Annotated in this window: 827 protein-coding genes, 2 tRNA genes, 16 pseudogenes and 1 riboswitch (2 of these 846 only partly in view); of the genes and pseudogenes, 516 read left to right on the top strand and 329 right to left on the bottom strand. The window is 63.0% G+C overall.

Annotated features, from left to right (window positions below; all coding sequences use genetic code 11):
• Together ACWAT4_RS31910 and ACWAT4_RS31905 are read right to left on the bottom strand one after the other, a co-directional pair.
• Positions 1-277, bottom strand: partial view of a hypothetical protein gene (locus ACWAT4_RS31910; RefSeq protein WP_212297573.1) — the 5' portion only. Its footprint begins 50 nt before the window's first position; the window shows 277 of its 327 coding nt (coding positions 1-277); its start codon is at positions 275-277; the stop codon falls past the left edge of the window.
• A 124-nt stretch (positions 278-401) separates the two neighbouring features.
• Positions 402-1,532, bottom strand: a complete 1,131-nt coding sequence (locus ACWAT4_RS31905) for a site-specific DNA-methyltransferase (protein WP_449728968.1) — start codon at positions 1,530-1,532, stop codon at positions 402-404.
• 146 nt (positions 1,533-1,678) lie between these two features.
• Between ACWAT4_RS31905 and ACWAT4_RS31900 the strand changes: the two genes are divergently transcribed.
• From ACWAT4_RS31900 to moaB, 3 genes are all read left to right on the top strand, one after another.
• Positions 1,679-1,816 (top strand): hypothetical protein, encoded by a 138-nt coding sequence (locus ACWAT4_RS31900; RefSeq protein WP_212297575.1) that lies wholly within the window; start codon positions 1,679-1,681, stop codon positions 1,814-1,816.
• Positions 1,817-1,937: 121 nt separating this feature from the next.
• Positions 1,938-2,882, top strand: a complete 945-nt coding sequence (gene ypfJ / locus ACWAT4_RS31895; protein ID WP_212297576.1) for a KPN_02809 family neutral zinc metallopeptidase — start codon at positions 1,938-1,940, stop codon at positions 2,880-2,882.
• 151 nt (positions 2,883-3,033) lie between these two features.
• Positions 3,034-3,597 carry a molybdenum cofactor biosynthesis protein B gene (gene moaB / locus ACWAT4_RS31890; RefSeq protein ID WP_212444989.1) on the top strand — a complete coding sequence of 188 codons (564 nt, stop codon included), beginning with the start codon at positions 3,034-3,036 and terminating at the stop codon, positions 3,595-3,597.
• Positions 3,598-3,817: 220 nt separating this feature from the next.
• Here the strand turns inward: moaB and ACWAT4_RS31885 are convergent, their stop codons facing one another.
• Positions 3,818-4,747, bottom strand: coding sequence for a bifunctional helix-turn-helix transcriptional regulator/GNAT family N-acetyltransferase (locus ACWAT4_RS31885; protein ID WP_449728967.1), 930 nt, complete (start codon positions 4,745-4,747; stop codon positions 3,818-3,820).
• 62 nt (positions 4,748-4,809) lie between these two features.
• Positions 4,810-5,385, bottom strand: coding sequence for a glycosyltransferase (locus ACWAT4_RS31880; RefSeq protein WP_212428133.1), 576 nt, complete (start codon positions 5,383-5,385; stop codon positions 4,810-4,812).
• A gap of 331 nt (positions 5,386-5,716) precedes the next feature.
• Here ACWAT4_RS31880 and ACWAT4_RS31875 point away from each other — a divergent pair, with 331 nt between their 5' ends.
• Positions 5,717-6,556 carry an RMD1 family protein gene (locus tag ACWAT4_RS31875; protein WP_212297580.1) on the top strand — a complete coding sequence of 280 codons (840 nt, stop codon included), beginning with the start codon at positions 5,717-5,719 and terminating at the stop codon, positions 6,554-6,556.
• Positions 6,557-6,694: 138 nt separating this feature from the next.
• Here ACWAT4_RS31875 and ACWAT4_RS31870 read toward each other — a convergent pair whose 3' ends face one another.
• Positions 6,695-7,900 (bottom strand): acetate/propionate family kinase, encoded by a 1,206-nt coding sequence (locus ACWAT4_RS31870; protein ID WP_449728966.1) that lies wholly within the window; start codon positions 7,898-7,900, stop codon positions 6,695-6,697.
• Between the two features lie 4 nt (positions 7,901-7,904).
• Positions 7,905-10,292: a phosphoketolase family protein gene (locus tag ACWAT4_RS31865; protein WP_212297584.1), complete on the bottom strand. Its 2,388-nt coding sequence runs from the start codon at positions 10,290-10,292 to the stop codon at positions 7,905-7,907.
• 209 nt (positions 10,293-10,501) lie between these two features.
• On the opposite strand from ACWAT4_RS31865, the gene ACWAT4_RS31860 reads away from it, so the two are divergent.
• The 4 genes from ACWAT4_RS31860 to ACWAT4_RS31845 all read left to right on the top strand — a co-directional run bounded on the left by ACWAT4_RS31860 (position 10,502) and on the right by ACWAT4_RS31845 (position 14,598).
• On the top strand, positions 10,502-11,677 hold the full coding sequence (locus ACWAT4_RS31860; protein ID WP_449728965.1) for a PA0069 family radical SAM protein: 1,176 nt from the start codon (positions 10,502-10,504) through the stop codon (positions 11,675-11,677).
• Between the two features lie 24 nt (positions 11,678-11,701).
• A complete protein-coding gene (locus ACWAT4_RS31855; protein WP_212444994.1) occupies positions 11,702-12,157 on the top strand; it encodes a VOC family protein in 456 nt (151 codons plus the stop codon).
• Positions 12,158-12,234: 77 nt separating this feature from the next.
• On the top strand, positions 12,235-12,990 hold the full coding sequence (locus tag ACWAT4_RS31850; protein ID WP_212428126.1) for a ribonuclease HII: 756 nt from the start codon (positions 12,235-12,237) through the stop codon (positions 12,988-12,990).
• Positions 12,991-13,089: 99 nt separating this feature from the next.
• Positions 13,090-14,598, top strand: a complete 1,509-nt coding sequence (locus tag ACWAT4_RS31845; protein ID WP_449728964.1) for a glycosyltransferase family 39 protein — start codon at positions 13,090-13,092, stop codon at positions 14,596-14,598.
• Between the two features lie 129 nt (positions 14,599-14,727).
• Here ACWAT4_RS31845 and ACWAT4_RS31840 read toward each other — a convergent pair whose 3' ends face one another.
• A complete protein-coding gene (locus ACWAT4_RS31840; protein WP_212297589.1) occupies positions 14,728-15,534 on the bottom strand; it encodes a uracil-DNA glycosylase in 807 nt (268 codons plus the stop codon).
• 136 nt (positions 15,535-15,670) lie between these two features.
• Between ACWAT4_RS31840 and ACWAT4_RS31835 the strand changes: the two genes are divergently transcribed.
• The 3 genes from ACWAT4_RS31835 (at position 15,671) to ACWAT4_RS31825 (ending at position 20,332) form a co-directional block, all read left to right on the top strand.
• Positions 15,671-17,332 carry an electron transfer flavoprotein-ubiquinone oxidoreductase gene (locus ACWAT4_RS31835; RefSeq protein WP_212297590.1) on the top strand — a complete coding sequence of 554 codons (1,662 nt, stop codon included), beginning with the start codon at positions 15,671-15,673 and terminating at the stop codon, positions 17,330-17,332.
• A gap of 294 nt (positions 17,333-17,626) precedes the next feature.
• The gene (locus ACWAT4_RS31830; RefSeq protein WP_212297591.1) at positions 17,627-19,423 is read left to right on the top strand and encodes a tetratricopeptide repeat protein; all 1,797 of its coding nucleotides are present in this window, start codon (positions 17,627-17,629) and stop codon (positions 19,421-19,423) included.
• Positions 19,424-19,447: 24 nt separating this feature from the next.
• The gene (locus ACWAT4_RS31825) at positions 19,448-20,332 is read left to right on the top strand and encodes a 4-(cytidine 5'-diphospho)-2-C-methyl-D-erythritol kinase (protein WP_212297592.1); all 885 of its coding nucleotides are present in this window, start codon (positions 19,448-19,450) and stop codon (positions 20,330-20,332) included.
• 153 nt (positions 20,333-20,485) lie between these two features.
• Here ACWAT4_RS31825 and ACWAT4_RS31820 read toward each other — a convergent pair whose 3' ends face one another.
• The 5 genes from ACWAT4_RS31820 to ACWAT4_RS31800 all read right to left on the bottom strand — a co-directional run bounded on the left by ACWAT4_RS31820 (position 20,486) and on the right by ACWAT4_RS31800 (position 25,299).
• On the bottom strand, positions 20,486-21,361 hold the full coding sequence (locus tag ACWAT4_RS31820; RefSeq protein ID WP_212297593.1) for an alpha/beta fold hydrolase: 876 nt from the start codon (positions 21,359-21,361) through the stop codon (positions 20,486-20,488).
• Positions 21,362-21,368: 7 nt separating this feature from the next.
• Positions 21,369-22,001 carry a LysE family translocator gene (locus ACWAT4_RS31815; RefSeq protein ID WP_212297594.1) on the bottom strand — a complete coding sequence of 211 codons (633 nt, stop codon included), beginning with the start codon at positions 21,999-22,001 and terminating at the stop codon, positions 21,369-21,371.
• Between the two features lie 44 nt (positions 22,002-22,045).
• Positions 22,046-23,308 (bottom strand): beta-ketoacyl-ACP synthase II, encoded by a 1,263-nt coding sequence (fabF, locus tag ACWAT4_RS31810; protein ID WP_212297595.1) that lies wholly within the window; start codon positions 23,306-23,308, stop codon positions 22,046-22,048.
• 1 nt (position 23,309) lies between these two features.
• Positions 23,310-23,825, bottom strand: a complete 516-nt coding sequence (locus tag ACWAT4_RS31805; protein WP_212297596.1) for a winged helix-turn-helix transcriptional regulator — start codon at positions 23,823-23,825, stop codon at positions 23,310-23,312.
• A 466-nt stretch (positions 23,826-24,291) separates the two neighbouring features.
• Positions 24,292-25,299: a polyprenyl synthetase family protein gene (locus tag ACWAT4_RS31800; RefSeq protein ID WP_194463797.1), complete on the bottom strand. Its 1,008-nt coding sequence runs from the start codon at positions 25,297-25,299 to the stop codon at positions 24,292-24,294.
• Positions 25,300-25,428: 129 nt separating this feature from the next.
• Here ACWAT4_RS31800 and ACWAT4_RS31795 point away from each other — a divergent pair, with 129 nt between their 5' ends.
• From ACWAT4_RS31795 to glyS, 6 genes are all read left to right on the top strand, one after another.
• Positions 25,429-25,656 (top strand): putative signal transducing protein, encoded by a 228-nt coding sequence (locus tag ACWAT4_RS31795; RefSeq protein WP_212297597.1) that lies wholly within the window; start codon positions 25,429-25,431, stop codon positions 25,654-25,656.
• Positions 25,649-26,416, top strand: coding sequence for a tRNA1(Val) (adenine(37)-N6)-methyltransferase (locus ACWAT4_RS31790; protein ID WP_212297598.1), 768 nt, complete (start codon positions 25,649-25,651; stop codon positions 26,414-26,416). The genes ACWAT4_RS31795 and ACWAT4_RS31790 overlap by 8 nt, the downstream gene beginning before the upstream one ends.
• Positions 26,417-26,632: 216 nt before the next feature.
• Positions 26,633-27,541 carry a S49 family peptidase gene (locus ACWAT4_RS31785; protein ID WP_212297599.1) on the top strand — a complete coding sequence of 303 codons (909 nt, stop codon included), beginning with the start codon at positions 26,633-26,635 and terminating at the stop codon, positions 27,539-27,541.
• Positions 27,542-27,646: 105 nt separating this feature from the next.
• Positions 27,647-27,838, top strand: a complete 192-nt coding sequence (locus ACWAT4_RS31780; protein ID WP_212297600.1) for a hypothetical protein — start codon at positions 27,647-27,649, stop codon at positions 27,836-27,838.
• Between the two features lie 177 nt (positions 27,839-28,015).
• A complete protein-coding gene (locus ACWAT4_RS31775; RefSeq protein WP_212297601.1) occupies positions 28,016-28,963 on the top strand; it encodes a glycine--tRNA ligase subunit alpha in 948 nt (315 codons plus the stop codon).
• The gene (gene glyS, locus ACWAT4_RS31770; RefSeq protein ID WP_449728963.1) at positions 28,963-31,062 is read left to right on the top strand and encodes a glycine--tRNA ligase subunit beta; all 2,100 of its coding nucleotides are present in this window, start codon (positions 28,963-28,965) and stop codon (positions 31,060-31,062) included. The genes ACWAT4_RS31775 and glyS overlap by 1 nt, the downstream gene beginning before the upstream one ends.
• A 218-nt stretch (positions 31,063-31,280) precedes the next feature.
• Here glyS and ACWAT4_RS31765 read toward each other — a convergent pair whose 3' ends face one another.
• Complete coding sequence (locus ACWAT4_RS31765) at positions 31,281-31,634, bottom strand: DUF1236 domain-containing protein (protein ID WP_212297603.1); 354 nt, start codon at positions 31,632-31,634, stop codon at positions 31,281-31,283.
• Positions 31,635-31,871: 237 nt separating this feature from the next.
• Between ACWAT4_RS31765 and ACWAT4_RS31760 the strand changes: the two genes are divergently transcribed.
• The 3 genes from ACWAT4_RS31760 to ACWAT4_RS31750 all read left to right on the top strand — a co-directional run bounded on the left by ACWAT4_RS31760 (position 31,872) and on the right by ACWAT4_RS31750 (position 37,044).
• Complete coding sequence (locus ACWAT4_RS31760; protein WP_014497329.1) at positions 31,872-32,027, top strand: DUF3096 domain-containing protein; 156 nt, start codon at positions 31,872-31,874, stop codon at positions 32,025-32,027.
• A 94-nt stretch (positions 32,028-32,121) separates the two neighbouring features.
• On the top strand, positions 32,122-35,073 hold the full coding sequence (ppdK, locus tag ACWAT4_RS31755) for a pyruvate, phosphate dikinase (RefSeq protein ID WP_212445005.1): 2,952 nt from the start codon (positions 32,122-32,124) through the stop codon (positions 35,071-35,073).
• A gap of 516 nt (positions 35,074-35,589) precedes the next feature.
• Complete coding sequence (locus tag ACWAT4_RS31750; protein WP_212297605.1) at positions 35,590-37,044, top strand: cell wall hydrolase; 1,455 nt, start codon at positions 35,590-35,592, stop codon at positions 37,042-37,044.
• Positions 37,045-37,164: 120 nt separating this feature from the next.
• On the opposite strand, the gene nadC is transcribed toward ACWAT4_RS31750, so the two are convergent.
• The 3 genes from nadC to nadA form a co-directional block, all read right to left on the bottom strand.
• Positions 37,165-38,043, bottom strand: a complete 879-nt coding sequence (gene nadC, locus ACWAT4_RS31745; RefSeq protein WP_212297606.1) for a carboxylating nicotinate-nucleotide diphosphorylase — start codon at positions 38,041-38,043, stop codon at positions 37,165-37,167.
• Positions 38,044-38,053: 10 nt separating this feature from the next.
• Positions 38,054-39,661 (bottom strand): L-aspartate oxidase, encoded by a 1,608-nt coding sequence (locus ACWAT4_RS31740; protein ID WP_449728962.1) that lies wholly within the window; start codon positions 39,659-39,661, stop codon positions 38,054-38,056.
• Between the two features lie 164 nt (positions 39,662-39,825).
• Positions 39,826-40,929: a quinolinate synthase NadA gene (gene nadA / locus ACWAT4_RS31735; RefSeq protein ID WP_449728961.1), complete on the bottom strand. Its 1,104-nt coding sequence runs from the start codon at positions 40,927-40,929 to the stop codon at positions 39,826-39,828.
• 328 nt (positions 40,930-41,257) lie between these two features.
• On the opposite strand from nadA, the gene ACWAT4_RS31730 reads away from it, so the two are divergent.
• The 7 genes from ACWAT4_RS31730 (at position 41,258) to ACWAT4_RS31700 (ending at position 50,770) form a co-directional block, all read left to right on the top strand.
• Positions 41,258-42,511 (top strand): MFS transporter, encoded by a 1,254-nt coding sequence (locus tag ACWAT4_RS31730; protein ID WP_449728960.1) that lies wholly within the window; start codon positions 41,258-41,260, stop codon positions 42,509-42,511.
• Positions 42,512-42,553: 42 nt separating this feature from the next.
• Positions 42,554-43,540: an acrylyl-CoA reductase (NADPH) gene (gene acuI / locus ACWAT4_RS31725; protein WP_449728959.1), complete on the top strand. Its 987-nt coding sequence runs from the start codon at positions 42,554-42,556 to the stop codon at positions 43,538-43,540.
• Positions 43,541-43,654: 114 nt separating this feature from the next.
• Complete coding sequence (locus tag ACWAT4_RS31720) at positions 43,655-44,260, top strand: hypothetical protein (RefSeq protein ID WP_212297611.1); 606 nt, start codon at positions 43,655-43,657, stop codon at positions 44,258-44,260.
• A 166-nt stretch (positions 44,261-44,426) separates the two neighbouring features.
• Positions 44,427-44,693 (top strand): DUF6894 family protein, encoded by a 267-nt coding sequence (locus ACWAT4_RS31715; protein WP_212297612.1) that lies wholly within the window; start codon positions 44,427-44,429, stop codon positions 44,691-44,693.
• 203 nt (positions 44,694-44,896) lie between these two features.
• Positions 44,897-46,636, top strand: coding sequence for a methyl-accepting chemotaxis protein (locus tag ACWAT4_RS31710; RefSeq protein WP_449728958.1), 1,740 nt, complete (start codon positions 44,897-44,899; stop codon positions 46,634-46,636).
• 195 nt (positions 46,637-46,831) lie between these two features.
• Positions 46,832-48,802 (top strand): methyl-accepting chemotaxis protein, encoded by a 1,971-nt coding sequence (locus tag ACWAT4_RS31705; RefSeq protein WP_449728957.1) that lies wholly within the window; start codon positions 46,832-46,834, stop codon positions 48,800-48,802.
• Between the two features lie 279 nt (positions 48,803-49,081).
• Positions 49,082-50,770 (top strand): methyl-accepting chemotaxis protein, encoded by a 1,689-nt coding sequence (locus ACWAT4_RS31700; protein WP_449728956.1) that lies wholly within the window; start codon positions 49,082-49,084, stop codon positions 50,768-50,770.
• Between the two features lie 65 nt (positions 50,771-50,835).
• Here the strand turns inward: ACWAT4_RS31700 and ACWAT4_RS31695 are convergent, their stop codons facing one another.
• From ACWAT4_RS31695 to ygfZ, 6 genes are all read right to left on the bottom strand, one after another.
• Positions 50,836-53,535 carry a DUF2339 domain-containing protein gene (locus tag ACWAT4_RS31695; RefSeq protein WP_449728955.1) on the bottom strand — a complete coding sequence of 900 codons (2,700 nt, stop codon included), beginning with the start codon at positions 53,533-53,535 and terminating at the stop codon, positions 50,836-50,838.
• Positions 53,536-53,581: 46 nt separating this feature from the next.
• Positions 53,582-54,544: an NUDIX hydrolase gene (locus tag ACWAT4_RS31690; protein WP_449728954.1), complete on the bottom strand. Its 963-nt coding sequence runs from the start codon at positions 54,542-54,544 to the stop codon at positions 53,582-53,584.
• Positions 54,545-54,563: 19 nt separating this feature from the next.
• The gene (locus ACWAT4_RS31685; protein ID WP_212297618.1) at positions 54,564-55,070 is read right to left on the bottom strand and encodes a tyrosine phosphatase family protein; all 507 of its coding nucleotides are present in this window, start codon (positions 55,068-55,070) and stop codon (positions 54,564-54,566) included.
• Positions 55,071-55,197: 127 nt separating this feature from the next.
• Complete coding sequence (locus ACWAT4_RS31680; RefSeq protein ID WP_212297619.1) at positions 55,198-55,812, bottom strand: YfbR-like 5'-deoxynucleotidase; 615 nt, start codon at positions 55,810-55,812, stop codon at positions 55,198-55,200.
• The gene (locus ACWAT4_RS31675) at positions 55,809-56,435 is read right to left on the bottom strand and encodes a DNA-3-methyladenine glycosylase I (RefSeq protein ID WP_449728953.1); all 627 of its coding nucleotides are present in this window, start codon (positions 56,433-56,435) and stop codon (positions 55,809-55,811) included. The genes ACWAT4_RS31680 and ACWAT4_RS31675 overlap by 4 nt, the downstream gene beginning before the upstream one ends.
• Positions 56,432-57,313 carry a CAF17-like 4Fe-4S cluster assembly/insertion protein YgfZ gene (ygfZ, locus tag ACWAT4_RS31670; protein WP_449728952.1) on the bottom strand — a complete coding sequence of 294 codons (882 nt, stop codon included), beginning with the start codon at positions 57,311-57,313 and terminating at the stop codon, positions 56,432-56,434. Before ygfZ ends, ACWAT4_RS31675 begins: the two co-directional genes overlap by 4 nt.
• A gap of 101 nt (positions 57,314-57,414) precedes the next feature.
• Between ygfZ and ACWAT4_RS31665 the strand changes: the two genes are divergently transcribed.
• The 5 genes from ACWAT4_RS31665 to ACWAT4_RS31645 all read left to right on the top strand — a co-directional run bounded on the left by ACWAT4_RS31665 (position 57,415) and on the right by ACWAT4_RS31645 (position 61,548).
• Entirely contained in the window at positions 57,415-58,749 is a 1,335-nt protein-coding gene (locus ACWAT4_RS31665; protein ID WP_449728951.1) for a dihydroorotase, read from the top strand.
• A 192-nt stretch (positions 58,750-58,941) separates the two neighbouring features.
• Positions 58,942-59,805: a sulfurtransferase gene (locus ACWAT4_RS31660; protein WP_449728950.1), complete on the top strand. Its 864-nt coding sequence runs from the start codon at positions 58,942-58,944 to the stop codon at positions 59,803-59,805.
• Positions 59,806-59,902: 97 nt separating this feature from the next.
• The gene (locus ACWAT4_RS31655; RefSeq protein WP_212297624.1) at positions 59,903-60,592 is read left to right on the top strand and encodes an RNA polymerase sigma factor; all 690 of its coding nucleotides are present in this window, start codon (positions 59,903-59,905) and stop codon (positions 60,590-60,592) included.
• Between the two features lie 91 nt (positions 60,593-60,683).
• Positions 60,684-61,217 carry a DUF4142 domain-containing protein gene (locus ACWAT4_RS31650; protein ID WP_212297625.1) on the top strand — a complete coding sequence of 178 codons (534 nt, stop codon included), beginning with the start codon at positions 60,684-60,686 and terminating at the stop codon, positions 61,215-61,217.
• A 10-nt stretch (positions 61,218-61,227) separates the two neighbouring features.
• Positions 61,228-61,548: a cupredoxin domain-containing protein gene (locus tag ACWAT4_RS31645; protein WP_212297626.1), complete on the top strand. Its 321-nt coding sequence runs from the start codon at positions 61,228-61,230 to the stop codon at positions 61,546-61,548.
• A 41-nt stretch (positions 61,549-61,589) separates the two neighbouring features.
• Here the strand turns inward: ACWAT4_RS31645 and ACWAT4_RS31640 are convergent, their stop codons facing one another.
• Positions 61,590-61,856, bottom strand: a complete 267-nt coding sequence (locus tag ACWAT4_RS31640) for a hypothetical protein (protein WP_092227477.1) — start codon at positions 61,854-61,856, stop codon at positions 61,590-61,592.
• Positions 61,857-61,957: 101 nt separating this feature from the next.
• Between ACWAT4_RS31640 and ACWAT4_RS31635 the strand changes: the two genes are divergently transcribed.
• Positions 61,958-62,098 carry a hypothetical protein gene (locus tag ACWAT4_RS31635; RefSeq protein ID WP_449728949.1) on the top strand — a complete coding sequence of 47 codons (141 nt, stop codon included), beginning with the start codon at positions 61,958-61,960 and terminating at the stop codon, positions 62,096-62,098.
• Positions 62,099-62,110: 12 nt separating this feature from the next.
• Here the strand turns inward: ACWAT4_RS31635 and ACWAT4_RS31630 are convergent, their stop codons facing one another.
• The 3 genes from ACWAT4_RS31630 to ACWAT4_RS31620 all read right to left on the bottom strand — a co-directional run bounded on the left by ACWAT4_RS31630 (position 62,111) and on the right by ACWAT4_RS31620 (position 63,735).
• On the bottom strand, positions 62,111-62,488 hold the full coding sequence (locus ACWAT4_RS31630) for a TIGR02301 family protein (RefSeq protein ID WP_212298043.1): 378 nt from the start codon (positions 62,486-62,488) through the stop codon (positions 62,111-62,113).
• Positions 62,489-62,632: 144 nt separating this feature from the next.
• Positions 62,633-63,067 (bottom strand): NUDIX hydrolase, encoded by a 435-nt coding sequence (locus ACWAT4_RS31625; RefSeq protein ID WP_449728948.1) that lies wholly within the window; start codon positions 63,065-63,067, stop codon positions 62,633-62,635.
• 170 nt (positions 63,068-63,237) lie between these two features.
• Positions 63,238-63,735, bottom strand: a complete 498-nt coding sequence (locus tag ACWAT4_RS31620) for a hypothetical protein (protein ID WP_212297628.1) — start codon at positions 63,733-63,735, stop codon at positions 63,238-63,240.
• Positions 63,736-63,798: 63 nt separating this feature from the next.
• Here ACWAT4_RS31620 and ACWAT4_RS31615 point away from each other — a divergent pair, with 63 nt between their 5' ends.
• The gene (locus ACWAT4_RS31615; protein ID WP_212428101.1) at positions 63,799-64,557 is read left to right on the top strand and encodes an SOS response-associated peptidase; all 759 of its coding nucleotides are present in this window, start codon (positions 63,799-63,801) and stop codon (positions 64,555-64,557) included.
• Between the two features lie 168 nt (positions 64,558-64,725).
• Here the strand turns inward: ACWAT4_RS31615 and ACWAT4_RS31610 are convergent, their stop codons facing one another.
• The 6 genes from ACWAT4_RS31610 to ACWAT4_RS31585 form a co-directional block, all read right to left on the bottom strand.
• Positions 64,726-65,919 (bottom strand): CaiB/BaiF CoA transferase family protein, encoded by a 1,194-nt coding sequence (locus tag ACWAT4_RS31610; RefSeq protein ID WP_212297630.1) that lies wholly within the window; start codon positions 65,917-65,919, stop codon positions 64,726-64,728.
• A 34-nt stretch (positions 65,920-65,953) separates the two neighbouring features.
• Positions 65,954-66,883 (bottom strand): glycine/sarcosine/betaine reductase selenoprotein B family protein, encoded by a 930-nt coding sequence (locus tag ACWAT4_RS31605; RefSeq protein WP_212428100.1) that lies wholly within the window; start codon positions 66,881-66,883, stop codon positions 65,954-65,956.
• Positions 66,884-67,233: 350 nt separating this feature from the next.
• The gene (locus ACWAT4_RS31600; RefSeq protein ID WP_212428099.1) at positions 67,234-67,815 is read right to left on the bottom strand and encodes an NUDIX hydrolase; all 582 of its coding nucleotides are present in this window, start codon (positions 67,813-67,815) and stop codon (positions 67,234-67,236) included.
• A 209-nt stretch (positions 67,816-68,024) separates the two neighbouring features.
• Complete coding sequence (locus ACWAT4_RS31595; RefSeq protein WP_449728947.1) at positions 68,025-68,459, bottom strand: GNAT family acetyltransferase; 435 nt, start codon at positions 68,457-68,459, stop codon at positions 68,025-68,027.
• Positions 68,456-69,883: an FAD-binding oxidoreductase gene (locus tag ACWAT4_RS31590; RefSeq protein WP_449728946.1), complete on the bottom strand. Its 1,428-nt coding sequence runs from the start codon at positions 69,881-69,883 to the stop codon at positions 68,456-68,458. The genes ACWAT4_RS31595 and ACWAT4_RS31590 overlap by 4 nt, the downstream gene beginning before the upstream one ends.
• Before the next feature lie 17 nt (positions 69,884-69,900).
• On the bottom strand, positions 69,901-70,890 hold the full coding sequence (locus ACWAT4_RS31585) for an L-threonylcarbamoyladenylate synthase (protein ID WP_212297635.1): 990 nt from the start codon (positions 70,888-70,890) through the stop codon (positions 69,901-69,903).
• Positions 70,891-70,958: 68 nt separating this feature from the next.
• Between ACWAT4_RS31585 and ACWAT4_RS31580 the strand changes: the two genes are divergently transcribed.
• Positions 70,959-71,035: transfer RNA gene (locus tag ACWAT4_RS31580), tRNA-Pro, on the top strand.
• Positions 71,036-71,347: 312 nt separating this feature from the next.
• Here ACWAT4_RS31580 and ACWAT4_RS31575 read toward each other — a convergent pair.
• Together ACWAT4_RS31575 and ACWAT4_RS31570 are read right to left on the bottom strand one after the other, a co-directional pair.
• A complete protein-coding gene (locus ACWAT4_RS31575) occupies positions 71,348-72,604 on the bottom strand; it encodes a site-specific integrase (RefSeq protein ID WP_449728945.1) in 1,257 nt (418 codons plus the stop codon).
• Positions 72,605-73,582: 978 nt separating this feature from the next.
• On the bottom strand, positions 73,583-74,644 hold the full coding sequence (locus ACWAT4_RS31570; protein WP_449728944.1) for a hypothetical protein: 1,062 nt from the start codon (positions 74,642-74,644) through the stop codon (positions 73,583-73,585).
• Positions 74,645-74,750: 106 nt separating this feature from the next.
• Here ACWAT4_RS31570 and ACWAT4_RS31565 point away from each other — a divergent pair, with 106 nt between their 5' ends.
• The 4 genes from ACWAT4_RS31565 to ACWAT4_RS31550 all read left to right on the top strand — a co-directional run bounded on the left by ACWAT4_RS31565 (position 74,751) and on the right by ACWAT4_RS31550 (position 79,046).
• Entirely contained in the window at positions 74,751-75,272 is a 522-nt protein-coding gene (locus ACWAT4_RS31565; RefSeq protein WP_449728943.1) for a hypothetical protein, read from the top strand.
• A gap of 170 nt (positions 75,273-75,442) precedes the next feature.
• The gene (locus ACWAT4_RS31560) at positions 75,443-75,958 is read left to right on the top strand and encodes a hypothetical protein (protein WP_449728942.1); all 516 of its coding nucleotides are present in this window, start codon (positions 75,443-75,445) and stop codon (positions 75,956-75,958) included.
• Positions 75,959-75,966: 8 nt separating this feature from the next.
• Complete coding sequence (locus tag ACWAT4_RS31555; protein WP_449728941.1) at positions 75,967-77,778, top strand: ATP-dependent nuclease; 1,812 nt, start codon at positions 75,967-75,969, stop codon at positions 77,776-77,778.
• A 50-nt stretch (positions 77,779-77,828) separates the two neighbouring features.
• Positions 77,829-79,046 (top strand): ATP-dependent helicase, encoded by a 1,218-nt coding sequence (locus ACWAT4_RS31550; RefSeq protein WP_449728940.1) that lies wholly within the window; start codon positions 77,829-77,831, stop codon positions 79,044-79,046.
• Positions 79,047-79,130: 84 nt separating this feature from the next.
• On the opposite strand, the gene ACWAT4_RS31545 is transcribed toward ACWAT4_RS31550, so the two are convergent.
• Entirely contained in the window at positions 79,131-80,252 is a 1,122-nt protein-coding gene (locus tag ACWAT4_RS31545) for a hypothetical protein (protein WP_449728939.1), read from the bottom strand.
• Positions 80,253-82,254: 2,002 nt separating this feature from the next.
• On the opposite strand from ACWAT4_RS31545, the gene ACWAT4_RS31540 reads away from it, so the two are divergent.
• The 3 genes from ACWAT4_RS31540 to ACWAT4_RS31530 all read left to right on the top strand — a co-directional run bounded on the left by ACWAT4_RS31540 (position 82,255) and on the right by ACWAT4_RS31530 (position 84,888).
• Complete coding sequence (locus ACWAT4_RS31540) at positions 82,255-83,160, top strand: DUF2971 domain-containing protein (protein ID WP_449728938.1); 906 nt, start codon at positions 82,255-82,257, stop codon at positions 83,158-83,160.
• 76 nt (positions 83,161-83,236) lie between these two features.
• The gene (locus tag ACWAT4_RS31535) at positions 83,237-84,142 is read left to right on the top strand and encodes a restriction endonuclease (protein WP_449728937.1); all 906 of its coding nucleotides are present in this window, start codon (positions 83,237-83,239) and stop codon (positions 84,140-84,142) included.
• 77 nt (positions 84,143-84,219) lie between these two features.
• The gene (locus ACWAT4_RS31530; RefSeq protein WP_449728936.1) at positions 84,220-84,888 is read left to right on the top strand and encodes a hypothetical protein; all 669 of its coding nucleotides are present in this window, start codon (positions 84,220-84,222) and stop codon (positions 84,886-84,888) included.
• A 46-nt stretch (positions 84,889-84,934) separates the two neighbouring features.
• On the opposite strand, the gene ACWAT4_RS31525 is transcribed toward ACWAT4_RS31530, so the two are convergent.
• Positions 84,935-88,858: a hypothetical protein gene (locus ACWAT4_RS31525; protein WP_449728935.1), complete on the bottom strand. Its 3,924-nt coding sequence runs from the start codon at positions 88,856-88,858 to the stop codon at positions 84,935-84,937.
• A gap of 118 nt (positions 88,859-88,976) precedes the next feature.
• Here ACWAT4_RS31525 and ACWAT4_RS31520 point away from each other — a divergent pair, with 118 nt between their 5' ends.
• Entirely contained in the window at positions 88,977-89,150 is a 174-nt protein-coding gene (locus tag ACWAT4_RS31520) for a hypothetical protein (RefSeq protein WP_449728934.1), read from the top strand.
• A gap of 91 nt (positions 89,151-89,241) precedes the next feature.
• The gene (locus ACWAT4_RS31515; RefSeq protein WP_449728933.1) at positions 89,242-94,377 is read left to right on the top strand and encodes a hypothetical protein; all 5,136 of its coding nucleotides are present in this window, start codon (positions 89,242-89,244) and stop codon (positions 94,375-94,377) included.
• A gap of 45 nt (positions 94,378-94,422) precedes the next feature.
• Here ACWAT4_RS31515 and ACWAT4_RS31510 read toward each other — a convergent pair whose 3' ends face one another.
• The 3 genes from ACWAT4_RS31510 to ACWAT4_RS31500 are packed head-to-tail and all read right to left on the bottom strand — an operon-like array spanning position 94,423 to position 95,879.
• Entirely contained in the window at positions 94,423-95,133 is a 711-nt protein-coding gene (locus ACWAT4_RS31510; RefSeq protein ID WP_449728932.1) for a hypothetical protein, read from the bottom strand.
• The gene (locus ACWAT4_RS31505) at positions 95,130-95,606 is read right to left on the bottom strand and encodes a YgiT-type zinc finger protein (protein WP_449728931.1); all 477 of its coding nucleotides are present in this window, start codon (positions 95,604-95,606) and stop codon (positions 95,130-95,132) included. The genes ACWAT4_RS31510 and ACWAT4_RS31505 overlap by 4 nt, the downstream gene beginning before the upstream one ends.
• A gap of 12 nt (positions 95,607-95,618) precedes the next feature.
• Positions 95,619-95,879, bottom strand: a complete 261-nt coding sequence (locus ACWAT4_RS31500) for a hypothetical protein (RefSeq protein WP_449728930.1) — start codon at positions 95,877-95,879, stop codon at positions 95,619-95,621.
• Positions 95,880-96,035: 156 nt separating this feature from the next.
• Between ACWAT4_RS31500 and ACWAT4_RS31495 the strand changes: the two genes are divergently transcribed.
• Together ACWAT4_RS31495 and ACWAT4_RS31490 are read left to right on the top strand one after the other, a co-directional pair.
• Positions 96,036-97,583 carry a hypothetical protein gene (locus ACWAT4_RS31495; RefSeq protein WP_449728929.1) on the top strand — a complete coding sequence of 516 codons (1,548 nt, stop codon included), beginning with the start codon at positions 96,036-96,038 and terminating at the stop codon, positions 97,581-97,583.
• Positions 97,584-98,028: 445 nt separating this feature from the next.
• Positions 98,029-98,193, top strand: coding sequence for a hypothetical protein (locus tag ACWAT4_RS31490; RefSeq protein ID WP_449728928.1), 165 nt, complete (start codon positions 98,029-98,031; stop codon positions 98,191-98,193).
• 406 nt (positions 98,194-98,599) lie between these two features.
• On the opposite strand, the gene ACWAT4_RS31485 is transcribed toward ACWAT4_RS31490, so the two are convergent.
• Entirely contained in the window at positions 98,600-99,493 is an 894-nt protein-coding gene (locus ACWAT4_RS31485) for a hypothetical protein (RefSeq protein WP_449728927.1), read from the bottom strand.
• A 277-nt stretch (positions 99,494-99,770) separates the two neighbouring features.
• Here ACWAT4_RS31485 and ACWAT4_RS31480 point away from each other — a divergent pair, with 277 nt between their 5' ends.
• The 5 genes from ACWAT4_RS31480 (at position 99,771) to ACWAT4_RS31460 (ending at position 107,103) form a co-directional block, all read left to right on the top strand.
• Entirely contained in the window at positions 99,771-101,198 is a 1,428-nt protein-coding gene (locus tag ACWAT4_RS31480; protein ID WP_449728926.1) for a restriction endonuclease, read from the top strand.
• Positions 101,199-101,303: 105 nt separating this feature from the next.
• Complete coding sequence (locus ACWAT4_RS31475; RefSeq protein WP_449728925.1) at positions 101,304-102,233, top strand: hypothetical protein; 930 nt, start codon at positions 101,304-101,306, stop codon at positions 102,231-102,233.
• A 292-nt stretch (positions 102,234-102,525) separates the two neighbouring features.
• Positions 102,526-103,518: an AAA family ATPase gene (locus ACWAT4_RS31470; RefSeq protein ID WP_449728924.1), complete on the top strand. Its 993-nt coding sequence runs from the start codon at positions 102,526-102,528 to the stop codon at positions 103,516-103,518.
• Positions 103,519-103,524: 6 nt separating this feature from the next.
• Positions 103,525-105,864, top strand: coding sequence for a S8 family peptidase (locus tag ACWAT4_RS31465; protein ID WP_449728923.1), 2,340 nt, complete (start codon positions 103,525-103,527; stop codon positions 105,862-105,864).
• Between the two features lie 165 nt (positions 105,865-106,029).
• A complete protein-coding gene (locus tag ACWAT4_RS31460) occupies positions 106,030-107,103 on the top strand; it encodes a hypothetical protein (protein WP_449728922.1) in 1,074 nt (357 codons plus the stop codon).
• Positions 107,104-107,539: 436 nt separating this feature from the next.
• Here the strand turns inward: ACWAT4_RS31460 and ACWAT4_RS31455 are convergent, their stop codons facing one another.
• The 4 genes from ACWAT4_RS31455 to ACWAT4_RS31440 all read right to left on the bottom strand — a co-directional run bounded on the left by ACWAT4_RS31455 (position 107,540) and on the right by ACWAT4_RS31440 (position 112,004).
• On the bottom strand, positions 107,540-110,110 hold the full coding sequence (locus tag ACWAT4_RS31455) for a CHAT domain-containing protein (RefSeq protein WP_449728921.1): 2,571 nt from the start codon (positions 110,108-110,110) through the stop codon (positions 107,540-107,542).
• 273 nt (positions 110,111-110,383) lie between these two features.
• Positions 110,384-111,109, bottom strand: a complete 726-nt coding sequence (locus tag ACWAT4_RS31450; protein WP_449728920.1) for an SOS response-associated peptidase — start codon at positions 111,107-111,109, stop codon at positions 110,384-110,386.
• Positions 111,110-111,112: 3 nt separating this feature from the next.
• Positions 111,113-111,562 (bottom strand): hypothetical protein, encoded by a 450-nt coding sequence (locus ACWAT4_RS31445; RefSeq protein WP_449728919.1) that lies wholly within the window; start codon positions 111,560-111,562, stop codon positions 111,113-111,115.
• Positions 111,563-111,608: 46 nt separating this feature from the next.
• Positions 111,609-112,004, bottom strand: a complete 396-nt coding sequence (locus ACWAT4_RS31440) for a hypothetical protein (RefSeq protein WP_449728918.1) — start codon at positions 112,002-112,004, stop codon at positions 111,609-111,611.
• Positions 112,005-112,148: 144 nt separating this feature from the next.
• Here ACWAT4_RS31440 and ku point away from each other — a divergent pair, with 144 nt between their 5' ends.
• Together ku and ACWAT4_RS31430 are read left to right on the top strand one after the other, a co-directional pair.
• Positions 112,149-113,081 (top strand): non-homologous end joining protein Ku, encoded by a 933-nt coding sequence (gene ku, locus ACWAT4_RS31435; RefSeq protein WP_449728917.1) that lies wholly within the window; start codon positions 112,149-112,151, stop codon positions 113,079-113,081.
• Between the two features lie 172 nt (positions 113,082-113,253).
• Positions 113,254-113,868, top strand: a complete 615-nt coding sequence (locus ACWAT4_RS31430; protein WP_262047326.1) for a cell envelope biogenesis protein TolA — start codon at positions 113,254-113,256, stop codon at positions 113,866-113,868.
• Between the two features lie 27 nt (positions 113,869-113,895).
• Here ACWAT4_RS31430 and ACWAT4_RS31425 read toward each other — a convergent pair whose 3' ends face one another.
• Positions 113,896-114,159, bottom strand: a complete 264-nt coding sequence (locus tag ACWAT4_RS31425; protein WP_449728916.1) for a hypothetical protein — start codon at positions 114,157-114,159, stop codon at positions 113,896-113,898.
• 158 nt (positions 114,160-114,317) lie between these two features.
• On the opposite strand from ACWAT4_RS31425, the gene ACWAT4_RS31420 reads away from it, so the two are divergent.
• From ACWAT4_RS31420 to ACWAT4_RS31410, 3 genes are all read left to right on the top strand, one after another.
• Positions 114,318-114,500, top strand: coding sequence for a hypothetical protein (locus ACWAT4_RS31420; protein ID WP_085398880.1), 183 nt, complete (start codon positions 114,318-114,320; stop codon positions 114,498-114,500).
• Positions 114,501-115,036: 536 nt separating this feature from the next.
• A complete protein-coding gene (locus ACWAT4_RS31415; protein ID WP_271611465.1) occupies positions 115,037-115,282 on the top strand; it encodes a hypothetical protein in 246 nt (81 codons plus the stop codon).
• A 224-nt stretch (positions 115,283-115,506) separates the two neighbouring features.
• Positions 115,507-116,331: an ArdC family protein gene (locus ACWAT4_RS31410; RefSeq protein ID WP_449728915.1), complete on the top strand. Its 825-nt coding sequence runs from the start codon at positions 115,507-115,509 to the stop codon at positions 116,329-116,331.
• A gap of 214 nt (positions 116,332-116,545) precedes the next feature.
• Here the strand turns inward: ACWAT4_RS31410 and ACWAT4_RS31405 are convergent, their stop codons facing one another.
• Entirely contained in the window at positions 116,546-117,529 is a 984-nt protein-coding gene (locus ACWAT4_RS31405; RefSeq protein WP_449728914.1) for a cysteine synthase A, read from the bottom strand.
• A 503-nt stretch (positions 117,530-118,032) separates the two neighbouring features.
• On the opposite strand from ACWAT4_RS31405, the gene ACWAT4_RS31400 reads away from it, so the two are divergent.
• The 12 genes and pseudogenes from ACWAT4_RS31400 (at position 118,033) to ACWAT4_RS31345 (ending at position 130,505) form a co-directional block, all read left to right on the top strand.
• On the top strand, positions 118,033-119,262 hold the full coding sequence (locus ACWAT4_RS31400; RefSeq protein ID WP_449728913.1) for a site-specific integrase: 1,230 nt from the start codon (positions 118,033-118,035) through the stop codon (positions 119,260-119,262).
• Positions 119,259-120,635, top strand: coding sequence for a tyrosine-type recombinase/integrase (locus ACWAT4_RS31395; RefSeq protein WP_449728912.1), 1,377 nt, complete (start codon positions 119,259-119,261; stop codon positions 120,633-120,635). Before ACWAT4_RS31400 ends, ACWAT4_RS31395 begins: the two co-directional genes overlap by 4 nt.
• Complete coding sequence (locus ACWAT4_RS31390) at positions 120,632-121,636, top strand: tyrosine-type recombinase/integrase (RefSeq protein ID WP_449728911.1); 1,005 nt, start codon at positions 120,632-120,634, stop codon at positions 121,634-121,636. Before ACWAT4_RS31395 ends, ACWAT4_RS31390 begins: the two co-directional genes overlap by 4 nt.
• Positions 121,637-121,728: 92 nt before the next feature.
• Positions 121,729-121,863: pseudogene (locus ACWAT4_RS31385) on the top strand (antirestriction protein ArdC); the annotation flags it as partial.
• Between the two features lie 134 nt (positions 121,864-121,997).
• Positions 121,998-124,115 (top strand): ParB/RepB/Spo0J family partition protein, encoded by a 2,118-nt coding sequence (locus ACWAT4_RS31380; RefSeq protein ID WP_449728910.1) that lies wholly within the window; start codon positions 121,998-122,000, stop codon positions 124,113-124,115.
• A 372-nt stretch (positions 124,116-124,487) separates the two neighbouring features.
• Positions 124,488-125,477 (top strand): DUF7146 domain-containing protein, encoded by a 990-nt coding sequence (locus tag ACWAT4_RS31375; RefSeq protein WP_449728909.1) that lies wholly within the window; start codon positions 124,488-124,490, stop codon positions 125,475-125,477.
• A 171-nt stretch (positions 125,478-125,648) separates the two neighbouring features.
• Positions 125,649-126,020 carry a putative entry exclusion protein TrbK-alt gene (trbK-alt, locus tag ACWAT4_RS31370; RefSeq protein ID WP_449728908.1) on the top strand — a complete coding sequence of 124 codons (372 nt, stop codon included), beginning with the start codon at positions 125,649-125,651 and terminating at the stop codon, positions 126,018-126,020.
• A complete protein-coding gene (trbL, locus tag ACWAT4_RS31365) occupies positions 126,017-127,243 on the top strand; it encodes a P-type conjugative transfer protein TrbL (RefSeq protein ID WP_449728907.1) in 1,227 nt (408 codons plus the stop codon). Before trbK-alt ends, trbL begins: the two co-directional genes overlap by 4 nt.
• 92 nt (positions 127,244-127,335) lie before the next feature.
• Positions 127,336-128,019 carry a conjugal transfer protein TrbF gene (trbF, locus tag ACWAT4_RS31360; protein WP_449728906.1) on the top strand — a complete coding sequence of 228 codons (684 nt, stop codon included), beginning with the start codon at positions 127,336-127,338 and terminating at the stop codon, positions 128,017-128,019.
• The gene (gene trbG / locus ACWAT4_RS31355) at positions 128,016-129,050 is read left to right on the top strand and encodes a P-type conjugative transfer protein TrbG (RefSeq protein WP_449728905.1); all 1,035 of its coding nucleotides are present in this window, start codon (positions 128,016-128,018) and stop codon (positions 129,048-129,050) included. Before trbF ends, trbG begins: the two co-directional genes overlap by 4 nt.
• A complete protein-coding gene (locus ACWAT4_RS31350) occupies positions 129,047-130,258 on the top strand; it encodes a TraB/TrbI/VirB10 family type IV secretion system protein (RefSeq protein ID WP_449728904.1) in 1,212 nt (403 codons plus the stop codon). The genes trbG and ACWAT4_RS31350 overlap by 4 nt, the downstream gene beginning before the upstream one ends.
• Positions 130,259-130,262: 4 nt before the next feature.
• Positions 130,263-130,505 carry a DUF2274 domain-containing protein gene (locus ACWAT4_RS31345; RefSeq protein WP_449728903.1) on the top strand — a complete coding sequence of 81 codons (243 nt, stop codon included), beginning with the start codon at positions 130,263-130,265 and terminating at the stop codon, positions 130,503-130,505.
• On the opposite strand, the gene ACWAT4_RS31340 is transcribed toward ACWAT4_RS31345, so the two are convergent.
• The 4 genes from ACWAT4_RS31340 to ACWAT4_RS31325 all read right to left on the bottom strand — a co-directional run bounded on the left by ACWAT4_RS31340 (position 130,475) and on the right by ACWAT4_RS31325 (position 134,173).
• Positions 130,475-131,431: a LysR family transcriptional regulator gene (locus ACWAT4_RS31340; RefSeq protein ID WP_449728902.1), complete on the bottom strand. Its 957-nt coding sequence runs from the start codon at positions 131,429-131,431 to the stop codon at positions 130,475-130,477. The genes ACWAT4_RS31345 and ACWAT4_RS31340 overlap by 31 nt on opposite strands.
• A gap of 86 nt (positions 131,432-131,517) precedes the next feature.
• Positions 131,518-132,150, bottom strand: coding sequence for an acyl-homoserine-lactone synthase (locus ACWAT4_RS31335; RefSeq protein WP_449728901.1), 633 nt, complete (start codon positions 132,148-132,150; stop codon positions 131,518-131,520).
• Positions 132,151-132,234: 84 nt separating this feature from the next.
• Positions 132,235-132,963, bottom strand: coding sequence for a LuxR family transcriptional regulator (locus ACWAT4_RS31330; protein ID WP_449728900.1), 729 nt, complete (start codon positions 132,961-132,963; stop codon positions 132,235-132,237).
• 451 nt (positions 132,964-133,414) lie between these two features.
• Positions 133,415-134,173, bottom strand: a complete 759-nt coding sequence (locus ACWAT4_RS31325; protein WP_449728899.1) for an SDR family NAD(P)-dependent oxidoreductase — start codon at positions 134,171-134,173, stop codon at positions 133,415-133,417.
• A 412-nt stretch (positions 134,174-134,585) separates the two neighbouring features.
• On the opposite strand from ACWAT4_RS31325, the gene ACWAT4_RS31320 reads away from it, so the two are divergent.
• The 11 genes and pseudogenes from ACWAT4_RS31320 to ACWAT4_RS31270 all read left to right on the top strand — a co-directional run bounded on the left by ACWAT4_RS31320 (position 134,586) and on the right by ACWAT4_RS31270 (position 145,847).
• Positions 134,586-135,380, top strand: coding sequence for an alpha/beta fold hydrolase (locus ACWAT4_RS31320; protein ID WP_449728898.1), 795 nt, complete (start codon positions 134,586-134,588; stop codon positions 135,378-135,380).
• Positions 135,381-135,617: 237 nt separating this feature from the next.
• Positions 135,618-135,842: pseudogene (locus ACWAT4_RS31315) on the top strand (response regulator transcription factor); the annotation flags it as partial.
• 662 nt (positions 135,843-136,504) lie between these two features.
• A complete protein-coding gene (locus tag ACWAT4_RS31310) occupies positions 136,505-137,644 on the top strand; it encodes an ATP-grasp domain-containing protein (RefSeq protein WP_449728897.1) in 1,140 nt (379 codons plus the stop codon).
• Positions 137,641-138,531, top strand: coding sequence for a succinate--CoA ligase subunit alpha (locus ACWAT4_RS31305; RefSeq protein ID WP_449728896.1), 891 nt, complete (start codon positions 137,641-137,643; stop codon positions 138,529-138,531). The genes ACWAT4_RS31310 and ACWAT4_RS31305 overlap by 4 nt, the downstream gene beginning before the upstream one ends.
• A 34-nt stretch (positions 138,532-138,565) precedes the next feature.
• Entirely contained in the window at positions 138,566-139,777 is a 1,212-nt protein-coding gene (locus ACWAT4_RS31300) for an FAS1-like dehydratase domain-containing protein (RefSeq protein WP_449728895.1), read from the top strand.
• A gap of 86 nt (positions 139,778-139,863) precedes the next feature.
• Positions 139,864-141,063, top strand: coding sequence for a CoA transferase (locus tag ACWAT4_RS31295; protein WP_449728894.1), 1,200 nt, complete (start codon positions 139,864-139,866; stop codon positions 141,061-141,063).
• Positions 141,060-142,250, top strand: a complete 1,191-nt coding sequence (locus ACWAT4_RS31290; protein ID WP_449728893.1) for a CaiB/BaiF CoA transferase family protein — start codon at positions 141,060-141,062, stop codon at positions 142,248-142,250. Before ACWAT4_RS31295 ends, ACWAT4_RS31290 begins: the two co-directional genes overlap by 4 nt.
• Positions 142,251-142,273: 23 nt before the next feature.
• Positions 142,274-143,125, top strand: a complete 852-nt coding sequence (locus ACWAT4_RS31285; protein WP_449728892.1) for an HTD2 family dehydratase — start codon at positions 142,274-142,276, stop codon at positions 143,123-143,125.
• 52 nt (positions 143,126-143,177) lie between these two features.
• Complete coding sequence (locus tag ACWAT4_RS31280) at positions 143,178-144,005, top strand: ABC transporter ATP-binding protein (protein WP_449728891.1); 828 nt, start codon at positions 143,178-143,180, stop codon at positions 144,003-144,005.
• Positions 144,002-144,793: an ABC transporter permease gene (locus ACWAT4_RS31275; protein WP_449728890.1), complete on the top strand. Its 792-nt coding sequence runs from the start codon at positions 144,002-144,004 to the stop codon at positions 144,791-144,793. The genes ACWAT4_RS31280 and ACWAT4_RS31275 overlap by 4 nt, the downstream gene beginning before the upstream one ends.
• A 37-nt stretch (positions 144,794-144,830) precedes the next feature.
• Positions 144,831-145,847 (top strand): ABC transporter substrate-binding protein, encoded by a 1,017-nt coding sequence (locus ACWAT4_RS31270; protein ID WP_449728889.1) that lies wholly within the window; start codon positions 144,831-144,833, stop codon positions 145,845-145,847.
• Positions 145,848-145,906: 59 nt separating this feature from the next.
• On the opposite strand, the gene ACWAT4_RS31265 is transcribed toward ACWAT4_RS31270, so the two are convergent.
• Positions 145,907-146,461 (bottom strand): cysteine hydrolase family protein, encoded by a 555-nt coding sequence (locus ACWAT4_RS31265; RefSeq protein ID WP_449731292.1) that lies wholly within the window; start codon positions 146,459-146,461, stop codon positions 145,907-145,909.
• 17 nt (positions 146,462-146,478) lie between these two features.
• The gene (locus tag ACWAT4_RS31260) at positions 146,479-147,177 is read right to left on the bottom strand and encodes a GntR family transcriptional regulator (RefSeq protein ID WP_449728888.1); all 699 of its coding nucleotides are present in this window, start codon (positions 147,175-147,177) and stop codon (positions 146,479-146,481) included.
• 114 nt (positions 147,178-147,291) lie between these two features.
• On the opposite strand from ACWAT4_RS31260, the gene ACWAT4_RS31255 reads away from it, so the two are divergent.
• From ACWAT4_RS31255 to ACWAT4_RS31210, 10 genes are all read left to right on the top strand, one after another.
• Entirely contained in the window at positions 147,292-148,098 is an 807-nt protein-coding gene (locus tag ACWAT4_RS31255; RefSeq protein WP_449728887.1) for an HpcH/HpaI aldolase/citrate lyase family protein, read from the top strand.
• A gap of 75 nt (positions 148,099-148,173) precedes the next feature.
• Positions 148,174-149,379, top strand: a complete 1,206-nt coding sequence (locus tag ACWAT4_RS31250) for an ABC transporter substrate-binding protein (protein ID WP_449728886.1) — start codon at positions 148,174-148,176, stop codon at positions 149,377-149,379.
• A 94-nt stretch (positions 149,380-149,473) separates the two neighbouring features.
• Positions 149,474-150,223 (top strand): SDR family NAD(P)-dependent oxidoreductase, encoded by a 750-nt coding sequence (locus tag ACWAT4_RS31245; protein WP_449728885.1) that lies wholly within the window; start codon positions 149,474-149,476, stop codon positions 150,221-150,223.
• Positions 150,224-150,227: 4 nt separating this feature from the next.
• The gene (locus ACWAT4_RS31240) at positions 150,228-151,127 is read left to right on the top strand and encodes an NAD(P)-dependent oxidoreductase (RefSeq protein ID WP_449728884.1); all 900 of its coding nucleotides are present in this window, start codon (positions 150,228-150,230) and stop codon (positions 151,125-151,127) included.
• Positions 151,124-152,020 (top strand): branched-chain amino acid ABC transporter permease, encoded by an 897-nt coding sequence (locus ACWAT4_RS31235; protein ID WP_449728883.1) that lies wholly within the window; start codon positions 151,124-151,126, stop codon positions 152,018-152,020. Before ACWAT4_RS31240 ends, ACWAT4_RS31235 begins: the two co-directional genes overlap by 4 nt.
• Positions 152,013-152,987 carry a branched-chain amino acid ABC transporter permease gene (locus tag ACWAT4_RS31230; RefSeq protein ID WP_449728882.1) on the top strand — a complete coding sequence of 325 codons (975 nt, stop codon included), beginning with the start codon at positions 152,013-152,015 and terminating at the stop codon, positions 152,985-152,987. Before ACWAT4_RS31235 ends, ACWAT4_RS31230 begins: the two co-directional genes overlap by 8 nt.
• Entirely contained in the window at positions 152,984-153,769 is a 786-nt protein-coding gene (locus ACWAT4_RS31225) for an ABC transporter ATP-binding protein (protein ID WP_449728881.1), read from the top strand. The genes ACWAT4_RS31230 and ACWAT4_RS31225 overlap by 4 nt, the downstream gene beginning before the upstream one ends.
• Positions 153,762-154,499 (top strand): ABC transporter ATP-binding protein, encoded by a 738-nt coding sequence (locus tag ACWAT4_RS31220; RefSeq protein WP_449728880.1) that lies wholly within the window; start codon positions 153,762-153,764, stop codon positions 154,497-154,499. Before ACWAT4_RS31225 ends, ACWAT4_RS31220 begins: the two co-directional genes overlap by 8 nt.
• A gap of 12 nt (positions 154,500-154,511) precedes the next feature.
• A complete protein-coding gene (locus ACWAT4_RS31215) occupies positions 154,512-155,450 on the top strand; it encodes an SMP-30/gluconolactonase/LRE family protein (protein WP_449728879.1) in 939 nt (312 codons plus the stop codon).
• A 488-nt stretch (positions 155,451-155,938) separates the two neighbouring features.
• Entirely contained in the window at positions 155,939-157,378 is a 1,440-nt protein-coding gene (locus ACWAT4_RS31210; RefSeq protein WP_449728878.1) for an aldehyde dehydrogenase family protein, read from the top strand.
• Positions 157,379-157,401: 23 nt separating this feature from the next.
• Here the strand turns inward: ACWAT4_RS31210 and ACWAT4_RS31205 are convergent.
• From ACWAT4_RS31205 to ACWAT4_RS31195, 3 genes and pseudogenes are all read right to left on the bottom strand, one after another.
• A pseudogene (locus tag ACWAT4_RS31205) lies at positions 157,402-158,051 on the bottom strand (response regulator transcription factor).
• A 76-nt stretch (positions 158,052-158,127) separates the two neighbouring features.
• Positions 158,128-159,120: a cyclase family protein gene (locus ACWAT4_RS31200; RefSeq protein ID WP_449728877.1), complete on the bottom strand. Its 993-nt coding sequence runs from the start codon at positions 159,118-159,120 to the stop codon at positions 158,128-158,130.
• A gap of 485 nt (positions 159,121-159,605) precedes the next feature.
• Complete coding sequence (locus ACWAT4_RS31195) at positions 159,606-160,268, bottom strand: TetR/AcrR family transcriptional regulator (RefSeq protein ID WP_449728876.1); 663 nt, start codon at positions 160,266-160,268, stop codon at positions 159,606-159,608.
• Between the two features lie 96 nt (positions 160,269-160,364).
• Between ACWAT4_RS31195 and ACWAT4_RS31190 the strand changes: the two genes are divergently transcribed.
• Together ACWAT4_RS31190 and ubiA are read left to right on the top strand one after the other, a co-directional pair.
• Complete coding sequence (locus tag ACWAT4_RS31190; protein ID WP_449728875.1) at positions 160,365-161,255, top strand: acetoacetate decarboxylase family protein; 891 nt, start codon at positions 160,365-160,367, stop codon at positions 161,253-161,255.
• 69 nt (positions 161,256-161,324) lie between these two features.
• Positions 161,325-162,257, top strand: coding sequence for a 4-hydroxybenzoate octaprenyltransferase (gene ubiA / locus ACWAT4_RS31185; protein WP_449728874.1), 933 nt, complete (start codon positions 161,325-161,327; stop codon positions 162,255-162,257).
• Positions 162,258-162,586: 329 nt separating this feature from the next.
• Here ubiA and ACWAT4_RS31180 read toward each other — a convergent pair whose 3' ends face one another.
• Both ACWAT4_RS31180 and ACWAT4_RS31175 read right to left on the bottom strand, forming a co-directional pair.
• Positions 162,587-163,558 carry a fumarylacetoacetate hydrolase family protein gene (locus ACWAT4_RS31180; protein WP_449728873.1) on the bottom strand — a complete coding sequence of 324 codons (972 nt, stop codon included), beginning with the start codon at positions 163,556-163,558 and terminating at the stop codon, positions 162,587-162,589.
• Between the two features lie 12 nt (positions 163,559-163,570).
• A complete protein-coding gene (locus ACWAT4_RS31175; protein ID WP_449728872.1) occupies positions 163,571-164,341 on the bottom strand; it encodes a cyclase family protein in 771 nt (256 codons plus the stop codon).
• 182 nt (positions 164,342-164,523) lie between these two features.
• Between ACWAT4_RS31175 and ACWAT4_RS31170 the strand changes: the two genes are divergently transcribed.
• From ACWAT4_RS31170 to ACWAT4_RS31120, 11 genes are all read left to right on the top strand, one after another.
• Positions 164,524-165,243 carry a TetR/AcrR family transcriptional regulator gene (locus tag ACWAT4_RS31170; protein ID WP_449728871.1) on the top strand — a complete coding sequence of 240 codons (720 nt, stop codon included), beginning with the start codon at positions 164,524-164,526 and terminating at the stop codon, positions 165,241-165,243.
• A gap of 66 nt (positions 165,244-165,309) precedes the next feature.
• The gene (locus ACWAT4_RS31165; RefSeq protein ID WP_449728870.1) at positions 165,310-167,178 is read left to right on the top strand and encodes a CocE/NonD family hydrolase; all 1,869 of its coding nucleotides are present in this window, start codon (positions 165,310-165,312) and stop codon (positions 167,176-167,178) included.
• 14 nt (positions 167,179-167,192) lie between these two features.
• Positions 167,193-168,113 carry an ABC transporter substrate-binding protein gene (locus ACWAT4_RS31160; RefSeq protein ID WP_449728869.1) on the top strand — a complete coding sequence of 307 codons (921 nt, stop codon included), beginning with the start codon at positions 167,193-167,195 and terminating at the stop codon, positions 168,111-168,113.
• Between the two features lie 136 nt (positions 168,114-168,249).
• Positions 168,250-169,017, top strand: a complete 768-nt coding sequence (locus tag ACWAT4_RS31155) for an ABC transporter ATP-binding protein (protein WP_449728868.1) — start codon at positions 168,250-168,252, stop codon at positions 169,015-169,017.
• A gap of 149 nt (positions 169,018-169,166) precedes the next feature.
• On the top strand, positions 169,167-169,769 hold the full coding sequence (locus ACWAT4_RS31150; protein ID WP_449728867.1) for an ABC transporter permease: 603 nt from the start codon (positions 169,167-169,169) through the stop codon (positions 169,767-169,769).
• A gap of 245 nt (positions 169,770-170,014) precedes the next feature.
• Positions 170,015-170,518 carry an ABC transporter permease gene (locus tag ACWAT4_RS31145; protein ID WP_449728866.1) on the top strand — a complete coding sequence of 168 codons (504 nt, stop codon included), beginning with the start codon at positions 170,015-170,017 and terminating at the stop codon, positions 170,516-170,518.
• 57 nt (positions 170,519-170,575) lie between these two features.
• Positions 170,576-172,099 carry a UxaA family hydrolase gene (locus tag ACWAT4_RS31140; protein WP_449728865.1) on the top strand — a complete coding sequence of 508 codons (1,524 nt, stop codon included), beginning with the start codon at positions 170,576-170,578 and terminating at the stop codon, positions 172,097-172,099.
• 26 nt (positions 172,100-172,125) lie between these two features.
• Positions 172,126-172,308, top strand: a complete 183-nt coding sequence (locus ACWAT4_RS31135) for a hypothetical protein (protein WP_449728864.1) — start codon at positions 172,126-172,128, stop codon at positions 172,306-172,308.
• A 247-nt stretch (positions 172,309-172,555) separates the two neighbouring features.
• Positions 172,556-172,798 (top strand): EamA family transporter, encoded by a 243-nt coding sequence (locus ACWAT4_RS31130; RefSeq protein WP_449728863.1) that lies wholly within the window; start codon positions 172,556-172,558, stop codon positions 172,796-172,798.
• A 258-nt stretch (positions 172,799-173,056) separates the two neighbouring features.
• Entirely contained in the window at positions 173,057-173,446 is a 390-nt protein-coding gene (locus tag ACWAT4_RS31125; protein WP_449728862.1) for a hypothetical protein, read from the top strand.
• A 131-nt stretch (positions 173,447-173,577) separates the two neighbouring features.
• Entirely contained in the window at positions 173,578-174,330 is a 753-nt protein-coding gene (locus tag ACWAT4_RS31120) for a dienelactone hydrolase family protein (RefSeq protein ID WP_449728861.1), read from the top strand.
• Between the two features lie 263 nt (positions 174,331-174,593).
• Here ACWAT4_RS31120 and ACWAT4_RS31115 read toward each other — a convergent pair whose 3' ends face one another.
• Both ACWAT4_RS31115 and ACWAT4_RS31110 read right to left on the bottom strand, forming a co-directional pair.
• Positions 174,594-175,079 carry a hypothetical protein gene (locus tag ACWAT4_RS31115; RefSeq protein WP_449728860.1) on the bottom strand — a complete coding sequence of 162 codons (486 nt, stop codon included), beginning with the start codon at positions 175,077-175,079 and terminating at the stop codon, positions 174,594-174,596.
• Positions 175,080-175,283: 204 nt separating this feature from the next.
• Entirely contained in the window at positions 175,284-175,580 is a 297-nt protein-coding gene (locus ACWAT4_RS31110; RefSeq protein ID WP_449728859.1) for an Lrp/AsnC family transcriptional regulator, read from the bottom strand.
• Positions 175,581-175,743: 163 nt separating this feature from the next.
• Here ACWAT4_RS31110 and tnpA point away from each other — a divergent pair, with 163 nt between their 5' ends.
• The 3 genes from tnpA to tnpC are packed head-to-tail and all read left to right on the top strand — an operon-like array spanning position 175,744 to position 178,202.
• Complete coding sequence (tnpA, locus tag ACWAT4_RS31105; protein WP_449728858.1) at positions 175,744-176,148, top strand: IS66-like element accessory protein TnpA; 405 nt, start codon at positions 175,744-175,746, stop codon at positions 176,146-176,148.
• Positions 176,145-176,492, top strand: coding sequence for an IS66 family insertion sequence element accessory protein TnpB (gene tnpB, locus ACWAT4_RS31100; protein ID WP_212285651.1), 348 nt, complete (start codon positions 176,145-176,147; stop codon positions 176,490-176,492). The genes tnpA and tnpB overlap by 4 nt, the downstream gene beginning before the upstream one ends.
• 45 nt (positions 176,493-176,537) lie before the next feature.
• The gene (gene tnpC / locus ACWAT4_RS31095) at positions 176,538-178,202 is read left to right on the top strand and encodes an IS66 family transposase (protein ID WP_449728857.1); all 1,665 of its coding nucleotides are present in this window, start codon (positions 176,538-176,540) and stop codon (positions 178,200-178,202) included.
• Between the two features lie 866 nt (positions 178,203-179,068).
• On the opposite strand, the gene ACWAT4_RS31090 is transcribed toward tnpC, so the two are convergent.
• The 4 genes from ACWAT4_RS31090 to ACWAT4_RS31075 are packed head-to-tail and all read right to left on the bottom strand — an operon-like array spanning position 179,069 to position 183,352.
• Complete coding sequence (locus tag ACWAT4_RS31090) at positions 179,069-180,124, bottom strand: MBL fold metallo-hydrolase (protein ID WP_449728856.1); 1,056 nt, start codon at positions 180,122-180,124, stop codon at positions 179,069-179,071.
• A gap of 36 nt (positions 180,125-180,160) precedes the next feature.
• Positions 180,161-180,754, bottom strand: coding sequence for a hypothetical protein (locus tag ACWAT4_RS31085; RefSeq protein WP_449728855.1), 594 nt, complete (start codon positions 180,752-180,754; stop codon positions 180,161-180,163).
• Positions 180,751-181,203 (bottom strand): (2Fe-2S)-binding protein, encoded by a 453-nt coding sequence (locus tag ACWAT4_RS31080; RefSeq protein WP_449728854.1) that lies wholly within the window; start codon positions 181,201-181,203, stop codon positions 180,751-180,753. Before ACWAT4_RS31080 ends, ACWAT4_RS31085 begins: the two co-directional genes overlap by 4 nt.
• Positions 181,204-181,216: 13 nt before the next feature.
• Entirely contained in the window at positions 181,217-183,352 is a 2,136-nt protein-coding gene (locus tag ACWAT4_RS31075; protein ID WP_449728853.1) for a xanthine dehydrogenase family protein molybdopterin-binding subunit, read from the bottom strand.
• Between the two features lie 1,654 nt (positions 183,353-185,006).
• Here ACWAT4_RS31075 and ACWAT4_RS31070 point away from each other — a divergent pair.
• From ACWAT4_RS31070 to ACWAT4_RS31060, 3 genes are all read left to right on the top strand, one after another.
• On the top strand, positions 185,007-186,041 hold the full coding sequence (locus ACWAT4_RS31070; protein WP_449728852.1) for a DUF6925 family protein: 1,035 nt from the start codon (positions 185,007-185,009) through the stop codon (positions 186,039-186,041).
• Positions 186,042-186,455: 414 nt separating this feature from the next.
• Complete coding sequence (locus ACWAT4_RS31065; protein WP_449728851.1) at positions 186,456-187,331, top strand: DMT family transporter; 876 nt, start codon at positions 186,456-186,458, stop codon at positions 187,329-187,331.
• Positions 187,332-187,435: 104 nt separating this feature from the next.
• On the top strand, positions 187,436-187,822 hold the full coding sequence (locus tag ACWAT4_RS31060; protein ID WP_449728850.1) for a hypothetical protein: 387 nt from the start codon (positions 187,436-187,438) through the stop codon (positions 187,820-187,822).
• A gap of 599 nt (positions 187,823-188,421) precedes the next feature.
• Here ACWAT4_RS31060 and ACWAT4_RS31055 read toward each other — a convergent pair.
• The gene (locus tag ACWAT4_RS31055; RefSeq protein WP_449728849.1) at positions 188,422-188,808 is read right to left on the bottom strand and encodes a MarR family winged helix-turn-helix transcriptional regulator; all 387 of its coding nucleotides are present in this window, start codon (positions 188,806-188,808) and stop codon (positions 188,422-188,424) included.
• A 228-nt stretch (positions 188,809-189,036) separates the two neighbouring features.
• Between ACWAT4_RS31055 and ACWAT4_RS31050 the strand changes: the two genes are divergently transcribed.
• From ACWAT4_RS31050 to ACWAT4_RS31030, 5 genes and pseudogenes are all read left to right on the top strand, one after another.
• Complete coding sequence (locus ACWAT4_RS31050) at positions 189,037-189,645, top strand: glutathione S-transferase N-terminal domain-containing protein (RefSeq protein WP_449728848.1); 609 nt, start codon at positions 189,037-189,039, stop codon at positions 189,643-189,645.
• A gap of 12 nt (positions 189,646-189,657) precedes the next feature.
• The gene (locus tag ACWAT4_RS31045) at positions 189,658-190,398 is read left to right on the top strand and encodes an SDR family NAD(P)-dependent oxidoreductase (protein ID WP_449728847.1); all 741 of its coding nucleotides are present in this window, start codon (positions 189,658-189,660) and stop codon (positions 190,396-190,398) included.
• Between the two features lie 386 nt (positions 190,399-190,784).
• Positions 190,785-192,026: a CaiB/BaiF CoA transferase family protein gene (locus tag ACWAT4_RS31040; RefSeq protein WP_449728846.1), complete on the top strand. Its 1,242-nt coding sequence runs from the start codon at positions 190,785-190,787 to the stop codon at positions 192,024-192,026.
• Positions 192,023-192,820: a crotonase/enoyl-CoA hydratase family protein gene (locus tag ACWAT4_RS31035; protein WP_449728845.1), complete on the top strand. Its 798-nt coding sequence runs from the start codon at positions 192,023-192,025 to the stop codon at positions 192,818-192,820. Before ACWAT4_RS31040 ends, ACWAT4_RS31035 begins: the two co-directional genes overlap by 4 nt.
• 646 nt (positions 192,821-193,466) lie before the next feature.
• Positions 193,467-193,930, top strand: a pseudogene (locus ACWAT4_RS31030) (TonB-dependent receptor plug domain-containing protein).
• Between the two features lie 831 nt (positions 193,931-194,761).
• Here the strand turns inward: ACWAT4_RS31030 and ACWAT4_RS31025 are convergent.
• Positions 194,762-194,934, bottom strand: a pseudogene (locus ACWAT4_RS31025) (IS630 family transposase); the annotation flags it as partial.
• A 332-nt stretch (positions 194,935-195,266) separates the two neighbouring features.
• Here ACWAT4_RS31025 and ACWAT4_RS31020 point away from each other — a divergent pair.
• The 7 genes and pseudogenes from ACWAT4_RS31020 to ACWAT4_RS30990 all read left to right on the top strand — a co-directional run.
• Positions 195,267-196,499, top strand: coding sequence for an urea ABC transporter substrate-binding protein (locus tag ACWAT4_RS31020; RefSeq protein WP_449728844.1), 1,233 nt, complete (start codon positions 195,267-195,269; stop codon positions 196,497-196,499).
• A gap of 139 nt (positions 196,500-196,638) precedes the next feature.
• Complete coding sequence (locus ACWAT4_RS31015; protein WP_449728843.1) at positions 196,639-197,505, top strand: branched-chain amino acid ABC transporter permease; 867 nt, start codon at positions 196,639-196,641, stop codon at positions 197,503-197,505.
• Positions 197,506-197,552: 47 nt separating this feature from the next.
• Complete coding sequence (locus tag ACWAT4_RS31010) at positions 197,553-198,545, top strand: ABC transporter permease subunit (RefSeq protein WP_449728842.1); 993 nt, start codon at positions 197,553-197,555, stop codon at positions 198,543-198,545.
• An 8-nt stretch (positions 198,546-198,553) separates the two neighbouring features.
• A complete protein-coding gene (locus ACWAT4_RS31005) occupies positions 198,554-199,270 on the top strand; it encodes an ATP-binding cassette domain-containing protein (protein WP_449728841.1) in 717 nt (238 codons plus the stop codon).
• Entirely contained in the window at positions 199,270-199,944 is a 675-nt protein-coding gene (locus tag ACWAT4_RS31000) for an ABC transporter ATP-binding protein (protein WP_449728840.1), read from the top strand. Before ACWAT4_RS31005 ends, ACWAT4_RS31000 begins: the two co-directional genes overlap by 1 nt.
• A 76-nt stretch (positions 199,945-200,020) precedes the next feature.
• Positions 200,021-201,535 (top strand): amidase, encoded by a 1,515-nt coding sequence (locus ACWAT4_RS30995; protein ID WP_449728839.1) that lies wholly within the window; start codon positions 200,021-200,023, stop codon positions 201,533-201,535.
• Between the two features lie 157 nt (positions 201,536-201,692).
• A pseudogene (locus ACWAT4_RS30990) lies at positions 201,693-202,049 on the top strand (nitrile hydratase accessory protein); the annotation flags it as partial.
• 652 nt (positions 202,050-202,701) lie between these two features.
• Here the strand turns inward: ACWAT4_RS30990 and nthB are convergent.
• The 4 genes from nthB to ACWAT4_RS30970 form a co-directional block, all read right to left on the bottom strand.
• Positions 202,702-203,364 (bottom strand): nitrile hydratase subunit beta, encoded by a 663-nt coding sequence (gene nthB, locus ACWAT4_RS30985; protein WP_449728838.1) that lies wholly within the window; start codon positions 203,362-203,364, stop codon positions 202,702-202,704.
• Positions 203,361-203,999, bottom strand: coding sequence for a nitrile hydratase subunit alpha (gene nthA, locus ACWAT4_RS30980; protein WP_449731291.1), 639 nt, complete (start codon positions 203,997-203,999; stop codon positions 203,361-203,363). The genes nthB and nthA overlap by 4 nt, the downstream gene beginning before the upstream one ends.
• Positions 204,000-204,533: 534 nt before the next feature.
• On the bottom strand, positions 204,534-205,916 hold the full coding sequence (locus ACWAT4_RS30975; RefSeq protein ID WP_449728837.1) for an amidase family protein: 1,383 nt from the start codon (positions 205,914-205,916) through the stop codon (positions 204,534-204,536).
• Positions 205,917-205,941: 25 nt separating this feature from the next.
• Positions 205,942-207,111: a trans-sulfuration enzyme family protein gene (locus ACWAT4_RS30970; protein WP_449728836.1), complete on the bottom strand. Its 1,170-nt coding sequence runs from the start codon at positions 207,109-207,111 to the stop codon at positions 205,942-205,944.
• 140 nt (positions 207,112-207,251) lie between these two features.
• Between ACWAT4_RS30970 and ACWAT4_RS30965 the strand changes: the two genes are divergently transcribed.
• On the top strand, positions 207,252-208,226 hold the full coding sequence (locus tag ACWAT4_RS30965) for a LysR substrate-binding domain-containing protein (RefSeq protein ID WP_449728835.1): 975 nt from the start codon (positions 207,252-207,254) through the stop codon (positions 208,224-208,226).
• 566 nt (positions 208,227-208,792) lie between these two features.
• Here ACWAT4_RS30965 and ACWAT4_RS30960 read toward each other — a convergent pair.
• Together ACWAT4_RS30960 and ACWAT4_RS30955 are read right to left on the bottom strand one after the other, a co-directional pair.
• Complete coding sequence (locus ACWAT4_RS30960; RefSeq protein ID WP_449728834.1) at positions 208,793-209,518, bottom strand: SDR family NAD(P)-dependent oxidoreductase; 726 nt, start codon at positions 209,516-209,518, stop codon at positions 208,793-208,795.
• 15 nt (positions 209,519-209,533) lie between these two features.
• Positions 209,534-210,130 (bottom strand): glutathione S-transferase N-terminal domain-containing protein, encoded by a 597-nt coding sequence (locus ACWAT4_RS30955; RefSeq protein ID WP_449728833.1) that lies wholly within the window; start codon positions 210,128-210,130, stop codon positions 209,534-209,536.
• A 1,036-nt stretch (positions 210,131-211,166) separates the two neighbouring features.
• Here ACWAT4_RS30955 and ACWAT4_RS30950 point away from each other — a divergent pair.
• Positions 211,167-211,400, top strand: coding sequence for a YdeI/OmpD-associated family protein (locus tag ACWAT4_RS30950; RefSeq protein ID WP_449728832.1), 234 nt, complete (start codon positions 211,167-211,169; stop codon positions 211,398-211,400).
• A gap of 56 nt (positions 211,401-211,456) precedes the next feature.
• On the opposite strand, the gene ACWAT4_RS30945 is transcribed toward ACWAT4_RS30950, so the two are convergent.
• From ACWAT4_RS30945 to ACWAT4_RS30915, 7 genes are all read right to left on the bottom strand, one after another.
• On the bottom strand, positions 211,457-212,179 hold the full coding sequence (locus ACWAT4_RS30945) for an amino acid ABC transporter ATP-binding protein (protein ID WP_449728831.1): 723 nt from the start codon (positions 212,177-212,179) through the stop codon (positions 211,457-211,459).
• A gap of 8 nt (positions 212,180-212,187) precedes the next feature.
• The gene (locus tag ACWAT4_RS30940; protein ID WP_449728830.1) at positions 212,188-212,892 is read right to left on the bottom strand and encodes an amino acid ABC transporter permease; all 705 of its coding nucleotides are present in this window, start codon (positions 212,890-212,892) and stop codon (positions 212,188-212,190) included.
• Entirely contained in the window at positions 212,892-213,590 is a 699-nt protein-coding gene (locus tag ACWAT4_RS30935; RefSeq protein ID WP_449728829.1) for an amino acid ABC transporter permease, read from the bottom strand. Before ACWAT4_RS30935 ends, ACWAT4_RS30940 begins: the two co-directional genes overlap by 1 nt.
• A gap of 48 nt (positions 213,591-213,638) precedes the next feature.
• Entirely contained in the window at positions 213,639-214,457 is an 819-nt protein-coding gene (locus ACWAT4_RS30930; protein WP_449728828.1) for an ABC transporter substrate-binding protein, read from the bottom strand.
• Between the two features lie 25 nt (positions 214,458-214,482).
• The gene (locus tag ACWAT4_RS30925; RefSeq protein WP_449728827.1) at positions 214,483-215,700 is read right to left on the bottom strand and encodes an aspartate transaminase; all 1,218 of its coding nucleotides are present in this window, start codon (positions 215,698-215,700) and stop codon (positions 214,483-214,485) included.
• Positions 215,697-215,921 carry an RraA family protein gene (locus ACWAT4_RS30920; protein ID WP_449728826.1) on the bottom strand — a complete coding sequence of 75 codons (225 nt, stop codon included), beginning with the start codon at positions 215,919-215,921 and terminating at the stop codon, positions 215,697-215,699. The genes ACWAT4_RS30925 and ACWAT4_RS30920 overlap by 4 nt, the downstream gene beginning before the upstream one ends.
• A gap of 106 nt (positions 215,922-216,027) precedes the next feature.
• Positions 216,028-216,159, bottom strand: coding sequence for a hypothetical protein (locus tag ACWAT4_RS30915; RefSeq protein WP_449728825.1), 132 nt, complete (start codon positions 216,157-216,159; stop codon positions 216,028-216,030).
• Positions 216,160-216,231: 72 nt separating this feature from the next.
• On the opposite strand from ACWAT4_RS30915, the gene ACWAT4_RS30910 reads away from it, so the two are divergent.
• The 3 genes and pseudogenes from ACWAT4_RS30910 (at position 216,232) to ACWAT4_RS30900 (ending at position 217,435) form a co-directional block, all read left to right on the top strand.
• A complete protein-coding gene (locus ACWAT4_RS30910) occupies positions 216,232-216,567 on the top strand; it encodes an RraA family protein (RefSeq protein ID WP_449728824.1) in 336 nt (111 codons plus the stop codon).
• Positions 216,545-216,634 (top strand): annotated as a pseudogene (locus ACWAT4_RS30905) (helix-turn-helix domain-containing protein); the annotation flags it as partial. The gene ACWAT4_RS30910 and the pseudogene ACWAT4_RS30905, both read left to right, overlap by 23 nt.
• Before the next feature lie 87 nt (positions 216,635-216,721).
• On the top strand, positions 216,722-217,435 hold the full coding sequence (locus tag ACWAT4_RS30900) for a substrate-binding domain-containing protein (protein WP_449731290.1): 714 nt from the start codon (positions 216,722-216,724) through the stop codon (positions 217,433-217,435).
• A gap of 598 nt (positions 217,436-218,033) precedes the next feature.
• Here the strand turns inward: ACWAT4_RS30900 and ACWAT4_RS30895 are convergent.
• Positions 218,034-218,963, bottom strand: coding sequence for a GntR family transcriptional regulator (locus tag ACWAT4_RS30895; protein WP_449728823.1), 930 nt, complete (start codon positions 218,961-218,963; stop codon positions 218,034-218,036).
• A 295-nt stretch (positions 218,964-219,258) separates the two neighbouring features.
• On the opposite strand from ACWAT4_RS30895, the gene ACWAT4_RS30890 reads away from it, so the two are divergent.
• From ACWAT4_RS30890 to ACWAT4_RS30850, 9 genes are all read left to right on the top strand, one after another.
• Positions 219,259-220,248: an ABC transporter substrate-binding protein gene (locus ACWAT4_RS30890; RefSeq protein ID WP_449731289.1), complete on the top strand. Its 990-nt coding sequence runs from the start codon at positions 219,259-219,261 to the stop codon at positions 220,246-220,248.
• A 42-nt stretch (positions 220,249-220,290) separates the two neighbouring features.
• Entirely contained in the window at positions 220,291-221,082 is a 792-nt protein-coding gene (locus tag ACWAT4_RS30885) for an ABC transporter ATP-binding protein (RefSeq protein WP_449728822.1), read from the top strand.
• A 10-nt stretch (positions 221,083-221,092) separates the two neighbouring features.
• On the top strand, positions 221,093-221,956 hold the full coding sequence (locus ACWAT4_RS30880) for an ABC transporter permease (protein WP_449728821.1): 864 nt from the start codon (positions 221,093-221,095) through the stop codon (positions 221,954-221,956).
• 89 nt (positions 221,957-222,045) lie between these two features.
• Positions 222,046-223,320: an MFS transporter gene (locus ACWAT4_RS30875; protein WP_449728820.1), complete on the top strand. Its 1,275-nt coding sequence runs from the start codon at positions 222,046-222,048 to the stop codon at positions 223,318-223,320.
• A 7-nt stretch (positions 223,321-223,327) separates the two neighbouring features.
• Entirely contained in the window at positions 223,328-224,500 is a 1,173-nt protein-coding gene (locus ACWAT4_RS30870; RefSeq protein ID WP_449728819.1) for a lactonase family protein, read from the top strand.
• A gap of 41 nt (positions 224,501-224,541) precedes the next feature.
• Complete coding sequence (locus tag ACWAT4_RS30865) at positions 224,542-225,456, top strand: NAD(P)-dependent oxidoreductase (protein ID WP_449728818.1); 915 nt, start codon at positions 224,542-224,544, stop codon at positions 225,454-225,456.
• Positions 225,456-227,150, top strand: a complete 1,695-nt coding sequence (locus ACWAT4_RS30860) for a dihydroxy-acid dehydratase (protein ID WP_449728817.1) — start codon at positions 225,456-225,458, stop codon at positions 227,148-227,150. The genes ACWAT4_RS30865 and ACWAT4_RS30860 overlap by 1 nt, the downstream gene beginning before the upstream one ends.
• The gene (locus ACWAT4_RS30855; protein WP_449728816.1) at positions 227,147-227,932 is read left to right on the top strand and encodes a fumarylacetoacetate hydrolase family protein; all 786 of its coding nucleotides are present in this window, start codon (positions 227,147-227,149) and stop codon (positions 227,930-227,932) included. The genes ACWAT4_RS30860 and ACWAT4_RS30855 overlap by 4 nt, the downstream gene beginning before the upstream one ends.
• 18 nt (positions 227,933-227,950) lie before the next feature.
• Positions 227,951-229,003 carry an Ldh family oxidoreductase gene (locus ACWAT4_RS30850; RefSeq protein WP_449728815.1) on the top strand — a complete coding sequence of 351 codons (1,053 nt, stop codon included), beginning with the start codon at positions 227,951-227,953 and terminating at the stop codon, positions 229,001-229,003.
• Between the two features lie 72 nt (positions 229,004-229,075).
• Here the strand turns inward: ACWAT4_RS30850 and ACWAT4_RS30845 are convergent, their stop codons facing one another.
• Positions 229,076-229,822 (bottom strand): GntR family transcriptional regulator, encoded by a 747-nt coding sequence (locus tag ACWAT4_RS30845; RefSeq protein ID WP_449728814.1) that lies wholly within the window; start codon positions 229,820-229,822, stop codon positions 229,076-229,078.
• A gap of 139 nt (positions 229,823-229,961) precedes the next feature.
• On the opposite strand from ACWAT4_RS30845, the gene ACWAT4_RS30840 reads away from it, so the two are divergent.
• From ACWAT4_RS30840 to ACWAT4_RS30790, 11 genes are all read left to right on the top strand, one after another.
• The gene (locus tag ACWAT4_RS30840) at positions 229,962-231,143 is read left to right on the top strand and encodes a serine hydrolase domain-containing protein (protein WP_449728813.1); all 1,182 of its coding nucleotides are present in this window, start codon (positions 229,962-229,964) and stop codon (positions 231,141-231,143) included.
• A 71-nt stretch (positions 231,144-231,214) separates the two neighbouring features.
• On the top strand, positions 231,215-231,766 hold the full coding sequence (locus tag ACWAT4_RS30835) for a YbhB/YbcL family Raf kinase inhibitor-like protein (protein WP_449728812.1): 552 nt from the start codon (positions 231,215-231,217) through the stop codon (positions 231,764-231,766).
• 56 nt (positions 231,767-231,822) lie between these two features.
• Positions 231,823-232,437 carry a glutathione S-transferase family protein gene (locus ACWAT4_RS30830; protein ID WP_449728811.1) on the top strand — a complete coding sequence of 205 codons (615 nt, stop codon included), beginning with the start codon at positions 231,823-231,825 and terminating at the stop codon, positions 232,435-232,437.
• Positions 232,430-233,668 (top strand): CaiB/BaiF CoA transferase family protein, encoded by a 1,239-nt coding sequence (locus ACWAT4_RS30825; protein ID WP_449728810.1) that lies wholly within the window; start codon positions 232,430-232,432, stop codon positions 233,666-233,668. The genes ACWAT4_RS30830 and ACWAT4_RS30825 overlap by 8 nt, the downstream gene beginning before the upstream one ends.
• Positions 233,665-234,288: a carboxymuconolactone decarboxylase family protein gene (locus ACWAT4_RS30820; RefSeq protein WP_449728809.1), complete on the top strand. Its 624-nt coding sequence runs from the start codon at positions 233,665-233,667 to the stop codon at positions 234,286-234,288. The genes ACWAT4_RS30825 and ACWAT4_RS30820 overlap by 4 nt, the downstream gene beginning before the upstream one ends.
• Entirely contained in the window at positions 234,285-235,172 is an 888-nt protein-coding gene (locus ACWAT4_RS30815; protein ID WP_449728808.1) for an amidohydrolase family protein, read from the top strand. Before ACWAT4_RS30820 ends, ACWAT4_RS30815 begins: the two co-directional genes overlap by 4 nt.
• Positions 235,169-235,960: an enoyl-CoA hydratase/isomerase family protein gene (locus ACWAT4_RS30810; RefSeq protein ID WP_449728807.1), complete on the top strand. Its 792-nt coding sequence runs from the start codon at positions 235,169-235,171 to the stop codon at positions 235,958-235,960. The genes ACWAT4_RS30815 and ACWAT4_RS30810 overlap by 4 nt, the downstream gene beginning before the upstream one ends.
• A 131-nt stretch (positions 235,961-236,091) precedes the next feature.
• The gene (locus ACWAT4_RS30805; protein WP_449728806.1) at positions 236,092-237,426 is read left to right on the top strand and encodes an MFS transporter; all 1,335 of its coding nucleotides are present in this window, start codon (positions 236,092-236,094) and stop codon (positions 237,424-237,426) included.
• Positions 237,427-237,458: 32 nt separating this feature from the next.
• Positions 237,459-238,307, top strand: coding sequence for an alpha/beta fold hydrolase (locus tag ACWAT4_RS30800; protein WP_449728805.1), 849 nt, complete (start codon positions 237,459-237,461; stop codon positions 238,305-238,307).
• A gap of 92 nt (positions 238,308-238,399) precedes the next feature.
• On the top strand, positions 238,400-238,846 hold the full coding sequence (locus ACWAT4_RS30795) for a (2Fe-2S)-binding protein (protein WP_449728804.1): 447 nt from the start codon (positions 238,400-238,402) through the stop codon (positions 238,844-238,846).
• A gap of 12 nt (positions 238,847-238,858) precedes the next feature.
• Positions 238,859-241,081, top strand: coding sequence for a xanthine dehydrogenase family protein molybdopterin-binding subunit (locus ACWAT4_RS30790; protein ID WP_449728803.1), 2,223 nt, complete (start codon positions 238,859-238,861; stop codon positions 241,079-241,081).
• 116 nt (positions 241,082-241,197) lie between these two features.
• On the opposite strand, the gene ACWAT4_RS30785 is transcribed toward ACWAT4_RS30790, so the two are convergent.
• On the bottom strand, positions 241,198-241,824 hold the full coding sequence (locus ACWAT4_RS30785; RefSeq protein ID WP_449728802.1) for a CGNR zinc finger domain-containing protein: 627 nt from the start codon (positions 241,822-241,824) through the stop codon (positions 241,198-241,200).
• Between the two features lie 235 nt (positions 241,825-242,059).
• Here ACWAT4_RS30785 and ACWAT4_RS30780 point away from each other — a divergent pair, with 235 nt between their 5' ends.
• The 5 genes from ACWAT4_RS30780 (at position 242,060) to ACWAT4_RS30760 (ending at position 245,528) form a co-directional block, all read left to right on the top strand.
• Positions 242,060-242,785: an AzlC family ABC transporter permease gene (locus tag ACWAT4_RS30780; RefSeq protein ID WP_449728801.1), complete on the top strand. Its 726-nt coding sequence runs from the start codon at positions 242,060-242,062 to the stop codon at positions 242,783-242,785.
• Positions 242,778-243,083, top strand: a complete 306-nt coding sequence (locus ACWAT4_RS30775) for an AzlD domain-containing protein (RefSeq protein ID WP_449728800.1) — start codon at positions 242,778-242,780, stop codon at positions 243,081-243,083. Before ACWAT4_RS30780 ends, ACWAT4_RS30775 begins: the two co-directional genes overlap by 8 nt.
• A 675-nt stretch (positions 243,084-243,758) precedes the next feature.
• Entirely contained in the window at positions 243,759-244,646 is an 888-nt protein-coding gene (locus ACWAT4_RS30770; protein ID WP_449728799.1) for a LysR family transcriptional regulator, read from the top strand.
• An 85-nt stretch (positions 244,647-244,731) separates the two neighbouring features.
• Entirely contained in the window at positions 244,732-245,079 is a 348-nt protein-coding gene (locus tag ACWAT4_RS30765; RefSeq protein ID WP_449728798.1) for a carboxymuconolactone decarboxylase family protein, read from the top strand.
• Positions 245,079-245,528 carry a DUF302 domain-containing protein gene (locus tag ACWAT4_RS30760; RefSeq protein ID WP_449728797.1) on the top strand — a complete coding sequence of 150 codons (450 nt, stop codon included), beginning with the start codon at positions 245,079-245,081 and terminating at the stop codon, positions 245,526-245,528. The genes ACWAT4_RS30765 and ACWAT4_RS30760 overlap by 1 nt, the downstream gene beginning before the upstream one ends.
• Before the next feature lie 332 nt (positions 245,529-245,860).
• Here the strand turns inward: ACWAT4_RS30760 and ACWAT4_RS30755 are convergent, their stop codons facing one another.
• A complete protein-coding gene (locus ACWAT4_RS30755; protein WP_449728796.1) occupies positions 245,861-246,457 on the bottom strand; it encodes a helix-turn-helix domain-containing protein in 597 nt (198 codons plus the stop codon).
• Between the two features lie 187 nt (positions 246,458-246,644).
• Here ACWAT4_RS30755 and ACWAT4_RS30750 point away from each other — a divergent pair, with 187 nt between their 5' ends.
• The 11 genes from ACWAT4_RS30750 to ACWAT4_RS30700 all read left to right on the top strand — a co-directional run bounded on the left by ACWAT4_RS30750 (position 246,645) and on the right by ACWAT4_RS30700 (position 258,548).
• Complete coding sequence (locus tag ACWAT4_RS30750) at positions 246,645-247,130, top strand: hypothetical protein (RefSeq protein WP_449728795.1); 486 nt, start codon at positions 246,645-246,647, stop codon at positions 247,128-247,130.
• A complete protein-coding gene (locus ACWAT4_RS30745) occupies positions 247,127-247,771 on the top strand; it encodes an NADPH-dependent F420 reductase (protein ID WP_449728794.1) in 645 nt (214 codons plus the stop codon). Before ACWAT4_RS30750 ends, ACWAT4_RS30745 begins: the two co-directional genes overlap by 4 nt.
• Positions 247,764-249,242 (top strand): aldehyde dehydrogenase family protein, encoded by a 1,479-nt coding sequence (locus ACWAT4_RS30740; protein ID WP_449728793.1) that lies wholly within the window; start codon positions 247,764-247,766, stop codon positions 249,240-249,242. Before ACWAT4_RS30745 ends, ACWAT4_RS30740 begins: the two co-directional genes overlap by 8 nt.
• Positions 249,243-249,275: 33 nt before the next feature.
• On the top strand, positions 249,276-249,620 hold the full coding sequence (locus tag ACWAT4_RS30735; RefSeq protein ID WP_449728792.1) for an antibiotic biosynthesis monooxygenase family protein: 345 nt from the start codon (positions 249,276-249,278) through the stop codon (positions 249,618-249,620).
• 8 nt (positions 249,621-249,628) lie between these two features.
• Positions 249,629-250,399, top strand: a complete 771-nt coding sequence (locus ACWAT4_RS30730; RefSeq protein ID WP_449728791.1) for a type 1 glutamine amidotransferase domain-containing protein — start codon at positions 249,629-249,631, stop codon at positions 250,397-250,399.
• A 37-nt stretch (positions 250,400-250,436) separates the two neighbouring features.
• Entirely contained in the window at positions 250,437-251,222 is a 786-nt protein-coding gene (locus ACWAT4_RS30725) for a helix-turn-helix domain-containing protein (RefSeq protein ID WP_449728790.1), read from the top strand.
• A 38-nt stretch (positions 251,223-251,260) separates the two neighbouring features.
• Complete coding sequence (locus tag ACWAT4_RS30720; RefSeq protein WP_449728789.1) at positions 251,261-251,494, top strand: YdeI/OmpD-associated family protein; 234 nt, start codon at positions 251,261-251,263, stop codon at positions 251,492-251,494.
• 661 nt (positions 251,495-252,155) lie between these two features.
• Positions 252,156-252,650 carry a cupin domain-containing protein gene (locus ACWAT4_RS30715; protein WP_449728788.1) on the top strand — a complete coding sequence of 165 codons (495 nt, stop codon included), beginning with the start codon at positions 252,156-252,158 and terminating at the stop codon, positions 252,648-252,650.
• Positions 252,651-253,848: 1,198 nt separating this feature from the next.
• Complete coding sequence (locus tag ACWAT4_RS30710; protein WP_449728787.1) at positions 253,849-255,636, top strand: sensor histidine kinase; 1,788 nt, start codon at positions 253,849-253,851, stop codon at positions 255,634-255,636.
• A complete protein-coding gene (locus ACWAT4_RS30705; RefSeq protein WP_449728786.1) occupies positions 255,633-256,991 on the top strand; it encodes a sigma-54-dependent transcriptional regulator in 1,359 nt (452 codons plus the stop codon). The genes ACWAT4_RS30710 and ACWAT4_RS30705 overlap by 4 nt, the downstream gene beginning before the upstream one ends.
• Positions 256,992-257,234: 243 nt before the next feature.
• Positions 257,235-258,548 carry an MFS transporter gene (locus ACWAT4_RS30700; RefSeq protein ID WP_449731288.1) on the top strand — a complete coding sequence of 438 codons (1,314 nt, stop codon included), beginning with the start codon at positions 257,235-257,237 and terminating at the stop codon, positions 258,546-258,548.
• Between the two features lie 32 nt (positions 258,549-258,580).
• On the opposite strand, the gene ACWAT4_RS30695 is transcribed toward ACWAT4_RS30700, so the two are convergent.
• Positions 258,581-258,907 carry a hypothetical protein gene (locus ACWAT4_RS30695; protein ID WP_212428096.1) on the bottom strand — a complete coding sequence of 109 codons (327 nt, stop codon included), beginning with the start codon at positions 258,905-258,907 and terminating at the stop codon, positions 258,581-258,583.
• A gap of 208 nt (positions 258,908-259,115) precedes the next feature.
• Positions 259,116-259,340, bottom strand: a complete 225-nt coding sequence (locus tag ACWAT4_RS30690; protein WP_212428095.1) for a hypothetical protein — start codon at positions 259,338-259,340, stop codon at positions 259,116-259,118.
• 226 nt (positions 259,341-259,566) lie between these two features.
• Between ACWAT4_RS30690 and ACWAT4_RS30685 the strand changes: the two genes are divergently transcribed.
• The 5 genes from ACWAT4_RS30685 (at position 259,567) to ACWAT4_RS30665 (ending at position 263,641) form a co-directional block, all read left to right on the top strand.
• Positions 259,567-260,526, top strand: a complete 960-nt coding sequence (locus ACWAT4_RS30685) for an N-carbamoyl-D-amino-acid hydrolase (RefSeq protein ID WP_449728785.1) — start codon at positions 259,567-259,569, stop codon at positions 260,524-260,526.
• A gap of 396 nt (positions 260,527-260,922) precedes the next feature.
• Complete coding sequence (locus tag ACWAT4_RS30680; protein ID WP_449728784.1) at positions 260,923-261,477, top strand: TetR/AcrR family transcriptional regulator; 555 nt, start codon at positions 260,923-260,925, stop codon at positions 261,475-261,477.
• Between the two features lie 67 nt (positions 261,478-261,544).
• Positions 261,545-262,738: an MFS transporter gene (locus ACWAT4_RS30675; protein ID WP_449728783.1), complete on the top strand. Its 1,194-nt coding sequence runs from the start codon at positions 261,545-261,547 to the stop codon at positions 262,736-262,738.
• A 139-nt stretch (positions 262,739-262,877) separates the two neighbouring features.
• Positions 262,878-263,297 carry a DUF4118 domain-containing protein gene (locus tag ACWAT4_RS30670; protein ID WP_212424759.1) on the top strand — a complete coding sequence of 140 codons (420 nt, stop codon included), beginning with the start codon at positions 262,878-262,880 and terminating at the stop codon, positions 263,295-263,297.
• A gap of 134 nt (positions 263,298-263,431) precedes the next feature.
• Positions 263,432-263,641 (top strand): hypothetical protein, encoded by a 210-nt coding sequence (locus tag ACWAT4_RS30665; RefSeq protein WP_212297643.1) that lies wholly within the window; start codon positions 263,432-263,434, stop codon positions 263,639-263,641.
• Between the two features lie 481 nt (positions 263,642-264,122).
• Here ACWAT4_RS30665 and ACWAT4_RS30660 read toward each other — a convergent pair whose 3' ends face one another.
• Positions 264,123-265,100, bottom strand: coding sequence for a LysR family transcriptional regulator (locus ACWAT4_RS30660; RefSeq protein WP_449728782.1), 978 nt, complete (start codon positions 265,098-265,100; stop codon positions 264,123-264,125).
• 119 nt (positions 265,101-265,219) lie between these two features.
• Here ACWAT4_RS30660 and ACWAT4_RS30655 point away from each other — a divergent pair, with 119 nt between their 5' ends.
• The 11 genes from ACWAT4_RS30655 (at position 265,220) to ACWAT4_RS30605 (ending at position 277,557) form a co-directional block, all read left to right on the top strand.
• The gene (locus ACWAT4_RS30655) at positions 265,220-266,257 is read left to right on the top strand and encodes a class 1 fructose-bisphosphatase (RefSeq protein WP_212297645.1); all 1,038 of its coding nucleotides are present in this window, start codon (positions 265,220-265,222) and stop codon (positions 266,255-266,257) included.
• A 12-nt stretch (positions 266,258-266,269) separates the two neighbouring features.
• The gene (locus tag ACWAT4_RS30650) at positions 266,270-267,145 is read left to right on the top strand and encodes a phosphoribulokinase (RefSeq protein ID WP_449728781.1); all 876 of its coding nucleotides are present in this window, start codon (positions 266,270-266,272) and stop codon (positions 267,143-267,145) included.
• 28 nt (positions 267,146-267,173) lie between these two features.
• Positions 267,174-269,195, top strand: a complete 2,022-nt coding sequence (gene tkt, locus ACWAT4_RS30645) for a transketolase (RefSeq protein WP_449728780.1) — start codon at positions 267,174-267,176, stop codon at positions 269,193-269,195.
• Between the two features lie 14 nt (positions 269,196-269,209).
• On the top strand, positions 269,210-270,295 hold the full coding sequence (gene fba, locus ACWAT4_RS30640; protein ID WP_212297648.1) for a class II fructose-bisphosphate aldolase: 1,086 nt from the start codon (positions 269,210-269,212) through the stop codon (positions 270,293-270,295).
• Between the two features lie 31 nt (positions 270,296-270,326).
• Complete coding sequence (locus tag ACWAT4_RS30635; RefSeq protein WP_212297649.1) at positions 270,327-271,787, top strand: form I ribulose bisphosphate carboxylase large subunit; 1,461 nt, start codon at positions 270,327-270,329, stop codon at positions 271,785-271,787.
• A gap of 11 nt (positions 271,788-271,798) precedes the next feature.
• Positions 271,799-272,206 (top strand): ribulose bisphosphate carboxylase small subunit, encoded by a 408-nt coding sequence (locus tag ACWAT4_RS30630; protein WP_212424761.1) that lies wholly within the window; start codon positions 271,799-271,801, stop codon positions 272,204-272,206.
• A 98-nt stretch (positions 272,207-272,304) separates the two neighbouring features.
• Complete coding sequence (gene cbbX, locus ACWAT4_RS30625; protein ID WP_212297651.1) at positions 272,305-273,237, top strand: CbbX protein; 933 nt, start codon at positions 272,305-272,307, stop codon at positions 273,235-273,237.
• Positions 273,234-273,965: a ribulose-phosphate 3-epimerase gene (gene rpe / locus ACWAT4_RS30620; protein ID WP_449728779.1), complete on the top strand. Its 732-nt coding sequence runs from the start codon at positions 273,234-273,236 to the stop codon at positions 273,963-273,965. Before cbbX ends, rpe begins: the two co-directional genes overlap by 4 nt.
• A gap of 178 nt (positions 273,966-274,143) precedes the next feature.
• Positions 274,144-275,295 (top strand): FIST signal transduction protein, encoded by a 1,152-nt coding sequence (locus tag ACWAT4_RS30615; RefSeq protein WP_449728778.1) that lies wholly within the window; start codon positions 274,144-274,146, stop codon positions 275,293-275,295.
• Positions 275,292-277,169: a putative bifunctional diguanylate cyclase/phosphodiesterase gene (locus ACWAT4_RS30610; protein WP_449728776.1), complete on the top strand. Its 1,878-nt coding sequence runs from the start codon at positions 275,292-275,294 to the stop codon at positions 277,167-277,169. Before ACWAT4_RS30615 ends, ACWAT4_RS30610 begins: the two co-directional genes overlap by 4 nt.
• Before the next feature lie 175 nt (positions 277,170-277,344).
• Complete coding sequence (locus tag ACWAT4_RS30605) at positions 277,345-277,557, top strand: hypothetical protein (RefSeq protein WP_212297655.1); 213 nt, start codon at positions 277,345-277,347, stop codon at positions 277,555-277,557.
• A 22-nt stretch (positions 277,558-277,579) separates the two neighbouring features.
• Here the strand turns inward: ACWAT4_RS30605 and ACWAT4_RS30600 are convergent, their stop codons facing one another.
• Positions 277,580-278,416: a universal stress protein gene (locus tag ACWAT4_RS30600; RefSeq protein WP_212297656.1), complete on the bottom strand. Its 837-nt coding sequence runs from the start codon at positions 278,414-278,416 to the stop codon at positions 277,580-277,582.
• A 212-nt stretch (positions 278,417-278,628) separates the two neighbouring features.
• On the opposite strand from ACWAT4_RS30600, the gene ACWAT4_RS30595 reads away from it, so the two are divergent.
• Entirely contained in the window at positions 278,629-280,176 is a 1,548-nt protein-coding gene (locus ACWAT4_RS30595; RefSeq protein WP_212424767.1) for a Do family serine endopeptidase, read from the top strand.
• Between the two features lie 264 nt (positions 280,177-280,440).
• Positions 280,441-280,803, top strand: coding sequence for a hypothetical protein (locus ACWAT4_RS30590; RefSeq protein ID WP_212298046.1), 363 nt, complete (start codon positions 280,441-280,443; stop codon positions 280,801-280,803).
• Between the two features lie 10 nt (positions 280,804-280,813).
• Here the strand turns inward: ACWAT4_RS30590 and ACWAT4_RS30585 are convergent, their stop codons facing one another.
• Both ACWAT4_RS30585 and ACWAT4_RS30580 read right to left on the bottom strand, forming a co-directional pair.
• Positions 280,814-281,083, bottom strand: a complete 270-nt coding sequence (locus ACWAT4_RS30585; protein WP_212297658.1) for a DUF6496 domain-containing protein — start codon at positions 281,081-281,083, stop codon at positions 280,814-280,816.
• 69 nt (positions 281,084-281,152) lie between these two features.
• The gene (locus tag ACWAT4_RS30580; RefSeq protein WP_200472691.1) at positions 281,153-281,347 is read right to left on the bottom strand and encodes a DUF3072 domain-containing protein; all 195 of its coding nucleotides are present in this window, start codon (positions 281,345-281,347) and stop codon (positions 281,153-281,155) included.
• A 115-nt stretch (positions 281,348-281,462) separates the two neighbouring features.
• On the opposite strand from ACWAT4_RS30580, the gene ACWAT4_RS30575 reads away from it, so the two are divergent.
• The 3 genes from ACWAT4_RS30575 to ACWAT4_RS30565 are packed head-to-tail and all read left to right on the top strand — an operon-like array spanning position 281,463 to position 282,164.
• Positions 281,463-281,684, top strand: a complete 222-nt coding sequence (locus ACWAT4_RS30575; RefSeq protein ID WP_449731287.1) for a hypothetical protein — start codon at positions 281,463-281,465, stop codon at positions 281,682-281,684.
• 34 nt (positions 281,685-281,718) lie between these two features.
• A complete protein-coding gene (locus tag ACWAT4_RS30570) occupies positions 281,719-281,928 on the top strand; it encodes a hypothetical protein (RefSeq protein WP_212297659.1) in 210 nt (69 codons plus the stop codon).
• 35 nt (positions 281,929-281,963) lie between these two features.
• Positions 281,964-282,164 carry a hypothetical protein gene (locus ACWAT4_RS30565; RefSeq protein WP_449728775.1) on the top strand — a complete coding sequence of 67 codons (201 nt, stop codon included), beginning with the start codon at positions 281,964-281,966 and terminating at the stop codon, positions 282,162-282,164.
• Positions 282,165-282,243: 79 nt separating this feature from the next.
• Here the strand turns inward: ACWAT4_RS30565 and ACWAT4_RS30560 are convergent, their stop codons facing one another.
• Positions 282,244-282,477, bottom strand: a complete 234-nt coding sequence (locus ACWAT4_RS30560; RefSeq protein ID WP_212297661.1) for a hypothetical protein — start codon at positions 282,475-282,477, stop codon at positions 282,244-282,246.
• Positions 282,478-282,570: 93 nt separating this feature from the next.
• Positions 282,571-282,777: a hypothetical protein gene (locus ACWAT4_RS30555; protein ID WP_249149058.1), complete on the bottom strand. Its 207-nt coding sequence runs from the start codon at positions 282,775-282,777 to the stop codon at positions 282,571-282,573.
• A 205-nt stretch (positions 282,778-282,982) separates the two neighbouring features.
• Between ACWAT4_RS30555 and ACWAT4_RS30550 the strand changes: the two genes are divergently transcribed.
• Positions 282,983-283,204: a hypothetical protein gene (locus ACWAT4_RS30550; RefSeq protein ID WP_212297663.1), complete on the top strand. Its 222-nt coding sequence runs from the start codon at positions 282,983-282,985 to the stop codon at positions 283,202-283,204.
• Here the strand turns inward: ACWAT4_RS30550 and ACWAT4_RS30545 are convergent.
• On the bottom strand, positions 283,201-284,694 hold the full coding sequence (locus tag ACWAT4_RS30545; protein WP_449728774.1) for a sensor histidine kinase: 1,494 nt from the start codon (positions 284,692-284,694) through the stop codon (positions 283,201-283,203). The two genes, ACWAT4_RS30550 and ACWAT4_RS30545, sit on opposite strands and share 4 nt — an antisense overlap.
• A 14-nt stretch (positions 284,695-284,708) precedes the next feature.
• On the bottom strand, positions 284,709-291,005 hold the full coding sequence (locus tag ACWAT4_RS30540; protein ID WP_212297665.1) for a HAMP domain-containing protein: 6,297 nt from the start codon (positions 291,003-291,005) through the stop codon (positions 284,709-284,711).
• A gap of 284 nt (positions 291,006-291,289) precedes the next feature.
• Here ACWAT4_RS30540 and ACWAT4_RS30535 point away from each other — a divergent pair, with 284 nt between their 5' ends.
• Positions 291,290-291,583: a hypothetical protein gene (locus ACWAT4_RS30535; protein WP_449728773.1), complete on the top strand. Its 294-nt coding sequence runs from the start codon at positions 291,290-291,292 to the stop codon at positions 291,581-291,583.
• A 5-nt stretch (positions 291,584-291,588) separates the two neighbouring features.
• On the opposite strand, the gene ACWAT4_RS30530 is transcribed toward ACWAT4_RS30535, so the two are convergent.
• Positions 291,589-292,101: a DUF4142 domain-containing protein gene (locus ACWAT4_RS30530; RefSeq protein WP_449728772.1), complete on the bottom strand. Its 513-nt coding sequence runs from the start codon at positions 292,099-292,101 to the stop codon at positions 291,589-291,591.
• A 134-nt stretch (positions 292,102-292,235) separates the two neighbouring features.
• Here ACWAT4_RS30530 and ACWAT4_RS30525 point away from each other — a divergent pair, with 134 nt between their 5' ends.
• From ACWAT4_RS30525 to ACWAT4_RS30515, 3 genes are all read left to right on the top strand, one after another.
• Entirely contained in the window at positions 292,236-292,430 is a 195-nt protein-coding gene (locus ACWAT4_RS30525) for a hypothetical protein (protein WP_212424771.1), read from the top strand.
• Between the two features lie 113 nt (positions 292,431-292,543).
• Positions 292,544-292,675, top strand: coding sequence for a hypothetical protein (locus ACWAT4_RS30520; RefSeq protein WP_283815599.1), 132 nt, complete (start codon positions 292,544-292,546; stop codon positions 292,673-292,675).
• An 84-nt stretch (positions 292,676-292,759) separates the two neighbouring features.
• Complete coding sequence (locus tag ACWAT4_RS30515) at positions 292,760-292,966, top strand: hypothetical protein (RefSeq protein ID WP_449728771.1); 207 nt, start codon at positions 292,760-292,762, stop codon at positions 292,964-292,966.
• A 134-nt stretch (positions 292,967-293,100) separates the two neighbouring features.
• Here the strand turns inward: ACWAT4_RS30515 and ACWAT4_RS30510 are convergent, their stop codons facing one another.
• Positions 293,101-293,349: a hypothetical protein gene (locus tag ACWAT4_RS30510; protein ID WP_212297670.1), complete on the bottom strand. Its 249-nt coding sequence runs from the start codon at positions 293,347-293,349 to the stop codon at positions 293,101-293,103.
• A 173-nt stretch (positions 293,350-293,522) separates the two neighbouring features.
• Between ACWAT4_RS30510 and ACWAT4_RS30505 the strand changes: the two genes are divergently transcribed.
• Together ACWAT4_RS30505 and ACWAT4_RS30500 are read left to right on the top strand one after the other, a co-directional pair.
• Entirely contained in the window at positions 293,523-293,681 is a 159-nt protein-coding gene (locus ACWAT4_RS30505) for a hypothetical protein (RefSeq protein ID WP_212297671.1), read from the top strand.
• Positions 293,665-293,859, top strand: coding sequence for a hypothetical protein (locus tag ACWAT4_RS30500; protein ID WP_449728770.1), 195 nt, complete (start codon positions 293,665-293,667; stop codon positions 293,857-293,859). Before ACWAT4_RS30505 ends, ACWAT4_RS30500 begins: the two co-directional genes overlap by 17 nt.
• 6 nt (positions 293,860-293,865) lie before the next feature.
• Here ACWAT4_RS30500 and ACWAT4_RS30495 read toward each other — a convergent pair whose 3' ends face one another.
• The 6 genes and pseudogenes from ACWAT4_RS30495 to ACWAT4_RS30470 form a co-directional block, all read right to left on the bottom strand.
• Positions 293,866-294,315 (bottom strand): hypothetical protein, encoded by a 450-nt coding sequence (locus tag ACWAT4_RS30495; RefSeq protein ID WP_449728769.1) that lies wholly within the window; start codon positions 294,313-294,315, stop codon positions 293,866-293,868.
• On the bottom strand, positions 294,315-294,662 hold the full coding sequence (locus tag ACWAT4_RS30490; RefSeq protein WP_449728768.1) for a DUF3147 family protein: 348 nt from the start codon (positions 294,660-294,662) through the stop codon (positions 294,315-294,317). Before ACWAT4_RS30490 ends, ACWAT4_RS30495 begins: the two co-directional genes overlap by 1 nt.
• The gene (locus ACWAT4_RS30485) at positions 294,659-295,243 is read right to left on the bottom strand and encodes a phosphatase PAP2 family protein (protein ID WP_449731286.1); all 585 of its coding nucleotides are present in this window, start codon (positions 295,241-295,243) and stop codon (positions 294,659-294,661) included. The genes ACWAT4_RS30490 and ACWAT4_RS30485 overlap by 4 nt, the downstream gene beginning before the upstream one ends.
• 105 nt (positions 295,244-295,348) lie before the next feature.
• Positions 295,349-295,802: pseudogene (locus ACWAT4_RS30480) on the bottom strand (SDR family oxidoreductase); the annotation flags it as partial.
• A 72-nt stretch (positions 295,803-295,874) separates the two neighbouring features.
• Positions 295,875-296,102 carry a hypothetical protein gene (locus tag ACWAT4_RS30475; RefSeq protein ID WP_128953211.1) on the bottom strand — a complete coding sequence of 76 codons (228 nt, stop codon included), beginning with the start codon at positions 296,100-296,102 and terminating at the stop codon, positions 295,875-295,877.
• An 8-nt stretch (positions 296,103-296,110) separates the two neighbouring features.
• The gene (locus ACWAT4_RS30470) at positions 296,111-297,898 is read right to left on the bottom strand and encodes a thiamine pyrophosphate-requiring protein (RefSeq protein WP_449728767.1); all 1,788 of its coding nucleotides are present in this window, start codon (positions 297,896-297,898) and stop codon (positions 296,111-296,113) included.
• A gap of 140 nt (positions 297,899-298,038) precedes the next feature.
• On the opposite strand from ACWAT4_RS30470, the gene ACWAT4_RS30465 reads away from it, so the two are divergent.
• The 4 genes from ACWAT4_RS30465 (at position 298,039) to ACWAT4_RS30450 (ending at position 301,559) form a co-directional block, all read left to right on the top strand.
• Entirely contained in the window at positions 298,039-298,413 is a 375-nt protein-coding gene (locus ACWAT4_RS30465; protein ID WP_212297676.1) for a PRC-barrel domain-containing protein, read from the top strand.
• Between the two features lie 26 nt (positions 298,414-298,439).
• Positions 298,440-298,598: a hypothetical protein gene (locus tag ACWAT4_RS30460; RefSeq protein WP_449728766.1), complete on the top strand. Its 159-nt coding sequence runs from the start codon at positions 298,440-298,442 to the stop codon at positions 298,596-298,598.
• Between the two features lie 187 nt (positions 298,599-298,785).
• Entirely contained in the window at positions 298,786-299,943 is a 1,158-nt protein-coding gene (locus ACWAT4_RS30455) for an HlyD family secretion protein (RefSeq protein ID WP_449728765.1), read from the top strand.
• A complete protein-coding gene (locus ACWAT4_RS30450) occupies positions 299,940-301,559 on the top strand; it encodes a DHA2 family efflux MFS transporter permease subunit (protein ID WP_449728764.1) in 1,620 nt (539 codons plus the stop codon). The genes ACWAT4_RS30455 and ACWAT4_RS30450 overlap by 4 nt, the downstream gene beginning before the upstream one ends.
• Before the next feature lie 60 nt (positions 301,560-301,619).
• Here ACWAT4_RS30450 and ACWAT4_RS30445 read toward each other — a convergent pair whose 3' ends face one another.
• Positions 301,620-302,084, bottom strand: coding sequence for a winged helix-turn-helix transcriptional regulator (locus tag ACWAT4_RS30445; protein WP_449728763.1), 465 nt, complete (start codon positions 302,082-302,084; stop codon positions 301,620-301,622).
• Between the two features lie 151 nt (positions 302,085-302,235).
• Between ACWAT4_RS30445 and ACWAT4_RS30440 the strand changes: the two genes are divergently transcribed.
• The 6 genes from ACWAT4_RS30440 to ACWAT4_RS30415 all read left to right on the top strand — a co-directional run bounded on the left by ACWAT4_RS30440 (position 302,236) and on the right by ACWAT4_RS30415 (position 307,962).
• A complete protein-coding gene (locus ACWAT4_RS30440; protein ID WP_212424778.1) occupies positions 302,236-302,973 on the top strand; it encodes an SDR family oxidoreductase in 738 nt (245 codons plus the stop codon).
• A 63-nt stretch (positions 302,974-303,036) separates the two neighbouring features.
• Complete coding sequence (locus ACWAT4_RS30435) at positions 303,037-304,038, top strand: NAD(P)H-dependent flavin oxidoreductase (protein WP_212424779.1); 1,002 nt, start codon at positions 303,037-303,039, stop codon at positions 304,036-304,038.
• Positions 304,039-304,145: 107 nt separating this feature from the next.
• On the top strand, positions 304,146-304,565 hold the full coding sequence (locus tag ACWAT4_RS30430; protein WP_449728762.1) for a hypothetical protein: 420 nt from the start codon (positions 304,146-304,148) through the stop codon (positions 304,563-304,565).
• 118 nt (positions 304,566-304,683) lie between these two features.
• Complete coding sequence (locus ACWAT4_RS30425; RefSeq protein WP_449728761.1) at positions 304,684-306,249, top strand: alkaline phosphatase D family protein; 1,566 nt, start codon at positions 304,684-304,686, stop codon at positions 306,247-306,249.
• A 344-nt stretch (positions 306,250-306,593) separates the two neighbouring features.
• A complete protein-coding gene (locus ACWAT4_RS30420; protein WP_449728760.1) occupies positions 306,594-307,412 on the top strand; it encodes an aldo/keto reductase in 819 nt (272 codons plus the stop codon).
• A 139-nt stretch (positions 307,413-307,551) separates the two neighbouring features.
• Positions 307,552-307,962 (top strand): hypothetical protein, encoded by a 411-nt coding sequence (locus ACWAT4_RS30415; protein WP_449728759.1) that lies wholly within the window; start codon positions 307,552-307,554, stop codon positions 307,960-307,962.
• Between the two features lie 171 nt (positions 307,963-308,133).
• Here the strand turns inward: ACWAT4_RS30415 and ACWAT4_RS30410 are convergent, their stop codons facing one another.
• Together ACWAT4_RS30410 and ACWAT4_RS30405 are read right to left on the bottom strand one after the other, a co-directional pair.
• Positions 308,134-308,355 (bottom strand): hypothetical protein, encoded by a 222-nt coding sequence (locus tag ACWAT4_RS30410; protein ID WP_212297687.1) that lies wholly within the window; start codon positions 308,353-308,355, stop codon positions 308,134-308,136.
• 118 nt (positions 308,356-308,473) lie between these two features.
• On the bottom strand, positions 308,474-308,926 hold the full coding sequence (locus tag ACWAT4_RS30405) for a hypothetical protein (protein WP_212297688.1): 453 nt from the start codon (positions 308,924-308,926) through the stop codon (positions 308,474-308,476).
• A 157-nt stretch (positions 308,927-309,083) separates the two neighbouring features.
• On the opposite strand from ACWAT4_RS30405, the gene ACWAT4_RS30400 reads away from it, so the two are divergent.
• The gene (locus ACWAT4_RS30400) at positions 309,084-309,356 is read left to right on the top strand and encodes a helix-turn-helix domain-containing protein (RefSeq protein WP_212297689.1); all 273 of its coding nucleotides are present in this window, start codon (positions 309,084-309,086) and stop codon (positions 309,354-309,356) included.
• Here ACWAT4_RS30400 and ACWAT4_RS30395 read toward each other — a convergent pair.
• A complete protein-coding gene (locus ACWAT4_RS30395) occupies positions 309,353-310,585 on the bottom strand; it encodes an aminotransferase-like domain-containing protein (protein ID WP_449728758.1) in 1,233 nt (410 codons plus the stop codon). The genes ACWAT4_RS30400 and ACWAT4_RS30395 overlap by 4 nt on opposite strands.
• 260 nt (positions 310,586-310,845) lie before the next feature.
• Positions 310,846-311,373: a DUF3124 domain-containing protein gene (locus ACWAT4_RS30390; RefSeq protein ID WP_449731285.1), complete on the bottom strand. Its 528-nt coding sequence runs from the start codon at positions 311,371-311,373 to the stop codon at positions 310,846-310,848.
• A gap of 67 nt (positions 311,374-311,440) precedes the next feature.
• Here ACWAT4_RS30390 and ACWAT4_RS30385 point away from each other — a divergent pair, with 67 nt between their 5' ends.
• From ACWAT4_RS30385 to ACWAT4_RS30370, 4 genes are all read left to right on the top strand, one after another.
• Positions 311,441-313,171, top strand: coding sequence for a cation:proton antiporter domain-containing protein (locus ACWAT4_RS30385; RefSeq protein ID WP_449728757.1), 1,731 nt, complete (start codon positions 311,441-311,443; stop codon positions 313,169-313,171).
• A 189-nt stretch (positions 313,172-313,360) separates the two neighbouring features.
• A complete protein-coding gene (gene ribB / locus ACWAT4_RS30380; protein WP_212297693.1) occupies positions 313,361-314,437 on the top strand; it encodes a 3,4-dihydroxy-2-butanone-4-phosphate synthase in 1,077 nt (358 codons plus the stop codon).
• A 135-nt stretch (positions 314,438-314,572) separates the two neighbouring features.
• Positions 314,573-315,787, top strand: a complete 1,215-nt coding sequence (locus tag ACWAT4_RS30375; protein ID WP_212297694.1) for an acyl-CoA dehydrogenase — start codon at positions 314,573-314,575, stop codon at positions 315,785-315,787.
• A 136-nt stretch (positions 315,788-315,923) separates the two neighbouring features.
• Positions 315,924-316,844 carry an MBL fold metallo-hydrolase gene (locus tag ACWAT4_RS30370; RefSeq protein ID WP_212445159.1) on the top strand — a complete coding sequence of 307 codons (921 nt, stop codon included), beginning with the start codon at positions 315,924-315,926 and terminating at the stop codon, positions 316,842-316,844.
• A 68-nt stretch (positions 316,845-316,912) separates the two neighbouring features.
• Here the strand turns inward: ACWAT4_RS30370 and ACWAT4_RS30365 are convergent, their stop codons facing one another.
• Positions 316,913-317,767, bottom strand: a complete 855-nt coding sequence (locus ACWAT4_RS30365; protein WP_212424787.1) for a DUF1499 domain-containing protein — start codon at positions 317,765-317,767, stop codon at positions 316,913-316,915.
• Between the two features lie 197 nt (positions 317,768-317,964).
• Here ACWAT4_RS30365 and ACWAT4_RS30360 point away from each other — a divergent pair, with 197 nt between their 5' ends.
• Entirely contained in the window at positions 317,965-319,161 is a 1,197-nt protein-coding gene (locus tag ACWAT4_RS30360; protein WP_449728756.1) for a hypothetical protein, read from the top strand.
• A 64-nt stretch (positions 319,162-319,225) separates the two neighbouring features.
• Here the strand turns inward: ACWAT4_RS30360 and ACWAT4_RS30355 are convergent, their stop codons facing one another.
• Positions 319,226-320,854 carry a fatty-acid--CoA ligase gene (locus ACWAT4_RS30355; protein WP_212297698.1) on the bottom strand — a complete coding sequence of 543 codons (1,629 nt, stop codon included), beginning with the start codon at positions 320,852-320,854 and terminating at the stop codon, positions 319,226-319,228.
• Between the two features lie 65 nt (positions 320,855-320,919).
• Between ACWAT4_RS30355 and ACWAT4_RS30350 the strand changes: the two genes are divergently transcribed.
• Positions 320,920-322,023, top strand: coding sequence for an extensin family protein (locus ACWAT4_RS30350; RefSeq protein ID WP_449728755.1), 1,104 nt, complete (start codon positions 320,920-320,922; stop codon positions 322,021-322,023).
• Positions 322,024-322,060: 37 nt separating this feature from the next.
• On the opposite strand, the gene ACWAT4_RS30345 is transcribed toward ACWAT4_RS30350, so the two are convergent.
• Entirely contained in the window at positions 322,061-322,741 is a 681-nt protein-coding gene (locus ACWAT4_RS30345) for a L,D-transpeptidase (RefSeq protein ID WP_212297700.1), read from the bottom strand.
• Positions 322,742-323,077: 336 nt separating this feature from the next.
• Here ACWAT4_RS30345 and ACWAT4_RS30340 point away from each other — a divergent pair, with 336 nt between their 5' ends.
• Positions 323,078-324,055 (top strand): magnesium transporter CorA family protein, encoded by a 978-nt coding sequence (locus tag ACWAT4_RS30340; RefSeq protein ID WP_449728754.1) that lies wholly within the window; start codon positions 323,078-323,080, stop codon positions 324,053-324,055.
• 207 nt (positions 324,056-324,262) lie between these two features.
• Positions 324,263-324,496, top strand: coding sequence for a hypothetical protein (locus tag ACWAT4_RS30335; protein WP_449728752.1), 234 nt, complete (start codon positions 324,263-324,265; stop codon positions 324,494-324,496).
• Between the two features lie 83 nt (positions 324,497-324,579).
• Here ACWAT4_RS30335 and ACWAT4_RS30330 read toward each other — a convergent pair whose 3' ends face one another.
• From ACWAT4_RS30330 to pdxH, 3 genes are read right to left on the bottom strand one after another with little or no spacing between them, the layout of a single operon-like run.
• Entirely contained in the window at positions 324,580-325,350 is a 771-nt protein-coding gene (locus ACWAT4_RS30330; protein ID WP_449728751.1) for a class I SAM-dependent methyltransferase, read from the bottom strand.
• Positions 325,351-325,377: 27 nt separating this feature from the next.
• Positions 325,378-326,130 (bottom strand): SDR family NAD(P)-dependent oxidoreductase, encoded by a 753-nt coding sequence (locus ACWAT4_RS30325; protein ID WP_212297704.1) that lies wholly within the window; start codon positions 326,128-326,130, stop codon positions 325,378-325,380.
• A 38-nt stretch (positions 326,131-326,168) separates the two neighbouring features.
• The gene (gene pdxH / locus ACWAT4_RS30320) at positions 326,169-326,810 is read right to left on the bottom strand and encodes a pyridoxamine 5'-phosphate oxidase (RefSeq protein WP_212297705.1); all 642 of its coding nucleotides are present in this window, start codon (positions 326,808-326,810) and stop codon (positions 326,169-326,171) included.
• A gap of 113 nt (positions 326,811-326,923) precedes the next feature.
• Between pdxH and ACWAT4_RS30315 the strand changes: the two genes are divergently transcribed.
• A complete protein-coding gene (locus tag ACWAT4_RS30315) occupies positions 326,924-327,331 on the top strand; it encodes an RT0821/Lpp0805 family surface protein (RefSeq protein ID WP_212297706.1) in 408 nt (135 codons plus the stop codon).
• A 109-nt stretch (positions 327,332-327,440) separates the two neighbouring features.
• The gene (locus ACWAT4_RS30310) at positions 327,441-328,400 is read left to right on the top strand and encodes a DnaJ C-terminal domain-containing protein (protein ID WP_449728750.1); all 960 of its coding nucleotides are present in this window, start codon (positions 327,441-327,443) and stop codon (positions 328,398-328,400) included.
• A 349-nt stretch (positions 328,401-328,749) separates the two neighbouring features.
• On the opposite strand, the gene ACWAT4_RS30305 is transcribed toward ACWAT4_RS30310, so the two are convergent.
• Together ACWAT4_RS30305 and ACWAT4_RS30300 are read right to left on the bottom strand one after the other, a co-directional pair.
• Positions 328,750-329,523: an anti-sigma factor family protein gene (locus ACWAT4_RS30305; protein ID WP_449728749.1), complete on the bottom strand. Its 774-nt coding sequence runs from the start codon at positions 329,521-329,523 to the stop codon at positions 328,750-328,752.
• Between the two features lie 100 nt (positions 329,524-329,623).
• Positions 329,624-330,112, bottom strand: a complete 489-nt coding sequence (locus ACWAT4_RS30300; RefSeq protein WP_212297709.1) for a sigma-70 family RNA polymerase sigma factor — start codon at positions 330,110-330,112, stop codon at positions 329,624-329,626.
• A 172-nt stretch (positions 330,113-330,284) separates the two neighbouring features.
• On the opposite strand from ACWAT4_RS30300, the gene fabI reads away from it, so the two are divergent.
• From fabI to ACWAT4_RS30280, 4 genes are all read left to right on the top strand, one after another.
• Positions 330,285-331,118, top strand: a complete 834-nt coding sequence (gene fabI / locus ACWAT4_RS30295) for an enoyl-ACP reductase FabI (RefSeq protein WP_212297710.1) — start codon at positions 330,285-330,287, stop codon at positions 331,116-331,118.
• Between the two features lie 12 nt (positions 331,119-331,130).
• Complete coding sequence (locus ACWAT4_RS30290; RefSeq protein ID WP_212424795.1) at positions 331,131-331,730, top strand: histidine phosphatase family protein; 600 nt, start codon at positions 331,131-331,133, stop codon at positions 331,728-331,730.
• 158 nt (positions 331,731-331,888) lie between these two features.
• Complete coding sequence (gene aroC / locus ACWAT4_RS30285; RefSeq protein WP_212424796.1) at positions 331,889-332,977, top strand: chorismate synthase; 1,089 nt, start codon at positions 331,889-331,891, stop codon at positions 332,975-332,977.
• 75 nt (positions 332,978-333,052) lie between these two features.
• Positions 333,053-334,243 carry an adenylate/guanylate cyclase domain-containing protein gene (locus tag ACWAT4_RS30280; RefSeq protein WP_449728748.1) on the top strand — a complete coding sequence of 397 codons (1,191 nt, stop codon included), beginning with the start codon at positions 333,053-333,055 and terminating at the stop codon, positions 334,241-334,243.
• 184 nt (positions 334,244-334,427) lie between these two features.
• On the opposite strand, the gene clpS is transcribed toward ACWAT4_RS30280, so the two are convergent.
• From clpS to ACWAT4_RS30255, 5 genes are read right to left on the bottom strand one after another with little or no spacing between them, the layout of a single operon-like run.
• Complete coding sequence (gene clpS / locus ACWAT4_RS30275) at positions 334,428-334,733, bottom strand: ATP-dependent Clp protease adapter ClpS (RefSeq protein WP_148752581.1); 306 nt, start codon at positions 334,731-334,733, stop codon at positions 334,428-334,430.
• 43 nt (positions 334,734-334,776) lie between these two features.
• Positions 334,777-335,118: a DUF190 domain-containing protein gene (locus tag ACWAT4_RS30270; RefSeq protein ID WP_212297714.1), complete on the bottom strand. Its 342-nt coding sequence runs from the start codon at positions 335,116-335,118 to the stop codon at positions 334,777-334,779.
• A 2-nt stretch (positions 335,119-335,120) separates the two neighbouring features.
• Positions 335,121-335,546 (bottom strand): fluoride efflux transporter CrcB, encoded by a 426-nt coding sequence (crcB, locus tag ACWAT4_RS30265; protein ID WP_212424799.1) that lies wholly within the window; start codon positions 335,544-335,546, stop codon positions 335,121-335,123.
• Between the two features lie 6 nt (positions 335,547-335,552).
• The gene (gene crcB / locus ACWAT4_RS30260; protein WP_433995236.1) at positions 335,553-335,942 is read right to left on the bottom strand and encodes a fluoride efflux transporter CrcB; all 390 of its coding nucleotides are present in this window, start codon (positions 335,940-335,942) and stop codon (positions 335,553-335,555) included.
• A 16-nt stretch (positions 335,943-335,958) separates the two neighbouring features.
• On the bottom strand, positions 335,959-337,170 hold the full coding sequence (locus ACWAT4_RS30255) for an MFS transporter (RefSeq protein WP_449728747.1): 1,212 nt from the start codon (positions 337,168-337,170) through the stop codon (positions 335,959-335,961).
• Positions 337,171-337,296: 126 nt separating this feature from the next.
• Positions 337,297-337,375: riboswitch (Fluoride riboswitch) on the bottom strand.
• 252 nt (positions 337,376-337,627) lie between these two features.
• Here ACWAT4_RS30255 and ACWAT4_RS30250 point away from each other — a divergent pair.
• Both ACWAT4_RS30250 and ACWAT4_RS30245 read left to right on the top strand, forming a co-directional pair.
• Positions 337,628-338,506 carry a DUF1194 domain-containing protein gene (locus ACWAT4_RS30250; RefSeq protein ID WP_212297716.1) on the top strand — a complete coding sequence of 293 codons (879 nt, stop codon included), beginning with the start codon at positions 337,628-337,630 and terminating at the stop codon, positions 338,504-338,506.
• Positions 338,507-338,671: 165 nt separating this feature from the next.
• Entirely contained in the window at positions 338,672-339,307 is a 636-nt protein-coding gene (locus ACWAT4_RS30245; protein WP_212297717.1) for a hypothetical protein, read from the top strand.
• A gap of 4 nt (positions 339,308-339,311) precedes the next feature.
• Here ACWAT4_RS30245 and ACWAT4_RS30240 read toward each other — a convergent pair whose 3' ends face one another.
• On the bottom strand, positions 339,312-339,590 hold the full coding sequence (locus tag ACWAT4_RS30240) for a hypothetical protein (RefSeq protein WP_449728746.1): 279 nt from the start codon (positions 339,588-339,590) through the stop codon (positions 339,312-339,314).
• 62 nt (positions 339,591-339,652) lie between these two features.
• Positions 339,653-340,711, bottom strand: coding sequence for a class I SAM-dependent methyltransferase (locus ACWAT4_RS30235; RefSeq protein ID WP_449728745.1), 1,059 nt, complete (start codon positions 340,709-340,711; stop codon positions 339,653-339,655).
• Positions 340,712-340,961: 250 nt separating this feature from the next.
• Here ACWAT4_RS30235 and ACWAT4_RS30230 point away from each other — a divergent pair, with 250 nt between their 5' ends.
• Positions 340,962-341,552 carry a hypothetical protein gene (locus ACWAT4_RS30230; RefSeq protein ID WP_449728744.1) on the top strand — a complete coding sequence of 197 codons (591 nt, stop codon included), beginning with the start codon at positions 340,962-340,964 and terminating at the stop codon, positions 341,550-341,552.
• Here ACWAT4_RS30230 and ACWAT4_RS30225 read toward each other — a convergent pair.
• The 8 genes from ACWAT4_RS30225 to ACWAT4_RS30190 all read right to left on the bottom strand — a co-directional run bounded on the left by ACWAT4_RS30225 (position 341,549) and on the right by ACWAT4_RS30190 (position 350,757).
• A complete protein-coding gene (locus ACWAT4_RS30225) occupies positions 341,549-342,796 on the bottom strand; it encodes a class I SAM-dependent RNA methyltransferase (RefSeq protein ID WP_212424802.1) in 1,248 nt (415 codons plus the stop codon). The two genes, ACWAT4_RS30230 and ACWAT4_RS30225, sit on opposite strands and share 4 nt — an antisense overlap.
• The gene (locus ACWAT4_RS30220) at positions 342,789-343,523 is read right to left on the bottom strand and encodes a TlyA family RNA methyltransferase (RefSeq protein WP_449728743.1); all 735 of its coding nucleotides are present in this window, start codon (positions 343,521-343,523) and stop codon (positions 342,789-342,791) included. Before ACWAT4_RS30220 ends, ACWAT4_RS30225 begins: the two co-directional genes overlap by 8 nt.
• A gap of 25 nt (positions 343,524-343,548) precedes the next feature.
• Positions 343,549-344,103, bottom strand: a complete 555-nt coding sequence (locus ACWAT4_RS30215; RefSeq protein ID WP_212424803.1) for a nucleoside 2-deoxyribosyltransferase — start codon at positions 344,101-344,103, stop codon at positions 343,549-343,551.
• Between the two features lie 237 nt (positions 344,104-344,340).
• Positions 344,341-346,269 carry a 1-deoxy-D-xylulose-5-phosphate synthase gene (dxs, locus tag ACWAT4_RS30210; protein WP_212297724.1) on the bottom strand — a complete coding sequence of 643 codons (1,929 nt, stop codon included), beginning with the start codon at positions 346,267-346,269 and terminating at the stop codon, positions 344,341-344,343.
• Positions 346,270-346,862: 593 nt separating this feature from the next.
• Positions 346,863-347,114 (bottom strand): exodeoxyribonuclease VII small subunit, encoded by a 252-nt coding sequence (locus ACWAT4_RS30205; RefSeq protein ID WP_212424804.1) that lies wholly within the window; start codon positions 347,112-347,114, stop codon positions 346,863-346,865.
• A gap of 73 nt (positions 347,115-347,187) precedes the next feature.
• A complete protein-coding gene (locus tag ACWAT4_RS30200; RefSeq protein WP_212297726.1) occupies positions 347,188-348,117 on the bottom strand; it encodes a histone deacetylase family protein in 930 nt (309 codons plus the stop codon).
• A 135-nt stretch (positions 348,118-348,252) separates the two neighbouring features.
• Entirely contained in the window at positions 348,253-349,911 is a 1,659-nt protein-coding gene (locus ACWAT4_RS30195) for a bifunctional metallophosphatase/5'-nucleotidase (protein WP_449728742.1), read from the bottom strand.
• Between the two features lie 87 nt (positions 349,912-349,998).
• Complete coding sequence (locus tag ACWAT4_RS30190; protein ID WP_212424806.1) at positions 349,999-350,757, bottom strand: enoyl-CoA hydratase-related protein; 759 nt, start codon at positions 350,755-350,757, stop codon at positions 349,999-350,001.
• Positions 350,758-351,056: 299 nt separating this feature from the next.
• Between ACWAT4_RS30190 and ACWAT4_RS30185 the strand changes: the two genes are divergently transcribed.
• Positions 351,057-352,292 carry an MFS transporter gene (locus ACWAT4_RS30185; RefSeq protein WP_212297729.1) on the top strand — a complete coding sequence of 412 codons (1,236 nt, stop codon included), beginning with the start codon at positions 351,057-351,059 and terminating at the stop codon, positions 352,290-352,292.
• Between the two features lie 79 nt (positions 352,293-352,371).
• Here ACWAT4_RS30185 and ACWAT4_RS30180 read toward each other — a convergent pair whose 3' ends face one another.
• Positions 352,372-354,150: an acyl-CoA dehydrogenase gene (locus ACWAT4_RS30180; protein WP_449728741.1), complete on the bottom strand. Its 1,779-nt coding sequence runs from the start codon at positions 354,148-354,150 to the stop codon at positions 352,372-352,374.
• A gap of 241 nt (positions 354,151-354,391) precedes the next feature.
• Here ACWAT4_RS30180 and ACWAT4_RS30175 point away from each other — a divergent pair.
• A tRNA-Gln gene (locus ACWAT4_RS30175) sits at positions 354,392-354,466 on the top strand.
• A gap of 294 nt (positions 354,467-354,760) precedes the next feature.
• Here the strand turns inward: ACWAT4_RS30175 and ACWAT4_RS30170 are convergent.
• Both ACWAT4_RS30170 and ACWAT4_RS30165 read right to left on the bottom strand, forming a co-directional pair.
• Positions 354,761-356,092, bottom strand: coding sequence for a hypothetical protein (locus ACWAT4_RS30170; protein ID WP_092298163.1), 1,332 nt, complete (start codon positions 356,090-356,092; stop codon positions 354,761-354,763).
• Positions 356,093-356,094: 2 nt separating this feature from the next.
• Entirely contained in the window at positions 356,095-356,238 is a 144-nt protein-coding gene (locus tag ACWAT4_RS30165) for a hypothetical protein (RefSeq protein WP_164939085.1), read from the bottom strand.
• Positions 356,239-356,824: 586 nt separating this feature from the next.
• On the opposite strand from ACWAT4_RS30165, the gene ACWAT4_RS30160 reads away from it, so the two are divergent.
• Complete coding sequence (locus ACWAT4_RS30160; RefSeq protein WP_092298154.1) at positions 356,825-357,025, top strand: hypothetical protein; 201 nt, start codon at positions 356,825-356,827, stop codon at positions 357,023-357,025.
• A gap of 13 nt (positions 357,026-357,038) precedes the next feature.
• A complete protein-coding gene (locus tag ACWAT4_RS30155; RefSeq protein ID WP_128943127.1) occupies positions 357,039-357,443 on the top strand; it encodes a hypothetical protein in 405 nt (134 codons plus the stop codon).
• Between the two features lie 105 nt (positions 357,444-357,548).
• On the opposite strand, the gene ACWAT4_RS30150 is transcribed toward ACWAT4_RS30155, so the two are convergent.
• The 6 genes from ACWAT4_RS30150 to ACWAT4_RS30125 all read right to left on the bottom strand — a co-directional run bounded on the left by ACWAT4_RS30150 (position 357,549) and on the right by ACWAT4_RS30125 (position 362,846).
• Positions 357,549-358,796 carry a serine hydrolase domain-containing protein gene (locus tag ACWAT4_RS30150; RefSeq protein ID WP_206734261.1) on the bottom strand — a complete coding sequence of 416 codons (1,248 nt, stop codon included), beginning with the start codon at positions 358,794-358,796 and terminating at the stop codon, positions 357,549-357,551.
• Between the two features lie 342 nt (positions 358,797-359,138).
• On the bottom strand, positions 359,139-359,891 hold the full coding sequence (locus tag ACWAT4_RS30145) for an amino acid ABC transporter ATP-binding protein (protein WP_430640433.1): 753 nt from the start codon (positions 359,889-359,891) through the stop codon (positions 359,139-359,141).
• 77 nt (positions 359,892-359,968) lie between these two features.
• Positions 359,969-360,709, bottom strand: coding sequence for an ABC transporter permease (locus ACWAT4_RS30140; protein ID WP_245508421.1), 741 nt, complete (start codon positions 360,707-360,709; stop codon positions 359,969-359,971).
• Positions 360,710-360,716: 7 nt separating this feature from the next.
• Positions 360,717-361,391 carry an ABC transporter permease gene (locus ACWAT4_RS30135; protein ID WP_128943125.1) on the bottom strand — a complete coding sequence of 225 codons (675 nt, stop codon included), beginning with the start codon at positions 361,389-361,391 and terminating at the stop codon, positions 360,717-360,719.
• Positions 361,388-362,014, bottom strand: coding sequence for a type 2 periplasmic-binding domain-containing protein (locus ACWAT4_RS30130; protein WP_128943124.1), 627 nt, complete (start codon positions 362,012-362,014; stop codon positions 361,388-361,390). The genes ACWAT4_RS30135 and ACWAT4_RS30130 overlap by 4 nt, the downstream gene beginning before the upstream one ends.
• Before the next feature lie 64 nt (positions 362,015-362,078).
• Positions 362,079-362,846: a transporter substrate-binding domain-containing protein gene (locus ACWAT4_RS30125; RefSeq protein ID WP_128943123.1), complete on the bottom strand. Its 768-nt coding sequence runs from the start codon at positions 362,844-362,846 to the stop codon at positions 362,079-362,081.
• Between the two features lie 251 nt (positions 362,847-363,097).
• Here ACWAT4_RS30125 and ACWAT4_RS30120 point away from each other — a divergent pair, with 251 nt between their 5' ends.
• The 4 genes from ACWAT4_RS30120 (at position 363,098) to ACWAT4_RS30105 (ending at position 366,217) form a co-directional block, all read left to right on the top strand.
• Positions 363,098-363,799 carry a helix-turn-helix domain-containing protein gene (locus tag ACWAT4_RS30120; RefSeq protein WP_092298138.1) on the top strand — a complete coding sequence of 234 codons (702 nt, stop codon included), beginning with the start codon at positions 363,098-363,100 and terminating at the stop codon, positions 363,797-363,799.
• 754 nt (positions 363,800-364,553) lie between these two features.
• Positions 364,554-364,886: an enoyl-CoA hydratase-related protein gene (locus ACWAT4_RS30115; RefSeq protein ID WP_449728740.1), complete on the top strand. Its 333-nt coding sequence runs from the start codon at positions 364,554-364,556 to the stop codon at positions 364,884-364,886.
• 39 nt (positions 364,887-364,925) lie between these two features.
• Positions 364,926-365,735 (top strand): 4-hydroxyphenylacetate 3-hydroxylase C-terminal domain-containing protein, encoded by an 810-nt coding sequence (locus tag ACWAT4_RS30110; RefSeq protein ID WP_449728739.1) that lies wholly within the window; start codon positions 364,926-364,928, stop codon positions 365,733-365,735.
• 41 nt (positions 365,736-365,776) lie between these two features.
• Positions 365,777-366,217 (top strand): SRPBCC family protein, encoded by a 441-nt coding sequence (locus ACWAT4_RS30105; protein WP_128944091.1) that lies wholly within the window; start codon positions 365,777-365,779, stop codon positions 366,215-366,217.
• 226 nt (positions 366,218-366,443) lie between these two features.
• Here the strand turns inward: ACWAT4_RS30105 and ACWAT4_RS30100 are convergent, their stop codons facing one another.
• The 3 genes from ACWAT4_RS30100 to ACWAT4_RS30090 all read right to left on the bottom strand — a co-directional run bounded on the left by ACWAT4_RS30100 (position 366,444) and on the right by ACWAT4_RS30090 (position 368,496).
• The gene (locus tag ACWAT4_RS30100) at positions 366,444-367,166 is read right to left on the bottom strand and encodes an LrgB family protein (RefSeq protein WP_128944090.1); all 723 of its coding nucleotides are present in this window, start codon (positions 367,164-367,166) and stop codon (positions 366,444-366,446) included.
• Positions 367,163-367,549 carry a CidA/LrgA family protein gene (locus tag ACWAT4_RS30095; protein WP_128944089.1) on the bottom strand — a complete coding sequence of 129 codons (387 nt, stop codon included), beginning with the start codon at positions 367,547-367,549 and terminating at the stop codon, positions 367,163-367,165. Before ACWAT4_RS30095 ends, ACWAT4_RS30100 begins: the two co-directional genes overlap by 4 nt.
• Before the next feature lie 152 nt (positions 367,550-367,701).
• On the bottom strand, positions 367,702-368,496 hold the full coding sequence (locus ACWAT4_RS30090; protein WP_449731284.1) for a FadR/GntR family transcriptional regulator: 795 nt from the start codon (positions 368,494-368,496) through the stop codon (positions 367,702-367,704).
• Positions 368,497-368,601: 105 nt separating this feature from the next.
• On the opposite strand from ACWAT4_RS30090, the gene ACWAT4_RS30085 reads away from it, so the two are divergent.
• The 8 genes from ACWAT4_RS30085 (at position 368,602) to ACWAT4_RS30050 (ending at position 376,796) form a co-directional block, all read left to right on the top strand.
• Positions 368,602-370,131, top strand: a complete 1,530-nt coding sequence (locus ACWAT4_RS30085) for a sugar ABC transporter ATP-binding protein (protein WP_449731283.1) — start codon at positions 368,602-368,604, stop codon at positions 370,129-370,131.
• Between the two features lie 57 nt (positions 370,132-370,188).
• Complete coding sequence (locus tag ACWAT4_RS30080) at positions 370,189-371,172, top strand: ABC transporter permease (RefSeq protein ID WP_449728738.1); 984 nt, start codon at positions 370,189-370,191, stop codon at positions 371,170-371,172.
• Between the two features lie 89 nt (positions 371,173-371,261).
• On the top strand, positions 371,262-372,248 hold the full coding sequence (locus ACWAT4_RS30075; protein WP_128944087.1) for a substrate-binding domain-containing protein: 987 nt from the start codon (positions 371,262-371,264) through the stop codon (positions 372,246-372,248).
• Between the two features lie 29 nt (positions 372,249-372,277).
• Positions 372,278-373,375 (top strand): aldo/keto reductase, encoded by a 1,098-nt coding sequence (locus ACWAT4_RS30070; protein ID WP_430640456.1) that lies wholly within the window; start codon positions 372,278-372,280, stop codon positions 373,373-373,375.
• 27 nt (positions 373,376-373,402) lie between these two features.
• The gene (locus ACWAT4_RS30065) at positions 373,403-374,452 is read left to right on the top strand and encodes an aldo/keto reductase (RefSeq protein WP_128944086.1); all 1,050 of its coding nucleotides are present in this window, start codon (positions 373,403-373,405) and stop codon (positions 374,450-374,452) included.
• Complete coding sequence (locus ACWAT4_RS30060) at positions 374,449-374,931, top strand: hypothetical protein (protein WP_128944085.1); 483 nt, start codon at positions 374,449-374,451, stop codon at positions 374,929-374,931. The genes ACWAT4_RS30065 and ACWAT4_RS30060 overlap by 4 nt, the downstream gene beginning before the upstream one ends.
• Positions 374,928-375,776 (top strand): N-acyl homoserine lactonase family protein, encoded by an 849-nt coding sequence (locus tag ACWAT4_RS30055; RefSeq protein ID WP_128944084.1) that lies wholly within the window; start codon positions 374,928-374,930, stop codon positions 375,774-375,776. The genes ACWAT4_RS30060 and ACWAT4_RS30055 overlap by 4 nt, the downstream gene beginning before the upstream one ends.
• Before the next feature lie 39 nt (positions 375,777-375,815).
• On the top strand, positions 375,816-376,796 hold the full coding sequence (locus tag ACWAT4_RS30050; RefSeq protein ID WP_128944083.1) for an aldo/keto reductase: 981 nt from the start codon (positions 375,816-375,818) through the stop codon (positions 376,794-376,796).
• A gap of 194 nt (positions 376,797-376,990) precedes the next feature.
• On the opposite strand, the gene ACWAT4_RS30045 is transcribed toward ACWAT4_RS30050, so the two are convergent.
• Entirely contained in the window at positions 376,991-377,875 is an 885-nt protein-coding gene (locus ACWAT4_RS30045) for a beta-keto acid cleavage family enzyme (RefSeq protein WP_128944082.1), read from the bottom strand.
• A 176-nt stretch (positions 377,876-378,051) separates the two neighbouring features.
• On the opposite strand from ACWAT4_RS30045, the gene ACWAT4_RS30040 reads away from it, so the two are divergent.
• From ACWAT4_RS30040 to ACWAT4_RS29925, 24 genes are all read left to right on the top strand, one after another.
• A complete protein-coding gene (locus ACWAT4_RS30040) occupies positions 378,052-378,960 on the top strand; it encodes a LysR substrate-binding domain-containing protein (protein ID WP_128944081.1) in 909 nt (302 codons plus the stop codon).
• 49 nt (positions 378,961-379,009) lie between these two features.
• Positions 379,010-380,446, top strand: a complete 1,437-nt coding sequence (locus tag ACWAT4_RS30035; protein WP_245508517.1) for a ribulose-bisphosphate carboxylase large subunit family protein — start codon at positions 379,010-379,012, stop codon at positions 380,444-380,446.
• Complete coding sequence (locus ACWAT4_RS30030; RefSeq protein WP_128944080.1) at positions 380,443-381,831, top strand: four-carbon acid sugar kinase family protein; 1,389 nt, start codon at positions 380,443-380,445, stop codon at positions 381,829-381,831. The genes ACWAT4_RS30035 and ACWAT4_RS30030 overlap by 4 nt, the downstream gene beginning before the upstream one ends.
• A gap of 111 nt (positions 381,832-381,942) precedes the next feature.
• Complete coding sequence (locus ACWAT4_RS30025; protein WP_245508526.1) at positions 381,943-383,793, top strand: TRAP transporter large permease; 1,851 nt, start codon at positions 381,943-381,945, stop codon at positions 383,791-383,793.
• A gap of 55 nt (positions 383,794-383,848) precedes the next feature.
• Entirely contained in the window at positions 383,849-384,877 is a 1,029-nt protein-coding gene (locus ACWAT4_RS30020) for a TRAP transporter substrate-binding protein (protein WP_128944079.1), read from the top strand.
• A gap of 26 nt (positions 384,878-384,903) precedes the next feature.
• Positions 384,904-385,689 (top strand): SDR family NAD(P)-dependent oxidoreductase, encoded by a 786-nt coding sequence (locus tag ACWAT4_RS30015; protein WP_164939243.1) that lies wholly within the window; start codon positions 384,904-384,906, stop codon positions 385,687-385,689.
• Between the two features lie 73 nt (positions 385,690-385,762).
• Positions 385,763-387,178 (top strand): pyruvate kinase, encoded by a 1,416-nt coding sequence (gene pyk, locus ACWAT4_RS30010; protein ID WP_128944077.1) that lies wholly within the window; start codon positions 385,763-385,765, stop codon positions 387,176-387,178.
• Between the two features lie 310 nt (positions 387,179-387,488).
• Positions 387,489-388,922 carry an FAD-binding oxidoreductase gene (locus ACWAT4_RS30005; RefSeq protein ID WP_449728736.1) on the top strand — a complete coding sequence of 478 codons (1,434 nt, stop codon included), beginning with the start codon at positions 387,489-387,491 and terminating at the stop codon, positions 388,920-388,922.
• 39 nt (positions 388,923-388,961) lie between these two features.
• Positions 388,962-390,146 (top strand): FAD-binding protein, encoded by a 1,185-nt coding sequence (locus tag ACWAT4_RS30000; protein ID WP_128944075.1) that lies wholly within the window; start codon positions 388,962-388,964, stop codon positions 390,144-390,146.
• 2 nt (positions 390,147-390,148) lie between these two features.
• Complete coding sequence (gene glcF, locus ACWAT4_RS29995; protein WP_128944074.1) at positions 390,149-391,510, top strand: glycolate oxidase subunit GlcF; 1,362 nt, start codon at positions 390,149-390,151, stop codon at positions 391,508-391,510.
• A gap of 533 nt (positions 391,511-392,043) precedes the next feature.
• On the top strand, positions 392,044-392,883 hold the full coding sequence (locus ACWAT4_RS29990) for a transketolase (RefSeq protein WP_128944073.1): 840 nt from the start codon (positions 392,044-392,046) through the stop codon (positions 392,881-392,883).
• Entirely contained in the window at positions 392,880-393,887 is a 1,008-nt protein-coding gene (locus tag ACWAT4_RS29985; protein WP_128944072.1) for a transketolase family protein, read from the top strand. The genes ACWAT4_RS29990 and ACWAT4_RS29985 overlap by 4 nt, the downstream gene beginning before the upstream one ends.
• 705 nt (positions 393,888-394,592) lie before the next feature.
• Positions 394,593-396,131: an aminoacyl-histidine dipeptidase gene (locus ACWAT4_RS29980; RefSeq protein ID WP_128944071.1), complete on the top strand. Its 1,539-nt coding sequence runs from the start codon at positions 394,593-394,595 to the stop codon at positions 396,129-396,131.
• A gap of 126 nt (positions 396,132-396,257) precedes the next feature.
• Positions 396,258-397,325: a sugar ABC transporter substrate-binding protein gene (locus ACWAT4_RS29975; protein WP_128944070.1), complete on the top strand. Its 1,068-nt coding sequence runs from the start codon at positions 396,258-396,260 to the stop codon at positions 397,323-397,325.
• A 65-nt stretch (positions 397,326-397,390) separates the two neighbouring features.
• Positions 397,391-398,902 (top strand): sugar ABC transporter ATP-binding protein, encoded by a 1,512-nt coding sequence (locus tag ACWAT4_RS29970; protein WP_128944069.1) that lies wholly within the window; start codon positions 397,391-397,393, stop codon positions 398,900-398,902.
• A gap of 20 nt (positions 398,903-398,922) precedes the next feature.
• Positions 398,923-399,900, top strand: coding sequence for an ABC transporter permease (locus ACWAT4_RS29965; protein ID WP_128944068.1), 978 nt, complete (start codon positions 398,923-398,925; stop codon positions 399,898-399,900).
• Between the two features lie 63 nt (positions 399,901-399,963).
• Positions 399,964-400,860, top strand: a complete 897-nt coding sequence (locus tag ACWAT4_RS29960) for an SMP-30/gluconolactonase/LRE family protein (RefSeq protein ID WP_245508516.1) — start codon at positions 399,964-399,966, stop codon at positions 400,858-400,860.
• 42 nt (positions 400,861-400,902) lie between these two features.
• Positions 400,903-401,652 (top strand): SDR family NAD(P)-dependent oxidoreductase, encoded by a 750-nt coding sequence (locus tag ACWAT4_RS29955; protein ID WP_206734293.1) that lies wholly within the window; start codon positions 400,903-400,905, stop codon positions 401,650-401,652.
• Between the two features lie 450 nt (positions 401,653-402,102).
• Positions 402,103-403,230, top strand: coding sequence for a substrate-binding domain-containing protein (locus ACWAT4_RS29950; RefSeq protein ID WP_128944067.1), 1,128 nt, complete (start codon positions 402,103-402,105; stop codon positions 403,228-403,230).
• A 45-nt stretch (positions 403,231-403,275) separates the two neighbouring features.
• Positions 403,276-404,853 (top strand): sugar ABC transporter ATP-binding protein, encoded by a 1,578-nt coding sequence (locus ACWAT4_RS29945; RefSeq protein WP_128944066.1) that lies wholly within the window; start codon positions 403,276-403,278, stop codon positions 404,851-404,853.
• Between the two features lie 43 nt (positions 404,854-404,896).
• Positions 404,897-405,841 (top strand): ABC transporter permease, encoded by a 945-nt coding sequence (locus ACWAT4_RS29940; RefSeq protein WP_128944141.1) that lies wholly within the window; start codon positions 404,897-404,899, stop codon positions 405,839-405,841.
• A gap of 34 nt (positions 405,842-405,875) precedes the next feature.
• Complete coding sequence (locus tag ACWAT4_RS29935; RefSeq protein WP_128944065.1) at positions 405,876-406,730, top strand: NAD-dependent epimerase/dehydratase family protein; 855 nt, start codon at positions 405,876-405,878, stop codon at positions 406,728-406,730.
• Between the two features lie 168 nt (positions 406,731-406,898).
• Entirely contained in the window at positions 406,899-407,897 is a 999-nt protein-coding gene (locus ACWAT4_RS29930; RefSeq protein ID WP_128944064.1) for an MBL fold metallo-hydrolase, read from the top strand.
• 184 nt (positions 407,898-408,081) lie between these two features.
• A complete protein-coding gene (locus ACWAT4_RS29925; protein ID WP_128944063.1) occupies positions 408,082-409,362 on the top strand; it encodes a glycerate kinase type-2 family protein in 1,281 nt (426 codons plus the stop codon).
• A 66-nt stretch (positions 409,363-409,428) separates the two neighbouring features.
• Here ACWAT4_RS29925 and gcvA read toward each other — a convergent pair whose 3' ends face one another.
• Positions 409,429-410,322 (bottom strand): transcriptional regulator GcvA, encoded by an 894-nt coding sequence (gcvA, locus tag ACWAT4_RS29920; RefSeq protein WP_128944062.1) that lies wholly within the window; start codon positions 410,320-410,322, stop codon positions 409,429-409,431.
• Between the two features lie 233 nt (positions 410,323-410,555).
• On the opposite strand from gcvA, the gene ACWAT4_RS29915 reads away from it, so the two are divergent.
• The 7 genes from ACWAT4_RS29915 (at position 410,556) to ACWAT4_RS29885 (ending at position 419,952) form a co-directional block, all read left to right on the top strand.
• Positions 410,556-411,482: an NAD(P)-dependent oxidoreductase gene (locus ACWAT4_RS29915; RefSeq protein WP_128944061.1), complete on the top strand. Its 927-nt coding sequence runs from the start codon at positions 410,556-410,558 to the stop codon at positions 411,480-411,482.
• Position 411,483: 1 nt separating this feature from the next.
• Positions 411,484-412,341: an alpha/beta fold hydrolase gene (locus tag ACWAT4_RS29910; RefSeq protein ID WP_128944060.1), complete on the top strand. Its 858-nt coding sequence runs from the start codon at positions 411,484-411,486 to the stop codon at positions 412,339-412,341.
• Between the two features lie 67 nt (positions 412,342-412,408).
• On the top strand, positions 412,409-413,422 hold the full coding sequence (locus tag ACWAT4_RS29905) for a TRAP transporter substrate-binding protein (protein WP_128944059.1): 1,014 nt from the start codon (positions 412,409-412,411) through the stop codon (positions 413,420-413,422).
• Between the two features lie 7 nt (positions 413,423-413,429).
• Complete coding sequence (locus tag ACWAT4_RS29900; protein ID WP_128944058.1) at positions 413,430-415,289, top strand: TRAP transporter large permease; 1,860 nt, start codon at positions 413,430-413,432, stop codon at positions 415,287-415,289.
• A gap of 125 nt (positions 415,290-415,414) precedes the next feature.
• Positions 415,415-417,388, top strand: a complete 1,974-nt coding sequence (gene tkt, locus ACWAT4_RS29895; protein ID WP_449728735.1) for a transketolase — start codon at positions 415,415-415,417, stop codon at positions 417,386-417,388.
• Between the two features lie 317 nt (positions 417,389-417,705).
• Positions 417,706-418,425, top strand: coding sequence for a haloacid dehalogenase type II (locus tag ACWAT4_RS29890; protein ID WP_128944056.1), 720 nt, complete (start codon positions 417,706-417,708; stop codon positions 418,423-418,425).
• A 45-nt stretch (positions 418,426-418,470) separates the two neighbouring features.
• Complete coding sequence (locus ACWAT4_RS29885) at positions 418,471-419,952, top strand: aldehyde dehydrogenase (RefSeq protein ID WP_128944055.1); 1,482 nt, start codon at positions 418,471-418,473, stop codon at positions 419,950-419,952.
• Between the two features lie 15 nt (positions 419,953-419,967).
• Here the strand turns inward: ACWAT4_RS29885 and ACWAT4_RS29880 are convergent, their stop codons facing one another.
• Positions 419,968-421,596, bottom strand: coding sequence for a GMC family oxidoreductase (locus ACWAT4_RS29880; protein ID WP_206734292.1), 1,629 nt, complete (start codon positions 421,594-421,596; stop codon positions 419,968-419,970).
• Between the two features lie 156 nt (positions 421,597-421,752).
• On the opposite strand from ACWAT4_RS29880, the gene ACWAT4_RS29875 reads away from it, so the two are divergent.
• Positions 421,753-423,090: an MFS transporter gene (locus ACWAT4_RS29875; RefSeq protein ID WP_128944053.1), complete on the top strand. Its 1,338-nt coding sequence runs from the start codon at positions 421,753-421,755 to the stop codon at positions 423,088-423,090.
• A 73-nt stretch (positions 423,091-423,163) separates the two neighbouring features.
• Here ACWAT4_RS29875 and ACWAT4_RS29870 read toward each other — a convergent pair whose 3' ends face one another.
• Positions 423,164-423,907, bottom strand: a complete 744-nt coding sequence (locus ACWAT4_RS29870; RefSeq protein ID WP_128944052.1) for a GntR family transcriptional regulator — start codon at positions 423,905-423,907, stop codon at positions 423,164-423,166.
• Positions 423,908-424,278: 371 nt separating this feature from the next.
• Here ACWAT4_RS29870 and ACWAT4_RS29865 point away from each other — a divergent pair, with 371 nt between their 5' ends.
• The 7 genes from ACWAT4_RS29865 (at position 424,279) to ACWAT4_RS29835 (ending at position 431,058) form a co-directional block, all read left to right on the top strand.
• The gene (locus ACWAT4_RS29865; protein WP_128944051.1) at positions 424,279-425,391 is read left to right on the top strand and encodes an isocitrate/isopropylmalate dehydrogenase family protein; all 1,113 of its coding nucleotides are present in this window, start codon (positions 424,279-424,281) and stop codon (positions 425,389-425,391) included.
• Positions 425,391-425,711: a putative quinol monooxygenase gene (locus tag ACWAT4_RS29860; protein WP_128944050.1), complete on the top strand. Its 321-nt coding sequence runs from the start codon at positions 425,391-425,393 to the stop codon at positions 425,709-425,711. Before ACWAT4_RS29865 ends, ACWAT4_RS29860 begins: the two co-directional genes overlap by 1 nt.
• A 30-nt stretch (positions 425,712-425,741) precedes the next feature.
• Positions 425,742-427,367 carry an NADP-dependent glyceraldehyde-3-phosphate dehydrogenase gene (locus tag ACWAT4_RS29855; RefSeq protein ID WP_128944049.1) on the top strand — a complete coding sequence of 542 codons (1,626 nt, stop codon included), beginning with the start codon at positions 425,742-425,744 and terminating at the stop codon, positions 427,365-427,367.
• Positions 427,368-427,459: 92 nt separating this feature from the next.
• On the top strand, positions 427,460-428,116 hold the full coding sequence (otnC, locus tag ACWAT4_RS29850) for a 3-oxo-tetronate 4-phosphate decarboxylase (RefSeq protein WP_164939242.1): 657 nt from the start codon (positions 427,460-427,462) through the stop codon (positions 428,114-428,116).
• A 43-nt stretch (positions 428,117-428,159) separates the two neighbouring features.
• The gene (locus ACWAT4_RS29845; protein WP_128944048.1) at positions 428,160-429,014 is read left to right on the top strand and encodes an SDR family oxidoreductase; all 855 of its coding nucleotides are present in this window, start codon (positions 428,160-428,162) and stop codon (positions 429,012-429,014) included.
• A gap of 189 nt (positions 429,015-429,203) precedes the next feature.
• Positions 429,204-430,187, top strand: coding sequence for a D-2-hydroxyacid dehydrogenase (locus ACWAT4_RS29840; RefSeq protein ID WP_128944047.1), 984 nt, complete (start codon positions 429,204-429,206; stop codon positions 430,185-430,187).
• Positions 430,188-430,374: 187 nt separating this feature from the next.
• Positions 430,375-431,058, top strand: a complete 684-nt coding sequence (locus tag ACWAT4_RS29835; protein WP_245508515.1) for a CBS domain-containing protein — start codon at positions 430,375-430,377, stop codon at positions 431,056-431,058.
• Between the two features lie 207 nt (positions 431,059-431,265).
• Here ACWAT4_RS29835 and ACWAT4_RS29830 read toward each other — a convergent pair whose 3' ends face one another.
• Positions 431,266-431,949 (bottom strand): LysR substrate-binding domain-containing protein, encoded by a 684-nt coding sequence (locus ACWAT4_RS29830; RefSeq protein WP_430641951.1) that lies wholly within the window; start codon positions 431,947-431,949, stop codon positions 431,266-431,268.
• Positions 431,950-432,015: 66 nt separating this feature from the next.
• Positions 432,016-432,153: pseudogene (locus ACWAT4_RS29825) on the bottom strand (LysR family transcriptional regulator); the annotation flags it as partial.
• Between the two features lie 347 nt (positions 432,154-432,500).
• Between ACWAT4_RS29825 and ACWAT4_RS29820 the strand changes: the two are divergent.
• Positions 432,501-434,540, top strand: coding sequence for a methyl-accepting chemotaxis protein (locus ACWAT4_RS29820; RefSeq protein WP_128944140.1), 2,040 nt, complete (start codon positions 432,501-432,503; stop codon positions 434,538-434,540).
• Between the two features lie 509 nt (positions 434,541-435,049).
• Here ACWAT4_RS29820 and ACWAT4_RS29815 read toward each other — a convergent pair.
• From ACWAT4_RS29815 to ACWAT4_RS29795, 5 genes are all read right to left on the bottom strand, one after another.
• Positions 435,050-435,835 (bottom strand): SDR family oxidoreductase, encoded by a 786-nt coding sequence (locus tag ACWAT4_RS29815; RefSeq protein ID WP_128944139.1) that lies wholly within the window; start codon positions 435,833-435,835, stop codon positions 435,050-435,052.
• 41 nt (positions 435,836-435,876) lie between these two features.
• Complete coding sequence (locus tag ACWAT4_RS29810; RefSeq protein ID WP_091880828.1) at positions 435,877-436,827, bottom strand: sugar-binding transcriptional regulator; 951 nt, start codon at positions 436,825-436,827, stop codon at positions 435,877-435,879.
• 21 nt (positions 436,828-436,848) lie between these two features.
• Positions 436,849-438,318 carry an FGGY family carbohydrate kinase gene (locus tag ACWAT4_RS29805; RefSeq protein ID WP_128944046.1) on the bottom strand — a complete coding sequence of 490 codons (1,470 nt, stop codon included), beginning with the start codon at positions 438,316-438,318 and terminating at the stop codon, positions 436,849-436,851.
• A gap of 81 nt (positions 438,319-438,399) precedes the next feature.
• Positions 438,400-439,368: a transketolase family protein gene (locus tag ACWAT4_RS29800; protein WP_128944045.1), complete on the bottom strand. Its 969-nt coding sequence runs from the start codon at positions 439,366-439,368 to the stop codon at positions 438,400-438,402.
• Positions 439,368-440,177: a transketolase gene (locus tag ACWAT4_RS29795; RefSeq protein WP_091880819.1), complete on the bottom strand. Its 810-nt coding sequence runs from the start codon at positions 440,175-440,177 to the stop codon at positions 439,368-439,370. Before ACWAT4_RS29795 ends, ACWAT4_RS29800 begins: the two co-directional genes overlap by 1 nt.
• Before the next feature lie 181 nt (positions 440,178-440,358).
• Between ACWAT4_RS29795 and ACWAT4_RS29790 the strand changes: the two genes are divergently transcribed.
• From ACWAT4_RS29790 to ACWAT4_RS29765, 6 genes and pseudogenes are all read left to right on the top strand, one after another.
• Positions 440,359-441,471, top strand: a complete 1,113-nt coding sequence (locus ACWAT4_RS29790) for a sugar ABC transporter substrate-binding protein (RefSeq protein WP_128944044.1) — start codon at positions 440,359-440,361, stop codon at positions 441,469-441,471.
• A 35-nt stretch (positions 441,472-441,506) separates the two neighbouring features.
• Positions 441,507-442,526 carry an ABC transporter permease gene (locus tag ACWAT4_RS29785; protein WP_128944043.1) on the top strand — a complete coding sequence of 340 codons (1,020 nt, stop codon included), beginning with the start codon at positions 441,507-441,509 and terminating at the stop codon, positions 442,524-442,526.
• A 10-nt stretch (positions 442,527-442,536) separates the two neighbouring features.
• On the top strand, positions 442,537-444,075 hold the full coding sequence (locus ACWAT4_RS29780; protein ID WP_128944042.1) for a sugar ABC transporter ATP-binding protein: 1,539 nt from the start codon (positions 442,537-442,539) through the stop codon (positions 444,073-444,075).
• Between the two features lie 71 nt (positions 444,076-444,146).
• Positions 444,147-445,067: an ABC transporter permease gene (locus tag ACWAT4_RS29775; protein ID WP_164939241.1), complete on the top strand. Its 921-nt coding sequence runs from the start codon at positions 444,147-444,149 to the stop codon at positions 445,065-445,067.
• 22 nt (positions 445,068-445,089) lie between these two features.
• Positions 445,090-446,553, top strand: a complete 1,464-nt coding sequence (pepD, locus tag ACWAT4_RS29770; RefSeq protein WP_128944040.1) for a beta-Ala-His dipeptidase — start codon at positions 445,090-445,092, stop codon at positions 446,551-446,553.
• Between the two features lie 479 nt (positions 446,554-447,032).
• Positions 447,033-447,368: pseudogene (locus ACWAT4_RS29765) on the top strand (ATP-binding protein); the annotation flags it as partial.
• 603 nt (positions 447,369-447,971) lie between these two features.
• On the opposite strand, the gene ACWAT4_RS29760 reads toward ACWAT4_RS29765, so the two are convergent.
• Genes ACWAT4_RS29760 through ACWAT4_RS29750 form a run of 3 tightly spaced genes read right to left on the bottom strand, consistent with a single transcriptional unit; the run spans position 447,972 to position 449,965 of the window.
• Positions 447,972-448,271 carry a hypothetical protein gene (locus ACWAT4_RS29760; protein ID WP_212297761.1) on the bottom strand — a complete coding sequence of 100 codons (300 nt, stop codon included), beginning with the start codon at positions 448,269-448,271 and terminating at the stop codon, positions 447,972-447,974.
• A gap of 57 nt (positions 448,272-448,328) precedes the next feature.
• A complete protein-coding gene (locus tag ACWAT4_RS29755; RefSeq protein ID WP_212297762.1) occupies positions 448,329-448,823 on the bottom strand; it encodes a flavin reductase family protein in 495 nt (164 codons plus the stop codon).
• Between the two features lie 50 nt (positions 448,824-448,873).
• A complete protein-coding gene (locus ACWAT4_RS29750) occupies positions 448,874-449,965 on the bottom strand; it encodes an LLM class flavin-dependent oxidoreductase (protein WP_212297763.1) in 1,092 nt (363 codons plus the stop codon).
• Between the two features lie 164 nt (positions 449,966-450,129).
• Here ACWAT4_RS29750 and ACWAT4_RS29745 point away from each other — a divergent pair, with 164 nt between their 5' ends.
• Complete coding sequence (locus tag ACWAT4_RS29745) at positions 450,130-451,047, top strand: LysR family transcriptional regulator (RefSeq protein ID WP_212297764.1); 918 nt, start codon at positions 450,130-450,132, stop codon at positions 451,045-451,047.
• Positions 451,048-451,059: 12 nt separating this feature from the next.
• Here the strand turns inward: ACWAT4_RS29745 and ACWAT4_RS29740 are convergent, their stop codons facing one another.
• A complete protein-coding gene (locus tag ACWAT4_RS29740; protein ID WP_449728733.1) occupies positions 451,060-451,944 on the bottom strand; it encodes an SMP-30/gluconolactonase/LRE family protein in 885 nt (294 codons plus the stop codon).
• 98 nt (positions 451,945-452,042) lie between these two features.
• On the opposite strand from ACWAT4_RS29740, the gene ACWAT4_RS29735 reads away from it, so the two are divergent.
• Positions 452,043-452,741, top strand: coding sequence for a TetR/AcrR family transcriptional regulator (locus tag ACWAT4_RS29735; protein ID WP_249149061.1), 699 nt, complete (start codon positions 452,043-452,045; stop codon positions 452,739-452,741).
• 21 nt (positions 452,742-452,762) lie between these two features.
• On the opposite strand, the gene ACWAT4_RS29730 is transcribed toward ACWAT4_RS29735, so the two are convergent.
• Positions 452,763-453,740, bottom strand: a complete 978-nt coding sequence (locus tag ACWAT4_RS29730; RefSeq protein WP_449728732.1) for a tripartite tricarboxylate transporter substrate binding protein — start codon at positions 453,738-453,740, stop codon at positions 452,763-452,765.
• 197 nt (positions 453,741-453,937) lie between these two features.
• Between ACWAT4_RS29730 and ACWAT4_RS29725 the strand changes: the two genes are divergently transcribed.
• The 12 genes and pseudogenes from ACWAT4_RS29725 (at position 453,938) to ACWAT4_RS29670 (ending at position 467,199) form a co-directional block, all read left to right on the top strand.
• Positions 453,938-454,708 (top strand): enoyl-CoA hydratase/isomerase family protein, encoded by a 771-nt coding sequence (locus ACWAT4_RS29725; RefSeq protein ID WP_212424810.1) that lies wholly within the window; start codon positions 453,938-453,940, stop codon positions 454,706-454,708.
• A 1-nt stretch (position 454,709) separates the two neighbouring features.
• Positions 454,710-456,833 (top strand): acetate--CoA ligase family protein, encoded by a 2,124-nt coding sequence (locus ACWAT4_RS29720; RefSeq protein ID WP_449728731.1) that lies wholly within the window; start codon positions 454,710-454,712, stop codon positions 456,831-456,833.
• Between the two features lie 62 nt (positions 456,834-456,895).
• On the top strand, positions 456,896-458,113 hold the full coding sequence (locus tag ACWAT4_RS29715) for an ABC transporter substrate-binding protein (protein WP_449728730.1): 1,218 nt from the start codon (positions 456,896-456,898) through the stop codon (positions 458,111-458,113).
• A 57-nt stretch (positions 458,114-458,170) separates the two neighbouring features.
• A complete protein-coding gene (locus ACWAT4_RS29710) occupies positions 458,171-459,382 on the top strand; it encodes an acyl-CoA dehydrogenase (RefSeq protein ID WP_449728729.1) in 1,212 nt (403 codons plus the stop codon).
• Positions 459,382-460,155, top strand: coding sequence for an SDR family NAD(P)-dependent oxidoreductase (locus ACWAT4_RS29705; RefSeq protein WP_449728728.1), 774 nt, complete (start codon positions 459,382-459,384; stop codon positions 460,153-460,155). Before ACWAT4_RS29710 ends, ACWAT4_RS29705 begins: the two co-directional genes overlap by 1 nt.
• 45 nt (positions 460,156-460,200) lie before the next feature.
• A complete protein-coding gene (locus tag ACWAT4_RS29700; RefSeq protein WP_449728727.1) occupies positions 460,201-461,220 on the top strand; it encodes an acyl-CoA dehydrogenase family protein in 1,020 nt (339 codons plus the stop codon).
• An 11-nt stretch (positions 461,221-461,231) separates the two neighbouring features.
• Positions 461,232-462,005, top strand: a complete 774-nt coding sequence (locus ACWAT4_RS29695) for an SDR family NAD(P)-dependent oxidoreductase (RefSeq protein WP_449728726.1) — start codon at positions 461,232-461,234, stop codon at positions 462,003-462,005.
• 13 nt (positions 462,006-462,018) lie between these two features.
• Positions 462,019-462,267 (top strand): annotated as a pseudogene (locus ACWAT4_RS29690) (carboxymuconolactone decarboxylase family protein); the annotation flags it as partial.
• 542 nt (positions 462,268-462,809) lie between these two features.
• On the top strand, positions 462,810-463,277 hold the full coding sequence (locus ACWAT4_RS29685; protein ID WP_212297774.1) for a tripartite tricarboxylate transporter TctB family protein: 468 nt from the start codon (positions 462,810-462,812) through the stop codon (positions 463,275-463,277).
• A gap of 12 nt (positions 463,278-463,289) precedes the next feature.
• Positions 463,290-464,789, top strand: coding sequence for a tripartite tricarboxylate transporter permease (locus ACWAT4_RS29680; protein ID WP_212297775.1), 1,500 nt, complete (start codon positions 463,290-463,292; stop codon positions 464,787-464,789).
• Positions 464,790-464,811: 22 nt separating this feature from the next.
• Positions 464,812-465,966 (top strand): acyl-CoA dehydrogenase family protein, encoded by a 1,155-nt coding sequence (locus ACWAT4_RS29675; protein ID WP_212297776.1) that lies wholly within the window; start codon positions 464,812-464,814, stop codon positions 465,964-465,966.
• Between the two features lie 36 nt (positions 465,967-466,002).
• A complete protein-coding gene (locus ACWAT4_RS29670; RefSeq protein ID WP_212297777.1) occupies positions 466,003-467,199 on the top strand; it encodes a CaiB/BaiF CoA transferase family protein in 1,197 nt (398 codons plus the stop codon).
• Between the two features lie 237 nt (positions 467,200-467,436).
• On the opposite strand, the gene ACWAT4_RS29665 is transcribed toward ACWAT4_RS29670, so the two are convergent.
• The gene (locus ACWAT4_RS29665) at positions 467,437-467,901 is read right to left on the bottom strand and encodes a hypothetical protein (protein WP_212297778.1); all 465 of its coding nucleotides are present in this window, start codon (positions 467,899-467,901) and stop codon (positions 467,437-467,439) included.
• A 239-nt stretch (positions 467,902-468,140) separates the two neighbouring features.
• A complete protein-coding gene (locus ACWAT4_RS29660) occupies positions 468,141-468,371 on the bottom strand; it encodes a hypothetical protein (protein ID WP_212424820.1) in 231 nt (76 codons plus the stop codon).
• A 209-nt stretch (positions 468,372-468,580) separates the two neighbouring features.
• Here ACWAT4_RS29660 and ACWAT4_RS29655 point away from each other — a divergent pair, with 209 nt between their 5' ends.
• Together ACWAT4_RS29655 and ACWAT4_RS29650 are read left to right on the top strand one after the other, a co-directional pair.
• Complete coding sequence (locus ACWAT4_RS29655) at positions 468,581-468,796, top strand: CCRG-2 family RiPP (protein WP_212297780.1); 216 nt, start codon at positions 468,581-468,583, stop codon at positions 468,794-468,796.
• Positions 468,797-469,000: 204 nt separating this feature from the next.
• Positions 469,001-469,189, top strand: coding sequence for a hypothetical protein (locus ACWAT4_RS29650; RefSeq protein WP_212297781.1), 189 nt, complete (start codon positions 469,001-469,003; stop codon positions 469,187-469,189).
• Between the two features lie 168 nt (positions 469,190-469,357).
• On the opposite strand, the gene ACWAT4_RS29645 is transcribed toward ACWAT4_RS29650, so the two are convergent.
• A complete protein-coding gene (locus ACWAT4_RS29645) occupies positions 469,358-469,849 on the bottom strand; it encodes a hypothetical protein (RefSeq protein ID WP_449728725.1) in 492 nt (163 codons plus the stop codon).
• Between the two features lie 176 nt (positions 469,850-470,025).
• On the opposite strand from ACWAT4_RS29645, the gene ACWAT4_RS29640 reads away from it, so the two are divergent.
• From ACWAT4_RS29640 to ACWAT4_RS29630, 3 genes are read left to right on the top strand one after another with little or no spacing between them, the layout of a single operon-like run.
• Positions 470,026-471,291, top strand: coding sequence for an NHLP bacteriocin system secretion protein (locus ACWAT4_RS29640; protein ID WP_212297783.1), 1,266 nt, complete (start codon positions 470,026-470,028; stop codon positions 471,289-471,291).
• Positions 471,284-473,443, top strand: coding sequence for an NHLP family bacteriocin export ABC transporter peptidase/permease/ATPase subunit (locus tag ACWAT4_RS29635; RefSeq protein WP_212297784.1), 2,160 nt, complete (start codon positions 471,284-471,286; stop codon positions 473,441-473,443). Before ACWAT4_RS29640 ends, ACWAT4_RS29635 begins: the two co-directional genes overlap by 8 nt.
• A complete protein-coding gene (locus tag ACWAT4_RS29630) occupies positions 473,440-476,334 on the top strand; it encodes an NHLP bacteriocin export ABC transporter permease/ATPase subunit (RefSeq protein ID WP_449728724.1) in 2,895 nt (964 codons plus the stop codon). Before ACWAT4_RS29635 ends, ACWAT4_RS29630 begins: the two co-directional genes overlap by 4 nt.
• 95 nt (positions 476,335-476,429) lie before the next feature.
• On the opposite strand, the gene ACWAT4_RS29625 is transcribed toward ACWAT4_RS29630, so the two are convergent.
• Both ACWAT4_RS29625 and ACWAT4_RS29620 read right to left on the bottom strand, forming a co-directional pair.
• On the bottom strand, positions 476,430-476,672 hold the full coding sequence (locus ACWAT4_RS29625) for a hypothetical protein (RefSeq protein ID WP_212424823.1): 243 nt from the start codon (positions 476,670-476,672) through the stop codon (positions 476,430-476,432).
• A 127-nt stretch (positions 476,673-476,799) separates the two neighbouring features.
• A complete protein-coding gene (locus ACWAT4_RS29620; protein ID WP_212424824.1) occupies positions 476,800-477,687 on the bottom strand; it encodes a hypothetical protein in 888 nt (295 codons plus the stop codon).
• A gap of 172 nt (positions 477,688-477,859) precedes the next feature.
• Between ACWAT4_RS29620 and ACWAT4_RS29615 the strand changes: the two genes are divergently transcribed.
• Together ACWAT4_RS29615 and ACWAT4_RS29610 are read left to right on the top strand one after the other, a co-directional pair.
• Positions 477,860-479,047 (top strand): CaiB/BaiF CoA transferase family protein, encoded by a 1,188-nt coding sequence (locus ACWAT4_RS29615; RefSeq protein ID WP_212424825.1) that lies wholly within the window; start codon positions 477,860-477,862, stop codon positions 479,045-479,047.
• A gap of 401 nt (positions 479,048-479,448) precedes the next feature.
• Complete coding sequence (locus ACWAT4_RS29610) at positions 479,449-482,556, top strand: DEAD/DEAH box helicase (protein ID WP_449731282.1); 3,108 nt, start codon at positions 479,449-479,451, stop codon at positions 482,554-482,556.
• Between the two features lie 4 nt (positions 482,557-482,560).
• On the opposite strand, the gene ACWAT4_RS29605 is transcribed toward ACWAT4_RS29610, so the two are convergent.
• From ACWAT4_RS29605 to ACWAT4_RS29580, 6 genes and pseudogenes are all read right to left on the bottom strand, one after another.
• On the bottom strand, positions 482,561-483,241 hold the full coding sequence (locus ACWAT4_RS29605) for an SDR family NAD(P)-dependent oxidoreductase (protein WP_212424826.1): 681 nt from the start codon (positions 483,239-483,241) through the stop codon (positions 482,561-482,563).
• A gap of 4 nt (positions 483,242-483,245) precedes the next feature.
• A complete protein-coding gene (locus ACWAT4_RS29600; protein ID WP_212424827.1) occupies positions 483,246-484,451 on the bottom strand; it encodes a sialidase family protein in 1,206 nt (401 codons plus the stop codon).
• Positions 484,448-485,866 (bottom strand): sodium:solute symporter family protein, encoded by a 1,419-nt coding sequence (locus ACWAT4_RS29595; protein ID WP_449728723.1) that lies wholly within the window; start codon positions 485,864-485,866, stop codon positions 484,448-484,450. The genes ACWAT4_RS29600 and ACWAT4_RS29595 overlap by 4 nt, the downstream gene beginning before the upstream one ends.
• A 230-nt stretch (positions 485,867-486,096) precedes the next feature.
• Positions 486,097-487,242: a caspase family protein gene (locus ACWAT4_RS29590; protein WP_212424828.1), complete on the bottom strand. Its 1,146-nt coding sequence runs from the start codon at positions 487,240-487,242 to the stop codon at positions 486,097-486,099.
• A gap of 63 nt (positions 487,243-487,305) precedes the next feature.
• Positions 487,306-488,454: an amidohydrolase gene (locus tag ACWAT4_RS29585; protein ID WP_212425043.1), complete on the bottom strand. Its 1,149-nt coding sequence runs from the start codon at positions 488,452-488,454 to the stop codon at positions 487,306-487,308.
• A gap of 243 nt (positions 488,455-488,697) precedes the next feature.
• Positions 488,698-488,928: pseudogene (locus ACWAT4_RS29580) on the bottom strand (transposase); the annotation flags it as partial.
• 52 nt (positions 488,929-488,980) lie between these two features.
• Here ACWAT4_RS29580 and ACWAT4_RS29575 point away from each other — a divergent pair.
• Positions 488,981-490,149, top strand: a protein-coding gene (locus ACWAT4_RS29575) for an IS3 family transposase (RefSeq protein WP_212298635.1) whose coding sequence is annotated in 2 segments (ribosomal slippage) — positions 488,981-489,269 and positions 489,269-490,149 — 1,170 coding nt in all. Because the reading frame shifts where the segments join, the coding sequence is not laid out codon by codon here.
• A gap of 29 nt (positions 490,150-490,178) precedes the next feature.
• Here ACWAT4_RS29575 and ACWAT4_RS29570 read toward each other — a convergent pair.
• The 5 genes and pseudogenes from ACWAT4_RS29570 to ACWAT4_RS29550 all read right to left on the bottom strand — a co-directional run.
• Positions 490,179-491,060: pseudogene (locus ACWAT4_RS29570) on the bottom strand (ISAs1 family transposase); the annotation flags it as partial.
• A 139-nt stretch (positions 491,061-491,199) separates the two neighbouring features.
• Positions 491,200-492,288, bottom strand: coding sequence for a mandelate racemase/muconate lactonizing enzyme family protein (locus ACWAT4_RS29565; protein ID WP_449728722.1), 1,089 nt, complete (start codon positions 492,286-492,288; stop codon positions 491,200-491,202).
• 231 nt (positions 492,289-492,519) lie between these two features.
• Positions 492,520-493,488, bottom strand: a complete 969-nt coding sequence (locus ACWAT4_RS29560) for an IS110 family RNA-guided transposase (protein ID WP_212303881.1) — start codon at positions 493,486-493,488, stop codon at positions 492,520-492,522.
• A gap of 363 nt (positions 493,489-493,851) precedes the next feature.
• The gene (locus ACWAT4_RS29555) at positions 493,852-495,057 is read right to left on the bottom strand and encodes a M20/M25/M40 family metallo-hydrolase (RefSeq protein ID WP_449728721.1); all 1,206 of its coding nucleotides are present in this window, start codon (positions 495,055-495,057) and stop codon (positions 493,852-493,854) included.
• 34 nt (positions 495,058-495,091) lie between these two features.
• On the bottom strand, positions 495,092-496,339 hold the full coding sequence (locus ACWAT4_RS29550) for an MFS transporter (protein WP_449728720.1): 1,248 nt from the start codon (positions 496,337-496,339) through the stop codon (positions 495,092-495,094).
• 303 nt (positions 496,340-496,642) lie between these two features.
• Here ACWAT4_RS29550 and ACWAT4_RS29545 point away from each other — a divergent pair, with 303 nt between their 5' ends.
• A complete protein-coding gene (locus tag ACWAT4_RS29545) occupies positions 496,643-497,380 on the top strand; it encodes a metallophosphoesterase family protein (protein WP_212424832.1) in 738 nt (245 codons plus the stop codon).
• Positions 497,381-497,544: 164 nt separating this feature from the next.
• Here the strand turns inward: ACWAT4_RS29545 and ACWAT4_RS29540 are convergent, their stop codons facing one another.
• The 7 genes from ACWAT4_RS29540 to ACWAT4_RS29510 form a co-directional block, all read right to left on the bottom strand.
• Complete coding sequence (locus ACWAT4_RS29540) at positions 497,545-497,901, bottom strand: response regulator (RefSeq protein ID WP_212297804.1); 357 nt, start codon at positions 497,899-497,901, stop codon at positions 497,545-497,547.
• A gap of 41 nt (positions 497,902-497,942) precedes the next feature.
• The gene (locus tag ACWAT4_RS29535; RefSeq protein WP_449728719.1) at positions 497,943-498,272 is read right to left on the bottom strand and encodes an HGGxSTG domain-containing protein; all 330 of its coding nucleotides are present in this window, start codon (positions 498,270-498,272) and stop codon (positions 497,943-497,945) included.
• On the bottom strand, positions 498,269-498,871 hold the full coding sequence (locus tag ACWAT4_RS29530; RefSeq protein WP_449728718.1) for a hypothetical protein: 603 nt from the start codon (positions 498,869-498,871) through the stop codon (positions 498,269-498,271). Before ACWAT4_RS29530 ends, ACWAT4_RS29535 begins: the two co-directional genes overlap by 4 nt.
• Before the next feature lie 354 nt (positions 498,872-499,225).
• Entirely contained in the window at positions 499,226-501,766 is a 2,541-nt protein-coding gene (locus ACWAT4_RS29525) for a branched-chain amino acid ABC transporter ATP-binding protein/permease (RefSeq protein ID WP_449728717.1), read from the bottom strand.
• Positions 501,763-502,638, bottom strand: a complete 876-nt coding sequence (locus ACWAT4_RS29520) for a branched-chain amino acid ABC transporter permease (protein WP_449728716.1) — start codon at positions 502,636-502,638, stop codon at positions 501,763-501,765. Before ACWAT4_RS29520 ends, ACWAT4_RS29525 begins: the two co-directional genes overlap by 4 nt.
• Positions 502,639-502,665: 27 nt before the next feature.
• Positions 502,666-503,910 carry an ABC transporter substrate-binding protein gene (locus tag ACWAT4_RS29515; RefSeq protein WP_449728715.1) on the bottom strand — a complete coding sequence of 415 codons (1,245 nt, stop codon included), beginning with the start codon at positions 503,908-503,910 and terminating at the stop codon, positions 502,666-502,668.
• Between the two features lie 142 nt (positions 503,911-504,052).
• Positions 504,053-504,964 carry an IclR family transcriptional regulator gene (locus ACWAT4_RS29510; protein ID WP_249154212.1) on the bottom strand — a complete coding sequence of 304 codons (912 nt, stop codon included), beginning with the start codon at positions 504,962-504,964 and terminating at the stop codon, positions 504,053-504,055.
• Positions 504,965-505,189: 225 nt separating this feature from the next.
• Between ACWAT4_RS29510 and ACWAT4_RS29505 the strand changes: the two genes are divergently transcribed.
• From ACWAT4_RS29505 to ACWAT4_RS29495, 3 genes are read left to right on the top strand one after another with little or no spacing between them, the layout of a single operon-like run.
• On the top strand, positions 505,190-506,989 hold the full coding sequence (locus ACWAT4_RS29505; RefSeq protein ID WP_212424838.1) for a thiamine pyrophosphate-binding protein: 1,800 nt from the start codon (positions 505,190-505,192) through the stop codon (positions 506,987-506,989).
• 45 nt (positions 506,990-507,034) lie between these two features.
• Positions 507,035-507,739 carry an SDR family oxidoreductase gene (locus ACWAT4_RS29500; protein WP_212297811.1) on the top strand — a complete coding sequence of 235 codons (705 nt, stop codon included), beginning with the start codon at positions 507,035-507,037 and terminating at the stop codon, positions 507,737-507,739.
• Positions 507,740-507,750: 11 nt separating this feature from the next.
• Positions 507,751-508,134 (top strand): cupin domain-containing protein, encoded by a 384-nt coding sequence (locus ACWAT4_RS29495; RefSeq protein ID WP_212424839.1) that lies wholly within the window; start codon positions 507,751-507,753, stop codon positions 508,132-508,134.
• Between the two features lies 1 nt (position 508,135).
• Here ACWAT4_RS29495 and ACWAT4_RS29490 read toward each other — a convergent pair whose 3' ends face one another.
• The 4 genes from ACWAT4_RS29490 to ACWAT4_RS29475 all read right to left on the bottom strand — a co-directional run bounded on the left by ACWAT4_RS29490 (position 508,136) and on the right by ACWAT4_RS29475 (position 511,855).
• Positions 508,136-509,092 carry a lytic transglycosylase domain-containing protein gene (locus tag ACWAT4_RS29490; RefSeq protein ID WP_449728714.1) on the bottom strand — a complete coding sequence of 319 codons (957 nt, stop codon included), beginning with the start codon at positions 509,090-509,092 and terminating at the stop codon, positions 508,136-508,138.
• Positions 509,093-509,302: 210 nt separating this feature from the next.
• Positions 509,303-509,578, bottom strand: a complete 276-nt coding sequence (locus tag ACWAT4_RS29485; protein WP_449728713.1) for a hypothetical protein — start codon at positions 509,576-509,578, stop codon at positions 509,303-509,305.
• Positions 509,579-509,657: 79 nt separating this feature from the next.
• Positions 509,658-510,515, bottom strand: a complete 858-nt coding sequence (locus ACWAT4_RS29480) for a VOC family protein (RefSeq protein ID WP_449728712.1) — start codon at positions 510,513-510,515, stop codon at positions 509,658-509,660.
• Positions 510,516-510,661: 146 nt separating this feature from the next.
• Positions 510,662-511,855, bottom strand: a complete 1,194-nt coding sequence (locus ACWAT4_RS29475; protein WP_449728711.1) for a urate hydroxylase PuuD — start codon at positions 511,853-511,855, stop codon at positions 510,662-510,664.
• A 206-nt stretch (positions 511,856-512,061) separates the two neighbouring features.
• Here ACWAT4_RS29475 and ACWAT4_RS29470 point away from each other — a divergent pair, with 206 nt between their 5' ends.
• Positions 512,062-513,375: a PQQ-dependent sugar dehydrogenase gene (locus ACWAT4_RS29470; RefSeq protein ID WP_449731281.1), complete on the top strand. Its 1,314-nt coding sequence runs from the start codon at positions 512,062-512,064 to the stop codon at positions 513,373-513,375.
• Between the two features lie 49 nt (positions 513,376-513,424).
• On the opposite strand, the gene ACWAT4_RS29465 is transcribed toward ACWAT4_RS29470, so the two are convergent.
• Both ACWAT4_RS29465 and ACWAT4_RS29460 read right to left on the bottom strand, forming a co-directional pair.
• Positions 513,425-514,225, bottom strand: a complete 801-nt coding sequence (locus ACWAT4_RS29465) for an SDR family NAD(P)-dependent oxidoreductase (protein WP_449728710.1) — start codon at positions 514,223-514,225, stop codon at positions 513,425-513,427.
• On the bottom strand, positions 514,226-514,444 hold the full coding sequence (locus ACWAT4_RS29460; protein WP_449728709.1) for a hypothetical protein: 219 nt from the start codon (positions 514,442-514,444) through the stop codon (positions 514,226-514,228). It abuts the gene before it with no gap.
• Between the two features lie 225 nt (positions 514,445-514,669).
• On the opposite strand from ACWAT4_RS29460, the gene ACWAT4_RS29455 reads away from it, so the two are divergent.
• The 4 genes from ACWAT4_RS29455 to cyoD are packed head-to-tail and all read left to right on the top strand — an operon-like array spanning position 514,670 to position 518,520.
• On the top strand, positions 514,670-515,503 hold the full coding sequence (locus ACWAT4_RS29455) for a cytochrome ubiquinol oxidase subunit II family protein (protein WP_449728708.1): 834 nt from the start codon (positions 514,670-514,672) through the stop codon (positions 515,501-515,503).
• Entirely contained in the window at positions 515,493-517,493 is a 2,001-nt protein-coding gene (gene cyoB / locus ACWAT4_RS29450; protein ID WP_212424845.1) for a cytochrome o ubiquinol oxidase subunit I, read from the top strand. Before ACWAT4_RS29455 ends, cyoB begins: the two co-directional genes overlap by 11 nt.
• Positions 517,493-518,134 carry a cytochrome (ubi)quinol oxidase subunit III gene (locus ACWAT4_RS29445; protein ID WP_449728707.1) on the top strand — a complete coding sequence of 214 codons (642 nt, stop codon included), beginning with the start codon at positions 517,493-517,495 and terminating at the stop codon, positions 518,132-518,134. Before cyoB ends, ACWAT4_RS29445 begins: the two co-directional genes overlap by 1 nt.
• The gene (cyoD, locus tag ACWAT4_RS29440) at positions 518,131-518,520 is read left to right on the top strand and encodes a cytochrome o ubiquinol oxidase subunit IV (protein ID WP_449728706.1); all 390 of its coding nucleotides are present in this window, start codon (positions 518,131-518,133) and stop codon (positions 518,518-518,520) included. Before ACWAT4_RS29445 ends, cyoD begins: the two co-directional genes overlap by 4 nt.
• A 221-nt stretch (positions 518,521-518,741) precedes the next feature.
• On the opposite strand, the gene ACWAT4_RS29435 is transcribed toward cyoD, so the two are convergent.
• Entirely contained in the window at positions 518,742-519,530 is a 789-nt protein-coding gene (locus tag ACWAT4_RS29435) for a thermonuclease family protein (protein ID WP_212297822.1), read from the bottom strand.
• A 199-nt stretch (positions 519,531-519,729) separates the two neighbouring features.
• Here ACWAT4_RS29435 and ACWAT4_RS29430 point away from each other — a divergent pair, with 199 nt between their 5' ends.
• The 4 genes from ACWAT4_RS29430 (at position 519,730) to ACWAT4_RS29415 (ending at position 524,684) form a co-directional block, all read left to right on the top strand.
• Positions 519,730-521,328: a GMC family oxidoreductase gene (locus tag ACWAT4_RS29430; RefSeq protein WP_212297823.1), complete on the top strand. Its 1,599-nt coding sequence runs from the start codon at positions 519,730-519,732 to the stop codon at positions 521,326-521,328.
• A 7-nt stretch (positions 521,329-521,335) separates the two neighbouring features.
• Positions 521,336-521,785: a hypothetical protein gene (locus tag ACWAT4_RS29425; protein ID WP_212424849.1), complete on the top strand. Its 450-nt coding sequence runs from the start codon at positions 521,336-521,338 to the stop codon at positions 521,783-521,785.
• A gap of 90 nt (positions 521,786-521,875) precedes the next feature.
• The gene (locus tag ACWAT4_RS29420) at positions 521,876-522,895 is read left to right on the top strand and encodes a S1C family serine protease (RefSeq protein WP_212297825.1); all 1,020 of its coding nucleotides are present in this window, start codon (positions 521,876-521,878) and stop codon (positions 522,893-522,895) included.
• Positions 522,896-522,953: 58 nt separating this feature from the next.
• Entirely contained in the window at positions 522,954-524,684 is a 1,731-nt protein-coding gene (locus ACWAT4_RS29415) for an FAD-dependent oxidoreductase (protein WP_449728705.1), read from the top strand.
• Positions 524,685-524,836: 152 nt separating this feature from the next.
• On the opposite strand, the gene ACWAT4_RS29410 is transcribed toward ACWAT4_RS29415, so the two are convergent.
• Entirely contained in the window at positions 524,837-528,313 is a 3,477-nt protein-coding gene (locus ACWAT4_RS29410; RefSeq protein WP_449728704.1) for an indolepyruvate ferredoxin oxidoreductase family protein, read from the bottom strand.
• Between the two features lie 162 nt (positions 528,314-528,475).
• Here ACWAT4_RS29410 and ACWAT4_RS29405 point away from each other — a divergent pair, with 162 nt between their 5' ends.
• Both ACWAT4_RS29405 and ACWAT4_RS29400 read left to right on the top strand, forming a co-directional pair.
• Positions 528,476-529,429 carry a hypothetical protein gene (locus ACWAT4_RS29405; RefSeq protein ID WP_449728703.1) on the top strand — a complete coding sequence of 318 codons (954 nt, stop codon included), beginning with the start codon at positions 528,476-528,478 and terminating at the stop codon, positions 529,427-529,429.
• A gap of 333 nt (positions 529,430-529,762) precedes the next feature.
• Complete coding sequence (locus tag ACWAT4_RS29400) at positions 529,763-530,467, top strand: cysteine hydrolase family protein (RefSeq protein ID WP_212424853.1); 705 nt, start codon at positions 529,763-529,765, stop codon at positions 530,465-530,467.
• A gap of 272 nt (positions 530,468-530,739) precedes the next feature.
• On the opposite strand, the gene ACWAT4_RS29395 is transcribed toward ACWAT4_RS29400, so the two are convergent.
• Positions 530,740-531,783, bottom strand: coding sequence for a helix-turn-helix domain-containing protein (locus ACWAT4_RS29395; RefSeq protein ID WP_249154214.1), 1,044 nt, complete (start codon positions 531,781-531,783; stop codon positions 530,740-530,742).
• Between the two features lie 228 nt (positions 531,784-532,011).
• On the opposite strand from ACWAT4_RS29395, the gene ACWAT4_RS29390 reads away from it, so the two are divergent.
• Entirely contained in the window at positions 532,012-533,574 is a 1,563-nt protein-coding gene (locus tag ACWAT4_RS29390) for a hypothetical protein (protein ID WP_449728702.1), read from the top strand.
• 4 nt (positions 533,575-533,578) lie between these two features.
• Complete coding sequence (locus tag ACWAT4_RS29385) at positions 533,579-534,133, top strand: hypothetical protein (protein ID WP_249154216.1); 555 nt, start codon at positions 533,579-533,581, stop codon at positions 534,131-534,133.
• 27 nt (positions 534,134-534,160) lie between these two features.
• On the opposite strand, the gene ACWAT4_RS29380 is transcribed toward ACWAT4_RS29385, so the two are convergent.
• The 10 genes from ACWAT4_RS29380 to ACWAT4_RS29335 form a co-directional block, all read right to left on the bottom strand.
• Entirely contained in the window at positions 534,161-534,985 is an 825-nt protein-coding gene (locus ACWAT4_RS29380) for a carbohydrate ABC transporter permease (protein ID WP_212424854.1), read from the bottom strand.
• Complete coding sequence (locus ACWAT4_RS29375) at positions 534,982-535,920, bottom strand: carbohydrate ABC transporter permease (RefSeq protein ID WP_212297831.1); 939 nt, start codon at positions 535,918-535,920, stop codon at positions 534,982-534,984. Before ACWAT4_RS29375 ends, ACWAT4_RS29380 begins: the two co-directional genes overlap by 4 nt.
• Entirely contained in the window at positions 535,917-537,242 is a 1,326-nt protein-coding gene (locus ACWAT4_RS29370) for an ABC transporter substrate-binding protein (protein WP_212297832.1), read from the bottom strand. The genes ACWAT4_RS29375 and ACWAT4_RS29370 overlap by 4 nt, the downstream gene beginning before the upstream one ends.
• Before the next feature lie 75 nt (positions 537,243-537,317).
• Positions 537,318-538,097, bottom strand: a complete 780-nt coding sequence (gene soxA / locus ACWAT4_RS29365; RefSeq protein WP_449728701.1) for a sulfur oxidation c-type cytochrome SoxA — start codon at positions 538,095-538,097, stop codon at positions 537,318-537,320.
• On the bottom strand, positions 538,094-538,411 hold the full coding sequence (gene soxZ / locus ACWAT4_RS29360; protein ID WP_449728700.1) for a thiosulfate oxidation carrier complex protein SoxZ: 318 nt from the start codon (positions 538,409-538,411) through the stop codon (positions 538,094-538,096). Before soxZ ends, soxA begins: the two co-directional genes overlap by 4 nt.
• Positions 538,411-538,869: a SoxY-related AACIE arm protein gene (locus ACWAT4_RS29355; protein ID WP_212424857.1), complete on the bottom strand. Its 459-nt coding sequence runs from the start codon at positions 538,867-538,869 to the stop codon at positions 538,411-538,413. Before ACWAT4_RS29355 ends, soxZ begins: the two co-directional genes overlap by 1 nt.
• An 8-nt stretch (positions 538,870-538,877) precedes the next feature.
• Positions 538,878-539,327 carry a sulfur oxidation c-type cytochrome SoxX gene (gene soxX, locus ACWAT4_RS29350; RefSeq protein ID WP_212424858.1) on the bottom strand — a complete coding sequence of 150 codons (450 nt, stop codon included), beginning with the start codon at positions 539,325-539,327 and terminating at the stop codon, positions 538,878-538,880.
• A complete protein-coding gene (locus tag ACWAT4_RS29345; protein ID WP_449728699.1) occupies positions 539,320-540,603 on the bottom strand; it encodes an FCSD flavin-binding domain-containing protein in 1,284 nt (427 codons plus the stop codon). The genes soxX and ACWAT4_RS29345 overlap by 8 nt, the downstream gene beginning before the upstream one ends.
• A 45-nt stretch (positions 540,604-540,648) precedes the next feature.
• Positions 540,649-542,835, bottom strand: a complete 2,187-nt coding sequence (locus tag ACWAT4_RS29340) for a xanthine dehydrogenase family protein molybdopterin-binding subunit (protein WP_449728698.1) — start codon at positions 542,833-542,835, stop codon at positions 540,649-540,651.
• Between the two features lie 11 nt (positions 542,836-542,846).
• Positions 542,847-543,296 (bottom strand): (2Fe-2S)-binding protein, encoded by a 450-nt coding sequence (locus tag ACWAT4_RS29335; RefSeq protein WP_449728697.1) that lies wholly within the window; start codon positions 543,294-543,296, stop codon positions 542,847-542,849.
• A 328-nt stretch (positions 543,297-543,624) separates the two neighbouring features.
• On the opposite strand from ACWAT4_RS29335, the gene ACWAT4_RS29330 reads away from it, so the two are divergent.
• Positions 543,625-545,244, top strand: coding sequence for a B12-binding domain-containing radical SAM protein (locus ACWAT4_RS29330; RefSeq protein ID WP_449728696.1), 1,620 nt, complete (start codon positions 543,625-543,627; stop codon positions 545,242-545,244).
• Positions 545,245-545,249: 5 nt separating this feature from the next.
• Here the strand turns inward: ACWAT4_RS29330 and ACWAT4_RS29325 are convergent, their stop codons facing one another.
• A complete protein-coding gene (locus tag ACWAT4_RS29325) occupies positions 545,250-546,638 on the bottom strand; it encodes an MFS transporter (protein ID WP_449728695.1) in 1,389 nt (462 codons plus the stop codon).
• Between the two features lie 132 nt (positions 546,639-546,770).
• Here ACWAT4_RS29325 and ACWAT4_RS29320 point away from each other — a divergent pair, with 132 nt between their 5' ends.
• A complete protein-coding gene (locus ACWAT4_RS29320) occupies positions 546,771-547,832 on the top strand; it encodes an isocitrate/isopropylmalate dehydrogenase family protein (protein ID WP_449728694.1) in 1,062 nt (353 codons plus the stop codon).
• Between the two features lie 229 nt (positions 547,833-548,061).
• Here the strand turns inward: ACWAT4_RS29320 and ACWAT4_RS29315 are convergent, their stop codons facing one another.
• Entirely contained in the window at positions 548,062-549,294 is a 1,233-nt protein-coding gene (locus tag ACWAT4_RS29315) for a lactonase family protein (protein ID WP_449728693.1), read from the bottom strand.
• Between the two features lie 154 nt (positions 549,295-549,448).
• On the opposite strand from ACWAT4_RS29315, the gene ACWAT4_RS29310 reads away from it, so the two are divergent.
• From ACWAT4_RS29310 to acnA, 3 genes are all read left to right on the top strand, one after another.
• Positions 549,449-550,324: a GntR family transcriptional regulator gene (locus tag ACWAT4_RS29310; protein ID WP_212297844.1), complete on the top strand. Its 876-nt coding sequence runs from the start codon at positions 549,449-549,451 to the stop codon at positions 550,322-550,324.
• 114 nt (positions 550,325-550,438) lie between these two features.
• Complete coding sequence (locus ACWAT4_RS29305) at positions 550,439-551,752, top strand: MFS transporter (RefSeq protein ID WP_449728692.1); 1,314 nt, start codon at positions 550,439-550,441, stop codon at positions 551,750-551,752.
• 12 nt (positions 551,753-551,764) lie between these two features.
• Complete coding sequence (gene acnA, locus ACWAT4_RS29300) at positions 551,765-554,350, top strand: aconitate hydratase AcnA (RefSeq protein ID WP_449728691.1); 2,586 nt, start codon at positions 551,765-551,767, stop codon at positions 554,348-554,350.
• Between the two features lie 28 nt (positions 554,351-554,378).
• On the opposite strand, the gene ACWAT4_RS29295 is transcribed toward acnA, so the two are convergent.
• On the bottom strand, positions 554,379-555,122 hold the full coding sequence (locus ACWAT4_RS29295; RefSeq protein ID WP_212425047.1) for an SDR family NAD(P)-dependent oxidoreductase: 744 nt from the start codon (positions 555,120-555,122) through the stop codon (positions 554,379-554,381).
• Between the two features lie 144 nt (positions 555,123-555,266).
• On the opposite strand from ACWAT4_RS29295, the gene ACWAT4_RS29290 reads away from it, so the two are divergent.
• The 5 genes and pseudogenes from ACWAT4_RS29290 to ACWAT4_RS29270 all read left to right on the top strand — a co-directional run bounded on the left by ACWAT4_RS29290 (position 555,267) and on the right by ACWAT4_RS29270 (position 561,497).
• The gene (locus ACWAT4_RS29290) at positions 555,267-556,037 is read left to right on the top strand and encodes a methyltransferase domain-containing protein (RefSeq protein ID WP_212297847.1); all 771 of its coding nucleotides are present in this window, start codon (positions 555,267-555,269) and stop codon (positions 556,035-556,037) included.
• Positions 556,038-556,253: 216 nt separating this feature from the next.
• Complete coding sequence (locus tag ACWAT4_RS29285; protein ID WP_212297848.1) at positions 556,254-557,267, top strand: DctP family TRAP transporter solute-binding subunit; 1,014 nt, start codon at positions 556,254-556,256, stop codon at positions 557,265-557,267.
• A 234-nt stretch (positions 557,268-557,501) separates the two neighbouring features.
• Positions 557,502-557,834: pseudogene (locus ACWAT4_RS29280) on the top strand (TRAP transporter small permease); the annotation flags it as partial.
• A gap of 276 nt (positions 557,835-558,110) precedes the next feature.
• Positions 558,111-559,394 carry a TRAP transporter large permease gene (locus ACWAT4_RS29275; protein ID WP_349629487.1) on the top strand — a complete coding sequence of 428 codons (1,284 nt, stop codon included), beginning with the start codon at positions 558,111-558,113 and terminating at the stop codon, positions 559,392-559,394.
• Positions 559,395-559,568: 174 nt separating this feature from the next.
• Positions 559,569-561,497: an alkyl/aryl-sulfatase gene (locus ACWAT4_RS29270; protein WP_449728690.1), complete on the top strand. Its 1,929-nt coding sequence runs from the start codon at positions 559,569-559,571 to the stop codon at positions 561,495-561,497.
• Positions 561,498-561,643: 146 nt separating this feature from the next.
• On the opposite strand, the gene ACWAT4_RS29265 is transcribed toward ACWAT4_RS29270, so the two are convergent.
• On the bottom strand, positions 561,644-562,714 hold the full coding sequence (locus tag ACWAT4_RS29265; RefSeq protein ID WP_212297851.1) for a glycosyltransferase family 4 protein: 1,071 nt from the start codon (positions 562,712-562,714) through the stop codon (positions 561,644-561,646).
• Between the two features lie 276 nt (positions 562,715-562,990).
• On the opposite strand from ACWAT4_RS29265, the gene ACWAT4_RS29260 reads away from it, so the two are divergent.
• From ACWAT4_RS29260 to ACWAT4_RS29245, 4 genes are read left to right on the top strand one after another with little or no spacing between them, the layout of a single operon-like run.
• On the top strand, positions 562,991-564,754 hold the full coding sequence (locus ACWAT4_RS29260) for an ABC transporter ATP-binding protein (RefSeq protein WP_212297852.1): 1,764 nt from the start codon (positions 562,991-562,993) through the stop codon (positions 564,752-564,754).
• A gap of 59 nt (positions 564,755-564,813) precedes the next feature.
• Positions 564,814-567,018, top strand: a complete 2,205-nt coding sequence (locus ACWAT4_RS29255; protein WP_449728689.1) for an amylo-alpha-1,6-glucosidase — start codon at positions 564,814-564,816, stop codon at positions 567,016-567,018.
• 19 nt (positions 567,019-567,037) lie between these two features.
• Complete coding sequence (locus ACWAT4_RS29250) at positions 567,038-567,559, top strand: PRC-barrel domain-containing protein (protein ID WP_212297854.1); 522 nt, start codon at positions 567,038-567,040, stop codon at positions 567,557-567,559.
• A gap of 23 nt (positions 567,560-567,582) precedes the next feature.
• On the top strand, positions 567,583-568,896 hold the full coding sequence (locus ACWAT4_RS29245) for an MFS transporter (protein WP_212297855.1): 1,314 nt from the start codon (positions 567,583-567,585) through the stop codon (positions 568,894-568,896).
• A gap of 40 nt (positions 568,897-568,936) precedes the next feature.
• Here ACWAT4_RS29245 and ACWAT4_RS29240 read toward each other — a convergent pair whose 3' ends face one another.
• The 4 genes from ACWAT4_RS29240 to fixL form a co-directional block, all read right to left on the bottom strand.
• Positions 568,937-569,635: a helix-turn-helix domain-containing protein gene (locus ACWAT4_RS29240; protein WP_212297856.1), complete on the bottom strand. Its 699-nt coding sequence runs from the start codon at positions 569,633-569,635 to the stop codon at positions 568,937-568,939.
• A gap of 103 nt (positions 569,636-569,738) precedes the next feature.
• On the bottom strand, positions 569,739-570,161 hold the full coding sequence (locus tag ACWAT4_RS29235; protein ID WP_212297857.1) for a response regulator: 423 nt from the start codon (positions 570,159-570,161) through the stop codon (positions 569,739-569,741).
• Positions 570,162-570,204: 43 nt separating this feature from the next.
• On the bottom strand, positions 570,205-570,822 hold the full coding sequence (gene fixJ / locus ACWAT4_RS29230; protein ID WP_212297858.1) for a response regulator FixJ: 618 nt from the start codon (positions 570,820-570,822) through the stop codon (positions 570,205-570,207).
• A complete protein-coding gene (gene fixL / locus ACWAT4_RS29225; protein ID WP_212424871.1) occupies positions 570,819-572,342 on the bottom strand; it encodes a sensor protein FixL in 1,524 nt (507 codons plus the stop codon). Before fixL ends, fixJ begins: the two co-directional genes overlap by 4 nt.
• A gap of 208 nt (positions 572,343-572,550) precedes the next feature.
• Between fixL and ACWAT4_RS29220 the strand changes: the two genes are divergently transcribed.
• The 10 genes from ACWAT4_RS29220 (at position 572,551) to ccoS (ending at position 581,998) form a co-directional block, all read left to right on the top strand.
• Positions 572,551-573,381: a universal stress protein gene (locus tag ACWAT4_RS29220; protein WP_212297860.1), complete on the top strand. Its 831-nt coding sequence runs from the start codon at positions 572,551-572,553 to the stop codon at positions 573,379-573,381.
• A gap of 80 nt (positions 573,382-573,461) precedes the next feature.
• Positions 573,462-573,887: a CBS domain-containing protein gene (locus ACWAT4_RS29215; RefSeq protein ID WP_212297861.1), complete on the top strand. Its 426-nt coding sequence runs from the start codon at positions 573,462-573,464 to the stop codon at positions 573,885-573,887.
• A 212-nt stretch (positions 573,888-574,099) separates the two neighbouring features.
• The gene (gene ccoN / locus ACWAT4_RS29210) at positions 574,100-575,749 is read left to right on the top strand and encodes a cytochrome-c oxidase, cbb3-type subunit I (protein WP_212297862.1); all 1,650 of its coding nucleotides are present in this window, start codon (positions 574,100-574,102) and stop codon (positions 575,747-575,749) included.
• A gap of 10 nt (positions 575,750-575,759) precedes the next feature.
• The gene (ccoO, locus tag ACWAT4_RS29205; protein WP_212297863.1) at positions 575,760-576,494 is read left to right on the top strand and encodes a cytochrome-c oxidase, cbb3-type subunit II; all 735 of its coding nucleotides are present in this window, start codon (positions 575,760-575,762) and stop codon (positions 576,492-576,494) included.
• A 13-nt stretch (positions 576,495-576,507) separates the two neighbouring features.
• Positions 576,508-576,672, top strand: coding sequence for a cbb3-type cytochrome oxidase subunit 3 (locus ACWAT4_RS29200; protein ID WP_212297864.1), 165 nt, complete (start codon positions 576,508-576,510; stop codon positions 576,670-576,672).
• A gap of 6 nt (positions 576,673-576,678) precedes the next feature.
• Positions 576,679-577,551 carry a cytochrome-c oxidase, cbb3-type subunit III gene (gene ccoP, locus ACWAT4_RS29195; RefSeq protein WP_212424872.1) on the top strand — a complete coding sequence of 291 codons (873 nt, stop codon included), beginning with the start codon at positions 576,679-576,681 and terminating at the stop codon, positions 577,549-577,551.
• 110 nt (positions 577,552-577,661) lie between these two features.
• Entirely contained in the window at positions 577,662-579,128 is a 1,467-nt protein-coding gene (gene ccoG, locus ACWAT4_RS29190; protein ID WP_212424873.1) for a cytochrome c oxidase accessory protein CcoG, read from the top strand.
• Between the two features lie 15 nt (positions 579,129-579,143).
• The gene (locus ACWAT4_RS29185; RefSeq protein WP_212424874.1) at positions 579,144-579,629 is read left to right on the top strand and encodes a FixH family protein; all 486 of its coding nucleotides are present in this window, start codon (positions 579,144-579,146) and stop codon (positions 579,627-579,629) included.
• Positions 579,630-579,638: 9 nt separating this feature from the next.
• Positions 579,639-581,828, top strand: coding sequence for a cation-translocating P-type ATPase (locus ACWAT4_RS29180; protein WP_449728688.1), 2,190 nt, complete (start codon positions 579,639-579,641; stop codon positions 581,826-581,828).
• Positions 581,828-581,998 (top strand): cbb3-type cytochrome oxidase assembly protein CcoS, encoded by a 171-nt coding sequence (gene ccoS / locus ACWAT4_RS29175; protein WP_212297869.1) that lies wholly within the window; start codon positions 581,828-581,830, stop codon positions 581,996-581,998. Before ACWAT4_RS29180 ends, ccoS begins: the two co-directional genes overlap by 1 nt.
• Here ccoS and ACWAT4_RS29170 read toward each other — a convergent pair.
• Positions 581,995-583,197 carry an MFS transporter gene (locus tag ACWAT4_RS29170; RefSeq protein WP_212424876.1) on the bottom strand — a complete coding sequence of 401 codons (1,203 nt, stop codon included), beginning with the start codon at positions 583,195-583,197 and terminating at the stop codon, positions 581,995-581,997. The two genes, ccoS and ACWAT4_RS29170, sit on opposite strands and share 4 nt — an antisense overlap.
• 104 nt (positions 583,198-583,301) lie before the next feature.
• Positions 583,302-583,784, bottom strand: a complete 483-nt coding sequence (locus tag ACWAT4_RS29165; protein WP_212424877.1) for a cupin domain-containing protein — start codon at positions 583,782-583,784, stop codon at positions 583,302-583,304.
• A gap of 260 nt (positions 583,785-584,044) precedes the next feature.
• On the opposite strand from ACWAT4_RS29165, the gene ACWAT4_RS29160 reads away from it, so the two are divergent.
• Positions 584,045-584,761, top strand: coding sequence for a peroxiredoxin-like family protein (locus ACWAT4_RS29160; RefSeq protein ID WP_212297872.1), 717 nt, complete (start codon positions 584,045-584,047; stop codon positions 584,759-584,761).
• A gap of 27 nt (positions 584,762-584,788) precedes the next feature.
• Here ACWAT4_RS29160 and ACWAT4_RS29155 read toward each other — a convergent pair whose 3' ends face one another.
• Complete coding sequence (locus tag ACWAT4_RS29155) at positions 584,789-585,676, bottom strand: LysR family transcriptional regulator (protein ID WP_212297873.1); 888 nt, start codon at positions 585,674-585,676, stop codon at positions 584,789-584,791.
• Positions 585,677-585,868: 192 nt separating this feature from the next.
• On the opposite strand from ACWAT4_RS29155, the gene ACWAT4_RS29150 reads away from it, so the two are divergent.
• The 3 genes from ACWAT4_RS29150 to ACWAT4_RS29140 all read left to right on the top strand — a co-directional run bounded on the left by ACWAT4_RS29150 (position 585,869) and on the right by ACWAT4_RS29140 (position 588,956).
• Entirely contained in the window at positions 585,869-586,693 is an 825-nt protein-coding gene (locus tag ACWAT4_RS29150) for a 3-hydroxybutyrate dehydrogenase (RefSeq protein WP_212297874.1), read from the top strand.
• An 85-nt stretch (positions 586,694-586,778) separates the two neighbouring features.
• A complete protein-coding gene (locus tag ACWAT4_RS29145; RefSeq protein ID WP_212297875.1) occupies positions 586,779-587,921 on the top strand; it encodes a patatin-like phospholipase family protein in 1,143 nt (380 codons plus the stop codon).
• A gap of 84 nt (positions 587,922-588,005) precedes the next feature.
• The gene (locus tag ACWAT4_RS29140) at positions 588,006-588,956 is read left to right on the top strand and encodes an oxygenase MpaB family protein (protein WP_449728687.1); all 951 of its coding nucleotides are present in this window, start codon (positions 588,006-588,008) and stop codon (positions 588,954-588,956) included.
• A 191-nt stretch (positions 588,957-589,147) separates the two neighbouring features.
• Here the strand turns inward: ACWAT4_RS29140 and glgA are convergent, their stop codons facing one another.
• Entirely contained in the window at positions 589,148-590,563 is a 1,416-nt protein-coding gene (glgA, locus tag ACWAT4_RS29135; protein WP_449728686.1) for a glycogen synthase GlgA, read from the bottom strand.
• Between the two features lie 202 nt (positions 590,564-590,765).
• Here glgA and ACWAT4_RS29130 point away from each other — a divergent pair, with 202 nt between their 5' ends.
• The 9 genes from ACWAT4_RS29130 (at position 590,766) to ACWAT4_RS29090 (ending at position 600,203) form a co-directional block, all read left to right on the top strand.
• Entirely contained in the window at positions 590,766-591,962 is a 1,197-nt protein-coding gene (locus tag ACWAT4_RS29130) for a CaiB/BaiF CoA transferase family protein (RefSeq protein WP_449728685.1), read from the top strand.
• Positions 591,963-592,090: 128 nt separating this feature from the next.
• Positions 592,091-593,635, top strand: coding sequence for an ABC transporter substrate-binding protein (locus ACWAT4_RS29125; protein ID WP_449728684.1), 1,545 nt, complete (start codon positions 592,091-592,093; stop codon positions 593,633-593,635).
• A 7-nt stretch (positions 593,636-593,642) separates the two neighbouring features.
• Positions 593,643-594,593, top strand: a complete 951-nt coding sequence (locus tag ACWAT4_RS29120; protein WP_212297880.1) for an ABC transporter permease — start codon at positions 593,643-593,645, stop codon at positions 594,591-594,593.
• The gene (locus ACWAT4_RS29115; protein WP_449728683.1) at positions 594,580-595,449 is read left to right on the top strand and encodes an ABC transporter permease; all 870 of its coding nucleotides are present in this window, start codon (positions 594,580-594,582) and stop codon (positions 595,447-595,449) included. Before ACWAT4_RS29120 ends, ACWAT4_RS29115 begins: the two co-directional genes overlap by 14 nt.
• Complete coding sequence (locus ACWAT4_RS29110; RefSeq protein WP_449728682.1) at positions 595,446-596,438, top strand: ABC transporter ATP-binding protein; 993 nt, start codon at positions 595,446-595,448, stop codon at positions 596,436-596,438. The genes ACWAT4_RS29115 and ACWAT4_RS29110 overlap by 4 nt, the downstream gene beginning before the upstream one ends.
• The gene (locus ACWAT4_RS29105; protein WP_449728681.1) at positions 596,435-597,406 is read left to right on the top strand and encodes an ABC transporter ATP-binding protein; all 972 of its coding nucleotides are present in this window, start codon (positions 596,435-596,437) and stop codon (positions 597,404-597,406) included. Before ACWAT4_RS29110 ends, ACWAT4_RS29105 begins: the two co-directional genes overlap by 4 nt.
• Positions 597,407-597,486: 80 nt before the next feature.
• The gene (locus ACWAT4_RS29100; protein WP_212297884.1) at positions 597,487-598,554 is read left to right on the top strand and encodes an alcohol dehydrogenase; all 1,068 of its coding nucleotides are present in this window, start codon (positions 597,487-597,489) and stop codon (positions 598,552-598,554) included.
• Positions 598,555-598,686: 132 nt separating this feature from the next.
• Positions 598,687-599,766 carry an isocitrate/isopropylmalate dehydrogenase family protein gene (locus ACWAT4_RS29095; RefSeq protein WP_449728680.1) on the top strand — a complete coding sequence of 360 codons (1,080 nt, stop codon included), beginning with the start codon at positions 598,687-598,689 and terminating at the stop codon, positions 599,764-599,766.
• A 38-nt stretch (positions 599,767-599,804) separates the two neighbouring features.
• Positions 599,805-600,203, top strand: coding sequence for an ASCH domain-containing protein (locus ACWAT4_RS29090; RefSeq protein WP_449728679.1), 399 nt, complete (start codon positions 599,805-599,807; stop codon positions 600,201-600,203).
• A gap of 48 nt (positions 600,204-600,251) precedes the next feature.
• On the opposite strand, the gene ACWAT4_RS29085 is transcribed toward ACWAT4_RS29090, so the two are convergent.
• The 5 genes from ACWAT4_RS29085 to ACWAT4_RS29065 all read right to left on the bottom strand — a co-directional run bounded on the left by ACWAT4_RS29085 (position 600,252) and on the right by ACWAT4_RS29065 (position 604,814).
• On the bottom strand, positions 600,252-600,533 hold the full coding sequence (locus ACWAT4_RS29085) for a hypothetical protein (RefSeq protein ID WP_212297888.1): 282 nt from the start codon (positions 600,531-600,533) through the stop codon (positions 600,252-600,254).
• A 115-nt stretch (positions 600,534-600,648) separates the two neighbouring features.
• Positions 600,649-601,464: an enoyl-CoA hydratase gene (locus ACWAT4_RS29080; protein WP_449728678.1), complete on the bottom strand. Its 816-nt coding sequence runs from the start codon at positions 601,462-601,464 to the stop codon at positions 600,649-600,651.
• Between the two features lie 109 nt (positions 601,465-601,573).
• On the bottom strand, positions 601,574-602,956 hold the full coding sequence (locus tag ACWAT4_RS29075; protein WP_449728677.1) for a L,D-transpeptidase family protein: 1,383 nt from the start codon (positions 602,954-602,956) through the stop codon (positions 601,574-601,576).
• Positions 602,957-603,363: 407 nt separating this feature from the next.
• Positions 603,364-603,735 (bottom strand): helix-turn-helix domain-containing protein, encoded by a 372-nt coding sequence (locus ACWAT4_RS29070; protein ID WP_020608151.1) that lies wholly within the window; start codon positions 603,733-603,735, stop codon positions 603,364-603,366.
• Positions 603,736-603,764: 29 nt separating this feature from the next.
• Positions 603,765-604,814, bottom strand: a complete 1,050-nt coding sequence (locus ACWAT4_RS29065) for a LysR family transcriptional regulator (protein WP_212297893.1) — start codon at positions 604,812-604,814, stop codon at positions 603,765-603,767.
• Between the two features lie 471 nt (positions 604,815-605,285).
• On the opposite strand from ACWAT4_RS29065, the gene ACWAT4_RS29060 reads away from it, so the two are divergent.
• Both ACWAT4_RS29060 and ACWAT4_RS29055 read left to right on the top strand, forming a co-directional pair.
• On the top strand, positions 605,286-605,552 hold the full coding sequence (locus ACWAT4_RS29060) for a hypothetical protein (protein ID WP_212297894.1): 267 nt from the start codon (positions 605,286-605,288) through the stop codon (positions 605,550-605,552).
• Positions 605,553-605,760: 208 nt separating this feature from the next.
• Complete coding sequence (locus ACWAT4_RS29055; protein ID WP_212424891.1) at positions 605,761-606,492, top strand: cytochrome c biogenesis CcdA family protein; 732 nt, start codon at positions 605,761-605,763, stop codon at positions 606,490-606,492.
• On the opposite strand, the gene ACWAT4_RS29050 is transcribed toward ACWAT4_RS29055, so the two are convergent.
• From ACWAT4_RS29050 to ACWAT4_RS29040, 3 genes are all read right to left on the bottom strand, one after another.
• Positions 606,489-607,625 (bottom strand): mandelate racemase/muconate lactonizing enzyme family protein, encoded by a 1,137-nt coding sequence (locus ACWAT4_RS29050; RefSeq protein ID WP_449728676.1) that lies wholly within the window; start codon positions 607,623-607,625, stop codon positions 606,489-606,491. The two genes, ACWAT4_RS29055 and ACWAT4_RS29050, sit on opposite strands and share 4 nt — an antisense overlap.
• A gap of 16 nt (positions 607,626-607,641) precedes the next feature.
• Positions 607,642-609,099, bottom strand: coding sequence for a sensor histidine kinase (locus tag ACWAT4_RS29045; RefSeq protein ID WP_449731280.1), 1,458 nt, complete (start codon positions 609,097-609,099; stop codon positions 607,642-607,644).
• A gap of 344 nt (positions 609,100-609,443) precedes the next feature.
• A complete protein-coding gene (locus ACWAT4_RS29040) occupies positions 609,444-609,788 on the bottom strand; it encodes a DUF1236 domain-containing protein (RefSeq protein WP_212297897.1) in 345 nt (114 codons plus the stop codon).
• Positions 609,789-609,927: 139 nt separating this feature from the next.
• On the opposite strand from ACWAT4_RS29040, the gene ACWAT4_RS29035 reads away from it, so the two are divergent.
• Positions 609,928-610,161 carry a hypothetical protein gene (locus ACWAT4_RS29035; RefSeq protein ID WP_212297898.1) on the top strand — a complete coding sequence of 78 codons (234 nt, stop codon included), beginning with the start codon at positions 609,928-609,930 and terminating at the stop codon, positions 610,159-610,161.
• A 161-nt stretch (positions 610,162-610,322) separates the two neighbouring features.
• Here the strand turns inward: ACWAT4_RS29035 and ACWAT4_RS29030 are convergent, their stop codons facing one another.
• On the bottom strand, positions 610,323-611,597 hold the full coding sequence (locus ACWAT4_RS29030) for a serine hydrolase domain-containing protein (RefSeq protein ID WP_449728675.1): 1,275 nt from the start codon (positions 611,595-611,597) through the stop codon (positions 610,323-610,325).
• A gap of 172 nt (positions 611,598-611,769) precedes the next feature.
• Here ACWAT4_RS29030 and ACWAT4_RS29025 point away from each other — a divergent pair, with 172 nt between their 5' ends.
• The 11 genes from ACWAT4_RS29025 to ACWAT4_RS28975 all read left to right on the top strand — a co-directional run bounded on the left by ACWAT4_RS29025 (position 611,770) and on the right by ACWAT4_RS28975 (position 625,713).
• Positions 611,770-612,687, top strand: coding sequence for an intradiol ring-cleavage dioxygenase (locus tag ACWAT4_RS29025; protein ID WP_212297900.1), 918 nt, complete (start codon positions 611,770-611,772; stop codon positions 612,685-612,687).
• Positions 612,688-613,031: 344 nt separating this feature from the next.
• Positions 613,032-614,342 (top strand): CmpA/NrtA family ABC transporter substrate-binding protein, encoded by a 1,311-nt coding sequence (locus ACWAT4_RS29020; RefSeq protein WP_449728674.1) that lies wholly within the window; start codon positions 613,032-613,034, stop codon positions 614,340-614,342.
• A 62-nt stretch (positions 614,343-614,404) separates the two neighbouring features.
• Positions 614,405-615,301, top strand: a complete 897-nt coding sequence (gene ntrB, locus ACWAT4_RS29015) for a nitrate ABC transporter permease (protein ID WP_449728673.1) — start codon at positions 614,405-614,407, stop codon at positions 615,299-615,301.
• 13 nt (positions 615,302-615,314) lie between these two features.
• Positions 615,315-616,109 carry an ABC transporter ATP-binding protein gene (locus ACWAT4_RS29010; RefSeq protein ID WP_212297903.1) on the top strand — a complete coding sequence of 265 codons (795 nt, stop codon included), beginning with the start codon at positions 615,315-615,317 and terminating at the stop codon, positions 616,107-616,109.
• A 335-nt stretch (positions 616,110-616,444) separates the two neighbouring features.
• Complete coding sequence (locus tag ACWAT4_RS29005) at positions 616,445-617,836, top strand: MFS transporter (RefSeq protein WP_449728672.1); 1,392 nt, start codon at positions 616,445-616,447, stop codon at positions 617,834-617,836.
• A 122-nt stretch (positions 617,837-617,958) separates the two neighbouring features.
• Positions 617,959-618,387 (top strand): globin family protein, encoded by a 429-nt coding sequence (locus ACWAT4_RS29000; protein WP_212424895.1) that lies wholly within the window; start codon positions 617,959-617,961, stop codon positions 618,385-618,387.
• Positions 618,388-618,397: 10 nt separating this feature from the next.
• Entirely contained in the window at positions 618,398-619,615 is a 1,218-nt protein-coding gene (locus tag ACWAT4_RS28995; protein ID WP_212424896.1) for an NAD(P)/FAD-dependent oxidoreductase, read from the top strand.
• Between the two features lie 14 nt (positions 619,616-619,629).
• A complete protein-coding gene (locus tag ACWAT4_RS28990; protein WP_212424897.1) occupies positions 619,630-622,335 on the top strand; it encodes a nitrate reductase in 2,706 nt (901 codons plus the stop codon).
• Between the two features lie 268 nt (positions 622,336-622,603).
• Positions 622,604-623,443: an aldo/keto reductase gene (locus tag ACWAT4_RS28985; protein ID WP_212424898.1), complete on the top strand. Its 840-nt coding sequence runs from the start codon at positions 622,604-622,606 to the stop codon at positions 623,441-623,443.
• Between the two features lie 188 nt (positions 623,444-623,631).
• A complete protein-coding gene (locus ACWAT4_RS28980) occupies positions 623,632-624,573 on the top strand; it encodes a DMT family transporter (protein ID WP_212424899.1) in 942 nt (313 codons plus the stop codon).
• 60 nt (positions 624,574-624,633) lie between these two features.
• Positions 624,634-625,713: a zinc-binding dehydrogenase gene (locus ACWAT4_RS28975; protein WP_212424900.1), complete on the top strand. Its 1,080-nt coding sequence runs from the start codon at positions 624,634-624,636 to the stop codon at positions 625,711-625,713.
• A 4-nt stretch (positions 625,714-625,717) separates the two neighbouring features.
• Here the strand turns inward: ACWAT4_RS28975 and ACWAT4_RS28970 are convergent, their stop codons facing one another.
• A complete protein-coding gene (locus ACWAT4_RS28970; RefSeq protein ID WP_212297911.1) occupies positions 625,718-626,179 on the bottom strand; it encodes an Lrp/AsnC family transcriptional regulator in 462 nt (153 codons plus the stop codon).
• Positions 626,180-626,312: 133 nt separating this feature from the next.
• On the opposite strand from ACWAT4_RS28970, the gene ACWAT4_RS28965 reads away from it, so the two are divergent.
• Both ACWAT4_RS28965 and ACWAT4_RS28960 read left to right on the top strand, forming a co-directional pair.
• Positions 626,313-628,676 carry a transketolase gene (locus ACWAT4_RS28965; protein ID WP_212424901.1) on the top strand — a complete coding sequence of 788 codons (2,364 nt, stop codon included), beginning with the start codon at positions 626,313-626,315 and terminating at the stop codon, positions 628,674-628,676.
• A gap of 288 nt (positions 628,677-628,964) precedes the next feature.
• The gene (locus tag ACWAT4_RS28960) at positions 628,965-630,395 is read left to right on the top strand and encodes an aldehyde dehydrogenase family protein (protein ID WP_449728671.1); all 1,431 of its coding nucleotides are present in this window, start codon (positions 628,965-628,967) and stop codon (positions 630,393-630,395) included.
• Positions 630,396-630,522: 127 nt separating this feature from the next.
• Here ACWAT4_RS28960 and ACWAT4_RS28955 read toward each other — a convergent pair whose 3' ends face one another.
• Positions 630,523-631,500, bottom strand: a complete 978-nt coding sequence (locus ACWAT4_RS28955) for an SMP-30/gluconolactonase/LRE family protein (RefSeq protein ID WP_212447040.1) — start codon at positions 631,498-631,500, stop codon at positions 630,523-630,525.
• A gap of 89 nt (positions 631,501-631,589) precedes the next feature.
• Here ACWAT4_RS28955 and ACWAT4_RS28950 point away from each other — a divergent pair, with 89 nt between their 5' ends.
• A complete protein-coding gene (locus ACWAT4_RS28950) occupies positions 631,590-632,414 on the top strand; it encodes an NAD-dependent epimerase/dehydratase family protein (protein WP_212297915.1) in 825 nt (274 codons plus the stop codon).
• 217 nt (positions 632,415-632,631) lie between these two features.
• Positions 632,632-633,045, top strand: coding sequence for a hypothetical protein (locus ACWAT4_RS28945; protein ID WP_449728670.1), 414 nt, complete (start codon positions 632,632-632,634; stop codon positions 633,043-633,045).
• Positions 633,046-633,080: 35 nt separating this feature from the next.
• Here ACWAT4_RS28945 and ACWAT4_RS28940 read toward each other — a convergent pair whose 3' ends face one another.
• The 3 genes from ACWAT4_RS28940 to ACWAT4_RS28930 all read right to left on the bottom strand — a co-directional run bounded on the left by ACWAT4_RS28940 (position 633,081) and on the right by ACWAT4_RS28930 (position 634,938).
• Positions 633,081-633,764, bottom strand: a complete 684-nt coding sequence (locus ACWAT4_RS28940) for a nitroreductase (RefSeq protein WP_449731279.1) — start codon at positions 633,762-633,764, stop codon at positions 633,081-633,083.
• A gap of 128 nt (positions 633,765-633,892) precedes the next feature.
• Positions 633,893-634,207, bottom strand: a complete 315-nt coding sequence (locus ACWAT4_RS28935) for a hypothetical protein (protein WP_449728669.1) — start codon at positions 634,205-634,207, stop codon at positions 633,893-633,895.
• 50 nt (positions 634,208-634,257) lie between these two features.
• A complete protein-coding gene (locus ACWAT4_RS28930; protein ID WP_212424907.1) occupies positions 634,258-634,938 on the bottom strand; it encodes a GntR family transcriptional regulator in 681 nt (226 codons plus the stop codon).
• A 173-nt stretch (positions 634,939-635,111) separates the two neighbouring features.
• On the opposite strand from ACWAT4_RS28930, the gene ACWAT4_RS28925 reads away from it, so the two are divergent.
• The 4 genes from ACWAT4_RS28925 to ACWAT4_RS28910 all read left to right on the top strand — a co-directional run bounded on the left by ACWAT4_RS28925 (position 635,112) and on the right by ACWAT4_RS28910 (position 640,029).
• Positions 635,112-636,830, top strand: coding sequence for an IlvD/Edd family dehydratase (locus ACWAT4_RS28925; RefSeq protein WP_449728668.1), 1,719 nt, complete (start codon positions 635,112-635,114; stop codon positions 636,828-636,830).
• A 62-nt stretch (positions 636,831-636,892) separates the two neighbouring features.
• On the top strand, positions 636,893-637,900 hold the full coding sequence (locus tag ACWAT4_RS28920; protein WP_212424909.1) for a TRAP transporter substrate-binding protein: 1,008 nt from the start codon (positions 636,893-636,895) through the stop codon (positions 637,898-637,900).
• 213 nt (positions 637,901-638,113) lie between these two features.
• A complete protein-coding gene (locus tag ACWAT4_RS28915) occupies positions 638,114-638,692 on the top strand; it encodes a TRAP transporter small permease (protein WP_212297921.1) in 579 nt (192 codons plus the stop codon).
• The gene (locus tag ACWAT4_RS28910) at positions 638,689-640,029 is read left to right on the top strand and encodes a TRAP transporter large permease (RefSeq protein ID WP_449728667.1); all 1,341 of its coding nucleotides are present in this window, start codon (positions 638,689-638,691) and stop codon (positions 640,027-640,029) included. The genes ACWAT4_RS28915 and ACWAT4_RS28910 overlap by 4 nt, the downstream gene beginning before the upstream one ends.
• A 4-nt stretch (positions 640,030-640,033) precedes the next feature.
• Here the strand turns inward: ACWAT4_RS28910 and ACWAT4_RS28905 are convergent, their stop codons facing one another.
• The gene (locus ACWAT4_RS28905) at positions 640,034-640,828 is read right to left on the bottom strand and encodes an enoyl-CoA hydratase/isomerase family protein (RefSeq protein WP_449728666.1); all 795 of its coding nucleotides are present in this window, start codon (positions 640,826-640,828) and stop codon (positions 640,034-640,036) included.
• Between the two features lie 225 nt (positions 640,829-641,053).
• Between ACWAT4_RS28905 and ACWAT4_RS28900 the strand changes: the two genes are divergently transcribed.
• Complete coding sequence (locus tag ACWAT4_RS28900) at positions 641,054-642,271, top strand: NAD(P)/FAD-dependent oxidoreductase (RefSeq protein ID WP_449728665.1); 1,218 nt, start codon at positions 641,054-641,056, stop codon at positions 642,269-642,271.
• Between the two features lie 41 nt (positions 642,272-642,312).
• Here ACWAT4_RS28900 and ACWAT4_RS28895 read toward each other — a convergent pair whose 3' ends face one another.
• Together ACWAT4_RS28895 and ACWAT4_RS28890 are read right to left on the bottom strand one after the other, a co-directional pair.
• Positions 642,313-643,218: a ribokinase gene (locus ACWAT4_RS28895; protein ID WP_212297924.1), complete on the bottom strand. Its 906-nt coding sequence runs from the start codon at positions 643,216-643,218 to the stop codon at positions 642,313-642,315.
• An 18-nt stretch (positions 643,219-643,236) separates the two neighbouring features.
• Positions 643,237-644,130: a sugar kinase gene (locus tag ACWAT4_RS28890; protein WP_449728664.1), complete on the bottom strand. Its 894-nt coding sequence runs from the start codon at positions 644,128-644,130 to the stop codon at positions 643,237-643,239.
• Positions 644,131-644,337: 207 nt separating this feature from the next.
• On the opposite strand from ACWAT4_RS28890, the gene ACWAT4_RS28885 reads away from it, so the two are divergent.
• The 10 genes from ACWAT4_RS28885 (at position 644,338) to ACWAT4_RS28840 (ending at position 654,667) form a co-directional block, all read left to right on the top strand.
• Positions 644,338-645,186, top strand: coding sequence for a VOC family protein (locus ACWAT4_RS28885; protein ID WP_449728663.1), 849 nt, complete (start codon positions 644,338-644,340; stop codon positions 645,184-645,186).
• A 184-nt stretch (positions 645,187-645,370) separates the two neighbouring features.
• On the top strand, positions 645,371-646,030 hold the full coding sequence (locus tag ACWAT4_RS28880; protein WP_449731278.1) for a TetR/AcrR family transcriptional regulator: 660 nt from the start codon (positions 645,371-645,373) through the stop codon (positions 646,028-646,030).
• 283 nt (positions 646,031-646,313) lie between these two features.
• Positions 646,314-647,123, top strand: a complete 810-nt coding sequence (locus ACWAT4_RS28875) for an ABC transporter permease (RefSeq protein ID WP_212297926.1) — start codon at positions 646,314-646,316, stop codon at positions 647,121-647,123.
• 51 nt (positions 647,124-647,174) lie between these two features.
• Positions 647,175-648,167, top strand: a complete 993-nt coding sequence (locus ACWAT4_RS28870; RefSeq protein WP_212297927.1) for an ABC transporter substrate-binding protein — start codon at positions 647,175-647,177, stop codon at positions 648,165-648,167.
• 44 nt (positions 648,168-648,211) lie between these two features.
• Positions 648,212-649,057, top strand: coding sequence for an ABC transporter ATP-binding protein (locus tag ACWAT4_RS28865; RefSeq protein ID WP_212297928.1), 846 nt, complete (start codon positions 648,212-648,214; stop codon positions 649,055-649,057).
• A gap of 221 nt (positions 649,058-649,278) precedes the next feature.
• On the top strand, positions 649,279-650,685 hold the full coding sequence (locus tag ACWAT4_RS28860; protein ID WP_449728662.1) for an enolase-like domain-containing protein: 1,407 nt from the start codon (positions 649,279-649,281) through the stop codon (positions 650,683-650,685).
• On the top strand, positions 650,682-651,833 hold the full coding sequence (locus tag ACWAT4_RS28855) for a Gfo/Idh/MocA family protein (protein ID WP_449728661.1): 1,152 nt from the start codon (positions 650,682-650,684) through the stop codon (positions 651,831-651,833). Before ACWAT4_RS28860 ends, ACWAT4_RS28855 begins: the two co-directional genes overlap by 4 nt.
• A gap of 10 nt (positions 651,834-651,843) precedes the next feature.
• Positions 651,844-653,034 (top strand): dihydrodipicolinate synthase family protein, encoded by a 1,191-nt coding sequence (locus ACWAT4_RS28850; RefSeq protein WP_449728660.1) that lies wholly within the window; start codon positions 651,844-651,846, stop codon positions 653,032-653,034.
• Positions 653,034-653,897, top strand: coding sequence for a sugar phosphate isomerase/epimerase family protein (locus ACWAT4_RS28845; RefSeq protein WP_449728659.1), 864 nt, complete (start codon positions 653,034-653,036; stop codon positions 653,895-653,897). Before ACWAT4_RS28850 ends, ACWAT4_RS28845 begins: the two co-directional genes overlap by 1 nt.
• A gap of 275 nt (positions 653,898-654,172) precedes the next feature.
• The gene (locus ACWAT4_RS28840; protein WP_449728658.1) at positions 654,173-654,667 is read left to right on the top strand and encodes a hypothetical protein; all 495 of its coding nucleotides are present in this window, start codon (positions 654,173-654,175) and stop codon (positions 654,665-654,667) included.
• Positions 654,668-654,825: 158 nt separating this feature from the next.
• Here ACWAT4_RS28840 and ACWAT4_RS28835 read toward each other — a convergent pair whose 3' ends face one another.
• The 4 genes from ACWAT4_RS28835 to ACWAT4_RS28820 all read right to left on the bottom strand — a co-directional run bounded on the left by ACWAT4_RS28835 (position 654,826) and on the right by ACWAT4_RS28820 (position 660,153).
• Complete coding sequence (locus tag ACWAT4_RS28835; RefSeq protein ID WP_449728657.1) at positions 654,826-656,673, bottom strand: Spy/CpxP family protein refolding chaperone; 1,848 nt, start codon at positions 656,671-656,673, stop codon at positions 654,826-654,828.
• A gap of 106 nt (positions 656,674-656,779) precedes the next feature.
• Positions 656,780-657,994, bottom strand: a complete 1,215-nt coding sequence (gene rocD / locus ACWAT4_RS28830) for an ornithine--oxo-acid transaminase (protein ID WP_449728656.1) — start codon at positions 657,992-657,994, stop codon at positions 656,780-656,782.
• Positions 657,995-658,248: 254 nt separating this feature from the next.
• Positions 658,249-658,926 (bottom strand): potassium channel family protein, encoded by a 678-nt coding sequence (locus ACWAT4_RS28825; protein ID WP_212424923.1) that lies wholly within the window; start codon positions 658,924-658,926, stop codon positions 658,249-658,251.
• Positions 658,927-658,932: 6 nt separating this feature from the next.
• Positions 658,933-660,153, bottom strand: coding sequence for a cytochrome P450 (locus ACWAT4_RS28820; protein ID WP_212297936.1), 1,221 nt, complete (start codon positions 660,151-660,153; stop codon positions 658,933-658,935).
• Between the two features lie 107 nt (positions 660,154-660,260).
• On the opposite strand from ACWAT4_RS28820, the gene ACWAT4_RS28815 reads away from it, so the two are divergent.
• The 10 genes from ACWAT4_RS28815 to cnbZ all read left to right on the top strand — a co-directional run bounded on the left by ACWAT4_RS28815 (position 660,261) and on the right by cnbZ (position 672,713).
• A complete protein-coding gene (locus ACWAT4_RS28815) occupies positions 660,261-660,803 on the top strand; it encodes a phosphonopyruvate decarboxylase (protein WP_212424925.1) in 543 nt (180 codons plus the stop codon).
• Complete coding sequence (locus ACWAT4_RS28810; RefSeq protein WP_449728655.1) at positions 660,800-661,390, top strand: thiamine pyrophosphate-dependent enzyme; 591 nt, start codon at positions 660,800-660,802, stop codon at positions 661,388-661,390. Before ACWAT4_RS28815 ends, ACWAT4_RS28810 begins: the two co-directional genes overlap by 4 nt.
• A gap of 139 nt (positions 661,391-661,529) precedes the next feature.
• Positions 661,530-662,231, top strand: coding sequence for a TetR/AcrR family transcriptional regulator (locus ACWAT4_RS28805; RefSeq protein ID WP_212298067.1), 702 nt, complete (start codon positions 661,530-661,532; stop codon positions 662,229-662,231).
• 2 nt (positions 662,232-662,233) lie between these two features.
• Complete coding sequence (locus ACWAT4_RS28800) at positions 662,234-663,427, top strand: efflux RND transporter periplasmic adaptor subunit (RefSeq protein ID WP_449731277.1); 1,194 nt, start codon at positions 662,234-662,236, stop codon at positions 663,425-663,427.
• A gap of 69 nt (positions 663,428-663,496) precedes the next feature.
• Complete coding sequence (locus ACWAT4_RS28795) at positions 663,497-666,592, top strand: MexW/MexI family multidrug efflux RND transporter permease subunit (RefSeq protein ID WP_212424927.1); 3,096 nt, start codon at positions 663,497-663,499, stop codon at positions 666,590-666,592.
• 115 nt (positions 666,593-666,707) lie between these two features.
• Complete coding sequence (locus ACWAT4_RS28790; RefSeq protein ID WP_212297940.1) at positions 666,708-667,691, top strand: ABC transporter substrate-binding protein; 984 nt, start codon at positions 666,708-666,710, stop codon at positions 667,689-667,691.
• Between the two features lie 54 nt (positions 667,692-667,745).
• The gene (locus ACWAT4_RS28785) at positions 667,746-670,325 is read left to right on the top strand and encodes an ATP-binding protein (RefSeq protein WP_449728654.1); all 2,580 of its coding nucleotides are present in this window, start codon (positions 667,746-667,748) and stop codon (positions 670,323-670,325) included.
• Positions 670,322-670,711 (top strand): response regulator, encoded by a 390-nt coding sequence (locus tag ACWAT4_RS28780; RefSeq protein WP_212297942.1) that lies wholly within the window; start codon positions 670,322-670,324, stop codon positions 670,709-670,711. Before ACWAT4_RS28785 ends, ACWAT4_RS28780 begins: the two co-directional genes overlap by 4 nt.
• A complete protein-coding gene (locus ACWAT4_RS28775) occupies positions 670,708-671,958 on the top strand; it encodes an adenylate/guanylate cyclase domain-containing protein (RefSeq protein WP_212424930.1) in 1,251 nt (416 codons plus the stop codon). The genes ACWAT4_RS28780 and ACWAT4_RS28775 overlap by 4 nt, the downstream gene beginning before the upstream one ends.
• A gap of 8 nt (positions 671,959-671,966) precedes the next feature.
• Positions 671,967-672,713: a 2-amino-5-chloromuconate deaminase CnbZ gene (gene cnbZ / locus ACWAT4_RS28770; protein ID WP_212424931.1), complete on the top strand. Its 747-nt coding sequence runs from the start codon at positions 671,967-671,969 to the stop codon at positions 672,711-672,713.
• Here the strand turns inward: cnbZ and ACWAT4_RS28765 are convergent.
• The 12 genes and pseudogenes from ACWAT4_RS28765 to ACWAT4_RS28710 all read right to left on the bottom strand — a co-directional run bounded on the left by ACWAT4_RS28765 (position 672,710) and on the right by ACWAT4_RS28710 (position 686,407).
• On the bottom strand, positions 672,710-673,594 hold the full coding sequence (locus ACWAT4_RS28765) for an ABC transporter permease (RefSeq protein WP_212424932.1): 885 nt from the start codon (positions 673,592-673,594) through the stop codon (positions 672,710-672,712). The two genes, cnbZ and ACWAT4_RS28765, sit on opposite strands and share 4 nt — an antisense overlap.
• A gap of 3 nt (positions 673,595-673,597) precedes the next feature.
• Positions 673,598-674,539: an ABC transporter permease gene (locus tag ACWAT4_RS28760; protein ID WP_212424933.1), complete on the bottom strand. Its 942-nt coding sequence runs from the start codon at positions 674,537-674,539 to the stop codon at positions 673,598-673,600.
• Between the two features lie 10 nt (positions 674,540-674,549).
• A complete protein-coding gene (locus tag ACWAT4_RS28755) occupies positions 674,550-676,058 on the bottom strand; it encodes an ABC transporter substrate-binding protein (RefSeq protein ID WP_212424934.1) in 1,509 nt (502 codons plus the stop codon).
• A gap of 22 nt (positions 676,059-676,080) precedes the next feature.
• The gene (locus tag ACWAT4_RS28750) at positions 676,081-677,187 is read right to left on the bottom strand and encodes an ABC transporter ATP-binding protein (protein WP_449728653.1); all 1,107 of its coding nucleotides are present in this window, start codon (positions 677,185-677,187) and stop codon (positions 676,081-676,083) included.
• Complete coding sequence (locus ACWAT4_RS28745; protein ID WP_212424936.1) at positions 677,187-678,176, bottom strand: ABC transporter ATP-binding protein; 990 nt, start codon at positions 678,174-678,176, stop codon at positions 677,187-677,189. The genes ACWAT4_RS28750 and ACWAT4_RS28745 overlap by 1 nt, the downstream gene beginning before the upstream one ends.
• Positions 678,173-678,883: pseudogene (locus ACWAT4_RS28740) on the bottom strand (DUF1028 domain-containing protein). Before ACWAT4_RS28740 ends, ACWAT4_RS28745 begins: the two are co-directional and overlap by 4 nt.
• Before the next feature lie 9 nt (positions 678,884-678,892).
• On the bottom strand, positions 678,893-680,698 hold the full coding sequence (locus ACWAT4_RS28735) for a gamma-glutamyltransferase family protein (RefSeq protein WP_449728652.1): 1,806 nt from the start codon (positions 680,696-680,698) through the stop codon (positions 678,893-678,895).
• 81 nt (positions 680,699-680,779) lie between these two features.
• Positions 680,780-681,769, bottom strand: coding sequence for an ABC transporter ATP-binding protein (locus ACWAT4_RS28730; RefSeq protein ID WP_212424938.1), 990 nt, complete (start codon positions 681,767-681,769; stop codon positions 680,780-680,782).
• Entirely contained in the window at positions 681,766-682,752 is a 987-nt protein-coding gene (locus ACWAT4_RS28725) for an ABC transporter ATP-binding protein (protein ID WP_212446342.1), read from the bottom strand. The genes ACWAT4_RS28730 and ACWAT4_RS28725 overlap by 4 nt, the downstream gene beginning before the upstream one ends.
• Before the next feature lie 13 nt (positions 682,753-682,765).
• A complete protein-coding gene (locus tag ACWAT4_RS28720) occupies positions 682,766-683,728 on the bottom strand; it encodes an ABC transporter permease (RefSeq protein ID WP_212297954.1) in 963 nt (320 codons plus the stop codon).
• A gap of 1 nt (position 683,729) precedes the next feature.
• Positions 683,730-684,710 carry an ABC transporter permease gene (locus ACWAT4_RS28715; protein ID WP_212297955.1) on the bottom strand — a complete coding sequence of 327 codons (981 nt, stop codon included), beginning with the start codon at positions 684,708-684,710 and terminating at the stop codon, positions 683,730-683,732.
• Positions 684,711-684,808: 98 nt separating this feature from the next.
• Positions 684,809-686,407, bottom strand: coding sequence for an ABC transporter substrate-binding protein (locus ACWAT4_RS28710; protein ID WP_212297956.1), 1,599 nt, complete (start codon positions 686,405-686,407; stop codon positions 684,809-684,811).
• Positions 686,408-686,781: 374 nt separating this feature from the next.
• Here ACWAT4_RS28710 and ACWAT4_RS28705 point away from each other — a divergent pair, with 374 nt between their 5' ends.
• The 6 genes from ACWAT4_RS28705 (at position 686,782) to ACWAT4_RS28680 (ending at position 694,495) form a co-directional block, all read left to right on the top strand.
• Positions 686,782-687,039, top strand: a complete 258-nt coding sequence (locus tag ACWAT4_RS28705; protein WP_194476990.1) for a DUF6489 family protein — start codon at positions 686,782-686,784, stop codon at positions 687,037-687,039.
• On the top strand, positions 687,039-687,839 hold the full coding sequence (locus ACWAT4_RS28700; RefSeq protein WP_212297957.1) for an alpha/beta hydrolase family protein: 801 nt from the start codon (positions 687,039-687,041) through the stop codon (positions 687,837-687,839). The genes ACWAT4_RS28705 and ACWAT4_RS28700 overlap by 1 nt, the downstream gene beginning before the upstream one ends.
• A 47-nt stretch (positions 687,840-687,886) precedes the next feature.
• Positions 687,887-689,437, top strand: a complete 1,551-nt coding sequence (locus tag ACWAT4_RS28695; RefSeq protein WP_212297958.1) for a WS/DGAT/MGAT family O-acyltransferase — start codon at positions 687,887-687,889, stop codon at positions 689,435-689,437.
• Between the two features lie 9 nt (positions 689,438-689,446).
• Positions 689,447-690,442: an alpha/beta fold hydrolase gene (locus ACWAT4_RS28690; protein WP_212297959.1), complete on the top strand. Its 996-nt coding sequence runs from the start codon at positions 689,447-689,449 to the stop codon at positions 690,440-690,442.
• Between the two features lie 111 nt (positions 690,443-690,553).
• Entirely contained in the window at positions 690,554-693,790 is a 3,237-nt protein-coding gene (locus ACWAT4_RS28685) for a bifunctional cytochrome P450/NADPH--P450 reductase (protein ID WP_449728651.1), read from the top strand.
• A 30-nt stretch (positions 693,791-693,820) separates the two neighbouring features.
• Complete coding sequence (locus ACWAT4_RS28680) at positions 693,821-694,495, top strand: spermidine synthase (protein WP_212297961.1); 675 nt, start codon at positions 693,821-693,823, stop codon at positions 694,493-694,495.
• Here the strand turns inward: ACWAT4_RS28680 and ACWAT4_RS28675 are convergent.
• Together ACWAT4_RS28675 and ACWAT4_RS28670 are read right to left on the bottom strand one after the other, a co-directional pair.
• Positions 694,492-694,956, bottom strand: a complete 465-nt coding sequence (locus ACWAT4_RS28675) for a nuclear transport factor 2 family protein (RefSeq protein ID WP_212424944.1) — start codon at positions 694,954-694,956, stop codon at positions 694,492-694,494. The genes ACWAT4_RS28680 and ACWAT4_RS28675 overlap by 4 nt on opposite strands.
• Before the next feature lie 128 nt (positions 694,957-695,084).
• Complete coding sequence (locus ACWAT4_RS28670; RefSeq protein ID WP_212297963.1) at positions 695,085-696,005, bottom strand: alpha/beta fold hydrolase; 921 nt, start codon at positions 696,003-696,005, stop codon at positions 695,085-695,087.
• A gap of 156 nt (positions 696,006-696,161) precedes the next feature.
• Between ACWAT4_RS28670 and ACWAT4_RS28665 the strand changes: the two genes are divergently transcribed.
• From ACWAT4_RS28665 to ACWAT4_RS28590, 16 genes are all read left to right on the top strand, one after another.
• Positions 696,162-696,542, top strand: a complete 381-nt coding sequence (locus ACWAT4_RS28665; protein WP_449728650.1) for a hypothetical protein — start codon at positions 696,162-696,164, stop codon at positions 696,540-696,542.
• The gene (locus tag ACWAT4_RS28660; RefSeq protein ID WP_449728649.1) at positions 696,539-697,621 is read left to right on the top strand and encodes a PHA/PHB synthase family protein; all 1,083 of its coding nucleotides are present in this window, start codon (positions 696,539-696,541) and stop codon (positions 697,619-697,621) included. The genes ACWAT4_RS28665 and ACWAT4_RS28660 overlap by 4 nt, the downstream gene beginning before the upstream one ends.
• A complete protein-coding gene (locus ACWAT4_RS28655) occupies positions 697,618-698,211 on the top strand; it encodes a GNAT family N-acetyltransferase (RefSeq protein ID WP_212424946.1) in 594 nt (197 codons plus the stop codon). Before ACWAT4_RS28660 ends, ACWAT4_RS28655 begins: the two co-directional genes overlap by 4 nt.
• Positions 698,212-698,457: 246 nt before the next feature.
• Positions 698,458-698,913 carry a phasin gene (locus ACWAT4_RS28650; RefSeq protein WP_212297967.1) on the top strand — a complete coding sequence of 152 codons (456 nt, stop codon included), beginning with the start codon at positions 698,458-698,460 and terminating at the stop codon, positions 698,911-698,913.
• A gap of 169 nt (positions 698,914-699,082) precedes the next feature.
• Positions 699,083-700,369: a DUF445 domain-containing protein gene (locus tag ACWAT4_RS28645; protein ID WP_212424947.1), complete on the top strand. Its 1,287-nt coding sequence runs from the start codon at positions 699,083-699,085 to the stop codon at positions 700,367-700,369.
• 202 nt (positions 700,370-700,571) lie between these two features.
• Positions 700,572-701,342 carry an esterase/lipase family protein gene (locus ACWAT4_RS28640; RefSeq protein WP_449728648.1) on the top strand — a complete coding sequence of 257 codons (771 nt, stop codon included), beginning with the start codon at positions 700,572-700,574 and terminating at the stop codon, positions 701,340-701,342.
• A gap of 223 nt (positions 701,343-701,565) precedes the next feature.
• Positions 701,566-702,432, top strand: coding sequence for a phenylacetic acid degradation operon negative regulatory protein PaaX (paaX, locus tag ACWAT4_RS28635; RefSeq protein ID WP_449731276.1), 867 nt, complete (start codon positions 701,566-701,568; stop codon positions 702,430-702,432).
• Positions 702,433-702,509: 77 nt separating this feature from the next.
• Positions 702,510-703,502, top strand: a complete 993-nt coding sequence (paaA, locus tag ACWAT4_RS28630; RefSeq protein WP_212297971.1) for a 1,2-phenylacetyl-CoA epoxidase subunit PaaA — start codon at positions 702,510-702,512, stop codon at positions 703,500-703,502.
• 10 nt (positions 703,503-703,512) lie between these two features.
• Entirely contained in the window at positions 703,513-703,800 is a 288-nt protein-coding gene (paaB, locus tag ACWAT4_RS28625; RefSeq protein WP_008136594.1) for a 1,2-phenylacetyl-CoA epoxidase subunit PaaB, read from the top strand.
• The gene (gene paaC / locus ACWAT4_RS28620) at positions 703,800-704,576 is read left to right on the top strand and encodes a 1,2-phenylacetyl-CoA epoxidase subunit PaaC (protein WP_449728647.1); all 777 of its coding nucleotides are present in this window, start codon (positions 703,800-703,802) and stop codon (positions 704,574-704,576) included. Before paaB ends, paaC begins: the two co-directional genes overlap by 1 nt.
• Positions 704,570-705,073 (top strand): 1,2-phenylacetyl-CoA epoxidase subunit PaaD, encoded by a 504-nt coding sequence (paaD, locus tag ACWAT4_RS28615; protein WP_212424950.1) that lies wholly within the window; start codon positions 704,570-704,572, stop codon positions 705,071-705,073. The genes paaC and paaD overlap by 7 nt, the downstream gene beginning before the upstream one ends.
• A 136-nt stretch (positions 705,074-705,209) precedes the next feature.
• Entirely contained in the window at positions 705,210-706,292 is a 1,083-nt protein-coding gene (gene paaE, locus ACWAT4_RS28610) for a 1,2-phenylacetyl-CoA epoxidase subunit PaaE (protein WP_212424951.1), read from the top strand.
• A gap of 55 nt (positions 706,293-706,347) precedes the next feature.
• Positions 706,348-706,797, top strand: a complete 450-nt coding sequence (paaI, locus tag ACWAT4_RS28605) for a hydroxyphenylacetyl-CoA thioesterase PaaI (RefSeq protein ID WP_212424952.1) — start codon at positions 706,348-706,350, stop codon at positions 706,795-706,797.
• A 32-nt stretch (positions 706,798-706,829) separates the two neighbouring features.
• The gene (gene paaK, locus ACWAT4_RS28600; RefSeq protein ID WP_212424953.1) at positions 706,830-708,161 is read left to right on the top strand and encodes a phenylacetate--CoA ligase PaaK; all 1,332 of its coding nucleotides are present in this window, start codon (positions 706,830-706,832) and stop codon (positions 708,159-708,161) included.
• Positions 708,162-708,225: 64 nt separating this feature from the next.
• Positions 708,226-709,230, top strand: a complete 1,005-nt coding sequence (locus tag ACWAT4_RS28595) for a quinone oxidoreductase family protein (RefSeq protein WP_449728646.1) — start codon at positions 708,226-708,228, stop codon at positions 709,228-709,230.
• A gap of 2 nt (positions 709,231-709,232) precedes the next feature.
• On the top strand, positions 709,233-710,288 hold the full coding sequence (locus ACWAT4_RS28590; protein ID WP_449728645.1) for a YeeE/YedE family protein: 1,056 nt from the start codon (positions 709,233-709,235) through the stop codon (positions 710,286-710,288).
• Here the strand turns inward: ACWAT4_RS28590 and ACWAT4_RS28585 are convergent.
• Positions 710,267-711,184, bottom strand: coding sequence for a DMT family transporter (locus ACWAT4_RS28585; RefSeq protein WP_212297979.1), 918 nt, complete (start codon positions 711,182-711,184; stop codon positions 710,267-710,269). The genes ACWAT4_RS28590 and ACWAT4_RS28585 overlap by 22 nt on opposite strands.
• A 100-nt stretch (positions 711,185-711,284) precedes the next feature.
• On the opposite strand from ACWAT4_RS28585, the gene pdxR reads away from it, so the two are divergent.
• Complete coding sequence (gene pdxR / locus ACWAT4_RS28580; protein ID WP_449731275.1) at positions 711,285-712,715, top strand: MocR-like pyridoxine biosynthesis transcription factor PdxR; 1,431 nt, start codon at positions 711,285-711,287, stop codon at positions 712,713-712,715.
• Positions 712,716-712,719: 4 nt separating this feature from the next.
• Here the strand turns inward: pdxR and ACWAT4_RS28575 are convergent, their stop codons facing one another.
• From ACWAT4_RS28575 to ACWAT4_RS28555, 5 genes are all read right to left on the bottom strand, one after another.
• Complete coding sequence (locus ACWAT4_RS28575; RefSeq protein WP_212424957.1) at positions 712,720-713,943, bottom strand: bifunctional alpha/beta hydrolase/OsmC family protein; 1,224 nt, start codon at positions 713,941-713,943, stop codon at positions 712,720-712,722.
• 24 nt (positions 713,944-713,967) lie between these two features.
• A complete protein-coding gene (locus ACWAT4_RS28570) occupies positions 713,968-714,627 on the bottom strand; it encodes a sulfite oxidase-like oxidoreductase (protein ID WP_212424958.1) in 660 nt (219 codons plus the stop codon).
• Between the two features lie 18 nt (positions 714,628-714,645).
• The gene (locus ACWAT4_RS28565; RefSeq protein ID WP_212424959.1) at positions 714,646-715,968 is read right to left on the bottom strand and encodes an MFS transporter; all 1,323 of its coding nucleotides are present in this window, start codon (positions 715,966-715,968) and stop codon (positions 714,646-714,648) included.
• Positions 715,969-716,000: 32 nt separating this feature from the next.
• Positions 716,001-717,221 carry a cytochrome P450 gene (locus ACWAT4_RS28560; RefSeq protein ID WP_212424960.1) on the bottom strand — a complete coding sequence of 407 codons (1,221 nt, stop codon included), beginning with the start codon at positions 717,219-717,221 and terminating at the stop codon, positions 716,001-716,003.
• A gap of 65 nt (positions 717,222-717,286) precedes the next feature.
• Complete coding sequence (locus tag ACWAT4_RS28555) at positions 717,287-717,496, bottom strand: ferredoxin (RefSeq protein ID WP_148774408.1); 210 nt, start codon at positions 717,494-717,496, stop codon at positions 717,287-717,289.
• 158 nt (positions 717,497-717,654) lie between these two features.
• Between ACWAT4_RS28555 and ACWAT4_RS28550 the strand changes: the two genes are divergently transcribed.
• A complete protein-coding gene (locus ACWAT4_RS28550) occupies positions 717,655-718,302 on the top strand; it encodes a TetR/AcrR family transcriptional regulator (protein WP_212297984.1) in 648 nt (215 codons plus the stop codon).
• Here ACWAT4_RS28550 and ACWAT4_RS28545 read toward each other — a convergent pair.
• From ACWAT4_RS28545 to ACWAT4_RS28530, 4 genes are all read right to left on the bottom strand, one after another.
• Positions 718,299-718,937 carry an aspartate/glutamate racemase family protein gene (locus ACWAT4_RS28545; protein WP_212424961.1) on the bottom strand — a complete coding sequence of 213 codons (639 nt, stop codon included), beginning with the start codon at positions 718,935-718,937 and terminating at the stop codon, positions 718,299-718,301. The genes ACWAT4_RS28550 and ACWAT4_RS28545 overlap by 4 nt on opposite strands.
• Positions 718,938-719,123: 186 nt before the next feature.
• Positions 719,124-720,137 (bottom strand): amino acid ABC transporter substrate-binding protein, encoded by a 1,014-nt coding sequence (locus ACWAT4_RS28540; protein ID WP_212297986.1) that lies wholly within the window; start codon positions 720,135-720,137, stop codon positions 719,124-719,126.
• 12 nt (positions 720,138-720,149) lie between these two features.
• Positions 720,150-721,499: an aspartate aminotransferase family protein gene (locus ACWAT4_RS28535; RefSeq protein ID WP_212424962.1), complete on the bottom strand. Its 1,350-nt coding sequence runs from the start codon at positions 721,497-721,499 to the stop codon at positions 720,150-720,152.
• 3 nt (positions 721,500-721,502) lie between these two features.
• A complete protein-coding gene (locus ACWAT4_RS28530) occupies positions 721,503-722,375 on the bottom strand; it encodes a MurR/RpiR family transcriptional regulator (protein ID WP_212297988.1) in 873 nt (290 codons plus the stop codon).
• Positions 722,376-722,462: 87 nt separating this feature from the next.
• On the opposite strand from ACWAT4_RS28530, the gene ACWAT4_RS28525 reads away from it, so the two are divergent.
• Complete coding sequence (locus tag ACWAT4_RS28525) at positions 722,463-723,650, top strand: amino acid ABC transporter permease (RefSeq protein ID WP_212424963.1); 1,188 nt, start codon at positions 722,463-722,465, stop codon at positions 723,648-723,650.
• A gap of 2 nt (positions 723,651-723,652) precedes the next feature.
• Positions 723,653-724,759 (top strand): amino acid ABC transporter permease, encoded by a 1,107-nt coding sequence (locus ACWAT4_RS28520; protein WP_212297990.1) that lies wholly within the window; start codon positions 723,653-723,655, stop codon positions 724,757-724,759.
• 185 nt (positions 724,760-724,944) lie between these two features.
• Here the strand turns inward: ACWAT4_RS28520 and ACWAT4_RS28515 are convergent, their stop codons facing one another.
• Both ACWAT4_RS28515 and ACWAT4_RS28510 read right to left on the bottom strand, forming a co-directional pair.
• On the bottom strand, positions 724,945-726,363 hold the full coding sequence (locus tag ACWAT4_RS28515) for an amidase (RefSeq protein WP_449728644.1): 1,419 nt from the start codon (positions 726,361-726,363) through the stop codon (positions 724,945-724,947).
• A 146-nt stretch (positions 726,364-726,509) separates the two neighbouring features.
• Positions 726,510-727,286 carry an SDR family oxidoreductase gene (locus ACWAT4_RS28510; RefSeq protein ID WP_449728643.1) on the bottom strand — a complete coding sequence of 259 codons (777 nt, stop codon included), beginning with the start codon at positions 727,284-727,286 and terminating at the stop codon, positions 726,510-726,512.
• A gap of 156 nt (positions 727,287-727,442) precedes the next feature.
• Between ACWAT4_RS28510 and ACWAT4_RS28505 the strand changes: the two genes are divergently transcribed.
• Positions 727,443-728,516 carry a tartrate dehydrogenase gene (locus ACWAT4_RS28505; protein WP_212297993.1) on the top strand — a complete coding sequence of 358 codons (1,074 nt, stop codon included), beginning with the start codon at positions 727,443-727,445 and terminating at the stop codon, positions 728,514-728,516.
• A gap of 60 nt (positions 728,517-728,576) precedes the next feature.
• On the opposite strand, the gene ACWAT4_RS28500 is transcribed toward ACWAT4_RS28505, so the two are convergent.
• From ACWAT4_RS28500 to ACWAT4_RS28485, 4 genes are all read right to left on the bottom strand, one after another.
• On the bottom strand, positions 728,577-729,650 hold the full coding sequence (locus ACWAT4_RS28500; RefSeq protein WP_449728642.1) for a malate/lactate/ureidoglycolate dehydrogenase: 1,074 nt from the start codon (positions 729,648-729,650) through the stop codon (positions 728,577-728,579).
• An 11-nt stretch (positions 729,651-729,661) separates the two neighbouring features.
• The gene (locus tag ACWAT4_RS28495) at positions 729,662-730,573 is read right to left on the bottom strand and encodes an NAD(P)-dependent oxidoreductase (RefSeq protein ID WP_449728641.1); all 912 of its coding nucleotides are present in this window, start codon (positions 730,571-730,573) and stop codon (positions 729,662-729,664) included.
• Positions 730,574-730,585: 12 nt separating this feature from the next.
• Positions 730,586-731,836 (bottom strand): Zn-dependent hydrolase, encoded by a 1,251-nt coding sequence (locus ACWAT4_RS28490; protein ID WP_212446371.1) that lies wholly within the window; start codon positions 731,834-731,836, stop codon positions 730,586-730,588.
• An 82-nt stretch (positions 731,837-731,918) separates the two neighbouring features.
• A complete protein-coding gene (locus tag ACWAT4_RS28485) occupies positions 731,919-732,836 on the bottom strand; it encodes a LysR family transcriptional regulator (RefSeq protein ID WP_212297997.1) in 918 nt (305 codons plus the stop codon).
• Positions 732,837-732,955: 119 nt separating this feature from the next.
• On the opposite strand from ACWAT4_RS28485, the gene ACWAT4_RS28480 reads away from it, so the two are divergent.
• From ACWAT4_RS28480 to ACWAT4_RS28455, 6 genes are all read left to right on the top strand, one after another.
• The gene (locus tag ACWAT4_RS28480) at positions 732,956-733,771 is read left to right on the top strand and encodes a putative hydro-lyase (RefSeq protein ID WP_212297998.1); all 816 of its coding nucleotides are present in this window, start codon (positions 732,956-732,958) and stop codon (positions 733,769-733,771) included.
• Between the two features lie 85 nt (positions 733,772-733,856).
• Positions 733,857-735,101 carry an ABC transporter substrate-binding protein gene (locus ACWAT4_RS28475; RefSeq protein ID WP_212297999.1) on the top strand — a complete coding sequence of 415 codons (1,245 nt, stop codon included), beginning with the start codon at positions 733,857-733,859 and terminating at the stop codon, positions 735,099-735,101.
• A gap of 196 nt (positions 735,102-735,297) precedes the next feature.
• Entirely contained in the window at positions 735,298-736,131 is an 834-nt protein-coding gene (locus ACWAT4_RS28470) for a branched-chain amino acid ABC transporter permease (protein ID WP_449731274.1), read from the top strand.
• A complete protein-coding gene (locus ACWAT4_RS28465; RefSeq protein WP_212298000.1) occupies positions 736,131-737,114 on the top strand; it encodes a branched-chain amino acid ABC transporter permease in 984 nt (327 codons plus the stop codon). Before ACWAT4_RS28470 ends, ACWAT4_RS28465 begins: the two co-directional genes overlap by 1 nt.
• The gene (locus ACWAT4_RS28460) at positions 737,111-737,842 is read left to right on the top strand and encodes an ABC transporter ATP-binding protein (RefSeq protein WP_212298001.1); all 732 of its coding nucleotides are present in this window, start codon (positions 737,111-737,113) and stop codon (positions 737,840-737,842) included. The genes ACWAT4_RS28465 and ACWAT4_RS28460 overlap by 4 nt, the downstream gene beginning before the upstream one ends.
• Entirely contained in the window at positions 737,826-738,530 is a 705-nt protein-coding gene (locus tag ACWAT4_RS28455; protein ID WP_212298002.1) for an ABC transporter ATP-binding protein, read from the top strand. The genes ACWAT4_RS28460 and ACWAT4_RS28455 overlap by 17 nt, the downstream gene beginning before the upstream one ends.
• A gap of 185 nt (positions 738,531-738,715) precedes the next feature.
• Here ACWAT4_RS28455 and otnC (ACWAT4_RS28450) read toward each other — a convergent pair whose 3' ends face one another.
• The gene (gene otnC, locus ACWAT4_RS28450) at positions 738,716-739,402 is read right to left on the bottom strand and encodes a 3-oxo-tetronate 4-phosphate decarboxylase (protein WP_212424971.1); all 687 of its coding nucleotides are present in this window, start codon (positions 739,400-739,402) and stop codon (positions 738,716-738,718) included.
• A 105-nt stretch (positions 739,403-739,507) separates the two neighbouring features.
• Here otnC (ACWAT4_RS28450) and ltnD point away from each other — a divergent pair, with 105 nt between their 5' ends.
• From ltnD to ACWAT4_RS28405, 9 genes are all read left to right on the top strand, one after another.
• Positions 739,508-740,425 (top strand): L-threonate dehydrogenase, encoded by a 918-nt coding sequence (gene ltnD, locus ACWAT4_RS28445; protein WP_212298004.1) that lies wholly within the window; start codon positions 739,508-739,510, stop codon positions 740,423-740,425.
• A gap of 13 nt (positions 740,426-740,438) precedes the next feature.
• Entirely contained in the window at positions 740,439-741,221 is a 783-nt protein-coding gene (otnI, locus tag ACWAT4_RS28440) for a 2-oxo-tetronate isomerase (RefSeq protein WP_449728640.1), read from the top strand.
• Positions 741,218-742,507, top strand: coding sequence for a 3-oxo-tetronate kinase (gene otnK, locus ACWAT4_RS28435; RefSeq protein ID WP_449728639.1), 1,290 nt, complete (start codon positions 741,218-741,220; stop codon positions 742,505-742,507). Before otnI ends, otnK begins: the two co-directional genes overlap by 4 nt.
• 159 nt (positions 742,508-742,666) lie before the next feature.
• Positions 742,667-744,358 (top strand): methyl-accepting chemotaxis protein, encoded by a 1,692-nt coding sequence (locus ACWAT4_RS28430; RefSeq protein ID WP_449728638.1) that lies wholly within the window; start codon positions 742,667-742,669, stop codon positions 744,356-744,358.
• A 179-nt stretch (positions 744,359-744,537) separates the two neighbouring features.
• Positions 744,538-746,730: a methyl-accepting chemotaxis protein gene (locus tag ACWAT4_RS28425; protein ID WP_449728637.1), complete on the top strand. Its 2,193-nt coding sequence runs from the start codon at positions 744,538-744,540 to the stop codon at positions 746,728-746,730.
• 78 nt (positions 746,731-746,808) lie between these two features.
• A complete protein-coding gene (locus ACWAT4_RS28420) occupies positions 746,809-746,985 on the top strand; it encodes a hypothetical protein (protein ID WP_449728636.1) in 177 nt (58 codons plus the stop codon).
• A 91-nt stretch (positions 746,986-747,076) separates the two neighbouring features.
• Entirely contained in the window at positions 747,077-749,173 is a 2,097-nt protein-coding gene (locus ACWAT4_RS28415) for a methyl-accepting chemotaxis protein (protein ID WP_449728635.1), read from the top strand.
• A gap of 169 nt (positions 749,174-749,342) precedes the next feature.
• Positions 749,343-752,522 carry an efflux RND transporter permease subunit gene (locus ACWAT4_RS28410; protein WP_449728634.1) on the top strand — a complete coding sequence of 1,060 codons (3,180 nt, stop codon included), beginning with the start codon at positions 749,343-749,345 and terminating at the stop codon, positions 752,520-752,522.
• Positions 752,509-753,705: an efflux RND transporter periplasmic adaptor subunit gene (locus ACWAT4_RS28405; RefSeq protein ID WP_212446378.1), complete on the top strand. Its 1,197-nt coding sequence runs from the start codon at positions 752,509-752,511 to the stop codon at positions 753,703-753,705. Before ACWAT4_RS28410 ends, ACWAT4_RS28405 begins: the two co-directional genes overlap by 14 nt.
• A gap of 110 nt (positions 753,706-753,815) precedes the next feature.
• Here ACWAT4_RS28405 and ACWAT4_RS28400 read toward each other — a convergent pair whose 3' ends face one another.
• Complete coding sequence (locus ACWAT4_RS28400) at positions 753,816-755,333, bottom strand: acetyl-CoA acetyltransferase (protein ID WP_449728633.1); 1,518 nt, start codon at positions 755,331-755,333, stop codon at positions 753,816-753,818.
• 125 nt (positions 755,334-755,458) lie between these two features.
• Complete coding sequence (locus tag ACWAT4_RS28395; protein WP_449728632.1) at positions 755,459-756,592, bottom strand: nitronate monooxygenase; 1,134 nt, start codon at positions 756,590-756,592, stop codon at positions 755,459-755,461.
• Positions 756,593-756,933: 341 nt separating this feature from the next.
• Between ACWAT4_RS28395 and yghU the strand changes: the two genes are divergently transcribed.
• Positions 756,934-757,809 carry a glutathione-dependent disulfide-bond oxidoreductase gene (gene yghU / locus ACWAT4_RS28390; RefSeq protein ID WP_449728631.1) on the top strand — a complete coding sequence of 292 codons (876 nt, stop codon included), beginning with the start codon at positions 756,934-756,936 and terminating at the stop codon, positions 757,807-757,809.
• A gap of 53 nt (positions 757,810-757,862) precedes the next feature.
• Here the strand turns inward: yghU and ACWAT4_RS28385 are convergent, their stop codons facing one another.
• From ACWAT4_RS28385 to ACWAT4_RS28375, 3 genes are all read right to left on the bottom strand, one after another.
• A complete protein-coding gene (locus ACWAT4_RS28385) occupies positions 757,863-759,140 on the bottom strand; it encodes an acyl-CoA dehydrogenase family protein (protein ID WP_449728630.1) in 1,278 nt (425 codons plus the stop codon).
• A 308-nt stretch (positions 759,141-759,448) separates the two neighbouring features.
• Positions 759,449-759,829 carry a VOC family protein gene (locus ACWAT4_RS28380; RefSeq protein ID WP_212298015.1) on the bottom strand — a complete coding sequence of 127 codons (381 nt, stop codon included), beginning with the start codon at positions 759,827-759,829 and terminating at the stop codon, positions 759,449-759,451.
• A gap of 108 nt (positions 759,830-759,937) precedes the next feature.
• Complete coding sequence (locus ACWAT4_RS28375; protein ID WP_212298016.1) at positions 759,938-760,717, bottom strand: SDR family NAD(P)-dependent oxidoreductase; 780 nt, start codon at positions 760,715-760,717, stop codon at positions 759,938-759,940.
• Positions 760,718-760,897: 180 nt separating this feature from the next.
• Here ACWAT4_RS28375 and ACWAT4_RS28370 point away from each other — a divergent pair, with 180 nt between their 5' ends.
• The 3 genes from ACWAT4_RS28370 to ACWAT4_RS28360 are packed head-to-tail and all read left to right on the top strand — an operon-like array spanning position 760,898 to position 763,049.
• Positions 760,898-761,686, top strand: coding sequence for an enoyl-CoA hydratase/isomerase (locus tag ACWAT4_RS28370; RefSeq protein WP_449728629.1), 789 nt, complete (start codon positions 760,898-760,900; stop codon positions 761,684-761,686).
• A complete protein-coding gene (locus ACWAT4_RS28365; protein ID WP_212424980.1) occupies positions 761,683-762,669 on the top strand; it encodes a phosphotransferase family protein in 987 nt (328 codons plus the stop codon). Before ACWAT4_RS28370 ends, ACWAT4_RS28365 begins: the two co-directional genes overlap by 4 nt.
• Positions 762,670-762,671: 2 nt before the next feature.
• Positions 762,672-763,049 carry a DUF6285 domain-containing protein gene (locus ACWAT4_RS28360; RefSeq protein WP_449728628.1) on the top strand — a complete coding sequence of 126 codons (378 nt, stop codon included), beginning with the start codon at positions 762,672-762,674 and terminating at the stop codon, positions 763,047-763,049.
• Between the two features lie 186 nt (positions 763,050-763,235).
• Here the strand turns inward: ACWAT4_RS28360 and ACWAT4_RS28355 are convergent, their stop codons facing one another.
• Positions 763,236-764,015, bottom strand: coding sequence for an enoyl-CoA hydratase-related protein (locus ACWAT4_RS28355; RefSeq protein ID WP_449728627.1), 780 nt, complete (start codon positions 764,013-764,015; stop codon positions 763,236-763,238).
• Between the two features lie 210 nt (positions 764,016-764,225).
• Between ACWAT4_RS28355 and ACWAT4_RS28350 the strand changes: the two genes are divergently transcribed.
• Positions 764,226-765,500, top strand: a complete 1,275-nt coding sequence (locus tag ACWAT4_RS28350) for an acyl-CoA dehydrogenase family protein (protein WP_212298021.1) — start codon at positions 764,226-764,228, stop codon at positions 765,498-765,500.
• Between the two features lie 177 nt (positions 765,501-765,677).
• Here ACWAT4_RS28350 and ACWAT4_RS28345 read toward each other — a convergent pair whose 3' ends face one another.
• On the bottom strand, positions 765,678-767,258 hold the full coding sequence (locus ACWAT4_RS28345; RefSeq protein WP_449728626.1) for a fatty acid--CoA ligase: 1,581 nt from the start codon (positions 767,256-767,258) through the stop codon (positions 765,678-765,680).
• 229 nt (positions 767,259-767,487) lie between these two features.
• A complete protein-coding gene (locus ACWAT4_RS28340) occupies positions 767,488-768,360 on the bottom strand; it encodes an SDR family oxidoreductase (protein ID WP_212298023.1) in 873 nt (290 codons plus the stop codon).
• 105 nt (positions 768,361-768,465) lie between these two features.
• Here ACWAT4_RS28340 and ACWAT4_RS28335 point away from each other — a divergent pair, with 105 nt between their 5' ends.
• The 5 genes from ACWAT4_RS28335 (at position 768,466) to ppc (ending at position 775,604) form a co-directional block, all read left to right on the top strand.
• Complete coding sequence (locus tag ACWAT4_RS28335; RefSeq protein WP_212298024.1) at positions 768,466-769,275, top strand: crotonase/enoyl-CoA hydratase family protein; 810 nt, start codon at positions 768,466-768,468, stop codon at positions 769,273-769,275.
• Between the two features lie 68 nt (positions 769,276-769,343).
• Positions 769,344-770,888 carry an acyl-CoA synthetase gene (locus tag ACWAT4_RS28330; RefSeq protein WP_212424984.1) on the top strand — a complete coding sequence of 515 codons (1,545 nt, stop codon included), beginning with the start codon at positions 769,344-769,346 and terminating at the stop codon, positions 770,886-770,888.
• A 233-nt stretch (positions 770,889-771,121) separates the two neighbouring features.
• A complete protein-coding gene (locus tag ACWAT4_RS28325; RefSeq protein WP_449728625.1) occupies positions 771,122-772,213 on the top strand; it encodes a rhomboid family intramembrane serine protease in 1,092 nt (363 codons plus the stop codon).
• Between the two features lie 64 nt (positions 772,214-772,277).
• Positions 772,278-772,682: a YccF domain-containing protein gene (locus tag ACWAT4_RS28320; protein ID WP_212424985.1), complete on the top strand. Its 405-nt coding sequence runs from the start codon at positions 772,278-772,280 to the stop codon at positions 772,680-772,682.
• A gap of 132 nt (positions 772,683-772,814) precedes the next feature.
• Positions 772,815-775,604, top strand: a complete 2,790-nt coding sequence (gene ppc / locus ACWAT4_RS28315) for a phosphoenolpyruvate carboxylase (protein ID WP_212424986.1) — start codon at positions 772,815-772,817, stop codon at positions 775,602-775,604.
• Positions 775,605-775,668: 64 nt separating this feature from the next.
• On the opposite strand, the gene ACWAT4_RS28310 is transcribed toward ppc, so the two are convergent.
• From ACWAT4_RS28310 to ACWAT4_RS28300, 3 genes are all read right to left on the bottom strand, one after another.
• A complete protein-coding gene (locus tag ACWAT4_RS28310; protein ID WP_449728624.1) occupies positions 775,669-776,583 on the bottom strand; it encodes an SDR family oxidoreductase in 915 nt (304 codons plus the stop codon).
• Positions 776,584-776,700: 117 nt separating this feature from the next.
• A complete protein-coding gene (locus ACWAT4_RS28305) occupies positions 776,701-777,840 on the bottom strand; it encodes a thiolase C-terminal domain-containing protein (RefSeq protein ID WP_449728623.1) in 1,140 nt (379 codons plus the stop codon).
• 3 nt (positions 777,841-777,843) lie between these two features.
• Positions 777,844-778,257, bottom strand: coding sequence for a Zn-ribbon domain-containing OB-fold protein (locus tag ACWAT4_RS28300; RefSeq protein WP_212424989.1), 414 nt, complete (start codon positions 778,255-778,257; stop codon positions 777,844-777,846).
• Between the two features lie 177 nt (positions 778,258-778,434).
• Here ACWAT4_RS28300 and ACWAT4_RS28295 point away from each other — a divergent pair, with 177 nt between their 5' ends.
• The 4 genes from ACWAT4_RS28295 (at position 778,435) to alkB (ending at position 782,056) form a co-directional block, all read left to right on the top strand.
• Positions 778,435-779,784, top strand: coding sequence for an amidase (locus tag ACWAT4_RS28295; protein WP_449728622.1), 1,350 nt, complete (start codon positions 778,435-778,437; stop codon positions 779,782-779,784).
• On the top strand, positions 779,777-780,463 hold the full coding sequence (locus ACWAT4_RS28290) for a DUF2848 domain-containing protein (RefSeq protein ID WP_449728621.1): 687 nt from the start codon (positions 779,777-779,779) through the stop codon (positions 780,461-780,463). Before ACWAT4_RS28295 ends, ACWAT4_RS28290 begins: the two co-directional genes overlap by 8 nt.
• A 183-nt stretch (positions 780,464-780,646) precedes the next feature.
• A complete protein-coding gene (locus tag ACWAT4_RS28285; RefSeq protein WP_449728620.1) occupies positions 780,647-781,393 on the top strand; it encodes a 2OG-Fe(II) oxygenase in 747 nt (248 codons plus the stop codon).
• Between the two features lie 9 nt (positions 781,394-781,402).
• Positions 781,403-782,056: a DNA oxidative demethylase AlkB gene (gene alkB, locus ACWAT4_RS28280; RefSeq protein ID WP_212298035.1), complete on the top strand. Its 654-nt coding sequence runs from the start codon at positions 781,403-781,405 to the stop codon at positions 782,054-782,056.
• An 86-nt stretch (positions 782,057-782,142) separates the two neighbouring features.
• Here alkB and ACWAT4_RS28275 read toward each other — a convergent pair whose 3' ends face one another.
• The 6 genes from ACWAT4_RS28275 to hpaH form a co-directional block, all read right to left on the bottom strand.
• Positions 782,143-783,768: a thiamine pyrophosphate-dependent enzyme gene (locus ACWAT4_RS28275; RefSeq protein WP_449728619.1), complete on the bottom strand. Its 1,626-nt coding sequence runs from the start codon at positions 783,766-783,768 to the stop codon at positions 782,143-782,145.
• 26 nt (positions 783,769-783,794) lie between these two features.
• Entirely contained in the window at positions 783,795-784,664 is an 870-nt protein-coding gene (locus ACWAT4_RS28270; RefSeq protein ID WP_449728618.1) for a fumarylacetoacetate hydrolase family protein, read from the bottom strand.
• Between the two features lie 177 nt (positions 784,665-784,841).
• Positions 784,842-785,825: a 3,4-dihydroxyphenylacetate 2,3-dioxygenase gene (hpaD, locus tag ACWAT4_RS28265; RefSeq protein WP_449728617.1), complete on the bottom strand. Its 984-nt coding sequence runs from the start codon at positions 785,823-785,825 to the stop codon at positions 784,842-784,844.
• A 128-nt stretch (positions 785,826-785,953) separates the two neighbouring features.
• Positions 785,954-787,492: a 5-carboxymethyl-2-hydroxymuconate semialdehyde dehydrogenase gene (gene hpaE / locus ACWAT4_RS28260; RefSeq protein WP_449728616.1), complete on the bottom strand. Its 1,539-nt coding sequence runs from the start codon at positions 787,490-787,492 to the stop codon at positions 785,954-785,956.
• Complete coding sequence (locus tag ACWAT4_RS28255; RefSeq protein WP_212446399.1) at positions 787,485-787,883, bottom strand: 5-carboxymethyl-2-hydroxymuconate Delta-isomerase; 399 nt, start codon at positions 787,881-787,883, stop codon at positions 787,485-787,487. Before ACWAT4_RS28255 ends, hpaE begins: the two co-directional genes overlap by 8 nt.
• A 31-nt stretch (positions 787,884-787,914) precedes the next feature.
• A complete protein-coding gene (hpaH, locus tag ACWAT4_RS28250) occupies positions 787,915-788,721 on the bottom strand; it encodes a 2-oxo-hept-4-ene-1,7-dioate hydratase (protein WP_212424995.1) in 807 nt (268 codons plus the stop codon).
• 111 nt (positions 788,722-788,832) lie between these two features.
• On the opposite strand from hpaH, the gene hpaR reads away from it, so the two are divergent.
• The 17 genes from hpaR to ACWAT4_RS28165 all read left to right on the top strand — a co-directional run bounded on the left by hpaR (position 788,833) and on the right by ACWAT4_RS28165 (position 811,717).
• A complete protein-coding gene (gene hpaR, locus ACWAT4_RS28245; RefSeq protein ID WP_212424996.1) occupies positions 788,833-789,351 on the top strand; it encodes a homoprotocatechuate degradation operon regulator HpaR in 519 nt (172 codons plus the stop codon).
• Between the two features lie 338 nt (positions 789,352-789,689).
• Positions 789,690-790,466, top strand: coding sequence for an HpcH/HpaI aldolase family protein (locus ACWAT4_RS28240; protein WP_212303772.1), 777 nt, complete (start codon positions 789,690-789,692; stop codon positions 790,464-790,466).
• A gap of 177 nt (positions 790,467-790,643) precedes the next feature.
• Positions 790,644-792,167, top strand: coding sequence for a UxaA family hydrolase (locus ACWAT4_RS28235; protein WP_212303773.1), 1,524 nt, complete (start codon positions 790,644-790,646; stop codon positions 792,165-792,167).
• 206 nt (positions 792,168-792,373) lie between these two features.
• A complete protein-coding gene (locus ACWAT4_RS28230; protein ID WP_212303774.1) occupies positions 792,374-792,892 on the top strand; it encodes a PAS domain-containing protein in 519 nt (172 codons plus the stop codon).
• Positions 792,870-794,174 carry a methyl-accepting chemotaxis protein gene (locus ACWAT4_RS28225; RefSeq protein ID WP_212303775.1) on the top strand — a complete coding sequence of 435 codons (1,305 nt, stop codon included), beginning with the start codon at positions 792,870-792,872 and terminating at the stop codon, positions 794,172-794,174. Before ACWAT4_RS28230 ends, ACWAT4_RS28225 begins: the two co-directional genes overlap by 23 nt.
• 259 nt (positions 794,175-794,433) lie before the next feature.
• The gene (locus tag ACWAT4_RS28220) at positions 794,434-797,703 is read left to right on the top strand and encodes a transglutaminase family protein (RefSeq protein WP_449728614.1); all 3,270 of its coding nucleotides are present in this window, start codon (positions 794,434-794,436) and stop codon (positions 797,701-797,703) included.
• A gap of 27 nt (positions 797,704-797,730) precedes the next feature.
• Complete coding sequence (locus tag ACWAT4_RS28215) at positions 797,731-800,253, top strand: circularly permuted type 2 ATP-grasp protein (RefSeq protein ID WP_449728613.1); 2,523 nt, start codon at positions 797,731-797,733, stop codon at positions 800,251-800,253.
• Complete coding sequence (locus ACWAT4_RS28210) at positions 800,250-801,128, top strand: transglutaminase family protein (protein WP_212303778.1); 879 nt, start codon at positions 800,250-800,252, stop codon at positions 801,126-801,128. The genes ACWAT4_RS28215 and ACWAT4_RS28210 overlap by 4 nt, the downstream gene beginning before the upstream one ends.
• 260 nt (positions 801,129-801,388) lie before the next feature.
• Positions 801,389-803,023: an ATP-grasp domain-containing protein gene (locus ACWAT4_RS28205; RefSeq protein WP_449728612.1), complete on the top strand. Its 1,635-nt coding sequence runs from the start codon at positions 801,389-801,391 to the stop codon at positions 803,021-803,023.
• Between the two features lie 290 nt (positions 803,024-803,313).
• Positions 803,314-804,141: a metal-dependent phosphohydrolase gene (locus tag ACWAT4_RS28200; RefSeq protein WP_212303780.1), complete on the top strand. Its 828-nt coding sequence runs from the start codon at positions 803,314-803,316 to the stop codon at positions 804,139-804,141.
• Positions 804,142-804,202: 61 nt separating this feature from the next.
• Positions 804,203-805,093, top strand: a complete 891-nt coding sequence (locus ACWAT4_RS28195; protein WP_212446407.1) for an alpha/beta fold hydrolase — start codon at positions 804,203-804,205, stop codon at positions 805,091-805,093.
• A 114-nt stretch (positions 805,094-805,207) separates the two neighbouring features.
• Positions 805,208-805,834: a GTP cyclohydrolase I FolE gene (gene folE, locus ACWAT4_RS28190; RefSeq protein ID WP_212303782.1), complete on the top strand. Its 627-nt coding sequence runs from the start codon at positions 805,208-805,210 to the stop codon at positions 805,832-805,834.
• Positions 805,835-805,864: 30 nt separating this feature from the next.
• Positions 805,865-807,388 (top strand): FAD-dependent oxidoreductase, encoded by a 1,524-nt coding sequence (locus ACWAT4_RS28185; RefSeq protein ID WP_449728611.1) that lies wholly within the window; start codon positions 805,865-805,867, stop codon positions 807,386-807,388.
• Between the two features lie 103 nt (positions 807,389-807,491).
• Positions 807,492-808,073 (top strand): HdeD family acid-resistance protein, encoded by a 582-nt coding sequence (locus tag ACWAT4_RS28180; RefSeq protein WP_212303784.1) that lies wholly within the window; start codon positions 807,492-807,494, stop codon positions 808,071-808,073.
• Positions 808,074-808,531: 458 nt separating this feature from the next.
• A complete protein-coding gene (locus ACWAT4_RS28175; RefSeq protein WP_449728610.1) occupies positions 808,532-809,764 on the top strand; it encodes an acyl-CoA dehydrogenase family protein in 1,233 nt (410 codons plus the stop codon).
• A 444-nt stretch (positions 809,765-810,208) separates the two neighbouring features.
• A complete protein-coding gene (locus ACWAT4_RS28170; RefSeq protein ID WP_212303786.1) occupies positions 810,209-810,703 on the top strand; it encodes a septal ring lytic transglycosylase RlpA family protein in 495 nt (164 codons plus the stop codon).
• Between the two features lie 495 nt (positions 810,704-811,198).
• Positions 811,199-811,717 carry a P-loop nucleotide/nucleoside kinase family protein gene (locus ACWAT4_RS28165; protein WP_212303787.1) on the top strand — a complete coding sequence of 173 codons (519 nt, stop codon included), beginning with the start codon at positions 811,199-811,201 and terminating at the stop codon, positions 811,715-811,717.
• Positions 811,718-811,891: 174 nt separating this feature from the next.
• Here the strand turns inward: ACWAT4_RS28165 and ACWAT4_RS28160 are convergent, their stop codons facing one another.
• Positions 811,892-812,800, bottom strand: a complete 909-nt coding sequence (locus ACWAT4_RS28160; protein WP_212303788.1) for a LysR family transcriptional regulator — start codon at positions 812,798-812,800, stop codon at positions 811,892-811,894.
• A gap of 154 nt (positions 812,801-812,954) precedes the next feature.
• On the opposite strand from ACWAT4_RS28160, the pseudogene ACWAT4_RS28155 reads away from it, so the two are divergent.
• Together ACWAT4_RS28155 and ACWAT4_RS28150 are read left to right on the top strand one after the other, a co-directional pair.
• A pseudogene (locus tag ACWAT4_RS28155) lies at positions 812,955-813,341 on the top strand ((R)-mandelonitrile lyase); the annotation flags it as partial.
• 28 nt (positions 813,342-813,369) lie between these two features.
• Positions 813,370-814,386, top strand: coding sequence for a zinc-dependent alcohol dehydrogenase family protein (locus tag ACWAT4_RS28150; protein ID WP_449728609.1), 1,017 nt, complete (start codon positions 813,370-813,372; stop codon positions 814,384-814,386).
• A gap of 19 nt (positions 814,387-814,405) precedes the next feature.
• On the opposite strand, the gene ACWAT4_RS28145 is transcribed toward ACWAT4_RS28150, so the two are convergent.
• The 3 genes from ACWAT4_RS28145 to ACWAT4_RS28135 all read right to left on the bottom strand — a co-directional run bounded on the left by ACWAT4_RS28145 (position 814,406) and on the right by ACWAT4_RS28135 (position 817,606).
• A complete protein-coding gene (locus ACWAT4_RS28145) occupies positions 814,406-814,858 on the bottom strand; it encodes an arsenate-mycothiol transferase ArsC (RefSeq protein WP_212303791.1) in 453 nt (150 codons plus the stop codon).
• Between the two features lie 185 nt (positions 814,859-815,043).
• Positions 815,044-815,790 (bottom strand): phosphoribosylanthranilate isomerase, encoded by a 747-nt coding sequence (locus ACWAT4_RS28140; RefSeq protein ID WP_449728608.1) that lies wholly within the window; start codon positions 815,788-815,790, stop codon positions 815,044-815,046.
• 85 nt (positions 815,791-815,875) lie between these two features.
• Entirely contained in the window at positions 815,876-817,606 is a 1,731-nt protein-coding gene (locus tag ACWAT4_RS28135; RefSeq protein WP_449728607.1) for a methyl-accepting chemotaxis protein, read from the bottom strand.
• 222 nt (positions 817,607-817,828) lie between these two features.
• Between ACWAT4_RS28135 and ACWAT4_RS28130 the strand changes: the two genes are divergently transcribed.
• The 5 genes from ACWAT4_RS28130 (at position 817,829) to ACWAT4_RS28110 (ending at position 825,163) form a co-directional block, all read left to right on the top strand.
• Positions 817,829-819,211, top strand: coding sequence for an ethanolamine ammonia-lyase subunit EutB (locus tag ACWAT4_RS28130; RefSeq protein ID WP_449728606.1), 1,383 nt, complete (start codon positions 817,829-817,831; stop codon positions 819,209-819,211).
• Between the two features lie 162 nt (positions 819,212-819,373).
• Positions 819,374-820,960, top strand: coding sequence for a B12-binding domain-containing radical SAM protein (locus ACWAT4_RS28125; protein ID WP_449728605.1), 1,587 nt, complete (start codon positions 819,374-819,376; stop codon positions 820,958-820,960).
• Positions 820,957-821,742 (top strand): ethanolamine ammonia-lyase subunit EutC, encoded by a 786-nt coding sequence (eutC, locus tag ACWAT4_RS28120; protein ID WP_449728604.1) that lies wholly within the window; start codon positions 820,957-820,959, stop codon positions 821,740-821,742. The genes ACWAT4_RS28125 and eutC overlap by 4 nt, the downstream gene beginning before the upstream one ends.
• 205 nt (positions 821,743-821,947) lie before the next feature.
• Positions 821,948-824,314: an efflux RND transporter permease subunit gene (locus ACWAT4_RS28115; protein ID WP_212303797.1), complete on the top strand. Its 2,367-nt coding sequence runs from the start codon at positions 821,948-821,950 to the stop codon at positions 824,312-824,314.
• A 57-nt stretch (positions 824,315-824,371) separates the two neighbouring features.
• Positions 824,372-825,163: a class I SAM-dependent methyltransferase gene (locus tag ACWAT4_RS28110; protein ID WP_212303798.1), complete on the top strand. Its 792-nt coding sequence runs from the start codon at positions 824,372-824,374 to the stop codon at positions 825,161-825,163.
• An 89-nt stretch (positions 825,164-825,252) separates the two neighbouring features.
• Here ACWAT4_RS28110 and ACWAT4_RS28105 read toward each other — a convergent pair whose 3' ends face one another.
• Positions 825,253-825,750 (bottom strand): hypothetical protein, encoded by a 498-nt coding sequence (locus tag ACWAT4_RS28105; RefSeq protein WP_212303809.1) that lies wholly within the window; start codon positions 825,748-825,750, stop codon positions 825,253-825,255.
• Between the two features lie 478 nt (positions 825,751-826,228).
• Between ACWAT4_RS28105 and ACWAT4_RS28100 the strand changes: the two genes are divergently transcribed.
• From ACWAT4_RS28100 to ACWAT4_RS28075, 6 genes are all read left to right on the top strand, one after another.
• Complete coding sequence (locus tag ACWAT4_RS28100) at positions 826,229-826,462, top strand: hypothetical protein (protein ID WP_027533949.1); 234 nt, start codon at positions 826,229-826,231, stop codon at positions 826,460-826,462.
• Between the two features lie 188 nt (positions 826,463-826,650).
• Positions 826,651-827,535: a squalene synthase HpnC gene (gene hpnC / locus ACWAT4_RS28095; RefSeq protein ID WP_449728603.1), complete on the top strand. Its 885-nt coding sequence runs from the start codon at positions 826,651-826,653 to the stop codon at positions 827,533-827,535.
• The gene (gene hpnD, locus ACWAT4_RS28090) at positions 827,525-828,364 is read left to right on the top strand and encodes a presqualene diphosphate synthase HpnD (protein ID WP_212425013.1); all 840 of its coding nucleotides are present in this window, start codon (positions 827,525-827,527) and stop codon (positions 828,362-828,364) included. Before hpnC ends, hpnD begins: the two co-directional genes overlap by 11 nt.
• Complete coding sequence (hpnE, locus tag ACWAT4_RS28085; protein WP_212303801.1) at positions 828,364-829,620, top strand: hydroxysqualene dehydroxylase HpnE; 1,257 nt, start codon at positions 828,364-828,366, stop codon at positions 829,618-829,620. The genes hpnD and hpnE overlap by 1 nt, the downstream gene beginning before the upstream one ends.
• 63 nt (positions 829,621-829,683) lie before the next feature.
• The gene (shc, locus tag ACWAT4_RS28080) at positions 829,684-831,681 is read left to right on the top strand and encodes a squalene--hopene cyclase (protein ID WP_212303802.1); all 1,998 of its coding nucleotides are present in this window, start codon (positions 829,684-829,686) and stop codon (positions 831,679-831,681) included.
• A complete protein-coding gene (locus ACWAT4_RS28075) occupies positions 831,678-832,427 on the top strand; it encodes a phosphorylase (RefSeq protein ID WP_449728602.1) in 750 nt (249 codons plus the stop codon). Before shc ends, ACWAT4_RS28075 begins: the two co-directional genes overlap by 4 nt.
• Positions 832,428-832,510: 83 nt before the next feature.
• On the opposite strand, the gene hpnH is transcribed toward ACWAT4_RS28075, so the two are convergent.
• Together hpnH and ispH are read right to left on the bottom strand one after the other, a co-directional pair.
• A complete protein-coding gene (gene hpnH, locus ACWAT4_RS28070) occupies positions 832,511-833,671 on the bottom strand; it encodes an adenosyl-hopene transferase HpnH (protein WP_212303804.1) in 1,161 nt (386 codons plus the stop codon).
• Between the two features lie 35 nt (positions 833,672-833,706).
• Entirely contained in the window at positions 833,707-834,633 is a 927-nt protein-coding gene (ispH, locus tag ACWAT4_RS28065; protein WP_212447614.1) for a 4-hydroxy-3-methylbut-2-enyl diphosphate reductase, read from the bottom strand.
• A 449-nt stretch (positions 834,634-835,082) separates the two neighbouring features.
• Between ispH and hpnN the strand changes: the two genes are divergently transcribed.
• Positions 835,083-837,671, top strand: coding sequence for a hopanoid transporter HpnN (hpnN, locus tag ACWAT4_RS28060; RefSeq protein WP_212303805.1), 2,589 nt, complete (start codon positions 835,083-835,085; stop codon positions 837,669-837,671).
• On the opposite strand, the gene ACWAT4_RS28055 is transcribed toward hpnN, so the two are convergent.
• Complete coding sequence (locus ACWAT4_RS28055; protein ID WP_449728600.1) at positions 837,639-838,268, bottom strand: DUF2147 domain-containing protein; 630 nt, start codon at positions 838,266-838,268, stop codon at positions 837,639-837,641. The genes hpnN and ACWAT4_RS28055 overlap by 33 nt on opposite strands.
• Before the next feature lie 142 nt (positions 838,269-838,410).
• Between ACWAT4_RS28055 and hpnO the strand changes: the two genes are divergently transcribed.
• Positions 838,411-839,802, top strand: coding sequence for an aminobacteriohopanetriol synthase HpnO (gene hpnO, locus ACWAT4_RS28050; RefSeq protein ID WP_449728599.1), 1,392 nt, complete (start codon positions 838,411-838,413; stop codon positions 839,800-839,802).
• 20 nt (positions 839,803-839,822) lie between these two features.
• On the opposite strand, the gene ACWAT4_RS28045 is transcribed toward hpnO, so the two are convergent.
• The 7 genes from ACWAT4_RS28045 to ACWAT4_RS28015 form a co-directional block, all read right to left on the bottom strand.
• Entirely contained in the window at positions 839,823-840,008 is a 186-nt protein-coding gene (locus tag ACWAT4_RS28045; protein ID WP_212303808.1) for a hypothetical protein, read from the bottom strand.
• A 105-nt stretch (positions 840,009-840,113) separates the two neighbouring features.
• Entirely contained in the window at positions 840,114-840,878 is a 765-nt protein-coding gene (locus tag ACWAT4_RS28040) for an anti-sigma factor family protein (RefSeq protein ID WP_212300316.1), read from the bottom strand.
• On the bottom strand, positions 840,875-841,423 hold the full coding sequence (locus ACWAT4_RS28035; RefSeq protein WP_212447618.1) for a sigma-70 family RNA polymerase sigma factor: 549 nt from the start codon (positions 841,421-841,423) through the stop codon (positions 840,875-840,877). The genes ACWAT4_RS28040 and ACWAT4_RS28035 overlap by 4 nt, the downstream gene beginning before the upstream one ends.
• Before the next feature lie 139 nt (positions 841,424-841,562).
• On the bottom strand, positions 841,563-841,892 hold the full coding sequence (locus ACWAT4_RS28030) for a cupredoxin domain-containing protein (RefSeq protein ID WP_212300318.1): 330 nt from the start codon (positions 841,890-841,892) through the stop codon (positions 841,563-841,565).
• 23 nt (positions 841,893-841,915) lie between these two features.
• Positions 841,916-842,860, bottom strand: a complete 945-nt coding sequence (locus tag ACWAT4_RS28025; protein WP_212425022.1) for a metallophosphoesterase family protein — start codon at positions 842,858-842,860, stop codon at positions 841,916-841,918.
• A gap of 173 nt (positions 842,861-843,033) precedes the next feature.
• Positions 843,034-843,918: an alpha/beta fold hydrolase gene (locus ACWAT4_RS28020; RefSeq protein WP_449728598.1), complete on the bottom strand. Its 885-nt coding sequence runs from the start codon at positions 843,916-843,918 to the stop codon at positions 843,034-843,036.
• A 12-nt stretch (positions 843,919-843,930) separates the two neighbouring features.
• Positions 843,931-845,550: a GMC family oxidoreductase gene (locus ACWAT4_RS28015; protein WP_449728597.1), complete on the bottom strand. Its 1,620-nt coding sequence runs from the start codon at positions 845,548-845,550 to the stop codon at positions 843,931-843,933.
• A gap of 176 nt (positions 845,551-845,726) precedes the next feature.
• Here ACWAT4_RS28015 and ACWAT4_RS28010 point away from each other — a divergent pair, with 176 nt between their 5' ends.
• Positions 845,727-846,899: a M20 aminoacylase family protein gene (locus ACWAT4_RS28010; RefSeq protein ID WP_449728596.1), complete on the top strand. Its 1,173-nt coding sequence runs from the start codon at positions 845,727-845,729 to the stop codon at positions 846,897-846,899.
• Positions 846,900-846,975: 76 nt separating this feature from the next.
• Here the strand turns inward: ACWAT4_RS28010 and ACWAT4_RS28005 are convergent, their stop codons facing one another.
• The 3 genes from ACWAT4_RS28005 to ACWAT4_RS27995 form a co-directional block, all read right to left on the bottom strand.
• Positions 846,976-848,598, bottom strand: a complete 1,623-nt coding sequence (locus ACWAT4_RS28005; protein WP_212447623.1) for an inorganic phosphate transporter — start codon at positions 848,596-848,598, stop codon at positions 846,976-846,978.
• A 125-nt stretch (positions 848,599-848,723) separates the two neighbouring features.
• Complete coding sequence (locus ACWAT4_RS28000; protein WP_449728595.1) at positions 848,724-850,166, bottom strand: UdgX family uracil-DNA binding protein; 1,443 nt, start codon at positions 850,164-850,166, stop codon at positions 848,724-848,726.
• Positions 850,166-851,401: a putative DNA modification/repair radical SAM protein gene (locus ACWAT4_RS27995; protein ID WP_212300325.1), complete on the bottom strand. Its 1,236-nt coding sequence runs from the start codon at positions 851,399-851,401 to the stop codon at positions 850,166-850,168. Before ACWAT4_RS27995 ends, ACWAT4_RS28000 begins: the two co-directional genes overlap by 1 nt.
• A 162-nt stretch (positions 851,402-851,563) precedes the next feature.
• Here ACWAT4_RS27995 and ACWAT4_RS27990 point away from each other — a divergent pair, with 162 nt between their 5' ends.
• Genes ACWAT4_RS27990 through ACWAT4_RS27980 form a run of 3 tightly spaced genes read left to right on the top strand, consistent with a single transcriptional unit; the run spans position 851,564 to position 857,230 of the window.
• Positions 851,564-852,370, top strand: a complete 807-nt coding sequence (locus tag ACWAT4_RS27990; protein WP_212300326.1) for an ImuA family protein — start codon at positions 851,564-851,566, stop codon at positions 852,368-852,370.
• Entirely contained in the window at positions 852,267-853,859 is a 1,593-nt protein-coding gene (locus ACWAT4_RS27985) for a Y-family DNA polymerase (protein ID WP_449728594.1), read from the top strand. Before ACWAT4_RS27990 ends, ACWAT4_RS27985 begins: the two co-directional genes overlap by 104 nt.
• The gene (locus ACWAT4_RS27980; RefSeq protein ID WP_449728593.1) at positions 853,856-857,230 is read left to right on the top strand and encodes an error-prone DNA polymerase; all 3,375 of its coding nucleotides are present in this window, start codon (positions 853,856-853,858) and stop codon (positions 857,228-857,230) included. Before ACWAT4_RS27985 ends, ACWAT4_RS27980 begins: the two co-directional genes overlap by 4 nt.
• 126 nt (positions 857,231-857,356) lie before the next feature.
• On the opposite strand, the gene ACWAT4_RS27975 is transcribed toward ACWAT4_RS27980, so the two are convergent.
• From ACWAT4_RS27975 to ACWAT4_RS27965, 3 genes are all read right to left on the bottom strand, one after another.
• Positions 857,357-858,508: an IS4 family transposase gene (locus ACWAT4_RS27975; RefSeq protein WP_212444482.1), complete on the bottom strand. Its 1,152-nt coding sequence runs from the start codon at positions 858,506-858,508 to the stop codon at positions 857,357-857,359.
• Between the two features lie 192 nt (positions 858,509-858,700).
• The gene (locus tag ACWAT4_RS27970; protein ID WP_449728592.1) at positions 858,701-859,471 is read right to left on the bottom strand and encodes an SDR family NAD(P)-dependent oxidoreductase; all 771 of its coding nucleotides are present in this window, start codon (positions 859,469-859,471) and stop codon (positions 858,701-858,703) included.
• 194 nt (positions 859,472-859,665) lie between these two features.
• Positions 859,666-859,953 (bottom strand): hypothetical protein, encoded by a 288-nt coding sequence (locus tag ACWAT4_RS27965; RefSeq protein WP_128917193.1) that lies wholly within the window; start codon positions 859,951-859,953, stop codon positions 859,666-859,668.
• A gap of 56 nt (positions 859,954-860,009) precedes the next feature.
• On the opposite strand from ACWAT4_RS27965, the gene ACWAT4_RS27960 reads away from it, so the two are divergent.
• The 3 genes from ACWAT4_RS27960 to ACWAT4_RS27950 all read left to right on the top strand — a co-directional run bounded on the left by ACWAT4_RS27960 (position 860,010) and on the right by ACWAT4_RS27950 (position 865,950).
• Positions 860,010-861,404: a CoA transferase gene (locus ACWAT4_RS27960; RefSeq protein WP_449728591.1), complete on the top strand. Its 1,395-nt coding sequence runs from the start codon at positions 860,010-860,012 to the stop codon at positions 861,402-861,404.
• Positions 861,405-861,555: 151 nt separating this feature from the next.
• Positions 861,556-862,800 (top strand): efflux RND transporter periplasmic adaptor subunit, encoded by a 1,245-nt coding sequence (locus tag ACWAT4_RS27955; protein WP_212447601.1) that lies wholly within the window; start codon positions 861,556-861,558, stop codon positions 862,798-862,800.
• Between the two features lie 33 nt (positions 862,801-862,833).
• Positions 862,834-865,950: an efflux RND transporter permease subunit gene (locus tag ACWAT4_RS27950; RefSeq protein ID WP_212425028.1), complete on the top strand. Its 3,117-nt coding sequence runs from the start codon at positions 862,834-862,836 to the stop codon at positions 865,948-865,950.
• Between the two features lie 10 nt (positions 865,951-865,960).
• Here ACWAT4_RS27950 and ACWAT4_RS27945 read toward each other — a convergent pair whose 3' ends face one another.
• The 6 genes from ACWAT4_RS27945 to ACWAT4_RS27920 all read right to left on the bottom strand — a co-directional run bounded on the left by ACWAT4_RS27945 (position 865,961) and on the right by ACWAT4_RS27920 (position 871,578).
• Entirely contained in the window at positions 865,961-866,587 is a 627-nt protein-coding gene (locus tag ACWAT4_RS27945) for a LysE family translocator (RefSeq protein WP_212300333.1), read from the bottom strand.
• Positions 866,588-866,822: 235 nt separating this feature from the next.
• Complete coding sequence (locus tag ACWAT4_RS27940) at positions 866,823-867,734, bottom strand: amidohydrolase family protein (RefSeq protein WP_449728590.1); 912 nt, start codon at positions 867,732-867,734, stop codon at positions 866,823-866,825.
• Between the two features lie 40 nt (positions 867,735-867,774).
• The gene (locus ACWAT4_RS27935; RefSeq protein WP_212447605.1) at positions 867,775-868,332 is read right to left on the bottom strand and encodes a P-loop NTPase family protein; all 558 of its coding nucleotides are present in this window, start codon (positions 868,330-868,332) and stop codon (positions 867,775-867,777) included.
• Positions 868,333-868,355: 23 nt separating this feature from the next.
• Entirely contained in the window at positions 868,356-869,753 is a 1,398-nt protein-coding gene (locus ACWAT4_RS27930) for a TolC family outer membrane protein (protein ID WP_212300336.1), read from the bottom strand.
• 222 nt (positions 869,754-869,975) lie between these two features.
• A complete protein-coding gene (locus tag ACWAT4_RS27925) occupies positions 869,976-870,755 on the bottom strand; it encodes an enoyl-CoA hydratase (RefSeq protein ID WP_449728589.1) in 780 nt (259 codons plus the stop codon).
• 136 nt (positions 870,756-870,891) lie between these two features.
• Entirely contained in the window at positions 870,892-871,578 is a 687-nt protein-coding gene (locus ACWAT4_RS27920) for a hypothetical protein (protein ID WP_212300338.1), read from the bottom strand.
• A gap of 290 nt (positions 871,579-871,868) precedes the next feature.
• On the opposite strand from ACWAT4_RS27920, the gene ACWAT4_RS27915 reads away from it, so the two are divergent.
• Positions 871,869-872,414, top strand: a complete 546-nt coding sequence (locus ACWAT4_RS27915; protein WP_212300339.1) for a sigma-70 family RNA polymerase sigma factor — start codon at positions 871,869-871,871, stop codon at positions 872,412-872,414.
• Between the two features lie 2 nt (positions 872,415-872,416).
• Positions 872,417-873,055, top strand: a complete 639-nt coding sequence (locus ACWAT4_RS27910; RefSeq protein WP_449728588.1) for an NrsF family protein — start codon at positions 872,417-872,419, stop codon at positions 873,053-873,055.
• On the opposite strand, the gene ACWAT4_RS27905 is transcribed toward ACWAT4_RS27910, so the two are convergent.
• Both ACWAT4_RS27905 and ACWAT4_RS27900 read right to left on the bottom strand, forming a co-directional pair.
• On the bottom strand, positions 873,052-874,149 hold the full coding sequence (locus ACWAT4_RS27905) for a DUF2336 domain-containing protein (RefSeq protein WP_449728587.1): 1,098 nt from the start codon (positions 874,147-874,149) through the stop codon (positions 873,052-873,054). The two genes, ACWAT4_RS27910 and ACWAT4_RS27905, sit on opposite strands and share 4 nt — an antisense overlap.
• A gap of 63 nt (positions 874,150-874,212) precedes the next feature.
• On the bottom strand, positions 874,213-875,370 hold the full coding sequence (locus tag ACWAT4_RS27900; RefSeq protein ID WP_212300342.1) for a GGDEF domain-containing protein: 1,158 nt from the start codon (positions 875,368-875,370) through the stop codon (positions 874,213-874,215).
• Between the two features lie 439 nt (positions 875,371-875,809).
• On the opposite strand from ACWAT4_RS27900, the gene ACWAT4_RS27895 reads away from it, so the two are divergent.
• The 4 genes from ACWAT4_RS27895 (at position 875,810) to ACWAT4_RS27880 (ending at position 879,858) form a co-directional block, all read left to right on the top strand.
• Positions 875,810-876,379 (top strand): sigma-70 family RNA polymerase sigma factor, encoded by a 570-nt coding sequence (locus ACWAT4_RS27895; protein ID WP_164938793.1) that lies wholly within the window; start codon positions 875,810-875,812, stop codon positions 876,377-876,379.
• The gene (locus tag ACWAT4_RS27890) at positions 876,376-877,068 is read left to right on the top strand and encodes a hypothetical protein (protein ID WP_212300343.1); all 693 of its coding nucleotides are present in this window, start codon (positions 876,376-876,378) and stop codon (positions 877,066-877,068) included. The genes ACWAT4_RS27895 and ACWAT4_RS27890 overlap by 4 nt, the downstream gene beginning before the upstream one ends.
• Before the next feature lie 16 nt (positions 877,069-877,084).
• Positions 877,085-878,779, top strand: coding sequence for a S8 family serine peptidase (locus ACWAT4_RS27885; RefSeq protein WP_212300344.1), 1,695 nt, complete (start codon positions 877,085-877,087; stop codon positions 878,777-878,779).
• Between the two features lie 482 nt (positions 878,780-879,261).
• Positions 879,262-879,858 (top strand): TIGR03809 family protein, encoded by a 597-nt coding sequence (locus ACWAT4_RS27880; protein ID WP_212300345.1) that lies wholly within the window; start codon positions 879,262-879,264, stop codon positions 879,856-879,858.
• 21 nt (positions 879,859-879,879) lie between these two features.
• Here ACWAT4_RS27880 and ACWAT4_RS27875 read toward each other — a convergent pair whose 3' ends face one another.
• From ACWAT4_RS27875 to ACWAT4_RS27815, 13 genes are all read right to left on the bottom strand, one after another.
• Complete coding sequence (locus tag ACWAT4_RS27875) at positions 879,880-881,250, bottom strand: TIGR03808 family TAT-translocated repetitive protein (RefSeq protein ID WP_212300346.1); 1,371 nt, start codon at positions 881,248-881,250, stop codon at positions 879,880-879,882.
• Positions 881,251-881,337: 87 nt separating this feature from the next.
• Positions 881,338-882,006 carry a pyroglutamyl-peptidase I gene (locus ACWAT4_RS27870; RefSeq protein WP_212300347.1) on the bottom strand — a complete coding sequence of 223 codons (669 nt, stop codon included), beginning with the start codon at positions 882,004-882,006 and terminating at the stop codon, positions 881,338-881,340.
• On the bottom strand, positions 882,003-882,992 hold the full coding sequence (gene meaB / locus ACWAT4_RS27865; RefSeq protein ID WP_212300348.1) for a methylmalonyl Co-A mutase-associated GTPase MeaB: 990 nt from the start codon (positions 882,990-882,992) through the stop codon (positions 882,003-882,005). The genes ACWAT4_RS27870 and meaB overlap by 4 nt, the downstream gene beginning before the upstream one ends.
• Before the next feature lie 41 nt (positions 882,993-883,033).
• On the bottom strand, positions 883,034-884,020 hold the full coding sequence (locus ACWAT4_RS27860) for a tripartite tricarboxylate transporter substrate binding protein (RefSeq protein ID WP_212300349.1): 987 nt from the start codon (positions 884,018-884,020) through the stop codon (positions 883,034-883,036).
• 122 nt (positions 884,021-884,142) lie between these two features.
• The gene (locus ACWAT4_RS27855) at positions 884,143-884,925 is read right to left on the bottom strand and encodes an RsiV family protein (protein WP_212300707.1); all 783 of its coding nucleotides are present in this window, start codon (positions 884,923-884,925) and stop codon (positions 884,143-884,145) included.
• 196 nt (positions 884,926-885,121) lie between these two features.
• On the bottom strand, positions 885,122-887,278 hold the full coding sequence (gene scpA, locus ACWAT4_RS27850) for a methylmalonyl-CoA mutase (protein ID WP_212300350.1): 2,157 nt from the start codon (positions 887,276-887,278) through the stop codon (positions 885,122-885,124).
• A 23-nt stretch (positions 887,279-887,301) separates the two neighbouring features.
• Complete coding sequence (locus tag ACWAT4_RS27845; RefSeq protein WP_212300351.1) at positions 887,302-887,766, bottom strand: GFA family protein; 465 nt, start codon at positions 887,764-887,766, stop codon at positions 887,302-887,304.
• Positions 887,763-889,637 carry a methylmalonyl-CoA mutase subunit beta gene (locus ACWAT4_RS27840; RefSeq protein WP_212300352.1) on the bottom strand — a complete coding sequence of 625 codons (1,875 nt, stop codon included), beginning with the start codon at positions 889,635-889,637 and terminating at the stop codon, positions 887,763-887,765. Before ACWAT4_RS27840 ends, ACWAT4_RS27845 begins: the two co-directional genes overlap by 4 nt.
• 80 nt (positions 889,638-889,717) lie before the next feature.
• Complete coding sequence (folK, locus tag ACWAT4_RS27835) at positions 889,718-890,209, bottom strand: 2-amino-4-hydroxy-6-hydroxymethyldihydropteridine diphosphokinase (RefSeq protein ID WP_212300353.1); 492 nt, start codon at positions 890,207-890,209, stop codon at positions 889,718-889,720.
• 1 nt (position 890,210) lies between these two features.
• Positions 890,211-890,579, bottom strand: coding sequence for a dihydroneopterin aldolase (folB, locus tag ACWAT4_RS27830; protein ID WP_212300354.1), 369 nt, complete (start codon positions 890,577-890,579; stop codon positions 890,211-890,213).
• Positions 890,576-891,436, bottom strand: coding sequence for a dihydropteroate synthase (folP, locus tag ACWAT4_RS27825; RefSeq protein WP_449728586.1), 861 nt, complete (start codon positions 891,434-891,436; stop codon positions 890,576-890,578). The genes folB and folP overlap by 4 nt, the downstream gene beginning before the upstream one ends.
• A gap of 181 nt (positions 891,437-891,617) precedes the next feature.
• Positions 891,618-892,025, bottom strand: a complete 408-nt coding sequence (locus ACWAT4_RS27820; protein WP_449728585.1) for a DUF4332 domain-containing protein — start codon at positions 892,023-892,025, stop codon at positions 891,618-891,620.
• A 24-nt stretch (positions 892,026-892,049) separates the two neighbouring features.
• A complete protein-coding gene (locus ACWAT4_RS27815) occupies positions 892,050-892,415 on the bottom strand; it encodes a DUF2267 domain-containing protein (RefSeq protein ID WP_212300708.1) in 366 nt (121 codons plus the stop codon).
• 345 nt (positions 892,416-892,760) lie between these two features.
• On the opposite strand from ACWAT4_RS27815, the gene ACWAT4_RS27810 reads away from it, so the two are divergent.
• From ACWAT4_RS27810 to ACWAT4_RS27800, 3 genes are all read left to right on the top strand, one after another.
• Positions 892,761-894,383 (top strand): helicase HerA-like domain-containing protein, encoded by a 1,623-nt coding sequence (locus ACWAT4_RS27810; protein WP_449731273.1) that lies wholly within the window; start codon positions 892,761-892,763, stop codon positions 894,381-894,383.
• 128 nt (positions 894,384-894,511) lie between these two features.
• Positions 894,512-895,861 (top strand): glycosyltransferase family 87 protein, encoded by a 1,350-nt coding sequence (locus tag ACWAT4_RS27805; RefSeq protein WP_212300357.1) that lies wholly within the window; start codon positions 894,512-894,514, stop codon positions 895,859-895,861.
• A gap of 25 nt (positions 895,862-895,886) precedes the next feature.
• Entirely contained in the window at positions 895,887-897,281 is a 1,395-nt protein-coding gene (locus tag ACWAT4_RS27800) for a M20/M25/M40 family metallo-hydrolase (protein ID WP_449728584.1), read from the top strand.
• 267 nt (positions 897,282-897,548) lie between these two features.
• Here ACWAT4_RS27800 and ACWAT4_RS27795 read toward each other — a convergent pair whose 3' ends face one another.
• Together ACWAT4_RS27795 and ACWAT4_RS27790 are read right to left on the bottom strand one after the other, a co-directional pair.
• Positions 897,549-898,328 (bottom strand): class II aldolase/adducin family protein, encoded by a 780-nt coding sequence (locus ACWAT4_RS27795; protein WP_212300359.1) that lies wholly within the window; start codon positions 898,326-898,328, stop codon positions 897,549-897,551.
• A 127-nt stretch (positions 898,329-898,455) separates the two neighbouring features.
• Entirely contained in the window at positions 898,456-900,105 is a 1,650-nt protein-coding gene (locus ACWAT4_RS27790; RefSeq protein ID WP_449728583.1) for a glycosyltransferase family 39 protein, read from the bottom strand.
• Positions 900,106-900,418: 313 nt separating this feature from the next.
• Here ACWAT4_RS27790 and ACWAT4_RS27785 point away from each other — a divergent pair, with 313 nt between their 5' ends.
• Together ACWAT4_RS27785 and ACWAT4_RS27780 are read left to right on the top strand one after the other, a co-directional pair.
• Positions 900,419-901,306, top strand: coding sequence for a DUF308 domain-containing protein (locus ACWAT4_RS27785; RefSeq protein WP_449728582.1), 888 nt, complete (start codon positions 900,419-900,421; stop codon positions 901,304-901,306).
• A 159-nt stretch (positions 901,307-901,465) separates the two neighbouring features.
• A complete protein-coding gene (locus tag ACWAT4_RS27780; RefSeq protein WP_212300362.1) occupies positions 901,466-901,882 on the top strand; it encodes a Ros/MucR family transcriptional regulator in 417 nt (138 codons plus the stop codon).
• A gap of 103 nt (positions 901,883-901,985) precedes the next feature.
• On the opposite strand, the gene ACWAT4_RS27775 is transcribed toward ACWAT4_RS27780, so the two are convergent.
• Together ACWAT4_RS27775 and ACWAT4_RS27770 are read right to left on the bottom strand one after the other, a co-directional pair.
• Positions 901,986-902,414: a SufE family protein gene (locus tag ACWAT4_RS27775; RefSeq protein ID WP_212300363.1), complete on the bottom strand. Its 429-nt coding sequence runs from the start codon at positions 902,412-902,414 to the stop codon at positions 901,986-901,988.
• Between the two features lie 69 nt (positions 902,415-902,483).
• Complete coding sequence (locus ACWAT4_RS27770; RefSeq protein ID WP_212300364.1) at positions 902,484-902,918, bottom strand: DUF5330 domain-containing protein; 435 nt, start codon at positions 902,916-902,918, stop codon at positions 902,484-902,486.
• Between the two features lie 408 nt (positions 902,919-903,326).
• On the opposite strand from ACWAT4_RS27770, the gene ACWAT4_RS27765 reads away from it, so the two are divergent.
• From ACWAT4_RS27765 to ACWAT4_RS27750, 4 genes are all read left to right on the top strand, one after another.
• Complete coding sequence (locus tag ACWAT4_RS27765; protein ID WP_449728581.1) at positions 903,327-905,168, top strand: PAS domain-containing sensor histidine kinase; 1,842 nt, start codon at positions 903,327-903,329, stop codon at positions 905,166-905,168.
• Entirely contained in the window at positions 905,161-905,883 is a 723-nt protein-coding gene (locus tag ACWAT4_RS27760; protein ID WP_212426805.1) for a peptidoglycan-binding domain-containing protein, read from the top strand. Before ACWAT4_RS27765 ends, ACWAT4_RS27760 begins: the two co-directional genes overlap by 8 nt.
• 156 nt (positions 905,884-906,039) lie before the next feature.
• Positions 906,040-906,252 (top strand): hypothetical protein, encoded by a 213-nt coding sequence (locus ACWAT4_RS27755; RefSeq protein ID WP_212300367.1) that lies wholly within the window; start codon positions 906,040-906,042, stop codon positions 906,250-906,252.
• 52 nt (positions 906,253-906,304) lie between these two features.
• Positions 906,305-906,649, top strand: a complete 345-nt coding sequence (locus ACWAT4_RS27750) for a DUF1491 family protein (protein ID WP_212300368.1) — start codon at positions 906,305-906,307, stop codon at positions 906,647-906,649.
• Here ACWAT4_RS27750 and ACWAT4_RS27745 read toward each other — a convergent pair whose 3' ends face one another.
• Entirely contained in the window at positions 906,650-907,627 is a 978-nt protein-coding gene (locus tag ACWAT4_RS27745; RefSeq protein WP_212426807.1) for a DUF2336 domain-containing protein, read from the bottom strand.
• A 241-nt stretch (positions 907,628-907,868) separates the two neighbouring features.
• Between ACWAT4_RS27745 and ACWAT4_RS27740 the strand changes: the two genes are divergently transcribed.
• Positions 907,869-908,057 carry a hypothetical protein gene (locus ACWAT4_RS27740; RefSeq protein ID WP_212300370.1) on the top strand — a complete coding sequence of 63 codons (189 nt, stop codon included), beginning with the start codon at positions 907,869-907,871 and terminating at the stop codon, positions 908,055-908,057.
• Positions 908,058-908,074: 17 nt separating this feature from the next.
• Complete coding sequence (locus ACWAT4_RS27735) at positions 908,075-908,836, top strand: hypothetical protein (protein WP_212300371.1); 762 nt, start codon at positions 908,075-908,077, stop codon at positions 908,834-908,836.
• Here the strand turns inward: ACWAT4_RS27735 and ACWAT4_RS27730 are convergent.
• On the bottom strand, positions 908,833-909,693 hold the full coding sequence (locus ACWAT4_RS27730) for a LysR family transcriptional regulator (protein WP_212300372.1): 861 nt from the start codon (positions 909,691-909,693) through the stop codon (positions 908,833-908,835). The genes ACWAT4_RS27735 and ACWAT4_RS27730 overlap by 4 nt on opposite strands.
• Before the next feature lie 94 nt (positions 909,694-909,787).
• Here ACWAT4_RS27730 and ACWAT4_RS27725 point away from each other — a divergent pair, with 94 nt between their 5' ends.
• Complete coding sequence (locus ACWAT4_RS27725) at positions 909,788-910,618, top strand: MBL fold metallo-hydrolase (protein WP_212300373.1); 831 nt, start codon at positions 909,788-909,790, stop codon at positions 910,616-910,618.
• Positions 910,619-910,652: 34 nt separating this feature from the next.
• Here the strand turns inward: ACWAT4_RS27725 and ACWAT4_RS27720 are convergent, their stop codons facing one another.
• Both ACWAT4_RS27720 and ACWAT4_RS27715 read right to left on the bottom strand, forming a co-directional pair.
• Positions 910,653-911,342 carry an L-2-amino-thiazoline-4-carboxylic acid hydrolase gene (locus tag ACWAT4_RS27720; RefSeq protein ID WP_449728580.1) on the bottom strand — a complete coding sequence of 230 codons (690 nt, stop codon included), beginning with the start codon at positions 911,340-911,342 and terminating at the stop codon, positions 910,653-910,655.
• A 43-nt stretch (positions 911,343-911,385) separates the two neighbouring features.
• Entirely contained in the window at positions 911,386-911,778 is a 393-nt protein-coding gene (locus ACWAT4_RS27715) for a RidA family protein (RefSeq protein ID WP_449728579.1), read from the bottom strand.
• Positions 911,779-911,906: 128 nt separating this feature from the next.
• Here ACWAT4_RS27715 and ACWAT4_RS27710 point away from each other — a divergent pair, with 128 nt between their 5' ends.
• From ACWAT4_RS27710 to ACWAT4_RS27690, 5 genes are all read left to right on the top strand, one after another.
• On the top strand, positions 911,907-912,530 hold the full coding sequence (locus ACWAT4_RS27710; RefSeq protein ID WP_212300376.1) for a LysR family transcriptional regulator: 624 nt from the start codon (positions 911,907-911,909) through the stop codon (positions 912,528-912,530).
• A 122-nt stretch (positions 912,531-912,652) separates the two neighbouring features.
• Positions 912,653-913,012 (top strand): hypothetical protein, encoded by a 360-nt coding sequence (locus ACWAT4_RS27705; RefSeq protein ID WP_449728578.1) that lies wholly within the window; start codon positions 912,653-912,655, stop codon positions 913,010-913,012.
• Between the two features lie 99 nt (positions 913,013-913,111).
• Positions 913,112-913,504 carry a FixH family protein gene (locus ACWAT4_RS27700; protein WP_212300710.1) on the top strand — a complete coding sequence of 131 codons (393 nt, stop codon included), beginning with the start codon at positions 913,112-913,114 and terminating at the stop codon, positions 913,502-913,504.
• 83 nt (positions 913,505-913,587) lie between these two features.
• Complete coding sequence (locus ACWAT4_RS27695; protein WP_449728577.1) at positions 913,588-914,997, top strand: efflux RND transporter periplasmic adaptor subunit; 1,410 nt, start codon at positions 913,588-913,590, stop codon at positions 914,995-914,997.
• Positions 914,994-915,768 carry the start of an efflux RND transporter permease subunit gene (locus ACWAT4_RS27690; protein ID WP_449728576.1) on the top strand. Its footprint extends 2,399 nt past the window's final position, so 775 of the gene's 3,174 nt are visible here — the first part of the coding sequence; the start codon lies at positions 914,994-914,996; its stop codon lies beyond the right edge, outside the window. The genes ACWAT4_RS27695 and ACWAT4_RS27690 overlap by 4 nt, the downstream gene beginning before the upstream one ends.

The raw sequence follows: 915,768 nt of genomic DNA, 5'->3' as shown, positions 1-915,768 counted from the left end.
CGACCGCTTCGAGACGCAAGCCGAGCCGCGCGGCGAGGTGCATGTCTGACGCCCGTGCCGCGCGCTCGGTTTCCCGGGCATAGCCGTGCACGATGGCGTCGTGGTTGAAATTGTCGTGCGCCTCGTTGCTGCTGGCGAGCCCGACGCAGATCACCAGCACGCCGAACAAGGCGAGGCCGAAAAATCCGAGCAGGGCGATCAGGAACATCGGAAACATGCCGATCAGGAAGATCGGCAGCAGCGGCACCAGCAGCAATGTCTCGGACTGTCGTCGCATGGGACCAAGCCGGTCGGGACGGGGCTGATCGGACGAATCTAGTCCTGACGTTGGCGGCTTTCAAGACGCCGTCAATCCGGGCTCGCGCACCTTGCGCGCGCCCCGGAATGACGACGGAGAGGATCTACTCCGCCGCCATACCCGCGCGGATCTCCGCGCGGAGCTCGTCGATCAGCTTGAGGCCCTTCTTGGTCTCGACGTGCCAGAAGGTCCAGCCGTTGCAGGCCTGCGCGCCTTGCGCCACCGCGCCCATGCGGTGGATCGAGCCGACCTTGTCGCCGAACATGATGGCGCCGTCGGCGCGGACCAGCGCGCCGAGCTTCTTCTTGGCGTCGAACAGTTTCGTGCCGGGCATGATCATGCCGCGCTCGATCAGCTCGGAGAACGCCACGCGCGGGGCTTCGCGCGCGGTCATGAACGGGGCGAGGCTCTCTTCCGACAGCGGCTCGACCGCGGCGATGCGCGCTTCGGCCGCCTTGGCGTAGGTCTTGTCGCGCTCGAAGCCGATATAGGAGCGGCCGAGGCGCTTGGCGACGGCGCCGGTGGTGCCGGTGCCGTTGAAGGGATCGATCACGAGATCGCCGGGCTTGGACGACGACAGCAGCACGCGCGCGAGCAGGCCTTCCGGCTTCTGCGTCGGGTGCACCTTCTTGCCGTCGGCGCCCTTGAGGCGCTCCTCGCCGGTGCAGAGCGGGATCAGCCAGTCGGAGCGTGCCTGCACGTCCTCGTTGGCGGCTTTCAGCGCCTCGTAGTTGAAGGTGTAGCCCTTGGCCTTCTCGTCGCGCGCGGCCCAGATCATGGTCTCGTGCGCGTTGGTGAAGCGACGGCCGCGGAAGTTCGGCATCGGATTGGTCTTGCGCCACACGATGTCGTTCAGGAGCCAGAAGCCGAGGTCCTGCATGATCGCGCCGACGCGGAAGATGTTGTGATAGGAGCCGATCACCCAGATCGTCGCCGACGGCTTCATCGCGCGGCGCGCGGCCAGCAGCCAGGCGCGGGTGAAATCGTCATAGGCGGAGAACGAATCGAACTTGTCCCAGTCGTCGTTGACGGCGTCGACATGGGATTCGTCAGGGCGCTTGAGATCGCCCTTGAGCTGGAGATTGTAAGGCGGATCTGCGAACACCAGATCGACCGAACCGGCCTGAAGCTTCGACATCTCGGCGACGCAATCGCCGAGGATGATGCTGTGGGACGGAGACTCAAAATTTGTGCGGGGCGCCCTTGCAGACGCCCCGCGACGCGACACTACCATGACTCAAGAACTCTGACTCAGGCGACGCTGTCGGCGACGCGGGACCAAACAACCGACTGACCGTTACAATGAAGCGGCAAAGTAAAAATCGACTTAACCCGCCGCGCTCGTGAGCAGGTGTCGCGCAGGGTTGTGTGAGCCGGAGATTGCGCGCGTTTGCCGCGTTTTGCAGTGTATTTCGCATTTCACTGCGCGGCAGCGGCCTTGCGGCGGCCAATTTTCTCTCGGAAAAAAATGCACGGCCCTCGGAAAAAATTGCTGATGCGATGGCACTGTCGCACTAGGCAATTTTTGCCGGCCAAGATATTGATAAAGGCAACGGAAATTTTACGTATGTGGCGCGTTGAGCTCCAGCGCCTCTGCGCCGCCCAATTGACGCCATCAAGGACCTAAGGGAAGCCCGCCATGCGCTACGATGATTTCCGCCGCAGCGACGACGTCGAGGATCGTCGCGACGATGGCGGCGGAGGGTTAGGCGGTGGAGGCGGCGGCGGATTCGGCTTGCCGATGGGCGGCGGCGGGCTCGGCATCGGCACCATCATCGTGCTCGGCCTCGTCGGCTACGCCTTCGGCATCGATCCGCGCATCCTGATCGGCGGCGCCGAGATCCTCACCGGCGGCGGCCAGGCGCCGAGCTACCAGAGCGACCGCCCGTCTTCGCAGGCCAAGCGCGGCGCGCCGACCGACGAGATGGGCAGCATGATCTCCGGCATTCTCGGCGAGATCGACGATCGCTGGAGCGAGATCTTCCAGGCCAGCAACCAGTCTTACACCGGCCCGAAGGTCGTGCTGTTCCGCAACGCCACCAATGGCGGCCGCTGCGGCCGGGCCGAGTCGGCGATGGGGCCGTTCTATTGCCCGCCGGACCGCACCATCTTCCTCGACACGGCGTTCTTCCGCGAGGTCGAGACGCGCTTCCGCGGCTGCTCCGGCAAGTCGGCGTGTAATTTCACCACCGCCTATATCATCGCGCATGAGGCCGGCCATCACATCCAGAACCTGCTCGGCATCATCCCGAAGGTGACGCGTCTGCAGCAGCAGGCCGGCAGCAAGGCCGAGTCGAACGCGCTGCAGGTGAAGGTCGAACTGCAGGCTGATTGTCTGTCCGGCGTCTGGGTCAATCGCGAGGCGAAGAAGCGTCCGAACTTCCTCGAACAGGGCGACATCGACGCCGCCCTGACCACGGCGAGCGCGATCGGCGACGATACGCTGCAGCGTCAGGCCACGGGGCGCGTCGTGCCCGACTCCTTCACCCACGGCTCGGCCGCGCAGCGCAAGCAATGGTTCATGACCGGCTATCAGCAGGGCACGCTGCAGGCCTGCAATACGTTCGGCGGCGGCGGGCCGTAGTGGTCTTTCGCTCCGGGCGCTGCGTAGGCTGAAATATGATGCGCGATTGCGCATCTGGGCATCCGGGAGTGGTGCCGTCATCCTGAGGTGCTCGCCTCTTCAGCGAGCCTCGAAGGATGATGCCGGCGAGCGGGAGAGAAGGTGTAGCGAAATGGCCTCGATCGACGAATCCAAACAGTTCATCCCGCTCAACATCGCAGTGCTCACCGTCTCGGACACGCGCGCGCTTGCCGATGACAAATCCGGCCAGACGCTCGTCGATCGGCTCCTGGCTGCCGGCCATCATCTCGCCGCGCGCGAGATCGTCACCGACGACGTCGAGGCGATCCGCGCCGTCATCCGCCGCTGGATTGCAGAGGCCGGCGTCGACGTCGTCATCACCACCGGCGGCACCGGCTTCACCGGCCGCGACGTCACGCCGGAGGCGGTCGAGCCGCTGTTCGAGAAGCGCATGGACGGCTTCTCCATCGCCTTCCACATGCTGAGCCACGCCAAGATCGGCACCTCGACGATCCAGAGCCGCGCCACCGCAGGCGTCGCCGGTGCGACCTACATCTTCTGCCTGCCCGGCTCCCCCGGCGCCTGCCGCGACGGCTGGGACGGCATCCTCGCCGCACAACTCGACTACCGCACGCGCCCCTGCAATTTCGTCGAGATCATGCCGCGGCTCGATGAGCATCTGCGCAGGCCGAAGGCGCAAGGCGCGACGGTGTAACTTCTCCTTTCTTTCCTTCTCCCTCATGTCCGCCGAAGCCTTGGCGAAGGCGGATGCGGGGAGAAGGTGGCGCGAAGCGCCGGATGAGGGGTAGCTATCCGCGCGCGAGGTGCTCGGAGCCATACCCCTCACCCCAATGAGCTTGTATCGACCGACGGCGCGGCCCTCTCCCGCAAGGGGAGAGGGCGCATTCATGCGCAGTCCGCTGATGGCGATATCGCTACAGATCCCGTTCCCAGGTCTCGCCGACCAGATCGTGCCCGAAGCTGTGGTGAGGCTTCGTCGCGACCAGTTCGAATCCAGCGCTCCGGTAGATGCCGCGCGCAGCCACCAGGATGCTCTGCGTCCACAGCGTCATTCTTTTGTAGCCCCGCTCGCGCGCACCCTGGATGCATTGCTGGACCAGCGCGCGGCCGACACCGAGTCCGCGCGCCTTCTTCTCCACCTGCAACAGGCGCAGCTTGGCGATCTCGTCCGCGGCCTTGACCAGAAAGATCGAGCCTACCGGCTCGCCGTCGACTTCCGCGATCCAGCAGTGCTCGCGCGCGGCGTCGTAGTTCCGGATGAACTGGGCGCAGATCTCGGCGACCAGCGCCTCGTAGCTGATGTCCCAGTTGTAGTCCGCGGCATAGGCGGCGCCTTGCTTGGCGATGACCCAGCCCATGTCCCCGACGCGATGGCTGCGCAGCACGACGGAAGCAGGTTGGCTTCGACCTTGCTCCAGCACGGTCTCGATCGTCGCCATCGCCTGCGTGAGTCGCGTTGCATCGCCGGCGGAAAGCTCGGCCAGCATCGCGGCGATCTCGTTCTGCGAGCTCAAATTCAGCTTGGCGAAGGTCTGTCGGCCCTTGGCGGTGAGGCTGAGCTGGTATTGCCTGCGATCTGCCGGCAAGGGCTTTCGCGTGATCAGTCCCTTTTCGTCGAAGCTCTGGACGATGCGGCTGAGATAGCCGGGGTCGAGACCGAGCTCGGTTCCGATCTCCTTGGCCGCAAGGTCGTCGCGATGCGCGAGCTCGTAGAGCACGCGGGCCTCGCTGAGTGAGAACGGGCTATTTCCCAGATGTTGGTCGAGCACGCCGAGCTTGCGGGTGTAGAAGCGGTTGAAGGCGCGAACCGCTGCGATCTGGCCGTCGGTACCGTCGATTGGCATGGGACACCTCAATAATTGCCATTGTCAAATAATTATTTGACTTTGGCAAGTATTGGGTGGCCTTATGCGACCATGACGATCCGGCTGCGCAGCATCGTCCGGGAGGAGCGGCCGAGCCGCCTGAGCAGCCGCGCTTCGGAACGACGGGCCTGGGGCGGATAGCCGCCGAGCCTGTCGTAATGATCTCGCGCGATCAGGAGCCCCTGATCGCTGAGGGGGCCGACCAGCTTGCGTGCCACGGACCAGAGAACGTCCCGGAACCCGGTATCGGCGTAAGGCGAACGGGCATAGCGAAACACGGCCGCACGATCCCGGCCGCTGGCCGCGACGGCCTGGATGAACTGGGTGGTCTCTTCGATCCAACCGGTGTCCAGCACCGCGCCGGCGGGGAGGAACATCAGCCAGGGCGAACGGGCCTCGCGCGCACCCGCGGCGAGCGCCGCGCCTTGCGAGGACCCCTCGCAGCCGACGAAACGGCAGCCGGCGACGTCGGCAACGCGCTCGATGACGCCGCTGCTCGTGCCATCGACCAGCAGCACCTCCTTGATGATCCCCGCCGCGGCACCGGGTACCAGCGCGGCCAGAGTCGCGACCGCGGTCTGCTCGACGCCTTCGGTCGGAATGATGACGCTCAGCATGATTGAGGCTTCGATGTCCGCAATTCGGGAGAAGCGTAGCTCGTTATGATGTTGTCATAAACATGCTGCGCTGCCGAGCGCAACTTTTCGGCTGGGCCTCGGCGTGCGATGGTAAACCGGCGTGGGCCCATCGCAGCCGAATATGTCGCGCGCAGGGGCCTTACCTTGCCGAAAGTTTCGGCGAATTTCGGTTTCGTGAGCTTCAAACGGTGCGTTTCTCCACCGATATCGTCGGGGTGAAGGCTGTTCCGCAAGATTGCAACAGCAATTTCACATGGACCGTGCAGATGGGAAACGTGCAAGCGCCGTTGCGCAGAGCGGGATGTGTCCAATGAACGCCGATCAGCTTCCCATTGCTGCGACGCCGGTATCGCCGAAGACGGACGCTGCGCCGAGCTTGCGGATCCGCGCCGTGATGTTGGGCGAACGCATCAACCCGTCGGGCCTCGAGATCGGCGCGCTGGTGTCCTCGACGCCAGCCGCCTTCCGCGTCCATGGCGGCCTTGCCGTGATCTTCCGCTACGGCGTCGTGGTGCTGATCGGGCTGCTGCCGTCGGAGGAGAAGGTCCTCATCGATGGTCTCAAGTCACGCGTGGTCGGCGAGCTCAGCCCCTATGAGGAGGAGACCGCGCAGGCGCAACTTTGCCACGACGAGAATGCCGAAGCGATCCAACCCGGCGGGCCGATCTGCCTGTCGAAATTTTCCGACGAGCGGCTGCTGCTGATCGCGGACGCGCTCGCCAAGAGCACGTCGCTGGCGCGCGACGAGCGGCGCGTCGCTGCGGTCTTCGACGTCATCGAACCCTTTGCGCGGGAGCTCGCCGAGAAAGGCCGCACGTCGCGGCGGCGCAAGGGCATTCTTCAGCTGATCGGCAATGCGCTGCTCGTCCAGCAGCGCGTCGCCGGCCGCGTCGCGGTTGCCGAGAAGCCCGACGCGCTCTGGGAAAAGCCTCAGCTCGACCGCCTCTATGCGCGCCTGGAAGACGAATACGAGCTGACGGAGCGTCTCGACACGCTCGAGCGCAAGCTCAAGGTCATCTCGGAGACGGCCGATGCACTCACCGACATCATCGACACCCAGCGCTCGCTGCGCCTCGAAATCGCGGTGGTGGTGCTGATCGTGATCGAGGTTGCGATCGGGTGTTTCCAGATTTTTGCGGGGATTCACTGAGCAGACAGGGTTTGGCTGCCGGTGTAGCTCCGAACGCGGTTCACCTCTCCCGTAGGGAGTAGTCGGATCGCCATCACAAGATGCGATCCGGGTGAGGGGTTATGGTCTCGCTGAACGCTGCGGCCCTCGCCCGGATTGCTACACAATCCGACCTCTCCCCGTCGGGGAGTGGTGTAGCACCGCGACGCAATGCCGTGCGATCGTCAGTTCCTCGTTCGTCGGGATGACATGCACATCGACCGCGCTGTCCGCGGCGCCGATGCGTTCGCACATCGCGTCGTTCGCAGCCGCATCGATGCGCAAGCCGAGCCAGCCCAGCCGCTCACCAATCTGGCTACGGATCTCCTTGGCATGCTCGCCGATGCCGCCGGTGAAAACGAGACAGTCGAGCCCGCCGAGCGTGTTCGCCATCACCGCGATCTCTTGCGCCGCGCGGAAGGTGAAGAGCTTGACGGCGTCGCGCGCGGCGCTCTCGCCGCTCGCCAGCAGCGTGCGCATGTCGGCGGAGATGCCGGAGACGCCGAGCAGGCCGGACTCGTGATAGAGCAGGTGCTGGACGTCTTCGACACTCATTTTCTCGTGCTGCTGCAGATAGAGCAGCACGCCGGGATCGATGGTGCCGCTCCGCGTCCCCATCACGAGGCCATCGAGCGGCGTCAGTCCCATCGTGGTGTCGACGCTGCGGCCGTCGCGCAATGCGCAGAGGCTCGCGCCGTTGCCGAGATGCGCGATCACGAGGCGCTTCGTGGCGACGTCGGGCGCGACTTCGGCGAGACGACCCGCGACATATTCGAACGAGAGGCCGTGAAAGCCGTAGCGCCGGATGCCGCGTTCCTCGAAGCGGCGCGGGATCGCGAAGCGGCTCGCGGGTGGCGTGATGCCGTGGTGGAAGGCGGTGTCGAAGCATGCGATCTGCGTCAGCCCGGGCCTGATTGCGCCGATGGTGCGGACCGGTTCAAGGCAGCGGGGCTGGTGCAGCGGCGCCAGCGGCGTCAGCGCCTCGAGCTTTGCATAGACATCGTCCGTCAGCTCGATCGGGCCGGAGTAGTCCGGACCGCCATGGACCACGCGATGGCCGACGGCGCGCAAGCGGCCTTTGCCGAAACGATCCTCGATAAAGCCGAGCACGTCGGCGAACAGATGGCCGCTGCCCGCATCCGCAGCGTCGCTCTGCGTCGCGAACAGATCTTTGCCTGCGGGGTCCTTCACCACAAGCCGGGGCTTCGCCTCGTGCTCGTCGAAAAGGCCCTTGCAGAGCAAGGCAGGCTCGGCCGAGGCGATATCGAACAGGCCGAACTTGATGCTCGACGAGCCCGAATTGAGGACGAGGACTGACGTCACCACGACGTCAGCCTGCCTTGCCCGGCCAGACCCAGTCGCGGATTTCCGGCATATCCTCGCCTTGCTCGCGCACGTAACGCGAATGCTCGATCAGCTTGTCGCGGAACCTCTGCTTGACCTGTGCGGCCTTGGTCGCCAGCCCCGGCACGCGCTCGATCGCCTCGATCGCGAGATGGTAGCGGTCGAGCCCGTTGAGCACGACCATGTCGAACGGCGTCGTCGTGGTGCCTTCCTCGGCAAAGCCGCGCACATGCATGCCGGCATGGTTGGTGCGGTTATAGGTGAGACGGTGGATGAGGTAAGGATAGCCGTGATAGGCGAAGATGACGGGCTTGTCCGTCGTGAACAGGCCGTCGAAGTCCCGATCGGAAAGCCCATGCGGATGCTGCCCTTTCGGCTGCAGCGTCATGAGGTCGACGACGTTGACGACGCGGATCCTCAAATCGGGCAGCGCCTTGCGCAAGAGGTCGACGGCCGCGAGCGTCTCCAATGTCGGCACGTCGCCGGCGCAGGCCATCACCACGTCGGGCTCGCTGCCGGCGTCCTCGTTGCCGGCCCAGGTCCAGATGCCGATGCCGGCATCGCAATGCGTCGCCGCCTCCTGCATCGACAGCCATTGCGGCGCCGGCTGCTTGCCGGCAACGATGACGTTGATGCGATTGTACGTGCGCAGGCAGTGATCGGCGATCCACAAGAGCGTGTTGGCGTCCGGCGGGAAATAGATGCGGACGATATCGGCCTTCTTGTTGGCGACGAGATCGACGAATCCGGGATCCTGATGGCTGAAGCCGTTATGGTCCTGGCGCCAGACATGCGAGGTCAGGAGATAGTTGAGCGAGGCGATCGGTCGTCGCCATGGCAGGTGCCGCGTCACCTTGAGCCATTTGGCGTGCTGGTTGAACATGGAATCCACGATGTGGATGAAGGCCTCGTAGCAGGAGAAGAAGCCGTGGCGGCCGGTGAGCAGGTAGCCCTCGAGCCAGCCCTGGCAAAGATGCTCGCTCAAGACTTCCATCACGCGGCCGTCTTGCGCGAGATGCACGTCGTAAGGTTCGATCGGCTCCATCCAGACGCGCTCGGTGGTGTCGAACACGGCATCGAGCCGGTTTGATGCGGTCTCGTCCGGGCCCATGATGCGGAAGTTGCGCTCCCGCGCGTTGAGGCGGATGACGTCGCGCAAGAATTTACCGAGCTCACGCGTCGCTTCGCCCGTGACACTGCCCGGCTGCGGCACGTCGAGCGCGAAGCTGCGAAAGTCCGGCAGCTTCAGCTCCTTCTTCAGCAGCCCGCCATTGGCATGCGGATTGGCGCCCATGCGCCTGTTCCCTTCGGGCGCGAGAGCCTGCAGTTCGGGGATGAGCGCGCCGTTCGTGTCGAACAGTTTTTCCGGCTCGTAGCTGCGCATCCAGTCCTCGAGAATCTTCAAATGCGCCGGGCTTTCGCGGCAGCCTGCAACGGGCACCTGGTGCGCGCGCCAAAAGCCTTCGACCTTCTTGCCGTCGACTTCCCTGGGGCCGGTCCAGCCCTTCGGGCTGCGCAGCACGATCATCGGCCAGCGCGGCCGCTCGACGCTCGTGCGTCCGTCGCGGGCGTGCTGCTGGATCGAGCGGATGCTGGCGATCGCGACGTCGAGCGCGTCGGCCATGGCCTGGTGCATCGGTTGCGGATCGTCGCCCTCGACGAACAGCGGCTCGTGGCCGAAGCCGCGGAAGAGATCGCGGATCTCGCTGTCGGGCATCCGGCCGAGCACGGTCGGGTTGGCGATCTTGTAGCCGTTGAGGTGGAGGATTGGCAGCACGGCGCCGTCATGTGCCGGGTTCAGGAACTTGTTGGAGTGCCAGGACGCCGCAAGCGGGCCGGTCTCGGCCTCCCCGTCGCCGACGACGCAGGCGACGATCAGGTCGGGATTGTCGAGCGCTGCGCCATAGGCGTGCACCAGCGCGTAGCCAAGTTCGCCGCCCTCGTGGATCGAGCCCGGCGTCTCCGGTGCCGCGTGGCTCGGAATGCCGCCCGGGAAGGAGAACTGCCTGAAAAGCTTCCGCAATCCGTCCGCATCGCGCGGGATGTTCGGATAGATCTCGCTGTAACTGCCTTCCAGATAGGTGTTGGCGACCATGCCCGGGCCGCCATGGCCGGGACCGCAGACATAGAGCACGCTGAGATCCTGCGCGCGGATGACACGGTTCAGGTGGGCATAGATGAAGTTCAGCCCGGGCGTCGTGCCCCAATGGCCGAGCAGGCGTGGCTTGATGTGTTCGGGCCGCAACGGCTCGCGCAGCAACGGGTTGTCCAGCAGATAGATTTGCCCGACCGAGAGATAATTCGCGGCGCGCCAGTAGCGATCGAGGAGATCGAGGTCGCCGCTCGCGGCGGCCGTTTTTCGTTGGATTGTCATGTTCCTGCCGACCTCCACCCAGCGATCGTCACCAACTTTGTTCCGTCACGATCGATCCTGTCGCGCATCAAACGAGATGGCCGTGACGGGCTTGTTGCGTGAGGTCAAAGGACCTTGCCTGAAATCTGGGCGGCTACTGTGCATGGGGTTGTTTTCGCGTTTTTCATTCTTGTTCTTGATTTGTTCCTTTGCCGTGCTATCATGCTTTCATGAGTCCAGCTTCTTCTTCTGCTCTCAAGCACCCGCCGGTCACGGCGCCCTCCGAGCCGGCGGGTGCGCCTTCTGATTTCCCCGCGGATTTTCCAGAACTTGGCGTCGTCATCGACCGCGCGCGCAGGCGAGGGCGGGGTGCACAGTCCAACGCTAGCGGCCGCTTTGAAGCCGAGGCGCGCGTCGCCTTCGACGATGGCTGGCTGAGCCTGGAAGAGCTGCCGCCGTTCAAGACGACGGTCGGCGTCGACACCTCGCGCAAGGTGATCACCCGCAACGAGTCTCCCGATATCGGCTTCGACCGTTCGATCAATCCTTATCGCGGCTGTGAGCATGGCTGCGTCTATTGCTTCGCGCGGCCGACGCATGCCTATCTCGGCCTGTCGCCGGGGCTCGACTTCGAGTCGAAGCTGTTCGTGAAGCCCGAGGCGCCGGCGCTGCTCGAGAAGGAACTCGCGGCGACCGGCTACGAGCCGCGGATGATCGCGATCGGCACCAACACCGACCCCTATCAGCCGATCGAGCGCGAGCGCAAAATCATGCGCGGCATTTTGGAGGTGCTGGAGCGCACCGGCCATCCTGTCGGCATCGTCACCAAATCCGCGCTGGTCGTGCGCGACATCGACATTCTGGCGCGCATGGCCAAGCGCAACCTCGCCAAGGTCGCGATCTCGGTGACCTCGCTCGATCCAAAGCTCGCGCGCACAATGGAGCCGCGGGCCTCCACGCCGCCGAAGCGGCTGGAGGCGCTGAAGCAGCTTTCGGAGGCCGGCATTCCGACCACGGTGATGGTCGCGCCCGTGATCCCAGCGCTGAACGATTCCGAGATCGAGCGCATTCTCGACGCCGCAGCCCATGCCGGCGTCAAGGAAGCCTCCTATGTGTTGTTGCGGCTTCCATTGGAAGTGCGGGATCTCTTCCGCGAATGGCTGATGGCGAACTATCCCGACCGCTATCGCCACGTCTTCACGCTGATTCGCGACATGCGCGGCGGTCGCGACTACGACTCGAAATGGGGCGAGCGGATGAAGGGTACGGGTCCGATGGCCTGGACCATCGGCCGCCGCTTTGAGATCGCCTGCGACAGGCTCGGCCTGAACAAGCGCCGCTCGAAGCTGACCACGGATCATTTTGCGCGGCCGAAGCAGAACGGCGAGCAGCTCAGCCTGTTCTAGGGCGCGGAGCGAACGAGGTGTGTGATGCGTAAGGAACTGCCGGCCCCGGTACCACGACTGACGGTGGTCACGCTCGGCGTGAGTGATATCCGCACCAGCATTGCTTTCTATGCCGCGCTCGGTTTCTCGCGCCGGCTGAAGGCGACCGGCGAGGCCGTGGCGTTCTTCGAGACCGGCGGTCCGGTGCTCGGCCTGTTTCCCTGGGACCAGCTCGCGGCCGATGCCAAGCTGCCGGACAATCCGAGGCCAACAACCTTCCGCGGGGTGACGCTCGCCTGGAACTGCGCCACGCGCGAGGAAGTCGATGCGGTGCTGGCCTTCGCACTCGGCAAGGGCGCGAAGCTGCTGAAGGCCGCGCATGAGACCGATTACGGCGGCTATTCCGGCTATTTTGCCGATCCCGACGGCCATCCCTGGGAGGTCGTCGTCGCGCCCGGCATCGAGGTCGGCGACGACCGGCGGGTGCATCTGGCGGAGTAGGGCGACCGGCCCGAATAACGGGAATTGCGCGGGGTTCCCGGTTGCGCGAGCGGGTCGGCTTGCGCACGATCCCGGCCATGATTCGGGACACGTCCGCCAAAAAGCCAATTAAGGCCAGGCCAGCAAAGGCAAGCTTCCGTCGAGAGCGCGCGCTGATCAAGCGCGGCGTGTGGCCGGTGGCGGGCTGCGACGAGGCTGGCCGCGGGCCCCTGGCCGGCCCCGTGGTGGCGGCTGCGGTGATTCTCGATCCCAACCGCATTCCGCGCGGTATCGACGATTCCAAGCGGCTGACGGCGGAAGAGCGTGAAAAACTGTTCGACAAGATCTGCGCCACCGCGCAGGTTTCGGTCGCTGTCGCCTCCCCCGCCCGCATCGACCGCGACAACATCCTGCGCGCCTCGCTGTGGGCGCTGAAGCGCGCCGTGGTCGCATTGCCAGAGGCGCCCATGCATGTCTTCGTCGACGGCCGTGACCGCCTCGACACCGCCTGCGACTGCGAGGCCGTGATCGGCGGTGACGGTATTGTGCTATCGATCGCGGCGGCTTCCATCGTCGCCAAGGTGACGCGCGACCGGCTGATGTGCGCGCTGGCGCAGGACTGTCCCGGCTACGGCTTCGAGCAGCACAAGGGCTATGGCGTGCCCGAGCATCTCGACGCGCTCAATCGCCTCGGCCCCACCGTCCATCACCGCAGCTTCTTCGCCCCGGTCGCCGCCGCCCGTGCCAAGCACATGCCATGGACGGTCGAGCCGGTGCGGGATTTGTTCGAGGTCGCCGAGGTCGAGGTGCAGGTGGAGACCACAGTTGAAATCGATGCTTCGGCAGGCCTCTAGCGTAGACGGTCGTTGCCACGGCGCGCAGCGCCCTTTATCAAAACAGGCGTGAGCGAATAGGGCCGGCTGGACGGGTTGGCTGCATCTTGCGGGCGTTGCATGCGGTTTACCTCCCTGGTCATCGAGCTCATTCGCGCCCGGCCGCGGCTGATCGTCTGGATTGCCGTGCTGCTCCAGGCCGCAATGTGGCTGCTGGTGGCGCTGCTGTTCTACCGCAGTCCGCCCGGCAGCCTCGCGACCCTGCTCGCCTTCGGCCGCGAGTACCAAGTCGGCACTGATCTCGGTCCGCCGCTGTCGATCTGGCTCGCCGACATCGCCTATCGCGCCGCGGGCGGCCATATGTTCGGCGTCTACGTCCTCGCCGAGCTCTGCCAGATCGCGACCTTCATCACGCTCTATCACCTGGCGCGCGCCGTGGTCGGTACCCAGCACGCGGTGCTTGCCGTGCTCCTGACCATGACGGTGTTGGCGTTCTCCTCGTCAGCGCTCGACTTTGGTCCCCTGATTCTCGCACGGCCGCTGTGGGCGCTGCTGCTGCTGCATTCCTGGCAGATCATCGGCCAGCGTCGCGGCAATGCCTGGTTCGCCTGGTCGATCGAGGCCGGCCTGCTGCTCCTGACCACGCCGTCGGCGATCTTCCTGCTCGCGTTGCTCGTCATCTTCGCGCTCTCGACTGCCGGCGGCCGCCGGACCTTGCGCGCGCTCGATCCGCTGTTTGCGCTCGTTGTCGTTGCCGTGCTGGCGTTGCCCTATGCGGTCTGGCTGATGCGCGCCGAGACCCTTGTGCTGCCGGCCTGGCCGCAGATCGCCGACCTCGGCGCCCGTGCGATCCACGCCGCCTGGCTGCTCGGCGGGCTCGTGCTCGGCGCGGTGGCGGTCCCGGTGCTGACCTTCCTCAACACCGGTCTGTTCGCCGGCACGAGCGAGGAGGCGCCGATCATCTACCGCCCGCCGGTCGAACCGCTCGCGCGCAATTTCGTCTATTTCTTTGCGCTCGCGCCGGCGCTCGGTGCGGTCGTGATCTCCGGCCTGTTCGGATTCGATGCCGTCGTCGGGGGCGCCGGTGTCGTGCTGGTCATGTCGGGACTCGCCATGGTCGTCGTGGCCGGCGATCTCATCGCGATGCGCCGTGCCCGCATGCTGCGCACGGTATGGGCAGCAGCCATCGTCGCGCCCGCCGCCGGCGTCGTCCTGGCCGTGTTGTTCCTGCCCTGGAGCGGCACCGGCGAGATCGCGACCTCGATGCCGGCGCGAGCGATCTCTGACTTTTTCGATGAAAGCTTTGCCCGCCGCACCAACCATCGCCTGCGTGCGGTCGCCGGTGAAACGCAGCTTGCGAGCCTGATCACGCTGCATTCCGGCCGGCCGCATCTCTTCATCGACGCTGCGCCCGCCCGCACGCCGTGGATGTCGCAGGCCAAATTCAGCGAGAGCGGCGGCGTCGTGGTCTGGCGCGCTTCCGACACCGCCGGCACCCCGCCGCCCGACATCCTCGCGCGCTTCCCCGGCATCGTGCCGGAAGTGCCGCGTGCCTTCGAATGGCTGGTCAATGGCCGCCAGGGACTATTGCGCATCGGCTGGGCGATCGTGCGACCGAAGGGGGCGTGAGGCGCGCGCGTGCTCTCTCCGTCGTCATTGCGAGGAGCCCTTGCGACGAAGCAATCCAGACTCCCTCCGCGGAACGATTCTGGATTGCCTCGCTGCGCTCGCAATGACGAAGATAGGACGTACTGCTCCTTACGATCCCGCCAGCACCTTCGCGATCGCGCGCAGATCCTGCCAGGCCAGCCGCTTGTATGATGGCGAGCGCAACAGATAGGCCGGGTGGAAGGTCGGCAGCGCGCGGATGGCGCGCTGGCCCGTATCGTAGTCGAACCAGCGTCCGCGCGTGCGCATGATGCCTTCGCGCGTCGACAGCAATGTCTGCGTCGAGGGATTGCCGAGCGTCACCAGCACGTCGGGGTTCACGAGCTCGATGTGACGCTGGATGAAGGGCAGGCAGATCTGCGTCTCCTGCGGCGTCGGCGTGCGGTTGCCGGGCGGCCGCCAGGGAATCACGTTGGTGATGTAGGCCGTGGTGCGGTTGAGGCCTATGGCGCCGATCATCAGATCGAGCAGCTTGCCGCTGCGCCCCACAAACGGCAGCCCCTCGATGTCTTCATCGCGGCCGGGCGCCTCGCCGACGAACATGATGCGCGCCTGCGGATTGCCGTCGGCGAACACCAGCCGCGTCGCGGTATGCTTGAGCGCACAGCCCTCGAAGGTTTGCATGAGCTCGCGCAGTGCCTCCAGCGTCGGCGCAGTGCGCGCGGCCTCGCGCGCCGAGGCGATCGCGACGTCAGGAGCAGGTGCGGCCTCGCCGCGCATCACCGCAGGCGCGGCGACCGGCCGCGGTGCCTCGACCGGTGACGCACGCGGGGCCGGCGGCGGGGCGTCTAATTCCGCCAGGCGGTCGACCGGTTCCTCGGCGAGCGCGCAGTCGACACCGGCCTCCAGATAGAAGGCGAGAAGCTCTCGGACGGTGGGTGCGGGCTCGGGCATCATTGGGAAAGTCGGACTATTAGTTCATCTTAAGGCGCCTTGCATCCCAGCGGAACGCATTTCCGTGGTTGTCCTACCCGGAAAAATCGGAAACAAGGGGGCGCAAATGACAAGGAACCGTCTCAAGGGCTGAGATCAGATGAGCACCGAAGAACTTCCCCCGCGCGAATCCATGGAATTCGACGTCGTCATCGTCGGCGCCGGCCCCTCGGGCCTGGCTGCGGCGATCCGGCTCAAACAGCTCAACGCCGATCTCAACATCGTCGTGGTGGAGAAGGGCTCCGAGGTCGGTGCGCACATTCTCTCGGGTGCGGTGATCGATCCGATCTCGCTCGACAAGCTGATCCCGGACTGGCGCGAGGATCCCGACTGTCCGTTGAAGACGCAGGTCAAGGATGACCACTTCTACTGGATGTTCGGCGACAACCGCATCAAGCTGCCCGGCTTCGCGATGCCGCCGCTGATGAGCAATCATCACTGCTACATCGGCTCGCTCGGCAATGTCTGCCGCTGGCTCGCGCCGAAGGCGGAAGGGCTCGGCGTCGAGATCTATCCGGGCTTTGCCGCGACCGAAGTGCTCTATGACGAGAAGGGCGCGGTGCGGGGCATCGCGACCGGCGACATGGGCATCGCCAAGGATGGTACGCACAAGGATTCCTACACCCGCGGCATGGAGCTGCTCGGCAAGTACACCCTGTTCGCCGAGGGCGCGCGGGGCTCGCTGTCGAAGCAGTTGATCGCGAAGTTTGCATTGGATGCCAAGAGCGAACCGCCGAAGTTCGGCATCGGCCTGAAGGAGGTCTGGCAGATCGATCCGGCCAAGCACAAGAAGGGCCTGATCCAGCACTCGTTCGGCTGGCCGCTCAATAATTCGACCGGCGGAGGCTCGTTCCTTTATCACTACGACGACAACCGCGTCGCGGTCGGCTTCGTCGTGCACCTCAACTACGACGATCCATATCTGTCGCCGTTCGACGAATTCCAGCGCTTCAAGACCCATCCGTCGATCCGCGACGTATTCGAAGGTGGCAAGCGTCTCGCCTACGGCGCGCGCGCCATCACCGAAGGCGGCTACCAGTCGGTGCCGCGCTTGACCTTTCCGGGCGGTGCGCTGGTCGGCTGCGCGGCCGGCTTCGTCAACGTTCCCCGCATCAAGGGCGTGCACAACGCGATGGGCACCGGCATGCTCGCCGCCGAACATGTCGCCGCTGCGCTCGCCGAAGGCCGCGCCAACGACGAGGTCGCCGCCTACGAGAATGCCTGGCGCGATTCCGCGGTCGGCAAGGACCTCTTCAGGATCCGCAACGTCAAGCCGCTGTGGTCGAAGTTCGGCACCTTTCTCGGTGTGCCCCTTGGCGCCATCGACATGTGGACCAATCAGCTGTTCGGCGTCTCGCTGTTCGGCACGCTGTCCCATGCCAAGCCTGATCGCTCGACGCTCGATCCGGCCAAGCAACATGCGCCGAAGAACTATCCGAAGCCGGACGGCAAGATCTCGTTCGACAAGCTGTCCTCGGTGTTCCTGTCCAACACCAATCACGAGGAAGATCAGCCGGTTCATCTTCGCGTGACCGACATGGACCTGCAGAAGTCGTCGGAGCACGACGTCTTCGCCGGTCCGTCGAATCGCTATTGCCCGGCCGGCGTCTATGAGTGGGTCGAGGAGGGCGCCAGCCCGCGTTACCAGATCAACGCCCAGAACTGCGTCCACTGCAAAACCTGCGACGTGAAGGACCCCAACGGCAACATCACCTGGGTTCCTCCGGAGGGTGGCGGCGGACCGAATTACGAGGCGATGTAGGGGCCGCAGGGTCACAAAGCGTGATCTCGCGCACGTTCGCGTGAGGACGGCAGGACCGCGGGTGCTCCCGGCCACGATAAGGCCATAGTAGCGGCGTCTTGGGGCGCTCTTGACGGTCATTGGCCGATTTGGGGCGTGCGGAGGGGGGCGCCCGGTCCGAATCCTTGCGGTGAAGCGCCAAAAGCGGCATTGTCCGGACCCGACGGTTCCGGGTCTCGATGTCGCCGGCCGCGTTCGCGTGCGAGACGGCCTTTTGCTTCAAACCCAGGCACCACCAACTCAAGGCGAGCCCTGATGTTTTCAAATCGTTTCAACCGCTGGACTGCTGCTGCCATCGCCCTTGTCGGTTCTGCGATCGTGGCGGTCCCCGGCGGGGTGCTGGCGCAGACGCCGGATCATCCGGCCGATACGGCGGCGCCGTTTCCGACCCGAAACGATCTGAAGTCGCTTACCACCGCTGGCAGCTATCTCGCCGCCCGTCATGCCAATGTCGAGCGCGACGCGAGCTCTGCCGCCGCCTTCTACCGCTCTGCGCTGCGGACCGATCCCAAGAACAACGAGCTGCTCGACCGCGCCTTCATCTCCTCGGTCGACGATGGCGACCTCGAAGAAGCGATCAAGCTCGCCGAGCGCATCCTCGCCATCGACAAGACCAATCGCATCGCACGCCTCGTGGTCGGCGTGCATGATTTGAAGCTGAAGAAATATCCGAGCGCGCAGAGCAACATCAACCAGTCGATTCGCGGGCCGATCACCGATCTCGTCGCGACGCTTCTGTCCGGCTGGGCGGCCTATGGTGCGGGCGATGCCAAGAGCGCGGTTGCGACGATCGACAAGCTGGCGGGCCCGGAGTGGTATCCGCTGTTCAAGGATCTGCACGCCGGCATGATCCTCGAGAACGCCGGCAAGGAGAAGGACGCGGGCCCCCGCTTCGAGCGTGCCTACAAGCTCGACGATTCCATGCTGCGCGTCAGTGAGGCCTATGCGCGCTGGCTGTCGCGCAACAAGGATGCGGCCTCTGCGACCGCGATCTATGAAGCCTTCGACAAGAAGCTCGCCCGTCATCCGCTGATCGTGGAAGGCCTGCGAGAGACCAAGGCCGGCAAGAAGATGCCATCGCTGGTCGATTCCCCGCAGGCCGGTGCGGCCGAGGCTCTCTACGGCATCGGCGCGATGCTGACCCGCCGCGGCGGCGAAGATCTCGCGCTGGTCTATCTCCAGCTCGCGCTCTATCTCCAGCCCAATCATCCGCTGGCATTGCTTTCGCTCGCCGACCTCTATGAATCGGTGAAGCGGCCGCAGATGGCGATCAAGATCTACGAGCGCGTGCCGTCGAGCTCGCCCTTGAAGCGCAACGCTCAGATTCAGCTCGCCATCGATCTGGATTCGGCCGACCGTACCGACGAGGCGATCAAGATCCTCAAGGGCGTCATATCGGAGGACTCCAAGGATCTCGAAGCCATCATGGCGCTCGGCAATCTCGAGCGCGGCCGCAAGAAGTTCAGCGACTGCGGCGCGACCTATTCGCAAGGCATCGACGTGCTGCCGGCCGGCAACGACAAGGCCAACAGCGTCTGGTACTATTATCGCGGCATCTGCGAGGAGCGCTCCAAGCAGTGGGGCAACGCGGAAGCCGACATGAAGAAGGCGCTCGAGCTGCAGCCCGACCAAGCGCATGTCCTGAACTATCTCGGTTATTCCTGGATCGACCAGGGCGTGAATCTCGACGAAGGCATGAAGATGATCAAGCGTGCCGTCGAGCAGCGCCCCGACGACGGGTACATCGTCGATTCCCTCGGCTGGGCCTACTACCGCATCGGCAACTACGAAGAGGCGGTGAAGAACCTCGAGCGCGCGATCGATCTCAAGCCCGAGGATCCCACCATCAACGACCATCTCGGCGACGCCTATTGGCGCGTCGGCCGCACGCTGGAGGCCAAATTCCAGTGGGCGCATGCCCGTGATCTCAAGCCCGAGGCGGACGATCTGCAGAAGATCGAGGCCAAGATCGCCAACGGCATGAGCGACGATAATTCGAACTCTTCGGCCGCGCAGGCGGATAAGAAGAAAGACGACGACAAGGGCGGTTAAGGCTGCGTTGAGGGGGCATCGCCAATGCCGGCGTTGGTTGAAGAAGGGCGCGCGAAGGTCAATCTGAGCCTTCGCGTGATCGGCCGCCGTGCCGACGGCTATCATGATCTCGAAAGCGTGGTTGCGTTTGCCGACTGTGCCGACCGGCTCACGCTGGAGCCGGGTGGCGAGCTCAGGCTTGCGACCACGGGGCCGCTTGCAGCGGCCTGTGGCGACACGTCGGACAATCTCGTGTTCAAGGCTGCAAAATTGTTGGCCGACGCCGTGCCGAATTTGAAGCTCGGCGCCTTCGCGCTCGACAAGGTCTTGCCGGTCGCAGCCGGTATCGGCGGCGGCTCGGCGGATGCGGCGGCGGCACTGCGCCTGCTGGCGCGTCTCAACAATCTGTCGCTCGATGATCCCAGGCTCCAGGAGGTCGCGCTCGCGACCGGTGCCGATGTGCCGGTGTGCCTGCTCTCGCGTGCCTGCGACATGACCGGGGTCGGAGAGCAGCTGCTGCCGCTGGCGTTGCCGAGCATGCCCTGCGTGATGGTCAATCCGCGCGTGCCGGTCGCGACCAAGGACGTGTTCCAGGCGCTCGGCTTGCGCAATGGTGAGCTCCTGGTCGGCGCGACCTCGGTCCTCGCAGCTCCGGCCTGGCCGGAGGCGGGCGGATCGATCGCCGATTGGGTCGCGGTTCTCGACGCGGTGGCCAACGACCTCGAGGCGCCTGCGATGCGTATCGAGCCAGTGATCGGTGACGTGCTGGGCGCTTTGCGCTCTTCCGCCGGCGTCAAGCTCGCGCGGATGTCAGGCTCGGGCGCGACCTGCTTTGCGATCTACGGCCTGCCCGCCGAGGCGCACGCCGCTGCCGAGAAGATCCGCGCGGATCATCCGGGCTGGTGGGTGCATGCGGGGACATTGAGCTAGCTGTTTCCCGGAAGACGGTGCCGTAGGGGGGCAGAGGCGCGATAGCGCCGTGCCCACCATGTATAGACATGACGCGTTCGAAGGCGTGGGCATTGCCTCCGCCTTCGCTCTTCGAGCTACGGCGGACAAGTCGCTTTGCTCACTCCAGCGTAGCTAACCTGCGCCGTCCTCGGCCAATCCCAAGAATCGCCGGATCTTACCCAGCACCTCCTCAGGCTTGTCGTGCTGCAGCCAGTGGCCGGCGCCGGCGATGGTCTCGATCCGCGCCTCTCGGAAATAGCGCTCCAGTCCCGCCGACCGAGTGCAGGCGAGAAAGCTCTCGCCGGCATTCAGCAGCAGAGTGGGACAAGTGATGCGCGACCACAGGGCGACGTGATCGTCCGGCCAGAGCCGGTGCGGCGCACTGGCGCGCTGGTAGGGATCGAACTTCCAGCTATAGGTGCCGTCTTCATTCTGCCGCGCGCCGTAGGTGGCAAGATGCAGCGCGAGATCACGGGAGAGCCGCTTGTTGTGAAGTATCATCTGCGCGGCCGCGTCCTCGAGGGTCGCATAGCGGCGCGGCGTGCGATCGTGCAGTCTGTCGAGCTGGGCGGCCCATTTGCCGATGCGCTCATGCGTCGGCGGTTTGGGTGAATCCGGCAGCATCGTTACGCCGTCGAGAACGACGAGTTTCGAGACCAGCTCGGGGAATGAACCCGAGAAGATGAGACTCACCATTCCGCCCATCGAATGGCCGATGAGAGTTACTTGGGGCGCCGCGATGCTGCGGACGAGTTGGGTGAGATCGTAGACATACTCGGTCAGCGCGTAGCTGCCGCCCTTGGTCCAGTCGGAATCGCCGTGGCCGCGCAGATCGGGTGCGATCACGTGGAAGTGCGGCTGCAATGAGCGGGCGATGGCGTCCCAGCTCCGGCAATGATCCCGGCCGCCATGGACCAGGATGAGAGGCGGCGCATTCTCGTTGCCCCAATCTGCATAATGCAGACGCAGGCCGTGAGACTCGTAATAGCGGCTTTGCGGGACGGTCATCGTGGCGCTATCCATTCACGGGCCGCCTCGCCAGCGCGAGCGACAGGCCGAGGCCGGCGATGAAGAGCCCTGAGCCTTGCGTCAGGCGACGCATCAGAAGCGGCCGTCCGATCAGCTGCGTGCGGGTCGCGGACGCCATCAGCACCACGCCGATATCGGCGAACGTGTTCAGCGTCACCGAGATGGCGCCAAGCACGATGAATTGCTGCGTGGGGCCTGTTCCCGCGGGATCGAGGAATTGCGGGATGAAGGCGAGGAAAAACGCTGCGGTCTTCGGGTTCAGTGCCTCGACCAGGACCCCGTCGCGGAAGGCGCGCTTGTCGCCGACGGTTTCGCTCCCGAGCGGCCGGGCGTGGCCGGCGCTTCGAAAAGTCTTGATGCCGAGCCAGACCAGATAGAGTGCGCCGACAAATTTCACGGCCGTAAACAGCTCGGCACTCGCCAGGATGATAGCGGAGATGCCGAGGCTGCCGGCGACGACATGAACCAGGCCGCCCAGCGCCGTGCCCGCGGTCGAAGCAAAGCCGCTGGCGCGCCCTTCCGACAAGGTTCGCGCCGCGACGTAGAAGATGCCGGGGCCGGGAATGGCGGCAATGACGAGGGCGGCAGCAAGGAACAGCCAGATATTCGTGTCGATCATCCTGTTTTCGTAGCGCAGCGCGGCGCGATTGCAAGACCTCTCGTCTAGCCCATGCGGCGGAAGATCGCGCTGGCGTTCACTCCGCCGAACCCGAAGCCGTTGGAGATCGCATGCTGCATCGGCATTGGCCGTGCGCGGCCTGCCACGATGTCGATACCGTCAGCCCCTGCGTCGGGGTTCTCGAAATTGAGCGTCGGCGGCGCGATCTGGTCGCGCAGAGCGAGCACCGTGAAGATCGCTTCGAGCCCGCCGGCGGCGCCAAGCAGATGACCGGTGGCCGATTTGGTCGCGCTCACCGCGATGGAATTGCTGCGGCCGAACAGCGCACCGATCGCGCCGAGCTCGCTCTCGTCACCGGCGGGCGTCGAGGTCGCATGCGCGTTGAGGTGCTGCAGATCCGCCGGCGCAAGGTTCGCCTGCCGAAGTGCAATCTCCATGGCGCGACGGGCGCCGTCGCCATCGGGCGGACCCGATGTCATGTGGTAGGCATCAGCTGTGGTGCCGTACCCGACAATCTCGGCGATTGGCTCGGCGCCGCGCGCCAGCGCATGTTCCAGCTCCTCGACCACGAGAATGCCGGCGCCTTCGCCCATCACAAAGCCGTCGCGATCGCGGTCGAACGGGCGCGAGGCGCGCGCCGGCTCGTCGTTGAAGGAACTCGACAGCGCGCGCGCTGCCGCGAAGCCGCCGAGGCTGACGATGTCGATGCAGGCTTCAGTGCCTCCGCAGATTGCGACGTCGGCCTCGCCGGCACGGATCATGCGCGCGGCATCGCCGATTGCCTGCACGCCAGCGGCACATGCGGTGACGGGGGTGCCAAGCGCGCCCTTATAGCCGTATTTGATCGAGACGTGGCCGGCGGCGAGATTGGCGAGGAACGAGGGGATCGTGAAGGGCGAGAGCCGGCGCGCACCGCGCTGCTCGGTGATGCGCACGGCCTCGGCCATCGCCGGGAAGCCGCCGACGCCGGAGGCGATGATCGTCGCGGTTCGCTCCAGGGCCACAGCTTCCCGCGGCATCCATTTGGCCTGTGCCACCGCTTCTGCCGTCGCGAGCAACGCGAACAGAATGAAGCGGTCCATCTTGCGCTGATCCTTTGGTGCCGCAGCCTGTGCCGGATCGAAACCGCCGTCGGCATCATCGGCCTTGTCGGGCACGAGGCCGGCAATGCGTGCCGGCAGCGCCTGCGCCCATTCGGGCAGCGGGCGCAGCCCGCTTTGGCCGGCGAGCAGCCGGCGCCAGGACAATTCGACACCACAGCCGAGCGGCGACACTGCGCCCATTCCCGTCACGACGACACGACGCATATCAGTCTCCATCCGGCGCAATGGCCGGGTTCATGGCTTTGAGCGAAGTGAGCCGCCGCCGCATCAGGCGGCTGGCGCTGGGGCCTGCGATCACCACCGCATTGGCGAGCGTGATCGGCTGCAGGTCGGCGGCATCGACCACGACCGGGTCGAGCGGCCGGCGATCGTCCCGGCTCGCCAGCAGGATGGATTCGCCCTTCGGCGCGAGATGCTTGTTGCCCCAGGCGAGCAGCGTCGCGATGACGGGGAAGAAATCCCGCGCCTTGTCCGTCAGCACATATTCGTAGCGTGGCGGCCGTGCGTTGTAACGGCGACGGACGAACATGCCAGTCTTGGTGAGATGGGCGAGGCGTCGCGACAAGATGTTCGGCGCAATCCCGAGATTGCGCTCGAATTCGTCAAACCGTGTCGAGCCCTGAAGCGCATCCCGCAGGATCAGGATGCTCCACCATTCGCCAACCGTCTCCACGGCGCGGCCGACCGGACATTCCAGGATGGAGGGCAATTTGGGCTGCATGGCAGGAAGGTAGGTTCGTGACTTGCAAAATGCAAGTCACTTGGCGGGCGGGAATGGATGGGAAGGAGAGGGCTGAGGCTGCGACATTGTTTCTGAGAGCTGTCGCCGTGATCAGAGTTGGCGCCGCGGTTTGAGATGCGAGTTGGTGAGCGACGGCCGCGCGTCACGTACCGTCATCGCGAGCACAGCGAAGCAAGCCAGTCCGTTGCCGCGGAGGGGTTCTGGATTGCTTCGGCGCGCTCACAATGACGGTGTTGATGCAGTTGCGACTGCTATCTCCACGGTGTCGTCCCGGCGAAGGCCGGGACCCATAACCACACGGAGTGGTTTGGCGAAGGCTGGCGGTGAAGATGTGTCGGCGCGGTACGCGTACCTCGCGCTGACGAATGGATCGCGCGGGATAGGTCCCGGCCTTCGCCGGGACGACACCGAGGTTTGGGTGCGCAGGCGCCTAAGCGCGTCGCCGCTAATGCGACCGTGCCAGACAGAACGCCACCACCTGCTCCAGCGCGCTCTTCATCGGCGAGGACGGGAACAGCGCCAGCGCATCGACGGCCATGGCGCCGTAGTGCTGGGCGCGGCTCAGCGTATCCTCGAGCGCGCGGTGCTTGTTCATCAGACCGATGGCGTGATCGAGGTCGGCGTCGCCGATCTCGCCGCGCTCGAGCGCCTTGATCCAGAACGCGCGCTCGGTGTCGTTGCCGCGACGGAAGGCGAGCACGACGGGCAGCGTGATCTTGCCCTCGCGGAAATCGTCGCCGGTGTTCTTGCCGAGCTTTGCGCTCTTGCCGCCATAGTCGAGCACGTCGTCGACGAGCTGGAAGGCGATGCCGAGATTCATGCCGACCGAGCGGCAGGCGGTCTGCTCGGCCTTGGGACGGTTGGCGATCACGGGCCCGACCTCGCAGGCGGCCGCAAACAGCTCGGCGGTCTTGCCGCGGATCACGGCGAGATATTCGTCCTCGGTGGTCGCGGTGTTCTTGGCGGCGGCGAGCTGCATCACCTCGCCCTCGGCGATGGTGGCGGCGGCCGCGGAAAGAATGTCCAGCGCGCGCAGCGAGCCGACCTCGACCATCATGCGGAAGGCTTGCCCGAGCAGGAAGTCGCCGACCAGCACGCTCGCCTCGTTGCCCCAGAGCATGCGCGCCGAGAGCTTGCCGCGGCGCATCTCGCTCTCGTCGACGACGTCGTCGTGGAGCAGGGTCGCGGTGTGCATGAATTCGACGGAGGCGGCGAGCTTGATATGGCCGTCGCCGGTGTAACCGGCGAGGTTGGCCATGGCGAGCGTCAGCATCGGCCGCAGCCGCTTGCCGCCGGAGGAGATGAGGTGGTTGGCGACCTCCGGGATCATGGTCACGTCCGACCCGGTCCGCGACAGGATGGTGGCGTTGACGCGCTCCATATCAGGGGCGACAAGGGCAACCAGCTCTTCGATCGACGCGCCGGGAGTTTCGAAAGGTACGATGACGGCCACGCCGGTCTCCAATATTTGCCCCGGAGGGGCTATTCTGACGGAAAGACAATAGAAACTGGACGGGGATGCGGCAAGGCCTGTGGAACCATTGACATTTGCCGTTCACCCCCTTCAGGCAGGAGGCCCGTTTTGCGAGAACTGGTTCGGACCAATGATATCGTGCTGGTGTCGGCGATCGGCGCGCTGCTCGACGGTGCCAACATCCATCATCTGGTGCTGGACCAGAACATGAGCGTCATCGAGGGCTCGCTCGGCGTCCTGCCCCGACGGATCCTGGTCCATGAGGACGATGCCACCGAGGCCCGGCAACTCCTGACCGAGGCCGGGCTCAGCCACGAACTGCGCGGCGATGATTGACGTCGTCACAGATCTCACCGAGGACGCCTTTCTCGGCGGGCAGTTGCTGCTCAAGCAGAAGCGATCCGGTCACCGCGCCGGGCATGACGCCATCTTGCTTGCGGCGGCGACGGAGGCCTGCGACGGCGACCGCGTGGTCGATTTCGGTGCCGGAATCGGCACTGCCGGACTGGCGCTGGGCCGGCGCGTCGCCGGAATCGATCTTTGTCTCGTCGAGATCGATCCGGAGCTGGCCGAACTGGCACGGGCCAATGCGGCGGCGAATGCGATTCCTGCCGACGTGATCGTGCTCGACGTCACGGCCGATGCGCAGGCTTTTGCGGCCCATGGGCTCATGCCAGACAGCGCCGACTGCGTGTTGATGAACCCGCCCTTCAATGATTCCGCGCGGCATCGCGGCTCGCCCGACAAGGCGCGTCACACCGCGCATGTCGCGACGGAGGAGACGCTGCATGCGTGGTTGCATGCAGCGCGGCGGATACTCCGCTCGAACGGCGTGCTGACGCTGATCTGGCGCGCGGATGGGATTGCGGACGTCTTGGCAGCGCTGTCACGCGGTTTCGGCAGCGTGTCGGTCCTGCCGGTTCATGGCGAAGCGGAAAGACCGGCGATCCGCGTGCTGGTGCGTGCCGTCAAGGGCGGCAAGGCGCCGATGCGGTTGCTGCCAGGCCTCATGCTCAATGATGAGTCACGCCTGCCCAAAAAAGAGGTGAGGAATATTCTGGAGGGGAGAGCGGTCTTGCCGCTGGCAAAGCCGTGACGGCTTATTGGGGAAGCGATTCCGACTGCTGCTCTTGCGGGGATGTAAAGCGAATCGCCGTGAAAAGCGCGCCGATCAGCATCAACAGCAGATAGATCTTCATGTCGCTTCCTCCGCTGCCTCATTGCAGCTTCCCAACGGGGATTCTGCAAAACACGTTCCAGCCAACTTCAATGACAGTCGCGTGATAAGAATTGGTTAATCAGGAGTAACGGCATGGCCGAACAATTGAACGATCGCGGGAGTTCCGGCCTGGCCGACAAGCTCATGCAATATCTGCCGGCGCGCTTCCGTCCGGGCACTGCGGTGGTGCCGGTGGTGAGGCTATCGGGCGTCATCGGCGCGGTGACGCCGCTGCGCCCGGGCATGACGCTTGCGGGTCTCGCGCGGGTGCTGGAGCGGGCCTTCTCGGTCCGCAACGCCAAGGCGGTTGCGCTGGTGATCAATTCGCCCGGCGGCTCGCCGGTGCAGTCGCGCCAGATCTATCTGCGCATCAAGCAGCTCGCGGCGGAGAAGAAGCTGCCGGTGCTGGTGTTCGTGGAGGACGTCGCAGCGTCCGGCGGCTACATGATCGCCTGCGCCGGCGACGAGATCTTCTGCGATCCCTCCTCGATCCTCGGCTCGATCGGCGTGGTCGGCGGCAGCTTCGGCTTTCAGGAGGCGATCAAGCGTCTCGGCATCGAGCGGCGCCTTTACACAGCCGGCGCCCACAAGGCGATGCTCGATCCCTTCCTGCCGGAAAACCCCGACGACGTCGCCAAGCTGAAGGCGCTTCAGCGCGAGATCCACCAGATCTTCATCGCGCTGGTGAAGGAGAGTCGGGGTACGCGGCTCAAGGGCGCCGACGACACCCTGTTCACGGGCGAATACTGGGCCGGCGAGACGTCGATCACGCTCGGGCTCGCCGACGGCATCGGCGATCTCCGCTCAACTCTTCGTGCCCGCTATGGCGAGAAAGTTCTCACCCCCGTGATTGCGCAGCCGACCGGGCTGCTGTCTGGCCTGTTGGGGCGGAAATCGCCCGGCGCGGGCCAGCTTTCGGCCATGGAATCAATGGCCGGGCTGCCGGACGAGCTGATCTCGGCGGTCGAGACGCGGGCGATTTGGGCAAAATTCGGGTTCTAGGCGGCGTCCTCCCGCGCCATTTGGCCCCTCGCCGGGCCAATTGCGGCGCGGGGCGGAGTGCGCGAATATGCGTGTGGGGGCTGAGCATGAGACAAGGATCTACCGATGCCGCCGTTCGTCGCATTCGCGGGCGTGCTGGGTGGGCTTGCCGTGGTCCGCTGGGCCTACAAGACCGCACTCAGGATCAATGAGGAGCTGGAGGAGATGCGCCTCTCGCGCGTCGCCGAGGCCGCCCATATGGGGACCATCCAGACGCTGAAGCGTGACCCCGTGACCGGAGCTTATCGGCCGGGGTAGGTACCGTCATTCCGGCGCGCCCTAAGGGCGAACCCGGAATCTCGAGATTCCGGGTTCGATGCTTGCGCATCGCCCCGGAATGACAGCCATTTCCGTCCCCCTTTGCCTTGATTCCCACTGCCGCCGTCGATACGGTCCCGCGCGATTCAAAACCCCCCGCGAGAGCCTGATCTGACGATGGACGCCTCATTGCCCGCCCATATGCGCCCGGACCGCTCGTTCCAGGGCCTGATCCTGGCCCTGCAGCGGTACTGGGCGGATTACGGCTGCGTGATTCTGCAGCCCTACGACATGGAAGTCGGCGCCGGCACCTTTCACCCCGGGACCACCCTGCGCGCGCTCGGGCCGAGGCCGTGGAACGCTGCCTATGTGCAGCCTTCGCGTCGGCCCAAGGATGGCCGCTACGGCGAGAACCCCAACCGGCTCCAGCACTATTATCAGTTCCAGGTCATTCTCAAGCCGTCGCCGCCGAACCTTCAGGAACTGTACCTGAAGTCGCTCGCCGCGATCGGCATCGACAGCGCCATCCACGACATCCGCTTCGTCGAGGACGATTGGGAGAGCCCGACGCTCGGCGCCTGGGGCTTGGGCTGGGAGTGCTGGTGCGACGGCATGGAAGTCAGCCAGTTCACCTATTTCCAGCAGGTCGCTGGCGTGGAATGCGCACCGGTCGCAGGCGAGCTCACCTACGGCCTCGAACGGCTCGCCTGCTATCTGCAAGGCGTCGACCGCATCATGGACCTGAACTTCAACGGCCGCGAAGGCGCCGAGAAGGTCAGCTATCGCGATGTGTTCTTCCAGGCCGAGCAGGAATACTCGCGACACAATTTCGAGCATGCCGACACGGCGATGCTGTTCGAGCAATTCAAGATGGCCGAAGCGGCCTGCAAGAAATACCTCGATGCCGGCTGGCAAAAAAACTCGGAATCCGGCAAGCGCGAGGTCCATCTGATGGCGCTGCCGGCCTATGACCAGTGCATCAAGGCGAGCCATGTCTTCAACCTGCTCGACGCGCGCGGTGTGATTTCGGTGACGGAGCGACAGAGCTACATTTTCCGGGTCCGCGAGCTGGCGAAAGCCTGCGGCGAAGCCTGGGTCCACACCGAAGCCGGTGGAGCGGCCTGATGCCCGATCTTTTGCTTGAACTGTTCTCGGAAGAAATCCCCGCGCGCATGCAGGCCAAGGCGGCGGACGATCTGCGCCGCCTGGTCACCGACAAGCTCGTCGCCGAGGGCCTGGTCTATGAGGGCGCGAAAGCTTTTGCGACGCCGCGTCGTCTTGCGCTCACCGTGCACGGCATTCCTGCGCGCCAGCCCGATCTGAAAACCGAACGCCGCGGTCCGAAAGTCGGCGCGCCCGATGCAGCCGTGCAGGGCTTTCTGAAAGCGACGGGTTTGAACTCGCTGGACGAGGCCAAGATCCAGCGCGATCCCAAGGGTGATTTCTACATCGGACTGATCGAGAAACCCGGCCGCGACGCGATCGACGTGCTCGCCGAAATCCTGCCCGTCATCATCCGTACCTTCCCCTGGCCGAAATCGATGCGCTGGGGCGCGCGCTCGGCCAGGCCCGGATCGCTCAACTGGGTACGTCCGTTGCACGCGATCACCGCGACTTTCGGCCTCGAGACCGAAGAGTCCGATGTCGTGAAGTTCGAGGTCGACGGCATCGAGGCCGGCCAGACCACCTATGGTCATCGCTTCCTCGCGCCGGCTGCGATTTCTGTGCGCCGCTTCGAGGATTACGAAGCCAAGCTCCTGGACGCGAAAGTCGTGCTCGATCCCGAGCGGCGCAAGGACGCAATCCTCACCGACGCCAAGCAGCTTGCCTTCGCGCAAGGCTTTGATCTCGTCGAGGACCAGAACCTGCTCGACGAGGTCTCGGGCCTCGTCGAATGGCCGGTCGTGCTGATGGGCTCGTTCGAGCAGGAGTTCTTGAAGACTCCGGACGAGGTGATCCGCGCCACCATCCGCAATAACCAGAAATGCTTCGTGGTGCGCGATCCCAAGACGGGCAAGCTCGCCAACAAGTTCATCCTGGTCGCCAATATCGAGGCCATCGACGGTGGCAAGACCATCATCGGCGGCAATGAGCGCGTGATCCGTGCGCGGCTCAGCGATGCAAAATTCTTCTACGAGGCCGATCTGAAGACCAGGCTCGAGGACCGGCTGCCGAAGTTCGAGCAGATCGTGTTCCACGAGAAGCTCGGCACGCAAGCCGAGCGCATCAAGCGCATCGAGCGCCTCGCCGCTGAGATTGCGCCGCTTGTTGGCGCCGATGTCGCCAGGGCGAAGCGCGCCGCGCATCTGGCCAAGGCGGATCTGCTGACCGAAGTCGTCGGCGAATTCCCCGAAGTGCAGGGCCTGATGGGCAAGTACTACGCGCTGGCCCAGGGCGAGGACGCGTCCGTCGCCGCCGCCTGCGAGGAGCACTACAAGCCGCAAGGCCCTGCCGATCGCGTGCCGACCGATCCGGTCAGCGTTGCGGTGGCGCTTGCCGATAAGATCGATACGTTGGTCGGCTTTTGGGCCATTGATGAGAAGCCCACAGGATCGAAGGACCCGTATGCGCTGCGCCGTGCGGCGCTGGGCGTCATTCGTTTGATCGCTGAGAACGCTCTGCGCTTGTCGCTGATGAAGGCGGCTGCATCTGCGCTTGCCGGCTTGTCGGTAAAACCTGCGGACGCGCAGAAGCTGCCGAACGATCTGCTCGCCTTCTTCGCCGACCGTCTCAAGGTCCAGCTCCGCGAGCAGGGCGCACGTCACGATCTCGTCGATGCCGTGTTCGCACTCGGCGGCCAGGACGATCTCCTGATGATCGTCCGCCGCGTCGAGGCGCTCGGTAAGTTCCTCGAGAGCGACGACGGCAAGAACCTGCTCGCTGGCACCAAGCGCGCTAGCAACATTCTCTCGATTGAAGAGAAGAAGGACAAGCGGACGTTTGACGGCGCGCCAGACTCCGGGTTGTACAAGGTCGCAGAGGAGGAGAATCTGGCGCATTGGGTGGGCCGCGTTCAGCAAGCCGCGTCAAGCGCTGTTGCGTCCGAAGATTTCGAGGGTGCCATGAGCCATTTGGCAAATTTGCGTCCGCCGGTCGATGCGTTCTTCGACAAGGTGCGCGTCAATGACGACGATGCGAAGGTGCGCGAGAATCGCCTGAAGCTGTTGAACGAGATCCGCAGCGCCACGCGTGCGGTCGCGGATTTCTCGAAGATCCAGGACTGATCTCTTCGCGGATGAGGCCGTCATTCCGGGGCGCGCGAAGCGCGGACCCGGAATCTCGAGGTTCCGGGTTCGGTCCTGCGGACCGCCCCGGAACGACCACGTACAAAAATGCCCCGCCCGGCGGGGGGAAGACCGGGCGGGGCCTGATGTCCGTTTCCACTGCTCGCGTCAGCCTGATTGATGTGACGCGCCGGACATCTAGTTGATCACTAGAAGCCCTAGTCCATCACCTCGACGATGCGCCGCGAGCGTGGCTCGACCAGCACGGTCTCACCGTTGATGACCGTGTAGCGATAGGTCGTCGCACCGAAACGTTGCGGCACGTCATAATAGGTGATGCCGGTTTCAGGTAAGGTGGCACCGACCACGACGCGATCGGGAATGCTGAAGGCCGGGACACGTTGCTCGACCACATAGTCACGGAAGGCCGGCCGCTGCTCGACCGCAATCGTTGGGCCATTGTCGACTACCGCGGGCGCGCGTCCCACTGTGATTCCGGTTTGCGCCTGCGCTGCGACGGGCGAGCCGATCGCGGCCGCGAGCGCTGCAAGGGCAAGAATCCTGTTTCGCATGGGCAACTCCTTCGACGTGGTCTTGCGAAATGGTGTTACGGGAAGCGCCAGCGGCGCGACCGGTTGCCAATGCTGCGCCGCGCGTGATGTTCCGAAAAAGCCGTGCCGCATACGCGGCAATTTCGGGCAGTTTTCGCGAAGCCCGGAACTCGTCGGGCGGCCTGCGCGTCTCTACCCGCGGAACCCGGTCCGCTATGATCGGCCCGCGATTCGCCCTAACGCTCGGAAAGAAAATTCATGCACATCACCGTCGCCCACATCTCGCCGCTTCTGTCGCTGCTTGCGGGCGTGCTCATTTTGATCATGCCGCGCCTGCTCAACCTGATCGTGGCGATTTTCCTCATCATCAATGGTGCGATTGGGCTCGGATTGTTGAAGTGGCTCCATCTCTAGGCCTTCATTTTCCGGAACTCTGACTTGCGCGGGCCCGCCCAAAATGGTGTAAGGCCCGCAATTTCCCGTCCCTCTCGCAGGTTGTGTGCAAGCTATGGCCAAAGCCGCCTCGAAGCCGAATAAAACTGCAGTGAAATCAAAGCCCTCCGCCAAGGCGAAAGCCGCACCGGCGGCCCGCAAGGCGCTCCCCAAGAGCGCCGTGAAGAGCTCCCCGAAGCCGGTCGGCAAGGCTGCTGCCAAGCCGGTTTCGAAGCCGGCGGCCAAGCCCGCCGCGAAAGCTGCGACCAAACCGACTGCGCCGAAGGTTGCGGCCAAGAGCGCGCCGGCCAGGAGTGCACCTGCCAAGAGCGCACCAGCCAAGATCCCGGCCGGCAAGTGGGTCTTCACGTTCGGTGACGGCAAGGCCGAAGGCCGATCGGAGATGCGCGACCTGCTTGGCGGCAAGGGCGCCAACCTCGCCGAGATGGCCAATCTCGGCCTGCCGGTGCCCCCGGGCTTCACCATCCCGACCTCGGTCTGCACCTATTTCTACGCCCACGACAAAACCTATCCCAAGGAATTGCGGTCGCAGGTTGAGAAGGCGCTGGACTATGTCGGCAAGTTGACCGGCAAGGTGTTCGGCGACACCAAGAACCCGCTGCTCGTCTCCGTGCGCTCCGGGGCGCGCGCCTCGATGCCGGGCATGATGGACACGGTGCTCAATCTCGGTCTCAACGACCAGACGGTGGAAGCGCTGTCGGAGCTCTCCGGCGACCGCCGCTTCGCCTATGACAGCTATCGCCGCTTCATCACCATGTATTCCGACGTGGTGCTCGGCTTCGAGCATCATCACTTCGAGGAAATCCTCGACACCTTCAAGGACAGCCAGGGCTACACGCTCGACACCGACCTGTCCGCCGAGGACTGGGTCGAATTGGTCGGCAAGTACAAGGATGCGGTCGCGCGCGAGACCGGCAAGGACTTCCCGCAGGACCCGCATGACCAGCTCTGGGGCGCAGTCGGCGCGGTGTTTTCGTCCTGGATGAATGCGCGCGCGATGACCTATCGCAAGCTGCACGACATTCCGGAATCCTGGGGTACCGCGGTCAACGTGCAGGCCATGGTGTTCGGCAACATGGGCGAGACCTCGGCGACCGGCGTTGCGTTTACCCGCAACCCCTCGACCGGCGAGAGCAAGCTCTACGGCGAGTTCCTGATCAACGCACAAGGTGAGGACGTGGTGGCGGGCATCCGCACGCCGCAGGACATCACCGAGGAGGCGCGCAAGGAGTCCGGCTCCGACAAGGCTTCGATGGAAGCAGCGATGCCGGAGGCCTTCAAGGAGCTGACGCGGATCTACACGCAGCTCGAGAAGCACTACCGTGACATGCAGGACATGGAGTTCACGGTCGAGCGGGGCAAGCTGTGGATGCTCCAGACTCGTGGCGGCAAGCGCACCGCGAAGGCGGCGCTGCGCATCGCGGTCGAGCTCGCCAACGAAGGCCTGATCACCAAGAAGGAAGCGGTGACGCGGATCGATCCCGCTTCGCTCGACCAGTTGCTGCATCCGACCATCGATCCCAACGCCAAGCGCGACGTGATCGCGACCGGCCTGCCGGCGTCGCCCGGCGCGGCCTCGGGCGAGATCGTGTTCTCCTCGGACGAAGCGGCCAAGCTTCAGGGCGACGGGCGCAAGGTCATTCTGGTCCGCATCGAGACCAGCCCTGAAGACATCCATGGCATGCACGCCGCCGAAGGCATCCTGACCACGCGCGGCGGCATGACTTCGCACGCCGCCGTGGTGGCGCGCGGCATGGGCAAGCCCTGCGTCTCCGGCTGCGGCACCATCCGTGTCGATTACGGCCGCGGCACCATGAGCATCGGTTCGCGCACCTTCAAGGCCGGTGACGTCATCACCATCGACGGCTCGCTCGGCCAGGTGCTGGCCGGCCGCATGCCGATGATCGAGCCGGAGCTCTCCGGCGAATTCGGCACGCTGATGAATTGGGCCGACCAGGTCCGCAAGATCGGCGTTCGCGTCAACGGGGATACGCCTGACGATGCCCGCACCGCGATCAAGTTCGGCGCCGAAGGCATTGGTCTGTGCCGCACCGAGCACATGTTCTTCGAGGAGACGCGCATCCGCACGGTGCGCGAGATGATCCTCTCCGAAGACGAACAGTCGCGCCGTGCCGCGCTGGCTAAACTCCTGCCGATGCAGCGCGCCGATTTCGTCGAGCTGTTCGAGATCATGAAGGGCCTGCCCGTCACGATCCGTCTGCTCGACCCGCCGCTGCACGAGTTCCTGCCGCACACCCATGCCGAGGTCGAGGAAGTGGCGCGCGCCATGAACACCGACCCGCGGCGCCTGGCCGACCGTGCGCGCGAGCTGTCGGAGTTCAATCCGATGCTCGGCTTCCGCGGCTGCCGCATCGCGATCGCCTATCCCGAGATCGCCGAGATGCAGGCCCGCGCGATCTTCGAGGCTGCGGTCGAGGCCGAGAAGCGCACCGGCAAGGCCGTGGGCCTCGAGGTGATGGTGCCGCTGATCGCGACCAAGGCCGAGCTCGACCTGGTCAAGGCGCGGATCGACGCCACCGCGAAGGCGGTGATGCGCGACACCAACACCAAGCTCGCCTATCAGGTCGGCACCATGATCGAGCTGCCGCGCGCCTGCCTGCTCGCGGAGGAGATCGCCGAGAGCGCCGAGTTCTTCTCGTTCGGTACCAACGACCTGACGCAGACGACCTACGGCATCAGCCGCGACGATGCCGCTAGCTTCCTCGGTCCCTACGTGACGAAGGGCATTCTCTCAATCGATCCCTTCATCTCGCTGGATCAGGAAGGCGTCGGCGAGCTCGTCAAGATCGGCGTCGCGCGCGGCCGCAAGACGCGCCCGAAGCTCAAGATGGGCATCTGTGGTGAGCACGGCGGCGATCCGGCCTCCGTGGCGTTCTGCCACAATGTCGGCCTCGACTACGTCTCGTGCTCACCGTACCGCGTGCCGATCGCGCGGCTTGCAGCAGCGCAGGCCGCGCTCGGCAAGGCGATTGCGAGCCAGGCGTAGGGCAGGACGGCATACGAGATGCGAAAGAGGCGGGGCCCAGCCCCGCCTCTTTTTATTTGCGGTCTCTCTCTCCACGTCGTCATCGCGAGCGCCGCACACTCGCTGTCATCGCCTGGCTTGACCGGGCGATCCAGTACTCAAGACGGCAGCGACTGAACCGAGAAGCAGCGGCGAACTGGATGTCCCGCTTTCGCGTGGCGTGACACCGGCTATGTGGATGCGTCGTGTCAACAACGGAACTCATCACGCGTCCCGTAACGATACGTGTGCGCGAGAATTGTCAGCAAGAGTTCCTTCACCATTCGCGTTGACCACTTGTTTACCGCTTCAGATGAGCCGGCATTTACCAACGCACAGCATCGCCCCGTGAAAACACCTGACATCGCTTGAGTGTGTCGGCTGCGCAACGGCGATTAACGCCCCGGCAACCTAAATTAGATACTCACGATAAAGATCGAATTGCACGGATGTACTGCGGCTCGATTGTTCTGGTGTAAGCGTAGCGTGAGCGTAACGATGTTTGTGTTGCGTAACCATCCGAAGGGCGCGCGGTTCGCGTCCTTCGGCATCGGTCTCCTGGTCTTCGCATTGATGCCGCGAGAGACCGGTTATCAGGACATTGGCTCGCTGCTGGCGCGTCAGCCCGGCGTTGCCGAGCGCTGGCAGAAGCAGGTGTTCTCTGCGGCCTCGTCCATTCAGCTTGCCACGTACAGCTTCTCGCGCCCGATCGGGACCTCCGCGCCGCAGAGCGCAATGGTTCGCCTCGCAAGCCTCGACGGCCGTGACGTTACCGGTTCGATCTCGCGCAACCCGGTGCTCCAGGCGCCTGCGCGTTACCAGGCCTCCGATTTCCCCAAGGTCGATCGCGCGCTGAAGGGCGATCGTCTCGCCACCGTGACACCCGTGCCTGAGACGGCCGCTCCCACTGCCGCGCCTGCGCCGCAAGATCCCGCCACCTCGAACAGCTCCGTGTTCGGCGCCAAAACGGCTCAGCTGCCGGTCTCGCAGCCGCAGGCGATGTCGCCGGAATCCGCGGCGGCGCTCGATCCCGAGCTTCAGGAGGCGATGCGCGCGCCGCCTCTGCCGCAATATGCCAATCCGCCGAAGGCCGACGACAATGCGCTGTCCTTCGCGGCCCAGCCGCTCGACGCCCTGAAGCAGACGACGGTCGCCGCCCCGCCGCGCGATCCCTTCAGCGTGAAGACCTCGAACCTGTTCTTCGGCAGCTCCTCGCTCGGCGGCTCCGCCGAGAGCATCGAGAGCTGGCAGCCCGGCGCCGAGCCGCTGATCGTGATGCCCGACCCCGATATGAAGCTGGCCTCGCTGTCGCCGCCGAACGAGGACGTCGGAAACGCGACCGAAAGCGGCGAGAGTGTCGCGCCGAAGGGCGAGGTCAATGCCGACAACCAGCGCGCCAAATCGCCGGCCGAGCGGCTCGCGCTCGACGACAAGTCGCGCGCGAAGTCCGAGAAGTGTCTCGCCGAGGCGGTCTATTTCGAATCCCGCGGCGAGGCCGTGCGCGGCCAGATCGCGGTCGCGCAGGTCGTGATGAACCGCGTGTTCTCCGGCAAGTATCCGGACACCGTGTGCGGCGTCGTCTATCAGAACAAGTACCGGCACTTTGCCTGCCAGTTCACCTTCGCCTGCGACAATAATCCCGACGTGATCCGCGAGCCCGAGATGTGGGATCGCGCCAAGAAGATCTCGAAGGCGATGCTCGACGGCCAGATCTGGCTGCCCGAGGTCGGCAAGTCCACGCACTACCACGCCTATTGGGTGCGCCCGTCCTGGGTCGCCGAGATGAAGAAGATGTACAAGTTCGGTGTGCACACCTTCTACCGGCCGCGAAACTGGGGCGACGGCAGCGAGGAGCCGAGCTGGGGCACGCCGGCGCAGACCGCCGCGCTTTCGGCGGAGCTCGTCCAGGAAGCCAAAAGCTCAGCCGAGATGGGCGTGACCGAGCGGCGGTAGTGTCTCCACAGCGTCATGGCCGGGCTTGCCCCGGCCATCCACGTTCTTAGGCACGCGCAGCAAGGTCGTGGATGCCCGGGACAAGCCCGGGCATGACGACTTAGTACAAGTATCGCTGCCTCAAGCCTCAATATCCAGCGCGCAGTCGAAATTCGGCGCGGAATGCGTCAATGCGCCGGATGAGGCATAATCGACGCCGGTCGCCGCGATCGCGGGAATGGAGTCCAGCGTAACCCCGCCGGAAGCCTCGAGCGCGACGCGGCCTTCCGTCATCCGCACTGCCTCGCGCAGCGTCGCGATATCCATGTTGTCGAGCAACACCGCTTCGGCCAGGCCGGTATCGAGCACCTCGCGGAGCTGGGCGAGCGTGTCCACCTCGATCTCGATCTTGACGAGATGGCCGGCATGGGCGCGGGCGCGCTCCAGCACGGGGCGAATGCCGCCGGCGACTGCGATGTGGTTGTCCTTGATCAGGATCGCGTCGTCGAGGCCGAAGCGATGGTTGAATCCGCCGCCGCAACGCACCGCGTATTTCTCCAGCGCTCTTAATCCCGGCGTGGTCTTTCGCGTGCAGCAGATGCGCATTCTGGTGCCCTCGGTGCGCGCGACATAGGCGGCCGTGAGCGTGGCGACGCCGGAGAGACGACCGACGAAATTCAGCGCGGTGCGTTCTGCGGTGAGAATGGCGCGAGCCGGCCCTGAAATCGTCAACACCTGCTGCCCGCGGGCGACGCGGGCAGCGTCGCGGACATGCGCGCGCACCTCAATGTCGGACGAGAGCTTTTGCAGCGTCGCTACCGCGAGCGGCAGGCCTGCGATGATGCCGGACTGGCGTGCGACCAGGACGGCCTGCGCTTTGGTCGCTTCGGGAATCGTCGCGAATGAGGTGATGTCCCCGGCGCGGCCGAGATCTTCGTCAAGGGCGCGATGCACGGCCTCATCGATGGCGAGCGGGGAGAGGAAGGCGTCGGGATCAAGCAGGGAAGTCGGAGCGGTCATGGGATTTCCTTCACGCGGTCATGGTTTGCGCGATTCGCGGCGTTGAATGCTCGGTGAGGCCGTTCGCGACCTCGCGCGCAGCGGCCAGTGTCGTCATGGTTCGCTGCGCCAGCGCAGGGACATCCGTCGGATGGTCGGAGCGGAAGTGCGCGCCGCGACTCTCGCACCGGCTCCAGGCCGCGGACGCAACGAGCAGCGCCGCTGTCGCCATGTTGCGGACCGGGATGCTCGTGGCCGAGTGTTCGAGCGCGGCAAAACTGCGCACGGCTTCTGCGAGTCCGTCGCGTTCCCGGATCACACCGACATGCGCGCTCATCATCGCCCGCAGCCGCTTCACAGCGCTTGCATCCGGCGCGCTGCTGCGCGGCGTTACCAACGCTTCGGGCAGGCGGGCAGGCGAGGAGATCGTGCGGCCTGCGATGTCGTCGGCGATGCGTGCGGCATAGACCACGGCCTCCAGCAGCGAATTGGAGGCGAGCCGGTTGGCGCCATGCGCGCCGGTGGACGACACTTCGCCACCGGCCCAGAGGCCGTCGATCGAGCTGCGACCGCGCGCGTCCACCGCGATGCCGCCCATGTGGTAGTGCACGGCCGGCGCGATCGGGATCGCCTGCTTCGCCGGATCGATGCCGGCGGCGATGCAGCTTGCATGCACGGTTGGGAATTTGTCGGCGAAATGCGCGCCCAGCGCCTGCCGTCCATCGAGGAAGGCTCTGCGTCCTGCCGCGATCTCGGCGAACACGCCGCGCGCCACGATATCGCGCGGCGCCAGCTCGGCGAGCGGATGACGCGCCGCCATGAAGCGTTCGCCCTCGCTGTTGATCAGTGTCGCGCCTTCGCCGCGCAACGCCTCGGTCGCCAGCGGCGCCGGATCGCGGCCGACCATGATGGCGGTTGGGTGGAACTGCACGAACTCGGGGTCGGCGATCACAGCACCGGCGCGCGCGGCAATCGCGAGGCCCGATCCATTGGCTTCAACCGGATTGGTGGTGACGGCATAGAGATGGCCGATACCACCAGTGGCAAACACGACGGCGCGCGAGGCGATCATCACGGGCCTCGCTGCGAAATTACCGGCCTCGCGTAGCTGAAGTCCGGTGACGGCGCCGTCCTCGGTGAGCAGCGCTTCGGCAGAAAAACCTTCGATCAATCGGATCGACGGCGTACGCCGCACGGCCTCGCTGAGCGCTGCGATGATCGCCGCGCCCGCACCGTCGCCGCGTACGTGCACGATCCGCCGCGCCGAGTGCGCGGCCTCGCGCCCGACCGCAAGCCGGCCCTCGATATCGCGATCGAACGGCACGCCGTAGCTGAGCAAATCGTGAATTCGCGGCGCAGCCTCGCGCGCGATCCCGAGCGCGACTGCCTGATCGACGATGCCGCCACCGACCGCGATGGTATCGGCGGCATGGGCTTCCGGACTGTCGCCATCGGCGACCGCGGCCGCAACGCCGCCTTGCGCCCATGCAGACGACGCGCCCTGTCCGAGCGGCGCCGCCGAGATCAGCGTCACCGGCCGCGGCGCGAGTTTCAGCGCGCAAAACAGTCCGGCCAGGCCACCGCCGACGATCACGACGTCGTCGGTCGAGCGGGTGAGATTATGGATGGTGTTTGTCATGGTTCTTTCCTCGTCGTCGTCCCGGCGAAGGCCGGGACCCATACTCCGCGGCAGTTGTTGGTTTGCAGAGCTGTGTAACGCTGTTCTTCGCAACCACACCTTCCTGTGGTTATGGGTCCCGGCCTTCGCCGGGACGACACTGTTCGTGTTGCGCCATTTCGCCCTCAATTCTTCAGATTGATCATCCGCTCGATCGAACGCCGCGCCCGTTCTGCGAGCGCCGGATCAATCGTCACCTCTTCGCCGAGCGTCAGCAGGCTCTCCAAAATATTGGACAGCGTGATGCGCTTCATGTGCGGGCAGAGATTGCAGGGACGCAGCATCTCCACATCCGGCAGCTCGGCGCGGACATTGTCGGCCATCGAGCATTCCGTGATCATCACGAGGCGCTTCGGACGCTTCTCGCGGACCCAGTTGATCATGTGCGCGGTGGAGCCGGTGAAGTCGGCTTCCGCCAGCACGTCCGGCGGGCATTCGGGGTGCGCGATGATCTGCACGGAGGGATCGGCGTCGCGGAAGGCGCGCAGCTCGTCGGCCGTGAAGCGCTCGTGCACCTCGCAGGCGCCTTTCCAGGCAATGATCTTCACGTCAGTCTTCGAGGCCACATAGGTCGCGAGGTAGCGATCGGGCAGGAAGATTACGCTCGGGGCGTTGAGGCTCTCCACCACTTGCACCGCGTTCGACGAGGTGCAGCAGATGTCGACCTCGGCTTTCACCTCCGCCGACGTGTTGACATAGGCAACCACGGGCACGCCGGGGAATTTTTCGCGGAGCAGGCGCACGTCGGCGCCGGTGATGCTGGCGGCGAGCGAGCAGCCGGCGCGAGAGTCCGGGATCAGCACCGTCTTGTCCGGATTGAGCAGCTTCGAGGTCTCCGCCATGAAGTGCACGCCACACTGCACGATGACATCGGCCTTCACCTTGGTGGCCTCGACGGCGAGCTGGAGCGAGTCGCCGCCGATATCGGCGACGCCGTGAAAGATCTCCGGCGCCTGGTAGTTGTGCGCGAGGATCACCGCATTGCGCGTCCGCTTCAGCTGATTGATCGCGTGAATCGTCGGCGCCATCAGCGGCCATTCGATCGGCGGGATCACATGCTTGACGCGGTCGTAGATCGGCGCGGTGGCGCGCTCGACCTCGCTTGTCCATTCCAGCGAGGGGCTTGGCAGGACGGCTTTTGTTTGCACCGGCACTGCCGGCGCGGCGGTCGCTTGCCCCGGCGGCCGATTGGCGAAATCGTCGGGACCGAAAATTCCAGTGATCGGCATCGTAGCCTCCCATATGAACAATTATGCTCAATATGAGTATATATAAAGCCTGAGAAATCCGGCCGAGAGGCCGGGCGGATGTCCTCAGAGCTCAGATATGCTCAATATGAGTAAATAGAACATAACACGGCCCGGACAGCGCCGCTAGGTCTCCTCGCACACATTCCCGTCAAGTCACGCCAGCGAAAGGCCGCGATGAAACGCAATGCTCCCGCGGCAGCCCCGCAGGGAACGCAACCATTTTCGACTTGGGCGTTTCATGCATTTGCATTAAACCTCGGACGCGCGGTTACCTATTCCGGATCCGCCAAGGGCGATGAGGAACACCATGTCGATACAAGCGGGCGAACTCGGTCCGGCCTCGCATTCCTCCAACTGGCGCACGCCGGCCGTCATCATCCTCTGCGGCTGCGCCATCGGCATGCTCGGCTTCGGTCCGCGCTCGGCGCTGGGCTTCTTCGTGCAGCCGATGAGCCATGAGTTCGCCTGGGGCCGCGACGTGTTCGGCCTCGCCATCGCCGTGCAAAATCTGTTGTGGGGATTGGGCCAGCCATTCGCGGGCGCGGTCGCCGATCGCTTCGGCCTGTTTCGCGTGATGTGCGTCGGCGCGCTGCTTTATGCCGGCGGCCTCTTGCTGATGCGCTATTCGTCGACGCCGTTATCGCTCAACATCGGCGCGGGCGTGATGGTTGGTTTCGGTCTGGCAGGCTGCTCGTTCAACCTGGTACTGTCGGCGTTCACGAAACTCCTGCCGGCCGAGAAGCGTGGCCTTGCGCTTGGCGCCGGTACCGCGGCGGGCTCGCTCGGCCAGTTCCTGTTCGCGCCGATCGGCGTGGCGCTGATCGACAGTTTCGGTTGGCAGCAGGCGCTCAGCGTATTCGGCTTCCTGATGCTGCTGATCATCCCACTGGCACTCGCCATTTCGACGCCGCCGGTCGCGGGCAGCGCCAGCTCGACACCTGCGGATCAGCAGACCATCACGAAGGCGCTCGCGGAGGCTTTCGGCCATCGCTCCTACGTGCTGCTGGTGCTCGGCTTCTTCACCTGTGGCTTCCAGCTTGCCTTCATCACCGTGCATCTGCCGGCGTTCCTGGTCGACCGCGGCATCTCGACGCAAACCGGCGGCTGGGTGATCGCGGCGATCGGCCTGTTCAACATCATGGGCTCGCTCAGCGTCGGTTATCTCCAGAACTCGCTGCCGAAGCGCTACATCCTCTCGACGATCTATCTCACCCGTGCGTTGGCGACGCTCGCCTTCATCTCGTTCCCGATCACGCCGTTCTCGGCGATCGCGTTCGGTGCGGTCTCCGGCCTGACCTGGCTGTCGACGGTGCCGCCGACATCGGCGCTGGTGGCGTTGATGTTCGGCACGCGGTGGCTCGCCACGCTCTATGGCTTCGCCTTCGTCAGCCATCAGGTCGGCGGCTTCCTCGGTGTCTGGTTAGGGGGCATCGTGTTCGAGAAGTTCGGTTCCTACACGCCGATCTGGTGGCTCTCGATCCTGTTCGGCGTCCTCTCGGCGCTGATCAACCTTCCGATCGTGGAGAAGCCCGTTGCACGAGCGGTTGCGCAGCCTGCCTGATCGGCTAAACATCCCGGTCGAACAAGTCAGGGAGTTCAAGCCGTGGCCACATTCAAGGCGATCCGCATCGACAAGGCCGACAAGGGCACCACCACGCAGCTTGCGCAGTTCGACGAAGCCGAGCTGATGGATGGCGACGTCACCGTCCACGTGGAATGGTCGACGCTGAACTACAAGGACGGCCTCGCGCTGACGGGCAAGGCACCCGTGGTGCGTCGCTTTCCGATGATCGCCGGCATCGATTTCGCCGGCACGGTCGAAGCCTCGTCCCATCCGCAATGGAAGGCGGGCGACAAGGTCGTCTGCACCGGCTGGGGCATGGGCGAGACCCATCTCGGCGCCTATGCCGAGAAGGCGTGGGTCAAGGGTGACTGGCTGGTCGCTCTGCCGCAGGGCCTGTCGGCACGCGATGCCATGGCGATCGGCACTGCCGGCTTCACCGCGATGCTCTCGGTGCTGGCGCTGGAGAAGCACGGTCTATCGCCGAAGAGCGGGCCTGTTGTCGTGACCGGCGCGGCCGGCGGCGTCGGCTCGGTTGCCACGGCCGTGCTGTCCAAGCTCGGCTATCACGTCATCGCCTCCACCGGCCGCGCGTCCGAGGCCGATTATCTGAAGAGCCTCGGCGCCGCTGAGGTGATCGACCGTAGTGAACTGTCGGCACCGGCAAAGCCGCTGGCCAAGGAGCGCTGGGCGGGTGGCGTCGACAGCGTCGGCTCGACCACGCTCGCCAATTTGCTGTCGATGACGAAGTATGGCGGCGCCATCGCCGCCTGCGGTTTGGCCGCCGGCATGGACCTGCCGTCTTCTGTCGCACCCTTCATTTTGCGCGGAGTGTGCCTTCTTGGCATCGATTCCGTGATGTGCCCGATCGAGCCGCGAAGGGTCGCCTGGCAGCGCCTGGCCTCCGACCTGGATCGGGCGAAACTATCTGAAATAACTAAGGAAATTCCGCTCGACGAAGTTCCGGAATGGGGCGCTAAGATCCTCGCGGGCGCGGTCCGCGGCCGCATCGTGGTAAAAATTGTCTAACGGCGTTCAGACTTTACCAACCAAGCTGCTTCAATGTCGCCATGGTTAGTATGGTAAGCAGCGGGTAAAGAGATAAGGCATCGCCCGCTGCGGGGGTTTGGTTCGGAGTTGAGCATGCTTGCGCGTATTGTGTTGGGGGCTGTCACGGCAGTCGTGACGTTTGCGCCGGCCATCGCCCTGGCCGGGAGTATGAACGCGGATGAGGCGCGGCGTTTCGTTGCCGGCAAGGTGTTCGCTTTCACCTGTTTCGACGGCACCCGCGGTGCAGGCCGTATCCTCGACGATCTCGGCGCCGCTGGCGCGGTGCAGTTCTCGGGCTCTGGCCCGGTGCGCCATCTCCGCCTGCCCGGCAACACGCTCCAGATCCGTGGCCAGAATGTCTGCGCATCGATCAAGGGCATTCCGTTCGAGCCTTGTTTCAACCTGGAAAAGACCGACGATCGCAGCTTCCGCGGCTCGGTCTCGGGCATGGGTTTCGCCTATTGCGACTTCCACCATCAGGGCGGCAATCAGATGCTGATGGCGCGCGCCGTGGCGCGGCCGCGCTCGCTGCGGGCGCCCGAGCACACCGGTTCGGTCACCACATCGAGCACCGAGGTCGCCGCGCGCGTCGAGACGCCTCGGGTCGAGAGCAGCCGGATCGAGCCGGTGAGGTCGGAAGCGAAGTCCGAGCCGGCGAAGAACGAAGGCCCGCTAGAATTGCGTCGTTCGACCGAGTGACGTGCAGCAGCGAAACTGCGCACGCAATTTACCTGCCTTTGACGAATGTATCGCACGCGAAGCCGCGCGCCGTAATCATACGGCCCGCGGTTTTTATGCCTTGGTAGCGACTCGCCCCCCAGCTTGCGTGACGGCCGGGGGGCGGTCCCTACGCAAGGGTTCTACGATGTCGCTGTATTTCTTTCGCATCAGCACCGGCCGCTATTCCGGCGCCGCCGACCAGCCCTACGAGTTCGAGGATCGCGCCGCCGCATGGACCGAGATGACCGAGGTCTGCGCCAATCTGCTCGGCAGTATCGCACGCAATCTGAAGCCGAATGCGAAGTGGAGCATGGAGTTGCTCGACGAGAACAAGGAGCCGGTGTTTCGCATCAGCCTGGTCGGCGAGGCCTTGTGCTGCGCTGATACGGATGCAAATGCCGGCCGGCGTTAACGAACGCTGCCTCTGCAAATCCGCGAAATGGCGGTTCTTTGCACGTGACAGCTGTGAAAATTGGGCGGCTTGAGCAGCATTTCCGTAATTCTACCTACCCGGCGAACGTCCGCGCTTAACGTTAATGAGCAACCTGCCGGTTAGCCTTCCCTGGCCGTTTACGCCTTCGCCGCCGCAAAGCTGACCCGGGGAATATTGCAATTATGTTCATTCAAAACTTGCGAATTGGCACCAAGCTCGCCGTCACCTCGGTGCTGACCATCGGCCTCGTGGCGCTGATGATCTTCCTCCAGATGAACGGGAGTGCCGAGGTTCAGGCACTTGGAGCGGCAGCATCGCAGCAGCAGATCATTGCGATCAACGCCACCGACGCGAAGGCCTCGGTGCGGGGAATGCAGATCGGCATTCGCGACATCCTGACATCGTCCTCCCCGGCAGAGTTGCAGAAGGCAGTCACCTATTTCAACGACCGGCAGAAGTCAGCGCTGCAGTTCGGGGCAGAAATGGCCAGGCTCTCGCGCTCGGCGGAAAACCGCAAGCGGATCGATCGCCTGACGGCGCTAGTCGGTGATTTCGGCAAAGGGCAGCAGCAGATCGAATCGATCCGCAAGCAGCAACTCGCGATCGACGTGAAGAAGGACGGCGAAGCGGCCGCACAATTGGCCAAGCTGACTGCCGAAGTTGACCGCGTCCGCAGAGAAATGCTGGTGCCGATCAACGACGAGATCTCCGTGCTGGCCGACCAGATCACCAACTTTGCCAAGCAGAGTAGCGCCGATGCTCGCGCTGCGGCGGAAGCAGAGGCCTCCTCCGTCGCGCGGACGTCGTTCGTCACCGGCGTGCTGGTCGCGCTGCTCCTGATCGGTGCCTGCATCTTCTCCGTCTTCAGCATCGCGCGGCCCATGCGTGCGCTGACGGTCGCGATGGAGAAGCTCGCCGGGGGCGACTTCTCCGTGGTGCTGCCGGGACTCGGCCGCAGGGATGAGGTCGGCGAGGTTGCCGGTGCCGTCGAGAAATTCAAGATCTTGTCCGAGCAGAAGGCGCGCGAGGAAGCGGAAGCCAAGATGCGGCAGGATCAACTCGCGGCCGAGCAGCGCAAGGCGGAGATGCGCAGGCTCGCCGACAGCTTCGAAGGCGCTGTGGGTGAGATCGTCGGCACGGTATCGTCGGCCTCGACCGAGCTCGAAGCGTCCGCCACGACGCTGACCTCGACTGCCGAGCGCACGCAGCAGCTCACCACCGTGGTGGCAGCGGCCTCGGAGGAAGCCTCCACCAATGTGCAGTCGGTGGCCTCCGCAACCGAGGAGCTGTCGTCCTCGATCACCGAAATCAGCCGTCAAGTGCAGGAATCCGCGCGCGTCGCCAGCGAGGCCGTCGGTCAGGCCCGCACCACGACCGAGCGCGTCAGCGAACTGTCCAAGGCGGCGACGCGCATCGGCGACGTGGTCGAGCTGATCAACACCATCGCGGGCCAGACCAATCTCCTGGCGCTCAACGCCACGATCGAAGCGGCGCGCGCCGGAGAGGCCGGCAAGGGATTTGCCGTCGTCGCTTCGGAGGTCAAGGCGCTCGCCGAACAGACGGCGAAGGCGACCGGCGAGATCGGCCAGCAGATCTCCGGCATCCAGGCGGCCACGCAGGAATCGGTCGGCGCCATCAAGGACATCAGTGATACCATCGAGAGGCTGTCCGAGATCTCCTCGACCATCGCGGCCGCCGTGGAAGAGCAGGGCGCAGCCACGCAGGAAATTTCACGCAACGTGCAGCAGGCCGCACACGGCACGCATCAGGTCTCGTCCAACATCACCGAAGTGCAGCGCGGCGCAAGCGAGACTGGATCTGCGTCTTCGCAGGTGTTGTCGGCTGCACAGATGTTGTCCACTGACAGCAGCCGACTGAAGCTCGAGGTCGGCAAATTCCTCGAGACCGTGCGCGCGGCCTGACTGCGGCATGCCCAATAGGCACGAGCTCGCAACCTCGTACGGTGTGGCGTTTGCTCGCAACCATATTGCGGCACCGCGACGAATGCGATGCAGGGTTAACCTTCCGGAAAAGTGACGCAGACATGATCTCCGCAATATTCCGGGGCGTTGATTCGTCCATCCGTATTGCGCCTTGAAGTTTTTGGAGCACCTTTCATGAGCGGCCTTTCCATCCGTCTGACCCACAAGGTGATGGCGATCGGACTCTTCGGTCTTGTCGGCCTGGTCGCCTTTGGCGCGATCTATGAGATGGGCAGCCTCTCCCAGGACGCCTCCCGCGACGTGGCCAACCGCGCTCGCGCGATCGCCGATATCAACAAGCAGATTTCGATCGAGATGCTGGAGGCTCGTCGCAACGAGAAGAATTTTCAGCAGCGTCGCAATGAGAGCTACGCCAAGGCGCATGCCGAGTTGGTTGGTCCAATCAATCGCGAATTCGACGAGGTCGAGCGGCTGATGGCGGGCGGCGGTATGGTCGCTCTGTTCGACAAGACCAAGCAGGCCCAGGAGGGCTTCAAGCGCTACACTGCGGATTTCAACGCGTTGGTTGCTGCCGAGACCAGGCTGGGGCTGAGCGAGACGCTCGGCCTGTCCGGCTCGCTCCGCTCCGCGGTGCATGACATCGAAGCGAAGCTGAAGGAGGTCGACGATCCCAGGTCGACGAGCTGGATGCTGATGATGCGCCGGCACGAGAAGGATTTCATGCTGCGGCGTGACCCAAAATACATTGCTGAACTGAAGAAGGCCGCGGCTGAATTCTCCAAGGCGATAGAGGTCGTCGCAGTCCCTACACCCGTGATGAACGACATCACGGCGAAGCTCCGGAGATACCAGTCCGAGTTCGCGGCATGGGCCGAGACCGCGCAACAGAGTGCGGCTCTCGACGCCGCCATGATGAAGACCTTTCGTGAGGTCGAGCCTGTGATGGCCGAGGTGCGGACCGCAGTCGACGCCATGTACAAGCAGGCTGACGCAACCGAGGCCGCGACCCGCGACGCGGTACGGCTGCGGATGATAATTGCCTTCCTCATCACCGTGGTGGTGCTGGCGGTGATCGGCCTGCTGCTCGGACGTTCGATCTCAAAGGCGCTGTCCGGCATGGTCGATGTGATGACGCGTCTTGCACGCGGCGAACTCTCCATCGTCGTCCCCGGCGTCGGTCGCAAGGACGAGATCGGCGAGATGGCCGGCGCGGTTGAGGTGTTCAGGACCAACATGATGGAGGCCGAGCGGCTGCGCGCTGAACAGGCCGAAGCCGATGCGCGCGGGCGCGAGCAGCGCATGGTAGACATGAAGCGGCTTGCCGATGGTTTCGAAGGCGCTGTTGGCGAGATCATCGAGACCGTGTCGTCGGCGGCTACCGAGCTCGAGGCCTCATCCAACACGCTGACGCAGGCCGCCGAGCGCGGCAACGGGCTTGCGGCCGCCGTGGCGGCAGCCTCGGAGGAGGCGTCGGCGAACGTGCAATCGGTGTCGTCGGCGAGCGAGGAAATGACCTCCTCGATCTCCGAGATCGGTCGCCAGGTGCAGGAATCGGCGCGCGTCGCCGATATCGCGGTCGGGCAGGCCCAACGCACCAATGCGCGCGTCGCCGAATTGACGAAGGCTGCCTCCCGCATCGGCGACGTGGTCGAATTGATCAACACCATCGCCGCCCAGACCAATCTCCTGGCGCTCAACGCGACCATTGAGGCGGCGCGGGCGGGCGAGGCCGGCAGGGGCTTTGCCGTGGTCGCGACCGAGGTGAAGGCGCTCGCCGAGCAGACCGCGAAAGCCACGGGTGAGATCGGTCAGCACATCGGCGCGATCCAATCGGCGACCGAAGACTCCGTCGGAGCGATCAAGGAGATCGGCGACACTATCGCGCGGATGTCGGAGATCTCGTCGACCATCGCCGCTGCGGTCGAGGAGCAGGGCGCAGCGACCCAGGAGATCTCCCGTAACATCCAGCATGCCGCGCAAGGCACCTCGGGCGTGTCGGCAAATATCGGCGAGGTCCAGCGGGGGGCGGGCGAGACCGGGGCTGCCTCGGCCCAGGTGCATTCGGCAGCACAATCGCTGTCGCAGGAGAGCAACCGGCTGAAGAGCGAGGTCGCACGTTTCCTGGATTCGGTGCGGGCGGCCTGAGGACTTCACTGATTTGTTCGAGCCGCATTCGGCGGTGCGCTGGTGTGACGTCGGGTGACATCTGCTGCTCTGCAACAAATGGTTGCAAGCAGGCAACCTCATCGACGGCGAATTCAGTAGTTTCACTAGGCTCCTGTTAACGGGTGTTTGCGACTATGGGCAGAATCTTACCGGATAAGAACCAGCCAGCACTGTTGGAATGACGTCCGCGCCGCCGTCGGCCGCGGCGGTTGCGACGCGGGCGACTGGCGCGTTTGGGTATCATCGGGATTTGTCGTGATGTCGAAATTGTCGATCGTCTTCAAGCTTCTGACCGTGTTGTCGGTCCTCGTGCTCTCGCTCGCCGGCGTCGGCGTTGTCGCGATCGGCACGATGCAGAACATCAATTCCCATACCGTCGAGATCGCAGAGAGCTGGTTGCCAAGCGTGCGCGCGCTCGGCTCGATGCGTGCGGACATCAACGAGCTGCGCGTCGCGCTGCGCCTGCACCTGATGCAGGACACCCCCGAGTGCAAGGAAGCCGCCGAGAAGCGCCTCGCCTCGCTGCAGGCCCGTATCGATCAGACCCGCAAGGTCTACGAACCGCTGATCACCAGCGCCGAGGAACGCTCGCTCTATGAGCAATGGACCAAGGCGTGGGCCGAGTATCTGAACGGCGTGCAGGACGTGATGGCGCTGTCGCGCAAGAGCCCCGGCAAGTTCCCGACTGAAGCCAACGAGATGCTGCAGACCAAGGTCGCGAAGATGGCCCAGGCGGCCGATCCGCTGCTGCAGAAGGGCATCGAGCTCAACAACCGTGGTGCCGAGATCGAGACCACGCAGGCGGCTGATAGCTACGCGACCATCTTCCGCGTGCTGGTCGGCATCATCGTGCTCTCGGTCGTGATCGCGATCGGTGCGGCCTATTATCTCGTGCGCGATGTGTCTCGCGGCATTGCCTCGATCATCAAGCCGATGCAGTCGCTCGGCGAGGGCGACCTCTCGGCCGACGTGCCGCATCGCGGCGAGAAGACAGAGATCGGCTCGATGGCGGACGCGCTCCAGATCTTCAAGGAAGCGCTGATCGCCAAGCGGGCCGCCGATGAGGCGGCCGCGGCCGACGCCGAAGCCAAGATCGAACGCGGCCGCCGCGTCGACGCCATCACCCGCAAATTCGAAGCGATGATCGGCGAAGTCGTCGGCACCGTGTCAGCGGCCTCGACCGAGCTCGAGGCCTCCGCGACGACGCTGACCAATACTGCGCAACGCGGGCAGGAGCTTGCGACCGTCGTCGCCGCCGCGTCCGAGGAAGCCTCCACCAACGTCCAGGCCGTGGCATCCGCTTCGGAGGAGCTGTCATCGTCGATCACCGAGATCAGCCGCCGCGTGCAGGATTCGGCGCGGATGGCCGCGGAAGCCGTCGACCAGGCGGCGCGGACCAACGACCGGGTCAATGCGTTGTCGCAGGCCGCCTCTCGCATTGGCGACGTCGTCGAGCTCATCAACACCATTGCGGGCCAGACCAACCTGCTGGCGCTGAACGCCACCATCGAGGCGGCGCGCGCGGGCGAAGCCGGCCGCGGCTTTGCCGTCGTTGCTTCCGAGGTGAAGGCGCTGGCCGAGCAGACCGCGAAGGCAACCGGCGAGATCGGGGCGCAGGTCTCGGGCATTCAGGCCGCGACGCAGGAATCCGTCAGTGCCATTCAGGAAATCGGCGGCACCATCGAGCGGCTGTCCGAGGTGTCGGCGGCCATTGCCGCCGCGGTCGAGGAGCAGGGTGCGGCGACGCAGGAGATCTCGCGCAACGTCCAGCAGGCCTCGGTCGGCACGCAGGAAGTCTCGATGAACATCACCGACGTCCAGCGCGGCGCGGTCGAGACCGGTTCGGCCTCGACGCAGGTGCTCTCGGCGGCGAAGTCGCTGGCGACCGACAGCACCCGTCTCAAGGTCGAGGTCGCGCAGTTCCTGGAGTCGGTCCGCGCGGCCTAGAAAGCGAGCGGTCGAGCTTGTTTTCACCTCTCCCCGACGGGAAGAGGTGAAAGCTCGACGGCCTCTTACGCTTGTGCCTGCGGAGCCGGCGGCGGCGTTACTTGCCGCCGAAACAGGATCCGCTGGTAGAGCCAGCCGATGGCGACCAGCACGATACCGAGGCACATGAACGACAATGCGCGGTAGACGCCTGTGAGTGTCGACATGTCGATCGCGAAGGCCTTCAGGATCGTCAGTGCGATCACGGCGGCAGAGGCCAGCCGTGCCCGCTCGGAGTTGACCGTTATGCCGATGCCGAGCAGCACGACGCCAAAGGCGAGCCAGCCGATCGAGTAGGTGTACTGCTCGGCTCCCGTGGTCTCGCCGTTGACGAGGAACGGGCCGTGATAGAAGCGGCGGATCTCCAGCGTGACGTAAGCCAGCGCAAACACGAGCGCCGCGCCCGCGATCGTGTTGGCATAGACCTTCCCGCGCTCGGCGGCCACCGCATAGGCGAGCAGCAGCATGAGCACTGCCGGGAGCGCGTAACCGAGCAGTAGCAGGTTGAACACGGCGCCGCCGACATCGATATGCCACAGCAGCGGGTTTTCCAGGATCAGAAGGCCGAACACGCTGATGAGGCCGGCGATCGCGGTGAGCACGACCGCGCCGACATTGTGCACGATGCTGTGGCTGCGCAGCCGCAGCCGCTCCAGCCCGATCGCCATGGCCAGCGCCACGCAGACCTGCAAGCCGGCTTCGAGCAGTGACGGCGCCGCGATCATGTCGCCGCCGGTTGCGAGATGGCGGACCTCCATGAAGGCGAGCAGCGCGGTGAACAGGATCGCCGCCGTCTCCACCATGCGCAGTGGCGCGTCGTCGCCGCGGCGGCGCAGGTAGATGCTCGCCGCCCAGAACGAGGCCGCCGGCAGTCCATAGCCCCACAACAGCCAATTGAAGATCGGCGTGGTGCCGACGGCGTCGCCGACGATGCGCGGATCGTAGCCGACGCGCGCGGTGACGATGCCGGCGAAGATTGCGGCGAGCCAGCGCAGGAACGGGATCGGCCGCTGCATCGCAATCCAGGCGGTGCCGAGCGACATCAGCGCCAGCGCGATGGTGAGCCAGCCCTTCTCCAGCGCGAAGGTCAGCGCCAAGGCCAGCGCACCGAGCGTGCCGGTCGCAAACAGGGCCGTCGAGATCGCAAGGCCCGGCCGCATTTCGCGGCGGGTCAGCGTTTCCGTGGCCGCGCCAAAGGCGGCTGCGAGCAGCACCGCGAGGATCGCGAACGGGATCGAACGGTCGAGATGGGCGATGCGGGCGTAGAGCGCGACCAGGATCGCGATCGGCGTGGCGACACCCGCCGCTGACCACACCACGGGAATGATCGCCGAATTCGATCGCCCTTGCGCGAAGAAGCCCGCGATGCCGAAGCCGGCGGCGAAGATCGCGGCCATCACCAGATGCAGCGTCACCGCGCTGTCGGTGGCGGCCGGCGTGATGCCGGGCATGGCGCCGCCCGGCAGCACCAGCATGTCGGGATTGGCCCGCACGGCCCATTCGGCGAACACGATGAATACGGTCGCAGCCGCGGCACCCAGCGCGCCGCCGGCAGCCTCCGCGCGCCAGGCGACGAACAGCGTCGCCGCAACGAGCAGCGTGAAGGCGATCAACGCGAGATCGGCATGTCCGCTCGACAGCACGATCAGCATCGCGCCGAACAGATAGGCGCCGAGCGCGCTCGACGACACCGGCTCGATCTGTCCGTCCTCGATGGTCGGGCCGAACATGAAGCCGCAGACCACGAGCAATGCGGCGAGCACGAAGCCGGCGATCACGTGGAACGCATGCGGCGCGACGTGCAGGTCACCGGTATCGAGGCCCGGGAAGATCCAGAGCACGGCGAAGACGATCGTCGTTACCGCGAGCCAGCGCCACAGCCGAATGCGGGCGAGTCCAAAGCTCGCGGCGGTGACGATGGCGAGATAGACATAGAGCGCCCAATAATCCGGCTTGCCGCTGGAGACGAGCACTGGCGTCGCGAAGGCGCCGACGACGCCGAGGCCCGCGAGCGCCGGCCCGTGCAGCAATGCGGCCGCGAGCGTACCCATCGCGACGATGCCGAGCAGCACGAAGGCGGTTGCAGGCACGAGGAAGCCATAGAGCGCGTAGGCCGCGTACACTGTGGCGAACGCAACCGCGGTCCCGGCCGCGGTGAGAATCGCGGGAATGTTGGCGATCGGCAAGGCTTCGATGGTGGAGATGCTCTCCTTGCGCCGCGTCCATTCGCCGGCGCCGAGCAGCGCGACTGCGAACAAGCCGCCGAGGAACACGCGCACGCCGGGGCCGAGCAGGCCGGCCTCGATCGAATAGCGCACCATGAAGAAGCCGCCGAGCGCGAGCGCAAGGCCGCCGATCCACACCACCCAGCGCGTGCCGAGCCGCTCTTCGAAACCGGGTGCCGGGGCGGGCGGCGGCGGTGGCGCTTCGGCTTCGGTGCTGGCTTCGAGCGGAGGCGGCGAAACCTCTTCGGTGACGAGCGGAGGCGGTGCGGCCTCGGCTTCGGATTCTGGCGCAAGCGGCGGCGGCTCTGCCGCGGGCGTGCTCGCCTGCTCCTGCAAGGGCAGCAGCGGCGGCGGCTGAATCTGTCGCTGCGCCTGCAATGCGGCCTCCAGCGAGCCCAGCCGTCGGCGCAACTCGGTTGCCTGATTCGACGCCTTCAGCGCGATCAGGAACGCGACGATCGCAATCATCACCGCAAAAACGTCGAACGGGGCGTCGAGCATTGGGCCTCCTGGCGATCGGCGGGCAGGGGCCGAGCGCAATCTTGATCTAGCGCCGGGAGCGTACGCGCAAGCCCGGCGCGGGTCGCTCCTGGAGCACGTCGCGGCGGAAGCGATAGAGCGCCGCCGGTCTCCCGCCCGTCTGTGTCGACATCACGCCGGTCGGTTCGACCAAGGCTTCGGTTTCGACCAGGCGGCGGAAATTCTGCTTGTGCAGGTGCCGGCCGGAGATCGCCTCGACCGTGTACTGCAACTCAGTGAGTGTGAACTCGGCGGGCAAAAGTTCAAACACCACAGGGCGATACTTCAGCTTTGCGCGCAGCCGTGCGATTCCCGTGGCGAGGATCCGGCGGTGGTCGAACCGCATGGAGGTGCCAAGCGCGGGCAGCGCCGTGCGCGCCAGTGCCGCTGGCCGGCCGTCGCGCCGCGCCTCGTCGACGAGGCCGGCCTCGTACAGCAGCTCATAGCGGTCGAGCACGCGCTCCTCGTCCCAGGCCGCCCCTTCGAGGCCGAAATAGAACCGCACGCGATCCCTGCGCGGCAATGCGCGCGTGGTCTCCGGCGTCTCCTCCTCGGCCCATTTGGTCAGCGCCGGGATGATGTCACGGGCGATGATCGCAGGCGGCGCCTCGCGCCAGTCTTCCCAGGGAAAGAAGCGATACCAGGGCTCGAAGCTCGCCGCATTTGCTGCACCCTCGGCGGCACGCGTCAGCGCGAGGTAGCCGATCGACACCATATGCGCGCCGGTATCGCCGGCTTCGGCATGGCGGCCGCGGTCGCCGAAAGTATAGAGCTGCTCGACATAGCCGAGCCGAAGCCCCGCTTGTGCCTCCACCCAGGCGCGCAGGCCGATCTCGAAGGTGCGATGGCTCGGCGCATCGAACGGGCCGAACGGCAGGCCCGCGAGCCCGTCGCCGCCGCGCGCGGTGAGCACCAGCGGCTCGTGATCCTCGATCGCGACGATCGCAGCAGTCAGGCCGATCTCGATCGGCGTCAGCAGCTTCTCGCTCATCCGGTGACGATCGCTGATGTCATTCGAGCTCGATCACGAAGGGGCGGCCTTCGACCAGCATCTCGCCCGGGCCCATCTCGTCGAGGGCACGCAGCATGCGGCCGTTGCGCCCCAGCGCACGGTCGGCAAGGCCGACGATGCGCCGGTTCGGCGAGGCGATCGGAGAGGCGGCGCGGATCTTCTTCGCGATCTCGACCTCGTCGCGATTGGGATTGAGTGCGCAGACGGCGGCGAATGCGCTCGCCGTGGAGCGGCTGATGCCGGCATAGCAATGCACCACCAGGGGCGCGCCGCGGTCCCAGCCGCGCACGAAATTCAGCACCTGGTCGATATGCGCCTCGGAGGGCGCGACAAAGCCATCCATCTCCTCGGTGATGTCGTCCATCGACACCTTGAGATGATTGGCAGGGAGAACCGACACCGGCCGCGCCACCTGCTCGACATTGGCCATCACGGTCAGCACATGGCTGGCCCCGGTGCGGCGGACGGTTTCGGGAAGGGCGGCGAGCGAACAGACGTGGATCATGGCGGACCTTTTTGGGGATTATAACAACCGCCGTACGGTGGGCAAAGCGAAGCGTGCCCACCACTTTTGTCGCAAACGCGAACGGTTGGTGGGCGGCGCTTCGCGCCTTTGCCTACCCTACGAGACCTTACGCAAACACTGCGCCAAATCGTTCCAAAAACTGCTTCTCGGCCCGTGCCGCCGTCCAGGGCGTCAGATAGTCGCGCCGGACGCTGTCGGAGAGGCCGGGATCCTTGCCGAACAGGCGCTTGGCCTCGCTCTCGCTAAAGCCGGCAAGCTCGGTCGCCTCCAGGTAGGCCGCGCCGCGATCGGCGGCCTTGATCGCCAGCGTGATCTCCTCCGGCAGCATCGGCGGCAGGCCGAAGCGGATGTGGATGGCGCCGAGCAGGCGCTTCTCCACCGCCTTGTAATGACCGTCGAGCACGGCCTTGAATGGCGAGATCATGTCGCCGATCACGTATTCGGGCGCATCGTGCAGCAGGGCTGCGAGCCGGATGCGCTGGTCGACGCGCGGCATCTCGTGCCGCAGCACGGTTTCCACCAGCAGCGTGTGCTGCGCCACCGAGAAGATATGCGCGCCGGTGGTCTGCCCGTTCCAGCGCGCGACGCGCGCCAGCCCATGGGCGATGTCGGCGATCTCGACATCGAGCGGAGACGGATCAAGCAGGTCGAGCCGCCGGCCCGACAGCATGCGCTGCCAGGCGCGGGACTCCGTTGCGCGTGCGGTCTTCTTGGCCGTCATTTGGCCTTGAGGCGCGGCTTGCGCTGCAGCTTGCTGCAGGTCGCGTGGCAGTGGCAGTCGACGAGATGGTCGTTGACCATGCCGGTCGCTTGCATGAAGGCATAGACGATGGTCGGGCCGACGAATTTGAAGCCGCGCGAGGACAGCTCCTTGGAGATCTGCACCGAAAGCGGCGTCGATGCCGGCACGCTTGCCGTGGTCTTGAAATTGTTGACCTTGGGCCTGCCGTCCATGAAGTCCCACAGCAGCTTTGAGAAGCCGGGGCCTTTCTCCATGATGTCGAGATAGGACTTCGCGCTCAGGATCGCGCCGTCGATCTTGGCGCGGTTGCGCACGATGCCGACGTCGTTCATCAGCGCGTGGACCTTCCTGTCGTTGTAGCGCGCGATCTTCTCCGGCTGGAAATCGTCGAATGCTTTGCGGAAATTGTCGCGTTTGCGCAGGATCGTGATCCAGGACAGCCCGGCCTGAAAACCGTCGAGGATCAGCTTTTCATAGAGCGCGCGGTCATCATATTCAGGCACGCCCCATTCGGTGTCGTGATAGGCGACGTAGAGCGGATCTTCGCCGGGCCAGGGGCAGCGGGTCTTTCCGTCGGGATGCAGGCGGGGAGCACGGCTCATGCGATGGTCTGCTTTGCGGGAATGCGAACGACATCGGGGTCTGCCAACCTCACGGCGAGGCCGCCGGCGGTGAGCGGCTGGCCGGCATCCAGCGCGTCCGCAACGCGGTCGATGCGCACCAGAGCGATGCCCTTTCCTTTCGCCGATGAGCCCATCGTGCCGACCTGCTTGTCGCCGGCCATGACACTGACGCCGGTCTCCGGCGAGAGATCATCGAGCAGCACCTTGACGCTGCGGGTGCGCGCAGTGCCGCGATGCTGCATGCGCGAGACGACCTCCTGGCCGACATAGCAGCCCTTGTCGAAATCGACGCCGGCGAGGCGATCCATGTTGGTCTCGTGCGGGAACGCATCGCTGTACATGAAATCGAGTCCGCCGCGCGGCACGCCGAGTGCGATCCGGTGCGCCTCATAGTCGGTCGCATCGACCAGCTCGGCACCGATCAGATCGGACAATTTCTGCTTGAGATCCTCGGGGATCAAGATGCGAGTGCCGAGCTCGGCATGGCGCGGATCGGCGAAGGCGAGGTCCGGCTGCGCTGTGGGCTGGCCGTCCCAGGCCGCGAGCACGCCGAGATCGTCGGACAGGTTTTCCACCGTGACCTTGGCGCGCAGCTTGTAGAACTTCAGCTTGGTGGCGAGGTTCTCTGCCAGCGGTTTCGGGCAGTCGATCAGGAACCCGCCGCCATGGCCCGCGGGTGCTTCCGTGATCAGGAAATCCACGATGATCTTGCCCTGCGGCGTCAGCAGCGCGCCGAATCGCCCCAGGCCCGGCTTGAGCCTGTCGACATCGGTGGTGATGAGGCCGTTGAGGAAGTTGCGCGCATCCTCGCCCGCGACCTTGATCACGCCCCGGTCGGGAAGAAACGCTGATTTCATGCGAAAATCTCTTGCGACATGGTGCTCCGGAACGTAAGCCCGCAAGGCATAAACGACAAGACCTCGAGCCCTGCGCTTGGGGATGAGAGAGGCCTCCAGCCATGACGCAGCGTTTCGATGTGATCCTCAAAAGCGGCACCGTCGTCAACCAGGATGGCGAGAGTGTTCGCGATATCGGCATCACCAATGGTCGCATCGCCGAGCTGGGTCCGCTCTCGCAGGCGTCCGCAGCCGAGGTGATCGACTGCAAGGGTCTCCACATCCTGCCCGGCGTGATGGACACGCAGGTGCATTTCCGTGAACCCGGACTGGAGCAGAAGGAAGACCTCGAGACCGGCTCGCGCAGCGCCGTGATGGGCGGTGTCACCGCCGTGTTCGAGATGCCGAATACGTCTCCGCTCACGGTGACGGAGGCCACCTTCACCGACAAGGTGAAGCGCGCCCATCACCGAATGCATTGCGATTTCGCCTTCTTCATCGGCGGCACCCGCGAAAACGTGCAGGATCTTCCGGTGCTGGAGCGCGCGCCGGGCTGCGCCGGCGTCAAGGTGTTCATCGGCTCGTCGACCGGCGCGCTGCTGGTGGAGGACGACGAAAGCCTGCGCCGCATCTTCCAGGTGATCCGCCGCCGCGCGGCCTTCCATGCCGAGGACGAGTACCGTCTCAACGACCGCAAGTCGCTGCGCATCGAGGGCGATCCGCGCTCGCATCCGGTCTGGCGCGACGAAACCGCCGCGCTGATGGCGACGCAGCGTCTGGTCAAGCTCGCGCATGAGACGGGAAAACGCATCCACGTGCTGCACATCTCGACCAAGGAAGAGATCGAATTCCTGCGCGATCACAAGGACGTCGCCTCCTGCGAGGCGACGCCGCATCACCTCACGCTGGTCGCGCCCGAATGCTATGAGCGGCTCGGCACGCTGGCGCAGATGAATCCGCCGGTGCGCGGCGCCGATCATCGCGCCGGCATCTGGCGCGGCATCGAGCAGGGCATCATCGATGTGCTCGGCTCCGACCACGCCCCGCATACGCTTGAAGAGAAGCAGAAGACCTATCCGGCCTCGCCCTCCGGCATGACCGGCGTGCAGACGCTGGTGCCGCTGATGCTCGACCACGTCAATGCCGGCCGCCTGTCGCTGGCAAGGTTCGTCGATCTCACCAGCGCCGGCCCCGCGCGCCTCTACAACATGGCCTGCAAGGGCCGCATCGCCGCCGGCTACGACGCCGACTTCACGGTCGTTGACTTGAAGCGTAGCGAGACCATCACCAACAAATGGGTGGCCTCCAAGGCCGGCTGGACCCCCTATGACGGCGTCCGCGTCACCGGCTGGCCCGTCGGCACCTTCATCCGCGGCCGTCGCGTGATGTGGCAGGGCGAACTCGTGACGCCCTCGCAGGGTGAGCCGGTGCGGTTTCTGGAGACACTGAAGCAGTAGGACTGTGCGGCGTCGATGCCGCACAGTTGGTGTCGTCCTGGCGAAAGCCAGGACCCATACCGCGGAATCTCGCGGTGATTGACGATCGCAGTCCCGGCGAAGGGATTAGCTGCTAATCTTCGTCAAACGTCTCCCTGTGGTTATGGGTCCCGGCCTTCGCCGGGACGACATCGGGGAGGGGGAGTGCAGTCAATGACCCAACCCCTCATCACCGCCGGGCAACTCGCCGCCATCCTCGGTGACCCCAATCTCCGCATCTACGATTGCACGACCTATAACGAGCCCGTGCCGCCAGGCAGCGACGTGCCGTATCGCGCCGTCCCCGGCGACAAGACCTTCGCGGCTGGCCACATCCCGGGCGCCGATTTTCTCGACCTGCAGGGCGAGTTCTCCGACACCTCTGCGCAACAGTTCTTCATGATGCCGGCCGTGGCCCAGCTCGAGGCCGCCTTCGGCCGCCACGGCCTCGATGCCAACAAGACCATCGTGCTCTACAGCATCGGCACCATGATGTGGGCGACCCGGTTCTGGTGGATGCTGCGTTCGCTCGGCCTCGACGCGCAGGTGCTCGATGGCGGCTTCGACAAATGGAAAGACGAGGGACGACCTGTCGAGACCGGCGCCCCGAAGGGCTATCCGGCGACGACCTTCAAGGCGACACCGCGCGCGGGCTTCTTCGTCGACAAGAGCTTCGTGAAGGCGCGGATCGGCGATCCCTCGACCGTCACCGTCAACGCGCTCGGACCGCAATTTCACAAAGGCCTCGAGCCGAGCCGCTATGGCCGGCCGGGCCGCGTGCCCGGCAGCGTCAACGTATCGGCTGCGACGCTTGTGAATGCCGACAGGACGCTGACCTCGCTTGCGGACGCCGAAGCGAAATTCGCGGCGGCGGGCGTCACGCGCGACAAGAACGTGATCCTGTATTGCGGTGGCGGCATCTCGGCGACGATCGATTTGCTGATGCTGACGCGGCTCGGATACGACAAGCTGACGCTTTACGATGCCTCCATGGGCGAGTGGGCGAGGGACCCGTCGCTGCCGATCGAGACGGATTAGGGGGAAATCTTACGTTCCCGCGGAGGGTAAGAAAGTTGGGAACCTTTTCTGCCAGCCTGCATCCAATGTCCGGAACCAACGGAGACAGGTGACCGCCATGCAACGGACCGCAGCCGGCCTGCCCGCCGGCGCCAGAACAACGGAAGCCGAGCTGATCGGCCGCGCGCGCGACCGGGACGAGGCGGCGCTCCGCGAGATCATGCAGGCCAACAACCGCAGGCTTTACCGTCTCGCGCGCGGCATCCTGCGCAACGACAGCGAAGCCGAGGACGTGGTGCAGGAGACCTATGTCCGCGCCTTCACCCATCTCGATGGCTTCAGGGGTGATTCCGGGTTGTCGACCTGGCTGTCGCGCATCGCGATCAACGAGGCGCTTGGCCGCGCCAGGAGTCGCAAGCCGCATGTCGAGCTCGGCGCAGTGCCGGAAGAGGCGCTCGAGGCGCAGATCATCAAATTTCCCGTCTCTCCTCCAGGCGATCCGGAAAGGACCATGGCCCAACGTGAAATCCAGCGCGTCGTCGAGCGCGCCATCGACGAGTTGCCGGATGTATTCCGCATGGTTTTCGTCGCACGCGTCATGGAGGGGATGTCCATCGAGGAAACCGCCGATTTGCTCGCCGTCAAGCCCGAAACCGTGAAGACGCGACTGCATCGCGCCCGCACCATGCTGCGCGAGAATGTCGAGAAGGAGATCGGCCCGGTGATGATGGACGCGTTCCCGTTTGCCGGCTGGCGCTGCGAACGTCTGACCGAGGCGGTGCTGAAGCGGCTCGGGATCGGTGGCTGAATTTTCTCGGGAACGTTCGCGCGAAACTCCCATCCAATTCCTGTGAAGCAACGCGCCGGCAAAACATCCGGCAGCACAGGAGTGTCAAACCATGTTCGTTCGTTGGAGCGCGGCGATCGCCGCAGCCATTCTGCTGTCCAGCCCCATGCTGCTGCAAGGCGCACGTGCGGCCGACAAGCTCACCGATCCGCAGATCGCCCACATCGCCTACACCGCCGGCGTGATCGACATCAACGCGGCCAAGCAGGCGCAGAAAAAGGCCAAGAACAAGGACGTCAAGGCGTTTGCCGAGGACATGCTGCGCGACCACGAAGCGGTCAACAAGCAGGCGCTGGCGCTGGTCAAGAAGCTCAACGTCACGCCTGAAGACAACGACACCAGCAAGACGCTGTCGAAGCAGGCGAGCGACAAGCTGGCCGAGTTCGACAAGCTGGACGGCGCGGCGTTCGACAAGGCCTATGTCGCCAACGAGGTCGCCTATCACAAGGCGGTCAACGGCGCATTGGAGACCCAGCTCATTCCGTCTGCCGGCAATGCGGAGCTGAAGAGCCTGTTGCAGACCGGCCTGAAGATTTTTCAGGGTCATCAGCAGCATGCTGAGCATGTCGCGGCTGAGCTGAAATAGGAGGCGTGTGATGAACCCGGGACGCCTCGGATCAATCGGGCTTGCGATTGCCTTCCTGTCGCTGGCCGTCCCGGCGCATGCCGCGACCATCGAGATCACGATGGAGAATCTCGTGATCTCGCCGGCGGAGGTGTCAGCGAAGGTCGGCGACACCATCGAATGGATCAACAAGGACGTCTTCGCCCACACCGCCACCGCGAAGAACGGCGATTTCGACGTGACATTGCCACCGAAGAAATCGGCGACTTCAGTGCTGAAGAAGGCGGGGACGGTCGAGTATTACTGCCGCTATCATCCCAACATGAAGGCGACGCTCAAGATCGAGCCTTGACGAATGGCTGCGCTCGCGGGGCGGGGCGTTCCCGGCGGTCCTTACTGCCTCGCGAGGCAGACCGAGAATTCGCCGTTGCGGATGCGGGCGGGAAACCCCTCGACGAACTTCGCCACCGCGTCCTCGCCATAGGTGCCGACGAGCTCGGCGAGTGCCGCGAACAGGCTCGCCTGTGCGAGGCAGTCGCCGTCGACACCGTCATGGCGCGCTTCGGCCCAGGCCTCGTTCAGATAGCTCAAGGCGGCCTGTTTCTGCTCGTGGTCGGGCAGCGGCGCGCGGGCGGGGGCGTAGGAAATCGGCTGGCTCATGAAACTCGATCAGGGCTGGGGCGCGATCCACGGCGATGCGCTGCAGATGAGGTGTAGCACGCGTATTAACGTCCGCTAGGGCACATCTTTAAGAACGGTTAATGGGTGTGGACAAAGACGATGACAGGGTTCCGCTGCTCGTCATTCCGGGGCGCGACGAAGTCGCGAGCCCGGAATCCATCGTGCTATCAACTCTGCGGCTCGATGGATTCCGGATTCGCGCTGCGCGCGCCCCGGAATGACGGAGAGAGAAGCTAGTTCGCGTAGCGCGCCGTCAGGTCCCGCGAAATCTTCGAGCCTTCCTCGATATAACGGCGGATCGCCACCGTCGCCGCCGGCGTGCAGCTCCGATAGGTCTGTTGAAAACCGTTAAAGCCGCGGTTGAAGGCCGCAATCATGCGGGTGCGGCGCTCGCCGGCGGGGGTTTCGGCATCGATCAGGGCCTGCATCTCGCTGCGCCATTTATTGCCCTCGTTGGTGCCGCAGATGCCGCGCAGATAATGCAGGCCGCCGAGAATCTCGGCCAGTCGCTGCAAATCGGCGTCGAACGGCGCCGCCACATCCTGGGCCCGGGCGGGCGCGGAGGCGCAGGCGAGAATCAGGGCAAAAATGGCCAGAAATCGCATCGACATCGGCGGGCTGTATGCCCCCTCGGGGTCGGGGAAGCAAGGCAAGGTTAGGGGCGCAGTGAAGGTGCGCTCCCTCTTGCGCTTGCGGGGGAGGGTCGGGGAGGCCTCTCCCGCAAGCAAGCGGGAGAGGTGCAGTTCGCGGCTGGCTTAAGTCAGGATCAGCCGGTGAGCGGACTGGACGATCTCCTCCAGCCCGCCGGTCAGCTTGAGATCGCCGAGGCTCCCCAATGCGTCCGGGTCGATCCAGCGGTAATCGTCGAGCTCGTCGTTGAGGGACGGTTCCCTGGCCACCCAGCGGGCGGCAAAGGACATGATCAAATAATGGCCGGCTCCGGGGGCCGCTGGCAGCACCTCGCGCCAGCCGGCAAGGCCAATGATTTCGATCCGAAGCCCGGTCTCCTCGTCGACCTCGCGGCTGAGCGCCTGATGCAGCGATTCGCCGAATTCGACCCGGCCGCCCGGCAGCGAGTAGAAGCCCTTGGCGGGGGAGCGGGCGCGGCGGGTCAGCAGCACCTTGCCGTCGCGGAAGATGGCCGCGCTGACCGCGATCTGGGGATGGGTGGGCTGGGCGACCGAAGCCATGGCTTCGTCACCTCTCCCCAGCGGGGAGAGGTCGATTTGCGCGGCAAATCGGGTGAGGGGGCACCGTTCCTGCGAGGGATCGCAAGCCCTCACCCGGCGCGATGCGCCGACCTCTCCCTATGGGAGAGGTGGTCCGGGTTCGCGGCGGCCTTTGATCGAATCTCATGAGCTCAGTTCGCCATGATGGTATCGACGTCGGCTTCCGCGCCGCCATTGATGATGCCGCCGCAGGTCGCGATCAGCGGCTTGACCCAGAGAGTGGCCTGCTCGGCAAGGCGGACGCGGGTCGTGTCCTTCTCGACCTCGCGCATGGCCGAGCCGACCGCGGTCAGGATCGAGGTCATGGTGTCCGTGATGTGGTCGAACTGGGCACGCACGTTGGGAGCGGCCTTCTCATAGGCCTCGATGGCGAGATCCCGCGCCCTGAAGTTCGAGGCCGTAAAATGCTCGGCATAGGACAGCGGCGACCAGGTCAAGAAGTCCTCAGCGCATTCCGGCATGTCCGGGATCATCTCCAGGAGCATCACGGCTTCATTGAAATGGTTGAGATAGTCGGTGGCAAGCCCGGTCCGCGGGTTGATGTTGGCCACGCGCAGGCGCTCAGCCCAGGCCGCGGCCTCGGGGCCCGTCTGTGCGCGCGTCGCGGGTTGGGAGGCCATTGAGCTCATCGGCCGCAGTGTTAACGTTCGGGGTTAAAAGGACCTGAACGGACCCTATATAGACGCCCTAAGATGTGTGGACGCTTCGTCATAACTTCGGCCCCCGCGGCTTTACGGCAACTGTTCGGGTATATCGAGCAGCCGAATTTCCCGCCCCGGTACAATGTCGCCCCGACGCAACCGATTCCGGTGGTGTTGGTCGAGAATGGCGCCCGCCATTTCAGCTTGATGCGCTGGGGATTGCTGCCGAGCTGGGTGAAGGATCCCAAGAGCTTTACGCTGCTGATCAACGCGCGCTCGGAGACGGTGCTGGAGAAGCCCGCCTTCAAGAAGGCGATTCGCCGCCGGCGTGGGCTGATTCCGGCCGATGGCTATTACGAATGGAAGGCGGTTGACGGCCGCAAGCAGCCGTTCTTCATCCATCACGCCGACGGCGCGCCGCTCGGCTTCGCCGCGGTGTTCGAGACCTGGATCGGACCTAACGGCGAGGAGCTCGACACGGTCGCGATTGTCACGGCAGCGGCGGGCGAGGATCTCGCCGCGCTGCATGACCGCGTACCTGTGACCATCAGCCCGCGCGATTTCGAGCGCTGGCTCGATTGCCGCGGTGATGAGATCGATGCGATCCTGCCGCTGATGACGGCCCCGCGCCTTGGTGAATTCGTCTGGCACCCGGTTTCCACCCGCGTCAACCGCGTCGTCAATGACGACGAGCAATTGCTGCTGCCGATCAGCGCGGAAGAGATGGAGGCGGAGGCTGCGAAGCCGAAGAAGGCGGTGCGGAAGGTTGCGGCCGCGTCATCAGATGACGGGCAGGGGTCGTTGTTCTAGGCAAGACGGGGTCACGAAATATGCTGTCGTCCCGGCGAAGGCCGGGGCCCATACCCCCAGGGAGCAGTTGTTGTGCGCGATGGTCGTGGGCAACCTTCGCCAAACTCAATTTCGTGGTAGTGGGTCCCGGCCTTCGCCGGGACGACGGTTGAGTTTGTGGCGCTACCTTCACACGATTTCCCTTGCCCTCAAGGCCGCAATCTCCGCCGCATCGAACCCCAGTTCGCCCAGCACCGCATCGGTATCCGCGCCGAGCTCCGGTGCCATCCGGTCCAGCCGTCCGCCACCATGCGCGAGCTTGAACCCGCTGCCGGCAAAGCGCAGGCGGCCGTAGGGCGTATCCAGCTCCTGGATCGCGCCGCGGGCCTTGATCTGCGGATGATCAATGACTTCCTCGACCTTCCAGATGCTGGCGCAGGGCGCGCCGGCGTCTTCCAAAATCGTCTCCCATTCGCGCGCCGGCTTTTTCGCAAGCGCCGCCTCGATGATGGCGCGCAGTGCCGGCTCGTTCTCGTTGCGGGAAAACCAGTCGGCGAAGCGGGGATCGTTCAACGTGTCCTCGCGGCCGAGCGCCGCCATCAGCGCGCGGTATTGTTTTTCGTTGTTGACGGCGAGCAGGATGTAGCCGTCACCCGCCCGAAAAAGGTTCGCCGTGGTCTTACGGCTCACGGCCTGGTTGCCCGACAGCTGCTGGCGATGGCCCGCGACCGACCAGTCCGCGATCTGGCCGGAGAGAAACGCCATCGTCGCCTCCAGCATGGAGACGTCGATGAGCTGGCCCTTGCCGGTGCGGTCGCGCTGGTAGAGCGCGCTCGACACGCCGAACGCCGCTGTCGCACCGGAGAGCACGTCGCACACGGCAAAGCCCGCGCGCGTCGGACCCGTCTCGGGATGGCCGGTGATCGCCATGATGCCCGACAGCGCCTGTATCTTGCCGTCATAGCCGGGCCGCAGGCGATCCGGGCCGGTCTGGCCGAAACCTGACACCGCGCAATAGATCAGCTTGGGATTGATCGCCGAGAGCGCCTCATAGCCGATGCCGAGCTTGTCCATCACGCCCGGGCGAAAATTCTCCATGACGACGTCGACGGTCGCGGCGAGCTTCTTTACGATCGCGATCGCCTCTGGCTTTTGCAGGTCGAGCGTCAGGCTGCGCTTGTTGCCGTTGATGGCCTGGAACGCCGGCGCCAGCCCGCGCTCGGCCCATTCACGAGAGAGCGGCGTGCGGCGCATGTCCTCGCCCTCGCGCCGCTCGACCTTGATGACGTCGGCGCCGAGAAGCGCGAGCTGATAGCTCGCATAGGGGCCGGCCAGCACTTGGGTGAAGTCCAGGATCTTCACGCCCTCGAACGGTCGCGTCACGCCTCTCTCCCTTGATTGTTGTTATTGGAGGACGTCAGGCCGCGCGGTTGCCGCGCGCGATCTCCTTCTGCTTGTCGAATTCGGCGCGGCGGCGCGCCAGCTCTTCCGGCGAAAGCTGCGCGACATTGTTGTAGTCGAGCTTCCAGGAGGCATCCTCGTTCCAGCGCAGCGGCGACTGCATCGTGGTCTGCGGCCCGCTCGCGCTCTCCAGCAGCCGAAGCGCCAGTTCCAGCGTCTGCGCCTGCGAGGCAACGTCGTGCGGCTTGCCCGCGGAATTGCCGAGCGGGAAGTCGCTGAACAGAAAGCGCGGCACGGCGGCATGCTCGATGATGTCCTTGGCGCAGCCCATGATCACGGTTGGAATGCCGTTGGCCTCCAGATGCCGCGCCACCAGCGCCGTGGTCTGGTGGCAGACCGGGCAGTTCGGCACCAGCACGGCGGCATCGACCTTGTCCGCGAGGCAGCGCGCCAGGATCTCCGGTGCGTCGGTATCGAGCGTGACGCGATGGCTGCGATTGGTCGGCGCACCGAAGAAGCGCTGGCTCACCTCGCCGATGCGCCCCGAAGCGGACGCCTTCAACAGTTGCGGCAGTGGAAACCAGGTGCCGTTGTCGGTGGCCGTGGTGTGCTTGCGGTCGTAACCGATATGCGAGATGCGCAAATCGTGCTGCTGCGAGGTGTCGCCGTCATAGACCTGGTAAAATTTCGCGCTGCCATTATACGCCGCACCCGGACCCTGGTCGCCCTTATCAGGATCGTACGGCGCCGCGGTGGTGATGATCGTCACGCGCGACTGTGCCAGCGGCCTGTTCAGCTTCTGGAACGGCGCCTCGATGTAGTGCGCCCAGCGATACGGCGTGGTGTAGCCGATCGCGGTGTAATAATCCCGCGTGCGCTGCATATAGGGGATGGGGGAGTCGTAGTCGGGCGCAAAGCCGAATTCGTCGTCGCGCGGAGCGGACATGGGCGCGTCTCCTGGTTCTTGATTGGAGCCAGACTAGAGATAGTTTTCGGGGTGCTCAACAGGGGGCAGCGCGGCGCAGGACAGAATTGCAATCCAGCAAGGGAGCCGCGTGGTCTTACCCTCTTCCCTTGTGGGTGTTCAGACCGGGGAGAGGGTGGCTCGCCGCGTCGCGGCGAGACGGGTGAGGGGTATCTATCCGCGAATCCAATTCGCATTTGAATACGCGGCGACATACCCCTCATCCGGCGCCCTGGCCGAAGCTTCGCTTCGGCGTTCTTAAGAATGGCGGCCGAAGGCCGCCTATGCCACCTTCTCCCACATGGGGCGAAGGGAAGAAGCCAGCGGCAGGCTCACCTGAAAATATGCAGCGCGGCGTATTGCAGCAGCATGATCGCCTTGGCGTCGATGATCCTTCCGTCGGCGATCATCGCTAAGGCCTCGTCGATGCCGAGCTCCAGCACCTCGATGTCTTCGCCCTCGTGCGCGAGGCCGCCGCCGGCGCTGACGCGCATCGCAGGCTCGTACTCGGCGACGAAGAAATGCAGCTTCTCGGTAATGGCGCCCGGGCTCATGAAGGCCTCGAACACTTTCTCGACGTGATGCAGGCGATAGCCGGTTTCCTCCTCGGCCTCGGCGCGGATGCGCACCTCGGGCGCGGCGTCGTCGAGCACGCCGGCGGCCGCTTCGATCAGAAGATCGTCATAGCCGCGGATGAAGGCCGGCAGGCGGAACTGGCGCACCAGGATCACGCTGCGCTGTGCGCGATTGTAGGGCAGGATGGCCGCAGCATTGTCGCGCTCATAGGTTTCGCGCTTCTGCGTTTGCCATTCGCCATTGCTGCGGCGGTACTCGAACGTGGTGCTCTTCAGCGTGGTCCAGCCGTTCGAGAGCACGCGGATGTCCTTGATGCGGACGCGGTCGGAGATGGTCATTGCTGTCTCTCTGTTGTCTTCACCTCGCCCCGCTCGCGGGGAGAGGTCGATTGCCTCGGCGATGCGAAGCATCGTCCGGTGCAATCCGGGTGAGGGGGTACAGGTCCGTCGACGATCTCGCGTGGGGAGAGAAGCCCCTCACCCCAGCCCTCTCCCCGTAAGAACGGGGCGAGGGGGCGCAGGTGCGTTCGAGGCCACATCTTGGTTGCCTACGAACTGGCGCGGCCGTCGAGCCACTTCTGGAACATCACCGAGGTCGATAGCTCGAAGCCCAGCGAGTCATAGAACGCATTGGCCTGCGCATTCTCGCGCCGGGCCAGCAGCTGAAGTTTTGCGATGCCGGCCGCGCGCAGCCAGTCCTCGGCAGCCGCCATGATCGCCCGGCCATAGCCGCGCTTGCGGCCATCGGGATCAACCGCGACGTAATAGACCCAGCCGCGATGGCCGTCATGACCAACCATGACGGTGGCGACGATCGCGCCGCCGTCGCGGCCGACCAGCACCGTCGAATTGTCGCGCCGCCGCGCCAGCGCGATATCGGCATGCGGATCGTTCCAGGGCCGCGTCAGGCCGCAGCGCTGCCACAGCGCCACGACGTTCTCGACATCGGCATCCCTGATCGCGTCGATCGCAAGAGCGCTCACAGCACCTTCCCCGGATTCATGATGCCGTGCGGATCGAGCATCGACTTGATCGATCGCATCAGCTCGATCGCGGTCTTGTCCTTCACCTCAGGCAGCTCGTCGCGCTTGAGCACGCCGATGCCGTGCTCGGCCGAGATCGAGCCGCCCATGCGCAGCACGATCTCGAACACCACGGCGTTCATCTCGTGCCAGCGCGCGAGATAATCCGCGGTGTTGGCGCCGATCGGCTGGCTGACATTGTAATGCAGATTGCCGTCGCCGAGATGGCCGAACGGCACCGGCCGCGCGCCGGGGATCAGCTTCACCACGGCGGCGTTGGCTTCTTCGATGAACGCGGGCACCGCGGCGACGGGAACGGAGATGTCGTGCTTGATCGAGCCGCCCTCAGGCTTCTGCGCCGACGACATTTCCTCGCGCAGCTTCCAGAAATTGCCGCGCTGGGTGAGATTGGCCGCGATCACGGCGTCATCGACGATCTCCTCCTCCATGGCGCGGGCGAGGATCGTCTCCAACGGCGTGCGGGCATCGTCGCTGGGGGCGGACAATTCCATCAGCACGTACCAGGGATGCTTCTCGGCGAGGGGATCGCGCACGTCGATGCCGTGGCGGACTGAGAAGTCCACCGCCATTTCCGAGAGCAGCTCAAAGCTCGTCAGCGCATTGGCAGCCTCGCTCTGCGCGATCGTTAGCAATTTCAGCGCCGCCGCCGGCGATTTCAGTCCGACATAGGCGGTCTCGACCGCGCGCGGCTTCGGAAACAGTTTTAATGTCGCCGCGGTGATGATGCCGAGCGTGCCCTCTGCGCCGATGAAGAGATTGTGCAGATTGTAGCCGGTGTTGTCCTTCTTCAGCTTCGACAGCACGTTGAGCACGCGCCCGTCGGCCAGCACGACCTCCAGCCCCAGCGCCATCTCGCGCGCGACGCCATAGGCGAGCGCGGCAGTGCCGCCGGCATTGGTCGAGAGATTGCCGCCGATGGTGCAGCTTCCTTCCGCACCTAACGACAGCGGAAACAGCCGGTCCACGTCGGACGCCTTCTGCTGCGCAATTTGCAGCACCACGCCTGCCTCGCAGGTCATGGTGTTGGAGGCGGTGTCGACCTCGCGGATTTTGTCCAGCCGCCGCAGCGACACCACCACCTCGCCATTGTGCGGGGTCTGCCCGCCGACGAGGCCGGTGTTGCCGCCCTGCGGCACCAGCGCGATTTTGTGCTCGGAGGCGAGCTTGCAGATCGCGGAGACTTCCGCGGTCGAGCCCGGGCGTAACACCAGCGGCGAGCGGCCGTGGAACAGATTGCGCTCCTCGGTGATGTAAGTCTGGATGTCGGTCGCGTCGGTGATGGCGTGCTTGTCGCCGACGATCTTGCGGAATTGGTCGATCAGTTCGGGCGCGAGCGGCGGAGTGGCGGATTGATTGATGTTCATCGTCTCGTCTCTACTTCTTATCGTGCCACCGCAGCACGCCGCAGCCGGTCGTTGATCGCTTCGCCCAAGCCTTCTTCAGGGATCGCCATCACGGCAATCGCCTTCGGTGCCTTCGCATCGAGGCTGCGAAGATAGCCGAACAGATTGGCGGCGGCTTCATCGAGATCAGCCGCGGGCGACAAATTCATGACAGCCGCGGCCGCCTTCTGGCCCGGCAAGCGGGCAGGGCCGAATGCCAGCAGCGCCTCACCCGGCGCAACGTCCTGCGCGCGAAGCCGTACATGGGCGCGCGGCGCGTAATGCGAGGCCAGCATGCCCGGCGCCAGCGGCTGGCTGTCGTCGCTCTCAGTCTCCACCGGCGGCCGCGCCAGCGGCGCGCCCAGCACGGCCTCGATCCGCTCCCGCGAGAGCCCGCCCGGGCGGAGCAGCATCGGCGCCTCGAAGCAGCCCACAATGGTCGATTCGACGCCGACCGCGACCGGCCCGCCGTCGACGATCAGGTCAATCCGTCCCGCAAGATCGTTCTCGACATGCGCGGCCAGTGTCGGCGAGACGTGGCCCGAGATATTTGCCGAGGGCGCCACCACCGCCCCGCCAAAGGCCCGCAAGATCGCTTCCGCCACGGGGTGGGCGGGAATGCGGATCGCAACCGTGTCGAGGCCCGCAGTGGCAAGATCCGCCACGGGGCAGTCGTCCGTTTTCGGCACCACCAGCGTCAGCGGTCCTGGCCAGAACGCCTCCGCGAGCCTCAACGCGCGCGCATCGAATCGCCCGATCCGCCGCGCAGCCGCGAGGTCGGCGACGTGGGCGATCAGCGGATTGAAGGCCGGCCGGCCCTTGGCGCTGTAGATATGGGCGACCGCCGTGGCGTTGGCGGCGTCCGCGCCGAGCCCGTAGACGGTCTCGGTCGGAAACGCGACCAGCCCGCCGGCCGCCAAGGTTCGGGCGGCGGCTTCGGCGGCGGCTGGGCCTGCCGGTAAAATCGACGTTTCAAGACCCGTTTTCACAGGGGCAAAATTCCTCATCTCGGCCGCTTGCGGTGCGCCAAACCCGACGCTATAAGCCGGCCTCTTGTCGGAGTGTGGCTCAGCCCGGTAGAGCACTGCGTTCGGGACGCAGGGGTCGCAGGTTCGAATCCTGCCACTCCGACCATTATTTCAAGTACTTATAGTGTCGATGTTTTTCGCGCGCAATGAAATGCGCAATGATTTGAGGCACATCAGCCATGCCCGTCGCCCTTGAGGCGTACGCCAAGGACGTCGAAGAGCAGGCAGGGCAGATCCGCGACGATCTTGAACCGCTCGAAGCGGGAAAAATGCTTATCGGGGAGCGCGAGGGAAACGGCCCCTGGGCGCGATGTCACCCCAGGACATGATCAAGCACCACAAGTCCTCCCTCCGGACTTACGAGCTGATTTTGGCCGACCTCAAGGCGCGAATAGCTCGCGGCGAATAAGCGTCCCGCTCAGCGCCTTCCCCCAAACGCTTCCGCCGCCTCTTCCTGGAAGTCCGGGTGGTGATGGCCATAATTGGCCTCCAATTGCTCAACCGTCATTCCGAGCCAGCCGGCGGCTTCCCACATGTCCACGCCTGCCTGCATCAGCCAAGTTGCGGCGGTATGGCGTAGTGAATGCCGGACCACGTCATCACCGAGCCCCGCATCCTCCAGAATGCCTTCCCAAGCTGATCTTATCTTGCCGGCAAGGGGCTGGCCGTCGTGTATGCGGTTCACGACGAACCGGATTTGCTCACCTTCCCTCATGACCCCAGTGGCGCGGAGTTCTGCCGACCGAACATGGTCAATCCTGCGCCAACGAACCAGGTGGGGGCGCAGACGGCTGGCGATCTTTGCCGGCGGCCGCCGCTTCTTGGTTGAACGCTCCAGCGCCCCTTTCCCCTGGTAGACCATCGCTTCCAGGTTCATCCACGGATGGGTCGTTGTTGGCAGCCACTGGGTGCGCCGGATCGTTTCTTCGCGACGAGCGCTATAGATGCCAACCAGGCAGAAGCGCGCCGCAGGATAGCGACGACGAATGATCCATCGTTCCCTGCGCACGAGTGTGCCATCTTCCCTGCGCTTCCATGTCGACTGCTCGGTGTCCCATACGTAACCGATTGCTGCACCAAGCAGGCGCGCCGCCTCAGTGCGCGTCAGCCAGCGGTGTCGTCCGTCCGCCTTCGGAGGAAGAGTGATCTTCGGAATGACGCTGAGCGTGTGCTCGGCGTGGTAGGCATTCACCGCAGCTCGCAAATCTTCAAGCCGGCGTCGTGCGGTTTGATCAGAGACAGTCCCGCAGCGCGGCTCAATGCCGGCTTTCCTATTATTGTCGTTCGTGCTGCCGGTAGACCAGTCGACAAAGTCACGACAGAGCTGGGCTTTAAGCTCGCTGACGGTTTTGTCGCCAAAGAAATTGTTGAGATCGAGCAGGCGAATGAGCAGCAGGTCGTGCTGCGCCCACGCGCGTTCGTCGCTCTTATCCTTGGGTCGCTTTGATATCTCATAGGCTGTGAGAACGTCGGCTATTGCGAGGACGCTAGGGTCGGTCGCTCCGATCGTGCTGGTATGCCGCCCGCCGATGTAGGTTTCGAGCGCCTTCGCAGCTCCGTCAATGTTGTCGCGGCTGCAGCCTGTGCGGATTTGCCGGCCGCGGTCGAGGATGATCCAGGTTTCATCGTCCTCTCTAAACCAGAGTCGTGGCGGCTTGGCTTTGCGGCCCGGCATGACGGCTTCACTAACTTGCGGATTGCGCGAGGTGTCGTCAAATCTTTGCCTGCCACTTTGGCGATTTCAAGAGTCCCTGCGGTCGCCGCCCTGCGCAACGAGGATAATGTCAACGGACCGTGCGGAAAAAATACTGCAGCAGCCTCGACAAGGGTCATCACTTCGTCCTCTCCCCATTGGGTCGGATCGGGCCGTGCTTTTGCGCGGGCGAGCTTGTCGATCTTACGTTTCGGCATGTCTTGGACGCCGTACTCATGAATTCTCGAGGCCTTTGGCTCGGCCGTTAGGTCCAAGGTGTAGGCGAAATCTGCCCCTCGCGAAGGACTGCCCCTAAGCTGGTGCGGCAATCGGCGGTTCCGGAGTACAAATCGGACTGCCTCCGGACTCTTAATCAGCGGGTCCCAGGTTCGAGCCCTGGTGCGCCCACCAAAAGAAAATCCTTATTTCCCAGTACCTTCGCGGGATTGTCGCCGAGAACAAAATGGGTCTCGTGCGACGTTGTTTGTGTGGGCGGACACGGCCAGGTTTCTGTTTGGCTTTTCCCTTGTTTCTATATCTTCCCCATTCGATACAGCGCGTGGATCCGATGGGACAGGTCGATTACGTGTTCGTAGTAGAATAGGATATTAGAGCGGGCAAAACGGACAATCTGTTCTGCCCGTCGCAGCAAGATACCGCTTGCGGCAGAACCAAAACCAGATTGTTCGGGTCGAGGGTTCGAGTCGCTTGCCCGCTACCAAGGGCAAACGAGTTTTGTGCGCCAAACTACGATCTTCTACGATGTTGTACTCCTGACGGTAGCGGTTCGAGCCCGCTCGCACGGATTGTCTCAACTGGCGGCGAACCTCCTGGAAGTCAGGTAGATGTCACAGGGGCGTTGCGGGACAGCTCGCTTGAAGAGGGGGTTGGCCGAGACCGACGGGCTCGGACGCAGGGGAAGGCTTTCCCCCTCTGCGTGTCGACGCAGGTCTGGCCCTTTCAGCTTTCGCGTGGGCCATAGAAGTTCGCCGAAAAATAGTCGATCAGTTCGGCAGCCTGGGTGCCTTGTCTGAAACGCCGCTGTTCATCGAAGTCGACGGAGGGGACCATATGGATGAATTGGTGGTGGGCGTAGAGTGACAATACCGCTTCGGGATCGAGCCCACCGGACCGTAGGCCCGCTATATTGTTTGCGGCTTCTATCGCGCCGCCAATCATGACGTCGGCCAGCTGCACAGCTGGACTCGTCTTGGAATCAACCTGTGTGACTTTTGCGAGCTTAAGCGGAAAGTTGAGCGATGTAATCTCGGTTTGGCGAAACTCGATTTCCTGGTCGTGATCGATGAAACGCTGCAGCAGGTCATGGTAGGTGAGCAGATTTTTCGATTGGTCGTGCTCGACGCGATAGGGCCCTTCTGCCATCACTTCCATTCGGCTGATGAGCGACTGCAACACCACGAGGGCAGCGTCGGTGTTCACGCCGGGCGTCGCGATTGCCGAGGAGCATTCGGGCGCGGCGTACTGGGCAAGTGGTCCAAGGCCTTCGGGGAATTCGCGCCAGCGCGTCGCGCGAGCAGCGGCAACAAGTGCCTCAAAAGCCTCCGGCGTTTTGTCCTTGACGGCGTGTTGGAACGCCGTGAGCATGTTGTCGAAGGCCGACTGTCCGAGAAACGTAGGGCCGGCCATCGTGAGCAACGACGCCATCGAGAAATTCTGCCCATTCTCGTAGAAGTCGATGCCCCGCTCGTAGTAGAAGGGCTCCACAGCGTAGTCCACGAACATGAGCACCAACAGATAGCGCTTGTCGCAGACATACGTCACGCATTTGTAGTGGGTGAGAAGGTCGCGTTGCAGCGAAAGTAGGCGCTCGTGATTGGCGGGGCGACGCGATAGCGAACGATACTTAAGCTCCGGCGCCTGGAGTCGGGGGAAATGTTCTTTGATGAGGCAAGCGGCATCTTCGTCGCTGATGGCAATCGCTGAAGCGCCCTGGAAACGCTGGTCGGTGTTCAGGAGGTCGAACCCCGTATATCCGCTTTCGTCGATGCGAAAGCACTCCATGTTTACGGTTCCCGCCAATGTGGAGGCGCGCTGCGGCGTTTCAGTGCTGGTGCAACTGGTTTTCGATGCTCACAAGCCCCGATTTTATTTAGATGTTTCATGATAAGTGAGCGTTATCAGGGATGATTTGCAAGCAATACTTTCAGTATTCGCTACCGCAGTGCGGGCGCTGCTCCAGGATAAGGATCTTGCTTACGCCGATCCAGCTGAGCGCGCGCTTGTCGCTCGAATTCGGGATCTCCTGCACGGTCAGTATGCTGGTTGGTCGATCGATCTCGAATGGAATCGCCGGGAGGATGTCGTCAAGCGCCTTCGATACGGTCTCAGCGAGGATGAATTGATCGGCAAGGACGCCATCGTGCCCGATCTGATCGTGCATCGGGTTGGAAGGAGAGAGAACTTGCTGGTCGTCGAGGTCAAGAAGTCGACGAACAAGGACTATGAGGGTGACATCTGGAAGCTCAAGGGCATGACGGAGCAAGCTGGAGCCTATGGCTATTTGGTCGGCCTTCACCTGGTGATCGATGTCAAGGCAGGGGTTGCCCCTCGGTGTGACGTCTACGTCGACGCGGAGCTTGATAATGAGCTCACAGAATTGATGCACCAGCAACTGGGGTTAGCAGCTTGACAGCGGACCCGGCTGAGATCGTCAAGCTGGTCGGACGGTTCACCGGCCCTGACCTGACCCAAACGCTGTCGCGTATCGAAGGTGCGGTTCGCGGTGTCACGGCGGCCGACTGCGCGAGTTTTCTCGACGATGCAGGGGCGGGCCGCGACGTCCTTGCGGCCGCCGCGGCGATGAAGCGGCTCGCCGGCCAAATCCATGTCACGATTCACGCTCTCGGTATTCTCTTGTGCCTGCCGCACATTCTCCAGCCAGGTGAGCGGGTCGAATATGTGTCGCTCGGCGCCGGCAACACCGGGCGCGACTTCGATCTTGAGACCAACGTTCGGGTTGCCGAGTTCAAGTTCATCCGATGGCGCGGCGGTTCGGAAACGATCCGTCAGAATTCGGTCTTCAAGGATTATCTTCTACTCGCAGAGCATCCAACTACAAAGCGCAAGCACCTTTATCTGCTTGGGACGGAGCATGCGATCGGGTTTTTACGAGGCGGCCGCGCAATTTCGAGCGTGCTGAGCAGGAATGGCAAGCTGCAGAAAATGTTCGCGAACCGCCTCGGAGAAAGGTTTCGAACGGTTGGCGACTACTACAAGGCTTACTCCAGCGCGGTGCAGATCGATGATGTCTCGCCATGGCTTTCTGAGCTTGCGGAAGAGTTGATCGCAGAGGTGGATACTGACCCAAACGACTAGGGGGCGTCGTGCAGATCGCGAAATTAGAGATTGAGAATTTCCGCGGTATCCGGAAAGGCGTGGTGCGCTTTTCGCCGCACGCCGTGCTCGTGGGGTCGAACAACTGCGGGAAAACGACTGTTATTGAGGCTCTGGCGCTCTTGTTCGGTCGAGACAGGATGATCCGCCAGCTCACGGAGCATGACTTCTTCGGCAGCAACCCACAACCTGCCGATCGTATTCGCCTGGTGGCCACAGTTATTGGCTTCGAGGACGACGATCCGGCGCAGCACATGGACTGGTTTCGCGACGACCGTGGAATTGTCAAGTGGTGGAGCCCGGTCGACGGCGCAGTGATGCCCACTCGAGCAGATCCAGCCTGGAAACTCGCCTGCCAAGTTGCCTTCGTGGCCCGGTTTCACCGGCCGTCCCTCGAAGTCGAGACGCTTCGGTACTTTCACGATGACGATGCGGTCGGCGACGTGTTTTCGGACGAGAGCGCTACCGCTTTCCCTGCGCGGCTTATTCGCGAAATTGGTTTCTTCCTTGTGCCGGCAGCAAGAACCTGGGATCGGACGGTGTCCTTCGGCTCGGAGCTTTTCCGCAGGGTGATCGCCGCCGGCGACGGCCAACCTTCCGAGTCCGTTCTCAGCGAGCGCGATAGGTTGCGGGCGCCGCATGCGAGCCTCGAGCAGGATGAGCGCCTCGCGCCGATCGTTGATCGTTTAAATCAGGAACTACGCGGCTTTTTTCGGACCAAACCAACTCTTCATCTGAGAGTAACGGCAACAGACAGCGACGGGCTCCTGGAGTCCGTCGTATCGCATTACGCCCACGAAGGGAATCTTCCCTTGCCGGCAAGGCGGCACGGAAGCGGCCTGCTGTCGCTCCAGCATCTCCTGCTGCTTCTGCAGTTTGGGCGCATGCGTGCCGAGGCGCATGAAGGATTCTGGATGGCGCTTGAGGAGCCAGAGCTTCACGTGCCGCCGCCGTTGCAGCGCCGTCTTGTCCACCGCATCCAGGCGTTGTCGCGACAGACGTTCGTTTCGACGCACTCGCCGATGGTGGCCGCGCTTGCGGACCCGAAGGGAGTAGCGGTCTTGCGCAATGACAATGGGATGCTCACCTCTGTCCCCTTGCTGACGTCGACATTGCCGGCCGCGACGCCGAACAGCGTGCGCAAGTTGTTCCAGGTCAATCGCGTCGAGACAATCGCTGCCGTCATGCACGAGTGCGTTTTGGTCCCGGAAGGTCGGACCGACTACGAGTGGCTGGGGTTGCTCGTGCGCGCGGTCGATCTTCATCAGACTTGGGCTACGGCGGATGAATGCCGGTTTGACTCCTTCGTCGGTGTTATCCCGACGCATGATGGATCAGTAGTCAAGACGGTCGAGGCGCTTGCGGCGCTGCATCCTCGAGTGATTGCGATGGTGGATGGTGATGCGGAGGGTGTCGGTTACGCCGCCGATCTCTTCGCTGCTGGTACTCCGAACTCTGGTGTCATCCTTCGGTGGTCCAACGGACAGATGCTGGAGGATATCGTAGGCTGGATCGTTGAGGCAGACGCGAATCCTTGTCTCGCGGCGATGCATCTTGATCATCCGCCGGCAACTGTTGCTGAGTTGGTCGCGCGCCTGAAGAGCGAGAACAGGGCCGCGCAGGGACTTAAGAAGGATACATCCTCGTACGAGATCATCGCGGGCGCGATCGGCGCCAACGAAGCGTGCTGCACGCGAGTTCGATCGCTGCTCAATGCTATCACCGATGTCGTAAAGGGCGATGATAGCCCGCTTTTCGCTGCCGATGCAGCCAGTCCGAGCGTCAAAGTGTTTCAGCCGTGACAGTACGGGCAGTGGAGGGCGCCGCGGGGTGCGGGAAAACGTATCGGCTCATGGAAATGCTCGCCGAGTCCCTTGCCGCGCATCCCTTAGTCGAGGGGCAACGTGTCCTCGCTTTGACTTTCATGCATGGAGCGCGGCGCCGGTTGACCGATCGGCTTCGCACCGTGCCGGGGCTCGCGAGTCGGGTTGAATGCTGCACGATTGATGGCTTTGCATGGAGGGTTTATCGGCGCTGGCGTGGCTTGGCAGGCGCACTCGGAATTCCTACAAGAGGTCAGGGGGAGTTCGATGCGGTTTGTGACGCTGCTGGGATGCTCCTTGAGCAGCCCCAGGTGCGCAGTTGGACCGCGACGAGCTTTCCAGTCGTCTTGGTCGACGAAGGACAGGATCTCAGGCCTCAACGGCTGCGCATGCTGGTCGCGCTATCGGCGGCAACGCACACGCTCATCGCAGCTGACGAGTTTCAATGCCTGGATCAGACGTTGCGGCCCAACCCGTTGGTTGCCTGGCTACAAGTTGCGGCCGAACCGGAAACGCTGGCTCAAATGCGTCGTACCAATGTCGCCAGCCTCCTGGCTGCGGGGGCGGCCATCCGCAATGGGCAACCGCCGGTGGACGGGCAGGGATTTCGGATCAAACCCCCGGGTGTCAGTGTTCCGCTGGCCGCAACGATGCTGGCAAACGCTATACGCTGGCGCCCTGGCGGGGGCGACGTTGCGGTAATTACACCCGCTCTCCAGGGAGGATATGCGCAATCAGTCGTGGCTCGCGTTGGTCAGGGGCCCTGCGGGAAACAGCACAGCGGCCCGTATTCGATCCATTGGGAGGGCACCGATCGCGACGAAACGCAGGCTATAACCTCAGCCCTTGATCTCGCTGCGGCGGCTTCGGGAACCGCGACGCTCGCGGCTTTGCGTCAGTTGCCGTCATCGGGCGCTGTGCGTGCAGCCATCGCGTGGGTCGGCAACCAAATACATGCTTTAGGACGGGTAGAATTCGCTCGCGTGGAGATCGAGACCGCGATCGCGCGGAGCGTGGCTTTACGCCGGCAGCATGGTGGTAACACCGCGCACCTCTTCACAGCCCTGACTGTACAGCAGGCCAAGAACCGCGAGTTTGACGGTGTTGTGGTCTTGTGGCCTTACCAGGTGGGTGGCGATGCGGAACATAAGCGGCGGCTGCTCTACAATGCCGTCACGCGAGCGAGGCGCTGGTGCCACATCATCGTGCAGGGTCAAGATATTCTAGCAGCGCCTCCGTTCGCCTAGTGCCGCGGTCGACTATCGTTGGAGAGATAGGGTCTCTGCATAAAGAGCCTACGCGGGAAGGAGAGAGCTTTCGCGGGCTATGGCCTAATGCTTCAATTTCTCCCTCCATAGCTTTCCGAGAAAGCCTGCGATCCGTGTTAGAATTGATGGTGAGATCGGGCGCTTGACAATGTCGGTCTCTTGAAATGTCCCGTTCCGCAGCAGGGACACCTCTTTGCATTCAAAGAGGCCGGTCGGGAATGGCTTGCGCGCCCAGTAGTTGTGAACGAGAAGTGGCTGGCCGTCATTTCGGACATAAAGGACCGCGCTGGTTGTTCTGTTTTTCTCGGGTGTCCAGCCACCATCCTTGTCGAAAATCAACTTTCCCTTTTCGGGATGTCCCTTGGGGAAAACGAACTTCAGATTCCCGTAGAGCGCACTCTTGATGATCGTTTCATCCGGGACGTCTAGCCCGTCGTGGAAGATCGTCAGGAGGCACGGCACATCCTTGTATTTCGTACCGATCTTGAACTGATCGTTCGCGTCGCTCAGCACTTCGCGAATTCGTTGGGGATTCTTCAGCCGCTTTGCCGGTAAAGCTGACGCGGCCGAGATCAGAGAGAATCGATCCGAATGCCTCCAAACGACGATGGCTACGAGAAATGTCTCATTCGGGTGCAGGAATGCACCAGCTAAGGCGGTGCGCTCCGTTTCGGATGAGAAGTGTTGCGTCACCTGCTGTTCGAACGGATTGGCGTAGATGCCATCTGGACTTCCGTAGGTCCCCGTTCGCGATACGCAGCTGTGAAATTCGGCAGTGCCGTGGTTTTTTGTTGCGACAGAAAATCGAACAAACTGCTTTCGATTGGGATTCCGTGGGACGAGCGCGACGATTACATCCGGGGCGTTGCCGTCCTCAAACCGCTTCAATCCGCGCTTCAGAAGTTGCACGACGTTTTTGGCGTCGCGCTGGGAAAAATCGTGATGGATGTAGGCAATGCCCTGTCCGGTTTGCTCGATGTTGGCGGTGCGGTTTCTAAGATCGTGAAACGCCCTGCTGAGCTTCTCGGAATCATCAGGCCTTTCCAGAGTCTTCACCTCGCACCAGAAAGGCGGTTTTCCCTTGCAATAAAAGTCGGGCTTTTGTCCCTCCTTGATCCACGTGGGTTCTCGTTCGAAAGAAATGCCTGCCTTGGTGAGAAGTTGTTCTGCTCTTGCGTTGCTCAAGAACTATCCCCCTGCGCCCTTCACGGCGGGAAGCGATATTGTAATCATCGACCTCGAGCATAGCAGCTAGTCGACCTCTCGATCACCGCGCGACAGCGTACCGTTGCGCGCCGTCGATATTTGGTTCACCCAGCCCGCGCGAGTATGTAACTTCACTGCGTCTGGGTGCGGGTGCCGATACACGTTGCGCTTTCCATAGGAGAGCAAAAGTGTGCTCGCCTCCCGCACAGGAATCGGTATTGCTGCCCGGCCCGAAGCAAACCTAGCGCCGTGGTGGGTGGCGACAAGATGGTTCAGTGACCCAATGCTGGGATGGGCGAGAAAGCTGTAATCAACGTCCCCAGTGAGGAGAGCCGAGTGGCCGCTCGCGAGCGTCACCCGAACTGTCAGCCCCGCGTCATTGAGGCTTGCCCGAGGTCCGCTGGCGTGAGCGACTTCGCCGTTCGGAAAAGCCGTCAAGGTTCCGGTCGGGTGGACCAACAGCCTGCCTTTTGCTGCCAGAATGCGCGCGAGCCGTGCAGCGCCTGGGCCAAGTTTCTGATCTGGTACAATCCAAACACAGTCCATCAGGTGCGGGCGGACGAATGCGGCATGAAGGTGGTCCCAGTCCCAATGCGACAGAACTACGGGCGGTTTCTCTGTTTTATCGAGGTCGAAATCGTTAGGAGAGGTATGTCCATTGAATGAATTGGAAAGCCAACATCATAGTGGAGCACCGCTTTACCGTCCTTGTCGCACAAGGATGAAAAGCTTGCCTGGCCCACGTCCCTAACGCGCAGGGTTGTGACCCCTGTCACAGAGCCGAGAACGCTTGCGATGGTTTGTTTGGCATTTGGGGACGAGGGAAGCGCGCAAGCTGTAATGACGACGATAGGGACGGTAGCCTGCTTGGTGACCGCCGCGCCAACGCTTCGCGGTATAGGGCCAGTGGGGCCTCCGTCCCGATCCGATCCGAGATAGGTAATGTTAGTCGTGACGCCGCGGGAATGGGCAGGAAAGCCATTCGGTTGAAGTTGCGCGTGCCAGGTCGGTATCGATGGAGCCGATCCTGTCTTGTCAATGTCTAACGCGAACCAATTGCCTGGAAGGCCCGGAGCGCCGGCAACCTTCTCGAAGCGATGGGGCGTAGTTACGATGCGAATGATCGCGAAGGGCTTCGTTACGCCTTCGTTGAAGGCGCCCTCAATCGCTCCATCGACACCATCGGCGTAATCCGCGTCGACGCAGTCAAATTCGAACGATCCCCGCGCGGCAGAACCGGTGCTGAGCATGTCGACACGAGAAAGCCTAGCGTAAAGACGTCGTGTCGGAAATTCGGGCGGTGGCTCAGTAAAGAGGAAAAAGAAGATCGCCTCCTTAGCCGCCCGCGGCGGTCATAGGTGAATTTCTATTATTGCTGCGAGAATACGACCTGGGTCGGGACTCGTAGCGCATCTTACAGTTGATCTAGCAGAACCGTACAGCCCCGGAAAGGCCGCCAGATGCGCAGATGAGGAAGCTTCATGGTCGACGGTATCTGGCTCCGAAGCCTTGTAAGGTGTGACCCTTTATCGATACAACCAAAGAATAGTCCCGTCTGGAGCGCGCGGCCTCCATAGCGCCTCCAAATTCAAAAGGTCATGGCGCCCCGCATCGCGTCCTTCCTCATGTACAGTCATCCTCGTCGAACTCGGCGTAGACAAGGGAGCAGACGAGAACGAGCGCAAAAAGGGGAGCAGAGGGCGCGTGCGGCATACGGTTAGCTTGGGGTGTAATTTAGTAAACCTCGAGCGCGCGTCTGCGCGCATGATCCTTGGGCACGGCGATCGTTACCCGAAGGGCCGAGACGCCGAGGGCGGCTCGGTGAGCGAAGCGAATAAAGCCCGTTTCCGGCGAAGCCGGATGCCCCGTGAAATTCAGGCGATCGGATCGATCAATTTGCGGCTGTGACACTCTTCCAGAACCACCGGAAGGATGGCAGATTTCCCGGATTGAATTATCGCATTAGCCCCGCGGGTGACCGATGTCGTTGCCGCCGCTCTATAAGTATCTCAACGTTCAAGGCGCCAAGCTGACGCTGGGCAATAAGTGCTTCAAGTTCGCCAAGCCGTCTGAGTACGACGATCTTGAAGATATGACGACGCAGAGCCTGTTCCCGGACAAGCTGGAGAAAGCGCTGGCAACCATGCCGGACGGTTTCGTCGATGCCATCATGGCGAACCTCTACGCGCCTCCGACTTGCGCTCCGAAGCAGCGGCCGGCGGTGGTGACAATGCAAATGACGTTTCGAGCCAAGCCAGAACTCGCTCCGATTGTTGCTGCGGGGCTGAAGAAAGATCCAGAGAAGGCCGGGCTTGGCGTTGAGGCTTGGAAGACGCGGTCTGAAGCATTCGTGAAAGAGACGAATGCGTTCATGCAGAACTATCGCGTGTTCTGCGTGACGACCGACAAGGCCTCGGAACGCATGTGGAAGGAGTATGCCCAAGATCATCAAGGCATCGCCTTGCGGATCACGCCGAGCGTTGAGAAAGATTCGAAGTACCTGAAGTTCGCACCGGTGATCTATCAGGAAAAGCGGCCTCCGATCTTCGCAAAGGTGGCCGACTTCGCTGCGGAGTCACTGTTCGGCAATCAGACCGAAAGGGCGCGCACGGTGCTGGAAGGGATCATTTACGCCAAAACCAACGCGTACAAGTTCGAGAATGAATATAGGCTCGCGATCCCGCTCGGCGAAGGCGAGGAGGACTACCGCACCCAGCCTTTCCATCCCGAGGAGATCACCGAGCTTTATCTCGGCGCCGCGATGACGGATGCCGACAAGCAGGAGATTGTCGCTACCGCCAAGGCGCTCAATCCGGACATCGCAATCTTTCAGGCAAAGCAGGACCCGGAAGGGCGGATCGGCTTCGACGGGGTCTGCAGGGGCTAGCACCAACCCCCGACAGATCGGCTGAAACACCTTTGCCAGAGTGGTGCACAGGTTATGATGTCCCTGAGAGGTATCAATGACACAGCGTTCAAAGTACGACGAAATGCACGATCGTTATCACGCGATCCTGAGCACGAAAGCTGGTACGCGATACGAAATGCTGGCCGCCATGGTGTTCAAAAGCCTCGAAGACAAAAACACGGTCATTCACGATCTGAAGCTCACGGGGGATTCGGATGTCCCCCACCAGATCGACGTTTCGATTGAGAAGAATGGGAGCACATGGCGCGTCATTATCGAGTGCAAGGATTTTGACGTATCAGGCGATAAGGTCGGCCTCGATGTTGTCCGAAACTTCCGATCTGTCGTGGAGGACACCAACGCGAACGAAGCGATCATCATCACCTGTACGGGCTACACCCGCGACGCCCAGAAATACGCCAAAGCGAAAAACATCAAGCTCGCCATATTGCGGCAGGCCGAAGCCAGTGACACGGACGGATTCATTCAGAAGATCGTCGTCAACCTCTTTATCCAGACGGCAAAGAACCACAGCATGACGATGAATATGAACCAGACGAGCAAGGATCTCTTCTCAGCGGAATGCGCGCGCGCTGGTATCATCGGCGGAATTCATGTTGCGCACCCGGTATTTCTTATCCGTGGAAGTGAACGTCATCAATTTACGTCGTTCATGTCTGACGCGGTCAACGCCAGCCCCGCCAAGCGACTGCCTTCGGGTCGCTTCGAGGTGATAACGCTCTCCGATGGCTGGCAACTCCAAGTCAGGGATGGCCCGCTCATCCCGTTCGACTTCGTCACGACAACTTACGAAATGGACGTGCAGAAGACCGAAATAAGCGTCACTTCGGAGCGCATCGTTGAGATGATCCTGAGTGGGCTGGGGGACGACGATATCCTGATCTTTGACGATCAATTGCAACGACGCAAGATCGATGCGGACACGGGGGAAATACTCTGAAGAAGGCGCCTATCCGGGCGATCCTTAGAAAGCTGTTATTGATCGCGGGGATTTCGCGTTGCTGATAGTGTGAGGTGATGGACCACGGGAAGATAAAGGCTGAACTGGACGTCCTGCGCGAGTTCATGGATTTCGTGAACCGGCAGGTCGGCGTCTATTGCGATTGCCTGTCCGGATTTGAGGGAAACAAGGTACGAATCGAACGACAGATGCCGCGGGTACAACGGCCGAGCAGTCGCCGCATTGTCGACGGACAGCCTGTCATCACCTGGGTAAGCGTCGAGGATCCCAGCAGCCCCGACGTGCTTCATCATCGCATCATCCGGGCGGATGAATTCGTCAATGTCAATTCCGAGGCCGGCTTCAACGAGCAGCAGGTCTGCTGGGCGATTGTGGTCTTCATCTTTGCGACGTGGGATGAAGAGACGCGGCCTCGCATCGCGGAGATCCGGGGTATTGCCTCCAATGAACTGAAGCTCGATGAGATGGGCGACCTGCGTACTCTACGCAAGGCGATCATCCATAATGGCGGCGTCGTTACTGCCCAAGAACACGCCAAGCTCAAGGTCATGACCGATCTGGTTCAGCCGGGAAAGCCGTTGACATTCAACCATAACCAGATGCACACGCTCTTTGTGCACGTGAAGCGCTCGATCGGACGGCTTATTCTCGAACACACCGGCCATCTGCCCGGAGCGCCCGACGCGGACTCCATCGTCGGCATTGCTATCTCAAACCACCGGTGACGCGGTCTGCGTTTCAGCGTTCCGCGTGTGCCAATATCCAGCATCGTTAAGCATCATCAGGCAGATCGTTCATATCACGTTCAAGCAGTGCCATGCGGACCACGAGGATAGCGGTTTGCACTTCCGTCGGGCTGGTCGGTTGTTGTCCATCTGCAAGACCAGTCAGGAGTTGCCGTGCGATATCGACGGCCGGCTTTGCATCGGCCGGCTTATCCTTGGCGGAAAACTTAGAGTTCAACTCAGCAAGAAGCCCTACGCTCAGCGCACTGGTATCGGAAGACTCGTTCGAAACCATCGATCGAAACCGTTCAAACGCCCTCTCCGACGTTTGAGCGGCACGCTGGACATAGCCGCTTTCCGCCTCATGGAGCTCCCTTCCGGCCAATAGCTCCATGGTTGCGTAGGCGGACAACATATTGCCGAACACATCTTCGAATGCCTGTAGCGCAGCACCCTTGAAACAGGCAACGTCGAGCTTTCCGCACCATCGTGATTCGAATTCCAAAGTGGGCAGCGCGCCGATGGATGATATCACCTGCACCGCGCAAGAAATGATCGCTATGTTCTTTATTAGCGGCGCAAGCATTAGAGAATTCAAGCCTAGGCTCTCCGCCTGAAGGCTGGCTACGCGCGGCGCGAGCCACTCCAGAAACCCGAGATAGGACTTGCATTCGACCAATATAACGACGTCGCAATCCGGCCACGCGTGCTTGGTCGTCGACGAGGCATCGACCGTGGTATGCACAGACATATTCTCGGTGGACATCACCCGGTTAAGCCGATCCCTAATCTCTGAAAACTTGCGCATACGTTGCGCCTGTGTCCTCTCGAAGGCTTTGATAAGTCCCGTACCCTTCGCCCACATTTGATGAGAGGGCATCGTTACCAAAGACGACGGAATGCCGCCCTGTTTGCTCATGGCACTGAACACGACGCGAAGCTTCTCCGCGGTGGCTTCAATCCGAGCGAGAGCGTCGTCCGGTGCGCCGTCAACGTAAGACCAACGACTATCTTCGCGGCTTTTATTCACGACCTTTGCGAGGGATTCCATGTCGGACGCAACGAGATGACTATCGATGGCCGCGTCATACATGCGCCGGCACGCCGATGCGATATCGCGGACAAGCTCGCTCGTGGGATCGGATAGCTCCGGATTAAGATTCAAACTAAGGGCAATTTCGGGCTTGTCGACCGGAAGACGCGGGAAAATGTCCTGGAGCGCATCAAGGGCCCTTAGCTCGTTCTCCTTGCGAGATGTAAGTTGCTTTCCTCGGCATCTTTGATCAGCATGAAAAGCCAATTGATCGGCAGCAATAACCACACAGTCTTTGAGACGCTGCATGACATCCGTTGTCGAGCCAGCCTCGTATCGTAGTGCTGCGGCATAGAGGAGTAGGCGGTTCCATGTAATAGTTGCTTGGCTCGAACTGTTTCGGCGAGGAAAGCTCTTCACGCCGTTCGAGAAACCGTTGATTGTGACTGGAAGCCCCGTGATCTGTACGGGACGCGATGTAATGCGCTTGGCGTCTGGACACAGCGCCAATATGCGGGAGGCGTATTCGAACACGACGGAGTCTGGCTTTTGAGCTAATTCACCGTCGACGGCGAGAAGATCGGCCTCCAGCTCCAGAACACCATCCTGGGCCTCACGCAATAAGGGCCGGATCGCCCACGGCGTGGTTCGCCACAGCCTGTCAACTAACGCTTCACTGCCGCCAAGGTCGGCGACCATCAATTGCACAAGGTCTATCGAGAGATCTTCGGCAATCATAAGCGCCGCAGCGGCCTCAGAAAGATCGACGTTCTCCAGCGTTTCCGATAGGACGCGGAGTGGGGCGAGCTTGCTACCGAGTTCCAGGCCCGCCAGAGAGCGCAACAACGCAAATGTCAAATCATAGGAATCGATACGGGCAAGGATGCCTTGAAATAGGGTATCATCGACTGCCGAAAGAAGATCGTTGCGGAAATCCTTACCTCGATTGGCTTGGAACTCGTCTCGCACCTCGGCGAGTTTTCGCAGCACGCCCCCTTCATACTTCTCATCAGTCATCGTCATCACGATGGTGATCAGGAAATAAAAGCGAGCGCCGATCCCATGCTTGTCGGTAATTCTCTTGAATATGTCGGCATCTCGATCGAGCGCGCACAGCTTAAGTCCCTCAAGGGCGCCGATAAGAACAGGCGGCTCACGATTGGCCTGCAACCTTGTTACGGCAGCCGAGACGATTTCAGCCTCCGTGAGCTGGCCCAACCGCATGGCCGCGGCCGTCAGGATGCGAAGCCCTCCCGCACTAACCACGGACAGCGCTTCCCGGCGCGCGTCGGCGACACTTCCCGGTACCAGGGCAAGGCACGATTCAAGGATGCATTGGGATCGAAGCTCATGCAAGCCAAGGATATCGTTCTCGCCGGTACGGCGAATGAGATGTTCGTCAATCAAGCGCTGCAGGGCGCGCGCACATTCGGCCGGTGTGAGCTTTAGATGATCCGCAATCAGCTTTGTGCTGACACTGGCTCCAAGTGAAGCTGCGGCGCTCGTGAGCCGCAACACCTCGAACTCGCTATCACGCTTCTCATTGAGCCGTTGCCGCACTTGATCGGAAACCACTTCATGCAGCCGCCGGCCTTGGGTCAGGATATGCGCAAATTCGAGCAACAAACCCTGCGATTGCTCAAGCGGCTCCCGCCATGACAGCCAGCTTGTCGCGTTCTCCTCCTTGAGCTGGCGCCACATCTTCTCGGCGAACGCGTCGTCGAGTTCCGGGCGGATTTTGGTGAAATGTTCGATGCCCGGCAGGACGGCAAGATTTTCCTCGCGGGCAGTGACCACGACGAACACGTGCGGCATGTCCAAACTGATATCGACCGCAGATTTCCACGGCGGAGCGCTACTCCCGCCCGCATCGTCCAGAAAAAGAACGATCGGGCTGAATACGCTCGGCGCTTGCGCCATCAGGCTCCGCCGCAAGCTTTCATGAATGTGCGCTGTCGATCCACGGAGTTGTATCCATCGAAATGCATGGCGTGTCTCGAATGCAGCCATCAAAGCGACGGCGCTTTTCCCGGTGCCGGACGGCCCCGTGATCAGTACGCGCCGACTGCTGAAGATGGAATCTATGACCTCGTCGACAACGGCGTTACGAGGGAATGTAAGACCCGCGGCAACGTGGCCTGCTTGGGTTGATACGCCGAGATAGTAAGCAGACTCAGGCGTGGGGGTTCCGAAATCAATGTGTTGAGCGACGCCGCTACGAAACGCGGGCTCGATAGCGTTCCAGTCGATGAGCGACAAGACACTGTCGATTTCTTTCTCGACCTCGCCGACCGTCACCCCGGCGCGCTTCTCAAACGTCGTGGTCGACGATGCGTTGATGTCGGCTTTATTTCCCATCAGGGCGATGAGGCTGTGCACGCAGCTTCTAGCCGCAGCCAGCGGCACGTCCTTCTTTTCGGCAATGGCGCGTGCGGCCAGGTCTACAGGCGAGATCCACGTAATGAATGTGCTGTGGGATAAAATATGGATCACCTTGGCTGTATCGGCCAAGTTCGCGGCGATTAGTGGCTGAATCCCTGCGGACAGCACTGGGGCACCCGCAATTCGGCAACTCCAATCCTCGAAGGATTGGCCGCCGAATCTCCTGTCGATCAGGACGGCCCTGGTTGCCTTGCCGGGCTCGGCCTCGAAAAACGTGGGTGGCGGCTTCGCCAGAACGTCAGCGATGTCGGCGGTTGAGAATTGTCGATCTTCGCTCGCCTTTGATTTGGTCTGGACATAGAGTTCGCCGTCGCTGGACTCGATTACGAAATCATCGAAGCCTTCGGGCACCACCGCGTTGCCCTGAATGCGTCCGGCCCAGCATAGGACCGCCGCAGCGGCTGCGGCGGCATCCTGAAAACGGAAGCCGCGGCCAGCGCGGGCGCCGGAGCGGCTACGCTTCCACAGCTCTTCGGCATCGGCGATCCCGGTCATTGAATTCCAGAAAGAGCAATATCCGCCACGGGAGGAATCGTGGGTAGCCCTGCTGCCAAACTAGCCTGCATGCGATGAACAAAGCAAGAACAATGCTAAGGTTGTCCAAGGCGCATTGTTGAGCGGTACAGTTGCGCGCAAACTAAGCGAATCATTTTTCAAGCTCATTGCTCGTGACCAGAAAGCCGGTACCAAAAGCAGCCAAGGCCTCGAAGAAGCGGCCTGTGAAGCAAGCCAAAAAGCGATCGTCGCGACCGAGCACGACGCGGTCGACGGCTGGGCCGGGCTTTGACTTTGAGGATAGAGTCGCGGGTTGGCTGCTTCTGAAAGCCCTTACGGGAGAGCAACTGCCTGCTGTCGAGGGTACCGCTGAGCGGCTCCAGATGCAGGTCGAGGCGCTGCTTTGGACGATCGACGACATCTTGCTGACCACGCGAGTATCGCAGGACGATCAGCGGCAACTTGCAATCTCATGCAAAGGTAACGAGCAGGTTACAGCGTCGGCTTTGCCGGCTGATTTCGTCGGACGCTGCTGGGCGCAATGGGGCAAACCCGATCCAAATCCGATGCGACGGGGCAAGGATCGTTTGGTGCTGGTGACGCGGCAGCAAAACAACGCCTTTATGGCGACGTGGAGCGACCTCAAGAATGCGGCTGAAGGGGCGGATGATGCGTTGGCGGTCGGAAGGATGCGCGCAACGGGAAAGCATCGGGCAGTTTTCGACAGCGTAAAGAAGCCGGCCATAGATGCGGGCATGACAGTGAGCGATAGCGATGTTATCGCGATGACTCGCACGATTGACGTCGTTCCCCTGGACTTTCACATCGCTCTTTCAAAGGACGAGGCAAGCGCTGTTCGCCAGGCACGCACACTGCTCGTCAGCGGGAGTTTAACTGAGGGCAAGAAGCTCTGGGATGCGCTGGTCGCACTGGCCACAAAAACGCGGCTAGGCGGTGGAACGCTGAATTTGTCCGAGGTTTGGCGACAGCTTCGTGTCGCCTTCGCCCTCAAGGATCACCCCGAGCACAGCGGTTCTTGGGCGCGGCTCCGTGCATTGACGGTGGACTATCACACGATGGTCGAGACATCACTGCCATCGGGGATAGCGATTGACCGTGGAGACGAGATCAATGAGGCCGTCGCCACAATGGGGACCGGAGCCGAATGCGTTGTGTTCGGAGAGTCGGGTGTTGGCAAATCGGCTCTCGTCAAGGCGATGCTCAATGAGCGTTTCCCGGATGCCGAGCAGGTATGGTTTGGTCCTGATACGCTCCAAACCGCTTTGAGCGAAGCAACGCGAGCAGGTATGGGGCTCACACACCCGCTTGTGGAGATACTTCATGCGACCGCGTGCGCCGAAAATTTTCTCGTGATCGATGCCGCCGAGCACATCAGTGAAACTGGCGCACGCAAGGCCAAGGCCCTGATCGCGGCATTAGTGGGCAAGAATGCCCCGGACGCCAAAGCGACGTGGCGGGTGCTCATTGTCGGCCAAACCGAGGCATGGATTGGTGGCACAATCCAGGCATTGGCGACCGGCGCGACGCCGAAGAACCATGAAGTGAAAGCGCTGCCTGATGCCACAGTAAGGCGGGTTTTGCGTTCTGTGAAAGAGCTACAATGGCTCGCGACACACGACGACGCGGTTCTAGCGCTTGCCAACCTTCGCACGTTGGCTTGGGTAGTGCAGGCCGCCGCAAGCTTCAAGGATGGCGGTGGCACGCTTTCGCTTACGGCCATTGCGGATCGGCTGTGGGCTCACTGGACCGGCAAGAAGCCAAGCGTTCACCGGCTTCTGATCCAGCTTGCCATGCGCGAGGCAGCGTTCGAGCACAGCTTTGCCATTAGCACGCTCGAGAGCGGCAACGTGGCGGTGCTCGATACCTTGCCAGATGCCTGTCCGTTACGTCGACACGATGCGAGTGGGCGCATTCAATTTAAGCACGATCTCGCGGCAGATTGGGCGCGGTTTCAGCGGCTCAAGGAAATTGCTGGCGACGCGGCGCAATGGACCCCTTTTGCGGGCAATCCTTTTTGGCACGGCGCTCTGCGCATGTTGGGTCAGCTCCTTCTGCGCCAGCCAGTAGGATCGCGCGCAGCATGGGATGTGGCCTTCGAGGAAGCCGAGAAGAACCGCGAAGCCGTGCCGCTGGCCGACGACGTGCTGCTCGATGCGCTCTTCCTTGATCCAAATGCGGAAGCGTTCCTGGACGAGCGCGCAGATATGCTCCTAGCAAATGGGGGCGGACGCTTGTTACGTCTCGTGAACCGCTTCGAGCATATCGCAACGGTTCCCGGCGTCAGCGCTGAGATGCTGAATCAGTTTCGTGATCTTAGCCTCTACCTTGAGGCGCGGATGCGAAGGCCGATCCCAGGACGATGGCCTGCTATGGCACGGTTCTTGACGAAGCACCAAAGCCGCATAGCCAAAATGACCTCGCCTGCCGTTGCACGGTTGTGCGAGCGCTGGCTAACTAACATGCCGACCATGTTCGCCAATGGCGTGCCAATTCCCTATCGTAAAGAATTCGCGGCGATCGCTTTGGCTAGTGCGCGTGAGTCGCAGCTTATTCATGCCAAAGGCATCCCCGTTTTAGGAGACGGCGAACAACAGATCTATCAAGCGACCTTTGCCGGCGCTCCCGATCTGCCAGCCGAGGTATCGGAATGGGTGCTTGAAATGGCGCGGCGACGGCCTATTCGCCCCGATATTCGTGAACAAGTGCGTTTGTACCGCCTTGAGCAGGCCCAAGCCCATAAGGAACGGCTTGCTAGCGACCCGGAATATCGTAAGCGGCACGAGCGGCGCGAAAGTATTCCGCTGTCCATCGGTTCCTATAGGGAGAAGCTTCCGCCGTGGCCGCTCGGAGCACAGGGACGTGTTGAAGGGCGGTTTCGTGAAGCGGTCTTGAAATCGGTCGGCTTCCAAGCGCTCATGCGCACCGTACCTGCTGTCGCCGGTGAGGTGCTGCTGGCCTGTATCGTTGAAGATGAACCAGCCCGCGAATACGGAAGCCGCGGGGATACGGACCGCGAACTTGGGGTCGAGTTCGACAATGAGAGCTATCCGACCGCACCTTGGAAAAGCCCTTTCTACGCTTTCTTGCAGATCAATCCCGATGCCGCTCTCGGTTTTCTTTGCCAGTTGACCGATTTCTGTACCCAGCGGTGGGTGCAGGCAGCGACGCGACCTGATGGGACAACGCCTCGTGCCATCACGCTCCGTTTGAATGACGGCAGCGAGCATTCTTATTTTGGCAACTATTGGGTCTTTGCTTGGTCCGCCGAGGATTCAAACTTCATCGGGCAGCTCCACAGTGCACTGGCTGCTTTGGAGCGTTGGCTTTGCGACCTTGTCGATGCGGGGCAAGACATCACAGCCCGCCTCGAATCGATTCTTCGTGCAACATCGTCGGTGGCGGTTCTCGGCGTCCTGGTAAGTGTAGGCAAGCACCAGCCCGAGCTTTTCAAGGGACCGTTGCGTCCGTTGCTGGGTCTGCAAAAGATGTACGAATGGGACCTTCATCGCGCCAAAATGAACGCCGGCTTCAACGCCATGGCATGGGTACGAAGCGGCGAACTCGTTTTCGAGATGGCAAAGGCGTTGGCTTTGGCGCCGTACCGGCAGAAGAAGTTGCGGGCCGTGGTGTCGGAGATGATCGTCTCTGATCAAGGCCTGGCCGAGTTCGTCCTCGCGGCGACCGGCCAATGGGTGCCGCCAGAACCGGAACCGGAGAAGGAATCTCTGGAATTCAGGATATTGGTCGCCGAGCTTGACCAACGGAACTACACGGTTGAACCCAACCCTGCGACCGGCAAGCCCGACGTACAGTTCTCGTATCCCAAGGACGTCGCGGCCGCGATTGCGTCATTTGGGCAGGCTAACGCGCGAGCCAACCAGGCGATCCAGTTTCCGGAACGATGCCGTAGGGTGCTCACAAGCGCCCATCAACTGACAGCTCAAGAGGCTAGCGCCGTGGCGACGCTTATGTCGGCGCTCAATGGCGCTGAGGAGATCGATCTTCCGGAAGATATGAAGCGGGCTCCATTAGTCGCGTCTGCGGTTGTGCTTCTGCTGCGCGCGAAATCTTGGTTGGCCGAACACGCTGATCTTGCGCAAGAAGCCCAATCCGTCGTCGATGCAGCATTGACCGAAGTGGCTGACGATCGCGACGGACGCGGTCCGCATTTCCTTACCGCACCGAGCCATCTCGAATTCGTGGCCTATTATGCCTTCGAGCATTGGATCGGGGAGTCATCGGCGGAGAACGACGTTCGGCTGTTACGCGTGCTGACCGGGGGCGATGACGTGGCTGTGCGCGCCATCGCATGGGCAGGATACGAGAAGCGCGATCTGCTCGGCGCGCGATGGTGGCAGCTTCTCTACGTTGCCTTGCTGTGGTCGGGACTTAAGATGCTTGCGCCTCGTTACGGCGATGACGAGCGCGCTGGCATCCGTTGGAAAAAGTGGAGGCGCCGGCTTCGGACGCAGCGCCTCTCCGGCGGGGATGCTTCCGCTTCGATCATCGATCCGCTGGCAGTGGCGCGCAGAGTCGAACGGCTCGAAGTAATACGGTGGCGACGACGCTATGCAAGCGATGGTCGGCATTTCGTGAAGGAGGAAGGACGGCGCCTTACCGGCAGTCTTGAAACGCACTTTCTCGGATTGATGTTTGGCTGGCTGTTCCGTGACCCGGCTGATCCCGTTATTCCTGCGCACGACTTGGCGGCGCACCGGCGTCTCGTTTCAGCACTATGGGCCCATCAAGCGTGGTGGCAACAAGGCAGCGGGGAGGATGAGAGAGACGACTATCAGCCGATGCAGCAATTTGGCTACGACATTGTTGATGAGCTGGCTCGATTGTCTCTTGAGAGTTCAGCAGAGGCTGCGCTCGGGCTGTGGCAGCCAGTCTTTGCGCTTGGGCCCAAGGGGCATTACGCGCTTGCCCGCTTTTTCACGATTTGGTTCTCGCAACTGACGGATACTACGGATGTTGCAGAATTCGCAAAGCGCTGGCGGCCGATGATTGAGGCCGTAGTTCTGAACGATGCCTGGGCCAAGCGCGGCCTGTGGTTCCATGCCCAGCAGATCGAGCGGCACGCGCTCGGTTTTGGTGCGACGGATAGTCTTGGCAAGCCGAAGAACGCCGCTGGCCTTCTGCTTGCAATACGTGACTGTTATGAGGGCTGGTCGAAGCGGCGCCTCGTCGGCGATGAAGATAATCTCGCCGGATTCTGCGGCTTCCTTGCCACGTCCGCTGGGCGCCAACTTCGTTTGGAAGGCCTGCGCTGGATTGCAGAGGCGATGAAGGCCCGCCCAGATGCCGGTAAATGGTATCGGGAGCGCACGTCAAACGCCTTCATGTCATTTCTTGATGTCTTGGTCTCGGAGCATGCTGCCGAGCTGGGGAAGGATGAGGCGGCGCGCCAAGCGTTGCTTGATCTCGTGGCCTACGCTGTGTCGCTCCAGCTCGATGCCGCCCAGACACTTCAGGAACGAATCCGCCGCCTTTTCTAGACTCGGAGTGGCCCGTTAGAGATTTTCTGGAAATGATCGCGACCGTCAGCCATGAGATGCCGTCGTTGATGTCTTGACGATATCGATTAGCTTTTCGAACGCCGTGGTCATGGCCGCCATCAGTGCCCCGTATATTGCCATGAGCCCTGCGCCTTCCTTGATCCCGAGCCGGTCTGTCACGAGCTTCAGCTTCGCCGCAGCTGACGTGGCGGGGGTGAGATGCGAATAGGCGACCCGGAGATCATACAGAACATAGAACGGTGAAAGCGTGGTCGCGATTACCTTGTCATCGGCAATCGACGTTAGTACGGCTTGCAATCGCTTCAGGCTTCCCAAATTCTTTGGGTCCACGCCTGCTTTTGTCATGATGGCGCCGAGCGCGCCGTTGTCGAAGGATTCGATGTAAATCTTGTTGAGTGTATCGGCGACATGCGTGCGCGCCTTCTCGGTGTCGATCACAGGACCGATAAAGCCGAGCGCAAGATCGTACACCTCGGTGTCGAGATGAGCGATTTTCATTCCGAACTTGTCGGCGCAAGCCTCCAGGAACGCAGAGCGCAAGGCAAAGAGATTGTTTTCGAGAGACGCCGGCGTATAGATGCAGTCGATCTGAGCCTCGTAGAATTCGCTTCCGATGGAATGGTCGGAAGGAACGTTCTCTGAACGAAGGTAATACTGTTCTGACTCCGGTAGCTTGGCGATGTCGCCAAGCCACATCACAAGCTTTCCATGCTTGTTGATGCCGAAGGCAATCATCGATCCTCGGTATCGATCGTGCCGTAGGTCGTCGAGGCGAATTTGACCTGATAGGCCGGGTCCGCATCGTATTTCAGCAAGGCTTTGCGATTGAAGAATACCGGCGTCAAAAATCCGACGTCGAACTGCCTATAAAGGCCGGGAATGTAAAAATAGTCGTCGGCGTCATACAGGAACGGTACCTTCGTAAAACCGAACTCCTTGACCAGCTTGCTTCGCTTGACTCGAACCGTGTTGCTGCCCTTCTCCGTGGCGATCCTATGATGTTCGATGATTGCAAAGCGCGAATCATCCGGCAGGTAGTCCTTCTGGCACGCATCGCAATGCAAGACAGGCAGGCCTTTGATGCTGATATCGACGCCGGAAACATCTTCGTGGAAGTCTGTGAAGGCCAGGTCGAGATGCCCATCACAAGCATCGCAATAGAGATCCTGAATATGCCCGGACTTCGGAAATACATCCCCTAAATGCATCGGCTCACCCCCCTAGAGAACACCAAGGACCGATCCTACGGCGCTGAGAACCGCAGCGATTCCCGTTAGCACCGCTGCACGGCTGTTCAATCGCGAGGACTCGTAAAACGCGACATGCCCGCTCATTACGTGCAGCTCGGGCACATCTGAAATCGAGGCCGCGGGGGTTTGGATTGGGATACGGCTTGCCTTCAACCAATAGAAGGCAGCGGCAACAGCGGTACCCAGGCCGGCAACCGCGAAGATGATGGCTAACCAATGGGTGATATTCATGTGGCACTCTCGGCTGGTCTTGCTTTGCTCATACGGTCACTACCATAATGCGTAATGATCAGCCACGGCACGTCGAAGTGCAACGTTGCCGTCGGCATTTTGAGGTTTCTATTCGCTTCGGTATTGTCGTAAGTCACGAACGTTGGCCCGCATCGCATGCGAAGAGAACTTTCAAAGCTGCCTAAGACGCGTGCCGAAGCCATCCGGCTAGGAGTCGACCGCTTCTTTACCGGCAAACCATGCCGCAGGGGGCATCTGGCACCCCGCTATGTCAGCAGCCCAAACTGTGCCGCCTGCCTTATCGAGCATGCGCGGAAAAACGGTGGCTGGAACGCACGGCCAGAAAAAAGCGTGTTCCTCAATTCGATGCGTAAGATCGTGGAAAAGCGCGGTGGGACGTTGCTGTCGAGAACCTACGTCTCCGCGAAAGCGAAGCTGCGGATTCGCTGTGAGCGCAGCCATACGTTTGCGGTCGCGCCTGACAATCTTCGACATGGGCGGTGGTGCCCGAAATGCAAATTCGAGGATCACGCGGAGCGACAGACGGCCAAATTCCTTTCGGTCGCGAGGTTGAACGAAATTGCGCGCGAACGGTTCGGCGGTTCTTGTCTTGCTAAAGTCCCGGCCTCCACGCAGACGCACGTGCCATGGAAATGCAAGTTCGCGGCTCACAAGCCTTTCCGTACAGCCATTTCCAAGGTGGTTCACCAGAACAACTGGTGCCCTGAGTGTGACGCGGTTCGCAGGAGGCTTCATCCGCCCAAGCCGGCCATACCGCGTGCGGTCGTGGAAGCACGCATTGCCGAGCGTGGCGGACATATTGTTCGCATCGTCGGTGGCGGAGACTGGCAAGGCCTTGGGACGCGGCTCCGCGTTGCGTGCGCCAATGCGCATGAATGGGAGGTCGACGCGAACAGCCTGATCCACTCAGGCAGTTGGTGCCCATACTGTGGCCCGAAAGGAGAGCGGATCGTTCGGGGAATATTCGAAGCAACGTTCGGCACGAAATTCCCGAAGGTGAAGCCAGCATGGCTCGCGGCGGAGACAGGTCGCAAGCTCGAACTGGATGGCTATTGCGAAAAGCTGTCTATCGCCTTCGAATATCAAGGGCCTCACCATCAGGCGCAGGCGAGCATCAAGGCGACCGATGCTCTAAAGCGCAAAGCCTGCCGTGTGCACGGAGTGACGCTGGTCGAAGTGATGGCCGTGAAGCGTCCGTTTCCGCCGCATAACCTGCTTGAAGGCGTAGCCGCTTCACTGAAAGCAGTTGGCGTAAATAAACGACTGCGTCTTCCAAAGGCGGATCTCTTCCAGGCTGAACTTGCCCAACTGAGAACCGTCGCGGCAGAGCGTGGCGGCTCTCTTGTGTCGCAGCAATACCTCGGTGGCGAGCGACATGAATGGAAGTGTGCGGTAGCAGACCATCCCCCTTGGTTTGCAGAGCCATGGCGAATTCGCCGCGGGGCATGGTGCCCTTCTTGTGCAGGCAACCGAAAGCTGGATATCCGCGAACTTCGTCGTTGGGGCGCAACGCACGGGCTTTGCCTGGTGGATAGGAAGTATGCAGGAGTACAAGCGGTGTATTCCTGGCGATGTATAAGCCACGGTCATCTGGTTCATCGAAGCAAGGGCAATATCACTGCCTCGCTACGGAAGGGCCGCTCGGCGTGTTCCAGATGCATACCGATGAAGGCCAAGCGTTGATCGTTGTCGCCGCTAGAGCGAAGCGGCGGCGGAGAGAGATGGCACCCGATTTCGGGACAGTGATAGCGACGCCGGCATGGAATGACGGCGGGGACCGAAAGCGAGTGCAGTCGCGACACCGGTTAACAAGGCACCCACGCTTCGGGAAGTGATAGCGGTGCCGCGAAGCGGCAGCCCTTCGTGCGAGTGCCTCCGGCGAGCGACACATGTTGGCGTCACAGAGCGACGTAGCATATCCGCGTATGAACACGGCAATCGCTTTCTAATTATCAAGTGTGAATTTGTATGCGCACCGCGACGTGCCGCTACATCTGTTGCATCGCACAACAACTTGGCGGAGGTGCCGATGAGGACAATGGTAGGTACTGGAGGATGTACAGGAATAATTGCGGCAAACGATGAGGCGTTTGGACGTGGCTCGGACTGGCTCAGCAAGAGAGGTGCGATGGCCCTTTCGAAGCACCTCCAGGCCTATTGGCACCAGCGTGGTTACCCCGCTGCCCGTTTCTGGCCTGAACCTATCGATGAGCGCTTCTCCAAGATCGGCACTTACGAGATTTACCGGATCGCCTGCAACCTCATCAACGGCCTGCCGCCTTCATACCGCTAAGGAGGCAATAGGAACGGCCGGGGAAGCCCGCTTACCCGCCGGCCTCGCCATCAGCGATTTGACCTCGATGACGGCATGGTTCAGCCCCATGCTCCTGGGCCATGTACAAGAAGATGGGGTTTAGCGTAGCTCGCACCGAGCTGAGAAAGGATTGGATGGGCGTTCTTGTGGACTTCGCCGTTCAAGCGAAAGGGGCCCTCAGCGGGCCACCGCAAGCGCATCTGGTGATAGAGTTCATAACAGTAAACGCGCTCGCGATAGATCGGTCCGCCGCCATGGACCGGCAAGCGGAAACACTCAGGGCCAAATGCGCTGTGGCCGCGATCAGCACGTCGGACAGGTCATGCATGGAGCACTCTCAGTCCGAGCTTAGATGCTGAGTTGCGATCCGTACATCGCCCACATCTCATAAGCGTCGCTTGCGCCTCGATGCTTTTCGGTCCGGAATCGTGTCGATGTCGACTCTCTTGCGGGACTTTCCGCCGAGCTTGGTCCACATCTTCTTGCGCTTCTTAACGGCGAGCAGGGAGAGCCGCATCAGGTGCGCAACAGCCATCTCCGATCTGTCGTGGTCGAACAGGCGGTAGCAAATTTCGATGCCCCGCTTGGTGAGGCGCTTGTCTTCAAAGTGGTTTCGGGGGTGACCCGGGTCGTACTCGCCCTCAAGCCCGGTGCCCTTGAGCGCCAATTCAGCATTCACCTTTTTGATTGCGGCATTCCTCTCCTTGAGCTGCCGAACGATCTTGCGGTCGAGGCGCCTGATCTCGGCGAGGAACGTCTTCTCCGCCGCCCGAAACAGCAATGTATTCATGCTGAGCGTCGTGATGTAGTGATGCGTCAGGTACAAGTCATCGAAAAGCTTGTGATAGTGTTGAAAGCGCTTGACGGCATCGTAGTTGTATTTAGGGGCGTGTGGCCCAAAGGCAGCAAGGTCTCGCGCATATTGCGTGGGGCTGAGGTCGGCCAGCATATTGTGCATTTGATGCGCGATGAGATTGCGATAGTCGATGAGCTCGACGATCTCCTTCTTGTCCTGCGGTTTGATCGCCCCGTCCGCAATGAGCGCATTGAGGGCCTTGTCGACCGGGTTCTTCACGCATCGAGGAACACGCTCGACGTATCCCGTCTTATTGCGCGCGAGCCATTGGTCCGAGGTCTGGATACAGTCCAGCACTTCGCGCTTCAGTTCCTCGGCGTAGAACATGACGAGGACGATCTGCATCGCTCGGTATTTTAGGATGTTCTGCTCAAGGGCTGGCAGGGCTGCCCCAAGCGGATCGGTAAAACGCGGCTTGTGCATGACGATCGCAATAGTCCAATTCAAACGGTCCGGAGAAATTCTTGGCCAAATTCGGCTGCGTCCATAGGCCTTTCTAATGTGAGATTGGTCCAGAGGAAAAGCGGGACATCCCTCAGCGCAAGGAGAAGGCCGGCGAGGGCACACCTCCTTCCTAGTCGTTGACATTATTGGGGAGTTTCGACGACGGGGCTTCCCTGGGCAGCAGTTTGTTGTCGACAGCGGACCTTTCGCCGACCAAAATGGGAGCCCGACTTCCCCAACCCGAGCGTGTGCCGACGTGTCACGTGATCCTTGGCGACAATACGGATACAGGCTCGACTCGTACGAGGGCAGCCTTAAACGTCTGACATATGCGGGAGCGCTGAAGCCTCAAGATCAAAGCGACGATCTCGGATTTTTCACTGTTCGATCCCATCCCTCGGCCCTTAGCCTCGCCAGCGCATCGAGCATTCTCTACGAAAGCTCGTTGGGGCCACCTCACGGATACGCGCTGCTCGATCCCATTCCCGTGCCCGAGTTTCCAAAAGCCCCCGAACGTCCTGCGACACCGCCTGGGCAATACGATCACTATATTGTCGAACGCGCCGCCAAGGCTGAGGCTAAGGCGAAACAGTTGTTTGAGCAGTTCCTGGACCAGTACCAAAAGGAAGCCGAGCAACTCGGCCAGCTTAAGCAAGCTTGCCAACAAGGTGATGATGCGGCGCTGCGTTTGCTCATGTCGATCTCACATGTACGACACCATCTACATCCGTTGCTGATGCTTGCTTTCGACGTCGCGCTCGATCGTCAATCGCGCGTGATACTTGCGACCGTACGTGTGCCAGACTTCAAGCAACTTCCGATCGTGAAGCCAAAGGGAAGCAAATCGTGGAATCCCGATTGGACTACCGTGTCAGCTGCCGAGCGCAAACGCACAACAGAAACCCTGCTGTACGCGCTTTGCTTGCGCGCGGCCTATCTGGTTTCCATGTCAGACGCAGGCAATTGGTTCGACACTGTTGCCATCAACGTTGTTCAAAGCTGGTTCGATGCAGCGACCGGCACGCCGCAGGAAGGTGTGATCGCAAGCCTCCAGGCAGCGAAATCGGATGTTGTTGCGCTGAAGCTTCATCAAGTCGATGTGAAAGCCTGTTTCCGGCATCTCAAGGGCATTTCCACGCCATCCGTTGAAACCGTCGCACCTGTTCGACCGATCTTCGTACTGAACAAGGACGATGACCGCATTGTACCAAACAAGGATGTCGCGGACGCACTGGATGCCGAAACAAATCTAGCCTCCATGCCTTGGGAAGATTTCGAGCATCTTGTCAGCCAGTTATTCGAGTGGGAATTCGGCAAAAGCGGGATTGAAGTAAAGGTAACCCGCGCGTCTCGTGATCGGGGTGTTGACGCTATCATGTTCGACCCAGACCCCTTGCGCGGCGGGAAATATGTTCTTCAAGCAAAGCGCTACACGCGGCCTGTCGATGTTGCTGCTATTCGAGATCTCTATGGCACGGTGGTAAACGAGGGAGCTAATCGCGGCATCATCGTTACGACAAGCAGCTACGGACCGGACGCTTATGAATTTGCCAAGGACAAACCACTCTCACTCGTAGACGGCCAACACCTCATCGCAATGTTGCGAAAGCACGGTCGCAACTTTCGGATCAATCTCGTGGAAGCTAGGCAAGCGATGGAGAGCGAGACGCGGTCGGCGAGCTAGCAGCTGGCCGGACATTTCAGTGCAATGTAGGCTCCACGGTTGCAATATTTGTGATATACATCCTTTCATTGGGTCGGCGACAGCACGATTTGCAGAGATGATGATATGCCAAAGCCACTTTTCATCATCGGTGAGATAGGCAGCGCTGGGTATCGCAATGTGCGGGATGCCAAGGATGGCCCGTTATACTCGGCTCGCTTGCGCGCTGAATATTATTGGAGGTTCTTCGAATCTTACGCCGACAATGACTTTTTGACGGAGATGCCTGATAACTTCGATGCCCGGTATTGGGAAATGCACCTCGCGGCCTCCTTGATACTGAACGGATATGAGGTGACATGTCCCAAACCGGGGCCCGATGTCGGCATCATCTATCGAGGGCAACGCATCTGGTTCGAAGCCGTATCGCCTGGTCCTGGTGATCCCGGCAAGCCCGACTATGTCGAGGCGCCTAAGGAAGGTGAGGTGTATAACGTCCCGAATGAGAAAATGGCGTTGCGGTATCTCAACAGCATCTCCGAGAAGTACGAGCGCCAATACGCCAACTGGATCGAGAAGGGGCACATATCGAAGGCGGAAGTGTTCGTCATCGCACTGAATCCCCGGCGAATTCCATTCGATAGTGCCGACTCCAATCCACCCCGCATTCTTCAAGCGGCGTATACGCTCGGGCCCCAATATCTCACGCTGGAGAAAACGACCGCCCAGATCGTCGGATCCGGGTATCATTTTCGCGGGAGCATCAAGAAAGCGCCCAAAGCGGAACAAGCCGGGGAGGCGGCTAAACCCGGCACTGAAATCTCGACCGGAGTCTTTCAGGACGGGCAACACAATGGCCTCAGCGGGTTGCTTTGTTCGCGCGCGGAGATCGCCAATCACCGCGGCGAGCTGGACGGCGATTACCAACTCGCGCCAAACCCTCATGCCGACGTGCCGTTGCCGGCGACATTCCGGCTTCGCGGTACCTACTATGCGGTGGAGAAAAGTGACGACGGGTACAAAGTCACGCCACAAAAAAACGAGCTTCCGGCTTGAATGATCGCTGCGCGATTCATCCGAGCGATTAGAGGTGGCGCACAAATTCCCGATTCCCGGGCACAAACCGACTATTGCGGATTCTTGTTTTGTTCGCTATCTGTTGGGCCTGATGCATAAGCCCCTAGTACGCGCCGGCCCATGCCCACCGGCTCGGTCGAAGGCAGCTTGCTGAGCCGCTGCCGTCAGCCCGAATCTGGCTGTGGTTGACGTGGCTTTAACGGCTGAAAGGCATGGTGGGACCGGACGATCCAAACTATGTTTAACGGCAAGCTAGACAAGTGGACTGCTAATGGCTCGCGGCGAGTTGATGAAAAAGCTGTTGGCGAGTTACGGCCGGGACGACGAGTTCCGGGCGGTTGCCGAACAGATTATTCTTGAGGAGGAGCAGAAGAACAACCGCGTTCTGGCGCGGTCGCTCCGCCAAACCCTCGACCATAACTCGAACCGCGCAGCTCCCCCACGGGCGCTAGCACCGCTCATTCCGTTCCCGGACGCCGCCAACGACTTCGTCGAGCGCGTCGAGCCGGAGCACACCAAGGGCGACATTGTTCTCAGCAAGGCCAATATCCGGATCTTTTCCGGACTAATTCAGGAATTTCGCCGCGCCGATGACATCCGCCGCAGCGGACTGCCGGTGCGATCGAAGCTGCTGTTCTGTGGACCTCCGGGCTGCGGAAAGACTCTTTGCACCGAGATCTTCGCGGGCGAGCTCGGGCTTCCGTTGTTCGTGGTCAAGATCGACCGTCTGATCTCGTCTTACCTCGGCGAAACCGCGACCAACGTTCGCAAGATTTTCGAGTTCGCGCGCAAGCAGCCCTGCGTCCTTTTTCTCGACGAATTCGATGCCCTAGCGCGCTCGCGTGACGATACGAGCGAGCACAATGAGCTGCGGCGCGTGGTCAACAGCCTTTTGATCTTCATCGACCGGATCAAGCCGAAGGGCTTTTTGGTCGCGGCGACCAATCTCGACCAGTCTCTCGACCCTGCGGTCTGGCGTCGCTTCGACGAAGTCATCTGGTTCGAAAAGCCCGACCGGGAGATGATCGAGCATTTCCTTTCGTTGAAATTCAAGAATATCAAAACAGCTTTCGATCCGGTGTCCCACGTCGGTTCGCTCGAAGGCTATTCTTTCGCCGAGATCGAACGCATTTGCGTGCAGGCGATCAAGGCCGCCGTGATCGAGCGCCGCAAAGAAGTCCGTGAACCGGACTTCCGTTATGCCGTCGCTGATGAGATTCGACGGCGGTCTGGCGCCGCACGTCTGCAGCATTTGGAAGACTGATCCGGCGTGCCGCGCTACGACCACCTCCAGCTCCTGCGACTACCCGAGCGTCTCGAACGCCGGAAGCATGGAGGAGGTGGTGCCGCTCCTCAACGAGACGTAGGCGGACATAGCCGCAAGCTTCGGGCCGAGCTCGACACCGCGCTCGCCGAGCAGCAACGCCGTCGTCGCCCGGAGTTCGTCGATCCGTCGCTCATTCTGCGTGTTCGCATGACCGGAATGACGATGGAGGAAGACTGGGAGCGGCTTGGACTGACCCTTCTCGCCAGCGACGAAGACAAAACCCTGATCCTCTTCGCCTCGAATGAGGATCTGCAGGGTTTTCGTGATCGCCTGCAAGCCTATGCGCAGGGAACCCCGCCTGGACAAGCCGCTCCGTCCTACAACGGCTTCATCACCCGCATCGAAGAGATCGGCGCCGTTGAGCCCCGCGACCGTATTGGACTGCGATTACGCGAAGAAGGCCTGACGGTGCCCGAGGACTTCGATGCGGACCGAATCTTCGTTCTCGACCTCGAGCTATGGGACATCGGCCGGCGTGAACTCCGTACCCGAAAGCTTGAGCAAATCGCCGAGTACATTGATGCGCGGGGCGGCGAAGTGCTTGACCGCTATATTGGACCGTCGATTACGATGCTGCGCGCGCGCATGTTGGGCAGCGTGATACAAACTCTTCTCACGGTCGAAGGCGTTGCAGATCTCGATCTGCCGCCAGAACCTGATATCGCTACCGGCGAGGCGTTTGAGCTGACGATCGCCGATTTGCCGGAGATGGACGACCTGGGCAACGACGCGCCGGTCATTGGTATCATCGACAGCGGCGTCAACGATCATCCGTTGCTGGCGGGTGCCATCGTCGGTGCGATCGGAGTGCCGGAAAGGCTCGGCACGGCCGACGATCGGGGCCACGGCACGCGCGTTGCCGGCGTGTCGCTATTTGGCGATCTGCGCGATCAGATTGCTGTTGGTACGTTGGTACGAGCGGGGCGCATTGCTTCGGCCAAGGTCGTGAACGAACGTGGTCAGTTCGACGAGCGTCGTCTTGTTCCCTCCCAGATGCGCGAAGCCCTGACCACTCTCAATCAGCGTTTCGGTTGCCGACTCTTTGTCGTCGCGCTTGGTGATCCCAAGCGCACCTATGACGGAGGCAAGGTTGGGCCCTGGGCCGCGACGCTCGATGAACTCGCCCGCGAACTCGATTCCGTCATCATCGTGTCGGCCGGCAATCGCGCGCCGCGCAGCGGCAACCGCCTGGAACAGGCCGTGACGGAATATCCCGGCTATCTGCTCGAGCCGGCCAACCGTCTGTGTGAGCCTGCGGGCGCCATGAACGTTCTCACGGTCGGCGCGTTGGCGCACGGCGAGGGTCTTGGGCCCGATCTTGTCGAGCACGTTCATATCCGACCCATTACACGCGCGTTCGAGCCTGCGCCCTTTACGAGGATAGGACCCGGCATCGGCGGTTCCATCAAGCCGGATCTGGTCGATGTCGGTGGCACAATGGTATTCGATCCCGCAGTAGGGCGGCTGCGTCTGGGCGAAGACTTGCCGACGGCCGGCGTTCTCACGCTCCATCATCTATTTCTTGACCGATTGTTTACGGCGGGGTCTGGCACGTCCTATGCGGCCCCTCGCGTTGCCCACAAAGCAGCGCAGATTCTTGCGCGCTTTCCCCGTGCATCTGCAAACCTTGTCCGTGCGCTGCTAGCAGGCGCGGCGCGTATTCCGGATGAGGCCCAGCTCAGGCTTCAAACCCTCGGTGACGATGCCATCCGTTCAATCTGCGGCCATGGTGCTGTCGATCCAGAGCGAGCAGCCTATTCGGATGACCATCGCGTCGTGCTGTACGCCGAGGATGAACTGGCGCTCGACCACTTTGCGGTCTATCAGTTGCCGATCCCCGAACCGTTCCAGAGTGGCGGTCGTCGCAGCATCCGCGTGACGCTTGCCTTCGATCCCCCAGTTCGTCACACTCGCGCCGACTATGCTGGAATTGGCATGAATTTTCGTCTCGTGCGAGGATGTAGTCCGGATCTGATCTTCGAGCACTTCCGACGGAGAACTCAAGATGAGGGACGTCAGCCGGATATCGACAATCGGTTTGACTGCGACCTGAAGCCGGGCCCGCGCGAGCGCGAACGCGGAACTCTGCAAATGGCGAGCGTGACGTTTACGCGCGGCACCGAAGCCTATGGTGACAGCTATTATCTGGTCGTGCGTTGCGACGGCGGTTGGGCTGGAACGTTTGAAACGCAACAACGCTTTGCAATCGTGGTAGAACTGACCCATCAAGCAGAAGTGCAATTGTATGAGCGGCTGCGCGCTCGTGTCCGGCTCCAAGGTTGAGCAACGAGTGGAATGAATCGTTCGCCACTTTCGTCACGGATCCTGCTGCGCCACCGACGTCCGCCCGATCCAATTTCTCCGCGCGGCGCTTCACTTCCACCAACGCCGTGTCGCAGATCCGACCGTGCCGAGCGAATTATAGCTGATTGAACTTGAGGGCATGCGATGAAATGGGGAGACAACGCCCGAGATTTTGATACTGCACTGGCGGTGTGGCCACACTATCGCCCGCTGTTCGATAACTGGCTGATGCAGGAACTGGTGGAGCAGGGTGACAAGGCTTCGGTCTGGCGTGACCGCAGGGTGCCAACCGAGAATGGACGCGTGCGCGGCGACGTCTATCCGGATCGCGAGACCGCACTATCAGCTGCCGCCACGCTCAATCAGGCGCTCCACGACGCGCTCGCAGCGCGCGAGATGGATGCTGTGAGTAAACGTTCGCTCCAGCTTAAAGTCGCGAAGAACCTGCAATCCAAAGAACGCCTTCGCAACGAAGAGGAACTTATGCTCGCCGAGGCACGTCGCCGGCACGCCAGTGATCCGCGAGCAGACCCTTCCGCAATCGTGCTGCCTGCGGAGTCGGCTCCTTTCCGTCAGCAATTGAGCGAACAGCTTTCAGACATGCCCTATCTGAGGGTCGCGATCGTGACGGTCCGGGAGACGGACCGCAGTTGGCGCCGTTCCGTTCTTTATCTCTCGCACGACAATAAATGGTCAAAGCCTTACATTGCAGGTGAGCGATCCGCGGAAAAGGCCATGCGAGCACGAATCGCCAACGGCTTCGGCTACAGCGCCGACGACCATTGGGGAAAGACCAAAGCCAAGATCCGCCAGATCCTGTTGCCACGCGCCAACCAGTTGCTGCAACTCGCAAGCGTGCAGCGCCTGCTGGCGGAAGCATTGGCCAACGGCCAGAAGGTGCTGGTCTCGAACGGCATCGTCTTCTGGTACGAAGAAGAGGGCGGCATCGGTTGGCAGGTCAAACAGACCACGTCCACCAGAGAGTCCGAGGGAAGCACGTTGTGGGTTGAAGGCACAATCCGCTCGATCAACCACGGTCGATTGGTCATTTTGCCTTATATTAAGGAAAACGGCGAGGAGGTGCGCGGGCACACCAGGAATGGTCCGAATGACGGGAGAGCCAAACCGCGGCATCCCGATCACTACGTCGATATTCCGTTCGCGCAACTCGACAGCGACCTCATGATCGGTCTGCTCGGCGAATTGCCCTACGAGTAATTTGGTCGCCGCGGGCGCGGACGCCGTTTGAACCCCGATCTGTCACAGAGGAAGTCCCGCCGCTGCGGCAACAGAGTTTCCTGGCCAACGACGTCGAAGTGAAGGAAGTCGAGCGGACGGCAGAAGCGGAAGCCCGCGTCTGGATCGCTTCGGCAAAATCGCGAATGTGAAGTCGAACGTTGCATCGGGCGTCGCAATACACTGAGATATCATTACAATTTGCAAGTTCGAAACTCGCGCCTAGCTATCGTACCCTCCGTGCCGCTATGAAATCAGTCCACCTTGTCATCGACGGGTTGCTATTTCCGATGTGCGCATTACGCATTGGTCTGACGTCTCGATCGCGCTCGAATGCCGCTCAAGCGCACCGGGATATCGAGGCGGGTCATTGCGATGGATGAGCGCAGCGTGATGCCTGGTCACGTCGAGCTTGGCCTCAAACAAGGCTGTAGGTTTCGAAGCCCGAATGCAGGTACGGTTCGCTGAACATGCCGAACTCGGGAGCGGTTGCAATCCTCTGAATCGACTTCAGGCGGGCAATAGAGTCGGGCACCAATTCGAGAAATTGCTGCGCCTCGGTCTTGGTCAGGTCTCGCAATCGCACTGTTGCGCGCGATAGCGCCCGGGCCGGCGTGAGCCCTTCTGCAAGAGCGATCGCCGTTAAAGCAAGATGAAGGAAGCTCGCAGTATCGGAAGTTCGCCAAGCGGCAGCGCCCGCGACGGAACATCGATTCAGGAGAAGTAATGCGGGATAGCTTGCCACGTCGTGTGTCCGGAACTGGTGCTGATAGTTTCTGCTCAGACCCGATCCGGCGTGACAGGCGTTCAAGATGGCAAGTCGATAAGGGAGCCACGGAAACATGCTCTGAATGCCGTCGACGTTGATGCTATGTCGCGCAGACGGAGAGCCAAGAGACCCGAAGATCGGGTCCGTCAATCGTGAAATAGCCGTGCCATGAGTTGAGACCAGGAGCACATGTGAATCTCGCAATTCATCGAGTAGGCGATCCGTTTCGTTCGGCGTGAAAATGGCAAGATCTGCACCGACAAACAGAGATGACGCAACTTGCGCCTCATGTCTCGCTAAGAGTAGTTCGTCCCTATCGTCACGGATCGCGGACACGCGTGGTTCCTTCAAGGGCTGCGGAGTGGACTGACGATACAGCGCGGGAGCGACGCGCACCTCGAACCGGCCGGCCGTCATCGCTGCACGGATGCCATCATGCTCGATCGCGAGCATGGTCATTGGCAAGGCATTCAGCCCGTCCTGAAGATGAATGATGCCAGGACATTCTGATGCGGCGATTTCGTCGAATATCCCACTCAACTCGGGCAAAAGCCGATCGCGAAGTCGGCGAAGGGAAACCATAAAGCTGCTGCGGTCGGCTGTCCCCTCCTCGTAACTCGTTCTCGCGCTTACAAAGGATTTCAACTCCGCAAAGTCGAATGAAACGCGCCAATAGCGCGCATTGAACAGAACCCAGAGGGCCGCTCCTCCAGCGAAGGTGAGGGCAGTGATGCAATAGCCGTCCGCCAGTCGCTCGGCGAGCAGATCTGCTCTGGCAGTGGCTGTCGCCTTGGAGAAGGGAAGTGGAACTCCACTTCCCCTCAGTTGGCCCGCTAATTCTGTAAGTGTATCCCATGTCGGAGGATCGAAAGTCGGCTCCCAGGGATCGTCATACTTTTCTTTGAATCCAAAAAGAAAGGGGGCGCCTTGCTTGGCGATCCGACGCACCAGTGTGGGGATCGATCGCGCAGCGGGTGTGCAAAGTGTATCATCGTGCTCGATTGCGGTACTCCAGTCGAGGAGCGCCAACCAGTCCGCAATGACGCCGCCGTAGACGGCGGCGAGTGGGACGAGCACCTCGTCAGCCTGGCCCGCTTCAGGAAGCATGTGCAGAATGCCTTCGAAGCGCGCTACATAGCGTTCGCGAACGCCGCGCCGATAATGCAGGCGGTTGATCGGTGTAATCATTTCTTCAAAGCGAGTGATCGCGCGATTGAGGGCCTTTGAGGTCTCGGCCGTCGCCGCAGCGTCGGCCATCACGCGCGCCTGCACGAGTTCGAGCTCCAATAGGTGTTCGACAGGATGGTCAGGTGCGGCACATTCGTGAGCGAGGATCAGTGCATGTTGCGCGCCTGATATGTTCTTTAGTTTGCGCCGACACGCAGCTAGATTGACGTAAACTTGGAACTTAATCAGAGACTGTTCGGGCGTCAGCGCAGACAACACAGCCTCGAAATTGGCGCTGGCTTCCTCGAGCGCTCCGATGTTCATCAGCGCGGTGGCGGTATTCGAGCATAAGTCGGGAGGTGGGCGTTGCCCGAGCGCCGAGTAGGCCTCAATGGCCATCTTGCCAGTGTTTGCCGACCATTCGAAATCTCGTTCGTTGAAGGCGATAATCGACAACCGTTGGAGGACCCGTGCAAGCAACGAGGGTGAATTCATCTGGCGTGCGGCGGCTTCGGCATCGCCCGCTGCTCGATATGCTGCCTGGAATGCACCATGATGTGCGAAGAGCATGGCCGCTTCCAGGTAAGCTTCTGCCAGCTTTTCGAGCTCGTTCGCCCTAGCGTACACGTGAGTAGCAACGGCGAGCGCCTTCGGGACCAATTCCTTCGGTAGATCGTTGCTTAGTATCGTTTCGCGCACATCATCGGTCAGCTCAATCAAGTCGAGCATATGCTTTCCACTGGTGGCGAGCGAAATGAGGGCTTTCATGGCGTCGAGGCCGCGTGCGATATCGCCGTTCCCCATCCATATCCGGGCGCAGAGTTCAAGGAATAGAACCTCGTGGTCGCGCTCCTTGCGGCGAACAAATACTCCAACCGCCTCGTGGGCCAGTGATCCGGCGAGATTAGGCTTTTGCCCCGACAGGCGCATGATACGGTTATACAGATCGACCATCTCACCGGGGACGCTAGATTTCGCAAGATGTCTCTTCAATCGCTTCCCGAAGGCCGCAGGAACGATTGCATCAAAGTCGATCGCTTCTATCCATCCCATCGCATCCTCGGGGGCCTGTCGGACGGTCCGGAGACCGAATTGCTATCGACGGCCAGTACAAACTGGTACTGCTGCTCCCTCCACGCGAAGGGCACGTGAGCGTCGCTATTTCCTCGTCCGAAATCAACTATTCGAAATTATCACCTCGCTCGCGCTTGGAGCAGGAATTCCCTGCGCTTCCCTGATGGTGCGTGCTGGAACGAGAATGGTCGTGGATTGCATTGCGAGATGGGGCGTCGAACCGAAGGCTGAGGCTGGTCGTCTCCTCGTCGGTCACGTCGTTATCCCGGCCGTATCTTCCTTGACGCCGCGGGCGACGATCTGGAGCCGCCCGTTGACAAGGGGCCGCTGCAGCTTCAGGGCCTCGTCCGAAGGGGCGGTCATCCAGGTTTCTACCTCGTCCGTCGTAGTCAGGATCACCGGCATCGCCTTGGGATGGATGGCCCCGACCTCTGCATTCGGCTCCGTCGTGAGAAACGCATAGAGGTCGTTGGTGGTTTCGCCTTCCTTGACCTTCCTGACCGACGTCCAATTGGTCCAGATGCCAGCGAAACAGGCGAGGGGACGGGATTCGTCGAGGGCGAACCAGATATCACCGCCCTCGGCCTTGTTGAACTCGCTGAAGGAGTTGAACGGTACCAAGCAGCGATTTTCGGGTCCCAGCCATCTCGTCCAGTGCTTGCTCTTCACGTTGCGGATGTTCGTCGTGCCGCCGTCCGGCTCCATCCGTAGCAGTTCCTTGAAGTCGACCGTTTTGCCCTTGGCCTGCAGCTTCTCGGCGCGTTTCTTGGTCGCGTCCATCAACGCTTTTGACGACGACGGCATGCCCCAGCGCGCAGTGGTGAGTTCGCGGCCCTCGGCCCCATTGCGCACGATCGGCGCCTTGTAATCGGGAAAGACCCCCGGCATCGGCGCCAGATTACCAACGTATCGGTTCACGACGCGGAACAACGCGCTGATCGCGGCTTGGTTGGTCGTGATCGAGTAGAGATTGCACATCGGTCAGGCTTCGGTCCGAGGGTGGCGCGGCTGCCACGCCAGTTGTAGCAGAGTCGCGGAAGGACGCCGGCCCGCCTTGGCGCATTTGCGGCAGCGCAGCCGGCTGGCGAGATCGTGCACAAAGGTGGTCGGCGGATGCTTCATCGCCGCGAGATCAACGTCACTCGGCGTCTTGCAGCGCGCGCACATGATCGCCAGCCAAGGGAAGCCTCCATTCACCGCTTGGTCGAGGGTGGGCGACGGATCAATCGGTTCTCCATCTGACCACATGCGTTCATTCCAACTCTCGCATAGCAGCTTGTCCGCCTGCTGGATGAGCGCTTCCCCCTTCGCCCGCGTCTCCGCCGATCGGGCGGCCAGGATGTTGGCCATTGCCCGCGCCTTGCCGAGCTCTTTCGCCAGAGCCTTGCGGTCGCCGCCCGATAGGGGCGTGGGGTGATATTTCGGGGCCATCCGGACATCCACGCGCAAAGAGATCGGATCGGCGATCCGGAGCGGGCTACGGCGTCTCGAATGCCGGCCAGCGCCCGTCTTCTTCATGCCTGCCGGTGCGCTGCTGGCAGGTGTTGTCGAGCAGCCGCTGCGCGACGTCCTTCCAGATCGCGTTGCCGCCATACAATCGGACTGCATCGGCGGTCTGGATTTCCACGGTTCGCTCGCAGCGGCGGCAGGAGATTCGTAGGACGTGGCGTTGAATTTCCGAAAGGCGTCGCTGCCGCATTTGGACCTCTGTCGCGCCGGCGCGAGGGTCCTTGAGGACCGATTCCCAGTATTCGGCCGGGAGCGGCGCATCTGGACCCGCGGCGGGGGGAGCCGGCTTCCGGGCGGCTTCAGCGGCCAGTTTTTCCATCTGCTTCGGGGTCGGCATGCGCCAGCTCGCGGGTCGGTCGGTCATTCCGAATTAGAACATAAAGTGAACAAAAGTCGAGTCCGGCCGACGTGTCGCTGAGAAAAAATCATCGCGTTCGGATCGCCCCGGTGTCGGAACCAAGCTGGGCGGATCGTCTTGAATCCGGCATCAGTACCGGAGTTCCCCACCATGGCCCCCCGCGCTAACTGGAAAGGTTTCCTGCGCCTTTCTCTCGTCACCTGTCCGGTAGCGCTCTATCCGGCCACGTCGGAATCCGAAAAAGTCTCGTTCAACCAGCTCAATCGAAAGACCGGCCACCGCATCAAGTACGCCAAGGTTGACGCCGACACCGGTGAGGAGGTCGCCAACGAGGACATCGTCAAGGGCTACAAGGTCGATACCGACACCTTCATCGAGGTGACCAAGGAGGAGCTCGACAACGTCGCGCTGGAATCGACGCGAACCATCGAGATCGACGAGTTCGTCGACCGCAGCGAGATTGATCCGCGATATCTCATCCGGCCCTACTACCTGTGTCCTGACGGCAAGGTCGGTCACGACGCCTTCGCCGTCGTCCGTGAAACCATCCGTGAAATGAACAAGGTTGCTATCGGACGCGTGGTGCTGACCAATCGTGAGCACATTATCGCCCTCGAGCCCATGGACAAGGGCCTGATGGGAACGCTGCTGCGCTACCCCTACGAGGTGCGTTCTGCGGACGAGTATTTCGACGAGATCCAGGACGTCAAAGTCACCAAGGACATGCTTGATCTCGCCAGGCACATCGTCAATCAAAAGGCGGGTCACTTCGAGCCAAGCAAGTTCGAAGACCAGTATGAGACCGCCCTCATCGATCTCATCAACCAGAAGCGCGCCGGCAAGCCCATCACCGCGAAAGCGCGTCCTCGCGGCGAGAACGTGGTGGATCTGATGGACGCGCTGCGCAAGAGCATCGGAAGAGAAGCAGCGACGGCGGCCGAGGCGCCGAAAAAGTCAACCAAGAAGCCGCGCAAGGCGGCCGCCGGGCAGAAGGAAATGCTGATGCCGATTGCCGGCAAGAAACCGGCCAAGGAGGCTGCGGCGAAGAAGCTGGCGGCCAAACCGCAGCGGAAGTCGGCTTAAGGTATCCTTGCGGTGGGTTCACTGAAACCTCGCTCCGACACGTCGGATGCATCGAGATTTTTTCCGGGCTGGCCGCTCTGTGCGCCCGCTTTGGAAGTTTCTCTGCTCGCGAGGTAGACAGCACGGCTGATCGCATGGCAGCGGTCAGCGGGTCGGTGCGGGGAAGCGTCTCATGGCGAGAAAACTGAAGACCTACCAGACCTCGCTCGGCTTCTTCGATCTGGCGATTGCCGCTCCCTCCATGAAAGCGGCTCTGGAAGCGTGGGGCGCAGACAGCAATCTCTTCCACCAGGGCGCGGCGAAGGAAAGCGACGATCCGGACGTTATCGCAGCGGCCATGGCAAAGCCCGGCGTCGTTCTAAGGCGCCCGGTCGGAACCGACCGACCTTTCAGCGAGCATGCCGAGCTGCCCACCGATCTTGGCGACGGCGGACCAACGAAAGTCGCCCGCAAGTTGAAAGGCCCAAAGGCAAAGAACCTTTCCTCTCGCCCCGTCGACAAGGCTGCCGAACGAAAGGCCGCTCTCGCCTTCGAAAAGGAGCAGAAGCGGCGCCAGCTTGAACAGGCAAAGGAAGAGGCTGCCAGGCAGAAGGACCGTGAACGCCGTCAGCAGGCTGTCGACAAGGCGCAGGCTGCGCTGGACAAGGCTGAGCAAGAGCATGCGAAGCGGGCCGCCGCCATCCAGGCCGAGCTTGAGGCTCTCGAGAAGAGATCGCAGGTCGAAAAAGCCCGCTGGCATAAGGAGAAGGAGCAATTGGAAGCTACGCTGCGGCGCGCCCGGGGTTAGTTTCGGTCGTGCTCGGCGCCCGTCCTTCTAATCAGGAGGGCAATCTGGGCAGGTATCACCAATCGAGTTCAGCACGTCGTGAACTTCGGCCGCCGCTGCATCGGGGGAGACGCCTGCAGGCGGGTCTCCACGGGCGATATCGAAGGCCCGCTCCCTTGCATGCGGATCGGCGCGGTCCTGCATCCAGCCGTGTTCCTCGCACTCGCGGATGGCGCCCGCTTCCTGGAGAACGTGGATCGCCCACCCGCGCAGCGTCCGTATCGGCGGCCTTCGTTCACGCGTCATCAGCATCGAAATGGCTCCTGATAGGACGAATCGTTGTGTCCGCCATTCGTTCCGGCTGGCAGGATTTCGCAATGGCAGGAACTCAGGGTTTGGAGTGCTAGCGCAGTGTGGGCGACTCACGCTACCCATCATTCTCAACCACCTCACTGCACGATGGGAATGATATGGTTGCTGCCACCCGTGAACTGCCTGCTTCTGGTTATGCGCTTGAAGTAGACGGCCGACTGAAAGCCGAATTTGCAACTAGAGACGGCGCCAGGGCAGGTGGAGAAGAGCTCAAGAGACGTTTTCCCATGCTTCAGATCAGGATCTATGACGCGCAGACGAATGCGCGCGAGGAAATCTAGATCCTCCGACTCAAGTCTTCGCGCCCCTTCTTGCGCGCGTGCGGCTTCCGCCGCACCTGGCTCTCGTGAACCGAGCCGCTCCGCGTCTCGGCCATCCGGCTTCGATCCCTCGCGCGATCATGAGTCGCTCGCCGGAGGCACTCGCGTTAGGGGCCGCCGTCATTTCATGCCGGCGCCGCTATCACTGCCCCGAACGCGGGTGCCTTGTTAACCGGTCTCGCGACTGCACTCGGTCGCGGGTCCCGCCGTCATTTCATGCCGGCGTCGCTATCACTGCCCCGCGCCGGGTGCCTTTGCCTTCCCTTCGCTCCGCGCTCTTCGGGCTTCCATCACTTTTGCGAAAGAAGGCTGCGGTGCCGCGAAAACCATTCTTTCAGAGAATCGTGGCGTCACCGTCGCAGGAAGTGGCGGTATTGATGCTTCGCGCAAGAGCAGACCATGCCCTCGCCGGGCAGAAACGAAAAACCGGACCTTTATGCAGTAGCTAGCTGCACAAAGGGCCGGCCTTATGTTGCCTTGCCGCGCTAGAGAAACGGATGCAAAGGACATTTCAGATCCCTTGGACAGGTTCGCTTTGCGTCCGGGTTGCGGCGACCCGCAGGCGGCAATCTCTCAGTCGCGGATACGACTACTTCTTTTTCTTTGAAGTCTTCTTTGCCACCTTCTTGGTGGCTGCCTTGGCGGTCTTCTTTGCCTTCTTCGCTTTCTTGGCCATATCGTCCTCTCTAAAAAACTGGCTCAGTGAACATGCGCACGCCGTGAATCGACATCCGCAACATTGAGACGATATCACAAATGCAAAATTGATACCAACGAGTGGTGAGATCGCTCTTGAGTCGCTCGCCGGACTTTCATCCCTAACGCCAAGACGCGGCGCGACCGCAAATCCGGCTTGTCAAAGAGCGCGTCGCGTCACCGTCACTGAGAGTGAGAGTGCGGGCCGGGTCTGCCGCGACGGGTTGAAGATCGGAGGAGAGGCTTCCGGTGCCCGTCGCGGAGGACCGCGATGCCTGGACATACCGCCCGAGTTCGCGCCGGCAAAGACCGCGCGAGCCTTTACACCGAAATCACCGACAAGATCATCGCCGAGCTGGAGGCAGGCCGTATCCCGTGGGTGCAGCCATGGGGGACGGCGGCGCTCAAGGCGCCGCTCGCCATGCCGCGCAACGCGTCGACGCAGCGCGGATATTCCGGGATTAACGTGCTGATCCTGTGGGGTGCCGTTAGCGAGCACGGCTTTTCCGGACAGAGCTGGCTCACTTTTCGCCAGGCGCTTGGGCTTGGCGGTTACGTCAGGAAGGGCGAACGGGGAACGACCGTCGTCTATGCCGATCGCTTCACCCCGGACGACGAACGTCGGCGCGCCGCGGAGGCCGGTGAAGAGCCGGGCGCCATCCCGTTTCTCAAGCGTTTTACCGTCTTCAACACGGACCAGTGCGATAGCTTGCCCGAGGGGGTCGCTGCCTCGGTCGTCCCGGCGCCACCAGATCAGGTTGAGCCCCGAGCCGAGGCGTTGATCGCCGCCACCGGCGCGGATTTTCGCATCGGCGGTGTGCGCGCCTACTACAACACGGTGGGCGATTTCGTGCAGGTGCCGCCACCGGCTGCCTATTTCGAGCCGATCAACTGGCACCGGACCGCATTTCACGAGCTCGGTCATTGGACCGGCCGTGCGTCCCGCCTCAACCGCGACCACTCGGGTTCGTTCGGCTCAAAATCGTACGCGCGCGAAGAACTGGTCGCCGAAATGGCTGGCGCCTTCGTTTGTGCCTCGCTCGGTATCGTGCCGACCGTGCGTCACGCCGACTACATCGGTGCCTGGCTCGAGTAATGGCGAGCTCGCCATTACTCGAGTAATCCGCAGCAGCTCATAATGTGAAGGAGACTTTGCGGATCTTCGTCCCAGCAGCGAACTGCCGTGTGATGGCGATATTTTGCTGCGCATTATTTTGCTGATGACATCCGCGGCCGTTACTTCCATCAACTCTCAGCTAACGTTCGCTCGCAGCGGCATCGCTCGCACGCCGCGACGGCGATCAGTGGCCTCACTTCATCCAAGACGGTAGCGGCAGGCTCTTCTTGCGTAGGAAGTCCGGATTGAAGAGCTTGGACTGGTAACGCTGGCCACCATCCGCGAGGATGGTGACGATGGTCTTGCCTGGACCAAGATCGCGTGCAAGCCGCACGGCCCCCACGATGTTGATCGCGCTTGAACCGCCCAGCACCAGCCCCTCATGCTCGATCAGGTCGAATAAAACGGGTAGCGCTTCCTCATCAGTGATTTGGTAAGCCATGTCGATCGGTGTGTCCTCAAGGTTCTTCGTCACACGTACTTGACCGATACCTTCTGTGATCGAGTCACCTTCTGTCGTCAGCTCACCCCTGGTAAACCAATTGTAGAGAGCGGCGCCCATTGGATCGCTAAGTGCAATCTTCACGCCGGGGTTACGTTCCTTGAGGGCACGCGCAACCCCACCCAAAGTCCCGCCACTGCCGACGGCACATGTGAAGCCGTCAACCTTTCCGCCCGTCTGCTCCCAAATTTCGGGGCCAGTTGTGCGATAATGGCCATCGCGGTTGGCGACGTTGTCGAACTGATTTGCCCAGAATGCGCCCAGTTCCTCAGCGAGGCGACCGGAATAGCGAGCATAGTGGCCGGGGTTGGAATAGGGCACGGCGGGTATCAGGCGCAGATCGGCGCCGCAAAGCCGCAGCATGTCCTTCTTCTCCTGACTTTGCGTGTCGGGCATCACGATCACGGAACGATAACCGCGCGCATTGGCGACAAGCGCAATGCCAATGCCGACGTTGCCGGCTGTGCCTTCCACGATGACGCCGCCCGGCTTGAGTTGGCCGCGCTGCTCGGCGTCGTCTATGATGGCTAGGGCCGCACGATCCTTGATCGAGCCGCCCGGATTAAGAAACTCGGCCTTGCCGTAGATGTCGCAACCCGTGATGTCCGACGCCGCGCGCAGCCTGATCAATGGCGTATTGCCAATGGTTTCTAGAAAGCCAGATCGAACATTCATAGGTGGGCCCCGGCCAAACAGTGGTTTTGTGCTATTATTGTAGGGATTTCGGCAACCTCTTTGTCGCGCGGTATGCGAGATTGGCAATCTTGTTGTTTTGGACTTCCCGTTACCAACGACATAGCGCGCGGACCTGCTGAAGCAGAGAATAGGATCAGTAGAGCCATTTTTTTATGCGTCGTACAATCTTCGTTTTTCGACGCCGCGGCTGCGGGTCACTTCTGCAATCGGCCATCACGTCGACCCCGGGATGTGTGTTGATGGGGCTTGGCCTGCTGGGCGTGCATCCAGTCGGCGACCTGCTGCGCCTTGCTCGCGGCGGTGAAGATGGCGCGTTTGTCGGACCGCAAGACGTTGAGTAATCAGCAGCAGATCACAATGTGAGGGAAGATTCTTAGCGCGTTCGGCTTGTGGAGATCGGCGAAAGAGCCTCACGACTTGCTGCGCATTATTTTGATCGTGACACCCTCGGCTGTTCATCAAACACAGTTGAGGAAGCCTTCATGCCACATGGATACGGTACCCTTGTCGCGGAGCTTAACGATGCGCTGACGCGACAGCGATATAATCGAGTTGCAGTTCACAACTATTGCCGCAACGCCGACTACTTTCTTGCGTATCTGGCGGCGCGCAAAATTGCTCTTGAAGCGGTCACGCCGGCAGACGTAACGAATTATCTGCGCTTTGCGGTTCGACAATTTCGCAAACATCATGCCCGTGCTCCAGCTCGCTATTGGATAGGCATTCCCAGATCAGGAATCCACGCGCTGCTGAAGCTCGCGTTGAAGCGCTGGCCACCTGAACCTGCGGCCACCGATGCTGGCGAGCGGCTTTGTCGAGAGGTATGCGATCAGTATCACACATGGCTGCGGGAGGAACGTGGGCTCGCCATGGCGTCGGTCGACGCCTTGCTGTGGGAAGCCCGAAATTTTTGTGCCTGGCTCATCAAGCATTCGAACGCCAGTTTTGCAGACCTGACCGTCCGCGACCTCGATATCTACATGGACATGCGGGCTCGCGCGCTAAAGCGGAAATCCTTGAAGGATGTCGCTGAGCGGCTTCGGTCGCTGCTGAAACATCTTCACAGGACGGGTCGCATTGCGGTCGATCTCTCTCAGCATATTATTGCCCCGCTGCTCTATGCGTATGAAGGCATCCCATCCGCGTTAAGTTCGGATCAGATCTCGATCGTCCTGGAATTTGTCCGAAAAGACCGGTCGCCGATGGGCTTGCGCGACCATGCCATCCTCCAGCTTCTGGCGGTCTATGGCTTGCGTGCCGGTGAAATAATCCGGTTGCGACTGGAAGATGTCGATTGGCGCCGCGATGTTCTGCACATCCGCCGCTCCAAAACGGGTGATCGTTCTCGGCTGCCTTTGTTTGAGACCGTCGGGGAGGCGCTGATCGATTATCTCCGGCACGGCCGCCCTGAAACTGATGCGCGGGAAATCTTTGTTCGCACCCGCGCACCCTACGTTCCCATGGTGCGCATTTATAGCGAAGTCAGCCGGCGGATCGAGGCGGCAGGCATCACACTAAGCGGCAAGCGCGGCCCGCACATCTTCCGGCATGCACGTGCAGTCAGTCTGCTACGGGCGTCGGTCCCGCGAAAGCTGATCGGAGACGTATTGGGTCATCGCTCAATGGAATCGACGATCCCCTACCTGAAACTTGCCACGGAGGACCTGCGCGCAATCGCCCTAGAGATCCCGGGACAGGAGGTGCGCTCATGAACGCTTGGCCCGACACCGATGGCAGAACGATTGCCCGTTATCTTGGTCAGCTCCGGCTACGCCGCTCGACCACTCCGATCTATTACCGTCAGGCGCTCCGAACCTTCCAGGAAGTGGTTATCCGGGATCAGTGCACACCCGGTCAGATTGGCCGAGAAGTGCTCGAAACGTGGTTGCGCGAATATGCCATGCACTGGCCCATGGCGACGCTGCTGCATCGCGCCCGCATCGTCAATCGCTTCCTCGACTTCCTCGTGGGGGAAGCGCTGATCGTCAGCAATCCCATTGCTGATTTGCGTGCCGAGTACCATGCGAAAAGCGACAAGGCGATCGTCCGGTCGCTGCTCGCGCCCGATCCCGAACAGGCACTCGAAGCGCTACGGCAGTTCCCACCGTTCGGCAGTGTTCTCGGCGACCTCATGCGCAACCACATCACGCTGATGCAGGCGAGAGGTTATCGCTATCAGACGCAGGCCCGCTGGTTCTGGCGGTTCGATCGCTTCTTGCAAGCGCATCCGGAGTTGGCGGGAGAGTCAGTGTCGATCATGTTGCAGCACTGGGCGGCCGCGCGATCAACCGCCAACCATGCCGCCGAATGCGAAAAGCTCGCTCGCGCCTTGGCCAAGGCACAGCATCATCTCGATCCCGGCATCAAACCAAGGCGTCCGGATCCCCGTCCCGCACAGCAGGTCGCGAGCCAATGGCGTCGGCCTTATATTTACAGCCAGGAAGAGGTTCGTGGTCTCCTCGATATCGCTCGAGCTTACCCCTCTCCACGTTCACCGTTGCGGCCGATCAGCCTCTACACCATGCTGGTCCTGACCTATTGCGCGGGATTGCGGCTGGGAGAACTCGTACGCCTGAACCTTGCCGACATCGATCTTCAGGTCGGCGCGATTACCATCCGGGAGACGAAATTCTTCAAATCGAGGATCCTGCCGTTGGCTGACAGCCCGCTGTCGGCACTGCGGGAATATCTGGAGGCGAGGCGCAAGGCAAAGGTGCCACAAAGCCCTGAATCGGGCCTGTTCTGGCACGATAAGGGTAACGCGCGCTACACGTCGCACGCCATCGCCGGTTGCCTTGTCGACATCCTGCGGCGCGCCGGACTCAAGCCGGCGAAAGGCAAAGCTGGCCCTCGCATCCACGACCTGCGTCACTCGTTTGTCGTGAACCGCATTCTCGAATGGTACCGCGCCGGCATCAATCCGCAGGACAAGCTTCCATTCCTCGCGACATATTTGGGGCACCGCGATATCCACTCGACGCTGGTTTACATCACGGTCACCCAGGAACTCCTTCAGCAAGCAAACGAACGCTTCCGGACGTTCGCGTCACATTGCCTGCACGCGTCAGAGAGGGTGCAGCCATGAGACCGGTCGACCCGTTCCCGAGGCTGCTTCACGCCTTCTTTTACGAGTGGATGGTTCAGCAGCGAAATGCCTCTGCGCACACCGTTCGGTCCTACCGTGACACATGGCGCCTGTTCCTCAGGTTCGTGGCTCAACGCCGACGCCGGGCGGTAGCCCAGCTCACACTGGGCGACCTGACGGCCTCCGAGGTCAAGGCCTTCCTGCAACACACCGAACAGGAACGCGGAGATACGATCGGCACACGCAACTGTCGCCTGTCCGCGTTGCGCAGCTTCTTCAGCTTCATTGCTGATCGTGAGCCGACGGCTATCGAGCAATGTACCCAGGTTCTGCACGTACCCATGAAGAAAGCGCCGATCCACGCGCCGTGCTATCTGGAGCCCGAGGAGGTCAAGGCCATTCTGGCCCAACCCGATCGATCGACGATCGAGGGGCAACGCGACCACGCACTCTTCTCCTTCCTCTACAATACCGGCGCGCGCATCCAGGAGGCACTCGATGTTTGCCCGCGGGCTATCCGGTTCGACTCGCCAACCTGCGTGCGTCTTTATGGCAAGGGACGAAAAGAACGACTGAGCCCTCTTTGGCCAGAGACCGTGTCGCTGCTAAGATCGCAGCTCATGCGACGGCCGAGGGCCGACGACGAGCCGATCTTCGTTAATCGGTATGGCGTCCCGCTCGGCGCATCGGGTGTCCGCTTCAAACTAGCGCAATACGTCGAAGCGGCAGCGAAGATCACGCCCAGCCTGACTTCGAAGCATGTAACACCTCATAGCTTCCGTCATGCGACGGCGGTGCATCTGGTGGCGGCAGGTGTTGACGTCACTGTGATCCGAAGCTGGCTCGGCCATGTCAGCCTCGACACCACAAACCACTACGCTCAGGCAAATCTGGAAACAAAGCGCCTGGCACTGGAACGCCTCGAAAGCCCCTCACGATCGACAAAGCGACCATCGTGGAAACAGGACCAGAGCGTTCTCGCCTGGCTCGATACCCTTTAGCGGCAAGGAAATAATGTGGAGGAGATCGCGCACTATCCCGACATAACGCCGGAAACGTGGTGCTCCTTCACATTATAGTCTGCTGCTGATTACTGGAGGTGCTGCGCGAGGATAATCGCGCCCTTGTGCGCGCCGCGAGTGCGGCATCGAAAGCCGCCGATTTCCTGCTCGCCTTTCTGCCGCCCGCGATCGATTCCATCGTTGAGGGCAATGAGGAGGCCGCGTGATCCATCCGCACGTCGTCTCAGTGTCCGCCTACAGTTGGTGCTGCGCGTCAGAGAGTGAGAGGCGCGCCAGCTTGTCTGTGACGGGTAGGAGGTCGAGAGAGAGTCTTTCGGCCGCCCGTCGTGGAGAAACCGACATGGCAAGCGCCGTTCAGAAAATCAAACTCAGTCCCTCCCGCGATATCCCCTTCAACAAACTGGTGCTCAGCCAGTCCAACGTCCGCCGCGTGAAGGCCGGCGTCTCGATCGAGCAACTGGCGGAGAGCATCGCTCAGCGCACGCTGTTACAAAGCCTGAGCGTCCGTGCGGTCGCCGATGCCGACGGCCAGGAGACTGGTATGTTCGAGGTGCCGGCTGGTGGACGCCGCTACCGCGCGCTCGAACTGCTGGTCAAGCAGAAGCGTATGGCGAGGACGCAACCTGTCCCCTGCGTTATCAGGGATGGTGGCATCGCCGAGGACGATTCCCTTGCCGAGAACGACGAGCGGGTCGGCCTGCACCCGTTGGATCAGTTCCGCGCGTTCAAGGCGTTGCATGACGGTGGCATGAGTGAAGAGGATATCGCCGCGCGGCACTTCGTCTCGCCAGCGATCGTCAAGCAGCGCCTGCGTCTGGCATCGGTGTCGCCGAAGTTGCACGACGTCTATGCCGAAGATGGCATGACGCTCGAACAGCTGATGGCCTTTTCCGTCACGGCCGACCAGGCGCGTCAGGAGCAGGTCTGGGATAATGCCAGCAGATCCAGCAACGACGAGCCATATCAGATCCGGCGGATGCTGACGGAGAACACCGTGCGCGCTTCCGACCGTCGCGCCCAGCTCGTCGGACTTGACGCTTACGAGCAGGCCGGCGGCACCGTTTTGCGGGACCTTTTCGAGCACGATGACGGCGGCTGGCTTCAAGATGTCCCTTTGCTCGACCGCCTCGTGACAGAAAGGCTCAAGGCCGAAGCCGAGACCATTGCCGCCGAGGGTTGGAAGTGGATTTCCGTTGCCGTCGATTTCCCCTACGGCCATGCGACAGGCCTGCGCGAACTGGAGGGCAAACCTCTCGACCTGTCCCCTGACGAGCAGGTCACCATTGACGCGCTGAACGCCGAACAGGCCAAGCTTGAATCCGAATACCAGGATGCCGACGAATTGCCCGACGACGTCGATCAGCGTCTCGGTCAGATCGAGGCTGCACTGACGGCGCTCGAAGACAGGCCGGTGCTCTACGATCCCGCGGAGATTGCCCGAGCTGGCGTATTCGTAAGTGTCGATTCCGAAGGACGCCTCTCGGTAGGCCGGGGTTACGTCCGGCCAGAGGACGACCTGCCGTCAACCGACCCTGACGTCGGCCAGAGCACCGATACGTCATCAACCGAGGGACGCGACGCCAGTTATTCCGTTCAGCGTACGGTGGTTTCGGTGGCAGGTGCGCCGGTCGAAGCCGACGAGGATGATGACGACGTGACGAGACCATTGCCGGATCGATTGATCACCGAGCTGACGGCGCATCGTACGCTGGCGTTACGTGATGCACTGGCAGAAAATCCCGCCATCGCGTTCCAGGCGGTATTGCACAACTTCGTGCTGACCGCATTTTACGGGTTCTCGTCTTCTGGAAGCTCTCTTGAGATCGGACTTCGCACGCCGACGTTTCCCGCTCAAGCCCCCGGGCTGAGGGAAAGCGAGTCCGCGAAGGCCGTTGAGGTTCGGCACGAGTCCTGGAAAGCACGATTGCCGAAGGGCGAGAACGATCTCTGGGATGCGCTCACAGCTCTCGATGGTGACGCTCAGGCGTCCCTGTTCGCTCACTGCGCATCATTTGCGGTCAACGCTCTCTACGAGCAAGCCAACCGCTACAATCAGGGTCATGTCTCCGCCCACGGCGTCCGCACGCGTCTCGACCAGGCAAATGTGCTGGCGCGCGCGGTCGGGCTCGACATGGTGCAGGCCGGCTGGCGACCGACCGCCGACAACTATCTCGGCCGGGTCACCAAGCCTCGCATTCTGGAGGCGGTGCGGGAAGCGCGGGGTGAATCTTCCGCACAACTGATCGACCACTTGAAGAAAGCTGACATGGCCAAGGAGGCTGAGCGGCTTCTCGATGGTTCGGGTTGGTTGCCGGAACCGCTGCGTCTCGTCGATCCCAGCGTGTCGTCGGCGGAGCAGGAGGGTGAAGCCAGCCCACTGCCCGAATTCCTCGCCAACGATGAGGATCGGGAGAACGCGGGCAACGACGACCCGCAACAGCTCGACGCGGCTGAGTAACACAGAGCGGGACGGCTCCGGCCGTCCTGCAGTTGCTTGGGGACCGGTGTGTAGCGCCGGTCCCCATTTTTATTGGCGAGGGCTGAGAGGGAGAGCTGGGCCGGGAAGGGTTTGAGCCGTCGGGTCAAAGGAGAGCGCCTGATGGTTCGACCCGTTCCTGCTCTCCCGAGAAATCCTGTCATGACCGAATCTCTTGCTGGCGGCGCTGCCGCCGCGCCGCTCTCGATGCGTGCCACTGCTACTCTCACCTCCGCGGCCCTTATCCTGGAAGCTGCGGATGTTCGTGCCCACGGACGCAAGCGGCATCGGGATACTGACAAAGGTGCTCGACACCTACCCGGTCGCGCGCGTCAGTGAGCGGGAGGCCGCGTGATGTCACCCGACGCTTCCGAACTGGCACGCCGCCTCGCGCGCGAGGCCGAGGCCGTGTGCCGATATTATCTCTCCAATGGCAAGCGCGCGGGGCGATATTGGGTGGTCGGCGACGTCCATAACACGCCGGGGCGCTCGATGTTCGTGCGGCTCCAGGAATCACCTAAAGGCCCCGCCGGCAAGTGGACTGACGCTGCGACCGGCGAGCATGGCGACCTCCTCGACATCATTCGCGAATGCCGGCGTTTGCGCGACTTCAGCGAGGTCAGCGAGGAAGCGAGGCGGTTTCTGAAGCTGCCTCGCCCCGAGCCGCTGCTTGCCTCGAAGCCCAATCGTTCGCTTGCGCCGGTCGGATCGCAGGAAGCAGCCCGTCGGCTCTTTGCGATCTCAAGTCCGATCGAAGGCACGGTGGTCGAGGCGTATTTGCAACGCCGCGGAATAGCACGCGTCCACCATGGCGGCAGCCTGCGCTTCCATCCTCGTTGCTACTATAGACCGGATGAGCATTCTCCGACCGAAACCTGGCCGGCGATGGTTGCCCGCGTCACGGACCTTAAGGGGCGGATCACCGGCGTGCATCGAACCTGGCTCGATCCAGACGGCTTCGATCGGGTGCGGCTCGGAAAGGCTCCGATCGACACGCCACGACGGGCTATGGGCGACTTGCTCGGCAATGCCGTTCGGTTCGGCGCGGTGGACGACGTGCTCGCTGCCGGCGAGGGTCAGGCCGAGACCAGCGTGCTGTTCGAGCTCATCAGTGCACGCTACGAGCGCCGCTCGATGCTGATCACCGCCAATCAGCCATTCGGCGAATGGAATAGGGTCTTCCCGGATCCCGCCATGACCCTCGCCGCTATCGATCGCCTCGTTCACCACGCCACCATCGTCGAGATGAACGTCGAGAGCTATCGCAGACGAACCGCCCTCGAACGAAAACGCGGTCCAGGACGGCCGCCATCGCACGCGACACCTAAAACCGTCGCTGATTGACGCTGCGCGACAATCAGAGTTCAACAAAACTCTTGCGCGCGACAATCATCGCGGCAATCATCATCAGGCCGCGACACTGCCTCGCCATCCTAATTGCCGCGCACTTCCTACCCAGATTGCCGCGCTACAGGGACAGGGCTATCAATCCCAAGACGTGCGGATGTTCCACTGATGAGCGATACAGGTCCATTCAAAGCGTTGTCGCTACTGACAACGATCGGAATACTGGTCGTTGCAGCCTGCACGATCCAGCTTCGTCGTGGAGAAGATACGTCTGCGCCGCCAAAGGCAGAGCAGACCACGGACGTCGACGGTTCCGACATCGCGCGTTGTCGCACCATCACTTCGGAGGATGCGGCAGGTTATCAGCATTGCCAACAAATCTGGGCCGAGAACCGGCGTCGCTTCTTTGGCAAGAAGGAAAGCACTGCCGCGTCTCGAGGACTCGATCCAGTCGCGGGCCGGGTGCTCGCGCCGAAGGATCAAAGTCGGATACCGCAAGGATATCCGTCCGTGGCGCTACCTGAAGCGAGCAAGCCATGACGGGTACCGGCATCATCGATCAATTCCTGGAGACGTTTACCCGTTATATAGATAACGGCTTCGGTCTCTTGGGTGGCGACGTCGGATATCTCGCAACTACACTTGCTGCGATCGACATCACGCTTGCCGCTTTGTTCTGGAGCTGGGGGCCGGATGAGGACATCATCGCGCGCCTCGTCAAGAAGACGCTGTTCGTTGGCGTCTTTACCTACCTGATCAGCAATTGGAACAGCCTGGCGCGCATCGTCTTCGAAAGCTTTGCGGGTCTTGGGCTGAAAGCGTCCGGCACAAGCCTGTCGGCGGGAGATTTCCTGCGACCGGGAAAGATCGCCCAAGTCGGCCTCGATGCCGGCCGGCCGATGCTCGACTCGATCTCCAGCCTGATGGGCTACATCAGCTTCTTCGAGAATTTCGTCCAGATCGTCGTCCTCCTGTTCGCGTGGGTCGTGGTGCTGCTCGCCTTCTTCATTCTGGCGATCCAGCTCTTCGTCACCCTGATCGAGTTCAAGCTTACGACGCTGGCCGGCTTCGTACTCATTCCCTTTGGCTTGTTTGGAAAGACCGCCTTTGCGGCAGAGCGGGTGTTGGGCAACGTCATATCCTCAGGGGTCAAGGTCCTGGTCCTGGCCGTCATCGTCGGCATCGGATCGACCCTGTTCTCGCAATTCACCACTGGTTTCGGCGGCGCACAGCCAACCATTGAAGACGCGATGACGCTGGTGCTCGCGGCGCTCTCCCTATTGGGCCTCGGTATCTTCGGTCCAGGTATCGCAAACGGCCTGGTGTCGGGCGGACCCCAACTCGGCGCCGGCGCCGCGATTGGAACAGGCCTTGCTGCCGGCGGCATTGTTGCGGCAGGCGCAGGTGTTGCCGCCGGCGGTGCTGGTCTCGCTGGCGGCGCGATCGCAGGCGCCGCGCGCGGTGGCGGCGCTGTTATGAGCGGGGTATCAGCCGCGTATCGAAGCGGCGGCCTTGCTAGCGTCGCAGAGGCTGGCTCTTCGGCTGCCATGAGTCCTTTACGTCGCGCAGCGGCTGCCTTCGGAGGCGGGCAAGCGGGCGAGCAGGCCGCCAGCACCTCGGCTGAAGGGCAGCCCGATTGGGCGCGCCGCATGAAGCGTGCCCAGACCATTCAACATGGGGCGTCGGCAGCTGGCCACGCCGTCCGCTCGGGCGATCACGGTGGCGGCGGATCCTCCGTCGATTTGTCCGAAGGAGAGCGCTGAGACGCACCACGGGGCCTACGCCACACAGCAGTGCCTCAAACCCTTTCATTGCACGACTTGAAACCGATCACTTGAGCTCAGGGGCACTATCGATGTTCAAACGACCGTCAGTTCACTACGGGCGCATGCCTGAACCGATCACGCCTTATCAAAAGGCAGCGCAGGTGTGGGACGAACGCATTGGATCCGCGCGCGTGCAGGCCAAGAACTGGCGCCTGATGGCGTTCGGCTGCCTCATGCTGTCAGCCGGTCTCGCTGGTGGGTTGGTCTGGCAATCGAGCCAAGGCTCGATCACGCCCTGGGTTGTCGAAGTCGATCATCTCGGTCAGGCCCAAAGGGTTGCACCGGCCAACATCGACTATCAACCGACAGACGCTCAGATCGCCTATCATCTGGCGCGCTTTATCGAAGATGTTAGGGGCCTCCCCGCGGACGGCATTGTTCTGCGCCAGAATTGGCTCCGCGCCTATGATTTTGCGACCGATCGCGGCGCCGCAGCGCTCAACGACTATGCGCGCAACAATGACCCCTTCGCCAAGTTGGGCAAGGTGCAAATCTCCGTGGACGTTTCCAGCGTCATCCGCGCGTCCTCAGAAAGCTTTCGGGTCGCTTGGACCCAACGCAGTTACGACAACGGCTCGCTGAACTCGACCGAGCGATGGACTGCAATTCTCACGATCGTGATCGAGACGCCGCGCGATGCCGAACGCCTGCGCAAGAATCCCCTTGGCGTTTACGTCCGCGCCATCAACTGGTCAAAGGAGTTGAGTCAGTGACCAACACGCCGTCCAACGTTCATTCGAAACATCCCTTCGTGCAAAGCAGGCTCAATTCGCCTCGGCCCAAGTTCGTGACCGCGAAACGAGCATGTCTGCACGCTCTCCTGCTTTGTTCTTCGATGCTCGGTGGGTGCGCGACCTCCATTCCGCCGGAGATCAGCTATGACGCTGAAGTTCCTCCACTGCCGTCGCCCCCAGTGGCTCTCGACGACAGACCGCGACCGCTTCACGTTCCGCCGCTCTGGAAGCCAGCTCTCGGCGGCCAATCGGGAGGGAAGGAAGAGCCCGAACCCGCGAGCCGGGTTGAGACGGCAAACAGCGCGGCCCGGGTCGAACCACGCAAACGGGGGTATTTCAATGCAGCGCAAATCTACGCTTACAGTCCCGGGGCGCTCTATCAGATTTATGCCGCACCGGGGCAGATCACGGATATTGCGCTCGAGGAAGGAGAGCAGTTGACGGGATCAGGGCCCATCGCGGCAGGAGACACCGTACGCTGGGTCGTGGGGGATACCGAGAGCGGGAGCGGTGACACGCGCCGCGTCCACATCCTGGTCAAGCCGACCCGCGCATCGATCGAGACCAATCTCGTCGTCAATACCGATCGGCGCACCTACCTGATCGAACTACGTTCCCGCGAGCGGCCACACATGCCATCCGTCGCCTGGTACTATCCGGAAACCGTGCGCGAGCGATCGCGTTCGATCGCTCTGAGACCTGTGCTTCCGGATCCGACGCAGCGCGTTTTACGCTACGCAATCGAAGGGGATAGGCCACCCTGGCGGCCGACTGCCGCATATGACGACGGCCGCAAGGTCTATGTCGAATTTCCGCAAGGGATCGTACAGGGCGAGATGCCTCCGCTGTTCGTCATCGGCGCAGACGGCAAGACTGAACTGGTCAACTATCGCGCGTACGGAAACGTGCTGATCGTCGATCGGCTATTTGCAGCCGCCGAACTCCGGCTCGGCGGTGAGCACCAGCAGAAGGTCAGGATTGTCAGGACCGACGGGAGGCCGTCGTCATGAACATTCGGAATGAAAACAATCACGAGCAAGCAGCTCCGCCGGAGGCACAAGGGGAGCAGTCCGAAGGCTTCCGCTTGAGAGCGGAGCGTCCGCGCGTGGCACGGTTATCGCGGAAGGTCCTGGCCGGGGGGAGCGCGGTTGCTCTGCTTGTGATCGGCGGAGCGGTGCTGTGGTCGCTGCAGAACAATCGCTCCCGCAATCAAGCGGCCGATGAGCTTTACAGTACCGACCATCACAATGTTGCCGACGGTATTACGACGCTACCGAAGGACTATGCTGGCGTTCCGCGCCAGCCAATCCCGCAGCTTGGTCCGCCGCTTCCCGGGGACCTCGGTCGACCGATCCTTGCCGCTCAAGGGCAGTCGCCGACGAGCGGCGCTGATCCGGACCAGCAGCGCCGGGATCAGGAGACCGAGGCAGCCCGCATCAGCCATCTGTTCGCCTCAACAAATGGACGAGAAGTGCGTCCGTCCGCCGCTACGGCTGTTGCAGGCGAGCGCGTCGTGCCGCCGAACGCAACGAGCACTGGCGACGATGGATCTGCACAAAACGGTCAGGACCGCAAGCTTGCCTTCGTGAATGCTTCTGTGGACCGTCGCACGGTAAGCCCTGACCGCGTCACCAGGCCAGCTTCACCATACATCGTGCAGGCCGGAACGATGATTCCGGGAGCGCTGATCACCGGGATACGATCGGACCTGCCAGGCCAAATTACCGCACAGGTAACCGAGAATGTTTTTGACACGCCGACCGGTCGCTTTTTGCTTGTGCCTCAGGGGGCGCGTCTGATCGGCATCTACGATAGCCAGGTCACTTTCGGCCAGTCCCGCGTCCTGCTGGTCTGGACGCGGCTGATCATGCCGAATGGACGTTCTATCGTTCTCGAGCGGCAGCCTGGTACTGACACCGCCGGCTATGCCGGCCTCGAAGACCAGGTCGACAATCACTGGGGTGAGCTATTCAAGGCTGGGGCACTTTCTACGTTTCTGGCTGTCGGGACCGAACTAGGGGCCGGCTCTGACACCAACAGCAACGACAGTGCCATCATCCAGGCATTGCGGCACGGCGCCTCGGACTCACTGAACCAGACCGGACAGCAAGTGGTTCGGCGTAGTCTCAACATCCAGCCCACGCTGACCGTGCGACCTGGTTTCCCGGTTCGCGTTGTCGTCAATCGCGACCTCATACTTGCGCCGTACGGAGGATAGGGGGATGTCCAAGCTTAGAATAGGAGCACTGCCTGACGACAAGCCCGTCAAGGTCACCACTGAACTTCCGGCATCAGTGCATCGGGATCTTGTCGCCTATGCAGAGGCCATGGCACGCGAAAGCGGGCAGCGGATCGATCCGGCAAAGCTAGTCGCGCCCATGCTGGCCCGCTTCATGGCCACTGACCGCGGATTTGCAAAGGCACGGCGAACCGGTCATTCTCCGAGAGCCGGAGGTGAGGGATAGCGTTCTGCCAGCAGATCGAGGAAACGCTTCAGTGCCGGATTTTCATTGTCTTCGCGCCAATGCGCATAGAAGTCCAACCGGCTTGGTCCCGTTCCGTCCTGAAGCTCTCGATACACCAAGCCGGCAAAGCTCGCTCCAATGTCCGATTCCATCACGAGGCTGAGCCCCATGCCCATACTTATCAGGCTCTTGATGATACCTCGGCTAACGTCATGGCGCTCGATCTTAGGACGATCCTCGGGTAGTACGAGCTTCGAGATCAAGAGATCCTCAAGCTCTCGTCCGGGATCATACTGACTCAAAAGGATCGTTTCGTTACGCAGATCGGTCCAGTAGACGATATCGCGTGCTGCCAAGCCATGATCCTGAGGCAGCGAAATCAGGATGCGTTCGCTCCAGAGCGGTAGTGCTTTGGTGCCCTTCGAAACGAGACGTCCGGGGCTGACGACCACATCGACGGTCCCGCTACGAAGGGCAATCATTAGACGTAGGCGAGAGCGTTCCATCGTTGTCAATTCGATCTGCGGCAGCCGCTTCTTGAATTCCCCTAAGGTAGCCCGCAAATTACCGGTAGAAATGGAGGTGCAGAAGCCCATCGTAAGGTGACCGGTTTCGCCGCGGCCATTAGATAATCCTGTGTCGACGAGTGCATCAACCTGTTCCAAAATCAACCGCGCGATTCGCAGAACCGCGCGGCCAGCGCTGGTAGGTTTGATCCCTCCGCTAGAGCGATCAAACAGTGGACACCCAACTAGATACTCGAGCTGGCTAATGGAACGACTGAGAACAGTGTGTTTGATGGAAAGCGTTTCTGCGGCTCGTCGAAAGCTTCCGTAGTCGGAAGCGGCTACGGCTAATCGAAGCTGTTGCAGCTCAATAGCCCGTGCCGCATGCCGCCAATCATCTCTGTTGTCAGATTCCGTCATTGCTCGTAGCTCGTAGCAAACCGCGACATACCGCGCCCACCGCTACGCGCGGGGGAAATGAATTTCGTGGGATGAGGCGGATGGTTCTAGGCGGCCGCGAAGATTACTGGCGTCCAAAGAGCCGGCATTGAGAGACCGCCAGCCCTACGAAGATTGGATAGAATCTCACTCGAAATCGCAAGGTAACCCGCCACGGCTGAGGTGTTGCCAATCGCGGCAGGAGTGCCAATGCGTCGCAGGGGCCAACCGGCTCGTCGAAGGATTCTTTCCATTCGGGCATCCGTGACAGTAACGATGTCAGTGAGCTGCCGCGAAAGCCCAAACTCGACCATTCCCGCAAACAGCTCGTAAGCGGCACGAGTGATGCCGTGATCTCCTTTTGGCGCTTCGGCCGCGACATCGATCGCGAATCTGCTACTTTCCCAAACTTGAGGGGCTGACGGCGCTGGTCGACCTTCAAGAAGCGTGGGAAAGGTGTCGCGAAGCATGGTTGGGCCGAGGGTAGGGAGGAGGCGAACGGAACCTTGCACTTGGCCGCTATGAGACATCTGCACCAGGTAGGTGGGACTCAATGCGTCAAATTCATCAACTTCCATGTCCCCGCTGGTTTGAACGTCCCACGCCATGCGGAGCTTGAAAACACGATGCCGCAATTGATGCATCTCGACGAGAACGCCGGAAAATTCGCCAAACGAAGCTGGTGCGATCAGTTGAATCATAGTCCCTCCAAAAGTGTTCAAGTGCTCTTTTGAAGCGGGATTCTTGATTAGATTCATCACCTGCAGTTGCAGGGGGCGCGAGCCCTATTTTTGCTTTCTTTTGTTCGCAGCCGCCAGGAGCGTCACCGCTTGTACGACAGTCCGCACACCCAGCTTTTCCTTCGCGTTCTCTAGGTAGTATGCGACGGTGTTGCGCGAGATGCCAAGGATGCATCCAATTTCCCAAGCGCTTTTCCCCCGCGAAGCCCATTCTAGGCACTCGAGTTCGCGCGGAGACAAGCGTATTCCATCTACATCAAGTTCTTTCGCGAGCTTACGGCGAACGTGCGCATGGAAGTACATTGCCATAAGCTGAAGAACGCGACCGTATGATTCAATGCGCTCTTCAAATTGCGGCCGTCGCTCGTTGACAGCAAAGGTCAGTGCCGCGACTGGACCGTGCCCATCGTGAATGGGGACTGTAAAGCCAAATCTGATTCCGAATTGCGCGGCTTCATCGAGGAGATGCTGCTGACTCGTCGACATGAATCTCGATCGGACATCAATTCCCCATCGGAAGGGTTCGGGGGTCTGAAGCGCCTCTCCAATAACGGGATCGATGATTTGATAATTGTTGCGCAAATAATGCGCCGTCCACGGCGAGGGGTATGTGGAGATCAGGCGCGGAGTGCCCTTTTTTCTTCGCTGGAGAGCGAGATAGGCGAAACAAGATAGATCCATAGCGCTGGCTGTATCTGCCATAGCCTTGGAGAAGTCTCGAATGTCTTCCGCGGACGACAAAAGGTCGATGAAATTCTGGAATACTCTGTGCATTTCACAGCCTGTGGTAAGCGTCTAGATCTAGTGGAGAGTCTCTGGAAACGTTGATCGATCAGCCCCCTAAAACGGTCTGCGTATGCTTGCGCGGTAAGTAGAATCCAATTGGCGCGTTCGGCGGCTTCCTGGGGGGCGCACGTAGCAAGGGCAATGCGAACGATCACAACGGTCGCGGCGTCACTGACGCACATCGAAGCGCCGCGGCCGCTTCCAGTCTTCCCATGGTGCGGGCTTACGAAGAGGTTGCGCTGTACGAATGCCTCTAGTTCTCGCGTGATGGGGACGATGCTGACTAGCTCCGACGGTTTCTAGTTCACGAAGAACGAGTCTAGCTAGGTCCAGTGCCTACTAGTTGGCGTCACCCGACACGCTGTCGACGCCGCGAGCGGGCCGCTGATGTTTTCGGAGATCGTCCATCAACGCAGTGCCCGCTGCCTCAGTCCCGAATTCAGCGAACGGTGAATCCGCCGTCGACTGGAAGGGCGACGCCCGTCATGTATGACGACTCGTCGCTGGCAAGGAACAGCGCTGCCCTGGCCTGCTCCACTGGCTCCGCAAAGCGGCCGATGGGATGATCGGCGAGCATTTGTGCGCGGAGGGCATCATTGCTCTTCAGCACGTTGTCGAACATGTCTGTCATCGTGCCGGCAGGACACAGAGCGTTAACGCGGACGTTCTTATCGGCCAGTTCCAGGGCGGCAACTTTGGTCAGACCGATGACTCCATGCTTAGCGGCTCGATATGCGGCGCTACCTGGATGCGCAACGAGACCGCCGATTGATGACGTGTTGATGATCGATCCGCCACCCGATTTCAGGATCGCTGGAATCTGGGCCTTCATGGCTAGGAAGACACCGGTCAAGTCGACTTGGATAACTTGATTCCAGATTTCCTCATCGAAGTTTTGAATGTCACTGCGCGGATGACCGATGCCGGCATTGTTGAACGCAATATCGAGTCTACCCCATTTCTGAATCGCGGCATCGACTAGCTTCTGGTGGTCCCCAAGCTTCGTGACGTCGCCGGCAATAAACACGGCCTCGCCCCCGGCAGCGGTAATATCCTCTATCACCTTGTCCCCGAGATCCGCTCGACGTGCAGATGCCACTATTTTGGCCCCTTCAGCCGCGAACAACTTCGCGGAGGCTGCGCCGATACCAGCGTTGGCACCGGTGATGATAGCGACCTTGCCCAACAATCTTTTCACGTTTCGCTCCTACATGCGTTTCGCCAAGTTGGAATTAGTTTGAAATTGACGCGCGGCTTCTGAATTGGTCGCTGGATCGACCGGACCGCTAAGTCAGAGAGAACGAATGCATCTCCGGGAGAGCAAGCTTCTCGCTCTGGCCGTAGGTTAGCCCTAGCTGACGGCTTCGGCATGTTCGCGTGCGGTCCCTCATCGTACTCGGCATACGAGTGCTCATTGATGTGCGGCTGTGTTCATTCTCAAGCAGACCTCACTTCTATTCAGGCGTGCCGCGGCTCGCAGGCCGTGCGTCTGACGAAAATGAACGCGTCATTTGCCGAACCGGAAGCTTGACGCAATCCGCCATAGGTGTCAATCAACCGGTTGAAAGAAGATGGTGCGAAGCAGGTTTGAACGATAAGGAACATCAAAGATGTCTTATGCTAAGAGCTTTGACGGAGCTCGGTTGTGGTTTGACGTTCACGGCCAAGATGGTGACCCTGTCCTTCTCATCGCAGGAAATGCTTGCGACCACACCGTCTGGAGCTCCGTAGTTACCGAGCTTTCCAGTAAGCATCAGGTCATTGTCTACGACCATCGTGGCACAGGGTTGAGCGAAGCGAACTTTCCCGCGCAATGGTCAACACGGGACTTCGCGCGTGATGCAGCGACAATAATGCACGCCGCGGGATTCGACCGGGCTCATGTCTACGGCCATTCAATGGGTGGGCGTATCGCCCAATGGCTTGCAGTGGACTATCCGCAACGCACATGCGCATTGATCCTGGGTGCATCTTCAGTCGGCGACAAGCATGGCGTTCCGAGGCCAGCCGACGCGACGGCGGCAATTGCGAGCAACGATCCAATCACGCTGCAACGCATGTCCTTTACGGATGACTGGATTGCACAGAATCCTGAATCGGCGGCGACTGGCGCGCCCAATCCTTGCTCCCTTGAAGCTTTTATGGCCCATCTCAAGGCATCGGCAAGCCATGATGCATGGGACGCTTTGCCATCGATCACCTCGGCGACGCTTGTGATTCACGGGAGCGAAGACCAAATCGCCTTAGCGAGCAATGCAGAAATTCTTGCGAAGAGGATACCTGGTGCGCGCCTATTGATCGTCAACGGTGCTCGGCATGTCTATTGGGCGGGGTTTCCAGAAGTGGGCGATGCAATATCGCGCTTTTTCCATGGGCATCGGCTTTGTCAGACAGCGCCATCGTGAATCTAACGAGATTGCATGGAGCGTCGCCAAGCTTCGATCGAGCTGTCATTCTGTCCGTGGCGGGCGCCGCTGTGTATCTAACCGCGCATTTCTTTATCTCGGCGGGAGTAGGCGCGCTACTTGTCCACAAACAGCGAAGGGGCGGTTTCCCGTAGCATCTGATCGCGCGACCGTCCGTGAACCTCTTGCGCCAGAAATTGCTGGATCGGAACCTACTGCTCAGGCTGTCCTCGCAACCTTACGCAACGTGAACGCGACGTATGCCTCGCCATTCTGCTTGGTTTCAGTTCTGAGGCCATAGCCCACGAACTCGCCATCAGCCTCAACAGTGTGCTGACATATCGTCGTCGCGCATATCAGCGGCTCGGCATCACATCGCAAAATGAGCTATTTGCGGTCGTGGTAGAACGCTTCACTCAGCAAGGCAGCTGCAGTTCATTCACTTTACGCGCGCTAAATTGATACCTCGTAGATTTTAGCAGTTCAGTTGGCATTAATTTGAAGAGTATGTGTAGCGTTGCGACGTCTCACGCCGCGGCGCGCCAAGCGCGCAAATGACGGTCGCGTGTGCCTGATGGCATCTTTCGGTGCACCATTGGCGCGACGCGCTGGAGATGAGATCCTCGTACAACTTTTTACAGTTGCTTCGTTCGCGGCGGGCTGACGTCTGGATCGGATTATGAATACGCTGGCCACCGGGTGGTGACGTGGCATGCAATTGATCGATACCTCGGTCGTACGTGTGCACGTAGCCTGCACGGCCGAAGATAATCATCAGGATAGGGATCATTCACGACGGTGCCTGGCGAGCGAGATTGACGCGGCGGCGGGACCATACCCTGCCGGTCCCATCTCGCGTTCACGCCGGGTGAGGCGCACGACAATCTGCTGTGTGTACACGGGAAAGTTCGTCGCGATGTCGCCGCCGTAGCTCGACGCAGCAATTCGTCTTACGTGGACGTTGGGCCGACTCTGCCGCTGGAAACAGTGCGAGTCCTTTCAGCTCCAGAATAATGCATTATCTTGGCCGAAAACCGTAGTCGACTCAACCTCGTTCCGTCAAAACCTCCCGAATTCTGGCGATTTTGTTTGAATTTGGCATTGACCGCGCTCAGATAGAATGCATGATGCATTTTATGCTGATCACCGAAGCCCAGGGCAAGGCGTTACTTCGCGCCGCCGCCGTCCCCACTCCCTCAAGCTACGAGCTGCGGTCGCTCGAAGAAGTTCGCGGTTGCCGAATCGGCTTTCCTGTCGCGATCAAGGCGCAGGTGGCCGTCGGCGGTCGAGGCAAATCGGGGGGCATCCGCAAGGCGACTTCAACCTCCGAACTGGAAGTGGCGTTCGGGGCGATCATGGGGATGCGCTTTGCCGGCGAGGCACCAGCGTCGGTGCTCGTTGAGGCCTGGTTGGACATCGAGCGCGAGCTCTATCTCGCAGTCGCGATCGACAGCCGCGTTGGCGGCTACAACGTTCTCTACTCGCCGAGCGGCGGGGTCGATATCGAGGTTGGGCCTCCGCCTCTGAGCTATCCGGTCGGGCTGGCCCGTAATTTTCGCGCCCATGCTTTCCGCGCGCTGCTCGAGCCGGTCGAAAGCGACCCGAAGGTGCGCGAGCGGGTCATTTCCACTGCTCGCCGATTGCTCGATCTCGCGCAGGCAAACGAATGCACCACGGTAGAGATCAATCCGCTGGTCGTTTCCAAGGGCGGTGCGTTGATCGCCGCGGACGCCAAGATCGTCCTGGATGAAGCGGCGGACTTCCGCAAGGCTGCCACGGCATCCGCTATCGCCGCGTCACGCGACAAGGCGGAGCGCGACATCCGGCTCTGCGAAGAAGCCAATCTGATGCTGGTCTGGCTCGACGGCGAGATCGGGCTGATCTCGGGCGGTGCCGGCATGACGATGGCGGCGATGGACGCGATCGATGGCGCCGGCGCGCAGCCGGCCTGTTTCCTCGACATTAGCGGCAATCCGACGCCGGCGGGCTTCGGGCTTGCCTTCGACCTGCTCGACCGCGCGCCGAACGTGAAGGGCATTCTGGTCAGCATGTTCGGCGGCGGGCTGCACACCGATCGCGTGGCGAAAACGCTCGTCGAGCTGCTGGCGAGGCGAACCTCAGCGAAGCCGGTGACGCTGCGGCTCAACGGCACGCGCAGTGACCTCGCCACCACGATTCTCCGTGAGGCCGGCCGTCAGAACCACGCGACGCTGGAGTCCGCGGTCGCCGATATCATTAAGCGAGTGGCGGGAGCGCAGTCATGAGCATTCTTCTCGATGCCGATGCGCGCGTGCTGATCGTCGGTATCACCGGCAAATTCGGGACGTTCTCCGTCAAGGATCTCGCGCAGAGCCACACCAGGGTCGTTGCCGGCGTGGCGACGGGGCGCGGCGGCCAGGCGATTGAAGGCGTTCCGGTGTTTTCGAGCGTCGTCGAAGCGATGAAGGAAACCCACGCCAATGCCGCGCTGGTCTATGTGCCGGCCGTTGTCGCGCTCGATGCGGTGCTGGAGACGATTGAGGCAGGCTGCCCGCTGATCGCCTATCCCGGCGACGGCCTGCCTGTGTTGGACGCGATGGAAATGCGTGCTGCTGCGCTCGATCATGGCGCGCATCTGGTCGGGCCGAACTCGCCCGGTCTGATCTCGCCCGGCAAGGCCAAGCTCGGCTTCATGCCGTCCTTCTGCTACGCGCCCGGGCCGATCGGCGTGATCTCGCGCAGCGGCTCGCTGTCCTACGAGGCCTGCTTCCGCCTGTCGTCGGCCGGTCTCGGCCAGACCAGTGTCATCGGCATCGGCGGCGATCCCGTGCGCGGCGTCAACGCCGCGGAGGCGATCGCGCTGTTTCACGACGATCCGGAGACGCGCGCCATCATCTATCTCGGCGAGATCGGCGGTTCGGAAGAATACGCGCTCGCCGAATACGCCAGGCGGTCGGATGCGAAGCCGTCAGCGGCTCTCTTGGTCGGCCGCACCGCACCAGCCGGCAAGAAGATGGGACATGCCGCCGCGATGATCGGCTCCTACGCAGAAACCTGGGCGGCCAAGGTCGAGGCGCTCGATCGCGCCGGCGTCGTGATCGCGCGCGATCTCGACGGCCTTGCCTCCGCCGCCGCATCGGCATTGGCCCGCGCCATGAAACCCGCAGCTTGACAAAACTCAACTCGTACAGGGATCGGAGACGAACATGTCAGACGTGATGGAAAAGGAAAAAGAGGTCGGCCACGCCCCGGCGGAAGGCAAGATCACCGACGAAGCGATCGCGCAGGCGCGGGGCATGATCGGACTTCAGCTGCGCCCGGAGGGGCCGTATCTCCAGGATGCGACCGACGACACCATCCGCAATTTCTGCAACGGCATCGGCGACCTCAATCCGCTCTACCGCGATGCCGAGCACGGCCGCCAGAGCCGCTACGGCACCAACGTTGCCCATCCGATGTTCCCGATGGCGTTTGGCTGGATCGGCCGCACCCGCTGGGGTCTTCCCGGCGTGCACGGCTTCTACGCCGGCAACGATTGGGAGCTGTTCCGCCACATCCGTCCGGGCGACCGCATCACCGCGATCGAGCGCGTGGTCGGCATCGAGGAGAAGGAAAGCAAGTTCTCCGGCCGCCTCGTGTTGCAATATGTCGAGGCCGTCTATTCCAACCAGCGCGGCGAAATGGTCGCTCGCGCGCTCGGCACCTGCACCCGCCACGAGCGCAAGGCCGCGCGCGACGCCGGCAAGTACAAGGACGTCAAGCCCTACGAGTACACGGCCGACGAATTCGCCGCGCTCGACGAGGCCATCCTGAAGGAGGACGAGCTCATCCGCGGCACCACGATGCGTTACTTCGAGGACGTCAACGAAGGCGATGAGTTGCCGCCAATCGTGCGCGGCCCGCTCTCGCTGATGGACACGATGGGTTTCCTGGTCGGCTGCGGTCGCGGCCATACCCACGGCATCGTGCTGAAATCGGCGGTGAAGCATCCCGGCCATTTCTTCCGCAATCCGGAAGCCGGCGGCGGCATCGAATATACCGGCATCGGGCATCACCGCGAGTCCGTGGCCAAGGAAGTCGGCGTGCCCGGCACCTATGATTACGGTCCGCAGCGTTCGTCCTGGCTCGCCAGCCTCGTCAGCAACTGGATGGGCGATGCGGCCTTCCTCAAGCGCGTGCGCACCGAGATGCGGCGCTTCAACACCATGGGCGATTCCACCTGGTGCAAGGGCAAGGTCAGCAGGAAATACGTCAAGGACGGCTTTGCGCTGGTCGATCTCGAGATCTGGGGTGAGAACCAGCGCGGCGAACTGACGACGCCGGGCCTTGCCACCGTGATGCTGCCCTCGCGCGACGTGAAGAACCGCGTGTTCTTCGACGGAGCGGGGCTCGAGCTCGAACTGCCGACCATCCGCTGAATCCTGTCGGCGAAGAACCTGCAAGAACCGAAGCGTGGCCCGCCACGCTTCGGGCCCAACCAAGAACAACAAGAGGAAGCGTTGCCATGACGAACGAGGCTATCGCGCCTCCGCTCGCGGGCGTCATTGCCGTCGAGATCTCGCGCGGCGTTGCGGCCAGCCATGCCGGCCGGCTGCTCTCCACCCTCGGCGCGGAGACGGTCCTCGTCGAGCCGCCGGCAGGGCATCCTCTTCGCCGCGAGCCGCCGTTGCTGCCGCCGGCGCATGAGGCGAGTGCGCTGTTTGCCTTTCTGGCCGCAGGCAAGAAGAGCGTCACCTGCGATCTGACGACGCAGGCCGGACGGGCTGCATTGTCCGCGCTGCTCGCCGAGGCAGACGTCCTCGTCCACGATCTCAGCCCCGCGGAACGTGTGACTCTCGACCTGGACCAGCAGACTCTCAGGGCGCGCTATCCCAGGCTGATCGACGTGTCGGTGCTGCCTTTCGGCGCCACGGGACCGAAAGCGGACTGGCAGGCGGAGGAGATCAATCTGATCCATGCTTCGGGTGAGGGCTTCCTGTTGCCCAACGGCCTTGCTGCCGAGCTCTTTCCCGAACGCCCGCCCTTGAAGGTCTACGGTCATTTCGCCGAGTACCAGGGCGGCGTGGTCGCCGCGCTTGGCGCTTTGTCCGCACTGGTCGGCAGCGCGCAAGGCGGCGCCGAAAGCGTCGACGTCTCCATCCAGGATGCCACGCTTGCCGTTGGCGCGTTCGCGCTTCAGCGTCTTGGCGACGGCTCGCTCGAGCATCGCCGGACGCGCTCGTTCAAATATGGTGGCGTGCTCGAATGTGCTGACGGGTATGTGGAGCTGCTGACGCTCGAGGAGCGGCAGTGGCGCGGCCTGATCGAATTGATGGGCCGCCCCGACTGGATGCTCGATCCCGCGCTGTCGGACGCGCTGGAGCGAAGCCGGCGTGGCGCGGAGATCAACCGCGCGATTCGCATCTGGGCACGCGAACAGCGAACCGCTGACATCGTCGCGCGAGCCCAGGCGCTGGGCGTGCCCATGGCGAAATATGCCAGCCCCGCCGAGGTGCTGTCAGGTCCGCATGAGGCTGCGCGGCACCTGTTTCAGCCGGCCGAGATTCCAGGAGCAGGCCGCCTGCCGGTGTTGTCGGCACCGTTTCATGTCGACGGCGCGGCGCTGTCCTTGCAAGCCGGGCCGCCGCGGCTCGGCGAACACCAGCACTTGCTCTCGGCCAGGCGTCAGTGCGAACGGCCGGAAATTGTCGCGGAGGTCTCATGAAACCGCTTGCCGGTGTCCGCATCGCCGACTTCACGCTGCATGCCGCAGGGCCGTTCTGTACTCACATGCTGTCGCAGCTCGGCGCCGAATGTATCAAGATCGAGAGTGCCGCGCGGCCGGATATCTTCCGCAAGCCGCACCCGGTCTACGGCCGGATGGGGCCGGCGAGCTTCGATCAGGTTGCGTCCAACAAGCTTTCGGTTCGCATCAATCTGAAGGACGCGAAGGGCAGCGCGCTGGCCAAGAAGCTCGTCGGCGTCAGCGATCTCGTTTGCGAGAGTTTTCGGCCCGGGGTGATGGAGCGGCTCGGTCTCGGCTATGCGGCGCTGGCCGCGCTGAAGCCGTCTGTCGTGATGGTATCCGTCTCATCGTCGGGCCAGAGCGGACCGGATTCGCATTTCGCCGGCTACGCTCCGTTGTTCGGTGCCTGGGGTGCGCTCGGTTATCTCACCGGCTATGAGGATGGACCGCCGGTCGAAATGCGCCACGTGATGGACCACAGTATCGGCATGAACGCGGCGATGGCGGCGGTGGCCGCGGTGTATCGCCTGCGCCAGACCGGCCGCGGTGGGCATATCGACGTCAGCGCGCGCGAAGTGGCCTGCTCGCTGGTCGGCGAGGCGCTGCTGTTTGCCGCGGCGGGAGGAGAACCGGCGCGGATCGGCAACGACCATCTGCGCATGGCGCCGCACGGCGTGTTCGGGACTCGCGAGGAGGATCGCTGGCTGACCATCGCGATCCGCACAGACGACGAATGGCGTCGCCTGGTGAAGTTGATCGATGCGCCGCACCTCTTGTCGGATCCGCGGTTTGAGACAGCCCCAGGCCGGCATACGCATCGGCGGGTTCTGCATGGCGAGATCGAACATTGGACGATGACGTGTGAGGCCGGCGAGGCCGAGCGTCGGCTTCAGGCCGCTTGTATTGCCGCGCATGTCTCCTGCAACATGGAGGACATCGCGCATGACGGGCATCTGCGCGAGCGCGGGACCGTCGTCGATGTCGAGGACATGAGCGGCAACAGGCGCGCGGCGCTGAAGGCTCCGATCTGCTTCTCGAAATCGGAGGTCGGGATGACGCGGGGCACGCCGCGCCTCGGCGAGGATGAGGACTATGTGTTCGGCGAGCTGCTCGGCCTCAGCCGTGAGGACCGCGAAGTGCTGATCGACCAGCAGGTGATTTACTGAACGCTAGAAGTGGAGTTGCCGTCATGAGCGAGAGCGCAGCATTGGCTGACGAGGATTGGCAGACCTGGGTCGGTCGCAAGGAAACCATCCGCGAGCGGATTGCAGCGGACCGCGTCGCCGCGCTGGCCGCCACGCTCGGTGTGGAAGGACATCACGCAGCCGGCGCCGCCCTGCCGCCGGGCTGGCACTGGATCTTCTTCAATCGCTTCGTGCCGCGGCAGGAGTTGGGACCAGACGGACATCCGAAGCGCGGCGGGTTTCTGCCGCCGGTGTCGCTGCCGCGCCGCATGTGGGCCGGCGGGCGTCTCACCTACCACAAGCCGCTGACCATCGGCGGCGAGGGCGAGCGTGAAAGCACCATCCTGAAGGTCGAAGCCAAATCCGGCCGTGCCGGCCAGCTGGTGTTCGTCACCGTCAGCCACAGCATTGCCTGCGACGGCGCGCCTTGCATCACCGAGGAACAGGACATCGTCTATCGCGAGGCGGCGGCGCCGGGATCGCCAGCGCCAGCGGCGGCACCGTCTCCGCAGGATGGCGCGTGGTCGGAAGAGTTTCGACCCGACACCGTGTTGCTGTTCCGCTATTCGTCATTGACGTCGAATGGCCACCGCATTCATTACGACCAGGCCTACGCGCAGTCGGAGGAGAATTACCCAGACCTCGTCGTGCACGGGCCGCTGACGGCGACCCTGCTGCAAGGCTTCGCGGAGCGGTACGCGGGCAAGCCGCTCAGATCCTTCGAGTTCAGGGGCGTCTCGCCGCTGTTCGTGAGCTCACCGTTCCGCCTGGAAGGGAAGGGCGACGGGCACGTGCTCGACCTCTGGGCCAGCGGGGCGAGCGGCGCGCTCGCGATGCGGGCCGCCGCGGAGGTCTGAAGGTATCGGGACGGGATCCGAAACAAGAAAAGCACAGCGGAAGGCCAAGGCGATGAGATCGGCGCACCTGTCTGTTGTCGCTGCGCAAGATGGCGAGGCACAGCGCGCGCCCGCAGTCGAGCTGCGCGGCGTTGGCAAGACCTTCGACTCGCGCAGCGGTCGCATCGACGTGCTCAGCGGACTGAATATCTCGCTGCAAAGCGGCGAGTTTCTCGCCATCGTTGGCCCCAGCGGCTCGGGCAAGTCGACCGTGCTGAACCTGCTGGCCGGTCTGGATCGACCGACCGCGGGTGCGGTGTTGTGCCAGGGCGAGCCGGTTGGGGCCATCAATACCGGGATCGGCTATCTCACCCAGCATGACAGCCTGCTGCCGTGGCGGACCGTGGAGCAGAACATCGCGGTGCCGCTCGAGCTGCGCCGGATTGACCGTGCGGAGATCGCCGCCCGCGTGCGCGAGCTGATCGCACAGGTCGGCCTCGAAGGTTTCGAGCGTCACTATCCGAGCCAGCTCTCCGGCGGCATGCGCAAGCGCGCCATGCTCGCTCGCACGCTGATCTACGACCCGCCGGTGCTGCTGATGGATGAGCCGTTCGGGCCGCTCGATGCCCAGCTCAAGCTGGTGCTCCAGGCCGAGCTTCTCAAGCTGTGGTCGGCGCGGCGCAAGACGGTGGTGTTCGTGACCCACGACATCGTCGAGGCGATCACGCTCGCCGATCGCGTCCTGGTGTTCTCGCCGCGCCCCTGCCAGGTCAGGCTCGACGAGCCCATCAATATTCCGCGGCCGCGCGAGGTGCACGAGGTGCGCTTCCACCCCGCCTTCGAAGAGCATTATCGGCGGCTCTGGGCCGCCCTCGAGCCACCGGCGAGGCGATCGTCATGAGCACAGAGGCGCTGTCCGATACACGGGTCGAACCCATGCTCGGCCAATCCGGCCGCGTATGGCTCTACCGCACGATCTTCGTGGTTGCGATGCTCGCGGCCTGGCAGGCCGCATCCGGCTCGCTGCTCGACCCGTTCTGGGTGAGCAGCCCGGCGGCCGTATTCAAGACGCTGGTCGCGTGGACTGCGAGCGGGCAGCTCGCCTATCACCTGCTCATCACGTTCAAGGAAACTGCCATTGGCTTCGTGTTGGGCGCGACCGCCGGAGTCCTGTTCGCGCTGATGATCGGTGCGAGCGATATCCTGCATCGCACCGTAGATCCTTTCGTCACGGCGGTGTACGGCGTGCCCAAGGTCGCGCTCGCGCCGCTCTTCATCATGTGGTTCGGTATCGGCCTTGCGCCCAAGATCGTGCTTGCCGCGATCAGCGTGTTCTTCCTCGTGTTCTTCTCGACCCTGCGCGGCGTGCGCGAGGTCGACCTGAAAATGGTCGATGCGCTGCGTACCATGGGCGCGGGCCGGTTCGCGCTCCAGCGCATGGTGATCTTTCCGTCTGCGCTGCCATGGCTGTTCACGGGATTGAAGCTCGGTCTGCCCTACGGCTTCGTCGGCGCGGTCGCGGCCGAGATGATGGCCTCCAATGCCGGCATTGGCTACCTCACGCAGAATTCCGCGGGCCAGCTCGATACGGCCGGCGTGTTCGCCGCTCTGTTTGCGCTGATGGTCGTCACCACGCTCCTCAACGACGTGCTTGGACGGCTGGAAAGCTGGATATTCCGCTGGCGCTGAGGCGGCCTTGCGAGAACAAAAATAGAGGGAGGACATCATGATCACGCGTCGGACGATGTTGGGCGGGATCGCTGCGGGATCGCTGGCCGGTTCGGTTGCGCCGGGCCTGTCGCAGGGCATCGGCAAGCCGGTGACGATTGCGATCGGCGGCTACACATTCGCCTATCTGCCGCTGCTGGTCGCGACGGCGGCCGGCTTCATGAAGGATGCAGGCCTCGATGTCTCCCTGATCGACACCGGCAGCGGCACCAACAGCATGGCGGCGATTCTCGGCGGCAGTGTCGACGTCGCCGGTCTCGTGATGAGCGATGTGATCCTTGCAGTCGCCAAGGGCCAGAAGATCAACGCCTTCGCACCGCTGATGTCGCAATATGCGAGCGACGCCGTGATCAGCAGGAAGACCGCCGACAAGATCGGCCTCGCCGCCGACATGCCGCTGAGGGAACGCATGGCCCGCATGAAGGGGCTGACGCTGGCGATCTCCGGCCGCGGTAGCGGCACCGACAAGATCTGGCGCTATCTGCTGTCGCTCGGCGGGCTCGATCCGGAAAAGGATGTCAGCCTTACGGTGGTCAAGCTCGACAAGATGTACCTGACGCTGCGTTCCGGCCAGATCGACGGTTTCAACACCACGGCGCCGGCGAACAACCAGGCGGTGGAGGAGGGGCTCGCGGTGTGGGCTGCGCGCCCGTCGCACGGCGAAGTGCCGGGCATCGAGAATTTCCTCTACACCGTGCTGTGCGGCCGGCCGGATTTCCTCGACAAGAATCCCGAGATCGCTACGTCGTTGGTCCGCGGCATGACCAGGGCATCGGAATTGATCCGCAACGATCCCGACGCGGCCGGCCAGATTTTGCGCGATCGCTACTTCCAGCAGACCGACGCCGCGCTGATCAAGCGCACGGTATCGGATCAGCGCACGACCGTCTCGGTGCCGCCGACATTGTCCGAGCAGCAGTTCGCGCACAACATGGAGTTCGAGCTGAAGTTCAGCGATGCCGTGCGCGGCGTCACCTACCGGCAGGCGATCGATCCGCGCTGGCTGGGGGCGTAGGGCTTATCCTTACTGTACGGACGGTGCACCTCCTCCCACAAGGAGAAGGGACAAGTCCATCACCCGAAACTCACATCCGCGCTGCCCTTGATCGCGGCGAAGCGACCAAGGCAGCGTAGCGCACTATCGTGCTCGTCGGCGGTGCCGCCGGCGCAGCAATCCTCCAGGACCGTGCAGGAATAGTCGCGGTCGTGCGCCTCGCGGGCTCCGGTATGCACCACACCGTTGGTGGACACACCCGTCAGGAATAGATCGGTCACGCCATGCGCTCGCAGGATCGGCTCCAGCGATGTGCCGTAGAACGGGCTCACCCGGTGTTTGACGATGTCGAACTCGCCGGCCTCTGGCTTGAGGTCGGGATGTACCTCCGTGCCCCAGCTGCCGAGCTTGAACATGCCCGCGCTGCGGGCCCGGGAGAAAATCGGAGAATTGGGCGGGCATTCCCGATAATCGGGCGAAAAGCCCACGCGGACGTAACCGATCAGCGCGCCGGCCGCGCGGGCTTTCGCGATCAGCGCCTTCGTGCGGCCGAGCACATCGCGCTCTTTCATCAGCGGGACATAGGTCTTCGCGCCGCCGCCGTTCTCGTGAACGAGGTCATTCAGCATGTCCATCACGAGCAAGATCGGCTTCATAAGGTCTCCTTCTCAGAGCTCTTGTTCTCAGAGTTCTTGGATTTGACGGCGCTATCCGTCTTCGTCGGCAGGCTGTTGCGCAACTCGTTCCAGCCGGTCTCGATGTGCCGCCGCATCGTCAGCATCGCGCCTGCGGCGTCACCTTCGATCACGTTCTTCAGGAGCTCGTTGTGTTCCTTGGCGGCGCGCTCGGCGCGGCCGCCAATGCGGTTGATGACGTCGAACGGATATTGCGCCCATAGCACCTGCACGAAGTGAAGGGTCTTGGGCAGTCGCGCGAAATCGTACATGCGCCGGTGGAAACGGTAGTTAATTCCGCGTGCGGCGGTGCTGTCGTTGGCGAGAGCGGCCGCCTCGAACTGTCGTGCCAATTCGCGCAGCTCCGCGATCTCCTCGGCGGTGATGTTTCGCACGGCGCCTTCCACCAATTGGGTCTCGAGCGTGATGCGCAGCTTCAGAATTTCGGTCGACGCCTCGACGTCGAACGGTGCCACGGTCGCACCGCGATAGGAATCGCTGGATAGATAGCCTTCGGCCTCGAGCAGTTTCAGTGCTTCGCGAACCGGTGTGATGCTGATCTTCAGCTCTTGCGCGATCTCGGTTTGCTTCAGCCGGACGCCGCGTGGCAGCCGCCCCGAGATGATGCCCTCGCGGAGATAGTCGGCGACCTGCTCCTCTTTTGTCCGATATTCCATGTCCAATGCCCGTCGCTCGTGACCGATTTGTCCGCGACCACCATAGACGCGCCCCGATAGGGGCGGTAGAGGTACAAACGATAATGCATGATGCATAATCGAGGATGATGCCTGGTGTCCAGCCCTTTGTCTCGCTCCTTCCTGTTCGTCCCGGCCAATCGGCCTGAACGCTTCGGTAAGGCCGTAACCTCCGGCGCTCATCAGGTGATCCTCGATCTTGAGGATGCGGTGGCCCCCGCCGACAAGGGTGCGGCGCGCGACTTCGTCGCGCGATGGCAGCGGCGAACGGATGCCATTGTGCGCGTCAACGGCGCCGACACGAGCTTCTTTGACGAGGATCTGGCGATGGTCCGCAGCGCAGGCGTGACCAAATTGATGCTGCCGAAGGCCGATACCGAGGCCCTGGATCGCCTCATGGGATCGCTGGACCGGCCGTGTCAGATCATTGCGCTGATCGAAACGGTCAAGGGCAACGCGGAGCTTCGAAATCTCGGCAAGAGCGGCCATGTTGCCAGGTTTGCCTTTGGTAATCTCGACTTCGGCGTCGATGCAGGCGTGACCGAGCTCGACGGCGAGCTTGATCCGGTTCGTCTCCAGATTGTGCTGGAGTCGCGGCTTGCGGGGCTCGCGCCACCCGTCGATGGCGTGACCACGTCATGGGCGGATCCGGCGATCTTCAATGCTGCGGTCGGGCGATCGAAGGCGCTCGGCTTCGGCGCCAAGCTCTGTATCCATCCTGCTCAAGTCAAACTGGTCAACGACGCCTTCACCCCGACCGCCAAGGAGCTCGAATGGGCCCGTCGGATCATGGAGGTTGCGCGCAGCAGTGGAGGCGGGGCGATCGCCCTTGATGGGAAGATGGTCGATGCGCCAGTCATTCGCAGGGCCGAGCTCATCCTGAATGGCCAAGATAATGCATAATGCATTTTTTCTTGACCGGTTCTGTAGGTCCCGGTAAAGATCGAAGGAGAAAAAACAGACAATCGGGGAGGGCCTATGAAAAGGCGCGACTTTCTCAAGCTTTCGGGCGCTGCCGCGCTCGCATCAGCCTATCCCGGCTCATCCGTCCTCGCTGACGAGATCGGCGTCGATGCCGCCGCCAAGACCATCACGATCGGCGGGTTCACTCCGGTCACGGGACCTGTCCCGTTCTACGCGATCCTGACCCACGCGGCCGACGCCTACTTCAAGAGTGTCAACGAGGCCGGCGGCATCAAGGGCTGGAAGATCAACTACGTGACGCTCGACGACGGCTATGATCCCGCCCGCAGCGTCGCCGCGGTCCGGCGTCTCGTCGAGGACAGCCACATCTTCGCGCTGGTCGCCGCGGTGGGCACCGCGACCAATGTCGCCGTCATTCCCTACGCCAAGGAGAACGGCCTTGCGATGATCGGGCCGATTGGCGGCGCCAGCGCCTTCTTCGCCGAGCCGAACATCTTTCCGCTGTTGCCCGACTATGGCTGGTCGGCGGCATCCAATGCCGAGTTCGCCGTCAACGACCTCAAGTTGAAGAAGGTCGCGCTGCTCTGGGAAAACGACGAACTCGGTCGCTCCGCCAAGCGCGGCTTCGATCTCTTCATGGAGGCGAACAAGCTCACGCCGGCGGAATCGGTGCCTTTCGAGGTCAAGACCACGGATTTCACGCCGCACATCCGCCGTGTCGCCAATGCGCAGGCCGACGCCGCGATCCTGTTCGGCTCCAATGCCAACCTCGCGGCGGCGCTGAAGGCCGCCGACCGCCAGGGCGTCAAGTTGACCTGGTTCGCGCCGTTCTTCACCGCAGATCCCGCGACCTACAAGCTGACCGGCGATCTGCTCAACGGCGTCTACTTCTCCTCCTGGCTGCTTCCGGTCGACAGCGCCGAGCCCGAGATCAAGGCCTATCGCGATGCCGTGACGAAATACTATCCGAACGACCCTGTCGGCGTGTTCGGCCTCAACGGCTGGAGCAATGCCGCGCTGTTCGGCGGCATCTTCGGTGCGCTGGTCGACAGCGGAAAGCCGATCACGCGCGCCAATCTGATCGAGGCGGGTAATGCCTTGAACAACGCCTCGGTCGGCGGTGCGCGCAAGGTGACCTTCACCGGCTCCGATCATCGCGGCACGCGCCAGGAGGCGATCCTGCAAGCGCAGGGCTCCTTCGTCATGGTGCGCGATTTCAAGCCCTATCCGGCCGTGGCTTTCGACGCCAAGCCGGCCTGACCTGATCGCGTCAGCGGGTGATCGCAAGACGCGACCACCCACAGTTCGCGTTAACTGCCAAAAAGGCTGCCAAGAAGAACAAGGAAAATACGACATGGCTGGATCGCCTCTGAGTGGCCCCTCGCGTCTCGACGGACAAACTGCCCTCATCACAGGAGCTGCCGGCGGCATCGGCCGCGCCGTGGTCGCTGCCTTCTGCGAAGCCGGTGCCGACGTCATCGCCACCGATATCGTGGAGGACGGCGGCAGGTTTCCCGCCAAGGCGAGCTATCGTCGCTGCGACGTGACGGATCGTGCGGCCGTCGAGAAGCTGATCGACGCCGAACTGAAAGCGCGCGGCAAGATCGACATCCTGGTGCTCTGCGCCGGCACCATCGCCAATACGCCGCTGCCGCAATCGACCGACGAGGAGTGGGAGAAGATCCTCGCCGTCAATCTGATGGGCACGGTCAATCCGGTTCGCAAGCTCTACCCTGTCATGGCCGAGCGCGGCTTCGGCAAGATCGTGGCACTCGGCTCGATCGCTGCGAAAATCGGCGGCGTCGCGTCCGGTCCCGCCTACGTCGCGGCGAAATCGGCCGTGCATGGCTTGATGAAGTGGGTTGCCAAGAACGGCGCCGGCAAAGGTGTCTACGCCAACATCATTGCGCCCGGCCCGGTCGAGACGCCGATGTGGGCGACCGTGACCGATCGCGCCGCGCCGTCGGCGAACGGCAACGTGCCGCTGGGACGGTTCGGCCAGCCCGAGGACATCGCGCAGAGCATTCTCTTCCTTTGCTCGCCGGCGTCGAACTGGATCACCGGCACGGTGCTCGACGTCAATGGCGGCATGTTGATGGATTGATGCCATGAGCAAAGCAGAAACCATCGGCTTCATCGGCCTTGGCGTCATGGGCGGACCCATGTGCCGCAACGTCGCGAAGAAGCATGCAGGTCCCGTGCTGATGTTGGATCGCGACGCGGCGGCCGTTGCCGCGCTGTCCGACACCAAGGCGCAAGCCGCAGCGTCACTCGAAGCGCTTGCTGCTGCAGCCGACGTGATCTTTCTGTCGTTACCGGGTGGCCCGCAAGTGGAAGCGGTCTCGGGCGCGATCGCGCAGGCGGCGCGGCCGGGAACGACGATTGTCGATCTCAGCACCACGCCGGTTGCACTGGCACGCGCCGTGTCCGACCGGCTGACCGCGGCCGGCTTCCACTTTGCCGACGCGCCGGTGGCGCGCACGCGGGAGGCCGCACAGCGCGGTGAGCTCAGTATCATGGTCGGCGCCGAGACGGCCGTGTTCGCGCGGATCAAGCCGCTGCTCGACTACATGGGGTCCGACGTCACCCATTGCGGCGAGGTCGGCTGCGGTCAGGTCGTCAAGCTGATCAACAATGCGCTGGTGTTCGAGAACACGCTCGCGCTCGCCGAGATGATGGTGGTGGGGGAGCGCGCCGGCGTGAAGCCCGAGACGTTGCTCAGCGCCGTGTCGAAAGGCTCGGGTGACAGCTTCGTGCTGCGCAATCACGGAACCAAGGCGATGCTGCCGCGCAATTTTCCGGAGAAGGCGTTCCCGCCGGAATATGTGCTGAAGGATCTCGACTATTTGCTTCAGCTCGCGGCCGACACCGGCATCCGCCCTGGTGTCGCCGAGCTCGCGCGCCGCTATTACGACGCCGCCTGCCGGCAAGGGCTCTCGGGCCGATACTTCCCCGGCGTGATCGAGTTCATCGAGAAGGGCGGCACGCCCGGCGAAGGGCAGGGATGAGCGTGGCGGGATTCATCAGGGACATCCTGCCGCTGCTGTGGTCCGGCCTGATCTCCGGCTGCCTCTACGGCGTCGGCGCGCTCGGTCTTGTCATGGTGTTCAAGAGCTCGCGCGTCGTGAATTTTTCCCACGGCAATCTCGCCTGTCTCGGCGCCTTCGTGGTCTACGGCTTCTCAAGCGGCAGCCTGCTCAGCCTGTCCTGGGGGAGTGCGGTGGCGCTGGCGCTCGGCATTGCCTGCACGGTCGCGGTGATCAGCTATGTCCTGATATCGCCGATCGTCTTCAAGTCCGATCTCGCCTCCACGATTGCGACCCTCGGGGTTGGGCTGATCCTGCAAGGCGCCGTGCAGCTCATCTTCGGTGCCGACATCGTCAATCTCGACCTGCCGGTGCCGCGCTATAGCTTTAGCCTGGGTGCAATCCGCATCTCCTCCTACGATCTCGCCGTTCTCGCCGTCACGCTCGCGATCGTCGGCGGCCTGTTCGTGATCATCGAGCGCACCAGGCTCGGCGTCGCGTTCCGCGCGGTGTCGACCAATCCCTTCGCCTGCGAGGTATGCGGGCTGAATTTGCGCTCGGTGCACCTGTTCTCCTGGCTCGCCGGTGCAGTGCTCGGCCTCGTTGCCGCTTTGCTGATCGTGCCGACGACGTTCCTGAGCTCGACGACGGTGCCGTCCTTCATGCTGCAGGCGTTCACGGCGGCCGTGGTCGGCGGCTTCTCGAGTCTGCCGGGCGCTGCTGTCGGCGGCATTCTGGTTGGTGTCGCCATGAACCTGTTCTCGTTCTACGTCGCGCCGGAGTTCATGAACAGTTTCCTGCTGGGCGTGATCCTGCTGACGCTGAACTTCTTCCCCAACGGGCTGCTGGAAAGGGCGATCGGTGGCCGTGTCTGATCTTGCACAGACGTCCAAGGCCAGCGTGTCCGCCCGCAGCAGTCACGTCGACGTCGCGGGGCTGTCCATGCTTGCTGTGGTCGCGGTCCTGTTGCTGGCGCCGCTGCTCGCCGGCGGCTTCCTGCTCTACAGCCTGTCGCTGTGCTTTGCCAATGCGCTTGCGGTGCTATCGGTCAGCATGCTCGTGCGTTATGGCGGCGAGGTGTCGATCGGGCACAGCTTCTTTGTTGCACTCGGCGCCTATGCGGTGGCGATCGTCGAGCACCGGCTTGGCCTGTCGATAGTCGTAAGCCTGCCGCTGGCGACGTTGCTCGGCGCCGGCGCCGGCTTCGTCTTTGCCTTTCCCTCGCGCCGGCTGTCCGGAATCTATCTTGCGGTCGCAACTATGGCGCTTGCGCTGGCGCTGCCGGAAATCCTGATCGGTTTCGAAAAGTTCACCGGCGGTTTCGAAGGGCTCTATATCGCGCAGGATCTGATCCCCGGCATCCCCAAGGCGTTGCAGCACTACTACGTCGCCCTTGCAGTGCTCGTGCTGGTCTGTCTGGCGCTCGCGCATTTCCGCAAGTCGGCGCAGGGGCTGGCGCTGCTGATGGCGCAGGCACAGCCGCGCGCCGCCGAAGCGATGGGGATCACGCGGAGCTGGGCACGGATCTCGATCTTCACGCTGAGTGCCGCGGTCGCCGCGCTTGCCGGCGCGCTGACAGGCTTTGCGTCCTCGACCGTCTCACCCAACAGCTTCACCTTCTTCAGTGGAGTGTTCCTGCTGGTTGGATCGGTCGTCAGCCTTAACAGGCTGTCCTTGCCGGCCGCGCTGGTCGGCGGCGCCTTCATCACGCTGGTGCCGACCTATCTTGCGCAAGCCGGAGACTGGGTCCCGATCCTCTATGGCGTCGCGCTCGTCGTCGTGACGCTGGTGGCGAATGGCGGTGATCTGCGCCGCTTCCGGCCGCGGAGAGCGGGGCGATGATGGAGGCCGCCACCAGCAACGGGCTCGTCGCCGAGGGAATCTCGCTCGCCTTCGGCGGGCTTCACGTGTTGAACGACGTCTCGATGACGCTGCGGCCCGGGGTGGTCACTGGCCTGATCGGGCCGAACGGTGCAGGCAAGACCAGCCTGTTCAACTGCCTGACCGGGCTCTACCACGGCCAGCGCGGCCGCAGCAGCTTTGCCGGCACGCCGTTGAACGGCCTTGGTCCAGCGCAGCGTGCCGCATGCGGCATCACGCGCAGCTTCCAGAACCTGGCGATGTGCCCTGATCTGTCGCTGTTGGAAAACGTCCTGGTCGGTCTCACCCTGAAGCGGCGTTCCGGCTGGTTCAGCGCGTTCGTGCCGACGCCGGCGCAGCGGGCCGAGCAACAGGATGCGGAACGGCGCGCCATGGCGGCGCTGAACGAGCTCGGCATCGCCTCCGTCGCGCATGAGAAACCGTCCGATCTGCCGCCGGGAACGTTGCGTCTTGCCGAGATTGCACGAGCGGTTGCCTGCGAGCCCAGGGCGATCCTGCTCGACGAGCCGGCGGCCGGTCTGAACGCGGTCGAGACGCGCGACCTGATGCGCGCCTTGAAACGGCTGATGCGGCCCGATCTCGTTCTGCTCGTCGTCGAGCACGACATGGACCTGATCATGGAGCTGTGCGAGCAGATCTACGTGCTCAATTTCGGCAGGATGATCGCGAGCGGCACGCCGGCCGAAATCCGTGCGCATCCGGATGTGATCCGCGTCTATCTCGGAGACGAAGCCGATGACTGAGCTGTTCTCCGCGCGTGGACTCTGCGTCAGCTATGGGGCGGCGCGCGCCGTCGAAAATGTCGAGCTCTCCGTGCCCGAGAAGGGCGTGGTGGCCTTGCTGGGCGCCAACGGCGCCGGCAAATCGTCGGTACTCAAGGCCATTGCGGGCCTGGTGCCGGCGGAAGGCGAGCTGCGCTTTGCTGGCGAAGACATCGGCACGCTCGCCGCGCGGCAGCGCGTCCGGCGCGGCATCGTCTATGTCCCCGAGGGCCGCCAAATCGTCGGCTCGCTCACGGTTGCCGAGAACCTTCTGCTCGGCGGTTACTTCCTTGATGCGCGCACGCAGCGGCAGCGGCGCGACCTCATGCTGGAGCTGTTCCCGGAGATTGCGGGCCGCCTCAAATCGCCGGCCTGGATGCTAAGCGGCGGCGAGCAGCAGATGCTGGCGATCGGCCGCGGCCTGATGAGCGCGCCGCGCCTGTTGCTGCTGGACGAGCCGTCGCTCGGGCTGGCGCCGCTTTTGATCCGGCGGGTGTTCGAGCGCCTTGTCACGATCAAGCAGGATACCGGGCTCGCCATCATGCTGGTCGAGCAGAATTTCCGCATGACGATGAAGGTCGCCGACGAGCTCTATTTCGTCCGCAACGGCGCGATCGTCGGCCATCGCGGCGCGGCGGATCTTGCAACCGCGGCGAGCCGGGCCGAGGTCGCGGACGCCTATCTCGGCGCGGGTCAACCGGTGCCGGCATGAGGGAGTGACGACATGCGCCTCGAAGGCAAGGAGATCACGAACGGACTTGCCTTTCCGGAAGGGCCGATTGCGCTCGCCGACGGCAGCGTTCTCGTCGTCGAGATCGAGGGCGGCCGGCTCACGCGGGTGTTGCCATCTGGCAAGAAAGAGGTGATCGCACATCTCGGCGGCGGTCCAAACGGCGCGGCGGTCGGTCCGGACGGCAAATGCTATGTCTGCAACAATGGCGGCTTTTCATGGCACAAAGACAAAGCCAACTTTGTCCGGCCAACCGGTCGCGCCGAGGACTACACGACGGGCCGCATCGAGCAGGTCGACCTCGACACCGGCGCGGTCAAAACCCTCTATGACGCTTGCGGTGGGTTCAACCTCAAGGGGCCGAACGACATCGTGTTCGACGCCAAAGGCGGCTTCTGGTTCACCGATCTCGGCAAGACCTATGGTCGCCTGATGGACCGCGGCGCGGTCTACTACGCGCGCACCGATGGCTCGATGATCCGCGAAGCCATCTATCCGATCATGACGCCGAACGGCGTCGGTTTGTCGCCGGACGGGCGCACGCTCTATGTCTCGGAAACCGAGACCAGCCGGATCTGGAGCTATCCGATCATCGGCGAAGGCGAGGTTGCGAAGGAACCCTGGCCGTCGCCGAACGGCGGCAGGCTGCTGCATGGGCTGCCGGGCTATCAGCGTTTCGATTCGCTCGCCGTAGAGGCGGGCGGCAACATCTGTGTCGCTACGCTCGTGCGCGGCGGGATCAGTGTGTTCACGCCGGATGGACACCTCGTGGAATTCCGCGAAGCCGACGAGGTCTATTGCACCAACATCTGCTTCGGCGGCGCCGACATGCGCACCGCCTTCATCACGCTCTCCGGCACCGGGCGACTGGTTGCGGTCGATTGGCCAAGGGCAGGCCTGGCGCTCAACGACCCTCGCACCGCGCGCAATTAGAGATTGTCTGGCACACCGTCGCATCTCGAATTCGTCGCGATGCACGGCATGAATGCAAACCGACCCATAGTTAGCCCGCAGAGCGACTAAGTAGACCCGCAGACAGAACTATCGTGCGTCCGCAGCCGGTCGAATTGTGCGGCGTCGGTACACGCCAGCCAACTCGCAAATTCGAGAGCGAACTGGTTCGATAGGGGTTGGATCGCGGCGGATCCGTCGGCCCGTAGCACCGGCGCTGCTGGCAGAGCCATCGCCCATCTAGCAGGATGGAATTGCCATCGTTCGCCAAGCTTGACCTAACCGGCCACACGTGTCATTCAACCGGTTGAGTGATGTGGACCAGATTTGAACTGGTAGTAAGGGTCCACTCAAACTTGGGGAGCTTCGAAAGATCGCGTGTACGCGCCAAGGCGAGGGCGACCGAGGGTGCGGAAACGACGGTCTGCGACGTGAGCTCGCCCATCGATCGACAAGGAGAGGAAGGTTTCATGGCCAACAACACTCAATTCTATATCGGCGGCGAGTGGCGGGAGCCTGAGGGCGGGCAGTTCCTAACAATTACTGATCCAGCAACGGAGGCGATCGCCGGCCGCGTTGCCGCCGCAAGCCTCGCCGATGTAGACCGGGCCGTTGCTGCGGCCCGAAATGCGTTCGAGACATACTCGCGCACGAGTGTCGATGAGCGCTTGGCACTCCTTGACCGCCTCGCTGCAGCTTACGACAAGCGTGTTCCTGATCTTGCGAGAGCAATTACGGCCGAGGTCGGAGCTCCACGTTGGCTCGCCGAGCAAATGCAGGCCGTTCTGGCCGGGATCCATATCCGTGTCGCGCGGGATGCTTTGGCGCGGTACCGTTTCTCCGAGCCCATGGGAGCAGCCCGCATACTCAAGGAGCCCATCGGGGTCTGCGCCTTCATTACACCTTGGAATTGGCCACTGAACCAAATCGGAAGTAAGGTCGCGCCTGCATTGGCCGTGGGCTGCACGATGGTGCTGAAGCCATCTGAGATCGCGCCCTCTTCGGCAACGATCTTTGCCGAGATCGTGCATGACGCTGGCGTCCCGGCTGGCGTGTTTAATCTTGTACATGGCGATGGTCCGCGTGTCGGCGCGGCGCTCAGTGCGCACCCGGCTATCGACATGGTTTCCTTCACGGGATCGACCAGAGCCGGGATCGAAGTCGCGCGCGCGGCCGCGAATACGGTGAAGAGAGTCCACCAGGAATTGGGCGGAAAGTCAGCGAACATTGTGCTACGGTCGGCCGATCTTTCACGTGCAGTGTCCCATGGTGTCGCGGCTGTGATGTTGAATTCCGGTCAGTCGTGCAACGCACCAACGCGAATGCTCGTGCCCAGGGAAAGAATGGAAGAAGCTAAAAGGTTGGCGAAAGCCGCTGCCGGGGAACAAGTACCAGGTAATCCGAACAGCAACGCGAAGTTGGGGCCTGTCGTCTCTGAGCGCCAGTGGGACAAGATTCAGTCGTTGATCGGAGTGGGAATGGCGGAGGGCGCTACGCTGATTGCGGGAGGCCTGGGGCGCCCAGAGGGGCTAGGCAAGGGCTATTATGTGAAGCCGACCATCTTTGCCGACGTCACGAACGACATGACAATCGCCCGTGAAGAGATCTTCGGCCCAGTGCTCGCTATTCTCGCGTATGACAGCGAAGAAGAGGCCATCCGTATCGCCAACGACACTCCCTATGGTTTGGCTGCTTATGTGCAGGGCGAGCATGGCGAAGCTCAGGCTGTAGCAGCAAGGCTTAGAGCGGGCCAGGTCGTGCTGAATGGAGCTCCGTTCGATTTCAATACGCCCTTTGGCGGTTACAAGCAGTCGGGCAACGGTCGCGAGTGGGGTGAGCATGCGTTCGCCGAATTCCTCGAGGTCAAGGCGATTGTTGGAAATGCGATCGATGAAAACGCCACGGCGTGATATATGCTCGAGAGGCGAGGGATCTAGCAGTTCTTAGACGATGCGCGCCGGGCTGCAGCCATCACGATGCGCATCAGGTCGGCTGCATTCCTTGCCCGTAGCTTTCTCATTATATTAGAACGGTGATCTTCGATGGTACGAGGACTTATTCCGAGGGCGCGGCTCGCCTCCTTGTTAGAGGCGCCGGAGGCGATCTGCTCGAGCACATCACGCTCCCGTGGAGTCAGCGGCTCGCAGCCTGGAAAATCTAGTAAGCCCAATTCCGGCGGCACCACTCTCTCCGGCTGCCGCGCGTGTGACGACCGATCGCTTCGTCCAGCCGGTTGACGATCTCGTCGCCGCGCAGTGGCTTCTCGATGAAGTCGAGCGCGCCGTTCTTGATCGAGCTCACGGCCGTCGCAATATTGCCATTGCCTGAGATCATCAAGATTGGCGCAAAACAACCCTCGCTTTGCAATTTCTTGAGAAGGTCGATGTCCGATTTTCCGGGGATATGCACATCGAGTAAGATTGCAACCGGTGTCCGGATGCGCGCTGCGGCGGATAGTGCCATGCCGTCAGAAAAGCAGATGACCTCGTAGCCTGCTGAGCTCAAGGCCATCGACAGGGTATCGCGAATGGCGGGATCGTCGTCGACGACGAAGATCTCACCCCGGGAGGTTTCCTTGGCCATGCAGTATGTCCAATTGGCAGGCAGCAAACCGATCTTCCGTCCTAACGGACTTAGGATCTCCATGACGCCGAAGCGCTCATTTGATTGCCATCGGGTTGAGAGGACATCCAACTGCACCGGTGAACGGAAGTGACGCTCCGACGAAGAAGAATTCGTAGACCTTGTCATTGGCGCAGTCTTGCGCGAGTTCCTTCAGATAGAACATCTCGCCGAGCGTCAGCCCGATCATAGGAATGACGACCCAGTGCCATGGCTGAAAGGCTCGTTCAACCTCGTTGGGACGTACTTCAACGCCCCAAGTATCCGTAGCAATCGCAGCGATATTCTTGGTCCGACACCAGTCGGCAGTTTCGAACTTCATCCCAGGCGCGTCACCGCCAGCGAATGTACCCCATCCTTCGACCAAGCAACGCTCCATTTGCCCGGTGCGTACGATCAGAAAGTCACCGGGGCCCACCTTCACGTGCTGCGCTGAGGCGCACGCTTCAAGTAGATCGATGCCAATGCCAAAGCCGTCCGGCAGCCAAGGCATTCCGAGGTGGCGTGGGATATCGAGCAATACGCCCCGACCGACAATGCGATCGCGGGTCTTTTCTATGCCGCATTTGCGAGCGCCCTCGGTACCAACAAGACGCGCATCATAACCATTCCACATCTTGTCATAGTAAAAGATATGGGAAAGGGCATCCCATTGGGTTCCGGCCTGGAGCGGCATCGTTACCATGTCGTCGGCCCCGCGGATCTCACGAAATTCGCCCATGTTCGAGCAACAGTCCGTTCCTGTGACGAAGAACGTGTGAACCGGGTTGAAGCGCTTTGATCCTGGGACGGGACGCTGTGGACCCGAAGCATCGTAGTTCATAGCCAGTCCGAAGGACTTACCATACCGAATTAACTTCGCAGCATCGACAATCATTGTCGACGTCACATTGTTGAGCGTGCCGATTTCGTCATGCGGCCCCCAACGCCCCCACTGCTTATTGCGTTCCGCCGAAGCGTGAAGATCTTCCAAAGTGAGACTGTCACGCGTTGAAGCGGGATCGGTCTTCGAAGACGCTATCTTAGTCATTTGGTTGCCGGCTCGCTCTTCTGTTGATGATGGGGGCGCATCGATGACCAAATGGCCTTCACCGCAAATCTAATTTTCCTTCACGAGGCAATTTGGGTGGTCCGGAATTCTCGCCTTGTCTTCTTGGATGCCCGGCAGCACTCGGACGTCTCGAACTCCTTAGGAGATTCGGCGCGCCATCCTGTCCGAGTTGCTATCAATCAACCGGTTGAATGTCAACGACCGACCAAGCCGGCTTTAATCGTCGGGGGTGCTTCCGCGGCTTGAGCCGTCCGGTGTCGGGAAGACGCGCTTGCGACGCGCGAAACTCGCCCATACGAGGGGGCGCCTACGCAGAAACGAAGCTGGCTGAGGCCGCGTAAGGCCCGCATCGACCCGATCGACGATGATCGGCTTCTCTTGGGGATGAAGCGCTCGAACTCCTTGAACGCGCCTACTGCGTTCTCCGAAGCACTCGATCGGGCGCTGTCCTTAGTTGAGCCTGATCAGGCCTTTGGCTTAGAACCGCACAATGTCTCAAATGCGGAAGTCGCGACTGTGACGACATCGTCGGTGATGCGGTCGATCGCAGCATCGGTAAGCTGGGTTTCGCCCAGTTGGATCGGCCCCATCACCATGAGCGCAACCGCTAGCCTCAAAACCTCGTAGATGCGGTTGCGGGAGGCCGAGGGAAATAGCTTGCTTAATGCGTCAACGTAAAGCTCGCGTACCGGCGTCACTAACTCTTCGATCAGCGCGACAGCAGCGTCGGGTGCGGCAAGGTGGAGGCCCGCAAGGATGCGACCATAATTGTAGCCGACCTCGGTCCGCGTAGCACGCAGATGGGGCGCCAAATATGCGTTCAACAGAGCTCGCGTACGCTTGCGCGGAGGCAGGGTTGCTGGGATCTGTTCCAGCCCCCGTCGTCGCTCGACCTGAATACCGGAGAGTGCTGCCTCGATAACGGCCCTATACAGGGCTTCTTTGGACCCGAAATAGTAGTTTGCCGTGGAGTTGTTGACGCCGAGTTCACGTTGGATGGCACGTTGACTAGCTCCTTGGATGCCGTGTTCGGCGAAATGACGTGCTGCGACCTCCAGGAGTCGCTCTCGAGACGAGAGCGAGCGCCCGCGATCCACGAACGAAGGCTGAGCCGCATTGGTCTTCATGTCTCACACCGGTATTCAATCACTTGGTCTAGGACGTTCTTGCGCGTTAGCCGCATCCTTGACAAGACCCCATACCGCGCTTATTCAACCGATTGAATGGATCACGGTCTATTTTTGCGACTTGGCGGCAAGCTGGTTGGCGAAGCCGAGGGTTTCATCGAGCTAGGGAGATCGACGGTGGCATTGCAATTTGAACCAAACCTGCGTTACCGAATGCCGGTAGTGTTTGGCCCGATGCCTGGTCCGCGGCAACGGATCGGAGGTGGCAGGCACAGCGACCCGATGGGGAGAGTCCACAGCGTGTCGTCTAGCTTCCTTACGGATCCGGCTGCGCTCGAGCGCATGCTGCCGCCTGGTTTCTCTCTAGACGGTGAACCGGTGGTGACCGTCGACCTAACGTATATGAGCGAACTCCAATGGCTCGCGGGGCGTGGATACAACACGCTCGGCGTCCGCTTTCCGGTCCGCTACGAGGGAAAGCATGAGCGCCTTCGTGGCCCGTTTCTCGCGATTCTTTGGGAAAACAAAGCGGACCCCATCATCACGGGGCGCGAGGAATTGGGTTTCGCAAAGCTATTCTGCGAGATCCATCCTCCTGCCGTCCTCGGTGAAAACCGCCACCATACAGCGAGTTGGGAGGGGCATAGGTTCATGGAGATGGAGATTTCGGACTTAGTGCCTGCTTCGCTCAGTGTCGAGCCGAGTGACGGTTTGCTCCACTACCGATACGTGCCGCGTGTGGGGGTGCCTGGACAAGCCGACTGTTCAGGCGCGGTGCTTTCTCCGCCCGGTGGTCGCTTTGAGCTGATCGACCATGCAGTTGGTAAGGGGCGCGTACGCTTTGTTGAGTCGACCTGGGAGCAACTTCCGACGCTCGTCCACATTGTCAACATGCTCGCAGCCCTTCCCGTGATCGAGGATCGTGGTGCAGCCGTCACCAACTGCCGTCGCGATTTGGAGATGAAGGAACAGCGCCTCGTCGATTGAAATTCGCCGGCGTTCACGCGATATGACTTGCTCCGATGCGGAGAGCGATCTGCGCTGTAGTCGCAGGGCATGATAGATCGGTATCGTCAGCATGACGGCAATGGCCCGTCCGATTTGAGCGATATCCGCCCAGGGGATTGGGTCGATCGCCGATTGCCCTTGAGATGGCGATCCTACGCGAGGCTCGCGCGACTTGATCGGCCGGTAGGGATATGGCTCACGCTTTTTCCGTGTCTTGCCGCGCTTGTCCAAGCTTCGCACGGAGTCCCCACTTTCTTGCGAGTCATAGTCTTCTCTCTCGGCGCTCTTCTCATGAGGAGCGCCGGCTCCACCTTCAACGATATCGCCGACCGCAAATTTGATGCGCAGGTTGAACGCACTCGATTCCGTCCCTTGACCAGTGGTCACCTGCTGACCCGACAGGCTATCGCGTTCCTCGTCGTCGAACTGATGCTCGCTGCATTACTGTTGATCTTTTTGAAACCATTCACGCGCTTGCTGGCCGTATGTGTGCTGCCTCTCGTATTCATTTATCCATTTTGCAAGCGCTTCACGCATTGGCCACAAGCTGTCCTGGGTGCGGCGTTCAATTGGGGAATGCTGATGGCATGGGCGGAGGTGGTGGATGACATCCCGACTGGAGCTGTCGCCATGTGGATCGGTGCGATCGCTTGGCAAATTGGGTATGATACAGTCTATGCTTACGTGGATGTGAAGGACGATACTCGCATTGGCTTGAAATCGACGGCTATCTTGTTTGGCCAAAAGGGGAAAATCTGTATCGGCTTGTTTTATATCCTCACAATCGCATCATGGTCCTTGGGAGGTTGGTTGTTGAGTATGTCGCCACCATACGCCCTGGGAATGGTATTCACACTGCATTTCGCTTGGCAGACTTGGCGCATCAACCTCCAACGGCCTGAGGTGAATTTCGGGCTTTTTCTGTCGAATGTTTCGACCGGACTTCTCCTGACATGTGTCGCTCTCATGGGAACTTGTTAAAAGCCGCAATGCCAAGCTCGCCGTTCTAATGGACATCGAGAGGCGTTGCAGTCGTGGATGCAGGTCGATCGCGCTGCGATCAAAAATAGGAAACCCGGTGCCGATGATGGCGCCGTGGCGCGGTCGCACGTTCTTCCGAACATGACGGCATGCGGCGGCTGCCGCTGTAGGACCAACCAAAAAAGAAGGGCCCGGTAAGGTTGTTACCGGGCCCAGGTTCCGGTGGAGCTACCTCCACCCGGGAGAAAATGAATCTTGAATTTAGGCGGGCTTCCTTGCATGCGCGGCGATCTTGATATCTTTACGCGCCCGTTTCTTCTCGCAACTCTTCAGGTCTCGTGTCTCGCAACAGTGTTGCGAAGAACGCCAATACGATCGAACTCTAGTTCGACGACGTCGCCATTTTGTAGGAAGCGAAAGTGCTCCAGGCCGGAGCCGTTGCCGATCGTCCCCGATCCGAACACCTCTCCAGGCTGAAGCGTCTCGTCCCGCGAGACGAAGGCGATCATATCTTCGAAGCTGTGCAGCATGGCCGCGCAGTCGTCTCTTACAAAGCTCTCGCCGTTCACGCGGGCAGAGGCGATCAATTGTTTCACGTCCGGAATCTCGTCCCTTGTAACGATCCAGGGCCCCATGGCGTTGCCCATATCGAAGCTCTTGCCCTTTGCAGGTCCTAGCATTCCCTGCATTTCGATGACCTGAGCGTCACGGGCAGAGAAATCGTTGAAGATCGTATAGCCGAATATGTGGTCAGCGGCTTTGTCCGGGCGGATGTCCTTCCCTCTTTTCCAGAGCACCGCCGCTAATTCCAGTTCGAAGTCCATATATGCCGAATAGCGCGGCCAATGGACGGTTTCCTCCGGTCCGATCACGCTGAAGCGGTTGGTGATGTAATAGATGGGCTGTTGCCGATAGACGGGTGGCACGTGGTCATTTGGCTGAAGATCGGGGATCGGCTGACCCTGCATCTTTGCCGCAAGTTTCTGCATCCCAACCGGGCTCTGAAGAAGATGCATCGGAAACGCGGAAAAATCTCGAATCTGCGGCGGCACCGGCAGCGGCGCAAGCAACTTGACGCTGGTAATCGGCTGCTGGTGAGCGCCTGACCTTTCTGTGGAATCTGCGATTTCGCGCGCGAGATCGAGTATGGGCTCGCCTCGTTCAATAAAAGCAAGCATAGAGCTGAAGGCGCCGTCATCGCGACCGTCTGCTGCGGCCGCAAGATCAGTTATCCTACTCAGGTCGGCGGAAACCACACCAACTTTCCTAACGCCCGAGGCATTGTAGGTAGCAAGTTTCATCTTTTTTCTCCCTCAGGGCTTAAACACGGCGACGGGCCGGCACCAGCCGGCGCTCGCACCCTTGACCTTCACTGGAAAACAGATCACTTCGAAACCGACTGAGGGAAGCGCCTCGAGATTGGCCAGCTTTTCCATGTGGCAGTAGCCGCGCACGATACTCGCCCGGTGCCCCTCCCAAATCAACGAAGCGTCGCCGGTTTGCGCCACCTTCTGCGCCGTGTAGATGAATGGTGCATCCCAGCTCCAGGCATCGGTGCCCGCGACTTTGACGCCGTGCTTCGTCAGATAAAGCGTTGCTTCCTGTCCCATTCCACAGCCAGTCGTCACATAGTCCACTTCACCGTAGCGGGCGCCGGCCGCGGTGTTGACCAATACGATGTCGAAGGGCTTCAGTTCGTGCCCAATGCGCTTCAATTCCTTCTCGACGTCTTCAGCGCTCGCCACATAACCATTATCGAGATGGCGAAAATCGAGCTTCACTCCGCGTCCCCAGCACCATTCCAGCGGCACTTCGTCGATGGTGATCGCGCGCTTGCCACCGTCCATCGTCGAATGGAAGTGATACGGCGCATCCAAATGCGTGCCGTTGTGCGTGGACATGGTTACGAGCTCCACGCCCCAACCTTCGCCTCCCGGCAACTGCTCGGGTAGCACTCCAGGAAAGAATTCCAGCATCTGCTCCGCGGTTTCCCGGTGCGCGAAGTAGTTGATCTTTGGACCAAGCCCCGGCGGGTCTGCGCGGTCGGTATTTTCCAACGGGCGCGATAGGTCGACGAGCTTCATTTTTTTCTCCGTTCATACCCCTTGGCTCGAAAGCCGCGCGCGGGCTGCCAGACCTTCCCGCTCCGGTTTTAGCTTTCGTGCAGCTCTCTCCTCGGATGCATTGTCGGGAGCGGGCGACTGCCTCGAAAGTAGCTCTTTCAATTTAGTCGTACGTATGTATAGTTTGTCAAGGGAGGACATTCATGAGCGTTTCTGAAGTGGCGTTTGACCGAAAGCCCGTGAAAGAGGACGGGCGGCTGCTGCGGGGAGAGGCCACGCGCGAAAGAGTACTGGACGCGGCCGAGCGTCTGTTCGCCGAGCACGACTTCGACGGCGTTTCTATTCGGCAGATCGCCCAGGAGGCTGGCGTCACCCTCGCGGTCGTTGGTTTTCACGGAGGCTCGAAGCTCGACCTCTTCATGGCGCTTATTCGCCGCCGAGCAGAAACACTCTCTGCAGCCAGGCGGATGCGTCTCGCTGCCCTGACTGCCCAGGGGGCGCCTGCTCCCACCCTGCATCAACTGATGGACAGCTTCATCTCGCCCTATCTCGAGATCGCCTCCGCCGGCGATCCGCAATGGCGCGCTTACGCAAAATTCATCGCCCGGATCAACGACGATGATCGCTGGTATCATAACGTGCGCGATCTCTGGGATCCGGTTGCGAAAGAGTTTCTGGTCGCAATCGAAGCCGTGCATCCAAACGTCGATTCCAAGAAGCTAGCGACGGCCTTCGTTCTTTCTGTGGGGAGTATGGTCTCGCTGGTCGCATCGCGACTGCGCATCGTCACTCTTTCCGGAGGCGGCCACGTCGACGCGGTAGCGGATGACATACTCGCCTTTCGTGAAACTCTAATTGATTTCTGCGTCGGAGGTATAGAGCGCGCCGTCGTAATCGATCCTTTGCGAAAGGAGGCCATGTGACCCGAGTACTTATCGGTGGCTAGTCCGAATGCGGACAGCCCAAGAAAATGAAAAGAGGAGCGAAACGTGACCAAATCCAAGGATGGTGAGTCTGTGGAAGGCGCTGCGAGCGTGAAGGCGGAGACGCAACGTGCCCATATCGCGCAGCAGGTGAAAAACGCTGAGGAACGCCAGCACCGCATTGAAGAGCGTGATGGCATGGTGATCGAGTGGGACGCGCCGATCACTATGGATGATGGTGTGGTCCTTCGAGCCGATATTTTTCGTCCTCGTGGTGAAGGTGCGTTCCCCGTATTGATGTCGCATGGGCCGTACGCAAAAGGTTTATCTTTCCAAGAAGGCTACACATTCGCTTGGACGCAGCTTGCTCGCGAATATCCCGACGCACTAGAGGGGTCATCGAACAAATACCAAGCCTGGGAGGTTCCGGACCCGGAGATTTGGACGCGCGACTGGGGCTATGCCTGCATTCGCGTCGATTCGCGTGGGGCAGGTCGATCACCGGGCTATCTGGATGTCTTTAGCCCTCGCGAGACGAAGGACTACTCCAATTGCATCGAGTGGGCCGGTCAACAGCCATGGAGCAATGGCAAGGTTGGTCTGACTGGCATCTCCTACTACGCAATGAACCAATGGCAGGTTGCGGCGCTGAGGCCAAAATATCTCGCCGCCATCTGTCCGTTCGAGGGCGCCGCTGATTTCTATCGAGATGCCTTGCGTCATGGCGGAATCTTGACGAGTTTCTGGATCCGCTGGTATCCGGCCCAAGTGGCGTCAGTGCAGCACGGCTTGGGAACGCGCGGCCCGACCAATCGCAACACCGGCGAACTTATTGCGGGACCAGAGACCCTTAATTTTGAGGTTCTTGCCAGAAACGCTGCAGATCTACCCGCGCAGCACCGCCAAAGTTGTTTCGCTACCGATGCCTACTGCACGGAGCGGACACCAAGGCTCGAGGATATCGAAGTGCCAATTTTCTCGCGCGGAAACTGGGGCGGTCTGGGTCTGCACCTGCGCGGCAATACGGAGGCGTTTAACCGCGCAGGGTCCAAGTTGAAATGGCTCGAAATGCACTGCGACACCCATTGGACCGAGTATTACACGCGCAGTGGGCGCGAACTGATGCGCCGCTTCTTCGATCACTTCTTGAGGGGTGAGCAGAACGGATGGGACAACCAGCCGCCCGTGACGCTGAACGTGCGCACCCCGAGTGGGAGCATTCTGCGACAGGAAAATGAGTGGCCACTTGCTCGCACACAATGGACGCGCATGTACCTCGACGCGTCATCCTACGCCCTCGCCAAAGGCGAGCCGGCTAACGAAGCTAAAGCGGACTTCCGCGGCTTCTCGCAAGGCCGGACGTTCTATTCTCTCCCCATGACCGAACTCACCGAGATTACAGGCCCCTTGGCCGCAAGACTGTTTATTTCGTCCAGCACGAGAGATGCGGATACTTTCTTGGCGCTGCGAGCCTTTGCGCCGAACGGCCGAGAGTTGCTGTTCCAAGGCGCGTCCGATCCCAACGTTCCTTTGGCGTATGGATGGTTGCGAGCTTCGCATCGCAAGCTCGATCCCTCCAAGAGCTTGCCATATCGCCCTTGGCACACTCACGATGAGCATTGGCCGCTCACTCCGGGCGAAATCTACGAACTCAACATCGAGATCTGGCCCGCCTCAATTCAACTCCCTCCAGGTTACCGTCTCGCCTTAACGGTAGGAGGACAAGACTTCGATCACCAATTGCCTGGACCTCTCGTGCCGAGCTCGCCACCTCAATATGGCAGCATCCGCATGTCCGGTTGCGCGATCCATGTTCATGACGTGGCGGAGGATCGTCCGGCTGAGGTGTTCGACGGGACGACGACGATATACACCGGCGGTAAGCACACCTCCTGCCTGTTGCTACCGATCATTCCACGCGCCGAAGTTGATTGAGAAGGAGCGAGACCATGATGATTTATATCCGCGTCATTGCCGCAGCCTTAATTGTAGCCGCAAGCGCATACACGGCGCAGGCGCAGACTCCGATCAGGCTTGGCTACACCGCCACCACTCAGTGGCTTGCCGCCTATGTTGCCCAAAGGGAAGGGATCTTTAAGAAACATGGTCTGGACGTCTTGATGCAGGAGGTTCCCGGCGGCGCGCTTGTGCCAGGCCTTCAGGGAGGATCGCTCGATATCATCACGCTGCCTCCAACCAACTCGCTTCTAGCGGTTGAAGGAGGTCTCGATCTGGTCTTTGTTGCAGGGACCGCCGTAACTGAAAAAGCGGACAAGGACGTTGGCATTATCGTGGCCAGCGGAATCGCGTCGCCGCAGGACTTGCTAGGCAAGAAGATTGGCGTCCCTTCGATCGGAGGCTTCCTGTATGTGATGGGTCGCAAGTGGATCACCGATAAAGGGATTGACGCAAAGAGCGTGAGTTTTGTGGAGGTGGGCTTTCCTCAAGTTCCGGACCTGCTAAAGAGCGGCACGATCCAGGGCGCTGTCAGCACTTCGCCGTTCCTTGATCGCGCAGTGCAATCTGGCAACGCAACTGTACTGGGGTATCTCGCCGCCGATCTGCCCTCTCGCACGGCAGGTTCCTACTATACGACTACGCGCCAATGGGCTGATGCCCATCCGGAAGCGGTCGGCGCCTTCCGTTCGGCGATCGAAGAGGCGGCGCTGTTCGCTAAAGAAAAGCCTGACGTAGCCCGCGGTCACATGGCCAAGTTTGTCAAGCTGCCGCCGGAGGTCATTGCCTCGATTGCATTGCCCCATCTTGATCCCGGGGTCACCGAGGCCCAGGTCAGCTTTTGGATCGATACGCTGCACGAACTTGGCATGATCAAGAGCAAGCCGACAGCGTCGAGGCTTATCGCAAAATAATGCGGCTATCGGACCACAGGCGCGAGCATAGAGCTCTGCGTGCCGTGGCTGATGCAGTGAATGTCACAATCAGTGTGCGATCGCGCGCGCCGGCGCAGCATGCGATTCGCCGGGAAGTTTTCCTAGGAGGATATCAGTGCCCGAACCCTTGCTTGTACTGGAGGACGTAGCAATACGATTTGCTGATCGTGAGGTCATCACGCAGACCTCCCTGAAGGTCGCTCGTGGCGAGTTCGTATGCATGATTGGTCCTTCCGGATGTGGCAAGACAACGTTGCTGAGAGCGGCAGCAGGATTCGTAAAGCCAAATTCCGGGCATGTGCGAATGGAAGGGCGAGCGGTCTTAGGTCCTTCACGAGCCGCGGCGTTTGTGTTTCAGGACTATGGTCGTGCACTCCTGCCGTGGCGCACCGTAGCCGGAAATGTCAGCCTTGCGCTTGAAGCCGCCGGCATTCCAAAAGCGCAACGGCCGGCGCGTGTGCAAAGTGTGCTAGATACGGTCGATCTTACAGCGCACGCCCAGAAGTTTCCGTCGCAACTCTCCGGCGGCATGCAGCAACGTGTTCAGATTGCGCGCTGCCTTGCCCAAGAGCCCACTCTTATGATGATGGACGAGCCATTTGGCGCTCTCGATGCGATGACCAGAGAGAGCCTTCAGGATGAACTGGCGAGGCTAGTTCGTGAGAACGGGTTCACCGTGATGTTTGTGACTCATGACCTCGACGAGGCCATCTATCTTGGTGACCGGGTCGTCGCGCTGCGTGCGCATCCAGGTCCCGACAATCCAAGCCTGGCAGCACTTATCGACGTGCAGATTCCTCGCCCCCGCAATCAACTGGACACGCGGGAGCATCCAGAATTCTTGCGCCTGCGACGCGAACTCTATCAGTATCTTTGTCACTAATGCTGAGCGCGCTACGAGCCTTGGTGTTTCCGTCCCTGCTGCTGGGAATGCTCGAATGGTGGGGCCGCACAGCAGGGCAAGGAGGTGACGCGATAGCGCCCCCAACCGCCGCCGTGCGATCTCTCACGGAGGCGTTCGCGGACGGTTCCGTGCTCGACGCAACTGCCTTTACCCTGGTAAGCGCAGCTGCAGGATTGGGTATCACCTGCGCGATGGCATTAGTGCTTGGCAGTGCGCTGGGATTGTCGCAGCGCATCGCGGCGATGGGCTTTCTAACGATCGAGATGATGCGACCGATACCTTCGGTGGCTCTAATTCCACTGGCAACGCTGCTCTGGGGCTTCGGTTTCAGTATGGAAATCGCGGTTGTTACGTTCGCGTGCTTTTGGCCGCTGCTTATCCTGACGCAGGCAGCGGTACGTCAAGTCGACGGACAACTGCTTGAAGTGGCCACAGCAATCGAACTCTCAGGGTGGGCATGTTTTTGGAAGATCGTTCTTCCGGCGATGATCCCGCGGCTCTTTGTGGCGCTTCGCCTCGGTGTGGCCGTCGCGGTTGTGGTTGCCGTAACAGCCGAGATAGCTGTGAACCCACACGGAATGGGCTACGCGCTGATGAGCGCGCAGCAGAATCTCGATCCGGCGTTGATGCTGGCGTGGTTGTTTTGGATAAGCCTGGTTGGTTTCACCATAAACGTCTGCCTGCTGCGGTTGGAGCGCGCCATAGCGCGGCATATGGGAGTGGTGGCGTGAGTGCTCGTGGATACCTAGAGTCGGTAGGCGTCTTGGGCCTGCTGGTGCTTCTGTGGTGGGTCACGGCCGATCAGGGTTGGGTAAATCGCGCATTCCTCCCTACACCTCAGGCCGTCGCCGAAAGCTTAGCCGACGGCCTACGTAGCGGTGAGCTTGTCAGCGCTGGGATGGCTACTATCCAACGGATGCTTCTTGGTTGGGGTCTCGCTTGTCTCCTGGGCATTGCGCTGGGAGCTCTCATTGGGATGTCCTCGGCCGCTCGGGCCTGGATCGAGCCGACGCTTGAGTTCATCCGCCCATTGCCAGGAGCAGCAGTGCTGCCGTTGGCGATCTCAATCTTTGGTCTGTCCCCAACGATGGTTCTGGTGGTGGTGTCCTTCGCCTCCATGTGGCCGGTGCTGCTCTCGACGTTGCACGGCTTTGCCGCCGTACACAATCGCCTTCGAGAAGTCGCCGCTGCGCTACAGATTTCGCGTACGTCGTTTATCTGGAAACTCGGCCTGCCGAACGCCGTGCCCGACATCTTGGCAGGCATGCGCCTTTCACTGACGGTCGCGCTAATCGCGGCGGTAGTCAGCGAAATGATTTCGGCTCAATTCGGAGTGGGGCAGACCATTCTCATGGCTGCCAGAACCTTCCGTGCGAGCGAGTTGTTCGCCGGCATTGTGCTGTTGGGTGCTATTGGTTTTGCCTCCAATGCCCTGCTTGCCGCAGTCGAACGGCATCTGCTGCGATGGCAGAAACGTTAGGGCTATTCAAGAACTCCCGGAAAAGATGGCTCGAGTACGAAATACAAGGAGATCCTGATGACCCGCGCGCCCGTGATCCGACTGCATCCTGACGACAGCGTGCTGATCGCGCGTTCGAGCCTACCGCCGGGAATGATGGTGGCCGAAGGCATCGTCACGCTCGAGCGCATTCCAGCGGGCCACAAAGTCGCCACCAAGCCGATCGCGCAAAACGAGCCGATCATCCGCTATGGCCAGATCATCGGCTTTGCGACACGGCCGATTGCATCCGGCCAGCACGTGCATACGCAGAACTGCGGCATGGGCGATTTCGACAAGGACTATGCCTATGGCCTCGACATCAAGCCGGCACCGCATCTCGACGTGCCGGCGACCTTCGACGGCATTCGCCGGTCCGACGGCCGCATCGCTACGCGCAACTACATCGGGATCCTAACGTCGGTGAATTGCAGCGCCCATGTCGCCAGCCTCGTCGCCGACGTATTCAAGAAGAATCCATTCACCGGCGTCAATCCGCTGGCCGACTTCCCCAATGTCGACGGCGTAGTGGCGCTGACGCACAAGACCGGCTGCGGCATGACCCAGGACGAGCCGCTGAAACTGCTCCGCCGCACGCTCGGTGGCTATGCGCGCCACGTGAATTTCTCGACCGTCGTGGTGCTGGGCCTAGGCTGCGAAGTCAATCAGATTGGCGGGCTAATTGAGGAGCAGCAACTCGCTGGCCGGCTGCGCACGATGGACATCCAGGAGAAAGGCGGCACGCGCAAGACTACGGAAGCCGGCATCGCTTTTGTGAGGGAGGCGCTGGCCGACGCCAACAAGGTTAAGCGGGAGAAGGTATCCGCGAGCGAATTGACCGTCGCGCTGCAGTGCGGCGGCTCGGATGGCTACTCCGGCGTGTCAGCTAATCCGGCGCTGGGCGCTGCGAGCGACTTGCTGGTGCGCCATGGCGGTACCGTCATCCTATCCGAGACGCCTGAGACATATGGTGCCGAACATCTTCTTACCCGCCGCGCCGTCAGTCGCGAGGTGGGCGAGAAGCTGGTAGGTTTGATGCGCTGGTGGGAGGAATACACCCGGCGCGAGGGTGCGGAAATCAATGCCAACCCGAGTCCCGGCAACAAGGCCGGCGGCCTCACCACCATCCTGGAGAAGTCGCTCGGCGCGATGGCAAAGGCCGGCTCGACTAACCTCGTCGATGTCTTGAACTACGCCGAGCCCGTCACCACGAAAGGATTTGTCTTCATGGACACGCCCGGCTACGACCCCGTCGCAGCAACGGGGCAGGTGGCGGGCGGCGCCAACATGGTCTGCTTTACTACCGGACGCGGCAGCGTGTTCGGCTGCAAGCCCGCGCCCTCGATCAAGCTTGCCACCAACACGCCCATGTACAAGCGTATGGAAGACGACATGGACATCAATTGCGGTACCATCCTCGACGGCGAGGAGACGGTGCAGGAATGCGGTCAGCGCATCTTCGACCTAATCCTCAAGACGGCCTCCGGCAAGCCGACCAAGAGCGAAGGCTTCGATTTCGGCGGCGCCGAGTTTGCGCCATGGGTGCTGGGTGCGACGATGTGAGTCGGGTCGGTTGAGCCAGCGCCAAAATGACCGCCGATGCCAAGTCGCTCGAGGAAATCTTCCTGGACGAGATGGTCGACGGTTATCGGGATGGCTTCAATCTCGACAATCCAGAGGCATCTCAGAGCCGCTCCCATAGCTATTGGCATGGGTTTGCCAATGGTCGCGATGACGGGGCACGTTTGTCAGGGCGACTGCCGCCATGCTGAGGTTGATGGACAAGAAGGCCATACGACGACATCGAGCGTTCGACCAGACACCGCGCGCCCCCGTCAGCCGTGGTCGCAAGTCACGCGATCGCGGAGGCGGTACGTCGCCCTGCGGCAAAGGTTCGTCCTAGTGCGGCATCATCGAACTCGACCACTGGCCACCTCCCCTCAGTTGCAGTGAGGAAAGACGAAGTTACGTAAGCATACGGTTCTCGCGTTCTGGCTTTACGGACGCGCGGTCAGCATTTTGGGCGCGTCGAACGGCTCCGCGTTCGCGGCCCTATCCCCGGTCATGATTACGCTCCTGGCCATGCCGATCCTCGGTGAGCAGCCGGCAACGCTCGACTGGATTGCGATGCTTCTGATTTCGGGCGGTGTCTACATTGCAAGTGGAGGCGCGTTGGGGCTCGCAGTCGCCATTCTGACAATGAGAAAGTCTGCAATGATCTCAATAGGCCAAAAACGCCGAAAATGTCAGAACGGCCTTTGAAAACACTGCAGTTTTTTGAGACTTCCAAGCTGAATACCGCAAGTCGCAGGGATCTCAAGCCGCTGACTCTTAATCAGCGGGTCCCAGGTTCGAGCCCTGGTGCGCCCACCATATAAATCAACACCTTAGTGAGAGAAACCGTTTGAGGGGACCGAACTAAAACGGTTTTTCAAACGGTGTTTTTGGCGGCAGATCGGCGAGTTCACTCTCGGCATTGTGATCTACCTTATGCTGCGAGCTCACCCCGAGCATCTCGGAGTGCTACTGCTTCCGGATCAGCGGGTCGGCGTGCTCGAGGTGACTGGACATTCAGACGAACACGGACCGGAATTGCTGCGTGCCAAACGTCTTGAAGACTGGACTGGCGTACCGATCCCCTTACAGCCGGATATGCCGTATCGCCTAATGGCGCGATCCGAATCGGAGGACGGGCAGGTAGTGGGCTATCTGCTGCACGAGTACCGCGACACCAACCCTGGTTTCGATGCGCGGTTGGCAATCTATTGGCCTGCAGGAGCCCCTGAGGGGATGGTCAAAGGACACGTAGATCATTTGATGGTCGAGTTCGCAAACTGGTTCGAAATGTACCTGGAAACACGCAAGCAGCCACCTGATCTCATGCCGTTGGCGCTGACCGTGAACACTTGAGAACGACGCTGTTCGGGTCCTTGCCTCATCAAGCATCGGTTTTTGAGTGACGGTAGTGTCTCCTTGCGCGAACGAGCCAGCCTGCAGCTACATGAGATCTGAAACGTCGGAACCAGTGGAGATAAGGCGTCATGGCAAAGAGCACAGCGAGGATCGTGAAAAGGACGGCGATCGACTATCGGGATTCTAGAGCAAACCTCCAGGGTATCCTGGTCAGCGCTGAATCCCAAATGGCCTCGCGGCCTGGTGTCGTGTTGTTTCCCGACGCGCGTGGTATTGGCGACCACGCAGTGGAATGTGCGGAACGATTGGCGGCGCTTGGATTCGTAGTGTTGGTGGCTGACCTTTACGGCGGTGGGGTGAAAGCCCAGGATATGGGGCACGCAATGGAGCTGATGAAACAACTCAGGTCCGATGCGGCTGGTTGGCGGGCTCGGGCAGACGCGGCGCGTACGGCGCTGACATCGCAGGCCATGGTTGACTCTGCGAAGCTCGCAGCAATTGGCTATTGCTTCGGCGGAACGACAGCCCTTGAACTGGCACGGAGCGGAGCAGCATTGGATGCGGTAATCAGTTTTCACGGCGGATTAACGAGCGAGCGGCCAGCGGACGCTTGTCGTATCAAGGCGAAAGTTCTCGTCTGCCATGGCGCTGCCGACCGGTTGGTGCCACCGCCGCAGCTTGCTGCATTCGAGAACGAAATGGCGAAGACGGATGTAGATTGGCAGGTAAACGTCTATGGCGGAGCTGCGCACAGCTTCACCAATCCCGAGGCCAGCAGCGCAGGTGTCCCTGAGCTCGCGTATCACGCGACTGCAGATCGTCGCTCTTGGGCCGCTATGCTCAACCTGTTCGAAGAAGTCTTTGGACCACCGCCGTACTGAGCTGTTTGTGGCTGCGGCGCTAGGGGTACCGCTGCGCAGCGCAGGATTGATCGAGAACTGGTCAGCGGCTGTCGCCGCGCAAGGCGCCGGAGTCCCGAGCAATGGGCTCCATCACGCCTAGCAAGGGTCCTTCGATGAGGGTGTGCACGGTTGACGCGAGATTCCACTTCGTCAGCAAGCTGTTGGGGCGAGCAGGCCGCCATATCGCGAGCTTCGCGCCTATCTGATGGCTCGCAATTCGGAACTGCGGCTTCCGATGGCTTTCATTTGTGCGTAAAGAACGACGCATCTTCTGAAGCAGTGTGATCGACGAGCCAATCACGAAAGCCCAGCTCATAACCATTTGTTGTCCTTTCGTAGATTAGAATCGTCGGCCTGCTGATGCGCCGGCAGGGAAGTGGACTTCGGAGTTGGTTGAGCGTTTCCGGGTACACCCTTTGGTTTCGATAATACTCTGCGAGAAGAATTCTTACCTCTTCCCCTCGTTCGACGCATTCGTTGAACGCACGACCAAACGAAGCTTGTCCGCCAAGAAATGTGAGTGCATAGACGGCGATCATCCCCGCACCGGCTGCCGCTCTGATTACTGGCCGCCCTGCGACGGCGAGCGCGACCACTACGGACCCGGCAATCCCAATCGCAATTGGTAACTCTCCCCATGTTGGGCCACCTGCTTCGCCCAGCCAAAATTCAATACCAGAAAGCAGTACGGCAAGGGCCAGAGCTGCTCTTCGGCGGGGCCGTGCCATGCTGCTACCTCAAACAAGATGTTAGGTTAATGGTTTGCCCTACCGAGCAAACAGGCCGAAGACATGACCGCACCGATCAATGCTTCCTTGCCAATCCGGAGCCGTCCACACCCAATGCGAAGTCCGGCGAAGTCCGCTTTTGGCGCCGCTGTTTAGGTGTAAAGCAGACATCGATCGGGCCAGCCGGTCTATGATTACACAACATTAATACGGAAAGTGCTGGCTCCGGTGATTGTCGAGCAGCCTTGCCACATCGCCATGCGTTCCTGGAAACGGTCTTGCCCGAATATGAGCTGTGACCGACAGGCCCGCTGCCTTGGCGTTCATGCGGATGCTATAGTGCTCGATGACGCCGGCTTCTTCTAATTCGAACACGTTCACCCGTGCTCGGTGCTGAGGCGCAAGCTCCTTGAGCGGCATCCTGGCCTCGGCAGCAAGTTGCTCGGGAATGGCGGCGTCGAGGTTATCAAACTCACCATCAACATAACGCATCCGCTTCATATGACGCCCTTCCTATCGCAACCGCGCCGAATTGGCTCATCATCTGAGGTGGAATCCTCAATGATATTGATACATTGTACGCCTCCGACGAGGGCCGTCTTGCGTGACGGATGGTAATTCGCGAAGCGTGTGACCTTAAGTCTAGCATTAAGGTCATCGGGCGATGCGGGTCGAGGTTTTGGGCGGGCTGGAGCGGCGGCGGCGTTGGTCGCAGGACGACAAGGCACGGATTGTCGAGGAGACGCTGGCACCGGGCGCGAAGGTAACTGAGGTTGCGCGTCGCAACGGAGTAGCGGCCAGCCTGGTGTTTACCTGGCGTCGACAAGCACGGACATCGGAACAAGAAGTTATACCATCTTTTACGCCGGTGCAGATCGCCGCCGTAGCGGCCTCGGCCGAGGAAACTCCGAAGCTTTTGCCTACTGTTGATGGCCGAGTTCGCTCGGTGGCAGCCGCGCGTACTGGATTGATAGAGATCGATCTCGGCAACCGACGGTGCATCCGGGTGGACGCGCACGTTGATCCGGAGGCGCTGGCGCGGGTCCTTGATGTGCTTGGACGCCGATGATTGCTGTACCGGGGAATGTGCGAGTATGGCTCGCGACAGGCTACACGGATATGCGCAGAGGCTTTCCGTCGCTGGCTCTCCAAGTGCAGGAGGTGCTACACAAAGACCCGCTCAGCGGTCATCTGTTCGTCTTCCGCGGTCGCCGCAGCGATCTCGTGAAGGCGATCTGGCACGATGGCCAGGGAGCCTGCTTGTTCACAAAAAAACTCGAGAGAGGAAAGTTCATCTGGCCATCGGTTGCCGGTGAATCGGTAACGATCTCGCCGGCGCAGTTGAGCTATCTGTTGTCCGGAATCGATTGGCGCAATCCGCAAGAAACCCAGCGTCCCACGCGGGTCGGATAACCGTTTTGGGTTTGAATCTGCTGCTCGATCTGATTCAATGGCTTCATGACATCGAAGCCGGACGATCTTCCGTCGGATCTCGCGAGCGCCTACCTTGCGCTGCTGGCCGAGCGCGAGGCGTTGCAGGCTGAACGCGATGTGGCAGTCGCGGATGCCGCCAACGCGCGGGCGGAGCTGTCGGACAGCGAGGTGATGATCGCGCATCTTGAGCTGCGGATTGAGAAGCTCAAACGTGAACTGCACGGGCAGCGATCCGAGCGCACGGCGCGGCTGATCGAACAGCTGGAATTGGAGCTCGAGGAACTCGTAACCACTGCGAGCGAGGATGAGCTTGGCGCGCAGGTCGCAGCGGCGAAGACGCAGCACGTCCGCCCCTTCATGCGCAAGCGGCCGGTTCGCCAGCCATGGCCGGACGACATCGAACACGAGCGCGTCGTTATTGACCCTCCGACGAATTGCGCCTGTTGCGGCGGATCGCGGCTGGCGAAAGTCGGCGAGGATGTGACCAAGACGCTGGAGGAGATCCCGCGTCGCTTCAAGGTGATCGAGACGGTACGCGAGAAGTTCACCTGCCGCGATTGCGAGAAGATTAGCCAGCCGCCGGCACCGTTCCATGCCACGCCTCGCGGCTTCATCGGTCCGCAACTGTTGGCAACCATCCTGTTCGACAAGTTCGGCATGCATATCCCGCTCAATCGCCAAAGCGTGCGCTTCAAGGCCGAGCGGATCGACCTGCCGCTGTCGACGCTGGCCGACCAGGTCGGCCACGGAACCTTCGCCGTCATGCCGCTGTTCCAGCTGATCGAGCGTCATGTGCTCGCGGCCGAGCGTCTTCACGGCGACGACACCACCATCCGCATCCTCGCGAAGGGCAAGTGCACGACTGGCCGGATCTGGACGTATGTGCGGGATGACCGGCCGTTCGCCGGGCCGGCGCCGCCGGCGGCAGTCTATTACGCCTCGAGCGACCGACGGGGCGAACATCCCCAGAAGCATTTGGCCGCCTTCGCCGGCATCCTGCAGGCGGATTGCTATGGCGGCTTCGAGCCGTTGTTCGACCCAAAAAGGAAAGCAATGCCGATCACGCCGGCATTTTGCCTGGCCCATGCGCGGCGAGGCTTCTTCGAGCTGGCCGATATCGAGAAAACCGCACGGGAAGGCCTCAAGGGCAAACCGGTCTCCCCGATCGCGCTGGAGGCGGTCAGGCGTCTGGATGCGTTGTTCGAGATCGACCGCGCCATCAACGGCCGTAGTGCCGACGAGCGGCGTGCCGTACGCCAGGAGCGGAGCAAGCCGCTTCTCGACGGCATGCACGTCTGGCTGCTCCGCGAGCGGGAAACCCTGTCGCGCTCCTCCGAGGTCCTGAAGCCCATGAACTACATGCTCAGGCGCTGGGACGACTTCGCCCGCTTCCTCGACGATGGCAGGATCTGCTTGACCAACAATTGTGCCGAGCGCGCATTGAGAGGCATTGCCTTGGGGCGACGGAACTGGACCTTCGCCGGCAGCCAGCGTGGCGCCGACCGCGCCGCCATCATGCTGACGATGATCACGACCTGCCGCCTCAACAACGTCGATCCCAAGGCCTGGCTCGCCGACGTCCTCGCCCGGATCGCCGACCTTCCCACGTCACGGCTGCACGAACTGCTGCCCTGGGAATGGAAGCTCCTGCGCCAAGCCGATAAGCCCGCCGGTCAGCAGGCTGCCTGACCTTCACCCGACCGATCATAGAACTCATTGTGCCCGCGCGCATGCGTCAATCAGGCGGTCCTCGTCGTATGCGTACGATACATTTAGGTTGGCGCCATTTGCTTTCAGTGACTGATCCGTCAGCAGGCGGCCTGATAACTCTCGAAAAAGTATGCTCATCTCGCGGGAGCACACGCCCAATGCAAGCGTCAACCTACCGGTCGCCCCAATGCCGCGCGAGAAGATCCACAAATGGCTGCGCTTTCCGGGGCGGATGCGTGGAAAAGATCATCTGCAGCGGCAGCGCCGAGCGCTCAAATGCCTTCAGAAGGAGACCAGCCGGCCCGCGTCAATATGCTCTTGGGACGTACCACAAGGGCGCACGCACGGTTCCACTCGATCGTGTCCCCTGGCGTAGTATAGCTGGGTGACCCGCACTCAGCTACACCACGCCCGGGGACATGATCTGCGCCCCACACACTCGTAGACGTGGGGTTAGCGGCTTCACATGGTCACCAGAACCGGCGACTTCGATGCCAGCCTCGGCGGTAGGCGCTTAATAGCGCGCAAACGACGGGTTCGGCGGGATACTGGCTTACAGCGAAAAAACCAACCGCGAGAGCGCGTGTCTCTTGATCGGCGGGTCGAGGGTCAAGCGCCCACCATATAGATCAAGACCTTAGCGAGAGAAGCCGCCGAGCCCAACTTTTTCAAGCGCTATTTTGAGTGCAGCTCGAAGAGGCCGCTCTCCACAATGTCATATCCAACTGGGATGGAATTGCTGCTGCATTCCACCGCCGTCAGACCCTTTCGTGATCGTCGTCAGGCATCGGCATCGGGCATGCGGCAACGAATCCGGGGTACGTTTGCGCGTCTTCGGCTATTTTCTAAAAGCCTGAAAAATCAGGGCTGCCCTGCACCACGAAGGTCTCGAGCATCGCCCAGCAGTTGTCGCGCAAATAGGTTTCAGTTCCCGCAAGCATGCCGCGCCATTTTGGAAGCAGTTCTTCGTGCATCTTGGAAGCCAGCAGTTGCTCGTAATCCTGGTGGAGATCCCAGGCTGACTTGCCGTCAGTGCCGGGCGGATTCTGCTTCAGGAATGCAGGGACGGACAGACCAGCGTAGGCATGCTCCGCGGCGGCGGCGAGATCTCTTAGTAGTTCGATTTGAACCTGAACATCGGCACGGTTTCCGAGGCGATCAACGTGACCGGCCACCATGGTTTCGAAGTCATAGGCGAGGATGTGGCGATGCGCGTCCACCAGGCCTGGAATATCGACGGCAACACCAAGATTTTTATAGGGCATCCAGCCGGGATAGACGATGTCGACAATCATAAGCGTCTTTTGGTAGGGCGCAAAGATGAAGATGTTGTCGATCGAATGATTGATGCCCTTGTAAGCAAGTTCCAGACGCTGCCCGCCTTGTTCGAGAACATATGAATCGTCGAATGTCACGGCCGGGGTTGGGCGCCGAGGATCCTTTCGCGATGCCAGCAGTTCGGCGGTCCGGCGATGGCCAATGATGGTCACATCCTTTGGAAATAGATGGGCGCCGGCAATATGGTCAACGTGCTCGTGGCTGTAGATTAGGTGCGTCACTGGCTTGTCGGTGATCTCGGCGATCGCCTTGAGATAATTGGCGCCTAGCGTCGGCGGTGCATCGCAGGCGATCACCCCGGTCGCGGTCACCAGGAACATGGTATTGTAGGCACCGTCCGTGACCCAATAGAGGCCGTCCCGGATCGCTCGTACCAGATATCCCTTGCCGGGATCGACAATCGTTCCGCCGCCGGCCTGCGGAGCGGCGACGTCATTCGTGGCAAATACGCGATGCATGCCGCATGTGCAAAACATTGTATCCGCACCGAGGGTCGTGGCTCCGACGACGTTGTAGAGGAACCGGCGTCGTCCGGCGCTGTCAGGATTGCTTTGCAAATCCATCGCGGGATCTTTCTGCAGATTGAAGATTGACGAATGTCAGGGGCAGGCTACACCATTGCGCACCCACGTTTCAGCCGCATGCAGGAATTCCTGGTAGGGAATCGGAGGCAAGGTTCTTGGATGGCCTTCTCGATCAGAACCCGGTGACCATGCCCACGTCACGAGATGAGATTTGAGATGGTCGATGATCTGACCGCCATCGCGATGGCCGTTGTGTTGCGGATCTTTCAAGTGGCGGCACAGATCAGCGGGCGACAGATCATCCCATCCCATGGCGAGGGGAGCCAGCCGCCACGGCTCCGCGGCGCCGGGCACGCCGCTTGCGCTATTGTTTGAATTGCCGTGGCAAGTCGAGCAAGGCAGGCCGGCGGCGCCATGATCAGCGCCGCCGCGTGTGATGTGGAAGAGATGGGGATGCCTGTCATCACCCTGACGCGGAAAGTTCGTTAGTGTGTGGCAATTCTGGCAACGGGGGCTGGTCAAGACACTGGCGACCTTTGCAAAGGCGGCAACCGATTCTCCAGCACGGTCACCAAATTGCGGTTGCGACGGCCGCGGCAGCGCGAGAGCTAAGGCTCCGGCGGTGGCAAATCCCGCGATCAGGGCTTTACCGGCCGCGCCCGTCCTCATGGCGCACCCCGTGTCGCGCGGTGAATAGCCCGGCGGATGCGTGCATAGGTACCGCACCGGCACAGATTGGTGATGGCGGCGTCGATATTCTCATCGGTCGGGTACGGTATTTCCCGAATCAGCGCCGCCGCCGCCATGATCATTCCGGACTGGCAATATCCGCATTGCGGTACCTGTTCTTCGATCCAGGCTTTTTGCAGCGGATGCGAGCGGTCGCGCGAAAGACCTTCGATGGTAACAACCCGTTTGCCAGCGACGGCACCGAGCGGCAAAGAGCAAGAGCGAACGTTTTGGTCATCGACGTGAACGGTACAAGCCCCGCACGCAGCGATGCCGCAGCCGAATTTTGTTCCCGTCAGACCCAGATCGTCCCTCAGCGCCCAAAGCAACGGCGTGTCGGCGTCGGCGTCCACTGTAACCGCACGGCCATTTACGAAAAATCTCGTCATCTCGTCGGCGCCCTCATGTCAACCGATAACCGCTGCGCGAAATCGGCAGCGATCGAATGCGGTCGCCAGTAGCGGCGAAAATAGCGTTACATACCGCCGCATGCGTCGGTACCGGACCCAATTCGCCGACCCCGGTCGGCTTCGCCCCGCTCTCGATGAAGCGAGTTTCGATGGCCGGTGTTTCCCAGAGGTGCAAGGGGTCGAACTGGTCGAAATTGGTCTGCTGGATTTCGCCGTCGGTGAACGTCGCTTCGGTGCGAAGTCCCGAAAGCCCCCACACGATGCCACCTTCGATATTGGACGTTGCAATGCCGGGATCGAGCGTTTGCCCGATGTCGGCGGCGCTCCAGACGCGGTGGCACTTGACTTCCTTGCCCCTGACGGAGAGTTCCACGGCCTGCGCGATGAAGCCGCCGAAGGCTTTGGCGAGCGCCAATCCGCGCGTTCGTCCTGCCGGCGCGGTCTTACCCCAGTCGGACATGTCGGCGACGGCTTTGAGCACCGCCACCGCGCGGGGATCGGCCGCGGCTAACGCTAGCCGGTAGGCCAGCGGGTCCTTGCCCGCCGCGTGCGCGAGTTCATCGATGAAGCTTTCCAGCACGAAATTATTTGGCCCGTGGCCCGTGGTGCGCCACACTGAAACCGGCAGAGGCGTCTCCACTCGGTTCAATTCGACGGAATAATTGGAAATCGCATAGGGCGTCTCTACGAGCCCCTCAACGGCCATGCCGTCATAGGCAGCGGGAGGCGCAATCGGCCGAGCCCAGTCGCCTTCCGCCTTTATGACGCCGCGGGGAAAAATGTATAGCATATGGGATGGCGAAACGACGCGGTGCGTCATGGCGACAGGAAGGCCATCACGACCAAGCGATGCGGTTACGGCGTGCGCCATAGGCGGACGATAGGCATCGTAACGGAAATCTTCCTCTCGACTCCATATCACCTTGACCGGGCGGCCGACGGCTTTTGCGACAACAATCGAGAGCTGCGCGAAGTCCGCGAGCAGTCGTCGGCCAAATCCCCCGCCGACCATGGTGCGATGGATGATGATGCTGTCGTCGCTCAAACCCGTCATCTGTTTGGCCACGGCGTGCGTAATCTCCACACCCTGGGTCGGAATCCAGAGCTCGCAGCGATCCGCTGTCACATGAGCCGTGCAATTCATCGGCTCCATTGATGCGTGAGCCTGCGCCGGAATCTCGAAGCTGGCCGCAAGGACTTTATCGGCGGCAGCGAGCGCGGCCTCACTCTCGCCAACCTTGGCTCTCGATTCGAACGCGGCCGTCGTTAAAAAAGCAGCGTAGTCAGCCCTTTGCTTCTGCGTCGAATAATCTGCGATCGGGCCGGTCATAAATGCGAGATCAGCGTTATCGACAGCGCGCTTGGCCGTCCAGTAATCCTTTGCAACGACGGCGAGGCCCGATGGAATCTCGATTACAGCCTCGACGCCGCGTTGCGCCTTGATAGCCGCGGCGTCAAACCGCACGAGAGAGCCGCCTGGCGAGGGCGCGCGGCGGATGGCGGCGACAAGCATGCCCGGTACCTTCACATCAATCCCAAAGACCGCCGAGCCGTCGACTTTCGACGGAATATCGACGCGCTGCTGCGGCTTTCCGATCAGACGCAGCGCGCTCCACGGCTTTAATGGCGGATCTTTCGGTGCTTCTAGCTTCGCAGCATCGCTAGCGACGGCGCCGAAGCTCAGGACACGCTTCGTTGCGTCGTGATGAATGCGGCCATTCTCGACGCGCAGTGTGTCATCGCGGACATCGAGCCGTTTCGCTGCTGCCTTGATCAGCATCGTGCGTGCGGCGGCGCCGATCGTTCGCATCATCGGAAAGAACGTTGAGATCGACTCGCTGTTGCCGGTGAACATCCATTGATACTGTGGATGCCGGTAAGACTGATCGAAATCCGCCCATTCAAATTTCACGTGCGACCAGTCGGCGTCGAGTTCGTCCGCGAGCGCCAGGGGAAGCGTTGTCGCAATTCCTTGCCCCATCTCCGACTGGGCGAGCTTGATCGTTACTGTGTCGTCAGGCGCGATGCGGAGCCACGCGTTGGTTGCATTGGTGGTCCGAATGGAGTGGTTTTGCGCCTGCACGATCGTACGTCCAGACAGCACAAGCGCCGCGGCGCCGAAGGCCATAACCTGACGCCGCGAAGGCCGATACAACACATTCGATGGCGTGGGAGGAGCTTCCATCAGGACCGTCAAATTCGGTTGAAATGCTCTGGCCGGGTGGCGGCCAGCGTCCCATTCCACTTATAGGTCTGCTGTTATTCGCTCAAACGAAAAAAAGTGGTGCTACATATGAACAAAACTAACATCGCTCCGAACTGAACTGCACACAGGCAAAGGACATTCAAGCCTAAACGGGCATTGACGAATAAAGCTGCCATGGCTCGACGTTTCAATGCTTAGTACCTTTGCGTGGGCACTTCGTACTCGGACTGCGCGGACGGCGAGGTGCGAAACTCTTGAAGGGATCATAGGTAATGGTCTTATTGAGATGCGCCGGATTGGTGTGTCCCGCCGGAGCAAATGATAGCGTGTAACCGTTAAGATCGGCCTTGGCGGTGGCATCCAATGCCTTTTGTGTCCGCTCCAGTCTTGTTCTCGCTAACTATCGGTTGCTTTAGAGGGGCACTTAGCTTGTCAGCATATACTCTCGCGACAGATCGGCCGCGCCGCCAGTGGGAACGGAACAATTAGTTGATCGATCTGTCCGGTTACGCATCGGCAAGCGAAGAAACTCTGCGCAGACAAGCAGGTGGCTGCAAAGAAACCAAGGCTGAGATGGAATCTGGTAAACTGCTCCGCGATCAGCGATCGGAGGTCTGTAAATCCATAGATCGTTCCTAAACGTCGCTGGAGCAATGAAATGATATGACAAACCGTCGCGGCCGATCGGTTCGTTCATGTCACGCAAGAGCCGAATCTGCTAACTTGCTCTGTGAATACGCGATGATCGCCTGACGCCTTACAGCGGCCGACAAGCAAACTGATGGTTTCCCTTCCCAACCTACACGCGACAATGACTATCAGAGCTATGGATGCATGAGGAGCACGTAATTTGCCCGTCCGGTCGGCTCCGCGCGATCGAGCGCAGCGGTTACCATTTAGAAACTGCGCAATCGATGAAACGTGCCATAGCCAGTCCCAGCGACTAGCGATGTCTGCTTTTGACTGATGTGAATAGTACTCACACTCGAACTCGAATCGTTTTCAGCTGAAGCGTTGCGCCCACTACGGTAATCTCTATTGACGTTCGGGGGCCGGCTGGCAGCGCGCCCTTTATACTCGTATACGAGAGGCAAGAAAATGGCTCAACAGCCAATTCCGGGCCACCACAGCACGACCATGATGGAATGGAGCTTTTGTATGTGGGGTCATGTGACTGCACCCGAGTCATTGCCGTCGCTCTAAATATCGCAATGGGTACGCTCGGCGAATGGACTATTGATGCGGGACGCTACGCACGACAGCCCGGCTCGCTGGTGGGCTACCTGAACTGCTACGAGTCGTGGAGCAAGGGGCTTGCGGATCTGAACCCATCATCGTGGTCGTGCTTCTCGATGTTGGACCCGCAATGCTTACCTAGGTGGCTTGGTCGTACACGCATCGCCGGCAGCTTTCCTATTTTTTTTTCTGCCTTCCATCTCGCTGATCGTTTTTGGAAGAATCTCGTTAGGCCGTACGATCGTCGGAGGTATCTTGGCGCTAGCCGGGATCGCGACGGTTAACACGGTTGGTCGCGGACAAGTGCGTAGCTTGACCGCTCCCGTCAAGAGTGAACCTGATGATCACTATTGAAAGCATTCTTCCCATTCATGACGGGTCACAGCGGATTACGATCGCGAATCGCCTCGCGCTAGAGCTTGCGCAACCGGAAACCCAATGGAGCCTCGGCACATTCGGCGCTATCGCCGAGTTTGTGCGTGATCCTGCTGAGTCAGCACAAATACGTACAAACTCTGCTCTAACGCCCCGCGGCGCGATTCGCCTCGAGCTCTCCAATCAAATACGGCTTTTCGCATTTGAAACAACGACGCGCCGAAGCTGGAGCTCGCGCGTCGCTGTTTGCCTGCCCCGAGATCAAAGCGCTATGAATCGGCGTTCTGTGCTGACCGAAATTGGTCCAGATCGCGAGGCAGTTCGACGAGAGGATCGTGACGACATTTTGTTTGATATCGGCGTTGGTGCATACCAAGCCGATATCTGTGTACGGGTTCGTGACCCCCAACTGATTATGAAACTTCGAGAGAATTGCGGGAGAGCGACGTTCGCTCCCGGTAATCCAGCTGGCACGCTGATCCTCGAATACAGCCCGCACCGTGCCTTCATTAGCCGCGTTGGCAGGATAGAAGTTTATCAACCGATTCCGCCATCGCACGGCAAAAGTCCCGAGGGCCCGCACACGCACGTCCTCCCCGATCTGCTGCGCCATCGGCGAACCCACGCGGCGATCGAACCCATCCCGAATGAGTGGGTACCGTGTGCGTATTTTTATCCTGCACATCCTGCGAAAGACTCGCAGGGCCGCAATAAGGCATTCGATTCTCAACGGCAAGCTACCTTTGACGCGACGCTGAGGCAATTCGGCGATCCTGATTTGATCGCACTAAAGGATCGGGTGCGGAATGCGGTGAAGGAGGGTCTCGCGCCGTCAGCAGTGCCGACAATCGGCAGGTTTGCACGCGCAAACGTGCGCGTCGTCCTTCGACAGCTCTCTGCCGCCGGCGCCCAGTGCCCTTCGCTATCTGACTGGATTGCCGCCTATGAGCGACCGCCCCCTGACTTAGACGACGAGGATCAGCACATCCATCACAGATAGTTATCTCGCATACTCAGTAGTCTGCCGTTCAGCGGAGAGAGCTTGGATAAGGCTCCATGTCCTTGAGGTCGAAATCAATTAGATCCATGCGAGATGTCATAAACAAAGTCGGTCGTCGGCGCAGCAGTTGTGGCAAAAGTCGTCAAACGTGGCTTCGAAGACGAATTGGCCTGCCCCATGAGGAAGTTGGCGCGCTATCCATGCGATCTTCGAGGCACGGGAGAACGCGGAGGTGGCTATCGGCGTTCTCAGGGCCCGTCTCTCCGTCTCACTCGCGGAGTCCAGTGCGAGCTAAGATAATCAGCGCAGCACCGTTCGGATCGCACCACGTTGTTGCGATGGTCAGGCGTTGCCGCATAGTCCGACTTGGAAACTAATTTGGCCCTTTCCCCGAATGTTCGCGGAAGCGTGCTGATGGCTTCTGCCATGGCAACTTTCAACATAAACGACGCGATCACCAAGGCGGTGTCGGCCGAGATGAATTTCGGCCAGGTTATGCTGCTGCGAGGCTTGTTCGCGATTATTCTAATCGCAGCGCTTGCTTCGCATCAGCGGGCGTTGCGGCCGTTACGCACGCTGTTGGTCAAGGCGGTTCTGCTGCGGATGGCTGGTGAAGTCGGCGGAACGATATTGTTGCTGGCGGCGATCGTGAACTTGCCTCTGGCGAATGCCACCGCGATCCTTCAGGTGCTGCCACTGGCCATCACGTTCGGCGCGGCCCTGACGTTCGGTGAACCTGTCGATTGGCGGCGCTGGCTGGCGATAGCGGCCGGTTTTACCGGCGTTCTCATTATCGTTCGGCCGGGGGGCGAGGGATTCAACCAGTTTTCGCTGCTCGCGCTGATCTCAGTAATCTTCTCCGCTATACGCGATCTCGCGACCAAGCGGATACCCGCGCCAATTCCGTCACTGTTCGTCACCCTGTTGACCGCCGTCAGCGTTACAATCGCCGGAGCGGCAATACTGGTTCCGCTCGGCGGCTGGACGCCGCCATCCGGCCGCGCGCTCGCTCTGTTGGGGTTCGCTGCGATTCTTCTCTTGATCGGCTATCAGTGTATCATTATGGCGCTCCGAACCGGCGATATCTCAGCGGTGGCGCCGTTCCGGTACTCCGCGGTACTCTGGGCCATGCTGCTCGGATATCTCGTGTTCGGCGACAGGCCCGACGCCATGATGGTGACGGGCGCCGCGATTATCGTGCTGTCCGGTCTCTACGTGTTCTATCGCGAGGGCGAGCGCGCACGGCCGATGATGGCAAGCACAACTGGACTTCCGCCCGATGGGTTGTGATCGTCTAACTGAGTCGGAAGGGCCCGTCTATCACGGAAATCGGGTGGTTCAGCTTGGCGGCAAAGGGAAGATAGGCCGACCATCAATTGATGAGGTTCAGTGAAATGGCCAACCCATGCGATAAGATCGGCATCAAACAGGCCGCAATGGCTGGCTCAGGCAAGATTTGGGCATTGTTGACCCAGAAAGATGCGATTGTCGTGCGCTGGCCTCGAACGGTTGACCGGATGAGCGGTCGCGGCGATACGGATGAACCCGCTCGGGAACTTTTCCTAATGGCAAAAGCTATCGAGCTGATTGTAGAGCATTGCGTGCAGTCGGAGGATTGCGACGCTCTCGAAGACCTTCGAATGCAGCGCCAACAATTAGTCCGCGACCTAGAACCGGAAGACGAGCCCGATCACATGTCGACGGTCCGACAGATCGAGCGGGAGATCGCAGCGATTGAAGCGGGCCTGATGCGACTTGGACGCCGCACAAATGACGGATAGCTCGTTGGTCACGTCGGCAGCATCATCCGCTCGGACGTCAACGTGATCCTTCGATCGCATTGCATAATGGTCCAGCATCGATCGAATCGGCGGGCAGATACTTCTCGCATGCGCATACGCAATGTCAGTCTCAGGATCGCGTTCGTAACGATCATCCCACATTGAAGGTAAGAAAAACATTGAACCGTCACGTTCCTAGCACTCGGATCACGTGTGCCTGATCCTCGATCGTTCCCGGCACGAGAACGATGCTGTGTCTGGCCATTTGAACGAGCCGCGGAGCCCATGGACCGGTCCTGCCTCGCGAAGCTCGGCTTCCAGCCCTGATCTGGACCACGTTCTTCTCTTCCCAGCATCTTACTTGCAGGACATAAGTCGACCAGTAAATTGCGATCCTAACCATGCTGGCCAGGTCTGCCAAATTTCCATGTGACCCGATTAGACCATCTTTGGAGAACCTCAGCCGGCTAAGTTACCTCTGTTGCGGCCTGTCGATCGACCCGGAGCCCATCTTCATGGTGCGGGCGCCCTATCAAGGACAGACGGCGGCGGCCGGCAGTATGGGGCGTGGTGGTCCAACGTGGACAACCTCGATTAGCTCAGAATTGAGCAGAGCCAAAGTCGGAGTCCGCAACCATTCTCAGAAGCGCTCGTAGCGCAATCGCCTGATCTTCGCCGAACGCTTCGGAAAAGTGGACTTGCGCTTCAGCCCAACAGGATCGTGCCACAGCGGCCCGGTCCCGCCCGCGCGCGGTCAGGCGGATGAGTTTGACGCGGCGATCGCGCTGATCGCGGCCAACGCGCACGAGGCCATCACGCTCCAGCGGTTTCAACGTATGGCTCAGCGCCGTCCTATCCATCACGAGTGCCTCCGCAAGTGCCCCGAGGGTGGGAGGGTCATCATTTGGGCGGCACGCAATCTCGGCAAGGATTGCATATTGGCCGATCGTCAAGCTGCAGCGGGCCAGGTAACGATCGTACAACACGCTCACACGTCTTGTCGCCTTCCGCAGTGCGGAGCAATTGCATGCCAGGGAGTCTGACAAAGCCGATCGGTCGGGCACAGAGTTTCTCCTTAGGGGTGCACCAAAATTATAGGTGCATATGCATTTTAATACAAGCTTCCTAGTTTTCCAGCGTATCGTCAAAATCTATTGACGCGTGAATTTGAGCAATCTAAAGATAGTGCATATGCACCTAATTGGAGATCAACAATGAAGCTCATCGGGACATATGTCTCTCCCTATGCCCGTCGCGTGGCAGCCGCCTTGGTTTCGCGAGATATCGAATATGAGCACGAAGATCTCAACGGCTATGCCAATCCTGCCAGGGCAAGAGAACTTAACCCTGTCGGAAAGGTGCCGATCCTTGAACTCGATGACGGTGAGCGTCTATTCGATAGCGCAGCAATTTTTGACTACCTTGACGAGCTGGTTGGACCGGAGCGGGCCCTGATTCCGGAGTCTGGATCGGCACGCCGGGATGTGCTTCGCCTGTCCGCCATAGCGAACACCGTCTGCGAGCAGGTCACCGCGCACTATAGTGAGCAGAAGCGACCGGTCGGATCTGCTCAGCCAGATTTGCTCGAGCGCTATCGGCTGCAGATTGTCGGTGGCTTCAAGGCGCTCGACGCCGCCTCGGGCGCGGGTGGAGCGATCGGCGCAGGTCTCAACGCTGCGACAATTTCTGCTGTTGTTGCGTTCGAGTACACCCCTCGATGGTACCCGGGCTTCCGCCCTGCTGACGTTGCGCCAGCGCTCGCGAAGTTGGCGTCGGCATTGGCAGGTGAGGCAGCCTTCGCGCGTACACGTCCTTCCATTTGATGAGCATGATATATGACAAGCAAGGTCTGTCTCGTAACGGGTGTCGGGGGTGCGACAGGCGCGGCTATCAGTCGCCGCTTTGCGCGTGATGGTTATGCAGTTGCAATGCTTGCGCGTAGCCGCGACCGCTTGAAAGAGCTGGAGCAGCAGATTGCGCATAGTAAGGCATATGTATGTGATGTGTCCGATCTGGATGCGCTGGCAAGAACCATCGCTGAGGTGCGCAATGACCTCGGAAAGCCCTCGGTAGTCGTCCATAACGCCGTCTCGGCGACCTTCGGAACATTTCTTGAGACGAATCCCGCGGAATTGGAGCGCAACTTTCGGGTGAATACGACCGCATTACTTTATCTGGCTCGAAATGTCGCGCCGGATATGGTTACGGCGGGGAGCGGTTCTATTGTCGTCACCGGTAACACGTCCTCGCTCCGTGGGGTCCCCAACTACACGCTGTTTGCGCCGACCAAGGCGGCTCAACGCATTCTTGCGGAGTCGCTTGCTCGTACGCTGTGGCCTCACCGGGTGCACGTCGGTTATGTGACGATCGATGGATCTATTGAGTCCCCTTGGCTCAGCGAAGGTGGCCGCAAGCCCCCTTCTTGGCATCCACCGCCCGCTGACTGGTCAAAGGCGCGAGAAGAATGGTTCGTTCGTCCCGATGCGATTGCTGAAGAGGTATATCGCATTGCGCACCAGGAGTCCTCCGCGTGGACGTTTGACATTGTAATCCGTCCGTTCGCCGAGAAATGGTGACAATCTGGCGTCAGTATTTGTGGGCGACAGCCTAGGATGAAGGCGAGCCGTCCTCGTCGCTCACCGGCGGAAAGAAGTGACCACTTTTTGGCTCACCTTTCCGTCCCCCCAATGGGAGTGAGCGATCAGGTCGCTTACCTCAAAGAGGCCCGCTTGGGCGTTCCCTCCTGAAACTGCCGGGGTCCTGCGCCCCGGCACTTTTTCTACGCCCAATATATACGGGTTAGCCGGCTCCAATATCTAGGCGGAGAGGACATATCTCGAGCCCTTTCCAACCAGCGGCGCGGTTAGGCCAACGATAAGTCTTATCGTTGTTGCGGCCGGGACGCGCAGATATTGGAGGATCGGATGAGGTTTCTTGTCACCTAATCAGCGAAGTGAGCGCAATGAGTGGTGCACTTGCCGGTTTAAGAGTCCTAGATCTTACACGTGTGTTGGCCGGGCCATGGGCTTCCCAGATTTTCGGGGATCTTGGTGCGGAGGTCTTTAAGATCGAACGACCAGGCGGAGGTGATGATACTCGCACCTGGGGGCCGCCGTTTCTCCGTGGCGCCGGCGGCACAGAAACAACCGAGTCGGCCTATTTTGCCTCCGCCAATCGGAACAAGAGGTCTGTCTGCGTTGACTTTACCAAGCCCGCTGGCCAGATGCTAATCCGTCGGTTGGCCGAGCGGAGTGACATTCTGCTTGAGAACTTTAAGGTCGGCGGCTTAAAGCAATACGGGTTGGATTACGATTCCCTCAGCAAGGTGAATCCGCGCCTCGTCTATTGTTCGATTACCGGCTTCGGACAAACCGGTCCATATGCGGCGCGCCCCGGGTACGACTTCCTGATCCAGGGGATGGGCGGCCTCATGAGCATCACCGGGCGAAAGCAAGGGGAGCCTGGAGCCGGACCGCAGAAGGTGGGCGTCGCACTTACTGACATTCTGACAGGCCTGTATTCCGCTGTATCGATTCTTGCCGCTATTCAGCACCGTCAACAGACTGGCAGGGGCCAGTATATCGATATGGCTCTGCTTGACGTGCAGGTCGCGAGCTTGGCCAATCAGAACATGAATTTCCTGTCGACGGGCGAGCCACCGATGCGCATGGGCAACGCGCATCCAAATATCGTACCGTACCAGGACCTGCCAACATCGGACGGCGACATGATCGTCGCGGTAGGCAATGATCGTCAGTTTGCTGCTCTCTGCGACGCTGTTGGGCACCCTGAATGGTCGAAGGACGATAAATTCGCGACGAACGCGAGTCGCGTCGAGAACCGTGAAGCGATTATCGGCCTTCTCAGCGCCGCGACCGTAAAGCGGACCATGAGCGAATGGGTCGCGATATGTGAGGCTGCGGGCGTGCCATGTGGACCCATTAACGATTTACAAGCCGTTTTCAGCGACCCGCAAGTCATCCAGCGCGAGTTAAAAATCGAGATGCCACATCCGACCGCCGGCACAGTTGCCCTGGTCGGTAGCCCAATTCGTTTATCTGAGACCCCGGTCGAGTATCAGTTACCTCCACCATTGGTCGGGGAGCACACGGTCGTGGTGCTCGAGAAAGTCCTCGATATGACGCGCGCGGAAATTCGCGACTTGGCGAGCATGGGCATTGTTGAAGGAAAGGGACTCGGATGACGGACTTCGTAAAGTTCGAAAGGCACGGCCAAATCGCACTGCTGACGTTGAACTCACCGAAAACGCGCAACACTTTATCATCGGAACGCGAGTACGGCGAGATTGAGAGGGCTTGTCGTGAAGTCCAGCGGGACAAGTCAATAAACGCTGTGATCGTTACTGGGAACGGCAGCGTATTCTGCGCGGGTGGCAACATCAAAGATATGCATGAACGTGCCGAAAGCAGAGCAACACCTCCAATTGAAGAACGTTATACATACAAGGAAGGAATTCAGCGCATCCCGCTTTCCTTGCACAACTTAGAAGTTCCGGTGATTGCGGCTATTAACGGGCCCGCCATTGGAGCAGGGCTCGATCTCGCCTGCGTGTGCGATATTCGAATTGCGAGCGAGGGGGCGATATTCGCCGAGAGCTTTGTGAAGATCGGTATTATCCCGGGTGATGGCGGCGCTTGGCTTCTACAGCGCGTAGTAGGCCTATCGAAGGCGGCTGAGATGACATTTACCGGAAACTCTCTCAATGCACAGGAGGCGCTCGATTGTGGTTTAGTCTCGAGAGTAGTACCAGCGGCGCATCTTCTTGAAGAGGCGTTGTCACTCGCAACTCAGATTGCTGCAAATCCAGGGCATCAGCTGCGTATGGCCAAACGCCTCATTCGAGAGGCGCAAACCAGCCGCTTCGAAACCATCCTCGAGATGTCGGCGGCATTTCAGGCGCTGGCACATTCTACACACGAGCACCGAAAATTGGTCTCTGACGCCGTGGCTCGCATTTCCAAGCCGGCGAAAAGATGATGGAGCCGAAATACGCTTGATGAAGAGGAGCCACTGACGTAGATCGCGATGCTTGAGGTAGTCATGAAGATGGAAAACGATCATCTGTCTGCTATCTCTCGAATTGCAATCGCCGAGCGGAGTTTGCCTTCTTACCCAAGGCTTGTGTTCGGAACACCAATGTTGTCTCCGCGGCGTTGATGATGTAGCTCGGGGAACTTTGGCTCTCCTCTGCAGCTTTGGTGCGCGTGCCAACGCTCCCGGGATTCTTCGTGTCGAAATAGCTAGTGCAGTCCAACCGCTAACGTGGAGGAGCAGCGCAGAAGACGCTATACCAAGTCGTTCGCGTGGCCGAATTGGATGCTCGCGTTCAGATTAGCGATGAGTCCCGCGTCGCAACGTCGATGCTTCCTTTCGCCTTCGCTGCTCTCGCAGTGGAGCATTATTACCTTCGGAGCTCGGCCAACCGCGACGAGACCAAGGAGCCTCGAGCTCCTAGACCCCGTCACGGTATCGCCGCCACCGCGGCGACCAGCCCGAGCGCTCGGCTCAGGCGAACAAACCATCTGCACAGCCCGCAGCAACGTCCAGCGCAAGCCAAACTGACGAGTGCGGCCTCCACGGCGCAGCCGGGCAGCAATGCCGCTCCGCCCCGCTCAACACGGCGGTGATCACGGAAGCCGGCTCGCGGCTCGGAGGCTCGGACTCACATCGCGGGAAGCACTGGCGATCGTCGAACAATCGACAAGCAGACATCCAGGACCAGGGGATCAGGACGGCGACTGAGGCCGCAAAGGCCGCGGTCAGCGTGACCGGTGGAGATGCGCCGGTCGCGCAGGCCATCCTTTCGATGCGCGGCTTCACCGGAGACCAGCTCATCATCCTCTACAACGGCATCAAGATCGGTCCGTCGACGATGACAGCCCGATGGACACGGCCAACCTCGAGCAGGTCGAAATCCTGAAAGGCCCGGCGTCACTGTCGTCGGGCGTCGGGGCAACCGGCGGTACAATCAACTATGTCACCAAGGCTCCTCACACCGGACCAATTGTGAATGGCTCCACGTCCCACGACTCTTTTAACGGCTACTGGGGCCGGCTGCGGCTTAGGCGGGAACATATTGATCGATGATTTGGACTATTACTTCGACATGGTTCCCAGGTAACAGCTTCGTTCAGGCGGTGACGTGGCGCAACTACTGCAGGACATTGTAGGCGCATTGCAACATGGCTGCGCGGAGGGAAATACGGGCGTCGATAGATTCGGCACCCTCGACGGATACCGAATCCTGCTCGTTTTTAGGGCAGCGGCACAGTCCGTCCGGTATGATTGTTCGCAAAATTGGATTCGCTTCGAACGGATAAGGTCGGTGCCCCAAGTCGGGCGGGTTGGTCCAGACGGGCCATCGGCGTCACGCGAGATGCGACGCGATCCGAGCACCTTGCGCGAATCGTCTCTTGATTGGGTGCTCCCGTAGGAAGGTGACCTGAAGTTCGAAGAGTTCTTGCGCGGATTCCTCGATTAGACTGTGTCCGCCTGGCGACATCGCGAACGCCTCTCCACTTATCGCTTGATGAACACCGCGAAGATCCCTTTCTGGCGTGAATATATCCTGGTCTCCGACCGCGATGAGGCTTGGCGCCTTCAGATCGTGCAGGCGACCTGTCGTTTCCGACGCTGAAATCGCATTCGCTTGGGCTCTTGGCAATGCTGCAGAAACTCGATCGGGATTAAACGAGGAAAAAACAGCCTATTATGAGCGGGGTTCTCGGTTGGTGCGTGGAGGACCCAGACGATACAGTCCTTGAGCCGTCATCTCCTTCGAGGATTCTTGAAGATAAGCGTGCCGATCGATACTGGGCGCATTGTTCTCGCTTCGTTGGCAAGCTCATGGAGCAGTCATGCGAGAGCAACTCTCGAATCGAGAGGCGTTTCAAAAATCTCTCACCAAGTTTGACAGCTTTCCTTTGCCAAAGACGTACTTGGCAATCCATCCGCGCATCGCGGGATCGCGCGGCATCGCTGATACAGCGACCGGGCAGCACAATCGCGAACGTGCCTCTTCAAAACGTCTGCTCCTGCTGGCTTAGCACCAACGGCGCGATCGGCCAGCCTCTCATACCTGCATTCGCCACAAGCACCCTCCTTCAGAAGTCTCGGCGCTTCTTCTGTAAGATGCATTCGCGTTCTAGATGACTGGTGTATCCGCTCCAACGCTCCGTGCGTCCTCTGAATCGTGCAAAAGAATGGAAGCCTTTGGTTGACGCGCTACGCGCAAAGAGCCGTCATAGAGCAAGCTGTGAATGAGGCTCACACGTCTGGGCGATTTCTTCTCAGTTGAGGCGTTGGGCACGAGTCGCATACTGCGCAAATAATTTGGTCGCGCGTTATGGACCGGCTCGACGAAGGACGGTCGTTCTCGAGCAAGCGCAGCATAACCGGCTGACTCTCTTGGGGAGGAGGGATTATGAAGAACATCAGGCGACGTGACATTTTGAAATTTGCCGCAGGTGCCTTTGCAGGTCCCGCTGTTTTCCGACACGCGGCGTGGGGCGCCGAAGCGCCGGTCCTTGTAGGGAGTTTGCACGATCAGTCCGGCCCGCTCGCCGGACTTGGCATTCCGATGACTCAGTGTCTCACGCTCGCAGCGGACGAACTCAATGCGGCGGGAGGTCTCCTTGGTCGGCCGGTGCAGCTCGTTCACTACGACACTCAGTCAAATATCCAGCTTTATTCCCAATACGCTCAGCAGCTTGCTTTGAAGGACAAGGTCTCTGTTGTTCATGGGGGCATTACGTCGGCTTCGCGCGAGGCGATCCGTCCAACTTTCGACCGTTACAAGGTCCTCTATTTCTACAATACATTGTACGAGGGCGGAGTGTGTGACCGGAACATATTCTGCACGGGGACGACTCCGGCGCAGACGGTTGAGAAACTCGTTCCCTATTCGATGAACAAGTGGGGCAAGAAAACTTACATTATCGCCGCGGATTATAACTACGGACAGATCACGGCGAAGTGGATGACGAAGTATGCCACCGAGAATGGGGGGCAGGTCCTCTCAACTGATTTCTTTCCCTTGGACGCCACCAATTTCGGACCAACGATTAGCAAGATTCAGGCCGCAAAACCGGATTTCATATTCTCGGTTCTCGTGGGGAGCAACCATACGTCATTCTATCGCCAATGGGCAGCAGCCGGGATGAAAGAAGAGATCCCGATGGCGTCCACGACATTCGGTCTCATCAACGAGACGAACACCCAGGAAGCCGCGGTGACTGAGGGCATAATCGGTGCGTACGGCTATCTTGAGGAACTAGAAACATCAGCGAGTAGGACGTTCGTTAAGAAGCTGAAAGACAGGTTCGGCGCGGAAATTCCATACATAACTGAGCTCGCGGCTTGCACTTACGAGGGATTCTGGATGTGGGCCGAAGGTGTGAAAAAGGCAGGCACCCTGGATCGCATGAAGGTCATTGAAGCGATCGAGGGCGGGCTCGAGATTGACGGTCCTACCGGCCACGTTGGCCTTGACAAGCAGACCCACCACGCGACCCGAAACGCAGTTCTGGGCCAAGTTAGGAACAAGGCCTGGTCCATCGTTCATACTTTTGAAAACCAAAGGCCCCTGGATACCGCGGGCGTGTGCAATCTGATCGAAAGGCCGAACGACCAGCAGCAATACATCGTCAAGATCTGAGTGGCGCAGTGATGGTCTTATCGAAACTGACGGGTAGCGGCGGGCTGCGCCGCGATCGCGACAGACAGAGAACGGTAGCTCCAGGAGTCGCATGGCCGGCTGCCGCGAGATCTGCTTCACTTGTGCGGAGATGCGGGCAATGGATCTAGTCGCAATTCTTGCGCTGAATGTTCTGAGTGGCGGAGCGTCACTCGTTCTTCTTTGCCTCGGCCTTGCGGTCATCTTCGGAATGATGCGCATCTTCAATCTTGCGCATGGCGAATTCTTGATGCTTGGTGCCTACTCCACAGTAGTCGCGACACAGGCCGGCTTTAATATATGGCTGTCGATCTTTATCATTACGCCTGTCGTCGTCGGCTTGATCGGAATTGTGGTCGAGCGTTGTCTAATCCGATTTCTTTATGGCCGGACGATAGACACCATGCTTGCCACATGGGGCCTTAGTCTCCTGCTTTCCGGGCTTGTGGCGACGATGTTCGGAAACACAATGAAGAGCGTGCCGACTCCCTTTGGTGGTTTCTCTATCGGTGCCTTTCGGTTCAGTTTGTACACGCTTGTCCTCATAGTTGTGGCCATCTCATTGCTGATCGGCAGTTGGACGATGTTGCGGTACACTCGTCTTGGGTTGATCGCGCGTGCGACTATGCAGGACCGTCAGATGGCCGCCGCTCTGGGCGTCGACCCTAGTCGGGTCTACATGGTGGCCTTCGGAATTGGCGCGGCTCTGACGGGCCTTGCAGGAGGTCTGTTTGCGCCGGTGTTAGGCGTGGCTCCAACCATGGGCGCGGCATACTTGGCGAAGGCGTTCATTACGGTTGTCGGCGGCGGGGCAGCCATCATTGCCGGTACGGCTTCTGCATCGGCAATTTTCGGTTCTATCAACCAACTCGTCTCATATTGGACAACGCCGATATTTGGCGAAGTCGCTCTCTTGATCTCGGCGATCATCCTGATTCGGTTCGTACCGCAGGGACTCTCTGCGTGCTTTTTCCGGAGGAGCTTGTGAAAGGATGGTCTCCAACTGCTTACGGTCGGGTACTAATTGCCCTTGGCATGGCGATGCTGGTCGCCCTTGCGCCAGGAATGCTCGAGTCATATGAGCTTATGCAGGCCACGAGCTTTGCCGCACTGAGCATGCTTGCGCTCAGTCTGGGTTTCATTTGGGGCTTCGGAGGTATTCTCTCGTTCGGTCAAGCGGCATTCTTTGGTTTGGGTGCGTACACTTACGCGGTCACGTCCATTAATTTTGGCGACAGCACAAGCGCGGTTGCTCTTGCGGTAGCAGTTCCTGGGCTTCTGGCGGGCGCGCTTGGGTATTTTATGTTCTACGGAAGGATTAGCGATGCTTATGTCAGCGTTGTTACGTTGACCGTTACGCTAGTGCTATTCAACCTCGTAAATTCGACCGCTGGCGACGAGTATCGGATCGGCATTGCGGCGCTCGGCGGATTCAACGGCATGCCCGCAGTGCCTGGCCTAAACGTGCCATTCAATCCGGGCGCGGTGCTCGACATTGCGCAGACATGGTACGCAGTGGCCGGCTCGCTGGTGTTGGTCTACGCAGCTCTTGCAAGTTTTCTTGCAAGTCGCTTTGGGCGCGCCGTCGTTGCAATACGTGAGAACGAGGCTCGCGCATCTCTGCTCGGCTATGACCCGCGGGCCTACAAGCTTTTGATCTTCGTGATGGGTGGTGGGGTCGCAGGACTGGCCGGTGCATTTTTCACGGCATGGGGTGCATTTGTGAGTCCAACCATTTTTGGTCTAGCCCTCTCGGGGGAGATCGTCGTGTGGGTGATGGTCGGGGGACTTCGCAGTCTAATCGGACCGGTTGTTGGCTGCTGTCTCGTCAAACTTCTCGTCTCAGAAGTCGGGGCGCAACAAGCGGTCAACCCGAACCTTGTACTCGGTGTGGTATTGATGGTGTTTGTCCTACTCGTACCCACGGGCTTGGTCCCGCTGGTTCGTGAGTACGTTCAGGCGGTCATTCTCAGAGTAATGCGAGGCCAACCTTCCATCAAGACCGCTGAAACCGTGGCTGCCGAGTAGGGATCATTATGACACTACTTGAGACGAAAGACCTCACCAAGCGTTTTGGCGGCGTTGTTGCCGTCAATGGCGTGAAATTGTCAGTCGTCAAGGGAGAGCTGCGGTGCCTTATCGGCCCAAACGGCGCGGGTAAGAGCACGTTCTTCAAAATGTTGACTGGACAGCTAACGCCCACGACGGGGTCGATCACCTTCTGTGGGAGGCAGATTGCGGGCGCAAGTCCACATGCGATTGCGCGGCTAGGTGTCGGGATCAAGACGCAAGTGCCGAGTGTCTTTGATGGCCTATCTGTTGAGGAGAACATCTTCATAGCAGCGCGTCGGAAGAACACAGCACAGACGACCAGTCGAGTTATCAAGGAGATCTTTGACAAGATACGGCTCGCTGAGAAGGCCAGCTTGCTGGCCGGCCAATTGTCGCATGGAGAGCGGCAGTGGGTCGAAATCGGCATGGTGTTGGCCGCCGGCCCGAAGCTCATCCTCCTCGACGAACCGGCCGCTGGCATGACGCGCGAAGAAATCTCTCGAACGGCTGAGATCATTCGAGGTCTCAGCAGTGAGCATGCAGTGGTCATCGTCGAGCACGACATGGAATTCGTTCGGATGATCGCAAAGACGGTCACGGTCTTCCATCAAGGTCAAATCCTGATTGAGGACAACGTCGATGCGGTAATGCGTGATGACCGTGTTCGCGACGTGTATCTCGGGAAGAAGGTCGCGGCATAATGCTTAGGGTAGACAATGTTCGAGCGGGATATGGCCGGGTGCCGATCCTAATGGGAGTGAGCCTCGAGCTCAAGTTCGGTCAGTGTCTCGGCGTGCTTGGCCACAACGGTATGGGCAAGACCACGCTTCTGCGCACTCTAATGGGATTGTTGCCGACGACGAGCGGATCGATAAGATTCTTGGATGTGGACGTCACACGAACTGCGACACATTTTCGGGCTAGGCGCGGAATGGGCTTTGTGCCACAGGGACGCGCAATTTTCGCTGAGCTCTCGGTTCATGAAAACTTGCGCATGGGTCTTACACATAGTGGGCCGGAAGATCTCACCGTCATTGAGGACGTGCTTGGTCTCTTCCCCCGCCTGCGACCGTTGCTCGACAGACCCGGTCGAGCCCTCTCGGGAGGCGAGCAGCAGTTGCTTGCGCTTGCGCGCTGCCTGTGCGGTCGGCCGAGACTGATGCTGCTAGACGAACCAACCGAGGGCATCCAACCATCGATCGTCGACGAGATCGCGGAAGTTCTACTGCGACTCCTACAGGAGCGCGAGATCACGATGCTCCTAGTTGAGCAGAACTTGCAGTTTATCACGTCCCTGTCGCACAGGATTCTCACGATCCAAAGAGGGTGCATCACCGGAGAGTTCGATCCGAACACCGTTGTAACCCTTTCGTGAGTCCCCAACGCTCTCGTCCGTGCACTGACGAGCAGCGCGCACGCTTTCCTATGAATCGAGTTAGCGGAGGAACATCATGGCCGTCAATCGCCCAACCCCGGATCAACTGATAACCGTAGGTGCGGATCTCGGCATCACGCTAACCCTTGCGCAGGCGGAGGAATATTCCACCCTCATGGCACGTCAATGTGCGGCATATGACATTGTCGACAGTTTGCCGGATAACGTGCCGGTGGTGAAGTATCCACGCACGCCCGGTTATCGGCCATCACCCGAGGAAAATAGGTTCAATGCCTGGTACCTAAAGACCGAGATAAAAGGGGCGCCGACCGGCAAGCTGGCTGGCAAAACGGTCGTACTAAAGGACAACGTGTGCTTAGCAGGCGTGCCAATGATGAATGGGGCATCCTCACTTGAGGGGTTTGTCCCTGATCTCGACGCAACTATTGTCACGCGCATGCTCGACGCTGGAGCTACGATTATCGGGAAATCGGTCTGCGAGTACTTCTGCCTGTCAGGTGGCAGCCACACATCCGTGCCAGCTTCCGTTCATAATCCGCACAAGCCGGGCTACTCCGCTGGTGGCTCCTCGTCAGGCAGTGGTGCCCTTGTCGCCGCTGGCGAAGTTGACCTGGCAATCGGCGGTGACCAGGGCGGCTCAATCCGAATTCCTGCATCGTACTGTGGCATTTACGGCATGAAGCCGACATTTGGACTTGTGCCCTACACGGGCGTGATGCCCATCGAAGCAACGGTCGATCATACCGGTCCCATGACTAGGACTGTGCGGGAAAACGCATTACTTCTCGAAGTGCTTGCGGGAGCCGACAGCCTTGATCCACGGCAATACAGTCCGAAGATTGCGCCCTACACTGAAGCGCTGACCAAGGGAGTGAGGGGGCTGAGGATCGGAGTGCTCAAGGAAGGCTTCACGTTGTCCAACATGGAAAAAGACGTGAAGGACAAGGTCCTCGCAGGCGCCCAGCGCTTCGCTCGACTGGGAGCAGAGGTTGAGGATATCTCAATTCCCGAGCATCCCACAACGGCGGCTGTGTGGGCCCCCATCGCTATCGAGGGCTCACTGGCGCAGATGATGATAGGCAACGGCATGGGGTGGAATTGGAAGGGACTCTATACGGTCGGCCTCCTTCAGGCTCACGCCGCATGGCGCGAGAAAGCCGATACGTTCTCGGAGAGCCTTAAGATCTCTATGCTGGCCGGATCATTCTTCTCGAAACGCTATCACGGGAAACATTACGCAAAAGCGCAAAACATTGCGCGCCGAATGAAGGCGGCGTACGATCGAATGTTTGAGAAGTACGATCTTCTGCTTCTGCCGACGTTGCCGACAAAAGCAACGCCCTTACCCCCAGCGCAAGCATCTATCTCTGAAATCGTGACGCGAGCATTCGATATGATGGGCAACGTGGAGCAGTTCGACGCTACCGGGCATCCTGCCATGTCTGTACCGTGCGGGCTTAGCGATGAACTTCCCATCGGCCTTATGCTGGTCGGGAGAGATTATGCGGAAAGCACGATCTATCAGGCTGCGGCTGCTTTCGAAGCGAGCGGGAATTGGCGCACGTTTTGAAGCGGACTTGACACGCGACGCTGGGGCGGAACTCCACCGGGCTTGGCTTGCATCCTCGCGCAGCCGCCGCCTGAAATCCATTCCAGCTCGCTCGTCCTCAATTCCCACTCATATCACCGCGGCCGACCGGGCGCTGTCGCATCAGGAGCAAGACCATATGTTGGCGATTACCTCGCAAGTCGCGCACGAGGCGACCAGGGCCGTTCCGAGCATCCCGCAGGATGCCGAAGGCCCGGTGTTTAAGGCACCCTGGGAGGCACAAGCGTTTGCGATGGTGCTAGCGCTGTACGAACGCGGTCTTTTCACCTGGCCGGAATGGGCGGGCGCGCTGTCCCAGCAGATTTCGGGTGCGCAAGCAGCCGGCGCTCCCGACGCCGACGAAAACTACTACCTCCATTGGCTGACAGCCCTGGAGAAGCTCGTCGCGGCGAAGGGCGTGGCGAGGCCAGAGACGTTAGTCCGCTATCGGAAGGCGTGGGACCATGCAGCCGACCGCACGCCGCACGGCCAACCGAGTTTGGCGGAGGACGCGCGACCCAGAAACGAGTGCCGCCGGGGGACTTCGAGTGACGGTGAGGGTGTGCGAGGGCTCGCTCTACTTGGCGCTGGCATGACCCTGCCAAGGGCCGGTTATTGTTAGTTGGAGAGGCGAGCTAATGGTCGGACCGGCCTAGTGGTACCGCTTTTGGGATTGCGAGTTAGATGTCGTTCGGCACCAGTGAAGCTCTCCTGCTCAGGTCAGTCCCTGACGATTTCAGCTTACCCAGTCAACGACAATAGGATGTCGTCTTGGAAATCGACAAACGGAGTGCCCGCGCTTGGAATTCTGGCGATCTTGCCAGATGCTTCCGCGCCTAAATAATATTAGAGCAGTGCTCGAAGCTCTGGCCCACTCCAATCTAAAATCCGGCCCTTTCAACGGGATCCGTTCATCCGGTTGCGGCAACGGGTTTCAAGTTGGACACCGAGGACTTCGAGGGGCGCGGCCCCACGGGTGGCGTCGGGCGTCCATGCTTCCACATAAGCATCGGGATCTGCAAGAAGGGATTCTTTACGGCGAACGCGGCCTTCTGTCCACGCCGAAACGATCAGTGCCGCGTTACACTGCGCCTCGGCTTCGAATTGTTAATTGGCGTTCCATACAAAACCCGTCCTCGCCAATGATGCTATGTGGGCACGAGATACGGCTCCCAACAATCGACGTTTACCTGAAGATTCGGGTCTCCGCGATCACCCCACAAATCGGTGCCGCGAAAAGTCACGCTGTAGCACCAATGCGGCTGCTCACCTTCGAAGTGCGCGTTCGTATCGGCGAATACAAAGACTCCGTGGACGATATCAATCGTGCCAGGTTTGTCTCTAGCATAACGCGGAAGCCTAGTGTGGCCGGTTGGGCTATTTGTCCTTGTCTTGACGCGGTCGCCGGGACGGAAGGCCGGTTCGGAAGCAGGCGGGCGATTGTAGGGAGTGCCCTTCGTCAGAAACGGGACCACCATGCTTGGTAGTAGGCGTCCGCGCTTTGTAACCTTGGGCGCCTCCAGGCTGCGCTCACATTTGATCTCCTCTTGCGTGACTAGGCCGCGTGAGACGACCAGATCTGCGAGTCCCTTGCTCCACAACTCGTAGTAAGTCGATGAAAAATAGTCCTGCGGCGAGCGGCATTCCCGAGCAAATCGTCCGGCGTCGATGTTCCATTCGCCCAGTGCTCCGGCCGCGATACTAAGAGCGAAAATCCGTCCCTCCCATTCCGCATGGAATAGAGGTTCGTCCGACGCAGGCGACGCAGGGGTAAAGCCCATCATGCCGCCGAGATCGTGGCCGCCATTCATGGTCGCAGCTCTCGCGGATCGAGTGGAAGTCCTGCGCCAACCATGCTGTTTCGGGTCACAAGCCGCGCAAGACGTTCTTCACTCCATCCGTCAGTACCGGCGGGTCGTCTCGGTATGACAAGGTAGCGCACCTCCGCAGTAGAATCCCAGACATGGATGCGGGTTGCTTCGGCAATGTTGACGCCGAAACTTGCGAGAAGACCTCTGGGGTCCATTACAGCGGTCGAGCGATAATGCGCCGACTTGTACCATGTCGGGGGGAGACCCAGCACCGCCCAAGGATAGCAAGAGCACAGCGTGCAAACGATTAGATTGTGCGCGTTTGCCGTATTCTCAACGGCGACGATGTGCTCGCTTTGACGCCCAGTAAATCCGAACTCCGCGATCGCGGCCGTTGCGTTTGTCATCAGGCGTTGGTGGAACGTCGGATCGCTCCAGGCTTTGGCGACCACCCTTGCTCCATTCCGCGGCCCGACGGTTTTTTCGTAGAACTCAACTATCTCGTCGAGAGCTGCGCGGTCGACATAATGCTTCTCGACTAGCACCGACTCCAACGCTCTTACACGAAGCTCGACTTCCGAGAGTTCAGATCCATGATGCTCATGATTGTGGTGGGAACTATGGTGTTCGGACATCGATTCCAGCTTCTGATGCACGACAATGGATCGCGAGTTGTTCGAAGACAACACCGCATGTTGCGCAAATTATATCGCGTCGACCGTGCCCGTTTCAGCAGAAAACAATTCGTCGCGCGTCGTGAGATAAGCTCACATGTCCTCTTGCTCGCTCGGTGCTGCCTCGCAAGCGACAAACCGCAGCGCCCGCTTTCTTGGTCATGGCGCCACCGGGGCTGGTTGCGGCGCGTGTCCAGTTTGCGGGCGCTGCAGCCCACGCGGTCTTGGTCGCGTAGCTCGCTGTCACCTCCTTCGATGTTCGTGAGGTCTTACACGTATGGAAATGCGTCAATCAGCGATCGTGAGAGGGCCGACGTCTGCATTGCGCAAGTTCGGCCCGATACGGCGCTCAGCAACCGTGATCTCGAAGCCAGCAACGCCGTCGTCGTCGCCGCCTGGGCTGACCTGGAGAAAGCTCAGGCGAAAGATGCTTTCGGCAGTCAGGACACGTTTCCGAGGTCGGGTATTTCTCGATGCCGTCGGCTATCTCTATCTTCAGGCTCGCAACGCAGTTTCCAGCCGCTTCGCATTTGCGAGAAGTGCCGCGTCTTCTCCGGGAAGGGCTTCAAGCAAGGCCCCGACGGGAATTCCATCGGAAGCAACCCCGATCGGCAGAGATATGCTTGGAAGTCCAATAAGCGTGGCCAAGAGAGTGTTCCGTAACAAGGTCGGGCCTGTCGGTTGTATCCGATCGTCTACTTGAATTGTTTCCACTTCATCGACGCGTGCAGCAGTCGTTGGCATGGTCGGGTAGAAGAGACCATCCAGCCGAAGCTCAGCAAACAAGGCCTGAACGGAGGCGCGCATCCGAAGCGTCGTCCGCATAGCCGCTTCGTGTTTCTTGGCGGCGTCTCGATCGTCCAAGCCTTCCTTGATGCGCTTCTTTACCGTTTGGTCACTGATCTGAGACAGCAGATCTTCAAGAGCGATATCAATCTCGCAGCGCCGAAGATATACTTCTAGGTGCCTCGGCATATCGAATCCCGTGATGCTCACCTGCGTTGACCACAGCTGCTTCGGAACGTCGGGAATGTCGCATTCTACGACTTCGACCTTATCACGAACTAGCCGTTCGACGGCAGCCTGAAAGACATCTCTCACGCGTTTTGCCGCCTGCCAGGCGAGTCGAGAAGGAATTCCTAGTCGAAGTCGTCCAGGGCGTTTAGCTTCTTTCCATCTCATCGGTGCGAGTATGCGGTCTACCGCGGCAATGTGGTCCACCGTCGACCCAAGCAATCCAACAGTGTCACGATTGTAGGAGATTGGCACCACGCGATCGATCGGATAGCGATCGAACGACGGACGAAACCCTACGATTCCACAGCAGGAGGCCGGGACCCGGGACGATCCTGACGTATCGGTCCCAAGGGCGATCTGTACCATGCCGAGGGCAACAGCCACGGCAGATCCGCCACTGCTGCCGCCGGCCGAATACCGGGTGTCGTGAGGGTTAACCACGGTGCCGAACGCGGGATTGATGCTTGTCGCGCCTAATGCAAGTTCATGCATGTTCGACTTAGCAACCACCACGGCCCCTGCTTCGCGGAGATAGCGCACAACAGGCGCATCGTCAGATGCGATAGCATCGCGGAGGCCTAGAGTAGCGGCTGTTGTTGCGATGCCGCGAACATCGATATTATCCTTCACCACAATCGGCACGCCCAGAAGAGGCATCGAGCGACTTTCCACCCCATTTTCCAGGCTCAGCAACTTATGGAACTCTTCCAACGCGTTCTCATTTGCCCACGTGAGTGCGTTGTGCTTGCGTGCACTGGAAAACAATTTCACCGCGTGTGCGATCGCGGCTCCCTGTTGCCCTGCCCCGTTCCAAAGAGGGCCGTTAGAGCTATTGTAATTGACCGTCTCGAAGGTTGGCATGGATGTCCGTCCAGATTGCTAATCGTCAGGTGCTGCTAAGAGCTTGGTCCAAATCTGCGATCAGATCGTCGACATGCTCTATTCCGATAGACAACCGGAGCAGATTGTCCGGCACTGCAAATCCGGTTCCCTGACCGCGCGTTTGAATCGGAGATGACGCTCGATGCTCGATTAGGCTCTCTACTCCACCAAACGACGCCGCCTGCATGAACGTCTTCGTGCGAGCTGCGATTCGCTTGGCTGCCGCTCGTCCCTTCCTTACTGCGATGGCCATCATTCCACCGCAGCCTCTCGGCATTTGCTTTCGCGCGAGGGCGTGCCATTCGCTTGACGGTAGACCCGGATAGAAGACTTTCTCAATTGCAGTGTGAGTCTCTAGGAAGGTTGCGACAGCCTGGGCGTTAGCGCTGTGTTGGCGCATACGAAGAGGTAAGGTCCTCAAGCCCCGATGCACCATCCAACAATCGAAGGGAGAAGGAACCAGGCCGATGTTGATCTGGAACGCCCGCGCGCGCTCGTACAGTTCGCTTTTTTCCTTAAATACCGCTAGACCATTCACCACATCGGAATGCCCTGCAATGAACTTTGTACCTGCATACAGGGTCACATCCGCGCCCAGGCTGATTGGCCGCTGCAGCACGAACGTTGCAAACGTGTTATCGACAACAACACGGATGTTACTTGCGTGGGCGAGGTCGGCCAGCACGGCGATATTGGCCACGCGCATGAGTGGATTGGACGGTGTATCGATCCAGAGCATCCGTGTCCGAGGGGTTATCGCAGCCGCGACCGCATCCGGGTTTGTGATGTCCACGAGGTCAACTTCGATGCCCCATTGTCGAACTTGATCCTTGAGCAGCCGCGCGGTGCCCTGGAACACCTCATATGAGGTGATTATTCTCTCGCCGCGGCACAGGCAGCTTAGCACGCTCGCAATAGCCGCCATGCCTGATGACGTCGCTATGGCTGCTGCAGCGCCATCCATTTCTGCAACGGCTTCCTCGAGCCATGCGCGGTTTGGGTTGTTAAACGTCGCGTACGCAAAACCGCGTGGGTAGCTACCGTCGGGAGCGCGTTCGTATGTCGTGCTAAGATAGATCGGGGGCACGATGGCGCCTGTTGCCGGATCAATGCGTCGCCCTGCGTGCACTGCAAGTGTCTCGATCCGCCTCGTCTGGATGGCTGCGCCGCTCAACACCCACTCCACAGCTTGGCTCTCCGTCTTACTTGAATGGATTATGTAAGTGTTGAAGTGAACTGTCAGCTGCGATAAAAATCACCACAGATGTGACTTCGGATAACATGTCAAACTCACCTCCCTCTGAGACCCGTCGATTGCCGCCGCTCGCCATGCTTCGCTCCTTCGAAGCGGCGGCGCGGCATGGCAGCATGTCGCGCGCAGCCACCGAACTGAATGTGACGCATGGCGCCATTAGTCGGCAAATTGCTAGTCTGGAGCAGCTGCTCGATTCCAGGCTCTTCGTGCGAAAGGCCCGTGGCGTTCAGTTAACGGATCAAGGAACGCGATTCTTTCATGGAGTGTTTTCAGGATTTGAACGCATTCGCGCGGCAGTCGATGACTTGCGCAGCGATCGGCGGCGTCGACCAGTGACCATCACGACGACCCCGACCTTAGCCTCGCGCTGGCTAATGCCTCGGCTTGCGGAATTCCAGCAGTCTTATCCGAACGTGATAATCAATGTGCGAAGCAAAGTGGAGCTGGAGGAGCTCGCGGATCCCTCGATCGACTTTGCAATTCGATATGGAGGAGGGAACTGGCTGAGCAGCACCTCGGAGCTGCTAATTTCCGTAAATTCATATCCCGTATGTAGTCCGTCATTTCTTGCGAAGCATGGTCCGTTCGATACTCCCGAAGCTCTCCTACACCTGCCGCTTATTCACGACGTGACACGTCAATGGTGGATCGATTGGTTTCTGGCAGCTGGTACGAGGGTCGAGGACCTCTCCGGTGGTATTGTGGTCGACGAGTTTGGACTTGCGATCCAGTTCGCTCTCGATGGGTACGGCGTAGCTTTGGCTCGTGACGCGTTGATTCAGCGTGAGCTGCAAAGCGGTATCCTGGTTCGATTGTTTGAAGTCAGCGTGGTTCCCCGTTTTGCGTTCTATCTTGCTAGAGACGCTGCAAGGCCGCTTTCTCGTGACGCACAACTGTTGTTTTCATGGCTAAAGGCGAAATCAGCCGCCCGTTCGCACAGCTCTCCTTCCGCGACGCGCAGCCGAAAGGTTACAGTTGGCAATACTAAACGGCGACGCTCCAAACCGAGAGCAAGACGCGGGAAACAGACCTAGCTTCTTAGTTATTTGGGATGCTCTCGAATGCCGAGTCAGGATGCATGATGAGAGGCGCGTATTAGGTTCTTAAAGATGTGGCCGCCGGCCAGCGGCCCGTAGGCCTTAACTTTTCGTCACCAAGGGACATACGCTCTTCTCGATTGGCAGGAATGCCGGTTCAGTGGGCTTTGTTACGATTAGCTTCTAGTAGTCAAAAGGATATTTAATTTCTGATGGTCTTACCTCGAACAGATAGGTCGGTTACGATCCATCTGCTTGCCGATATTGACCTCCACATCAGACTGGATTTGGTGATCGGCCGTGACCAAGTCAATTTTCTAGCCCTTTGCCAGCAGTCCGGAATCCTCGATCGCCATCTTCGCCGCGAAAGCAGAGCCCGGTCCGCCAATGTTGGCTAAAGGCCCGACTTGTCGCCAAGGCTGCTTACCTTGACGGTTTTGTTTATGGCCTGAGCCAATGCGCCTCCAGACGTTTTGACACTTGTGGCCAAAACCAGCACGGTAATTGATCGCATCATTTCTCCTCAAGAAATCATGTGAGCCGAATTAGGTTTGGGATGGCGCTCAGTTCATCGTCCAATTCTCCGTGAAAGGCCGGATGACGTGATCGAACGACCAAGTAGAGGGATGTTGGTGCGCGATGTGATAGACCTCGTCCGCAATCGCATCGGGATCTGCGAAATCGTCGCTTGATTTGTCCTGCCAAGCCGGGAAGGGAGCGGTGCTCCTCCTCCAAGGTGCGTCGATGGCGGCATCTATAGTGATATATCCAACATGCACTCGCTTAGGGCCCAAGTCCTTAGCGAGCGACTGCGCGAGGATGCGCTGGGCCGCCTTAGTCGGTGCGAAGGCCGGGCGCATTGGAATTCCTCGGAAAGAGGACGTATTGCCAGTGACCATGATTGCGCCTTCTCCCCGGTCGATCATCGCTGGCGCGAGCTTCTGAGTGAGAAAAAAGAGCGACGTCGTGTTCACTCGAAAGTTCCGCTCGAGATCTGTGATTGATGCGTCGAAAATCTTGGCGAATGTCGCACCGACTGCGTTATGGATGAGTACATGGGGTGGGCCCAGCTCAGCCTGCACGCGCTTGACGACATCGGCCAGTCGGGCAAGGTCAGCGACATCGCAGGCATAACCGCGCGAACGCGGTATTTGAGTTTCGAGTGCGGCGAGCCGATCGGCACTGCGAGCGATCATAGCCACACGATAGTCCCCGCGAGCGAAACGTCGTGAAAGCGATGCGCCGGTCGCACCGCCAACCCCCACAATGAGAGCGATCTTATCCATCATCTTCCTCCAAGCACCTTAAGCGACCGACCTTGTCAGCGCGAATGGCGGCGCGTTGTAATATTCTGTTGCGAACTGAGCCAAAGCCGGTGCCACGGAAGCGACATCTAGATCTGGCGTTCTTCGCGCTAGGTATTCCACTGCGACGATGGCAGTGATTGCTGCGGCGTCCAACGGGGTCGTTCTCAATGGTCCCCCTTCGCGCGCTGCTTCATCCAACGATCGCAAGCCTCCGACGATTTGCGCCCTCCATCGGTCGGCCTCAGGTTCAGGAACATCGCGCCCCCTGAACGCAAGACTGCGTGCCTTCTCATAGATGCCGTAGCCGATCGATGCGAGTTTCAGCGTCGTTCTTCGCGCTTTTGACTCTTTGGGGATCAGCGGCTCCGCAGGAGCCAACTCGTTGAGATAGTCGAGGATAGCCGTACTGTCGATCAAGACCTCTCCATCGTCGAGCACAAGGGAGGGCACCATGGCCAACGGATTATATCGGCTGGCGATCTCAAACTCTCGATATCCGTTCACGGAGTCATGTTCGAAGGTCACGTCGCGGGAGATCAGGGCGGCAGCGACCCGTCTTGCGTAAGGCGACAGATATGTTCCGATCAGCTTCATACATAGGCCTTTCATCAGTGCATCCTAAGCCGTGTCGATTATGAGAGGCGGTCTTGATAGCGACGTCCGTGATGAGACCGGCCACGCAAAGATGGCCGCGGCCGCACAAACTAAGGTCCAGTCGAGGGGCCGATGCCGCGCCGTCTGCGCCGCCAACAAAGAACAATGCCGCGAATAAGCCAGTGACGCGGCCACGTGTCTCGGGCCGCAATAGAGTCACTGCGCGCCGTCCTAGGGGCTGGCCCGCAACTCCCAAATCAAGCGGGGTCGTGCCGATGCCCAACAGGAGTAGTGCTGACCCCCTAGAGTCTGGCGGGGCAGCCCACGCACAAGGCTGTGGCGTCACCAAGGAAGCTATAAGCGAATCCAGCATCTGAATGGAGCAATCGGCCAGTCTCTCGAAGCACAGCGCCAGAAGCGCTTTGCCTTCGGGGACTATGAGAGGATTGAGGCAAACTGTCACCTGCGATAAAAAGCACCACAGATGTGATCCTGATTAACATATCAAACTCGCGTACCCCGAGACCTTTCGCCGACTAGCACTCCTGGTATCACAGCCCGAAACAGTTCGAGGGTCAGGCGACCGACGGGGTTAAATCAGCCGGCTGGCTCTGTCTGGCTCCAAGGAGCCACTCCAAAGCGGGGGATCGAATGTAGTTCTTGATAAGTGAAAGAACTCGCGAACTTCCTTATAGGACGTGCGCACGTCTGACCTAGGTCAAGTCGTACCATGGCGTGGAACATCACGGTATGCCGCGGCTGTCGCGCCATTTGCGGTTTGCATGAGATTACGGCCGGGAACGGCGCACGAGTTCGGTGCGGTCCTCATTTCACGGCCGCATCTGCGTGACGTGTTGCCGATAGAGCGAAGCCGGCGGCGCGTGGATGCGCCCATTGTTTGCAGCTGGGTCGCAAAGCCCTATGAACCACGCGGTGACTAGATTGAAAGGGCCGTCGCCGGGGCGGCTGCGGGTCCCGCAGGCGCGACCAGTGTTATGATCCTTCAGCATTTGTAAGCTAATATCCAGGGTGTGATATGCTCAAAAGGCCGCTCGCCAAAATGCCCCGATCCCTGCGTGTAGAGCTCGAGACGGCAAGCCTAATGCCTGCTTTCAAGCAACGGCCTCCTTATCAGCGCAACGATTACCTGCACTGGATCGCGCGTGCCGGTCGCCCGGAAACTCGCCGAAAGCGTATCAATCAGATGATCGACGAGCTTACGAAGGGAGGAGTCTACATGGGCATGCCCCATCGACCAAGCAGGAGATGACTGCCGACAACCATCGCAAGGGGCATTCATGCACGATTCACTGTAGGTGAGAACGCCTAGCGTGTCCTCGACAGAAATAAGCGCAGCCGCTCGTGACTGGGATCATCGAGGACCTCAGCCGGTGTACCGCTTTGGACGATTTGACCCTTGTCCAGAAACCAGACCGTGTCTGCGACCTCAAGGGCGAATCCGACCTCGTGCGTGACGACAACCATCGTCATGCCATTCTGCGCAAGCGTCCTCATCACTCGCAACACCTCGCCCACCATCTCTGGATCGAGTGCGCTGGTCGGCTCGTCGAACAGCATGACGTCCGGGTCCATCGCCAGCGCGCGTGCGATCGCGACGCGTTGCCGCTGGCCGCCGGACAGGCGCGACGGCAGGGCGTATGCCTTGTCTGCCAGCCCGACGCGGTCGAGCTCGGTCATCGCGCGCTCTCTAGCCGCAGGCTTGGACATTTTCCGCAGGCGCTCCAGCCCCAGCGTGATGTTGCCGAGTGCGGTGAGATGCGGAAACAGGTTGAACGCCTGGAACACGAACCCGACGCGCTGGCGCAAGCGGTTGATGTCGACGCCACGCCCGGCGACGTCCACTCCCTCGAACAGCACTTGTCCGCCTTGAATAGCTTCCAGGCGTGTCACCGTACGAATGAGCGTCGATTTGCCGGAGCCCGATGAGCCGAGCAGCGTGACGACCTCGCCACGTTTCACGTCGCCCGTCACGCCCGCCAGCACCTGGTGCGGGCCAAACCATTTTTCGACGGCCTCGAAGCGGATCATGACAGCCCTCACGCCGGCTGAACGCCGAGCTCACCGCGCTCGGCGGCCAGCCGGCGTTCCAGCCGGCGCGCCGCCGATGTCAGGGTGAAGCAAAGCGTGAAATAGGTCAGCGCCAGCAAGCCATACACCTCGAACGGTTGCGTCATGAGCTGGTTGTTCACCTGGCTCGCCGCAAAGGTCACCTCGTTGGCGCTGATGACATAGCCGAGCGAGGTCTCCTTGATCGTGGAGACGAACTGGCTGACAAGGCTTGGCATCATGTTGTGCAGGACTTGCGGCAGGATGACCTTGAAGGTGGTCGGAAAGTAGCCGAGGCCAAGCGCCTTTGCCGCCTCAGCCTGGCCTTTTGGCAGGCCTTCAATCCCGGCCCGGATGATCTCCGACAGATAGCTCGCCTCGTAGACGACAAGCGCGAAGAGCAGCGTCTCGACGCCTCCGACCGTACGTCCAGTCAACAGCGGCAGCGCGAAATAGGTCCAGAAGATGAACATGATCAGCGGCAGGCCGCGCACCACGTAAACCACGGCGGTGGCCGGTCCGCTGAGCCAGCGACGCGCACTGAGGCGCGCCAGCGCGAGCGCAATTGCGACGGGAAAGCTGAGGGACAAACCAGCCACGGCGAGGAACAGCGTCATGGCGAGGCCACCGACGGGGCCGTGCGGGTATTGCCCGATCAGAAACAGAAGCCAGTTGTCCTCGAGGATCTCCAGCATCAGCGGATCTCGAGTTTCAGCCGCCGGTCAGCGAAGCTGCCGAGCGCCATGATGGCGAAGGAAATCGCAAGATAAAGGATGGTCGCGACGGCAAACGCTTCGAACGTCTTGAACGTGTAGCTGTCGACCTCGCGCGTGCGATAGGTCAGCTCGCCGACGCCGACCGCCATGGCGAGGCTCGTATTCTTGAACAGGAGCAGGGTCTGGTTGATCAGCGGCGGAATCACGATGCGCAGCGCCTGCGGCAGGATCACGTAGCTCATCGCCTGGAGATAGTTGAACCCGATCGAGCGCGCGGCCTCATATTGCGTCTTCGGGATCGAACGAATTCCGCTGCGCAAATCCTCGGTGATATAGGCCGCGCTGGCGAGGCCGAGCGCCACCATGGCGAGAAGAAACTCGCTGTGATGGCTGTTGACCCACATGCGGATGGCCCGAGGCAACAATTGCGGGACGCCGAAATACCAAACCAGGATCTGGACCAGCAGCGGAACGTTGCGATGATATTCGACGTAACCGGCGACCAGCCATTCGAGCGGCCTGAATGGAAGCATGCGGACCAGCGTCAGGATGATCCCGATCGTCATCCCGAGCAGCCAGGCCGCGACCGTCAGCGCGATCGTCGTCGCCAGCCCCCAGATGAACCAGTCCAGATATTGGCCGGTCAGGACTGCGGCCGGGTCGAAGACATAGCCCATCGTTAAGTCATGCTCTCCGGATGTTCGGTTTCGCGCGGCGGCGAGGGATCAGCCCTTGATCTCCTCGATCTTGAAATCGAGCTTCATTCCATAAACGGTACCCGGGCCGAACCACTTTGCAAAAATCTTGCCGGCCTCTCCGGACGCATCCAGCTCGGTCAGCACCTTGTTGACCTGGTCCTTGAAGGTGGCCTCACCCTTGCGGACGCCCAGTCCCCACGGTTCGACGAAGACCGACTTTTCGACGATCGACATCGGCGCGGAGGCCTGAGCCTGTTTACGGAGCTTCACCAGGATCAGCTCCGAGGCGCAAAAGCCGTCGACCTTTCCCTGAACGACCGCAAGGAAGGCCGAGGACGAATCCTGAAAGGTCACGGTTTCTGCCGTCGGTATGACACGTCTGACGCCCTGTTCCGAAGACGATCCCTTGAGCGCGCTGACCCGCTTGCCCGATAACTGCTCCAGAGTGGCGATGCCGGAATCGGCGGCCACAAGTACCTTCTGCTCGCTGACGAAGTACGAATAGCTGTAGTCGATCTGTTGCGCGCGTTCCCTGGTCCAGCCGAGATTGGCGGCGAGGATGTCGACCCGCCCCTGCAACAGCTCGGGGATGCGGGCCTCGACGGCCATCGGCTTGAGCTCGAGCGCGACACCGAGCGACTCTGCGACCTTGCGGCACATGTCGACATCGTATCCGACGATCTCCCGCGTCTTCGGGTCCTGGAAGCTGAACGGTTCGGCCGTGCCGAGCGTTCCGCAGACCAGCTTGCCGCGGGTCTTCACGTCAGCGAGTTCGTCGGCCTTCGCCAAGTTGACAACGCCGCTGAGGATCAGGAGCCCGGCGGCGGCGACCTTTGATAATCTCATAGCTCTTTCCTTCGTCCTTCGGCGATTAGCGCAAGGTCGCACAGGTTCGCGCGAGCCGTGTGCAGGCTTCCTCGATCTTGGGCAACGAGGTCGCGATCGACATGCGCAGATAGGATGGCATGCCGTAGGCCGTTCCATCGATCACGGCGACGCCGGCGGCATCGAGGAAATGCATGACGACGTCCAGATCCGTCTTCAGGACCTTGCCGTCGGGCGTGGTCTTCCCGATCAGGCCGACGCAAGACGGAAACACATAGAAGGCGCCGTCGGGCGGAAGGCAAGAAAGGCCGGGAATGTCGTTCAACAAGGCGACCGCGCGATCGCGGCGGTGGCGATACATCTCGCGGGCCTCGCTGACGAAGCCTTGATCGCCTTCGAGCGCCGCGGTCGCCGCTGCCTGGCTGATCGCGGATGTGCAGGACGTCGACTGCGACTGGATCGTGTTCATGGCCGAGATCAGCTCTGCGGGCCCCGCGCCGTAGCCAAGCCGGAAGCCGGTCATGGCATAGGTCTTGGAGACGCCGTTGACCAACAGGGCCCGCGTCCGCAGCCGAGGCTCGGCGGCAACGATGCACGGAGTTGCCCCGCCATCGAAGCGGATGTGCTCGTAAATGTCGTCGGTCATGACCGCGACATGGGGGTGCCGCAGCAGCACCTCGGCGAGCGCGGCTATCTCGGCGGTGGAATAGAACGCGCCCGTGGGATTGCACGGGGAGTTCAGAATGAGCCAGCGCGTCCGTGGCGTGATCGCTTTCTCGAGAGCCTCGGCCGACAGCTTGAATCGTGCGTTCTCGCCGCAGCTCACGATCACCGGCGTGCCGTCGCAGGCCTCGACCATGTCGGGATACGAAACCCAATAAGGAGCGGGGACGATCACTTCGTCGCCGGCTCCGAGCGTGGCGGCGAGTGCGTTGTAGATGACCTGTTTGGCGCCGCCGCCGACGGAGATCTCGTTCATGGCATAGCGAACGCCGTTTTCGCGGGCGAGCTTTGCGATGATCGCCTTGCGCAGCGCCGGCGTTCCGTTGACCGGTGTGTAGCGCGTCTCTCCCGCTTCGAGCGCGGCCGCAGCCGCGTCGCGGATATGCTTGGGCGTATCGAGATCAGGCTCGCCGGCCGTGAGATCGATGACGTGACGTCCCTCGGCCTGGAGCTGGCGGACCCGTTCCCGCGCGACCATGCTCGGCGACGGCTTGATCCGTTGAACCCTCGGGGCGAGGGCGATGGCACTGGCGCTGCTCATGACGTTGCCCCTTGGGCAGGAGAGTTTCCGGTGCCGATATAGGAATTGTCGAGGCGACCTTCGCGGATGGCTGCGAGTGCGCCGGCCTCGCGCACTTCCTGCTGTCTGACTCGGTCGAGCAACTCCGGGGCAACGGATCGGTCGAAGGCCACGATCCCATCTTCATCGCCGAGAATGACGTCGCCCGGCATCACCACTAGGCCGTCGATCGAGACCGGCACGTTGATCTCTCCGGGACCCGATTTGTAGGGACCCCGCCCAATTCGGCAATCCAGTAGAAGGCTTCGACCTGCTTGAGTGTCAGGTTCACCATGGCTCCGACCCCCATCAATCGAAAAAAGCGATCCAATACGTAGAAAAATATTCACTTTTCTTCAAGCCAATCGCGGGGCAGGCTTCAGGCGAAATCTGCTCCAGCGCACAGCCCATCGGTTTTTGCCCATGCTCCTGCCCGGCCATCGACAGCTTCCCTCACCGCCCTCGGTCCCGCCTGCAATCATCGCTGACTTTGCCGCGGCGCAGGTTGCGATCGTGTCCGACAACATGAACCGGCTGCACGGCACGCGCGCGCTCCGCCCGTTCCATGGCAACGCCCGCCTGATCGGCACCGCGATCACCGTCAAGACGCGGGCCGGCGACAATTTCATGCTGCACAAGGCCTATGAGCTGCTCCGGCCGGGCGACGTGCTCGTGGTCGATGGCGGCGGCGATCTCAACCAGGCCCTGGTCGGCGAGATCATGATGACGCGCGCCAAGGCGATGGGAGTCGCCGGCTTCGTCATCGACGGCGCCGTCCGCGATGTCGCCGCGTTCGCCAAAGCTGGCTTTCCCTGCTTCGCACGCGGTGTCACGCATCGCGGTGGTTGACGCCGCGGAGCGGCTGAACCTGGCGCAATCGACCATCTCCAAGCGCATCGCCGAATTGGAAGCAGCTGTCGGGAGCACGCTGTTCGATCGCAACAGTCGAACGATCAGCCTGACGCGCAGCGGCGAAAATCTGATCGAGCTCGCGGCTGAGCTGTTGGAGCTTGAGGCGCGAATGCGCCAGGTCGCAGCGGGGCCGCTGGCTTTCAGTGGTGCTTTCCGGTTCGGCGTCACCGAGCTTGTGGCGCTGACCTGGCTCCCGAAACTGATCGTGGCCATGAAGGAGGCCTATCCGGCAGTCATTCCGGAGCCCGAAGTCGAATCCAGCGTCGTGCTTCTCGACAAGCTCGCCGATCGTCGCCTGGATCTTGTCATTGGTCTTGATCCGCCGGCCAGTGCCGACTTCAACGCACTGCCGCTCGACAGCGTCACCTTGCAATGGATGTCGGCGCCTGGCGTCGGCCCCAAGGCCAACGAGGCCGCGCTCGATGAGATCGCACGATATCCGATCCTCACTCAGGGGGAAGGATCAGGGCTGCAGAAGCTTGTGCTGGATTGGTTGGGCGCGAGCGGCATCAAGCTCAATCGCGTCGTCAAGTGCAACAGTCTCAGCGTCCTCTCTGCGTTGGCGGTGGCCGGACTGGGCATTACCTTTCTGACCGAGCAGTATTTCCGGCACGAGATCGAGATCGGTCTCCTGCGCACGATCAAGACGTCGCCAGCTATTCCGCAAATCAGGTATTTTGCTGTCACTCGTGTTGACGCATTCGATCCGTTGGCAGGACAGATTGCGCGGATTGCGCGTGAATGCTGCGATTTCTCGCTTCGAGGGTTGTCGGCTCGCTCGTCTGACAGTCTTGGCAAGAGCTGAGGCTCGCGCGATCACTCGCGAATTCTGCGATCGCTTCGCCATCGATCACGGGAGGTGTGGTGCTTGCCTGCGGCCAATTGTTGGTGGGCACTCTCGCGGTTGGTCCGAACTCATGAGCCAGCTGCACCCGATCTTGTCTCCGACATGATCCGGGGGGACATTGTCTTTTTCAACGCTCCGAACGACGGGGGTCGTTTTCTGTGGACGGCTCGATTGCGTTTGGTCAGGCATTGCCGGCGAAAGACTTCGACAACAACGTGTCTCGACTTCTGAGCAACGTTGTCGATGCATTTATCAAACCTGGGGCCCTGCCTGGATCTCCCTGGATAAGTGAGGAAGGGCAGTGGCGATAGCCGGCCGGGCGCCCGAGTGGCAGGGAGCATCGGGCGTGAATGGCGAAAACGGAGTGAAAGGCGAGTGGGTCACTCTTCTAATTTCCGTAGTGACCGCCAAGCGGCAAAAGCTACTCCGCAGACTAAGAGGCCACATGGCCCTCTCTTTTTTGGAAACCTGGAAGGTCCAGAGTTCTCCTGCTCGTGACATCACTCGACACACTTGTCGGAGCCCCTCACGATCGAGGGGTGTCGGAGGAGCGGCGCTACGGTCCGAAAAGCTCCGGCCGAGCTTTTTCCTTCAAGGCTCCGCCGATATGCATGTCGAGAAGCTTGGCGGCTCGCTCGATCGAGCCTTTCTCCAGCATTCCGATGATGGCCAGATGCTCGCCCGTCTGCCGCCATACGCGGTCTCGGTCGAGCGTCTGCCGGTATTCGATCAGTCGCCGCAGTTCGTTCTGGCGGGCGACGGTCTGGGCCAGGAATCTGTTCCCTGACATCAGGGCAAGCGCCTCGTGGAAGTCGCTGTTCGACTTGAACAACTCGACCTGGCCGAGCGTCTTGTACCCTGCGCTGTGCAGAAACTCCTGTCGCTCGCGCTGCTCCGAAAGGACGGCGCGATCCAGCTTGAAGGTCGGGGATCGCAGACCTTGGGGCTCGAGGAAGCGCCTGAGCTCGTAGCTCTCGCGATACGCCTCGACGGAGTCGATCATCGGCAGGAATGCCCACCCATGCCCGGTGCGCCGCTGCATCCAGCCTTCGTTGACGATGCGCGTCAGGATGCGCCGGAGGGTGTGCCGTGGAATATCGTAGCGCCGCATCAGGTCCGCTTCCGTCACGGAGGCAGCAAGGCGCCCGCGCAAGCGGTCCTCCGCGAACTTCAGGTAGAGTTGCTCAGTATCGGCCACGGCCAACGCGTCGCCGGCCTTCTCCGCCCTGGGCTCGGTTCTCGCCAGAAAGAAGCCCTGACCGGGCCGGCGCTCGAGATATCCGGCCGATGCCAGGTGGCTCAAAGCGCCCCTTATGGGGCCTCGAGAAGTGCCGACCACCTGCGCGAGCGAGGTCTCGGTCAAATGCGCGCCGATCGGAAGGCGCTCCATCCGAACGTGCATCAGGATCCGCTGCGCGATCTCCCGGTGGAGCGCGTTAGGCGATCCGGACGACCCCCTCTCTGAAAACTCAGTCGACTGTTCCATTTCGAGTGCGGGCTGTGCGGTCCGATGTCGGGCCTCCGACGGGGCTATGCCTCTAACAAAGATCCGCCCGGCTGTCTTCCGGGAGGGGCACCCCGCGGCGACCTGACCAAGATTGTCATATTTCACTAAAAATGACATTGTCATATCTAACAATATATGGCAATGCATTTCCGGGCTCGGAAGCGCGCCTTCGACAGACCCGCCGGCGTCCGCCGTGAAGCAAGAAAACAGGGAGAAGAACGTGAAGCTGAAAACGAAGTCGGTCGCCCTTCTGTCATGGCGTGGCGCATTGCCGATGATGGCGGTCGCCGCGGCTCTCGCGGTCAGCGCTTCGACCCCCGCTGCGGCTGCCGAGAAGCTGACGCTCATGGTCGGCGGCATGGAGAAGATCATCTATCTTCCCGCAAAACTCACCGAGAGCCTCGGCTACTTCAAGGATCAGGGCCTGGACGTGGAGCTCGCCAGCGAACCCGCTGGCGTCAACGCCACGAACGAACTCGTCGCCGGATCGATCCAGGGGGCGGTCGGCTTCTACGATCACACCATCGACCTTCAGGCTAAGGGAAAGAAGATCGAGTCCGTCGTCACGATGGGCCTGGTCTCTGGCCACGCCATTCTCGCTTCCTCGAAGGCGAAGGACATCAACTCCCCCGCGGATTTCGCCGGCAAGACGATCGGCGTGACCGGTCTCGGCTCCTCGACGGCATTCCTGGTCCAGTATCTGGCCAAGAAGAACGGCGTCGATCCTTCGAAGGTGCGTCTGCTGTCCGTCGGCGCCGGCGCGACGTTCGTCGCCGCCATCAAGAACGGCTCTATCGACGCGGGCATCACGACGGAGCCTACGATTTCGCGCGTGGTGAATACCGATCAGGGGCGCGTGATCGTAGACCTGCGTACGCCGGATGAGGCCAAGAAGAATCTTGGCGGTCTCTATCCCGCTGCATCCCTCTACATGTCGACCGCCTATGTCGACTCCCATCCCGAGGTGACGCAGAAGCTCGTCAACGCGTTCGTGAAGACGATGCAGTACATCGCCTCTCACTCCGCCGAAGACATCGCGGACAAGATGCCGAAGGACTACTACGCCGGCGACAAGGCCGCGTATGTGAAGGCGCTCGCCGACGCCAAGGTGATGTTCTCGCCCGACGGCAGAATGCCGGCGGACGGCGCCGAGACTGTCCTCTCCGTGCTCAAGGAGTTCAAGAAGGACGTCCAGAAGGCCTCCATCGACCTCGGACAGACCTACACCAACAAATTCGTCGATGCCGCCAACGCGGCGAAGTAGTCGACCCGACGGCCTCGGCCGCCTCGTATCGAAAGGACACCCATGTTGCCCGCAGTCGAGTTGAGCGGCGTCGCGCGCCGCTTCATCAAGCCGGACGGCGATATCCTGACGGCCCTGAACGGTTTCGACCTCTCGATCGCGCCTGGCGAATTCTGCGCGATCGTCGGGCCTACCGGTTGCGGCAAGTCGACGACCCTGGGCTTGATCGCAGGTCTCGCCCGTCCCCAGGCAGGCTCCGTGCAACTGTTCGGTGCGGAGGTCCGCGATGTGGACCGCCGGGTAGGGCTCGTCTTCCAGCAGGATGCCGTGTTTCCGTGGAAGAACGTCGTGCGGAACGTGGAAGCTGGGCCGCTCTTCCGCGGCATGAACAAGTCCAAGGCCCGGGAAATGGCCCTCGATTGGGTGCGCCGGGTCGGCCTTTCGGGATTTGAGGAGAGCCTGCCGCACCAATTGTCCGGCGGAATGCGCAAGCGCGTCGCGTTGGCGCAGACGTTCATCAACAAGCCCGAGGTGCTCTTGATGGACGAACCCTTTTCGGCGCTCGACGTCCAGACGCGCGAGCTCATGCAGGAAGAGCTCCTGAACCTATGGACCGAGAATCGCGCGGCGGTGCTGTTCGTCACGCACGATCTCGACGAGGCGATTCTGCTCGCTGACAAGGTCGCCGTCCTGACCACCCGGCCCGCGCAGATCAAGTCGATCTACGACATCGATCTGGAAAGGCCCCGGGCGATCGCGTCCCTGCGCTACGACGAACGCTTCATCGAAATCGCCCGCCGCATCTCGAAGGACCTCCGCGAGGAAGTCATGCGTGCCCGCGAAAAGCAGGCTTGAGGAGGATCCGATGAGCCTTGTCACGCAGACGGACGGGCCGCGCCCGGTCGCGGAAGCTCCCAGAACCGACGCCTTCGTCACCCTGGCCCGGCGACGGAAGCTCTTCATCCTCGTCATGCGCATCGCAGTTCTAGCCGTCATCCTCGGCGGGTGGGAGCTCGGCGTGCGCTTCAACCTCATCGATCCCTTCTTCTTCGGTAAGCCGAGCGGCATTGGCGAGAAACTCGTCGAGTGGATCACGGAAGGGACGTCGATCGGGCCTCTCTGGTACCAGATATGGGTCACGATCTATGAAGCGTGCGCCGGCTTTCTCATCGGTGCCGTTCTCGGGATCCTGTGCGGTGTCGCTCTCGGTCGAAACGAGCTGCTTTCGGACATCTTCTCGATCTACGTGAAGGTCGCGAATTCCATTCCGCGCGTGATCCTCGGTTCGATCTTTATCGTCGCCTTCGGTCTCGGAGCCGCCTCCAAGGTCGCACTCGCGGTCGTGATGGTGTTCTTCGTGGTGTTCGCGAACGCCTTCCAGGGGGTTCGGGAAGCCGACAAGACCCTGATCTCGAACGCGCGGGTGCTCGGTGCCTCCCGATGGCAGATCACGCGCTCAGTGGTCATACCGTCCGCAACATCGTGGATTCTTGCGAGCTTGCATGTCTCCTTCGGCTTCGCGCTGGTCGGCGCGATCGTCGGCGAATTCCTCGGTGCCAAACAAGGCGTCGGTCTTCTCATCGCAACGGCGCAGGGCGCGTTCGATGCCAACGGCGTCTTCGCCTCGATGATCGTCGTCGGCGCAGTCGCTCTGATCGCGGAGGCAATGCTCACCTGGCTCGAAGGCCGGCTGCTGAGCTGGCGCCCCGAGCGCGTGGCTGGAGAGTAAATCGAGAAGAGCGGCCCGATGAGGCCGCGCAGGGAAGCGCTATTTTCAGGGAGGAAGTGATGCAGAGGAAGCGGCTTTGGATTGCGTTGATGCTCTTCTCGTTGGCGATGCTCAACTACATCGACCGGGTCACGCTGTCGTTTGCGGCTTCTCCGATCGCCAAGGAATTCGGCCTCTCGCCGGTCGCCCTCGGCTACCTGTTTTCGTCCTTCCTGTGGACCTACACAATCTTCCTGATCCCGATGGGCATGCTCGTTGACAGGTTCGGGGCGAAGAAGGTCGCAGGCTTCGGACTGGCGCTTTGGTCGGCGGCGACCGCGGCGACCGGTATTGCCGGAAGTTTCCCCTCGCTACTTGCGACGCGTCTGGCGATGGGAGCCGGCGAGGCGACGAGCAACCCCGCCGGCGCCCGTGTGATCCGCGAGTGGATTCCTGCTTCGGAGCGGGGGATGACAAACGCGATCTTCAACAGCGGATCGTACGCGGGCCCGGCCGTCTGCGCCCTTGTGGCGGGCCCCATCATCGCAAGCTACGGCTGGCCGGCGCTGTTCTTCGTCGCCGGCGGCATCGGCTTCGTCTGGCTCGCTTGCTGGCTGGCGTGGTTCGCCCGTCCGGAAGACGCGACCTGGCTCGGTGAGGAGGAGCGTCAGAAGATCCTGAACGAGCGCGGTGCCAAGAAGTTCGACCTCGACGCCTCGGCGCCCAAGGTCGGCCTCATCGGTCTCCTACGCATGGGGCCCACGCTGTGGGGCCTGGCGCTCACCCAAGGATGCAACGTTTATTCTCAGTATCTCTTCCTGACCTGGATGCCGAGCTACCTTCAGGCGACGAAGGGGCTCACGATTGCCAAGACGGGCTTCTACGCTGCCATTCCTTACGCCGTGGCCGTGGTGCTCTGCATCTTCGTGGGGCGGATCAGCGACCGCTTGCTGAAGGGCGACGTCGGCGGCGGAAAGCGGCGGTACATGATCGCGTTTGCGATGCTGCTGGCCGCCATCATCCTATTCGCTCCGTTTGTCCAGGACGTTTGGCTCATCCTGGGTCTGATCGCCATCTCGCTCACCGGCGTCGCTTCGACAACGTCGTTGAACTTCGCTCTGCTCAACGATCTGCTCAAGCGTCCGCGCGACATCGGCGTGGCGATGGGCTTCCTCGTCGTTGGCGGCAACGTATTCGGCCTGATGGCGCCCATCGTGACGGGCTACGTCGTCGAAAGCACCGGCAACTACGACCGGGCCTTCATCATCGCCGGCGCACTGCTCGTGGTCGGCGCAACGTCCATCCTGACGCTCACGCGACGTCCGCTGGGCGACGATGCCGAAGTTCCCGCGGTCGTTTCGCGGAAGCTCGCGACGGAGGCCTAGAGGTCTCATGGACACGGTCGATCTCGAACGCCGCAACATCCTGCGGGGAGCATTGCTGATGACGATAGGTACAGCGACAACCCTTGGGGCTCCAGCGCAAGCGGCGGATGCACCTCGCTTTGCGCGGTTCGCCTATACGGGCTGCCGGACGACCAAGGAGCGCGGCGCGAGGGGGAAGGGCATCAACGTTTATGGCGTTGATCCCGCGACCGGCGCGTGGACCCACGTGCAACTCGTAGAGAACCTGGTCAACCCGTCCTTCCTGGCCTTCGATCGGGAGAAGCGCTTTCTCTACGCCGTGCACGGCGACTTCAGCGAGATCTCGTCCTTCCGGATCGATCGAGAGAATGGGAACCTATCGTTGATCAATCAGCAGTCGACCGGTGGCAAGAATCCCGTCCATCTGGTTGCCGATCCGACCAACCGCTTCATGATCGTTGCGAACTACGCGACGTCATCGCTTGCGGTTCTCCCACTCCGTCAGGATGGCGGTCTCGAGCCCCTGGTGCAGTTGCTGCAATTGCCTGGCAACGGTGGGCCGAACAAAGTCGAGCAGACGGGGCCGCATCCTCATCACGTCGTCTACGATCCATCGGGCCGCTTTCTCGTCGTCCCCGACAAGGGCGTCGATTGCGTATTCACGCTCGAATTCGATCCCGCGAAGCCGCTCCTGAAGCTCGCCGAACCTGGCTTCGCTGCGGCCCGGCCCGGGGCCGGCCCGAGGCATGCCTCGCACCACCCGAATTTGCCGTTCGTCTACGTGAACTACGAGCTGGATTCCTCGCTCAGCGTCAATCGCTTCGATCGTGCAACCGGCGCGATCACGCCGATCCAGATCGTCCCGTCGACGCCGGACTCCTTCGTGGGCGCCAACACCTCCGCCGAAGTTGAGGTCCATCCCTCTGGCCGCTTCGTTTACGTGTCCAACCGCGGCAGCGATTTGATCGGGATCTTCTCGATCGACGCCGCGTCAGGCCGTGTGACACCGGCCGGATGGAAGCCGAGCGGCGGTCGCGGGCCGCGCTTCATGACGATCGATCCGAGCGGAACGCTGCTCCACGCTGCCAACGAGCTCACCGATACGATCGCGACTTTCAAGATCGATCCCGAGACCGGTGCTCTTTCGCCGACCAGCCGCGTGATCGAGACGGGCAGTCCAACCTGCATTGCGTTTGCTTGACGACACAGCATGAATTCACCGCCTTGAAGAAGGAGCCACAGATGAAGATAGGCTTTGCAGGCCTCGGGCAGATGGGCCGCCCGATCGCACTGAATTTGCTGAAGTCGGGTACTACACTTGCGGTCACGGATCGCTCGTCCAAATCGTTCGCCGAATTCGAGAGCAAGGGAGCCGGCGCGTCCACCGAGCAGGCGACGATCTTCGACGCCGACGTCGTCTTCCTCTGTTTGCCCCACGACAAGGCGGTCGATGAGGTCGTCGCAGGCGAGGGTGGTTTCCTGACCCGTGCCCGCGCCGGCCAGATCGTCGTCGATCTGAGCACGATCACCTACAAGACGACCGTCTCCGCCGCGGAGAAGCTGGCATCGCGCGGCGTCCAATTCCTCGATGCGCCGATCTCCGGAATGGAAGCGCGCGCGATCGACGGAACCCTCACGGTGATGTGCGGTGGCGATCGTTCGGTGTTCGACAAGGTGAAGCCGCTCTTGGACCTGATCGGCAACAAGATTCTTTATATGGGTGGCCCCGGCAGCGGACAGCTCACGAAGCTCATCAATCAGCTCCTGTTCGACATCAATGCTGCGGCGCTCGCGGAGATCCTCCCGATGTCGAAGAAGATGGGGCTTGATCCCGATCTGATCGGCGAAGTCGTCAACAGCGGCACCGGCCGCAGCTACGCGTCGGAGTTCTTCATTCCCAGGATTCTGAAAGGGCATTTCGGCGACGGCTATCCGATGAAGCACGCCTACAAGGACCTGATCAGCGGTGCCGAATTGGGAGCCAATCTCTCGATCCCGATGCCGGTCCTCGCCGCGGCGACCGCGACCTACCAGATGGCGCTGCTGAAGGGACACGGCGACAAGGACAAGGGCGGAATGGTCACGGTGTTCGAAGAGTTGCTCGGCGTCGGCTACCGAAGTCAGGAAAGCGCGTCGGCAAAGTCAGGAGCGAGGTGATGGCTGATCACGGCATAGACAACGGACTTACCAACTACGGCGACAAAGACTTCGCCCGATTCCTGCGCCGCTCCTTCGCGCGGTCGATGGGACTGTCCCGCGAGATGCTCGCCAAGCCGATCGTCGGCATCGCGATGACGCCCTCGGGCTTCAACAATTGCCATCGCTATATGCCCGAACTGGTCGAGGCGGTCTCGCGCGGGGTGCTCGCTGCGGGCGCGCTGCCGCGGCCGTTTCCCACGGTCTCGCTCGGCGAGGTGTTCCTCAACCCGACAAGCATGATGTACCGCAACCTCATGGCGATGGACACCGAGGAGATGATCGGTGCGCAGCCGATGGACGCCGTCGTGCTCATCGGCGGTTGCGACAAGACCGTGCCCGCTCAGCTGATGGGCGCTGCGTCGGCCAATCTGCCGGCGATCCAGCTCGTCACGGGACCGATGATGACGGGACGGCACCGGGGACAGCGGTTGGGAGCCTGCACGGACTGCCGCGGCTTCTGGGCCAAATATCGTGCGGGGACCGTCGATAAGGACGAGATCGACACCGTCGAAGGCCGTCTCTCGGTGACCGCCGGGACCTGCGCCGTGATGGGCACGGCATCCACCATGGCCTGCATCGCCGAGACGCTGGGCATGTCCTTGCCGGGCACCGCCGCGATCCCCGCCGTGCACGCCGACCGCCTGGTCGCTGCGGAAGAGACCGGCAAGGTGGCCGTTCGCCTGATCAGCACCAAGATTTCGCCGCGCGACGTCATCACCCGCAAGTCGGTCGAGAATGCCTTCCGCGTGCTGCAGGCCGTGGGCGGTTCGACCAACGCGGTGGTGCATCTCACCGCCATCGCCGGCCGAATGGGCATCAAGATCCCGTTCTCACGCTTCAACGAACTTTCCGACGAGACCCCGGTCCTCGTCGATCTGAAGCCAGTCGGCGAAGGCTACATGGAGGACTTCCATGCCGCCGGCGGCATGGGCGCGCTGCTGCGCGAATTGAAGCCGCTGCTTCACCTGGACACCATCGACGTCGAAGGACGCACCCTCGGCGAGCGGTTGGAGGAGCCACTCGACTGGGTCAATCCGGCCGTGATCAGGCCCTTCAACGATCCGGTGTCGAAGGAGGGTGGCCTCGTCGCGCTGACGGGTAACCTTGCTCCGGATGGCGCCATCTTCAAGCGCGCCGCCGCCACGCCTGATCTGTTCGAGTCGGAGGGACGCGCCGTGGTCTTCGAAAGCCTCGAAGACCTGAGCAAGCGGATCGACGATCCGAACCTTGATGTGCGTCCGGATGACATCCTCGTGCTCCAGAACGCCGGACCGCACGCGGCGGGCATGCCGGAGGCCGGATACCTGCCGATCCCGAAGAAGCTGGCGCAGGCCGGCGTCAAGGACATGGTCCGCGTCTCGGATGCGCGCATGTCCGGAACGGCATTTGGATCGATCGTCCTGCATATCGCGCCGGAAGCTGCCGCCGGCGGTCCGCTCGCTGCCGCACGCAACGGCGACCGCATCAGGCTGTCAATCGCCAACAAGCGGATCGATCTTCTGGTCGATGACGCGGAGATCAAGCGGCGCCTGGCTGACCATCGCCCACCGCCTGCTCCCACTCGTGGCTACAAATCGCTGTACCGGCGCACGGTGCTGCAGGCGCCTGATGGCTGCGACTTCGACTTCCTCACGCAGGGCGGCTCACCATGACGACCCCGTTCGATCCCAATCCCGCTGCGCGCCTGCTCGCGCAGGTTTGGCATGGCTCGCAGCAGATCGCTGAACTGCCGGCGGACATCAGGCCGGCGAACATCGGCCAGGGTTACGACGTTCAGGACAGGCTGATCGAACTCCTAGGCGTGCCTGTCGTCGGTTGGAAGCTAGGCGTCGGCAGCGCCAAGCTGAAGCAACAATCCGGCGTCGGGCGGTCGATCGCCGGGCGCGTGCTTGGGCCTCGTCGCCATGAGCCAGGCGCCGAGGTCCGGCTTTCGTTCGCGGCCCCGGTCACGATCGAGTTCGAGATCGCGTTCGTTCTCGGCCGGGACATCGATCACGTCTTCACCGGAGATCCCAAGAGCGCGATCGCGGAAACGCGCGTCACGTTCGAACTGGTTATGGCGCGCTTCGTCGATCGCCGCTCCGTTGGGTGGCCGAGTTTCGCGGCTGACGACTCGGGCTTCGAGGCTTTGATCGTCGGCGAGCGCCTCGACGAGCGCCAGGTTCCGGAACTGCTGTCCTCACTCGTCGTGTCGGTGGACGGTCAGGAGAAGGCCCGGGCGGCGACGGGAGACGATGCGACCGATCCCTACGGAGCATTCGCCGATCTCGTTGCGATCGCCCGCGAGCGCAAGATGATCCTGCCGAAGGGAAGCATCATTTCCACGGGGTCGGCCTCGATGCCGTTCGCCGTATTGGCGCCGAAGGGTGAAGTCAATGCTTCGTATCTCGGAAAGAGGCTCGGCTTCTCGTTCCTCTCACCGGCGAACATCTAAGCGACGGAGAATAGTACGATGTCCACGGCCAAGATCGATCCTATCCGCCTGCTCAACTTCGCGACATCCGTCTACGTCGCGGCCGGGATGTCGCAGGACGACGCGCATCTGTGCGCAGATACCTTGGTCCAGGCGGACCTGTGGGGTCACCAATCCCACGGTGTGATGCGGCTGTCGTGGTATGCAGCCCGTCTAAAGGCCGGCGTTTGCGACCCGAAAGCCAAGCCCGAGCTGGTCGTCGACGCCGGCGGCCTTGCGCTGATCGACGGCCACGACGGCATGGGACAGGTGCTGACGGCGCGCGCCACCCAGGAGGCCATTCGACGCGCCAAGGCCCACGGCATCGCCGCCGTCGGGATCCGCAACTCCAACCATTTCGGAACGGCGCTCTACTTCACGCTGATGGCGGCGCGCGAGGGATGCGTCGCATTCCTTTCGACCAACGCTAGTCCGGCGATGGCCCCGTGGGGAGGCCGGAAGAAAACCGTCGGGACCAATCCGTGGTCGTGGGCCTGTCCGGCAGGGTCTCACGCGCCGATGGTGCTAGACATCGCCAACACCGGGGTTGCGCGTGGAAAGATCTATCTGGCGAAGCAGAAGGGCCAGTCGATTCCGGAAGGCTGGGCGCTCAACGCCGCGGGCGCACCGACGACCGATCCTGCCGAGGCCATCGAAGGGATCATCCTTCCGATGGCGCAGCACAAAGGGTACGCGATCGCACTGATGATGGACATGCTGTCCGGCGTGCTCACCGGCAGCGGCTTCGGTGCAGAGATCGCCGGCCCCTATCAGGCCGAACGACGCAGCCGCGCCGGGCAATTGATGATCGCGCTGAACATCGACGCCATGCAGCCTCTGGCGGAGTTCAATACGAGGATGGAAGAGTTGATTGCGCAGATCAAATCTGTGCCTCTCGCCCAAGGGTTCTCGGAGGTTTTCTATCCGGGAGAGATCGAAGCGCGCAATGACCTAAAGAATAGGCAGCAAGGCTTGTCTATTCCGGAAGACACCCTTGCCGACCTGCGCAAACTGGCAGCGGAATATGGGCTTCGAGAACACTTGCCGTTTTGAAAATCTTCAGGGCCGCAAATCGCACTATGGTCGTTGCAGGGACGAGACCCGGGCGCGGCTAAGGCCATCCGGCTATTTGATCTCCATTTCGATTCGCACGACGTCGCCACGGTAGGCGCCTTTCGAGACCAGAATGAGCCTTCCGTGCTGATCGACTGCCGAGCGGTCGATGAAGCAGAGTGGAGCATTCAGCGGTAGACCTAGCAACTCGGCGATCTCCATGTCAGCGCTGCCCACCGTTATTGTTTGTCGCGCTTGGGTGACACGAATGCCTGGGATGCTCGAGGCGAGGCGCATCGCCGTCAAGGAGTTGAATGCCGGCTTCGGCAACTTCGCGGCAAGTTTTGCGTCGATGTACACGTCGGCGAGCAGGAACGCCTCGCCATTCCGCGTATGACGCCGTTTCAGCAGGCGGTATCGCGGGGCGACGACGCCGATATCGTGCGGCCATACCGGCAAAGTATCGACGACGGAGTCGCGCAGCACCTCGATAGAGGCGCCTTCACGCGCGTTCAGCATGCCGCGCAGATCGGTTGTCACATCGAGCCGAACTTGCGCTTTGCCCCGCTCGGCGACGAACGTGCCCTTTGCCCGGTGCCGTGTGATGAGTCCCTCGGCCTCGAGAAGTCCGAGGGCCTGGCGGATCGTCGCCCGTGCAACCCCATGCTCAGCCATCAACTCTTCGATCGTGGGGATCTGTGATCCGGCTTGCCATCGGCCCGATTCGATGTAGCGGCGAAACAGGGTGGCGAGCTGGATGTAGAGCGCTACGGCGCTGCGGCTCAGCTGCGTTCGAGAATCGATTGGCACGGTCATCATTAATCCTAGCGCGCCGAACTCGCTCAAAACAAGATTGACAAAAGTCCGTACTTATGGACTTTATAGGGCGCCGCTGCTGGTCGGGGGCTTGCGGCGTGCAGTTTCAGGCACGTCCTTTAGGTGGAAAAAGAGGTTGCTCATGCATCGGCGTATTCTCGGTTCAATCGCACTTTTGCTGGCGACTTCAATTGGCTGTGAAGCATTGGCGGAGGTGCCGCCTTCGTTGCTGGCGGCGCGCAGAGCGAAGAGTGATGCGGCTCTTTCGCTGCTCGTATATCAGCACATCAATCAGCTGTTTGAGACGGAGCCTGTGAAAGCAGGCCCCAATGTGTGGGCCCTTGAGCATTCGCCTCTATCGCTTCAAGAATTTACCTATACGTACAACGGGAAAGCCTACGCTTGGGCGGATTTCCCCGAAAGAACCAAGGCTAACGCCGTCATCGTGCTGAAAGACGGGAAGATCGTGAGCGAAGTCTACAGAAACGGAAGCGGCCCAGACACGCGCTTCATCGCCTATTCAATGTCGAAATCGGTGACATCTGTCCTTACCGGTTTGGCGGTCGCGGACGGGCTGATCAAGGTCGACGATCAGGTCGTAGCGCACATTCCAGAACTGAAAGGCACCGCCTACGACGGCGTGACCATCCGGAACCTCTTGATGATGAGGTCTGGTGTGGACTGGTCGGAAGCATACGCACCCGGCACCGAACTGGACAAGGTGCGCGACGGGTCGACCAATCAGGCAATTCAATACTACGAGGACTACGCTTTCAAAGCGACCCGCGCCACAGAACCAGGAAGCAAGTTCAACTACTCCACGCTTGACGCCGGCGTATTGGGATGGGCTCTCGAAAGGGCCGTCAAGCGCCCAATCCCGGAGTACATGTCCGATCGTCTTTGGAAGTCGGCGGGAATGGAGTTCGACGGCTATTGGATGAAGGAGGGGCCCGAAGGCAAGCAGCGCCCTTGGTTCGGAGCCGGATTCAATTCGACCCTGCGAGACTTCGCGCGGTTCGGCCAGTTGATGGTTGACGGCGGCAAAGCTCGAAATCGACAGGTGGTCCCGTCCTCCTGGGTCGATCAGTCGACCAGCAACACTGACCACTCGAACTACATGTGGTTGTGGTGGCCGATCGCGGGAGTGGAAGGGGGCTTTGCCGGCCGAGGCACATATGGGCAGGCGCTCTTTGCCGATAGGACCAACAATACAGTGATCGTCGCGTTCAGCTATTGGCCGGCGAACGCCGACAACGCGCAGATTTCGGAAGAGCAGGCGTCTGTATTCAAGCAGGTGAGCGAAGCGCTGCGGGTGTCGCGATAGTTCGTGAAGGGATCGGCCGACCGATCGGACGGCGGCTCTTCGATCGGCATTTCGACACAACGGAGTTTCAGATGAACAAATATCTGCGTGCACCAATCGTGGGAGTCCTTCTGCTGAGCGCAACCGGAGTAACGGCTGCCTCCTCCTTCGAAGTGGCGAGCGAGGATGGCAAGACCGGCAAGCTCGGCCCCGATCATTTTGCCACGGTCATGGGCTGCATGGGCCAGAACATCTCTCCGCAGATCGCATGGTCGGGAGAGCCGGAAGGCACCAAGAGCTTCGCGGTGTCGATCTACGACCAGGATGCTCCGACCGGATCGGGATGGTGGCACTGGAGCGTCATCAACATCCCGGCGAGCGTCCACGAATTGGGACGAGGGGCGGGAAGCGACCCCTCGATACTTCCCGCGGGCGCGTTGCAGACCAATACCGATGCGGGCGTTCCAAGGTACGGCGGGCCATGTCCGCCTTCCGGCACCACGCACCGCTATACGATCACCGTGAAAGCCCTGAAGATTGACAAGCTGGAGGTGTCTCCGAACGCGACGGGGGCTCTCATCGGTCTCAGGACCAACATGAACAGCATCGGCGAAGCCAGGCTCGTTCTCACAGGGACGAGATAAAGCGCCGCCGCCCGTTGGTCGGTTGGTTTGTAACAACGCTCTGGCTGGTAACCGAGATGAAATTGCACTGGTCTCCGAAATCACCCTTCGTTCGCAAGGTGATGATCGCCGCCTACGAACTGGAGCTGGCCGACCGGATCGAACTGGTCCGTTCCGTGGCCGATATGAAGCGCCCCAACCCCGCGATCATGGCCGATAATCCGCTGGGCAAGATACCCACGTTGGTGCTCCCCGACGGACGGGCAGTCTTCGACTCCGGTGTCATATGCGACTATCTTGACGAGCTTGCTGGCGGCGACCGGTTGTTTCCCGCGCGCGGGCCTGACCGCTGGCAGGCGCTGGCGTGGCACGCGCTCGCAAGTGGCTTGCTCGATGTCCTCATCCTCTGGCGCAACGAACACGACAAGCCGGCCAGTCGGCAGACCACCGAATGGTTATCCGCCTTCTCGCTCAAGGTTGAAGCGACCCTCGATAAACTTGAAACGTTGGTCGATGACCTCAAGGCCGCACGCTTCGGTATCGGCCATATCGCCGTCGGCTGTGCGCTCGACTATCTCGATTTCAGGTTCGCAAATCTTGCTTGGCAGTCAGGGCGGCCAGCCCTTGCAGGATGGCAGGCCCAGTTTCAAGCCCGTCCTTCGGCCATAGCTACGAAAGCGAACAATGTTTAACGAGACATCGCGCCGGAACGCGCCGCTTTCCCATATTCGCGTTCTCGACCTTGGACGCATCATGGCAGCGCCGTGGGCGACCCAAATGTTTGCCGACCTTGGCGCCGAGGTGATCAAGATCGAGAGGCCCCGTGTCGGAGACGATACGCGCTCTTGGGGTCCCCCATTTCTCACCGACAAGGACGGCAACCGGACACAGGAGTCCGGCTACTATCTCTCCGTCAATCGCGGCAAGCGGTCGGTGACGGTCGACATCACCAAGCCCGAAGGGCAGGTGATCGTGCGCGAGATCGCCAAAACCGTCGACGTCGTGATCGAAAACTTCAAGGTTGGCGCGCTTGCCAAATATGGACTCGACGCCCAATCCCTGCGCGCGCTGAAGCCCGATCTCGTCTACTGCTCGGTAACGGGCTTCGGCCAAAGCGGCCCGCGGCGCGACCAGGCCGCTTATGACTTCGCAATTCAGGCCATGGGTGGCTTGATGAGTGTCACAGGCGAGCGCGACGACCTTCCGGGCGGCGGACCGCAGAAGGTGGGTGTGCCGGTCATCGACATGATGACCGGGATGTACGCCGCCGTCGCAATTCTTGCCGCGCTCGCTCGCCGCGCCGTAACGGGCGCAGGCGAGACGATTGATCTCGCCATGCTCGATGTGGCGTCCTCCTTCCTCGCAAATCAGGCGATGAACCATTTGATTTCCGGTCGCGTGCCACGGCGCGGGGGTAACCGTCATCCCAATATCCAGCCGCAGGACGTGTTCGCTTGCAGAAATGCCAAGTTTGTCCTCGCTGTCGGCAATGACCTCCAGTTCGCCAAGCTATGTGACGTCCTTGGCTGCCAGCCATGGGCAAAAGATCCGCGCTTCGCGACCAATGCCGGGCGCGTCGGTGCGGAGGCAGAACTGACGAGCCTGCTGTCCGAGGTGTTTGCCTCTTGGGAACGAGAGAAATTGCTTGCCGCACTCGACGCTGCCGGCGTTCCGGCGGCCCCGATCAACACTGTTCCGGAAGTATTTGCCGACCCGCAGATAATCCACCGCGGAATGCTAATGCATCTCCGGCACCCGTCGGGGTTTGTGCCGCAGGTGATCAGCCCGATGAAGTTCGTCGACGCGCCTCTGACCTTCGATCGTGCACCGCCGCTTCTTGGCGCCGATACCGGTGCCGTCTTAGCGGAGATCGGTATTGATGTGCGCGAGCAGGAGTGCCTCGCGGCGGCGGAGGTCATATGAGTGCGATCGCCGGCCAAGATCATGCGCGCATTCCCTTGCTCGCATTGACTGAGATGACGCCCGAGCAGCGGCGTGTCTACGACAAAGTGGTATCCGGTCCGCGTGGTCGCCTCATCGGGCCGCTACGCGCCGCAATGCAAAGCCCCGAACTTGCAGGCCGGTGGTCGGATCTTGGTGAATTCCTTCGCTTCCAGACCTGCCTGCCTGCGCGCCTGAGTGAACTTGCCATCATTTCGGTCGGTCGACGCTGGACTGCGCAGGTCGAGTGGTGGGTGCATGCACGCACCGCGATTGAGGCCGGACTGTCCAGCACGGTCGTCGAGGCCATTCGCGACATCGCATCGCCCGTGTTCAACGATCGCGCTGACTTCGAGGTCTACGAATTCACCCGCGAGCTGCAGACGACCGGTCAGGTCAGCGAGGCAACTTATGCGGCGGTCATGCAACGTTGGGGCGCTCGCGGTGCCGTGGAGCTGACAGCGGTGATCGGGTATTACACGATGGTGTCGATGACGCTGAACGCGCATCGTATTCCCGTGCCCGAAACGCATGAGCCGCTACCCGAGGTCGGTGCACTCGTGGATCTGCCGCCGGCGAGGCTGCGTGAGGGACACTCATGACAATCGCAGCGACAGTCTCTGCTCCCGGAGTGTCAGCACCGCGCCGACGTCTACCGCCTGACGCCTGCGACGCCCATTCTCACGTGTTTGGACCGCTCGACCGATTTCCGCCGGTTGAAGCATCTCACTATGCACTACCTGATGCGTCGCCGGACGTTCACGCCCGGATTCGCGCGACGCTCGGCATCGCGCGCGGTGTCCTCGTACAGCCCGCTCCCTATGCTGACGATCCATCCGCCATCCTTGATGCATTGTTGCAATCGAATGGCGCCTTGAGAGGCATTGCCGTCGCGACCGCGAACGCTCCTGACGAAGTTATCGCGAGCTGGGTTGCGGCCGGAATTGTCGGTCTGCGCTTTACCGAGATGCGTACGCCCGGGGGAGAACGCTATCCCGGCACCGTGGGGTTCGATGTGTTGCGCACGTTGGCGTCGCGGATGCGCCAACACGGGCTCCACGCGCAGCTTTGGGCCAGTGCAGAATCACTCGCTGCCGAACTGCCTGATCTCGTGCGGCTCGGCGTGCCGCTGGTGCTCGATCACATGGCCTGTCCGTCGCTCGATCGCGGCGGTGCCGATCCGGCACTCGACAGGATCCTCGATGTCTCCCGCTCTGAAAACATTTGGGTGAAGCTTGCGATCTGTCGCGTCTCGAAGAGACCGCCGAGCTTCGCAGACGTGCGGACGGTTCACGATGCCTTCATTGACGCAGCGGCCGACCGCTGCCTTTGGGGCTCTGACTGGCCCTACGTGCGAATGTCGCTGGCGCCGGATGCGGGCCGTTTGCTCGATCTGTTTCTTGAGTGGACCGCAGACGCAACGATGCAGCAGCGAATTCTGGTCGAAAATCCCGCGCGGCTCTACGGCTTTGGAGGTGAGAAATGACGATCAAGGGACTGGAAGACGTCACGAAGTTTCGTGTCGACATCGCTGATCACGTGGCAGTCGTGACGATAGCGGCGCCGCCCGTGAATTCTCAGGATCGTCGTTTCCGCGAGGAATGCATCAAGATCTTCGACGTACTGGGAGCTGACACGGCTGTTCGTGCGATCATCTTGACGGGTGAGGGAAAGGCATTTTCGGCAGGCGCGGATCTTTCGGAGCGGCCGGCGCTCCTCGCCGAACCAGGTGGCTACTCGCGTCACAACCGCCTCGTCCGTGCTTCCTTCGACTGCGTCATGGAGTGCCCGAAGCCGGTGATTGCGGCGGTCAACGGCGCGGCGGTCGGTGCTGGATGCGTCCTGGCCCTGGTCTGCGACATTGTCTTGGTCGCCGAGGAGGCATTCATGTCGATGACCGAGGTTGACTATGGTCTCGCGGGCGGCGTGCGCCATGTGTTGCGTTCGCTTAGTCCGTCCGACGCGCGCCTGATGATCTACACGGCGAAACGCATCAGCGGCCCCGAACTCTATCGGATGAATGCTGCCTCTGTTTGTGTTCCTCGCGATCGCCTTCTCGACGAGGCGAAGACGATAGCCCGAACGATCGCGGAGAAGGTGCCGCTCGCCGTTGTGGCAGCCAAGCGGTCCTTCGGGCTTACCGAGGAGATGCCGTTGCGCGATGGCTACCGTTACGAGCAGGGCCAGACGGCGGCTCTTGCCGAGACCGAAGATACAAAGGAAGCACTTGCCGCGTTCCGCGAGAAGCGCAAGCCAGTGTTTAAGGGCCGTTGAACCGGGGAATCTTGCTCGGCTGATCGTCTGTTGCCGTTTGCGCTTCGGCTCCAACGGCAACCGTCGCGGGTCTCCGCGGCTTTTGCGAACGAACCAATAAATGTTTTCACAGGGTGAGGAGACCTCCGGACATGCAGCAGGTGCAATCGCCTGAACTGGCGCGCGAAGCAGACGTGCTATTTCGCAAGGTCTTCTGGCGCACGATACCTGTTCTCGTCGTGAGCTATATCATCGCTTTCGTGGACCGAGGGAATGTCGGCTTCGCGAAACTGCAGTTCATGGGAGATCTGGGATTTACGGAGGCTGTGTTTGGCCTCGGAGCAGGTCTCTTCTATCTCGGATACTCCCTGTTCGAAGTACCCAGCAATCTGATGTTGGCCAGGGTGGGAGCCCGTCTCACTCTACTACGGATCATGGTTCTGTGGGGACTATGCTCCGCCGCTTTGGCGCTGATGACCTCTGCGACCCACTTCTACGTCCTTCGCTTTCTGCTCGGTGCGGCCGAAGCGGGCTTTTTCCCCGGTGTCCTGTTCTATCTCACAACGTGGATTCCGGCGTCGCGGCGCGCACGGTTCACCGCGATGTTCATGTCTGCCATTGGCATCTCCGGATTGATCAGCGGCCCAATTTCCGGAGCGATCATGCACGGCTTCGAGGGCGTGGCGGGCTTGCGGGGTTGGCAGTGGATGTTCGTCGTCGAGGCGCTGCCGGCATGCATGATGGGTGTCATCGTGTACTTCAGCCTCGCGGACACGCCGGGGTCTGCGACATGGTTGTCCCCACGCGAGCGCCAGATAGTCGAGACGGAGCTTGTCAGCGAGGCGTCTGACCCGCGGATCGAGCGGCATTCGTCGTTTCGCGGCGCCTTGACCGACCTGAGGTTTTACAGCCTCGTCGCCATGTCGATCTGTCTCATTGCTGGTGGCGCAGGTGTGTCCCTCTGGTTGCCGACGATCGTGAAACAGGCCGGTGTCGATAACGTCTGGTACATTGGATTGCTGTCTGCAATTCCGTGGGCTATCGCAATTACCGGCCAGCAGATTTGGGCCAAGCACTCCGACAGGACCGGAGAGCGTCGGTGGCACGCGGCGATACCCGCCTTCATGGCGGGGTTCGGGTGGATCTTGGCGCCCTCGATGCAATCGAGCGTGCCCCTTTCACTGGCGACACTCACGATCATCGCGACGGGCTATCTCTGCGCGACAGGGCCATATTGGGCCATGCCAACCCGTGTGCTGTCAGGCTCGGCCGCAGCCGGAGGCATCGCAATCATCACAACAGCCGGAAGCCTTGCTGCTTTCTTTGCCCCTGTGATTGTCGGTTCGCTGGCGGCCACCTCGGGATCCCTTGCTCTCGGCAACTACTTCTACGGGGTCGTGATGATGATTGGCTCCATCGTCTTGATCTTGGGAACGAGGTCCGTGCAGCCAAACAAGGTCGTGGCCGCGTTAACTCCCGGCGAATAGCGGCATGTCGTACGAGCTCGGAACGAAAACCCATGATCAAAACAATCTTGCGCGGCGGAATCATAATGACCAATTTGCTACTGCAATTCGCGGTCGCTTCGGCAACTGACGCACCAACGCGGCATCTCGTAGATGCGGGAGTCGCTCGGATCGACGTAATCGCGGAAGGCCGCGGGCCGTTGATCGTGTTGATCCCATCCACAGGGCGCGGTTCGTCGGATTTCGACGTGCTGGCGGTGGAACTTGCCAACGAAGGCTACCGTGTCCTGCGCCCCCAGCCGCGAGGGATTGACGGCAGCGTTGGGCCAATGGAGGGCGTCAGCTTCCACGATTTCGCCAACGACATCGCGAGCGTTATCAGAGATGAAGGCGGGGGGCCGGCCGTCGTCGCGGGACACGCCTATGGCAATTGGATCGCGCGGACGGTCGCGGCCGATCACCCGGAACTCGTTCGTGGCCTCGTGCTGATCGCACCCGGAGCAAAGAAATGGCCGCGCGAACTCAGCGATGCGATCATGACGATCAATGATGCCAGCGCACCCACATCGAAGCGGTTGAAAGCGCTGCAGCTTGCATTCTTCGCACCAGGCAACGACGCGTCGTCCTGGCTCGAAGGCTGGCATGCGCGCGTGACGGAGAGCCAGCGAGTTGCTCGCCAGAACACGCAGACGGACTCGTGGTGGACGGCGGGCAAAGCTCCGATCCTGGAATTGCAAGCCGAGAATGATCCTTTTCGGCCGCCTGGTACGAGTGACGAGCTGGCAAAGGAACTGGGAGATCGCGTTGCTGTCGTCGTCGTACCCAACGCCAGTCACGCGCTTCCTGCGGAAAAACCAGCAGCCGTAGTCCAAGCGATCTCGGCGTGGATGCGAAAGCTTTGAGCTTCTCCGTCGATCCGAAGCTGTTGGCGCCGACTGAGCGGACCGTGCTTAGCCACCTTACCTGAAACAAACTCATCTTTCTGGAGTCTCTCGTGCAAGTAAACATCAATGGGACTAACCGCCAAGTGTCGTCCGAGCCGGATACTCCGTTGCTTTGGGTCATCCGCGACGAACTGGGGCTGACTGGGACGAAGTATGGATGTGGGGCGGCGCAGTGCGGCGCTTGCACCGTGTGGATCGACGGAGAGGTCACACGTTCATGTGTGACAGCATTGGAAGACGTTGCGGGCAAAGCAGTCACTACGATTGAAGCGATCTCCGAGGATCCCGTCGGGCGCCGTGTTGTGGAAGCCTGGGTAGCCAATCAAGTGCCTCAGTGTGGCTACTGTCAGTCCGGGCAAGTGATGGCCGCCACCGCCTTGTTGAAGCAAGTGCCGAAGCCGGTCGACGCCGATATCGCCGCTGCGATGGTCAATCTCTGTCGCTGCGGGACTTACAATGCGATTGCCGCCGCCGTGCGGCAGGCCGCGCAAGCGTAAAAGGGGCGCGGTATGGGCAATGTTGATTTTGACGTGAAACTCATCTCAGGCCAGGGCGCGGTCAATCTGTCTCGACGGGGGTTCTTGGGCACCTCGGTCGGTGCGCTGGTGCTTGCAGTCGGGCTGCCCGGTGCTGGAGCCTTTGCGAAGGACGAAGCGGTGAAGCCTGGCACGCGAGTCCCCGCGTTCCTGGAAATCCGCCCCGATGGATCAGTTCTCCTGCGTAGTCCGTTTGTGGAAGGGGGCCAGGGAATTGCCACGGCGATGGCACAGATCGTGGGTGAAGAGCTCGACGTCGATCCTGCCCTGTTTACTGTTGAATGCGCTCCGCCAGGCTCGGACTATCTGGTCATCAATGGCTTTCGCCTCACGGGAGGCAGTCTGTCGGTGCGATCGAGCTACGAGATGATGCGGCGGCTCGGAGCATCCGCACGCCAAATGCTGCTGCAAGCCGCGTCCACCCGCTTGAACGTGCCGGTAGCGAGCTTGTCCACGGTGCCGGGCCAAGTGCGCCATTTGGCCTCGAACCGGATGCTCGGCTATGGCGCGCTGGCCGCGGAGGCCATCGCGCTGCCTGTGCCGGGGGACGCGCCTTTGCGCGCCGACGGCGATTTTCGCTGGATCGGGAAGCCTGTCGCTCGGCTCGACGTGCGCGCCAAATCCACAGGCAAGTTGGTCTACGCCATCGACCTCGCTGTCGACGGCATGCTTCAGGCTGCCGTGCAGCACGCTCCGCGTCTTGGGTGCCAGCCCGAAAGTCTCGACAATGAGGCGGCGGTGCGACGCATGCCGGGCGTCCATTCGATTCATCGCCTTCCAGGCGCCGTCGCGGTGGTTGCCGACAGATGGTGGCGCGCTCGCCGTGCGGCCGAAAGCCTTCAGGTCCGTTGGGCGGAGGCGGCGCCAGGCACTCGCGACGCGATGCCGGCCGATTTCTCCTCAGAAAAAATGCGATCGACGCTGGCGGCCGCTCCTGGCCCAGGTATCTCTGCCGAGAAGGACGGAGATACTGCCTCCGCGCTGGGCACCTCCTCGCGAGTGATCGAGGCGATTTACGACGCGCCCTATCTGGCACATGCCCAACTGGAGCCACCATCCGCGATCGCGCGTTGGAACTCAGACGATACGCTCGAGGTTTGGGTCCCGAACCAGGCGCCTGAACGATTCCAACGCGTCGCCGCAGATACTGCCGGCATCCCGCCAGAGAAGGTGATCCTGCATTCGCCGATGCTGGGAGGGTTCTTCGGGCGTCATCTGCATCCACCGGCCAACCCGTTTGTGCAGGCCATCTTGCTGGCTAAAGCGGTCGGGCAACCAGTGAAGGTGATCTGGTCTCGTGAGGAGGAGTTTCTGCGCGATGTGCTGCGTCCCATGGGTCTCGTGCGGTTTCGCGCAGGTTTGGATGCGCAGGGCCTGCCAGTCGCGTTGGAGGCTGAGGCGGTCGGCGAGGGGCCGTTCGGCCGTTGGTCCGGCCGTAAGCCGGAAGCGGCCGACAATTCTGCCGTCGAGGGTATCAAGGACAAACCTTATGCCATCCCGAACCGCCGAGTTGCGCATGTACCCCTGCAGCATCCAGCAGTGATCGGCTACTGGCGCTCCGTCGGACACTCTATGAACGATTTCTTCTATGAGAGCTTCCTTGACGAGATCGCAGTTGCTGGTGGACATGATCCTTACGAGCTCCGTCTGCGGCTACTTGCCGACAAACCTCGGCAAAAGAACCTCTTGGAAGCGGTCGGTGCCTTGTCGGGCGGATGGAAGCGGGGGCCGTTCGCGGCTGCGGACGGCAGCCGGCGCGCTCGCGGCGTGGCCATGGCATCGCCATTTCGCTCCGAGGTCGCGACGATTGCAGAAGTCTCACTGAACGGTGGCAGCGTCGCGGTGCACGACATTTGGGTCGCAATCGATCCAGGACGAATTATCAATCCCGCGATCATTGAGTTGCAGGTCAAGTCGGCGGTAGCGCTGGGCCTATCATCGGCGCTTCTCGAGGAATTCATATTTGTGGAGGGTCGACCGCAGGCGCGTAACTTCGATGGCTATTCCATCCTTCCACCGCAGCTCATGCCGCGTGTCCACGTGAAGGCAATCGAGAGCGGCGCCGCACTGGGCGGCGTTGGTGAACCGGGGCTGCCGGGCGTGCCACCTGCCGTAGCCAACGCGGTCGCTGCGCTGACAGGACAGCGTGTGCGTACCCTGCCGCTCTCGAAGACACAATTCCGGACCACGGGCTGAGGAAGTGTAGGCCAACCCTTTGGTCAGAGCGCGCACGACGTCATATTGCGCATGGCGGGTTGGGCCGGTACAGGCCAGAACGACGGCTTGGTCACCAAAGATCGCTAGATGCAGAGTTATGACTTTATTCGAGACGCGGCCTTGGGGCGACGCTTCGCATATGCGCGCCGCGCCCTTTCCCTATTGCCGCATACTTCGCTCGAGCACCACAGACGCGTGCGGTTCGGACTTTCGTCGACGTAGAACCACCCACAGCCTTCGGCATGGCAACACCCAATCCGGTTCGCATCAGTCGATGTAAGGACCGCGGTGAGCGACCATAAGATCGGCCACAGAGGCTCATGCAGATTGTCACCGCCCAGCGCATACGTGTATCCGCCCCTGTGCCTCGAAACCGGCGGCTGAGAAGGTAATCGCGCGATCATGGCATTGAGAAGTTCCAGGTCAGGCGGCTCGTCCTCGCGCAGTGCGTCAGCCATCCTCCAGATCTCAGCACGCAATGCGAGAGCGTCAGACATCATCTTTGGCGCCGCGGTAGGAGTGACCTTGGCGAGGGTACGAAGGCGAGCGGCCGTTCGTGACGTCAAGGTGCCTCGCCGCACACTCCAGGAGACGAATGAGTTGTAATCCGGGATGAGTTCCTGAGGCTCGCTCGACGTTCGCCAATCCAGTGTATTGGCGAAATCGAGACAAACGCGCCCTCCAAAGAACTGGGTGGCAGCTCGCAGCGGATCTCGTGACATCGAGTTCGGAAAGGTGAATGCGAGGGATGCACATTATAGAAGATCGCAAGGAAGTCTAGTGTAGTACGCGGGTGGCAGAAGCTTTGAACGCTCGGCAGGTTTTTGAGAGGTTGATGCGATGCCGGCGCCGGGCAACTTAACAAATCATCTTTCCTGGCGATTCGGATTAAGGTAGGGCGCGGTTTTCTGCCGCTGGACGCACCTTGACACCAGCGCCTGACTTGGCAATCATCTAATGGCTATGACCATTAGATCAAATGCATTAGCTAAGCTTGAACCCCGTCTTTCTCATGCGGGGATACGACGCGGCTGCGTCGACGCGCTGCCGTTCCTCCTGACCAATGGTGTGGCAGGTATCGTGATGGGTGTGGCTTATCGCAGCAATGGGGTCGGTTTTGTACCGGCAACGCTGTTGAGCATCTTCGTCTACTCCGCAACCGCGCAGGCAGTGACGCTTGGTATGTGGGCGGCTGGATCTTCCTTTATCCCCATCGCGGTAGCTTGCATTGCAACCAACGCCCGCTACCTCGTAATGGGCGTTCATCTGCACCAGGCCTTTGGCAGGCTCAGGAAGCGCGCGATGTTGCCGATCCTGTTTCTACTCGCGGACGCTTCATGGCTGATGACCAGCGCCGATTCAGAGCGCAACGGAGCCGATGCAGGTTATCTGTGTGGGGCAGGCATTCCTATGGCGGTCGGGTGGATCGGGGGGACTGTGATCGGCTACGATCTACCCCTGGCGCCGGGTGGCCCCTTGATGGCGGCTGCCGCGCTGCTACCCGCTGCCTTTATCGTCACCCTCCTGCCCGGTCAGTGGCGGGGCCGCCGGTCGATCTACGCATGGTCTTTGGCCGCCGTGTCCGCGGCGTTTGTGTCTCTGTATCTGCCATCGAGCTGGGCGATGCTCATAGGTGGCGCCATCGGAACCGCGGTTAGCATGAGGAGTGGCGATAATGCTTGATTGGCCGACCCTCTCCATGATCGTCGGCCTAGGGACCGTGAGTTACGCAATGCGTGCCGGAGGTTTCCTCGCCGCGGGCCTCATCCGTGAGCAAGGCATCACCGCCAAGTTTTTTCGTTTGGCCCCGGGTAATCTTTTCGTTGCGTTTGTCGCGTCCGCCTGCTCCGAGGGTGGCCTGCCAAGCATTGTCGGATGCGCAGGTGCATTCGGCGTCATGGTGTTGATCCGGAAAGAGTGGGCTGCATTGGCCGCTGGCTTTGTCATGGCGGCCACGGTTGCCGCTCTACGGCCGCAATGAGGCACGGGTAGATGCAATAAACGTTCGGGCCCGAAAAGTTGTGTGGAGGGCGCACGCAATCTCAAGCGACGGGCTGAGGAGCGGTAGGCCATCCCTTTGGCGTGAGTTCAGCAATTTCGCCAACGATTGCGCTGCTTTTTCGTAGGCTTCGCGTCGCGCGGCTCCTATGGGATGACGTATCTCAGCTCTCCGCTTCGTCACGCCGCGCGCCGCGATCATTCCTACATCCACGCGCATCACGTCAGAGACGCTGTTCGTCTAAAACGAGCTGTTTCTACTTTTTTTGAACGTTTGGAAGTTCGTACCCGTCTCGACCAGAGGCGGCTTGGTCAAATGCCTTGCCGGACCAGACCAAAGTTTCATCTGCTGGAATGGGCAGCCAATTTGCGTCAGGTCCCCGATGCTAGTTCGCTTTTCGACATCAGGAACGTCGATCGAGCCATCGGTGCTGGGCTACGATTTCCGATCCCGTAGCGATCGATCGGGTTGTATGTGCTCGCTTCCTTCGGAAGGGATGCAGCGATCCATTCCGCATCCCGGCGCTGCTTTCATCGCTTGCTCGCCGCTGCTCAAAACTGTTATCCCACGCGCCATCATCATGGTCATGCCCCGTCACGCTCGATCTCACTCCGACGTGAATTCGCGGCCTGCCGTGCCGCAGAAACGGCTTTTCATTTGAACTGGGACGACCTCAAATATGTCCTCGCCGTTGCCAGGCACGGCTCACTGTCGGCGGCGGCGCGTCAGCTGCGCGCGACCCAGCCGACCGTCGGCCGTCGAGTCGCCGCGTTGGAAGCTCGACTTGGCGTGAAGCTGTTTCGCCGCTTGCCTGGAAGGTTCGTTCTGACGGCGGCCGGAGAAACCATTCTCGCCAGGCTCGAGCGCATTGAGGGGGAGGTGTTGGCGATCGAGCGGACTGTTGCCGGCCGCGATGCCGGTCCCATGGGCCTCGTGCGCGTGACGGCAGCGGAGTGGTTTTGCGTGCGATTGCTGGCGCCGCTGTGCAACGAACTGTCGCAAGCCTATCCAGGTTTGAGTGTGGAGCTGATCGGCGAGCCGCGTGCCGCGAATCTCGCGCGCCGCGATGCCGATATCGCCTTTCGGTTCGTTCGGTTCGAGCAGAAAGAGGTGATCCAGAAGCGTCTCGGCCGCCTCGCGTTCGGCCTCTACGCAGCGCCGCGTTATCTCGACCAACGCGGCGTGCCGGAGATCGCCGACGGCTTCAAGGGGCATGCGATCATCGCCATGCGTGCGGAGGCCGGGCCGGTCGCGGATCTCGCCTGGCTCGGCGAGATTGCGTATGCGGCGACCATCGTCTTGCGCACCGATAGCCGCGAGGCGCAGGCGCGGGCGGCGGTGGCGGGTCTCGGGCTCGCGTGCCTGCCGCGCGTTCTCGGCGATGACATGGGCGGGCTCGCTCGGCTGAAGGTGTCCATCCCCGAGCGCGAGATTTGGATGGGCATACACGCAGATTCCCGCGCAATCACGCGTGTACAGGTCACAGCGCAGATGTTCGCAGCCGGCATCCGCAAGCGCTCCGGCGGACTTAGGCCGCAAAAATAAATGTATAGGTCCCAAACAAGGATCGGCAATTTCCCGTGATCCCGTTTTCCGATTGTCTGGCGCCCATGACAAAGGGAGTTCAACGATGATCGATTGGAATGCGTACCACCGCGAATTGCTCGGCCGCATTGGTGAACTGGGCAGGCTCTCGCCCGACACGCTCAAGGGGTATATGACCCTGAGTGCCGCCGGAAATACGACCGGCATGCTCACGCCGAAGATCCGCGAGCTGATCGCGCTCGCCGTCGCTGTGACGAGTCGCTGCGACGGCTGTATCACGGTGCATGCCGATGCTGCGCTGAAGCACGGCGCCACCACAGAGGAAATATCCGAGGCACTTGGAGTTGCCGTTGCGCTCAACGCCGGCGCCGGCATGGTGTATTCCGCGCGTGTGCTCGACGCCCTCGCGGCCAAGCGGGGCCAGGGAGCCTGATGATGGGAGACCTTACTCCGGTGTGCTACGCGCCGGTCCGCAAGGACACCGCATTCCAGCATGTGCTCGCGACGCCGCTCTCCTTCGATGGCGCGCTCGAGGTCGTCCGGGCAATGCTGGCCGAGCGAGACCTCTGGATCATTCATGAGATCGATCCGCAGATGCTACTGGCGCGCAGCGGTTACCGGATCGAACGCACGCGGCAGATCCTGTTCTTCCATCCGCGCTACATGGTGCGGCTGCTGGGAGCCGATCCTTCGGCGCTCCTGGAAGCGCCACTGAAGATCGTGGTCCTGGAAAGTGCAGGCGCCGTGACCTTGCGATGGTCGTTACCGGAGACGCTGTTCGAGAAATACGAGAATGAACAGCTCACCCGGCTCAGCCGCGAGCTCGCGGCGGTCTACGCCGCGATCGCCGCGGAGCTGGAGCGGCGTGCTGCAGCGCATTAGAGGTCCATTGGCGGCGGCCTGGCCACGGCGCGATTTTTACTCTCGTGGGGTGCCGCCCACGCCGAACGGCCGGAGGACCGACCTAGCATCCCATGGATGGATGCCCGAACCCCTTGCGATTTGATTCGCTCCAACCCGCTCTGATAGTCCAGCGGCATGCGTGCGATCGGAGCCAGAATAGTCGTCCACGCGGGTATGCCACCAGTTTAGCATCGGGAGTACGCCTGGGTTCTAGTGAAGCGGCCCGCACCAGGTGAGCCGCCCGCGCCATCGCAGTTTCAGGTGAACTGCTCCTTCGAAATGGAAACGGCTCGCGGCGAAGCTAGGCGGAGTCAAGTCGTGGGCGAGTCCTGATTGACGACGACGACCAGGAGCTGGCTTCGGGTCGCAAGTCCCTTCACGGTGTGCTTCAAGTGGCCGGGGAACTGGAGGTAATCTCCTTCCGCAAGGACGACCGCGCGGTCTGGCAGCTCGATCTCGACCCGTCCTTTCAGGACGAAGAGCAGTTCCTCGCCGGCGTGATAGGCGGTGCTGCTCCGCTCCGCCCGGGCTGGATATTCAACCAGGAAGACCGTCGGCCCTGCTTCCTGTCCCGGCCGGCTCAAGGTCGCGAAGCTGTAACCGCCATCCTTCTTCGGCGCTTTGCGAAAGGTGCGCTTGGTGGCGCGTTCCAGATGCAAAGCATCCTCCGCAATGCTTTCACCGAGCATCGCAGATACTGAGACGTCCAGGGCATTCGCGACCCTCAACAGCGCCGCAACCGACAGGAATTTCTCGCCGCGTTCGAAGCGGGACAGATGTCCTTTGCTCAATCCGGTTCGCTCGGAAAGCTCGTCGAGCGTCAATCCCTTGCGCGACCGGCACTCACGCACGAACAGGCCGTGGTTCAAGTCAGCCGCCTGGGGTTCGGATTCCGTCTTTGGCAACATGTTGCCTCCTAGTTCTTCGTCTTTGCCTTAACACGCCCGTGTCGCAAGGTCGATACGTCGTTGTTTTGCTGGGCGAAAACCGCGGCCGGCCAAGTATCTCAAGGATTCGAAAAGATTTCGCTTGAGCTGGAGCGAGAAATGGTATTTCGTTGTCCTAAGGACAACAGGTTGTCTAACGGAGGCGGGCATGACTTCGATCGTTTCTCCATCGCGCGAAGTTGATGTCGCGACCCGGCCGTTGAACGCCGCAGTGAGCGAAACCTTCGCCGTCCGGGTCTACCGAACCGTCGTCGCCGTTGGGTCAGGCAAGCCGATATTCCCGACGATGACGGGATCCATCGGTGCCATCGCGACGTTCGGCCCTTTCGCTGGCACAGGTGGAAGTCTTACTGTGACTGTCGCGACCAAGCTCTTGACGGCTAATGGCGATATCGCCGGTCCGGACCTATACATCGCTTCGTTGGCCGCGTTCTCCGGTCTCTGTGCCGCGCTGATGCGCCGGCATCGCAACAGATGTGGAAACGCAGCCCAGGGATATCACCCCCCATCGATCCCGGCGTCAGCAACGCCGATCGTGCGGCAAGCGCCCGATCGTGCAAGAGCAGTTCGTGAAATAAGTCGAACTGCAACGGGTCTAGATGACACGAGTCGGATCTCCAGGAGGTGGTCGTGAAAGTTGCCGTCATCGGGCCAGGCGCGATGGGCAAAGCGCTTGCAAAGCGCCTTCGCCGCGCAGGGCATGAAGTCCGCCTGAGTTTCAGTCGGGATGAGCAGAAGCTGCGTGAGCTCGCAAAAGAACTGGGGGTGGGCTTCGGTACTCCCATTGAGGTCGCGAGATGGGCCGACATTATCGCGTTGGCGACCCCATGGCAGGCGCTTCAGCCGGCTCTGGACTCGTTGGGAGACTTGTCGGGTAAGATCGTCTGGGACAACACCAATGCAGTTGCATCCGACCTGTCGGCGATGCTGGTCGGCACGACTACTTCGGTCGGCGAGGAGGTGCAAAAGCGCGCACCTCAGGCGCGCGTCGTCAAGTGCATTCCCACCTTCGCCGAATTGCTCGAGTGGGATGATCCGCGTCTCGGCGGCGACCTCGTCATGAGCTACGTCGCCGGGAACGATGCCGAGGCGAAGGCGACAGTTTGCCGACTTCTTGCCGATCTGCCCACTCAGCCGCTCGATGTTGGTGATCTCACGGCCTCGCGCCTGATCGAGCCAATGATGCTCCTCCTGGTCCAACTCGCCTATCTTCGCGGGATGGGGCCGATGATTTCCTTCAACCTTGTTCGACAGGATGGACCCCTCCATGGCTGATGTTGCAATTCCGCGGCGCAAAGCGATCCCGGCTGGGCGCCTGCTGATCAATGGCGCGTGGCGTGATGCCGCGAGCGGCGAGACCTCGGCCACTGTCGATCCGACGACGGAAGCCCCGATCACCAGCATCGCAAAGGCCGGCGTGAGCGATGCCGAAGACGCGGTTGCAGCCGCCCATCGGGCGTTTGAGCAAGGTCCCTGGGCGCGGATGCATCATGAGGAACGCGCCAAGATACTGTTTCGCATCGCCGACCTGATGGACGAGCGTGCCGAGGATTTTGCGGTGCGCGAGGCAATGGATATGGGCATGCCGTATCGCGATTTCCGCGATACGATCATGCCGCACTGCTCGGGACTGTTCCGCTTCCATGGCGGGCTGGCCATGAGTGCGATGGATGGTGCCTATCGGACCAGCTACGAACCCGATGTCCGGGTCCTGACGCGGCGAGAGCCGCTCGGCGTGGTCGCGGCGATCACCCCCTTCAATTTTCCGCTGGCGCTGTCCTGTTCGAAGATCGCGCCGGCGCTCGCGGCCGGAAACACGGTCGTCCACAAGCCGGCGACTGACACGCCCCTGACGGCACTCGCGCTTGCGCAAGTCATCCTCGATGCGGGCATGCCGCCGGGCGTCTACAATCTTATCACCGGTCCGGGTGGAGCGATTGGCGACGCGCTCGTCAAGGATCGTCGCGTGGACAAGATCGCCTTCACCGGATCGACCGCGGTAGGCCAGGGCATCATGCGTAATGGCGCGGCCGGCATGAAGCACCTGACGATGGAACTGGGCGGCAAGAGTCCGAACATTGTGTTCGCTGATGCTGATATGGACGCGGCGGTGCAGGCGGCGTTTTGGGGCATCTTCTGGAACAAGGGCGAGGTTTGCGTCGCGGGGTCACGGTTACTGGTCGAGCGCGCCTGCTATGACGAAGTCGTCGAGAAGCTGAGCGCGATGGCGTCGAGCGCAACGCTCGGCGATCCCCTGGATCCTGACACGATGGTCGGGCCGATCGCATCGCGCAGCGAGTACGACAAGGTCTTGGGCTACGTCGAGGAAGGTAAGCGCACGGCGCGGCTGACCGCGGGCGGGGGCACCCGCCGGGTCGGCGGCAAGGGCCTCTTCATCGAGCCGACCGTCTTCGCCGATGCGACCAATGAATTGCGAATATCGCGGGAAGAGATTTTCGGCCCTGTCTTGCCGGTGATCCCCTTCGACGGCGAGGACGAGGCGATCCGGCTCGCCAACGATACCAGCTATGGGCTTGCCTCCGGTATCCAGACCGGAGATCTCGGCCGCGCGTTGCGGCTTGCGGATCGCATCAAGGCCGGCACGGTATGGCTGAACTGCTGGCACAAATACCATCCCAACGCACCCTTCGGTGGCTACAAGCTGAGCGGCTATGGCCGTGAGCAGGGCCGCGAAGCCTGGGAAAGCTACACCCAATACAAGACGGTCTGGGCAAATCTCGCCTGACCAAGTGCTCGCCGCCGCCAAGAGGAGTTCATCATGGCATACATCACCACAATCGACGTCCTGGGAATTACTCCGAAGGAATATCGCGCGATCCTCGATGAGATGGGTGTTGAACTCCGACCAGAGCCGGGGATCTATCTGCATCTGACCGCGCCGATCGAGGGAGGCTATCGCATCACCGAGGTGTGGGATCATCGGGAGGGATTCGAGGCATTCATGCACGCGCGGCTGGCGCCGGCGGCGAAAGCCATCGGCCTGAGCCGGGAGATGAAGTTGACGATTGAACCACTCTACAACGTCTTCGCGCCCAGGTTGGACGAGTTGCCGCCGCTGGTCGAGGATGCATTCTTGCGACCGAACGCTCCCCTCCAGGACTGATCCCGCACATGTCAGTCCGCGCCCCCAACCCGCTTGACCCGCTGCATTCCAAGCGTATCGCGATGGTCCTTTCGAACCCAGCCGTATCAACGACCACTGGTTGGCCAGTCGGCTTTTGGTGGAGCGAACTGACCCATCCCTGGCTCGCCTTCACCGAGCGCGGGTACGAGGTCGCGATCTTCTCTCCCGACGGCGGCAAGTGCGAGGCGGACGCGCTGAGCGATCCGCGCGATCCGTCGGGCTATTCCGACACCGATCTGATCTCGCGCGGCTTCCTGTCGACGCCGAAGCTGGCCGGTCTGGTGGAAGTGACGCGGCCCATCGCGGAGCTGCCCGTCGACGCATTCGATGCGATCGTCGTCGCCGGCGGACAGGCGCCCATGTTTACCTTCGAAGCAGAGACTGAACTCCAGCGGCGCTTTGTCGAATTCTACGAGGCCGGCAAGGTTGCCGCGGCGCTGTGCCATGGCGTCGCGCTGCTCCGCTACGCGCGCCTGTCCAGTGGTGACATGCTGGTCAAGGGCCTTACTGTCACGGGCTTCGCCAATGTCGAGGAGGACTTCGCCGACAATGCGGTATGGGAGATGGGCGCGCTGCCCCGCGGCCGGCACCTGATGCCCTGGCGGATCGAAGATGCGATGCGTGCGCTCGGCGCGAACTACGTCCATGGCGGGCTGTGGCGCGACTTTGCCGTCCGCGACGGCAATCTGATTACCGGCCAGCAGAATTTTTCCGGAACGGCGACGGCCCGTCTTGTCATCGAAGCGCTCGGCAGCTGAGGATCAGGCACGTTTCGCAGATGCTGGAGCGGTGAAGATGGCAGTGGCCACGCGGATGTTCTTCCCCGCTGGTGATTATCGCCATGCGCCGGCCGGAATGGTCCAGCTGCGCGTGATTCGCGGCGGTTCATCCTATGCGGAGATCGATCTGGGCGGCGGACTGCGCCGTGTCTTCACGCGGCCCGGTGACCTGCTGCTCAGCCTTCCCGATCGCGCCACCCGGTTCAGGATCGAGGAGGCGCGCGAGTTGACGATGATCACCATCGACCCGTCGTTGGCGTCAGGGCTCCTTGCGCCCGCCGGCGGAACGCTTGAGAAACTGGCGGTGTTGACCGAGCGGCCGATACGCGACCCGCTCGTGGCCGAGTTGTGTCGACGGCTCGAAAGCGACTCATCCATCAACGCTGTTGTTCGCGAATGGACAATCGGGCTGATTTTCGCCAACTTGCTCGACCACGCGCAGCGCAGACCGCAGAAGGCTGCAGTCCTGACCTCCCGGCGGTTCGACCGCGTGCTCGCCGAAATCAACGCCAGACTAGAAGGGAACGTGTCAATCGATCAACTCGCTGAAATAGCGGACATGCCGCGACGAGCCTTTACGACCGCGTTTCGAGAGGCGGTGGGGTTACCGGTTCATCAGTTCGTCCTGCGACGCCGGGTCGAACGAGCTGTTGAGCTTATGGAGAACAGCGATATGTCGTTGGCTGAGATCGCCCAGCGTTCGGGCTTTACTCACCAAGCGCATATGAACCGCGTCGTGACCAGGTTGAAAGGCCTATCGCCGGGCCGGCTGCGATCCCGCAAGGGCAATGGCAAACGTTGAGCCTCCCATAACTTCAGGAAGTCGGTTTAGGAGTTGATATGCTAAAAAGGCGGTTGGCGGTGATGCCCGACACGTTGCGCGCTGAGCTTGAGGCCGCAGGTCTATTGGTCGCTTTCGAGCAACGGCCCGCCTATCAGCGCAACGACTACCTCCACTGGATTGCACGCGCTAAGCGTCCGGAAACTCGCAGAAGGCGCATAGATCAGATGAGCGATGAACTCGCGAAAGGCGGTCTCTATATGAGCATGCCACACGGACCGAGTAGACGGTAATAACCAGTCGCTGTAACCTGCACAACAACAGTGGATCATCCAACAATGAATAGTTCTTGCGGATTCCCAGATGCGCTTTGGTCCGGGTATCCGACATTACCGATGGACGCGCAGTTATTCGTCCATCGTAGGCAGTTTAAACTCATCGTTCGACAGTCGACGAAAGTGGAGCGCTTTCGCGCGAACAGGCATGTGAATGGCACTTCGCCTAGATTCAGGACATTTAGATCGTCCCGTCGCGCGAGGCCTGGCTCCCATCGCGAGTTGGGCATCAACGTTCGTCGCTATTGGGCTACCCGTTGGCTCTCGAGGGCCCGGTGAGCCAGACGACGTTGTGCTAATCCGGCTTTATAGAGATTCCCGCCCGTCTCAAAAGTGCACAGGCTAGTGAAATCAGAGCGGCGCACTATTCACCGAGAAGATTCGGGGGGACCCGTTCGAGTGCGTGCGCGATTTCGCGACCAGCCAAGAACACCACCAGCTTACGATCCGTCGGCTGGTTCGCCATGCCTGCCGGCGGAAGGAAGCGTTCGGCCATGCGCCGCGTGCGGAGTGTAGCGAAACTCATTCATTTGGACGGTGGGCGCTGTTTGCATGATCTGGCCGTTGACGTAGCAGTGCTGACTGCTGATTTAGCCGCTACTCTAAAATGGAGAGAGGTATGTCGACTCGGAATGGCATCCTGCAGCTTCCAGCGCTCGATCCGGCGACAGTGCTGCCGAGCACTGAAGATCCCGATTATCCCAAGGAGTTTTGGGGGCCGGTCATTGGTGCGGAGAGGCGGCGGCTCGGCGACGCTGCCGGACTGAAGAACTTTGGCGTCAACATTGTTCGCCTTCCCCCTGGCCATGCTTCTTCGCAGCGCCATTGGCACACCAAGCAAGACGAATTCGTTTTCATTCTGGAGGGCCAACTGACTTTGGTTAGTGAGGCAGGTGAGCAGTTGCTGAACCCTGGTATGGCGGCAGGATTTCCGGCAGGAAAGCCGGACGGCCATCACGTCATCAACCGAGGCAGCACTGACGCGGTATTTCTGGAGATCGGTGATCGCAGCCCCGGTGACGAAGGCGAGTACCCTGACATCGACATGAGATGGAAGAATGTCGATGGCGATCAGCGCTACATTTATGTCCATAAGGATGGAACGCCATACTGATCCCTGTGGGCCGTAGTCTGCGGCCGACGCTCTTCCTCGGATAGATTCTGTTACGCTGGGGCACAGGCCATTACAGCGGTGCGGTGGCGCTCGCGTGACCGACGGCTACCACAACACTGGTGATCTGCGGGCGCGACGACACGACAGTTCAAGCACATCGTCGCCGCAGCCACCCGCAAATCGTGGTTGAGGAACGCGCGCGGCCCAACAGGGGGGCGGACCGCCGCATAGCGCCGTCTCGCCCGCGCGCGCCTGAAGGATGACGCCGGCAAATGCGCTATCGCTGACCTTCATCGAAGCTCCAGTCCCTCCGGCGGCGGCCATCCTTATGAGGGAGTCTGCGGTCACCTGACATTCTTGCCCGACGAGCGGCCACCAAAAGGTACCGCCATAGCTTCTAATATCGCAGTTCTGTACGGGCGGGGGAGCCCGAAGTCGAATCCAGCGTCGTGCCCGGCCGCAGAAAGTCTGAAGAGCGGAGGCGGCCCTCGATATCGGCCCCGATGACGTTCAACGCAGCGATATGGATAGAGCCTAAACCGTGTCCGGGTTTTGAGCGATCGTGCAGATTTCGGCTACACGTCGCCCGGGGGGCTGGCCAGTACGAAGCGCTCGACGCTCGCGCGGATGGCTGATTGGAGGCAAGTCGCCAATATCAATGATACGCGTCGAGTCCGGGCTAAACCGGACCTTGGTCGCGCCGTCCGTTCTGGACACCGCCAAGAAGATGCGACCATCCGGCTCCGACAGAGTGTTCTTCCAAGGAATGCCGCAACGAAATCGCAATGAAATGGGCGAAACGACCGTGAACAAAACGAGACAGAAACGCCTGTCACATCGAGAAAATTCAATAACTTACAAGATACTCACTGCGTTCGGGACGCAGGGGTCGCAGGTTCGAATCCTGCCACTCCGACCATTCTTCCAAAAGTTTACGTTTTCCAAAGGCTTGGCGGACCGGCCGCCAGCGCCTTGGGCGCCCTTTTTGCAACGATTTTCGGGGCGGGTCCACGGCCGATTTGGCCGGAGCAGGGTGACCATGTTCCGCGAGCATGGCTCCACAGCCGGTTCAACGCCACGGCCAATGAACGACCTGCCCGGGGCGTTCCGCCAAGAAGTCCCGTGCGAGCGGCGTGTTCGCAGCGGCGCGCGTCTTGCGATGTGCTACCTAGCGATATCGCCTCGATCCGGAGCCTCGATGCAACTTCCTCGTCCAGCCCAGCTGCGATACGCGCTGATTGGTGCGTTTGCGCTCGCGGCGATCGCGGCGGCGGGTTGGCTGGCTTACGTCCTGGCGCTCGATGCCGGCTTTGCGCGCATGCAGCGGGAGGCCAATGACCGGCTTGCGCTGATCGCCAGCACCTTCGATGCGACGGTTGCGCGCTATCGCTATCTGCCGGCGGTGCTGTCGCTCGCCGATCCCATCCGCGATCTCTACCGCGATCCGCAGGACACAGCGGCGATCGCCGCCGCCAATCGCTGCCTCAAATCCCTCAATCAGGGCGCGCGATCCGCGGAGCTGTATGTGCTCGACAGCACCGGCCTTGCTCTGGCGGCGAGCAATTTCGATCAGGAGTCGAGTTTCGTCGGACACAACTACGCGTTCCGCGCCTACTTCGTCGACGCCATGCGCGCCGGCGAAGGTCACTATTACGCCGTCGGTGCCACGACGGGGCAGCCCGGCTATTTCCTGTCGCATCGGATCACGGAAGGCGGCAAGACCCTCGGCGTCGCCGTGGTCAAGATCGATCTCTCCGCGCTCGAGGCCGACTGGGCGCGTGCCGGCGACCTCGTGGCGATGGAGGATGAGAACGGTGTGATCTTTCTCGCCAGCCGCGCGGACTGGAAATATCGTCCGCTGGTGCCGGTCCCCGCCGAGCGTCTCGCTGAACTGAATGCCGTGCAGCAATTCGGTCAGGCCATCGACGCCGCGCCGGTCTTCGTGCCCAAGGGCGACCGTCAACGCATCCAGATCGGTCGCGCGCGCGGCCGTGGCAATATCGAACTCGGGGAGTATGCCCTTCAGATCCGTCCGCACGATCAGGGCTGGAAGCTGCTGCTGTTCTCGGATGTCGTGGATGCACGGCGCAATGCAGCGACCGTCGCGATCGCCGGAATGTTTGCGCTGATCGCGTCGCTGCTGGTGGTGCTGGTTGCCTATCAGCGGCGCCAGGTCGTCAGGGCCAAGCTCGAGGCGCATGATGTTCTGGAGCGGCGCGTAGCCGAGCGCACGGAAGAGCTGCGTCGCACCCTGGAGAGCCTTGTGCAGAGCGCCAAGCTCGCGAGCCTCGGTCAGGCGCTCGCCGGTGTCGCGCACGAGATCAACCAGCCGCTGGCGGCGCTGATCACCTATGTCGCGAGCAGCCGTGTCCTGCTCCGCCGCAACGAGGTCGATCGTGCTGCCGCCAACCTCGAGCTGATGTCTTCGATTGCCGAGCGCATGAAGGCACTGATCGATCATTTGCGAATGTTCGCGCGCAAGGAGACCGGCACGCGTAGCGCCGTCGCGCTCGCCCCGGTGGTCGACAATGCGGTCCGCCTGCTGCAATACCGGATCGACAACGAGCATATCGAGGTGGTGCGCGCGGCGCCCGCCGAGCCGCTCCATAGTCTCGCCAATCCGATCCGGCTCGAGCAGGTCGTGGTCAACCTTGTGTCGAATGCGATCGATGCGATGCGCGACTCCGAGCCGCGCCTGCTCACCGTGGCGCTCGGCAGGGAAGGCCCCAGCGCTGTGATCGAGGTCAGCGACACCGGCGCCGGCATTGCAGCCGAGCACGTCAAGGCGCTGTTCGATCCGTTCTTCACCACCAAGGAGACCGGCGAGGGGCTTGGCCTTGGGCTCTCGATCTCGTACGGAATCGTCAGGGAGTTCGGAGGAGATATCTTGGTGGATAGCGCGCCGGGCAGGGGCTCGACTTTCAAGGTCGTCATTCCGCTCATGGATGTCGCGCCGGCCTCGCAATATCAGGAATTGCAGGCATGACCGGGTCCGTGCTCGTCGTCGACGACGAGGAGATCGTCCGCAACTCGGTGCGGCAATGGCTGGAGCTCGGCGGTTTCACGGTTCGCGCCGCCGCCGGCGCCGACGAAGCCATGCGCCTGGTACAGGAAATCCTGCCCGACGCCGTATTGACCGATTTTCGCATGCCGCACCGGTCCGGACTCGAACTGATGCGTGATATTCACCGGGTCGATCCAGACATCCCCGTGGTGCTCCTGACCGCGCATGGCGACGTGCCGCTGGCGGTGGCCGCGATGCGCGAGGGCGCCTACGATCTGCTGCAAAAACCTCATGATCCCGAACTGCTTTCGGCGGTCATGACGCGCGCGGTCGAGCGACGGCAGCTGAAATTGCGGCTGCGCCAGCTCTCGGATCGTCTCGCCGCGCCAGGTGAGATCGACGCACGCCTGATCGGCCTGTCGAGGCCGATGGACGCGGTGCGCGCCAGCGTGCTCGAGCTCGCCGGCCACGATCGCGACGTGATCGTCACCGGCGAGACCGGCACCGGCAAGGAGGTGGTGGCGCGAGCCCTGCACGATTTCGGACCGCGTGCGAAGGCGCCGTTCGTCGCCGTGAACTGCGCGGCGATTCCGACCGAGCTGTTCGAAAGCGAATTGTTCGGCCACGAAGCCGGAGCCTTCACCGGCGCACGTGGCGTCCGCATCGGGAAATTCGAGCACGCCAACGGCGGCACCCTGCTGCTCGACGAGATCGAGAGCATGCCGCTGCCGTTCCAGGCCAAGATCCTGCGTGCTCTCCAGGAGCGCACGATCGAGCGGGTCGGCTCCAACAAGCTCCTGCCCGTCGATGTTCGCGTCGTCGCGGCTGCCAAGGGGGACCTCGCGGCGGAGAGCCGCCAGGGACGCTTCCGCTCAGATCTCTACTTCCGCCTTGCCGCGGCGGAGATCCACCTGCCGGCGCTGCGCGCGCGCGGCAACGACGTCCTGCTGCTGTTCGAGCATTTTGCCGCTGCCGCCGCAAAGGGCGCGGGCCGCACGATGTCGCCGCTGCGGGCGGACGATCTCGATGCGCTGCTCGCCCATGACTGGCCCGGCAATGTGCGCGAGCTGAAGAACGTCGCGGAACGCTATGCGCTGGGGCTCGCTGCGACCGGCCGCAGCGTTGCCGAGATCCTTCGGCGCGGCGAGCCGGGAGCGCCGCAGCGGACGCTCGCCGATCGCGTCGCGGCCTATGAACGTGCCCTGATCGAGGCCGCCTTGCGCGAGCACGACTGGTCGATTGCTGCCGTCACCGAGGAGCTCGGCGTCCCGCGCCGGACGCTGAACGAGAAGATGGCGAAATACGCGCTGGCGCGACCCGGCCGCAAGGATCCCTGAGCCGGCAAGCCATCGGCGGAAATCCGCCGATGGCTGTCATTGCGTCGGCGGATTCTCGCCGATAGCCTGGCCCACGTCGGGGCGTCCTTCGCAAGAATCCGCGCCACTCCCTGCAATTCTCCGCATTTCCGCACGTCGCTCCCGCTTGGCACAGTCGTTGCTGAAGCCGCGACGAAACCATCCGGTTTTCCAATAAATCTGCGGAGGAATGTCGTGAGTTCACAGGAAGCCTCAATTCAGACGATGGGCGAGCCCGTCACGGCGGCGCGCGCCAATGCTGCCGACATGAAGCGCCGGCTGCGTGCGATCTTCGTCGGCTCGGTCGGCAATCTCGTCGAGTGGTACGATTTCTACGCCTATGCGGCGTTCTCGCTCTATTTCGCCAAGGCGTTTTTCCCTGAAGGCGACGAGGTGGTGCAGCAACTCAATGCGGCGCTGCTGTTCGCCGCCGGCTTTCTGGTGCGTCCGCTCGGCGGCTGGCTGTTCGGCCATCTCGCCGACCGCTATGGCCGACGCAATGCACTGACATTGTCCGTCGTGATGATGTGCTTCGGCTCGCTGATCATCGCGTTGACGCCGACCTACGCGTCGATTGGCCTTGCCGCTCCCGTCGTGCTCGGCCTTGCGCGAATCCTGCAAGGGTTGAGCCTCGGCGGCGAATACGGCACCAGCGCCACCTATCTCAGCGAGGTCGCCGACGAGAAGAATCGCGGCTTCTACTCCAGCTTTCAGTACGTGACGCTGATCGGCGGACAGCTCTGCGCGATCCTCGTGCTGCTCCTCCTGCAGAAGGTGTTTCTCTCGACTGACGAGATCCGCGCCTGGGGCTGGCGTGTGCCTTTTGCGTTCGGTGCCGTGCTCGCGGTCGTCGCCGCGCTGATGCGCAGCAACCTTCACGAGACCGACGCCTTCAAGAACAGTCAGGCCGCGGTGAAGAAATCCAGCTCAATTCGCGCGTTGCTCAACTATCCGCGCGAACTGATGCTGGTGGTGGGACTGACCATGGGCGGCACGGCGGCGTTCTACACCTACACCACTTATATGCAGAAATTCCTTCGTCTCTCGGTGAAGTTGACCGACGACCAGACCACGATGGTGACGGCGGGCAGCCTCGTCTTCGCGATGCTGCTGCAGCCGGTCTACGGCGCGATCTCCGACCGCATCGGGCGCAAATGGCTTCTGATCGGCTTCGGTGTATCAGGCACGCTGTTCACCATCCCGCTGTTGACGACGCTGCAGGCCACTCACGATGCATTCTCGGCCTTTCTGCTGATTGCCGCCGCCTGGATGATCGTATCAGGCTATACAGCGATCAATGCGGTGGTGAAGGCGGAGCTGTTTCCGACCAGCGTGCGTGCGACCGGAGTCGGGGTGCCCTATGCGCTGACCGTCTCGATCTTCGGCGGCACCGCCGAATCGATTGCCTTGTGGTTCAAGTCCATTGGCCACGAAAGCTGGTTCTACTGGTACCTGACCGGCTGCATCGCGGTGTCGCTGCTGGTCTACCTGACGATGCGCGACACCAAGACGATGTCCGCGATGGACCGCCACGAATAGGTTGGGGCGTTGCGTCGGCGGTGAGGGCAGCCTCACCGCCGCGTCACCATGACGCCGATCAAAAACGCCACCATCAGCGACGGCAGCGGCGCTTCGCGCACCATGCCGCGGACAACGTCGGACCAGTGCGGATCGGGAACGAGTCTTGGCGACCTGATCTCGGCTGCGGGCGCGATGCCCCATTCCGACGCGAGCTCGGCGATCTCGCTTGCGGCCAGACGGACCCCGTCACGGACACGGAAGATCGCAGCGTCTGCGCGCTCGCGCGGCGCAAGCAACATCACCGTCGCGATCGCCGTGCGCAACGTCATCTCGCCAAAGCCTTGCAGCCTCACCGACTCCTCGGGGTCGGACATCATGCGAATGTTTCCTCACAGCGCGAAGTGGTACGCGATGGTGAAGGCCGCCGTCGCGCACAGGACCAGCGTGGAAACCGCGCCGGCCACACCGCGCGCGAGATGGGCTCGCGTCAGGTGCCTGGTCATGATTTTGCTCCATGCTCTCCATGGGAAATGGCGGGGCGGAGCGTTGGTTCCGCAGCGCAAGCGCCGAATCGTCGAGGTGCGACTATTTCCGCAGCAAGTCCCGTAAAGCGGCGGTCGCCTCGGCGCAGCGGATGTCGTCGATCTCCCGCGACAGGCTGAGTGCGCTCGATTTCAGCTCGTCGACCTTCCCGCTCTCGGGATGCTGGCTCTCGAGCTGGTTCAGTCGCTTGTTCAAATCGTCCAATCTGGACTGAAGCTGCCCGATGCTGGCGGCTCCCGTCACGTTCCAAACGCGTTGTGCACGCATCGTCGTTCCCCTGACTTGTCTCACGGCGTTGTGAGCAGGGTTCGTGGCCGCAATGGGCGTTTCTTTTGGCCGGTCTTAGATCGTCGGGAACCGTTGCAGATTGGCAACGGAAGTTCCTGAATACCTGCGCGTGCTGGCTCATCCTTTGACGCCGGCGCCATCAGGCGCAAAATCTGCATATGCGCGACAGGCCCGATCAATCCGGGAAATGAAAGAGGGGCAATTGATGGCGAGATTTGTGACTGTCGCGGCCGGCCAATTGGGTCCGATCGCGAAGACCGAGACGAGGACGGACGTCGTGGCGCGGCTGATGGCGCTGATGCGCCAGGCCAGGACCAACGGCTGCGATCTGATCGTCTATCCCGAGCTCGCGCTGACCACCTTCTTTCCGCGCTGGTACTTCGAGGGCCAGGCCGAGATCGACGGCTTTTTCGAACGCGAGATGCCGGGCGCGGAGACGCAAGCGCTGTTTGATCTCGCCCGCGAGAGCGGAATGGGATTTTGCCTCGGCTACGCCGAGCTGACGATCGAGGCCGGAATCGTCCATCGCTACAACACGTCGATTCTCGTCGACAAAAGCGGCGCAATCGTTGCGAAGTACCGCAAGGTCCATCTGCCTGGTCACGCCGAGCATGAGCCATGGCGCAGGTTTCAGCATCTGGAAAAGCGCTATTTCGAGCCGGGCTCCGGCTTCGGTGTGGTGGATGCGTTCGGCGGTGTGATGGGGATGGCGATCTGCAACGACCGCCGCTGGAGCGAGACCTATCGGGTGATGGGGCTGCAGGGCGTCGAGATGGTCATGATCGGCTACAATACCCCGGTGCACAATCCGCCGGCGCCCGAGCATGACGATCTCTCGCTGTTCCACAATCATCTGGTGATGCAGTCCGGCGCCTACCAGAACGGCACCTTCGTGGTCGGCGTCGCCAAGGCCGGCGTCGAAGAGGGCGTCGACCATATCGGCGGCAGCTGCATCATCGCCCCCTCCGGCGAGATCATCGCGCGATGCACGACTAAGGGCGACGAACTCGCGTTCGCTCGCTGTGATCTCGATCTCTGCAATTCCTACAAGCGCACGACGTTCAATTTCGACCTCCACCGCCAGCCGCAGGCCTATGGGATGATCGTCGAGCGGAGGGGCGTGGCCATCATGGCCGACGGCACGCCGGTGCAGCCAAAGGGCTGATCGCTCTCCAACGTCATTCCGGCGCGATGCACAGCGTCGAGCCCGAAATCCATCGGGCCGCAGCTCACGCCGTGAAATGGATTCCGGGCTCGTGCCAAGGGGCGCGCCCTGCGTCTACACACTCGCCGTCATGGTCCGGCTTGACCGGACGATCCAGTATTCCAGAGGCGGTTGGGATTGAGCTGAAAGGCCGCGGTGTATTGGATTCCCCGCCTTCGCGGGGAACGACAGCGTCATTTGGAGGACACTCTAAGAGAGCCGGGACACGGCGCTCCATCCCCAATCACAACCACGTGTCTTTATTTGGAAATGATCATTCTCTATTATCCCGCGATGCAAAAGTCTGCCCGAAAATCCGACCCGACCCATCCACCCGGCCGCCCCCGGGAGTTTGACATGGACACCGCGCTGGACGGCGCGATCCGGGTGTTTTGCGAGCGCGGTTATCATGGCACCTCGATCGGAGACCTCACGGCGGCGATGCGGCTTGCCACTGGCAGCGTCTACAAGGCGTTTCGCGACAAACATGCCGTCTTCCTGGCGGCCTTCGAGCGCTACGCCGCGGTGCGCCGGGAGCAGACCCGCAACGCGGCCGCGCGCGGCATGAATGGCCGCGAGCGGGTGCGCCACGTGCTGCTGTCCTATGTCGAGCACTCCCAGGGCAGCGAGGGGCGACGCGGCTGCATCGTGGTCGGCAGTGCGGTCGAACTGTCGGCGGTCGATCCGGTGATGCGCGCGCGCGTCACGGCGCAGCTCAAGACCAACGAGACCTTCATCGCCGGCCTCATTCGCGAAGGACACGCCGACGGGTCGATCCCTCGCCATGTCGAAGCCGACGACACCGCGCGGCTGATGATCTGCCTGACGCAGGGCTTGCGTGTTGTCGGCAAGGCGCGGCTGCCGCTCAACGGCGACCGCCTGGTCGGCGTCGCGATGAGGCTGCTGGCTTGAATTCTTGTCAAATTAGGAAACGAGCGTTTCCTATATGTGGAGTTTATGACTTGTCGGAGTGTTTGGAATGACGATGAATGCCACCATCGAGACCGCGCCGGAGACGGATGCGGTGTCGCGACGACTGACCTTCGTGCTGGCCGCGGCCTGTGGCATGGTCGCCGCCAACATCTACTATGCCCAGCCGCTGATCGCCCCGATCAGCGCCGCGCTCGGCCTGTCGCATGCGGCCGCAGGCCTGATCGTGACCATGACGCAGATCGGTTACGGCACCGGGCTGCTCTTCATCGTGCCGCTCGGCGATCTCGTCGAGAATCGCGCGCTAATCTGCACCGTCATCGCGCTCGGCGCGGCGGCGCTGCTCGCGGCCGCGTTTGCGACCCATGCGCTGCCGTTCCTGATCGCAGCACTGTTCATCGGCCTCGGCTCGGTCGCGGTGCAGATCATCATTCCCTATGCCGCCCATCTGGCGCCGGAAGCCGTTCGCGGCCGCGTCGTCGGCAACGTCTCGACCGGCCTGATGCTCGGCATCATGCTGGCGCGCCCGGTGTCGAGCTTCGTCACCGCGGCGTTGTCGTGGCATGCGGTGTTCTTCTGCTCGGCGGCGCTGATGATCGTCCTCGCGATCGTGCTGCGCCTCACGCTGCCGAAGCGCAGGCCGGTGGCGCGCATGCATTACGGCGCGCTGCTGCTGTCGATGCCGCATCTGGTGCGCACCACACCGCTGCTGCGCCGCCGCGCGCTTTACCAGGCCGGCCTGTTCGGCGCCTTCACGCTGTTCTGGACAGTGGTGCCGCTGCAGCTCGTCAGTCAGTTCGGCTTCACCCAGCGCGGCATTGCCTTGTTCGCGCTCGCCGGCGCGTCCGGCGTGTTCGCGGCGCCGATCGCAGGACGGCTCGCCGATCGCGGCCACAGCCGCATCGCCACGCTCGCCGCGATGCTGTTCGTTGCCCTGGGCTTCCTGGTGACCCATGTCGGGGCGTCCGGCTCGGCGCTCAATCTCGCCGGCCTCGTCGTGGCGGCGATCGCGATCGATTTCGGCGTGCAGGGCAATGTGGTGCTCGGCTTCCGCGCGATCTTCGTGCTCGGGCACGAGCACCGCAGCCGCCTCAACGGCCTCTATATGGCGACGTTCTTCGCGGCCGGCGCCGCCGGATCCGGGCTCGGCGCCTGGGCATTCGCGCAAGGCGGCTGGACGCTGGCCTCGGCCATTGGCCTTGCGCTGCCGGTCGCAAGCCTGATCTACGCGGTAACCGAATAGCGGTACGATTGTGTGCCGTCGCTGTTTACCAAGCGGCGGAGACGGCGGCACGGAGGAGGCAATTTCCACCTCGCAGATTCCCTGCTTCTGTAGTACTTTGGTCGCAAGCAGCCTGGTTAACGGCGGCAGGGGAGGCCTTATGAGGCGTGCGGGACTGTATGGCGTACCGCGGGTACGGCCATGGTCGTGGCAGGCATTTCTGCTCGGATTTATCGTAGTCGCAGCATCGGCTGCGCTTCAAGGCGTCTGCGTCGCGCTCGGTGCAAAGCTCTATTTCGCGGCGTTCCTGCCCAGCCTGTTCGTGCTCGGCATCGTCGCGGGCGTGCCGGCAGCGATGTTCGCCGCGCTGCTCACCATTCCGCTGGTATGGTGGGCGTTCATGCCGCCCTTCTTCGAGTTCACGGCGCTCTCCAGCGCGAACGCTGATTCCATCAATTTGTTCTGCCTGCTCGCCGTGCTGCTGATCGGCCTTGCCGATCTCTGCCGCGCGAGCATGACGATCAACAGCCGCGGCAGGTTGAAGTCGTCAGGCGAGAGCGCGGCAACGAATTCGCAATAAACAAGGCGTGTGCCATCGGCCGTTGCGCTCGCGCAACACTCGGGCAACCATCCGCGCGCCTGGATCGCGCCGCTAACTTTTCGAAAAAGATTTGGCCGCAATTTCTCCCGCGGGAATACGAGGGAGTTTTCGACATGAACGGCCAGATCAACGGACAGGCCATCTTTGAGAACGTGCGCCGCTACCGCGGCATCGCATCGCTCTATCGCCAGACCGCGGCGTTTCGGCCGGGCCAGCGCTGGTCACTGCTGGAGCAGGCCAGCGAGTGGGAAGCCCGCGCGCTGTCGGAGCTCGAAGCCTATTTCGCCGGTCGGGTGGACTACGCTGCTCCGCTCGCTGCCTGAGCATTAACCATCCGACGCGAACGTCAGCGAAGGGATCGCTGACGTCAAACGATCAGAATCGGTAGCTCGCCTGAACCCTCACCGTGCGTCCGTCGGCTGCGATGCAGTTCATCGCGCCCTCCCTCACACTTCAAAGCTTGCCCGATTCCCCAAGGATGCGGCCGGATGCGGGCAAGGAGCATCCGTGCACGCGAAGTCACTGCGTGCATGAACAAGTCGCGCGCTCAGCAATTCCTGAATGTCGGATTTGAATCGTTCGAAACATCTCGGGTTCCGGTGATCTGGTCGCGCGCGGAGTCCGTGGCGACTACGGAGTTGCCCCGCTGCGTCCGTGTGCTAGCAACTTGCCCGAATCTCCACGATGGCCGGGGCAAGCGATGGCGACCTTCAACCGCATCTTCACGACAGAACGTCTGCTCCAGATCATCCTCATTCTGGCGGCGACGGTCGCGATGAAGCTGATGGTCTGAACGCCGGCTTGCTATCGCTCGCCGAAATCGGGCACCTCGGGCAGATAGTTCGAGCCTTCCGATCCGAGGAAGTCGAACATCGCCTGCGCCGGCGGCAGCAGCACCTTGTCGCTGCGGCGGATCACGTACCATTGCCGCACGATCGGCAGGCCCGCGACGTCGAGCACGATCAGGCGGCCTTCCGCCAGTTCGTGCGCAACTGTGTGTGCCGAGATGAAGGCGATGCCGAGACCTGCGATGACCGCCTGCTTGATGGTCTCGTTGCTGCTCATCTCCATGCCGATGATCGGCTCGAGATCCGACTTCTGGAACATCCCCTCCATCAGCGTGCGCGTGCCCGAGCCGGGTTCTCGGGTGAGGAAGGTCTCGTGCACGAGATCGGTCAGGCTGAGGCCTGAATCCTTTTCCAGCCAGTGACCCTTGCGTGCGACGATGATGTGCGGATTGCGCCCGAGCTGACGCACGTCGACGCTGACATCGGCCGGCGGCCGACCCATCACCGCGAAGTCGAGGTCGTAGCCGTGCATGGCCTCGCGGATCTCCTCGCGGTTGCCGATGGTGAGCTTGATCTCGATCTTCGGTGAGCGCTTGGAGAAGGCCGCGATCGCGTGCGGCACGAAATATTTCGCGGTCGACACTGCGCCAAGATGCACCGTGCCGCCGGTCTTCCCGGCAAGAAGGTCAAGCGCGCCCTGGCAGTCCGTGATCGCGGCTTCGACGCGCTCGGCGAGCGCCAGCACCTCGCGGCCTGCTTCGGTCAACAGCATGCCGTCGCCGGTCCGCTGCACCAAGGGCAGGCCGGCGAGGTCCTGAAGCTGCCGGAGCTGCTGGGTCACGGCCGGCTGCGTCAGCCCGAGCTGGGTCGACGCCGCGGTGACGCTGCCCTTGGCCGACAGTGCCGCAAGCGACCGTAGCTGCCGGATCGTCAGATGCCGGAGCTGAGCCGCCGCATGGCCGGAGCCATTATAAGAAAAATCTTTGACGCTCATTATGATTAGAAATTTTCCTTATTAAGTGCGCCCTGTCAATCTCCTGATGCCGGGACTGACCGCACCGACCTCCAGAGGGGAGGGAACTGGATGCGGCGCCCGCAAGGGGATGAACGCAGATGACCGGGCAACTCAGGCTGGATGACCACCTTCAACGGTATTCCGAGACGGCGCCGCACGCGCTGGCGGTGGCCGCTGCAGTCGATGCCATCGCGGCGGCTGCGATCGAGATCGCCGACCTCATCGCCACCGGCGATCTTGCGGATGCCTCGGGCCTGACCACGGGCCGCAACAGCGACGGCGACGTCCAGCGCGATCTCGACGTGCAGGCCGATGCGATCCTGCGCCGCTGCCTGAGCAGGCAGCCGATCGCCGCGCTCGCCTCGGAGGAGATGCGCGAGCCTCAGATCTGCGACCGCGAAGCAAAGATCTGCGTTGCGATCGACCCGCTGGATGGCTCCTCCAACATCGACATCAACATGACCGTCGGCACGATCTTCTCGATCCTGCCTTCGCTCGATGATCTCTCTCTCGCCTTCCATCAGCGCGGGTCGGCGCAGCTCGCGGCAGGGTTCATCACCTATGGTCCGCAGGTCTCGCTGGTGCTGACGCTCGGCGAGGGTGTCGACATCTTCACCCTCGACCGCAAGTCCGGCTGTTTCCGTCTGGCGCGGAGCGGCGTGCAAATCTCCGAGGCCAGCGAGGAGTTCGCAATCAACGCCTCCAACCGCCGCCATTGGGATGCACCGGTGCGAGCCTTTGTCGACGAGTGCCTCGCCGGTGTCGACGGGCCCGCCAACCACAATTTCAACATGCGCTGGATCGGCTCGCTGGTGGCGGAAGCCTATCGCATCCTGACCCGCGGCGGCGTGTTCCTCTATCCGTCTGATGCGCGGCCTGGTTACGGCGACGGCCGCCTGCGTCTCGTCTACGAGGCGCACCCGATGGCCATGATCATCGAGCAGGCCGGCGGCTCGGCCTCCACCGGCCGCGAGCGCATCCTCGATCTCTCAGCGCAAACCCTGCACCAGCGCGTGCCGCTGATCATGGGTTCCAGCAATGAGGTGCGGCGCGTCGCCGAACTGCATTGTGATCCGCTGCTGGTTGCCAGCGTCTCCGCACCGCTGTTCGCGCGTCGCGGCTTCTTCCGGCTGTGAGGGAGGTGACCCATGTCCAGGAAGCATCCGATTATCTCGATCACCGGCTCCTCCGGCGCCGGCACGACCTCGGTCAAGAAGACGTTTGAGCAGATCTTCTTCCGCGAGAAGGTCAACGCCGTCTACATCGAGGGCGACGCCTTTCATCGCTACGACCGCGCCGAGATGCGCGCGCAGATGGCGACGGAGGCCGAGCGCGGCAACAAGCACTTCAGCCATTTCAGCCCCGAGACCAATCTGTTCGAGGAACTCGAGCGGGCCTTTCGCGACTACGGCGAGACGGGCTCCGCGACGACGCGGCACTATGTGCATGATGCCGAGGAATCCGCATTGCATGGCGCGGCGCCAGGCACTTTCACCGAATGGGAGCGGCTGCCGAAGAACTCGGACCTGTTGTTCTACGAGGGCCTGCACGGGGCCGTCGTCACGGACAGGGTGAATGTTGCGCGCTATGCCGACCTCAAGATCGGCGTCGTGCCCGTCATCAATCTGGAATGGATCCAAAAGCTGCACCGTGACCGTAGCGCGCGCGGCTATTCGACCGAGGCCGTCACCGACACCATTCTGCGGCGGATGCCGGATTACATCCACTACATCTGCCCGCAATTCACCGAGACCGACATCAACTTCCAGCGCGTGCCGACGGTGGACACCTCCAATCCGTTCATTGCGCGCTGGATCCCGACGCCGGACGAATCGATGGTCGTGATCCGGTTCAAGAACCCGCGGGGCATCGATTTCCCTTATTTGCTGTCGATGTTGCCGCACAGCTTCATGTCGCGCGCGAACTCGATCGTTTGCCCGGGTGCGAAGCTCGATTTGGCCATGCAGCTGATCCTGACGCCGCTGATCATGCAGCTGATCGAGCGCAAGCGGAGCCTGAAGTGATCCGCAAGACCAACAATTGGAGGATCCGATGAATATTTCGGTTCATGCCGACGCCGACCTCACGGCAGTCGCGCACAGCGATCTCGCCAACGCCGTCCGCTTCCTCGCGGTCGATGCCATCGAGACCTCGCAGTCCGGACATCCCGGCCTGCCCATGGGCATGGCCGACGTCGCGACCGTGCTGTTCTCGCGCTTCCTCAAATTCGACTCGGCGCACCCGAACTGGCCGGATCGCGACCGCTTCGTGCTGTCGGCGGGCCATGGCTCGATGCTGCTCTATGCGCTGCTGCATCTGACCGGCGGCGATGTCAGTCTCGACGATATCAAGGCCTTCCGGCAATGGGGCTCGAAGACACCGGGCCATCCGGAATACGGCCACACGCCTGGTGTCGAGACCACCACCGGTCCGCTCGGACAGGGCATTGCAACGGCGGTCGGCATGGCGCTCGCCGAGCGCATGGCCAACGCGCGTCATGGCGATGGCCTCGTCGATCACTTCACTTATGTGATCGCCGGCGACGGCTGCCTGATGGAGGGCATCAGCCAGGAGGCGATCTCGCTCGCGGGCCATCTCGGGCTTGGCCGCCTCATCGTGCTGTTCGACGACAACGGCATCTCCATCGATGGGCCGACGTCGCTTGCGACATCCGATGACCAGCTCGCGCGCTTTGCCGCGTCCGGCTGGTCGGTGCGGCGCGTCGACGGACACGACCCCGAAGCCGTTGCGCAGGCGATCGCGGAAGAGCGCGACACCGCAAAACCGTCGCTGATCGCCTGTCGCACCATCATCGGCTACGGCGCGCCGGACCGGCAGGGCACCGAGAAGGCGCATGGCGCGCCGCTCGGCACCGAGCAGGCCGCAGCAGCGCGGCGGACGCTGGGCTGGGACTACCAACCTTTCGTCGTGCCGATTCCCGTCGCGAAGGCGTGGCGAATGATTGGGCAGCGCGGGCAGGTCGAGCGTCTCGCCTGGCTCGACCGCTATGAAGATGCGACACCGGAGCAACGCGAGCTGTTCATCGAGGGCAAGCCGGTTGCCCTGCCGAACGCCTATGCCCAGGCCTCGGCGAAATTGCGCGAGCGATTTGCCACCGAGCGCCCCAAGCTCGCGACGCGGCAGGCCTCGCAACAGGTGCTCGACGGCATCGCGGCAACGATCCCCGGATTTGTCGGCGGCTCAGCTGATCTGACCCATTCGAACCTGACGCATGCCAAGGCACAAGCGCCCGTCCGACGTGATGCATTCGCCGGTGACTACATTCACTACGGCATCCGCGAGCACGGCATGGCCGCCGCAATGAACGGCCTCGCTCTCCACGGTGGCTTCATTCCCTATGGCGGCACGTTCCTCGCATTCTCCGACTACAGCCGGCCGGCGATCCGCCTCGCGGCCCTGATGCGGCTGCGCGTCATCCATGTGATGACGCACGATTCCATTGGGCTCGGCGAAGACGGCCCGACGCATCAGCCGGTCGAGCACCTCGCGGCGCTGCGCGTCATTCCCAACTTGCTGGTGTTCCGCCCCGCAGACGCGGTCGAGACGTTGGAGGCCTGGGACTGCGCGCTCGAAGCGAAGAATCGTCCTTCCGTGCTTTGTCTATCGCGTCAGGCGCTGCCGACCTTCCGCAGCGACGTCCGCGGCAGGAATCGCGTTGCGCGGGGTGCCTATCTGATCGTCTCGCCGGACGGCGGCCGCGATGTCACGCTGATGGCAACGGGCTCGGAAGTCTCGATCGCGCTGGAAGCTGCACGCCTGCTCGCGACCGAGCACGTTCGTGCGGCTGTGGTGTCCGCGCCGTGCTTCGCGCTGTTCGAGGAGCAGCCGGACGATTATCGCGCGGCCGTTCTCGGCGCCGCGCCCCGGGTCGGCATCGAAGCCGCGGTCGCTGGCGACTGGCATCGCTGGATCGGCGCTGACGGCGAGTTCGTCGGCATGCGCGGCTTCGGCGCCTCGGCGCCGGCGCCGGTGCTCTACCGGGAATTCGGCATCACGCCGCAAAGCGTTGCCGAAGCCGCTCGCCGGGCAATCGCCCGCGTCCGCAAGCCATAACAGGAGGACTCTTCGTGGCCCGTATCACCCTTCGCCAACTGCTCGATCACGCCGCCGGCCATGGCTACGCGGTGCCGGCGTTCAATATCAACAACATGGAGCAGGGCATCGCGATCATGCAGGCGGCGGCCGAGGTCGACGCGCCGGTCATCATCCAGGCCTCGCGCGGCGCGCGCAGCTATGCCGGCGATCTCATGCTGTCGCACATGATCGACGCGCTGGAGCGGACCTATCCCGACATCCCCCTGTGCATGCACCAGGACCACGGAAATGACGAGGCGACCTGTGCCTCCGCCATTGCCCACGGCTTTACCTCGGTGATGATGGACGGCTCGCTCAAGGCCGATGCCAAGACCGCGGCGGATTACGACTACAACGTCGCCATCACCCGCCGCGTCGTCGATCTCGCCCATTGGACCGGCGCCTCTGTCGAAGGCGAGCTCGGGGTGCTCGGCTCGCTCGAGCATGGCGGCGGCGAGCAGGAGGACGGGCATGGCGTCGAGGGCAAGGTCAGCCACGACCAGCTCCTGACCGATCCCGACCAGGCCGTCGATTTCGTCCGCGCCACCAAGGTGGATGCACTCGCGATCGCGATGGGCACCTCGCACGGCGCCTACAAGTTCAGTCGCAAGCCCGACGGTGACATCCTGGCGATGCGGGTGGTCGAGGAGATCCACCGCCGGCTGCCGAACACGCATCTGGTGATGCATGGCTCATCCTCCGTGCCGCAGCCGCTGCAGGACATGTTCAACCAGTTCGGCGGCGAGATGCCGCAGACTTGGGGCGTGCCAGTCGAAGAAATCGTCCGTGGCATCAAAAGCGGCGTGCGCAAGGTCAACATTGATACCGATTGCCGCCTGGCGATGACCGCAGTGTTTCGGAAAGTGGCTGCGCAATCGCGCTCCGAGTTCGATCCGCGCAAGTTCTTGAAACCCGCGATGGATGCGATGCGCGAGCTATGCCGCGACCGTTTCGAGCAGTTCGGCACTGCGGGCAACGCCAGCAAGATCAAGGTCGTTCCCTTGAGTGAGATGGCACGGCGCTACCGTACCGGCGAGCTCGATCCGCGCACCGGCGCGCGCGAGCCGGTCGCAGCCTAATCATTCAGAGAGAGAAGAGCAGGAGAGAGCCATGAATGCACATGCAGGAACCGTCCGCGGCAAGGAGCGCTATCGATCGGGCACGATGGAATACGCGCGCATGGGCTATTGGGAGCCCGAATACACGCCGAAGGACACCGACGTCATCGCCCTGTTCCGCGTGACGCCGCAGGAAGGTGTCGACCCGATCGAGGCGTCGGCGGCCGTGGCCGGCGAATCCTCGACCGCGACCTGGACGGTGGTTTGGACCGATCGTCTGACGGCGGCCGAGAAATATCGCGCGAAGTGCTACCGCGTCGATCCGGTGCCGGGCACGCCGGGCTCGTATTTCGCCTATATCGCCTATGACCTCGACCTGTTCGAGCCGGGTTCGATCGCGAACCTCTCGGCGTCCATCATCGGCAATGTGTTCGGCTTCAAGCCGCTCAAGGCGCTGCGCCTGGAGGACATGCGCTTCCCGGTCGCCTATGTGAAGACGTTCCAGGGGCCGGCGACCGGCATCGTGGTCGAGCGCGAGCGGCTCGACAAATTCGGCCGGCCGCTGCTGGGCGCAACGGTCAAACCGAAGCTCGGGCTTTCGGGCCGCAATTACGGCCGCGTCGTCTACGAGGCGCTGAAGGGCGGACTCGATTTCACCAAGGACGACGAGAACATCAACTCGCAGCCCTTCATGCACTGGCGCGACCGCTTCCTCTATTGCATGGAGGCGGTGAACCGCGCGCAGGCAGCCTCAGGCGAGGTGAAGGGCACCTACCTGAACATCACTGCAGGCACGATGGAGGACATGTACGAGCGCGCCGAATTCGCCAAGGAGCTCGGGTCGTGCATCGTCATGATCGACCTCGTGATCGGCTACACCGCGATCCAGTCGATGGCCAAGTGGGCGCGCCGCAACGACATGATCCTGCATCTGCATCGCGCCGGTCACTCGACCTATACGCGGCAGAAGAGCCATGGCGTGTCGTTCCGCGTCATCGCCAAGTGGATGCGGCTCGCGGGCGTCGACCACATCCATGCCGGCACGGTGGTCGGCAAGCTGGAAGGCGATCCCAACACCACGCGCGGCTACTACGACGTCTGCCGCGAGGATTTCAATCCGACCAAGCTCGAGCATGGCCTGTTCTTCGACCAGTCCTGGGCGAGCCTGAACAAGATGATGCCGGTGGCGTCCGGCGGCATCCATGCCGGCCAGATGCATCAGCTGCTCGATCTGCTCGGCGAGGACGTCGTGCTGCAATTCGGCGGTGGCACCATCGGTCATCCCATGGGCATTGCGGCCGGCGCGATCGCCAACCGCGTGGCGCTGGAAGCGATGATCCTCGCCCGCAACGAGGGGCGTGACTACGTCCACGAGGGTCCGGAGATCCTCGCCAAGGCGGCGCAGACCTGCACGCCGCTGAAGTCGGCGCTCGAGGTCTGGAAGGACGTGACTTTCAACTATCAATCCACCGACACGCCGGACTTCGTGCCGACCGCGCTCGAAACCGTTTGAGGAGATGCAGCATGAAACTCACTCAGGGTTGCTTTTCGTTCCTGCCTGATCTCACCGACGACCAGATCACCAAGCAGGTGCAGTACTGCCTTGGCAACGGCTGGGCGGTGAACATCGAATTCACCGATGATCCGCATCCCCGCAATACCTATTGGGAGATGTGGGGTTTGCCGATGTTCGATCTCCAGGACGCCGCCGGCGTGATGATGGAGCTCGCGGAGTGCCGCAGGGTGTATGGCGACCGCTACATCCGCATCAGCGGATTCGATTCCAGCCACGGTTGGGAATCGGTGCGGATCTCCTTCCTGGTCAACCGCCCGCCGCAGGAGGCCGAGTTCGAGCTGGTGCGGCAGGAGGTCGGCGGCCGCGCGATCCGGTACAGCACGGTTCGCAAGGTGGCCACTCACGCCCCGCAATAGCCATTCTTCTCCGCGCGGAGCGCTCCCTGCTCCGTATCCTTGGCGGACCACTGCTTCGCCGCTTCCCCCGCGGCGAAGCTCTTTTCTTCGAGGTGCCGATGCTCGACGTTCCCCACGCGACGACCGCAGAAAGCAACGAGACCAGTTTCGATCTCCGCAAGGAGGCCGAGGCAGCCGGGATTACCGACACGCTGCAACAGCTCGAGCGGGAATTGATCGGGCTCAAGCCGGTCAAGAACCGCGTGCGCCAGATCGCCTCGCTGCTGCTGATCGAACGCATCCGGCAGCGTGCCGGCCTGGCATCGGCGCCACCGACACTGCACATGTCGTTCACCGGAAATCCCGGCACCGGCAAGACCACGGTGGCGCTGCGCATGGCAAAGATCCTGCACGGCCTCGGCTTTGTGCGGCGCGGGCAGGTGATCTCGGTGACGCGTGACGATCTCGTCGGGCAATATATCGGCCACACCGCGCCGAAGACGAAGGAGATCCTGAAGAAGGCGATGGGAGGCGTGCTGTTCATCGACGAGGCCTATTACCTGCACCGCCCCGACAACGAGCGCGACTACGGCCAGGAGGCGATCGAGATCCTGCTCCAGGTGATGGAGAACCAGCGTGAGGACCTCGTCGTGATCCTCGCCGGCTACGGCGAGCGGATGACGAGCTTCTTCGCTTCCAATCCCGGTTTCCGCTCGCGCATCGCTCATCACATCGAATTTCCGGATTATGCGGAAGCCGAGCTGCTGGTGATCGCCGAGCTGATGCTGAAAGAGCGCGGCTATCGCTTCTCGAAGGCGGCTCGCGAGGCTTTTGAGAGGTACATCGCATTGCGCCGGACGCAGCCGTTCTTCTCCAACGCGCGCTCGATCCGCAATGCTGTCGACCGCATCCGCCTGCGGCAGGCCGATCGCCTGGTGTCCGATCTTGATCGCATGCTCGATGTCGCCGATCTTGAAACGATTGATCCCGCTGATGTCCTGGCGAGCCGCGTCTTCAGCGGCGGCGCTGACGCGCGGAGTGTCAAGCCATGACCCGGGAGATCATCATCGCTCCTTCGATCCTGGCCGCTGATTTTGCGCGCCTCGGTGAAGAGGTGACCGCGATTGACACAGCTGGGGCCGATTGGATCCATTGCGACGTGATGGACGGGCACTTCGTTCCGAACATCAGCTTTGGCGCCGATGTCATCAAATCGATCCGGCCGCTGACGAAGAAGACCTTCGACGTGCATTTGATGATCGCACCTGTTGATCCCTATCTGGAGGCGTTCGCGAAGGCGGGAGCCGATGTCATCACTGTGCATGCCGAGGCGGGCGCGCATCTCGATCGTTCGTTGCAGGCGATCCGTGCGCTCGGCAAGAAGGCGGGTGTCAGCCTGTGCCCCGCGACGCCCGAAAGCGCGATCGAATATGTGCTCGATCGTCTCGATTTGGTGCTGGTGATGACGGTCAACCCGGGCTTCGGCGGCCAGTCCTTCCTCGAATCCCAACTCGAGAAGATCGCGCGGCTGCGGAGCATGATCGGCGAGCGGCCGATCCGGCTCGAGGTCGATGGCGGCGTCACGCGCGACAATGCGGCGGCGGTTGCCGCCGCAGGCGCAGATACGCTTGTGGCGGGTTCCGCTGTGTTTCGGGGCAAGAGCAACGCCGACTATGCCGACAACATCGCTGCCATTCGCGTTGCGGCAGAGTCCGGCCGGGTTCCGCGTGAAAGTTCCGTGCAGCCGGGACGTGCCGGCGAACGCGTGCGGGCCCGCTAGATTACGGACGCATTGCGCGTGCACGGGACAGTTCCCCGCGGTCCTACGGAGAATCGATCGCAAATCGGCAACAGCCTTCATGCCGGGGTAACCAACGGTCGTGAAGCAGGTGCCCGATTAACGGCGGCGCAATGCGCCGCGACACAATCTGTGGTTCAAGGACTGCAGAGAGTGTGGGATGCAGATTCAATATCGTCACTGGAATGCAGCTCATGGCTGGCGCGGAGCGAACGCCCTGCGCGAGCCTGCCCAGCTCGTGCTTTATTTCGGCAGTCGGCAGGGGCTGGCCAGCGGAGCGCGCTATCGCGAGCTGCGTGGTCTTTATCCCGATAGTCACATCGTGGGATGCAGCACCGGTGGACAGATCCATGGCGACGACATCAGTGACGATGAAGTGGTCGCTGTGGCCCTGCGTTTCGCGCATACGCAGGTGCGAGTGGTGAACGAAGTCATCGAATCGCGCGAGACGTCGCGGGCTTGCGGCGCCCGCCTCGCCCGCCAGGTGATGGCGGAGGATCTGGCGGGGCTGTTCGTTCTGTCCGACGGATTGAGCGTGAACGGCTCGGAGCTGCTTGCCGGCATGACCGAGTTGCTTGGGCCGAATTTGCCCGTCACCGGCGGCCTTGCCGGCGACGGTGCTCAGTTCGAGCAGACATTGGTGGGGGCTGATGGTGAGCCTTTGCAGAACCGCGTTGCTGCAGTCGGATTCTATGGCAATTCCTTTCGTTTCACGCATGGCTGCGCCGGTGGTTGGGACGTGTTCGGCCCACGGCGCAAGGTGACGAAGTCGAACGGCCCGGTGGTCGAGGAACTCGACGGCAGTCCGCCGCTGGATCTCTACACGCGGTATCTCGGCGAGGAAGAGGTCGCGGCGATGCCCGGCTCGGGCCTTGCGTTTCCGTTGCGTATCCACGACGAGTCCGAGCCCGACCGGCAGATCGTGCGTTCCGTCTTCGCCGTGGACCACAGTGCCCGCACGCTGACGTTTGCGGCCGACATTCCGGAAGGGTGCACCGCACAGCTGATGCGCGCCAATTTCGACAGTCTCGCGGCAGGCGCGGGCGAAGCGGGCCGGCAGGCGCGCCGCGCACTTGCAGACGAGATCGCAGGCGACAAGCTTGCGATCCTGGTGAGCTGCACCGGCCGTCGCAAGGTCATGGGGCAGCGCACGCAGGATGAGCTCGACGCGGTTGCCGCCGAACTCGGCGACGACGTCACCCGTATCGGCTTCTATTCTTACGGCGAGATCGCGCCTCCGGTGGCCTCCGGTCGCTGCGAGCTGCACAACCAGACCATGACGGTCACGATGATCGCGGAGGCGGCGGCGTGACCACGCATCGCCTGTTGGCAAGGCAGATCAGGCAGGCGACGGACGAGACCGGGCAGGTCGACCTGACCAGGCTCGGCGAGCTTGTCAGCGCGGCTTATGAGGAGAGCGACGGCGATCGCCGGCGCACCGACCGCGCAATCAAGCTGATGATCGAGGAGCTCGAGCAGACGCACAAGCGCGCCGAGCAGGACCTGTTGCGCGCGCGCGAATTTCTCGACAGCATCATCGAGAACATCCCGATCGCGGTGTTCGCAAAGGACGCGAAAGATTCGCGGTACATCCTGCTCAACCGGGCCGGCGAAGACTATTACGGCATGCCCCGCGAGGAGATGCTGGGGAGGACTCCGGAGCAGATTTTTCCCGACGACATTGCCCGCGTCGTCAACGAGCAGGACCGACGTGTGGTCGATAGCGGCACCCCGATGTTCCTGGAAGGGCATGTGCTCGAGGTCGGCGTCAAGGGCCACGATCGCGTCGTCAATTCGCGCAAACTGCTGATCAGAGACAGCAACGGCGCAGCACAATATCTGGTCGGCGTGATCGAGGACGTCACCGAGCGGATCACGAACGAAGCGCGGATTAGTCATCTCGCCTACCATGACGCGTTGACCGACCTGCCGAACCGCAGCGCTTTCAACGCGGCGCTGGACGAGCGGCTCGAGCGGGCTCAGGAAGCCTCGACCAGCTTTGCCGTCCTCAGCCTGGATCTCGACCGCTTCAAGGATGTCAACGACGTGTTCGGTCACCCCGTCGGCGACATGATGATGCGGGCGGCCGCCGATCGTCTTGTCGCGGAGGCCGATTGCGCTTTCGTCGCCCGCATCGGCGGCGACGAGTTCATGATCCTGATGCCCGATGACATCAGGCGTGAAGACGTGCTCTCGCTCGCCGAGCGTCTGGTCGAGGCGATCGGCAAAGAGCTCGAGGTCGACGATTATCTTTCCCATGTCGGCCTCAGTGTCGGCATCGCGGTCTATCCGGACGATGGCGTCGATGCGGCGACCCTGCTTGCGAACGCCGATTCGGCGCTCTATCGCGCCAAGCGCGAGGGCCGGGCCAGGGTTTGCTTCTTCGAAACCGCGATGGACCGCGAGCTGCGCGATCGCAGGCTGTTGCAGCACGATCTGCGCCACGCGCTCGAGCAGAACCAGTTTCAGGTCTACTTCCAGCCGCAGGCGCGAATGGACGGAGAAATCATCGGCTTCGAGGCGCTGTTGCGCTGGAACCATCCGATGCGGGGCTTTGTGCCACCCGACCAGTTCATTCCGCTTGCCGAGGAGAACGGGCAGATCATCGAGATCGGTGAATGGGTGTTGCGTGAGGCCTGCCGCGAGGCGGCGTCGTGGCCGCGGCCATTGCAGGTTGCGGTCAACCTGTCTCCGATCCAGTTCCAGGCCGGCGACCTCGAGCGCTCCATCCACCAGATCCTGCTGGAGACGGGGCTCGCGCCGATGCGGCTCGAGGTCGAGATCACCGAGGGCGTGCTGATCGGCGATTTCACGCGCGCGCTCAATCTGCTGCGGCGGCTGAAGGCGCTCGGCATCCGCATCGCGATGGATGATTTCGGGACAGGGTACTCATCGCTGTCCTATCTGCAGTCGTTTCCGTTCGACAAGATCAAGATCGATCGCAGCTTCATTCTGAACCTCGAGGCAACGCCGCAATCGGCCGAGATCGTCCGCGCGGTTCTGAGTCTGGCCCACGCCCTGCACATTCCGGTCGTCGCGGAAGGGGTGGAGACGGAGGCGCAGCGCGCCTTCCTGGAGCGCGAGGCTTGCGAGGAGATGCAGGGCTATCTGATCGGGCGGCCCGAACCAATCGAACAGTATTCGAATTTGATCGGCATCAACGTCGAACGCCGCCGCTACGCATAAAATTGCACTGCAAGTTCCACGATCGGTTCGCCGACAGGAACTATCGCGCATCTGCGCCTTTAAAAAAAGTTAACCTGAGTTGGGCGGCCGTGCGCTCAAAAAATGTTTTGCACAACTGCCATCGGCGTGACGTAAATGAGGGCAATAAGCCCGAGTGAGTACGAGGGAGGGTCTGATGGAAAACGTACGTCGCTACCGCGCGCTGGCGTCCCTCTGTCGTCAGCAGGCGGCCTATCGGCCGCTCCAGAACTGGCAGTTGCTAGGCCAAGCCGAGCATTTCGAATATCTCGCCGAGATGGCGCTGAAAGCGCATTTTGATGCGTGCAATGCACAACGCGAGGACGATGCCGTTGCAGCCGCGGCATGGGAGGCCCCTGCCGCAGCGTAAGGGTGTGACCGTTCCGCCTTCGCTAATGCGACATAAGCGTCGGGATCGTCATGGCTTCCAGCATGGCGCGGGTGACACCGCCGAGAAAGCGCTCCTGCAGGCGGGAGTGGCCGTACCCGCCCATCACCAGCAGATCGAGGTTCTCGTCAGCCGCCAGTGACAGGATGGTCGGCTGGATATCGGCGCGCGTGGCCGACAGGCTGACGGCACGGGTCGACAGGCCGCGCCGTCCGAGATGCTTGGCGAGATTGTTCGCCGAGACGTCGCCGGGGACGGTCTCAGCCTCGTTGATCGCAATGATCACGATTTGCTCGGCGCGCGCCAGAAATGTCGCTGCATCGCGCAACGCGCGCGCCGCGACGCGGCTGCCGTCCCAGCAGATCCCGATCCGGTTTGCCTTGAAGGCTCCGCGGAACGTATAGGGCAGGAACAGGACCGGGCCACCGGCCTGAAACAGGATCTCGCGGGGCACGTCGTTGTCGAACGAGACCTGCTCGGGATCCGGCTGAAGCACGACGCTGAGGTCGTGAAGCCGCGCCATCTCGCCGAGCGAGCCGGCTGCGTCCACCGGAATCGCGCCGAGCGCACGACAGGTGTAGGAAATGTCGGCGCGCGCCGCTTCGCTCTTGAACACCGCAAGCGCCGCCTCGGCCCGCTCAACCGCGCGCTCGCGTTCCATCTCGAACACGGCCGCTACGGCAGCGCCGCCTTCCATCACATAAGCCGCGCTGCTTGCGACATAGCCGATCGCGACAGCATCGACATGGGCATTGAGGTTGGCTGCGAGCGAGATCGAGCCATCGACCACGGCGCGCATCGGCCGCTCGGTCGGGACGTGGACGAGAATGTCTTTGTACATGGCGGCGCCTCCAATGGACATCATTCGATTTGTCCAGCTTTTCACGGCGCGCAGGGCTCGCGTTGAGCTGCATCAAATGCACCGCGAGGATCATGCCTGCGTCCGCTGGACGCACCTTTCTTTGCCAAGATTTAATCGCGTGGACGGGACGCCGTAAGGTGACGACGTCCATGTTGGGTGCAGGGCGACTTACCCAACATGGACATTTCGACATGATCGATCGCGTCAATTCCGACACCACCAAGACCCGTACAATTCTGAAGCCGCGTCGGCTGGCGCTGCTTGGCACCGTGGCCGCGCTTGGCATCGCCGTGCTGGCTGCCTCTCCGGCCTCAACGCCGTTCGGCGTCACCTCCCTGATCTCGCCTGCGCAGGCCGCTGAGGGGACTGCGACGCCGCCGGGCTTCGGCGACCTCGTCAGCAAGGTCAAGCCGGCCGTCATCTCGGTCCGGGTGAAGATCGACCAGGACAACGACAAGAGCGCAATGCTGCAACAGAACCGGATGGATCAGGACGAGAATTCCCCGTTCGACCAGTTCTCGCGGGAGTTCGGGTTCCGCTTTCCGGGTGGCATGAACGGCATGCCGCGCCAGCGTCACCAGATGATCACGGGCGAGGGGTCCGGCTTCTTCATCTCGGCCGACGGTTATGCCGTGACCAACAACCATGTCGTCGACCATGCCGAGTCCGTGCAGGTGACGACAGACGACGGCACGATCTACACCGCGAAAGTGGTCGGTACTGATCCGAAGACCGATCTCGCGCTGATCAAGGTCGACGGCAAGAAGGACTTTCCGTTCGTCAAATTCGCTGACCAGAAGGCGCGGATCGGCGATTGGGTGGTTGCGGTCGGCAATCCCTTCGGCCTCGGCGGCACCGTGACCGCCGGCATTGTCTCGGCGAACGGCCGCGACATCGGCAATGGTCCCTATGACGACTTCATCCAGATTGATGCACCGATCAACAAGGGCAATTCCGGCGGTCCGGCCTTCGACATGAACGGCAACGTAATTGGCGTGAACACCGCGATCTTCTCGCCGTCGGGCGGCTCGGTCGGCATCGGCTTCGACATTCCGGCCTCGACCGCAAAGCTCGTCATCGCGCAGCTGAAGGACAAGGGGGCCGTTACCCGCGGCTGGCTCGGCGTGCAGGTGCAGCCGGTGACTGCGGAGATCGCCGATAGTCTTGGCCTGAAGGCGGCACGCGGCGCGATCGTGGACAACCCGCAGGATGGTAGCCCGGCGGCGAGGGCCGGCATCGAGGCGGGCGACGTCATCACCGCCGTCAACGGCACCGCGATCAAGGACTCCCGCGATCTCGCCCGCACCATCGCCACGCTGGCGCCGGGTACGTCCGTGAAGCTCGACGTCGTCCACAAGGGCGACACCAAGACGGTGACGCTCGCGCTCGGCGAACTGCCGAACGAGCGGCAAGCCAAAGGAGGCGACAAGGCTGACGACGGCAAGACGCAGCAGGCCCCCGGCACGCCGCGCCTCGGCCTCAGCCTGGCGCCGGCTGGCGACGTCCAGGGGGCCGGGCAGAAGGGCGTCGTGGTGACCGAGGTCGACCCGCAGGGGCCGGCGGCGCAGCACGGCATCCAGACCGGCGACGTCATCCTCAATGTCGGCGGCAAGGCGGTCGCCAATGTCGGCGACGTCCGTTCCGAGCTGGCGCAGGCCAAATCGTCCGGCAAGAGCAGCGTGCTGTTGCAGGTGAAGAACGCGGAGGCGACCCGGTTCGTCGCGGTGCCGCTCGCCTGATCGCTCAATCCTGCAGCAAATTCAAAAGGCGGCCCGCGGGCCGCCTTTTTCGTGCGCGACCGCGAGATACCCACAGGGCACCGATAACATTCTCGTTAACGGCAGCAATGATGACAGGTTCGTCCGAAAAAGCCGCGTTCGCTCGTCAGACTTCGGAATCGCTTTGGCGGCAATGACGGCGCCGAGGCAGTTGCAGGAGTGGAACTTCGGACGTCCGGCTGCTTTGTGGAACCGGCCGGTGGTCCGCATTTGATCGGTGCCGACATGGATCGATTGAAGCTCTCGCTGAAGCTTGCGCTGCTCGCGGCGCCGCTCGTGATGTCGACCGGAAGTGCCCTGGGACGCGATGACGGCCGCTTCGCCGACTCACCGCTGAAGCCCTGGTTCGATAGCCTGCGCAGCCATCTCGGTCCGTGCTGCTCGGACGCCGACGGCGTTGCCGTGGCCGATCCTGATTGGGACTCCCATAATGGTCATTATCGGGTCCGTATCGATGGGGAGTGGGTCGATGTCCCCGACGAAGCCGTGATCACTGAGCCGAACCGCGCCGGTCGCACCATGGTCTGGCCGGTCAAGACGGCGTTCGGCGTTTCGATCCGCTGCTTCATGCCCGGCAGCATGATCTGACAGGTCGGCGCTATCGCTTGGTGGATTTGCGCTTCGAGCTCTTTTTCTTGGTGGTCTTTTTCTTGGACGTCTTTCGCTTCGACGACTTCTTCGGGACCTTCTTGCCCTTCTTGCGCGCCTCAGAGAGGCCGATCGCAATCGCCTGCTTGCGGCTCTTCACGGGTCCGCCGCGACCGCCCCGTCCGCTCTTGGCGGTGCCTTTCTTGTAACGCCGCATCTCGCGCTCGACATCATCGCCGGAGCTGCGCGAATAGCGGCGCTTCTTTGCCTTGCGTGCCATCAACTCTCTCCCTTGACCTCGGAAGAGAACAGGAGGGCTGACGCAACGTTCCAAAAGCTGCCGCGCGCCTCAGAATGAGTTCGCGAGCTCGATCTCCGCCTCCAGCACCTGGATGCGGCGCGCGGCTTCGGCAGAGGACAAGCCTCGATCATATTGCGCCGGCTGGTAAGCCTCTTCGCTCAGCCGTTTCAGCCGCAGCCCCTGCGCCCGGGTCATCTGCTCCATGAGAAAAGCCTTGGCGTCGTATTTACCCTGAACCTGCATGTTCGTTCTCCGTCCTGAATTCGTGGCTTGACTATATGTTCTTATTTTGTTCTAACAAGCCATGGACAACAGAATTAATGAAATTCGACGTAAAATCAGCGCCTTGAGGCTGGAGATGGCCGATGTGGAGGCGTCTGTACGCGATCTCATCAACCGTGATCGCGACTGCACCGAACGGGCTCGGGCGCAGATGGATCTGCGCCGGAAAATCAACCTGTTGATCGGCGAATGGAAGGCTGCAGGCGGGGGCGAAGTATTGCCCGATATTCGCGACCGCGTGCGTCTTCGTCCCTTGAAGAACGAGATCGGGCCGGCCGGTGTGGCCGCGCGCCGCTGAGATAGGTCACGCACGCGGCAGAGGGAGGCGGGCGGTGGAGGAAGACCCGGACACCTACCGGATCCTGAAGCTGCGCGCCGAGATCCTTGAATTGGGCTCCGCGATCCGGCAATTGCAGCGTGAGGGTCTCGATGATGCAGCGGCCCAACTGCTGATCGCGCGCAAGCGGGCCCAGCTCGATCAACTCGTGAAGACGGGCTCCGCAGGCAGCGGCCTGAACATCACTGACATCCGACGCAGCTAAAGCGGTCGCGCAACGCGACATGCCGGAGCTCGTCCATGCCGGATGCCGAAATGGCCGCCCTGCTGCGAGCGGTTCTTGATGAAGTCTGCGCGGAAATTCCTCTGTCGGATACGACGACGCGCGAGCGTGTCGCTGCGAGGCTGCGTAAGGCCGCACAGACAAATCGCCACGCCGTGCAAGATCTGCGACAGGTCGCGCGTGACGCTCTGATCCGTGCACCGACGATGTGGCGCTAGAGCTCCGCTGCCGGCGCGACGTGGCTGTCGCAAAAAGCCCCGCGTGGCCGCGGGGCTCCTCATTGCGGTGAACCCGTCCTTACTTGCTCATTCCGTTCTGGGGCTTGGTCATGCTGCCGCCCTGATCGCTGCCGGGGCCGGCTCCGCCCTGTCCGGACGCGTCGGGCGGAACGGTCTTCTTCATGTTGGCGCCCGTCGTGGTCTGCGACATGGAGGCGTGGTGCTTCTTGTGCGACTTTGCTTCAGCCGCGAACGGCGCGGCGGCAAGGCCGGTTGCCAACATCACGGCAAGAGCGAGCTTGATCGTCTTCATGTGGGGAACTCCCTGAGTTGAATTGACGCAGGCAGCCAACCGCCATTTGTCCCAGGAGTTCCGAACAAAGCGTCGGATCGTTTCGCGTGCGATTCAAGATTCCTTGTCTTCGTCGAGGATGAACACGACGCCCGTCAGCGTTGAGCCGATGGCAAACGTCGTCACCATCGTGCCGACAAAAACCAACGCAGCCGCACTGCCGCCGTGGCTCAGCAGTTCTGCGACCGCAGGATTGGCCAGAATGAGCGCGAGTGTGAAGATCAGACCGAGTGCCGCACCCATCATTGCATGCGTCATCATCTTGATGACGCCTGTGGGAGAGATCAGGCCTGGCCACCTATTTGGCGACTTTTTTGCGCGCATGGAACTGCCGATCGATCTGGCATGCAAACGCGCGCGGTGATCGCGGGTTCCATTTCGCCTAAAGGAATTGTCATCAGCCGCTTCATCCGGCGTTCATGCCCAACTTGCGAGGATGAACACCATCAACACGGGAACATTCGCTATGGGTAAGGTGGTCTTTCTCTATCGCTCGCTGGCCTACCGTAATGCGGCGGCCGACATGTTGCGCAAGGCGCGCAAGCTGCCGCGCGGTGTGGAGCGCAGCGCGGCCCGCCGCTACGCGACCGCGTTGCGCGACCTCGCGCAAACGGAAGCCTGGCTCGAAGGGCGTGTCGCTGACGAACCGCGGCCGATGCTACGGCTGAGGGTGGCTGCGTCGCGCTAACCCGATGCGCGCTGGAGTTCGGGAGAGGTGCTGGCCTCGAACTTGTCCTGCGCCGCCGACGTTGCCGCGCTCTTGCGCGTCAGCGGCACCTCGAGACGGCACACCAGGCCCTCTGAACGCCAATCGAATTGCGCCTGTCCGCCGAGCTGGGATTCGACGCTGGCGAGCAGGCTTCTCGTTCCGAAGCCGCGCGACTTTGGTATCCTGACCAGCGGCCCTCCGGTCTCCTCCCAGGTCAGCGTGAGAAGATCGTTCTCGGCCTGCCAGCCGATCGCGAGCCGCCCCGATCTGGTCGAGAGCGCGCCGTACTTCGCCGAATTGGTGAAGAGCTCATGCAACGCCAGAGCGAGCGTCTGGGCGGTCGTGGGCAGCAATTGAACTTCGGGACCCGCCAGCCTGATCTGCCCGCCGGGCGAATAGGGGGCAAGCTCTTCATCGATCAGCTTGGAGAGCTCGGCGCCCTGCCAGCTCGACAACGACAGGATCGTGTGCACGCGCGCGAGGGCATTGATGCGCCCTTCGACTGCATGGACATAGGCCTTCACCTCGTCGGCGCGGGTGAGGCGCACGATCGACTGCGCCAGCGCCAGCGCATTCTTGGCGCGGTGATCGACTTCGCGCGCCAGCAGATTCTGCCGTTCCTCGGCGCGCTTGCGTTCGGTGATGTCGACGGTGACGCCACTCACCCGCACCACGCGGCCGCCCGGATCCACCGTCGCGGCCGCCGTGCCGACGCACCAGCGCACCTCGCCATCGGGCCGGCACACGCGAAACTCTCCTTCATAGGCGTGCGCGCCGGTACTGAACGCGGCAATCGCCTGGCCGAATTGAGCGACGTCATCCGGGTGCAGCAGCGCCTGGATATTGGCCGAGCTGACGTTGAACGTCTCCGGCGTCACGCCGAAAATGCGGTACTGTCCCTCGTCCCACATCCAGTCGCCGTTAACCCAGTCCCAGTCCCACGACCCCATCTTGCCGGCCGCAATCGCCATGCTGCGCCGCTCTTCACTCTCGCGCAGCTTCGCCGTGGAATTCTCCAGCTCTGCCGTGCGGGCGCGAACGCGGTCCTCGAGATCCTGGTTCAGCCGTTCGAGCTCTCGCGTCTTGCGATAGAGCTCGGCAAACACCTTGACCTTGGCGCGCAGCACTTCCGGCACGACGGGCACGGGGACGTAATCGACCGCGCCCATCTCGTAGCCGCGCAGACGGTCGATGTCGCTGACTTGAATCGCCGAGATGAAGATCATCGCGGTCTTCTGGAAGCGCGGATGCTCGCGGATCATCGCTGCGAGCTCGAAGCCGTCGAGCTCGGGCATGCAGACGTCGACGAGGATCACCGCGATTTCCGTCTTGAGCAGCACCTCCAGCGCCTCGCGGCCGGACGAGGCGATCACGAGGTTCTCGCCGAGTTCCTTCAGGATCACCTCGTAGGCAAGCAGCTTCGCCGGCTGGTCGTCGACGAGGAGGATGTTGACCTTTTCGTGGTCCATTCTCGGATCCAAGCTCAACGGTGCAGCCACATGCGGATCGCAAGCAGCAATTGATCGGTGTTGACGGGTTTGGCGAGGTAGTCAGACGCGCCGGCTTCCAGGCATTTTTCGCGGTCGCCCTTCATCGCCTTCGCCGTCAGCGCGATGATCGGCAGGCGCAGGAAGGCCGGGTTCTCCCGGATCACGCCGATGGTCTGGTAGCCATCCATCTGCGGCATCATGATGTCCATCAGCACGATGGCGATTTCCGGGTTGGATTCGACCAGCGTCACCGCCTCGCGGCCGGTGGTTGCCGTCAGCACCTTCATGCCGCGCCGTTCCAGCACGCTCGACAGCGCGAAGATGTTACGGGCGTCGTCGTCGACCAGCAGTGCGGTCTTGCCGATCAGATCCTCATCGGAACTGTTCAGCTTCTCCAGCATGCGCTGTTTCTCGACCGGCAGTTCCGTGATCACGCGATGCAGGAACAGCGCGGTCTCGTCGAGCAGGCGTTCGGGCGATTCCACGCCCTTGACCACGATGCTGCGCGCCATGGTGTGGAGCTCGGCATCCTCCTCCGCCGAGAGCTCGCGCCCGGTGAACACCACCACGGGAACGTTCGACAGCGTGTCGTCGCGGCGGATCTGCTCCAGCACCTCGAAGCCGCTCATGTCGGGCAGCCGGAGGTCGAGCACCACGCAGTCGCACGGTGCCTCGCGCAGGGTCGAAAGCGCGCCGGCGCCGGTGTCGGTGGTCACGATCTCGATGTCGTCGTGATGCAGCAGCTCGCGGATCGACAGCTGCTCGGCTTCGTTGTCCTCGACGATCAGCAGCCGCTTGCGCCGCGGCCGGGCATATTCCTTGATCTGCGTCAGCGCGGCGGCAACGCCCTCGGTCGTCGTCGGCTTGTTGACGAAGGAGAAGGCGCCGCGGGCGAGCGCATGCTGGCGGTCTTCGTCGAGCGTGATGATCTGCACGGGAATGTGGCGCGTCAGCGGATTGTGCTTGAGCTGGCTCAGCACCGTCCAGCCGAGCATGTCGGGCAGGAAGACGTCGAGCGACACCGCGCGCGGCTGATATTGTTTTGCGAGTTCGAGCGCCTCCGCGCCGCGCGCGGCGACCAGGACCTTGAAACCCTTGTCGCGCGCAAGGTCGACCAGGATGCGCGCATAATGCGGATCGTCCTCGACGATCAGCAGGATGCTGTCACCGGGTTCGAGATTGAGCCGGTCGTCGGGCAACTGCTCGATGACACGTTCGGGCGCCGTTGCGGCCGGCTGCAGGGCCAGCGGCTGGTTGAACTGCTGCGGCGTCGATACCGTGCGCGGCGCCAGCGTCGGGCCGGAATATTTCAGCGGCAGATACAGCGTGAAGGTGGAGCCCTTGCCGGGGGAGCTGCGCAAATGGATTTCGCCGCCGAGCAGGCTTGCGAGCTCGCGGCTGATGGCAAGGCCAAGACCGGTGCCGCCATATTTGCGGCTGGTGCCGGCGTCCGCCTGCTGGAATGCCTCGAAGATCAGCTTCTGCTTCTCCAGGGGAATGCCGATGCCGGTATCGGAGACTTCGAAGGCGATCACGGCCGGCGCGGAGTTCAGCACCGGATGATCCGTGCCCCAGCCGCCGAGCGCGCCGGCGACCTGCAGCCGCACTTCGCCTTCGGCGGTGAACTTGAAGGCGTTGGAGAGCAGGTTCTTCAGCACCTGCTGCAGGCGCTTGGAGTCGGTGACGATGCTGCGCGCGAGGTTCGGATCGACGTCGATCTTGAACGACAGATTGCGGTTCTCGGCCTCATGCCGGAACGGCCGCCCGACCGTCTCGAGCAGGTTGGCGGTGAGAATTTCCTCGGCGTCGACCGTCACCGTGCCGGACTCGATCTTGGAGAGATCGAGAATGTCGCTGATGAGGTTGAGGAGGTCGGTGCCGGCGCCATGGATGGTGCGGGCAAATTCGACCTGCTTGGCGGAAAGATTGCCATCCGGATTGTCGGTGAGCTGCTGTCCGAGGATCAGGATCGAGTTTAGTGGCGTGCGCAGCTCGTGGCTCATATTGGCCAGGAATTCCGACTTGTACTTCGAGGTCAGCGCGAGCTCGGTCGCCTTTTCCTCGAGCGCGCGGCGGGCCTGCTCGATTTCCTGGTTCTTGCGCTCGACCTCGACATTGCGTTCGGCCAGCTGCTGGGCCTTCTGCTCGAGCTGGTCGTTGGTCTGCTGCAATTCGCGCTGCTGGGTCTGGAGCTCTCCGGCGAGCTGCTGCGACTGCTTGAGCAGGCCCTCGGTCTGCATCGTGGCTTCGATCGAGTTGAGCACGATGCCGATCGAGTCGGTGAGCTGCTCCAGGAACGTCATCTGCGAGGTCGTGAACGAGGTGAGCGAGGCGAGCTCGATCACCGCCTTGACCTGGCCCTCGAACAGCACCGGCAGCACCACGAGGTTCTTCGGGGCGACGCGGAGCAGCGCCGAGTTGATGGGTACCACGTCGGCCGGAATGTCCGAGACCACGCGCGGGCGCCGGTCGATTGCACACTGTCCGATCAGGCCGTCACCGAATTGCAGCACGCGCTGATAGGGATAAACACCGTCGCCGGCATAGGAGGCAAGCAGCAGGAGCTGCGGATTGTCCTCGTTCTCGACCTGGTAGATCACGCCGGTATGTGCGTTGACCAGCGGCGACAGCTCCGTCAGCAGCAGCCGTCCGACGGTGGCGAGATCGCGCTGGCCCTGCAGCATGTTGGTGAACTTGGCGAGGTTTGTCTTCAGCCAGTCCTGCTCGGTGTTCACGTCCGTCGTCAGACGGAGGTTCGTGATCATCGTGTTGATGTTGTCTTTCAGCTCGGCCACTTCGCCGCGGGCATCGACCTGGATCGACCGCGTCAAATCGCCTTTGGTCACCGCAGTCGCCACTTCCGCGATCGCGCGCACCTGCGAGGTGAGGTTGGCCGCGAGCAGGTTCACGTTGCCGGTGAGGTCCTTCCAGGTGCCGGCGGCGCCGGGCACGTCGGCCTGGCCACCCAGGCGGCCTTCGACGCCGACTTCGCGCGCCACCGACGTCACCTGGTCGGCGAAGGTCGCGAGTGTCTCAGTCATGTTGTTGATGGTGTCGGCAAGCGCCGCGACCTCGCCCTTGGATTTCACGGTGAGATTTTGCTTCAAATCACCATTGGCGACGGCGGTCACCACCTTGACGATGCCGCGGACCTGCTCGGTGAGGTTCGCCGCCATGAAGTTGACGGTGTCGGTGAGGTCCTTCCACGTGCCGGCCACACCGGGCACCTGGGCCTGACCGCCGAGCTCGCCCTCGGTGCCGACCTCGCGCGCGACGCGGGTGACTTCGCCGGCGAAGGCGTTGAGCTGATCCACCATGGTATTGATGGTGTTTTTCAGCTCGAGGATTTCGCCCTTCACGTCCACGGTGATCTTGCGGGACAAGTCGCCGCGCGCGACCGCGGTCGTCACTTCGGCGATGTTGCGGACCTGCGTGGTGAGGTTCGCGGCCAGGAGGTTGACGTTGTCGGTGAGGTCCTTCCAGGTGCCGCCGACGCCGGGCACGACGGCCTGACCGCCGAGCCGGCCTTCGGTGCCGACCTCGCGCGCCACGCGCGTCACTTCGGCCGCGAAGGAGCGAAGCTGCTCCACCATCGTGTTCAGGGTGTCCTTGAGCAGCAGGATCTCGCCGCGCACGTCCACCGTGATCTTCTTCGAGAGGTCGCCGCCGGCGATCGCGGTCGCGACCTCGGCGATGTTGCGGACCTGGGCCGTCAGGTTCGAGGCCATGAAGTTGACGTTGTCGGTGAGGTCCTTCCAGGTGCCGGCAACGCCCGACACTTCGGCCTGGCCGCCGAGCTTGCCCTCGGTGCCGACCTCGCGCGCCACGCGCGTGACTTCGCCGGCAAACGCGTTGAGCTGGTCCACCATGGTGTTGATGGTGTTTTTCAGCTCGAGGATTTCGCCCTTCACGTCCACGGTGATCTTGCGGGACAGATCGCCGCGCGCCACGGCGGTGGTCACTTCGGCGATGTTGCGGACCTGGGCGGTGAGGTTGCCCGCCATCGAGTTCACGGAGTCGGTCAAATCCTTCCAGGTGCCGGCGACGCCGGGCACGTTGGCCTGGCCGCCGAGACGGCCTTCGGTGCCGACCTCGCGCGCCACACGCGTCACCTCACCCGCGAAACGGTTGAGCTGGTCGACCATCGTATTGAGGGTATCCTTGAGCTGGAGGATCTCGCCGCGGACGTCCACCGTGATCTTGCGCGAGAGGTCGCCGCCGGCGATGGCGGTCGCGACCTCGGCGATGTTGCGGACCTGGGCGGTGAGGTTGCCCGCCATCGAGTTGACGGAGTCGGTCAGATCCTTCCAGGTGCCGGCGACGCCGGGCACGTCGGCCTGGCCGCCGAGCTTGCCGTCGGTGCCGACCTCGCGCGCCACGCGCGTCACTTCGCCGGCGAAGGCGTTGAGCTGGTCGACCATGGTGTTGAGCGTTTCCTTCAGCTGAAGGATTTCGCCCGAGACGTTCACCGTGATCTTCTTCGACAAATCGCCCTTGGCGACCGCGGTCGCGACTTCGGCGATGTTGCGGACCTGGCCGGTCAGGTTCGACGCCATCGAGTTGACGGAGTCCGTCAAGTCTTTCCAGGTGCCGCCGACGCCGCGCACCACGGCCTGACCGCCGAGCTTGCCTTCGGTGCCGACCTCGCGCGCGACGCGCGTGACTTCGCCGGCGAACGCATTGAGCTGGTCCACCATGGTGTTGATGGTGTCCTTCAGCTCCAGAATTTCACCGCGCACGTCCACGGTGATCTTCTTCGACAGGTCGCCGCCGGCGACCGCCGTCGTCACCTCGGCGATGTTACGAACCTGTGCGGTCAGGTTCGACGCCATCGAGTTGACGCTTTCCGTCAGGTCCTTCCAGGTGCCGGCAACGCCGAGCACGTTGGCCTGGCCGCCGAGTCGGCCCTCGGTGCCGACCTCGCGCGCCACGCGCGTCACTTCGCCGGCGAAGGCGTTGAGCTGGTCGACCATGGTGTTGAGCGTTTCCTTCAGCTGAAGGATCTCGCCCGACACGTTCACCGTGATCTTCTTCGACAGATCGCCGCCGGCGATGGCGGTCGCGACGTCGGCGATGTTGCGGACCTGCGCGGTCAGATTCGACGCCATGAAGTTGACGTTGTCGGTGAGGTCCTTCCAGGTGCCGGCGACGCCGGGCACCTGCGCCTGGCCGCCGAGCTTGCCTTCGGTGCCGACCTCGCGCGCCACGCGCGTCACTTCGGAGGCGAAGGAGTTGAGCTGGTCCACCATGGTGTTGATGGTGTCTTTCAGCTCGAGGATTTCGCCGCGCACGTCCACCGTGATCTTGCGGGACAAGTCGCCGCGCGCCACGGCGGTCGTCACGTTGGCGATGTTGCGGACCTGTGCGGTGAGGTTGCCGCACATCGCATTGACGGAGTCGGTCAGATCCTTCCAGGTGCCGGCGACGCCGGGCACGATGGCCTGGCCGCCGAGCTTGCCGTCGGTGCCGACCTCGCGTGCCACGCGCGTCACTTCGGAGGCGAACGAGCGCAGCTGGTCCACCATCGTGTTGATGGCTTCCTTGAGCTGAAGGATCTCGCCGCGGACGTCGACCGTGATCTTCTTCGACAAGTCGCCGTTGGCGACCGCGATCGTCACCTCGGCGATGTTGCGAACCTGGTTGGTCAGGTTGTTCGCCATCGAGTTGACGCTCTCGGTCAGGTCTTTCCAGACGCCGGTCACCTCCGGCACCTGGGCCTGGCCGCCGAGCTTGCCCTCGGTGCCGACCTCGCGCGCGACGCGCGTCACCTCGGAGGTGAACACGCCGAGCTGCTTGATCATCGTGTTGACGATGGTCGCCGATTGCAGGAATTCGCCGCGGAGCGGACGACCCTCGACGTCGAGTTTGACGGTTTGCAGCAGGTCGCCTTGCGCCACGGCCGCGACCGCGCGCGTCACCTCGCGCGTCGGCCACAACAGGTCGTCGATCAGCGTATTGACGGAGCCTTCCATGTCGGCCCAGGAGCCGGAGGCGAGGCCAAACTTCACGCGCTGGCGGGTCTTGCCTTCGCGTCCGACCACTTGGCCGACCAGCTCGAGCTGCTGCGCCATGCGCTGGTTGGCCGCGATGATTTCGTTAAAAGTGTCGGCAATCTTGCCGTCGATGCCGAGATAGTCGCCGCTCATCCGCACCGAGAAATCGCCACTGCGCATCGCCTGGAGCGCAAGGAGCAGTTCGGCCCGGGAATCCGGCTCGGACGTGCCGTTGGGTTTTGGCTTTTGGACGCGACGACCGGAGCGTGATGCTGTTCCGGGATCGAGGTCGCTCATACTGATTCCCCCGCAGGCGTCGGCCGAATCTCAAGGCGTGACGCGAGTGATCAAAATAGAGCGTCAGCCAAATTCGAAATCAAGCGCCAAGGTTGCGACGCGAGGAAATGGAACCTGCCGTGCTCAGCCCGAGGAAGCTAACGGCGAGGATTGCCCAGGGTTCCATCCGATTGCAGAAAAACTCCGAGCCGCATGCTCTTCCTGTTCTGAAACCTCGGCGCCCTGCGGCTTAGGAACGCCGGCATAGTCCGCGAGGTTAGCCCGCAAAGACAGGGAGAGCGCATATGAAAGCCGGATTGGCCGTCTTCGTCGCCGCATTGTTCGCCGCCGGATCGGCACTTGCGCAAGGTGCGCCAAGTGGGCGCGGGGCCGTCACGGGCGATCCCGCTGCCAGCTCCGCCGCGCCGCAGGCGGGTTCGCAGACAACGGGGACCGCCAACAGGTCAAACCCCAGCGGCAGCGGCACCTCGACCTCGGGTGGCAAGGATGCCAATGGCGACGCCGGGCGGGACAAGATGCCCGACAGCGATCGTACCGTCCGTCCGATGGACCAGCAGCATCATCCGCAGGACAAGTAAGGCTGCTATTTGTCGGCCATCGTGCGCTCCGCGTCCTTCAACTGCGCACGCAGCACCGGCAGATGCTCGCGCGCGAAGGTGGCGAGCGCGGGATTGTCGGGCGTCCTCAGATAGCGCTCGAGCAAGGTGATTGCGGTTTCATATTCGGGAATTTGGGCGGCATAGAAGTTTCTGACATACGCTGGCCCGTCCGTATCGTCGGGCTTGGCGAGGCTGACGCCAGCTGACGCCGTCTTGCTCACGCGCGGCTCGGCCCCGATGGTGTTCTGAATCTCCTTCAGCCTCCTGTCGCGTTTGGCCGCCTCTTCGGCGCGCAAGGCGGCGAGGTTCTTGACCTCGGCATTGCCTTTCAGGTCGGTGCTCTCCAATAGGGCCTGCTGGAAGCGGCTGAAGGCGTAGAGGCCGCTAATGACCATCGTCGCGTCAGGCGCGCGGTCGCCGCGCATCTGCTCGCCGGTGCTGTCGGCAAGCGCCGCGGTACTGAAGAAAGCCAGAAAAAGCACGACGAATATCCGCATGATTCTCCAATGACCAATGGCGTGCTAAGTTCCGTCTGAAGTTACGATCCCGTAAGGGGCGGTTGCAGGGCAGGGGTTCCATGCCCAAGTGTTGTCCATGAAGCAGTCTGACATCTCATGCCCAAGTGTTGTCCATGAAGCAGTCTGACATCTTCAGGGACAACGCCGAGAACTGCCTGCAACTGGCTGAGCGCTCGGACGGACGACCCGCTTATAATCGCTATTCGCGGATGGCGGACGCCTGGACGGCCCTCGCGAAAGAGCAGGACTGGCTTGATGGCGAAGTCCCGCCCGTCAAGGTCAACGTCCTGCGCAGCCAGGATGCTTGATTGATCTCGTTTTCGTGACTCCGGGTGTGAGACCGCTCACGGAATGAGCGGCATCGATCAGCAATCATACGGGAATAGTCGATCGCGTTGATTTTTCCAGAAGGAGGTTTGCGATGGCTCCACGTCTGGCACTTCTCTCACTCATTCTCGCCTTTGGCGTTTCGGTCGCGTTCGCGACGGTGACGACTGTCCGGCAGGTGCATCAGGAAAATGCATCGGTTGTGGTTCACGCGGCGCACAGCTAGCGCCGCGCGCCCTCGCCCATTTCGGAACATTCGACGCCCCGATGCGTAAGCGCTGCGAGGCATCGGAAGAGGCGAGAGGACAACATGGCACATTCCGACCACGGCATCGTCAGGGACAAGCGCGCGGAAGAGCAGCCGCGCGACAAGCAGCGTGCGCAGACCGCGCACAAGACGGACCAGAAGGGCTCGCCATCGCGCGAAGCGACACGGGATCCCAAGCTCAATGATGACAGCAAGACGCCCGGTTCGGGCATGACGCCGGACGATTCCGGCGCGGCGCCCAGCGGCTAATCGCGCGAGGAACGAAAGGCCTCGCGAAGAGTCGACGGATTGCTTCCGGTGACATGCCCCCGGTGCTCCGGAAGCAATCTCCAAGGACGGCCCTGGCACCCACCGTGCCGGGGCCGTTTTGCCTTGTGGGATGATCAGTCTTCGTTGCCGCTCTCTGGCTCGCCCTGGGTATGGCCGTCAGGGCCGCGGCCGAACACGCCGAAGCTGCTCGACTTCACCCCGGCCCCCGCATCGACGCCCGCGGCAGCCAGTCCAAACTTGAGCAGCTCACGCACCGCGGCCGCTCGCGTCGGCATGCGATGCCTAAACCGGAAATCATCCAAGGCGGCCAGCTCTTCCGGCGAAAGCATGACCTGAAGCCGTTCGGCGCGAAGGTCGTTCATGGTCAATCACGCAAAATGTGCAGGTTGAGTAGTTTACTCAACGAACGAATTTGGAGGGGGTTCCACAAGAGTCGGCAGAATCACCAAATGAGTAAAAATACTCAATAAAATCAATGAGATAATATTGAAACGACTATGCCCTTGGCGCATTCTCTTGGAAAGGGAGAGCCGCCATGACGGATGAAGTCAGGTTACCCCGCAAACTTTCCGAGGAGCCCGAGGCGCCGAAGCCGGTGCGCCCGAGCCACCAGAAGGTCATCGATCAGGTCGAGCGCTGGGCCAACAGCCCCGGCCTGCAACCACCAAGGATGGAAGATGCGAAAACGATCTGAGCCCCACACCTTCGAACAACGCCTCGACGCGCAGAGACTGCGGCTCGAGCATGAGCTGTCGCGCCTGCCGGACGGTCATCAACGGGATTCCGTCGTTGCGCGCATCGATCAGTTGCACACTGCGGCCGAGATGTACGATTTCCTGATGGTGCGGGGAGAGACCGCCGCCTCTCGCTGATCGCCTTCAGCGTTCGGCCTGCGTGGTATGAGACGGGCTGCGCAGCTTCCGCCTTAGCCAACAGGCCGACACCGACACGGCAGCCCATACCAGGATGGCGCCGGCAAATGCCCCGACCACACTCGCCGTAACCAGGGTCCAGAAGGTCGCAGCGAACGCCGCAAGACCAATGCTTCCCAGGCCGGCACCCGCAGCATCGAGAGCTGCAGCCTGCCGTCCGCGTCTTCGTCCCGGCAGACCCGCCTTCTCCTTGGCCCGGCGCTCATGGCTTTCGATCAGCGTCGCGCTGGCGCAGAAGATGGCCGGGAGCGCGAGGAAGAGCCCGCCGATGGCGACGCCGCCACGCGCGCTCACGAACCCTGCGAAAACCGTCGCCGCTCCGCCGAGCAAGAAGCGAACGCCGTACTCGTACCAACGCGTTTGCTTCAGAGCCGACGATGACAGCTTGACCGGCATCACGCGGCACCTCCGAAACCCGCCAGCAGGGCAAACGCAACCGCCAGCCATACGGCGAAGGCAATGACGGTGGCAGGCAGTGCCGTGACACGAAATCTCATCAGGAGATGGCAGACGGCGAGGCTGTAGCAGGCGAGGGCTGCAGCTCCATAGATCATGGTCCAGCTTTCCGCCGCAGCATATTGCGCCCCGTGTTGGACGACCGCGATGCCCAGCGTCGCCAGCGCCACCGATGGAGCCGCTCCGAGGAGGCCACCGAAGCTCTTGGGCCGCAACATGTCGCCGAGGATTGCGAAGGCTGACACGATCACGCCGCCGGCGATGAAGCGGACGATATACTCGGTCATGACCGTGCTCGCCGATCCGCCGGACTCCTGCTGCGTCCTGCGAGTGTCCACGGCCTCAGCATCCGCTCGACGACGATGCCCAGGGTGAAGCCCGCGACGACGTCGCTGGCCCAATGTGCCAGCAGCGCGATGCGCGTCAATGACAGGGCTGCGGCGATGCTGCGCACGAGACGTCGCCGTGTCGGCGGCAGCAGGCCGGCCGCCGATGCCAGCGCGCCCATGTGCACGGCATGGCCGGACGGAAAGGCATCGGCTGCCTGTCCGGAGAATGGGATGCCGCGGCGATGGCCTTGCACGGTCAGCCGGTCCGGCCTGACCTGATCGAACACGGATTTCAGGACGTGAGGAAGTATCGCGGTCACCAGCGAGACCGCGAGGATGTGATTGGCTGCACGGCGCTCGTCGGGTGGCCGAAGCCGGGCGTAGAGCCATCCCGTCGCGGCGAGGGCGAGCAGCACATGCTCGTCCGCGCCCCAAGTCAGCGCCTCGGCAGTCTGCTCGAGCTCCGGGTTGGTGTGATCGGCGATCGCATTGGCGAGCGCGATATCGATCCGTGTGGGTTTGACTGTTACGAGCGCCATCGGTCCAGGCTGGAGTCCAAGTCTGACGACAAGGCTGGCGAAACGGTTTTCACGACGGATTTTTAAAGCTCGGGCGCCGATGATGGTTCCTGAGCAGAGGCGTTTCGGCTGTCCCGATCCGCCCGCGGAGCCATAGACCTGGCCGGGACTTGGCCGGTCGCATCGGTCGCGGCGAGCTGTACGTAGATCGAGGCGAGCTCGGCGGGCTGGCCGGGACGGCCCATCGGGGTCATGCCGCCGAATTTTTCAAGCTTCTCGATCGTAGCGCCACCGGAGACCTGGAGCGGCGTCCAGATCGGACCCGGGGCGACGCCGTTGACGCGAATACCCTTGGAAGCAAGCTGCTTCGCCAGTGACTTCACGTAGTTCATCGTCGCCGCCCTGGTCTGTGCGTAGTCGTAAAGATCGGGCGAGGGATCGTAAGCCTGCTCGGATGCCTGCCGACGATGCAGGATCCCGGCTTGAGATGTGGTAGCGCGGCCTTGATGATCCAGAACGGTGCGTAGACGTTGGTCCTCATGGTCGCGTCGAAATCTTCCGACGAGACCTCGAGGATGGACGCGCCGTGCCTGCTGACCCGCTGGTTTTGGCGTGACCGGTGACCATCTGCACAGCCTCGGGACCGAGGTTCCTAATCTGTCGGATGGCGACCGGTGCGCGGATTGATCGGATCGGTCGGCTTCCGCCGCAACCGTTCGGGCAGGAACGGTTCGGATGGCGAGGCCGATGGTTCGGCACGCACGTCGGCGTGACGCTGCGCGCGCTCATGCGGCGTCTGGTTGGTGTTGATCTGGCGCTTCACGTCGACGCCGTCGACGGGATCGTTGACGCCATGTTGAATGTCACGGAAGTCGCTCATGGTTCACCTCATTCTTTTCCCGGCAGGATTTTTTCCAGCACCTGCCGGGCGGCCCCCTTGATCACGCTGCTTTCGTTGGGGTCGCCCTTCATCAAAGCGAGCGAAAAATTCTTAGCCTGCTGCAGGGTGATGTGCGGCGGCAGCGGCGGCACCTCGGGATCGGTCTTCACCTCGAGCACGACCGGCATCTCGCTCGCCAGCGCCTGCTCCCAGGCCGAGCCGAGCAATTGCGGGCTGTCGACGAAGATGCCGTTGAGGCCGATCATCTCGGCGAAGCGAGAGTAGGGCACGTCGGGGATGCGCTGGGAGCCCTCGAACTTGGGGTCGCCATTGATGATGCGCTGCTCCCAGGTCACTTGATTGAGATCTTCGTTGTTGAAGACACAGACGATGAAGCGCGGATCCTTCCAGGATCGCCAGTATTTCGCCGCGGTGATCAGCTCGGCCATATTGTTCATCTGCATGGCGCCGTCGCCGACCAATGCGATCACCGGCCGGTCCGGATGGGCGTATTTCGCGGCGATCGCATAAGGCACCGCAGCCCCCATCGAGGCGAGACCGCCCGAGAGCGAGGCCGTCATGCCGCGTCGTATTTTCAAGTCGCGCGCAAACCAGTTGGCGCAGGAGCCGGAATCGCTGGTGATGATGGCGCGCTCGGGCAGGCGCGGCGACAGTTCCCAGGCGACAAGCTGCGGATTGATCGGCGCGGCTGGCTGACGCGCACGGTCGTCCAGCGTCTTCCACCATTCGACGACATCATCCGCGATGCCTTCGCGCCAGGCGCCGTCGCTCTTGGGTGCGAGCCGCGGCAGCAAGCTTCGCAAGGTCTCGGCGGCATCGCCGACGAGGCTGACCTCCATGGGGAAACGGATCGACGTCATGCCGGCGTCGAGGTCGATCTGCACGCCGCGTGCGGCGCCTTCCTTCGGAAGGAATTCCGCGTAAGGGAACGCGGAGCCGACCATCAGCAGCGTGTCGCACTCCATCATCATGTTGTAGCTGGGCTCGGTGCCGAGCAGGCCGATTGAGCCCGTCACCCATGGCAGGTCGTCCGGCAGTGCCGCCTTGCCGAGCAGTGCCTTGGCGCAGCCGGCGGACAGGCGGTCGGCCACCGCGATCACTTCGTCGGTGGCCTGCAGCGCGCCGGCACCGACCAGCATCGCAACCTTCTTGCCGGCGTTGAGCACCTCCGCGGCATGATCGAGCTCGGCCTCGCGCGGGATCACGCGCGGGGCACTGTAGCCGACACCGGAGTGCAGAGTGCCGTGTGCGCGAGGCGGCCCTTCGTACGGTTCTTCCTGGAGATCGTTGGGCAGGATGATCGCGGTCGGGGCGCGGCGTGCGAGCGCGATACGCACCGCGCGATCGATCAAATGCCGCACCTGGGCGGGCGAGGATGCCTGCGCGACATAGGCGCCCGCGACGTCCTTGAACATCGAGACGAGATCGAGTTCCTGCTGGTAGCTCCCGCCAAGCGCGTTTCGCGCTTGCTGGCCGACGATCGCCAGCACCGGCTGGTGATCGAGCAGTGCGTCATAGAGTCCCGTAATCAGATGCGAAGCCCCGGGGCCGGATGTCGCGATACAGACGCCGAGCTCGCCGGAAAACTTGGCATAGGCGCTCGCCATGAACGCCGCCATCTCCTCGTGCCTGGCTTGCACGAATCCGATCCTGCCCTCGGCCCGGTTCATCGCGCCGAATACGCCGTTGATGCCATCGCCGGGGTAACCGAAGATGTGACGTACGCCCCACTGATGCAGACGCTCGATGATGAAGTCGGAGACGGTTTGGGCCATTGCGGCGCGGCTCCCGGTTTCCTGATCTGAACCAAGAACAGCGCCCTTCCGTCGATGTTCCTGTCTGGCCGCCGCGCCTTCTGGAACGATCCCGCCGTCACGCAAGTTGGTCCACTCATTGGCTGAGTGGGAGAATCAAAATGTTGAATCAAGGCGAACTGGGCCGCAGCGAGATGGGCCGGCTGATCGGCAGCGACAAGGTCGAGGGAACATCGGTCTACGGCACCGATCGCAACCGGATCGGTTCGATCGAACGCGTGATGATCGACAAGGTCAGCGGCAAGGTATCCTACGCCGTGCTCGGCTTCGGCGGATTTTTGGGCCTCGGCAACGATCACTATCCGTTGCCCTGGCAGTCGCTGAAATACGACACGGAGCTCGGTGGCTACGTCACGGGCATCACGGCCAAGGCCCTCGAGGGCGCGCCGAAGTATGGCGAGCGCAGCGACTGGAACTGGGGCGATGACGCCGCGACGCGCGGCATCAACGCCTATTACGGTGTTCCCTTCGCGTAGAGACATCACGGATAGAGGGAGATTTCATGAGTAAGGAAAAGCCCACCGACGATCCCCGGCAGCAGAACGACTGGGGATCGCATGCCCAGACGGACAAGCCCTGGAAGGGCAACCCGGAGAAGGAGCAGGCGACGGGTGAGAAAAAGCCCGACCTGGAGAAGTGGCACGAGACCAAGACGCACTGACGGTCTGCGCCAGGTCACCAAGCAGCGCGGCACCGACGGTGCCGCGCTCTTCTTTGCGCGATGCATTCACGAATGACTGCGCTGCTCCCGCAGCCGGGAACCATGCCTCAGGCCTGCGGTTAGGCCCCGGCATGTGCGCATCGCCAAGCCGTTCGCCCCAGCCACAATTCCGATCGAGGTGTTCGCAGTGGATGCTCAAACCCGGGAGCGTGGGCCGTCCGCGGAGCTGCCCCAGAAGGTGGAAGCTCCAAAGAATTCGCCTGATGCCAAGCAGCAGACCAGGGATCAGTCCGGGACGCCGGACAAGACCCCGTCGCTGCGCGAGCGGCTTGCCGAGCACTGGCTGCTCGCAACCGTCGGTGCCGTCGTTCTGATCGCCGCGCTGGTCGGCGCTCTGCTCTATTGGCTCGAGGTTCGCCACTATGAATCCACCGACGACGCTTTCGTCGCCGCGCGCAGCTTTTCGGTGGCCTCGAAAGTCGGCGGCTACGTGACCGAAATTGCGGTCACGGACAATCAGCATGTCAATGCGGGCGACCTTCTCGCCAGGATCGACGAGCGCGATTACCGCATCGCCCTCGATCAGGCCAATGCGCAGGTCGAGGTCTCCAAGGCCAACATCGCCAATGTCGAGGCGCAGATCGATTCCCAGAAAGAGCAGATCAAGCAGTCGCAGGCGCAGCTCGAACAGGCGCAGGCGCAGCTCCAATTCTCGCAGGAGGAATCCGCGCGCGCCCAGGATCTGGTCGAAAAGGGCGCCGGCACCGTGCAGCGTCAGCAGCAGACCCGCTCGGATCTTCAGGCCCAGCAAGCCAATACCGAGCGCGCCAAGACCGCGGTGATCGCCGCGCAGGTCGGCATCAAGACGTTGCAGGCGCAACTCGAGGGCGCCAAGGCGCAGCTCGAGCAGTCGCAGGCTCAGCTCGATCAGGCCAGGCTGAACCTGCAATACACGCGCGTCGTCGCCGCGCAATCCGGCCGCGTCGTCAAGCTGTCCGGCGCCAAGGGCACGTTCGTCACGGCAGGGCAGAGCCTGATGATGTTCGTCCCCGACGAGGTCTGGGTCGTCGCCAACTACAAGGAAACCCAGCTCAGCGACATGCGGCCGGGCCAGCCGGTCGAGATCCGCATCGACGCCTATCCCGGGCGCAAGCTGACCGGCCATGTCGATTCCGTGCAGCCGGGCTCGGGCACCGCCTTCAGCCTGCTGCCGGCGGAGAACGCTACCGGCAACTACGTCAAGGTGGTGCAGCGCGTCCCGGTGAAGATCGTGGTCGACGATTGGCCGGCCGATCTGCCTGTCGGTCCCGGCATGTCGGTCGTGCCCTGGACCAGGGTGCGATGACCGACGCCACGCAGGACGGTGCCTACGCCGGAGGCTGGTCGCCGGAACGCTCGGCGGCGGGTGGACACAATCCATACCTCATCGCCTTCGTGGTCTCGATCGCGACCTTCATGGAGGTGCTCGACACCACCATCGCCAATGTCGCGCTGCGCCATATCGCCGGCGGGCTCGCGGTCGGTATCGACGAGAGCACTTACGTCATCACCAGCTATCTCGTCGCCAACGCCATCGTGCTGTCGATCTCGGGTTGGCTGTCGACCGTGATTGGTCGCAAACGCTTCTACATGATGTGCGTGGCGACATTCTCGGTGGCGTCATTGTTGTGCGGCTTCGCCTGGAATCTGCAGTCGCTGGTGCTGTTCCGCATTCTGCAAGGCCTCGGCGGTGGCGGCATGGCGACCAGCGAGCAGGCGATCCTCGCCGACTCCTTTCCGCCGCGGAAGCGGGGGCAGGCCTTTGCCATCTATGGCGTCGCCGTGGTCGTCGCGCCGGTGATCGGGCCGACGCTCGGCGGCTGGATCACCGATACCTACAGCTGGCACTGGGTCTTCCTGATCAACGTGCCGATGGGGCTGCTCTCGCTGTTCCTGGTCGGCACCTTGGTCAAGGAGCCGTCGGGCGCGGAGGAGGAGAGGGAGAGGCTGCTGAGCAAGGGCCTGCGCGTCGACTATGTCGGCTTCGCGCTGGTTGCGATCGGGCTCGGCTCGCTCGAATACGTGCTCGACGAGGGCCAGCGCAATGACTGGTTCGGCTCCAACATGATCATCTTCTTCGCGGTGCTGTCGGGGGCGTCATTGCTCGCGCTGATCCCGTGGGAGCTGACGCGCGAAGAGCCGATCATCGATCTCCGTCTGCTTGGCCGCCGGCAATTCGGCGCCTGCTTCCTGGTCATGCTCGGCACCGGCGCGGTGTTGATCTCGACCACGCAGCTCCTGCCGCAATTGCTTCAGACCGAGCTGAATTACACGGCGCTGCTGGCCGGCCTCGCTCTGTCGCCCGGCGGCATCGCAACGCTGATGCTGATGCCGGTCGTGGGCCGCCTGGTTGGCACGGTGCAGCCCAAATATCTCATCATGTTCGGCGCAACGGCCGTCGCGCTCTCGATGTGGCATCTGACGGGGCTGAACGGCGATATCACCTATGGCTACGCGGCGCTGTCGCGCATCTTCCTCGCAATCGGCCTTCCGTTCCTGTTCCTGCCGGTGACGACGGCCTCCTACGACGGCGTGCCACCGGACAAGACCAACCAGGCCTCCGCGCTGATCAACGTCGCCCGCAATATCGGCGGCTCCATGGGCGTTGCGCTGGCGCAGACGGTTCTGGCGCAGCGCCAGCAATTCCATCAAAGCCGACTGATCGAGCACGCCGCGCCATCCGACCTCGGTTATCAGCAGAGCATCGATACGATGACGCGCTTCTTCCAGGCCCACGGCTCAAATGCGAGCGACGCCGCCTCGCAGGCGGTCGCCTGGGTCGGCCGGACCTTGCAACAGCAGGTCGACCTGCTCGCCTATATCGACGTCTTCTGGACGCTCGCGATCATTGCCGTTCTGATGATCCCGACCGCGGTCGTGTTGCGTCCGATCGATCTCGGCGCGCCGGCGAAGGGGCATTGAGGAGGCCTCAGTGTCATCGCCCGGCTTGAGCCGGGGCATGACAGCTGTATCCGGAGTGGCTTAGGCGATCGCTTCCTTCCGCCCCGGCCCCGGATGCACATGCACCTGCTTCGCGTGCAGCGGCTCGCCGCATTCCGAGCACACCATCACCGGATCGAACTGTTTGCCGCAAGTCTTGTGCTCGTGCAGCAGCGGGCGGCCGCGCTCGTCGCCCATGTGGGTGTCGCCCCAATGCACCATCGCCATGATGATCGGATAGAGATCGAGCCCCTTCTGCGTGAGGATGTATTCGTAGCGCTTCGGCGCCTCGGAATAAGGGACGCGGCGCAGGATGCCGAAGCGCACCAGCTTCTTCAGCCGCTCCGACAGAAGATGCCGCGTGATCTGCAGCGCGGACTGGAACGCCTCGAAGCGGCGCACACGCAGAAAACACTCGCGCAGGATCAGAAGCGTCCAGCGATCGCCGATCACGGCAATGGTGCGGGAGAGCGAGCAGGGCTCCTCGTCCAGCGTGTCCCACTTCATGATTCCCTCTCCGGCCTTGATCTCATAAGTCTGAAAAAGGAACTGACTTGAAAGATCTACAAAATATTAGCGTAATACCTTGGAGTTTGACAGTTCTATTTTAGAACTATAGCCTCCGCTTCAATCCACGATCTCACCGGAGGAGGCGACCTTGCCCAAGCGAAATGCGACCGCAGCCGTGATCGGGGCCGGCGATTTCATCGGCTCGGAGATCGCCAAGAAATTCGCAGCCGAAGGCTTCTCGATCTATGCGGGCCGCCGCAACGGCGACAAGCTCGCGCCGCTCGTGAAGGATATCGAGGCGGCCGGCGGCGAGATCCACGCGCGCTCGCTGGACGCGCGGAAGGAAGAGGAGATCATCTCCTTCCTCACCGATGCCGATAAGCACGCGCCGCTGGAGGTCTGCATCTTCAATGTCGGCGCCAACGTCAATTTCCCGATTCTCGACACCACCGAGCGCGTGTTTCGGAAAGTGTGGGAGATGGCTTGCTATTCCGGCTTCCTCGCAGGGCGCGAGGCAGCACGGCTGATGCTGCCGCGCGGCGGCGGCAACATCTTCTTCACCGGCGCGACTGCCAGCTTGCGCGGTGGCAGCGGCTTTGCCGCGTTTGCGAGTGCCAAGTTCGGACTGCGCGCGGTGGCGCAGGCGATGGCGCGCGAGCTCGGGCCAAAGAACATCCACGTTGCCCATCTCATCATCGATTCCGGCGTCGACACCGAATGGGTGCGGCAGCGCCGGCTCGAGTCGCTCGGGCCGAGCGCGCTGGACAATCCCGATCTGCTGATGCCGCCGTCGGCCGTCGCCGAGTCCTATTGGCAGCTTTATCAGCAGCCGAAGAGCGCCTGGACCTTCGAGATGGAGATCCGCCCGTTCGGCGAGAAATGGTGACGGCGGGACGAGACTACGGTTAGACTGATCTCAACATCAGCGAAATTCCGGGAGGACAACTAAGTGAAGACCGCGATCACCGAACTGTTCGGCATCGAGCACCCCATCATCCAGGGCGGCATGCATTTCGTCGGCTTTGCGGAGCTGGCGGCCGCCGTCTCCAATGCCGGCGGGCTCGGCATCATCACGGGCCTGACGCAAAAGACGCCGGAGCTGCTTGCCAGGGAGATCGCGCGCTGCCGCGACATGACCGACAAGCCGTTCGGCGTGAACCTCACCTTCCTGCCGACCTTCGCGGCGCCGCCTTATCCGGAATACATCGCAGCCATCGTCGAGGGCGGCATCAAGGCGGTGGAGACCGCGGGCCGCAGTCCGGAGCAGTACATGCCGGCGCTGAAGGCCGCAGGCATCAAGGTGATCCACAAATGCACGTCGGTCCGTCATTCGCTGAAAGCCGAACGGATCGGCTGCGACGCGGTCAGCGTCGATGGTTTCGAGTGCGGCGGCCATCCTGGCGAGGACGACATTCCCAACATGATCCTGCTGCCGCGCGCGGCAGAGGAGTTGAAGATCCCGTTCGTGGCCTCCGGCGGCATGGCCGACGGGCGCAGCCTTGTCGCGGCGCTGTCGCTGGGCGCGGCGGGCATGAACATGGGCACGCGCTTCATTGCGACCAAGGAAGCGCCTGTGCATCAGAACGTGAAGGACGCGCTGGTCGCGGCGACCGAGCTCGACACCCGGCTGATCATGCGGGCCCTGCGCAACACCGAGCGCGTGCTGAAGAACGCCAACGTCGATCGCCTGCTCGAGATCGAGCGTGCCAAGGGTGACAAGCTCACGATCGACGACATTCACGACCAGGTCGCGGGCGTCTATCCCAAGATCATGCTGGACGGGCAGATGGACGCCGGTGCCTGGAGCTGCGGCATGGTCGCCGGCCTGATTCACGATATCCCCACCTGCAAGGAGCTCGTCGATCGCATCATGACCGAGGCGGAACAAATCATCCGCAGCCGCCTGATGGGGTTCCTGGACGGGACGGGGGCGACGCGAAAGGTCGCCTGACACCACGAAACTTCTTAACCACGGCGGCAATTGACCGCTGGAATTGCGCGCGACGCCTCCTAAATAGGAGTAAATTACTCCTTAACAATCAATTTCAGGAGGCGTCCGTGGTCCTGAAAAGCGCTCCTTTCGTCGTTGCCTTTGCCCTCGTGCTCGCATGGGGCGGCATCGCGCGCGCTGACGACTACAAGCCTGACGAATATCTCAGCCTCGATCTCCCCAAGGCCGTGCTGTCGCCGAAGCGGCTTGGGCCGGAGACGCAGTTCGCTCCTGTCGCGCTGGAAGCGCGCGGCGGCAAAGAGGCACAAGCGCGCGCCGAACCGGTCGACGTGCCGAAGAAGATTGCGGCCGAACGCGTGAAGGCTTCGGAGCCGAAGGTCGCGCATGCGAGAAGCGCGCAGCCGCGTGGCGCAGCCCGCACCAAGCTCGCGCATCGTCACGGCAATCCCTTGGACGCGCAGGCCATGGACACCCGCATCCAGACCTGGCCGTGCCGCTCAGGCGGAATCTGCAACTGGAAGCATTAGTCCCATCCGAGACCGTCATCCCCGCGTCGCAAAACCGTAGGCTCCGAGTCAAGAAACCGTAAGGCAGCCGACAAACGGCGCAGGCACCTTCCGTCGCGATTCGACGAAGGTCTCCTTGATGGCAACGCAACGCGCCTCGCGCGCATGGACCCGGCGACAGTTTTTGGTCCGCTCCACGTCTTCTCTCGCTGTCGCCGCACTCGCAAAGACCAGTATCAGCCGCGCCGCTGACCGTCCGCAGATCGCTGGAGGTATTCAGTCGGGCGATGTCTCCGATGGCTCGGCCGTGATCTGGGCGCGTGCTGATCGACCTGCGCGGATGCAGGTGGAGTGCTCGACCGTCGAGAGCTTTAAGACCATTGTTGCGTCCGGGGCGCGCGACGCTCTGCCCGACGCAGACTTCACGACCAAACTGCAGCTCGACGATCTGCCGCCCGGGCAGGACATCTTCTATCGCGTGCGCTTCGAGGACATTGCGACCGGAATCGCCGGCGAGAGCCGCATCGGCCATTTTCGCACCGCGCCGGCGGCAAGCCAGTCGATCTCGTTCCTGTGGTCTGGCGACGTCGCGGGGCAGGGCTGGGGTATCGACATCTCGCGCGGCGGCTATCGCTGCTATCGTACCATGCTCGACAACCATCCAGATTTCTTCATCCACTCCGGCGACCATATCTATGCCGACTGCACGATCCCGTCCGAGCAAAAGCTGCCGAACGGGGAGATCTGGCGCAACGTCGTGACCGAGGAGAAGGCGCACGTCGCGCATACGCTGGCGCAGTTCCGCGGAAACTACAAATACAATCATCTCGACGAGCATTTTCGCGCCTTTCACGCGCAAGTGCCGATGTTCGCGCAATGGGACGATCACGAGGTCACCAACGACTGGTCGCCGAGCGGCAGCTATGACGCGGCCGGCTATGAGGACGACGGCACGCCGCGCCTCATCGCGCGTGCCCGCCGCGCCTTCTTCGACTTCATGCCGATCCGCGACATCGGCGTGCGGCAGGGCCGGATCTATCGCAAGATCCCCTATGGCCCGCTGCTCGACGTCTTCATGATCGACATGCGCAGCTATCGCGACGATAGCTGGAACAAGGGCCGCGACCAGCGCGGCTGGATTCTCGGCGCCGAGCAGCTCGCCTGGCTGAAGCGGGAGCTCGCCGCCTCACGTGCGACCTGGAAGGTGATCGCGGCCGATTTGCCGATCGGGCTGATCAGCCTCGATGCCGTCGCGCTCGGTGACGGCCTGCCCGACAGGCGCGAGCACGAGATCGCCGATCTGCTCGCATCCATCAAGCGCGCAGGCGTTCGCAACGTCGTCTGGCTCACCGCCGACATGCACTACACCGCCGCCCATTACTACGATCCGAACAAGGCGCAGTTTAGGGAATTCGAACCGTTCTGGGAGTTCGTCTCCGGCCCCCTCCATGCAGGCACCTGGGGTCCCGGCGAGCTCGACAACACCTTTGGCCCCGTGGCGATGTACCGGAACGGTTGCAGCGAAGCCCAGGGCGAGAACCTCGCGCCCTGCTTCGGCCTGCAGTTCTTCGGCCGCGTCGACATCGACGGCACCAGCGGCGTGATGACCGTGACCTTGAAGGACGTCGACAACCGCGACCTCTGGTCGGTCGACATCGCGCCGCAACCGCAGGCGCGCCCGGCGGTGGTAGCCCAGCATTCGTGACGGACGCAGGCTGGTTCGACCTCTCCCGCTTGCGGGAGAGGTCGGCGCGTCCCGGGCGATGCGAAGCATCGTCCCGCGCGCCGGGTGAGGGCTTTCTCCCCTTGGGGATTGTCCCGTTGCGGATGCACCCTCTCCCCAACCCTCTCCCGCAAGCGGGAGAGGGCGCTCACCGCGCTTGTGGCGATCATCGAACCTAGTCGCTCCTAACCCGATCTTGATTGGCCGCCACGCGCCGGCCGCGCTATGATGCCCGTTCCCGCCATCTCTTTTCCATCACCAAAGAGTCTGCTTACGCGGCATGCCGCGCGTATCAGGCGGGCTGAAATGCCTCAGGAGCCTGTTCAATGGACCATCTGAAAACACAGGGCATCAGCATGCCCAAGCTCGGCCTCGGCACCTTCCGCATGCAGGGCGATGCCTGCCGCGCCGCGGTCGAGAGCGCGCTCTCGATCGGCTATCGCCATATCGACACCGCCGAAATGTACGCCAACGAAGAGGCCATCGGCGCCGCACTTGCGACGGCCTCCGTGCCGCGCGGCGAGCTGCACGTCACGACCAAGGTCTGGCACGAGAATCTTAGCCCCGATGCGATCCGCCGCGCCTGCGACGCCAGCCTGAAGAAGCTCAGGCTCGACCATGTCGATCTCTATCTCGTGCACTGGCCGTCGAAATCTGCGAACTGGGGTGCGGTGTTCGAGACCCTGATGAAGCTGAAGGAGGACGGACGCACGCGCGCGATCGGCGTTGCCAATTTCACCACGGCGCTGCTCAAGATCGCGATCGAGGACGTCAAGGCGCCGATCGCCTGCAACCAGATCGAATATCACGCGATGCTGGATCAATCGAAGGTGCTGGCCTATCTCAACGCCAAATCGATCCCGCTCGTCGCCTATTGCCCGCTCGCGCAGGGACGTTTTGCCTCGGACCCGGTGTTGGCCGAAATCGGTGCCACGCACAACGCGAGCGCCGCACAGGTCGCCTTGAAATGGCTGCTCGACCAGGACGGCGTCGCCGCGATCCCGAAGGCCTCGCGCCGCGAGAGCCAGCAGGCCAATCTCGATGCGCTGAAGATCACGCTTGATGATGCCGACCGCAAGAAGATCGCGGCGCTGCCGAAGGACAAGCGCTGCGTCAATCCCGGCTTCGGGCCGGCCTGGGATTAGAGCGCGTACTCATGAAGGCGCCGATGTCGGCTTTCGGGGGCAAGCAGTAGTCCTATGCTTCATCAGAGCACTTCTGCTTGTGACCCATAGCCGACCAAAGCCCTCATTTTGAGGCGACGTGTTCAGAGGCGGTTAGTCATTGTCCGACACCGCTTGGAAAGCGCGTATTGCTCGATCAAGCAATCCGAGACACTCTGGAGAGATGAAATCCGAAACTGCACGGCTCCCCAAGAGGCAAAGCTACCCGCTTCGTCCATCAACGCTAGAGGATGTGCTTAAGCGCGCCGGTGTTTCAATTGACGTCCATCTCATTCGGAGGCCGGGTGCGCTATTTGACGCGCATTTTTGGCCCCCCAATCCCGATGTGCCCTTTGAACGCCTTTACATTCGCGCGGGTTCGGTACCAGTAGAACAAGTGGGCGCTGTACGTCGCGAGATTGAGGCGAAGACACTCCCTATGCTGGTGAAATGGATTGCAAGCATTCTGGCGCAGGACCCAAAATCACCTATTCGGCGTGAACAGCAGGTGCTCGACCTCCAGGTGCGCTAGTCTAATGCCCCCTTGTGGCCCATAGCCGAAGTAGATCGATGTCCGCTGTCCGGCCGCTATTGGAGGCGGAGCGGACGTGGTGGATTGATGAGTACATGCCCTCGTCGTCTCTGCCGATCTGAACGCAAAGAAATGGCCCCGTGAGGGGCCATTTCCATTTTGCGTTGCGCATTAGTAGTCCATGTGGCGATGACCACGCTTGATCACCACGACGCGGTCGTGATGGCGCCAGCCGTGATGCCAGCCATTGTCGCGATGCTCGCGAAATTCGGCGCGGGCGCCGTACGGGCCGTGATGGCCGTGCTTGACGATTACGGTCTCAGCACTTGCCAGCGTCGGCGCCGCAACCGCGAGCGCACCCAGAGCGGCAACGACATAACCAAGCTTCTTCATGATGTCCTCCTCCAATCGAATGCAAACTTAAACCGCGCATTCGCGTGAACGTTCCGGAGCAACGGGAGGAAAATTCTGAATGGATGTTCAGAATCAAGACGATGGTTAATCGCAGCTGTTAATCGCAGCGTTGCTGTTCAAGCGTCGGCGCGCCGGTCCTGACGTATTTGCCGTCCCTGATCGTGTACTCGCCGCGCTCGCTGCGATTATAGATCGCGCGCAAGCTGCCTTCATTCGTGAGCAGCAATCCGAACTCGCGCGTCTGCTGGAGTGCGGGGAAATACACCATCACATTGAGCTGGCCTTCGGCGTCGACCGCGGCGGACACCACCTCGTTCTCGTCCCTGACGTCGCCGAAATTGCGCCGGTACATCACCCGGCCGTCCTTCTGGATTTCGTAAGTCAGCCGCGCGCCCCGGTCGCGGTCGGGCCGGGCCGCGCAGTCGACCGCCCAGGAGCCGAGCAGGCCCCAATGCTCGACCGTCTCGGCGAGCGTCTCGGCACGCGCCAGCGACGCGAACGCAATCCAAAGCACCGCCGCCCCGGTCCAGCGGCTCAAGCAACGCATCATGTCGAAAAGGGCCCCGCCTCGAAGAATTTCAAAGTGTAGCATCCCCGTTGCGGTCGTCCACGGCAGCGCACCATCGCGCGCGAATTTGATCCGCGTCAATGAGGCCGCATGGTTGCGGGGTAGGATGGCGCTCCCGAAGCGGAACGTGGATAGACCGATGCTGAACCAAGTGATGGATTTCGCGGGCGAGGTGTTGCCGGGGAGCTGTGCCGCGCCGCCTTATTCCGAGACCGCGTTTCTGGCCGAATTGGGCGAGCGCCTGCGATCTTCGCGTGCCCGCTGCGAGCTGTCGCGCCGGGAGCTCGCCCGCCGTTCCGGGATTTCGGAGCGGTATATCGCCCAGATCGAGGCCGGAAAAGGTAACGTTTCGATCGTCCTGCTGCTTCGGCTGGCCTCCGCGATCCATGGCAGTCAGCCACAAGCCGCTTAGGCCCGCTTCTCCACATTGGCACTGCGAGCCGGCACGCCGAACTCCTTGCGGCACACCTCAGCCAGCACGGCGACGCCTTCGCGGATCTGCTGATGCGAAGGGCTCGCAAAACAAAGCCGCAGGCGCGAGCCCGCGTGGCCTTTGTTGGTCGACCATTCCGGCCCCGGATTGATCGAGACCCCGGCGGCCAGCGCAGCCTGATAGAGTTTGAGCGTATCGACCTGGTCGGGCAGCTTCACCCACAGGAAGATGCCGCCCTTGGGCGCCTCGAACTCGGCTGCGGTGCCGAACTGCTCGTTGAGGGCTTCCATCAGCGTGTCGAGCTTGGTGCGGAGTGCCTTGGACAACGCCGGCACGTGGCTGGCGAAATGCGGCTTGCAATAGGTGGCGAGCACCATCTGCTCCAGCGCGCCGGAGCCGGCATCCGTCTTCAGCGCCAGCATTCGTGACATCACATCCCAGGGCGCCACGATGAAGCCGACGCGCAGCGCCGGCGCGATCGATTTCGAGAACGAGCCGACATGGATCACGCCGCCATTCCGGCTCATCGCGTAGATCGCCGGCGGCCGTTGTCCCGACCAGACCAGGTCGGCATAGCAATCGTCCTCGAAGATGGGCACGCCATATTCGGCCGACAGCCGCAGCAATTCGGCGCGGCGGCTCTCGGGCATGATGCTGCCGGTCGGGTTCTGCACGGTCGGAATGGTGTAGATGTATTTCGGCCGGATGCCGCGGCCCTTGAGGTCCGCCAGTGTCGAGGCCAGCGCGTCCATGCGCATGCCGTCGTCGTCGAGGGGAATGCCGACGGTGTTGACGCCCAGCCGCGTCAGCCGCTGGAGCGCGCCCTGATAGGTCTCCTGTTCGACGATCACGGTGTCGCCGCGCGTCAGCAGCGTGGTGTTGACGAGGTCGAGCGCCTGGAGCGAGCCGGACACGATCATGAGATCGTCGACCGTGCAGTTGATGCCGGCATCGCGCTTCAGTTTTGTCACCAGGAATTCGCGCAGCGGCACGTAACCCTGCGGACCGTGCGCCAGCCCGTAGGTGGCGAGCGACCGGCCCTCGCGTTGCAGGGCCTTGCTGGCCGCCTCGATCAGCTCGTCGAGCGGCAGCTGCTCGGAATCGTTATTGCCGCCGACAAAGCTGTATTTGGCAAGGCCCGTCCAGCGCGCAGAAGGGGCCGGCAGCCCTGCGGGAAACAGGGGCGCGAAATCGAAGCTGGACGTCATGGTAGCGTTCCTCGTTTTGTTCTTATTGAGCTTTGTTTTTATTGAGCGGCCGGCCTGGCGCGGAGCGGGCGCCGAGATTTCGATGATGTCATCATGCCAGTGTTTTGCCCGACGCGTCAAACAAAATTCGTAAAATCCGCATCTTCATTGCGGAGGGCCAACAAGGCATTGATTTGACTGTCGCGGCTACTGTGCATGGGGTTGTTTTCGTGTTTTCGATCTGCGGGCGCGATGGCACTCGCTCGAAGCTGCGGCCGACTTTACTTCTTGCCCACCGTCCTGGTCGGGCGACCCGGGCTGATGAAAGCGTAATGTGCATTGGCGACGCCGCCAACCATCAAGGCTTCGACCACCGGCTCGGCGATCTCGCCCGCGGCGGCCCAGTCGACGATGAAATTGGCACCGGTCCCGCCGCGCACGTCGTCGGTTGGAATGAAGATCGAGATGGTGGCGAGCGGCTTCACGGCGACCGGCGCCTTCAGATAGCTCTCGACCTGCTTGCCGGCGGTGTCGAAATAGGCGATGCGCCTGACCACCAGCGATTGCGTCTCGGAGGCGTTGTGGACGCTCAGCGTCACCGAAAAATCGACCCGCAGCTTGCCCTGGCTCATCGCGACGCTGGAATAGGCGGGCACGTAGAAGCCGCCGGACACGGCGAGTTCCTCCTTCGGCAGCGCCGTGAGCGAATCGGAGAAGGTCTGTTCAAGGTTCACTTTCGGCTGCGCCGCCGCCGCGCCAGCAAAGGCGAAGGGACATAGCAGCATTGCGATGGCAAGGCCCGCCCGCATGTGACGAATTGCTCGCTTGCCGCGCTGCACTCGGTCTCTAGGGTGCGGCAAAACGGACCGGTCTGGCATGCACGAGCTCATTCGCGACATCACTCTCTGTATCCTGTTCGCCTGGATGCTGGGCCTGCTCGCCCATTTTTCCCGGCAACCGCTGATCCTGGCCTACCTTATCGCCGGCTTCTGCATTGGTCCATTCGGCGCCGGCTGGGTCAAGTCGCAGGAATCGATCGGCGTCATCTCCGAGCTGGGCCTGATCTTCATGCTGTTCATGATCGGGCTCGAGATCGACCTGAAGAAGATCGTGCGTGCGGGCAAGGTGATCCTGTTCGCGGCCGGTGGCCAGCTGCTCGGCGGTTGCCTGCTCGGCATCCTGTTCTTTGCTAGTCTTGGGTTGTCGCTCGGCGGCGGCCATTTCGACGCGCTCTATCTCTGCATTGCCTGCGCGCTGTCCTCGACCGTCATCATCGTCAAGGTGCTCTACGAGAAGCGCGAGCTCGATACCTTGCCCGGCCGCATCACGCTCGGCGTGCTGGTGCTCCAGGACATCTTCGCCATCCTGTTCCTGGCGGTGCAGCCGAGTCTTGCGAACCTGCATGTCAGCGTCATCCTGCTGTCGATCGGCCGCGTCGCGGTGCTGGTCGCCGCTGCACTGCTGGTCAGCCGCTATGTGCTGCCGCGGCTGTTCCACCAGATCGCCCGCCGGCCCGAGCTGATCCTGCTCGGCGCGCTCGCCTGGTGCTTTCTCGTCGCCGAGACCGCCGAGCAGCTCTCGCTCTCGCGCGAGATGGGCGCCCTGATCGCCGGTGTCTCGCTCTCGACCTTCCCTTACGCGCTCGACGTCACGGCCAAGGTCACGACGCTCCGCGACTTCTTCATCACGCTGTTCTTCGTGGCGCTCGGCATGACCATTCCCGTGCCCGGCCTGTCGGTGATCGGGCTGGCGCTGATGATTGCAGCGTTCACGGTGGTGAGCCGGCTCCTCACCACCTTCACGCCGCTCTATCTGATGAAGCAGGGGCTGCGCGCGAGCCTGCTGCCCGCCATCAACCTGGCGCAGATCTCCGAGTTCTCGCTGGTGGTGATCCAGACCGGCGTCAGCGATAACCATATCGCACCGGAGACGGCGAATGCGGCTTCGTTCGCCTTCGTGGTGCTGGCCGTGCTCTCGACCTTCGTCATGACGCGCAGCGACGAGATCACTCGCTGGGCCATCGGTCCGCTGAAACGGATCGGCTTGCGCGATCTCGACCATGGCAACGGCCATGCCGAGGAGGGACAGGAAGGCGGCCATGGCGAGGCGCGCCGCATCGTCATCCTCGGCTTTTTCCGTGCGGCGAGCGCGCTGCTGGCCGAGATCGAACGGCAGACACCGGTGCTGCTGGAGCAGATCACGGTGATCGACTTCAACCCCAATGTGTACCAGACCCTGCTTTCGCGTGGCCTGCACGTCGTCTATGGCGACATCAGCAACGTCGACACGCTGCTCCACGCCGGGATCGGCAAATCCGAGATGATCATCCTCAGCGTGCCGGACGCGCTGCTGAAGGGTGCCAGCAACGAGAAGCTGGTCCGTCACGTCCGCACGCTCAACCCCAACGCCCTGATCGTCGCCACGGCCGATCTCCTGTCCGACGTCGGCGAACTCTATGCGGCCGGCGCCAGCTACGTCACCGTGACCCGGCTCAGCGACGCCCATGAGTTGTTTACGGTGATCGAGGCGGCCCAGGCTGGGCTTCTGGCCGACAAGCGCGCCGAACTCGACCTGCGGCTCGGCGAGCGGCGCGAAGTGCTGCCCTGAGGACGGTGCGGCCGCCTTCCGCCAGGGCGAGGACCGCCTATATCGCTGGTATCTTCGGTGCAAGCCTGAAAGCCTGGCTTGAAGCGGCCTCCAGGCATATGCGGTTGCATCCAGGACACTAGCGCTTGGGTCCAAGTCCGGCTAAGGCGTCGGTCAAGCCTCAGGCCCATAACCGATAGAGATTGGGAAATGCCCGATACCGTTCAGGAAGTCTTGCAGGCCTTTGCCCGGGGCGAGCTCGTCGTCGTGACCGACGACGAAGATCGCGAGGGCGAGGGCGATCTCATCGTCGCCGCCTCGTTCTGCACGGCGGAAAAAATGGCCTTCATCATCCGCCACACCTCCGGCATCGTCTGCGCGCCGATCACCACCGAGGACGCGCGCCGGCTGCGGCTCGATCCAATGGTCGCCCACAATGATTCCGCCCACACCACGGCGTTCACGGTGTCGATCGACTACAAGCCCGACGGCGGCACCGGCATCTCGGCCGAGGAGCGTGCCTCGTGCTGCCGCGCGCTGTCCAATCCCAATGCCGGCGCTAACGACTTCGCCCGTCCGGGGCACATCTTCCCACTGATCGCCAAGGATGGCGGCGTGCTGCTGCGCTCCGGCCACACCGAGGCCGCGGTCGATCTCTGCAAGCTCTCGGGCCTGCCGCCGGTCGGTGTCATCAGCGAGTTGATGAACGACGATGGCAGCGTGATGAAGGGCGAGCAGGTGGCCCAGTTCGCCGCCAAGCACAAGCTGAAGCACGTCACCATCGCCGACATGATCGCCTACCGACAGGCGCGCGAAAAGCTGATCGAGCGGGTCTCGACCTTCACGACCGACAGTCCGATCGGACCGCTCCAGGGCTATGCCTACCGATCGCCGTTCGATTCCATCGCCCACGTCGCCTTCGTCTACAACGGCGTCGGTGATGGCAAGAACGTGCTGACGCGCTTCCACAAGCCGAACATCGTCAAGGACACTTTTACCGGCCACAAGCGCATGGCAGCGGTGCTCGAGCACTTCAAGAAGTCCGGCCGCGGCGTGCTGGTTTATCTGCGCGACGGCGCGGCCGGCGTTCCCGTGTCGCCGCTGTCGGACGAGACGGCGACGGAGGCGGACCGCAACCGCCAGTGGCGCGAGGTCGGTGTCGGCGCGCAGATCTTGCGCGATCTCGGCGTCACCTCGATCCGCCATCTCACCTCGTCGGTGCACGACTACAAGGGCCTCTCGGGCTTCGGCATCGAGATCGTCGCCAACGAGCAGCTTGAAAGCTGACAGGCAGCGTCATTCCGGGTTCGACGCTGCGCGTCGCCACGGAATGACCGAAGCAGGATGCAATTGCACTTGTTGCCGCGTCGCATTAATTTGTCCGGCAATTTTTCGACGGAACCAGACCCGAAAGGACGTTTCATGAGCGTGCGCCCTCAGACCAAGGACAAGCCGGCTGCGGCTTCCTTCCAGTGGGACGATCCATTCCTGCTCGACGAGCAACTGACTGAAGACGAGCGCATGGTGCGCGACACCGCGCGCGCCTACGCCCAGGACAAGCTGCTGCCGCGCGTCACCAAGGCCTATCTGGAAGAGACGACCGACCGCGAGATCTTCAACGAGATGGGCGAGCTCGGCCTGATCGGCATCACGCTGCCGGAGGAATATGGCTGCGCCAATGCCAGCTATGTGGCCTATGGCCTCGTCGCCCGCGAAATCGAGCGGGTGGATTCCGGCTATCGCTCGATGAACTCGGTGCAGTCCTCGCTGGTCATGTACCCGATCTACGCCTATGGCGACGAGAGCCAGCGCAAGAAGTATCTGCCGAAGCTCGCCAGCGGCGAGTGGGTCGGCTGTTTCGGCCTGACCGAGCCCGATGCCGGCTCCGACCCGGCCGGGATGAAGACCCGCGCGGAAAAGGTCTCAGACGGCTATCGCCTGACTGGCAGTAAGATGTGGATCTCGAACGCGCCGATCGCCGACGTGTTCGTGGTCTGGGCCAAGTCGGCCGAACACGACAACCAGATCCGCGGCTTCGTGCTGGAGAAGGGCATGAAGGGCCTGTCCGCGCCGAAGATCGGTGGCAAGCTCAGCTTGCGCGCCTCGATCACCGGCGAGGTCGTGATGGACGGCGTCGTGGTGCCCGAAAGTGCGCTGCTTCCCAACGTCTCCGGTCTCAAGGGCCCGTTCGGCTGCCTCAACCGCGCCCGCTACGGCATCTCCTGGGGTGCGCTCGGCGCCGCCGAGGACTGCATGCATCGCGCCCGCCAGTACACGCTCGACCGCAAGCAGTTCGGCAAGCCGCTCGCCGCGACGCAGCTGGTTCAGAAGAAGCTCGCCGACATGGAGACCGAGATCGCTCTCGGCCTTCAGGGCTCGCTTCGCGTCGGCCGCCTGATGGACGAAGGCAAGTTCGCGCCCGAGATGATCTCGATCATGAAGCGCAACAATTGCGGCAAGGCCCTCGACATCGCCCGCACCGCGCGTGACATGCATGGCGGCAACGGCATCTCGATCGAGTACCACGTGATGCGTCACGTCCATAACCTCGAGACGGTCAACACCTACGAGGGCACCCACGACGTCCACGCCCTGATCCTGGGCCGCGCGATCACGGGCATTCAGGCGTTTTTCTGATTTGGTCATCCGTCATTCCGGGGCGCGCGAAGCGCGAACCCGGAATCTCGGGCCGCATTATTCCTGTTCCATCGAGATTCCGGGTCTGGCCCTGGCGGGCCATCCCGGAATGACGTCAAAGAACAAAGAAGAAGCCATGTCCGACAACGACGACGTCCCGTTCAACCGCAACTTTCCGCTTAAGTCCGGCGTCGTCGAGGAAGTCCGTCCCGGGGTGCGACGGGTGCTCTGCAACAATCCGAGCCCGTTCACCTTCACCGGTACCGTCAGCTACATCATAGGCACCGGCAACGTCGCGATCATCGATCCCGGTCCGGACGATGGGGCCCACGCGGCCGCGCTGCTCGACGCCGTGCGCGGCGAGACGGTGAGCCACATTTTCGTCACCCACACCCACCGCGACCACTCACCCAACACGGCGCGGATCAAGCAGGCGACCGGCGCCTCGGTATACGCCGAAGGCCCGCACCGCGCCTCGCGCCCGCGTTTCGAGAGCGAGAAGCACAATCCGGAATCGGGCTCCGATCGTGACTTCGTTCCCGACATCAGGATCGCTCATGGTGACGTCGTCGAAGGCGCCGGCTGGCGGCTCGAGGCCGTGGCGACGCCCGGCCATACCGCCAATCACCTTGCCTTTGCCTGGCCGGAGCGAAAATTCAACTTCGTCGGTGATCACGTGATGGGCTGGTCGACCTCGATCGTGGCGCCGCCCGACGGCTCGATGATCGACTACATGGAATCGCTCGACCGGCTCGCTGGGCGCGACGAGGATCTGTATTTCTCCGGTCACGGCCCGGAAATCCCGGAGGGCCAGCGCTTCGTGCGCTTCCTGATCCGCCACCGCAAGGCCCGCGAGGCCTCGATTCTGCACCGCCTCGCCAAGGGCGAGACGGACATCCCGACACTGGTGCGTGCGATCTATATCGGTATCGATCCCAGGCTGACCACGGCCGCCGGCTATTCAGTGCTGGCGCATCTGGAAGACCTCGTCGCGCGCGGCGTTGTCGCGACGGACGGCGATCCCGTGATTGGCGGGACTTACCGGATGGCGAGTTAAGGCGAATGGGGAGTAGCGAATAGATTGTCTTCCACTTGCTATTCGCTACTACTCCCCATTCGCCAATTTCACTTCTTCACCGTCTTCGCCGGCGCTTTCGGCGGCGCCACCGGGGTCTTCTTCGCCGGCTTGAGCGCATCCGCGTCGGCTGCGGTGTTGAGGTCGTCGATGAATTTGGTCACGCGCGCGGCGTTGCTGCCGAGGTCGCTGTCGAAGTAGCGCGAGGCGGAGCGGATATCGACGCGGGAATCATCGCCGTCAGGCACGACCCTGATCGAGATGTCCTCGCGAAAACCCATGATCGGTGTGCGCGCCACTGCCTCGATGCGGCCGATGCGGCGTGGCGGCTGCGGCTCGCGTTCGTCGATGACTGTCCATTTGCGCTTGATGACGAGCTGGCGCGCGATCGCATAGGCGCGGTCGACGGGGATCTCGAGCTCGATCGGCTCGATATCGGGATAGAACTGGCGCTGCTGCTCGGCCGAATAGAGGCCGGCATAGACGGCGGTGTTGGTGCCGTCCCCGGTGCGCAGGCGCGACAGCGCGTCGAAGCGCGGCGGGTCGATCGGATCGGTGGTGATGTCGTAGATATGGGGCAGCTTGCGGTAGAGAAGGCCTTGATACGCGGGATAGGCGAGGATCGCCCCGTCGATCAGGAAGGCGAGCAGGATGCGCGCCATGCCGCGCGAGCCGTTCTGCCAGATCGCGGCAAAGCCGGCGAGGCCGAACAGGATGGACAGCCCGGCAATCGCGAGTCCACCGAAGAACGTGGCGAGCGCCGGCTTCATCTCCAGGAAGTCGAAACGGACGATGATGGTCGACACCACTACCGCCACCACCGCGAACATGGCCAGATTGCGCGCCCAGGTCGCGAGGCTGGACACGGGCTCCGACTGGTAGGGAGCGGAAAACCTGCGGGCCATGCTGTTCCATCACCGATATGAGCCGCCGGTCGAGGGCACGAGCGACGGGAGCAAGCTGACCTAGCGCATTTTCCGCAGGGCTGTGAAGCGGTTTATCCCCGTTCTGAACCGATGAAGGGCCGGGCAGTTGCGATCGAACCAGTGGCGCGCGCCCGGCCACATACATGTGTATCGTGTTTGGCGGGAGGGGTATGGGAATGCAGGGGGAGGTAGGGACGCAAGGCAAGGCGGAGGATGGTGGCGCGGCTCTCGCGCGGCGCCTGCTTCTGCTGCGGTTGACGATCCTTGTCGCATTTTGCATTGGGTTGGCGATGTCGCCGGGGCTATGGATAGGGCCACGGTCTTATCCACAGGTGCCGGTCTGGTCTCTGCTGCCGCCGATCGAGGGCGCTGTGGCGGCAACACTCTATGGCGCGCTGTTCGCGCTGGCGGGGCTTGCCGTGATCGTTCCTCGCGCCCGCTGGCCGATCGCGGGCTTCCTCGCCATCATTGTCGCGTTCTGTGTTGCCGACCAGACGCGATGGCAGCCCTGGGTGTTTCAATACAGCTTCCTGCTTATGGTGGTCGGGCTCGCGGGCGGTGGTAGCGCGGACGTCAATCTCCAGACGCTGAACCTGGCCCGTCTGGTCATTGTTTTCACCTACGTCTTCTCCGGACTCCAGAAGATCAACCTCAACTTCATGGAGAACGAGTTTTCCTGGATCATCACGCCGATCACCGGTCTGCTTCCATCGATGAGCACCCCTCTCGATGCCCTCGGCTTTCTGGTCCCCTTCGTTCAGGTGGCGTTCGGCGTCGGTCTGTTGACCCGGCGCTTCCGTCGCGCCTCGCTCACCGCCGCGGTTGGCATGCACATCTTCATTCTGGCGATGTTCGGTCCGCTGGGGTTGAACTGGAACGACATCGTCTGGCCATGGACTGCGGCCATGGCGGTGTTCGACGTGCTGCTGTTCTCGAGCCCCGATGACTTCACGTGGCGCGATATCGTCTGGAACGTGCGCGGCCTTCGCCATGGCGCGGCGATGGCACTGTTCGTGGTGCTGCCGGCACTGAGCTTCTTCAACCTCTGGGATTCCTACCTGTCGTCGGCGCTCTATTCCGGCAATCTCACCGAGGCGCAGATCTATCTGAGCGACCTCGGCGCGGCTTCGACGCCGGGCGGTGTCCGTCCGTACCTGGTCCACACCTCGGAGAACACCAACGTGCTCAATCTTCAGCGCTGGGCGATCGAGGATCTCAACGTGACGCCCTATGCGGAAACGCGCGTTTTCAAGACCATTGCCGGAAATCTGTGCCACGCCTTGCGCGACCGCAACCAGCTCGTGCTCGTGGTGAAGGAGCAGCGTCTGTTCTTCAGTCGCCCGGAGGTCGGCTTTCGCTGCTCGCAATTGTGAGGGGCCCCGAAAACAATGCGGCCCCTTCGGGGGCCGCATTGCCGGTGCCGTTGTCGTGCCCCGCTTACGCCGCCGCGTTCGGGAAGCGATATTCCTTGAACTGATCGCGTAGCGCCGTCTTCAGGATCTTCCCGGTCGCAGTGTGCGGAATGCCGTCGACGAAGGCGACGTCGTCGGGCATCCACCATTTGGCAATCTTGCCGTCCATGTATTTCAGGATATCCTCGCGCGTAGCCTGCTGGCCCTGCTTGAGTTGCACAATCAACAAGGGACGCTCGTCCCATTTGGGGTGGAAGACGCCGATCACGGCGGCCTCGGCCACGGCTGGATGGCCGACCGCGAGGTTCTCGAGGTCGATCGAGGAAATCCACTCGCCGCCGGACTTGATCACGTCCTTGGAGCGGTCGGTGATCCGCATATAGCCGCCCTCGTCGATGGTCGCGACGTCACCGGTGTCGAAGAAGCCCTCCTCGTCGAGGATGTTGGCGTCGACCCGGTAATAGGCCTTGGCCACCGCGGGGCCCGAGACCTTGAGGCGGCCAAAAGTCTTGCCGTCCCAGGGCAGTTCCGTGCCGGCATCGTCGGTGATCTTCATTTCGACCGCGAAGGGGGCATAGCCCTGCATCTGCAGCACGTCGAGCCGCGTGTCGCCGGTCGCGTTCTGGAACGGCGGCTTCAGCGCCGAGACGCTGCCGATCGGGCTCATTTCGGTCATGCCCCAGGCGTGGCGGACGTTCGAGCCCATGTCGAGGAAGGCCTTGATCATCGAGCGCGGCATCGCCGAGCCGCCGCAGATCACCATCTTCAGGTCGGGCAGCTTCAGATTATTGGCGGTCATATGCTGGAGCAGCATCAGCCACACCGTCGGCACACCGGCGGTGTGCGTCACCTTCTCGGTGGCCAGCAGTTCGTAGACGGAGGCACCGTCGAGCTTGGGTCCGGGCATCACCAGCTTGGTGCCCTGCGACGGCGCGGAGAAGGCGATGCCCCAGCTGTTGGCATGGAACAGCGGAACCACCGGCAGCATTGTCTCGGAGGCGCTGGTGCCGAGCGCGTCGACATTGTTGGCCATCAGCGCGTGCAGCACGTTGGAGCGATGCGAATACAGCACACCCTTTGGATCGCCGGTCGTGCCGGATGTGTAGCACATCGCGGCCGCCGTGTTCTCGTCAAAGTCCTTCCATTTGAATTTGCCGTCGGCCTCGGCGATCCAGTCTTCGTAGGCGACGACGTTCTTCAACGTGGTCTCTGGCATATGCGCCTTGTCGGTGAGGATGACGTACCGTTCGACGCTCGGCAGCTTGTCGGCGAGCTTCTCCAGCACCGGCACGAAGGTGAGGTCGACCATCACGATGCGGTCCTGCGCATGGTTGATGATCCAGGCGATCTGCTCGGGGAAAAGCCGGGGATTGACGGTATGGCAGATGGCGCCGATGCCCATGATGCCGTACCAGACCTCGAGATGGCGCCAGGTGTTCCAGGCGATCGTGGCGATGCGGTCACCGAGCTTGATGCCGTCGCGCTCCAGCATCTGCGAGACCTTGAGCGCGCGCTTGTGGATTTCGGCATAGGTGGTGCGATGGATCGGTCCTTCGACCGAGCGCGTCACGACCTCCTGCTGGCCATGAATCTTGGCGGCGTGTTCGATGATCCGGTGGCAGAGCAGGGGCCAATCTTGCATCAAGCCGAGCATTCAGACGTTCCTCCAAGAAGTCGCTGGGCGCATTGTCGCTCTCAGCGCAGGGCCAAAGAATTGTCATGAGTTTTAGCCTGCCGGACTTTCGCCGCAAATGGCCTTGTCGCGGCAATATGTCCGCTGGCGCGGCAATGGTTACCGCTGGGCTCGGCCTGTCTCTCGTGCTGTTCGAGCCGGCCAATGCGCGAAACTATGCCGCGCCGTTCGATATCTTTGGGCTTGGTACGCCACGGCCGCACCGAAGCGTTCATGCCACCAAGATACCGCTACCAAAACCTCGCCCTGACGAGGCTCCCAAGGCAACGGAGGAGGCCGCGCCGGAGGCTGACGGCAAGCCTTCCCCGGACAAGCCCAGCGCCACCAAGCCGGTCGAGGCTGCGCCACCGCCGGAGAAGCAGCTCTCTGCGTGCCGCGTCGCGCTGACCGAGGAGATTGCGGTTGCGCCGTCCATTCCCGATATCCGCGGCCCCGGCGCCTGCGGCGGAGAGGATCTGGTGCGGCTGGAAGCGATCGTCCTGCCGGACAGGCGCAAGGTTGCGGTGAAGCCGGCGGCGATCCTTCGCTGCACCATGGCATCAGCGATCGCCGATTGGGTGCGCACCGACATGGTGCCGCTGGCCGCGAGCCTCGGCTCGACCATCACCGACCTCGACAATTTCGATAGTTTTGAGTGCCGCGGCCGTAATCGTGTCGTCGGAGCAATGTTGTCGGAGCACGGCAAGGCCAACGCACTCGACGTGCGCTCGCTCAAGCTCGCCAACGGGCAGTCGATCGGCCTCACCGACCGCACCCTGTCCCGCGACGTCCGCGAGCGCGTGCTGCACTCGGTCTGCTCGCGTTTCTCCACTGTGCTCGGCCCGGGGTCGGACTGGTACCACGAGGACCACATCCACCTTGATCTGGCGCAGCGGCGCAACGACTACCGGATTTGTCAGTGGAGCGTCTGGGATTCCTTGCCCCAGGTCGCGCCTCTGCTGCCGGCCGAGCGCCCCGAGGAGGCGCCGCCGCGTGAGGTTGCGGCCAAGTCGGAGGGCGCCAATGATGGGGGCAAGGATCGGAGCAGGGATGGAGCCGACGATCAGGAGAGCGCGAAACCTGGCGCACCGGCAGACAAGCCCGCAGCCGCTCCCGGTAAGAGTAAGCCGGCAACAAAAAAGCGCCGGTGAGACCGGCGCTTTTCAAAATCATCAGGCCAAAGCTTCTTCAGTAAGAAGAGGAGTTGCCGCCGCCCTGGAGCGCGAGGCGCGAATTGTAGGGCGAGTCGCCGTGCTTCGGCTCGAGCACCACGACAATGGTGCCGACCTTGACGCGGCTGTAGAGATCGATCGCGTCCTCGTTGGTCAGGCGGATACAGCCCGACGAAATCGAGGCGCCGATATATTCCGGCTGGTTGGTACCGTGAATCCGGAACAGCGTGTCCTTGCCACCCGAATAGAGGTACATCGCGCGCGAGCCCATCGGATTGTCCGGACCCGGGGCGACATAAGTCGGCACGCCGAGGCGCGAAATCTCGCCAGGGGTGGGGTGCCAGGCCGGCCATTCGGTCATGCTGCCGACCTTGGCGATGCCGGACCAGGCCATGGCTTCTTCGCCGACGGTGATGCCGTAGCGAATCGCCTTGCCGCCATCCATCACGTAATAAAGGTAGTGGTTGTCGGAATCGACCACGATGGAACCCGGTGATTCCTTGCGGTGATAGTCGACGATGGCGCGACGGAACGGCTCTGCCACCGGCGTATTCTCATACCGGATCTTGGCAAGGAGCTCCTTGTCCTTCGGCTTGAAATTCTGGGTGTTGGTGGCTTCGTAATGCGTGGCCTGCATGCAGCCCGACAGCATGAAGCCGGCAGCCAAAACCCCCAACATAACTTTCAGCGACGACATGGTTTGGTTCCAATCAAAACAATACCGCGCAGGTCTTGAGCGTAGCACCCAAGGCCTTCGACTCCGTTGCTTTCATTATCGTTGAAATCCGCCACAATTCCAGCGTTTAGGGGCTTATCCCGCGCTGCGAGACCCAACCTGTGGCTTTTTTGCCGCAAGATTTGCGCGCTTGGGCTGATTCTTTGGCGCGAAAAGCACAGTTGTCGATTCCGCGCCACAGTTAGGCCACGTCGCCGCCACAAATGCAAATGCTCCGTTAATGTGGTTGTCATCATGAACTTGTCAGAATCGCGCTAAGGGCTGTCATTCTGTCGCAGCCCCTTCTTGGAGTTGTTCATGTTTTCTGTGTTCGTTCCCTCCGAGTCCTCCCTGAAGAAGGCCGTTGTCGACGATCTCGCGGCGGTACCGGAGCACGCGATATGGGTCGACCTGGTCAATCCGACCGCGGCGGAGGACAAGGCCGTGGAGCGGCTGTTGGGGATCGCGATCCCGACCCGGGAGGATATGCAGGAGATCGAGATCTCCAGCCGCCTCTATATCGAGAACAGCGCCCGCTACATGACCGCGACGCTGATGTGCCAGTCCGACACCGACATGCCCCGGACGACGGCGGTGACCTTCATCCTCGGCGACCACCGCCTGGTGACGGTGCGCTACGACCAACCCAAGCCGTTCGCCCTGGTCGAAGCCAAGCTGGCCCGTTCCTGCACCCCCGCAATTACCGGCGAGATGGTGCTGATGGAACTCCTGGACGCCGTGATCGACCGCTGCGCCGACATTCTGGAACGCTGTGGCATGGAGATCGACCAGGTCTCGCACGACATTTTCGAGCCCGAGAGCGAGCGCCATGGCCATGCCAAGCAATACTCGCAGATCCTGATCTCGATCGGCCGCAAGGGCGATTTGACCTCCAAGGTTCGCGAGAGCCTGGTGTCGATCGGCCGCGTCGTCACCTTCCTATCGGCGGTGGTGGAGGGCGTGAAATGGTCGAAGGACATGCGCGAGCAGCTCAAGACCATGCAGCGCGACGTCGCCTCCTTGACCGACCACGCCTCCTACCTCTCCAGCAAGATCACCTTCGTGCTGGACGCCATGCTCGGCGTCGTCAATCTCGAGCAGAACAACATCATCAAGCTGTTTTCGGTCATGGCCGTTGTCCTGATGCCGCCGACGCTGATCGCCTCGATCTACGGCATGAACTTCAAGTCAATGCCGGAACTCGAATGGACGCACGGCTATCCGTTTGCGCTGGTGCTGATGGTGATCGCCGCCGTCGTCCCGTACTGGATCTTCAAGTTCAAGAAGTGGCTCTGAAACAGTCGCGCTCGTGGAAGATAGCTACCGAGACCTTACGCTGCTCGCACAGACAAGGCTGATGGTGTCGCAGAATAGATCGCCATTGCGGCTGCGCTGTGATGCGTGTGTCGTGCCCCAATTCCTCCGGTAAAATTTGAGCGGTGGGCTGAACGTTTGCGCGAAACTTGTCTGCGATAAACAACGGGTAAGCCGCGAGGAACAACCATGGTTGAAAAACACATAACGACGCCCCGCAACGTCATCGACCTGACGAGCTATCGTCAGATCGTGGCGAGCGGCAAGGCGCCGTCGTTGTCGGCTCGGATGTGCCGGCACTGTGGTGCTCCGCTGCTCGATGGCGAGAACGATGACGACTGCTCGACTGCATTCAACGCGGCCGCTCCAAGTGCTGCAACGTTGAGGCTGCGCGACCGGTCGCGCCGGATTCGCCTGGATTGAGGAGCGGAAGGAAGGGCGGGCGATCCAGTCTTGCGGCGGCGTTGTCTGGATCGCCTTGCTTTCCGCCTTCCGCGGAACGTCTCCTAGCGCTTCACGATCTGCGCCGTCGAGACGATGGTCTCGACGATCACGCCGTCGCGGCCGAAGGATGCCAGATGGTTCTCGACATCCCGCAGCAACGCCTCGACATCGTCGCCCAACGCTTCCGGGGAGGACGACGAGTAAGTGAGCGTGCGTTGCGCCAGATCCTGCATGTTGACAGTGTGCCTGGTCTCGACCGTGACGAGCTCGGTGGGTGCAAAGGCGCTGCCGCGAAAGAACGCGGAAAGGTCGCGATGAGTCCGCGCGCCTTGACCGGCTTCCTCCCAGAGCTTCGCGGGTGACCAGCGGCGGCGGATCTCGTTGTAGCCGTCGAGCCAGGGGTTGCGGCCGTCGGTGACCGAGAACGAGGCGCAGATCAGAACGACGCCGTCGCGTGCGACCAGCCCGTCGAGCCGCGCGAGCGTCGCATCGCGATCCATCCAATGCAGCGCACGGCCGATCGTGACGATGTCGAACGTACCGATATCGGGAGGAAGCGATTCTGCCTTGCCTTCGATCAGCGTGAGCGCTTGCCTCGCGCGCACGGCCGCCTGTCGCGCGGCCTCGATCATCGCGGTTTCGGGATCGACGCCGACGATACGGCCAACGTAGGGCGCAAAGCCGAGCGCGAGCAGCCCGGGGCCGGTGCCCAGATCGATCAGGGCGCATCGTTCGGTGAGGCCGAGCTTCTGCGCGACGTTGCGAAAGAACACGCCCGGGTAGGGCGGCCGCAAGTGCTCATAAGTTGACGCCGTGCTCGCAAACCGGCCCATGCGTCATCCTCAATGCGTCACCTGGCCCTAGACGTGCTGGCCGCCGTTGATGTGGATCTCGGCGCCGTTGACGTAAGAGCTGGTGTCCGTGCACAGCACATAGATGATCTTGGCCACTTCGTCCGGCGTGCCGAGCCGATGCATCGGAATCTGCTGTTCGACGATCTTCTCGGTACCCGGCGACAAGATCGAGGTGTCGATCTCGCCCGGCGCGATCGCGTTGACGCGCACGCCGACGCGACCGAAATCCGAGGCCATCTCGCGCGTCAGTGATGCGAGCGCGGCCTTCGAGGTGGCGTAGGCGGCGCCCGCGAAGGGATGCACGCGCGAGCCCGCGATCGAGGTGACGTTCACGACCGATCCCTTGGCCGCCTTCAGCTCCGAGATTAAGCCGCGGGCGATCATGATCGGCGCGAAGAAGTTGACGTGGAAGACGTGCGTCCAGGTGTCGAGGTCGGTATCGACCGAGCCGAGCCTGGAGCCACCCGGGCCCTTGGGCGAGATCGCGGCGTTGTTGACCAGCGCGTGCAACGTGCCGCCTTCGAGGCGGTTGCGGATTTCGGAGATTGCCCGCGAAGTGTCCTGGGGATCGCCGAGGTCGACCTGGATGTGATCTTCGGGGCCCGCGTCCCACGGGCAATCCTCCGGGAAGGGATGCCGCGAGCAGGTGATGACGCGCCAGCCGGCCGACGAGAAGCGGATGACGGTGGCGTGGCCGATGCCGCGGCTCGCTCCGGTCAGGAGCAGCGTGCGGCGCGGCGCATTGGACGAATGCGGCATGGACATCTTTCAGGTCGGCCCAAAGATCGAGAGAAGGCTCAGGGGTACATCCGCGTCTTGGACCATGGCTGGCCGGCCGCGTCACGGCGAAATTCGATGCGGTCGTGCAGGCGGAATGGGCGGTCGTGCCAGAACTCGATCCGCGAGGGTGTGATGCGCCAGCCGCTCCAGCCCGGCGGCCGCGGCACGTCGCCGATGACGTGCTTGGCCGCGACCTTTGCGATGGCCTGCTCGAAGGCGAATCGGCTTTCGAGCGGCTGTGACTGCTTGCTGGCCCAGGCGCCGATCTGCGCCTGCTTCGGTCGCGTCGCGAAATAGGCATCAGCCTCGACATCGGTCACCGGCGTCACGTTGCCGCGGACGCGGACCTGACGGCGCAGCGACTTCCAATGAAAAAGTAAAGCCGCCTTAGGATTTGCGGCGAGTTCGCGGCCCTTCTGGCTGGCGATGTGGCTGTAGAAGACAAAACCCTCGGTATCGAAGCCTTTCATCAGCACCATGCGCACGTCGGGCAGGCCTTCCGGATCGACGGTTGCGAGCGCCATGGCGTTGGGATCGTTGGGCTCGCTCTTGATTGCCTCGTTCAGCCAGGCCTCGAACAGCGCAAAAGGCTCGTCGGCTGCAGTGAAATCACCGGATGTTAAGGGTGTCTGGTGTTTCATCGAGGTCGTGTCGGTCATGTCTGGAGTCCGAATTGCGTCCCGCGGCCCAAAGCGCGCTGTTGTCTGCTCTCGCTCTATATAGGGCATGGGGACGCGTTGGCCTATCGGCGATGCGGCCCTCGAGCATTGCCATGACGATGATTTTGATCGGGCTCGGCGCCGGCGGCTGCAGCATGTCCCGCACGGACACCAACGCCTACGCCAAGGCCGACGACAACGACCTCACCGGCTCGATCGCACAGCCGGCAAAGGGCGGACCTCCAACCGAGACCGATCTCGCCTTCGCCCGCAACGCGGCGTCCGACGTGCTGAGCAGGGGCGACAAGGATGCCAGTCAGCACTGGGAGAATCCGGAAACCGGCGCGCGCGGCTCGGTGACGCCGATCGCGCAATCCTACGCCGCCGAGGATGGCCGCAAGTGCCGCGATTTCCTCGCGAGCTACGTCAACGGGACGACCGAAAGCTGGCTCCAGGGCGCCGGCTGCCAAAGCGGCCGTGGCCGTTGGGAGATTCATACGCTAAAGCCGTGGCGGAGCTAGGATTCGGTTAGCCTGGCTAGTTGCAAAAATGCCACGCCGACCCCACATGGATCGCAGGTGGGGCGGGGAGCCCTTTGAACAATTTGAATTCTTGAAGGAGACGTGACGGATGCGCGACCCCTATGAGGTCTTGGGGGTGCCGCGGAGCGCTAACGCTGCCGCGATCAAGAGCGCCTATCGCAAGCTGGCCAAGAAGCATCATCCCGACAGCAACAAGGGTGATCCCAAGGCCGCCGAGCGCTTCTCCGAGATCAATTCGGCCAACGAGATCATCGGCGACGAGGACAAGCGCAAGCAGTTCGATCGCGGCGAGATCGACGCCGAGGGCAAGCCGCGCTTCCAGGGCTTTCCCGGCGGCGGCGGGCCGCGCGGTCGCGCGGGTCCCGGCGGGTTCGAGAGCTACAGCTTTCGTGGCGGTGGCGCAGGCCCCGGCCAGGGCGCGGGCGCATTTGAGGACATTCTCAACAGCATGTTCGGCGGGGCGCGCGGCGCGCGGCCGGGTGCCGGCGGTGCTCAGTTTGAATTCGACACCGGTGGGATCGGGCTCGATCTCGATGTCAACGTCGCCATGTCGGTCTCGCTGGAAGAATCGGTCAAGGGCGGCGAGAAGCGCGTCCGGCTGCCGAATGGCAAGGAGCTCAACGTCAAGATTCCGGCGGGTGTCATCGAAGGCCAGCAGATCCGGCTGCGGGGCCAGGGTGAAACAGCCCAAGGCCATCCGCCTGGGGATCTCCTGATCACCATCAGCATCGCGCCGCATCCCTTCTTCAAGATAGAGGGTGCGGACTTGCGGATCGATCTCCCGGTCACGCTTTATGAGGCTGTGCTCGGCGGCAAGGTTCGCGTGCCCACGCTTGGCAATGCCGTGGAACTCTCGGTCCCGAAAAACACCTCCAGCGGCCGAACCTTCCGCCTCAAAGGTAAGGGCTTGCCAAAATCTGGTGGAACCGGGGATCTCTTCGTCACCATCAGGATTATGCTACCGGACGGGAACGACGCCGAGCTTGAAGCATTGATGCAGAAGTGGCGGGACCAGCACCCCTACAATCCACGTAGCGGGCTCGGTTAGGGCGAGATCGAACTGAAGGGGGTCCTCCTAAAGGCCTAGAGCATCGTCCGGGAGATGATGCTCATCATATGCCTGAGGCGTGGTAGCGCTTCATGGGCTGGACGTGTCGACTGTCCGGCGGGGCAGCCGATAAAAAGGTGCGGCCTCGAGAGGGGGACCAGCGCGGTACCAAAAACCCCAATCGAGGCCGCCCGCGTCGATCGGCGGATCGAACGCTGCTCATATTCGCGTGAGCACCCGGTGCGATAATGAGACGCACACATGTCTTGATTCCAGATTTTCAATGACGGAATCGAGGCACCGCGCTGTTTGAAGGACGCCCAGCAAAGCTTGGGCTATGCGCGGTTGCTTAGCTGCCGTTTTTCTCGGCTTGGTCGTAGACCGCCTGCGCCACCTTGGTCAGGCGATCGCGGTCGGCGCCGCCGCCGCTGACGACGTAGCCGACACCGCGCTCGGCCCAGAACAGCGCCCCGTCCTTCTCCGTGTTTGCGTACCGCATTTGCGTCGCACCACTCTCGGTCTTGGCGGTGTAGATCGTATACCGCTCGCCCGAGGCGCCCTCATACATCAGAAACGAGGCCGGGCCGTTCGGTCCCGGCAAAAGCCGGCCGCCGACCAGCTTCAGCCCACTTCCTTCCAGATTGGGGGCGAACACCGTCCAGCCGCAGCGCCTGGTCAGCCAAGCCTGCAGATGGTCGCGCTCGTTGCCGCCGACCTCGACGGGATGGCGGACCTCGACGACATAGAGGCGGTGGGCGTCGAGCGCATCCGTCGTAAAGTTCTGGAAGGTCGAGGGAGCGTTGGCGGCGCCATGCGCCACCCAACCGGCCGTGCCGCCGGCGATGAAGGCGACCAGCGTAGCCGCAACCGCACCGTAGAGCCATTGCCGCGGACGGCGCTCCAGCCGTTCGAGCTCCAGCCGCGCCGGCACCGGCTCCTGAGCGACGCTGTCGTAGCGGGCGTGCAGCATTTCGGCCATGGCACGCCAGGACCGAACCCGCTCGGCATCGTCAGGGTGGGCTGCAAGCCACGCCTCGACGTCGGCGCCGCGCTCAGCCGGCAGCTCGCCGTCGACATAGGCGTGGAGCTCGTCCTCAGTCACTGAAATTCTCTGGTCGTTCATATCGGTCGTCTCTGGCTCTGCGGCCCAAAATATCGGTTCAAGGGCGTTGCTTCTCGCTCCGTGCGGCGGACGCGGCGTGCGCGCTGCATCAATCCTGCCATCATTTCACCCGCCTGAGCGCAGGGCGCTCACCCTCCAGCGACGCTTTAACGTGTGCGCGGGCGCGCGCCAGGCGGGACATGACGGTGCCGATCGGCACGCCCTGGATATCGGCGACCTCGCGGTAGCTCATGCCTTCCAGCATCACCAGCAGCAGCACCGAGCGTTGCTCCTCGACCAGCGTCGAGAGTGCCCGTTCGATGTCGCGTCCTTCGGCCTCCGTGCCACTGGCATCCGGATTGTTCTCAGTCAGCTGCATGAATTGCGGCCGTCTTGCCAGCGAGCGCCGCCGGTTCTTGTTGAGGTTGGTCAGGATCGTGTAGAGCCAGCTCCTGACGTCGCCTCCCAGAAACAACCGCTCCGAACGCAACGCACGCACCAGCGTGTCCTGCACCAGATCGTCGGCCGCATCCGCATCGCGCGTGAGCGCGCGGGCGTAGCGGCGCAACGCCGGGATCATGGCCTCTACGCTCTGTCGAAACGCATTCATTGCCGTGCTGACGTCCTTCACATCAGGCGCGAGCGCCCATAGCGATCATAACACCCGAATGGAACGGCTATTCCGGCGCAGGAAACAGCGTTAACGCCGCGTATTAGGACTGTACCGCAGGGGAGGGCTGGTGTACCTCCAGACCTTAACGAGAGCTACAGGACGTGAGCAAATGGCGCAGAATTCAGGTCTGATGCAAGGACTGATGCAGGGCAAGCGCGGGGTGATCCTCGGCGTCGCCAACAACCGCTCGATCGCCTGGGGCATCGCCAAGGCATGCCAGGCGGCAGGCGCCGAGATCGCGCTCACCTACCAGGGCGATGCGCTGAAGAAGCGGGTCGAGCCGCTCGCCGCCGAGCTCGGCGCGCTCATGCTCGGCCATTGCGACGTCACCGATGCTTCGACCATCGATGCGGTGTTCGACGTGCTGAAGGAGAAGTGGGGCAAGATCGATTTCGTCGTGCACGCGATCGCGTTTGCCGACAAGGATCAGCTCGAGGGCCGCTACGTCGACACCACTGCGGACAATTTCTCCAAGTCGATGCTGATCTCCTGCTACTCGCTGACTGCGATCGCGCAGCGCGCCGAGAAGCTGATGACCGACGGCGGTTCGATCGTCACGCTGAGCTATTACGGCTCCGAGAAGTGGATGCCGAACTACAACGTCATGGGCGTTGCCAAGGCGGCGCTGGAGGCCAGCGTGCGCTATCTGGCCGCCGATCTCGGCGAGAAGGCAATCCGCGTCAACGCGATCTCGGCGGGACCGATCAAGACGCTGGCATTCGCCGGCATCGCCGATTCACGCCTCCTGCTGAAATACAACGAGCTCAACGCGCCGCTGCGGCGTAACGTGACGATCGAGGAGGTCGGTGACAGCGCACTGTATTTCCTCTCCGACCTGGGGCGTGGCGTCACCGGCGAAGTGCATCACGTCGATGCCGGCTACCACGTGCTCGGCATGAAGCGGCCCGACGCGCCGGATGTCTCGCTCGGCGGGAAAGACTAGTCATCACCTGGAATGCCCGTGCCCACGATCTACTATCTTCGCCACGGCGAGACCGAGTGGAATGCGCTCGGCAGGCTCCAGGGCACCAAGGACATTCCGCTGAACGCGCGCGGCCGCGGCCAGGCGGTGCAGGCAGGCCTCATCCTCGCCGATCTCCTCAAGCGCGACGGGCGCGACAAGGCGGCGCTGCCCTATGTGTCGAGCCCGCTCGGCCGTGCACGCCAGACCATGGAGCTGGCGCGCGGCAAGCTAGAACTGCCGATCGCGGATTATGCGCTGGACGACCGCCTGCGGGAGATCGGCTATGGCGTCTGGGAAGGGCTGACGCTGGCCGAGAGCGAGGCGAAGGATCCCGAGATCTATGCCAGGCGTCTTGCCGACAAATGGTCGGTGGGGCCCGCGGGCGCGGAGACCTATGCCGACGTCCAGGTTCGTGTGCGCGCCTGGTATGACGAGCTTCGGACCGACACCGTCGCGGTCGCCCATGGCGGCACCTGCCGGGCGCTAATGGTCTCGCTCGGCCTGGAGACGCCGCTCAGCGCCGCCGAGCTCTATATCGAGCAGGGCGCGGTTTACGTGTTCCGCGACGGCCGGCTGGACAAGTATAGCTAGGCTCACTCACCGTCATTCCGGGGCGGTGCGCAGCACCGAACCCGGAATCTCGAGATTCCGGGTCTGGTCCCTCGGACCATCCCGGAATGACAGTGCATGGGTTTGACCCCCGGCCCCCCGCGCGTTACCACACGCCGGAACCAAGCCAGCGAGCAGCAATGTCCTTCAACACCTTCGGCCACATGTTCCGCGTCACCACCTTCGGCGAGAGCCACGGCGTGGCGATTGGCTGCGTGGTCGACGGCTGCCCGCCGATGATCCCGCTCACCGAGGCCGACATCCAGCTGGATCTCGACCGCCGCAAGCCGGGCCAGTCGCGCTTCACCACCCAGCGACAGGAGCCGGATCAGGTCAAGATCCTGTCCGGCGTGATGGCGCATCCCGAGACCGGCGTGCAGGTGACGACGGGCACGCCGATCGGGCTCCTGATCGAGAACACCGACCAGCGCTCGAAGGACTATTCCGAGATCAAGGACAAGTTTCGTCCGGGCCATGCCGACTTCACCTATGAGGCAAAGTACGGCCTGCGCGACTATCGCGGTGGCGGCCGCTCCTCGGCGCGCGAGACCGCGATGCGCGTCGCCGCCGGCGCGATCGCACGAAAGGTGCTGCCCGACGTCAAGGTGCGCGGCGCGCTGGTGCAGATCGGCCCGCACAAGATCGACCGCGCGAAGTGGGACTGGGACGAGATTGCGAAAAATCCGTTCTTCTGTCCGGACAAGGACAAGGCCGCGTTCTTCGAGACCTATCTCGACGGCATCCGCAAGAGCGGCTCCTCGATCGGCGCTGTGCTCGAAATCGTCGCCGAGGGCGTGCCGGCCGGACTCGGCGCCCCGATCTACGCCAAACTCGATTCCGATCTGGCCGGCGCCATGATGACTATCAACGCCGTGAAGGGCGTCGAGATCGGCGCCGGTTTCGGCGCGGCGGAGCTCACCGGTGAAGAGAACGCCGACGAGATGCGCACCGGCAATGACGGCACGCGCTTCCTGTCCAACCACGCTGGCGGCGTTCTGGGCGGCATCTCCACGGGACAGCCGATCGTGGTGCGTTTCGCGGTGAAGCCGACCTCGTCGATCCTCCAGCCGCGTCTCACCGTCGATCGCAAGGGCGCCGACACCGAGATCTTCACCAAGGGCCGCCACGATCCCTGCGTCGGCATCCGCGCCGTCCCCGTCGGCGAAGCCATGATGGCCTGTGTGTTGGCCGACCACTTCCTGCGCGACCGCGGACAGGTGGGGCGCTAACCCGACGTCTTCATGTCACGGTACTAGCCCACCGCGCAGCTTGACGATTCCACAACTTCATCGGCAAATGCGGGCATGGACAGCTCCGGGCTCCAACATGTCTTGAATTGGCTGATCGACGGGGCGAGGACCTCGGGGACCTCGGCCGACATGATCGCCGCTGTCTGTGAACAGCTGGTCGACGCCGGCCTGCCGCTGTCGCGCTTCGGTCTCTTCATCCGCACGCTGCATCCGGAAATCTTCGGCCGCAACTTCATCTGGCGGCAGGGCCAGAAGGTCGAGATGGGCACCGTCGATTTCGATATCCTGGATTCACCCGAATTCGCGCAGAGCCCGCTTCGTATCGTGTTCGAACAGGGGACCGAGGTGCGCGGCCGCATGGACGATCCCGACAGCAGGCGGTTTCCGTTCCTCGACGACATGCGCGCCGAAGGCGTGACCGACTACATCGCGGTGCCGATGCCGTTTCTCGATGGCTCGATTCATGCCACGAGTTGGGTCACGCGCCAACCCGGCGGTTTCAGCGACGACGACGTCGCGGCGATCAGGATGATCATGGCGCCGCTCGCGCGCGTCAACGAGATCGTCAGCCTGCGCCGCACCGCCGAGATGCTGCTCGACACCTATGTCGGCAACCGCGCCGGCGCGCGCATCCTCGGCGGCCAGATCCGCCGCGGCCACAACGACACCATGCAGGCCGCGATCTGGCTGTCGGATCTGCGCGGCTTCACCGCGTTGTCGGACCGGCTGCCCGCCGAGACGGTGGTCGAGATCCTCAACCATTATTTCGATTGCCAGGTCACGGCGATCCGCGGCCATGGCGGCGAGGTGCTGAAATTCATGGGCGACGGATTGCTCGCGGTGTTCCCGATCGATGAATATATCGGCGATGCCGCGCATGTCTGCACGCGCGTGCTGGAAGCCGCGCGCGAATCCCGCGCCAGCGTCGAGGCGCTCGCCTTTCCGGTCGGCGACGTCATCGAGCGCTTCCGCTTCGGCGTCGCGCTGCATGTCGGCAATATCCTCTACGGCAATATCGGCGGCGGCAACCGGCTCGACTTCACCTGCATCGGCCCGGCCGTCAATCTCGCAGCCCGGCTGGAGAAGATCGCAGGCCGCCTGGGGCGGACCGTCGTGGTGTCCGAGGGCTTTGCAAATGTCTGCCGCGAGGGCTGGCGCGAACTCGGCGACTTTCCAATCGCGGGATTTTCCAAGGCCCAGCGCGTCTACGGGCTGGCCGAGGAGACGCCAGCGGTAATGGCGTGAAGCAGCGGGCTCACTCATGACCGTCGAATTCCGCCAGATCGGGCTCGCCGACGCAGACGCCTTCCGTGCGGCCGTCGACGTCGTCGCCCGCGAGCGTAAATACATCGCGCTTGTGGAGGCGACGGCATCTGCCACGACGAAATCATCATGGCACGGCTCTAGGATCAACTCGAGGCCGCGCGGCCTATTCCTCCGGCTCCGTCGTGAACAGCAGCGGATAGCCCTTGGTACGGGCGGCGTCGGTGGCACGCGTCGCCTTGGTTTCGGCGACGTCCTTGGTGAAGACGGCGACGACGCAGGCGCCGAGCTTGTGTGCGGTGATCATCACCTTGTAGGCCTGATCCTCGGTCATGCGGAACTCGGCCTTCAGGATCATGGTGACGAACTCACGCGGGGTGTAGTCGTCGTTGATCAGGATGACCTTGTGCAGCTTCGGCCGCTCGACCTTGGTTCTGGTCCTGGTTTTCGGCGTGGTGACGGTGTCGTTCATTCCGCCTCCTGGACACGGCGGGTCGGGTTCCCAGCCGGAGCGATCAGCTCACGGTCTTCGTACCATATTGCAGGACCTGTACCTTCTCCAAGGTGATCAGGCCGCTCGACATCATGCCGTCCAGGATGGGCAGGAATGCGTTGATGTTGTCCTCGCTGTCGACGATTTCGATCAACAGCGGCAGGTCTTCCGAGAGCCGCAGGATCTTCGAGGTGTGCAGCCGGCTCGACTTGCCGAAGCCCATCGGGCCGCGCAGCACGGTGGCCCCTGCAAGGTGCCGTTCGCGTGCCGTCATCACGATTGCTTCGTAGAGCGGCTTGCCGTCGTAATGGTCGCTCTCGCCGATGAAGATCCGCAGCGAAACGGCCTGATTGGGGATCTGCATGGTCAACTCCTGGTCAGACGGTTGTAGCGGCTCGCGATCATATGCCCTGCCCATACCGACGCCAGCCAGCAGGCGACGGACGCCGCGACATAGGCGAGCGCGGTATATTTCATGCCGCCGTGAAACAGGCGGAAAGTCTCCAGGCTAAAGGTCGAGAAGGTGGTGTAGCCGCCGCAGAAGCCGGTCATGACAAACTGCCGGTGCTCTGGGCGCGCCAGTATGCGGCCGTCGGGGCCGGTCAGCGTTGCGTAGAAGCCGATGATCAGCGAGCCCGTCGCATTGATGAATAACGTCGCGAAGGGAAAGCCAGGACCGGTATCGAGGGCGAGTCCGACCAGATAACGCGTCAGCCCGCCGACGATGCTGCCGGCGGCAACCCAGGCATAGAGCATCGCCGTGCGCCAGCGATCCGCAGAGGGGGAGGTCATCTGCCGCTAGCCTCCCAGACGGTCCGCAAGGAGGAAGCCGCAGCTCACAGCGGCGAGGCACAGTCCGACGGAGAACGCGACATTGCCGAGTGCGTGCACCGGCTCACCGTTACGGGCGAGTGTCAGCGTTTGCAGGCTGAACGAGGACACTGTGGTGTAGCAGCCGAGGAAGCCCGTCACCGCGAACAGCCACGGATTGGGCGCGGCGAACGCGGAGCCGGGATGGGTCGCGAGCGCGCCGAAGATGCCGATCAGGAAGGCGCCGGTGACGTTGATGGTCATGGTGCCCCAGGGAAACGTCTCGCCCAGCCGCCGCGCGATCGCGCCGGAGATGAAATAGCGGGCACAGCCTCCCAGCACGCTGCCGACGATGATTGCGATTGCCCCGCTCAGCACGATGAACAGCTCCCCATCATCCCTTGTCCTCCGCCGTCAAGCCGTTGCCGATGGCGAGCAGTCCCACGAGCGCAGCCAGTGCAAAGCCGAGCCCGGCGAGGAACGTTCCCGCCGGACCATAGGCGTCCCACAGGGCGCCGGCGATGACGCTCGCCGCCAGCATCCCAAGGCCCGTGAAGAGATTGAAATAGCCGAACGCGGTGCCGCGCAGGCTTGACGGTGCGGTATCTGCGACCAGGGCCGAGAGCAAGCCTTGGGTCAGTCCCATATGCAGCCCCCACAGCACGACGCCGAGCGCGAGGCCGGACAGACTCGGCAGCAGCGCGAGAGCAAGATCGGCGCCGGCGAGAACGATGAGGCCGAGGGCGAGCAGGGCTGTCCGGTTGATCCGGTCCGACAGCGCGCCGGCCGGATAGGCCGAGAGCGCGTAGATGATGTTCATCAGCACCAGCACCGCCGGCACCCACATCGCATTGAGGCCGATGTTCTGGGCGCGCAGGATCAGAAAGGCCTCGCTGAAACGGGCGAGCGTGAAGACCACGCCGATTGCGACCACGCGCCAGTACACGGAGCCGAGCTGCCGCATCGCGGTGGCGTTGAGCGGGTTCTTCGCACGCGTCCGGTCCGGATCCGGCTCCGGCTCGTGGACTGCGAACGTGATCAGCCCGAAGGACAGGAACGCCGGTACCACGGCGACCCAGAACACGGCGACAAAATGATCCGCCGTCCACCACATCAGGCCGATCGCGACGAGTGGTCCGACGAAGGCGCCGATCGTGTCGAGCGACTGCCGCAGGCCAAAGCTCGCGCCGCGCAAGCCGGCCGGCGAGATGTCGGCGATCAGTGCATCGCGCGGCGCGCCGCGAATGCCCTTGCCGACGCGATCGATGAAGCGCGCCGCGACCAGCCAGCCGACGCTGGGGGCGAGCGGGAACAGCGGCTTGGTCAGGGCGGCGAGGCCATAGCCGAGGGCGGCGAGCAGCTTGCGCCGGCCTAGCCAGTCCGACAATGCGCCGGAGAAGATCTTGGTGATCGCGGCGGTTGCCTCTGCGATGCCTTCGATGAAGCCGACGGTGAGCGTCGAGGCACCGAGCACGGTGACCAGATACACCGGCAGCAGCGCGTGGATCATCTCCGAAGAGACGTCCATCAGCATCGAGACGAAGCCGAGCACCCAGATCCCACTGGGCAGCTTGGTGCGTGCGGCAGCATTCGGTGTGGTCGTCACGTCGTCGCCTTCACGTCCTGGACATCCTCTTGGCTTTCCTCCTGGCCTTCGCTTTCAGGCAACAAAAAACCCGCCATCGGCGGGTTGGTCCATGCTCCCGCCAAAGGCAGAGGCCGAATTGCCTCTCCTCGAGCAGGAGTCATCAGCCCACCACAGTCATTCGACCGCCGGGCGGTTGTCGGGGGACTCCATCCCCATCTGTGCGGTCAACCTAGCATGGAAATCGGCGGGAACAAGTGGGTGGGGCGTGCTGTCCCGCCGCTTGAATGCGTGGGGACGCAAGCGTGGCGACATCGCGGCGGTTTCGCGCTGGCGTACGACAACCCAACTCGCAAACCTTGAACCTGCAAATCTCTACCCTGCAAATCTCTAACCGGAATGTGAAGCGCAAGCGATCTTCGTGCTTTGCGGCAGGGAGTTTGCATGTCACCATCGCGTCATACGACGGGAGGCTGCGATGCGCTTGCTGTTCTCGATCGGGGCTGTGCTGGTGGCCGGCGTGCTTGCCGGAGGGGACGTCGCGGGCATTGCGGCACCAAGTCCTAAATTTGAACCGCCGAAATTTGAACCGTCACGACATCAACCGCAGCGGCTGGCGGCCGACAATGATGCGCAGTCGGTCGATGTCGAGCTGGTCCTCGCGGTCGACGTCTCCTACTCCATGGACATGGACGAGCTCGCGATCCAGCGCGAGGGGTACGCGCAGGCAATCCAGTCAAAGGATTTCTTGCAGGCGCTGAAGGCCGGTCCCAACGGCAGGATCGCGGTGACCTATTTCGAATGGGCTGCGTCCTCCGACCAGAAAATCATCATCCCCTGGCGCCTCATCGACGGACCGGAGACGGCGGACGCGGTCTCGGCCGAGATCATGAAGACGCCGATCCGTCGGGCTTCGCGTACCTCGATCTCCGGTGCGATCGGATTTGCGATGCCGCTGTTCGATGAAAATCCCTATCGCGGGCTTCGTCGCGTCATCGATATTTCCGGCGACGGTCCCAACAACAACGGCGGCCCGGTCACCCTGGCGCGCGATGCCGCGCTCGAGAAGGGCATCGTCATCAACGGCCTGCCGATCATGGTCAAGGAGCCGTCCTATTCGACCATGGATATCGACAATCTCGACTACTACTACGAGGATTGCGTCATTGGCGGTCCCGGCTCCTTCGTGATCCCGATCAAGGATCGCGAGAAGTTCAAGGAGGCGATCCGCACCAAGCTGCTGATGGAAGTCGCCGGCCGCACACCCGAGCGTCCGGTGGTGCGCGTGGCGGACAAGGAGCCGCGTGTGAGCTGCACGATCGGCGAGAAGATCTGGTCGGATCGCTGGGGCCGATGACGGCCAAGCCCGGCGAGACCATTTACCTCATCGTGTCAGGCGCTTGAAATTAACCGCTCGTTAACTGTGGCGTGGTCCTAATCGATATGTGTCTGAATGTGTCTGACGGCGCCTGCCGTTGCGCGAAAGCAGGCGAATTCGCCGGGCCATTCACCGAGCAAGCTCATGGCCATCGTCACGCAAAGCACAAGCCAGATATCCCCCGCCAATGAGCGGATGTATCACCAAAGCGCTCTGCTCGGTGAGTGGAAGGGCAATTGGGCGGGCAACAACCAGCCGGTCGGCTTCAAGGTCGTCAACATCCGTGGCAGCCGCGCCCAGGTGGAGTACACCCACAATGGGCACACCGAACGTGGTTTTGCCCAGGTCAGCGGCGCGCTTATCACGTTCGGTTCTGTCACGGTCGGCACCAAGGACGGCAAGAACCTCGTGCTCTTGTTCTCCGCGGGCGGCGCCGGCAAGCAGACCGCGACGCTCGAGAAGCAGGCGCCGCCAGCCTCCGACAGCCGGCTCATGGGAAGCTGGGGCGGCTATTCCAGCGACAACGGCAAGAGCGCGAGCTTCAAGGTGCTCTCCGTCAACGGCAATGAAGCGCAGGTCAGCGTTACCACCGACGGCACGACCCGGCAGGGCACCGGCATCGTCTACAAGAACGTCATCATGTTCGGACAGGCGCAGATCGCGACGGACGACGGACAGAACGGCAAAGTCATCTACCAGGTTGGCACCAAGTCCTTCATGGTCCCGGTGACGAAATATCCGCCGGCCGACTCGTCGTCCTCGGTGGATAGGACGGCGTAGCCGCTTACACGCGCCTTGCGTTCGACTGCGTCAACGCCCGCAATTCCCAGTCGATCTCCCGCGACTTGTCACAAGCGGACGCAAGGGCGTCGTTGCCGAATAGCCGCCAGATTTCGTCTACCCGCTCGGCCAGATGCGGAAGTGTCAGCGGCAGGTGCGCCGCTTCCTGCAGCGCTCCCTTTTCATTGATGAGATAGCGCTCGTTCAGCGCGAACAGGATCTGCGCGGCGCAGGATCGCGATTGTGGTATGCGCGACTTCGACGCGGTCGATGCTGACGGCAATCAGCTTCGGCATGGGAACGGACGCCGCGACCTGACTTATCGGCCGCGGCGCCCGGTGAAGATCAGATCCGTGCCTCCAGGATGAGGTTGAACGGTGTTTCCGCGGCACGACGGAAGCGCGACAAGCCGCCTTCGCTCGCGACCTTGCGCAGCCTTGCCTCGCCGGCTTGCGCGCCGAGCGCGAGGCCCACCTCCTGATCGAGCGAGGCTGGCGTGCAGATCATGGTCGATGCTGCGTAATAGACGCGTCCAACCGGATTGAGATTATCTTCCAGGCGGTCGCCCGCGAACGGCTCGACCAGCATGCAGGTGCCATCCTTCGCCATGCTCTGACGCACGTGGTTGATGGCGCCGACGGGATCGCCCATGTCGTGCAGACAATCGAAGAAGCAGACAAGATCATAACCCTCGGCCGGATAGGTCTTGGCGGAGTGAACCGCGAAACTCACGCGATCGCCGAGCTTGGCCTCGGCTGCCGCCTTGCGGGCCGCCTCGATAGAGCCCTCGTGATAGTCGAAGCCATAAAAGCGTGAATTCGGGAAGGCCTCCGCCATCAGCCGCGTCGAGACGCCGTGGCCGCAGCCGACGTCGGCGACCTTGGCACCGCGCTTCAGCTTATCGACGACACCGTCGAGCGCAGGCAGCCACTCTTGCACCAGATGATGCATATAGCCCGTGCGGAAGAAACGGGCAGTGCCACAGAACAGGCATTCGCTGCGCCGGTTCCAGCCGACGCCCTTGCCGGACTTGAAGGCGTCCGTGATCTTCGGCTCGTCTAGAAACGCTGCGGCAATGACGTTGCCGACCGCGCCGAGAAAGACCGGGCTGTCCGCATCGGCGAGCGCCATCGCTTGCTCCGGCAGCATCGAGAATTTTCCTGAACCGGCATCGTATTCGACGTAGCCGGATGCCGCCTGGCTCGACAGCCACTCGCGGACATAGCGTTCCGTCGTTCCGGTGGCCTTTGCCAGCTCGGCGGAGTTCATCGGCCCCTTGGCGGCGAGGGCGCGGTAGAGGCCGAGCTTGTCGCCCAGGAGGAGGAGCGATGCGTTCATCGCTGCCCCGACCTCGGTGATCATCTTGCCCATAAAAGCGTTCAACCTGTCGGAATTGACCTCCATGACAGCCTCCATCCAATGTCAGGCATTTTCAAAGGTCTGCGCAGTGTTCGGACCGCGCCAGGCCTTTTGCGGTCAAAAACCGCGGCCTGAACTTGCGCGTCCTCTCAATGGGTCAATCCGCCACGGAGGAGGTTCAACGCGTCAGACGGAGGCGATCTGGGAACCGGATGGCGCGGCCGGCGGCATCGCATCGCTGGTATTGGGGCGAGCTCCGGCGTATGATTTGCGCACTATCCTGACGGTCACCTGAATGCTCAGCCTTCTACGCTCCTGCGGTCTCGCAACTCTCTTGGCGGTGTTTTGCCTCGGCGCAACGCCGGCTCATGCGCAAGTCGCGCCCCTGCGATATTGGATTCCGGGCGGGGCCTTCGGTTATGGCGGGAGCGCCGATAGCTCTGGCAACTTTTCCAGCCTCAATGCCGGCGATGCCAACGGCGGCTACGATTTCCGGCCCGGCTTCTTTGTCGGAAGCCAAAGCGGCAATCTCGGTCTGACCGGTTTCAGCCAGGCAGCATCGGCTGGAAACTTCAGCGCGCTCTCCTATGACAGCACGCAGTTCGGCTACAACATGAAGACTGCGGGCGGCTCGCCCGTGACCTTCTTTGCCGGCTTCGACACGCTGAAATACGGCAACGGCATCGGCAGCTCGGTTGCGCCGCTGACCTCGGCCGCCGGGCCCGGCTACGGCGCGTTTGGGGGCGTCGAATTCAAGCCGACCTCCAACCTCAGCCTGTCGTTCGGGGCCGGGTTCACCCAGCGGGACTCGGGCCGCATGGACAGCGATATCAGGTCGAACATGCTGCCTGGCGAGTCGCCAGCGCTTGGGGCTCTGCGGCGTTAGCGCGTGAGCCGCGCCACCAATTCCACATGCGGCGTGTGGCGGAACTGGTCGACGGGCACAACGCTCTCGATCTTGTAACCGCCATCGATCAGCAGCCGCGCGTCGCGCGCGAAGGTGGCGACGTTGCAAGAGACTGCGATGATGACCGGCACTTTGCTCGCAGCGAGCTTCAGCGCCTGCGCCTGTGCGCCCTGGCGCGGCGGATCGAATACGACCGCGTCGAAGTCGCGCAGTTCCGGCGGCACCAGCGGCCGGCGGAACAGATCGCGCGGCTCGGCCTTGATCGGCTTCAGCCCCGGCGTCCGTGCGGCCTTCGCGAGCGCGGCGATTGCGCCGGCGTCGTTGTCAAAGGCGGTGACGCGCGCCCTTTCGGCCAGCCTGAGCGCGAACGGGCCGACACCGCAGAAGAGGTCGAGAACCTCCTTGGCCTTGCCGACGCGTTCGGCAACGAGTGCGGCCAGCGTCTCCTCGCCGGCGACAGTTGCCTGCAGGAACGAGCCCGGTGGCAGCGTCACGTCCGCACGGCCCATCTTTACCGTCGGCGGCAAGCGTTGCAGCACCAGTTCGCCGTGACGCGTCAGCCGCGCCAGGCGATGCTGCTCGGCAACGCGCGAGAGCGCCGTGACCAGTGGCGTCGGCAGCGGGCCGGAGCCGCGCACGTCGACATCGAGGCCGTTGGTGGTCGCGGTGACCTGGATATCGAGCGGCTTCGTCACCGCCATCTTCGACGTCAGCGGCTCGGCAATCGCCCATGCCGCATCGAGCGCGCCTTCGAGCGCGGGATCGAGGATTGGGCAGCGATCGATCGGAATGACATCGTGCGAGCTGGTTGCCGAGAAGCCGACCTTCAGGATGTCATGTGTGCCGAACCTCCCGTGCAGCGTGACGCGCCGGCGGCCCGCACCATGGGCATCGACCAGCGGCGCGACGTCGCACGCGATGCCGGCCTGCGCCAGCGTCTCGACCACGATGTTGCGTTTCCAGGCATGATAGGGCTCCGCCGCCCAGTGCTGGATCGCGCAGCCGCCGCACACTCCGAAATGCGGGCAGAACGGCGCGACGCGTTCAGGGCTTGCGAGATCGACCGCCAGCAGCTTGCGGCGGTCGGGATGATGGCCGGCGACATGATCGACCTCGACGGTTTCGCCGCCGAGCGTGTAGGGCACGTAGACCGCATCGCCGGTCGTGAGCGAGACGCCGTCGCCGCGATGGCCGACATGATCGATCGTGACGCGCTCAACCACGGTGCGCACCCAGGAAGAATTCGATATTGCCGTCGCCGCCGGCAATCGAGGACGGAAACACCTCGATGTCAGTGCAGCCGAGCGACGCGGCAAAGGCTGCGATGTCGTCGCAGATCTCCTGATGCACGGCAGCGTCGCGGACGATGCCTTTTTTGTTGTGCTTCCGTTCGGCCTCGAACTGCGGCTTGATCAGGGCCAGCAGGCTCATGGGCGCGGCGGCCAGCGACAGCGCCACCGGCAGCACTGTCTTGAGCGAGATGAAGCTGACGTCGATGACGACGACATCGGGCCGCGCCGGCAGCCGCTTGCCCTCGTAGCTGCGGATGTCGGTCTCTTCCATCGACACGATCTTGGGATGACCGCGCAGCGAGGCATGCAGCTGGCTGGTGCCGACATCGATGGCGAACACCAGGCTGGCGCCGTTGGCCAGCAGCACCTCCGTGAACCCGCCGGTGGAAGCGCCGACGTCGAGGCAGACATGATCCTCGATCTCGATCGGGTAGCGCTCCAGCGCGCCGGCGAGCTTGACGCCGCCGCGTGAGACGTAGGGGTGCGCCGGCTCGGCCTGAATCACCGCGTCCTCGGCGATCGTCTCCGAGGGCTTGGCGACCTGCCTGTCGTCAGCCCTGACGAGGCCGGCCTCGATCGCCGCGCGCGCCCGCGCCCGGCTCTCGAACAGGCCGCGCTCGACCAGCAGAACATCCGCGCGCTTGCGGGCAGGGGGCATCAATCTCTCCGGAGCGACTAAAGCGCTATGTAGCGATCAATCGCGCGGCCGCCATCCGGACGCAAGTCTCGAACGCGGCGAGATCGTGCCAGACATCGACCGGCTGCTTTGCCGGCGTCACCAGTGGGCAGCCATGCAGCTCCAGCGCATGGATCATCATGAGATTGTCGACGAGGCCAAAATCCTCGACCGTCAGCCCCTGCGCGTCGACCAGCCGCCCCTCCTCGGAGGTGACATGCATGGAGCGGCCGACACGGTCGGCATAGGTGGTGCCATCGTTGGAATAGGCCAGGCAGAACTTGCGGCGGCCGGCCATGTAGCCCAGTTCGTAGACCGTGCCGGGATCGGCGCCGGCGCCGCGGAACGGCGTGAGATTGGCGATGATGGCGTCGGCCCCGTCCATCATGGCCTCGTTGCCGCAAAAAATCTGGCGCGAGGCGTCGGGCGCGGCGAGGTCGATCGCGTTGTCGAGGGGGTAGAGGCCGGTCAGGCCGTGATCAGCGCAGATCGCGGCCTTGCGCCGGCCGATCTCAACCGCATCCGGCAGGAACACATCGGGGCCTGCCAGATAGATTTTCATGGGACTACCGATCGAGGAGGCAGCGATTTGCTACGGCATCGGCGGTGCGAAACCTCTCCCGAAGGGAGAGGTCGCGCCGAAGGTGCGGGTGAGGGGTTACGCTCTCGCGTGAGACCTGAACCCCTCACCCGGATCGCTGCGCGACATAGCCGAGGCTTCGCCTCGGTGTTCTCAGGTACGGCCGCCGAAGGCGGCCTCTCCCTATGGGAGAGGTGGGGTTCAGTGCCCGTACGACTCTCAGGCGAGCTTGACCGTCTCGGTCTTCACGTCCTTGCCGAGCGCCTCGAACACCTTGGCGACGATGCCCTTGGCGTCGAGACCGGCGCGACCGTACATCGCGGCCGGCGTGTCGTGGTCCTGGAATACGTCGGGCAGGACCATCGTGCGGAACTTGACCATGCCGGTGTCGAGCACGCCCTGGTCGGTCAGGAACTGCGCGACATGCGAGCCGAAGCCGCCGATCGAACCCTCCTCGATCGTGATCAGGATCTCGTGGTCACGGGCAAGCTTGAGTACCAGCTCGGTGTCCAGCGGCTTCATGAAGCGCGCATCTGCGATCGAGGTCGACAGGCCATGGGCTGCGAGCTCGTCGGCGGCCTTCTCGCATTCGGCCAGACGTGTGCCGAAGGAGAGCAGGGCGATCTTGTTGCCCTGGCGGATCATGCGGCCCTTGCCGATCTCGAGGGGGACGCCGACGTCGGGCATCTCGATACCGCGGCCCTCGCCGCGCGGATAGCGCAGCGAGCTCGGACGATCGTCGATCGCGACCTGGGTTGCCACCATGTGGACGAGCTCGGCTTCGTCGGCCGCCGCCATGATCACCATGTTCGGCAGGCAGCCGAGATAGGCATTGTCGAACGAGCCGGCATGCGTCGCGCCGTCGGCGCCGACGAGGCCGGCACGGTCGATGGCGAAGCGCACGGGCAGGTTCTGGATCGCGACGTCATGCACGATCTGGTCGTAGCCGCGCTGCAGGAAGGTCGAGTAGATCGCGCAGAACGGCTTGTAGCCTTCGGTCGCAAGACCTGCGGCAAAGGTCACCGCGTGCTGCTCGGCGATGCCGACGTCGAAGGTGCGGTCCGGGAACGCCTTGTTGAAGATGTCGACGCCGGTGCCCGACGGCATCGCCGCGGTGATGGCGACGATCTTGTCGTCCTTCTGTGCTTCCTTCACGAGGCTCTGGCCGAACACGTTCTGATAGGCCGGCGCGTTCGGCTTGGCCTTGGCCTGGGTGCCGGTTGCGACATCGAACTTCACGACGGCATGGTACTTGTCGGCGGAGGCTTCCGCCGGGCCGTAGCCCTTGCCCTTCTGCGTCACGACGTGGACCAGGATCGGGCCGGTCTCCATGTCGCGCACGTTCTTCAGCACGGGCAGCAGATGGTCGAGGTTATGGCCGTCGATCGGGCCGACGTAGTAGAAGCCGAGCTCCTCGAACAGCGTGCCGCCGTCCATCATGAAACCACGGGAATATTCCTCGACGCGGTTGGCGCGGTTGGCGATGATCTTGGGCAGGCGCTTGTTGATCTGCTTGGCCGCCTCGCGCAGCGTGCGGTAGGTCTTGCCGGAGTAGAGCCGCGACAGATAGGCGCTCATCGCGCCGACCGGCGGAGCGATCGACATGTCGTTGTCGTTGAGGATGACGATCAGGCGGGAGTTCATCGCGCCCGCATTGTTCATCGCCTCATAGGCCATGCCCGCCGACATCGAGCCGTCACCGATGACGGCGATCACGTTGTTCTTGCCGCCGGAAAGGTCGCGCGCCACGGCCATGCCGAGGCCGGCCGAGATCGAGGTCGAGGAGTGTGCCGCGCCGAACGGATCGTAATCGCTCTCGCTGCGCTTGGTGAAGCCGGAGAGGCCGCCGCCGGTGCGCAGCGTGCGGATGCGGTCGCGGCGTCCGGTGAGGATCTTGTGCGGATAGGCCTGATGGCCGACGTCCCAGATCAGCCGGTCGCGCGGCGTGTCGAAGACGTAGTGGATCGCGGTGGTGAGCTCGACCACGCCGAGACCCGCGCCGAAGTGACCGCCGGTGACCGAGACGGCATCGATGGTTTCCTGACGCAACTCGTCGGCGACCTGGCGCACCTGCTCGATCTTGAGCTTGCGCAGGTCTTCCGGCGTCCGGATGGTGTCGAGAAGCGGCGTCTTGCTGTATGCGTTCACGGCGATTTCCAATTTTTCAGCGCCGGAAGGTCATTCCGGTGCGCGATGGGTTTGCACAATATCGGCGCAGCGCGAGTCCTTAAACCGTCGGAGCCACCTGCATGGGGCAATGCCCCGTCTTCAAGCTTAGGTGAGCTTAAGTGCGCTCCGGTTCAGTCTCTGTGATCCCTGTCACGTAGATCGGCTTCGTCCGTCCAAGCCAATTTCATTAGCGATTTGAGGCGCTTGTCGTCGGTATTCGGTCCCCACGTCAAGGCTAACAAAAAGCCACACTCCGCGCAGCTTTACACCAAAGCTTGGGCCAAAGCCAACCCGCCGGACCGATTACGGGTATGCAGATGCAACCGGCGGGCCGATTTGGTTAATCGCGGCGCCGGAGCGGAGGTTCCAATTCTACCCCGGTTCCTTGGCAGGATTCTGGGCGAAAGAACAGATATTTTGGCGGGATTCGCGAGGCCGAAAGGACCCTAGCGAGAAAATTCCCCAATTTTAGCGCCCGCGCCCGCTTCCGGTGGCTGGAGACGGCGGCGTGCGATCTTGAAATAACCCAAGGCGACTACTGCCCGACACGGACAGCCTTGGACGGCGGCCCCTTACTGCACGTCGAGCGGGGCGGTGCCGCTGGCCTGTCCGCTGGCATCGGTCGTGATCTTGTCGACGCGCGCCTCGGCCTGGCGCAAGAGTTCCTCGCACCGGCGCTTCAGGGCTTCACCACGCTCGTAGATCGTAACGGATTCCTCGAGCGGCACCTTGCCGTCCTCGAGCCGCTTCACGATCGTTTCGAGTTCCTCGATCGCGCGCTCGAAGGTGAGCCGGGAGACGTCGATTTGGGTATTTTCGGCCATATCCGTTTCCGATTGCCCGATTCGCTTCATTTCTGAAAAAGCAGAGTTTTGCGGGCGTAATGTGGCAGGGGCATCAGGCGCCCATCAAGGCGCCGACATGCGCCGTAACAGATTCTTTCAGTCCTTGCAGGTCGTAGCCGCCTTCGAGCACAGAAACAACGCGCCCTCCGGCAGACTTGTCGGCGAGATCCATCAGCTTGCGCGTCACCCAGGCATAATCCTCCGCGCGCAAATTCAGCGAGGCCAGCGGATCGCGGTAATGCGCATCGAAGCCTGCCGAGATGATCAGCAGTTCGGGGCTGAACTTTTCAAGCTGCGGCAAGATCAGGTTCTCGAACGCGGAGCGGAATTCCGGCCCGCCGTCCTCGGAGGCGAGTGGCGCATTGACGATGGTGTCGTGGTCGCCGCGCTCGCCCTTGGCTCCGGTGCCCGGAAACAGCGGCATCTGGTGGGTCGAGCAGTACATCACGGTCGGGTCCGACCAGAAGATGTCCTGCGTGCCGTTGCCGTGATGCACGTCGAAATCGACGATGGCGGCGCGCTTGATGCCGTATTTGCGCTGGGCGTGCCGCGCGGCGATCGCGACATTGTCGAAGAAGCAGAAGCCCATCGGCTTGCCGATCTCGGCGTGATGGCCGGGCGGGCGCACCGCGACGAAGGCGTTGCGGTGCTCGCCATTCATCACCGCTTCGGTCGCCGCAACCGCGCCGCCGACGCCGCGCATCACCGCTTCCCACGTGCCAGGGGACATCGAGGTATCGCCGTCGATGTAGACCTGGCCGCTGGTCGGCGCGATGTGGCGCAGCTCGGTGACGTAGTGCTCGTTGTGGCACAGCGTGACGAGATCGAGATCGCCCTCCGGCGCCAGGTCGCGCGCCAGGAACTGGAAACGCTCGTGCGACAACGCTTCCTCGACCGCGCGCAGGCGGTCGGGCCTTTCAGGGTGTCCCGGCGGCGTGACGTGGTCGAGGCAGGCCTTGTGGGAGAGGAGAAGCGTGCTCATCAGGTCGGCCTCACTGGGAACGAACTCTCGACGTCGCTTGGCGCATCCGGCGCCAAAACGCAATGCAAAATGCAATCTATGCGTTCCGCCGCGAATGGCAAAGGGCTGAGCCGTTCCGCCTCGGTTTGATCCGGATCAATTCACACGCAGGATGCGGGTCGGCGGCAACGGGCCGATCGGTCCATGCGCCCTGAAGAAGGCAAACAGCGCATCGGCGTCGTAGCCGCCATATTGTGGCGAAGCGCCTTGCTTGGCGACGGTAAAACCGTCGCCGCCGACCGCGAGGTAATCGTTGAGGGTGACGCGGTAGCCGGTGGCCGGCTCGATCGGTCTGCCGTTGAGCGTCATCTTGTCGGCCATGACGCGTTCGCCGGGCGGCTTTGATGCGTCCCAGGTGTAGCTGAACCCGTTCGATACCTGGAGAATCCGCGGCCGCTTCGGATCGAGCCATTGCTGCTCCAGCATGTCCTTGAGCTGGCGGCCGGTGAGCGTCATGGTGACAAGGCGGTTGCGGAACGGCTGGCTCGCGAACAGTTCGCCGTAGGACACCGTGCCGTTCTCCTTCGGGATGATGTCGGTGCGAATACCGCCGGGATTGGTGATAGCGATGGCGGCGCTGCCATCCTTCTCATCCCTGGTCGCCGCAAGCTGCGCGTCGGCGATGACGTCGCCGAGCGGACTTTCGCCGGCGTCGTTCGGAACGCGCGACAGCGTTTGGGTCACCGATCCGGCCGGCCGGTTGGCGATCGGCGCGGAGAGCTTGTCATAGGCGTCGATCAGCGCGGTCTGCTCGGGATCCCTGGCCAGCGAGGCGTTGGCGACGATGACGTTCTCGCCCCTGGCGCCGACGATGTCGCGTGTTGCCGGATCGAGCTTGAGGTCGATCGCGGTAACGAGCGTGCCGTATTTGTCGCCGCTGGTGACGAGTCTGCCGTCGATCTGGCAAACATAGGCGCGATGGGTGTGGCCGCTGACCACGACGTCGACGGCGGGGTCGAATTTCTTGACGATATCGACGATTGGTCCCGTGATATCAGGGCACTCGTTGTAGTCGCCGGCCGGCTCGCCGCCCTGGTGGATCAGGACCACGATCGCCTCGACGCCCTGCGCCTTCAGTTGCGGCACCAGCGCGTTCACGGTCTCGGCCTCGTCGCGGAATTCGAGCCCGGCAACGCCTGATGGAGAGACGATGCCGGCCGTTTCCTTCAAGGTCAGCCCGATGAAGGCGACGGGGATGCCCTCGAACTCCCTGATCTCATAGGGCGGCAAAATGCTCTTGCCTGTCGCGGTCTCGACGGTGGACGCCGCGAGATAGTGGAATTTTGCTCCAGTGAAGGAATGCGGTCCCTGGCATCCGTCCTCCGGATGACAGCCGCCGTTCTGCATCCTGAGCAGCTCGGTCTTGCCCTCGTCGAACTCGTGATTGCCGACCGAGGTGATCGCAAGCCCCATCATCGACAGCGATTCGACCGACGGCTCGTCGTGAAACATCGCCGACAAAAACGGGCTCGCCCCGATCAGATCGCCGGCAGCAACGAAGATCGTGTTCTTGTGGCCCTCGCTCAATTGCTTGACCAGCGTCGCCATGTACTCGGCGCCACCGGCGGCCACCATCACCTTCCTGCTCTTGTCTTCAGGATCATTGATGCGGATGCCACCCGGCGGCGGGCGGAGATTGCCGTGAAAATCGTTGATCGCGAGAATGCGCAGCTCGACGGGTGCCGCGCTTTGGGCTGCGGCGGGCGGGGCGGCGAGTGCGAGTGAAAGTGCGGCAAGGATGGGCTGGTATCGCATGGAACCAGACTAGACGTTCCAGGCGAGGATTTCACGAAAGTTCTCGCTGTCATTCTGGGCTCGCGGCGCGCGCCCCGGAATGACGGCCTACCGCTTCTTCCGATTCGCGAACGCATTGAACGCGGCAACGGCATCGTCGGATTTCAACCGCTCGCCGAACAGATGGGCCTCCTGGTCGACGCGGCGGGTGAGCTCTTCGGGCGCGGCGCGCAGCAATTTGCGCGAGGTTGCGACCGCTTCGGCCGGCAGCCGGCAGATTTCGCGCGCCACCTTGCGCGCCTCGACCTCGGTATGTCCCGGCGAGACCACGCTGTTGACGAAGCCGGCGGCGTGCGCCTCGGCGGCGGTAAACGTGCGCCCCATCACCAGCATCGCGAAGGCGCGCTGATAGCCCATCGTGTTCGGCATCAACAGGCTGGAGGCCCCGACCGGCACGAGGCCGAGATGGATATAGGGTGCGGAGAAAGTCGCAGCATTCGAGGCGAGCACGTAGTCGCAGTGGAACAGCATCACTGTGCCCATGCCGATCGAGGCGCCGTCCACGGCCGCAATGATCGGCTTGGTGTTGAGAGCGAGCGAATAGAGGAACTTGACTCCGTCCGATAGTGTTTCCGGGCGCGACGTGTCGGCGTGCAGGAAATCGTCGATGTCGTCACCGGCCGTGAACACGCCTGAGCCTCCGGTGACGATCATGCAGCGGATATCGGGATTGTTCTGCGCGGTATCGATCGCGCGGCTCATCTCCCGATACATGACCTGGGTGATCGCGTTTTTCTTGCTCGGGCGGCGCAGGGTGATGATGCGCGTTCCACGCTCTTCGGTGACGACGATATTGCCGTTCGGCATGGAGCACTCCCTGCGGCCGCCGCGGCGCCTGCCATCGGCGAGTCTTGCTGGAGGCAGCCTACATGATCTCACAGAGGAGCCAATGCTGCGGTTCAACCATTTCGGCCGCGACGCAGGTGAGCGGTTGCATGACACCCGCCCCATGGCTGGATTGCCCGGGGAACTGTGACGCGAACGGGCGTCACATCTCCAGCGATGCTCTTTGCGCATTGCAACAATTGGATACAACGTTTCATTTGAAAAACCGGTGGTTGTGCGGCACGATCAGCCGTCTCGTTCCATTAGGCCATACTCGATCGATGATTGCCGCAACGGGCGTTGACGAATCCTCGCTGCACTATCGTGGCTGGCGCGTGGTGCTGGCCTGTTTCCTGATGGCCTTCTTCATGTTCGGCTTCGGCCTCTACGGCCAGGGCGTCTATCTGGCCGAGCTCCAGCGTGCCCATGGCTGGCCGGGCACGCTGGTATCCGCGGCCAGCACATTCTCGTTTCTGCTGAGCTCGGTCCTCGTCGTCTTCACCGATGATCTGCTTGCCCGGATCGGGTTGCGAGCGCTGATCCTGTGCGGACTGTCGGCGCTCGGCGCATCGACCGCGCTGCTGGGAGTGATGCAGGCGCCCTGGCAGCTCTATGTCGCCTATGCGCTGATGTCGGTCGGCTGGACCGGCATGGGCACGGTGGTGATCGCCACCGTTCTGAATTCCTGGTTCGCGCGGCGGCGCGGGCTCGCGCTCAGTCTCGCCTTCAACGGCGCTACTTGCGGCGGCATCATCCTCGTTCCGGTTCTGCTGGCGCTGAGCAGCAGCCTCGGCTTTCGCTCCGCGATGCTGATGGCCACCGTCGTGATGGTGGTCCTGGTGCTGCCGGTGGTCGTCGTCTTCACCGGTTGGCCGGTCGACGCGTCGCTGAATCCGGCCGGAAGTACGTCCCGCGGCGGCGAGGCCGTGCGTCATTCGCGGAAGGAGCTGCTCGCCAACGCGCCGTTCTGGACCATGGTGCTGCCGATCGCGATCGCGCTGTTGGCGCAGATGGGATTCATCATCCACCAGGTGACGTTTCTCGAACCGCTGATCGGCCGCGCCAGCGCAGGCCTCGCGGTAACCCTGATGGCGGCGATGGCGGTGGTCGGACGGCTGTCGCTCGGCCTGTTCGTCGACCGGCTCGATCCGCGGCTTGCTTGCGCCGCGTCGATGACGAGCCAGGCGGCGGCGTTGCTCGTTCTCCTGCAAAGCCACAGCCCGACCGTGCTGCTCATCTGCTGCGCCGTTTACGGCTTCTCGATCGGCAACATGATCACGTTTCCACCCCTGATCATCCAGCGCGAGATCGGCAGTACGGCCTTCGCGGCCGCGATGGGGCTGGGGACCTCGATCAGCGGCATCGTCAGCGCGTTCGGCCCCGGCATCGTCGGCCTCGTGCGCAGCGTGAGCGGCGACTACACCATGGCGTTCGCGATGTGCGTGGTGCTGGATGTCGTCGCCGCCGGCGTCGTGCTGTGGCGGCCGGGCAAACGGGTGAAGGTCGTGGCGTCGTAAGCCCGGATGGATCCAAATATTCGGTGCCGTCCCGGCCTTGCCGGACGACACTGAATGTGCAGCCGGCAACGAGCCCATCTTACCCCAGCAACACCGCGTCCGCCGCTGCGACCGACTCCGCACTTTCCGTCACGGTGCGCCCGAGCGCGCCAGCCTGCACGGTGATGTTTTCCGCAAAGAAGCGCGCGAGCGAGACGTGGCGGGCGGCCTCGGGATTGCCGTCGGCCTTGGCGGCGAGCGCCTCGGAGGCCAGCATGCAGCCGCCGAGCGTGGCGCCGAACTGCTGCAAATACGGTGTCGCGCCGGCGAGTGCCTCGTTCGGAGCGGAGGTGACGCGCTCCAGCAACCACTTGCTGCTGCGCGTCAGCGCTTCCAGCGCCTCGCGCAATTTTGCGCCGGTGGTGCCGAAGGCGGGGTCGTTGGAGGCCTCGACCTGTTTGACGGTAGCCGCGAGCTCCTCGATCAGCGCCCACACCGACGCGCCACCATTGGCCGCCAGCTTGCGTGTGACGAGGTCGATCGCCTGGATGCCGTTGGTGCCCTCATAGATCGCGGTGATGCGGGCATCGCGATAGTGCTGCGCCGCGCCGGTTTCCTCGATGAAGCCCATGCCGCCATGCACCTGCACCCCGAGATAGGCGACCTCGTTGCCGATATCGGTGGAATAGCCTTTGGCCATCGGTGTCAGCAGCGCCGCGCGTGCGGCTGCATCGGCGCGCACCTTCGGGTCCTTTGCGCGTAAGGAGACGTCGAGCGCGACTGCGGTCGCATAGCAGATGGTGCGCGCGGCCGCCGTCTGCGCGCGCATCCGCATCAACATGCGCTTGACGTCGGGATGCACGAAGATCGCGTCCGAGCTGTCGCCCTTCTTGCCGACGGCGCGGCCCTGCCGGCGCTCCTGCGCGTAGGCCAGGGCCTGCTGATAGGCGCGATCGGCTACGCCGACGCCCTCCAGGCCGACGCCGAGGCGGGCCTGGTTCATCATCGTGAACATGCAGCGCATGCCCTGGTTCTCTTCGCCGATCAGGAACCCGATCGCGCCGCCATGATCGCCCATGGTCATGGTGCAGGTCGGCGAAGCATGCATGCCGAGCTTGTGCTCGACGCCCGAGGCAAAGATGTCGTTGCGCGCGCCGAGCGAGCCGTCGGCGTTGACCATGAATTTCGGCACCAGGAACAGCGAGATCCCCTTGGTGCCGGCCGGAGCATCCGGCAGCCGCGCCAGCACGAAATGCACGATGTTGTCGGTCATGTCGTGCTCGCCATAGGTGATGAAGATCTTCGTCCCCTTGATGCGATAGGTGCCGTCGCCCTGCTTTTCGGCGCGGGTGCGCAGCGCCCCGACATCGGAGCCGGCTTGCGGCTCGGTGAGCTGCATCGTGCCGGTCCATTCGCCGGAGACCAGCTTTTCGAGATAGATCGTCTTGAGCTCATCGTTGCCATGCGCGTCCAGCGCCTCGATCGCGGAGGCCGTCAGCAGCGGGCAAAGGCCGAAGGCGACGTTGGCGGCACTCCAGATCTCGGTGCAGGCGGCGTTGATGGCGAGCGGCAGGCCCTGGCCGCCGAAATCCTCAGGTCCCGAGACCGCATTCCAGCCGCCCTCGATCCAGCGCCTGTAGGCATCCGGCCAGCCCGGCGCGGTCGTAACCTTGCCGGCGTCGAGCTTGATGCCGTGCTCGTCGCCGACCTTGTTGAGCGGCGCCAGCACGTCGGTCGCGAACTTGCCGGCTTCCTCCAGCACGGCGGCCGCGATGTCCGCGTCGAAATCGCCATAATGGCCGGCTTCCACGGCGGCCCTGAGGCCGGCACCGTGGTTGAGCGACAGCAGCATGTCAGAGATCGGCGCGCGGTAGGTCATGGCTCACTCCCGAAGACAGGTTTGGCGCCGTATTCCCATGAAACGCCGGAGGTCTCAATGGCCGGGAGGGGCGGGACCGGACCGGGATCTGGCTCATAATAGAGTGGGACCACGCCATATCCCGGCCTGTGGTATTTTGCCCCTCCAGGCGGTTGAAATGCCGCGCCGCTCCCTATAGACCGGCTGCGACTGGAGGGAATCTGCGGTAGTCGGGTCTTCCGCCATTTCTCCCGTCACCTGATGGGGCGTAGCCAAGCGGTAAGGCAGCGGATTTTGATTCCGCCATTCGGAGGTTCGATCCCTCCCGCCCCAGCCAGAGACAACACGCTGATTTTGTTACGAAAACGGCCTTGCCCAAGGCAGAATTTCCCGCGCATTTGGAAATTCCGTTTGCCTCCCATTTGGAAATTCTGTGCTGGTTTCGTTTTTTGCCGGAAGCCAGATGAAAGTCGTCGCGCGTTGAACGTCGCTCAACTTATCAAAATACGAATTGAGCGGATGAACGCCGTCTGCGCGTTGGAAGCTTCCCACCGCAGCCGTTGACGTCGCTTGCGGGATCAACAATCGCAGAACCCCGCCGCCTTTTGCAGCGTTCAACGAAGCGCGAAGTCTATCCTTGAGATCGGACGCCAGTATTCGAAATTGGGGAGGTCTGCGCTTCGTCTCGAGGTGATGCTGCTCCATCAGCATTCTGTTGATCGAGCTCCTTCTGTGCCAAGAGATGTGCATGCCGCTTACGGGTCGCAGCTAACGCTCGCATCATCGTCTCCTTGGCATAGCCGCGATAGGCCTGTGCGGTCTTGTGGCCCGACAGCGCACGACCTTGGCCGTCTGTCAGCTCCGCTTCCTCGAGTTCGGTCATGCCGCCGTGTCGACAGGAATCAAGCGTGAACAGCTTTGACACGCCGTCGATCTTCTTGCGCATCTGCTGCACTACTTTTTCCATGCCAGGATAGGACCACACTTTGGCATCGCCCTTGCGTTCACCCTTTTGGATCCGACGCATGATCATCGGCACGCCAAGCTTTGGTAGATGACTCAAAACGTCCTCCGCTTCGGCATAAAACTTGACGGTCTCTCCATCGAGAGTCTCTTCGAGCGGATGCCAGACCAGCGCCTTATTCTTGTGGTGCTCGATGCGTACCGCGTTTGGCCAGTTCTTGCTGCGGTAGTCCGGCCACGTCAAAAACCCGGCCACTACGTTCTCCGGCCGTTGCAGCCATTCAAAGCAGATCACCGCGACGGCTGCGGGTTCAGGCCGCCCTTCTTTGATGCAGCCCCATGCAAATTTATAAACCTCTTCTCGAGTCACCGCGTGCTTCTTGGTCTTGGTGCGGCTCTTGAGGGTGAAATCGTCCCAGGGGTTCGGATGCTTTTTGTCGAACAACTCCGGGTGTAGACGACGCATGATCCGCCACGCCTTTCGGCAGAGGCCGACGACCTTTTCTCCCTGCCGCAGCCTGATGCCGTTCGGCCCGTTGATGATTTTGTCGTAGATCTTATCGGCAGCTCGTGGCGTAACCTCCATGATCTGCCGTTCACCAATCCGCCGTCCGCTCTTGTCGACCGTGTCGCAGATCATTTGCATGATCCGTTCGTAATCGGGGCGGGACCGAGGTGAGACTTTCTCGGTATAGGCCTTCTCCGTCTTGTATTGCCGGAATAGCCAATCGATCGTGCCATATCGCGCGATCTTTCCCTGTTCACCTTCACCGGGCTCCCCCCTGCGGTGATTGTTCCATTCATCAAAGAGGGCATTGAGCGTGGCAGCGCGTCCGCCTTTCCCCTCTTGACCACATGCGGCTTCGTAGCTCGTCCCAAGTGGCTCATTCGCCATCTCGCAGCCAAGACTGCGGTAATAGGTGGGGATCCGGAAATAGAACGCGACCGAACCGCAGGCAAGCCGACGCACCTCCACAAAGCGTGGAAGCGGCCGTTCCAAGGTCACAAATCCTCGGCGAGGTCGCCCGGCACCATGTCCGGCGCGATAGCCCGGTCCAGATCGTCCTTCAACCACAGCTGACGCCTTCCTTCTTTCACACGTGGTCGAGGATACTCCTTACCGACTCGTTTGAGAAAGGCTTCCACGGTCGATTCTCCGCAATACGCTGCCGCGGTTCCAGCAGACATACGGCGAGGCCAAGAACCCGCTGGAATGATGGCAGGACGTGTCATTGCATATGCGTGAGCTGCTGAAAAATTCGCTCTTTGCTCGTCTTGGCCATCATGATGATCACCAGCAGGATTGAAACTGCGAGGACGACCGGATCGTACAGGAGCGTAGTGCAGCGCCTGAAAAGGACAATTCGGACTTACATGCCTCGGGCGCGAGGGCGCGCCGCGGAAGGCCTTTGCGAAGGAAGTGACTATGACCCAGCAGAGGACGATGCGGATCAATTGGGACGGCGGCTACCACCGAGGTGCGAAGACTCGGCAACGAGGCCAGTGGACCGGAACCTGACGCGGCGGAGACAGTCCGCGCGGTAAGCTGGGACGTAGTCGCTGGCGCAGCTCGCAAACCTCGGACGGACAAGGCACCCGGAGGAGACACACACCACCCGTCGCCTTCATAGTTCCTCTGGTCCTAGCAGGGGTGTAGAGTTTTACGGTTTTTTTAACACGCTTAAATTTGACGCTCCCGCCATTGCGTTATGGTAAATCTTGTGGGGTTCTCATGTTCGATTCCGTGACCACCGCACTTTTGCGCGCGGTCCTAGATGAGGTCTGCGAAAACGTTTCGCGGAGCGAGACGGGCGCCCGTGCCCACGTGGCCTCGAAAATCCTGGAAGCCGCGACCAAGGGGGACACCTCTCCGGATCGCCTCAAGCAGATCGGGCGCCAAGCTCTCTCGCAGGCGCCGACCATGTGGCGCTGACCGGAGGCGGGGGGTGAATTTCCAGGTCACGGTGCTGAAGATCCTCGTGAGCTATCCGGATGGATTTGCCGCGATGGCCGATCTCAAGCGCGACATGGCGATCCTGGCGACCAGCGGCCGGGACTGGGCCGATCGAACAAAGCGGCTGGCTGCGCGTGTACCGGACCTCGACATCTTTTCGCAAGGTCTCGTCGAGCGCGAAAATGGCGGCTGGAAAATCACCCTCAAGGGACGGACAGTGCTGGAGTTCATGGAGGTGCGCCCCGCCGTCGAGCAACCAAGAGAGACGGTGTCAGCCGAGAACAGGGATGCGCCCATACCATCGCTTCCGCAGCCAGCGGAGCGCGCTAGGAGGCGACGCGAACGTCGCGAGCAGCGTCGTGAAGCCCGAGAACGGGCGCGGGCTAACGCTTCCTAATCCTGAGGACGGGAGGCCTCCTTCTAGGTAGGGTGCCAGACGCAGCGCCGCCCTCTGCACCGCATGTGTTTCCTCCGAACCATTAGCTTTCGCGGCCTGTCATCATCAATGCGGCTGCCAGACCGAAGCCGCCTTAAGGAACGCTAGGGTCTCATCGGAAGCAAGCTTGTCGGCTGGCGGAAAATAGCTGAGCTTGACGATTACCGTGCGCGTTGCGGGGTCGACGAAGATGTACTGCCCTTGCAGCCCAATTGCCATGTACGCACCGCCGGTGCCAATCGTCCACCACTGGTACCCGTAGCCCCGTGGCTCGGAGTGCGCCGGATCGGTAGGTCGGATCGACTCCGCAATCCACTCCGAAGACAGAATTCGCTGACCGTTGGCGACTCCCATGTTAAGCATCATGAGGCCCAACCGGGCGAAATCGCGAAGGGTCGCGTTGAAGCCTGCACCGCTGAATTCTCGACCTACGCCCGGCGCTCCATCCATAATGAAGAAGCCATCGGCTTCTGCACCAATCGGCTCCCAGATGTGCTTCGTCATATAGGCGGCCAAATTGCTGCCGCCGCTCACGCGCTCCAAGAGAAGGCCAAGCACCGCCGTATCCAGCGTCTTGTATTGGAAAACCTCGCCCGGCGAATGCTTTCGGCTGATCGTGCGTGCCGCATCCGCAAAGCGAACGACGTTCTTGACAAGTGCTTCGACGAAGCTACTCGCCGCCACCCCCGGGTTTTGGAAATCGTACCGCTCTTCATAGTCAACGCCGGATCGCATTTGCAGGATCTGCCGGATCGTCACGTTTTCGTATCCGCCCCCTTTCAGTTCCGGTAAATAGGTGTCGATCTTCTCATCGAGCGACTTGATCCGACCTTCGGCCAGCGCACAGCCAATCAGGATTGAAGTTATCGACTTCGTCATGGAGAAGCCGATGAAGCGAGTTCGATCGTTCGTATTGTTGAGATACCTCTCGAAGGCAATCTTTCCATCTTTCAAGACGATAAGTGCGTTTGTGTAAGATCGTTCAAGGAACTGATTAGCCTGGAACGTTTTGCCGTCGTACTGATAGTTGAAATCAAGTGCGTGCTCTTCTCGCGGAAGCTGCCAGACTGGACCGGAGCGTGCGACCGTGCGTGTCGTGAACAGTGTATCCATGCTATGGAAAGTAAGCGCGTTGACGCCCGCATCGAGCATCCCGAAGCGAAGGTTCTGTATGCCGATCGGCACATCCGACACCGGATCTTGAGTGATTTGTGGTTTCAGCGCCTGCTCCGCTAGCGCGCGCCCGACGAGCATCAATCCTGTGCAGGCTAGAACCAGAGAGACAGCGATTCGTTTCGACAAGCGTGCTTTCATTTCCGTTCTCCTAGCCGAGTATAGCTGCGCGTTGTGCTCGCGCTTAACCGTTGCGAGCAGATGATAGAGGCCGGGCCGTCACGATGATGGCCGATAGGCCCTTCAGCACGCGCGGTATGGATCTGAGCGACTGGCGCAGGGCTCGGCGGCAGGCTGGTGTGGCTGCTGGTCAAGAGTCTACGGTGGCGTATGGCGTCAGCACTTCGCAAAGCAATCACCTCACGAGAGCCCCGGCCGGCATCACAGTACAACCGATCGCGTTGAGCGCTTCGACTGACGCCAAGCTGCTGCATACGGCAACTGAGCAACTCAGCCGACCGGCTTCATGAAGATTCTGGCTGATCAATGCAGAACCTGCGACAGAAAATCTCGTGCTCTCTGCGTCTTGGGCTGACGAAAGAACTGCTCCGGCGCGCCTTCCTCGACTATAGCGCCCTCATCCATGAAGATTACCCGGTCGGCGACCTGTCTGGCGAAGCCCATTTCATGGGTCACGCAGATCATCGTCATACCATCGCCTGCGAGTTCTATCATCGTGTTCAGCACTTCCTTGACCATTTCCGGGTCGAGCGCCGAAGTAGGCTCATCCAAGAGCATGATCTTCGGTTTCATGCACATCGCCCTCGCGATAGCAACACGTTGCTGCTGACCACCGGAGAGTTGGGAGGGATATTTGGCAGCCTGATCGGCAATCCTTACTCTTCTGAGATAGCTGATTGCGACGTCCTCTGCCTCGGCCGCTTTCAACCCCCTGACAAGCATCGGCGCTAACATACAATTCTCAAGCACGGTCATGTGAGGAAAGAGGTTGAAACTCTGAAACACCATGCCGACTTCTCGTCTGACCTTGTCTATATTCGTCAACCGATGGTCGAGCAGGCATCCCTCTACTACGATCGAGCCGCCATCATGCTTCTCGATACGGTTGATGCATCGAATCAATGTTGATTTTCCAGATCCTGAGGGGCCGCAGATCACGATCTTCTCTCCGCGATCCACACTCAGGCCGATGCCCTTGAGCGCAGCGAATGAGCCGAATCGCTTGGTGACTGCGGACATGACGACCGTGCCGCCCTCGCTTGAGCCGCTTTCCATTACTCGCACGCTCAACTCCATCTCTCTGGCTTTGTATTGGGGATCAACGACAATGACACTTTGAGAGCCCGGCACTACTAATGATCGCGTATGCCCGGCAAAACGGGTTGAAACTCCTTGACGCGCCGCTCCTCATTCCGGTGGCCGGCTGACAGCCGCACCTCAAACCTGCGCAACAGCCAGCTCAAGCTGGTGGTGATACAAAAGTAGATTGCTCCCGCCGTCAGAAAGACCTCGTAGGGCGCAAAGGTATTCGAGACCTCAAGGCGTGCGGCGCCTGTCAGATCGAGGAGGGTAATTGTGCTGGCGAGAGAAGTTGCTTTGATCGTCAGGATTACTTCGTTTTCATAGGCCGGTAGTGCTGCGCGCACAGCGAGTGGAATCGTAACCTTCCGTTGAGTCTGGAACCACGAGAGCCCGAGGGCTTGCGCGGCCTCCACAAGCCCCTTTGGCACCTGCCTCAGCGCACCAGCGATGATTTCGGCCGTATAGGCGGCTGAGTTCAGACCCAGTGCGATGATGACGCACCAGAAGGGGTCGCGAAAAATCGGCCACAAAGCCGAGTTTCGGACGAAGCTGAACTGGCCAAGTCCGTAATAAACGATGAAGACTTGCAGCAGAGAGGGGATCCCGCGAATGACGAGAATGTAGATACTCGCAGGGCCATGGAGCCAAATCGATTGCGCATTGCGAGCATAAGCGAGAGGCACAGCTAACATCATCCCGAGAAGCAGGATGAGTATGGACAGCCGCCCTGTCATTCCCGCTCCCTTAAGCAGGTTCGGAAACGCGTCGGCCATGATTGAGAAATCTAGCATGGCGCTCTCACGCAAAGCCTCGATTGGACCGAATACCGGCGTTGCGAAAGCCCCAGGAGACAATGCTCGTAATAATGAGGTACAGGATCGCTGCCACGGAATAGACGAGGAACGGCTGCCTAGTCGCGCCGGAAATCACGGACGACGCTCGCAGTAGTTCCTCAAGTCCGATCACCGAAATTAAAGACGTCTGCTTAATCAGGATGATGGCAAGATTCCCGAAGCCTGGTAGGGCCAGCCGCCATGCCTGGGGCAGGATTATCCGAAAAAACGCGGCCTGTGGCGATAGTCCAAGTGCATGCGCCGCTTCAGTTTGTCCGCGCGGCACTTGTCCTATGGCGCCTCGAAAAATATCGCCAGCATAGGCGGCAAAAATGAAGGCAAGGGCCGCTACACCTGCAGCGAACCCGTTGATGTCCACATATTGGCCGGTGATCTTGGTCAGCGCTACTGTGCCGCCGAAATAAATCAGGTAGATGACGATGAGGTCGGGCACTCCCCGAACTACAGCGGTGTATGCTTCAGCACTGTAGCGAAGGGGTTTCGCACCATAAATTTTCGCGGTCCCCAATGAGATGCCGAGCACGGTCCCGACAACAAGTGCTACTAGCGCCACCGAGAGCGTAGTGACCGCTCCAAAAATGAGCTGCAGGCCATAACCGGAAAGCCAGTCCATCGTCATAGGGTCGACCTACTGACTTTTAAGGTGTTGTTCTCAACCTTCCGACGGATCAGCTCACGGATAGGTCCTTCATGCCAGGCCTGAAGCTTTCCTCCGGAAGTTCTCTCGTTTGCGTAGACGATCCAGACGTCATCAGGAGAACCGATCACCTGGTCCACTCGCACCCGATCCGGGTATTGTTCTGCATATTCGAGGTAAACGAGACCGGAATCGTATTTTTCCTTAAGAAGATTCTCAAAAATAATGGGCAGCGAAGGCTCGGATACCCGAGTCTGCCACTGACTGGCGTCGATGTAACTCTCGGTCGCCGGAGCCAGCAGGCCGATAGACTTCGGTGTTTCGATATCTGAACGTGTGAGAACTGCTAGGTCTTTGCTGCGACAGATGAAGCTGTCGACGGCGAACATCTTTTGGAAATGCGTACCGAGTGTCGGAGGCGTATCGGGATGAACGGCACACTGAAGGATGAAGTCGTAGTCGCCATTGATCAGCCCCTGCATTGCTACGTTGAAATTTGGGACGAGAACAATGTTGGCCTCCGGAATGTCGTGAAACTTGATGTACTCTTTGGTGACAAACTCATGGTTGGTCCCGGCCGGCCCGAGAGTTGCGAAGGTGATCATCGAATTTAGCCTGCACATCTAAAAGCGTTCAATATCCGTCTTGATCGTCTCGAACGCTGGATTGCTACATGAGTGGGAAGTCAAAGTATTTTCTCACGATCTTGTCGTAAGTCCCGTTCGACAAAATCGTATCGATGGCAGAATTCACTTGCTCTAGAAGTTTTGCGTCATCTTTGCGCAAAGCGATGGCGTTTCCTTCACCGAGAAGACCGCCGGTATATTCCGGGCCGACCAATTCATAGCCAGCCGCTTGCGGGCTCTTGAGGAAGCCAAGCAGCGAAGTCACGCGATTGGCCAGAAGCAAGTCGATACGCCCTGCAATTAGATCCATCTCGACATCAGTAGTCTTGTCATAGCGAACAATCTGGGAATCGGGATAGCTCGCCGACAAATAGGCGTCCTGAATGCTGCCGCGCTGTACGCCGATCACACGGCCCTTCAAAGCGGCGGGGCTCGTGTCTGCAAAAGTACCCTTCCTGGCAACAAACTGGCTGGACGTGTTCTTGTATTTCTTGGAAAAGGCGACCTGTTGCGTGCGTTTTTCGGTCACGCCCATGCTTGCGACAATCATGTCGTATTTTTTGGCATTCAGGCCAGGAATAATTCCATCCCATTCCTGGGCGACAATCTTGCATTTGGCCTTCATGACTTCGCAGAGTGCATTTGCAATATCGACATCCCAGCCGGTCAAAGTACCCTTGGCATCGACATAACTCCACGGCGGATAAGTGCCTTCAGTAGCGATGCGCAAATCCTGAGCAATCGCACTTGACGCAGTGGGCGTCAAAAGAGCAAAGCCGAGAGCAGCGATCCGACGACTCAAAATGTTCATGTTACTCTCGCGTCAAACGTTCAAGGGCAGCCAAGCTGCTCAAATGTCCGCCCCCGGGCTTGAACCGTCAACGCCGCTGAGAATATTTTAACCTGATGCAAATCAGCAGCCTGACTGCCTGACTTCCTGCGGCATGCCGCGGCCGGGTAGAGCGAGGGCAAGGTACGGTGCTTGGTACTAACCTCTTGTTTGGATGCCGAGATCGCATACTGTGATGCTTCCTCTATTAGTCACTGTAGCGAGGGCATCGTTTGGCCGGTGGAAAGCACGATCAGAAGCCGATTGCAGGCAAGCGTATGCGCAGGGGCGCGCTCTCGGTTATGACCAGGCCCGCAGCGAAGACGAACGCGTCGGGCGACACCGACCAATACAACTCCGAGAAAAGCAATGCTCTGGCGCGGGCTGTTGGCAAAGAGATCAAAAGCCTCAGGCTGAGTCTGAATATGGCAGCAAATCAACTTGCCGACGCCGCGGGTCTATCGAACGCTATGCTCTCGAGGATAGAACATGGATCCGCCACGCCGTCATTCACGACGCTGGCTTCGTTGTCGGCCGCGCTGAGGGTGCCGGTGTCGCGACTGTTTGCGGCCTATAATCAGCCCACCGATTTTTCTCTCGTCCGATCGGGTAAGGGCATCAACGTGCGCCGACAGGCTCATCGTTCTGGTCTAAGCTATCAGTTGCTCGGCCATCTATTGTCTGGCGAGAAATATGTCGAACCCTATCTCGTGACGCTGACAAGTGATTGTTCAAACAACCCCGGATTTCAGCATACCGGCATCGAATTCATGTATGTGCTGGAAGGGTCGATGATCTACCGTTATGGTGACGCAGTAATGGAGCTGCATCACGGAGATACGCTTGTATTCGATGCTAACTTTGTCCACGGCCATGAGAAATTGCTGACGCCGACGGTTCGTGTTCTGTCGGTGGTATTCAATTTGCGCACGTGACTCGCGCGATAAATTCACGTGCTCAAGAAGACGAGCCGGGCTTGACGTCCGTAAGGTCTCCATCGCGTGACTCTCCTCACGATTATCGCGAGCGGATCGGCTGTACCCTCTCAAGGCTGAAACAGGGGTTCGATTCCCCTAGGGAGCGCCAGAGATTTCAATGACTTAGCACTTGCATTGAAAAGTCGTCGAATATCCGTTGAATAAGCGCCGACGAACGTTGGCGAACTCCGCCACACTAATTCACGGAGCCGACCACGCGCAGGTTCGCGCGCACGATCCGACAGCTCCGTTCGCAATTTCGAGCGACGGTGATAGCCGTAACGATGCAATCCGCCACAAAGCACACGAAGTGCTCGCACCTACTTGGCTGCGCTCCACGCGTTGAATGCGCGATGTTTACGGTGCGCAAATGCAAATGAAGTCCGCATAAGTCCCGCGCTGACGTGGCTGGCCATGTTGCACTGGCCGGCGGCAAAAAATCCCGGCTTGATGCCCGGCGGAGCGCTCGTTGGGCGCGCCGGTCGCCCGGATTATTTCGGCTTGGACTCCAGATTGAGGCTCACCGTAAGCACGTAGAGCGGGTGTGGACGACGAAGCGCTCGTAGGGGATATCCCGGGGTATAGTGCTGCCTCCGCCAATGCCGAACGGGAAAATCTTGCTAAAGTTAGCTCGCCGAATCAGGTTGCCCCGGCTGAAGCGTCCTAATTTTGCTTTTGTTTATTTGCAGCGGCCAGGAGCGTCGCTGCTTGAATGACCGTCCGAACACCTAGCTTTTCCTTTGCATTATTTAGATACTCGGCGGACCGCTATCCAGCCGAGCAGGCGATGTCGATGGGATTGATCGACGAGATCCACGACGATGCGTCGCTCGCCACAGAACGCTTCCTGACGCGACTGGCGGACAATGCGCCCCTTTCAATCGCGGGTGCGAAGTACATGCTGAACGGGCTTTCGATGGGTGCCGGCGGCCTCGACTTGGCGGTGGCGCAGCAACTCGTCGACGTTGCGTCCGACAGCAACGACTTTAGGGAAGGGCGTCGCGCGTTTGCGGAGAAGAGAGCTCCGCGGTTTCGTGGCGAATAGCGATGGCAAACACCGAAACAGTCTTGGAGGGCAAATACGATGAAGCCTGCCAAGTTTGAGTACGTGGCGCCGACAACGGTGGACGCCGCGGTCGGCCAAGAAGCCATGATCGTTTTCGAGGATGTGTTCATCCCGGCCGAGCACGTGTTCATGGACGGCGAGGTGGAATTTGCATCTGCGCTGGTCGAACGCTTCACCTGCTATCATCGGCGCAGCTACGTCTGCAAAACCGGCGTCGGCGACGTTCTGATCGGCGCAGCGGCGACGATCGCAGACTACAATGGCGTTGAGCGCGCCTCCCATATCCGCGACAAGCTGGTCGAGATGACCCATCTCAACGAAACCATCTATGGGGCTGGCATCGCCGCGAGCCATCAGGGAATCGCGATGAGTTCGGGGGCGTACCTGCCGGACGAGATGCTTGCGAACGTCTGCAAGCACCACGTCACGCGCTTGCCCTACGAGATCGGCCGGCTGGCGCAGGATCTCGCAGGCGGGCTGATGGTGACCTTGCCGTCGGAACGCGAGCTGCGCCATGAGACGATCGGTCCCCTGATCGAAAAATATCTGAAAGGCCGGCCGGAAGTCGCGACGGAGGACAGGATTCGTGTTCTGCGCTTGGTCGAGAACATGACGCTGGGCAGGAACGCGGTCGGATATCTGACGGAATCCATGCATGGAGCGGGTTCGCCGCAGGCGCAACGGATCCTGATCGCGCGGTCGATGCAGATCGACTTCAAGAAGGAGCTGGCCAAGGCGCTTGCCGGCATTTCGTCGACATCGCGGGCGGAGATCGAGAACGATCTTTCGACTTACATGGCCCGGGTATTCGCGCCCGTTCGCGATTGAGGCGCGAAGGCTGGTTCAGCTCGAGCTTTGTGGAGACGACAATGGCTATGACAATGACGGGCGAGATTCAGCTCGCCGCCCCGAGGGAGGTCGTTTGGACCAAACTGAACGACCCCGCGGTTCTGAGAGCCTGTATTCCCGGATGCGAGGAACTGGAGGAGATCGACCGTCAAGGATTTCGCGCCGTCGCAAAGATGAAGGTGGGGCCTGTTTCGGCGCGGTTTAGAGGCAAGGTGACGCTGACCGACCTCGACCCACCGAACAGCTACAATATCGCGGGAGAAGGCGAGGGCGGTGTCGCGGGCTTCGCAAAGGGCGGCGCAAAGGTCAGGCTTCTCGAGCGAGACAATGGCACCCTTTTGACGTATCACGTCGAGGCGCAAATCGGCGGAAAGCTTGCCCAACTGGGGCAACGACTTGTCAACGGCACGGCCAAGAAACTGGCAGATGAGTTCTTTACCAATTTCGCGCGGTCACTTTAATTGACGACCGCTCGTCCAGTTCGCCTGAGCAGTTTACGATGGCTTGCCAGCCGAATGTTCTCTGCGTAGGGGAATTTTGGATGGCGACAAAACACACGTCCGCGCCAGCGGCATTGCGTAAGGCGCAACCGGCGAGGGCGCCAAGGTCTATCCATCGAGACTGTATCAGTTCTCCTACACCTTTGACGCTCCAAGCCGCAAGTCGATACGCGATGGCATCGACACATCAGTGCAGCAGCAATGTTACCGCGAGCGGCACCAACAACGACGTTACAAGCGCATTCAGGCCCATGGCGATGCCAGAAAAAACGCCGGCCACCTCGTCGACCTGAAACGCGCGTGCTGTGCCGATGCCGTGCGCAGCGATGCCGACCGCGAAGCCGCGGGCGCGAAAATCAGTGACGGCGATCCGATTCATGAGTGGAGTGACAATGATGGCGCCCATGATGCCGGTGAGGACGACTGAAACCGCCGTCAGAGACGCGTCGCCATGCAGGGATTCACTGATACCCATGGCGACACCCGCAGTGACCGATTTCGGCGCCAGCGAGAGGATGACCGCCTGTGGCAGGCCAAATGCCTGGGCGAACAGGACGACGGAGACGATGGCCGTGATCGAGCCGGCGACCAGCGAGATCAGCATCGGTCCGATCGCCGCTATGACGCGTTGGCGGTTGTCGTAGAGCGGTACCGCGAGTGCCACTGTCGCTGGCCCGAGCAGGAAGTGCACAAACTGCGCGCCGGAAAAGTACGTCGTGTAAGAGGTGCCCGTCATGATCAGGAATCCGCCGATGATCCAGATCGAGTGAAGGACCGGATTGGCCAACGGATGGCGGTGTGTCGCAAGCGAGACGGTATCTGCGATCGCATAGACAGAGAGCGTTACGGTCAGCCAGAGCAGAGGCGACTGCGAGAGATAAACCCAAAGTGAGAATGAGTTTTCGTTCATCGCTGTGCTTGCTTTCTCGCGAGCAGGCGGCTGACCGCGAGGAATGTGGCGACTGTTACGAGCAAAGTGACGACCACCGACGCCGCCAGCGTCAGCAGGATTCCGACACCGTGCTCGACAACCAGATCGAGCTTCTGCACCACGCCGACGCCGGCAGGAATGAACAACAGCGACAGATGCGCGAGCAAGCCGCGGCCCGTGCCCTCGACGGCATCGTTTTGCAAGGGGCCCCGTTGGAGCGCGAAATAGCGATCGCGCATTAGGAGAAGGAGAAGCAGGAATAGCAGGCCGAGCACCGGACCCGGCATCGGTAAATTCAGGCCGCGCACTATCGCTTCGCCGATGAGCTGGCAGAGCAGGATCAAGCTCAGACTTGCGATCATGGGAGATGTCCGCTGCGTGACAGATGATCCGCGACGAAATCTGCGGGGTCGTCTTGGGGGAGCGATGAATGCGAAGACATCGTTACGTGACGCCGAGCCGTCTTACCGAGAGGAGCGCAAGTGGCCGAAGCGCAACCTGACGCCGCTGGAGGTTAAGCTGCCGGGATCTTCAGAGACGACATGAAGTGCTCCATGTTCGCCTCGACGCTTTCTCGGCTGAGCAAACCTGTCTTCTGATCGCGGATCATGGCGTACATCTTCTCGTGCAGACCAACGGCGCGATAGCGTCCACTGACCTCCAGCGATTTGCGAACCCAGGGGGCAACCATGTTCAGAACGAAGTCAGCGATCACAACGATGAGCTTGTTGCCTGCTGCCGCATAAACCGCGCGATGAAAATCAAGGTCGGCCTCGAGCAGCTTATCGATGGGCGAGTGGGGATCCTCGGAGAGAGCCTTCAGGCGGTCGATGCTTTCTCGCATGATCGCCAGATCACGGTCGGTGCGTCTGATCGAGGCCAGCTCTGCGCAGTTTCGATCGAAAATGTACCGGAGCTCCATCAGCATCTCAGGTGAAGAATCCTGAAGATAGAGCTGGAACATCATCAGTGGCATTACGGCAGTGCCTTCGTCCTTGCGGATGTAGTTGCCGTGCCCATGCCGCGTTTCGATCAGTCCTGAGACCGCAAGCGTCTTCATCGCCTCGCGGATAGGGGTGCGGCTGATGCCGAGCTTTTCTGCAAGCTCCTTCTCGTTGGGTAGCTTGTCACCTGGGTTCAAATTTCCCTTGGCAATTTCGCCGGTGATGTAATTCAGCGCGACTTCGACACGCGTGGGTAGCTTCTTGTTCTCCATTTGCTCCATCGGTCGCTCGTAGCTCTCATTTTCCGCCGCCGTCGCATTGCGATCACATAAGCCGCCGCGCGACCAGATCAAACCAACGAACATCCACAAGGTAGGAGGTATGATCTCTGTTGACAACAGGTATAAGGTATGACCTCATATCTCTAGCGCAGACGCCAAGACGTCCGCTGGAGGAAATCAATGCTTTCGTTGCCCGGGGCAGAACCGGAAGCCCGCGATCACACTGCCATCGGGCTGCACGATCAGCCGCTGCTGGTAGCGGAAGGAATAGCCAAGTCTTTCAACGGAGTTCCGGCGCTGCGTGACGGTCGACTGACCGTCAAACGTGGAACTGTGCACGCCCTCTGCGGTGGCAATGGCGCCGGTAAGTCGACGTTTCTGAACATTGTGATGGGCTTGCTGCACCGCGACGAAGGCAGCATCCGCATCGAGGGAGTCCCCGTCGACTTCAGAAGTGCCGCCGATGCTCTGCGGCATGGCGTGGCGATAATCACACAGGAGCTATCTCCGGTTCCCGAGATGACTGTTGCCGAGAACATCTATCTGGGGCGAGAGCCGAAGATCGGTGGTCTCGTCGTCGACTTCCCGAAGATGCGGCGCGCCGCAAAGCAGCTTCTCGACGACCTTGAGTTCGACGTTCCCGTCGGCGCCTGCATGCGAGATCTGAGCCTGGCCCAGGTTCAGCTCGTCGAGATCGCCAAGGCACTTAGCTACCGCGCGGACATCGTCATCATGGACGAGCCGACCTCGGCCATCGGCGAGCATGAGGTCCACATCCTGTTCAACGCGCTGAAGCGGATAAAGGCGCGTGGATCCGGAATCGTCTACGTGTCGCACAAGCTGACCGAGATATTCGAGATCGCGGATGAATACACTGTCTTCCGCGATGGGCGCTTCATCGAGAGCGGACCCATTTCCTCGATTGACCGGAATCATCTGGTCACGCAGATCGTCGGTCACGAAGTCAAGATGGTCGAAAAGGGGCAGCCGAACGAGGGCGCACCGATCCTGCTCGAAGTGCGTTCGTTGTCGCGCGGGTCTCACTTCAAGAACATCTCCGTCAATGTTGCCGCCGGAGAGATACTGGGCATCTACGGTCTGCTCGGTTCAGGGCGAACGGAGTTTCTGGAAACGGTCTATGGCATCCACGCCCCGAGCGAGGGGGAAGTCCTCCTCGATGGGAAGAAGGTGGATCCAGGCAATCCGAAGAAATGCATCCAGCAGGGCATGGCCATGGTCCCCGAGGATCGGAAGGACGTTGGCCTCGTGCTTTGCGCATCCATCGCGCACAACATCGCGTTGTCGTCGTTGGCACTCCGCGCCGTGAGCGGCTTTGTTCGCCGCAAGGCGGAGGCCGAGGCGACCGATCGGATGATGCGGTTGAACCGGATCAAGGCCGCTTCCCCGCACGTTGCTGTGGAAACGTTGAGCGGCGGAAACCAGCAGAAAGTGGTGTTTGCCCGCTGCCTCCTTACCAACCCGCGCCTGCTGATCTGCGACGAGCCGACACGTGGAATCGACGAGGGATCCAAGCAGGAGATCTATGCCTTTCTCCGCGAGTTTGCGGCGAAGGGCAACGCGGTGCTCGTCGTCTCATCCGAGGCGCCGGAGATTCTCCAGATCAGCGATCGCATCGCCGTCTTTCGGCAAGGGCGACTCGATCACGTCGTCGATGGGCGCGAGACCTCCCAGCAGATGCTGACCGACCTCGCGAGCTAAGGCAGATCGATTAATTCTCGAAAACTGGCACGTGTGCCGTCGAAGCGAGGAGTGGACATGGTGGCCAACACAATGAGCAACATCACAACGGACGTCAGATCCAGAAAGATTGCGGCTGTGGGGCCCTACCTGAAATCATTCAGCATCGTCATCGTGTTCGTGGTGATCTCGGCGTTCTTTGCCGTAGCCAATGAATACTTCATGACCTGGCTGAACTGGGTGAATCTGTTACGGCAGTCGTCGATCAACGGCATTCTGGCGATCGGTGTGACCTTCGTCATTCTCACAAAGGGCATAGACCTTTCAGTCGGCTCGGTAATGGCCCTAGCCGGTATGATCGCTGCCAGCCTTGTGACCTCTACCAACCAACATTTGGTGCTCTGGGCAATCCTGGCAGGAGCGGGGACCGGCGCGGCACTTGGCCTGGTGAACGGGGTGATCGTGACAAGCTTCAACGTGCCCCCATTCGTTGCGACCCTTGGCATGCTGAGCATGGCCCGCGGCATGACGCTCATTTTTTCTGACGGGCGGCCCGTTCCCAACCTTTCCGAGTCGTTCCGCTGGATCGGTGGCGGCAGCGTGGCGGGCGTTCCCGTGCCGGTCTTGATCCTCTTTCTTGTGTTTGCCGTCGGATGGATCGTCCTCTCTTACACGACCTTCGGACGCTACGTGTACGCGGTTGGAGGAAACGAGAAGGCGGCCAAGACGAGCGGCATCTCCACGCGGACCGTGGTCGCATCCACCTACGTCATCTCGGGCCTCCTCGCCGGACTCGCTGGCCTGGTGCTCACGTCCCGCACAACCGCCGCACTTCCGCAGGCTGGCATCGGTTACGAACTCGACGCAATAGCGGCGGTGGTGATCGGCGGGACCAGCCTCGCGGGCGGGCGAGGCTCGCTAGTCGGGACGCTGTTCGGCGCTCTCATCATCGGAACGATCAACAACGGCATGGATCTGATGGGGGTGTCTTCCTACTACCAGCAGCTTCTCAAGGGCGCGATCATCATCGTCGCCGTCATGCTTGACCAATTTCGCAAGTGATACTGCGAAGACGATTACAGACCGTGGAACGCGGCTGTAACGCCCACACGGGCAATTGTTAGCTGACTACATCTCAATCGGAGGAGACGATGAAGGTTACGCGTAGATCGACGTTGGCGGGTTTTGCCGCTGCTGCATTGATTCTGTCGACCGGTACGGCCTTTGCTCAAAGCAAGATTCGGATCGCCGCCTTGTCGTTCGGAGAATCGGGCGAGTACATGAAGGCCTGGTCCAGCGAGATCCAGAACCATCCTGCGGTCAAGGATGGCTCTGTTGCAGTGACGATTTTCGATGGCAAGTACGATCCGCTCGTCCAAGCGAATCAGATCGATACGGCTATCACGCAAAAATTCAATGCCATCATCATGGCGCCATTCGATCTTCAAGCGTCGGCGCCGGCAATCGACAAGGCGATCGCCGCCGGCATTCCGGTGATCGTGTCGGCCCTGAAGACCGCGTCGAAGGGTTATACCGCTTCCATCATTGTCAACGACACCGAGGGAGGGCGTATCATTGGCGAGCAACTTGGCAAGCTGCTGCCCAACGGCGGCAACGTCGTTCTTATGGAGGGTCCGATCGGCCAGTCGGCACAGATCGAACGTAAGGCTGGTGTCGACGCGGGTTTGGCCAAGTTTCCGAAGCTGAAACTGCTCGCCAGTAAGTCTGGAAACTGGAGCAGAGCCGAGGGCCAAGCACTCATGGAGAACTGGTTGCTCGCGCACCCCGGCAAGATCAATGCCGTGCTCGCCGAGAACGACGAGATGGCGCTCGGTGCGATCGAAGCCATGAAGAGTGCGAAGGTTGACTTCAAATCAGTTCCGGTGCTTGCGATCGACGGTATTCCGGATGGCAAGCGCGCCGTGCAGAGAGGCGAGATGACCGTGACACTCTACAAGTACGCTCGCGCGGAAGGCCAGGGCGCGGTCGATCTCGCTCTGCGCGCCATCAAGGGTGACAGCTATAAGCCTCAGTCGGAAATCTGGAACTCGTTGATGGAATGGAAGGGCGGGACCGAGAAGGACTACGTCGTTCCGTGGCTGCTCTTGGATTCGTCGAACGTAGCTAAGTACATGTAGCTTCATTGGCGCGCATGCGGGACGCCGTCGTGCGCGCCAATCCTCAAATAGGGATTCTCGATATGGTGGCTCTGGAGAAGAGAGTGCTTCCGAACGGCCGCGTGAATTTGACCGCGCTTGGGCTCGGAACATCGCCCCTCGGCGGCTGTGGCGTGCCAGTTAGCTTCGAGACGTTCGAGGCTGTGATCTTGAAGGCTTACGCGCTGGGCGTACGGTACTTCGACGTTGCACCGCTCTACGGCCTCGGGAAGTCCGAGCATTTCCTCGGCCATGTGCTACGCGTTCATGGCCTGCGCTCTGAGGTGGTTGTGAGTACCAAAGCCGGACGGCTCCTGAAGCCGGCCAGCCGCTCCGCCCGTGCGGAGAGCCTGTATGGAATCAATTGGGTCGATCCGCTGCCTTTCGTCGATGAATATGACTACAGCTACGACGGCATTATGCGCTCCTTCGAGGACAGCCAGCAGCGCATGGGGCTCGACCATATCGACATCCTCTTCCTGCACGATGTCAGCGGAGTCTGGCACCGCGAGAGCTATCCGACATACCAGAGGCAGCTCCGCGAAACCGGATACCGCGCGTGCGACGAACTCCGTCGCTCGGGAGCGGTCAAGGCCATCGGTCTCGGCGTGAATGAAACGGCTTCGGTGCTTGAAGTGGCTGCGGAGTTCGATCTCGATTGCTCGCTCGTAGCGGGACGTTACACGCTCCTGAACCATGCACCGTTGACCGACTTCTTCCCGGAAGCCCAGCGTCGCGGCATCGGCATCATCGCCGGCGGCGTCTATAACTCGGGTATCCTGGCGGAAGGTAGCCGGGGAAATGCGCTGACACGGACATACGACTACCAGGCCGCTCCTGAATCCATCGTGCGCCGAGTAAAGGCGCTGGAGGTCATTTGCGAGCGCCACGAAGTGAGGCTGGCCGATGCGGCTTCCCAGTTCGTTTATGCGCATCCAGCCGTGACTTCGGTGGTTCAGGGCGCGCTCACCACAGCGCATGTCGAGCAGAACGTGGCTTCGATATCGGCGCCAATTCCTCAAGCGTTTTGGTTGGACCTCAGGAGCGACGGCCTGATTCCCAGCGAAGCTCCACTGCCGAATGGGGCTTCCTCGGTACTGTCCGACTGACATTCTAAGACAAATAGGAGAAGAGCTATGTTTCCGCTCGAAAGGCGAACTCTAGGCAGCACCAAAGTTTCCGTCACGTCCGCGGGGCTCGGGACGGTGCCTCTTTCCGGGTTCAATGTCGGGGTGTCCTATTCCGAATTTGAGGCTGTCATCAAGGCAGCCTTCGACCTTGGTGTGCGCTACTTCGATTGCGCACCGATGTACGGTCTCGGAAAGTCCGAGCATTTCCTCGGCCGCGCTCTCCGCGACCTCGGCATCCGCGATCAGATTGTCGTGAGCACGAAGTGCGGCCGGGTACTCAAGCCAGCCAGCCGAACACCGAAGCTCGACACAGTTTATGGCATCGAATGGGTTGATCCGTTCCCGTTCAGAGACACGTACGACTATACGTACAACGGCGTGATGCGCTCGTTCGAGGACAGTCAGCATCGTTTGGGTCTCGATTATATCGATGTACTTCTGGTCCACGACGTCGGCCGCGCATGGCACGGCGATCAGGCAGAATTCTACTGGAACCAGCTCCGCGAGAGTGGGTACCGTGCGCTCGACGAGCTGAAGAGTTCGGGTGCTATTGGTGCGGTCGGGTTGGGAGTGAACGAGACCGACTCGGTTGTCGGAGTAGCGCGCGAATTTCCAATTGACTGCGCGTTGATCGCAGGTCGATACACGCTGCTCAACCATGCACCACTCGATGGGCATTTTGACGAGCTTCAGTCCCGAAATGTCTCGGTAATTGCGGGTGGCATCTACAATTCGGGCATCTTAGCCGCTGGATCGAAGGCGGCAGCCTCGACCTATGACTACCAGCGGGTCCCCAGCGCTATCCTGGAGCGCGTCCGTTCAATCGAGAAAGTTTGCGAACGACACGGTGTTGATTTGCCGACCGTCGCGACCCAGTTCGTGCAAGCGCATCCCGCCGTCGCCACCGTTGTTCAGGGCGCGAAGTCCACAAGCGAGGTTACCCAGAACGTCCACGCTGTCTCGGCGCGGATACCCGCTGCTCTCTGGCAGGACTTGAAAAATTTCGACCTAATCCCATCGAATGCGCCGGTTCCGGAAGACGGGCGATCCTCGTGAGCGGATTTCTAAGCGCACAGTTCCGTGCCGACGATCCCTTCGAGGGGATTGCACCGGGTTCAGCAGTTGCCGAATACGATGTCGTCATCGGGCCGGTCGTCCACTATCTGCGCGATGTTGTGACTGACCGCTCTGTTCGTCTTCTCGCGAACTTCATTGGGACGTCGCGTCTGGAGGATGAAAGCAAGCCTGACGCCGGCGATTCTGATCAGGTGTACGAGATTCTTGCAGCGGTTCGGGTACCGGTGCAGCGGCAGCACGAGCATCATCATGTGAAGCAAGCGGCGCATCTGCTGCTGCCGCCGCGGGCGGCACCCCTGGCGCCACATCAGCGCTCGTCCGAAGTGAGCTTGCTGTCAGGGGCGTGGGACCATCTGCGTCGGGCGAGTCCGATCGCTTGCGGCGGCTTGATCGACCTGCGGCAGTGCTGCGGCCAACTTAAGCTTGGTGGTGACCTCCTGATTGGAGCCTCCAAATGACGAGATATGCCATCACTGTGCTTGAATACGCAGCGAGCCCCCAACATCCGACAAGTGGGGTGTTGTACGGCCGTCACAACAGCGGAAGCATGAACCTGCCGTTTACCTATGTGCTCCTGCGCAGTAGCGACACGGTCGCTTTGGTTGACACCGGTTACGATCAGTCGGACTTCGGAGGCGAGATCGCCAATTCCATCGGCGTCACCGGCTGGACCCCACCTTCGGAGGTCTTGGGAGCCGTCGGCATTCGTCCCGAGGATGTGCAGCATGTGTTCCTTACACACGCTCATTTCGACCACATGGGTGGGCTGGACTACTTCCCGAACGCCAAGTTCTACATCCAGAAGCGCGAGATCGAGAGCTGGGTCTGGGCCATGTCCAAGGGACGTCGTTTTCGATCCCTCCTCGGCGGCATCAATCCTGCCGATATCTTGAAGCTCGTGAATCTCGGGCTGAAAAATCGGCTGGTCGTGCTGGACGGTGCGTCGCACGACGTCCTGCCGAATGTCGATCTTCTTCCCGCCTTTGACACCCACACGGCAGGTTCGCAGTACGTGGCGGTTCGCAACGGCGGAAGCTTAGAGGACCGATGGGTCCTTACTGGAGACGTTGTCTACACCTACGAAAACCTGCATGGAGGTGATCGGGATGATCCCTGCTTCGTGCCACCAGGACTGGCTACGGGAAGTCAGACAAACCTCATTCTCGCGGCGGAAGAGATGCTCGCCAGCGTCGGCGGCGACATGCTGAGGCTCGTCCCCGTCCACGAGGAAAAGCTCAAGGATCATTTCCCATCTCGGGTGAGTGATCGGGGACTGAGGATCGTTGACATCGCGACACTCTGAAACAGCTCAGGGGCTGGCGAAGCAGCAAAGGTATCGCTCATGGATTACATACGTTTGGGCCGTTCGGGCCTCAAGATTTCGCGGATTGTACTTGGCTGTATGAGTTACGGAGTCGGGGAGAGAGGGAATCATCCCTGGACCCTAGGCGAGGGCGATAGTCGGCCATTCATACGGAAGGCTCTCGATTTCGGGATCAATTGCTTCGATACGGCTAACGTGTACTCGGACGGTACGAGCGAGGAGATCGTCGGCAAGATTCTCAAGGAAATGGTACCGCGAGACGAAATCGTGATCGCTACGAAGGTCTACGGCCGCATGCGCCCGGGACCAAACGGGATCGGCCTTTCGCGAAAGGCAATTCTTGCCGAAGCGGAAGCCAGTCTCCGGAGGCTCGGCACTGACTATATCGATCTGTACCAGATCCATTTCTGGGACAACGACACGCCAATCGATGAGACTCTTGAAGCCTTGAACGACCTCGTACGAAGCGGGAAGGTACGCTACATCGGCGCGAGCAATGTCTATGCGTGGCAATTCGCCAAGGCTTTGTACCGATCTGACGCGAATTCGTGGGCGCGTTTCGTCTCCATGCAGTGTCATTTGAATCTTCTTTACAGAGAAGAGGAGCGAGAAATGCTTCCGCTCTGTCGGGACGAAGGCGTCGGTGTGATTGCGTTCAGTCCGCTTGCCCGGGGCCGGCTCACCCGGCCCTGGACTGAGAGAAGCTCTCGCTCCGATACCGATAATGTAACGGCACAGTTCTACGGCCATGCCGAAGCCGCCGACCGCAGCATCGTCGACGCAGTTACGGATATTGCGACGGAACGACGGGTGGCGCCAGCGCATGTGGCGTTGGCATGGGTCGCTGCGAAGGCTGGAGTGACGGCACCAATTGTTGGTGCGACTAAAACGCAGCACCTTGACGATGCAATTGCAGCGCTCGGCTTGAAGCTTACATCCGATGAAATAGGCAGACTGGAAGAACGCTACGTGCCTCATACCGTGGTTGGATTGAAGTAGAGTGTAGCTCGATCGGACTTCATTAAGGGAGGGTTGAGCCCGCAAGCTGCACCTGCCGCAAAAAAAGTGCCGGGATCTATTGAGATCCCGGCACAGTCAGGGAGAACCTCGGAGATGTACAGAATTCCTGGTATCGTTGGCTGATTTTTACCGAAGGGCGTTATCCGGCGCCGATCGTATCGAGATGCGCCGCATCAGGAGATTTCGAGAATCTCCCGGACGTCATCTGGCGAGGCGATCTCCCGGCCGCATCCTCTCGCGATTATGCAAGTGCGGCGGACGAGTTCCTCGTTAGTCGGACAGCCGAGCTCAATGTACGGGTAGTCTCCAATCCCCGGAGCGATATTGCCGCCACGCCTCGCGACGCCCTCGCACAGATCCAACAAATTTCCGCCGACAATATTGGCAGTCCAGCTGTGCCGGACGCTCTTGGGCAGAAACGGCAAGAACGCGTCCAATCCTTCGAGCGTGCCGGGATGGCCCGTCAGATACGGCCCATCGGTCATGTTGAGCAGGAAGTAGCCGGGCGCGGCCACGAGGCCCATCTCCATGAATGCCAGCGCGCGTCGCACAAAGCCGATCGACCAGCAGGTCATCTTCGGCTTGATGCCGGCATTCTTCAGGGAGCGAAAGTAGTGCTCCACCGCGTTGGTTCGGTTCTCGTAAACGCGATCGGAGTGCGAAAAACTGAGCTTCTCACGGTCGAACACGTCGAGATTGGTGCTGCCGGTATCAATCGGAACGATGTCCGGTTTGGTCGCCGGGTCCTTGGCAAGTTCGAGAATGCAGTTAATCCGCGCATTCGGCTCGGTATCGTTGGCGAAGAAGCCGAGCGTTGGCAGGATCAGCATATCGCATTTCTGCCGAACCTTTCGGATGATCTCAGCGTTCCTTTCGGCGGTATGGAGCGGCGCCCCGTCGTCCGCACGAGCGTGGAAGTGAAGAATTGAAGCTCCAGCTTCGCGGCAGCGAGCTGCCGTCTCGGCGATTTCATCTGCCGTCCAGGGAACGTGAGGGTTTCCATCCCGCATCGCGTATTCGTTCACGCGAGCCTCGACGATCATCTTCCTGTGCGTCATTTTGATGCCTCATGCCAACGACCAGGCAGACTTCAAGGCCGTCGGTAGGGGGTTAGGCCAGCCATGATCGAGCGTTGCGCCACCTTAGGACTCCGGCGCAGAACCCCCAAACGACTTTTAAAGCCGCCCTTGTGATAAAAGCTCACACCCGCTAAATTGTCATTTTGAGGGGACGAATGGCGCGTCCAAAGCCTTCGCTCAACGCGTTACGTGCTTTTGAGGCAACAGCGCGGTTGCGCAGTATGACTGCGGCTTCGCTCGAGCTATCGGTGACTCATGGGGCGATCAGTCGCCATATTCGATCGCTCGAAGAATTGCTTGGCGTTCCGCTCTTGGTGCGAACGTCCTCCTCGACAGACCCGACCCCTGAGGGCAGTCGCCTAGCGGAAGGCCTCACCGCTGCATTCAATCTTATAGATGGTAGTGTCGAGCAGATATTGCCTGGACCGCTGACAGTTTCATGTTCGGCGACCATCATGATGTATTGGCTAATTCCCCGCCTCGCGGCATTTCACGAATCGCATAAGAACATCGATCTTCAGTTCAATATGAACTACGATCAGGTGGATTTCATCCGCGACAAGGTGAGTATCGCGATCCGTTCCAGCACCATCGCGCCACCCAAGGATGTTGTTATAAAAGAGCTTGCGCGGGAGTGGATTTCCCCCGTTTGTGCGACTTCCTATGCGAAGGCGAACAGGCTCCAAAAGCCGGGCGATATCGCGAACTGCCGTCTGTTGGGTACGCGGACGCGTCCGGAGGCCTGGTCGGATTGGCTCGACGAGTTGGGGCTCCGGGAAGATGTCCGCATTCAAGAATCCTACGAACACTTCTATCTGCTTATCCAGGCCGCGCTGTGCGGCCTTGGCTTGGCGCTAGTCCCCACGATGTTTGTCCTTGAGGAAATCAACAGTGGAAGACTGGTCGCGCCATTCGGCAGCATCCCCGGCAAGCGAAGGTTGATGCTTTGGACCGCTCCTCACGTGGCGACCCGTCCTGAAAGTAGGGCGGTTTCCCACTGGCTCACGCGCGAGATGTCCACCACCGCGAAGATGTGTGCAGCTTTGGGCAGCGTGGACGCCTAATCCAATCTTTCGAAGCCCCTAGCGGTGTTGGATCCGTGGATCGCACGATGTGAGTTTTTCTCACACCTTGCTTCATCAATATCGTTTGCTGCCGCGGTGTACTCAAGGTCAGATGTGCCTGTCCATCATACGAACGGGTTCTGTAGGCCGTCCGGATGAAAGAGACGAACTTTCGGAAGAAACGCAGCAAACCTCGACAGGGCGTACCATGCGCAGCGATAGTCCGCGATCCGAGTTTACCGCCCGATATCTCGTCGAGACCGGCGATAGCGTGGCGAGGGCTGCGGAAGTCATTGCCGGGGAGCAATCGAGCGGGACGTTTCTTGCGTTACCCGGCGAAACCGATGAGCTCAAGAAGCGATCGCGAGCCCGGGTGATTAGCGTAACCGAGCTTCCGCCTGTCGATAGCCCGACCCTGCGCAGTTCCTTCTTCGAGAAAAACGATCGTCCAAAAGGGTTTCATCGCGCCGAAATCGAAATCGCATTTCCGATTGACAATGTAGGCTGCAATATCCCGACGCTCTTGGCGACCATTGCGGGCAATCTGTTCGAACTCGGCGAAACGACGGGCCTCCGGCTCCTCGACATCGAGATGCCCGTCAGCTACGCCGCTGGCTTTCCTGGTCCGAAGTTCGGTGTCGACGGGACCCGACGTTTGGCCGGAGTTAATGATCGGCCATTGATCGGTACGATCCTGAAACCCAGTATTGGTATGTCTCCGTCTGAGACCGCCGTGCTCGTCGACAAGATTTGCGAGGCCGGCATAGACTTCCTCAAGGACGACGAACTGATTGCGGATCCGCCGTATGCGCCTTTTGAAGAGCGTTTGAAGGCTGTGTTCCCCGTCATCGAAAAGCATGCCGATCGTTTGGGTCGAAAGCCGATGTACGCAATCAACATCAGTGGCTCGATCGACGACATGCGACGTCGCCACGACCTGGTGCTGGAAGCCGGCGGCACGTGCGTGATGGTGAGTGTCAACTGGTGCGGTTTTTCGGCAATTGAACATCTGCGAACGTACACTGATCTACCGATCCACGGTCACCGCAACGGCTGGGGCCTGTTTACACGTCACCCATGGCTCGGCTTCGACTTTGCCGCGTTTCAAAAGCTATGGCGCCTGACCGGTGTCGATCATCTGCATGTCAACGGCCTGAGGAGCAAATTCTGGGAGCCGGATGATTCGGTCATTGCTTCGGCCAGGTCTTGTCTGGCGGCCTTTTCAAGCGTCAAGCCGATGATGCCAGTCTTCTCGTCGGGGCAATGGGCAGGACAAGCCGGTGACACGTTTGCGCGGCTTGGAAGCATCGATCTGATGCATTTGGCAGGAGGTGGCATCATGGGCCATCCAGGTGGCATTGCTGACGGTGTCATGAGCCTGCGCGAGGCTTGGGAAGCTGCTGTTCAAGGCGTGCCAGTAACAGAATACGCCAAATCCCATCGGCCATTGCAGCTCGCTATCTCCAAGTTCGGAGGCGCGTCGTGACGCAAGGTCGATATCGGCTTGCCTTCTACGGCGACGATTTCACAGGATCGACTGACGCCCTTGAGGCCGTGGCCTTCGCCGGGCTGCGTGCGGCACTGTTTCTACGTCCCCCGACGCCAGACGTCTTGAAGCATTTTGGCGACCTAGAGGTTGTCGGCCTCGCGGGAGTAAGCCGCGGCATGTCTTCCGCGGAGATGACTGAGCACCTGCCGGGAGATTTCCGATACCTTGCATCGCTCGGAGCACCAATTGTGCACTACAAGGTGTGCTCAACTTTCGACAGCTCGCCCGAGATCGGCAGTATCGGCCGGGTGATCGAGATCGCGAAGTCCGTGTTCGGTAACGATCCGATCCCGATCGTCGGCGGAACGCCTTCGCTGCAACGATACTGCCTCTTCGGCAATCTATTTGCCCGATCCGGGACGGATGGGAACATCTACAGGATCGACCGCCACCCGATCATGAGCGTTCATCCCGTGACGCCGATGAACGAAAGCGATCTGGCCGTCCATATCGGGCGGCAGGCAGCACTCAAGATTGAAAAGCTCACGTTGCCCTTCCTTGATGAGGATTATGTGAGGGCCGCCGACCGGTTCGCAGAACTGACGAAATCTTCGCCCGATGCGATATTGCTGGATTCAGCGAATGCGTCGCAACTTACGCAGGTCGGCCGACTGATCGCCGATCGCGCGGCCGGGAATCGAAGCGCATTTGTGGTCGGCCCGTCGGGTGTGGAATATGCTTTGATGCAATGGTGGCGTGAGGCCGGGATCATTCCTCCGCCGTCTGAAAACTATGGTAACCCGTCCCCGGTTGACCAAGTGCTTGCCGTGTCCGGCAGTGCTTCCTCGCTAACGGCCTTGCAGATCGACGCAGCCGTACGGGCCGGTTTTGCCGAAGTTCCTCTTGATGCAGCCGACTTGCTTGATCCCGACAAGCATGGCGCCATAGCGACCCAAGTCGTCCAAAGCGCCACTTCTCTTCTCAAGGAAGGGCGTAGCGTCATATTGCATACGGCCCGCGGTCCGGATGATCCGCGGATCGGAAAGATGATCGAGAAGCTCGTCGGCGGCGGAATGTCTCGCGAGCTCGCCAAGCATGAAGGCGGCCGTAATCTCGGCCGGAAGCTCGGACAGCTCGTCAGTGACATCCTCAATGTGATACCTTTGAAGAGATTGCTGCTGTCGGGCGGTGACACGTCGAGCCAAGTCGCGCAGCTCCTGGACATAGACGCCCTCGAAATTGCGGCCCGCGTAAGTCCGGGCGTTCCGCTCTGCAGAGCCAGAGCGACACGCGGGCAGTTGGACGGACTTCAGATAGCATTCAAAGGCGGTCAACTCGGCGAAGAAAAGTTCTTCGAACACGGGTGGCTAGGCAAAGTCTAACAAAAGCGAAACAGGGAGGATGCCGTGAGTGTCCCATCGATGCCCTCGGGCGGCGTGGTTACGCACGATGGTGCGGGCGACGCCATGTCCTGCGCGGCTCTGCCGAAAGCCATGGAGAACTCAAGCAAGAACGTCGCGCTTGCCGCTGCAGACAGCGTCGACCGGGTGATCGGTCGACTGCTCGAGGTGTGCGTCTCCATATTGCTCGCCGCCGAGATCCTGCTGTTGTTTGCCGGAGTTCTGGCGCGCTACGTATTTCTCAAGCCGATCATTTGGTCGGACGAACTCGCGTCCATGCTGTTTCTCTGGCTCGTGATGCTGGGCTCTGCCATCGCGTTGCGACGGGGCGAGCACATGCGGATGACGGCCCTGTTCGCTTTCGTATCGCCGCGGATGCGAGCGCAACTCGACGCAATCGCATTGGCGGCATCGCTCGGACTGGTCATCCTGCTATTCCCGGCCACGCTCGAGTACGCCATCGAGGAAGCGATCGTCAGAACTCCGGCGATGGACCTCTCCAATGCGTGGCGCGCCACCGCTGCACCCGTTGGCTTCGGGTTGATGGGCATATTTGCACTGCTTCGGCTCGTTCGCCTCGCTGATACGAGACTGATCTTTTCTTCGCTCGGCACCGTCGCGTTCATTGTGGGCCTGTTTTGGTTGCTCCAGCCGCTCTTTGGACCGCTTGGCAACATCAATCTTGTCATCTTCTTCGTCATGGTGGTGGCGTGCGCCGTATTCACCGGCGTGCCGATCGCCTTTTCGTTCGGCCTGGCGACGTTCGGCTATCTCATGCTCACCACGAGGACGCCGCCGCTCATCATCGTGGGCCGCATTGACGAGGGCGTCAGCCATCTGATCCTGCTTTCGGTTCCTCTGTTTGTATTCCTCGGCCAGCTCATCGAAATGACAGGCATGGCGCGGGCCATGGTTGCTTTCCTTGCCAGCCTGTTGGGTCATGTGCGTGGTGGACTATTGTACGTCCTCGTCGGAGCGATGTACCTCGTATCCGGCATCTCGGGATCGAAAGCTGCGGACATGGCGGCGGTTGCGCCTGTTCTTTTCCCCGAGATGAAGCGCCGTGGCGCCAAGGAGGGAGACCTCGTCGCGTTGCTCGCGGCAACGGGCGCCCAGACCGAGACAATTCCCCCCAGCATCGTCCTCATCACGATCGGGTCAGTTACGGGTGTCTCGATCGCGGCCTTGTTCACCGGAGGCCTGCTACCTGGCGTCATCCTGGCGATCACGCTCTGTTGCGTCATCGCGTGGAGGTACCGCAACGAGGACCGCGGCCTCGCCCGTCGTGCCTCCGCCAAGGAGATCGGCAAGACATTCTTGGTCGCCGTGCCGGCAATCGCATTGCCGTTCGTCATTCGCTCTGCCGTCATCGAAGGCGTGGCGACCGCGACGGAGGTGTCCACGATCGGCATATTCTATGCGATCGTCGTCGGAGCTCTGTTCTACAGGCAATTCGACTGGCGGCGGATCAAGCCTATGCTGGTCGAGACCGCCAGCTTGTCCGGCGCAATTCTGTTCATCATCGGCACCGCGACGTCGATGGCATGGAGTTTGACGCAATCGGGATTCTCGCGCTCGCTCGCCGTGGCGATGAAGCAGCTGCCAGGCGGGTCAATGAGTTTCATGGCAGTGTCCGTCGTGGCCTTCGTCGTACTGGGCAGTGTGCTCGAGGGCATTCCCGCGATCGTTCTCTTCGGGCCGCTGCTTTTTCCGATCGCTCAAGCGCTCGGAATCGATCTCGTGCACTATTCGATGGTCGTCATATTGGCGATGGGCGTCGGGTTGTTCGCACCGCCATTCGGCGTTGGCTACTACGCAGCTTGCGCGATCAGCAGGGTAAGCCCGGACGCTGGAATGAGACCCATCGTGGGTTACATGGCGGCCCTGTTGATCGGGCTCGCGATCGTGGCGCTCGTCCCGTGGATATCGACGGGATTCCTGTGAGCGCTGATGCCCAGACGCATAAGAGTACAAACCACGTAGAGAATGGAGGGAAGCGATGAAACGAACTTTCAATCGCAGGACGTTTCTTCAGGGGACCACGGCAGCAGCTCTGGCCACTAGCGTTGGATATCCTATTAAAAGTGCTCGGGCGGCCGCGGAGTTCCGGCTTCGCTGGGGTTTCAATCTCGCCGAGTCTCATCCGATTACGGCGCGCGCCAGAGAGGCGGCTGAACGCGTACTGACGGAAACGAAGGGACGGGTGGAAATCAACGTGTTTCCCAACAACCAGCTCGGCGGCGACACCGACATGCTGTCGCAACTGCGCGCCGGCGGGCTCGATCTGTTCCTCAATTCCGGGATCAATGTTCTCTCGACGATCGTCCCGTCGGCATCGATTTACGGATTGGGGTTCATCTTCCCCGACTATGATGCCGTCTGGAAGGCGATGGACGGAGAGCTCGGTGATGCGTTGCGCCTTGCTATCGGAAAAGCGAACCTCGTACCCGTGGGCAAGATGTGGGATAACGGATTCCGCAACATCACCACAAGCACGAAGCAGATCAACACCCCCGTCGATCTGAAGGGCGTCAAGATCCGCGTGCCGGTCGGCGCGCTCTGGACGTCGATGTTCCAAGCCTTTGGTGCCGCACCGACAACGATCAACTACAGCGAACTGTATTCCGCGCTGCAGACCAAGATCGTCGACGGTCAGGAAAATTCGTTGGCGAATATCTTCACCGCGAATCTGTTCGAAGTGCAGAAATACTGCGCTTTGACCGGCCACATGTGGGACGCCTTCTTCTGCGTCGCAAATAAGCGGAACTGGGAGGCTATTACCGAGGATCTCCGCAAGATCATCGCCACTGCAATCAATGATGCCGCGATGGCTGAGAGAAAGGATATGGCAACGCTCGCGACATCCCTACGTGGAGATCTGTCAAAGAAGGGTCTCATATTCAACGAGCCGGATGTCGCGGCCTTCCGGGAAGCGCTTCGTACTGCGGGTTTCTACAAGGAATGGCGTGCAAAGTACGGCGAGGAACTGTGGACGACGCTTGAGCGGACCACCGGAAAGTTAACCTGAGACGACGAAGCTGGAGTTAGATCGATATGAGATTGAACAATAAGGTGGCGCTCGTCACCGGTGGCGCGCGCGGTATCGGCTTCGCGATCTCCAAGGCGTTGGCGCGAGAAGGGGCTCGCATTGTCATCGCGGACCTCAACGTGGATGGCGCGAAGACATCGGCGTTGATGCTCGAAAACGCAAGTCGCGAGCATCTCGGCTTGAAGGTGGATGTAGCGAACCAGGAGTCTGTGACCGAGTTGTTGGATGAAATCGTCCAGCAGTGCGGCGGATTGGACATTCTGATCAACAATGCCGGCATCGGTGGCAATACGCCGTTCCTCGATATCAAGCTCGAGGATTGGCAACGAATGATCTCGATTAATTTGACGGGTGCATTCATTGTAGCGCAGGCGGTTGCGCGCCAGATGGTCAATCAGGGCTGCGGCGGAAAGATCATCAACATTGCTTCGCTTTCGGGACAGCGCGGCGGAAACGGACGCGGCGCATATGGCGCCGCCAAAGCCGGGCTGGAGTTGCTCACGAAGGTTATGGCGGTCGAGCTCGCGCAGCACCGGATCAATGTCAACAACATTGCTCCAGGAGCGATCGAAACCGAGATGGCCAAGACGGCGCACGACCCGGCGACGCGGAAAGCATATGAATATCTCATCCCAATGAGCCGCTATGGGCTTCCGGAGGAAATTGCGGATGCCGCGGTTTTCCTGTCGTCAGACGAGAGCCGATACGTTCACGGCCACACATTAAACGTCGACGGAGGGTTCCGCGAGGCCGGCTTGATGTTCGGGCCTGACAAGACGCCTCCGCGATAGCCGGAGAGTGACGCACCTTGAGGAACCGCTTCTCCGGGAGCGATCCTGATTTGCCGATGGAGAGATTACTGACGTGCGCCGAAACCGCCGAGCAAAGATCGTAGCAACCGTTGGACCGGCATGCTGCGAACCAGAGATGCTTCGAAAGTTGTTCGAGGCTGGCGTAGATACGTTTCGTCTCAACTTCAGCCACGGTGCGAAGCAGGACCATGCCAAGGTTCACGCCTCGATCCGAGCTCTGGAGATCGAGATGGGCAGGCCGATCGGTATTCTGCTCGACCTCCAGGGACCCAAGATTCGTATCGGTACGTTGCGCGAAGGGAGCCTGACGCTGGTGGCGGGCGAGACCGTCCGGTTCGTTCAGGAAGGCACCGAAGGTGATCGGGATGCGATCCCATTGCCGCATCCGGAGGTGTTTGCGGCGGCAGCGCCGGGGCACGATCTATTGATCGACGATGGACGGCTGCGAGTTCGCGTCAAATCGCTCGACCGCGAGAGCCTTGAAGCCGAGGTGATAATCGGCGGAAAGCTCTCCAACCACAAAGGAGTTAACCTGCCGGGGACGATCCTCGATCTGTCGCCACTTACTCCGAAAGACCGTGGAGACCTCGATTTCGGTCTTCGACTGGGCGTCGATTGGGTGGCGCTATCGTTCGTGCAACGGCCGGGAGATCTCATTGAGGCGAGGGGACTGATCGGGGATCGGGCAGGCCTCGTCGCGAAGATCGAGAAGCCGGCGGCCCTCGATCGAATTGATGACATCATTAGTCTGTCGGACGCGGTCATGGTGGCGCGAGGCGATCTTGGCGTCGAGATTCCTCATCAAGACGTTCCTGGCCGACAAAAGGAATTGGTGCGGGCCTGTCGATTGGCAGTAAAGCCGGTAATCGTGGCCACGCAGATGCTCGACTCCATGGTCGCTTCGCCGACGCCGACCCGCGCGGAGGCGTCGGATGTAGCGACGGCCATCTACGATGGAGCCGACGCGGTAATGCTGTCCGCGGAGTCTGCCGTAGGCCGCTATCCGCGTGAAGCAGTGGAGATGATGGACAGCATTATCCGCAGCACCGAACGTCACAAGATGTATCGTTCTATCGTCGATGCTTTGCGCCCGGAGGAGGAACAGACGGCCCCTCACGCGGTGGCCGCGGCGGCTGCGGGATTAGCATCTGCGATCCATGCCTCTGCGATCGTCGTCTACACATCTGGAGGCACGACCGCAGCTCGCATTGCCCGTCGCCGTCCGGATGTGTCTGTTCTTGCAGTGACTCCAAGTATGGACACTGCGCGCCGGCTTTGTTTGCTCTGGGGTACGCACAGTGTGTCGTCAACCGACGTGAACGACTACGAGGAGATGGTGTCTCGTGCCGTCTCTACCGCGGTCGGCGAGCAGTTCGCTGAAAGCATGGACACGGTAGTGATCGTCGCGGGGATTCCCTTCGCGCAGGCCGGTACCACGAACAACATCCGCGTCATGACGGTGCCTTGAGCTTCTGTAAGCTTAACCCACATCGCCGTTACAACTGGTTGTTGGCAATTGTCCACTCTCATCGCGCCTAGTGGCGGTTTCTACGCTTCGCACAATAAGAGCCATCCAAGGAAAAGGCGTTGGAAGCTGCCGCGCTGCTACGGGTCAATTAGGCAAGTTATGCGTGGTCGCTCGCATCTGACCAGCGCATTTGCTCGCTCTCATGGCGGGTAGTCGCGGAGACGAAGTATGCTACCTAACGTGAAAACCGCGGATCTGGTCTGGCTGGTGGCACAAGGCCCATTCTGCCGGGCGGAGTGAAGGAAGAGCCATGCCGATTGCATTCCCAACACCTGACGAGGCCGTGCTCGGCCGCCGCGGCGAAATTCTGACCGGCCTTGGCCAACTCGTTGCCCCGGAGGCGCTCATCGCCTCCGAAGACGAACGCCGCGCCTTCGAGACCGACGCCCTTACCGCCTATCGGCGCATGCCGCTCGCGGTCGTGCTTCCGTCGACCACCTCGGAAGTGTCGACCGTCCTGAAGTTCTGTGCGCAAAATCAGGTGAAGGTTGTTCCGCGCGGCGCCGGAACGTCGCTCGCGGGCGGTGCGATTCCGCAGGAGGATGCGATCGTTCTCGGCGTATCGAAGATGAACCGGATCTTGGATGTTAATTTCGAGAACCGGACCGCCCGAGTGCAGGCAGGCGTTACCAACCTTGCCGTCAGCCAGGCAGTTGCGCATGAAGGCTTTTTCTATGCGCCCGACCCGTCGAGCCAGCTCGCCTGCACCATCGCCGGCAACATCGGCATGAATTCGGGCGGGGCGCATTGCCTGAAATACGGCGTGACGACGAACAACATCCTTGGCGTGACGCTTGTCTTGCTCGACGGAACGATCGTTGAGATCGGCGGAGAGCACCTCGACAGCCCAGGCTACGATCTTCTTGGTCTTGTCGTTGGATCGGAAGGCCAGCTCGGCGTCGTTACCGAAGCGGTCGTGCGGATTCGTCGTGCCGCGGAGGGCGCCAAGCCCGTCCTATTCGGCTTCGATACGAGCGAGGAAGCGGGGGCCTGTGTCGCGGCAATCATGGGTGCGGGAATCATCCCGGTTGCCATTGAGTTCATGGATAAGCAGACGATCGAGATCGTGGAGGGATTTGCCAAGGCAGGTTATCCGCTCGACGTCGGCGCTCTTCTGATTATCGAGGTGGAGGGCTCCGACCCTGAGATGGAAGCCATGCTCGCGCGGATCGTCGGAATCGCGCGGAAGCACAATGTCCGTCACATCAAGGAGAGCCACTCCGCAGCGGAAGCCGCGGCAATTTGGAAAGGACGCAAGTCCGCGTTCGGAGCAACGGGGCGTGTTGCCGACTACATCTGCATGGACGGTACAGTGCCGCTTGGTCAGCTGTCGAACGTCTTGAAACGGACAGGCGAGATTGTCGCATCCTACGGCCTGCGCGTCGCAAATGTATTTCATGCGGGCGACGGCAACATGCATCCGCTGATTCTTTATAATGTTAACGATCCAGCCGAGCAGGCAAAGGCGGAAGCCGCTGGCGAAGACATCCTGAAATACTGCGTGGAAGTTGGCGGCTGCCTGACCGGCGAACACGGGGTCGGGATCGAGAAACGCGATTTGATGCGCTTTCAGTTCGAGGAACGCGATCTGCGGCAGCAGATGCGCGTGCGAGCTGTCTTCGATCCTGCATGGTTGCTCAATCCCGCAAAAGTGTTCCCGCTCGACAACCGGTTAACGGCGTAGCTACGCCGTGCGACACCGGCATCGGAGGGAGTTGTCCAAATGATCCGCCATAATCCAACGTCTGAGGCTGATGCCTGCGCAATCGTCGCAGAAGCTGCGGCGCAGCGCACTCCACTGGCGATTCAGGGCAGTGGGACGAAGCGCGCGTTCGGCAGGCCGCCGCGATTCGAGTCGACCCTCTCGTCATCGCAAATGACAAAAGTCACGCTCTATGAGCCAGCAGAATTCGTGATTTCCGCCGAGCCTGGCGCCCCTCTCAGTGGGATCGTTCGGCTGCTCGCGGAGCATCGGCAAGAGCTCGCCTTCGAACCTCTCGACTACCGCCCACTGCTGGGCAGCGACGGTGAACCGACGATAGGAGCGGTCGCCGCCATGAACCTTTCAGGACCGCGCCGAATCGCTGGCGGGTCAGCCCGCGATAGTTCTCTCGGGGTGCGGTTCGTCAATGGGCGCGGCGAGGCGATCAAGTCCGGCGGTCGTGTTATGAAGAACGTGACGGGCCTTGACCTCGTCAAGCTCATGGTCGGCGCGCATGGCACCCTCGGCTTCCTCACCGAAGTCACGTTCAAAGTCGTCCCGAGCCCACAGCGTGTAGCAACATTGTGGCTAGTGGGCCTCTCCGACCAGACCGGCATAGCGGCGCTGTCGGCGGCACTCGGCTCGCCGTACGATGTCAGCGGTGCAGCGCACCTGCCGGCGAACATCGGTGACGGCGCGCGCACCTTAATCCGCGTCGAGGGGTTTCCCGATTCGGTAGAATATCGCCTCCGTGAGCTGCGGTCGCTTTTGAGAGCGTTCGGCACGGCCGAGGTACTCGCCGATGACACTGGGAGGGATCTCTGGGGGGCGATCCGCGATGCAACGGTCCTCGCTGAGCCGCGCGATAAGGCGATCTGGCGCATCTCAACGGCACCGACCAAAGGTGTTGATGTCGCGGCACGGATTGCACGGACTATCGATGCGCGGTGGTTCTTTGACTGGGGTGGCGGGTTGATCTGGCTGGCGTGCTCAACGGCCAGTGCCGCCAGTGCGGCAACGATTCGCGCGGCGACCCGTGAGGCCGGTGGACATGCCACCCTCGTGCGAGCACCCGAAGACGTCCGTGCTGCGGTCGATGTATTTGATCCGCCGATCGAAGCGATTGCGCGGCTTCAGACCGGGCTGAAAGCCTCTCTCGATCCGGCTGGGATATTCAATCCTGGCCGGATGTTCCCCGAGCTGTAACGATGCAGACAACGTTTACCGCTGAACAACTGCAGAATCCCGCAACAGAGGCTTCGGAAAAGATCCTTCGAAGCTGCGTTCATTGCGGCTTCTGCACCGCCACCTGTCCGACATATCTGCTGCTTGGTGACGAGCTCGACAGCCCTCGCGGCCGCATCTACCAGATCAAGGACATGCTGGAGGGCAGCAAACCGGCGACCACGCCAGTCGTCAAGCACATCGACCGCTGCCTATCGTGCCTGTCGTGCATGACCACCTGTCCGTCGGGCGTGCACTACATGCACCTAGTGGATCATGCTCGCGCCTATATAGAACAGACGTATCGGCGGCCCTTCCACGACCGGCTCGTCCGGGCCATGCTCGCGATGATTCTTCCCTATCCGAGACGGTTCCGAGCGGCGATCACTGCGGCGCAAATTGGCCGGCCGTTAAAATATGTCTTGGCCGGCTTGCCCCATGTAGGCGATCGGCTTGCGGCAATGCTCGATCTCGCGCCAGCCCGTGTGCCGTTTCGATCGGCCACGCAAAAGCCGGGTGTTTTTCCGGCAATGGGAGAGAAGCGCGGCCGCGTCGCAATTCTCAGCGGTTGTGCCCAGCTTGTACTACGCCCCGACTTCAATGAGGCAGCCGTCCGGCTCCTGACCCGCCACGGCATCGAGGTGGTGCAAGCCAGAGGTGAGGGGTGCTGTGGCGCGCTGGTCCATCATCTCGGACGCGAACGCGATTCACACGAATTCGCAAGGAGAAACATCGACGCATGGATCGCAGAGATGGATGGCGAGGGCCTCGACGCGATCATCATTACGGCGTCTGGATGCGGAACGACGATCAAGGATTATGGCTTCATGCTCCGTGAAGATCCCGCCTATGCCGATAAGGCACGGCGGGTTTCGGCAATCGCGCGAGATATCACCGAATTCCTCTGGCCGATGAAACTGGACTTCTCACCGAGAGCGCGCGATCTCGTCGTCGCCTACCATTCGGCCTGTTCGATGCAGCATGGTCAAAAGATCACAGAGGAGCCGAAAGCGTTGCTTAAACAGGCCGGCTTTGCGGTCAAGGATATACCTGAAGGACACATCTGCTGCGGATCGGCGGGGACTTACAACATTCTTCAGCCGGAAATAGCGAAACAACTGCGTGCGCGAAAGGTGGCAAACATCCGACGCGTGAAAGCAGACCTGATCGCGACGGGAAACATAGGCTGCATCACGCAGATCGGCGATGGCGCCGACATACCGATTGTCCATACGATCCAATTGCTCGATTGGGCGACCGGAGGGCCGGCGCCGAAGTCATTGCGGTCGGGCGCGCGAAGTAACAACTGTGTGTCTGGTTGCGGCGAGTGCGAGATTGCGCGCTGAGAACTCGAGCATGGACGACGCAAAGCCCACCTTAGTTTTAGACGTCGCTGCCGATCATCCAGCGGCATCTGGCATGGCTCTGATTTGAGCGGCGGTTCTCGATTGGGCGGAGTGGGTCGATAGTGCAAGCGCGCCCACGGCAAACAAAAACGATCTTTCAGCATGTCACATCTCCAAAGTGTTGTCGGAAGACGCGGCGTTCTTGCAAAGGGTCCTCCAGAGACGGAGGATGATGTCACCCGCTTGACGCATGTTAAGCGGGGCGGGCGGATGGCTCGCGCCGATCTTCGTTCGAAACTTGCAACGGCGTCGCCGTCATGCATGAATCAGAATCACCTAAATGCCGATCTAATTCTTTTGCTGTAATCGCCCAGACTTATATTGCTGGTGGCAATCGCGGACCGAAGAGCCGCGCGAATCGGAGAAGCGCCCAGATCGAGTGCGCAACGGAAGATCGCCGTATGCCTCATCTCGTTCGCTGTTCGACAGGAGCGCGGGTTTCGCGCGTTCCGCAACAACTAGGATCAGGCGACATGACGGTTCAAGGCCACAACGTCTCACTGCACGAACGAGCTCGCCGCATCAGATGCCATGCGCTCCGAATGGGCGAAGTGCAGGGGCAGGGCTACATCGCCCAAGCCCTGGATATCGCTGACGTATTGGCGGTGGCTTACTTCCATGCCATGCGATATCGGCCGGAAGATCCAGAGTGGGAAGGGCGCGACCGCTTCCTTCTCTCCAATGGTCACTATGCAATTGCACTGTACGCCGCGATGATCGAGGCGGGCATCGTTCCGGAGGCAGAGCTGGAGACCTACGGCTTCGATGATAGCCGTCTGCCGATGTCCGGTATGGCAAGCTACACGCCGGGGATGGAAATGTCGGGCGGTTCGCTGGGGCTCGGTCTTACCATCGCGGTCGGCCGATGCCTTGGATTGAAGCGAAAAGGATCCGACAGCTTCGTCTACACCTTGTTCTCTGACGGGGAGCTCGATGAAGGATCGAAGTGGGAGGCGATGATGTCCGCCGCTCACTTCAAGTTGGACAATCTCATTGCCGTGGTCGACGTCAATAACCAGCAGGCGGATGGCCCTTCGGGCCAAATGATGGGCTTCGAGCCCCTGGTCGACAAAGTGCGATCATTCGGCTGGTTCGTTCAGCGGGTGGACGGTAACGATCTCAATGCCGTCGTTGCGGCATTCGATGCGGCAAAGACGCACGAGGGAGCCGTGCCGCGAATGATTATCGCCGACACGGTCATGGGAAAAGGCGTGCCGTTTCTTGAGGCGCGTGAGCGGAATCATTTCATGCGCGTCGATGCGAACGAGTGGAAGTTGGCGCTTGCAGCGCTGCAGGATGGGAGTCAGCCATGAAGGTGACGTCAAGCACCACTACGTCGAAGCAGCGCCTTACGACATCGGCAATGATCGCTTCGATTGCCGCAGAGGGACAACCAACAAGAGCCGCGCCGTTCGGCCATGCCTTGATCGAACTCGCGCGACGGCGTCCCGAAGTCGTTGGGATGACGGCTGACCTCGGCAAATACACCGATCTCCATGTGTTCGCGAAGGAGTTTCCGGCCCGTTACTATCAGATGGGTATGGCTGAGCAGCTGTTGTTTGGCGGCGCGTCCGGTCTTGCCGCAGAGGGCTTTATGCCGTTTGTGACGACTTACGCTGTGTTCGCTTCTCGGCGCGCCTATGATTTCATTCACCAGACGATTGCCGAGGAAGATCGGAACGTGAAGATCGCATGCGCGCTGCCAGGGCTCACATCCGGATACGGCCCAAGTCATCAGGCGGCGGAAGACCTGGCACTGTTCCGCGCGATGCCGAACATGACGGTTATCGATCCATGCGATGCTCTGGAAATTGAGCAGGTAGTGCCTGCCATGGCGGCGCATCCTGGCCCCGTCTATATGCGTCTGCTGCGAGGGCAGGTGCCGCTCGTGCTTGATGAATACGGCTACAAGTTCGAACTTGGAAGAGCGAAGCACTTGCGAAGCGGGGATGACGTTCTCATCATCTCTTCCGGCCTACTCACGATGCGGGCGTTAGAAGCAGCAAAAAAACTTGAAGCAGATCGTGTTGGCGCGTCAGTGCTCCACGTGCCGACCATCAAGCCGCTTGATGTCGAGACCATTGTGGCCGCTTGTAGAAAACCGGGGCGAGTCGTCGTCGTCGCGGAGAACCATACGATCATTGGTGGGCTAGGCGAAGCAGTCGCCGCTGTTCTGATGAGGGAGCGTGTGCATCCTGCATTCCACATGATCGGCCTGCCGGACGAATTCCTAGCGGCTGGCGCATTGCCTACGCTTCACGATCGATACGGAATTTCGACGGATGCGATCGTTAGCAGCGTCAAGTCCTGGCTGTGACGGTTACGTATCACGACGCGCGGACGCGAGTCTGCTTGTCGACCTTGAACGAGTCGCCCTGGGTCTGCCCATACGGAGCCTCCAAATGAGGAGACGGGCACCTTTGACAGGTTCGCTCGGTACGGGAAGCGTAGGTCCAAACCTGCGCGGCAGGTCGCCCCTTCAGTGGATCCTGGTGCTCGCGGCCATAGGCCCAAGCTAGGGAGCTTTAGCGTTCCCCCGACTGAAGACTTTCGTGCTCATAGCGGACGCGCCTTTCGGCGGCCGCTCAGGCATTTGGCATTCTGCTTGGCGTGGAAACAGACTCCAGGAAGCCAATCAGATATCCTGCGGTTCGCATGTTTCTGTCGAAGCCACCACGAACCTCTCGCAATTTTTTCGACAGCCAGGCATAGCGAGCAAGCTCGGCATTTACCAGGAATCTCGGCACGTCTTATTCGACACTGGCTTTCTTGCAGCCGCGACCGTTTAGCACCCGTTTCTCTGATGCTAGCGCCGGTAAAGACGGTGACGGTCGGCGCGTGGGAGATTGTAGAACGTAACTCCCCTCGATCGAAGTTTGTTCGCCGCTCGAAACTGGCATTTGGATGAGGACAATTCACTCAATGAAGCGCGCAATTCGTTTGATCTGCTGATCCTATTTCTTATCGTCGGAAGAATGAGGGCGGCCGCAATGCACGACGGCGCCGGCACTGGGAGGAATTCATGTCTGCGCACCAGACCGCAACAACAACCGTAAACGATCGACGTCCCGACGCTCACTCAGGGGGAGCCGATAAGAGTGGCGTCCTTGCGGACCTCAAACCCGACGTCTTCTTTCGCTACTTCGAAGAGATCAGCCGCATTCCCCGCGGGTCCTATAACGAGAAGCAGGTGAGCGACTACATCGCAAAGTTCGCGCGGGACCGCGGGCTCGAGTGCTACCAGGACGACATCCACAATATCCTCGTCAAGAAGCCGGGAACGAGCGGATACGAGAACGCGTCGCCGCTCATCTTCCACGGTCATACCGACATCGTGTGCGAGAGCGATGAAGGTGTGGAGCACGATTTCGAGAAGCAGGGCATCAAGCTGCGGATCGACGGCGACTTCATCCATGGCACCGGTACGACGCTCGGCGCCGATAACACGGTGGGTGTGGCGTTGGCGCTATCCGTGCTCGACGCCAAGGACATTCCCCATCCGCCACTCGAGGTCGTACTGACAGTCCAGGAAGAGGTCGGAAAGGGAGGCGCTCAACACTTCGATGCTTCCCGTCTGACGGGCCGGCGGTTGATCGATTTCAACTGGCACGATCCCAAGAGTCTGTTCGCCGGCTGCGCGGGCGACATCTCGGCGCGCTTCCGGATTCCGGTCGAATGGCAGAAAGCGCCGGCCGGCTTGACGGCGATGCGCCTGTTCGTGAAGGGACTGAGCAGCGGCCACTCGGAGTTCGACATTCACCTCGAGCGCGCCAACGCGATCGTCCTTCTCGCTCGGGTCGTCGGTGCGCTCCTCGACGAACTGCCGGTCCGGCTGGCGTCGGTCAGGGGGGGCGTCAATCGGTACGTTATTCCGGGAGACGCCGAAGCACGCCTGCTTGTGCATCAGGCAGATGTGGATCGTGCGAGCGAGATCGTCCGGAACGTCGCCGCAGATATCAAGAAGGAGTTCTTCGTCAGCGACCCGAAGCTCGAGGTCGGTCTGGAGCCGAGCGACGGTCTCGTCGAGCGCGTCCTTTCGGATGTTACCGCCAATTCGGTTGTCCAGGCGATCACGCTGACGCCCAACGGCGTCCAAAGCATGAGCCTCACAATAGCGAATCTGGTGGAGAGTTCGAACACCATTGCCCTGTTGTCGACAAGCGACGAGGAAGTCGAGATCCTCTCGACCATTCCGAGCGCGATCAGCTCGCGGCGCTACGCCATCCTCAAACGTATCGAGCGGCTGGCCGAACTGATGGGGCGTGGGACCAGGGTTACCACCTTCGCCGATTGCCCGGAGTGGCCCTACAACAAGGACTCGAAGCTTCTGGCCGTAGCCAGCCGCGCGTTCGAGGATACCTTCAAGGCAAGGCCGCACGTTGAAGTATCGCACTCGAGCCTCGAGTTGGGTCTCTTCAACAAGAAGATCCCGGGGATCGACATGATCTCAATCGGACCGGAAGCGTTCGATGTGCATACCACCCGAGAGCGTCTCAATCACACTACTGTTGAGCCAATCTGGCGGCTTCTGAAGGAAATACTCCGCAATCTCAGAGATTAGCGCGACATCGCGCATCTCGGCGGAATGATCGTTGGCAGCGTTCCAAACAACTGGTGCGCTGGACGAGGTTGCTTGCGCACGCGCGAGCAGCAGATGTTGCACTAGAACAAACATTTGAGGGGAAACATGAAACGTTCTTTCCGTACGTCATTGGCAGCGGCGCTGGTCGCCGCCGTCGTCGCTCCGACTTCAGTCTTCGCCGCCGACTACGGCGCCGTCTTTCCGGGAATCCTCATGGACAAGGTGATTCCGCCGACCGGCAAAGAGGCAAAACCCCAGGTCAAGACAAACCGTCCCCTGAAGGTTGGTTTCCTGCCGACCGCGATGGATACCTACTATCAGCGCGTGCTGGCCGGAGTGAAGGAAGAGATCGATCGAGCAGGCGGACCCGCGACGATCCAGCTGCTCGTGCAGGCACCGAAGAGCCAGTCCGCGACGGACGATCAGGTCCGCACGATGGAGGCCTGGATCAACGAGCGCGTGGATGCGATCGCGGTCGCGCTCTACAACGAAGGCGCTTTGGAGCCGCTGATCCGGCGTGCGACCGAAGCGGGAATCCCGGTGTTCCTGTTCAATTCACCCGTCGCCGATGACCCCTACTACGTGAGCGATATCGGATACGATCAGAGCGACGGTGGTCGTGCTCAGGCGCAGTGGATTGTCGATCACTACAAGGACAAGGGAGAGGTCAAGATCGCCGTCCTGGAGGGCTTGCCAGGTCCGCACACGGCGCAGCGCATGAAAGGCTTCAATGAAATCCTCTCGAAATACCCGAACCTGAAAATCGTCGCCAAGCAGCCGGCCGGCTGGGTGCGAGCACAAGGTCTCACCGTGACCGAGAACATGCTCACCGCGCATCCCGATGTTGAAATTCTCGTTGCGCTCTACGACGAAATGGCCCTGGGAGGTCTCCAGGCCTTGAAGGCGCGGAAGCTGAACGGGAAGATTGCGATCGTCGGTTACGAGAACATGAAGGAGGCCAACGACGCGATCAAGGTCGGCGATTTTGCGGCCACCGTGGATACCGGGGCCAAGGAGGAAGGCCGCAACATCATCCGCGCGGTCGAGCAATTCGTCATGAAGGGCGAAAGCGTTCCGAAGAAGATCTTCGTCGCCCCGAAGACCTACGACGCCAAGAACATCGGCACGTTCGATCCGGCTGACTACATCTACGTCGCAAAGAACACGAAGTAGATGATCGCGAGGGGGCCACGCCGTTGTGGTATGGCTCCCTCCGTTTGAATGTGGGGGGCGGCATCATGAGCCAGTCAGAACACGCGCTCAAGATCACGGGCGTCGGCAAGAGGTTCGGAGCGACCAACGCGCTGTCGGGCATTTCGATGAATCTGGCCAAGGGTGAGGTGCTGGGACTGGTCGGTGAAAATGGGGCCGGAAAATCGACCCTGATGAAGATCCTGTCCGGAGCCCATGCGCGTGACGAAGGCGACATCGAGATCGAAGGGGTTCGCGTGGACATCCGCGAGCCCCCGGACGCGCAGCGCGCGGGTATAGGCATTATCTATCAGGAACTCAGTCTGTTCCCTGACCTGGATGCGGTTGAAAACATTTTCATTGGCCGGGAGATGTCGGTCGGAAAATATCCAAACATGACGGTGCCGCTTCGAAAGAAGGCCATGCGGGATTGCGCCGCTCGAATCCTGAACGATGTGCTTGGCGTCGAGATCGATCTGGATTGTCCGGTTGGTTCACTTGCCCTTGCTCAACGGCAAATCATCGAAATCGCCAGGGCGTTGAACTCGAATGCAAATATCCTGATCATGGACGAGCCGACCGAGGCTCTCGAAAAAGCCGAGCGAGAACAGCTCGTCAGAATCATCAACGATCTCAAGCAAGCGGGGAAGTCCGTCATATATGTGTCCCACAAGCTTGATGAGGTTCTGAAGATCTGCGACCGCGTGGTCGTATTGCGCGATGGGGCATGCGTCGCGGACTTGCCGGCGTCATCGCTCGACGTGAACAAGGTGATCAGCTTGATGATCGGCGGCTCGCTGGCGAAGCAGTTTCCGACCAAGTCAAGCCCACGCGCTGATCCCGTCCTCAAGGTAGAAGGGATATCCCGACGCGGAGCGTTCGAAAACGTCAGTTTCGAACTGCACGAAGGGGAGATTCTGGGTGTTGCGGGACTCGAAGGATCGGGAAAGAGCCACCTTCTGAGGGCGCTGTTCGGCGATGGTGCGTCGGAGTCCGGTAGAATCGTGCTGAAGGGTCGTTCGACTTCGATCAGTTCGATATCGGACGGGATGAACAACCGGATTGCGTTTCTTCCCGCCGAGCGCAAAACGGAAGGCATCTTCGCTGAACATAGCGTCGGCTGGAATTTGACCGCCTCTAGCCTGTCCAAGTTTGGCAGCGTTCGCCTGGATCGACGAGCTGAACGAATTCAATGCACGAATTATATCCGGAAGATGGGAATCAAGTCGGAAGGACCTCAGCAGTCGATCGGACGGCTGAGCGGCGGCAACCAGCAGAAAGTGCTGTTAGCGAGATGGCTGCTGACCGAGCCGGACGTATTGCTTCTCGAAGAGCCGACGCGCGGGATCGATATCAGGGCGAAGGCCGATGTCTACCAACTGATCGCCAGCAGCGCGCAAGCGGGCAAAGGGATCATCGTCGTCTCATCGGACAGCACCGAGCTGTTGGGGTTGTGCCATCGGATATTGGTCATGTTTGAAGGCGAGGTGGTCGGAATATTGGACGCGGCTTCTGCGAGCGAAGAGGCCATCGCCTCGCTTTCGATTCAGCGGACCTGAGAAAAATAATGGAGAATGGAATGTCGACTCAGGCCTTGGATACAAAGACCCCGGTATCGAAGTTCAGGCTGTCGGGGGGCGCGAGCGGAATCGTGATCGCGTTGATCGTGCTCATTGTGGCACTTGGAGTCGCGTCGCCGCGCTTTCTGAGCGTCGGAAACCTCACAGACATCACGCGCCAGGCTGTCTTCGTCGCCATTATCGCGTTCGGAGCCACCCTCGTTATTGCCATGCGAGGCATTGATCTCTCGGTTGGGTCCACGCTTGCATTCACCGGCCTGATTGCGGCGGACCTGATGAACCGCGGGTTCAATCCATACCTCAGCGTCGGCGCGAGTCTGGCCGTCGGAACTCTGATCGGGATTGTGAACGGCGTACTGGTTGCAAAGGTCAAGATTGCTGACTTCATCGTCACGATGGCGATGATGGTCATCACGCGTGGCCTGATCATGGTCTACACGGAGGGCATTCCGCTCACTGGCTTGTCGAATCCTTCCTTTCAGGTCTTCGGTCAGGGATTTGTTGGGTTTGTGCCGATGCCGGTGTTGGTGACCATACTGACGTTTGCTGCGGTCTACTTCCTGCTTTATCAAACGCGCTTTGGCCGTTACACGCTGTCAATCGGGAGCAATCCGGAAGCGGCGCGGTTGGTCGGAATAAGGATCGACCGCATTAAGATTGCGGTGTACGCGCTGACTGGATTTCTGGCTGCGTTGTCCGGCGTTCTCCTAACTTCTCGCCTCGAAGCAGCTATGCCGGAGGCCGGCGAGGGATATGAACTGGATGTCATCGCGGCGGTCGTCATGGGCGGGACAAGTCTCGCCGGAGGTAGGGCGTCCTTGTTGGGAACTGCTGCCGGCGCGGTCCTCATGGCCGTTGTACGCAACGGCCTCAATATTCTCAACGTCAACACGTTTTGGCATCAAGTTGTGATCGGCGCGATCATTCTGTTGGCCGTGTGCGCCGACAAGTTTGGTGGCCGCTCGCGGGATACCTGAGTGCGGGAGGCAGCTGTGGGTTTTGGCCTTGGTCCAATCGAGAACAGCTTGCGATACCCCGTCGTGGCCGTCGAACCGCTCGATCGTCGGTTCACGTATAAGATCGGAAACGCACCGATCGAGCGTCTTGCGACGGGCTTTGGATGGGTCGAGGGGCCCGTCTACTTCGGAGATAACGGCAGTCTTCTTTTCAGCGATATTCCGAACAATCGGATTTATCGCTGGCTTGAGGCGGATGGACATCTTGGAATATTCCGATGTCCCTCGAACTATGCCAATGGCCATACCCGTGACCAAAGCGGACGCCTTGTCAGCTGCGAGCACCTTCGACGCGTGACCCGCACTGAGCTGGACGGTCGTATCACCGTGCTGGCGGATCGCTATGAAGGCAAACGTCTTAGTTCGCCCAACGACGTGATTGTGGCCTCCGACGGTGCCGTGTGGTTTACCGACCCCGGCTACGGCATCGACAGCGACTATGAGGGTATCAAGCAGGAAGCCGAGCTTCCTCGGGCAGTCTACCGACTGGATCCCACCGGATCCCTCCAGGTGGTTGCGGATGATTTCGTGCGGCCCAACGGCCTCGCCCTATCTCCGGACGAATCGCGTCTCTATGTCGTCGATAGCGGAATAACGGATGGCGGCCCGTCCCATATTCGTGTCTTCGACGTGGTTGATGGGCGTCTGCGGAACGGCGCTGTGTTTGCCGATGATTTCGCTCCGGGGTTTACGGACGGCTTGCGTATCGACGTTCATGGAAATGTCTGGTGCAGCATGGGGTGGGCGGACCCCGCTGAAGATGGGGTGCGGTGCTACTCCGCGGAGGGCGCCTTGATCGGAAAGATTCATCTCCCGGAGACCTGTGCGAACGTTTGCTTTGGCGGGCGTCGCAAGAACCGGCTGTTCATGGCGGCGAGCACCTCGATTTACGCCGTGTGTCTCAACACGACGGGGATTTGACGAGCGCCGGAAGCGCGACTGCACGAGACGAGGAGAGTTGAAGTGCTTGCTGGAAAGATTGCTATCGTCACAGGGGCCGGCAAAGGAATGGGCGAGATCCATGCCCGCGAGTTTGCGGCGCAACATGCGGCAGTGGTCCTCACCGATGTCGACGCAGTGAATGGTCGTCGTGTTGCCGATGAAATATCGGCGTCCGGCGGTCAGGCAATATTCGTCGATCACGACGTCGTCGATGAGGGGTCGTGGAGCAACGTCGTTGTTGAGGCGGAGCGCGCCTTCGGGTGTGTCAACGTACTGGTCAATAATGCGGGAATATTCATCCGCGACACGATCGAGAACCTCTCCGTCGTGGACTTTCGAAGGCTGTACGAGGTGAACGTCACCGGTACGTTCCTCGGATGCAAGCTGGTCGCTCCCAGCATGAAGCGGGCCGGCGGAGGCTCGATCGTTAACGTGTCATCAGTGTCCGGCATTGTCGCGAACATGCCGGGCATGACCGGCTACTCTGCGACAAAAGGGGCTATCCGCATGCTCACCAAGGCTGCCGCCGTCGACCTGTGGCAGCATGGGATCAGAGTGAATTCGATACACCCGGGCACGATCAGGACGCCCCTCAATGAGGATTACTTCTCAGACCCGGAGAAGACGCGGCTCATCCTGGGAAGCACGCTTATGGCAAGACCTGGAGAGTGCTCGGAAGTGTCGGCGGCGCTCATATTCTTGGCGTCCGACGGATCGAGCTACATGACGGGCTCCGAATTGGTGGTTGATGGCGGTATGACTGCGGTTTGACGGGCTGTTTACGTCGCCTCGTCCTGAAAGCGCTTTAGCTTTGAACCCAACCCGGTGCGAGCACTGCCAAGCATGGCAATAGCATGCCCGCGCCGCCTGCGGTCTTCGCCGAGAAAATCGACCGTAAACCACGCGCGGTGGCGAGGCTAGAAGATCGTGCTCGTTCGATCATCGGACTGTTGAGCAAAAATGCACAATGGGTCGGGCGCCGCCTTTCTCGGTGGTGTCCGACGCTTTCCGCTGGGATTTCCGGCAGAAATGGAGCGATTGACTGTCGCTCCGAAAATCATGCGATATCCAATCGCAGGTCGATACGACGCGGCGATCGAAGCCGTGCGACATTGACCGGCACTGGAACGTTGACGGTGCAATTGTGCGTGCGATAACGTATGCATTAAGGGACCAAGAAGATCCCAACGAATTGGCGCAATCGCTTTTGGAGGGATCACGATGTCTAGCCTGACTACAAAACTCACAGTTACGATGGCGGCTATCGCCGCCTGTATGGTCCTGGCTGCAGGTCCGTCGCCGGCGGCAGATATCGCTGCAGCACTGAAGGATATCGAGGAGCATCCGGCATCTGGTCCGCACGGGGAAAAGCCGGTCCTCGCGAGCGACCTGGGGCTAACCCCGGAGGAGATCGCAAAGATCAAGTCGATGAACGCGACTGCGGCTATCGTCATGCACTACACCGCCTCCGATTGGGCGAAGGCGCAGATGGCCGGCCAAAAGGCTGCTCTCGATATGCTCGGGATCAAGATCATCGCTGTCACGGATGCGGGATACAAAGCCGAGCAACAGGTCTCCGACATTGAGACAGTCATGGCCCGCAAACCGAACGTGATGATCAGCGTTCCTGCGGAGCAAAATGGCACGGCTGCCGCGTACAAGCGCGCGGCGGCATCCGGGATCAAGATCGTATTCCTCGATCAGACCGGCGCCGGAATGTCGCCTGGGACCGAGTATGTGAGCCTCGTGTCTTCCGACAATCGAGGCATGGGCAAGGCTGCGGCACTGCTCATGGCGCAGGCGCTGAACGGCAAAGGCAATATCGGATTGATTCCGCACGCTTCCGACCTGTTTGCGACTGTCGAGCGCGTCGTGGGTTTCAAGGAGGCGATCAAAGCCTACCCTGACATCAAGATCGTCGCCGAGCAGGGGGTGGGTGGCCCTGACTTCTCCGGCGAGTCGGAGCGTATCGCCTCGGGAATGCTGACCGCCCATCCTGAATTGAACGGGATTTGGGCTGTCTGGGATGTGCCGACCGAAGGTGTGCTCGCTGCCGCGCGTGCTAGCGGACGCGCACCAAAGGATCTCGTGATCACGACCTGTGATCTTGGTGTGAACATCGCGATCGATATGGCGAAGAATGGTTACGTGAAGGGGACGGGATCGCAGCGGCCGTACGGAGCAGGTTATGCGGAAGGCATTTTGGCGGGCTATGCCCTCATCGGCAAGTCGGCGCCGCCCTATGTCGTGCTTCCCGCGCTGGCTGTGACCAAGCAGAACTTGATTGCCGCCTGGCCCATGTCCAACGGGACGCCGCCGCCCCAGGTGGTGACGGACGCCATGAAGTAGGACGGGTGGGTCCGGGTTTTAGTCCCCGCACGCGAGCTATCGCTCATGATCGAATCCAGCAACGCGGTCGAGATGACCGGCATAAAGAAGTCGTTCGGAGGGCTCCACGTCCTCCGCGGCGTCGACTTCGCGGTCAAGCAGGGAACGGTCCATGCGCTGATGGGTGAGAATGGCGCCGGAAAGTCGACGCTGCTCAAGATACTCCAGGGAATTCTGACGCCGACCGAAGGCTCCATATCCGTCTTCGGTCGGCAGATGAACATCTTTAGCGCCGCGACATCCCGCGCGTTGGGTATCGGGATGATATTTCAAGAACTGAGCCTGATCCCAAGTCTGACCGTCGCCCAGAACATCTTTCTGGCTCGAGAGCCCAGAAAATTCGGGCTGCTCGTGGACGATCGTGCGGCGCGGGATCGATCGAGAGTGATCCTGTCCGAACTGGGCATGGATGTCGATCCGGCGACGCCAGTCGAGAAGCTCAGCACCGGGCAGATGCAGATGGTAGAGATCGCCAAAGCGATCTCCCAAGACGCTCGCGTGCTCATTTTGGATGAGCCGACATCCGCGCTGACCGGCGTTGAAGTCGAGCGTCTCTTTTCACTTCTCAAACGTCTATCCGCGGATGGCGTCGCGATCGTCTACGTGTCGCACCGGATGGACGAGATATTCGAGATCGCCGAGGAGGTGACCATCCTTAGGGATGGTCGCAACGTTGCGACCGCCCTACTGCGGCAGTTGGAGATCCAGGACGTCGTCGAGCATATGATCGGCAAGCGGGTTGGCAGCTTCAGTTGGCGGCCGCGTTCGGTCGACCGGACGGGTTGCCCGGCTCTTGAGGTACGATCGGTATCCGGGCCGAATAAGCCGATAAACGCTTCTTTCGAAGTTCATTCCGGTGAAGTGCTTGGCATCGCGGGGTTGTTGGGCTCCGGCCGCAGCGAACTGGCTCGGGTCTTGTTTGGTATCGATCCGATGACCTCCGGCGAAATCCGAGTGAAAGACCAAGCTGTCAGGATTCGCAGTCCAAGCGACGCGATGGCGGCTGGAGTCGCCCTCATACCTGAAAGCAGGGCTCGCGAAGGCCTGATCGCAGCGCACAGCATACGCACAAATCTCAGTCTGCCTCGGCTAGGCGACCTCGCTCGTGGACCGTTTCTTGACGATGCCAAGGAGGCCGCTTCTGCAACCGGCTTGATCCAACGATTGCGTATCAAAGCGACCTCCAGCTCAGTTCCGGTGCGTACTCTCTCCGGCGGCAATCAGCAGAAGGTTGTGCTGGGGAAATGGTTGGCCATGAATCCCGAGATACTCATCCTGGATGAGCCCACGGCGGGCATCGATATCGGCAGCAAAACGGAAATTGTCGAGCTCATCCGCGAACTGGCCGACGAGGGGCGAGCCATCATCATTATCTCTTCCGAGCTCGCCGAGCTTCTGGCCGTCAGCGATCGAGTGCTCATCTTGAGCGACGGACGCATCGCCCGTGAGGTGTCGAGAGACGAGATTTCCATGGCGACCGGCGAGCCGACCGGAAATGCAGACGACGGGATGCAGATCGCAAAGGCGGAGCACAACCTTCAAGTCCTTATCCAGGAGGTGCGGCTCAATGCTCCGACGTGCTGATGGAAATGGAACTGCAACGACGACGCATCAAGGTCAGCTGGTCATGGTCAAAGGCTCTTCCATTGTCTCGGACTGGCGACAATACGTCGTCTATATCGGGTTCGCGCTGATTTTCGTGATATTCGCGATCACGCTGAGTGATCGCGGCTTCCTGTCAGCCAATAATCTGCTCAACATTACACGACAAACCGCGATCATCGCCATCATGGCGATGGCCATGACCTTCGTGCTGTGCGCCGGCGAGATTGATTTGTCGGTCGGAGCCATCGCAGGCCTGGCCTCCGTGACCTCAGGACTCGCACTCAGCCGTTACGGGCTTGCACCCGCCATTGCGACCGGACTCTGTACCGGCCTCCTGGTTGGAGCCGTAAACGGAAGCTTGACCGCCTGGATCGGCATTCCCTCGTTTCTGGTCTCGTTAGGCATGATGGGCTTTGCACGTGGGCTGGGCATGTGGATGAGCGGAACCTCTCCCGTACCGGTGATCGATGAAACCTTCATCGCGGTCTTCGGATCGGGGAATATCGGCCCGGTCCCAGTCCTTGTATTTTGGGTCGTGATCCTCGGCGCGTTGGCCCACACGGCTTTACGAAAGACGCCCTTCGGACGGAAGATCCTGGCCACCGGAGGCGGCGAGACCGCTGCCCGTTACAGCGGCATCAAGACACGAACCGTCAAGTTCCAGGCGCTTCTCATTACCGCTACTGCGGCCTCCGTCGCAGGGATGCTTTACGCGGGACGCCTGCACTCAGGACGCTTCCAGTTGGGGGAGGGGGATGAACTGTCGGTTATCGCCGCCGTCGTTCTTGGTGGCACCAGCCTGTTCGGCGGAGCCGGAACGGTCATCGGATCAATCGTGGGGGCGCTGCTGATCGGCGTTATCAACAATGGTCTTATTCTGCTTGGGCTCGACTTTAGTCAGCAGCTTATGGCGCGAGGCGTTCTCATAGTTCTGGCGGTGGCCTTGGGCCGCAGCCAGCGCGCGTGACTGAGCAGAAACTCCAAAAAAGAAGGACTATCGCATGACTTTGGTCATCGTCACTGGTGGAAGCGGCAAGCTCGGCCGAGCTTGCGTAAAGGATCTCTTGGATCACGGCTACAACGTGGTCAACGCGGATGTCGCACCTCCTGCCGTGGACCTTTGTCCTTTCGTGCAGGTCAATCTCACGGATCTCGACCGCACGATAGAGCTGCTTTCCGGCATGGAATGGTATCACAATCGAGGGGTGGACGCAGTTGTTCACCTCGCTGCCGTTCCAATGCCCGGAGTTGTGGCTATCAGCGAGGTATTCGGTATCAATACGGCCAGTACCTATAATGTCTTTGAGGCGGCGCGCCGCCTTGGCATACGCAATGTGGTCTGGGCTTCAAGCGAGACCTTGCTCGGTCTGCCATACAAGGATCCGCCGCCATATCTTCCAGTCGACGAAGACTATCCGGCGAGGCCCGAAACGGCTTACTCGCTGTCCAAAGCGGTCGGCGAAGAAATTGCGCGTCAGTTTTGCCGGTGGGATCCCCTGCTGAAGATTGCGTGCCTGCGGTTTTCGAACGTGATGGATCCGGCCGAATACGGTCAATTTCCGTCCTTCGATCCGGAAGATCGAAAGTTCAATCTGTTCGGTTACATCGATGCACGTGATGGGGCTCAGGCGGTTCGACTATCGCTGGAGGCAGATATCAAGGGAGCAGAAGTCTTCGTAATTGCCAATGCCGACACGGTATCGCCGACACCCAGTGTGGAGCTCGCACAGAAATATTTTCCTGGCGTACCATTCAAGAGGAAAATCAGCGGACATGAGACGCTGCTCTCCATAGACAAGGCTCGTCGAGTGCTCGGTTATTCGCCGAAGCATAGTTGGCGGCCGGCTCAAAAATAAGAGTTAGACAAAGAACTTCTCGTTGAAAAAGTCGGGGCGCCGCTTTCGGTTGAGATGAAATGGGGTCACCTATCCACCCAACCATTTCGTTTGTACCCTTGTGCTGGCACGCCGTAGCCTTCCGACGTCCAGCCGAAACTAACAAGACGCGTTCATTGGGAGGAGCAAATGGAGTCAAGAAAGACTCGTTCGCAAATGAGGCGCCGGGATATCGTCAAGGGAGCTGCCTTGGTGGGCGGTGCGGCGTTGACCGAGGTGGTTGCTACGCGCAGCGAAGCCAAGGAACCGAAGTCCGATAAGCAGGTTCCGTCGTATTATCGGTTTGCGTTGGGGGAAGCACAGGTCACTGTCGTATCGGACGGACCGCTGCCCCTTGGAGACCCGAGCGAAAGCTTCCTGGGTGTGCCGAAGGAGGAAGTCGTGCGGATGCTCGACAAGAGCTTCCTTCCGACAAAGGAAGTCGTGCTCGAGCAGAATGCGCCGGTTGTCAACTTTGGAAACAAGCTGGTCCTGTTTGACACTGGAATGGGATCACTCAAGCAGTTCGGGCCCACCACGGGGCGCCTGAAGAGCAGCCTCGCCGCTGCCGGAATTGCTCTTGAGGACATCGACGCGGTCGTCTGTTCGCACGCGCACTGGGATCACATCGGTGGTATCTGGGGGGACGATAACAAGCCGACCTTTCCGAACGCACAGATCTACATCAGCCAGACCGACTACGACTTTTGGACTGACAAGAGCAAGCTAGGCGGTGATCTCGATGGCCTGGTCAAGGCGGCGATCCATAACCTGCCTCCCGTGCGCGATCGCATCGTTTTCTTCAAGGACGGCGAGCAGCTTCTGCCGGGTGTTCATGCGATTGCATCGCCCGGTCACACACTCGGTCATCACTGCTTCATGATCGAGTCGGCGGGGAAGTCGTTTTGCTATGTCGGGGATCTGACACACCATCCCGTGCTGCTTTTCGAAAAACCTCGAATGGAGTTTCTGTTCGACACGGATTCCAAGCTGTCGGTGAAATCACGTGTGAGAGTGCTGGATATGTTGGCCGCGAACAGGACGCCGCTGATGTCATATCACTTCCCTTGGCCCGGCCTTGGCCACGTAGGGAAGGATGGTGACGGCTTCCGCTATTATCCTGAGCCAATGCACATATCGTCTCTTTAGCTTGCGGGGTAGGTCAAGTCGGGCACTGCCAGACATTGACCGGACCTGTCAGCGGAGTTCAGCCGCCGGTCTAATGGCGGCCTGACAAGTTGGTCGGTGACACCGACCAAACAAGCGCGCAAGCGCTCCTCCCGAGACTGGCCCGGCCCTAGAGGTCGGGCCCTTTTTTAGAACGAGCATTGAAATGACCGATCGACGCCTTCTCCTTCGCGCCGTTCTAGATGCTGCGATTGCCGCCGCCCATCCCAACTTTATACTGGTGCCTCATCTTCCGGCAGCTCCGAAGGGCCGTTTGATCTGTCTCGCAGCCGGCAAGGGGGCCGCCGCCATGGCCGCGGCGGCCGAGCGGCACTACCTGGATGTGTTCAAGTTTGATCCGGACCGACTGATCGGGATTGCGACGACCCGGCACGGTCATCGCGTGCCGACGAGATGCGTCGAGGTCGTTGAGGCCGGCCATCCGGTGCCGGACGAGACAGGACTGGAGAGTACCGAAAGGACGCTGCGACTCGCGCAGAGTGCCCGAGAGGAAGACTTGGTCTTGGTGTTGCTGTCCGGTGGCGGCTCCGCCAACTGGATCGCACCTGTTGACGGAATTACTTTCGTCCAGAAGCAGCAACTGACGCGTTCGTTGTTGCGCTCCGGCGCACCGATCGACGAGATCAACATCGTCCGCAAACACCTGTCGCGTATCAAAGGTGGACGCCTCGCGCGTGCTAGCAGGCGGGCTGAGGTCGTGGCGCTTGCAATTTCCGACGTGCCATTCGACGATCCGTCCTCAATTGCGTCCGGACCGACCGTACCGGATCAGACGACGCTTGCGGACGCGCGAGCGGTAATCGAGAAATACGACCTCCTGCCAGATGACGCGATTCGTCACGCCCTCAGTGATCCGCAAAACGAGAGCTGTAAGCCTAATGATCCGTGTTTCGCCAGGACGCGCCTGGAGCTAATCGCAAGGCCACGCGACTCGCTTGCGGCAGCGATTGCTGCCGCAAGAAAAGCTGGCTACGAGATAATCGATCTCGGAGCTGATCTTGAAGGTGAGGCGCGTGATGTCGCGGGCAATCACGCGCGTCTGGCGCTGCAAGCTCGTCTAGAACGAAAGCGCGTCGCCATAGTGTCGGGTGGGGAGCTAACGGTCACCGTTCGCGGCAGTGGGCGTGGCGGACCCAATCAGGAGTATGCACTCGCGTTAGCCCTCGGGCTCAACGGCGAGAGTGGCATCGCAGCTCTTGCTGCAGATACAGATGGTGCAGATGGCGGCAGCGGGGCCGCGTCAGATCCTGCCGGCGCCATCATTGACGAGCGGACCCTTAGTAGGGCCAAATCGCGCGGCCTCGACGCTCGGTCGTATCTCGGCAACAATGACGCAAGCGCCTTTTTCGCAGAGACCGGCGATCTGCTGCAGACGGGTCCAACGTTGACGAATGTCAATGATCTGCGGGTAATCCTGGTGGAGTAGCCGCTGCCGTGGTCTGGCCCATTCGGAGCGGAACGGCATGCGATCGCCCGGGCGTTCGACGTGCCTCTACGTCTCAGTCTCGCGTAAAGCCTGCGACATCCATTTCCGGAACGTGGCGATCTTCGGTACGTTGGTGCGAGACCGGCGGTATACCAGGCTGTGACACAGCATACGAGCGCCATTCGGTCCGAAAGGCATGACCAGGCGACCGCTTTCGAGCTCGCGTTGGACTAGCAGTCGGCTCTCCAAACACACACCGAGGCCGTCAACGGCGGTGCTGATGGCCATGAAGGAGCGGTCAAAACGAGGGCCGCGCTCTAGATCCAGCTCGAGCTTTGCGTCGTCCGCCCAGTGCTTCCATCGGTAGAGGTTGACCTCGGAGTGGATCAAGACGTGCTTCTTTATGTCAGCCGGCGTCCGAATCCGCGATGCGCCTTTCATGAGCTTGGGTGAGCACAATACGACGATCGTCTCGAGCGGAAACGAGTCAACACCCAAATAGGCTGCAGGCACGAAGGTGCCGTATCGAATATCGATGTCGACGGCATCGCCTCCGAGATCGGCAGCGTCGCCCGATGCATTCAATCTCAAATCGATTTCCGGATTGAGCGCGCCGAATCTGGAGAGCCGTGGCATCAGCCACTGGCTCGCAAAACTCGGAACCGAATGTATCGTCAGAATGTCGCTTTTGCCTTTTCGCGCCACAGTCTGGCTTGCGGCTTCAATACGCCCGAGCGCCTCGGATACTTCGTCGGCATACTTTCGACCGACGTCGGTCAGCATGACCGCGCGGTTGATTCGATGAAAGAGCTGTACGCCCAAAGTGGTTTCCAGTGACCTGATCTGGTGGCTCACGGCGGAAGGCGTCACCCTTAATTCGTCCGCAGCGCGAAGAAAGGAGCCAAGACGCGCCGCGGCCTCGAAAATCTGAATGGCGCGCAAGTGGAGCAGGTGGGTCATGGTTCACATGAATAGAGATCATCTAACTTGGACTTTAATTCCTTTGTTGGTGCCGAGCAAGGTTACTAGGCTCAAGCGATAGAGAATGCGGACTGACAACCGCAAGATCCGGAGGTACGTCCACTGTGCTCTCATCGCGAGAGTCCTCCGCTCCTTCTTGCTTGGTCAGCGCTCCTTCGCGGAGGCGAGGGAGGCCGCGCGCTCGAAGCAATACGAAGGGACACTATCGCCATATGAGCATGACGCGGGATAGCAAGAGCACGGATCTATCCAAGGCAATCAACATCGGGTTTATCGGCCTCGGATCCATGGGCTCAAGGATGGCCGCGCATCTCTGCGCTCGCGGCTATCGAGTAAGGGGATACGACGTCAGAGCTGAAGCTCGCGCCGCGTTCGAAAAGGAAGGAGGCATCTGGGCCAATACGGCTAAAGATACCGCGCTAGGCACGGACTTTCTGGTGCTCATGGTAGTGAACGTTGCTCAGGCAGAGCAACTGCTGTTTGAGGCGGGTGTTCTTGATGCTCTGCCAAAAGAAGGCGGCGTTGTGCTCATGGCGACCTGTCCAGCGGCAGACGTTGAAAGAATATCAAAAGCGGTCACCAAGACCGGCCGCAGCTTCGTTGATGCTCCCGTGTCCGGAGGAGTCGCGGGTGCCGCCTCAGCTACGCTCACCATCATGGCGGCTTGCGCGAACGAAACGTTTTCTCGGGTGGAGCCGCTTCTTCAGGCGATGGGAGACAAAGTGCATCAGGTCGGGTCGATTCCTGGGCAGGGGGCACTGGTAAAGACAATCAACCAGCTCCTGTGCGGCGTGCATCTGGCGGCAGCTGCAGAGGCGGTCTCACTCGGCGCGCAGGCGGACATCGATCCCCAGATCCTGATCAACATCTTCTCTGAATCCTCAGCGTCCAGCTGGATGTTGCGCGACAGGGGCTCCCGAATGATTGCGGGCGAACCTCAGGTGACTAGCGCCATCGATATCTTCGTCAAGGATCTCGGAATCGTCTTGGATGCCGGCCAGCGTCTGAAAGCGCCGACCCCGCTCGCGTCAATCGCACAGCAGATGTTTTTGGCGGTTTCGGGCCAAGGCTTTGGTCAGGTCGACGACAGTCAGGTCGTAAGAGCGTATCGCGCAATGACCGGTGTGTCGGGAAGGTGAGATGATGCGCCAGGCCAACAGTCATTTCGCTGATCTGAGCGAGGTTTCGCTGCATTACTTGGCCGCCGGCAAAGGCGATCCGGTAGTTCTCCTGCACGGGATCCCTCAATCCTCGCATGAATGGCGGTTCGTGATGCCACGGCTCGCTGAGCGATACTTCGTGATCGCTCCGGACCTTCGTGGACTGGGAGACTCGACCCGTCCGCAATCGGGATACGACAAGAAGACCGTAGCCGAGGACATCTGGCAGCTTGTCAACGGTCACTTGGGAATCAAGCGATTTCATCTTGTCGGACACGACTGGGGCGGGCCGGTCGCGTTCTCGCTCGCTGCACATCACCCGGAGGCGGTGTCGAAGCTCGCGATTCTGGACGTGACGATTCCGGGCGATGGCGGAGAGATGTCGCAGGGCGGCCGGCGATGGCACCACCCCTTCTATCGCACTCCGGATCTTCCCGAGGCACTCTGCGCGGGGCGTGAAGAACTAGTGCTGAACTGGTTCTTCGAGAACTACGGCCATCGCGCCAATTGTCTCGCGGAGGACGACAAGCAAGAATATTACCGGACCTACAAGAAGCTCGGGGCGTTCCGCGCAATGTTCGGCTACTACCGGGCCTTTGCGCAGGACGTCGCGGACAATCAGGCGATATTGGCATTGCAAGGCAAGCTCAAGATGCCGGTTTTGGCGCTGGGCGGCGAGAAGGCATTTGGACGCGGGCTCGAAACCATCGAGTCGCTAAAGCGTGTCGCTGAAAATGTGCGGGGTGGCACGATCCCGGACAGCGGACATTGGGTGGCCGAAGAGGCGCCGGAATTCATCTCCGAGGCGTTGTTGGGCTTCTTTGCAGAGAAGGAATAGGCGCAGGCGTTCCCCCGCGCAGAAATCGACCAAAGAAAATACCAGTAACATTGTGGAGGAGGAGACGATGAGAAAGTTGTCGCGACGTAGCGTGCTGCACGGGGGAGTTGGTATTGCACTTGGTCTTGCATATCCCTCGATTGTCAAGGCCGAGCCGCAGTTCAAGTTGAAGTTCGCCAATATCATGCCGAAGGATCATCCGCTCAACACGCGGATGACGGAGGCGGCCGAGACGATCTTGAAGCTGACCGACGGACGTGTCGCAATCGAGGTCTTCCCGAACAGTCAGCTTGGCACCGACGCAGATATGCTGAGCCAGCTGCGGTCGGGTGCGATCGAGTTCTTCGCATCGTCGGGCCTAATTGTAGCCACCCTGGTGCCGGTCGCCGCGATCACCGGAATCGGATTTGCCTTCGCGGACTATTCCCAGGTCTGGAACGCCGTCGACGGTCCTCTTGGAAAACACATCATCGCGAGCTTCGCCAAGTCGAATATCGTGGCTTTCGAGAAGATGTGGGACAACGGCTTTCGGCAAACGACCTCGGCCAGGAGCCCGATCAAGACGCCCGATGATCTAAAGGGCTTCAAGATCAGGGTGCCGCCGAGTCCGTTGTGGACGTCGCTTTTCAAATCGCTCGGCGCGGCGCCGACCTCGATTCCGTGGGGCGAGACCTATTCCGCTCTCCAGACCAAGGTGGCGGACGGCCTCGAAAATCCGTTGGCGGGAATTTACTTCGCCAAGATGTACGAGGTCCAGAAGTACCTCTCCGAAACGAACCACATGTGGGACGGCTTCTGGTTCCTGGCAAACAAGCGGGCATTTGACGGTATCCCTGCCTCGGACCGCGATGTCATCGTCAAGGCGGTCAACGAGGCTGCAGTCAAGCAGCGCGCCGACGTCGCGGCGCTCAACAACTCGCTTCAGGGCGAATTGAGCACGAAGGGCCTGGAGTTCGTCAAGGTCGATACGGCCGCGTTCCGCTCCAAGCTGCAGCAGTCGGGCTTCTACGGCGAATGGAAGGGCAAGTACGGGGATGAAGCCTGGGCTCTTCTCGAGGCAGCGAGCGGCAAGCTGAGCTGAGGGCACGATGGCGGTGACTGACGAACCAGTGATGATCGGCGTGCGACCGGGTCTTGGCCCAAGGCTGATAGCTTGGCTGATAGCTCTCACCGAGCTGTTCGCTGGCGCGGTCGTTGCGGTCGAAGTCGGAGTGCTGTCGATCGGCGTGATTGCCCGGTACGTCTTTCAAGCGCCGATCGTCTGGACCGACGAACTCGCTCAGATCTTGTTCGTCTGGCTTTCCATGCTCGGCTCCGCCATCGCGCTGCACCGCGGCCAGCACATGCGCATGACAGCCCTTGTCGATCGGTTCGGCCTTTCGGCGCGGGCAAACTGCGAAACGGTGGCGTTGTTGGCTTGCGTCGCCTTCATGGTCCTCATGCTCTGGCCGGCGATCGACTACGCGCATGAGGAGTCGTTTGTGATCACTCCGGCGCTGGAGTTGCCGGGATCGATGCGCGCAGCGGCGCTGCCCGTGGGCCTCGTCCTCATGGTCGTCTTCGCGCTCGCAAAGGTGGGTTCGATCGCGCGAGCGCGGTTGGTGACCGCCTTTTGCCTTGTGGCCGGCATCACTGCGCTCGTGTGGTTGTCTCGCGGCTTCTTCCTTGGCCTCGGAAACCTTAACCTCGTGCTGTTCTTCGTGGGCCTGGTCGGCGTGGCCGTGTTTCTCGGCGTGCCTATCGCATTTGCGTTCGGAATGGCCGCTCTTGGATACATCGGACTTGCAACGAATTCGCCTGTGCTGACGATCGCCGGGCGGATGGACGAGGGTATGTCGCACCTCATCTTGCTCGCCGTTCCGCTCTTCGTGTTCCTCGGCTACTTGATGGAACTCACAGGGATGGCGAAGGCGATGGTCGACTTCCTCGCAGCGCTGCTCGGGCATGTCAGGGGCGGGTTGAGCTACGTTCTGATCGGCGCCATGTACCTCGTGTCCGGCATCTCTGGTTCGAAAACCGCAGACATGGCCGCAGTAGCCCCCTCGCTGCTTCCGGAAATGAGGAAGCGTGGACAAAAGAGCGGGGAGCTCGTCGCATTGCTCGCCGCGACCGGCGCCCAGACCGAGACCATCCCACCCAGCCTCGTGTTGATTACGATCGGCTCGGTAACCAGCGTGTCGATCGCGGCGCTCTTTACAGGGGGCTTGGTACCGGCGGTCGTCCTCGGTCTCTTCCTGGCGATGGTCGTTTGGTGGAGGAACAGGCGAGAGGATCTCTCGCACATCTCGAAGCCCCCGCGGCGGGATGTTCTCCGCGCGTTTCTCTTCGCGCTCCCGGCGCTCGCGCTTCCGTTCATCATCAGAGCGGCGGTCGTCGAGGGCGTGGCCACGGCCACGGAAGTCTCGACAATCGGTATCGCATACTCGGTCCTCGTCGGACTTTTGATCTATCGCCGGTGCGACTGGTCGAAATTTCCAAAGATGCTGATCGACACTGCCGCGCTGTCGGGCGCCATTCTGTTTATCATCGGCGCCGCGACAACCGTCGCCTGGTGTTTGACGCAGTCGGGGTTTTCGCGCGATCTCGCAAAGGTCATGGCGTCTCTTCCCGGCGGCGGCCCAACCTTCATGGCTGTGTCGATCCTGATGTTTATCGTCCTGGGGAGCGTGCTGGAGGGAATACCGGCGCTCGTGCTTTTCGCTCCTCTTATGTTCCCAATCGCGAAGGCTGTCGGCCTTCACGAAGTGCACTATGCGATGGTGATCATCCTGGCGATGGGAATGGGACTGTTCCTTCCGCCATTCGGCGTCGGCTATTACGCAGCTTGCGCGATCGGTCGCGCCGATCCGGCGGAAGGCATTCGTCCCTTGATGGGATACATGCTGGCGCTGCTTGCCGGCCTCATCGTGGTCGCGTGCATCCCCTGGCTCTCGATCGGCTTTCTCTAGCGCCTCAGCCTCGAACGATTTGATCGGACGGCGAAGAAACAATCACAGACGTGAACACACAAGGGTTAAACATGACTATCGTGCCGCGAACACCCGTATCTCGAGATCAAGACTTGGATCGGGCGATGGCCAATGCAATCAGGATGCTGTCTCTCGACGCCATCGAGAATGCCAGCGACGGTCATCCTGGTGCACCGCTTGGTTGTTCCGAGATCGCCACCGTCCTGTTCACGCGCCATCTCAAGTTCAACCCCGCCGATCCGACCTGGATCGATCGCGACCGCTTTATCCTGAGCAACGGTCATGGATCGATGTTGCTCTATTCGTTGCTGTACCTGAGCGGATACGAGGCGATCGGCATCGAGCAGATCAAGCGCTTCCGTACGCTCGGATCCATCTGTCATGGTCATCCGGAATATGCGGTCGAGCACGGTATCGAAGTCACCACCGGGCCTCTGGGGCAGGGATTCGCCAATGGCGTGGGTATGGCCATCGCCGAAGAATATCTGCGCCAGATGCTCGGCTCCGACCTGCTCGATCACTTCACTTATGTCATCGCGGGTGACGGTTGCCTGATGGAAGGGGTCGCCCAGGAAGCGCTTGCACTGGCTGGCCATCTTCGTCTCGGAAAACTTGTCGTTCTCTGGGACGACAATTCGATGACCGACGACGGCAGCACGGACCTGTCGACCAGCGAAGATATTCGGACGCGCTTCCGGGCGGCGGGTTGGCAGGTCCTGGATGCGAACGGACACGATTTCGAATCGGTCGACGTCGCGATCGCGCACGCGAAATCCGATCCGAGGCCCAGCCTCATTGCATGCGCGACGGTGATCGGCCGCGGGTTCCCGCGGCTCGAGGGAAAGCGGGGCGCGCATGGCGGGCGCGTTTTCAAGGAGGATACGCAAGCCGCTCGCGAACGCCTTGGCTGGACCAGTCCGCCCTTTGTTGTCCCTTCGGAGGTCCTGAACGGCTGGCGGAGCCTGGTCAGCGCGCGCAATACAGAACGGTACGATACCTGGAAATCGCGGGTCTCCGAACTTGCGCCTGAGCGACGTGCGCTTTTGGAACGCCTCGCGGACCGCAAGATGCCGGCGGACTGGCAGGCTCCCTTGCGGCAATACAAGAAGTCCGCGCTTTCCTTGCCGGCCCAACCATCCATCCTGTCGTCCGGCGAGGCGGTGGCGACGTTGTTCGACGTATTTCCGGAATTGCTGAGCGGCGCGCCGGATCTTGAGGGGCCCACGTGCCACAAGCGTGACCTGCAGGCTTTCACCGCGATTGAGCGCGGTGGCCGTTTTGTGCACTACGGCGTCCGCGAACACGCGATGGGATCGATCATGAACGGAATGGCCGCTCACGGCGGAATCATGCCGATCGGGGCGACCTATCTCGCCTTCTCCGATTACTTGCGGCCCGCCATCAGGATGGCAGCCCTGATGGGGTTGCCCGTCGTCTTTATCAACAGTCACGATTCCATTGGTATTGGACAGAATGGCCCGACGCATCAGCCGGTCGAATTTCTGGCCTCACTAAGGGCCATCCCCAATATTCTGGTGCTCCGTCCCGCAGATGCTGTCGAGGTCGCCGAGTGTTGGGAGATGGCGCTGTCGCGGCGCCACGGCCCATCGTCCTTCATCCTGTCCCGCCAGGCTCTCCGGCCCGTGAGGACGACGCACTCGAACGAGAATCTGAGCGCGCGCGGTGGCTATGTTCTGTCCGAAGCGGCGGGCGGAGCACGACGAGTTACGCTGCTCGCGACCGGATCCGAAGTCGCCGTCGCGCTCGACGCAAAGGGACTTCTCGAGAAGCTGAATATTCCGACCGCTGTGGTATCGATGCCGTGCTGGGAGGCATTCGAGCAGCAACAAGAGAGTTATCGACGAAGCGTTCTTGGAGAGGACGTGCTGCGCGTAGGCGTTGAGGCCGCCGTCCGGCTCGGGTGGGAGCGCTATATCGGAGACGACGGCATATTCGTCGGCATGTCCGGCTTTGGAGCGTCGGGACCGGGCGAGGAACTGTTCCGCCATTTCGGGATAACGGCGGAGAACATTGTGACGAAGATCTTGCAACGTCTTGAGTCCGGCAAGCAATCGTGACGGCCGATCCGGCCGCCAGTCGAGCGCGACGCCGATGGCCGGGGATCGAGGCCAGCGCACGATCACGCCCGGCGACGTTTGCCTGACCGATCCTCCCTTTGCCCCGTGTTTGGTCCCTCTGCTGCATGCAGGCTGTCTGGCTATCTACTGACCGGTCGCCCGGAGGGCCTGTAGGGCGCATTCGTCCGGCGGGTTAGGATCGGTTCGCATGGCCAGTTCCAGTCGCGAGGCTTGACAGAAATAATGCATACATTAATAAATGCACAGAGGCGTTTTTTTGCGGACTTGGGACCCTGGCCGCAGCTGAGGAGCCGGTGATGAAGAGTTCGATCCAGCGGGTAAAGGCGATCGTATTCGATACGTTCGGCACGGTGGTGGACTGGCGTGGAAGTATCATTCGCGACCTCTCGGCGTGGGGGGAACGCGAAGGGATCAAGGCGGATTGGGCCGCGTTGGCCGACAGCTGGCGGGGGCGATACGAACCCGAGAAAGATCGGGTCAGGACCGGGGAAATCGCCTGGACCAATCTCGACGAGCTGCACGCTCATGCCCTCGATCAGGTTCTGGCTGAACTTGACCTGGAAGCCCTGTCAGTGGATCAGCGCCGGCACATCAACCGCGTATGGCACAGGCTAGAAGGCTGGCCCGATGCCGTCGAGGGGCTAACTCGCATCAAGCGCCGATACGTCATCGGCCCATTGTCGAACGGGAATGTTGCGCTGCTCGTCAATATGGCGAAGCATGCCGGGCTACCGTGGGACAACGTCTTCTCTTGCGAGCTGTTTCGGCACTACAAGCCACATCCCGAGACCTATCTCGGCGTGTGCAGGCTCATGTATCTCGATCCAGCGGAGATCATGATGTGCGCTGCGCATAATGGCGATCTTGCTGCTGCCCGCGCAGCTGGCCTGAAAACGGCCTTCATCCCGCGTCCGACCGAGCATGGTCCGGGCCAGAAGACCGACCTCCAGCCGACGCATGATTGGGACGTCGTGGCCAACGACATTATCGAGCTTGCCGAGCGCGTCGGCGCGTAGATACACGCCAGTCTGCGGGCCCAGTTGAGAACAGGATATAGCGCAATGCAATCCTACAAGATGTTCGTTGGCGGTGAATGGGTCGAGGCGGTGGGCGGCGAACGCTTCGAGTCTCTCAATCCTTTTACGGGCAAGGCCTGGGCAACGATCCCGCGGGGAAAGCCTGCCGATGTCGACCGCGCCGTGGCGGCGGCCAAGGCGGCATTCAGAACAGGGCCCTGGCCAAAGCTGACTGCGACCGAGCGCGGACATCTGCTCCGACGCCTTGGCGATCTCATCGGCGAACACGCCGAGCAACTCGCCCAAACCGAGGTGACGGACAACGGCAAGCTCATCAACGAGATGGCGTTCCAGCTGAAGTACATTCCGCAGTGGTATTACTATTTCGGCGGCCTTGCGGATAAGGTCCAGGGCGCTGTCATCCCGATCGACAAACCGCAGACATTCAATTTCACACGGCAGGAGGCCCTCGGCGTATGCGTCGGCATCACCGCCTGGAATTCGCCGCTTCTGCTTCTCGCCTACAAGCTCGCTCCGGCGCTCGCCGCGGGAAACACCTTCGTCGCAAAGCCGTCTGAGTTCACGTCCGCCTCAACGCTGGAGTTCGCGAAGCTTGTGGACAAGGCCGGCTTTCCGCCGGGCGTTTTCAACGTGGTTACTGGGTTTGGAGGTGAGATCGGCGATGCCCTGATCTCGCATGCCGATGTTGCAAAAATTGCTTTCACCGGAAGCGAAGCCACCGGGCGCCGAATCGGCGAACTGGCGGCACGCAGCTTCAAGAAGGTGACGCTCGAACTCGGCGGCAAATCGCCTCACATCGTCTTCGACGATGCGGAAATCGACAACGCGGTCAAAGGCGTCATCTCGGGGATTTTCGCTGCGACCGGACAGACATGCATCGCCGGTTCACGTCTCCTCGTTCATCGGAGCATCCACGACCAGTTCGTGGAGCGCGTTGTCGCGTTTGCCGGACGGGCCAAGAAGGGCGATCCGCTCCTGGCCAGCACACAGGTCGGCCCCGTCACGACGCCCCCTCAATATCGGAAGATTCTCGATTACATCGATGTCGCGAAGGGCGAGGGCGCGACTTGCGTGCTGGGTGGTGGGCCGGCGACCGGGCCCGACATCGGAGAAGGCGGTTACTTCGTCGAACCGACGATATTCACGGGGGTGCACAACCGCATGCGCATTGCCCAGGAAGAGGTCTTCGGTCCCGTTCTGGCATGCATTCCCTTCGACGACGACGAGGAAGCGATCGCGATCGCGAACGACACGACGTTCGGCCTTGCTGCAGGATTCTGGACGCAGGACATTCGAAGAGTCCTCCGGGTCTCGGAGCGACTTCAGGCTGGTACGGTGTGGGTCAACACCTATCGCGTGATCAGCTACCTCTCGCCTCTCGGAGGCTACAAGCATTCGGGCATCGGCCGGGAGAATGGACTGGATTCGATCCAGAACTATCTCCAGACCAAGAGCATCATGATTGGGACCGCGGAAGACGTGGTGGATCCCTTCGTGATGCGCTGACAGGCGTTGCGCCTTTCACCCGGCCTGATTGTTTGGCAGCTGTCGACCTTGGATCATGTCGGCAGCCTTTTCTGCGATCATAAGCGTCGTGGCGTACGTGTTCGCAGATGGCATCGTCGGCATGATCGAGGCGTCAACGATCCGCAGGCGGTCAAGTCCGTGGACCCGAAGCTCGTTGTCCACGACAGCATCCCGATCGGTTGCCGGTCCCATGCGCGCAGTTCCGATGAGATGATAGCAGGTGGTCCCGTTTCGATAGCTGTAGTCGAGCAGTTCGTCGTCGGTGGTCACGTCAGGGCCGGGCAGGGTCTCGTTCTGGAGATAATGCGCGAGTTCGGGCGTCGACAGGAGGCGGCGGATCAGGCGGAGGCCGCCGATCGTAGTACGTCGATCCTGGGGGGCGCTGAGATAGTTCGGCTGAACGACTGGGTCCTCGAAGACGTCCGTGGAGCGGGCGTGCACATATCCCGTGCTTTGCGGGCGATGCGGCCAAGCGCCGGCCGACACGCCGGGATAGTCGTCCAGCACATAGACGGCGCCTTGCTTGTAGGAGCCGGGCGTGAACACGCATTGGAGGTCCGGCGCATCGAGGCCTTCGAATGACTTCCAAAAGACATGGACTTGCGACGGGGACGTTGCCAGGATGTTGGGCAAGCCGGCGGCCCAGCGGGCGATCTGTCCTCCAAGACGAAGCCCGCGCGACAGTTCGTTCAATGTGACGACGTCCGGCCTGGCTTTCATCACAATCCGCACCGCATAGTGGTCGCGAAAGTTCGCTCCTACTCCGTTCAGCTCGTGTCTCAAGGGTACACCCAAGGACGCAAGCGCAGGCGCTGGGCCGATGCCGGAAACCTGGAGCAGCCGTGCGGTATTGACGGTACCCGTCGCTAGGATGACTTCGCGTCTCGCGCGAACTTCGTTTGGCGTGGCGCCACGTCGACGCAGATACCGCACCGCGACTGCGCGACGCTGGTCGAGCACAATTTCGCTCGCGCGAACGTTGGTGCGGAGTTCCAGGTTTGAACGCGACAGCGCAGGCTTCAGGAATGCGCGCGCGCTGCTGACTCTCCAGCCCCGGTCGATCGTGCGCTGGAAATATCCCACTCCCGCCTGATGGCCGTTGTTATAGTCCGGGTTTTGCGGAATTCCCGCGTTGATGCAACCGCGAATGAAGGCCTCGGAGACGGGGTGAAGCCAGTCCATTCGACTGACCGGAATTGCTTCGCCGTGCTCGGGCCCCTTCTCGATATCCAACCGCCGCACCGAGCGACGAAAGTAGGGGAGGACGTCGTCCCAAGCCCACCCCCGGTTGCCCCGTTGGGCCCATCCATCGAAGTCAGCCGGTTGTCCGCGGTTGTAGACCATTCCGTTGATGGACGAGCCGCCGCCCAACGTGCGGCCCTGCGTCGTTGCGATCGGTCGGCCGCCGGTTCGCTCGGTCGGATCGGTCTTGAATTGCCAGGTGCAGGTCGGATCGAACAGCGTCTTGATGAAACCGGCGGGCAAGTGGATGAACGGGTTGCGATCGGGCGGTCCCGCCTCGAGCAGGCAAACCGTGGCGACGCCATCGGCCGTAAGCCGGTTCGCGAGGACGCATCCAGCGGCGCCGGCGCCAACGATCACGTAGTCGAATTCCTCGCTCATCGATCCATTCCCCAGGCCTGTTTCGCGTTGTCGACCCATGGTTTCCCGCCCGGGACCAAAGATGATGCGAAAACGGCTTGATTTCCAGCCTTACATTTGTAACGATCGCATTAATGCATGCAGTAATGAATGCTGTAAAGCAAGGAGGAGGGGGCCATGGGTGAGGAAGCGGGGCGATCGAAAACCGGGAGCGATGATGCTATCTACCGGAAAGTCACGCTCTATCTGATGCCGCTGCTGATCACGTGTTACACGGTGTCGTATCTCGACCGGATCAACATCAGTTTTGCCAAGCCCCATATGATGGGCGATCTCGGATTGAACGAAGCCATCTACGGGCTCGGCGCGGGACTCTTCTTCCTCGGATATGCGGCATCGGAAGTCCCCAGCAATCTGTTGATGCATCGTTTCGGCCCGCGGCGATGGCTGAGCCGCATCCTGATGACCTGGGGCCTCATCTCAATGGGGATGATGCTGGTTTGGTCCGAATATTCCTTCTATATCTTCCGCATCGCGCTGGGGATCGGAGAAGCCGGGCTATTTCCTGGTGTCATCTTCTACCTGATGCGATGGTATCCGACCGAGCGTCGCGCCACCGTCACGTCACTCTTCTACCTCGCTGCACCTCTTGCCGGCATCTTCGGCGCGCCGATCTCCGGTCTGATCATCGCCCACATGCACGGAACTGCGTCACTCGCCGGCTGGCAGTGGATGTTCTTGCTAGAGGGTCTCCCGGCCGTCCTGCTGGCATTCGTGGTCTGGTTCAAGCTGAGCGACACCATCGAGGGTGCCTCTTGGTTGTCTTCGTCGGAAAAGGTGCGCCTTCGCGCCAACATCGATGCGGAGAACGTCAGGAAGCCCGAGATGGGCATCCTTGACGTCTTCAAGAACGTCGACGTGCTTCTGCTTGCTGCAATTCTCTTCGGGATCGTGCTCGCCCAATCGGGAATTTTCTTCTACCTCCCGTCCTTGATTAAGGGGGCAGGGGTTACGGACACCGTCCAGCTCGGCATTTATTCGGCGGTGCCTTACGCCGGAGCGGTGATCGTGATGCTCGCAGTCGGTCGCAGCTCCGATCGGAAGCGCGAGCGCTTCCTGCACTTCGTCGGAAGCTGCCTGTTCGGCGTTGCCGGCTTCCTGATCAGCGTCTGGTTCAAGCACAACCTCGTTCTTGTCCTGATCGGGCTGAGCATGGCGCTGGGCGGAGTCATGGCCGTGCTGCCGGTATTCTGGAGCCTGCCGACGGCCGCGCTCAAGGATGTTTCGGCCGCCGCCGGAATCGCCTTCATCAATTCGATCGGATTGACGGCCGGCTTCTTCGCGCCCTTCATCATCGGCTTTCTCACGCAATCGACCAACACGCTGGACCTGGGCATCTACTGTGTGGCCGGAATCTGGACGGCGTGCGTGGCCGTTTCGGTGGTCTACTTCACCCGGCAAAAGTCCCGCAGCGCACCTGCGACAGTTGGGGCTTCTGCCGGTGCGGCTCGTTGAAACGAGGGCAAACAAACTCCAGCGCTGTCCGCGGATAGCGCTGCCAGGCACGAAGTGCGAACTGATCGGCCGCTCAGGGCAGCTTCGAGAGCAGGTCGGTCAGAAGCCTTCCCGCACGTTCGCGGTGCTCTTGGTGCAGGCGCATGGCGGCGTCAGCGTCGCCCTTGGCAATTGCCCGCACCAGAGCGGCGTGCTCCCGGTTCGATTGCGTCGGTTTAGGACGAAGGCGGAGCGTCAGCAGGCGCGCACGATGCGCCTGCGACCAGAACTGATCGACTGTCTGAATGATGCGTCGGTTGCCGCAACTGTTGATCAGTGTCCGATGGAAGGACTCGTCCGCTTGGGCCCACGCCTCCAGGTCATCCCGATCCAATGCGTCGTCCATGTTGGCGACGGCCATATTGAGAGAGACCAAAGCCTCCTTGGCGATTCCACGCCTCGCGACGAGCCCGGCGGCGGTCGCTTCCAGGCTCGTGAGCACCTCGTAGATCTCGCGCATGTCGTCCGCCGACACCGGAAGGACGCGCATTCCGTGGCGCGCGCGGATTTCGACAATGCCTTCGGCGCGCAGCCTCACCATCGCCTCTCGTACAGGTGTTCGGCTCATGCCAAGACGTGCCGCCGCCTCAAGTTCAAGAACGAAGCTGCCGGGGGCGATAGCGCCGCTCAATATCAGCTCGCGCAACCGAGCATAGGCGATATCAGCTTGATTTGGTTTGCCGCTCGGGGACGCAACGGGGGCCAGGCGCGTCCGTGTCGGCACCTTTCGGGGCACAGGCTTGAGGTCTGGCGACTTTTTTCGAGGCTTGGTTGTCATTGCGGTCAGTTCTTCTCTCCCTGGTCTTACCACTATCGCCGTGAGCAACCAATTGCATCGCGACCATCAATCGGAAGGTTCGGTTGTGGAAAGATCCCAGCCAAATCCGTCACTTGTCGAAACCTAGCCCTGGCCCAGGTCGAAAGAGAAGGGGAGGCTCATCGCTTGCTCCAAAAACTCGTGGATGAGGGGCGGTCCCCGCTGATCGCCCCTCGACTAGCCGGGAAAGGATCGTGCTTCAACCTTGCAGCTTTCGTCATATCGGACTAGTGTACAACTAATGCATACGTTATTGAACGCAACAACGACGCCCTTTGTGTACAATGGCGATGCGATCCGCAGCCTAAGCAGAACCGACCTGGAGATGCAGCGTGACAGTCTCTTCCAATCATCTTGATATTGCGGTCCTGCCGGGCGACGGCATCGGGCGTGAAGTCATGGCGGCCTGCCTCGAACTTCTGGCCGCCGTGGAAGCCAAGACCACCGGCGCGCCTTTGCGAATGACCACCTGGCAGGCTGGAGCGCAATTTTATGCCGAGAGCGGTGAAGCACTGCCGGACGCTACTCTCGATGCGTGCCGCGAGGCGGACGCTGTTCTGTTCGGCGCTATGGGGTGGCCGGACATTCGGCATACGGACGGAACAGAGATCATTCCCCAGCTCGATCTTCGGATGGCCTTAGATCTCTACGCCGGGGTTCGCCCGATCCGTTGGTTTCCGGGCCTCCCGCGGATCTTGTCGGACGAGCGCGTGGATGACATCGATTTCGTCCTGGTCCGGGAGCAGACAGAAGGGCTCTTCCACGCGCGGGGTAGGGGCAAGGTCGTCGGTGACGATGAGGCGTACGACACGATGTGCATCACCAGGAACGGAACCGCGCGAGTGAGCGATTTTGCCTTCCGGCTGGCCCAACGTCGCCAATCAAGGCGCGGCCAGGCGCGGGTGACCTGTGTCGACAAGGCGAACGTGTTCACGTCCATGGCGTTCTTTCGCAAGATCTTCGATGAGGTCGCGGCGACGCACCCGACCATCGGGGCCGACCATGCGTATGTCGACGCCATGGCGCTTTTGATGGTCAAGAAGCCGTGGACACTCGACGTCATGGTCACCGAGAATATGTTCGGGGATATCCTGTCCGATCTCGCCGCCGGACTCGTTGGTGGAATGGGCATGGCCCCGTCCGCCGACGTCGGCGATAAGCATGCCTTGTTTCAGCCTGCGCACGGTACAGCCCCTGACATTGCCGGACAGGGAAAAGCGAACCCGTGCGCAATGTTCCTCTCAGCCGCGATGATGCTTGATTGGCTCGCGGAGAAGCATAGCGAGCCTCAGCTGGAGGTTCGTGCTCGTCTGATTGAAGCATCAGTACAAATGGCGCTCTCTTCCGGGGCGGTGCCGATCGAGCTGGGTGGCACGGCGGGATGCGCGGCAGTCACGCGTGAAACCATTGCAGCTCTTCCGCAAGCGATGAAGGCGGTGGCGTGATGGGCGAGTTCGTCGTGACCGTGACCTTTTCGATCAGGGCGGGGCACACGGTCGAGTTTCTCGAGGCGATGCTGGCGAACGCCGCCGATTCGATCGCACTCGAATCAGGTTGTCGGCTCTTCGATGTCTGTGAAGCAGACGACGGCGCTGAGATATTCCTTTACGAAATATATGACGACAAAGCGGCATTTGACGCCCACTTAGCGACCGAGCACTTCCGCCGTTTCGACCGACTGGTCTCGCCCTGGGTGATCGAAAAGCGGATTGCGACCTACGTCCGTCTCGGGGTCACGACAAGATCGCACAAGTCCGGTCATTAGTGACCTGGGGCCGTCGGGCTGGGGAATATCATGAACTCCGATCAACTGAGAATGTTGTTTCCTAGCGCCGATGATAAAGGTCTGCGCGAGTTTGCGATCCAGCCGATCGAGCAGCGTCGCGTCCTCGTCGGTGGTGAAATCCGCGATTGGGCGGGGCCAACCAAGGATGTGCTCTCGCCGGTGATGGTTCGTGACGACAACGGTCGTTTGACGCAAGCGCGGCTCGGCAGTCATCCGTTCGGAAGTGTCGAGTCGGCATTGGTCGCTCTCGATGCTGCTGTGACCGCTTACGACAATGGGCGTGGCGCTTGGCCGACGATGCGCGTCTCCGACCGTATCCTCGCGATGCAGAAATTCTTGGCTCGCATGAGTGCCTGCCGAGGAGATATCTCGCGTCTCATCATGTGGGAGATCGGCAAGACGCTGGCCGATTCCGAAAAGGAGTTCGACCGCACGATCGACTATATTAGGGAAACCATCGAGGCCTTACGCAATCTCGACAATGCGAACTCCCACTTCGAAATCGTGGAGGGGACGGTCGGCCTCATCCGCCGCACTCCGCTCGGAGTCGTGTTGTGCATGGGCCCTTACAACTACCCGCTCAACGAAACTTTCGCGACACTCATTCCTGCCCTGATCATGGGCAATTCCGTCGTGTTCAAGCCGCCGCGTAACGGGGTGCTCCTGTTCGAGCCGTTGCTCAATGCCTTTTGCGAGGCGTTTCCCCCGGGGGTGATCAACTTCGCCTACGGGGAAGGCGCTGAGATTGTCCCAGCGCTTCTCAGCACCGGCAAGGTCAACGTCTTGACGCTTATCGGGTCAAGCCGTGTGGCAGACCATCTCAAGAAGGTGCACCCAAAGACCAATCGTCTGCGTGCCGTGTTAGGGCTCGACGCCAAGAACGCGGCCATCATCATGCCTGACGCAGACATAGGGCTTGCGGCGCGCGAATGTCTGGCGGGAGCTCTCTCGTTCAATGGACAACGCTGTACCGCCCTGAAAATGCTGCTCGTCCATCGTGATGTTGAGCAGGCGTTCACGTCAGAATTTCTGCGGCTTCTCGGCGATTTGAAGATCGGAATGCCATGGGCATCCGGTGTAAGCTTGACCCCCTTGCCTAGTACGGGGAAGGCCAAGCAGATGACCGAACTTCTGGATGACGCCGTCGCAAATGGCGCCGATGTTCTCAACGCCGGTGGCGGTACGGTCGAAGGCACGTTGTTCTATCCGGCGGTGGTATACCCGGTGACGTCAGCAATGCGGCTCTATCGAGAGGAGCAATTTGGTCCGCTCGTCCCGATCATGAGTTTTGACGACCTTGAGGTTGCGCTCGATTACGTTGCCTCATCCGAACACGGTCAGCAGGTGAGCCTGTTTGCCAGCGATCCTGACATGATCGGCCGTATGGCGGACTCGCTGGTCAACCAGGTGTGCCGGGTGAATATTAATTGTCAGTGTCAGCGTGGGCCCGATGTCTTTCCGTTCACCGGAAGGAAGGACTCAGCAGAGGGCACGCTGTCGGTCACGGATGCGCTGCGTTCGTTTTCAATTCGTTCGATGGTGGCGACGAAATACACGCAGCCAGCGCGCGAAATCCTCAATGCCATTGTCGATGGTCATCACTCGAACTTCATCCACACCGGCTTCATTCTATGACCGCAAACGACTCGAGAGCGATCCCGTAGCGACGGTAAGCCGCGATGGATCCTGTTCGGAAAGAGGTCTTTGTTCCAGTCTTCGGTGTGCACGTGAGCGAGACCAAACGTCGAGAAGAGATTTGCCGGTTCGGCCGGTCATTATTCGAACGGGGGCTGACACCAGGCTCGTCGGGTAATATCAGCGTCCGACTCGAGGACGGCGGGTGGTTGGTCACGCCGACCAACGCTTCTCTGGGCTTTCTTGATCCGGCCCGGATATCGAGGATCGACGCGGAGGGGCGCGTTGTTTCCGGTGATCCTCCGACCAAGGAGGTGCCGCTCCATGCTGCGCTCTACGACACCCGCACGAACGCGGGGGCTGTCGTTCACCTTCATTCGACACATTCGGTAGCGCTCTCGATGCTGCCCGAGATCGACGCACGAGCGGCCCTGCCGTCGATGACGCCTTATTATCTGATGAAGTGCGGTCAGACGGCCCTGATCCCGTACTATCGACCAGGAGACCCCGCGGTCGCTTCGGCGATTACGGGGCTCGCGGGGAAATACTCCTCCATCCTGTTGGCCAATCACGGGCCGGTCGTCTCTGCCGAAACGCTCGAGGCAGCCGTGTTTGCGACCGAGGAACTCGAAGAGACCGCCAAACTCTATTTGCTATTGCGTGGCCTCAATCCACGCTTTCTGTCACCAGAGCAGGAGAACGATCTGGTCAAAACATTCGGACTGGCTTTGCCGGGATCGGGGTCCTAGCACGGCAAGCCCGGATGCGGGTCTCACTTAAGGAAGGACAGAGATGAACGCCGACATCATCGCGCGAGGGCGCGTCGCAGTTGTGACTGGTGCGGCGAGCGGAATCGGCGCGGCTGCGGCACGCCGCTTTGCTCGCGAAGGGATGCGCCTCGTGCTGTTCGATAGAGACGAGAAAAGGCTTCGGGTGCTCGCCGGCGCGCTCGATACCGAAGTTGTCGTCATGGCAGGCGACGTATCCCGCGAGGCGGATCTCGAAGCTTTAAGGGAAGCGGCATACGAACAATTCGGTGAAGTTGCCTTGCTGATGAATAATGCCGCAATCATCGAGCGCGCGGGCCCTTACGAGAAAGTCGAAGCATGGCGACATGCGCTCGATGTCAATTTTTTCGGTCCACTCGCGGCCCAGCACCTCTTCGTTCCGCGAATGATGGAAGCAAAAACGCGAAGCGCGATCGTCAATCTCGGGTCCAAGGAAGGTATTACCACCCCTCCTGGAAAAGCGGCATACTCCGTCTCCAAGGCGGCAGTTAAGGTTCTGACCGAACAACTCAGCCACGAGCTTTTGAAAGCGACTGGGGGACGTGTCACGGCGCATTTGCTGGTGCCTGGGTACACATGGACTCCCATGAACTTTCCGGGCCTGAAGCCGTTGCAGGATGTTAAACCGGAGGAGCCCTGGACGGCCGAACAAGTGATCGACCTGTTTGTCGAAAGGTTTCGGCGAGGCGACTTTTACATCATTTGTCCCGACAATTCAGTCACATCCGAAATGGATGCTAGACGAATTCGTTGGGCCGCGGACGATATGGTTCAAAACAGGCCCGCGCTTTCCCGATGGCATCCTGATTGGGGGCCGCGCTTTGCGGCCTGGATGTCAGGACCGCCGGAGGAGGACTGAGATATCGTTGAAATGGCGAAGTTGAGCAATACTCATGTGTTCGACCGTCTTTTTCGTTTTCCCAGCGCGAAGCGTTCTTTCATAACTGCTTGAAGTCGTTTTGCGGAGCGATCTCTCGTCCGTCGTATGCGGGGAGGGAATGTGCGGGTACGACCCGAAGCGAAAGCCACGCTTGGACGGAGTTTCAACATGAGCAAAACCATCACAACCGCAAAGGTCGTGTTTCTCGATAGGAGCACGATGCTGCCTGACGTTGTTTTGCGCCAATTGTCATTTTCACACGAGTGGATTGAGTACGAAGCGACGCGAGCCGAGGAGGTGAGCGATCGGATTGCGGATGCCCATGTTGTGATCACAAACAAGGCGCCGGTAACTGCAAAGGCGATTGCCACAGCACGCAACCTGAAACTGGTGGCAGTCGCTGCGACCGGCACAGATGTGGTGGATGTTGCGGCCTGTGCTGCCAGGAATGTGCTCGTGTCAAATATTCGGGACTACGCGCTCGACACAGTCCCCGAACATACGTTCGCTCTTCTGTTTGCCCTCCGGCGTAGCCTTCTCGCGTATCGGGACTCGGTGCGGGCGGGACGTTGGGTTGAGTCGGGGCAGTTTTGCTATTTCGATTACCCAATCCGGAATATCGCAGGATCTGTACTCGGGATCATTGGAGACGGTGCGCTGGGACGTGCCGTCGCGGACCTCGCGCGAGCCTTTGGGATGCGCGTCCTGTTTTCATCCTACAAAGGTGTGCAGGGAATGGGGCCGCTCTATACGCCGTTCGAAGACGTGCTGCGTCTCAGCGATGCGATCACCATCCACGCTCCGCTGACGCCGGCGACGCGCAACATGATCGGGGCGCCCGAGTTCGCACTCATGGAACGCAAGCCAATACTCATCAATACGGCGAGAGGTGGTCTGGTTGACGAGATCGCTCTGGGTGAGGCGCTTCGTTGCGGTCGCATATCAGGCGCCGGCTTTGATGTGGCTACCGTCGAGCCTCCCTCAGCCGATCATCCACTCATGCAACTGACAGGGCTGCCCAACTTCATCCTGACGCCTCACGTCGCGTGGGCAAGTCAGGAGGCGGTGCAATCGCTTGCGGACCAGCTCATCGATAATATCGAAGCGTTCTGGAATGGCACGGCGAAGAATGTTGTGAGGGGTGCTCACTAGTAGACGGACCGAGAAGTCTCGCTTGACCATAGATAAGCCCGCTAAGCGATGTAAGCGGACCGCGCGTCGCTCAAGCCCCATCGACGGCTTTTAAATCCATAGCAGCCCTTGAGCTGGTGCCAGTGCTTCGACCGCTTGAACCCGGGTACCCTATTCCACCACTCTGTCGGCTATGGAATTTGGAGAGATGGTAGAGCGGTATCTCTCGAGGGTTTGCGCTGCGCAGGATGACGTCAGCGGCTTCGAGCTGGAAGTGGTGAAGGTGCTGCCGGGCTGTACCATCGAGGCGGTGAAAATCCCGCTGTCGGGATCGGTGACAGGCTTCGCCGGCGACATCGGCGCGGTGCTGACGAGGCAAGATATTTCGACTATTCTTCAATGCGGACCATCAAGGGTGGGGCAGGACAGGGCCCCCGAGGGGAGATCGATGAGCACAGTAAAAAGCGCTCTAGCCCAGAAGAAGGGTGCCCTGATCGATGTTCGTTCCGGCGACACGGTCGTCGAAGCCTTGCGCCAGATGCGCGACAATCGGGTCCGGTCGGTGCTGGTCATCGACGACGACGTGCTGGTCGGTATCGTGACCCAGGGTGACTGCGCTATTAAAGTGCTGCTGCCCGGGCTCGATGCGAAGACGACGCCCGTGAGCCAGGTGATGACGAGCAACCCGGTTACGGTTAAGCCGGACGATCGGCTGGAGGGCTGCATGGCAATGATGGCTGCGCGCGGCTTTCGCCATCTGCCGGTGCTGGACGCGGGCAAGGTCGTAGGCGTGATCTCGATCGGAGACGTCGTCAAGAACATCATCCGGGATTTGGAGCACAACGTGGACGACCTAATGGGCTATATCATGAAGGACGGCCCCGGGGGCTGATCTGCTTGTGGCCCATCTGCGACCTCGGAGAATGTCCTTCGGTCGCTGTTGGGGGGCCACCGGACATCAATGGCTAGCCCCTAGTGAGAACGTGCCTTAGCGAGCGATCAGACGACTTCACTTGCTCGACTAGAGTTGTGGAAGTCCCTTGACGAAATCGCGACGCTTGGGGGACGACTTGTAGCGGGCAGAGCGGGAAAACCACCACTAACCTCGAAGATGGTCCAGGAACGCTCGCAGCGCGGAGGGCACTTGACGGTGGGAAGAGTAGTAGGCGTGGAAGCCCGGTCCGGGCGAAATCCACTCGGGCAGCACCGCAACCAGTGAGCCGCTCGACAACTGCGCTTCAACCCTGGCCTTCAGGCAATAGAACAGGCCAACGCCGGCCTCCGCCATTCGGATCGAGAGTTCGGAGTCATCCAGAATGATCGTTCCGGGAACGTCGATGGTGAGACGTTTCTCTTGATGCTCGAATTCCCATTCGTAGATTCGATCGGTGCCCAGGCGGATGCGGATGCACTTATGGCTCGAAAGATCTTCCGGGTGTTTTGGATGGCCATGATCTTTGAGATAACCGGGTGAGCCGACGATGACCCATTCGAGACTGTCGCTCAGTCGCGAGGCAATCATGCCCTCGGGCACGGTCCCGCCATAGCGGATACCCGCGTCAAATCCCTCAGCGACCATGTCGACGAACTTGTCATCGACGGCAATCTCCACCTCGATCTCAGGGAAAGCGGCGAGAAACGCTGGGAGCTTCGGCGCGAGAAGCAGGCGCGCAGCGTCGCGCAATGCGGTGATCCTGACGCGGCCTACAAGGTGACCCCGGAACTCATTCAGGCCCTCGATGGCTTCCTCAATCCCGCGGAAGCGAGGCTCCAGCTCACGCACGAGCATTTCCCCAGCAGCTGTAAGATGCACGCTCCGGCTGGTGCGATGGAGAAGGCGGACGCCAAGCCGTTGCTCGAGGCTTCTCATGGAATGGCTGAGAGCAGAGGCGGAGACACCCCTGATGGTCGCGGCGCGACGGAAGCCGCCTGCACGTACAATCGCTAGGAAAGCTTCCAGCTCAACAAGGTCGGTTCGGTTACTCATATCGAGATCGATGCATACGGCTCAACGGTTAGTCAATTTGCATTCAACAATCTGACCTTCGGTGACCGGCCAGACCTCGCAGTCCGTCCATCCTCCACCAAAGCACGATCTGAGAAAAGGGTTGGTCTTCAACAGTTTCCGATGGGTTCGCCAAGTCACTTGTGGCTAGGCCGGTCAACGTCCAAGCGTCAATGGTCGACGCTGGCCATTCCTCTGCAGCGACGATGCACCCGTCGTCCGGTAAGACGGATTTACCTGACTTTGACCTCTCTCCACTCATGTTCAAATCTGTCTGGGGAAATCCCCGACCGCTGGGTGGGCCAGTGCTAACATGGGGGCGAATGCGGATGGCTGGGCGTATCAAAGGAAAACCGACGCGCAATCTCATTCCGCGCCTGCGATTTCGTGCGAAGATTGTAGCCGGATTCGGGGCGGTTCTCGTCATCCTGGCCATCAGCATGGCGTTCGCCTATTTCGGGTTCGAGCGTGTCTCCGATCGGGTCGGGTCCTTCCGGGCCAGTGTTTCGGAGGCCGATCTCGCACGCAATATCGATCATGAACTCCTGGCCTACCGCTCGGGTGCTCGATACTTCGTGGTCACTGGCAAGGAAGACGATGCGAAGGCAGCGCTGGATGCCGAGGCCAGCTTGAAGAATGCAATCGATCAATCGGTCAAGAACACCAAGGCGCCAGAGCGCCTGGACCGTCTCAACAAGCTGGCAAAAGAGTTCACCGGCTTTTCGGCGACATTTTCCAAAATCCTCGAACTGAAGCGTAGCAGTGCGCTGATCGTGCATGATCAACTCACGCCCAGCGCGAGCCTGCTGAAATACAAGTTGGACGATATCCGTCTTGGTGCGTCCGACACCGAGACCCAGGCTATTGAGTTCGGTACTAAGCAGGTCAACACGCAGTTTCAGGCCGCGAACGCTGCCGCCAGCAATTTCTATCTCAGTTCGGATCAGTCGGTCGCAGCAAGTGCGCTCGGTGGGCTGAAATTGGCTCAGAATTCGTTCAAGGCGATCTATTCGGCGGACGAGAAGGTCGTAGCCGGCCTCAGGGAAGCCAAGGCGTTCCTGAAAGCCTATCGCGAGGCGCTGGAGAAGCTCATAGCGAATGCCAAGTCCGTCGATGAGCTTGTGGCGGAGATGGGCAACTCGGCCGGGACGATCATGCAAGGTTCGGTCGCGATGAAATCCGATCTCCTTACCGAGCAGCGGCGACTGGAAGCGGAGTCGGAACAGGCCATCGGTCGGACCAAGCAACTGATCGTGATTCTCGCCGCCGGCGGAATACTTCTTGGCGCTGTCCTTGCTCTGCTGCTCGGTGCGGGCATCTCTCGCCCAATGATCGCGATGTGCAATGCGATGCGAAAGCTGGCGTCGGGAGATTTTGACGTGGTGTTGCCGGGGCTTGGCCGAGAGGATGAGCTCGGTGAAATGGCCGCGGCGGTGGAAGAGTTCAAGCTGCAGGCGATTGCCAGGGCTGAACGGGACGCCGCAACGGCGGAGACGCAGAATCGGGAGCAGGCGGCCTCTCGACGCGCCGAGCTGATTCGATTCGCCGACCAATTCGAGAGCGCGGTCGGCTCCATCGTATCAACTGTCTCGGCCTCCGCAGCTCAGCTCGAGACCGCTGCGACCACGCTGACGCGGACCGCAGAGACGACACAGGGCTTGTCGAGCCAGGTCGCCAACGTTTCCGAGCAGGCTTCCTCCAATATGCAGTCGGTCGCTACCGCGACGGAAGAGCTCTCTGCGTCGGTCGAGGAGATCGGTCGGCAGGTCCAGGGTTCCAACCGTATCACGGAAGCTGCCGTGGTGCAGGCCAAGGAAACCGATGATCGCATAGCCAAGCTGTCCCGCGCGGCGCAACAGATCGGTGACGTCGTGAAGTTGATTACAGCGATCGCCGAACAGACCAATCTCCTGGCCCTCAACGCCACCATCGAGGCGGCGCGCGCGGGTGAGGCAGGGCGGGGCTTCGCCGTTGTCGCGAGCGAGGTCAAGTCGCTCGCGAGCCAGACAGCAAGCGCGACTGACGAAATCTCGGCCCACATTGCCGCGATGCAGGGCGCCACGAGCGAGTCAGTGGGGGCGATCAAGGAGATTGGGACGACGATCGATCAGATATCGGCGATTGCAGCCTCGATCGCGGGCGCGGTCGAACAGCAGGGTGCCGCTACCCAGGAGATCGCGCGTAGCGTCCAAACCGTCGCGCAGGGCACGCAGGCTGTGGCTGTCGATATTGGACAGGTCAATCGCGCTGCGACCGAGACCGGAACTGCTTCGGACGAGGTGCTGAGTTCGGCCAAGATGCTATCGACCGAGAGTGTGCGTCTGCGGACCGAGCTCGATCGCTTCATGGCCAACATACGGGCGGCTTAGCCCGAAAATGTTCAAAGCAATTGGCTCACCGTTAGACCGCGCCTCATGTGAAAGGTGCTCGGTCGGCGGTTGTAGTGTGGTTGCGCCTCCGCGATTTGAGCCTGCTTGCTTCAGACTTGGCCGATACCGACGCGTGCCGCAACTCGGCTCAAATTGAGCTCGTCGCTCTTCATTTAGAAACAAATGTCAAGCTATTGATTTCGCTACGGCGGAATTGTGCGCGTTTTTCCAAACGCGCGTTGACAAGCAGGTCTTGATTCAGCTGCCGGACGGAAGCTGCCATAGTCAGCTGCGGCGATCGCGGCTCCGGCTGCGTAAAGCACGGCAGTTTGGCTTGTAAATCCTAAGAAGTTCACGCTGCGCTTCTGGCTCGACAGCAGTCTCGATGGGGACTTTCGGAGCTTGTCGGGATGAGCCTTGATGCGATTCGTCTGCTATCGGATCGTCTCCGATGCGATCTGAGCCAAGATCAGGAACGAACGCGTCGTCTAGCGACGCAGGGCGCCCGATCAAGACATGATCAGGCCACCATCGACATTGATGGTCTGGCCCGTGATGTAGGCTGCGTCGGCGGAAGCGAGGAACGAGACAAGCGCTCCCACTTCAGCGGGGGTACCAGCTCTTCCCATTGGAATCCCTTTGATCCATTCGGCCATAAGTGCGCCCGGACCATATTCGCCGAGCATTTGACCCCAGACGCGGTCGTTGTAGTCCCACATTTCGGTGTGGATGATACCAGGGCAAATGGCGTTGACGGTGATGCCTTCGCGGGCGAGTTCTTTGGCGAGGCTCTGCGTTAGCCCGACGACGCCGAACTTCGAGGCGGCGTAGTGCGGAGTGTAGATGAAGCCTTGGCGAGCCTGTCCGGAGGCGGTGTTGATCAGGCGACCCTTAGTGCCGCTGGCGCGGAAGCGGCGGACTGCTTCCTGGCAGCAGAGAAACACGCCCTTCGTGTTCACATCGAGGTTGAGGTCCCATTCGCGCTCCGTGAGGTTCTCGACCTTGGCTATCGTGATCACACCGGCATTCTGTACCGAGATCGAAATTGCACCGATCTTGGCTTCGGTCTCGCCATAGGCTTCCTGGACGGCCTTTCCGTCGGTTACATCCAGCGCGAGCCCGATGACTTGGGCGCCCGTCTCTGTAGCGAGCGCCGCGGCGGCCTCGACAGTGTCTTTCTCGATGGCAGCGATGGCAACTTTCGCTCCCTCTTCGGCAAAGCGCTTCGCTATGCCCCGGCCGATGCCTTTGTTGCCTCCGGTTACGAACACGGTCTGGCCTGCGAAACGATGCATGGTCTTTCCTTCCACAGTGCGCAGCGGGCCGACGGTCCGGATTATGCCGTGAGTCGCGCTGCAGTGAATTTGTCGGTTACAAGGACGTCGATCACCCCAAGTTTCAGGGCGCCAGCGATGGCACGTGTCTTGGATTCGCCGCCCGCGAGGGCCATCACCCGGTCGGTCTTGCGGAGATCCTCCAGCGTGATGCCGATGACACGATCGTTGAGCGGGGTTTCCACGGGCTTCCCGTCTTTGTCGTAGAAGCGGTAGGAGATCTCGCCCACCGCGCCAGCCTCCTGCAGGATTGCCATTTCCTGGCGTGAGAAGACGTTGCCGGACCGGGCGAGGAGTTCGGACGGCTCTACGGCACCAATGCCGACGATGGCCAAGGTGAGGCGCCCGAACAGGTCCATCGTCTCTCGCACCACAGGATCGGCGAGCATAACGAGCTTGGCTTCTCGCGACGAAGTGATGCCCTGCACCAGAAGAAGACGCGGTTCGCCACCCGTGAGCCGCGCGAGACGGGCCGTTAACTGGGTGGCATGGGTCTGAACCGAAGCATCGCCCATGCCACCCAAGATCTGAGCAACATACTTCGCCTTGCCGTTCTTGAGCGGATGAATGTTGTCCACCATGCGCAGGATGGTCTGACTCCAGCTCGACACCCCCACGATCTCGTCCTGCTGGAACGTGATTTCCAAGAAATGTGCCGCGGCCTCGCCAATGCGGGCCATGATCGCCCCGTCTCGATCCTCGGAGCAGTCGACCACAATCGCTTCCGTCAGGCCATATCGCTCGCGTAGCGCTGCCTCGAGCTCTGCGAAGGTACCCGCCGGAGGGATGACGGTCGTTCTGACGATGTCCTCCTGCTCGGCGCGCTTCAACATGCGGGAGACTGTCGTCTGTGACATGCGCATCGTCTCCGCGATCTCGGCCTGACGCTTGCCCTCGACGTGATACATCTGCGCGATACGCGCGATCAGTCGCAGTTCGTTGACGCGTCCCATAACGATCTCCAGCCATGAATTTTATTCGTTCATAGTCGAAGCCCGCTGAGCGGTCGAGCGGTAGATCGCGTCCTGCCATACGAGCAGCCGATCGGCCACATCCGACGGACGGGGCGCAAGCGTCGTCACAGCGCGCGGAAGAGCCGCGATCGCGGCGAGGTCCAGCCAGACCCCAAGCGAGAGACCTGCGAGATAGGCTGCGCCGAGAGCCGAAGCTTCCGGAGCGTCGCACTGGATTATCGCGTGGTTCAAGGTATCGGCGACGCATTGCATGAGGAAGGGATTCTTGCTCGGACCTCCGTCGGCATAGAGACTTCCGAGCCGCGTTGGAGACTGCAAAGACATCGCCTTGAACACGTCGTAGGCCTGGAAGGCGATAGCATCAGTCGCAGCACGCGCCATCTGGGCACGGCTCGTGTTGAAAGTGATTCCGGAAAACAGTGCGCGGGCATCGGAATGCCAGTAGGGCGAGCCGAGGCCGACGAACGCAGGAACAAAGCCGGGGCCACCAGGCTCGGCAGTGGCGGCGAGTTCGATCAGTGACTGAACATTGGGGATGCCGAGCATATCCGCCATCCACGGCAAGGCGGCGGCTGAAACCAGAATGTTACCTTCGAAGGCGTATGTTGGCCTGCCGCCGATCGACCAGGCAATCGTCGTGGTGATGCCCCGTTGGGGCGCAATGAAACGGGGCAGAGTGGTCATGATCGAAGAACCCGTTCCGAAAGTCACCTTGCCGTCGCCAGGATTGAATGCGCCGTGACCGAAGAGAGCGGCATGACTGTCACCAATCGCTGAGGCTATCGGGATGCCGTTCCTGAGGCCTGGAACGTCCTTGGTGACTCCGAAAAGGGAGGAACTGTCTCGAACCTCAGGCAGCACGGACTTGGCAACGCCGAAGAGGTCGCAAAGCTCGTCACTCCAGACCTGACGGTTAATGTCGTAGAGTTGGCTTCGGGCTGCATTGGCTGAATCGCAGGCGTGAACTGCCCCGTCGGTGATGCAATTGATCAGCCAGGTGTCGATGGTGCCGAGGCGGATGGCGCGCCCAGCGGGCGCGCGGTCCAGCAGCCACCTCATCTTCGGGCCGGGAAACATCGGATCAATCGGCAACCCAGTGAGCGCCTGAACACGCGGTGCATGTCCGGAGGAAATCAAATCGGCACACGCGGACGCGGTTCGGCGGCACTGCCAACTCAGGACGGGACCAAGAGGCTCGCCAGTTTCGGCATCCCAGATGGTGACGGATTCGCGCTGGTTGGAAATGGCGATGCCGACGATATCGAGATCGGGACCTGCCTCCAAACAGGCGGCAACCGCTTCAAGAACAGACTCCCAAAGACGAATAGGGTTCTGTTCAACCCAGCCCGGCTGCGGGTGCTCGATGCCAACCGGAGAGGCGCCGCGCGACAGGATCTGTCCGTCGGTCGAGACCAGTACGGCCTTAGAATTCGTGGTGCCTTGGTCAATGGCAAGGATGGCGGTATTCATGATGGCTCCGGAAAGCACAACATCGAGGCGCGATGAAAGGAAAGACTTGCGGCGCCCCACACGAAATCTAAACGCGCACGTTCATGCGCTCGAAGACTTTCGTGCGATAAGCGACAGCGCGACTTCGGCTATGGCGAGGGGAGACATGCCAAACTCGTCGAGCAGGAACTCCGCGGAGCCTGTAGGTGCGAATATGCCCGGAACGCCCAGGATTTTCATCGAGACGGGAGCCTCCGCGACCACGACTTCGGCGATGGCCGAACCCAGGCCGCCGAAGGTCGAATGCTCCTCCGCGGTCAGAATGGCACCAGTGTCGCGCGACGCAGCGACGACGGCCTCGACGTCGATCGGACGCACGGTCGCCATGTTGAGGACACGCGCCTCGATACCCTGTTCAGCGAGAATGGCGGCTGCCTTCATCATGCGATGGGTCAGGGTGCCGTTGGCAATCAGTGTAATTGCGTCGCCGTTGCGCAGCAGATTGGCCTTGGCCAGTTCGAACTTGTGGTCGGCGGGAAGCAGATCCGGAACGCCGACACGGGATAGACGGAGGAATACGGGACCCTGATAGCTGGCGGCCCACTCCACGGCAGCAGCAGTCTCGATCGAATCGCAAGGTGCCACGACGGGCAAGTTTGGCAGGACTCTCGTCCAAGCGAAGTCCTCAACGGAATGATGAGTCGGGCCGAGTTCGCCGTAGGCCATGCCCGACGAGATGCCAATCAGCTTCACGTTCGCATTGGAATAGGCGATGTCCGCCTTGATCTGCTCCAGCGATCTGCCCGTCAGGAAGCAAGCGGCGCCGCAGACGAACGGCAGCAGGCCGCCGTTGGCGAGACCAGCGCCCACCCCAACCATGTTCTGCTCGGCGATCCCGACGTTGACGAGACGCTCGGGCCACTTGGACTTGAAGCCGCCGAGCTTGGACGAGCCGACGGAATCATTGCAGACAGCAACGATCTTCGGATTGTCGGCGCCCAGGCGCTCCAGAACGCCGACAAAGGCGTCGCGGCAGTCATGAAGCTTTGGAGAAATTGTCACGGCATTCATCAAAGGGTCCCCGAAAGCTCGGCCACTGCGATTTTGTACTGTTCGGCGTTGGGCACCTTGTGGTGCCAGTCAACCGTGTCCTGCATAAAGGAGATGCCCTGGCCCTTGTTAGTATGGGCTACGACGCAATGCGGGCGATTGCCACGTTTCTTCAGCGCCGGGACAATCTCGCCCATCGCGTTGCCGTTGATTTCGGTTACATCCCATCCAAAGGCTTCTAGCTTGTTCGGGAAAGGCGCGAGATTGTTTGTGTCTCCGAGCGAGGCCCCCTGCTGGAAGCGATTGTGGTCAATGATCAAAGTCAGATTGTCTAGACGGAATTGTGCCGCGGAGGCGATGGCCTCCCAGTTCGAGCCTTCCTGCATCTCGCCGTCTCCGGTCATGACATAGGTGTGGTAGTTCGCTCCAGTCACCTTCGCCGCCTTCGCCATCCCGACAGCAACCGGAAGACCATGCCCGAGAGGACCAGTGTTTGTTTCTACGCCCGGTACCTTGTTGCAGTTCGGGTGGCCATTGAGGCGCGAGAGCGGCTTCAGGAACGCGGATATCTCCTCCTCCGGAATGAATCCCCGCTTTGCCAACGTGACATACAGCGCAAGGGCGACATGTCCCTTCGAGAGCACGAACCGATCGCGGTGGGGGTGTTTCGGCTGATCCGGCCAGACGCGTAGTACGCGGAAATAGAGCGCGGTCAGGATGTCGATTGCCGACATTTCCCCGCCAATATGGCCGGCGCCGGCCTCGTATACCGCTTTCAGATCGCGAAGGCGTATCTCTTGAGCGATGCGGTCGAGATCGTCTTCGTGCATGTAAACCTCGTACGGAATAAATATTCAAGTTTGATATGATTGGGCATGAGGCTGGATTTGTCAAGTCGGCTCGCTGCTAGCGGCGAGAGCTGACGAGTTCTGAATAATTATTCTTATTGAGCTTAATATTCAAGACAGTTTACATCGCCGCGTCTGCAAAGGGCAGCGGGAGGAGTTTCAAATGGAAAAATTCGGCAACACGCATTTTATTTTTGCTATCGGCGCTGGTGCGGTCACGCGTCGCAAGATGCTGGGACTCGCGGGAACTGCGGTACTGGCAATGACGATGCAGTCGGCTGTGATGGCTGGCGGCCTCGACAAGAGCGACATACAGCTCGTCACAGTCATCCAAACGAATACCAACCCCTATATGCTCCAGTGGGCGGCAGGTTCGCAGGCATTCGCGGACTCGGTTGGTCTTCCACTAAAAACGATCGTTTCCAACGGCGATTCGCAGCAGCAGTTGGCGCAGATCCAGGCGACAATCGCCGCGGGCAAGAAAGTCGTCGTAACCATCAACCCAATCAACAGCGCGGACGTCCCCGCTATCGTCAAGGCGGTCACGCGCTCTGGCGGCTTCATCACGACGCAGTGGAACAAGCCGGAAGGCTACAATCCCTGGGATGTTTCGCCGAATTACGTCGCTCATCTCACCTATGACGGCTATTCGGCTGGCAAATGGACGGGCAAGTCACTCTTTACTGCAATGGGTGGCAAGGGCGGCATTATCGCGTTTAAGGGCGTTCTCGACAGTCCGCCATCCAAGCAGCGCTACGACGGCATGAACGAGGCGCTCAAGGACTTCCCCGACGTCAAGATCCTCGACACGCAAGCGGCTGGCTGGGACCGCCAGAAGGCCTATGACATCACGAAGACGCTGCTGACCAAATATGGCGACCAAATCAAGGGTGTGTGGGCAGCTAGCGACTCCATGACCCTCGGGGCCTATGCCGCATTCCAGGATGCTGGCCGCGTCGGCGAAGTTAAGTTTTCCGGCAACGACAACACTGAAGAAGCCCTCAAGCTGATCGATAGCGGCCCCAACTTCATCGACACTTATTCTTCCGACGGCTACTACAACGGCGCTCTCGGCCTAGCGATGGCCTACGACGCCGCGATCGGCAAGCTCGATGTTTCCAAGCTGACTCACGAGCAGCGCGCTGGCAACTACTCGCAGTTCGGGGTCGATAAATCGAACGTCAAGCAGCAGCTTAAGCCGCCAACCGGAGACGAGATCATGGCCGAAGTCAACAAGGGCCTGTTCGCGCGCTTTGTTGGCCCTGAGCTAAAGTAATTCTCGGCGCCGCACAGAAGTGAAGCGAGAGAGTTATGTTGCATTCCGATAATCTAATTTCCAATGGCCATCGTGCTCTTGTGTCCGCCGGATCGAAGCCCGGCTTGAAGAAGGAATGGCTTGGCCCTCTCGCCGCTCTCGTCGTGGTAGTCCTGATCCTGTCGGTCCTGCGGCCGTCGACCTTCCTTACATGGGAGAACTTCAGGGCGATCACCGACCAGGCATCCATCCCGTTCATTCTCGCCATGGGAGCATCGTTCGTCATCCTGATGGGATGCATCGACCTCTCCATCGAGGGAGTGATGGCGACTGCTGCGCTGATCTTCGTGCTTCTTTCCGCCAACAGCGTGAACTCCGTGGATCTCGGAATCGGAGCGCCCCTGATCGCGCTGTTCGCGGGAACGTTGATGGGCCTGCTGACTGGCGTCATCCATACGGTCTTCCGGGTTCCGTCTTTCATGGTGTCTCTGGGCACTTGGTTCATCGGCCTCGGCATAGCAACCGTTCTCTTCGGTGACTCCGTCCCCCAGCTTTCCGGGCACCTGACGCGCACCTGGGCGAGCGCCTCGCCGCTCGGCGTCTCAAATGCCTTCGTGGTTTCTGTCGTCTTCGTGATGGTCGCCAAGTTCGTCAGTGACAATACATTAATGGGCAGATTCACCTATGCGATCGGCGCGGACGAGAACATCGCGTCTCTAAACGCCGTAGCAGTCAACCGCCACAAGGTCTACGTCTTTGCTCTCGCAGGCTTCTGCAGTGCGCTGGCCGGCGTGATCGGTAGCAGTCGCCTCGGTGTCGGCGTCGTTGACCTCGGCAGTGGCCAACTTTTCCAGACGATTGCTGCCGCCGTGATCGGAGGAACATTGCTTTCCGGAGGCCGGGGGGGTGTTGTCAACTCGATCTGCGGCGTTCTACTCGTGGTCATCATCAACAACGGCCTGATCCTCCTGGGAGTGAGCCCGGTATTTCAACGCGCAGTTTCGGGGCTCGTCATCGTGGTTGCTGTCGTAGCGACAGCTTTCAGCCAGCGCTCGCGTCTGCGTATCGTCAAGTAGGAGATCGGCCATGCAGGAGACAATCCCTCTCTCTCTATGCAACGTGTCGAAGAGCTTCGGCCCCGTAAGGGCGCTCAACAACGTCAGCCTCAGTGTTCGCACCCATGAGGTGCTCGGGCTAATCGGCGAGAACGGCGCTGGCAAGTCCAGCCTCCTCAAGGTCCTCTCGGGGATATACCAGCCTGACACCGGAGACATTCTTGTCTACGGACAAAAGAGGACCTTCAGCAACCCTGCTGCAGCTGCGTCTGCTGGGGTAGGAGTCGTCCACCAAGAGCAGTCCCTGGTCGTCAATCTCTCGGTCGCGGAAAACATCCTGATGTCGACGCGTGCGACGAAGTCGGGCAATAAGGACTGTAAGGTTCGCTTCGGGATCTACAACTGGCGTAAGATCAATGAGGAAGCGGCAGAGATCCTCAAGCGGATTGGCTCCAATATCAATCCGAAATCCAAGGTCGAGGATCTTTCCTTCGCCGATCGGCAGATGGTCGAAATCGCCAAGGCGCTACAGATTAGCCGGCAACCGGGAGTGCAGCCGATCATCGTCCTCGACGAGCCGACTTCGGTGCTGGAGGACAACGATATTCAGCAGCTCGAGCAGGAAGTCCGACGGCTGAAGGAAATCGGTTCCGTGATCTTCGTGTCGCATCGCCTCGACGAGGTGATGAAGTTTTGTGATCGGATCTGTGTTATGCGCAACAGTGAAGTCGTCGGCGAGCATCTGACCAGTGAAGTCAACGCAGATGAACTCTTCCGCTTGATGACTGGACGACAAGCGGCGACCACGTCGCGCGAGCGCAACAAGTCCTTACGCGACAGCGCTGTTGTCCTTGATCTTGAGGGCCTCGGCGCGAAGGGAAAATTCTCTGACATTTCCCTGAAGGTTCGCAGCGGCGAGATCCATGCCCTCGTCGGCACGAACCGTTCCGGCCGGGAGGAGGTCTGTCGCGCCGTCTTCGGCGCGGAAGAGTTCGATTCAGGTGCCGTGCGTTACAACGGAAAGGTCGTTTCGCGCCCGAGCCTGCGGGGAAGTGTTTACGGCGGGGTCGCGTATCTTCCTTCCGAGCGAAAGCTCGAAAGCATGGTGGCGGGCATGAGCGTTGCGGAGAACCTTCAGCTCACCCATCGCGGTGAGCGCGCATCCTCTATTTTCGTGAATCCGACGGCGCGGCGCGACAGGACGAAGGAATGGATTTCGAAGTTGGATATCCGTCCGCCCATTCCGGATGCTGACATCGCTTCCTTGAGTGGGGGCAATCAGCAGAAGGTGGTGCTCGCGAAATGGCTCGAGAATTGTCAACTTTCTCTGCTCATTCTCGACCATCCGACCCGAGGCATCGATCCGGGCGCCCGCGAGGACGTTAGCACGCAGATCTTCGCTGCTTGCGAGGAGGGAGCCGCCGTCTTGCTCATCGCGGACACTCTTGAAGAAGCGATCTCTCTGGCGGACACCATTACTGTCATGCGCGATGGAGAAATAACAGCGACGTTCGACCTCAACTCCGGCGCGATCCCGACCCATGCCGAACTTGTGGCAAAAATGATATGACTATAGAGGCCACTCACGTGAATTCGCCCGCGGACAGGTCGACAGCCAGGTTGGGCTCGGGAGATCTCAAGGTGTTCGCGCCGCTCGCCGTGCTGTTGATCCTTCTCGGTATCATTTCGATTTTCCAGCCGAGCTTTGTCAGTGGCGTCGGTCTCGAAATCCTCGCGTATCAGGCCATCCCGATTCTACTGCTCGGCCTCGGCCAGTTCGGCGTGATCCAGCTCGGTCGCATCGATTTGTCGAGCGCGACCCTCGCTGTGCTCGCCTCCGTGTCGGTTGCCCAGCTTCTTGAGCCTCTTGGTGTGTTCGCCCCTGTCGTTACCATCCTGATCGGCGCGGCGGCCGGATTCGCCAACGGGATGGTCATCAGCTATTTCCAGGTGCCGTCGTTTGCCGTCACACTTGGCGCGATCGGCGTTTGGCAGTCGCTTTCGCTTGTGATCGCGAACGAGACCACAGTGTACGTGTCAGAGAACCGCGAGTTCATCGACTGGCTGGACAGTTTTCAGATCTGCGGATACTCCGCTGCCGTGTTTATCGGGCTCGCGCTCGCCGTCCTGGCATGGGCCGTCATGCGCTGGACCCGCTTCGGCGCCTTCGTGAAGGCTATGGGTCTCAACGAGCGGGCGGCGGTCATGTCCGGGGTTCCGACTGCAGTCGTAACAGTGGCGGTCTTCACCATCTCGGGTGCATTCGCGGCCCTGGCAGGCATCGTTCTAACCGCGCAGCAGGGAACAGCTTCGGCGTCCGGTCTTGGCGTGGGTCTGCTTCTGCCGTCAATCGCGGCAACGATCTGCGGCGGCGTGGCCCTGACGGGTGGGGTGGGCAGTGCGCTTAACGTGATCGTCGGATCGATGATCATCGCTCTCATTCCAGTTGGCAGCTCCGTGGTCGGGGTCGACCCGCGTTATCAGCAGATCGTATATGGGATGGTCATCATCCTCGCAGTCATTCTGACAATCGACCGCGCCAAGCTGAAGTTCGTGAAATAGCGAGCATAGATGGGAGGATTCCGTGACTAACATCGAACAGCTTGAACCCAAGGAAGTGTTCAGCCATTTCGCCGCTCTTTCGTCGATCCCGCGGGGTTCGCAAAACGAGAAGCAGGTCAGCGACTACATCGTCAAGTTCGCCAAGGAACGCGGTCTCGAAGCGCGCCAGGACAAGATGTACAACGTGCTCGTGAAAAAGCCCGGCACGCCAGGCTACGAGAACGCGCCAGCTCTCATCCTTCATGGCCACATGGACATGGTTTGCGAGAAGGACCCCGGCGTAGAGCACGACTTCACGAAGGACGGCATCAAACTGGTGGTTGACGGCGACTACATCCGAGCGGATCGGACGTCTCTCGGCGCGGACAATGGAATTGGATGCTCGTTCATCCTGGCGTTGCTGGACTCCAAAGATATCGCCCATCCGCCCCTGGAAGCAGTGATGACAGTCATGGAGGAGATGGGGAAAGTTGGGGCGTCTGAATTCGACGTCTCGCAGCTCGAGGGCACCCGGATGGTTGACTTCAACTGGGTGACCGACGAGCAGATTCTTGCGGGCTGCGCGGGCGACATCTCCTGCACGATCGATGTCAACGCCGAGTGGGTAAGCACACCACCAAACACCCAGGCACTCACGCTTGCCATCAGTGGTCTTCTCGGCGGGCATTGCGAATTCGACATTCATCTCGAGCGTGCCAACGGCATTGTGGTCCTGGCACGCATGCTCAACTCACTGGCGAAGAAATACGACGTCCGGGTCGCCCGGTTCGCGGGTGGTGCGCAGAACAACGTCATTCCAGCACACGGCGAACTCGTGCTCGTCGTCCAGATGGCGGACGGGGCGGCCGTCGTCAAAGAAGTCATGGAACTCAATACTACGCTTACGAAGGAGTTTTCGGTTGCGGATCCCGGCCTCAGGGTCACCGTGACCGAGGCCGCACTGCCGTCGCGCGTCTACTCTAAGAGTGCGACCCATCGAGTGGGCCGGATTGCCGCACTACTGCCGAATGGGGTCATCAGCATGAGCAGGTCAATCGACGGCCTCGTCGAGAGTTCGAGCAATCTTGGCACAGTCCGCGACACTGATGCCGGACTGACCTTCACGTGCACGATCACGGCGGGTGTGTCCTCACGCAAACACGACATTTTCGAACGCATGCGGCACTTGGCGGAAATGGCGGGTGGCGGTACGGAATTCAAGCAGTTCGGACTGGATGCACCCGAATTTCCACCTACCCCGAATTCGAAGTCCGTACCGGCAGCCGTCGCAGCTTTCGAGGCCGTGCACGGCCGCGTACCGGAGGTCCTCGTATCGTCCTGCAGCCTGGAACTCGGTTTTTTTGTCAACCGCATACCTCGATTGGATACAGTCGGCATTGGTACCGAGCTGCAGCATCTACACTCCACGAAGGAACGCGTAAACCATCGGTCGGTAGCTCGCTCGTGGAAGGTGGTCCGTGACTTTGTTGGTCGTCTGAAAGACTGATGTCCAGACTCGGCTGCGACGGGGTTCGCCGCCAACATCATGCATTCTTTCGAAAATCAACTCACACGAGAAGCAGTGCCGTCACCGCTAAGGGTTTCGTATGTAATTTCCCAGTCCCGAGATTTGACGAGGTGCTCAGGCGGAATATCGTCCCCGGCCGCAGCTGGATAGTAAGTGGAAGATGAACGGCACGGACTGATCGCCGGACGAGCTTGCGCCGACTGCGACGAGATATGCCGGTCTTTCTCCTTTCATCGACACGGTGATATGCCCGCCTCTGACGTTGGTTCGTTCCGCCATTGGCGGCGCCGCGGTTGGAAATCGGCGCACAGGACTGCAGCGATGAAGCGGCAGGCCAGTCACGGACGACGCTTCTGCGGCCATGCTTGCCGATTGCGGAGCGAAGCGGGTGACCGTCGGCCGCTCGGAACCTGGCTGCTGCAATCAGAAACAATCACCAGTTTGTTAAAAGGTCCGAGGAGCGCCTCGCACCGCTGGTCGACCGTGAGGCGACCAGACGCGAGAACAAGCGGCTGGTCGCTCGGTTAAGGTTTGCCGGCCTCCGGCAGAACGCGGTTGTCGAGGATATCGACATGAAGGCGCCGCGCGGGCTCGACAAGCCGCTGTTCGAAAAGCTCGTCGCCGGCGAGTGGATCGACCGACATCAGAACCTGCTCATCATCGTAAGAGCTGGATTGCTTGCGCATTGGGCCACACGGCTTGCCGGGACCAACGCTCGGTGCTCTATCAACGGCTGCCCCGGCTGCTCGGGGCGCTCACTCTCGCGCGGGGGCGACGGCCGCCATGCTCGCCTCCTCAGCAATAGCTGAACGAAGGCCGGGAAAGTCTCGCCGCTTGCAGGCGATGATAAGAGGCGGATCAAAGAAGCATTCTGCCGGGCGCGCTCGCCAACAAGTTCGGGCAGTATGGCTCTGATCTCGGCCAATCAGGAGCGCCGTGCAACGTAGGCACCTGTCGCAATTCCCGCGCAGATCGAACCAAGTCAAGGCACAATTACAGGCGGCATCGACGCGGCCGGGAGCAGCGCCTTGGAGCCAGCTTCTACGCAACTAGTCGCGGAACCGGATTTTCAATCAGTCGCAAGAATTGGGTGTTGCGCCTCCCGGATTTGAACCTACCCGGCGACATCGCCTATCGCTGATGGGTTGCTATCGAACGGTGCCGTGGCTGCTAAATCTGCGCCCGTCTCCGAGCCCATTTGGAAACAACCGCCAACCTATTGATATTGCTGAGGCACAATTCTGTGCTTTTTTCCAAACGCGCTCTGAAATCGTTGAATAATCAAGCAGGTTTTGATTCCGCCATTCGGAGGTTCGATCCCTCCCGCCCCAGCCAGCAGCGCCGCTTGTTCCCCGAAGCGCGGAAAATCTGTGCGGGCAAGGATCTGAGGGACCGTCTCAGGTTATTCGTTCGATATGAGCGCGGATCGCGTGCCGTTCGGCATCGATCCAGCCGTGCTCGCGGGCCTTGTCGACCATCTCGGCAAAACGCTGATCCCAGCTGGCATCATCAGGGCGTCCTGCCAGCGTGGGGACCAGGTCAACCGAGACGAGCGCGTCACGATCGTCGAGCAGCGTGATCCCCGGCCAGGCCAGCGTTCCGGACCCGACATCGGCGTGCAGCACCAGCTTGAACCTGCGGAAGTCGAGCGGCTCGCTGAGCCGGACGATGCCGCCGTCGAAACATTCGATGATCACGCCGCCGCTCCTGTTCTGGCTCCCTGGCGATTCCGGTCCGGCGCCATCGCAGGCCGGCTATGCCTGTGGCAAGGCGCGCAGCGCGCCCTGAAAATTGACAAGAGGATCGCCATTGCCGCCGCGGGTGGCCACGATCCTGCCGATGAAGAGACCGTGTGTGCCGACCATCTGGTGATGATGCAGCACGCATTCCAGCGTGCCGATCGCGGGTTCAAGCAATGGCACGTCGAGAATGCCTTGCTCCCACGCTGCCGTCGCGAAGCGGTCGATGCCTTTGGCGCCGCCGGCGAAACGCAGCGCCAGATCCTCTTGCCCACTGCCGAGGAGACTGATCCCGAAGCAGCCATTGGCGAGAATGGCGGCATGCGTTTCGGAGCTCTTATTGACACCGACGAGCAGACAGGGTGGCTCCATGCACAGCGAGGTGACGGAGCTCACCGTCAGCCCGCGCCGCATCGCCTGCGTCCCCGTCGCCACGATCGCGACGCCGCTCGCCAAGTTGCGCATGGCCAGCCGGAATTCGGCGGCTTCGACTGAGCGGAAATCGGTCATTTGAGACATCTGACATCCCATGACGTACCTCCTGGCTCGGCGGGGCTGCGCTATGCCGAAACCGCTTCGCCAGCAGTCGTGCCGTGTCCGGCTCGGCCGGCCTTCAGCTCTTTCCGGATCGCGGGAATGATCTTGCTGCCCCACAATTCGATCTGGCGCAGCATCGTGCGCTGATCGAAATCGCCGAGCTGGGTCTGAAGCGCGATGTGGGTCGGCTTGAGAATGCTGATTTCTTCCAGCATGCGGTCGATCACCTGGTTGACGCTTCCGACGGGCAGGTTGCTGCGCATCGTCTCCAGGCTCATGTCGTTCGGCCCGGCCTCCTCCTTGATCAGATAGCCGTCGTCGCTCTGGGCGCGCCGGAATTTCAGGCTTTCGGAAAGACGGCGTTGGAAGCGCGCATTGTCCAGATATGACTGGATCTCGCTCTCATTGTCGCTGGCATAGGCGCAGCGCAGGAAGCCGAAACGGGTGTTGTCGATGGAGCGGCCTTCCTTGGCCGCAATCCCCTCGAGCCGTTCGCGCAAGGCCTTGATGGCGTCGAGGCCGTTCAATAGCGCGGTGACGAACAGATTGTGGTTGTCGCGAATGGCGCGGCCGAGCGTCTCGCCGTGGCCCGACGTGACCCAGATTGGCGGCATCGGCGTCTGCACCGTGCGCACCGCGATGGCGGTCGGCGGCATCTTCAGGTGCTGGCCGGAATAGGAGAAGATGTGCTCTTTCATGCCGGCGTGGAGCACATCGTAGAATTCGGCGAACAGCGCGTGCGAATGATCGAGATCGACGCCGAAGCGGTCGAACTCGAACTTCTGGTAGCCGGAGCCGATGCCGAGATCGAGGCGGCCGTTCGAGACCGTATCTGCAAAGCCGATTTCGCCGAGCAGCCGTGCCGGATGATACAGCGGCAGCACGCAAACGGCCGAGCCGAGGCGGATGCGCTTGGTCAGGCCGGCGCAATGCGCGACCATCATCAGCGGTGAGGGACACAGGCTGTAATTGTTGAAATGATGTTCGGCGTACCAGGCCGTATCGAAGCCGGCATGCTCGGCGGCAACCGTCTGCTCGACCGCGTTGTTGATGACTTGCTGCGAGGTTTGATGATAGCCGCGCTGCTGCGCGAGAATGAATACGCCGAATTCCATGGATACGTCCTCCACCACATCGCGGTCGCTCTTGCGATCCCGCGGTCGCTTTTGCGATCCGCCACGGTCGCTCTTGCGACGCGTTCTCATGACGATATGACCTTGAGCTTTTTCGAACAATTGGCGTAATCTGAGTATGTCCTTTGCAGAATATGAAAAGATCGATGAACCGCCTCCAGGCCATGGAATTGTTCGTGAGCGCCGTCCGGGAGGGCAGCTTTTCCGCGGCCGGGCGCCGCGTCGGGCTCTCGCCGGCGTCGGTGTCGCGCTACATCGGCGAGCTCGAGGCACAGCTCGGTGTGCAGCTTCTGAACCGGAGCACGCGCCATCTCGGCTTGACCGATGCCGGCAAGATCTTCTTCCAGCGGACCGAGCAGGTGTTGCACGGCATCGAAGACGCCGAAGCTGCCGCGCTCTCGCTCCAGACCGCGCCACGCGGAACGCTGCGGGTTCACTCGCGGACGCTATTCGGCATCAAGGTGCTCTCGCCGTTGATTCCAGGCTTTCAGAAGTTGTATCCGGAGCTGAAGGTCGAGCTGCGTCTGTCCGAGCGGCGTCCCCAGCTTCGCGAAGATGAATTCGACGTCGACTTCCAGATCCAGACGGCGAAGGACCCGGGCCTGATGCAGCGGCGAATGCTGAGGAGCGAGCGGATCCTCGTGGCGTCGCCGGACTATGTCGGCCGGATGCCGAAATTGCGTGAACCCGATGACATCACTCACCACAACTGCCTGACCTACTGGATGGGCCCCGACGATGTGGTCTGGAAATTCATGCGCAGGAACAGGCTGCGCGAGATCATCGTGCCGTCGTCCCTCAGCAGCAACAACGGCGTGGTGCTGTGCGATCTCGCCGTCAGCGGGCACGGGATCGCGCTGCTCGACGACTACACCGTGGCGGAGGAGTTGAAGAGGGGGCGCCTGACACGCCTGCTGCCGGGCTTCCGGGTGACGAATTCCACCTTCGACGAAGGGATCTACGCGACGTTTCTTCAGAGCAGCTATCTGCCGGAGAAGATCAGGGTTTTCGTGGACTACATGGCGGAGAACGTGCCGAAGCAGATCAAGCGATCAGCGCAGTAATCGAGGAGACGGTCAGTCCGAGGCAAACCTGTGCGCCGGCAATCCGCGAACGCCGAGGCCTTCCACGGCGAACAGGCCGCCGGCATCGGGGTGATCGTCCCTGAGGGCGTGGCTCCGCGAGATCGACGTCACGTAGAGAACATCGAGATCGGCTCCGCCGAACGTCACGCTGGTCGGGTGACGGATCGGCATGTCGATGATGCGCGCGATCGTCCCGTCCGGCGCAAATCGCGCGACCTTGCCGATGCGCACGAGGACGGACCAGAGGTAGCCCTGCGAATCGACCGTTGCGCCGTCGCAGCCCGACTGCAGCGCCTCGGTGTCGACGAAAACGCGTTTGTTCGCGAGAGGGCCGTTCTGGCTGTAGTCATAGGCCCAGATGATCCGTCTGGCGCTGTCCGCGAGGTAGAACGTCTGGCCGTCGGGGCTGAAGCACGGTCCGTTGCTCACGGCGAGATCCGTTTCCAAGAGCTCCACCGCGCCCGTAGCGTCCAGGCGATAGAGACCGCCTTGCGGCGCTTCGTCGGGAGTGCGGTCGCCGTGCATGGTGCCGGCCACGAAGCGTCCTTGGGGATCGGCTTTGCCGTCGTTCAGCCGCACCTTGGGGTGCTCGAGCCCGATCGACGGGTCTTCCGTCAGGACATGCGTGTCGAAATCGTAGCGCGCAAATCCATGGCGCAGCGCGAGCACCGCGCCGCCGTCGTCGCGCAGGGCCAGTGAGCCGATCGGCGCGGGGACGCCGAACTGTTCGGCCGCGCCGGTGACGGGATCGCGCGCGCGGATCAATCCGGCGAGCGCGTCGATCCAGAAGAGGCGTTGCCGGCGCTCGTCCCATACCGGGCTCTCGCCGAGCTGGTCCTTGGTCGTGCCGACCCGTGTGATCAAGGTCGTGCTCATGGCCCCGCGCTTTGGTATCGCCGGGCTTGACCGGTCGGTCGGTGAAAACCTAGTTTCATTCCAAAGACTCGCGGGCTGACGAATGGATTGCGGAGTTCATGACTGAACTGTCAACGATGAGGGACGGCGTTGCGAACCAGGCCGAGGCCTCGGACCGGGTGCTGCAGATTCTCGCCGAGGCCGGGCGACTGTTCGCCAGCAAGGGATTCGAAGGCACCTCGATGCGGGATATCGCGCTCGCCTGCGGTATCTCCAAATCGCTGCTCTATCATCACTTCTCCAACAAGGACGAGATCTACGCGCGCGTGGCGGTCGGCTCCACGCTGGAGCTTTATCTGTTCGTGCGCGATCGCATTCCGGACGGAACGCCCTCGCAGAAGATTCGTGCGTTCATGGTCGCCACGGCCGAGTACTTCCGGCGCTACCGCTGGGCCTGGATCGCCTCTACGACCGCGTTCTGGAACGATCCGGACCGCCAGCGGCAGAAGGAGCGGTTGACGCGCCGCGACCGTTTTGAGAATTTTCTGCGCGGCCTGATCCAGGAAGCGATCGACGCCGGCGAAATCCGCAAGGTCGACGTTCCCATGACCGGGCGGCTGATCCTGTCCTCGCTCAACTGGATGCATCGCTGGTACAATCCCAACAAATCCGCAACCCCCGAGCAGATCGCGGATATTTTCTTCGACATGATTTTCAACGGCTTGCGAAGCGGCGAACTGGTCGCGCTTCCCGGCGCTGCGCCGCCCAAGGAGCCGTCCAAGGAGCCGTCCAAGACCGGCCGGCGCAAGTCACGCTGACCGGCGGGTGGCGGCCCCGCCTTATTCCAGAACGATATTCTGCGCCTTGATGACGGGTCCCCAGAGCGCGGCATCCTTGGTCAACTGAGCATCGAGCCGTTCCGGCGCACCTGTGTCGGTCACCAGGCCGTCGATCTCCAGTTGCTTTGCGATCTCGGGCTTCTGCATCGCCGCGTTGGCTGCTGCGTTCAATCGCGCGATGACGTCGCGGGGCGTGCCCGCGGGCGCGTGCAGCGCGGTCCAGAACGAGGCCGTGAGGTCGGGATAGCCGGACTCGGCCAGCGTCGGTATCTCGGGAAAACTCGCCATGCGCTTCTCCGATGAGAGCGCGAGGATGCGGAGCTGACCGCTGCGGGCGTGCTCAATGACGGCGGCGGGCGTTGCGAAATTGAGGTCGCATTCCCCCGACAGCGTTTCCATGATGGAGGCCGGATTGTTGCGATAGGCAACGTCGGTGACGGCAAATCCCATCGATTTGCTCATCATGATCCCGAACAGATGCGTGACGCTGCCGGGACCGAGCGTGGCGTAAAACAGCGGCTTGTCGCGTCCCTTGGCATACGTGACGAAGCTCTTCACGTCGGTGGCGGGCGTTCGTGCGTTCACCGTCAGCGACAACGGTCCGTTGCAGAGCATGGCGACGGAGGCAAAATCCTCGAGCTTGTAGGGCAGGTTCTTGCGCAACAGCACGTTCAGCGAAATCGGACCGGTGCCGCCGGCCAGGAGGACCGATCCGTCCTTCGGCGCCCGCGCCACATATTGCGATCCGACGATGCCGTTGGCGCCGGGCTTGTTGTCCACCAGGACCGGCTGGTCGAGGTTCTCCGCCATGACCTTCGCGATCGAGCGCATCAGGCTGTCGATCGAGCCGCCCGGGGCGTAGGGCACGATGATGAAGATCTGTGACGAGCGCGCCCTGACGATAGCGGGAGCGCCAAGCGGCGCGGCGAGGGCGCCGGCGATCAGAGTTGTCGCCTGGCGTCGGCTGATCCTGTGCATGCGCGTCCTCCTTGGTGTCGCTCCTTGATTGCGAGCGAACCTATCGACTGACCGATCGGTCAGTCAATAGTCCATCAGCGGGATATTGCCAGCCCCGGCTCTTGGTGCTATCAGCGAGAAGGCTGACCGATCGGTCAGGCGAGACTGGCAGCGCCAGCAAGACAAGCACAAGACAAGCAAAAGCCCAGGAGGAAGCCATGTCAGGAGATATCGTCACTCTCGAAGTGTCCGATCACATCGCGCTGGTGACGCTGAACCGTCCTCCCGTGAACGCGCTCGATCGCGCGATGCGTGACCGCATCGTCAGCGTGTTCGACGAGATCTCCGAGCGCAGCGATGTCAGGGTTGCGATCCTGACCGGAGCCGGGAAGGTGTTTTGCAGCGGCGCGGATCTGAAGGATCGTCCGGACCCGGCGAAGGTCGGCGCGTTTCACAGTCATAACCGGATCACGCGCGAGACCGGCAACTGCATCCGCGAATGTTCAAAGCCGGTCATCGCGGCGATCAACGGTGTTGCGCTCGGCGCGGGTGTGGGCCTGATGGCCTCCTGCGACATCTTCTACGCCTGCGAGGAAGCGGTTTTCGGCATGCCCGAGATCAACGTGGGTCTCGCCGGCGGCGCGGCCATGTTGAACACATTGTTCGGCCGCTCGCTGATGCGCCGCATGTTCTTCACCGGCTATCGCGTGCCGGCCGCCGAGCTCTACCGCCTCGGCATCATCGAGGCCTGCACCACCAAGGAAAATCTGATTCCCGAAGCGATGAAGCTCGCGCAGGAGATCGCCTCGAAGAGCCCGATCGCGATGGAATATGCCAAGAACGCGGCAAACATGGTCGAGTTGATGCCGCCGCGCGATGCCTATCGCTTCGAGCAGAACATCACCATGGCCCTGTCCAAGACCGAAGACGCCAAGGAAGCGCGGATGGCGTTCCTGGAGAAGCGCGCGCCGGTGTTCAAGGGGCGCTGAGATGCGGCCGGGACAAAGTCTCGACGCGCTGATGTCGCCGCGCTCGATCGCGATCATCGGCGCCTCGCAGGAGGCGACCAAGATCGGTGGTCGGCCGGTCGACCTGCTGCGCCGCCACGGCTATGCAGGTCGCATCTATCCGGTCAATCCGAAGGCCGCGACGGTGCAGGGCCTCAAGGCCTATGCATCCGTCGCCGAGGTGCCGGAGGCGCCCGATCTCGCCATCATCGCGGTCGATGCGGAGCGCGCGGGCGAGGCCGTCGAGCAGTGCGCCGCGCGCGGCGTACGCAGCGTCGTCGTGTTCTCATCGGGCTTCGCGGAGCTTGGCGAGCAGGGCCGCGCGATGCAGGACCGGCTGCGCGTGGCCGCGCGAGACAGCGGCATGCGCCTGCTGGGGCCGAACTGTCTCGGCGCGGTCAGCGTCGCCGAGAAGAGCATCGCGACCTTTTCGATCGTGCTCGAACACAGCATGCCGGCGGCTGGCTCGCTCGGCATCGTGTCGCAGAGCGGCAATCTCGGCAGCTACACGATGCGGCTTGCCAGCGAGCGTGGTGTCGGCGTCAGCCGTTTCATCACCACGGGCAACGAGTGCGATGTCGATATCGCGGACGGTATTGCCTGGATGGCGCGCGATCCCGCCACGAAGGTGATCCTGTGCTGCCTCGAGGCTTGCCGCGATGCCGGCCGCCTGATCTCGGCGCTGGAGGAGGCGCGTGATGCCGGCAAGCCCGTCATCGCGATGAAGATCGGGACGTCGGCGGCAGGCCAGGCCGCAGCCGCCTCGCACACCGGCGCGATGGCCGGATCGGACGCGGTGTTCGACGCGCTGTTTGCCCGTTGCGGGGCCGTGCGCGTCCGCAGTATCGACGAGCTGATCGATCTCGGCCATGCCGCATCGATCCTGCTGCCAGACCGGCTGCCGAAAGGCCCTGGCGTGGCGATCCTCACCGCGTCGGGCGGCTTTGGCGTGCTGCTCGCGGATGCGGCGCAGTCGGCCGGGCTGACGTTGCCAGAGCTCGGGCAGGAGACGCAGCGCCAGATTCTGGAGCTGGTGCCGTTTGCATCGGCCCGCAATCCGGTCGACGCGACGGCACAGATGTCGAGCCGCCCCGATCTTCTGGAGAAGATCATGTTCGCCGTCGTCGCGGACGAGCGCGCCGATACGGTGATCCTGCCATTGCCGTTCTCGCTGCACCTGCCGCGGCTGCGCTCCATCTACATGCAGACGCTGCGCAACATCCGCGCGCAGTTTCCGCACCGCCCGGTCATCCTGTGCGTCGACGGTCCGGAGGATGCGCTGGCCGAGCTGCACGCGCTGGGCTTCCCCACGGTGGAAAGCTTCGATGGCTGCTGCGCCTCCATCGCCGCGCTGGTGCGCCTGCAGGCGGCATCGAAGCGTTCGCAGGACGTGCCTGCGGTCGTCGAGCCGGCGCAGCCGCTTGCCGCCGACGCATTCCGCCACGAGCTCGGCGCCAAGCGCGCGCTTGCCGAGGCGGGTGTTCCGGTCCTGGCCGAGCGCCTCGTTCAGGACGCCGATGCGGCGGCGCGTGCTGCTTCTGACATCGGCTACCCCGTGGTGTTGAAGATTGCCTCGCCCGATCTGCCCCACAAGACTGAGGCCGGCGGCGTGGTCGTCGGCCTAGGCTCGGAAGCTGAGGTGCGGCGAGCCTATGCCCAGATGCGCGACAGCGTCGCCACCAAGGCGCCGCATGCGACGATTGACGGCGTGATCGTGGCGCCGATGGCCAGGGGCGTCGCCGAGCTCATCCTCGGCAGCCGCATCGATCCGGTGTTCGGGCCGGTCGTGATGGTCGGCCTCGGCGGCATCTTCGCGGAGATCCTGCAGGACTCCGCCGTGCAGATGGCGCCGGTCAGCGAAACGCAGGCGTTGGTGATGCTGAAATCGCTGAAGGCCTTCGCCGTGCTCGACGGTGCGCGCGGTCGGCCACGCGCCGATCTCGACGCTGCGGCCCGAGCCGTTGCCGCGCTGTCGCGCTTTGCCGCCGCACATGCCGAGACAGTCGCGGAGATCGACGTCAACCCGCTGCTGTTGCGTGCCGAAGGCGAGGGAGCCGTGGCGCTCGATGCGCTGCTGATCCCGCACGGAGCGCAGCCAACTCGCTGAGTCAGACAAGGAGAGCCGGCAGAAGTCGGCCTAAAGGAAACGCGTAAAAGCAGGAGGAAACGGTGAAAAGATCGACGATTGCTGCACTCGGCATGATTGCCTTGCTGCTCCCGAATGCGCCGCTGTCCGCGCAGGGTATCTCCGGTGACGTCATCAAGATCGGCATCATGAACGACCAGAACGGTCCCTATGCCGACAATTGCGGCCTCGGCTCGGTGGCAGCCGCCAAGCTCGCCGTCGCCGATTTCGGCGGAACGGTCGGCGGCAAGAAGATCGAGCTCGTGACCGCCGATGACCAGAACAAGCCCGATGTCGGTGTCGCCATCGCGCTGCGCTGGGTCGACAACGAAGGCGTCGATGCCATCGTCGGCTGCTCGGCCTCGTCGATCGCGCTGGCGGTGCAGGACATCATGAAGAACCGCAAGAAGCCCTACATGCTGGCGGGTACGGCGGGTTCGTTCTTCACCAACGAAAAATGCTCGCCCATGACCACGCAATGGGTGGTCGACACCTATGCCCAGCCGAAGGCCACGGTGAAGGCGCTGCTCGCGCAGGGCATCGACAGCTGGTTCTTCCTGACGGTGGACTACGCCTTCGGCAAGGCGTGGCAGGCGGACGCGACCAAGTTCATCGAGGCGGGCGGCGGCAAGGTGGTGGGCTCGGTGCTGCATCCGCTCAACTCGTCGGATCTGTCTTCATTCCTGCTGACGGCACAGGCCAGTGGTGCCAAGGCAATTGCGCTCGCCAATTCGGGCGCGGACTTCGCCAACGCAATCAAGCAGGCCCAGGAGTTCGGACTGAACAAGTCGCAATTGCTGGTCCCGTTGGGGCTGATGATAAGCCAGACGCACGGCATCGGCCTCAAGGATCTCCAGAACGTCCGGCTCACGACGCCTTTCTACTGGGACATGACGCCGGAGAGCCGGGCCTTTGCCAAGCGTTATGCCGAGGCGACGGGCGGCCAGCTTCTCAACGAGGGCAAGGCGGCCACTTACAGCGCCATCACGCATTATCTGAAGGCGGTCGACGCCGCCGGGTCCGACGACGGCGACGCCGTGATGCGGCAGATGAAGAACACGCCGATCAACGACTTCGAGATGAAGAATGTCAGCATCAGGGCTGACGGCCAGGTCATGCGCCCGCTCTATGTCGCGCGGATCAAGACGCCGGCGGAGTCCAAATACACCTACGATTATTACGAGATCACCGGCACGATCGCGCCGGAGGATGCGTGGCGGCCGGCATCGGAGAGCGCCTGCGCGCTGCTCAAGTCGCACTGATGGACGGCAAGCCGGCAGGACGTGGCGGCACAGATGGCGAAAGCAGGAAAGCAGGCGATGAGTGCACTTGAAGCGGTATCGATCCTTCCGGAAACAGGTGAGAACCTGACCGGCGAAGCCTATCGCGATGTGATGTATCGCTGGCTGCGCGCCAATCTGCCTGCCAGTTTCCGCAGCGACAGCGTCGCGTTCGCGCCGCCCACGCTTGCGCAGTCGGTCGCCTGGGAAGCGGCAATGTACCGCGCCGGGCTGACCGGCATCACCTGGCCGCAAGCCTATGGCGGACATGGACGTTCCCTGCGCGAGCATCTGATCGCCAATCAGGAAATCGGCCGCCTTGCGATGCCGGAGAGCGTCAACTCGATCGGAAAGGAGCTCGCCGGCCCCATCATTCTCGCGGTCGGGACCGAGGAGCAGAAACGGCGCTTCCTGCCCGCGATCCTCGAGATGCGAAACATCTGGTGCCAGGGATTTTCCGAGCCGGAAGCCGGCTCCGATCTTGCCGGCCTTCGCACGCGAGCCACGAGGAACGGGGACGGTTGGCGGATCAACGGCCAGAAGATCTGGACCAGCGGCGCCTATCGCGCGCAGCGCTGCCTGGTGCTCGCCCGCACTGGACCGCTGGAGGACCGCCATCGCGGCCTTGCCATGTTCGCGGTGCCGCTCGATGCCAAGGGCGTGCGCGTGCGCACCATCAAGTCGATCGATGGGCGCGAGAGCTTTTGCGAGGTTTTCTTCGACGAGGTCGAGGTCGCGCAGGCTGACGCGATCGGCGCGCCCGACGAGGGGTGGGCGGCAGCCATCCGCGTGCTGGAGATCGAGCGGGCGACCAACCGCATGTACCGTGCCTGGCGCTTCGAGAACGAGCTGCGCCATCTGATTTCGGCCTGCAAGGCGGACGCGGCGCTGTCCGCGATGGTTGCTGACAGGCATTATGCGGTCCGGCTCGGCGAGGTCGCGGTCGAGATCGAGGTGCTGAAGGCGCATGTCGAGACCGCCGTCGAGGCGCTCGCGAGCGGCGACAAGATCGGCGCGCGGGGCAGTCTCGCAAAGCTCTATTGGAGCGAATCGCATCAGCGCTTTGCCGCGCTCGCCCTCGAGCTGCTCTCGCAGGCCTCGCTGCCGCAGAACCCCGCGATCAAGGTCGCGCGGCAACGCTTCGAGGCGATCTATCTCCAGGCCCGCGCCGAGACGATCTATGCCGGCACGACCGAGATCCAGCTCGGCATCATCGCCGACCGCATTCTCCAGCTCGCGCGGGGCAAGTGATGGTCTCGCTCCAAGGTCAGGGCCCCGGCTTGCTGAAGGATCGTCTCGTCGTGGTGACGGGAGCGGGCCAGGGGATCGGACGCGCCATCGCGCTCGGCGTCGCCACTGCGGGCGCGAGGGTGGTCGTGACCGATCTGAGGCAGGACCAGGCAGAGTCCGCCGCTCGCGAAATAAGGGGCGCAGGCAGGGAGGCGGCCGCCTATTCGCTCGACGTGACCGATGTCGCCGCGTGCAGCGACGTGGCGAGGCGCGTCGACGAGGAGGTTGGCCCCGCCGACGTCGTCGTCAACAACGCCGGCATCATCATTCGCGAGCCGATCGACAGCCCGCGCGCCCACGAGAACTGGCGCCGGGTGTTTGACGTCAACGTCAACGGCACCTTCAACGTGGTTCATGCCTTCATTCCGGCGCTGCGCAAGACGCGAGGGACCATCATCAATGTCGCGTCGGTCGCGGGCTTCGGCGGCATGGGCAATACGCTCGGCTATTCGCCGTCCAAGGGAGCCGTGAGGCTGTTCACGCAGGCACTGGCCCGCGATCTCGCCCCCGATGGCATCCGGGTCAACGCGGTTGCCCCCGGCATCATCGCGACCGAGATGAGCGAGAGCACCCGCGACAATCCGGCGAGGCTCTCCGGCCTGATGGCGCGCACCCCCATGAAGCGCGTGGGACAGCCCGACGAGATCGCGGGGCCCGTGGTCTTCCTCGCCTCGGCGATGGCGTCCTATGTCAACGGCGTCATCTTGCCGGTCGATGGCGGCTATCTCGCCTAGTTAACGATTGTCGTCGCAAGAGTTTCGAAGAGGATAAGGATGAGCATGGCCGAAGCACTTCAGCCCGACGAGTTCGCGGCAACCGCGGCGCGCGCAGTGACCGCATGTGCGGGCCTCGACATCCGCGAGCAGGCGCAAAATCTCGCCGGTGACGGCCTGCTCGGCGTCATCGCTGACGAGGGTGTGGGAGGATTGGCGCTGCCGCTCGGCTTCGCCGTGCCGGTGATTGCCGCCGCGCATTCCGGATTGCTCGCCTTTCCGCTGCTGGAAACCGTTCTCGTCGGCCGTCTGCTGCAGTCATCGCTGACGCGTCTTGCCGCTGCGATCGTGTCCGGCGAGACGCTGGCAACGATCGCCTGGCAGGGCGAGGTTCTCGCCGAACGGGAGGGCGGCCAGCTGCTGCTGAGCGGTTCGCTTGGGCGCGCGCCCTGCGCGGTGCAGGTCGACCACATTCTGGCGCGGACAAACGACGGTGCCGCCGTGCTGATCCCGACCAATGCCGAGGGTGTCGTCGTGGAAGAGGCCGCCGGTCTCGATCTGACGGTGCCGGAGCATGTCGTGCGACTGGAGAAGGTCGAGCTTCCCGTCGGCTCCATCCTGCCGGCAGGCACATGGGATCTGCTGAACTCGGATGCCAACGTGCTCCGCGCCGCAGCCATTCTGGGATCGGCCGAAGCATGCCTGTCGCTTGCGCAGGAACACGCGTCGACGCGCCGCCAGTTCGGCCACGCCCTGTCCTATAACCAGGCCATCCGCCATGCACTGGCGCGGCAGAAGCTCGGGCTCGAAAGCATTCGTCATGCCATCACGCGCAGCCTGTCGAAGGATGGCGGGCCCGTTCAGCGCGATGCCGCGTTCCTCGCAGCCGCGACCTATGGCAGTTCGATCGGCGAAGGCGCGCTGCAGATCCATGGCGGCATGGGCTTCACCTGGGATGTCCCGGTGCATCGCCATCTGCGCCGCATCCGCACGCTGCAGGCACAAGGTGATGCCAGCGGCCTGATCAACTCGTTCGGCCACCGTTACGTATCGGAAGTCGCTCCGTTTGCCGAGGCAGGAGCGTGAGGGAGACAGCCATGACCGAAACCAGGGATCAGACGCTCGCAAGCCGCGTCGCACTCGTCACGGGGGCCGGAAACGGCATCGGCCGCGCGACCGCGCTCAAGCTCGCCGCGCGCGGTGCGATCGTCGGCGTCAATGATTTGAAGCCGGAATTCGTCGACAGCACGGTGGACGCGATCAAGGCGGCAGGCGGCAACGCGGTTGCCGTCTCCCAGGACGTCTCCAGCCGCGACGGTATGCGGCAAGCGGTGCTTGGATTGGCGAAAGCGCAAGGGCGTCTCGACATCCTCGTCAACAACGCGGCGTGGGTCCGTTATCAATCCGTCCCGGACATCGCGCCGGAAACCATCGACCGCATGCTCAACATCGGCTTCAAGGCGGTGATCTGGGGAATCCAGGCCGCTGCAGAGGTTATGGATGCTGAGCGCGGCGGCGCCATCGTCAACGTCGCGTCGGTCGCCGGCCTGATCTCGGCCAAGAACAGCATCGTCTACAGCGGTATCAAGGCCGGCGTCATGGGCATCACGCGCGCGGCTGCAGCGGAGCTGGGTGAGCGTAACATCCGCGTCAATGCGGTGGCGCCGTCGGCGATCCCGACCGAAGGAACGATGCGTAATCGCAATGCCGAGCTCGACGCACGCCGTGTCGCGAGAACCCCTCTGGGCCGGCTCGGCACGGTCGACGACATCGCCAAGGCGATCTGCTTCCTCGCCAGTGACGAGAGCGGCTTCATCACGGCGCAGGTGCTCACCGTCGATGGCGGCATCGTCCTGACCAACATTGCCTGACGGGACAAGCGCGATGTCCGATCTGACGCCGGAACAGCAGGTGCTGAAAGAGGCCTATGTCAGGGCGCGCGGCTATTGGCGGCCCTGGACCGAGGGGTTGCTGCGGCTCGATCCGGCGTTTCTTCAGACCTACGGGAAGTATGCGGGCTACGCCGCGGAGAATGGACCGCTGTCGCCGAAGATGTGCGAGCTGATCTACGTCGCGCTGGACGGATCGGCGACGCACCTGTTCCGCTCGGGGCTTGCGCTGCACCTGCGCCTTGCGCTCCAGGCAGGCGCGACGGCGCGGGAGATCATCGACGTGTTTCGCCTGGCGACGGCTCAGGGGCTGGACGGCTGCAACCTCGGCATCGGCATCCTTGCCGAGGAGCTGGCGAGCGCGGGCGTGGAGGTCGATCATGCCGCGCTCACCAAGGAGCAGCGCGCGCTGCGCGATGCCTACGTGGCGCAATTCGGCGACTGGCCGGATTTCTGCGAGCAATGGCTGCGGTCCGATCCCGGCTATTTCGCGGTGCTGCTGGATCTCCTCGCAGGCGGGGACGCCGGCGACGGTCTCGACCAGCGGTCGCGATGCCTGATCTCGATCGCATTGAACGCCTGCTTCACGGCGCTCGATCCCCATGGACTGCGTGTGCAGATCCGGCGCGCGCTGCGGCTCGGCATCGGCCAGCGGGAGATCCGCCAGGTTCTCCAGATGACTGCGCATCTCGGCGTGCACGCCTGCGCGGTCGGCGTCCCGGTTCTGATGGAAGCCCTTGAAGAGCGCACCGCGAAGGCTGGTGCGGATGAGAACGGGGGAGGCAAATGAAGAGTGTGGCGATCCGCAATCACAGGGCTTTCGCGTCCGGCGTCCTGTTCCTCGCATTTGCAATCTTCTTCTTCGTGACGGCGTTGCAGTACCCTGCAGGTACAGCCGCGAGGATGGGGCCGGGCTATTTTCCGCGCCTGCTTGCGATCGTGCTCGCCGCCGTCGGTCTCATCGTGATCCTCGGTGCGATGAAGCCGACCGCGGAGGCGCAGGGGCTGCGCCAGTGGGATCTCAAGGGGCTCGCCTGGATTGCCGGCTCGGTGATCCTGTTCGGCGCTCTGCTGTTTCCGCTCGGTCTGGTCGGCGCCTTGTTCGTCCTCGTCATGGTGTCGAGCCGCGCCAGTCCCGAATTCACCTGGACGGGCGCGCTGGCGAATGCGGTGGTGCTCACCGCGCTGTGCCTGGCCGTCTTCGTCTACGGGCTCGGGCTGCAACTGCCCGTTTGGCCATCCCTTCTCAACTGAACGAGCCGATCGATGGACCTCTTTCACAATCTGGCAATCGGCTTTGCTACGGCCGCCCAGCCCGCCAATCTGCTCTACGCCTTCTTCGGCTGCCTGCTCGGCACCTTGATCGGTGTGCTGCCGGGCCTCGGTCCGCTCGCGACCATCGCGATGCTGCTGCCGATCACCTATGCGCTGCAGCCGGACGCGGCGCTGATCATGCTCGCCGGGATCTATTACGGCGCGCAATATGGCGGCTCGACCACGGCGATCGTGGTCAACCTGCCCGGCGAGTCCTCGTCCGTCGTCACCACGATCGACGGCTATCAGATGGCGAAGCAGGGCCGCGCCGGCGTGGCGCTCGCCACCGCGGCGATCGGCTCGTTCTTCGCCGGATGCGTGGCGACGCTCGCCCTCGCGGCCCTTGCCGGCCCGTTGACCGCGACTGCGCTGTTGTTCGGCCCCAAGGAATTCTTCGCTCTCATGGTTCTGGGCCTGATCCTGGCGTCGGTGCTTTCGAGCGGTCCGTTCATCGAGGGCATCGGCATGGTCGTGCTCGGCATGCTCTTGAGCCTCGTCGGCACCGACCTCAGCAGCGGCAGCCAGCGCTTCGCCTTCGGCATTCCGCAGTTGTTCGACGGCCTCGATTTCGTGCCGCTGGCGATGGGCATCTTCGGCTTCGCCGAGATCGTCAAAAATCTCGAGCAGGACGACAAGTTGTCGCTTGTCACCCAGAAGATCACCAATCTGTTTCCGACCCGCGACGACGTCCGCCGCATGGTGCCGGCGATGCTGCGCGGCACGGCGCTCGGTACCCTGCTGGGCGTTCTGCCCGGCGGCGGCGCGGTGCTCTCCTCCTTTGCGTCCTATACGCTGGAGAAGAAGCTGTCGCGGTATCCCGAACAATTCGGCAAGGGGGCCATCGAGGGCGTTGCGGGTCCGGAGTCCGCGAACAACGCCGGCGCCCAGACCTCGTTCATTCCGCTGCTGACGCTGGGAGTGCCGTCCAACGTCGTGATGGCCCTGATGGTCGGTGCCATGAACATCCACAACATCCATCCGGGCCCGGAGGTGATGACGAAGAATCCGACCCTGTTCTGGGGCCTGATCGCCTCGATGTGGGTCGGCAATCTGATGCTGCTGATCCTCAACCTTCCGCTGGTCGGGCTGTGGGTGAAGCTGCTCACCATTCCCTACCGCTATCTGTTTCCCGCGATCATGGTGTTCTGCTCGATCGGCGTCTATTCCATCAACAGCGGGACGTTCGAGGTCTACGAGGCCGCGGTGTTCTGCGTGTTCGGCTACGTCCTGATCAAGCTGCAACTGCCGGCGGCGCCGCTGCTGCTGGGCCTGGTTCTGGGCCCCGCCATCGAGGAGAACTTTCGACGCGCCATGGTGCTGTCGCGCGGCGACGCCACCGTGCTGCTGACCTCGCCGCTGTCGGCGAGCCTGTTGGCCGCAGCCGCCATCGCCATCATCCTGATCATGCTTCCCACGATCCGCGCCCGGCGCGAGGAGGCACTTCAGGAATGAGCTCCATCGCAAGGCTGCTGTCATGATCCGCGAACCTGCTGCCTTAGAGGCCTTGCTGGAGCGCGTCCGCGGCTTCGTCCGCGACACCGCCATTCCGGCCGAGGCGCGCGTCGAAAGCTGCGATGACGTGCCCGAGGACATCGTCGCCGTCATGCGCGCCGAAGGTTTCTTCGGCTGGAGCATCCCCGAAGCCTATGGCGGGGCCGGGCTGACCACGGAGGAGCTCGTTCTTGCGGCGTTCGAATTGTCGCAATGCTCGGTCGCCTTCCGCGCCCGCGTCGGCACCAATACCGGCATTGGTTCGGAGGGCATCGTCGCCGACGGGACCGAGCAGCAGAAGCAGGCCTATCTGCCGCGCCTCGCCAGCGGCGAATGGACCGGCTGCCTTGCCGTGACCGAGCCCGACGCTGGTTCAGAAGCCTCGAATGTGCGGACCACCGCCCGCCGCGAAGGCGATCACTACGTTCTCGACGGCGAGAAGTGCTTCATCACCAATGCGCCGGTCGCCGATGTCTTCACCGTCACCGCGCGAACCGATCCGCAGTCGAAGGGCGCGGCCGGCGTCTCGGCCTTCATCGTCGCGCGTGGCAGCGCCGGCCTTGCCACCGGCGTACCCTATCGCAAGATGGGGCAGGCGGGCTCGCCCGTGAGCGCGGTCTATTTCAACCGGTGCCGGGTGCCCGCGGTCAACCTGATCGGCGGCCGCGAAGGCGCGGGCTTCAAGACCATTATGAAGGTGCTGAACAAGCAGCGCATTCATCTGGCCGCCTTGTCCACCGGGCCGGCGATCCGGATGCTCGACATGGCGATCCGCCACACCACCAGCCGCGTTCAGTTCGGCGAGCCGGTTGCGAACTACCAGCTGGTTCAGGCGATGATCGCCGATTGCCGGACGGAGATCTTCGCGGCGCGATCGATGATCCTGGAAACCGCCCGCAAACGCGATCGCGGCGAGGACGTCGCGCTCGAAGCATCGATGTGCAAATATTTCGCGACCGAGATGTGCGGCCGCGTGGCCGATCGCTGCGTGCAGATGTTCGGCGGCGCCGGCTACATCGCCGATCTCTCCTCGATCGAGCGCTGGTACCGGGACGTCCGGCTGTTCCGGCTCTACGAGGGCACCAGCCAGATTCATCAGCTCAACATCGCGCGCCTCCTGCTGCGCGATGCGACCTGAGCCGTCGGACCAATTCAAAATGTTCGAGGAAGTGAAATGAGCGGGCCGCTCGAAGGACTGAAGGTCCTGGACATCGCGACCATCGTCGCTGCGCCTTTCGCGGCGACGCTGCTGGCCGACTACGGCGCCGACGTGCTCAAGATCGAGATGCCGGGGCAGGGCGACGGCGTGCGGGCCTTTCCGCCGTTCAAGGACGGCAAGCCGCTGTGGTGGAAGAGCGTGAACCGCAACAAGAAGTTCGCAACGCTCGATCTGCGCAAGCCGGAAGGCGTCGCGCTGTTCAAGCGGATGCTGCCGCAGTTCGATGTTCTGATCGAGAATTTCCGCCCCGGCACGCTCGACCGCTGGGGGCTCTCGAAGGAGGTGCTGTGGCAGATCCAGCCGCGCCTCGTCATCCTGCGTGCGACCGCGTTCGGACAGGACGGGCCCTATCGGGACAGGCCGGGCTTCGCGCGGATTTTCGAGGCGATGGGCGGGCTTACCTACATCACCGGCGAGGCAGACGGTCAGCCGATGCATCCCGGCTATCCCATGGGTGATGCGATCGGCGGTCTGTTCGGCGCGGTCGGTGCGCTTGCGGCCTTGTGGAAGCGGGCGAAGGATCCTGACGCGCCGGGCGAGGAGATCGATCTCGCGCTGACCGAGGCGGTGTTCAGGCTGCTCGACGTGCTGCCCATCGAGTTCGACCAGCTGGGGGAGGTGCGTAGCCGCATCGGAAACGGCAACGCTTATTCCGCGCCGGCGGCGGTCTACCGGACCCGCGATGATCGCTGGGTCACGCTGGCGGGATCGACCAATGCGCTGTTTGCCGCGAACTGCCGGGCAATTGGCCGACCTGACCTGATCGAGGATCCCCGCTTTTCCAACAACGCGCGCCGCGTCGAACATTCGGCGGAGCTGAACGCGATCTTCTCGCAATGGTGCGGCGGCCATACGCTCGACGATGTGCTAGCCGCCTTTGCGGCCGAGGAGGGCACGCTGGCGCCGATCTACGCGATCGATCAGATCGCCGCCGATCCGCAGTCCCTGGCGCGTGAGATGATCACCCGTGTTCCCGACAAGGATTTCGGCTCGGTTGCAATGTCGAATGTCGTGCCGCGCTTCGCGGTCGACCGCGCGCAGTTGAAGACGTCCGCCGGCGACATCGGCGAGGACAATCGCGAGATCTACCAGCGCTGGCTCGGACTTTCGGATGACGAACTAAGCCTGCTGCAACGGCGGAAGGTCATCTAGCGGTCGGCGCTCGACGACGCATCGGTCCTTCGCGGGCCCTATTGCGACTTGCTGAACACCGACAGGATTTGAAGCAGCTGCTTGTGTCCGCCGGCGCCGACCTTCCTGATCAGGCGCTGCTCATGCTTCGACGGCACCAATCGCAAGGCCGGCCGGCCGCCGGTCAGGCGGATGCCATCGCATTCGCAGCCCGGCAGCGGGAGGCTTTATTTGGCGAGGATGGCAGCTGCTATGTCGTCACTGGATCGGAGTGATCAGCTCTCCGCTCAAGGTGCATTCGATGAAGATGGTGCTGTTCGTGCTCGTGTAGGCCTCTACATACGGATATCTCGACGGGCCCATCAGGAACTCCGGGTCGACATCGACGGTTGTGAAATAAGAGCCGCCTACAGGGCCCGGCGTGTTGAGCGTCAGTTGCACGTAGCGTCCGAGCGTTGCACCGTTTGTCGTTGCCGAAACCTGCAGGTTCGAGACGTACACGGGCACCGTGGTCGTGAACCTGCACGTCGCCCTATGAACCAGTGTCAGCTTGTCCGACGGCAATTGAGAGAAGAGGACCTGGCAGTATGTTGTAGCGAAACAGGAATGAGAGATGGTCTCGTCGTAGTGCGTTCCGTACAAGGTCTGCGTTGCCGGTGCTTGTGTTGCGATGACGAGCGAGCTGGCGATGATTGCGAGCTTAGCCGTGCGTGCAGAATGCATTTCAACCCTCCATTGAAAAAATACAAGTTTGAGAAGGAAAGAAGCAACCTGGTCGGCCCTGCTCCTCTTGCTCGCGAATTGACCAACTCGCCGGCGCGACCGAGTAGAGGCCTAATCTCGCAGCCTATCATGACGCGAAGCCTTGGTAACCAGCTTGGTCCGCGATGATTGCGTCAATGATCCTTTTTCAAGCCAGATACGCTTTTGAATTCGTTGTATAATCAAGCACGCCATGGCTCTCAGCTTCCCGCCATCGCGTGACGGACGATGGCGATGACCTCGTCCGCTTCCGCTTCGGTGCTGTCAAAATGGGTGACGAAGCGGATGACGTCCTGCCCCCATCGTGCGAATGGCAAGCCAGTCGCAGCGAGGGCGCGCTTCTCGGTGCGGTGACCGTCAGTGGTCCCATCGAACGCATCCGTCAGGCCGACCTGAAGGCGTTGGCGTCGCGGTCGACTGATGCCTCGCATCGGCTCTCGCTTGTGCTGGGCGCGCCTTTGCCCTGCGGAGCAGGCAACTCGCGGATCGCCAACCTGCCGTCGACTGATCCCGGCGTTCTCTAACGCCATCCGAACGAAGGATCGAACGAGGTGACCGCCGTCACAGCTTCTCCTGTTGCCTGCTGACATGCTGTCCGCGATTGCGGGATCGGCCCGCAGCGCTAACAGGAGAAGGAACGATGACGGTTTCGACCAAGCATGAGCTTGCGAATTGCGAGCTCTCGATCGACGAGCTCGAGGCCGTCGCCGGCGGCGGTCTGTGGGGTTGGATCAAGCACGAAGCGTCCGACGCCTTGCATTGGATCGAGAAGAACGCAGGCGGCGTGGCCTCGGTCATTGAGAAGGTGCTGGGCGGCCCGATCTACAACTCCCATACCCCGCACAAAATGTCCTGACGACCGCCCAGGTCCACCGCTTGTCCAGCCTGCTTTTCCCGGGCCATCGGCCCGGGAAACTATCTTGAGAGGCCGAATCCTGGCGGGAGCTCCGGCACGTGTTCCTGTGTGACCGACCTCACAGCCTCGACCAACCCTCAAGTCCTATAGCTGTGACCACTGATCGAGAGGGGCGGTCCCTCCTAAGGCAAACAGGAGATGACAATGACCAAGTTTGAGACGTCCGGGAACGAACGACGTGCAGTTCTGCTCGATGATGCGGCGCTGGAGAAGGTGGTGGGCGGTTCCGCCAACAACGACTTCCAGAGCTTCCTGGCGGCGCACTCGGTCGGCGGATGGACGATGCGAGACGTCTTCGCCAAGCCGGTGCTGGGGCGCTACACCCCGCAATAGCCCCGAACCAGGCCAAGTAGAACGCTCGGTGACAATTTGTGCCGGGAGGTCATTCGTTCGGATGACCTCTTCCGATCCGCCACCCGGTAAGCTTCGATGACGATGTGCCGGCGAGGCCGCGCGGCCGCGGGGCGCCTGTCCGGACATCACAGCCCGCGATAAATCCCCTCAAAGTCGAGAGCGAATAGAACTCAAAATTCCGGTCGTCGCGTCGACGACTTGCAAAGCCTGCTGAGCCTTGGCCAAGGCGAGAGGCGACCTCGCGCATTGATCGGGCAGCTGGGCGATCTTCTTACGTTGGCTGGTCAGAATATTGGTCGACTGCTCGACGGCAAATTTCACCACATCGCGGGTCGGGTCATTCTCGCTGACATTGGTCAGCTCTTTCTCGATCGTGATCAGATATTCGAAACTGGACAGCTCTTGAGAAATCTCGACAAGATTCTGGATCGTGGACTTGACGCAATCCGCGTCGACCGCGGAGATGTCGGGCCTCTTCGAGGTTTGCACGAGATCGCCCATCAGGCCCGCGAACATCGGCCTGAGGTCCTCGACCTTCTTCAGGTCCGCCTGGCTCAGGACGCCTGCCAGACACACATTCGTGGCGACCAGCACTCCAAGGCATGGCCACGCCAGCCGAGCGGTCAAGGCGCGGGCCATTGCAACAGGCGTGATGCGATCCGCTTGCCAATTCATCTGATGCGTCCGATGCCCACTGTCTCGACAAATGCAGTTCTCGTAGTAAGCTTAGCTCCGCTCACAATTTCGCTCAATCCCATTCTCGGCGTCGTGCGTGTGGGCGTTGGCGCCGCAAATGTTTTGCGAGGGAGCGCGGCGTGACCGATGGCACCGACAAAATCTTCCGCGCCAGCGCGCTGCAGCGTGCGGCCTCGCCGGAGGAGCTTGATCATCTCGTTGCGATCACCAAGCCGGCCGATTGGATCCTCGCTGCGATCGTGACGATCGCGCTGGTCGCCGCGCTCATCTGGGGCATTTACGGCCGGATCCCGTCGCGCGTGTCGGGGCAGGGAATTCTGGTCGGCAGCGGGCGCGTCGTCGATGCGGTGTCGGCCGCCGAAGGCCGGCTGGCGTCGCTCAGCGTCTCCGTCGGTGACCATGTCGAGCGCGGGCAGGTCATCGCCCAGATCTCGCAGACCGAGATCGAGCAGAAATACGTCAACGCCGTCGAAACCTACAAGGAGCGTCAGCGCGAGCACGACGACATGGCCGCGAAAGTCTCGGCCGAGCTTGCCGTCAAGGCTTCCAACTTCGACAAGCTCGAAGCCGCCTTCAACAAGGTCATCGAGGCGACCGGCCAGCGCGTTCAGGCCCTCGATGTCGACGTGAAGAATCTCGAACAGCTGATGGCCAAGGGCCTGACGACGCGGAAGACGCTCGAGGATCGCCGCCTCGAATTGACCGAGGCGCAGCAGCGTCGCACGGATTCGCAGAACGAGATCCTCAAGCTTCACGCACAGAAGACCGATCTCGAAACCCAGCGCGAGCGCGAATTGCAGCAGGCCGAATTCGCCTCGAACAATGCGCGGCGCGAGATGCAGGCGCTGGCGGGAACGCTGGGGCGCAATTCGCAGGTGCTCAGCCCGATCGCGGGACGGGTGCTGGAAATCAAGACATCGTCCGGCTCGGTTCTCGCCGTGGGCACGCCGGTCGTCCTCATCGAGGACGAGGGCGCACGGCTCGAAGCGGTCGTCTACATCCCCGCCGAGCAGGGCAAGAGCGTCAAGCCGGGCTACCAGGTGCGCGTCGCCCCCAGCACGGTCAAGCGCGAGGAGTTCGGCACCATGATCGGTGTGGTCTCGAGCGTCTCCGAATTTCCCGTGACGCCGCAGGGCATGACCGCCGTGCTGCACAATGACCAGCTCGTGAAAGTGTTTTCCCATGACGGCGCGCCCTATGCGGTGGCGGTGTCGCTGGACCAAGATCCATCGACCGCCAGCGGCTATCGCTGGGCAGTGGGGAAGGGGCCGCAGGTTCATCTCACCAGCGGCACGCTGGCGCAGGCCGAGATCACCACGCGAAGCCGGCGCCCGATCGATCTGGTTGTCCCCCTGCTGCGGAAGTGGACGGGGATCGATGGATAGTCCTGGTTCGACGACCGCAGGCATCAAGCGCACGCCGACCATTTTGCAGATGGAAGCGGCCGAATGCGGCGCTGCGTGCCTTGCAATGGTGCTGGCGCATTATGGGGCGTGGGTTCCGCTCGAGCGGCTTCGCGTCGAATGCGGCGTCTCCCGCGACGGCAGCAAGGCCAGCAACGTCGTCAGGGCGGCGAAGCGTTTCGGGCTGTCGGCGAAAGGATTCCGGCTCGACCTTGCCGCGCTCGGTTCGGCGCCGACGCCTTGCATCATCCATTGGAACTTCAACCATTTCGTCGTCCTGGAAGGCATCAAGGGCAGGTCCGCCTCCATCAACGACCCCGCCTTCGGGCGTCGGCAGGTCGGCGTCGACGAGCTCGACCGAAGCTTTACCGGCGTTGTCCTCACTTTTGAACCGGCGCCCGGATTCGTACCAACCGGCGACAAGCCGGCGGGATTGCGGCTGCTGCTGCGGGAACTGCGCGGATCGAAAGCCGCTGTCGGGCTGCTGATTCTGCTCAGCTTCGTCATGGTCGTTCCCGGCCTCGTGGCCGCGAGCTTCTCGAAGATCTTCATCGACGATATTCTCATTCAGCATCTGAACGGATGGCTGCGCCCGCTGCTGATCGGCATGGCTGCAACCGCGCTGATCCGCACGATCCTGACGCTGCTGCAACAATCCCTGTTGCTGCGGTTGCAGACAAAGCTCTCGGTCGTGATGATCAGCCGCTTTCTCTGGCGGGTGATGGCCTTGCCGATCGAGTTCTTCACCCAGCGCCACGCCGGCGACATTGCGGCGCGAGTGGGGGCCAATGATCAGATTGCGCGCCTGCTGGCGGGCGGCATTGCCGCGAACGCGCTCAGCCTCACCTCGGTGGTCTTCTTCGCCTTCGCGATGATCGTCTACGATCACTGGTTGGCGGCGGTCTGCATCAGCTTGTCGTTGCTCAACGTTCTCACCTTGCGGCTGTCGATGCGGCGCAGGGAAGATCTCAGTCGCGGGCTCTCGCTGGAGCGCGGCAAGCTCCTGGGCGCGGTCGTCAGCATCGTCAGGTCGATCGAGACGATCAAGGCGAGCGGGCTCGAGGACGAGGCCTTCGCGCAATGGTCGGGCGTCCAGGCCAAGGTGCTGAACGCGGAGCGCGACCTGGCGTCCTCGTCGATCCTCCTCGACATGATCCCGACCCTGATCTCCGGCATGACCATGACCGCGATCCTGATCCTCGGCGGCTTGCGGGTGATCGAAGGCTCGCTCACGCTCGGCAGCCTCGTTGCCTTCCAGGCGCTGATGGCGAGCTTTTCCGAGCCGGTGGCGACGCTGGTCAATCAGGCCGGCAGCTTCCAGTTGATCAAAGGCGCACTCGACCGCCTCGAAGATGTCTACAATTATCCGCTCGGCGATAAGCCGCGCGCATCGGACAACGCGTTCCCTGCAAGGCTCGATGGACGTATCGAATTCAAGGACGTGCAGTTCGGCTATTCGCTGCTCGAACCGCCGCTGATCTCCGACCTCTCGATTACCGTGACCCCTGGGTCGCGCGTGGCGCTGGTCGGCGCCTCCGGCAGCGGAAAGTCCACCCTCGGCCGCCTGGTCTGCGGGCTCTACAAGCCCTGGGCCGGCGAGATCCTGATCGATGGGACGAGGCTCGAGGAAGTTCCGCCCGACATCCTCGCCAATTCGATCGCCTATGTGGATCAGGACATCTTCCTGTTCGAGGGCACCATCCGCGACAATCTTACGCTCTGGGACCGCACGACGCCGGACATCGATCTCACCCGCGCGCTCAAGGACGGCGAGATCCAGGACGATATCGCGATCCGAGCCGGCAATTACGATTCCTACGTCAACGAGGGCGGCACCAATTTCAGCGGCGGACAGCGCCAGCGCATCGAGATCGCCCGCGCGCTGGTCGGCCGTCCGTCCATCGTCGTGCTCGACGAGGCGACCGCGGCGCTCGACCCTGTCACGGAGAAGGCCATCGACGACAACCTCCGCCGTTGCGGTTGCACCTGCATCATCATCGCCCATCGCCTCAGCACGATCCGGGATTGCGACGAGATCGTCGTGTTACGGCAAGGCAAGGTCGCCGAGCGCGGCACGCACGAGACCCTTCTCGCCCTGAACGGCGAATATGCCCGGCTGGTGTCGCAGGAATGACGAAGCCGATCGACCATATCGTGTCCGGTGCGGACCTCGTCGCGGCGCTGGAATTGCCGGGCGAGATGGCGCTCGATGGCCGCCGGCCCATCCTGCTCGATCATCGCGGCCATGTGTTCGAGATCGTCGCCGGTCACGCCGACATCTTTGCTGTCGATATCAGGGACGGCAAATCCGGCAGCCGCCATCATCTGTTCCGCATCGAGCGCGGAGACATCATTCCCGATCTCCCGGGCTTTCCAGCGTCATCTCCGGACGGCCTCCGCTTCATCGCGGTGGGCGCACAGGACACGCTTGTGTCCATCGTTCCCCGAGCCGATCGGCCGTCGGAGCTGGCGCTGCGCTGGATCGAGCGGCTTGCACGTTTCGTCGCGGGACCGGCGCCATTGTGGCAGATGCCCGAATTGCCGGAGGGCGAGGTGACGCTGACCGCGGGCGAAGCCCGCCGCGGCCCCATGCGCGGCCTGCTCTGGCTCACCGTCGAGCGGGGTGCGCTCGGCCTGCTCGGGACCGGCGCGCGTTACACGGCGGGAAGTCCGCCGCTGCCGTTGACATCGGGCCTGTGGGTCGAGGCGGGCGCGGACGGCTGCGCCGCAGGTGCGGCCGGCCACGTACCGGCCGACGGGGTGATCTGGCCGGCGATCGATCGGTTTCATTTCAGCTTTGCGGAATGCGTTCAGGACATGCTTGCGCGCGACTCTCTGAATGAGGGCGCGCGCCTGGAAAGCCGAACCGGGCTTGCGGCGTCACAGGCGATCGAAGCTTTCGACCGCCTGTCCGGCATTATCGTGCGGCGCTTCGATCACGATGCGATCGATGCGTCCCGGTCCGACAGGCTGGCCGGCGCCTGCCAGATCGTCGGCACCGCGATGCGAGCCCCGATCGCGATCACCAATCGCATCGAAGGCAGCGGGCAGGATTTTGCGGGCCTCGCCCAGATCGCGCAGGCCGCACGCCTGCGGCTGCGCGAGGTGTTGCTCCGGTCGGACTGGTGGCGGCTGGATGCGGGCCCGCTGGTCGGTTGGTTCGGCGAGGCTCGTGCCGCGATCGCGCTGGTCTACGAGCCGCGTCGCGGCTACATCATGGTCGACCCGCTCACGAAGGCGCGCCGGCCGGTCGATCGGTCCATCGCGGCGCAGATCGCGCCGGAGGCCGCCACGTTCTATCCGCCGCTGCCGTCGCGCGCCCTGAAATTCAAGGACCTCCTGCAATTCTCGCTGCGCTATGCCCGTGGCAGCGGGCTGCGCATCGCATTGTCGGTCGTCATGATCGGCCTGTTGTCGCTGGTGACGCCGTTTGTCACCAACCTCTTGATCAGCTCGATCATCCCGCGATCGGAGCTGGATCAGCTCGCCTTCTGCGCACTCGCGCTGGTTCTCGCCGGGCTGTCGGTCGCCGGCGTCCAGGTCATGCAGGCTCTCGTCATGCTGCGGATGGAGGCGACGATCGACTGGCGGCTGCAGTCGGCGATGATCGATCGTCTGCTCCGGCTGCCGACCGCCATTTTCCGGGAGTACACCGCCGGCGAGCTGGTCGACCGCGCCATGGGCATCGATGCCGCGCGGCGGGCGCTGACCGGTCACGCCTTGCGCGGCATGATCGCCGGCCTGTTCTGCGTCTTCAGCCTCGGCTTGATGCTCTATTACAGCTTCAAGCTGGCGCTGGTCGCGATTGCACTGACATTCGTCCGGGCGGCCGCCATCATCGGCACCAATCTGGTGCGGCTGCATTTCGAGAGCAAGCACTTCAACCAGCAGGGCAAGGTCAGCGGCTTTGTGCTCCAGCTCCTCACCGGCGTCGGCAAATTGCGCGTCTCGGCGGCGACGTCGCGCGCGCTCGCCATCTGGTCGAGGCAATTTGCGAGGCAGAAGCAGTATTTCGTGTCGTCGCAGGTGGCGGGCAACGGTCTTGGCGCGTTCGAGACGGCGTTCCCCACCATCGCGACGCTGATCATCTACGCCTACGCATCGTATTCGAGCAGCGGCCTGCTGACCGACATCGGCACGTTCTTCGCGTTCTTTTCCGCCTTTGGCCAGTCGATGGGATCCGTCGGCTCCTGGGCGGCCGGCGTGAGCGAGGCGCTCATCGCCATCCCGCCGCTGCTTCGGCTGCGGCCTCTGATCGCAAGCCCAACCGAAATTCCCGACGATCGGAAGTCGCCAGGGGAATTGTCCGGATCGGTCGAGCTCGCGCGCGTGTCGTTCCGTTATCTCCAGAACGGGCCGCTGGTGCTGGACAACGTCTCCTTGAAGATCACCCCAGGCGAGTATGTCGCAGTGGTGGGTCCCTCCGGCAGCGGGAAATCGTCGCTGTTCCGGCTGCTGCTGGGATTCGAGCGCGCGGAGTCGGGCGCGGTGTTCTACGACGGCAAGTCGATCGAGACGCTGGATGCGAGCGCGCTGCGGCGCCAGCTCGGCGTGGTCCTGCAGAGCGCCAAGCTCGCGAACGGCAACATCTATGAAAATATCTGCGGCGGAATCCGGCTGCCGCTCGACCAGGCCTGGGAGGCTGCGCGTCTCGCCGGCATCGCAGACGACATCCAGGCGATGCCGATGGGCATGCTCACCCAGGTCTCGGAGGGTGTCAGCACGCTGTCCGGCGGACAACGCCAGCGCATCATGATTGCGCGCGCGATCGCGCGGCGTCCGCGTATTCTCTTGTTCGACGAGGCGACGAGCTCGCTGGACAATCGATCCCAGGCCATCGTCAGCGATGCGCTGGAAAATCTGAACGTCACGAGGATCGTGATCGCACACCGGCTCAGCACGGTGCAGAGGGCCGACCGGATCATCGTGCTGGTCGACGGCAAGATCGTCGAGACCGGGACATTCGCCGAGCTGAACGCTGCATCCGGCATGTTCGCCGCGTTCGCGCGGCGCCAGATGCTCTGAGCGAGACGACGGCCTCCGCACAAACGAAGACCTCCCGGACGTCATTGTCCGGGAGGTTCTCAGGTTAAGGCACTTAGCTTGGCTTGGGACCGAGCTTAGTTCAGCTTCATGTTGGAGCCGCCACCAGCACCGGTGACGATCCCGCCGACCAGGATGATGCCGGCGGCAATCCCCGCCACGACCGGGTTCTTGAAGAAGCTGCCGACGGCATGGCCGATCACGTGCGCTTCGTGGCTGATGAAGTGCCCGATGCTGGAGAAGAAGCCGCCGCCGGCAACGCCGTCGAGCTGCTCCATCGAGAGTTCGCAATTGGTGCTGTTGTTGATCTCACGGGTCATGTTGTCTCTCCTGTCTTGATGCCGCGGGATCATCCCCGCAACCGTGGACAGCATGCCGCATGCAGCCGGTGATTGCCGTGACCGGGGTCACGCTCTCGCGCGCGATCATGATTTCGTCGCGGGAGTCCTATCCCTCGTACTGATCCGGCCCCATCGCCCACGATGCCTGATCGTGGCCGTACGCGAAGTTGCGGTTGTTGACCGAAGGATTGCGGTTGACCATCGGCCGCATGAACATCGGATGCGTCGCGCTGCGTACCTCGTGCTCGACGGTGAAGAGAAGCTTGCCGCTGTCGAGATCGACGATGTCGCAGAAGCGGTACTGGTATTGATTGTCCTCGCGGGAGATCAGGTCGCGCGCCAGCAGCTTGCGGTACGGGCCGGAGAAATCGGTGATGTACATCTGCACATGGTGGCCGTCATAGCCGGGTTGCGGCCGATCGGTCTCCCGGAACAGCAGGTGCTGGTCGCGGCCGGTCTTCACCGCCGCGACCTTGCCGTCGCCGTTGCGCAAGGCCGCCGGCATGCCCATGATCGCGGGATAGAAGGCGCAGATCGCCTGCGCTGATCCGGCCGGCACATCAAACTCGACATAGGGGATGCCGAGCGTGATGCGCCCGAAGCGCGCCGCGTCCGGTTCGTGGACGCGGATGCGGTTGCCCCACGGGCAGGTGGCTTCGACATAGTCGTTGTGCTCGGCATAGGCAAAGGCCGTGCCTTCGAGCTTGCTCTTGACCGAAGCCAATCGCGTCAGCAGGGCCTCGCGGCCCTCGATGACGAGCCCGGTATGGCCGCGCAGCACCTGCGCCTTGCCGCTCGGGAGATGAAACTGGCTTCGTCCGGCATTGATCCACATGTTGGTGTCGGACACCATCAGATAGGGATCGCGGGTCAGCCCGAGGCCGGTGACGTAGAACAGCGTGGCGAGGCGCTGGTCCGGAACCTGGATGTTGACGTGCTCGAAATGAATGGCGTTGCCGAGATCTTCTGCGGATCGATCGAATTGTTGCGGCATGGAGCTGCGCTTCTCGCTGGAGGGACGGACAGGCCCATACTAGAGCAGAATTTCCGCCAGCCGAAACGGTTGGCTGATCACATCTTGCAGGTTGGGCATCGTGTCCCTCGCCACCTTGCCGCGGCACCCATTCCCTGTAATCTGACCGCAAAGACATGAGGGAATGAGGCCGATGGGGGGAGTTCTGGAAGGCGTGCGCGTCCTCGATTTCGGGCGCTATATCGCGGGGCCGTATTGCGCGACATTGCTGGCCGAGTTCGGCGCCGAGGTCATTCGCGTCGAAAAGCGCGACGGCAGCGAGGACCGCTTCGTGGCGCCGGTCGGCGAGGGTGGCGAGGGCGCATTGTTCCTCCAGGTCAACCGCAACAAGAAGTGCATCACGCTCGATCCCATGACGGCGGAGGGGCAGGAGGTGATGCGACGCCTGGTGGCGACGGCAGACGTGGTCGTCGCCAATCTGCCTCCGCAGACCTTGCGCGCGATGAAGCTCGACTACGACTCGTTGAGAGCGATCAAATCAGACATCATCCTGACGACCGCAACCGCGTTCGGCGGGCCGGGGCCCTGGTCCGACCGCGTCGGCTTTGACGGCGTCGGACAGGTCATGTCGGGCTCGGTCTACATGACCGGCGCCGGCGATCCGCCGTACCGCGCGGCCGTGAACTGGGTCGATTTCGGCACCGCGCTGCATTGCGCGTTCGGGACGCTCGCAGCCCTGATCGAGCGCGGCAAATCCGGGCGCGGACAGATCGTCGAGGGCGCATTGCTTGCGACCGCGCTGTCCTTCACCAATGCCACGCTGATCGAGCAGGCGGTCATCAACGTCAACCGCGTTCCGACCGGCAATCTCGGCCAGACTGCGGCGCCGGCGGATATCTACCGCACCAAGGACGGCTGGGTGCTGTGCCAGGTCACGGGCCATCCGCTGTTCAAGCGCTGGGCGAGGCTGATGGGCGAGGAGGAGCAGTGGCTGAACGATCCGCGCTTCGCCGATGACATCAGCCGCGGCAACAACGGCGCCATCATCAGCGAGCGGATGGCGCGCTGGTGCGCGGAGCGTACCACGCAGGAGGCGGTCGACACGCTCGGCAAGGCGATGATCCCGACCGGGCCCGTTTTGAGTCCGCAGCAGGCACTGGATCATCCGCACATCCGCGCCGCCGGCTTCCTTCAGGACGTCGACTATCCCGGCTTGCCGAAACAAGCACCGGTTGCCCGCGCCGCGATCCGGCTGTCGGAAACGCCGGGCGAAATCGCAGCACGTCCGCCGACGCTCGGCGAGCACACGGATACCGTGCTGGCGGAACTTGGCTACGACAAGGCAGCGATTGCGGCGCTTCGGCAGAGCGGCATCATTTAGGCGCAGCGTCGAAACGAGAGTGGAAATGAGCGGGCGCGTCTGCTAGACGACTGGCGGCTTGTCCTCGCGCTTTCTGCGTTGGCCGACGATCTTTGCGTCGTATGAGGTTTTAGGGAGGCGTGCGTTCGCACGCTTCATCCCATCGGCATGGCCGTCCGCGACCGAATCGCCCTCGAGCTCGGCCGCGTGTGCCATTGACGACTGCTTACGGCGAGAAACGGATTCACGTGCGTCATTCCAAGAAAGTGCGGCCAGCCACCAAGAACTCGTCAGTCAAGAGTTCGCCGAAGAAGCGCCTGCCGGCGAAGAGCCCGACAAGCAGGCGCTCGCCAAGCAAGGCGTCACCGAAGCCGGGCAAGGGCCCGCAGCGCGCCACAATCGCCTCGTCGTCGCCCCTCGGCATGATGGCGCTGCATCTGCTGGCGCAATGGAAGGAATCAGGCCGCAGCGGACTCGTTTTCCTTGCCGAGAGCGAGAACCGGGCGGAGCGGCTCGGCAGCGTGATTCACGCGCTGGACCCGTCCTGCGAAGTCCTGGTGTTTCCGCGGCTGAACACCCTGCCGTTCGATCAATTGGAACCATCGCGCGAGATCGCAGGCCGCCGCACCTCGGTGCTGCGGCGCCTGGCGAAAACCAAACAGCCGATCTTTCTCATCTCCACGGCCGAAGCCGTGATGGAGCGCTTGCCGCCGCCGGCGAGCCTGTTGCGCTTGAACACGGGTTTGAAGGTCGGCGGGACATTCTCGGAGAGCGAGCTTCGCGTCCGTCTCGAAGAGCTGGGCTACGATCTCGACGATGAACCGGACTACCCGGGCGGCGTGCTGTTTCACGGCCAGACCTTCGAGATCTTTCCGGCCGGCGCGCTGGGACCGTTCCGGGTCGAGCACTCGGAGCGCGCCATCAGGCGCATCGTGGCGTTCGATCCGCAAGAGCACGAGATCATCTTCGAGACAAAAGAGCTTCTCGTCGATCCCATGTCGGAACGAACAGCCATGTCAGGCGCGCGGGCCAAGCGCGCGACCCTGTTCGACTATTGCGGCAAGGCCAAGTGGATCGCGGACGCCGGCGTGTCGGTGCATGCCGATGCCTGGCTGAGCACGATCGAGGAGGCTGCCGGCCGCGCCGACAGGGAGCGCGAATATCTGGGACGGAGCGACTGGAAGCAGGCGACCCGCGGCATGAAAGTGCTGTCGCGAACCGCCCCGTTCCAGCCGACGCCGGAATTCTCCAAGCTGTCGTCCACCAGGAAAGCGCTGCGCGCTTTCGTCGAGGAGATCAGGCGGGCCGGTTCGCGCCTGATCCTCGTCGCGGCACAGGAAGAAGATCTCCGCGTGATGGAGCGGATGAGCGGCGTCCGGGCGGAACGTGTCGAGAATTGGAATGAGGCCGAGAGCGCGCGCCCTCGCGACGTGGCGCTGCTCGCCGATCTCGACGCCGGCTTCGTCATTCCCGGCAAGAAGGCCGCGGTGGTCCTGACGGCGAGTGACGTGCTCGGCAGCCGCGCGCATCATCCGCAGCCGATGGCGCGCAGCTGGAGCGCGGCCTTCGATCACGCCGACGTGCCGGAGCCGGGCACGGTGGTCGTGCATCTTCAGCGCGGCATCGGCGTGCTCGATGGCTTGCAGACCGTAAACACCGGCGGCGGCGCCATGCGCGAACTCGTCAGGCTGTCCTTCGCTGGCGACAACGCAGTCCTGGTGCCGCCGCCTGATCTCGCGCTGATGTGGCCTTATTCAACCGAGCGCGGCAAGCTCGCGCTCGACAAGGCGGATGGCAGCACATGGTGGGCCCGCCGCAGCGAGGCCGAGCAGGAGATTCAGGCCGCCGGCAAGTTGCTCGCCAAGCACATCAGCCAGCGCAAGCGGCGCAAGGCGGCAAAGCTGGTCCCACCGGGCTCGGCCTACGAAAAATTCGTGGCGCGCTTCCCCTATTTCACGACCATCGATCAGGCCAAGGCCATCCACGACGTGCTGGATGATCTTGCATCCGGCCATCCCATGGACCGGGTGATCTGCGGCGACGTCGGCTTCGGCAAGACCGAGGTGGCGTTGCGCGCGGCGGCGGCCGTGGTGCTATCAGGGAAGCAGGTCGCGATCGCGGTGCCGACGACCGTCTTGGCCCGGCAGCACGTCGCCACCTTCCGCAAGCGCTTCGCGCCGCTCGAGATCGAGGTCGGCAGCCTGTCGCGCGCCATCTCGGGTGCCGAGACGCGGGAGACCAAGGAAGGCTTGCGCAGCGGCCGGATCAAAGTCGTGGTCGGCACGCAGGCGCTGACGTCGAAGGACGTCAAGTTCGACGATCTCGGCCTCGTCATCATCGACGAGGAGCAGCATTTTGGCGCGGCCGAGAAGGCAAAACTCTCGGGGCTTGCCAAGAATGCCCATACGCTCTGGATGAGCGCCACGCCGATCCCGCGCACGCTCGCTGCGGGTCTTGCCGGCTTCAGGGATCTCAGCGTCATTGCGTCGCCGCCCGTTCACCGGCTTCCGGTCGCGACCAAGATCGCGCCGCTGTCGGATGCCGCGATCGCCTCGGCCCTGCTGCGCGAGCAGCGGCGGCACGGCCAGAGTTTTCTGATCTGCCCGCGCATCCAGGATCTCGAGCCGATGCTGGCGCGCGTGCAGGCGGTGGCACCCGATCTCAAGATCGTCTGTCTGCACGGCAAGCTGCCGGCCGATGAGATCGACGATCGCATGATGACCTTCGTCGAGGGCAAGGCCGACGTTCTGCTCGCCACCAACATCGTCGAGAGCGGCCTCGACATCCCGCGCGCCAACACCATCGTGGTGTGCTGGCCCGAAAATTTCGGTCTGGCCCAGCTGCACCAGCTGCGCGGGCGCGTCGGTCGCGGCGGCATCCGGGCCTTTGCGTTTCTCCTGACCGAGTCGGCCTCGGGGCAGTCCGAGAAGCGGCTCGCCGTGCTGGAGGAGTTCAGCCGTCCCGGCGCCGGTTTCGCCATCAGCGAGCGCGACCTCGATCTGCGCGGCGCGGGCGATCTGTTCTCGGAGCAGCAATCCGGCCACGTCCAGGTGTTCGGGCCCGTGCTCTACAGCCATCTCCTGAAAATGGCCTCGGAGAAGGTCGATGACGGCAGGTCCGTGGTGTGGGTGCCCGATCTCAATCTGCCGGTCGCGGACATGCTGCCTCCGGGCTATGTGCAATCCGCCCCCGTGCGGTTGGAGCTCTATGCCCGTGCCGCCCGCTGCGCCAGCGAGGACGAGCTCGACGATCTCGAGGAGGAAACCTCGCGCCGCTTCGGACCCCTGCCGCAGGCCGCCCGCGATTTTTTTGCGGCGGCGCGGCTGAGGCTGGACTGCAAGCGCCGAGGCATCATCCGCCTCGATGTGGGGCAAAGCGCGGTGGCCGCGACGTTCCTGCCGGGGCGGTTGCGGAAGTCAAAAGGAAAGACGCTGCAACGTGACGGCGATCGCGTCGTCTACCACAGCCCGACGCGCGATGCCCCGTTCGACCGGGTCGAGCAATTGTTCGAGCTTCTCGACGAGGCGTGAAAATTCAGAGCGAGCTGCCGCCGCAAATCACGAGCTGCTGCCCGGTGATGGCGGCAGCTTCGCCTGAAAGCAGGAAGGCCACGGCGGCGGCGACTTCCTCCGGTTGAATGAAGCGGCCGATCGGCGGCAGCTTTGGCGTGACATTAGCCCGCGTGGGGTCCTTCAGCATCGGCGTCTCGGTCGCGGCGGGCGAAACCACATTGACAGTGATGCCGCGCGGCGCCAGCTCGCTCGCCCAGGACCGCGCCAGCGCGACCAGCGCCGCTTTCGTCGCGGCATATTGCCCGCGGCCGGCCGCGCCCGAGGCGGTGCGGCTGCCGATGAAGACGATGCGCCCGCCTTTCGGCAGGCGCGGTGCCAGCGCGTCGGCGAGACGCTCGGCGACGTCGACATGCAGCCGCCACATCGCCGCACCGTCATCATGGTCGAGCGATCCGAGCGAGCCGACTTTCAGCAGGCCGGCCGCGTGAACCAGCGCCGTCGGAGCGAGACCGGTGACAGCGGCGGCGATGGAATCGACATCGGCGAGATCGAGCGGCAGATGCGCGAATGCCGGATGATCGAATGGCCCGGGCCGTCGGCTGATTCCGGTGACGCGCCAGCCGTCGCGCAGCAGACGCTCGACGATCGCGGCGCCGATCCCCGAACTGGCGCCCGTGACGAGCGCGTGCGGCCGCTTGTCCATCACCTTAGTCCTGCTGCACCCATGGTTCGGTCACGCGCACATATTTGATGGCGCGGCGATGGAAGGTGAAGGCCATGTGGATCGCGCCGTCCGCGGTCTGCTTGACGGAAGGGTAGGACAGTTCGCGATTGGTCTGGTCGCGCGAATTGTTGGTCATGCAATAGCCGTCGCCGGTCTCGACGTCGCGCTTGGCCCATGTGCGTCCGCCGTCGCGCGAGATCGCCAGCGTCATCGGCGCCCGCGGCGCGCCCCAGAACGCAGTACGTCCGTCGGTTTTGCCGCCGTCGCCGGTGAGCACGGGCGGAAGATCGTCCTCGATCTCGTCATAGAGCGAGAGGCGGCGATCCGTTGCGTTCCGGGCGCTGGAATCGTTGAAGACCAGCGCGAGATGCCCGTTGTCGAGCCGCGTGAGCTGGATCGAGGAATTGTTGTTCGGCAGCGCGGTCGCAACCGGCGCCGACCAGCTGCGGCCGTGATCGGTGGATCGGCTCTGATAGATGTTGTCGGCCCAGCGGCTGCGATACATCGCAACCAGCGAGCCGTCGTCGAGGCGCACGATGCTCATATGCACGCAGCCGCGGCTGCCGGGGACGTCGATGTCGCGCCAGGTGGCTCCCGCGTCGGACGAGATCTTCACCGCGCTGGTGTCCTCGTCGCCGTTCCATTTCCGGCCCGGCATGCTGTGGCAATAGAACACGGGCAGCAGCCAGTCGCCATTGTCGAGCACGACGATCGGCTGGCGGATGAAGGTGCCGCGGCCGCGATGCTCCGGAAACAGCGTCTCGATCGGGCCCCAACTCCTGCCATGGTCGCGCGAGAGGCGGCGGCGGATGATGGCGGTGTCCTGGTTGCCCGCCAGTTGCGCCGTCCACATCAGCCACAGCGTGCCGTCAGGGGCGGGGAACAGCACCGGGTTCTGCTCGGAGCGGCCGGAATCGTCGGACAGCTTTTCGGCCGCCGACCATTGCGCCGCGCCGCGCGGAAGCCGCGAGAAATACACCGAGATGTCCGACATGCCCTCCTGCGTGCCGCCGAACCAGACGCAGGCGAGATCGCCATTGGCGAGCGGCATCAGATTGGCGGCATGGTTCTGCACGCAAGGCGAGGGAATGAAGGCGTCAAACCGGTCGGGATCGCCGGCCGCGGGGCGAACGACCCCATCGGCGGCGATCTCGATGTCGGTGATCGCGACCTCGGCACCGATGGTCATGTCGAAGTCCTTTCAACGAAAGCATTGGATTGCGCCGGCTGCGGCGCGGCGCCCATCACCAGGCGCTCGATCGCCATCACGACCAGCGGCGTCACGGCGGCGATGTACATGTTGTCGATGCCGAAGGGGTTGCCGAGCAGGTACCAGACAGTGGTCGAGACGGCGGCGCCGATCAGGCCGGCGGTGGCGCCGCGGTTGCTGGCGAACAGCGGCAGATAGAAGCCCAGCATCGCGACCATCGTGATCGACAGGCGCAGCGCGCGCGTGAAGAACGACAGTTTCAGGATCTCCGGAATGAAGAACACGAAGACCAGCGGCACGATGGCGATCACGATCGAGAACACGCGGGTCATCTTCAGCTCGCGCTCCGGCGTCGGCTGCCAATACGGCACGTAGAAATCGCGCACCACCAGCGAGGCGATCGCAAGCGCGACGGTGCAGACGCTGACGAAGATCGAGGCGACCAGCGAGGTCGTCACGAAGGCGGAGGCCAGCGGCGGCATCTTCTCCAGGAACACCGGCAGCGCATAGAGGCTGTTCATGTCGGGATAGAGATACTTTGCGGCGACGCCGATCAGCGCCAGCAGGAGGCCGAGCGGAAGGCAGAATGCCGCGGCATAATACGTCGCCTTGCGGGCGTCATCGGCGCTCGGCGTCGAGGAGATCGCCTGCACGATGAACTGTGTCGAGAAGATCGCGCCGACCGTGCCGAAGGTCCAGGCGAAGATGGTCGCAAAGCCGATCTTGCCGTCCCAGCTGAAATAATAAGCCGGAAGCTTGGCCTGCATCGGCGCGATGCCGCCGGTCAGCGACATCGCGACCGCGAAGATGATGACGATGCCGACGACCTTGAAGGCGCTGTGCAGGATCGTCACCCAGGCGACGCCCTTGAGTCCGCCGAACACGTAATAGAAGGTCGAGACCACGGCGATGATGCACATCGCAACCGGCATGCTGACATGCAGCGAGGTGGCAATCGCGGCCGCGCCGCTGACGTAATTGCCGACATTCACCAGCAGCAGCGCGTAGATCATGATCACGGACACCGTGAGCATGGTCGACTTGCCGTATTTCTGCGCGATCGCGGCCGAGATGGTGTATTCGCCGGAATTGTAGAGCTTCTTCACCATCAACATGCCGAACAGCAGGAAGCCGATCGAGGCGCCGAGCACGGCCCATCCCGCAGCCATGCCGGACTGGAACGCCTCCTGCGCCGTGCCGACGGTCGATTTGGCGCCGACGAATTCGCTCATCATCAGCACGCCGACGACCACGGCCGGCATCGCGCGGGACGCGGTCATGAACTGATCGCTGGTCCGGCTGCGCAGCTTCAGCGTGAGCCAGGAGGTGAAGGCGATGTAGGCGACGATCATCGTGACGATGAGCGTGCTTTCGCCGTTGAGGAGAGCTTGCATCGGTGACGTTTCCTCTGGTGGTGCGGGACGCGGTGTTGTGAGCCCGCTTGTGCCCGACGGCTAATGTTCGGAATGCGAACAATTGTTCTTAAAACTCATTAAACCTGCCCGGGCGCCGTGCGTCAAGCGCACGCCGCAAGGCCGCCGGGGAAACCTGGGTTCCAGAGCGCAGGGCGGGAGCCAGCGCACGGCCGCGATCGCGGCCCGGCGGGGCGGTACGCCTAACGCATCTATTCGGCGCTGCGTTTCCAGGCGCCGGTGCCGAGCTTGCCGGTAATCACCGCCAGCGCATCGTGGATCTCGTAGGCGCCGCCGTCGCTGTAGCCTGACAGGCCCCTGATGGCGTGCAGGGTCCAGCGGCCGTTCGCCGCCGTGATGGTGCCTTCGTGCGCACGGGCCGAGCGCTGCGGCTCGGCGTGGAACCGGTAGGTGCCGTCGCCCATGATCTGCCAGATCCAGCGCGACTGCCCTCTGCCGCTCGGCACCATGATCTCCCAGGTGCCGACCAGCGCGGGATCGATCGTTGGCGCCGTCGTCGTCTGCATTGGCGCAGGAGAGACGGCAGCCTGCGTTGGCGTTCCCTCCGCACCGTCCGGTGGCCGGCCCGCGAGGTAGATCGCCTTGCGCGACAGCGAACCGTAGACGAACGGCTGCTGCTCGTTGCGCGTTGCTTCCATCACGTCGTCGCGGACGTTGCGGAACATGAAGGTCACCTCGACGCCCGGCGCCTCGATGTTGCGCAGCAGCGCTGCTGCAAACGGGCTGTTGCGCGCCTCGCCGTCGAGCGCCGTGGTGCCGTCGCGCGCGGCATAGGCGACGAGAACGTTGCCGACGGGCTCGATGCGGCCGAGCCCGCTCGTGGGGGCCGCACGCGTGGCCATCGATCGATTCATCCTGGCGGCAAACGGATTGTTGCGGCAGGCATCGAGGATGACGAGGCCAAGGCTCGTGGTGTTGGACACCTGCAGCATCACGCTTTGCAGGTTGATGGCTTCATTCGCCGCGTCGGTGTCGCGTTTCAGCTCGGCGTCGATCGGGATCAGCCAGTTCTCACCATTGATCTCCATGCCATGGCCGGCGAAGTACACGGCTGCCATGTCGGCGCCGGCGGCGTCGCGCCCGAATGCGATCAACCTGCGGCGCATGTCGTCGAAGCCGGCGTTCGTCGCCAGGGCGACGGTGAAGCCAAGTCGGCTCAGCGCCGCGGCGATGTCGCTGGCGTCGTTCGGCGGATTGGTCAGGGTGGGCACGTTCCTGTAGGCACCGTTGCCGATGACGAGCGCGACCCGCCGGCTCTCCGTGGCTGCGGCCGTCGCAGCCACGCCTGCAAGCGCAGTTGCCGCCGTCAACCCTGAGACGAATTCACGCCGGTTCATCCGGATCCCGCTGGCTCGAACGCGTTGCCATCCTAGCGCAACCGATCCGGGGGAGCCACGGGGCTAGTTCGCCGACAGCGCCGTCTTGGCGACTTCGGCCATCCAGCTCGACGCGACGGGGAGGATGGTATCGTTGAAATCGTAGCGCGGGCCGTGCAACTCGGCGCCGTCGCGCAAGGGCCCGTTGCCGATCCAGACAAACGCGCCGGGGCGGTGCTGGAGATAGAAGGCGAAATCCTCGCCCGCCATGCTCGGCGCCAGATCGCGCCGCAGCGGCGCCCGCACCTTGTCCGCGGCGATGCGCGCGAGGCCAGCTTCCTCCGGCGTGTTGCTGACCACGCCGACGCCCAGGACGATGTCGGGCGTGACCTTGACGTCGAAGCTCGTGGCGATGCCGGCGCAGATGTCGCCGATCCGCGCGAGGATGATGTCCTTCACCTCGTTGCGGTGATGCCGCAGCGTGCCGCGGATCACGACCTTGCCCGCGACCTGGTTCGGCGCGGTGCCGCCCTCGATCGTGCACAGCGAGAGCACGGCGGTGTCGAGCGGATCGACGCTGCGGGACACGATCGACTGCAGCGCCACGATCAGATGGCCGGCCGCCATCACCGGATCGCGCGTCAGATGCGGCATGCCGGCGTGACCGGCGTGGCCCTCGATGGTGATGGTGACGCGGCCGCCGGAAGCCATGACCACGCCGTCATGAACCGCGATGGTGCCGGCATCCAGGCCCGGCCAATTGTGGAAGCCGAACACGCGCTGCATCGGGAAACGCTCGAACAGCCCGGCCGCGACCATCGCGCGCGAGCCGCCAAAACCTTCTTCGGCCGGCTGGAAGATGAAATCGATCGTGCCGCTCCAGCTGGTGTCCGCGGCGAGCAGCGCGGCGGCGCCCAGCAGCGAGGCCGTGTGCCCGTCATGTCCGCAGGCATGCATCACGCCCGGATTTTTCGAGGCGTAGGCAAGCCCGGTATCCTCGGTGATCGGAAGCGCGTCCATATCTGCGCGCAAGCCGACGCGCCCCTCGGCCGCTCCGCGCGTCAGCGTCGCGACCACGCCATGACCGCCGATTCCGGCTTCGAAGGGAATGCCGAGCTCGGTGAGCCGCTCCTGCACGAAGGCGGCGGTCGCCTTCTCCTGCAGGGATACCTCGGGGTGGGCATGCAGATGCTGGCGCCACGCGGTCAGTTTCTTGTGCAGCTCAGGGGGCAAGGCGTGGCTCTCTCGAAAGATGGCGATTGCAGGCAGCATAGCGGATTATCTGGCCGCCGCATCAAGCGCCTCGGAATGCCTCGCGTGCAGAAGCGAGTTCGGTGATTGCTGGGCAGACCGACCGCGCTGCGCGCTCCGCTTCACCTCTCCCGCTTGCGGGAGAGGCCGGGAGAGGGTTCGACCGTCATAGGGAGTCTCACTGTGGAGGCACCCTCTCCCCAACCCTCTCCCGCAAGCGCAGGGCTATCGCATATGACCGAACAGGGCGAGGAGGAAGCTGTTGTCCCACCCCGCGCGCTTGATTTTGCGACGTATGGAGGTGGGGCCGGGGCAAGATTGAAGGATGTTGAGTGCGAGCCTGCGCAGGCGGGCGAGATTCTCCGGAGCATGGTCCAATCTCGCCCGGTTGCCATCCTCGTCGAAGTGGACGTCGAGCACCCAGTGCAATTGGTTCTCGATGGTCCAATTGAACCTCCTCCGAATGAGTGGACACCTGTGGTAGGCTCATTGAGCCCGGAGGTGTCGAATGGAACGTCAACGTCGGTCGTTTACCGAGGAGTACAAGCGCCAGGCGGTCGAGCTGGTGATCTCGAGCGGTCGCTCGGTCACGTCGGTGGCCAAGGAGCTCGGTCTGCGCGACTCGGTGCTGCGGCGCTGGGTCGACCAGTTCCGGCAGCAGCCGGCATCGGCGGCGTGGCGCCCCACCACGCAGGCGACGCCGATGTCGGCGGACCAGGCTTCGGAGATCGCCCGTCTGCGCCAGGAGAACGAACGGCTGCGCATGGAGCGCGACATTTTAAAAAAGTCGATCGCGATCTTCGCCGGAACCCGAACATGAGCTTCCGTTTCATCGAAGACCACCGCGACAGCTATCCGGTACGGCTGATGTGTGCCGTGCTCGAGGTCTCGCCGGCCGGCTATTATGCCTGGCGCGATCGCCCGGTGGGCGAACGGACAAAATCCAATGCCGCGCTCCTGGCCGAGATCCAGCAGGTCCATCGCGACAGCAGCGGACGCTACGGCAGTCCTCGCGTTCATGCCGCTCTGCGGACACAGGGACGCGGTGCCAGCCGCGGCCGGATCGAACGGCTAATGCGTCGATATGGCATTCGAGCGATCATGGCGCGACCCCGTCGGGTTCGCACCACTGACAGCCGTCACGACCTGCCGATCGCGCCGAACCTGATCGCGCGCGACTTCACGGCGGATGCCCCGAACCGGGTCTGGCTCGCTGATATCACCTACATCCCGACCGCGGAGGGCTGGCTGTATCTGGCGGCCGTTATGGATCTGTTCAGCCGAAAGATCGTCGGCTGGGCCATGCGGGATCATATGCAAATCGAACTCGCATCTGCGGCGCTGACGATGGCAATCCGCCAGCAACGCCCGCAGGCCGGATTGATCCACCACTCCGATCGCGGCGTGCAATATGCCTCACACGCCTATCGCAACGCTCTCACCGGCGCCGGCATCACCGCATCGATGAGCCGCAAGGCCGATTGCTACGACAATGCCCCGATGGAAAGCTTCTTTCATACCTTGAAGACCGAGCTGGTCCATCATCGCGACTACAACACCCGCGCCGAGGCCCAGCGCGATATCTTCGCCTTCATCGAGGGCTTCTACAACCGAACCAGGCTCCATTCCGCCATCGGATATATCGCCCCGATCGAAATGGAGCTAAAAGCAGCTTAAGCCCGTCCACTTTTTCGGGGGAAGATCAAATGACTGCGCGTGACCTGCAGCAGCCGCTTGGCGGACATGAACTTGGAGAGCAGATAATAGCGCACGACTGGCGGATCGGCACGATTGCCCTGCAATTGCCTGCGCGAGGTGACGCGGCCGATCGCGACGACGCCCGGGAAGTCGTGGACGGCAGCCAAGCTGGTGTTGCGCATGATGGTTGCCCGGCGTGCTTCGCGCCGATCGTGGGTGGACGGCTCGACCTTCTTGGTTGTGCTGCGCTCGCCGGAGCGGGCAAACTGCGCGACCACGGTCTTGTACAGAGGTCCACGGTTGGCCTTGATCGCCAACACGTAGTCGCCACCGCGCTCGAGCACCGTCTTGGCCATCGCACGATGGCAATGCAGCGCATCGGCCGTGACGATGCTGCCTTTGAGCGACAGCAGTGCCAAGACCTCCAATGCTCCCTTGGTCTCGTTGCGGCCAGGAGCCTTCTGCTGGGCAAGGGACATGCGCGCTTCCACCGCCCAGACGTTGACCAGATGCAAAGGCTCGTAGCGCGAACCACGCTCGAAGGCGCCACGCAGCGCCTTGCCGTCGACCGCAACCACCCCGGTGAGATCGAGCCGGTTGGTCTTGGCAAACGCCGCCATGAAGCGGCGGAATGCCGCCTCGAAGGCCTCCGGGTCGAGCAAACGGAACACGCGGCTGAACGTATCGTGACTGGGAATCCCGTGCTCCAGGCGCAGAAACAGCCGCAGCAGCTCTTCCTTGGCCTGCCCAAACTCCGCCATGTCCGAACAGGTCTCTGCTCCGCAAAGCACAGCAGCCAAGGCGATGACCAATACCTCCAGCAGATCGTGTCGTGCGTTCGCTGCACGCGGGTCCGACAATCGCCGAAATGCCTTCTTGAACTTTCCCATCCGACTCCCTCCGCCTTGTGGGAGTCGTTCTCAGAATCCATCTTACAAAACAACGCAATAGGGGTCGCAAATCCATATGCGATTCCCCTGCCCGCAAGCGGGAGAGGGGGCACACCTCCATCCGTGGCCGCAGACTGTCCTACGCTGCCAGTTTCGCCAGCCCCTTCCAGTCAAAACCGATGCCATGACCCGGCCGGTCCGGCGCCAGCGCCTTGTCGTCCTCGAGCACCAAGGGATGCTCGATATATTTGTCGAGCCCGAAACCGTGCGCCTCCAGATACGATCGGTTCGGGCAGGCCGCGAGCAGGTGCACGGTGATGTCGTGCGCACCGTGGCTGGTGACGGGCAGGTTGAACGCCTCCGCCAGCCGCGCGATCTTCATGAACGCGCTGACGCCGCCGCAATTGGTGACGTCGGGCTCGGGATAGGAGACCGCACCCGACGCGATGTAGTTCTTGAACTCCCACAGCGAGCGCAGATTTTCACCGGCGGCGATCGGCACGCCGCCGGCCTGCATGATGCGCGCATGGCCCGCGACATCGTCGGGGATGATCGGCTCTTCCAGCCAGGTCAGGTCGTAGGGCACGAAGGCGCGGGCGGCGCGGATCGCCTCCTCGACCGTCCATTTCATGTTGGCATCCGCCATCAGCGGAAACCCGTCGCCGAGATGCTGCCGCATCGCTGCAACCCGCGCGACGTCGGATTTGAGATCGGGCCGGCCGACCTTCATCTTGATGGCGCGAAAGCCTTTTGCGAGATTGCCGTCGGTCTGCTTCAGCAGGGCCTCGACCGACAGATCGAGGTCGATGCCGCCGGCGTAGCACGGCACGCGCGCATCGAATCCGCCGAGCAGGCGGAACAGCGGCAATTTGGCCCGCCGCGCCTTCAGGTCCCACAGCGCAATGTCGAGCGCGGACAGCGCCAGCACCGCAGGCCCGCCGCGTCCGCCATAATGCAGGCCCCACCAGACGTGATGCCAGATCGCCTCGGTATCGTCGGCCTCGCGTCCTTCGACCAGCGGCGGAATCTCGCGCTTGAGGATATCGGATGTCGCCCCGCCATTGCGCCCGACCGTATAGGTGTAGCCGACGCCCTCCGCACCATCGGCATCGCTGATACGGCAGGTGATCAGCTCGAACGCCGCGATCTCGCCATGGGTGGAGTCGGACAGTGTGACGGGGAGGGGGATCCGGTAGAGCCCGGATTCGATCGTCGCGATGCGCGCCATGTGGCCTCCCTGCGTTTTTTTCTTGGTTCGTAGCAACCATTAACTGGCGGCTGTGTTTTGCCTTTCGGATCGTCGGCGCCTGCCATGATGACGCCGTGCTCGCATCCGTCAAGGCGTGGCCTGGCGGCAGATCAGGTGAGGTGCGGGCGAGCGACGGCCATCCTTGACGGACGCTGCGCGCGGCGTCGTGAGGGACCGTAGGTCGGGACGAAGAAACACGTCCCGGTCGAACTAAGAAACAGGGAATGATCTCACCGGCGGTTCGCCGCACCATGGCGTGCCGCGAGCCACCACTGTGTTGGCGAAGATGAGCATCTTCCTGGCGCAGGCAACGAGCGCGCGCTTGTGCTCCTTTCCGGCTGCGGTCAGGCGTTGGTAGAGCTGGATGAGCTGCGGGTTCCATCGAAACGATGCAGCCAGTGAGGCGGTATAAAGGGCGCGACGCAGCCGCTTTCGTCCGCCCTCGATATGCCGCACTCCGACCTGGTCGCCGCTGTCGTCGTCATAGGGCGCAAGGCCGGCGAGAGCGACGGCTTGCTCCCGCGTGATCCGGCCGATCTCAGGCAGACGCACCAGGATGGCAACGGCAGTCGGCAGCCCGATGCCGTCGACGCTGTTGATCAGCGCGAGCCGCTTGGCAAGATCAGGGTGCTTGCGGATCGAGGTGACCAGGGCCTTGAGTGCGGCCTTCTCGCGTTGCTCCAGGCGAGCGATATCCTCGTGCCAGATCTTGTTAATCGTCACATTGCGGCAGCTTTCGATCCTGTTCTTGAGGCGCGCGATATCCTCGCCGATCTGATCGATCATGGTCAGCTGCTCGGCGAACCGCAGTAACCGCGGATCGGGCGCAGCATGGATCTTGCGCACCGCTGCGGTGCAGGCGGCAATAAGAGCGGCATCGATCCTATCGTTCTTGGCACGCTGCAAGTGGAATTTGCCATAGGCCCGGACCTGAGCCGGCTGAAACACCACAACCACAAACCGCTTGCGCCGCAGTTCGGCGACGACAGGCTGTTCGTAACCGCCACTCGCCTCGATGCCGATGCGTTTGACGCGATGCTGTCGCAGCCACGCCAACAAAGCCGCGTGACCTTCCGACGTGTTCTTCACTTGCAACGGCTCGCGGCAACCCTCGATCGCCACATCAAGCTTCCGTTTGCCGGTATCGATCCCGGCACAGATCGTGGTAGACTTGGCCATCTTCGTCGATCCCTCCCTTGTGATGCGAACCTTAAGTTCGTTCAACCATTCGGGTCCCGATGAAGTGCCGATCGCGATCTCGCTACGTCAGACAGCCCTCAAGGCTTCGGTGGGTACCGATCCGATCGAACGGCGGCCCAGTTCGGGCGGCCTCCCGGGCTGGGCCATTCCTCACGGAACGGCCCTCAATATAAGCGATCGGGCTAATACAAGGGTGGGTTAGCCCTGCGAACTGTGCGAAGCGCGGATCGCGGGGCGTAACCCACGCATGTTTCCACACTTGCCGAACGAAGTTGGTGGGTTACGCCAGCGGACTGCGCTTCGCGCGGCCGCGGGCTAGCCCACCCTACAAGTCAGCCTACCTCACCGCATCGTCGCGATCTGCACGGCCAGCGCGCAGGCGCGATCGTATTCGTCGAGATTGATCCATTCGTCGATCGTGTGTGCCTCGTTCTGCCCGGCGCCGAACGTCACGGTCGGAATGCCGTGGCGGACCATCCAGTTGGCATCGAGGCCGCCATTGGCGGCGCGGACGTTCGGGGTGCCGCCGACGGCGGATACGGCCTCGATCGCGCGTTTGACGACCGGCAGGTTCTCCTTCATGCGGAACGGAAAATAGTCGGTCTCGGCCTTGAACTTGACCTTGCCGGACTTGCCTTGTGCGTTGGTGACCTTCTTGGCCGCCTTCTCGAACGCGGCCTTGTAGGCCTTGGTGATCTCCTTGAAGAATTTGCCGTCATGGCTGCGACATTCGCCGCGCACATGCACATAGTCGGTGACGACATTGGTGGCATCGCCCGCGGGGCGGCCTTCGCCGCCGGTGACGGGGCCGACATTGCTGGTGCCTTGTCGCGCGCTTGCGCCCTTGCCCTTCACCACCTTGCCGAACCAGCCGCCGGCCTTCACCTCGGCGAGCGCCAGCGCCATAATCATGGTCGAGGAGATGCCGCGCTCCGGCGCGACGCCGGCATGCGAGGCCCGGCCAAAAATCTCGACGGTCCAGCGATCGGCGCCGACCGCGCCGATGATCACGTTGGAGGCCGAGCCGCCGTCATAGTTGAAGGCCATCACCGGAGAGCCGAGCTCGTCGAGCTTGACGTGGCGCGCGCCATAGAGGCCGCTCTCCTCGCGCACGCAGAACAGCAGCGTGATCGGCGGATGATCGAGCTTCTGCTTTTCGAGCTCGGCCGCCAGGGTCACCAGCACCCCGCAGCCGCAGCGATTGTCGCCGCCGAGCGCGGTCTTGGCCTCGTTGACGATTCTGCGGCCGGATTTCTTCGGCTTGGCGCCGGCGCAGAGCGGCACGGTGTCCATGTGGGTCATGAACATGATGCGCGGCTGGTTGTGCAGGGCGCCGCGGCCGGGCAGATCGACGATGAGGTTGCCGGTCTCGGTCGGCACGGGAATGCGGCTGTCGGCGTCGTCGAGCCGGATCGCCTTGGCCGGCACGCCGCTCTCCTTCAGCGCGGCGGTGAGCTCACGCCCGATCGCCGCCTCCTGTCCGGTGACGCCTTCCACGGCGAGGAAGCGCATGAGGCGGTCGGTGGCGGCTTTGGTGTCGACAGGCATGGAGTTCATTCCCTTGGTGCACGAGGTGCCCATCCTACGAATGCGACGAGGTGTAAGTCAAAAAGATCATCGCTCCCACGAGCAGCGCGGCCGCCATGAACAGCAACACCGCCGGTAGCCCCGCGAGCGCTGCCACCGCGCCTGTGACCGACTGCATCAGCGCCGCGCCGAGGAAGAAGGCGAGGTTGATCGCGGCAAGCGCCTTGCCCGCGGTTTGCGCGTCGACCAGCTGCCGGGACATTCCGAACAGCAATGGCTGGGCGGAGGTCGCGATGCCGATGAGCACGAACAGCACGAGATCATAGAGCGGCGGCATCACGGGCACGCCGAACAGCATCGAGACCAGATAGTGCGGCGCGCCGAGCGCCATCAGCGCCAGCAGCAGGCCTCCGACCATATGCGTGCTCGCCACCAGCTCGCGGCGGCGGCCGATCCTGCGGTCGATCATGCCGACGCACAGGGGTCCTGCGATCATCGCGAGCGTGAACGCAGCGAGCTGGTTGCCGGCCTCGACCCGCGACAGGCCCTTGACCTGCATCAGCCATGGCCCGCCCCACAGCCCGCGCAGCACCAGCGAGGTGGCAAGCGACACCAGCGCCAGCGCGATCAGGCCGCGCAGAGGCCGCGAGAATCCGAGCCTGAGCACCTCGATCATCTGCAACAGCGGGGAAGAATCGTCCTTGTGCTCGGCCGGCTGGCTCGGCACCAGCAGGAACACGGCAAGCGCCACCAGCACGCCACCGAGCGCCGAGATCCAGAACCCGGCGCGCCAGCCGTAATGGTCGACCACGAAGGCCAGCGGGCTCGACGACAGCAGCATGCCGATATTGCCGATCGAGAGGATCGCACCCGACCATAGTCCGAAACGCGCAGCCGACAGTTGCTTCGCCGCCAAGGTCATCGGGCACATCAGCATGCCCGACGTGGCGATGCCGAGCAGCACTTGCCCGAGGGCAAAGCTCGATGGCCCCGTCGCAAAGCCCGACGCGATCGCGCCGACCACGGTTCCCATGAGCAGGCTGAGCGACACCGGCCGCACGCCGAAACGATCCATCGCGGCGCCGACCGGGATCTGCGCCGCCGCAAAGGCGAAGGGATAGACCGAGGTGAGGCTCGCCAGCGCCTGCGGTTCGATGCGGAAATCCGCCGCCATCACATCGAGGCTGACCGCCGGAATGGTGCGCAGCAAGGTCGAGAGCATGTGCCCGCAGGCCAGCGCAAGCAGCGCAAAGATCAGCGCGCGGGTGCCCTGTCCCGCCTCATCCGTCGCAACCGCACTCATCAGCGTCCCGTCCCGGCAAGGGTTTTGGCCGGGTTACATGATTGGGGGAGCCGTGCCAATGGCGGGAGAGGGCGCCTTATCGCATGGCCCGCCAGCCATGGCGGCACAACACCTCGCGTCAGCTTCGCCGCCTTGTCAAAGCCGTCACTTGCCCGCGCTGCGATCGCGATGATAGCTTTCCGCACGGCGCCGATTTGACACTCAGCTTGCGGGCGCTTCTCAAAATGCAGCTAAAGCGACCTGCCACTTCTGCATCGTCCCGCAATCGGAGTGTCGTCGGCCGTCCCGCATGGGGAGGGCGAGATGAAATTTGCTGCAATCGCGGACGTCCACGGCAATTGCCCGGCGCTTGAAGCCGTGCTCGCTGACATCGCCGAGCTTGGCATCCGCGAGATCGTGAATCTCGGCGATCACGTCAGCGGCCCGCTCGAGGCGGCCCGGACGGCAGATCTGCTGATCGAACGGGGCTTTCCATCGGTACAGGGCGACCAGGATCGCATTCTCGTCGAGCTCTGGCGGAGAGGGACGTCGGCCAGGAGCGATTTCCGGCAGCTCGCGCGCAAGCATTTCGACTGGATGGCCAGCATGCCGTCGACGCTTCTCTATCGAGAGGACGTGTTTCTGTGCCACGCATCTCCCAGGGACGATGCTGCCTTCTGGCTCGATCACGTCACGGCCGACGGCAGCGTCCGCGCCAGTCCGATCGACATGATCGAGGCCGGCGCCGAAGGCGTCGATGCAGAACTCATTCTCTGCGGGCACACGCATATCCCGCGCGTGGTCCGCCTGCGGGATGGACGCATGGTCGTCAATCCCGGCAGCGTTGGGCTGCCCGGTTACGATGGGCGGTCGCCCGTTCCCTATGTGGTCGAGGTCGGCACGCCCCACGCCTGCTACGCCATTCTGGAGCGCGGCCGCGCAGGCTGGTCCGCGACGATCCGCTACGTGCCCTACGACAGCACGGCCATGGCCGCACTGGCCCGCGACAGAGGCATGCCGACCTGGGCCAGCGCGATTGCAACGGGATGGGTTGAACGGTGAGGGCTTACTGAGGGCTTACGGAGATGCTGCGCAGGATCGGGTCTAACATCTCGCCGCAAAACGCGAACTCATCCTGAGGGCCCGCCGGAGGCGGGCGTCTCGATGGATGGCCGCAGGCGAGCTTCGCCCCACGTGGTTCTGATGTGCGATAGCCCTGCGTGCGTCTACTGTCCCGCTTCCGCCAGCAGCACGGTCGGGTAGACCGGCTTGGTGAAGAACTTTGCACCGGGCGGCAGGGGCCGCGGCAGCGGACGGCCCGAAATCACGATGATCCGCATGTCGGCGTTGTACTGCTGGGCAAAGTGAGCGAGGTCCACGCCGTCCATTTTCCCGACCAGATTGACGTCGGTGACCATCAGGGATGGGTGCCGGACTTTCAGTGCCAGAGCCGCAGTCTCTGCATCCTCGCACTGGAGCACGTCAAAATTGCTTTCTTCGAGCAGCAGCGCGAGCATCTCTCGCTGAATGTCGTCATCCTCGACGACGATGGCGGTCGGCCGGATCGGCTTTGATTGGCCCATGGTTGCACCTCGCTTCCTATCATTTGTTAAGTGCGAGGAGGCTATTCTGTTCCCGGCGTGGTGCATTTGGTTTCGCTCTCGTCCGGGTTGCGGGCCGTTTCCGATCCCGCGGACAATCTGCGCAGCAGAGTCTCTGCCTCGATCAGCACGGTGCGAATTAACTTCCGTTCGTCGATCGCCTCGCTGGTGAAATAGCCGTGTTTGACGGCGTTGCTGTTTCCAAATGGCGCGCCGGATCCCCATGCTCCGCCGTGCATGCGACAGCGGATTTTGCCGCGCAGCGCCGGCGCGCGGCAGGCTTCGCCGTTCCGTGTCTGCGCGCCGCAGCGCGAGCTGGCCTGCATCGGCACGGTGTTGCGGGGGTGGCTCATACGGTGATGGCCGCGGCGTCTACGAGGCCCGGCTGCGCAGCGATCAAGTTTGCGTGTTGCGTGATATGGCCGACCACGGCCTTGCCGCCGTCCTGCACCGACAGATTCTGCACCGTGATCGCACACGCGCCATTGCTGCGATGGCGGCTCAGTGCCTCCATCTGGGCTGCGTAGGTGCGGGCCAGCCGGGTCAGGGCGCGCGTGAGACTTTCCTGCTGCGGCACGTCGTCGGTACAGGCGAGGCGACAGGCGCAACGCATCGAGGCAACGTGGATGCTCACCATCTGTGCCGCCAGCATGGCCTCGAGCGGGTCCTTCGGCGCGATGCTCTTCAGCATCGAGATCATGAAGGACAGATTGCCCTGCTCAGGCTTGCACGCAACCGCGCTGGCTTTCACCAGCTGGCTCAGGAGGCCATGCAGCGCGTCGCGGTCGACGACGCCAAGCGCCTCGGCGAGCAGCTTCTCGCCGGCGCGCGGGTCGGGATGGTCGATCACGATGCGCCTGCGGCGGAGCTTTACATTTGGGCTTGCAATGATCGCGGCGTGATTGCCCGCCGCGATGGGCATCGTCTCGGTGCAGGTCAGGGATGTCGTCATGCGATGGGTCCTTTGCCGGCGCAAGCGCGAGAGGCCGCGACGAGCGGAGCCGGCCGCGCGCCTGCTGTCGCGGCGCTTCAGATTTTCAGATGTCGATGAGGAGTTTTCGCGTCGCCGGGCCGAAGCGCCCGTGATCGGGCATGGTGGGCACGGGCGATTGTCGCGATGATGCCATCGTGCGCCTGTTTTGCCCGACGTGTCAAACGGATTTTCTGGAATTCCGCAAGGCCGCTCCGTGCAAGTGCGCTCGTACCGCCTGGCGCCGGCTACGGTGCATGGGGTTGTTTTCGCGGTTTTTGTCTGGATAAGGGCGCGCACCCGCCGCGCGACGGAATGCCGGACGGAAACGCGGGCCTACAGCCACAGGATCTGCTTGCGATAGCCGAGGTCGTTCAGCAGCGGCGCCGCCGGACCCTGGTGGAACACAGCGCCGCGCTCCAGCGCAAAGACACGGTCCGCGAGCGCCAGCACGAGATCGAGATTGTGCTCGACGATCACGATCGACATGTGCTGCCGGAGTGCATCGAACACCCTGAACAGTTCCAGCGTCACCGCGGGCGCGAGGCCCTCGAACGGCTCGTCGAGCAGCAGCAGGCGGACATTGCCGGACATGGCACGCGCGACCGCAACCATCTGCTGCTCGCCGCCGGAGAGATAGTCGGCCGCGATGTTCATGCGCTCCTTCAGGCGCGGGAAGGTGTGCAGGATCTTCTCCTCGTCCCAGGCCACGCCGTCGCTGCCGTCGGTCTTGCGGGCGAGGCGACCGAGCGCGAGGTTTTCGCGCACGGTCATGCCGGCGAACAGGCCGCGGCCCTGCGGCACATAGCCGATGCCGCGGCGGGCGATGTCGGGCGCGGCGAGGCTTGCGATATCATCGCCTCGATAGACAATGCTGCCCGAGGCCGCCGGCACGAGGCCGGCGATGGTTTTCAGCAGCGTCGACTTGCCCGCGCCGTTGCGACCCAAAAGCGCGACGATCTCGCCCTTGCGGACGTCGAGCGCGGCGTCGTTGAGGATGTGGCTCTTGCCGTAGAACGTGTTGACCCGCTCGAGCCGCAGCGCGGTCTCTTGTGTGCCAGCAGGCTTGTCGTTGCGCCGGTGTTCGACGGCGGGAATGCCCTTGCCAGTATAGATCTCCTGCACCCTATGGTCGGCCCGCACGGCGGCGGGGCAGGCGGACATCAGCACCTCGCCCTGGTTCATCACGGTGACGGTTTGCGAGAAGCCGAGCACGCGGTCGATGTCGTGCTCGACGATCAGCACGGGAATGTTGGCCGCGATGTTCTTGATCAGGTTGGAGACGCGCTCGCGTTCGGCCGCGGCAAGGCCGGCGAGCGGCTCGTCGAGCAGCAGCACCTGCGGTTTTGATCCGAGCGCAATACCGAGATCGACCAACCGCTGCCCGCCATAGGAGAGCTCGCCGCCCGCGATCTCCTCGATGCCTTCGAGCCCGAGAAACTTGACCAGTGCCGCGGTCTCGGCGTGGATGTCCTTGTAGGCGTCGATGTCGTTCCAGATGTTGAAGCGCATCGCGCGCCGCGCCTGCAGCGACAGGCGGAGATTCTCGTAGATCGAGAGCCCGCGAAACAGGTTCGTGATCTGGAACGAGCGCGCCAGCCCCTGGTGGCAGATCGCATTCGCCGGCACGCCCGCGATGTTGCGGCTCTGCAGACGGATCGTCCCTCGGTCCGGCGTGTAGAGACCGGAGACCAGGTTGAACAACGTGGTCTTGCCGGCACCGTTCGGTCCAATCAGGGCGTGGATCTCGCCTGACGCGACTTTGAGGCTCGCATCCTCCACCGCGCGAATGCCACCGAACTTTCGCGACACGCCGCTGACTTCCAGCACCGTGCCCGTCAACGCCTCCGGTCGCAAAAAGTCCGGCAGTGGCAAGCCGTCATAGATCTTGCGCCGGCTCATTGCCGCCGTCTCTTCCGCGGGCGGACGCAGGCGCCGCATGATCAGTGAACCGATGCCGACGAGGCCGCCGGGCGAATACATCACGAAGGCCACGAAGGTGAGGCCGAACCAGAACAGCCAGTCCGACGTCCAGATCGAGAACAGCTCGCGGAACAGGATGAAGAACACCGCACCCAGCGCGGGACCGAGCAGGCTGCGCATGCCGCCGATCACGACCATCGCCAGCAGCTCGCCGGCGAACGGCACCGAGACGGCTTCGGCGGAGACGAGATAGTTCAGAAACGCGATCAGCGCGCCGGCAAGGCCGGTGACGACGGCCGAGATCACGAACACCGCGAGCTTGTAACGCTCGACCGGATAGCCCTGAAAGTTCGCGCGCAGCTGGTTCTCGCGGATCGCGACCAGTACATGCCCGAATGGCGAGCGCACCAGGCGCATCAGCACATAGAGCACAGCCAGTCCGATCGCCGCGACCACGATGTAATAGTTGAGAGCGCTGTCGAAGCTGATGGGGCCGATGCCGCCGCGCTTCAGGCCGCCAAGCCCGTCCTCGCCGCCGGTGAGGCTCGTCCAGCGGAAGGCGGTGGTGTAGACCAGCGCCGCCAGCGCCAGCGTCAGCAGCGAAAAGTAGACGCCACGCCGGCGCAGGATCAGCAGGCCTGTTATGGTCGAGGCGAGCGCGACCACGACCATCGACCCCAATAGCGGCAGCCAGATCGCGCCGGGGAAGAAGCGGAGCTGGATGAGCCCGGCGGCATAGGCGCCGACGCCGAACCAGGTGCTGTGGCCGAACGAGACCAGACCAGTCGTGCCGATGCAGAGGTTGAGCCCCGTCGCCGCGATGGCGAGGCCGAGTATCCAGGTGCCGGTGTTGAGCGACAGGCCCAGCGCGCGCAGCAGGAAGGGCAGTGCGATCACTGCCACAGCCGCGATCAGCACCGGCTTCAGCCTCTCGATGGTCGAGGCGGTCCTCATTCGAACTTCTCGATGCGTTCGCCGAGCAGGCCGCGCGGACGCACCAGCAGCACCAGGAACATCAGGATGTAGATCGAGGCCTCGCCCGCCGCGGGTTCGAAATGAATGGCGATGCCGCGCACGACGCCGACGAGAAGGGCGGCGATGACCACGCCCCAGAAACTGCCGAGCCCGCCGATCACGACCACGACGAAAGCGATGGTCATGATCTCGGCACCCATCGCCGGGTGCACCGTCGTGATCGGGGCAAAGAACGCACCGCCGAGCGCGGCAAGACCGACGCCGAGCATCACGATCGCGGTCATGTAGGGCTGCAGGCGGATGCCGAGCGCTGCGACCATGTCCGGCCGTTGGATGCCGGCGCGCACCACGCGTCCGAACGAGGTTTCTTGCAGGAGCCACCAGACTCCCAACAGAATCGCCGCGACGGCAGCGAGGATCAGCAAGCGATAGCGCGAGAACAGGAAGTCCCCGACGATGACCGAGCCGCGAAAACTCTGCGGGATCTCGGTCGTAACAGGTGCCGCGCCCCAGATCATCCGGATCGCCTGCTCTGCGACCATTGCGAGCCCAAAGGTCACGAGCAGGCTGAGAATCGGATCGGCGGTGTAGAAACGGCGCAGGATGAAGCGTTCGAACAGGATGCCGAGCAGCGCGACGGCGAGCGGCGAGATTACCACCGAGGCCCCGAAGCCGAGACGGCTGCTCAGCTCGACGCAAATGTAGGCGCCGAGCGCGTAGAACGCGCCATGCGCAAGGTTGACGATGCCGCCGACGGAGAAGATCAGCGACAGCCCGAGTGCGATGAGCAGGTAATAGCCTCCGAGCACGAGGCCATTCACCACCTGTTCCAGCAAGAACTCGAACTGCATGTTGCGTCCTTGCCGCGAGGGCGCGCGTCAGGCCTTCATCTCGCAGGGGTTCTGCTCTTTGGTCGGGTAAATCGATTCCAGCGGATCACCGGCCGCCGGTACCGCATCGCCCAGTACGAGCATGTCCCACTGGTCCTTCATCTGGTCCTTTGGCTTGACCGTGAACGGGTAGGCTTCCTGCACCAGCTGGTGATCCCAACATCGGAAATACGCCTTGCGCGCCTTGCCGATGTCGAATTGCGCCTGCTTCTCGAAATAGGCGATCAGTTCGCCGCTGTCGGTCGATTTCGTCGAGTTGATCGCCTCCGCCAGGAGCTTCAGCGTGACGTAGTCGATCCAGGCATGGTTCTCCGGCGTTTTGCCGTACTTCTTGGTGAAGGCGGCGACGAAAGCCTGCGATGTCGGATTGGTCAGCGTGTGATACCACACCGTCGGCCAGGTGCCGCTGAGATTGCCCGCGCCCGCGGCCCAGGCATCGCCGGTGTTGAGGTTGAAGCCGACCAACGGGTAGGGGAAGCCGAACTCGGCATATTGCTTGACGAGGTTCGTCACCTGATTGCCTGCGAGGTTGCAGCAAACCACGTCGGGTTTTGCCTGTCGTACCTTCAACAGATACGGGCTGAAATCGGTGACATCCGTTGCGATCAATTCGTCGCCGATCAGGTTCGCATCATGCGCGCCGAAGAAGGTTTTTGCGGCCTTCAGCAGGTCATGGCCAAAAATGTAGTCGGCCGTAAGCGTGAAGAACTTCTTGCCCTTCACCATGCCCTGCTGCGACAGCGCGGTGCCGACTGCGTTCACCATCACGGTGTTCGGAATGTCGCAGTGGAACGCGTATTTGTTGCAGTTCTTGCCGCGAAGCGCATCCGACCGCGCGCCGGTCGAGAAGAACACCTTCTTGTTGCGCTCGGCGACTTGCATGATGGTGAGCGAGGAGGCCGACGAGATCTCACCGAGCAGCACCGCCGCGCCGTCCTGCTCCAGCATGCGCTGTGCCTTGGTCGCCGCGGTCGCCGGGTTGATCGAGTCTTCCGAGAGCAGATCGATCTGCTTGCCCAAGATGCCGCCGGAGGCGTTGATCTCCTCCGCTGCGAGCTTCACCCCGAGCTGCGCGTAGCTGCCGATCACGCCGAGGAAGCCGGTGAGCGGGGTGAGGTGCCCGATCCGGATCTTCTCGGTCTGCGCCCTGACGATCGCGGGAAATCCGAGCGCGGCCGCGCCAGCAAAGGCTGCGCCCGCCCGTAACAACGTCCGTCGTGGGTAGCGGATCATGTCTGTCTCCTCCCGGGTGCATTGCGTGCCTCCCTTCAAAGCCGGTTATCCGGTATTGTGAGAGAGCTTTTTCTAATGCGGGAGGATAATCCCGAACGTCACTGCCGGTGTCAACCGGCAAAATCGCCGTTTGGGTTGCGGCTCAGGCCTTCTGCATAAAGGCCCTGTGCGCCCGGTCCTTGGCGCCGAACTCGGCCGACAGGCGATCGGCGGCGGCCTGCACGACCTGCGCACCGGCGTGCAGCGCCTGGTTGGACAGGCGCCAGATCGGCCCGGAAATGCCGAGCGCACCGATCACCTGCCCGGTGAAATCGGTGACGGGCACGGCGACGCAACGCACTTCCGGATTGAACTCGCCGTCGTCGAAGGCAACGCCGGTGCGCTGCACTTCGGCGATCTCACGCATAAGAGCGCCGGCATCGCTGATGGATTTCGGCGTCGACGGTTTCAACTCGGCGCGGTCGATAAAGCGCTTGAGCTGCTCGGGGCGCAGCGACGCCAGAATGATCTTGCCGAGCGCGGTGCAATGGGCGGGCCGCACCACGCCGACGCGATCGGTGAGCTGAAACGCGCCGGGACCGCTGGTGCGGGCGATCACAACCACCGCATCGCCCATCCGCACGGCAAAATGGCCGCTTTCGCCGGTCTGGCGCGACAGCTCCTCCAGCACAGGCGTTGCGACATTGACCATCTCGATTTCGTCGAGCGCTGATGCGGCGAGTGCAAACAAGGGACGGCCGATGCGGTACCGTTTGTTGTCCTTCTCCTGGCGGAGGTAGCCGAGCGAAACCAGCGTCTTGGCCAGATGAAACGTCGTCGAGTTGTGCAGGCCGACCAGCTTGCTCAGTTCCGCAAGCCCAATTCCTTCGCGATGGCGCGCCACCTCTTCGAGGATCGAGAAGGCGCGCCCGAGCGATTGAACGCCGCCACCGCGCTGCTTGTCCTCGGCCTCGTCGTCGCCATCCGCCTTGGGTGCAGGGACCAGTTTGGCAATCGCGGCCTTGCGCGGGCTTGCGGGCTTCTCGCCGGTGGTCGGCTTGGTACGCGATCTCAAGGACAAGGCTCCCTCGGGTGAATCGAATTGGCTCCGTTCTTGCGACAGTAGCACGCAACCGGCGCAACCGTGCGGAGCTTCGCGTTCCCTCAAGCCGAAAGACTACCACAATATAAATTGACGTACAGCATTATGAGAAATAGGCTTCCCGCGGCCCCTGATGACCGCGCCGCGTTCTCCGCATCGGTACACAAGAAGTCGATGGGCCGAGAGGGAGACCGGTTGATGTCGAAAAACATGCTCAATGGCGCTCAGGTCATTGTCGATTATCTGATCCAGGAGAAGGTGCCGCAGGTGTTCGGGCTTTGCGGCCACGGCAACATCCAGTTCATCGACGCGCTGTACGAGCGCTCCTCCGACATCAAGACGATCTCCGTCCATCACGAGAGCGTCGCCGGTTTCATGGCGGACGTCTATTACCGCGTCTCCGGTAGGCCGACGGCGACCTTCACCTCTTGCGGGCCGGGTTCGGCGAATCTGCCGATCTCGCTGGCCAACGCGTATCTCGATTCCGTGCCGTTCATGGCAATCACCGGCAACGTGCCGACCAGCCAGTTCAACCGCGGTGCATTCCAGGAAATGTACCGGCACTACCAGGCCGACTTTCCCTCCACGGTGCGCACGATGTGCAAGAAGGTGTTTCAGCCAACGCGCGGCGAGATGGTGCCGCTCGCGGTGCGGCAGGCGTGGAAGACGATGGTCACGGGACGGCCGGGGCCTGTCGTGATCGACGTGCCATTCGACGTCTTCATGGAGTCGGCGGCCGAGGAAGCGCCGAAGGCGGTCGAGTGGAGCGCCAACATCTCCAGCCGCTGCGGCGCCGATCCGGAAGGCGTCGAGAAGGCTGTCGATATGCTGCTCGCGGCTGAGCGGCCGGTGATGCTGGTCGGGCAGGGTGTTCGCTATGGCGGCGCGGCGGAGGAGCTGCGCAAGCTCGCCGAGCGGCTGCAGATTCCGGTTGCGGCATCCGCAAGCGGCCTCGGCGCGCTCGATGTCAATCATCCGCTCGCACTCGGCCTCGTCGCACGAGCCGGACACTATCAGGCCAATCACGCCACGCGGCAGGCCGACGTTCTGCTTGCGCTCGGAGTCCGCTTTGACGACCGCACCTCGAGCTCGTGGATCCCCGGCTATTCCTTCACGATCCCGCCGACGAGATTGATTCACGTCGACATCGACCCCGAGGAAATCGGCCGCAACTATCCGGTCGCGCTCGGCTTGATGGCGGACGTCCGCACCTTCCTGCGGCAGATACATGGCGAACTCGATCGCCGCGACAATCTGTTCAAGAAATCGGATGCTCGCAAGAAGTGGCTGGCGCAGATCGACGGCTATCGCAAGGAGTGGGACGAGTTCGTCGCGCCTGGCTTCTCCGACGATACCACGCCGATCAATCCGCAGCGTGCGGCGGCCGAAATCGACAAGGCGTTGCCGGAGGATGCTATCCTCGTCTCCGACATCGGCGTGCACCACAACTGGCTGCTCGGCTTCTGCAAGCCGAAGCGGCCCGACTCGCTGATCGGCTCCATGGGGTTTGGCCCGATGGGCTTTGGCGTTGCCGGCGTGATGGGCGCAAAATTCGCCGCGCCCGATCGCCCTTGCGTGTCGGTTTGCGGCGACGGCGCCTTCTTCATGCATGCCAACGTGCTGGGCACGGCGGTCGAGTATAATCTGCCCGTGGTCTGGGTGGTCTGGAACAATTACGCCTATGCCTCGATCCGCGGGCTTCAGCGCGGCTATCTCGGCGGCCGCGAGCTTGCCACCGACTTCAAGCATCCGGAGACGGGCGAGCGCTACAACCCGGATTTCGCGGCGATGGCGCGCTCCTGCGGCGTCGAAGGCGTGCGGGTCGATCGTGCCGGCGATCTCGGTGAGGCGATCCGCAAGGGCATCGCTGCCAACAAGCCCTATCTGATCGACGTCGATATCGCCGCGGACGTCAATCCCTCCGGCGCCGGCGTCTGGGAATTGCCGGGCCTCGGCCAGAGCAAGGCCGGCATCGGCACGCGCTTCCAGCCGGGCTGATTCGCGGTTCGCAAAAGCAATCAACAAGAATATCGGGAGATGGGAATGACGCTCGCAGGCAAGAACATCGTCGTGATCGGCGGCTCCTCAGGCATCGGCCTCGCCACTGCGGAGCTCGCAAAATCAGAGGGGGCCGATGTCGTCATCGCCTCGCGCAGTGCCGCGAAGCTCGATCCAATCGCCGCGCGGCTGAAGGTGACGGCGATCCCGACTGACGTCACCAGCGATCAGAGCGTCGCCGAACTGTTCAAGCGCACCGGTGCTGTTGATCATGTCGTGCTGACGGCCGCGCAGCTTCGCACCGGGCCGTTCAAGACCGTCGCAATGGAGGAGGTCCGGGCCACGATGGAGGGAAAATTCTGGGGCGCCTGGCGCGTCGCGCGTGAGGCCGATATCCGGCCCGGCGGCTCGCTGACGCTGGTCACCGGTTTCCTCAGTGTCCGGCCGCGCCCGAACTCGGCGATCATCAGTGCGGCTAATGGTGCGCTGGAGTCGCTCGCCCGCGCGCTGGCGCTCGAGCTTGCGCCGGTGCGTGTCAACGCGGTGTCACCCGGCGTGATCGACACGCCGATCCGGGCTGCGATGCCCGAGGCTGCTCGGAAGGAGATGCTGGCCAGGACGGCGGCGACGCTGCCGGTCGGGCGCGTCGGCATGGCTGAGGACATCGCCCAGCAGATCGCGAGTTTCATGAGGAACGGCTTTGCCACCGGCTCGATCGTCTATGTCGACGGCGGCGCGCTGGTGAATTAGGGAGAACTGGCATGGCTGTGGAAAGCAACGGCGCCTTCATCCGGAACATTGCGGAAGTGCCCTGGCGCGAGTTCCCCAACCATTTTGGTGGTGCGCTATCGAAGCCGCTGGTGATGCCGGAGACAGCGGGCTCGCGTCGCATCGACTACCGCATCTCGATGTACCAGCCGATGGCCTATGTGGCGCGGCATCACCACAAGGTGCAAGAGCAAGTCTATCACGTGCTCGACGGCGAGGGATTGATGGAGATTGCCGGCAAGAACCATGTCGTGCGTAAACACGACGTGATTTTCCTGCCGCCCGGCGTCGAGCATGCGATCTCGAATTCCGGTCTGACCGATCTCGTGTTCCTTGTAGTGACCTCACCGGTCGCCGATGACGAGAAGCCGGTCTAAGCTAGCCCGAGAAGCGCTCGCGCGCCGCGACGCGAATGGCGTGAGCCTTTGCACCCTTTGCGCGGGCCGCGATCATGCTGCGCGCCTTGCCGTGAGTTGTGCCGTTCTTGCGGAGCAGGGACACCAGGTGCTTGCGGGCGCGATTTGCCGCGAGCCGCGCCGCCAGTTGCTCGGCCTTGCGGATGATGGTGGCGGTGGATGGCGTGAGATTGACGGGCACCCAGGCGACGTCCCTGCTCTTGGACAGGCTGCCGACGCCTTCACAAGGCGCCTCGCGCGGCAGGTCGATCCGGATCGCGAGTGCTTGCGAACGCTCGATCCAGTCTTCCGCCTTGGTGCCGGTGATGATGCGGACATAGTCGCGCGTCTCGCGCGGCAGCTCGCTCTCCTTGGCGAGCCACTTCTGGATGCGGCCGGGGCCCGCGTTATAGGCGGCCGCGGCGAGACCAAGATTGCCGAAATCGTCGCGGAGCTTGCGCAGGAACTTTGCCGATGCAGGCAACGCCTTCATGGGATCGAAGGGATCATCAAGCCCGACCTCGGCGGCGGTCTCCGGCATGAATTGCGCGACGCCCTGGGCGCCGGCCTGGCTGATCTCGTTGGATTTGAAGCGGCTCTCCTGCCAGAGCAGGCGAGCGAAGAACGGCACGGGAATGCCGCTCTCCTCGGCCGCTTCCTTCAGGGCGCGGCAGAATTGTTCAGTCGGCGACGCCGGAGCCTGCACGGCGGTTTCCTCCGCGCGCGGGGGCTCGATCGTCTCTTCGTACGATGCGTGTGCATTGGCGAGCTCAATGGCCTGCACGCTTGCAAGGAACATCTCGACCAGAGGAACCAGCGAAGGCGCGCGATCTGCCTTGGGTGTTGCGTTGTCGAAGCTGGAAGCTTGCCAGGTCGGCGGCGTGCTGACGTCGCACATCAGAATCAGGAAAGCAGCGCAAGCCGCGACGAGAAATCGCATCTCGATAAAAGTCCTCGAACTGTGGGGGAACAACCAGCGGCGCGCCAGCGAGAAGGACTTCTTAACCGTAATTGCGGCGAAGCTGCGATTTCACGAAGCTGCCGGTGTTAGTACGGTGTTCCCACCGCATGAACGCGCTGCTCCCGCGGTCTACGGGAACCGCGGGAAGGTTCAAGGCCTGCAAAAGACGGTGCGGGAGGCTGGTGGCGCTTACGCCTTGGGAAAGTCCTTGCGCATCGCGATCTCGGCGGCATCGCCGGGTGACAACACGGTCTGCTCGAAGGCTGCTTGCGGTTTCGTCATGATGTCATAGAGCGAGATGCCTTTGATCGGCTTGCCCATGAGCTCGCGGACGCAGTCGGCGAGCGTGCCGTTATAGACGAGATAGGGCGGACCGCGGTCCTTCTGCCTCTCGCCCTTCAACGACGGCCACTTCTTCAATTCGGCCGGCGCGTCGTACGCGATCGGCGATCCCTCTTTGAACATGAGCGTGGCCCCGGGCGGCTTGGATTAGCAGGGAATCCTAGTGCCGCCCGGTAAACGCGCGTTAAAGAATTAGTTCAAATCAGCCGGCAATGAAGGCGAGCAGGGTGCCGTTGGCTTTGGCCGGCGGCACGACGATCGCGGCTCCACTACGGATTCCCGCCGAACCCAGCGCTTTCTCCGTCGCCGCGAGATCGCCGCTGACGAGAACCAGCGCTGCGCCACCGCGCCCGGAGAGGCCGGCAAGCGGCACACCGGGATAGCGTTTGCCGAGATGGTCGAGCGTCAGATAGACCAAGTCGGCACGGTCGCCGCCGGTGGGCACGGTCACCGCGCCGTCGGCTTGCGTCTTCGCGTCGCGATCGATCAGCCGCGCCAGATGGGCGGCTTCGCTTGTGGGCTCGGGCGTCGCAATCAACACCTGGCTGATCCGCTTCGCCGCATTGGCGTGCATCATTAACTCGGGAATCCACACCGTCTCGCGAGTCTTGTGCTGGCAGGCGAAGATGCGCACGCCGCCGGGCGCCTCCGCGGTCGGCCACATGAAGGTACGGAATTTGGCGGCCGAGACCGTGCCATCAGGCAGCGTCACCGGCCGTTCGAAATCAGTCGGGCCGATCGGCGTGAAGCCGCGCGTGCGGATTTCTTCGGCGCCAGCTGCGGAGTCGATGGCGGTGAAGGCGATGCGCTCGATGCCTTCGCCCTGCCGCTCGACAAAGGCGCGGGCCGGCGCGTTGTGCTCGGTCGGCACCAGCACGCCGAGCAGCTCCATATAATCCGGGTCGAACATGATGGTGTAGTTGCCGGTGCCCATATGTGCGCTGTGGGTGCCGCGCGGAGAGAGGGTGAAGCCGAGTTGCCTGTAGTTTTCGGCCGCCTTGTCGAGGTCCCGCACCATGACGACCGCGTGGTCGATACCGATGACGTTCTTGAGGGCCACTGTGATTTCCCCGAATGCAAAATGACGTTGGACGGCGTGAGCGGCCGCTGTCCCTGTCTACGCCGGATAGGTGCGCGAGTCATTTTCAAATCGGCGAGAGAAGCGGAATTTCATTCCGCGAAATGCGGCGTCGACGCGTCACGGCGTCAGCGATTCTGCTCGCTGATATAGGCAGCGAGCATGGCGCGCTCCTCGCCGGTCATTTCGGTGATGTTGCCCGGCGGCATTGCGTTGGACCATGCCGCGACACGGCCGATCAGGCGGATGTTACGGTGGATGTGCTCGGGCGCGTCGAGCAAAATGCCCTTCGGCGCGGTGACGATGCCGGCCCAGACCGGCTCGGCCGCGTGGCACATGCTGCAGCGTGACATCACGATCTCCTCGACATTGGCGAGTGTCGGCTGCGCTGACAACGCGCTCGTCTTGACCTCGCGCGGGCCGGCCGCGGACAGGAACAGGATTGCGATCGCGCCCGCTGCTGCGACCCCCCATACCCACCACGGCGATTTGCGGCCGGCATGGCCCTCGTTGAAGAAATGGCGGATCACCGGCCCCAGCGCCAGCACGATCGCAACGATGATCCAGTTGAAGCGCGTGGCGTAGAGCAGGGGATAGTGATTACTGATCATCAGCACGACGACCGGGAGCGTCAGATAGTTGTTGTGGACCGAGCGCTCCTTGCTGGTCTTGCCGAGTTTCGGATCAGGCGCCTGGCCGGCGATCAGGCTGGCGACGATCTTCTTCTGGTTCGGAATGATCAACGTGAAAACATTGGCGACCATGATGGTGCCGATGATCGCGGCGATCTGGTTGAAGGCGCCGCGCCCGCTCAGCACATGGGTGAAGGCGTAGGTGAGCGCGACCAGGAACAGATAGCCGCCGATGGCAAAGGGTAGCTCGCGCTGCGCGAGCCCGGTACGGCACGCGGTCTCGTAAAGCAGCCAGGCCAGCGCGAGGCTGCCGAAGCTGAAGAGTCCGGCCTGGACCGGCGTCAGATCGAGGATCGACTTGTCGACCAGGAACAAATCGGCGTCGAGATAGTACACCACCACCATCAGCGCGAAGCCGGACAGCCAGGTGGTGTAGGCCTCCCATTTGAACCAAGTCAGTTCGTCCGGCATCTGGCGAGGTGCCACCAGATATTTCATGATCCGGTAGAAGCCGCCGCCATGGACCTGCCAGGCCTCGCCCTGCACGCCATCGGGCAGATCGCTGCTGGGCTTGAGGCTGAGGTCAAGGGCGATGAAATAGAACGAGCTGCCGATCCAGGCGATCGCGGCCACCACGTGCAGCCAGCGCAGCAGCAGGCTTGCCCATTCCGATACGATCGATCCCCACATGATCACCCCATCAACCGCATCGCCGATGCCGCAGCTTTGATGACCGCAACCGGCGGTCGAACCTCTACAATGTGTTGCACCGATCCGCGCCGTTTTCCAGTACGATGGGTCATACCAAATGCACATCGTGCGGGCATGAGCTGACGTGGGATTTGGCAGAGGAAGTCCGGGAGGAAGGTGACGTGACAATCCGCGTTTCGCACATGATGGCGTCCGCATGGCTGTTGGTCGCCTGCGTCGGCGCGCGGGCTGAGCCCGTGCTGCAGGGCAAGGACGCTTATGGCAGCTGGCAGGCCGACAAGCCCGGCACCGTCAGGCTGATCCGTCCGCAGGATCTGGCCAAACCTGGCGCTTCGCCGTCGGTTTCCAACCCCACGCGCGTGACTGCACGCGGCGCCGCGACGCCGCTCGTGCCGGAGGGATTCAAGATCGAGCTTCTGGCTGATGGCCTGTCCGACGCACGCGTGCTGCGCGTCGCGCCGAATGGCGATATTTTCGTTGCGGAGACCGGACCGGGGCGTATTCGCGTGCTGCGTCTTGCTGAGGGCGGCGCCAAGGTTGCGACAAACGAGGCTTTTGCCAGCGGGCTCAGCCGTCCGTTCGGAATCGCCTTCTTCCCGAACGGTGACAATCCGCAATGGATCTATGTCGCCAATGCCGGCAGCGTCGTTCGCTTCCCCTATCACGCCGGAGACCTGAAGGCGTCCGGCAAGGCTGAAATCGTGGTGGCGAACCTGGCGCAAGGGTCGGGGCATTCTACCCGCGACATCGTGTTCACGCCTAACGGCAAGCGGATGCTGGTGTCGGTCGGCTCCGCCAGCAATGTCGCTGAGGGCATGGGGAGCCCGCCCGGCGGGCTCGATGCCTGGTCGCGCACGCAAGCGACCGGCGCGTCCTGGGGGTATGAGACCGAGCGTGCCGCGGTGCTCTCCTTCGACCCCGAAGGCAAGGACCGCAAGCTTTACGCCACCGGTATCCGCAACTGTGTCGGCCTTGCAATCCAGCGGCAAACTGGCCTCCCCTGGTGCTCGACCAACGAGCGCGACGGTCTCGGCGACGATCTTGTGCCGGACTACGTCACCAGCGTGAAGGAGGGCGCGTTCTACGGCTGGCCGTGGTTCTACATCGGCAACAACGAAGACCCGCGTCACGCCGGCGCCCGGCCAGACCTCAAGGACAAGGTGACGGTGCCTGATGTGCTGATCCAGCCGCATTCCGCCTCGCTCGGCATGACCTTCTATCAGGGCACGCAGTTTCCGATCGAGTATCAAGGCGACGCCTTCGCCGCCGAGCACGGCTCCTGGAACAGGTCGAAGCGCACCGGCTACAAGGTGATCCGCGTCAGGATGAAAGATGGCAAGCCGACTGGCGAGTACGAGGATTTTGTCACGGGCTTTGTCGTGAACGACAGCCAGGTGTGGGGACGGCCGGTGGGGATTGCCGTGGCGAAGGATGGCGCGCTGCTGGTGGCGGAGGATACGGGCGGCACGATCTGGCGAGTGACGAGCGTGCCGCGTTGACCGGTTCTCTTCGCCTCTCCCCGCGTGCGGGGAGAGGGAGAAGCAAGACCTATCCTCGCCGCACGCTCGCCCCGCCGTCCACCGGAAGCGTCACGCCCGTGATGAAATTTGCCTCGTCCGACGCCAGGAACAGTGCAGCATTCGCGACGTCCCAGCCCGTTCCCATCTTCCTGCGCAGGGGCACCTTACTGTCGCGTTCGGCTTCGACTTCGGCGCGGGTCTTGTGCCATTCGCGCGCGCGGGTGTCGACGGCCATCGGCGTGTTCATCAGGCCGGGCAGGATGACGTTGGCGCGGATGCCGTATTCGGCATTCTGGTAGGCGAGCTGTTCGGTGAAGGCGATCATCGCCGATTTCGTCGCCTTGTAGGCGACGTAAGGATAGGTCGTGATCGCGGCCATCGAGGAGATGTTGATGATCGCGCCGCTCTTTTGCGCGCGCATGATCGGGACGACTTCCTTGGCCGCGAGAATGCAGCTCTTCAGATTGATGGCGACGACGCGGTCAAATGCCTCTTCGGTGAGTTGAAGCAGTTCGGCATCGCCGCCGGCCAGGCTGACGCCGACATTGTTGTGCAGCACGTCGATGCGGCCCCAGCGCGATTTCGCGTCCGCGACCATCGCGTTGATGTCGGTGGACCTGGTCACGTCGGCCTTGAAGGCCGCAGCGGTGCCGTGCGACGCCGTAATCAGGTCCACGGTTTCCTGCGCCGATTCCAGATGGTGGTCGACGCACAGCACCTTCGCCCCCTCACGCGCGAAGGTGAGTGCGGTCGCGCGACCATTGCCCATGCCTTCGCCGGGGCTCTGGCCGGCGCCGACCACGATCGCAACCTTGTCCTGCAAGCGCATTCAGTTCACTCCTGGGATCGGGTACTGCTGAAGTACCTCTTTGTAAGTGGGCTCGTTGTCGATCTTCATCTTGAATCGGATGTAGCCGCCGACGCCATTGAAGGCGCGCGCCATCTCCGGCGAGTTGACCAGCAACTTATGTAGATTGGCGTTACGCTTGAGCATGTCGCGATATTCGGGCGCGACCTGGTCGGCCTCGAGATAGGGCAGGCGGGCCATTGCTGTGTTCCATCCCGTTGCTTTTTGCCGACGATAGCAATGGAGGGGCGGGGTGAGAAGGGCCGGCCGCCCGCGCGGATGTCATTGACATCGCACGGAATTGCATGCCCTCGCGCGCTCGACCGGGCGGTTCGAGGAACCGAGTTCACGCGATCGCGTTTGTTGCGGAGCCTTTCCCCGCGTTAGGTTCTGTGCCGGGGCTCCCCAACCGCCAGTGGCTTGCCGATGAATTTGCTCGATCCACAAGGGCCCGTCGCTGCGGCCAACAGCACTATCCTGATCGATTCCGTCTTCATCATGCTGGCGATCGTGGTCCCAACCATCTTCGCGATCCTCGCCTTTGCATTCTGGTTTCGTGCGTCCAATCCGAAGGCGCGCTTCCAACCCGACTTCGTCTATTCCGGCCGTGTCGAGATGGTGGTTTGGGCGATTCCCGCGCTGACCGTGATCCTGCTCGGCGGCGTCGCCTGGATCGGCTCGCACCAGCTCGATCCTGCCGCCCGAGTGCCGGGCACCGGCAGTCCGGTTCGGATTCAGGCGGTTTCGCTGGACTGGAAATGGCTGTTCATTTATCCGGATCAGCGCGTCGCCACGGTCAATGCTTTGACGGTGCCGGCCGGCGCCGAGTTGAACATCCAGCTGACATCGTCGAGCGTGATGAATGTGTTCTTCATCCCGCAGCTCGGCAGCATGATCTACACCATGAACGGCATGGTGACGAAGCTGAACCTGCGCGCTGACAATGAAGGCAAGCTGCAAGGCTTGTCGGCGCATTTCTCCGGCGACGGCTTTCCGGACATGATGTTCGACGTCAACGTGATTTCGCCGCTGTCTTTTCCCGACTGGGTTGCAAACACCGCGAAGACTGGTTCGGTGCTGAACGAGGACAGCTACAAGAAGCTGATGCAACAGGGCGTCGAGAAGGGCAAGCCGACCTATCGGCTCGCCGATCCGCGCCTGTTTGATCTGATTGCGACCCAGCACATTCCGCCGGGGCCAGGGCCGGAGCTCGTCTCCGATGCCGGCCGTCCCCACAGTGGAGGCGTTGATGCTCGGTAAGCTCGACTGGTCGGCCATCCCGTTCGATCAGCCCATTCCGCTGATCGCCGGCGCCGTGGTGCTGGTCGGGATCCTCGCCGTGCTGACGTGGGTCGTCGTAAAGGGCCATCTGCCCTATCTTTGGCACGAATGGATCACCAGCGTCGATCACAAGCGCATCGGGGTCATGTACATCCTGCTGGCCTCGGTGATGCTGCTGCGCGGTGGCAGCGATGCCATCATGATGCGGATCCAGCAGGCGATTGCCTATCAGTCGCAGGGCTATCTTCCGCCCGAGCACTACAACCAGATCTTCTCCGCGCACGGCACCATCATGATCTTCTTCGTGGCGATGCCCTTCGTGATCGGGCTGATGAATCTGGTCGTGCCGCTTCAGCTTGGGGTGCGCGACGTCGCGTTCCCGACGCTGAATTCCGTCGGCTTCTGGCTGACCGCGACCGGCGCGCTGCTGGTCAATCTGTCGCTCGTAATCGGTGAGTTCGCGCGTACCGGCTGGCTCGCTTTTCCGCCGCTGTCGGAGCTGTCCTACTCGCCCGGCGTCGGCGTCGACTATTATGCCTGGTCGCTGCAGATCTCCGGCGTCGGCACGCTGGTCGCGGGCATCAACCTCGTCACGACCGTACTGAAGCTTCGCACCAAGGGCATGAATTATCTGCGCATGCCGATGTTCTGCTGGACCACGCTGGCCTCGAACCTCCTGATCGTCGCGGCTTTCCCGATCCTCACCGCCACGCTCGCGATGCTGCTGCTCGACCGTTATCTCGGCTTCCACTTCTTCACCAATGAAGCCGGCGGCAACGTCATGATGTTCATGAACCTGATCTGGGCCTGGGGACATCCTGAGGTCTACATCCTGGTGCTGCCGGCGTTCGGCATCTTCTCCGAGGTGGTCTCGACGTTCTCCGGCAAGGCGTTGTTCGGCTATCGTTCGATGGTGCTCGCGACCATGGCGATCTGCGTCATCTCCTTCATGGTCTGGCTGCACCACTTTTTCACGATGGGCGCCGGCCCCGACGTCAACGCCATCTTCGGCATCGCCAGCATGATCATCGCAGTACCGACGGGAGTGAAGATCTACAACTGGCTGTTCACGATGTATGGCGGCCGCATTCGCTTCGCGACGCCGATGTTGTGGGCGGTCGGTTTCATGGTCACCTTCATCCTTGGCGGTTTGACCGGCGTGCTGGTCGCGGTGCCGCCGGCCGATTTCATGCTCCACAACAGCATGTTCCTGGTCGCGCACTTCCACAACGTCATCATCGGTGGTGTCCTGTTCGGCGCCTTTGCAGGCTTCGAGTACTGGTTTCCGAAGGCGTTCGGTTTCCGTCTCGACGAACGCTGGGGCAAGCTGGCGTTCTGGTTCACCTTCACGGGCTTCTACATCACCTTCGTGCCGCTCTATGTCGCCGGCATGCTCGGCATGACGCGGCGGATGCAGCACTATGATGTCGCGGAGTGGCGCCCGTGGATGATCGTGGCGGCGGTCGGGATGGCCGTGCTGTCGATCGGCGTGATCTGTCAGATCATGCAGCTCGTGGTCAGCATCCGCAACCGCGAGGCCCTGCGGGACCGCACCGGTGATCCCTGGGACGCCCGCTCGCTGGAATGGGCGACCTCGTCGCCGCCCCCGGTGTTCAATTTCGCCTTCCATCCCGACGTCCGCGGCGAGGATGCCTATTGGGACATGAAGATCCATGCCCGGCAGCAATCGCTCGAGCACGAAGAGCTCGAGTATCACGACATCGAGATGCCCCGGAATTCGCCGACCGGGTTCGTCTGCGCATTCTTCGCCACCATCATGGGCTTTGCGTTGATCTGGCACATCTGGTGGATGGTGATCCTGGGCGGCATCGGTGCGTTCGCGACCTTCGTCGTCTTCGCCTGGCGTGACCATGACGAGTACGTCATTCCGGCTGCCGAGGTCGCCGCGATCGACCGCTTCAATCTCGAGGAGCGGCGCAGCCTCGTCAGCATGGCGGGGGTGATCTGATGTCGATGACCGCAACTGTCGGCCACGCGCATGCCGACCCCCATCACGTCGGCATCGTCGTCGAGCATCCCGGGCCCGCGCCGAAGCGGATTGTCACCGCTTACGGCTTCTGGGTCTTCTTGCTCTCGGACATCGTGATGTTCTCCTGCTTCTTTGCGGCCTATGCGGTACTGGTCAACCAGACCGCCGGCGGGCCAAAAGGCTCGGAGATTTTCGAGCAGCGCAGCGTCGCGATCGAGACGGTTTGTCTGCTGCTTTCGAGTTTTACCTGCGGTATGGCCGGCATCGCGGCCGATGTGCGCAATCGGTTCTGGTTCTATCTCGGCATGACCGTGACCTGCGTGCTCGGACTGATCTTCCTGGCCATCGAGTTCAACGAGTTCGTCGACCTCGTTGCCCGCGGCTATGGCCCGTCGCGCAGCGCGTTCCTGACCGCATTCTTCTCGCTGGTCGGCTGCCACGGCCTGCATGTATCGGCCGGTGTGCTCTGGCTCCTCACCATGATGGCCCAGGTCTTTGCAAAGGGCTTTCGCGCCGACGTCCTGCGCCGGATGATGTGCTTTGCGCTGTTCTGGCACGCGCTCGACATTATCTGGGTCGGGGTGTTTTCCGTCGTCTACCTGCTTGGGAGTGGCGCATGAGCGATCAGACGCACATGCATGTCGATCATGACATCGCACCTGGCGATGAAGAGCAGCACAGCGTCGGCGGGCGGGTGCTTGGCTATGTCGTAGGCCTCGGTCTTGCGCTGCTGCTCACCGCGACCTCATTCTTCATCGCCGGCACCGATCTGGTCTGGCAGCCCTCAATCCCCGTCGCGCTGATCGTGCTGGCGATCGCGCAGATGGGCGTGCACCTGGTCTTCTTCCTGCACATCACCACAGGGCCCGACAACACCAACAACGTGCTGGCACTGGCCTTCGGACTTCTGGTTGTCTTCCTGGTAGTTGGTGGAACTGTCTGGATCATGGCGCATCTCAATCAGAACATGCCGCCGATGGACCAGATCATGCCGATGCGCAGCTAGCGCCACACACAAAAAAGAAGAGCCGCCTGTTTGTGACAAGCGGCCCAAGTCTAGGGAGGAAACGCCCGAGCAAAGCAATCGGACCGAAGCCGGATTGCCACCAAGGAAACGCTCGCGCGAAGCGCTTGCGTACACATATACGTGCCGCAACTCCCCTTTGAGTTCAATTCCGGATCAATACGGTCTCGGACTACTACTCACGGGTGCGTGAACCAAATTGTTCACTTTGGCCGGCGGCAGTTATAGGCCTTGCGGAAGCCCGAGGCCTGCGCGTCGTCCTCCGAGCAGAACCAGCGGTCCGGCTTGGTGGTCGCGGCGTAGCTCGGGCAGCCCCGCAGATGATAGATGCCGATATTGCCGGTGACGCGCGCGCGCACCGCGAGCTTGCCCTTGATGGCGCAGTCCGGCGGCGCCGTCAGCTCCTCCGGAAACAGCACCGCACGAATCTCCTTGTCGCGGTCGGCGCGGCAGGCGGCGCCGAGCAGGGAGCCGTCTTTCTTGCCCGTCCGGAACTCTTGCGGTGCAACAAAGCACCCCTTCCAGATGCCGGCCGAGGCTGTCTTGGCGTCGGCGGCTGCCGGCTTGACGTTGGCCTTGATCGGCTCGCGCGCGATCGCAAAGCCCGCCTTGAGCAACTGCTCGTTCAACGAGACCTTATCGCCCTCGACCGTGCAGATCGCGCGATGGCGTTTGCCGAAGTTCTTCTCTGGACCGACATCGTCGCAGCGCACGGGCTTTCCGCCGATCAGCTTCGTGAGCTGGTCGCGGGCCTCGATGCCGCAGGTCCAGGGATCGGCATGGTCGTCGATGCAGACCTGGTCCAGCTCGGGCGCGTCGACGCCGTCGAGCCGGTAGGTGACGTCGCCGAGCTGGATTGAATTGGCGTCCCGGACCGTCGCGGCGGCAGTTAGCGCGGTGGCAGGGCTGGAAGTCCCCAGAAATCCGGACAGAGCGAGAAATAAAACAAACGCGAAGGCGCGGGCGGCGGCAAATGAATTCTCGAAGGACATAACTTCTCGCTATCGATGGCTCTTGCTCCCCGTTCCTAGCATCCGGGCGAGGCGATACCAATGGTCTGCGCTGCGCGAAGTGCGACATTCGCCCACCAGCCTTTACTCGCCGGCCGGTCTGCCCCTATCGTTTGCGGCCTTGTGAGCCGTGATGGCCGAATCGCCCGGGAAGCGGCGAGGGCGGGAGGAAGGCGTTTCGATGAAAGACCCCGTGGACGTCCTGATCATCGGCGCCGGCGCTTCGGGCGCTGCGGTGGCATGGTCGCTGGCCGAGACCAAGATGCACATCCTCTGCCTGGAGCAGGGCGGCTGGATGAACCCGGCGGAATATCCCAGCACGGGCCGGGACTGGGAGGCCAAGTTTTACGGCGAGTGGTCGTCGAGCCCGAACGTTCGCGGCCGGCCCGAGGACTATCCGATCAACGACGACAATTCACCGATCAAGGTCGTCAACTATAATGCGGTCGGCGGCTCGACGGTGATGTACACCGCGCACTGGCCGCGGCTGCATCCGTCCGATTTCAAGGTGAAGACGCTCGACGGCGTCGCCGACGACTGGCCGATCGACTACGACGCGCTGACGCCGTTCTACGAGGAAAACGACCGGATGATGGGCACGTCCGGTCTGTCGGGCGATCCGCTGTCGCCGCTGACCCATCCGCCGATGCCGCAGCAGCCGCTCGGCCTGTCCGGCGCCATTATCGGCAAGGCCATGAACAAGCTCGGCTGGCACTGGTGGCCGTCGGACACGACGGTCGCGACGATGGACTATGAGGGCCGTGCCCGCTGCATCAATCTCGGCCATTGCACCCCGGCGTGTGCGCAAGGCGCAAAGTCCTCGACCGACATCACCTATTGGCCGCATGCGGTTCGCGCCGGCGTCGAGCTGCGCACGCATTGCCGGGTGCGAGAGATCACCGCCGACGAGAACGGCATGGCCACGGGAGTGGTCTATTTCGACAAGGATGGCGTCGAGCAGTTCCAGCCGGCGCATGTCGTCATCATCGCCTGCAACGGCGTCGGCACACCGCGACTGCTGCTCAACTCGAAATCCGATCGCTTTCCGAACGGCCTCGCCAATTCATCCGGCCTCGTCGGCAAGAACCTGATGTTCCATCCCTACGCGCAGATCTACGGTTACGTGAAGGAGCCGACCGACAGCAACCGCGCGCCGCCGACTTGCCTGTGGAGCAAGGAGTGGTACGACACTGATCTGTCGCGCGGCTTCACGCGCGGCTATGGCGTTCAATTCGTGCGCGGCGCAGGTCCCGTGTTCGAGGCCGTCGTCAGCGAGCAGAAGGGCATTTTGCCCTGGGGCGCGGATCATCACCGTGTCTTCCGCAAGCTCAACGGTCATCGGCTCGGGTTCTCGGCGATCTGCGAGGATCTGCCGGAGGAGCACAACCAGGTCACGCTCGATCCCGTGCTGAAGGACAGCCACGGCATTCCCGCACCGAAGATCGACTACACGATCTCCGAGAACAGCCGGAAGATGATGGACCATGCGCTCGCCCGCGGCCGAGAGGTCCTGGAGATGGCGGGGGCCACCGACATCTGCATCAATTCGCCGATCCCGTGGGGCGGCTGGCATCTGCTCGGCACGGCGCGGATGGGCACCGATCCCAAAAAATCCGTCGTCAACGAATGGGGCCGCACGCACGATGTCAAAAACCTCTTCATCGTCGACGGCAGCATCTTCGTCACCTCGGGCGGCGTAAACCCGACCTCCACCATCCAGGCTCTTGCGCTCTACATCGCCGACCAGATGAAGCAGCGCCTCGCCAACTTGTTCGACTGAGGCCGTCATGTCCGAAAGTCTTCAACTCACGCGCACCCAGCGCGACGACCTCCGCACCATCGCCGGGATGATCGTGCCGGCCAGCGACGAGTACAAGGTGCCCGGCGCCGACGATCCCGCGATCCAGGCCGACATGCTGACGACGCTCGGCCGCGACACCAAACTGGTGACGGCGGCGCTGGATGTTCTGGCGCGGCTGGCAGGTCAGCCGCTGGCGGAGCTCGACGCTACGAAGCGCGATGCGGTGGCGCAGGAATTTCGCAAGTATGGTGGCGCAGCCGCGGCGACGCTCGTTCGCGTCGTCTTGCAATGTTACTACCGCGACGACCGCGTCCTGACTTCGCTCGGGCTCGAGCTGCGCGCGCCATTCCCCAAGGGCCATGTACTCCCGGATGGCGATTGGTCGCTGCTCGACCCCGTCAAGGCCAGATCCGGCACGCTGCGGCGCGCCCCCTAGCCACTTGGGCAGTCCAGCCCCGCGCCCCGGGCGGTCCCTTGCGTGGCAGGGAAAAGGCTACCATCTGTGTGAGCCTCAAGGACTTTCGCCATGCTGGATTTCACTTCAGATATCGTCGATGACGTGCCGTCATCGCGGACGACCGCGTCTGACCCGGTCGATGATCGGGCCCTGCTTGACGCCTATTCCAATGCCGTGATCGATGTGACCGACCGCGTCGGCCCCGCGGTCGTGCGCGTCGAAACCGGGCCAAAGGTGCCGAGCGGCCGCGAGCGCGGCGGTCTCGGCTCCGGAATCGTAATTTCGCCGGACGGGCTCGTGCTCACCAACAGTCACGTGGTCGGCTCCGCCAAGGAGATCCGGCTGCGGGACGTGGAAGGACATGTCGGTGATGCCCGCGTGCTCGGCGTCGATCCCGATACCGATCTTGCACTGCTGCGCGCCAACGGCGTGCGCGATCTGCCCTATGCCGCGCTCGGCAACTCGAAGAGCTTGCGGCGCGGCCAGCTCGTGATCGCAATCGGCAATCCGCTCGGCTTTGAATCGACTGTCACTGCCGGTGTCGTCTCGGCGCTGGGGCGTTCGATCCGCTCGGTGAGCGGCCGCACCATCGAGGACGTGATCCAGACCGATGCTGCGCTCAACCCCGGCAATTCCGGCGGGCCGCTGGTGTCGTCGAATGCCGAGGTGATCGGCATCAACACCGCCATCATCAATGGCGCGCAGGGCATCTGCTTTGCGGTCGCCAGCAATACCGCGCAATTTGTGCTGTCGGAGATCATCCGCCACGGCTACGTCCGCCGCGCCTTTATCGGCGTTGCCGGGCAGACCGCGCCGGTCCCGCGGCGGCATGCGGTATTGGCCGGCGTCGAGAACAAGATGGGCGCGCTGCTGATGCAGATCGAGCAGGACGGCCCCGCGGCGAAGGCGGGCCTGTTGCCCGGTGACGTCGTGATCAGGCTGGACGGCGTCGAGATCAACGGCGTCGACGACCTGATCCGTGTGCTCGACCGCGACCGGATTGGCCGGCGGCTGGCCATGGACGTGCTGCGGCTCGGTCGTCTGCGGGCGATCGACATCGACCCGATCGAGCGCAAGCCGGCCCGCTAGCTGCCCGCCCGCGGGCGGGGTATGACGGTGTCATGCCTCGCCTCTGGAACCCAGCCGCATGATGCCGGCGCATGAGACCTACGACGTCGTTGTCATCGGCGCGGGTGCCGGTGGCATGACGGCCGCGGCGGTCGCCGCCGCCGAAGGCCTGCGCGTGCTGGTGATCGAAAAGACCGCGTTCGTCGGCGGCACCACGGCGTGGTCCGGCGGCATGGTCTGGATCCCCGCCAATCCCAAGATGAAGGAGGCGGGGCTCTCTGACAGCATCACGGATGCCGTCCAATATCTGTCGAGCACGGTGCCGGAGCCCGCCAACGCGGGCTTGCGCGCGGCTTTCCTTGCGCGTGGGCCAGAGGCGGTCGCCTATCTCGAAGCCAACACGGACGTGCGTCTGCAGCCGGTGAAAGCCTATCCGGACTATTACCCGGAACGATTGGGCGCAACATCAGGCGGACGCGTGCTGGAGCCGGTGGCGTTCGACGGCTCGCGGCTGGGCGGAGCTTTCGCGCGATTGCGGGCGCCGCTGCCGGAGTTCACGCTGTTCGGCGGGATGATGGTCAATCGCCTCGACATCCCGCATCTGCGCCGGATCGGGAAGTCGTTGCGCTCGACCCTGCGGGCGGTGCGGCTGGTCTCGGAGTATGCGCTGCAGCGGTTGCGCAGTCCGCGCGGTACGACGCTCCATCTCGGCAATGCGCTGGCCGCGCAACTGTACGCCTCCCTGCTGGCGCGGCAAGTCGAGATCCTGTTCAGCGCCGACGTCGATGATCTGTCGATGCAGGGCGATCGCATCAGCGGCGTGGTCATTCGCCATGGCTCACGCGACCGTTCGATTGCGGCGCGACGCGGGGTGGTGCTGGCGACCGGTGGCTTCTCGCACGATGCGAGTTTGCGCAAGCGCTTCTTCCCCGCGGCGGCCGGCTTCGTCTCGGCCACCAACACAGCAGGCATGGGCGATGGGCTTCGCCTTGCGACCGCTAGCGGCGCCGCGCTCAACGCTGACGCAACGAGCCCGGCCTATTGGGTGCCGGCCTCGTTGTTCCGCCGCGCCGACGGCAGCCGCGGCGTCTTCCCGCATACGGTGACCGACCGCGCCAAGCCCGGCGTGATCGCCGTGAATGCAGCGGGCCGGCGTTTCGTCAATGAGGCGCTGTCGTACCATGAGTTTGTGCTTGCCATGCTGCGCGATGGAAGTGGCGAGCCGGATCGGCCGTTCTATCTGGTGTGTGACCGTCAGTTCCTGTGGAGCTACGGCCTCGGCCGCATCAAGCCGTTTGCGCGCAACGTGCGACGCTATGTGGCCAGCGGCGAATTGATCGAGGCGCCCGATATGGCGCAGCTCGCGACGAAGATCGGCATCAAGCCGTCCGCGCTCATGGCGACGATCGCGAGCTACAATTCCGATGCGAAGGACGGCCGCGATCCTGAATTCGGTCGGGGAAGCACCATCTATCAGCGGCACCTCGGCGATATCGGCCACAAGCCCAACCCATGCGTCGCGCCGATCGTCCGCGCGCCGTTCTTTGCGATGCGGATCTATCCGGCCGATCTCGGCACCGCGATCGGCATGAAAGTCGATGCCCAGGCGCGCGTGCTGCGTGAGGACGGCTCGCCGATCGTGGGCCTCTATGCCTGCGGCAACGACATGGGCTCGATCATGAACGGGAATTATCCGGGGCCCGGAATCACGCTCGGCCCGGCGCTGACGTTCGGGTACATCGCGGGAAGGCATCTGGCGGAGGGGGCTGCGACGGCGGCGACGTCCGCGGCCGCCACGACTTCAGTCTAGCCATCCCCATCACTGTAATGTCCCGCGAAGGCGGGGAATCCAGTACACCGCGGCGGTTGTGGCGAGAGCGAGTTCTCCAACGAGCGTCCCTGGAATACTGGATCGCCCGGTCAAGCCGGGCGATGACACTGAAAGTGTGGTGGCCGCTTGCCCTACTCCGCCGCCGCTGCAAAGCGGCTGTTCTCCAGCTCCGCTTCCAGTCGCGCCTTCTCAGCGGTCGCCAGCTTGACGTTGGCTTCCTTGACGTGGCCGAAGCCGCGGATCGTTTCCGGCACCCTTGCGAGTCTTACCAGCAGAGGAATTTGCTCCGCCTTCAGTCCGACTGTCCGCTGCTCGATCATGCCGAGATAATCCGCGACCAGCTTGCGCTCGGTCCGGCGCTCCTCGGTGCGGCCGAACGGATCGAACGCGCCGCCGCGCAGGAATTTCAGCTTGGCCAGCACGCGGAAGGCATGGACCATCCAGCCGCCGAACTCCTGCTTCTGGAGATGTCCGGTGGTCTTGTCGCGCTTCGCGAAGATCGGCGGTGCCAAGTGGTACTTCAGCGTAAAATCGCCGTCGAACTTTTCGGACACCTTCTTGGCAAAGCTGCCGTCGGTGTAGAGCCGGGCGACCTCGTATTCGTCCTTGTAGGACATCAGCTTGAACAGGTTCTTCGCGACGGCCTCGGTCAGCTCGGCGGACGCGGGGGAGGCGAGATTCTCGGCCTTCCGCACCTTGGCAACAGCCGCGAGATAACGATCGGCATAGGCCTTGTCCTGATAGCCGGTCAGGAACTCTGCACGCGTCGCGATGACATCGTCGAGCGACTTGGTCGGCGCCGACGTCCGGCTCTTGAACTGCAGCACGCTGCGCACGCGCGACATGTCGTGGGCCGCGAGGCGGCCCCAGGTAAAGGCGAGCTTGTTCATCTCGACCGCGGCGCCATTGATCTCGATGGCACGGAGCAGGGCCTCCAGCGACAGCGGGATCGCGCCCTTTTGGAAGGCGAAACCGAGCATGAAGGGGTTGGTCGCGATGCTGTCGCCCATCAGTGCCGCGGCGATGCCGGTGGCGTCGATGATGTCCAGGTTCTTGTCGCCGACGGCGTCGCGCAGCACGGTCTGCATCGTGCCCATTTCGAAATCGATGTCGGGGTTTTGCACGAAGCTGGCGGTCGGCTGAAGGTCGGCGTTGATATAGGCCTTGGTCACGCCGCGCTCGGCCCGGCTCAGCGCAGTCGGGCCAGCCGAGACGATCATGTCACAGCCGAGGATGACATCGGCTCCGCCGGTGGTGATGCGGACTGCCGAAATGTCTTCCGGCCGCTGCGCGATACGAACATGGCTCATCACCGCGCCGTTCTTCTGGGACAGGCCGGTGAAGTCGAGCGCCGAGCAGCCGCGGCCGTCGACATGGGCGGCCATGCCGAGCAGGGCGCCGATGGTGATGACGCCGGTGCCACCGATGCCGGTGACGAGGATGTTGTAGGGGCCGTCGAGCTCACGCGTCGGCGGTAGCGGCAGATCGGCGAACAACTGGCCAGAGTCCACTGCCGAGGTCTTCATACGCTTAAGCGAGCCGCCATGCACGGTGACAAAACTCGGGCAAAAGCCCTCGACGCAGGAAAAGTCCTTGTTGCAGTTCGACTGGTCGATCTGGCGCTTGCGGCCGAACTCGGTCTCCAGCGGTTGCACCGAGACGCAGTTGGAGGCCTGCGAGCAGTCGCCGCAGCCTTCGCAGACGAGCTCGTTGATGAAGGCGCGCTTGGCGGGATCGGGATAGAGCCCGCGCTTGCGGCGGCGTCGCTTTTCGGCAGCGCAGGTCTGATCGTAGATCACGACCGTGAGGCCCTTGATGTCGCGCAGCTCGCGCTGCACGGCATCGAGCTCGCGGCGGTGATGGATGGTCGCGCCTTGCGGGAAGTAGTTGCCCTCAGGGTATTTCGTGGGATCGTCTGAAACGATCGCGAGCCGCTTCACGCCCTCGGCCCAGACCTGGTGCGCGATCTGCGCGACGTTGAAGGCGCCTTCGGCCGGCTGGCCGCCGGTCATCGCGACGGCGTCGTTGTAGAGGATCTTGTACGTGATGTTGATGCCGGCGGCAGATGCCGCACGAAGGGCGAGAAGCCCGGAATGGGTGTAGGTGCCGTCGCCGAGATTCTGGAAAATGTGCTTCTCGGTGGTGAAGGGCGACTGGCCGATCCAGTTCACGCCTTCGGCGCCCATATGCGAGATCAGATCAGTGCGGCGCGTCGGCATGCTCAGGGCCATGCCGTGGCAACCGATGCCGGCCATGGCGCGGCTGCCTTCCGGCACGCGGGTCGAGGAATTGTGCGGGCAGCCCGAGCAGAAGAACGGCGTGCGCGCGAGGGTGATCTGCGTGCTTGTCGTGGCGGGATTGTCAAAGGCCTCGAGCCGGGCGAGGCGTTGCTCCAGCACCGGGCTGTGATGGCCGAGCTTACGCAGCCGCGCCACCAGCGCGCCCGCGACGATGGTCGGTGTCAGCTCGCCCTCGCTCGGCAGCAGCAGTGCGCCGCGCTCGTCGCGCTTGCCGGTGACGGTCGGTCGCCGGGACGCATCGATGTTGTAGAGGATGCGCATCAGCTGGTCTTCAATGAAGCCCCGCTTTTCCTCGACGACGAGGACGTCTTGAAGACCTTCGGCGAAGCGCTTGGCGCCGCTTTCCTCCAGCGGCCAGGTCAGCGCGACCTTGTAGATGCGAAGGCCGAGATCCTGCGCGTCCTTGTCGGTAATGCCGAGGTCGGCGAGCGCCTGGCGTAGATCGAGATAGGCCTTGCCGGTCGCGACGATGCCGAGCCGCGCGGGCTTGGAATCGAGCACGATGCGGTCGAACTGGTTGGCGCGGGCGAAGGCCTGCACTGCGGCCATCTTCGGACCGAACAGGCGCCGCTCTGCCTCCAGCGGCGGATCGGGCCAGCGGATGTTGAGGCCGCCGGGCGGCATCTCGAAATCATCCGGGAGCACGATCTTGATGCGTTCAGGATCGCTGTCAATCGAAGCTGAGCTCTCGACGGTCTCGCTGATTGCCTTGAAGCCGACCCAGCAGCCGGAGAAGCGCGACAGTGCAAAACCGTAGAGGCCGAGATCGAGATAATCCTGAAGCGTCGCCGGATTGATCACCGGGATCAGCGCCGCGGCGAAAACCTGCTCGCTCTGATGCGCCAGCGTCGAGGACTGGCAACCATGGTCGTCGCCGGCGAGCGCGAGCACGCCGCCATTGAGCGAGGTGCCGGCCGCGTTGGCGTGCTTGAGCGCGTCGACCGAGCGGTCGACGCCGGGGCCCTTGCCGTACCAGATGCCGAACACGCCATCGACCTTGGCGCCGGGAAACAAGCCGACCTGCTGGCTGCCCCAAACTGCGGTCGCAGCTAAGTCCTCGTTCAGGCCGGGGACGAAAGCGATGTCGTGTTGCTGAAGGTGCGACTTCGCGCGCCACAGCGCATGGTCGTACATGCCGAGTGGGGAACCGCGATAACCCGAGATGAAGCCGCCGGTGTTGAGGCCTTGGAGTCGGTCACGTTCGCGCTGCAACATGGGCAAACGGACCAGGGCCTGGGTGCCGGACAGGAAGATCCGCTTCGATTCGAGCCGGTATTTGTCATCCAGCTCGACCTGCATCAGCGTCATTTCAGGAGTCCTTGTCGTCGTGCCCGGTGGGAATTTTGCGCCGCGGAAAGAGGGCGACTTGCGAAGCGGATATTGGCAGTCAAAAGCATGGAGCATCGAAGTCAATATCGCTGGCCGCATCCGTGGCGGGCCTGCTAGTCATGGCTGCCTGTGGAGGAGCCAATGACTGCAAGTGCGTTCAAGACTGAGATCACCGAGACGGCCGAAGCCCTGATCGGGCCGTGGCGCCAGCCGCGCCAGATGCTGCATGCGCAGGTTTACGACGCGCACGCCTCCATCCACGATGATGCCACCGCGCAGAAGCTCGGCTTCAAGGGCGGGACCATCGAGGGACCGACGCATTTCAGCCAGTTCGCGCCGCTGGGTGCGCGTCTGTGGGGACAGGCGTGGTTCGAGAGCGGCTGCCTCTCCGCGCATTATCGCAACGCCTGTTTCGAAGGCGAGGAGGTGCAGGCGATCCTGTCGAAGCCTTTGCCCGGAACGAGCCAGTGCCAGATCCAGATGGTGAAGCGCGACGGCACCGAGGTGCTGCGCGGCACGGCCTCCGTCGGCGATCCTCACGCTGCAACGGCGCTGGAGACCCGCCTGACCGAGCTCAAGCCGCTCGCCGATCCCGTGATCCTGCGCGATCTGAAGGTGGCACAGACGAGCAAGCGACAGACGGTGCGGATGGCGTTCGACCAGAACATGGGCGACCTCTATCCGTTCTCGCTGCGGCAGAAGCTTACGGTCATCACCGAGAACTCGCCCTACTATTCCGGCGCCGACAATCCGTGGGGAAGAGCCATCATCCCGATGGAGATGCTGAGCGTGCTGTTTCAATACCGCGCCAAGGACGATCCGCTGCCGGCGAAAGGGCCGGCCGTCGGTCTGTTCGCTGACCAGGAGATCCGACTGGTGAAGGGCCCGCTGTTCGTCGACGAGGAATACGAGGGCGAGCGCGAGGTGGTCGCGCTGTCCGGCAGCCGCCGCACCGAGAGCGCCTGGGTCAGGACGCGCGTGTTCGACAAGGCTGGCGCGATGGTTGCGACCATGCTGCTCAACATGGCGACGTTGAAGGACTCTTACGCGCCGTATGAAGAGGAGCATCGGCGGTTGTATGGGGCGGGGCCTTAGCGCCACGCTCCGTCGTCATTCCGGGGCGACGCGAAGCGTCGAGCTATGATGCGCAATTGCGCATCAGAGAATCCATTTCACCTCATATATTGCGGCCCGATGGATTCCGGGCTCGCGACTTCGTCGCGCCCCGGAATGACAGCGGGCGCCGCTCATCCTTTAAGCAAATGCACGTCGCAAAGCCGTCGCGAAGGGAATATGCAGATGTCGATCGCTGGCGTAACGTTCTGAGTACGCAGCGGTTTCCGTCGCAGCTGGTGCGCCGCCGCAATTGTACACAATGGCACGGCGCTTGCAGAGCTGATGGCAAAGAGAGTTCTCGCGAGGGGCGTCATGTTGAACTCAAGCAAGTCGAGACTGGGTGTCATCAGAGCCGAGCCCGAGCCGATCAAGCTCGACTTGTCGTCGACCGCGCTCGTCATCATCGACATGCAACGCGACTTCATGGAGCCCGGCGGCTTCGGTGAGACGCTCGGCAATGATGTCAGCCAGCTTGCGCGCGCGGTGAAACCGATCGGCGCGGTGCTAGAGGCGGCGCGTGACACCGGCATGTTGGTGATCCACACCCGCGAGGGCCATCTGCCCGATCTCTCCGACGCGCCGCCGGCGAAAGTCGAGCGCGGCGCGCCGTCCCTGCGCATCGGCGATCCCGGCCCGATGGGGCGCATTCTCATCCGTGGTGAGGCCGGTCACGATATCATCCCCGAGCTCTATCCGCTCGACAGCGAGGTTGTGATCGACAAGCCCGGCAAGGGCGCGTTCTATGCCACCGAGCTTAGCGAGGTGCTGGAAAGATACGGCATCGAGAACCTGCTCGTGTGCGGCGTCACCACAGAGGTATGCGTCAACACCACCGTGCGCGAGGCCAATGATCGCGGCTATCGCTGCATCGTCATCTCGGACGGCTGCGCGTCTTACTTCCCCGAGTTTCATGAGATGGGCCTGAAAATGATCAAGGCCCAGGGCGGCATCTTCGGCTGGGTCGCGGATTCAGTTGCCGTCCTGGAGGCAATGAGAGGCTCGGCCGCAGGGGAGTAGTATCGCAAGGCGCATTGACGGGGACGGTTGGCAAGTCGGGGTTCAAGGCGGCCTTTCAACATGGGCGACCGGAGCGCGTTCTTCGGCTTCGGCACCAAGGTCCAGCGTGCCGCACATGTTCATCGTCACCTTCGTCGGTGTCGGCTTTGGCGTTACACTCCCGCAGTGGCATTTGCCTACGCCGTGACTGCGGCCGGCCTGTTCGCGGCGAGCAAGCTCGGCGCCGGCGAGCACTATGCCGCACATCCGGAGATGCACGCCGCGCCGACGGGTCAGCCGAGCCGGCCGATCCATTCACGGAACAACTCAGGGCCGGCTTCGACCGCGGCTGCAAGATCGTGCAGACGAGTATCGCGCGCTACGCGTGGCGAGTAGCCGAAGTGTTGCCGGAAGCTTCGGCTGAAATGCGCCTGGCTCACGAAGCCGAATTCAGCGGCGATCTCCGCATTCCAGCGATCCTCGCTCGCGTCATCAAGCAGCACATGGATCGCCTCGAGCCGGCGCCCGCGGATGTAATCCGCGATGCCCGCGAGCGGTGCGAATACGCGATAGAGCACCGAGCGCGACACACCGATCTCGCGGCAGATGGTCGCCACCGATAGGTCGCTGTGACCCAGGTTCTGATCGATGAAACGACTGGCACGATGAAGGATGCCGATGTCGCGCCGGGCAAGGCCTTGCCCGCGCGGCCGCGCAGCCACACCAAAACACCCGCGCAGCAGGCCGAGTGTCGTCTGGACCGCCTCGGGCGCGCCGGTTTCGTCCATCGCCGGAAGTCTTCTCCGCAACAGCGTCATCTGATCGGCGAGCACCCGGCCGGCGGCACCGTCAAGCACCAGCCCGTGCAGGTCGAGGCCATCGGGCGCAGCGCTGACGATGGGATCGCGCTCCACGTCCAGGCTGATGGTGTCGGTCGCCGTCGCGATGCCGTCGAAGGGCCGGGTGAGATCGAGCACCAGCACCTGGCCAGGGCCGGCCGAGATCGGTTCGCCGTCGACCTCGCCGCGCCAGGCGCCGCGACGGAGCAGCAGCAGCGCGAATGAGTTGCGGCCATCGGCTTTTGCCAGCGCGGCAGAGCGGGTGAAGCGCACCGGCCCCATCCGAGTTGATGCTGCAACCAGGCCACCGAGCAGCCACGCCTCGGCATGGACCTCGAACCCATCCCGGCCGGTGCCGTCGGGGAGCGACACTTCATAGTGCGTGAGAATCGCGCGGTAGCGGTCAAGGCGCTCGGCGGCAGGCAATTCCGCGCTGTCAAAGCGCAGGTACGGAATTTTGGTCATGCCAAGCCGCTCCCTTCGGCAGTTGGTCTGCAAATTGGGACGATCAGGCAAGTTTCCGCGTCGTCGAACCGCAGTCTCCGGACATGAATATTCATATTATCGCGCGCGGGCCAGATGCATGTGTGTGCCGGGCCCACGCAATTTGCGATGACGTGAAGGTGAGCGATGAAAACGCGGGGGATGAGTCTTGCGGCGCGGCCGGCCGAGGGGCGGACCAGCGAGACGGCCGGACGAACGGGGAGGGTGGTGGCGAGGCGGCGAATGCGGCCGGCAACGATGTGTGCAGTGGCGGCTTTCGTGCTTGGCGCCTTGCTCGGCAATCCATCCGCGCGGGCGCAGTTCGTCTGCGTCGACGCCAGCAATAGCACCGGCGGCGCAGGCGCGGGGACCGCCGGAAGTACGGCATGCGGCACCGGAAGCATGGCCGGTGGCGCGTCCAGCTCGGCCTACGGCGCATCCAGCAACGCGTTCGGCAACTTCAGTCTTGCCGCCGGCGCCTTGAGCCAGGCCACCAACGAACAGACCGTCGCGGTGGGCTATGGCGCCAACGCGGCCGGCCGGTACACGTCCGCCACCGGGGCGCAGAGCGTGGCGAATGGCTATGAGAGCTCCGCCTATGGTTACGTGAGCAACGCGAGCGGCGATTTCGCCGTGGCCGTTGGTGCCAACAGCAGTGCCGCCGGCTGGATGTCCACGGCGACGGGGACGAGCTCCCGTGCCTCCGCCGACTACGCGACCGCATCCGGCGGCTGGAGCACCGCGACCGGCATGTCGAGCTCGGCCTACGGCACGAGCAGCTATGCGGCCGGCGACAGCTCGCTGGCGGTCGGTGCCTCGGCGGTTGCCAACGCAGGCAGCACGAATGGGACGGCCGTCGGCTCCAACAGCGTGGTGACCGGCGCCAACAGCACGGCCGTCGGCGCGAGCAACAGCGTCACCGGAAACAACAGCGGCGCGTTCGGCACCGGCCAGATCGTTCGAGGCAATGGAAGCTTCGCCATCGGTGATCCCAATACCCTGAACGGAAATGGCAGCTTCGTGCTGGGCGACAACAACAAGATCAACGGCACCAACCAGACCGGCTGGGGCGACAACGTCAATGCGGTCGGCTCCAACAACGCCGTGGCCGCCACGGCAAGCGCCGCCGGGTCCTCCGTGTTCGGCTCCGGCAATGCCGTCAACGCACCCAATGCCCTGGTGATGTCGAACGCTGCGACAGTGACCGGCTCGGGCGCCATCGCAATCGGCAACACCGTGTCGGTTACTGGCACCAACGCCGTCGCTGTCGGCAACAATACCAGTGCCGGTTTCGCCAACTCGGCCGCCTTCGGCAATGGTGCCACCGTGACGCGCGCCAACCAGCAGACCTTCGGCACGGCAGGCAACACCTACACCATGATCGGCATCACCTCCTCCGCAAGCAAGGCCGCGCAAAGCGGCGCAACGCAACTCGTGACGTCCGACGGCGCCGGCAATCTTGCAACCACCTCCCTCGGCGCACTCGGCATCGCCTCGGTGGGCGATCTCAGCGCCATCAACGGTCAGCTGGCCGCTATGAATCGCCGTCTCGACGATCTCAATAGCCGCACCAGCAAGGCGACCAGTGGCGTCGCGATGGCTTTTGCCATGGCGGGTGTGCCGACGCTGCTGCCGAACGAGAGTTTTGCCATCGCGATGAACTACGGGACCTTCGAGCGAGCCAATGGTCTTGCGTTCAATGCGGCACTACGCCTCAACCGCAATATGCAGTTCAACGGCGGCATCAGCTACGGGCCGGACGAGAAAGTCGCCGGGGGGCGTGTTGGCCTGCGCATGGGGTGGTGAGGACATGATTGCGTTATCCCCACGATTTGCGGTGTGCCTGTTCCTCGTCGCGGCTTGCGTACCCGCGGAAGCGGAGACGCAACCATCGCCCTCCGGCTTCGCCGATCGCTGGGCAGTTCAACCGGCCGCAACCGCGACGAGGCAGGGGCCCCAGATCTCTGTCGAGCAGGCGCTCTATCTGATCCGCTCCGCGCTCCTGACGCTGAATGACGCCAATCGCTCAGGCAATTATTCGGTGTTGCGAGACCTTGCCGCACCCGAATTCCAGGCCAGGAACAGTGCGGCCGACCTCGCACTTGTGTTCGCCGATCTGCGGGCGCGCAAGTTCGATCTGTTTGGCGCCGCGCTTCTTGCGCCGCGATTGTCGACGCCTCCGGCGATCGATCCCGGCGGAATGCTGCGGCTCAGCGGCAACATCCCGACCAGGCCTTTGCAGATCGATTTCGATCTGCTGTTCCGAAATGTCGGCGGCAGCTGGCGGCTTTACGGACTTTCGGTGGCTACCCCTGTTGCTGCGGCTCAACCTGTCGCTCCGCAGGCAGAGGCTGCGAAGCGATAGTCTTCGAAATGCTATGAGGACAGGCGATCAGCCGCCCTTGACGGCACCTGCAGTGAGCCCGGCCACGATCTGCCGCTGGGCGAACACCGTGAGCAGCAGCACCGGGAGGGTGACGATCAGCGCGGCGGCGGCCAGCGGGCCCCAGCTCAACTGATCGAACGAAATCATGTTGTAGACGGCGACAGGCAGGGTGCGCGTCTCGCGTCCCGCCAGTACGATGCCGAACACAAAATTGTTCCAGGAGAAGATCACCGCGAGAATGAAGGCGACCGCAATGCCGGGCTTGGCGATCGGCAGCGCGACATGCCTGAACACCTGCCAGCGTGTGGCGCCGTCGATCAGCGCGGCTTCCTCCAGCTCGAGTGGCGTCGTCTCGAAATAGCCGATCATGATCCAGATCACGATCGGCACAGTCACAACCAGATGGATGATGATCTGCGGCACTAGCGTGCCGAGCAAGCCCAGCCACTGGAACAGCAGGAACAGCGGGATCAAATAGGACAGGCCGGGCGTGATGCGGGCGATCAGGATCACGATCGCCGATTTGTGTGCGGCCATGCGTGCGATGCCGTAGCCGGCAGGGACGCCGACGATCAACGCAAGCGTCGTCGCGCCGCCGGTGACGATCAGGCTGTTGAAGAAATAGGTGACGAAGCGGTTGGAGGCGAGCACGTCCACATAGTTCTTCCAGGCGAAATGCTCGGGGATGAAGACCGGTGGGTAGGCAGCATTGTCGACCTCGAACTTGAGCGAGAGCGAGAGCATCCAGAGAAAGAACAGGATTGCGGGCGACACGATGACGAGCACCGCGAACCACAGGCTGATCTTGCCGACGATTTGCTTCGGGGTCATGCGCCCCTCGCAATCTCGGTCCACAGCATGCGCTGGCGGGCGTAGAGCATCACCGCTGCGAGCAGGACAATCAGCAGGAAGAACACGACCGCGATCGCCGAGCCGTAGCCGAGATCGTAATAAACGAAGGCGACGCTGTAGAGGTAGAGGTTAATGGTCTCCGACGCCGATCCCGGTCCGCCCTGGGTGATCGCAAAGATAACGTCAAAGCTCTTTACCGCGTCGATCATGCGGATCATGCCGGCGATGAACAGGAACGGCATGATCAGCGGCAGGGTGATGAAGCGAAACACCTGCCAGAGGCTGGCGCCGTCGATCTGTGCGCTCTCATAGGGCTCGGTCGGGATCGCGGCGAGGCCGCCGAGCACGATCAGCATGACGAGCGGCGTCCATTGCCAGGTCTCGACCAGCACCAGCGACGGAATGACCGTTGCCGGATGAAACACCCAGAGCTGCGCGGGAATCCCGACCAGCGACAACAGGTAGTTCAACACGCCAAGCTGCGGGTGGAACATCATGGTCCAGACCAGTGCGATCGCGACCGGCGTCGCCATCATCGGCATGATGAAGATGCCGCGCAGAAAACCGCGACCGGCGAATTTCTGGTGAAACACCACGGCGGCGAATGTGCCAAACACCAGCGGCAGCACCACAGACAGCACGGTGTAGACCAGCGTATGTCCGATCGCCTCGATGAAGCGGGGATCGCCGGTCAACCGCAAATAATTGGAGAATCCGACGAAGGTAGTCGGCGAGCCGACCTTCCATTCGTTCAGGCTCATCCAGATCGTGAACACCCATGGGAAAATGATGATCGCGAGCACGACGACCAGCGCCGGCACCACGAACGGCCAATAGGACGGCGGCCGCAGTTCCTTCTCCGGCGCGGCATCAGACTGTGCCGCGCGCGGAGTCGATTGTGTCAACGCACTCACGTCTTTTCGCTACGCTCCAGGATCGGTCGGAACTGGTCGTGGGCCTTCTTCAGCTCCGCCGCGGGATCAGAGCCGGCCAGGGTCGCGGTGACGGCGGCGCCGACGAGATCGCGGAATTCGGCGACCGGGATGATCACCGGCAGGCCGAGCTTGCTGATCTTGGCGGAATCAATCACCGACTGCAGCCACTCCTTGGGCATCTTCACGCCCTTCTGGACCTCAGCATCGTTCAGGATCGAGTTACGGAACGGCACGCCGCCGCCGGCCTGCAACAGCCGCGCGCCCTGCGTCTTCGAGACTGCCCACTGACAGAGCAGATAGGCCGCTTCCTTATTCTTGCTCGCGGCCGGAATGCCGAGGCCGTCACCGTAGGTGGCCGAGTATTGTCCCTTCGGCCCGGCGGGCACGACGGTGTAGCCGACCTTGCCGACGACGCGCGAGGCCGCCGGATCCTCCAGCGGCGGCGCCCAGCCCACGCCGTCGATCCACATCGCTGATTTGCCTTGCGTGAACGAAGCCATCGACTCCATCCAGTTGAAGCCGGCGACGCCGGGCGGGGCCATCTTCGTCAGCAGAGTCTGGTAGAGCTTGGTCGCTGCAACGGCTTCGGGGCCGTCGGTCAGGATGTTGCCCTTGGCGTCGAGGAATTCACCGCCATAGTCGAGGAAGAAGTTGGTCCACAAGGTCATGTTGGCGTTGCGCAGGCCGCGTCCGACGAAGCCGAAGGTGCCGTCCTTGGCATCGGTGAGCTTTTCGGCGGCGGCGACCATCTCGTCCAGCGTTTTGGGCACCGCAACGCCCTTCTTCTGGAACAGCTCCTTGTTGTAGTAGAGGATGAAATAGTCGACCGACCAGGGCAGCGACAGCATCTGGCCCTTATCGTTCTTGGCGTATTGCAGGCCGGCGGCCGAGAAATCGCTCTCGACGAGATCAGGCGCGGTCAGCGCCGGGTCCTTCATGAAGGGCGTCATGTCGGCAAGCCAGCCGGCCTTCTCGAATTGACGCTTCTGGACGTGATAGCTGAGGTGAACGACGTCGAAGCTCGGCCGCCCCGAGGTCAGCTCGATCACGCATTTCTGCCGTTGCTGCTGCTCGGGGATCTGCTCGGATTCAACCTGGATGCCGGTGAGATCGGTAAATTCCTTGATGTACTTTTGCAGGTTGTCGCCGCGCGGGCCCTTGGCGAGGATCACCTCCAGCTTGGTCCCGGCATACTTCTTCCAGTTGACCTCGGCGCGCGCCGGCAACCCCGTCAGGCTGAGCGCGCCAGCCGCGGCAGTGCCGGTCAAAAGCGTACGGCGCGAGATTTTGTGGTTAGCCACTTTAGTCCCTCCCTGTGACTCGGTTTGGGGGGATACTAGCGACCGTTCCACGCCTGCCTAGCCCTAATTTGGGCGTTACGGTCGCACCGCGGGCGTTTCCATCGGCATTCCGCGGGCCCGCGACATCAGATAGAGCTCGAGCGCGACCAATTCGGGGGCGCCGTAATCATAGGCCTGGGCGCGGACACCGGTCATGCAACTGCGCAGCCGCCGCTCCAGCGATCCCAGCGTCTGCCATTCCAGCCGGTAAAGCGGATAGCCGGTCGGCTGCGCCTGCGTGATCGGCGAGCCCGCGAGGCGCCTGTCAAAGTTGTCGTCGTGGCAATTGGTGCAGGCCAGGTTGAGCTGACCTTCGCGCTGCGTGAAAAGGGTGCGGCCCTGGTCGATGAAGGGCTTTGCTTGCGGATCGTCGCTTGCGGCGATCGCGACGCCGCGGGACTGGTGGGCGACGAAGGCGGACAGCGCCAGGATGTCGCGGCTCTCGTAGGGCAGGGGCGTCGCCTGCTGATGATTGGTACGGCAGAGGTTGATGCGCTGGTCAAGCGTGACGGGGCGGGCCAGCGCCCTGTCGAAGGCGGGATAGCGCGCCGCGACGCCTTTCATGCTGTCCCGCGCATCGCCGTGGCAGTCCGCGCAGGCCTTGTCCGCGCTTCCGGCCTTCCTTGTCCACAGCGCTTCGCCGTCGAGCACGAACAGCATACCCGGATTGGACGTGTCGTCATCCTGCATGGCGCGCGTGTCAGGGCCCATGAAGGAATAGCCGGAGCGGCGTGCATCGGACGGGATTTCACCGGCGAGCAGGGCAGGGGTTGCGGCAAACAGCGTTGCCGCCGCTATCGCGCGCCAAAAGATCATTCGACAATGATCGATGCCGAGGCGATGGACGAATAGCCGTTGTCGCCAATCCATTCAAACTCGAACTTGCCGCTCTCTTTGGCGACTGTGAAGAACGACAAATACGGATTGGCGGCGATGGCCGGAAACAGGTCGGCGCGGAAGATCTCGGCGCCGTTGTGGCGGCAGGTGAAGCTCGTGATGATGTCGCGCGGCACCGGCGCGCCGTCCATGGTGTGGCGAAAGCCGGTTTCCATGATGTGCGGGGTCAGCGTGCGGATCTCGATGATGTCGCCGCGTTTGGCTCTGGTGGGAACGTTGACGAGGGCGGCCATCAGTTCACCTCCTCGGTGCAGGCGGCCAGCGTCACGACCACGTCGGCGGCAACCTGCCAGAAGCTGTCGTCGGAGAGGCGGGCGATCGCAACCACCTTCTGGGTGTCGGCAAGGCGGATCCGGGTCGAAACCTGAGCACGACCGGAGGAAGGGTTCAGGTAGAAATTGCCGATGTTCGGCTGCGGGTTCTTCTCGTTGAAGATGTGGATGCTCTTGACGTAGTCGTCCGCCGTCATCGGGCTTGCGACGCTCACCGTCATCGGCACCGTGTTGCCGTTCTCGACCAGCGGCGGAATCTCGAGCTTGACCTTGCCGATGCGAACTGCCGCTTCGCCGACGACGTTGCGGATCGCGGTGTTGAGCATCGTCGGCGTTGCGTCGACCGGCGGCAGCGCCACGATCGGAATGACCGTGACACTGCCGACCAGGCTTAAAAATTGACGTCGCGTCGCTGGCATGACCATTCCTAGTCCCGAAGTGTTGCAAGATAGGCCACGATGTCCTCGATCTCTGCGGCCGAGAGCACCGGTTTGCCGACGAAATTACGTCCGACGCGGACGAGGCCGTCCGCACGATAATAGGACGGCATGATGGTGTCCGGATTGAAGCGCGAGGCGTCAACCAGCCGAAGCCGCAACTGGCTCACCGTCCAGCGGTTCCCCGCGCCGGTGAGATCAGGCGCAAGGTCGCCCTGGAACCGCGTTTCCGGGAAGGGGCCGGAATGGCAGAGGATGCAGGTCGTTGCGCGCGCCAGCACCAGCACGCGTCCGCGCGCGGCGTCGCCGGGGGCCCCTGTCAGCGAATGCGCGATGCCATTACCGGTGATTTCATAGGGCACGAGTCCCTCGGCGCACGCGTCTGAGACGAACGCAAGGCTGGCAACCAGCACTGCGATGAAGGCTATCGATCTAGCCAAAGGTGTCCGCCGTGATCGTTTGAAACCAGTGCTCGGCATCAGCCGCCTCGCGGGCACGCAGTTCGCGCGGCGCATCGACCGGGCTCGTTGCGCCGCCTTCTACCTCCGCGAAGATGTCGCCTTTCGGCTGGTAGTTGCCGGCAAGCGAGAAGCCGTAACCAGGCGCGACGGTGTTATAGCAGACACCGGTGAGCCGCGGCGCCTCCGGCGCGCGACCGGCGAGCAGGCTGACGATGGCCGCTGCGCAAGCCTTGCCTTGCGCGCTCGCGGCCGACGCTGATTTCGGGATGCCGCCGCCGAGGCAGGCGTCGCCGATGACGTGGACGTTTTCGACCAGCTTTGACTCGAAAGTCACAGGATTGATCGGGCACCAGCCGGTGGCATCCACGGCGCCCGCCACTTCGGCAATGTGGCCGGCGCGCTGCGGCGGGATGACGTTGGCGACGTCAGGCGTGTAGGTGCCGAATTCGGTGACGATGGTCTTGGTCGACGGATCCACGGATGTCACGCGGCCGCCTTGTGACAAGCCGATGCGTTCGATCATGTCGCCGTAGAGCTCCTTCCACGCCTTCTCGAACAGCCGCTGCTGCGAGAAATTGTCCTTGGCATCGAGGATCAGGACTTTCGAGCGCGGTTTCCTGGTCTTCAAATAATGCGCGATCAGGCTGGCGCGCTCGTAGGGCGCCGGCGGACAACGAGAGGGATTGGCGGGGATCGCGATGGCGACCGTGCCACCATCGTCCATCGCCTCCAACTGCCTGCGCAGCAGCAGCGTCTGCGCGCCCGCCTTCCAGGCGTGCGGCATCTTTTCCGATGTGGTCTCGTCATAGCCGGGCAAGGCGTCGAAATGGAAATCGATGCCGGGCGAGAGGACGATACGGTCAAAGGGCAGCGCGACGCCATCGGCCGTCAGGACGCTGCGCTGCTCCGGCGCAATCGTGGTCACGGCCTGGCTGATCACGGTGATGCCCTCGGCGGCGAGCTTGTCATGGCCAAATTGCTGCGCTTCGATCTCGCGCAGGCCCGCGATCACCTCGTTGCTGAAGGGGCAGGAGGTGAAGACCGCATTGGGCTCGATCAGGATGACCTGCAGGTCGGCTTGCGCGCGCTTGAGAGCGCGGGCGCAGGCTGCTCCGCCAAAGCCGCCGCCGACCACGACGATGCGGCCCGTCGATTGCGCGCGCACGACGTGTGGCCGCCCCAATGTTGCGGCTGCGGCGGTGATACCGAGCACGGCAGTTCGCCGTGTCACCGGTCGCGTGGTCATCAGGATCATCCAGGCGAAATGCCGCGGCGGCCGTGATGACCGCCGCGGCGTTTGTTAGGCGAAGGTGATGTTCTGGTCGCGCAGCGGCACCGAGCGGATGCGTTTGCCCGTCGCTGCGAAATAGGCATTGAGCACCGCAGGCGCCGCAACGCCGATGGTCGGCTCGCCGACACCGCCCCAGAAGCCGCCGCTCGGCACCATCACCGCCTCCACCTTCGGCATCTCGTTGATGCGCATCGAGTTGAAGGTGTCGAAGTTGGTTTGCTCGATGCGGCCGTCCTTGACGGTGCAGCCGCCGTAAAACAGTGCCGAGAGGCCATAGACGAAGGAGCCCGCGATCTGCCGTTCCACCTGCGCCGGATTGACGACGTAGCCGGGATCGGTGGAGGCGACGATCCGGTGCACCTTGATCTTGCTGCCGTCGGTCACCGAGATTTCGGCGGCGCCGGCGACATAGCTGCCGTAGCCCATGACCTGCGCAATGCCGCGATAGACGCCTTGCGGCGCCGGCTTGTCCCAGCCGATCTTTTCGGCCACGGCATTAAGCACGGCCAGATGCTTGGGGTGATTGCCCATCAGCTTGCGGCGGAAGGCGAGCGGGTCCTGGCCCGCTTCATGGGCGAGCTCGTCCATGAAGCATTCCATGTAGATCGCGTTGTGATTGACGTTCACGCCGCGCCAGAAGCCGGGCGGAACGTGCGGGTTGCGCATGGAATGCTCGATCAGCAGGTTCGGCACCGCGTAGCCGAACGCGGCCTCGCCGGATTGGGCGACGCCCTGGAAGGCCGCCGGATCCATGCCGTTCTGCAATGCCTCGGGGCGCACCGAGAACAGGATGGATTGCCCGGACAGGCGGTAGTGCAGCGCGACCAGATTGTTGTCGGCGTCGAACGCGCCGGTCATCTTGCATTGGGTGACCGGGTGATACCGGCCATGCGTCATGTCCTCTTCGCGCGACCATAACAATTTGATTGGCGTGCCCGGCATCTGCTTCGCGATCGCGACGGCCTGGCGGACATAATCCGTCATGCCGCGCCGGCCGAAGCCGCCGCCGAGCATCACCTTGTGCACGTCGCACTTCTCCGCCGGCAGGCCGGATGCCTCAAGCACGGCCGCGAAAGCCGCTTCGCCGTTCTGTGTGCCGCACCAGACCTCGCATTTGTCCGCCGTATAGAGCGCGGTGGCGTTCATCGGCTCCATCGTGGCGTGGTTCTGATAGGGATAGTTGTAGACGGCCTCGATCTTCTTCGCGGCGCCGGCCATCGCTGTCTTCACGTCACCGTTCTTGTTGCCGACATAGGCCGGCTGCGCGTCGTCAAGGCCCTCGGCCAGCCATTTCGCAATCGTCTCGCTCGAGACCTTTGCGTTGTCGCCTTCGTCCCAGACGATCGGCAGCGCTTCCAGCGCGGTCTTGGCGTGCCACCATGTGTCGGCAACGACCGCGACCGCGGAATCGCCGACCTTGACGATCTTCTGGACGCCTTTCATGCCGGCGACCTTGGCTTCGTCGAAGCTCTTCACCTTGCCGCCGAACACGGGGCAATCCTTGATCGCGGCGTTCAGCATGCCCGGCAGCTTGATGTCGATGCCGTAGACCATCGTGCCGGTGGTCTTGTCGGTGGTGTCGAGCCGCAGCAGGCCTTTGCCTGCGATGGTCCAGTCCTTGGGATCCTTGAGCTTGACGTCCGCCGGCGGCGTCAGCTTCGCAGCGGTTTCGGCGACCTTGCCATAGGTCGTGGTCTTGCCCGATGCTTTGTGAGTGATGACGCCTTTTTCGACGGTGCATTCGGAGGCCGGCACCTTCCACTCGTCGGCGGCGGCCTGGATCAGCATCACGCGTGCGGTGGCACCGCCCTTACGAACATAGTCCTGCGAGGAGCGGATGCCGCGGCTGCCGCCGGTCGAGAAATCGCCCCAGACGCGTTTGCGGGCGACACTCTGGCCGGGTGTCGGGTACTCGGTCGTGACCTTCGACCAGTCGCATTCGAGCTCCTCGGCAACGAGCTGGGCGAGGCCGGTGAGCGAACCCTGACCCATCTCGGAGCGGGCGATGCGGATCACCACGGTGTCGTCCGGCCTGACCACGACCCAAGCGTTGACCTCGGGCGAGCCGTCGGCTGCGCGGACCACCGCGGGGCCGCCGAAGGGGAGGTCGAGGCCGATGGCGAGGCCCGTGCCGACGGCGGCGGTGCCGACCACGAAGGCGCGGCGGTTCAACTTGGCGGAAACGTGCTTGTTCATATGCCGGCTCCTTAGGCGCTAGCGATCGTGTGGATCGCCTCGCGCACCTGCTGGAAGGTGCCGCAGCGGCAGATATTGGTGATGGCCTCATCGATGTCGGCGTCGGTCGGTTTCGGCTTCTCGCTCAGCAGTGCCGCCACCGCCATGATCATGCCGCTCTGGCAATAGCCGCATTGCGGGACGTCCTTGGCGATCCAGGCCTGCTGCACCTTGTGCAGCGTGCTGCCGGAGGCGAGCCCCTCGATCGTGGTGATCTTCTTGCCCTCGGCCTCACTGACCGAGATCCCACAGGAGCGGGTGGCGACGCCGTCGATATGGACGGTGCAGGCGCCGCATTGTGCAATGCCGCAGCCATATTTGGTGCCAGTGAGGCCAGCATTCTCGCGGATCGCCCAAAGCAGCGGGGTGTCCGGCTCGACGTCGAGCGTGAAGTTTTTTCCGTTGATTGTTAGGTTTGCCATTGCAAATCCCCTGATTGGCCCATCCACCGATGGACTCAGCGGCGCAATGTGTCCGGCAAACTGGAACTGTTCAAATCAAGAGTCCGAGGGGCAGCTATCGAAGATTCTCGCGGCTGCGGGAAAATTATGGACCGGGCGGTGTTGTGCGCGTTCTGAGAAGGGCCGGGCCTGTGCCCGGATTGCGCCATCTCCCTGGACGCCGGTGGCTTGGTCTGAGGCGACGTCCGGGCGCGAAGAGAGCGCGACAGCTTGTCCCTTTTGCCTGGGTGCAAGACCACGATGCTTTGCTACACTGACTCAAAGCCTCTAAGAGTTCCATGGGAGTTTCGTGAACGTGCCGCAGCCCTGCAACGTGCTCATGCTCTATCCGCTGTTCACCGCGGAGTCCTTCTGGAGTTTTGGCGAGTCCTGCAAGCTGATGGGGGTGCGGCGCCCTGCCGCGCCGCTGGGCCTGATCACCGTTGCGGCGATGTTGCCGGAGAGCTGGACTGTCCGGCTCATCGATTGCAACACGCAAACCTTCGGCGACGACGATCTCGCCTGGGCCGACGTGGTCTTCACCGGCGGCATGCTGCCGCAGCAGGCCGACACGCTTATTCTGATCGACAAGTGCCACGCCGCGGGCAAGCCGGTGGTGGTCGGCGGGCCAGATCCGACGTCGAGTCCTCACATCTATGCCAGCGCGGACTTCCAGGTGCTAGGTGAGGCCGAGGGCGTCATCCACGAATTCATCGCAGCTTGGGACAGTGGCAAGCGCGCCGGAGTCTTCACCGCGCCCAAATTCCAGGCCGATGTTACCCGGACGCCGGTGCCGCGCTTCGATCTGCTCAAGTTCGAGGACTATCTCTATCTCGGTGTGCAGTATTCGCGCGGTTGTCCGTTCACCTGCGAGTTCTGCGACATCATCGAGCTCTATGGCCGCGTGCCGCGGACCAAGACGACCGAGCAGATGTTCGTCGAACTCGAGCGGCTCTACCAGATGGGCTATCGCGGCCATCTCGACTTCGTCGACGACAATTTCATCGGCAACAAGAAGTCGCTGCGCCAATTCCTTCCCCAACTCGCCGAATGGCAGCGCGCGCACGGCTATCCCTTCGAGCTGTCGACCGAAGCCTCCGTCAATCTGGCCGACGATCCCGAATTGCTGGAGCTGATGGGCGCGGCGAATTTCTTCGGCATCTTCGTCGGCATCGAAAGTCCGGATCCCGCAACGCTGGTCGCGATGCGGAAGAAGCAGAACACGCGGCGCAACATCGCCGAGAGCATCCACAAGATCTACGCCGCCGGCATGCTCGTCACCGCCGGCTTCATCGTCGGCTTCGACAACGAGAAAGTCTCGATGGCGGATGCGATGGTCGATTTCATCGAGGAGGCCGCGATTCCCGTCGCCATGGTTGGCCTGCTCTATGCCTTGCCGAACACGCAGCTCACGCGGCGGCTCGCCAAGGAAGGCCGTCTGCATCCGGACCATGATCTCGCCTCGACGACCGGCGGCGACCAGTGCACCGGCGGCATCAATTTCGATCCGGTGCGGCCGCTACGCGATATCCTGAAGGACTACAGGAACGTGCTGGAGCGGATCTATAGTCCAGCCGCCTATGCGAGGCGTGTCGACAAGCTGATGACGCTGCTCGACCGCTCGAGGCAGCGCCATGAGCTCGCCGAGGGCGACATCCGCGCGCGGGTCGGGGCGATGGAGACGGTGCATCGTGTGGTCACCGCAATCCCCGAAGCACGCGGGCCGCTCTGGCAGACCTTCATGAATTGCGCCAAGCGCGACACCTCGTCGGCACGCATCGCCGTGCAGATGATCGCGGCCTATGCCCATCTCGGACCGTTCTCGCGCAAGGTCATCGATGCCATCGACGCGCGCTTGGCCGCGCTCGACGACGAGCCGGTGATCCCGGCGCCGGCGATTGACGTCACGGCGGCACGACACTTGGCCTGAACGTCTTACTTCACGGCCAATCGCAGGAAGCTCATCACGCTGCCGAGCGCGGCAAAGCCTGCCCCGAGCGCCAGCGCGACGGTGGCGCCGTTGTGGCCGGCGAGCGCGAAGCATGCCGCGGCAAGCGCCGCGCCGGTCGTCTGCCCGGTCAGGCGCGCCGTGGCGACGATGCCGGAGGCACTGCCGCCGCGATGCGGCGGTGCGCTTGACATGATCGCCTTCATGTTCGGCGCCTGGAAGAAGCCAAAGCCCATGCCGCAGATCATGATCCGCCAGACGATATCAGGAATGCCTGGATTCGCCGGCAGCAGCGCGAGCAGCGCCATGCCGAGGCCGAGCAGAATGAGGCCGACGCCGCCGAGGAGACCGACCGGATGGCGATCGGAGAGGCGTCCGGCGATCGGCGCCATGATGCCGACGACCAGCGGCCACGGCGTCATGAAGAACCCGGTCTCGACCTGGGAGCGCCCGAGCACGTCCTCGAAGTAGAACGGCAGCGAGACGAAGGCGAGGCCTTGCACCGCGAAGGAGCAGACCGCCGTCGCCGCCGACAACGCAAACATCGGCCGGCTGAACAAATCGATCGGCAGCATCGGCGCGGGGTGATCGGCGTGCCGCCGCGTCAGGATGAAGCCGAGCGAGAGCGCCGTGACCAGCTCGACGGTCACGACGACCGGCGACAGATTATGCGCGGCGCTGCCGATGCCCGTGATGAACAGGCCGAGGCAGATTGCGGTGAGAAGCGCGCCGAGGAAATCAAAACCGTGATCGGCGCGCGGCGTCTTCGGCAGCATCGCAAAACCGATGCCGGTGGCGACGAGGCCGAAGGGGATGTTGACGGCGAACAGCCACGGCCACGGGCCAACCGCAAGGATCGCAGATGCGATCGAAGGGCCGAAGGTGAAGGCGGTTGCAACCACGAGTGCATTGTGGCCGAAGCCGCGGCCCTGCATCCGGCCGGGGTAGACGAAGCGCACCAGCGCGGTGTTGACGCTCATGATGCCGCTGGCGCCCAGGCCCTGCAGCGTGCGTGCGACCAGCAGGCTGTCCAGCGACCAGGCGACCGCGCAGAGCAGCGAAGCGACGGTGAACAGCACGAGGCCGCCGAGATAGATGCGCTGGTGCCCGACGATCTCGCCGAGCGCGCCGAGCGGCAGCAGGGTCGCGACCAGCGCGATCTGGTAGACGTTGACCACCCAGACCGACTGCTCCGGGCTGACATGCAGATCAGTCGCGATCGCGGGCAGCGCGATGTTGGCGATCGCGGTGTCGAGCGAGGCCATCGCCAGCGCGGTGAAGATCGCGGCGATCGCCCAGCGGCGCTGCTCCGCCGGCAGGCCATCGGCAACTGGACGATCGGGCTCGCGCGCAGCGGCAGGTAACGTGATTGTCATTGCCTTGCGCTTTGCTCCGGCGGCCTGGCTTCGGTGGGGTTTTCGCATGTACTACGCTTGGGGCGGCTTCCACAGGCATATGCTTGCATGCATTGTATGCGCGAAGGTCAGGCGCTCTCACGGGGAATCACCATGCACATCGTCGTTCTGCCGGGGGACGGGATCGGACCGGAGATCACGGCCGCGACATCGGGCGTGCTGCGCGCGGCGTCCGAACGCTTCCAGCTCAATCTGCGGCTGGAGGAGCACGCGGTCGGGCATGCGAGCCTGAAGCTGTCAGGCACCACGGTGCGCCCCGAGCTGCTCGACATCGTCCGCGCCGCCGACGGCCTGATCCTGGGACCGACCGCGACCTTCGACTTCAAGGACGAGGCGCACGGCGAGATCAACCCGTCGCGCCACTTCCGCAAGAACCTCGATCTCTACGCCAATGTCAGGCCTGCGCGCACCTATGCCGGACGGCCCGGCCGCATCGGCGATTTCGACCTCGTCGTGGTGCGTGAGAACACCGAAGGGTTTTACGCCGACCGCAACATGGAGCAGGGTAACGGCGAGATGCTGGTCACGTCCGACGTCGTGATCTCGCTGCGCCGGATCACGCGCCTCTGCTGCGAGCGCATTGCGCATGCCGCTTGCCGGCTGGCGATGAAGCGGCGCAAGCATCTCACCATCGTGCACAAGGCCAACGTGCTCAAGATCGGCGACGGCATGTTTCTGGACATCTGCCGCGCGGTGGCGAGGTCCTATCCCGGCCTTGCGGTCGACGACATCTTGGTCGACGCCATGATGGCGCATGTGGTGCGCAACCCCGAACGCTTCGACGTCATCGTTGCCACCAACATGTTCGGCGACATCCTGTCCGATCTCACGGCGGAGCTCTCGGGCAGCCTCGGCCTCGGCGGCTCGCTCAATGTCGGCGACCGCTACGCGATGGCGCAGGCCGCGCACGGCTCGGCGCCCGACATCGCAGGGCAGGACGTTGCCAACCCGGTCTCGCTGATCCTCTCGACGGCGCTGCTGCTCGGCTGGCACGGCGAGAGAAGCGGCGCGGTCCGCTACGAGGAAGCGGCGCGTGCGATCGAGGCGGCGGTGGCGAAGGCGATTGGCGAGGGCAGGGCGACACGCGACGTCGGCGGCAAGCTCGGCACCGTCGCAGCGGGCGCCGCGATCGCGGAGATCCTGCAGGCGGAATGAGCTTTCGCCCGCTCTTTTCCTTCACATCGAAACAAGAAGCTCGAAAACAACCCCATGCACAGTAGAAGGCCCCTTGAACGGCAAGGGGATTCTTAGACGGCTGCGCAGCACCTCTTGCGCTCTGGCCAGGTTGACACGTCGGGCAAAACACCGGCACGATGTCATCATGGGGTGGTTGCGAAGGCCAAATGTCGATGACGTGCTCGAATGTCGCGGACTGACGGGCCGGCTATGCCTGGCTCTCCCTGAAAAGAATACACACCGGACTTCCCACCTTCACGACGTTGCCGGTCGCCGCGAGAAGCCCATCAGGCGCGCGCGTGAACATGGTCACCATGTCGCTGTCTTCGTTGGCGGCAAACAAAAATCGATCTGACGCGCCGAGTGCGAAAAATCGCGGGGTTTTGCCGCCGCTCGGGGTCCAGCCTCTTGGCGCCAGTCGGCCGCTCGCGGCGTCGATGGCATAGATCGCGAGGCTGTCGTTGCCGCGGTTTGAGGCATAGACGTAGCGGCCGTCGGCCGAGACCGCGATCTCCGCCGCCCGGCTGTTGCCGGTGAAGCTGTCGGGCACGGCTGAGACGACCTGAAACGGCGAGAGCGCGCCGCTGGCCGGGTCGAAACGATACGCCGTCACCGTCGAGTCCAGCTCGTTGACGACATAGGCGAGCTTGCCGGTGGGATGAAACGCGATGTGACGCGGCCCTGCGCCTTCGCGCGCCTGAACCGGCTTCGAAGCGAGAACGAGCTTTCCTTTCTCTGCGTCGATCCGGTACGTGAAAACGAGATCAAGCCCCTTGTCCGGGACGACGATGAAAGTGCCGGACGGATCGAATTCCACCTGGTGCGGCTTTGCAAAAGGCTGCTCCACCCGGTGCGGGCCAATCTTGCCCTCCAGCTTGACAAGGTCGATCACCGCGCCGAGCGCGCCGTCCTCCTGACGCGGCAGCAGCGCCAGCGACGAGGTGATGTGGTTGGCGACCACAACGTAGCGATTGCTGGGATCGATGGCGAGATGCACGGGGTTCTTGCCGTCCGTGCTCCGGCGGTTGATCACCCGCAGCCGGCCGCTACCGGCATCAATCGCCATCGCGGTGATGTCGTTGAGGTCGCCATGCACGGTGTAGAGGAAGCGCCTGCTACGGTCGAACGCAAGGAACGAGGGATTGACGAGGTCGTCGAGCAGCTGGAGGTGGGTCCACGCGCCCGTCGCATTGTCCATGCGATAAACATTGAGACCGTCGCCGCTGGCGTTGCGCTCCTTCGTGGTGCGTGCGCCGACATAGACATACGAAGCGGGTCCTTCGGACATGGTCTGGTTTCCCTGCGCATGGCGCGTTTGTGCGGGCGATCGAGACGGCATGGCGGCGCCAGCCATGGCGAGGGCTCCGCCCATTGTAAGCTGCGCCAGCCGCCGCCGGGACAGCTCCGGCTTCAGCGTTGCATCGGTACGATCAGCGTCCATCGACAAAATCCCCGGTGCCACCGCTCGCCCAAAATTGTCTTTTATTTTTTAAAACACAAATTTACGATGGGCACAATGGCCCGAAGTTCGACTGGCTTGTGCCTGTCGCCGGGGTCAGACAATGCTTTGAGGTCGATCCATCCGAGTCGCGCGCATGCCCCGTCCCAATCTAGCCGCCCAGATGACCGCGCGGATTCTCGAATACATCCGCCTCAACGATCTCCAGGCGGACCAGCATCTGCCGAGCCAGACGCTGGCGGATGCGCTGCGGGTCTCGCGCGCTCCCATCAACGCCGCGCTGCAGATGCTGGAAGACATGAAAGTCGTGCGATCCGAGCCGAACCGCGGCTTCTTCCTGGTCAAGAGCGCGCGCGAGCTGCCCGACGCCGTGGACGAGGGCGAGGTGCAGGAGGATGAATGGTATTTCGCGATCGCAGAGGACCGCCTGTCCGGCAATCTGCCGGAGCGCGTCAGCGAAAGCGAGCTGATGCGCCGGTATGGCCTGTCGCGAAGCCGTCTGCTGAAAGTTCTCAACAAGATCGCCGACGAAGGTTGGATGGAACGTCTCCCGGGCAATGGCTGGGCCTTCGGGCCGCTTCTTACCTCGCGGGAAAGCTACCAGCAGGGCTATCAATTGCGTATCGCGCTCGAGCCCCAGGCGCTGATGCTGCCGAGCTTCGAGGTCGATCACGGAGCTTTCGCGGAGGCGCGCGACAAGCAGCAATGGATGCTCGGCGGCGGCTACAAGCGGGCCTCGCGCGCAGAGATTTTTGCGGCCAACAACGACTTCCACGAAATGCTGATGGTGTGCGGTGGCAATCCTTTCTTCCTCGACGCGGTCAAACGGGTCAATCGGCTGCGTCGTCTCGTCGAATACCGCATCACGGTCGACCGTAGCCGCCTGCCTCAGCAGTGCCGCGAGCATCTCAACATCCTGGATTTGCTGGAGAAAGGGCTGCGCCAGGAGGCGTCCGACTTCCTCAGGGTCCATATCTCGGGCGCGGGGCTAATCAAGATTCCCCGCGCTTGACTCAAGGCTGTCGGATTTGCATTTTATATTTTAAAATGCAATAAGGGCCTGAAGGCGGCTGCCGCAGGCACGGACAAGCGCGCCCACAACCACAAGCCCTGAGGATGCGCCGCCATGTCCACGACGTCAGTCGAGCAGTCCACAATGCGCAAGGTGTTCTGGCGCATCGTGCCCTATTGCTTCGCGCTCTACGTGATCTCCTATCTCGATCGCGCCAATATCGGCTACGCCGCCTTGCAGATGAACAAGGAGCTGGCACTTACCAGCGAAGCCTTTGGCTTCGCGGCCGGCATCTTCTTCATCGGCTATTTCCTGTTCGAGGTGCCGAGCAATGTCGCGCTGAACAAATACGGCGCACGAATCTGGATCTCGCGGATCCTGATCACATGGGGCATCGTCGCGACCGCCACGGCCTTCGTGCAGAGCGCGACGCAGCTTTACTTGCTGCGCTTCCTGCTCGGCGTCGCCGAGGCCGGTTTCTTCCCCGGCATCATCATTTATCTGACCTACTGGTTCCGCGCCAAGGAGCAGGCCACCACCGTCGCACTGTTCACGGCCGCGATCCCGGTCTCTTATCTCTTGGGCGCGCCGCTCAGCACGTGGATCATGGACCACGTCTCCGGCTTTGGCCTCAGCGGCTGGCGTTGGATGCTTCTGCTCGAGGGCGGTCCGGCCATGATTGCGGGTGTCGCCAACTACTTCATCATGACCGATCGACCTGAAGAAGCGCGCTGGCTGACCACTGAGGAGCGCGACTGGCTCACCGGAGAGCTGCGCAAGGACCATGCGGCGCGTCCCAATGTCGAGCATCTCGGCGTCATCGCCGCCATCACCAATCCAAAGGTGCTGTTCCTGTCGGTGATCTATTTCATCTACCAGGTCGGCAATCTCGGCATCGGCCTGTGGATGCCGCAGATCATCAAGGGCATGTCGGGCCAGCTTTCCAATTTCGAGATCGGCCTCATCGCGATGCTGCCTTACGCCTTTGCGACCGTCGCGATGGTGCTGTGGTCGCGCAACTCAGACCGTACCGGTGAACGTCAGAAGCATTCGGCGCTGCCGCTGCTGCTGGGCGCGGTCGCGCTCGCCTGCACCGGTCTCGTCGTACAGCCCGCAGCGGCGATGGCGCTGATCTCGCTGTCGCTTGCCGGCCTCTACGCGTTCAAATCGCCGTTCTGGTCGCTGCCGGGGCTGTTCCTGAGCCGTTCGACCGCGGCCGTCTCGATCGCCGCAATCAACTCCATCGGCAATCTCGGCGGCTTCGCGGGACCCTACGCGATTGGTGCGATCAAGGACGCGACCGGGAGCACCTATGGCGGGCTGCTGTTCCTCAGCGGTTTGTTGTTCGTCTCCTTCCTGATGACCTGGTTCGCGCGGATGGAAAGCCCCGACGCAGCGCACGCCAAACCGGCAGAACAACACGCCTGAGGACAAACTGATATGGCCGATTTCACCACGCTCGATGTCGCCGACAAGACCTATCGCATCGCCGGCATCCGTGCGGTCATCGGCGACGATCTCACGCGCTTGCCGGTGATCCTGCGCATCCTGCTCGAGAACGTGCTGCGCCATGCCGGCGCGGAGAGCGAGGCGGCGGCTGCAGCGATCCGCGACTGGCTCCGGCGTGGCACCAGCGAACGCGAGATCGCCTTCCAGCCCGCGCGCATCTTGATGCACGACACGACCTGCGGACCTGCGTTGGTCGATATCGCGGGGCTGCGCGCGTCGCTTTCGGAGCTCGGCGGCGATCCGGCAAAGCTCAATCCCGTGCTGCCGGTTGACGTCTCGACCGATCACTCGATCGGCGTCGACGTGTTCGGTCGCAGGGATGCGCTGAAGCAGAACATGCAGCATGAGCTGAAGCGCAACGCCGAGCGCTACCGCTTCATGAAGTGGGCGACGTCGGCACTTTCGGGGGTGCGCGTACATCCGCCCGGGACCGGCATCATGCATACGCTGAATCTCGAACGCCTCGCGAGCGTCGTTACTCATGTCGAGCGCAATGGCGTGCACTGGGCGGCCCCGGACACGCTGATCGGCACCGACAGCCATACGCCGATGATCAACGGTATCGGCGTGCTGGCCTGGGGCGTTGGTGGTCTCGAGGCCGAGAGTGTCATGTTCGGCATGCCTGTGATGATGCGCGTGCCCGATGTGATCGGTGTGCGCCTCACCGGGCGCTTGCGCGAAGGCGTGCTCGCGACCGATCTCGCGCTCACGGTCACCGAGCGCCTGCGGCGCATCGATCTCGCCGACCGCTTCGTCGAGTTCTATGGTCCTGGCGTATCGACGCTGTGCGCCGGCGATCGGGCCGTGGTCGCCAACATGACGCCGGAGTTCGGCGCCAATTCCGGTTACTTTCCGATCGACCAGCACACCCTGGACTATCTCGCGCAGACCGGCCGCTCAGCCGAGCAGGTCGCCCTTGTCGAGGCCTATGCCCGCCGGCAGCAGCTCTGGTTCGATCCGGAGGCGCATCCGCGCTATACTGACACCCTCACCATCGATCTCGACGAGGTCGAGGTGAGTCTCGCCGGCCCACACCGTCCACAGGATCGTATTGCCGCGAGCCGTACTGCCGAGGCGCTCGGAGCTGATATCGGTGCGTCGTCGTCAGGTGTGCCAGCCGATGGCTCGGTCGCGATCGCCGCAATCACGAGCTGTACCAATACTTCGGATCCGCGCCTGCTGATCGCCGCTGGCCTCGTCGCCCGCAAGGCCCGGCAGCACGGCCTCACGCCGCCGGCCTGGGTAAAGACATCTCTCGCACCTGGGTCGCCGACCGCGGAAGCCTATCTGCGCCGGGCCGGTCTGATGGATGATCTCGACGCGCTGGGTTTTGGCATTGTCGGCTATGGCTGCACCACCTGCATCGGCAATTCCGGGCCGCTCGCGCCTGCGATGGTCGAGGCCATGACGTTGCAAAAAATCGCGCCGGTTGCCGTGCTCTCGGGTAACAGAAATTTCCCCGGCCGCGTTCATAGCCAGGTCGAGAACGGCTTCCTGGCCTCGCCGCCGCTAGTCGTCGCGTTCGCGCTCGCAGGCGATGCGCGGCGCGACATCCTGAACGATCCGATCGGACGCAATGCTGCCGGGCGCGACGTCCGTCTTGCCGACCTCTGGCCGACCGGCGCCGAGATCGATGGGGCCCTGGCCAAGGCGCGCGATGTCCGTGACTACGCGACTGCCTATGATGCGGCCGAAGCCAGCGCCGATTGGGCCGCGCTCGATGCACCCGGTGCCGCGCTGTTTCCCTGGGACCAGGCCTCCACCTATATCCGTCGTCCGCCCTTCGCGAGCCTCGGCAAGGGCACGCGCCTCGGCCACTATGCGGCGACGCCGCTGCTGGTGCTCGGCGACGACATCACGACCGACCACATTTCGCCGGCCGGTGCGATTCCCGCGGCGGGCGATGCCGGCGACTATCTGATCGCGCGCGGCGAGGTGGCCGATGATCTCAACGTCTTCGCCTCGCGTCGCGGCAATTGGGAGGTGATGCTGCGAGGTCTCTTCACCAACAAGAACGTCCGCAATCATCTGGCCGCAGACCTTCGCCCCGGTACCACGGTTCACGCCCGTTCAGGCGAGCGCCTGTCGCTGTGGCGCGCGGCGGATCGCTATGAGGAGGAGGGCCGCTCCGTCGTCGTGCTCGCTGGCGAGCGCTACGGCATGGGCTCGTCGCGCGACTGGGCCGCCAAGGGCGTGGCCCTGCTTGGCGTGCGGGCCGTGCTGGCGCTCAGCTTCGAGCGCATCCATCGCTCCAACCTGATCGGAATGGGCGTGCTGCCGCTGCGTCTGCCTGGCGATCGCAGACCGCAAGAGCTCGGCCTTCGCCCGACCGATCAGATCGAGGTCAATGCGCCCATGGATGCGATCCGGCCGCGCGGCCGCGTGCCCGTACGCATTCTGCGCGACGGCGGCGAGATAGACGGCTTTGCGGCCATCGCTGCGATCGAAACCAGCCTCGAATGCGACGTCCTCGGAGCGGGCGGCCTGCTGCCGCTGATCTTGCGGCGCGCCTTGTGAGCGCGGGCGGACTTGAGCAGCCCGCCCCCTAGAACTGATACCGTCGCAATCCCCCATCCACCGGGATCACCGTCCCCGTGATGTAGCGCGCCACTGGCGATGCCAGGAACACCGCGAGCGCGGCGAGGTCCTCCGGCTCGCCCCAATAGCCGACCGGAATCTCCTCCTCGGCAAAGCGCTCGCGATAATCCGGCGGATAGTTGCGGCGGATCTGCTCGCTCATGATGCGGCCGGGCGGGATGCAGTTGATGGTGATGCCGTGCTCGCCGATCTCGCGCGACAGGCCCTTGGCCCAGGCGTGGACGGCGGCCTTCGCGGCGAAGGCGGCGTTGAGGCCTTCCGGCTCGGACTTGCCGGTGATGTTGACGATGCGGCCCCATTTGCGGTCGATCATCTGCGGCAGCAGCGCATGGGCGATGCGGCGATAACTGGTGAAATTGAGCGCGATCGCCTCGTCCCATTTGCTGTCGGGCGCATCGACCGGCAAGGGGCGGCTGCCGCCGGCATTGTTGATGAGGATGTCGACATGGCCGAGCTCGCTCACGGCGAAGGCTGCGATCCTCTCGGCGGCGTCCTTGGCCATCACGTCCTGCTCGAGCGGCGTGATCAAGCCGCCGCCGACCTCCTGCACGAGTTCGGCGAGCAGGTCGGTCCGCCGCGCCACGCCGACGACGCGCACGCCTTCGGCAGCCAAGCCCTTGGCAATGGCACGGCCGATGCCGATGCTCGCTCCGGTGACAACAGCGGTTTTCGATTTGAGCCCGAGGTCCATGGTCACACGCTCTCTTGATGGGGTCTTGCTTCTTGGTTTCGTTTCCAGCCCGTCCCGCGGGCTCTACCGAATTGCCTGGGCGGGACGAGCAGTGGTAACCAAGAGGCCTCGCGAAGGAAACACCAAAAAGAAAAGGCTCGACCAATGGTCTGGGATCCGCAGCAATATCTGAAATTCTCCGGCCACAGGCTCCGGCCCGCGGTCGACCTGTTGATGCGCATTCCCGACGTCGGCCCGCGCACGGTCGCGGACCTCGGCGCTGGCGCCGGCAATGTCACCAAGCTGATCAAGGAGCGCTGGCCCTCGGCCGCGGTGACCGGCGTCGAAGGCTCGGCCGAGATGGTTGCAGCGGGGCGCAAGGCCGCGCCTGAGGTGGAATGGTCACATGAAGACCTCGGCCATTGGCACCCCGCCAAGCAATATGACGTCGTCTATTCCAATGCCGCACTGCACTGGCTGCCCAATCACGCGGCACTCTTCCCCTCGGTGATGGAGAAGGTCGCGCCCGGCGGGATACTTGCGGTGCAGATGCCGCGCAACTTCCTGGCGCCGTCGCATGTCCTGATCGGCGAGACCGCCCTGAATGGGCCCTGGCGGTCCAAGGTCGAGCACCTCGTGACGCCGCCGCCGGTGGAGGGGCCGGCCTTTTATCACGATTTGCTCGCGCCGCTGTCCGAGAACATCGATATCTGGGAGACCGAATACCTTCAGGTGCTCGAAGGCGAAAATCCGGTGAAGGAATGGACCAAGGGCACCTGGCTGACGCGGTATCTCGATGTGCTCGAGGGCGACGAGAAGGCAGCGTTCGAAGCGGCCTACGGGACGCGGGTGGCCAAGGCCTATCCCAAGAATGAAGCGGGGCAGACGCTGTTCCCGTTCAGGCGGCTGTTCATGGTCGCCCAGCGCAAAAGTTAATCGTCTTTTCTGCGATGCGACATAAGCGCTCGCTCCCCGGGGCGGAGCGAGCGCCGGGTTGCGCATGCGACCGCCATCAAGATAGCCTCCCTGCGGCATAGCTTCGCTGCGGCAAATTGGGCTTAGGTCTAGTTGTTCGGGGTGCGGATTGCTGCCACTACTGAAACCGTAAAACAAAAAAGAACCCGGTTTCCGAGGTTATTGGGGAGGTCCTTCATGCGCAAACTGCTCTTTGCGGTCGCGGCTGCCGCGTTCGCTTTGGCTCCGGTCCTGTCTTCGGACTTGGCTCAGGCTCAAAGCCCGATCATCATCAAGTTCAGCCACGTCGTGGCCAACGATACGCCGAAGGGCAAGGGCGCGCTCAAGTTCAAGGAGCTCGCCGAGAAGTACACCGACGGCAAGGTCAAGATCGAAGTCTACCCGAACTCCTCGCTCTACAAGGACAAGGAGGAGATCGAGGCGCTGCAGCTCGGTTCGGTGCAGATGCTGGCGCCTTCGACTGCGAAATTCGCCCCGCTCGGCATCAAGGAGTTCGAGGCGCTCGACCTGCCCTGGTTGTTCAAGGACGACGCGACTTATTCCAGCGCGATGAAGGGCACGGTCGGCAAGTGGCTGTTCCAGAAGCTGGAGGCCAAGGGCATCACCGGACTCGCCTATTGGGACAATGGCTTCCACATGGTGTCGTCGAATCGCCCGCTGATGAAGCCGGAGGATTTCAAGGGCCTGAAATTCCGCATCTCCGGATCCAAGATCGCCGATCAGTATTTCCGTCTGATGGGCTCGATCCCGCAGATCATGGCGTTCTCCGAAGTCTATCAGGCGCTGCAGACCGGCGTGGTCGACGGCTGCGAGAACACGGCGTCCAACTATCTGACGCAGAAGTTCTACGAGGTGCAGAAGGACATCACGGTGTCCTATCACGCGCATCTGCAATACGCCGTCATCGTCAACTCGAAATTCTGGTCCGGCCTGCCGCCTGACATCCGCACCCAGCTCGACAAGGCGATGGCGGAGGCGACCGACTATACCAACCAGATCGCACACCAGGAGAACGAGGACGCGCTGGCCGAGATCAAGAAGGCGGGCAAGACCACGCTGCATTATCTGAGCGACGCCGATCGCAAGGCGTGGCAGGAGGCGATGCAGCCGACCTATAAATGGGCGAAGGGCCGGGTTGGACAGGAAGTGCTCGACCTCATCTCCAAGGAACTCGACGTCAAGATGAACTGACGCGTTTCCCGGAAACGCAAATAACAACGGTCGGGAGTGAACGCTCCCGACCGTTTCGTATCGATAGGGGGACTCAATTTGCTGCGCGTGCTCAACCAGGTGCTCAATCATCTCGAAGAATGGTTGATCGCGACGCTCATTGCGGCTGCAACCGGACTGATCTTCATCGCCGTCGTGCACCGCTACGGTGCGGGCGAATCGATCAACCTGTCGCGATGGGCCACCGCGCACGGGATGACCTGGCTGGCATCGCTGTCGATGGCGGTGTTTACCTTCATGTCCGAGCTGGACCTGTCCTGGGCGCAGGAACTCTGCATCTACATGTTCATCTGGATGGCGAAGTTCGGCGCGGCCTATGGCGTGCGCACCGGCATCCATGTCGGCGTCGATCTGCTCGTCAACCGCCTGCCCGAGCACTCGCGCAAGCACGTCATCCTGTTCTCGCTGCTGTGCGGCGCGCTGTTCACCGGCATGATCGCCACCTTCGGTGCCTCCTTTGTCAGCGAGATGTTCAAGACCGGCCAGCAGTCGAACGATCTCGAAGCGCCGATGTGGTTCGTCTATCTGGCGATCCCGCTCGGTTCAGGCCTGATGTGCTTCCGCTTCCTCCAGGTCTCCTGGTCCTATCTCCGGACCGGTGAACTGCCGCATCATGACGAGGCCCATGTCGAGGGCGTGCAGGCCGACGGCTCGCCAGTGCTGCATCCGCAGCCGGCCGGTGCGGCAACGAAGGCTGCCTCGCGAAAGGTGTCGCCGCTCGGCGTCATCCTGATCATGGCGCCGGTCCTGATCTTCGCGCTCTGCCTTGCCGAGAAGACCGGCTTCATCGTGCTGCCGCACTGGATGCGCGCGGCGACCGTATTCGCGCTTCTGATCGCGCTGATGCTGACCGGCATCCCGGTTTCGATCGCGCTCGGTCTCACCGTGATGACGTTCCTGTTCACGCTGACCGCGGTGCCGATCGAAGCCGTCTCGATGAAGCTCTTCACCGGCATCGAGGGCTTCGAGATCATGGCGATCCCGTTCTTCATCCTCGCCGGCAATTTCCTCACCCATGGCGGCGTCGCGCGGCGCATGATCAATTTTGCGACCTCGCTGATCGGGCACTGGCACGGCGGCCTCGGCCTCGCCGGCATCGTCGCCTGCGCGATGTTCGCGCTGGTCTGCGGCTCGAGCGTGGCGACGGTCGCCGCGATCGGCGCCATCGTGCTGCCGGAGATGGTCCGTCACGGCTATCCCATGCGCTTCGGCGCCGGCATCATCACCGTCGCCGGCTCGCTCGGCATCTTGATGCTGCCGTCGATCCCGAAGATCGTCTACGCGGTGTCGACCAACACCTCGATCGGCGCGCTGTTCGTCGCGGGCCTGCTGCCCGGCATCCTCCTGACGACGATGCTCTGCATCGTCACCTGGTGGCTCGCGCGCAAGCGCGACTATCCGCGGCTGCCGAAGGCGACCTGGGGCGAGACCGTCCACGCCTTCCGCGAGAGCATCTGGGGCTTGATGCTGGTCGTCATCATCATCGGCGGCATCTATAGCGGCCTGTTCACCGCGACCGAAGCCGCCGCAATGGCCGCGGTCTATTCCTTCATCATCGCGGTGTTCGTCTACAAGGCGATCAAGATGTCGGACGTGCCGCGGGTGCTGCTGCGCGCCGCCAACACCAGCGCGATGCTGCTCTACATCGTCACCAACGCGGTGCTGTTCTCCTTCGTGCTCTCCAACGAGAACCTGCCGGCGACGCTCGCCGACTGGATCGCGGCGCAAAACCTCGGCTGGGTCGGCTTCCTCCTGGTCGTCAACGTGCTGCTGCTGCTCGCCGGCAACTTCATGGAGCCGAACTCGATCATCCTGATCATGGCGCCGATCCTGGCGCCGGCGGCCAAGAAGCTCGGCATCGACCTCGTCCATTTCGGCATCGTCATGGACGTCAACATGGAGGTCGGCCTCTGCCATCCGCCCGTCGGCTTGAACCTCTACGTCGCATCGATGATCGCGCGAATGCGCATCACGGATCTCGCGGGAGCGGTGATGCCGTGGCTGCTCACCATGCTCGGCTTCCTCGTCATCGTGACCTATTGGCCCGATTTGACGCTGTGGCTGCCGCGGGTGCTCGGGATGCACTGAGGGGCATCTCGCAGCCCGGATGGAGCGAAGCTTAATCCGGGTTTTTGCACGTTTCGATAGATGGCCCCGGATTGCGCTTCGCTCCATCCGGGCTAAACATCAGTCCTCCGCCAGCGATAGCAATCGACCGCGAGATGCGGTTAGATGCCGCGCATCAGGCCGGGAGGACGCAAAATGACTGAATTCAGCAGCGAGCCGAAGGACGCAACGCCGTCCGTCATTGCGCAGCATCAGGCGATGCTGAATGCGCTGCCGTTTTCCGACACGCGGGATTTCGACGACGCTGCGCGCGGCTTTCTCGGCACGATCGAGCACGCGAAGATTACGAATCCGCAAGGGCGAACGGTCTGGAGCCTCGAGCCTTATGGCTTTCTGTCCGCTGCGGAGGCGCCGCCGACGGTCAATCCCAGCCTGTGGCGGCAGTCGCGGCTCAACATGCAGCACGGCCTGTTCGAGGTCGTCCCCGGCGTCTACCAGGTGCGCGGCCTCGACATCGCCAACATGACGCTGATCGAGGGCGACAGCGGCGTCATTGTCGTCGACACCCTGACCTCGATCGAGGGCGCGCGCGCCGCGCTCGATCTCTACTTTCGGCATCGCGGCCTGAAGCCGGTCGCGGCCGTCATCTTCACCCACACCCACACCGATCACTGGGGCGGCGCGCGCGGCGTGCTGGAGGAGGATGCGCTGGCGACCGGGCGCGTGCCGATCATCGCGCCGAACCTGTTCATGGAGCATGCGGTCTCCGAGAACATCATCGCGGGGCCCGCGATGTTGCGCCGGGCGCAATATCAGTTCGGGCCGTTCCTCGCCAAGGGCGTGCGCGGGCAGGTCGACAACGGGCTCGGCAAGTCGATGGCCGCCGGAGGCGTTGCGCTGCTGCGGCCGACCGATCTGATCGTGGCGACCGGCGACAGGCGCGTGATCGACGGCGTCGAGTTCGAATTCCAGATGGCACCGAACAGCGAAGCGCCGGCGGAGATGCACTTCTTCCTTCCGCGCTACAAGCTTCTGAACCTCGCCGAGAATTGCACGCATAATTTCCACAATCTGCTGCCGTTCCGCGGCGCCGACGTGCGCGACGCGCTGGCCTGGTCGAAGTACCTGGGCGAAGCCTTGCATCTGTGGGGCGGCAAGGCGGAAGCGATGTGCGGCCAGCATCACTGGCCGGTGTGGGGACGCGAGCGGATCGACACCATGATCCGCCAGCAGCGCGACCTCTACAAATTCGCGCACGACCAGACCATCCGCCTGATGAACCATGGCCTGAATGCCGCCGAGATCGCCGAGACCATCCAGTTGCCGAAGAGCCTCGAAGGTGCCTGGCACGGCCGCGGCTATTACGGCCACATCCGCCATAACGTGAAGGCGATCTACCAGAAATATCTCGGCTGGTACGACGCCAATCCGGTCAACCTCGATCCGCTGCCGCCGGTGGAGTCGGGCAAGAAGTATGTCGAGTACATGGGCGGCGCGGATGCGATCCTGGCGCGGGCGCGCAAGGACTTTGACAAGGGTGAGTTCCGCTTCGTCGCGCAGGCGCTCGGCCATCTCGTCTTCGCCGAGCCGGACAATCAGGCGGCGCGCGCATTGCTGGCGGATACGCTGGAGCAGCTCGGCTATGCCGCCGAGAGCTCGACCTGGCGCAACGCCTATCTGTTCGGCGCGCAGGAGTTGCGGCAAGGCATGCCGAAGACTCCGCCGCGCCCGCCGATGCCGCGCGAGACGCTGGCGGCGCTGCGCACCTCACAGCTCTGGGACGTGCTCGGGATTCGCCTCAACGGCCCGAAGGCGGAGGGAAAGCACATCGTGCTGAACTGGAGCTTTTCCGACACCGGCGAGACGTTCGTGCTCAACCTCGAAAACTGCGCGCTCACCTATACGGAAGGCGTGCAGGCCGACAACGCGGATGCCAGCTTCACGCTGGCGCGCGCCACGCTGGATGAGGTGATCGCGAAGCTGGCGAGCTTTCCGGAGGCCGTCGCTGCCGGCAAGGTCAAGCTGTCGGGCAACCCGATGAAGCTCGCCGAGCTGATGGGGCTGATGGACGAATTCCCGCGGATGTTCGAGATCGTCGAGCCGAAGCGGACGGTGGTGGTGTAGGGCACCGCTGGCGCGACATATTGAAGTCGTGTGGCGAGACTGGTCACTCCGAGTCTTCGCCAAACTATCGCTGCGGCGTATGGGTCCCGGATCGGCGCGCGCTTTGGACGCGCTTGTCCGGGACGACAGTAGAGGTTGTGGCTGCCTTACTCCGCGCTGCTCACCAGCTTGATCCGTGGCGCGGTGGCCTCGGTCAGGCTGCGATAGGCGGCGAGATAGTCGAGCGCCATCCGCCGCGCCGTAAAGCGCTTCTCGAACTGCTTGCGGATGGCTGTGCGGTCGAGCTGCGCGAGGCGGCCCACCACGCCGGCGGCGCTGAGGATGTCCTCGACCACGAAGCCGGTGAGGCCCTCGTCGATGATCTCGGGCACCGAGCCGCGATTGAAGGCGACGACCGGTGTGCCGCAGGCCATCGCCTCGATCATCACCAGGCCGAACGGCTCCGGCCAGTCGATCGGCAGCAGCAGGCCGAGTGCACCGCTCAGGAAGTCGGACTTCTCGTGATCGCTGATCTCGCCGATGAAATCCACCAGCGGATTGTTCTGGATCATCGGCTTGATCAGTTCGTCATAGTAATCTTGGTCGGCCCGATCGACTTTGGCCGCGATCTTCAGCGGGATGCCGCAATGCATCGCGATCTTGATGGCGCGGTCGACGCCTTTCTCCGGCGCGATACGGCCGAGCACGGCGAGATATTCCTGTTTCGCCGGCTTCGGCCTCAGCAGATTCTCCGGCAGGCCGTGGTGGATCGTCGTCACCCAGTTCGCCTGCGGCACCGGCCGCCGCTGCGCGTTCGAGATCGAGATCACCGGCATCTTGGAGAAGGTGCTGAAGACCGGCTGATGCTCCGGCAGGTCGAGCCGGCCGTGCAGCGTGGTCAGGAACGGCGTCGGCTGCCGGTAGAACAGCGACCACGGATAATAGTCGAGATGGAAGTGGAGGAAGTCGAACTCCTCGTCGTCACATTTCTGCCGCACCCGCTCCAGCAGCACCATGTGCAGCGCGTTGGGATCGCGCACGGAACCGTCGAGACGCAGCGCCCGCGGCCATAGCGCGTCCAGCTTTGCCGACGTCTGGGAATCGCCACTGGCGAACAGCGTCACATCGTGTCCAAGGGCAACCAACTCTTCCGTCAACCAATGCACCACCCGCTCGGTGCCGCCATACAGCTTGGGTGGAACAGCCTCCGTCAACGGAGCTACCTGCGCGATGCGCATCTCACCATCTCCTCTGCGATCATTGAACGTTGAAACCCCCAGCGCGTCGGCACCGGCTATGCCAGCCAAGGGAACGTTTCCGCACTTGCGAAGTTCCCCTCAACAAACGTTACTTATTGGACACATCGCGCGCGTGTCTCGATGCTGCCATCGCATCATCTCAGATCGTCCGCATCCGCATGTCGTGATGACATTGCCCGGGAACCGAGGCGAACTGGTCGATGTTCAATCGGCCAGTAAGAAAAATTGGATCATCATAACGGGGTCAAGTGTCACATGGATCATCTTTCTGGATACGCGCGCAGGCCATTTGCCTTTGTCTTGCGCTATCTTAGGCGGCGGCTCGCGTCGCATCTGGTGATCCTCACCGCCGTCGTTGCGGCGGTTGCCTGCTCCGTGGGCACGCAGTACGGAGTTAAATCCCTCGTCGATAGTTTGTCGGCGGGAACCTCGCATGGTGGCAGCGTATGGCTGGCATTCATCCTGCTCATGTCGCTGATCACCGCCGATAACTTTCTGTGGCGGATCGCGAGCTGGACGGCGAGCTTCACCTTCGTTCGGGTCACGGGCGATTTACGCCGTGACATATTTCGTCATCTGACCGGGCACGCGCCGAGCTATTTCTCGGACCGGATGCCGGGCATGCTGACCAGCCGCATTACGGCCACATCCAATGCCGTGTTCACCGTCGAGAACATGTTCGTCTGGAATGTGTTGCCGCCGTGCATTGCCACGGTTGCGGCCATCATGCTGATTGGAACCGTCAGCCCTTACATGGCCCTCGGCCTGATCGTGATCGCCGGTGGCATGGTAGTCGCGATGTTCCATCTGGCCGCGGCCGGCAAGCCGCTGCATGACGATTTCGCCGACAAGGCGGCCGTGGTCGACGGTGAGATGATCGACGTCATCAGCAATATGCCGCTGGTCCGCGCCTTCTGCGGCATCGGCCACGAGCATGAGCGCTTCGACGCGACGGTGAACCGTGAGCTCACGGCGCGAGGGCGGAGCCTGCGCTATTTGGAGAAGCTGCGGCTCACTCACGCCGGCGTGACCGTCGTCCTGACGGTGGCGCTGATGGCCTGGGCGATCACGCTCTGGCAGCAGGGCGAGGCGACCACCGGCGATGTCGTCCTGGTCTGCACGCTCGGCCTGTCGATCCTCAACGCGACGCGCGATCTCGCGGTGGCGCTCGTGGACGTCACCCAGCACGTCGCGCGCCTGACCGAGGCGATCGCCACGCTCCTGGTGCCGCATGAATTGCGTGATCATCCCGAGGCCGAGCCGCTGGTCAAGAGCGGCGCCGCGATCGCGTACAACAACGTCACCTTCGGCTATCCCGGCGCTGAGAAGATTTTTGAGCGGTTCAGCCTGCGGCTGCAGCCGGGCCAGCGCGTCGGTTTGGTCGGTCAGTCCGGCGGCGGCAAATCGACCTTGTTTACACTGCTGCAGCGCTTCTACGACGTGGACGAAGGCAGCATCACGGTCGACGGCCAGGACATCTCCATGGTGACGCAACAGAGCCTGCGCGAGGCGATCTCCGTCGTGCCGCAGGACATCTCCCTGTTCCATCGCTCCATTCGCGAGAACATCCGCTATGGCCGGCCCAACGCGACCGACGACGAGGTGCTGCGCGCGGCGATCGCGGCGCGCTGCGACTTCATCGACAGCCTGCCCGAAGGTCTCGACACCATGGTCGGCGACCGCGGCGTCAAAATGTCCGGCGGCCAGCGCCAGCGCATCGCGATCGCGCGCGCCTTCCTCAAGGACGCGCCGATCCTGCTGCTCGACGAGGCCACTGCGGCGCTCGACAGCGAATCCGAAGAAGCGATCCGCGAGGCGCTGACGCGGCTGATGCGCGGCCGCACCGTGATCGCGATCGCGCATCGCCTGGCCACGCTGCGCAATTTCGACCGCGTGGTCGTGCTCAGGAACGGCAAGATCATCGAGGATGGCGCGCCCGACCGGCTGATGCAGGGCCACGGTCCGTATCGTGAGCTGGTGACGCAGGAAATGAGCCGGCTCGCGAAGTTTGCCGCGTAAGCCCGATAGTTGCGTTTGCGTTGGTCGCGTTCGCAAAACAAGACGCAGGGGAGCAGCTCATGGCAGCCGAAGCCGCAACCAAGATCATCTCGGTATCGCAGACGGCGGAGGCCGTCGCGGAGCAGGCGTTCTACATTCCGATGACGGGCCCCGCCGCGCGACCGCGGCGGTCTCTCAAGCATGATGACACCTTTATCGTGCTGGACAGCCATGGCGACATCGGCGCTTCGGCCGGCGGGCCGGATGGCCTGTTCAACCATGATACACGTTATCTGGCGCGGCTGGAGCTCGTGCTTGACGATCTCCAGCCCCTGTTGCTCGGCTCGAACCTGCGCGACGACAATTCGGGACTGACGGTCGATCTCACCAATCCCGACATCTACCGGCAGGGCCGTCTCGTCCTGCAAAAGGACCTGCTGCACATCGTGCGCACCATCTTTCTGTGGCGCGGCACGGCGTATCAGCGCATCGGGTTACAGAACCATGGCGAGCAACCGGCCGCCTTCGAGCTGACGCTGCTGTTCGACAACGATTTTGCCGACCTGTTCGAGGTGCGTGGCGAACGGCGACCGCGCCGCGGCACCGGCACCAGCAAGCTGGTCGGACCGACCGACGTGCTGTTCGAATATCGCGGCCTCGACGATGCCGAGCGAACCACCGGCCTGCATTTCGATCCGCGCCCAACCAGGCTTTCGGTCAATGCCGCGACCTGGCAGCTCGAGCTGGAGCCGCATGAGACCAAATCGCTGTTCGTGGCCGTGTCCTGCAACCGGCCGGTGGCGGAGAAGCCGGCGCGGTTCTTCAGGGGGCTGCTCGCCCACCGCCGCGAGATGCGGCGGTCGGCGATCGGGGCGGCGAGCATCGAGACCTCCAACAACATCTTCAACGAGGTGCTGTGCCAGGCCATGGCCGACCTCAACATGCTGACGACGGAGACGCTGCAGGGGCGCTATCCCTATGCCGGTATTCCCTGGTACTCGACGACATTCGGCCGCGACGGCCTGATCACGGCGCTGCAGATGCTGTGGGTCGATCCGCGGGTGGCCAAGGGCGTGCTGCGTCGGCTTGCCCATTTCCAGGCCAAGGCCGTCGATCCGCTCGCCGACGCCGCGCCGGGAAAGATCCTGCACGAGATGCGCGGCGGCGAGATGGCGGCGCTGCGCGAGGTGCCGTTCTCGCAATATTACGGCAGCGTGGATTCCACCGCCTTGTTCGTCCTGCTCGCGGGGCGCTATTTCGAGCGCACCGGCGACGAGAAGACGTTGGTCGAGCTGTGGCCGGCGATCGAGGCGGGGCTCGCCTGGATCGACGGTCCCGGCGACCCCGACCAGGACGGCTTCGTCGAATATCAGCGCGCCACCGAAAAAGGCCTCGCCAATCAGGGCTGGAAGGACTCCTACGACGCCATCTTTCACGCCGACGGCAAGCTCGCGGAAGGCAATATCGCGCTCGCCGAGGTGCAAGGCTATGTCTACGCGGCAAAACAGCTCGCCGCGCGATGTGCGCTGCAGCTTGGCAAGCCCGACCTCGCGAAACGGCTCGAGGCGGAGGCCAGGACGCTCGCCGAGCGCTTCGAGGAGGCATTCTGGTGCGAGGAGCTCGGCACCTATGCACTCGCGCTCGACGGCAACAAGCGGCGATGCGAGGTCCGCACCTCGAATGCCGGGCAGGTGCTGTTCAGCGGCATGATCCGCGAGGACCGCGCCCGTCTCGTTGCTGCCGATCTGATGCGGCCGCACTTCTTCTCGGGCTGGGGCATCCGCACCGTCGCGCGCGGCGAGGTGCGTTACAATCCGATGTCGTATCACGACGGATCGATCTGGCCGCACGACAACGCGCTCATCGCACTCGGGCTCGCGCATTACGGGCTGAAGCACTCGGTCGCGCATGTGTTCAAGGGCCTGTTCGATGCCGCGACCTATATGGATCTGCGGCGGCTGCCGGAATTGTTCTGCGGCTTTCGCCGTGAGAAGCGGCGTGGCCCGACGCTGTATCCGGTCGCCTGCGCCCCGCAGGCCTGGGCCAGTGCGACGCCGTTCACGCTGCTGGAGGCCGCACTCGGCATCGAATTCGATGTCGCGCGCTGCGAGATCCGCCTGCGCAATCCGCATCTGCCGGCGTTCCTGAACGAGGTCATCCTGCGCGATCTGCGGCTTGGCCAATCCAGCGTGGATCTGCGCGTCAGCCGCCACGGCCACGATGTGGCGCTCGAGGTGCTGCGCACGCGCGGCAGGATCCAGGTGTCGATCGTGCTGGCGCATTAGCGGCCTGCGAGGAGGATTTATGCGTACCGCCGGATGGTTGATCTTGAGCATGGCGATTGTTGCGGGATTGACGGTTGCCGTATCGCAGGCTGCGGAGGAGCTGCCCGCGACCACCAATGAGGCGAAGGCGCCGCCGACGGTGCAGCCGCCGGCCTCGGTCGTGCCGGTGACGCCGAAAGATGCCGCGCCGCCGCCATCGGTGACCATCATCGGCGCCAGCGACGCCCACGGCGTGCTCGGCCGCGACGTGCGCAGTGCGGCGGATGAGGACATGGGCCGCATCGTCGACGTCATCGTCGATCGCGAGGGTCATGTCCGCGCCGCCGTGATCGATTTCGGCGGCTTCCTCGGCGTCGGCAGCCGCAAGATCGTGGTGGACTGGAATGCGCTACGCTTCGGCAAGATCGCCAACAAGAAGGACAGCATCACGCTGGAATTGACTAAGGCGCAGGTCGCGGCCGCGCCGGAATACAAGGAAGACACGCCGATGGTCGTGCTCGGCGCGTCCGGCAGTCTTCAACCGCTGCAAGCCATCCAGTGAGGAGGGGGGAGGGCTGACCGCCTGTGCTCTTGTCGAGGAAGCCGAACCATGCAGATCGCGAGGGACGCGTTGAACAGGACAACGTCGCCGCGCCCATCCTTGCGGCCATTCCGGCGCCCTCGCGCCGCAGCCTGCGCGGCCTCGACTGGTTCATCTTCTTCCTCGCCGACGTGCAAACCGGCTTCGGTCCCTTCATCGCGGTTTATCTGACGACGCAGAAATGGACTCAGGTCGAGATCGGCTTCGTGCTGTCGATCGGGGGCATCGTCGCGCTGATCGGCCAGATGCCGGGCGGCGCCATCATCGACGCCGCGAAATCCGAGCGGCTGGTGGCCGCACTTGCGATCGCGACCATCGGCTGCTGCGCGCTCGCCTATGCGGCGATGCCGGTCTTCGCCGTCGTGGTGAGCGCGGCCACGCTGCATGCGGCGGCGAGCTGCGTGCTGGGCCCGGCGATCGCAGCGATCAGCCTTGGTCTCGTCGGTCCGCTCGCGATCGGCGAGCGGCTCGGTCGCAACGCCCGCTTTGCCTCGCTCGGCAACGGTGTCGCCGCCGCGGTGATGGGCACGGCCGGCTATCTGCTGTCGAGCCGCTCGGTGTTTCTGGTCACCTTCCTGCTCGCGATCCCGACCCTGATCGCGCTGTCGCGCATCCGCGAGGAGGAGGTCGACATCGCGCGCTGCCACGGCGAGATGCCGCGCGAGGCGCCGGTTCCCGGCGACACCAATATCTGGCACCTGATCCGGCAGCGGCCGCTCATCGTGTTTGCGCTCAGCGTATTGCTGCTGCAACTGGCTAACGCCTCGATGATGCCGCTGATGGCAAGCGCGGTGACGGCGCGATCGAGCCAGTGGGCGACGGTGCTGGTGGCGGCCTGCATCATCGTCCCCCAGGCGATCGTGGCACTGCTGTCGCCCTCGGTCGGACGCAAGGCGCAAGCGTGGGGCCGTCGGCCGCTGCTCTTGATCGGATTCGGTGCACTGACGATCCGCGGCCTGTTGTTCGCGACTGTGCGCGATCCCTATCTGCTGGTGCTGGTGCAGGTGTTCGACGGTTTCACAGCCGCGGTGTTCGCGGTGATGATTCCGCTGATCGTGGCCGATGTCGCCTTCGGCAGCGGGCACTTCAATCTGGCACAGGGCATCGTCGGCACCGCGACCGGTATCGGCGCGTCGCTGAGCACCGCGCTTGGTGGCTATGTCAGCGACAAATTCGGCAATGCCACCGCATTCTTCGGCCTGGCGAGCATCGCCGCGACCGGGCTGTTGCTGATCCTGTTCGTGATGCCGGAAACCCGGCGCACGGGTATGACGGCCGCAAAAGAATTGGCCGGCTGAACGAATTCAGCCGGCCAAGTTGGTAGGGAGGACGAAAAGATCAGGCGTCGAGATTGTGCAGGCGTTGACGGTTGCGCAGCACGATCTGGCGGGCGCCGGAGAAACCCAGGATGCCCTGGCTGTGGAGCTGCGACAGCGCGCGCGAGACGGTCTCGAGGGTGAGGCCGAGATAGTCGCCGATGTCGCGGCGGCACATCGGCAGCGCCATCATGCCGGCGACGGCGAGGCGGCGATCCATTTCGAGCAGGAAGGTTGCAACCCGCTCCATCGCGGTCTTGCGGCCAAGCAGCAGCATGTGGTCTTCGGCGTGGCGCAACTCGCCCGCCGTCATGGCCCAGAGCTTGCGGGCGACCTGCACGTCGGTGCCGGCGGCCTTCTCCAGGCTCGAGCGCTTCACCAGCCGCACACTGGTGTCGATGATGGCTTCAGCGGCGAGGCGATGGCTGGGGCCGGATTCGAGGCCGAACACGTCGCCGGCAAGATGGAAGGCGCCGATCTGACGGCGGCCGTCGGAGAGGAGCTTGTAGGTGCGGACCGCGCCGGAGACGACCTGATAGACGTATTCGGCCGGCTCGTCTTCGCCGTAGATCTCCTCATCCTTGCGGTAGGAGAACTCGGTGGCGACCAGGCCGACATGGCCGGTGATCGCGCCGAACTGGTCCGAGACGGGATGGGCTGGGGCAATCTTGCCACCGATTTGGGTGTTGATCGCCTGGGTGTTGAGTGTCTGGGTCAGCATCTGCGCCATCTCCGTTGTGATGACGCTTTCCTACGCGGTATCGGATGCTTCGAAAATTTCGCGAGATATCTTAAGGGGGGTTACCTACGTAGAACCCCGTAGGTCAATTCCGGCGCCGATCCTGGATGGCCGCGCGGATGCGCTTGACCAAGTTTTCGTCGAGAAGCGGCTTCAAAATCACATCTTTTACGCCTGCCGCCGCCGCCCGGGCCGAGATATTACCGTCCGGATAGCCGGTGATGAGGATCACCGGGATGTCGCCGTCGGACTGACGCAGCCGGCCGGCGAGCTCGATGCCGTTGATATCGGGCATCTTGTAGTCGATCACATAGCAGTCCGCGTCCGGCAGGCTCGTCGCGTTGAGCAACGCCGTGGCGTTCCGGAAGGTCCGCACGGCAAAGCCGTCGGTTTCCAACAGGAAGCGCAGCGATCCCAGCACGGCGTCATCGTCGTCCACCACGTAGACAACGAGCTGTGCGGGTGATGCCACTGGCAGCCGCTGAGGGTGCGAGCCGATTTCGATCATTCTGACTACGTAGCACAGCGGGAGAGCACCGACTTGACCTGTCTCAATCCCTGAGCATGCCGGCGCGCATGGCCAGCCGCACCAATTCCGAAAGGCTGTTGGCCTGCATCTTGGTCATGACATTGGCCCGGTACACCTCGATGGTGCGCGGGCTGATGTCGTACTCGCGGGCGATCAGCTTGTTGGAGAGCCCCGCGACCAGCCCCTCCATGACCTGACGCTCCCTCGGGCTCAAGGAGGCGACGCGGGCGGCAATGTCCTGGACCACGGCCTCGCTCTTTGCCGCCGGTTCGGCCTGGCGGATGGCGGCCTCGATCATGGCGGTCAAGCGGTCGTCTTCGAACGGCTTTTCCAGGAAGTCGACGGCGCCAAGCTTCATCGCCTCGACTGCGAGCGGCACGTCGCCGTGGCCTGTCATGATCAGGATCGGAAACGGCGAGTGCTGGCTCTTCATCAGCTTCAGGAGCTCGATCCCGTCGAGGCCCGGCATCCTGATGTCGGAGACGACACAACCGAAGGCGAGGCCGGGCAGGGTGTCGAGGAAGTCTTGCGCGTTGTCGAACAACGTGACGCCGAAGCCTGCGGAATCCAGCAGAAAGTTGAGTGAATCCCGCATCGCCTCGTCGTCGTCGATGACGTAAACATGTCCCTTGGTCGTCATTGATCAGTCTCGTCGGCTGCTGGCAGGGTGAAGCGGAATGAAGCGCCGCCCGATGCGTTGTTCTCGGCGACCATGCGGCCGCCGTGAGCCTCGATGATCGAGCGGCTGATCGACAATCCCACGCCCATGCCGGTCTCTTTGGTGGTGAAGAAGGTCTGAAACAGGTTTGGAATGACGTCGTCGCGGAAGCCGGAGCCGGTGTCCGATACCTCCACCTCGATCATGTCGTCCCGGATGTGCCTGTTGGCGATGACGAGCTCGCGCCGCGGCGACTGCGCCATCGCTTCCAGCGCGTTGCGGAACAGATTGACCAGCACCTGCTGGATCTGTACCCGGTCGGCGAGCACGAGATCGGCGTTCGGATCGAGATTGAAGCGGAGCTGAACGTTCTGCTCGCGTGCACCGGCGAGCCCCAGCGCGCCGGCTTCCTCGATCAGTTTCGACAGACTCTCGATTCGCTTCTCGGATTCGCCGCGGGAGACGAAATCGCGCAGCCGCCGGATGATCTGGCCGGCGCGGAGCGCCTGCTCCGACGCGCGATCCAGCGCGCTTTCGACTTTCGGCGTGTTCGGGTCCTGGCTGCCGGCGAGCAATCGCCGCGACCCCTTCATGTAGTTGCTGATCGCAGCCAGCGGCTGGTTGATCTCGTGGGCGAGCGCGGATGCCATCTCGCCCATCGCGGTCAGCCGCGAGACGTGCATGAGCTCGGATTGCAATTCCTGCAGCCGTGCCTGCGTCTGCTGGTGCTCGGTGAGGTCGCGGACGAAGCCGGTGAAATAGGGCTCGCCGCCCGACTGCATCTCGCCGATCGACAGGTGCATCGGGAAGGTGGTCCCGTCGCGGCGCTTGCCGGTCACGATGCGGCCGATGCCGATGATGTGCGGGTCGTTGGTCGAGCGATAGCGTGCGATGTAGCTGTCGTGGCGGGTGCGGTCCGGCTCCGGCATCAGAATGCTGACGTTCTGGCCGATCGCCTCATGCTCGGACCAGCCGAACAGGCGTTCGGCCGCCGTGCTGAACAGCTGCATGATGCCACGGCCGTCGATGACGATCATGGCGTCCGGAATGGTGTGGAGGATGGAGCGGAGGTGGGTCTCGCGCGTCCGCAGGGCTTCCTCGACCTGCTTTTCCTCGTCGATGTCGAGCAAGATGCCGCTGAGATGACGGGCGGTGCCGGCCTCGTCCCTGATCAGGCCGGCGCGGGCCCTGATCCATTTGCCCCGGTCGGACATGCCGGCAATCCTGAAGGAGACGTCGAAGCCGCCGCCATGCCCGGTGACCTGCCTGATCGCAGCCTCGACGCGCTCGCGGTCCCCGGGCTCGAGGCGCGACAGGAAGAGGTCGTAGCTCGCCGGCTGGCCCTGCTCGATACCGAGCAGCATCCGCGCGGTTTCCGACCATTCCAGCTCGCGCGTCGTGAGGTCGAGATCCCAGGTGCCGACGCCGAACCCTTCGATCCGGACCCGGAAATGCTCGCCGCGATGATCGTCCGGCGGGTGCGTTACGCGGGTCGGCGACAAGTCATGGCTCCCATTGTGCAAGCTGCGGCAAGGTGCCGCGAACATGCCGGTAATTTCGCCCAACGCCGCGCCGGAGGCAAGTTCCGATGTCTGATTCCGCTGGTGGATTTCCCGCGGCACGGCCCCGGGGGCGATTTGATCTATCTCATTCTGCCGGGCTGGCGCGGGCTTACACTTTCGTCAAAGCTCACCGCTCCGGAGATTCCCGATGACATACGCGACCGTGATGGTCAGCCTGGCGCTGGATCAGCTCAACACCGCGCGCCTCCAGGTCGCGGGCGAGCTTGCCGAACGATTCGAGGCGGCGATCGTTGGGATCGCCGCAGCGCGATTCGCGCCGCCGCTCTACTTCACCGATGGTGCCGAGGCCCAGCGCCTGATCGATCAGGAGGAGGGCTCCGTCAAGCAGCGCCTTGCCGAACTGGAGGCGCAATTCCGCGCCGCGACCAGGACGCGCAACGGGCGTGCGGAGTGGCGCAGCGCCATGGATTTTCCCGCACGATACGTCCTGGCACAGGCGCGCTGCGCCGACATCATCGTCAGCGGTGGGCAGAGCCCGACCTTCTCCGATGCCTTTTCGATGGCAAGCCCCAGGGATCTGGTGATGCAGACCGGCCGGCCGCTGCTGGTCGTGCCCGACCGAATCAACTGGCTCGATCTGCGCAGCGTGCTGGTGGCCTGGAAGGACACCCCGGAATCGCGGCGCGCGGTGGCCGATGCGCTGCCGATGCTGCGCAAGGCCAAGGATGTCGTCGTGGTCGAGATTCCGGAAGCGGACGATGACCGCTCGGGGGTGATGGCGCATGTCAGCGACGTCGCCGCCTGGCTCGCCCGTCACGGCGTCACCGCGACGGCGCGGGTTCCGGAGGCGGCGAGCGAAACCGCTGCCGTGCAATTGGAGAGGATCGCCAGCGATGTCGGAGCCGGTTTGATCGTCGCCGGTGCCTACGGCCATTCCCGCTTCCGCGAGCTGATTCTCGGCGGCGTCACGGAATATCTGATCACGCAAACCGCCCGCTGCGTGCTGTTGTCGCACTGACGGCCAGATACTGAAGGCAAGTCCTTGAAGGCAAGTCCTTGAAGGTTTGGCCGGCAGAGAACAATCAATGAGGACGCGCCGTGTACAAATTCCTTGAACAGACCGTCGAAAGCTACATGACGCGCAACGTCCGCACGGTGCAGCGTGACCACAATCTGCTCGCACTCAGCGAGATGTTCGAGCAGGACGACTTCAACTCTTATCCGGTCGAGGACGACGGCCAGGTCGTCGGCATCGTCACCAAATTCGACATCCTGAAGTGCTTTGCGTTCACGCCGAGCCAGATGTTGCCGCGCTATCACGACCTGATGAGTCGCAAGGTCGGCGACGTCATGACGCCTGAGTTCATCTATGTCAGCCCCGACACGCGGCTGACGCGCGTGCTCCAGATCATGGTCGAGCACCGGATCCGCAGCATCATCGTGCTCGACGGCACCCAAAAGCTGGTCGGCATCGTTGCGCGCGAAGACGTCATCGCGGCGCTGAAGGCAACCGCGAGCGACTGACGAGACGTCCTCAAATCCTGCGGTTCCAGGCCCCGTGATTTCCCGGAGACGGCAGCGCGCGATGGGCTCGGCGCGATGTCCAGGCGCTTGATATCGTTCGCCAACCTTCAGCGGCCTCACATTAACAGAAATCCATCCATCTTGATTTCAATCAATTCCTCGCGAGGGTGAATGTGTTTTCTGGCTGCGTGTTCTTTCAGAGAGAATCCGCGATGCCCCAGCCCTCCATCTCGAAAACCATGACGACAGGCGAAAGCGGCTTGGCGTTCATATTCGCGGTCACTGCCTTCCTGTGCCTGATCGCCTCGGCCAAGGCGCTCGATGCGCCCTTCGCCTTCCACGCCGCACTGAGCGCGGCGGCGAGCCTGGCCGCGGTGTTCTTCATCATCAACCGCTACTACGACCGCCCGGCGGCGCTGCCGCCCGCGGAGATCAATGGACGGCCCAACTACAACATGGGTCCGATCAAGTTCACCGCATTCATGGCAATGTTCTGGGGCATCGCCGGCTTCCTGGTCGGGCTCATCATCGCCTCGCAGCTGGCCTGGCCCGCGCTGAACTTCGATCTGCCCTGGATCCAATTCGGCCGGCTGCGGCCGCTGCACACCTCCGCCGTGATCTTCGCCTTCGGCGGCAACGTGCTGATCGGCACGTCCTTCTACGTGGTGCAGAAATCCTGCCGCGCGCGCCTCGTCGGCGATCTCGCGCCCTGGTTCGTCGTGCTGGGCTACAACTATTTCATCCTCATCGCCGGCACGGGCTATCTGCTCGGCGTCACTCAGTCGAAGGAATATGCCGAGCCTGAATGGTACGCCGACCTCTGGCTGACCATCGTCTGGGTCGCCTATCTGCTCGTTTTCCTTGGCACCATTATCAAGCGCAAGGAACCGCACATCTTCGTCGCGAACTGGTTCTATCTCGCCTTCATCGTGACGATCGCGGTTCTGCATCTGGGCAACAACCCCGCGCTGCCGGTGTCGTTCTTCGGCTCCAAATCCTACATCGCCTGGGGCGGCATCCAGGATGCCATGTTCCAGTGGTGGTACGGCCATAACGCGGTCGGCTTCTTCCTGACCGCCGGCTTCCTCGCCATCATGTACTACTTCATCCCGAAGCGCGCCGAGCGGCCGGTCTATTCCTACCGGCTCTCGATCATCCACTTCTGGGCGCTGATCTTCCTCTACATCTGGGCCGGCCCGCACCATCTGCACTACACGGCGCTGCCGGATTGGACGCAGACGCTCGGCATGACCTTCTCGATCATGCTGTGGATGCCCTCCTGGGGCGGCATGATCAACGGCCTGATGACGCTGTCGGGCGCCTGGGACAAGCTGCGGACCGACCCCGTGCTGCGCATGCTGGTCGTCTCCGTCGCCTTCTACGGCATGTCGACCTTCGAAGGCCCGATGATGTCGATCAAGGTGGTCAACTCGCTCAGCCACTACACCGATTGGACCATCGGCCACGTGCATTCCGGCGCGCTCGGCTGGGTCGGCTTCGTCTCCTTCGGCGCGCTGTACTGCCTGGTGCCGTGGGTCTGGAATCGCAAGGGCCTCTACAGCCTCAAGCTCGTCAACTGGCACTTCTGGATCGCCACGCTCGGCATCGTTCTCTACATCTCCGCGATGTGGGTGTCCGGCATCCTCCAGGGCCTGATGTGGCGCGCCTACACCTCGCTCGGCTTCCTCGAATATTCCTTCATCGAGACCGTCGAGGCGATGCATCCCTTCTACATCATCCGTGCCGCCGGCGGGGCGCTGTTCCTGATCGGCGCGCTGATCATGGCCTACAATCTCTGGATGACCGTTCGCGTCGGCGAGCAGGAAGTCCAGATGCCCGTCGCTCTTCAGCCGGCGGAATGAGGAGCTTCCCATGTCGTTCTGGACACGCCACCAAGTCTTCGAAAAGAACTCGATCATCCTGGTCGTCGGCATTCTGCTGGTGATCGCGATCGGCGGTCTCGTCGAGATCACGCCGCTGTTCTACCTCAAGAGCACGATCGAGGTGGTCGACGGCGTCAGGCCCTACACGCCGCTGGAGCTCGCCGGCCGCAACGTCTACGTCCGCGAGGGCTGCTATCTCTGCCATTCGCAGATGATCCGGCCTCTGCGCGACGAGGTCGAGCGCTACGGCCACTTCTCGCTAGCCGCCGAGAGCATGTTCGACCATCCGTTCCAGTGGGGCTCGAAGCGTACCGGGCCTGACCTTGCTCGCGTCGGCGCCAAATATTCCGACGACTGGCACGTGACCCATCTGACCAACCCGCGTGCCATCGTGCCGCAGTCGGTGATGCCGGGCTATCCCTTCCTGGCTCAAACGGAGGTCAACACGGACACGATTGCCGACCACATGCGTACGCTGCGGACCGTCGGCGTGCCCTATACCGACGACCAGATCGCCAACGCGGCCGCCGACATGAAGGCCCAGGCCGATCCGGACAATGCCGGCGGCGATGCCTTCACCAAGCGCTACGCCAAGGCCGTCGTGCGCAATTTCGACGGCAAGACCGGAACGCCGACCGAGATGGACGCGCTGATCGCGTACCTGCAGATGCTCGGCACGCTGGTCGACTTCAAGCTCTACAACGAGAAAGCCAATCTTCGCTGAGAAGGCATCACCGATGAAAGCCATCCTGACACTCGACAATCTCGCGTCCGGTCTCGTGACCACGATCTGGACGCCAGTCTTCGTCGCGATCTTTCTCGCGATCATCGCCTACGCGTTTTGGCCTCGCAACAAGGCTGTGTTCGACGAAGCGGCCAGCCTGCCGCTGCGGGAGGAGTGAGAGATCATGACCGACCATAGTGAAATCGATTCCGTCACCGGCAGGGCCACGACCGGGCATGAGTGGGACGGCATCAAGGAGCTCAACACGCCGCTGCCGCGCTGGTGGGTGATCTGCTTCTACCTGACCATCGTTTGGGCGGTCGCCTATTGGGTCGTCTATCCGGCCTGGCCGCTGATATCGAGCAACACGACGGGCCTGTTCGGCTACTCGTCGCGCGCCGACGTCGCGGTCGAGCTTGCCAATCTCGAGAAGATCCGGGGTGACAAGATGGCGGCACTCGGCACTGCCTCGCTCGCCGACATCGAGAAGGACCCGGCCTTGCTGGCGCTCGCTCGCGCCAAGGGCAAGACCGTGTTCGGCGACAATTGCGCGCCGTGCCATGGCTCCGGCGCTGCCGGCGCCAAGGGCTTCCCGAACCTGAACGACGACGACTGGCTGTGGGGCGGCACGCTCGACCAGATCATGCAGACCATCCAGTTCGGCGCACGCTCCGGCCACGCCAAGACGCATGAGGGCCAGATGCTGGCCTTCGGCAAGGACGGCGTGCTGAAGCCAGAAGAGATCGTCACGGTCGCCAATTACGTGCGCTCGCTGTCCGGCCTCTCGACCAGGAAGGGTTATGACGCCGCCAAGGGTGAGAAGATCTTCGTCGACAATTGCGTCGCCTGCCATGGCGATGGCGGCAAGGGCAACCAGGAACTCGGCGCGCCCAATCTGACCGACAAGATCTGGCTCTACGGCTCCGACGAGGCGGTCCTGATCGAGACCATCGGCAATGGCCGCGCCGGCGTCATGCCGGCCTGGGAAGGGCGGCTCGATCCCGCCACCATCAAGGCGATGGCAGTCTACGTCCACTCGCTGGGCGGTGGAAAATAGCCTCATGGCGACAAGCGGGGGCGAACAAAAATGCCCCCGCTTGAGCTGGATCAACTGACCCAGCGGCGTCGGGTCTAGGTTTAATCGCACCTCTTCGAGAGTCCCGAGCGATGAACAAGACCGTAAACCCGAAAGACCTCACACCGGTTGATGACAACGGGCCGCTCTATGCAGCCCGCAAGAAGGTTTATCCCCAGAGCGTCTCCGGCACCTTTCGCCGGATCAAATGGGGCCTGATGGCGTTCTGCCTCGGCGTCTACTACTTCCTGCCCTTCGTGCGCTGGAACCGCGGCCTCGGCGCCCCCAGCCAGGCGGTGCTGATCGATCTCCCCAACAGCCGCTTCTACTTCTTCTTCATCGAGCTGTGGCCGCAGGAGGTCTACTACTTCACCGGCCTCTTGATCGTTGCCGCGGTGGCGCTGTTCCTGATGAACTCGGTCGGCGGCCGCATCTGGTGCGGCTATCTCTGCCCGCAGACGGTCTGGACCGACCTGTTCTACGCGGTCGAGCGCCTCGTCGAGGGCGACCGCCGCGAGCGGATGCGGAAGGATAAATCGGCCGGTACGCTGACGATCAAGCGCGCCTCCGAGATCGGGCTCAAGCACGCGATCTGGCTCATGATCGCCTGGTGGACCGGTGGCGCCTGGGTGCTCTATTTCAACGACGCCCCGACGCTGGTGAAAGAGCTCCTGACCTTCCAGGCGCCGATGATCGCCTATAGCTGGATCGGCATCCTGACGGCCACGACCTACGTGCTGGCCGGTTACATGCGCGAGCAGGTCTGCACCTATATGTGCCCGTGGCCGCGCATCCAGGCTGCGCTCACCGACGAATGGGCGCTCAACGTCACCTATCGCTACGACCGCGGCGAGAAGCGCACCTCGGTCAAGAAGGCCGCGGAGCTGCGCGCGCTCGGCGAGCAGGTCGGCGATTGTGTCGACTGCTACCAATGCGTCGCGGTCTGCCCGACCGGCATCGATATCCGCAACGGACCGCAGCTCGAATGCATCCAGTGCGGGCTCTGCATCGACGCCTGCGACAACGTGATGACCAAGATCGGTCGGCCGAAGCGGCTGATCGGCTATGACAACGACATCAACATCCATCGCCGCCAGGAAGGCAAGCCGCCGGTCTACCGCATCGTCCGGGCCCGCACGGTGGTCTACAGCGCGATCATTGCCGCGGTCGGCGGCATCATGATCTATACGCTCGCGACCCGTAGCCTGCTCGACGTCAACGTGCTGCACGACCGCAACCCGGTCGCGGTCAAGCTCAGCGACGGCTCGATCCGAAATGCCTATACGGTGCGGCTGTTGAACAAGAGCGGCTACGATCGCGTCATCGCGATCGACGCCGATGGCCCGGTCAATTCCACGATTCACGTCGTCGGCGTCGATTCGGTAACGCCCGACAGGCCGATGATTGTGGTCCCGCGCGACTCCACCAGTGAGCTGCGCCTGCTCGTCACCGCGCCGGCCGACAACAATCCGGAGAAGTCGATCCCGGTGCACTTCCACGTCACCGATATCGGGCTTGGCGAGGTCGCCTCCACCACCGACAATTTCGTCGCGCCGTAAGTTCAGGAGATCGCCATGGCCACCAAGCCGCTGACCGGAACCAAGGTGTTCCTGATGCTGGTCGCCTTCTTCGGGGTAGTGATCGGCGTCAACGTCACCATGATGAAGCTCGCGATCGCGACGCTGCCCGGCACCGACGTCGACAGCCCCTATGCCGCGGGTCTCGCCTATGACCGCGAGATCTCGGCGGCGCAGGACCAGGCCGCGCGCAAATGGAAAGTCAATGCGCATATCGAGCGGCGCGCCGATGGCAATGCCGTGCTGCAGGTCGAGGCGCGCGATGCGGCGGGTCAGCCGGTGAGCGGCTTGAAATTCGGTGGGCGCCTGGAGCGGCCGACCGACAAGCGCGCCGACCTTGCGGTCGAGCTCGCGGAAGCCGGCGTCGGCATTTATCGCGGCAACGCGGCCTCGGTTGCGCCGGGCCAGTGGGATCTCGTCATCGAGGGTGACGCCAAGGGTGAGCGCGTGTTCCTGTCGCGCAATCGCGTGATCCTGAACTGAGGTCTTCCCATGCAGGTGACACGCGATTTCTCTCACTACGTCCGCGCCGCGGGCGCAGGCATTCAGCATATCGATCTGGCGGTCGAGGGCGTTCATTGCGCCGGCTGCATGGCCAAGATCGAGCGCGGTCTGCAGGCCATCCCGGATGTCACGATGGCACGGGTGAACCTCACCGACCGGCGCGTCGCGCTGGAATGGAAACAGGGCACGCTCGATCCCGCCCGTTTCATCGATCGGCTCGAAGAGCTCGGCTACAAGGCCTATCCTTACGAAACCGAAAGCGCGGAAGCGACCGAGGTCGCCGAATCGCGCTTCCTGCTGCGTTGCCTCGGTGTCGCCGCGTTTGCCACCATGAACGTGATGATGCTGTCGATCCCGGTATGGTCGGGCAACGTCTCGGACATGCTGCCGGAGCAGCGCGACTTCTTCCACTGGCTGTCGGCGCTGATCGCGCTGCCGGCGGCGGCCTATGCCGGCCAGCCGTTCTTCCGTTCGGCCTGGCGTGCGCTGTCGAACAAGACCACCAACATGGACGTGCCGATTTCGATCGGCGTGTGTCTTGCACTCGGCATGTCCGTGGTCGAGACCGTCAACCATGCCGAGCACGCCTACTTCGACGCGGCGATCATGCTGCTCACGTTCCTGCTGGTCGGTCGCTTCCTCGACCAGAACATGCGGCGGCGAACCCGCGCGGTCGCCGGCAATCTCGCGGCGTTGAAGGCGGAGACCGCGGCGAAGTTCGTCGGGCCTGATGAAATCTCGCAGGTGCCGGTCGTTGCGATCCATCCCGGCGACATCGTGCTGCTGCGACCGGGCGAGCGCTGCGCCGTCGACGGCACCGTGATCGAGGGGCGCTCCGAGATCGACCAGAGCCTGATCACCGGCGAGACGCTCTATGTCATGGCCGAGCACGGCACGCCGGTCTATGCCGGCTCGATGAATATCTCCGGGACGTTGCGGGTGCGGGTCTCGGCCGCGTCGGAAGCAACGCTGCTCGCCGAGATCACGCGCCTGCTCGACAATGCCCTGCAGGCTCGCTCGCGCTACATGCGGCTCGCCGACCGCGCTTCGCGGCTCTATGCGCCGGTGGTGCATGCGACCGCGCTGATCACGATCCTTGGCTGGGTCATCGCGGGAGCGAACTGGCACGATGCGATCGTCACCGGCGTTGCGGTCCTCATCATCACCTGTCCCTGCGCGCTCGGCCTTGCCATTCCGACCGTGCAGACGGTGGCCTCGGGTGCGATGTTCAAGGCAGGCGTGCTGCTCAATTCCGGCGATGCCATCGAGCGGCTTGCCGAAGCCGACCACGTCATCTTCGACAAGACCGGCACGCTGACGCTGCCGGATCTCGACGTGACGAATGCGGCCGATATTCCTGCGGACGTCTTCGATCTCGCCGGCCGCCTCGCGCTGTCGAGCCATCATCCGGTCGCCGCTGCTGTCGCGCAGGCCGCCGGTGCAAAATCGCCGATCGTCGGTGCAGTCGAGGAGGCCGGGCAGGGCGTTCGTGCTGTGGTGGATGGTGTCGAGATCCGCCTTGGTCGGCCGTCCTTCTGCGGTGCCGAAGCTTTGGTCGGCGGCGTCACGCTCGATCCCGAAGCGTCCGTCGTGGCGTTCAGCAAGGGGGCCGACAGGTTCATTCTCTCCGTGCGTCAGGGCCTGCGTCCGGATGCGCAGGCCGTGATCGCAGCGCTGAAGGACCGCAACATTGGCATCGAAATTCTCTCCGGCGACCGCGAGCCCGCCGTGATCGCGGCGGCTCATGCGCTGGGCGTTGCCGAATGGCGCGCGGGCGTCACGCCGGCCGACAAGATCGCGCGGATCGAGGAATTGAAGCGGCGCGGCGCGAAAGTGCTGATGGTCGGCGACGGCATGAACGACGCGCCCTCGCTGGCGGCTGCCCATGTCTCGATGTCGCCGATCTCGGCCGCGCATCTCAGCCAGGCCACCGCCGATCTCGTCTTTCTCGGCCGGCCGCTGGCCCCTGTCGTTGCGGCCATCGATTCCGCGCGCAAGGCGCTGCATCTGATGCGGCAAAATCTCTGGCTCGCGATCGGCTATAATGTGCTGGCCGTGCCGGTGGCGATCAGCGGCGTCGTGACGCCCCTGATTGCGGCGGCTGCCATGAGCGGGTCCTCGATCCTGGTGATGCTGAACTCGCTGCGCGCCCGCAGCGCCTCGCGGGAGTTCGTGTGATGGAGATCCTGGTCTTCCTTGTGCCGCTGGCGCTGATGCTCGGAGGCGCCGGCCTCGTCGCCTTCCTCTGGTCGCTGCGCAGCGGCCAGTACGACGATCTCGACGGCGCCGCCTGGCGCGCCATTGCCGACGACGATCCGCCGCCGCAGGAAGTGCCGGCGAAGCGCTAGCGTTTCAAGGCGAAGGTGAAGAGGGCCGCTGCCGCGAGCGCCACGCCGACACCCGCCACGCACGCGTGCCAGCCGAAGGCGTCGAACAGACGTCCGAGCACGGCCGTGCCGATCAGTCCGCCACCGAAATAACACGCCAGATAGGTGCCGCTGGCAACGCCGCGGTTGTCGGCCGCAGTCTGCCCGACGAAGCCGGTGGCTGCGGCCTGCGCGAAGAATGTGCCAACACCGACCAGAACCATTCCAATCAGCACTTCGCCGAGACGCGCAGAAAGCATCAGCGGCAAGCCGACGCCGGCGACCGCGAGCGCTGCCCATATCGTCACGCGTGTTCCCAGGCGCGATGCGGCCCGGCCAGCCAGCAACGTCGTGACGACCGACGGCAGGAAGACGAAGTAGACCAGGCCGAGGTCCATCATGCCGAGCGACAGCGGCGGCCGGACCAGGACGAAATTGACGAAGGTGAAGGTGCCGATGAAGGCGAACAGGATGCAGAAGCCGATGCCGAAAGCGGCGCGCAATCGCGGATCGCGCCAATGTGCGATCATGGCGGCAAACGGAGCGCCCACCGGCGTGGTCGGTGATACGGGCTGGACGCGTTTGATGGTGAAGTAGACCAGCGCGGCGCCGGCGAGATTGAGGCTTGCGAAGAAATAGAAGTTCCATTGCAATCCGAGGCCATCGGCGACCGCCGCCGAGATCAGCCGGCCGAGCAGATTGCTGGCGACGTTTCCGGTTATGTAGGCGGCAAACGCAGTACCGGCGTCCATGGCGCTGCATTGCTCGCCGAGATGGGCCAGCGTCAGTGCGAAGGCAGACGCCATGCAGAGACCCTGGGCGATGCGCAGAGCGGTGAAGACTGCAAGGTTTGGCGCGACCGCCAGCAGGCTGGTCGGGATCGCGAGAAGCGCCAGGCTGAGGAGGATTCCGGTGCGGCGATCGATATGCGGACTGAGAAAGCCGACGACGAGGCCTGCGATGGCCATGCCGAAGGTGCTGGCATTGACGGCAAAGCCCATCGCCGCGGGCGTGACACCGTAGTGCCGCGTCAGCGAGGGTAGGATCGCCTGCGTCGCGAAGAGGTCGACGACGGTCAGGAAAGCAGTCAGGCCGATGACAAGCGAACGGAGCGCAACTCGCTTGGTGTGCGTATCCGTGATGATCACGTCGGTCCCGGCATGCGCGGAAAGGTCGGCCATGATGCAGCTCCTCCTGTGGTGGGTGCGGCGCCCGGCAGGCTGGAAGGCTTGGGGAGTACCGGGTGCCGCATCCGGTAACGGGTGCGCTGGGGCAGGTGCACGCGTTACATGTTGTGGTCTTGCGGGTCCCTGCGAACGTCGCCGACATAGAGAATGACCGTCTCCTTGCCGCGGTTCTTCCACCAGTGCGAGGTGCCTGATACCTCGGGCCGGATGTCGCCGGCCTTGTGCACGATCGGATCGGCGCAGTTGGAGGCGTATTCGACGATCTCGCCCTGCTGCACGAAGATCAAGGCGGGGCGATCGTCGTGGCTGTGCCAGGGCACGATGCCGCCGGGCTCGATGGTCAGCTTGCGGAAGCGCAGCTCGCGGCCCTCGATATGCGCTGGCTGCTTGCCGAGATCGATGGCGCCGAGCGTGACGTCGGTGACGCCGACGGCCTTGGCGTCGACCATCTGTTGCGCGTTCGGCTTGATCTTGTCGGCCGGGCATTCGCCGGCGAATACCGGCTGCGCCGAGAGTGCCAATGCACCGACGATGGCAAGGCCCGGAAAGATCAGACGCGGTAAGATGTGGCTCTTGGACATGGGAGGTCTCCTGTGCTGGCCGGAACCTTGCTGGTTGCCGGCTATGGCAGGAGCTTCGTCGAGACTGCGTCGAAGCTGAAATGCCGGCTTGCTCTCGATGCGATAGCCTCGTGCTATCTTGATGCGCGGCGGCTATCGAACCGATTGGGCATCGGCATTTCCGCTTCGGGAGCTTCCGGGGTCCGATGGTCGCCAAGCCGCCCCTTGCGGGCAGCCGAACCGGGAAACTAATATTCGCCTCAAGAGTGCCGGAGCGGAAGATGACGTCTCTCTCACCAGCCGACGCCGAACGTCTCAGGTCTGCCTTCCAGCGCTGCCGCGATATGGACGGCACACTGAACGAACAGCTGCGCGCCTATGCCGATGCCAGCCGCAAGGTCTTCCCGGCCTATGGCGAGGCGGTCGATCGCCTCGTGGCGAGATTGGGTGGGAATGGCGGCGGCGAGAGCGCGCCGAGTCCGGGGGATGCGATGCCGCCGTTCATGCTGCCGGATGACAGCGGACGTCTGGTCGCGCTGGCCGCGCTGCTGGAGCGCGGCCCGGTCGCGGTGATGTTCTTCCGTGGTCATTGGTGTCCCTATTGCAGGCTCAATGTCCGCGCGGTGGTCCAGGCGCTTGACCGCATCGAAGCCATGGGCGCGCAGATCGTCGCAATCGTGCCGGAGACCCAGGAGTACACCCGGCAGCTCAAGGCCGATTCGGGTGCGCCATTTCCGATCCTGACGGATCTCGACAATGGTTACGCGCTGTCGTTGAACCTCGCGATCTGGCTCGGCGCCGAGATCAAGAACCTGCTGTCCTATCAGGACATGGCGAAATTTCACGGCAATGACGGCTGGATGCTGCCGATTCCGGCCGTGTTCGTGGTCGGCCGCGACGGCATCGTCAAAGCCCGCTTCGTCGATCCTGATTTTCGCAAGCGCATGGAGATCGACGATCTGCTCGAGGCGCTCGCGGGCGCGAGCGGAAGGCGCTGAAGCCCGCGTCGTCCCGGTGCAGCGAACCTAACCGGCGATCGCCCGCCAGTCGGCACCGCGCAGCATCCGCATCACCGCATTGGCCACCGCCGTGCGTTGCCGGCCGGCCACCCCGTAAAGGCTGACGGTGCGGCGGGCGTCGAGCCCTGCGACCGCAGCGCGCGTCAACTTCTCCGGCACGGGGGAGGAGTGGGGGACCATGGCGACGCCGATATCGGCTTCGACGAGTTCGATCAGATCGTGCTCGCTTGAGACCTCATGGCCATGCTCGACGTCGATGCCGTGCTCCCGCAGGCTCGTGGAGATTCGGCTGGAATGCTCGCAAAATGTCCGGCTTAGCAGTTGCTCCGCCTGCAGATCGTCCAGCTCGATGGAGCTGCGGCCGGCCAGGCGATGTCCCTCGTTGACCACGAGCTCGAAGCTCTCCGTGAACAGCGGCCAGACATCGAGCCGCTCCCAGGATTCGTCGATTTCGGCCGCGATGCCGAGTTCGGCCTCGCCCTCTTTCAGGAATTCGGCGACGTCGCGGCTGGAGCCGCGCAGGAAGCGAAATTCCAGCCGATTGAACTGCCGCTTGATCTGGTTCAGGTGGGGAATGAGCAGCGAAAGATCGATCGAATGCGTCAGCGCGATGCGCAGCGCGCCGATCTCTCCGCTCTTGAACGAGGAGGCGAGCGAGCGTGCGCCGGCAGCGGCATCGTAGCACTGCTTCAGCAGCGGATGCATGCGCTGGCCGAGCTCGGTCAGTTGTGCCGCGGGCCGCTCGCGGCGAAACAGGTCGCCACCGAGCTCGGCCTCGAGCTGCTTGATGGCGCGCGTCAGCGAAGGCTGCGTCACGTTGCACTCCTCGGCGGCGCGGGTGAAATTCAACAGCTGCGCCACCGCGAGGAAATAGCGCACTTGATGCATTTCCATGGATCGGCTCCCCAGCAAGATCGGCCCGAAACCTAGCCGATCGCGACGGGAAATGACATCCCGCCTACGATAGCGCGGACGTATGGACTCGGAAGCCAACCGGCATTTCCGCCAGGTGCGATGATCCCGCACATTTCGGCCCAGCGATGGCGCGTGCGTTGCGCCGGTCGTGGCCCAGAAGAGGTTTGGATCATGAATATTCCCATCACGTCGCAGACGCCGGCTTCGTCAAGGGTGTTGACCGGCAAGGTGGCGCTGGTTACCGGATCGACCAGCGGGATCGGCCTTGGCATTGCGCGGGCGCTGGCCGCCGCGGGCGCCGACATCGTGCTCAACGGCCTGGGTGTCGCCAGCGAGATCAGCCGGACGCGCGAGCAAATCACCGCCGAGTTCGGTGTCAAGGCGAGCTATTCGCCGGCGGACATGACCCGGCCGGAATCGATCGCCGAGATGATCGCGGCGACGGGGGCGCAATTTGGTCGACTCGACATTCTCGTCAACAACGCCGGCATCCAGCATGTCGCACCGCTCGAGCAGTTTCCGGTCGAAAAATGGGACCAGATCCTGGCGATCAACCTGTCGTCGGCTTTCCACACGACACGGCTCGCGCTGCCCGCGATGCGCCAGAACGGCTTTGGCCGGATCATGAACGTCGCATCTGCGCACGGCCTCGTCGGCTCGCCGTTCAAGGCGGCCTATGTCGCAGCCAAGCATGGTATCGTCGGCCTGACCAAGGTGACGGCGCTGGAGACTGCGGAGGAAGGCATTACCTGCAATGCCATCTGCCCGGGTTACGTCTATACGCCGCTGGTCGAGGCGCAGATCGATGGGCAGGCCCAGGCACACGGTATCTCGCGTGATCAGGTCGTCCGCGACGTGCTGCTCGCGCAGCAGCCCAACAAACGCTTCGCCACGGTCGAGCAGCTTGGCGCCCTCACGGTGTTCCTGGCGACCGACGCAGCCGCCTCGATCACCGGCATTGCGCTTCCGGTCGATGGCGGCTGGACTGCGCATTGACATGAAGCGGGATCGCTCGGTCCGGAGTAACAAGTCGCGGCCAACGGCGAATATTCGACCAGTGCAGGCTCATCAGGAGCGAACCATGAACGGCACACAGGATAAAACACAGGGCAAGGGCCTACCGGGCCAGGTCGTGCTGGTACTCCAGGGCGGCGGCGCGCTCGGCTCGTATCAGGCCGGGGTCTACCAGGCGCTGCACGAGGCCGGGATCGAGCCGGATTGGATCATCGGCACCTCGATCGGTGCGATCAATGCGAGCCTCATCGCAGGCAATGAGCCTGGACAGCGGCTGGCGCGACTGAAGGAATTCTGGAAACGGATGGAGCAGAATCCGGTCTGGAATCTGCGCAGCGTGTTTCCCGGGTTCAACGAAAAGCTGGCCTATTGGTCGACAGTGACCAGTGGCATCCCCGGCTTCTTCCGCCCCAATCCGCTGGCGCATGCGGGCGATTCTTACCCGCTGGGGGCCGACCACGCCGGCTTCTATTCGACCGCTCCGCTGGAGAAAACGTTGCGCGAGCTCGTCGATTTCGGCCTCGTCAATCGCTGCGCACCACGGCTGACGGTCGGCGCGGCTCATGTCCGCAGCAGCCAGATGCGCTATTTCGACAGCCGTGACGGCGAGCTGACGGTGAAACACATCATGGCCTCGGGCGCGCTTCCACCGGCGTTTCCGGCAGTGCGCATCGACGGTGAGCTCTATTGGGACGGTGGCATCCTGTCGAACACGCCAACCGAGGCGGTCTTCGACGACAATCCGCGCAGGAATTCGCTGATCTTCGCGGTGCATCTGTGGAATCCCGTCGGTGCCGAGCCGACCACGATGGCGGAGGTGCTGAACCGTCACAAGGACGTGCAGTACTCCAGCCGCATCGCGAGCCACATTGCCCGCCAGCAGCAGGCCCATCGTCTCCGCCACGTCATCAACCAGCTCGCCGGGCATCTGCCCGAAAGCGAGCGCGGCGATCCTGCGGTGAAGGAGTTGATCAGCTACGGCTGCCCGACCCGGATGCATGTGGTGCGGCTGCTCGCACCCCAGCTCGACCACGAGAGCCACACCAAGGACATCGACTTCAGCCCGTCCGGCATCATGCAGCGCTGGGATGCGGGCTATGCCCACACGAGATCGGTGCTCGAGCGAAAGCCGTGGATCGGCGAATTCGATCCGTTGTCGGGCGTGGTGCTGCACGAGCATCTGGACGAGATGCCGCTGGCCGCGGAATAGCGTCGAGAGCCGCCGTCCGCTTCATCGAATTGCCACAGGCTTTGCGGATCGTCGGCCTTAGTCCGACCTCGGGAGGGCCTGCACGTGGTGTCCGGCAACGATCTGGAATTGGCTCTCGATCAGGTCCGCGCCCGCGCGGCGGGACCGGTTGCAGGCGTGTTCGGTCCTGACACGGTGACGTGGCGGATCGATCGGGAGGCCGTCATCTTCCTCGGCGCCGGCCGCGCGCTGCTGCTTCAACTTGCCCACCCCTGGGTCGCCGCCGCCATCGCCGAGCACTCCAAGACCTTTGCCGATCCGATCGGGCGCTTCCACCGCACCTTCGACATCGTCTTTGCCATGGTGTTCGGTTCGCTCGACCGGGCGTTCTTGTCATCCCGGCAATTGCACCGGCGCCATGGCATGATCGTCGGTGAGATGCCGGAGACGGTCGGCCCGTTTGCGGCGGGCTCGCGCTACTGCGCCAACGACATTCCGTCGCTGCGCTGGGTTCATGCGACGCTGGTCGAGACTGCGCTGATGGCGCATGATTTGGTTCTGCCGCCACTCTCGGTGGAGGAGCGCGAGCGGTACTGGACAGAAAGCCGGATGTTCGGCGCGCTGTTCGGATTGACGGCGGATGATCTGCCGGCCGACTGGTCGGGCTTTGCGGCCTACACTGCAGCGATGGTGCAGTCGGACAATCTGACCGTCAGCTCGGCGGCGCGCGAGATCGCCGCGCAGATATTTGATGGTGCGCGTCCTTGGCTGCGGCCGCCGCGATGGTACCGGGCGCTGACCGCGAACCTGCTGCCGGAGCGTCTGCGCGTAGGGTTCGGGTTTGACCTCGATGCGCGCGACGAGAGATCTGCCGACAACGCGGTGCGATGGATCAAGCGCCTCTATCCGAAATTGCCCGACCGGCTGCGCTATGTCGGCCCGTATCAGGAAGCATTGGCCCGGCTCCGCGGCGAGCCGCAACCGGACTGGATGACCCGCTGCCTCAACCGCGCGTGGATCGGCCGGTCGCAAATGGACGCGCGCGGGAAGGGGTGAGGGGCTCTCTGCTCTGCTCTGCTCTTAGTCCGTCATCCTGTGGTGCGAGTGGTGCGGTGCAGGGCATCGCGCCGGGAGCCTCGAAGGACGCACGGCCCCGCTGCTGCAGCCGGGCCGTCGCCCTTCGAGGGCCGCTGAAGGAGCGGCCACCTCAGAGGTGACGGGAGATAGAGGTGTCGTACGCCTCAGCCTCACACAGCCGCCAGCTTCCTGTACAGCTTGCTGTAGCTACTCGCCGAGATGCTCCAGGAGAACGACCTGCCCATCGCGCTGCGGCGCATGGCGTCGAGCTGGTCCTGGGCCATGAAGGCGGAGAAGGCGCGGCGCACGCCACCGAGGAAGGACTCGTGCGAGGGTCTTGGGAACAGGAAGCCGGTCTCGCCGTCGGTGATGGTTTCGGCCAGGCCGCCGGTCTGGTGACCGATCGGCAGCGAGCCGAAGCGTTGCGCGTACATCTGGCTCAGCCCGCATGGCTCGAAGCGCGACGGCATCAAGGTGAAATCGCTGCCGGCGAAGATGCGCCGTGCCTGGGCGTCGTTGAAGCCGATGGTGACGCCGATGGCGTCGGGGCGGCGGCGATGCGCGTCGATCAGCGCCTGCTCGAGCGCCGGCTCGCCGGAGCCGGTGACCACGATCTGCCCGCCGGCATCGACGATCTCGTCGGCCGCCGACAGCACGAGGTCGATGCCCTTCTGGTGCACGAGCCGTGCGACGATCGCGAACATCGGCCCGCGCGAGACGGCAAGCCCGAACTGCTTGCGCACGTAATCTGCATTGGCCTTTTTGCCGACCCAGTCGCCGGCGCCGAATTGTTGCGCGAGCTGGGCGCAGGAGCGCGGGTCCCAGCTCTCGTCGATGCCATTGAGGATGCCGGTGAGTTCGGACGCCTCGGAGCGGACGCGCAGCAGGCCTTCGAGGCCGCAGCCGAATTCCTCCGTCGTGATCTCGCGCGCATAGGTGCCGCTGACGGTGGTGAGGTGCGAGGCATAGACAAGCCCGGCCTTGAGGAAGGAGAGCTGGTCGTAGAACTCGACGCCGTCGATGTGGAAGGAGCTTTCGGGGACGCCGATCCGCCGCAGCGACTCCTTCGGGAAGAGACCCTGATAGGCGAGGTTATGGATGGTCAGGATCGACGGCAGCTTGGCGCCGCGCCAGGCGAGATAGGCCGGTACGAGCGAGGCCTGCCAGTCATTGGCATGGATCAGATCTGCTGCCCAATTCTTGTCCAGCTTGCCCATGGCCAGCTCAGCGGCAGCCGACGCAAAGCGCGCGAAGCGGATGTCGTTGTCCGGCCAGTCGTGGCCGGACTCGTCGCCATAGGGGTTGCCGGGGCGGTCGTAGAGTTGTGAGCACAACAGCACATAGACCGGCAGACCGTCCTTGGTGGCGGCCCGGCCGAGCGAGCAGGCCGGCATCTCCGCAAATGCCGGGCAGCGTCCAACGATCTGAATATGCGTGAGTTGCTCGATGATGTCGCGATAGCCGGGCAGCATGATCCGGATATCGGCGAAGGGGCGGAGGGCTCTGGGGAGGGCAGCAGAAACGGCACCGAGTCCGCCGACGCGGACGAAGTCGTCCATCTCTGTCGTGACGAATAAGACCCTCAAGAAGATCGCCCTCTTCCGATCCCGATTGCTGCTATGCAAGATCGGGTCCAGTTGCCCCTGGAAATCTCGAGCCGCCCACGCGATGTACCGGTTCGGTAAAGACTTTCCTACTCAGCCGCCGCCCTCTAGGGTCGGCGCACCAACATGAGGGAACAACGATAGTTCCTAATTGACTCGCGGACTCGGCAGGGGCGCAGCACGCATGCAACTAGCAGATAAGCATGAGGGGACGACGACAAAGGCCTTTGCAGGCCTCAGGGTCCTGGATTTCTCGACCACCATCGCCGGCCCCCATTGCGCACGAATGCTGGCCGACATGGGCGCCGAGGTCATCAAGATCGAGACCGACGGCGGTGAGACGATGCGAACGCGGCCGCCGCTGCGCAAGGGCTGCAGCACCGTATTCGGCCAGCTCAATGTCGGCAAGAAGAGTGTGGTGCTCGACCTCAAGTCGGAGGACGGACGGGAGGCGGTTCGGCGGCTGGCCGCCACATCAGACATTTTGGTCGAGAATTTTCGCCCCGGCGTGATGCGTCGGCTCCGGCTCGATTACGACAGCCTCCGCCCGGTCAATCCCAGGCTGATCTACTGCTCGATTTCCGGCTATGGCCAGAGCGGCCCTTCGGCCGAGCTGCCGGCCTACGCGCCGGTGATCCACGCGGCCTCCGGCTACGACATGGCGCATCTCGCCTACCAGCCTGGCCGCAACAGGCCGGACTATTGCGGCATCTATCATGCCGACGTCGTGACCGGCACCTACGGCTTTGGCGCGATTGCCTCGGCGCTCTATCAGCGCACCGTGACCGGGCAGGGCCAGCATATCGATGTCTCCATGCTGGAGTCGATGCTGAGCCTGACGGTGGTCGAATTGCAGAGCTCGCAATTCGCAGTGAAGCCGCCGCCGCGTCCGATGTTCGGACCGACCGAGACCGCCAACGGCTATGTCATGATCACGGTCGCCAGTGAGAAGACGTTCCAATGCTTGATGGGCGTAATCGGCCGCCCCGAATGGATCACCGACGCACGCTTCTCCAGCTATGCTCCGCGCCGCGAGAACTGGGCCGACATGATGGATGGCGTCGAGGCCTGGTCGCGGCAGCTCTCGACCGACGCATGCCTCGTCGCGCTTGGCGCGGCCGGCGTGCCTGCTTCGGCCTATCGCACCGTGTCCGAGGCGCTGGCCGATCCGCAACTCGCGCATCGCCAGGCTTTGTCATCGGTGGAGGACGGAGGCGGTTCCTTCCAGGTGCTCAATCTGCCGTTCCGGATGACCGGCGCCGACACCACGCCGGGCGCGACCATGGCCGTGCTCGGCGAGCACACGCGTGCTTTGCGCGAGGAGGTCGGCCTCGGTGAGGCCGCGTCAATTCCGTCAGGCAAAACACAAGCGACGAACTGAGCGCGTTGCGCTGCAAGAGTGCGGCATCGAACCCCGTGTGTTCCTCTTGCCGTGGCGCGCATTTGCCGCCAAGCTTGCCCGAGTCATTCAACGATCCGAAACATCGGACGAGGATCCCGGGAGGAACCATGACGAACATTGCTGCCGCGGCGTGCAAGCGCGCGCCGATTTTCCTTGTTGCGGCATTTGCGCTCCTCCCGTTGGTCGAGCCTGCGCAGGCGCAAAAGTCCGGCGGCAGCATTACCGTCGGCCAGGAGCTGGATATTCCGGGCTTCGATCCGCTCAAAGTCGGCGTCTACGACTCCTCCGGCTACACCGCTGCCGCTGCGATCTTCGACACGCTGGTCACGCTGGACGACAAAGGAGATGCCGCGCCGAAGCTCGCGGAATCCTGGACGCATTCCGACGACTACAAGAGCTGGACCTTCAAGCTGCGCAAGGGCGTGAAATTTCACGACGGCACGCCGTTCAATGCGCAGGCCTTCAAGGAGAACTTTGACCGGCAGAAGGACCCCGCCAACAAGTGCCGCTGCGCCTTCTACATCACCAACGTCAAGGAGGTGCTGGCGCCGGACGAATACACAATCGTCTATAATCTCACCGACCCTTCCGTGAATCTGCCTGCGACGATGAGCATCCAGAGTACCAACAACGCCGTGCATTCGCCGACGGCCTGGAAGACCAAGGGCGACGATTACAATCGCAATCCCGTCGGCACCGGTCCCTACATCCTGAAATCCTGGACCGCCGGCGATCGCATGGTGCTGGAGAAGAACCCGGATTACTGGGACAAGGGCCGTCCCTATCTCGACCGCATCGTCCTGAAGCCGCTGCCCGACGCGCAGTCGCGATTCGCTTCGCTGCAATCGGGCGAAGTCGACATCATCTGGGACGACGAGAACGATGCCGACAACATCCTGAAGGCGCAGAAGGACTCCAAGCTCACCGTGCACACCTACAAGGGCTCGGGTGCGCAGGTCTATGCCTTCAACACCAAGGTAGCGCCGTTCGACGACGTTCGCGTGCGCCAGGCACTGGTGATGTCGATCGACCGTCCAAAGATGTCGCAGGCGATCAGCAATGGCCTCAGCCGGCCCGCGACCAATCCTTACGGCGACGGCTCCTGGGTGAAGTGCAAGGACGACGGCGCCCTGCCTTACGACCTCGAGAAGGCGAAGGCACTGATCAAGGACTACGGCAAGCCGGTCGAGTTCAAGATGCTGGCGACCGCGACGCCGCGCGGCCGCATGATCGGGCAGGTGCTCCAACAGTTCTGGAAGCGCGCCGGCGCGAATATGGAGATCGACCAGGTCGACCAGGCGACGATTCCCTCGCGCGCCTTCTCGCGTCAGTTCCAGCTGACGCCGTGGCGCATTGTCGATCTCGCCGATCCCGATCCGCAGATGTATGCGAATTTCCGCACCGGCAGCCCGGTCGCGCTCGCCGGCTTCTCCGATCCGGAGCTCGACAAGCTGCTCGATCATGCGCGTGTCACTGCCGATGTCGGCCAGCGCACCGAGGATTATTGCGCGATCAGCCGCCTGATCAACAAGGAGGCGATCTGGTTCTGGACCTTCCAGAACACCTACTACGCGCTGTCGAGCGCCAAGCTGAAGGGCTTTCCGAAAATCTACAACGGTGTGATCGACGTTTCGAACACCTGGCTGGAATGACCGCGCGATGCTGAACTTCGTCGCGCGGCGGCTGCTCGGCATGCTGCCGGTGCTGCTTGCGGTCTCGCTGCTCACCTTCCTGATCGCCTCGCTGCTGCCGGGCGATCTCGCTTTCGTTATCCTTGGCGATCAGGCGACGCCTGAGAATGTCGCGGCGCTCAGCCATGATATGGGGCTCGATCAGCCGCTGTGGTGGCGTTACCTGAGCTGGCTCGGCCACGTCCTGCAGGGCGATCTCGGTCGCTCGTTCCGCACCGGGCAGACCGTGCTGCAGGCGGTCTCCGAGCGCATCCCGGTCTCGCTTGAGCTGATGCTGATGGCGGAGTTCATCGGGCTCCTGATCGGCGTGCCGCTCGCGATCGCCTGCGCCGCGCGCGCCGGTGGTGCGTTCGACCGCTTCATGACCGGCAGCGCCTTTGCAATGCTGTCGATGCCGTCCTTCCTGCTGGCGATCCTGCTGATCTACCTGTTCGCGGTCGAGTTGCATTGGCTGCCGGCGACCGGCTATGTGCCGTTTACCGAGGAGCCGCTCGCGAACTTACGCTTCTTCGTGCTGCCGGCGCTGACACTAGCGCTGGCGGAGTGGCCGGGCATCATGCGGGTGCTGCGCTCCGACATGATCGCGACGTTGCAGGAAGATTACATCGCGCTGGCCAAGGCGAAGGGCCTGAAGCCCTCGCGCATCCTGTTCGTGCATGCGCTCAAGCCCTCGTCGCTGACGCTGGTGACGGTCACAGGCATCAATATCGGCCGTCTGCTCGGCGGCACGCTGATCGTGGAATCGATCTTTGCGCTGCCCGGCATCGGCCGGCTGCTGGTCGGCGCGATCTACACCCGCGACCTCGTCATTCTCCAGGGCGTGGTGCTGCTGGTCGCCTGCGGCTTCGTCATCGTGAACTTCATCGTCGACATGCTCTACGCCGTGCTCGATCCGAGGATCCGCCATGGCCACGCTTGAACTCTCGATGCAAGAGGACGTGCCGGCATCGGTCGGGCGCAAGCGCAAGCTCGGGCTGTTGTTCTGGGTCGCAAGCATCTGGCTCGCTGTCATCCTTGCGCTTGCGATCCTGGCGCCTTTACTGCCGCTGCAGAACCCGACCGATATGGACATGCTGGAGCGCCGCGCTGCGTTCTCGAGCGAGCACTGGCTCGGCACCGACGGCCTCGGCCGCGACGAGCTTGCCCGGCTGATTTTCGGCGCACGGGTTTCGCTCACCGTCGGGCTGATTGCTCCGATGATCGGCCTTGGCATCGGCGGTGCGCTGGGCCTGCTCGCCGGCTATTTCCGTGGCCGGTGCGAGACGCTGATGGTCGGCAGCATGGACGTGCTGCTGGCCTTTCCGCCGCTGATCTTCGCGCTCGCGGTGACCGCCTATCTCGGCCAGTCCATACCCAATCTCACCATCATCCTCGGCGTGCTCGGCATTCCCGCCTTCATGCGGGTGGCGCGCGCGGCAACGCTGACCCTGGCGCGGCGCGAATTCGTCATTGCGGCCGAAGCCCTTGGCGCCAGCCATGCGCGCATCCTGCTGCGTGAGCTGTTGCCGAACGTGATCCTGCCGCTGCTGGCCTTCTTCCTGCTCGGTGTCGCCGTCACCATCGTGGTCGAGGGCGCGCTGTCGTTCCTGGGGCTCGGCGTGCCGCCGCCGATGGCGAGCTGGGGCAGCATGATCGGCGAGGGGCGCGACAGCCTCGACGTCGCGCCGCGGCTGGCCTTCCTGCCGGCCGCCGGGTTGTTCCTGACCGTGCTGGCCTTCAACCTTGTCGGCGACACCATGCGGGCGCTGACCGACCCGCGTCAGGGGGCGCTGTGAGCACTCAGCTCCTGACCATCGAGGACGTCGCGGTGGAGCTGCCGACCCCGCGTGGAAACATGCGCGCCGTCGATCATGTCGACCTGTCGCTGGGGGCGGGCCGCACGCTCGGCATCGTCGGCGAGTCCGGTTGCGGCAAGACCATGCTGTCGCGGGCGATCCTTCAACTGCTGCCGAAGAAGGCGAAGCTGTCGGGACGCGTCATGTTCGACGGTCAGGATCTGGTCCGGCTCGCGCCCGAAAGCCTGCGGCGCCTGCGCGCGCGCGATCTCGCGGTCGTGTTCCAGGACCCGATGACCTCGCTCAATCCGGTGCTCACCATCGGCACCCAATTGATGGAGACGATCCAGGAGCATCTCGAGCTCGATGCCCCGGCGGCGCGGAAGCGCAGCATCGAGCTGCTCGCGGCCGTCGGCATTCCGGCGCCGGAGCAGCGGCTGGCGCAATATCCGCATCAATGTTCCGGCGGTATGCGGCAGCGCATCGCGATTGCGATCGCGCTCTCCTGCGAACCGAAGCTCCTGATCGCGGACGAGCCGACGACGGCGCTAGACGTCACCATCCAGGCGCAGATCCTCGATCTGCTGGCGCGCGAGCAGCGCCGCCGCCACATGGCGATGATCATCATCACCCATGATCTCGGTGTGGTCGCCGGTCGTGCCGACGAGGTCGCGGTGATGTATGCGGGCAGGGTGGTGGAGCGTGCGCCGACGCAGGCGTTGTTCAAGCGCATGCATATGCCCTACACCGAGGCGCTGCTCGCGGCGATCCCGAAGCTGGAGACGGCGCCGCATACGCCGCTGCCTGCGATCTCCGGCCGTCCGCCCGATCCGACGCGGCCGCTGAGAGGCTGCTCCTTCGCGCCGCGCTGCCGCTATGCTGCGGGCGGCTGTCGTGAAGCCAAGCCCGAGTTGAAGAGCGCAGAGATGCCTGATCATCTCTATGCCTGCTTCCATCCGATCCAGATGGCGGAAGGGATCGGCGCATGATGCAGTTGGTCGTGCGCGATGAGCCGCTCCTGCACGTCGATAATCTCGTCGTCGAATATGGTCTCGGCAACAAGACCGTGCACGCTGTTTCCGGCGTCAGCCTTCATGTCGCACGCGGCGAGACCCTCGGGCTGGTCGGCGAGTCCGGCTGCGGCAAGTCGACACTGGGGCGCGCGGTGCTGCAATTGCGCCGCGCCAAAAGTGGCCGCGTGCTGTTCGACGGCGAGGACCTCACCGCGATGGAGGGTGAGGCGTTGCGAAGAATGCGCCGTCGCGTGCAGCTGATCTTCCAGGACCCGATCGCCTCGCTCAATCCGCGCCGCCGCATCGGCGATATCGTGGCCGAGCCGTTGATCATCGCCGGGGTCAAGGATGGCACCGAACGCAAGCGTAGGGTTCACGAGGTGCTCGCTGCGGTTGGGCTCGATCCGGATCTCGTGGCGGGTCGTCTGCCGCATGAATTCTCCGGCGGCCAGTGCCAGCGCATCTCGATCGCGCGATCGCTTGTGCTCAATCCCGAATTCATCGTCTGCGACGAGCCGGTCTCGGCGCTCGACGTCTCCATCCGCGCGCAGATCCTCAATCTGCTGGAAGAGATGAAGGCGCGCTTCGGCCTGACGCTGCTGTTCATTGCGCATGACCTCGCCGTGGTCAAAGCGGTCAGCGATCGCGTCGCGGTGATGTATCTTGGCCGGCTCTGTGAGGTCGGACCGTCGGAGCAATTGTTTGCAAAGCCCGCGCATCCCTATACTGGGCTGCTGTTGCAGGCGATCCCGGTACCCGATCCGGATGTGCGTCCCGCCGAAAGCGCGGCGACCGGCGAGCCGCCATCGCCGATTGCGCCGCCATCCGGCTGCCGCTTCCGCACCCGTTGCCCGCGGGCGGACCAGCGATGCAGCGCGGAGATGCCGGAGTTGCGTGAGGTGGCAATCGGCCAGTTCGCGGCTTGCCATCATCCGCTGGCCTAACTAAGACGGCTCCCAGATTTGTCTCGCTCGACCGCCCGTGGCATGGTGCGTGACGATAAGAGTATGCCGGGAGGATTCCGATGAAGAGTTTCAAGGTCGCCGATTTCAAGGCGCCGTTGCAGGAGTTCGACGAGGCCACGCCGCAACCGTCGGGCACGCAGGTGCTGATCAAGGTCAAGGCCGCCGGCGTCTGCCACAGCGATCTCCATATCTGGGAAGGCGGCTATGATCTCGGCCACGGCCGCAAGCCGCTATCGCTGAAGGACCGCGGCATCAATCTGCCGCTGACCATGGGCCACGAGACCGTCGGTGAAGTCCTGGCCTTCGGTCCCGACGTGAAGCCGACCGACCAGGGCGACCTCAAGCTCGGCGATGTCGGTCTCGTCTATCCCTGGATCGGCTGCGGCAAATGCGCCACCTGCCTCGCCGGTGACGAGAACATGTGCCTGACGCCGCGCTCGCTCGGCGTTTACTGCGACGGCGGCTATTCCGACCACATGCTGGTGCCGCATCCGCGCTATCTGCTCAATCTGAAAGGGCTCGATCCTGCGTCGGCCGCACCTTATGCCTGCTCGGGCGTCACCACCTACAGCGCGCTGAAGAAGGTTGAGCAGCACTTTGATACGCCGATCGTGATGTTCGGCGCCGGCGGGCTCGGCCTGATGGCGCTGTCGCTGCTCAAAGCCATGGGCGGCAAGGGCGCGATCATGGTCGATATCGATGCCAGGAAGCGCGAGGCGGCGGAAAAGGCCGGCGCGCTCGCCACTGTCGATCCCAAGGCGCCGGACGCGCTGGAGCAACTCGCGAAGAAAGCGGGCGGTCCGATCCGCGCCGTGATCGATCTCGTCGGCAATGCCGCGACGACGCAACTCGGCTTTGACTGTCTCACCAAGGGCGGCAAGCTCGTCATCGTCGGCCTGTTCGGCGGCGGCGCGACCTGGGCGTTGCCGCTGATTCCCATCAAGGCCGTGACGATCCAGGGCAGCTATGTCGGAAACTTGCGCGAGACGCAGGAATTGCTCGATCTCGTGCGCGCCAAGAACGTGGCTCCGATCCCGGTGACGAAGGCGCCACTCGACAAGGCCAACGATGCGCTGCTGCAATTGCAGCAGGGCGCCGTGGTCGGGCGCACGGTGCTGACGCCGTAGTCTCTTCCGTCATTCCGGGGCGGCCCGCAGGACCGAACCCGGAATCTCGAGATCCTCAGGTGCGCAATTGCGCACCATAGTTCGGCTCTTCGAGCCGCCTCGGAATGACGCCTTCCTCTCAGGAACCCCCAAATGTCCGCAAACAACGCCTTCCACATTGCCGTGCTCGCCGGTGACGGCATCGGTCCCGAAGTCATGGCGCCGGCGCTCGAGGTGCTGCGCAAGATCGAGACGAAGTCGGACTTGCGCTTCCGCTTCACCGAGGCGCCGGCGGGCGCCAACAATTATCTGGCCACCGGCAAGTCGATGCCGGATTCCACCATCAAGCTGTGCGAGGAGGCGGATGCGATCCTGCTCGGGGCCTGCGGCCTGCCCTCGGTGCGCTACCCCGACAACACCGAGATCGCGCCACAGATCGAGCTGCGCTTCATCTTCGACCTCTATGCCGGCGTGCGCCCGGCGCGGCTCATTCCGGGCGTGCCGAGCCCGATCGTCGGCGCCGACAAGCGCGGCATCGATCTCGTCGTGATCCGCGAATCCACAGAAGGCCTGTTCGCTTCGATGGGTAAGGGCGTCGTCACCCACGAGGACGCGCGCGAAACCATGGTGATCACGCGCAAGACCTCCGAGCGCCTGTTCGATTTCTCGTTCCGCCTCGCCGAGCGGCGCAAGGCGCGCGGCAAGCCGGGATCGCTCGCCTGCGTCGACAAGGCGAACGTCTTCAAGGCGTTTGCGTTCTTCCGCGGCATCTTCGACGAGATCGCCAAGAAGCATCCCGGGGTGAAGACCGATCGCCTCTATGTCGACGCCTGCTCGGCGATGCTGGTCAAGCGTCCCTGGGATTTCGACGTGATGGTGATGGAGAACATGTTCGGCGACATCGTGTCCGACATCACCGCGAGCCTGATCGGTGGCCTCGGCATGGCGCCGTCGGCCGACATCGGCGACAAATATGCGGTGTTCCAGCCGTGCCACGGCACCGCGCCCGATATCATGGGGCAGGGCAAGGCCAATCCGACCGGCATGATCCTGTCGGCGGCGATGATGCTGGACTGGCTCGCCGACAAGCACGGACTGGAGAGCGCCACCGAAGCGGGCGAGCAGATCGAGCGCGCGGTCGACCAGGTCTATGCCAACGGCCTCAAGCCGATGGAGTTCGGCGGCAGCAACGGTACGGCCGATATTACCAAAGCGGTGCTCGCCGTGCTGTAGATGCCGCAGGCGGTCGATGTCGGAGGAGCTGGACGTTCATGCGCAAGCAAGTCCCCGAACGGCATCGACAGCTCCGGACCTTTGCTTTCGGCGACAGTCCCGCGCTTGCGGATGAATTGCTCGAGCTCGTCGTCAAGGGCATCAAGACCGCAACCTGCAGCACGGAAGACGAACCAAACACCTCCGCGCCGGGTGAGCGTTGGGTGGTGCTGGACGGACGGGGAGATCCACGCTGCGTCATCGAAACCACCGAGATCACCTATCGGCGGTTCAACGATGTCGACGCCGCCTTTGCGCATGATGAGGGGGAGGGCGATCGCAGCCTCGCCTATTGGCGCAACGCCCATCGCGCCTATTTCGGCCGGCTCGGACGGTTCAGCGAAGACATGATGCTGATGTGCGAGCGCTTTCGCCTGATCGAGGTTTTCGGCGATTGATCGGCGCGAGACTGCGCTGGAAAAGGGGCCTGCGGCCCCTTCATCGTTTTACCAGCGGCGCCAGTGACGGTGGCCATAACCCCACGGGCGCGGGCCGTAGAAGCGTCGCGGGCCGCCATAATAGCCGTAGGCGCCGTAATAGTTCGGACGCCACCAGCAGCGACCCCAGGCGTTGCAGACCATCCGCACCTGGTCGACATTCGCCGCCGGGCCGCTTGCGACCTTGTCGGCTTGCGGAATGCCGTTCGGCATCGCAGCGAGCGCTTGCCCCGACGCCAGCGCCGCGCTGCCCAGCGCAGCCAGACCAAGAACAGCAAATTTGAGTGTCATCGCGATCTCCCTCGTTGGTGGCGGGAGAACTTGCGGCGGATCAATTGGTTGCTACCGCAGCGCAGGACCGCGAGGAATTTAATCTTCCTGAACGAAGGTTCAGCTTATGACGCCGTCACGTCCCCCTGAACTGCGGCTTGCGCTTTTCCATGAAGGCCTGCCGGCCCTCGCGAAAATCGGCGCTGTCCATGCAGGCCGTGCCGATCGCCTTGATCGCATCCATGTCGCGTTTGCTTTCGTCTTTCAGGACCTCCGCGATGGTGATCTTGGCGGCCTTGATCGCGAGCGGCGCGTTCTGCGAAATTGTCGTGGCGATCGCCATGGTCTCGCCCCAGAGCTGGTCGTCCGGGATCACGCGTTCGACGAGACCAATGCGCAGCGCCTCGGTGGAATCGATGCGCATGCCCGTGTACATCAGAAGCCGCGCCCAGGACGGCCCGACCAGCGATACCAGATGCTTCAAGCCGTCATAGCCATAGGCGATGCCGAGTTTTGCCGCGGGAATGCCGAACTGGCTGTCATGCGCGGCGATGCGGATGTCGGCGAGCATCGCGACCTGCATGCCGCCGCCGAGGCAAAAACCCTGGATGCAGGCAATGGTCGGCTTCGGGTAATTGGCGAGCAGTGCACGTTGGGCGGCGCTGCGCTTGCTATATTCCTCTGACGCTGCTGCGTTGTGGCGGGTCTTCTCGAACTGGCTGATGTCGGCGCCGGACACGAACGCCTTGCCGCCGGCGCCGCGCAGGATCACGACGCGCACGGAATCGTCGTCGCGCAAGGCTGTCAGCGCCGCGCCGAATCCCTCCCACATCTCCAGCGACATCGCGTTGCGCTTGTCTGGATTGTTGAAGGTGATCACGCCAACGCCGTCGGTGATCTGTTTGAGGATCTTGCCGTCGGCGTAGGGAGTTTCATTGGAGAGATCAGGCATTGCGCGCTCGCTTGTCGTCAGCCGAGGCGCAATGTGCGACCGGGTCGGGGCCCGGGTCAACCGCGGCAGCGGATGCGGCTTTGCATCCGCCCGTGCCGCGATTGCATGCCTACTGCGCCATGTGCGCGGTCAGCGGGTGGCTGCCGGCATTGCTGAAGAACGCGGCCTCTTCGGCGGTCGCCTCCAGCAACTGCTCGTCCTGATTATAGACGTCGTTGCGGAACTGGATGGTCTGGTCCTTGGTCATCCAGGCCGTGAGATAGATCCAGGCCACCGGCACCTTCCTGGCCATGGGGATCTCGAGGTGCTGCCCGGTGGCGATCTCGGTGTCGATTGCGGCGCGGCTCCACTTCGGTTGGTCCTTGAGCAGCCAGGCGGCGAGATCGCGCACGTTGTCGACGCGCGAGCATCCGTGGGAATCGAAACGGTAGTCGTCGCTGAACAGATTGCGCTGGTTGGTGTCGTGCATGTAGACCGAGTAGGAGTTCGGCATGTCGATCTTCACCGCGCCCAGCGCGTTGAACGTGCCGTTCTGCTGGCGCACGGTGAAGTTCGGCGTGTGCGCGCCCGACCAGTCGACCGAATGCGGATCGATCGGATTGTCGTGGGCATCGAGCACCTCCATGTGCATGCGCGACAGGTAGGTCGGATCCTTGCGCATGTGCGCCGAGATCTCGGTCTTGGCGATCGAGGAGGGGACCGTCCAGGTCGGGTTGAGCACGACGCCGGTGATTTGCGCTGTCAACGTCGGCGAGGGCTTTTCGGTCTTGCCGACAATGACGCGATAGCGCCGTACCACCACGTCGTTCTCGACCGCCTCGGCGAAGGCGGCAGGAATGTTGACCACGACATAGCGCTGGCCAAAGCTGAAATTGGTGTTCTCGAGCCGCTCGAGCGAGGCCTCCAGTTGCCGGATGCGCTTCTGCACCGTGACGTTCATGGCCGCGATCGTGCGTGGCGTCATCGTGCCCGTGGGCGCGAGACCGTGGCGGGCCTGGAAGCGTTTCACGCCATCGGCGAGATCCTGGTCGAATGGGCCGCTCGCCTTCTCGGCGGCGAGGTCACTGGTCAGGATCAGCCGCTTGCGCAGGAGGTTGTCATTGGCGCCCTGAACACCGAGTGCGAACTTGGCGTCTGTGGGGATCGTCGGCCAGCCGCCGCGCACGGCGAGATCGGAATAGCTTAGCGCCGCGTCCTTGATCCGCTGGGCGGTGGCCTCGTCATAGGTGGGCTCATGCGTCAGGGCGAGCGCCGCGGCCGAGCGGCTCTCGGCGGTCGACGCCGGTGCGGCGGCGGCTTTGGGGGCCGGGGCGTGAGCCGGGTTGGCGGCCGCAGGCACCGTGCCCGACGAAGCGGCGGGCGAGGTGCTGGGCGAGCTATTGGGCGAAGTATTGGTCTTGGGGCCGGCCTGGCCCGTGGTCTCGGTCTGCGCCAACGCGGAGGCGCTGGCAAAGAGGCCCATGGCAATGATCACGGCATGGCGTTTCGACATCTGTCTGGTTTTCCCCATGAGGACGAGGCCCGCAACGGGCGCTCGCATCGGCGCATCCCGGCCGCCCTCGCGGCACGCGCCGATTCGCTGAAATCGGCGTCGACGCTAGGGCATCGGGGTTGCGGTCCCATTAAGCGCGGTACATCAAGCCCCCACGCATCCTGCGCCGAGGCTCTCGATTAGGTCGCAGCAAGGTGGGAACGGGTTCGCGAAAACCGCGGGCAATGGCAGCCGTATGCCAGCAAAACCGCAAGGAAAAGGGGCGGCCAGGCCGCCCCGCAAAGCCAGGACCGCGCGCGGATGGCGCGCAGGCCACATCGAATCCGTCAAGTCTCGTCCAATCCGGCCGCGCCCCCGCGACGCGGCGGATTGAACAATCGGCCGTGAAGACCGGACCGCCGACCGGATCAGCTTTCGTTCGCTGCGATCGATTCCATCAGCGAGACGAGCTGACGCTGCACCGTCTGATCCTTGATCTTGCTGTAGGCGCGCAGCAGGCGGAGGCTGAAAGCCGAATCCAGGAACAGGAGGCTTTCGACTTCGCGGGCCTTGTTGTCGCCGTCATAGAAGAAGGTCACCGGCACATCGAGGGCGGAGGCGATCTGCTGAAGCCGAGCCGCGCCGACACGATTGACGCCCTTCTCGTATTTCTGGACCTGCTGGAAGCTGACGCCGAGCTTTTCGCCGAGCTCAGCCTGCGAGATCTTCATCTCGACGCGCCGCAGACGGATCCGTTTGCCAAGCTCAATGTCCGGCTTGCCGGCACTGCGCTGCTTCATCCTTTTCGCCGCTGCTTTCATCTCTGTTTTCACCTTTGTTCTTCGGTTGAAAATCCCCCGAAGAGCTGGGTCAGGGGTTCGCCCATATACGACTCCTTGAACTCGTGCGGATGCACGAACTCCTCCTTAAACCACGGGAAGCGAGCTGGATTGAAAGCCTCGATCAGCCAGTCAATCATGTGCCGCACGCGCGGAATCCGGCCGCTACCGGGATGGTAGGACAACCAGATATCCAGCGGTCGGTTCAACTCGACCTCCAGTGGAATCAACTTCCCGCCAAGCGCGATGGCATAGCTCGGGAATACGCCGATGCCGGCGCCATTCGCGACCGCCCAGTAATTGGCGCTCGAGACGTTGGTCTTCATGACCAGAAGGTCACGCTCCGGAACGCCCGGGAAGAAGCTCTCAAAAGATTCCTTGGCGGCGATCTGATCGGCGAACTGCAGCACCAGGCGGTGCTTGATCAATTCCGCTGCCGAGCGCGGCGCGCCATGTTTCTCGACGTAACTCTTGGAGGCCCAGAACATCAGGTGCATGCGGCCGAGCCGCACCAGCTTGACGTCGAGCGCCGAAGGCCGCGCCAGATGGATGGCGACGTCGGCCTCGTGGCGGGAGACGTCGGCCGAGCGCATCGCGCAGTGCAAATCGACCAGGATTTTCGGATAGGCCTGCTGGAATTCCACTAGTCGCGGAGCGAGCCAGAACGTGCCCAATCCCTCGGTGACGGCGACGCGGACTTCGCCGGTAAGCGCGTTGCCCGTCGAATCGCTGGTGCGCAGTACGTCGAAGGCGGCCGCCTCCATGCGCTCGACGGCGGAGACCACCAGCGCGCCTTCATCAGTGAGATGGGTGCCGTGGACGTCGCGCGTGAACAGAGTGGTGCCGGTCTGGCGCTCGAAATCGTCGATTCGGCGGCGAACGGCGTTGATCGACAGCGACAGGCGTTCGGCCGCCGAGCGGAAACTTCCGCATCGAACGACTTCCAAGAATATGCGGGCCGCATCCCAATCGGAGAGGCCGCTGATGTTTGTCTTTAGGCGTTCCTCCTGCGGAACGCCCCTTTCCGCCAAGGAGTGCATACAAGTCCCTTCGGACCGCTAAACTGGCAGAATCTAGCGCAAACCACAACCACGACGGGTTGGGGAGCGGTGAGTTTTGAACGCCATACTTACCGCGCCCAAAGTGGTATTGGAGTGTGTTTGCGGTTGGGAATCGGGCTGATTTTTGCCCGGAAGAGGGGTAGACGTGCGTTCCGTTGCGAGCCTCGAAATGGCTGCGGGATTGCCGGGTCCATGTAGACCGGAGGGTGGCGCGCGAAATGTCGTGCGCTCCCGTGCGATGGATCCGTCGCGCTGGCTCAAGCGTTTCCCCTCAGAACGTTCCGATTTGCGCCGCCGGACGATGCCGTCCGGAACCGGGGTTTCGACGCGGAAACACATTGAAATCGTCTTCGAGGGCACGGATTCCTCATGCTATCCTTGGCTCACTTTGGGGGCCCAGGGGATTGTTCCAAGCACGTCTCGCAGGCCGAACTAACGGAAAGAACGCCGGTGTCGCATCCAGACGAACAATTGCAGTCGGTGCTCGAGACGCTCGAGGAGTGCCGCAAGGTTCTCAACGAGAGCAACAACCGCGAGTCGGCTGAGCTGCTCTCGATCGTCATCCTCGATGTCAGGATGAAGCTCAAAGGTATCGACAGTGCCGACCTCAAGGCGCTGTGCGACGAAATGCTGCGGAGCGCTGCCAGCGAACCGCTGCCCCCTTCCAAGCAGACGCAGGACCAGCCCCGGCGTCCGCTGCTCCGCGTGGTGAAGTAGCCGCGCCGCCGAAGCTCGCTTTTTGACGAGTTTTGTGCGCGTCCCGATGCCGCATCTGTGATCGCAGACGGCATCGGGAGGAGCCCTGGTTTGATCGCGCCTCTGTTGCGCATTCTCCGGCATCGGCTACATCTGAGCCGGTTCGGCTCCGGTCCCGTGCGCGCTCCCCGCGTCCAGCCCGAGGGCCCGGGATGGCTCCGACTGCATCATGCAAAATGTTTCGATCACGGCGGCGCTGATTGCCGGCCTCGTCAGCTTCCTCTCCCCGTGCGTTCTGCCCCTGGTTCCGCCCTATCTGATCTATCTCACCGGCGCCACGATCGAGCATGTCGAGAGCGACGAGCCGGCCTCGGCCTCCAAGCGTGCCATCATGATGGCGGCGTTGCTGTTCGTGCTCGGCTTCTCCACGGTGTTCGTGGCGCTCGGCGCCAGCGCCTCGCTGGTCGGCGGACTGATCCGCGCCTGGTCGGCAGAACTGTCGATCCTCGCCGGCATCGTCATCATCGTCATGGGCCTGCACTTCCTCGGCTTGACCCGCATCGGCCTGTTGATGCGCGAGGGCCGGCTGCCGATCCCCAAGCCGGTCGGCCTTTGGGGCGCCTACATCATGGGCCTCGCCTTCGCCTTCGGCTGGACGCCCTGCATCGGCCCGATCCTCGCCGCGATCCTCTCGATCGCCGCGGCCGAGGCAACGGTGACGAAGGGGGCGGGCCTGCTCGCGGTCTATTCCGCCGGCCTCGGCATTCCCTTCCTGATCGCGGCGTTGATGGTCGAGCAGTTCTCGACGCTGTTCGCACGCATGAAGGGCCACCTCGTCAATGTCGAGCGGGCCATGGGCGTGTTGATGGTGATCACCGGCATCGGCTTTCTGACCGGCGCGGTCTCCAATGTCAGCATCTGGCTGCTCGAGACGTTCCCGGCGCTGCAGACGATCGGCTAAACGCTCACTGCAAACCGCGCCAGCGCCTCGCGGTCGATCTCGATGCCGAGCCCTGGCCCGTCGGGCACGCGAACGACGCCGTTCGCGTGCGCGATCGGCTCCGTCAAGATCGCTTGCCGGATCGGATGCTCGGTGCGGTCGAATTCGAGCATCGGTTCGAGCGGCGCCAGCGAATTCGGCGTGTGCGAGGGCAGCACGGCGAGGAGCTGGAGCGAGGCCGCGATCGCAATCCCGGTGCCCCAGACATGCGGATTGTAGCGGATGCCGAAGGCCTCGCTCATGTCGGCGATCTTCTTGCACTCGGTGAGGCCGCCAGCTGCGCAGGTGTCGGGCTGGGCGATATCGAGCGCGTGTGAGGCAAACAGGTCGCGGAAGCCGAAGCGCGTGAACTCGCACTCGCCACCGGCGATCGGGATCGTCAGTGCGGCTTTTACCGCGCGATAGCCCGCGACATCCTCCGGCGGCACCGGCTCCTCGAACCATCCGATGTCGTGGCATTCGATCAGCCGTCCGAGCCGGATTGCGGCGACTGCGTCATAGGCGTGGTTGGCGTCGACCATCAGCGCGACATCGCCGCCGATCGCCTCGCGCACGGCGCGCGTGACTGCGACATCGTCCGCGATGCCGAAGCCGACCTTCAGCTTCACGGCGCGAAACCCTTCCGCGGAGTAACCTGCTGCTTCCTCCGGCAGATATTTGAGCGGATCGCCGGATCTGCGCCGGTAGAGCCCGGTCGCATAGGCCTGCACCTCTTTGCGCGCCGCGCCGCCGAGCAGCTGATGCGCGGGCACGCCAAAATGCTTGCCCTTGATGTCCCATAGCGCGATGTCGATGCCGCTCAGGCCCTGGATGACGACGCCCTTCTGGCCGTGATCGCGCAGGCGCGCGTAGATGGTCTGCCACAGCACGTCGGTGTGCAGCGGGTCCTCGCCGATCAGCCAGGGCGCGACGCTTGCAACCACGGCTGCCGTCATCCGCGCCGGCCCGTAGCATTCGCCCCAGCCGGTCAGGCCGTCGTCGGTCTCGATCTCGACCAGCATCGCGGCGCGGGTGTTGTACCAGGCCCGCGAATAAGCGAAGGGCTGCGAGAGTTTTGCTTCGAGAACGTGCGCGCGGACCTGAGTGATCTTCATTGATGATGTCTCCCCTTCACCGCGTTTCGTCCAGAGCGCAGATCACCGTGCAGACCACGCCCCGCGGGAGGAAGTCGACAGTCGCCTCGCCGCCGAGCTGGTCGCGCGCGCTGCGCTCGATCAGGCGCGAGCCGAAGCCGCGCTGCACCGGCGCCGTCACCAATGGGCCGCCGAGCTCGGTCCAGATCAGCCGCAGTCGCGGCTTCGGTGCGTCGGAGATGACTTCCCAGTCCAGCGTCACCCGCCCGGTCTCGTTGGAAAGCGCGCCGTATTTCGCGGCGTTGGTGGCGATCTCGTGCACGATCATCGACAGCACGACCGCAAGCCGCGGCGACAGCGGCACGGCGGGGCCGGCCATCCGGATGCGATCGGGATTTGCGAGCAGGAACGGCTGGAGCGCGCGTGCGATCACGTCCCTCAGCTCCGAGCCTGTCCACTTCTCCTGGCTGAGGAGATTATGCGCTTGGGCCAGCGCACCGAGGCGTCCCTCGAACTTCGTTCGCTCGTCGCGGCTAGCGCTGCGGAAGGTCTGCACCGCGATCGCCTGCATCAGTGCCAGCGTGTTCTTGACGCGGTGGTTGAGCTCCTCGATCAGAAGATTGTGCAGCATCTCGCCGCGCGCGATCGCCGTTGCCATCCTGACCGCAAAGGTGAGGCCGATCAGCAGCAGCACGCCGCCGATCAGGCTGGTGATCGCGATGTTGCGCCAGAGCGGTGCGATCAGCGAGCTCTCGGTGACGCCGGCAGCGACGGTCCAGCCGGTCAATCGCGATCGCGTATAGGCCGAAGCAAGCGGAATGCCGTCGAGCGACACGCTCGACAGAGCCGCCTCGGGCGAGCGGAACATGGCTTCAAAGAGTGATGGCGAAGCCTGCTTGCCGAAAGTCTCACCTGGGTTAGGCGCGCGCGCGAACACAATGCCCTTGCTGTCCAGCAGCGACACGGTCCAGTGCTCGTCCGGGCGCTGCCGCTCGATCAAGTGCTGGAAGATGTCGATCGGCGGGCTGAAGGAGAGCGCGTAGACCACCTCGCCGTCGCGCATCACGGGGACCTCGACCGTGACGATCGGCCGCTTCTTGGTTGATCCGGTGAACAGATCGGAAAACTGCGGCGTCCTGCTCGCAAAGACCCGTTCGACGATCTCGTGGTTGTTGCGTGGCGGCAGATTGGCGATGTCGGTCGTGACCGTCGAGAACAGCTGGCGCCCGGATTTGTCGGCCAGCAGCAGGACGCTGTCTTCGCCATATTGGCTGATGAAGCCGATCGCGAGACGTCGGAAACTGTCGAAGTCCCCGTTGCGCAAGGAATCGCTCAGTGCGAGCACCTGCAAGCCACCCGTCATCCGCTGCACTTCGGAATCGAGCACGAGGCGCATGCTTCGCACCGTTTCGAGCACCCGGCGAGTCGCGTCGCTGCGGTCCTGGCGATAGTTGGAATAAGCGAGGCCGACGGCAAAGACGATCAACGGCAACATCGTTCCCGTGACCAGGAGAGCGAGCCGGACCGGCAAAGTGAGCTTTGACAAACGCGGGCGTCCCGGTTCCTGCGCAATTGCGCCGGATTATGATTTTGTCAAACCATACGGGCAGGACTTGCACCGCGCCACGATTTTGTGCCGCGGCGTAGATCAGGACAGGGAATTTTGCGGTGCAGTTGTCGTTGCCGGCGCCTCAGCTCATGCTGATGGCGGTGAGCAGCAGGCAGACGGCATAGATGGCCGCGAGGCTCAGCCCGGCGATCCGGGCTTCTCGATGCGGTGTCATGGATCAACTCCGAGAGGGGCGGCTGCCTTCCTGGTGGCCGCCCGTCCGGTATGCCTCAATCAACTTCCTGCACGACCGTCCGCGTGCCGGGATCCACCAGCATCACGCGCTCCCCGGAGTAGACGTAGCGATACTGCGTGAGCGACGGACCCCAATCGGCCGGGACCGCCTCGAGCTCGACTTCACTCGGAACCTTCGCGCCGACGATGATCTTCTCCTTGGTCGTCACCGGCCGCAGGTGGTGCTCAGTGACATAGGATTTGATCCGCGTCCTGTATTGCGGCTCGATTTGAATCGTCGCGGCGTGACCGGTTCCGGTCGTGGTCACCACGGTCGATTGCGCGAACGCGCCGGTCGAGATCATCACCACCGCCGCAGACAGCAGGAACAGCTTTTTCATTTTGTCCTCCTCGGGAATAAGCGCTGCACCAACATTCCATGGAAGGTGACGTTCCCCGCTCGCTAGGAACAAATTACTAGTTTTTCCCGTTCATCCCTCGACCGGGCGCGGAACGTCCCGGACATTGGAGGAGGAGAGAATGAAGCTGAGGATCGCAACCGCGGCAGTGATGATTGCTGCGTTTACCCTGCCGGCGTTCGCGGCCGACGAATTCTATGTCGTGCAGGACGTCAAGACCAAGAAGTGCACCGTCGTCGACAAGAAGCCGATGGACGCGAGCATGACCGTCGTCAGTCCCTCAGGCGCGATCTACAAATCGCGCACCGAGGCTGAGAGCGGCATGAAGACCGTCAAGGTCTGCACGTCGAACTGAGGAGGACGAGACAATGCCAGTTCTGATTCTGTGGGCCGTACCGGCCGTGCTGGTGATCGGCGGTGGCATCTATCTGATCGGCCACTTCCACTAGGCAAGAAAGCAAAAGCAACGGGCTCCGCGATCACGCGCGGAGCCCGTTGCAGCAAGTGTTAGGAATCTCAGAGATTGCTCTCTGTGATCGCCGCATAGACCATGCTGCGGAGTTCGCGGCGGAGTGGATAGGCGCTCGACGGCAGCACCTGCGTCATGAAGATGGTGATCAGCTCTTCAGCCGGATCGATCCAGAATGACGTCGTGGCTGCGCCGCCCCAATTATACTCGCCGGGGCTGCCGGCGATCAGCGTTTCCGCCGGGCGCATGGTCACGGCGAAGCCGAGGCCGAAGCCGATGCCGTTATAGCTGGCCTCCGAGAACAGCGAACGCGACACCTCCGGCAGCGCCTGTCCGCCCGGAATGTGATTGCTCGTCATCAGCGCCAGCGTCTTGGGTCCGATCAGGCGGACGCCGCCAAGCTCGCCGCCGTTGAGGAGCGCGCGGCAAAAGGTGAGATAGTCGGCCACCGTCGAGCAGAGCCCGCCGCCGCCGGAGATGAGGGAGGGCGGTGACAGGAACGAGCTCGTGGTCGGGTCGTCCTGAAGTGTGATGCCCTCGCGGCGCTGCCCGGCATGGAAGGTCATGCCGCCGCCCGGATCGGCCGAATAGCAGGCGGCGAAGCGATGCGCCTTGGAGGCCGGCACGTAGAAGTCGGTGTCGATCATGCCGAGCGGATCGAGAATGCGTTGCTTCAGGAACTGCTCGAACGGCATGCCCGAGATCTTGCCGATGAGATAGCCGATCACGTCGGTCGAGACCGAGTAGTTCCAGGATTCGCCCGGCGAGAACTCGAGGGGAATCTTCGCGAGCGCATCGATCATGCCCTGAAGCGTGCCGGACTTCTCAACCTCACCGATCTTTTCGGCCCGATAGGCGGCATCGACGTTGGAGCGCTGCTGGAAGCCGTAGGTGAGACCGGAGGTGTGACGCAGCAGATCGACGATCAGCATCGGCCTGGACGGCGGCCGGGTCAGGAAAGCCGGCGAGGTGCCGGCAACGAACACGCCGAGATTCTTCCATTCGGGAATGTACTTGGCGACGGGCTCGTCGATCGCGACCAGGCCTTCCTCGACCAGCATCATGAAGGCGACGCTGGTGAGCGGCTTGGTCATGGAATAGATGCGGTAGATCGTGTCGTCCTTGACCGGCGCCTTTCGCTCGACGTCGGCAAAGCCCTGCACCGAGCTGTGGGCGATCTTGCCGCGGCGATAGACCAGGAGCTGTGTGCCCGGGAAGCGGCCGGCATCGATGTACCGCTTCTTCAGATGGGCATCGACGCGGTCGAGCGCGGCCTTGGACATGCCGACGGATTCGGGCGAGGCGGGGGTGGGGGCGAGCATCAGTTCCTCCGGGCAGTTTTGTGGGACGTTGATAGCCGAAATGGCGCCCCCATTCCAAGCGGGTCACGCTTAACGCGGGCCCGCCGGTTGGTGTAGGCTCCGCTTGGAACGCCGCCAAGGAGCCTCTCAAGATCCCGAGGGGGCCAACGAGAAAAACCCAGGGCAACGCACCATGACCCAGTTCAACGAGACCGAACTCACCGAAGCCGTCGTCAAGAGCTTCGACAACGCGCCCGATCCGCGTGCGAAATTCCTGCTCCAGGAATTGGTGAAGTCGCTGCACGAATACGTGAGCAAGACCGGTCTCACCTTCGAGGAGTGGGATTATGCCATCGATTTCCTGACCCGTACTGGCCAGAAATGCACCGACACCCGCCAGGAGTTCATTCTGCTGTCCGACGTGCTCGGCGTCTCCATGCTGGTCGATGCGGTCAATCATCGCGATCGCGATGGCGCGACAGAGACCACCGTGCTGGGCCCGTTCTATGTCGGCGAGCACAAGGTCACCGCGCATGGCACCGACATTTCGCCGAACAATCTCACCGGCGAGAGGATGTTCGTGCAGAGCCGCGTTACCGATCTCAAGGGTAAGCCGCTGGCGAATGTTCCAGTCGACGTCTGGCATGCCGACGATGACGGCTTCTACGATTCCCAGAAAGCCAATTATGATGAAGTCGGCGCCTCGGCGCGGGCGCGCTTCATCACGGACGCTGACGGCCGCTTCTCCTTCCGCACCATCCTGCCGTGCAGCTATCCGATCCCGACTGATGGGCCGGTGGGCGAGATGATCGTGCAGACCAAGCGCCATCCGATGCGCCCCGCGCATGTGCATTTCCTGGTCAATGCGAAGGGCTACGAGCCGCTGATCACCCATGTCTTCATGGACGGTGACAAATATCTCGATTCCGACGTGGTGTTCGGCGTCAAGGACGACCTTGTCGCCAAGGTCGAGCCGCGCATCGATCCGACGATGCCCGACGGCACCAAGGCGAGCGGGCAATGGCACCTGATGACCTACGAATTCCACCTGAAGCCCGGCGGTGGTATCGCACCCAAGCCGTTGGGGACCAAGGCGGCTGAGCCGGCCTAAGCACGGCGTCAATCGCGGTTGCCTAGTTTATATGCGGCGCACAAAATTTGAGCGATGCGCAAATTTGGCGAGCGCGCCGAGCGCTGCGACAACCCGGCGCAGGTGGATTAACATACTAATTCTAAAAGACTTTTCTGCCTGATTGGCTTGGCACGAAGCTTGAATTGATCAAGCCGACGCCATTGATGCCGTCCCGCGAGACTTCTCATCCGATTGCTGACGCCACCAGACGGGGGTCCCCCGTCATGCGTCCGCATGCGCCAACGCCGGCGCGACGGACGGACGGGCTGCTCGCGCGCACTGACGCCGACAATTCTGCAACGATGCAAAGGACGACACTGCCTATGACCAAGCGCACCCGCCAGCCCTCGGGCCTGAGCCGCCGTCAATTGTTGAAGGCCACCGGCTCGACCGCCGCACTTCTCGCCGCCGCCAAGCTGAATTTCCCCGCCGGCGCCTTTGCGCAGGACGCAGGTCCCGAGGTCAAGGGTGCCAAGCTCGGCTTCATTGCACTGACCGATGCGACCCCGCTGTTCGTCGCCAAGGAGAAGGGCATCTTCGCCAAATACGGCATGCCCGATGTCGAGGTGCAGAAGCAGGCCTCCTGGGGCACCACGCGCGACAACCTGGTGCTCGGCTCCGAAGGCAACGGCATCGACGGCGCGCATATCCTCACCCCGATGCCGTATCTGATCTCGGCCGGCAAGGTGACGCAGAACAACCAGCCGACGCCGATGTACATCCTGGCGCGCCTGAACCTGAACGGTCAGTGCATCTCGGTCTCCAAGGAATATGCCGACCTCAAGGTCGGAATCGACACCGCGCCCTTCAAGATCGCGCTGGAGAAGAAGAAGGCCGGCGGCAAGGCGGTGAAGGCGGCGATGACCTTCCCCGGCGGCACGCATGATCTCTGGATTCGCTACTGGCTCGCCGCCGGCGGCATCGATCCCGACAAGGACATCGAAACCATCGTGGTGCCGCCGCCGCAGATGGTCGCCAACATGAAGGTTGGCACCATGGACTGCTTCTGCGTCTGCGAGCCCTGGAATCTCCAGCTCATCCATCAGGAGATCGGCTACACCGCAATCACCACCGGCGAGCTCTGGGACAAGCATCCCGAGAAGTCGTTCGGCATGCGCGCGGCCTGGGTCGACAAATATCCGAAGGCGGCGAAGGCGCTGCTGATGGCGGTGATGGAAGCCCAGCAATGGGCCGAGAAGGCGGAGAATCGCGAAGAGGCCGCGGCGATCTGCGCCAAGCGCCAGTGGATCAACTGCCCGGTCGAGGACATCACCGATCGTATGAAGGGCAAGTTCGACTACGGTACCGGCCGCGTCGTCGACAACTCGCCGCAACAGATGCGGTTCTGGAAGGACCAGGCCTCCTATCCGTTCCAGAGCCATGACCTCTGGTTCCTCACCGAGGACATTCGCTGGGGCAAGTACGAGCCCGGCTTCGACACCAAGGCGCTGATTGCCAAGGTGAACCGCGAGGATCTCTGGAAGGACGCAGCGAAGACGCTCGGCGTTGCAAGCGCCGACATCCCGACCTCGACCTCGCGCGGCAAGGAGACCTTCTTCGACGGCAAGGTGTTCGATCCCGAAAATCCGGCAGCCTATCTGAAGTCGCTCGCAATCAAGCGCGTCGAAGTCTGATGGAGCCCTGCGGCCGCCTTCGGGGCGGCCGCATCGTCTTTTGAAGCCGGAGAGGGATTTCGATGAACATGCCTGCCACGAAGATTGAGGTTGAGATTGCGGCACCCGCGCCCATTGCCGCGCCGGTCGTCGCGATGACGCTGAGGCGTCCGCCGCGCACCGAAACCTACGCATGGATGGCGCGCGAGCTCGCCGTGCGCGTCATCCCGCCGCTGGTCGTGATCGCGCTGCTGACGCTGGTGTGGGAGCTGGTCTGCCGCCGCGCAGGTTCTGCGCTGCCACCGCCGTCAAAGGTGTTCAAGGACACCAAGGAACTGATCTTCGATCCGTTCTTCGACCATGGCGGCATCGACAAGGGCCTGTTCTGGCATCTCTCGGCCAGCCTCCAGCGCGTTGCGCTCGGCTACTCGCTCTCGGCGATTGCCGGCATCGCGCTCGGCGTGCTGGTCGGGCAGTCGGTCTGGGCGATGCGTGGGCTCGATCCGCTGTTCCAGGTGTTGCGCACGATTCCGCCGCTGGCCTGGCTGCCGCTCTCGCTTGCCGCGTTTCGCGACGGCCAGCCCTCGGCGATCTTCGTCATCTTCATCACCTCGATCTGGCCGATCATCATCAACACCGCGGTCGGGATCCGCAACATCCCGCAGGACTACCGGAACGTTGCCGCCGTCGTGCAGCTCAATCCGCTGGAGTTCTTCGCCAAGGTCATGATCCCGGCGGCGGCACCCTACATCTTCACCGGCCTGCGCATCGGCATCGGCCTGTCCTGGCTCGCCATCATCGCGGCCGAAATGCTGATCGGCGGCGTCGGCATCGGCTTCTTCATCTGGGACGCCTGGAACTCCTCGCATATCAGCGAGATCATCCTGGCGCTGTTCTATGTCGGCATCGTCGGCTTCGTGCTCGATCGCCTGATCGCGGGCCTCGGCAAGATCGTCACCCGCGGCACGGCGCAGAACTGAAGGAGCAGAGCACATGACCGCCTATCTGAAGCTCGATCATATCGACAAGATCTTCACCCGCGGCGCCGCGACGACCGAGGTGCTCAAGGACATCAACCTGACGATCGAGAAGGGCGAATACGTTTCGATCATCGGCCATTCCGGCTGTGGCAAGTCGACCCTGCTCAACATCATCGCAGGCCTCACCAACGCCACCATCGGCGGCGTGCTGCTGGAGAACCGCGAGGTCAATTCGCCGGGGCCGGATCGCGCCGTGGTGTTCCAGAACCACAGCCTGCTGCCGTGGCTCACCGTGTACGAGAACGTCAAGCTCGGCGTCGACAAGGTCTTTGCCAGGACCAAGTCGAGGGCCGAGCGTGACGCCTGGGTGATGCACAATCTCAACCTGGTGCAGATGGCCCATGCCAGGGACAAGCGGCCCTCCGAAATCTCCGGCGGCATGAAACAGCGCGTCGGCATTGCCCGAGCGCTCGCGATGGAGCCGAAAGTGCTGCTGCTGGACGAGCCTTTCGGTGCGCTCGACGCGCTGACCCGCGCCCATCTCCAGGATTCCGTGATGGCGCTGCATCAGAAGCTCGGCAACACCATCTTGATGATCACCCACGACGTCGACGAAGCCGTGCTGCTCTCCGACCGCATCGTCATGATGACGAATGGCCCTTCCGCACGCATCGGCGAGGTGCTGGAGGTGCCGCTCGCTCGGCCGCGCAAACGGCTCGATCTCGCGACCAACGCCACATACCTGAAGTGCCGCCAGCGCGTGCTCGAATTCCTCTACGAGCGCCATCGCTTTGTCGAAGCCGCGTAACGCATCGTTAACGCGTGAAAACGCTGCGCCTAATTTTGAATCATTAAGCTCAATCCTTGTGCGTCGCACACGGATTGAGCGAATCGCAAAATTTGCGTGCGAAATGGGCCTGCAAATATTTCGGGCAATTCGAATAAGTCGCTGAATTCCCTGTATTTCCCAATCGCGGGCAGTTGGCACGGAAGTTGAATTACCTTGTCCGACGCCAACGACGACGTCCCTCAACATCATCAATCAGCATCGTGAACTCGCCACCGGGGCTTGGCCTCGGCGCGCGCCTCCATGTGGAGGCAGAGCCTGCAACGACGCAGCGGTGAGCCTAGAAGGGATTTGCAATGACGAAGAATCCGACTCTCAGTCAGACCTGGATTTCTGACTGGCGCCCCGAAGATGAGGCGTTCTGGAATGCGACTGGCAAGACTATCGCAAGGCGTAACCTGATCTGGTCGATCGTTGCCGAGCATATCGGCTTTTCGGTCTGGCTGATCTGGAGCATCGTCACCACCAAGCTGCCGCAGGCAGGCTTCCACTACTCGACCGACGAGCTGTTTCAGCTCATCGCGGTGCCGGGGCTGATCGGCGCATTGATACGCTTCCCCTACACCTTCGCGGTCACGACCTTCGGCGGCCGCAATTGGACCATTTTCAGTGCCGCGGTGCTGTTCATCCCAACGCTCTCGCTTGCCTATTTCGTGAGCCAGCCCGATACGCCGTTCTGGCTGATGCTGCTGGTGGCCTCCACCGCCGGTCTTGGCGGCGGCAATTTCGCCTCGAGCATGACCAATATCTCCTTCTTCTTCCCGGACAGGATGAAGGGGTGGGCGCTCGGCCTCAACGCGGCCGGCGGCAATATCGGCGTCTCCAGCGTGCAGCTCTTGACGCCGATCCTGATGACGCTTGCCGCCATCAACCTGTTCCAGGCGACACCGGTCGACGGCATCTTCCTGCAGAACGCCGGCCTGATGTGGGTGCTGCCGATCGCGGTCGCGGTATTCGGTGCGGTGTTCTTCATGAACAACCTCACCTCGGCGAAGTCGTCGATCAGGAACCAGCTCGCGGTGGTCAAGCGCAAGCACACCTGGATCATGGCCTATCTCTATATCGGCACGTTCGGATCCTTCATCGGCTATTCGGCGGCATTCCCGCTGCTGATCAAGACGCAGTTTCCGACGGTGACGATCTCGATCGCCTTCCTCGGGCCGCTGGTCGGCTCGTTGTCGCGACCGATCGGCGGCCTGCTCGCCGACAAGATTGGTGGTTCCATCCTCACTTTCTGGAACTTCATGGCGATGGCTGCTGCAACCGTCGGCGTGCTCTATTTCGTCGGGCAAAAGGACTTCACCGGCTTCCTGGCGATGTTCCTGATCCTGTTCGTCACGACAGGCATCGGCAACGGCTCGACCTACCGCATGATCCCCTCGATCTTCCGCGAACAGAATTTGTTCAAGGTGCGCGGGCAAGGCGATGCGGCGCGCGCGGTCGCGCTGAAGACGGCGAGCATCGAGAGTGGTGCGGCGGTCGGTTTCATCGGTGCCATCGGCGCGGTCGGCGGCTATCTGATCCCGAGTGGCTTCGGCAAGTCGATCGCCTTGACCGGCGGACCGCAGCTCGCGCTTGCGATCTATCTCGGCTTCTACGCCTCCTGCCTCGCTCTCACCTGGTGGTTCTATCTGCGTCGCAGCCCGCAGGGTGAAGGCGCACCGGGCCTCGCCAGGGCACGCGTCTGACACTTGGTACGAAAATCGCTTCTCCCCGTACGCGGGGAGAAGTCTCTCTGGTGACGTTTGACCCATGAACTTTTTCCGCAATGACGCGGACAAAGGCAGACCGAAACAGACAGGAAACCATCATGACGCCTCAGCAGATCGCCCTCGTGCAGCAGAGCTTTTCCAAGGTCGCGCCGATTTCAGAAGCAGCCTCAAAACTGTTCTACGACCGCTTGTTCGAGGTCGCCCCGTCCGTGCGCGCGATGTTTCCCGAGGACATGACCGAGCAGCGCAAGAAGCTGATGGGCATGCTCGCCGCGGTCGTCGGCGGTCTGTCGAATCTCGAAACGATTCTTCCCGCGGCATCGGCGCTCGCCAAGCGTCACGTCGCTTACGGCGCCAAGGCCGAGCACTATCCCGTGGTCGGCGCGACTTTGCTTTGGACCCTGGAGAAGGGCCTCGGCGAGGCCTGGACGCCCGAACTCGCCACCGCCTGGACCGACGCTTACGGCGTGCTGTCCGGCTACATGATTTCCGAGGCCTACGGCCCACAGGCGCAGGCCGCCGAATAGGAGATGTCTTGTGAGTGAACCGCTGGTCATCGTCGGTAACGGTATGGCGGCAGCTCGTCTGGTCGACGAGCTCGCCAAGACCGCGCTCGGCCGCTACGCGGTCGCTGTGATCGGCGAGGAGCCGCGGCTCGCTTACAATCGCGTGCTGCTCTCCTCGGTGCTGGCCGGCGAAACCGGCTCGCACGAGATCGAGCTCCGGCCGGCAGACTGGTGGCGCCATCGCGGCGTCACCGTGCGCTACGGCTATCGCGTCACCGAGATCGACACCGGCCGCCGCGAGCTCAAGATCGAGGGCGAGGAGAGCATGGAATACTCCAAGCTCGTGCTCGCGACCGGATCGACGCCGCTGCGGCTCAACGTGCCGGGCGCCGATCTCGCCGGCGTGCACACCTTCCGCGACAGCCGCGACGTCGACCTGCTGTTGACGCTCGCTGCCGCCAGGAAGCGCGTCGTCGTGGTTGGCGGCGGCTTGCTCGGGTTGGAGGCGGCGTACGGGCTTGCCAAGGCCGGAGCGCCGGTGACGCTGCTGCATCTGATGGACCGGCTGATGGAGCGCCAGCTCGATCTGCCGGCCGCCGACCTGCTCAAGACGCTGGTCGAACGCAAGGGCATTCGAATCCTGCTCAACGCGTCGACTGCGCGGATTCATGGCGAGGGCCATGTCGAGGCCGTCGAGCTCGCCGACGGCAGTCGCATCGAAGCCGACGCCGTGATCTTCGCCGCCGGCATCAGGCCCAACATTGCCCTTGCCAAGGAGGCCGGCATCGCGGTCAACCGCGGCATCGTCGTCAATGATGTGATGCAGACCGCATCATCGGACATCTACGCGCTCGGCGAATGCGCCGAGCATCGCGGCAGCTGCTATGGACTGGTCGAGCCCGCGTATGAGCAGGCGCGGGTGCTGGCGCGGCATCTTGCCGGCCGGCCCGCCGCCTATCAGGGCAGCGTGGTCTCGACCAATCTGAAGGTCTCCGGCGTCAGCGTATTCTCCGCCGGCGACTTCATGGGGGGAGACGGCAGCGAGAGCCTCGTTCTCACCGATCGCAGACGCGGCACCTACAAGAAGCTCGTCATCGCCGATGGCCGGCTCACCGGCGCCGTGCTGATCGGCGATACCGTTGATGCGCTTTGGTACCTCGAGCTGATCCGCAATCGCGAGAAGGTCGCGGCGATCCGCACCGACATGATGTTCGGCCGTGCGCTGGCGCACCCTCCCAAGGCCGCTTGATAAGGCAGCGTAAAATGACGGCAATCGATCCCACGCTGCGCGCAACCCGAACGACCTGTCCCTATTGCGGCGTCGGCTGCGGCGTGCTGGCGACGCCTGACGGCAAGGGCGGGGCGGCGATCGCGGGCGATCCCGATCATCCCGCCAATTTCGGCCGGCTGTGCTCCAAGGGGTCTGCGCTCGGCGAGACCGTCGGCCTGGAAAGCCGTTTGCTGTATCCGATGATCCGCTGCAAGGGCGTGCTCGAACGGGTCGCCTGGAGCGATGCGCTCGATCATGTCGCCCACCGCATGCAGCACATCGTGGCACGCGATGGCGCCGACGCGGTCGCGTTCTATCTCTCGGGGCAGCTGCTCACCGAGGATTATTACGTCGCCAACAAGCTGATGAAAGGTTTCGTCGGCACCGCGAATGTCGACACCAATTCGCGGCTTTGCATGTCGTCCTCGGTCGCCGGCCATCGCCGTGCCTTCGGCGCCGACACGGTGCCCGGCTGTTACGAGGATCTCGACCAGGCCGATCTGCTCGTCTTCGTCGGCTCGAATGCCGCCTGGTGCCATCCGGTGCTGTTCCAGCGCATGATGAAGAACCGGCAGGAGCGCGGCGCGCGCATGATCGTGATCGATCCGCGTCGGACCGACACCGCCAGCGACGTCGATCTGTTTCTGGGCCTCAAGCCCGGGACCGACACCGCGCTGTTCTCGGGCCTGTTCGTCCATCTCGCCGACAGCGGCGCACTCGATCACGACTACATCGCGCAGAACACCTCGGGCTTCGACGATGCGCTCGCACGCGCGCGCAACATCGCCGGTAGCGTCGCCGCGACCGCGCTCGCGACCGGGCTGTCCGAGCAGGACGTCGCCACCTTCTTCAAGATGTTCCGCGACACCGAGAAGGTCGTCACGCTCTATTCGCAGGGCGTCAACCAGTCGGCGCAGGGCACCGACAAGGTCAACGCGATCCTGAACTGCCATCTTGCGACCGGGCGCATCGGCAAGCCCGGTGCGTCGCCGTTCTCGCTCACCGGCCAGCCCAATGCGATGGGCGGCCGCGAGGTCGGCGGCCTCGCCAATATGCTCGCCGCGCATATGGGTTTCACGCCGCCGGACATCGACCGCGTCAAGCGGTTCTGGAAGGCGCCGCGAATCGCCACGCATGAGGGCCTGAAGGCGGTGCAGCTGTTCGAGGCGATCAACCGCGGCGAGGTCAAGGCGCTGTGGGTGATGGGCACCAACCCCGCGGTGTCATTGCCCGATGCGGACATGGTCCGCGATGCCCTAAAGAAGCTCGAGCTGTTCGTGGTCTCCGAGAACGTGCTCTCCAACGACACGGTCGAGGCCGGCCCGCATGTGCTGTTGCCCGCGCTCGCCTGGGGCGAGAAGTCCGGCACCGTGACCAACTCCGAGCGCCGCATCTCCCGCCAGCGCTCGTTTCTGCCGGCACCGGGTGAGGCGCGCCCCGATTGGTGGATCCTCAGCGAGACCGCCAAGCGCCTCGGCTTTGGCGACAGCTTCAACTACAAATCCGCTGCCGAGATCTTCCGCGAGCATGCTGCGCTCTCGGCCTACGAGAACGACGGCAGCCGCGACTTCGACATCGGCGCACTCACTTCGCTGTCCGACGAGGCCTTCGACACCTTGAAGCCGGTGCAGTGGCCGGCACGCGAAGGCGAGGCGCCCGGCGAGCGCTTCTTTGCCAAGGGCGGCTTCTTCACCAATGACGGCAAGGGCCGCTTCGTCGCGCCGGAGGTACCGGCGCTGCGTGGCGAGACCGGCGCGTCGCGTCCCCTGAGGCTCAACACCGGACGCATCCGCGACCAGTGGCACACCATGACGCGCACGGGCCTGAGCCAGCGGCTCGGTGCGCATCTGCCCGAGCCGTTTGTCGAGATCCACCCCGACGACGCGGGCAAATACGGCATCGTCCATGACGGCTACGCCCGCATCACGACCGATTACGGCCAGTGCATCCTGAAGGCCGTCGTCAGCGAAGGCCAGCAGCGCGGCGCGCTGTTCGTGCCGATCCACTGGAGCGCGATGAATGCCTCGCACGGCCGCGTCGGTGCGCTGGTGCAATCGTTCACGGATCCGTTCTCGGGGCAGCCGGAATCCAAGGCGACGCCGGCCGCGATCGCTCCTTACGAATTTGTCTTCCGCGGCTTCGCGCTCTCGCGGGAGCCACTCGATCTGCCGCCCAACCTGTTGTGGACCCGCGTCACGGTCACTGGCGGCTTCGGCTATCTCTTCGCTGACAACGCGGATCTATCACGCTGGCCGGTCTGGCTCGACGGTGTCGGCGGCGAAGACGTCGCCGACTATCGCGATTTCGGCGGCGGGGTTTATCGTGCGGCCTCATTTTCGGGCGACCGCATCGAGACCTGCCTGTTCGTCGGCCCCGCGCATGATGCCGGCGACTGGGAGGTGGTGAAGAGCGCGTTCGCAGCCGATCGCGTCACCGACGATCAGCGCCGCATGCTGCTGTCGGGCAAGTCCAGCGAAGGTGCCGCCTCGACCGGCCCGATCGTCTGCGCCTGCTTCGGCGTCGGCCGTGGTACCATCTGCGAGACCATCGCAAACGGCGCGCGCACCGCCGCCGAGATCGGCGCAAAGCTCAAGGCCGGCACGAACTGCGGTTCCTGCATCCCCGAGCTGAAGCGGCTGATTGCGACCACGGAAGTGGCGCCGGCGAAGCAGGCCAAGGTCGCGAGCGCGGCGGGGTAGGTCAGGCTCTTTCCGTCGTCATTGCGAGCGTAGCGAAGCAATCCAGAATCCCTCCGTGGAAAGACTCTGGATTGCTTCGCTGCGCTCGCAATGACAGTTGGATGCAGCTGGGCGAGATATTTCCCCATCGTCGTCCTGGCGAAAGCCAGGACCCATTACCCCGGTCAGTGTTGTCGAGGCGCACTGCAGCCACCATCTACTGCAACAACATCTCCCTGTGGTAATGGGTCCTGGCTTTCGCCAGGACGACATAAGATCGGAGATAACCATGAACAAACATCCCTTCGGCAAGACCGGCACCAGCGTCTCCGTGATCGGGCAGGGCACCTGGTATCTCGACCATGGCGATCGCAAGCGTGCGATGGCTGCGTTGCAGCGCGGGCTCGATCTCGGCATGAGCCATATCGACACCGCCGAGATGTATGGCGATGCCGAGCTCGTCATTGCCGATGCGATCGCCGGCCGCCGCGACGAGGTGTTCCTCGTCTCCAAGGTGCTGCCGAGCAACGCCTCGCGCCGCGGCACCATTACCGCTTGCGAGCGCTCGCTGAAGCGGCTGAAGACGGATCGGCTCGATTGCTACCTGCTGCACTGGCGCGGGTCGTATGACCTTGAAGACACCGTCGCCGCATTCGAGGAACTGGTCAAATCAGGCAAGATCAAATCCTGGGGCGTCTCCAATTTCGATGCCGACGATCTCGACGAGATCCTCGACGTATCAGGCGAAGGCAAGATTGCCTGCAATCAGGTGCTCTATCATCTCAAGGAGCGCGCCATCGAGCATGCGGTGATCCCGTGGTGCGAGCGGCACGGCGTCGCGGTTGTCGCCTATTCGCCGTTCGGGCACGATGACTTTCCGGATGAGCGCAGCAAGGGCGGCGCCGTGCTGGCGCGCATCGCCGAGGCGCGTCGCGCGACGCTGCGTCAGGTCGCGCTGAGCTTTCTCACCCGTGCGACTACGGTGTTCGCGATCCCGAAGGCGTCGTCCGCGGAACATGCCGGTGAAAATGCGGCCGCCGGCGATCTCGTGCTGACGACAGACGAGATATCGGCGCTGGATGCGGCGTTTCCGCGCGGTCCAAAGCCGCGCAGCCTGCCCATGCTGTAATGCACAAACGTCTATTATTAATGGAGTATTGACGCGCGCGGACCTGAGCGCATATCGGCATCCTGTTTTCGGAAGTTGTGAAAGCGGCGCATTTGTCGTTTTTATGGGCGGTTCTCGATTCGCATTCTTGCCGGGTTCCCACCGTGACACCGCCGCCCGCCGCAGCCGCAAGGCTCGACAGTATTTCTATGCCCATGCCTCAGACGAAGCAGGAGGCTCGCCGCGCGCCTGCGCGCGTCGATCATCCCTTCAAGGGCATCGCGCTGGTGCTGCTGTCGACGGTATTTCTCGGCTGCTCCGACGTCACCGCGAAATATCTCTCGACCAGTCTGCCGTCGATCGAGATTACCTGGATCCGCTTCGTCACCTTCGCGCTGATGTTCACGCCGGTGATGCTACCGGGCTCGCCGCTGCATGCGATGCGCACCGAGCGATTGAGCTTGCAGCTGATGCGGGGTGTCGCGTTGCTCGGCTCCTCGCTGTTCTTCATCACCGGCCTGCGCTTCTTGCCGATCGCGGAAGCCTCCGCCACGGGCTTCGTCTCGCCGCTGTTCGTCACCGCGCTCTCGATCATCTTCCTTAGCGAGAAGGTCGGCATGCGCCGTTGGATCGCAACCGCGATCGGCCTGATCGGCGTGATGATCATCCTGCGTCCGGGGTCGAGCGCGTTCCACGTCGCCGCCTTCTTCCCGATCGTCTCGGCGTTCTGCTGGGCCGCAGCGCTGATCATGACGCGCCTGATGAGCGGGCGCGAGGCCGTGCTCACCACGATGGCGTATTCGGCTCTCACCGGCGTTGCGATCCTCAGCATCATGGTGCCGTTCGTCTGGGTCACGCCGACGTGGACCGGAATCGGGCTCGGCATCGTCGTCGGCCTGGCTTCCACCATCGGCCAGTGGATCATCGTGCTCGCCTATCGTTATGGCGATGCCTCGGTGCTGGCGCCGTTCTCCTACACGCAGTTGCTGTGGGTCAGCATTTTGGGCTTCTTCCTGTTCGGCGAAGTGCCTGACGTCTGGACCGTCACGGGCGCGGCCTTCATCGTCGCCAGCGGCCTCTATATCGCCCATCGCGAACGCATCCGCCGCGCCCAACTGCTGGTGCAGGCCGCGCGTTCTCCGAACCCCTGACGCAAGTCGACCTGCCCTGAGACGTGCTATCAACGGCTCCAACGAGCAGGGAGGAGCCGGATGCGCGCAGCGATTTTCAGAAACGGTGAGATTGTCGTCGACCGGATCGCAGAGCCGAAGCCCGGCCCGGGCCAGGTGCTGGTCAAGACGCTCGCCTGCGGCATCTGCGGCTCCGACCTGCACGCGCGCCAGCACGCCTCGCGGATGGTGGAGATGGCGAAGAAGACCGGACGCGCGCCGATGGATCTGTCGCGCGACGTCGTGTTCGGCCACGAATTCTGCTGCGAGATCGTCGACTACGGCCCCGGTACCACGCGCAAGCTCAAGCCGGGCACGCATGTGTGCTCGCTGCCCGCACTGCTGACGCCTGATGGCATCAAGGGCATCGGTTATTCCAACGAGTTCGTCGGCGGTTATGCCGAGCAGATGCTGCTCAGCGAGCCGCTGCTGCTCGAAGTACCCAACGGCCTTGCGCCGGAACACGCTGCGCTGACTGAGCCGCTCGCGGTCGGTGTTCACGCCGTCGAAAAAGCCAACATCCGCGGCGGCGAAGTGCCATTGGTGATCGGTTGCGGCCCGGTCGGGCTCGCGGTGATCGCCGCGCTGAGGATCAAGGGCCTGCACCCGATCGTCGCTGCCGACTATTCGCCCGCGCGCCGTGCGCTCGCCACAAAGCTCGGCGCCGACATCGTCGTCGATCCCAGGGTGTCGCAGCCCTATGCGACCTGGGCCGAGCACGCGCAGATGTCTGAAGCGGAGAAGGCGGCGCGACCGCCGTTCCAGGCCATGCTGCCGGCGTTGAAGCCGGCGGTCATCTTCGAATGCGTCGGCGTGCCCGGCCTGTTGCAGCAGGTGTTCGAGGGCGCGCCGCGCGATGCCAAGGTTGTCGTTGTCGGCGTCTGCATGGAGAGCGACAGACACGAGCCCATGCTCGGCATCATGAAGGAGCTCAACGTCCAGTACGTGCTCGGCTACACGCCGGAGGAGTTTGCGGCATCGCTGCGCCTGATCGCCGAAGGGCAGGTGGATGCGGCCGCCATGGTGACGGCGGAGATCGGCATCGACGGTGTCGCCAAGGCCTTCGCCGATCTCGCCAATCCAGAGGTGCACACGAAGATCATCGTTCAGCCGTGGCGATAGGACTCTAGACCGGCAGCGCGATTGAGTACTTCACCTGGCTGAGCGCAAAGCTCGACTCGATCGAGGCGATTCCGTCGAGCCGGGTCAGCTTGGTCTTGAGGAAGGTCTCGTAGGAGGCGAGGTCGGCCGCGACGACGCGCAGGAGATAGTCGCGGTTGCCGGTCATCAGATAGCACTCCAGCACCTCGTCCCATTTCGAGATGGCGCGGGCAAAGCGATTGAGGTCCTCCTCCTTCTGCCGCGCCAGCTTGATCGAGATGAAGACGCTGACATGCAGGCCCAGCGCCTTCTGGTCAACGGTGGCGATGTAGCGGCTGATGACGCCGCGCTCCTCCAGCAGTTTGACCCGGCGATGGCACGGCGAGACCGAGAGCCCGACCTTGTCGGCGAGCTCCTGCATGGTCAGCCGGCTGTCGGTCTGGAGGTGGCTGAGGATCTTGCGGTCGATGGCGTCGAGGTCGGGCATTGGGATGAAACCTGCTTTTGGACGGGAGTATTGGTAAAGTATCCTAATAATTGGAGGTATGGCGCGAAAGATTGAGAAGTTTGGCGCCGTCCGCAGGCGTATCATCGTGCCACCTGTTTCCGGGAGCATTGCCATGCCCGTTGATTCCGCCCGCCTCGACACATTGACCGCGCTGGCCCGCAAGGCGCTGTGGCTGTCGTCATGGACCATCCATCACGCCAACCATGTCCGCTCCAATTCGGATGGCCTCAAGGTCGGCGGCCATCAGGCTTCCTCGGCCTCGCTCGCGACCATCATGTCGGCGCTGTATTTTCACGTGCTGCGGCCCGAGGATCGCGTCGCGGTGAAGCCGCATGCGAGCCCGGTGTTCCACGCCATCCAATATCTGTTCGGCCGGCAGAGCCGCGAGAAGCTGGAGAATTTCCGCGGCTTCAAGGGCGCGCAGTCCTATCCCTCGCGCACCAAGGATGTCGACGACGTCGATTTCTCCACCGGCTCGGTCGGCCTCGGCGTCGCGCAGACGCTGTTCGCCTCGCTGGTGCAGGACTACGTCAAGGCGCATGGCTGGATGAAGGATCGCCGCGAAGGGCGGATGATTGCCCTCGTCGGCGATGCCGAGATGGACGAGGGCAACATCTTCGAAGCGCTCGCCGAAGGCTGGAAGCACGGCCTGCGCAACACGTGGTGGGTGGTCGACTATAACCGGCAGTCGCTCGACGCCGTCGTGCGCGAAGGTCTCTGGGAAAAGTTCGAGACCATGTTCCGCAATTTCGGCTGGGACGTGGTGATCGTGAAATACGGCCGGCTGATGCGCGAGGCGTTCGCGGAAGCAGGCGGCGAGGCGCTGAAGCGCTGGATCGACAATTGCCCGAACGCACTCTATGCCGCGCTGTGCTTCCAGGGCGGCGCCGCCTTCCGCAAGCATCTGCATGACGAGATCGGCGACCAGGGACCGATCACGAAACTGATCGACAAGCGGAGTGACGAGGAGCTCTTGGCGCTGATGTCCAATCTCGGCGGCCACGACATGGCGAGCATGCTGGAGGCGTTCGAGTCCGTCGACCACGATCGCCCGGTCTGCTTCATCGCCTACACCATCAAGGGCGTCGGCCTGCCGTTCCAGGGCCACAAGGACAACCACGCCGGCCTGATGACGGTCGCGCAGATGGAGAAATATCGCGAGAGCCAGAACATTCGTCCCGGCCACGAATGGGACAAGTATGAGGGGCTGACGCAAGCTCCGGCCGAGCTCGACGCGTTCCTTTCGCGCGTGCCGTTCAACAAGGATGGCCGCCGGCTGACCGCGCCGGTCGTCGAGGTGCCCGCCCAACTCGCCTTCAAGCCGTCGCCGCAGATGTCGACGCAGCAGGGCTTTGGTCTCGTGCTGAACGAGATCGCGCGCGGCGACAGCGAGCTGGCAAAACGCATCGTCACGACCTCGCCCGACGTCACCGTCTCGACCAATCTCGGTCCGTGGGTGAACCGGCGCGGCCTGTTCGCACGCGGCGAGAAGGCGGACTTATTCCGCAGCGAGAAAATTCCGTCCACGTTCAACTGGGACTTCTCGCCCAAGGGCCAGCATCTCGAGCTCGGCATCGCCGAGATGAACCTGTTCATCATGCTCTCGGCGCTCGGCCTGTCGCATCAGATCAACGGCGAGCGGCTGCTGCCGGTCGGCACGCTCTACGATCCCTTCATCGAGCGCGGCCTCGATGCGCTGAACTATGCCTGCTACCAGGATGCGCGCTTCATGGTAGCGGCGACGCCGTCCGGCATCACGCTCGCGCCCGAGGGCGGCGCGCACCAGTCGATCGCAACGCCCTTGATTGGCATGGCGCAGGACGGGCTCGCCTCGTTCGAGCCGGCCTTCGTCGACGAGCTCGCCGTGATCATGGGCTGGGGTTTTGACCATATGCAGCGCGACCCGGGCGAGGGTGGCTCGGTGTATCTGCGGCTCTCGACGCGCAGCATCGAGCAGGCGCAGCGGATCATGACGCCGGAATTGCAACAGGGCATCACCGATGGCGCCTACTGGCTGCGCAAGCCGGGCCCGAATGCCGAAGTCGTGATCGCCTATACCGGCGCGGTGGCGCCCGAAGCGATCGAGGCCACGGGCTTCATCGGCGAGAGCCGTCGCGACATCGGCCTGCTCGCGATCACGTCAGCCGATCGCCTGCATGCGGGTTGGACCGCCGCGCGGAAATTGCGGCGCGACCGGCGCGGCGTGCAGCATCTCAGCCATATCGAAAAGCTGCTGGCGGAGCTCACCCGCGACTGCGGCATCGTGACCGTGATCGACGGCCATCCCGCCGCACTCGGCTGGCTCGGCAGCGTCCGCGGCCATCGCGTCGAGGCGCTCGGCGTCGAGCAGTTCGGCCAGACCGGCACCATCGCCGACCTCTATCGCCATTATGGCATCGACGCCAACGCCATCATCGATGCGGCGGAAAGCCTCACCACGGGCGCACCGGTGCTGCATCGGAAGATGGCTGTTTAAACTCTCGTCGCCCCGGCGAAGGCCGGGGCCCATACGCCGCAGCGCTGTTGTGGGCCGCAGGTGGGAGACGCCTGAACAAACCAATTCCGTTTCGTGGTTATGGGTCCCGGCCTTCGCCGGGACGACACCTTGAATGCCGGCACCACCTTGCCACCCCACCATCACCGGCTCATATAACCTCCGTCTGCCGCAACGCTGGCCCCGCATATGGCGGGTTCAATTGCTGGCGCTTTCGTGCAAGGATGCCTGCCGAAACGCCCCCTCCAAGCTCCCAAGAAGAGGTTAACGATGGTCAATCGCATGCAATTCTACATCGACGGCGCCTGGGTCGATCCCGCCGTCAAGAAGTCCACCGCCGTGGTGAACCCCGCGACGGAAGAGGCGATGTACGAGGTTGCGCTGGGCTCCAAGGCCGATGTGGATAAGGCGGTTGCCGCTGCCAAGCGCGCCTTTGCAACCTTCTCCCAGACCAGCCGCGAGGAGCGTGTCGCGCTGCTCACCAAGGTCATCGAGATCTACAAGGGCCGCCTCAAGGAGATCGGCGCCGCCGTCTCCGACGAGATGGGCGCGCCGCTGCCGATGGCGGAGAAGCTCCAGGCCGGCGCCGGCCTCGGCCATCTCATGACCACGCTCGACGTGCTCAAGAACTATCATTTCGAGGAGCCTGTCGGCACCGCCATGGTGCTGCGCGAGCCGATCGGCGTGGTCGGCATGATCACGCCCTGGAACTGGCCGCTCAACCAGATCGCCTGCAAGGTTGCGCCCGCGCTCGCCGCCGGCTGCACCATGATCCTGAAGCCGTCGGAATTCACCCCGACCTCGGCGCTGATCTTCGCGGAAATCCTCCATGAAGCCGGCGTGCCGAAGGGCGTGTTCAATCTCGTCAACGGCCTCGGCCCCGAGGTCGGCGCCGCCATGAGCGAGCACCCCGACATCGACATGATCTCCTTCACCGGCTCGACCCGCGCCGGCATCGATGTTGCGAAGCGCGCCGCGCCGACCGTGAAGCGCGTCAGCCAGGAGCTCGGCGGCAAGTCGCCGAACGTCATCCTCGAAGGCGCCGACCTCACGAAGGCGGTGACCGGCGGCGTGATGCACATGTTCAACAACTCAGGCCAGTCCTGCAACGCGCCCTCGCGCATGATCGTGCCGCTGTCCAAGATGAAGGACGTCGCCGCGATCGCGAAGGCCGTCGCCGACAAGACCAAGGCGGGCGATCCGCGCGCCGAAGGCACCACCATCGGCCCGGTCGTCAACCGCGGCCAGTGGGACAAGATCCAGGGCCTGATCAAGAAGGGCATCGACGAGGGCGCAACGCTCGTCGCCGGCGGCCCGGGCCTGCCCGAAGGTGTCAACAAGGGCTTCTATGTCCGCCCGACCATCTTCGCCGACGTCACCCCCGACATGACGATTGCGCGCGAAGAAATCTTCGGACCGGTGCTGACCATCATCGGCGCCAAGGACGAAGCGGAAGCCGTGCAGATCGCCAACGACACGCCGTATGGTCTCGCTGGTTACGTCACCGGCGCTTCGGTCGAGGACGCCAAGCGCGTCGGCCGTCAGATCCGCGCCGGCAACGTCAACCTCCAGGGCGTGCCCAACGACCGCTCTGCGCCGTTCGGCGGCTACAAGCAGTCGGGCAACGGCCGCGAATGGGGCAAGTACGGCCTCGAGGACTTCCTCGAAGTGAAGGCCGTCGCCGGCTTCAACGCAGCGTAAGCGTTAGAGCGCGAACAGAATGGCGCCGGAGCGGGCAACCGCTCCGGCGCTTTTGTTTTTTGCTCCGTCGTCATTCCGGGGCGTCGCGACAGCGCGCGCCCCGGAATGACGATGGAGAGAGGAGCGCCTATCCCCCCAGCGCACCCTGCGTATTCACATACAGCGCGTAGATCGATTGGCTCGCCGCCATGAACAGGCGGTTGCGCTTGACGCCGCCGAAGCAGAGATTGGCGCAGCGTTCGGGCAGCGCAATGCGCCCGATCATGACGCCGTCGGGCGCGAACACGACCACGCCGTCGAGCTCGGGATCGCCCATGCCCCAGCCGCACCAGAGATTGCCGTCGACGTCGCAGCGCATGCCGTCGGGCGTGCCGGGGCCCGCATCGATGTGCACGCGCTTGTTCGAGATCGTGGTGCCGTCAGCCGCAACATCATAGGCGAGGATTTTCCGGTTCGGTTGCCCACGCGATTCCACGACATAGAGGATCTTCTCATCCGGCGAGAAGCACAGTCCGTTCGGGCCGAGCACGCCCTCGGCGACGATCGTCGCCTTGCGGCTCACGGGATCGAGCCGGTAGACGTTCGGATCGATCTCGCTCTCGGCCTTGTAGCCCTCGTAATTGCCGAGCAGGCCGAAGGTCGGATCGGTGAACCAGATCGAGCCGTCTGATTTGACAACGACATCGTTCGGCGAGTTCAACCGCTTGCCATTGAATTGATCCATCAGCACGGTGATCTCGCCGTCATATTCGGTGCGGGTCACGCGGCGGCCGCCGTGCTCGCAGGTGACGAGCCGGCCCTGGCGATCCCTGGTGTTGCCGTTGGCGAAATTGGAGGGCTTTCGGAACACCGAAACCGCGCCGGTCTCTTCCTCCCATTTGACGATGCGCTGGTTCGGGATGTCGCTGCAGAGCAGATAGCGCCCGTCCCCGAACCACACCGGGCCTTCGGCCCAGCGCAGGCCGGTCGCCAGCCGTTCCACGGCGGAGAGCTTCAACCAGTATTTTTCGAAGCGGGGATCGAGGGCGTGAATGGCCGGATCGGGGTAATAGGTCGCCGGCCGCCAGCCTGGCCGCTCCTGGGTGTGGGACGATGCCTCATTCATGTCGGTTCTCTCGTTTCGTTCCCTCTGGACAATCCAGCTACCATCAGTGATCAACGACCGCAAATCGGTCGCCAAAGACGAGGAAAGACATGCCGCGCATCTTGATGACGGGAGCTTCGGGTGGAATCGGAACGCGCCTGCGCAAATTGCTGCCGCCGATCTATCCGGACCTGCTGCTCTCCGACATCCGCCCGCCTGCGGACCTCGGGCCGAACGAGCAGTTCAAGGCGGCTGATCTCTCCGACCTCGCGCAGTGCGAGGCGATCTGCGAGGGCGTCGACGGCATCATCCATTTCGGCGGCTATTCGGTCGAAGGTCCGTGGAACGACATCCTCCAGGCCAACATCATCGGCGGCTACAATCTGTTCGAGGCCGCGTACCGCAAGGGCGTCAAGCGCGTGGTGTTTGCGTCCTCGAACCATGCCGTCGGCTTCTATCCGCGCCACCGCAGGATCGACACCGACGTCACCGCGCGCCCGGACGGCCGCTATGGCGTCAGCAAGGTGTTCGGCGAAGCGCTCGGCGCGCTCTATGCCGACAAGCACGGCTTGAAAGTGACGTGCCTGCGCATCGGCAATTTCGGTGACGTGCCGCTGGACCTTCGCCGCATCTCGATCTGGCTGAAGCCGGAAGATCTGGTGCAGCTCTGCCAGATCGGGCTCGAGCACCCCGACATTCATTTCGAGGTGTTCTACGGCGTGTCCCTGAACGAGCGCGCCTGGTGGGACAACCATCGCGCCTACGAATTCGGCTACCGCCCGACCGGCCGCTCCGAGGATCACGTCGCGCACGCCATGGCCGAGCAGGCCAAGCTGAAGCCCGATCCGATCGGCGATCATTTCCAGGGCGGCGCTTTCTGCAGCAACGAGTTCGACGGCGATAAGAGCCGGATCATTGATTGGAATAAGCGGTAGGGGAGGCGACGAGAGCTGTCTCAAAAGGACAGTGAGAGTTGGGCTCGCAGAGAGATCCTCACCGTCATGGCCGGGCTTGTCCCGCCTGCGCGGCCGAAGCGGCTTCGGCCGCGCAGGCGGGACAAGCCCGGGCATGACGGCCCATTGACATAGATCAATCTCACGCAGGCATCGTCTGGCTCTCGATTGGTGCGATCGCAATTCGAGAACCACGACAATGAAGTTCAAATTGTCAGTCGTCGCAACGCTTGCGATGATCGCTTCAAGACCAGTGCAAGCCGCAGCGCTCAGCGACGCCGAGGCGACATTCCTCGAACAGCTCGTCACCGCATCGGTGGTGCTGGAGCAGCGATGCGTCGGCTTTGAAGCCGATGGCGCCGGCGGCGTTCAACTCGGCGCCCGGCTTCTTGGCGGCCCCAATGCGGCGATGGCGATGATCGACGCTTATTCGGCGGCCATCAAGGCCCGCAATGGCGAGAGCTACGATCCCCGTAAATTCCGTCCCGAGGTCTCCGACGCGGCCAGTAAAACCTTCAAGCGCGTCCGGACGAATTTAATCAGGAGTCCGAAAAGGGCGTGCGCCGATTACGGTGATAGCAGCGTGGATCGCGGTCTGCTGAGGCGTTACTGAACGGGCGACAAGCCCTTGATTGACGAAGGCTGCTTCTAGGCTCCACTCGCAAATCCCACGAAAGTCGTCGCTTCATCGACCGACTTGCGCTCGGATATGACGGCATTGGCAGGAAAGCTGTGATCTGGCCAGCCCAACGCGATGCTTTTCATGATCACTTGATCATCCGCGATCCCGGCATGCTCGCGCACGACGGGGGATTGCATGATGCCCTGGCTGTTGATTACGGCGCCAAGCCCCCGCGACCAGGCCGCGTTGACGAGCGCGGTCGCAACGGCGCCGCAGTCGAAGGCCGAATCGTCGCTGGAGGCCAACTGGCGATCGTATGTGATGATCACGCAGACAGGCGCGTCGAACTGGCGAAAGCCGCGCAGGACCCAGTCTTGGCGCTGCTGCTTGTCATCTCGCGCAATTCCCATGGCACTGAACAGCTGCTTGGCAACGCCAATCTGGCGTTCGCGATGCACGCCCTCGAATGCCTGGCCGGTTCGAAATTCGCGCGAGTGCGGCACGCCCGCCAGATTGCGCTCGGTGTTGCCCTGACGGATACGGTCCAGCGGTGCTCCGGTGATGACGTAGAAATTCCACGGCTGGGTATTCATCGACGAAGGCGCGCGCATGGCCAGCGCCAGGATTTCCTTGATCAATTCCGGCGGGACAGGGTCGGGCTTGTAACCGCGAATGCTTCTCCGGCCAAGAATGACATCATCAAATTCCATGTTGCGGCATCCTGAAATTGGCATGATGCCGCGTTTTCCCTCACAGCTTTGATCATGTCCATAGCTTTCCTGAGAGCAAGAAGCTCGGCCTTTTCCCGTTTGCCGACGTGCTATTCCAAATTCTGACGTCACGGAGGCTGTTTCAGCGGCGCGTCGGAGAATGCTTTGCGAAGTGCGGGCAATCTACCCGACAGCCCCATATTTTCGGCGGCACGTTCCAGATCACGCCAAAATCCGCCGTGAGCGGAGAGGAGATGACCGAGCTCCTCGAGCGTGTCGAGCGCTAGCTCGAGTTCATTGTGTGCGAGGAATTCCTGATATTGCTTCAGCAGCGTAACGCGCGCGTGCTCATGTTGAGCTGGGCTGTCCGGCAGCGCATGTCGCGCCCGTTCGAGCAGCGTCTCGGTGATCTTCCAGCTTTTGATAAGCTGATGGTCCGGCATCAGATCATTTTAGCAGATCTGGATGCCTGGCGGCGATGTCACGCGCGGGCTCAAAGCGTCTCCCCCGCAATCCTCTCCAGATAATCCTTCTTGCTGAACTGCATGTGATCCACACACAGCTGCGCCAGCGCCCAGCTGTCGCGGCCTTTCAACAGCTCGATCATCAGCTCGTGCTGGCGGCGTGATTGCGCAAGCCCCTCGCGGTCGGCGAGGTTTTTTGCGCGCATCGGCAGCGTCAGGCTCATATAGTCCTGCAGCGAGCGCACCAGATAGGGATTGCCGCAGGCCGAAAACAGCGCGAGGTGGAAGGCGTCGTTGGCTTCGTGGATGCCCCGCAGATCCTGCACATCCGCCTTCGCGCAATAGTCGCGTTGCAGGGCGGCGAGCTCGTCGATCAGGCCTTGCGGCGCGGGCAGAGGGATCATCAGTGCCGCCTGCCGCGTCAGCATCTCCCTGACTTCGTAGATCTGCCGGACCTCCTCGGCCGAGTAGAACCGCACGGTGGCGCCGACGTTCTTCCCGCGGCGGACGATGCCGCGGCGCTCGGCATCGACCAGCGCCTGCCGCACGAAGTGGCGCGAGGTGCCGTAGCGCGACATCAGCGCGTCTTCGGTCAGCCGCGCGCCCGGCGCGAAGCGGCCGAAGATGATGTCCTCCTCCAGCCGCGCAACGACGTCATCCGGATCGTCGCGCCTGATAGCCATGGCGTCTGCGGTGCGAATGTCGGACATGCCCTCAGCCTCCCGGCGCCCGCCGGTTCGCCCCTAGGGAGCAGGGCAGGGGCAGATTGTCAATAATCTGGATGATTTGTGGTACGACGGTCCATAAATGATGGGATAGACGCGCGTCTTATTGACAATCGGGGGCCAGGCTGTACCACAATGGGAGCCTAAGGAGTGACGTGATGACGAGTGGTTTGCGCAAGGGTCTGACGAGCTATGGCGATGCCGGCTTCTCGCTGTTCCTGCGCAAGGCGTTCATCAAGGCCATGGGCTATTCCGACGACGCGCTGGAGCGTCCGATCGTCGGCATCACCAACACCTATAGCGACTACAATCCCTGCCACGGCAACGTCCCGCAGATTATCGAGGCCGCCAAGCGCGGCGTGATGCTGTCGGGCGCGATGCCGTTCGTGTTCCCGACCATCTCGATCGCCGAGAGCTTTGCGCATCCGACCTCGATGTACTTACGCAACCTGATGGCGATGGACACCGAGGAGATGATCCGGGCCCAGCCGATGGATTCGGTGATCGTGATCGGCGGCTGCGACAAGACGCTGCCGGCGCAGGTGATGGCGGCGATCAGCGCCGATTTGCCGACGGTGGTCATTCCCGTGGGACCGATGGTCGTCGGCCATCACAAGGGCGAGGTGTTGGGCGCGTGCACGGACTGCCGCCGCCTCTGGGGCAAGTATCGCGCCGGCGAGATGGACGATGCCGAGATCGAAGCCGTCAACGGCCGCCTCGCGCCATCGGTCGGCACCTGCATGGTGATGGGTACGGCCTCGACCATGGCCTGCATGATCGAAGCCATGGGCCTGTCGCTGCCGATGAGCGCAACGATCCCGGCGCCGCATGCCGAGCGTTTCCGCCTCGCCGAGGCGAGCGGCAAGGTCGCGGCCGAGATGGCCAAGACCAAGGGCCCCAAGCCGAGCGAGCTTCTGACGCCGGCCTCTTTCAAAAACGCGCAGGTCGTGCTTCAGGCGGTCGGCGGCTCGACCAACGGCCTGATCCATCTGACCGCGATGGCGCACCGCTCGCCGCACCGGCTCGATCTCAGCGTGTTCGATCAGATCGGTCGCGAGGTGCCGGTGCTGGTCGATCTCAAGCCCTCGGGCGAGCACTATATGGAGCATTTCCATCACGCCGGCGGCGTGCCGAAACTGCTGGCGCAACTCGGCGATCTCGTCGATCTCGATGCCAAGACGATCTCGGGCCAGACGCTGCGCAATGTCGTCGCGAATGCGGAGGATGTGCCCGGCCAGGACGCGATCCGCTCGCGCGACAATCCGATCAAGAAGGAGGGCGGCCTCGCCGTCCTGCACGGCAACCTCGCGCCGCGCGGCGCTGTGATCAAGCAGTCGGCCGCGAGCCCGAAATTGTTGAAGCATACGGGGCGCGCCGTGGTGTTCGAATCCGTCGAGGATATGACGCTGCGCGTCGACGATCCCGATCTCGACGTCACCGCCGATGACGTGCTCGTGCTGCGCAATGCCGGTCCCAAGGGCGCGCCGGGCATGCCCGAGGCGGGCTATCTGCCGATCCCGAAGAAGCTCGCGCGTTCCGGCACCAAGGACATGGTGCGCATTTCGGACGCGCGCATGAGCGGCACCGCATTCGGCACCATCGTTCTCCACATCACGCCGGAATCCGCCGTTGGCGGGCCGCTGGCGCTGGTCAAGAACGGCGACAAGATCAGCCTGGATGTGGCCAGGCGCAGCATCGAGCTGCTGGTCGATGCCGCCGAGCTCGAGCGCCGGCGCGCGGCGTTGAAGCCGACAGCTGCGCCCGATGAAACGCGGCGCGGCTATGCCTGGCTGTTCAATGAGACCATCATGCAGGCCGATGAGGGCTGCGACTTCGACTTCATGCAGAGGACTGGGAAGAAGACCGAAAAGGGCTGATCAACACTCGAACGAGCGCCCAGACCGCTGAAAGCGGCGGGCGATAAAAACAGGGGGAGACGATGATTGCACGATCCTTGCCAGGATTCTTACACGGCTTGGTGGCTGTGGCTGCCATGCTGTTCGTCACGGGCGCCGGAGCACAGGAGGTGAAGCATTATCGCTTCGCCTATGACCAGCCCCGCAACACCGGCTACTCGATCGCCGGCGATCTCTTCGCCGACAAGCTCAAGGAATTGAGCAAAGGCACCATGATCATCGACCAGTACCCCGGCGCGCAGCTCGGGCAGGAGCCGCAGGTGCTTCAGCTCGTGAAGGCCGGCGACGTCGAATTCTCCATCGTCTCGTCGGCCAACACCGCGACGATCTCGCCGCAGGCCGGCGTGATGTCGCTGCACTATCTGTTCCGCGACGAGAACCACGTGATCAAGGGCCTTGCTGATCCGAAGGTGTTCGAAGCCCTCAAGGCTATGATCGAGGAGACCACGCAAGGCCTGCACCTCATCGGCACGGGTTCGCAGGGCGTGCGCCACATGTATTCCAAGAAGGAGATCCATAATGTGGCTGATATCAAGGGTCTGAAGGTCCGCGTGCAGGCGACCGCGACCGAAGACACCATGTTCCCGGCCTATGGCGCCCAGACCGTGCACATGCCGTTCGGCAGTGTCTACACGTCGTTGCAGACCGGCGTCGTCGACGTTGCCGAGAACAGCATCAACGTCTACCTCGTCAACAAGCACTACGAGGTCGCCCCGGTGCTGAACATCACCGAGCATGAGGCCAACAACGCGCTGGTGTTCGTCTCCGACAAGCTCTGGCAGAGCCTGTCGGCCGAGCAGAAGGGCTGGGTGCAGACGGCGGCCAACGAGATCAGCACGAAGGAGCCGGCCAAGGCGTTCGATCTCGAGCGCAGCGCGGCCGAGAAGCTGAAGAAGATGGGCGTCAAGATTGTGGACAACGTCGACAAGAAGAGCTTCACGGCGATCGCCGACCCCTATCTCGACAAGCTCGCCAAGGAGCTCGGCCCGCATGCCGAGAAGATCAAGGATTTGATCCGGTCGATTAATTAGGCCGCGGGCGCCTTACCTCTCCCCATCGGGGAGAGGTCGGATTGCGCAGCAATCCGGGTGAGGGGCCGCGGCGTTCTGTGAGGCTGTAACCCCTCACTCGGGCGGCATCTTGCGATGCGATCCGACCTCTCCCTACGGGAGAGGTGGCCATCGACTCGACTAGCAGCGTTTGCAAAGCTCAATCCGCGTTATGCCGGGACGACGAGGGTAACAATGGCCATCGCCGACAAGCTCGTACTCCAACGCCAGCGTCACCTGAAATGGCGCCGGCTCGATTGGCTCGAGCTCGCGCTCATGATCCTCTGTGGCGTGCTCTGCTTCGGCTTCTCGCTGTCGGTCACCGCCGACATCATCACCCGCACCATCGGCCATCCCTGGCTCTGGCTGCAGGAAGTCACCTCGACGCTGTTCATCTACGCGATCTTCATCGGCGCGGCGGTCGCGACCCGGCGCAACGATCACCTCTATCTCACCGCGATTTCCGAGGCGATGCATGGCACGCCACGCGTCATCGTCGAAGTGATCATCCGCCTCATCGTGCTCGGCGTCGCTATCTGCTTGATCTGGTACGGCTACCAGAATTACCTGCGTGGCTTCGGCAGCTTCCGCCTGCCGTCGGGCACGCCGATCGCCTCGCTCTACGCGATCATACCGCTCTCCGGCATTCTGGTCGGCCTCTTCACCGTCGAGCAGCTCGTCAACGGCCTGCGCAACGGCTTTGACCATCCGGAGCCGCCGGACCAGGATGCCGCGCCGGTCGTGACCGAGACCCAGGTGAGGGCGCAGCCGTGAGCGCACCCATTGTCCTGGCGTTGATGTCGATCTGCTTCCTGTCGTTCGGCTATCTCGGCGTACCCGTGCCGTTCTCGCTGATGGCGGGCGTCTTCATCGGCGCCATCCTGTCCGACGTCTCGCTCGCGGCAATCATCCAGAAGATCTTTGACGGCGTCGATTCCGAGGCGCTGCTGGCGATTCCGTTCTTCCTTTTGGTCGGTGAGCTCATGAGCTCGGCCAATGTGGTGGTGCGAATAGCCAATCTTTCGGTGTCGCTGGTCGGGCATATCAGGGGCGGGCTGTCGCAGGTCGTGGTCGTCTTCAGCATGTTCTTCTCGGAGATGTCGGGTTCGACCACCGCCGATGTCGCCGTGATGAGCCGGGCGCTCGGCGGCCCGATGAAGCGCGAGGGCTATGAGCCCGCCTTCATAGCCGCCATCATCGCCTCCGCCTCGACCATCGCGGCACTGGTGCCGCCGAGCATCACGGCGGTGGTCTATGGCGCGGTCGGCAACGTCTCGATCGCCGGGCTGTTCATGGCGGGCGTGGTGCCCGGCCTGATGATCGGCTTCGGCCTGATGATCTATTGCTATTTCTTCGGCCCGTCCGGCCTGCGCAAGCCGCGCGCGCCGCTGCGGCAGATCGTGTTCGCGGCCGGCGACGCGGCGCTGCCGCTGATGATCCCGGTGATCTTGCTCGGCGGCATCCTGACCGGCTGGTTCACGCCGACGGAAGCCGGCGTCGTCGCCGTGGTCTGGATCATCCTCGTCGTGATCCCCGCGCTCAACCGCGGTCACTTCCGCAAGATCCCTTACGATTTCTGCCTCGCCGGACTGATCTTCTCGCTGCCGCTGATCACGATCGGCGCCGCCAACGCCTTCGGCTGGATGCTCGCTTATTTGCGCGGCGCCAGCTACATCGCCGACATGATCACCTCGATCGCGGGTCACGATCCGCATCTGATCATGCTGCTGATGGTGCTGCTGTTCACCGTGGTCGGCGACTTCATCGAGCCGGTGCCGACCATCATCATCTTCATGCCGCTGGTCAACACGCTGACCGAGGCGGGCGACATCAACGGCGTCCACATGGGCGTGGTGCTGATCGCGACGCTCGCCTTCGGCCTGATCACACCGCCTTATGGTCTGGTGCTGCTGATGGCCTCGAAATTCGTCGGCATCAGTTTCGCGAAAGCGTTGCGCGCGGCGCTACCGATCTATGTGGTGTTCTTCGCCACCATCGCGTTCGCGATCTATTTCCCGAGCGTCGTGCTGTGGCTGCCGCGGCACGTGCTGCCGGAATCGGTCGGCTGCTTCAAGTCGCCGGGGGGGACCGGGTACATCTGCCCGCAATAGAGCGCTACTTGCTCTTGCTGGTGAACTTCTTCACGGCGACGCGGAATTCCTCCGTGTTCATCGCCATGATGATCTTGTGCTCCTCGGCCTCGAGCTGTTGCCTTACCGGCGTCGTCGCCGCCGCATAGACCAGCGATTTGGTGCCTGATATCGCCGCGGGCGGGTTCTGCGCCAACCGTTCGGCGAGCTGCCGCGTCGCGGCCTTCAGCTCGGTTGCCGGTACGGTCTTGACGACGAGGCCCCATTCTTGCGCCTGCTGCGCGGTAAAATTATCCTCGGCGAGGAAGATCTGCAGTGCGCGGCGTGAGCCGACCGTGCCGACGATCCCGACCGTCGAGCCGCCATCCGGCGACACGCCGATTTTGGCGTAAGCCGGGGTGAATTTGGCGTCCTCAGCCGCGATGCAGAGATCGGTGACGAAGGCGAGGCCCATGCCGGCGCCCGCGGCCGAGCCGTGCACGCTGGAGAGCGAGATCTTCGGCATGCGCCGGATGATCTCGATGAAGGAATGATAGTGCTTGAGCAACTCGCCGACGACCGGCGTCACGGTGTTGGCCTCAGCCGCAGCCCCAATCGTCTGCAGATCGCCGCCGGCGGAAAAGGCGCGGCCTTCGCCCTCGAGCACCACGACCCTGATGGCGTCATCGCCTTCGAGATAAGCCGCAAGCTGTTCGAGCTTTTGCGCGATCGCAAGGTTGATCGAGTTGAACGCGGCGGGACGGTTGAGCGTGATGGTCGCGATCGGGCCGTCGACCCGCAGCAGCGCGGGATCATCGGGCTTTGAGACGGGAGCTGGCATTGGAAATCCCCGGCTGGAGGTTGTTGCTGCAACTAAATCGCAGAAGGCGAGGGGAGACAATCCCCGCAAGCCACCTTGCGCATGGCTGAATGATAGGCTCAAATGGGCCGCCTTCGCCAAAGGGACGGACACGAGCGCCGGTTCCTCCTAGGCAAGCCAAGCCAAAACCAGCGAGAGAGGAGACGACATGGCTAACGCTCGTGCCTTGCAGAAATGGGCTGTCCAATGACGGGCCCGGTGATCATTGTCGGCGCCGGCCATGGTGGCTATCAGGTCGCGGCCTCCCTGCGCCAGGCGGGCTTTTCCGAGCGCATCTGCCTGATCAATGACGAGGCGCATCTGCCCTATCAGCGACCGCCGCTGTCCAAGGCTTATATCAAAGGCTCGGCGGGGCCCGAGAGCCTGATGTTCCGCCCCGAGAAATTCTACCACGACCAGACCATCGAGCTGATCGCCGGCCGCGCCGTCTCGATCGATCGCGCCGCGCGCACGGTGCTGCTCGCTTCGGGGGAGACGCTGGCCTACGGCCATCTCGTGCTGGCGACGGGCGCGCGCAATCGGCTTCTGGATTTGCCGAATGCGAATCTGCCCGACGTGAAATATTTGCGCATCCTCGACGAGAGTGAGGCGCTGCGAAAGATCATGCCGTCGAAGACGCGGGTCGTGGTGATCGGCGCCGGATTCATCGGTCTCGAATTCGCCGCCACCGCGCGGATCAAGGGCCTCGAGGTCGACGTGCTCGAGCTCGCGCCACGCGTGATGGCGCGCGCAGTGACCGCGGAGGTCTCGGAATATTTCCAGGCGCGGCACCGCGAGGCCGGCATCCGCATTCACCTCGGCGTGCAGGCGACCTCGATCGAGGCCGAGGGCGGCAAGGTCACCGGCGTGTCCTTGAGCGACGGCCGGCATCTGCCGGCCGACCTCGTCGTGGTCGGCGTCGGCGTGCTGCCGAACATCGAGCTCGCGGCCGAAGCGGGGCTGCCGGTCGCGGCCGGCATCATCGTCGATGAATATCTCGCGACGGCCGATCCGAACATTTCTGCGATCGGCGATTGCGCGCTGTTCGCAAGCCCGCGCTTCGGCGGCTCGCTGCGGCTGGAATCGGTGCAGAACGCCACCGATCACGCCCGCTGCCTCGCGGCGCGGCTGACCGGCGACAAGAAGCCTTATGACGGTCATCCCTGGTTCTGGAGCGACCAGGGCGACGACAAGCTCCAGATCGCCGGCCTCACCACCGGCTACGACCGCGTCGTGCTGCGCGGCGATCCCGTCAAGAAAGCCTTCTCCGCGTTCTGCTACAAGGGCGACAAGCTGCTCGGCATCGAATCGATCAACCGCGCCGGCGATCACATGTTCGGCCGCCGCCTGCAGGCCATGGACCGCTCGATCACACCGGAGCAGGCCGCCGACGAAAGCTTTGACCTGAAGAGCGCGCTGGCGTGAGTCTTCTCCCTCTCCCCGCAAGCGGGGCGAGGTGAGGAAAGCTACAAAATCGCAGCCACCTCGGCGGCCGTCGGCATCGACGGCCCCGCGCCCATGCGCTGCACGCTGATCGAAGCCGCAGCATTGGCGAAGGCGAGGGCTGCGCGCATGGCGGCCCCATCAGCGAGCTGCGAGGCGAGTGAGCCGACGAAGCAATCGCCGGCGCCTGTGGTGTCGACCGCCTTCACCACGCGGCCGGGCACCGCAAATTCCTCGTGTCCGGCGAGCGCGAGCACGCCGCGCTTGCCGAGCGTGATGCAGATGGTCTGGTCCTCGCGCGCCTGAAGTTGCCGGGCGACCGCGATGATCTTTGCGGCCTCGTCATCGTCGGAGAGGTCTGCGCCGGCGAGGAAGCCGAGCTCGGTCTCGTTCAGCACGAGGATGTCGACCAGCGCAAGCAGCTCGCCGGACATCTTTTGCGCCGGGGCGGGATTCAGCAGCGTCGTCGCGCCGGCGTTCCGGGCGCGCTGGAAGAATGCGGCAATGGTCGGCAGCGGGATCTCGAACTGGCTGACGGCGACATCGCCCTTCGCCAGTGGCGCATCCGCGACGTCATCCGCGCTGACCAGCCCATTGCTGCCGGGAATGACGACGATGGTATTGTCGGAGGCGGCGACGGTGATGATGGCGGTGCCGGTGTGCGTATCCGCCTCGCGGACGGAGCCGAGATCGATGCCTTGGGCGCCGAGGAACGTCCTCAGCTCGGCCCCGAACGCATCCTTGCCGAGACGTCCGATCAGCGTCGTCTTCGCGCCGAGCCTGGACGCCGCCACGGCCTGGTTCGCGCCCTTGCCGCCGGGAAAATACAGCACTTGCCGACCCGCGACGGTCTCGCCCACCCTGGGATGGCGATCGGCGGTCGCCACCACATCCATATTGATGCTGCCGGCGACGAAGACGCGGCCCATGAGCAATCCTTTCGAAGTCTAGACCCTGACTTCGAACTCGTGCCTGACTTTGGCGATGTCGACAAGGGTCGGCAGGCCGGCTTCGTTGCCGAGGCGCTGGATCTTGAAGGTCGAGGCCGCCCGGGCAAAGTCGAAATGCTCGCGCCAGCTTTTGCCGGGGTGGGCGAGGTAGGAATAGACATAGGCGCCATGGAAGACGTCGCCGGCGCCGTTGGTGTCGATCACGCGCTCGCGCGGGATCGGCATCGCAGGCATCACCTGGACCGTCCCGGTTTCGTCGTACCAGAGCAGGCCCTTCTCGCCCATGGTGACGCCGCCGATCTTGCAGCCGCGGCTCTTGAGGTAATCGAGCATCTTCTCCGGCGTCAGGTCCATCTGCTCGCACAGGCGTTCGGCGACGATCGCGACGTCGATGAATTCCAGCAGCTCATGCGTGTTGGTGCGCAGGCCGCCGCCGTCGAGCGAGGTCAGGATGCCGGTCTCGCGACAGACTTTTGCGTAGTGGATCGCGGCATCGGGCTGATGGCCGTCGACATGCAGCGCGCGGCAGCCGCCGAGATTGAGCATCGGGAACGGATGGATGTGCTCGTCGTCGCGGCAGCGGACGATGGCGCGCTTGCCGTCCTTGGGCATGATGAAGGACAGCGAGGACTGGTTCACCTTCCGCCCGTGCAGCGAGATCGCGTATTTCGCGCACATGTCCTGGAACATGCGCCCCAGCCAGTCATTGGCCGCGGTGGCGATCAGATCGGGCACGATGCCGAGCTTGGCGCAGCAGAACGCCGCCGTGACCGCGTTGCCGCCGAACGAGACCGCGTAGTCGGAGGCCACGTGCTTTTCGTCGCCGGTCGGCATGTGGTCGGTGATGAAGACGACGTCGATATAGGTCTGTCCGATAAAGAGAGCCTGCATTGCTTGTCCGTGATGCGCGTGGTGGTCCCGGCCGACGGGCTTACTCTAACACCGGTTCCGCTTCGGGGACGCTGAAATTATTCGCAAAACCGCCCCGGAGCGCTTGAGGTCGGTATGAGGCCGGAATACGACCATGTCGGGCCCATGCCAAGCCCGGACAAATGCCGTTTTCCGGCCAGGGTTCCAGGTCGATCAAAAGGGACAAACATGATCACCGGCCTCGATCACATCGTCGTTCTGGTCAGGGATATCGGTGCGGCCAAGGCGGCCTATCAGACGCTGCTCGCCCGCGCGCCGGCCTGGCAGAACTCCGGCGAGGGCGCCGACCGCGTGCTGTTCACCCTCGACAACATGACCATCGAATTGATGGCACCGAGCGGCTTCACCGCGACCGCGGACCGGATGCGCGCGCTGCTCGACGACCAGGAAGGCATGCTCGCCAGCCTGTGCTTTCGTGTCGCAGACATGGGCAAGATGCACCGGCGGCTGGACCGGGTGGCGCTGAAGCCGGATCCCGTCGCCGAGGTCGAGAGCAGCGACGATGCGAGCGGCGCGGCCTTGCACTGGAAGCGCACGCGCGCGGCCACCGAACTGACGCGCGGCGTGCGCATGTTCTTCCTCGAGCTTGCCGAGGAGCGGCCGAAGTCGGTCGCGACCGACTTCGCGCCGATCGACGGGCTCGATCATGTCGTGATCACCACCGAGGATTCCGATCGCGCCGCCGCGCTCTATGGCGCGCGGCTCGGGCTCGATCTCGCGCTCGATCGCTCCCATCATGACTGGGGTCAGCTGATGTTCTTCCGCTGCGGCGATCTCATCGTCGAGGTGGTGCGCCGCCCCGTCGCGGGCGGCGATTCCCGGCACGACCGGCTCTGGGGCCTGAGCTGGCGCGTCGCCGACATCGACGCCACGCGCGCACGCCTGATTGCCGCCGGCCTCGACGTCACCGAGGTCCGCAACGGCCGCAAGCCGGGCACGCGCATCATGACGGTCCGCAACGGCGCCTGCGGCATCCAGACCGTGCTGCTGGAGCGTTCGCCGAAGCCGGTGGAGTAGGGGACGGAGTCATTCCGGGGCGATGCAAAGCATCGAACCCGGAATGACGGAGCTAGCCGGCGTCCCTGCGTTCTCAAACGGGCGTCCGCGTGTTACACGGAATCCTGAAACCACCCAGCGAGCACCCGGTTTGGCGAAGGCAGCGGCAAAACGAACTCTGAAATGGCAGCGCGACCCCGAGGGGATGCGGCTGCGCATTCTGGAAGCCGCCAAGCAGGAGTTTTCCGCCCACGGGCTCGCCGGTGCCCGCGTCGACCGCATCGCCGCCAAGGCCGGCGCCAACAAGCGCATGCTGTATTACCACGTCGGCAACAAGGACGAGCTCTATCTCGCGGTGCTGGAAGGCGCCTATGACAAGATCCGCAGCGAGGAGCGGGGGCTCGATCTCGAACATCTCGATCCGCCCGAGGCCATCAGGCGGCTGATCGAGTTCACCTGGAATTACTTCCTGCGCAATCCCGAATTCCTGTCGCTGCTCCAGACCGAGAACCTCGTCCGCGCAAAGCATCTGAAGCGCTCGACCAAGGTCAAGTCGATGCATTCGCCCTTTGTCGAGATGATCCGCACCGTGGTGCGGCGCGGCGTCGACAGCGGCGATTTCCAGGTCGCGGTCGATCCGGTGCAGCTCTACATCTCGATCGCGGGCCTCTGCTTCTTCTACCTCTCGAACTCGGCGACCTTGAGCGTGATCTTCGGCCGCGACCTGCTCGCCAAGGACGCCAAGGATGAGCGGCTCGCGCACATGGTTGGCCTCGTGCTCGCCGCGCTGACCGGGCGATCGGCCGCGTTGTTCGATGTCACGAAGGCGCCGAAGTCGCGAACGGCTGTGGCGCAGACCGTTTAGGCAAACCATTTCCCCGTCGTCGTTCCGGCGAAGGCTCGGACCCATACCGCGTGATCTATCGATCGCGTGCGGTGCTAATCCCGAACGCCCAGTCTTCGCCAAACTTCGCTTAGTGGCCCGGCCTTCGCCGGGACGGCACCGTTGATTTTGCCGATAGGCAATTTTCTAAGCGACACCGGATCTCCCCGGAACCGGCGCAAAACGTCACAGGGAAAGCTCTGGACAGTATTTATCCAACGGGTTAATTTCTCGCCCGAACAAAGAAGACGACCGGGAGTGAGGCGTGGCTGAGCTGAAGCCGCAAGGCGCGGTGTCCAAGATGCTGAATGCGGCCTGGGTGCGGCCGTTTCTATTCCTGGTTTTTATCGTCGTGGCCTGGGATCTCGCGATCCGGCTGTTCAAGATTCCCGCCTATCAGATCCCGTCGCCGGCCGATGTCGTCGCGGTTCTCCGTACCGACTGGCCGGAACTGCTGCGCCAGTGCTGGCCGACGACCTATGCCACCGTCTGCGGCTTCCTGCTGTCCGCATTGTTCGGCATCCCCGTCGCCATGCTGATCGCGGGCTCGAAGACGGTGGAGAGCTATGTCTATCCGCTGCTGGTGTTCTCCCAATCCGTGCCGAAAATCGCGATCGCGCCGCTGTTCGTGGTGTGGTTCGGCTTCGGCATTATTCCCAAGGTGATTTCGGCGTTCCTGCTCGGCTTCTTCCCCGTCGTGGTCTCGGCCGTGCAGGGCTTCAAGTCGGTCGATCCTGATATGGTGGATCTTGCCCGTGCCATGCAGGGCAGCCGCTTCCAGGTGTTTTGCGCGGTGAACCTGCCGCATGCGCTGCCGGCGATTTTTTCCGGCCTGAAAGTCTCGGTGACGCTCGCCGTGGTCGGCGCCGTCGTCGGTGAATTCGTCGGCTCCAACTCCGGCATCGGCTACGTGATGCAGCGCTCGATCGGCACGTTCGACCTGCCGACCATGTTCGCAGCCCTTGTCATTCTCGCGCTGCTCGGCGTGATCCTGTTCTGGATCGTCGACCGGATCGAGAAGCTGGTCATTCCCTGGCATGTCAGCCAGCGCGAAGACGTGATTTTCGCCTCTTAACTTAAGCAACGGCCGCCAACGGCCGAAACAGAACGACAAGGGAGAGTGACGATGAAGCGGTGGATTGGGGCTGTCTCAGCGGCGTTGTTGGTGTTTGCGGCGATGCCGGCGCAGGCGGCCGACAAGGTCGTGCTGATGCTGAACTGGTACGTCTATGGCGAGCACGCGCCGTTCTATTACGGCAAGGCCAAGGGCATTTATGCCGCCGAAGGCATCGACCTCGAGATCCAGGAAGGCCGCGGCTCGGCTGCAACCACGCAGGCCGTCGCCGCCAAGACCGCCGATTTCGGCTATGTCGACGTGCCTACCATGATGCGCGCCGCGATCAAGGGCGCGCCGGTGATTGCGACCGGCGTGCTGCTCCAGACCTCGCCGATGTCCGCCATGGGCTTTGCCGACAAGAACATCCGGAAGCCCGAGGACATCAGGGGCAAGACGGTGGCAATCACGCCGGCCGACTCCATGACCCAGATCTGGCCGCTGTTCCTGAAGAAGACCGGCCTGAAGGAGAGCGACTTCCAGACCGTTGCCGGCGACGGCCAGACCAAGCTCAACGCCGTCATCAACGGCCAGGCTGATCTCCTGCTCGGCTATGTCATGGACCAGTCGATGAAGATCAAGGACGCCACTGGCAAGGACGTCTATCCGATCAAGTTCGCCGACTACGGCATCAACATGGTTTCGTCAGGCATCATCGCCAATACCGACTATGTGAAGGCCAACGCCGACCTCGTCCGCCGCTTTATGTCGGCGACGACCAAGGCGGTCGAAGCCGCCGAGAAGGAGCCGAAGGCCGCCGCGCAGTCGATCCTCGATGCCAACCCCAAGGGCGGCAAGATCGACACGCTGACGCAGGGCTTCGAGCTGACCATTCCGTTGTACCGGACCGCCGAGACCAAGAGCAAGCGGCCGTTCCAGGTCACCGACCAGAACATGACGGACAGCGTCAACCTGATGGTCGAGTATGGCGGCCTCGACGCCAAGGCCAAGGAGAACCCGAAGGCCTTCTACACCAGCGATTACCTGCCGAAGAGCGGCACGTGAGCGACAAATTTCCGTCGTCGGGACGACGGGCGGAGAGGGCTGCGATGAACCCCGCGACCAAACCGATCGACTTGCAGCCGGCCGCACATCTGAGACTGGTGAGCGACCGGGCTGCCGGCGATACGCCGGGCATCACGCTGTCCGGCGTGTCGAAGACCTACCGGACGCGCGACGGCGATGTGCCGTCGCTGCGGCCGCTCGACTTCCATATCAATGATGGCGAGTTCTTTGTCGTGGTTGGCCCATCCGGCTGCGGCAAGTCCACGCTGCTCAAGCTGATCTCCGGCCTGTTGCCGCCGACCACAGGCGAGGTTCTGGTCGAGGGCGAGACGGTGACGAAGCCGCACGGCAATGTCGGCATCGTCTTCCAGAACGCGCTGCTGCTGCCATGGCGCAACATTCTCTCCAACGTGATGCTGCCGATCGACATGAAGCGGCTGCCGCGGGACGAATATCTCACCCGTGCCAAGGCGCTGCTGAAGCTGGTTGGGCTCGAAGGGTTCGAAAAGAAGCTGCCCTGGCAGCTCTCCGGCGGCATGCAGCAGCGCGCCTCGATCTGCCGCGCCCTGGTGCACGATCCCCGGATCATGCTGATGGACGAGCCGTTCGGCGCGCTCGATGCGCTGACCCGCGAACGCATGAATGTCGAATTGATGCGGATCCAGCGCGAGACGAAGAAGACGGTGCTGCTGATCACGCATTCGATTCCGGAGGCCGTGTTCCTCGCCGACCGCGTGCTGGTCATGACCGAGCGGCCCGGTGCGATCGCTGCGATCTACGATGTGCCGTTGCCGCGCCCGCGCTCGCTGGACGTAATGGCCGATCCGGTGTTCACGGAGCTCGTGCAACGCATCCGCAAGCATTTCTTTTCGCAGGGTTCACTGGATTAGGATCGGCGCGTAATGTGCTTCAGTAGTGACCAAATGCACGGTGCGCTCCCTCCCCCGCATGCGGGGGAGGGCTGGGGAGAGGGTGTCTCCGCTCGCGAGAACCCCGAAGAGGAGAAAACCCTCACCCGGCACTTCGTGCCGGTCTCTCCCGCAAGCGGGAGAGGCGGGTCGCCCGCGGTCCTACCGCTCGTGTCAAATTCATCTCGCGTCGTTGTTAGACCATGCCCCCGCGCCTGAAGCTGCGAGACATCGCCTTCTTCGAACGACCCGTACATTTCGCGCGGCCGTTCCGCTTCGGCGCGATCACGATCAACGCGACGCCGCAGCTGTTCGTGCGGGTCGAGATCGAGGTCGAGGGCAGGGGCGCTGCTGTCGGCGCCAGCGCCGAACTGGTGGTGCCGAAATGGTTCGACAAGCGGCCGGAGCTGTCACCGGCGCAGACGATCGACGGACTGCGACGCTCGCTGGAGATCGCGCGCGGGCTCTATCTGGTGCAGACGGGCTTCCAGACGGCGTTCGATCTGCATGCGTCCTGCATTGGCGCGCAGGTCGCAGCCTGTGCCGGGGAGGACATTCCGCCGCTTGCCGCGGCCTATGGTCCGGCGGAAATCGACAAGGCGATTCTCGATGCGCTGTTGCGTGGCGTCGAGACGAATTTCTTCGACGGGATGGCCGGCAACATCGCCGGCATTGATACGCGATTGTCGCCGGACCTTAATGAGGGCGATATCGAACGATTTCTCATGCTCGGCAACCAATACCGGTCGCGACGCGTCGCGATCCGCCACACTGTCGGTCTCGACGACCAAGTCGAGGGCGATGGCGGCGTGGTCGATCCGAAGGAAAATTCCGGCGCGCGCTATTTCAAGCTGAAGCTTGGTGGCGATCCCGAGGCGGATGCCGCTCGGTTGATCCGTATTGGACGTCAGCTGGCGCCGCTGCCTTTTGACTACAACGTGACGCTGGACGGCAACGAGCAATATGCGGATTTGACGGCGCTTGAGTCGCTGGTCAGTCGGCTGGAGCGCGACAGCGCCCTGGAGCCCATCTTTCGCAAGCTGCTCTATATCGAGCAGCCGATGCCGCGCGATGTCACGCGTCAATCGCCGCTCAGTGAAGCCTTGCGTTGGCGCGATTTCATTATCGACGAAGCGGACGATTCCTATGACGCCTGGCCGACCGCCTACAAACTCGGTTACCGCGGCGTCTCGTCGAAGTCCTGCAAAGGCATCTACAAGTCGATCGTCAACTTCACCCGCATTGCCAAGCTGAACGACGAGGGCGCGGAGTGTTCCGTCACGGGTGAAGATCTGACCTGTCAGCCCGGGCTCGCTCTTCAACAGGATCTGGCGCTCGGTGCGCTGCTTTGCCTCGAACACGCCGAGCGCAACGGCCACCACTATGTCGACGGCTTTTGCGATACGCCCGCAGCAGAAGCTTCGGCCTTCGCCGCTGCGCATCCTGATCTCTATGCCGATGCCGGGCAGGGCATCCGGCTCTCCATTCACAACGGCGATCTGCTGACGGGATCGCTCAACACAGTGGGCTTCGCGACGTCGGTCCATCCGGACTGGTCGGCGCTCCGTCCGCTCGAACAGCCAAGATCACTCCGGGAGCAATTAGCATGACCACCCAACGCCTCGGCCTCATCATGAACGGTGTCACCGGCCGCATGGGGCTCAACCAGCATCTGATCCGTTCCATCGTCGCGATCCGCGACCAGGGCGGTGTCCGCCTGAAGAACGGTGATCGGATCATGCCCGATCCGATCCTGGTCGGCCGCAGTGCCGACAAGATCGAGGCGCTCGCCAAGCGCTACAACATCGCGCGCTGGACCACTGATCTCGACGCGGCACTCGCCGACACGAACGACACCATGTTCTTCGACGCTGCGACCACGCAGGCGCGCCCCGGCCTTCTGACCCAAGCCATCAATGCCGGCAAGCACGTCTATTGCGAGAAGCCGATCGCGACGAACTTCGAGGAGGCGCTTGAAGTCGTCAAGCTCGCCAATTCCAAAGGCGTCAAGCACGGCACGGTGCAGGACAAGCTGTTCCTGCCCGGCCTGAAGAAGATCGCCTTCCTGCGCGATAGCGGATTCTTTGGCCGGATTCTCTCGGTGCGCGGCGAGTTCGGCTATTGGGTGTTCGAGGGCGGCTGGCAGGAGGCGCAGCGTCCGTCCTGGAACTATCGCGACGAGGACGGCGGCGGCATCATCCTGGACATGGTCTGCCACTGGCGCTACGTGCTCGACAATCTCTTCGGCAACGTTCAGAGCGTGGTCTGCATCGGTAACACCGATATCCCCGAGCGGTTTGACGAGCAGGGCAAGAAGTACAAGGCGACTGCTGATGATTCCGCCTACGCGACCTTCCAGCTCGAGGGCGGGGTCATTGCCCACATCAACATGTCCTGGGTCACGCGCGTCTATCGCGACGATCTCGTCACCTTCCAGGTTGACGGCACCCACGGCTCGGCGGTCGCGGGCCTCACCGACTGCGTGATCCAGGCGCGGCAGGCGACGCCACGGCCGGTCTGGAATCCCGACGAGAAGCGGCTGCACGATTTCTACGGCGACTGGCAGAAGCTGCCCGACAACGTCACCTACGACAACGGCTTCAAGGAGCAGTGGGAGATGTTCATTCGCCACGTCTACGAGGATGCGCCCTACAAATTCACGCTGCTCGAAGGCGCCAAGGGCGTGCAGCTCGCCGAATGCGCGCTGAAGAGCTGGAAGGAGCGGCGCTGGATCGACGTCGCCCCGATCAAGGCGTGAGGAGGGACATATGAACAAGCCCGTCCAGCCAATGTCGTCATTGTCGCTGAAGCTGCCGAAGGTCGATCGCTCGATCGAGACCTACCGGCTCGCGGCATCGCGTACCTTCCCTGCAAAGCTCGAAGGCCCCTTGAACCGCATCGCCTTCTCGGCCGTGCATACGGTGGCCGACCCCTTCGCGGACAACGATCCCTGGCTCTCGGTCGCCGTCGACTGGGACAAGACCATCGCCTTCCGCGAGCACGTCTGGGACCTTGGCCTCGGCGTTGCGGAGGCCATGGACACCGCGCAGCGCGGCATGGGGCTGGATTGGCCGACCTCGCTGGAACTGATTACGCGCTCGGTCGGAGCTGCCAAGCGACGTAACGCGCTGGTGTTTTCCGGCGCCGGCACCGACCACCTCGCGGTGGAGGACGCAAAGAGCCTCGACGACGTGATCCGTGCCTATGAGGAGCAGGCATCGGCGGTCGAGAAGGTCGGCGGCCGCATCATTTTGATGGCGTCGCGCGCGCTGGCGAAGCTTGGCCGTAATGCCGATGATTACGCGAAGGTCTATGACCGCGTGCTGTCGCAGGTCCGCGAGCCCGTGATCATCCATTGGCTCGGCGACATGTTCGATCCCGCGCTGGCCGGCTATTGGGGCACAAAAGATCTCGACAAGGCGATGGACACGGCGGTCGCGATCATCAACGGCAATGCCGCCAAGGTCGACGGCGTCAAGGTCTCGCTGCTCGATAAGCAGCGTGAGATCGACATGCGCCGTCGTCTCGACAAGCGCATCAAGATGTATACCGGCGACGATTTCAATTACGCCGAATTGATCGCAGGCGACAGCCAAGGCTTTTCGCACGCGCTGCTCGGCATTTTCGATGCGATCGCGCCGGCGGCGTCCTACGCGCTGTCGCGGCTGGCGACCGGCGATGAGGCCGGCTTCCACGACGTGCTGGGGCCGACGGTGCCGCTGTCGCGCCACATCTTCAAGGCGCCGACGCGGTTCTACAAGACTGGTGTCGTCTTCATGGCCTATCTCAATGGTCACCAGGATCATTTCACCATGGTCGGAGGACAGGAGAGCGCGCGCTCGATGCTGCATCTGGCCGAACTGTTCAGGCTTGCCGATCAAGCCGGGCTTCTTGCCAACCCTGAACTGGCGACGCGGCGGATGAAGACCGTGCTCGCCTCGCACGGACTGGACGCCTGATGCGCGATTTTTCGCCTGACCACCGCTGGCTGTCGCTGAACACGGCGACCGTCCGCAAGCAGGGTGACCTCATCGAAATCATCGACGCCTGTGCCAGGCATCGCATCCGTGCCATCGATCCCTGGCGCGACCAGGTTGCGGCCGTCGGCCTCGATCGCGCCGCGCGCGCCGTGCGCGATGCCGGCCTTGATCTCTCAGGATATTGCCGCGGCGGCATGTTCACCTCGGACGCATCGCGCCGGGGCGAGGTGCGCGACGACAATCGGCGCTGCGTGGATGAAGCCAAGGCACTCGGCGCGCCCTGCGTCGTGCTGGTCGTCGGCGGCCTGCCGCAATATTCGCGGCCGGGCAGCGAGGCGTCGAAGGATATCTTGGCCGCGCGCGGGCAGGTCGAGGAAGCTCTCGCCGAGATGCTCGACTATGCGAGGCAGGCCAATTTGCCGCTGGCGATCGAGCCCCTGCATCCGGCCTATGCGGCGGATCGTGCCTGCGTCAACACCACAAAACATGCGCTCGACATCTGCGACCGGCTCGATCCCGGCCGCAGCGGCATGCTCGGCGTCGCGCTCGACGTCTATCACATCTGGTGGGACCCGGAGCTGATGGACCAGATCGCCCGCGCCGGCAAGGATCGCCTGCTCGCCTTCCATGTCTGTGATTGGCTGGTGCCGACCAGGGACATCCTCAACGACCGAGGCATGATGGGTGATGGCGTCATCGACATCAAATCCGCGCGTGCCGCCGTCGAGGCGCAGGGCTTTACCGGTTATTCCGAGATCGAGATCTTCTCGAATGACTGGTGGGCCAAGCCCATGGACGAGGTGCTGCGAACCTGCATCGCGCGGCACAAGACGGTGGTTTAGTTACCATAAGTGCGCCTGCCCTGCGGGCTTGCGACCTGTTGCAGCGCGCCTTCTGCAGAACTGGTCCGGGGCGGGGCGACCGACTTGGCGGCCGACCGACCCCACTAGCAGACGAAGCGGCTAGCCGGTCGGAGTACCACCAATGATGAGGTGGACGGTCATCAGTTCCCAGGCAGAATATCATCATCTCGATGCCGCAGCCTCGTCACACTCTGTGCCGGATTGGATGTGGTGATCGGTGACATCAATGATCGGCAGGCGCGGCGGATGTACCCATGCCTGTCGATCTCGAATGGCCCCGACGCGCAATCGTCGGGGCCATTGTTGTGATCGGCGTGGCAAGGTCGGCGAGCTCTGCCGAAGGACGAGGCGAGATCTATTTCGGCGATCTTTCGACGACGCGAGGAAAAGTAAGACGATTGCGCTATCAGCGAAAGGCACCGTCAAACACCGGGCTATCGCTCGTCAATTCGATCTGCGAAGCTGTGAAAACACAAATGCGCTTGCAGGCAAGCAAGTGCGAAGGGAGGTCCGCAGTGGAGAAAGTGCGACGCCTGCGTGCGATGAGCTCACTGTGCCGCCAACAGGCCGCATACAACAGCATGAACAAATGGAAGCTGCTCGCAGAAGCGGAATACTGGGATCATCTGGCCGAGTCTGAGCTGTCTTCATACTTCCAGCAATGCAACGCCATTGGCGCGAATGAGGCAGAGCAGCCTCAAGAGATCGCAAACACGAATGATGTTGGGCCGAAGACGATTTCCGCGTGAGGTCAGATACGAGGCAGTCGTTTGCGTTTGCGCCACTGCACTCTCACAGAAGCCGTGGCGGTGACATGCCTCGTCGACTTTTGAGCAGAATAATTGCAATTGCGTCATCCCGCGCCGGTCGACCGCTGCGCTCATCGCGACGAGAGAACGCGACGCCCTCACGGGCTTGCGACCTGTTGCAGCGTGTTGAAACGCGCCTTCTGCTCGCTGCTCAGCGTGGCGAAGAACTCGTCCAGGGCGGGTTCGACCAGCTTGGCGGTCGACAGCATGGCCTCGAGCCGGCGCTGCATCGTCTCCAGCCGTCCGACCGGCGTCAGCGGTGCATCGTTCGGACAGGCCGCCTGTAGTCCCTCAACGCCCTTGGCAGTCGCTTCGCCGAGGCGGTCGAGGGCCTCCTTCTGCTTACCGGCGGGGTGGAGCACTGCCTCGATCCTTTGGATCGGCAACTGGGTCAGGCTGGACTTCGGATCGGCGCAGCCTTCGCTGCTAACTTCCTGCTGCAGCGGCGTGCGGTCGCCGACATTCGGGCCGAGCGTGTTGAAGCGCGCCTGCTGTTCGTCATTGAGCGAGTTGTAGAAATTCTCCAGGGCCGGTCGCACGATCTTGACGGCTTCCAGCGTCGCGTTGATGCGGTTCATCATCGCGCGCAAGCGGCCAGGCGGAGTCAGCGCATAAGTCTCGGCGCAGGAGTCCTTGAACACACCGGCCGCGTTGGCTGCCGCGGTCTTCAGCTCGTCGAGCAGGGTACGTTGCTCCGGCGTCGGCCGCACGGCTCGCGTGATATCGGCAAACGGCCAAGCGGTCACGCCCTTGTCCGGCGTGCCGCACAATTGCTGGAGCGTTTGTGGGTTGACGCTGGCGCGCGGGCGCGCGCGGCCACCGCCGCCGGCTTGCGGATAGTCGTATGGGTTGGTGCTGGCATAGGCCGCATACGGGCCGTCACCGCCCCAGAACACGGTGTCGACGAAGTCGTCATAAGCGTATGCCCAATAGCCGGGTTCGTAAGCATAGGACCAGAACGTGTAGTCAAAGATGTCGGAATAGGCGTAAGGCCAGAACACGGGCCCAAGCCACGCCACGAACACCGCGGGATGGCGGTGTCGCCAGGCCTGCCGGGGGGCCCAGCCGCTCTGGCGAGCCACAAGGGCCGCCTGAGTCTGCGGATTGGGCTGCTCGCGGAAGCGCGCGGCAAACCGTCCGCGCTCGGCGGCCTGCGCGGCCGCCGCAGTAGCTGAGACGCGGCCGGCCGGAGCCTGGAGTCCAAGCCGCTGCTGGCGCGCCAGGTCAAGTTGCTGCGCGCGCTGCTCACGGCCAAGCAAGCGGTTTTGCGTCTGGAGCATCCGTTGCTGCTCGCGTTGCGCCCGCGCGCCGTCCGGCTTCTGCGACTGCAATTGCTGCACGCGCTGCTGGAGCCGATCGATGCGGGTCTTGCGCTCTGTCGTCTGGCGCGACAATATCTCGCGCTGCCGCTGCAGCACCATCTGCTGGTGCTGCTGGATCTGCTGCTGATGCTGTTGCGTGCGCTGTTCAATCTGCTCCCGTCGCGACAGCCGCTCGCTCACGGCCGGCGGTGCGCCTGGGCGTGAGGGGGCGGCGATATGCGGCGTCGGCCGCGGCGCCATGGCCGGGCGTTGCGGCGCCGCGGGCGCTCGATGGAATTCGGGCTGCGGCGCCGCTATGTGCGGCGCCGTCCGCGGCGGCGGGGCAGCGAAATGCGGGGGCGGACGCGGTGGCGGCGAGGCAATATGCGGCGCGGGATGTGGCGCCATGGCCGGCCGCTGCGGCATGGCCGGGGGATGGAATGCTGGCGCGGCGGGACGCGCCATCGGCGGTGGGGCTGCCGGACGGGCCATGGCCGGTGGTGGTGCCGGCCGTGCTGCCGGCGCTGCGGCTGGCCCGCCCCTTCCATGTCCCTGGCCGGGTCCTTGGGCAAACGCGCCGACGCCCGTCGCCAGCATCGAGACACCAACCAAGACGGCCGTCAGGCCAAGGCCACGCGGAAGCATGATCGTCGCTCCCAGCTCGTAATCGCCCACGATTTTCAACGCACAGGCGGCGGAATGGTTCGTTGTCGGCCGCAGCCGGCATTGCGATCTTCCGACGCAGGCAGCCTCAGGAGAAATCCTGCGTCAGGGTCGCGGCGAACCGCTCCAGCGCCCAGTCGACCTGGTCGCTGGTGATCACCAGCGGCGGGGCGATGCGGATCGTGTGCTCATGGGTATCCTTGGCGAGGATGCCCTTGCCCTGGAGCGCCTCGCAGTAGCGGCGGGCGCGCCCGGCCTCGGGATGCAGCTCGACCGCCAGCATCAAGCCGCGCCCGCGCACCTCGCGGATCGTGTTGGCACGAATGTCCTTCAGGCCTTGCAGAAAGCGTGCGCCCTGCCTGGCCGCGTTCTCGATCATGCCGTCCTCGACCAGCACGCGCATCGCCGCGCGCGCCACCGCGCACGCAAGCGGGTTGCCGCCGAAGGTCGAACCATGCTGGCCGGGTCGCAAAGTCCCGAGCACGTCGTTGTTCGAGAGCACGGCCGACACCGGATAGAAGCCGCCGGACAGGGCCTTGCCGAGCAGCGTCACGTCCGCCTCTATGCCTTCGTGTTGTTCGGCCAGCAGCTTGCCGGTGCGGCCGAGCCCGGTCTGGATCTCGTCGAGCACCAGCATCACGTTGTTGGCGGTGCAGAGCTCCCGCACTTTCGTGAAATAGCCGGCTGGAGGAATGATGACACCGGCTTCGCCCTGGATCGGCTCGACCAGAAAGGCGACAGTGTTTGGGGTGATTGCCTCCTCCAGCGCGGTGGCGTCGCCGAACGGGATGATCTTGAAGCCGGGCGCGAACGGCCCGAAATGCATTCGTGTCTCGGGGTCGGTCGAGAAGCCGACGATGCCCAATGTGCGTCCGTGGAAATTGTTGGCGCAGACGATGATTTCGGCTTGGCCGTCCGGCACGCCCTTCACCTCATAGCCCCATTTGCGGACCGATTTGATCGCGCTTTCGACCGCCTCTGCGCCGCTGTTCATTGGCAGCACCTTGTGGGAACCGGTGAGCGCCGCGATCTCCTCGTAGAACAAGGCGAGCTGGTCGTTGTGGAAGGCCCTCGAAGTGAGCGTCAACCTGTGCGCCTGTTCGACCATCGCCGCCAGGATCTTGGGGTGACAGTGACCCTGGCTGACCGCCGAATAGGCCGAGAGGCAATCGAGGTAACGGTTGCCTTCAGTATCCCAGACCCAGACACCTTCGCCGCGCGACAGGACGACCCCGATCGGCTCGTAATTATGGGCGCCAAAGCGTGCTTCCGTTGCGACGAAATCAATGACCGACGAGCTCATCTGTCGTCACTCCATTGCTGCGGCGCGCCGGGGCAAGCGATCGCGGCGGCCGCGCTCAAGCTGATGTGGGTATCCGTCTGCCCGTGCGGAAGCCTTCACGTGCCCGAAGGCGCGGCTCGGCCGGGTGATGGCGCGTTCGGCGCTGATTGCTCCGCCACGTCAAATGGTTCGGCGGGTTCACAAGCGATTGCCCGCCGACCCGTCTTCTACTGTGCATGGGGTTGTTTTCGACTTTTTGGGTCGGCAGGGGTGATTCAGGAGTCCTGCCTGCGATGCTCGATCTCGAGCGTGACCAGGCGCGCCAGCAGCGTCGCGGGATAGAGCTGGCCGAAGATGGCTTCCATATTGCACAGGCTGCGGGCGACGGGATGGAGGGGCGCGACGTCGCCATATCCGGTCGTGGTCATGGTTGCGAAGCTGAAATAGATGACCTCGCTTGCGAGCCTCGGGCTGTCCTCCACCTTCATGCTGACGAAGGCGACCGGATCGAGCGAGCCGATGAAGGTGTAGAGCGCCGCAAAGATCACGGCCACCGTCAGATACAACAGCACGGCACCGATCACGCGATGGTAAGTCACCCGTCCCGGCGCGAAGGTCTGGCGCGCCACCGCCCAGGCCATCGTCGTTCCCACGATGAACCAGGAACCGGCAAACAGATTGAGGTCGAGGATCGACGGCGATTTGAGCCGCAGGATCGCGCCAGTCACGATCATGCCGAGCGCGATCAGCATGCCGATGACCGCGACCGGGCTGCCTGATATCACGAAGATGCCGCAGACCAGCAGCAGCGCCAGCACGAGCTCGGACACCTGAAATGCAAAGAGCCCCAGCGCCTGCAGCGGCGAGATCACGAACATCATGATCACCAGCAGCACCGTCAGCACCGTGAGGGCCGGATCGGCCCAGCGTTCGCGCAGTTGATCGATATTCATGACGCCTCAGCCGATCGAGCAGGGGACGCTCAGGAAGCCGCGAAACCGCACGCGCCCGCCGCGCACCGGCTCGCCGCTCACCGCATAATCCGGGAAGCGCGCCAGGAAACGCGAGATCGCGATCGCGCCCTCGAGCCGCGCCAGCGCCATGCCGGCGCATTGATGCGCGCCCGTGGCAAACGCGAGATGCCGGTTCGGCGTGCGTGCGACGTCGAATTTTTCGGGGTCGGGAAACTGCGCGGGGTCGCGGTTGGCAGCCCCGATGCACAGCGTCACCGACGTGCCGGCTTCGAGCATGACGCCGCCGAGCTCGACCCGCTCCGTGGTCATGCGGTTGCCGAGCTGGTTCGAGCTTTCGTAGCGCAGGATCTCCTCGACGGCAGTCTTGATCAGGTCCGGATTGTCGATGAGCCGCTGCTTCTGGTCGGGGTTTCGATGCAGCGCGACGAGGCCGTTGCCGATCAGATTGGTCGTGGTCTCGTGGCCGGCATTGAGCAGGAAGATGCAATTGTGCAGCAGCTCCTTCTCGGTCAGCCGCTCGCCGTTCTCCTCGCCCTGGATCAGGCGCGTCAGTACATCGCGGTCGGGATTGCCCGGCTTTTCGCGGCGGCGGGCGATCAGCGTCTCGAGATAGGCAAGAAAGTCCGTCACGGCCTTGTTGCCGCGTGCGGCGACATCAGGCGATACGACGGGCTCGAGCGCGCCAAGGATTGCCAGCGACCAGTCGCGTAACGGCCCGCGTTCGTCATGGGGCACGTCGAGCAGATTGCCGATCACCTCGATCGGGATGGAGGCGGCGAAATCCTCGATCAATTCGCAATGGCCCGTGGCGGCGATGGCGTCGAGCAGGCCGTCGACCAGCTTGACGATATCGCCCTCCATGCCCGCGATTGCCCGCGGCGACAGTGCGCCCATGATCAGGCGCCGCACGCGGGTGTGCGCCGGCGGATCGTTGAACACGAGACTCGTGGTGTGGTGTTCATAGAGCGGCGTGTCGCCATATTTCGGCGCGAACTCGCGCTTCTTGTCCGAGCTGAACGATTTCGTGTTCTTGTAGGTGGTGACCAGGTCGTCGTAGCGCGTCAGGAACACGGTGCCGCTCGGCAGGCGCTTGACCGGCTCGTTCTCCCGCAGTGCACGATAGGTGGGGTAGGGATCGTCGTAGAATTCGCTCGTCAGCTTCGCCAGATCGAAATTGGCCGCCAGTTCTTTCGCATCTGCGTTCATGCGCCATACTCACCGGTTGAAACCGATATGCCGTTTTCGCTCTTTCGAGCTTTGCCGGTCACCGTCTACAGTCATGCCCTGATTTGCAAGCCGACCGGACCAGGAAAATGCACGCGCGCGCTGACGCTTCCGATACGGCCCCGAGCTGGCCCGATGATGTTTTCGCCACCTTGCAGCGTTTCGACGTGCGGCAGGTGCCTTACGTGCCCGATGCCGGCCATTCCAAGCTGATCCAGCGCGTGCTGGGTTCATCCACGATGCGCGGCATTCCGCTGACGACGGAGGAAGAGGGCGTGGCGCTTCTTGCCGGCGCCTGGACCGGCGGCCAGCGTGGTGTCTTGCTGATGCAGTCGAGCGGTGTCGGCAATTGCATCAACATGCTGTCGCTGATCCCGATCCTGCGCTTTCCGTTCCTCACGCTCGTGACCATGCGCGGCGAGTGGGGCGAGTTCAATCCGTGGCAGGTGCCGATGGGATCGACCACGCAAGGCGTGCTCGAACTGTCCGGCGTCAAGGCGCTGCGCGCCTCGCATGCGGCCGAAGTGCCGGCGGTGTTGGAGGCGGCTGCGGCACAAGCCTACAACGCGCTTACGCCCACCGCCGTCCTGCTGTCGCAGCGCCTGATCGGCGCCAAGGTTTTCACCAAATGAGCAAGGCCAATCTCCTCGACCGCCGCCAGGTGGTGTCCGCGCTGCTTGCGAACCGCAAGGACGTGGTTGCGATCGGTGGCCTCGGTGCCTCCACCAACGACATCACCGCTGCCGGCGATCATGCCCGCAACTTTTATCTTTGGGGCGGCATGGGCGGCGCTGCCATGATCGGATTGGGCCTCGCGCTGGCGCAGCCCAAATTGCCGGTGCTGGTCATCACCGGTGACGGCGAGATGCTGATGGGCATGGGCAGCCTCGCCACCATCGCCCTCCAGAAGCCCTCCAATCTCTCAATCGTGGTGCTCGACAACGAGGCCTATGGCGAGACCGGCGGCCAGACCAGCCACACCTCGGCTGCCGCCGACCTGGTCGGCATCGCCAAGGCCTGCGGCATCGCGGACAGCCGGGCGATCTCGACCCTGGCCGAGGTCGAGGCCTTCGCCAAGGCCGTCCACGACCTCGCGGAGGGGCCGCGCTTTGCCAATGTGAAGATCGACAGCGCCAGCGTCGAGCGGATTTTGCCAAGCCGGGATGGGACCTACATCGTCAACAGGATCCGGGGCGACCTCGGCTTCCAGCCGATCTGACGCCCACCCTGCTGCGGTTCCCTGGGGGCGTTCGCTCCCAGCGGTAATCTGTGACCAATTTTCAACAGACCCTCGCGCACTTAAGTTGCGTCGCAGCAATCGGCTTGACTTTGGCGTGGGTGAGTGCTTACTCACCAGCATGAGCTCATTGCGTATGACGAGCGACCTGAGGCGTCAGCTGATCCTCGGAGCCGCCAAGCGTTGCTTTGCCCGACATGGCTATAACGGCACCACGACGAAGAGCGTGGCGGCCGCCGCTGCCATTTCCGAAGCGCTGCTGTTCAAGCATTTCCCGTCCAAGGCGGCGCTTTACGCCGAAATTCTCAGCGACGAATGCGAGGCGGACCCGGCGCTCATCGAACTTCTCGAGCGCGAGCCGTCGACGGCCACCCTGGTCGAATTGATCCGCGGCATGGTCGAGCACTTCCTTCAGATTGCTGACGGCCCCGACCAGGAGGAGGCGCAACGCCTGCGACTGATGGCCACCAGTCATCTGGATGACGGCGAATTCGCGCGATTGCTATATGCTAAGATCGAGACGCTGATCGGAGCGATCTTTGTCGCATCACTCGAACGCGCGGTCGCGGCCGGCGATGCGAGGGCTTGTGGCAGTGAACCGCTCAATCTGTTCTGGTTTGCGCATCATACGGTCATGACCGCTGCGCTGACCAGGCTGCCCGCCGTGCCCTGTCTTGCCTACGGCAGGGCGAACGATCTGGAGCGGCAGCTCTGTGAGTTTCTCCTGAGGGGTATCGGACTTAACGACGCCGCAATTGCTTCACATCTGGGCCGCGATCAGGCCGTTTGTGCCGGCAAGACGGCGATTGCAGAAAGCGCATGACAATGAACATCGTAACCGAACACAAGATTTCGGGCGAACCGATCGATAGCAAGGCTCCCAAGCGCCCGGTCCGGCCGGTGCTGTGGTTCATCATCGTCGGCACGCTGCTGGGCGCGCTGGTCGGTGGTCTCGTCTGGTTCAATTTTTTCCGTGGCCAGATGATCAAGCAGTTCTTCGCCAACAACAAGCCGCCGCCGACCGCGGTCAGCGCGGCGGAAGCGAAGTCGGAGGTCGTGCCGAACCTGCTGACCGCAGTCGGCAGCCTCGTCGCCGTGCATCAGGTCGACGTCAGCGCTGATGTTAACGGTCGCGTCACCGAGATCAAATTCGAGCCCGGTGCCCATGTTGAGGCCGGTACGCCGCTGGTGCAGCTGTTCGACGCGCCGGACCAGGGCGATCTCGCCAACTACAAGGCGCAGGCAACGGTTGCGCAGCTGTCGCTCGACCGCGCCAAGCAGCTGGCATCGCGCCAGTTCGGTCCGCAGGCGACCGTCGATTCCGCGCAGGCCGCCTATGACCAGGCGCTGGCCGGCATCGCCAAGACCGAAGCGCTGATCTCGCAGAAGCTGGTACGCGCACCGTTCTCCGGCGATCTCGGCGTCCGCAAGGTCGAGGTCGGACAATATCTCACCGCCGGCACGGCGATCGTCTCGCTGACCGATCTGTCGGAGCTGTGGGCGAACTTCACGGTGACGGAAAAGGACTCGGCCAACCTCAAGGTCGGACAGGTGGTACGGCTGAAGGTCGACGCCTATCCGGGCCGTACTTTCGACGGCAAGATCACCACCATTGAGCCGCAGATCGCGGCCGACACGCGCAACATCCGCGTGCAGGCGACGATTGCGAACCCGGAGAAGATCCTGAAGCCGGGCATGTTCGTGAGCACCACGGTGGTGATGCCGGACAAGCCGGCCGTGATCACCGTTCCGGAGACGGCCGTCGACTACACGCTGTACGGCGACTCGGTGTTCGTGATCACCGAGAAGAAGGGAGAGGACGGCAAGACCAGCCTGAATGCTGTGCGCACGTTCGTGCAGACCGGCAATCGGGTCAATGGTCGTGTCGAAATCATCAAGGGCGTGAAGGTGGGCGACAAGGTCGTCGCCGTCGGCCAGCTCAAGCTGCAGTCGGGCGCTGCTGTCGCGATTTCGACCGACCCGGCTCCGCAGATCCCTGCGCAGCCGCCGCGCTACTGACAAATACACTCACGTGATCCGGCCTGGCCGGATCACGTTTCTTGAGACATAGAAATCGAGATCGCCGCGATGGCCTTTACTGATATTTTCATCAAGCGTCCGGTTCTGTCGGTCGTTGTCAGCCTGCTGATCCTGCTGATCGGGCTGCGCGCGGCGATGGTGCTGCCGATCCGGCAGTATCCGAAGCTGTCGAACACGGTCATCAACATCACGACCGTCTATCCCGGCGCGTCCGCGGACCTGATCCAGGGCTTCATCACGACCCCGATTGAGCAGGCCGTCGCCTCCGCCGAAGGCGTTGACTATATGACCTCGTCCTCGGTGCTCGGCACCTCGACAATCCAGGTCTACATCAAGCTGAACTTCGATCCGAACCAAGCGCTCACCGAGGTGTTGGCCAAGACGAACTCGGTCAAATATCTGATTCCGAAGGAATCGAACGACCCGATCGTGACCAAGACCACAGGGCAGACGACGGCCGTGATGTATCTCGGTTTCTCCTCCGAGGAACTGTCGGGTTCTGCGATCTCCGATTATCTGACACGCGTCGTGCAGCCGGTGCTGTCGACTGTCGACGGCGTAGCCTCGGCCGACATTCTGGGCGGCCAGACCTTTGCTATGCGGCTCTGGCTTGATCCCGTGAAGATGGCCGGCCGCAATGTATCGCCAGCGGACGTCGCGTCTGCGATCACGGCCAACAACTTCCAGTCTGCGGCGGGACAGACCAAGGGATATCTGATCGTTTCCAACATCTCGACGAACACCAGCCTGACCGACGTCAACCAGTTCCGGAAGATGATCGTCAAGGCCAAGGACGGTGGCTTCGTCCGGATGGAGGATATCGCCACGGTCGAACTTGCGGCGCAGAGTACCGACGCGAGCGTCGCCTTCAACGGCGAGCATGCGATCTTCATTGGCGTGAACGCGACGCCGCAAGGCAATCCGCTGACGCTGGTCAAGGGCGTGCGGGCGCTGTTCCCGGAGCTCGAGCGCAATCTGCCGCCGTCGATGAAGATGAAGGTCGCCTACGACTCGACCAAGTTCATCCAGTCCTCGATCGACGAGGTGGAGAAGACGCTGGGCGAAGCCGTAATTATCGTCATCGTGGTGATCTTCCTGTTCCTGGCCTCGCTCCGTTCGGTCATCATTCCGGTCGTCACCATCCCACTGTCGATGATCGGCGTCTGTACCCTGATGCTGGCGCTGGGCTTCAGCTTCAACCTGCTGACCCTGCTCGCGATGGTGCTCGCAATCGGCCTCGTGGTCGACGACGCCATCGTGGTGGTGGAGAACATCCACCGCCATCTGGAGGAGGGTAAAACGCCTGTCCAGGCCGCGCTCCAAGGCGCGCGCGAAATCGTCGGTCCCGTCGTCTCGATGACCATCACGCTCGCGGCGGTGTATGCCCCGATCGGCTTCCTCGGCGGTCTCACCGGTTCGCTGTTCCGCGAATTCGCCTTCACGCTCGCCGGCTCGGTGATTGTATCAGGCGTGATCGCGCTGACGCTGTCGCCGATGATGTGCTCGGTGCTCCTCAAGAACACCGAGGAGGGCCGCTTCGCCAAGCTCGTCAACAGAGTGTTCGGCGCGCTGACGCGCTGGTACGGCCGCAGGCTCGATCGTTCGCTCGACTACAAGGCGATCACCGGCATGTTCGCAGTGACGATCCTCGGGCTTGTCGGCTTCCTCTATATGCACACCTCGAAGGAGCTGGCGCCTGAGGAAGACCAGGGCATTGTGTTCGCGGTGACCAAGGCGCCGAAATACGCCAACATCGACTATGTCGATTTCTACGGCGACAAGCTCGACAAGGAATTCCAGAAGTTCCCCGAGACCGACTTGCGCTTCGTGCTGAACGGCATCAACGGCCCGCAAGGCGGCATCGCCGGCATGCTGCTCAAGCCGTGGGAGGAGCGCAAGCGGTCGTCGATCGCGCTGAAGCCGCTGGTCCAGGCCGAGCTCTCCAAGATCGAGGGCGTGCAGGCCTTTGCATTCAACTTGCCGCCGCTGCCGGGGGGGCCGGGTGGTCTGCCGGTGCAGATGGTCATCAACTCCACCGCGGGTTACCAGACGGTCTTTGAGCAGATGGAGAAGCTGAAGGACGCTGCTCGCAAGAGCGGTATGTTCATCGTCTCCGACAGCGACCTCGCCTACAACCAGCCGAACGTGCAGGTCACGATCGACCGCACCAAGGCGCAGGATCTCGGCGTCAACATGCAGAACCTCGGCAGCACGCTCGCGATTCTGCTCGGCGGCAACTACATCAACCGCTTCAATCTCGAAGGCCGGTCCTACCAGGTGATCCCGCAGGTGCCGCGCAGCGAGCGTCTCTCGCCGGAATCGCTCGGTGGCTACTATGTGACGACCAACACCGGACAGCAACTCCCGCTGTCGACCGTGGTCTCGGTCAAGACCAAGACCGACCCGAACTCGCTGACGCACTACAATCAGCTGAATTCGGCGACGTTCTCGGCCGTGCCGATGCCCGGCGTGACCGTCGGCGCCGCGGTTGACTTCCTCGAAGGTGAGGCCAAGAAGCTGCCGCAGGGCTTCAGCCACGACTATCTCGCGGACTCCAGGCAATACGTGCAGGAAGGCAATCAGCTCGCAATCACCTTCGGGTTCGCGCTGATCATCATCTTCCTGGTGCTGGCCGCGCAGTTCGAGAGCTTGCGTGACCCGTTGGTGATCATGATCTCGGTGCCGATGGCGATCGTGGGAGCGCTGATCCCGCTGTTCTTCGGCGCTGCCACCATGAACATCTACACCCAGGTCGGCCTGCTCACCCTGGTTGGCTTGATCACCAAGCACGGCATCCTGATGGTGGAGTTCGCCAACGAGCTCCAGGTCAACGAGCGGCTCGACCGCCGTTCGGCCATCGAGATGTCAGCCCGCATCCGCCTGCGGCCGATCCTGATGACGACGGCTGCGATGGTCACCGGCCTGATCCCGCTGCTGACGGCGTCCGGCGCCGGTGCAGCCAGCCGCTTCTCGATCGGTCTCGTCGTTGTGGCCGGCATGTCGATCGGCACGCTGTTCACGCTCTTCGTGCTGCCTGCGGTCTATGTCGTGCTGGCGACCGACCATCGTGCGGCCGCCGATTCCGAGCGGAACAAGCAGGTCAACGAGCTCGACCTCGACGCCAAAGTGCTGCGGCCGACCTGACCAAGGATCAATTTGCGTGAGAAGCGGCAACAGTCATCGCTGTTGCCGCTTTTTTTTGTCGTGCGATATCCGGTAGTATGACGGCTGGAGCCGATACGTTTGGGCAGGTCGTCGGATGAAGAGACGCGAATTTCTGGCAGTGCTTGGCGGGGCGGCACTTGTGCGGCCGGACATGGCGTCGGCCGATACGGCAGGCCGCATCTATCGGCTCGGCACGGTGACGCCGATCGCGCCGGTGACGGCCGAGAGCCGGGGCGGCAAGATCTTGATCAAGGTGCTTGAAGAGCGCGGCTTCAGGCTCGGCCAGAACCTCGCCTTTGAGGCGCGGGGCGCGCTCGGCGATGTCGCGATGTTGCCCGCTCTGATCGCGGAGCAGAAGGCCAAGAACGTCGACGTCATCGTGGTCATCGGTTATCCGACGGCGATGGCGGCCAAGGCGGCCGGCATCGCCACCGTCGCAGCCAGCGGCGTCGGCGATCCCGTCGAAACCAGGCTGATCGAGAGCCTCGCGCATCCAGGCGGCAAGATCACCGGAATTTCAGATGTCGCCGCGACACTCAGCGCCAAGCGGCTGTCGTTGCTCAAGGAGGTGTCACCGAAGCTGACCAAGGTCGCGATGCTCTGGAACAAGGACGACCTCGGCATGACCATGCGCTATCAGGCATCCGCCAAGGCGGCGCAGGCGCTCGGCCTGACCGTGCAGGCGCTTGGCGTGCGCGAGCCCGACGATTTCAACGAAGCCTTTTCGGTGATGAACAACGATCCGCCCGACGGCATTCTGATGGTGGCAGATGCGCTGACCATTCTCAATCGCGAGCGTGTCTTCGAGTTCGCGGCCGTCCGAAAGCTGCCTGCGATCTATGAATTTGACCAGTTCGCCCGTGACGGTGGCCTGATGTCCTATGGCGCGGATTCCGCGGAGTCGTTCGAACGGGCGGCTGCGCTGGTCGCCCGCATCTTCAATGGGGCCAATCCCGGCGATCTGCCGTTCGAGTTGCCGACCCGCTATCCCCTGGTGCTCAATCTCAAGACGGCCAAGGCGACAGGGCTGGAAATTCCGCCGACCATGCTGGCGCTTGCCGACGAGGTTATCGAGTAGCCTTGTGCGCTGCGGCGAGAGACAAGGTCCGGCCTTCTTGCTAGGCTTGGGGGAATGAGCATTTCCGTCCATCCTGACACCCCGCAATCCAGGGCCCTGCCGCACGCGGCCGGGGACGGCGTCGTATCCGGCGAGGCGGGCCGGCGGATCAGGACCCGGCTGTTCACCAAATATGTCGCGCTGTTCGTGGCCGTGGTCGCCGTTGCGCTGCTGGCCAATGGGCTGTTTGAAGTCTTCTTCTATTATCGCGAGCACAAGGCCGCGCTGATCCGGGTCCAGCACGAGCAGGCCGAGGCCGCCGCCGCCAAGATCAGCCAGTTCGTCAAGGAGATCGAGAGTCAGCTCGGCTGGACGACCCAACTGCCGTGGTCGGCGGGCTCGATCGAGCCGCGCCGGTTCGACGCGCTGCGGTTGCTGCGTCAGGTGCCCGCGATCACCGAGCTTGCCCAGGTGGATTCGACCGGTCGGGAGCGCCTGCGGGTCTCGCGGCTGGCGATGGACGCGATTGACAGCGGTGTCGACCTGTCAAGCGATCCGAAGTTCACCGAAGCCGTCGCGCACAAGGTCTATTACGGGCCAGTCTATTTTCGTCGCGAGTCGGAACCCTACATGACGCTGGCGCAGGCCGGCGCGCGCAAGGATGCGGGTGTCAGCATTGCGGAGGTCAATCTCAAGCTGATCTGGGATGTCGTGTCCCAGATCAAGGTCGGCGAGCACGGACATGCCTATGTGGTCGGCCCGGAGGGGCGCCTGATCGCGCATCCCGATATCAGTCTGGTCTTGCGTAACACCGATCTTTCGGGACTCGCACAGGTGCGCGCGGCGCTTGCCGGCGGCGGGGCCATGCCGGACGCCTTGCAGGAAGCGACCAACATCCAGGGACAGAAGGTTCTGACGGCGTCCGCGCCGATCACCCCGATCGGCTGGACCATGTTCGTCGAACTGCCGGTCGAGGAAGCTTATGCGGCGCTCTATGCCTCGCTGGAGCGGCTTGCGATCGTGCTGCTCGCGGCTTCCGTCTTCGCGGTGCTCGCTGGAATATTCCTCGCGCGCCGCATGGTCGGCCCGATCCAAGCGCTGCGTAGCGGCGCGATGCGCATCGGCGGCGGCGATTTCGCTCAGCAGATCTCGATCAAGACCGGCGACGAGCTCGAGGAGCTCGCAAACCAGTTCAACCACATGGGCGAGCGCCTGCAGGAATCCTACGCCGACCTCGAAAGCAAGGTCGAGCAGCGGACTGCAGAGTTGCGGGAAGCCCTACAGCAGCAGACTGCAACCGCCGATGTGTTGAAGGTGATCAGCCGCTCGACGTTCGATCTGCAGACCGTGCTCGACACGCTGGTCGGGTCGGCGGCCCGTCTGTGCGACGCGGACGAAGGAACGATCTTCCGGCCCCGCGATGGCGCCTTTTATCTGGCAGCAAGCTGCGGTCTCGATGTGGAGCAAGAGAACAAGCTTCGGACATTTGCTTCGGTACCGGAGCGGGGAAGCGTCGTCGGACGCACCTTGCTCGATTGCAAGACGGTTCATGTTCCGGATGTGCAGGCTGATCCGGAGTATGCACCTTCGTCTGCGCGAAGACGCTCCAATGTGCGTACGATGCTGGGTGTCCCTTTGCTGCGAGAGGGGGCGCCCATCGGCGTCTTCGTCTTGACGCGGCATGTGGTGCGTCCCTTCAGCGAGAAACAGATCGAGCTCGCCACGACCTTTGCGGATCAGGCTCTTATTGCGATTGAGAATGTCCGCTTGTTCGAGGAAGTCCAGGAGCGCACCAGAGAGCTGTCGCGGTCCCTCGACGATCTGCGCGCCGCCCAGGATCGCCTCGTGCAGACCGAGAAGCTTGCCTCGCTCGGCCAGCTCACGGCGGGAATCGCCCACGAGATCAAGAACCCGCTCAACTTCGTCAATAATTTCTCTTCGGTCTCGACCGAGTTGATCGACGAACTCCGGGAGATCCTGCACACGGCTTCTCTCGACGACAAGACGAAGGAAGAGGTCGACGAGCTGGCCGGCATGCTCAAGGGTAATCTCGAGAAGGTCGTGCAGCACGGCAAGCGCGCCGATTCCATCGTCAGGAACATGCTGCTGCACTCGCGCGAGGGCTCCGGCGAGCATCGCCACAGCGATATCAACGGGATCGTGGAGGAGAGCCTCAATCTGGCCTATCACGGCGCACGCGCCGAAAGGCCATCATTCAACGTGACGCTCCAGCGCGACCTCGATCCAACTGCCGGTATGGCCGACGTCTATCCGCAGGAGATCACCCGGGTCTTCCTCAATCTGATCTCGAACGGCTTCTATGCGGCGGCGAAACGCAAGGAGAGTGCCCCGGACGGTTTCGAACCAACCCTGAGCGCCACTACGAAAAATCTCGGCGGCTGGGTCGAAATCCGGATTCGCGACAACGGCACGGGTATTCCACAGGAGGTGAAGGAGAAGATGTTCAATCCCTTCTTCACCACCAAGCCGGCCGGCGAGGGCACCGGGCTCGGCCTCTCCATGAGCCACGACATCGTCGTGAAGCAGCATGGTGGCACGATCGACGTGAACACCGAGCCGGGTGTATTCACCGAATTCATCATCACGCTGCCTCGGACCATGGCGGTGGGACGCACAACCGGAGGCAGCACTTGAACGTTTACATTCTGGTCGTCGACGACGAGCCCGATGTCGAGGCGCTGTTTCGGCAGCAGTTCCGGCGCGATCTGCGCGCCGGCCGGTTCCATATGGAGTTTGCAATCTCGGCGTTTGACGCGCTCAAGCGCGCGGCTGAGGTGCGCGATCCCGCGCTGATCCTGATCCTGTCCGATATCAACATGCCCGGCATGAGCGGGCTCGACATGCTGCCCAAGGTGCGCGCCGACCATCCAAATGTTCCCGTCATCATGATTACGGCCTATGGCGACGTCGAGACGCGCCGGAAGGCGATCGAAGGCGGCGCCACCGGGCTCCTCACCAAGCCGATCGACTTCACGCAACTGCGCCAGGAGATCGATACCAGGCTCGAGCAGGCGGCATGACCCCGACCATTCTTTTCGTGGATGACGAGCCGGATCTGGAAGCGCTGATCCTGCAAAAATTCCGCAGGCAGATCCGCGACGGGCTGGTCAACTTCATCTTCGCCCGCGACGGCGTCGAGGCGCTGGAATCGATCGAGCGGAATCCGCGTGTCGACCTCGTGGTCTCCGACATCAACATGCCGCGGATGGACGGGCTCTCGCTGCTCGCGAAGCTTCAGGAAGCCGAGGACAAGAAGTCGACCATCATCGTCTCCGCCTATGGCGACATGAGTAACATCCGCACCGCCATGAACCGCGGCGCATTCGACTTCCTGACCAAGCCGATCGATTTCATCGACCTGGAAACCACGATCCAGAAGACCGTGCGCCATATCGAGATGCTCCGCGAGGTGCGGCGGCGCCAGATGGAAGCCGAGCGGGCGCATGCCGCGCTGTCGCGTCATTTCTCGCCCGAGCTCGCCAAGCGTCTGGCGGCGAGTGGGGAGGGCGAGGGGATCGCCGTCCAATGGCGCGAGGTCGCCACGATTTTCACCGACATCACCGGCTTCACATCGCTGGTCGAGAGTGCGGCGCCCGAGACTCTGGGAGAGCTGCTCAACGAGTATGTCGGCGGCATGACCGAAGTGGTGTTTGCGCATGAGGGCACGGTCGCCAAGATCATCGGCGATGCAATCCAGGTGCTGTTCAATGCCCCCGGTGATCAGCCCGATTATGCAACGCGCGCGGTCGCCTGCGCTCACGATCTCGATCGCTGGGCGCAGGATTTTTGCGCGCGGCAGAAGGCCAAGGGCGTGAATTTCGGCACCACCCGGATTGGCATTCATGCCGGACCGGCACTGGTCGGCAATTTCGGGGGCAACCGTTTCTTCGACTACACCGCCTATGGGGACACCATCAACACCGCGGCGCGTCTGGAGGCTGCCAACAAGCATCTCGGCACCCGCATTTGTGTCAGTGCTGGCATCGCGGAGCGAGCCGCGAATTTCCAGGGCCGTCCCGTCGGCGAACTGGTGCTGCGCGGACGGAGCGAGCCGCTGCCCGCATTCGAGCCGCTGGTGCAGGAAAAATTCGAGGCGCCTGCAACGACGCAATATTTCGAGGCCTTTGCCAAGATGGAAGCGGGCGATGCTGCCGCCATGCCGGCCTTTGCCGCGCTGGTCGGCATGCACGCCGATGATCCTCTCGCCGGCTTTCACCTGAAGCGCCTGCTGAACGGCGGCAAGGGTATTCGCATGCAATTGGAATAGGAGTCCACATGACGCGCGAATTCTCGGCCGGTAACTACCGTTTTATCCCATCCGTATTCCAGTATTCGGCGGGTGTTGCTGCCGATGACGGCTACGAGATCGAGCGCGTCAGGTTCGACCGCCTCGTGCCGCTTGCGGAGGGATTCGCGCTGGCGGCGAAGTTTATCCAGGAGGCGGGACGTCCGCTGACGGCCTTCTGTGCCTGCGAGCTGCGTTCACCGGCCGCCTTCAGTGAGGAAGGTTTCCGTGCATTCAACCTGCATTACGTCAAGACGCTGTCCGAATGGGGCATCTTCGACGGCACCACCAATCCGGTGGCACGCAGCAATGTCTGTCCGGAGATCGATCCGCCGTCCGAGCCGTCATTCTATGCCTTCTGCTTCACGCGTCCGACGCGCACGAAAGCGCCGTCCTTCGTGATCGCCGGCGGTGCCGAGGCTCGCGAAGGCAGCGGGACCTATGTCGAGCGTACGGTGCGATACCGCGACCTCAGCCCGGAGGGGCTGCGCGAGAAGGTGCGCTTTACGACAACGTCGCAGATGGAGAGCCGGATGGCGGCCTTCGGCTTCGGCTGGAAGGACACGACCGGCGTGCAGGCTTATTCCGTGCACGACTTCCACCACGTGCTGGTCGATGAGCTGGTCCGTCGCGGCGCACTGCGGTCGGGCCTGACCTGGCATTTTGCGCGTCCTCCGGTGGTCGATCTCGAATACGAGATGGATTGCCGCCGCGTGATGCGCGAGGCGGTCATCTAACGCTGGCGCGGGTCCAGCGCGTCGCGCAGGCCATCGCCGAGCAGGTTCAACGACAACACTACGAGGAAGATCGCGAGGCCCGGCCAGATCGCCATCCATGGCGCCTGGGTCAGGAAGCGCTGGGCTGCGTTGAGCATGCTGCCCCAGGACGGCGCCGGCGGCTGCTGGCCGAGGCCGAGGAACGACAGCGCGGCCTCGGCGATGATGGCGGCCGCGATCGACAAGGTCGCCTGGACCAGCAGTGCGGGCAGGATATTGGGCAGGATGTGTGAGACCGCGATCCGCCACGGCGGATTGCCGAGGGCGCGGGCCGCCTCGACATAGTCCTCGGCCTTGACGCTCAGCACCTGTCCGCGAGTGAGACGAATGAAGATCGGCGTTGCCGAGATGCCGATCGCGATCATGGCATTGCCGAGGCTTGGACCGAGAAATGCCGCCAGCGCGATGGCCAGGATCAGGAACGGACAGGCCAGCATCGCATCCGTGATCCGGCTGATCAGCGCATCGACGAATCCGCCGCGATAGCCAGCCAGGAGGCCGAGCGGCACGCCGATGCCGAGCGCGATCGCAACGGAGATGAGGCCTGCCAGCAGGGAGGCGCGCGCGCCATAGACGACACGGCTCAGAATGTCGCGGCCAAGCTCGTCGGTGCCGAACCAGTGCTGCGCGGTCTGCGGCTTGCGTACCAGGCTCCAGCTCGTCGCGACGGGATCGTAGGGCACGATCAGGGGCGCGAGCAGCGCGAGCAGGATGAAGACGGTGAGCACGACAAGGCCCGCGACGGCCGCCTTGCGCTTGAACAGGCGGCGCCGCGCCCGGCGCGCCGGGCTGTCCAGCTCGTCGGCTTGCACAAGAGGGCCGGACAGGGCGGCGTCGGTCATGGCCTAGCCCCTCAGCCTGGGATTGACGAGGATGTAGGCAATGTCGGCGATCAGGTTGAGTGTAATGTAGATCGTCGCCGTCACCAGCACCACGCCCTGCACGACGGCGTAGTCGCGGTTGAAGACCGCATCGACGATCAGTTTGCCGAAACCGGGAATGGAGAAGATCTGCTCGGTCAGCACGGCGCCCGACAGCAGCGTGCCCAGCTCGAGCGCGCCGAGCGTGATGATCGGCGTCAGCGCATTGCGCATGGCGTGCTTGAGGATCACCGAGCGCTCCCAGAGTCCTTTGGCGCGCGCGGTGCGGACATAGTCGCTTTCCAGCACCTGGAGCATGGCGCTGCGCGTGTGCCGCATCAGGACCGCGGCAATCGCGTTGCCGAGCACGAAGGCCGGCATGATGGTGGCGGCCAGGCTCGCGCGCCAATTCTCCGTCGGCGGCACGTAGCCGGAGGCCGGCAGCCAGCCGAGCTCGATCGAAAACAGGAAGATCAGCATGATGCCGAGCCAGAAGTTCGGCGTCGAGATGCCCCACAGCGCGAAGAAATTGGCGCCGTAATCCCAGGCCGTTCCTTTCTTCACAGCCGCGACGATGCCGGCAGGAATGCCGATCAGGAACGCGATGATGATCGCCATTGCGCCGAGCTGGAGCGTCACCGGCAGCTTCTGCGCGATGAGTTCGCGCACCGGCATCTTGTTGCGCAGGGATTCGCCGAAGTCGCCTGAGAGAACGCCCTTGATCCAGTAGGCGTACTGCACGGGGATGGGCTGATCGAGCCGGTACTGGTGCCGGATTTGCTCGATCACGGCCGGATCGCGCTCTTCGCCCGCCATCACCATTGCGGGATCGCCCGGCAGCAATTGCTGTAGCGAGAAGATCAGGACCGACACGAAGAACAGTGTCGGTACGATCTGCGCAAGCCGGCGGGCGAGGAAGTTCAGCATCCCTGCAGCGTCACTTCAGCTTGAGACCGACGACGCGCACGAGGCCGTCGGGCATCTGCTTGTAACCTTCGAGCCTGGTCGTGTGCGCAATGATGATGCGGCGGTGATAGAGATAAAGCAGTGGCTCCTCATCCTGGACCAGCTTCGTCAGCACTTCATAGCTGGCCTTGCGCTTGGCGAAGTCGGTCACGAGCCGGGCGTCCTCCAGCGCCTTGTCGGCCTGCGCATTATTCCAGTCGCCGTAGTTCTGGGGAGCGCGGCTGTGCAGGAAGATGAAGGTGTTGCCATCAGGATCGACGCGGCCGCTCCAGGCCAGCATATAGGCCTGGTAGTCGCCGGCCTCGGCCTGCTTGAGGCCGGTCGCGAATTCAGTCACGCGGATCTTCATGTCGAAGCCGGCTTCTGCCGCCATCGACTGGATCACCTGCGCCGGCGTCTCGGTCTCGGCACCCTTCGGCACCAGGAAATCGACACTGACCGGCGGCGTCACGCCGGCTTCTTTCAGCAGGGCCTTGGCTTTCTCCACGTCACGGGCACGCACCGGCAGGCTCTTCTGATAGTAGGGATGATCGGGGTTGACCCATTGATTGCCGACCTGGAACTCGCCGTTGAACACGACCTGGTTGATCGCTTCGCGGTCGATCGCAAGGTCGAGCGCCTGCCGTACCTTAGCGGACTGGCTCAGCGGCCCCTTGGCCTTGTCCTTGCCGATGTTGAGCGTGATGCCCTGATAACCGAGCTCGATGGCAGTCGCGACCTTCAGCCGTGAATCCGCGCGCACCTCCTTGAGGTCGGTGGCGAGCACGCGCTCGATCAGATCGAGGCCGCCGGATTTGAGGTTCGCCAGCCGCACCGTCGCATCGACGATTGGTTGGAATACGATCCGGTCGATGAAAACGTTGTCCTTGTTCCAGTAGTCCGCGAACTTCTCGAACACGATGCGGTCCTGCTGCACGCGTTCGACGAATTTGTAGGGGCCGGCGCAAACCGGATGCAGGCCGAACTTGTCGCCGGCTGCCTTCGCGGCCTTCGGCGACATCATCATTCCAGCGCGGTCCGTAAGCTGGGCGAGCAGCGGCGAGAACGGCGACTTCAACACGAGCTTGATGGTGAGGGGATCGACGACATCGACGTGGTCGACCGAGGCGAGCTCCGGCTTGCGAAACGAGCCGGGGAGGGTCAGGTGGCGCTCAAGCGAGAATTTGGCGGCTTCCGCATCGAACGGCTCGCCATCGTGGAATTTCACGCCAGGCCGGAGCTTGATGACGAGGCCCTTGCCATCGTCGACCGTTTCGCTCGACAGCGCGAGCTGCGGCACGATGTTGAGCTTCTCGTCGATGTCGAACAGCTTGTCGCAGAACGCAGCGAACACGATGCGGCCGACATAGGTGCGTGCCATCGAGGGATCGAGGATATCGGGATCCTCAGCGAGGCCGATGCGCAGCGTGGTTTGCGCCTGGACGGCCCCAAGCGACAGCAGGAATGCAGCCGCCGTTGCGGCCAGGCGAAACATCTTCATCGAATTATCCCCATTGCTCCGGCTACGTCGTTGTCGGCCTTGCACCCTGTATACCAACCCCGGGCAGGGTCGCGCCTTCCGTCTTTCGGCTGAAAGCTGCGACTAATTTTGCCAGGGCCGGGGTAAATCCGGCCGTTGCGGGCAGGATGGTGTCGGCCGAAGGCAGCTCGTTGACGCGATGGCAGGCAGTGGCGTGTCCGGCGCCGTCGGCCGTCAGCGCCGGCGCTTCGGTGCGGCAGCGGTCGATCACGAAGGGACAGCGGGTGTGAAAACGACAGCCGGCCGGCGGATTGAGCGCGCTCGGGATCTCGCCTTGCAGCACGACCTTCGTCCGCTTGGCGTGAGGCTGCGGCAGCGGGATCGCGGACAGCAGCGCACGGCTATAGGGGTGGCGGGGCTGGGCAAACAGCGCGTCAGCGTCGGCCTCTTCAACGATGCAGCCGAGATTCATCACCGCGACGCGGTCGGCGATGTGCTTGACCACAGCGAGATCGTGCGAAACGAAAATGTAGGCGAGGCCGAGGCGGTCTTGCAGCTCGCGCAGCAGGTTCAATATCTGCGAGCGGATCGAGACGTCGAGCGCCGAGACCGGCTCGTCGCAGATGATCAATTTCGGCTCGACCGCGAGCGCGCGGGCAATGGCGATGCGCTGGCGCTGCCCTCCGGAGAATTCGTGCGGATAGCGCCGTTCGAGGCGCGGCTCAAGCCCGACCAGCCGCAGGATTTCCGCGACCCTGTCGCGCCGTTGTGCCGGTGGCACGAGATCGTGCAGAGTCAGGGGTTCGGTCAGGATCTGGCCGACAGTCATGCGCGGGTTGAGCGAGGCGTAGGGATCTTGGAAGATGATCTGCGCCTCGCGGCGGAATTTCCGGAGCGCACCCGCATCGAGCGAGAGCAGGTCGCGACCGTTGAAGCGCACCGTGCCCGCGTCGGGCTCGATCAGCCGCAGCACCAGGCGGCTGATCGTGGATTTGCCGCAACCGGATTCGCCGACCAGAGCGAGCGTCTTGCCGGCCTCGAGCGAAAATGACACGCCATCGACGGCTTTGACATGCGCCAGCGCGCGGCCGAACGGCGATCGCCGGGCGACGAAATGCTTGACCAGGCCTTCGACCTCGAGCAGCGCCATCAGGACACCAAAAGCTCGAGCGGTGCGCGGATGCAGCGCGAAACATGGCCGGGGCTGATTTTCATCAGCGGCGGCGGCGCCCTGGTGCAGGCTTCCAGCACGAACGGACAGCGCGCGGCGAAGCGGCAGCCGGCGGGCGGCTGCGCCATGTTCGGCACCATGCCTTCGATCGTCGCGAGCTGCTCGGCGCGATGGTCGAGCCGCGGGATCGAGCCGAGCAGGCCGACGGTGTAGGGATGCTGCGGCGCTGAGAACAGTTCGTTGACCGGCGCGCGCTCGACGATCTCGCCGGCATACATCACCGCGACCTCGTCGCAGACTTCGGCGACCACGCCGAGATCGTGGGTGATCAGGATGATCGCGGCGCCGCTCGCCGCCTTCAATTCCCGCATCAGCTCGAGAATCTGCGCCTGCAGGGTGACGTCGAGCGCGGTGGTCGGCTCGTCCGCGATCAGGAGCTGCGGATCGCAAGCCAGCGCCATCGCGATCATGACGCGCTGGCGCATGCCGCCGGAGAGCTTGTGCGGATATTCGTCGATGCGCCGCTCGGGCGACGGGATGTGGACGCGGCGCAGGAGTTCGATCGCCCGCTCGCGCGCGCTGCGGCGGGAGCCGCCGCGATGACGCAAAATGGTCTCGATGATCTGGTCGCCGATGGTGAAGCTCGGGTTGAGCGAGGTCATCGGCTCCTGGAAGATCATCGCGAGCCGGTTGCCGCGCAGGTCTCGCAGGGTCTGGTCGGGCGCTTGCAGCAGGTCGAAACCGTCGAAGCGAATTGCGCCCGATATTTCCGTCGTCTGCTTTGGCAGCAAGCCCATGATCGCCAGCGACGTCACGCTCTTGCCGCAGCCGGATTCGCCGACGAGCCCGAGCGTTGCGCCATTGGCGACGCTGAGATCGACACGATCGACAGCGTGGGTGATACGGCCGTCGTCGCCGTGAAAGCGGATGCGCAAGTCCCTGATCTCGATGAGCGGGCTTGCGCTCATGCTTGTCTTGCCCGAGCCGCGGCTATGCTGGCGTCGATGACGCTGCGATCGGTGTTGCCAGACGGATTCTGTCGGGTCGGCATGGACGGGCGGAAGTGCACCCAGAGCTCCTGGCTGACCCGTTCGAGCCGCTCGAGCTCGCCGAGCGGGTCGGGATGATCGTCGGCGCGGATGTCCAGTGCCGGTCATTCCTCCTCGCCGTGGATCAGCAGTGCGGCAGACTGCTTGCCACGCTTGTCGCCGCCGGCGGCTTCGCCTGCGCGCATCGCAGCGAGCAGCCGGCGCGGGAAGGGCAGGCTGTCATTGGCGATATAGGTCTTTGCCGTCTCGCCGAGCACATCGGCGCCCGCAAGCATGTTGCCGGCAATCGAGAAGCCGTTGCCTTTGATGTGCCCGCACCAGTCGACACAATCGCGCCCTGAATGCGCGGCGATCTCTCCGCTCGCATCCATGATGTGGATCTGGCGGCTTTCGCGGCCGTCGTCGGTCGCGAGCAGGGCTGCGAGCACGTCATGCGCGTTCAGGCCCTCGCGCAACAGCTTGACGCCGTCGATGCCGTAATAGGGATTGACGAAGGCCTGGGTCGCGATGGCGCCGAGGCTGGCAGCGATGTAAGGCACGCGCGCGCCGACGGCGAAGAAGCGGGTCGCAACGGCGATACCGAACTGGCCGGTGGCAGGATCTCGCGCGATGATCGACCAGGTCATGTGCTGCCTTTATCTTCCAGCGGCGTAGCCCTGCATGCCGCGCGGATTGGCGGCGGCACGGCGGCGCACACCGACGCGCGAAGCCGCGGTGAGGCGGCCTTCGGACCAGTCGGGCCCGATCTCGACGATGTGTCCGCGCTCGCGAAGGTTCTCGATCGTCGCCTTGGGCACGCGGTTCTCGACCACGAGCACGCCGGGTCGAGCCGTGCGGGGCCAGAACGAGATCGGGAAGTGCTCGGAATGCCAGGCCGGCGCGTCGATCGATTCCTGGAGGTTGAGATTGCAATGGACGTGACGCAGGAAGAACTGCGTGATCCATTGGTCCTGCTGGTCGCCGCCGGGCGAGCCCCAGGCGAGATAGGGCTCGCCGTCGCGCAGTGCCATGGTCGGCGACAGCGTCGTGCGCGGCCGTTTGCCCGGCGCTAGCGCGGCCGGATGATCTTCCTCCAGCCAGAACATCTGGGCACGGCTGCCGAGGCAGAAGCCGATCTCGGGGATCACCGGTGAGGATTGGAGCCAGCCGCCCGACGGCGTCGAGGACACCATGTTGCCGGCCTTGTCGATGATGTCGAAATGCACGGTGTCGCCGCGCACCTCGCCGAAGCGGCCCACGGTCGGCTCGCCGGCGCCAAGCGCGCCGACGGCCTCGCGCTGGCCTTCGGCACGGCGCAGCTTGACGACGCCGCCAAAGCCTTCGACCGATCCCGGGATGAAATCGAGCGATGCCTTGTCGGTGACGAGCTTGCGACGCTCGTCATTGTAGGCGTCCGACAGCAGCGTCCCGATCGGGATCTCCGTGAACTTGGGATCTCCGTAGAACTTTTCGCGGTCGGCGAAGGCGAGCTTGGCGCATTCGATCTGGAGGTGAATGAATTCCGGCCCGGTCGGGTCGAGCCCATCGAGCGCAAAGCCCTTTAAGAGCGCGAGTTGCTGCAGCGTCACCGGACCCTGGCTCCAGACGCCGGCCTTGCAGACGGTGTAGCGGCCGTAGTCGTAGGTGAGGGGCGCTTCGATCGTCGGTTGCCAGCGCGCCATGTCGTCGGCGGAGAGAACGCCGCGATGCGGCGAGCCGCTGACGTCCATCACCTCCTGCGTCCGGCAGAACTTGTCGATGGCTTCCGCGACAAACCCGTGGGACCAGGCCTTTCGCGCATGCTCGATCTCGGCGTCGCGGCCGCCGCCGCCGCTCTCGGCCTCGTTCAAAATCCGGGTGTAGGTCGCCGCCAGCGTCTTATTGGTGAACATCGTGCCGGGCTTCGGCACTTCGCCGTTCGGCAGGTAGACCGCGGCCGAGGTGGGCCAGTGCTTGCGGAACAATTGCTCGACGGTCTGGATTGTGGCGCAGGCGCGCTCGACCAGCGGATAGCCGTCGCGCGCGTACGAGATCGCAGGCTCCAGCACGTCGCGCACGCGCATTGTGCCGTAGTCACGCAGCAACATCATCCAGGATTCGAAGGTGCCGGGAACGCAGGCCGCCAGCAGGCCAGTGCCGGGCACCATGTCGAGTCCCTCGGTCTTGTAATGTGCGATGGTGGCGCGTGCCGGGGCCGGGCCCTGGCCGCAGATCACCTCGGTGCGGCCCCGCTTGACGTCGTGCACGATGATGGGCACGTCGCCGCCGGGGCCGTTCAGATGCGGCTCGACCACCTGGAGCGTGAAGGCGGTGGCGACGCCGGCATCGAAGGCGTTCCCGCCCTTTTCCAGGATAGCCATGCCGACGGCGGTCGCAATCCAGTGCGTGGTGGCGACGACCCCGAACGTGCCCTCGATCTCGGGGCGCGTGGTGAAGGGATCGGGATTGACATTGCTGGCCATGGGCTACCTCATTTGCGGCGAGCGCAATTGATCACAGGCCATGCCGTGCGGCCAATGCGCAGGCCGCATGGCACGCGCGCGTCACGCCGGGACCGGCGTGGTGTTTACGGCGTGACAGGCGACGCCGTCGACCAGTTCCGGGGCTTCCTTGCGGCAAAGATCAAACGCCAGCGGGCAGCGCGGGTTGAAGGCGCAGCCGGGTGGAGGGTTGATCGGGTTCGGGATCTCACCCTTCACCGGAATACGCTGGCGGCCGCTCATGGCGAGATCGGGCACGGCGCCAAGCAGCATCTTGGTGTAGGGCATGCGCGGACGGGCGAACAGTTCGCGTCCCTCCGCGATCTCGACGATCCGCCCGAGATACATCACGCCAACGCGGCTCGCCATGTGACGGACCACTGCGAGGTTGTGACTGATGAACAAATAGGTCAGGCCGAACTTGTCCTGGAGGTCGCGCATCAAATTCAGGATCTGCGCTTGCACGGAGACGTCGAGGGCGGAGGTCGGCTCGTCGCAGACGATGAATTCGGCATCGGAGGCGAGTGCCCGAGCGATCGCGATGCGCTGGCGCTGGCCGCCGGAGAATTCGTGCGGGAATTTCAGCCGGTCGTCGGGATGCAGGCCGACGAGGCTGAGCAATTCGCCGACGCGGGCTTGGATGTCACGCTCGCCTTGGATCAGGTCGAAGGCCCGGATCGGCTCCGAGATAATGGCATCGACCCGGAAGCGCGGGTTCAGGCTCGCATAGGGATCCTGGAAGATCATCTGAATGCGGCGGCGCAGCTTGCGTCGGGCCGGCGCCTGCCGCGGGTCGGTCATCGAGACGCCGTCGATCCGTACATCGCCGGAGCTGGGCGGCAACAGGCCGACCACCATCCGCGCCACCGTCGTCTTGCCGGAGCCGGACTCGCCGACCAGCGCAAAGGTCTCGCCCTTTCTGATGTCGAAGGTGACGTGATCGACAGCCTTGAGATATTCGAGATGCCCGCCCTCGAGCACGCGATTGAGCCAGGGTTTCGAAACGTCGAAGACGCGGCGCAGATTTGTGGCCTGGACGAAAGACGTGCTCATGCCGCGGTCTCCGCCGGCACGGTGTCATAGAGATGGCAGGCAACTGACTGCGTGCCGCGCGACAGCGGCTCTGGGCGCTCGACCCGGCAGCGATCGAAAGCGAATGCGCAGCGCGGATTGAACGAGCAGCCGCGCGGGATCGCCGAGAGGCGCGGCATGGAGCCGGGGATTTGCACCAGGCGCTTGTCGTCGCCGGCAAGAGTCGGGATCGCGCCCATCAGGCCCTTGGCATAGGGATGCAGCGGGTTCCGCACGACGTCCTGCACCGGGCCGATCTCGGCGACGCGGCCGGCATACATCACCGCGACGCGGTCCGATGTCTCGGCGATCACGCCCATGTCATGCGTCACCAGCATCACGGCGGTGCCGTGGTCACGGCCGAGCCGCTTGATCAGCGAGATGATCTGTGCCTGCACGGAGACGTCGAGCGCGGTGGTGGGCTCGTCGGCGATGATCAGCTCCGGCTCGGCGCAGATCGCGAGCGCAATCACCACGCGCTGACGCATGCCGCCGGAGAATTCGTGCGGATAGCCGTCGATACGCTTTTCCGGCGCGGGGATGCCGACCTCGGCGAGCAGGTCGATGGCGCGGCGGCGGGCGGCCTGTTCGGATAGATCGAGATGGGTCCGGATCGTCTCCACGATCTGGTCGCCGACCTTGTACAACGGATTGAGCGAGGTCAGCGGGTCCTGGAAGATCATCCCGATCCGCTTGCCGCGTATGCGGCGCATCTCCTCCGGCGGCAGATTGTCGATACGCATTCCCCCGAGACGAATCTCGCCGCCAGCGATTCGACCAGGCGGATCAATCAGTCCGATCACCGCAAGACCGGTGACCGATTTGCCGGCGCCGGATTCGCCGACCACGCCCAGCACCTCGCCCTTGGCGATATCGAAGGAGACGCCGTCGATGGCACGCAGCGTGCCGCGGCGCGAGGCGAACTCGACCTGGAGATTACGCACGGAGAGAACGGGTTCGGTCATGAACGCTGCATGCTCATCGGAGTTTGGGGTTGAGGGCATCGCGCAGCCAGTCGCCGAGCAGGTTGATCGACAGGATCAGCGCCGCGAGTGCAATTCCGGGGAAGGCGACGATCCACCATTCGCCCGCGAACAGATAGCCGTTGCCGATGCGGATCAGCGTGCCGAGCGACGGCATGGTTTCGGGCATGCCCGAACCGAGGAACGACAGTGTAGCCTCAGTGATGATCGCGAGCGCGAGGTTGATGGTGGCGATCACGAGGATCGGCCCCGTGGTGTTCGGCAGCACGTGCCGCAGCATGATTACGGGGGCAGGCAGGCCAATCAATTGCGCCGCTGCGACGTAATCCTTGTTCTTCTCGACCAGGACCGAGCCACGCACGGTGCGCGCATACTGCACCCAAAAGCTCAAGCCGATCGCGAAGACCAGGACCGCCAACATGCTCATCTCGTCGAGCTTGTTGCCAAAGACCGATTTGGCGATACCGTTGATCAGCAGTGCGATCAGGATGGCCGGGAAGGAAAGCTGCACGTCGGCGATACGCATGATCAACCCGTCCACGGCGCCGCCGAAATAGCCGGCCGTCAGCCCGAGCAGGATGCCAAGCGCGCCGGAGAGGACGACGCCGAGCACCCCGACGAGAAGCGAGATGCGCAAGCCGTAGAGGATCGCGGACAGCACGTCGCGGCCCTGCTCGTCGGTCCCGAGCAGGAACGGGCTCTGGCCGTCCGCGGTCCACAGCGGCGAGATGCGTGAATTCATCAGCTGAAGCTGCGCCGGGTCGAATGGATTCTGCACCGAGAGCACGGAGGCAAAGATCGCGATCAGGAAGAACAGCAAGGTCACACCCGCCGCGATCATGGTGATCTTGGAGCGGCGGAACGAATAGAACAGGTCACTGTCGAGCGCGCGCTGGAACCAGCCCGGTGCGGCAGCAGTGCGCTTTTCAACCTCGTGCGGAACGACGGCCTCGCTCATATCAGTGTGCCCGGCTGACCGTCGAGCGCAGCCGCGGATCGACGATGGTGTAGAGGATATCAACCACGAGATTGATGGTGACGAAGATCAGGGACACCATCATCAGATAGGCCGCCATGATCGGGATGTCGACGTTCTGGACGGCCTGCACGAACAGGAGCCCCATGCCCGGCCATTGGAACACGGTTTCGGTGATGATTGCGAAAGCAATGACCGAGCCAAATTGCAGACCCGCGACGGTGATGACGGGAACCAGCGTGTTGCGCAGCGCGTGGCCGAAATGGATCGCCCGTGTGGTGAGCCCGCGGGCGCGGGCGAAGCGGATGTAGTCGGTCCGCATCACCTCGAGCATTTCCGCCCGGACGAGCCGCATGATCAGCGTCATCTGGAACAGACCGAGGGTGATCGAGGGCATGATCAGCGCCTTCAGGCCTGACAGCGTCAGGAGACCCGTCGTCCACCAGCCGATGTGCACGACGTCGCCGCGACCGAACGAGGGCAGCCAGCCGAGTGTCACCGAGAACAGGTAGATCATGAGAATGCCGATCAGGAAGGTCGGCAGCGAGATGCCGATCAGCGAGACGGCCTGGAATATGTGCGTGAGCCAGCTGTCACGGCGAAGCGCCGAATAAACGCCCATCAGGATGCCACAGATCATCGCGAAGATGGTGGCACAGATCGCGAGCTCCAGCGTCGCGGGCATCCGCTCCATCAGAAGATTGGTGACAGGCAGGCGGAACTGGTAGGACACGCCGAACTTGAACTGCGCGGCGTTGCCGATATAGCGGCCGAACTGCACGATCACGGGATCGTCGAGGCCGAGGGATTTGCGGATCGCGGCGCGTTCGGCGCCCGACGTATCCATCCCGACCATCTGGTTCACGGGATCGCCGGCGAAGCGGAACATCGAGAACGAGATGATCCCGACGGCGATCATGACACCGATGGCCTGGATGGCCCGGCGCAGTGTGAAAGCGAGCATCTGTTCCTTTCACATCTCTTCAGCACGCATCATCGCGTTAACCCGAAACGGCAAGTCCCGGAAGCCATGGCTTCCGGGACTTCACAACTTGTCGACACCTACTCGTCCTGCTTGGTCGCCCAGTAGAGCATGACCATATTGTCCGCACGCTGGGTCAGCTTCACCTTCTTCGACACGCCCCAGGCGAGCGCCTGCTGATGCAGCGGGACATAGGCCCAGTCCTTCATCGAGAGCTCGAAAGCCTGCTTGATCAGGAGATCGCGCTTGGTCGTATCGGATTCCACCAGAACCTTGTCGGCGAGCTCGTCGAACTGCTTGTTGCAGTAGCCGGCGAGATTGGCTTCGCCACGGTTGGGATCCTTGGGATCATCCCGGCAGCCCATGATGTCGTGCAGCACGTTCTGGGAGTCGAGCGTATCCGGGGTCCAGCCCAGCATGAACAGCGAGGTTTTGTAGCCGCCGGGCTTCAGCACCTTGGCGAAATACTGGGCCTTGGGTTGCGCCAGCAGGTCCACCTTGATGTTGATGCGGGCGAGCATGCCGACGATCGCCTGGCAGATCGCGGCGTCGTTGACGTAGCGATCGTTCGGGCAGTCCATCGTCACCTCGAAACCGTCCGCATAGCCGGCGTCTGCCAGAAGCTTCTTGGCGGCGTCGGGATCGAACTTAGGCCGGGTGAAATCCTTCGAGGCGAAGATCTCTGGCGCGACCATCAATGCGGACGGCGTGGACAGTCCGCGCATCACGCGATTCTTGATCAGGTCGACGTCAATCGCCCGATAGACGGCTTCGCGGACGCGAACGTCCTTGAACGGATTCTTGCCCTTGACGTTGGAGAACAAGAGTTCGTCGCGCGCCTGATCCATGCCGACGAAGATGGTGCGGAGCTCGGGTCCCGTCAGCACGGTGGCGTTGGGGCTCGCTTTGACGCGCTCGATGTCCTGGACCGGAACCGGCTCGATCACGTCGACCTCGCCCGACAGCAGGGCCGCGACACGCGTGGCCGGGTTTGCGATCGGCGTGAAGACGATCTCCTTCAGATTATGCTCCGGCTTGCGCCACCAGTTCGGATTGGCCTTGAAGACGGTCTTCACGCCCGGCTGATGGCTCTCGATGGTAAAGGCGCCGGTGCCGTTTTCGTGGAGCGAGGCATAGCTCGGGGTCGTCGCGGCGGCAGGCGTCGGTGCCACCGCATCGTTCGCCTCTGCCCATTTCTTGTCCATGATGTACCAGGTCGCCCACAGCGCCGTCAGGATGGGGTTGGGCGAGGTCAGGACGAAATCGACGGTGTAATCGTCGACCTTGACGACCTTTGCGTCGGCGGGAACGCGGCTCTGGAAATTCGAGCCTTTCGCTCGCACGCGCTCGGCCGAGAACACCACGTCATCGGCGGTGAAGGGGTCACCGTTGTGGAATTTCACGCCCTTGCGCAGGTGAAAGCGCCAGCGCGTCGGCTCCGGCGTCTCCCAGCTTTCGGCGAGCGCCGGGATGATCTTCAGGTCCTTGCCGCGGGCGACCAGACCTTCATAGACATGGCCGAGATGTGCACTGGTGGTCGACTCGTTCAGCGTGTAGGGGTCGAGCGACTTCAACTCACCCTGGTTGGCGTAGCGCAGCGTCTGGCTCGACGCCGGCGACACCGCCAACGCAAGCGCACCGGCGAGCGTCGCCGCAAATAGACTTCGTCCGACTGACATTCTTGACCCTCTCCACTCGCCCGCACCGTGATTTTTGATTGTTCGGTGGGGCTGATCGATCCATGTTGCCCAGAGTTCTCGACCCGTGCAAGCGCCTTTCCAGCAAGGAACGCGCCAAGTTGCACCGCTGTGCAGCAATGCTGACCAACAATTTAGGGGCGGGAGGCGCGTGGGCGACATTGGACTTTCGGCCACCCGGGTCCCGAGGATGAGGGCGGAAACGGCCCGCCGGCGCCCATTCGCGCCGACAATTTGATTGACCATATCGGCCGATTGCGGAAGCCGGCGTCCGGCTCCCGGCTCAGGTCGCTTGCGTCGCGCACCATGTCGCGGCGATACTGTGTGACGCCACTCGAATCTCATCCGGAGGGGACATGAAAGTTAATATCGAAATCGACTGCACCCCCCTCGAGGCCCGCCAGTTCTTCGGGTTACCTGACGTGGCGCCGATGCAGACCGCGGTGATGGACAAGCTGCAGCAGCAGGTGCTGAGCAACATCGAGAAGGTCTCTCCGGAATCGCTGATCCAAAGCTGGTTTACGTTCGATCCCAAGATCGCGGAGCGGTTTCAGGATATGTTCGTTACCATGGCCGGTCTGGGCAGCCCGCGCAGCGGCGACAAGAAGAAATAATGTCCGACCAGCGCGACGGGGCGCCCGGTTCGGATCGGCTTCGTCCGCCGGCCCTTGGCCTGCTGCTCGCGGAGGCGCGCGGCCTGTTCGAATTCAATGCCAGCGTCCTGCTGTCGCCGCTACTGATGCGGGCGCCCAGGGGCGACGGCCATCCGGTGCTGGCACTGCCGGGCTTTCTCGCCAGCGATCTTTCGATGGCGCCGATGCGGCGCTATCTCGGCGATCTCGGCTATGAGACGCACGCCTGGCGGATGGGCCGCAATCTTGGCGGATTGGCGCGGATGCGGGAAGCCTTGCGCCGCCGCCTCGCTGAAATCCACAGCGCAAGCGGACGCAAGGTCAGCCTGGTCGGATGGAGTCTCGGCGGCGTCTATGCCCGCGACCTTGCGCTCCAGGCGCCCGACATGGTCCGCTATGTCATCACGCTCGGCAGCCCCTTTGCCAACGATGTGCGGGCGACCAATGCGACGGCGCTCTATGAGGCGTTGTCCGGCGAGCGGGTCGAGGATTTCGCCGAACTGCGCGAGGCGATTGCCGGCGATCTCCCGGTGCCCGCGACGTCGATCTATTCGCGCGCCGACGGCGTCGTGAACTGGCGGACCTGCCTGCTGCGCCCGGGGGACCGCGCCGAGAACATCGAGGTGCACCTCGCAAGCCATATCGGGCTTGGCGTGAACCCTGCAGCGTTGTGGGCCGTGGCGGATCGTCTGGCGCAACCGGAGGGGGAATTCTGGCCATTTGACCGGGCAGGGCCGTTTGCCATTGCATATGCCCCGGCGGAGCGGGCAGTATCGGCCTGACGAGAAGCGCCAGTAAAGGCGCCCGTCGAATATGAGCGGAGGGAACTATGGCTGACGGTAAGAAGCTGTCGTCGTTGGACGCATCGTTTTTGTATCTGGAAACCCCGGAAATGCCGATGCATGTCGGCAGCATGGCGATCTTTCGCCTGCCCGACGACTACAAGGGCGACTTCTTCGAAGACTTCAAGGCGATGATCGTCTCGCGGCTGCACATCGCGCCGATTCTGAAGGCGCGCCTGGAGAAAGCGCCGCTCGATATCGATCATCCGACCTGGGTCGAGGACGATCAGTTCGACATCGACCGTCATATCTTCCGCGCCAGCCTGCCGGCGCCGCGCGACCGCGCCACGCTCGAGCGCATCGTCGGCTGGATGCATGCCAAGCTTTTGAACCGCGCCCGCCCGCTCTGGGAGTTCTACGTGTTCGAGGGTATGAAGGACAACGAGGTCGGGCTCTATTCCAAGATGCACCATGCCGCCATCGACGGCGGCGCCGGCGCGGCGCTGACCAACATGATCTATGACGTCTCGCCGATCCCGCGAAAGGTCGAGGCGCCGACGAGCGGGTCGAAGCCAGGACAGGAGCCGCGCGATATCGCTGCCAATCTGCTCGATTCCTATCAGCAGCTCTTTACCCAGCCGCTCGATGCCTCGGCGGCTGCGAAGAACCTGCAGCTGCCGCGCACCGGCAAGAGCGACATCGGCTCGATCCTGTTCGACAATGCGATGTATCAGATCGAGAGCGCGGTGCGCTTCGCGGGCAATATCCCGACCATGGTCAAGAGCGTCTCCGACGTACTCGGCAAGATTTCCGATCCCAAGTCGCGCGAGAGCCTCGCCAGCATGGTGTCGCCGCCGACGATGCTCAACAAGACGATTTCGTCGGAGCGAAGCTTTGCCGGCGTATCTATCTCGCTGTCGCGATCCAAGGCGCTCGCCAAGCAGGCCGGCGGCAAGCTCAACGACGTGGTGCTCGCGCTCGCCTCCGGCGTGGTCCGGCGCTACCTCCTGCAATACGGCACGCTGCCTGCGAAGTCGCTGACCGCCGCCGTGCCGATCTCGCTTCGCGAGGAGGGGAATACCGAGGCCAACAACCAGGTCTTTGGCATGATCTGCTCGATTGCGACCAATATCGAGGATCCCAAGGCGCGGCTCGAAGCCATCATCGCGCAGTCGACCAAGTCCAAGGAGATGTCGCATCCGCTGCGGGCCTTGATGCCGCAGGTCTCCAACATCTCGATGCTGGGCGCGCCGATCATCGTCCAGATCCTGGCGCTGCTCTACAGTCGTTCCGACCTGTCGGATGTGCTGCCGCCGGCTGCTAATATCACCGTCTCGAACGTGCCGGGGCCGCGGCAGACGCTCTACGCCGCAGGCGCCGAGCTCCTGCATATTTTCCCGGTGTCGATCTCGACGCACGGGCAGGCGCTCAACATCACCGTGCAGAGCTACCGCGACCAGCTCGATTTCGGCTTCATCGTCGGAGCCAACATCATTCCGCACGTGCAAGTCATGTGCGACATGCTGCCGGAGGAGTTTGCTGCGCTGGAGGCGGCCTATGCGCCGCCGGCGGCCGACATCAAGGGCGCGGCCGAGTAGGAATTTGCGATGATCGAAATGCCGCCGCTCAAGTTCGCGTCGACGAACGGAATCCGCATGGGCTATTACGAGGCGGGCCCGGTCACGGACAAGCCACCGGTGCTGCTGTGTCACGGCTGGCCCGAGCTCGCCTTCTCCTGGCGTCACCAGATCAAGGCTCTGAGCGAGGCCGGCATCCGGGTGATCGCGCCGGACCAGCGCGGCTATGGCGCGACCGACCGGCCCGAGCCGGTCGAGGCCTATGACATGGAACACCTGACCGGTGATCTCGTTGGGCTGCTCGATCATCTCAACATCGAGAAAGCGATCTTCGTCGGCCACGATTGGGGCGGCTTCGTCGTCTGGCAGATGCCGCTGCGGCATCCCACACGCGTCGCCGGTGTTGTCGGTGTCAACACGCCGCATTGGGATCGGGCGCCGATGGATCCGATCGCGCTGTTCCGTCAGCGCTTCGGCGACCAGATGTACATCGTCCAGTTTCAGGATCCGGCGCGCGAGCCGGACAGGATCTTTGGCAGCCGCGTCGAGCAGACCTTTGATGCCTTCATGCGCAAGCCGCTGGCACGGCCTGCGGAGAAATCAGGCGAGCCGCCGATCGCCGGCGTCGGCGCCTCCTCGAAGACCAATCTGGCGTTTCCGCAGATGATTGCGGCTTACGATGCCAAAGTCGATCCGCGCACGCCAATCCTGTCGGCGGACGAGAAGAAGATGTTCGTCGATACGTTCACGAAGACCGGTTTCACCGGCGGCATCAACTGGTACCGCAATTTCACCCGCAATTGGGAGCGGTCGAAGGGGCTCGACCACCACATCACCGTGCCGTCGCTGATGATCATGGCCGAGAACGACGCGGTGCTGCCGCCGTCGGCGGCCGATGGCATGGAGAGACTGGTGGCTGATCTCGAGAAGTATCTGGTGAAGGACAGCGGCCATTGGACGCAGCAGGAGAAGCCGGAAGAGGTCAGCGCCAAGCTGATCGAATGGCGTAGAAGGCGGTTTGGGTGACGACGAAGTCGTCATCCCGGGGCGATGCGTAGCATCGAGCCCGGGATCTCGAGATTCCGGGTCTGGTCCTTCGGACCATCCCGGAATGACGCAACGGGGGAAGCGCATTTAATGTCATCCAAGAACCGTCTGGATCCGATCCCGCATCCGCCGACCAAGCCGGTGGTTGGCAACATGCTGTCGCTGGACTCGGCCGCGCCCGTGCAGCATTTGACGCGGCTGGCCAAGGAGCTGGGCCCGATCTTCTGGCTCGACATGATGGGCTCGCCGATCGTGGTCGTCTCCGGCCACGATCTCGTCGACGAGCTCTCTGACGAAAAGCGCTTCGACAAGACGGTGCGTGGCGCGCTGCGGCGCGTGCGCGCGGTCGGCGGCGACGGTCTGTTCACCGCGGATACCAAGGAGCCGAACTGGAGCAAGGCACACAACATCCTGCTGCAGCCGTTCGGCAACCGCGCCATGCAGTCCTACCATCCGAGCATGGTCGATATCGCCGAGCAGCTCGTCCACAAATGGGAGCGCCTCAACGCCGACGATGAAATCGACGTCGTCCACGACATGACGGCGCTGACGCTGGACACGATCGGCCTCTGTGGCTTCGACTATCGCTTCAACTCGTTCTACCGGCGCGACTACCATCCCTTCGTCGAGTCGCTGGTGCGCTCGCTCGAAACCATCATGATGACGCGCGGCCTGCCGTTCGAGCAGCTCTGGATGCAGAAGCGGCGCAAGACCCTGGGCGAAGACGTCGCCTTCATGAACAAGATGGTCGACGAGATCATCGCCGAGCGCCGCAAGAGTGCGGAAGGAATCGACGACAAGAAGGACATGCTCGCGGCGATGATGACCGGTGTCGACCGCTCGACCGGCGAGCAGCTCGATGACGTCAACATCCGATACCAAATCAACACATTCCTGATTGCGGGCCACGAGACCACCAGCGGCCTGCTGTCCTATACGCTCTATGCGCTGCTGAAACACCCCGACCTCCTCAAGAAGGCGTATGACGAGGTCGATCGCGTCTTCGGCCCTGACGTCAATGCGAAGCCGACCTACCAGCAGGTGACGCAGCTCACCTACATCACGCAGATCCTGAAAGAGGCGCTGCGGCTGTGGCCGCCGGCGCCGGCTTATGGCATCTCGCCGCTGAATGACGAAACCATCGGTGGCGGCAGGTACAAGCTCAGGAAGGGCACGTTCACCACCATCCTGGTGACGGCGCTGCATCGCGACCCCAGCGTCTGGGGCCCCAATCCTGATGCGTTCGACCCCGAGAACTTCAGCAAGGAAGCCGAAGCGAAGCGGCCGATCAATGCCTGGAAGCCGTTCGGCAACGGCCAGCGCGCCTGCATCGGCCGCGGTTTTGCCATGCACGAGGCTGCACTTGCACTCGGCATGATCCTGCAGCGTTTCAAGCTGATCGACCACCAGCGCTACCAGATGCACTTGAAGGAAACGCTGACGATGAAGCCGGAGGGCTTCAAGATCAAGGTGAGGCCGCGGGCGGATCGCGAGCGAGGTGCCTATGGCGGGCCCTCCACGGCCGCAGTTTCAGCGCCGAGGGCGCCGCGTCAGCCGACCACGCGTCCCGGTCACAACACGCCGATGCTCGTGCTTTATGGCTCCAACCTTGGCACGGCCGAGGAACTCGCGACGCGCATGGCGGACCTTGCGGAGATCAACGGCTTTGCGGTGCATCTCGGGCCGCTCGACGACTACGTCGGCAAGCTTCCGCACGAAGGCGGCGTGCTGATCATCTGCGCCTCCTATAACGGCGCGGCGCCCGACAATGCGACGCAGTTCGTCAAATGGCTCGGCGACGATCTGCCGAAGGACGCCTTTGCCAACGTGCGTTATGCCGTGTTCGGCTGCGGCAACAGCGATTGGGCCGCGACCTATCAATCGGTGCCGCGCTTCATCGACGAGCAATTGTCGAAGCACGGGGCACGCGCCGTCTATCCGCGCGGCGAGGGCGACGCACGCAGTGATCTCGACGGTCAGTTCCAAAAATGGTTCCCGGCCGCCGCTCAGGTCGCGACCAAGGAATTCGGCATCGACTGGAATTTCACGCGCACCGCGGAAGACGATCCGCTCTATGCGATCGAGCCGGTCGCGGTGACCGCAGTCAACACCATCGTTGCCCAGGGTGGTGCTGTCGCGATGAAGGTGCTGGTCAATGACGAGCTCCAGAACAAGTCCGGCGCCAATCCGTCGCCGCGCTCGACGCGCCACATCGAGGTGCAGCTGCCGGCCAACGTCACCTATCGTGTCGGCGATCACCTGAGTGTCGTTCCGCGCAACGATCCGACGCTGGTGGACTCGGTCGCCCGCCGCTTCGGCTTCCTGCCCGCCGATCAGATCAGGCTCCAAGTCGCCGAAGGCCGCCGGGCGCAATTGCCGGTCGGCAACGCCGTATCGGTCGGACGCCTCCTCAGCGAGTTTGTCGAGCTGCAGCAGGTGGCGACGCGCAAGCAGATCCAGACCATGGCCGAGCATACCCGTTGCCCGGTCACCAAGCCGAAGCTGCTGGCCTTTGTCGGCGAGGAGGCCGAAACGCTCGAGCGCTACCGCGGCGAGATTCTGGCCATGCGCAAATCGGTGTTCGACCTGCTGCTCGAATATCCTGCTTGCGAGCTGCCGTTCCACGCCTATCTGGAAATGCTCTCGCTGCTTGCGCCGCGCTACTACTCGATCTCGTCCTCGCCGTCGGTCGATCCAATGCGTTGCAGCGTCACGGTCGGCGTGGTCGAGGGACCGGCCGCTTCGGGGCGCGGTACCTACAAGGGCATCTGCTCGAGCTATCTCGCCAATCGGCGGGCTGGCGATACGATCTACGCCACCGTGCGCGAGACCAAGGCCGGCTTCCGCCTGCCCGACGATCCCTCGGTGCCGATCATCATGATTGGTCCGGGCACGGGGCTCGCGCCGTTCCGCGGCTTCCTCCAGGAACGCGCCGCGCGCAAGGCGAAGGGCGCCAGCCTCGGACCGTCCATGCTGTTTTTCGGCTGCCGCCATCCCGATCAGGATTTTCTCTACGCCGATGAGCTGAAGGCGCTTGCCGCAAGCGGCATCACCGAGCTCTTCACCGCGTTCTCGCGCACGGACGGCCCCAAGACCTATGTCCAGCACGTTCTTGCCGCGCAGAAGGACAAGGTCTGGCCCCTGATCGAGCAGGGCGCGATCATCTATGTCTGCGGCGACGGCAGCAGGATGGAGCCCGACGTGAAGGCGGCGCTGGTTGCGATCCATCGCGAGAAGAGCGGCAGCGATGCCGCTGCGGCTGCGCGCTGGATCGAGGAGATGGGCGCGAAGAACCGGTATGTGCTGGACGTCTGGGCTGGCGGGTGACCGCCAGTCCAATCGTGCTAAACGTCAGGCATGATTCCCTGGGAAAAACTCGACACCGCCAAAATCCCCGGCTCCGACGAGGAGCTCCGCCTCATGCGGCGGGGCAAGGAGTTTTCGATCAAGCTCGGCACCAACGAGCTGATGAACAACCGCCTGTCTGGTTCTGAGGCCGCACTTGCAACGCTTGCAGCGAAGCAGATCGAGGCGGTGACAAAACCCGTCGTTCTCATCGGCGGCCTTGGGATGGGCTTTACGCTGCGCGCGGCGCTCACCGTCCTCGGCAGCAAGGCGAAGATCGTGGTCGCCGAACTCGTGCCAGCGGTGGTGAGCTGGGCGCGCGGGCCGATGGCGGAAGTCTTCGGCGACAGTCTCGATGATGCCAGGGTGAGCATCCGGGAGACCGACGTCGGCGAAATCATCCGGGCGAAGAGTTCGGCCTTCGACGCCATTCTGCTCGACGTCGACAATGGGCCGGAAGGACTGACTCGCAAGGGCAACGATGCGCTCTACAGTGCGAACGGATTGACGGCTGCGAAGGCGGCACTGCGGCCGGGCGGCGTGCTCGCCGTCTGGTCGTCGGGACCGAATCCCGCCTTCACCAAGCGCCTTGGCAGTGCCGGCTTCGGCGTCAACGAGGTCAACGTTCGCGCCACCGGCAGGGGCGGTGGCGCGCGTCACGTGATCTGGATCGCGAGGAAGGGTTAGAACATCGTGTTGTTGTTCGCCGGATTCTCCGGGATCGGCTGAACCACATCCCAATGCTCGACGATCTTGCCGTTCTCCAGCTTGAAGATGTCGACAATCGCGTTGCCTTTGGTGCCGGGCTCGCGGACCGCGTTGACATGCAGGATGACGTAGTCGCCATCCACGAACGCGCGTTTGATCTCGCTGTGTGAGTTCGGAAATTTTTCGCGCAGGAAGCCGATGAACTTTCGGAAGCCCTCCGGTCCATCGGCGGCGTTCGGATTGTGCTGGACGTAACGGTCGCCGACATAGGCGAGCGCTGCATCGACGTCTTTCTGATTGAGACCCTTCTCGTAGAAGGCGAGCACGGCGGCGCGGTTGGCTTCGTCTTGTGCGCTGGCCGCCATCGTGGCGCCGCTGGCGAGGGACAGCATGAGAGCCGAAGCGGCGACCATTGCCGCAGGCCGGACGATGAGATGCATGTGAGCTCCGGGAGGCCGTAGCCTCGGTCTTGCGATTGAGGGAGGCCTCTATAGCTCTCGCGCCGGCTCGGGTTAAGAGAGTAACCGGCGGCTCACATGGTCACCGCGAGGAGACTGGCGGCGTGGGTCTACGCTGCCTGCGCTGCCGCGCCATGCGCATGCTTGTCGATGGCGCCGACGATCTCAGGCCAGAACCGCATCGGCAGCGCGTGGCCCATGCCGTCGATCATCAGCAGCTTTGCGCCCGGAATTGACGCGGCCGTGTCCTTGCCGCCTTCGGGCCGCACCAGCGGATCGACCGTCCCGTGGATCACGAGCGTCGGCGTCTTCACGCTGTGCAGCCGCTCCTTGCGGCTGCCGGAGGCAAGCACCGCGCGGAGCTGCCGGCCGACGCCGGCCGGATTGAGCCCGCGGGCAAAGACGCGTTCGGCGCGACCGGGATCGAGCGCCTCTTCCTCGGGGAAGGAACCGGCACGCAAGATCTTCCAGGTCTGGCCGAAGCGGGTGATGAACTCCTCCTTGCTGCGCGGCGGGGGGGCCATCAGCATGGCGGCGGCCTCTCGCGTCGGAGGCGGCACGCGCGGATTGCCGGTGGTCGACATGATCGAGGTCAGCGAGCGTACGCGCGCGGGGAACGACAGCGTCACCTCCTGCGCGATCATGCCGCCCATGGAGGCACCGACCAGATGTGCCGACTTGATGCCGAGCGCATCCATCAGGCCGACCGTGTCCCTGGCCATGTCGATCAATTTGTAGGGGGCGGCCACTGGAATTCTGAGGAAGCGCAGCTTCATCAATTCCAGTGGAGTCAGGCGATTGCCGCCGGTGAGATGGCTGGACTTGCCGATGTCACGATTGTCGAAACGGATCACGCGAAAGCCGTGTGCGGCGAGCTGTTCGCAGAACGCATCGTCCCAATGGATCATCTGTGCTCCGAGCCCCATGATCAGCAGCAGCGGCTCGGCATTGCCATTGCCGAAAATCTCGTAGCAGATGTCGATGCCGTTGGCACGGACGGTCTGGGGCGGCTGATGGGCGGAGGCGTTCACGGGCGTTCCTCGGGCTTTTGACCATTGCTGTATGGCACGGTTTCCTCGCGCGAAGAAGCCGTGTGCCGGACCGCTGCTTGCCGGTTGACCGACACCCCGCAACGGTGTCGTATGGCAGGAAGAAGGGCACAAGCCCTCCACATCGGGAGGATGCTGATGACCGACAAGATCACCGATCCAGTTGCCTTGTGGCAGCAGATGGTCGGCGAAATGGAGAAGGGATTCAACTCCTTCGCCACCAAGGCGATGGAGACGCCGGAATTCTCGCAGGCGATGAACCGCGCCGGCGGCGCTGCTGCGGGCGCGCAGAAGCAGTTCGGCGATCTCATGGAGAAGTATCTCCTCTCGATGAATTTGCCGAGCCGCGAGCAGATGGCGGGTATCGCCGAGCGGCTGCAGTCGATCGAGGGGCAACTCGGCGAGATCAGGTCGATGCTGAATCAGATGTCGGCCAATTCCGGGGGGGCACCGATCGATTCCGCACCGCGGCCACCGCGCACCAAACGTCCGCCATCCGAAGGCGGAGAGCCAAAATGAACGCGCCGGCGGGACTTGATTTCGCATCTATCCCGGAGCGCATCCAGGCCGAGGTGCAGCGCGCCATCCAGCGTAGCATCAAGGGCGTCGAATATATTTCGACCTCCGGCCCCACCCTCGGCTCGACACCAAAGGACGTGCTGCACTCGCGCGGAACGATGAGTCTCTACCACTACCGGCCGATGTCGGACGAGATTTATCGCGTGCCGGTGCTGATCGTGATGGCGACCACCAATCGCGGCTACATTCTCGACCTCGTCCCTGGCCAGAGTTTCATCGAGTTCCTGCTGAGGCGCGGCTACGACGTCTACATGCTCGACTGGAGTGCACCGCGCCCGGAAGAGAAGAGCCTGCGGATGGAGGACTACGTCCTCGACTTCATCCCGGATTGTGTCCGCCGCGTGCAGGCCGATTCCGGCGAGCAGGACGTCTCCGTCATCGGTTATTGCTTCGGTGGCGTACTGTCACTGCTCTATGGCTCGATCTTCCCGGACGGGCCGATGAAGAATTTGATCTGCTTCACCACGCCGATCGATTTTCGCGAGATGAAGCTGTTCTCGAATTTCTCCGACCGCCGCTATTTCGACGTCGATCGGCTCGTCGACAGTGTCGGCAACGTGCCGCCGGAGATGATCCTGTCCTCGTTCGAGATGCTGCGTCCGGCCTCGCGCACGGTGAGCCAGATCCAGCTCTGGGAAAACATCTGGAACGACGAGTTCGTGAAGTCGTACCGGATGTTCGACCGCTGGGCGACCGACACGCTGCCGCTGGCGGGCGAATATTTCCGCACCATCACCAAGGACCTGATGTGGGACAACAAGCTGTTCAACGACACCATGTCGGTGGGCGGCCGCGCGGCGAAGCTCGAGAACATCAAGGTGCCGATCCTGCATGCAGTCGCCGAGCACGATCACATCGTGCCCTATGACGCCGCAAAACACCTCATCGCCAAGATCGGCTCCGCGGATAAGGAAGAGGTGATGCTGAAGGGCGGTCACGTCTCGCTGGTCGCCGGCGCCAATGCGGTGAAGCGGTTGTGGCCGAAACTGGATTCCTGGCTGGGAAAGAGATCGACATGAGCGAGCAGCGTTCCTATCCGCGTCACGTCAAGACCGACGCCGGCGATATCGAGATCCGCCTGATGTCGCCCGCGGACGAAGCCGCAGTGCTCGCCTTCGGCAAAGGCCTGCCGACCCATGATCTGTTGTTCCTGCCGCGCAACATCAGCGAGCCGAAGGTGCTGTCGGCCTGGGTCAAGGAGATCGAGCGCGGCGCGATCCAGAGCCTGCTGGCGGTCCGGGGCGGCACGGTCGTCGGTTGCGGCACGCTGGTGCGTGATCCGCACTCCTGGTCCCCCCATGTCGGCGAGATCCGGATGGTGGTGTCGCAGGATGTGCGCGGGAAGGGGGTAGGCAAGGCGCTGTCGCAGGAGACCTTTGCGCTCGCGCTCGGGGCTGGGCTGGAGAAGCTCTCGGTCCAGATGACGGTCGACCAGCAGGCCGCGATCGCGCTGTTCGAAAGCCTCGGCTTCAAGGCAGAGGCCTTGTTACGCGACCATGTCCGGGACGTCGGTGGCAAGACCCACGACATCGTCGTGCTCGGGCACAACATCGCGCAGGTCCAGGCCCAGATGGAGGCCTATGGGCTGCCAGGCGCCGTCCAGCACTAAGAGGGCCGTCCAGCACTGAGGCGCCATCCGGCGACCAGAAAACTGGAAATCAACCCCATGCAAAGTAGGCGGCGGGCCAGGGAGGCAGCAGATTGCCTCCAATTAAGGATATTCACGATTTCGTGATATCGCAATGCAACATTATTGTTGCGTCGCACAATTAACTATGCCATATAAGCCGTGCCCCGGGCCAAAACCGGACGGGGTGAGCCCATAGCTCAGACCGATGAGGATGGAGAGAACCCCATGACCACCGAAACCAACACCGCCTTCGAGGGCTTCAAAGACGCTTTCAAGAACATCCAGAACCTGGAAGTTCCCGAGGCCGCCCGCGAGTTCGTCAAGAAGACTGCCAACACCGCCAAGGACCGTGCTGCCGAGGTGTTCGCTGGCTCCGAGCGCGTGACCGCCGCCGTCGAGAACGCGGTGTCCGAGTCCGTCACTGAAGCCGGCAAGATCAGCCGCAACATCCAGCAGGCGATCTACGAGGACGCCGAGGCGTTCTTCTCGGGCATCGACAAGCTCGCATCCGCCAAGTCGGTCAGCGAAGCCGTCGAGATCCAGTCGAGCCTGCTCCGCTCCCGCGGCGAAGTGTTCGTCTCGCGCGCCAAGGCGACCGCCGACTATTTCGGCAAGCTTGCCGCCAATGGTGCCAAGTCCGCTCAGGACAACTTTGCCAAGGTCTACAACAAGACCGCCTGATCCGGCACCCTGAGGACCAACTGAAATTTGAGGCCCGCTTCGGCGGGCCTTTTGTTTTTGTCCCGCCGTCATTGCGAGGAGCGAAGCGACGAAGCAATCCAGAGTCTTTCTGCGGAAAGATTCCGGATTGCTTCGCATCGCTCGCAATGACGGGTACTGTGATGCAGTGATGACTCCATCAGGCAGTTTCTCTTTTGACACCCCCGGCGACGCCGAACGTGCGGCCGAACTGCGCCGCGTCAAGGCGCTGGCGACGCTGGTGCTGGCGTCGACGCTGGCGCTGTTCGTCGCCGCGAAATGGCTGCTGCCGGTGCATCCCGTGTTCGGCTTCATCGCCGCCTTTGCGGAAGCCGCGACCATCGGCGGGCTTGCCGACTGGTATGCCGTGGTCGCGCTGTTCAAACGGCCGCTCGGCCTGCCGATCCCGCATACCGCGATCATCCAGAGCAATCAGGCCCGCATCGCCGACAAGCTCGGCGAGTTTATCCAGGTGCATTTCCTCGAGGCCGGCCCGGTCGAGGCCAAGCTGAACGAAATCGATTTCGGCTCCTTCGTCGCCGACTGGCTGCGCGACCGCAAGCGCAGCGACGACCTTGCGCGCTTCGCGCTGCGCTTGCTGCCGGAAGCCGTCTCTGCGACGGAGAGCTCCGGCTTGATGACCTTCATCATCCGCCGCATGTCCTCGCAGCTCCAGGCCATTGATCTTGCGCCGCTCGCAGCCGGCACGCTGCGCGGATTCGTGGCCGAGGGGCGCCACCAGATCCTGTTCGACGATCTCCTGCGCGTGATGCACGAGACGCTGACTCGAGTCGAGACGATGGCGATGATCCGCGAGAAGGTGCGCGCGGAGCTGCCGACCCTGCTCAAGCTCTATCGCGCCGACAAGTTCCTGGTGAACAAGATCGTGTCGTCCGCCACCGCGTTCTTCAACGAGGTGCGCAGCGATCCCAAGCATCCGTTCCGCGGTGAGTTCGACCGTATGGTGCTGAGCTTCGTCGACCGGCTCGGCACCGACCAAGCCTATATCGACCGCATCGACGGCTTGAAGCGCGATCTCCTGGCGCGGCCCGAGCTTGCCGATCTCGCCCGCACCGTCTGGGCCAACACGCGCTCCTTCATCGAGCGCAGCGCATCAGGCGAGACGCAGGTGCTGCAGCATCATCTCGCCGGCATGTTCGTTTCGGCGGGCGATGCGCTCGCCGGCGATGCCGAGCTTCGCGGCGAGATCAACAAGGGCCTGGTGACCGTGCTGCGCAGCTTCGTGGCCGACCAGAAGAGCGGCGTCTCGACCTTCATCTCCGACCAGGTCAAGGCGTGGGACATGGCGCAGTTGATTTCGCTGATTGAAATCAACATCGGGCGCGACCTGCAGTACATCCGCTTCAACGGCTCGCTGATCGGCGGGCTCGCCGGATTGGCGCTCTACTCCGTAGAATTCTTGCTCCGATTGTTGTGACTTTTGCGTCACGCCCGTTAGCATTAACGCGCAGGCCTATTGTCGCCTCGCGCATCTCCCGCTTGAATGTGTGGAACCGGCCGCCTAGCTGATTCATGTTGCGCTGCGGAACGTTCAAGAAGCCGGCGTATTGGAAGTCGTGCCCATTGCCGGCATCGCGGCCGGCGGGCTCTTCGGGAATTCTTGCCAAGGGGATCCATTGATGACCGCTACTGCCCAGACGCTGCGTCCGCCGTCCCGTGCTCTGATGTTTCTGGAAGGGCGCGCGATCCACGAGTTCGGCGCATTCCTCGGCGCGCTCCCGCTGCTGAGCCTCGCGCCGCGTGGCGATGGGCATCCGGTGCTGGTGCTGCCCGGACTGGTGGCCTCCGACGCGTCCACGCGCGCGCTGCGCAGCTTCTTGACCAACAAGGGCTACGCGGTGAGCGGCTGGCGCCAGGGCCGCAATTACGGCCTGCGCGAGGGCGTGCAGCATGCGATGGTCGATCTGATCGAGGAGCTCAGCGACAAGCATGGCCGCAAGATCAGTCTGGTTGGCTGGAGCCTCGGCGGTCTCTATGCGCGCCAGCTTGCCAAGATGATGCCCGAGCGCGTGCGTCAGGTGATCACGCTGGGCAGCCCTTTCGCCGGCAATCCCCGGTCGACCAATGCCTGGCGCGTCTATGAATGGGCGAGCGGGCGGAAGTCCGACGAGGTTGATCCGAAGTTTGGCGGCGAACTCGCCGTGCCGCCACCGGTGCCGACCACCGCCATCTTCAGCCGCACCGACGGCGTCTGCGCCTGGCAGGGCTGCATGGAGAGATCCGGCGCGCAGACCGAGAGCATCGAGGTCGAGAGCAGCCATTGCGGCATGGGCCACCATCCCGCGGTCGTCTATGCGGTGGCCGATCGCCTCGCGCAGAAGGAAGGCCAGTGGCGCCCGTTCGATCGCAGCGGTTGGCGCAGCCTGGCCTATCCCGATCCGCACAGGTAGTTTCTTCGCCTCTCCCCGCCTGAGGCCCGCCTGAGGGGAGAGGCCGGAATTTGCGGCTAGCAAATTCCGGGTGAGGGGGACTCTCCGCGAGTCCGACTCTCACCGAAGTCGCGGAGAGCGGCCCCTCACCCCAGCCCTCTCCCCGTAAGAACGGGGCGAGGGAGAGCAAGAGCGTCGCTCCCGTCCATTGTCCCGCCCGCACCAAACGCGCTATGCCTCGCGCATGGCGCATCCGCTCTCCCGCATCATCGATCAGCTCAAGCGTGAGCCGTCACGCACCGGCTCCATCGTCATCACCATGTTCGGCGACGCCATCGTTCCGCGCGGCGGCTCCGTGTGGCTCGGCACGCTGCTGGCGTTCTTCGAGCGACTGGACATCGATGGCGGCGTGGTGCGTACGGCGATGTCGCGGCTCGCGGCCGATGGTTGGTTGACGCGCGAAAAGGTCGGTCGCAACAGCTTCTATCGTCTCGCCGAGAAGGGCCGCGAAACGTTCGAGGCCGCGACGCGCCACATCTACGATCCTCCGCCGTCCGACTGGACCGGGCGCTTCGAGCTGCTGTTGATCGGCAATGGCGAGGACCGCGACGTCTCGCGCGAGGCGTTGCGCAATGCCGGCTTCGGCAGCCCGCTGCCGGGCGTCTGGGTCGCGCCGTCAGGCGTGCCGGTGCCGGACGAGGCCGCAAGTGCCATCCGCCTTGAAGTTTCAGCCGAGGATGACAGTGGGCGTCGCCTGCTCAGCGCGAGCTGGCCGCTGGAGCGCACGGCCGACGCCTATCTGAAATTCATGAGAACCTTTGAGCCGCTGCGCGCCGCACTCGCACGGGGCACGGAGCTGTCCGAGGCGGACGCCTTCACGGCGCGCATCCTGCTGATCCACTACTACCGCCGTGTCGTGCTGCGCGATCCGCTGCTGCCGGAAAGCCTTTTGCCGGCGGACTGGCCGGGCAGGGCTGCCCGCGGGCTCTGCGGCGAGATCTATCGGGCGCTGCTTGCGCCGTCGGAACAATGGCTTGATGGCCATGGAACCAATGAAAAGGGCCCGCTGCCGCCGGCGCGGAAGCTTCTGGAGAGGAGGTTCGAGGCTTGATTTATATGTTACAGAATTATCTTGCATTAGGTAATTTCTGTTATATATTGCCTCCCAACAAATCGGGAGGAGTGCGCATGTATACCCAGGCGCTGAACACGGCCGAGACCGACGATCGCGGTCTGGAGGACGCAGGCAGAGCTGCGCAGTTCCAGGCCCGCATCGATGCCGAGGAGCGCATCGAGCCGAACGACTGGATGCCGGCGGCCTACCGCAAGACGCTTACGCGCCAGATCTCCCAGCACGCCCATTCCGAAATCGTCGGCATGCTGCCCGAGGGCAACTGGATCACGCGCGCGCCGACCTTGCGCCGCAAGGCTGCATTGCTCGCCAAGGTGCAGGACGAGTGCGGCCATGGGCTCTATCTCTATGCCGCCGCCGAGACACTCGGCGCCTCGCGCGAAGAGCTGGTCGACGCGATGCTCGCGGGCAAGGCGAAGTATTCCTCGATCTTCAATTATCCCACGCTCACCTGGGCCGACATCGGCACCATCGGCTGGCTGGTCGACGGCGCTGCGATCATGAATCAGATCCCGCTGTGCCGCTGCTCCTACGGCCCTTATGCGCGCGCGATGATCCGTGTCTGCAAGGAGGAATCGTTCCACCAGCGCCAGGGCTACGAGATCATGCTGACGCTATGTCGCGGTTCGGACGAGCAGAAGGCGATGGCGCAGGATGCGCTGAACCGATGGTGGTGGCCGGTGCTGATGATGTTCGGCCCGCCGGATGCGACGAGCCAGCATAGCGACACCTCCACGAAGTGGAAGATCAAGCGCTTCTCCAATGACGAGCTGCGCCAGAAATTCGTCGATGCCACCGTGCCGCAGGCGCAATATCTCGGCCTCACCATTCCAGATCCAGGCATGACTCAGGATGCGGACGGGCACTGGCGCTACAGCGAGATCGACTGGACCGAATTCAAGCAGGTGCTCGCCGGCAACGGTCCGTGCAACCGCGACCGCATGGCCGCGCGCCGCAAGGCGCACAACGAAGGCGCCTGGGTGCGCGAAGCCGCCGCCGCCTATGCCGCCAAGCGCGCGCAGCGCCAGACCGCGCAAGCCGCGGAATAGGGAGATCATTATGGCCACGCCGAACACGCCGCTGTGGGAAGTCTTCATTCGCAGCCGCAATGGGCTCGCGCACAAGCATGTCGGCTCGCTACATGCGAGCGATGCCACCATGGCCCTGCAGGCCGCCCGCGACATCTACACCCGCCGCGGCGAGGGCCTCTCCATTTGGGTCGTGCCATCGACCGCGATCACCGCGAGCGATCCTGCCGAGAAGGGCATGATGTTCGAGCCGGCCGAATCGAAGATCTACCGGCATCCGACCTTCTACGAGGTGCCCGAGGAAGTGGGGCACATGTGATGGCGATCGCCAACATCCAGGTCTGCGAAACGCCGCTGGTGCTTTACACCCTGCGCCGCGCCGACGATGCGCTGATCCTCGGCCACAGGCTGTCGGAGTGGTGCGGACATGCGCCGATGCTGGAAGAGGACATGGCGCTCTCCAACATCGCACTCGACCTGATCGGCCAGGCCCGCGAGCTCTATACGTATGCCGCCAAGGCCGAAGGCAGGGACAACGACGAGGACAAGCTCGCCTACCTGCGGGACGTCAGGCAGTACCGCAATCTGCTGCTGGTCGAGCAGCCCAATGGCGACTTCGCTCAGACCATGGTGCGGCAGTTCTTCTATTCCGCTTTCGCCGACCTTTATTGGCGCGCAATGATGAGTTCGCCCGATACGACGCTCGCGGCAATCGCCGCGAAGTCGGAGAAGGAGAGCGCTTACCATCTGCGTCATGCCTCGGAATGGATCATCCGTCTCGGCGACGGTACGGATGAGAGCCGCGCCCGCGCGCAAGGAGCGATCGATCACCTCTGGGCTTTCACCGGCGAGATGTTCGCCGTCGACGATGGCGAGCGCGCCCTGATTCATGCCGGTATCGCCATCGATCCCGGCACCTTGCGCGGCCGTTGGCTGACGACGCTCTCCGGCGTTGTCAGCGAAGCAACGCTTCACCTGCCGCAGAACGACTGGATGCAGCAGGGCGGCCGAGCCGGCCGGCACAGCGAGCATCTCGGCCACCTCCTGTCCGAACTGCAATCGATGCAGCGCACCTTTCCGGGGCAGGCATGGTGACGGTGTTGGAGCACGATAGCGAGCTGCGTCAGCGCGCCTGGGATGCCGCAGCGAGCGTGGTCGATCCCGAGATTCCGGTGCTGACCATCGCCGATCTCGGCGTGCTGCGCGATGTCACGCTCGACGGCGATCATGTCGAGGTCGCGATCACGCCGACCTATTCGGGCTGCCCGGCCATGAACATGATCGCGCTGGAAATCGAGGTGGCGCTGGAGCGCGCCGGCTTCCATCGCCCAAAAATCCGCACAGTGCTGTCGCCGGCCTGGACCACGGACTGGATGAGCGAGGAGGGCCGCCGCAAGCTGGCCGCCTACGGCATCGCGCCGCCGCAAGCTTCACACTCACGCCGCGCACTGTTCGGCGAGCAGGCGGTCGCGTGCCCGCAATGCGGCTCTGACAAGACCGAGCTCCTGTCCGAGTTCGGCTCGACCTCCTGCAAGGCGCTCTGGCGCTGCAAGTCCTGCCGCGAACCCTTCGACTACTTCAAGTGTCATTGAGGCGCATGATGCCGATCCGATCGTCATTGCGAGCAGCTCTTGCGACGAAGCAATCTGGGCTGTCTCCGCGGAAAGATTCTGGATTGGTTCGCTCCGTTCGCAACGACGACGGAAAGACCGAACGAAGGTGCTCGTAATGTCAACCGTCGCTCCCCGCTTCCATCGCCTGGCCGTCAACGATCTCCGCCGCGAGGCGTCTGACGCGGTCTCGATGACCTTCGCAATCCCGCGCGAACTTGCCGACGACTATGCTTTCAGCCCCGGCCAGTATCTCACGTTGCGCACCACACTGGATGGCGAGGAGGTGCGCCGCTCCTACTCGATCTGCTCCGGCCCCGATGACGGCGAGATCCGCATCGCCGTGAAGAAGGTCGACGGCGGCGCGTTCTCGAGCTGGGCAGCAGACGAGCTGAAACATGGCGACGAGCTCGACGTGATGACGCCGACGGGGCGCTTTGGCGTGATCGCACCGGCCGAAGCCGGGTGCATCCATGTCGGCTTTGCCGCAGGCTCCGGCATCACGCCGATCCTGTCGATCGTCAAGGGCGTGCTGGCGCGCGAGGCGGACAGCCGCTTTTTCTTGTTCTACGGCAACCGCACGACCGACAACATCATGTTCCTGGAGGCGCTCGAGGAGCTCAAGGACCGGTTCATCGATCGCCTCTCGATCTTCCACGTCATCTCCGGCGAGGAGCAGGACATCCCGATCCTGCATGGCCGGCTCGACGGCGACAAGGTGAGGGTGCTGCTGCGCTCGCTGGTGCCGGCCGAGAGTGTCGATCACGTCTTCATCTGCGGGCCATCTGGCATGAGCGAGGACGTCGAGGCGACTTGCCGCGATCTCGGGATCTCCGATGATCGCATCCATGTCGAGCGTTTCGTCTCCGAGTTCGGCGGCAAGCCGCGGCCGAAGAAGGCCGTTGCCGCCGACGCGCCGCCGAAGGCGGTCGCCTCCCTGATCATCGACGGCAAGCGCCGCGACGTCCCGGTCGCCGAGGACGAGGCGATCCTCGATGCCGCGCTGCGCGCCGGCGTCGATCTGCCCTTCGCCTGCAAGGGCGGCATGTGCTCGACCTGTCGCGCAAAACTGGTCGAGGGCGAGGCGCCGATGGACATCAATTATTCGCTGGAGCCCTGGGAGCTGAAGGCCGGGTTCGTCCTGACCTGCCAGGCGAAGCCGTCGTCGGAGCGGGTCGTTGTCGATTACGACCACGTTTGACAGTGTTGGCCGACCAGCAGAACATCATGAACGAGCATTTCGCCGGGAGAAGCGCGTGAACTTCAAAGCCGCCCTGTCGCCTGAGGATGTTGCCCGCGCCTGCACTGAAGCGATGTGGGCGGAGGACGATGCGTCCAAGGGTCTCGGCATGGAGATCGTCGAGGTTGGTCCCGGCTTCGCGACGGTCGCCATGACGGTGCGGCCGGACATGGTCAACGGCCAGCGCATCGCCCATGGCGGCTTCATCTTTACGCTCGCCGATTCAGCCTTTGCCTTTGCCTGCAACTCGCACAATGACCGCGTCGTCGCAGCGCAGGGCCAAATCACCTTCATCAGGCCCGGCAAACTTGGCGACCGGCTCGTGGCCAAGGCACGGGAGATCACCCGCGGTGGCCGCTCCGGCATCTATGACGTGCGCGTGACTGCAGGCGATACCGTCATCGCAGAATTTCGCGGACATTCGCGTGTCATTCCCGGCACGTGGCTGCCGGCGCAAGACCAATAAACAGAAGAACAAATCAATGTGGGGAAACGAGAATGGCTTCGACGAAGCTGAAGGACGGCGGCCGCACCTATCGGGCCGAGATGGACGCGCAGGAGCGCGCCTCACGCGACGAGATCATGGCGTTGCAGAAACAGCGTCTGGCCTGGTCGTTGAAGCACGCCTACGACAACGTCGCGCACTATCGCAAGGCTTTTGACAAGGCAGGGGTGCATCCGTCGGACTTCCGCGAGCTATCGGATCTCGCGAAGTTCCCGTTCACGGTGAAGACGGATCTGCGCGACAACTACCCCTTCAACATGTTCGCGGTGCCGCGCGAGAAGCTGGTCCGCGTGCATGCCTCGTCCGGTACGACGGGCAAGCCGATCGTGGTCGGCTATACCCAGCGCGACATCGAGACCTGGTCCGAGGTGATGGCGCGCTCGATCCGCGCGGCCGGCGGCCGCACCGGCATGATCATCCACAATGCCTATGGCTACGGCCTGTTCACCGGCGGTCTTGGCGTGCACTACGGCGCCGAAAAACTCGGCTGCACGGTGGTGCCGATCTCCGGCGGCATGACCGAGCGGCAGGTGCAGCTCATCAACGACTTCCGTCCTGACATCATCACGGTGACGCCGAGCTACATGCTGGCGATCCTGGACGAGTTCAAGCGCCAGAAGCTCGATCCGCGCCAGTGCTCGCTCAAGGTCGGCATCTTCGGCGCCGAGCCCTGGACCAACGCCATGCGCGGCGAGATCGAGGATGCCTTCGACATGGATGCGACCGACATCTACGGCCTGTCGGAGGTGATCGGCCCCGGCGTCGCGCAGGAGTGCATCGAGACCAAGGATGGCCTGCACATCTGGGAGGATCACTTCTATCCCGAAGTGATCGACCCCGAGACCGGTGCCGTGCTGCCGGATGGCGAGAAGGGGGAGCTCGTCTTCACCTCGCTCACCAAGGAGGGCTTTCCGGTGATCCGCTATCGCACCCGCGACCTGACGCGGCTGTTGCCGGGCACGGCGCGGCCGGGCATGCGGCGGATGGAGAAGGTGACGGGCCGCTCGGACGACATGATCATCCTGCGCGGCGTCAATCTGTTCCCAACCCAGATCGAGGAGATACTGCTCGCGACCGACTGGTGCGGCGGGCACTTCATCCTGGAGCTCACTCGCGAAGGCCGCATGGATGAGCTGACCATCATCGCCGAGGCGCGGGCTGAGAGCTGGGACGGCAGAGGCCTCATCGACCACGCCGACCGGATATCGACCCACATCAAGAACACCATAGGCATCAGCTCCAGGGTGCAGGTGGTTGCGCCGGCCACGCTGGAGCGCTCGCTCGGCAAGGCCAAGCGGCTCTACGACAAGCGGCCCAAGGACTGACTTGACGGATTGACTTGACCGCCCCCAAAGGCGACAAGGCCCGCGAGAAATCGCGGGTCTTCCCATGTCGCCAGCCGTTACCAAAGCCGTGGAGGCGCGTTGCGTCCGCCTCAATGCCAAGGCCGAGAACGCGGCCGCGGTCATGCCGGTCGTCGAGCATCATACGCTCACGCGCGGCCCGAACGATCTCCTGATCGAGGTGAAGGCTGCTGCCGTCAATCCGTCCGACGTCAAGGCCGCGACCGGGCTGATGCCCTATGCGGTGTTCCCGCGCACGCCCGGCCGAGACTACGCGGGCTTGGTGATCGATGGTCCGTCCGGCACCGCCGGCGGCGAAGTGTTCGGCTCCTCCGGCGATCTCGGCATCCGCCGTGATGGCACGCATGCAAGCCATCTCGTGGTCGAAGCTGAGGCGGTTGTGGAGAAGCCGAAGACGGTGTCGTGGGAGGAGGCCGCCGGCATCGGCGTGCCCTTCGTCACGGCGATGGAGGGCTTTCGCCGCGCCGGCATCCCAAAGCCCGGCGAGACGGTGCTGGTGTTCGGCGTCAACGGCAAGGTCGGTCAGGCGGCGGTGCAGATCGCGACCTGGCGGGGCGCGCGCGTCATCGGCGTGGTGCGCAAGGCGGAAGCCTATGAAGGTCACGCCAACGCGCCCATCGAGGTGATCGATGCCTCCGCGACAGATGTCGCCACACGCGTGCGCGAACTGACCGGCGGCACGGGGGCCGACATCGTCTTCAACACGGTCGGCGATCCCTACTTCCAGGCGGCGCACAAGTCGCTCGCCTTGCGCGGCCGCCAGATCCTGATCGCCGCGATCGACCGCATCGTGCAGTTCAACATTCTCGAATTCTATCGGGGACAGCACACTTATGTCGGCATCGATACGCTCGGGCTGTCGTCGGCCGCGACCGGCGCCGTGCTGCGCGAGCTCTGCCCAGGCTTTGCCAGCGGCCAATTGAAGCCGTTTCCGATCCGGACGAACGCGATCTATCCGCTCGAGCGCGCAAAGGAGGCGTATGTTGCGGTCGCCGGCTCGTCGCGGGACCGCGTGATCCTGAAGCCGTAATCATGGAATCGACCCAACTCGTCATCCTCGCCGGCCTCGTCATTGGCCTGGTTTATGGCTCCGTCGGCCTGCTCAGCGGTTTCTGCCTGATGAGCAGCATGCGCGGCTGGCTGACGGAAGGGGACGGTCGGCTGGTGCGCAGCTACGCGCTGGCGATCGCGGTTGCGATTGCCGCGAGCCAGTTCCTTGCCGGTAACGGCATGGCCGATCTCGGCAAGTCGATCTATCTGCAACAGACATTCTCGGCGCCGGTGCTGTTCCTGGGCGGATTGCTGTTCGGCTACGGCATGGTGCTGTCGAACGGCTGCGGCTCGCGTGCGCTGGTGCTGCTCGGGCGCGGCAATCTCCGTTCCTTTGTCGTCGTGATCGTGCTGGCCATCGCCGCGCAAATGACGCTCAAGGGCCTGATCGCACCGGCACGCATCGCGCTGGTTCAGGCATCGCAAGCCACTGTCGCCGTCAATTCGCTGCCCTCGCTGCTGGCGACGCTCGGACCCACCGAAGCCGTTTCGCGTATGCTGGCCGCTGCCTTGATTGCCCTCGCGCTGATCCTGTTTGCTTTCGCGCATCCGGCATTCCGCCGCTCGCCAGGCCAGATCGCGGCAGGAGCCATCATAGGCCTTCTCGTCGCCAGCGGCTGGTATGTGACCGGCTATCTCGGTGCCGACGACTTCAACCCCGTTCCGGTAACCTCGCTCACCTTCATCGCGCCGATCGCTGACAGTCTGCAATACGCGATGCTCTCGACCGGCCTGACGCTCAACTTCGGCATCGCGACTGTTGGCGGAGCCTTTGCCGGCAGTCTGGTGACCGCGATCGCCACGGGCCGCTTCCATCTCGAAGGTTATTCCTCGCCACGCCACATGCTGCGCTCGGCCGCCGGCGCCGCATTGATGGGCATCGGCGGCGTGATGGCGTTCGGCTGCTCGATTGGGCAGGGGCTCACCGGTGTATCGACGCTTGCGGTGGGCTCGTTCATTGCGGTCGCCGGCATTCTGCTTGGCACCACGGCCGGCCTGCGCGGCGCGTTGCGGGTTCAGCCGCTCGCCATGGCCTGACGGCGCAGCAGCCGGTCGCCGAGAGTCGCAAGACCAATGCCTGTGACGATCAGCGCGGCTGCGATGACGAGGCTCATATCGATGGGCTCGCCCAGCAGGATCGCCGCGCTGGCGATGCCGACGAGCGGTGTCCCGGTGGTGCCGAGCGCCGTCGTCAGGGCCGAGATGCTCTTGTTGACCATCGACATCGCCCAATAGGCCAATGCCGTCCCGATCAGGCCGGAATACAGGAACAGCAGCACGAGGCGCCATGACCATTCTGAATGCGGCAGACCATCCGTGATCAGCGCCGATCCCGTCAGCACGATCGTCGCGACGAGCACCTGCCAGATCAGAAGCTGGAGCGGGGATGCGATCCACCGGTGTGCGCGGATATAGATGATGTTCGCGGCCCAGGAGATCGCGGCCAGGATGACCATGCCGGCGCCGAGCACGACGTTGCCGCTGGCCCAGTCGATCGACGCGGGATTCAGGATCACGGCAAGTCCGATCAATCCGAGCAGCGCGCCTGCGAGCTTTGGTGCTGTCAGCGTGTCCTTGCCGAGTAGGGGCGCGGCGATCGCGACCCAGAGCGGCGTGGTGTAGCCGAGCACGACGGCCTTGCTCGCGGGCAGGAAGCGCACGCCGGCCGCGACGAGGACCGAGAACACGGTCATGTGCAGCAGCGCCACGCTGAGGATCACAGGAATGTCGCGCCGCTCGGGGATCACCAGATTTTTGCTGAGTCCGAGAATCACCAGCAAACCCGCCAACGCGATCCAGCTCCGGATTGCCGAGGTCCATAGCGGCGGAAGGAATTGCACGAGCTGCTTCGTCACCGACCAGTTCACGCCCCAGGCCAGCACGACGATGAGGAACAGGCCGATGGCCGCGCGAGGCGACAGGGAAGAGTTCATCGCAAGACCCTTGAAGCAGTTCGAGCCGGTGGATAGCATCCGCCCTGGTACCTGAAAAAGTGCCAGATAGGAGAAGATCAAGGTGCCAGTTTCCGAGGCGATGATTTCGGCCCTGATTGACCTGAAGCGGACCGACGGTGAGGGATTGGCTGTTCAACTGACGAGCCAGCTCCGAAGCCTGATCGCGACCGGCCGTATTGGCAAAGGCCGTGCATTGCCATCGAGCCGGCGGCTCGCGAGCGATCTCAGCGTTTCGCGCAACACCGTGACATATGCATTCGAGCAGCTCGCCGCCGAGGGATATCTCGAGGCGTCGCCCGGACGTCGCCCGGTGGTCACGGTTGACGGCGGCGAATCCAGCGAAGAAGCGGGCGCGGCCACACCGAGAACGCGCTCAGCCAGGCTGCGGCTCTCACCTTGGGCCTCGAAGCTCAAGCAGACGGACTGGCCGATGTCCTATCAGGCCCAGCTCAAGCCGTTGCGTCCGGGGCACGGAGATGCGCGGGAGTTTCCGAACGAGATCTGGGCGCGCTGCCTGCGCCGCAGTGCCGTCAGCGCCGCCAGGCGCGAGCTTGGTCCGGTCAACCGCATCCGCCTGCGCGAGGCGCTGGCGCATTATCTGGCGGCCAGCAGAGGCGTTCGGGCGACTGCCGACCAGATCATGATCCTGCCGAGTGCACAGGCCGCGCTGACCCTGATCGCGGCTGTTCTCATCACGCCGGGCGACGAGGTCCGGGTCGAGGATCCCGGCTATCCCGGCGCCGCAGCCGCCTTTCGTGCCTCCGGCGCGCGTGTGACAGGCATGCGGCTCGACGAGCAGGGCATGCAGCGGATGCCGGGATTGGCCGCGCCGAAGCTCATTTTCATGACGCCGTCGCATCAGCATCCGACCGGACGGGTGATGTCGCTGGCACGCCGCACCGAATTCTTGAGGTCAAGCAGCCCTGGCAAGACCTGGATCGTCGAGGACGATTACGACGGCGAATTCCACTACGATAGCCGGCCGGTGCCGGCCTTGCAGGGGCTCGATGCCCACGGCCGCGTGTTCTATGTCGGGACCTTCTCCAAGGCGATGACGTCGGATATCCGGCTTGGCTATCTCGTCGTGCCGCCGGCGCTGGTCGGCACCCTGGAAATCGCGCAGCGGCACATCGGCTTGATAGCCTCCAGCCACATCCAGGAGGCGCTCGCCGAGTTCATCGCCGACGGGCATTTCCTCGCACATCTGCGCCGGATGCGCCGGCTCTATCACGCGCGGCGGGATCATCTCGTCGAGGGGCTGGAGCGGCAGCTGGGTGAGGTGCTCTCGGTCGAGGTGCCCTCGGGCGGCATCCAGCTCGTCGCGCGCCTCAAGCGCAGTCGCGCCGATCAGGCGGCAGTCAAGCGGCTGGTTGAGGCGGGCGTCGAGACGCGGGCTCTATCCAGCCTTGCGCTGGGCAAACCGCGCGATCACGGTCTGCTGCTCGGCTTTGCGGCCTGGCGCGAGGCCGAGATCAGTGCTGCGGTGCGAACGATGGTGTCGTGCTTCTAGCGCGCTAGCCTACCGCCGTGGTCACGATGCGGATCTCGGAGGTCAGCGTCCGGTGCACCGGGCACTTGTCGGCGATCTCCATCAGCTTCTTGCGTTGCTCGGCATCGAGCGCGCCATCCATCGCGATGTCGCGCTCGATCTGGTCGAGCATGCCGTCGCGCGTCTCGCATTCCGCGCAGTCCTTGGCGTAGATCTTGGAATGTTTCAGCGTGACGGTGACGCGGTCGAGCGGCAGCGACTTGCGGTCGGCATAGAGGCGCATGGTCATCGAGGTGCAGGCCCCTAAGCCCGCGAGCAGGAAGTCGTAGGGGCCGGGACCGGCATCCTCGCCGCCGGCAGCCTTCGGCTCGTCCGCGACCAGACGATGCGGCCCGACCGTGATGATCTGGTTGAATTTGCTCTTGCGGGTCTCCTGCACCACGACCTTGCGCGGCTCTTCGGGGAGGTCCGCGACCTTCGCAGATCTTGCCATGTCGATATAGCGGCTGGCCCAGGCCGCGATCATGTCTGCCGCGTAAAGCGCGTCCGCCGGTTTCGTCAGGAGATGATCGGCCTGGTCGAGCGAGACGAAGCTCTTGGGGTGCTTCGCCGCAACGAAGATCCTGGTCGCATTATCGATGCCGACGGTATCGTCGACAGGTGACTGCATGATCAGCAGCGCCTTATGGAGACCGGTGACGTCCTTCATCAGCTCGTGCTCGACGATATCGTCGAGGAATTCGCGCCTGATCCGGAACGGGCGGCCCGCGAGCGAGACTTCGACTTCGCCCTGGGCGCGGATGTCGTCGAGATGCTTGCTGAACAGACCAGTCACGTGCGCGGGATCGGAAGGCGCAGCGATGGTCACAACCGCCTTGGCCTCCGGAATTTGTGCGGCTGCCGCAAGAATGGCCGCACCGCCGAGGCTGTGGCCAATCAGAAGGGACGGCGCCTTGCGCGTCGTCCGCAGATGATCGGCGGCCCGCACGAGATCGGCGACGTTGGAGGAGAAGGTCGAATTGGCGAATTCACCCTCGCTGGAGCCGAGCCCGGTGAAGTCGAAGCGCAGCACCGCGATGCCCTTGGCGGCGAGTGCGACCGAAATGCGTTTTGCCGCCAGCGTATCCTTGCCGCAGGTGAAGCAATGCGCGAACAGTGCGAAGGCTGCGGGCTCGCCGTCCGGCAGCTCGATCGCGGCCGCAAGCTGATGGCCGCCTTCGCCTGTGAATTGAAAGCGTTCGGTCTGCATGGGCTTTCCCCGTCTTGCTAGAACCTAATCGTCCGAATAGCGCTGCTCGGCCCAGGGATCGCCGCGGTTATGATAGCCGCGGACTTCCCAGAAGCCCGGCGCATCCTCGGTCAGGAATTCGATGGCTTGCAGCCATTTGGCGCTCTTCCAGAAATACAGATGCGGCACGACCATCCGCACCGGGCCGCCATGCTCCTGCGTCAGCGGCTGGCCCGACCAGCTATGGGCGAGCAGCGCGTCTTCGGCGGCGAAATCGTCCAGCGCGAGATTAGTGGTGTAGCCGTCATAGGAATGCAGCACGACGAAGCGCGCATCCTCGCGCGGCCGGCAGGCCGCCAGCAGTTCGCGCGTGGCGAGGCCTTCCCAAAGGTTGTCGTAGCGCGACCAGGTGGTCACGCAATGAATGTCGGAGGTGAACCGGTCCTGCTTCTGCGCGGCGAATTCGGCAAAGGTCCAGAACACGGGGGTCTCGATCGCGCCGTAGACGTCGAGCCGCCAGCGATCGCGCGAGACCGGCGGCATGACCCCGAGATCGAGCACCGGCCAGTCCTGGGTGAGATGCTGGCCGGGCGGCAGGCGCTGATCCTCCGGGCGCGTGATCTTGCCGGTGAGGAAGCGGCCTTCGCGCGCCCATTTCTCCTTGGTGCGTGTCAGCTTGCTGTCGGATGGCGTCTCGTCGGCCATAGCTTACTCGTCAATGAGCTACTCGTGGCGGTGCATCGCGGAGGCATGCTTGGTATCGCGCATGGTGGAATAGATGATCAGCGACAGGCAGATGATTCCGGCGAGATAGTAGTAGAACCAGTCCTCGTGCCCGATGCTTTTGAAATAGAGCGCGATCGCGGGCGCGGTGCCGCCGAAGATCGAGACCGTGATCGCGTAGGGCAGGCCGACGCCGAGGGCGCGGACATTGGTCGGGAATAGCTCGGCCTTCACCACGGCGTTGATCGAGGTGTAGCCGGCGACGAACAGCCAGGCGCAGCAGATCAGGATGAAGGCCATGAAAGGCGACTTGGTCTCCTTCAGCGTCATCAGCAGCGGCACGGTCGCGAGCGTGCCGGCGACGCCGAAGAAGATCAGCAGCGGCTTGCGCCCGATCTTGTCGGAGATGGCGCCATAGATCGGCTGCAGGATGGTTGCGAAGATCAGTGTGCCGAAGATCACGAAGGTGGTCTGGTCCTCGGTCAGGCCCACCGAGAGCTTGACGAAAGTCTGCATGTAGGTGGTGAAGGTATAGAACGCCGCGGTGCCGCCGGCAGTGAGTCCGACCACGAGCAGCAGCTCGCGCGGGTAGCGCAGCAGATTGGTGAGCGAGCCGGTCGGCTTCACGACCTTCTTGGCTTCCTCGAACGCCTCAGTCTCGTGCAGATTGCGCCGCATCACCGCGGCAAAGATCGCGAGTGCCGCGCCGATCGCGAACGGGATGCGCCAGCCCCAGGCCTTGAGCTCGTCGGGCGTGAGGAAGACCTTTTGCAGGAGCAGCAGAACGATGATCGCGGTGAGCTGCCCGCCGATCAGCGTGACGTACTGAAAGCTCGAATAGAAGCCACGATGCTTGGGGTCCGCGACCTCGCTCAGATAGGTGGCGCTGGCGCCGTATTCGCCGCCGAGACTCAACCCCTCGATGACGCGGGCGAGCGCCAGGATCACCGGCGCAGCGAAGCCGATCGTGGCATAGGTCGGCGTCAGCGCGATGATCAGCGAGCCGAAACACATGAAGACAACGGACAGTGTCAGCGAGATGCGCCTGCCGAAATGATCCGCAATGTAGCCGAACAACCAGCCGCCCAGGGGACGCATCAGGAAGGTCGCCGCGAACACCACGGCGACGTTCAACTGCTGCACGACCGGGTCATTACCGGGAAAGAACGCCGGAGCGAAATAGAGCGCGAACGCCGTATAGGCGTAGAAATCGTACCACTCGACGAGATTGCCGATCGAGCCGATGAAGATCGCCTTGATCCGCCGCTGGGCGTCGGCGAGATCGATGTGGTCGGAGGCCGGGTGGGTTGCTTGCTCTGTCACGTCCGGCCTCTCTCCGTCAGTTCCGGAGAGGCCTACATCGCCTTTCCGAGCAGAAATGGCAACTGGCGAGGGCCCCGCACGGTGCCCTGGGACCAGGTCACGGTGCCCGCCGGATCGAGCCGGAAGTCAGGAATCCGCTTCAGCCATTCCTCCAGCGCAACCTGCATCTCCATCCGCGCCAGGTTGGAACCGACGCAGCGGTGGATGCCGAGGCCGAAGGCGGCATGGCGGTTCTCCCGGCGGTCGATCACGACCTTGTCAGCGTCCGGAAACATTTTCGGGTCGCGGTTCGCAGCCGGAAAGGACAGCAGAACCATGTTGCCCGTCTTGACCGGGCAGCCAGAGATGGTCGTCTCCTTGACGACCTCGCGCGCCATCGTTACCGGCGAATAGGCGCGCAGAAGTTCCTCCACGGCGGTCGGGATTAACCCCGGCTCAGCGATCAGACGCTCGCGGTCGGCCGGCGTCCGGGCGAGATGCCAGAGCGAGGAGCCGATCGCGCTCCAGGTCGTGTCGATGCCGGCGATCAGGAGCAGCCGCAACGAACCCAGAACGTGCGACTCTTCCAGCGGCTGGCCTTCCTTGTCCTTGGCATTCATCAAATACGAGATGAGATCGTCGGTTGGCCTCGACCTCCGCTCCTCGATATGCGCCCTGAAGTAATCGCTCATCCCGTGCACGGCCTCGAGCAGCTTGTTTTCGTCCTTGATGCCGAGCTCCAGGATCATGTGGATCCAGTTGATGAAGAGATCGCTGTCGCTCTCGGGAATGCCGAGCATGTGTGCGATCGCCTGAACCGGGATGTATTTGCTGTAACGCGCGGCTGCGTCGACCTTGCCGTCGGCGATGAAGCCGTCGATCAGCTCGTTGCAGATCGCGCGCATCCGCGGTTCGAGCTTTTTCATCGCATCCGGCGTGAACGGCGGCAGCAGCAATTGCTTGGCCGGTTTGTGCACGGGCGGGTCGGAGGTGATCGGCGGGGCCGCGTTCCTGGCGACCTCGGGCCGCACGTCGCGGACGATGATGCGGCGCGAGGAAAAATGCTCGGTGTCGTTGGCGATCTCGCGCACTGCCTCATAGGTCGTCGGCATGTAACAGCCGAGGAAGCGCTCGGTATGCACGACCGGGCTTGCCGCGCGCAGTTCCTCCCAGATCGGAAACGGATCCTCCGTCCATTGCGGATCGGTGTGGTCGAAATCGTTGACCCAGTCGGTCACAGGGGGATGGGCGGCGGGCTGGCTGATATCGGACATGGCAGGAAAATCCCTTGGAACTCGTGTTCGCTGAAGGCACGCAAGGCGCGCGGGCAGGGGCCGCGCTACTCCTCGATCACATCGATCGCGATTTCCGGGCAGTTGGATTTGGCGAGCCAAGCCTTGTCCTCGAGGCCAGGCGGAACCGTGCCGTCACCGGCCTCATGGGCGTTGCCGTATTCATCGAGCTCGAACAGCTCCGGCGCCAGCGCCTTGCAGCGCGCGTGACCCTGGCATTTGTCGGGATCGACGTGAACTCTCAGTCGTTCGGCCATTGCGGCTCCCTCGGTCGTGTGCGCTCAGGCCCAAAAGGGCGGCGCGTTCCTCTTTGTCATTATTGTCAGCGGCACTTGCCGCATATTCTAAGTTATATGCTATTACATTCGCCGCAGGCTTCCCCTGTCAAGCGCAAACTTATAGGCTCCGCCGTAACATGCGTTCACAACTCGCTCGCAAGCCCGAGAACACCTACCACCACGGCGATCTCCGCGACGCCCTGATCAAGGCCGCGCTCCGCGAGGCGGAGCAGGGCGGGGCGGAAGCGATCAGCATCAAGGCGCTGGCGAAGCAGCTCGGTGTTTCGCAGCCCGCGCCGTACCGTCATTTCGCCGACCGTGAGGCGCTGCTTGCCGCGGTGACCGCGGAGGCGTTCCGGCAGTTCAGCGCGATGTTGCGCGAAGCGATGACGAAGCCCTCGAAGCAATCGAAGCTGTCGCGACTGGCGCAAGCGACGCTCGATTTCGGTCTGCGTCGCAACGGCGTCTACCGCCTGATGTTCGCGTCCCGCACCGTCTCCTGCGCGGCCAGGGGCAGCGAGCTGCATGAGGTCACGCGTGAGACGTTTGAACTGGTGATTGAAGCTCTGGAAGCGCCCGCGGTCGGCTATTTGCGCGAACGGCAGGCGCTCAAGATCTGGGCGGCGCTGCACGGCGTTGTGATGCTGGCCGAGCAGGGCCTGTTCACCGGCGAGGCGGCGCACGCCACGCGAGAGGAGCTGGTCGAGGACTTTGTGAACGAAACGAAGGCCGCGCTCGCCGTCGCGATCAAGGACGCGCAGCGTCGAAAGAAGGCGGGCGGTTAGGCCTTCGCTTTCAAAAGCTTCATCAGCTTCTCGACCGCGCTATCAGGTGTAGTCACGACGGGGCGGCCGGTGGCTTCCGCAACGAGCGGCGCGGTCGATGCGATGCTGAACTGCGCCAGTGCGATAACGTCGCAATCACGCAGATCCCTAGATGCCTCCACGATCAGCCGGTCGTGCGTGGCGCGGTCACCGCGGTCGAGTGCGGCCAGCGCACCCTCGGCAAGCTTTGGCACGATCTGGACGGATGCGGGAAACTCCGGCGGCATCGACGCCAGCGTCGGCGGAAAGGTCGAGAGCAGGCCGATCCTGTTGCCCATGGTCACCGCCTGCTCGATCATCGCCTCGTTCGGCTTGAGCACCGGCATCGGCGCATGTGCCCGCGCGACCGCCTCGATGCAGGGGCCAAAGGCCGAGCAGGTGAACAGGATGCCGTTTGCGCCGGTGGTCGCCGCATAATCGCCGAGGGCGAGAAAGCGCTCGGTCATGGCGTCGTTGAGCTTACCGTCACGCGCCAGATCCGCCGACAGGCTGTCGTCGAGCAGGTTCATCAGCCGTGCCTCCGGCCACGCCCGCGCGAACGCCGCCTCGATCGGGGCGATGGAGTGTTTCAGGGCGTGGATCAGCGCGATGCGCATGGGCTCGGTGCTTCTTCTCCCTCTCCCCGCTTTTACGGGGAGAGGGTTGGGGTGAGGGGCTCTATCCGCGCAAAACGTGAGAGGTGGACGCGTGGAGAGTCCCCCTCACCCGGATTGCCCCGGACGATGCTTTGCATCGCCGGTCGCAATCCGACCTCTCCCCGCAAGCGGGGAAAGGTGAGCTCCTTACTTGAACGGAATCGCGTACATCAAGCCGCCCTTGCTCCAGAGGCCGTTGAGGCCGCGCTCGAGCTTGAGCGGGCTCGCCTTGCCGACATTGCGCTCGTAGATCTCGCCATAATTACCTGTGGCCTTGATCGCCGTGACCAGCCATTTGTTGTCGAGACCAAGCCGCGAGCCGAGATCGCCGGAGGCGCCCAACAAGCGCTGGATCGCCGGTGTCTGCGACTTCGTCATCTCGTCGACATTGGTCTGCGTCACGCCGAGCTCCTCGGCTTCGATCAGCCCGTAATGCAGCCAGGTGATGATGTCGCTCCAGACCTCGTCGCCGTTGCGGGTGAACGGCCCGAGCGGCTCCTTGCTGATGGTCTGCGGCAGCACGACATAATCGGCCGGGTTCGGAGCCGCGGTGGTGACGGCACCGGCGAGCGCGGAGGCGTCCTGGGTCATGGCGTCACAGCGGCCGCCGAAGAAGGTCTGGTACATGGTGTCGACGCGGTCGAACACCAGCGGCTTCCAGTCGATGCCGTTGGCGCGGCCGTAATCGCCGAGCGTGACTTCATGGGTGGTGCCCTGCGCGACGCAAACGGTGGCGCCTTTGAGGTCCTTCAGCTCCTTCACGCCGAGGTCCTTCTTCACGACGAAGCCCTGGCCATCGTAGAAGTTGATCGGACCCTGGCGCAAGCCCAGCGTCACGCCGCGCAAATAGGTCTCCGTCGAGTTGCGGTAGAGCACGTCGATCTCGCCGGACTGAAGCGCCGTGAAGCGGTTCTGCGCGGTCAGTGAGACGTATCGCACCTTGCTGGGATCACCTAACACGCCGGCGGCGAGCGCGCGGCAATAGTCGACGTCGAGGCCCTTGTAATTGCCTTGCGAGTCGGGTGCCGAGAAGCCGGCAAAGCCGGCGCTGACGCCGCACACCAGCGTTCCGCGGCTTTTCACCGTGTCGAGCGTCGCCGCCGACGCAACGACTGTCGATGCTGCGAGCACGCCCGCTGCGATAACCACTTTCCTCATCATGCTACTCTCCCCTCAGTGATTGACACTACGCAACACGTTGTCGACGGCCGTGCCGAGCTTGTCGACGATCTGGTCGATCTCATCTGCCGAAGCGATATAGGGCGGCGCCAGCAGTACGTGGTCGCCGCGGATGCCTTCCACGGTGCCGCCGCCGGGATAGCAGCCGAGCCCGTTGGCGAAGGCTTCCGCCTTGATCTTCTGGTTCAGCTTGAGTGCAGGATCGAACGAGGTGCGGCTGGCGCGATCAGCGACGAGCTCGATCGCCCAAAACAGGCCGCGGCCCCTGATATCGCCGACATGTTGGTGATTGCCGAAGCGTTCGGTCAGCCGCTGCTCGAGCTGCCTCCCGCGCTGCTTGACCTGCTCGAGCAGATTGTCCTCGCGGATCACATCTTGCACCGCGAGCGCCGCTGCGCAGGCGAGCGGATGGGCAAGATAGGTGTGACCGTGCTGGAAGGCGCCGGAGCCTGAGCGGATGGTGTCGATGATTTTGCCGCTCGCCAGCATCGCGCCGATCGGTTGGTAGCCGCCGCCGAGCCCCTTGGCGATCGCCTGGATATCAGGGGAGATGCCTTCTTGCTGCCACGCGTGCGTGGTGCCGGTGCGGCCCATGCCGCACATCACTTCGTCGAGGATAAGCAGGGCACCGTAGCGGTCGCAGATCTCGCGCACCGCCTTGAAGTAGCCGTCTGGCGCGGTCACCGCGCCGGCGGTGGCGCCGACGACCGGCTCGGCGAGGAACGCGGCGACGGTGTTGGGGCCAAGCCGCACAAACTCTGCTTCGAGCTCAGCCGCGAGCCGCGCCACGAACTGCGCATCGGATTCACCGTCGTGCTTCTCGTGATAAGCGAAGGCCGGCGTCACGTGGCTGAAGGCGGCGGAGAGCAGCGGCGCATAGGGCGCGCGGCGCCACGCGTTGCCGCCGGCGGCGAGCGCGCCGAGCGTGTTGCCGTGATAGCTCTGCCGCCGCGCAATGAAATGCTGCCGCTGCGGCTCGCCGCGCTCGATGAAATATTGCCGCGCGAGCTTGATGCTGGCCTCGATCGCTTCCGACCCGCCGCTGACGAAATAGGCGTAGGCGAGGCCGCCCGGCTCGTGGCCGACCAGAGTCTCGGCGAGCGCCTCGGCCGGCTCGGACGAGAAGAAGGCGGTGTGGGCATAGGCCAGCGTCGAAGCCTGCTTCGCCATCGCCGCGATCACGCGCGGATGCTGATGGCCGAGGCAGGAGACGGCCGCGCCGCCGGAGGCGTCGATCACACGTCGTCCGTCCTCGGCAAAGAGATAGACGCCTTCGCCGCCGATCGCCTTGGGTGGCGTCTCTCGCAGCGAGCGGTGCAGCACGCGGCTGGTGCGGGTGCCCATGGATCAACCTTTCTCTGAGACGTAAGTGGAGGCCGCGGCGAGCCGGGCCTCGGTGTTCTGAAGGCGCTTCTTCGCGGTCGTGCCGCCGAGCGAAAACGTCACCGCGGCCAGGGACTGCGCAATTGCGAGCGCTCCGGTGAGGCTCGGGAAGAAGCCGGGCGAGGAAGCCGCTTCGAACAGCAGCACATGGTCGGCGCCCTCGGCCATCGGAGCGGCCGCGCTGTCCGCGATCGCGACCAGCGTCGCGCCAGCGTGATGAGCGGCCTGGGCGACGCGGACGCTCGCATGCGTATAGGGCGAGAAACCGAAGACGATGACGGCTTCGCCGGGGCGGAAGGCGCCGAGATCGAGATCGTCCGGGCCGGACGCGCCGACGAGTTGAACTTGCTCGGCACGAAACAACCGTAATTCGTAGTTCAGCAGTTCGGCAACGCTGCGGCAGCTGCGATAACCGGAGATCCAGATCCGTTTGGCGTCATGCAGTGCGCGGGCCGCCTCTGCGATGGCGTGGGCGGAGATGCGCGGCAGGCCGGCGGCCTCAGCCTCGAGCTTGTCGGTGATGAGCGCGACGTCCGCGTCCGGGCCGTGGCGGCGGCTTTTGGCGCGAGCCGAGAAGGGCGAGGTCTGCGACGGCCGCCGCGCCTCCGTCAACGCGGCGCGCAATTCGTCCCAGCCGGAATAGCCGATGGCTTTGGCAAGCCGCGTGAATGCGGCGGGATCGGCGCCGGCCTCTGCCGCGAGGTCGCGCATCGAACGGGTGGTGGCGTCGTAATCATTGGCCGCGACGAAACGCCCGACCTCCTGCAAGCGCAGGGGGAGCGATGGCAACGCAATGCGGAGGTCGCTCAAAGGCGAGGATCTTGCGGGCTCGGCCATGAAACATTTGTTGCATGGATCAGAGTTTGGTGCAACAGTTGACGTGCGCCGCCGGAAATCGCTGCTCTCTGGAAGGATTTTTGTGCCGTGACCTCTGATGCCCCCAGGCCACCGCCGCGCCGCAGCTTTTTCGGCGCGCTCGGGCCGAACGAATTAAAGGGCTTGTTCTGGCAGGTGCTGGTGGTCGGCATCGCGGTCGCCGTCATCGTCTTCCTCTGGTCCAACACCGTCACCAACCTCTCGGCCCGCCGTATCACCACCGGCTTTGCCTTTCTCGGCCGCGAGGCCGGGATGCCAATCGCCGACAGCCTGCTCGCGTACAATCCGAGAGACAGCTACCTCTGGGCCTTCGTCGTCGGTGTCGCCAATACGCTACGCGTCGCGGTGATCGGCATCGTGCTCGCGACCATCCTGGGGACGCTGATCGGCATCTCTCGGCTTTCGGCGAACTGGCTGCTGTCGCGGCTCGCCGCCGTCTATGTCGAGGTCCTGCGCGACATCCCGCTGCTGCTTCAGCTCTTGTTCTGGTACGTTCTGATGCAGGCGCTGCCGGCCGCACGTGCCGCGTGGCGGCCGGTCGAGGGTATTTTTCTTTCCAACCGCGGCCTGATCCTGCCGGCGATTCCGGTTGGCTCACCGCAGCTCTGGGTGCTCGGCACGGCCGTGCTGGGCTGTGCCGCATTCTACATCATTCAGCAGCGGCTGGTCGCCCAGCAGATGCGTGACGGCAAGCCGCGGCGGGCGTGGCCTCTTGCGGTTGGTCTTATTGTCGTGCTGCCGGCGGCGGTGTCGGTGCTGCTCGGCGTGTCCTGGAAGATCGAGTGGCCGGAATTGCGCGGCTTCAACTTCGTCGGCGGGCTGACGCTCGCGCCGGAATATTTTGCGTTGTTGATCGCGCTTGTCACCTACACTTCGGCCTTCATCGCCGAGATCGTGCGCAGTGGCATCCAGTCGGTGCCGCGCGGGCAGTGGGACGCCGCCAGCGCGCTCGGCCTGCGCCGCAGCTTCATGCTGCGACAGATCATCCTGCCGCAGGCGCTGCGCGTGATCGTGCCGCCGATGACGAGCCAATATCTCAACCTGACCAAGAACTCCTCGCTCGCGGTCGCGATCGGTTACCAGGACGTGGTCTCGATCGCCAACACGACGCTGAACCAGACCGGGCAGGCGATCGAGGCGATCGCGCTGATCATGGCGGTGTTCCTGACCATCAGCCTCGGCATCAGCTTCTTCATGAACTGGTACAATGCGCGCATCGCGCTGGCGGAGCGCTGAGCATGACCGCGATTACCGACATGCCGGACGTGCCGCGCGCCGCCCGCCGCCCGCAAATCGGCAATCCGGTGCTGCGCTGGCTGCGCACCAACCTGTTCTCGTCGATCCCGAACGGCATTCTTACAGTCGTCCTGCTGGCGGTGCTGGCGAAAGGCGTGATCAGCTTCGTGCTATGGGGCATTGCCAATGCGGTGTGGATCACGCCGGCCAATGATTCCAGCGCCTGCAAGGCGGTGCGCGGTCTTGGCGCCTGCTGGGCCATCATTCCCGAGAAGTACCGCTTCATCCTGTTCGGCACCTATCCGTTCGACGAGCAGTGGCGGCCGGCGCTGTCCGTCGTGCTGTTCATCGCCCTGTTCTATCTCTCCACCCGCCGCGCCCTGTGGCGGCGCGAGCTGGCCTATCTCTGGATTGGCGCGCTGGCGCTGATCAGCGCGCTGATGTGGGGCGGGGTGTTCGGGCTCTCCTTCGTCTCGCAGGACCGGTGGGGTGGCTTGCCGGTCACGTTGATCCTGGCGACGTTCGGATTGGCGTTCGGTTTTCCGCTCGGCATCCTGGTTGCGCTCGGCCGTCGCTCAAAGCTGCCGGCGATCCGGTCGCTTTCGGTGCTCTATGTCGAACTGATCCGCGGCGTGCCGCTGGTCAGCCTTCTGTTCATGGCGAGCGTGATGTTTCCGCTGTTCATGCCCAGCGGATTCAACATCGACAAGCTATTGCGGGCACAGATCGCGATCATTTTGTTCGCGGGCGCGTATCTTGCTGAGGTGATCCGCGGTGGTCTCCAGGCCGTGCCGCGCGGGCAATACGAGGCTGCCGACGCGCTGGGGCTGTCCTATTGGCGGAAGCACCGGCTCGTTGTCCTGCCGCAGGCGATCCGCCACGTCATTCCGCCGCTGGTCAACACCTTTATCGCGTTCTTCAAGGACACCAGCCTGGTGCTGATCATCGGCATCTTCGACCTGCTGACGACGGCCAAGACCGCGATCATCGATCCGGCCTGGCAGCAGTTTTCAGTCGAGGTCTATATTTTCGTCGCCGCGATCTATTTCGCCTTCTGCTTCGCGATGTCGCGCTATAGCCGGAGCCTGGAGGCGACGGGCGGGAGGTGATCTTCCTTCTCCCCTTCTGGGAGAAGGTGGCGTGAAGCGCCGGATGAGGGGTTCTATCGTCAAATTCAGGCGGTGAGAGTCCCTTGTGGAGAGATACCCCTCACCCGTCTCGCCGCTTCGCGGCGAGCTACCCTCTCCCACAAGGGCAAGGGGGAGGGTGCGGCGGAGCGCGCGGTGGAGAGCGATTACTTCTTCACCCGCGGATCGATCGGCGTCTGCCCCCGCAGGCCAAGAATGTCCTCGAGCAGCTTCGCACCCGCGATCACCTGCGCATCCGCGCGCGGCGCGCCGACGACCTGCACGCCGACCGGAAGACCCGAATTCGTGAAGCCGCAGGGCAGCGACAGCGACGGGCAGCAGGCGAGCGTGATGGCGTAGACGATGCCGAGCCATTCGATGTAGTTCTCGAACTTCTTGCCCGCGCATTCGGCGACATAGCGGTTCTCGATCGGGAAGGGCGGGACGATCGTGGTCGGCGTCAGCAACAGATCGTAGGTCTTGAAGAATTCGACCGCGCGCGCAGTCATGCCGACGCGCTGCGCCTCGGCGCGCGCGAGCTGCTCGACGGTGAGCTTGAGGCCCTCTTCGATGTTCCAGATCACTTCGGGCTTGAGCAGATCGCGCTTGGTACGCAGCAGATTGGCCTTGGTGATGGCGAAATCGAAGGCACGCAGCACGTGGAAGCATTCATGCGCCTCGCGCCAGTCCGGATGCGCCTCCTCGACGATCGCACCGGCCTCTGCAAATCGTTCGGCCGCCTTGCGGGTGATCGCTTTGACCTCCGGGTCGACAGGGGTGATGCCGAGATCTGGCGAATAGGCGATGCGCTTCGGCTTCTTGCCCGATTGAGCCGCTGACAGGAAGGAGGTCGCAGGCGCCGGCAGCGACAACGGATCGTCCGCATAGTCACCGCTCATGGCGTCGAGCAGCAGCGCCAGGTCCTCGACGTTGCGGGCCATCGGCCCGGCGACGCCGAGATTGCGATCGACGCCCGACTTGGGGGTATGGGCAACGCGGCCGATGCTCGGCCGCATGCCGACGATACCGCAGAAGGCTGCGGGGCTGCGCAAGGAGCCGCCCATGTCGGAGCCTTGTGCGAGCCAAGCCATGCCGGTCGCAAGCGCCACCGCTGCGCCGCCGGAGGAGCCAGCGGCCGATTTGGACGTATCCCAGGGATTGAGCGTCGCGCCGAATACTTCATTGAAGGTGTTGGCGCCGGCGCCGAATTCCGGCGTGTTGGATTTGGCGTAGACGACCGCGCCGTTGGCCTCGAGATTCTCGACCATGAGGTCGGACGTGGCGGAGATGTTGTCCTTGAAGATCGGCGAGCCCTGCGTGTTCGGCACGCCCGCGACATCGGTCAGGTCCTTGATTGGCACCGGCAGGCCCGCCAGCAGCCCGCGGGCGCCGGCCGGCTTCTGCATCAGCGCCTTGGCGTTGTCGCGCGCCCGATCAAAGCAAAGCGTCGGCAGCGCGTTGACCTTGCCGTCGACCTCCTTGACGCGCTTTTCCACCGCGTCCAGCAGCTCGAGCGGAGAGACGTCGCCGGAGCGCAGCTTGTCGACGACGACGCAGGCGGTTTCGCGGATCAGGTCTTCAGACAATTATTTTACTCCTACCTCTGGATTGTCATTCCAGGGCGCCCAAAGGGCGACCCTGGAATCTCGCGGTTCTCAGGTGCGCAATTGCGCACCGTAGTTCGATGCGTTGCATCGCCCCGGAACGGCGATGCTTAAGAACTTTGGAGCAGTTAGCCCCATCCCGCGCTGATGCCGCCGTCCACCGTGTAGATGACGCCCGACGTATAGCCCGCGCGATCCGAGGCCAGGAACGCCATGAGGTCGCCGATCTCGCGCGCATGCGCGGGGCGGCCAAGCGGCAGACTCTTCTGGAATTCCTTGTAACGGGTCTCGTCGCCGAACTGGTGCTTTGCCCGCGTCTTCAGCAGCGTGACGTGGCGGTCGGTGCCGACCGGTCCAGGATTGATGCCGACCACACGGATGTTGTCGGCGAGGCTTTTGCCTCCGAGCGCGCGGGTGAAAGCCATCAGCGCGGCATTGCCGGCGCTGCCGCAGATGTAGTTGGCGTCGAATTTCTCGCCGGCGGCACCAATGTCGTTGACGATGACCCCGCCGCCCTTGGCCTTCATCTGGGCATAGATCTGCCGCGTGAGGTTGATGTAGCCGAACACCTTCAATTCCCAGGCGTGGCGCCAGGTGGCCTCGTCGATCTTGTCGATGGAGCCGCCGGGAATGTCGCCGGCATTGTTGACGAGCACGTCGATGTCAGCGGCCTCCTTGGCGAGCCGCACGACATCCTCGGCCTTGCGCAAATCCACGACGCTCGTCGCGGCATCGATCTGGTGCGCCGAGCGCAAGCGATCGGCCAGCGCCTCGAGCTGATCGCCGCTGCGGGCGGCGAGCAGGAGATGGGCGCCTTCCTCGGCAAACGCCTCGGCAGCAGCTGCGCCAATGCCCCTGGACGCGCCTGTGATCAGGACGCGCTTGCCACGCAAATGCAGATCCATCTGAGGTACTCGCAGGAGAGGAACACGGATGAAATCAGTAGGCGCTTGCCCGCGCCATGGTCAACATTGCAGTGCAGCGTTGCACTGCCGCCGTGTTTGGTCCATTGCAGAGCCATCAGAAGGCGGCGGCTGCCGGACCCAACAAGGACGTTCTCGATGAGCAAGAAACAATACCGGATCGCAGTCATTCCCGGTGACGGCATCGGCAAGGAAGTGATGCCCGAGGGCATGCGCGTCTTGGAGGCTGCGGCGAAGAAGCACGGCGTGTCGCTGCAATTCGATCATTTCGACTTCTCGTCCTGGGACTATTACGAGAAGCACGGCCAGATGATGCCGGATGACTGGAAGGAGAAGATCGGCAAGCACGACGCGATCTATTTTGGCGCGGTCGGCTGGCCGGCCAAGATTCCGGATCACGTCTCGTTGTGGGGATCGCTGATCAAGTTCCGTCGCGAGTTCGACCAGTACGTGAATTTGCGCCCGGTGCGGCTGATGCCCGGCGTGCCGTCGCCGCTGGCGGGCCGCAAGCCCGGCGATATCGATTTCTGGGTGGTGCGCGAGAACACCGAAGGCGAATATTCCTCGGTCGGCGGCCGCATGTTCCCGGACACCGACCGTGAGTTCGTGACGCAGCAGACGGTGATGACCCGCACCGGCGTCGACCGCATTCTGAAATTTGCTTTCGAGCTGGCGCAGTCGCGGCCGAAAAAGCATCTGACCTCGGCGACGAAGTCGAACGGCATCTCCATCACCATGCCCTATTGGGACGAGCGCGTGGAGGCGATGGCGAAGAAGTTTCCGGGCGTGAAGTGGGACAAGTACCACATCGACATTCTGACCGCGAACTTCGTGCTGCATCCGGATTGGTTCGACGTCGTCGTCGGATCCAACCTGTTCGGTGACATCCTGTCCGACCTCGGTCCGGCCTGCACCGGCACCATCGGCATCGCGCCGTCGGGCAATATCAACCCCGAGGGCGATTTCCCGTCGGTGTTCGAGCCGGTCCATGGTTCTGCGCCGGATATCGCGGGGCAGGGCATTGCCAACCCGATCGGTATGATCTGGTCGGGCGCGATGATGTTGGAGCATCTCGGCGAGAAGGAAGCTGGCAAGTCGATCGTCGAGGCGATCGAACGCACGCTGGCGGAGCGTACGCTGCGCACCAAGGACCTCGGCGGCAACGCCGATACGACGGCGTGCGGCAAGGCCGTTGCCGATATGGTGGATTAAAGCGCGCTGCTAGCCAAATGGTCGTCCCGGCCTTCGCCGGGACGACATCGACGATTTCGTTCAGCCCGCGATCTTCTCGATCGCGACCTGGTCCAGCCCGAACTTCTTCCCGGCCTCAAGAATCTCCTGCCAGGTGGTCGGGTCGACCGGAATGCCTTCAGCGAGGCGCTTCCTCTTGGTCTCGCGTTCGGGCTCGCCGGCGATCCTGACCTTGTCGACGCCGGGGCCGGGAGGCGAGCCGGTGTGCCAGGCGACGAAACTCTCGACTTCGCGCGCCAGGTTTTCGCCCGTGCCGAGCTTCTCCGGATCGATGACGATCGAGAGCATGCCGTTCAGGACGTTGTACTTGCCGTCAGACGGGCCCTTGACCACCTGTCCGCCGGAGAGCGCGCCGCCGAGGATTTCGCACACCAGCGCGAGCCCCGAACCCTTGTGCTCGCCGAACGGCAGGATGGCGCCGTGCGGCGGGATCACGGTGTAGCGCGGATTGACGGTGGGCTTGCCTTCATTGTCGATGATGGTGCCGGGCTCGAGCTCGACGCCCTTGTTGTGGGCGACGCGGGTCTTGCCCTGCGCGATCCGGCTGGTGGCGAAGTCGAGCACGATGGGGTCCTTGCCCCTGCGCGGGATGCCGACGCAGAACGGGTTGGTGCCGTGGCGCGCATCGCTGCCGCCCCAGGGCGCCACGATCGGGCGCGAGATCACGTTGACGAAGTGGATCGAGACCAGCCCATGCTCGATGCACTGCTCGGCCCAGTGGCCGATGCGGCCGATATGGTGCGAGTTGGAGAGGCCGACGAGGCATACGCCGTTACGCTTGGCGCGCTCTGCCGCCAGCTCCATCGCTTCGTGACCGATCACCTGGCCGTAGCCGGTGAGGCCATCGAGGGTGAGAAGCGGACCCGTATCGAGCACGATCTTGACGTGCTGGTTCACGGCAAGGCCGCCGTTGGTGACGCTCTGGACATAGCGCGGGATCATGCCGACGCCGTGGGAGTCGTGGCCCTTGAGGTTCGCTTCCACGAGGTTCGTGGAGACGAGCTCGGCTTCACGGTCGGTAGATCCACCGGCCTTGACGATGGCGCTGATGGCGTTGAGGAGCGATTCTGCCTTGATCGTGCGGTAGTCGGCCATTGTTGTTGCTCTTATCCTTTGACGATCCGGCGGCAATGGACCCATGCCGCTTCAATCAGGTTCTCACTCGCCTCCGGCGTGCGGAAGGCGGAATGTGCCGACAGTGTCACGTTCGGAATCTTCGTGAGCGGATGGTCTGCCGGCAGCGGCTCGATATTGAAGACGTCGAGACCGGCATGGCGGATGTGGCCCGACTTCAGCGCGTCGATCATCGCCTGCTCGTCGACGATGGCGCCCCGCGCGGTGTTGATGAAGACGACGCCGGGCTTCATCTTGGCGATCTTTTCGCGCGTGATCATGCCGCGCGTCTCATCGTTCAGCAGCAGGTGCAGCGACACGACGTCGCTTCTCGCCAGCAGTGTCTCGAGATCGGTGAACTCCACGCCGGGATGAGTCTTCGGCGATCGATTCCAGGCGATGACCTTCATGCCGCTGCCGGAGGCGATGCGTGCCACCTCGGCAGCAACACCGCCGAAGCCGATCAGGCCCAGCGTCTTGCCGGTGAGCTGCATGCCATCCTCGCGCAGCCAGTGACCGGCGCGCATCTCGCGGTCCATCCTCGCGATGACGCGGGCTGAGGCCCACATCAGTGCGATCGCGGATTCCGCGACGGCCGTGTCGCCGTAGCCCTTGATCAGATGCACGGAAATGCCGAGCTCGGCGAGTTCTTCCGGGTTCATGTAGCTCCGCGCACCGGTGCCGAGGAATACGACGTGCTTGAGCCCCGTGCACTTCTTTGCAACGTCGGTCGGCAACGCGGTGTGATCGACGATCGCAATCTCGGCGCCATCGAGAACGTCCGGATATTGCTCGGGCTTGATGTCGGGGTCCCTGTGAATCCGCACCTTGGGATCGCCGGGCTTCTCCAACCGCTCCATGATCGCAGCGAGGACTTCATTGGCGTCGACGAAAACTCCACGCATGTCTGTCTCCGATCAGGATGCAACGCCGGCGATCGCCAGCACGGTGTGCATCAGCACGTTGGTGCCCGCGGCGCAGTCGGGCTGCGTGGCATCTTCCAGCTCATTGTGGCTGATGCCGTCCTTGCAGGGCACGAACACCATGGCCGCCGGCATGACGGTGTTGAGGTTGCAGGCGTCGTGACCGGCGCCGGAAGTGATGCGGCGAGAAGAATAGCCGAGCGTCTTTGCGGCGTTCTCGACCGCTGCGATGAGCTTGGGGTCGAAATGCGTCGGCGGTTTGCGCCAGACCAGGTCGATCCCGACCTCGACCTTGCGGCGCGCGGCAATCTCGGCAATGGCGGCACGAAGGTCGCGATCGAGTGCATCCATGATGGCGCCGTCCGCGCTGCGGCAGTCCATCGTGAAAGCGATTTCGCCGGGAATGACGTTGCGCGAGGGGTTCGCGATCACGGCCTCGCCAATGGTGCCGACCGCGTTTGGTCCGTGTTTCCTGGCGATGGCTTCCATCGCCAGCACGATTTCGGACAGCGTCGCCAACGCATCACGCCGCAGCGGCATCGGTGTCGAGCCTGCATGGCTCTCGAAGCCGGAAATCTTGCCGTCGTACCAGAGCACGCCCTGGCCGGAATCGACCACGCCGATGGTCTTGCCCTCGGCTTCGAGGATCGGACCCTGCTCGATGTGGAGTTCGACAAAGCAGCCGAGCTTCTGGAAACCAACGGGCTTGTCGCCGCGATAGCCGATGCTGTCGAGCGCCTGGCCGACGGTGGTGCCGTCGATATCCTTGCGTGAGAGAATGTCGTCGGTGGTGAAATCGCCGACGTAAGCCGCGGACGCCATCATCGCCGGCGCAAAACGCGAGCCTTCCTCGTTGGTCCAGTTGACGACGCAGATCGGCGCCTCGGTCTCGATGCCGGCGTCGTTCAGCGTGCGGATCACTTCGAGCGCGCCGAGCGTTCCCAGAATGCCGTCATACTTGCCGCCGGTCGGCTGGGTGTCGAGATGCGAGCCGATGCCCACGGGCAGCTTCGACATGTCGCGGCCCTTGCGCAGGCCGAACTGCGAGCCGAGCGCATCGACATGAACTTCCAGGCCGGCTTCCTCACAGGCCTTCCGGAACCAGTCACGCACCTGCTTGTCTTCGCTGCTGAGTGTCAGCCGCCGTACACCGCCCTTGGCCGTCGCGCCGAATTGCGCGGTCTCATGGATGGAGCCCCAGAGGCGGGCGGAATCGATTTGCAGGTTGGTCGCGGCTCGGCTCATGCGTCGTTTCCATTTGTCGCTGTCATTCCGGGGCGCCCGTAGGGCGAACCCGGAATCTCGTTGAAGTTGTCCGGCGCCTTTTTCAATGACGCGCCGGCGCGGGCGCGTCAACCGCGAGGCTGCTCTGCGCAATCTGACAGGCAAGCTCGGCGACGCGCTGCACCGCGACGACGTCCGGCGAAGCGAGCCAGCTTGCCGTGAATGTCAGTGGTGCGATTTCCAGATCGGTGTCGAGCAATTGCAGCCGGCCGTCGGCGAGCTCGTTCTCGACGATGGCGTCGGGGATCACGGCGATGCCGAGGCCTTCCACCGCCATGTGGATGACGGTTGCGAGCGAAGCCGACGCATGGAGACGGATCGGCGGCAATTCCGGCCGATCGAACACCTCGCGCACGACCTCGTAGGGCCTGGTCTTGCGCGGGAAGGTGATGATCGGAAACCGCGCGATATCGGCGGGTGTGACCGGGCCATGGCCGAGCCCGAGTGATGGGCTCGCGAGAAAGCCGATCGGGTAATCGGCGAGCGCGCGGTTGTGTACGCCCGAGGCCGATAGCGGTCCGACCACGAACGCAAGTTCGATCTCCTGCGCGAGCAATCGCGCGGTGAGGTTCGGCGTGATGTCGACCTCGATTTCCAGCGACAGGTTTGGGTAGAGCTCGTTGACGCTCTTCACCAGCCGCGGCAGCCAAGTATGCACGATCGTCTCGGCAACGCCGAGCCGCATCACGCCGCGCATCGCCGAACGATCGCCGATTTCGGCCATCATTGCAGCGCGTAGGCCGATCAGCTTTTCGGCGTAGACCATCATCTGCCGGCCGCTCGGGGTGGGCGAGGCCACGCGATGATCGCGGTTCAGAAGCTTGACGCCCATCTCGCGTTCGAGCTGGGCGATGCGCTGGGAGATTGCCGGCTGGGTCGTATTGAGCCGGGCCGCGGCGCCTCGGAAGCTGCCGAGCTTGACAACCCAGAGGAAGGTTTCGATCGACCTGAAGTCCAACATTGGAAGGATTTCCCCAATCGATAAAATAGATTTATCGATATCGATTAGAAAGGAAGATTAGACTTTATAGCACGCTTGGTGTTGGCTGTCTTTGTCGAGTTTATAGGCAGGTCGATCGCATGACTGTTTTGGTGGCAACGCAGCAAACTGAAACGCCCGACACGCTCCCGAGCCGTCAGGCCCGGCTCGCCTATCGCAGCGGCCAGGTCGGCTCCACTGCGGGCGTTGCTCCCGGCTTCGTCCAGGGCAATCTGGCGATCCTGCCGGCGGAATATGCCGGCGCCTTTCACCGCTTCTGCCAGCTCAATCCGAAGCCGTGCCCGATCATCGGCATGTCCGACGTCGGCAGCCCGCATATCCCCGCGCTCGGCGCCGACCTCGACATCCGCACCGATGTGCCGCGCTACCGCGTCTGGCGCGACGGCGAAGTCGTCGATGAGCCCACCGACGTGACCAAGCATTGGCGCGACGATCTCGTGACCTTCGTGCTCGGCTGCTCGTTCTCGTTCGAGGAGGCGCTGCTCGACGAGGGCATGCCGATCCGTCACATCGAGGAGAATGTGCGGGTGCCGATGTATCGCACCAATATCGCGTGCGGCGAGGCCGGCCCGTTCGCAGGCCCGATGGTCGTCTCCATGCGTCCGTTCAAGCCGGCCGATGCGATCCGCGCGGTGCAGATCACCTCGCGCTATCCCGCCGTGCACGGTGCGCCCGTGCATCTCGGCCATCCGCACCTGATCGGCATCACGGATATCGCCAAGCCTGACTATGGTGATCCCGTCCCTGTCGCCGACGACGAGATCCCGGTGTTCTGGGCCTGCGGCGTGACGCCGCAATCGGTGATCAACGCCGCCAAGGTACCATTCGCAATCACGCATTCGCCCGGCTTGATGCTGGTGACGGATCTGAAGAACAGGAACATGGCCGTGATTTAGTAGGCAGCGTTTGCTGCTTCTTCGGGCTTTACGCAGTTTGCCAATCGTTTCATTCGATACGCGCGAATAAAAGGGGACTTTGCCAATGACCATCACTCGCCGCGACGTTCTGCTCGGAGCCACCGCCGCTGCCGCGCTGCTGCCGCTAGCCGCGCGCGCGCAAACTTCCGAGGTGCTGATCGGCGCGACCTATCCCCTGTCGGGTGCCGGCGCGCAAGTCGGCGTCGATGCGCAGCGCGCATTCGAGACCGCAATCGACATCATCAACAACGATCAGGATTTCGATCTTCCGCTGGCAAAGGGCGTCGGCTTGCCGGGCCTCGGCGGCGCCAAGATCCGCATGGTGTACGCCGACCACCAGGGCGACCCGCAAAAGGGACGCGCCGAAGCCGAGCGGCTGATCACCCAGGAGAAGGTCTGCGCGGTGCTCGGCTCCTATCAGAGCGCGGTCGCGGTCACGGTCAGCCAGATCTGCGAGCGTTACCAGGTCCCGTTCCTGTCGGCGGACAATTCCTCGCCGAGCCTGCATCGCCGCGGACTGAAGTACTATTTCCGCGCTTCGCCGCATGACGAGATGTTCTCGGCCGCGATGTTCGATTTCCTCGACTCGATGAAGAAGAAGGGCGTCAAGGCCGACACGCTGGCGCTGTTCCACGAAGACACGATCTTCGGCACCGACTCCGCCAACGCCCAGACCAAGCTCGCAACCGAGCGCGGCTACAAGATCGTCGCCGACATCAAGTACCGCGCCAACTCGCCGTCTTTGTCTGCCGAAGTCCAGCAGCTCAAGGCCGCCAACGCCGATGTGCTGCTGCCCTCGAGCTACACCACGGACGGCATCCTGCTGGTCAAGACGATGGCGGAGCTTGGCTACAAGCCGAACGCGATCCTGGCCCAGGCAGCCGGCTTCTCCGAAAAGGCGCTGTACGACGCCGTCGGCGACAAGCTCGAAGGCGCGATCACGCGCGGCAGTTTCTCGCTCGATCTTGCCGCCAAGCGGCCGATGGTCGGCAAGATCAACGATCTGTTCAAGGCGAAGTCGGGCAAGGACCTCAACGACAACACGTCGCGGCAGTTCATGGCGATGATCGTGATTGCGGACGCCATCAACCGCGCCAAGTCGACCGACGGCGAGAAGATCCGCGATGCGATGGCTGCAACCGACATTCCGGGCGAACAGACCATCATGCCCTGGAAGCGGGTCAAGTTCGACGACATGGGTCAGAACAACGACGCCGATCCGGTGCTGCTGCAGTATATCGGCGGCAAGTTTGTCACCATCTTCCCGTCGCAGGCGGCGGTTGCCGAAGCTGTCTGGCCGATGAAGTGAGGATGGATCGGGAGCTCGGACGATAGCTCCCGATCCTGGTCCTGCGGAGGAAGACGGAGCCCACGTCGGGAGAGGCGAGGGCGGCCCGTCCTTTGCGATGCGCGTTCGATGACGCCCCTCGGGGTGAGAGCTTTTCTGGGGGGACAAGTTGCTGACAGTCGAAACAATTGTCCAAAGTCTCGCGAGCGGCCTCTTGATGGGCCTGCTCTACGGACTGATCGCCGTGGGCCTCGCGCTGATCTTCGGCCTGATGGACGTCACGAACTTCGCCCATGGCGAGTTCCTGATGATCGCGATGTACGCGTCCTTCTTCCTGTTCACGTTCTTCGCCATCGATCCCTTGCTCTCGGCGCCGCTGGTCGCGGCGGCGATGTTCGTGTTCGGAGCGGTGGTCTACCTGTTGATTGTACGCTTCGCCATGCGGGCCAAGGCCAATGCCGGCATGGTGCAGATCTTCACTACCTTCGGCCTGGCCATCGTGATGCGCGGACTGGCCCAGCTGTTCTTCACGCCGGACTATCGCAGCATTCCGCAATCATGGCTCGGCGGCAAAACCGTCTCCGTTGCAGGTATTTTCCTGCCGGAGCCGCAGCTGGTCGGCGCGCTGGTCTCGATCGCGGCCTTTGCCGGCCTCTACTTCTTCATCCACCGCACCGATTTCGGCCGTGCGCTGGAAGCCACGCGTGAAGATCCCGGTGCGGTCGCGCTCGTCGGTATCGACAAGAATCGCGTGTTCGCGTTCGGTTGGGGCCTTGGCGCTGCGCTTGTCGGTCTCGCCGGTGCGATCATGGCGGTGTTTTTCTACATTTATCCCGACGTTGGCGCGTCCTTTGCGCTGATTGCCTATGTCACGGTGGCGCTCGGCGGCTTTGGCAGTGTGTTCGGCGCTTTTGCCGGCGGCATCATCGTCGGGCTGGTTGAAGCGATGACTGCCCTGATACTGCCGCCCTCACTGAAGTCGGTCGGCATCTATGCGGTCTACCTGCTCGTTGTCTTCATTCGGCCGCGTGGCCTGTTCGGGTCGATGTGATGGACAAGAATTATGCCGCGCGGCGTCGCCGCGATCTCGTCATTGCCGCGGTGCTGGCCGCGCTGGCCGCGCTCGCGCCGCTGTTCGTCAAGAACGTCTATATCCAGAACATCCTGGTCCTGACCTTGATGTATGCGGCGCTGTCGCAGAGCTGGAACATCCTCTCCGGCTATTGCGGGCAGATCTCACTGGGCCACGCTCTCTATTTCGGCATCGGCGCCTACACCACTGAGCTCCTGTTCACGAAGTTCGGCGTGCTACCCTGGTTCGGCATGCTTGCGGGAGGCATGATCGCGGCTGTCATCGCGATGGGGCTCGGCTATCCCTTCTTCCGCCTGCGCGGCCATTACTTCGTGATTGCCACCATCGTCATCGCCGAGATCGGCCTGCTGCTGTTCCAGAACTGGGAATGGGCGGGAGCTGCGATGGGGATCACCATTCCGGTGCGCGGCGACAGCTGGCTGAAATTCCAGTTCATGCGCAGCAAGCTGCCGTATTTCTATTTCGCGCTGGCGCTGTGCTGCCTCGCCTGGTTCGTCACCTGGTGGCTGGAGGACTCCAAATGGGGCTTTTGGTGGCGCGCGGTGAAGGACAATCCGGAAGCGGCCGAGAGCCTTGGCGTCGTCGTGTTCAACTCCAAGATGGGCGCGGCCGCAGTCTCCGCTTTCCTCGTCGCCGTCGGCGGTGCGTTCTATGCGCAGTTCCTCGCCTATATCGATCCTGAGAGCGTGATGGGCTTCCAGTTCTCGCTGCTGATGGCGCTCCCGGCCGTGCTCGGCGGTATCGGCACCCTCTGGGGTCCCGTGTTAGGGGCGGCCATCTTGATTCCGATGACGGAGCTGACGCGCTCCTATATCGGAGGTTCAGGCCGCGGTGTCGATCTCATCGTTTATGGCGCGTTGATCGTAGCGATCTCGCTGGCTTTGCCGCAGGGGCTGGTGAGCCTGTTCTCCCGTTCAAAAGCAAAAGGAGCGACGCGATGACCGCGCTTCTTGAAACCCGCGGCGTGTGGCAACGCTTTGGCGGCCTCGTTGCCAACAGCGACGTCTCGATTTCGGTCGGCCGTGGCGAGATCGTCGGCCTGATCGGTCCGAATGGCGCCGGTAAGTCGACGCTGTTCAATCTCATCGCCGGCGTGCTGCCGCCGACGCAGGGCTCGATCTGGTTCGACGGTGAGGATGTGACGGCGATGCCCGCAGCCGAGCGCTGCCAGCGCGGCGTAGGGCGCACCTTCCAGGTCGTCAAGAGCTTCGAGACCATGACGGTCATCGACAACGTCATCGTCGGTGCGCTGGTGCGCAACACCGTGATGCGGGTGGCCCGCCGCAAGGCGCATGAGGTGCTGGAGTTCACCGGGCTAGCCGCGCGTGCCGACGTGCTCGCAAGCGACCTGGTGCCGGCCGAGAAGCGCCGCCTTGAAGTCGCCCGCGCGCTTGCGACCGAGCCAAAATTGTTGCTGCTCGACGAAGTCCTCACCGGCCTCACGCCGACCGAGGCGCAGACCGGTGTCGCGCTGGTGCGCAAGGTGCGCGATGCCGGCATCACCGTGCTGATGGTCGAGCATGTCATGGAGATCGTGATGCCGCTGGTCGACCGCGCCATCGTGCTCGACCTCGGCAAGGTTCTGGTCGAGGGCAAGCCCGCCGACGTCGTCCGCGATCCCAAGGTGATCAAGGCATATTTGGGAGATCGTCATGCTGTCGGTGCATGAAGTCACGACGGCCTATCAGGGCCTGGTCGCGATCTCGGCGGTCAGTATCGAGGTTACCAAGGGCGAGATCGTCTGTGTCGCCGGTGCCAACGGCGCCGGCAAGTCGACGCTGCTCAAATCGATCGCCGGTGCCGAGCGCCCGCGCTCGGGCACCGTGACCTTCGACGGCAAGCGGCTCAACGGCATGGCGCAGCACCACATCACGGCCGCCGGCATCGCCTATGTGCCGGAGAACCGCCGCCTGTTTCCGCGCCTGTCGGTGCGCGACAATCTTCGCCTCGGCAGCTATCTCTACCGCGGCGAGGCCGATCGCGAGGCGCCGCTCGATCTCGTCTTCAAGCTGTTTCCGCGCCTGTCGGAACGCCTCGAGCAGCGCGCCGAGACGCTCTCCGGCGGCGAGCAGCAGATGCTCGCGATCGGCCGCGCGCTGATGACGCGCCCGCGGCTGTTGATGCTGGACGAGCCCTCGCAGGGCATCATGCCGAAGCTGGTCGACGAGATCTTTCAGGCGGTGAAGCTGATCCGGGATTCCGGCATGACCGTGCTGATCGTGGAGCAGCGCATGGCCGAGTGCCTCGAGATCGCCGACCGCGCCTACATCCTGCAAACCGGCCGCGTGCTGATGCAGGGCCCGGCGGCGGAGATCAGGGGCAATCCGGACGTGCGGAAGGCGTATCTGGGATTGTAGGCGCAACGAGTGGAGCAAGCTTCGCCGACGCACTCGGTTTCATCGCCCGACCTTGATCGGGCGATCCAGTATTCCAGAGACGTCAGAGCGGTACGGATAAGCTGCGGCGTACTGGATTCCGCGCTTTCGCGGGGAATGACAGCGGTGGGTGAGGCGGCGCTGGTGCGTTCATGACACCACGGTACCTAATGCCCGTGCCCATGCTCCGGCAACGTCACCCCGAACACCTTCACCAGATCGTTCACCTGTTCCGGTGACAGATACCGCGGGTTCAACCCGCGCAGCAGGAGATACAGCTTCGCCGTCTCCTCCAGCTCCTCCGTCGCGAACACCGCGGCTTCGAGCGTGTCGCCAGCGACCACCGGGCCGTGATTGGCGAGCAGCACGGATGAATATTTTCCGGCGAGCCCCTTGATTGCGTCTGCGACTGCGGGATCGCCGGGGCGATAATAGGGCACGAGCGCGGTGGCGCCGCACTTCATCAGATAATAGGCCGTCATCGGCGGCAGCGCGGCGCGCGGGTCGATCTCGGGCAGCATCGAGAGCGCGACCGAATGGGTGGAATGCAGATGCACGATCGCCCGCGCATTTCCGCGCGTATCGTAAAGTGCGGTGTGCAGCGGAACTTCCTTGGTCGGGGCGTCGCCCGAAACCAGCCGGCTCTGATTGTCCAGCCGTGACAGCTTTGCGGGGTCGAGGAAACCGAGCGAGGCGTTGGTCGGCGTCACCAGCCAGCCGCCGCCATCCAGCCTGACGCTGATATTGCCGGAGGACCCGGGCGTCAGCCCGCGCTCGAACAGGGACCGTCCGAACCGGCAGATATCCTCACGCAGCCTTGTCTCGTTGCTCGTTTCAGTTCTCATGGCCGTCATGTCCGCTTGTCTCACGCTTTGGCACCGCGGCCAAGCCGTGTTATTCGGGTTCGCGAGCCGCCGCGAAGGCCGGCCGTCCAGGAAACGTACGCAAGGGTTAGTTGCATGTCTGCCTCCATCTCGCAAAACCAGCACATCGCCGTCATCGGGCTTGGCTCGATGGGATATGGCATGGCGACATCGCTAAAGCGGGCCGGCCACGCCGTTACCGGCTGCGACGTTTCGGCCGATGCTGTCGCGCGTTTCGTGAAGGACGGCGGCGCTGGCGCCGCGACGCCGGCCGAGGCGGCCAAGGCGGCCGACATCGTCGTCAGCGTCGTCGTGAATGCCGTGCAGACCGAAGCGATCCTGTTCGGCAAGGACGGCGTCGCCGAGACCCTGCCGAAGGATGGCGTCTTCATCTCCTCCGCGACCATGGATCCCGACGTGGCCCGGCGCCTCGCCAAGCAGCTGGAGGCGACCGGCCGGCATTACCTGGATGCGCCGATCTCCGGCGGTGCGCAGCGCGCGGCGCAGGGCGAGCTGACGATCCTCGCTTCGGGCAGCCCGGCTGCCTTCGCCAAGGCGCGCCCGGCGCTCGATGCGATGGCGGCAAAGCTCTATGAGCTCGGCGATGCTGCGGGGCAGGGTGCCGCCTTCAAGATGATCAACCAGCTGTTGGCCGGCGTGCACATCGCTGCCGCCAGCGAAGCGATGGCGTTCGCGGCCAAGCAGGGTCTCGATATCCGCAAGGTCTACGAGGTGATCACGGCCTCCGCCGGCAATTCCTGGATGTTCGAGAACCGCATGCCGCACGTGCTCGACGGCGACTACACGCCCCGCAGTGCGGTCGACATCTTCGTCAAGGACCTCGGCATCATCCAGGACATGGCACGCACGGCGAAATTCCCGGTGCCGGTTTCCGCCGCAGCCCTCCAGATGTTCCTGATGACATCGGCGGCCGGCATGGGCCGAGACGACGATGCGTCGGTGGCGCGCATGTATGCGCAGGTCACCGGCGTCAAGCTTCCCGGCGACAAGTAAAAGAGGATTTCCAATGCCCCGTTTTGCCGCCAATCTCTCGATGATGTTCACCGAGGTGCCGTTCCTCGATCGCTTCGATGCGGCCGCGAAGGCCGGATTCAGCGCCGTCGAGTTTCTCTTTCCCTATGAGCATCCGGTCGAAGCGGTCGGCGAGCGGCTCAAGCGCAACGGTCTGACCCAGGCGCTGTTCAACCTGCCGCCCGGCGACTGGAACGCCGGCGAGAGGGGTTTTGCGGCGCTGCCTGCGCGCTTCAATGATCTCAAGGCGAGCCTGGAGACGGCACTGCCTTATGCCAAAGCCACCGGCGTCAAGCGCCTGCATTTGATGGCCGGCATCGCCAACCGCGGCGAGCGTGTCGCAATCGAGGCGTTCTATAAATCGGTGGCCTGGGCTGCGGAATTCTTCGCGCCGCACGGCATCGATATCGTGCTCGAGCCGATCAACGCGCGCAACGTGCCCGGCTACTTCCTCAACGATTTCGGTTTCGCACGCGACCTGATCCAGGAGTTGCGCCTTCCGAACCTGAAGCTGCAGTTCGACATCTATCACTGCCAGATCATCCATGGCGACGTCACCATGCGGCTGCGCGAGATGATGCCGATCATCGGCCACATCCAGATCGCCAGCATCCCCTCGCGCAACGAGCCCGACGGCGAGGAGCTGAACTATCCGTTCCTGTTCGAGGAGCTCGACCGTCTCGGCTATGCCGGCTTCGTCGGCTGCGAATATAATCCGCGCGGCAAGACCAATGATGGGCTCGCCTGGTTCAAGCCCTATGCTGGAGTGAAGCCGTGAGTCTCGCAGCGAAAATTTCTCTTGGCTGCATCGCCGACGACTATACCGGCGCCTCCGATCTCGCCAATACGCTGACGCGCGCGGGCCTGCGCACGGTGCAGACCATCGGCGTGCCCGCTGACGATCTCGCGCTGCCCGAGGTCGATGCCGTCGTGGTGTCCCTGAAGAGCCGTTCGATCGAGGCGGGTCTTGCGGTGTCGCGCTCGCGGGCGGCCGAGAAATGGCTGCGCGGGCGCGGCGCGGGCCACGTGCTGTTCAAGATCTGCTCGACCTTCGATTCCACAGATGCCGGCAATATCGGGCCGGTGATGGACGCGTTGCGCGCCGATGGCGGCGAGGCTGTCGTTCTGGTGACGCCGGCTTTCCCGGAGACCGGCCGCACCGTCTACCAGGGCAATCTGTTCGTCGGCGCCGTGCCGCTGAACGAGAGCCCGCTCAAGGATCATCCGCTCAACCCGATGCACGATTCCAACCTGGTGCGGGTGCTGGCGCGCCAGAGCGGGACGCCCATCGGCCTCGTCGATCTCGCAACGGTCACGCGCGGCGCGGACGCCGTACGGGCGCGCCTGGCCGAGCTCGCGGGCAAGGGCATTGGCGCTGCGATCATCGACGCCGTGTTCGACCGCGATCTCGAGACCATCGGCCTCGTTGCTGCCGGATATGGATTATCGGTCGGTGCTTCCGGCATCGGCTTGGGGCTGGCGCGGGCGCTGGTATCGACCGGAAAAGTGCGATCGGCCGCGGCGGCGGCAGAGGCGAGTGCCGCAGTCGGCGGCCCGGCGGCATGCCTTGCCGGAAGCTGCTCGCAGGCCACGCTTGCGCAGATCGCGAACGCTGAACGTGTCATGCCGGTGTTGCGCCTCGATTCTGCGCAAATTGTCGCAGGCGCAAGCGAGGCCCAGCGCGCGCTCGCCTGGGCCAGACCGCGGCTGGCCGAAGGTCCGGTTCTGATCGCCTCGAGTGCGACGCCGGATCAGGTCTCAGCACTTCAGGCGCGCCACGGCCGCGACGCAGCCGGTCATGCGATCGAGCAGGCCATGGCCGACATCGCCGAAGGCCTGGTGCAGGCGGGCGTCCGGCGCCTGATCGTTGCGGGAGGCGAGACGTCCGGCGCCGTGGTCGACCGATTGAGGATTCCCGGCTTTCTCGTGGGGGTGGAAATCGCGGCGGGCGTGCCGGTGTTACGCGCGGTCGGCGCAGCCGCAGGAGAGATGTTGCTCGCGCTGAAGTCCGGAAATTTCGGCGGGGCGGAGTTTTTCACGGACGCGCTTAGGCTCATGCGCTGAGCGCAGGGCATTCTTAGCTGCCTGTTCATCTCTTTCGGGCTCCGTACTCGTACGGAGTCGTAGTCGACGTCTGCCCAGATGCCTGACGTCGGTGCTGCTCCCTTTGGTTGATTCGTAAACTCCCGGACGCGAGCCGCGCCAGCACAACGAGACCCGATTATGTTCGCCAAGATCTCCATCCGCGCCAAGATCATCAGTGTCGTGGCGTTCCTGCTGGTTGCCATGGCCGGCATGGGCCTGCTCGCCGTTATGAAGATGCGGTCGATGAATGCCAACACCACCGACATCACCACGAGCTGGATGCCGAGCGTGCGGGTGCTGGGCGAGCTTCGGGCCGCGGTCATCACCTATCGCAACGTCGTTCGCGAGCACATGCTGTCCGAGACGCTGGATGACAAGCTCGCGGCAGAGAAAACCGCGGCAACGGTGACGGAGGCCTTGGCCAAGAGCCGAAAGACCTACGAGACGATGATCACCTCGCCCGAAGAGAGGGCGCTCTATGAGGAGTGGTCGAAATTGTGGGCCGAGTATCAGAAGGGTGCCGAAGACGTCATGGAATTGTCGCGCATGGAGGCGGGCAAGGTCCCGCACGGATCCCATGAGCTGAATACCAAGACGGTCAACAAGATCGGTCTGAGATCCGACGAGGTCCTGGCGAAAGACATCGAGCTCAACACCAGAGGAGGCGACCAGGCAGCCAAGGACGCCGCCGACAGCTACTACTATGCCTTCATGTTGGTCTCGATCATCCTCGGCGCCGCCGTCATCGTCGGCATCGGCGTCGGCTTCTATCTGGTTCACGACGTTTCCAGCGGCATCAACTCCATCATCGAGCCGATGCAGGCGCTGGGTAAGGGTGACCTTTCCGCCGAGGTCCCGCATCGCGGCGAGAAGACCGAGATCGGCGCCATGGCCGACGTGCTCCAGATATTCAAGGAGGCGCTGATCGCCAAGAAAGCCGCCGATGAGGCCGCGGCCGCGGATGCCGAAGCCAAGATCGAGCGCGGCCACCGCGTCGACAACATTACTCGCGAGTTCGAAACGATGATTGGCGAGATCGTCCAGACCGTGTCGTCGGCTTCCACCCAGCTCGAAGCCTCGGCCTCGACGCTGACGTCGACTGCCGATCGCTCGCAGAGGCTGGCGACCACGGTTGCCGGTGCTTCGGAGGAAGCCTCGACCAACGTGCAGTCGGTGGCTTCGGCCACCGAGGAAATGGCTTCGTCGGTTGGCGAGATCAGCCGTCAGGTGCAGGAATCGGCGCGGATGGCTGGTGACGCCGTCGGCCAGGCGCGCGCGACCACCGATCGCGTCAGCGAATTGTCCAAGGCAGCTTCGCGCATCGGCGATGTCGTCGAGCTGATCAATACCATTGCCGGCCAGACCAACCTGTTGGCGCTGAATGCCACCATCGAGGCGGCCCGCGCCGGCGAAGCCGGCCGCGGCTTTGCGGTGGTCGCCTCCGAAGTGAAGGCGCTCGCCGAGCAGACCGCGAAGGCGACCGGCGAGATTGGCCAGCAGATCTCCGGCATCCAGGCGGCGACAAATGACTCGGTTGGCGCGATCAAGGAGATCTCCTCGACGATCGAGCGTCTGTCGGAAATCTCGTCGGCGATCGCTGCGGCAGTCGAGGAGCAGGGCGCAGCCACCCAGGAAATCGCCCGCAACGTGCAGCAGGCCGCGCAAGGCACCCAGCAGGTCTCCTCCAACATCACCGACGTGCAGCGCGGTGCGACCGAGACCGGCACGGCCTCCTCGCAAGTACTGTCGGCGGCGCAGATGCTGTCGAATGACTCGAGCCGGCTCAAGACCGAAGTCAGCAAGTTCCTGACCAACGTGCGCGCCGCATAAGGCCGCACCTTCCGGTATCCATTTACGCAAAGGGCGGCGCCATCGGCGCCGCCCTTTGCTTTTTGGGCAAGCGTCCGGGCATGCGGACATATTTTTCACGTGGGTCCTACGGTTCCAAATCTTTACGGGTTCCGAACCCTGCGAATCCTAACTGATCGCAATGTTTCGGAGACTCAATCGTGAAGCTGCTTTCGTTTTCTGCCATTCGCTCCATCCAATTGAAGATCGCTCTGATCGCCGGACTCTGCCTCGCGGTCACCTGTGTCGTTCTGATCGGCTACGGCCTGTTCTCGACACAGAGCATGAACCAGTACGTGACCCGCGAGGTCATGCAACTGGTCGACCAGCAGACCAAGGAGAGCCTGATGAACCGGGCCTCCACGGAAGCGAACGCCATCAAGGCCGAGCTGGAGGTCGGGTTCGACGCGGCGCGGACCACGGCGCATGCCTTCGCGACGTTGGCAGACGAGAAGACAGGCACTCCCATTGCGGCGCGGCGGGCCCAATTCAACGCGCTGCTCCGCCACGTGCTCGAGCTCAATCCTGCCTTCAACGGCACCTACTCGGCCTGGGAGCCCGGTGCGCTGGATGACGACGACGTGTCGTTCAAGGGACGCAAGGAGGTTGGATCGGACAATACCGGCCGCTTCCTGCCGTACTGGACCCGCAATGCCAACGGCGATATCGCGGTCCAGCCGCTGGTCGAGTACGACAGCAGCGAGCGGCATTCCAACGGTCTCGTGAAGGGGGCCTGGTACATCAATCCGAACACGACGGGTAAGGAGAATATCCTCGGTCCGCTGCCTTACATCGTTCAGGGTAAGGCCGTCTTCCTGGCCACCATGTCGGTTCCGGTCGTGATCGGCGGCAAGTTCCGCGGCGTTGCCGGCGCCGACTACAATCTCGACTTCGTCCAGAAGCTCGCCGTGAAGATCAACGGCTCGCTGTTCGAGGGCAAGGGCAAGGTCGCGATCCTCAACGATACCGGTCTGATCGTCGCCAACAGCGCCAACCAGGACGTGATCGGCAAGAACGCGCTGGAAGCCGACGCGCGCTGGAGCGAGAGTCTCGCCATCATCAAGGCCGGCAAGAGCACGGTGCAGGACGATCCCAAGTTCGCCAATATCGACATCTATGCGCCTATCCGCTTCGGGTTCACCGAGAATGCCTGGTCGGTCGTGATCTCGATCCCGCGCGACGTCGTGCTGGCGTCCGCGCGCCAGCTGGATGCTTCGCTGAGCGCCCGCGCGACGTCGAGCACGTTCTGGCAGCTCGGCGTCGGCCTCGTGATCGTGCTGGCGGCGATCTTCCTGATCTCGTTCGCCGCGCGCAAGATCGCGCGGCCGATCCAGGATTGCGCCAATTTCGCCGACGGCATCGCCAAGGGCGATTTCAATCAGCAGCTCGAGATCGATCAGGCCGATGAAGTCGGTCGGCTCGCGACGTCGCTGAGCTCGATGCAGGGCGACATCAAGCGCAGCATCGAGCAGCGCGCCCAGGACCAGGCTGCAGCCGATCGTGAGCGCAAGCGGACCATGAACGAGCTGGCCGACAGCTTTGAAGCGCAGGTCGGCGGCATCGTCGAGACGGTGTCGGCGGCATCCGGTGCGCTGGAGAGCTCGGCCGGAACGCTCAGCTCGACCGCCGAGCGGGCGCAACAACTCACCAAGGTGGTTGCCGCCGCGTCCGATCAGGCGTCGGGCAACGTGCAGTCGGTGGCTTCGGCGACCGAGGAGATGGCTTCGTCGGTCGGCGAGATCAGCCGTCAGGTCCAGGAATCGGCGCGGATGGCGAGCGACGCGGTCGGCCAGGCACGCGCTACCACCGAGCGTGTCAGCGAATTGTCCAAGGCGGCTGCCCGCATCGGCGACGTCGTCGAGCTCATCAACACCATCGCGGGCCAGACCAATCTGCTGGCGTTGAACGCCACCATCGAGGCGGCCCGCGCCGGAGAGGCCGGCCGCGGCTTCGCGGTGGTCGCCTCCGAAGTGAAGGCGCTCGCCGAGCAGACCGCGAAGGCAACCGGCGAAATCGGCCAGCAGATTTCCGGCATTCAAGTGGCGACCAACGACTCCGTCGGCGCTATCAAGGAAATCTCCTCAACCATCGAGCGCCTCTCTGAGATCTCGTCGGCGATTGCCGCCGCGGTGGAAGAGCAGGGCGCCGCGACCCAGGAGATCGCCCGCAACGTGCAGCAGGCGGCGCAGGGTACGCAGCAGGTCTCGTCCAACATCACCGACGTACAACACGGCGCGACCGAGACCGGAACGGCCTCCTCGCAGGTGCTGTCGGCGGCGCAAATGCTGTCGACCGACAGCGCCCGGCTCAAGAACGAAGTCAGCAAGTTTCTGACCAACGTCCGCGTGGCCTAGCACTTCACACGACAGGCCGATCAACCGACGAGCGGCGCAGAAGGCGCCGCTCGATTCGTTGTGCCGGTCCCGGCGCAGATGTTGTCGCGTGACAGCAACCGCCTCAAGCTCGAGGTCGGCAAGTTCCTGAACTCCGTCGCGCCGCCTGAGCGGAAACGTAAGCAGGCGGATTGCGACTTTGGCGTCATCGGCGGGCAACGATTTGATAAGCATATGAAGGGACGCCCTAAGCCGGGCGACCGTACTTTGACGTGAGACAACGTCGCGTTGCCGGTGTCAGCTATTTCTTCCCAGGGTCGACCCTTCCGTTTGGAGGAAGCGGCGCTCCGAGAGAAGGAAGCCAGCGGTGCATCTCAGAATAGGCAGGGTACTACCGGTCATCATTTCGGCACTTGCCTTGATGGGGGTGGCGGCGACCGGCTACACGGCCGTTCGCGCCTACCACGACCGGCACGAAGCCGAGGTCTTTGTCGGCCTTAACGGCATTTCGCAGTCGTTGTTGCGAAGCGCCGGGCAATGGGCCCAGGAGCGCGGCATGACCAATGCGGCGCTGAATTCTCCCGAGGTGATTTCCGGTGATCGACGCACGGAAATCGATCGCGTGCGCGCGACTTCAGATCAGGCGTTTCGGGATGCCGTGCAAGGTTTGCGCGGCGTGGCGGCGATGAAGGTCGCTGAACAGCGCATCGCTGAGGCGGAGCGGGCGCTTCAGGATTTCGAGCGCCTGCGTCGCAAGATCGATGCGGCTCTTGCGAAGCCCGGGCCGGAGCGGGATCCCGAGGTGGTCAAGGCCGTGGTCCCCTCCATCACCGAGTTGATCGAGGTCTCCGCCAACAGATTGCGCCTCACGTTGGAGACGCTGACCAGTTCGCCCTCGGCGGCCATGGCGCGCCTCGTCGGCCTTCGCCACCTGACCGCAGAAATGGCTGAGAATGCCGGTCGCGAGCGTGCGCTGCTCGGAGGCTTGATCAGTTCGCGCACCAAGCTTGCCGCGGACGGCATTGGTCGGATCGCGACCTTCCGGGGCCACGTCGAGCTTGCCTGGGGAACGGTTGCTCCGATCGCCGATCGCTCCGACGTTGCGTCGAAAATCGCATCCGCCATCAAGGCCGTGAACGAAGATTACTTTCAAACCTATGGTGCGCTGCGCTCCGACGTTCTCGCGACCGCTGCGAGTGGGGACTACAAGATCGGTGGCCGCGACTATATGAGCCGCGCGACGACAGCGATCAATTCCATCCTGGGGCTGGCGGATGCGATCGGCGCAGCCGCGGACGCGGAGGCTGCCGAACAGGAGAAGGCAAGCGCCTCGAATCTGGCCGTTAGTGCTGCGATCCTGTTCGCAAGCCTCGGCCTCGCAGTGCTGAGCTTCTGGGTCGCGGTTTCGCGGATCGTGCGTCCGCTCTCGGCGCTGACGGGGGCGATGGGCGAACTGGCGAGCGGAAATTTTGCGGTGGTTCTTCCCGGGCTTGGCCGCAAGGACGAAGTGGGTGACATGGCCCATGCGGTCGAGGTGTTCAAGGTCAAGGCCGAGGAGAAGGCGCACGAGGCTGCGGCCGCCAAGATCAGGCAGGATCAGGTCGCGGCGGAACAACGCCGCGCCGACATGCATAGGCTTGCCAGTCAGTTCGAGGCGGCCGTCGGCGAGATCGTCGATGCCGTAAGTTCGGCTTCGACCGAGTTGGAGGCCTCCGCCGGCGCAATGAACGTGACGGCCGCACGGGCACAGCAGCTTGCTGTCACCGTTGCCGATGGTTCGCAGGAGGCTTCTGCGAACGTCCAGTCCGTTGCGTCGGCGACCGAGCAACTGTCGTCCTCCGTCAACGAGATCGGCCGCCGGGTGCAGGATTCGGCGCGGATGGCCAACGAAGCGGTCGACCAGGTACGACTGACAAGTGGACAGATCGGCGAGTTGTCGAAGGTGGCCGCCAAGATTGGCGACGTCGTAGAACTGATCGATGAGATCGCGGGGCAGACCAATCTGCTGGCTCTCAACGCCACGATCGAGGCGGCGAGGGCGGGCGAGGCCGGCCGCGGCTTCGCCGTGGTGGCCTCCGAGGTCAAGGCTCTTGCCGAGCAGACCGCGAAGGCGACCGGCGAGATCGGCCAGCAGATCACTGGCATCCAGTCGGCCACCCGGGAATCCGTCACGGCGATCCGCGACATCGGCGACACCATCTCCCGGCTGTCCGAGATCGCTGCGGCCATTGCTGCGGCCGTGGAGCAGCAGGGCGCGGCGACGCAGGAGATCGCACGAAACGTGCAGCAGGCGGCAAAGGGGGCGCAGCAGGCCTCATCCAATGTGGGCGAGGTCGAGCGCGGCGCCGCCGAGACCGGCGCGTCTTCGTCGCAAGTGCTGTCGGCGGCGCAGATGCTGTCGCGTGACTCCAATCGGCTCAAGCTTGAAGTCGGAAAGTTCCTGAACGTGGTGCGCGCCGCCTGAAATAGGCGGTCGCATGGCTGCGATGACGTTTTCGCAGTGCGGTAGCAGGGAAGTGAATGCAGGAAAGCCGCCGGAGGTTAGCGTTTCCGGCGGTGCTCGGGTAAAGGGGAATGGGGATCGCCGTGGGGGCGGATTCCGAATTCTCGTTTGACCTGGATTTGCCTGGCGCATGATTGCTCTGGTCCGTATCGCCCTGAGCCGGCCCTACACGTTCGTCGTGCTCGCGCTTCTGCTGCTGATCATCGGACCGCTGGCGGCGCTGCGGACGCCGACCGACATCTTTCCGGACATTCGCATCCCCGTGATCGGCGTGGTCTGGCAGTATACCGGCCTGCCGCCCGACCAGATGTCAGGCCGCATCACCACGCCGTTCCAGCGCGCGCTGACGACGACGGTCAATGACATCGAGCACATCACCGCCAATTCCTATAACGGCTTTGGCATCATCAAGATCTTCTTCCAGCCCAATGTCGACATCCGCACCGCCAACGCGCAGGTCACGGCGATCTCGCAGACGCTGATCAAGCAGATGCCGCCGGGCGCGACGCCACCCCTGATCCTGAACTACTCCGCCTCGACCGTGCCGATCATCCAGGTCGCGCTGTCGGGCGATGGCCTGACCGAGCAAAACCTCGCCGACATCGGCATCAACCAACTGCGCACGCCGCTGGTGACCGTGCCGGGCGCCGCGATCCCGTATCCCTTCGGCGGCAAGCAGCGCCAGATCCAGATCGACCTCGATCCGACCGCGCTGCAGGCCCGAGGCCTGTCCGGCCAGGACGTCGCCAATGCGCTGGCCGCGCAAAACCTGATCACGCCGGTCGGCACCCAGAAAATCGGGACCTTCGAGTACAACATCCAGCTGAACAACTCGCCGCTGAAGATCGACGAGCTCGGCAACCTGCCGATCAGGACCGTCAACGGCGCCATGGTCTATGTCCGCGACGTCGCAACCGTGCGCGACGGCAATCCGCCGCAGACCAACATCGTCCATGTCGACGGCAACCGCTCGGTGCTGATGATGGTGCTGAAGGCGGGCGCGACCTCGACGCTCGACATCATCGCCGGCATCAAGCAGAAGGTGATCGACGTCAAGGATCAGCTGCCGGATGCCTTGAAGATCGGCTTCATCGGCGACCAGTCGGTGTTCGTTCGCGGCGCGATCGAGGGTGTTGCCTTCGAAGGCGTGATCGCCGCGCTGCTCACCAGCGTCATGATCCTGTTGTTCCTCGGCAGCTGGCGCTCGACGATCATCATCGCGGTCTCGATCCCGCTGTCGGTGCTAGGTGCCATCGTCATGCTGTCGGCGATCGGCGAGACGCTCAACATCATGACGCTCGGCGGGTTGGCGCTCGCCGTCGGCATCCTCGTCGACGACGCCACGGTGACCATCGAGAACATCAATTATCATCTCGAGCAGGGCAAGCCGGTCGAGCAGTCGATCCTCGACGGCGCCAACCAGATCGTGACGCCCGCCTTCGTCTCGTTGCTCTGTATCTGCATCGTGTTCGTGCCGATGTTCTTTCTCACCGGCGTCGCGCGATTCCTCTTCGTGCCGATGGCCGAAGCGGTGATGTTCGCGATGATGTGGTCATTCATCCTGTCGCGCACACTGGTGCCGACCATGGCGAATTACCTGCTACACCCGCACGTGCATCACGAGGGCGAGCCGCCGAAGTCGCGCAATCCGCTGGTCTGGTTCCAGCGCGGTTTCGAGAGGCGATTCGAACGCATTCGTGGCGGATACCACGATTTGCTGGGGCTCGCGATGGCGCACCGGATGGTATTCGTCGCCGGCTTCCTCTGCGTGGTCGGCGCGTCCTTCGCGCTGGTGCCGTTCCTGGGGCGCAACTTCTTCCCCGCCGTCGATGCCGGCAACATCCTGATGCACGTCCGCACTCAGGTCGGCACCCGCGTCGAGGAGACCGCCAACCAGCTCGCCGACGTGCAGAAGGCGGTCCGCAAGCTGATCCCGGGCGAGATCGAGACCATGACCGACAACATCGGCATGCCGATCTCCGGCATCAACATGACCTATAACAACACCGGCGTGATCGGTCCGCAGGACGGCGACATCCAGATCAAGCTCAGGGAGGGCCACAAGCCGACCGAGGAGCATGTGAAGGTGCTGCGCGAGCAGCTGCCGCGGCTGTTTCCGGGCGTCAGCTTCGCGTTCCTGCCGGCCGACATCGTCAGCCAGATCCTGAATTTCGGCGCGCCGGCGCCGATCGACCTGCAGATCCGCGGCGCCAATCTCGGCGCCAATTTCGCTTATGCCAACAATCTGCTGGCCAAGATCCGCAGGATTCCCGGCGTTGCCGATGCGCGCATCCAGCAGTCTCCGAACGGTCCGACCTTCAACATCGATGTCGACCGGACCCGCGCGCAATATGTCGGCCTGACCGAACGGGACGTCACCAACAGCCTCGTGGTCAATCTCGCCGGCTCTTCGCAGGTCGCACCGACCTACTATCTCAACCCCGACAACGGCGTGTCCTATTCCATCGTGATGCAGACGCCGCAATACCAGATTGATTCGCTCAGCGCGCTGCAGACGCTGCCGATCACCGCAGCCGGGAATTCGCAGTCGCCGATCCTCGGCGGTATCGCCGACATCAAGCGTTCGGTGTCGAGCGCGGTGGTGTCGCAATACGACATCCAGTCGATGGTGCAGATCTTTGCCACGACCTCGGGGCGCGATCTCGGCGCGGTGTCCAACGACATCCGCCAAGTGATCGCCGACACCGCCAAGGAGGTGCCGAAGGGCTCGTCCGTGGTGCTGCTCGGCCAGGTGCAGACCATGAACAGCGCCTTCACCGGCCTGTTGTTCGGCCTGCTCGGCGCCGTCGTGCTGATCTACTTCCTGATCGTCGTGAACTTCCAGTCCTGGTCCGATCCGTTCGTGATCATCACCGCATTGCCGGCCGCGCTCGCCGGCATCGTCTGGATGCTGTTCACGACCCAGACCACGCTGTCGGTGCCGGCGCTCACCGGCGCCATCATGTGCATGGGCGTTGCGACCGCCAACAGCGTGCTTGTGATCTCCTTCGCCCGCGAGCGCTATCAGGAGCTCGGCGATCCCATCGCCGCGGCGCTCGAAGCCGGCTTCGTCCGGTTCCGGCCGGTGCTGATGACTGCGCTTGCCATGATCATCGGCATGGCGCCGATGGCGCTGGGGCTGGGTGAGGGCGGCGAGCAGAACGCGCCACTTGGCCGCGCCGTGATCGGCGGCCTGATCTTTGCGACTTTCGCCACGCTGATGTTTGTTCCCGTGGTGTTCAGCATGGTACACAAGAAACAAGGCGCCAAAGCCGCCGCCTCATTGGAGACTGCGCATGTCACCCACTGAACCCCGCTCCCCGGTATCGCGCCGGAAACTGGGTATTTTCAGCGTTGTGGCGCTGATCGTGGCTGGTCTCGTGGTTGGCACCGGCATCCGTGCGCGCGAGGATCAGGGCTCCAAGCTGAAGGAGTGGACCGACGACCAAGCCGTTCCCAGCGTTGCGGTGACCCTGCCGAACGCCAAGGCGCTCAATTCCACGATCGATCTGCCGGGCCGGCTCGAGGCCTATTATCGCGCTCCGATCTTCGCACGTGTCTCCGGCTATCTCAAAAGCTGGAGCGCGGACATCGGCGCCCGGGTCAAGGCAGGTCAGGTGATCGCCGAGATCGAGGCGCCCGACCTCGACCAGCAGCTCTTGCAAGCACGCGCCGACCTCGCCAGCCAGCAGGCCAGCGCCAGGTTATCGGAGGCAACCCTGAACCGGCGCAAGACGCTGGTCGCCTCCAACTTCGTCTCCGCGCAGGAGATCGACGAGCGCACCGCGGATCTCTCCAACAAGAATGCGGCGGTTAATTCCGGAAAGGCCAACGTCGAGCGGCTCGAGGCGCTCGCCGGCTACAAGAAGATCACCGCGCCGTTCGACGGCGTAGTCACGGCGCGCGATACCGACGTCGGTGCGCTGATTAATGCCGGCGGCGGCGCGGGGCCGGCGATGTTCGTGGTCTCCGACATCACCAAGCTGCGCGTCTACGTCAACGTGCCCCAGAACTACGTACCGGCGATCAAGATCGGCGCCAAGGCCACGATCGCGCTGCCGGAGTATCCCAACCGGAATTTCCAGGCGACCGTGGAAGCGTCCTCGCAGGCCGTGGACGTCGCGTCAGGCACCACGCGTATGCAGCTTGGCCTCGACAATTCCAGCGGCGAGCTGATGCCCGGCGGCTATGCCAGCGTGAAGCTCGGCCTGCAGCGCGACTCCGCGCCGTTGAGCATTCCCGCCAGCGCGTTGATCTTCAACGGCAGCGGCCTGCGCGTCGCGACGGTGGGCACCGACGACAAGGTGCTGTTCAAGCCGGTGACCATCGCCCGCGACCTCGGCCGCGAGATCGAGCTTGCCTCGGGCATCGCGCCCGACGACCGTGTCATCACCGCGCCGCCGGACGGCCTGTCCGACGGCGATGCGGTTCGCGTCGTCGGCGCCGGCGGGAAACCGGCCACCGCGTCCGAGAAGCAGCCGCCGAAGAGCTAGCGCAGGTGTCGTAGCTTCGTAGGGTGGTTTAGCGAAGCGTAACCCACTATTGGTGTCTCCGTGGACGCAACAGAGGTGGGTTACGCCTTCGGCTAACCCACCCTACGAAATCACGCCACGCGCCACTCCGGCACGCCATCCGCGGCCATCCGGATCTCGCCGAGTGAACCTACCGGCGTACGATCCATGCTCAATAAGTGCCTCAGCGTCGCATGATCGCTCGCCGGAATCCGCGCCAGTGTGCGCCGATCATCCTCTGTGCGCAGCATCACCACACCGTGCTCGGCCTCGCCGCCACGGCCATAGAGCACCGTAAAGCTCTCGACCTTGCCTTTTCCGCTCGCCTCCGTGACGAACTCCGGCACAGCGCGCTTGTTGCGGTCGGCCTCGCCTTGTACGCTGGTCTCCTGCGCCAGCGCCTCGCGCGGCGGCGCCTTCGCCACCACCAGCGCGTGATGCTTGGTGACGAAGCCGCCCTGACCATAGAGCAGGCCGAGCTTGTCGCCCTCGCGCACACGCCGCACCATCGCGCAGGCGGCATGCGTCATGTAAGTGTTGAGCGGCGCACCGAAAAAGGTGAGCCCGCCGGTCACGGTGGGCTGCACGTCGGCGGAAAGGCCCAGCGTCCGCCGCGCCATCTTCGGCACGCAGGGGAAGCAGCTATAGAGCTCGATCGCGCCGAACGTTCTCCCGTCGCCGCCGGCGAGATCCATTGCGGCCGTCAGCACGGCATTCTGCGGATGGCTCTCGTAAAACTGGTCGCGCAGCAGATAATCGGGCGGCTCCTCGGCTGAGGCGCCGCCGAGCGGATAGACCAGTTTGTCTTCGGGAATCCCGGCCGCACGCGCCTTGGCAAGGCTGGTCAGCAGCAGCGCACCGCCCATGTTGACGCTTGGGTTGGCGACCATGAGTTTGTTGTACGGCCAGGCGATGAGACGGTTGTCCGCGGTCGGTGTCGTGATCTCGTCCGGCGCATAGCGGCGCTTCAGCCAGGCATTGGGATTTTGCGCGGCGGCCTCCGAATAACGCGACCACAGCATTCCTGATTCCGTCATCGCCTCGCGCGGCGTTTGGCCCCAATGCGCGGAGGAGGCGGCTTCATAAAATGGATAGACCGTGACGGGCCTGAATACGCCGAGCTTCACGGCGAGAGGCTTCTGGAATGCGGCGCCACGCTTTGGCTCGGGGGCGTCGTGGGCAAACGGCGTCCATGGCAGCTTGACGCCGGCACGATCGGCTTCGGTCGCGGTCGATTGCGCCTCCGCGCCGCAGACCGCCGCGACGGCGCATTCGCCGCGCGCGATGCGCTTTGCGGCCTCGTGGATGTAGCGGATCGGAGTCTCACCGCCGACCGGGCCGTAATAGCAATGCGCAGGTTGGATCCCGAGGCGTTGCGCCAAGAGCTTTTCCGGATCGCGATAACGCCAGCTCAGGAAGTTGACGACGTCGAGCGACTGCACCTCGCCGAGCAGCTTTGCACCGGCATCGGCTTCCGCGCGTCGCAAGGCCCGCTCGAGCAGGTCGAGCGGCTCAAGGCCTTCGGTGATCTCCTTGGGGCGGTCGACGATCTCGCCGATGCCGACGATGACGGGAATGCGGTTTTCGGGGGAAGTGGTCTTATCAGTCATAATCTCGTTTCGCGATGTTGGATTATTTTCGTCATTGCGAGGAGCGAAGCGACGAAGCAATCCAGGAATCTTTCCGCTGAGGCGGTCTGGATTGCTTCGCTTCGCTCGCAATGACGATGTGGTTGCTACTCCGCCACCAGCGCATTCATGTGCTCGACGGCTTCGGCAAACTCTTCCTTGAATTCCTGCACCACGGCGCCGGCTGATTTCACGCTGTCGATCAGGCCGACGCCCTGGCCGACGAAATAGCTGACGAGATCGCGCGCCTTGGCGTTGCCGCTCGCGGCCGCCCGATCGATCGAGTTGAAGGCGTCGCGGCTGATGATGCTCTGCAGCGGCATCGGTAGCGCGCCCGGGCTTTCCGGCGCGCGGTCCCAGGCATCGGTCCAGACCGAGCGAAGCTGCCGCGCCGGCTTGCCGGTGCGCCCCTTCGAGCGGACCGCATCGCGCGAAGAGGCCGCGATCATCTTCTCGCGGAAGATCTCAGAGGTCTCGGACTCGACGGTGGCCAGCCACACCGAGCCGGTCCAGGCGCCGGCTGCGCCCATGGCCATGCAGGCCGCCATCTGCCGCCCCGTCATGATGCCGCCGGCCGCCAGCACCGGCACGTCGCGGATCTTTTTGACCGCCTTGATCACCTCCGGCACCAGAACCAGGGTCGACACCTCGCCGCAATGGCCGCCGGCCTCGGTGCCTTGCACCACGAGGATGTCGACGCCGGCGGCGACCTGGCGCAGCGCGTGCTCCTTGGCGCCGACGAGCGCGGCCACCGGCACGTTGTGCTTCTTGCCCATCTCCATCATCGCTTTCGGCGGCACGCCGAGCGCATTGGCGATCAGCCGGATCGGATGATTGAAGGAGACGTCGAGCAGCTCCAGCGCGGTCTTGGCGTCGAACGGCTGCGGCTGATTGTCGGCCACTTCGGTGGCAGTGAGCTCAATGTCGTACTTCTTCAGGAGGTCGCGCGTGTAGGTGCGATGCTCCTGCGGCACGCGCGCTTCCAGGCTCTTCCAGGTGACGTCCTTCTCGCCTGACGTCGAGATATTTTCGGGGATCAGCACGTCGATGCCGTAGGGCTTGCCGTCGACGTGATCGTCGATCCATTTCAGCTCGCGTTCGAGCGTATCCGGCGTATGCACGGTGGCGCCGAGCACGCCGAAGCCGCCGGCGCGGCTCACGGCTGCAACGACGTCGCGGCAATGGCTGAAGGCGAGCAGCGGGAACTCGATGCCCAGCATGTCGCAGATCGGCGATTTCATGATCCTCTCCCGGCGGCCCTGGGGTTGCTCTTCTTGCTTGGTCTTGTGAGGGCCGTTCGACGCTAACCCTTCGCTGCCAGTGATGCCACGCCGGATTTGAGGGAGCTTCTTGCGCGCAGGCGTCGTCGCGGGCGTCCATTCCGCGCCACAAAATAAGTCGTGAGAGCATCCACAGATGTCGCCAAGCGCGGCCAGACCGTCAGCCCGTAGAGTGGTGACGGGTTAGCTCGAATGCATGACGCCGGCCTGAGGCCCGCGCCGGACGCAGAGCGGGCAGGGCTTGCCATCGGCTGTTTGCGGGCTAATTAATGCAGGCGCATCTTTCTGCCGGAGCCCATCGCATGCCTGACGCCCCCGCCTACGTGCCGCCAAGAGTCTGGACCTGGAACAAGGAGAATGGCGGTCAGTTCGCCAGCATCAACCGGCCGATCGCCGGCGCGACCCACGACAAGGAGCTGCCGGTCGGCAAGCATCCCCTCCAGCTCTATTCGCTGGCGACGCCGAACGGGGTGAAAGTCACGGTGATGCTGGAAGAACTGCTGGCGCTCGGTCACAAGGGTGCCGAGTACGATGCCTGGCTGATCAAGATCGGCAATGGCGACCAGTTCGGCAGCGGCTTTGTCGACATCAACCCGAACTCGAAAATCCCGGCGCTGATGGACCGCTCCGGCCCCGAGCCTGTCAGGATCTTCGAGTCCGGATCGATCCTGTTTTACCTCGCCGAGAAGTTCGGTGCCTTTCTGCCCAAGGAGATCAAGGCCCGCACCGGGGCGATGTCCTGGCTGTTCTGGCAGATGGGCAGCGCGCCCTATCTCGGCGGCGGCTTCGGCCATTTCTACGCCTATGCGCCGTTCAAGATCGAATACGCCATCGATCGCTTCGCGATGGAGGTCAAGCGTCAGCTCGACGTGCTCGACCGGCGTCTCGCGGACAACGAATATCTGGCGGGCAAGGAGTACACCATCGCCGACATGGCCGTGTGGCCGTGGTACGGCGCACTCGCCAAGGGGCTGGTCTATGGTGCCGGCGAATTCTTGTCGGTGCAGGACTACAAGAACGTGCAGCGCTGGACCGATGAGATCGCCAAGCGCCCAGCCGTCAAGCGCGGCCGCATGGTCAACCGGGTGTCCGGCGATCCGGCCAGCCAGCTCCACGAGCGCCACGACGCCAGCGATTTCGAGACCAAGACGCAGGACAAGCTCGCTCCGGCAACGTAGCTCTGTTTCTTCCCCTCGCCCCGCTTGCGGGGAGAGGGGAAAGAGAGGGCGGCTTACGCCATGCTCAGCTCGTGGCGGCCGACCACCATCCAATGCACCTCGTCCGGACCATCGGCAAAGCGCAGGTGGCGCACGTCCTGATACATCTCGGCGAGCGGAGTCCAGTGCGAGATGCCGGTGGCACCGTGCATCTGAATCGACTGATCGATGATCTTGCAGGCACGCTCCGGCACCATGGCCTTGACCATGGAGACCCAGACGCGGGCTTCCTTGTTGCCGAGCACGTCCATGGCCTTGGCGGCCTTCAGCACCATCAGCCGCATCGCCTCGATCTCGCAGCGCGCCTGCGCGATGATCTGCATGTTGCCGCCGAGATGAGCGATCTTCTTGCCGAAAGCCTCGCGGGTGAGGCCGCGCTGCACCATCAGATCGAGCGCCTTCTCGGCTTTGCCGATGGTGCGCATGCAGTGATGAATGCGGCCCGGTCCGAGGCGGAGCTGCGAGATCTCGAAGCCGCGGCCCTCGCCGAGCAGCATGTTCTCCTTCGGCACGCGCACATTGTTGAAGCGCATGTGCATGTGGCCGCGCGGGGCGTGGTCCTGGCCGAACACGTACATCGGGCCGAGCACCTCGACGCCGGGCGTATCGCGCGGCACCAGGATCTGCGACTGCTGCTTGCTCGGCGCCGCGTCCGGATTGGTCTTGACCATCACGATGAGGATCTTGCAGCGGGGATCGCCCACGCCCGAGATGTAGTACTTCTCGCCGTTGATGACCCATTCGTCGCCGACGAGCTTTGCGGTGGTGGAGATGTTCTTGGCGTCGGAGGAAGCGACGTTCGGCTCGGTCATGACATAGGCTGAGCGAATCTCGCCGTTGAGCAGCGGCTTCAGCCACTTCTCCTTCTGCTCCTTGGTGCCGACGCGCTCCAGCACCTCCATGTTGCCGGTGTCGGGCGCCGAGCAGTTCATGGTCTCCGAGGCGAGCGGGCTCTTGCCGAGCTCGGAGGCGATATAGGCGTAGTCGAGATTCTTCAGGCCCTGGCCGGTCTCGTCGTCGGGCAGGAAGAAGTTCCAGAGACCTTCCTTCTTGGCCTTGTTCTTGGCGACCTCGAGCACCTCGAGCTGCTTCGGCGTAAAGCTCCAGCGATCCTGTTTGCCTTCGCCGGCCTTGGCGAATTCGATCGACATCGGCTCGACGGTTTCGCGGATGAATTTCCTGACGTGATCGTAAAGCGGCCGGACCTGGTCCGGCATGCGCAGGTCGTTGAGCTCATCGCCGGGATTGAGCGTGTAGTTGGTGGTGCGGGGTATGTAGGCGTGCTTTGTCATTGTTCCTCCCGGAGGTCACTGAGATCGTGTTGGCCGGGAGAATAGTCGCAGCGCGGCCAAAGCGCGAGCGCGTATTTTCTCACGCAAGCCATGCCATGCGATGGAATTTCGCGGCGGCGTTTGAAATGTTGTTTGAATGGAGGGGCGAACTCTATCCCACGTCGTCCCGGACAAGCGAAGCGCAGATCCGGGACCCATAACCACAGGGAGAAGTTTGACGAAGACTCGCGGTCACCGGCTCGCGCCGCAACTCCTCCCTGGGGTAATGGGTCCCGGCCTTCGCCGGGACGACACCGAGTATAGCCGACTCAGTTAGGCATCCGATGCATCGCGCAGATCTTGTTGCCGTCGAGATCGCGCAAATAGGCGAGATAAAGCTTATTCCCCGCGCCTTCACGAATGCCAGGTGGATTTTCGATTGGCGTTCCGCCGGCGGCGATTCCCGCGGCGTGCCACTTGTCGACCTGCTCAGGCGAGTTGGCAGCAAAGCCGATGGTGCCGCCGTTCGCGCAAGTTGCCGGCTCGCCGTTGATCGGCTTTGTCACCGAGAAAACGCCGGTCTTGGTGATGTAGAAGATGCGGTGGCCGTCGACCCGCGCGGGCCGCACCTCGAGCGTGCTCAGCAGGCTGTCATAGAACGTCTTGGCCTTGTCGAGGTCGTTGGTGCCGATCATGACGTGTGAAAACATTTGCCCGTTCCCCTCGGAGTTTGTAGCCCGGATGGAGCGTCGCGAAATCCGGGTCTTGCTTGCTTTTCAGAATCCCGGATTACGCTTCGCTCCATCCGGGCTACGAAGTCAAAACGCCGTATAGCCGCCGTCGATCACGAACGTGTCGGCCGTGTGATACGACGAGGCCTTGCTCATCAGATACACGGCGATGCCGCCGAAATCGGATGCCTCGCCGAAGCGCCGCATCGGAATCCGCGGCATCACATTGGCAACGAACTTTTCGTTGGCCATGAGACCCGATGTCATGTCGCTCTTGATCCAGCCGGGGAGGATTGCGTTTGCGGTGATGCCGTGGCGGGCGAGCTCGACACCGAGCGCGCGCACCAGTGCATTGATTGCGGCCTTGGTCGCGGCATAGTGCTCGTTGCGTGCGGTGCCGAAGATGGAAGCGAGGCTCGAGGTCGCAACCAGCCGGCCGAACGGGTCGCCGGCATTGGCGCGGTCGGTCATGTGCCTTGCGGCCACTTGAAAGGCATGGAACACACCGTCGAGATTGGTCGCAAACATCGTGCGCCATTCCTCCTCGGTGCGCTCGATGAAGGACCTGCGGCCTCCGCCGCCGATGCCGGCGTTCGCGAAGCAGCCGTCAACCCGGCCGAACGTGTCGAGCGTCGCCTTCATCGCGGCATTCACGGAAGCCGGATCGGTGACGTCGCAGACGCGGGCGTCGACCTTGCCGGAGAGGCCCGCCATGCTCGCGGCAGCAGCCTTGTTCTTGTCGGCATTGCGGCCCCAGATCGAGACATTGCAGCCCTGGCCGGCCAGTGCCTGCGCGATGCCGAGACCGATACCACCGTTGCCGCCGGTGATCACGGCGACGCGGCCGGTGAGATCGAAAAGGTTCATGGCGCGCTTCCTGTTTTTGGCGCGACCGGCATCAGCCGGTGCGCGCAAGATCATGCGATATGACGGTGGGGTATGCTCTCGCCACCATGGACAAGACCGCGCCAAAAATCAAATATGCGCCCCGGCAAAAGTAATTCCGGCCTGCGAAACATCGCGGGGGCCGCAACTGACGAGGAAACGATGCAGTTCAAACACGTCACGCTCGAGTTCGACGGTTCGGTGGCGATCCTCAAGCTCGACCATCAGGAGGTGATGAACGCGGTCTCCATGGACATGCTGGGCGGTCTCGCCGAGGCGCTCGATAGCATTGAGGAGAAGAGGGACGAAGTGCGTTGCGTGGTGCTGACCGGCGCAGGTCGGGCGTTCTGCACCGGCGCTAACCTGCAGGGCCGCAACAACCAGTCGAAGAAGACCAAGGCCGGCCTGACGCTGGAGACCGGGTTTCATCCGTTCCTGCGCCGCATCCGAAGCCTTCACTGCCCCATCATCACGGCGGTCAACGGGCCGGCGGCGGGCGCCGGCATGAGCTTCGCGCTGCTCGGCGACATGGTGCTGTGTGCGCGCTCGTCCTACTTCCTGCAGGCCTTCCGCCGCATTGGCCTGGTGCCGGATTGCGGCTCGACCTGGTTGCTGCCGCGCCTGATCGGCAAGGCGCGTTCGGTCGAATTGTCGCTGATGGGCGAGCGCCTGCCGGCCGAGAAGGCGCTGGAATGGGGGCTCGTCAATCGCGTCTATGACGATGCCGTGCTGATGGAAGAAGCGATGAAGCTCGCGCGCGACCTCGCCAGTGGACCGACGGTCGCGCTGTCGCTGATCCGAAAGCTCTATTGGGACAGCCCGGAAAATTCCTTCGAGGACCAGCTCAATCTCGAATTCCAGTCCCAGCTGCGCGCCGGCGATACGCAGGACTTTCGCGAGGGTGTCGGCGCGTTTCTGGAGAAGCGGCCTGCGCAGTTCAAGGGCAAATGATCGAAGCCGAACTCTCCCGCAGCGTCGCGCGCTGGTGCAAAGGGGCCACCGGCGTCACCGGCGCAGCAAAGCTTTCGGGTGGCGCCAGCCAGGAAACCTGGCGCTTCGACATCGCGCATCCCGACGGGCCGATCGGCGCGATCCTGCGCCGTTCGCCGAAAGGCTATGGCGCCGCGCCGACACGTGCAGCAGGTCTCGCCGCTGAAGCGCAACTGATGCAGCTTGCCTACGAGGCAGGCGTACCGTCGCCGCGCGTGATGCATGTGCTGACCCCGGATGAAGATCTCGGCACCGGCTTCATCATGCAGCGGGTCGAGGGCGAGACCATCGCCCGCAAGATTCTGCGTGATGATGAATTCGCGGCGGCGCGGCCACTGCTTGCGCGGCAGATCGGCGGCGTGCTCGCGGGCCTGCACCGGTTGCCGCAGGACAAATTGCCCGCGCTGCGCAGCCGCTCCGCGAGCCAGGAAATCTCCGAGCTCGAGCGCGACTATCGCAGCCTGAACTGGCCGAAGCCGGTGTTTGAGCTGGCGCTGCGCTGGCTGCGCGCCCACGATCCCGGCCCCTCGGCCGAGACCACGCTGGTGCATGGCGACTTCCGCAACGGCAATCTCATCATCGGCGCCGACGGGTTGCGCGCGGTGCTGGACTGGGAGCTCGCCCATCTCGGCGATCCCATGGAGGATCTCGGCTGGGTCTGCGTCAACTCCTGGCGTTTCGGCGAGATCGACAAGCCCGTCGGCGGCTTTGGCTCGCGCGAAGAGCTGTTCGCCGGCTATGAGGCAGCCGGCCGCAAGGTGGATGCAGCGCGTGTGAAGTTCTGGGAAGTGATGGGCACGCTGCGCTGGGGCATCATGTGCGGCGGCATGATGCAGCGATTTCGCGAAGGGCCTGACCATTCCATGGAGCGCGCCATGATCGGCCGTCGCGCGTCGGAGACCGAGATCGATCTGTTGCGGCTGCTCGCGCCGCGCGGAGGTTAGACATGCAGGACGAGCCGACCCCGATCGAGCTGACCAAGGCGGTCGCCGATTTCCTCCGCAGCGACATCACGCCGCTGATCACCGGCCATCAGGCTTTCAAGCTGCGCGTCGCCGTCAACATCCTCGACCTCGTCACGCGACAACTGACGCAGGAGGAGGGGAGCGACGCAAGCGAGGTCGAACGCCTGCGCGCGCTGCTCGGCATGGACGGCTCGGTGACCGAGCTCAACCGTGCCCTTGCGGAGCGCATCGCAAAGGGAGAGGTCGATCTCGCAACGCCGGGCCTCGCCGAGCATCTGTGGGCAACCACGATGGACAAGCTTGCGGTCGATCAGCCGAGCTACGCGTCCTACAGGTGGGAGCTATCGCGGGGCGAGTGAGCACGGTCTTTCCTCATAGTCGTCCCGGCGAAGGTCGGGACCCATACCGCGTGATTTATCGATGACGCGAAGTCGTCGTTCCGAACAACGAGTCTTCGCCAAACGCCTCCCCGTGGTTATGGGTCCCGGCCTTCGCCGGGACGACTCGGGAGAGAGTTGTTGCAGCCGTCCGCGGGAAGTGATGCCCTACTTCCCCACCCATTTCGGCGGTCGCTTCTCCGAGAAGGCCTTCGGGCCCTCGATGTAATCCTGCGAGGCCGCCATCGCCTTCACCGCGGGATATTCGCGCTGCTCCTCGATCGCCTGCTCCAGCGACACGGCAAGCCCCTTCTGAATCGCCTGCTTCGAGGCGCGGATCGACATCGGCGAATTCTTGGTGATCATCTCGGCCCAGCGCAGCGCGCCGGCGAGCGCCTCACCCTGCGGCACCACCTCGTTGACGAAGCCGAGCTCTTGTCCCTCCTTGGCGCTGACATGGCGCGCCGTGAGGATCATGCCCATCGCGCGCTTCAGCCCGATCTGGCGCGGCAGGCGGTGCAGGCCGCCGGCAAGCGCGGCGAGCCCGACGCGCGGCTCGGGCAGAGCGAAGGTCGCATTCTCCGCCGCAATGATCAGGTCGCAGGCCAGCGCGATCTCGAAACCACCGCCCATGGCGACGCCGTTCACCGCCGCGATGATCGGCTTGTCGCAGTCGAACCGCGCCGTGAGGCCGGCAAAGCCGCCCTTGTCCCAGCCGCGTTTTCCTCCCGCCGCCTGCCACTTCAGATCGTTGCCGGCGCAGAACGCTTTGTCGCCGGCGCCGGTGACGATCGCCACCCACTGTTCTGGATCGGCGGAGAAATCGTCAAACACCTTTTGCAGCTCGAAATGTGCGTCGGTATGCAGCGCGTTGTAGACCTCGGGCCGCGACAGCGTCACGATCGTGATCGGTCCCTTGCGTTCCACCTTTGAGAATTTCAGCTCCATCGCGCGCTCCCGCTTTTTCTTCGAAGGAATATTGGCGTCAAACTACCGCCGCACCGGCGTCACGGCACCATCGAATTGCGCGGGCGCGCCTTGCGCTCCCACACGTCTCGCATTGCTTGACTTGCGCGCGCTCTTCTCACCTTAATCGTGCGAAGCAAAGCGCGCCTAGCGCCTTAACGCAAAACGATAAAATCAATCCGGGAGAGAACCGTGGATTTCTCATTGCCTGCAGATCTCGTCGCCTACCTCGGAGAGCTCGATCGTTTCATAGAGCGCGAGATCAAGCCGCTGGAAGAGGCCGACGACAACATCCGCTTCTTCGATCACCGCCGCGAATGGGCGCGCACCGACTTCGAGAATGGCGGTCTGCCGCGGCACGAATGGGAAGCCTTGTTGCGCAAGGCGAAGGATCTCGCCGACGCTGCCGGTCATCTGCGCTTTCCGGTGTCCAAACAATATGGCGGCAAGGACGGCTCCAACCTCTGGATGGCCGTGATCCGCGAGCACTTTGCCGCGAAGGGGCTCGGCCTGCACAACGATCTTCAGAACGAGCACTCCATCGTCGGCAATTTCCCCGTCGTCACCATGCTCGACCGTTACGGCCGCGACGACCAGAAGGCGATGATCGACGGTTCGATCAAGGGCAAGTACCGCATCACGTTTGGCTTGACGGAGCCGCATCATGGCTCGGACGCCACCCACATGGAGACGCGTGCGGTGCCGGCGACCCGCGACAACGTCAAGGGCTGGATCATCAACGGCGAGAAGATGTGGACGACCGGCATGCACGTCGCCACGCATTGCGCGCTGTTCGCACGCACGTCAGGCAATGACGGCGACGCCCGTGGCATCACCTGCTTCCTGGTGCCGGCCAAGAGTCCCGGCGTCAGGATCGAGGAGTACATGTGGACCTTCAACATGCCGACCGACCATCCCCGCGTCAGCTTCACCGATGTGTTCGTGCCGGAGGATGCGCAGTTCGGCGAGGTCGGCCGCGGCCTGTCGCTGGCGCAATGTTTTGTGCACCAGAACCGCATCCGCCAGGCCGCGAGTTCGCTGGGCGCCGCGGTCTACTGCATCAACGAGAGCGTGAAATACGCGCGTGAGCGAAAGCCGTTCGGCAAGGCGCTCGCCGAGAACCAGGCGATCCAGTTCCCGCTGGTCGAACTTGCGACGCAAGCCGAGATGCTGCGCCTGTTGATCCGTAAGACCGCCTGGGAGATGGACCAGCTCACCGAGGAACAGATCGAACGTACGCTCTCCGACCGCGTCTCGATGTGCAATTACTGGGCAAACCGCCTCTGCTGCGAATCCGCCGACCGCGCCATGCAGGTCCACGGCGGCATGGGCTATTCACGTCACAAGCCGTTCGAGCACATCTACCGCCACCATCGCCGCTATCGCATCACCGAGGGCAGTGAGGAAATCCAGATGCGGAAAGTGGCGGGGTTCCTGTTTGGGTATATGGGGCCGGGGAAGCATTGAGCGCGTCGAGCCCCGATTTCTCTCCCCAATGTCGTCCTGGCGAAAGCCAGGACCCATTACCCCAGGGAGGAGTTGTGGCGCGAGCTAGTGGTTATCAATCTTCGCCAAACCCTCCCTGGGGTAATGGGTCCTGGATCAGCGCTCCGCTGCGCGTCGCTTGTCCAGGACGACGCGGGGCTAATTCACCCGTCGATCCTTCCCCGCCCAGTATGGTTCGCGCAATTGCCGCCGCAGAATCTTCCCTGACGGATTCCTTGGCAACGCCGGCAAAAACTCCACGGTCTTCGGCGTCTTGAAGCCGGCGATGCGTTCGCGGGTGAAGCTGATGATGTCGGTGGCGGTCGCCTCTTTGCCGGGCTTCATCACCACGACGGCTTTCACCGCCTCGCCCCATTTGTCGTCGGGCACGCCGATCACGGCGGCTTCCGCGACGTCGGGGTGATCGCAGAGCGCGCTCTCGACCTCGGCCGGGTAGATGTTCTCGCCGCCGGAGATGATCATGTCCTTGATGCGATCGTGGATGTAGAGATAGCCGTCCTCATCCATGAAGCCGGCATCGCCCGTGCGCAACCAGCCGTCGCTGCGCAGTGTCGACGCGGTCGCCTCCGGTAGATTCCAATAGCCGGCCATGTTCGAGCCCGAGCGCGTCGCGATCTCGCCGACCTCGCGTGGCGGCAGCGGCTTGCCATCGGCATCGAGGATGGCGATCTCGACGCCCGGCAGCGCCTTGCCGGCCGAGCGCATCCGCTCGAGGCCCTCGACATGGTCCTCCGGCGGCAGTGCGACGATGGTGCCTGTGGTCTCGGTCATGCCGTACATCTGCACGAAGCCGCATTTGAAGATATCGATGCACTCCTTCAGCAGCGCTGCCGGAATCGGGGAGGCGCCGTAGAGCATGTATTTCAGTCGGGAGAAATCAACCTTCCTCGCGCGCGGCTGCCGCACCACGAATTGCATCGCCGCCGGCACCATGAACAGTTTGGTAATGCCTGACTGCTCGAAGAAATCCAGAACCTTGGTCGGATCGAACTCGCGCGCGATGACGCCGCGGGCGCCGTGATAGAGTCCCATCACGCCCCAGCCGGAGCCGCCGATGTGGAAGATCGGCATCGCGACCAGCGAGACATCGTCGGTCGACCACCGGTTCCACTCCGGTTTGTCCTCGGCATTGCCGGTCTGCACGAGGTTGAGGAAGTTGGCATGCGACAGCATCGCGCCCTTCGGCTTGCCCGTCGTGCCCGACGTGTAGAGCTGGATCGCGATATCCCTGGTGTCGATCGGCACCTTGGGATCATTGCCGCTCTGCGCATCGCGCCAGGCTGCAAAATCCTGCCATTCCGGCGCGCCGCCTTCGGTGGTGATGATGGTGCGGACGCCCGGCAACTGATCCTTGATCTGGCGGACCTGCGTGATGAACTCCGGCCCGACGAACAGCACCGGCGCCTTGCAATCGCTAACGATGAAGGCGACCTCGGGTCCCGCGAGCCGCCAGTTCACCGGCGCCATCACCACACCGGCCTTCATCGCGCCCATCAGCAGTTCGAAATAGACATCGCTGTTCTTGCCGAGATAGGCGATGCGATCGCCTTTCTTCACACCGATGGCGAGAAGCGCATTGGCGACCTTGTTGGTCTTGATGTCGAACTCGGCGAAGCTGGTGACGCGGCCCTCGAACTCATAGGCGATGGCGTTACCGCGGCTCGTCGCGCGCTCGCGCACCATGTCGGCGAGGTTCGCCAGTTTGGGTGATGCGGACATGTCTCTCCCATCGGTGCCTTGTTTTTATAGCGCGGAGTGTGGCGTCATCCGCGAACAAAGACAATACGGGGGAGGGAAGAGCACGACTGGTTCAACATCGTCGTCCTGGCGAAAGCCAGGACCCATAGCCACAAGACGCAATTTGGCGAAGACGGATCATGGCCAATCTTCACCAACCAGCATTCGGTGGTAATGGGTCCTGGCTTTCGCCAGGACGACTACGGAGAGATCACCCCCGCTTCGCCCGGTCCTTCTCGTTCTGCGCCATGATGCTGTCGCGCGCAGTCTTCCAGTCGTCGTCGCTCCAGTCGCGGAGCTGGTAGAAATTGCCGCCCATGGCGAGCGCCTGCGCGCCGTCCATCGCGATGGTCTCGCCGTTGATCCAGTCGCAGCCGCCGGAGATCAGAAACACCGCGAGGTTCTGCAACTCCTCCATGGTGCCGACGCGGCCCATCGGGTTCATCGCCTTGGTGCGCGCGCCGGCCTCATCGCCGGGCTTGATGCGCTTGCTCATGCCCTCGGTCGGAATCTCGCCCGGCGCGATGGTGTTGAGACGGATGCCGTAGCGGCCCCATTCGGTCGCGAGCGACATCGTCATGGCGTGGATTGCCGACTTGCTCATCGCCGACGGCACCACGTAAGGCGAGCCGTTGCGCACCCAGGTCACGGTGATCGAGACGACGTTGCCGGGCTGCCTCAGCGCGATCCAGCGCTTGCCGACCGCATGCGTCACATAGAACGTGCCGTGCATGACGATGTTGGCGACCGCATCGAAGCCGCGCGGCGAGAGTTCCTCGGTACGTGAGATGAAATTGCCGGCGGCGTTGTTGATGAGATCGGTGAGAGGCGCGTCGCGAAAGATGGTTTCAACCATCTCCTCGACCGCGAGCGCATTGCGGATATCGACGCCGTGACTGGTGACGCGGCCGCCATACTGATCCATCAGCTCGATCGCGGTCTCGTCGCAGACGATCTTGCGCCGGCCGCAGATATGCACCTCGGCGCCGAGCTGGAGGAAGCGCGCCGCCATTGACTTGCCGAGCCCGGTGCCGCCACCGGTCACGAGAATGCGGCGCCCAGCCAGAAGATTTTCCTTGAACATGGCTGTTTCTCCCGTACGGATTGTCAGTTAATTGGTCGATTGACTAAATCTGGCCGTCAGCTTTCTGTAAAGCGGCACCGAACAAGAACAGGGGAGAATTCATCCATGGAAGAGCGCGTCTCGATCTCGATCTCGGAAGGCGTCGCCGACGTGCGCCTGGTGCGTGCGGACAAGATGAATGCGCTCGATCAGGCCATGTTCGAGGCCCTTGTTGCGGCAACGGAGCGCCTTTCGAAGGAAAAAGGCGTGCGCGTTGTCGTGCTGTCCGGGGAGGGCCGCGCGTTCTGCGCCGGTCTCGACATGGGGCGTTTTGCCGCCATGAAGGAGAAGGGTGGCAACGGAATTCCGGGTGGCGAAAATCGCGATCTCACCAAGCGCACGCATGGCCAGGTGAACTTTCCGCAAGCCGCGGTATGGGGATGGCGCCAGCTTCCGGTTCCCGTGATCGCAGCCGTACATGGCGTCGCCTTTGGCGGTGGCTTCCAGCTCTCGCTCGGCGCCGACATGCGCTTTCTTGCACCGGATGCGCGCATGTCGATCATGGAAATCAAATGGGGCCTCGTCCCCGACATGGCGGGCACGCCGATACTGGCATCGCTCGTGCGCGACGACATCTTGCGCGACCTTACCTACACGGGTCGCATCTTCTCCGCGCAGGAGGCGATGACCTACGGCCTCGCCACGCGCATCTGTGATGATCCGCGCGCCGCAGCGCTCGAAGTCGCGCGCGAGATCGCCGGTAAAAGCCCCGATGCGGTCCGCGCCGCGAAGCGTTTGCTGAACAATCTCTCGGTCGATCCAGGTCCCGCGTTGCTCGCGGAGTCGGTCGAGCAGCAGAAGCTGATCGGCAGTCCGAACCAGACGGAAGCGGTGCGCTCCAACCTGGAGAAGCGCGCGGCGAAGTACGCGGATTAGCGTTCTCCGTCATGGCCGGTGATGACGACAAGCTAACACCCGTCGCTGAAGAACAAAGAAAAACAAAAATGAGCGAAACGTCCAACTTCCTCGGTATCGTCTCCGGCGATCGCCGTCGTGCCCATGCTGAGGTCGCCCATCGCGCCGATCGCATCGCCTCGGGCCTCGACAGGATCGGCGTCAAGCAGGGCGATTGCGTCTGCATGCTGATGCGCAACGACGTTGCCTTCCTGGAGGCCGCCTACGCCGCGATGCGGCTCGGTGCCTATGGCGTGCCGATCAACTGGCACTTCAAGCCGGAGGAGATCAACTATATCCTCAACGACACCGGCACGTCCGTGCTGATCGGACATGCCGACATGCTGCACGCCTTGCGCGACGCGGTTCCTGAAGGCGTCACCGTGTTCAGCGTGCCGACGCCGCCGGAGATCCTCAATAACTACAAGATCGATCCCGATCATCTGAAGACACCGGACTTCGCGATCGATCTCGAATCCTGGCTCGCGCCGTACCAGCCCTATGACGGTCCGGTCGTGCCGCAGCCGATGAACATGATCTATACCTCGGGCACGACAGGCCATCCCAAGGGCGTGCGGCGCAATGCGCCGACGCCGCAGCAGCAGGCCGCCGGCGAGCGTATGCGCGCCATGATCTACGGGCTGAAGCCCGGTGCCCGCGCGATCCTGCCCGGTCCGCTCTATCATTCCGCGCCGAATTCGTTCGGCATTCGCGCAGGCAAGCTCGGCGGCGCGTTGGTGCTGATGCCGCGCTTCGAGCCGGAAGAATTTCTGGAGTTGATCGAGCGCTTTGGAATCGACACCATCTTCATGGTGCCGACCATGTTCATCCGCCTGATGAAGCTGCCTGAGGAGGTGCGCAGGAAGTACGACGTCTCCTCGCTGCGCCACATCATCCACGCCGCAGCGCCGTGCCCGGCCGACGTCAAGCGCGCCATGATCGAATGGTGGGGGCCGGTGATCTACGAATTCTACGGCTCGACCGAATCCAGCGCCGTCACCTTCGCAACGTCGGAAGACGCGCTGAAGAAGCCGGGCACGGTCGGCAAGATCACGCCCGGCGCCGAGCTGCGCTTCATCGGCGATGACGGTCGCGTGCTCGGCGTCGGCGAAATCGGCGAGATCTACTCCCGGATGGCCGAAATGGCCGACTTCACCTACCACAACAAGCCCGAGAAGCGCGCCGAGATCGACCGCAACGGTTTCATCACCTCCGGCGATGTCGGCTATATCGACGAGGATGGCTACGTCTTCATCTGCGACCGCAAGCGCGACATGGTCATTTCTGGCGGCGTCAACATCTATCCGGCCGAGATCGAATCCGTGCTGCACGCCGTGCCGGGCGTGCATGACTGCGCGGTGTTCGGCATCCCCGATGCCGAGTTCGGCGAGGCCCTGATGGCCGTGGTCGAGCCGCAGCCAGGCGTCACGCTGGATGCAGCTGATATTCGAGCCCGGTTGAAAGCCTCGCTCGCCGACTACAAGGTGCCCAAGCACATCGAGATCCGCGCCGGGCTGCCGCGCGAAGACTCCGGAAAAATCTTCAAGCGCCGCCTGCGCGATCCCTATTGGGAGCAGGCCGGACGAAAAATCTGAGCGGCTTGGCTCGGATGGAGCGAAGCGCAATCCGGGGCGGTGCTTGCGTCCAAACCCCGGATTTCGCTCCACTCCATCCGGGCTACGAACGCAGGGTGAGAAGGCGTTCATGGCGAAGCGCGCGCCGAAATTCGAGGGACGGTAGGCCGCTCAGGTTGATGCACGCTGGAGTAGCAATCGGTAACCGGCTCGGCTAGGTTGGCGTTCCCATTTCCTGCCGCTAGCGATCGCAAATGCCCTCATACCGCGCCAGCTCCAGCTTCTTCGAAGTCCCTCATGCCGCCGTCTATGCCCTGATGACGCTGACGGTCCTCGCGTCGGGGTTCTGCTTCATTCAGGCGGGCGGTCCAGAGGCGTCGGGCGAGTTGCTCTATCGCTACGGCGGCATGTATTCGGGCGCAATCGCGCGGCATGAGTACTGGCGTCTGATCGCCTATGGCTTCCTGCACGTCAACTTCGTCCACCTCACGATGAACATGTTGTGCCTCGTGCTCTGGGGTGGACATCTCGAGCGGCGGATCGGACCGGCCTATTTCCTCATCATCTATCTCTGCGCGATGGTGTTCGGCGCCGTCATCGGCAACGGCATCCATTCCACGCCCTATTTGACGGTCGGCGCGTCGGGTGCCACATCGGGCATTCTGGGCGCGCTATTCTGCCTGTGGATCCTCGGCAAACTTGACGTCAGGTTCGACTTCTTCGCAATCAACATCGGATTGAACATCGCGTTTGCGCTCGGCAATTCGCGGATCGACTGGGGCGTCCATCTCGGCGGGTTTGCCGCCGGGCTGATCGCCTGTGCGGTGCTGGACCTGGTCGAGAAAGCGATTCCTTACGTGCTTCGTTGCAAGTTTCCGGAAGCCGTCAAGGTCAGCCTGACCTTGCTTGCCTGTGTTGCTGCACTATGGGCCTGGAGCGGCCAGGCTCAGGCCGTCGCCGCCGGGGTTGCCGGATGCGGCCCGGCCATCATCGTCCTGGTCGCATCTTGTGCCGTCGTGAAGATAGTTGATCTCGTCCTCTCCATGAAAAAGGGCCTCGCGATCGTTGTGACGGCGTTGGCCGGTGCAAACGCTACCGCCGTGATGCTCATCGGTTGGGCTCTGGCATCGTCTTGCAGGCCGCGCTGGCCAACGGGATCCGTTCCGCTCGATAATTTTCTCGTCACATTCTGTCTCAATCCTGTTCTCATCTCGGGGCTGTCAGCAATTGGCGTCGCGGCGGTGACGCTTTGGCTCTGTGCGAAGGAGATTTCGCGCGGAATCGAGGATGTCGGATTCGTCGGCACATCGCTGCGTGCCGAACGCAGCCGGCGTCATGGACTATGACCTCGGAGGTCGTGCTATAAGAGGGCTCATCGACCTCCGGATGAGCCCAAGGTTCCTAAATCCCATGTCTCCAGTTTCCATCCTGCTCAACCTGATCTGGATTCTCATCGGCGGTGCCTGGATGGCATTCGGCTGGCTGGTGGCCTCCGTCATCATGGCCATCACCATCATTGGCCTGCCCTGGGCACGGGCGGCGTTCAACATCGCCATTTACACGCTCCTGCCGTTCGGCTCTCGCGCAGTCAACCGCGACGAGGTCACCGGCATGAGCGATATTGGCACGGGCGCCCTCGGGGTGATCGGCAACATCATCTGGTTGGTGCTGGCCGGCTGGTGGCTGGCGTTGGGCCACGTCCTCACGGCCGTGATCTTCGCCATCACCATCATCGGCATTCCCTTCGCCTGGGCTCATTTGAAGCTCGCAGGCATCGCGCTTTGGCCGATCGGCAAGGTGATCGTGCCGGCCTGACCTTGTCGGCGCGATTCCAGCCCGCCGCGCGGCGTGTGTGCGCCGCCCCCAACTTCATCTTGCGCTGCGGCAAAAAACTTGCACACTCGGCCCCGCCGGGAGCCATTGGGAGCTCTACAAGGGGAGCGAGCCATGTCCCTCCAGACCGTACCATCCGACGCCACTGAGCAGCGCTCCAACCGGCCTGAGGACGTTCAGGCGCTGGAAGCCGATGTGCGCCTGCGCGACGACATCCGCCTGCTCGGGCGTATCCTCGGTGACACGGTGCGCGACCAGGAGGGGGAGGATGTGTTCGACCTGGTCGAGCGTATCCGGCAGACCTCGATCCGGTTCCACCGCGACGAGGACCGGCTCGCCCGCCGCGAGCTCGAACAGATCCTCGACAGCATGTCGACCTCCGAGACGGTACGGATCGTCCGCGCCTTCAGTTATTTTTCCCACCTCGCCAATATCGCCGAGGACCAGAACAACATTCGTCAGATGCGCGCCGGCAAGGGCGGCGGCTCCGGCGTTCTGGTGGCGACGCTCGCCAAGGCCAAGGGCGCGGGAATTGGTGCCGACGCGCTGCGCAATTTCTTCAAGAGCGCGCTCGTCAGTCCGGTGCTGACCGCGCACCCCACCGAAGTCCGCCGCAAGAGCACCATGGACCGCGAGATGGAGGTCGCTGGCCTGCTCGACCGCCGCGAGCGGGTCGCTTTGACCCCGGACGAGGCCGCTGCCAGCGACGAGCAGCTGCGCCGCGAGGTGCTGACGCTGTGGCAGACCAATCTGCTGCGCCGGACCAAGCTCACCGTGCTCGACGAGGTCGCCAACGGCCTGTCGTTCTACGATTACACGTTCCTGCGCGAGGTGCCGCGGCTGGTCAACGCGCTGGAGGATCGGCTGGAGGAGGGCGGCGAGCAGGCCGCCGGCGAGCTCGCCTCGTTCCTGAGGATGGGAAGCTGGATCGGCGGCGACCGCGACGGCAATCCCTTCGTCACCGCCGACGTGATGCGCGGCACGCTGCGGCTGCAGTCGAGCCGCGTGATGCAATTTTATCTGAACGAGCTGCACGTGCTCGGCTCGGAACTGTCGATCGCGGCGCATCTCGCCGACGTCTCCGAGGAACTGCGCACGCTGGCCGAGCGCTCGCCGGACACCTCGCCGCACCGGAGCGGCGAGCCCTATCGTCTCGCGGTCTCAGGCATCTATGCGCGCCTGACGGCGACGGCCGAAAAACTCAAGGTCGAGATCACCCGCCGTCCGGTCGGCAAGGGCGCGCCTTATGCGAGCGTCAAGGAGTTGCAGGCCGATCTCGACGTGCTGCACCGCTCGCTGATCTCCAACAACGCTCGCGTCATCGCCCGAGGCCGGCTGCGGCTGCTCAGGCGTGCGGTGGATTGCTTCGGCTTCCATCTGGCGCGGCTCGACATTCGCCAGAATTCTGCCGTGCACGAACGCACCATCGCGGAGCTGATGGATGCCGCCAACCCCGGCATGTCCTATCTCGCGCTCGGCGAGGACGCGCGCATTTCGTTGCTGACCAACGAACTCCGCTCGACGCGCGCGCTGGTGTCGCCGTTCGTCAAGTACAGCGACGAGACCATGGGTGAGCTCAACGTCTTCCATGCCGCCGCGGAAGCGCATGCGATGTTCGGCTCGGATGCCATCCCCCAATGCATCATCTCGATGTGCAAGGGCATGTCGGACATGCTCGAAGTCGCGGTGCTGCTGAAGGAGGTGGGCCTCGTCCATCCGTCCGGGCGCAGCGCCATCAACATCGTGCCGCTGTTCGAGACCATCGAGGATTTGCAGGCGTCAAGCGGCATCATGGATCGCATGCTGTCGCTGCACGACTACCGCCGTCTCGTCGACAGCCGCGGCAGCGTGCAGGAAGTGATGCTCGGCTATTCCGACTCGAACAAGGACGGCGGCTTCGTCACCTCGGGCTGGGAGCTCTACAAGGCCGAGATCGGGCTCGTCGACGTGTTCGAGCGTCACCACGTGCGCTTGCGCCTGTTCCACGGCCGCGGCGGCTCGGTGGGCCGCGGCGGCGGTCCGAGCTATGACGCCATCGTCGCGCAGCCGGGCGGGGCGGTGAACGGTCAGATCCGCATCACCGAGCAGGGCGAGATCATCTCGTCGAAATATTCCAATGCCGAAGTCGGCCGCAACAATCTGGAGATCCTGGCGGCTGCGACGCTGGATGCGAGCCTGTTGCAGCCGAGCCAGAGTGCGCCCCGCCGTGAATATCTCACCGCGATGGACGAACTCTCAAATCTCGCTTTCAAGGCGTATCGCGGCCTGGTCTACGAGACCGATGGCTTCGTCGACTATTTCTGGTCGTCGACGGTGATCAACGAGATCGCGACACTCAACATCGGCAGCCGTCCGGCCTCGCGCAAGAAGACCCGCGCGATCGAGGATTTGCGCGCGATCCCCTGGGTGTTCTCCTGGGCGCAATGCCGCCTGATGCTGCCGGGCTGGTACGGCTTTGGCAGCGCTGTCGAGCAATGGATTGCGGAGCATCCGCAACAGGGCATGCCGTTCCTGAAGGAGCTCTACAAGGAATGGCCGTTCTTCCGCATGCTGCTGTCGAACATGGACATGGTGCTGGCGAAAAGCTCGATCGCAATTGCCTCGCGTTATGCCGAACTGGTGCCGGACGAAGCGTTGCGCGAAAAGATCTTCGGCCGCATCCGCCGCGAATGGCATTCCTGCATCGAGACGTTGCTCGACATCATGGGACAGGACCGGCTGCTGCAAGGCAACCCGCTGCTGGAGCGCTCGGTGCGCCACCGTTTCCCCTATCTCGATCCGCTCAATCACGTGCAGGTCGAGCTGTTGAGGGAGCACCGCGCGCAGAACCCGGACGAGCAGGTGCTGCGCGGGATTCAGCTGACGATCAACGGTATCTCGGCGGGATTGCGGAATACGGGCTAGGTGGCGAATAGCGAACGGCGAGTAGCGAATGAAATGCCATTCGCTGCTCGCTATTGGCGAAACCTCACACCGGATCCCACGGGAAGATGTCGGCGGAGCGGTCGAGCTTGTAGAACGAGCCCTTCAGCGCCGGCATGGCGTGTTCCGCGATCGACTGCGGCGTCCAACCTTCGCTGCGATGGACCGAGCGCAGCGGACGGTTCTGGCTGAACAGGAACAGCTCGTTCATGCGTGCGCCAAAGATCTGGCCGGTGACGTCCTTGGCGGCATCGGAGAGCAGATAGGCGCAGATCGGCGCGATCTTCTCCGGACCCATCTGCTTGATCTTCTCGACGCGCGCCTTCTCGGCTTCGGTCTCGGTCGGGATGGTGCCGATCATGCGGGTCCAGGCGAACGGCGAGACGCAGTTCGAGCGGACGTTGAAGCGGCCCATGTCGAGCGCGATCGATTTGGAGAGTCCGATGATGCCGAGCTTGGCGGCAGCGTAGTTGGCCTGACCAAAATTGCCGATCAGGCCGGAGGTCGAGGTGAAGTGCACGAACGAGCCCGACTCCTGCTCGCGGAAGATGCGCGCAGCGGCGTGGCTGACGTAGAACGAGCCCATCAGATGAACCTTGATGACGGCCTCGAACGCTTCCACGCTCATCTTGTGAAAGATCATGTCGCGCAAGATGCCGGCGTTGTTGACGACGCCATCGAGCCGGCCGAAATGATCGGTTGCGGTCTTGACGATCTTGCTGGCGGGAACGGCTTCCGCGACCGACTCGAAATTGGGGACCGCGACGCCGCCGCGCTTCTTGATCTCCTCGACCACCTCCTCAGCCGGCGTGGCACTGGTGCCAGCGCCGTCGGCGGCTCCGCCGGGATCGTTGACGACGACCTTGGCGCCTTCCGCCGCACAGAGCAGCGCGATCTCGCGCCCGATGCCGCGGCCTGCGCCGGTGACGATGATGACCTTGTCCTGCAGTGATTTTGTCATGTGGATTCTCCGCTAGCCGTTCCAATTTCCGCCGTCATTCCGGGATGGTGCGTAGCACCAGACCCGGAATCTCGAGATTCCGGGGTCGCGCGCTGCGCGCCCCGGAATGACGGCGTATTACCTCTCGTTCGTAAACACGATCGTGCCTGACGCCGCGAACATGCCGCCGACGCCGTGGCACACTGAAATCTTCGCATTCGGCACCTGTGCCGGCGCGATGCCGCGCATCTGGCGCACGCTCTCCTGCAGCGCGTACATGCCGTACATGCCCGAATGCATGTAGGAAAGGCCGCCGCCATTGGTGTTGAGCGGCAGCTTAGCCCCGGGCCGCGTGTTGCCGTCGGCGATGAACTTTCCGGTTTCTTCGTGCGGCATGAAACCGAGATCGCCGAGGCCGAACAGCGGTAGATGCGCAAAGGCGTCGTAGATCATGAGGTGATCGACGTCCTTGTGCGCGATGCCGGCCTCCTTGAATGCCAGCGGACCCGCGGTCTTGAACGCGCGCGAGGAGTTGAACGTTTCCATCTGGCTGACCATCGGGGTTTCGACGCTCTCGCCGGTGCCCATGATGTAGACGGGCTTGCGCGGAAAATCCCTGGCGCGGTCGGCCGAGGTCAGGATCAGCGCGCCGCCGCCGTCGGTGACGAGGCAGCACTGCAGAAGCCGGAACGGATAGGCGATCATGCGCGAGTTGAGGACGTCGGCAACCGTGATCGGGTCCTTCATCATCGCCCGCGGATTCTTCGCCGCCCATTCGCGCTGCACCACCGCGACCGCGGCGAGCTGCTCGTGCGTGATGCCGTAGGTCTTCATGAACCGCAGCACGGGGATCGGGAACATGCTGGGCGGGCCGTACACGCCATAGGGCGCCTCGAACTGGCCCTGCAGGCTGTCGGCGGGGATCGAGCGCGGCGCCTTGCCGATCATCGACTTGCCGCTTTCGGCATGCGTGATCAGCACGGTCCTGCACAGGCCGGCCTCGATCGCCGCCGCGGCGTGGCGGACGTGCAGCATGAAGGAGCAGCCGCCGACCGAGGTGCCGTCGACCCAGGTCGGCCTGATGCCGAGATAGTGGCAGACCTGCTGCGGCGTTTCGACCGCGGTGGCAAAGCCGTCAATGTCGGAGAGCCTGAGCCCGGCGTCCGCGATGGCGTTGAGCGCCGCATCGGCGTGAAGCTGGAGCTGCGACATGGTGGGGATGACACCGAGCTCGGTGGTCTCGGCCGCGCCGACGACAGCAACCTGGTTCCTGCGCATGATCTACCCCTTCGCCGGACGGAAGACGGGGAGCGTGATCTTGTCGTCGAGTGCCTCGAACGCGACCTCGAGCTTCATATCGAGCTCGAGCGCTTCCGGTGTCTGCGGGCAGTCGATGATGTTGCTCATCATCCGCGGCCCCTCGGCGAGCTCGACCACCGCGATCGCGTAAGGCGGCGTGAAGCCCGGCGCGGCAGGGCGGTGGTTGATCACGTAGCTGTAAAGGAAACCCTTGCCGCTGGCCTTGAACACGGAGACCCTGCGCGAAGCGCAGGACGGGCAGAACGGACGCGGCGGGAAATAGACATGCGCGCAGGCGTCGCAGCGCTGCAGGCGCAATTCGCCTGCTTTCGTGCCGTCCCAGAAATGCTGGGTTTCCGGCGTCGGTTTCGGTCGCGCGCGCTGCGGTTCGGCCATCTCGGAACGCCCTCCCATGGGACGGGCTTAGCGCCCGCCCGTTTCGATCTTGATGCGACAATCGGCTATGGTGCGTCAACAATCCAGCAGGCAGCATGCATGCCATCATGCGCACAATGCTTGTGTCGAACTGAGCCGGCGCTGTAGATTGCGCGCGCAATATTCCGTGAGACAGACATGCCCGATTTTCCGACACTGGCGAAGCTTGCCGACGACCTCGAAAGTGGCCGCACCACCGCCCGCAAGCTGGTGGAGGCGTGTCTCGCCAAAATCGCCGATCCCTCGGGCGAGGGCCAGCGCACCTTCATCCATGTCGACAAGGACGCCGCGCTGGCGGCCGCTGACGCAATGGACGGCCTTCGCAAGGTCAAGGCTGCGCCGTCGCGCTATGCCGGCATTCCGGTCTCGATCAAGGATCTCTTCGACATCAAGGGCCAGGTGACACGTGCCGGCTCCCGCGCGCTGGACGATTCCTCGCCTGCCGAACAGGATGCGGCGACGGTGGCGCGGCTCCGCAGGGCCGGCTTCGTCGTGATCGGTCGCACCAACATGACCGAGTTCGCCTATTCGGGCATCGGCATCAATCCGCATTACGGCACGCCGAAGGGCGCCTGGAACCGCGCCGAGGGCCATGTGCCCGGTGGCTCGTCGTCGGGCGCGGCCGTCTCCGTGCTGGACGGCATGGCGCACGGCGCGCTCGGCACCGACACCGGCGGATCCTGCCGCATTCCCGCCGCCTATAACGGCATCGTCGGCTACAAACCGACGCAGCGCCGCGTGCCGCTCGATGGCTCCGTGCCGCTGTCCTTCTCGCTCGACAGCATCGGGCCGCTGGCGCGATCGGTCAGCTGTTGTGCCATACTCGACGCGGTGCTCGCCAACGAGCCGATCACCGCGGTCCGACCGCGTCCCGTGAAGGGCATGCGGCTTGCGGTGCCGACCGCGATCGCGCTCGATGACCTCGATGCGCCGGTAGCGGGAACGTTTGAACGTGCGCTGAAGTCGCTGGCCGATCACGGCGCCATCATCGAGCGGATCGAGATGGCGGAATTCCACGACATCGGTCCGATGAACGCCAAGGGCGGTTTTGCCGCGTCCGAAAGCTATGCCTGGCATCGCTACCTCATCACCTCCAAGGGCGATGTCTACGATCCCCGCGTGTCGGTGCGGATCATGCGCGGCGAGGCGCAGAGCGCGGCCGACTACATCGATCTCCTCAACGAGCGCCGCTCGCTGATCGCCCGCGTCAATGCGCGCATCGCGCCCTATGATGCGCTGGTGTTGCCGACCACCGCCAACACGCCGCCGAAGATCGCTGACCTCGCCGACGACAAGGCGTTCACCACGCAGAATCTGCGCGCGCTGCGCAACTGCACCTTGATCAACATGATCGACGGCTGTGCCATCTCGCTGCCGGCGCACCGTGAAGACGACGTTCCCGTCGGGCTGATGCTCGCGGGCGCCGGCGGGTCAGACCGCCGCATCTTTGAACTTGCCGCCGGCATGGAGGCCGTCATTCGTGTTTGACCTCACTTTCACCGTTGACGCCCAGGGCACCACCACGCCGCTGACGCTGGCGATCGACCAGATGGTCATCGCCGGTTGGACCGGCCGCGATCCCGTCGCCCGCGACAAGCATATCGCCGAGCTGCAAGAGATGGGCATCGCCCCGCCGGCCTCGACGCCGATCTATTATCGCGCCTCGGCGCGGCGGCTGACCCAGGAGGACAGCATCGAATGCTGTGGCGAGGACTCGTCCGGTGAGGTCGAGTTCGTGCTGATCGGCTGGCAGGGCCGCATCTTCGTCGGCTGCGGTTCCGACCACACCGACCGCAAGGTCGAGGCCTATAACGTCACCGTGTCCAAGCAGATGTGCGACAAGCCGATCGCCTCCACGATGTGGGAGCTCGAAGACGTCATCGGCCATTGGGACAAGATGATCCTGCGCTCCTACGCCACGATCAAGGGCGAGCGCGTGCTCTACCAGGAAGGCACGCTCGACGCGATGCTGCCGGTCAATGACCTCATCGCGCGCGGCTTTGCGGGTGGCAAGTTCCCCGACGGCTGTGCCATGTTCGGCGGCACGTTCGCCGCCAAGGGCGGCATCCGCCCCGCCGAGCGCTTCGAGTTCGAGCTTGAGGATCCTGTGCTGAAACGCACGATCAGACACGGGTATGACGTGGCGACGCTGCCGGTGAGGGGCTGAGGCGCCTTTGCCGTTTTGGCGGGTGCGGCTCTCTCCGCGTCATTGCGAGGAGCCCTTGCGACGAAGCAATCCAGACTGGTTCCGCGGAGGATCCTGGATTGCTTCGCTACGCTCGCAATGACGGGGCGGAGAGGTCGGAAAACGGGTGGCGGCGGGCTGATTGGTTTTGCGAAGGTCGAAGTCATGACAGCAACAGCCCGCAAATCACCCCATACGCCTTCCGCCGACCTCGCCGCCCATGTCGACACCCTCGGCTGGCCGCACATCACCGCTGAGCTCGACACCCAGGGTTGTGCCATCCTGAATGGCCTGCTCACGCCCGACCAGTGCCGCGCCGTCGCCACCCTCTATCCCGACGATACGCACTTCCGCAGCCGCATCGTCATGGGCCGTCATGGCTTTGGCCGCGGCGAGTACAAATATTTCTCCTATCCGCTGCCCGATCTGATCGCGCAGCTGCGTCCGGCGCTCTATGCGCATCTGCAAGGCGTCGCCAACCGCTGGAACGAGACGATGGGGATCGATATCCGCTATCCGACGGCGCACGCGGCGTTCCTTAAACGCTGCCACGAGGCGGGGCAGGCGCGGCCGACGCCGCTGCTGCTGCAATATGAGGCCGGCGACTACAACTGCCTGCATCAGGACCTCTATGGCGAGCACGTGTTCCCGCTGCAGGTCGCAATCCTGCTGTCTGAGCCGGGCCGCGACTTCAGCGGCGGCGAGTTCGTGCTGACGGAACAACGCCCGCGCATGCAATCGCGCGCCGAAGTGGTGCCGCTGGCGCAAGGTGACGCCGTCGCCTTTGCTGTGCATCACCGCCCGGTGCAGGGGACACGCGGCACCTACCGCGTTAACCTGCGCCATGGCGTGAGCCGTATCAGATCCGGCCAACGCCACACGCTGGGTGTGATCTTTCATGATGCCAAATGAGTGGGACGATTGACGGCTGATTTGTTCGACAGCGTTGCCGAGGCGCAGCCGTCGCGCGAGGAGATCGCTGACGGTGCCGTGCTGTTGCGCGGCTTCGTCAAGCCGATCGAGCGAGAGCTGATCGACGCGGTGCGTGCCATCGTCGCACAATCGCCGTTCCGCCGCATGACCACGCCGGGCGGTCATCTGATGTCGGTCGCCATGACCAATTGCGGCGAGCGCGGCTGGATCACCGATCACACCGGCTATCGCTACGATCCGATTGACCCCCGCACCGGCGCGCCATGGCCGGCGATGCCGCCCGTGCTCCGTGATCTTGCACGCCGCGCGGCGGAGCAGGGCGGTTTCGCCGGCTTCGCGCCAGACGCGTGCCTCGTCAATCGCTACGAGCCCGGCACGCGGCTGTCGCTGCATCAGGACAAGGACGAGCTGGATTATTCGGCGCCGATTGTCTCGGTCTCGCTCGGCCTGCCCGCGACCTTCCTGTTCGGCGGCCTGGCGCGCGCCGACAAGCCGCGCCGCTTCCGCCTCGTGCACGGCGATGTCGTGGTCTGGGGCGGCCCGTCCCGGCTAGCCTATCACGGTGTCGCGCCGCTCGCGGACGGCGAGCATCCGCTGCTCGGCCGCAAGCGGGTCAATTTGACGTTCCGCAGGACACGCTAGTGGCCCGTCATTCCGGGGCGCGCGCTAGCGCGAACCCGGACTCTCGAGGTTCCGGGTTCGGCTCTGCGAGCCGCCCCGGAACGACACTACGGCTTCGGCGGGTGAATGAACGCCCACGGGCTGACTTCGGAATCCCTGGTCACCTCGACCGAGATCAGATACGGCCCGTTGTGGCTAAGCGCCTTCTCCATCGCCGCCTTGAACTGATCCGGCGCCGTCACGCGCACAGATGCGACGCCGAAGGACTCCGCCAGCTTGACGAAATCCGGATTGACGAGGTCGGACGCCACCACGCGGCCGTCAAAACGTTCGCGCTGGTCGCGGCGGACGTTGCCGTAGGCGTTGTTGTTGAACACCAGCGTCACCACGCCGATGTTGAACTGTACGGCGGTGGCAAGCTCCTGCACGCCGAACATGAAGCCGCCATCGCCGGTGATGGCGACCACGGGCTTGTCGGGGTTTGCGACCTTGGCGCCGAGCGCGGTCGGGAAGCCCGAGCCCAGCGTGCCCTGATAGCCCGAAGTGATGAAGGTGCGCGGCTCGTAGATCGGAAAACCGTACCAGGATGCGAAGCCGAATTGCGAGAGCTCGTCGGTCACGATCGCATTCGCCGGCAGCACCTCGCGCAGGATGTTCAGATAGGCCATCTGCGGCTGGACGCGCTGGATCTCCGCCAGCGCGGTCGCACTGGCCTCGCGGATCGCGGCGCGGCGGCCGGCGGTCTTGCTGTAACCGGACTTGCTGACGGCCGCAGTGAGATCGGCGGTTGCGGCCTTGGCATCGGCGACGATCGCTGTGTTCGGCGGATAACGCCGCATCTCGACGGGATCGATGTCGATGCGGATGCTCTTGAGGCCGTCGGGCTGGTACGGCCAGCGCGACATCGTCGGCAGCTCCAGCCGCGTGCCGATGCCGATCATCAGATCGGTCTTGGCCCACAGCTTGTAGGCGGCGGCCATGGTCAGCCCAAGCTCATGCGCATTGGAGACGATGCCCCGGCCGCTGCGGAAGGCGACGACCGGTGCGTCGATCATCTCGGCGAGCGCGAGGATCTCCTCGCGGGCCTCGATCGCGCCGCTGCCGACGAAGATCATCGGCGCCTTGCTGGCCTTGATCAGCGCTGCCGCCTGCTTGATCATATCAGGGTCGGGCTGCGGCGCGGGCAGAGGCTCCAGCACCGGTGCAGCGGCGGTATCGCCGCGCTGGGTGAAGATATCCCAGGGCATTTCGACCGAGGCGGGGCCGCGGCGGCCGGATGTCATTTCCTGAAAAGCGCGCGCGACGACCGTCGGTGCGTTGCCGGGATATTCGATGCGGTCGGCCCACTTCACATAGCTGCGCAGGGTGGCGAGCTGATCCGGCATCTCGTGCAGGTGACCGCGGCCTTTGCCGAGAAACTGCGTCGGCACCTGGCCGGTGACGCACAATACCGGTTCGTTGCAGCCGAAGGCGGTGAGCAGCGCCGCGCTGGCATTGAGCACGCCGGGGCCGGGCACCACGCTGAACACGCCGGGCCTGCCGCTGGAGCGTGCATAGCCGAACGCCATGTAGCCGCAGGCCTGCTCGTGCCGCGCGCCGATCACCTTGAGCTGAGCCTGGTGGAAGGCGTCGAACAGGCCGTAGATCTGCGCGCCGGGCAGGCCGAACACGGTGTCGACGCCGTGGGCGACGAGCCCGCTTACGATCGCTTCGCCGCCGGTAAGGGTGGTCATTGCATCATTCCACTTCGATTGTTGTCTCAGGCTTCGTCGACGACGCCGTTGCGCAAAGTGCCGATGCCCTCGGCCGCGACCTCGATGACGTCGCCGGGCTTCAGATAGCGCGGCGGATCGAACCGTGCGCCGGCGCCGGTCGGCGTGCCCGTGACGATGACGTCGCCGGGCACGAGCGTTGCGAAGGTCGAGATATAGCTGATGAGATAGCGGAACGGGAACATCAGTCGGCTGGTACGATCGTCCTGCCGCAACTCGCCGTTGACATGCGTGGTCAGCCTGACGTCGGCGATCTGCGCTTCCCTGGTGTAGGGCACCAGCCACGGCCCAAGGCTGCCGCTGGAATCGAAATTCTTGCCTTGGGTGACGTTGAATTTGGCATGGCGCAACCAGTCACGCACCGAGCCCTCGTTGCACAGCGTGAGCGCAGCGATGTGGTCCAGCGCCGAGCTTTCCGGAATATGGCGGCCGGCCTTGCCGATCACCAGCACGATCTCGCCTTCATAATCGAGCTGCTCCGACGCGCGGGGCCGCACCAGCGGCGTATCATGGCCGACGAACGAGCGTGGGCTTCGCATGAACATGCTCGGATATTTCGGCGCGTCCTGGCCGTCCTTGTACTCGGCGTTGCGGTCGGGATAGTTGACGCCGATGCAGATGATTTTTTCCGGCGCCGGTACCGGCGGCAGCCATGCGATCTCGCCGAGCGCGTGAACCGGCGTGCGGCCCGCGGCCTCTTCGGCAAGGCTCACCAGCTTGCCGGCCGCGATCACCTCGCGCAGCGTCGGATAGTCTTTTGCGTAGCGCACGGAGAGATCGACGATGCCGCCCTCCAGGACGGCGCCGTAGCGGATTTCACCTTTGACGGAATAGGTGGCGAGACGAGGCAGCTTCATTGGTGGCTCTTTATTCCCTGTCGTCCCGGCGAAGGCCGGGACCCATAGCGCGTGATCCCTCGATAATGCGCGATGACAATCCCGAACGACCAGCCTTCGCCAAACTTCTCCCAGTGGTTATGGGTCCCGGCCTTCGCCGGGACGACAGGGGGAGAGAGGCTCGGCCGGTCCTCCGCATCAATCCGCCACCAGCACGTCGGCGACAAACTTCGGCTCGCGCACGGCCTGGCCCGTGAACGGCGAGCCCTGCTCGAACCAGGAGCGCGGCGCCGGTGCGCCCCACAGCGTCTGGCGGCGCGGATCGCGCAGCGACCAGCGCAGCGGCTCGTGGTCGTGATCGCCGGTGAAGTAGTCGCTGGTGTAGAGCTCGAGGCGGTGTCCGTCGGGATCGCGGACGTAGAGGAAGAACGCGTTCGAGATGCCGTGTCGTCCCGGGCCGCGCTCGATGTTCTTCACGAAACCCTGTGAGGCCATGACATCGCAGAGGTGGATGATGTTCATCGCCGTCGGCGTCCAGTAGGCGAAATGGTGCAGGCGAGGGCCCTTGCCGTTGGTGATGGCAAAGTCATGGACGTTGCCCTTGCGATGCATCCAGGCGGCCGCGATGCGACCGTTCGGTCCGTCTTCCTCGGCGTATTCGGTGAGGCGGAAGCCGAGCCGCGCGTAGAAATCGACGGTGTCCTGCACCTCGGCGGCGAAGACGTTGAAATGGTCGAGCCGCTGCGGGTGGCACCCCCTGTAGAGGTCGTAACGGCGGAGCAGATGCGGCCGTCGCTCCATCGACGCGTAGAGCTCGATCTGGAAACCGAAGGGGTCGGTGAACTGCAGCGTGCGGCCTTGGAACGGCTGATCGGCGAAGGCGTAGTCGAGGCCGTTCTCGGAGAGAAATCTTGCCGCCTTGTCGAGATCGCCGTCATTACCCACCTTGAAGCCGAGCCTGTTACAGGCGGGCACGGCTGCTTTGCGCAGCACCAGCGAGTGATGCTGATGCTCTTCGGCGGCGCGCAGGTAGACGACCTTGTCGTCGGCATCCTCGACATGCAGGCCGACAGTGGTCTCGTAGAACTCGCGGCTCAGTTTCAGATCGGTCACGTCGAGCACGACGTGGCTGGAGCGGATGATGTTGAACGGCGGCTCGAAGATGTGTTGCGGTACGGGCATGTGCGTTTCCCCTCGGTCCTGTCATTCCGGGCGGCCCGCAGAGCCGAGTCCGGAATCCATCGCGCAGCAGTGTCGTTGGATGAATGGATTCCGGGCTCGTGCTGCGCACGTCCCGGAATGACCGTTTCCTAAATTCCCAGTTTCTGAATCTTGTGCGTGCCCCGCGCCAGCGAGACGTGTTTGGTTTCCATGTAGAAGTCGAACGAATAGTCGCCGCCGTCGCGGCCGATGCCCGAGGCCTTCATGCCGCCGAATGGCGTCGGCAGATGGCGGACGTTCTCCGAATTCAGCCAGATCATGCCGGCCTCCAGCGCGTCGGCAACGCGTAGCGCGCGGCCGACGTCGTTGGTCCAGACATAGCCGGTGAGGCCATAGCGGATGTCGTTGGCGATCTCGACAGCGTCGTTTTCGTCCTTGAAGGGCAGCACCGTGAGGAATGGGCCGAACACTTCTTCCTGCGCCACGCGCATCTTGCCGTGTGCGCCGGTCACCAGCGTCGGCTCGACATAATGTCCGCCGCCCGGGCCGTCATAGGCCTTGCCGCCGACCGCGATCGTGGCGCCGTCCTGCCGCGCGACGTCGAAATAGGAGCAGACTTTTGCGAGATGGCGTTCGTGGATCAGCGGCCCGATCTCGGTGGAGGGATCGAGGGGATGGCCGACCTTCAGCGCCTTCACGCGCGCGGTCAGCTTCTCCACGAACTTTTCAGCGATGTTCTGCTGGACCAGCAGGCGGCTGGACGAGGTGCAACGCTCGCCGTTGAGCGAGTAGATCATGAACACGACGGCGTCGAGCGCGCGGTCGAGATCGGCGTCGTCGAATACGATCACCGGGTTCTTGCCGCCGAGCTCGAAATGCACGCGCTTCAGGGTTGGTGCGCCCTGAACCATGATCGCCGAACCCGTCGCGCTTTCGCCGACGAAGCCGATCGCCTTGATGGCGGGATGCTCGGTCAGCGCCTTGCCGGCCTCTTCACCGAACCCATGGACGGTGTTGAGCACGCCGTCGGGCACGCCGGCTTCCTTGACGAGCCTTGCGAGAATGGCGGCCGTCACCGGCGACCATTCGGCCGGCTTGTGCACGACGGTGCAGCCGGCGGCCAGCGCGGGGGCTATTTTCCATGTCGACAGCATGAACGGCGTGTTCCACGGCGTGATCACGCCGACGGGACCGATCGGCACGCGCGTCGAGATGTTCCAATGCTCGTCGCTCGGCGTGTTGAGGCCGTCACGCGCCTCGGCGCATTTGTCGGCGAAGAAGCGGAAGTTCTCGGCGGCGCGAATCGCAGCCTTGGCCATGAAGCGATAGGCCTGGCCAGTGTCGATGCATTCGAGCACGGCGATGTCGTCGGCATTGTCCTCGATGGCGTCGGCGACGCGATGCAGCAGCTTGCGCCGCATCGCAGGCCCCATGTCACGCCAGGACTTGAAGGCGAGGGCGGCAGCGGTCGCCGCGGCGTCGATGTCCTCGGCGTTGCCGCGGGCGACGGTTGCGAGCGTTGCGCCGTCGACCGGCGATTTCGTCTCAAAGGTCTGGCCGGAGATCGACGGCACGATCTTGCCGCCGATCATGTGACCGATGCCGTCCGCTTGCAGCTTCTTCAGCAGAGGTGCCGCGCGGTCGCGATTAGCCTGGAACACGTCGGCTTTCGACGTGGGCTTATCCATTTGCAGCCTCCACTTTCAGGGCGTCGTGGATGTTGTTGCGCTTCCAGCTCGTGTCCTTGTCGTTGATCTGCATGTCGAACGACAGAGCGAACTTGCTGGCGGCGAAGACGGGATCGAGGTGTTTTGAGAGGGTCTGGAACACATGCTCGCCGGCCTTCTGGCGTGTCGGCAGGTCGCGGCCCTCGCCGATGCGCAGGACCATGTCGAGAAAGCCGTAGTCGTCTCTCGCATCCGCAATCGCATAATGCTCGCACCTGACGGCGCGGACACGAATGCCGCCAAGCGGGAAGATGCCGGTCTCGACGGCCGCCTTGCGCACGACCTCGCAGACGGCGGCGATGTCGAGCCGGCTGTCGAGATTGGCCGAATATTCGATCGTGAAATGCGGCATGGCGGTTCACTCCCCGTGTCGTCTTATTGCTTTAGGCGAAGTAGCAGCTGACCGAGCCGTAGGCGCCATAATCGGCTTGAATTGTGTCGCCCTTGCGGGTCTCGATCGGACGGATGAAGGATCCCGCCAGCACGACCTGTCCGGGCTCCAGCGCAAGACCAAGCGGCGCGATCTTGTTGGCGAGCCAGGCGACCGCAGTCGCGGGATGATTGAGCACGCCGGCGGCAAGCCCGGTCTCTTCCAGCTGGCCGTTCTTGAAGCACAGCGCGCCGATCCAGCGCAGATCGGCGTCGAGCGGACGGATCGGACGGCCCCCGAGCACGATGCCGGCATTCGCGGCATTGTCGGCGATGGTATCGTAGATCTTTCGTGTCGCCTTGGTGTTGGGATCGACGCGCTCGATGCGCGTATCCAGGATCTCCAGTGCCGGCACGACGAAGTCGGTGGCGTTGAGCACGTCGAACATCGTGCAGTCGGGTCCTTCGAGCCGCTTGCTCATGACGAAGGCAAGCTCGGCCTCGACGCGGGTCGCGATGAAGCGTTCGGTCGGAATGATCCCGCCGTCGGCGAAAAACATGTCATCGAGCAGCACGCCGGAATCCGGCTCGTCGATGGCAAGCGCGCTCTGCATCGCCTTCGAGGTCAGGCCGATCTTGTGGCCTTTGACGAGGCGCCCCTCGGCGATCTTGATGTCGACCCATGCCTTCTGAATCGCGTAGGCGTTAGTGATGGTGATGTCGGGGAGATCCTGCGAGAGCTGCCGGATCTGCACGCGGGTCTTCTCCGCCTGGTGCAGACGCCTCGCGCAAGCTTGGATATCGTCGTTGGAAAGCGCCATTGGTGGTCTACCAAAATCGTGGTGCCGGGAAATACTTAACATGTTAAATGAATGCGTCAAACGGAAATTGGCTTGCTGCACTGCAAACGTTTTGCGGTCTGAAAGGGCGTCATGACGAAGAGACCGGCCGATCCCGCCAGCGGAAACGCGCCTGCCGCGCGCCAGGTGCCGATGCGCGACTTCTCGCGCTCGCTGCCGATGTCGCTGTTGAGGGCACGCGAAGCCGTGATGCGGCAATTTCGTCCCAATCTGCGCGAGCACGGGTTGACGGAACAGCAATGGCGCATCCTGCGCGCGCTCGCCGCTATCGAGGCCGCCGAGGTCACGGAACTCGCGCGCACGGCCTTTCTCCTCGGACCGAGCCTGTCGCGTATCCTGCGTGATCTGGAGGCGCGCAACCTGATCGAGCGAAAGACGGCAAAGACGGACCAGCGCCGCAGCATGGTCTCGATCTCCAGGGAGGGCCTGAAGCTGATGGCCTCCGTCGCGCCGTCCTCGGAGGCGATCTATGCCGAGATCACGCAGCGGTTTGGCGCGCGCAAGCTCGCCGAGTTGCAGGAGATGCTCGGTGAGCTCGAACAGAGTCTCGCAGGGCTCGGTGCGGGCAACGCGGCAGGTGCCGAGGAGTGAAAGCAGATATGCGCGAGCGCGCGGCAACGGCCACGGACATCTCCGGCCTTTTTCGCTCAAAGGCGCTGATTCCCGGCGATACCGAGTGAAAAATCCGGCCTGAGCGCGCGAAAATGGCATCCCCTTGCCGGATGACATCCGGGCGGCGATAGTGACTGTCGCCCGTGAGGCAGGCGTCAGCAAACCACTATCCAGTGGGTGACCGCATAGGTCTTGCGCCATTGCAAGCATAGCGCGGCGCTCCGGTTCGGGGTAACAGCGAGGCCGAACTGTCGCGGCGCGCGGCGCGATGGCGAAGGTCCAACAACACGGTCCAAACAACAAAGAAGGAAGGCAACGTGGCGAACAAGGTCAAGGAAATCTGGAAGTCGGGCAAGGCCGTGGTCAACGCGTGGCTGGCGATCCCCTCCGGCTTCTCGGCAGAGATGATCGCACAATGCGGCTTCGACAGCGTCACCGTCGACATGCAGCACGGCGTCCAGGACTATCTGTCGATGGTGCAGTGCTTCCAGGCCATGGACAAGCATCCGGTGACCCCGATGGTCCGCGTGCCCTGGAACGAGCCCGGCATTATCGGCAAGGTGCTCGACGGCGGCGCCTATGGCGTGATCTGCCCGATGGTCAATACGCCGGAGGAAGCCAGGAACCTCGTTTCCTATTCGAAATATCCGCCGCAGGGCGTCCGCTCCAACGGCCCGATCCGCGCCGGCATGTACGGCACCGCGGGCTCCTACCAGAAGACCGCGAATGCCGATACCATCCTGCTGCCGATGATGGAGACGAGGACCGCGGTCGAGAACATGGAAGCGATCCTCGACGTTGAGGGCATCGACGGCGTCTATGTCGGCCCGTCCGACCTCGGCTTCTCTTATGGCCTCGAGCCGAAGCTCGACCGCTCGGAGCCCGAGATCCTCGCGATCTACGAGAAGATCATCAAGGAGTGCGGCAAGCGCGGCCTCAACCCAGGCATCCATTGCAGCGGCGCCGAAGGCGCTGCGCGCGCCATCAACATGGGCTTCAAGCTGGTGACCCTCTCGAACGAGGTCGGCCTGATGACGACCTATGCCAAGATGCAGGTGAATGCGACCCGCAAGGACGCGGGCGGCAAGGCCTGAGCTCTCTCCTAACCCTCTCCCCGTTCTTACGGGGAGAGGGTTAGGGTGAGGGGCTTCTCTCAACACGAACAAATCTAACGATCGAGCGCGCGGCTCGCCCCTCACCCGGATCGCTGCGCGATCCGACCTCTCCCCGTAAGAACGGGGAGAGGTGAAGTAAGACCCAAGGAGATACCCATGACCATCAGCCCCGTCATCCGCCTGCATCCCGCCGACGGCGTGCTGATCGCGCGCGCGAGCCTGCCGCCAGGAACGGTGGTGGCCGACGGCGTGACCACGATCGAGCGCATTCCCTCCGGCCACAAGGTCGCGATCAAGCCGTTTGCCGTGGGCGAACCCGTCATCCGCTACGGCCAGATCATCGGCTTTGCGACCCAAGCCATCGCGCCGGGCCAGCACGTGCACGTGCAGAACATCGGCATGGGCGATTTCGCCAAGGACTACGCCTATTGCGCCGACGTCAAGCCGACGCCGAATTTCGATCTGCCGGCAACCTTCGAAGGCATCCGCCGTCCCGACGGCCGCGTCGCCACGCGCAACTATATCGGCATCCTCACCTCGGTGAATTGCAGCGCGCATGTCGCAAGCCTCGTCGCCGACGTCTTCAAGAAGAACCCGTTCACCGGCGACAATCCGCTGGCCGAATTCCCGAACGTCGATGGCGTGGTTGCGCTGACCCACAAGACCGGCTGCGGCATGACGCAGAATGAGCCGCTCGCGCTGCTTCGCCGCACCCTTGGCGGCTATGCGCGGCACGTCAATTTCTCCCACGTCATCGTGCTTGGGCTGGGCTGCGAGGTGAACCAGATCGGCGGGCTCATGGAAGAGCAGAAGCTCGCCGGCCGGCTGCGCGCGATGGACATCCAGGAGGTCGGCGGCACCCGCAAGACGGTGGAAGCCGGCATTGCCTTCGTGCGCGAGGCGCTGGCTGACGCCAACAAGGTCAAGCGCGAGAGCGTGCCCGCGAGCGAGCTCACCGTGGCGCTGCAATGCGGCGGCTCGGACGGCTATTCCGGCGTGTCGGCCAATCCGGCGCTGGGGGCGGCGAGCGATCTGATCGTCCGTCACGGCGGCACCGTGATCCTGTCGGAGACGCCCGAGACCTACGGCGCCGAGCATCTCTTGACGCGCCGCGCCGTCAGCCGCGAGGTCGGCGAGAAGCTCGTCGATCTCATGCGCTGGTGGGACGAGTACACCGAGCGCGAGGGTGCCGAGATGAACGCCAATCCGAGCCCTGGCAACAAGGCCGGCGGCCTCACCACCATTCTGGAAAAGTCGCTCGGCGCGATGGCCAAGGCCGGCACCACCAACCTTGTCGAGGTGCTGCGCTATGCCGAGCCGATCACCAAGAAGGGTTTTGTCTTCATGGACACGCCCGGCTACGACCCCGTCGCCGCAACGGGGCAGGTCGCCGGCGGCGCCAATTTGGTCTGCTTCACCACCGGCCGCGGCAGCGTGTTCGGCTGCAAGCCAGCGCCCTCGATCAAGCTCGCCACCAACACGCCCATGTACAAGCGCATGGAAGAGGACATGGACGTCAATTGCGGCACCATCCTCGAAGGCGAGGAGAGCGTCCAGCAATGCGGCGAGCGCATCTTCGATCTCATCCTGAAGACCGCCTCGGGACAGCCGACCAAGAGCGAGAGCTTCGATTTCGGCGGCGCTGAGTTCGCGCCCTGGGTGCTCGGCGCGACGATGTGATCGCGCCTGGCGCCGAGGTTTACGAGCAGAATCGCAAATGCGTCCGATTGGCGCTGATGTGCCGATCGTTCGTTACGTAATGATACGGAGGCGAAGGCCTCTCGCAAGGAAGCCTCGGATTACACCTGGTTAACACTGTTGCCGTAGACAGGAGAGTGATGCGGTCCGCAACGGCGCGGACCGGCCTTTATCCGAGGACCGAACCGATGCAAGCGATACGTCCCACTGGGGTGGAAAATCTCCTCGGTGAGGAGGAGCTGATCGTATCGAAGACCGATCTCAAAGGCCGCATCACCTACGCCAACGACATTTTCCTGCGCATGGCGAAGTACTCCCGGAAGGAGCTGATGGGCGCGCCCCACAGCCTGATCCGCCATCCCGACATGCCGCGCGCCGTCTTCAAGCTGCTGTGGGACACGCTCCAGTCCAAGCAGGAGATCTTCGCCTACGTCGTCAATCTGGCGAAGGACGGCAGCCATTACTGGGTGTTTGCCCACGTCACGCCGACCTTCGACGAGCGCGGCAACATCGTCGGCTATCACTCCAACCGTCGCAAGCCGGATCCCGTGCAGATCGAGCGCATCAAGCCGATCTACAAGACGCTGTGCGCCGAAGAGGCGCGGCACGCCAATGCCAAAGAGGGCATGCACGCAAGCTTCGACGCGATGGTCGGACTATTGAAGCAACAAGGTGTCGGTTACGATGAATTTGTGCTCTCTCTCTAAGGCGCAGGGAGCGACCGCGCTCGCGTGCGGTCTTGCCGTCGTTGCGTTCGTCCTCTCGCTTCTCGGTGTGGCCGGAGTCCCCGCTGCGGCATTGCTTGGCGCGACCGTCATGCTGCTCGGCTACGCCGTCTGGTGCCAGCATCGCACCGCGGTGGCCGTCGATGAGGTCGCCGACACCTGCCGCAAGGCAGCACGCGGCGATCTCGAGGCGCGCATCCTGAGCGAGCGGCAGGCCGGGCGGATCGGGGCGATCCAGAAGTCCGTCAACGACATGCTCGACATCACCGACGCATATTTGCGCGAGGCCTCGGCGTCGATGGACTATGCCAGCCGCGGCAAGTATTTCCGCAAGATCCTCGCGCGCGGATTGCCAGGCTCGTTCCGCCGTTCGGCTGTCGTCATCAATTCCGGCACCGACAGTCTCGGCCGTCGCGTGGTCGAAATCGCGGATCTCGCAAAACAGTTCGGCACGCATCTCGACGGAGTTGCTGGCACGCTGATGGGCGCGGCGACCGATCTCGAATCCGATGCCGGCCAGATGGCGGCGGCGGCCGAAAAGACCAGCCGCCAGACCTCTGGCGTGCTCAGCGCCTCTGACCAGGCCTCGCGCAACGTCGCGACCGTCGCCAGCGCCGCGGAGCAGCTCGCATCCTCGATTGCCGAGATCAACCGTCAGGTCGCCGGCTCGACCACGAGCACCGGCCGCGCCGTGAACGAAGCCAATCGCGCCGGCAGCGAGATCCGCACGCTGGCGGAGGCGGCGATGCAGATCGGTGACGTCGTCAAGCTGATCAGCGAGATCGCCTCGCAGACCAACCTGCTGGCGCTCAACGCCACCATCGAGGCGGCGCGGGCAGGGGAGGCCGGCCGCGGCTTCGCGGTCGTGGCCTCCGAGGTCAAGAGCCTCGCCAACCAGACCGCGAAGGCGACCGAGGAGATCAGCGCCAAGGTCGGCGAGATGCAGCAATCGACCACCAACTCGGTCGCGGCAGTCGAGGCGATCGCGCAGACCATCGCCGAGATCAACGGCATCACGGCCTCGATCGCGACGTCGATCGAGCAGCAGGGCCTTGCCACCCGCGAGATCGCCCGCAGCGTCCAGGAAGCCTCGGCCGGCACTTTGCAGGTGTCCTCCAACGTCACCGGCATCAGCGAGGCCGCCGCCGACACGGGCCGCGTCGCCGGCCGGGTCAACAGCGCTTCCGAGCGCGTGCATGGCGAGGTCGAGACGCTCCGCCGCGAGGTGACGCAATTTTTGCAGCGGCTGACCTCGGCGGCGTAGGGCTCGCCCACCGCTGTCGTCCCGGACAAGCGTGCCCTAAAGCGCGCGCCGATCCGGGCAACGCTGCGCGTCGCCCAGAGCTCTGCTTGTCCGGGACGACGAGCGTGGGACGAGCACGGCGTAACCACACTCTCAGTCATTGTCCCGACAAAGCTGGGACGACCGGGATACTTCCTAGGCACGGTCTGCCCGTTGTTAGTGCTTGATCGCGCTGACATCAGGTGTTCTGCTCAAAAAAGCTGCTGGAGCACCGTACCCCGTGTCGATCTACGTCGCATTACACCACGTCACGCACTACAAATACGACCGCCCGATCGACCTGGGTCCGCAAACCATCCGCCTGCGGCCGGCGCCGCATACGCGGACGCCGATCCTGAGCTACTCGCTCAAGGTCACGCCGGCGAACCATTTCGTGAACTGGCAGCAGGACCCGCAGGGCAACTGGCTCGCCCGCTACGTCTTTCCGGAGAAGACCACCGAGCTGAAATTCGAGGTCGACTTCACGACGCAGATGACCGTGGTCAACCCGTTCGACTTCTTCGTCGAACCCTATGCCGACAGCTTTCCGTTCGAATATCCGAGGGATCTCAAGACCGAGCTGGCGCCATATCTCGAGACCATCAAGCCCGATCCCGCCTTCGCGAAATATCTGGCCTCGATCCCGCGCGAGGCCCCGAACACGGTCAACTTCCTGGTCGATCTCAATCGCGAGCTCCAGAAGAAGATCAACTACATCATCCGCATGGAGCCCGGCGTGCAGACGCCGGAGGAGACGCTGACCTCCTGCGCCGGTTCATGCCGCGACTCCGCCTGGCTGCTGATCCAGACCTTTCGTCATCTCGGCCTCGCCGCACGTTTCGTCTCCGGCTATCTGATCCAGATCCGTCCCGACATCGATCCGATCGAGGGACCGCCGGAAGTCGAGAACGACTTTACCGATCTGCATGCTTGGGCCGAAGTCTATCTGCCGGGCGCGGGCTGGATCGGCTTCGATGCGACATCCGGGATGCTCGCGGGCGAGGGGCACATCCCCGTTGCCGCCACGCCGCATTATCGCTCGGCCGCGCCGATCTCCGGCGGCGCCGGCTTTGCCGAGGTCGAGTTTGCCTTCGACATGAGCGTCCGGCGCATTCGTGAAGCGCCGCGCATCACAAAGCCGTTCTCCGACGAATCTTGGGCACGGCTGAACGATCTCGGCGAGCAGGTCGACGGCGATCTCGCCGCGCAAGACGTGCGGCTCACCATGGGTGGCGAGCCCACTTTCGTGTCCGTGGATGATCTCGAGGCGGCGGAGTGGAATACGGAGGCCGTCGGCCCGACCAAGCGCGCGCTCGGCGACGATCTGATCCGCCGTTTGCGCACGCGCTTCGCAGCCGGAGGCCTGCTGCATTACGGCCAGGGCAAATGGTATCCGGGCGAGAGCCTGCCGCGCTGGGCTTTCGGCCTCTACTGGCGCAAGGACGGCGTGCCGATCTGGAAGAACGCGGACCTCATTGCAAAAATCGAAAATCCCACGCGTGCCCAGACCGAGGACGCCGAGGATTTCATGGAAGGCACGGCGGCGCGGCTCGGGCTCGATCCCGGCTACATCATTCCGGCCTATGAGGACACCGTCTACTGGCTGCAGAAGGAGGCCGAGCTTCCGATCAACGTCGATCCATCCAACTCGCAATTGTCCGATCCCGAGGCGCGCGCGCGCATGGCGCGAGTGTTCAATCAGGGCCTCCGCGCGCCGCGCGGCTTCGTGCTGCCGGTGCAGCGCTGGAATGCGCCGCCGCGCTGGCGCAGCGAGCGCTGGCAGCTCCGGCGCGGCCATCTGTTCCTGTCGCCGGGCGATTCACCGCTCGGCCTGCGCCTGCCGATAGGCTCGCTCGGCTACGTCCCCCCCAATCAATATCCCTACATCGTCGAGCGGGATCCGCTGGAGGCGCGCGACAAGCTGCCGGTGTTCACGCCCCCGGCGCGGCCAAAAGCACCGCCGCGCGTCGCGCCCGAGCAGCTCAACACGTCCATCCCCGTCCGCACGGCGCTGTCGATCGAGGTTCGTGACGGCGTGATCTGTGCCTTCATGCCGCCGGTCGAGCGTATCGAAGATTATCTCGAGCTGGTCGCAGCGGTTGAGGCCACCGCCGAGGAGATGCAGCTTCAGGTCCATGTCGAGGGCTATGCGCCCCCGTTCGATCCGCGCATCGAGGTCATCAAGGTGACGCCCGACCCCGGCGTGATCGAGGTCAATATCCAGCCGGCGCAGAGCTGGCGCGATGCGGTCGAGATCACCTCCGGCCTCTATGAGGATGCCGGCAAGGTGCGCCTCGGCGCCAACCGCTTTCTGGTCGATGGCCGCCACACCGGCACCGGTGGCGGCAACCACGTCGTGATCGGCGGCTCTTCACCGCAGGACTCACCGTTCCTGCGGCGCCCCGATCTCTTGAAGAGCCTCGTGCTGTATTGGCAGCGGCATCCGTCGCTGTCCTATTTCTTCTCCGGCCTGTTCATCGGTCCGACCAGCCAGGCGCCGCGTATCGACGAGGCGCGCCACGACAGTATCTACGAGCTCGAGATCGCGCTTTCGCATGTGCCGCCGCCGGGCTACCAGACGCCGCTGTGGCTGGTTGATCGCTTGTTCCGGCATCTGCTCGTCGATATCACCGGCAACACCCATCGCGCCGAGATCTGCATCGACAAGCTCTATTCGCCCGACGGGCCCACCGGCCGCCTCGGCCTCGTCGAATTCCGCGCGCTCGAAATGCCGCCGGACCCGCGCATGTCGCTGGCGCAGCAGCTCCTGATCCGCGCGCTGATCGCAAAGTTCTGGCGCGAGCCGCAGGCAGGCAAGTTCGTGCGCTGGGGCACCGCGCTGCATGATCGATTCATGCTGCCGCATTTCATCTGGGAAGATTTTCTCGACGTGCTCACCGAACTGAAGGAGTTCGGCTATCCGTTCGAGCCGGAATGGTATCTGGCCCAGCTCGAGTTCCGCTTCCCCGCCTTCGGCCGCGTCCATCATGGCGGCGTGACGCTGGAGCTGCGCCAGGCGCTGGAGCCCTGGCATGTGCTCGGCGAGGAGGGTTCGGCCGGCGGCACAGTGCGCTATGTCGACTCGTCGGTCGAGCGGCTCCAGGTCAAGGCCGAGGGCTTCGTCGAGGGCCGCCATGTCATGACCTGCAACGGCCGCCGCCTGCCGATGACATCGACAGGCCGCTCCGGAGAGGCCGTTGCCGGCGTCCGTTTCAAGGCCTGGCAGCCGGCCTCCGGCCTGCAGCCGACCATCCCTGTCCATGCGCCCCTGACCTTTGACCTCATCGACACCTGGAACGGCCGCTCGCTCGGCGGCTGCGTCTATCACGTCGCCCATCCCGGTGGCCGCAACTACGATACCAAGCCGGTCAACACCTATGAGGCCGAGGCGCGGCGGCTGGCACGCTTCCAGGACCACGGCCATACGCCCGGGCCCATGCAGCCGCCGCCCGAGGAACGCACAAATGAATTTCCGCTGACCCTCGACTTGCGGACCCCGCTCCTGCAATGAGTATGATGGTGGGGCAGGGAGAGGCGCATGGGCGAAGGCGCAGCCGAAGAGGACAGAGCGGGCAAGGCGCAGGGACAGCGTGAGGGGCAGCGCCGCCTCGCGCAATGGGTCCGCGACTATCGCCGCCTGCCCGGCATTCCCGATGAGTTCCTGGGGCCCGACGGCGCCCCGCGCGCGGTCTGGAGCCGCTTCTTCGATGCCTTCGGCGCGCTCGCACCTGACGAGGTCGAGCGGCGCTTCGGAATGGCCGACCGCCACCTGCGCGAGGCCGGCGTCACCTACCGTGCGCCGGGCGACAGCGCCGACCGGCCGTGGTCGCTCAGCCATCTGCCGCTGCTGATCGACGAGGCCGACTGGAAGCAGCTCTCCGGCGGCATCACCCAGCGCGCCGAGCTCTTGGAGCTCGTGCTGCGCGACATCTATGGCGAAGGCCGGCTGGTCGCGGAAGGCGCGCTGCCGGCCGGTGCGATTGCCGGCAGCCCTGAATATCTCCGCGCCGTCTGTGGCGTGCCGCCGCCGGGCGGGCGCTACCTCTCGCTCTATGCCGCCGATGTCGGCCGCGGACCCGACGGCCGCTGGTGGGTGCTCGGCGACCGCACCCAGGCCCCGTCGGGCGCGGGCTACGCGCTGGAGAACCGCCTGGTGCTCTCGCGCGCCTTCTCCGATCTCTACAAGTCGATGAACGTGCCGCGCGTCGCGCCGTTCTTCGAGGCGTTCCGCGACTCGCTTCGTGCGCGCGCCGATCGTGACGAGCCGCGCATCGGCGTGCTCACGCCCGGCAGTTTCAGCGAGACCTATTTCGAGCATGCGACGCTGGCGCGCTACCTCGGCTTCCTCTTGGTCGAGGGCGATGATCTCGCCGTCAGCGACAACCGCATCCACATCCGCACGGTTGCCGGGCTGAAGCGGCTCGACGTGCTGCTTCGTCGCGTCGATTCCAACTCGCTCGATCCGCTCGAGCTCGATGCCTCCTCGCATCTCGGCGTGCCCGGCCTGATCGACGTGCTGCGCAAGGACGGCGTCGTCGTCGCCAACATGCCGGGCTCGGGCGTGCCGGAGGCGCGGGCGCTGCTCGGTTTCCTGCCGGCGCTCAGCCGCCGCCTGCTCGGCGAAGAGCTGAAGATGCCGCACATCGCGACCTGGTGGTGCGGCCAGAAATCGGCGCGCGACGAGGTGTTGTCGCGGCTCGACGAGGTCGCGATCGAAGGTGCTTATCAGCGCGGCGTTCCCGGCTTCGAAAGCAACGGACCCGTGCTGGCGAGCGAGCTCGACATCGCCGGGCGTCAGCGCCTGGTTGATGCCATCAGCGCGCGTGGCATGGACTACGTTGGCCAGGAGGTGGTGCGTCTGTCCACCATGCCGGTGTGGGAGCACGGTCAGCTGACGCCGCGTCCGTTCGTGTTGCGCGTGTTCGCAGCCGCAACGCCGGACGGCTGGGCCATCATGCCCGGCGGCTTCTGCCGGATCGCAGAGCAGCCGGACGCGCGCGCGGTGTCGATGGGTGACGGCGCCCGTGCCGCCGACGTCTGGGTGGTTTCGGAGAAGAAGGTCTCGACCGCATCGCTGCTGCCGGCGACCGACAAGGTGCGGATCCGCCGCATCGCCGGCGTGCTGCCGAGCCGCGCCGCGGACAACCTGTTCTGGCTCGGCCGCTATCTCGAACGCGCCGAAGCGACGCTGCGGCTGGTCCGTGCGCTGGGCTCGCCGAGCGGGCCCAACAAGGGCACCGCGGCCTCGTTGCAATCCGCCGAACGGATCCAGCGCCTGCTGGTGACCTGGGGCGCGATCTCGCAGACCTCACGTGCGGCGCCGGGGCGTATCGTTGCCGAAGCGTTGCAGAGCGAGGCGCGCTTCGGCTCGGCGCTGTCGCTGGTGCGCGCGGCGCAACGCACGGCGACCTCCTTGCGCGAGCGGTTGTCGCCCGATGCCTGGCAGGTCATCATCGAAATGGCCGAGCGGCTCTCTTATGAGGTCGAGGACGACGACAGCGTGTTGAGCGCGGCCGAGCTGACCTTGCAGGAGCTTGCGAGCTTCGCAGGCCTGGCGCAGGAGAACATGAACCGCGCCGCCGGCTGGCGCTTCCTCGACATCGGCCGCCGCACCGAGCGTGCGATCAACACGGCCCGTTTCGCCCGACAGTTTGCCTATGACGAGGCCGGCGACGAAGACCTCGATATCCTGCTGACGTTGGTGGATTCCCAGATCACCTATCGCTCGCGCTACCTGCTGGCGCCGATCCTGGCGCCGGTGCGCGACCTCGCGGTGCTCGACAGCTACAATCCGCGCTCGGTGGCGTTCCAGGTGGCAACCCTGAACGAGCATATCGCGGCGCTGCCAAGCCTGAAGGAGCACGGTCTGATCGAGCGGCCGCAGCGGCTTGCGATAGCGGTGCAGTCCATGCTGGCCACGGCCGAGGCCGAGAAGCTCGAGGTCAAGACGTTGTTCGCGCTGGAGCAGGATCTGCTCAGTCTCGCCGAAGCCATTGGGCTGCACTACTTCCCCCATGGTCCGAATGCGAGCCGGCCGGAAAAGCTGACGGGGCTGGCGTGATCTACGACATCCGTCACGTCACCACCTACGAATACGAGAGCCCGGTCAGCTTCGCCCGCTGTACGCTTCGGCTCGAGCCGAAGGACGGCAACGGTCAGGAGCTGATCTCGCACAAGGTCGAGATCCGGCCGCGTCCGTCCGAGCGCCATGTCCGCCGTGACTTCTTCGGCACGCTGACCGAGAGTGTGGTGATCGACGCCGCGCATCGCAATTTGCGCATCGATTCCCGTTCGCGTGTCTCGGTGTCGCGCCAGCCGCCGGCGCGCGATGCTACCAGCCCGTCCTGGGAGAGCATCCGCGACATCGCGTTTGAAGCGACGAGCCTCGGGCCGTCCTCGCCGGTTGGTTATGTCTTCGCGAGCCCCTTGGTGCCGGTGTTGCGTCCCGTCAGTGCCTATGCGGCTTCGAGCTTTGCGTCAGGCGCGGGCATCCTCGCTGGCGCGGTCGATTTGATGCATCGCATCCGCACCGAGTTTCGCTACGACCCCAAGGCCACCGCGATCTCGACGCCGCTGAACGAGGTCTTCGACAAGCGCCACGGCGTCTGCCAGGATTTTGCTCATGTGATGATCGCAGGCCTGCGTGGGCTCGGTCTGCCTGCCGCCTATGTCAGCGGTTACTTGCGCACGATCCCGCCGGCGGGCCAGCCGCGCTTGCAGGGCGCCGATGCGACGCATGCCTGGGTGTCGCTGTGGTGTGGGGCCGAGCTCGGCTGGATCGATTTCGACCCGACCAATGATCTGCTGGTCGCCAACGATCACATCGTGCTGGCGGTTGGCCGCGACTTCTCCGATGTCTCGCCGGTCGATGGCATCATCGTCGGCTCGCCGAAGCAGAAGCTCGGCGTCGCCGTCGACGTGTTGCTGGTGGAGTGACCGCAGTCTCACCGCTTGGCGTGGTGAACGGATGCATCCGAGTGCGCGAAAATTTGTTTCCGCGTGTTTCCCGGCGGCCGCGGGCGATCGTCCATTAATGCGCTGTTAACCATGCCCCCGCGACATATTGGCACACCGTTCCTTGTTGAAGCCGAATCCATGGTCGAGGACCCCGTGTTGCTGACGGACACCGCCGAACAGGTGGCGATCGCGTGGACCTTGCATGGCGTCACCTTCACGGCGACGTTTCCGGAGACCGCATGACGTCACTATCGATGGCCTTCCCGACGGCGGAGACCGATCCGCCGAGCGTTTCCGAATTGTTGCGCGCGGGTCGTGAGCACTACCGGAGCGGGGAGATCAAGCGGGCGATCGCGATCTTTCAGGCCGGGCTCGCGCTTGCAGCCACGGCGTCGATCGGTGTGGTGGTCGACGGCGTTGCCGATCTTCACGCCGCTCTTGCCAATGCGTTCATGCTCTCCGACGACATCGCCGCAGCGGCCGCAAACTACAAGGCTGCCTTGCGGATCGCGCCGCATCTCGTCGCCTGCTGGTGCAATCTCGGCATCGTTCATCAGCGCAGCGGCCAGGCCCAGGACGCGATTTCGCTTTACCTCGAGGCGCTCCGGCGTAATCCGGGCCACCGGCCCTCGCGCACGAATCTGGTCCAGGCGCTGGTGGCGACGCGGCAGTTCGCGATCGCAAGAACGCTGTTGCTCGAATTGCTCGAGGAGACCCCCGAGGATGCCGCGCTTCGCAGCCAGCTCGGCAAGGTCTGCTTCGAGCTTGGCGAGACGGACGAGGCGCTCGTGCAGTTCGAGCGGGCGGTGTCGCTGGCTCCAGAGCAGGCCGAGAATTTCTACTGGGTTGGAGCCATCCGTCAGGCGCGGGGCGAGTTGGAGGTGGCGCAGGCCGCCTACGCCCGTGCCGCACAAGTGCATCCGATCCTGCGCAGGCCCGCCGCCAAATCGCGGCCGGCGTTTCGGGCGCTGGCGCTGTTTGCGCCCTTCGTCGGCAACACGCCGGTCGAATTTCTCTTCAGGGATTGTGCGTACCAGACCAGCATTCTGTCGCTGCTGCCAGGTAGCCAGCCGGATGTCGCCCTGCTGGCGCACGAGGCCGACGTCGTCGTCAACCTCGTCTCCGACGCAGATCAAGGCGCGGAGGTGCTTCCTGTCGCCACCGCGATCGCACGAGGCCTCGGCAAGCCGGTCGTCAACGATCCCGCAAAGATTGAGAACACCACGCGCGACGCCACCGCGTTGGCACTCGCCGACGTCGCGGGCTGCCGCGTGCCGCGCACGTTGCGCATTGTGGCCGGGGAGGGACTTCCCGACGGCCTCGACCTCGCCTTTCCCGTGCTGGCGCGCCAGGCCGGCATGCACGGCGGCGACGTCTTCGAGAAGCTCGACGATATCGCGGCGCTGACCGCGTTCCTCACGGCTCACGCGGGCCATGATCGCTATTTGATCGACTATATCGACTATCGCTCCGCCGACGGCTTTTACCGCAAATACAGGTTCTTGTTCATCGGCGAGGAAATCCTGCCCTACCATCTGGCGATCGGAGACGACTGGAAGCTCCATCGCGACGCGACCGACATGGCGCATCACGCCTGGATGCAGAGCGAGGAGGAGGGCTTCCTGCGCGCGCCCGGGCAGGTCTTCGGCCCGTCCCATGACGCGGCGTTGCGAGTCATTCGCGATCGCATCGGCCTCGACTATTTCGGCATCGACTGCGCCCTCGACCTTGACGGCCAACTGGTCGTGTTCGAGGTCAACGCCTCCATGCTGGTGCACGACCAGAATCCGGAATTTCCTTACAAGGATCCTTATATCCGCAGGATCAAAGTCGCGTTCGAGGGAATGCTCGCGCGCTTTGCGCGGGGGAATTGACGCCACCGTCCGCTTCGCGGTGCAGGTTCCCTGATCCGGCTGCGCACACATCCATCGCAAGATGAACGGTCGGCCAATGGCCGGGCTGGCGAAGCGTCGCTCGGCCCAGCCTGTGGATGCATCGAGCCATCACCGCAACCGTGATGCTGCGCGGCGGGACAGGATCATATTTACGTATTTTTGCTCCAGGATTTGGCCCATCGCCCCGGATTGGGCTATGCTGACATCGAACACGAGAATGAGGCGTCGGGAGTTACCGTGGGACACCACCGACAGACGGGGCTGCATCCATGATGACGTTACCGCGACTGGCGGCTGAATCCCTGGAGAAGCTGCTGGGCACGTTCATGCGGCGTCGGTACGGCGAGACCTCGGCAAGCATCGTCGAGAGCGCAACCCGCACAGCGATGGAATGCATCGGCAACAGCGATGCGCTTTACCATAACGTCGAGCATACGATGCTGGTGACGCTGGCGGGCCATTCCATCCTGAGTGGCCGAAGTCTCCATGTTCACCTGACGGCCGAGGATTACGTCCACGTCCTGATCGCCTGCCTTGCCCACGATATCGGCTATGTTCGCGGCCTGTTCGAGGAGGACGACGTCGACGGCTTCGTGATCGATGCCGCCGACACCAAGGTCTCGTTGCCGCGCGGTGCGTCGGACGCGAGCCTGATGATGTATCACGTCGACCGCTCCAAACTCTACGTGACGCGGCGGCTGCGACATATTCCGGGGCTCGACCCGGAACGCATCGCCCGCGCCATCGAGGGGACGCGTTTTCCGGCTCGGGAAGGCCAGGAGTATGACGACGACGCCTCGATCCTGCGCGCGGCCGATTTCATCGGGCAACTCGGCGACCCCAACTATCTGCGCAAGGCCAATGCGCTCTATTACGAGTTCGAGGAAGTCGGCATGAACCGCCAACTCGGCTACGACTCGCCTGCCGACATCGTGAACCGCTATCCACAGTTCTATTGGAACAGCGTCGCACCGCATATCCAGACCGAGATCGGCTATCTCAACAAGACCGAGATCGGCCGGCAGTGGATCGCCAATCTCTACAGCAACGTCTTCCGCGCCGAGCGCGACATCTCGCTGTCCGGACCGCAGAGGTAGCGGTACTCTTGTAGCCCGGAAGGAGCCAACGGGCTTCGGCCGCCGAATCCGTGAGCTAATCATGCAGCAAAAAACAATCCTCACGGATGTCCTCGACATCGCCTATCTCGACTACGGCGCGCCGGATGGCTGGCCCTGCATCATGGGCCACGGCTTCCCCTATGATGTGAACGCCTATGCCGAGACCGCGCCGCTCCTCGCGCAGGCAGGCGCGCGGGTGCTGGTGCCCTGGCTGCGCGGATATGGGCCAACGCGCTTTCGCTCCGCGGCGACGCTGCGCTCGGGCGAGCAGGCGGCGCTCGGCGCCGATCTCCTGGCCTTCATGGATGCACTTGGCATCGCGCGGGCCGTCGTCGGCGGTTATGATTGGGGCGGTCGCGCGGCCTGCGTGGTCTCGGTGCTGCACCCCGAGCGTGTGGTCGGGCTCGTCTCCGGCAACTCCTACAACATCCAGAACATCGCGCGCGCGATGGAGCCGGCCTCGCCGCCGGAAGAGGCCGCGCTGTGGTACCAATATTTCTTCCACAACGAACGCGGCCGCCGCGCGCTGGAGCGCAATCGCCGCGGCTTTGCCCGCCAGCTCTGGGCGATGTGGTCACCGAGATGGCAGTTCGACGACGACACCTTCGAGAGAAGCGCTGTGTCGTTCGACAATCCTGATTTCGTCGACGTCGTGATCCATTCCTATCGCCACCGCTTCGCGCTGGTCGAGGGCGATCCCGCTTATGCGGCTATCGAGGCGAAGCTCGCCCAACAGCCGCCGGTCCGCGTCGCCACGATCGCGATCGACGGGGACAGCGACGGCGTCAATACCGGCACCGCCCATCACGCGCGCAAGTTCGAGGGCTTTTTCGAGCGGCGGGTGTTCGCCGGCGCCGGTCACAATCTGCCGCAGGAGCGGCCGGCGGAATGGGCGCAGGCCGTGCTCGACGTCCGGAAGGCGGCCTCGTAGAGCCGCCTTTCCTGCGCTCTTCCGATTTTTCCTGATCCCGGGAACCTTTTCCGATCGCAGCCGTCCAAGCTGTGGGGCCGGTCTGTAGGCGGCTCGTTGCAGGAGAGGTTTCCGATGAAGTCACAGGCACGCAGGCTGGAACGTGTCGCGGTCGCAGAGGCGCCGAGCGAGCGGCCTGATAGGGCGGAGGTCGAGCAGGCGATCCGCACCATGATCCGCTGGGCTGGCGATGATCCCGCGCGCGATGGCTTGCGCGACACGCCGGATCGCGTCGCGCGTGCCTTTGAAGAATATTTCTCCGGCTATGCGCAGGATCCGACCGAAATCCTGCAAAAGACCTTTGAGGAGATCGAAGGCTACGACGAGATGATCGTGCTGCGCGGCGTCCGCTTCGAGAGCCATTGCGAGCACCACATGGCGCCGATCGTCGGACGGGCCTGGGTCGCCTATATCCCGGAAGGGCGCGTCGTCGGCATCTCCAAGCTCGCGCGTCTCGTCGACATCTACGCCAAGCGCCTCCAGATCCAGGAGAAGATGACCGCGCAGATCGCCAACACGATCAACGACGTGCTCAAACCCCAGGGCGTCGGCGTCATCATCAAGGCGACGCATCACTGCATGACCACGCGCGGCGCGCACAAGCCGGGGACCGATCTCGTGACCAGCCGCATGCTCGGCGTGTTCCGTGACAATGCGCTGACGCGGCAGGAATTGCTGGGGCTGGCCAATTCGGACGATTGATCCGCAAGGAGACGATGCAAGGAGACAACCATGACCGAAGACAAAAAGCCGAGCGGCCCGGACCTGACCAAAGGCGTTGCGCTCGGCGCGTTCAAGGACGGCAAATTGCTCGGTCATGTCGGTGAGGAGGATGTCCTGCTGGTGCAGGCCGGCAGCGAGATCTTTGCGATCGAGCCGTCTTGCAGCCATTACCATGGCCCGCTCGCCGAGGGCCTCGTGGTCGGCGACACCATCCGCTGCCCCTGGCATCACGCCTGCTTCTCCTTGCGGTCGGGCGAGGCAACGCGTCCGCCAGCGCTGAACGCGCTGGCGGTGTGGGATATCACGCGCGACCGGGACAGGATCATCGTTGCGCGCAAGCGCGAGGCACCCAAACCTTCAATGGCTCATCGCAGCGCGCCGACAGCGGAAAAATTCGTCATTGTCGGCGGCGGTGCGGCGGGCTTCGCGGCCGCCGAGACGCTTCGCCGCGAGGGTTTTGCCGGCGCCATCACCATGCTCAGCAGTGACGGCGCGATGCCGGTCGACCGGCCCAACCTCTCCAAGGATTACCTCGCCGGCAATGCGCCGGAGGACTGGCTGCCGCTGCGCGGCGAGGACTATTATCAGGACGCGGGCATCGATCTCCGGCTGAACACGAACGTCGCGGCGATCGATCCGAAGACGCGCAGCGTCACGCTGGGCAATGGCGACAAGCTGTCGTTTGATCGGCTGCTGCTCGCGACCGGCGCGGAGCCGATCAAGCTCCAGATCCCCGGCGCCGACCAGCCGCATGTCCACACCCTGCGCTCTGTGGCCGACAGCCGCGCCATCATCAAGGCCGCCGGCAGCGCGAAGCGCGCACTGGTGATCGGCGCGAGTTTCATCGGCCTCGAGGTCGCGGCGTCCTTGCGGGCGCGCAAGATCGAGGTGCACGTGGTCGCGCCGGAAGAGCGGCCGATGCAGAAGGTGCTCGGGCCCGAGATGGGCGACTTCGTGCGCGCGCTTCACGAAGAGAACGGCGTGGTCTTCCACCTCAAGGACACCGTGGAAAAGTTCGATGGCGCGCGCGCCAAGCTGAAGAGCGGCGCCGTGATCGATGCCGACCTCGTCGTGGTCGGCATCGGCGTCAAGCCGCGCCTAGCGCTTGCGGAGCAGGCGGGGCTTGCGGCCGACCGCGGCGTCAGCGTGAGCGAATATCTCGAGACCAGCATCGCCGGCATCTTCGCGGCCGGCGACATCGCCCGCTGGCCCGATCCGCATTCGCGGCAAACCATCCGCGTCGAGCACTGGGTGGTCGCGGAACGGCAGGGCCAGACCGCGGCGCGGAACATGCTCGGCAAGCGCGAGCGCTTCGATGCCGTGCCGTTCTTCTGGAGCCAGCATTACGATGTGCCGATCAACTATGTCGGCCACGCCGAGAGCTTTGACGACATCGCCATCGACGGCAGCATCAGGGATAAGGATTGCCTACTGAAGTACCGCAAGGACGGCCGCGTGCTCGCAGTCGCCTCAATTTACCGCGATCTCGACAATCTCAAGGCCGAGCTCGAGATGGAGCAGTCGCACGCTTGATCTGCGTCAACGCTGGTGGCGGCGGGGCTGATCTGCTGGCTGTCGTCCCGGCGCCATGCTATCCTGGGATGCGCTCTGGGGCATCACATGCAGGAGTAGCGTCATGACAAGTGTGTCGGATACGTCTCAAAGCCGTGATTCAAGTCTAGGCTCCGGCATCGCAGCGCTGCACGCCAAATGGGGCTGGATCGTCGCCCTCGGCGTCGTCTACCTCATCACCGGTTTCGTCGCGCTCGGTAGCGTGGTGATGGCGACCGTAGCGAGCGTCCTCGTGGTCGGCGCCATGATGATCGTCGCGGGGGCGGCCGAGATCATCGGTGCCTTCCAGATGAAGAGCTGGGGCAAGTTCCTGATCTGGGTGCTGCTCGGCGTGCTCTATGTCATCGCCGGCTTCCTTACCTTCGACAACCCGCTGTTTGCGGCGGTTCTGCTGACGCTGTTTCTGGGCGCATCGCTGATTGCATCCGGCGCCGTCAGGCTGTTCCTCGCCTTCAGTATGAAGCGCGAGAGCCCGTGGGTGTGGGTGGCGCTGTCCGGAGCCATTACGCTGCTGCTCGGCTTGTTGATCGTGGCGCGCTGGCCGGTCAACAGCGTCTACATTCTCGGCCTGTTCCTCGGTATCGATCTTATCATGGCGGGCGCGGGCTGGATCAGCCTGGGCTTCGGCTTGAAGCAGCGGCACTAGCGCATCAGCAACTCGACGCAAGACCATCTTGCGGAACTCCGCTGAGCCGGCGCGCTGGCAAAAGGGCACGCCGCGTGATCGTTTCGCGCGGACGATCATCACCGGGGAGAAACCATGAAAGCCGCTTTGGCCCTGGCCGCTGCGCTGGCGCCTGTCTGTCCGCGCCCGCCTTCGCACAAGAATCCTAAAGGTGTCACCGACACCGAGATCAAGATCGGCAACACCATCCGATCAAGGACGGCTATATGCTCCAGTTCGACGGCGACGACTGGATCGTGGCGAGCGAGCAGATGCGCGGGACGTGAGGGGTTTCTCACCACTCGTTCGGTACCGTAGGGCGGGCAAAGGCGCACGTGCGCTGTACCCATCATCTAACAATGATTCGAAAGAAACGGTGGGCACGCTCCGCTTTGCACACCCTACGAGACCGACGCATGGTCGGCGAATAGGAGACCACCATGAACTTTCAACACTCTGCCCGTTCGCTCGAGCTGCAGGAGCGCGTCCGCCAGTTCATGCGGGTGCATGTCGAGCCAGTCGAGGAGCTCTACTACGAGCAGGTCAAGCCGGAAGCCGCGCGCTACAGAACGCCGCCTGTGCTCCAGGACCTGAAGCGGCTCGCGCGGGAGCAGGGGCTCTGGAATCTGTTCCTCTCCGGCGAGCATGGCCCGGATCTTACAAAATCTGGCCTCACCAATCTCGAATACGCGCCGGTGAAGGAGATCATGGGCCGCATCCTCTGGGCGCCCGAGGTGTTCAACTGCTCGGCGCCGGATGTCGGCAACATGGAGGTGCTCGCCAATTATGGCACCAAGGCGCAGCAAGAGCGCTGGCTGAAGCCGCTGCTGGAAGGCCGCATCCGCTCCGGCTTCTCGATGACGGAGCCGCAGGTTGCCTCCAGCGATGCCACCAACATCCAATGCGCAATCACGCGCGACGGCGACGATTACGTCATCAACGGCCGCAAATGGTTCACGTCAGGCGCGATGAACGAGGATTGCGAGATCCTGATCGTGATGGGCAAGACCGCGCCCGACCATCCCGACCGCCATCGCCAGCAATCCATGATCCTGGTGCCCCGGAATACGCCCGGCGTGCGCATCGTTCGCGACATGCTCACTTACGGTTATGACGATGCGCCGGTCGGCCACCCCGAGATCGTCTACGAGAACGTCCGCGTGCCCGCCGAGAACATGCTGCTCGGCGAAGGCCGCGGCTTCGAGATCGCGCAAGGCAGGCTCGGCCCCGGCCGCATCCACCATTGCATGCGGCTGATCGGCTGCGCCCAGCGCGCGCTGGAATTGATGTGCCAGCGGTCGGTGTCGCGCACGGCGTTCGGCAAGCCGCTCGCCGAGCAGGGCTCGGTGCGCGAGGACATCGCGCACTCCTTCTGCGAGATTGCGCAGGCGCGGCTCCTGACGTTGCAAGCCGCCGACAAGATGGACCGCGAGGGCAACAAGGCCGCGCGCGACCTGATCGCCGCCGCCAAGATCGTGGTGCCCAGCATGGCGGCCCGTGTCATCGACCGCGCCATCCAGATCCATGGTGCCGCCGGCGTGTCGCAGGACACGTTCCTCGCGCGCGCCTATGTCTACGCCCGCTTCATCCGCATCGGCGACGGCCCGGATCAGGTGCATCTCGCCGCCGTCGGCAAGGAGCTGATCAAGCGCGGCGGCGTCATCGGAGGCTAAAGCATGATCCGGAAAAGTGCGCAGCGCTTTTCCGGAAAGATCATGCTCAAACTACGGCCCTCAAGCGCGATGACGCTTCATCCCAATTTCATCGCGCTTTAGCGCTTCCTGTTGCAAGACAATGATATGCACATCGATGTGCACATCGCCCAAAGTTCCGCGCGATTGCGGTTCTCACGGGTGTTGCGCAATGGATCTTCATTTGCTGGGTGCAGTAAGACTGCGGGGATCGAGGTCCATGGCCGCCGGGGCCATGTTGCTGACTCATTCCCTGTCTTAGACAGCGACAACGAAAACACGCGGGGACCGCTCAGGTTCTCGCAACGGTTCCACGGCCAGGGGTTGGCCCAAATTCGCAAGAGACTGGCGCAAGTTCAGAAACGCTGACGCGTTCGCTTGGCCATGTTCTGCGGCATCGGGAACCGCACGAAAATCAAAGGAGATATGATGGTGTTCCGCTCGAGCGCCGCAATTTGCGGCGCCCTGGTTGCGCTTGGCGTTTCTGTGACTGTTGCCCGTAGTGAAGCAAGTGGGGTTCATGCAAGCGCCGTCGTCGATGCCGCCTGCGGAGATGTGATCGTCGGCGCAGCGTCCACGTATAATCCGTTCAAACCCGGCAAGGAGGAGGGCGGCCCGAGCACGGCTTCCGGCGAGCGGTACGATCCCTCGGTCTGGACCGCTGCCATCAAGACGAGCCTGCGTCGGAAATTTGGCGGAGTCCAATTCGGGGCGAGGCCGAAATTTGCGCTCGTTGAGGCCGTCGGCAAGAAGGTCATCGTCAAGATCAACGACGTGGGACCGCTCAAGCCCGGCCGCATCATCGATCTCAATGAGCGAACGATGCGCCATTTCGATCCAAGCATGGAGCTCGGAGTCATTCCCGACGTCACCGTGAGGCCGTTGGCCGGCGACGATTGGACTCCGGGACCGGTCGGCTAAACGCTCATCGCTGACAACGGCACAGCCCTTCGGTCCATCGACAGGCCGCAGACGACGGCAAGGCGGTGGACCGGCGCCGCGCGAATCCGTCTTGCAAGCCAGGCGGCGGAAGGGCTGCCGCCGCCTCCCATAGGGCCCCCGCTGCCGTTTTGGCACAAACTGCACAGGCGTTCAGCCCTGTCATAGGTTAACTTTGGGCATGGACGGCGAACTGGTCATACGTGTCGTTGTCGTTGCGGCTGGTGCTTTCACCGTGGCTGCCGTTTCCGCGCTCCTATTCAGCTATTGATCTATCTCAACGTGCGCACCGCGCCTGGGGCATTCCCTGTCATGAGCAGGACATGCGCTGGGTGCAACGATGCGACCGTGGGCTTTGCATGCGCTGGTTTGGGGGCTGACCGCGATCGGCCTGATGGCCATCGCCTCCATGATGCTCTGAGACCATGGGGCTGCGCGGCCCATTGCAGGCACCCGCGTGCCAATGGATGATGGGGCATGAGAAGTCGGCACCCCATTCTCATCGTCTTCGGCGGCCTTCCCGGTACTGGAAAGACGACGCTCTCGCGCGAACTGACACAGCGGCTCGCGGCAACCTATGTCCGGGTCGATGCGATCGAACAGGCATTGCGCACTGCGGGCCATGATGTCGGTCCGATGGGTTACGTCGTCGCCAACGCGCTGGCGGCTGAAAATCTGAGGCTCGGCCGCGTGGTTGTCGCTGATAGCGTCAATCCGGTGCCGGCCAGCCGCGACGGCTGGCGGCGGACGGCCCTGCAGATGTCAGCACGGATCGCCGAGATCGAGGTGATTTGCAGCGATGCGGCTTTGCACCGGCAGCGGGCGGAAGCCCGCAGGTCCGACATCACTGGCCTCGAATTGCCGACCTGGAATGACATCCTGTGCCGGCACTATGAACCCTGGGATCGAGACCACCTGGTGCTCGATACCGCCAATGAGTCGATTGATCGTCTGCTCGAACGTGCAGAGGCCTATCTCCGCGACGAGATCGGGTGATCCGGTTCCAACCTCCCGCGACATCTTGTCGGCGCCAAAACTTCGTCATCATCTGTTCAAGATTCGCAGCTAGTCTTTCACGTGACGATTGGTTCGCCGGATGTACGCGGACTGCATCGCAAGCCTCGGCCTTCGTGCCGGGGCTTTTCGTTGTCGAAGCACACCTGAGAACCGTTAGCTGCGTTTTCTTCGCGTGTCGTGATGCCGGAGCGCGTCGACGATCACCTTGAATGCAGCCGAATTCTGCCGCGAGCTTGGATAATAGAGGTAATAGCCGTCGAAGGTCGGTGACCAGTCGTCGAGCACGATGACGAGCTCGCCGGACCGGACGTGCCGCGTCACCATGTCTTCGGGGACATAGGCAATGCCGAAGCCCTTGATGGCAGCCTCGATCATCGCGTGGGAATCGTTGAACGTCACTTGTCCTTCGACGCGGACCCTGAGATCCTGGCCGTTCCTGCCGAACTCCCACACATAATGACCGCCGGCCGCCGCGCGTCGCTTGATGCAGACATGCTTCAGGAGGTCCTGCGGGTGCTTCGGCTTCGAATGCTCCTTCAGATATGCCGGCGAGGCGATCGCAACGAGCCGCCAATCCGGGCCGATGCGGACCGCGATCATGTCTTTTTCGACACTCTCTCCGAGGCGGATGCCGGCATCGAATCCGTCCTCGACGATGTTGCGGAAAGCCGTCTCGATGTCGAACTCGACCTTGATGTCCGGGTACGTCCTCAGGATCCCGACCAGTTTCGGCCAGACGGCCTTTTTCAGGGCGTGCTCCGAGAGCGTGATCCGGATGGTGCCGGACGGCTTGTCACGCAGTGACATCAACGCGGCAATATCGCGCTCGATCTCGTCGATGCGAGGGGCAACGGATTGCTGAAGCCGTTCGCCGGCCTCCGTCAGGCCGACGCTTCGGGTCGTGCGCGTGAGAAGCCGCAGGCCCATCTGCGATTCCAGACGCTTGATCGTATGGCTGAGCGTCGATTGCACGACGCCGAGTTTCGCGGCCGCCTTCGTGAAGCTGCGCTCGCGGGCGACGGCCAGGAAGGCCAGCAGGTCGTTGAAATCCTGGTTAGCCATGGCCGTCACTATTCATGGCCTGCATCGATTAATGCAAGCAAATTATATCGACTAATCGGGCGTTGCCCGGGCCGCTATGTGTGTTTCCGTGGAAGCGAGCGCGAGTCCTCGGTGATCGACGCAAACGGGGCCGTTCGCATCAAGGAGACAACAGGTGCAAATTCGGCAAGCAGGCTCGCAACCGTCGGTCCGGGCTCCGGCCGAGTATTTCACCGGCGTGGTCCGTATCGATCCCCTGTTCCCGGCCGTCGACCCTTCGCGCGTCGCCGGCAATCACGTCACCTTCGAGCCCGGCGCGCGCACGGCGTGGCACACGCATCCGTTTGGCCAGACGCTGATCGTGACCTCCGGCCTTGGCCGTGTGCAGCGTTGGGGCGGACCGGTCGAATGCATCCGTCCGGGCGACGTCGTCTCGTTCGAACCCGGCGAGAAGCACTGGCATGGCGCGTCTGCGACGTCTGCCATGAGCCATATCGCGATTCAGGAATCGCTCGACGGCAACCCGGTCACATGGATGGAGCGGGTGACGGACGAGCAGTATGGCGCCCCGCCGCCAAAGGAGCATGACAATGAAAGCAACCGTCCTCCACGGACCCGGCGATATCCGTTACGAAAGCGTCAACGATCCGAAGCTCATTCATCCGACTGACGCCATCATCAAGCTGTCGGCGACCTGCATCTGCGGCTCCGATCTCTGGCCCTATCGCGGTCTGCAACCGCAGGACGGGCCAGCGCATATGGGTCACGAATATTGCGGCGTGGTCGTCGAAGTCGGCAGCGCGGTGCGGACCATCAAGCCCGGCCAGTTCGTCGTCGGCTCGTTCTGCCTGTCGGACAACACCTGTCCGCATTGCAAATTCGGCTTCCAGTCGTCGTGCGAGCAGCGTGAGTTCATGTCGGGCGCGCAGGCGCCTTACGCGCGCGTTGCGCTCGCTGACGGCACGCTGGTCGCAACTCCGGAGATGCCGGGGCGCGATCTCATCCCGCATCTGCTTGCGACCTCCGACGTGCTCGGTACCGGCTGGTATGCCGCAGATGCTGCGAATGTGAAGCAAGGCTCCGTGGTCGCGGTGGTCGGTGACGGCGCGGTCGGCCTGATGGGCGTGCTTGCGGCGAAAGAGATGGGCGCGGAGCGCATTATCGCCATGAGCCGTCACAAGACGCGGCAGGATCTGGCCCGCGCGTTCGGCGCGACCGATATCGTCGTCGAGCGCGGCGCGGAGGGTATCGCGCGGGTCAAGGAGCTGACCCGGGGCGTCGGCGCCGACTCGGTGCTCGAATGCGTCGGCACGCAGGAAGCGATGTCGCAAGCGCTCGAATGCACGCGGCCCGGCGGCACCATTGGCTACGTCGGCGTTCCCCATGGCGTGACCTTCGATGGCCGGGCGTTGTTCTTCGCCCAGCGCCGCATGATGGGCGGTCCTGCGCCGGTGCGGCGGTTCCTGCCCGATCTGATGGACCGCGTGCTTAATGGACGGATCCAGCCGGGCAGGGTGTTCGATCTCACGCTGCCGATCGATCAGGTCGCCGAAGGCTACAAGGCGATGGATGAGCGCCGCGCGATCAAGACACTGCTGACGGTGTAAGCGCGGGGCTGGGCGCCGTCTATCGGGAGTGGCGTTGCAGGCTCCCGATCAGCCGCCCGACGAGCTCATCGATCTTGCCCAGCGCCGCCTGCGGATCGAGGAACTCGATATCGTCCACGTTCCAATATTCGACGCGATGGGCGACGCCGGCAAAGCGTTGCTCGATCATCGGGCGATGCTCGGCGTCCTTCAGCGCGACCACATGGTCCGCGCCCGCAAAGTCGGCGACCGTGCAGAGCTCAGGATATCGCGCAGCGCCGCCCGCCGCGATGCCTTTCGCGCGCAGGGCGTCCAGCGTGTAGGGCGACATCGGCCCGACGTTTTCAGGGAAGAGGTTTTCGGCGACGCCGCGCGAAAATGCCTGCCAATCCAGTCCTACGAGCCCGGCTTGATGGTTGAAGAGTTCCTCGGCGTAGCGGCTTCGGTAGTAGTTGCCCGTGCAGAGGAACAGCACGCGGTTGGTCTTGTTCATCGGCAATGGGTCCGTGATCGATTTTCAGGCCGGGGCGCCTTGCGCGGTCATCGCATCTGCGGGCTTGCGCATCAAGCGCATCGGCTCCTCGATATCGCGATCGCCCACCTTTAAATATCGATTCGACGATCCGATCGCGTGCCCTGTCGACTGCTTCGCTCTACCCATCCTACTCGCGACGCGCTTCACAATGAGTGCACGGCATCGAGGAGCGCTGAGATCTTGCCCGGATCTTTGATCCCCGGTTCACTCTCAAGGCCCGACGAGACATCGATCATCCTTGCACCGGTGAGATTGATTGCCTTGGCTACATTGGCGGGATCAAGTTCACCTCCAAGCGCCCACGGCAAGGGATGCTTGATCCCGCGGAGCAGTTCCCAATTACCCGACGTCGCGGAGGCTGGTTCGGGCTCTGCACCATCTGGCGGCTTGAACTCATAAAGGACGCGATCGGCCACGCCCTCCCACATTGTGACCGCGCGCAGGTCCCTGGCAGTTCGGACCGGTACGACGCCCCAAACAGCCGTTCCGGCAATCCCCGATGGTCGCTCGATTCCATTGAATTGCAGGATGTGCAACTTCGCAGCACTGATCGCCGCCATGAAGAAAATGCTGTCCTGCTCGAAGAAGACGCCAACTTTCCGGACATGACGGGGAACGCGCGCCGCCAATTCGGCGGCTTGTTCGGGGGTCACACGGCCAGCAGAGGGCTTTCGGGAGAACGCGAACCCAACATGAGTTGCACCGCCTTTCACCGCAGCGTCAACGGCCTCCGGCGTGGTCAGCCCGCAGATTTTGACTTTGACCTTCATCTGTTGTTGCGGCCGGCTGCCAGCTACTGCGCGCACGATGACATCATGCCGGTGTTTTGCCCGACGAGTCAAATAGATTTCGTAAAATCGGTAGTTGTTGCGCTTTGGCGGTCGAGCCATCGATTTGGCTCACCTCGCCTACGGTGCATGGGGTTGTTTTCCCGTTTCTTGTCCGCTCGGCCCACCGCCGGCCTTGCGGACGGCATCACCCCACCTTGGCGATGCGGCTGTCCGACCTCAGGTTCTGGAAGAACTTCTCCACCTCGCGCGACAGCGTGTCCGCCGTGGCGGTCAGGCTGCTTGCCGCCGTCAGCACGGACGATGCCGCCGTGTCGGTTTCGCCGATGGCGTCGCGCAGCGAGGTGATGTTGGCGACCAGTGTCTCGTTGCCTTGGGCCGCCAATTGCGCGTTGGAGGAGATCTCGCGCGTCGCCTGGTCCTGCTGGCCGACGGCGCCGGCAATTGCCGAGGTGACCTCGTTGATCTCGCGCACCGCGCCGCCGATCTCGCGCACCGCATCGACCGCATTGCGGGTGGAGGACTGGATCATCGCGACGTTCTCGCTGATGTCGGCGGTCGCCTTCGCGGTCTGGCCTGCGAGCGCCTTGACCTCGTGGGCGACGACGGCAAAGCCGCGGCCGGCATCACCGGCGCGGGCGGCCTCGATGGTGGCGTTGAGCGCGAGCAGGTTGGTCTGCTCGGCGATCGTCTGAATGAGGGTCAGCACGCCGTCGATGCGCTGGGTGGCCGCGGCGAGGCTCTCGATCTCGGCGATCGATTTCTCGGTGCGCTGGCCGGTCTGCTCGACTGCGCCTGCGCTGTGGCGCACCTGGCGGCCGATCTCTTCGACGGAGGCCGACAGCTCCTCGGCCGCCCCAGCGACCGCAGTGACGCTGTGCGAGGCCTGCTCGGTCGCGTTCGCCACCGTGCCGGCGCGGCTGTTCGCGTCTGCGGTGACGCGGGTGATGGTCTGCGCGGTCTCGCGCATGACGGATGCGTTGTCGCTGAGGCCGTGCATGATCGCGCCGATCGCTTCGCGAAACGCGTCGACCGATTGCTCGATGTGGTGGGCGCGTTCTTCGCGTGCAGCCGAATCCTGCGATACCTGCGAAGCGAGCTTGCGGTTGCGCCCCATCGCGTCCTGGAACACTTCGATGGCGCGGGCGAGCGCCCCGATCTCGTCGGCACGGCCTGAGTGCGGCACCACGACATTCTCGGCACCGTCGGCGACCTGCTTGATGGTCGCGGTGATCGCGGCCAGCGGCCGGGCGATCGAGCGGGCGATGATGATGACGCCGATCACGACCAGTGCCAGCGCCACGCCGCCGAGGCAGGTCAGGATGAAGGACAGCGTGCGGTTGGTTTCGGTCTCGCGCGCGATCTGCTTGGCCCGCTCGGCGTAGACCTTGGAGAGCGCCTCGAGATCCTTGTTCAGCGCCGAGCGCACAGCGCGGTTGGCGTCGTTGTCGCCCCATTCGCGGCCCGCGGCAGCATTGATCTCGACGCCGCGGCGCACCAGCTCCTTGCGAAACTCGACGAACTGCTCGATGCGCTTCTTGAAGGTGGCGAACTGCTCGGCATCATCGGACTTGACGATGCTCTCCCAACCCTTCACCACGCCCAGGATCTTCTCGTTGAACTTGAGCAGGCCGTCGCCGTATTTCTTCACCACCGCCGGCTCGGTCGACATGTAGACGCCGCGCGATTCCATCACGACCGCGTAGACCAGCGAGTTGACGCGTTCGACGTTCAGCGCGGCCGCGTTCGCCGTCTCGATCGCGCTGGTCAGCTCGGCGCTGCGGCGGCTGTTGTAGTCGGACAGCATCGCGATCGCCGCGGTGAGCAGGGCGAACAACGCGAAGATCGCGTAGAGCTTGGTGGCAAGCGTGAAACGCCCAGCCAGGCTGGCGGCATTCCCGGATCGGTCTGATGTCATGATGTTTCAGGGCCTGGAACGGCCAGCAGCGGCCGGTGAGCACGGGTCGTTTAAATTTGATGCAAAACTATGCAGAACGAAGATGGATGTGGCGTTAACGCGGCCGTTCGCCCCCTTCGCCCTTGGTCGAAGGAAAGGTAAGATATTTCAGCGTCTTGATCCAAAGGCATGGTCTCAAGATCGCTGTACTCGGCCACTGGCCGACGAAACCCGGAGGGGCCTTTGGTCTACCGCCACACCATCGATGCCACGACCTACGCTTTTCCCGACCTGCGCGACCTCCTCGCCAAGGCGACGCCGCCGCGCTCCGGCGACCGGCTGGCCGGCATTGCCGCAGGCAGCGCCGAGCAGATGATCGCCGCGCGGATGGCGCTGGCGGACGTCCCCTTAAGTCAATTCCTGAACGAAGCGGTCATCCCCTACGAAGCCGACGAGGTCACCCGCCTCGTCATCGATAGCCATGACGCCACGGCCTTTGCGCCGGTGGCCTCGCTGACGGTCGGCAGCTTTCGCGACTGGCTGCTGTCGGACGCCGCCACGCCGGAAGCCGTGCGCAAGCTTGCGCCCGGCATCACGCCGGAGATGGCGGCCGCAGTCTCGAAGCTGATGCGCAACCAGGACCTGATTCTGGCGGCGAGGAAATGCGAGGTCGTCACCGCCTTCCGCAACACCATCGGCCTGAAGGGCCGGATGAGCACGCGGCTCCAGCCCAACCATCCCTTCGACGATAGCAGGGGCATCACGGCCTCGATCCTCGACGGCCTGCTGCTCGGGGCGGGCGATGCCTGCATCGGCATCAATCCGGCGAGCGATGATCCCGCCGTGATTGCCCAATTGCTTCGGCTCCTGGACGAGATCATCGCCCGGCTGAAGATCCCGACGCAGGGCTGCGTGCTGACCCATGTCACGACGACGCTGTCGCTGATCGGGCAGGGCGTACCGGTCGACCTCGTCTTCCAGTCGGTCGCCGGCACCGAGGCCGCCAACCGCAGCTTCGGCATCGACCTCGCTTTGCTGAAGGAGGCACAGGCAGCCGGGCTGTCGCAGAAGCGCGGCACGGTCGGTCAGAACGTCATGTACTTCGAAACCGGGCAGGGCTCGGCGCTGTCGGCCAACGCCCATCACGGTGTCGACCAGCAGACCTGCGAGGCGCGCGCCTATGCCGTCGCACGTGCCTTTGCGCCATTGCTGGTCAACAGCGTGGTCGGCTTCATCGGACCGGAATATCTCTACGACGGCAAGGAGATCATCCGGGCAGGGCTGGAAGACCATTTTTGCGGCAAGCTGCTCGGCCTGCCGCTCGGGATCGACATCTGCTACACCAACCATGCCGAGGCGGACCAGGACGACATGGATAATCTCCTGACGCTGCTTGCCGCCGCCGGCGTCACCTTCATCATGGGCGTCCCCGGCGCCGACGACGTCATGCTGAATTACCAGTCCACCTCCTTCCACGATGCGCTTTATGTCCGGGATGTCTTCGGTGCGGCCCGCGCCCCGGAGTTCGACGACTGGCTGGTGCAGTCGGGTATTGTAGGCGCCGATTTCCGCCTTGCGGGCGATGCAGGCCTGTTGCCCGATTTTGCCTCCCGGCTGATCGCCTAACGCGAAAAAACTTCCACCCTTCGGCGTGAACCGGGGAAACCATTGGCGCGTCTCACGAATTAGTTCGGTGCCACAATATTGAGGAAATCCGGCCGCAGCGTTACGCTATGTGTCTGGAGACCTCGTCAGTACCGTTCGTAGAACGTGGTTGGGGGAAGTTCGATGCGCGCTGAAAGCAACGGAACGAGCCGGCACATTCTCTGCGTCTTCCCGCGCTACACGTCGTCGTTCGGGACCTTCGAGCACGCCTATCCGCTGACGGACGGTGTCCGAGCCTTCATGCCGCCGCAGGGACTCCTGCTGCTCGCGGCCTATCTGCCCAGGGAATGGCAGGTCAAATTCGTCGACGAGAATCTCCGCCGCACGACCAGAGAAGAGTTCGAGTGGGCGGAAGCCGTGTTCGTCAGCGGCATGCACATCCAGCGCCAGCAGATGAACGACATCTGCCGCCGTGCCCATGAATTCGACCTGCCGGTCGCGCTTGGCGGCCCCTCGGTCAGCGCCTGTCCGGACTATTATCCGTCGTTCGACTATCTCCATGTCGGCGAGCTCGGCGACGCCACCAACCAGCTGCTTGAAATCCTGTCGCGCGATACGTCTCGTCCCGAGCAGCAGGTGGTGCTGACCACCAAGGATCGGGTGCCGATGACGGAGTTTCCGATCCCGGCCTATGAGCTTGCCGACGTGAAACGGTATTTCCTCGGCAGCATCCAGTATTCCAGCGGCTGTCCCTACCAGTGCGAGTTCTGCGACATTCCCGGCCTCTACGGCCGCAACCCGCGCATCAAGACGCCGGAGCAGATCATCGCCGAGCTCGATCGCCTGCGCGAATGCGGCATGACCGACACGGTCTATTTCGTCGACGACAATTTCATCGGCAACCGCAAGGCCGCGATGGACCTGCTGCCGCATCTGATCGAATGGCAGAAGAAGACCGGCTATGTGATGCGGCTCGCCTGCGAGGCGACGCTGAACATCGCAAAACGCCCGGAAATCCTCGAGAAGATGCGCGAGGCCTATTTCATCACCATCTTCTGCGGCATCGAGACGCCGGATCCCGACGCGCTGAAGGCGATGCACAAGGACCACAACATGATGGTCCCGATCCTGGAGGGCGTGCGCACCATCAACTCCTACGGCATGGAGGTGGTGTCCGGCATCATCATGGGCCTCGACACCGACAAGCCGAACACCTCGGAGGCGCTGCTCGCCTTTGTCGAGGAGTCCCGGATTCCGCTGCTCACCATCAACCTGCTCCAGGCGTTGCCGAAGACGCCGCTATGGGACCGGCTGGAGCGGGAAGGGCGCCTGATCGATGATGAGGGGCGCGATTCCAACGTCAACTTCCTGCTGCCGTATGACGAGGTCGTCGCGTCCTGGAAGCACGCCATGGGCGTGGCTTACGAGCCCGAGAAGGTCTATGCGCGCTTCCAGTATCAATGCGACCACGTCTATGTGCACCGTCTCAAGATGCCGGTGCCGGAAGAGATGAAGACCTGGCCAAACATCCGGCGCGGGCTCGTCATGCTGCGCAATATCTTCTGGAAGGTCGGCGTGCTCGGCGACTACAAGCGCGTGTTCTGGAAGTTTGCGCTGGGGCGCATCAAGCGCGGCGACATCGAGGGGCTGATTGGCTGCACCATGATCGCGCATCATCTCATCACCTTCGCGCGGGCGGCTTCAACCGGCCAGCAGAACGCTTCGAATTATTCGATCCGGCTGCGTGAAGCGTCCGTTCCCGCCGAATGAGCGACGAGCCCGTTCCGGCGCGCCCGACCGTCGATCTCAGAGCGTTCACGCCTGCGCGCGTCGCGCTCGGGCGCAGCGGTGCGAGCCTGCCGACCAAGCCGCTGCTCGACTTCACGCTGGCTCACGCCCGCGCCCGTGACGCCGTACATGCCGTCTTCGACGCCCCGCGTCTCGTGGCCGGGATCAGTGCGCTCGGCCTTGCCGCCACCGAGGTCAGGAGCCGGGCTGCTGATCGCAGCGATTATCTGCGCCGGCCGGATCTCGGCCGGCAGCTCGATGCCGGCTCTGCCGCGGCGCTGGCCGATCGTGCCGTCGCGCCATGCCAGCTCGCGATCGTCATCGGCGATGGATTGTCGGCGGCCGCGGTCCATGCCCATGCGGTCGCGCTGTCGAACAGCCTGCTTGGGATGCTTGCGCAGGGCGACGCTGTCGCGATCGGTCATGTCGTCGTCGCCTCAGGCGCGCGGGTTGCACTCGGCTTCGAGATCGGGGCCATTCTCGGCGCCCGCATGGTCTTGATGCTGATCGGCGAGCGGCCGGGCCTGTCCGCGCCAGACAGCCTCGGCGCATATCTGACCTTCGCGCCGATGCCCGGCCTGACCGATGCAGAGCGCAACTGCGTGTCGAACATCCACAAGGCCGGGTTGAGCTATGAAGAGGCGGCCCTCAAGATCGCCTGGCTCGTCCGCGAAGGATTGGCACGGGAGGTCACCGGCGTAGCGCTCAAGGACGAGAGTGCCGACCGCGCGCCGCGTCGAATTGGCACGGCTTTGCCCGAATGACGGGCATTCCGGCAAAATCGCCGCATCTTGATCGATTCGGAGCCCGTTGGCGTGCTTGCGAGTCGGGCCATTGACCTGCTAAACCGCTGCCGGCGATTTTCCGCGCATTTTCAAAGGGCAAGCCTCCCATTGGTATGGCGTTTTCAAGCCGTTCGCGGGGCGCAACAAGCTCACAGCTAGAGCCGATTTAGGAACTGGACAAGGCATGCTCGAAAAGCACCGCGAGAATGAGGTTCATGTCGACAAGGTCGAGCAGGGGCCTGCGTCCTCAATTGCCTTCGGGCTGGAGCGTCTCGGGCTGATTGCGGTCCGGGCACCGATCGTCTCCTGCATCATTCTGCTCGCGCTGATCGTCGGCGCCGTGTTCGGCATTGAGCGGATCAAGATTGACGATTCGCTGTCGCAGCTGTTCCGCTCCAACACGCCGGAATTCCGCCAGTATGAAGCGGTGACCAAGAAGTTCCCCGCCGAGGAATTCGACGTTCTCGTTGTGGTCGAGGGCCAGAAACTCCTGGCGCGAAACAACCTTGAGAAGCTGCGCGACTTCGTCACCGACATGCAGCTGGTCGAGGGCACGCGCGGCCTGGTCTCGCTGTTCTCGGCGCGCCAGGCGCCGGCGCCGGGCAAGCTGCCGGCCGCGTTGTTCCCCTCCGAACTGCCGGAGGGCGCGGCCTATGACAAGTTCATCGAGACCGTCAAGAACAACGAGATCATCCGCGGCAAGCTGTTGTCCGAGGATGGCACGCTCGCGCTGATCGTGCTGTCGCTCGATCCGGAGGTGGTTGCCTCCAGCAAGCTCACCAAGACGGTCGGCGACATCCGCGCGCTGATGAAGGAAGATCTCGGCGACACCGGGCTCAGCGTGCAGCTCTCCGGCGTGCCGGTGATGCAGCTCGAGATCCGCAACGCGGTCGAGCGCGACGGCCTCACCTACAACATCCTCGGCATCCTCGCCGGCTGCGTCATCGCCATTATCTTCTTCCGCAAGATCTCGTTCATGGTGGTGGCGGCATTCCCGCCGATGATCGCGATCCTGATCGCGCTCGGCGCGCTCGGCTGGGCCAATTTCAATCTCAACATGTTCCTCAACGTGATGACGCCGCTCATCATGGTGATCTCATTCTCGGACTCGATGCAGCTCACCTTCGCCGCGCGCGACCGGCTGATCGCGGGCCAGGACAAGTTCACCGCTTTCAAGAACGCGGTGCTGGTGGTGGGCCCGGCCTGCGTGCTGACGCACGGCACCGCCGGCATTTCCTTCATCGCGCTGCAGTTCTCCGACTCCGACCTGATCCGCAAATTCGGCGAGGCGGGCCTCGCCGCGACCATCATCGCACTGGTCACGGTGCTGTCGCTGGTGCCGGTGTTCGGCGTGCTGTTCGTGCGCAACGAGAAGATCTTTGCGGTCAAGTTCCAGAGCGCCGATGCCGGCGTGCAGGCGCTGCGCAATTTCTGCTACTGGATCGCCGTGCGCATGGTCGGCCGGCCCGGCCTGTTCAGCCTGATCGCGCTGCTGTTCGTCGCCAGCCTCGGCGTCATCTACGCCAATCTTCAGCCGCGCTACCGGCTCGCCGACCAGGTGCCGGACAAGCGCCAGGCGGTTGCCGCCAGCAACCGGCTCGATGCCAAGCTGACCGGCGCCAATCCGGTCAACGTGCTGATTCAGCTCCCCAAGGGTGAAACGCTCTACTCGCCGGAGACGCTGCAGACCATTGCGGACGTCCACGCGACCGTCGAGAAAGCGGCCGGCGTCGGCAATGTCTGGTCGCTGGAGACGCTGCGCCGCTGGCTGGCGGAAAAGGCCGGCAGCAGCGACGTCGCAACGCTCCAGGAATATGTCAACGTCATCCCCGAGCATCTGGTGCGGCGGTTCATCGACGCGCAGCAGGATGCGGTGGTCGTGGCCGGCCGCGTGCCGGACAAGGACTCCAGCCAGCTCTTGCCGATCGTCGACAAGCTCGATTCCGAGCTCGACGCCGTCCGCAAGAAGCATCCCGGCTACGAGGTTGCCGTCACCGGTCTTGCCGCCATCGCCGCCCGCAACTCGGCCGGCATGATCGAGAAGCTGAATCGCGGTCTCACCGTCGAATTCGCGCTGGTCGCGATCTTCATCGGTCTCGCCTTCCGCTCCTGGGTGGTGATGTTTGCCTGCATCCTGCCCGGCATCTTCCCGGTGGTGATGTCGGGAACGGTGCTGTGGGCGATGGGGGAGGGGCTGCAATTTGCTAGCGTGGTGGCGCTCACCGTCTCGTTCGGCCTGGGCCTCTCCGCAACCATCCACTTCCTCAACCGTCTGCGGCTGGAGAGCAAGCCCGGCGTCGGTTCGGCGCTCGCGGTGGAACGTGCGACCGTGCTGGTCGGTCCGGCGCTGATCCTGACCACGGTGGTCCTGGCCTGCGGCCTCGTCGTCACCGTGTTCTCGGACTTGCCGTCGCTGCGGCTGTTCGGCTGGCTCAGCGCCTTCTCGATGGTGGCGGCGCTGGTCGCCGACCTCTTCATCCTGCGGCCGACCGCGATGTGGCTGATCAATTTGCACGCCAAGCTTCAGGGGCCCGACAAGCCGGCGATCTGAGCGGGGTCATCTCGCCGCCACCGAATCGCAGCACACTAGCTGCAGTTCGGAGGCTCGATGCGCGATACGAAGCACGACAGCTCGATCACGGCGTTTCAGCAGAAGCGGGGTGGCGAGGCGGCCGCGTTCTTCGTCCCGTTCCTGACGCCGGCCATGAGGCTGCTCGACGTCGGCTGCGGACCGGGAACGATCACGGCCGCGCTTGCGGGGATCGTCGGCGCCGCCATCGGCGTCGACATCGAGCCGAACGCGATCATGGTGGCCCGTCAGCTTTCCGCGCATTCGGGCGCGACCAATCTGTCCTTTGTCGAAGCCGACATGACCACGCTTCCGTTCGAGGACGATGCGTTCGACGCGGTATTCTTTCATGCAGTGCTCTATCATCAGAGCCAGGCGACGCTGGCGCAAACGCTGGCGGAGGCGCGGCGGGTGCTGAAGCCAGGCGGGGTGCTGGGTACGCGAGATGCCGATGCCGGCGGCAACATTCTTTATCCCGAGCTGGACGGGGTGCGCCTCGCGCTCGAGCTCTGGCAGCGCTGGTACGAGCACGACGATCCCGACGCGCTTCGCTTCGGCCGCCGGCAGAGTGCCATTCTTCGCGCGCACGGCTTTACGCCGGTGTGGACCGGCGCAAGCTACGTCAATCACAGCGCTGATGCTGCGCGCCGCGCGGAGGCCGTCACGGATGCGAGGCGGAGCCTCCTTGGCCTCGGGCCGCAACTCCTGAACAAGGCGCTGGCGACCGACGAGGAGATCGAGGCCGCGCTAGCCGGTTGGCAGGCCTGGGGCCGCGATCCGGATGCGGTCTATTTCAGGTGCCGATGCGAATGCGTCGCGCAAAAGGATTGAACGGGGCACTTGCACGGCGGTCCATCTCAGCAAAAAGCCCCCGGCTCGCGAGAACCGGGGGCTTGTTCCGATCGAAGCGGGAAGGGCGATCAGCCCTTTGTCATCGTGATGTTGACGCCGCGGATCTCGCCCTTGGACGAGATCTGCACTGTCTGCTTGGAGCCGTTGGTGCGCAGCGACAGATTGGCAGCAAAACCGTTGGCCTCGACGAACACGTCGATCTGGCCGCCGCCGGCGGTACCTTGCAGATTGCCGAAGATGTTGCGGTTGGATTCGCTCCAGTTGCCGGAGATCCGCTCGCCCTGGCTGGTCACGTCGCTGGTGAGGTCGAACTTGTAGCTGTCGGATGCGCAATGCAGCGCCTGCTTGAGCGCGAGGCCGGTGCCGGCGACCTTGTAGTCCGCCTTGCAGCGGATGCGCTCGGTCGAGCCGTCGGACAGCGACACCGTGCCGGTGCCGGTCCACGCCCCGTCGAAGCCGGCGAACGGCCCGGACGACTGAGCATGGCTTGCCGCAACTGAGAAGAGCAGCGCCGCACCAATGCCGGCCGCCTTGATCGCCAGTTCAGATCGCCCAAAGAATTTCATCATCAATATCCCGTTTTGGAACGACGCCCGCTCATCACAGAACGTCTCGCCACATCGAAAGTTTAGTGTTGCGAGCCTGTGTCAGGTTCAAGAGCGTCCACCGGGTTCAAGACCTGACCGCCTGCGATAGCAGGCTCGCGAAGCGCTCTTGCCATGGTCCGGACCCGGATTCCCTCTGTTTCCATGTGTTTCCAGCCGAAATGGCCGATCGGACAGATGCAGGCCTGCAACAGGTATGCAGTAAAACGCCGCTTGCCAGAATTATGACGTAGTATCAAACCCTTACATCTGCCAATGAAGGACCAGGGAAGACCTGATTTGGTGACGCGGCGCCAATTTGGCCGCATTTGCCAGCGCTTGTGGCCTTCTCCGGTGCCGCCCTTTCCGCGGCAACTTGCCATCAGAGCAATCCGTTCCCGTCGTCCGCCCTGTGCTGTCCGGGATTGGTGCGATTCTGCCGTCAGAATGAAGGAATACTATGCGTAAGCTTCTCGTCGCTCTCACCGTGCTGTCGGCAACCCTGTCCACGGCTGCGTTTGCCCAGCAGGGGCGCGGCACGGACGCCGAGCAGAAGGCCTGCACGCGCGATGTGCAGAAGTTCTGCCGTCCGGTCATCGATCAGGGCGATTTCACCGTCCTGGCCTGCCTCAAGGAGAACCGGGCCAAGATCTCGCAGGCCTGCGACCAGGTCCTGAAGAACCACAACCAGTAAGCTCGGCCACTGGCCCACGAAGGCGGCCTCGGGCCGCCTTTTCAGGCCGGATCCGGCAGGGCTGCCATCGAGAGACAGGATTGGTTTTGCGGCCGTATTCCCCTATATGGGGGCCGCGGCGGCGTCGCCGGCACGAGCCCGCGAGCGCAAAAGCCTTTTCTGTCCAAACGATTGTTGATCAGCCCTCGATGACCTCTGCGAGCGAATTGCGATCCGGCAAGGGTGACCGCGACGAGAATTTTCCCGTCGCGTCCTGGATCATTCATCCGCGTCATCGCGCGCTGATCCTGGCGTATTACAATTTCGTCCGGACTGCCGACGACATCGCCGATCACGCCTCCCTGCCGGCGGACGAAAAGCTCCGTTATCTCGACCTGCTCGAGGCGGAACTGCTCGGCAAGGGCGACACCCAGGCCGAGGCCGTTGCGCTGCGGCGTGCGCTGGCCGAGCGCGGCATGGCGCCGCGTCACGCGCTCGACGTGCTCATCGCGTTCCGCATGGACGTGACCAAGCTGCGCTACGAGACCTGGGACGAGGTCATCCATTATTGCCGCTATTCGGCGATGCCGGTCGGTCGCTTCATGCTCGACGTCCATGGCGAGAGCACCTCGACTTGGGCCGCGTCGGATGCGCTTTGCGCCGGCCTCCAGATCAACAACCACCTCCAGGATTGCGGCAAGGATTTCCGCGAGCTCAACCGGGTCTACCTGCCGCGCGATGCGCTGGCCGCAAGCGGCGCCTCGGTCGAGCAGCTCGGCTTGACGCAGTCGCCGCCGGCGATGCTGTCCTGTCTTCAGGGCCTCGCGGCGCGCAACGAAGCGTTGCTGGGCGAGGGCAGGTCGCTCAGCGCCGAGATCAGGGATTTCCGCCTCGGCGTCGACGTCGCGGTGATCCAGGCCTACGCCGACCGCATCGTGCGCCTGTTGAAGGTGCGTGATCCCTTGCGCGAACGTGTGCATCTGAACAAGTTCGAACTTCTCACCTTCAGCCTTGCCGGCATGATCGGCGAAGTCGGCCGCCGTGCGGTCGGCCGCAAGGCCCTCTCGAATCCGGGGACTGCCCATGACGCTTGAGGCGACCGCGCCCGGCGCCGATTATGGCTCGTCCGCATCGAACAGCTCCTTCTACGCTGCGATGCGCATCCTGCCGCGCGACCAGCGCGAGGCGATGTTCCAGATCTACAGCTTCTGCCGCCAGGTCGACGACATCGCCGATTCCGACGGCCCGCGCGACGAGCGGCTCGCAGCGCTGCAGGAATGGCGCAACGACATCGACGCGCTCTACCAGGGCAATCCGCCGCCGCGGTTGAGGGACTACGTTGCCTCCGTCAAAACCTTCGGGCTGAAGCGCGAGGATTTCCTCGCCATCGTCGACGGCATGGAGATGGACGTGCCGCAGGACATCCGCGCGCCCGACATGGCGACGCTCGATCTCTATTGCGACCGTGTCGCGAGCGCCGTCGGGCGGCTGTCGGTGCGGGTATTCGGCCTGCCGGAAGAGGATGGCATCCTGCTCGCCTACCACCTCGGCCGCGCGCTGCAGCTCACCAATATTCTGCGCGACATCGACGAGGATGCCGGCCTCGGCCGGCTCTATCTGCCGCGCGAGGCGCTGCTGCATGCCGGCATCACCTCCAACGATCCGAACCGCGTGATCGCCGAGCGGGCGCTGCCGAAAGTCTGCCTGCCGCTGACGCAGCGCGCGAAAGCGCATTTCGAGAAGTCGGACGAGATCATGAACCGCAACAAGCGTCGCGCGGTGCGGGCGCCGCGGATCATGTCGAAGTACTATCACGCCATTCTGGACCTCCTGATCGCGCGCGGATTCAACGCGCCGCGCGAGCCGGTGCGTGTGTCGAAGATCACACGCTTCGCGATCCTGTTCCGCTACGCTTTCATCTGATGCAAAACACAGCTCACATCATAGGCGCTGGAATTTCCGGCCTCTCCGCCGCCGTGCGGCTCGCCAATGCCGGCTACAAGGTCGCCGTGCACGAGGCGACGCACCAGGCCGGCGGCCGCTGCCGTTCTTATTTCGACGGCGCCACCAACCTCACCATCGACAACGGCAATCATCTGCTGCTGTCCGGCAACAGCCACGCGCGCGCCTATGCGCGCTCGATCGGCACCGAGGCGGGCCTGGTGGGGCCTGAAAGCGCGCAGTTTCCCTTCGTCGACATCAAGTCCGGCCAGCGCTGGCAGATTGATCTCGGTTCGGGCCGGCTGCCGACCTGGGTGCTCGACGAGGGCCGTCGCGTGCCCGACACCGGACTCACCGATTATCTCAAGCTGGCGCCGCTGATCTGGGCGTCGGAACAGACACTGGTCGGCAAGTCCATTCCTTGCGAAGGCACGCTCTATCATCGCCTGGTGCAACCGCTGCTGCTCGCGGCGCTCAACGTCGATCCGCCCGAAGGCTCGGCCGGGCTTGCCGGCGCGATCGTGCGCGAGACGTTGCTTGCGGGCGGGCAGGCCTGCCGTCCGCTGATCGCGCGCGACGGCCTCAGTGCCGTGCTGATCGAGCCGGCCGTGAAGTTTCTGCAGGAGCGCGGCCACACCGTTCAGCTCGGCCATGAGCTGCGCTCCTTCGTCACCACTGACGGCAAAGTGAGTGCGCTGAACTTTGGCGGCGAGGACGTGGTCCAGCTTGCCGCGGGTGACGTGATCGTGATGGCGGTGCCGCCGCGCGCGGCGACGAGCCTGCTGCCCGGCCTGACCGCGCCGACCGAATTCCGCGCCATCGTGAACGCGCATTTCCGCTTTGAGCCGCCGCCGGGTTCGGCGCCGATCCTGGGTGTGATCGGCGGCGTCGTGGAATGGCTGTTCGCCTTCCCGAACCGGCTGTCCGTCACCATCAGCAATGGCGACCGCCTGGTCGAGATGCCGCGCGAGGAACTGGCGCAGGCGATCTGGGACGACGTCTGCAAGGCGGGCGGTGTCTCCGGCGAGCTACCTCCTTGGCAGATCGTGCGCGAGCGCCGCGCCACATTTGCGGCAACCCCGGCCCAGAATGCCCTGCGCCCGGGGCCGGTCACTGCGCTGAAAAACCTGTTCCTTGCCGGTGATTGGACTGCTACGGGATTGCCTGCAACGATCGAGGGATCGGTCCGGTCAGGTGATCGCGCTGCCGATCTGGTTTTGGCCGCCAAAGGATCCTGAAAAGCGGCCCTGACGGGCAATGTCCCGGTCATTTTCAATCGACACTCGGAGCAATCGAGCGACATGGATTCCGTGAACGCGACCAGCCGCGAAGCCCAGGAATCGAGGATCTTGGAATCGAAGGTCTTGGAATCCAAGGTCCTGGAATCGAGCATTGCGTCGGCGACGCAAGGCGTGATCGGCCTCCAGCAATCCGATGGCCATTGGGTCTTCGAGCTCGAGGCCGACTGCACCATCCCGGCCGAATACGTCCTGCTGCGCCATTATCTCGCCGAGCCCGTCGACACCGCGCTCGAGGCCAAGATCGGCAATTATCTGCGCCGCATCCAGGGGGCCCACGGCGGCTGGCCGCTGGTGCATGACGGCGAGTTCGACATGAGCGCCAGCGTGAAGGCCTACTTCGCGCTGAAGATGATCGGCGATTCCGTGGATGCGCCGCACATGGTGCGCGCGCGCGAGGCGATCCATGCACGCGGCGGCGCGATCAACAGCAACGTCTTCACCCGTTTCCTGCTCGCAACCTTCGGCGTCGTGACCTGGCGCGCGGTGCCGGTGTTGCCGATCGAGATCGTGCTGCTGCCGTTCTGGTCGCCGTTCCATCTCAACAAGATCTCCTACTGGGCGCGCACCACCATGGTGCCGCTGATGGTCATCGCTGCCCTTAAGCCGCTGGCGCGGAATCCGAAGGGCGTCGGCATCGACGAGCTGTTTCTGCAGGATCCGCGCTCGATCGGCATGACCGCGAAGGCGCCGCACCAGAGCATGGCCTGGTTCATGCTATTTCGCGCGCTCGACGGCATCTTGCGCGTGATCGAGCCGATGTTTCCGAAGAGCCTGCGCAAGCGCGCGATCGATGCCGCGCTCGCCTTCACCGAGGAGCGGCTCAACGGTGAGGACGGCATGGGCGCGATCTATCCGCCCATGGCCAATATCGTCATGATGTACGACGCGCTCGGCAAGGACGAGAGCTTCCCGCCGCGCGCGATCACGCGCCGGGGCATCGACAAGCTGCTCGTGATCAATGACGACGAGGCCTATTGCCAGCCCTGCGTCTCGCCGGTGTGGGACACGACGCTGACGGCGCACGCGCTGCTGGAGGCCGGCGGTGACAAGGCAGTGCCTGCGGCCAAGCAGGGCCTCGACTGGCTGATCCCGAGGCAGGAGCTCGAGGTGAAGGGCGACTGGGCGGTGAAGCGGCCCGACGTGCGTCCGGGCGGCTGGGCGTTCCAGTACAACAATGCCCATTATCCCGACCTCGACGACACGGCCGTGGTCGTGATGTCGATGGACCGCATGCGCCGGGAGCACGGTGCGACCGGTTATGACGCCGCCATCGACCGCGGCCGCGAGTGGATCGAGGGCATGCAGAGCGACGACGGCGGCTGGGCCGCCTTCGACGTCAACAACCTCGAATATTACCTGAACAACATCCCGTTCTCCGACCACGGCGCACTGCTTGATCCGCCGACCGAGGACGTCACCGCGCGCTGCATCTCGATGCTGGCCCAGCTCGGCGAGACCGAGAAGACCAGCAAGCACGTCGCCGACGGGATCGCCTATCTCAGGAAGACCCAGCACCCCGAGGGGTCCTGGTACGGCCGCTGGGGCATGAACTTCATCTATGGGACCTGGTCGGTGCTCTGCGCCCTCAACATGGCCGGAATCCGCCATGACGACCCCATGATCCGGAAGGCCGCCGCCTGGCTGGCTTCGATCCAGAACAAGGACGGCGGCTGGGGCGAGGACGCCGTCAGCTACCGGCTGGACTACAAGGGCTGGGAACCCGCCCCCTCGACCGCCTCGCAAACGGCATGGGCCTTGCTTGCCCTGATGGCTGCTGGCGAGGTTGATCACCCGGCCGTCGCCCGCGGGGTGGAGTACCTGATTGCAACACAGAACGGAAAAGGACTGTGGGACGAGAGCCGCTACACCGCCACAGGCTTCCCCCGCGTGTTCTATCTGCGGTATCATGGTTACCCGAAGTTCTTTCCGCTGTGGGCGCTGGCTCGGTATCGGAACTTGCGGAGCACCAACAGCAGGGTGGTAGGGGTCGGAATGTGACTTTGGGGACGGGGGAGTATTTTACCGCGGGCAATGCCATTGATCCGCGGCCGATCTTGATCGTGACCGGACTGGTTCAGGAAGCCCGCATTGCTGCTGGGCCCGGGATGGCTGTCATTTGCTCGTCGAGCAGCCCGAGCCAGTTGCGGGCGCTGCTGACGGTGGTGGACCCTGAGACAATTCGCGGTGTGATCTCGTTCGGCGTGGCCGGCGGGCTCGACCCGACCCTGCGCTCCGGCGACGTCGTGGTGGCAACCGAGGTGCTCGCGGGCGATGCCCGCTGGGGGGCCGGCCTGTCGCTCAGCGACGACCTCATCGATCGTCTGACCTCGGGCCGCCGCCGCGTCGTGCGCGGTAGCCTCGCGGGCGCCGAGGAAGTGGTCACGGGCCGCTCCTGCAAGGCAGCGCTGCATTCGGAGACCGGCGCCTCCGCCGTCGACATGGAAAGCCACATCGCGGCCGCCTACGCCGCCGAGGCCGGCTTGCCGTTCGCAGCGGTCCGCGTCATCAGTGACCCCGCCCACCGCGCGCTGCCGGCGCTCGCCCGCGCCGCCATCAAGCCGAACGGCCAGATCGACCTCGCCGCCGTGCTGCGCGGCATCGTCCGCAATCCGGCCACCCTGCATGCGCTGGTCTCGACCGGCATCGACTTCAACCGCGCACTGCGGTCCTTGCGCGGCTGCCGCGATTTCCTGATCGGCACGGAGCTCGTCGACAGCGAGGCGTTGGTGGCGGAGACGATCTGAGCTGCGTCTTCGAGCTGACAAGAGAAAAGGCCCGGTCGCTATTGGCGGCCGGGCCTTTTCTCTTGTGATTGCTGCTCGCGCGCTTACGCGGCGGTCGACGCCTTCCGTGCAGCCTTCGCCGCAGCGGCATCGGCTTCGTCCTTGCGGATCTCGGAGAGCTTCTTCTGGACCTGCTCCGAGAAGATGTACTGCGCCGGGCGCTGCTTCGACATGTCGATCTCCGGCGCCATCGGGCCCGAGGTCTTGATGCCGCGAAGCGACACCCACATCGCCTTGATCGGGTTGTTGAGGGCTGCGGTCGCCGCCGTCGGCTCGTAGCCGCAATGGGCCATACAGTCGGCGCACTTCTCGTACTTGCCGGTGCCGTAGGTCTCCCAGTCGGTGGTGTCCATCAGCTCCTTGAAGGTCTTTGCGTAGCCTTCACCGAGCAGGTAGCAGGGCTTCTGCCAGCCGAAGATGTTGCGCGCGGGCATGCCCCACGGCGTGCACTCGTATTCCTGGTTGCCGGCGAGGAAGTCGAGGAACAGGCCGGAATGCATGAAATTCCACTTCTTGCCCTTGCCCATCGCAAAGACGTCGCGGAACAGCTTCTTGGTCTTGGTGCGGTTGAGGAAGTGCTCCTGGTCGGGCGCGCGCTCATAGGCGTAGCCGGGCGACATCGAGACGCCGACGCCGAGCTCGACGGTGAGGTCGAGGAATTTCGCGATCTCCTCGGCCGGGTGGCCGTCGAAGATGGTAGCGTTGACGTTGACGGTGAAGCCGCGCGCCTTCGCCGCCTTGATCGCGGACACGGCGCGGTCGAACACGCCCTGCTGCGACACGGCCTTGTCGTGGTGGTCGCGCAGGCCGTCGAGATGGACGGAGAAGAACAGGTAGGGCGAGGGCTCGAACAGGTCGAGCTTCTTCTCGAGCAGCAGCGCGTTGGTGCAGAGCGAGACGAACTTCTTGCGCGCGACGAGGCCGCGCACGATCTCGCCGATCTCCTTGTGGATCAGCGGCTCGCCGCCGGGGATAGCCACCATCGGCGCGCCGCACTCGTCGGCCGCGTCCCAGCACTCCTGCGCCGTCATGCGGCGGTTGAGGATCGCATCGGGATAATCGATCTTGCCGCAGCCGACGCAGGCGAGGTTGCAGCGGAACAGCGGCTCCAGCATCAGCACGAGCGGATAGCGCTTGCGGCCAAGCAGTTTCTGCTTGAGCAAATAGCCGCCGATACGCATTTCCTTGAAGAAGGGGATTGCCATTACACGTTTCTTTCTGGGCTTGAAATTCGGGTAGGTCAGCTTGCAGCCAATTGGGCCGGAAGCCTGAATTCGATGTTTTCCTCGCGGCCGGGGAGCACCGAGACCGTCACCGGTCCGATCCGCCGCAACGCTTCGATCACGTCATCCACCAGCACCTCGGGCGCCGAGGCGCCGGCCGTGAGGCCGACGGTTCTGGCACCCTTCAACCACTCCGGATTGAGCTCGCGGCCATCGGCGATCAAATAACTCGCGACGCCGGCCTCAGTGCCGATTTCGCGGAGCCGGTTCGAGTTCGAGCTATTGGCGGCGCCCACCACCAAGATCACGTCGACCAGCTTGCTCAAGTCCCTTACCGCAGATTGGCGGTTCTGTGTCGCATAGCAGATATCCCGGATGTCTGGGCCTTGAATATCTGTAAATTTGGCTTGAAGCACCCCGATAATGTCCCTGGTGTCGTCGACCGACAGGGTGGTCTGGGTGATGTAGGCCACTGGCGTATCTGCCGGCAGCGCCAGGGCTTTGGCCTCTTTGACACTCTGGACCAGCAGAACCGGCCCCGGAACCTGGCCCATCGTGCCCTCGACCTCGGGGTGTCCAGCATGGCCGATCAGGACCAGGGTACGGCCCTTGGTGATGTAGCGCTTCCCCTGATTGTGAACTTTCGTGACCAGCGGGCAGGTGGCATTCAGCACCGGAAGGTCGCGCGCGGCGGCCTCTTCCTCGACGCTGCGGGCGACGCCATGGGCGCTGAAAACGGTCACCGCCTTCGGTGGAACCTCGGACAGCTCCTCGACGAAGATCGCGCCCTTGTTCTTGAGGCTTTCGACGACGTATTTGTTGTGCACGATCTCATGGCGCACGTAGACGGGCGGGCCGTATTTCTCCAGGGCCCGTTCCACGATCTCGATCGCGCGCACCACGCCTGCGCAAAAGCCGCGCGGCTGCGCTAGATAAACTTCCATTGGACGTCCATCACGCAAGTTGCACCAATCCGCTCACTTGTCTCCGGCGGCACCCGCCGCGTTGCAATATCCGCACCATTGGTTCGGGGGCGCGGTAACCGCCCACCCATCTGGGCTCCGGCGCATGCAGGCACAGCACTTTGTGTCAAAAAATCGGCAATGGGGAAAGGCGGGAATGAGTCAGGCGTTCCAGGAAAGTCGCTTCCAGGTATTATATTACTGTATTTCGGGCAGGCAAGACGACGCCGTTTCTGCTCACCCCTTCGTCACTTTACCGCCTCAACTCCGCGGCTATACCGGCCGCCCCGCATGATTTTGCCATGGTCTTTCGCCGTTTACTTCGAACCTTGTTCCGGTGAGAACGACCCAAAACGGCAATAGGTTTCGCCCGGGAACTCCGCTAAACAGCGGGCGTTTTCGGCAAGCTGTTAACCGCAGAAAGAAAAGAAGTGCTGCAAAGCGTAGTCGTTGCCATCGTCAGGGCCTGCACCCGGTTTGCCTCCCTCGTCGTCGTTCTCGGGCTCCTGCTGGCGGTGGGGGCGGGCTATTACGCGTCCCGGCACTTCGCCATCAACACCGACATCAATTCGCTGATCTCGCAGAATCTCGATTGGCGTCAGCGCGACCAGCAGTTCGACCGAGCCTTCGACCGCGATGCGACGATCCTGGCGGTCGTCGAGGGAGCGACGCCGGAGCTGACGACCGCGGCGGCGGATGCGCTTTATGCCAAGCTGAAGGATGACAAGACCAATTTCGTCTCGATCCAGCAGCTCGGCACCGGCGAGTTCTTCGAGAAGAACGGCCTGTTGTTTCTTCCGACCGAGGAGGTCGGCAAGATCACCAGCCAGTTCGAATCCGCGGCGCCCCTGATCGAGATCATGGCCGGCGATCCCTCGATCCGCGGCCTCACCGGTGCGCTTGAAACGGGGCTCGCGGGCGTCAAGCGCGGGCAGGTCAAGCTCGACAGCACCGAGCGGCCGTTCAACCAGATCTCGCAGACGGTCGAGACCGTGCTCAACAAGGGCAACGCGACCTTCTCCTGGCGTGAGCTCGTCAGCGACCAGCCGCTGCAGGACTCGGACAAGCGCGCCTTCATCGAATTCAAGCCGATCCTTGACTACAATGCGCTCGAGCCTGGCAAGGACGCCACTGATGCGATCCGCAAGGCGGCTGCGGACCTCGATTTTCCGACCAAATACCAGGCGCGCGTGCGGCTGACCGGTCCGGTCCCGATCGCCAACGAAGAATACGCCACCGTCCAGGAAGGAGCCGTCGTCAACGGCGTCGGCACGGTGCTCGTCGTGCTCGTGATCCTGTGGCTGGCGCTGCATTCGTCGAAGATCATCTTCGCGGTGTTCGTCAACCTCTTCGTCGGCCTGGCGATCACGACGGCCGCCGGCCTGCTGATGGTCGGATCGTTCAACTTGCTCTCGATCGCGTTCGCGGTGCTGTTCGTCGGCCTCGGTGTCGATTTCGGCATCCAGTACAGCGTCCGCTATCGCTCGGAGCGCTACAAGCACAACGACCTCCCGGGCGCTCTGGTGCTCGCCGCCAAGCGCTCGGCAGTGCCTCTGTCGCTCGCGGCGATGGCGACTGCGGCCGGCTTCCTCTGCTTCATGCCGACCGATTACAAAGGCATCGCGGAGCTCGGCCAGATCGCCGGCGTCGGCATGCTGGTGGCGTTTATCTCCTCGATCACCGTCCTGCCGGCGATGCTCAAGCTGCTCAATCCGCCGGGCGAGGAGGAGCCGGTCGGCTACGCCTTCCTGGCGCCGCTCGATCATTTCCTGGAGAAGTACCGTGTGCTGGTCGTCGGCGGCACGCTGCTGCTCGCGGTCGCCGGTCTGCCGCTGCTCTACTTCATGAAGTTCGACTTCAATCCGATGAACCTGCGCAATCCGAAGGCCGAATCGATCGCGACCTTCCTCGACCTGCGCAAGGATCCCAACACCGGCGCCAATGCCATCAACGTGATGACGACATCGGAAGAGCAGGCCAAGCAGGTCGAGGCGAAGCTCGAGAAGGTGCCGGAGGTGCTGCGCGTGATGTCGCTCGACAGTTTCGTGCCGCAGGACCAGCAGCCGAAGCTGAAGCTGATCGCGCAGGGCGCCAAGATTCTGAACCCCGCGCTTAATCCGGATCAGATCGACGCGGCGCCGTCGGATCAGGAGAATGTCGAGTCGTTGAAATCCTCGGTCGAAAATCTGCGGCGCACTGCAGGCGACGCCAAGGGTCCAGGCGCGGTCGCTTCGCGCCGCCTCGCGGACGCGCTGGAAAAGCTCGCCAACTCGGATGAGGCGACCCGCAACAAGGCGCAGGACGTGTTCGTAACGCCGATGAAGATCGTGTTCGACCAGCTCAAGAACGCGATGCAGGCCGAACCGGTGACCCTGAAGTCACTGCCGCCCGATCTCGTCAACGCCTGGAAGAGCAAGGATGGCATCATCCGCGTCGAGGCTCAGCCGAAGGGCGATCCCAACGACAATGATACGTTGCGCAAGTTCGCCGCCGCCGTGCTCGAGGCCGAGCCGACCGCAATCGGCGGTCCGGTTTCGATCCTGAAATCCGGCGACACCGTTGTGAGGGCCTTCATCCATGCCGGCATTTATGCGCTGCTGGTGATCGGCCTGCTGTTGTGGATCACCCTGCGCCGCATCATCGACGTGCTGATGACGCTGGTGCCGCTGCTGGTCGCGGGCGCGGTGACGCTCGAGATCTGCGTATTGATCGGCCTGCCGCTCAACTTCGCCAACATCGTCGCGTTCCCGCTGCTGCTCGGGGTCGGCGTCGCGTTCAAGATCTATTACGTCGTGGCGTGGCGCTCCGGCAGGACAAACCTGCTTCAGACCAGCTTGACGCGCGCAATCTTTTTCAGCGCGCTGACGACGGCAACCGCGTTCGGCAGCCTGTGGCTGTCGAGCCATCCGGGCACATCCAGCATGGGCAAGCTGCTCGCACTCTCACTGGTGACGACGCTTGCCGCAGTGCTGTTGTTTCAGCCCGCCCTAATGGGCAAGCCCCGCAATCTCAGGGAGTAGGCAGATGTCGCCGACGGGATCGGCGGCACCTTTTTGACCGGGCTTGGCCGCGGCAGCGCTCTTCGGAGTCGCAGGCGCAGGTGCTGCGGCGGCAGCTGGCGCCGGCGCGGTCTTCGGCGCCGCTCCGGTGGTTTTTGGCGCGCTCTTGGCCATGGCGTTGGCGGTGCTCAGGGGGATTGGCGGACCGACTCGGGTCCAGGTCTCTCCGCCGCACAGGAAGCCCAGCACGCAGCCCTTGATCTCGAGTTGGTCCGTGCCGGCAGGCGTGATGGTCGCACTATACATCTGACCATCCTTGGCGTTGTAGACTTGGCCTTCCCACTGTTCGGCGCCGGCGGTCTTCTTCATGTTGATCAGGGTCGCCATGCCCAGTGTCGGCCTGTTCTTTTTTGAGACATCCGGGTTGTTCTCGTCGCGGCCGCCGGGCTGCTTTTCCCAGGAAACTGCGCCCCACATGCTCCCATTGCATTGGGCGACACGAATATTGGCGACGCCATCGGCGACCCGCCAGTCGCCGGTAGGATCGGCGGCAAGCGCCGGTGTCAGGCCGACGTAACCGCCTGCCAGTATTATTCCGGTGTAAATGGCCAAACGCATGAGTGTTCCTTGGCAGTGCAACATGGTCTAAAGCTGTGCTTGCGAAGATGGTCCGAAAAAGGGCAAAAGGCCGCACAGACCCTTTTCCGTTTGCTGACCGTTTTCAGTTGACGAAGCGGCCCTCAATCGAAGTATGTAGCGGATGCACAGTCCAAATCCAGACATGTCCCAGTTGTTCGCGGACCGTCAGGCCCAGCGCAGCACCCTGCATAATCGGTACCTGAACGAGCAGTTCGTCCGGGTTCTCAAGACCATCGGCTACGATGTCGGCTTCCAGAAGGGGCAAGGGCAGTACCTCTACGATCGCGAAGGGGCACGCTATCTCGATCTCCTGTCCGGCTTTGGCGTGTTCGCGATCGGGCGCAATCATCCGGTGATGCGCGATGCGCTGAAAAGCGTGCTCGACGCCGATCTGCCCAATCTCGTCCAATTCGACGTCTCGGTGCTGGCCGGCGTGCTCGCCGAGCGGCTGTTGAAGTACGTTCCTTATCTCGACAAGGCGTTCTTTGCCAATTCCGGCGCCGAATGCGTCGAGGCCGCGATCAAGTTCGCGCGTGGCGCCACCGGCCGCCCCGGCATCGTCTATTGTGCCCACGGCTATCATGGCCTGACCTACGGTGCGCTCTCGCTGACCGGTGATTCGAACTTCCGCACCGGTTTCGAGCCGTTGCTGCCGGGCTGCACCTCGGTTCCGTTCAACGATCTCGCCGCGCTGGAGAAGGCGCTGGCCTCGCGTGAGGTCGCGGCCTTCGTCGTCGAGCCGATTCAGGGCAAGGGTGTCAACATGCCCTCGGACGACTTCCTGCCGGGCGCGGCTGCGCTCTGCAAGAAGTACGGCACGCTGTTCGTCGCCGACGAGATCCAGACCGGCATGGGCCGCACCGGCCGCTTCCTCGCGGTCGAGCACTGGAACGTCGAGCCCGACATGGTGCTGCTGTCGAAGTCGCTCTCGGGCGGCCACGTGCCGGTCGGCGCCGTGCTGACGCGCAAGAACATCTTCGACAAAATCTTCAACCAGATGGACCGCGCCGTGGTGCACGGTTCGACCTTCTCCAAGAACGATCTCGCGATGGCCGCGGGCATCGCCACGCTCGACGTGATGGAATCGGAGAAGCTGATCGAGTCCGCCGCCAAGCGCGGCGCCGAGCTTCGCCTCGCGCTCACCCGCATGGTGCCCGGCTACGAGCTGATGAAAGAAGTGCGCGGCAAGGGCCTGATGATCGGCATCGAGTTCGGACCGCCGAAATCGCTGCGGTTGCGGGCGTCCTGGAACGTGCTGGAGGCCGCCAACAAGGGCCTGTTCTGCCAGCTCATCACTGTGCCGTTGTTCAAGGATCACAAGATCCTGACGCAGGTCGCCGGTCACGGCAGCCACACCATCAAGCTGCTGCCGCCGCTCACCATCACCGAAGAAGACTGCAGCTGGATCGAGAAGGCGTTCGACGACGTCATCGCCGGCAGCCACAAGGTCCCCGGCGCGATCTGGTCGCTCGGCAAGACGCTGGTGGACAACGCGGTGAGAAGGTCGGCCTGATCTTCCGCCGGCTGCGTGGATCAGCAACGCCCGGCGTAGTCCCAGATATGAAGCATGTTCAGCGTGATCAGGCCGGCAAAGCCGGCAATGATGGACAGGAGCGCGAACCAGATCCATTGCTTGCGCTCCTTGAAGGCCAGCAATGCAGCGCAGCCCGCCGCGAACATCGACGGGAACGTGGCGCAGATAATCAGTGACGGAACCATGTCTGTCCTCCTCGTGGAGCTGCAATCTGCCGAATTGCGCTCGCGAGGACTGTGAGGGGCGTCACCTCTCTGAACCATGGCGCGGAGCTTCGCCCGCTGCCGGCGCTACCCCTCCACATTCGCCTTCATCGCCGCCTCGAACTTGTCGACGAACTCGGTGAGCTCATCGCCGCCAATATCGCTGACGGCCCAGAAGTTCAGGCCGCGCTCGCCCCAGCGGCGGCAGTTGAAGCCCTGCATGGTCTGCGTCTTCGGCAGCCGGTGCTCGGTGCTCGCGGTCTGCGCCACGAACAGGTTGATGATGTGCTGCCGTCGCCGGTAGACGACGGCACCGATGGCGCGCGCATCGACATAGTCGAGCCGGCCGCCGACCAGCGTAAAACCTTGCGCGGTGAGGTCGATCACGGGCGGGGCGACGTCGAGCTTGCCGTTGAACCAGGGCTTGACGGTGTGCTGGTCGGTCGAGACGACGTCGATGAGGTGGCCGGCCTGGAGCGAGCGCAGATGCGCCGAGACGACCTCCGAGAGGATGCGCTGCTGATCGTCCTGGCGCAGCACGACGGCGACGACGCCGGAGGCGGCGAGTGCTGAGACTGCTGATCCCATCGCGAAGCCGCGCAGCACGGAGCGACGGCTCGGTTGCGGCCTCGCTTGCGGCATCGACGCTTCGATACGGGCACGCAAGGCTGCCGGCGCGCTGTAGCGCAGCTTGGTGTCGGCCAGCACGCGCTTCATCTCGCGTTGCGCCGCGAGTTCGGCTGCGCAGGCCGGGCAGCTGGCGATATGGGCTTCGACCTCGCGCGCGTGGCCGGCATCGAGCTCGTTGTCGAGCAGCGCATGAAGCAGGATTTTTGCTTCGTCGCAGGTCATTTCGAATGCTCCTCTTCCGCCGTCCAGGCCGCGCGCAGCATGGCGCGGGCGCGGGCGAGGCGGGACATCACGGTGCCGACGGGGGCGCCGACGGCTTCTGCAATTTCACGATAGGACAGGTTGTTGATTTCCCGCAGCACGAAGGTTTCCTTGAACGGCTCGGCAAGCGCGTCGATCATCCTGCGAATGGCGCCGGCGTCGCGGCTGCGCAGCACTTCGGTCTCCGGGCTCGCCTCGTTCTCCTGCCACATCGGCGTCTGGTCGGCGGCACCGGGCGTGTCCTCGATCGCGGCGTGCGAATGTGCGCGTCTGGCATATTCGGCGTTGCAGACATTGCGCAGGATCGCGAACAGCCAGGGCTTCATGGCCGGTCCGCGATAGCTGTCGAAATGCTTCAGTGCGCGCAGATAGCATTCCTGCACCGCGTCCTCCGCGTCGGAGGCGTCGCGCAGCAAATAACGTGCGAGCGTGTAGACGTCGTCGAGATAGGGCAGTGCCGCCTCGCGGAAGCGCTGCGCCTTCTGGAAATCGTCACTGACCGGCATCGCCTCTCGCTTTGCCTCTTGCTGCGGTTCGTACGTCGTTGCGTGCTTTGGGTCGGTCTGGGGCCTGACTGAAGGCACGCGAGCCCGGCCGGCGTGGGACCACCGACCGGGCAAGACAGAGATGCCTTGGTTGGAGACGTTACTCAACCTTGATCATCCCGGTCATGTGCGGGTGCAACGAACAAAAATACTTGTAGTCGCCCGCATTGGTGAAGGTGAACGTGAACTTGTCGTCGGTGTCCAGGGTCTTGGACCTGAACTTGCCGGCCGACACCACGGTGTGGGGGATGTCGTCCCGGTTGGTCCAGGTCACGGTCGTGCCGACCTTGATCTTGAGCTCCGGCGGCTGGAAGACGAAATTGTCGATATGCACCTCCATGGCGGTGTCGTCGGCACGGGCGGTCGTAACCGGTAACAGGATGGCCGCGGCCACAGCGACGGAGAAGTCGCGGCGATTGAGTGTCTTCATGGTCAGCTTCTCTTCAGCCCTGATCAACCCTGGAGCGGCGTGTCGATGATCGCGAGCCGCTGCTCGTTCTGCTTGAAGTTGACGCTGGCGACCCCGAGCATCGAGCGGAGCTTGGCGTCCTCGACCTTCATCGGTCCGGGCGAGGGGGCGGCGCCCGGCGCCGGCTGCGGGAAGGCGGTCGAGCGCGCGGTATGGAAGGTGACGTTGCCCTCGACCTTCTGCATCACCTGGTGAATGTGCCCGTTGAGCACGGTGACCGAGCCAAAACCCTTGACGTATTCGAGCGCGCGGCCGCCGTCCTCGGTGCCCCAGCCCCATTCCGGATAGACGGTCCAGAGCGGAATATGCGCGAACAAAACGACAGGCGTGGATTTCGACTTGCCGCGGAGGTCGTCCTCGAGCCAGGCGAGCTGTTCGGCGCCGAGATTGCCGAGACCGCCGGCCTTGAGGTCGACGACGTTGACGAGACCGATGAAGTGCACGCCGCCGGCGTCGAAGGAGTACCAGCCCTGACCCTTGGTGCCGCGGCCGTAACGCTCGCGATAGAACTTCACCTCTTCGTCGAGGAAATCATGCTCGCCGGGCACGTAGTGCACGTCCAGCTTGGACTGCGAGATGATGCGATCGGCGTTGTCGAACTCGGAAGCCTTGGACAGATGGGTGATGTCGCCGGTGTGGATCATGAACGACGGCTTGACCGGCATCGCATTGATCTTGTTGACGGCTTCCTCCAGCGTGCCCAGCGCATTGGGGTTGGCCGGCTTGTCGAAGCCGACATGGCTATCGCTGATCTGGAGGAAGGTCATGCCCGGTGCCGCGGCGGTTGCGGCTTGCGCGGAATCGATGATGCCGAGCGAGCGCGGCACGCCGCCCGTGATGGTCCAGAGCACCCCGGTGCCGGCCCATGTCATGCATTCCAGCACCTTGCGGCGGCTGACGCCGTCGTCCCCGTGATCGTGTCCGCTCATCGCACGTCTCCTTTGGCCCGGAATTGGGCGTCGGGGAGGTGATCGGGGGAGGGACGGGTTTATTCGCGGAGGTCGATGACGTTTTCGTGAGGTGGGGTCACATACGCCGTTTGAGCCCTTGGCCCGGCGCACTCTGCTGCGCTGCATCCGGGGCTCGGGAAATGACCGAGGATCTACGCCGAAAATTCCCGGACCGCCCGCAGCACAAGGGCGGGTGCTTCCTGTGCCACACAGTGGCCGACGCCTTCGAAGGCGAGGGCGCGGGCGTGCGGGATGAGCGCCATCGCGCGCGAAGCCATCTCCTTGTAGATCGGCCCCGACGTCTCCGCTGTCGTCATCATCACGGGGCACGCGATCTCGCTGAACCAGGTGAACGGATTACCGCGCGCGTCGCCGGCATAGACCTGCTCCATCGCCTCGTAGATCGGATGCAGCATCGCGGACTCGATCTCAGGCGTGCAGTAGAGCCGCACCCGGCCATTGTCGAGTGGCGTAAAGCCGTGCTGCACATAGGCCCAGAGCGAAGCTTCGGTCCAATCGGCAAAAGCGGGCGCAGCACGATAGCGTTTGAAGACGGCCTCGTGACTGTCGAACTCCGCCTGCCGGCGCAGCGCGCCCTGCACGCGGGACAGCGATTGTTCGCTTAATCCGGCCGACGGCTCGCGCGCTGCATGCGGGTTCATCACGGTTGGCTCCATCACGAACAGGCGTGTGAAACATCCCGGTCTCATCTTGGCCGCCAGCAACAGATCGGTTGCGCCCGCGCTGTGGCCGATGCCGTAGACCTCGCCCAAGCCCAGCGCGTCGATCACGCGGCAGATATCCTCGGCATAGTCAGCAAAGTGATAGACGCGAGGCTTGTAGCTTGCGCCGTGGCCGCGGCGATCGAGCCCATAGACGGTGTGGGTCGATGCGAGATCGCACGCGACCTCATCCCAGACGCCGGCGACGAAGCCGGTACCATGCACGAGCAGGGCGGGCGGTTTGCCGCTCTCGCCCCATTGCACCATGGCAATCTCTGCGTCGGCGGGACCGATGGAAAAGCGGTGACGGATCATGCTGATTGGATGCTATCTCGCATCCTCCAGGATCATCGTTGCGCCCTTCTCGGCGATCATCGCGGTCGGCGTGTTGGTATTGCCCGAGGTGATCGTCGGCATGATCGAGGCGTCGACAACGCGCAGGCCGGCGAGGCCATGGAAGCGCAGGCGTTCGTCGACCACGGCCATGGGATCGCTCGCCGATCCCATCTTCGCCGTGCCGACGGGATGGAAGATCGTGGTGCCGATGTCGCCGGCGGCTTTGGCGAGCGAGGCATCGTCGTCGCCGACGGTGGGGCCGGGCAGATATTCGCTCGGCCGATATCTTGCCAGCGCCTTCTGCTGCATCAGGCGGCGCGTGGTGCGGATGGCGTCGGCACCGACCTGGCGGTCGTCATCGGTCGACAGATAGTTCGGCGCGATGATCGGCTTCTCGTCAGGCGTCGCCGAGCGTAGCCGCACGGTGCCGCGAGAGGTCGGCTGCAGATTGCAGGCGCTCACGGTGATCGCAGGGAAGCGATGCAGGGGATCGCCGAATTTGTCGAGCGACAGCGGCTGCACGTGGAATTGGATGTTGGCGCGCGCACGCGTTGCGTCGGAGCGCGTGAAGATACCGAGCTGCGATGGCGCCATGGTCAGTGGACCGCGGCGGCGGAAAGCATAGTCGAGGCCCATCAGGCCGCGACGGAACAGATTGTAATAGGTCTCGTTCAGCGTCCGCACGCCTTCGACCTTGTAGATCGCGCGCTGCTGCAGATGGTCCTGCAGATTGCGCCCCACACCGGGCTTGTCCATCACGACGTCGATGCCGAGCGGAGACAGCCAGTCGGCAGGGCCGATGCCGGAGCGATGCAGCACCTGCACCGAGCCGATCGAGCCCGCCGAGAGGATCACCTCGCGCTTGGCACGCGCCTCGACGATCTCGCCGTTCTGGATGAAGCGCACACCGACGGCGCGGCCCTGCTCGATGATCAGGCGATCGACCAGTACATGCTTCTCGAGCCGCAGATTGGGGCGGTTTAGCGCCGGCTTGAGGAAGCCGCGCGCCGACGACCAGCGCCGGCCGCGCTTCTGGTTGACGTGGAAATAGCTCGTGCCTTCGTTGTCGCCGGTGTTGAAATCGGGGATCCGCTTGATGCCCATTTCTTCTGCGGCGTCGCCGACGGCATCGAGAACGTCCCAGGACAGCCGCGGCGCCTCGATGCGCCAGCCGCCGCCGGCGCCGTGAATTGCGCTTGCGCCGAGGAAGTGGTCTTCCAGCCGCTTGAACAGTGGCAGCACGTCATCATAGCCCCAGCCGGTCATGCCGAGCTGGCGCCAGTGATCGTAATCGGCGGCCTGGCCGCGCATCGAGATCATGGCGTTGATCGCCGAGCAGCCGCCGATCACCTTGCCGCGGGGATAGGCGAGCGCGCGGCCGTTCAGCCCCGGCTCGGCCTCGGTCTTGAACATCCAGTCCGAGCGCGGATTGCCGATCGCAAAGAGATAGCCGACGGGGATGTGGAACCAGATCCAGTTGTCGTCGCCGCCGGCCTCGAGAATGAGGACGCGGTTCTTGGGTTCGGCCGACAGCCGGTTGGCAATGATGCAGCCGGCCGTGCCGGCGCCGACGACAATGTAGTCAAACTCACCTTCGAGCCGTCTTGGCATTCTGCTTCCACCCGGATGGTCTCTAAACGTTCTGTCCTAATAGGCAGACGGAGCTGGCCGGGACAAGCCCGGCCATGCCGCGCGGGCAGGGCTAGGCCCCAGCCAGAGGCAGTTGGGTGGACTGCCGCTTGCATGGTAGACAGGCCGGCAATTTCAACAAAGCTCGAGACCCCTCCATGCCCATCGTGAACCGTGTCGCCGACCTCCAACCCGATATCCAGGCCTGGCGGCGGGACATCCATGAGCATCCCGAGCTGCTGTATGATGTCCACCGCACTGCAGCATTCGTCGCGGACCGCCTGCGTGAGTTCGGCTGCGACGAGGTCGTGACCGGCGTCGGCCAGACCGGCGTGGTCGGCGTGATCAAGGGCAGCAAGCCGGCCGGCGAGGGGCTCAAGGTGATCGGCATGCGGGCCGACATGGACGCGCTGCCTGTCGAGGAACAGACCAACCTGCCTTACGCCTCCAAGACTCCGGGCAAGATGCACGCCTGTGGCCATGACGGCCACACTGCGATGCTGCTCGGCGCCGCGCGCTACCTCGCCGAGACCCGTAACTTCGCAGGCGATGCCGTGGTGATCTTCCAGCCGGCCGAAGAGGGCGGCGCCGGCGGCGCGGCCATGGTCAAGGACGGCATGATGGAGCGCTTCGGGATCGAGCAGGTGTACGGCATGCATAACGGTCCCGGCATCCCGATCGGCTCGTTCGCGATCCGGCCGGGCCCGATCATGGCGGCGACCGACGAGGTCGATATCATGATCGAGGGCCTCGGCGGCCACGCCGCGCGTCCACACAAATGCATCGACCCCGTCCTGGTCGGTGCTCAGGTGATCACCGCGCTGCAGTCGATCGTCGCGCGCAGCGTCGATCCCTTGGAATCGGCCGTGATCTCTATCTGCGAATTCCACGCCGGCAACGCCCGCAACGTCATTCCGCAAACCGCGACGCTGAGGGGCACCATCCGCACGCTGACGCCGGAGGTGCGCAAGCTGGTCGAGAAGCGTGTCCGCGAAGTGGTGGCGGGCGTGGCACAGATCACCGGCGCGAAGATCGATCTGCACTACAAGCGCAACTATCCCGTCGTGAACAACTACGCCGCTGAGACCGAGGTCGCGGCGCGCATTGCCAAGCAGGTCGCGGGCGAGGCCAATGTGCTCGAGATGCCGCCGCTGATGGGCGGCGAGGACTTTGCCTATATGCTGGAAGCGCGTCCCGGCGCTTTCATCTTCTGCGGCAACGGCGACAGCGCCGGCCTGCATCACCCCGCCTACAATTTCGACGACGAGGCCATCGTGTTTGGCACGTCATTTTGGGTCAAGCTGGTCGAGGAACAGCTCGCAGCGTCTTGATGCGCCGAGCGAGAGCTCAAACGAAAAGGGCCCGTGCATCGCACGGGCCCTCTTTGCTTCTGTGCCGTGTCGCGGCTCAGAACACGTGGGAGAACAGATAATAGAGCACGCCCGAGATCAGCATCGCGGCCGGCAGGGTCAGCACCCAGGCCATCGCGATGTTGCGGATCGTGGCCCATTGCAGGCCCGAGCCGTTGGCGGCCATCGTGCCTGCGATGCCGGACGACAGCACGTGGGTGGTCGAGACCGGCAGGCCGTAGACGTCGGCGGCGGCGATGGTGGCGGCCGCGGTGATCTCGGCGCAGGCGCCCTGCGCGTAGGTCAGGTGGGTCTTGCCGATCTTCTCGCCGACCGTGACGACGATGCGCTTCCAGCCGACCATGGTGCCGAGGCCAAGCGCGATGGCGACCGCGATCTTCACCCAGCCGGGGATGAACTTCGTGGCGTTGTCGAGCGAGCCCTTGTAGGCATTGAGCACGGTCACGTCAGCGGAGCTGAGCTCGGCTTCCTTGTCCTTCATCAGGAAACGCAGCGCTTCCGAGGCGAGGTACATGTCGTTGCGGGTGTTGCCGACGAGGTCGGCAGGCACCTTGGCGAGTGAGCCGTAGGTGGTCACCTGCTTGGAGATGTCGCGCACGAGCACGGCGAGCGACGGGAACGTGCCGCCGTTGACCTCGTGTTGCGCGACATAGTTGGTCACGGCGGGGCGCGGGTTGCCGATCACGCTGTAACCGGCGGCCTTGCCTTCGATAATCTTGCTGGCGGCCTCCGAGTTCTGGCTAAACGCGGCGATCTGGCTCTCCGGCAGCGCGCGGTTGAGCGCGTAGGCGGTCGGCACGGTGCCGATCAGGATCAGCATGATCAGGCCCATGCCCTTCTGACCGTCATTGGAGCCATGGAAGAAGCTCACCAGCGTGCAGGTGAGGATCAGGATGCCGCGGATCCACCACGGCGGCGGCTGGTCGCCCTTCGGCTCGCCGAACAGAGCGGGCGTGGCGCGCAGCAGCACGGTGCGCAGGATCAGGAGGAGGCCGGCGGCGAGCGCGAAACCGAACAGCGGCGACAGCAGCAGCGCCTTGCCGATATTGGTGGCCTGGGTCCAGTCGACGCCGGAGGTGCCGCTGCGGCCGTGCAGGATGGCGTTCATGATGCCGACGCCCATGATCGAGCCGATCAGGGTATGCGAGCTCGAGGCCGGCAGGCCGAAATACCAGGTGCCGACGTTCCAGATGATGGCGGCGATCAACAGCGCGAACACCATGGCGAAGCCGGCGCTGGAGCCGACCTGGAGGATCAACTCGACCGGCAGCAGCGAGACGATGCCGAACGCGACCGCGCCCGAGGACAGCAGCACGCCGAACAGGTTGAACATGCCGGACCACACCACGGCGACATGGGCAGGCAGCGAGCGGGTATAGATCACGGTGGCAACCGCGTTGGCGGTGTCGTGGAAGCCGTTCACGAACTCGAAGCCGAGTGCGATCAGAAGCGCGACGAAGAGCAGGAGGAAAGGAGCTAAGGTCTTGACCTGCGCGCCGGCCGCGTCGACGTCGATCCAGATGCTGTAGGCGACGAAGAGCAGTGCGGCGGCGATCACCCCCATATAGATCACGCCGGTGAGCGGATGGAATCCGCGATTGAGGTCTGGCCCCTTACTCAAGGCCGGCTCGATGGAGCCCGGCAAAGCAACGTCACTCATTGAAAATTCTCCTGTCCCAAGGCCCGCAACTTTGCGCGCGGCATGTGACAGGCGGTTGAAATGACGGGCAGACACTTGAAATGGCGCGAGTTCTCCCCCGGCTTGTGACATGCATCCGGGTTGCGTCAGGCGGCGCGCGGAGCCTTTTTCAGCAAGCCGGCGGCGATCTTCAGGTCTTCGACAAAGCGCTGATATTCCAGCACCTTGGCGTCCGGATCAGGCAGGCGCAGCAGATAAGATGGATGCACCGTCACCAGAGTCTTGCGTCCGTCGGGGAGGTCTATGAGCCGTCCGCGGGTCTTGCCGATGGGCGTGATCTTGCCGAACACGCTCTGTGCGGCGGTTGCGCCCATCGCCACGATCAGCTCGGGCTGAATTGCCGAAACCTCCCGCTCATACCATTGTCGGCATGCCTTGATCTCCGGCGTTGCCGGCTTCTGGTGCAGGCGGATCTTTCCGCGCGGCACGAATTTGAAATGCTTCACCGCGTTGGTGACATAAACCTTCGTGCGGTCGACGCCGGCTTCCGCGAGTGCGCGGTCCAGCATCTGGCCGGCCGGGCCGACGAAGGGATGGCCGGCGAGGTCTTCCTTGTCGCCTGGCTGCTCGCCGACCAGCATGATGGTGGCGTCTTTCGGGCCTTCGCCGAACACGGTCTGGGTCGCGTCCTTGTAGAGCGGGCAGGCGCGGCAATGCGCGGCTTCCTCGCGGAGCGCTTCGAGATCGTCGGCGGCAGGTTTACGTTTCATCGGAGCCTCCGGCCGCTTTTGAGGCTTGTGCGGATCGGTTGCGGCGTTGGCGATCATGGCGCCGGTCATGCGCTCGGCGTCCTCGATCAGGGGTTTAATGATCGAGGCCTCGGGCAGGTTCCTCCAGTATTTTTTCGGCATCTCGGCCTGCATCGCCTTCACCTTCAAACGTGCCGGATTGAAGATGCTGGCGTAGTAACGCCGCCAGGTTTCCTCGAGCCGGTCTTCGCTTGGCGCCTCGCTCTTGCTCACGCCCGGCGTGAACGAGAGCGCGTGACCGTCCCAATGTGCGCAGAGGTCCGGCGTCAGGATCGACCAGGGCATGTCGGCAAAACGTTTGGCGAAAAACGGCGCGGCAAGCTCGACGATGTGATGTTCCGGTTCGAACCAGGCGACGTAATGTGCCGCGCGTTCGCGTCCGATCTCACGGAAGCGGACGAAGGCATGCATCTTGTGCTCGTCGCGATGAACCGCGCGTGCCATCGCGATAGCTAACGCGACATCGGGATCGGTCGCGACCTCGATGAGATCGTGATTGTCCCTCAAGCGCCAGAGCAGGCGATAGAGGATCGCAAAGCGCTCGCTATCGCGATGCAGGATTGCGGCCTGGGCGAGGTCGACGAATTTTGCCGACACGCTGAAGGTGCCCTCGTTCACCTCGAGGATTGGAGACGGGGCGGATGGTGCGAACAGCTCCGCTTGGCCGCCCTGCACGGTCCAGGTGACCTCATTAGGATTCACATGACGAAGTACGAGCGTCCGCGCGGCTTTACGCCAGCCGTCGAAATCGGTTTCGGTGTCGAGGATGATGTACTGCATCAGAAGCCAAACCCCAATTGTGTTGCCTTCGGCTTGAAACGCTCGATCAGCCGCGCCTCGTCGAGGCGGTGCGGCGAGGGGCGGTGATCGCTGAGGACGATGAACGGCAGCGCCTTGCTGCGGGGCACGTGCAGCCGCGCGAGATCGGACAAGCGGATCGTGGTCGTGCGTCGCGTCGCGATGATGCGTTCGACCGCCTTGGTGCCGAAGCCCGGCACGCGCAGCAGCTCCTCGCGGCTGGCGCGGTTGACGTCGAGCGGGAAGCGGTCGCGATGGCGCAGCGCCCAGGCGAGCTTTGGATCGATGTCGAGCGGCAGCATCGCGCTGTCGTCGACGATCTCCGCAACGTCAAAGCCGTAGAACCGCATCAGCCAGTCGGCCTGGTAGAGCCGGTGCTCGCGCAGCAAAGGCGGCTGTACCAGAGGCAACGCGCGGCTCGCGTCGGGGATCGGGCTGAAGGCGGAGTAATAGACGCGCCTCAACCGGTATGAACCATAGAGATTGGCGCTGGTGTGGAGAATGGTGTGATCGTTCGCGCCATCGGCACCGACGATCATCTGTGTGCTTTGCCCGGCAGGTGCGAAACGCTGCGGCTTTGCCTTCGTCTTGGTGCTGCTGATATCCTCGGCTTCGTCGAGCTTCAGCCGCAGCCGGCCCATGGTGCGGCGGATCGCGCGCACGTCTTTTTCGGGCGCGAATTGCTGCAGGCTGGTCTCCTGGGGCATCTCGATATTGATGGAGAGACGGTCGGCATATTTGCCGGCTTCCGTGATCAGCGCGTCGTCGGCTTCCGGAATGGTCTTGAGATGGATGTAGCCGCGGAAGTGATGCTCCTCGCGCAGCTTTCGCGCGACGCTGACCACTTGCTCCATTGTGTAGTCGGGGCTGCGGATGATGCCGGAGGAGAGGAACAGTCCTTCGATGTAATTGCGCCGGTAGAAGTCGAGCGTGAGCTTGACCACTTCGTCGATGGTGAAGCGGGCGCGCGGCACGTTGGAGGAGGCGCGGTTGACGCAATAGAGGCAATCGTAGTTGCAGGCATTGGTCAGCAGCACCTTGAGCAGCGAGATGCAGCGGCCGTCCGGCGCGTAGGAATGGCAGATGCCCATGCCCGGCGCGGTCGAGCCCATGCCCTTGCCGTCGCTGGAATCCCGCTTCTCGGTGCCGCTGGAGGCACAGGAGGCGTCGTACTTGGCGGCATCCGCCAGGATCTCCAGCTTACGTTGTACGTCCATCCCGGAATCCCTTTGATTCAACTCATGAATCCGATAGGGCGCAATTCGATTGACTCTTCGCGCGCCGTTAGCTTTATATTAGAACATATCATGAACAAATGAGCCAGCCGCTGGTTCTCTTTTTGAGAGGCATCGGCAATCACCTCTGAAGGAGCGGCGAGCATGAGCGGCGCACGCATGAGCGCGCTTGCGACCTTGCGCAGCCAGATCGAGCGGATCGAGACGGCGGAAGTCGGGCATCATCACGACCGCGTTGCGCTCGGTCACAGCGAAGTGGACCACGCCTTGAAAGGCGGACTCGCACGCGCGGCGATCCACGAGGTGTTTTGCGAAGGGCGTCAGGGCGCGGTTGCGACCGGCTTTGTCACCGGGCTTGCGGGCCGCGTCACGACGCAGCGGCCGCTTTTGTGGGTGCGGCAGGATTTTTCGGAGCTCGAGGCCGGCGCGCTGTCGATGAGCGGGCTCGCCGAGCTCGGCCTCGATCCGCGCCGCGTGGTGATGGTGCGGGCGGCTGACGTCGAGAGCGCGCTGCGCACCTCGGCCGATGCGCTCGCCTGCGATGCGCTCGGCGCCGTCGTGCTCGAGCTCTGGGGCGAGACCAGGCAGTTCGATCTGGTGGCGAGCCGCAAACTGACGCTGGCCGCGCAATCGTCCGGCGTCACCGGCTTGCTGTTGCGGATGGCGGCGCAGCCGCTGCCCTCGACTGCGGAAACGCGGTGGATGCTGCGCGCCGCGCATTCGCCGCCGGGTTCAGCTTCAATGCCTGCGGCGCCTTGGAGTGCCTGGGGCGCGCCGCGTTTCGATGTCGAGCTGTTGCGTAACCGTCATGGCCCGTGTGGCCGGTGGATCATGGAATGGAAATGTGATGAGTGCCAGTTCTCTGAACCGTCGGCGTATCCTCAGCCTGTGGCTGCCGCGCCTGCCCATCGACCGGATCCAGCGGTTCTTCAACAGCGCCGGGCTGGGTAAAACCAATGATCCCAGCATTGTCGTCATCAAGGACACCAATGCGCTGGTGATCCATGCGCTCGATGAAGCCGCCGAGCGCCTCGGCCTGCACATTGGCCAGCCGCTGGCCAATGCCCGGGCGATGTGCCCGGACTTAAAGGTGTTCGACGCCGATGTCGTGGCCGATGCCAAGATGCTGAGCGACATCGCCGACTGGTGCGATCGCTTCACGCCGCTGGTGGCGCTCGATCCGCCGCACGGGCTGTTCCTCGACATCACCGGCTGCGCGCATCTGTTCGGCGGCGAGGCCGCGCTGTTGCAGACGCTGGTTCGCGCGCTGGCGCGCCAGGGCTTTGCCGTCGGCGCAGCCATTGCCGGCACCTCGGTCTGCGCGCGCACGCTGACACGGCAGACGCCTGGCGTTATTGTTGCCGATGGCGGGGAGGCGGCGGCGATCGACCGCTTTCCGGTGTCCGCGCTTGGTGCCGACGAGACGATTACGACTGGCCTGCGCCGGGCTGGCTTGAAGACCATCGGCGATGTCGCCTCGCGCAATCCGAGTGAAATCACGGCGCGGTTCGGTGCACGGTTCTCCACGCTGCTCGCGCATGCGCTGGGGCAGGGCGATGCGCCGATCAATCCGCGAAAACCCCTGCCCGACTACATCGTGGAGAAACGCTTCGCCGAGCCGATCGCGACCGACACCATGATCGCGATGACGCTGTCGCGGCTGGCGGATACGCTGATTACGTCCATGGAGAAGCAGGGCAAGGGCGCGCGCCGTCTGGAGGCCGCGTTCTTCCGCACCGACGGCGTGGTACGTGCGATCATGGTCGAGACCGGACGTCCCGTGACGCGAAGTGCCGTGATCGACCGGCTGTTCCGCGAACGGCTCGATGCGCTCGCCGATCCGCTCGATCCCGGTTTCGGTTTCGACATGGTGCGGCTGTCGGCAAGCCGCACCGAGATCGTGGTGCAGGAGCAGCGCGATCTCGATGCCCACGTCCATGACAATGACGAACTTGCCGCGCTGATCGACCGCATCGCCGCGCGGATCGGCGGAAAACGCGTCGTCGTGCATCTGCCGCAGGACACCCATATCCCCGAGCAGGCGGTGCTGGCCGCGCCGGCGCAGCATCATCTCGCCGTCGCCATGCAGGCCGAATGGCCGGCGCGCGCCGAGAGCGAACCGCCGCTGCGTCCCCTGCGGCTGTTCGACAAGCCGGAGCCGGTCACCGTGCCGTTTGCGACCGTGCCGGACGGTCCGCCGCATCAATTCACCTGGCGGCGCGCGAAACACGCGGTGGTGCGGGTGGAAGGGCCCGAGCGCATCGCGATGGAATGGTGGCGGCAGGACGGCAAGCAGCTGACGCGGGATTATTTCCGCATCGAGGATGCCGAGGGCCTGCGCTTCTGGATCTTCCGCGATGGTCTTTACGAGGGCGAGGTGTTCGACGCCGACGGCAAGCCCGCGCCGCCCAACTGGTATGTGCACGGTCTCTTCGCATGAATACGCTTGCTTATGCCGAGATCGGCATCACCACCAATTTCTCCTTCCTGCGTGGCGGCTCGGATCCGCGCGCCTATGTGCACCAGGCCAGCAAGCTCGGCATTCCCGTGATCGGCATTGCCGATCACAACACGCTCGCCGGCGTGGTGCGGGCCTACAGCGAGCTCGACAATGACAAGGTGCTGCACAAGCCAAAGCTGCTGATCGGCGCGCGGATCGTCTTCATCGACGGCACGCCCGACATTCTCGTCTACCCGCGCGACCGCGCCGCCTATGGCCGGCTCTGCCAGCTTCTGACCCGGGGCAAGCGCGGCGACGACATCACGCGGATCGAGAAGGGCGAATGCCATCTCACCTTCGCCGATTTGCTGGAGTTTTCTGAAGGCCAGCTCCTGGTCCTGACGCTGCCGCATCGGTTCGATGATGCGCAGGCACTGGATGTGCTTTCAAAACTTAAGGCAAGTCGCGCCGAAGGTGTGTGGCTGGCGGCGAGCCTGATCTATCGCGGCGACGACCGCCGCCGCCTGGCGCGGCTCGACGATCTCGCCGCCAAAGCAAAAGTGCCGCTGCTCGCGACCAACGAGGTGCTCTATCACGATCCCGGACGCCGCCCGCTGCAGGATGTGCTCACCTGCATCCGGGAAAAGACCACGATCGAGGCGGTCGGACGTAAGCTGGAAGCTAATGCCGAGCGCTTTCTGAAGACGCCCCGCGAGATGTCCCGGCTGTTCCGCGATTTTCCCGAGGCGGTCGCGGAGACCATGCGCTTTGCGGACACAATCGAGTTCTCGCTCGATCAGCTCAAATACCAGTATCCGGACGAGCCGGTGCCGCCGGGCAAGACCGCGCAAGGGCATCTGGAGGACCTGACCTGGGCGGGCGTCGATAAATATTTTGGCGGCAACATCGACGACAAGCTGCGCGCGACCCTCAAAAAGGAGCTCGCGCTGATCGCCGAGCTGAAATACGCGCATTACTTCCTGACCGTGCACGACATCGTCCATTACGCACGCAGCCAGAACATTCTGTGCCAGGGTCGCGGCTCGGCGGCGAATTCGGCCGTCTGCTACGTGCTCGGCATCACCTCGGTTGATCCAACCAAGGTCGATCTCTTGTTCGAGCGCTTCATCTCCAAGGAGCGGCTGGAGCCGCCCGACATTGACGTCGATTTCGAGCATTCGCGCCGCGAGGAGGTGATGCAATATGTCTATCGCCGCTACGGCCGCCACCGCGCCGCGATCATCGCCACCATCATCCACTATCGTCCGCGCAGCGCCATCCGCGATGTCGGCAAGGCGCTGGGGCTGACCGAGGACGTCACCGCCGCGCTCGCCGACACCGTCTGGGGTAGCTGGGGCAAGGGTCTCAACGACATGCAGGTCAGGCAGGCCGGGCTCGATCCGCAAAACCCCATGATCAACCTCGCGGTCGAGCTTGCGACCGAATTGATCGAATTCCCGCGCCATCTGTCCCAGCATGTCGGCGGCTATGTGCTAACGCAGGACCGGCTCGACACCTATGTGCCGATCGGCAACGCCGCGATGGACGACCGCACTTTTATTGAGTGGGACAAGGACGATGTCGACGCGCTCAACATGATGAAGGTCGACGTGCTCGCGCTGGGCATGCTGACCTGCATCCGCAAGTGTTTTGATCTGATCGATCAGCACAAGGGCAAGCGCTGGGTTCTGGCGACCGTCCCGCAGGACGATCCCAAGGTTTACGACATGCTGTGTGAGGGAGAATCGCTCGGCGTGTTCCAGGTCGAGAGCCGCGCGCAGATGAACATGCTGCCGCGCCTGAAGCCGCGGACCTTCTACGATCTCGTCATCGAGGTCGCGATCGTGCGTCCGGGGCCGATCCAGGGCGACATGGTGCATCCTTATCTGCGCCGGCGAAACGGTCTGGAGAAGGTGACCTATCCCTCGCCATCGCCCGAGCATGGTCCCGCGGATGAGCTCTACAAGGTGCTGCACAAGACGAAGGGCGTGCCCCTGTTCCAGGAGCAGGCAATGCGTATTGCGATCGAGGCAGCAAAGTTCACCTCTGAGGAAGCCAACGGCCTGCGCCGCTCGATGGCGACCTTCCGCAATGTCGGCACCATCGGCCAATACGAGGAAAAGCTGATCGGCAACATGGTCGCGCGCGGTTACGATGCCAATTTCGCCAGAAGCTGCTTTGACCAGATCAAGGGCTTCGGCTCCTACGGCTTCCCGGAGAGCCATGCCGCAAGCTTCGCCCAGCTCGTCTACATCTCGTCATGGTTGAAATATCATCATCCCGACGCCTTCTGCTGCGGCCTCCTGAACTCGCAGCCGATGGGCTTCTACGCGCCGGCGCAGATCGTCGGCGATGCCCGCAAGAACGGCGTCGAGGTGCGCGAGATCGACGTGTCCTACAGCTTTGCGCAGAACACGCTGGAGAACACTGACGACAGATATTGCGCCGTCCGCCTGGGTTTTCGCCAGATCGACGGGTTTCACTGGCTCAATCCCGATGAGGAGTTCCTCAAGGCGGAGCAAGCGAAGCGGCAGGACAAGGTCCATGTCACTCAGGAGGACTGGGCCGATCGCATCATCAAGGCTCGCGACCGCCAGCGGTTCACTTCTCTCGAAGACTTCGCCCGCGACACCGGCCTGCCCAAGCGCGCGCTGATCCTGCTGGCGGACGCTGATGCATTCGGCTCGCTCGGGCTCGATCGCCGCGAGGCGCTGTGGCAGGTGCGGCGGCTGCCTGACGATGTGGCGCTGCCGCTGTTCGAGGCGGCGACCGCGCGCGAGCAGCCGGACGAGCATGCCAAGCCACTCCCCGTGATGCCGCGGCCCGAACAGGTCGTCGCCGACTACCAGACCATCCGGTTGTCACTCAAAGGCCACCCGATGGAATTCTTGCGCGAGACGTTTTCGCGCGAGCGGATCGTCGCCTGCAAGGAGATCAGTCACGAGAACGAGCGGCGGCGCGTCCGCTGCGCCGGCGTGGTGCTGGTGCGGCAGCGGCCGGGCAGCGCCAGCGGCGTCGTGTTCATGACGCTGGAGGACGAAACCGGCATCGCCAATGTCGTGGTGTGGCCCAAGGTCATGGAGCAGTACCGCAAAGAGGTGATGGGTGCGCGCCTCATCGAGGTCCAGGGCTATATCCAGAGCAGCCCCGAGAAGGTCACGCATCTGATCGCCCAGCGCATGATCGACCGCTCGCGCGATCTGGTCGGTCTCGCCAACGACGCCCTGAGCCGCAAGCCTCCGGTGCCGGCAGGTGCCACCGTGGTCGAGCCGCTTAACGACGACCGCCGCGACCACGCGGACATGCCGGCCCAAAAAATCCGCCACCCCCGCAACGTCCGCATCCTGCCGCCGTCGCGGGATTTCCATTGAGGCTGTGAGTGCGGAATGTTGCCTCACCCGTCATTGCGAGCTTCGCGGGCAATGACGAGTCTGTTGAAGCGATCGCGCACCTCACCCTCAGTCGTCATGGCCGGGCTTGTCCCACGGCTGTCCGGTTTAGGTTTGAGGAAGACTTAGGCACATCTGCCGCTGATCTTGGACGGTCGGCGGCGGGGCGAGCAAGTTGTCGATACGGCGGCGTTGCATGAGATTAGCGCGAACCAGCCTTGCGAAGACGAGCGGACTTCGAATGGCTTGCTGCGTGGCCTGAGCGAGGCGCAGCAGCAGGAAGGCGATCAGGGCAACGGCAATCTGGATTCGCACGGCGTTTTCTGAGGTGCCAACGAAGCGAGTGATCTTGAGGGTCTGCTTGACCCAGCGGAAGAACAGCTCGATGGCCCAGCGGCGGCGGTAAAGATCGGCGATGTCCTCGGCGCTGGCATCGAGATCGTTCGACAGCAGGCGCAGCACCTTTCCTGTCTCGGTGGTGATGCGCACCTCGCGCACCGCATCCTGCATCGGGTTGCGGCGGCATCTGGCTTGGCGTGCCGGGAGGAAGCCGATGCGATCGGACAGGATGTTGCTGCCCGGGGTGACCGGCAGCTCCTTGACCACATCGATCGGGGTGTTGGATTTGAACCGGCTGACAATGCGGCAGCCGACGGCATCAAGCTCGGCCCACCAGGCATAATCGTAATATCCGAGGTCGAAGACATAGGTCGCACCCGGCGTGATCGGCATCTGATGGGCTGCAGTGATGTCGTTGACGTTAGCAGCACTGACCGCGGCATAGATCGGACGATCGGCGTCGGCATCGTAGATCACGTGCACCTTGGCGCCGCAGACCCCGGACGAGAACCGGGCCCAGCCGGAGCTGTGCTCGTTCAAACGCACACTCGTGGAATCAATTAGATAGGTCGTCTCGGCGAGCTTGCGGCGCAGCCCGCGATGGGCCTGCTTCATCATGACTTCCAGCAGTTCGCCGAACACCGCAACAGGCCGCTTGGCATTGGCATCCGACATCGTCGACCGGCGGACCGGATCCGCGCCCAGATGATAGAGCCGGGCCGCGTGGCTCGAAAGCCCGGTCACGATCTCGCGCAAGCCCGAGGCGCCCGACAGCTGGCCGTAGAGCAGTGCCACAAACTGGCCCTTGGTCGAGAGCCGGCGAACCCGCGCGTCGGCATCATGATCGTCCACAAGCGCCTCGAACCGATGCCACGGCACAAGCTTCAGCAGATCGCGAAATACTGTATTGTGGTGCGGCATGGCGCTGATCTCCATTCGTGTCCCGGAACGCTTGCAGACGTCCAGGATCGAGTAGAATCAACGCCATGCGCTTCGTCCAATAAATTTAAACCGGACAGCCGTGGGCTTGACCCGGGCATCCACGTCTCTAAGCGGGTGCGGCTGCGCGTGGATGGCCGGAACAAGCCCGGCCATGACGGCGGAACGAGCGCCTCAAAAATTCACCCGGTTCGAGATCGCGCCGTCGACGACGAGATTGGCGCCCGTCGTGAACGATGACGCCGGGCTTGCCAGAAACACCGCGGCGTTTGCGATCTCCTGTGGCGTCGCCATGCGTCCCATCGGATTGCGCTTCATCGCGTCGCTGTAGCGCTCGGGCATGTTCTTCTCGATCATGTTCCAGACGCCGCCCTCGAAGTAGACGGTACCGGGCGAGACCACGTTCACGCGGATCTTCTTCTTGGCGTATTGCCGCGCCAGCCCCTTGGCCATGTGGATCAGCGCCGCCTTGATCGGGCCGTAGGAGCTGGCGTGATCGGCCTGCGCCGCCGAGATCGAGGAGATGATGACGAAGGCGGCATCGCCGCGCGTCTCGCCGCTTGTCTCGAGGAACGGTCGCGCCGCGTCGAACGCCTGTACGGCGCCGAGCACGTCGAGCCGGAAATTCTGCTCCCACGATGCGGGGTCGTGGCCTTGCGCCATGGCGCCGGCATTGGAAAACAGCATGTCGATGCCGCCGAGTTCCTTGGCAGCGCCCTCGACCCACGCCTTCAGCGCAGCACCGTCGGAAACGTCAACCGCGCCGCCGGTGGCGCGGATGCCGCTTGCCTTCAGCTCAGCGACGGTGGCGGCAACCTGCTCCGCATTGCGCGCGCACACCGCGACATGCGTGCCTTCCCCGGCCAGCGTCGCCGCGATCGACCGACCGATACCGCGCGTGCCGCCGAGAACGATGGCGTTTTTGCCCTTGAGACCGAGATCCATTGTTTGATTTTCCTTCTTGTTGATCGCGCGCGGATGGACGGTGTGCCTTCCCGACGTCGTCCTGGCGAAAGCCAGGACCCATTACCACAAATCCGTGTTGTTACGTGATGCCGTAGCCAAAGTGCATTTCCACAACATGCGACCGGGGTGATAAGTCCTGGCCTCCGCCAGGATGACACCGAATATGCGTGCCCTCACTCCGGCGCCGCCCCCACCGGCGGGCCGCCGGGCGGACGGTGCAGGAAGGTCAGCGACGCGTAGGCGCCGACCCAGGAGCCGATCGCGGCGAATGCGACGTAGAAAGCGTTTTCGGTGTAGCTGATCACGGCGTAGGACGAGAGCAGATACCAGATGGCGCTCCAGCTCGCCGCCGGCACGCGCTTGCGTGCAACGACGGCGGAGGTGAACATCACATAGACCGCGTCGGTGGCCGCGGTTGCGACGAACACGGCGCCTGCGGTGAGGGGATCGATGGCGGCCATTGCATTTCCTCATATGCTCATGAATGCTCGCAAAAAACTAAGGGAGAGAAGCGGCCATGCAAAGCCCCGCCGACATTCTGAGGGATATCTGGACCTCCGCCGGAGGCGATGCGGCCGCGCTTCAACATGTGCGGCTGACCGGCGAAGAGCCACAGGTCCCGTCCTCGTTTCGCGTCGCCGTCGCGGGGCAAACGACGATCGCAGCCGCCGGCCTTGCCGCTGCCGAGATCTGGAGGCTGCGCAGCGGCGAGGCGCAGGACGTCACCGTCGATCTCCGCCATGCCGTCGTCGAATGTCGTTCCGAGCGTTATCTGCGCCTCGACGACAAGCGGCCGCCTCCGGCCTGGGACGCCATCGCCGGCGTCTACAAGACCGGCGACAACCGCTTCGTCCGCTGCCACACCAACTTTCCGCATCACCGCGACGCCGTCTGCAAGGTGCTCGGCTGCGAGGCGGAGCGCGAGAAGGTGCAGGCCGCACTGATGCAGTGGAAGGGCGCGGATTTCGAGACCGCGGCCTATGCCGCCGGCGGCGTCGTTGCGCTGATGCGCTCTTACGACGAATGGTCCGCGCTGCCGCAGGCGCGCGCGCTCGCCGAATTGCCGCTGCTCTCGGTCGAGAAGATCGGTGACGCCCCGCCAAAGCCGTGGCCTGAAGGCGATCGTCCGCTCGCAGGTCTGCGCGTGCTCGATCTCTCCCGCGTCATCGCAGGCCCAGTCGCGGGCCGCACGCTCGCCGCGCACGGTGCGGATGTGCTGCTGGTCTCCGGGCCCGATCTGCCGGCGATTCCCTGGCTCACCATCGACACCGGCCGTGGCAAGCTCACCACCTTCATCGAGCTGAAGAGCGAAGCGGGCAGGGCGCAGATGCGCGCATTGTTGAAGGACGCCGACTTTGTCTCGCAAGGCTATCGTCCGCGCGCGCTCGCCAGCCTCGGCTTCTCGCCGGAGCAAGCAGTGGAGATCAATCCCGGCATCGTCTACGTCACGCTGTCGGCATATGGCCATGCCGGTCCCTGGGCCGAGCGGCGCGGCTTCGATTCACTGGTGCAGACCACGACAGGTTTCAACGATGCGGAAGGCAAAGCCGCCGGCATCGACGGTCCCAAGGAATTGCCGGCGCAGATGCTCGACCACGCCACCGGCTATCTGATGGCGTTCGGCGCGATGTTGGCGAAGGCGCGCCAGGCCCGCGAAGGCGGCAGCTGGCATGTGCGCGTATCGCTCGCCCAGACCGGACGCTGGCTGTGGAATCTCGGCCGGCTCGACAGCGGCCTCAGCACCCCGGATCTTACGGGCGAGGCCGTACATGCTGCGTTCATGGAAACGGTGTCATCTGGCTTCGGCACGCTGAAGGCGGTGCGCCATTCGGCCGTGCTGTCGAGGACGCCGGCGCAATGGAGCCGTCCGGCGATGCCGCTCGGCAGCCATCCGCCGCAATGGCCGCGCTGAAGCTGACGTGAAGCTGACGTGACGCAAAATTTTAACGCAAACCGACGGACACCCCGCGTTTTTTAGGTTGTTTGAAATCGCAATTCGGCACTATTAGCGCGACCGATGAGGCAGTCGTTTGCCGAGATCGTCGCAGACATGACCGGGCCCCATGGCAGCTGAAAATACCAAGAGATTGCAGGTGCTTACAAAACGACGGGCCATCACCTCCGTAGTTTTACTGGCACTTGCCGGGGCTGGTGCCTACGGCTTCCTGTTCGCGGACGCCAAGGAGAAGAAGCACTCCGAAGTCTCCAGCCAGTCGCGCAAGAACGCCCAGAATTTCACGCCGACGCCGTCCGAGTGGGCGACACTGACGATCGAGCCGGTCAAAGCCAAAACCTTCCGCGCCGAGTACGTCACCGAAGGCAAGGTCGCGGTCGATGAAGACCGCTCGACGCCGGTGTTCTCGCCCTATGCAGGCCGGGTGACCAAGCTGCTCGCCAAGCCCGGCGAGAGCGTGACCCAGGGTCAACCGCTGTTCACAATCGAGGCCGCCGATACCGTGCAGGCCCAGAACGATTACATCGCGGCGATGACGTCGCAGAACAAGGCAAAGTCGGCGCTCGAGCTTGCCGACATCCAGTATCGGCGCGCCAAGGACCTCTACGAAGGCCGCGCCATTCCGCTCAAGGATTTCCAGCAGGCGGAAGCGACCCAGGTCCAGGCGCAGAACGACATGCGCTCCTCGGTGACGGCGCTGGAAGCCGCAAACAACAAGCTGCGCATTCTCGGTTTCACCGACGAGACGATCAAGGCGTTCCAGAGCAAGAGCACGATCAATCCGGAGATCACGATCTACGCGCCGATCGCGGGTACGGTCGTGCAGCGCAAGATCGGCCCCGGCCAATACGTAAATTCCGGTGCCAGCGATCCGGTCTTCGTGATCGGCGACCTGTCCTCGGTCTGGCTCACTGCCTTTGTGCGCGAGAGCGATGCCGCCTCCGTCGCCGTCGGGCAGGATATCGCGGTCAATGTGATGGCGCTGCCGGGCCGTCCGCTGACTGCCAAGATCAATTACGTCGCCGCCGCGATCGATCCCAACACCCGTCGTCTGCTGGTTCGCGCCACCATCGACAACAAGGACGGCCTGCTCAAGCCGGAGATGTTCGCCAACGTCACGATCTATTCGGCCGGCGATCGCGCGGCGCCTGCGGTGCCGAAGCAGTCGCTGATCTACGAAGGCAATCAGGTCCGGATCTGGGTCGCGCGTGAGGACAAGTCGGTCGAGCTCCGTCAGATCAAGATCGGCCTTATCAATGGCAACCTCGTCGAGGTGACCAGCAACCTGAAGCCCGGCGAACAGATCGTCGTCAAAGGCAGCCTGTTCATCGACCGCGCGGCGTCCGGTAGCTGATCGACGAGCCCCAAGAAACTGCGAAGAAACTGAATGGACCGTCTCGTCGCCCTTGCCGTCAACCGGCGCTTCCTGATGGTCGGCATGTTCGTCGCCGTGTTCATCGGCGGCCTCATCGCGTTCAATCAGCTCAACATCGAGGCCTATCCCGATCCGACCCCGCCGATGGTCGACATCGTCACGCAGAGCCCCGGCCTGTCGGCGGAAGAGATCGAGCGCTACATCACGATCCCGATCGAGACCCAGGTCGCGGGCCTGAAGAACCTCACGACCATCCGCACCATCTCGCTCTACGGCCTCTCCGACGTCAAACTGCAGTTCTCCTTCGCCTACACCTATGACGAGGCGCTGCAGCAGGTCTTGAACCGCCTGGCCCAGCTCGCGCCGCTGCCGGGCAACGTGCAGCCGCAGATCTCGCCGCTGAGCCCGATCGGTGAAATCTTCCGCTATCGCCTGGTCGGCCCGCCGAACTACAGCGTGCTCGACCTCAAGACCATCCAGGACTGGATCCTCCAGCGCCGTTTCCGCGCCGTGCCGGGCGTGATCGACGTCACCGGGTGGGGCGGCAAGAGCAGGACCTACGAGCTCCAGGTCGACAACAACAAGCTGGTCGCCAACGGCCTGACGCTGCCGCAACTGCTCCAGGCGGTCAGCAATTCCAACGTCAATGTCGGCGGCAACACCGTCAATATCGGCCAGCAATCGGCCGTGGTGCGCGGCGTCGGCTTGATCCGGTCAATCGACGACCTTGCCAACACCATGGTCGCGCAGACCAACGGCAATCCGGTGCTGGTGAAGGACGTCGCCACCGTCACCGTCGGCCAGAAGCCGCGTCTCGGCATCGCGGGCCTCGACGATTCCGACGACATCGTGCAGGGCATCGTGCTGATGCGCCGCGGCGAGCAGAGCACGCCGACCATCAATCGCGTCGAGCAGCTTGTCGCCCAGATCAACAATTCCACCATCCTGCCGCCGGGCGTGCGCATCGAGCGCATCTACGACCGCAAGGATCTGATCGACCTCACCACCCACACCGTGCTGCACAACATGGTGGTGGGCATCCTGCTGATCGTGCTGCTGCAATGGATCTTCCTCGGCGATCTCCGAAGCGCGCTGATCGTCGGCGCCACGATTCCGTTCGCGCTGTTCTTCGCCGTGATCATCCTGGTGCTGCGCGGGGAATCGGCCAACCTGCTGTCGGTCGGTGCCATCGATTTCGGCCTGATCGTGGACGCCACCGTCATCATGGTGGAGGCGATCTTCCGCCGCCTGACGCAGACCACGCCGACGACGGAATCCGAGCAGATGTCGCCGGAGACGCTGTTCGGCATGAAGAGCCACGCCATCCTCAGCGCCGCGGCTGACGTCTCGCGCTCGATCTTCTTTGCCGCGGCGATCATCATCGCGGCCTTCCTGCCGCTGTTCACGCTGTCCGGCGTCGAGGGCAACATCTTCGGGCCGATGGCGCGCACCTATGCCTACGCGCTCGCCGGCGGCCTGCTCGCGACCTTCACCGTCACGCCGGCGCTGTCCGCAATCATTTTGCCGGCGCATGTCGAGGAGACCGAGACCAGGGTGATGCTGATCCTGCACCGGCTCTACATGCCGGTTCTGAATTGGGCTGTCGCCAACCGCAACATCATGCTTGGCGCCTCGGTCGGCCTCGTGCTGATGACGGTTGCGCTCGGCCGGCTGCTCGGCCTCGAATTCCTGCCCAAGCTCGAAGAGGGCAATCTCTGGATTCGCGCCACGCTGCCGCCGACCATCTCGCTCCAGGAGGGCAACTCCTACGTCAACGAGATGCGCAAGCTGATCCGCGCCCGGCCCGAAGTCGAGTCCGTGGTGTCGCAGCATGGCCGTCCCGATGACGGCACCGACGCCGCCGGCTTCTTCAACGCCGAGTTCTTCGCGCCGCTGAAGCCGGCGAGCCAGTGGCCTGGCACGCATGACAAGGAAGTGCTGACTGCGGAATTGCTCAAGCAGCTCGACGACCGCTTCCCCGGCGTCGAGTTCAACTTCTCGCAATATCTCCAGGACAACGTGTCCGAAGCGGTCTCCGGCGTGAAGGGTGAGAACTCGATCAAGCTGTTCGGCAGTGATCTGCAGGCGCTGACCGACACCGCCAACAAGATCAAGTCGGTGCTGTCGACGGTGCAGGGCGTCACCGACCTCGCGGTCTTCACCTCGCTCGGGCAGCCGACCGTGCAGATCGACATCGATCGCGCCAAGGCCGCGCGCTACGGGCTCGCCCCCGGCGACATCAACGCCACCATCAAGGTCGCGATCGGTGGCGATACCGCCGGTGATCTCTACGAGCCGGGCTCCGACCGCCACTTCCCGATCATCGTTCGCCTTGCGCCGGAATATCGCCGCAGTGCCGAGGCGATCCAGAACATACGGATCGGCGCGCCAGGGCCGAACGGTTCCGTGACCCAGATTCCGCTCAGCGAAGTCGCCACCATCAGCCTCGTCTCCGGCGCCGCCTACATCTATCGCGAGCAGCAGGAACGCTATCTGCCGATCAAGTTCTCGGTGCGCGAGCGCGATCTCGGCAGCGCCATCCGCGAGGCGCAGCAGAAGATCGCCGACCAGGTGCAGCTGCCGCCCGGCTCGCACATGGAATGGGTCGGCGAGTTCGGCAACCTCCAGGATGCGATCCGGCGGTTGTCGATCGTGGTGCCGATCTCGCTGGCGCTGATCGGCATCCTGCTCTGGTTCAATTTCGGCTCGATGACCGACACGCTGCTCGCCATGAGCGTGATCCCGATGGCGATCTTCGGCGGCGTGCTGGGCCTGCTGATCTCCGGCACCGCCTTCAGCGTCTCGGCGGCGATCGGCTTCATCGCGCTGTTCGGCATTGCCGTGATGGACGGGATCATCATTCTCTCGCAGTTCAACCAGCTGATCGAAGAGGGCATGGATCGCATGAGCGCGGTGATCCGCACCGGCGAATTGCAGCTCCGGCCCGTGCTGATGACCTGCGTGGTCGCCGGCGTCGGCCTGCTGCCGGCCGCACTGTCGGAAGGCATCGGCTCGCAGGTGCAGAAGCCGCTCGCGGTCGTCGTCGTCACCGGCATGATGCTGGCGCCGGTCGTGATCCTGGTGACGCTGCCGGTGCTGATCTCCTTCTTCTCCCGCCGCGCGCGCTGACGACCGCCGATCACAACATCCGCTGCGCGATCCGCAGCAGCATCGAAGTGCCGAGCCCAAGCAGCATCAGGCTGGTGAAGCGGCTGCTCAGCGACAGCATCCGTGGCGTCAGTCGTGACCGCGCGGTCGCGACGATCGTGCTGAGCATCATCCACCAGACCGCAGAACCGACGAAGACGCCCGCGATCAGCGGTGCCGCCGCGGCCTGCGTGGAGAACGCGTGCAGCGCCGCCAGAAACAGGATGACCGTCAACGGATTGGTGAGCCCGAGCGCGATGGCGCTGAGATAGGCGCGCGCGAGACGCACGCGGTCGATCTCACCGGCATCCCCAAGCACGATGGAGCAGCGATGCGTGCGGATCGCGAACCACAGGAGCGTGAGCGCAGAAGCGATGCCGAAGACGACGGCGTTCGCCTCGACCCAGGGCTGCGCCAGCGCACCCAATCCCAGGACTGCGAGCGCGCTATAGGTGAGATGCACGGTCGCTGCACCGAAGCCGGTGGCGAGACCCGTGGCCATGCCCGACGCCAAGGTGCGCTGAATGCACAGCATCCCCATTGGTCCGATTGGAGCCGCGACGGTGAAACCAATTCCAATGCCGGAGACCAGCGCGGCAAGATAATGCGATAAAGGCATGCATCCGCACGTACAAATGAAATCTGTGCGTGTGCGTAGCTGCGAAATCGCAAGCTCGCCTCAACCGGAAGGCTGAAAAACGAACGAGAGCGCAAACACGAACGTGTGAGACACTTTTTCCGTTCTGCCCTCGCGACCAGAAATGTGCTTCCGCTGCAACGGTTCCATTGCGTGAGGTGGATTCAAGTTCCATGACAAGCAAGCCGATCCGGCGAGATGCGTTGCGCGATACGAATCAGAATCCGTAGAGCCGTGCCGGGTTGTCGACCAGGATCTTCTTGCGCACGTCCGCATCCGGCGCCCAGGCCGGCAGCTGATTCAGCAGGCGTCCGTCATCGATCGCATGGAACGGTGCGATGTCGGTGGCTTTCCGCCCCTCGACGTGACCCGAATCCGGATGCGGCCAGTCGGTTCCCCAGACGATGCGGTCTGTGTTCGCCGCGATGAGCGCTCGGGCATAGGGCACCATGTCCAGATAGTCGGGGGCGAGCTTCGACGAGCGGTAGGCGCCGGATATCTTCACATAGGCCTTGCCGGATCTGACGAGCGCGACGAGGTCGGCAAAGCCGGGCTGCTCCAGTCCGAGCGCGGCCTCGAGGCCGCCGAAATGGTCGAACACGGCGGGGACCGGTGAGGCCAGCACGAGGTCCTTGATCGCGGAGATCATCGACAACGTCGTGTAGAGCTGCACGTGCCATCCGCGCGCCTTCATGCGCTCGACCGCAGCTGTGAAGCGGGCGCGGCCGACATCGGGATTGTTGACGCCGTCGGTTGCAAGATTGATGCGGATGCCACGAAAGCCGTCCGCATGCATCGCGTCGAGGTGAGCTTCCGTGGTGTTGTCGTCGATCACGGCCACGCCGCGCGCGGTGGCGCCGCGGGCCTTGATCCCGAACAGGCTGGAGGAATTGTCGGTGCCATAGACGCTCGGCGTGACGATGACGACGCGGTCGACATGCAGCGCCTTATGCAACGCCGCCATTTCTTCCGGGCTTGCCGGCCCGGGCGTATAGACACGCCCCGTGAAGAACGGAAATTTCTCGACATCGCCATGGATATGCGTGTGACAGTCGCAGGCATCCGCTGGCACGTCGAAATTGACCGGCGTCGCGGGCTGCGCTGCGCGCGCATAAACTTTGTCGGTCATGGCGGCTCCGGCGGCGTGGAAGGTGCCGAACGATATCACATCAGCCGGGCAGTCCCGCCACGTCGCTGCATAGCTGCTCGACGAGCTCCGCAAGCGGACGTGCGCCGTCGACGCGGACAACCGGGCAGGGCAGACTGGCAAGCCACGCATCGTCTTTCGGAAGACTGCGGCCTTCGCGATCCCCGGCTTCGTAGTGCGAAGCCCACTCGACGAACGACTCCGTCTCCTCATGACGCCAGCCGCCGGGCGCGACGGCATCGGCGCCGAAATGAGCAGCTTCGCGGGCGCGCAGGCGCTGCAAGCGAAGCTTACTCGGCGTTGACACGAAGACGACGAGATCGAACAACGTGACGAGTTCGTCGCCCCAGCCGGTGACGGTTCCGCTCAGGATCCAATCGAGACGCGGCAGGAACATCTCGCGCATCAGGCGCAGCCGATCGGCGGCAGGGCGCGTCGTCTGGTAGGGCGGAACGGTCGGCAGCCAGAAATAATCGTCGGTGTCGTGATGCGGCAGCGCCAGCCGGCCCGCGAGCGCGCGGCCGAGCGTCGTCACGCCGGAGCCCGAAGCTCCCATCAGATGGATGCGGTGGCTCTTCATCGGTGTTGCCGGAAGATCTGAAATTACTGCCCCGACGGCGTGCGCAGGCCGTGCCAGGCGTCGCGCACCTGGTGGTAATGCACCTCGGGCAGATAGTCTGGGGTGTTCAGGCTCAGCGTCTTGACGTCGAGATGGCCGACGGCGCTGAGCAGCGTGTAGGAGGCGATGACGCGGTCGCGCAACGCGCCGATCAGACGGGCCCGGGCCTGGATCAGATCGGCCTGCGAGTTCAGCACGTCGACCGTGGTGCGCTGGCCGCCGGCGGCCTCGCGCTGCACGCCCTGGAGCGCGACGGTCGCGGCCTTCACCTCGGACTCCGAGGCCGAGACCGCGATCTTGGCGCCTTCATTGGCGACCCAGGCGCTCACCGCGGCCGTGCGGGCCTGATTGCGCACCTGATCGAGTACGAGCCGGCTCTGCGCCGTGACTTCCTTGGCCTGCCGGGTTTGTGACGCGGCCTGGCCGCCGTCATAGATCGGCGCGGTGACGTTGGCGACGATCGAGGCCTGGTCGGTGCCGAAAGTACCGAGCGTCTGGTCGCTGTCGCGGCTGCGGCTGACGCTGCCCTGGAGGCTGGCGCTCGGCAGCAGCGCGCCTTCGGCGACGCGGATATTGGTCGAGGCGACGTCGACGTCGAAGCCGGCTGCCATCACCGCCGGGTGCTCGCGGATCGCCATCGCGATCGAATCCTCGCGGTTTTTCGGCAAATAGCGATCGACCACTTCGGCGGGGCGAAGCGCGGAGGGCGCATTGCCGATCACCTGGGAATAGGTCGCCTGGCTCACTGCGAGCGCGACTTCGGCGGCGTTGAGATCGGCAAGGCCGCGATTGAGGCGCGCCTCGGCCTGGGCGCTATCGGTCGGGGTGACGTCGCCGGCGTTGAGGCGGCGTTGGGTGATGGCGAGCGTCTCGCGCAGGAAGGCGACGTTGGAGCGCTGCGCCTCGACCAGCGACTGGTTCGCGAGCACGTTGGTGTAGGCGGTGACGGCGTCAAGCAGGACGCCCTGGCCGACATTGCGCAGCGCCTCGCGGCCGGACTGCACCTGGAGTTCCGCGACCCGCACGCTGTTGGCGGTGCGGAAGCCGTTGAACAGGGTTTGCGACACCGTGACCCCGATCGTCCAGGGTTTCAGCGTTGCGGTCTGGATGGTGTTGTCCGGCAGCAGGTTGCGCACGGCCTGCAGGCCGGCGCTGAGGCTCGCCACGATTTGCGGCCGGTAACCGGCGAGCGCCTGCGGCACGTTCTCGTCGGTGGCGCGCTGCCTTGCGCGTTCGGCGTTGAGTTGCGGATTGGTCTGGTAGGCCTTGACCAGCGCCTCCGGCAGGGCCTCCGCAGAGGCCGCAGCAGGCAGTGCGCAACATAGCGCCAGCGTGGTCCATGTCGCCAGGACAGGACCCACGCCCGATTGACGCCGCGTCATCGCGCGCCCAGCTCTGGCGGTACGCCCAATCATGTAATCCCGCAAAACCCCGGCTGTCCGCCCCCGCCGACGGCGGCTCTCTTAACTGTTTACCCAGCGCCGGTCGCGCAGGCAAACTGCCGCGGAGGAAACCCCCATGAAATCCGTGCTTGTTGCAGGTGCGTCACAGGGGGCTGCGGGAATGGGGAGTAATCTTACACCAGCCTTACCCGTCCGTCGGCTTTACCGGTTCTTGTTCACCGGCTTGCGCTTCTCGATGAACGCGGCCATGCCCTCGGAACGGTCTTCGAGCGCGAAGGTCGCGTGGAACAGGTTGCGCTCGACGCTCATGCCCTCAGCGAGCGTCGTTTCGAAGGCACGGTTGACCGCTTCCTTGGCCATCGCCACCGCTGGTCGCGACATCGCGGCGATCTTCTCGGCGGCCGCCAACGTCTCGTCCATCAGCTTTTCGGCGGGCACGATGCGGCTGACGAGGCCACTGCGCTCGGCTTCCGCGGCGTCCATCATGCGGCCGGTGAGGCAGAGGTCCATCGCCTTGGACTTGCCGATCGCGCGGGTCAGGCGCTGGGTACCGCCGATGCCGGGAATGGTGCCGAGGGTGATTTCGGGCTGGCCGAACTTGGCGGTGTCGGCGGCGATGATGAAATCGCACATCATGGCGAGCTCGCAGCCGCCGCCGAGCGCGTAGCCGGCGACTGCGGCAATGGTCGGCTTGCGGCAGCGCGCGACGCGGTCGCCGCCGATCGCGGCGAAATCCTCGGAGAACATGTCGATGAAGCCCTTCGGCTGCATCTCCTTGATGTCGGCGCCGGCGGCAAAGGCCTTCTCGCTGCCGGTCACGACGATGCAACCGATGGCGTCATCGGCCTCGAGATCCTCGACGGCGGCGGCAATCTCGCGAAATACGCCGAAGGAGAGCGCGTTGAGCATCTTCGGCCGGTTCAGCTTGATGATGCCGACCGCGCCTTTGCTTTCGACGATGATGTGTTCGAACGTGCTCATGCTCCACCCACGCGTTTGATTGGGCGGGCAATGTGCCCGCTGGCGGGGTGGGCTTCAAGAGGGCCAAAAGCCACCAGGACGCGCGCAGGGCGCACGCCCCGACAAGGGGCCGGCAGGCCAAGAATTAGGTCAAGCTTCAGGCCATGAACATGCGCGCGGCGGAGGCCAGTGTCAGCAGCGTACCGACCCCGATGAAGATCTTGCCGATCAGGGAGCTCTGGTCCCAGGCCGAGCTCGGCTGGCTGCTCGCCATCACCGGTGCGGGACGCGGCTGTGCGTCGGTTGCGGCGATCACCGCTTTCTGCGCGGGCGGGTTGTCCTGCTGTAGGGCGCGGTCGAGGTCGTTGAGCTGGTCGGGCGCGACCACCTGGTTCTCGGCATTGGGAGCAGCGGTATTATCGGCTGCGGCCTGAACGTTGTCGTTGGCGCGGCCTGTCATTGCGGAAGCTGCAGCCGCAGGCGGCGGATCGGCGGGAGCGAGCTGCGCATTGGCATTGGCGACGTCCGGCGGCATCTGGTTCGAGGCCGGCACGTCGGTGCTGGCTTCTTTGCCAGCCTTGGTGCCAGTTTTGGCCTCGTCGGCCTGCGCCGTTGCGTCCGTCTGATCAGACTTTTTGGTCTTGTCGTCGGATTTCTGCGCCGTCTTGCTGTCGGTGTGGCGGCGAGACGAATGGCTCCGCGGCTTGGCCGGCTTGCTTGCTTCGGCCTGTTTGCTGTCGCTCGTGCTTGCGGCAGAATTCTGCGCGGCCTGCGCCGTCGCTCCAAACAGCAGCAATGATCCGGCCAGAATGACCAATGCCGCGCGTTCGCTGGCTTTCATCATGTTGACGATCTCCCCAATGCGCCCGTCCCGGGAGCGAACAGAGACCCTGGGGCATGACGACAGCGGGGCAAAAAATGGGAATCTTCGGGCCACACCGGGCAAAACCGGGGCAAACCGGTCGAGCGCGCCAGCCTGCCGGGTGCGGCAGGGACCGAACGGTGTTATGAGCCTGACGAAATTTCATGCGGTTGCTCCTGGCCGGGTTCAGAGGCGATCACGACTTCGTGATCGCTTTGGTCGTGGCGTAACAAATTGAAAGAGCGGCCGAATTGCAATGGTGAGGGGCGCGCGTGCGCGGACGTGAGGACGAGTGGACCGGCCTGATGCGGTCGGCCATGGCGGGCGATGATGCGGCGTATCATCGCCTGTTGAAGGCGGTCACCCCGGTGTTGCGCGCTGCAGCGAGGCGCGGCTTGGCGCGTGCCGGGCAGCCTCCCGACCAGGCCGAGGATATCGTGCAGGAGATTTTGTTGGCGGTGCATCTGAAGCGGCACACCTGGGACAGCGAAGCCCCCTTCGCGCCCTGGCTGTTCGCGATCGCGCGCAACAAGCTGATCGACGCGCTCAGACGCCGCGGCCGGCGCGTCTTCGTCAACATCGACGATTTCGTCGAAACGCTGCCCGGTGAGATGCCACAGGAGACGGCTTCGGCGAGTGAAGTCACGGCGCAGCTCAACACCTTGCCGCAGCGCCAGCGCGACGTGTTGCAGTCGATCGCGGTCGACAGCGCCTCGATCAAGGATACGGCGGCGAAATTCTCGATGAGCGAAGGTGCCGTGCGGGTCGCACTGCATCGGGGGCTTGCGGCCCTGACCGCCAAACTACGGGACCACTAGTCATGGATACCGATCAACTCATTCGCACGCTCGCCGCCGACAACACCCATCGCTCTTCGCGTGTCGGCGCGCTGCTGACCACGGGCCTCCTGGTGGCTGCACCGTTCTCGATCCTGATTTTTGCGACCTTCCTGGGCGTGCGGCCGGACGTGATGACGGCGATGCATAACCCGTTCTTCGACACGAAGTTCGCGGTCACTTTGTCGCTCGCGATCCCCGCGATCATCATCAGCCTGCATCTGTCGCGACCCGAAGCCCTGATGCGCGGCTGGGGCTGGCTCCTGCTGCTGCCCGTCGGGCTGCTCGCGGTCGCGATTGGCAGCGAGGCGATGATGGCGCCGGCCATGCCGATGACGATGCGACTCGTCGGCAAGAACTCGCGATGGTGCATGTTGGCGATCCCCGCGATGTCGCTGCCGCTGCTCGCGGGCGCATTGTTCGGCCTGCGCCATGGCGCACCGTCGCGCCCGGCGCTTGCCGGCGCGCTCGCCGGCCTGCTGTCGGCCGGACTCGCCGCCACGCTCTACGCCTCGCATTGCACCGACGACTCGCCGTTGTTCGTGGCGACCTGGTACACGATCGCGACCGCGGTCGTCACCGCGATCGGCGCGGCGGTGGGGTCGAGGGTGCTGAGGTATTAAGCCGCCGACGTCGTGTTCTGCATCCGCTGGAAGCGCAGCACTTGCTGTGCGGTGGAGCTGCGCAGGGCCTCGTAGGTATCGCGCAGCGTCAGCATGTCGGTCTGCGATCCGCCGGACAGCTTTTCGCGCATGGCGATGATTGCGCGCACGCTCGACCATTGCATGCCGGCGACCTTGGCGAGGATCATGACGCCCTCGGTGCGGCTCTCGATCATCATGTTCTCGGCGGTCTCGACCGTGACGCCGGCGAGCGCCGCGAGCCCCGCGTTCGTCTCGTCGAACTTGCCTTGCTCGGCGAAGGTCGCGATCTGGAATTCGGTAAGGCGGCCGTCATCGTGAAGTGACTTCACCAGTGCGCGCGCCATTTCGGTCTGCCGGGTCATGGCGGCGGCACGGACCCGCTGCGCCGCCTCCTGGACCACGCTCGACACCTCGTCTGCGAGTTCCGGATGGGCGGCCTCCAGCTTCCTACGCACGCTCAAGGAGGCCCTAGCGACCAGCTTCAGATAGTGATGTCGCGGCAGGTCGGGCCGCAGGCCGATGCAGGCGGCAAGATCGTCGTCGCGCTCGGCGCGGGTGACGAGGTCGGTGAGGCTACTCTCGGAGAGCTTTGCACCGGGATTGCTGACGGTCGACTGCACCACGTCTTCGTTGCCGCGCGTCACCAGCACGTCGGTCAGCGCCTCCGACAGCACCCGCCGCAGCGAGATCGCCTTGAGATGGGCCTGGCTCTTGTTGCGCGCGATCTCGATCAGGGTGGTATCGTCCAGCCGCTCCGACTTCGTCAGCACGGGGCCGGCGACCTCGATGAGCTCATCGAGCGCGAGCGTACGGATAATTTGCGGTGGCGCGGCCGCGATCGGTGCGAGGCGATCGGCGAGCAGCGCCTTGGCCGAGGTCTCGATCTGCCCGATCAGGCACTGGAAGACGTCGTCGAAAACCCGGACGTGGTCGTCGGAATAGTCCACGGCGTTGTTGATGAAGAGGTCGGTGACGCGGCGGAGCGTCTCGACCCGGCGCGCGACGGTGCCGTGCGCGAGCGCGGTCTGCAATTCCTCGAGCAAATTCTCGGATGACTTGACGGATGATCTCATAGCCCTGTCCTGGAGCGTTCGGTCCGGCAGCGTCGTCTCGCTGGCCGGCAGCAAATGAATTGGTCAGCTTGTGGCAATGCGGTTGCGCCCTTGCGCCTTGGCGGAATAGAGCGCGCTGTCGGCGCGCGCGAGAAACGTGTCGGCAGTATCAAGGTCGCGCAGCGTCACGACGCCGGCGGAAATCGTCACGTGCATGCCGGGCGAAAATGCGCTCCAGTCGAGCTCGGCGACGATGCTGCGCAGCCGGTCGAGCATGCGCGATGCGGCCTCGCTCGCGGTGCCGGGCAGCAGCAGCAGAAACTCCTCGCCGCCGTAGCGGCCGAAGCGGTCGTCGGGCCGGATGTTGGCGAAGATGGTGATGGCGAAGGTCCGCAGCACCTCGTCGCCGACGGGATGGCCGTAGGCGTCGTTGATGCGCTTGAACCAGTCGAGGTCGATCAGCGCAATGGCGCAAGGTGCGGACGACTGCCGCGACTTTTCGATCTCGGCGTCGAGAAGCCGCATGATGCAGCGGCGGTTGTAGGAGCCGGTGAGCTCGTCGAGCTCGGCGAGTTCCTCGATGCGGCGATAGGCGGCCTTCAACTCGATGCTGCGCCGGTACAGGATCTTTCGCAGCGTTGCGCCGAACAGGCCGAGAAAGGCGCACTGGCCGATCACCAGCACGAAGCACAGCATCGAGGCGATCCGCTGCAGCCGCGTCGCAACCGGCATGCCGATCGGCAGGTCGGAGCCGAGGAACACGGCCGCGAGCGCGACGGTCGCGAGCGCCCAGGTCAGCATCGCCTGGGCCGAGGTCATGCGCAGCGTGCCGAAGGCGAAGATCAGGAACAGCACGCTGATGAAGGCAATCCCGATCGTTGGCACCGACACCAGGAACATGAATTGCAGCGCCATATGCGCCGAGATCTGGAAGACGGTGAGATAATGGTCGTTGTGCCTGTCGCCAACGCCGGCCTCCGACATCACCGCGAAGATGCCGATGATCAGGAGGCCGCCGACCCAGAACAACGATGGAACGTTGATGTGAACGGCGCCATCATAGGCGTATAGCAACAGCACGAAGGCGCCGAGCGAGTAGCTCGCGACCTGGCCGATATACATCTGCCGGCGCTGCCGGACACGGCGCGCCAGCACCTCGGGCGCGGCCGCCTCGGGCGTGAGGACGATATCCGCGACCTCTGCGGCATTCCTCTCCGGAAAGGACGTCGCGGCCGTGCTCATGGTCCCGCCATTGGTGGATGTCAGCCGAAAAAATCTACGTGGCAAGCCTTTAGGTTTGGTATCCTTTTTGAACCGAATCCGAGGGGGACACTGCGCGGGGAGGGCTTCTGGCGGCGCGGAATTTTGCAGCCAGTTAGGCATCGCAGGCGATTATCGCGGACCAAAGCCGCCGCCGCGCGACATAAGGTGCACAGGGCCGTGTTATGAACCGGGCTCGGTCGGGCCGTCTGTGCCGGCCGCGGCAAGTCCGAAGAGAGTATTTCCGTATTATGTTACCGTTCTGGAGCGAAGCAGCCAACCGCCACGGGTGGGACGAGGAAATCGCGCGTATGTGGGGTAGATCACACAGGTCCCCGTATGACTGCGGTAGGTTGAACAATTTTGCACCTCCCGTCGAACCCTCCGCCGTATCGACCCGACCAACTTTGCGAGACGGCCATTGAGCGTGACACAGGCGGCTACGGACGAGGTCCTGATCGCCAGGATCGCCCAAGGCGACCGGCTCGCCATGCAGGTGCTGTACGGGCGGCACCATGTCAGGGTTTACAGGTTCGGGCTCAGGCTCGTGCGGGACGAGCAGACGGCGGAAGACCTCATCAGCGAGGTATTTCTCGATGTCTGGCGTCAGGCCGGCAAATTCGAGGGCCGGTCCGCTGTTTCCACCTGGCTCTTGGCAATTACCCGATTCAAGGCCCTGTCTGCGCTCCGGCGCCGCAAGGATTTTGAATTGGACGACGAAGCCGCCAACGCGATCGAGGATTCATCCGACGATCCCGAAACGGTGGTGCAGAAGAAGGATACCAGTGAAGCGTTGCGGGAGTGTCTGACGGGCCTCTCGCCGGACCATCGGGAAATCGTCGACCTCGTCTACTACCACGAGAAGTCCGTGGAAGAGGTGGCGGAGATCGTCGGGATCCCGGAGAACACGGTAAAGACGCGCCTCTTCTATGCGCGCAAGAAATTGGCCGAACTGCTGAAGGCAGCCGGCATTGAGCGAGGCTGGCCATGATGGCATTGAGCAAGAAGATGCTGGAGCGAGAGCCCGGTGAGATCGAGATGCTGCTGCCGTGGCATGCCGCCGGCACGCTGAATGCGCGCGATGCCCGCCGCGTCGAGGACGCGCTCGCCAGCGATCCGGAGCTCGCAAAACAATATGCGGCGATCCGCGGTGAATATGAAGAGACCATCCATCTGAACGAGAGCCTGGGTGCTCCGTCCGCCCGCGCCATGCAGAAGCTGTTTGCTGCGATCGACGCCGAGCCGGCGCGGGCGACCGGTTCGCTGCCGCTGCCGGCACGTGTTGCCACGTTCTTTGCCGGCCTGTCGCCGCGCACGCTGGCCTGGTCGGCGAGCTTGGGGGCCGTCGCGCTGGTGCTCCAGGCTGGCATCATCGGCGCCGTGCTGATGAAGACCCAGCCCTCGACCTTCCAGACCGCATCGCTCTCGACCGGCGCGCCGATCACGCGCGAGCTGGGCGCGGCTGCGCCTTCGCGGGCGCTGGTGCGCTTCACGCCCGAAGCGCGCGTCGCCGATATCACCGCGCTGCTCGACAGCTACCAGGCCTCGATCATCGGCGATGCCAAGGGCGGCATGTTCCGCCTCCAGTTCGACAAGGCGATGAGCCAGGACGAGCTCGCCGCGCTGCTCGGCAGGATGCAGCGCGAGAAGTTCGTCAATCTCGCCGTGGCGGCGCCTTAAACGCGCCCCTGCACCAATGACGCGCAAGTTCGAGAGTCAGTTGCGAGCCGGGGCCTACGCTTCGTCGGTCGGGGCGGCGCTCCTGCTCGCCTCCTGCCTCGGTATCGAGGTGGCGCACGCCCAGGCGATCATGCGCACGCCCACGATCAGCGTTCCCTCGCGCACGCCGACCATCTCTCCCACCGTCGCTGCGCGGGCGGTGAGCGTTGATCGCGGTCCACGCACCATCACCACGACGACGGTCGCACGGGTTCCTTCGGCCCGGATGGGGCCGATGCCGGTGCTGCCCTACGCGCACTATTCGCCGAACCTCTACCCCTCATGCACGGCAGCCTATCGCGACGCCGACGGCGAATGCCTCGGGCAGCCGAACACGGGCGGTGACGGCGCCGGCAAGTCAGGCAAGAAGAGCGCCGGCAAAGGACGAGGTAACAAAACGCCTGTCGCCGTTGGCTCGCGTAGCTTCGCCAACGAATTCGTAGCCGAGATCGATGCGGCGCTGTCCGTGACCGAGGCCGACGAGCTGGCGCGCCGCCACGGCTTGACCCGCGTCTCTTCGGAGAATTTCCCGTTGATCGGGGCCACGGTTGGGCTGTTCCGCGTCGCGGACGGGCGGCCGTACGAGACGGTGCGGCGTGAATTTGCCGCCGACGGCAGCGTGCGCTCGCTTCAGCCGAACTTCCGCTACCTGCTTCAGGACCAGAAGCCGGCCATGCCGACCGAAGGCGATCCGGCCCAATATGCGTTGTCAAAGCTGCGCCTGCCACAGGCGCACACCCTGGCGCACGGCGCCAACGTCACGGTTGCCGTGATTGATTCCGGCATCGACGCCAAGCATCCCGAGCTCGCCAATTCCATCTCCGACAATTTCGACGCGCTCGGCAGCACCGAGGGCGCCCATGTTCATGGCACCGGCATCGCGGGCGCCATCGTGGCACATGCCAAGCTGATGGGCAGCGCGCCGGAAGCGCGCATCATCGCCATTCGTGCCTTCGGCGGCACCACCGGCAGCGCCGAGAGCTCGTCCTACATAATCCTGCGCTCGCTCAATTATGCCGCCGAGCACGGCGCCCAGATCGTCAATATGAGTTTTGCCGGTCCGAAGGACGCGGTGATCGAGCGCGCGATCGCGGCAACCGCTGCGCGCGGCCTGGTGCTGATCGCAGCCGCCGGCAATGCCGGCGCCAAGTCGCCGCCGCTCTATCCCGCTGCCAATCCCAATGTGATCGCGGTCAGCGCGACCGACCAGCAGGACAAGCTGTTCGCGGCGTCGAACCGCGGCAACTACATCGCGCTCGCCGCACCCGGGGTCGACATCTTCCTGCCGGCGCCGGACGGCAAATACCAGATGACGTCCGGTACCTCGTTCTCGGCGGCCTATGTCTCCGGCGTCGCGGCACTGCTGCTCGAGCGCAATTACACCCTGAAGCCTGAAGCCTTGCGCATGACGTTGGCGAAGACCGCGCGTGACCTCGGTTCACCCGGGCGTGATGATCTCTACGGCGACGGCGAGGCCGATGCGTTTGCCGCGGTGACGGCTGTTCCCGCCGACAGCGCGACGCCGGTCGCATCTGCCTCCGGTACAACTAAACGTGAAGATGCCGAGAAGCGCCGTGACGACCCCGGCGTCCGCGCGATCGCGCAGCCCTCGCTGTCAAGCGCGGACGATAAACCTGCGATTTCTCAGGCGGATAGGCCGGCGGCGCGATAGCGCCTGCGACAAGATTGCACGCAGGCCAAGGGTTAAAAATTCGGACGCCGCTTTTGAACGTTCAGCCAGCTGCCACGACCAAATTATGTGGGAGCGGTCATCCCTCCCCATCAGTCATATCAGGCGCGAGCGCCCATCCACCCCAAGCGCCCATATGGCTCGACCCGTCCGGTTGTCCCCCCGGACGGGTCTTTTCTTTTTGGGCGTCCGATTTCTTGAAGCGTGGTGCGGGATCAGCCTGCGGTTGAGCCCGCGTGTGGGATCGCTGTCAGGACTCGGCGTCAGCGCACGACAAGCCCGCTATGCTTGTGTGAAGCTTGACTCGCAAACCCCTGAAAACTCCGCACGACTACGGTATTTCATGACGAGAGCCGTGTCGTTGCTGGACAAGTCAAAACTTTTCCACAAAATATTCATGTCGCTTCTAAATTGATTCGTGTGCGTTGCGTCGCGTCCGTATTTTTCTCCTGACGGGCTGGTTCATGACACATCGCCAAGAGTCGGTTCGCGCCGCGGCTGCGGGCCGCGACGTTGCGGCACGTTGGTGCGCTCTCGCCGAGCAGCGGCTGGAGCATCTCTCCGAGATGTTCGAGACCGGACGCTGGCGCCGCTATCATTCCGAGCTCGCATTCCTCGAAAACATCCAGGAAGCCAAACGCGCGGTCCAGACCTGGCGCGCACTGGCGAATGGTGAGGACGTCGCCGCGGCCGCCGCGAGCGTGACTTCTGCATTCGGCTGGTCGCCGGCGACGATGCCGCGTGTGTTTCCGCGCGAGCAGGCCCAGACCGTGCAGCCGAAGGCGGTGCACATCGCGCCCGAGACCTCCGTTCCGGTCAGGCTCGAGCCCAAGGTAGACGTGCTCGCCGAAATCGTCGAGGCGCCGACTGCACCGGTCGCGCCGGCGGCTCCAATGATGCCGGCGGCTTCGACCGCGCCTGTGGCGTCGATCGCGTCTTTCTTGCAGACCTTCTCGCCGCCGGCCGATGAAATCGTCGCCGCCCCCGAGCGCGTCGTCGAATTCACCTTCAGCCTCGACGGTATCGAGGCAAAATACCCGCTGCTGCGGAATACGTTTTAGGGGCGGTGCCCGGCGGCCCGCCTACTGCCGCACCGCATTCCCGCCGACCACCACCTGCGCAAACCGTTGCGCACCCTCCACCGACAAGTCGGCCGTCACGGCACGGACGTGATCGAGGCCGACCACGGCGCCGCGCGGGGTTTCCGAGATCATGTTGTTGTTGACGAGCGCGGTGCCGGCGCCTGATACGACGGAGACGCCGACGCCCGCGAGCGCCTTGCGGATCACATTGCCCGAGATCACGACATCGCGCAGATATTTGCCCCAGCCGGCGACGATGCCGTAGGACGGCGCATTTTCGATCACATTGCCGGTCACCGACGTGTCAGCCTCGACATAGATGCCGATGCCGGCGTCGTCGTCCGGTGCGGTGCCGATCGGCCGCTTCGGGATCAGATTGCGGATGATGTTGCCCTGGACCACCGCGATGCGGCCGCCTTCGTTGAAATTGCAGACCGAGACACCGACGGCGGCGCCGTCCACGGTGTTGTTGGCGATCACCGCGGCCTCGAACGCGAACTCGGAATAGAGCGCGACCTCGCGGACGTCGCTGACGCTGTTGCCGGTGATGTGGATGTTGGAGGCCGAGTTGCCGCGCACCGCGGAGTAGTCGCAATTCCTGATACGGTTGCCGCGCACGATCACGTTGCCCGCGCGGAAGGCGTTGATGGCGTTGCCATACTGGCCGGAGCCGCCGGGACCAGCCTTGATGTCCTCGATGCGGTTGTCTGCCACCAGCGTGCCGTCATCGCCGATGGCGGTGCGCAGGATCTCGATGCCGTTGTCGTTGGTGCCGACAATGGTGTTGCGGGACACGCTGAGCCCCTTCGCGTCGAACGACACCACCGCCGTCACGGCGATGTTGGTGAAGATGTTGCCGGAGATGTCGCCGGAGACCTGCTCGAGCCAGATGCCGCTGCCGCCGGAGCCGGTGATCTCGCAATCGGCGATGCGGACGTCGCGGCCGGCAAGGATGTGGATCAGTCCGCGCCGCGTCGGCAGCGGAAAGCCGCCGCCGTCGAAGGTGAGGCCGCTGAGGCCGATCGCGTCAGAGCCGTCGCACTGGATCGCTGAGGCTCCGCCGGTGAAGACGAGTTTCGTCGCGCCGCGAACGCCGATCAGTTGCGCGCCATGCGGCAGCCGCAGCAGCCCGGTCCGGTAGATTCCGGGCGGCAGCGCCAGCGGCATCTGCGCGCGTGACGCTTCGTCGATGGCGCGCTGGAGCGCGCGCGTCTGATCTTCGCTGCTGCCGGGCCGCACGCCATATTGGGTTGCATCGCGGCCGAGCAGCGACGTCAGCGGCGCCGCGCGCGCGGCGTCGGCAGGCATGGCGAGTGCACCCGCGATGCCGGCGGTCGAAGCCCCGATGAGATGTCGGCGGTTGAGGTTCATGACGCGTCCTTCGGCGGACGCGGGAGGTGTCCGCGAAGGTTAGGTAGCGCAGGGCGGCCGGGCTCGTCGGGATTATTCGCAGTAGGGTTAAATGTTTACCCCGGCGCAGTGTGTGTTCCGCGCTTTCCTCGTCAATCTCGCCATCTCCATCAGCATGGCCTCGCCAGCATCCACCAGCTCCTCAAGCGTGATCCGCGGCGCGCCCTTGCGCCGCACCGCACCGCTGCGCGCGAGCAGGGGAATGTGGATAAATGCCGCAAGCCGCGGCCCGCCCGCCCTGACGTTCTCGATCGCACGCCAGCTCAGATAGTTGCAGAGATAGGCCCCGGCATCGCGTGAAGGCCGGGCATCGATGCCGGTGAGGCGCGCGGCGCGCAGCAGCCTCGCCGTGTGCGGCCCGAACGTCATGGCGTCGGCACGACCGGCGATGCCGCGCTTGCTCGAGCGGGTGTTGGCGGCATCGGGCCAGAGCATCGTAACGGCGTTGCGTGCGCGGCTCTCAATGCGCAGATACGGCGTGCGCGCAGCGAGGCCGAACATCAGCAGCGCATCCGGCCTCACTTTCGCGAGCACCTCCGGCAATTGCCGGTCGACCGCGGCGTAGGTCACCGGAAAGATGTGGCGCGATAGCTCGACATCATCGAGCGCGGGACGGCGCAGTTGCGCCAGCCGCGCGACCAGCGGCTGGGTCGGATTATGCGGCGCCCCGGGAAACGGGCCGAAGCCGGTGAGGAGAATGCGAAGCCTATCGCTCATTGCAGCAACTCCAATATCTGCTCGGCAGCGAGTGCCGGCGTGAGGTGGCCGTCGGCCACTTCAGCCTCGATCTTCCGCACCTTCGAGCGCACCGACGCCTCGCTGCGCAGTCGCGCCAGCATGCGCTGCTCCAGCATCGACCACATCCATTTCACCTGTTGCTCGCGCCGCCGCGCGGCGAACTCGCCGGATGCGTTCATCGCCTTGCGATGCTCCAGAATCTTCTGCCACAGCTCGGCGATGCCGGTGCCGGCCAGTGCCGAATAGGTGACGACGGGTGGATGCCAATGCTCGGACCTCGGCGCCAGGATGTGCAGCGCGCCGCGATAGTCGGCAGCGGTGATGTTGGCGCGCTTGAGATTGTCGCCATCGGCCTTGTTGATCGCGATCATGTCGGCGAGCTCGACCAGGCCCTTCTTGATGCCCTGCAGCTCATCGCCACCGCCCGGCAGCATCAGCGCGAGGAAGAAATCGGTCATGTCACAGACCGCCGTCTCCGACTGGCCGATGCCGACGGTCTCGACCAGCACGACGTTGAAGCCGGCCGCCTCGCAGAGCAGCATCGCCTCGCGCGTCTTGGCCGCGACGCCCCCGAGCGTGCCTGACGACGGCGAGGGGCGGATGAAGGCATCGTCGGACGCCGACAATCGAGCCATCCGCGTCTTGTCGCCGAGGATCGAGCCGCCGCTGCGTGCCGAGGACGGATCGACCGCGAGCACCGCGACCTTGTTGCCGTGCTCGATCAGATAGGTCCCGAGCGCATCGATGGTGGTGGATTTACCGACGCCGGGCGAGCCGGTGATGCCGACGCGCACCGCCTTGCCGGTGTCGGGCAGCAGCATCTGCACCAGCTCACGCGCCTGTGCCTGATGGTCGCTGCGCCGGCTCTCGACCAGCGTGATGGCACGCGCCAGCGCCGCGCGATGGCCCGCGCGCAGGTCGCGGGCGAGGGAGGTGATGTCCAGCAGAGTCTTCTTCTCAACCATGCCCTGCTTTACAACGGCGAGAGCAGGCAGGCGAGGGCCCGTCAGGCCTTGGTAAAACCGGCCGCCCTCATGGCCTGGCCCATCTGGCGATCCGCCTGGTCCATGAAGGTTTCGAACTGGCCGGCATCACGCCACACCGTGCCAAAACCGCGTCCTGTCATGAAATCCTTGAAGGCGGAGGAATCGTACACCTTCCTCAAGGCCGCCGTCAGCCTGGCGGCGATGTCCGGGGTGAGGCCCCTGGGTGCGCCGATGCCGCGCCATGAGCTGGTGGAGTAGTCGACGCCGAGCGTTTCCTTCAGCGTCGGGACGTCGGGGAAAATCGGATTGCGCGCGTGCGCCATGATCGCGAGGCTGCGCGCCTGGCCGGCTTCGATGGTGGCGCGCGCCTCCGGCACCGAGCATGTGGTGAGATCGAGGCTGCCCGCGACGAGGTCCTGCATCGCCGGTGCTGCGCCATTCGATGCCGACCATGCGACCTGGTTTGCCGGCAATCCCATCGCCTGCATCCAGCCCACGAGCGCGAGATGCCAGATGCCGCCTTGCCCAGTACCCGATGCCTTGAAGCGTCCCGGCGATGCGAGCTTGATGGCATCCATCAGCTCCTTCGCCGTCTTGTACGGCGAGGACGCGGAGACCTGGATGCCCGGCGGGTCCTCGTTCATCAACGCGAGCGGTGTGAAGTTCCGCGGCGTCAGATGCGTCAGGGCCTGCCAATGCAGCATCGCGATTTCCACCGTCAGCATGCCGATGGTGTAGCCGTCCGGCGGTGCGGCTGCGATCTCGGCATGGCCAACGGCGCCGGATCCTCCGGTGCGATTGACGACGTTGAACGGCTGGCCGAGCTCCTTTTCCAGCAGCGTCGCCACGATGCGCGCGGTCGCATCCGAGCCGCCGCCGGCGCCCCAGGGCACGACCAAGGTCACCGGCCGCGCCGGATAGGCTTGCGCGCGTGCCGGCGTGAGAAGAGCGGATGTGGCGGCGGCCACAGAAGAGGCCGCGAAATTGCGGCGCGTGATCCCTGGCATCAAAAATCCCGGCGGCGCCCTCGGGAATCGGGCTGGTATCGAGGCGGCATGCTATGCAGCTTTGCGCCGATGTCGCAAGCGGCAGCCCCTGTGACGCCGTGCGCAACGGGTTCCGTCGGAACTCATGGCTGCTCCTCAGCGTCGCCCTTTGGCCGCGCCCCGCCGAAAATGCGTGCGCCCTCCGGCGTGAGATAGGGCTTCAATGTCTCCCACGGAACGAATGCAACATATTGGCCCTCGGCGTAGGGGCCGACCGCATAGGGCGGGTAATGAAAGGTGAGGCCGGAGCTCTTGCCTGTTTCGGTCGACGGCGCGAGCGTCACGGCGCCGATCTTGGTGAGGCTCGGCTCGACACCCTTGAACCATTCGTCGGTCGCGGTCTCGCTGCTGTCGCGCTTCCTTTTCTCAGTTTTCAGCGAGGCGATGACGGCTTTCACCATCGCCTTCATTGTCGGCCCCTTGTCAGCGGTCTCGGTGAAGAACGGGCGGATCGAGATGCGCTTGCTCTCGGCCTTGTCCCACAGCACCGTGTTCACGTCCGAGTTGGGATGGGCGCCATGGGTATCCATGTAGTCGTCGCGCAGGACGCTGACGTAGCGATCGGCAACGACGGAGCGGATCGAATATTTGCGCTCGAAGTCCCAGCCGCCGTCCTTGAAGAATTGCGGATCCTGCTTGCGCGCGGCGGCGGCGTCGGCCGCGTTCTTGTCGAGCCACTTCTTGCCTTCGGCCAGACAATCGGCGGCGAGTGGCGCATCGGCTTTGATCTTGTCGTCGAGGAAGACACGGGCCTCGATGCTCTTGGTCTTGACGATTGCGTCAGGCTTAGGGACGGCGGCGAGGGAAGGCGAGACCAAGGCGATCGTCGCCACGGCAGAAAAGATCGCGAGTAATCCTGCCCGCATATTTGCACGATGATATGCCACTTCAATATCCATCAATTTTGTATACGGCAGCCGTCGAGACGTTCGAACATCTGCATGAGCGTAGTGACCGCAAGATGAACCGGCGCAGAACGCGCGGCGAGAATGACCGGATAGTGAAGGTTGGTCGCCGTCGCGCGCCTGCCGGTTTGATGCCGGGAGCCCGAGGGCGGCGGAATTACTCCGCCGCCTCGCTGTGCCCAAGCCGGGCATTCAGCTTGCGGATCAGCTCCTCGGCGGCGTCCGCGATCACCGTGCCGGGCGGGAAGATCGCCTCGGCGCCGGCCGCATAGAGCGCATCGTAATCCTGCGGCGGCACCACGCCGCCGACGATGATCATGATGTCCTCGCGGCCCTGCTTCTTCAGTGCGGCCTTCAGCTCCGGCACGGCGGTGAGATGCGCGGCGGCGAGCGAGGAGACGCCGAGAATGTGGACGTCGTTCTCGACCGCCTGTCGCGCCGCCTCGTCGGCGGTGGCAAACAGCGGCCCGATGTCGACGTCGAAGCCGATATCGGCGAAGGCAGACGCAATCACCTTCTGGCCGCGGTCGTGGCCATCCTGGCCGATCTTGGCGACCAGGATGCGCGGGCGACGGCCCTCGGCTTCCTCAAAGGCGTCGACCAACGCCTGCACCTTCTCGACCTGGTTGCCCATGCTGGACGCCTCCCGCTTGTAGACGCCGGTGATGGACTTGATCTCGGCGCGGTGGCGGCCGAACACCTTTTCCATCGCGTCCGAAATCTCGCCGACGGTCGCCTTGGCGCGCGCGGCGTCGATCGCGAGCGCGAGCAGATTGCCGTTGCCTTCGCCGGCCGAGCGCGTCAGCGCGGCGAGCGCGGCGTCGACGTCCTTCTGATTGCGCTCGGATTTGAGCCGCGTCAGCTTGTCGATCTGCAGCCGGCGCACATTGGTGTTGTCGACCTTCAAGATCTCGATCGGAACCTCGTCGGCCGGCTTGTATTTGTTGACGCCGATCACCGCCTGCTTGCCGGCATCGATGCGGGCCTGCGTCTTGGCCGAGGCCTCCTCGATGCGCAGCTTGGGTACGCCGGCTTCGATGGCTTTCGCCATGCCGCCGAGTTCCTCGACCTCCTGGATGTGGCCCCACGCCTTCGCGGCGAGGTCGCGCGTAAGCCGCTCGACGTAATAGGAGCCGCCCCAGGGATCGATGATGCGGGTGGTGCCGCTCTCCTGTTGCAGGAACAGCTGGGTGTTGCGGGCAATGCGCGCCGAAAAATCGGTCGGTAGCGCCAGGGCCTCGTCGAGCGCGTTGGTGTGCAGCGACTGGGTGTGGCCTTGCGTCGCCGCCATTGCCTCGACGGTGGTGCGCATCACGTTGTTGAACACGTCCTGCGCGGTCAGCGACCAGCCCGAGGTCTGAGAATGCGTGCGCAGCGACAGCGAGCGCGGGTCTTTCGGATTGAAGGGCTTCAACAGCTTCGCCCAGAGCAGCCGCGCGGCGCGCAGCTTGGCGACCTCCATGAAGAAGTTCATGCCGATCGCCCAGAAGAACGACAGGCGCGGCGCGAAGCGGTCGACGTCGAGGCCTGCGGCAAGGCCGGCGCGCAAGTATTCGACGCCGTCGGCGAGCGTATAGGCAAGCTCGAGATCCTGCGTCGCGCCGGCCTCCTGCATGTGATAGCCGGAGATCGAGATCGAATTATATTTCGGCATCTTTTGCGACGTGTAGGCGAAGATGTCCGAGATGATCCGCATCGAGGGCGCAGGCGGATAGATATAGGTGTTGCGCACCATGAACTCTTTCAGAATGTCGTTCTGAATGGTGCCTGAGAGCTTCTCCGGCGGAACGCCTTGCTCCTCGGCCGCTGCGACATAGAGCGCGAGGATCGGCAGCACCGCGCCGTTCATGGTCATGGATACGCTCATCTGGTCGAGGGGAATACCCGCAAACAGCGTGCGCATGTCGTAGATGGAATCGATGGCGACGCCCGCCATGCCGACGTCGCCGCCGACGCGCGGATGATCGCTGTCATAGCCGCGATGGGTGGCGAGGTCGAAGGCGACCGAAAGGCCCTTCTGTCCCGCCGCGAGGTTGCGGCGGTAGAACGCGTTGGAATCCTCCGCCGTGGAGAAGCCGGCATATTGCCTGACGGTCCAGGGCTGGTTGACATACATGGTCGGGTAGGGGCCGCGCAGGAACGGCGCGATGCCCGGATAGGTCTCGAGGAAATCGAGCCCGGCCACATCGGCCTCGCCATAAGCGGGCTTCACCGGAATGCCCTCGGGCGTCAGCCAGGGCTCGGCGCTGCCCGACGGCGCGGCGGTTGCGGTTCGCTCGAAGGCGACGTCGGCAAAGTTTGGAATGCGGCTCATGGCTTCAACCATATCATGGACGCTCAATCGTGATCCGGATGCTGATGGCTGACGATGGTCGCCATCTTCTCCGGCCCGTAATTCTGTTGCGTGGTCTGGCTCGGCAGGTTGGAGATGCCGACCACCCAGCCGAGACGGGATTCGGTTCCGTACTGCCGCGTCGGCACCAGCCGGTCGGGGCGATCGAAGGCGCCGGTCATGATCTCGATCCGGTCACCATCGATGCGGCCAAAACTCAGCGGCGTGCCGCAGGCCGCGCAATAGCCGCGATCGGCGATCGAGGACGAGCGGAAGAACGACGGTTGTCCCTTGGTCCAGGCGAAATCGGTGCGGTTGACGTCGGCGAACGATGCGAACGGCGCCCCGCTCGCCTTCTGGCACATGCGGCAGTGGCAGATCGAAATCCGGTTCGGTGTCGCCGAGATTGCAAAGCGCACCGCGCCGCATTGGCAGCCGCCGGTGAGAACGGGTTTGCTGGTTTCGGTCATGCCGGCTCCATCCGCAAATAGGTGTCTTGCAACGTTGCAAGAGCGTCGCTGCCGGCAAAAACAAAGCCAGTGACACCGGCCGTGCGCTGGGCCGCCTCGGCCTCGGCGGGACGGCCTGCCAGATAGATAAGTCGCGCGCCCGTGGTTTGCAGGGCCTTGGCTGCGGTCTCAGCGTGTTCCGCATAGACCTTGTCGCTGGAACAAAGGCAGGCGAGAGCTGCACCGGAAGCCCTGAAGGCGGCAGCGAGCTTGGCGGGATCGTCAAAACCCTCGCTGTCGATGGCCTCGATGCCGCCGGCCTCGAAGAAGCTTTTTGCAAAGGTCGCACGCGCGGTGAAGTCCGCAGGCGTGCCGAGATTGGCCAGGAACACGCTCGGCCGTTTGCCGCGCGCCTTCAACGCCGCATCGGATGTATCGCGCAACGCCTCGAACGGCGCGGCGAGGCGCATCGGTGCCAGCGCCTCGAACTTGCATTTCGGCTCGGCCGCGGGCGGCAGCGCGACCGGCTTCACGTCGAGCACGGTGGCATCGGCCTCGTGCAGATTGGGAAACTCGCTGGCGCCGGTCAGCACGTCGCGGCGCTTTGCGATGTTGGCCTCGCGCGCCTTGCGCGTTGCCGCGACCTTGCTTTGGAACAGGCCCTGTTGAAGCGCGGCGAAGGCGCCGCCGGCCTTTTCAGCCTCCTGGAACAGCGCCCAGGCCGCATCGGAGAGCTGCGCCGTCAACGTCTCGATGCCGCCGGATCCCGCCGCGGGATCGCTGACCTTGGCGAGGTTGCTTTCTTCCAGCAGCAGGGCTTGCGTGTTGCGCGCCACGCGCCGTGCAAAGGGATCGGGCAGTCCGCGCGCCAGCGTGTGCGGCAGCACGGTGATCGCATTGGCGCCGGCGAGGCCCGCTGCGAAGGTCGCGATCGTCGCGCGCAGCATGTTCACGTAAGGGTCGCGCTGCGTCAGCATGCGCCAGGCGGTTTCCGCGGCGATGAAAGCCGGCCGAGGCGCGAGGCCGCAGGCCTGCTCGACGCGGGCCCAGAGCTGCCGCAACGCGCGGAACTTGGCCATGGTCAGGAATTGATCGGCGTCGGCGCAGAGACGGAATGAAACTGCTTGTCGCGCGACGTCGAGATCGATGCCGCCGCGCTCGAGCATGCGCAAGTAAGCCACGCCGAGCGACAGCGCGAACGCGAGCTCCTGGGCCTCGGAACCGCCGGCATCGTGCACGGGCCGGCCGTCGGCGAGCACGAACGAACCTTTGAAGCCGCGTCCGATCAAGCCCGACACGATGCGCGCGAAGGGCGCTTCGTACTCCGACCATGGCGCGAGCGCGGCGCCGCGCACGGCGAACGTGCTTAGGGCCTGGTAGTTGAAGCGCACGTCGATCTTGGCGGGATCGAGCTTTTTGGCCTCGACCATATCGGCGAACAGCGTGCCGGCATCCTGCCGGCCGGCCACTGGGTTGAGCGAGACTGCGACACCGGCCTCGAGGAACACACCATCGAACAGCCGTGCCAGCGTCGCCGGCTCGGCGTCGACGACACCGAAGCCGCGCGCGCCAGGCCCCCCCGCGAATTCGATCTCAAGGCCCGTGGCCCCGTTCTCCAGATCCTGCAGCGCCTGCGCATTCGCCATGGCTGCATCGGGATGGTCGATCCGCTGCATGATCTGCCAGGGCGCGGCTGCGGTCCGTCCCACCACCGGCGCAGCACCCTTGGCGCGCGGATAGAGTGGCTCGATCTTGATGCCGTCATAGGTCTTGCCGACCAGCTTCTCGAACGGGGCGCCCTTCAGCACGCCGTCGACCAGCTTGCGCCAGTCCGCGTCCGTCGCCTTGGGAAAATCGGCCGCCAGCGGCAGATCGTCAGTCACGGAGGTCATACGGCCAAGGACTCCCAAACGCTTGTTATTCGCAGGCGAAATTGCCACGGCGGACCGCCCCTGCAAACGGTTGTTTTTGGTTAACCGGTATCCGGAAGCCGCTCAATGCCTTGCGTCGAGACGCTGGCGAGGCCGTCGCGCACACGAATGCCTGATATCACGCGATCCGGCGCGATTTCGGCCAGCGGCACCAGCACGAAAGCTCGCTCGAACAGGCGCGGATGCGGCAAGGTCAGGTCGGGCTTCTGAAACGACAAATCGTCATAGGCGATCATGTCGAGATCGAGCGTGCGTGGGCCCCAGCGCCTCGTTTTGTCGCGTGTGCGGCCGAATTTCCGCTCGACTTTCTGCATCACGAACAATAGTGCGTGCGGATCGAGGTCGGTCTCGATCTCGACACAGGCGTTGATGAAGGGATCCTGATCCTCGTCACCCCAGGGCGGCGTCGCATAGTCGGACGAACGCGCGATCACCGCCGCTTGCGCCATGCCGCAGATGCAGGCGATCGCCTTGGCGAATGTCGCGCGGACGTCGCCGACATTGCCGCCGAGTGCGATCAGCACGCTCGCCATGTCAAGGATGCCGCGAGCGCGTCAGCATGATGCCGACATCGTCGAAGATCGCGGCGATCGGCGCGTGCGGCTTGTGCACGGTGATCTTGACGGCGCGGATGCGCGGGAAGTGCGACAGGATGGCGTCGGCAACGGCGCCCGCCGCGCGCTCCAAGAGCTTGTAATTGGTGTTCTTGAACGCCGCCGTCGTGGTCGCCACCACATCGGCATAGGAGACGGTATCGACGAGGCGGTCGCTGCGCGAGGGCTCCGACAGATCGGTGTAGAGCTCGAGATCGATCACGAAGCGCTGGCCGACTTGGGTTTCGTGATCCATCACGCCATGGCGTGCATGGATCGACAGGCCGGTAACGAAGATCGTATCCGTCATTGCTTGCTCTCGATTGCGTTGGCGACCCGCAGGGCCTGCAAGGTCTCGGCGACGTCATGGGTCCGGATGATCTTTGCCCCCTTCTGGGTGGCGATCAGATGCGCGGCGATCGAGCCGGCGAGCCGCTCTTTCGGCTCCGACGGTGACACCGAGGCGATGAAACGCTTGCGCGAGGCGCCGACCAGGACCGGCAGGCCGAACATGTCGAGCTCGCGCAGTCGCGCCAGCGCGATCATGCTCTGCTCGGCGGTCTTGCCGAAGCCGATGCCCGGATCCAGCACGATTTTTTCGCGTGCGATGCCGGCCTTTGCGGCGATGTCCAGCGAGCGCAGGAAGAATGCCTTCATGTCCGCGACGATGTCGATGGCGGAATCGACGCTGTCGCGGTTGTGCATGACGATGACGGGAACGCCTCGCGCGGCCACCAGCGGCGCCATGCCGGCATCGCGTTGCAATCCCCAGACGTCGTTGGCGATCGCCGCGCCCTGGTCGAGCGCGTAGGCCACGACCTCCGCCTTCATGCTGTCGATCGAAACGGGCACGCCGAGCGCGACGATATCAGCCAGCACCGGCTTCAGCCGGGCCAGTTCGTCCGCCGCTGTCACCGGCCGGGCGCCCTTGTAGGGCCGGGTGGATTCGGCGCCGATATCGATGATGTCGACGCCATCAGCAATCATCGCCCGCGCCCGCGCAAGCGCCTGGTCCGGTGCAATGAAATCGCCGCCATCGGAAAAGGAGTCCGGCGTCACGTTCAGCACGCCCATCACCGCCGGCAGAGGCCGTTCCAGCAGCCTCCGCAGCGCATCTAGCCCGGCCGAGCCGGCCGGCGGGACGGATGGGGAGGGCGAGGCATTCATGGCCGTGGCTTTGCGCGGTCGGGGAGGGGGAGTCAAGACCACCTTCCTGTCATTGCCCGCGAAGGCGGGCAATCCAGGACTCCGAGACCATGCCTGCGGAGGAGCCGCTGAGTACTGGATACGCCTTCGCGGGGTATGACACCGAGAGCTAACGCGGCAGGGCGTTTGCCGAGACAGAAACCTAATACGTAATCTTCGGCGGCAGCTTCTTGGCCTTGGCGATGATGTCGCCGACCGACTTCTCGGAAGGGAGGATGCGGACGAGCTTCTTGCGGTCGTTCGCTTCGCGCATGCTCTGCGTCAGTCTTGCCGGATTCCGATAGGCAAGCTCGCGCACCGTGGTCACGCCGGCGGCGCGGACCAGGCCGACCTTGGCCCGGCCCATGCCGGGAATGCGCATGTAGTCGGAGACGTTGGCCCACTCCAGCAGCAGCTGCTCGCTGATGCCGGTCTTGGCGGAGAGCGCCTTGCGGCCCTTCACGGTCGAGGCCGCCTCGAGCAGCGCGTCGGTCGTGCGGATTCTCTGCGCCTTCAACTTGTTGGCGGCAAAGGCGGGCAGGCCCTCAATCTCAGAGATCGGATATGTCATGATACTCGGTATGAAAAGCGTCGCTCAGGCGAACTGGCTGAGGCCCGGCGTCCCCGCGATGATCTTGCCCATCTGATCCGCTCCGATTTTGTCTCGGCCGTAGCGAAAAAGTTCACGGGCCACGTTCTGGATCTCGGACATGCCGAGCCCCAGGCCCATCAGGCGCGTGCCGACGGCCATCAGGCCGCCGCCCATCAGTCGCGACAGCCCGCCGCCGCTCTTGGATGCTTCGATCGCCCCTTCTGCGCCCGGGATCTGGTCGATCAGGGCCTGCACGCTGTCGGACGGACCTTCACTGCGGAGGAATCCCAGGATAATGCCGACGGTCTTTTCAGCGACAGCACTATCTATGCTGGCGCTTGTCGCCAGCCGCCCGATCAGCTCGTCCATGTTGACCCGCCCCTCAGCCGGTTTGCACGCCGGAGTATTATTTCGAAAAATGATCTTGAGCCGGTGTGATGTGAAATACAAGCGATGAACGCACGCAACGTTCCGATTCATTCCCGAAGGCGCGAAAAGTGTTGCAGCGATGCAAGAGCGGAGAAGAAATTCATGAATAATTGCCGCGGTGCGAATGTACGCTTCCGACTTTTGGCGCATGCCGCGCGCGTAGTCTCCGACAATGTCGCATGTCGCCGGCGCCTTGAACGGTTTCATTCGGCTTGCGACATGCGCTAAACTGCGGAACTGGCAGGCTCGAGCTTTCAATACGCGAAACGAACGATAGAGAGAATGATGACGGCGCAGGACAACAAGCTCGGCGATACCGACGACAAGATCTTCGTCGGCAAGGGAGACGAGCAGGCCTGGCTGACGCTGGCGCTCGCCAATCGCCACGGCCTCGTCACGGGAGCGACCGGGACAGGCAAGACGGTTACGCTGCAAGTGATGGCGGAAGGATTTGCGCGGGCCGGTGTTCCGGTGTTCGCCGCCGACATCAAGGGCGATCTCTCCGGCATCTCCGAGGTCGGTGAGGCAAAGGATTTCATCGTCAAGCGCGCGACCGAGATGGGACTGACGTTCCAGCCCGACCAGTTCTCGACGGTGTTCTGGGATGTGTTCGGCGAGCAAGGCCATCCGGTGCGGGCCACGGTCACGGAGATGGGGCCTCTGCTGCTGGCGCGCATGCTCGACCTCAACGATGTGCAGGAGGGCGTGCTCAACGTCGCGTTCCGCGTTGCCGACGACAACGGCCTGACGTTGATCGACATGAAGGACCTACGGGCGTTGCTCGACGCCATCGTCCCCGACAGTGGCAAGAAGGGGCCGGACGCCGGGGAGGATCCGCTTGCGCCGATCCGCAAAGCAGCCCAGGGTTTTGGCAACGTCACCAAGGCCACGGTCGGCACCATCCAGCGCCAGCTCCTGGTGCTGGAAAACCAGGGCGGCACTAAATTCTTCGGCGAGCCGGCATTGACCTTGAAGGATTTCATGAAGACCGACCGCGATGGGCGCGGCATGGTCAACATCCTGGTCGCCGACAAGCTGATGCAGAGCCCGCGGCTCTACGCGACATTCCTGCTGTGGATGCTGTCAGAGCTGTTCGAGGAATTGCCCGAGGCCGGCGACCTGCCCAAGCCCAAGCTGGTGTTCTTCTTCGACGAGGCGCATCTGTTGTTCAACGACGCGCCGAAGGCGCTGATGGACAAGATCGAGCAGGTGGTCCGTCTGATCCGCTCCAAGGGCATCGGCGTCTATTTCGTCACGCAAAATCCGATCGATGTGCCCGACCGTGTGCTCGGGCAGATGGGCAACCGGGTGCAGCACGCGTTGCGCGCCTTCACCCCGCGCGACCAGAAGGCGGTCGCCGCTGCGGCCCAGACCTTCCGGCCGAACCCGAAGCTCGACACCGCCAAGGTGATCATGGAGCTCGGCAAGGGCGAGGCGCTGGTGTCGTTCCTCGAAGGCAACGGCACACCGGCGATGGTCGAGCGGGTGCTGATCCGGCCGCCATCGGCCCGCATCGGGCCGATCACGCCGGAGGAGCGCAAGGCGATCATGGATGCGAGCCCGGTGAAGGGCAAATACGACACCGCGATCGATTCCGAATCCGCCTATGAGATCCTGCAGAAGCGCATCGCCGGCACTGCGGCGCCGGCCGACGGCCAGGTCGGGACAAGCGGTGGCGGCGTCCTTGGCCAGATCGGCTCGATCGTCGGCACCATCTTCGGCACCAATACCGGACGAAACCGGCTGACGACAGGACAGCGCATCGCGCGCGACGTCACGCGCACGGTCACCGACAAGGTAGTCGGCGGCGTCGTGGCCGATCTCGGCAAATCGGTCGGCGGCCAGCTCGGCGGCTCGGTCGGCCGCGCGCTTGTCCGCGGCGCGCTCGGCGGATTGCTGCGAAGGTAGGCAGAACGACCGGCCGCAGGCCAGTGGTCGGTAGCGCCGCCCCGCTGATGCCGGAAGCGTCATTTTTGCCAGGTACAAATTCGGGTGAGGGGGACTCTCCAAGCGTCCGTCGGTCTGCTACGTGCTATATGTTTCCGACTGGACATCATGTGACACCACCGAATCCAACCGACAAAGCCGGCGCACTCCGAACTCTCTCGCTGCGTGCGCCGCTCGACCTGCTCTTCTTGTTTTGCTGCCTGATCCTGACCGCGGATGTCCTCGGCCCGGAGATCTTCGGCCGTGGCAAGACCAAGGACTATGCGCTGTGGTACTGGGCCGGGCAGCAGGTGCTGCATGGCGGCGCGCTCTATCCCAGCGCGATGGATCACCCGTTCGAGTTCATCTACCCGCCGCTGCCGGCGATCCTGCTGGCGATCCCGAGCTGGTTCGGCAAGATCCCGCTCTACATCGTGCTGTCGATCCTCAATGGGGTCGCATGGTGGTACACGAGCATCCTTTCCAATGCCATGACTGGCTCGGGTCGCGAGCCGGGCCCGTGGCTCGAGGCGCTGCCGGCGGTCGTCACCGTCTCCTTCGTGTTCGACATGTTCGATCTCGGTCAGCCGAACCTCGTTCTGCTGGCGATGATGCTGTACGGCTTCTGGAGCCTTCAGCATCGGCGATCCTGGTTCGCGGGCTTCATGTTCGCGCTCGCCACCGCCATTAAGGTGTTTCCGATCGCGGTGCTGCCTTATCTGGTTTGGCGGAGGCAGTGGGCCGCCGTCGTCAGCATGCTCGCTTTCATTGGCGTCCTGCTCTATCTCGTGCCGGCGCCGATCCGCGGCTTCGAGCGCAACGCGGCCGAGCTCAGCACCTGGTACCAGGGCATGGTCGGCTCGAGCTCGGAAAAGGGTTTTGGACAGCGCGACGAGCAGAACTGGTCGTGGGTCAACCAGTCCATCATCGCGGTAACGCACCGGCTGGTCCGGCCGATCAACTACAATCTGGACGATCCCCGCAAGCCGGCGCGCACGATGAATGTCATCGACGTCGACTACAAGACGGCGAACTGGATCGTGCTCGCGGTATCGGCATTGCTCGGGCTCGGCTTCATCGCGGTCATACCGTCACAACGGAAAAGGACGGCGCGATCCGACGCCGAGGAACTCGGCATCCTGTTCTGCCTGATGACGGTCGCCTCGCCGCTGGCGCGACAATATTACTTCATGTGGCTGTTCCTGCCGCTGACGGTGCTGATACATCGGACGGCGTTCGATGCGCGGCCGAAGGTGCGGCTGGGAACCGGGCTCGCGCTTGGCGCCGCCGGCATTCTCATGCTGTTGTCGCTGCCGCCGATTCCCCTCGCCGTCCAGGCTTGGGGCAACAACCTCCTGGCGACGGCGATCCTCGCAGTTGTGCTTGCCTGGCACATCCGGCATCCGCCGGCTGCGGCTAGCTCGGACGCCGCGGCGGGGCTAAAACCACAACCATCTTGAGACTTGAAAAGTGGGACATCCGACCATGGCCAACGCGCAGCTTCAATCCGTGCTCGACCACATCGACAAGGACTTCGACAACAGCCTCGAGCGCCTGTTCTCGCTGCTGCGGATCAAGTCGATCTCCGCTGATCCGGCTTTTGCCGCGGATTGCAGGGCGGCGGCCGAGCATCTGGCCAAGGACATCGCGAGCCTCGGCGTCGCGACCGAGGTGAGGTCGACCGCCGGCCATCCTGCCGTCGTCGGCAAGGTCAAATCGGGCGGACGGCCGCATGTGATCTTCTACGGCCATTACGACGTGCAGCCGGTCGATCCGCTCGAGCTCTGGCACCGTCCGCCGTTCGAGCCGGTCGTGGCCGATCATGCCGACGGCCGCAAGATCATCGTTGCGCGCGGCGCCGAGGATGACAAGGGTCAGGTGATGACCTTCGTTGAAGCCTGCCGCGCCTGGAAGAAAGTCACGGGCTCGCTGCCGATCGACGTCACATTCCTGATCGAAGGCGAGGAGGAGGTCGGCTCCAAGAACTTCGTGCCGTTCGTCGAGGCCAACAAGGACGAGTTCAAGGCCGACTACGTGCTTGTCTGCGACACCGGCATGTGGGATCCGGAGACGCCGGCGATCACCACGGCGCTGCGCGGCCTGCTGTATGAAGAGGTGAAGATCACCGCCGCGAGCCGCGATCTGCATTCCGGCGTGTTCGGCGGCACGGCGATGAACCCGATCCGGCTGCTGACCAAGATTCTCGGCGGATTGTTCGACGACGACAACCGTATCACCATTCCCGGCTTCTATGACGGCGTAAAGGATACGCCGCCGGACATTCTGGAACAGTGGAAGAAGCTCAACTTCACGCCGGAGTCGTTCCTTAAGCCGGTCGGCCTGTCGATCCCGGCCGGCGAGAAGGGGCGGCTGATGGTCGAGCAGGCCTCCACGCGCCCGACCTGCGACGTCAACGGCATCTGGGGCGGCTATATCGGCGAAGGCTCCAAGACGGTGATCCCTTCGCATGCCTCGGCAAAAGTCTCGTTCCGCCTTGTCCAGGGGCAGGACCCCCTGAAGATCCGCAAGGCGTTCCGCGACTACGTGACTGCCCGGATTCCGGGCGACTGCAAGGTCGAGTTCGGCGACCATTCCGCCGCGCCGGCCGTCGCGCTCGACTGGAGCATGAAGCCGCTCGCGGCGGCGAGGCAAGCGCTGACCGAGGAATGGGGCAAGGAGACCGTGCTCATGGGTTCCGGCGCCTCGATCCCGATCGTTGCCGATTTCAAGCGCGCGCTTGGGCTTGACTCGCTGCTGGTCGGCTTCGGCCTCGACGATGACAACATCCACTCGCCGAACGAGAAGTACGATCTGCGCAGCTTCCAGAAAGGCATCCGCTCCTGGGCCCGGATTCTCGCGGCGTTGGCGGACGTGAAGTAGCGCACGGAAACTCTATCCTCGTCATTGCGAGCGAAGCGACTTGTCCGCCGAAGCCTTCGGCGAAGGCGGAAGCAATTCAGAATCCATCCGAGGAAACAGTCTGGCTTGCTTCGTCGCACCAGCGCAAAATTGCTTCGCAATTTTGTCGCGGGCTCCTCGCAATGACGGCGGGGCCCAAAATAAAAACGCCGCCCGGAATTGGGCGGCGTTTCATTCCAAAACATGTAGAGGTAGGTGACAACTAACCTACACCAAATCCGCGAAATCTCAAGAGCGGTAGCCCGGGAGCTCGCGGTCGAGCTTGCGCAGCAGCGGCGGCCACACGAGAGTGGTGGAACGCAGCTCGGCGCGGTCGCGGTTGGCGAGCAGCTCGGTGTTCTTCTCGATCGCGATCTCCTCGACCGGATAGACCGGCGTGCCCAGCGCACGGGTGCGCACCTGCATCGAGCAGGCGCGCTCGAGGTGGTACATGCGCTCGAAAGCGGAGGCGACCGAGCGGCCGACGGTCAGTGTGCCGTGGTTGCGCAGGAGCATGTGGTTGTGATCGCCGAGGTCCTTCTGCAGCCGCGGCCGCTCGTCGTGATCGAGCGCGATGCCTTCATAGTCGTGATAGGCGAGGTCATGGGTGACGAGCTGCGCGGTCTGGTTCAGCGGCAGCAGGCCTTCGGCGCTGCTCGACACCGCGGTGCCGTCCAGCGTGTGGAGGTGCAGCACGCAGATTGCGTCCTCGCGCACCTCGTGGATCGCCGAATGGATGGTGAAGCCTGCCGGATTGATGCTGTACTCGCTCTCGCTGAGCTGGTTGCCGTGCAGATCGACCTTGACCAGGCTCGAGGCCGTAATCTCGTCGAACATCAGCCCGTAGGGATTGATCAGGAAGTGATGGTCGGGGCCGGGCACGCGCGCGGAAATGTGGGTGTCGACCAGATCGTCCCAGCCATACAGCGAGACGAGGCGATAGCAGGCGGCGAGATTGATCCGTTGCTGCCACTCGGCCTCCGTCATATCAGACGGCACTTCCTTCAGGCGCGCTTCCGCTGGTGACATGGTAAATTTCTCCGAACCTCGTTGTTGCGGAGGAGGAGCCTAGTCTTGCAAACAGCTGGCAGCAAGGCGTGCAGAGCGCGGCAGTTCAGCGTAGCCCGCATGAACCCGGCGGATCCGGAGAAAAATCTTACGGCGCCGGGATCGACAGCAGGCTGGAAATGCTGCGGCCGCGGATGTCGTAGACACGCGCGAACACGACGTCGTCGCGCTTGATCTCGACCATCACGGGCGCCGTCAGGCCCTTGCAGTAGAACTCGCCGAGCGTCATGGCGAAATCGGCCGCGTTGGAATCCCAGCCGATGGTGAAGTCCGGGCCGAGCGCGACCTGGGCCGGGCGCTGCGGACCACACACCGCAACCTTCCATTTGCGATTGCGCGGCGGCACTTCCTGGCGCTCGACGAGCTGCTCGCGCAGTTCGTCGGAGGCCTGCTTCAGCGCAAGGCCCCAATAGTCCAGCATGAAGCGGTCGTCTGCGGCGCGTACCGTTCCGGCGATGTGGTTGAAGTGGGTGTACTGATAGGGATGCAGCCGGATCATCTCGGCGAGCGGCAAGGCAAGGCCGAAGCAGAACACGGCGAGCACCGCCGGTTGCCAGGCGCGCTGGTTGGCGCGCAGGCGCTCCATGGCCCAGCCGAAGGCAATGCCACCGAGCACCGCCATCGGCGGGATCACGAAGACGAAATGGCGGATCCCGTTGTAGAGCGCCGGCCGCTTCACCATTGCGATCGCGAGCGGCAGCGTCGCTGCCAGCGTCAGCATCAGCATGATGGTCTTGCGGCGCGCCGGAGTCTCGCGGCGCGGCAGCATGGCGAAGGTGCCGATCACCGCGCCGGCCATCAGCACCAGCATCACTTCGGGCAGCTGCAGCGCGAACAGAGTCGGCAGATACGACCAGGGCATGTCGGGCACGGAGACGATCGCGCCGTCGAACATCTCCTTCCAGGGCTTCTCGAAGAAGTGCGAGAAATAGGTCAAGGCCTCGAAGGGATTGCCGGGCTCGATGATCGACCACGGCCAGATCAGGCCCATCACGAGGTAGCCGAGCACGAGGCCGGGCAACAACACGTAGATGACATGGACGAAACGACGCACCGCTTCGCGAGCGCCCTCGGCGTGCAGTTCCTCCAGGAACAGCGGGACGAAGCCGATCATCGCATAGACCAGCGCCAGCCCGCCGAGAACGCGCGTGCCAAGTGAGAGGCCTGCACCCAGGCCGACGATCAGGATCGTGCGCGGCGAGGGATTTGGATATTCCTCGGCAAGGCGGACCAGGCCGAGCATCAGGACGATCATCGCCACCGCGAAGGGCGCATCCTTCGGGTTCATGAACATGTGGCCGTAGAAGATCGGGCAGAGCGCCAGCAGCAGCAGCGCGCCGAGGCCGGCAAGAGGTCCGCCGACGCGGCGGCCGAGCCGCCAGGTCACCGCAAGCCCGATCACGCCGACGGTCGCGCCGACCAGGCGTCGCGTCTCGAACAGCTCGAGCGGGAGGATCTTGTGGAGCAGCGCTGCGGCCATGTCGAAGCCGCCGCCGTACATATAGAGGTTGGCGAAGGAGAGCGCGGCCGTGTCCCTGAAGCCGGAGCCGTACATGCGCAGCAGCAGGTCGGCATATTCGGCATGGGTATAGTCGTCCCAGCCGAGCCCGTAATCGCGGAAGGTCAGGCCTGCAATGACGGCGACGGCAGCCAGCACCAGCATGGCGACGTCGTCGCAAGTCCGTTCAACCGAGCGCCCGAGAGGCGTTTCGATCGCCGAGGTCGTGATGGATGTCATGGCTATTGGTGACCCGGAATCCCCTCTTGGCCCTGCTGGTGCGCGCGGGCCTGTTCCCCGGAATCCCTATAGCGCAGTTCCATTACCAAGTAATTGGGCATTATGGCTAAATTCCTGATGCGACGCAGCAATTTCCGGCCAACTTGGAGCACATGAGAGCTAGCGGACCGTTGCTGAAGGGAATGTGAATAAGTCCCTGATATCCTTCCCTTTAGGAACGGCGGCGGCAATTGGTCGTTGGCGAGGAACGCTGTAAGACGGTATCGTGGCGTAGCGGGTGCCGCGTGTGGACGCGTGGCCGGGGGTTTGTTCGATGAGCGTGGCTTTGTTGATCGCAGGGATTTTCGCCGTCGTGGCGGGCCTCCTTACGGTCGCGTATGGCTTCGGCTACAGGGAATTCAGCGTCGGCAGCACGCTCATAACGAGCGGGACGATTGGCGTCTGCTCCGGAATGTTACTGGTCGGCCTCTACGTCGTCCTGCTCGAGCTGCAAGCGATCGGCCGCCGTCTGGCCGGAGCCGCAGCGTCGGAGGTTCGCGTGAGGCCGGTGCTGCCGCCGGGTCTCGCCGGGCCAAATGGCCTGGGTGCGCCTGCGCCGGAGCCTGCCGCGGCGGTGCGGGGTGATCCGCAGTCACCGCCGACTGCGCCGCCATGGCAGGCCGAAGTGCCCACGCCGGCGCGCCCGCGCGCGGAGGCACCGGCCGAGCCCGAAGCGCCTCCGCCTCCACTTCCGCCCCCCTCCGCAGCTCCGGAAGCGCCGCGAAGGCGCAATTTGCTGTTCGCCTCGAGCTCGCGCAAGGAGCGCGAGCGCGCCGAGGCCAAGGAGACCAAGGCTGCCGAGAACCCGCCGCTGCAGGCTCACGCCGAGCAGGCGGAAGCGGCTGCGCCCGAAACTCCGCCCGCTAGCTTCGAGGACGCGTGGCCGAAGCCGGATCGCGCGCGGCCGCCGGAGCCGCCCGCGGCGCGTCGGCCGCCGCGCCCGTCGTCGGCCTTCGAGCCTGCTGCACCTGTCGCACCTCCGCCTGCACCCGAGCCGCCACCGGTCGAACCGGCGTCGGTGACGGTGCTCAAATCCGGCATCGTCGACGGCATGGCCTATTCGCTCTATTCCGATGGCTCGATCGAGGCGCAGATGCCGGAGGGCATGATGCGCTTTGCCTCCATTGACGAGCTGCGTGCGCATCTCGACCAGCGCGGCTGAAGACCTCCAGCCTTGAAGTAAAGCCTCGTGGCTGTTGTCGCGAGATCAGTAATAGGCTCACATTCGCCAGTCGTCGTATTTCAGCCAAACGTATTGTTGACAGAGAATACTTCACCGCCGCCAATGCAGCGACGGAGCCAGATTGGAGAGAGGGCGCCCATGTCTGATGCCGGGGCCAAGAACTTCATCGAGCTGACGGCGAGCATCGTGTCGGCCTATGTCGGCAACAACCCGACGCCGGCCGCCGAGATTCCGAACCTGATCAGCCAGGTGCACGGCGCTTTGACGCGGGTGTCGTCGGGCCGCGCCGAAGCACCGCTCGAGCCGGCAAGGCCTGCGGTCTCGCTGAAGAAGTCGATCGCGCCGGACTATCTGGTGTGTCTCGAAGACGGCAAGCGCTTCAAGTCGCTGAAGCGCCACCTGCGCACCCAGTACAACATGACGCCCGAGCAATATCGCGAGAAATGGGGCCTGCCGGCCGACTATCCCATGGTCGCGCCGAACTACGCGGTGGCGCGTTCGCAACTGGCGAAGAAGATGGGTCTGGGACAGCAGCAGCGGAAGAAGGGGAAGTAGAGCGGCGTGCTCGGTTTCGTAGGTTGGGCAAAGGCGCGAAGCGCCGTGCCCACGCACTCGAGATGGTGGGTACGCTTGCGCTTTGCCCACCCTTCGAAGCTTCTTACGACGCTTCCGCCAGCGCCTCTTTCGCGTCGGTCTTGATGCGCTCGACCATCGAACGCAGGCCGTTGGAGCGCTGCGGCGTCAGGTGGTCGCGGAAGCCGAACTCGTTGAACACGGAAATCGCGTCGGTATCGAGAATCTCCTGCGGCGTGCGGCCGGAGTACAGCGCAAGCACGATCGCGACCAGCCCGCGCACGATATGTGCGTCGCTGTCGCCGCGATATTTCAGGATCGGCGCACCGCCGTCGCGGTCGACCAGCTTCTGGAGCCAGACCTGGCTGACGCAGCCCTGCACCTTGTTCTCGGCCGAGTGCTCGTCCTCGGGCATCGGTTCCAGGGTGCGGCCGAGCTCGATGACGTACCGGTAGCGGTCGTCCCAGTCGTCCAGAAGCTCGAAATTGTCCCTGATGTCGTCAATCGAAGTCATTGATGGCCCGTGGTTCCTGTTCAGGCCAATATAGGGACGCAGGCCGCCGAAATCGATAGGATTTGGCGCCTAATTCCCCGTTTCGGGGCCGCGCCATTCCAGCGCGAGATCGTCCTGGGTCAGCGTGTCGCGCGGCGCTTCGGTCGCAGCCGTATCGCCTTCACCGGCGATCGTGATCGAGCCGGTGTGGTCGGGCGCCTTCTTGTCAGTCTTCTCGTTCTTCTCGTTGGTGATCTGGTCTTTCTTGTCGTTGATGATCTGGTAGATCTTCTTCGCGCCGTCCTGCGCCCGCTGGCCGATGATGGTGGCGGCCTGTCCGCCGACCTCGCAGGCCGCGGGCTGACGCTTGCAGAACTGGGTCATGTCGGAGACGGCCGCGGTCGCAGCCTGCACCGCGTCGGCTGCGCCGATTTGCGGCAGCTTGCCCGATTCGGGCGTCTTGTCCCGCGGCAGGAGCACCAGCACCAGCCCGAGCCAGAATGTGATGCGAAGCAGAAAGCGCATCTTGCGACCTGTATGTTAGATCCCGCGACGGCGATTTCCGCGCGCGTTTCGACCTAGCAACTCTCGATAAATCGCAAGTCATTGCCTTGAGCTTAATTCGCGGAAAATTTACGCAAGAATCTTCGCGGATAGAGGTCTCGTAAATTTTCGATTGATGCGGGCAACCGTGGTGGCCCGGACCCGCGCATCCACCAATTCGAAACCATGATCCGGCTCGCGAAACCCTGTGTTCACCATCTGCGATGATGACATCGTCAAATCGCCTAAAAATCTCCGCGATATCGCGGTGTCCGGTCGCACGCCGACCCGCCTTAGCACTCGTTTAAGGTCACTCTGACACGGTGGCTCAACGATAAGGAGGCGTTCCGGCGCGTCTTCTCGAGACGATTGAGCCGAAGCGCGAGACCCGTGACAGTTTTGAGTATCATCCGCGATTGTCTCGATGCACTGCTGCATCCCTCCGCGCGTTACGACGCGCTGACGCGTGCGCGCCATCGGGCTTTCATGGCGCCGCGGCTTCTCGGAAGCCTGGCTGCCTTTGCCGCATTCCCCGTTTATCTCGTCCTGCGTGGCGCGCCGAGCGCGATCGAGGTCGCGGCCTTCGCCTGGCTGATCGCGCCGATCCTGTTGTCCTGGTTCCTGTCGCGCACCGGCCGCTATGAAGGCGCCCACGTGCTGTCGTCGCTGGCGCTCGCCGGCCTGATCATGGCCATCGCGGCCACGACCGGCGGCATCGAATCGTTTGCCGCGATCTGGCTGGTCGTGGTTCCCCTCGAGGCCGCGCTGTCGGCCTCGCGCCGCGTCGCGGCTTTTGCCTCCTTGCTCGCGCTGTCCTGCGTGGGACTGTTGATCCTGCTGAGCCAGCTCGGCTGGCTGCCGGCCGGCGACCTCAACGGCGCAGAACGCGGCGTGATGATGGCGTTCGGCGTCGCTTCCGCGACGCTCTATGCCGCAGGCCTCGCCTTCGGCGCCGAGTCGCTTGCCCGCACCAGCGTCGCACTGCTGTCGCGCGAGGAGGAGCGCTATCGCATGCTGGCGCGCAACATGAGCGACGTGATCTCGCGGCATCAGCGCAACGGCGCGGTGCAGTTCATCTCGCCGGCGGTGGAAGCCCTGCTCGGCATGCCGGTCGCGCAGCTGCTTGGCCACGGCCTGTTCGATCGCGTCCATGTCGCCGATCGTCCGGCCTACCTCACCGCGCTCTCCGATGCCGCGCGCGGCGACGTGCGCAGCGTCGAATTCCGGCTGCGGCGGGAGCCTGCCGGCTCCGAGCGCGGTCAGATCGATTTCATCTGGGTCGAGATGCGGTGCCGGCCGCTCGAGGATCAGCGCCGCGAAGCCACTGCCGAGCTCGAAGTCGTCGCCGTGATGCGCGACGTCACCGATCGCAAGCTGTCCGAGCAGGCGCTCGATCAGGCGCGCAGCGCGGCGGAGGCCGCCGATGCCGCCAAGACGCGCTTCCTCGCCACCATGAGCCATGAGCTGCGCACGCCGCTCAACGCCATCATCGGCTTCTCCGAGATGATCGCGCAGGAGCAGGCCCTGATGCTGGCAGCCAGCCAGCGCAAGGAATACGCCGAGCTGATCAACGCGTCCGGCCAGCATCTGCTGTCGGTCGTCAACGGCATCCTCGACATGTCGAAGATGGAATCGGGAAATTTCGAGATTGCGTCGGAGCCTTTCGCGCCGCGCGCCTCGCTGATGCATTGCTGCAATCTGCTGGCGCTGAAGGCGCGCGAGAACGGCATCGACCTCATCACCGATGCGCCGCAGGATCTGCCCATGATGACCGGCGATCCCAGGGCGTTCAAGCAGATCGTGCTCAATCTCGTCGCCAATGCCGTCAAGTTCACCGAGCGCGGCGGCCAGGTCACGGTGTCTGCATCGGCATCCGCTTCGCAGCTCACGCTGCGGATCAGCGATACCGGTGTCGGCATCGCGCCCGATGACCTCAAGCGCATCGGTGCGCCGTTCTTCCAGTGCGACAAGACCTATGAGCGCCGTCACGAAGGCACGGGCCTCGGTCTTTCGATCGTGAAGAGCCTGGTGGCGTTGCATCTCGGCGAATTGACGGTACAAAGCAAAGTCGGCGAGGGTACCGCCGTCACCGTCAAGCTGCCGCTCGTCTACACGCCGCCGCAAGCCAAGCCTTCCGATAAAGTGGCGGCCGAGAGCAAAATCGCGACGCTGACGCCGGTGCCCCGTCATGAAGTTCAGGACCAACCTGCCCTGGTGAAGAAAAGTGCCTAGAAAGTCTGCCAACGACGAAGCTGCTCCGCGCCGCCGTGGCGCCAAGGGTGGTGCCAAGGCCGCGGTCGTGGATGTCGAGACCGAGCGCAATCTCGTGCTGCGCGTGCTTCTGCACAGCCCCAAGGATACGCTGGCCGGTTTCGTCGCCGCCGCCGCGATCAGCGCCATCGTTGCGAACGCGCTGTTCCTGCAGACCGGCCGGCATCCGGCGCCGATGTTCGGCACCGTGATCAATCTTCCTGCGCCATCCTCCACGTCGCTGGCGAATCCCTTGCCGCGCCCGCGGCCCGTCGGCGCCGACACGTCGCCGCTGGAGCCGAAGGCAACCGAGTTTCGCGTGGAGCCGAAGCCGGCCGAGAAAGTGCCGGAGAAGCCTGCCGAGACGACGGCCTCGACGCCGCGCTCCGGCGATCCCATGACCAATCTGGTGATCAAGGCCACGACACCGACGCCGGCACCGTCCGCGGTGGCCGTCGCGCGGCCGCCGGCGCCCATCCCGGCGCAGCAAAGCCCGGCGGCGCGTCGTCTCGCCGGCGTGCAGCGCGCGCTGTCCGAATACGGCTATGGGAATTTGAAGATCACGGGCACGATGAGCGGCGAGACCCAGTCGGCGATCCAGACGTTCGAGCGCCAGCGCAAGATGCCCGTCACCGGCCAGGTGTCGGACCGCCTGCTGCGCGAACTCGCCGCCGCAATCGGCCATCCCGTCGAATAGCCGCGATTCCTTCCGTCATTGATGCCGATCAATTCGCAGCGCTGCTCCGACAAAATCGGGGCCAGATTCGCACCATCGAGATTTGCCCGGGATCAATGACCGCCGTCGCCGTCAGGGAAGATGATGCCTCATTCTCACCAGAGAGTGGAGGTCGTCATGTTCAAGGTTTCGGTTCTGATTTGGATGATGCTGGGGACCACGTTGGCGGGCATCAGCCTTATCGTGGTGCTGATGGTGCCGAATTTTGCGGCCAACGCCATCAAGAACATTCCCTATGCCGTTGCCGTGGGATTCACGCTCGCCATGCCGCTGTCGTACTTCGTCGCGAGCAAGATCCGCGGCGGTCAGGAGGGCACACGCAAGGCGTGAGGCGCAGGCGCCGAGACTGGCGTCACGTCTCTTGCTGGCTTATCGTGCGTCCATGCGTTTGAAGTCAAATATCTGGGTCTCAGCTTATCTGCGCCGGTGTCAGACCGAGGGCGTGTTCGGCGCGGTGCGGCGTCGCGGCGCCGAGGAGGCGGGCGCGGTATTCGTGAAAGTGTCGCTGCTCGACGGCAATGCGATGCTCTACGTGCCGGCGCCGCAGACGTCCTATGACGACGGCCGGCCCGTCGATCGCTTCTTCGTGCCGATTGCGCCGCAGCCGGTGCCGGAGTCAGCGGTGGAAGAGCGGTTGACCAAGGAACTGCGCTTCGATCCGGACGCCTGGATCGTGGAGACCGAAGACCGTGCGGGACGGCACTTCCTCGATCTGGCCAAGACCTGACTAGCGCTCCGACGACCCGCTGCTGCCCGTGCGCACGGCCGGGCTCGAGCCGGGCTGCACGTTCGGCCGTGTCTGGCTGGCGCTGCTCCGTGCGCGCTGGCGGTCGCTGTCATGCAGCGACGGCTGATATTTTGCGCGCGTGACCGCAAGCGTCGAGCCGCGCCACGCGGCCAGCATCACCAGGGCGGAGCGGTCGCTGAGACGGTCATAGAGCCGCGACAGGCGGTAGACCTCGTTCACGGAATTGCCGATCGCGGGCTTGAAGAACAGCAGGATGCGCTGGAAGTTCGGGCTCGGCATGTCGAGCGCGCGTGCGGCAACCGCGAGCGCTTCGCCGCCGGGATCGTCGACGATCTCTGCGGCGACGCGCGAGGGCAGGATCAGGGTGTCGCCGAGCTCGTGGATGAAACTGTCGACGTCGCCGGCAATCGCGGCCATCTCAAGGATCTGGATGGCGCGCTTGGCGTGCACCGTCGGAATCCGCGGCGCGGCCTTCAGCGGCGTCTGCGCCAGATTGTGCAGGATCAGCGCGCGCTGGCTCGCATCGGCGCGGAAAAACATGTCGTGGATCTCGGCCGCTTCCTTCGGCTGCATAGCCATGCTGGCGGCCATGCGCTGCTCGGCCTCGGTCGGCGTGCGGGCCGGCGAAGGGGCGGGTGCAGCACGCGGGATCTCGCGCGCGAGCGGAATCCTGCGGCCTTCCTGCGCGGCGACCAGCCCGAGCTTCTGCAAGACCGGGACGGGCGTCTGCGGATAGATCGCAAGCTTCGCCTTGACGGAAGCGCGCGTCGCGTCGTCGACCTGGTCGATCAGCCGCGTCGCAAGCTCGATGAACTGCCGCTGCTCGTCCTCGCTGTGGGTGCTGGCTTGGACATACAGATCGGTCAGCACGCGCAGCAGGGTGGGGCGAACATCCACGCCCTCGCGGCGGGAGAGGGTCATCAGCCCGTCGAATCCGGGAAACAGCGACTTGGTCATGGAGGGTACGCAACTCGGAAGAACTGTTCCCGCAAGCCTATCAGGGGTCCTTTAAAGGCTCGTTAAGGAAAACGAGGTGTGAAGCAAACCCGCGCATTTCAAGCGGTCTCGTCTCGTTGCGGGACGGCCCGTGCGGTTACGGTCAAAAGACCATGTTTACACCCCGTTAACCATAAACTGATCCTAATGATCTCCATGTTGCCGGGGCGCGTTTGGTCGCGCGGCAGTTGAGAGAGCTGACATGGGGACCATCATCGAATTTCCGGCCGCTCGCCGGGTGGGCTCGTCGGGGGATGTCACACCGCGCGCGGACATGGGAACGATCCTGATTCTTCCCGTCATCCGGATCGAGCGCGAGGCAGACGAAACCAGCGGCGACCGCGGGCCCGAAGCAGGCACCGCGCCGGGGCGCCGTCGTCGGCGCCGCTGACGCGATCGTCGTTTGCAATGCCGGACTCCATCCGCCAGATCCGCACCATCGTATCAGCCATCCTGCTCGCAGCTGTCGGCGCGTCGCTCGCCGCCTGCAGTGGCGGTGATTTCGGCCGCACCCGCGCCGACATGCGCAGCGACGACATGCATCGCTGGCTTGGCATCGAGGCCACCGGCAGCCTCGGCCTGAAGCCCTCCCAATTCCAGCTCACCGACGAAGAGCGCCAGCTTCGCGACCTCGCCTATCCCATGATCGAGCCGCCGCTGTCGCGGCCGGCCTGGAAGAGCGTGTTCGGCGACTACAAGGCCCTGCCGTCACCGTGGCGCCAGAAGGTCGTGTTCGACCGCACCATGTACGGCCGAACGCTGATCGACGAGCCGCACCGCTCGCATGCCTCGCGCTATGCGCAGCTGATCGAGGACGTGCGCAACGACATCACCCGGTTCGAGCCGTTCTTCGCCAGCGCGATCCGCGTCATCGATCTCGACAAGAAGCGCGAGGCCAGCATGGCGCGCGTCTCCGCGCTCTCGCCGCAGGAGAAGACCGATGCGGTCGAACGCATGCGGGAGAACGCGCTGATCATCCAGTGGGTGCAGCTGTCGCTCGAGCAGCGCGTCTCGTCCTATCGCTTTGCGCTGGAGCGGCTGGTGATCCAGGCTCCCGACGGCATGGCCGCCGACGCCGATCGCCTGATCGGCGAGCTCGCGGCCCAGACCGCCAATCCCCCGGTTCAGTCGCAGCCGGCCTACGGCCGCGCGGTAGTGTCGAAGGGCTAGGACCGCGTCGAGCGAGGCCGTCGCCCGCTGCGCTCCGGTTTGCGGCGCTGCTTCCGGAGTTTTCCGACAAAATCCTTCAACACGTCCGCCAGCGGCACTGAGGCGCGATAGGCGAGGCCGACCTCGCGTTTGACCTTCACCTCGATCTCCCGGATGGCGACATCCGGATGGCCCTTCGCCACGCCTTCGGGGACGATGGCGACGCCGACGCCGGCCGCGACCAGCGCCATGGCCCAGTCCTCAGATTGCGCGATCGCCGCGGACGGGCGTCGCTGCGCCGCGCGGCCGAAGAACGCGCTCTGCTCGCAATGGCAGCGGTCGATCAGGGGAACGTCGGCGAGGTCGGCCGCCCGCAGCCGTTCCTTTAGCGTCAACGGATGCGACGGCGGCAGCGCCGCGACGTAGCGCTCGCTCCAGAGCGGGACGAAATGCTCGTCATCGCGCAACATGCTCTTCGAGATGATCCTGGCATCCGCGCGCTCGTCGCTGCCGACGAGCCGGAGCGCGACGTCGCTGCGCGCCGTCAGCGGCTTCAGCAGCGCGATCGTCCGGGGCAGGTCGAGCGTACGCATCAGGCCGAGCGTCAGATTGGTTTTCGTGCTGGGTTTGCGGAACAGGCTGCGCGCGGCATCGGCCTCGTCGATGATGCGGCGGGCCAGTGCATGAAACTGCTCGGCCGAAGCGGTCGGCGCGACGCCCTTCTTGTGCCGGATGAAGAGCGTGGTGCCGAGCTCGGCCTCCAGATTGGTGATCGCGGTCGAGATCGACGGCTGCGACACGAAGCACGTGCGCGCTGCAGCCGTGAGGTTGCGTTCGCGGTAGACGGCGGCGAAATAGCGGAGCTCGCGGATATCCATAGGTTAATCCTAGAGATACTATCAATATTTGATATTTTACCTATGGATTTGAGGATGACAAGAAGTCCCTGTTCGAAACAGGCAGGGAAGCTCGATGAAAATCCATCATCTCAACACCGGCACCATGTGTCCCATGGGCCGCCGGCTCGTGAACGGCACAGGAAGCCTGTTCCAGCGCGCCCGCATGGTTTGTCATTGCCTGTTGATCGAAACCAAAAGCGGCCTCGCTCTGGTCGACACCGGCATCGGGCTCGGCGATATCGCGGCGCCCGACCGGCTCGGACGACGGTGGCTGCGCCAGACCGCGCCAAAGCTCGATCCGTCAGAGACGGCCGTGCAGCAGGTGAAGGCGCTCGGCTATTCGCCTGGCGACGTGCGCCACGTGCTGCTGACGCATCTCGATCGCGATCACGCCGGCGGCGTGCCCGACTTTCCCCGCGCCGCGATCCACGTCCATCGCACTGAATACGATATGGCTGTGCTACGCAAACCCGCGCCGCCGGAAGGGCGCTATGTCACGGGGCAATGGAGCCACGGGCCGAGCTGGACATTCTACGGCGAGGCCGGCGAGGGCTGGTTCGGCTTCACTGGCGTGCGCGCGCTCGGCGATCGCGAAGCGGATATCCTGATGATCCCGCTGGCCGGTCACACACTCGGTCATTGCGGCATCGCGGTCCGCACCGGCGGCAAATGGCTGCTGCATGCCGGCGACAGTTATTTCCATCATGCCCAGCTCGACGCATCGCCGCGCGCGCCGCTGGTGCTCCGCTATTTCCAGCGCCGCGTCGACATGGATCGCAACGCCCGCATCGCCAACCAGGCGCGGCTGCGCGAGCTGAAGCTCAGCCACGGCGGCAGCGTGACGATCGTCAACAGTCACGATCCCGTGGACTACGAGAACTGCCGCTGCGGCGGCACTAGTTAAGCGCGCGAACGCGAGGCGTTGGTCCCGCGCGACGTCAACCATCGCGGCCCATCCGAGAGAAGCGGAAATTGCAGTGGCTTGCACCGCCGGCGAGCGTCTGTGTCCGGTCCAGATGGATGCCGCGCGTTGCATAGGCGTCGAAATCGAGCCCGCATATGTTCGGCAATATCTCTTTGTCGCCATGGCGGCCCGCGAATTTGCAGAAGCCGCAGGCGCGGTAGTTGATGCCGAATTCAAAATTGTCACCGGGACCCGGCTCGATGAAATCATAGACGAAATCCTCCGGAAATTCGGCCTGATGGCTCGCTGTCGTGCTTTTGGCCGCCTGCTCGCGTAGCAGGGTCTGGTTCTCCGGCGACATGAACTGATCCCCCGCGGCGAGACGTTCGGCCTCCGGCACGGTGAGCAATTGCGCCTTATGGGTCTCTCGCTCGATCTCGCGGATCAATGGCAGCGGCACGCCGTGTCGCCGCAGCACGCGGCTGGTGGCCATGAATCCGGTGAGACGCATGAAGACATCGCTCATGCGGCTCGCCGCGCCGCCGACATAGGGCATCTGGGTGAGCACGATCGCGAATTCGTCCATCACCTCCCGCCTGATCCTGTCGATCTCGGTGAGATGCGCGCGCTCGCGCAACATCGACTCGGCAAGGTCGAGTCGTTGGTGCATCGCGGCTTCCATCGCGCCGCGATACTGCTCGTAGAAGGGATGGATCTCAGCCATGGCAGCCTCGCATCATTGGCCTGTTGGACAATCGGTAAAAACTTCATTCCGCGGCAATCGCCTCGATCTCGAGCAGCCATTTGCTGTCGACGGTCTCGGCGACGACGACCGTCAGCGCGGGCTGATGCTCCCCGAGCATCGCATGGCGAATGGTGCGGTTGGTCACGAGTTGAGCCCGGTCAGTCAGGAACGTGTTGACCTTGACCAGATGCTCGACGCCAAGACCGGCGGCGGCGAGCACCTCCTTGACGTTGCGCCAGGCTTGTTCGCATTGCGCCTCAAAACCTTCAGGCACGGTGCCGTCGGGTCTCTCGGGCACCTGGCCGCTGATGAACAGCAGGCGGCGATGCTGCTTCAGTTCAAGTCCCATGCAGTAGCCGCCGGCGGGCGGATGGACCGTTGTGGGATTGTGGCTGACGATGTGGGCTGCGGGCATGAGGTTTCTCCGGATTGCGGGCTGACCGTATCCGGCGGCATCGCGGCGGCGCAAAGCATCATTCCTGCGGTTCAGCGCAAGAAAATCTATTGCAAGGCTGCGGTCCATCGGTGTCAAACTGCGGCGCGATGACCTACGCCCTTCCGCCACTCAACGCGCTTCGCGCCTTCGAGGCCGCCGCGCGCCATCTCAGCTTCAAGCTGGCCGCGCACGAGCTGCACGTGACGCCGGCTGCCGTGGGGCAGCAGGTGAAAGCGCTGGAGGCGCGCCTCGGCGTGCAGCTGTTCGAGCGGCTGCACAAGCAGCTGATCCTGACCGGGGCAGGTCAAGCCTATCTGCCCGGGGTATCCGAAGGCTTTCGCCACATTGCGGATGCGACTGCGCAATTGAAGCCGGCCGGTGCGGTGCTGCTGCAGTTGGGTGTCCATGCCAGCTTCGACCTGCGTCGCCTCGATCTGTCGGCATTTCGCGAGCAGCATGCAGAGATCGGCTTGCGCGTGCTGCAGCCCGCCGGCCTGCACGAGCTGGTCGAGGGCAAGGTCGATCTGCTGATCGCCCGCGGCCTCGGCCGTCATCCCGGCTATCGCTGCGATCGGATCAACGAGGGGACGGGGCTGGGCGACTGGCTGATTGCGCCCGAAGGCACCGCGGATTGTCCGGAGATCGTCGGTTTTCGCGCCTGGCTGCTTGCCGTCGCAGCCGAGAACCCGCGCGCCAATCGCCCGCGATTGGTCGGTGGTGTCGGAAGTTAATGCGGATGCAGGACAGGTGAGGCGGATCGGTCACGAATGCTTGACCGTGGTCAATGACTGTTTTCCCGGCCCGAGTATGATACTCAGGCCGTGTTCCGGTCTGACAAGGTAAGTCGCTATTGATGCGGTTCGTCCGTACCATCCTGGCCCTCGCAATCGCCATATCCCTGGCGATGCTGCCCGTTGGCGCGTCCGCAGCCCAACCTGCAATGTCGTCTGACATGCAGACGACCATGCACATGGGCGGCGAGCCCGAGATGTCGATGGACGATTGTTGTCCCGACATGAAGGGAACGGCCTCCCACGCGGCTTACAAGTGCGGGATGGGCTTCTGCTGCGTCGGCGGCATCATCGCACTCGGCGATGTCAGGCCGGTCGCGTTCGAATATCTCGCGGTCGCTGCGAGCAAGATCGCCCTTCCTGCCGATCAGGTCGTCTCCTTCCGCAGCGGCAGTCCTCCCTTCCGACCTCCTCGAATCTGATCTCGCGAGCTCGCGACGCGAACGGCACGCCCGTTCGCGACGATGACTGACGTGCGCGCCATGCGCCACGGCGGAAGATCAATTCATGAGGACTGGACAATGCTTTCCAAATTCAGCACAGCGGCTCTGGCCGCCACCCTTTCGCTTGCCGTTTCCGCCGCCATGGCGGGCGCCGGCGACTATGCTTTCGAGCCCGTCAATCCGCAGATGAAGAAGGGCGACGACGTCACGCTCGCCGTTCGCTTGACCAACAAGCGAACCGGCAAGCCGGTGCCGGACGCGATCGTCTTCAAGACACGCGTCGACATGGCCCCCGACGGCATGGCCGAAATGGAATCGGCGGTCGCACCGCTACCGTCGAAGGAGCCTGGCGTGTACGCCTTCAAAACGGACCTGCCGATGGCCGGCCGCTACCAGATGACGTTGTCTGTGAAGGTGCAGGGCGAACCGGAGACTGTCGTCGGCGAGGTGATCGTCACGGCGACCAAGTGAACATTCGGGCGCTGCCTCGCCGCGCCCGACATTTCCCTCTTCATTCACACGGACGCGCGCTCCCGGCTGCGCGGATACACGCCATGAAAACGTTGCCTCTCCTCACGACTGTTGCGCTGGGCTGCGGCCTCGCCCTGGTCGGCTACGGCTCCTTGAACGGAACGTTTGCCCCGCGCGCATCAGCGGCCGACCGAACACCGCTCTACTACCGTGATCCCAGCGGCGCACCACTCTGGTCGGCGGCCCCAAAGAAGGACGACCGCGGACGGGATTATCTGCCGGTCTACGACGATGACCAGGCAACCCCGGCGCGGGCAAAGCCACAGCAGCAGGCGGGATCCCCGCGGAAGATTCTGTACTACCGCAATCCCATGGGGCTGCCCGACACCTCGCCAGTGCCCAAGAAGGATTCGATGGGGATGGATTACATCCCCGTCTATGAAGGCGATGACACCGACGACGGCACGGTGAGGCTTTCACCCGGCAAGATCCAGCGCACCGGTGTGAAATCCGAGCCGGTTAAACGGCGTGCGATCCGCGTCTTGGTGAAGGCGCCCGGCACGATCCAGCTGGACGAGCGCCGCGTGTCGGTGATCGCGATGCGCGCGGAAAGCTTTGTGCAGAAGGTCGCTGACGTCACCACCGGCGCCCGCGTCAAGGCCGGCCAGCCGCTGATGGAGATCTACAGTTCGGCGGTCGCTTCCGCCGCGGCGGAATATCTCGCGACGATCACCTCCAAGGTGGTAGGCGGCGTGGAGACTTATGGCCGCGGTTCGCGTCAGCGTCTGGTCAATCTCGATGTGCCGGAGCCTGTTATCGCGGAGATGGAGAAGACGCGGGTTGCGCCTGTCACCATCAGCTGGTCGACGCCGCGCGACGGGATTGTCCTGGAGCGCAACGCGATCGAAGGCATGCGGGCCAATCCCGGCGATGTGCTGTTTCGCATCGCCGACACATCGGTGGTCTGGGCGCTGGTCGACGTGGCCGAGCGCGATCTCGGCACCGTCGCGGTCGGGCAGTCGGTGGCGGTTCGGGCCCGCAGCTTTCCCGGCCGGACCTTCACCGGCAAGATCGCAATCGTCTATCCGCAGGTGAACCGCGATACCCGAACCGTTCGTGTCCGGATCGAGCTCGCCAATGCCGATGCGATGCTGCTGCCGGACATGTATGTCGATGCCGAGATCGACACGGCCGATGCCGCGCTTGTCCTGACGGTACCCGACAGTTCAGTGCTCGACACCGGCAGCCGGCAGGCCGTTCTCGTCGACAAGGGTGACGGGCGCTTCGAACCGCGAGAGGTCAAGCTCGGCCGGCGCGGCGGTGGCTATATCGAGGTGCGGGAAGGGCTTGCGGATGGCGAAGCGGTGGTCACTTCCGCCAACTTTCTGATCGATGCGGAAAGCAATTTGAAGGCCGCCCTGAAGGGATTTGCGGAAAGTGCGCCGCGGGCCGCCGACGCCGGCCCCGGCCACGCAATGGGAGATCACAAATGATCGCCCGCATCATCGCCTGGTCGGCGCGCAACCTGCTGCTGGTCCTGTTCGGGACCGGCTTCGCCGCTGCGGCCGGCCTCTATGCGCTGATCCATCTTCCGCTGGATGCAATTCCGGACCTCTCGGATACGCAGGTGATCGTCTACACCGAGTATCCCGGCCAGGCGCCGCAGGTGATCGAGGATCAGGTCACCTATCCCTTGACGACGGCAATGCTGACCGTGCCGAAATCGAAGGTCGTGCGCGGCTTCTCCTTCTTCGGCGTGTCGTTCGTCTACGTCATCTTCGAGGATGGCACCGACATCTATTGGGCGCGCTCCCGCGTGCTGGAGTTTCTCAATGGCGCGTCGTCCAGGCTTCCGGCCGGCGTCACCCCGACCATCGGGCCCGACGCGACCGGCGTTGGTTGGGTCTACCAGTATGCCGTCATGTCCAGGGAATTGAATCTTGCGGACACCCGCACGATCCAGGACTGGAGCTTGAAGTTCGCGCTGGCCAAGGCCGAAGGCGTCGCCGAGGTCGCCAGCATCGGCGGCTTCGTCAAGCAGTACAACGTCGTCCTAGATCCGCAGCGGATGCGGGACCGTGGCATCGGCATGCAGAAGATCCGGGACGCGATCCGTGCCAGCAACGCCGACGTCGGCGGCCGCACCGTCGAGCTCTCCGAGTTCGAGTACGTCATCCGCGGCAGGGGCTACATCCGGAGCATCAATGATCTCGGCAACATCGTCCTGAAGACGAGCAACGGCACGCCGGTGTTGCTGCGCGACG

This window comes from Bradyrhizobium sp. T-1 (assembly GCF_053592855.1).
The sequence above is the reverse complement of the archived record's forward strand: the minus strand, read 5'-3'. Positions and strand labels throughout refer to the sequence as shown.

Bases quoted from the DNA above. Each gene is read 5' to 3' on its own strand.
- ACWAT4_RS29150 (WP_212297874.1), top strand. From the start codon at position 585,869: ATGAATATTCCCATCACGTCGCAGACGCCGGCTTCGTCAAGGGTGTTG.
- ACWAT4_RS31020 (WP_449728844.1), top strand. From the start codon at position 195,267: ATGAAGAACATCAGGCGACGTGACATTTTGAAATTTGCCGCAGGTGCC.
- rocD (WP_449728656.1), bottom strand. From the start codon at position 657,994: ATGAGCTCGTCGGTCATTGATTTCGTCGCAACGGAAGCACGCTTTGGC.
- ACWAT4_RS28460 (WP_212298001.1), top strand. From the start codon at position 737,111: ATGACCGCGCTTCTTGAAACCCGCGGCGTGTGGCAACGCTTTGGCGGC.
- ACWAT4_RS28495 (WP_449728641.1), bottom strand. From the start codon at position 730,573: ATGCGTGGAGTTTTCGTCGACGCCAATGAAGTCCTCGCTGCGATCATG.
- ACWAT4_RS29605 (WP_212424826.1), bottom strand. From the start codon at position 483,241: ATGGACAAGCGGCCGCACGCGCTCGTCACGGGCGCCAGTTCGGGGATC.
- ACWAT4_RS30205 (WP_212424804.1), bottom strand. From the start codon at position 347,114: ATGGCCGAAAATACCCAAATCGACGTCTCCCGGCTCACCTTCGAGCGC.
- clpS (WP_148752581.1), bottom strand. From the start codon at position 334,733: ATGAACGACACCGTCACCACGCCGAAAACCAGGACCAGAACCAAGGTC.
- ACWAT4_RS30290 (WP_212424795.1), top strand. From the start codon at position 331,131: ATGCCCGTGCCCACGATCTACTATCTTCGCCACGGCGAGACCGAGTGG.
- cyoB (WP_212424845.1), top strand. From the start codon at position 515,493: ATGCTCGGTAAGCTCGACTGGTCGGCCATCCCGTTCGATCAGCCCATT.
- ACWAT4_RS29565 (WP_449728722.1), bottom strand. From the start codon at position 492,288: ATGGCGCGCATCGCGACGATCGAATCCGGGCTCTACCGGATCCCCCTC.
- ACWAT4_RS29735 (WP_249149061.1), top strand. From the start codon at position 452,043: ATGACTGAACTGTCAACGATGAGGGACGGCGTTGCGAACCAGGCCGAG.
- ACWAT4_RS28855 (WP_449728661.1), top strand. From the start codon at position 650,682: ATGACCACCCAACGCCTCGGCCTCATCATGAACGGTGTCACCGGCCGC.
- ACWAT4_RS29100 (WP_212297884.1), top strand. From the start codon at position 597,487: ATGAAGAGTTTCAAGGTCGCCGATTTCAAGGCGCCGTTGCAGGAGTTC.
- ACWAT4_RS29940 (WP_128944141.1), top strand. From the start codon at position 404,897: ATGGTCAAAGGCTCTTCCATTGTCTCGGACTGGCGACAATACGTCGTC.
- ACWAT4_RS31300 (WP_449728895.1), top strand. From the start codon at position 138,566: ATGTCAGACGTGATGGAAAAGGAAAAAGAGGTCGGCCACGCCCCGGCG.
- ACWAT4_RS29505 (WP_212424838.1), top strand. From the start codon at position 505,190: ATGTCGAAAAACATGCTCAATGGCGCTCAGGTCATTGTCGATTATCTG.
- ACWAT4_RS29630 (WP_449728724.1), top strand. From the start codon at position 473,440: ATGACGAAGCCGATCGACCATATCGTGTCCGGTGCGGACCTCGTCGCG.
- ACWAT4_RS31410 (WP_449728915.1), top strand. From the start codon at position 115,507: ATGCCTGGACATACCGCCCGAGTTCGCGCCGGCAAAGACCGCGCGAGC.
- ACWAT4_RS29290 (WP_212297847.1), top strand. From the start codon at position 555,267: ATGGTCTGGGATCCGCAGCAATATCTGAAATTCTCCGGCCACAGGCTC.
- ACWAT4_RS30505 (WP_212297671.1), top strand. From the start codon at position 293,523: ATGACGGATGAAGTCAGGTTACCCCGCAAACTTTCCGAGGAGCCCGAG.
- trbL (WP_449728907.1), top strand. From the start codon at position 126,017: ATGACGGGTACCGGCATCATCGATCAATTCCTGGAGACGTTTACCCGT.
- ACWAT4_RS28185 (WP_449728611.1), top strand. From the start codon at position 805,865: ATGACCGAAGACAAAAAGCCGAGCGGCCCGGACCTGACCAAAGGCGTT.
- ACWAT4_RS30775 (WP_449728800.1), top strand. From the start codon at position 242,778: ATGCTTGATTGGCCGACCCTCTCCATGATCGTCGGCCTAGGGACCGTG.
- ygfZ (WP_449728952.1), bottom strand. From the start codon at position 57,313: ATGAAATCAGCGTTTCTTCCCGACCGGGGCGTGATCAAGGTCGCGGGC.
- ACWAT4_RS28305 (WP_449728623.1), bottom strand. From the start codon at position 777,840: ATGCGCAGGAACCAGGTTGCTGTCGTCGGCGCGGCCGAGACCACCGAG.
- ACWAT4_RS30995 (WP_449728839.1), top strand. From the start codon at position 200,021: ATGGCCGTCAATCGCCCAACCCCGGATCAACTGATAACCGTAGGTGCG.
- ACWAT4_RS31730 (WP_449728960.1), top strand. From the start codon at position 41,258: ATGTCGATACAAGCGGGCGAACTCGGTCCGGCCTCGCATTCCTCCAAC.
- ACWAT4_RS31390 (WP_449728911.1), top strand. From the start codon at position 120,632: ATGAGACCGGTCGACCCGTTCCCGAGGCTGCTTCACGCCTTCTTTTAC.
- ACWAT4_RS28270 (WP_449728618.1), bottom strand. From the start codon at position 784,664: ATGAAGCTGCCTCGTCTCGCCACCTATTCCGTCAAAGGTGAAATCCGC.
- ACWAT4_RS29910 (WP_128944060.1), top strand. From the start codon at position 411,484: ATGATGCGCCAGGCCAACAGTCATTTCGCTGATCTGAGCGAGGTTTCG.
- ACWAT4_RS30450 (WP_449728764.1), top strand. From the start codon at position 299,940: ATGACCGACGCCACGCAGGACGGTGCCTACGCCGGAGGCTGGTCGCCG.
- ACWAT4_RS28650 (WP_212297967.1), top strand. From the start codon at position 698,458: ATGACCACCGAAACCAACACCGCCTTCGAGGGCTTCAAAGACGCTTTC.
- ACWAT4_RS28915 (WP_212297921.1), top strand. From the start codon at position 638,114: ATGGCCATCGCCGACAAGCTCGTACTCCAACGCCAGCGTCACCTGAAA.
- ACWAT4_RS29185 (WP_212424874.1), top strand. From the start codon at position 579,144: ATGGCCACCAAGCCGCTGACCGGAACCAAGGTGTTCCTGATGCTGGTC.
- ACWAT4_RS28330 (WP_212424984.1), top strand. From the start codon at position 769,344: ATGAGCGAAACGTCCAACTTCCTCGGTATCGTCTCCGGCGATCGCCGT.
- ACWAT4_RS30305 (WP_449728749.1), bottom strand. From the start codon at position 329,523: ATGAACGACCAGAGAATTTCAGTGACTGAGGACGAGCTCCACGCCTAT.
- ACWAT4_RS31640 (WP_092227477.1), bottom strand. From the start codon at position 61,856: ATGAGCCAGCCGATTTCCTACGCCCCCGCCCGCGCGCCGCTGCCCGAC.
- ACWAT4_RS29520 (WP_449728716.1), bottom strand. From the start codon at position 502,638: ATGCAGTTCGAGTTCTTGCTGGAACAGGTGGTGAATGGCCTCGTGCTC.
- ACWAT4_RS29525 (WP_449728717.1), bottom strand. From the start codon at position 501,766: ATGAGGACCGCCTCGACCATCGAGAGGCTGAAGCCGGTGCTGATCGCG.
- ACWAT4_RS27735 (WP_212300371.1), top strand. From the start codon at position 908,075: ATGCCGGACTCCATCCGCCAGATCCGCACCATCGTATCAGCCATCCTG.
- ACWAT4_RS28310 (WP_449728624.1), bottom strand. From the start codon at position 776,583: ATGACAAAATCACTGCAGGACAAGGTCATCATCGTCACCGGCGCAGGC.
- ACWAT4_RS30345 (WP_212297700.1), bottom strand. From the start codon at position 322,741: ATGTCGTCGCTGAAAGTTATGTTGGGGGTTTTGGCTGCCGGCTTCATG.
- ACWAT4_RS27755 (WP_212300367.1), top strand. From the start codon at position 906,040: ATGTTCAAGGTTTCGGTTCTGATTTGGATGATGCTGGGGACCACGTTG.
- ACWAT4_RS30215 (WP_212424803.1), bottom strand. From the start codon at position 344,103: ATGAAAATCTATCTGGCAGGCCCCGATGTGTTCCTGCCGGATGCGGTT.
- ku (WP_449728917.1), top strand. From the start codon at position 112,149: ATGGCCCCCCGCGCTAACTGGAAAGGTTTCCTGCGCCTTTCTCTCGTC.
- ACWAT4_RS30475 (WP_128953211.1), bottom strand. From the start codon at position 296,102: ATGAGCGACTTCCGTGACATTCAACATGGCGTCAACGATCCCGTCGAC.
- ACWAT4_RS30130 (WP_128943124.1), bottom strand. From the start codon at position 362,014: ATGATCACCTTCGCAACTCTCGGGCCGGCCGGGACCAACCATGAGTTT.
- soxA (WP_449728701.1), bottom strand. From the start codon at position 538,097: ATGATCTTTTGGCGCGCGATAGCGGCGGCAACGCTGTTTGCCGCAACC.
- ACWAT4_RS31305 (WP_449728896.1), top strand. From the start codon at position 137,641: ATGAGCATTCTTCTCGATGCCGATGCGCGCGTGCTGATCGTCGGTATC.
- ACWAT4_RS30895 (WP_449728823.1), bottom strand. From the start codon at position 218,963: ATGGAACAGTCGACTGAGTTTTCAGAGAGGGGGTCGTCCGGATCGCCT.
- ACWAT4_RS29530 (WP_449728718.1), bottom strand. From the start codon at position 498,871: ATGACGACATCCCTGACCTGCACCGAGACGATGCCCATCGCGGCGGGC.
- pdxR (WP_449731275.1), top strand. From the start codon at position 711,285: ATGATTTCGGCCCTGATTGACCTGAAGCGGACCGACGGTGAGGGATTG.
- ACWAT4_RS29035 (WP_212297898.1), top strand. From the start codon at position 609,928: ATGAAGCTGAGGATCGCAACCGCGGCAGTGATGATTGCTGCGTTTACC.
- ACWAT4_RS28510 (WP_449728643.1), bottom strand. From the start codon at position 727,286: ATGGATCTGCATTTGCGTGGCAAGCGCGTCCTGATCACAGGCGCGTCC.
- ACWAT4_RS30330 (WP_449728751.1), bottom strand. From the start codon at position 325,350: ATGGGCCGGTTTGCGAGCACGGCGTCAACTTATGAGCACTTGCGGCCG.
- ACWAT4_RS31655 (WP_212297624.1), top strand. From the start codon at position 59,903: ATGCAACGGACCGCAGCCGGCCTGCCCGCCGGCGCCAGAACAACGGAA.
- ACWAT4_RS28235 (WP_212303773.1), top strand. From the start codon at position 790,644: ATGACCATCAGCCCCGTCATCCGCCTGCATCCCGCCGACGGCGTGCTG.
- ACWAT4_RS27715 (WP_449728579.1), bottom strand. From the start codon at position 911,778: ATGCCCGCAGCCCACATCGTCAGCCACAATCCCACAACGGTCCATCCG.
- ACWAT4_RS28570 (WP_212424958.1), bottom strand. From the start codon at position 714,627: ATGGCCGACGAGACGCCATCCGACAGCAAGCTGACACGCACCAAGGAG.
- ACWAT4_RS29780 (WP_128944042.1), top strand. From the start codon at position 442,537: ATGCAGGAGACAATCCCTCTCTCTCTATGCAACGTGTCGAAGAGCTTC.
- ACWAT4_RS29720 (WP_449728731.1), top strand. From the start codon at position 454,710: ATGCGGCCGGGACAAAGTCTCGACGCGCTGATGTCGCCGCGCTCGATC.
- ACWAT4_RS30580 (WP_200472691.1), bottom strand. From the start codon at position 281,347: ATGCAGGTTCAGGGTAAATACGACGCCAAGGCTTTTCTCATGGAGCAG.
- ACWAT4_RS28655 (WP_212424946.1), top strand. From the start codon at position 697,618: ATGAGCGAGCAGCGTTCCTATCCGCGTCACGTCAAGACCGACGCCGGC.
- ACWAT4_RS31570 (WP_449728944.1), bottom strand. From the start codon at position 74,644: ATGGAGTGCTTTCGCATCGACGAAAGCGGATATACGGGGTTCGACCTC.
- ACWAT4_RS29335 (WP_449728697.1), bottom strand. From the start codon at position 543,296: ATGGCAAACCTAACAATCAACGGAAAAAACTTCACGCTCGACGTCGAG.
- ACWAT4_RS31115 (WP_449728860.1), bottom strand. From the start codon at position 175,079: ATGGCACGGCCCCGCCGAAGAGCAGCTCTGGCCCTTGCCGTACTGCTT.
- ACWAT4_RS28255 (WP_212446399.1), bottom strand. From the start codon at position 787,883: ATGCCGCATTTCACGATCGAATATTCGGCCAATCTCGACAGCCGGCTC.
- ACWAT4_RS28825 (WP_212424923.1), bottom strand. From the start codon at position 658,926: ATGAATATCGATCAACTGCGCGAACGCTGGGCCGATCCGGCCCTCACG.
- ACWAT4_RS29870 (WP_128944052.1), bottom strand. From the start codon at position 423,907: ATGACAACCAAGCCTCGAAAAAAGTCGCCAGACCTCAAGCCTGTGCCC.
- ACWAT4_RS31605 (WP_212428100.1), bottom strand. From the start codon at position 66,883: ATGTCCGCTCCGCGCGACGACGAATTCGGCTTTGCGCCCGACTACGAC.
- ACWAT4_RS28400 (WP_449728633.1), bottom strand. From the start codon at position 755,333: ATGACTGATAAGACCACTTCCCCCGAAAACCGCATTCCCGTCATCGTC.
- ACWAT4_RS28975 (WP_212424900.1), top strand. From the start codon at position 624,634: ATGCGCGCAGCGATTTTCAGAAACGGTGAGATTGTCGTCGACCGGATC.
- ACWAT4_RS28370 (WP_449728629.1), top strand. From the start codon at position 760,898: ATGCAGTTCAAACACGTCACGCTCGAGTTCGACGGTTCGGTGGCGATC.
- folP (WP_449728586.1), bottom strand. From the start codon at position 891,436: ATGAATGCCTCGCCCTCCCCATCCGTCCCGCCGGCCGGCTCGGCCGGG.
- ACWAT4_RS30135 (WP_128943125.1), bottom strand. From the start codon at position 361,391: ATGACGATGGACTGGCTTTCCGGTTATGGCCTGCAGCTCATTTTTGGA.
- ACWAT4_RS28520 (WP_212297990.1), top strand. From the start codon at position 723,653: ATGACCGCGATTACCGACATGCCGGACGTGCCGCGCGCCGCCCGCCGC.
- ACWAT4_RS28865 (WP_212297928.1), top strand. From the start codon at position 648,212: ATGAACCCCGCGACCAAACCGATCGACTTGCAGCCGGCCGCACATCTG.
- ACWAT4_RS30100 (WP_128944090.1), bottom strand. From the start codon at position 367,166: ATGAACGAAAACTCATTCTCACTTTGGGTTTATCTCTCGCAGTCGCCT.
- ACWAT4_RS28215 (WP_449728613.1), top strand. From the start codon at position 797,731: ATGGGCGAAGGCGCAGCCGAAGAGGACAGAGCGGGCAAGGCGCAGGGA.
- ACWAT4_RS31475 (WP_449728925.1), top strand. From the start codon at position 101,304: ATGCCAAAGCCACTTTTCATCATCGGTGAGATAGGCAGCGCTGGGTAT.
- ACWAT4_RS28295 (WP_449728622.1), top strand. From the start codon at position 778,435: ATGCCCGATTTTCCGACACTGGCGAAGCTTGCCGACGACCTCGAAAGT.
- ACWAT4_RS28850 (WP_449728660.1), top strand. From the start codon at position 651,844: ATGAACAAGCCCGTCCAGCCAATGTCGTCATTGTCGCTGAAGCTGCCG.
- ACWAT4_RS27960 (WP_449728591.1), top strand. From the start codon at position 860,010: ATGCAAAGCCCCGCCGACATTCTGAGGGATATCTGGACCTCCGCCGGA.
- ACWAT4_RS28805 (WP_212298067.1), top strand. From the start codon at position 661,530: ATGAGCTCATTGCGTATGACGAGCGACCTGAGGCGTCAGCTGATCCTC.
- ACWAT4_RS28845 (WP_449728659.1), top strand. From the start codon at position 653,034: ATGCGCGATTTTTCGCCTGACCACCGCTGGCTGTCGCTGAACACGGCG.
- ACWAT4_RS30835 (WP_449728812.1), top strand. From the start codon at position 231,215: ATGAACAAATATCTGCGTGCACCAATCGTGGGAGTCCTTCTGCTGAGC.
- ACWAT4_RS29670 (WP_212297777.1), top strand. From the start codon at position 466,003: ATGAGCGGGCCGCTCGAAGGACTGAAGGTCCTGGACATCGCGACCATC.
- ACWAT4_RS31540 (WP_449728938.1), top strand. From the start codon at position 82,255: ATGTCGTTGCCGCCGCTCTATAAGTATCTCAACGTTCAAGGCGCCAAG.
- ACWAT4_RS30145 (WP_430640433.1), bottom strand. From the start codon at position 359,891: ATGGAAAGCGGCTCAAGCGAGGGCGGCACGGTCGTCATGTCCGCAGTC.
- ACWAT4_RS27905 (WP_449728587.1), bottom strand. From the start codon at position 874,149: ATGAGATCATCCGTCAAGTCATCCGAGAATTTGCTCGAGGAATTGCAG.
- ACWAT4_RS27775 (WP_212300363.1), bottom strand. From the start codon at position 902,414: ATGACTTCGATTGACGACATCAGGGACAATTTCGAGCTTCTGGACGAC.
- ACWAT4_RS27885 (WP_212300344.1), top strand. From the start codon at position 877,085: ATGACGCGCAAGTTCGAGAGTCAGTTGCGAGCCGGGGCCTACGCTTCG.
- ACWAT4_RS31180 (WP_449728873.1), bottom strand. From the start codon at position 163,558: ATGAAACTTGCTACCTACAATGCCTCGGGCGTTAGGAAAGTTGGTGTG.
- ACWAT4_RS30495 (WP_449728769.1), bottom strand. From the start codon at position 294,315: ATGCCGGTCAAGCTGTCATCGTCGGCTCTGAAGCAAACGCGTTGGTAC.
- ACWAT4_RS30935 (WP_449728829.1), bottom strand. From the start codon at position 213,590: ATGGGCTATGTCTTCGACCCGGCCGCAGTCCTGACCGGCCAATATCTG.
- ACWAT4_RS31090 (WP_449728856.1), bottom strand. From the start codon at position 180,124: ATGGATTTGCAAAGCAATCCTGACAGCGCCGGACGACGCCGGTTCCTC.
- ACWAT4_RS30420 (WP_449728760.1), top strand. From the start codon at position 306,594: ATGGACCATCTGAAAACACAGGGCATCAGCATGCCCAAGCTCGGCCTC.
- ACWAT4_RS30975 (WP_449728837.1), bottom strand. From the start codon at position 205,916: ATGCCAACCTTCGAGACGGTCAATTACAATAGCTCTAACGGCCCTCTT.
- ACWAT4_RS27815 (WP_212300708.1), bottom strand. From the start codon at position 892,415: ATGGACGAGCTGATCGGGCGGCTGGCGACAAGCGCCAGCATAGATAGT.
- ACWAT4_RS28550 (WP_212297984.1), top strand. From the start codon at position 717,655: ATGCGTTCACAACTCGCTCGCAAGCCCGAGAACACCTACCACCACGGC.
- ACWAT4_RS28755 (WP_212424934.1), bottom strand. From the start codon at position 676,058: ATGAAGATGTTTCGCCTGGCCGCAACGGCGGCTGCATTCCTGCTGTCG.
- ACWAT4_RS27700 (WP_212300710.1), top strand. From the start codon at position 913,112: ATGCTTTCCAAATTCAGCACAGCGGCTCTGGCCGCCACCCTTTCGCTT.
- ACWAT4_RS30270 (WP_212297714.1), bottom strand. From the start codon at position 335,118: ATGCAGATCCCCAATCAGGCCGTTTCGCTGCGGATCTTCATCGGCGAG.
- ACWAT4_RS28035 (WP_212447618.1), bottom strand. From the start codon at position 841,423: ATGCCGGTCAGTGACGATTTCCAGAAGGCGCAGCGCTTCCGCGAGGCG.
- ACWAT4_RS28200 (WP_212303780.1), top strand. From the start codon at position 803,314: ATGATGACGTTACCGCGACTGGCGGCTGAATCCCTGGAGAAGCTGCTG.
- ACWAT4_RS29455 (WP_449728708.1), top strand. From the start codon at position 514,670: ATGAATTTGCTCGATCCACAAGGGCCCGTCGCTGCGGCCAACAGCACT.
- ACWAT4_RS29340 (WP_449728698.1), bottom strand. From the start codon at position 542,835: ATGAACAAGCACGTTTCCGCCAAGTTGAACCGCCGCGCCTTCGTGGTC.
- hpaH (WP_212424995.1), bottom strand. From the start codon at position 788,721: ATGGCGCTTTCCAACGACGATATCCAAGCTTGCGCGAGGCGTCTGCAC.
- ACWAT4_RS28560 (WP_212424960.1), bottom strand. From the start codon at position 717,221: ATGTCCGATATCAGCCAGCCCGCCGCCCATCCCCCTGTGACCGACTGG.
- ACWAT4_RS31510 (WP_449728932.1), bottom strand. From the start codon at position 95,133: ATGATTGCCTTCGGCATCAACAAGCATGGAAAGCTTGTGATGTGGCTT.
- ACWAT4_RS30025 (WP_245508526.1), top strand. From the start codon at position 381,943: ATGGAGAACTCAAGCAAGAACGTCGCGCTTGCCGCTGCAGACAGCGTC.
- ACWAT4_RS29840 (WP_128944047.1), top strand. From the start codon at position 429,204: ATGAGCAAAACCATCACAACCGCAAAGGTCGTGTTTCTCGATAGGAGC.
- ACWAT4_RS30705 (WP_449728786.1), top strand. From the start codon at position 255,633: ATGACCGGGTCCGTGCTCGTCGTCGACGACGAGGAGATCGTCCGCAAC.
- ACWAT4_RS29665 (WP_212297778.1), bottom strand. From the start codon at position 467,901: ATGCATTCTGCACGCACGGCTAAGCTCGCAATCATCGCCAGCTCGCTC.
- ACWAT4_RS30665 (WP_212297643.1), top strand. From the start codon at position 263,432: ATGAACGGCCAGATCAACGGACAGGCCATCTTTGAGAACGTGCGCCGC.
- ACWAT4_RS30400 (WP_212297689.1), top strand. From the start codon at position 309,084: ATGCTGAACCAAGTGATGGATTTCGCGGGCGAGGTGTTGCCGGGGAGC.
- ACWAT4_RS27930 (WP_212300336.1), bottom strand. From the start codon at position 869,753: ATGACGCGGCGTCAATCGGGCGTGGGTCCTGTCCTGGCGACATGGACC.
- ACWAT4_RS27910 (WP_449728588.1), top strand. From the start codon at position 872,417: ATGGATACCGATCAACTCATTCGCACGCTCGCCGCCGACAACACCCAT.
- ACWAT4_RS28055 (WP_449728600.1), bottom strand. From the start codon at position 838,268: ATGCGTTTGGCCATTTACACCGGAATAATACTGGCAGGCGGTTACGTC.
- ACWAT4_RS28645 (WP_212424947.1), top strand. From the start codon at position 699,083: ATGACTCCATCAGGCAGTTTCTCTTTTGACACCCCCGGCGACGCCGAA.
- ubiA (WP_449728874.1), top strand. From the start codon at position 161,325: ATGATAGATCGGTATCGTCAGCATGACGGCAATGGCCCGTCCGATTTG.
- ACWAT4_RS31635 (WP_449728949.1), top strand. From the start codon at position 61,958: ATGGGTGTGGACAAAGACGATGACAGGGTTCCGCTGCTCGTCATTCCG.
- ACWAT4_RS27785 (WP_449728582.1), top strand. From the start codon at position 900,419: ATGAGCGTGGCTTTGTTGATCGCAGGGATTTTCGCCGTCGTGGCGGGC.
- ACWAT4_RS28165 (WP_212303787.1), top strand. From the start codon at position 811,199: ATGAGAAGTCGGCACCCCATTCTCATCGTCTTCGGCGGCCTTCCCGGT.
- ACWAT4_RS29745 (WP_212297764.1), top strand. From the start codon at position 450,130: ATGAACCGCCTCCAGGCCATGGAATTGTTCGTGAGCGCCGTCCGGGAG.
- ACWAT4_RS27855 (WP_212300707.1), bottom strand. From the start codon at position 884,925: ATGCGGGCAGGATTACTCGCGATCTTTTCTGCCGTGGCGACGATCGCC.
- ACWAT4_RS29675 (WP_212297776.1), top strand. From the start codon at position 464,812: ATGATCCGCGAACCTGCTGCCTTAGAGGCCTTGCTGGAGCGCGTCCGC.
- ACWAT4_RS30785 (WP_449728802.1), bottom strand. From the start codon at position 241,824: ATGTCACGAGATCCGCTGCGAGCTGCCACCCAGTTCTTTGGAGGGCGC.
- ACWAT4_RS29090 (WP_449728679.1), top strand. From the start codon at position 599,805: ATGCGCAAGCAAGTCCCCGAACGGCATCGACAGCTCCGGACCTTTGCT.
- ACWAT4_RS31415 (WP_271611465.1), top strand. From the start codon at position 115,037: ATGCAAAGGACATTTCAGATCCCTTGGACAGGTTCGCTTTGCGTCCGG.
- ACWAT4_RS27925 (WP_449728589.1), bottom strand. From the start codon at position 870,755: ATGAGCACGTTCGAACACATCATCGTCGAAAGCAAAGGCGCGGTCGGC.
- ACWAT4_RS30250 (WP_212297716.1), top strand. From the start codon at position 337,628: ATGCGCTTGCTGTTCTCGATCGGGGCTGTGCTGGTGGCCGGCGTGCTT.
- ACWAT4_RS28685 (WP_449728651.1), top strand. From the start codon at position 690,554: ATGTCATCCAAGAACCGTCTGGATCCGATCCCGCATCCGCCGACCAAG.
- ACWAT4_RS30725 (WP_449728790.1), top strand. From the start codon at position 250,437: ATGGCAGTGGCCACGCGGATGTTCTTCCCCGCTGGTGATTATCGCCAT.
- ACWAT4_RS30845 (WP_449728814.1), bottom strand. From the start codon at position 229,822: ATGATGACCGTGCCAATCGATTCTCGAACGCAGCTGAGCCGCAGCGCC.
- ACWAT4_RS28125 (WP_449728605.1), top strand. From the start codon at position 819,374: ATGCGCGCTGAAAGCAACGGAACGAGCCGGCACATTCTCTGCGTCTTC.
- ACWAT4_RS30700 (WP_449731288.1), top strand. From the start codon at position 257,235: ATGGGCGAGCCCGTCACGGCGGCGCGCGCCAATGCTGCCGACATGAAG.
- ACWAT4_RS27750 (WP_212300368.1), top strand. From the start codon at position 906,305: ATGCGTTTGAAGTCAAATATCTGGGTCTCAGCTTATCTGCGCCGGTGT.
- ribB (WP_212297693.1), top strand. From the start codon at position 313,361: ATGCCCGATACCGTTCAGGAAGTCTTGCAGGCCTTTGCCCGGGGCGAG.
- nadC (WP_212297606.1), bottom strand. From the start codon at position 38,043: ATGACCGCTCCGACTTCCCTGCTTGATCCCGACGCCTTCCTCTCCCCG.
- ACWAT4_RS31145 (WP_449728866.1), top strand. From the start codon at position 170,015: ATGTCCTCGGCCGCTCGGGCCTGGATCGAGCCGACGCTTGAGTTCATC.
- ACWAT4_RS28970 (WP_212297911.1), bottom strand. From the start codon at position 626,179: ATGCCCGACCTCGACGCCATCGACCGCAAGATCCTCAGCCACCTCCAG.
- ACWAT4_RS31190 (WP_449728875.1), top strand. From the start codon at position 160,365: ATGGATCACGGTCTATTTTTGCGACTTGGCGGCAAGCTGGTTGGCGAA.
- ACWAT4_RS30365 (WP_212424787.1), bottom strand. From the start codon at position 317,767: ATGGCCCGCAGGTTTTCCGCTCCCTACCAGTCGGAGCCCGTGTCCAGC.
- rpe (WP_449728779.1), top strand. From the start codon at position 273,234: ATGACCCGGGAGATCATCATCGCTCCTTCGATCCTGGCCGCTGATTTT.
- nthB (WP_449728838.1), bottom strand. From the start codon at position 203,364: ATGAATGGCGGCCACGATCTCGGCGGCATGATGGGCTTTACCCCTGCG.
- ACWAT4_RS27725 (WP_212300373.1), top strand. From the start codon at position 909,788: ATGAAAATCCATCATCTCAACACCGGCACCATGTGTCCCATGGGCCGC.
- ACWAT4_RS31535 (WP_449728937.1), top strand. From the start codon at position 83,237: ATGACACAGCGTTCAAAGTACGACGAAATGCACGATCGTTATCACGCG.
- ACWAT4_RS30190 (WP_212424806.1), bottom strand. From the start codon at position 350,757: ATGCCGAACGGCAATATCGTCGTCACCGAAGAGCGTGGAACGCGCATC.
- ACWAT4_RS30390 (WP_449731285.1), bottom strand. From the start codon at position 311,373: ATGCGGGCGGGCCTTGCCATCGCAATGCTGCTATGTCCCTTCGCCTTT.
- ccoN (WP_212297862.1), top strand. From the start codon at position 574,100: ATGCCCCAGCCCTCCATCTCGAAAACCATGACGACAGGCGAAAGCGGC.
- ACWAT4_RS31500 (WP_449728930.1), bottom strand. From the start codon at position 95,879: ATGAATATCACCCATTGGTTAGCCATCATCTTCGCGGTTGCCGGCCTG.
- ACWAT4_RS31330 (WP_449728900.1), bottom strand. From the start codon at position 132,963: ATGCACAGAGTATTCCAGAATTTCATCGACCTTTTGTCGTCCGCGGAA.
- ACWAT4_RS27695 (WP_449728577.1), top strand. From the start codon at position 913,588: ATGAAAACGTTGCCTCTCCTCACGACTGTTGCGCTGGGCTGCGGCCTC.
- ACWAT4_RS31260 (WP_449728888.1), bottom strand. From the start codon at position 147,177: ATGGAATATCGGACAAAAGAGGAGCAGGTCGCCGACTATCTCCGCGAG.
- ACWAT4_RS31550 (WP_449728940.1), top strand. From the start codon at position 77,829: ATGGAAATGCTCGCCGAGTCCCTTGCCGCGCATCCCTTAGTCGAGGGG.
- ACWAT4_RS30515 (WP_449728771.1), top strand. From the start codon at position 292,760: ATGGCACATTCCGACCACGGCATCGTCAGGGACAAGCGCGCGGAAGAG.
- hpaE (WP_449728616.1), bottom strand. From the start codon at position 787,492: ATGGATAAGCCCACGTCGAAAGCCGACGTGTTCCAGGCTAATCGCGAC.
- ACWAT4_RS28420 (WP_449728636.1), top strand. From the start codon at position 746,809: ATGTTGTCGCGTGACAGCAACCGCCTCAAGCTCGAGGTCGGCAAGTTC.
- ACWAT4_RS30425 (WP_449728761.1), top strand. From the start codon at position 304,684: ATGGCAACGCAACGCGCCTCGCGCGCATGGACCCGGCGACAGTTTTTG.
- ACWAT4_RS27730 (WP_212300372.1), bottom strand. From the start codon at position 909,693: ATGGATATCCGCGAGCTCCGCTATTTCGCCGCCGTCTACCGCGAACGC.
- ACWAT4_RS29885 (WP_128944055.1), top strand. From the start codon at position 418,471: ATGCAATCCTACAAGATGTTCGTTGGCGGTGAATGGGTCGAGGCGGTG.
- ACWAT4_RS28380 (WP_212298015.1), bottom strand. From the start codon at position 759,829: ATGTTTTCACACGTCATGATCGGCACCAACGACCTCGACAAGGCCAAG.
- ACWAT4_RS30850 (WP_449728815.1), top strand. From the start codon at position 227,951: ATGTCCACGGCCAAGATCGATCCTATCCGCCTGCTCAACTTCGCGACA.
- ACWAT4_RS30015 (WP_164939243.1), top strand. From the start codon at position 384,904: ATGAGATTGAACAATAAGGTGGCGCTCGTCACCGGTGGCGCGCGCGGT.
- tnpC (WP_449728857.1), top strand. From the start codon at position 176,538: ATGACATCGAAGCCGGACGATCTTCCGTCGGATCTCGCGAGCGCCTAC.
- ACWAT4_RS30780 (WP_449728801.1), top strand. From the start codon at position 242,060: ATGGCTATGACCATTAGATCAAATGCATTAGCTAAGCTTGAACCCCGT.
- ACWAT4_RS28530 (WP_212297988.1), bottom strand. From the start codon at position 722,375: ATGGCCGAGCCCGCAAGATCCTCGCCTTTGAGCGACCTCCGCATTGCG.
- ACWAT4_RS31430 (WP_262047326.1), top strand. From the start codon at position 113,254: ATGGCGAGAAAACTGAAGACCTACCAGACCTCGCTCGGCTTCTTCGAT.
- ACWAT4_RS28535 (WP_212424962.1), bottom strand. From the start codon at position 721,499: ATGGGCACCCGCACCAGCCGCGTGCTGCACCGCTCGCTGCGAGAGACG.
- ACWAT4_RS29080 (WP_449728678.1), bottom strand. From the start codon at position 601,464: ATGCCTGATCTCTCCAATGAAACTCCCTACGCCGACGGCAAGATCCTC.
- ACWAT4_RS29645 (WP_449728725.1), bottom strand. From the start codon at position 469,849: ATGGCCCGCGCCTTGACCGCTCGGCTGGCGTGGCCATGCCTTGGAGTG.
- ACWAT4_RS30925 (WP_449728827.1), bottom strand. From the start codon at position 215,700: ATGAGCAGCGCCAGTGCCATCGCCCTCGCCCCGAGGGTTCAACGGATC.
- ACWAT4_RS29485 (WP_449728713.1), bottom strand. From the start codon at position 509,578: ATGTTCAAAGAGGGATCGCCGATCGCGTACGACGCGCCGGCCGAATTG.
- ACWAT4_RS28010 (WP_449728596.1), top strand. From the start codon at position 845,727: ATGCCCATCGTGAACCGTGTCGCCGACCTCCAACCCGATATCCAGGCC.
- ACWAT4_RS31805 (WP_212297596.1), bottom strand. From the start codon at position 23,825: ATGCAGCCCAAATTGCCCTCCATCCTGGAATGTCCGGTCGGCCGCGCC.
- ACWAT4_RS31835 (WP_212297590.1), top strand. From the start codon at position 15,671: ATGAGCACCGAAGAACTTCCCCCGCGCGAATCCATGGAATTCGACGTC.
- ACWAT4_RS28760 (WP_212424933.1), bottom strand. From the start codon at position 674,539: ATGCTGAACTTCCTCGCCCGCCGGCTTGCGCAGATCGTACCGACACTG.
- ACWAT4_RS29115 (WP_449728683.1), top strand. From the start codon at position 594,580: ATGGCCACGCTTGAACTCTCGATGCAAGAGGACGTGCCGGCATCGGTC.
- ppdK (WP_212445005.1), top strand. From the start codon at position 32,122: ATGGCCAAAGCCGCCTCGAAGCCGAATAAAACTGCAGTGAAATCAAAG.
- ACWAT4_RS27875 (WP_212300346.1), bottom strand. From the start codon at position 881,250: ATGAACCTCAACCGCCGACATCTCATCGGGGCTTCGACCGCCGGCATC.
- ACWAT4_RS31880 (WP_212428133.1), bottom strand. From the start codon at position 5,385: ATGCTGAGCGTCATCATTCCGACCGAAGGCGTCGAGCAGACCGCGGTC.
- ACWAT4_RS29875 (WP_128944053.1), top strand. From the start codon at position 421,753: ATGGGTGAGGAAGCGGGGCGATCGAAAACCGGGAGCGATGATGCTATC.
- crcB (WP_212424799.1), bottom strand. From the start codon at position 335,546: ATGACCTCCCCCTCTGCGGATCGCTGGCGCACGGCGATGCTCTATGCC.
- ACWAT4_RS31450 (WP_449728920.1), bottom strand. From the start codon at position 111,109: ATGTGCAATCTCTACTCGATCACGACCAACCAAGCCGCGATCAGCGCG.
- ACWAT4_RS28990 (WP_212424897.1), top strand. From the start codon at position 619,630: ATGACGGCAATCGATCCCACGCTGCGCGCAACCCGAACGACCTGTCCC.
- ACWAT4_RS31650 (WP_212297625.1), top strand. From the start codon at position 60,684: ATGTTCGTTCGTTGGAGCGCGGCGATCGCCGCAGCCATTCTGCTGTCC.
- ACWAT4_RS29420 (WP_212297825.1), top strand. From the start codon at position 521,876: ATGCTGGATTTCACTTCAGATATCGTCGATGACGTGCCGTCATCGCGG.
- ACWAT4_RS31290 (WP_449728893.1), top strand. From the start codon at position 141,060: ATGAAACCGCTTGCCGGTGTCCGCATCGCCGACTTCACGCTGCATGCC.
- ACWAT4_RS29405 (WP_449728703.1), top strand. From the start codon at position 528,476: ATGACTGCAAGTGCGTTCAAGACTGAGATCACCGAGACGGCCGAAGCC.
- ACWAT4_RS28815 (WP_212424925.1), top strand. From the start codon at position 660,261: ATGCACGCGCGCGCTGACGCTTCCGATACGGCCCCGAGCTGGCCCGAT.
- ACWAT4_RS28930 (WP_212424907.1), bottom strand. From the start codon at position 634,938: ATGTCCGACATTCGCACCGCAGACGCCATGGCTATCAGGCGCGACGAT.
- ACWAT4_RS29615 (WP_212424825.1), top strand. From the start codon at position 477,860: ATGGGGGGAGTTCTGGAAGGCGTGCGCGTCCTCGATTTCGGGCGCTAT.
- ACWAT4_RS28365 (WP_212424980.1), top strand. From the start codon at position 761,683: ATGATCGAAGCCGAACTCTCCCGCAGCGTCGCGCGCTGGTGCAAAGGG.
- ACWAT4_RS31235 (WP_449728883.1), top strand. From the start codon at position 151,124: ATGAGCGTGGCGGGATTCATCAGGGACATCCTGCCGCTGCTGTGGTCC.
- ACWAT4_RS30410 (WP_212297687.1), bottom strand. From the start codon at position 308,355: ATGAAGAAGCTTGGTTATGTCGTTGCCGCTCTGGGTGCGCTCGCGGTT.
- ACWAT4_RS29650 (WP_212297781.1), top strand. From the start codon at position 469,001: ATGACCAAGTTTGAGACGTCCGGGAACGAACGACGTGCAGTTCTGCTC.
- ACWAT4_RS30870 (WP_449728819.1), top strand. From the start codon at position 223,328: ATGGACACGGTCGATCTCGAACGCCGCAACATCCTGCGGGGAGCATTG.
- ACWAT4_RS29045 (WP_449731280.1), bottom strand. From the start codon at position 609,099: ATGTTGCCGTTGATCGTCTTTGCCGTCGGCCTCGCTTATTCCAACTAT.
- ACWAT4_RS28225 (WP_212303775.1), top strand. From the start codon at position 792,870: ATGAATTTGTGCTCTCTCTCTAAGGCGCAGGGAGCGACCGCGCTCGCG.
- ACWAT4_RS30360 (WP_449728756.1), top strand. From the start codon at position 317,965: ATGCAGGGGGAGGTAGGGACGCAAGGCAAGGCGGAGGATGGTGGCGCG.
- ACWAT4_RS31645 (WP_212297626.1), top strand. From the start codon at position 61,228: ATGAACCCGGGACGCCTCGGATCAATCGGGCTTGCGATTGCCTTCCTG.
- ACWAT4_RS29990 (WP_128944073.1), top strand. From the start codon at position 392,044: ATGACGGTTCAAGGCCACAACGTCTCACTGCACGAACGAGCTCGCCGC.
- ppc (WP_212424986.1), top strand. From the start codon at position 772,815: ATGTCCCTCCAGACCGTACCATCCGACGCCACTGAGCAGCGCTCCAAC.
- ACWAT4_RS31045 (WP_449728847.1), top strand. From the start codon at position 189,658: ATGACAAGCAAGGTCTGTCTCGTAACGGGTGTCGGGGGTGCGACAGGC.
- ACWAT4_RS29305 (WP_449728692.1), top strand. From the start codon at position 550,439: ATGTCCACGACGTCAGTCGAGCAGTCCACAATGCGCAAGGTGTTCTGG.
- ACWAT4_RS28430 (WP_449728638.1), top strand. From the start codon at position 742,667: ATGTTCGCCAAGATCTCCATCCGCGCCAAGATCATCAGTGTCGTGGCG.
- ACWAT4_RS29500 (WP_212297811.1), top strand. From the start codon at position 507,035: ATGACGCTCGCAGGCAAGAACATCGTCGTGATCGGCGGCTCCTCAGGC.
- otnI (WP_449728640.1), top strand. From the start codon at position 740,439: ATGCCCCGTTTTGCCGCCAATCTCTCGATGATGTTCACCGAGGTGCCG.
- ACWAT4_RS30735 (WP_449728792.1), top strand. From the start codon at position 249,276: ATGGCATACATCACCACAATCGACGTCCTGGGAATTACTCCGAAGGAA.
- ACWAT4_RS31195 (WP_449728876.1), bottom strand. From the start codon at position 160,268: ATGAAGACCAATGCGGCTCAGCCTTCGTTCGTGGATCGCGGGCGCTCG.
- ACWAT4_RS30235 (WP_449728745.1), bottom strand. From the start codon at position 340,711: ATGGAGGTCAATTCCGACAGGTTGAACGCTTTTATGGGCAAGATGATC.
- ACWAT4_RS28665 (WP_449728650.1), top strand. From the start codon at position 696,162: ATGACCGACAAGATCACCGATCCAGTTGCCTTGTGGCAGCAGATGGTC.
- ACWAT4_RS31320 (WP_449728898.1), top strand. From the start codon at position 134,586: ATGTCTTATGCTAAGAGCTTTGACGGAGCTCGGTTGTGGTTTGACGTT.
- ACWAT4_RS27740 (WP_212300370.1), top strand. From the start codon at position 907,869: ATGGGGACCATCATCGAATTTCCGGCCGCTCGCCGGGTGGGCTCGTCG.
- ACWAT4_RS31440 (WP_449728918.1), bottom strand. From the start codon at position 112,004: ATGACCGACCGACCCGCGAGCTGGCGCATGCCGACCCCGAAGCAGATG.
- ACWAT4_RS28175 (WP_449728610.1), top strand. From the start codon at position 808,532: ATGAACTTTCAACACTCTGCCCGTTCGCTCGAGCTGCAGGAGCGCGTC.
- ACWAT4_RS28640 (WP_449728648.1), top strand. From the start codon at position 700,572: ATGACCGCTACTGCCCAGACGCTGCGTCCGCCGTCCCGTGCTCTGATG.
- ACWAT4_RS29975 (WP_128944070.1), top strand. From the start codon at position 396,258: ATGAAACGTTCTTTCCGTACGTCATTGGCAGCGGCGCTGGTCGCCGCC.
- ACWAT4_RS29070 (WP_020608151.1), bottom strand. From the start codon at position 603,735: ATGAAGCAGCGCAGTGCCGGCAAGCCGGACATTGAGCTTGGCAAACGG.
- ACWAT4_RS28340 (WP_212298023.1), bottom strand. From the start codon at position 768,360: ATGTTCAAGGAAAATCTTCTGGCTGGGCGCCGCATTCTCGTGACCGGT.
- acnA (WP_449728691.1), top strand. From the start codon at position 551,765: ATGGCCGATTTCACCACGCTCGATGTCGCCGACAAGACCTATCGCATC.
- ACWAT4_RS31135 (WP_449728864.1), top strand. From the start codon at position 172,126: ATGACCGCCGATGCCAAGTCGCTCGAGGAAATCTTCCTGGACGAGATG.
- ACWAT4_RS29710 (WP_449728729.1), top strand. From the start codon at position 458,171: ATGAGTGCACTTGAAGCGGTATCGATCCTTCCGGAAACAGGTGAGAAC.
- ACWAT4_RS31575 (WP_449728945.1), bottom strand. From the start codon at position 72,604: ATGCCGGGCCGCAAAGCCAAGCCGCCACGACTCTGGTTTAGAGAGGAC.
- ACWAT4_RS29240 (WP_212297856.1), bottom strand. From the start codon at position 569,635: ATGCTGACCCAGACACTCAACACCCAGGCGATCAACACCCAAATCGGT.
- ACWAT4_RS31485 (WP_449728927.1), bottom strand. From the start codon at position 99,493: ATGCACAAGCCGCGTTTTACCGATCCGCTTGGGGCAGCCCTGCCAGCC.
- ACWAT4_RS30565 (WP_449728775.1), top strand. From the start codon at position 281,964: ATGCCGGATGCCGAAATGGCCGCCCTGCTGCGAGCGGTTCTTGATGAA.
- ACWAT4_RS30055 (WP_128944084.1), top strand. From the start codon at position 374,928: ATGACGAGATATGCCATCACTGTGCTTGAATACGCAGCGAGCCCCCAA.
- aroC (WP_212424796.1), top strand. From the start codon at position 331,889: ATGTCCTTCAACACCTTCGGCCACATGTTCCGCGTCACCACCTTCGGC.
- ACWAT4_RS29390 (WP_449728702.1), top strand. From the start codon at position 532,012: ATGCGGCCGGCAACGATGTGTGCAGTGGCGGCTTTCGTGCTTGGCGCC.
- ACWAT4_RS29880 (WP_206734292.1), bottom strand. From the start codon at position 421,596: ATGAGCGAGGAATTCGACTACGTGATCGTTGGCGCCGGCGCCGCTGGA.
- ACWAT4_RS29950 (WP_128944067.1), top strand. From the start codon at position 402,103: ATGTCTAGCCTGACTACAAAACTCACAGTTACGATGGCGGCTATCGCC.
- ACWAT4_RS27890 (WP_212300343.1), top strand. From the start codon at position 876,376: ATGATGGCATTGAGCAAGAAGATGCTGGAGCGAGAGCCCGGTGAGATC.
- trbF (WP_449728906.1), top strand. From the start codon at position 127,336: ATGTTCAAACGACCGTCAGTTCACTACGGGCGCATGCCTGAACCGATC.
- ACWAT4_RS30720 (WP_449728789.1), top strand. From the start codon at position 251,261: ATGCTAAAAAGGCGGTTGGCGGTGATGCCCGACACGTTGCGCGCTGAG.
- ACWAT4_RS28345 (WP_449728626.1), bottom strand. From the start codon at position 767,258: ATGTCCGCATCACCCAAACTGGCGAACCTCGCCGACATGGTGCGCGAG.
- ACWAT4_RS28395 (WP_449728632.1), bottom strand. From the start codon at position 756,592: ATGAAATCGCCGATCTGCGACATGCTGGGCATCGAGTTCCCGCTGCTC.
- ACWAT4_RS31240 (WP_449728884.1), top strand. From the start codon at position 150,228: ATGAGCAAAGCAGAAACCATCGGCTTCATCGGCCTTGGCGTCATGGGC.
- ACWAT4_RS29970 (WP_128944069.1), top strand. From the start codon at position 397,391: ATGAGCCAGTCAGAACACGCGCTCAAGATCACGGGCGTCGGCAAGAGG.
- ACWAT4_RS30815 (WP_449728808.1), top strand. From the start codon at position 234,285: ATGACAATCGCAGCGACAGTCTCTGCTCCCGGAGTGTCAGCACCGCGC.
- ACWAT4_RS30890 (WP_449731289.1), top strand. From the start codon at position 219,259: ATGATGGCGGTCGCCGCGGCTCTCGCGGTCAGCGCTTCGACCCCCGCT.
- ACWAT4_RS31455 (WP_449728921.1), bottom strand. From the start codon at position 110,110: ATGGGATGGATAGAAGCGATCGACTTTGATGCAATCGTTCCTGCGGCC.
- ACWAT4_RS29660 (WP_212424820.1), bottom strand. From the start codon at position 468,371: ATGCGAGGCATCAGTCGACCGCGACGCCAACGCCTTCAGGTCGGCCTG.
- ACWAT4_RS31250 (WP_449728886.1), top strand. From the start codon at position 148,174: ATGAAAAGGCGCGACTTTCTCAAGCTTTCGGGCGCTGCCGCGCTCGCA.
- ACWAT4_RS28860 (WP_449728662.1), top strand. From the start codon at position 649,279: ATGCCCCCGCGCCTGAAGCTGCGAGACATCGCCTTCTTCGAACGACCC.
- ACWAT4_RS31715 (WP_212297612.1), top strand. From the start codon at position 44,427: ATGTCGCTGTATTTCTTTCGCATCAGCACCGGCCGCTATTCCGGCGCC.
- ACWAT4_RS31860 (WP_449728965.1), top strand. From the start codon at position 10,502: ATGAGTCCAGCTTCTTCTTCTGCTCTCAAGCACCCGCCGGTCACGGCG.
- ACWAT4_RS29400 (WP_212424853.1), top strand. From the start codon at position 529,763: ATGTTGAACTCAAGCAAGTCGAGACTGGGTGTCATCAGAGCCGAGCCC.
- ACWAT4_RS28475 (WP_212297999.1), top strand. From the start codon at position 733,857: ATGACCATCACTCGCCGCGACGTTCTGCTCGGAGCCACCGCCGCTGCC.
- hpaD (WP_449728617.1), bottom strand. From the start codon at position 785,825: ATGCCCGTACCGCAACACATCTTCGAGCCGCCGTTCAACATCATCCGC.
- ACWAT4_RS28490 (WP_212446371.1), bottom strand. From the start codon at position 731,836: ATGAGCCGAGCCGCGACCAACCTGCAAATCGATTCCGCCCGCCTCTGG.
- ACWAT4_RS31295 (WP_449728894.1), top strand. From the start codon at position 139,864: ATGACGAACGAGGCTATCGCGCCTCCGCTCGCGGGCGTCATTGCCGTC.
- ACWAT4_RS28840 (WP_449728658.1), top strand. From the start codon at position 654,173: ATGCCTGTCGATCTCGAATGGCCCCGACGCGCAATCGTCGGGGCCATT.
- ACWAT4_RS30350 (WP_449728755.1), top strand. From the start codon at position 320,920: ATGAGTTTTAGCCTGCCGGACTTTCGCCGCAAATGGCCTTGTCGCGGC.
- ACWAT4_RS31310 (WP_449728897.1), top strand. From the start codon at position 136,505: ATGATGCATTTTATGCTGATCACCGAAGCCCAGGGCAAGGCGTTACTT.
- ACWAT4_RS30300 (WP_212297709.1), bottom strand. From the start codon at position 330,112: ATGAATGCGTTTCGACAGAGCGTAGAGGCCATGATCCCGGCGTTGCGC.
- ACWAT4_RS30315 (WP_212297706.1), top strand. From the start codon at position 326,924: ATGACGATGATTTTGATCGGGCTCGGCGCCGGCGGCTGCAGCATGTCC.
- ACWAT4_RS31060 (WP_449728850.1), top strand. From the start codon at position 187,436: ATGGCCAACCCATGCGATAAGATCGGCATCAAACAGGCCGCAATGGCT.
- ACWAT4_RS29435 (WP_212297822.1), bottom strand. From the start codon at position 519,530: ATGTCCTTCGAGAATTCATTTGCCGCCGCCCGCGCCTTCGCGTTTGTT.
- ACWAT4_RS31340 (WP_449728902.1), bottom strand. From the start codon at position 131,431: ATGACGGAATCTGACAACAGAGATGATTGGCGGCATGCGGCACGGGCT.
- ACWAT4_RS28700 (WP_212297957.1), top strand. From the start codon at position 687,039: ATGTCCGACCAGCGCGACGGGGCGCCCGGTTCGGATCGGCTTCGTCCG.
- ACWAT4_RS30680 (WP_449728784.1), top strand. From the start codon at position 260,923: ATGGACACCGCGCTGGACGGCGCGATCCGGGTGTTTTGCGAGCGCGGT.
- ACWAT4_RS29270 (WP_449728690.1), top strand. From the start codon at position 559,569: ATGACTGAATTCAGCAGCGAGCCGAAGGACGCAACGCCGTCCGTCATT.
- ACWAT4_RS28410 (WP_449728634.1), top strand. From the start codon at position 749,343: ATGATTGCTCTGGTCCGTATCGCCCTGAGCCGGCCCTACACGTTCGTC.
- ACWAT4_RS28820 (WP_212297936.1), bottom strand. From the start codon at position 660,153: ATGAACGCAGATGCGAAAGAACTGGCGGCCAATTTCGATCTGGCGAAG.
- ACWAT4_RS31765 (WP_212297603.1), bottom strand. From the start codon at position 31,634: ATGCGAAACAGGATTCTTGCCCTTGCAGCGCTCGCGGCCGCGATCGGC.
- ACWAT4_RS27745 (WP_212426807.1), bottom strand. From the start codon at position 907,627: ATGACCAAGTCGCTGTTTCCCGGATTCGACGGGCTGATGACCCTCTCC.
- folK (WP_212300353.1), bottom strand. From the start codon at position 890,209: ATGGCGAGCGTGCTGATCGCACTCGGCGGCAATGTCGGCGACGTCCGC.
- ACWAT4_RS28895 (WP_212297924.1), bottom strand. From the start codon at position 643,218: ATGGGCCGCGTCTTCGTCGCCGGCAGCATCAATATGGATGTGGTGGCG.
- ACWAT4_RS30195 (WP_449728742.1), bottom strand. From the start codon at position 349,911: ATGCGATACCAGCCCATCCTTGCCGCACTTTCACTCGCACTCGCCGCC.
- ACWAT4_RS27710 (WP_212300376.1), top strand. From the start codon at position 911,907: ATGACCTACGCCCTTCCGCCACTCAACGCGCTTCGCGCCTTCGAGGCC.
- ACWAT4_RS31015 (WP_449728843.1), top strand. From the start codon at position 196,639: ATGGATCTAGTCGCAATTCTTGCGCTGAATGTTCTGAGTGGCGGAGCG.
- ACWAT4_RS29025 (WP_212297900.1), top strand. From the start codon at position 611,770: ATGACCCAGTTCAACGAGACCGAACTCACCGAAGCCGTCGTCAAGAGC.
- ACWAT4_RS30000 (WP_128944075.1), top strand. From the start codon at position 388,962: ATGATCCGCCATAATCCAACGTCTGAGGCTGATGCCTGCGCAATCGTC.
- ACWAT4_RS27860 (WP_212300349.1), bottom strand. From the start codon at position 884,020: ATGCCAGGGATCACGCGCCGCAATTTCGCGGCCTCTTCTGTGGCCGCC.
- ACWAT4_RS29385 (WP_249154216.1), top strand. From the start codon at position 533,579: ATGATTGCGTTATCCCCACGATTTGCGGTGTGCCTGTTCCTCGTCGCG.
- ACWAT4_RS30080 (WP_449728738.1), top strand. From the start codon at position 370,189: ATGGTGGCCAACACAATGAGCAACATCACAACGGACGTCAGATCCAGA.
- ACWAT4_RS30310 (WP_449728750.1), top strand. From the start codon at position 327,441: ATGCGCGACCCCTATGAGGTCTTGGGGGTGCCGCGGAGCGCTAACGCT.
- ntrB (WP_449728673.1), top strand. From the start codon at position 614,405: ATGAACATGCCTGCCACGAAGATTGAGGTTGAGATTGCGGCACCCGCG.
- ACWAT4_RS30230 (WP_449728744.1), top strand. From the start codon at position 340,962: ATGCTCAGCCTTCTACGCTCCTGCGGTCTCGCAACTCTCTTGGCGGTG.
- ACWAT4_RS30690 (WP_212428095.1), bottom strand. From the start codon at position 259,340: ATGCGTGCACAACGCGTTTGGAACGTGACGGGAGCCGCCAGCATCGGG.
- ACWAT4_RS31380 (WP_449728910.1), top strand. From the start codon at position 121,998: ATGGCAAGCGCCGTTCAGAAAATCAAACTCAGTCCCTCCCGCGATATC.
- hpnC (WP_449728603.1), top strand. From the start codon at position 826,651: ATGACCTCTGCGAGCGAATTGCGATCCGGCAAGGGTGACCGCGACGAG.
- ACWAT4_RS31245 (WP_449728885.1), top strand. From the start codon at position 149,474: ATGGCTGGATCGCCTCTGAGTGGCCCCTCGCGTCTCGACGGACAAACT.
- ACWAT4_RS28555 (WP_148774408.1), bottom strand. From the start codon at position 717,496: ATGGCCGAACGACTGAGAGTTCACGTCGATCCCGACAAATGCCAGGGT.
- ACWAT4_RS31705 (WP_449728957.1), top strand. From the start codon at position 46,832: ATGAGCGGCCTTTCCATCCGTCTGACCCACAAGGTGATGGCGATCGGA.
- ACWAT4_RS29590 (WP_212424828.1), bottom strand. From the start codon at position 487,242: ATGAACCGGCGTGAATTCGTCTCAGGGTTGACGGCGGCAACTGCGCTT.
- ACWAT4_RS30765 (WP_449728798.1), top strand. From the start codon at position 244,732: ATGATCGATTGGAATGCGTACCACCGCGAATTGCTCGGCCGCATTGGT.
- ACWAT4_RS31085 (WP_449728855.1), bottom strand. From the start codon at position 180,754: ATGAGGACGGGCGCGGCCGGTAAAGCCCTGATCGCGGGATTTGCCACC.
- ACWAT4_RS31760 (WP_014497329.1), top strand. From the start codon at position 31,872: ATGCACATCACCGTCGCCCACATCTCGCCGCTTCTGTCGCTGCTTGCG.
- ACWAT4_RS30115 (WP_449728740.1), top strand. From the start codon at position 364,554: ATGACCGTCCGAACACCTAGCTTTTCCTTTGCATTATTTAGATACTCG.
- ACWAT4_RS29260 (WP_212297852.1), top strand. From the start codon at position 562,991: ATGGATCATCTTTCTGGATACGCGCGCAGGCCATTTGCCTTTGTCTTG.
- ACWAT4_RS28880 (WP_449731278.1), top strand. From the start codon at position 645,371: ATGCGGCTGCGCATTCTGGAAGCCGCCAAGCAGGAGTTTTCCGCCCAC.
- tnpA (WP_449728858.1), top strand. From the start codon at position 175,744: ATGCGGGTCGAGGTTTTGGGCGGGCTGGAGCGGCGGCGGCGTTGGTCG.
- paaA (WP_212297971.1), top strand. From the start codon at position 702,510: ATGTATACCCAGGCGCTGAACACGGCCGAGACCGACGATCGCGGTCTG.
- paaC (WP_449728647.1), top strand. From the start codon at position 703,800: ATGGCGATCGCCAACATCCAGGTCTGCGAAACGCCGCTGGTGCTTTAC.
- nthA (WP_449731291.1), bottom strand. From the start codon at position 203,999: ATGTCCGAACACCATAGTTCCCACCACAATCATGAGCATCATGGATCT.
- ACWAT4_RS28325 (WP_449728625.1), top strand. From the start codon at position 771,122: ATGCCCTCATACCGCGCCAGCTCCAGCTTCTTCGAAGTCCCTCATGCC.
- ACWAT4_RS29820 (WP_128944140.1), top strand. From the start codon at position 432,501: ATGGCTGGGCGTATCAAAGGAAAACCGACGCGCAATCTCATTCCGCGC.
- ACWAT4_RS30375 (WP_212297694.1), top strand. From the start codon at position 314,573: ATGAGCGTGCGCCCTCAGACCAAGGACAAGCCGGCTGCGGCTTCCTTC.
- ACWAT4_RS29845 (WP_128944048.1), top strand. From the start codon at position 428,160: ATGAACGCCGACATCATCGCGCGAGGGCGCGTCGCAGTTGTGACTGGT.
- ACWAT4_RS30940 (WP_449728830.1), bottom strand. From the start codon at position 212,892: ATGCTGGAGATCCTCGAGGACAACTGGCTTCTGTTTCTGATCGGGCAA.
- ACWAT4_RS29380 (WP_212424854.1), bottom strand. From the start codon at position 534,985: ATGACCCCGAAGCAAATCGTCGGCAAGATCAGCCTGTGGTTCGCGGTG.
- ACWAT4_RS31685 (WP_212297618.1), bottom strand. From the start codon at position 55,070: ATGATCCACGTCTGTTCGCTCGCCGCCCTTCCCGAAACCGTCCGCCGC.
- ACWAT4_RS31280 (WP_449728891.1), top strand. From the start codon at position 143,178: ATGAGATCGGCGCACCTGTCTGTTGTCGCTGCGCAAGATGGCGAGGCA.
- ACWAT4_RS29740 (WP_449728733.1), bottom strand. From the start codon at position 451,944: ATGAGCACGACCTTGATCACACGGGTCGGCACGACCAAGGACCAGCTC.
- ACWAT4_RS30530 (WP_449728772.1), bottom strand. From the start codon at position 292,101: ATGCGGATATTCGTCGTGCTTTTTCTGGCTTTCTTCAGTACCGCGGCG.
- ACWAT4_RS29695 (WP_449728726.1), top strand. From the start codon at position 461,232: ATGACCGAAACCAGGGATCAGACGCTCGCAAGCCGCGTCGCACTCGTC.
- ACWAT4_RS31590 (WP_449728946.1), bottom strand. From the start codon at position 69,883: ATGAACATCAATCAATCCGCCACTCCGCCGCTCGCGCCCGAACTGATC.
- ACWAT4_RS29030 (WP_449728675.1), bottom strand. From the start codon at position 611,597: ATGCTCGCCCCCACCCCCGCCTCGCCCGAATCCGTCGGCATGTCCAAG.
- ACWAT4_RS28925 (WP_449728668.1), top strand. From the start codon at position 635,112: ATGACGAGTGGTTTGCGCAAGGGTCTGACGAGCTATGGCGATGCCGGC.
- ACWAT4_RS30385 (WP_449728757.1), top strand. From the start codon at position 311,441: ATGCACGAGCTCATTCGCGACATCACTCTCTGTATCCTGTTCGCCTGG.
- ACWAT4_RS30485 (WP_449731286.1), bottom strand. From the start codon at position 295,243: ATGGCGCTCGTAACAGTCAAACCCACACGGATCGATATCGCGCTCGCC.
- ACWAT4_RS30650 (WP_449728781.1), top strand. From the start codon at position 266,270: ATGTCCAGGAAGCATCCGATTATCTCGATCACCGGCTCCTCCGGCGCC.
- ACWAT4_RS30150 (WP_206734261.1), bottom strand. From the start codon at position 358,796: ATGAAAGCACGCTTGTCGAAACGAATCGCTGTCTCTCTGGTTCTAGCC.
- ACWAT4_RS28110 (WP_212303798.1), top strand. From the start codon at position 824,372: ATGCGCGATACGAAGCACGACAGCTCGATCACGGCGTTTCAGCAGAAG.
- ACWAT4_RS29620 (WP_212424824.1), bottom strand. From the start codon at position 477,687: ATGCCGCAACAATTCGATCGATCCGCAGAAGATCTCGGCAACGCCATT.
- ACWAT4_RS31490 (WP_449728928.1), top strand. From the start codon at position 98,029: ATGGCCCTTTCGAAGCACCTCCAGGCCTATTGGCACCAGCGTGGTTAC.
- ACWAT4_RS28725 (WP_212446342.1), bottom strand. From the start codon at position 682,752: ATGACCGAACCCGTTCTCTCCGTGCGTAATCTCCAGGTCGAGTTCGCC.
- ACWAT4_RS29985 (WP_128944072.1), top strand. From the start codon at position 392,880: ATGAAGGTGACGTCAAGCACCACTACGTCGAAGCAGCGCCTTACGACA.
- ACWAT4_RS28660 (WP_449728649.1), top strand. From the start codon at position 696,539: ATGAACGCGCCGGCGGGACTTGATTTCGCATCTATCCCGGAGCGCATC.
- ACWAT4_RS29935 (WP_128944065.1), top strand. From the start codon at position 405,876: ATGACTTTGGTCATCGTCACTGGTGGAAGCGGCAAGCTCGGCCGAGCT.
- ACWAT4_RS28870 (WP_212297927.1), top strand. From the start codon at position 647,175: ATGAAGCGGTGGATTGGGGCTGTCTCAGCGGCGTTGTTGGTGTTTGCG.
- ACWAT4_RS31495 (WP_449728929.1), top strand. From the start codon at position 96,036: ATGCGAAGAGAACTTTCAAAGCTGCCTAAGACGCGTGCCGAAGCCATC.
- ACWAT4_RS27780 (WP_212300362.1), top strand. From the start codon at position 901,466: ATGTCTGATGCCGGGGCCAAGAACTTCATCGAGCTGACGGCGAGCATC.
- ACWAT4_RS29550 (WP_449728720.1), bottom strand. From the start codon at position 496,339: ATGAGTGCGGTTGCGACGGATGAGGCGGGACAGGGCACCCGCGCGCTG.
- ACWAT4_RS28500 (WP_449728642.1), bottom strand. From the start codon at position 729,650: ATGGCCGACTACCGCACGATCAAGGCAGAATCGCTCCTCAACGCCATC.
- ACWAT4_RS28275 (WP_449728619.1), bottom strand. From the start codon at position 783,768: ATGACCACCCTTACCGGCGGCGAAGCGATCGTAAGCGGGCTCGTCGCC.
- ACWAT4_RS28800 (WP_449731277.1), top strand. From the start codon at position 662,234: ATGAACATCGTAACCGAACACAAGATTTCGGGCGAACCGATCGATAGC.
- ACWAT4_RS31375 (WP_449728909.1), top strand. From the start codon at position 124,488: ATGTCACCCGACGCTTCCGAACTGGCACGCCGCCTCGCGCGCGAGGCC.
- ACWAT4_RS31210 (WP_449728878.1), top strand. From the start codon at position 155,939: ATGGCCAACAACACTCAATTCTATATCGGCGGCGAGTGGCGGGAGCCT.
- nadA (WP_449728961.1), bottom strand. From the start codon at position 40,929: ATGCCGATCACTGGAATTTTCGGTCCCGACGATTTCGCCAATCGGCCG.
- ACWAT4_RS27980 (WP_449728593.1), top strand. From the start codon at position 853,856: ATGAATACGCTTGCTTATGCCGAGATCGGCATCACCACCAATTTCTCC.
- ACWAT4_RS29235 (WP_212297857.1), bottom strand. From the start codon at position 570,161: ATGATCGAAATCGGCTCGCACCCTCAGCGGCTGCCAGTGGCATCACCC.
- ACWAT4_RS29460 (WP_449728709.1), bottom strand. From the start codon at position 514,444: ATGGCCCGCCTGCCCTATCTCGAGGCCGACCAGGTCGCGCCCGAATAT.
- ACWAT4_RS28675 (WP_212424944.1), bottom strand. From the start codon at position 694,956: ATGCATCTCATCGTCCGGCCTGCGGCAATGGTCGCCGCTTCGGCTCTC.
- ACWAT4_RS28195 (WP_212446407.1), top strand. From the start codon at position 804,203: ATGCAGCAAAAAACAATCCTCACGGATGTCCTCGACATCGCCTATCTC.
- ACWAT4_RS31885 (WP_449728967.1), bottom strand. From the start codon at position 4,747: ATGCCAATCGACGGTACCGACGGCCAGATCGCAGCGGTTCGCGCCTTC.
- ACWAT4_RS31345 (WP_449728903.1), top strand. From the start codon at position 130,263: ATGTCCAAGCTTAGAATAGGAGCACTGCCTGACGACAAGCCCGTCAAG.
- ACWAT4_RS29120 (WP_212297880.1), top strand. From the start codon at position 593,643: ATGCTGAACTTCGTCGCGCGGCGGCTGCTCGGCATGCTGCCGGTGCTG.
- ACWAT4_RS27975 (WP_212444482.1), bottom strand. From the start codon at position 858,508: ATGCCGCACCACAATACAGTATTTCGCGATCTGCTGAAGCTTGTGCCG.
- ACWAT4_RS30885 (WP_449728822.1), top strand. From the start codon at position 220,291: ATGTTGCCCGCAGTCGAGTTGAGCGGCGTCGCGCGCCGCTTCATCAAG.
- ACWAT4_RS28505 (WP_212297993.1), top strand. From the start codon at position 727,443: ATGAGCAAGAAACAATACCGGATCGCAGTCATTCCCGGTGACGGCATC.
- ACWAT4_RS27990 (WP_212300326.1), top strand. From the start codon at position 851,564: ATGAGCGGCGCACGCATGAGCGCGCTTGCGACCTTGCGCAGCCAGATC.
- ACWAT4_RS29200 (WP_212297864.1), top strand. From the start codon at position 576,508: ATGAAAGCCATCCTGACACTCGACAATCTCGCGTCCGGTCTCGTGACC.
- ACWAT4_RS28300 (WP_212424989.1), bottom strand. From the start codon at position 778,257: ATGGCCGAACCGCAGCGCGCGCGACCGAAACCGACGCCGGAAACCCAG.
- ACWAT4_RS27940 (WP_449728590.1), bottom strand. From the start codon at position 867,734: ATGACCGACAAAGTTTATGCGCGCGCAGCGCAGCCCGCGACGCCGGTC.
- ACWAT4_RS31285 (WP_449728892.1), top strand. From the start codon at position 142,274: ATGAGCGAGAGCGCAGCATTGGCTGACGAGGATTGGCAGACCTGGGTC.
- folB (WP_212300354.1), bottom strand. From the start codon at position 890,579: ATGACGGATACGATCTTCGTTACCGGCCTGTCGATCCATGCACGCCAT.
- ACWAT4_RS29295 (WP_212425047.1), bottom strand. From the start codon at position 555,122: ATGGACCTCGGGCTCAAATCGAAAACCGCTGTTGTCACCGGAGCGAGC.
- ACWAT4_RS30370 (WP_212445159.1), top strand. From the start codon at position 315,924: ATGTCCGACAACGACGACGTCCCGTTCAACCGCAACTTTCCGCTTAAG.
- ACWAT4_RS29160 (WP_212297872.1), top strand. From the start codon at position 584,045: ATGACGTCTCTCTCACCAGCCGACGCCGAACGTCTCAGGTCTGCCTTC.
- ACWAT4_RS31270 (WP_449728889.1), top strand. From the start codon at position 144,831: ATGATCACGCGTCGGACGATGTTGGGCGGGATCGCTGCGGGATCGCTG.
- ACWAT4_RS31615 (WP_212428101.1), top strand. From the start codon at position 63,799: ATGTGTGGACGCTTCGTCATAACTTCGGCCCCCGCGGCTTTACGGCAA.
- ACWAT4_RS27900 (WP_212300342.1), bottom strand. From the start codon at position 875,370: ATGAGCACGGCCGCGACGTCCTTTCCGGAGAGGAATGCCGCAGAGGTC.
- ACWAT4_RS29755 (WP_212297762.1), bottom strand. From the start codon at position 448,823: ATGACCGATTTCCGCTCAGTCGAAGCCGCCGAATTCCGGCTGGCCATG.
- ACWAT4_RS28745 (WP_212424936.1), bottom strand. From the start codon at position 678,176: ATGAGCGCAAGCCCGCTCATCGAGATCAGGGACTTGCGCATCCGCTTT.
- ACWAT4_RS27790 (WP_449728583.1), bottom strand. From the start codon at position 900,105: ATGACATCCATCACGACCTCGGCGATCGAAACGCCTCTCGGGCGCTCG.
- ACWAT4_RS30880 (WP_449728821.1), top strand. From the start codon at position 221,093: ATGAGCCTTGTCACGCAGACGGACGGGCCGCGCCCGGTCGCGGAAGCT.
- ACWAT4_RS30710 (WP_449728787.1), top strand. From the start codon at position 253,849: ATGCAACTTCCTCGTCCAGCCCAGCTGCGATACGCGCTGATTGGTGCG.
- ACWAT4_RS28775 (WP_212424930.1), top strand. From the start codon at position 670,708: ATGACCCCGACCATTCTTTTCGTGGATGACGAGCCGGATCTGGAAGCG.
- ACWAT4_RS29085 (WP_212297888.1), bottom strand. From the start codon at position 600,533: ATGACACTCAAATTTGCTGTTCTTGGTCTGGCTGCGCTGGGCAGCGCG.
- ACWAT4_RS31675 (WP_449728953.1), bottom strand. From the start codon at position 56,435: ATGAGCCGTGCTCCCCGCCTGCATCCCGACGGAAAGACCCGCTGCCCC.
- ACWAT4_RS28595 (WP_449728646.1), top strand. From the start codon at position 708,226: ATGTCGCCAGCCGTTACCAAAGCCGTGGAGGCGCGTTGCGTCCGCCTC.
- ACWAT4_RS30595 (WP_212424767.1), top strand. From the start codon at position 278,629: ATGATCGATCGCGTCAATTCCGACACCACCAAGACCCGTACAATTCTG.
- ACWAT4_RS30040 (WP_128944081.1), top strand. From the start codon at position 378,052: ATGGCGCGTCCAAAGCCTTCGCTCAACGCGTTACGTGCTTTTGAGGCA.
- ACWAT4_RS29075 (WP_449728677.1), bottom strand. From the start codon at position 602,956: ATGTCGAAACGCCATGCCGTGATCATTGCCATGGGCCTCTTTGCCAGC.
- ACWAT4_RS31865 (WP_212297584.1), bottom strand. From the start codon at position 10,292: ATGACAATCCAACGAAAAACGGCCGCCGCGAGCGGCGACCTCGATCTC.
- ACWAT4_RS30590 (WP_212298046.1), top strand. From the start codon at position 280,441: ATGGATCGATTGAAGCTCTCGCTGAAGCTTGCGCTGCTCGCGGCGCCG.
- ACWAT4_RS29555 (WP_449728721.1), bottom strand. From the start codon at position 495,057: ATGCCTGTCGACACCAAAGCCGCCACCGACCGCCTCATGCGCTTCCTC.
- ACWAT4_RS31775 (WP_212297601.1), top strand. From the start codon at position 28,016: ATGGACGCCTCATTGCCCGCCCATATGCGCCCGGACCGCTCGTTCCAG.
- ACWAT4_RS30550 (WP_212297663.1), top strand. From the start codon at position 282,983: ATGGGTAAGGTGGTCTTTCTCTATCGCTCGCTGGCCTACCGTAATGCG.
- ACWAT4_RS30125 (WP_128943123.1), bottom strand. From the start codon at position 362,846: ATGAACATTTTGAGTCGTCGGATCGCTGCTCTCGGCTTTGCTCTTTTG.
- ACWAT4_RS27950 (WP_212425028.1), top strand. From the start codon at position 862,834: ATGGACCGTCTCGTCGCCCTTGCCGTCAACCGGCGCTTCCTGATGGTC.
- ACWAT4_RS29890 (WP_128944056.1), top strand. From the start codon at position 417,706: ATGAAGAGTTCGATCCAGCGGGTAAAGGCGATCGTATTCGATACGTTC.
- ACWAT4_RS29515 (WP_449728715.1), bottom strand. From the start codon at position 503,910: ATGATCCGCTACCCACGACGGACGTTGTTACGGGCGGGCGCAGCCTTT.
- ACWAT4_RS28680 (WP_212297961.1), top strand. From the start codon at position 693,821: ATGATTCCCTGGGAAAAACTCGACACCGCCAAAATCCCCGGCTCCGAC.
- ACWAT4_RS30465 (WP_212297676.1), top strand. From the start codon at position 298,039: ATGTTGAATCAAGGCGAACTGGGCCGCAGCGAGATGGGCCGGCTGATC.
- ACWAT4_RS28835 (WP_449728657.1), bottom strand. From the start codon at position 656,673: ATGCTTCCGCGTGGCCTTGGCCTGACGGCCGTCTTGGTTGGTGTCTCG.
- ACWAT4_RS30575 (WP_449731287.1), top strand. From the start codon at position 281,463: ATGGCCGATGTGGAGGCGTCTGTACGCGATCTCATCAACCGTGATCGC.
- ACWAT4_RS30110 (WP_449728739.1), top strand. From the start codon at position 364,926: ATGAAGCCTGCCAAGTTTGAGTACGTGGCGCCGACAACGGTGGACGCC.
- ACWAT4_RS30395 (WP_449728758.1), bottom strand. From the start codon at position 310,585: ATGACGTCCAGCTTCGATTTCGCGCCCCTGTTTCCCGCAGGGCTGCCG.
- ACWAT4_RS27770 (WP_212300364.1), bottom strand. From the start codon at position 902,918: ATGCGCTTTCTGCTTCGCATCACATTCTGGCTCGGGCTGGTGCTGGTG.
- ACWAT4_RS30105 (WP_128944091.1), top strand. From the start codon at position 365,777: ATGGCTATGACAATGACGGGCGAGATTCAGCTCGCCGCCCCGAGGGAG.
- ACWAT4_RS29325 (WP_449728695.1), bottom strand. From the start codon at position 546,638: ATGACAATCACGTTACCTGCCGCTGCGCGCGAGCCCGATCGTCCAGTT.
- ACWAT4_RS29430 (WP_212297823.1), top strand. From the start codon at position 519,730: ATGAAAGACCCCGTGGACGTCCTGATCATCGGCGCCGGCGCTTCGGGC.
- ACWAT4_RS30470 (WP_449728767.1), bottom strand. From the start codon at position 297,898: ATGGCCCAAACCGTCTCCGACTTCATCATCGAGCGTCTGCATCAGTGG.
- ACWAT4_RS30140 (WP_245508421.1), bottom strand. From the start codon at position 360,709: ATGCTAGATTTCTCAATCATGGCCGACGCGTTTCCGAACCTGCTTAAG.
- ACWAT4_RS30540 (WP_212297665.1), bottom strand. From the start codon at position 291,005: ATGAGCGACCTCGATCCCGGAACAGCATCACGCTCCGGTCGTCGCGTC.
- ACWAT4_RS31680 (WP_212297619.1), bottom strand. From the start codon at position 55,812: ATGACGGCCAAGAAGACCGCACGCGCAACGGAGTCCCGCGCCTGGCAG.
- ACWAT4_RS28480 (WP_212297998.1), top strand. From the start codon at position 732,956: ATGACTGTTTTGGTGGCAACGCAGCAAACTGAAACGCCCGACACGCTC.
- ACWAT4_RS31780 (WP_212297600.1), top strand. From the start codon at position 27,647: ATGCCGCCGTTCGTCGCATTCGCGGGCGTGCTGGGTGGGCTTGCCGTG.
- ACWAT4_RS31170 (WP_449728871.1), top strand. From the start codon at position 164,524: ATGAGCGTTTCTGAAGTGGCGTTTGACCGAAAGCCCGTGAAAGAGGAC.
- ACWAT4_RS31405 (WP_449728914.1), bottom strand. From the start codon at position 117,529: ATGAATGTTCGATCTGGCTTTCTAGAAACCATTGGCAATACGCCATTG.
- moaB (WP_212444989.1), top strand. From the start codon at position 3,034: ATGGCCTCGATCGACGAATCCAAACAGTTCATCCCGCTCAACATCGCA.
- ACWAT4_RS28405 (WP_212446378.1), top strand. From the start codon at position 752,509: ATGTCACCCACTGAACCCCGCTCCCCGGTATCGCGCCGGAAACTGGGT.
- ACWAT4_RS27720 (WP_449728580.1), bottom strand. From the start codon at position 911,342: ATGGCTGAGATCCATCCCTTCTACGAGCAGTATCGCGGCGCGATGGAA.
- ACWAT4_RS28885 (WP_449728663.1), top strand. From the start codon at position 644,338: ATGATCACCGGCCTCGATCACATCGTCGTTCTGGTCAGGGATATCGGT.
- ACWAT4_RS31660 (WP_449728950.1), top strand. From the start codon at position 58,942: ATGACCCAACCCCTCATCACCGCCGGGCAACTCGCCGCCATCCTCGGT.
- ACWAT4_RS28575 (WP_212424957.1), bottom strand. From the start codon at position 713,943: ATGCAGACCGAACGCTTTCAATTCACAGGCGAAGGCGGCCATCAGCTT.
- trbK-alt (WP_449728908.1), top strand. From the start codon at position 125,649: ATGAGCGATACAGGTCCATTCAAAGCGTTGTCGCTACTGACAACGATC.
- ACWAT4_RS31395 (WP_449728912.1), top strand. From the start codon at position 119,259: ATGAACGCTTGGCCCGACACCGATGGCAGAACGATTGCCCGTTATCTT.
- hpnE (WP_212303801.1), top strand. From the start codon at position 828,364: ATGCAAAACACAGCTCACATCATAGGCGCTGGAATTTCCGGCCTCTCC.
- ACWAT4_RS29105 (WP_449728681.1), top strand. From the start codon at position 596,435: ATGATGCAGTTGGTCGTGCGCGATGAGCCGCTCCTGCACGTCGATAAT.
- ACWAT4_RS29065 (WP_212297893.1), bottom strand. From the start codon at position 604,814: ATGCACTCCTTGGCGGAAAGGGGCGTTCCGCAGGAGGAACGCCTAAAG.
- fixJ (WP_212297858.1), bottom strand. From the start codon at position 570,822: ATGACGACCAAGGGACATGTTTACGTCATCGACGACGACGAGGCGATG.
- pdxH (WP_212297705.1), bottom strand. From the start codon at position 326,810: ATGACCGACACGACCTCGATGAAACACCAGACACCCTTAACATCCGGT.
- ACWAT4_RS28470 (WP_449731274.1), top strand. From the start codon at position 735,298: ATGGGCCTGCTCTACGGACTGATCGCCGTGGGCCTCGCGCTGATCTTC.
- ACWAT4_RS27920 (WP_212300338.1), bottom strand. From the start codon at position 871,578: ATGATGAAAGCCAGCGAACGCGCGGCATTGGTCATTCTGGCCGGATCA.
- ACWAT4_RS29860 (WP_128944050.1), top strand. From the start codon at position 425,391: ATGGGCGAGTTCGTCGTGACCGTGACCTTTTCGATCAGGGCGGGGCAC.
- ACWAT4_RS31690 (WP_449728954.1), bottom strand. From the start codon at position 54,544: ATGAGCGAGAAGCTGCTGACGCCGATCGAGATCGGCCTGACTGCTGCG.
- ACWAT4_RS28000 (WP_449728595.1), bottom strand. From the start codon at position 850,166: ATGCAGTACATCATCCTCGACACCGAAACCGATTTCGACGGCTGGCGT.
- ACWAT4_RS31850 (WP_212428126.1), top strand. From the start codon at position 12,235: ATGATTCGGGACACGTCCGCCAAAAAGCCAATTAAGGCCAGGCCAGCA.
- ACWAT4_RS29415 (WP_449728705.1), top strand. From the start codon at position 522,954: ATGATGCCGGCGCATGAGACCTACGACGTCGTTGTCATCGGCGCGGGT.
- gcvA (WP_128944062.1), bottom strand. From the start codon at position 410,322: ATGACCCACCTGCTCCACTTGCGCGCCATTCAGATTTTCGAGGCCGCG.
- ACWAT4_RS29275 (WP_349629487.1), top strand. From the start codon at position 558,111: ATGCGCGCGGCGACCGTATTCGCGCTTCTGATCGCGCTGATGCTGACC.
- ACWAT4_RS29835 (WP_245508515.1), top strand. From the start codon at position 430,375: ATGGTAGAGCGGTATCTCTCGAGGGTTTGCGCTGCGCAGGATGACGTC.
- ACWAT4_RS29795 (WP_091880819.1), bottom strand. From the start codon at position 440,177: ATGCACGAAGACGATCTCGACCGCATCGCTCAAGAGATACGCCTTCGC.
- cnbZ (WP_212424931.1), top strand. From the start codon at position 671,967: ATGACGCGCGAATTCTCGGCCGGTAACTACCGTTTTATCCCATCCGTA.
- ACWAT4_RS31175 (WP_449728872.1), bottom strand. From the start codon at position 164,341: ATGAAGCTCGTCGACCTATCGCGCCCGTTGGAAAATACCGACCGCGCA.
- ACWAT4_RS30585 (WP_212297658.1), bottom strand. From the start codon at position 281,083: ATGGCACGCAAGGCAAAGAAGCGCCGCTATTCGCGCAGCTCCGGCGAT.
- ACWAT4_RS29155 (WP_212297873.1), bottom strand. From the start codon at position 585,676: ATGGAAATGCATCAAGTGCGCTATTTCCTCGCGGTGGCGCAGCTGTTG.
- ACWAT4_RS31010 (WP_449728842.1), top strand. From the start codon at position 197,553: ATGGCGATGCTGGTCGCCCTTGCGCCAGGAATGCTCGAGTCATATGAG.
- ACWAT4_RS29320 (WP_449728694.1), top strand. From the start codon at position 546,771: ATGCACATCGTCGTTCTGCCGGGGGACGGGATCGGACCGGAGATCACG.
- ACWAT4_RS27805 (WP_212300357.1), top strand. From the start codon at position 894,512: ATGTTTCCGACTGGACATCATGTGACACCACCGAATCCAACCGACAAA.
- ACWAT4_RS30805 (WP_449728806.1), top strand. From the start codon at position 236,092: ATGCAGCAGGTGCAATCGCCTGAACTGGCGCGCGAAGCAGACGTGCTA.
- soxZ (WP_449728700.1), bottom strand. From the start codon at position 538,411: ATGGCCGCCCTCGTCAACGTTCCCACCAGAGCCAAACGCGGCGACATC.
- ACWAT4_RS28455 (WP_212298002.1), top strand. From the start codon at position 737,826: ATGCTGTCGGTGCATGAAGTCACGACGGCCTATCAGGGCCTGGTCGCG.
- ACWAT4_RS30950 (WP_449728832.1), top strand. From the start codon at position 211,167: ATGCTCAAAAGGCCGCTCGCCAAAATGCCCCGATCCCTGCGTGTAGAG.
- ACWAT4_RS30760 (WP_449728797.1), top strand. From the start codon at position 245,079: ATGATGGGAGACCTTACTCCGGTGTGCTACGCGCCGGTCCGCAAGGAC.
- ACWAT4_RS29725 (WP_212424810.1), top strand. From the start codon at position 453,938: ATGTCAGGAGATATCGTCACTCTCGAAGTGTCCGATCACATCGCGCTG.
- ACWAT4_RS31740 (WP_449728962.1), bottom strand. From the start codon at position 39,661: ATGACAAACACCATCCATAATCTCACCCGCTCGACCGACGACGTCGTG.
- ACWAT4_RS31035 (WP_449728845.1), top strand. From the start codon at position 192,023: ATGACGGACTTCGTAAAGTTCGAAAGGCACGGCCAAATCGCACTGCTG.
- ACWAT4_RS31530 (WP_449728936.1), top strand. From the start codon at position 84,220: ATGGACCACGGGAAGATAAAGGCTGAACTGGACGTCCTGCGCGAGTTC.
- ACWAT4_RS30825 (WP_449728810.1), top strand. From the start codon at position 232,430: ATGTTTAACGAGACATCGCGCCGGAACGCGCCGCTTTCCCATATTCGC.
- ACWAT4_RS29255 (WP_449728689.1), top strand. From the start codon at position 564,814: ATGGCAGCCGAAGCCGCAACCAAGATCATCTCGGTATCGCAGACGGCG.
- ACWAT4_RS30615 (WP_449728778.1), top strand. From the start codon at position 274,144: ATGCAGATTCAATATCGTCACTGGAATGCAGCTCATGGCTGGCGCGGA.
- ACWAT4_RS30460 (WP_449728766.1), top strand. From the start codon at position 298,440: ATGAGTAAGGAAAAGCCCACCGACGATCCCCGGCAGCAGAACGACTGG.
- ACWAT4_RS28715 (WP_212297955.1), bottom strand. From the start codon at position 684,710: ATGCTCGCTTTCACACTGCGCCGGGCCATCCAGGCCATCGGTGTCATG.
- ACWAT4_RS31470 (WP_449728924.1), top strand. From the start codon at position 102,526: ATGGCTCGCGGCGAGTTGATGAAAAAGCTGTTGGCGAGTTACGGCCGG.
- ypfJ (WP_212297576.1), top strand. From the start codon at position 1,938: ATGCGCTACGATGATTTCCGCCGCAGCGACGACGTCGAGGATCGTCGC.
- ACWAT4_RS29730 (WP_449728732.1), bottom strand. From the start codon at position 453,740: ATGCACAGGATCAGCCGACGCCAGGCGACAACTCTGATCGCCGGCGCC.
- ACWAT4_RS30325 (WP_212297704.1), bottom strand. From the start codon at position 326,130: ATGCCGCATTCGTCCAATGCGCCGCGCCGCACGCTGCTCCTGACCGGA.
- ACWAT4_RS31425 (WP_449728916.1), bottom strand. From the start codon at position 114,159: ATGCTGATGACGCGTGAACGAAGGCCGCCGATACGGACGCTGCGCGGG.
- ACWAT4_RS30160 (WP_092298154.1), top strand. From the start codon at position 356,825: ATGTTCGATTCCGTGACCACCGCACTTTTGCGCGCGGTCCTAGATGAG.
- ACWAT4_RS27935 (WP_212447605.1), bottom strand. From the start codon at position 868,332: ATGAAGAGCCACCGCATCCATCTGATGGGAGCTTCGGGCTCCGGCGTG.
- ACWAT4_RS31855 (WP_212444994.1), top strand. From the start codon at position 11,702: ATGCGTAAGGAACTGCCGGCCCCGGTACCACGACTGACGGTGGTCACG.
- ACWAT4_RS28900 (WP_449728665.1), top strand. From the start codon at position 641,054: ATGACGGGCCCGGTGATCATTGTCGGCGCCGGCCATGGTGGCTATCAG.
- glyS (WP_449728963.1), top strand. From the start codon at position 28,963: ATGCCCGATCTTTTGCTTGAACTGTTCTCGGAAGAAATCCCCGCGCGC.
- ACWAT4_RS29655 (WP_212297780.1), top strand. From the start codon at position 468,581: ATGACGGTTTCGACCAAGCATGAGCTTGCGAATTGCGAGCTCTCGATC.
- ACWAT4_RS28985 (WP_212424898.1), top strand. From the start codon at position 622,604: ATGAACAAACATCCCTTCGGCAAGACCGGCACCAGCGTCTCCGTGATC.
- cyoD (WP_449728706.1), top strand. From the start codon at position 518,131: ATGAGCGATCAGACGCACATGCATGTCGATCATGACATCGCACCTGGC.
- ACWAT4_RS29465 (WP_449728710.1), bottom strand. From the start codon at position 514,225: ATGCGCTTGCAGGACAAGGTTGCGATCGTGGTCGGCGCCGGCCAGAGC.
- ACWAT4_RS31720 (WP_212297611.1), top strand. From the start codon at position 43,655: ATGCTTGCGCGTATTGTGTTGGGGGCTGTCACGGCAGTCGTGACGTTT.
- ACWAT4_RS31220 (WP_449728880.1), top strand. From the start codon at position 153,762: ATGACTGAGCTGTTCTCCGCGCGTGGACTCTGCGTCAGCTATGGGGCG.
- meaB (WP_212300348.1), bottom strand. From the start codon at position 882,992: ATGGTTGAGAAGAAGACTCTGCTGGACATCACCTCCCTCGCCCGCGAC.
- scpA (WP_212300350.1), bottom strand. From the start codon at position 887,278: ATGAGCCGCATTCCAAACTTTGCCGACGTCGCCTTCGAGCGAACCGCA.
- hpaR (WP_212424996.1), top strand. From the start codon at position 788,833: ATGACGAAGAGACCGGCCGATCCCGCCAGCGGAAACGCGCCTGCCGCG.
- ACWAT4_RS28590 (WP_449728645.1), top strand. From the start codon at position 709,233: ATGGAATCGACCCAACTCGTCATCCTCGCCGGCCTCGTCATTGGCCTG.
- ACWAT4_RS28945 (WP_449728670.1), top strand. From the start codon at position 632,632: ATGAAGTTCAAATTGTCAGTCGTCGCAACGCTTGCGATGATCGCTTCA.
- paaK (WP_212424953.1), top strand. From the start codon at position 706,830: ATGGCTTCGACGAAGCTGAAGGACGGCGGCCGCACCTATCGGGCCGAG.
- ACWAT4_RS28160 (WP_212303788.1), bottom strand. From the start codon at position 812,800: ATGGCTAACCAGGATTTCAACGACCTGCTGGCCTTCCTGGCCGTCGCC.
- ACWAT4_RS27800 (WP_449728584.1), top strand. From the start codon at position 895,887: ATGGCCAACGCGCAGCTTCAATCCGTGCTCGACCACATCGACAAGGAC.
- ACWAT4_RS29130 (WP_449728685.1), top strand. From the start codon at position 590,766: ATGCAACTAGCAGATAAGCATGAGGGGACGACGACAAAGGCCTTTGCA.
- ACWAT4_RS31560 (WP_449728942.1), top strand. From the start codon at position 75,443: ATGAAGCGGCTCGCCGGCCAAATCCATGTCACGATTCACGCTCTCGGT.
- ACWAT4_RS30335 (WP_449728752.1), top strand. From the start codon at position 324,263: ATGGTTGAAAAACACATAACGACGCCCCGCAACGTCATCGACCTGACG.
- ACWAT4_RS30865 (WP_449728818.1), top strand. From the start codon at position 224,542: ATGAAGATAGGCTTTGCAGGCCTCGGGCAGATGGGCCGCCCGATCGCA.
- ACWAT4_RS30525 (WP_212424771.1), top strand. From the start codon at position 292,236: ATGAAGCAGTCTGACATCTTCAGGGACAACGCCGAGAACTGCCTGCAA.
- ACWAT4_RS30605 (WP_212297655.1), top strand. From the start codon at position 277,345: ATGGAAAACGTACGTCGCTACCGCGCGCTGGCGTCCCTCTGTCGTCAG.
- ACWAT4_RS31350 (WP_449728904.1), top strand. From the start codon at position 129,047: ATGAACATTCGGAATGAAAACAATCACGAGCAAGCAGCTCCGCCGGAG.
- ACWAT4_RS29050 (WP_449728676.1), bottom strand. From the start codon at position 607,625: ATGAAGATCACTCAGGTCCGCGCGCACGTTCTCGAAGCAAAACTCTCG.
- hpnO (WP_449728599.1), top strand. From the start codon at position 838,411: ATGCACAGTCCAAATCCAGACATGTCCCAGTTGTTCGCGGACCGTCAG.
- ACWAT4_RS31750 (WP_212297605.1), top strand. From the start codon at position 35,590: ATGTTTGTGTTGCGTAACCATCCGAAGGGCGCGCGGTTCGCGTCCTTC.
- ACWAT4_RS29265 (WP_212297851.1), bottom strand. From the start codon at position 562,714: ATGCGCATCGCGCAGGTAGCTCCGTTGACGGAGGCTGTTCCACCCAAG.
- ACWAT4_RS27820 (WP_449728585.1), bottom strand. From the start codon at position 892,025: ATGACATATCCGATCTCTGAGATTGAGGGCCTGCCCGCCTTTGCCGCC.
- tkt (WP_449728735.1), top strand. From the start codon at position 415,415: ATGGCCAATGCAATCAGGATGCTGTCTCTCGACGCCATCGAGAATGCC.
- ACWAT4_RS27945 (WP_212300333.1), bottom strand. From the start codon at position 866,587: ATGCCTTTATCGCATTATCTTGCCGCGCTGGTCTCCGGCATTGGAATT.
- ACWAT4_RS30340 (WP_449728754.1), top strand. From the start codon at position 323,078: ATGTTTTCTGTGTTCGTTCCCTCCGAGTCCTCCCTGAAGAAGGCCGTT.
- ACWAT4_RS29900 (WP_128944058.1), top strand. From the start codon at position 413,430: ATGGCGGTGACTGACGAACCAGTGATGATCGGCGTGCGACCGGGTCTT.
- ACWAT4_RS29425 (WP_212424849.1), top strand. From the start codon at position 521,336: ATGTCCGAAAGTCTTCAACTCACGCGCACCCAGCGCGACGACCTCCGC.
- ACWAT4_RS28960 (WP_449728671.1), top strand. From the start codon at position 628,965: ATGGTCAATCGCATGCAATTCTACATCGACGGCGCCTGGGTCGATCCC.
- ACWAT4_RS30490 (WP_449728768.1), bottom strand. From the start codon at position 294,662: ATGACCGAGTATATCGTCCGCTTCATCGCCGGCGGCGTGATCGTGTCA.
- ACWAT4_RS30245 (WP_212297717.1), top strand. From the start codon at position 338,672: ATGGCCATCGTCACGCAAAGCACAAGCCAGATATCCCCCGCCAATGAG.
- ACWAT4_RS31505 (WP_449728931.1), bottom strand. From the start codon at position 95,606: ATGCATTTAGGGGATGTATTTCCGAAGTCCGGGCATATTCAGGATCTC.
- ACWAT4_RS29925 (WP_128944063.1), top strand. From the start codon at position 408,082: ATGACCGATCGACGCCTTCTCCTTCGCGCCGTTCTAGATGCTGCGATT.
- ACWAT4_RS28375 (WP_212298016.1), bottom strand. From the start codon at position 760,717: ATGAACCTTTTCGATCTCACCGGCCGCGTCGCCGTGATCACCGGCGGC.
- ACWAT4_RS30630 (WP_212424761.1), top strand. From the start codon at position 271,799: ATGAAACTCACTCAGGGTTGCTTTTCGTTCCTGCCTGATCTCACCGAC.
- ACWAT4_RS31695 (WP_449728955.1), bottom strand. From the start codon at position 53,535: ATGCTCGACGCCCCGTTCGACGTTTTTGCGGTGATGATTGCGATCGTC.
- ACWAT4_RS28040 (WP_212300316.1), bottom strand. From the start codon at position 840,878: ATGACCTGCGACGAAGCAAAAATCCTGCTTCATGCGCTGCTCGACAAC.
- ACWAT4_RS28335 (WP_212298024.1), top strand. From the start codon at position 768,466: ATGGAAGAGCGCGTCTCGATCTCGATCTCGGAAGGCGTCGCCGACGTG.
- ACWAT4_RS29055 (WP_212424891.1), top strand. From the start codon at position 605,761: ATGCAAAATGTTTCGATCACGGCGGCGCTGATTGCCGGCCTCGTCAGC.
- ACWAT4_RS30800 (WP_449728805.1), top strand. From the start codon at position 237,459: ATGATCAAAACAATCTTGCGCGGCGGAATCATAATGACCAATTTGCTA.
- ACWAT4_RS31005 (WP_449728841.1), top strand. From the start codon at position 198,554: ATGACACTACTTGAGACGAAAGACCTCACCAAGCGTTTTGGCGGCGTT.
- ACWAT4_RS30220 (WP_449728743.1), bottom strand. From the start codon at position 343,523: ATGCCCCCTGCCCGCAAGCGCGCGGATGTTCTGCTGGTCGAGCGCGGC.
- ACWAT4_RS30840 (WP_449728813.1), top strand. From the start codon at position 229,962: ATGCATCGGCGTATTCTCGGTTCAATCGCACTTTTGCTGGCGACTTCA.
- ACWAT4_RS28025 (WP_212425022.1), bottom strand. From the start codon at position 842,860: ATGAGCGGACACGATCACGGGGACGACGGCGTCAGCCGCCGCAAGGTG.
- ACWAT4_RS28115 (WP_212303797.1), top strand. From the start codon at position 821,948: ATGCTCGAAAAGCACCGCGAGAATGAGGTTCATGTCGACAAGGTCGAG.
- ACWAT4_RS31065 (WP_449728851.1), top strand. From the start codon at position 186,456: ATGGCTTCTGCCATGGCAACTTTCAACATAAACGACGCGATCACCAAG.
- ACWAT4_RS28150 (WP_449728609.1), top strand. From the start codon at position 813,370: ATGAAAGCAACCGTCCTCCACGGACCCGGCGATATCCGTTACGAAAGC.
- paaE (WP_212424951.1), top strand. From the start codon at position 705,210: ATGTCAACCGTCGCTCCCCGCTTCCATCGCCTGGCCGTCAACGATCTC.
- ACWAT4_RS30600 (WP_212297656.1), bottom strand. From the start codon at position 278,416: ATGTACAAAGACATTCTCGTCCACGTCCCGACCGAGCGGCCGATGCGC.
- ACWAT4_RS29595 (WP_449728723.1), bottom strand. From the start codon at position 485,866: ATGCAAGCTCTCCTCAACGGCGAAAGCACGCTCATCGTCACGATGATC.
- ACWAT4_RS31820 (WP_212297593.1), bottom strand. From the start codon at position 21,361: ATGACCGTCCCGCAAAGCCGCTATTACGAGTCTCACGGCCTGCGTCTG.
- ACWAT4_RS31215 (WP_449728879.1), top strand. From the start codon at position 154,512: ATGCGCCTCGAAGGCAAGGAGATCACGAACGGACTTGCCTTTCCGGAA.
- ACWAT4_RS29040 (WP_212297897.1), bottom strand. From the start codon at position 609,788: ATGAAAAAGCTGTTCCTGCTGTCTGCGGCGGTGGTGATGATCTCGACC.
- ACWAT4_RS31335 (WP_449728901.1), bottom strand. From the start codon at position 132,150: ATGATTCAACTGATCGCACCAGCTTCGTTTGGCGAATTTTCCGGCGTT.
- ACWAT4_RS31785 (WP_212297599.1), top strand. From the start codon at position 26,633: ATGGCCGAACAATTGAACGATCGCGGGAGTTCCGGCCTGGCCGACAAG.
- ACWAT4_RS30560 (WP_212297661.1), bottom strand. From the start codon at position 282,477: ATGAAGACGATCAAGCTCGCTCTTGCCGTGATGTTGGCAACCGGCCTT.
- ACWAT4_RS27985 (WP_449728594.1), top strand. From the start codon at position 852,267: ATGAGTGCCAGTTCTCTGAACCGTCGGCGTATCCTCAGCCTGTGGCTG.
- ACWAT4_RS28765 (WP_212424932.1), bottom strand. From the start codon at position 673,594: ATGACCGACGCCGCCCTGTCCGGCCCTCTTGTGCAAGCCGACGAGCTG.
- ACWAT4_RS29220 (WP_212297860.1), top strand. From the start codon at position 572,551: ATGACATACGCGACCGTGATGGTCAGCCTGGCGCTGGATCAGCTCAAC.
- ACWAT4_RS27845 (WP_212300351.1), bottom strand. From the start codon at position 887,766: ATGACCGAAACCAGCAAACCCGTTCTCACCGGCGGCTGCCAATGCGGC.
- ACWAT4_RS27840 (WP_212300352.1), bottom strand. From the start codon at position 889,637: ATGACCTCCGTGACTGACGATCTGCCGCTGGCGGCCGATTTTCCCAAG.
- ACWAT4_RS30730 (WP_449728791.1), top strand. From the start codon at position 249,629: ATGTCAGTCCGCGCCCCCAACCCGCTTGACCCGCTGCATTCCAAGCGT.
- yghU (WP_449728631.1), top strand. From the start codon at position 756,934: ATGCCTGACGCCCCCGCCTACGTGCCGCCAAGAGTCTGGACCTGGAAC.
- ACWAT4_RS30045 (WP_128944082.1), bottom strand. From the start codon at position 377,875: ATGACGCACAGGAAGATGATCGTCGAGGCTCGCGTGAACGAATACGCG.
- eutC (WP_449728604.1), top strand. From the start codon at position 820,957: ATGAGCGACGAGCCCGTTCCGGCGCGCCCGACCGTCGATCTCAGAGCG.
- ACWAT4_RS30960 (WP_449728834.1), bottom strand. From the start codon at position 209,518: ATGATGGATAAGATCGCTCTCATTGTGGGGGTTGGCGGTGCGACCGGC.
- ACWAT4_RS30355 (WP_212297698.1), bottom strand. From the start codon at position 320,854: ATGCTCGGCTTGATGCAAGATTGGCCCCTGCTCTGCCACCGGATCATC.
- ACWAT4_RS30405 (WP_212297688.1), bottom strand. From the start codon at position 308,926: ATGATGCGTTGCTTGAGCCGCTGGACCGGGGCGGCGGTGCTTTGGATT.
- ACWAT4_RS29700 (WP_449728727.1), top strand. From the start codon at position 460,201: ATGGCCGAAGCACTTCAGCCCGACGAGTTCGCGGCAACCGCGGCGCGC.
- ACWAT4_RS28180 (WP_212303784.1), top strand. From the start codon at position 807,492: ATGACAAGTGTGTCGGATACGTCTCAAAGCCGTGATTCAAGTCTAGGC.
- ACWAT4_RS28735 (WP_449728652.1), bottom strand. From the start codon at position 680,698: ATGGCCAGCAATGTCAATCCCGATCCCTTCACCACGCGCCCCGAGATC.
- ACWAT4_RS31620 (WP_212297628.1), bottom strand. From the start codon at position 63,735: ATGAGCTCAATGGCCTCCCAACCCGCGACGCGCGCACAGACGGGCCCC.
- ACWAT4_RS30095 (WP_128944089.1), bottom strand. From the start codon at position 367,549: ATGATCGCAAGTCTGAGCTTGATCCTGCTCTGCCAGCTCATCGGCGAA.
- ccoS (WP_212297869.1), top strand. From the start codon at position 581,828: ATGGAGATCCTGGTCTTCCTTGTGCCGCTGGCGCTGATGCTCGGAGGC.
- ACWAT4_RS28230 (WP_212303774.1), top strand. From the start codon at position 792,374: ATGCAAGCGATACGTCCCACTGGGGTGGAAAATCTCCTCGGTGAGGAG.
- ACWAT4_RS30830 (WP_449728811.1), top strand. From the start codon at position 231,823: ATGAAATTGCACTGGTCTCCGAAATCACCCTTCGTTCGCAAGGTGATG.
- ACWAT4_RS28690 (WP_212297959.1), top strand. From the start codon at position 689,447: ATGATCGAAATGCCGCCGCTCAAGTTCGCGTCGACGAACGGAATCCGC.
- ccoO (WP_212297863.1), top strand. From the start codon at position 575,760: ATGTCGTTCTGGACACGCCACCAAGTCTTCGAAAAGAACTCGATCATC.
- ACWAT4_RS31445 (WP_449728919.1), bottom strand. From the start codon at position 111,562: ATGGCCCCGAAATATCACCCCACGCCCCTATCGGGCGGCGACCGCAAG.
- ACWAT4_RS30855 (WP_449728816.1), top strand. From the start codon at position 227,147: ATGACGACCCCGTTCGATCCCAATCCCGCTGCGCGCCTGCTCGCGCAG.
- ACWAT4_RS28695 (WP_212297958.1), top strand. From the start codon at position 687,887: ATGGCTGACGGTAAGAAGCTGTCGTCGTTGGACGCATCGTTTTTGTAT.
- ACWAT4_RS28320 (WP_212424985.1), top strand. From the start codon at position 772,278: ATGTCTCCAGTTTCCATCCTGCTCAACCTGATCTGGATTCTCATCGGC.
- fabF (WP_212297595.1), bottom strand. From the start codon at position 23,308: ATGCGTCGTGTCGTCGTGACGGGAATGGGCGCAGTGTCGCCGCTCGGC.
- ACWAT4_RS27795 (WP_212300359.1), bottom strand. From the start codon at position 898,328: ATGTCACCAGCGGAAGCGCGCCTGAAGGAAGTGCCGTCTGATATGACG.
- ACWAT4_RS29495 (WP_212424839.1), top strand. From the start codon at position 507,751: ATGGCTGTGGAAAGCAACGGCGCCTTCATCCGGAACATTGCGGAAGTG.
- ACWAT4_RS28810 (WP_449728655.1), top strand. From the start codon at position 660,800: ATGAGCAAGGCCAATCTCCTCGACCGCCGCCAGGTGGTGTCCGCGCTG.
- ACWAT4_RS31160 (WP_449728869.1), top strand. From the start codon at position 167,193: ATGATGATTTATATCCGCGTCATTGCCGCAGCCTTAATTGTAGCCGCA.
- ccoG (WP_212424873.1), top strand. From the start codon at position 577,662: ATGAACAAGACCGTAAACCCGAAAGACCTCACACCGGTTGATGACAAC.
- ACWAT4_RS31710 (WP_449728958.1), top strand. From the start codon at position 44,897: ATGTTCATTCAAAACTTGCGAATTGGCACCAAGCTCGCCGTCACCTCG.
- ACWAT4_RS28465 (WP_212298000.1), top strand. From the start codon at position 736,131: ATGGACAAGAATTATGCCGCGCGGCGTCGCCGCGATCTCGTCATTGCC.
- hpnD (WP_212425013.1), top strand. From the start codon at position 827,525: ATGACGCTTGAGGCGACCGCGCCCGGCGCCGATTATGGCTCGTCCGCA.
- ACWAT4_RS30750 (WP_449728795.1), top strand. From the start codon at position 246,645: ATGACTTCGATCGTTTCTCCATCGCGCGAAGTTGATGTCGCGACCCGG.
- ACWAT4_RS28140 (WP_449728608.1), bottom strand. From the start codon at position 815,790: ATGGCTCGACCGCCAAAGCGCAACAACTACCGATTTTACGAAATCTAT.
- ACWAT4_RS28145 (WP_212303791.1), bottom strand. From the start codon at position 814,858: ATGAACAAGACCAACCGCGTGCTGTTCCTCTGCACGGGCAACTACTAC.
- ACWAT4_RS29535 (WP_449728719.1), bottom strand. From the start codon at position 498,272: ATGAGCCACCCCCGCAACACCGTGCCGATGCAGGCCAGCTCGCGCTGC.
- ACWAT4_RS31080 (WP_449728854.1), bottom strand. From the start codon at position 181,203: ATGACGAGATTTTTCGTAAATGGCCGTGCGGTTACAGTGGACGCCGAC.
- ACWAT4_RS29095 (WP_449728680.1), top strand. From the start codon at position 598,687: ATGTCCGCAAACAACGCCTTCCACATTGCCGTGCTCGCCGGTGACGGC.
- ACWAT4_RS31815 (WP_212297594.1), bottom strand. From the start codon at position 22,001: ATGATCGACACGAATATCTGGCTGTTCCTTGCTGCCGCCCTCGTCATT.
- ACWAT4_RS28105 (WP_212303809.1), bottom strand. From the start codon at position 825,750: ATGAAATTCTTTGGGCGATCTGAACTGGCGATCAAGGCGGCCGGCATT.
- tkt (WP_449728780.1), top strand. From the start codon at position 267,174: ATGAATATTTCGGTTCATGCCGACGCCGACCTCACGGCAGTCGCGCAC.
- ACWAT4_RS30075 (WP_128944087.1), top strand. From the start codon at position 371,262: ATGAAGGTTACGCGTAGATCGACGTTGGCGGGTTTTGCCGCTGCTGCA.
- ACWAT4_RS30740 (WP_449728793.1), top strand. From the start codon at position 247,764: ATGGCTGATGTTGCAATTCCGCGGCGCAAAGCGATCCCGGCTGGGCGC.
- ACWAT4_RS31120 (WP_449728861.1), top strand. From the start codon at position 173,578: ATGGCAAAGAGCACAGCGAGGATCGTGAAAAGGACGGCGATCGACTAT.
- ACWAT4_RS31110 (WP_449728859.1), bottom strand. From the start codon at position 175,580: ATGAAGCGGATGCGTTATGTTGATGGTGAGTTTGATAACCTCGACGCC.
- ACWAT4_RS28545 (WP_212424961.1), bottom strand. From the start codon at position 718,937: ATGCGCATCGCGCTGATCCACGCCCTGAAACACTCCATCGCCCCGATC.
- ACWAT4_RS31830 (WP_212297591.1), top strand. From the start codon at position 17,627: ATGTTTTCAAATCGTTTCAACCGCTGGACTGCTGCTGCCATCGCCCTT.
- ACWAT4_RS29170 (WP_212424876.1), bottom strand. From the start codon at position 583,197: ATGGCCGACCTTTCCGCGCATGCCGGGACCGACGTGATCATCACGGAT.
- ACWAT4_RS30715 (WP_449728788.1), top strand. From the start codon at position 252,156: ATGTCGACTCGGAATGGCATCCTGCAGCTTCCAGCGCTCGATCCGGCG.
- ACWAT4_RS29180 (WP_449728688.1), top strand. From the start codon at position 579,639: ATGCAGGTGACACGCGATTTCTCTCACTACGTCCGCGCCGCGGGCGCA.
- ACWAT4_RS29965 (WP_128944068.1), top strand. From the start codon at position 398,923: ATGTCGACTCAGGCCTTGGATACAAAGACCCCGGTATCGAAGTTCAGG.
- ACWAT4_RS29945 (WP_128944066.1), top strand. From the start codon at position 403,276: ATGATCGAATCCAGCAACGCGGTCGAGATGACCGGCATAAAGAAGTCG.
- ACWAT4_RS30200 (WP_212297726.1), bottom strand. From the start codon at position 348,117: ATGAGCACGCTTCTCCTCTCCCACAAGGCCTGCCTCGACCACGTCACG.
- ACWAT4_RS28135 (WP_449728607.1), bottom strand. From the start codon at position 817,606: ATGACATCAGACCGATCCGGGAATGCCGCCAGCCTGGCTGGGCGTTTC.
- ACWAT4_RS30445 (WP_449728763.1), bottom strand. From the start codon at position 302,084: ATGAAGTGGGACACGCTGGACGAGGAGCCCTGCTCGCTCTCCCGCACC.
- ACWAT4_RS29905 (WP_128944059.1), top strand. From the start codon at position 412,409: ATGAGAAAGTTGTCGCGACGTAGCGTGCTGCACGGGGGAGTTGGTATT.
- ACWAT4_RS29560 (WP_212303881.1), bottom strand. From the start codon at position 493,488: ATGGCCAAGTCTACCACGATCTGTGCCGGGATCGATACCGGCAAACGG.
- ACWAT4_RS28100 (WP_027533949.1), top strand. From the start codon at position 826,229: ATGCGTAAGCTTCTCGTCGCTCTCACCGTGCTGTCGGCAACCCTGTCC.
- ACWAT4_RS30860 (WP_449728817.1), top strand. From the start codon at position 225,456: ATGGCTGATCACGGCATAGACAACGGACTTACCAACTACGGCGACAAA.
- ACWAT4_RS28790 (WP_212297940.1), top strand. From the start codon at position 666,708: ATGAAGAGACGCGAATTTCTGGCAGTGCTTGGCGGGGCGGCACTTGTG.
- ACWAT4_RS31050 (WP_449728848.1), top strand. From the start codon at position 189,037: ATGAAGCTCATCGGGACATATGTCTCTCCCTATGCCCGTCGCGTGGCA.
- ACWAT4_RS28355 (WP_449728627.1), bottom strand. From the start codon at position 764,015: ATGGAGCTGAAATTCTCAAAGGTGGAACGCAAGGGACCGATCACGATC.
- paaX (WP_449731276.1), top strand. From the start codon at position 701,566: ATGGCGCATCCGCTCTCCCGCATCATCGATCAGCTCAAGCGTGAGCCG.
- ACWAT4_RS30555 (WP_249149058.1), bottom strand. From the start codon at position 282,777: ATGATGACGCATGCAATGATGGGTGCGGCACTCGGTCTGATCTTCACA.
- ACWAT4_RS29145 (WP_212297875.1), top strand. From the start codon at position 586,779: ATGAACGGCACACAGGATAAAACACAGGGCAAGGGCCTACCGGGCCAG.
- ACWAT4_RS31200 (WP_449728877.1), bottom strand. From the start codon at position 159,120: ATGACTAAGATAGCGTCTTCGAAGACCGATCCCGCTTCAACGCGTGAC.
- ACWAT4_RS31040 (WP_449728846.1), top strand. From the start codon at position 190,785: ATGAGTGGTGCACTTGCCGGTTTAAGAGTCCTAGATCTTACACGTGTG.
- ACWAT4_RS31275 (WP_449728890.1), top strand. From the start codon at position 144,002: ATGAGCACAGAGGCGCTGTCCGATACACGGGTCGAACCCATGCTCGGC.
- ACWAT4_RS30820 (WP_449728809.1), top strand. From the start codon at position 233,665: ATGAGTGCGATCGCCGGCCAAGATCATGCGCGCATTCCCTTGCTCGCA.
- ACWAT4_RS31790 (WP_212297598.1), top strand. From the start codon at position 25,649: ATGATTGACGTCGTCACAGATCTCACCGAGGACGCCTTTCTCGGCGGG.
- ACWAT4_RS29445 (WP_449728707.1), top strand. From the start codon at position 517,493: ATGTCGATGACCGCAACTGTCGGCCACGCGCATGCCGACCCCCATCAC.
- ACWAT4_RS28385 (WP_449728630.1), bottom strand. From the start codon at position 759,140: ATGACAAAGCACGCCTACATACCCCGCACCACCAACTACACGCTCAAT.
- ACWAT4_RS31070 (WP_449728852.1), top strand. From the start codon at position 185,007: ATGATCACTATTGAAAGCATTCTTCCCATTCATGACGGGTCACAGCGG.
- folE (WP_212303782.1), top strand. From the start codon at position 805,208: ATGAAGTCACAGGCACGCAGGCTGGAACGTGTCGCGGTCGCAGAGGCG.
- ACWAT4_RS29345 (WP_449728699.1), bottom strand. From the start codon at position 540,603: ATGATCCTGATGACCACGCGACCGGTGACACGGCGAACTGCCGTGCTC.
- ACWAT4_RS30635 (WP_212297649.1), top strand. From the start codon at position 270,327: ATGAATGCACATGCAGGAACCGTCCGCGGCAAGGAGCGCTATCGATCG.
- ACWAT4_RS30810 (WP_449728807.1), top strand. From the start codon at position 235,169: ATGACGATCAAGGGACTGGAAGACGTCACGAAGTTTCGTGTCGACATC.
- ACWAT4_RS31665 (WP_449728951.1), top strand. From the start codon at position 57,415: ATGACGCAGCGTTTCGATGTGATCCTCAAAAGCGGCACCGTCGTCAAC.
- ACWAT4_RS29285 (WP_212297848.1), top strand. From the start codon at position 556,254: ATGCGCAAACTGCTCTTTGCGGTCGCGGCTGCCGCGTTCGCTTTGGCT.
- ACWAT4_RS29355 (WP_212424857.1), bottom strand. From the start codon at position 538,869: ATGCCAGCGACGCGACGTCAATTTTTAAGCCTGGTCGGCAGTGTCACG.
- hpnH (WP_212303804.1), bottom strand. From the start codon at position 833,671: ATGGCAATCCCCTTCTTCAAGGAAATGCGTATCGGCGGCTATTTGCTC.
- ACWAT4_RS30675 (WP_449728783.1), top strand. From the start codon at position 261,545: ATGACGATGAATGCCACCATCGAGACCGCGCCGGAGACGGATGCGGTG.
- ACWAT4_RS30185 (WP_212297729.1), top strand. From the start codon at position 351,057: ATGATTGCCGCAACGGGCGTTGACGAATCCTCGCTGCACTATCGTGGC.
- ACWAT4_RS29915 (WP_128944061.1), top strand. From the start codon at position 410,556: ATGAGCATGACGCGGGATAGCAAGAGCACGGATCTATCCAAGGCAATC.
- ACWAT4_RS30660 (WP_449728782.1), bottom strand. From the start codon at position 265,100: ATGAGCGTCAAAGATTTTTCTTATAATGGCTCCGGCCATGCGGCGGCT.
- ACWAT4_RS29545 (WP_212424832.1), top strand. From the start codon at position 496,643: ATGAAATTTGCTGCAATCGCGGACGTCCACGGCAATTGCCCGGCGCTT.
- ACWAT4_RS31225 (WP_449728881.1), top strand. From the start codon at position 152,984: ATGATGGAGGCCGCCACCAGCAACGGGCTCGTCGCCGAGGGAATCTCG.
- ACWAT4_RS27965 (WP_128917193.1), bottom strand. From the start codon at position 859,953: ATGGCCGCCATCGATCCCCTCACCGCAGGCGCCGTGTTCGTCGCAACC.
- ACWAT4_RS27705 (WP_449728578.1), top strand. From the start codon at position 912,653: ATGCGGTTCGTCCGTACCATCCTGGCCCTCGCAATCGCCATATCCCTG.
- ACWAT4_RS29000 (WP_212424895.1), top strand. From the start codon at position 617,959: ATGACGCCTCAGCAGATCGCCCTCGTGCAGCAGAGCTTTTCCAAGGTC.
- ACWAT4_RS29470 (WP_449731281.1), top strand. From the start codon at position 512,062: ATGGCGTCCGCATGGCTGTTGGTCGCCTGCGTCGGCGCGCGGGCTGAG.
- ACWAT4_RS29785 (WP_128944043.1), top strand. From the start codon at position 441,507: ATGTTGCATTCCGATAATCTAATTTCCAATGGCCATCGTGCTCTTGTG.
- fabI (WP_212297710.1), top strand. From the start codon at position 330,285: ATGGCGCAGAATTCAGGTCTGATGCAAGGACTGATGCAGGGCAAGCGC.
- ACWAT4_RS29680 (WP_212297775.1), top strand. From the start codon at position 463,290: ATGGACCTCTTTCACAATCTGGCAATCGGCTTTGCTACGGCCGCCCAG.
- ACWAT4_RS30005 (WP_449728736.1), top strand. From the start codon at position 387,489: ATGCCGATTGCATTCCCAACACCTGACGAGGCCGTGCTCGGCCGCCGC.
- ccoP (WP_212424872.1), top strand. From the start codon at position 576,679: ATGACCGACCATAGTGAAATCGATTCCGTCACCGGCAGGGCCACGACC.
- ACWAT4_RS29125 (WP_449728684.1), top strand. From the start codon at position 592,091: ATGACGAACATTGCTGCCGCGGCGTGCAAGCGCGCGCCGATTTTCCTT.
- ACWAT4_RS29410 (WP_449728704.1), bottom strand. From the start codon at position 528,313: ATGACGCTGATGCAGGTCGAGCTGGATGACAAATACCGGCTCGAATCG.
- ACWAT4_RS30695 (WP_212428096.1), bottom strand. From the start codon at position 258,907: ATGATGTCCGACCCCGAGGAGTCGGTGAGGCTGCAAGGCTTTGGCGAG.
- ACWAT4_RS30875 (WP_449728820.1), top strand. From the start codon at position 222,046: ATGCTCTTCTCGTTGGCGATGCTCAACTACATCGACCGGGTCACGCTG.
- ACWAT4_RS31875 (WP_212297580.1), top strand. From the start codon at position 5,717: ATGAACGCCGATCAGCTTCCCATTGCTGCGACGCCGGTATCGCCGAAG.
- ACWAT4_RS27810 (WP_449731273.1), top strand. From the start codon at position 892,761: ATGACGGCGCAGGACAACAAGCTCGGCGATACCGACGACAAGATCTTC.
- ACWAT4_RS30790 (WP_449728803.1), top strand. From the start codon at position 238,859: ATGGGCAATGTTGATTTTGACGTGAAACTCATCTCAGGCCAGGGCGCG.
- ACWAT4_RS31825 (WP_212297592.1), top strand. From the start codon at position 19,448: ATGCCGGCGTTGGTTGAAGAAGGGCGCGCGAAGGTCAATCTGAGCCTT.
- ACWAT4_RS28020 (WP_449728598.1), bottom strand. From the start codon at position 843,918: ATGATCCGTCACCGCTTTTCCATCGGTCCCGCCGACGCAGAGATTGCC.
- ACWAT4_RS28170 (WP_212303786.1), top strand. From the start codon at position 810,209: ATGATGGTGTTCCGCTCGAGCGCCGCAATTTGCGGCGCCCTGGTTGCG.
- ACWAT4_RS28950 (WP_212297915.1), top strand. From the start codon at position 631,590: ATGCCGCGCATCTTGATGACGGGAGCTTCGGGTGGAATCGGAACGCGC.
- ACWAT4_RS28015 (WP_449728597.1), bottom strand. From the start codon at position 845,550: ATGCCAAGACGGCTCGAAGGTGAGTTTGACTACATTGTCGTCGGCGCC.
- ACWAT4_RS29810 (WP_091880828.1), bottom strand. From the start codon at position 436,827: ATGGGACGCGTCAACGAACTGCGACTGATCGCGCGTATCGCGCAGATG.
- ACWAT4_RS30510 (WP_212297670.1), bottom strand. From the start codon at position 293,349: ATGAACGACCTTCGCGCCGAACGGCTTCAGGTCATGCTTTCGCCGGAA.
- ACWAT4_RS29475 (WP_449728711.1), bottom strand. From the start codon at position 511,855: ATGTGGGGATCGATCGTATCGGAATGGGCAAGCCTGCTGCTGCGCTGG.
- ACWAT4_RS29010 (WP_212297903.1), top strand. From the start codon at position 615,315: ATGACCGCCTATCTGAAGCTCGATCATATCGACAAGATCTTCACCCGC.
- ACWAT4_RS28785 (WP_449728654.1), top strand. From the start codon at position 667,746: ATGAGCATTTCCGTCCATCCTGACACCCCGCAATCCAGGGCCCTGCCG.
- ACWAT4_RS31625 (WP_449728948.1), bottom strand. From the start codon at position 63,067: ATGGCTTCGGTCGCCCAGCCCACCCATCCCCAGATCGCGGTCAGCGCG.
- ACWAT4_RS29790 (WP_128944044.1), top strand. From the start codon at position 440,359: ATGGAAAAATTCGGCAACACGCATTTTATTTTTGCTATCGGCGCTGGT.
- ACWAT4_RS31265 (WP_449731292.1), bottom strand. From the start codon at position 146,461: ATGGACATGCTGAATGACCTCGTTCACGAGAACGGCGGCGGCGCGAAG.
- ACWAT4_RS29800 (WP_128944045.1), bottom strand. From the start codon at position 439,368: ATGAATGCCGTGACAATTTCTCCAAAGCTTCATGACTGCCGCGACGCC.
- ACWAT4_RS27970 (WP_449728592.1), bottom strand. From the start codon at position 859,471: ATGGATCTCGGTCTCAAGGGCAAAAACGCCATCGTTCTCGGCGGCACG.
- ACWAT4_RS30535 (WP_449728773.1), top strand. From the start codon at position 291,290: ATGAAAGCCGGATTGGCCGTCTTCGTCGCCGCATTGTTCGCCGCCGGA.
- ACWAT4_RS29635 (WP_212297784.1), top strand. From the start codon at position 471,284: ATGGATAGTCCTGGTTCGACGACCGCAGGCATCAAGCGCACGCCGACC.
- ACWAT4_RS30065 (WP_128944086.1), top strand. From the start codon at position 373,403: ATGTTTCCGCTCGAAAGGCGAACTCTAGGCAGCACCAAAGTTTCCGTC.
- ACWAT4_RS31630 (WP_212298043.1), bottom strand. From the start codon at position 62,488: ATGTCGATGCGATTTCTGGCCATTTTTGCCCTGATTCTCGCCTGCGCC.
- ACWAT4_RS29250 (WP_212297854.1), top strand. From the start codon at position 567,038: ATGCGTACCGCCGGATGGTTGATCTTGAGCATGGCGATTGTTGCGGGA.
- ACWAT4_RS31600 (WP_212428099.1), bottom strand. From the start codon at position 67,815: ATGACCATCTCCGACCGCGTCCGCATCAAGGACATCCGCGTGCTCTCG.
- ACWAT4_RS28920 (WP_212424909.1), top strand. From the start codon at position 636,893: ATGATTGCACGATCCTTGCCAGGATTCTTACACGGCTTGGTGGCTGTG.
- ACWAT4_RS28360 (WP_449728628.1), top strand. From the start codon at position 762,672: ATGCAGGACGAGCCGACCCCGATCGAGCTGACCAAGGCGGTCGCCGAT.
- ACWAT4_RS30955 (WP_449728833.1), bottom strand. From the start codon at position 210,130: ATGAAGCTGATCGGAACATATCTGTCGCCTTACGCAAGACGGGTCGCT.
- ACWAT4_RS28935 (WP_449728669.1), bottom strand. From the start codon at position 634,207: ATGCCGGACCATCAGCTTATCAAAAGCTGGAAGATCACCGAGACGCTG.
- ACWAT4_RS31460 (WP_449728922.1), top strand. From the start codon at position 106,030: ATGAAATGGGGAGACAACGCCCGAGATTTTGATACTGCACTGGCGGTG.
- ACWAT4_RS28030 (WP_212300318.1), bottom strand. From the start codon at position 841,892: ATGAAGACACTCAATCGCCGCGACTTCTCCGTCGCTGTGGCCGCGGCC.
- ACWAT4_RS28720 (WP_212297954.1), bottom strand. From the start codon at position 683,728: ATGAGCGAGGCCGTCGTTCCGCACGAGGTTGAAAAGCGCACTGCTGCC.
- ACWAT4_RS29805 (WP_128944046.1), bottom strand. From the start codon at position 438,318: ATGAATACCGCCATCCTTGCCATTGACCAAGGCACCACGAATTCTAAG.
- ACWAT4_RS31140 (WP_449728865.1), top strand. From the start codon at position 170,576: ATGACCCGCGCGCCCGTGATCCGACTGCATCCTGACGACAGCGTGCTG.
- ACWAT4_RS30930 (WP_449728828.1), bottom strand. From the start codon at position 214,457: ATGAGATTATCAAAGGTCGCCGCCGCCGGGCTCCTGATCCTCAGCGGC.
- ACWAT4_RS29610 (WP_449731282.1), top strand. From the start codon at position 479,449: ATGATGGCGCTGCATCTGCTGGCGCAATGGAAGGAATCAGGCCGCAGC.
- ACWAT4_RS30520 (WP_283815599.1), top strand. From the start codon at position 292,544: ATGGCTCCACGTCTGGCACTTCTCTCACTCATTCTCGCCTTTGGCGTT.
- ACWAT4_RS29005 (WP_449728672.1), top strand. From the start codon at position 616,445: ATGACGAAGAATCCGACTCTCAGTCAGACCTGGATTTCTGACTGGCGC.
- ACWAT4_RS28540 (WP_212297986.1), bottom strand. From the start codon at position 720,137: ATGATGAGGAAAGTGGTTATCGCAGCGGGCGTGCTCGCAGCATCGACA.
- ACWAT4_RS28940 (WP_449731279.1), bottom strand. From the start codon at position 633,764: ATGGAATTTGATGATGTCATTCTTGGCCGGAGAAGCATTCGCGGTTAC.
- paaB (WP_008136594.1), top strand. From the start codon at position 703,513: ATGGCCACGCCGAACACGCCGCTGTGGGAAGTCTTCATTCGCAGCCGC.
- ACWAT4_RS31515 (WP_449728933.1), top strand. From the start codon at position 89,242: ATGCAGGTCGAGGCGCTGCTTTGGACGATCGACGACATCTTGCTGACC.
- ACWAT4_RS28705 (WP_194476990.1), top strand. From the start codon at position 686,782: ATGAAAGTTAATATCGAAATCGACTGCACCCCCCTCGAGGCCCGCCAG.
- ACWAT4_RS28730 (WP_212424938.1), bottom strand. From the start codon at position 681,769: ATGAGCACGTCTTTCGTCCAGGCCACAAATCTGCGCCGCGTCTTCGAC.
- ACWAT4_RS30050 (WP_128944083.1), top strand. From the start codon at position 375,816: ATGGATTACATACGTTTGGGCCGTTCGGGCCTCAAGATTTCGCGGATT.
- ACWAT4_RS28585 (WP_212297979.1), bottom strand. From the start codon at position 711,184: ATGAACTCTTCCCTGTCGCCTCGCGCGGCCATCGGCCTGTTCCTCATC.
- ACWAT4_RS30020 (WP_128944079.1), top strand. From the start codon at position 383,849: ATGAAACGAACTTTCAATCGCAGGACGTTTCTTCAGGGGACCACGGCA.
- ltnD (WP_212298004.1), top strand. From the start codon at position 739,508: ATGTCTGCCTCCATCTCGCAAAACCAGCACATCGCCGTCATCGGGCTT.
- ACWAT4_RS28045 (WP_212303808.1), bottom strand. From the start codon at position 840,008: ATGGTTCCGTCACTGATTATCTGCGCCACGTTCCCGTCGATGTTCGCG.
- glcF (WP_128944074.1), top strand. From the start codon at position 390,149: ATGCAGACAACGTTTACCGCTGAACAACTGCAGAATCCCGCAACAGAG.
- ACWAT4_RS28750 (WP_449728653.1), bottom strand. From the start codon at position 677,187: ATGGCGCTGCTCGAGGTCGAAGGCCTGGTCAAGCATTTCGTCGCCCGG.
- ACWAT4_RS28795 (WP_212424927.1), top strand. From the start codon at position 663,497: ATGGCCTTTACTGATATTTTCATCAAGCGTCCGGTTCTGTCGGTCGTT.
- otnC (WP_212424971.1), bottom strand. From the start codon at position 739,402: ATGACGGCCATGAGAACTGAAACGAGCAACGAGACAAGGCTGCGTGAG.
- ACWAT4_RS29685 (WP_212297774.1), top strand. From the start codon at position 462,810: ATGAAGAGTGTGGCGATCCGCAATCACAGGGCTTTCGCGTCCGGCGTC.
- ACWAT4_RS30280 (WP_449728748.1), top strand. From the start codon at position 333,053: ATGGACAGCTCCGGGCTCCAACATGTCTTGAATTGGCTGATCGACGGG.
- ACWAT4_RS31700 (WP_449728956.1), top strand. From the start codon at position 49,082: ATGTCGAAATTGTCGATCGTCTTCAAGCTTCTGACCGTGTTGTCGGTC.
- ACWAT4_RS30090 (WP_449731284.1), bottom strand. From the start codon at position 368,496: ATGTTCGTTGGTTTGATCTGGTCGCGCGGCGGCTTATGTGATCGCAAT.
- ACWAT4_RS27955 (WP_212447601.1), top strand. From the start codon at position 861,556: ATGGCAGCTGAAAATACCAAGAGATTGCAGGTGCTTACAAAACGACGG.
- ACWAT4_RS31000 (WP_449728840.1), top strand. From the start codon at position 199,270: ATGCTTAGGGTAGACAATGTTCGAGCGGGATATGGCCGGGTGCCGATC.
- tnpB (WP_212285651.1), top strand. From the start codon at position 176,145: ATGATTGCTGTACCGGGGAATGTGCGAGTATGGCTCGCGACAGGCTAC.
- ACWAT4_RS30755 (WP_449728796.1), bottom strand. From the start codon at position 246,457: ATGTTGCCAAAGACGGAATCCGAACCCCAGGCGGCTGACTTGAACCAC.
- ACWAT4_RS30180 (WP_449728741.1), bottom strand. From the start codon at position 354,150: ATGACCTACCGCGCGCCGATCTCTGACATGCTGCTGTCGCTCAACCAC.
- shc (WP_212303802.1), top strand. From the start codon at position 829,684: ATGGATTCCGTGAACGCGACCAGCCGCGAAGCCCAGGAATCGAGGATC.
- ACWAT4_RS29600 (WP_212424827.1), bottom strand. From the start codon at position 484,451: ATGACCATCGGTGCCGAGGTCGCGATCACCGACATCGAGATCGCCGCC.
- ACWAT4_RS30915 (WP_449728825.1), bottom strand. From the start codon at position 216,159: ATGGCCGGGCAGGAGCATGGGCAAAAACCGATGGGCTGTGCGCTGGAG.
- ACWAT4_RS28955 (WP_212447040.1), bottom strand. From the start codon at position 631,500: ATGAATGAGGCATCGTCCCACACCCAGGAGCGGCCAGGCTGGCGGCCG.
- ACWAT4_RS28980 (WP_212424899.1), top strand. From the start codon at position 623,632: ATGCCCATGCCTCAGACGAAGCAGGAGGCTCGCCGCGCGCCTGCGCGC.
- paaD (WP_212424950.1), top strand. From the start codon at position 704,570: ATGGTGACGGTGTTGGAGCACGATAGCGAGCTGCGTCAGCGCGCCTGG.
- ACWAT4_RS29750 (WP_212297763.1), bottom strand. From the start codon at position 449,965: ATGGAATTCGGCGTATTCATTCTCGCGCAGCAGCGCGGCTATCATCAA.
- ACWAT4_RS31905 (WP_449728968.1), bottom strand. From the start codon at position 1,532: ATGGTAGTGTCGCGTCGCGGGGCGTCTGCAAGGGCGCCCCGCACAAAT.
- ACWAT4_RS29165 (WP_212424877.1), bottom strand. From the start codon at position 583,784: ATGTCCAAGAGCCACATCTTACCGCGTCTGATCTTTCCGGGCCTTGCC.
- ACWAT4_RS28905 (WP_449728666.1), bottom strand. From the start codon at position 640,828: ATGCCAGCTCCCGTCTCAAAGCCCGATGATCCCGCGCTGCTGCGGGTC.
- ACWAT4_RS28965 (WP_212424901.1), top strand. From the start codon at position 626,313: ATGCCCGTTGATTCCGCCCGCCTCGACACATTGACCGCGCTGGCCCGC.
- ispH (WP_212447614.1), bottom strand. From the start codon at position 834,633: ATGGAAGTTTATCTAGCGCAGCCGCGCGGCTTTTGCGCAGGCGTGGTG.
- ACWAT4_RS31075 (WP_449728853.1), bottom strand. From the start codon at position 183,352: ATGGCCTTCGGCGCCGCGGCGCTTGTGCTGTCTGGACGTACGATCGTG.
- ACWAT4_RS30670 (WP_212424759.1), top strand. From the start codon at position 262,878: ATGAGGCGTGCGGGACTGTATGGCGTACCGCGGGTACGGCCATGGTCG.
- ACWAT4_RS30655 (WP_212297645.1), top strand. From the start codon at position 265,220: ATGACCGGGCAACTCAGGCTGGATGACCACCTTCAACGGTATTCCGAG.
- ACWAT4_RS28005 (WP_212447623.1), bottom strand. From the start codon at position 848,598: ATGAGTGACGTTGCTTTGCCGGGCTCCATCGAGCCGGCCTTGAGTAAG.
- ACWAT4_RS29855 (WP_128944049.1), top strand. From the start codon at position 425,742: ATGAACTCCGATCAACTGAGAATGTTGTTTCCTAGCGCCGATGATAAA.
- ACWAT4_RS31845 (WP_449728964.1), top strand. From the start codon at position 13,090: ATGCGGTTTACCTCCCTGGTCATCGAGCTCATTCGCGCCCGGCCGCGG.
- ACWAT4_RS28890 (WP_449728664.1), bottom strand. From the start codon at position 644,130: ATGCAGGCTCTCTTTATCGGACAGACCTATATCGACGTCGTCTTCATC.
- ACWAT4_RS30500 (WP_449728770.1), top strand. From the start codon at position 293,665: ATGCGAAAACGATCTGAGCCCCACACCTTCGAACAACGCCTCGACGCG.
- ACWAT4_RS29815 (WP_128944139.1), bottom strand. From the start codon at position 435,835: ATGCATCGTTTCGCAGGCCAGACCGTGTTCGTAACCGGAGGCAACAAA.
- ACWAT4_RS27880 (WP_212300345.1), top strand. From the start codon at position 879,262: ATGACACATCGCCAAGAGTCGGTTCGCGCCGCGGCTGCGGGCCGCGAC.
- ACWAT4_RS28485 (WP_212297997.1), bottom strand. From the start codon at position 732,836: ATGTTGGACTTCAGGTCGATCGAAACCTTCCTCTGGGTTGTCAAGCTC.
- ACWAT4_RS29625 (WP_212424823.1), bottom strand. From the start codon at position 476,672: ATGACCCGTGAGATCAACAACAGCACCAATTGCGAACTCTCGATGGAG.
- cbbX (WP_212297651.1), top strand. From the start codon at position 272,305: ATGCTCGACGTTCCCCACGCGACGACCGCAGAAAGCAACGAGACCAGT.
- ACWAT4_RS29310 (WP_212297844.1), top strand. From the start codon at position 549,449: ATGCCCCGTCCCAATCTAGCCGCCCAGATGACCGCGCGGATTCTCGAA.
- ACWAT4_RS31400 (WP_449728913.1), top strand. From the start codon at position 118,033: ATGCCACATGGATACGGTACCCTTGTCGCGGAGCTTAACGATGCGCTG.
- ACWAT4_RS30945 (WP_449728831.1), bottom strand. From the start codon at position 212,179: ATGATCCGCTTCGAGGCCGTCGAAAAATGGTTTGGCCCGCACCAGGTG.
- ACWAT4_RS31420 (WP_085398880.1), top strand. From the start codon at position 114,318: ATGGTTGCTGCCACCCGTGAACTGCCTGCTTCTGGTTATGCGCTTGAA.
- ACWAT4_RS29315 (WP_449728693.1), bottom strand. From the start codon at position 549,294: ATGGACGCTGATCGTACCGATGCAACGCTGAAGCCGGAGCTGTCCCGG.
- ACWAT4_RS27995 (WP_212300325.1), bottom strand. From the start codon at position 851,401: ATGGACGTACAACGTAAGCTGGAGATCCTGGCGGATGCCGCCAAGTAC.
- ACWAT4_RS27870 (WP_212300347.1), bottom strand. From the start codon at position 882,006: ATGAGCGATAGGCTTCGCATTCTCCTCACCGGCTTCGGCCCGTTTCCC.
- ACWAT4_RS28205 (WP_449728612.1), top strand. From the start codon at position 801,389: ATGACGTCACTATCGATGGCCTTCCCGACGGCGGAGACCGATCCGCCG.
- ACWAT4_RS28285 (WP_449728620.1), top strand. From the start codon at position 780,647: ATGACAGCAACAGCCCGCAAATCACCCCATACGCCTTCCGCCGACCTC.
- ACWAT4_RS29705 (WP_449728728.1), top strand. From the start codon at position 459,382: ATGGTCTCGCTCCAAGGTCAGGGCCCCGGCTTGCTGAAGGATCGTCTC.
- ACWAT4_RS31525 (WP_449728935.1), bottom strand. From the start codon at position 88,858: ATGACCGGGATCGCCGATGCCGAAGAGCTGTGGAAGCGTAGCCGCTCC.
- ACWAT4_RS30685 (WP_449728785.1), top strand. From the start codon at position 259,567: ATGGCGAGATTTGTGACTGTCGCGGCCGGCCAATTGGGTCCGATCGCG.
- ACWAT4_RS31840 (WP_212297589.1), bottom strand. From the start codon at position 15,534: ATGATGCCCGAGCCCGCACCCACCGTCCGAGAGCTTCTCGCCTTCTAT.
- ACWAT4_RS29020 (WP_449728674.1), top strand. From the start codon at position 613,032: ATGACCAAGCGCACCCGCCAGCCCTCGGGCCTGAGCCGCCGTCAATTG.
- ACWAT4_RS29490 (WP_449728714.1), bottom strand. From the start codon at position 509,092: ATGCGATTTCTCGTCGCGGCTTGCGCTGCTTTCCTGATTCTGATGTGC.
- ACWAT4_RS28710 (WP_212297956.1), bottom strand. From the start codon at position 686,407: ATGTCAGTCGGACGAAGTCTATTTGCGGCGACGCTCGCCGGTGCGCTT.
- ACWAT4_RS29980 (WP_128944071.1), top strand. From the start codon at position 394,593: ATGTCTGCGCACCAGACCGCAACAACAACCGTAAACGATCGACGTCCC.
- ACWAT4_RS29930 (WP_128944064.1), top strand. From the start codon at position 406,899: ATGGAGTCAAGAAAGACTCGTTCGCAAATGAGGCGCCGGGATATCGTC.
- ACWAT4_RS30545 (WP_449728774.1), bottom strand. From the start codon at position 284,694: ATGGACCACGAAAAGGTCAACATCCTCCTCGTCGACGACCAGCCGGCG.
- ACWAT4_RS29540 (WP_212297804.1), bottom strand. From the start codon at position 497,901: ATGGGCCAATCAAAGCCGATCCGGCCGACCGCCATCGTCGTCGAGGAT.